The 922,746-nt window shown below is 44.2% G+C and carries 798 protein-coding genes, 31 tRNA genes, 9 rRNA genes, 8 pseudogenes, 6 riboswitches and 2 other annotated features (2 of these 854 only partly in view); of the genes and pseudogenes, 686 read left to right on the plus strand and 160 right to left on the minus strand.

From position 1 onward, the window contains the following. The 9 genes from dnaB to MKY52_RS09350 all read left to right on the plus strand — a co-directional run. Nucleotides 1-342, plus strand: partial view of a replicative DNA helicase gene (gene dnaB, locus MKY52_RS09310; RefSeq protein ID WP_042131710.1) — the 3' portion only. 1,026 nt of this gene lie to the left of the window's left edge; 342 of the gene's 1,368 nt are visible here — the last part of the coding sequence; its start codon lies beyond the left edge, outside the window; it ends in the stop codon at nt 340-342. Nucleotides 343-551: 209 nt separating this feature from the next. Continuing rightward, nucleotides 552-1,838, plus strand: coding sequence for an adenylosuccinate synthase (locus MKY52_RS09315; protein ID WP_060626292.1), 1,287 nt, complete (start codon nt 552-554; stop codon nt 1,836-1,838). A 162-nt stretch (nt 1,839-2,000) separates the two neighbouring features. After that, nucleotides 2,001-2,651 carry a hypothetical protein gene (locus MKY52_RS09320; RefSeq protein ID WP_341051008.1) on the plus strand — a complete coding sequence of 217 codons (651 nt, stop codon included), beginning with the start codon at nt 2,001-2,003 and terminating at the stop codon, nt 2,649-2,651. Nucleotides 2,652-2,960: 309 nt separating this feature from the next. After that, nucleotides 2,961-4,505, plus strand: a complete 1,545-nt coding sequence (locus MKY52_RS09325) for a M23 family metallopeptidase (RefSeq protein ID WP_341051011.1) — start codon at nt 2,961-2,963, stop codon at nt 4,503-4,505. 189 nt (nt 4,506-4,694) lie between these two features. Beyond that, nucleotides 4,695-5,426 (plus strand): response regulator YycF, encoded by a 732-nt coding sequence (gene yycF / locus MKY52_RS09330; RefSeq protein WP_042193032.1) that lies wholly within the window; start codon nt 4,695-4,697, stop codon nt 5,424-5,426. Beyond that, nucleotides 5,426-7,255 (plus strand): cell wall metabolism sensor histidine kinase WalK, encoded by a 1,830-nt coding sequence (gene walK / locus MKY52_RS09335; RefSeq protein WP_042193031.1) that lies wholly within the window; start codon nt 5,426-5,428, stop codon nt 7,253-7,255. Before yycF ends, walK begins: the two co-directional genes overlap by 1 nt. Beyond that, nucleotides 7,252-8,544: a YycH family regulatory protein gene (locus MKY52_RS09340; RefSeq protein WP_042193030.1), complete on the plus strand. Its 1,293-nt coding sequence runs from the start codon at nt 7,252-7,254 to the stop codon at nt 8,542-8,544. The genes walK and MKY52_RS09340 overlap by 4 nt, the downstream gene beginning before the upstream one ends. Before the next feature lie 38 nt (nt 8,545-8,582). Beyond that, on the plus strand, nt 8,583-9,323 hold the full coding sequence (gene yycI / locus MKY52_RS09345) for a two-component system regulatory protein YycI (protein ID WP_042193029.1): 741 nt from the start codon (nt 8,583-8,585) through the stop codon (nt 9,321-9,323). Nucleotides 9,324-9,337: 14 nt separating this feature from the next. Then, nucleotides 9,338-10,147: an MBL fold metallo-hydrolase gene (locus MKY52_RS09350; protein WP_042193028.1), complete on the plus strand. Its 810-nt coding sequence runs from the start codon at nt 9,338-9,340 to the stop codon at nt 10,145-10,147. Here MKY52_RS09350 and MKY52_RS09355 read toward each other — a convergent pair. After that, the gene (locus tag MKY52_RS09355; protein ID WP_042193027.1) at nt 10,113-10,322 is read right to left on the minus strand and encodes a hypothetical protein; all 210 of its coding nucleotides are present in this window, start codon (nt 10,320-10,322) and stop codon (nt 10,113-10,115) included. The genes MKY52_RS09350 and MKY52_RS09355 overlap by 35 nt on opposite strands. Nucleotides 10,323-10,696: 374 nt before the next feature. Between MKY52_RS09355 and MKY52_RS09360 the strand changes: the two genes are divergently transcribed. From MKY52_RS09360 to MKY52_RS09395, 8 genes are all read left to right on the plus strand, one after another. After that, entirely contained in the window at nt 10,697-11,941 is a 1,245-nt protein-coding gene (locus tag MKY52_RS09360) for a S1C family serine protease (protein ID WP_042193026.1), read from the plus strand. Between the two features lie 419 nt (nt 11,942-12,360). Beyond that, the gene (locus tag MKY52_RS09365) at nt 12,361-12,561 is read left to right on the plus strand and encodes a cold-shock protein (protein WP_019914582.1); all 201 of its coding nucleotides are present in this window, start codon (nt 12,361-12,363) and stop codon (nt 12,559-12,561) included. A gap of 92 nt (nt 12,562-12,653) precedes the next feature. Further along, a complete protein-coding gene (locus MKY52_RS09370; RefSeq protein ID WP_042131698.1) occupies nt 12,654-12,884 on the plus strand; it encodes a cold-shock protein in 231 nt (76 codons plus the stop codon). 223 nt (nt 12,885-13,107) lie between these two features. Continuing rightward, on the plus strand, nt 13,108-14,502 hold the full coding sequence (locus tag MKY52_RS09375; protein WP_149644938.1) for a cytochrome ubiquinol oxidase subunit I: 1,395 nt from the start codon (nt 13,108-13,110) through the stop codon (nt 14,500-14,502). Continuing rightward, nucleotides 14,499-15,515: a cytochrome d ubiquinol oxidase subunit II gene (cydB, locus tag MKY52_RS09380; RefSeq protein WP_341051013.1), complete on the plus strand. Its 1,017-nt coding sequence runs from the start codon at nt 14,499-14,501 to the stop codon at nt 15,513-15,515. The genes MKY52_RS09375 and cydB overlap by 4 nt, the downstream gene beginning before the upstream one ends. Then, complete coding sequence (cydD, locus tag MKY52_RS09385) at nt 15,515-17,281, plus strand: thiol reductant ABC exporter subunit CydD (RefSeq protein WP_341051015.1); 1,767 nt, start codon at nt 15,515-15,517, stop codon at nt 17,279-17,281. The genes cydB and cydD overlap by 1 nt, the downstream gene beginning before the upstream one ends. Continuing rightward, complete coding sequence (gene cydC, locus MKY52_RS09390; RefSeq protein ID WP_341051016.1) at nt 17,278-19,029, plus strand: thiol reductant ABC exporter subunit CydC; 1,752 nt, start codon at nt 17,278-17,280, stop codon at nt 19,027-19,029. The genes cydD and cydC overlap by 4 nt, the downstream gene beginning before the upstream one ends. Nucleotides 19,030-19,259: 230 nt before the next feature. Further along, nucleotides 19,260-19,427, plus strand: coding sequence for a CxxH/CxxC protein (locus MKY52_RS09395; RefSeq protein ID WP_076120603.1), 168 nt, complete (start codon nt 19,260-19,262; stop codon nt 19,425-19,427). A 96-nt stretch (nt 19,428-19,523) separates the two neighbouring features. Here the strand turns inward: MKY52_RS09395 and MKY52_RS09400 are convergent, their stop codons facing one another. Then, on the minus strand, nt 19,524-20,936 hold the full coding sequence (locus MKY52_RS09400) for an MFS transporter (protein ID WP_341051018.1): 1,413 nt from the start codon (nt 20,934-20,936) through the stop codon (nt 19,524-19,526). Nucleotides 20,937-21,077: 141 nt separating this feature from the next. On the opposite strand from MKY52_RS09400, the gene MKY52_RS09405 reads away from it, so the two are divergent. Both MKY52_RS09405 and rlmH read left to right on the plus strand, forming a co-directional pair. Continuing rightward, on the plus strand, nt 21,078-21,428 hold the full coding sequence (locus MKY52_RS09405) for an ArsR/SmtB family transcription factor (RefSeq protein WP_076285050.1): 351 nt from the start codon (nt 21,078-21,080) through the stop codon (nt 21,426-21,428). A 134-nt stretch (nt 21,429-21,562) separates the two neighbouring features. Then, nucleotides 21,563-22,042 (plus strand): 23S rRNA (pseudouridine(1915)-N(3))-methyltransferase RlmH, encoded by a 480-nt coding sequence (gene rlmH / locus MKY52_RS09410; RefSeq protein WP_042131690.1) that lies wholly within the window; start codon nt 21,563-21,565, stop codon nt 22,040-22,042. 236 nt (nt 22,043-22,278) lie between these two features. On the opposite strand, the gene MKY52_RS09415 is transcribed toward rlmH, so the two are convergent. After that, the gene (locus tag MKY52_RS09415; RefSeq protein WP_341051020.1) at nt 22,279-23,736 is read right to left on the minus strand and encodes an MDR family MFS transporter; all 1,458 of its coding nucleotides are present in this window, start codon (nt 23,734-23,736) and stop codon (nt 22,279-22,281) included. 232 nt (nt 23,737-23,968) lie between these two features. Continuing rightward, nucleotides 23,969-24,751, minus strand: coding sequence for a transposase (locus MKY52_RS09420; protein WP_341051021.1), 783 nt, complete (start codon nt 24,749-24,751; stop codon nt 23,969-23,971). Between MKY52_RS09420 and MKY52_RS09425 the strand changes: the two genes are divergently transcribed. Then, on the plus strand, nt 24,645-24,875 hold the full coding sequence (locus MKY52_RS09425) for a hypothetical protein (RefSeq protein WP_341053477.1): 231 nt from the start codon (nt 24,645-24,647) through the stop codon (nt 24,873-24,875). The genes MKY52_RS09420 and MKY52_RS09425 overlap by 107 nt on opposite strands. Nucleotides 24,876-25,247: 372 nt before the next feature. On the opposite strand, the gene MKY52_RS09430 is transcribed toward MKY52_RS09425, so the two are convergent. After that, nucleotides 25,248-25,487: a hypothetical protein gene (locus MKY52_RS09430; RefSeq protein WP_042131665.1), complete on the minus strand. Its 240-nt coding sequence runs from the start codon at nt 25,485-25,487 to the stop codon at nt 25,248-25,250. Nucleotides 25,488-26,179: 692 nt separating this feature from the next. Between MKY52_RS09430 and MKY52_RS09435 the strand changes: the two genes are divergently transcribed. Then, entirely contained in the window at nt 26,180-26,509 is a 330-nt protein-coding gene (locus tag MKY52_RS09435; protein WP_341051023.1) for a helix-turn-helix domain-containing protein, read from the plus strand. A 165-nt stretch (nt 26,510-26,674) separates the two neighbouring features. Next, entirely contained in the window at nt 26,675-28,918 is a 2,244-nt protein-coding gene (locus MKY52_RS09440) for a U32 family peptidase (protein ID WP_341051025.1), read from the plus strand. Between the two features lie 121 nt (nt 28,919-29,039). On the opposite strand, the gene MKY52_RS09445 is transcribed toward MKY52_RS09440, so the two are convergent. Continuing rightward, the gene (locus MKY52_RS09445; RefSeq protein WP_341051028.1) at nt 29,040-29,504 is read right to left on the minus strand and encodes a pyridoxamine 5'-phosphate oxidase family protein; all 465 of its coding nucleotides are present in this window, start codon (nt 29,502-29,504) and stop codon (nt 29,040-29,042) included. A gap of 289 nt (nt 29,505-29,793) precedes the next feature. Between MKY52_RS09445 and MKY52_RS09450 the strand changes: the two genes are divergently transcribed. Further along, nucleotides 29,794-31,725 (plus strand): AraC family transcriptional regulator, encoded by a 1,932-nt coding sequence (locus tag MKY52_RS09450; protein WP_341051030.1) that lies wholly within the window; start codon nt 29,794-29,796, stop codon nt 31,723-31,725. A 208-nt stretch (nt 31,726-31,933) separates the two neighbouring features. Here MKY52_RS09450 and gnd read toward each other — a convergent pair whose 3' ends face one another. The 4 genes from gnd to MKY52_RS09470 form a co-directional block, all read right to left on the minus strand. Beyond that, nucleotides 31,934-33,337, minus strand: a complete 1,404-nt coding sequence (gene gnd, locus MKY52_RS09455; RefSeq protein WP_341051032.1) for a decarboxylating NADP(+)-dependent phosphogluconate dehydrogenase — start codon at nt 33,335-33,337, stop codon at nt 31,934-31,936. 101 nt (nt 33,338-33,438) lie between these two features. Then, nucleotides 33,439-34,785: a GntP family permease gene (locus tag MKY52_RS09460; protein WP_341051034.1), complete on the minus strand. Its 1,347-nt coding sequence runs from the start codon at nt 34,783-34,785 to the stop codon at nt 33,439-33,441. A 27-nt stretch (nt 34,786-34,812) separates the two neighbouring features. Continuing rightward, on the minus strand, nt 34,813-36,351 hold the full coding sequence (gene gntK / locus MKY52_RS09465) for a gluconokinase (protein WP_341051036.1): 1,539 nt from the start codon (nt 36,349-36,351) through the stop codon (nt 34,813-34,815). Next, nucleotides 36,344-37,075: a GntR family transcriptional regulator gene (locus tag MKY52_RS09470; protein ID WP_341051038.1), complete on the minus strand. Its 732-nt coding sequence runs from the start codon at nt 37,073-37,075 to the stop codon at nt 36,344-36,346. Before MKY52_RS09470 ends, gntK begins: the two co-directional genes overlap by 8 nt. A gap of 179 nt (nt 37,076-37,254) precedes the next feature. Between MKY52_RS09470 and MKY52_RS09475 the strand changes: the two genes are divergently transcribed. Further along, the gene (locus tag MKY52_RS09475) at nt 37,255-37,467 is read left to right on the plus strand and encodes a hypothetical protein (RefSeq protein ID WP_341053478.1); all 213 of its coding nucleotides are present in this window, start codon (nt 37,255-37,257) and stop codon (nt 37,465-37,467) included. Here MKY52_RS09475 and MKY52_RS09480 read toward each other — a convergent pair. After that, nucleotides 37,438-37,700, minus strand: a pseudogene (locus MKY52_RS09480) (alpha/beta fold hydrolase); the annotation flags it as partial. The gene MKY52_RS09475 and the pseudogene MKY52_RS09480 sit on opposite strands and share 30 nt — an antisense overlap. Before the next feature lie 166 nt (nt 37,701-37,866). After that, complete coding sequence (gene adhP / locus MKY52_RS09485; protein WP_341051040.1) at nt 37,867-38,883, minus strand: alcohol dehydrogenase AdhP; 1,017 nt, start codon at nt 38,881-38,883, stop codon at nt 37,867-37,869. 197 nt (nt 38,884-39,080) lie between these two features. After that, nucleotides 39,081-39,161: riboswitch (glycine riboswitch) on the plus strand. 134 nt (nt 39,162-39,295) lie between these two features. Between adhP and MKY52_RS09490 the strand changes: the two genes are divergently transcribed. Both MKY52_RS09490 and MKY52_RS09495 read left to right on the plus strand, forming a co-directional pair. Continuing rightward, on the plus strand, nt 39,296-40,654 hold the full coding sequence (locus tag MKY52_RS09490; RefSeq protein ID WP_341051042.1) for an amino acid permease: 1,359 nt from the start codon (nt 39,296-39,298) through the stop codon (nt 40,652-40,654). Nucleotides 40,655-40,792: 138 nt separating this feature from the next. Beyond that, nucleotides 40,793-41,245 carry a helix-turn-helix domain-containing protein gene (locus MKY52_RS09495; protein WP_076285039.1) on the plus strand — a complete coding sequence of 151 codons (453 nt, stop codon included), beginning with the start codon at nt 40,793-40,795 and terminating at the stop codon, nt 41,243-41,245. A gap of 78 nt (nt 41,246-41,323) precedes the next feature. On the opposite strand, the gene MKY52_RS09500 is transcribed toward MKY52_RS09495, so the two are convergent. Further along, a complete protein-coding gene (locus MKY52_RS09500) occupies nt 41,324-42,787 on the minus strand; it encodes a DHA2 family efflux MFS transporter permease subunit (protein WP_341051044.1) in 1,464 nt (487 codons plus the stop codon). Between the two features lie 166 nt (nt 42,788-42,953). Between MKY52_RS09500 and MKY52_RS09505 the strand changes: the two genes are divergently transcribed. Next, the gene (locus MKY52_RS09505; RefSeq protein WP_341051045.1) at nt 42,954-43,508 is read left to right on the plus strand and encodes a TetR/AcrR family transcriptional regulator; all 555 of its coding nucleotides are present in this window, start codon (nt 42,954-42,956) and stop codon (nt 43,506-43,508) included. 170 nt (nt 43,509-43,678) lie between these two features. On the opposite strand, the gene MKY52_RS09510 is transcribed toward MKY52_RS09505, so the two are convergent. Next, complete coding sequence (locus MKY52_RS09510; RefSeq protein WP_341051047.1) at nt 43,679-44,830, minus strand: metallophosphoesterase; 1,152 nt, start codon at nt 44,828-44,830, stop codon at nt 43,679-43,681. A gap of 337 nt (nt 44,831-45,167) precedes the next feature. Here MKY52_RS09510 and MKY52_RS09515 point away from each other — a divergent pair, with 337 nt between their 5' ends. The 6 genes from MKY52_RS09515 (at nt 45,168) to MKY52_RS09540 (ending at nt 52,191) form a co-directional block, all read left to right on the plus strand. Beyond that, on the plus strand, nt 45,168-46,208 hold the full coding sequence (locus tag MKY52_RS09515) for a zinc-dependent alcohol dehydrogenase (RefSeq protein ID WP_341051049.1): 1,041 nt from the start codon (nt 45,168-45,170) through the stop codon (nt 46,206-46,208). A gap of 36 nt (nt 46,209-46,244) precedes the next feature. Then, on the plus strand, nt 46,245-48,185 hold the full coding sequence (locus tag MKY52_RS09520; protein ID WP_341051051.1) for an alpha-amylase: 1,941 nt from the start codon (nt 46,245-46,247) through the stop codon (nt 48,183-48,185). Between the two features lie 15 nt (nt 48,186-48,200). Beyond that, entirely contained in the window at nt 48,201-49,337 is a 1,137-nt protein-coding gene (locus tag MKY52_RS09525; RefSeq protein WP_341051053.1) for a sugar ABC transporter substrate-binding protein, read from the plus strand. A 21-nt stretch (nt 49,338-49,358) separates the two neighbouring features. After that, nucleotides 49,359-50,018, plus strand: a complete 660-nt coding sequence (locus tag MKY52_RS09530; RefSeq protein ID WP_042193005.1) for a dihydrofolate reductase family protein — start codon at nt 49,359-49,361, stop codon at nt 50,016-50,018. Between the two features lie 74 nt (nt 50,019-50,092). Then, nucleotides 50,093-51,457 carry an MATE family efflux transporter gene (locus MKY52_RS09535; protein ID WP_341051054.1) on the plus strand — a complete coding sequence of 455 codons (1,365 nt, stop codon included), beginning with the start codon at nt 50,093-50,095 and terminating at the stop codon, nt 51,455-51,457. 125 nt (nt 51,458-51,582) lie between these two features. Further along, on the plus strand, nt 51,583-52,191 hold the full coding sequence (locus MKY52_RS09540; protein WP_076285027.1) for a hypothetical protein: 609 nt from the start codon (nt 51,583-51,585) through the stop codon (nt 52,189-52,191). A gap of 12 nt (nt 52,192-52,203) precedes the next feature. Here the strand turns inward: MKY52_RS09540 and MKY52_RS09545 are convergent, their stop codons facing one another. The 4 genes and pseudogenes from MKY52_RS09545 to MKY52_RS30345 all read right to left on the minus strand — a co-directional run. Beyond that, the gene (locus tag MKY52_RS09545) at nt 52,204-53,628 is read right to left on the minus strand and encodes a HAMP domain-containing sensor histidine kinase (RefSeq protein WP_341051056.1); all 1,425 of its coding nucleotides are present in this window, start codon (nt 53,626-53,628) and stop codon (nt 52,204-52,206) included. Continuing rightward, nucleotides 53,625-53,927 carry a winged helix-turn-helix domain-containing protein gene (locus MKY52_RS30335; protein WP_445671015.1) on the minus strand — a complete coding sequence of 101 codons (303 nt, stop codon included), beginning with the start codon at nt 53,925-53,927 and terminating at the stop codon, nt 53,625-53,627. Before MKY52_RS30335 ends, MKY52_RS09545 begins: the two co-directional genes overlap by 4 nt. Nucleotides 53,928-53,956: 29 nt before the next feature. Further along, nucleotides 53,957-54,056 (minus strand): annotated as a pseudogene (locus MKY52_RS30340) (DNA-binding response regulator); the annotation flags it as partial. Continuing rightward, a pseudogene (locus MKY52_RS30345) lies at nt 54,033-54,314 on the minus strand (response regulator); the annotation flags it as partial. The pseudogenes MKY52_RS30340 and MKY52_RS30345, both read right to left, overlap by 24 nt. A 200-nt stretch (nt 54,315-54,514) precedes the next feature. Here MKY52_RS30345 and MKY52_RS09555 point away from each other — a divergent pair. Continuing rightward, nucleotides 54,515-55,717 (plus strand): macrolide family glycosyltransferase, encoded by a 1,203-nt coding sequence (locus MKY52_RS09555; RefSeq protein WP_341051059.1) that lies wholly within the window; start codon nt 54,515-54,517, stop codon nt 55,715-55,717. A 55-nt stretch (nt 55,718-55,772) separates the two neighbouring features. Here MKY52_RS09555 and MKY52_RS09560 read toward each other — a convergent pair whose 3' ends face one another. Then, complete coding sequence (locus tag MKY52_RS09560; RefSeq protein ID WP_341051060.1) at nt 55,773-56,531, minus strand: SDR family NAD(P)-dependent oxidoreductase; 759 nt, start codon at nt 56,529-56,531, stop codon at nt 55,773-55,775. A 138-nt stretch (nt 56,532-56,669) separates the two neighbouring features. Here MKY52_RS09560 and MKY52_RS09565 point away from each other — a divergent pair, with 138 nt between their 5' ends. Further along, on the plus strand, nt 56,670-57,056 hold the full coding sequence (locus tag MKY52_RS09565) for a MerR family transcriptional regulator (RefSeq protein WP_149645527.1): 387 nt from the start codon (nt 56,670-56,672) through the stop codon (nt 57,054-57,056). Between the two features lie 103 nt (nt 57,057-57,159). On the opposite strand, the gene MKY52_RS09570 is transcribed toward MKY52_RS09565, so the two are convergent. Genes MKY52_RS09570 through MKY52_RS09580 form a run of 3 tightly spaced genes read right to left on the minus strand, consistent with a single transcriptional unit; the run spans nt 57,160 to nt 59,778 of the window. Then, nucleotides 57,160-58,065 (minus strand): DUF5643 domain-containing protein, encoded by a 906-nt coding sequence (locus tag MKY52_RS09570; protein ID WP_341051061.1) that lies wholly within the window; start codon nt 58,063-58,065, stop codon nt 57,160-57,162. 20 nt (nt 58,066-58,085) lie between these two features. After that, a complete protein-coding gene (locus tag MKY52_RS09575) occupies nt 58,086-59,243 on the minus strand; it encodes a DUF4179 domain-containing protein (protein WP_341051063.1) in 1,158 nt (385 codons plus the stop codon). Next, nucleotides 59,236-59,778, minus strand: a complete 543-nt coding sequence (locus MKY52_RS09580; protein ID WP_341051065.1) for a sigma-70 family RNA polymerase sigma factor — start codon at nt 59,776-59,778, stop codon at nt 59,236-59,238. Before MKY52_RS09580 ends, MKY52_RS09575 begins: the two co-directional genes overlap by 8 nt. Before the next feature lie 260 nt (nt 59,779-60,038). On the opposite strand from MKY52_RS09580, the gene MKY52_RS09585 reads away from it, so the two are divergent. After that, a complete protein-coding gene (locus tag MKY52_RS09585; protein WP_445670990.1) occupies nt 60,039-64,187 on the plus strand; it encodes a glycosyl hydrolase 53 family protein in 4,149 nt (1,382 codons plus the stop codon). 308 nt (nt 64,188-64,495) lie between these two features. Then, on the plus strand, nt 64,496-66,919 hold the full coding sequence (helD, locus tag MKY52_RS09590) for an RNA polymerase recycling motor HelD (RefSeq protein WP_341053381.1): 2,424 nt from the start codon (nt 64,496-64,498) through the stop codon (nt 66,917-66,919). Here the strand turns inward: helD and MKY52_RS09595 are convergent. Continuing rightward, nucleotides 66,883-67,365 (minus strand): VOC family protein, encoded by a 483-nt coding sequence (locus MKY52_RS09595; RefSeq protein ID WP_341051067.1) that lies wholly within the window; start codon nt 67,363-67,365, stop codon nt 66,883-66,885. The two genes, helD and MKY52_RS09595, sit on opposite strands and share 37 nt — an antisense overlap. A 158-nt stretch (nt 67,366-67,523) precedes the next feature. On the opposite strand from MKY52_RS09595, the gene MKY52_RS09600 reads away from it, so the two are divergent. The 7 genes from MKY52_RS09600 (at nt 67,524) to MKY52_RS09630 (ending at nt 75,853) form a co-directional block, all read left to right on the plus strand. Then, a complete protein-coding gene (locus MKY52_RS09600) occupies nt 67,524-67,958 on the plus strand; it encodes an Lrp/AsnC family transcriptional regulator (RefSeq protein ID WP_076285015.1) in 435 nt (144 codons plus the stop codon). 100 nt (nt 67,959-68,058) lie between these two features. Then, nucleotides 68,059-69,795 carry a sensor histidine kinase gene (locus MKY52_RS09605; protein WP_341051069.1) on the plus strand — a complete coding sequence of 579 codons (1,737 nt, stop codon included), beginning with the start codon at nt 68,059-68,061 and terminating at the stop codon, nt 69,793-69,795. An 11-nt stretch (nt 69,796-69,806) separates the two neighbouring features. After that, a complete protein-coding gene (locus MKY52_RS09610; RefSeq protein WP_341051071.1) occupies nt 69,807-71,381 on the plus strand; it encodes a response regulator in 1,575 nt (524 codons plus the stop codon). Between the two features lie 169 nt (nt 71,382-71,550). Then, nucleotides 71,551-72,471 (plus strand): ABC transporter permease, encoded by a 921-nt coding sequence (locus MKY52_RS09615; RefSeq protein WP_042192982.1) that lies wholly within the window; start codon nt 71,551-71,553, stop codon nt 72,469-72,471. Between the two features lie 39 nt (nt 72,472-72,510). Continuing rightward, entirely contained in the window at nt 72,511-73,392 is an 882-nt protein-coding gene (locus tag MKY52_RS09620; protein WP_076285013.1) for a carbohydrate ABC transporter permease, read from the plus strand. Nucleotides 73,393-73,445: 53 nt separating this feature from the next. Further along, nucleotides 73,446-75,041: an ABC transporter substrate-binding protein gene (locus MKY52_RS09625; RefSeq protein ID WP_076285012.1), complete on the plus strand. Its 1,596-nt coding sequence runs from the start codon at nt 73,446-73,448 to the stop codon at nt 75,039-75,041. Between the two features lie 227 nt (nt 75,042-75,268). Next, the gene (locus MKY52_RS09630) at nt 75,269-75,853 is read left to right on the plus strand and encodes a Crp/Fnr family transcriptional regulator (protein WP_341051073.1); all 585 of its coding nucleotides are present in this window, start codon (nt 75,269-75,271) and stop codon (nt 75,851-75,853) included. A gap of 8 nt (nt 75,854-75,861) precedes the next feature. Here the strand turns inward: MKY52_RS09630 and MKY52_RS09635 are convergent, their stop codons facing one another. The 3 genes from MKY52_RS09635 to MKY52_RS09645 form a co-directional block, all read right to left on the minus strand. Next, the gene (locus MKY52_RS09635; RefSeq protein WP_341051075.1) at nt 75,862-76,581 is read right to left on the minus strand and encodes a DUF4386 domain-containing protein; all 720 of its coding nucleotides are present in this window, start codon (nt 76,579-76,581) and stop codon (nt 75,862-75,864) included. 106 nt (nt 76,582-76,687) lie between these two features. Beyond that, nucleotides 76,688-77,650 (minus strand): GDP-mannose pyrophosphatase NudK, encoded by a 963-nt coding sequence (gene nudK, locus MKY52_RS09640; RefSeq protein ID WP_341051077.1) that lies wholly within the window; start codon nt 77,648-77,650, stop codon nt 76,688-76,690. 1 nt (nt 77,651) lies between these two features. After that, the gene (locus tag MKY52_RS09645; RefSeq protein WP_341051079.1) at nt 77,652-78,836 is read right to left on the minus strand and encodes a MerR family transcriptional regulator; all 1,185 of its coding nucleotides are present in this window, start codon (nt 78,834-78,836) and stop codon (nt 77,652-77,654) included. A 226-nt stretch (nt 78,837-79,062) separates the two neighbouring features. On the opposite strand from MKY52_RS09645, the gene MKY52_RS09650 reads away from it, so the two are divergent. The 4 genes and pseudogenes from MKY52_RS09650 (at nt 79,063) to MKY52_RS09665 (ending at nt 80,631) form a co-directional block, all read left to right on the plus strand. Beyond that, a complete protein-coding gene (locus MKY52_RS09650) occupies nt 79,063-79,347 on the plus strand; it encodes an alpha/beta-type small acid-soluble spore protein (protein ID WP_076285007.1) in 285 nt (94 codons plus the stop codon). Nucleotides 79,348-79,539: 192 nt separating this feature from the next. After that, nucleotides 79,540-79,722, plus strand: a pseudogene (locus MKY52_RS09655) (YiaA/YiaB family inner membrane protein); the annotation flags it as partial. 57 nt (nt 79,723-79,779) lie between these two features. Further along, nucleotides 79,780-80,016, plus strand: coding sequence for a YiaA/YiaB family inner membrane protein (locus tag MKY52_RS09660; protein ID WP_306035596.1), 237 nt, complete (start codon nt 79,780-79,782; stop codon nt 80,014-80,016). A gap of 27 nt (nt 80,017-80,043) precedes the next feature. Next, nucleotides 80,044-80,631: a DUF1349 domain-containing protein gene (locus tag MKY52_RS09665; RefSeq protein WP_341051081.1), complete on the plus strand. Its 588-nt coding sequence runs from the start codon at nt 80,044-80,046 to the stop codon at nt 80,629-80,631. 97 nt (nt 80,632-80,728) lie between these two features. On the opposite strand, the gene MKY52_RS09670 is transcribed toward MKY52_RS09665, so the two are convergent. Then, entirely contained in the window at nt 80,729-81,337 is a 609-nt protein-coding gene (locus MKY52_RS09670; protein WP_341051082.1) for a TetR/AcrR family transcriptional regulator, read from the minus strand. Nucleotides 81,338-81,467: 130 nt separating this feature from the next. On the opposite strand from MKY52_RS09670, the gene MKY52_RS09675 reads away from it, so the two are divergent. The 3 genes and pseudogenes from MKY52_RS09675 to MKY52_RS09685 all read left to right on the plus strand — a co-directional run bounded on the left by MKY52_RS09675 (nt 81,468) and on the right by MKY52_RS09685 (nt 84,901). Next, nucleotides 81,468-82,730, plus strand: a complete 1,263-nt coding sequence (locus MKY52_RS09675) for an MFS transporter (protein WP_341051084.1) — start codon at nt 81,468-81,470, stop codon at nt 82,728-82,730. A gap of 133 nt (nt 82,731-82,863) precedes the next feature. Continuing rightward, a complete protein-coding gene (locus MKY52_RS09680) occupies nt 82,864-83,448 on the plus strand; it encodes a spore coat protein (protein WP_042194715.1) in 585 nt (194 codons plus the stop codon). Nucleotides 83,449-83,591: 143 nt separating this feature from the next. Further along, a pseudogene (locus MKY52_RS09685) lies at nt 83,592-84,901 on the plus strand (amino acid permease). A 4-nt stretch (nt 84,902-84,905) separates the two neighbouring features. Here the strand turns inward: MKY52_RS09685 and MKY52_RS09690 are convergent. The 5 genes from MKY52_RS09690 to MKY52_RS09710 all read right to left on the minus strand — a co-directional run bounded on the left by MKY52_RS09690 (nt 84,906) and on the right by MKY52_RS09710 (nt 89,342). Continuing rightward, entirely contained in the window at nt 84,906-85,679 is a 774-nt protein-coding gene (locus MKY52_RS09690; RefSeq protein ID WP_341051086.1) for a YqcI/YcgG family protein, read from the minus strand. Between the two features lie 90 nt (nt 85,680-85,769). Beyond that, nucleotides 85,770-86,396, minus strand: coding sequence for a LysE family transporter (locus MKY52_RS09695; RefSeq protein ID WP_341053382.1), 627 nt, complete (start codon nt 86,394-86,396; stop codon nt 85,770-85,772). A 107-nt stretch (nt 86,397-86,503) separates the two neighbouring features. After that, nucleotides 86,504-87,094: an urea carboxylase-associated family protein gene (locus tag MKY52_RS09700; RefSeq protein WP_341051087.1), complete on the minus strand. Its 591-nt coding sequence runs from the start codon at nt 87,092-87,094 to the stop codon at nt 86,504-86,506. Between the two features lie 147 nt (nt 87,095-87,241). Then, on the minus strand, nt 87,242-88,630 hold the full coding sequence (locus MKY52_RS09705; RefSeq protein ID WP_341051089.1) for a sensor histidine kinase: 1,389 nt from the start codon (nt 88,628-88,630) through the stop codon (nt 87,242-87,244). Between the two features lies 1 nt (nt 88,631). Next, nucleotides 88,632-89,342 carry a response regulator transcription factor gene (locus tag MKY52_RS09710; protein ID WP_341051092.1) on the minus strand — a complete coding sequence of 237 codons (711 nt, stop codon included), beginning with the start codon at nt 89,340-89,342 and terminating at the stop codon, nt 88,632-88,634. A 146-nt stretch (nt 89,343-89,488) separates the two neighbouring features. Here MKY52_RS09710 and MKY52_RS09715 point away from each other — a divergent pair, with 146 nt between their 5' ends. The 6 genes from MKY52_RS09715 to MKY52_RS09740 all read left to right on the plus strand — a co-directional run bounded on the left by MKY52_RS09715 (nt 89,489) and on the right by MKY52_RS09740 (nt 95,849). Next, nucleotides 89,489-90,385: a carbohydrate ABC transporter permease gene (locus MKY52_RS09715; protein ID WP_341051093.1), complete on the plus strand. Its 897-nt coding sequence runs from the start codon at nt 89,489-89,491 to the stop codon at nt 90,383-90,385. A 14-nt stretch (nt 90,386-90,399) separates the two neighbouring features. Then, nucleotides 90,400-91,257: a carbohydrate ABC transporter permease gene (locus tag MKY52_RS09720; RefSeq protein WP_341051095.1), complete on the plus strand. Its 858-nt coding sequence runs from the start codon at nt 90,400-90,402 to the stop codon at nt 91,255-91,257. 10 nt (nt 91,258-91,267) lie between these two features. Next, nucleotides 91,268-92,377 (plus strand): efflux RND transporter periplasmic adaptor subunit, encoded by a 1,110-nt coding sequence (locus MKY52_RS09725; RefSeq protein WP_341051097.1) that lies wholly within the window; start codon nt 91,268-91,270, stop codon nt 92,375-92,377. A 9-nt stretch (nt 92,378-92,386) separates the two neighbouring features. Next, a complete protein-coding gene (locus MKY52_RS09730) occupies nt 92,387-93,742 on the plus strand; it encodes an ABC transporter substrate-binding protein (RefSeq protein ID WP_341051099.1) in 1,356 nt (451 codons plus the stop codon). Between the two features lie 149 nt (nt 93,743-93,891). Next, on the plus strand, nt 93,892-94,803 hold the full coding sequence (hprK, locus tag MKY52_RS09735) for an HPr(Ser) kinase/phosphatase (RefSeq protein WP_042192937.1): 912 nt from the start codon (nt 93,892-93,894) through the stop codon (nt 94,801-94,803). Nucleotides 94,804-94,967: 164 nt separating this feature from the next. Further along, complete coding sequence (locus tag MKY52_RS09740; protein ID WP_341053384.1) at nt 94,968-95,849, plus strand: SMI1/KNR4 family protein; 882 nt, start codon at nt 94,968-94,970, stop codon at nt 95,847-95,849. A gap of 119 nt (nt 95,850-95,968) precedes the next feature. Here the strand turns inward: MKY52_RS09740 and MKY52_RS09745 are convergent, their stop codons facing one another. Next, entirely contained in the window at nt 95,969-96,406 is a 438-nt protein-coding gene (locus tag MKY52_RS09745) for a MarR family winged helix-turn-helix transcriptional regulator (protein ID WP_341051101.1), read from the minus strand. A gap of 121 nt (nt 96,407-96,527) precedes the next feature. On the opposite strand from MKY52_RS09745, the gene MKY52_RS09750 reads away from it, so the two are divergent. Next, a complete protein-coding gene (locus MKY52_RS09750; RefSeq protein ID WP_341051103.1) occupies nt 96,528-97,115 on the plus strand; it encodes an NAD(P)H-dependent oxidoreductase in 588 nt (195 codons plus the stop codon). A 25-nt stretch (nt 97,116-97,140) separates the two neighbouring features. Here the strand turns inward: MKY52_RS09750 and MKY52_RS09755 are convergent, their stop codons facing one another. The 3 genes from MKY52_RS09755 to MKY52_RS09765 all read right to left on the minus strand — a co-directional run bounded on the left by MKY52_RS09755 (nt 97,141) and on the right by MKY52_RS09765 (nt 99,907). Then, a complete protein-coding gene (locus MKY52_RS09755; RefSeq protein WP_341051105.1) occupies nt 97,141-97,653 on the minus strand; it encodes a DinB family protein in 513 nt (170 codons plus the stop codon). Nucleotides 97,654-97,817: 164 nt separating this feature from the next. Beyond that, nucleotides 97,818-98,924, minus strand: a complete 1,107-nt coding sequence (locus tag MKY52_RS09760; RefSeq protein ID WP_341051109.1) for an undecaprenyldiphospho-muramoylpentapeptide beta-N-acetylglucosaminyltransferase — start codon at nt 98,922-98,924, stop codon at nt 97,818-97,820. Next, complete coding sequence (locus tag MKY52_RS09765) at nt 98,921-99,907, minus strand: SDR family NAD(P)-dependent oxidoreductase (protein WP_042192925.1); 987 nt, start codon at nt 99,905-99,907, stop codon at nt 98,921-98,923. The genes MKY52_RS09760 and MKY52_RS09765 overlap by 4 nt, the downstream gene beginning before the upstream one ends. 309 nt (nt 99,908-100,216) lie before the next feature. On the opposite strand from MKY52_RS09765, the gene MKY52_RS09770 reads away from it, so the two are divergent. Then, nucleotides 100,217-101,629 (plus strand): alanine/glycine:cation symporter family protein, encoded by a 1,413-nt coding sequence (locus MKY52_RS09770; protein WP_076284987.1) that lies wholly within the window; start codon nt 100,217-100,219, stop codon nt 101,627-101,629. Nucleotides 101,630-101,755: 126 nt separating this feature from the next. Here MKY52_RS09770 and MKY52_RS09775 read toward each other — a convergent pair whose 3' ends face one another. Next, a complete protein-coding gene (locus tag MKY52_RS09775) occupies nt 101,756-102,157 on the minus strand; it encodes a RidA family protein (protein WP_341051111.1) in 402 nt (133 codons plus the stop codon). A gap of 411 nt (nt 102,158-102,568) precedes the next feature. Between MKY52_RS09775 and MKY52_RS09780 the strand changes: the two genes are divergently transcribed. From MKY52_RS09780 to MKY52_RS09790, 3 genes are all read left to right on the plus strand, one after another. Further along, on the plus strand, nt 102,569-103,135 hold the full coding sequence (locus tag MKY52_RS09780; RefSeq protein ID WP_076284985.1) for a TetR/AcrR family transcriptional regulator: 567 nt from the start codon (nt 102,569-102,571) through the stop codon (nt 103,133-103,135). Beyond that, nucleotides 103,132-103,668 (plus strand): DUF2798 domain-containing protein, encoded by a 537-nt coding sequence (locus MKY52_RS09785; protein ID WP_341051113.1) that lies wholly within the window; start codon nt 103,132-103,134, stop codon nt 103,666-103,668. The genes MKY52_RS09780 and MKY52_RS09785 overlap by 4 nt, the downstream gene beginning before the upstream one ends. Before the next feature lie 239 nt (nt 103,669-103,907). Further along, nucleotides 103,908-105,089 (plus strand): multidrug effflux MFS transporter, encoded by a 1,182-nt coding sequence (locus MKY52_RS09790; RefSeq protein WP_341051115.1) that lies wholly within the window; start codon nt 103,908-103,910, stop codon nt 105,087-105,089. Nucleotides 105,090-105,191: 102 nt separating this feature from the next. On the opposite strand, the gene MKY52_RS09795 is transcribed toward MKY52_RS09790, so the two are convergent. Further along, nucleotides 105,192-106,082, minus strand: coding sequence for a diacylglycerol/lipid kinase family protein (locus MKY52_RS09795; protein WP_341051117.1), 891 nt, complete (start codon nt 106,080-106,082; stop codon nt 105,192-105,194). A gap of 189 nt (nt 106,083-106,271) precedes the next feature. Beyond that, nucleotides 106,272-107,255: a GMP reductase gene (guaC, locus tag MKY52_RS09800; protein ID WP_076284982.1), complete on the minus strand. Its 984-nt coding sequence runs from the start codon at nt 107,253-107,255 to the stop codon at nt 106,272-106,274. A gap of 280 nt (nt 107,256-107,535) precedes the next feature. Here guaC and MKY52_RS09805 point away from each other — a divergent pair, with 280 nt between their 5' ends. The 6 genes from MKY52_RS09805 (at nt 107,536) to MKY52_RS09830 (ending at nt 115,415) form a co-directional block, all read left to right on the plus strand. After that, nucleotides 107,536-108,813, plus strand: coding sequence for an ABC transporter substrate-binding protein (locus MKY52_RS09805; RefSeq protein WP_341051119.1), 1,278 nt, complete (start codon nt 107,536-107,538; stop codon nt 108,811-108,813). A gap of 66 nt (nt 108,814-108,879) precedes the next feature. After that, nucleotides 108,880-109,776: a carbohydrate ABC transporter permease gene (locus tag MKY52_RS09810; RefSeq protein ID WP_341051121.1), complete on the plus strand. Its 897-nt coding sequence runs from the start codon at nt 108,880-108,882 to the stop codon at nt 109,774-109,776. Then, a complete protein-coding gene (locus MKY52_RS09815) occupies nt 109,773-110,612 on the plus strand; it encodes a carbohydrate ABC transporter permease (protein WP_339318320.1) in 840 nt (279 codons plus the stop codon). The genes MKY52_RS09810 and MKY52_RS09815 overlap by 4 nt, the downstream gene beginning before the upstream one ends. A gap of 16 nt (nt 110,613-110,628) precedes the next feature. Continuing rightward, nucleotides 110,629-112,758 (plus strand): alpha-N-acetylglucosaminidase, encoded by a 2,130-nt coding sequence (locus tag MKY52_RS09820; RefSeq protein WP_341051123.1) that lies wholly within the window; start codon nt 110,629-110,631, stop codon nt 112,756-112,758. A gap of 147 nt (nt 112,759-112,905) precedes the next feature. Then, nucleotides 112,906-113,706 (plus strand): response regulator transcription factor, encoded by an 801-nt coding sequence (locus MKY52_RS09825; RefSeq protein WP_341051125.1) that lies wholly within the window; start codon nt 112,906-112,908, stop codon nt 113,704-113,706. Continuing rightward, nucleotides 113,703-115,415, plus strand: coding sequence for a sensor histidine kinase (locus MKY52_RS09830; protein WP_341051126.1), 1,713 nt, complete (start codon nt 113,703-113,705; stop codon nt 115,413-115,415). Before MKY52_RS09825 ends, MKY52_RS09830 begins: the two co-directional genes overlap by 4 nt. Before the next feature lie 21 nt (nt 115,416-115,436). On the opposite strand, the gene MKY52_RS09835 is transcribed toward MKY52_RS09830, so the two are convergent. Beyond that, nucleotides 115,437-116,051, minus strand: a complete 615-nt coding sequence (locus tag MKY52_RS09835; RefSeq protein WP_341051128.1) for a LysE/ArgO family amino acid transporter — start codon at nt 116,049-116,051, stop codon at nt 115,437-115,439. Nucleotides 116,052-116,260: 209 nt separating this feature from the next. Here MKY52_RS09835 and MKY52_RS09840 point away from each other — a divergent pair, with 209 nt between their 5' ends. The 8 genes from MKY52_RS09840 (at nt 116,261) to MKY52_RS09875 (ending at nt 125,383) form a co-directional block, all read left to right on the plus strand. Further along, on the plus strand, nt 116,261-117,439 hold the full coding sequence (locus MKY52_RS09840) for a hypothetical protein (protein ID WP_341051130.1): 1,179 nt from the start codon (nt 116,261-116,263) through the stop codon (nt 117,437-117,439). Between the two features lie 187 nt (nt 117,440-117,626). Then, nucleotides 117,627-119,414: a hybrid sensor histidine kinase/response regulator transcription factor gene (locus MKY52_RS09845; protein WP_341051131.1), complete on the plus strand. Its 1,788-nt coding sequence runs from the start codon at nt 117,627-117,629 to the stop codon at nt 119,412-119,414. Nucleotides 119,415-119,610: 196 nt separating this feature from the next. After that, nucleotides 119,611-120,207, plus strand: a complete 597-nt coding sequence (locus MKY52_RS09850; protein ID WP_341051133.1) for a sensor domain-containing protein — start codon at nt 119,611-119,613, stop codon at nt 120,205-120,207. Between the two features lie 26 nt (nt 120,208-120,233). Further along, the gene (locus MKY52_RS09855; protein WP_042192898.1) at nt 120,234-120,836 is read left to right on the plus strand and encodes a YkoP family protein; all 603 of its coding nucleotides are present in this window, start codon (nt 120,234-120,236) and stop codon (nt 120,834-120,836) included. Further along, the gene (locus MKY52_RS09860) at nt 120,836-121,600 is read left to right on the plus strand and encodes a polysaccharide deacetylase family protein (RefSeq protein ID WP_341051134.1); all 765 of its coding nucleotides are present in this window, start codon (nt 120,836-120,838) and stop codon (nt 121,598-121,600) included. Before MKY52_RS09855 ends, MKY52_RS09860 begins: the two co-directional genes overlap by 1 nt. A gap of 44 nt (nt 121,601-121,644) precedes the next feature. After that, the gene (locus tag MKY52_RS09865; protein ID WP_341051137.1) at nt 121,645-123,282 is read left to right on the plus strand and encodes a methyl-accepting chemotaxis protein; all 1,638 of its coding nucleotides are present in this window, start codon (nt 121,645-121,647) and stop codon (nt 123,280-123,282) included. A 110-nt stretch (nt 123,283-123,392) separates the two neighbouring features. Then, entirely contained in the window at nt 123,393-124,616 is a 1,224-nt protein-coding gene (locus tag MKY52_RS09870) for an amidohydrolase (RefSeq protein WP_341051138.1), read from the plus strand. Between the two features lie 20 nt (nt 124,617-124,636). Beyond that, nucleotides 124,637-125,383 carry a uracil-DNA glycosylase family protein gene (locus tag MKY52_RS09875; RefSeq protein WP_341051140.1) on the plus strand — a complete coding sequence of 249 codons (747 nt, stop codon included), beginning with the start codon at nt 124,637-124,639 and terminating at the stop codon, nt 125,381-125,383. Between the two features lie 117 nt (nt 125,384-125,500). Here MKY52_RS09875 and MKY52_RS09880 read toward each other — a convergent pair whose 3' ends face one another. Then, nucleotides 125,501-126,415, minus strand: a complete 915-nt coding sequence (locus tag MKY52_RS09880) for a phosphatidate cytidylyltransferase (RefSeq protein ID WP_042192888.1) — start codon at nt 126,413-126,415, stop codon at nt 125,501-125,503. A 95-nt stretch (nt 126,416-126,510) separates the two neighbouring features. Between MKY52_RS09880 and MKY52_RS09885 the strand changes: the two genes are divergently transcribed. Both MKY52_RS09885 and MKY52_RS09890 read left to right on the plus strand, forming a co-directional pair. After that, nucleotides 126,511-127,053, plus strand: coding sequence for a hypothetical protein (locus MKY52_RS09885; protein WP_042192886.1), 543 nt, complete (start codon nt 126,511-126,513; stop codon nt 127,051-127,053). 14 nt (nt 127,054-127,067) lie between these two features. Further along, on the plus strand, nt 127,068-127,823 hold the full coding sequence (locus MKY52_RS09890) for a class I SAM-dependent methyltransferase (RefSeq protein ID WP_341051142.1): 756 nt from the start codon (nt 127,068-127,070) through the stop codon (nt 127,821-127,823). Between the two features lie 207 nt (nt 127,824-128,030). Here the strand turns inward: MKY52_RS09890 and MKY52_RS09895 are convergent, their stop codons facing one another. Next, nucleotides 128,031-128,660, minus strand: coding sequence for a TetR/AcrR family transcriptional regulator (locus MKY52_RS09895; protein ID WP_341051144.1), 630 nt, complete (start codon nt 128,658-128,660; stop codon nt 128,031-128,033). A 203-nt stretch (nt 128,661-128,863) separates the two neighbouring features. On the opposite strand from MKY52_RS09895, the gene MKY52_RS09900 reads away from it, so the two are divergent. The 7 genes from MKY52_RS09900 to MKY52_RS09930 all read left to right on the plus strand — a co-directional run bounded on the left by MKY52_RS09900 (nt 128,864) and on the right by MKY52_RS09930 (nt 136,591). Beyond that, on the plus strand, nt 128,864-129,625 hold the full coding sequence (locus MKY52_RS09900) for an SDR family oxidoreductase (RefSeq protein WP_341051145.1): 762 nt from the start codon (nt 128,864-128,866) through the stop codon (nt 129,623-129,625). Nucleotides 129,626-129,745: 120 nt separating this feature from the next. Next, the gene (locus tag MKY52_RS09905; protein WP_341051146.1) at nt 129,746-130,540 is read left to right on the plus strand and encodes an alpha/beta fold hydrolase; all 795 of its coding nucleotides are present in this window, start codon (nt 129,746-129,748) and stop codon (nt 130,538-130,540) included. 40 nt (nt 130,541-130,580) lie between these two features. Continuing rightward, nucleotides 130,581-131,570 carry a sensor domain-containing diguanylate cyclase gene (locus MKY52_RS09910; protein ID WP_341051147.1) on the plus strand — a complete coding sequence of 330 codons (990 nt, stop codon included), beginning with the start codon at nt 130,581-130,583 and terminating at the stop codon, nt 131,568-131,570. A gap of 71 nt (nt 131,571-131,641) precedes the next feature. Further along, complete coding sequence (locus MKY52_RS09915; protein WP_341051148.1) at nt 131,642-132,325, plus strand: response regulator transcription factor; 684 nt, start codon at nt 131,642-131,644, stop codon at nt 132,323-132,325. Nucleotide 132,326: 1 nt separating this feature from the next. Further along, nucleotides 132,327-133,295, plus strand: a complete 969-nt coding sequence (locus tag MKY52_RS09920) for a sensor histidine kinase (protein WP_341051149.1) — start codon at nt 132,327-132,329, stop codon at nt 133,293-133,295. Between the two features lie 82 nt (nt 133,296-133,377). Next, complete coding sequence (locus MKY52_RS09925) at nt 133,378-134,049, plus strand: ABC transporter ATP-binding protein (protein WP_111505951.1); 672 nt, start codon at nt 133,378-133,380, stop codon at nt 134,047-134,049. A 1-nt stretch (nt 134,050) separates the two neighbouring features. Further along, nucleotides 134,051-136,591, plus strand: a complete 2,541-nt coding sequence (locus MKY52_RS09930) for an ABC transporter permease (protein WP_341051150.1) — start codon at nt 134,051-134,053, stop codon at nt 136,589-136,591. 68 nt (nt 136,592-136,659) lie between these two features. Here the strand turns inward: MKY52_RS09930 and MKY52_RS09935 are convergent, their stop codons facing one another. Further along, entirely contained in the window at nt 136,660-137,511 is an 852-nt protein-coding gene (locus tag MKY52_RS09935) for a leucine-rich repeat domain-containing protein (protein WP_341051151.1), read from the minus strand. A gap of 134 nt (nt 137,512-137,645) precedes the next feature. Here MKY52_RS09935 and MKY52_RS09940 point away from each other — a divergent pair, with 134 nt between their 5' ends. From MKY52_RS09940 to MKY52_RS09965, 6 genes are all read left to right on the plus strand, one after another. Continuing rightward, nucleotides 137,646-138,329 (plus strand): Crp/Fnr family transcriptional regulator, encoded by a 684-nt coding sequence (locus MKY52_RS09940; protein WP_341051152.1) that lies wholly within the window; start codon nt 137,646-137,648, stop codon nt 138,327-138,329. Between the two features lie 55 nt (nt 138,330-138,384). After that, nucleotides 138,385-139,368, plus strand: a complete 984-nt coding sequence (locus tag MKY52_RS09945) for an EAL domain-containing protein (protein ID WP_341051153.1) — start codon at nt 138,385-138,387, stop codon at nt 139,366-139,368. Between the two features lie 109 nt (nt 139,369-139,477). Continuing rightward, the gene (locus MKY52_RS09950; protein ID WP_341051154.1) at nt 139,478-140,050 is read left to right on the plus strand and encodes a hypothetical protein; all 573 of its coding nucleotides are present in this window, start codon (nt 139,478-139,480) and stop codon (nt 140,048-140,050) included. A gap of 157 nt (nt 140,051-140,207) precedes the next feature. Further along, a riboswitch (cyclic di-GMP riboswitch) is annotated at nt 140,208-140,294 on the plus strand. A gap of 258 nt (nt 140,295-140,552) precedes the next feature. Continuing rightward, nucleotides 140,553-146,366, plus strand: a complete 5,814-nt coding sequence (locus MKY52_RS09955; protein ID WP_341051155.1) for an NPCBM/NEW2 domain-containing protein — start codon at nt 140,553-140,555, stop codon at nt 146,364-146,366. A gap of 227 nt (nt 146,367-146,593) precedes the next feature. Continuing rightward, nucleotides 146,594-146,863 carry a LemA family protein gene (locus tag MKY52_RS09960; RefSeq protein WP_341051156.1) on the plus strand — a complete coding sequence of 90 codons (270 nt, stop codon included), beginning with the start codon at nt 146,594-146,596 and terminating at the stop codon, nt 146,861-146,863. 55 nt (nt 146,864-146,918) lie between these two features. Next, nucleotides 146,919-147,554 carry a response regulator transcription factor gene (locus MKY52_RS09965; RefSeq protein ID WP_341051157.1) on the plus strand — a complete coding sequence of 212 codons (636 nt, stop codon included), beginning with the start codon at nt 146,919-146,921 and terminating at the stop codon, nt 147,552-147,554. 98 nt (nt 147,555-147,652) lie between these two features. Here the strand turns inward: MKY52_RS09965 and MKY52_RS09970 are convergent, their stop codons facing one another. Beyond that, complete coding sequence (locus MKY52_RS09970; protein WP_341051158.1) at nt 147,653-149,512, minus strand: patatin-like phospholipase family protein; 1,860 nt, start codon at nt 149,510-149,512, stop codon at nt 147,653-147,655. 203 nt (nt 149,513-149,715) lie between these two features. Here MKY52_RS09970 and MKY52_RS09975 point away from each other — a divergent pair, with 203 nt between their 5' ends. Beyond that, the gene (locus tag MKY52_RS09975) at nt 149,716-154,794 is read left to right on the plus strand and encodes an AAA family ATPase (RefSeq protein WP_341051159.1); all 5,079 of its coding nucleotides are present in this window, start codon (nt 149,716-149,718) and stop codon (nt 154,792-154,794) included. Continuing rightward, the gene (locus tag MKY52_RS09980; protein ID WP_341051160.1) at nt 154,791-155,444 is read left to right on the plus strand and encodes a response regulator transcription factor; all 654 of its coding nucleotides are present in this window, start codon (nt 154,791-154,793) and stop codon (nt 155,442-155,444) included. The genes MKY52_RS09975 and MKY52_RS09980 overlap by 4 nt, the downstream gene beginning before the upstream one ends. Nucleotides 155,445-155,456: 12 nt before the next feature. Here MKY52_RS09980 and MKY52_RS09985 read toward each other — a convergent pair whose 3' ends face one another. Then, nucleotides 155,457-155,867 (minus strand): DUF2752 domain-containing protein, encoded by a 411-nt coding sequence (locus MKY52_RS09985; RefSeq protein ID WP_149645471.1) that lies wholly within the window; start codon nt 155,865-155,867, stop codon nt 155,457-155,459. Then, nucleotides 155,848-156,186 (minus strand): DUF4234 domain-containing protein, encoded by a 339-nt coding sequence (locus MKY52_RS09990; RefSeq protein WP_052404459.1) that lies wholly within the window; start codon nt 156,184-156,186, stop codon nt 155,848-155,850. The genes MKY52_RS09985 and MKY52_RS09990 overlap by 20 nt, the downstream gene beginning before the upstream one ends. A gap of 219 nt (nt 156,187-156,405) precedes the next feature. Here MKY52_RS09990 and MKY52_RS09995 point away from each other — a divergent pair, with 219 nt between their 5' ends. Next, a complete protein-coding gene (locus MKY52_RS09995; protein ID WP_042131582.1) occupies nt 156,406-156,747 on the plus strand; it encodes a zinc ribbon domain-containing protein YjdM in 342 nt (113 codons plus the stop codon). Nucleotides 156,748-156,819: 72 nt separating this feature from the next. Here MKY52_RS09995 and MKY52_RS10000 read toward each other — a convergent pair whose 3' ends face one another. Further along, nucleotides 156,820-158,475, minus strand: a complete 1,656-nt coding sequence (locus MKY52_RS10000; RefSeq protein ID WP_341053385.1) for a histidine kinase N-terminal 7TM domain-containing diguanylate cyclase — start codon at nt 158,473-158,475, stop codon at nt 156,820-156,822. Nucleotides 158,476-158,523: 48 nt separating this feature from the next. After that, complete coding sequence (locus MKY52_RS10005; protein WP_341051161.1) at nt 158,524-160,245, minus strand: putative bifunctional diguanylate cyclase/phosphodiesterase; 1,722 nt, start codon at nt 160,243-160,245, stop codon at nt 158,524-158,526. A 228-nt stretch (nt 160,246-160,473) separates the two neighbouring features. Here MKY52_RS10005 and MKY52_RS10010 point away from each other — a divergent pair, with 228 nt between their 5' ends. The 10 genes from MKY52_RS10010 (at nt 160,474) to hmpA (ending at nt 169,723) form a co-directional block, all read left to right on the plus strand. Continuing rightward, on the plus strand, nt 160,474-161,532 hold the full coding sequence (locus MKY52_RS10010) for an LLM class flavin-dependent oxidoreductase (RefSeq protein WP_042192850.1): 1,059 nt from the start codon (nt 160,474-160,476) through the stop codon (nt 161,530-161,532). 76 nt (nt 161,533-161,608) lie between these two features. After that, the gene (locus MKY52_RS10015; RefSeq protein WP_341051162.1) at nt 161,609-162,064 is read left to right on the plus strand and encodes a RidA family protein; all 456 of its coding nucleotides are present in this window, start codon (nt 161,609-161,611) and stop codon (nt 162,062-162,064) included. 153 nt (nt 162,065-162,217) lie between these two features. Continuing rightward, nucleotides 162,218-163,252: a C40 family peptidase gene (locus tag MKY52_RS10020; protein WP_341051164.1), complete on the plus strand. Its 1,035-nt coding sequence runs from the start codon at nt 162,218-162,220 to the stop codon at nt 163,250-163,252. A gap of 67 nt (nt 163,253-163,319) precedes the next feature. Further along, nucleotides 163,320-164,000, plus strand: coding sequence for a YdeI/OmpD-associated family protein (locus MKY52_RS10025; RefSeq protein WP_341053386.1), 681 nt, complete (start codon nt 163,320-163,322; stop codon nt 163,998-164,000). A gap of 101 nt (nt 164,001-164,101) precedes the next feature. After that, nucleotides 164,102-165,109: a sigma-70 family RNA polymerase sigma factor gene (locus MKY52_RS10030; RefSeq protein ID WP_341051165.1), complete on the plus strand. Its 1,008-nt coding sequence runs from the start codon at nt 164,102-164,104 to the stop codon at nt 165,107-165,109. A 126-nt stretch (nt 165,110-165,235) separates the two neighbouring features. After that, entirely contained in the window at nt 165,236-165,931 is a 696-nt protein-coding gene (locus tag MKY52_RS10035; protein WP_042192843.1) for a response regulator transcription factor, read from the plus strand. Between the two features lie 124 nt (nt 165,932-166,055). After that, nucleotides 166,056-166,910 (plus strand): M15 family metallopeptidase, encoded by an 855-nt coding sequence (locus MKY52_RS10040; protein WP_341051166.1) that lies wholly within the window; start codon nt 166,056-166,058, stop codon nt 166,908-166,910. 29 nt (nt 166,911-166,939) lie between these two features. After that, entirely contained in the window at nt 166,940-167,431 is a 492-nt protein-coding gene (locus tag MKY52_RS10045) for a VanZ family protein (RefSeq protein WP_341051167.1), read from the plus strand. Between the two features lie 45 nt (nt 167,432-167,476). After that, nucleotides 167,477-168,313: a YitT family protein gene (locus MKY52_RS10050; RefSeq protein ID WP_042192837.1), complete on the plus strand. Its 837-nt coding sequence runs from the start codon at nt 167,477-167,479 to the stop codon at nt 168,311-168,313. Nucleotides 168,314-168,517: 204 nt separating this feature from the next. Beyond that, the gene (hmpA, locus tag MKY52_RS10055; protein ID WP_341051169.1) at nt 168,518-169,723 is read left to right on the plus strand and encodes an NO-inducible flavohemoprotein; all 1,206 of its coding nucleotides are present in this window, start codon (nt 168,518-168,520) and stop codon (nt 169,721-169,723) included. Nucleotides 169,724-169,788: 65 nt separating this feature from the next. Here the strand turns inward: hmpA and MKY52_RS10060 are convergent, their stop codons facing one another. After that, nucleotides 169,789-170,895: a PdaC/SigV domain-containing protein gene (locus MKY52_RS10060; protein ID WP_341051171.1), complete on the minus strand. Its 1,107-nt coding sequence runs from the start codon at nt 170,893-170,895 to the stop codon at nt 169,789-169,791. A 182-nt stretch (nt 170,896-171,077) separates the two neighbouring features. Continuing rightward, on the minus strand, nt 171,078-171,929 hold the full coding sequence (locus MKY52_RS10065) for a metallophosphoesterase (protein ID WP_341051173.1): 852 nt from the start codon (nt 171,927-171,929) through the stop codon (nt 171,078-171,080). A 484-nt stretch (nt 171,930-172,413) separates the two neighbouring features. Here MKY52_RS10065 and MKY52_RS30350 point away from each other — a divergent pair, with 484 nt between their 5' ends. From MKY52_RS30350 to MKY52_RS10080, 3 genes are all read left to right on the plus strand, one after another. Continuing rightward, the gene (locus MKY52_RS30350; protein WP_445671016.1) at nt 172,414-172,857 is read left to right on the plus strand and encodes a methyl-accepting chemotaxis protein; all 444 of its coding nucleotides are present in this window, start codon (nt 172,414-172,416) and stop codon (nt 172,855-172,857) included. Nucleotides 172,858-172,935: 78 nt separating this feature from the next. Beyond that, nucleotides 172,936-173,214 (plus strand): hypothetical protein, encoded by a 279-nt coding sequence (locus tag MKY52_RS10075; RefSeq protein ID WP_076284951.1) that lies wholly within the window; start codon nt 172,936-172,938, stop codon nt 173,212-173,214. Between the two features lie 150 nt (nt 173,215-173,364). Next, nucleotides 173,365-174,486 (plus strand): nitric oxide synthase oxygenase, encoded by a 1,122-nt coding sequence (locus MKY52_RS10080; protein ID WP_341051178.1) that lies wholly within the window; start codon nt 173,365-173,367, stop codon nt 174,484-174,486. A gap of 58 nt (nt 174,487-174,544) precedes the next feature. Here MKY52_RS10080 and MKY52_RS10085 read toward each other — a convergent pair whose 3' ends face one another. Then, the gene (locus MKY52_RS10085) at nt 174,545-175,186 is read right to left on the minus strand and encodes a TetR/AcrR family transcriptional regulator (protein WP_341051179.1); all 642 of its coding nucleotides are present in this window, start codon (nt 175,184-175,186) and stop codon (nt 174,545-174,547) included. A 188-nt stretch (nt 175,187-175,374) separates the two neighbouring features. Between MKY52_RS10085 and MKY52_RS10090 the strand changes: the two genes are divergently transcribed. Together MKY52_RS10090 and MKY52_RS10095 are read left to right on the plus strand one after the other, a co-directional pair. After that, nucleotides 175,375-176,127, plus strand: coding sequence for an SDR family NAD(P)-dependent oxidoreductase (locus MKY52_RS10090; RefSeq protein ID WP_341051180.1), 753 nt, complete (start codon nt 175,375-175,377; stop codon nt 176,125-176,127). Between the two features lie 201 nt (nt 176,128-176,328). Beyond that, entirely contained in the window at nt 176,329-177,744 is a 1,416-nt protein-coding gene (locus MKY52_RS10095) for a hypothetical protein (protein WP_339799384.1), read from the plus strand. 62 nt (nt 177,745-177,806) lie between these two features. Here the strand turns inward: MKY52_RS10095 and MKY52_RS10100 are convergent, their stop codons facing one another. After that, nucleotides 177,807-179,297, minus strand: coding sequence for a peptide MFS transporter (locus MKY52_RS10100; RefSeq protein ID WP_341051181.1), 1,491 nt, complete (start codon nt 179,295-179,297; stop codon nt 177,807-177,809). Between the two features lie 316 nt (nt 179,298-179,613). Here MKY52_RS10100 and MKY52_RS10105 point away from each other — a divergent pair, with 316 nt between their 5' ends. From MKY52_RS10105 to MKY52_RS10130, 6 genes are all read left to right on the plus strand, one after another. Further along, entirely contained in the window at nt 179,614-180,171 is a 558-nt protein-coding gene (locus tag MKY52_RS10105) for a TetR/AcrR family transcriptional regulator (protein WP_341051182.1), read from the plus strand. Between the two features lie 96 nt (nt 180,172-180,267). Further along, nucleotides 180,268-181,260, plus strand: coding sequence for an NAD-dependent epimerase/dehydratase family protein (locus MKY52_RS10110; protein WP_341051183.1), 993 nt, complete (start codon nt 180,268-180,270; stop codon nt 181,258-181,260). A 66-nt stretch (nt 181,261-181,326) separates the two neighbouring features. Further along, complete coding sequence (locus MKY52_RS10115) at nt 181,327-181,683, plus strand: nucleotide excision repair endonuclease (RefSeq protein WP_042192814.1); 357 nt, start codon at nt 181,327-181,329, stop codon at nt 181,681-181,683. A 127-nt stretch (nt 181,684-181,810) separates the two neighbouring features. Then, nucleotides 181,811-182,473 carry a glycosyltransferase gene (locus MKY52_RS10120; protein ID WP_143759242.1) on the plus strand — a complete coding sequence of 221 codons (663 nt, stop codon included), beginning with the start codon at nt 181,811-181,813 and terminating at the stop codon, nt 182,471-182,473. 177 nt (nt 182,474-182,650) lie between these two features. After that, nucleotides 182,651-183,373, plus strand: coding sequence for a hypothetical protein (locus MKY52_RS10125; protein ID WP_341051184.1), 723 nt, complete (start codon nt 182,651-182,653; stop codon nt 183,371-183,373). Nucleotides 183,374-183,378: 5 nt separating this feature from the next. Then, nucleotides 183,379-184,674: a polysaccharide deacetylase family protein gene (locus MKY52_RS10130; protein WP_340973413.1), complete on the plus strand. Its 1,296-nt coding sequence runs from the start codon at nt 183,379-183,381 to the stop codon at nt 184,672-184,674. A gap of 23 nt (nt 184,675-184,697) precedes the next feature. Here MKY52_RS10130 and MKY52_RS10135 read toward each other — a convergent pair whose 3' ends face one another. Further along, nucleotides 184,698-185,759, minus strand: coding sequence for an endonuclease/exonuclease/phosphatase family protein (locus MKY52_RS10135; RefSeq protein WP_341051185.1), 1,062 nt, complete (start codon nt 185,757-185,759; stop codon nt 184,698-184,700). A 156-nt stretch (nt 185,760-185,915) separates the two neighbouring features. Here MKY52_RS10135 and rlmN point away from each other — a divergent pair, with 156 nt between their 5' ends. The 4 genes from rlmN (at nt 185,916) to MKY52_RS10155 (ending at nt 189,129) form a co-directional block, all read left to right on the plus strand. Then, nucleotides 185,916-186,986 (plus strand): 23S rRNA (adenine(2503)-C(2))-methyltransferase RlmN, encoded by a 1,071-nt coding sequence (rlmN, locus tag MKY52_RS10140; RefSeq protein ID WP_042131555.1) that lies wholly within the window; start codon nt 185,916-185,918, stop codon nt 186,984-186,986. 77 nt (nt 186,987-187,063) lie between these two features. Beyond that, complete coding sequence (locus MKY52_RS10145; protein ID WP_042192802.1) at nt 187,064-187,351, plus strand: DUF6509 family protein; 288 nt, start codon at nt 187,064-187,066, stop codon at nt 187,349-187,351. A 217-nt stretch (nt 187,352-187,568) separates the two neighbouring features. Beyond that, nucleotides 187,569-188,048, plus strand: a complete 480-nt coding sequence (gene greA, locus MKY52_RS10150; RefSeq protein ID WP_042131553.1) for a transcription elongation factor GreA — start codon at nt 187,569-187,571, stop codon at nt 188,046-188,048. Nucleotides 188,049-188,199: 151 nt separating this feature from the next. Continuing rightward, complete coding sequence (locus tag MKY52_RS10155) at nt 188,200-189,129, plus strand: AEC family transporter (RefSeq protein WP_341051186.1); 930 nt, start codon at nt 188,200-188,202, stop codon at nt 189,127-189,129. Nucleotides 189,130-189,205: 76 nt separating this feature from the next. Here the strand turns inward: MKY52_RS10155 and MKY52_RS10160 are convergent, their stop codons facing one another. The 4 genes from MKY52_RS10160 to rpiA all read right to left on the minus strand — a co-directional run bounded on the left by MKY52_RS10160 (nt 189,206) and on the right by rpiA (nt 193,221). Continuing rightward, the gene (locus MKY52_RS10160) at nt 189,206-190,048 is read right to left on the minus strand and encodes an aldo/keto reductase (protein WP_076298011.1); all 843 of its coding nucleotides are present in this window, start codon (nt 190,046-190,048) and stop codon (nt 189,206-189,208) included. A 58-nt stretch (nt 190,049-190,106) separates the two neighbouring features. Next, nucleotides 190,107-191,315 carry an MFS transporter gene (locus MKY52_RS10165; RefSeq protein WP_341051187.1) on the minus strand — a complete coding sequence of 403 codons (1,209 nt, stop codon included), beginning with the start codon at nt 191,313-191,315 and terminating at the stop codon, nt 190,107-190,109. A 235-nt stretch (nt 191,316-191,550) separates the two neighbouring features. After that, nucleotides 191,551-192,519, minus strand: coding sequence for a Gfo/Idh/MocA family protein (locus MKY52_RS10170; protein WP_341051188.1), 969 nt, complete (start codon nt 192,517-192,519; stop codon nt 191,551-191,553). 33 nt (nt 192,520-192,552) lie between these two features. Beyond that, a complete protein-coding gene (gene rpiA, locus MKY52_RS10175) occupies nt 192,553-193,221 on the minus strand; it encodes a ribose 5-phosphate isomerase A (protein WP_341053387.1) in 669 nt (222 codons plus the stop codon). 142 nt (nt 193,222-193,363) lie between these two features. On the opposite strand from rpiA, the gene MKY52_RS10180 reads away from it, so the two are divergent. The 3 genes from MKY52_RS10180 (at nt 193,364) to MKY52_RS10190 (ending at nt 196,630) form a co-directional block, all read left to right on the plus strand. Next, entirely contained in the window at nt 193,364-194,311 is a 948-nt protein-coding gene (locus MKY52_RS10180; protein WP_341051189.1) for a sugar-binding transcriptional regulator, read from the plus strand. 116 nt (nt 194,312-194,427) lie between these two features. Continuing rightward, a riboswitch (purine riboswitch) is annotated at nt 194,428-194,531 on the plus strand. A 171-nt stretch (nt 194,532-194,702) separates the two neighbouring features. Beyond that, nucleotides 194,703-195,317, plus strand: coding sequence for a xanthine phosphoribosyltransferase (locus MKY52_RS10185; protein WP_076284939.1), 615 nt, complete (start codon nt 194,703-194,705; stop codon nt 195,315-195,317). After that, nucleotides 195,311-196,630 (plus strand): nucleobase:cation symporter-2 family protein, encoded by a 1,320-nt coding sequence (locus MKY52_RS10190; RefSeq protein ID WP_341051191.1) that lies wholly within the window; start codon nt 195,311-195,313, stop codon nt 196,628-196,630. Before MKY52_RS10185 ends, MKY52_RS10190 begins: the two co-directional genes overlap by 7 nt. A 127-nt stretch (nt 196,631-196,757) precedes the next feature. On the opposite strand, the gene MKY52_RS10195 is transcribed toward MKY52_RS10190, so the two are convergent. The 3 genes from MKY52_RS10195 to MKY52_RS10205 all read right to left on the minus strand — a co-directional run bounded on the left by MKY52_RS10195 (nt 196,758) and on the right by MKY52_RS10205 (nt 200,532). After that, the gene (locus MKY52_RS10195) at nt 196,758-197,894 is read right to left on the minus strand and encodes a glycerate kinase (RefSeq protein ID WP_341051193.1); all 1,137 of its coding nucleotides are present in this window, start codon (nt 197,892-197,894) and stop codon (nt 196,758-196,760) included. Between the two features lie 41 nt (nt 197,895-197,935). Further along, nucleotides 197,936-199,204, minus strand: coding sequence for a GntP family permease (locus tag MKY52_RS10200; protein WP_341051195.1), 1,269 nt, complete (start codon nt 199,202-199,204; stop codon nt 197,936-197,938). A 161-nt stretch (nt 199,205-199,365) separates the two neighbouring features. Further along, on the minus strand, nt 199,366-200,532 hold the full coding sequence (locus MKY52_RS10205; RefSeq protein WP_341051197.1) for a sugar diacid recognition domain-containing protein: 1,167 nt from the start codon (nt 200,530-200,532) through the stop codon (nt 199,366-199,368). 282 nt (nt 200,533-200,814) lie between these two features. On the opposite strand from MKY52_RS10205, the gene MKY52_RS10210 reads away from it, so the two are divergent. From MKY52_RS10210 to MKY52_RS10295, 18 genes are all read left to right on the plus strand, one after another. Next, nucleotides 200,815-202,170: an MFS transporter gene (locus MKY52_RS10210; RefSeq protein WP_341051199.1), complete on the plus strand. Its 1,356-nt coding sequence runs from the start codon at nt 200,815-200,817 to the stop codon at nt 202,168-202,170. A gap of 67 nt (nt 202,171-202,237) precedes the next feature. Next, nucleotides 202,238-202,453: a hypothetical protein gene (locus MKY52_RS10215; protein WP_042192779.1), complete on the plus strand. Its 216-nt coding sequence runs from the start codon at nt 202,238-202,240 to the stop codon at nt 202,451-202,453. A 27-nt stretch (nt 202,454-202,480) separates the two neighbouring features. After that, nucleotides 202,481-203,167 (plus strand): hypothetical protein, encoded by a 687-nt coding sequence (locus MKY52_RS10220; RefSeq protein ID WP_042192777.1) that lies wholly within the window; start codon nt 202,481-202,483, stop codon nt 203,165-203,167. After that, nucleotides 203,164-204,372, plus strand: a complete 1,209-nt coding sequence (locus MKY52_RS10225; RefSeq protein WP_341051200.1) for a glutathionylspermidine synthase family protein — start codon at nt 203,164-203,166, stop codon at nt 204,370-204,372. The genes MKY52_RS10220 and MKY52_RS10225 overlap by 4 nt, the downstream gene beginning before the upstream one ends. A 39-nt stretch (nt 204,373-204,411) precedes the next feature. Further along, nucleotides 204,412-205,005, plus strand: coding sequence for a hypothetical protein (locus MKY52_RS10230; RefSeq protein WP_249923586.1), 594 nt, complete (start codon nt 204,412-204,414; stop codon nt 205,003-205,005). Beyond that, entirely contained in the window at nt 205,002-205,394 is a 393-nt protein-coding gene (locus tag MKY52_RS10235; protein WP_149645447.1) for a DUF350 domain-containing protein, read from the plus strand. Before MKY52_RS10230 ends, MKY52_RS10235 begins: the two co-directional genes overlap by 4 nt. Nucleotides 205,395-205,517: 123 nt before the next feature. Next, entirely contained in the window at nt 205,518-206,531 is a 1,014-nt protein-coding gene (locus MKY52_RS10240; RefSeq protein ID WP_341051202.1) for a potassium channel protein, read from the plus strand. Between the two features lie 138 nt (nt 206,532-206,669). Then, nucleotides 206,670-208,718: a catalase gene (locus MKY52_RS10245; protein ID WP_341051203.1), complete on the plus strand. Its 2,049-nt coding sequence runs from the start codon at nt 206,670-206,672 to the stop codon at nt 208,716-208,718. A 173-nt stretch (nt 208,719-208,891) separates the two neighbouring features. Continuing rightward, nucleotides 208,892-210,031, plus strand: coding sequence for a glycosyl hydrolase family 8 (locus tag MKY52_RS10250; protein ID WP_341051205.1), 1,140 nt, complete (start codon nt 208,892-208,894; stop codon nt 210,029-210,031). Between the two features lie 31 nt (nt 210,032-210,062). Beyond that, nucleotides 210,063-211,613, plus strand: a complete 1,551-nt coding sequence (gene wsfD / locus MKY52_RS10255) for a glycan biosynthesis hexose transferase WsfD (RefSeq protein ID WP_341051207.1) — start codon at nt 210,063-210,065, stop codon at nt 211,611-211,613. After that, a complete protein-coding gene (locus MKY52_RS10260) occupies nt 211,610-213,166 on the plus strand; it encodes a hypothetical protein (RefSeq protein WP_341051208.1) in 1,557 nt (518 codons plus the stop codon). Before wsfD ends, MKY52_RS10260 begins: the two co-directional genes overlap by 4 nt. A 28-nt stretch (nt 213,167-213,194) precedes the next feature. Then, complete coding sequence (locus tag MKY52_RS10265) at nt 213,195-214,445, plus strand: glycosyltransferase family 2 protein (protein WP_341051210.1); 1,251 nt, start codon at nt 213,195-213,197, stop codon at nt 214,443-214,445. 52 nt (nt 214,446-214,497) lie between these two features. Then, nucleotides 214,498-216,594 (plus strand): cellulose biosynthesis cyclic di-GMP-binding regulatory protein BcsB, encoded by a 2,097-nt coding sequence (locus MKY52_RS10270; protein ID WP_341051212.1) that lies wholly within the window; start codon nt 214,498-214,500, stop codon nt 216,592-216,594. Beyond that, the gene (locus tag MKY52_RS10275) at nt 216,584-217,438 is read left to right on the plus strand and encodes a diguanylate cyclase domain-containing protein (RefSeq protein ID WP_042192759.1); all 855 of its coding nucleotides are present in this window, start codon (nt 216,584-216,586) and stop codon (nt 217,436-217,438) included. The genes MKY52_RS10270 and MKY52_RS10275 overlap by 11 nt, the downstream gene beginning before the upstream one ends. A 207-nt stretch (nt 217,439-217,645) precedes the next feature. Then, nucleotides 217,646-217,894 (plus strand): type B 50S ribosomal protein L31, encoded by a 249-nt coding sequence (locus MKY52_RS10280; RefSeq protein WP_042131530.1) that lies wholly within the window; start codon nt 217,646-217,648, stop codon nt 217,892-217,894. Nucleotides 217,895-218,026: 132 nt separating this feature from the next. Next, a complete protein-coding gene (locus tag MKY52_RS10285; RefSeq protein ID WP_341051215.1) occupies nt 218,027-218,548 on the plus strand; it encodes a YcxB family protein in 522 nt (173 codons plus the stop codon). Between the two features lie 92 nt (nt 218,549-218,640). Then, nucleotides 218,641-220,215 (plus strand): sensor domain-containing diguanylate cyclase, encoded by a 1,575-nt coding sequence (locus MKY52_RS10290; RefSeq protein WP_341051217.1) that lies wholly within the window; start codon nt 218,641-218,643, stop codon nt 220,213-220,215. 18 nt (nt 220,216-220,233) lie between these two features. Further along, entirely contained in the window at nt 220,234-220,941 is a 708-nt protein-coding gene (locus tag MKY52_RS10295; RefSeq protein WP_081382694.1) for a DNA alkylation repair protein, read from the plus strand. 76 nt (nt 220,942-221,017) lie between these two features. On the opposite strand, the gene MKY52_RS10300 is transcribed toward MKY52_RS10295, so the two are convergent. Next, a complete protein-coding gene (locus MKY52_RS10300; protein ID WP_341051219.1) occupies nt 221,018-222,058 on the minus strand; it encodes a copper amine oxidase N-terminal domain-containing protein in 1,041 nt (346 codons plus the stop codon). Between the two features lie 158 nt (nt 222,059-222,216). Between MKY52_RS10300 and MKY52_RS10305 the strand changes: the two genes are divergently transcribed. Beyond that, nucleotides 222,217-224,784 (plus strand): DUF2339 domain-containing protein, encoded by a 2,568-nt coding sequence (locus tag MKY52_RS10305; protein WP_341051220.1) that lies wholly within the window; start codon nt 222,217-222,219, stop codon nt 224,782-224,784. A gap of 33 nt (nt 224,785-224,817) precedes the next feature. Then, nucleotides 224,818-225,531, plus strand: coding sequence for an HAD family hydrolase (locus MKY52_RS10310; protein WP_341051221.1), 714 nt, complete (start codon nt 224,818-224,820; stop codon nt 225,529-225,531). Nucleotides 225,532-225,617: 86 nt separating this feature from the next. Here the strand turns inward: MKY52_RS10310 and gdhA are convergent, their stop codons facing one another. Continuing rightward, nucleotides 225,618-227,003: an NADP-specific glutamate dehydrogenase gene (gene gdhA, locus MKY52_RS10315; RefSeq protein WP_341051223.1), complete on the minus strand. Its 1,386-nt coding sequence runs from the start codon at nt 227,001-227,003 to the stop codon at nt 225,618-225,620. 239 nt (nt 227,004-227,242) lie between these two features. On the opposite strand from gdhA, the gene MKY52_RS10320 reads away from it, so the two are divergent. The 3 genes from MKY52_RS10320 to MKY52_RS10330 all read left to right on the plus strand — a co-directional run bounded on the left by MKY52_RS10320 (nt 227,243) and on the right by MKY52_RS10330 (nt 228,328). Then, entirely contained in the window at nt 227,243-227,521 is a 279-nt protein-coding gene (locus tag MKY52_RS10320; RefSeq protein ID WP_060626091.1) for a hypothetical protein, read from the plus strand. A 257-nt stretch (nt 227,522-227,778) separates the two neighbouring features. Further along, a complete protein-coding gene (locus MKY52_RS10325) occupies nt 227,779-227,979 on the plus strand; it encodes a cold-shock protein (RefSeq protein WP_019914790.1) in 201 nt (66 codons plus the stop codon). A gap of 118 nt (nt 227,980-228,097) precedes the next feature. After that, nucleotides 228,098-228,328, plus strand: a complete 231-nt coding sequence (locus MKY52_RS10330) for a cold-shock protein (protein WP_042131520.1) — start codon at nt 228,098-228,100, stop codon at nt 228,326-228,328. Between the two features lie 104 nt (nt 228,329-228,432). Here the strand turns inward: MKY52_RS10330 and MKY52_RS10335 are convergent, their stop codons facing one another. The 6 genes from MKY52_RS10335 to MKY52_RS10360 all read right to left on the minus strand — a co-directional run bounded on the left by MKY52_RS10335 (nt 228,433) and on the right by MKY52_RS10360 (nt 234,045). Further along, a complete protein-coding gene (locus MKY52_RS10335) occupies nt 228,433-228,894 on the minus strand; it encodes a VOC family protein (RefSeq protein WP_341051225.1) in 462 nt (153 codons plus the stop codon). Between the two features lie 44 nt (nt 228,895-228,938). Continuing rightward, nucleotides 228,939-229,406 carry a VOC family protein gene (locus MKY52_RS10340; RefSeq protein ID WP_341051226.1) on the minus strand — a complete coding sequence of 156 codons (468 nt, stop codon included), beginning with the start codon at nt 229,404-229,406 and terminating at the stop codon, nt 228,939-228,941. Further along, nucleotides 229,403-229,966 (minus strand): NADPH-dependent FMN reductase, encoded by a 564-nt coding sequence (locus tag MKY52_RS10345; RefSeq protein ID WP_341051228.1) that lies wholly within the window; start codon nt 229,964-229,966, stop codon nt 229,403-229,405. The genes MKY52_RS10340 and MKY52_RS10345 overlap by 4 nt, the downstream gene beginning before the upstream one ends. A 151-nt stretch (nt 229,967-230,117) precedes the next feature. Continuing rightward, nucleotides 230,118-230,810, minus strand: a complete 693-nt coding sequence (locus tag MKY52_RS10350) for a response regulator transcription factor (protein ID WP_341051230.1) — start codon at nt 230,808-230,810, stop codon at nt 230,118-230,120. Between the two features lie 16 nt (nt 230,811-230,826). After that, the gene (locus MKY52_RS10355) at nt 230,827-232,506 is read right to left on the minus strand and encodes a GAF domain-containing sensor histidine kinase (protein WP_341051232.1); all 1,680 of its coding nucleotides are present in this window, start codon (nt 232,504-232,506) and stop codon (nt 230,827-230,829) included. A 147-nt stretch (nt 232,507-232,653) separates the two neighbouring features. After that, entirely contained in the window at nt 232,654-234,045 is a 1,392-nt protein-coding gene (locus tag MKY52_RS10360; protein WP_341051234.1) for an MATE family efflux transporter, read from the minus strand. A gap of 263 nt (nt 234,046-234,308) precedes the next feature. Between MKY52_RS10360 and hxlA the strand changes: the two genes are divergently transcribed. The 3 genes from hxlA (at nt 234,309) to MKY52_RS10375 (ending at nt 235,969) form a co-directional block, all read left to right on the plus strand. After that, complete coding sequence (hxlA, locus tag MKY52_RS10365; protein WP_149645433.1) at nt 234,309-234,941, plus strand: 3-hexulose-6-phosphate synthase; 633 nt, start codon at nt 234,309-234,311, stop codon at nt 234,939-234,941. Between the two features lie 7 nt (nt 234,942-234,948). Further along, complete coding sequence (gene hxlB, locus MKY52_RS10370) at nt 234,949-235,506, plus strand: 6-phospho-3-hexuloisomerase (RefSeq protein ID WP_341051237.1); 558 nt, start codon at nt 234,949-234,951, stop codon at nt 235,504-235,506. Between the two features lie 85 nt (nt 235,507-235,591). Then, on the plus strand, nt 235,592-235,969 hold the full coding sequence (locus MKY52_RS10375) for a winged helix-turn-helix transcriptional regulator (protein ID WP_036682121.1): 378 nt from the start codon (nt 235,592-235,594) through the stop codon (nt 235,967-235,969). Between the two features lie 95 nt (nt 235,970-236,064). On the opposite strand, the gene pepT is transcribed toward MKY52_RS10375, so the two are convergent. The 4 genes from pepT to MKY52_RS10395 form a co-directional block, all read right to left on the minus strand. Then, nucleotides 236,065-237,297 (minus strand): peptidase T, encoded by a 1,233-nt coding sequence (gene pepT, locus MKY52_RS10380; protein ID WP_341051239.1) that lies wholly within the window; start codon nt 237,295-237,297, stop codon nt 236,065-236,067. A gap of 96 nt (nt 237,298-237,393) precedes the next feature. Beyond that, complete coding sequence (locus MKY52_RS10385; protein ID WP_341051240.1) at nt 237,394-238,047, minus strand: sortase; 654 nt, start codon at nt 238,045-238,047, stop codon at nt 237,394-237,396. A 31-nt stretch (nt 238,048-238,078) separates the two neighbouring features. Next, nucleotides 238,079-239,134 carry a hypothetical protein gene (locus tag MKY52_RS10390; protein WP_341051242.1) on the minus strand — a complete coding sequence of 352 codons (1,056 nt, stop codon included), beginning with the start codon at nt 239,132-239,134 and terminating at the stop codon, nt 238,079-238,081. A gap of 475 nt (nt 239,135-239,609) precedes the next feature. Then, complete coding sequence (locus tag MKY52_RS10395; RefSeq protein ID WP_339267762.1) at nt 239,610-240,623, minus strand: LLM class flavin-dependent oxidoreductase; 1,014 nt, start codon at nt 240,621-240,623, stop codon at nt 239,610-239,612. Nucleotides 240,624-240,877: 254 nt separating this feature from the next. Between MKY52_RS10395 and MKY52_RS10400 the strand changes: the two genes are divergently transcribed. The 5 genes from MKY52_RS10400 to pgmB all read left to right on the plus strand — a co-directional run bounded on the left by MKY52_RS10400 (nt 240,878) and on the right by pgmB (nt 249,041). Beyond that, the gene (locus MKY52_RS10400) at nt 240,878-241,882 is read left to right on the plus strand and encodes a LacI family DNA-binding transcriptional regulator (RefSeq protein ID WP_076297981.1); all 1,005 of its coding nucleotides are present in this window, start codon (nt 240,878-240,880) and stop codon (nt 241,880-241,882) included. A 332-nt stretch (nt 241,883-242,214) separates the two neighbouring features. Further along, nucleotides 242,215-243,639 carry an ABC transporter substrate-binding protein gene (locus tag MKY52_RS10405; RefSeq protein WP_076285069.1) on the plus strand — a complete coding sequence of 475 codons (1,425 nt, stop codon included), beginning with the start codon at nt 242,215-242,217 and terminating at the stop codon, nt 243,637-243,639. Nucleotides 243,640-243,781: 142 nt separating this feature from the next. Continuing rightward, a complete protein-coding gene (locus MKY52_RS10410) occupies nt 243,782-244,870 on the plus strand; it encodes a carbohydrate ABC transporter permease (RefSeq protein ID WP_042194677.1) in 1,089 nt (362 codons plus the stop codon). Further along, nucleotides 244,870-245,961: a carbohydrate ABC transporter permease gene (locus MKY52_RS10415; protein WP_042131499.1), complete on the plus strand. Its 1,092-nt coding sequence runs from the start codon at nt 244,870-244,872 to the stop codon at nt 245,959-245,961. The genes MKY52_RS10410 and MKY52_RS10415 overlap by 1 nt, the downstream gene beginning before the upstream one ends. Before the next feature lie 74 nt (nt 245,962-246,035). Then, nucleotides 246,036-249,041: a beta-phosphoglucomutase gene (pgmB, locus tag MKY52_RS10420; protein WP_341051244.1), complete on the plus strand. Its 3,006-nt coding sequence runs from the start codon at nt 246,036-246,038 to the stop codon at nt 249,039-249,041. Nucleotides 249,042-249,102: 61 nt separating this feature from the next. Here the strand turns inward: pgmB and MKY52_RS10425 are convergent, their stop codons facing one another. Genes MKY52_RS10425 through MKY52_RS10435 form a run of 3 tightly spaced genes read right to left on the minus strand, consistent with a single transcriptional unit; the run spans nt 249,103 to nt 252,400 of the window. Continuing rightward, complete coding sequence (locus tag MKY52_RS10425) at nt 249,103-250,494, minus strand: aldehyde dehydrogenase (protein WP_341051245.1); 1,392 nt, start codon at nt 250,492-250,494, stop codon at nt 249,103-249,105. 32 nt (nt 250,495-250,526) lie between these two features. Then, a complete protein-coding gene (locus tag MKY52_RS10430; RefSeq protein ID WP_042192711.1) occupies nt 250,527-251,501 on the minus strand; it encodes an aldo/keto reductase in 975 nt (324 codons plus the stop codon). 2 nt (nt 251,502-251,503) lie between these two features. Continuing rightward, nucleotides 251,504-252,400, minus strand: a complete 897-nt coding sequence (locus tag MKY52_RS10435) for a LysR family transcriptional regulator (protein WP_341051248.1) — start codon at nt 252,398-252,400, stop codon at nt 251,504-251,506. A gap of 96 nt (nt 252,401-252,496) precedes the next feature. Between MKY52_RS10435 and MKY52_RS10440 the strand changes: the two genes are divergently transcribed. Beyond that, entirely contained in the window at nt 252,497-253,384 is an 888-nt protein-coding gene (locus tag MKY52_RS10440) for a DMT family transporter (RefSeq protein WP_341051250.1), read from the plus strand. A 114-nt stretch (nt 253,385-253,498) separates the two neighbouring features. Here the strand turns inward: MKY52_RS10440 and MKY52_RS10445 are convergent, their stop codons facing one another. Beyond that, a complete protein-coding gene (locus MKY52_RS10445) occupies nt 253,499-254,596 on the minus strand; it encodes an FUSC family protein (protein ID WP_341051251.1) in 1,098 nt (365 codons plus the stop codon). 308 nt (nt 254,597-254,904) lie between these two features. On the opposite strand from MKY52_RS10445, the gene MKY52_RS10450 reads away from it, so the two are divergent. The 7 genes from MKY52_RS10450 (at nt 254,905) to MKY52_RS10480 (ending at nt 262,159) form a co-directional block, all read left to right on the plus strand. Further along, nucleotides 254,905-256,014, plus strand: a complete 1,110-nt coding sequence (locus MKY52_RS10450) for an ABC transporter ATP-binding protein (RefSeq protein ID WP_042194671.1) — start codon at nt 254,905-254,907, stop codon at nt 256,012-256,014. Next, a complete protein-coding gene (locus MKY52_RS10455) occupies nt 256,004-256,816 on the plus strand; it encodes an ABC transporter permease (RefSeq protein WP_042192705.1) in 813 nt (270 codons plus the stop codon). The genes MKY52_RS10450 and MKY52_RS10455 overlap by 11 nt, the downstream gene beginning before the upstream one ends. Continuing rightward, complete coding sequence (locus tag MKY52_RS10460) at nt 256,806-257,639, plus strand: ABC transporter permease (protein ID WP_341051252.1); 834 nt, start codon at nt 256,806-256,808, stop codon at nt 257,637-257,639. Before MKY52_RS10455 ends, MKY52_RS10460 begins: the two co-directional genes overlap by 11 nt. Continuing rightward, on the plus strand, nt 257,636-258,709 hold the full coding sequence (locus tag MKY52_RS10465) for an ABC transporter substrate-binding protein (RefSeq protein ID WP_076284904.1): 1,074 nt from the start codon (nt 257,636-257,638) through the stop codon (nt 258,707-258,709). Before MKY52_RS10460 ends, MKY52_RS10465 begins: the two co-directional genes overlap by 4 nt. A gap of 208 nt (nt 258,710-258,917) precedes the next feature. Then, nucleotides 258,918-259,592, plus strand: coding sequence for a response regulator transcription factor (locus tag MKY52_RS10470; RefSeq protein WP_341051255.1), 675 nt, complete (start codon nt 258,918-258,920; stop codon nt 259,590-259,592). After that, nucleotides 259,589-260,956 (plus strand): sensor histidine kinase, encoded by a 1,368-nt coding sequence (locus MKY52_RS10475; RefSeq protein WP_341051256.1) that lies wholly within the window; start codon nt 259,589-259,591, stop codon nt 260,954-260,956. The genes MKY52_RS10470 and MKY52_RS10475 overlap by 4 nt, the downstream gene beginning before the upstream one ends. 222 nt (nt 260,957-261,178) lie before the next feature. Further along, the gene (locus MKY52_RS10480; protein WP_341051257.1) at nt 261,179-262,159 is read left to right on the plus strand and encodes an alpha/beta hydrolase; all 981 of its coding nucleotides are present in this window, start codon (nt 261,179-261,181) and stop codon (nt 262,157-262,159) included. 69 nt (nt 262,160-262,228) lie between these two features. Here the strand turns inward: MKY52_RS10480 and MKY52_RS10485 are convergent, their stop codons facing one another. The 3 genes from MKY52_RS10485 to MKY52_RS10495 all read right to left on the minus strand — a co-directional run bounded on the left by MKY52_RS10485 (nt 262,229) and on the right by MKY52_RS10495 (nt 264,856). Continuing rightward, nucleotides 262,229-263,050: a class I SAM-dependent methyltransferase gene (locus MKY52_RS10485; RefSeq protein WP_341051259.1), complete on the minus strand. Its 822-nt coding sequence runs from the start codon at nt 263,048-263,050 to the stop codon at nt 262,229-262,231. A 292-nt stretch (nt 263,051-263,342) separates the two neighbouring features. Beyond that, nucleotides 263,343-264,194 (minus strand): 1,4-dihydroxy-6-naphthoate synthase, encoded by an 852-nt coding sequence (locus MKY52_RS10490; RefSeq protein ID WP_341051261.1) that lies wholly within the window; start codon nt 264,192-264,194, stop codon nt 263,343-263,345. Continuing rightward, entirely contained in the window at nt 264,194-264,856 is a 663-nt protein-coding gene (locus MKY52_RS10495; protein WP_341051263.1) for a futalosine hydrolase, read from the minus strand. The genes MKY52_RS10490 and MKY52_RS10495 overlap by 1 nt, the downstream gene beginning before the upstream one ends. A 290-nt stretch (nt 264,857-265,146) precedes the next feature. Here MKY52_RS10495 and MKY52_RS10500 point away from each other — a divergent pair, with 290 nt between their 5' ends. The 7 genes from MKY52_RS10500 (at nt 265,147) to mprF (ending at nt 272,526) form a co-directional block, all read left to right on the plus strand. After that, nucleotides 265,147-265,617: a MarR family winged helix-turn-helix transcriptional regulator gene (locus MKY52_RS10500; protein WP_445671017.1), complete on the plus strand. Its 471-nt coding sequence runs from the start codon at nt 265,147-265,149 to the stop codon at nt 265,615-265,617. 139 nt (nt 265,618-265,756) lie between these two features. After that, nucleotides 265,757-266,158 (plus strand): DoxX family protein, encoded by a 402-nt coding sequence (locus MKY52_RS10505; RefSeq protein WP_341051266.1) that lies wholly within the window; start codon nt 265,757-265,759, stop codon nt 266,156-266,158. A 17-nt stretch (nt 266,159-266,175) separates the two neighbouring features. Next, nucleotides 266,176-267,126, plus strand: a complete 951-nt coding sequence (locus MKY52_RS10510; protein WP_341051268.1) for a ring-cleaving dioxygenase — start codon at nt 266,176-266,178, stop codon at nt 267,124-267,126. Continuing rightward, on the plus strand, nt 267,123-267,743 hold the full coding sequence (locus MKY52_RS10515) for an alpha/beta hydrolase (protein WP_341051270.1): 621 nt from the start codon (nt 267,123-267,125) through the stop codon (nt 267,741-267,743). The genes MKY52_RS10510 and MKY52_RS10515 overlap by 4 nt, the downstream gene beginning before the upstream one ends. A gap of 154 nt (nt 267,744-267,897) precedes the next feature. Then, nucleotides 267,898-269,130, plus strand: a complete 1,233-nt coding sequence (locus MKY52_RS10520) for a multidrug effflux MFS transporter (RefSeq protein WP_341051272.1) — start codon at nt 267,898-267,900, stop codon at nt 269,128-269,130. A 111-nt stretch (nt 269,131-269,241) separates the two neighbouring features. Further along, nucleotides 269,242-269,592, plus strand: coding sequence for a FlxA-like family protein (locus MKY52_RS10525; RefSeq protein WP_341051273.1), 351 nt, complete (start codon nt 269,242-269,244; stop codon nt 269,590-269,592). A gap of 282 nt (nt 269,593-269,874) precedes the next feature. After that, nucleotides 269,875-272,526, plus strand: a complete 2,652-nt coding sequence (mprF, locus tag MKY52_RS10530; RefSeq protein ID WP_341051274.1) for a bifunctional lysylphosphatidylglycerol flippase/synthetase MprF — start codon at nt 269,875-269,877, stop codon at nt 272,524-272,526. Between the two features lie 554 nt (nt 272,527-273,080). On the opposite strand, the gene MKY52_RS10535 is transcribed toward mprF, so the two are convergent. Together MKY52_RS10535 and MKY52_RS10540 are read right to left on the minus strand one after the other, a co-directional pair. After that, nucleotides 273,081-274,553 carry an alpha-amylase gene (locus tag MKY52_RS10535; protein ID WP_341053392.1) on the minus strand — a complete coding sequence of 491 codons (1,473 nt, stop codon included), beginning with the start codon at nt 274,551-274,553 and terminating at the stop codon, nt 273,081-273,083. A gap of 138 nt (nt 274,554-274,691) precedes the next feature. Beyond that, the gene (locus MKY52_RS10540; RefSeq protein WP_341051276.1) at nt 274,692-276,284 is read right to left on the minus strand and encodes a histidine kinase N-terminal 7TM domain-containing diguanylate cyclase; all 1,593 of its coding nucleotides are present in this window, start codon (nt 276,282-276,284) and stop codon (nt 274,692-274,694) included. 282 nt (nt 276,285-276,566) lie between these two features. Here MKY52_RS10540 and MKY52_RS10545 point away from each other — a divergent pair, with 282 nt between their 5' ends. The 6 genes from MKY52_RS10545 (at nt 276,567) to MKY52_RS10570 (ending at nt 283,285) form a co-directional block, all read left to right on the plus strand. Then, on the plus strand, nt 276,567-277,349 hold the full coding sequence (locus MKY52_RS10545; protein WP_076284892.1) for an ABC transporter ATP-binding protein: 783 nt from the start codon (nt 276,567-276,569) through the stop codon (nt 277,347-277,349). A gap of 2 nt (nt 277,350-277,351) precedes the next feature. After that, nucleotides 277,352-278,164, plus strand: a complete 813-nt coding sequence (locus MKY52_RS10550) for an ABC transporter permease (protein ID WP_341051278.1) — start codon at nt 277,352-277,354, stop codon at nt 278,162-278,164. Further along, the gene (locus tag MKY52_RS10555; protein WP_341051279.1) at nt 278,164-279,081 is read left to right on the plus strand and encodes an ABC transporter permease; all 918 of its coding nucleotides are present in this window, start codon (nt 278,164-278,166) and stop codon (nt 279,079-279,081) included. The genes MKY52_RS10550 and MKY52_RS10555 overlap by 1 nt, the downstream gene beginning before the upstream one ends. A 136-nt stretch (nt 279,082-279,217) precedes the next feature. Beyond that, entirely contained in the window at nt 279,218-280,318 is a 1,101-nt protein-coding gene (locus MKY52_RS10560) for an ABC transporter substrate-binding protein (RefSeq protein ID WP_341051280.1), read from the plus strand. Between the two features lie 104 nt (nt 280,319-280,422). Continuing rightward, a complete protein-coding gene (locus MKY52_RS10565; RefSeq protein ID WP_341051282.1) occupies nt 280,423-281,886 on the plus strand; it encodes a CoA-acylating methylmalonate-semialdehyde dehydrogenase in 1,464 nt (487 codons plus the stop codon). 31 nt (nt 281,887-281,917) lie between these two features. Next, a complete protein-coding gene (locus tag MKY52_RS10570) occupies nt 281,918-283,285 on the plus strand; it encodes an aspartate aminotransferase family protein (RefSeq protein ID WP_341051283.1) in 1,368 nt (455 codons plus the stop codon). Here the strand turns inward: MKY52_RS10570 and MKY52_RS10575 are convergent. Beyond that, nucleotides 283,251-284,939, minus strand: coding sequence for a PucR family transcriptional regulator (locus tag MKY52_RS10575; protein ID WP_341051285.1), 1,689 nt, complete (start codon nt 284,937-284,939; stop codon nt 283,251-283,253). The two genes, MKY52_RS10570 and MKY52_RS10575, sit on opposite strands and share 35 nt — an antisense overlap. A gap of 318 nt (nt 284,940-285,257) precedes the next feature. Between MKY52_RS10575 and MKY52_RS10580 the strand changes: the two genes are divergently transcribed. The 4 genes from MKY52_RS10580 to MKY52_RS10595 are packed head-to-tail and all read left to right on the plus strand — an operon-like array spanning nt 285,258 to nt 289,664. Then, nucleotides 285,258-286,649, plus strand: a complete 1,392-nt coding sequence (locus MKY52_RS10580; RefSeq protein WP_341051287.1) for an NAD(P)-dependent oxidoreductase — start codon at nt 285,258-285,260, stop codon at nt 286,647-286,649. 44 nt (nt 286,650-286,693) lie between these two features. Then, a complete protein-coding gene (gene preA / locus MKY52_RS10585; RefSeq protein WP_076099706.1) occupies nt 286,694-287,983 on the plus strand; it encodes an NAD-dependent dihydropyrimidine dehydrogenase subunit PreA in 1,290 nt (429 codons plus the stop codon). 2 nt (nt 287,984-287,985) lie between these two features. Next, nucleotides 287,986-289,413 (plus strand): dihydropyrimidinase, encoded by a 1,428-nt coding sequence (hydA, locus tag MKY52_RS10590; protein ID WP_341051288.1) that lies wholly within the window; start codon nt 287,986-287,988, stop codon nt 289,411-289,413. Continuing rightward, nucleotides 289,413-289,664 carry a hypothetical protein gene (locus tag MKY52_RS10595; RefSeq protein WP_076179218.1) on the plus strand — a complete coding sequence of 84 codons (252 nt, stop codon included), beginning with the start codon at nt 289,413-289,415 and terminating at the stop codon, nt 289,662-289,664. The genes hydA and MKY52_RS10595 overlap by 1 nt, the downstream gene beginning before the upstream one ends. Before the next feature lie 333 nt (nt 289,665-289,997). On the opposite strand, the gene MKY52_RS10600 is transcribed toward MKY52_RS10595, so the two are convergent. Beyond that, complete coding sequence (locus tag MKY52_RS10600) at nt 289,998-290,510, minus strand: GNAT family N-acetyltransferase (protein WP_341051291.1); 513 nt, start codon at nt 290,508-290,510, stop codon at nt 289,998-290,000. A 182-nt stretch (nt 290,511-290,692) separates the two neighbouring features. On the opposite strand from MKY52_RS10600, the gene MKY52_RS10605 reads away from it, so the two are divergent. Further along, a complete protein-coding gene (locus MKY52_RS10605; RefSeq protein WP_042192646.1) occupies nt 290,693-291,310 on the plus strand; it encodes a TVP38/TMEM64 family protein in 618 nt (205 codons plus the stop codon). 44 nt (nt 291,311-291,354) lie between these two features. Further along, complete coding sequence (locus MKY52_RS10610) at nt 291,355-292,269, plus strand: aldo/keto reductase (RefSeq protein WP_076284881.1); 915 nt, start codon at nt 291,355-291,357, stop codon at nt 292,267-292,269. 8 nt (nt 292,270-292,277) lie between these two features. Here MKY52_RS10610 and MKY52_RS10615 read toward each other — a convergent pair whose 3' ends face one another. After that, nucleotides 292,278-293,789, minus strand: a complete 1,512-nt coding sequence (locus MKY52_RS10615; protein WP_341051293.1) for an aminotransferase class V-fold PLP-dependent enzyme — start codon at nt 293,787-293,789, stop codon at nt 292,278-292,280. Nucleotides 293,790-294,132: 343 nt separating this feature from the next. Here MKY52_RS10615 and MKY52_RS10620 point away from each other — a divergent pair, with 343 nt between their 5' ends. After that, the gene (locus MKY52_RS10620; RefSeq protein WP_341051295.1) at nt 294,133-296,382 is read left to right on the plus strand and encodes a copper amine oxidase N-terminal domain-containing protein; all 2,250 of its coding nucleotides are present in this window, start codon (nt 294,133-294,135) and stop codon (nt 296,380-296,382) included. Between the two features lie 174 nt (nt 296,383-296,556). Here the strand turns inward: MKY52_RS10620 and MKY52_RS10625 are convergent, their stop codons facing one another. Then, nucleotides 296,557-297,279 carry a helix-turn-helix transcriptional regulator gene (locus MKY52_RS10625; protein WP_341051297.1) on the minus strand — a complete coding sequence of 241 codons (723 nt, stop codon included), beginning with the start codon at nt 297,277-297,279 and terminating at the stop codon, nt 296,557-296,559. Nucleotides 297,280-297,467: 188 nt separating this feature from the next. On the opposite strand from MKY52_RS10625, the gene MKY52_RS10630 reads away from it, so the two are divergent. From MKY52_RS10630 to MKY52_RS10645, 4 genes are all read left to right on the plus strand, one after another. After that, a complete protein-coding gene (locus MKY52_RS10630; protein ID WP_341051298.1) occupies nt 297,468-298,763 on the plus strand; it encodes an ABC transporter substrate-binding protein in 1,296 nt (431 codons plus the stop codon). A gap of 83 nt (nt 298,764-298,846) precedes the next feature. Further along, complete coding sequence (locus tag MKY52_RS10635; RefSeq protein ID WP_341051299.1) at nt 298,847-299,725, plus strand: carbohydrate ABC transporter permease; 879 nt, start codon at nt 298,847-298,849, stop codon at nt 299,723-299,725. Then, entirely contained in the window at nt 299,725-300,573 is an 849-nt protein-coding gene (locus tag MKY52_RS10640; RefSeq protein ID WP_341051300.1) for a carbohydrate ABC transporter permease, read from the plus strand. The genes MKY52_RS10635 and MKY52_RS10640 overlap by 1 nt, the downstream gene beginning before the upstream one ends. Nucleotides 300,574-300,595: 22 nt before the next feature. Further along, complete coding sequence (locus MKY52_RS10645; protein ID WP_341051302.1) at nt 300,596-302,872, plus strand: glycoside hydrolase family 65 protein; 2,277 nt, start codon at nt 300,596-300,598, stop codon at nt 302,870-302,872. Nucleotides 302,873-302,958: 86 nt separating this feature from the next. Here the strand turns inward: MKY52_RS10645 and MKY52_RS10650 are convergent, their stop codons facing one another. The 3 genes from MKY52_RS10650 to MKY52_RS10660 all read right to left on the minus strand — a co-directional run bounded on the left by MKY52_RS10650 (nt 302,959) and on the right by MKY52_RS10660 (nt 304,673). After that, on the minus strand, nt 302,959-303,435 hold the full coding sequence (locus MKY52_RS10650; RefSeq protein ID WP_042131456.1) for a DsrE/DsrF/DrsH-like family protein: 477 nt from the start codon (nt 303,433-303,435) through the stop codon (nt 302,959-302,961). Nucleotides 303,436-303,677: 242 nt separating this feature from the next. After that, nucleotides 303,678-303,995 carry a hypothetical protein gene (locus MKY52_RS10655; RefSeq protein ID WP_076297950.1) on the minus strand — a complete coding sequence of 106 codons (318 nt, stop codon included), beginning with the start codon at nt 303,993-303,995 and terminating at the stop codon, nt 303,678-303,680. A 54-nt stretch (nt 303,996-304,049) separates the two neighbouring features. After that, nucleotides 304,050-304,673: an acetate uptake transporter gene (locus tag MKY52_RS10660; RefSeq protein ID WP_042192624.1), complete on the minus strand. Its 624-nt coding sequence runs from the start codon at nt 304,671-304,673 to the stop codon at nt 304,050-304,052. 335 nt (nt 304,674-305,008) lie between these two features. Here MKY52_RS10660 and MKY52_RS10665 point away from each other — a divergent pair, with 335 nt between their 5' ends. The 4 genes from MKY52_RS10665 (at nt 305,009) to MKY52_RS10680 (ending at nt 308,974) form a co-directional block, all read left to right on the plus strand. Then, a complete protein-coding gene (locus MKY52_RS10665; protein WP_231573357.1) occupies nt 305,009-305,926 on the plus strand; it encodes a prenyltransferase in 918 nt (305 codons plus the stop codon). Between the two features lie 133 nt (nt 305,927-306,059). Beyond that, the gene (locus MKY52_RS10670; RefSeq protein WP_341051303.1) at nt 306,060-306,836 is read left to right on the plus strand and encodes a DUF6081 family protein; all 777 of its coding nucleotides are present in this window, start codon (nt 306,060-306,062) and stop codon (nt 306,834-306,836) included. 38 nt (nt 306,837-306,874) lie between these two features. Continuing rightward, on the plus strand, nt 306,875-307,828 hold the full coding sequence (locus tag MKY52_RS10675; protein WP_341051304.1) for a 1,4-dihydroxy-2-naphthoate polyprenyltransferase: 954 nt from the start codon (nt 306,875-306,877) through the stop codon (nt 307,826-307,828). A 150-nt stretch (nt 307,829-307,978) separates the two neighbouring features. Beyond that, the gene (locus MKY52_RS10680) at nt 307,979-308,974 is read left to right on the plus strand and encodes a Gfo/Idh/MocA family protein (RefSeq protein WP_042192615.1); all 996 of its coding nucleotides are present in this window, start codon (nt 307,979-307,981) and stop codon (nt 308,972-308,974) included. A 91-nt stretch (nt 308,975-309,065) separates the two neighbouring features. On the opposite strand, the gene MKY52_RS10685 is transcribed toward MKY52_RS10680, so the two are convergent. Next, nucleotides 309,066-310,424 carry a dicarboxylate/amino acid:cation symporter gene (locus MKY52_RS10685; RefSeq protein WP_341053393.1) on the minus strand — a complete coding sequence of 453 codons (1,359 nt, stop codon included), beginning with the start codon at nt 310,422-310,424 and terminating at the stop codon, nt 309,066-309,068. A 411-nt stretch (nt 310,425-310,835) separates the two neighbouring features. On the opposite strand from MKY52_RS10685, the gene MKY52_RS10690 reads away from it, so the two are divergent. Then, nucleotides 310,836-311,618 (plus strand): hypothetical protein, encoded by a 783-nt coding sequence (locus MKY52_RS10690; protein ID WP_341051306.1) that lies wholly within the window; start codon nt 310,836-310,838, stop codon nt 311,616-311,618. Nucleotides 311,619-311,691: 73 nt separating this feature from the next. Next, on the plus strand, nt 311,692-315,420 hold the full coding sequence (locus MKY52_RS10695) for an S-layer homology domain-containing protein (protein ID WP_341051307.1): 3,729 nt from the start codon (nt 311,692-311,694) through the stop codon (nt 315,418-315,420). Between the two features lie 60 nt (nt 315,421-315,480). On the opposite strand, the gene MKY52_RS10700 is transcribed toward MKY52_RS10695, so the two are convergent. Continuing rightward, a complete protein-coding gene (locus MKY52_RS10700; RefSeq protein WP_341051308.1) occupies nt 315,481-316,494 on the minus strand; it encodes a zinc-dependent alcohol dehydrogenase family protein in 1,014 nt (337 codons plus the stop codon). A 114-nt stretch (nt 316,495-316,608) separates the two neighbouring features. Between MKY52_RS10700 and MKY52_RS10705 the strand changes: the two genes are divergently transcribed. The 4 genes from MKY52_RS10705 to MKY52_RS10720 all read left to right on the plus strand — a co-directional run bounded on the left by MKY52_RS10705 (nt 316,609) and on the right by MKY52_RS10720 (nt 321,898). Then, complete coding sequence (locus MKY52_RS10705) at nt 316,609-317,001, plus strand: winged helix-turn-helix transcriptional regulator (RefSeq protein ID WP_341051310.1); 393 nt, start codon at nt 316,609-316,611, stop codon at nt 316,999-317,001. Between the two features lie 201 nt (nt 317,002-317,202). Continuing rightward, nucleotides 317,203-318,003, plus strand: a complete 801-nt coding sequence (locus MKY52_RS10710; RefSeq protein WP_341051311.1) for an ABC transporter ATP-binding protein — start codon at nt 317,203-317,205, stop codon at nt 318,001-318,003. Beyond that, complete coding sequence (locus tag MKY52_RS10715; RefSeq protein WP_341051312.1) at nt 317,996-319,654, plus strand: hypothetical protein; 1,659 nt, start codon at nt 317,996-317,998, stop codon at nt 319,652-319,654. The genes MKY52_RS10710 and MKY52_RS10715 overlap by 8 nt, the downstream gene beginning before the upstream one ends. Before the next feature lie 228 nt (nt 319,655-319,882). After that, nucleotides 319,883-321,898 (plus strand): bifunctional diguanylate cyclase/phosphodiesterase, encoded by a 2,016-nt coding sequence (locus MKY52_RS10720; RefSeq protein WP_341051313.1) that lies wholly within the window; start codon nt 319,883-319,885, stop codon nt 321,896-321,898. A gap of 94 nt (nt 321,899-321,992) precedes the next feature. On the opposite strand, the gene MKY52_RS10725 is transcribed toward MKY52_RS10720, so the two are convergent. Next, on the minus strand, nt 321,993-323,687 hold the full coding sequence (locus MKY52_RS10725) for a methyl-accepting chemotaxis protein (protein WP_042192597.1): 1,695 nt from the start codon (nt 323,685-323,687) through the stop codon (nt 321,993-321,995). Nucleotides 323,688-323,934: 247 nt separating this feature from the next. Between MKY52_RS10725 and MKY52_RS10730 the strand changes: the two genes are divergently transcribed. Beyond that, on the plus strand, nt 323,935-324,366 hold the full coding sequence (locus MKY52_RS10730) for a MarR family winged helix-turn-helix transcriptional regulator (RefSeq protein ID WP_081382665.1): 432 nt from the start codon (nt 323,935-323,937) through the stop codon (nt 324,364-324,366). A gap of 88 nt (nt 324,367-324,454) precedes the next feature. Here the strand turns inward: MKY52_RS10730 and MKY52_RS10735 are convergent, their stop codons facing one another. Continuing rightward, a complete protein-coding gene (locus MKY52_RS10735; protein WP_341051315.1) occupies nt 324,455-326,314 on the minus strand; it encodes an LTA synthase family protein in 1,860 nt (619 codons plus the stop codon). Between the two features lie 283 nt (nt 326,315-326,597). On the opposite strand from MKY52_RS10735, the gene MKY52_RS10740 reads away from it, so the two are divergent. Together MKY52_RS10740 and MKY52_RS10745 are read left to right on the plus strand one after the other, a co-directional pair. Then, nucleotides 326,598-328,904, plus strand: coding sequence for a helicase C-terminal domain-containing protein (locus MKY52_RS10740; protein WP_341051318.1), 2,307 nt, complete (start codon nt 326,598-326,600; stop codon nt 328,902-328,904). Between the two features lie 53 nt (nt 328,905-328,957). Then, the gene (locus MKY52_RS10745) at nt 328,958-329,926 is read left to right on the plus strand and encodes a Gfo/Idh/MocA family protein (RefSeq protein ID WP_341051319.1); all 969 of its coding nucleotides are present in this window, start codon (nt 328,958-328,960) and stop codon (nt 329,924-329,926) included. Nucleotides 329,927-330,001: 75 nt separating this feature from the next. On the opposite strand, the gene MKY52_RS10750 is transcribed toward MKY52_RS10745, so the two are convergent. Both MKY52_RS10750 and MKY52_RS10755 read right to left on the minus strand, forming a co-directional pair. After that, complete coding sequence (locus MKY52_RS10750; RefSeq protein WP_042192587.1) at nt 330,002-330,685, minus strand: CidB/LrgB family autolysis modulator; 684 nt, start codon at nt 330,683-330,685, stop codon at nt 330,002-330,004. Then, the gene (locus MKY52_RS10755) at nt 330,679-331,053 is read right to left on the minus strand and encodes a CidA/LrgA family protein (RefSeq protein WP_042192585.1); all 375 of its coding nucleotides are present in this window, start codon (nt 331,051-331,053) and stop codon (nt 330,679-330,681) included. The genes MKY52_RS10750 and MKY52_RS10755 overlap by 7 nt, the downstream gene beginning before the upstream one ends. Nucleotides 331,054-331,165: 112 nt before the next feature. On the opposite strand from MKY52_RS10755, the gene cidR reads away from it, so the two are divergent. The 8 genes from cidR to MKY52_RS10795 all read left to right on the plus strand — a co-directional run bounded on the left by cidR (nt 331,166) and on the right by MKY52_RS10795 (nt 340,925). Then, complete coding sequence (cidR, locus tag MKY52_RS10760) at nt 331,166-332,098, plus strand: cidABC operon transcriptional activator CidR (RefSeq protein ID WP_341051320.1); 933 nt, start codon at nt 331,166-331,168, stop codon at nt 332,096-332,098. A 112-nt stretch (nt 332,099-332,210) separates the two neighbouring features. Further along, entirely contained in the window at nt 332,211-332,450 is a 240-nt protein-coding gene (locus MKY52_RS10765; protein WP_234530858.1) for an aspartyl-phosphate phosphatase Spo0E family protein, read from the plus strand. A gap of 196 nt (nt 332,451-332,646) precedes the next feature. Beyond that, complete coding sequence (locus MKY52_RS10770) at nt 332,647-334,044, plus strand: DNA-binding protein (RefSeq protein ID WP_341051323.1); 1,398 nt, start codon at nt 332,647-332,649, stop codon at nt 334,042-334,044. Continuing rightward, a complete protein-coding gene (locus MKY52_RS10775) occupies nt 333,998-334,123 on the plus strand; it encodes a hypothetical protein (protein WP_341051325.1) in 126 nt (41 codons plus the stop codon). The genes MKY52_RS10770 and MKY52_RS10775 overlap by 47 nt, the downstream gene beginning before the upstream one ends. Before the next feature lie 274 nt (nt 334,124-334,397). Continuing rightward, nucleotides 334,398-334,844: a MarR family winged helix-turn-helix transcriptional regulator gene (locus MKY52_RS10780; protein ID WP_076298122.1), complete on the plus strand. Its 447-nt coding sequence runs from the start codon at nt 334,398-334,400 to the stop codon at nt 334,842-334,844. Next, nucleotides 334,837-336,597: an ABC transporter ATP-binding protein gene (locus tag MKY52_RS10785; RefSeq protein ID WP_341051327.1), complete on the plus strand. Its 1,761-nt coding sequence runs from the start codon at nt 334,837-334,839 to the stop codon at nt 336,595-336,597. Before MKY52_RS10780 ends, MKY52_RS10785 begins: the two co-directional genes overlap by 8 nt. Further along, entirely contained in the window at nt 336,594-338,483 is a 1,890-nt protein-coding gene (locus MKY52_RS10790) for an ABC transporter ATP-binding protein (protein ID WP_341051329.1), read from the plus strand. Before MKY52_RS10785 ends, MKY52_RS10790 begins: the two co-directional genes overlap by 4 nt. A gap of 213 nt (nt 338,484-338,696) precedes the next feature. Continuing rightward, nucleotides 338,697-340,925 (plus strand): MMPL family transporter, encoded by a 2,229-nt coding sequence (locus MKY52_RS10795; protein WP_341051331.1) that lies wholly within the window; start codon nt 338,697-338,699, stop codon nt 340,923-340,925. Between the two features lie 117 nt (nt 340,926-341,042). Here the strand turns inward: MKY52_RS10795 and MKY52_RS10800 are convergent, their stop codons facing one another. The 3 genes from MKY52_RS10800 to MKY52_RS10810 all read right to left on the minus strand — a co-directional run bounded on the left by MKY52_RS10800 (nt 341,043) and on the right by MKY52_RS10810 (nt 344,519). Then, nucleotides 341,043-341,360: an antibiotic biosynthesis monooxygenase gene (locus MKY52_RS10800; protein WP_042192566.1), complete on the minus strand. Its 318-nt coding sequence runs from the start codon at nt 341,358-341,360 to the stop codon at nt 341,043-341,045. Nucleotides 341,361-342,078: 718 nt separating this feature from the next. Then, nucleotides 342,079-342,798, minus strand: a complete 720-nt coding sequence (locus tag MKY52_RS10805) for a 3-ketoacyl-ACP reductase (protein ID WP_341051332.1) — start codon at nt 342,796-342,798, stop codon at nt 342,079-342,081. A 173-nt stretch (nt 342,799-342,971) separates the two neighbouring features. After that, on the minus strand, nt 342,972-344,519 hold the full coding sequence (locus MKY52_RS10810; RefSeq protein WP_341051333.1) for an FAD-dependent oxidoreductase: 1,548 nt from the start codon (nt 344,517-344,519) through the stop codon (nt 342,972-342,974). Between the two features lie 157 nt (nt 344,520-344,676). Here MKY52_RS10810 and MKY52_RS10815 point away from each other — a divergent pair, with 157 nt between their 5' ends. The 18 genes from MKY52_RS10815 (at nt 344,677) to MKY52_RS10900 (ending at nt 366,391) form a co-directional block, all read left to right on the plus strand. Beyond that, a complete protein-coding gene (locus tag MKY52_RS10815; protein ID WP_341051335.1) occupies nt 344,677-346,035 on the plus strand; it encodes a spore germination protein in 1,359 nt (452 codons plus the stop codon). Then, on the plus strand, nt 346,035-347,135 hold the full coding sequence (locus tag MKY52_RS10820) for a GerAB/ArcD/ProY family transporter (protein ID WP_341051336.1): 1,101 nt from the start codon (nt 346,035-346,037) through the stop codon (nt 347,133-347,135). Before MKY52_RS10815 ends, MKY52_RS10820 begins: the two co-directional genes overlap by 1 nt. Further along, nucleotides 347,132-348,229 carry a Ger(x)C family spore germination protein gene (locus MKY52_RS10825; RefSeq protein WP_341051337.1) on the plus strand — a complete coding sequence of 366 codons (1,098 nt, stop codon included), beginning with the start codon at nt 347,132-347,134 and terminating at the stop codon, nt 348,227-348,229. Before MKY52_RS10820 ends, MKY52_RS10825 begins: the two co-directional genes overlap by 4 nt. 91 nt (nt 348,230-348,320) lie before the next feature. Further along, a complete protein-coding gene (locus MKY52_RS10830) occupies nt 348,321-348,716 on the plus strand; it encodes a Fur family transcriptional regulator (RefSeq protein ID WP_042131422.1) in 396 nt (131 codons plus the stop codon). A gap of 227 nt (nt 348,717-348,943) precedes the next feature. Continuing rightward, nucleotides 348,944-350,938 carry a methyl-accepting chemotaxis protein gene (locus MKY52_RS10835; protein ID WP_341051338.1) on the plus strand — a complete coding sequence of 665 codons (1,995 nt, stop codon included), beginning with the start codon at nt 348,944-348,946 and terminating at the stop codon, nt 350,936-350,938. A gap of 121 nt (nt 350,939-351,059) precedes the next feature. Continuing rightward, the gene (locus tag MKY52_RS10840; protein WP_341051339.1) at nt 351,060-351,872 is read left to right on the plus strand and encodes a uroporphyrinogen-III synthase; all 813 of its coding nucleotides are present in this window, start codon (nt 351,060-351,062) and stop codon (nt 351,870-351,872) included. 206 nt (nt 351,873-352,078) lie between these two features. Continuing rightward, nucleotides 352,079-352,717, plus strand: a complete 639-nt coding sequence (locus MKY52_RS10845; protein ID WP_042192549.1) for a ThuA domain-containing protein — start codon at nt 352,079-352,081, stop codon at nt 352,715-352,717. Between the two features lie 95 nt (nt 352,718-352,812). Beyond that, complete coding sequence (locus MKY52_RS10850) at nt 352,813-353,160, plus strand: phasin family protein (RefSeq protein WP_042131416.1); 348 nt, start codon at nt 352,813-352,815, stop codon at nt 353,158-353,160. After that, entirely contained in the window at nt 353,161-354,828 is a 1,668-nt protein-coding gene (locus tag MKY52_RS10855; protein WP_339799226.1) for an ABC1 kinase family protein, read from the plus strand. A gap of 394 nt (nt 354,829-355,222) precedes the next feature. After that, on the plus strand, nt 355,223-357,028 hold the full coding sequence (locus tag MKY52_RS10860; protein ID WP_341051341.1) for a DEAD/DEAH box helicase: 1,806 nt from the start codon (nt 355,223-355,225) through the stop codon (nt 357,026-357,028). Nucleotides 357,029-357,229: 201 nt separating this feature from the next. Beyond that, complete coding sequence (locus tag MKY52_RS10865; RefSeq protein WP_341051342.1) at nt 357,230-358,093, plus strand: M15 family metallopeptidase; 864 nt, start codon at nt 357,230-357,232, stop codon at nt 358,091-358,093. A gap of 245 nt (nt 358,094-358,338) precedes the next feature. Next, complete coding sequence (locus tag MKY52_RS10870) at nt 358,339-358,815, plus strand: glutathione peroxidase (RefSeq protein ID WP_339267652.1); 477 nt, start codon at nt 358,339-358,341, stop codon at nt 358,813-358,815. 250 nt (nt 358,816-359,065) lie between these two features. Continuing rightward, nucleotides 359,066-360,700: a formate--tetrahydrofolate ligase gene (locus MKY52_RS10875; protein ID WP_341051344.1), complete on the plus strand. Its 1,635-nt coding sequence runs from the start codon at nt 359,066-359,068 to the stop codon at nt 360,698-360,700. A gap of 336 nt (nt 360,701-361,036) precedes the next feature. After that, entirely contained in the window at nt 361,037-362,401 is a 1,365-nt protein-coding gene (locus MKY52_RS10880) for an FAD-dependent oxidoreductase (protein WP_076297929.1), read from the plus strand. Nucleotides 362,402-362,676: 275 nt separating this feature from the next. Then, nucleotides 362,677-363,504: a formate/nitrite transporter family protein gene (locus MKY52_RS10885; protein WP_042192534.1), complete on the plus strand. Its 828-nt coding sequence runs from the start codon at nt 362,677-362,679 to the stop codon at nt 363,502-363,504. A 433-nt stretch (nt 363,505-363,937) separates the two neighbouring features. Then, complete coding sequence (locus MKY52_RS10890) at nt 363,938-365,158, plus strand: MFS transporter (protein ID WP_076118992.1); 1,221 nt, start codon at nt 363,938-363,940, stop codon at nt 365,156-365,158. 77 nt (nt 365,159-365,235) lie between these two features. Next, entirely contained in the window at nt 365,236-365,766 is a 531-nt protein-coding gene (locus MKY52_RS10895; protein WP_339267645.1) for a GNAT family N-acetyltransferase, read from the plus strand. Then, entirely contained in the window at nt 365,747-366,391 is a 645-nt protein-coding gene (locus MKY52_RS10900) for an MOSC domain-containing protein (protein WP_341051346.1), read from the plus strand. The genes MKY52_RS10895 and MKY52_RS10900 overlap by 20 nt, the downstream gene beginning before the upstream one ends. 91 nt (nt 366,392-366,482) lie before the next feature. Here MKY52_RS10900 and MKY52_RS10905 read toward each other — a convergent pair whose 3' ends face one another. Continuing rightward, nucleotides 366,483-367,031, minus strand: coding sequence for a GNAT family N-acetyltransferase (locus MKY52_RS10905; protein WP_076285633.1), 549 nt, complete (start codon nt 367,029-367,031; stop codon nt 366,483-366,485). Between the two features lie 230 nt (nt 367,032-367,261). Between MKY52_RS10905 and MKY52_RS10910 the strand changes: the two genes are divergently transcribed. After that, nucleotides 367,262-368,968 carry a glutamine--tRNA ligase/YqeY domain fusion protein gene (locus MKY52_RS10910; RefSeq protein ID WP_341051347.1) on the plus strand — a complete coding sequence of 569 codons (1,707 nt, stop codon included), beginning with the start codon at nt 367,262-367,264 and terminating at the stop codon, nt 368,966-368,968. Between the two features lie 81 nt (nt 368,969-369,049). On the opposite strand, the gene MKY52_RS10915 is transcribed toward MKY52_RS10910, so the two are convergent. Beyond that, a complete protein-coding gene (locus tag MKY52_RS10915) occupies nt 369,050-370,282 on the minus strand; it encodes an MFS transporter (RefSeq protein WP_371915739.1) in 1,233 nt (410 codons plus the stop codon). A gap of 368 nt (nt 370,283-370,650) precedes the next feature. Between MKY52_RS10915 and MKY52_RS10920 the strand changes: the two genes are divergently transcribed. The 4 genes from MKY52_RS10920 to MKY52_RS10935 all read left to right on the plus strand — a co-directional run bounded on the left by MKY52_RS10920 (nt 370,651) and on the right by MKY52_RS10935 (nt 377,722). Further along, nucleotides 370,651-372,507 (plus strand): ABC transporter ATP-binding protein, encoded by a 1,857-nt coding sequence (locus MKY52_RS10920; RefSeq protein ID WP_341051349.1) that lies wholly within the window; start codon nt 370,651-370,653, stop codon nt 372,505-372,507. Then, on the plus strand, nt 372,437-373,114 hold the full coding sequence (locus MKY52_RS10925) for a response regulator transcription factor (RefSeq protein ID WP_076285637.1): 678 nt from the start codon (nt 372,437-372,439) through the stop codon (nt 373,112-373,114). Before MKY52_RS10920 ends, MKY52_RS10925 begins: the two co-directional genes overlap by 71 nt. Next, nucleotides 373,111-374,163 (plus strand): sensor histidine kinase, encoded by a 1,053-nt coding sequence (locus MKY52_RS10930; protein ID WP_341051351.1) that lies wholly within the window; start codon nt 373,111-373,113, stop codon nt 374,161-374,163. Before MKY52_RS10925 ends, MKY52_RS10930 begins: the two co-directional genes overlap by 4 nt. 130 nt (nt 374,164-374,293) lie before the next feature. Continuing rightward, a complete protein-coding gene (locus MKY52_RS10935) occupies nt 374,294-377,722 on the plus strand; it encodes an S-layer homology domain-containing protein (RefSeq protein ID WP_341051353.1) in 3,429 nt (1,142 codons plus the stop codon). Between the two features lie 91 nt (nt 377,723-377,813). On the opposite strand, the gene moaA is transcribed toward MKY52_RS10935, so the two are convergent. Next, nucleotides 377,814-378,815 carry a GTP 3',8-cyclase MoaA gene (moaA, locus tag MKY52_RS10940; protein WP_341051355.1) on the minus strand — a complete coding sequence of 334 codons (1,002 nt, stop codon included), beginning with the start codon at nt 378,813-378,815 and terminating at the stop codon, nt 377,814-377,816. Between the two features lie 415 nt (nt 378,816-379,230). Here moaA and MKY52_RS10945 point away from each other — a divergent pair, with 415 nt between their 5' ends. Then, a complete protein-coding gene (locus MKY52_RS10945; protein ID WP_042192508.1) occupies nt 379,231-379,923 on the plus strand; it encodes a TorD/DmsD family molecular chaperone in 693 nt (230 codons plus the stop codon). Nucleotides 379,924-380,100: 177 nt separating this feature from the next. Here the strand turns inward: MKY52_RS10945 and MKY52_RS10950 are convergent, their stop codons facing one another. Together MKY52_RS10950 and MKY52_RS10955 are read right to left on the minus strand one after the other, a co-directional pair. Beyond that, complete coding sequence (locus MKY52_RS10950; RefSeq protein ID WP_341051357.1) at nt 380,101-383,262, minus strand: efflux RND transporter permease subunit; 3,162 nt, start codon at nt 383,260-383,262, stop codon at nt 380,101-380,103. A 114-nt stretch (nt 383,263-383,376) separates the two neighbouring features. Then, entirely contained in the window at nt 383,377-384,294 is a 918-nt protein-coding gene (locus MKY52_RS10955) for a TetR/AcrR family transcriptional regulator (protein ID WP_341051358.1), read from the minus strand. 225 nt (nt 384,295-384,519) lie between these two features. Here MKY52_RS10955 and cls point away from each other — a divergent pair, with 225 nt between their 5' ends. After that, complete coding sequence (gene cls / locus MKY52_RS10960; RefSeq protein ID WP_076285643.1) at nt 384,520-386,028, plus strand: cardiolipin synthase; 1,509 nt, start codon at nt 384,520-384,522, stop codon at nt 386,026-386,028. Between the two features lie 57 nt (nt 386,029-386,085). Here the strand turns inward: cls and MKY52_RS10965 are convergent, their stop codons facing one another. Beyond that, on the minus strand, nt 386,086-387,615 hold the full coding sequence (locus tag MKY52_RS10965; RefSeq protein ID WP_341051359.1) for a phospholipase D family protein: 1,530 nt from the start codon (nt 387,613-387,615) through the stop codon (nt 386,086-386,088). Between the two features lie 226 nt (nt 387,616-387,841). Between MKY52_RS10965 and MKY52_RS10970 the strand changes: the two genes are divergently transcribed. From MKY52_RS10970 to MKY52_RS11420, 91 genes are all read left to right on the plus strand, one after another. Beyond that, the gene (locus tag MKY52_RS10970) at nt 387,842-388,753 is read left to right on the plus strand and encodes a MerR family transcriptional regulator (protein ID WP_341051361.1); all 912 of its coding nucleotides are present in this window, start codon (nt 387,842-387,844) and stop codon (nt 388,751-388,753) included. Between the two features lie 206 nt (nt 388,754-388,959). Next, on the plus strand, nt 388,960-390,504 hold the full coding sequence (locus MKY52_RS10975) for a phytoene desaturase family protein (protein ID WP_341051362.1): 1,545 nt from the start codon (nt 388,960-388,962) through the stop codon (nt 390,502-390,504). Next, a complete protein-coding gene (locus MKY52_RS10980; protein WP_341051364.1) occupies nt 390,501-391,961 on the plus strand; it encodes a phytoene desaturase family protein in 1,461 nt (486 codons plus the stop codon). The genes MKY52_RS10975 and MKY52_RS10980 overlap by 4 nt, the downstream gene beginning before the upstream one ends. After that, nucleotides 391,958-392,830 carry a phytoene/squalene synthase family protein gene (locus MKY52_RS10985; RefSeq protein WP_341051365.1) on the plus strand — a complete coding sequence of 291 codons (873 nt, stop codon included), beginning with the start codon at nt 391,958-391,960 and terminating at the stop codon, nt 392,828-392,830. Before MKY52_RS10980 ends, MKY52_RS10985 begins: the two co-directional genes overlap by 4 nt. Next, complete coding sequence (locus MKY52_RS10990; RefSeq protein ID WP_341051367.1) at nt 392,831-393,607, plus strand: carotenoid biosynthesis protein; 777 nt, start codon at nt 392,831-392,833, stop codon at nt 393,605-393,607. Continuing rightward, nucleotides 393,576-394,310: a lysophospholipid acyltransferase family protein gene (locus tag MKY52_RS10995; RefSeq protein ID WP_341051369.1), complete on the plus strand. Its 735-nt coding sequence runs from the start codon at nt 393,576-393,578 to the stop codon at nt 394,308-394,310. The genes MKY52_RS10990 and MKY52_RS10995 overlap by 32 nt, the downstream gene beginning before the upstream one ends. Further along, nucleotides 394,307-395,470 carry a glycosyltransferase gene (locus MKY52_RS11000; protein ID WP_341051371.1) on the plus strand — a complete coding sequence of 388 codons (1,164 nt, stop codon included), beginning with the start codon at nt 394,307-394,309 and terminating at the stop codon, nt 395,468-395,470. The genes MKY52_RS10995 and MKY52_RS11000 overlap by 4 nt, the downstream gene beginning before the upstream one ends. After that, the gene (locus tag MKY52_RS11005) at nt 395,467-396,942 is read left to right on the plus strand and encodes a phytoene desaturase family protein (protein ID WP_341051372.1); all 1,476 of its coding nucleotides are present in this window, start codon (nt 395,467-395,469) and stop codon (nt 396,940-396,942) included. Before MKY52_RS11000 ends, MKY52_RS11005 begins: the two co-directional genes overlap by 4 nt. Before the next feature lie 114 nt (nt 396,943-397,056). Next, entirely contained in the window at nt 397,057-398,196 is a 1,140-nt protein-coding gene (gene fni, locus MKY52_RS11010) for a type 2 isopentenyl-diphosphate Delta-isomerase (protein WP_341051374.1), read from the plus strand. 38 nt (nt 398,197-398,234) lie between these two features. Further along, a complete protein-coding gene (locus tag MKY52_RS11015) occupies nt 398,235-398,708 on the plus strand; it encodes a GNAT family N-acetyltransferase (RefSeq protein WP_341051376.1) in 474 nt (157 codons plus the stop codon). A gap of 168 nt (nt 398,709-398,876) precedes the next feature. Continuing rightward, the gene (locus tag MKY52_RS11020) at nt 398,877-400,229 is read left to right on the plus strand and encodes a S41 family peptidase (protein WP_341051378.1); all 1,353 of its coding nucleotides are present in this window, start codon (nt 398,877-398,879) and stop codon (nt 400,227-400,229) included. Nucleotides 400,230-400,372: 143 nt separating this feature from the next. Then, on the plus strand, nt 400,373-401,473 hold the full coding sequence (ychF, locus tag MKY52_RS11025; RefSeq protein WP_060625988.1) for a redox-regulated ATPase YchF: 1,101 nt from the start codon (nt 400,373-400,375) through the stop codon (nt 401,471-401,473). A 234-nt stretch (nt 401,474-401,707) separates the two neighbouring features. Continuing rightward, nucleotides 401,708-402,781, plus strand: coding sequence for a peptide chain release factor 1 (gene prfA, locus MKY52_RS11030; RefSeq protein ID WP_341051379.1), 1,074 nt, complete (start codon nt 401,708-401,710; stop codon nt 402,779-402,781). Continuing rightward, nucleotides 402,774-403,772: a peptide chain release factor N(5)-glutamine methyltransferase gene (gene prmC, locus MKY52_RS11035; protein ID WP_341051380.1), complete on the plus strand. Its 999-nt coding sequence runs from the start codon at nt 402,774-402,776 to the stop codon at nt 403,770-403,772. The genes prfA and prmC overlap by 8 nt, the downstream gene beginning before the upstream one ends. Before the next feature lie 140 nt (nt 403,773-403,912). Beyond that, complete coding sequence (locus MKY52_RS11040; protein ID WP_076285646.1) at nt 403,913-405,097, plus strand: FtsW/RodA/SpoVE family cell cycle protein; 1,185 nt, start codon at nt 403,913-403,915, stop codon at nt 405,095-405,097. A 199-nt stretch (nt 405,098-405,296) separates the two neighbouring features. Beyond that, nucleotides 405,297-406,481 (plus strand): FtsW/RodA/SpoVE family cell cycle protein, encoded by a 1,185-nt coding sequence (locus tag MKY52_RS11045; protein ID WP_076285647.1) that lies wholly within the window; start codon nt 405,297-405,299, stop codon nt 406,479-406,481. A gap of 83 nt (nt 406,482-406,564) precedes the next feature. Continuing rightward, nucleotides 406,565-407,320, plus strand: a complete 756-nt coding sequence (gene spoIIR, locus MKY52_RS11050; protein ID WP_341051382.1) for a stage II sporulation protein R — start codon at nt 406,565-406,567, stop codon at nt 407,318-407,320. Between the two features lie 207 nt (nt 407,321-407,527). Next, nucleotides 407,528-408,769 carry an L-threonylcarbamoyladenylate synthase gene (locus tag MKY52_RS11055; RefSeq protein WP_341053395.1) on the plus strand — a complete coding sequence of 414 codons (1,242 nt, stop codon included), beginning with the start codon at nt 407,528-407,530 and terminating at the stop codon, nt 408,767-408,769. Between the two features lie 127 nt (nt 408,770-408,896). Beyond that, nucleotides 408,897-409,469, plus strand: coding sequence for a manganese efflux pump MntP (locus MKY52_RS11060; RefSeq protein ID WP_042192488.1), 573 nt, complete (start codon nt 408,897-408,899; stop codon nt 409,467-409,469). Nucleotides 409,470-409,516: 47 nt separating this feature from the next. After that, nucleotides 409,517-410,104: a low molecular weight protein arginine phosphatase gene (locus MKY52_RS11065; protein WP_341051384.1), complete on the plus strand. Its 588-nt coding sequence runs from the start codon at nt 409,517-409,519 to the stop codon at nt 410,102-410,104. A gap of 48 nt (nt 410,105-410,152) precedes the next feature. Then, a riboswitch (ZMP/ZTP riboswitch) is annotated at nt 410,153-410,235 on the plus strand. 74 nt (nt 410,236-410,309) lie between these two features. Then, on the plus strand, nt 410,310-410,894 hold the full coding sequence (locus MKY52_RS11070) for a TIGR01440 family protein (RefSeq protein ID WP_341051386.1): 585 nt from the start codon (nt 410,310-410,312) through the stop codon (nt 410,892-410,894). Between the two features lie 113 nt (nt 410,895-411,007). Then, nucleotides 411,008-412,255, plus strand: a complete 1,248-nt coding sequence (gene glyA / locus MKY52_RS11075; RefSeq protein WP_042192482.1) for a serine hydroxymethyltransferase — start codon at nt 411,008-411,010, stop codon at nt 412,253-412,255. A 421-nt stretch (nt 412,256-412,676) separates the two neighbouring features. Next, nucleotides 412,677-413,306: a uracil phosphoribosyltransferase gene (gene upp / locus MKY52_RS11080; RefSeq protein ID WP_042131376.1), complete on the plus strand. Its 630-nt coding sequence runs from the start codon at nt 412,677-412,679 to the stop codon at nt 413,304-413,306. Between the two features lie 60 nt (nt 413,307-413,366). Continuing rightward, nucleotides 413,367-414,527 (plus strand): non-hydrolyzing UDP-N-acetylglucosamine 2-epimerase, encoded by a 1,161-nt coding sequence (gene wecB / locus MKY52_RS11085; protein ID WP_042192480.1) that lies wholly within the window; start codon nt 413,367-413,369, stop codon nt 414,525-414,527. Between the two features lie 177 nt (nt 414,528-414,704). Next, a complete protein-coding gene (locus MKY52_RS11090) occupies nt 414,705-414,938 on the plus strand; it encodes an AtpZ/AtpI family protein (RefSeq protein WP_042192476.1) in 234 nt (77 codons plus the stop codon). Between the two features lies 1 nt (nt 414,939). Continuing rightward, nucleotides 414,940-415,308 (plus strand): ATP synthase subunit I, encoded by a 369-nt coding sequence (locus tag MKY52_RS11095; protein ID WP_341051388.1) that lies wholly within the window; start codon nt 414,940-414,942, stop codon nt 415,306-415,308. Between the two features lie 29 nt (nt 415,309-415,337). After that, complete coding sequence (gene atpB / locus MKY52_RS11100; RefSeq protein ID WP_042192471.1) at nt 415,338-416,105, plus strand: F0F1 ATP synthase subunit A; 768 nt, start codon at nt 415,338-415,340, stop codon at nt 416,103-416,105. A 104-nt stretch (nt 416,106-416,209) separates the two neighbouring features. Then, entirely contained in the window at nt 416,210-416,425 is a 216-nt protein-coding gene (gene atpE, locus MKY52_RS11105) for a F0F1 ATP synthase subunit C (protein WP_339318544.1), read from the plus strand. A gap of 97 nt (nt 416,426-416,522) precedes the next feature. Further along, complete coding sequence (atpF, locus tag MKY52_RS11110) at nt 416,523-417,011, plus strand: F0F1 ATP synthase subunit B (RefSeq protein ID WP_060625973.1); 489 nt, start codon at nt 416,523-416,525, stop codon at nt 417,009-417,011. Further along, nucleotides 417,008-417,559, plus strand: coding sequence for a F0F1 ATP synthase subunit delta (locus MKY52_RS11115; protein WP_341051390.1), 552 nt, complete (start codon nt 417,008-417,010; stop codon nt 417,557-417,559). The genes atpF and MKY52_RS11115 overlap by 4 nt, the downstream gene beginning before the upstream one ends. Nucleotides 417,560-417,570: 11 nt before the next feature. Then, nucleotides 417,571-419,082, plus strand: a complete 1,512-nt coding sequence (gene atpA, locus MKY52_RS11120; protein WP_042131369.1) for a F0F1 ATP synthase subunit alpha — start codon at nt 417,571-417,573, stop codon at nt 419,080-419,082. Between the two features lie 153 nt (nt 419,083-419,235). Then, complete coding sequence (gene atpG / locus MKY52_RS11125) at nt 419,236-420,105, plus strand: ATP synthase F1 subunit gamma (protein ID WP_042131368.1); 870 nt, start codon at nt 419,236-419,238, stop codon at nt 420,103-420,105. Nucleotides 420,106-420,365: 260 nt separating this feature from the next. Continuing rightward, nucleotides 420,366-421,766: a F0F1 ATP synthase subunit beta gene (gene atpD / locus MKY52_RS11130; RefSeq protein ID WP_042192466.1), complete on the plus strand. Its 1,401-nt coding sequence runs from the start codon at nt 420,366-420,368 to the stop codon at nt 421,764-421,766. A gap of 103 nt (nt 421,767-421,869) precedes the next feature. Then, nucleotides 421,870-422,286, plus strand: a complete 417-nt coding sequence (locus MKY52_RS11135) for a F0F1 ATP synthase subunit epsilon (RefSeq protein WP_042131365.1) — start codon at nt 421,870-421,872, stop codon at nt 422,284-422,286. A gap of 196 nt (nt 422,287-422,482) precedes the next feature. Next, a complete protein-coding gene (locus MKY52_RS11140) occupies nt 422,483-422,740 on the plus strand; it encodes a DUF1146 family protein (RefSeq protein WP_076285651.1) in 258 nt (85 codons plus the stop codon). 200 nt (nt 422,741-422,940) lie between these two features. Beyond that, the gene (gene murA / locus MKY52_RS11145) at nt 422,941-424,317 is read left to right on the plus strand and encodes a UDP-N-acetylglucosamine 1-carboxyvinyltransferase (protein ID WP_042192464.1); all 1,377 of its coding nucleotides are present in this window, start codon (nt 422,941-422,943) and stop codon (nt 424,315-424,317) included. Nucleotides 424,318-424,650: 333 nt separating this feature from the next. Next, nucleotides 424,651-425,802, plus strand: coding sequence for a stage II sporulation protein D (spoIID, locus tag MKY52_RS11150; protein ID WP_341051392.1), 1,152 nt, complete (start codon nt 424,651-424,653; stop codon nt 425,800-425,802). 61 nt (nt 425,803-425,863) lie between these two features. Beyond that, complete coding sequence (locus MKY52_RS11155) at nt 425,864-426,598, plus strand: M23 family metallopeptidase (RefSeq protein ID WP_042192459.1); 735 nt, start codon at nt 425,864-425,866, stop codon at nt 426,596-426,598. Between the two features lie 271 nt (nt 426,599-426,869). Further along, entirely contained in the window at nt 426,870-427,157 is a 288-nt protein-coding gene (spoIIID, locus tag MKY52_RS11160; protein WP_234530662.1) for a sporulation transcriptional regulator SpoIIID, read from the plus strand. A 129-nt stretch (nt 427,158-427,286) separates the two neighbouring features. Next, a complete protein-coding gene (locus MKY52_RS11165; RefSeq protein ID WP_042192456.1) occupies nt 427,287-428,285 on the plus strand; it encodes a rod shape-determining protein in 999 nt (332 codons plus the stop codon). Nucleotides 428,286-428,332: 47 nt separating this feature from the next. Then, nucleotides 428,333-429,211, plus strand: coding sequence for a flagellar hook-basal body protein (locus MKY52_RS11170; RefSeq protein WP_076285653.1), 879 nt, complete (start codon nt 428,333-428,335; stop codon nt 429,209-429,211). A gap of 52 nt (nt 429,212-429,263) precedes the next feature. Then, nucleotides 429,264-430,085: a flagellar hook-basal body protein gene (locus MKY52_RS11175; protein ID WP_076285654.1), complete on the plus strand. Its 822-nt coding sequence runs from the start codon at nt 429,264-429,266 to the stop codon at nt 430,083-430,085. A gap of 10 nt (nt 430,086-430,095) precedes the next feature. Next, nucleotides 430,096-430,332: a DNA-directed RNA polymerase subunit beta gene (locus MKY52_RS11180; protein ID WP_042192450.1), complete on the plus strand. Its 237-nt coding sequence runs from the start codon at nt 430,096-430,098 to the stop codon at nt 430,330-430,332. 257 nt (nt 430,333-430,589) lie between these two features. Then, the gene (gene fabZ / locus MKY52_RS11185; RefSeq protein WP_042192447.1) at nt 430,590-431,012 is read left to right on the plus strand and encodes a 3-hydroxyacyl-ACP dehydratase FabZ; all 423 of its coding nucleotides are present in this window, start codon (nt 430,590-430,592) and stop codon (nt 431,010-431,012) included. 47 nt (nt 431,013-431,059) lie between these two features. Beyond that, the gene (locus tag MKY52_RS11190; RefSeq protein WP_341051393.1) at nt 431,060-432,781 is read left to right on the plus strand and encodes a phospho-sugar mutase; all 1,722 of its coding nucleotides are present in this window, start codon (nt 431,060-431,062) and stop codon (nt 432,779-432,781) included. Nucleotides 432,782-432,915: 134 nt separating this feature from the next. Continuing rightward, complete coding sequence (locus MKY52_RS11195) at nt 432,916-434,952, plus strand: DUF5693 family protein (RefSeq protein WP_076285657.1); 2,037 nt, start codon at nt 432,916-432,918, stop codon at nt 434,950-434,952. Beyond that, entirely contained in the window at nt 434,928-436,064 is a 1,137-nt protein-coding gene (gene csaB / locus MKY52_RS11200) for a polysaccharide pyruvyl transferase CsaB (protein WP_341051395.1), read from the plus strand. The genes MKY52_RS11195 and csaB overlap by 25 nt, the downstream gene beginning before the upstream one ends. 6 nt (nt 436,065-436,070) lie before the next feature. Next, complete coding sequence (locus tag MKY52_RS11205) at nt 436,071-436,826, plus strand: WecB/TagA/CpsF family glycosyltransferase (protein WP_341051396.1); 756 nt, start codon at nt 436,071-436,073, stop codon at nt 436,824-436,826. Nucleotides 436,827-436,942: 116 nt separating this feature from the next. Further along, on the plus strand, nt 436,943-438,070 hold the full coding sequence (locus MKY52_RS11210; protein ID WP_234530644.1) for a glycosyltransferase family 4 protein: 1,128 nt from the start codon (nt 436,943-436,945) through the stop codon (nt 438,068-438,070). 159 nt (nt 438,071-438,229) lie between these two features. Next, a complete protein-coding gene (locus MKY52_RS11215) occupies nt 438,230-442,192 on the plus strand; it encodes an S-layer homology domain-containing protein (RefSeq protein WP_341051398.1) in 3,963 nt (1,320 codons plus the stop codon). 219 nt (nt 442,193-442,411) lie between these two features. Continuing rightward, nucleotides 442,412-442,753 (plus strand): hypothetical protein, encoded by a 342-nt coding sequence (locus tag MKY52_RS11220; RefSeq protein WP_042131350.1) that lies wholly within the window; start codon nt 442,412-442,414, stop codon nt 442,751-442,753. A 633-nt stretch (nt 442,754-443,386) separates the two neighbouring features. Further along, nucleotides 443,387-446,053 (plus strand): hypothetical protein, encoded by a 2,667-nt coding sequence (locus tag MKY52_RS11225; protein ID WP_341051400.1) that lies wholly within the window; start codon nt 443,387-443,389, stop codon nt 446,051-446,053. Nucleotides 446,054-446,138: 85 nt separating this feature from the next. After that, complete coding sequence (locus MKY52_RS11230) at nt 446,139-446,675, plus strand: hypothetical protein (RefSeq protein ID WP_341051401.1); 537 nt, start codon at nt 446,139-446,141, stop codon at nt 446,673-446,675. Nucleotides 446,676-446,828: 153 nt separating this feature from the next. Then, nucleotides 446,829-447,095 (plus strand): alpha/beta-type small acid-soluble spore protein, encoded by a 267-nt coding sequence (locus MKY52_RS11235; RefSeq protein ID WP_042192433.1) that lies wholly within the window; start codon nt 446,829-446,831, stop codon nt 447,093-447,095. A gap of 344 nt (nt 447,096-447,439) precedes the next feature. Continuing rightward, a complete protein-coding gene (metK, locus tag MKY52_RS11240; RefSeq protein ID WP_042192431.1) occupies nt 447,440-448,642 on the plus strand; it encodes a methionine adenosyltransferase in 1,203 nt (400 codons plus the stop codon). Between the two features lie 199 nt (nt 448,643-448,841). Next, nucleotides 448,842-452,882, plus strand: coding sequence for an Ig-like domain-containing protein (locus MKY52_RS11245; RefSeq protein ID WP_341051402.1), 4,041 nt, complete (start codon nt 448,842-448,844; stop codon nt 452,880-452,882). Nucleotides 452,883-453,110: 228 nt separating this feature from the next. After that, nucleotides 453,111-455,843 (plus strand): stalk domain-containing protein, encoded by a 2,733-nt coding sequence (locus MKY52_RS11250; RefSeq protein WP_339243765.1) that lies wholly within the window; start codon nt 453,111-453,113, stop codon nt 455,841-455,843. Between the two features lie 57 nt (nt 455,844-455,900). After that, on the plus strand, nt 455,901-457,061 hold the full coding sequence (locus MKY52_RS11255) for a sensor histidine kinase (RefSeq protein WP_042131343.1): 1,161 nt from the start codon (nt 455,901-455,903) through the stop codon (nt 457,059-457,061). 4 nt (nt 457,062-457,065) lie between these two features. Further along, on the plus strand, nt 457,066-457,788 hold the full coding sequence (locus MKY52_RS11260; protein WP_042131342.1) for a response regulator: 723 nt from the start codon (nt 457,066-457,068) through the stop codon (nt 457,786-457,788). Between the two features lie 137 nt (nt 457,789-457,925). Then, nucleotides 457,926-458,372: a glycosyltransferase family A protein gene (locus MKY52_RS11265; protein WP_076285666.1), complete on the plus strand. Its 447-nt coding sequence runs from the start codon at nt 457,926-457,928 to the stop codon at nt 458,370-458,372. Nucleotides 458,373-458,499: 127 nt separating this feature from the next. Continuing rightward, entirely contained in the window at nt 458,500-460,512 is a 2,013-nt protein-coding gene (locus MKY52_RS30355) for a helicase-related protein (RefSeq protein ID WP_445671018.1), read from the plus strand. Then, nucleotides 460,509-461,327, plus strand: a complete 819-nt coding sequence (locus MKY52_RS11275; protein WP_341051406.1) for a ComF family protein — start codon at nt 460,509-460,511, stop codon at nt 461,325-461,327. The genes MKY52_RS30355 and MKY52_RS11275 overlap by 4 nt, the downstream gene beginning before the upstream one ends. 168 nt (nt 461,328-461,495) lie before the next feature. Beyond that, the gene (locus MKY52_RS11280; RefSeq protein WP_076285720.1) at nt 461,496-461,906 is read left to right on the plus strand and encodes a TIGR03826 family flagellar region protein; all 411 of its coding nucleotides are present in this window, start codon (nt 461,496-461,498) and stop codon (nt 461,904-461,906) included. A gap of 102 nt (nt 461,907-462,008) precedes the next feature. Continuing rightward, nucleotides 462,009-462,293 (plus strand): flagellar biosynthesis anti-sigma factor FlgM, encoded by a 285-nt coding sequence (gene flgM / locus MKY52_RS11285; protein WP_042192418.1) that lies wholly within the window; start codon nt 462,009-462,011, stop codon nt 462,291-462,293. A gap of 12 nt (nt 462,294-462,305) precedes the next feature. After that, entirely contained in the window at nt 462,306-462,806 is a 501-nt protein-coding gene (locus MKY52_RS11290; protein WP_042192416.1) for a flagellar protein FlgN, read from the plus strand. A gap of 54 nt (nt 462,807-462,860) precedes the next feature. Continuing rightward, nucleotides 462,861-464,444, plus strand: a complete 1,584-nt coding sequence (gene flgK / locus MKY52_RS11295; RefSeq protein ID WP_341051408.1) for a flagellar hook-associated protein FlgK — start codon at nt 462,861-462,863, stop codon at nt 464,442-464,444. 15 nt (nt 464,445-464,459) lie between these two features. Beyond that, a complete protein-coding gene (gene flgL / locus MKY52_RS11300) occupies nt 464,460-465,377 on the plus strand; it encodes a flagellar hook-associated protein FlgL (protein ID WP_341051410.1) in 918 nt (305 codons plus the stop codon). 15 nt (nt 465,378-465,392) lie between these two features. After that, nucleotides 465,393-465,959: a DUF6470 family protein gene (locus MKY52_RS11305; RefSeq protein WP_341051412.1), complete on the plus strand. Its 567-nt coding sequence runs from the start codon at nt 465,393-465,395 to the stop codon at nt 465,957-465,959. Nucleotides 465,960-466,065: 106 nt separating this feature from the next. Next, nucleotides 466,066-466,521, plus strand: coding sequence for a flagellar assembly protein FliW (fliW, locus tag MKY52_RS11310; RefSeq protein ID WP_341051413.1), 456 nt, complete (start codon nt 466,066-466,068; stop codon nt 466,519-466,521). Between the two features lies 1 nt (nt 466,522). Then, the gene (gene csrA / locus MKY52_RS11315; RefSeq protein WP_341051414.1) at nt 466,523-466,765 is read left to right on the plus strand and encodes a carbon storage regulator CsrA; all 243 of its coding nucleotides are present in this window, start codon (nt 466,523-466,525) and stop codon (nt 466,763-466,765) included. A 242-nt stretch (nt 466,766-467,007) separates the two neighbouring features. Then, nucleotides 467,008-468,369, plus strand: coding sequence for a flagellin N-terminal helical domain-containing protein (locus MKY52_RS11320; protein WP_341053397.1), 1,362 nt, complete (start codon nt 467,008-467,010; stop codon nt 468,367-468,369). Nucleotides 468,370-469,168: 799 nt separating this feature from the next. Next, complete coding sequence (locus MKY52_RS11325; protein WP_341051415.1) at nt 469,169-469,567, plus strand: flagellar protein FlaG; 399 nt, start codon at nt 469,169-469,171, stop codon at nt 469,565-469,567. A 15-nt stretch (nt 469,568-469,582) separates the two neighbouring features. Then, on the plus strand, nt 469,583-471,052 hold the full coding sequence (gene fliD / locus MKY52_RS11330; protein ID WP_341051417.1) for a flagellar filament capping protein FliD: 1,470 nt from the start codon (nt 469,583-469,585) through the stop codon (nt 471,050-471,052). Nucleotides 471,053-471,071: 19 nt separating this feature from the next. Beyond that, nucleotides 471,072-471,470, plus strand: coding sequence for a flagellar export chaperone FliS (gene fliS / locus MKY52_RS11335; RefSeq protein ID WP_341051418.1), 399 nt, complete (start codon nt 471,072-471,074; stop codon nt 471,468-471,470). Continuing rightward, nucleotides 471,463-471,798, plus strand: a complete 336-nt coding sequence (locus tag MKY52_RS11340; protein WP_341051419.1) for a hypothetical protein — start codon at nt 471,463-471,465, stop codon at nt 471,796-471,798. The genes fliS and MKY52_RS11340 overlap by 8 nt, the downstream gene beginning before the upstream one ends. A 235-nt stretch (nt 471,799-472,033) precedes the next feature. After that, on the plus strand, nt 472,034-472,231 hold the full coding sequence (locus MKY52_RS11345; protein ID WP_019915069.1) for a cold shock domain-containing protein: 198 nt from the start codon (nt 472,034-472,036) through the stop codon (nt 472,229-472,231). A 387-nt stretch (nt 472,232-472,618) separates the two neighbouring features. Next, complete coding sequence (locus MKY52_RS11350) at nt 472,619-474,064, plus strand: S-layer homology domain-containing protein (protein WP_341051420.1); 1,446 nt, start codon at nt 472,619-472,621, stop codon at nt 474,062-474,064. 229 nt (nt 474,065-474,293) lie between these two features. Continuing rightward, nucleotides 474,294-474,842: a ribosome hibernation-promoting factor, HPF/YfiA family gene (gene hpf, locus MKY52_RS11355; protein WP_042131328.1), complete on the plus strand. Its 549-nt coding sequence runs from the start codon at nt 474,294-474,296 to the stop codon at nt 474,840-474,842. Nucleotides 474,843-475,121: 279 nt separating this feature from the next. After that, nucleotides 475,122-477,629: a preprotein translocase subunit SecA gene (gene secA / locus MKY52_RS11360; protein ID WP_076297896.1), complete on the plus strand. Its 2,508-nt coding sequence runs from the start codon at nt 475,122-475,124 to the stop codon at nt 477,627-477,629. A 364-nt stretch (nt 477,630-477,993) separates the two neighbouring features. Beyond that, a protein-coding gene (gene prfB, locus MKY52_RS11365; protein WP_143759238.1) for a peptide chain release factor 2 occupies nt 477,994-479,107 on the plus strand; the annotation gives its coding sequence in 2 pieces (ribosomal slippage) (nt 477,994-478,065 and nt 478,067-479,107; 1,113 coding nt in all). Nucleotides 479,108-479,257: 150 nt separating this feature from the next. Next, entirely contained in the window at nt 479,258-480,142 is an 885-nt protein-coding gene (locus MKY52_RS11370; RefSeq protein WP_042131326.1) for a YitT family protein, read from the plus strand. 176 nt (nt 480,143-480,318) lie between these two features. After that, a complete protein-coding gene (argC, locus tag MKY52_RS11375; protein ID WP_445670991.1) occupies nt 480,319-481,374 on the plus strand; it encodes an N-acetyl-gamma-glutamyl-phosphate reductase in 1,056 nt (351 codons plus the stop codon). A gap of 20 nt (nt 481,375-481,394) precedes the next feature. Further along, a complete protein-coding gene (gene argJ / locus MKY52_RS11380; RefSeq protein WP_341051422.1) occupies nt 481,395-482,627 on the plus strand; it encodes a bifunctional ornithine acetyltransferase/N-acetylglutamate synthase in 1,233 nt (410 codons plus the stop codon). A gap of 41 nt (nt 482,628-482,668) precedes the next feature. Then, nucleotides 482,669-483,499, plus strand: coding sequence for an acetylglutamate kinase (gene argB / locus MKY52_RS11385; protein WP_341051423.1), 831 nt, complete (start codon nt 482,669-482,671; stop codon nt 483,497-483,499). 70 nt (nt 483,500-483,569) lie between these two features. Then, entirely contained in the window at nt 483,570-484,856 is a 1,287-nt protein-coding gene (locus MKY52_RS11390; RefSeq protein WP_341051424.1) for an acetylornithine transaminase, read from the plus strand. After that, nucleotides 484,853-485,821: an ornithine carbamoyltransferase gene (gene argF / locus MKY52_RS11395; RefSeq protein ID WP_341051426.1), complete on the plus strand. Its 969-nt coding sequence runs from the start codon at nt 484,853-484,855 to the stop codon at nt 485,819-485,821. Before MKY52_RS11390 ends, argF begins: the two co-directional genes overlap by 4 nt. Nucleotides 485,822-486,113: 292 nt before the next feature. After that, nucleotides 486,114-487,349, plus strand: a complete 1,236-nt coding sequence (locus MKY52_RS11400) for an argininosuccinate synthase (RefSeq protein WP_042192353.1) — start codon at nt 486,114-486,116, stop codon at nt 487,347-487,349. 94 nt (nt 487,350-487,443) lie between these two features. Next, nucleotides 487,444-488,859 (plus strand): argininosuccinate lyase, encoded by a 1,416-nt coding sequence (gene argH / locus MKY52_RS11405; RefSeq protein WP_341051428.1) that lies wholly within the window; start codon nt 487,444-487,446, stop codon nt 488,857-488,859. Between the two features lie 146 nt (nt 488,860-489,005). Beyond that, nucleotides 489,006-490,205, plus strand: coding sequence for a phosphoenolpyruvate hydrolase family protein (locus MKY52_RS11410; RefSeq protein ID WP_341051430.1), 1,200 nt, complete (start codon nt 489,006-489,008; stop codon nt 490,203-490,205). 99 nt (nt 490,206-490,304) lie between these two features. Then, a complete protein-coding gene (locus MKY52_RS11415; protein WP_341051432.1) occupies nt 490,305-491,513 on the plus strand; it encodes a Tm-1-like ATP-binding domain-containing protein in 1,209 nt (402 codons plus the stop codon). 41 nt (nt 491,514-491,554) lie between these two features. After that, nucleotides 491,555-492,391, plus strand: a complete 837-nt coding sequence (locus MKY52_RS11420; RefSeq protein ID WP_042192344.1) for a phosphoenolpyruvate hydrolase family protein — start codon at nt 491,555-491,557, stop codon at nt 492,389-492,391. A gap of 181 nt (nt 492,392-492,572) precedes the next feature. On the opposite strand, the gene MKY52_RS11425 is transcribed toward MKY52_RS11420, so the two are convergent. Further along, nucleotides 492,573-493,361 (minus strand): alpha/beta hydrolase, encoded by a 789-nt coding sequence (locus MKY52_RS11425; protein WP_341051434.1) that lies wholly within the window; start codon nt 493,359-493,361, stop codon nt 492,573-492,575. Between the two features lie 188 nt (nt 493,362-493,549). On the opposite strand from MKY52_RS11425, the gene MKY52_RS11430 reads away from it, so the two are divergent. Genes MKY52_RS11430 through MKY52_RS11440 form a run of 3 tightly spaced genes read left to right on the plus strand, consistent with a single transcriptional unit; the run spans nt 493,550 to nt 496,444 of the window. Beyond that, entirely contained in the window at nt 493,550-494,101 is a 552-nt protein-coding gene (locus MKY52_RS11430; RefSeq protein WP_341051436.1) for a type II secretion system protein, read from the plus strand. Next, nucleotides 494,085-494,630 carry a PulJ/GspJ family protein gene (locus MKY52_RS11435; RefSeq protein WP_341051438.1) on the plus strand — a complete coding sequence of 182 codons (546 nt, stop codon included), beginning with the start codon at nt 494,085-494,087 and terminating at the stop codon, nt 494,628-494,630. Before MKY52_RS11430 ends, MKY52_RS11435 begins: the two co-directional genes overlap by 17 nt. Before the next feature lie 14 nt (nt 494,631-494,644). Next, the gene (locus MKY52_RS11440) at nt 494,645-496,444 is read left to right on the plus strand and encodes a hypothetical protein (RefSeq protein WP_341051440.1); all 1,800 of its coding nucleotides are present in this window, start codon (nt 494,645-494,647) and stop codon (nt 496,442-496,444) included. A gap of 68 nt (nt 496,445-496,512) precedes the next feature. Here MKY52_RS11440 and MKY52_RS11445 read toward each other — a convergent pair whose 3' ends face one another. Further along, nucleotides 496,513-501,096, minus strand: a complete 4,584-nt coding sequence (locus tag MKY52_RS11445) for a DUF5057 domain-containing protein (protein ID WP_341051441.1) — start codon at nt 501,094-501,096, stop codon at nt 496,513-496,515. 375 nt (nt 501,097-501,471) lie between these two features. On the opposite strand from MKY52_RS11445, the gene MKY52_RS11450 reads away from it, so the two are divergent. From MKY52_RS11450 to MKY52_RS11485, 8 genes are all read left to right on the plus strand, one after another. After that, on the plus strand, nt 501,472-503,136 hold the full coding sequence (locus MKY52_RS11450; RefSeq protein WP_076119112.1) for a GspE/PulE family protein: 1,665 nt from the start codon (nt 501,472-501,474) through the stop codon (nt 503,134-503,136). Nucleotides 503,137-503,179: 43 nt separating this feature from the next. Continuing rightward, nucleotides 503,180-504,229 carry a type IV pilus twitching motility protein PilT gene (locus MKY52_RS11455; protein ID WP_341051444.1) on the plus strand — a complete coding sequence of 350 codons (1,050 nt, stop codon included), beginning with the start codon at nt 503,180-503,182 and terminating at the stop codon, nt 504,227-504,229. Then, nucleotides 504,229-505,434, plus strand: coding sequence for a type II secretion system F family protein (locus tag MKY52_RS11460; protein ID WP_340973157.1), 1,206 nt, complete (start codon nt 504,229-504,231; stop codon nt 505,432-505,434). The genes MKY52_RS11455 and MKY52_RS11460 overlap by 1 nt, the downstream gene beginning before the upstream one ends. Before the next feature lie 167 nt (nt 505,435-505,601). Beyond that, nucleotides 505,602-506,069, plus strand: a complete 468-nt coding sequence (locus MKY52_RS11465; RefSeq protein WP_341051446.1) for a type II secretion system protein — start codon at nt 505,602-505,604, stop codon at nt 506,067-506,069. A 67-nt stretch (nt 506,070-506,136) separates the two neighbouring features. Beyond that, nucleotides 506,137-506,886 carry a prepilin peptidase gene (locus tag MKY52_RS11470; RefSeq protein ID WP_341051448.1) on the plus strand — a complete coding sequence of 250 codons (750 nt, stop codon included), beginning with the start codon at nt 506,137-506,139 and terminating at the stop codon, nt 506,884-506,886. A 14-nt stretch (nt 506,887-506,900) separates the two neighbouring features. After that, nucleotides 506,901-508,526: a pilus assembly protein PilM gene (gene pilM, locus MKY52_RS11475; protein ID WP_341051449.1), complete on the plus strand. Its 1,626-nt coding sequence runs from the start codon at nt 506,901-506,903 to the stop codon at nt 508,524-508,526. Continuing rightward, nucleotides 508,510-509,115: a type 4a pilus biogenesis protein PilO gene (gene pilO, locus MKY52_RS11480; protein ID WP_341051452.1), complete on the plus strand. Its 606-nt coding sequence runs from the start codon at nt 508,510-508,512 to the stop codon at nt 509,113-509,115. The genes pilM and pilO overlap by 17 nt, the downstream gene beginning before the upstream one ends. Nucleotides 509,116-509,310: 195 nt before the next feature. After that, complete coding sequence (locus tag MKY52_RS11485) at nt 509,311-509,913, plus strand: DL-endopeptidase inhibitor IseA family protein (RefSeq protein ID WP_341051453.1); 603 nt, start codon at nt 509,311-509,313, stop codon at nt 509,911-509,913. Nucleotides 509,914-509,958: 45 nt separating this feature from the next. On the opposite strand, the gene MKY52_RS11490 is transcribed toward MKY52_RS11485, so the two are convergent. Both MKY52_RS11490 and MKY52_RS11495 read right to left on the minus strand, forming a co-directional pair. Then, nucleotides 509,959-510,360 carry a CBS domain-containing protein gene (locus tag MKY52_RS11490; protein WP_341051455.1) on the minus strand — a complete coding sequence of 134 codons (402 nt, stop codon included), beginning with the start codon at nt 510,358-510,360 and terminating at the stop codon, nt 509,959-509,961. 151 nt (nt 510,361-510,511) lie between these two features. Beyond that, nucleotides 510,512-511,939 (minus strand): VanW family protein, encoded by a 1,428-nt coding sequence (locus MKY52_RS11495; protein WP_341051457.1) that lies wholly within the window; start codon nt 511,937-511,939, stop codon nt 510,512-510,514. 229 nt (nt 511,940-512,168) lie between these two features. Between MKY52_RS11495 and ftsE the strand changes: the two genes are divergently transcribed. The 5 genes from ftsE (at nt 512,169) to MKY52_RS30360 (ending at nt 518,177) form a co-directional block, all read left to right on the plus strand. Continuing rightward, complete coding sequence (ftsE, locus tag MKY52_RS11500) at nt 512,169-512,855, plus strand: cell division ATP-binding protein FtsE (protein ID WP_042192319.1); 687 nt, start codon at nt 512,169-512,171, stop codon at nt 512,853-512,855. Continuing rightward, nucleotides 512,845-513,759 carry a permease-like cell division protein FtsX gene (gene ftsX / locus MKY52_RS11505; protein ID WP_341051459.1) on the plus strand — a complete coding sequence of 305 codons (915 nt, stop codon included), beginning with the start codon at nt 512,845-512,847 and terminating at the stop codon, nt 513,757-513,759. Before ftsE ends, ftsX begins: the two co-directional genes overlap by 11 nt. Before the next feature lie 30 nt (nt 513,760-513,789). Next, nucleotides 513,790-515,097 (plus strand): murein hydrolase activator EnvC family protein, encoded by a 1,308-nt coding sequence (locus MKY52_RS11510; protein WP_341051461.1) that lies wholly within the window; start codon nt 513,790-513,792, stop codon nt 515,095-515,097. Nucleotides 515,098-515,222: 125 nt separating this feature from the next. Continuing rightward, entirely contained in the window at nt 515,223-516,689 is a 1,467-nt protein-coding gene (locus MKY52_RS11515) for a S41 family peptidase (protein WP_341051463.1), read from the plus strand. A gap of 177 nt (nt 516,690-516,866) precedes the next feature. Continuing rightward, nucleotides 516,867-518,177, plus strand: a complete 1,311-nt coding sequence (locus tag MKY52_RS30360; RefSeq protein WP_445671019.1) for a PDZ domain-containing protein — start codon at nt 516,867-516,869, stop codon at nt 518,175-518,177. 53 nt (nt 518,178-518,230) lie between these two features. On the opposite strand, the gene MKY52_RS11525 is transcribed toward MKY52_RS30360, so the two are convergent. Both MKY52_RS11525 and MKY52_RS11530 read right to left on the minus strand, forming a co-directional pair. After that, on the minus strand, nt 518,231-518,884 hold the full coding sequence (locus MKY52_RS11525; RefSeq protein WP_341051465.1) for a response regulator transcription factor: 654 nt from the start codon (nt 518,882-518,884) through the stop codon (nt 518,231-518,233). Nucleotides 518,885-518,941: 57 nt separating this feature from the next. Further along, entirely contained in the window at nt 518,942-520,099 is a 1,158-nt protein-coding gene (locus tag MKY52_RS11530) for a sensor histidine kinase (RefSeq protein WP_341051467.1), read from the minus strand. A gap of 377 nt (nt 520,100-520,476) precedes the next feature. On the opposite strand from MKY52_RS11530, the gene MKY52_RS11535 reads away from it, so the two are divergent. The 6 genes from MKY52_RS11535 (at nt 520,477) to MKY52_RS11560 (ending at nt 528,839) form a co-directional block, all read left to right on the plus strand. Beyond that, nucleotides 520,477-521,412: an ABC transporter ATP-binding protein gene (locus MKY52_RS11535; protein ID WP_341051468.1), complete on the plus strand. Its 936-nt coding sequence runs from the start codon at nt 520,477-520,479 to the stop codon at nt 521,410-521,412. 16 nt (nt 521,413-521,428) lie between these two features. After that, entirely contained in the window at nt 521,429-522,601 is a 1,173-nt protein-coding gene (locus MKY52_RS11540) for an ABC transporter permease (RefSeq protein ID WP_341051469.1), read from the plus strand. After that, nucleotides 522,594-523,754, plus strand: coding sequence for an ABC transporter permease (locus MKY52_RS11545; protein WP_341051470.1), 1,161 nt, complete (start codon nt 522,594-522,596; stop codon nt 523,752-523,754). Before MKY52_RS11540 ends, MKY52_RS11545 begins: the two co-directional genes overlap by 8 nt. A gap of 117 nt (nt 523,755-523,871) precedes the next feature. Further along, entirely contained in the window at nt 523,872-524,195 is a 324-nt protein-coding gene (locus tag MKY52_RS11550) for an L-rhamnose mutarotase (RefSeq protein WP_042192298.1), read from the plus strand. Nucleotides 524,196-524,417: 222 nt separating this feature from the next. Further along, nucleotides 524,418-525,572, plus strand: coding sequence for a cation:proton antiporter (locus tag MKY52_RS11555; RefSeq protein ID WP_042192295.1), 1,155 nt, complete (start codon nt 524,418-524,420; stop codon nt 525,570-525,572). 252 nt (nt 525,573-525,824) lie between these two features. Continuing rightward, nucleotides 525,825-528,839 (plus strand): efflux RND transporter permease subunit, encoded by a 3,015-nt coding sequence (locus MKY52_RS11560; RefSeq protein WP_341051471.1) that lies wholly within the window; start codon nt 525,825-525,827, stop codon nt 528,837-528,839. Between the two features lie 265 nt (nt 528,840-529,104). On the opposite strand, the gene gcvPB is transcribed toward MKY52_RS11560, so the two are convergent. From gcvPB to gcvT, 3 genes are all read right to left on the minus strand, one after another. Beyond that, the gene (gcvPB, locus tag MKY52_RS11565; RefSeq protein WP_341051473.1) at nt 529,105-530,565 is read right to left on the minus strand and encodes an aminomethyl-transferring glycine dehydrogenase subunit GcvPB; all 1,461 of its coding nucleotides are present in this window, start codon (nt 530,563-530,565) and stop codon (nt 529,105-529,107) included. Continuing rightward, on the minus strand, nt 530,562-531,914 hold the full coding sequence (gcvPA, locus tag MKY52_RS11570) for an aminomethyl-transferring glycine dehydrogenase subunit GcvPA (protein ID WP_341051475.1): 1,353 nt from the start codon (nt 531,912-531,914) through the stop codon (nt 530,562-530,564). The genes gcvPB and gcvPA overlap by 4 nt, the downstream gene beginning before the upstream one ends. Nucleotides 531,915-532,020: 106 nt before the next feature. Next, the gene (gene gcvT / locus MKY52_RS11575) at nt 532,021-533,133 is read right to left on the minus strand and encodes a glycine cleavage system aminomethyltransferase GcvT (RefSeq protein ID WP_340973127.1); all 1,113 of its coding nucleotides are present in this window, start codon (nt 533,131-533,133) and stop codon (nt 532,021-532,023) included. Between the two features lie 185 nt (nt 533,134-533,318). Next, nucleotides 533,319-533,417: riboswitch (glycine riboswitch) on the minus strand. A gap of 277 nt (nt 533,418-533,694) precedes the next feature. Between gcvT and gcvH the strand changes: the two genes are divergently transcribed. Beyond that, nucleotides 533,695-534,087: a glycine cleavage system protein GcvH gene (gcvH, locus tag MKY52_RS11580; protein ID WP_042131286.1), complete on the plus strand. Its 393-nt coding sequence runs from the start codon at nt 533,695-533,697 to the stop codon at nt 534,085-534,087. A 416-nt stretch (nt 534,088-534,503) separates the two neighbouring features. Here gcvH and MKY52_RS11585 read toward each other — a convergent pair whose 3' ends face one another. Beyond that, nucleotides 534,504-535,340 (minus strand): flagellar motor protein MotB, encoded by an 837-nt coding sequence (locus MKY52_RS11585; RefSeq protein WP_341051478.1) that lies wholly within the window; start codon nt 535,338-535,340, stop codon nt 534,504-534,506. Beyond that, nucleotides 535,337-536,119, minus strand: a complete 783-nt coding sequence (locus MKY52_RS11590) for a flagellar motor protein (protein ID WP_076286986.1) — start codon at nt 536,117-536,119, stop codon at nt 535,337-535,339. Before MKY52_RS11590 ends, MKY52_RS11585 begins: the two co-directional genes overlap by 4 nt. Before the next feature lie 277 nt (nt 536,120-536,396). On the opposite strand from MKY52_RS11590, the gene uvrB reads away from it, so the two are divergent. From uvrB to MKY52_RS11620, 6 genes are all read left to right on the plus strand, one after another. Next, complete coding sequence (gene uvrB / locus MKY52_RS11595; RefSeq protein ID WP_341051480.1) at nt 536,397-538,388, plus strand: excinuclease ABC subunit UvrB; 1,992 nt, start codon at nt 536,397-536,399, stop codon at nt 538,386-538,388. Between the two features lie 429 nt (nt 538,389-538,817). Then, a complete protein-coding gene (gene uvrA / locus MKY52_RS11600) occupies nt 538,818-541,691 on the plus strand; it encodes an excinuclease ABC subunit UvrA (RefSeq protein WP_341051482.1) in 2,874 nt (957 codons plus the stop codon). 710 nt (nt 541,692-542,401) lie between these two features. After that, nucleotides 542,402-542,611, plus strand: a complete 210-nt coding sequence (locus tag MKY52_RS11605; RefSeq protein WP_042192275.1) for a hypothetical protein — start codon at nt 542,402-542,404, stop codon at nt 542,609-542,611. A 128-nt stretch (nt 542,612-542,739) separates the two neighbouring features. Then, nucleotides 542,740-543,873: a S1C family serine protease gene (locus MKY52_RS11610; RefSeq protein WP_445670992.1), complete on the plus strand. Its 1,134-nt coding sequence runs from the start codon at nt 542,740-542,742 to the stop codon at nt 543,871-543,873. Nucleotides 543,874-543,900: 27 nt separating this feature from the next. After that, nucleotides 543,901-545,814, plus strand: a complete 1,914-nt coding sequence (locus tag MKY52_RS11615) for a stalk domain-containing protein (protein ID WP_341051484.1) — start codon at nt 543,901-543,903, stop codon at nt 545,812-545,814. A 207-nt stretch (nt 545,815-546,021) separates the two neighbouring features. Further along, nucleotides 546,022-548,544, plus strand: a complete 2,523-nt coding sequence (locus MKY52_RS11620; RefSeq protein WP_341051485.1) for a U32 family peptidase — start codon at nt 546,022-546,024, stop codon at nt 548,542-548,544. A 479-nt stretch (nt 548,545-549,023) separates the two neighbouring features. On the opposite strand, the gene rfbC (MKY52_RS11625) is transcribed toward MKY52_RS11620, so the two are convergent. Then, nucleotides 549,024-549,578 (minus strand): dTDP-4-dehydrorhamnose 3,5-epimerase, encoded by a 555-nt coding sequence (gene rfbC, locus MKY52_RS11625; RefSeq protein WP_076286990.1) that lies wholly within the window; start codon nt 549,576-549,578, stop codon nt 549,024-549,026. 17 nt (nt 549,579-549,595) lie between these two features. Then, complete coding sequence (gene rfbA, locus MKY52_RS11630; protein WP_341051486.1) at nt 549,596-550,474, minus strand: glucose-1-phosphate thymidylyltransferase RfbA; 879 nt, start codon at nt 550,472-550,474, stop codon at nt 549,596-549,598. 994 nt (nt 550,475-551,468) lie between these two features. Between rfbA and galU the strand changes: the two genes are divergently transcribed. After that, entirely contained in the window at nt 551,469-552,356 is an 888-nt protein-coding gene (gene galU, locus MKY52_RS11635) for a UTP--glucose-1-phosphate uridylyltransferase GalU (RefSeq protein WP_042131276.1), read from the plus strand. 75 nt (nt 552,357-552,431) lie between these two features. Here the strand turns inward: galU and MKY52_RS11645 are convergent. After that, nucleotides 552,432-553,580 (minus strand): annotated as a pseudogene (locus tag MKY52_RS11645) (IS3 family transposase). A 123-nt stretch (nt 553,581-553,703) separates the two neighbouring features. Next, a complete protein-coding gene (locus MKY52_RS11650; protein ID WP_341051488.1) occupies nt 553,704-556,457 on the minus strand; it encodes an O-antigen ligase family protein in 2,754 nt (917 codons plus the stop codon). A 198-nt stretch (nt 556,458-556,655) separates the two neighbouring features. Here MKY52_RS11650 and MKY52_RS11655 point away from each other — a divergent pair, with 198 nt between their 5' ends. The 28 genes and pseudogenes from MKY52_RS11655 to MKY52_RS11790 all read left to right on the plus strand — a co-directional run bounded on the left by MKY52_RS11655 (nt 556,656) and on the right by MKY52_RS11790 (nt 591,590). Further along, the gene (locus tag MKY52_RS11655; RefSeq protein WP_076286931.1) at nt 556,656-557,453 is read left to right on the plus strand and encodes an ABC transporter permease; all 798 of its coding nucleotides are present in this window, start codon (nt 556,656-556,658) and stop codon (nt 557,451-557,453) included. Nucleotides 557,454-557,468: 15 nt separating this feature from the next. After that, entirely contained in the window at nt 557,469-558,665 is a 1,197-nt protein-coding gene (locus MKY52_RS11660) for an ABC transporter ATP-binding protein (protein WP_076286930.1), read from the plus strand. Between the two features lie 41 nt (nt 558,666-558,706). Next, the gene (locus MKY52_RS11665) at nt 558,707-561,955 is read left to right on the plus strand and encodes a glycosyltransferase (protein ID WP_341051489.1); all 3,249 of its coding nucleotides are present in this window, start codon (nt 558,707-558,709) and stop codon (nt 561,953-561,955) included. Then, nucleotides 561,952-562,575: a hypothetical protein gene (locus MKY52_RS11670; protein ID WP_341051491.1), complete on the plus strand. Its 624-nt coding sequence runs from the start codon at nt 561,952-561,954 to the stop codon at nt 562,573-562,575. The genes MKY52_RS11665 and MKY52_RS11670 overlap by 4 nt, the downstream gene beginning before the upstream one ends. Nucleotides 562,576-562,601: 26 nt before the next feature. Further along, entirely contained in the window at nt 562,602-564,278 is a 1,677-nt protein-coding gene (locus MKY52_RS11675; protein WP_341051493.1) for a glycosyltransferase family 2 protein, read from the plus strand. A 22-nt stretch (nt 564,279-564,300) separates the two neighbouring features. Next, a pseudogene (locus MKY52_RS30365) lies at nt 564,301-564,592 on the plus strand (sugar phosphate nucleotidyltransferase); the annotation flags it as partial. A 447-nt stretch (nt 564,593-565,039) separates the two neighbouring features. Further along, nucleotides 565,040-567,250 (plus strand): hypothetical protein, encoded by a 2,211-nt coding sequence (locus MKY52_RS11685; protein ID WP_341051495.1) that lies wholly within the window; start codon nt 565,040-565,042, stop codon nt 567,248-567,250. Nucleotides 567,251-567,276: 26 nt separating this feature from the next. Next, nucleotides 567,277-569,325 carry a hypothetical protein gene (locus MKY52_RS11690; protein ID WP_339271815.1) on the plus strand — a complete coding sequence of 683 codons (2,049 nt, stop codon included), beginning with the start codon at nt 567,277-567,279 and terminating at the stop codon, nt 569,323-569,325. Further along, complete coding sequence (locus tag MKY52_RS11695) at nt 569,325-570,011, plus strand: HAD family hydrolase (protein WP_341053401.1); 687 nt, start codon at nt 569,325-569,327, stop codon at nt 570,009-570,011. The genes MKY52_RS11690 and MKY52_RS11695 overlap by 1 nt, the downstream gene beginning before the upstream one ends. Nucleotides 570,012-570,016: 5 nt before the next feature. After that, complete coding sequence (locus tag MKY52_RS11700; RefSeq protein ID WP_341051497.1) at nt 570,017-571,087, plus strand: class II aldolase/adducin family protein; 1,071 nt, start codon at nt 570,017-570,019, stop codon at nt 571,085-571,087. Between the two features lie 15 nt (nt 571,088-571,102). Further along, nucleotides 571,103-572,749 (plus strand): NTP transferase domain-containing protein, encoded by a 1,647-nt coding sequence (locus MKY52_RS11705; RefSeq protein ID WP_341051498.1) that lies wholly within the window; start codon nt 571,103-571,105, stop codon nt 572,747-572,749. Next, nucleotides 572,749-573,153: a GtrA family protein gene (locus MKY52_RS11710; protein WP_076286920.1), complete on the plus strand. Its 405-nt coding sequence runs from the start codon at nt 572,749-572,751 to the stop codon at nt 573,151-573,153. The genes MKY52_RS11705 and MKY52_RS11710 overlap by 1 nt, the downstream gene beginning before the upstream one ends. Then, nucleotides 573,116-573,841 carry a glycosyltransferase family 2 protein gene (locus MKY52_RS11715; RefSeq protein ID WP_081393268.1) on the plus strand — a complete coding sequence of 242 codons (726 nt, stop codon included), beginning with the start codon at nt 573,116-573,118 and terminating at the stop codon, nt 573,839-573,841. The genes MKY52_RS11710 and MKY52_RS11715 overlap by 38 nt, the downstream gene beginning before the upstream one ends. Then, nucleotides 573,819-574,409 (plus strand): hypothetical protein, encoded by a 591-nt coding sequence (locus tag MKY52_RS11720; protein ID WP_341051499.1) that lies wholly within the window; start codon nt 573,819-573,821, stop codon nt 574,407-574,409. Before MKY52_RS11715 ends, MKY52_RS11720 begins: the two co-directional genes overlap by 23 nt. A 72-nt stretch (nt 574,410-574,481) precedes the next feature. Continuing rightward, nucleotides 574,482-574,988 (plus strand): dTDP-4-dehydrorhamnose 3,5-epimerase, encoded by a 507-nt coding sequence (gene rfbC / locus MKY52_RS11725; RefSeq protein WP_341053403.1) that lies wholly within the window; start codon nt 574,482-574,484, stop codon nt 574,986-574,988. Nucleotides 574,989-575,023: 35 nt separating this feature from the next. After that, nucleotides 575,024-576,046, plus strand: coding sequence for a dTDP-glucose 4,6-dehydratase (rfbB, locus tag MKY52_RS11730; protein WP_042192239.1), 1,023 nt, complete (start codon nt 575,024-575,026; stop codon nt 576,044-576,046). A gap of 8 nt (nt 576,047-576,054) precedes the next feature. Continuing rightward, nucleotides 576,055-576,918, plus strand: a complete 864-nt coding sequence (rfbD, locus tag MKY52_RS11735) for a dTDP-4-dehydrorhamnose reductase (RefSeq protein ID WP_341053405.1) — start codon at nt 576,055-576,057, stop codon at nt 576,916-576,918. A 118-nt stretch (nt 576,919-577,036) separates the two neighbouring features. Further along, the gene (locus tag MKY52_RS11740; protein WP_341051500.1) at nt 577,037-578,059 is read left to right on the plus strand and encodes a glycosyltransferase family 2 protein; all 1,023 of its coding nucleotides are present in this window, start codon (nt 577,037-577,039) and stop codon (nt 578,057-578,059) included. 157 nt (nt 578,060-578,216) lie between these two features. Then, entirely contained in the window at nt 578,217-579,116 is a 900-nt protein-coding gene (locus MKY52_RS11745; RefSeq protein ID WP_445671020.1) for a glycosyltransferase family 2 protein, read from the plus strand. Continuing rightward, the gene (locus MKY52_RS11750; RefSeq protein ID WP_076286915.1) at nt 579,113-580,519 is read left to right on the plus strand and encodes an undecaprenyl-phosphate glucose phosphotransferase; all 1,407 of its coding nucleotides are present in this window, start codon (nt 579,113-579,115) and stop codon (nt 580,517-580,519) included. The genes MKY52_RS11745 and MKY52_RS11750 overlap by 4 nt, the downstream gene beginning before the upstream one ends. Nucleotides 580,520-580,640: 121 nt before the next feature. Then, nucleotides 580,641-581,507: a phosphatidylinositol-specific phospholipase C/glycerophosphodiester phosphodiesterase family protein gene (locus MKY52_RS11755; RefSeq protein WP_076286914.1), complete on the plus strand. Its 867-nt coding sequence runs from the start codon at nt 580,641-580,643 to the stop codon at nt 581,505-581,507. 162 nt (nt 581,508-581,669) lie between these two features. Next, complete coding sequence (locus tag MKY52_RS11760; protein WP_371915755.1) at nt 581,670-582,389, plus strand: heptaprenylglyceryl phosphate synthase; 720 nt, start codon at nt 581,670-581,672, stop codon at nt 582,387-582,389. A 160-nt stretch (nt 582,390-582,549) separates the two neighbouring features. Continuing rightward, nucleotides 582,550-584,889, plus strand: coding sequence for a DNA helicase PcrA (gene pcrA / locus MKY52_RS11765; protein ID WP_341051503.1), 2,340 nt, complete (start codon nt 582,550-582,552; stop codon nt 584,887-584,889). 78 nt (nt 584,890-584,967) lie between these two features. After that, nucleotides 584,968-586,980, plus strand: a complete 2,013-nt coding sequence (ligA, locus tag MKY52_RS11770) for an NAD-dependent DNA ligase LigA (protein ID WP_341051504.1) — start codon at nt 584,968-584,970, stop codon at nt 586,978-586,980. A 202-nt stretch (nt 586,981-587,182) separates the two neighbouring features. After that, a complete protein-coding gene (locus MKY52_RS11775; protein WP_076297845.1) occupies nt 587,183-587,890 on the plus strand; it encodes a response regulator transcription factor in 708 nt (235 codons plus the stop codon). Nucleotides 587,891-587,909: 19 nt separating this feature from the next. After that, nucleotides 587,910-589,022, plus strand: a complete 1,113-nt coding sequence (locus tag MKY52_RS11780; RefSeq protein ID WP_341051505.1) for a sensor histidine kinase — start codon at nt 587,910-587,912, stop codon at nt 589,020-589,022. A gap of 64 nt (nt 589,023-589,086) precedes the next feature. After that, a complete protein-coding gene (locus MKY52_RS11785; protein ID WP_341051506.1) occupies nt 589,087-589,686 on the plus strand; it encodes a hypothetical protein in 600 nt (199 codons plus the stop codon). Further along, the gene (locus MKY52_RS11790; protein WP_341051507.1) at nt 589,683-591,590 is read left to right on the plus strand and encodes a transglycosylase domain-containing protein; all 1,908 of its coding nucleotides are present in this window, start codon (nt 589,683-589,685) and stop codon (nt 591,588-591,590) included. The genes MKY52_RS11785 and MKY52_RS11790 overlap by 4 nt, the downstream gene beginning before the upstream one ends. 12 nt (nt 591,591-591,602) lie before the next feature. Here MKY52_RS11790 and MKY52_RS11795 read toward each other — a convergent pair whose 3' ends face one another. After that, nucleotides 591,603-592,859 carry an MFS transporter gene (locus MKY52_RS11795; RefSeq protein ID WP_341051508.1) on the minus strand — a complete coding sequence of 419 codons (1,257 nt, stop codon included), beginning with the start codon at nt 592,857-592,859 and terminating at the stop codon, nt 591,603-591,605. Nucleotides 592,860-593,271: 412 nt separating this feature from the next. Here MKY52_RS11795 and MKY52_RS11800 point away from each other — a divergent pair. The 76 genes from MKY52_RS11800 to MKY52_RS12175 all read left to right on the plus strand — a co-directional run bounded on the left by MKY52_RS11800 (nt 593,272) and on the right by MKY52_RS12175 (nt 658,238). Further along, nucleotides 593,272-594,829, plus strand: a 16S ribosomal RNA gene (locus MKY52_RS11800). A 101-nt stretch (nt 594,830-594,930) separates the two neighbouring features. After that, a tRNA-Ala gene (locus MKY52_RS11805) sits at nt 594,931-595,006 on the plus strand. A 181-nt stretch (nt 595,007-595,187) separates the two neighbouring features. Then, a 23S ribosomal RNA gene (locus MKY52_RS11810) occupies nt 595,188-598,116 on the plus strand. Between the two features lie 128 nt (nt 598,117-598,244). After that, nucleotides 598,245-598,361: ribosomal RNA gene (rrf, locus tag MKY52_RS11815) — 5S ribosomal RNA — on the plus strand. The 16S, 23S and 5S rRNA genes sit together here with 1 tRNA gene alongside, the layout of an rRNA operon. Nucleotides 598,362-598,782: 421 nt before the next feature. Continuing rightward, nucleotides 598,783-599,955, plus strand: coding sequence for a GNAT family N-acetyltransferase (locus MKY52_RS11820; protein WP_341051509.1), 1,173 nt, complete (start codon nt 598,783-598,785; stop codon nt 599,953-599,955). 387 nt (nt 599,956-600,342) lie between these two features. Beyond that, on the plus strand, nt 600,343-600,804 hold the full coding sequence (locus MKY52_RS11825; RefSeq protein WP_042131251.1) for a CtsR family transcriptional regulator: 462 nt from the start codon (nt 600,343-600,345) through the stop codon (nt 600,802-600,804). 30 nt (nt 600,805-600,834) lie between these two features. Next, nucleotides 600,835-601,359, plus strand: coding sequence for a UvrB/UvrC motif-containing protein (locus tag MKY52_RS11830; RefSeq protein ID WP_042192214.1), 525 nt, complete (start codon nt 600,835-600,837; stop codon nt 601,357-601,359). A gap of 28 nt (nt 601,360-601,387) precedes the next feature. Next, a complete protein-coding gene (locus MKY52_RS11835; RefSeq protein WP_042131249.1) occupies nt 601,388-602,452 on the plus strand; it encodes a protein arginine kinase in 1,065 nt (354 codons plus the stop codon). Nucleotides 602,453-602,487: 35 nt separating this feature from the next. Next, entirely contained in the window at nt 602,488-604,956 is a 2,469-nt protein-coding gene (gene clpC, locus MKY52_RS11840) for an ATP-dependent protease ATP-binding subunit ClpC (RefSeq protein WP_042131248.1), read from the plus strand. Between the two features lie 192 nt (nt 604,957-605,148). Beyond that, nucleotides 605,149-606,516 carry a DNA repair protein RadA gene (gene radA / locus MKY52_RS11845; protein ID WP_042131247.1) on the plus strand — a complete coding sequence of 456 codons (1,368 nt, stop codon included), beginning with the start codon at nt 605,149-605,151 and terminating at the stop codon, nt 606,514-606,516. A 14-nt stretch (nt 606,517-606,530) separates the two neighbouring features. Beyond that, nucleotides 606,531-607,607 (plus strand): DNA integrity scanning diadenylate cyclase DisA, encoded by a 1,077-nt coding sequence (gene disA / locus MKY52_RS11850; protein WP_341051510.1) that lies wholly within the window; start codon nt 606,531-606,533, stop codon nt 607,605-607,607. A gap of 64 nt (nt 607,608-607,671) precedes the next feature. Then, complete coding sequence (gene pssA, locus MKY52_RS11855; RefSeq protein ID WP_042192208.1) at nt 607,672-608,409, plus strand: CDP-diacylglycerol--serine O-phosphatidyltransferase; 738 nt, start codon at nt 607,672-607,674, stop codon at nt 608,407-608,409. A gap of 179 nt (nt 608,410-608,588) precedes the next feature. Next, nucleotides 608,589-609,677, plus strand: a complete 1,089-nt coding sequence (locus tag MKY52_RS11860) for a PIN/TRAM domain-containing protein (RefSeq protein ID WP_341051511.1) — start codon at nt 608,589-608,591, stop codon at nt 609,675-609,677. Nucleotides 609,678-609,772: 95 nt separating this feature from the next. Continuing rightward, a complete protein-coding gene (gene ispD / locus MKY52_RS11865) occupies nt 609,773-610,471 on the plus strand; it encodes a 2-C-methyl-D-erythritol 4-phosphate cytidylyltransferase (RefSeq protein WP_341051512.1) in 699 nt (232 codons plus the stop codon). Continuing rightward, complete coding sequence (ispF, locus tag MKY52_RS11870; protein ID WP_042192203.1) at nt 610,468-610,956, plus strand: 2-C-methyl-D-erythritol 2,4-cyclodiphosphate synthase; 489 nt, start codon at nt 610,468-610,470, stop codon at nt 610,954-610,956. Before ispD ends, ispF begins: the two co-directional genes overlap by 4 nt. Nucleotides 610,957-611,009: 53 nt before the next feature. Further along, on the plus strand, nt 611,010-612,473 hold the full coding sequence (gene gltX, locus MKY52_RS11875) for a glutamate--tRNA ligase (protein ID WP_339267428.1): 1,464 nt from the start codon (nt 611,010-611,012) through the stop codon (nt 612,471-612,473). Between the two features lie 511 nt (nt 612,474-612,984). Continuing rightward, on the plus strand, nt 612,985-613,677 hold the full coding sequence (cysE, locus tag MKY52_RS11880) for a serine O-acetyltransferase (protein WP_042192199.1): 693 nt from the start codon (nt 612,985-612,987) through the stop codon (nt 613,675-613,677). 49 nt (nt 613,678-613,726) lie between these two features. Next, the gene (gene cysS, locus MKY52_RS11885; RefSeq protein WP_341051513.1) at nt 613,727-615,136 is read left to right on the plus strand and encodes a cysteine--tRNA ligase; all 1,410 of its coding nucleotides are present in this window, start codon (nt 613,727-613,729) and stop codon (nt 615,134-615,136) included. Then, a complete protein-coding gene (locus MKY52_RS11890) occupies nt 615,133-615,567 on the plus strand; it encodes a Mini-ribonuclease 3 (RefSeq protein WP_042192194.1) in 435 nt (144 codons plus the stop codon). The genes cysS and MKY52_RS11890 overlap by 4 nt, the downstream gene beginning before the upstream one ends. Before the next feature lie 37 nt (nt 615,568-615,604). Continuing rightward, on the plus strand, nt 615,605-616,369 hold the full coding sequence (rlmB, locus tag MKY52_RS11895; protein ID WP_042131237.1) for a 23S rRNA (guanosine(2251)-2'-O)-methyltransferase RlmB: 765 nt from the start codon (nt 615,605-615,607) through the stop codon (nt 616,367-616,369). 2 nt (nt 616,370-616,371) lie between these two features. After that, nucleotides 616,372-616,893 carry an NYN domain-containing protein gene (locus tag MKY52_RS11900; protein ID WP_076286854.1) on the plus strand — a complete coding sequence of 174 codons (522 nt, stop codon included), beginning with the start codon at nt 616,372-616,374 and terminating at the stop codon, nt 616,891-616,893. Nucleotides 616,894-617,051: 158 nt separating this feature from the next. Then, nucleotides 617,052-617,696 (plus strand): RNA polymerase sporulation sigma factor SigH, encoded by a 645-nt coding sequence (gene sigH, locus MKY52_RS11905; protein WP_036680496.1) that lies wholly within the window; start codon nt 617,052-617,054, stop codon nt 617,694-617,696. Between the two features lie 391 nt (nt 617,697-618,087). Continuing rightward, a complete protein-coding gene (gene rpmG / locus MKY52_RS11910) occupies nt 618,088-618,237 on the plus strand; it encodes a 50S ribosomal protein L33 (protein ID WP_076099620.1) in 150 nt (49 codons plus the stop codon). Nucleotides 618,238-618,257: 20 nt separating this feature from the next. Continuing rightward, nucleotides 618,258-618,449 (plus strand): preprotein translocase subunit SecE, encoded by a 192-nt coding sequence (secE, locus tag MKY52_RS11915; RefSeq protein ID WP_036680497.1) that lies wholly within the window; start codon nt 618,258-618,260, stop codon nt 618,447-618,449. Between the two features lie 21 nt (nt 618,450-618,470). Continuing rightward, nucleotides 618,471-619,004 (plus strand): transcription termination/antitermination protein NusG, encoded by a 534-nt coding sequence (gene nusG, locus MKY52_RS11920; RefSeq protein ID WP_036680499.1) that lies wholly within the window; start codon nt 618,471-618,473, stop codon nt 619,002-619,004. A 75-nt stretch (nt 619,005-619,079) separates the two neighbouring features. Continuing rightward, the gene (rplK, locus tag MKY52_RS11925; RefSeq protein WP_042131235.1) at nt 619,080-619,505 is read left to right on the plus strand and encodes a 50S ribosomal protein L11; all 426 of its coding nucleotides are present in this window, start codon (nt 619,080-619,082) and stop codon (nt 619,503-619,505) included. Between the two features lie 82 nt (nt 619,506-619,587). Then, complete coding sequence (gene rplA, locus MKY52_RS11930; RefSeq protein WP_036680504.1) at nt 619,588-620,280, plus strand: 50S ribosomal protein L1; 693 nt, start codon at nt 619,588-619,590, stop codon at nt 620,278-620,280. A gap of 67 nt (nt 620,281-620,347) precedes the next feature. Then, nucleotides 620,348-620,500: a sequence feature (ribosomal protein L10 leader region), on the plus strand. Between the two features lie 64 nt (nt 620,501-620,564). After that, nucleotides 620,565-621,068, plus strand: a complete 504-nt coding sequence (gene rplJ, locus MKY52_RS11935) for a 50S ribosomal protein L10 (RefSeq protein ID WP_042192187.1) — start codon at nt 620,565-620,567, stop codon at nt 621,066-621,068. 66 nt (nt 621,069-621,134) lie between these two features. Continuing rightward, nucleotides 621,135-621,494, plus strand: a complete 360-nt coding sequence (gene rplL / locus MKY52_RS11940; protein ID WP_036680508.1) for a 50S ribosomal protein L7/L12 — start codon at nt 621,135-621,137, stop codon at nt 621,492-621,494. 214 nt (nt 621,495-621,708) lie between these two features. Continuing rightward, complete coding sequence (locus MKY52_RS11945) at nt 621,709-622,308, plus strand: class I SAM-dependent methyltransferase (protein ID WP_042192184.1); 600 nt, start codon at nt 621,709-621,711, stop codon at nt 622,306-622,308. 423 nt (nt 622,309-622,731) lie between these two features. Beyond that, a complete protein-coding gene (gene rpoB, locus MKY52_RS11950; protein WP_042131231.1) occupies nt 622,732-626,277 on the plus strand; it encodes a DNA-directed RNA polymerase subunit beta in 3,546 nt (1,181 codons plus the stop codon). 114 nt (nt 626,278-626,391) lie between these two features. Next, nucleotides 626,392-630,003, plus strand: a complete 3,612-nt coding sequence (rpoC, locus tag MKY52_RS11955) for a DNA-directed RNA polymerase subunit beta' (RefSeq protein ID WP_042192182.1) — start codon at nt 626,392-626,394, stop codon at nt 630,001-630,003. 179 nt (nt 630,004-630,182) lie between these two features. Further along, complete coding sequence (locus MKY52_RS11960) at nt 630,183-630,434, plus strand: ribosomal L7Ae/L30e/S12e/Gadd45 family protein (protein WP_042131229.1); 252 nt, start codon at nt 630,183-630,185, stop codon at nt 630,432-630,434. A 132-nt stretch (nt 630,435-630,566) separates the two neighbouring features. After that, on the plus strand, nt 630,567-630,986 hold the full coding sequence (gene rpsL, locus MKY52_RS11965; protein WP_036680518.1) for a 30S ribosomal protein S12: 420 nt from the start codon (nt 630,567-630,569) through the stop codon (nt 630,984-630,986). Between the two features lie 44 nt (nt 630,987-631,030). Beyond that, a complete protein-coding gene (gene rpsG / locus MKY52_RS11970; RefSeq protein ID WP_036680520.1) occupies nt 631,031-631,501 on the plus strand; it encodes a 30S ribosomal protein S7 in 471 nt (156 codons plus the stop codon). A gap of 47 nt (nt 631,502-631,548) precedes the next feature. Further along, nucleotides 631,549-633,627 (plus strand): elongation factor G, encoded by a 2,079-nt coding sequence (gene fusA, locus MKY52_RS11975; RefSeq protein ID WP_042192180.1) that lies wholly within the window; start codon nt 631,549-631,551, stop codon nt 633,625-633,627. A gap of 109 nt (nt 633,628-633,736) precedes the next feature. Next, nucleotides 633,737-634,927 carry an elongation factor Tu gene (gene tuf, locus MKY52_RS11980; RefSeq protein WP_042192178.1) on the plus strand — a complete coding sequence of 397 codons (1,191 nt, stop codon included), beginning with the start codon at nt 633,737-633,739 and terminating at the stop codon, nt 634,925-634,927. A 259-nt stretch (nt 634,928-635,186) separates the two neighbouring features. Further along, the gene (locus tag MKY52_RS11985) at nt 635,187-636,536 is read left to right on the plus strand and encodes a globin-coupled sensor protein (RefSeq protein ID WP_341051515.1); all 1,350 of its coding nucleotides are present in this window, start codon (nt 635,187-635,189) and stop codon (nt 636,534-636,536) included. Nucleotides 636,537-636,762: 226 nt separating this feature from the next. Next, complete coding sequence (gene rpsJ / locus MKY52_RS11990; RefSeq protein ID WP_017692074.1) at nt 636,763-637,071, plus strand: 30S ribosomal protein S10; 309 nt, start codon at nt 636,763-636,765, stop codon at nt 637,069-637,071. Between the two features lie 42 nt (nt 637,072-637,113). Next, nucleotides 637,114-637,737, plus strand: coding sequence for a 50S ribosomal protein L3 (gene rplC, locus MKY52_RS11995; protein WP_076286852.1), 624 nt, complete (start codon nt 637,114-637,116; stop codon nt 637,735-637,737). A 25-nt stretch (nt 637,738-637,762) separates the two neighbouring features. Beyond that, nucleotides 637,763-638,386, plus strand: coding sequence for a 50S ribosomal protein L4 (gene rplD / locus MKY52_RS12000; RefSeq protein ID WP_042192174.1), 624 nt, complete (start codon nt 637,763-637,765; stop codon nt 638,384-638,386). Further along, on the plus strand, nt 638,386-638,679 hold the full coding sequence (rplW, locus tag MKY52_RS12005; RefSeq protein WP_036680537.1) for a 50S ribosomal protein L23: 294 nt from the start codon (nt 638,386-638,388) through the stop codon (nt 638,677-638,679). Before rplD ends, rplW begins: the two co-directional genes overlap by 1 nt. A 27-nt stretch (nt 638,680-638,706) precedes the next feature. After that, nucleotides 638,707-639,537: a 50S ribosomal protein L2 gene (gene rplB / locus MKY52_RS12010; RefSeq protein ID WP_042192171.1), complete on the plus strand. Its 831-nt coding sequence runs from the start codon at nt 638,707-638,709 to the stop codon at nt 639,535-639,537. Nucleotides 639,538-639,613: 76 nt separating this feature from the next. Continuing rightward, a complete protein-coding gene (rpsS, locus tag MKY52_RS12015; protein WP_036652940.1) occupies nt 639,614-639,892 on the plus strand; it encodes a 30S ribosomal protein S19 in 279 nt (92 codons plus the stop codon). Between the two features lie 33 nt (nt 639,893-639,925). After that, nucleotides 639,926-640,258: a 50S ribosomal protein L22 gene (gene rplV / locus MKY52_RS12020; RefSeq protein WP_036680546.1), complete on the plus strand. Its 333-nt coding sequence runs from the start codon at nt 639,926-639,928 to the stop codon at nt 640,256-640,258. Nucleotides 640,259-640,271: 13 nt separating this feature from the next. After that, nucleotides 640,272-640,937: a 30S ribosomal protein S3 gene (gene rpsC / locus MKY52_RS12025; RefSeq protein ID WP_042192169.1), complete on the plus strand. Its 666-nt coding sequence runs from the start codon at nt 640,272-640,274 to the stop codon at nt 640,935-640,937. A gap of 2 nt (nt 640,938-640,939) precedes the next feature. After that, complete coding sequence (gene rplP, locus MKY52_RS12030) at nt 640,940-641,374, plus strand: 50S ribosomal protein L16 (protein ID WP_042131224.1); 435 nt, start codon at nt 640,940-640,942, stop codon at nt 641,372-641,374. Continuing rightward, complete coding sequence (gene rpmC, locus MKY52_RS12035; RefSeq protein ID WP_019908232.1) at nt 641,364-641,561, plus strand: 50S ribosomal protein L29; 198 nt, start codon at nt 641,364-641,366, stop codon at nt 641,559-641,561. The genes rplP and rpmC overlap by 11 nt, the downstream gene beginning before the upstream one ends. Before the next feature lie 43 nt (nt 641,562-641,604). Then, nucleotides 641,605-641,871 (plus strand): 30S ribosomal protein S17, encoded by a 267-nt coding sequence (gene rpsQ, locus MKY52_RS12040; protein ID WP_042131223.1) that lies wholly within the window; start codon nt 641,605-641,607, stop codon nt 641,869-641,871. Between the two features lie 38 nt (nt 641,872-641,909). Continuing rightward, nucleotides 641,910-642,278, plus strand: a complete 369-nt coding sequence (rplN, locus tag MKY52_RS12045) for a 50S ribosomal protein L14 (RefSeq protein WP_036680556.1) — start codon at nt 641,910-641,912, stop codon at nt 642,276-642,278. Nucleotides 642,279-642,327: 49 nt separating this feature from the next. Next, nucleotides 642,328-642,681, plus strand: coding sequence for a 50S ribosomal protein L24 (gene rplX / locus MKY52_RS12050; protein WP_076286851.1), 354 nt, complete (start codon nt 642,328-642,330; stop codon nt 642,679-642,681). A gap of 31 nt (nt 642,682-642,712) precedes the next feature. Beyond that, entirely contained in the window at nt 642,713-643,255 is a 543-nt protein-coding gene (rplE, locus tag MKY52_RS12055; RefSeq protein ID WP_042131222.1) for a 50S ribosomal protein L5, read from the plus strand. A 49-nt stretch (nt 643,256-643,304) separates the two neighbouring features. After that, nucleotides 643,305-643,490: a type Z 30S ribosomal protein S14 gene (locus MKY52_RS12060; RefSeq protein ID WP_013312154.1), complete on the plus strand. Its 186-nt coding sequence runs from the start codon at nt 643,305-643,307 to the stop codon at nt 643,488-643,490. 32 nt (nt 643,491-643,522) lie between these two features. Continuing rightward, nucleotides 643,523-643,921 carry a 30S ribosomal protein S8 gene (gene rpsH, locus MKY52_RS12065; protein ID WP_036680560.1) on the plus strand — a complete coding sequence of 133 codons (399 nt, stop codon included), beginning with the start codon at nt 643,523-643,525 and terminating at the stop codon, nt 643,919-643,921. Between the two features lie 30 nt (nt 643,922-643,951). Beyond that, nucleotides 643,952-644,494 carry a 50S ribosomal protein L6 gene (rplF, locus tag MKY52_RS12070; RefSeq protein WP_042192166.1) on the plus strand — a complete coding sequence of 181 codons (543 nt, stop codon included), beginning with the start codon at nt 643,952-643,954 and terminating at the stop codon, nt 644,492-644,494. A gap of 84 nt (nt 644,495-644,578) precedes the next feature. Beyond that, nucleotides 644,579-644,947 carry a 50S ribosomal protein L18 gene (rplR, locus tag MKY52_RS12075; RefSeq protein WP_042131220.1) on the plus strand — a complete coding sequence of 123 codons (369 nt, stop codon included), beginning with the start codon at nt 644,579-644,581 and terminating at the stop codon, nt 644,945-644,947. Between the two features lie 27 nt (nt 644,948-644,974). After that, complete coding sequence (gene rpsE / locus MKY52_RS12080; RefSeq protein WP_036652980.1) at nt 644,975-645,472, plus strand: 30S ribosomal protein S5; 498 nt, start codon at nt 644,975-644,977, stop codon at nt 645,470-645,472. A 14-nt stretch (nt 645,473-645,486) separates the two neighbouring features. Beyond that, on the plus strand, nt 645,487-645,672 hold the full coding sequence (gene rpmD / locus MKY52_RS12085; protein WP_036680567.1) for a 50S ribosomal protein L30: 186 nt from the start codon (nt 645,487-645,489) through the stop codon (nt 645,670-645,672). A gap of 40 nt (nt 645,673-645,712) precedes the next feature. Further along, complete coding sequence (gene rplO, locus MKY52_RS12090; RefSeq protein ID WP_036680569.1) at nt 645,713-646,153, plus strand: 50S ribosomal protein L15; 441 nt, start codon at nt 645,713-645,715, stop codon at nt 646,151-646,153. Continuing rightward, entirely contained in the window at nt 646,153-647,451 is a 1,299-nt protein-coding gene (gene secY / locus MKY52_RS12095; RefSeq protein WP_042131218.1) for a preprotein translocase subunit SecY, read from the plus strand. The genes rplO and secY overlap by 1 nt, the downstream gene beginning before the upstream one ends. A 96-nt stretch (nt 647,452-647,547) precedes the next feature. Next, a complete protein-coding gene (locus MKY52_RS12100; RefSeq protein ID WP_042192162.1) occupies nt 647,548-648,192 on the plus strand; it encodes an adenylate kinase in 645 nt (214 codons plus the stop codon). A gap of 4 nt (nt 648,193-648,196) precedes the next feature. Then, nucleotides 648,197-648,949: a type I methionyl aminopeptidase gene (gene map / locus MKY52_RS12105; protein WP_341051516.1), complete on the plus strand. Its 753-nt coding sequence runs from the start codon at nt 648,197-648,199 to the stop codon at nt 648,947-648,949. An 11-nt stretch (nt 648,950-648,960) separates the two neighbouring features. After that, complete coding sequence (locus tag MKY52_RS12110) at nt 648,961-649,269, plus strand: KOW domain-containing RNA-binding protein (RefSeq protein WP_076300964.1); 309 nt, start codon at nt 648,961-648,963, stop codon at nt 649,267-649,269. Nucleotides 649,270-649,271: 2 nt separating this feature from the next. After that, the gene (infA, locus tag MKY52_RS12115) at nt 649,272-649,487 is read left to right on the plus strand and encodes a translation initiation factor IF-1 (RefSeq protein ID WP_036652996.1); all 216 of its coding nucleotides are present in this window, start codon (nt 649,272-649,274) and stop codon (nt 649,485-649,487) included. A 53-nt stretch (nt 649,488-649,540) separates the two neighbouring features. After that, the gene (gene rpmJ / locus MKY52_RS12120; RefSeq protein ID WP_003322638.1) at nt 649,541-649,654 is read left to right on the plus strand and encodes a 50S ribosomal protein L36; all 114 of its coding nucleotides are present in this window, start codon (nt 649,541-649,543) and stop codon (nt 649,652-649,654) included. Nucleotides 649,655-649,673: 19 nt separating this feature from the next. Continuing rightward, the gene (rpsM, locus tag MKY52_RS12125) at nt 649,674-650,042 is read left to right on the plus strand and encodes a 30S ribosomal protein S13 (RefSeq protein WP_036680583.1); all 369 of its coding nucleotides are present in this window, start codon (nt 649,674-649,676) and stop codon (nt 650,040-650,042) included. A 19-nt stretch (nt 650,043-650,061) separates the two neighbouring features. Next, on the plus strand, nt 650,062-650,457 hold the full coding sequence (rpsK, locus tag MKY52_RS12130; protein WP_019908251.1) for a 30S ribosomal protein S11: 396 nt from the start codon (nt 650,062-650,064) through the stop codon (nt 650,455-650,457). 130 nt (nt 650,458-650,587) lie between these two features. Then, nucleotides 650,588-651,532, plus strand: a complete 945-nt coding sequence (locus MKY52_RS12135) for a DNA-directed RNA polymerase subunit alpha (protein WP_036680585.1) — start codon at nt 650,588-650,590, stop codon at nt 651,530-651,532. Between the two features lie 33 nt (nt 651,533-651,565). Next, a complete protein-coding gene (gene rplQ / locus MKY52_RS12140) occupies nt 651,566-651,931 on the plus strand; it encodes a 50S ribosomal protein L17 (protein WP_019908254.1) in 366 nt (121 codons plus the stop codon). 300 nt (nt 651,932-652,231) lie between these two features. Continuing rightward, entirely contained in the window at nt 652,232-653,026 is a 795-nt protein-coding gene (truA, locus tag MKY52_RS12145; RefSeq protein WP_341051517.1) for a tRNA pseudouridine(38-40) synthase TruA, read from the plus strand. A gap of 216 nt (nt 653,027-653,242) precedes the next feature. Then, complete coding sequence (gene rplM / locus MKY52_RS12150; protein WP_036680589.1) at nt 653,243-653,680, plus strand: 50S ribosomal protein L13; 438 nt, start codon at nt 653,243-653,245, stop codon at nt 653,678-653,680. Between the two features lie 20 nt (nt 653,681-653,700). After that, nucleotides 653,701-654,093: a 30S ribosomal protein S9 gene (gene rpsI / locus MKY52_RS12155; RefSeq protein WP_025706574.1), complete on the plus strand. Its 393-nt coding sequence runs from the start codon at nt 653,701-653,703 to the stop codon at nt 654,091-654,093. 235 nt (nt 654,094-654,328) lie between these two features. After that, the gene (locus MKY52_RS12160; RefSeq protein WP_341051518.1) at nt 654,329-655,021 is read left to right on the plus strand and encodes a phosphoadenylyl-sulfate reductase; all 693 of its coding nucleotides are present in this window, start codon (nt 654,329-654,331) and stop codon (nt 655,019-655,021) included. Between the two features lie 37 nt (nt 655,022-655,058). Beyond that, nucleotides 655,059-656,228, plus strand: a complete 1,170-nt coding sequence (gene sat / locus MKY52_RS12165; RefSeq protein WP_341051520.1) for a sulfate adenylyltransferase — start codon at nt 655,059-655,061, stop codon at nt 656,226-656,228. A 78-nt stretch (nt 656,229-656,306) separates the two neighbouring features. Beyond that, on the plus strand, nt 656,307-657,047 hold the full coding sequence (gene cwlD / locus MKY52_RS12170; RefSeq protein ID WP_341051521.1) for an N-acetylmuramoyl-L-alanine amidase CwlD: 741 nt from the start codon (nt 656,307-656,309) through the stop codon (nt 657,045-657,047). Nucleotides 657,048-657,137: 90 nt separating this feature from the next. Beyond that, nucleotides 657,138-658,238, plus strand: a complete 1,101-nt coding sequence (locus tag MKY52_RS12175; protein WP_341051523.1) for an Mrp/NBP35 family ATP-binding protein — start codon at nt 657,138-657,140, stop codon at nt 658,236-658,238. A gap of 57 nt (nt 658,239-658,295) precedes the next feature. Here the strand turns inward: MKY52_RS12175 and gerD are convergent, their stop codons facing one another. Further along, on the minus strand, nt 658,296-658,967 hold the full coding sequence (gerD, locus tag MKY52_RS12180; protein WP_042192146.1) for a spore germination lipoprotein GerD: 672 nt from the start codon (nt 658,965-658,967) through the stop codon (nt 658,296-658,298). A gap of 129 nt (nt 658,968-659,096) precedes the next feature. Here gerD and MKY52_RS12185 point away from each other — a divergent pair, with 129 nt between their 5' ends. Next, nucleotides 659,097-659,687, plus strand: coding sequence for a KinB-signaling pathway activation protein (locus tag MKY52_RS12185; RefSeq protein WP_042132517.1), 591 nt, complete (start codon nt 659,097-659,099; stop codon nt 659,685-659,687). Between the two features lie 343 nt (nt 659,688-660,030). Then, nucleotides 660,031-660,852, plus strand: a complete 822-nt coding sequence (locus MKY52_RS12190; protein WP_341051524.1) for a PPK2 family polyphosphate kinase — start codon at nt 660,031-660,033, stop codon at nt 660,850-660,852. Between the two features lie 51 nt (nt 660,853-660,903). On the opposite strand, the gene pdaB is transcribed toward MKY52_RS12190, so the two are convergent. Continuing rightward, nucleotides 660,904-661,707 carry a polysaccharide deacetylase family sporulation protein PdaB gene (pdaB, locus tag MKY52_RS12195; RefSeq protein ID WP_341051525.1) on the minus strand — a complete coding sequence of 268 codons (804 nt, stop codon included), beginning with the start codon at nt 661,705-661,707 and terminating at the stop codon, nt 660,904-660,906. 111 nt (nt 661,708-661,818) lie between these two features. Here pdaB and MKY52_RS12200 point away from each other — a divergent pair, with 111 nt between their 5' ends. The 20 genes from MKY52_RS12200 to MKY52_RS12295 all read left to right on the plus strand — a co-directional run bounded on the left by MKY52_RS12200 (nt 661,819) and on the right by MKY52_RS12295 (nt 669,667). Beyond that, the gene (locus MKY52_RS12200) at nt 661,819-662,427 is read left to right on the plus strand and encodes a stage II sporulation protein M (protein WP_445671021.1); all 609 of its coding nucleotides are present in this window, start codon (nt 661,819-661,821) and stop codon (nt 662,425-662,427) included. A gap of 249 nt (nt 662,428-662,676) precedes the next feature. Then, the gene (locus MKY52_RS12205) at nt 662,677-662,907 is read left to right on the plus strand and encodes a hypothetical protein (protein WP_036680631.1); all 231 of its coding nucleotides are present in this window, start codon (nt 662,677-662,679) and stop codon (nt 662,905-662,907) included. 358 nt (nt 662,908-663,265) lie between these two features. After that, nucleotides 663,266-664,823, plus strand: a 16S ribosomal RNA gene (locus MKY52_RS12210). 124 nt (nt 664,824-664,947) lie between these two features. Then, nucleotides 664,948-665,064, plus strand: a 5S ribosomal RNA gene (gene rrf, locus MKY52_RS12215). A 45-nt stretch (nt 665,065-665,109) separates the two neighbouring features. After that, nucleotides 665,110-665,186, plus strand: a tRNA-Ile gene (locus MKY52_RS12220). 20 nt (nt 665,187-665,206) lie between these two features. After that, nucleotides 665,207-665,282: transfer RNA gene (locus MKY52_RS12225), tRNA-Ala, on the plus strand. Nucleotides 665,283-665,449: 167 nt separating this feature from the next. After that, a 23S ribosomal RNA gene (locus MKY52_RS12230) occupies nt 665,450-668,378 on the plus strand. A gap of 73 nt (nt 668,379-668,451) precedes the next feature. After that, nucleotides 668,452-668,568: ribosomal RNA gene (gene rrf, locus MKY52_RS12235) — 5S ribosomal RNA — on the plus strand. Between the two features lie 6 nt (nt 668,569-668,574). Continuing rightward, nucleotides 668,575-668,650 (plus strand) — tRNA-Asn (locus MKY52_RS12240). 1 nt (nt 668,651) lies between these two features. Continuing rightward, nucleotides 668,652-668,727: transfer RNA gene (locus MKY52_RS12245), tRNA-Thr, on the plus strand. An 11-nt stretch (nt 668,728-668,738) separates the two neighbouring features. Next, a tRNA-Glu gene (locus tag MKY52_RS12250) sits at nt 668,739-668,813 on the plus strand. A 40-nt stretch (nt 668,814-668,853) separates the two neighbouring features. Next, nucleotides 668,854-668,929 (plus strand) — tRNA-Val (locus tag MKY52_RS12255). 43 nt (nt 668,930-668,972) lie between these two features. After that, nucleotides 668,973-669,047 (plus strand) — tRNA-Gln (locus tag MKY52_RS12260). 5 nt (nt 669,048-669,052) lie between these two features. Further along, nucleotides 669,053-669,125 (plus strand) — tRNA-Lys (locus tag MKY52_RS12265). Between the two features lie 15 nt (nt 669,126-669,140). Continuing rightward, nucleotides 669,141-669,224, plus strand: a tRNA-Leu gene (locus tag MKY52_RS12270). Nucleotides 669,225-669,230: 6 nt separating this feature from the next. After that, nucleotides 669,231-669,305: transfer RNA gene (locus MKY52_RS12275), tRNA-Gly, on the plus strand. Nucleotides 669,306-669,313: 8 nt separating this feature from the next. Then, a tRNA-Arg gene (locus MKY52_RS12280) sits at nt 669,314-669,390 on the plus strand. A 30-nt stretch (nt 669,391-669,420) separates the two neighbouring features. Continuing rightward, a tRNA-Pro gene (locus MKY52_RS12285) sits at nt 669,421-669,494 on the plus strand. An 11-nt stretch (nt 669,495-669,505) separates the two neighbouring features. Beyond that, nucleotides 669,506-669,579, plus strand: a tRNA-Gly gene (locus tag MKY52_RS12290). Nucleotides 669,580-669,593: 14 nt separating this feature from the next. Next, a tRNA-Pro gene (locus tag MKY52_RS12295) sits at nt 669,594-669,667 on the plus strand. Between the two features lie 101 nt (nt 669,668-669,768). Here MKY52_RS12295 and MKY52_RS12300 read toward each other — a convergent pair. Both MKY52_RS12300 and MKY52_RS12305 read right to left on the minus strand, forming a co-directional pair. Further along, nucleotides 669,769-670,182, minus strand: a complete 414-nt coding sequence (locus tag MKY52_RS12300; protein WP_341051527.1) for an ImmA/IrrE family metallo-endopeptidase — start codon at nt 670,180-670,182, stop codon at nt 669,769-669,771. A 31-nt stretch (nt 670,183-670,213) separates the two neighbouring features. Next, nucleotides 670,214-670,642 carry a helix-turn-helix domain-containing protein gene (locus MKY52_RS12305; RefSeq protein ID WP_341051529.1) on the minus strand — a complete coding sequence of 143 codons (429 nt, stop codon included), beginning with the start codon at nt 670,640-670,642 and terminating at the stop codon, nt 670,214-670,216. A gap of 287 nt (nt 670,643-670,929) precedes the next feature. On the opposite strand from MKY52_RS12305, the gene MKY52_RS12310 reads away from it, so the two are divergent. The 21 genes from MKY52_RS12310 (at nt 670,930) to MKY52_RS12410 (ending at nt 686,305) form a co-directional block, all read left to right on the plus strand. Beyond that, nucleotides 670,930-671,424, plus strand: coding sequence for an ArpU family phage packaging/lysis transcriptional regulator (locus MKY52_RS12310; RefSeq protein ID WP_042194591.1), 495 nt, complete (start codon nt 670,930-670,932; stop codon nt 671,422-671,424). 425 nt (nt 671,425-671,849) lie between these two features. Further along, entirely contained in the window at nt 671,850-672,263 is a 414-nt protein-coding gene (locus MKY52_RS12315; RefSeq protein ID WP_341051531.1) for a phage tail terminator family protein, read from the plus strand. After that, a complete protein-coding gene (locus MKY52_RS12320) occupies nt 672,260-672,439 on the plus strand; it encodes a hypothetical protein (protein ID WP_339318703.1) in 180 nt (59 codons plus the stop codon). Before MKY52_RS12315 ends, MKY52_RS12320 begins: the two co-directional genes overlap by 4 nt. Then, nucleotides 672,439-673,761, plus strand: a complete 1,323-nt coding sequence (locus tag MKY52_RS12325; protein WP_341051533.1) for a phage tail sheath family protein — start codon at nt 672,439-672,441, stop codon at nt 673,759-673,761. The genes MKY52_RS12320 and MKY52_RS12325 overlap by 1 nt, the downstream gene beginning before the upstream one ends. Before the next feature lies 1 nt (nt 673,762). Then, complete coding sequence (locus tag MKY52_RS12330; protein WP_283909203.1) at nt 673,763-674,233, plus strand: phage tail tube protein; 471 nt, start codon at nt 673,763-673,765, stop codon at nt 674,231-674,233. A 113-nt stretch (nt 674,234-674,346) separates the two neighbouring features. Next, the gene (locus MKY52_RS12335; RefSeq protein ID WP_042131197.1) at nt 674,347-674,769 is read left to right on the plus strand and encodes a phage tail assembly chaperone; all 423 of its coding nucleotides are present in this window, start codon (nt 674,347-674,349) and stop codon (nt 674,767-674,769) included. Nucleotides 674,770-674,959: 190 nt separating this feature from the next. Next, entirely contained in the window at nt 674,960-676,882 is a 1,923-nt protein-coding gene (locus MKY52_RS12340; protein ID WP_339243622.1) for a hypothetical protein, read from the plus strand. A gap of 1 nt (nt 676,883) precedes the next feature. After that, nucleotides 676,884-677,636 (plus strand): LysM peptidoglycan-binding domain-containing protein, encoded by a 753-nt coding sequence (locus MKY52_RS12345; RefSeq protein WP_076300990.1) that lies wholly within the window; start codon nt 676,884-676,886, stop codon nt 677,634-677,636. Between the two features lie 9 nt (nt 677,637-677,645). Continuing rightward, entirely contained in the window at nt 677,646-678,608 is a 963-nt protein-coding gene (locus tag MKY52_RS12350) for an XkdQ/YqbQ family protein (RefSeq protein ID WP_076300991.1), read from the plus strand. A 5-nt stretch (nt 678,609-678,613) separates the two neighbouring features. After that, nucleotides 678,614-678,910, plus strand: a complete 297-nt coding sequence (locus MKY52_RS12355; RefSeq protein ID WP_076301021.1) for a DUF2577 domain-containing protein — start codon at nt 678,614-678,616, stop codon at nt 678,908-678,910. Further along, complete coding sequence (locus tag MKY52_RS12360; RefSeq protein WP_341051534.1) at nt 678,907-679,338, plus strand: DUF2634 domain-containing protein; 432 nt, start codon at nt 678,907-678,909, stop codon at nt 679,336-679,338. Before MKY52_RS12355 ends, MKY52_RS12360 begins: the two co-directional genes overlap by 4 nt. Beyond that, on the plus strand, nt 679,331-680,389 hold the full coding sequence (locus MKY52_RS12365; RefSeq protein WP_341051535.1) for a baseplate J/gp47 family protein: 1,059 nt from the start codon (nt 679,331-679,333) through the stop codon (nt 680,387-680,389). Before MKY52_RS12360 ends, MKY52_RS12365 begins: the two co-directional genes overlap by 8 nt. A 1-nt stretch (nt 680,390) precedes the next feature. Continuing rightward, a complete protein-coding gene (locus MKY52_RS12370) occupies nt 680,391-680,804 on the plus strand; it encodes a phosphoglucomutase (RefSeq protein ID WP_341051537.1) in 414 nt (137 codons plus the stop codon). A 1-nt stretch (nt 680,805) separates the two neighbouring features. Then, complete coding sequence (locus tag MKY52_RS12375; protein WP_341051538.1) at nt 680,806-681,828, plus strand: DUF2793 domain-containing protein; 1,023 nt, start codon at nt 680,806-680,808, stop codon at nt 681,826-681,828. Nucleotides 681,829-681,839: 11 nt separating this feature from the next. Continuing rightward, nucleotides 681,840-682,175 carry a hyaluronate lyase N-terminal domain-containing protein gene (locus tag MKY52_RS12380; protein WP_076300996.1) on the plus strand — a complete coding sequence of 112 codons (336 nt, stop codon included), beginning with the start codon at nt 681,840-681,842 and terminating at the stop codon, nt 682,173-682,175. A gap of 3 nt (nt 682,176-682,178) precedes the next feature. Beyond that, a complete protein-coding gene (locus tag MKY52_RS12385) occupies nt 682,179-682,790 on the plus strand; it encodes a putative phage tail protein (RefSeq protein ID WP_341051539.1) in 612 nt (203 codons plus the stop codon). Between the two features lie 11 nt (nt 682,791-682,801). After that, nucleotides 682,802-684,250 carry a hypothetical protein gene (locus MKY52_RS12390; RefSeq protein ID WP_341051540.1) on the plus strand — a complete coding sequence of 483 codons (1,449 nt, stop codon included), beginning with the start codon at nt 682,802-682,804 and terminating at the stop codon, nt 684,248-684,250. A 15-nt stretch (nt 684,251-684,265) separates the two neighbouring features. After that, on the plus strand, nt 684,266-684,595 hold the full coding sequence (locus MKY52_RS12395) for a hypothetical protein (RefSeq protein ID WP_341051542.1): 330 nt from the start codon (nt 684,266-684,268) through the stop codon (nt 684,593-684,595). Between the two features lie 317 nt (nt 684,596-684,912). Further along, complete coding sequence (locus MKY52_RS12400; RefSeq protein ID WP_341051543.1) at nt 684,913-685,317, plus strand: hypothetical protein; 405 nt, start codon at nt 684,913-684,915, stop codon at nt 685,315-685,317. Continuing rightward, nucleotides 685,318-686,010, plus strand: a complete 693-nt coding sequence (locus MKY52_RS12405) for a M15 family metallopeptidase (protein WP_341051544.1) — start codon at nt 685,318-685,320, stop codon at nt 686,008-686,010. Between the two features lie 43 nt (nt 686,011-686,053). Continuing rightward, a complete protein-coding gene (locus tag MKY52_RS12410) occupies nt 686,054-686,305 on the plus strand; it encodes a holin (protein ID WP_341051545.1) in 252 nt (83 codons plus the stop codon). 104 nt (nt 686,306-686,409) lie between these two features. Here MKY52_RS12410 and MKY52_RS12415 read toward each other — a convergent pair whose 3' ends face one another. The 4 genes from MKY52_RS12415 to MKY52_RS12430 all read right to left on the minus strand — a co-directional run bounded on the left by MKY52_RS12415 (nt 686,410) and on the right by MKY52_RS12430 (nt 691,537). Continuing rightward, nucleotides 686,410-687,720, minus strand: a complete 1,311-nt coding sequence (locus MKY52_RS12415; RefSeq protein WP_341051546.1) for an MBL fold metallo-hydrolase — start codon at nt 687,718-687,720, stop codon at nt 686,410-686,412. Further along, nucleotides 687,717-689,396, minus strand: coding sequence for an ABC transporter permease (locus MKY52_RS12420; RefSeq protein WP_341051547.1), 1,680 nt, complete (start codon nt 689,394-689,396; stop codon nt 687,717-687,719). The genes MKY52_RS12415 and MKY52_RS12420 overlap by 4 nt, the downstream gene beginning before the upstream one ends. A gap of 5 nt (nt 689,397-689,401) precedes the next feature. Further along, on the minus strand, nt 689,402-690,481 hold the full coding sequence (locus MKY52_RS12425; protein ID WP_341053406.1) for an ABC transporter substrate-binding protein: 1,080 nt from the start codon (nt 690,479-690,481) through the stop codon (nt 689,402-689,404). Nucleotides 690,482-690,568: 87 nt separating this feature from the next. Then, complete coding sequence (locus MKY52_RS12430) at nt 690,569-691,537, minus strand: ABC transporter ATP-binding protein (protein ID WP_234537508.1); 969 nt, start codon at nt 691,535-691,537, stop codon at nt 690,569-690,571. Nucleotides 691,538-691,703: 166 nt separating this feature from the next. Here MKY52_RS12430 and MKY52_RS12435 point away from each other — a divergent pair, with 166 nt between their 5' ends. From MKY52_RS12435 to MKY52_RS12575, 29 genes are all read left to right on the plus strand, one after another. Then, the gene (locus MKY52_RS12435; protein ID WP_341051550.1) at nt 691,704-692,597 is read left to right on the plus strand and encodes a LysR family transcriptional regulator; all 894 of its coding nucleotides are present in this window, start codon (nt 691,704-691,706) and stop codon (nt 692,595-692,597) included. Nucleotides 692,598-692,833: 236 nt separating this feature from the next. Next, on the plus strand, nt 692,834-695,626 hold the full coding sequence (gene ppc / locus MKY52_RS12440) for a phosphoenolpyruvate carboxylase (protein ID WP_341051552.1): 2,793 nt from the start codon (nt 692,834-692,836) through the stop codon (nt 695,624-695,626). 1,076 nt (nt 695,627-696,702) lie between these two features. Beyond that, on the plus strand, nt 696,703-697,269 hold the full coding sequence (gene sigW / locus MKY52_RS12445; RefSeq protein WP_042192081.1) for an RNA polymerase sigma factor SigW: 567 nt from the start codon (nt 696,703-696,705) through the stop codon (nt 697,267-697,269). A gap of 121 nt (nt 697,270-697,390) precedes the next feature. Continuing rightward, nucleotides 697,391-698,005 carry a zf-HC2 domain-containing protein gene (locus MKY52_RS12450; RefSeq protein ID WP_042192079.1) on the plus strand — a complete coding sequence of 205 codons (615 nt, stop codon included), beginning with the start codon at nt 697,391-697,393 and terminating at the stop codon, nt 698,003-698,005. Nucleotides 698,006-698,223: 218 nt separating this feature from the next. Continuing rightward, nucleotides 698,224-699,054, plus strand: coding sequence for a diadenylate cyclase CdaA (gene cdaA, locus MKY52_RS12455; protein WP_042192076.1), 831 nt, complete (start codon nt 698,224-698,226; stop codon nt 699,052-699,054). Beyond that, nucleotides 699,047-700,504, plus strand: coding sequence for a CdaR family protein (locus MKY52_RS12460; protein ID WP_341051553.1), 1,458 nt, complete (start codon nt 699,047-699,049; stop codon nt 700,502-700,504). Before cdaA ends, MKY52_RS12460 begins: the two co-directional genes overlap by 8 nt. Nucleotides 700,505-700,615: 111 nt before the next feature. Next, nucleotides 700,616-701,956 carry a phosphoglucosamine mutase gene (glmM, locus tag MKY52_RS12465; RefSeq protein ID WP_042192071.1) on the plus strand — a complete coding sequence of 447 codons (1,341 nt, stop codon included), beginning with the start codon at nt 700,616-700,618 and terminating at the stop codon, nt 701,954-701,956. A gap of 630 nt (nt 701,957-702,586) precedes the next feature. Further along, entirely contained in the window at nt 702,587-704,419 is a 1,833-nt protein-coding gene (gene glmS / locus MKY52_RS12470; protein WP_042192067.1) for a glutamine--fructose-6-phosphate transaminase (isomerizing), read from the plus strand. Between the two features lie 162 nt (nt 704,420-704,581). Beyond that, nucleotides 704,582-704,812 carry a hypothetical protein gene (locus tag MKY52_RS12475; RefSeq protein ID WP_341051555.1) on the plus strand — a complete coding sequence of 77 codons (231 nt, stop codon included), beginning with the start codon at nt 704,582-704,584 and terminating at the stop codon, nt 704,810-704,812. Nucleotides 704,813-705,333: 521 nt separating this feature from the next. Then, a complete protein-coding gene (locus tag MKY52_RS12480; protein WP_341051557.1) occupies nt 705,334-705,888 on the plus strand; it encodes an RICIN domain-containing protein in 555 nt (184 codons plus the stop codon). A 412-nt stretch (nt 705,889-706,300) separates the two neighbouring features. Continuing rightward, nucleotides 706,301-707,119 carry a MerR family transcriptional regulator gene (locus tag MKY52_RS12485; protein WP_341051558.1) on the plus strand — a complete coding sequence of 273 codons (819 nt, stop codon included), beginning with the start codon at nt 706,301-706,303 and terminating at the stop codon, nt 707,117-707,119. Between the two features lie 24 nt (nt 707,120-707,143). Next, complete coding sequence (locus MKY52_RS12490; protein WP_341051560.1) at nt 707,144-708,319, plus strand: MFS transporter; 1,176 nt, start codon at nt 707,144-707,146, stop codon at nt 708,317-708,319. Between the two features lie 263 nt (nt 708,320-708,582). After that, nucleotides 708,583-708,954 (plus strand): iron chaperone, encoded by a 372-nt coding sequence (locus MKY52_RS12495; RefSeq protein WP_076285549.1) that lies wholly within the window; start codon nt 708,583-708,585, stop codon nt 708,952-708,954. A gap of 284 nt (nt 708,955-709,238) precedes the next feature. Then, on the plus strand, nt 709,239-711,008 hold the full coding sequence (locus MKY52_RS12500) for a histidine kinase (RefSeq protein ID WP_188114501.1): 1,770 nt from the start codon (nt 709,239-709,241) through the stop codon (nt 711,006-711,008). Then, nucleotides 711,005-711,808 carry a response regulator transcription factor gene (locus MKY52_RS12505; protein ID WP_341051562.1) on the plus strand — a complete coding sequence of 268 codons (804 nt, stop codon included), beginning with the start codon at nt 711,005-711,007 and terminating at the stop codon, nt 711,806-711,808. The genes MKY52_RS12500 and MKY52_RS12505 overlap by 4 nt, the downstream gene beginning before the upstream one ends. 141 nt (nt 711,809-711,949) lie before the next feature. After that, nucleotides 711,950-713,131, plus strand: coding sequence for an extracellular solute-binding protein (locus tag MKY52_RS12510; protein ID WP_341051564.1), 1,182 nt, complete (start codon nt 711,950-711,952; stop codon nt 713,129-713,131). A 250-nt stretch (nt 713,132-713,381) separates the two neighbouring features. Then, the gene (locus tag MKY52_RS12515) at nt 713,382-714,740 is read left to right on the plus strand and encodes an ABC transporter substrate-binding protein (RefSeq protein WP_341051565.1); all 1,359 of its coding nucleotides are present in this window, start codon (nt 713,382-713,384) and stop codon (nt 714,738-714,740) included. 62 nt (nt 714,741-714,802) lie between these two features. Beyond that, nucleotides 714,803-715,789, plus strand: a complete 987-nt coding sequence (locus MKY52_RS12520) for a carbohydrate ABC transporter permease (protein ID WP_339267342.1) — start codon at nt 714,803-714,805, stop codon at nt 715,787-715,789. After that, nucleotides 715,779-716,633 carry a carbohydrate ABC transporter permease gene (locus tag MKY52_RS12525; protein WP_339267340.1) on the plus strand — a complete coding sequence of 285 codons (855 nt, stop codon included), beginning with the start codon at nt 715,779-715,781 and terminating at the stop codon, nt 716,631-716,633. The genes MKY52_RS12520 and MKY52_RS12525 overlap by 11 nt, the downstream gene beginning before the upstream one ends. Before the next feature lie 52 nt (nt 716,634-716,685). After that, on the plus strand, nt 716,686-717,651 hold the full coding sequence (locus MKY52_RS12530; protein ID WP_341051566.1) for a glycoside hydrolase family 43 protein: 966 nt from the start codon (nt 716,686-716,688) through the stop codon (nt 717,649-717,651). A 1,497-nt stretch (nt 717,652-719,148) separates the two neighbouring features. Further along, nucleotides 719,149-720,054 carry an NAD(P)/FAD-dependent oxidoreductase gene (locus MKY52_RS12535; protein WP_341051567.1) on the plus strand — a complete coding sequence of 302 codons (906 nt, stop codon included), beginning with the start codon at nt 719,149-719,151 and terminating at the stop codon, nt 720,052-720,054. A 106-nt stretch (nt 720,055-720,160) separates the two neighbouring features. Next, nucleotides 720,161-720,655 carry a cysteine hydrolase family protein gene (locus MKY52_RS12540; RefSeq protein WP_341053407.1) on the plus strand — a complete coding sequence of 165 codons (495 nt, stop codon included), beginning with the start codon at nt 720,161-720,163 and terminating at the stop codon, nt 720,653-720,655. A 106-nt stretch (nt 720,656-720,761) separates the two neighbouring features. After that, the gene (locus MKY52_RS12545; protein WP_341051569.1) at nt 720,762-721,430 is read left to right on the plus strand and encodes a Type 1 glutamine amidotransferase-like domain-containing protein; all 669 of its coding nucleotides are present in this window, start codon (nt 720,762-720,764) and stop codon (nt 721,428-721,430) included. A gap of 215 nt (nt 721,431-721,645) precedes the next feature. Further along, nucleotides 721,646-722,134: a DUF2199 domain-containing protein gene (locus tag MKY52_RS12550; protein ID WP_341051570.1), complete on the plus strand. Its 489-nt coding sequence runs from the start codon at nt 721,646-721,648 to the stop codon at nt 722,132-722,134. 605 nt (nt 722,135-722,739) lie between these two features. Then, on the plus strand, nt 722,740-723,582 hold the full coding sequence (gene yidC, locus MKY52_RS12555) for a membrane protein insertase YidC (RefSeq protein ID WP_341051571.1): 843 nt from the start codon (nt 722,740-722,742) through the stop codon (nt 723,580-723,582). A gap of 351 nt (nt 723,583-723,933) precedes the next feature. After that, nucleotides 723,934-724,263 (plus strand): DUF6678 family protein, encoded by a 330-nt coding sequence (locus MKY52_RS12560; protein ID WP_341051572.1) that lies wholly within the window; start codon nt 723,934-723,936, stop codon nt 724,261-724,263. Between the two features lie 372 nt (nt 724,264-724,635). After that, nucleotides 724,636-725,040, plus strand: coding sequence for a GNAT family N-acetyltransferase (locus MKY52_RS12565; RefSeq protein ID WP_341051574.1), 405 nt, complete (start codon nt 724,636-724,638; stop codon nt 725,038-725,040). Nucleotides 725,041-725,108: 68 nt separating this feature from the next. Beyond that, complete coding sequence (locus tag MKY52_RS12570) at nt 725,109-725,537, plus strand: SRPBCC family protein (protein ID WP_149644827.1); 429 nt, start codon at nt 725,109-725,111, stop codon at nt 725,535-725,537. A gap of 470 nt (nt 725,538-726,007) precedes the next feature. Further along, nucleotides 726,008-729,535 carry an alpha-amylase family glycosyl hydrolase gene (locus MKY52_RS12575; protein ID WP_341051575.1) on the plus strand — a complete coding sequence of 1,176 codons (3,528 nt, stop codon included), beginning with the start codon at nt 726,008-726,010 and terminating at the stop codon, nt 729,533-729,535. Between the two features lie 82 nt (nt 729,536-729,617). Here the strand turns inward: MKY52_RS12575 and MKY52_RS12580 are convergent, their stop codons facing one another. Then, the gene (locus tag MKY52_RS12580) at nt 729,618-730,211 is read right to left on the minus strand and encodes a YdeI/OmpD-associated family protein (protein ID WP_341051576.1); all 594 of its coding nucleotides are present in this window, start codon (nt 730,209-730,211) and stop codon (nt 729,618-729,620) included. A gap of 170 nt (nt 730,212-730,381) precedes the next feature. On the opposite strand from MKY52_RS12580, the gene MKY52_RS12585 reads away from it, so the two are divergent. The 13 genes from MKY52_RS12585 to MKY52_RS12645 all read left to right on the plus strand — a co-directional run bounded on the left by MKY52_RS12585 (nt 730,382) and on the right by MKY52_RS12645 (nt 743,081). Beyond that, nucleotides 730,382-731,260 (plus strand): aminoglycoside phosphotransferase family protein, encoded by an 879-nt coding sequence (locus tag MKY52_RS12585; protein ID WP_341051577.1) that lies wholly within the window; start codon nt 730,382-730,384, stop codon nt 731,258-731,260. Between the two features lie 230 nt (nt 731,261-731,490). Then, a complete protein-coding gene (gene ahpC, locus MKY52_RS12590) occupies nt 731,491-732,054 on the plus strand; it encodes an alkyl hydroperoxide reductase subunit C (protein ID WP_042192019.1) in 564 nt (187 codons plus the stop codon). A 14-nt stretch (nt 732,055-732,068) separates the two neighbouring features. Next, nucleotides 732,069-733,598, plus strand: a complete 1,530-nt coding sequence (gene ahpF, locus MKY52_RS12595) for an alkyl hydroperoxide reductase subunit F (RefSeq protein ID WP_042192017.1) — start codon at nt 732,069-732,071, stop codon at nt 733,596-733,598. Between the two features lie 225 nt (nt 733,599-733,823). Then, a complete protein-coding gene (locus MKY52_RS12600; protein ID WP_341051579.1) occupies nt 733,824-734,645 on the plus strand; it encodes a methyl-accepting chemotaxis protein in 822 nt (273 codons plus the stop codon). 114 nt (nt 734,646-734,759) lie between these two features. Beyond that, entirely contained in the window at nt 734,760-735,476 is a 717-nt protein-coding gene (gene deoD / locus MKY52_RS12605; protein WP_341051580.1) for a purine-nucleoside phosphorylase, read from the plus strand. A 241-nt stretch (nt 735,477-735,717) separates the two neighbouring features. Beyond that, nucleotides 735,718-736,728, plus strand: a complete 1,011-nt coding sequence (locus MKY52_RS12610; RefSeq protein WP_341051582.1) for a cation diffusion facilitator family transporter — start codon at nt 735,718-735,720, stop codon at nt 736,726-736,728. 73 nt (nt 736,729-736,801) lie between these two features. Further along, nucleotides 736,802-737,122, plus strand: coding sequence for a metal-sensitive transcriptional regulator (locus tag MKY52_RS12615; protein WP_042131123.1), 321 nt, complete (start codon nt 736,802-736,804; stop codon nt 737,120-737,122). A 107-nt stretch (nt 737,123-737,229) separates the two neighbouring features. Continuing rightward, nucleotides 737,230-737,466, plus strand: coding sequence for a glutaredoxin family protein (locus MKY52_RS12620; protein WP_060625785.1), 237 nt, complete (start codon nt 737,230-737,232; stop codon nt 737,464-737,466). A gap of 104 nt (nt 737,467-737,570) precedes the next feature. Then, nucleotides 737,571-737,900: a four-helix bundle copper-binding protein gene (locus MKY52_RS12625; RefSeq protein WP_042192011.1), complete on the plus strand. Its 330-nt coding sequence runs from the start codon at nt 737,571-737,573 to the stop codon at nt 737,898-737,900. A 206-nt stretch (nt 737,901-738,106) separates the two neighbouring features. Next, entirely contained in the window at nt 738,107-740,539 is a 2,433-nt protein-coding gene (locus MKY52_RS12630) for a heavy metal translocating P-type ATPase (protein WP_341051584.1), read from the plus strand. A gap of 32 nt (nt 740,540-740,571) precedes the next feature. Then, entirely contained in the window at nt 740,572-741,195 is a 624-nt protein-coding gene (locus MKY52_RS12635) for a nitrite reductase (protein ID WP_341051585.1), read from the plus strand. Nucleotides 741,196-741,432: 237 nt separating this feature from the next. Further along, on the plus strand, nt 741,433-742,431 hold the full coding sequence (locus MKY52_RS12640) for a globin-coupled sensor protein (protein ID WP_149644836.1): 999 nt from the start codon (nt 741,433-741,435) through the stop codon (nt 742,429-742,431). A gap of 65 nt (nt 742,432-742,496) precedes the next feature. Beyond that, the gene (locus MKY52_RS12645; protein WP_341051587.1) at nt 742,497-743,081 is read left to right on the plus strand and encodes a dihydrofolate reductase family protein; all 585 of its coding nucleotides are present in this window, start codon (nt 742,497-742,499) and stop codon (nt 743,079-743,081) included. A gap of 63 nt (nt 743,082-743,144) precedes the next feature. Here the strand turns inward: MKY52_RS12645 and MKY52_RS12650 are convergent, their stop codons facing one another. Then, the gene (locus MKY52_RS12650; RefSeq protein WP_341051588.1) at nt 743,145-743,315 is read right to left on the minus strand and encodes a hypothetical protein; all 171 of its coding nucleotides are present in this window, start codon (nt 743,313-743,315) and stop codon (nt 743,145-743,147) included. Between the two features lie 209 nt (nt 743,316-743,524). Here MKY52_RS12650 and MKY52_RS12655 point away from each other — a divergent pair, with 209 nt between their 5' ends. From MKY52_RS12655 to arsC, 9 genes are all read left to right on the plus strand, one after another. Then, nucleotides 743,525-743,785 (plus strand): hypothetical protein, encoded by a 261-nt coding sequence (locus MKY52_RS12655; protein WP_341051589.1) that lies wholly within the window; start codon nt 743,525-743,527, stop codon nt 743,783-743,785. Continuing rightward, nucleotides 743,763-744,419 (plus strand): response regulator transcription factor, encoded by a 657-nt coding sequence (locus tag MKY52_RS12660; RefSeq protein ID WP_341051591.1) that lies wholly within the window; start codon nt 743,763-743,765, stop codon nt 744,417-744,419. Before MKY52_RS12655 ends, MKY52_RS12660 begins: the two co-directional genes overlap by 23 nt. A gap of 62 nt (nt 744,420-744,481) precedes the next feature. Beyond that, on the plus strand, nt 744,482-745,009 hold the full coding sequence (locus MKY52_RS12665) for a DinB family protein (protein ID WP_341051593.1): 528 nt from the start codon (nt 744,482-744,484) through the stop codon (nt 745,007-745,009). Between the two features lie 473 nt (nt 745,010-745,482). Beyond that, a complete protein-coding gene (locus MKY52_RS12670) occupies nt 745,483-747,444 on the plus strand; it encodes an ABC transporter ATP-binding protein/permease (protein ID WP_341051594.1) in 1,962 nt (653 codons plus the stop codon). Nucleotides 747,445-747,471: 27 nt separating this feature from the next. Next, the gene (locus MKY52_RS12675) at nt 747,472-748,140 is read left to right on the plus strand and encodes a response regulator transcription factor (RefSeq protein WP_042191977.1); all 669 of its coding nucleotides are present in this window, start codon (nt 747,472-747,474) and stop codon (nt 748,138-748,140) included. Next, nucleotides 748,141-749,466: a sensor histidine kinase gene (locus MKY52_RS12680; protein ID WP_341051595.1), complete on the plus strand. Its 1,326-nt coding sequence runs from the start codon at nt 748,141-748,143 to the stop codon at nt 749,464-749,466. Between the two features lie 258 nt (nt 749,467-749,724). Further along, nucleotides 749,725-750,051: an ArsR/SmtB family transcription factor gene (locus MKY52_RS12685; RefSeq protein WP_341051596.1), complete on the plus strand. Its 327-nt coding sequence runs from the start codon at nt 749,725-749,727 to the stop codon at nt 750,049-750,051. Between the two features lie 89 nt (nt 750,052-750,140). Further along, on the plus strand, nt 750,141-751,430 hold the full coding sequence (locus tag MKY52_RS12690; protein ID WP_339243534.1) for an arsenic transporter: 1,290 nt from the start codon (nt 750,141-750,143) through the stop codon (nt 751,428-751,430). A gap of 21 nt (nt 751,431-751,451) precedes the next feature. Beyond that, entirely contained in the window at nt 751,452-751,871 is a 420-nt protein-coding gene (gene arsC / locus MKY52_RS12695) for an arsenate reductase (thioredoxin) (RefSeq protein WP_341051597.1), read from the plus strand. Between the two features lie 88 nt (nt 751,872-751,959). Here arsC and MKY52_RS12700 read toward each other — a convergent pair whose 3' ends face one another. Then, a complete protein-coding gene (locus MKY52_RS12700; protein WP_341051599.1) occupies nt 751,960-753,171 on the minus strand; it encodes an oxalate decarboxylase family bicupin in 1,212 nt (403 codons plus the stop codon). 169 nt (nt 753,172-753,340) lie between these two features. Between MKY52_RS12700 and MKY52_RS12705 the strand changes: the two genes are divergently transcribed. The 9 genes from MKY52_RS12705 (at nt 753,341) to MKY52_RS12745 (ending at nt 763,349) form a co-directional block, all read left to right on the plus strand. Then, nucleotides 753,341-754,195, plus strand: coding sequence for a copper amine oxidase N-terminal domain-containing protein (locus MKY52_RS12705; protein ID WP_341051600.1), 855 nt, complete (start codon nt 753,341-753,343; stop codon nt 754,193-754,195). Between the two features lie 49 nt (nt 754,196-754,244). Then, nucleotides 754,245-755,801: an SAM-dependent methyltransferase gene (locus MKY52_RS12710; protein ID WP_341051601.1), complete on the plus strand. Its 1,557-nt coding sequence runs from the start codon at nt 754,245-754,247 to the stop codon at nt 755,799-755,801. Nucleotides 755,802-755,869: 68 nt separating this feature from the next. Next, nucleotides 755,870-756,130, plus strand: a binding site (T-box leader). A 74-nt stretch (nt 756,131-756,204) separates the two neighbouring features. Then, nucleotides 756,205-757,884 (plus strand): glutamine--tRNA ligase/YqeY domain fusion protein, encoded by a 1,680-nt coding sequence (locus MKY52_RS12715; protein ID WP_341051602.1) that lies wholly within the window; start codon nt 756,205-756,207, stop codon nt 757,882-757,884. 74 nt (nt 757,885-757,958) lie between these two features. Continuing rightward, nucleotides 757,959-758,165: a DUF2933 domain-containing protein gene (locus tag MKY52_RS12720; protein WP_341051604.1), complete on the plus strand. Its 207-nt coding sequence runs from the start codon at nt 757,959-757,961 to the stop codon at nt 758,163-758,165. A gap of 265 nt (nt 758,166-758,430) precedes the next feature. Beyond that, a complete protein-coding gene (locus tag MKY52_RS12725; protein ID WP_341053408.1) occupies nt 758,431-759,690 on the plus strand; it encodes an Nramp family divalent metal transporter in 1,260 nt (419 codons plus the stop codon). Between the two features lie 81 nt (nt 759,691-759,771). Next, entirely contained in the window at nt 759,772-760,407 is a 636-nt protein-coding gene (locus MKY52_RS12730; RefSeq protein WP_341051605.1) for a TrkA C-terminal domain-containing protein, read from the plus strand. 193 nt (nt 760,408-760,600) lie between these two features. Beyond that, nucleotides 760,601-761,740: an ABC transporter ATP-binding protein gene (locus tag MKY52_RS12735; RefSeq protein ID WP_341051606.1), complete on the plus strand. Its 1,140-nt coding sequence runs from the start codon at nt 760,601-760,603 to the stop codon at nt 761,738-761,740. Beyond that, nucleotides 761,737-762,393, plus strand: coding sequence for an ABC transporter permease (locus MKY52_RS12740; RefSeq protein ID WP_149644861.1), 657 nt, complete (start codon nt 761,737-761,739; stop codon nt 762,391-762,393). The genes MKY52_RS12735 and MKY52_RS12740 overlap by 4 nt, the downstream gene beginning before the upstream one ends. Before the next feature lie 41 nt (nt 762,394-762,434). Next, nucleotides 762,435-763,349 carry a glycine betaine ABC transporter substrate-binding protein gene (locus tag MKY52_RS12745; RefSeq protein ID WP_341051607.1) on the plus strand — a complete coding sequence of 305 codons (915 nt, stop codon included), beginning with the start codon at nt 762,435-762,437 and terminating at the stop codon, nt 763,347-763,349. Nucleotides 763,350-763,421: 72 nt separating this feature from the next. On the opposite strand, the gene MKY52_RS12750 is transcribed toward MKY52_RS12745, so the two are convergent. Then, a complete protein-coding gene (locus MKY52_RS12750; protein ID WP_341051608.1) occupies nt 763,422-764,573 on the minus strand; it encodes an N-acetylmuramoyl-L-alanine amidase in 1,152 nt (383 codons plus the stop codon). Nucleotides 764,574-764,730: 157 nt separating this feature from the next. Between MKY52_RS12750 and MKY52_RS12755 the strand changes: the two genes are divergently transcribed. After that, entirely contained in the window at nt 764,731-765,738 is a 1,008-nt protein-coding gene (locus MKY52_RS12755) for a TIR domain-containing protein (RefSeq protein WP_042191948.1), read from the plus strand. Beyond that, nucleotides 765,735-765,971, plus strand: a complete 237-nt coding sequence (locus MKY52_RS12760) for a hypothetical protein (protein ID WP_076285512.1) — start codon at nt 765,735-765,737, stop codon at nt 765,969-765,971. Before MKY52_RS12755 ends, MKY52_RS12760 begins: the two co-directional genes overlap by 4 nt. Before the next feature lie 258 nt (nt 765,972-766,229). Here MKY52_RS12760 and MKY52_RS12765 read toward each other — a convergent pair whose 3' ends face one another. Next, complete coding sequence (locus MKY52_RS12765) at nt 766,230-767,339, minus strand: LLM class flavin-dependent oxidoreductase (RefSeq protein WP_341051609.1); 1,110 nt, start codon at nt 767,337-767,339, stop codon at nt 766,230-766,232. Between the two features lie 242 nt (nt 767,340-767,581). Between MKY52_RS12765 and MKY52_RS12770 the strand changes: the two genes are divergently transcribed. The 11 genes from MKY52_RS12770 (at nt 767,582) to MKY52_RS12820 (ending at nt 778,383) form a co-directional block, all read left to right on the plus strand. Next, entirely contained in the window at nt 767,582-768,919 is a 1,338-nt protein-coding gene (locus MKY52_RS12770) for a PQQ-binding-like beta-propeller repeat protein (RefSeq protein WP_341051611.1), read from the plus strand. Nucleotides 768,920-769,085: 166 nt separating this feature from the next. After that, complete coding sequence (locus MKY52_RS12775; RefSeq protein WP_341051612.1) at nt 769,086-770,369, plus strand: ArsB/NhaD family transporter; 1,284 nt, start codon at nt 769,086-769,088, stop codon at nt 770,367-770,369. A 181-nt stretch (nt 770,370-770,550) separates the two neighbouring features. Continuing rightward, nucleotides 770,551-771,327, plus strand: coding sequence for an ABC transporter ATP-binding protein (locus tag MKY52_RS12780; protein ID WP_341051613.1), 777 nt, complete (start codon nt 770,551-770,553; stop codon nt 771,325-771,327). Between the two features lie 104 nt (nt 771,328-771,431). Further along, the gene (locus tag MKY52_RS12785) at nt 771,432-772,235 is read left to right on the plus strand and encodes an ABC transporter permease (RefSeq protein ID WP_341051615.1); all 804 of its coding nucleotides are present in this window, start codon (nt 771,432-771,434) and stop codon (nt 772,233-772,235) included. A gap of 36 nt (nt 772,236-772,271) precedes the next feature. Next, nucleotides 772,272-773,159, plus strand: coding sequence for an ABC transporter permease (locus MKY52_RS12790; RefSeq protein WP_341051616.1), 888 nt, complete (start codon nt 772,272-772,274; stop codon nt 773,157-773,159). A 23-nt stretch (nt 773,160-773,182) separates the two neighbouring features. Further along, nucleotides 773,183-774,790, plus strand: a complete 1,608-nt coding sequence (locus MKY52_RS12795) for an FAD-binding protein (protein ID WP_341051618.1) — start codon at nt 773,183-773,185, stop codon at nt 774,788-774,790. Then, a complete protein-coding gene (locus MKY52_RS12800) occupies nt 774,787-775,119 on the plus strand; it encodes a 4Fe-4S dicluster domain-containing protein (protein ID WP_076285505.1) in 333 nt (110 codons plus the stop codon). The genes MKY52_RS12795 and MKY52_RS12800 overlap by 4 nt, the downstream gene beginning before the upstream one ends. Nucleotides 775,120-775,167: 48 nt before the next feature. Continuing rightward, nucleotides 775,168-776,226 (plus strand): ABC transporter substrate-binding protein, encoded by a 1,059-nt coding sequence (locus MKY52_RS12805; protein WP_339243516.1) that lies wholly within the window; start codon nt 775,168-775,170, stop codon nt 776,224-776,226. Between the two features lie 39 nt (nt 776,227-776,265). After that, nucleotides 776,266-777,876 (plus strand): FAD-binding protein, encoded by a 1,611-nt coding sequence (locus MKY52_RS12810; protein WP_341053409.1) that lies wholly within the window; start codon nt 776,266-776,268, stop codon nt 777,874-777,876. Next, complete coding sequence (locus MKY52_RS12815; protein WP_076285502.1) at nt 777,873-778,214, plus strand: 4Fe-4S binding protein; 342 nt, start codon at nt 777,873-777,875, stop codon at nt 778,212-778,214. The genes MKY52_RS12810 and MKY52_RS12815 overlap by 4 nt, the downstream gene beginning before the upstream one ends. Before the next feature lie 37 nt (nt 778,215-778,251). Further along, a complete protein-coding gene (locus MKY52_RS12820; protein ID WP_341051620.1) occupies nt 778,252-778,383 on the plus strand; it encodes a hypothetical protein in 132 nt (43 codons plus the stop codon). A 36-nt stretch (nt 778,384-778,419) separates the two neighbouring features. Here the strand turns inward: MKY52_RS12820 and MKY52_RS12825 are convergent, their stop codons facing one another. After that, the gene (locus MKY52_RS12825; RefSeq protein WP_341051621.1) at nt 778,420-778,965 is read right to left on the minus strand and encodes a glutathione peroxidase; all 546 of its coding nucleotides are present in this window, start codon (nt 778,963-778,965) and stop codon (nt 778,420-778,422) included. A 680-nt stretch (nt 778,966-779,645) separates the two neighbouring features. Here MKY52_RS12825 and MKY52_RS12830 point away from each other — a divergent pair. The 6 genes from MKY52_RS12830 (at nt 779,646) to MKY52_RS12855 (ending at nt 785,950) form a co-directional block, all read left to right on the plus strand. Then, on the plus strand, nt 779,646-780,722 hold the full coding sequence (locus tag MKY52_RS12830; RefSeq protein WP_341051623.1) for a bifunctional 3-deoxy-7-phosphoheptulonate synthase/chorismate mutase: 1,077 nt from the start codon (nt 779,646-779,648) through the stop codon (nt 780,720-780,722). Nucleotides 780,723-780,915: 193 nt separating this feature from the next. Then, the gene (locus MKY52_RS12835) at nt 780,916-782,358 is read left to right on the plus strand and encodes a SulP family inorganic anion transporter (protein WP_445671022.1); all 1,443 of its coding nucleotides are present in this window, start codon (nt 780,916-780,918) and stop codon (nt 782,356-782,358) included. A 189-nt stretch (nt 782,359-782,547) separates the two neighbouring features. Further along, nucleotides 782,548-783,030, plus strand: a complete 483-nt coding sequence (locus MKY52_RS12840) for an Rrf2 family transcriptional regulator (RefSeq protein ID WP_149644874.1) — start codon at nt 782,548-782,550, stop codon at nt 783,028-783,030. Nucleotides 783,031-783,051: 21 nt separating this feature from the next. After that, nucleotides 783,052-784,050: an LLM class flavin-dependent oxidoreductase gene (locus MKY52_RS12845; RefSeq protein WP_341051625.1), complete on the plus strand. Its 999-nt coding sequence runs from the start codon at nt 783,052-783,054 to the stop codon at nt 784,048-784,050. 187 nt (nt 784,051-784,237) lie between these two features. Then, entirely contained in the window at nt 784,238-785,011 is a 774-nt protein-coding gene (locus MKY52_RS12850) for a hypothetical protein (protein ID WP_341051627.1), read from the plus strand. Between the two features lie 105 nt (nt 785,012-785,116). Continuing rightward, complete coding sequence (locus MKY52_RS12855; RefSeq protein ID WP_042191910.1) at nt 785,117-785,950, plus strand: prohibitin family protein; 834 nt, start codon at nt 785,117-785,119, stop codon at nt 785,948-785,950. A gap of 128 nt (nt 785,951-786,078) precedes the next feature. Here the strand turns inward: MKY52_RS12855 and MKY52_RS12860 are convergent, their stop codons facing one another. Both MKY52_RS12860 and MKY52_RS12865 read right to left on the minus strand, forming a co-directional pair. Continuing rightward, complete coding sequence (locus MKY52_RS12860) at nt 786,079-787,071, minus strand: ketoacyl-ACP synthase III (protein WP_076285496.1); 993 nt, start codon at nt 787,069-787,071, stop codon at nt 786,079-786,081. 10 nt (nt 787,072-787,081) lie between these two features. Then, complete coding sequence (locus MKY52_RS12865) at nt 787,082-787,423, minus strand: hypothetical protein (protein WP_042191906.1); 342 nt, start codon at nt 787,421-787,423, stop codon at nt 787,082-787,084. A 322-nt stretch (nt 787,424-787,745) separates the two neighbouring features. Here MKY52_RS12865 and deoC point away from each other — a divergent pair, with 322 nt between their 5' ends. The 6 genes from deoC (at nt 787,746) to MKY52_RS12895 (ending at nt 795,464) form a co-directional block, all read left to right on the plus strand. Beyond that, nucleotides 787,746-788,423 carry a deoxyribose-phosphate aldolase gene (gene deoC / locus MKY52_RS12870; RefSeq protein WP_143759565.1) on the plus strand — a complete coding sequence of 226 codons (678 nt, stop codon included), beginning with the start codon at nt 787,746-787,748 and terminating at the stop codon, nt 788,421-788,423. Between the two features lie 313 nt (nt 788,424-788,736). Beyond that, complete coding sequence (locus MKY52_RS12875; protein ID WP_042131076.1) at nt 788,737-790,029, plus strand: homocysteine synthase; 1,293 nt, start codon at nt 788,737-788,739, stop codon at nt 790,027-790,029. Between the two features lie 210 nt (nt 790,030-790,239). After that, the gene (locus MKY52_RS12880; RefSeq protein WP_341051629.1) at nt 790,240-791,316 is read left to right on the plus strand and encodes a hypothetical protein; all 1,077 of its coding nucleotides are present in this window, start codon (nt 790,240-790,242) and stop codon (nt 791,314-791,316) included. A gap of 782 nt (nt 791,317-792,098) precedes the next feature. Further along, nucleotides 792,099-794,063, plus strand: a complete 1,965-nt coding sequence (locus tag MKY52_RS12885; protein ID WP_341051630.1) for a heavy metal translocating P-type ATPase — start codon at nt 792,099-792,101, stop codon at nt 794,061-794,063. Between the two features lie 156 nt (nt 794,064-794,219). Next, nucleotides 794,220-795,161, plus strand: coding sequence for a thioredoxin-disulfide reductase (gene trxB / locus MKY52_RS12890; RefSeq protein WP_042191901.1), 942 nt, complete (start codon nt 794,220-794,222; stop codon nt 795,159-795,161). 69 nt (nt 795,162-795,230) lie between these two features. Continuing rightward, nucleotides 795,231-795,464: a glutaredoxin family protein gene (locus MKY52_RS12895; protein WP_042191899.1), complete on the plus strand. Its 234-nt coding sequence runs from the start codon at nt 795,231-795,233 to the stop codon at nt 795,462-795,464. A 266-nt stretch (nt 795,465-795,730) separates the two neighbouring features. On the opposite strand, the gene MKY52_RS12900 is transcribed toward MKY52_RS12895, so the two are convergent. Beyond that, nucleotides 795,731-795,931 (minus strand): hypothetical protein, encoded by a 201-nt coding sequence (locus MKY52_RS12900; protein ID WP_042191897.1) that lies wholly within the window; start codon nt 795,929-795,931, stop codon nt 795,731-795,733. Between the two features lie 215 nt (nt 795,932-796,146). Continuing rightward, the gene (locus tag MKY52_RS12905) at nt 796,147-797,307 is read right to left on the minus strand and encodes an ROK family transcriptional regulator (RefSeq protein ID WP_341051631.1); all 1,161 of its coding nucleotides are present in this window, start codon (nt 797,305-797,307) and stop codon (nt 796,147-796,149) included. 376 nt (nt 797,308-797,683) lie between these two features. Between MKY52_RS12905 and xylA the strand changes: the two genes are divergently transcribed. From xylA to MKY52_RS12950, 9 genes are all read left to right on the plus strand, one after another. Then, nucleotides 797,684-799,000 (plus strand): xylose isomerase, encoded by a 1,317-nt coding sequence (gene xylA, locus MKY52_RS12910; protein ID WP_341051632.1) that lies wholly within the window; start codon nt 797,684-797,686, stop codon nt 798,998-799,000. Nucleotides 799,001-799,186: 186 nt separating this feature from the next. Further along, nucleotides 799,187-800,683: a xylulokinase gene (xylB, locus tag MKY52_RS12915; protein WP_341051633.1), complete on the plus strand. Its 1,497-nt coding sequence runs from the start codon at nt 799,187-799,189 to the stop codon at nt 800,681-800,683. Nucleotides 800,684-800,900: 217 nt separating this feature from the next. Then, complete coding sequence (locus MKY52_RS12920) at nt 800,901-802,688, plus strand: sensor histidine kinase (protein WP_341051634.1); 1,788 nt, start codon at nt 800,901-800,903, stop codon at nt 802,686-802,688. Next, complete coding sequence (locus MKY52_RS12925) at nt 802,685-804,226, plus strand: response regulator transcription factor (protein WP_341051635.1); 1,542 nt, start codon at nt 802,685-802,687, stop codon at nt 804,224-804,226. Before MKY52_RS12920 ends, MKY52_RS12925 begins: the two co-directional genes overlap by 4 nt. A gap of 787 nt (nt 804,227-805,013) precedes the next feature. Then, on the plus strand, nt 805,014-805,949 hold the full coding sequence (locus MKY52_RS12930) for an ABC transporter permease (protein ID WP_256716397.1): 936 nt from the start codon (nt 805,014-805,016) through the stop codon (nt 805,947-805,949). Nucleotides 805,950-806,014: 65 nt separating this feature from the next. Then, nucleotides 806,015-806,920: a carbohydrate ABC transporter permease gene (locus tag MKY52_RS12935; RefSeq protein WP_042191881.1), complete on the plus strand. Its 906-nt coding sequence runs from the start codon at nt 806,015-806,017 to the stop codon at nt 806,918-806,920. 146 nt (nt 806,921-807,066) lie between these two features. Continuing rightward, nucleotides 807,067-808,824 carry an ABC transporter substrate-binding protein gene (locus tag MKY52_RS12940; protein ID WP_076285489.1) on the plus strand — a complete coding sequence of 586 codons (1,758 nt, stop codon included), beginning with the start codon at nt 807,067-807,069 and terminating at the stop codon, nt 808,822-808,824. Between the two features lie 118 nt (nt 808,825-808,942). Next, nucleotides 808,943-811,315 (plus strand): glycoside hydrolase family 95 protein, encoded by a 2,373-nt coding sequence (locus MKY52_RS12945; RefSeq protein WP_341051636.1) that lies wholly within the window; start codon nt 808,943-808,945, stop codon nt 811,313-811,315. Between the two features lie 140 nt (nt 811,316-811,455). Further along, on the plus strand, nt 811,456-812,595 hold the full coding sequence (locus MKY52_RS12950) for a transglutaminase domain-containing protein (RefSeq protein ID WP_341051637.1): 1,140 nt from the start codon (nt 811,456-811,458) through the stop codon (nt 812,593-812,595). Between the two features lie 454 nt (nt 812,596-813,049). On the opposite strand, the gene MKY52_RS12955 is transcribed toward MKY52_RS12950, so the two are convergent. Both MKY52_RS12955 and MKY52_RS12960 read right to left on the minus strand, forming a co-directional pair. Continuing rightward, nucleotides 813,050-814,528, minus strand: a complete 1,479-nt coding sequence (locus MKY52_RS12955; protein ID WP_042131059.1) for an amino acid permease — start codon at nt 814,526-814,528, stop codon at nt 813,050-813,052. Nucleotides 814,529-814,729: 201 nt separating this feature from the next. Next, a riboswitch (Lysine riboswitch) is annotated at nt 814,730-814,935 on the minus strand. Between the two features lie 103 nt (nt 814,936-815,038). Next, the gene (locus MKY52_RS12960; RefSeq protein WP_042191874.1) at nt 815,039-816,175 is read right to left on the minus strand and encodes a virulence factor; all 1,137 of its coding nucleotides are present in this window, start codon (nt 816,173-816,175) and stop codon (nt 815,039-815,041) included. A 243-nt stretch (nt 816,176-816,418) separates the two neighbouring features. Between MKY52_RS12960 and MKY52_RS12965 the strand changes: the two genes are divergently transcribed. From MKY52_RS12965 to MKY52_RS12975, 3 genes are all read left to right on the plus strand, one after another. Further along, a complete protein-coding gene (locus MKY52_RS12965) occupies nt 816,419-817,384 on the plus strand; it encodes an MBL fold metallo-hydrolase (protein WP_341051638.1) in 966 nt (321 codons plus the stop codon). A gap of 156 nt (nt 817,385-817,540) precedes the next feature. After that, on the plus strand, nt 817,541-819,166 hold the full coding sequence (locus MKY52_RS12970; RefSeq protein WP_042131056.1) for an ABC-F family ATP-binding cassette domain-containing protein: 1,626 nt from the start codon (nt 817,541-817,543) through the stop codon (nt 819,164-819,166). Nucleotides 819,167-819,281: 115 nt separating this feature from the next. After that, the gene (locus tag MKY52_RS12975; RefSeq protein ID WP_076285588.1) at nt 819,282-819,890 is read left to right on the plus strand and encodes a histidine phosphatase family protein; all 609 of its coding nucleotides are present in this window, start codon (nt 819,282-819,284) and stop codon (nt 819,888-819,890) included. Between the two features lie 82 nt (nt 819,891-819,972). Here the strand turns inward: MKY52_RS12975 and MKY52_RS12980 are convergent, their stop codons facing one another. Next, a complete protein-coding gene (locus MKY52_RS12980) occupies nt 819,973-820,158 on the minus strand; it encodes a hypothetical protein (RefSeq protein WP_042191867.1) in 186 nt (61 codons plus the stop codon). A 124-nt stretch (nt 820,159-820,282) separates the two neighbouring features. Between MKY52_RS12980 and MKY52_RS12985 the strand changes: the two genes are divergently transcribed. Together MKY52_RS12985 and MKY52_RS12990 are read left to right on the plus strand one after the other, a co-directional pair. Then, nucleotides 820,283-821,152 (plus strand): cation diffusion facilitator family transporter, encoded by an 870-nt coding sequence (locus MKY52_RS12985; protein WP_042191865.1) that lies wholly within the window; start codon nt 820,283-820,285, stop codon nt 821,150-821,152. 201 nt (nt 821,153-821,353) lie between these two features. Continuing rightward, a complete protein-coding gene (locus MKY52_RS12990) occupies nt 821,354-822,436 on the plus strand; it encodes a C40 family peptidase (protein WP_341051639.1) in 1,083 nt (360 codons plus the stop codon). Nucleotides 822,437-822,673: 237 nt separating this feature from the next. On the opposite strand, the gene MKY52_RS12995 is transcribed toward MKY52_RS12990, so the two are convergent. Together MKY52_RS12995 and MKY52_RS13000 are read right to left on the minus strand one after the other, a co-directional pair. Next, nucleotides 822,674-823,048, minus strand: a complete 375-nt coding sequence (locus tag MKY52_RS12995; protein ID WP_341051641.1) for a hypothetical protein — start codon at nt 823,046-823,048, stop codon at nt 822,674-822,676. A 126-nt stretch (nt 823,049-823,174) separates the two neighbouring features. After that, entirely contained in the window at nt 823,175-823,342 is a 168-nt protein-coding gene (locus MKY52_RS13000; protein WP_042131050.1) for a DUF1328 family protein, read from the minus strand. A 188-nt stretch (nt 823,343-823,530) separates the two neighbouring features. On the opposite strand from MKY52_RS13000, the gene MKY52_RS13005 reads away from it, so the two are divergent. The 9 genes from MKY52_RS13005 (at nt 823,531) to MKY52_RS13045 (ending at nt 834,017) form a co-directional block, all read left to right on the plus strand. Further along, nucleotides 823,531-824,037, plus strand: coding sequence for a DUF948 domain-containing protein (locus tag MKY52_RS13005; protein ID WP_042191859.1), 507 nt, complete (start codon nt 823,531-823,533; stop codon nt 824,035-824,037). 60 nt (nt 824,038-824,097) lie between these two features. Further along, nucleotides 824,098-824,622, plus strand: a complete 525-nt coding sequence (locus tag MKY52_RS13010) for a hypothetical protein (protein ID WP_341051643.1) — start codon at nt 824,098-824,100, stop codon at nt 824,620-824,622. 235 nt (nt 824,623-824,857) lie between these two features. Then, nucleotides 824,858-826,030 (plus strand): fused response regulator/phosphatase, encoded by a 1,173-nt coding sequence (locus MKY52_RS13015; RefSeq protein WP_341053411.1) that lies wholly within the window; start codon nt 824,858-824,860, stop codon nt 826,028-826,030. Beyond that, the gene (locus tag MKY52_RS13020) at nt 826,027-829,695 is read left to right on the plus strand and encodes a response regulator (protein ID WP_341051644.1); all 3,669 of its coding nucleotides are present in this window, start codon (nt 826,027-826,029) and stop codon (nt 829,693-829,695) included. The genes MKY52_RS13015 and MKY52_RS13020 overlap by 4 nt, the downstream gene beginning before the upstream one ends. An 87-nt stretch (nt 829,696-829,782) precedes the next feature. Next, complete coding sequence (locus MKY52_RS13025) at nt 829,783-830,649, plus strand: CheR family methyltransferase (protein ID WP_341051645.1); 867 nt, start codon at nt 829,783-829,785, stop codon at nt 830,647-830,649. Nucleotides 830,650-830,670: 21 nt separating this feature from the next. After that, nucleotides 830,671-832,341 (plus strand): response regulator, encoded by a 1,671-nt coding sequence (locus MKY52_RS13030; protein WP_341051648.1) that lies wholly within the window; start codon nt 830,671-830,673, stop codon nt 832,339-832,341. 99 nt (nt 832,342-832,440) lie between these two features. After that, the gene (locus MKY52_RS13035) at nt 832,441-832,779 is read left to right on the plus strand and encodes an STAS domain-containing protein (RefSeq protein ID WP_042131044.1); all 339 of its coding nucleotides are present in this window, start codon (nt 832,441-832,443) and stop codon (nt 832,777-832,779) included. 18 nt (nt 832,780-832,797) lie between these two features. Further along, the gene (gene rsbW, locus MKY52_RS13040) at nt 832,798-833,250 is read left to right on the plus strand and encodes an anti-sigma B factor RsbW (protein WP_042191848.1); all 453 of its coding nucleotides are present in this window, start codon (nt 832,798-832,800) and stop codon (nt 833,248-833,250) included. After that, nucleotides 833,247-834,017: a sigma-70 family RNA polymerase sigma factor gene (locus tag MKY52_RS13045; protein WP_042131042.1), complete on the plus strand. Its 771-nt coding sequence runs from the start codon at nt 833,247-833,249 to the stop codon at nt 834,015-834,017. Before rsbW ends, MKY52_RS13045 begins: the two co-directional genes overlap by 4 nt. Nucleotides 834,018-834,223: 206 nt before the next feature. Here MKY52_RS13045 and MKY52_RS13050 read toward each other — a convergent pair whose 3' ends face one another. The 3 genes from MKY52_RS13050 to MKY52_RS13060 all read right to left on the minus strand — a co-directional run bounded on the left by MKY52_RS13050 (nt 834,224) and on the right by MKY52_RS13060 (nt 837,081). Further along, on the minus strand, nt 834,224-834,556 hold the full coding sequence (locus MKY52_RS13050; protein ID WP_234538930.1) for a DUF5665 domain-containing protein: 333 nt from the start codon (nt 834,554-834,556) through the stop codon (nt 834,224-834,226). Nucleotides 834,557-834,704: 148 nt separating this feature from the next. Next, nucleotides 834,705-835,214, minus strand: a complete 510-nt coding sequence (locus MKY52_RS13055; protein ID WP_341051651.1) for a YtxH domain-containing protein — start codon at nt 835,212-835,214, stop codon at nt 834,705-834,707. Between the two features lie 106 nt (nt 835,215-835,320). Beyond that, a complete protein-coding gene (locus tag MKY52_RS13060; RefSeq protein ID WP_341051653.1) occupies nt 835,321-837,081 on the minus strand; it encodes a glycoside hydrolase family 13 protein in 1,761 nt (586 codons plus the stop codon). A gap of 453 nt (nt 837,082-837,534) precedes the next feature. Between MKY52_RS13060 and MKY52_RS13065 the strand changes: the two genes are divergently transcribed. From MKY52_RS13065 to MKY52_RS13080, 4 genes are all read left to right on the plus strand, one after another. Then, nucleotides 837,535-838,869: a sugar ABC transporter substrate-binding protein gene (locus MKY52_RS13065; protein WP_341051656.1), complete on the plus strand. Its 1,335-nt coding sequence runs from the start codon at nt 837,535-837,537 to the stop codon at nt 838,867-838,869. Nucleotides 838,870-838,888: 19 nt separating this feature from the next. Next, on the plus strand, nt 838,889-840,196 hold the full coding sequence (locus MKY52_RS13070; RefSeq protein ID WP_341051657.1) for a sugar ABC transporter permease: 1,308 nt from the start codon (nt 838,889-838,891) through the stop codon (nt 840,194-840,196). After that, on the plus strand, nt 840,193-841,029 hold the full coding sequence (locus tag MKY52_RS13075; RefSeq protein ID WP_042131038.1) for a sugar ABC transporter permease: 837 nt from the start codon (nt 840,193-840,195) through the stop codon (nt 841,027-841,029). The genes MKY52_RS13070 and MKY52_RS13075 overlap by 4 nt, the downstream gene beginning before the upstream one ends. A 364-nt stretch (nt 841,030-841,393) precedes the next feature. Further along, nucleotides 841,394-842,398 (plus strand): asparaginase, encoded by a 1,005-nt coding sequence (locus MKY52_RS13080; protein WP_341051659.1) that lies wholly within the window; start codon nt 841,394-841,396, stop codon nt 842,396-842,398. A 77-nt stretch (nt 842,399-842,475) separates the two neighbouring features. On the opposite strand, the gene MKY52_RS13085 is transcribed toward MKY52_RS13080, so the two are convergent. Continuing rightward, on the minus strand, nt 842,476-842,700 hold the full coding sequence (locus tag MKY52_RS13085) for a DUF1128 domain-containing protein (protein ID WP_042191840.1): 225 nt from the start codon (nt 842,698-842,700) through the stop codon (nt 842,476-842,478). Between the two features lie 144 nt (nt 842,701-842,844). Here MKY52_RS13085 and yyaC point away from each other — a divergent pair, with 144 nt between their 5' ends. The 6 genes from yyaC to MKY52_RS13115 all read left to right on the plus strand — a co-directional run bounded on the left by yyaC (nt 842,845) and on the right by MKY52_RS13115 (nt 849,752). Further along, complete coding sequence (yyaC, locus tag MKY52_RS13090; RefSeq protein WP_341051661.1) at nt 842,845-843,372, plus strand: spore protease YyaC; 528 nt, start codon at nt 842,845-842,847, stop codon at nt 843,370-843,372. Between the two features lie 90 nt (nt 843,373-843,462). Then, complete coding sequence (locus tag MKY52_RS13095) at nt 843,463-844,269, plus strand: alpha/beta fold hydrolase (RefSeq protein WP_042191837.1); 807 nt, start codon at nt 843,463-843,465, stop codon at nt 844,267-844,269. Nucleotides 844,270-844,569: 300 nt separating this feature from the next. Continuing rightward, nucleotides 844,570-845,241, plus strand: a complete 672-nt coding sequence (locus MKY52_RS13100; protein ID WP_341051663.1) for a DUF6483 family protein — start codon at nt 844,570-844,572, stop codon at nt 845,239-845,241. Continuing rightward, entirely contained in the window at nt 845,241-846,047 is an 807-nt protein-coding gene (locus tag MKY52_RS13105) for a PhzF family phenazine biosynthesis protein (RefSeq protein WP_340972852.1), read from the plus strand. The genes MKY52_RS13100 and MKY52_RS13105 overlap by 1 nt, the downstream gene beginning before the upstream one ends. Nucleotides 846,048-846,132: 85 nt before the next feature. Continuing rightward, a complete protein-coding gene (locus MKY52_RS13110) occupies nt 846,133-847,323 on the plus strand; it encodes a class I SAM-dependent methyltransferase (RefSeq protein WP_341053412.1) in 1,191 nt (396 codons plus the stop codon). A gap of 236 nt (nt 847,324-847,559) precedes the next feature. Beyond that, on the plus strand, nt 847,560-849,752 hold the full coding sequence (locus MKY52_RS13115; RefSeq protein ID WP_341051665.1) for an O-antigen ligase family protein: 2,193 nt from the start codon (nt 847,560-847,562) through the stop codon (nt 849,750-849,752). On the opposite strand, the gene MKY52_RS13120 is transcribed toward MKY52_RS13115, so the two are convergent. Together MKY52_RS13120 and MKY52_RS13125 are read right to left on the minus strand one after the other, a co-directional pair. Continuing rightward, complete coding sequence (locus MKY52_RS13120) at nt 849,741-850,394, minus strand: SdpI family protein (RefSeq protein WP_341051666.1); 654 nt, start codon at nt 850,392-850,394, stop codon at nt 849,741-849,743. The genes MKY52_RS13115 and MKY52_RS13120 overlap by 12 nt on opposite strands. A 2-nt stretch (nt 850,395-850,396) precedes the next feature. Continuing rightward, nucleotides 850,397-850,735: an autorepressor SdpR family transcription factor gene (locus MKY52_RS13125; protein ID WP_341053413.1), complete on the minus strand. Its 339-nt coding sequence runs from the start codon at nt 850,733-850,735 to the stop codon at nt 850,397-850,399. A gap of 217 nt (nt 850,736-850,952) precedes the next feature. On the opposite strand from MKY52_RS13125, the pseudogene MKY52_RS13130 reads away from it, so the two are divergent. The 19 genes and pseudogenes from MKY52_RS13130 to MKY52_RS13220 all read left to right on the plus strand — a co-directional run bounded on the left by MKY52_RS13130 (nt 850,953) and on the right by MKY52_RS13220 (nt 866,505). Further along, nucleotides 850,953-851,697 (plus strand): annotated as a pseudogene (locus tag MKY52_RS13130) (SDR family oxidoreductase). Nucleotides 851,698-852,054: 357 nt separating this feature from the next. Beyond that, nucleotides 852,055-852,669 carry a DedA family protein gene (locus tag MKY52_RS13135; RefSeq protein WP_042191826.1) on the plus strand — a complete coding sequence of 205 codons (615 nt, stop codon included), beginning with the start codon at nt 852,055-852,057 and terminating at the stop codon, nt 852,667-852,669. After that, nucleotides 852,666-853,232 (plus strand): thioredoxin family protein, encoded by a 567-nt coding sequence (locus tag MKY52_RS13140; protein ID WP_149644897.1) that lies wholly within the window; start codon nt 852,666-852,668, stop codon nt 853,230-853,232. The genes MKY52_RS13135 and MKY52_RS13140 overlap by 4 nt, the downstream gene beginning before the upstream one ends. Nucleotides 853,233-853,236: 4 nt before the next feature. Further along, a complete protein-coding gene (locus MKY52_RS13145) occupies nt 853,237-853,866 on the plus strand; it encodes an MBL fold metallo-hydrolase (RefSeq protein ID WP_341051669.1) in 630 nt (209 codons plus the stop codon). Between the two features lie 186 nt (nt 853,867-854,052). After that, complete coding sequence (locus MKY52_RS13150) at nt 854,053-854,376, plus strand: hypothetical protein (RefSeq protein ID WP_341051671.1); 324 nt, start codon at nt 854,053-854,055, stop codon at nt 854,374-854,376. Nucleotides 854,377-854,451: 75 nt separating this feature from the next. After that, nucleotides 854,452-854,997: an RNA polymerase sigma factor SigY gene (gene sigY / locus MKY52_RS13155; protein ID WP_149644899.1), complete on the plus strand. Its 546-nt coding sequence runs from the start codon at nt 854,452-854,454 to the stop codon at nt 854,995-854,997. Next, complete coding sequence (locus MKY52_RS13160) at nt 854,984-855,319, plus strand: YxlC family protein (protein ID WP_341051672.1); 336 nt, start codon at nt 854,984-854,986, stop codon at nt 855,317-855,319. The genes sigY and MKY52_RS13160 overlap by 14 nt, the downstream gene beginning before the upstream one ends. Next, nucleotides 855,316-855,528, plus strand: coding sequence for a hypothetical protein (locus MKY52_RS13165; protein WP_341051673.1), 213 nt, complete (start codon nt 855,316-855,318; stop codon nt 855,526-855,528). The genes MKY52_RS13160 and MKY52_RS13165 overlap by 4 nt, the downstream gene beginning before the upstream one ends. A gap of 52 nt (nt 855,529-855,580) precedes the next feature. Beyond that, on the plus strand, nt 855,581-855,772 hold the full coding sequence (locus MKY52_RS13170) for a PLDc N-terminal domain-containing protein (protein WP_036680175.1): 192 nt from the start codon (nt 855,581-855,583) through the stop codon (nt 855,770-855,772). Next, entirely contained in the window at nt 855,772-856,686 is a 915-nt protein-coding gene (locus tag MKY52_RS13175; protein ID WP_339798604.1) for an ABC transporter ATP-binding protein, read from the plus strand. Before MKY52_RS13170 ends, MKY52_RS13175 begins: the two co-directional genes overlap by 1 nt. Further along, entirely contained in the window at nt 856,683-857,453 is a 771-nt protein-coding gene (locus MKY52_RS13180) for an ABC transporter permease subunit (RefSeq protein WP_340972841.1), read from the plus strand. Before MKY52_RS13175 ends, MKY52_RS13180 begins: the two co-directional genes overlap by 4 nt. Nucleotides 857,454-857,697: 244 nt before the next feature. After that, nucleotides 857,698-858,081, plus strand: coding sequence for a hypothetical protein (locus MKY52_RS13185; RefSeq protein ID WP_042131017.1), 384 nt, complete (start codon nt 857,698-857,700; stop codon nt 858,079-858,081). Nucleotides 858,082-858,203: 122 nt separating this feature from the next. Further along, nucleotides 858,204-858,491: an Asp-tRNA(Asn)/Glu-tRNA(Gln) amidotransferase subunit GatC gene (gene gatC / locus MKY52_RS13190; protein ID WP_042131015.1), complete on the plus strand. Its 288-nt coding sequence runs from the start codon at nt 858,204-858,206 to the stop codon at nt 858,489-858,491. A 27-nt stretch (nt 858,492-858,518) separates the two neighbouring features. Continuing rightward, nucleotides 858,519-859,976 (plus strand): Asp-tRNA(Asn)/Glu-tRNA(Gln) amidotransferase subunit GatA, encoded by a 1,458-nt coding sequence (gene gatA, locus MKY52_RS13195; protein ID WP_341051675.1) that lies wholly within the window; start codon nt 858,519-858,521, stop codon nt 859,974-859,976. A gap of 11 nt (nt 859,977-859,987) precedes the next feature. Beyond that, nucleotides 859,988-861,433 (plus strand): Asp-tRNA(Asn)/Glu-tRNA(Gln) amidotransferase subunit GatB, encoded by a 1,446-nt coding sequence (gene gatB, locus MKY52_RS13200; RefSeq protein ID WP_076300655.1) that lies wholly within the window; start codon nt 859,988-859,990, stop codon nt 861,431-861,433. A 122-nt stretch (nt 861,434-861,555) separates the two neighbouring features. Then, nucleotides 861,556-862,026 carry a GNAT family N-acetyltransferase gene (locus MKY52_RS13205; protein ID WP_341051677.1) on the plus strand — a complete coding sequence of 157 codons (471 nt, stop codon included), beginning with the start codon at nt 861,556-861,558 and terminating at the stop codon, nt 862,024-862,026. A 46-nt stretch (nt 862,027-862,072) separates the two neighbouring features. Then, nucleotides 862,073-863,983, plus strand: a complete 1,911-nt coding sequence (locus tag MKY52_RS13210) for a DUF4097 family beta strand repeat-containing protein (RefSeq protein WP_341051679.1) — start codon at nt 862,073-862,075, stop codon at nt 863,981-863,983. A gap of 126 nt (nt 863,984-864,109) precedes the next feature. Beyond that, nucleotides 864,110-864,541, plus strand: coding sequence for a Fur family transcriptional regulator (locus MKY52_RS13215; protein WP_042191799.1), 432 nt, complete (start codon nt 864,110-864,112; stop codon nt 864,539-864,541). Between the two features lie 242 nt (nt 864,542-864,783). Continuing rightward, a complete protein-coding gene (locus tag MKY52_RS13220) occupies nt 864,784-866,505 on the plus strand; it encodes a glycosyl hydrolase family 18 protein (protein ID WP_341051681.1) in 1,722 nt (573 codons plus the stop codon). Nucleotides 866,506-866,620: 115 nt separating this feature from the next. On the opposite strand, the gene MKY52_RS13225 is transcribed toward MKY52_RS13220, so the two are convergent. Beyond that, a complete protein-coding gene (locus MKY52_RS13225) occupies nt 866,621-866,986 on the minus strand; it encodes a DUF2614 family zinc ribbon-containing protein (protein WP_076285462.1) in 366 nt (121 codons plus the stop codon). Between the two features lie 127 nt (nt 866,987-867,113). On the opposite strand from MKY52_RS13225, the gene MKY52_RS13230 reads away from it, so the two are divergent. The 19 genes from MKY52_RS13230 to MKY52_RS13320 all read left to right on the plus strand — a co-directional run bounded on the left by MKY52_RS13230 (nt 867,114) and on the right by MKY52_RS13320 (nt 874,754). Continuing rightward, nucleotides 867,114-867,992 carry a nucleotidyltransferase-like protein gene (locus MKY52_RS13230; RefSeq protein ID WP_341051682.1) on the plus strand — a complete coding sequence of 293 codons (879 nt, stop codon included), beginning with the start codon at nt 867,114-867,116 and terminating at the stop codon, nt 867,990-867,992. 428 nt (nt 867,993-868,420) lie between these two features. Further along, nucleotides 868,421-869,978: ribosomal RNA gene (locus MKY52_RS13235) — 16S ribosomal RNA — on the plus strand. 261 nt (nt 869,979-870,239) lie between these two features. Beyond that, nucleotides 870,240-873,168, plus strand: a 23S ribosomal RNA gene (locus tag MKY52_RS13240). Between the two features lie 60 nt (nt 873,169-873,228). Then, nucleotides 873,229-873,304 (plus strand) — tRNA-Asn (locus MKY52_RS13245). A gap of 3 nt (nt 873,305-873,307) precedes the next feature. Beyond that, nucleotides 873,308-873,400, plus strand: a tRNA-Ser gene (locus MKY52_RS13250). Between the two features lie 17 nt (nt 873,401-873,417). Then, nucleotides 873,418-873,492 (plus strand) — tRNA-Glu (locus MKY52_RS13255). Between the two features lie 55 nt (nt 873,493-873,547). Continuing rightward, a tRNA-Val gene (locus MKY52_RS13260) sits at nt 873,548-873,623 on the plus strand. A gap of 17 nt (nt 873,624-873,640) precedes the next feature. Beyond that, nucleotides 873,641-873,717, plus strand: a tRNA-Met gene (locus tag MKY52_RS13265). Nucleotides 873,718-873,743: 26 nt separating this feature from the next. After that, nucleotides 873,744-873,821: transfer RNA gene (locus MKY52_RS13270), tRNA-Asp, on the plus strand. 7 nt (nt 873,822-873,828) lie between these two features. Beyond that, nucleotides 873,829-873,904 (plus strand) — tRNA-Phe (locus MKY52_RS13275). A gap of 20 nt (nt 873,905-873,924) precedes the next feature. Then, nucleotides 873,925-874,000, plus strand: a tRNA-Thr gene (locus MKY52_RS13280). A gap of 5 nt (nt 874,001-874,005) precedes the next feature. After that, nucleotides 874,006-874,091, plus strand: a tRNA-Tyr gene (locus MKY52_RS13285). Between the two features lie 8 nt (nt 874,092-874,099). Further along, nucleotides 874,100-874,173 (plus strand) — tRNA-Trp (locus MKY52_RS13290). 36 nt (nt 874,174-874,209) lie between these two features. Beyond that, nucleotides 874,210-874,285 (plus strand) — tRNA-His (locus tag MKY52_RS13295). A 40-nt stretch (nt 874,286-874,325) separates the two neighbouring features. Continuing rightward, nucleotides 874,326-874,398: transfer RNA gene (locus MKY52_RS13300), tRNA-His, on the plus strand. Between the two features lie 21 nt (nt 874,399-874,419). Then, nucleotides 874,420-874,494 (plus strand) — tRNA-Gln (locus MKY52_RS13305). A gap of 6 nt (nt 874,495-874,500) precedes the next feature. After that, nucleotides 874,501-874,575, plus strand: a tRNA-Gly gene (locus MKY52_RS13310). Between the two features lie 12 nt (nt 874,576-874,587). Continuing rightward, a tRNA-Cys gene (locus tag MKY52_RS13315) sits at nt 874,588-874,661 on the plus strand. Nucleotides 874,662-874,675: 14 nt separating this feature from the next. Then, nucleotides 874,676-874,754, plus strand: a tRNA-Leu gene (locus MKY52_RS13320). A gap of 133 nt (nt 874,755-874,887) precedes the next feature. Here the strand turns inward: MKY52_RS13320 and MKY52_RS13325 are convergent. After that, nucleotides 874,888-875,637: an AraC family transcriptional regulator gene (locus MKY52_RS13325; protein ID WP_341051684.1), complete on the minus strand. Its 750-nt coding sequence runs from the start codon at nt 875,635-875,637 to the stop codon at nt 874,888-874,890. 326 nt (nt 875,638-875,963) lie between these two features. Here MKY52_RS13325 and MKY52_RS13330 point away from each other — a divergent pair, with 326 nt between their 5' ends. The 21 genes from MKY52_RS13330 (at nt 875,964) to MKY52_RS13430 (ending at nt 896,920) form a co-directional block, all read left to right on the plus strand. Continuing rightward, on the plus strand, nt 875,964-877,103 hold the full coding sequence (locus tag MKY52_RS13330; protein ID WP_339267182.1) for a BMP family ABC transporter substrate-binding protein: 1,140 nt from the start codon (nt 875,964-875,966) through the stop codon (nt 877,101-877,103). Between the two features lie 101 nt (nt 877,104-877,204). Next, nucleotides 877,205-878,767, plus strand: coding sequence for an ABC transporter ATP-binding protein (locus MKY52_RS13335; RefSeq protein WP_042191787.1), 1,563 nt, complete (start codon nt 877,205-877,207; stop codon nt 878,765-878,767). Continuing rightward, complete coding sequence (locus MKY52_RS13340) at nt 878,760-879,806, plus strand: ABC transporter permease (protein WP_042131006.1); 1,047 nt, start codon at nt 878,760-878,762, stop codon at nt 879,804-879,806. The genes MKY52_RS13335 and MKY52_RS13340 overlap by 8 nt, the downstream gene beginning before the upstream one ends. Then, nucleotides 879,803-880,741, plus strand: coding sequence for an ABC transporter permease (locus MKY52_RS13345; RefSeq protein WP_341051686.1), 939 nt, complete (start codon nt 879,803-879,805; stop codon nt 880,739-880,741). The genes MKY52_RS13340 and MKY52_RS13345 overlap by 4 nt, the downstream gene beginning before the upstream one ends. A 44-nt stretch (nt 880,742-880,785) precedes the next feature. Next, nucleotides 880,786-881,739 carry a nucleoside hydrolase gene (locus MKY52_RS13350; protein ID WP_076285325.1) on the plus strand — a complete coding sequence of 318 codons (954 nt, stop codon included), beginning with the start codon at nt 880,786-880,788 and terminating at the stop codon, nt 881,737-881,739. A gap of 3 nt (nt 881,740-881,742) precedes the next feature. Beyond that, nucleotides 881,743-883,140 carry an ADP-ribosylglycohydrolase family protein gene (locus MKY52_RS13355; protein ID WP_341051687.1) on the plus strand — a complete coding sequence of 466 codons (1,398 nt, stop codon included), beginning with the start codon at nt 881,743-881,745 and terminating at the stop codon, nt 883,138-883,140. A 375-nt stretch (nt 883,141-883,515) separates the two neighbouring features. Then, entirely contained in the window at nt 883,516-884,277 is a 762-nt protein-coding gene (locus MKY52_RS13360) for a methionine ABC transporter ATP-binding protein (RefSeq protein WP_341053414.1), read from the plus strand. Beyond that, the gene (locus MKY52_RS13365; RefSeq protein ID WP_042191779.1) at nt 884,270-884,932 is read left to right on the plus strand and encodes a methionine ABC transporter permease; all 663 of its coding nucleotides are present in this window, start codon (nt 884,270-884,272) and stop codon (nt 884,930-884,932) included. Before MKY52_RS13360 ends, MKY52_RS13365 begins: the two co-directional genes overlap by 8 nt. 71 nt (nt 884,933-885,003) lie before the next feature. Further along, on the plus strand, nt 885,004-885,831 hold the full coding sequence (locus tag MKY52_RS13370) for a MetQ/NlpA family ABC transporter substrate-binding protein (protein ID WP_341051688.1): 828 nt from the start codon (nt 885,004-885,006) through the stop codon (nt 885,829-885,831). Between the two features lie 184 nt (nt 885,832-886,015). After that, on the plus strand, nt 886,016-886,690 hold the full coding sequence (locus tag MKY52_RS13375) for an ABC transporter ATP-binding protein (protein ID WP_042191775.1): 675 nt from the start codon (nt 886,016-886,018) through the stop codon (nt 886,688-886,690). Continuing rightward, nucleotides 886,690-889,188, plus strand: coding sequence for an ABC transporter permease (locus MKY52_RS13380; RefSeq protein WP_341051690.1), 2,499 nt, complete (start codon nt 886,690-886,692; stop codon nt 889,186-889,188). Before MKY52_RS13375 ends, MKY52_RS13380 begins: the two co-directional genes overlap by 1 nt. Before the next feature lie 65 nt (nt 889,189-889,253). Beyond that, a complete protein-coding gene (locus MKY52_RS13385) occupies nt 889,254-889,931 on the plus strand; it encodes a response regulator transcription factor (RefSeq protein ID WP_341051691.1) in 678 nt (225 codons plus the stop codon). A gap of 2 nt (nt 889,932-889,933) precedes the next feature. After that, on the plus strand, nt 889,934-890,959 hold the full coding sequence (locus MKY52_RS13390) for a sensor histidine kinase (RefSeq protein WP_341051692.1): 1,026 nt from the start codon (nt 889,934-889,936) through the stop codon (nt 890,957-890,959). 227 nt (nt 890,960-891,186) lie between these two features. Next, complete coding sequence (locus tag MKY52_RS13395; RefSeq protein ID WP_076285318.1) at nt 891,187-891,489, plus strand: LiaF transmembrane domain-containing protein; 303 nt, start codon at nt 891,187-891,189, stop codon at nt 891,487-891,489. 44 nt (nt 891,490-891,533) lie between these two features. Further along, nucleotides 891,534-892,211: a PspA/IM30 family protein gene (locus MKY52_RS13400; protein ID WP_042130994.1), complete on the plus strand. Its 678-nt coding sequence runs from the start codon at nt 891,534-891,536 to the stop codon at nt 892,209-892,211. Nucleotides 892,212-892,215: 4 nt separating this feature from the next. Further along, entirely contained in the window at nt 892,216-892,683 is a 468-nt protein-coding gene (locus tag MKY52_RS13405) for a PspC domain-containing protein (protein ID WP_042194525.1), read from the plus strand. 3 nt (nt 892,684-892,686) lie between these two features. Then, nucleotides 892,687-893,391, plus strand: coding sequence for a PspA/IM30 family protein (locus tag MKY52_RS13410; protein WP_042191765.1), 705 nt, complete (start codon nt 892,687-892,689; stop codon nt 893,389-893,391). A 169-nt stretch (nt 893,392-893,560) separates the two neighbouring features. Then, on the plus strand, nt 893,561-894,208 hold the full coding sequence (gene liaF / locus MKY52_RS13415) for a cell wall-active antibiotics response protein LiaF (RefSeq protein WP_042191763.1): 648 nt from the start codon (nt 893,561-893,563) through the stop codon (nt 894,206-894,208). A 51-nt stretch (nt 894,209-894,259) separates the two neighbouring features. Then, on the plus strand, nt 894,260-895,273 hold the full coding sequence (locus MKY52_RS13420) for a sensor histidine kinase (protein ID WP_341053415.1): 1,014 nt from the start codon (nt 894,260-894,262) through the stop codon (nt 895,271-895,273). Between the two features lie 18 nt (nt 895,274-895,291). Beyond that, nucleotides 895,292-895,945: a response regulator gene (locus MKY52_RS13425; RefSeq protein WP_179085807.1), complete on the plus strand. Its 654-nt coding sequence runs from the start codon at nt 895,292-895,294 to the stop codon at nt 895,943-895,945. Nucleotides 895,946-896,107: 162 nt separating this feature from the next. Then, complete coding sequence (locus MKY52_RS13430) at nt 896,108-896,920, plus strand: YwmB family TATA-box binding protein (protein ID WP_341051694.1); 813 nt, start codon at nt 896,108-896,110, stop codon at nt 896,918-896,920. An 18-nt stretch (nt 896,921-896,938) separates the two neighbouring features. Here MKY52_RS13430 and MKY52_RS13435 read toward each other — a convergent pair whose 3' ends face one another. From MKY52_RS13435 to MKY52_RS13445, 3 genes are read right to left on the minus strand one after another with little or no spacing between them, the layout of a single operon-like run. Continuing rightward, nucleotides 896,939-898,066, minus strand: coding sequence for a Ger(x)C family spore germination protein (locus tag MKY52_RS13435; RefSeq protein ID WP_341051695.1), 1,128 nt, complete (start codon nt 898,064-898,066; stop codon nt 896,939-896,941). Continuing rightward, the gene (locus tag MKY52_RS13440; RefSeq protein WP_341051696.1) at nt 898,063-899,157 is read right to left on the minus strand and encodes a GerAB/ArcD/ProY family transporter; all 1,095 of its coding nucleotides are present in this window, start codon (nt 899,155-899,157) and stop codon (nt 898,063-898,065) included. Before MKY52_RS13440 ends, MKY52_RS13435 begins: the two co-directional genes overlap by 4 nt. A 32-nt stretch (nt 899,158-899,189) precedes the next feature. Beyond that, nucleotides 899,190-900,617 (minus strand): spore germination protein, encoded by a 1,428-nt coding sequence (locus MKY52_RS13445; RefSeq protein WP_341051697.1) that lies wholly within the window; start codon nt 900,615-900,617, stop codon nt 899,190-899,192. 352 nt (nt 900,618-900,969) lie between these two features. On the opposite strand from MKY52_RS13445, the gene zwf reads away from it, so the two are divergent. Together zwf and MKY52_RS13455 are read left to right on the plus strand one after the other, a co-directional pair. Next, the gene (gene zwf / locus MKY52_RS13450; RefSeq protein ID WP_341051698.1) at nt 900,970-902,520 is read left to right on the plus strand and encodes a glucose-6-phosphate dehydrogenase; all 1,551 of its coding nucleotides are present in this window, start codon (nt 900,970-900,972) and stop codon (nt 902,518-902,520) included. Nucleotides 902,521-903,556: 1,036 nt separating this feature from the next. Then, on the plus strand, nt 903,557-905,155 hold the full coding sequence (locus MKY52_RS13455; RefSeq protein WP_042191749.1) for a peptide chain release factor 3: 1,599 nt from the start codon (nt 903,557-903,559) through the stop codon (nt 905,153-905,155). Between the two features lie 98 nt (nt 905,156-905,253). Here the strand turns inward: MKY52_RS13455 and MKY52_RS13460 are convergent, their stop codons facing one another. After that, nucleotides 905,254-905,490: a small acid-soluble spore protein SspI gene (locus MKY52_RS13460; protein WP_042191747.1), complete on the minus strand. Its 237-nt coding sequence runs from the start codon at nt 905,488-905,490 to the stop codon at nt 905,254-905,256. A 136-nt stretch (nt 905,491-905,626) separates the two neighbouring features. Here MKY52_RS13460 and MKY52_RS13465 point away from each other — a divergent pair, with 136 nt between their 5' ends. Next, complete coding sequence (locus MKY52_RS13465) at nt 905,627-906,286, plus strand: potassium channel family protein (protein WP_341051699.1); 660 nt, start codon at nt 905,627-905,629, stop codon at nt 906,284-906,286. Nucleotides 906,287-906,555: 269 nt separating this feature from the next. Next, the gene (locus MKY52_RS13470) at nt 906,556-907,344 is read left to right on the plus strand and encodes a TrmH family RNA methyltransferase (protein ID WP_341051702.1); all 789 of its coding nucleotides are present in this window, start codon (nt 906,556-906,558) and stop codon (nt 907,342-907,344) included. A 72-nt stretch (nt 907,345-907,416) separates the two neighbouring features. Here the strand turns inward: MKY52_RS13470 and MKY52_RS13475 are convergent, their stop codons facing one another. The 6 genes from MKY52_RS13475 to MKY52_RS13500 all read right to left on the minus strand — a co-directional run bounded on the left by MKY52_RS13475 (nt 907,417) and on the right by MKY52_RS13500 (nt 914,356). Further along, nucleotides 907,417-909,177, minus strand: a complete 1,761-nt coding sequence (locus tag MKY52_RS13475) for an ABC transporter ATP-binding protein (protein ID WP_341051703.1) — start codon at nt 909,175-909,177, stop codon at nt 907,417-907,419. Then, nucleotides 909,177-910,934 carry an ABC transporter ATP-binding protein gene (locus MKY52_RS13480; RefSeq protein ID WP_341051704.1) on the minus strand — a complete coding sequence of 586 codons (1,758 nt, stop codon included), beginning with the start codon at nt 910,932-910,934 and terminating at the stop codon, nt 909,177-909,179. Before MKY52_RS13480 ends, MKY52_RS13475 begins: the two co-directional genes overlap by 1 nt. Before the next feature lie 130 nt (nt 910,935-911,064). Then, nucleotides 911,065-911,550, minus strand: coding sequence for a GNAT family N-acetyltransferase (locus MKY52_RS13485; RefSeq protein ID WP_341051705.1), 486 nt, complete (start codon nt 911,548-911,550; stop codon nt 911,065-911,067). After that, a complete protein-coding gene (locus MKY52_RS13490) occupies nt 911,547-912,626 on the minus strand; it encodes a HAMP domain-containing sensor histidine kinase (RefSeq protein ID WP_341051707.1) in 1,080 nt (359 codons plus the stop codon). Before MKY52_RS13490 ends, MKY52_RS13485 begins: the two co-directional genes overlap by 4 nt. Continuing rightward, nucleotides 912,623-913,294: a response regulator transcription factor gene (locus MKY52_RS13495; RefSeq protein WP_341051709.1), complete on the minus strand. Its 672-nt coding sequence runs from the start codon at nt 913,292-913,294 to the stop codon at nt 912,623-912,625. The genes MKY52_RS13490 and MKY52_RS13495 overlap by 4 nt, the downstream gene beginning before the upstream one ends. 93 nt (nt 913,295-913,387) lie before the next feature. Beyond that, complete coding sequence (locus MKY52_RS13500) at nt 913,388-914,356, minus strand: LacI family DNA-binding transcriptional regulator (protein WP_341051711.1); 969 nt, start codon at nt 914,354-914,356, stop codon at nt 913,388-913,390. A 113-nt stretch (nt 914,357-914,469) separates the two neighbouring features. Here MKY52_RS13500 and MKY52_RS13505 point away from each other — a divergent pair, with 113 nt between their 5' ends. From MKY52_RS13505 to MKY52_RS13530, 6 genes are all read left to right on the plus strand, one after another. Further along, the gene (locus tag MKY52_RS13505; protein ID WP_341051712.1) at nt 914,470-915,882 is read left to right on the plus strand and encodes a glycoside hydrolase family 1 protein; all 1,413 of its coding nucleotides are present in this window, start codon (nt 914,470-914,472) and stop codon (nt 915,880-915,882) included. 208 nt (nt 915,883-916,090) lie between these two features. Continuing rightward, on the plus strand, nt 916,091-917,956 hold the full coding sequence (locus MKY52_RS13510; protein WP_341051714.1) for a beta-glucoside-specific PTS transporter subunit IIABC: 1,866 nt from the start codon (nt 916,091-916,093) through the stop codon (nt 917,954-917,956). A gap of 279 nt (nt 917,957-918,235) precedes the next feature. Beyond that, on the plus strand, nt 918,236-919,075 hold the full coding sequence (licT, locus tag MKY52_RS13515; RefSeq protein WP_341051716.1) for a BglG family transcription antiterminator LicT: 840 nt from the start codon (nt 918,236-918,238) through the stop codon (nt 919,073-919,075). 205 nt (nt 919,076-919,280) lie between these two features. Beyond that, nucleotides 919,281-920,303, plus strand: coding sequence for an ABC transporter substrate-binding protein (locus MKY52_RS13520; protein ID WP_341051718.1), 1,023 nt, complete (start codon nt 919,281-919,283; stop codon nt 920,301-920,303). Between the two features lie 8 nt (nt 920,304-920,311). Continuing rightward, a complete protein-coding gene (locus MKY52_RS13525; protein WP_341051720.1) occupies nt 920,312-922,369 on the plus strand; it encodes an iron ABC transporter permease in 2,058 nt (685 codons plus the stop codon). A gap of 191 nt (nt 922,370-922,560) precedes the next feature. Then, nucleotides 922,561-922,746 carry the 5' end (the start) of a copper amine oxidase N-terminal domain-containing protein gene (locus MKY52_RS13530; RefSeq protein ID WP_341051721.1) on the plus strand. Its footprint extends 2,478 nt past the window's final position, so only the first 186 of its 2,664 coding nucleotides appear in the window; it begins with the start codon at nt 922,561-922,563; the stop codon falls past the right edge of the window.

Here is a 922,746-nt window from a genome sequence, read left to right on the forward strand (position 1 = left end):
GTATCGGATATATCCCGTACATTGAAGCAGATCGCTCGTGAATTGGACGTGCCGGTTATCGCCCTGTCGCAGCTTAGCCGGGGTGTGGAACAACGTCAGGATAAACGACCGATGATGAGTGACTTGCGTGAATCCGGTTCTATCGAGCAGGATGCCGACATTGTTGCGTTCTTGTATCGTGACGACTATTACAATCAGGACACTGAGAAGAAAAATATTATTGAAATTATTATAGCTAAACAGCGTAATGGTCCCGTTGGGACAGTAGAGCTTGTCTTCCTCAAAAACTTCAACAAGTTCGTTAACTACGAGCGAGCACATGCAGAACCATTTGCTGGGTAACCTGTCATGTATGATATCCGAACGATTGCACATTTCTTTGTGTAATCGTTCGTTTTATTTGACTTTGAAAAAAACGGCTGTTACACTGAGTATTGTCCTTTAGTGGGTAAATCCGCTTGGAGTCCGGAGGGCTACGTACATAAGAATGACGTACAGGGCCCATATTATGAAAAATAATGGTGCTTGCTAGCACCTACGGAGGAATGAACATGTCAACGGTAGTCGTCGTGGGAACACAATGGGGAGACGAAGGTAAAGGGAAAATCACTGACTTTCTAGCGGAAAGTGCAGATGTGGTTGCCCGTTATCAAGGGGGCAATAATGCCGGTCACACGATTCTGATTGACGGTGAGAAGTTTAAGCTCAGCTTAATCCCTTCTGGTGTATTTTATAAAGAAAAGACTTGTGTAATTGGTAACGGGATGGTTATTAATCCAGCTGCCTTGATCCAAGAAATTAATTATATTCACGAGAACGGCTTTGACACTAAAAACTTAGTGATCAGCGACCGGGCTCATGTTATTATGCCTTATCACATGGTACTGGATGCTCTGGAAGAAGACCGCAAGGGTCCGAACAAGATTGGTACAACACGCAAAGGCATCGGTCCATGTTACATGGATAAGGCTGCACGTAACGGTATCCGTATTGCTGACCTGATGGACGCTGAGGAATTCGAATTGAGACTTCGTCACTTGATGGAAGAGAAGAACCAAGTGATTACTCAAGTATATGGCGCGGAAGCTCTTGATGTTGAAGAGATTCTGACTCAGTACCTGGAATATGCGGAAGTGCTACGTAATTATGTGACAGATACGTCGGTCATTCTTAATGAAGCTATTGATGCAGACCGCAAAGTATTGTTTGAGGGTGCACAAGGGGTAATGCTTGATATCGATCAAGGTACGTATCCGTTTGTTACTTCTTCTAACCCTTCTGCAGGTGGCGTATGCATAGGTTCTGGTGTTGGACCTTCTAAGATTAAACAGGTTATCGGGGTTGCTAAAGCCTACACTACTCGTGTTGGAGATGGCCCGTTCCCTACAGAACTGAACGATGCAACTGGTGATTATATCCGTGAAACAGGTCATGAATATGGAACAGTTACAGGACGTGCTCGCCGTGTAGGCTGGTTTGACAGTGTTGTTGTAAGTCACGCTCGTCGTGTGAGTGGAATCACAGGCTTGTCTCTTAACTCGCTGGATGTGCTGAGTGGACTTGAGACTGTGAAGATCTGCACAGGCTACAAATACCGTGGTGAAGTAATCACGCATTACCCAGCTAGCCTTAAGATGCTGGCAGAGTGCGAAGCGGTATATGAGGAGCTTCCAGGTTGGAGCGAAGATATTACTTCTGCAAAAACATTGGACGATCTGCCAGCAAATACACGCAGATATGTTGAACGTGTATCTGAGCTTACAGGGATTCCGATCGCCATCTTCTCAGTAGGCCGTAACCGTGAGCAGACGAATCAAGTAACGCCAATTTATATCTAAATAAATTTAGTCATTTATAAGGGACCTCGCGAGAGGTCTCTTTTTTATGTTTACTTTTATGCGTATGTTTCCCGAAGCCGGTTCTAGTCAATACTGGGAGTATAGAAAAACATGGAAAAAATATACCAGATAGACTTGAACATAGGTGAGAGGAGAGAAGAAATGAAGATCGTGAAGCGTGCACTGGGAGTATGTCTAATTGTAGTACTCGCAAGTACACTTTCAATTCTAACTACGGGCGTGGTTGTAAATGCTTATATTCAGTCGGTGCTGGCGAGCTTCGATATTAAAGTGGATAGTCCAGGCCCAGGTTTAGGTGGGATGGTCAAGAGTATTATTGGCATGGATAGCCAATCGGACTCCAATAAAGCGAATAAAGAAGCGACGACAACAGGCAGCGCAGTAAACAAGGATAAAGATAACAGTAAGGATACACCTGAAAAAGGGGAGCCGGTGGAGGAAAAAGCACCCGAGGATGCTTTACCGGTTATGGGCCAAGCCTCAAATGAGTCTTCTACTAACGAAAGCCAGAGTGGAAGTTCAGAGGACCAGAAATTGGTAATGACACCTGAGGCAATAGGTGACTTAAAGGATAATCTCCCTTCGGCGGAGAAGGTAAATATATTCAATATCTTGATGTCCAAACTACCGCAGGATGAGATGCAGAAAATCTCCACGGCGATGGAGGGTGGTCTAACGGAGGATGAGGTTAAGGAGCTGCAACAAGTCATTGCCAAATATGTTGATCCCGATGAATACGAGAGTATAATGAAAATGCTTACACCAACTACAGAAACTCTACAGCAACCATAGTAATTGTCAATTTCTAGACACAAGAAAAAGGCTAAATTTTCATATTTGCGCAAAAAACCCGCGTATTTCGTGGGTTTTTTTATGTGTACAAAGTTGAAATTTTCCGCTCAGCTATGGTACATTAGACAAGGATGTTCAAAGGGTTAATTTTTTGTAACCAATTGTAACCTTTTTGAGGGTCCATTAGAAGCAGGAAATTAGAACTAGGATAAGTGGAAATATTCATGGTCGTAATCTATATACTCGAGATCGTATAACTAGCTTGGCCGCTCGTCTCGGATGACCGAGCGGACTGAAAGGGAGAGTTTCATGAAGGGATTTAAGTTCATGCGCCGGATGGGGAAACTGCAGGATAGGGACACAGCAGAATCCGGAGCAGATGTTCAGCAGAGCCACAATTTCGATCACGACTCCACACACTTTCATCAAGAAAAAGGAACTCGTAGATTCCGGCACTCTTGGATTTTGGGAGCTGTTGGTCTAGTACTTCTAACCACTGTGTTGATTGGTGCAGAGAAAAAGTATGTAGCAGCCAATACTGAAACCTTCTATCAAGTGTTGGTGAAGGGTAAGGAGATCGGGAAGCTTAACGATCAGGCACAGCTTAATCAGCTGTATGATAAGAAGCAACAGGAATATCAGGACAAGTATCCAGATTCAACGATGGTGCTTCAGACAGAAGGCATTACAATTAAACAGGAGAAAGCGTACAAGCCGGAAGTTGATAGTGAAGCAACGCTTAATAAACTAGATGGAATGCTGAAGGCCTATGCTGTAGGTGTACAATTATTGGTAGATGGCAAGGTGGTTGGCATTGTTAAGGATCAAGAGACCGCAAATGCGGTGCTTGAAGGGGTAAAGAATCATTATGTTCCGCAAACTAAAGTAGCAACGGCTAGTAAGCTCACAAGAACAGCAGCCTCAAGTTCAAGTGCTGCGAAAGCAAAAGCTCCTAACCAAGTGGAGTCAGTCAAAATTAGTGAAGAAGTTGCTATTGTTCCAGTGAAGACAGACCCTAACAAAGTGTTGGATGTGCAGGAAGCGGTCAAAACTCTTACCGAGGGTAAAGAAGCACCACTTCTTTATAACGTTCAAGAGGGCGATACGATTTCGGGGATTGCCAAACGGTTTGAAATTACACAAAAAGAGATCTATAGTAACAACCCGGATGTGAAAGAGCTAACTTTGAAGATTGGAGATACACTGAAGCTGAAGGTACCACAGCCAGATGTTACAGTTGTTACTGTAGAGCAAGTGTCAGAGCAGGTGGTTACTGAGCCTGAAGTGATCGTGCGGAAAAGCGACCAGTTACCAGCAGGCAAAAGTAAGGTTGTTCGTCCAGGACAAACGGGCCTTAAAGAAATGCAGTATCGGTTAACAAAGAAAAACGGAATGGTCGTACAAGAAGAGTGGTTGGGTCAGACCGTTATTAAATCTTCTCTCCCTGAAGTGGTTTATCGGGGTACGAAGGTAGTTGGTGAAGGAACAGGCATGTTCAGTTGGCCAGTAAGCGGAGCAACCCTTACTAGTAGTTTCGGTGAGCGCTGGAGCCGTGCTCATAAGGGTCTAGATATGGTATCTGGCAACCGAAGCATTAAAGCCTCTGATGCCGGAACTGTAATCTTTGCTGGTGTGAAGAGTGGATATGGAAATGTGGTTATCGTGGATCACCGTAACGGATACGAAACCTATTATGGCCACTTAAACAGCATCTCCGTTTCTACGGGACAGCGTTTGGAACAAGGCGCCAAAATTGGTGTAATGGGCAATACTGGACGCTCGACGGGAACACATCTACATTTTGAGATTCGGAAGAATGGCACTGCAGTAAATCCAATGAAGTATTTGCGATAATTCATACTTTAACCTCAACTGCTCGATTAAATTCGAGCGGTTTTATTTTTTTTAATATAGGAATGACGATATAGCTGTTTCTTTTTGCTGGGGAAGCCGATTCCTTATTTCGTAGGATGTGACGGTAAGACAGGTATGTTAAAATAAAGGAATGATCTTTAAGTAGGGATAGGAAGGTGAAGCTGAGACATGCAGATGGGAACGATTCTGGTAGTAGACGATGAACAGCCTATTGCTGATATATTGAAGTTTAATCTAGAAAAAGAAGGCTACGAGGTTATTTGTGCTTTTGATGGTAACAGTGCAGTAGAATTGGCATTGTCCAAAAAACCTGATCTTATGCTGCTTGATCTTATGCTGCCTGGTAAGGACGGGATGGATGTTTGTCGTGAGGTTCGTTCTGCACATTTGGACATTCCTATCATAATGCTTACTGCCAAAGACGGAGAGATTGATAAGGTGCTTGGTCTAGAGCTTGGTGCGGATGACTATGTGACCAAACCTTTTAGTACACGTGAGCTACTCGCCAGAGTGAAGGCCCAAATGCGGAGACAGCACAAACCGTCACCGCCGGGAATGGCGAATGAACCTGCAGAGACCAGACAGGGTATTTACCATTTTGATCTATTTATTGATACAGATATGTATCTGGTATATAAGGGTGGGGAGCCGCTTGATTTGACCCATCGTGAATATGAGTTGCTCTACTATATGATTAAACATGCGGGTAAGGTGATGACCCGGGAGCATTTACTGCAGGCCGTGTGGGGATTCGAGTATTTCGGCGATGTGCGGACCGTAGACGTGACGATCCGTCGTCTAAGAGAGAAAATTGAGGAGAATCCCAGCAAGCCGGAATATATTTATACTCGGCGCGGACTTGGCTATTTGATGCATAGCCCTAAAAGCGGAGGACTGTGATGAAGTGGTGGTCCTTTTTCCGGACAATTCAGGCCAAGCTTATTATTATTTATGTGCTGCTGATTCTGATAGCTATGCAGTTAATTGGAGTCTATTTTGTCAGTTCGATGAAGAACTCGTTAACGGATAACTTCACGAAGGATCTTAAAGCACGTGCGGAGATGCTGTCCATCCTGACTGCTGATAAATTCGGTAGTGAGGCTGGTACCGTTGACGAGGAAACGGCTGTAGAAAGTCTGCGTGGTATGGTTAATAATCTTTACATTAACGGGGCTGAAATTCAAGTACTTGATGCTAGCGGCAAAATCATCACCACCTCCGTGCCCTCGCAGAATGACTATGTCGGACAGCGCAACACTCAGACCGTAGTCAATCGCGCCTTGCAGGGGATCAGCGATAATGAAGAATATATTATTGCTGATGATAATGTGCGAAAAAAGGTTGTGGCCAAGCCGGTACTTTCCGGTGACAAGGTAGTAGGTGCAATCTATATTGCTGCTGACATGAAAGATTTATATGCGACTATGGGCAGGATCAACAGTGTATTCATCTCTGGTTTGCTGTTAGCCTTGGGACTGACAGTTGTCCTATGTGTTATTCTTGCACACACCATTACGCAGCCGATTAAAGAAATGACTAGGCATGCAACAGCTGTTGCTGAAGGTCGGTTCAATCGAAAAATGCCCGTACTCGGCAACGATGAAATTGGACAACTCAGTCAGGCATTCAATTATATGACCGGCAGATTGCGTGAGGCGCTCTCTCAGAATGAGGAAGAGAAAGAGAAGCTCACCTCTATTCTGACGAATATGAGCGACGGTGTGGTAGCCACGGATGAGAATGGTGTAGTCATTCTTATGAACCTTCGAGCAGCACTTATGCTGGGAACAGAAGGTCCGTTGCCGGAAGGTGCCCCACTGGATAAATTGCTAGGTCTTGATTATGAGCAGAGTGGTTCCTTGGCTAAAGGAAATGCCCAGTCTGCAATGCTTCATCTGACACATATGGGTGGAGAAGATTCTAATATCGTGAGAGTTACGTTTACTCCGATTCATCGACGTGAAGGCGGCATTGCCGGTACGATTGCTGTACTGCAGGATGTAACTGAGCAAGAGAACCTGGAGGAATCACGCCGAGAGTTCGTCGCGAACGTTTCGCATGAGCTAAGAACACCACTTACAACGATTAAGAGCTATGTGGAGGCACTTGATGATGGAGCGCTTGAGGATCCGCAGTTAGCGGTTCGTTTTGTTGGGGTTATTCGTAACGAAACCGAGCGTATGATTCGTCTGGTTACAGATCTACTGCATCTGTCGCGTCTGGATTCCAAGGAGGCACTTCTCAGAATTCAGCAGACGGATATTACAGAGATGCTAGAGGATGTAGCAGACCGCTTTTCTTTTCAGATTCGGCAGAAGCGGATCGACATTAGTACAAGGGTCCGTAGGGATGTCAGCACAGCATGGCTCGATCGTGATCAAATCGATCAGGTCTTGGGGAATTTGGTCTCCAATGCATTAAAATATACGCCAGAAGGCGGTACGATTGAATTGGAAGCCTTGAAAAGTGAGGATGGAATGCTCTCCATTTCTGTACGTGATTCCGGGATTGGTATTCCGAAGAAAGACATCGAGCGGATCTTTGAACGTTTTTATCGGGTGGATAAGGCGCGCTCACGGAATATGGGAGGCACCGGACTTGGCCTTTCCATTGCCCGGGAAATTGTGAAAGCCCATGGAGGCTCTATTTCCCTGCAATCCGAGCTTAATGAAGGCTCTAAGGTAACCTTTACGCTACCTCTGAATGCGCAAAGGGGGAGTGAGGCATGAAGGAGAGATTGAAGTCATGGATTCTAGCCTTGCTCGTGCTGGGAAGTCTTGTTGAGAGTTACTATTTGATTTATCGCTTGCCTGGTGCAGACTCAGCAGTACTCTCCGAGAATCTATACGTGAAGACAGACAATATGGGACCGGAGGAAAAGGTCGAGAACCTGCTGTACCCTGATAAAATGATCATCCATATGGGCGATAACAAACATACGCTTTTTTATCCAGACTCAACGTTCTATAGCTTGATTATGAATCGGTTAAAAGGGCGTGGATTTGAAAGCTTCCAGCGGCACTCGGTACAGGATTATGATTGGGATAAGATTCGAAATGAGAATCCGGGGATTGAGCTTTCGTTCGGATCCGGCATTCCGGTAACGTTACTTCAGCGGGTTATGCAGCTGTCACCTGATTCCCTATTTGAAGGAGAAAGCATTGATCGCATTTGGATCTATAACATTAAGAATGACTCCAAAGCGCATGCCATTTTCTTCAGTACGAGAGGCGACATTATATATGAAGCGGCAAAAGCGGATTTAACTGTGCAAGACGTGCAGCAGCATGTGGATTTCGGCAAGAACTGGACGCCTTACAAGTCCGTAGATGGTGATTATTATGTGCCAGACAGCAAAATTTCTCTGGTTCAGGTTGAGATGCCTTCAGGCATGTATACCATAGAACAAATGCAGAACAATCTTTTCTTCGATGTTGGAAGCACTAGATATATTCGCGAGAAAAATGGCTCGGAGATTTATACGGATAGCAAACGGAGTCTTCAGGTCGATAAGGAACGGAATTGGATGAGCTATAGCGATCCTGCCGCACTTCCAGCCGGAGACAGTACACCTGCCAAGGATGCGCTTGAAGCTGTAGAATTTGTGAACCAACATGGTGGATGGAATGGAACCTACCGTCTTGAAGCCACCGAAGAGGGGAGACAGGAGAGAAAGGTCTCTTTTCAACAATATTATGGTTCCTATCCATATGGCTCCTATCCGATCATGAGTAACTCGCAGCTGCAGTATGGTGTGATTAATCTGGAATTGCAGCAAGGCACCGTATCCTCTTATGAACGCTCGTTAATCTATATTGATGAGAGTAAGGCAGAGAAGAAAATCGTAGAGCTATCTGGAGGCGTGGAGCTAGAGAATCAATTGTCTGCGGTTAGCAAAACTTCGGCAGTGAAGGATTTAACGCCTGCGTATGTACCTGTAGTGAAAGAAGAAAAGCTGCAACTACTTCCAGTCTGGAAGGTTACGCTTATTGACGGCAGCGTTCTTACATTAAATTAATGTACAAGTTGTTCATATAATATTTAGGAGGTAAGGGTATGGATTGGGGAAGAGCCAAAAATGTACTAATTTGCGCCTTTTTAGGTCTAAATCTGCTGCTATGTTATCAGCTGTGGATTGATTTGCGCGATCAGGTTAGTGCCAATCTCGATTTCACTTCCCTGTCCGAAGAAACCCAGGCGGTCATGGAGCAGAAAGGGATTCGTGTGTTGTGTCCCATTCCGGCTTCTACCCCGCAGCTTCCTAATATAACATATCGATATTCTGCTGAAGAGCAGAATGAACCACCCATTAAATTAGATGTTCCTATAGACAGCAAGCTGATCTATTCTTCCTTCACTGACCTTAGCAAGGCGCTTGAGAGTCAAATACCGGATATCGCAAATTATCGTTTTGATTCTCAAGAAAGTGAAGTTGGGAAGTTCGTGCTTCACCCGCTAGTTCAGAATCAGTGGTCGCTATTCCGAGTTAGGTTAGAGTTGATTAATAGTGATCAGAAGATTGTAGCTTTCCGCTCACCTAAGATTGAGATAGGGGCAAGCAGTAGCGATAAGGAACAGAAGGTACTGCCGGCATCGCAAGCGCTTAGCAGTTTAATTGAAAAATATTTTCCGGCAGACTCCGTAGTAAAGGAGATTGAGCTTGGTTATTATGGTGAGTTGTTCAACTCCGAAAGTCAGGTAGCGTCGCCAATGTGGCGGTTCATGCTGGAGAACGGCAATGCCTATTATGTGGATGCTATAAGTGCGGACATCATTAGTCCGAAGACAACAGATTAGAAGGAGTAAGGAAAATGGGGATTTCATTTACAGTACTGTCCAGTGGTTCTACCGGAAATGTAACGGTGGTTCGGAACGGGGAGACAACACTTATGATTGACGCGGGACTAAGTGCCAAGCGGATCGATGAGCTGTTGGCCATGCGCGAGCTAACGGGTAATGATATAGACGGGATTCTAGTCACACACGAGCATTCCGATCATATAAAAGGACTCGGGGCAATGGCCCGTAAATACGATCTTCCGATTTATGCGAACACCAATACCTGGGGAGCCATTGAAAAAGGCATTGGAAAAATACCCGACTATAACCGAATCATTATGGAGTCGGGACAGCATAGGGATTTTGGTAGTCTGCGTGTAGAATCGTTTGCAATTTCTCATGATGCGGCGGAGCCGGTGGGTTACAATTTTTATGATGGAAAAGAAAAACTGTGTGTAGCTACAGATCTGGGATATGTTAGCGACAAGGTAAGAGATGCGATTTCAGAGGCGGACGTATTGGTGCTGGAGGCGAATCATGATATTGAAATGCTGAGGATGGGACGTTATCCGTGGAATACGAAACGACGTATACTTGGCGACATGGGTCACCTTTCTAATGAAGCAGCCGGAGCAGCACTAAGTGAAATTCTCACAGGACGGACTAAACGTACCTATTTAGCGCATTTAAGCCGGGATCATAATATGATGGATTTGGCTAAAATGTCGGTACGTTGCGCAATGGAGGATCGGGGCTGTTTCTTTAAAGATAGTGAGTTTAAGCTTTGCGATACGTATTATGACCAACCTACGCCATGGGATAAGTTGAGCCAGTTGTCATAAGCTGATCAAGCTCGGCAGTCTTTCGTTCTAATTCTTGGCGGGAGATCAGGCCTTTATCGATCATCAATTCGATCATAGCACTGAAGGCAAGGGTCATATGGTAGTGTTCATCCTTCAAATCGCCAAGCTTACCGATAAACTCCACCAGATCCATACTTGTGGAAAAAGAATTCATAATTATACCTCCTTATGTAGTAAAAGCAGAACTGGAGTTGTAAAAAATTCGCAGGCTTTTTACCTCAGGAAAATCACGAATTGAGGGTTGCCTGTGATACAATTATAGACGTGATAAGCAAACTCTAAATTTATGGAACCTTTCTATTAGTGTAGTCTTTTAAGTTACAAAATATTCCTAGTAGAGAAGATATATTGAAAGATTCTAAAATTCTTTCGATTAACTGAAACTATTGTGTGGTTAATGGATAAAGTGAAACTTTTTAGTGATTGTTGGAGTCTAAAGGATGCAGAGGTATATGCTTGGAACGTGATTGCTAGAGGTTCAGGTTTTAGATACTGTGAACGGTTGGCAATAGAAGGGGGAGATTTTCGGTGGGATTGTTTGATGACGATTTCTATTCAACTAAAGTATCACGGTCCAGAGGGGATGAAGCATCAAAGGGATCATTTGCTAACCGCAAGCATTCTGTGCGAAGATCGCGCAAGGGCTTATCCACTTGGCAAATATCCGCCGTCTGCTCCTTAATTAGTGCTGTGGTGGCAGTGTTTTTATTCAGTATGCTTACTGGACAAATGAGTCACGAAACTGCCCCGAAGTCGGTAGTAACAACTGGGGAGGTTGCCCCAAGCAGAGATCCGTTTGACCGTATCATTCAAGCCGCTGCTACGGTTCGTCCTGCAGTAGTAAGTATTATCAACCATAAAGAAGATAATAAAGAATTGAACATTCTGGATGAGTCAGCATTAGGCTCTGGAGTGATTTATAAAAAGGTAGATAATAAAGCATTTATCATTACTAATAACCATGTCATCGAAGACTCTAGCAATCTTGAAGTCGTAACCGTAGATGGAGAGACACGTAAAGCTACACTTGTTGGAACGGATAAAGTGAGTGACATCGCGGTGCTTTCGATTGATGCCAAGGGTATCAATACAATCGCAGAGCTCGGGGATTCCTCGAAGCTTCGTCTAGGTGAAACGGTCATTGCCATCGGAAACCCGTTGGGACTTGGTGACACATTGACTTCAGGTATTGTCAGCTATACTGAACGGAAGGTTCCCGTATCCTTGAATCAGGACGGCGTATATGATTGGGAGCAAGAGGTCATTCAGACCGATGCTGCAATTAATGAAGGCAATAGCGGCGGGGCGCTTGTGGATCTGGATGGTAAAGTCATCGGTATTAACACGATGAAAATCTCCGATGCAGGTGTAGAAGGGCTGGGTTTTGCTATTCCAGCTAACCATGTGATAGATACCGCTAATGAACTGGCTGAGAAAGGGCGGATTGCCCGTTCCTACTTAGGCGTATATTCGGTAGATTTAAACAATCCTTACATTCCTCTCGCAGAGGACCAACGCAAGGAACTGAACCTACCGAACAATGTTAAGGATGGGGTTGTCGTTCTGGATGCTGTTGGACCTGCACAAGAAGCGGGAATACAGTTCAATGATGTAATTACGAAATTTAATGATGAACCGATTACATCCACGCTTTCCCTTCGCAAGTATTTATATAATCAGACGAAGATTGGTGAGGATCTGAAGATTACCTATTATCGAAATGGGAAAGTCAATCAGACTACAGTAAAACTTCTTGAAAAACCAGAGGAATAATATGCTGGAAGTCGGCATATAATGATATAGCAGTAATGACAAGTAGAGCGGACTACCCCTTCAGTTGAGAAGGTAGAGCTTCCTGAAATAGCGATACTCTGTATCGCTATCGGGGATCTATTTCTTCTAAAGTTTTGATAAATATGGCAATTATAAGCTGATTTAATCAATTTTGGGCTGACTGGCAACCCTTACATTGGAAGGTAATACTTATTAGGGTAGAAACGGATATATACGGATGCCAGCTTGCCTTTGCTAATCAGGTGTGGTAATATGATATCAATCATACATTTAGTCCCTAATTTTCGCATTGAAAAGGGCTGTTATATTTGGTAATACAACCTTTTTCAATGTGTGAATTTTTTCTTTGTTTGAAGATAAAAAGAACATATTAATTTAAATTTGTGGAGGTAACACACATGCAAACAGGTACAGTTAAATGGTTCAACGCAGAAAAAGGATTCGGATTTATCGAAGTTGAAGGCGGAAGCGACGTATTCGTTCACTTCAGCGCAATCACTGGCGACGGCTTCAAAACTTTGGACGAAGGCCAACGCGTTGAATTCAACGTTGTTCAAGGCAACCGTGGACCACAAGCCGAAAACGTTGTAAAACTGTAATAATAGAAGAAACCGTCCCAGCTTGTGAAAGTTGGGACGGTCTTTTTATATCTAGTTAGTCACTATTGACTTACAGGATGGGAGGAACGGCAATGAACTACCGGAAGAAACCTTTGGAAGAAATACCGGAAGAAAATACCGCGATTTGGGCGTGTACCAATGATGGATGCAACGGATGGATGAGGGATAATTTCGCATTTGAACATGCGCCTTCTTGCCGTCTATGTGACTCTCCAATGGTTCGCAGCACGAAGATGCTACCACAATTGCTTAATTCGAATGGCGATCTCAAATCGCTGAAGAAGGGTATTTCCATTACCTAACCAATGCCTTTATGAGTCAAGCTTGTTATAGAGCAGTGAACAACTTCAAGACGGTCAAACCGTCTTATTTTTTTTGCTTTTTTTAAGGTAAATTGTGATTTTTGTCACAAATCATTTGAATTTCACCGTTAAAAGTACCCCTTTGTGTGACATTTATCACAAAACGACGTCTAAATTTTTGACACAATATAATTAACGAAAAGGGGAGAAGGAAGGGAAAAATATGGATACAGTAATGCTGTCGCGTATACAATTTGCGTCGACGACAATATTCCACTATTTCTTTGTACCGGTATCAATCGGACTAGCGCTCTTGATTGCGATCATGGAGACCATGTACGTTAGAAAAGGCAATGAAGAGTACAAAAGAATGGCACAGTTCTGGGGAAAGCTGTTTCTCATCAACTTTGCAGTAGGGGTAGTTACAGGTATTTTGCAGGAATTTCAGTTCGGGATGAACTGGTCTGATTATTCACGTTTTGTGGGTGATGTCTTCGGGGCTCCGCTTGCAGTTGAAGCATTGGCAGCCTTTTTTCTGGAGTCTACTTTTATTGGCATCTGGATATTCGGCTGGGACAAAGTGTCCAAAAGAGTGCACTTGTTATCCATCTGGCTGGTAGCATTTGGTACGATGTTATCCGCTTTCTGGATTCTAGCAGCGAACTCCTTTATGCAGCACCCTGTGGGATTTGAGATAAATAATGGACGTGCAGAAATGAATGATTTCTTCGCGCTCATTACGAATGGACAATTGCTGGTTGAATTCCCGCACACGGTTCTTGCTGCGTATGCAACAGGCGCCTTCCTTGTAACGGGTATTAGTGCGTATAAGATATTGAAGAAACAAGATGTATCTTTCTTTAAGAAATCTTTTCAAATTGCAGCAATCGTAGGTATCATTTCTTCTATTGGTGTAGCCGTGGCAGGCCATGCGCAAGCACAGTATTTGGTTGAGACTCAACCTATGAAGATGGCGGCTTCAGAAGGATTGTGGGGTAAGAGTGGAGACCCGGCACCTTGGACCGTATGGGCAAACATTGATCCTGAGAAGCAAGAAAGTACTGGAGAATTTCAAATTCCGTATATGCTGAGCTTCCTTTCATACAGTAAATTTTCCGGTGAAGTTAAAGGTATGCTTGAACTGCAAGCTGAGTATGAGCAAACCTATGGCCCCGGTGACTATATCCCGCCTGTACGTACGACATTCTGGAGTTTCCGGATCATGGTTCTAGCAGGAACATTGATGATTGTACTGGGTATGTACGCAATGTATTTAATGTGGCGCAAAAAGATGGACCGTCCAAACACTTGGTTTATGCGGTTTATGTTATGGGGACTATTGCTTCCTCCAATCGCGAATACAGCGGGTTGGGTCATGACCGAATTCGGGCGTCAGCCATGGACGGTATTCGGACTGATGACAACGGAAGACAGTGTGTCGCCTAATATTACGAGTGGTCAGGTTCTATTCTCTGTTATTTCCTTTACAGCGATTTACGCCATTCTCGGATTAGTTCTAATTGGTTTGTTTATGAAAGTGATTAAAAAAGGTCCTTATGCGATGGATAACGATCACGGGGATTCGCATGATCCATATAACGAGGAGGGCGCCCAATGATGTCTCTTAATGAATTGTGGTTTGTGCTCATTGCAGTTCTGTTTATAGGGTTCTTCTTCCTGGAGGGTTTCGATTTCGGCGTAGGGATGGAAACACAAATTCTCGCTAAGAATGATACAGAGCGCCGGATTCTGATTAACTCGATCGGACCCTTCTGGGATGGAAACGAGGTATGGCTAATTACTGCTGCAGGTGCAATGTTTGCGGCTTTCCCTGAGTGGTATGCAACGTTGTTTAGCGGATTTTACATTCCCTTTGTCTTTGCTTTATTAGCTTTGATTGCACGTGGTGTTGCTTTTGAATTTAGAGGTAAACGGGATTCCGTAGCTTGGAAAAAAACTTGGGATGTGTGTATCTTTTTCGGCAGCTTCCTCCCACCGTTCCTCCTAGCTGTGGTGTTCGCCAGCTTCATCAAAGGTTTGCCGATTGATGGGGATATGCAAATGTACGCAAGTTTTACAGATATCGTAAATGTGTATACCGTAGTAGCTGGTGTGACTGTTGTCCTTCTTTGTTTGGTACATGGTCTCATGTTCACAACGTTGCGTACAGTGGGAGATCTACAGGCTCGCGCTCGAAAAATGGCGCAAAGATTGCTTTTGCCACTTGGGGCTTTATTGCTTGCTTTCGTGGTAATGACTTATTATATGACTGATATTTTCGAACAACGTGGTTTAGTTCTTATAATTATAGTAGCGCTGGGAATTATCGCGTTCATATTATCGGGTTATTTCATGACGAAGAAGAAGGATGGCTATGCTTTTGGTATGACAGGAGCGGTAATAGCATTGTCCGTAACTTCTATCTTTGTAGGATTGTTCCCACGTGTTATGATTAGTTCAATCGATCAAGCCTTTAATTTGACAATCACCAATGCGGCCTCGGGACATTACTCTTTAAAGGTAATGACGATTGTGGCACTGACCATCCTTCCATTCGTATTGGGATATCAAATTTGGAGTTACTTTGTCTTTCATAAACGCGTTCACGAGAAGGAGCATCTTGAATACTAATGGATAAAAATTTGCTTGGGTATAAAGGAGTTAAGCCGGTCTTTCTGATCGTTGGCCTCCTTACCCTGGTGCAAAGCATGTCCATACTTCTGCTGGCCAAATGGCTGGCAGAAGTCATCTCTGCGCTATTTGCGGGAGAACCTCTGAAGGAACAATGGGCTACTTCGCTATTGTTCCTTCTTGCATTTCTAGTGCGCCATGCTTGCGCCATGCTGATGAGCCGTATCTCTTACCGCTTTGCGGAAGCAACAGGCAGCAACATGCGGAGGGAAATGATGGATAAGCTCTTCCAGCTTGGACCCAGAATGGTGGGCGGGCGTGGAACCGGGGATCTTGTCACACTTGTGCTGGAAGGCGTAACAAAGTTCCGCACATATTTAGAAGCGATTATCCCTAGAATGGTAGGGATGTCAATTACACCGATTTTGGTGCTTATTTATATCTACAAGATGGATACCGCGAGTGGGATAATTCTAACGATCACCATGCCGATTATTATTGTTTTTATGATCTTGATCGGGATGACGGCTCGCAAGCAGATGGACCGTCAGCTAAAATCTTATCGCACCTTATCTAATCATTTCGTAGACTCCCTCCGTGGGCTAGAAACGCTGAAATTTCTGGGCCGCAGTCGTAGTCATAGCACGAGTATTGCCACCGTCAGCGATCGATATCGCTCGGCGACGATGCGTACACTGCGAGTAGCCTTTTTGTCTTCGTTCGCGCTGGACTTCTTTACGATGTTATCCGTTGCTTCCGTCGCGGTAAGTCTCGGCCTGCGTCTGGTCAACGATCAGATGACACTGGTTACGGGCTTAACCATTCTGATCTTGGCACCGGAATATTTTTTGCCTGTACGATTGGTAGGTTCGGATTTCCATGCTACTCTCGATGGTAAGGAAGCCGCTGAGGCAATGAAAAGCATTATAGATCAGGATGAAGTGAAAGCTGAAGTAGTAGGTTCTAATGGTGACCAAGCATTGAAATCAGCATCGAAAACACCAGAAGAGATATTCACTTGGCATAAAAATAGCGTACTTACATTAAATGATGTCAGTGTGAAATACGAGGAAGCTGGTCTTTCTTCGCTGGAAGCGGTGAACCTGCAATTTAAAGGAGCAAGCAAAATTGGGATTATCGGAGAGAGTGGGGCCGGTAAATCTACACTAGTCGATATCTTGGGTGGTTTCTTACACCCTACATCAGGAAGTATCACAGTAAACGGTACAACGGTTAGCGCATTAACGGATGAGGCTTGGCGAAAGCAGACCTCGTATATCCCGCAGCGCCCTTATATTTTTAGTGGTACATTGGCTGATAATATTCGCTTCTATTACCCTGAAGCTTCTATGGAAGCTGTGGCTGCAGCTGTGAAAGCTACTGGATTATCAGAGCTGTCGGCAACCCTTCCGAATGGCTTGGATGAGATGATCGGCGGCGGAGGTCGTTCGTTCAGTGGCGGGCAGGAGCAGCGGGTTGCGCTGGCTCGAGCTTTACTCAGCAGTCGTCCGATTATGTTATTGGATGAGCCGACGGCACATCTGGATATTGAGACGGAATATGAGCTGAAGGAGACGATGGTGCCTCTTTTTGAAGGAAAGCTGGTCTTTCTGGCTACACATCGCCTGCACTGGATGCTTGATATGGACATTATTGTAGTAATGAAACAAGGAAAAGTGGCAGAAATCGGTACCCATCAGGAATTGCTTGCCCGCAAGGGTGCGTATTATGAGTTGATTGGGTCGCAATTGGAGGGAATCCATTGAAACGTGAAGGATGGTTTGCTCCGTATGTATCGTCGTATTTTTGGCGTTTTGTGCTTATTATCGTGCTTGGAGCGTTGACGATTTTTACAGCCTCATCATTAATGTATACTTCAGGATTTCTGATCTCAAAAGCGTCTACACCTGTCGAGAATATTCTAATGATTTATGTACCGATTGTAGGTGTGCGTACGTTCGGAACGAGTCGGGCTGTCATTCATTATGTAGAACGTTTAGTTGGGCATGACACGATTTTGCGAATTCTATCAAAGATGCGTGTGCGTCTGTACAATATTTTGGAACCACAGGCTTTGTTCCTGTCGTCACGCTTCCGCACTGGGGATATTCTCGGGATGCTTGCGGATGACATTGAATATTTGCAAAATGTATATCTGCGCACCGTTTTTCCAAGCATTATTGCTTTGCTGATTTATGGAGCAGCTGTGATTGCACTGGGTACTTTTGACATCGCCTTTGCGCTATTGATGGCTCTGTATATATTGGTGTTAGTAGTGGTGTTGCCGTTCTTATCTCTATTGTTCACACAGAAGCGCCAACGTGAAGTGAAAGTAGAGCGTAATCGTCTCTATCAAAAGCTGACTGACGCCGTACTTGGTATGGGTGACTGGGTCATTAGTGGACGACAAAGCCAGTTCGTAGACACTTACGAAGCAGATGAGAGAAAAGTAGCCAAAACCGATGCAGCGCTGCGCAGCTGGGCACGTATTCGTACGTTCATTGGGCAAGCGGTAATTGGGATTGGCGTGCTTTCTATGCTATATTGGGCCGCTGGAGAGTTTGCAGATGGTGCTATTGCGGGTACATTGATTGCGGCGTTCGTACTGGTTGTTTTTCCTGTAGCAGATGCCTTTCTGCCAGTGTCTGAAGCGGTGGAGAAAATCCCGCAGTACCGTAACTCCTTAGAGCGATTGTCAGGTGTAAATGGAACTGAGCAGAACATCGTCTCTGAAAAAGCAACTGTAGTCGATGCTCTACCTCAGGCCATGAAGAGTGCTCACATCAAGCTCGAAAATGTAGGTTACCACTATGGTTCAGAGGCTAACTGGTCGGTTCACGATCTCAGCCTCGATATTCCACAAGGTAAAAAGATTGCGATCATCGGCCGAAGTGGTGCGGGTAAATCGACGTTATTAAAGGCTATTCAAGGTGTTATTGAACCTTCTGACGGCTCGGTTACGATTAATGGAATCGCTGCAGATGCCTATGGCGAGCATATTCCTTCTATTATAGCGGTGCTTAATCAGAGTCCACATTTATTCGACACTACAGTAGCTAACAATATTCGTATGGGTGATCCGAAGGCTTCCGAACAAGCCATTAAAGAAGCTGGCGCCTTAGCCAAAATGGATACGTTGATCTCCTCGTTGCCAGATGGATATGATACCTTTGTCCGAGAAGCAGGGCAACGATTCTCTGGTGGAGAGCGTCAGCGGATAGCATTAGCTCGTATTTTGCTGCAAAATACACCTGTTGTCATACTCGACGAACCGACTGTAGGGTTGGACCCGCGGACAGAACGTGATCTTTTGAATACAATGTTCGAAGCCATGAAGGATAAGTCACTAATTTGGGTAACGCATCATTTGGTCGGTGCGGAGCAGATGGATGAAGTGATTTTTATGGAAAATGGCTCGGTAGAAATGCGTGGAACCCATGCGGAGCTGATGAAGAAAGAACCACGTTACCGCAGATTATATGAGCTGGATCGTCCGGTGGAGTTTCTAGGGTAGGATGGAGAGTTTGGAGATAATATATATAGAAAATAGAGAGAGTTGAGTGAAGAGATTCCTTTTGCCCTTCGGGGTGGGAGGAATCTTTTTTTGGTGCAGGGCAAGAATATAGACAATGGATGAACAGATCGCTGGAATGGATAGATAGGAGTTCCATTTTCGTGGGAAGTATGGTAGAACAATAGAAGGAGTATTAGGCCGTAGCGGCACAGAAAGGGATGCTTGGTTGAATGTATGTAGTATGTAAAGAACATGTAGAATTAGCTATTGATTTGTTTGTGGACGAGTATGAAGATGCACCAGATGTAGTGGATTTGAAGGAAACGGAATTCTCTGACTGGGACCCGCCGGCAAAGTGCACCCAATGTGAGAAGAACGCTGAATATTTGGTGGTCTAAAGGACCTTTAAGACTTATAAAAAAACACCTTGCAGTCCCGGAAATGGGCCGCAAGGTGTTTTTGCGTGGAATAATATATTGGAGGGCTCATTAGTCTTATGCATCTGCCGCATCTGCCATGTTAGCCAGTGAACTACCTCGGCTGTTACGGCGGTAGACAATGGCTGAGATGATGGCAATTAGCGCCGCAATAGAGAGTCCCCAGTAAATGTTGGAGTAAGCGGCCCGGAGCGGCAGCCCACGCTGCCATTCCAGTGCACTTGCGGCCATAGCTACGCTGAAGGCGCCACTAAAGAATTGCAGTAACTGGAACAGCCCCATCCCGGAGCCGATTTGTGAGGAAGGCAGAATCCGTGAGATTTCATTGGATACACTACTGGACAATGTAGTGAAGGCAAGACTCATAATCATATAGATGAGCATGACGGCAATCCAGGATCGTCCTGCAAAAACAGCGAACAGGACAGTAGCAGTCAGCACAAGTAGTGGAGCGAAACGCAATATCCCCGCATTGCCATAACGGTCGATGATTCGTCCGACGGAACGGGAAACGAAGATTGCGAGCAGCGATCCCGGAAAGATCACAAGCCCGGCATGACTTGCACTGAAGCCAAAGCGATGAGTCAAAATCTGCGGCAGCAGGAACAAGGTGGCGAAGCTGCACAGATAGGAGGCGATACCGACCACTGCCAGCACGAGATATGAGCGGTTACGGAATAGCGCGGGCATTACAAATGGGTCGGGCGTGCTGCGGATGCGGCCAACAAATAAAACGATGGCAAGAAGTCCAGCTACCAAGGCCACCCACAGCCCACTAGTCAGGAATAGCAGCAGACCGGTGGTGCCGACGCCCAAGAGCAGCCCACCAAGCACATCGAAGGAGCCTCGGGTGGGCACCTCTTTAGGCAGTAGGATAAGGAACAACGGCACGAGAAGCAAAATAGCTGCCGTTACAGCGAACAACCAGATCCAGCCGAGATATTCGACGATGGCTCCGCCCGCGACCGGACCAAGGCCTAGGCCGAGTGAAACAGCTGACATAATCGTCGCCATCGCTTTGCCGCGACGAGCTTGCGGGACATAACGTGTAAACAGCACAAGAGATAAGGACATTACTGCGCCCGCGCCCGACGCCTGTAGAATGCGCACGATAAGCAGAAAGATAAAGTTGGTGCTGAAGAAGCCGGCTACAGCCGCAAAGCCCAGCGTCAACAGGCCTATCACCAGCAGGCGGCGGATCGGCAGAAAATCAGAGAGCCGGCTGTACGTGATTGAGGCAATCGAGAACATAATGGAATACCCGGTAACTATCCAAGAAGCAGATGCAGCTGTAATGCCGAAGGCTTCGGTTACATCAGGCAGTGCCAGATTGAACATGGCTGTATTCATGATGACGAGAACCACAGCGATGCTGAACAGCAGTGTCAGCAGGCCTTCCCGTGGAAGAGTCGCTTCCGGAGCGGAGGCTTCATGATCCGCATTCGCGGAAAGGTTATTTACAGAAGTCATGTGCGAAGCACTCCTTTTATTATTGTTTAATAGTTCGATTACTTACGAACAATTGAAATATAGCATGCGTTGATATAAAATGCAATTAGGATCACCAATATTTTTTTCGCATTAAAAGTAGGACAAAGGGGATAATCATCCATGAAAATACTATTTCATCCGGACCGCAAGGACATTCAGTTGGCTTCCGTATTGTATGCGCTCAGCGATCCGATTCGCCTCCATATCGTATCGGATATTCATAGAAATGGAGAACAGGCTTGCAACGGCTTCAACGTTCCGATTGCCAAATCTACCATGTCTCACCATGCCCGTACGCTGCGCGAGTCAGGTGTTGTGTTTACGCGGGTGCAAGGAACGCAGCGCATACTGTCGCTACGGACGGAGGATCTGAGCGCACGTTTCCCAGGATTGCTGGATTCTATATTGAGTGCTTATGAAGCTGGGGAAAAGCCGGATTTTGCAATGGAGGAGCGGGAGGAGAGTAAGTAGTGGGAGATGGATTGTCTGAAGAATAGGACATTTAAGGAATGCGAAAGATTAGGAAGGTACTTACTAAAACTACAAGGGACGCCCAGTGCGCGTCCTTTTGCTATTTCAATAGAGGACTATAACAGGAGGCACTTATGCTTATTCAAATTATTGGCGTAGGAAAATTGAAGGAAAAGTACTTGATTAATGGCATCGCGGAGTATGCTAAACGGCTGACACCGTACCTGAAATTTCAGGTGATTGAGGTGGCAGATGAAAAAGCACCCGACTCTCTAAGCGAAGCAGAGGTCGGTATTGTTAAGGCGCGCGAGGGGGAACGCATCCTCGCGCACATAAAGAGCGAGGCGCATGTCATTGCGCTCGCGATTGACGGCAAGCTATGGAGCTCGGAAGAGCTTGCCGCAGAAATTGACCGGCTCGGTACCTACGGGACGAGCCATGTCGTGTTCGTCATCGGAGGGAGCCATGGGCTCTCCGACGAGGTCATGCGCCGCGCGCAGCAGCGCATGAGCTTCGGGCGCATGACGCTGCCCCATCAGCTCATGCGCCTGGTGCTGGTGGAGCAGATTTATCGCGCGGTGAAGATAAATCGGGGGGAACCGTATCATAAATAGGGGCAAGTTTTTTGAAGAAAAGCTTGTAGGATCCTGTATTTACAGCATGAAGATTATAGGTTCTACTTAGTCTTTCAGTTTTTACACAAGGTCTGAAATTACTACTGCACAGAGAGAAAAATATCCAATTGCATATAAGCTCATCACCTCATGAAAGTATTCCTTCGTCTTAGAATGCTTAATACGTTTGGTAGCAAGGTCTCCATAAATGACGGCGAAATAAGTATTACGAGACCCTAAGGCAATAAGTTTTTGGTTTCTTTCTTTTGAGAAAAATCGGCATAAAGACGATCATTTATAAACCAACCCAGTACCAAAACAAGTATTGCGAGAATAAATTCAATCCTAAAAACCGTTTGCAGACCAGCAACGATACTTTGTGTCTTATCTTGAAACGCAGCGGGATTGAGCGAATGGTGAAGAGAACGATTAGCTCTGGACGACATGATGCCGACGAACAAAGCGATGCCAATTCCCCCAGCAATCTGCTGGAGCGTATTGTAGATGGCTGTGCCGTGGGGGACCAGGTGACGCGGAAGTTGATTCATTCCTGCCGTCTGAGCTGGCATGACGACAAACGATATGCCTAAGAATAAGAGGACATGATTGAACAGAACGGAGCCTCGGGTTGTATCGCTGTCGATACCAGCAAACAGCCACAGCGATAGGGCGATCATGAGCAGTCCGGGCATTATGACGAATCTCGGCCCGAATTTATCGAATAATTTTCCCGTCACAGGCATCATCATTGCGTTTAAAATGCAGCCTGGCATCAGAAGTAAACCTGTCGCGAATGCTGTCAACTGCATCACATCCTGCATATAGATCGGCAGCAATGTCGTGGTGGCGAATAAAACCATCATCAGCACTACTATTAATACTGCTACCAAAGAAAAGGCAGGATACCGGAATACGGAAAGATCAATCAAAGGATCTTTAATCTTGAGCTGCCGCCAAATAAGCAAGATCAAGAAGAGGACGCCTGTGGCAATCAAACTGTAACTCCCAGGACTAACCCAGACACCCGCCTGGCTGAAACCGTAGGTGACACAACCAAACCCGACGGTTGACAAAAAAATGGATAAAAGATCGACCTTTGGCTTGGTTATTTCTGTAACATTCTTTAAGTAAATGAATGCATAAATAATCGAAAACAATACCAGAGGAATCACCATGTAGAACAGCCATCGCCAGTTTAAGGTGTCGATAACCAACCCCGACAAAGCCGGTCCGATGACTGGGGCGGCCATGATGACAAGCCCCATGAGACCCATGGCAGCCCCCCTGCGTTCCGGAGGATAGAGGGCAAGAATCGTATTCATCATCAACGGAATCAATAATCCTGTCCCGCAAGCTTGAACAACCCTGCCTATCAGCAAGACTTCGAATCCAGGGGATACTGCACACAAGCAGGTACCTGCTAAAAATAACGCCATCGCAGACATAAACATCCAGCGAGTCGTGAACCATTGCTGTAGCAATGCGGTCACCGGCACCAGTATGCCGATCATCAGCATATAACCAGTCGATAACCATTGTATAGTTGAAGCAGCAACGTTGAACTCACGCATTAATCCAGGAAATGTATTGGTAAGTAAATTTTCGTTAAGAAACGCAATAAATGCACCGATGAGCAGGGCGGCTAACATCGCCCCACTCTTCATTCCGCCTGCCTCTTGAACCCGTTTGTTCATCTTCCACCTCCAGAGAATATTCATTGCGTTCCATTAAGAGCTTGTTCAAAAGGGCTAAATGATTTTGAAAGAATGACTCTAAACCGCAGACGGAGACTCCAAATTTGGAAATGTAAGGGGAATATCTTTTGTGGCTACTTCCAACGCACAGTCTCCCACTAGGATAGCCTATTTTGGACAGACCTCTCCCTTGGTCGTGAGGACTGTATTTTCAATGTGTAGTAATGCCTCTTTACCCAGCCAAAGGCAGTGAGATTTGCTCGACATGGATCTCTTGTAGCTTCTTCATAGCGGCTACATGCTGCACGGGAAGAACGGTCTGACGAACGTGAGCTATCATCCGCTCCACCAATCGGAAGGCATCCCGCAAGATGAACCACTTCTCCACACGCTCGGTTGTTCGAACCGGCACCTTCTTGTGCTTCATGACCGAAGTCAGTGGGTTGGATTCTTGGGCGAACGCTAGCTCCACTTGCTTGCGAAAGCCCATCATGTGTTCTTGCAGGGCGCTACCTTGTGGGACGGGACCGTGGAAAAACGGATTGTCCAGAAAGGAATAGCCCCATTGCTTCTGGCATTTTCCTTGCAACGGGCAGGCGGCACATTTCTCCTCCGCTGCGCGGAACCAGGCGGTATAATCCTCTTTATCGAATCCGTCGAACATCAGGACATGTCCTTGTTCACATTCCGGCGTTCCTTTGGGTGAACAGTGTTCGGGAATCTTTGTATTGGTTTTGAACCCAGTGACGACTGCCACATCGTGGGTCAGGAGGGATTCCTTCTGATCGTCGGAGTCGAAGTAACCCAAGTCGGCTACCAGATACTCCACCTGCAACCCTTCGATTTTTTTCATCATGTCGATGAGCGGCAGCATCACCTTCACATCGGCCGTTTCGTTAGGAAGAACGATGGAGAATAGAACAACGGGTCCTTTAGGGCTTGGACAGACGATAGAATGTTTAGCGGTAACCGATAAAGAATTTGTTTTGGTTGACTTTATTGCGCTGCACGCCAATGGTGGCATCGGGATCAGAATACGTTTTCTCGCAAGAGCAGGTGCTCTGGTCCGGGTAAGAACAGCGTTTGTGCTTGCATCCGTTGACGTTGGCCCATATCGGCCTGGAATCGATGCCCTTTAACATGGGCGATGATGTCGAAAAGAATGGCATAGAACAACTCGGCACTAACTTTTGAGCGAAAGTGGCTCAGGGAGCTGTGAACCGGCACTTTTGTCGGGCTGGGAACACCAATAAAATTGCGCCAATAAGTTGTCTCTCCAGCTCTCGAAACGAAGAAATTTCTGGACGAGTAAAGTACAGATAATGCATCCGAAAGCAGACTCTGGGATCAATGGGCGGACGACCGCCATCTTTGTAAAGGGGAGCAATCTTCTCTAGAACAATAGAGTCGTCTACATGATCCATGTAATCGATGAGTTCCGCATTTATGGGCTTTTTGAACAGGCTCATTAAGTATCTTGACACTGAATCTTCAACTGTCTATCGTGCAGATTATCCTACACCATCACTTTCTAACAAGGAGTAAAAATTATCGCGGTCTTCATCATCAAATTTGCCAAGCGCCTGTACCCTGACAAATTTATGTCCGCCAAACATGTCGATTTCCTCGCCGCAACTATTGTAGAGCGCGATCATATTGCCATCCCGATTTCGTTCCATATACCCGTAACAAGATGCCTCGGGCGCTTCGCCGTAAAAGAGTGAAAATCTGATTTTGTCCACGCTGTTCATACAAATCTCCTTTCCTTATTCCTCATTGATCTAAAGAATATTTTACGTGACACCGGATGAATTGGAAAAAGCGATATCACTCTGCATACTCGGAAATTCATTCCTATTAAGAAAACATAAGGGGGATCCCTCGCTATGTCGCTCATTCGCACATTATTTCTTGACGAGATGCGATTAGGGAGGTATTATAATGTGCCGGTTAATTCAACAGGGTAAATCGCCGATAGCCCTGTTAAACCAGTCTAAAAACAACTGGGGTTTTGACACCTGCCAAGTTCGTTTCGCTAAGGCGTTTATCTGCTTATGGGCTTTTGGCCTGGACACATATTACGGTTTCCCCATCCTCCAGCACAACTCCTCCAAAACCTCAGCCGCCCGTCTCATCACTCTCTTTATATCCTCGTCCCTTATCATCTCTAACTCCTTCCCCTCCCCGTGAACGATATAATTCCACAAACACCACTATCTCAAGCCCAGGATTATAATCTGTATGTATCAGAAGTAATAGATCAATTAATGACATCTCTGTGCCAAACTCCGTCTTATGCTCATAGATGTATAACGCACGAATCATAGAAATGAGGGCAGAATGACAAAGGAAGAACGCAGTCTTATACTGCTGGTGATTTCTCATGATATGAGCTAAATTTTAGGAAACTTATCTACACTTTTGACATGGAGAGGTGAATACCGTGATGGATAAGGAAATACTGAAGCTTGTAAGAACCCCGATTCGTGCTCTTCGGAAAGAGCAGGGCTTGTCGCAGGAAGGGGAGAAAGGCGGATTTCATTTTTCATACATAGGGCAGATTGAACGTGGGGAGAAGAACGTTTCTTTATTGAATTTACATAAGATTGAAGAATCGCTTGAAGTGAATATCATTCAGTTGTTTGCGTACCAGGGTGAAGAGTTCATGGTTACCGCAGCAGAGCGTGATATTCAGGATATTGTAGGCATGCTCCGTGAGGCCAATGATGAGAAGGTACGTGTGGCTAAAAATGTACTGAAGGAATTATTATAAAAAATAATTATGAAGCAAGCCTCTCAGGGCAAATAAGATCGTTAGAAACAAAAGCACAAGCCATTGGTTTGTGCTATTTGCCGTAGCTTAAGTGTAGGTCTTATTTTATGATCAATGGTGCTGAGTTTAACTAGTGTGTAACTTATGGGTCATAAGGAGGAAAAAATGACTGAATTATTAGCTCCAGCAGGAAATATGGAGGCTTTAAAAGCTGCAATATCTAATGGTTGTGATGCAATATACTTAGGAATGCAAAAATTTGGTGCACGCGCATACTCATCTAATTTTGATTTACAATCGTTAAAAGAGGCTGTTACGTATGCGCACCTGAGGGACGTTAAAATCTATGTTGCAATGAATACGATCGTTTTCGAAAACGAAGTTGAAGAGATGAAGGAGCAGATACACGAATTAAATGAAATCGGTGTTGATGGCATTATCGTTCAGGACCTGACTGCTTTCGATTATATCGTTAAAAACTTTCTTGATATGGAAGCACATTGTTCAACTCAAATGGGAATAGACGATTTAGACGGAACTTTATTATTTAAAGAACTTGGTGCTAAAAGAGTTGTTCTGTCCCGTGAGGTTGAGATTGAAAAAGTAAAAGAGATCAAAAAAATAGCTGAAATACCTTTAGAAATTTTCGTTCACGGTGCTTTATGTGTATCTTATTCGGGAAACTGTCTAATGTCAGGATTACTCGGCTATCGATGCGGAAATCGCGGAAGATGTGTTGGTTCATGCCGTAAGGAGTATGAACTAATGGATAAGACAACAGATACATCTTTAGGGAAAAACTATATTCTATCTACTAAGGACTTAAACACAATCGATTACATCCATGATTTAAAAGAAATCGATTCTTTAAAAATAGAGGGTAGGATGAAAGCGCCTACGTATGTTGCTAATGTTGTATCAAAATATCGCATGGCCTTAGATAATAAAATAACCGAAGAAGATAAAGAAAATCTGAAAAAAACATTCAATAGGACATTTACTAAAGGATATTTGTTTCACGAAGATAGGAGAAATATTACAAACATCTCAAGACCTAATAACTTTGGTTATCCAATTGGAACAATCAGCAAGATTGATAAAGATAGGTATGAAATAACACTTACACGTACTTTAAATCAAAACGATACAATCCGAATAAGTCACAACAATGAAGATGTTAATTTAACTGTTGTAAAGCTGTACGATAAAGATGGCGTGTTAATCAATAAAGCAGATGATGTCTGCTACATCAAAATCAAAGAAAAGATGTCTATGGGAGATTCAGTATATAAAACGAAGGATTATTTCTATAACAAAGAATTAGAATCATCACTGGAAAAAGAATTTAAGCGGTTTAACCTAGATATTAGAGTAGATGCATGTCCAGATTCAAAGCTTTTCATAGATGCGGAGGGCTTAGGCTTTAATTATTCATATGAAAGCGAGGAAATACTAGGCGAAGCCATTAATAATCCAACAACAAAAGACCAGATAATAAAGCAATTCTCAAGATTAAATGATACGATATTCGAACTTAATCATGTCGATTTTGAGGAATGCAATGCATTTATTCCAGCTAAACTGTTAAATGCAGCAAGAAGAGATATTGTACTGGGCTTATATGACTTAAAGCTTAACAGCCAGAAGAAAAGAACCAAGGCTTTGAAAGCAAAAGGAAAAATAAGCTTCGCCCCTGAAAAACCATACCTTACGGCCTCTGTAACGAATAAGGAACAGTATGATGCTTGCGTGAGCTGTGGGATTAAGGAGATCTATTTTGAAAATGTGGTTAGAAGAAATCAGAATGATTATAAGGAAAAAGAAGGGCAGCTACTGATCGGAGGATATGGTGGAATTTATCACTACAGAGAAACTAATCCTTTTGTTACGGACTATACTCTAAATGTTGTTAATGCTACTAGTTGCTATGAATTATATAAATTAGGTGCAAAACGAGTCACTTTATCTTATGAATTGAATAAGAGCCAAATTGAAGATTTAATGAATGCCTACTATGAAGAAAATGACGGCTATCCTGCTCTGGAAATGATTGTATATGGTAAAGCTCCATTGATGTTTACAAAATATTGTCCGATGAGAAAAATGAATCAATGCAGAGTTTGCAAAACGAAGAGCTATGAGTTAAAAGATGAGCACGGAGCGTTCCCTATCATTTCCCATGATGATTGTACAACGACTCTCCTTAATGGGAAGACGCTTAATCTTTTAGATGAGCTACAAAACATCAAAGGAATTGAGGCGCTCAGATTAAACTTCACAGTTGAATCTAAAGATCAGGTTGTGAAAGTCATTAATATGGCCTCAGGCAAATTAAATGGCTCAATGAATCATGCTGTCTTTAATCAGGAAACAGAAACAAGAGGACATTTTAATAAAGAGATTGTGTAGAGTGAGGTATACCTTAAAAAGTTACGCGAAGAAGGCACCCATCGTGTGCCTTTGAGCTAACATTATCTGTTATCAAATGTCTACTTCACATTAATCCAATAAGGAGAACCACACAGTATGCTTATACATAGACCACTAAATTTGCCGTCTTATTGATAAAATCAATCTCATTTCTGATCCCTTTATGGGCGTCATTCCACAAGCCCTTTGTCAGGCGAATGCGCAGCAGGCATGTGTTAGGGTCTTCGTCGTTATTGGCTTCGTTACACCACTCGGCGAATATTGTGCGCAGCTTTTTCATCATCTCCGCATTTTTCTCGTCACATACCCAGCCCAGGTTTTCACCGATACCATCGGCCGTAAAGTTTTCGACGATGATACAAACAGCGACTTCGGGGTTTTGGGCGATCTGCTGCATCTTGCCTGAGGTCGCGTAAGTGACGGTGTAGAACGCGCCGTCCTCATAATAGGCGTCCACAATGCGGGCGGCGGGACGGCTTTTGCCATCGGCCCCCGGTTCCAGCACGATGGTGGACAGAGAGATCAGTCCGTCCTTGTTACCCGCTTGTTCTTCCAGCAGCTTCATGGCTTCGTCGTACTTGCTTGTAAAATCTTAGTGCATGTGAAGAATAATGCGATAAAATATTCATTGATAGACGCTTGGACACTTCCGCACGTATGTTTGCGGGACAAGCGTCTTTTGCTTTTGGGCCAGACCCCGGCAAAACAGCCGAATGCCTCCCTATTCGCATCCTTGTCTCATTCGGCAGCACCTTGTTGACAGCGCTAGCCGTATTCGTTATTGTGTTTAGAAACATGATTCAATTGAGAATGATTATCTATTAGATAAATCAAAGGGAGTTTGCGAATCAGCTATGGATGTTCTGAGACTTATAGAAATATGGAACCAGGTGATGGTGCGCGTGCTGGACGTGCGGCTAAAGCAGGGCGGAATCGGCGATCATTTGAATCAATATCGATTGCCGTCAAGCGCATTTTTATTTGCTTTCCAAGGACAAGGTGAATTGTGGGTTAACGATGAGGTTTGGCTGTGCGATCGTTTTTATGTACTGCACGCCGGCAAAGGCTCTCAGGTGACAGTTCGGAGCCGAGAAGCGCTGAACGTATATATCGTACTCTACAAAGCGTCTCTCCCCGCTTCGGCCTCGCGCGAATTTCATAGGATGATGCAGGAATCCGACCCGTTTCTGGAAAGCTGGGGATTCTCGCCTGGCGAGCCGCTGACCATGCTTGAGCTGCTTCAAACGATACGCGACGGTTGGCTTAAATCTGACGACGGATTGACCCGACTGTCGGTCAAGGGAGATTTTATCCGCTTCGTCCACGCTGTTCTGAGGGGGCGCCTGCTCGGAGCCGGCGACCTATCCTTATCGGAGCAGGTTATTCGGCATTTGTCCAGGAATTACCGCCAGCCGATTTCGTTTGAGGAGCTTGCGCGGCAATTGAATTATAGCCAACAATATATTTCGAGAAAATGTAAAGAACAGACGGGACTCAGTCCGCTGGACTACGTTATTCGTTTCCGAATGGAAAACGCGAAGGCTCTGCTGGCCGGCACGATGGCAACGCAACAGGAAATAGCATCGCATGTCGGTTATCCCGACCTCATTTATTTTAGCCGTATGTTCAAAAAGTATGCCGGCATGACGCCGGGTCAATATCGTAAACGATACAGCCAGTCCGTTTCAGATTATGCAAGGAATACGTCACAATCGTACGTTGTTTCAAGCCAGTCATTGCGCTATCCTTTTCATATAAGTGATAATGATTATCAATTTCAAAAGGATGAGGCGAATAGAATGACTAGAGCAACCAGAAGTTTTTATACAGTGATGCTGTTATGCTTGACCGTGATGTTAACGGCTTGCGGTGGGCCGGCGAATAACGGGGGTGCAACGCACAGCCAAGTTGCCGTCAGCGCTTCTCCAACTGCGATCCCACAAGAGTCAAAGGCTTCGACATCTTCGGACACTAAGATTGTCACGACTGCTTTTGGCGATGTGGAGGTTCCTGCACATCCTCAGCGCGTAGCGGCAATTTCTTATCTCGGCACCGTACTTGCGCTGGATGTCCAGCCAGTCGCAGCTGAATCGTTCTTGATGTCGAGTCCTTATCTCGAGGGAATGCTGAACGTCGTGACGGATGTAGGCGACTCGGTAGAGAAGCTGCTGGATTTAAATCCGGATATAATCATAACGCATAATCCACAGCCAGAGGTAGTCGAAAAATATCAGATGATCGCACCTACGGTATCTGTTCCTTACAATCAGTTTGCATCCATTCAGGAAGAAATGCTGTATTTCGGCGACTTGCTGGATAGACGCGAGGAAGCGGAGAGATGGAACGAACAGTTCGAGAAGGAAATTGCAGATATTCGGGAGAAAGTCCAACAAGCCGTTCCCGAAGGAAAGACACTTTCGATTATGCAAGAGTATGATGGAAATGTGAGCCTTTTTGGTCCGAAGTCGGGACGGGGCGGTCGGCTGATGTATGAAATAATGGGGCTAAAGCCGCCGACGGCGGTTCCCGGGTATATGCTGAAGGAATCCTACTACGAATTTTCGCTGGAGAAACTCCCAGAGTACATGGGTGATTATTTAATTCTGACGACCGAAGCCAGCTTGGAATCGCTGCAGGCTGATCCGATCTGGGGGACACTAGAGCCGATTCGCAACAATCGGGTATTCTTATGGACGGAGAACCAATCCTGGTACCGTGACCCGATCGCCGTGAAAAGACAAATCAACGAATTGACAGACTGGATCATCAAGGTAGCGAGTAGGTAACTGCCCAAAGTATGAGATCGAACAACGGTAATATAAAATCAGAAAGTGGTGGTTCGAAAATTGTGATCGGTGTACAGGATGAAAGCTGGGGGCTCAATAAGAGCCATCCCAAATGGGATGGCTTTTGGTGGTGATTGGGCGGAATTGCTTGAGAGGTAATAGTACGGGTATCATTAAGAAATAATGAACCTTTTACTAACACTATCGATCACTGCCAGTTTGTGTGAAAGAATCCTGTTAAATCACTTCGTTCATAAGTATGGGCTCCAAAATAATCCCGTTGTGCTTGCAGAAGGTTAGCATTTGAAATGCCTGTCCGGTAACTATCGTAATAAGTAAGTGAAGCACTTAAACATGGAAACGAAATACCAAAATTAATACCCTCACAGGCAACTTTTCGCAATCCTATTTGATATTCTTTAACCTTTTCAGCAAAATAGGGGGCGATTAATAGATTAGCGAGATTTGGCTGTGCTTGATAGGTTTGGCTTATGACGTTTAAGAATTCTGCACGAATGATACATCCACCACGGAAAATAAGGGCAATATCCTTTAAAGGTAAATCCCATCCGTAAAGTTCAGAAGTCATTTTATATTGTGTGAATCCTTGTGCGTAGGCACAAATTTTGCCCATATATAATGCTTGTCTAACGTACTCAATCCACAAATCCTTATCTAAACTCCGGTGATCCATCTCAGGCCCGGATAGGATATTGTCTGCATAAACCCGTTCCTCTTTTAAAGAGGAGATGTAACGGGCAAACAATGACTCTGTAATAATGGATGATGGGATCCCGGTATCAATGGCTTGAATGCTCGTCCATTTACCTGTGCCTTTTTGCCCTGTTTTATCAAGAATCACATCGATCAACGGTAAGCCTGTTAATTCATCCTTTTTCCGTAAAATCTCTGCGGTGATTTGGATTAAATAACTGTTCAGTTCACCTTGATTCCATGTTTCAAAGATGACAGCAATTTCGTTAACAGATAAACCTAACCTTTTTCTTAAAAATGTATAGGCTTCTGCAATTAATTGCATATCTGCATACTCGATTCCGTTATGGACCATTTTCACAAAGTGACCGGATCCTGTTGGACCAATATAAACACAGCAAGGGTCGTCGTCCACTTGGGCTGCTATTTTTGTTAGAATAGGAGCTACTTTTTCGTATACGGCTTTATCTCCACCAGGCATGATCGAAGGTCCTTTTAAAGCTCCAACTTCGCCTCCGGAAATACCGATTCCTAAATAACCGATTCCTTTAGACTTTAATTCATCATATCTACGTTCAGTATCTTCGTAATGGGAGTTACCACCGTCCATAATCACATCGCCTGCTTCAAGAAAAGGTACTAATGCACTGATCACCGAATCGATCGGTTTGCCCGCTGTGACCATAAGGAAGATTTTTCTTGGAGTTTCTAAAGAGTGAACAAAGTCTTGAATTTTGTAGTAGGGATGGATTAATTGACCTTCCGTTGTGCCAACAAGATTATCGGTTAAGTCCCTCGTATAATTATAGACAGCCACTTGCTCACCTTTACTAGCCATGTTTAAAGCGATATTACTGCCCATTACCCCTAAACCAATGACACCAATTGTATTGAACATTTTGTCCTGCTCCTTCTAATTAATAGGTAGAAAAAACCCTCACTTATTGACTCAGGAGATTCTAAGAGAATAAGTGGGGGGACTGCCCACAAATATTGTTGTTATAGGAATAAACTTAGTAATAGAATAAATCCTAATCCAGCTACAGAAACGATTGTCTCAAGCAATGTCCATGTTGCAAATGTTTCTTTCATGCTTAGACCAAAATACTCTTTAAACATCCAGAAACCAGCATCGTTAACATGGGAAGCTATTAAACTACCCGCTCCCGTTGCAAGTACGACTAAAGCAAGATTAACGTCAGATTGTCCTAACATCGGAATAACTAAACCAGCCGTTGTTAAAGATGCAACAGTAGCAGAACCTAAGGAAATACGTAAGATTGCAGCGATGATCCAGGCAAGCAAGATGGGTGATAATGAAGTTCCTTGGAATAGTTCGGCTACATAGTCACCCACGCCTCCATTAATTAATACTTGTTTGAAGGCTCCGCCGCCCCCAATGATTAAGAGCATCATCCCAATATGAGTAATAGCAGTTGTACAAGATTGCATTACAGTTTTGATTGGAATTTTTCTTGCTAATCCCATGGTATAGACAGCAACGAGTAAGGAAATTAACATGGAAGTTGATGCATCACCAATAAAACGGATAGCGGCTAGTAAACTATTATCTTCAAATCCGATTGTTTTTTGAAGTAAAGTAATAATCGTTGCAATAGACATTAAAATAACAGGAAGCATTGCAGTAAATACACTGATACCAAATCCAGGTGTATCTTCTAATTTAAATTCTTTTTGTTCTCCTAAAGAGGCAATATTACCTGTTTTCGTAAATGATGCAGGTACGAGTTTTTTGGCAAGCTTAGTAAATATAGGTCCAGCCAAAATAACTGTTGGAATTGCAATAATGAAACCGTAAAGTAAAACCTCGCCAATGTCCGCGCCATATTCACCTGCAATAACTGTAGGTCCTGGGTGAGGAGGTAAGAACCCGTGTGTTACGGATAAAGCTGCAGCCATCGGAATACCGAGATAAAGAATAGAAACCTTCAATTGTCTTGATATGGCGAATACAATTGGAATTAATAATACTAATCCTACTTCGAAAAATAACGCCACACCGATAATGAATGAAGCAGCTACGACCGCCCATTGAATATTTTTTTCACCAAATTTATGAACGAGAGTCATGGCAATTCTTTGAGCGCCACCTGAATCAGCGATCAACTTGCCTAACATCGCTCCAAGACCAAAGATTAACGCTAAGTGACCAAGTGTTCCGCCTAATCCGGCTTCAATGGTTTTGACAATTTCATTCAAGGGCATTCCAAGTGCTAAAGCGACACCGAACGATACAATGATTAATGAAATAAAGGTGTTTAATTTGAAGCCCATTATTAAAACTAATAATGCTAAAATTCCAATTGCTACAATAACTAGTGGCATTGTAATTTCCCCCTGATATTTATCTTGTTAGTGTTTGATTAAGCTTCTTTGATAGTTGGCAATCCGTGTATAATCATCTTCTAACACTCTAGATATGTTAATGAAGATCGGCAGTAATTTCCTATATTCTTTCGTTGCTTCTTCGTTTGGTGTGTGTTTGTAGGTACTGCCAATCATTTCAGAAACGATTTCAAATGATTCGATCTTTCCGGTGGCATATAAGCCTAAAATACAAGCACCTAGACAAGAACTTTCGTAGCTTTCTGGAACGGTTACTTCAGAGTCGAATATGTCGGACATCATTTGCCGCCAAACCTCTGATCTTGCGAAGCCCCCGGTAGCTTGAATTCGGGTCACAGGACCGTCCATGCATTCGGTTAATGCTAAGAATACGGTGTATAAATTGTAAATGACTCCTTCTAGGGCTGCGCGAATCATATGTTCCTTCTTATGTGACATCGTTAAACCGAAGAATGAGCCACGTACGTCTGGATTCCATAAAGGCGCACGTTCACCAGCGAGGTATGGATGGAATAACAATCCATCTGCTCCTGGTCTCACACGTTCAGCAATCTTAGTTAATACATCATATGGATCAATTCCTAGTCTTTTTGCTGTTTCTACTTCTGATGAGGCAAGTTCATCACGGATCCAGCGAAGGACCATCCCGCCATTGTTTACCGGCCCGCCAATGACCCAGTGCTTTTCCGTTAAGGCATAACAGAATATTCTTCCCTTTTCGTCTGTTTGCGGCTTGTCAATAATGGTTCGAATGGCACCGCTTGTCCCAATTGTGACGGCAATTTCGCCTTTTTTTATCGCATTTACACCTAGATTAGAAAGGACTCCGTCGCTGGCACCAATGACAAATGCTGTTTGTGGATCGATCCCCATCTGTTTTGCTAAATCTGAATCACAGTTGGTAAATATCTTGGTAGTTGGAACGAGTTCAGATAATTGAGCAGGTGTTATACCAGCAATTTGTAATGCATCTTTATCCCAATCTAGTGTTTTGAGATTCATCATGCCCATGGCTGAAGCCAGAGAATGATCAACAACATAGTGATCAAAGAACTTTTTGAAAATATATTCTTTAATTCCTATATATATTTTAACTTTGGAAGCGATTTCGGGAAGGTCATTCACAATCCAAGCTATTTTAGTTAATGGTGACATGGGATGAATCGGTGTTCCCGTGCGTTTATAGACTTCATGGCCATTCAACTCATTCTTTATTTTATGTGCCCATGCTTCACTTCGGTTATCTGCCCAAGTAATACAAGGCGTCAGCGGCAGGTCATTTTCATCCATAGCAATGACACTATGCATGGCACTGCTAAATGAAACAAACGATAGCTTTTTGTGTGAATGATGTTTCATTATATTCGAAATTGCTTGTAGGACTGCCTGAAAAATCTCTTCTGGGTCTTGTTCAGCTGTCGACATATCCGGTGTATAAAGCGGATACCCCATATTTTCTTGTTGGATGACTTCGCCTTTTTCACTAAATAAAACTGCTTTCGTACTTGTGGTTCCGATATCTATACCTAACATATAGTTAGTCATCTTGCTGCACTACTCCTTTCGAGAGCATTTGTTGCGATATCCATAGGTCTTCTACTTTTCCTTGAACATCATCAAAATTGTCATGCAAGGACTTACTCATGAGGTCTCTATCTTTTGTGTGGATCGCTTCAATATAAAGCTCATGATTTTTTATAATCCTTGTAAAGTCTTCATATTTTTCTTTGAAACGCATGCGCATCGACAAAAGGATGAAGCTTTCCATAACGGGTTTTAAATTATTCCAGATCATCAGGATGTATGAATGATTAGCTGCACGAATAATCGTTTCATGAAACAAGACATCTTGATAGGAAAATTCATCAGCATCACTATATTTGATTGCGACCTTCATCATTTCTAGAATTTTACTAAGTTCCTTTATTAATTCATTAGTGTCTATCTTTACAATCCGTTCAAATACAAACGATTCTATGAGTAAACGGACATCATAAATCTCTTCTATTTCTTTTTCTGATAAACCAATAACAACGGCACCCATTCTTTCTAAACGGATAATATTTTCGGATGCCAGTATTTTTAACGCTTCACGGATCGGTGAGCGACTTACAGCAAAATCTGCAGCTAATTTATTTTCCGATAATATGGTGCCGCTTTCAATTTCGCCGGAAATAATACGCATTCTAAGCTCGCAGGATACACGATCACCAGCAGAAGCTTTTGAAAGCCATTTGGAGGGATATAGAAATCTATTTGATTCGGTCATAAATTCACCTCATAATTAATATGGTATACTTGTATACAAGTATTATATCCTGAATTTTTAATTTTGCAAGCGATTTCATGAATTGGTGTTTGTCACGCATAGGATTCAAATAGTATTCCTATTTGCAATTTTATTAAAAATGCCAGATCGGACTGACCCCAAAGGCCTATGGAGATATTGTGAAGTTCAGAAAACATGTTGAGGATGAAGAATTGAGGAAGGATATGGAATTAATCAACACCGAGGCGGAGTTTTCGCCTTTAGACATAATGGTAAAACTTATTTGGGCGAAACCAAAAGGGGCAGGAAATAAAAAAACACTAAGAATTAACTTAGTGTTTTTCGTTATTCAAAGGGAAGCCTCAATTGCCCTCAAGAATCCACTTGCTTAGCTCTTTGTCAAAGGTTTGAGGTTCTTCAAACATCGGATTGTGACCACTATGCTCAAAGATCACTTTTTTACGTGCTCATAGGTCTCATCAACAGAATTCCAAAGTGAAACAGGCGCTACCAAATAATCATAACTACCTAAACCGATAAATACTGGTTTGTTGAATTTAGCGAGTGATTGTATAAGATTCAGTTCTCCGAATGCTTCTCCCCACAGATGATCGATAATTGGCATAAGGGCGAGCTGTCAGTACTTCCTGATGAACTTCAAATCCGTTCTCCCGCGCAGAGCTTGATTGATCACAACAGAAACATTGCGCAGAAAAGTATTGCTAGTAGGGGGATTTTTAGGCATAAAAAAACCCGAAAAGCAGTACTTTTCGAGCATGTTTTCTTTCGGATTATTTCGTCATATCAAGAACGATTCGACCATTGATTTTGCCTTCTAACATCAGATCGTAGATCTCATTAATATCTTCTAGTTTACGTGTCTCAATAATGGTTTTTATTTTTCCTTCTGCAGCGAATTGTAATGTTTCTTGTAAATCTTTGCGAGTGCCGACAATCGAACCGACTACCTTTGTACCGTTTAATACCGTATCAAAGATAGGAACATCCATGGATTCAGGGGGCAGCCCAACCATGACGCAGGTACCGCCGCGGCGAATGGCTCGATAGGCTTGGTCGAATGCTTTTTTTGCAACCGCTGTACAAACAACACCATGCACTCCGCCGAGTTCTTTTTGAATCCAATCTGCGGCATCTTCTTTTAATGCGTTTACGGTTTTGTCTGCACCAAGTTGTTTCGCAAGCTCCATCTTTTCATCTGAAGTGTCGATGGCCACTACGTTCATTCCCATCACCTTTGCATATTGTACACCAAGATGACCCAATCCTCCGACGCCGAAAATGGCTACCCATTCACCTGGCTTTACACCTGACACTTTCAAAGCTTTATAGGTCGTAACGCCAGCGCAAAATAAAGGTGCCGCTTCGATGAAGCTTAGATTATCAGGAACCTTCACTACATAATCGGCAGCTGCCACACAATATTCTGCATATCCACCATCTACGGAATATCCAGAATTTTTTTGATCCAGACAAAGAGTCTCTCTTCCTGTAAGACAATACTCACAATGACCGCAGGCTGAGTACAGCCATGGAATTCCTACTCGGTCTCCTACCTTTAAGTGTGCAACTCCTTCACCTATTTCTTCAATAATCCCAACGCCTTCATGTCCGGGAATTAGAGGGAGCTTTGGTTTGGCAGGCCAATCGCCATGAGCAGCATGCAAATCAGTATGACACACTCCGCACGCCTGAATGTGGACAAGAATTTCTTTGGGTCCGGGTTTTGGTTTAGGTACGTCTTGTAGCTCTAACTTTTCTTTAAATTGTTTTACTACAGCGGCTTTCATTAGCATACTCCTTTAGTTTTTTGCTTTTCAAAAAGTAGTATGTTCATGAGGCTAACTTTAAATTCTTGAGACTTTTATCACTGATTAACACTCACATCACAAGTAATATGTTAGAATATCAGAACAGCTTTACTGCGTTACCGCTTTATCAACTTCATAATTCACGAGCTATGATGGCTAAGGATTACACTTTAGCTGGAGCAGCTTCTGGAGAGACTGCGGAAATTCCGCGGCGCCGAAGGGTTCACAATCTCAGGCAAAAGGACAGAAGAGTACTGAATATGTATTTGTCATGCTGATCGCCATCAGCAGGGCGAATATTATTTGATATTCTTACGATCTGGGAGATTGGATGACATCCAATCTCTCTTTTTTTATTCCAATTTATTGTACTCACAAGGGGGAACTAGGTATGGCACAACCAGAATTAAAGAGAGAGCTGGCTAATCGGCATGTTCAACTTATTGCTATTGGTGGCACCATCGGTACAGGATTATTCTTGGGATCAGGCAAGGCGATAGAGAAGGCAGGCCCATCCATTATGATCACGTATTTAATCGTGGGTATTGCTGTGTTTTTTGTGATGAGAGCACTGGGAGAACTCCTATTATCTAAAGCGGGCTATCAATCGTTTACGGATATTGCTGAAGACTACCTTGGATCACGGGTCGCATTCATTACCGGTTGGACCTATTGGTTTTGCTGGATCATGACGGCTATGGCTGATGTCATTGCTGTTGGCGTATATGTACAGTACTGGTTTGATATCCCGCAATGGGTTCCTGCCATCGCCTGTCTAGTCGTGTTATTAGGACTTAATCTATTAACTGTAAAAAGTTTTGGGGAACTCGAATTTTGGTTTGCTTTAATTAAGGTAATTACGATTCTCGCCTTGATTGGTCTTGGGGTCATTTTACTGATCATTGGGTTTAAGACGGATGCAGGATCGGTGACGATACGAAACCTATGGGAGCATGGGGGCTTTTTTCCGAACGGCATATCAGGCTTCTTATTTTCTTTTCAAATGGTTGTATTTGCTTACGTAGGTGTGGAATTGGTCGGGGTGTCGGCAGCGGAAACAGCGGATCCGGAAAAAAATATCCCATCGGCGATTAATAAAATTCCTTTACGGATTCTGTTCTTCTATGTTGGTGCGCTTTTCGTCCTGCTATGCATTAACCCTTGGACGGAGCTCAGCCCGGCAGAGAGTCCTTTTGTAAAAACCTTTACTTTAGTAGGGATTCCAATTGCCGCAGGGATTATTAATTTTGTTGTATTAACTTCAGCCGCTTCCGCTTGTAATAGTGGGATGTTCTCGACAAGTCGAATTCTCTATAATTTGAGTAGAAATAACCAGGCGCCACCTCATTTGGGCAAACTAAATAAAAACCATGTACCAGGTAACTCGTTATTCATTTCTACAATCGTCATATCTGTAGGGGCTCTTTTAAGTAAACTTATTCCGGAGCAGGCTTTTGGAATCGTGACAACGATAAGCGCCATTTGTTTTATATGGGTGTGGGGCATTGTTCTTATCTGCCATATTAAGTATAAGAAAACCCGGCCAGACTTACAGGCGAAATCCAAATTCAAAGCACCGTTCACACCGGCTATTAATTATATTGTCTTAACCTTGTTCGCTGGAATACTGATCATCATGCTGTTCGCTGGAGAAACACGCCCGGCTTTATTGTGTACTCCGTTATGGTTTGTTTTATTATCCATCCTGTATTCGATTAGAAGTAAAAAGGGGAGAAGTAATCAAGCTTGAGTGAGGTCAACATCAACTAGCGGTAAGCCTAGTGTTAACTGCAACTTGGGGTTGCGGGGCTGCAACTAAAGCGTTCTTTACTTCTGCATACGATTAATCCAATATAGGCTTATGAATTGCAGAAAGGTAGTTGCTGTTATGATCTTTGGGGAGAAGTTAAAAGCTGAAAGAAATAAAAAAAGTTGGTCACAAGAAGAACTGGCCGAGAAGCTGTTTGTAAGCCGACAGTCGGTTTCGAAATGGGAGAATGGTCAAAACTACCCAAGCATTGAAATCATTATTAAAATAAGCGATCTTTTTGGGGTAACTATCGATGAGTTACTAAGGAGTGACGAGGAGTTGACCAAAAAGGTGATAGAAGAAGGCAAGAAATTGGCTCACCCGAAATTAAAGTTTGTATTTGATGTCTTCGTAATAGCAGGCATTGTGCTATTAGTGATTAAACTCTGTGTTCTCTTTCTGAACAAAGTAACGGCACTAGAGATTACCTTGAATGGCGGGTCATTCTTTTGGAACTTCGGTTCTCTGATTTTAATGGTTAGCGGGGGAATCGGCTCCAGCATCCTGAAAGAAAAATATAAACAAGAGTAAGCCGGTGAGCCGGGAATAGCTATTAATAATGTAAAAGGACAGCTGATCGCTGTCCTTTTTACATTCCACGTTATAAGGTTATTCCTTGTTAACTAGGTTTGCTTTCTTTTCAACCATGATCTTGCTCTTCATCGGCATAAATAATGTTATAACAAACGCGGCGACGGATAAAATCATCATAAAGTAATAGGCGTCACTTGCCCCAAGAATGGATGCAAGGGATTTAAGGATCTCAGGAGTAGTAGAGGGGTTGCTCTGCATCACTGTGGCCGCATGACTTGTTGCCTGTACTGTATAAATCGTAATTACGACAGCAGTACCGATGGCTCCGGCAATTTGGCGAACGGTATTGTTCACAGCTGTACCATGCGTGCCGAGTTGTTTGGGCAGTGCATTTAGTCCAGCCGTATTGAGTGGCATAGTGATGAAGCTTAATCCAATTCGCAGGCCAATGGTACGAATCATTAGATACGTATACGTTGTAGATTCAGATAGATCAGTTACCGCCCACATAGATGGAATAATAAACAGTAAACCAATAATGAACAGTGGTTTAGCACCAAAACGGTCGTATAATTTACCGGTGACGGGTGACATGAACGCATTTACGAGCGCCCCTGGCAGCAATAGTAGTCCTGCATCAAATGCTGTAAAACCACGGCCATTCTGCAGATAAATAGGCAATAAAATCATATCTGCGTACATCATCATCGTGATTAATACGTTAATAAGAGAAGTCATCGTAAAAACTTTATTTTTGAAGACAGACAGGTTCAGCAGTGGATCATCAGACTTGATTTGTCTAACACAGAATACGGCTGTTACCACGACTCCAATCCCTAAGGTCAGGATTACGATTACATCATCCCAGCCTTTACTGCCTGCACTACTGAAGCCGTATAAAATTAAGCCAAATCCGACGGTCGATAAAAGAACACTTAACACATCCAGCTTTGACTTAGACGTCTCAGATACATTCACTAAATATTTGAACGCTAACGCTATTACAAGTATGACAAGTGGAATGAGGCCGATAAATAACCAGCGCCAAGAGTGATATTCAACAATAAATCCCGCAAGTGTCGGCCCAATAGCAGGAGCAAATATCATCGCCAGTCCAAGCAGTCCCATAGCACTTCCGCGTTTTTCAACAGGGAAAATAGCGAGCACAACGCTCATCATGAGCGGCATTATAATACCGGCACCTGCAGCTTGGATCATCCGTCCGACTAAGAGTAGACTAAAGCTCGGCGCTGCTGCACAAATGATTGAGCCAATTAATAAAAATGACATGGCACTTAGAAATAATTGACGTGTTGTAAAACGTTTCATTAAATAGGCTGTAATCGGAATTAATATCCCGTTGACCAGCATAAAACCTGTTGAAATCCATTGTACAGTTGTTGCCGTGACATCAAATACATCCATCAGACTACTTAAGGCGACATTTAAAAGCGTCTGATTGAGTGTAGATAAGAAACAACCAAAAATTAGAATGGTTAGTAGGATTCCTTTATTTATTTTCTTAATATCTTCTTGCATGGTGCAGTCCTCTCTTCATTGCTTTTTCGACATAGTGTCAATAAAATGAATGATATCAGGATTTAAACAGTATTCCTATTTGCAATTTTGTTGAAAATGTCGACTAATTGACAGATTGGATAAATTAGTTGATGAAATGCCATATAAACGATAATAGAGGGATGAAATGTCTGCACACAAAAGAGTTGACCCGCGAGCCATTCGCTCGAAAAAGATGCTGAAGAACGCTGTTTTTTCATTATTGGCCGATAATGTGGAGATTTCTCAATTGACCGTCCAAAAAATTGCCAACCGGGCAGAGCTGAATCGTGCAACGTTTTATTTGCATTATGAGGATATTAACGATTTATTGCGCCAGATTGTACATGATATTTTTGATGACCTGTCCATGAAGGTTGAACCGCTATTACAATTGAAGAGTCAGAACGAATCAGAGCAGCTGGTCACATTTTTAAATTATTTTTATGAATACCGGAAAGTTTTTGCTGTATTGATGGAGCACAAAGGCTTCAAAAAACATTTGACCAATCTGTTGAAAAATACTATTGAGAAACGGAGAATCGCTAGAAACATAGATCCCTCTAAAGAAGTAGTCTCCGTTGATATTATTGCAGCGTCACTACTGGGGACTATTATGTGGTGGATTAAGGATGGTAGCCAATATAGCGCGGAATACATCGCGGGTCAAATTACTTTGATGTATAAAAGAAGGTATTTATAATCGCTAGACTATGCTACAGGAGGATATGAGTAAAAACCGTTGTATGATATAGAGAGACAAATTTCAAGATAACGGATATTCTCCGCACCAACCTTAGGTAAAACTATAAAAAGCGGCAGTCTAGGACGCTAATTCTCGTCCAAAGGCTGTCCGCTTTTTTTAAAATCATGCTATTTAAAATCAACTTTAATTTGTGCTATCTCACTATTCGTACCAATGCGTAATGGCGGTCCCCAGGTACCCACACCTGATGTAACAATAACTTGAGGACTGTCTAAATTCTTCTGATAGTGTCCGTAATCTACTGTGAACATAGCATTGGTGATTAGATTTGCAGGGAATACTTGTCCTTGATGCGTATGTCCGCTAAGTATCAAATCGACTTCATCTCCGTATTCAATCATATTCGTTGGTTGATGATCCATTACGATAACGGGCATAGTTGTATCAATGTTACTCATCACTTCAGAAGTAACTGCTCTAGCATTTCCTTGATCACCAATCGGTGATGAATCTCTCCTACCAACTACAACGAATTGATTATCAATAACGACATGCTCATCATTTAGAAGTTTAATATTACTCTTATCTATAAAGTTCACAATCTCATCGTATGATCTTCCTGCATCATGGTTACCTAAACAAGCATAAACCCCATAGGTGGACTGAATAGTATTTAATAACTCTATTCCTTTGGAAGGATTAGAGAGCGCATGGTAGTTACCATTGAATATATCTCCTGACATCAACACAATATCCGGCTGCATGTTATTAATACGATCAACAACGTCTTCAATAAACTTTACATCATTTACGTAGCCTAAATGTAAGTCGCTGATCAGAACAATATTTAAATGATCTAACGACGTGCTTTTATGTATTTGGATCGGATAAGTAACTTCTTTTATCTGATTCGCATTATAAATCCCATAGGACACCAACCCTATGACTAGAATTAATACTACTGACCTTGTATGAAAAATAACACGTTTTGGCGCAGGGGAGGGGATGATTTTGATCCATTTACTAATAAGTAAGATTACATCGGAAAGGAGTAACAGCAAGAACAAATAGAAATAGATCCCCATCCAATAGTCCCCGAACTGACCAATAAAATTAACAATACTTGAATCGGTCGTCATAGCTGAAGAGGACAATAGTAAATTAATAATGATTGTTACCGCACACAAGCTGTAGATGACTCCGTATATAATCCCGTTAATATTTGAAAATACATGTTGTAACAATTTAAAAATTTTTCTTGCGATGTAATAGTTACTTGCCGCGTACATAGCGAATATAAACAGAAATGCAAATACCATATGATGCACCGTCCTATTTTTTTAGATTTCAGAGAGCAATCGTTTATAATCAATAATTATGAGCAAATGGTCAGGTACTCAGTAACAGTAACATATTTTTTCATGTTGGAAGAGGAGATTGTTGATTTTGAATAAGAAGAAAAATGGATCAGATCAAGTCGTACTGGCCGCAATTGAAACGTTTGAGGAAGTGAAATGAAAGCGATTACTTATTTGTTTTTTATATGAAAATGTAAACAATAACATTTTACGACAATATTCACCTTACTTTTACATGGGAGGTATGATATATTCTGGTGGAATATGGATAATAGGAAAAATGAAAGGAAGAATGCGTATGGAAGCGCTGGTGTGGACATCCAATGATAAGCTAGAGCTCTGCGAATGGGAAGAGCCACAGATTGTAACCCCGGATGAAGTTAAGATTCGGATTGAGATGACAGGCATTTGTGGAACAGATCTAGCGGTCATAACCGGTAAAGAGGAAGGAGTTCCAGGAATCATTCGCGGTCATGAGGCTGTAGGGACCGTAATCGAAATTGGCAGTAATGTTGACCGTGTTAAGGTGGGGGACCGTGTAGTTATCGATCCGAATCAAAGCTGCAATGAATGTTATTTTTGCTTGAAAGAACAGCCGCACTTATGTATAGGCTCCGATGGAAATGGGATGCCTATTGCTGGTTTGAATCGAAATGGGACATTCACTTTTTTTTTCTCAACTGTACAAACGTTTGCACACCTTCTACCTGATCATATGAGCTGGGAGACGGGGGTATTAATCGAGCCGCTTGCCTGTGTGCTGCACAATTTCAAAGAAGCTAATGTCACAGCTGACGATAAGGTGCTCATTCTTGGATCGGGTCCAATGGGGCTGTTAAGTCAAATGGTGAGTAAATCAAAAGCTGCGCTCACGGTAGCGACGGAAGTTAATCCCTATCGGTTGGCATTTGCCAGAGAAATCTCGGATTTTGCTCTAACACCATCCCAATTAAATCAAGCTACCGTAGATGAAATCTGCGCGGGACATAAGTTTGATGTGATTATCGATACGGTGGGCACTCAGCTCGAAGTAGCGGAGGAATGGATTGAGCGAGGAGGGCGCATCGTTCCTTTTGGAATTAATGCGAAGTATCGGTACACCTTTTCCCCTACCAAATTCGTACAGCATGCAATCAAAATTATCGCAGCAGGCGAATACCGCTACATGTTCGAGGAAGCTTTGCGGTTTGCCGCTGAGACACCTGAACTGGAGAAACTGGTGACCAGAAAAGTTAAGCTCAACCAGCACGAGGCAGCAATAAACGAGTTGATCGGCTATGAATTGAACTCTTTGAAGGTGGTTGGGAGTGACACCGTAAAGACGGTTTTTGTTCCCTAAACGTAGAACTGCAATCAACGAGAGGTGGATCTGTTAATGAGCAAAGAAAGCAAATTTAGACTTGTTCAGGATTACTTGTCTACACACAAAGATAAAGACGTCGCGCCAATTTGGATTCCTGCTCTGTGGAATGAGTGCAAATATGAGTGTATTCTTTTCGAAAACGACGGTGAAATTTGTGTACATCCGTATGATTTTTTGACAGAGCATTTGAAGTATGTAGACAAGCTTTCGTGGAGATATTCGCTCAAGGAACGCACGAATTTAGACGACAGCGCGATCTATTCTTCATTAATTCGTTATTCGACGGCTTGGGATTACAACCATGATGGAACAATTGAATCCGGCACTTTTTTAAGATTCCTTATTCTTCTGCCGTTGTTAAAGAAAATGGGCATCAATATTCTGTATATGCTTCCAGTGAACCAGTACAGCAAGTTGAATCTGAAAGGAGATATCGGGTCACCTTACGCTGTGCAATCGTTATTCCACTTGGATCAGAACCTACACGACAGCCTGCTGGATGGTATGGAGGAGTTTACGATCCACGATGAGCTCAGCGCTTTGGTAGAAGCTTGTCATTTGCTTGATATTAAGACTGTTGTTGATTTCATTCCCCGTGTAACGGCGAAAAACAGTGCGTTCATTACCGAACATCCCGAATGGGTGTATTGGATCAAAATGCAGGAATTAGAAGGCTTTGCACCGCCATCGATTCCTGAGCTTGGGTTCTTTGAGGAGTGTAAGCCTGACAAATTGGAGACGGTCTACCACAGCCAGGAAACCGCAGCATTTCTGCGGAAGTTCTCGCCGCCGCCCAATGAACTTCATCCAATCCTTTGGCAGCAGTTAAAAGAGAGGGCTGCTAAAACTGGAGATGAGCTATTAACTTTGGTAGAGCAAGAGATGGGGATAACGACTGCTCCCGCGCATTCGGATTGGATTAACGATGTGCAGCCGATTTGGACAGACATTACGTTCTTGCGCCTCTACAAGGACTTTTCTCCGCAAGTGAGACATCTTATAAGTTCGGATCAGGCACCATATGTTCTTTTTGATACGATTAAATGCAATGACTACCCGGGTGAGGAGCCGAATCTGGAGCTGTGGGATGTGCTGGAGGAGGCCGTACGGTTTAATCTCGAAAAGTATGGGATTGATGGCTTCCGCATCGATATCGGACATGTACTTCCTATTCCGTTGTTGACTCGTATTTTTGACACGATTAAAGAGTTGAATCCGAATGCGATCTTGATCAGCGAAGATTTGTTCAATCGTAATCACAAGAAGGCGGCGAGCACCGGCTACAACATTATGCTTGGCAGCGGATGGAATGTCATGACGCAAATCAATAAGGACAATCTCGTTACATTCTTAGAGGAGCTGCCTGAGTTAAACATTCATGTGTTCGCCTGTGCAGAAACAGCAGATACGCCTCGGATCACGAGCCGTGGCGGTGTTGAGGTGGCTCGGATGATTGCGGTATTTAATCAATTTCTTCCGAATGCAATTCCATACGTGACGACTGGCTATGAAATGAATGAGGAGCAGCCCCTCAACTGTGGTCTTGGCGACAACACGAACGGAGAGGAGATTTCCCGCGCTTTTTTTAACGTCATGCAAATTAATTGGACTAATCCTGCACCGATGCTGCCGCTGCTGACGGAGCTGAGTGAATTCAAGAAAGATTGGCCTCAGCTAGTGAAGCCAGAAAACTTTTTCGTGGCTCAATCCCCGGAAGGTACAGTTCTGTACGGGTATATGCATGGCGAACAGACGCTGCTCTGCTGCTTTAACTTGAGTGCTGATGCTTCCTGCCAAGTTGATTTGAAGGCTGCGGTACCTGGGCGGTGCCCAATGACCGTGACACTGGATAGTTCCTTAACGGGCAGCATCGCAGGTCAGACGTTAGACAGCTTACTGCTTGCACCAAATCAGGCTTTAGTGCTCGTAAACAATCATAGACAAGTTAGTTAAGGGAGAGAGGCAGCGATGGAAAAGAAGAACAAAGAAATTGTGTTATGGCATGAGTTTGACGGTCCGGGAGATACCTCGATTGAGGTGTTGGAGGGAATTTGCAAGCTGTATACAGAGCGCTTCGGCGTACAAATTACGCCACAAGTGATGAACATTACGGAGTTGACTGCGCGCCTGAACCAAATTAAGGACACCCATCAAGGTCCGCATCTGGCGATGGTTCCTGCGGATATGTCCTCCTACGTTGAGAATGGCCTTTACTCTGAAGTACCGGGCTGGCTATTCGATGATGCACTCACTGAAGGGGCACTTTCAACGATGCAACTGGATGGTGTTCAGTATGGTATCCCGGTATTACGGGGCAATCATCTGGTTGTGTATTACAATCCGGAGATTTACGCCAGTGCGCCGACGACATGGGAGGTGTTCGAAGAGGCAGCAGAGAGGTTGTCCGCTCAAGGCATCATACCGATTGGAGCAGATTTACAGCAGGGTTATTGGTTTATTCCGTTTCTTACAGCTTTCGGTGGTTGGCCTGTTCAGGATGGAAAGCCGAATATCGTAACCCCTGAAATGAAGCGAGCACTTGAGTTCATCCATGACAAGATGGATCAAGGCGTGCTCGTCAGTCTTGACGGTTCCACAGGACTGTTAGAGCAGTTTATTGACGGTAAGATTGGCGCCATTATTTGTGGAGAGTGGATTTATAACCATCTGGACAAGCAGATGAACAACAGGCTTGCGGTCTGCCAGCTTCCGGTCATAGAAGGCCAGCAATCGCTATCCATGTCTTCTTCTATCGGCCTGATTTACCCGAATCATTCGTTAACGTCGGAGGAACGGGAAGATATCTTGTCGTTCACGCATTTTATGCTGAGTGATGAATGCCAGACTATGTGGACGCTCGGTGTGCAGCGGATTCCAGCTCAGGAAGAGGTGCTGAACCGTCTAGCTGCCTCTGCTACGCCTAACAAACAGATGATTATATCGCTGTTGGAGCACGCACGGCCGATGCCGACGTACCCCTTCATGATTCATGTATGGGAGGCGCTAAATGCGGGTCTAACCGAGCTGGCCTCAAGCAATTCTGAACATGCATTGAAAAAAATTGAACAGACCATCCAAGCATTCTGGGGCGCATATAAAAGCTAAAAAGAGACGGGGAGAAGAAACATGAAAACAACGATATTCAGCCAAATTTCGATTGACGGTAAGCTCACTATGGGAGCTGGTAATTCGAGTAAGGAGCTTTTTTCTTTGTTTTCCAGTGAGGATATGGAATTCATTCATCTATTCCGGGGGAATGTGCAGGGCATTATGGTCGGAAAAAATACAATTCTGACGGACAATCCCTTTCTTACTAATCGGTATGAGGAGAACAAAAATCCAATCCGGATCATTCCGACTACCACCTTGGATATTCCGCTGGATAGCAATGTGCTCTCGGATGAGGGGAGGACGATTATTGTCACAACCGAGAAAGGACGGGATGAATATAAAATCAAGCAGATCCGGGAAAGAGGGAAGGAGTGCCTCATCTGCGGTGAGGATAAAGTCGATTTCGTGGAGCTTGAACGTCAGTTGGAAGACAACTTCGGGATTACCAGCTTGATGGTCGAGGGCGGTGGCTTTTTGAACTGGCATATCTTCGATCAGGACATCGTCGATGAGATTATTCTGATGCAGCTTCCGATCATCATAGGCGGTTCCACGAACATTACTTTAGTGGATGGAGACGGGTATCAACAATTGTGCTTTGCGAAAAAGTTCAAGGTTGTAGAAATTCAGCCAAAAGATAATTATACGCTCATGCGCTATAAAAAAGTGATATAACCTCACACGAAGTCATAGACTGCGAATGGCTATGGAAGCTGTAAAATCGAGAATATGGGGGTTGTGAATGATCCATGTCAGAGAAAGAGAATTTCTACAAAAGTGTGTATAAAATCGCTGTGCCCGTTACGCTTCAAAGCTTGCTGATGGCATTGCTCAATTTGACGGATCAATTGATGGTCGGACAGCTTGGAGATGTGGCGATTGCCTCGGTGGGGATGTCCACCAAAATATATGGGATCATCGCGGTTGTCTTGGCTGGTTTATCGACGGGGGTATCCATTTATGCAGCCCAGTTTTGGGGAAACAAAGATTCCAAAAGTGTCTCCCAGGTGCTGGGCCTCGGATTGATCGTTGGCTTCGCGTTCTCGTTCATATTCTCTGCGGCTGTCTTCATCGATTCGCCGCTTTTTCTGAGCATGTTCACGACAGATGCGAATGTAATACATGATGGGTACATTTTTTTGCAGATCATGTCGATCGGCTTTGTACCTGTCATGCTCACAATGATGTATTCCGCGATTTTGCGTAGTACGGGCCATGCCAAATGGCCGATGTATGTAAGCTTAATTGCTGTTGTCTTGAATATTATACTGAATTACGTACTTATTTACGGGAACTTCGGCGCTCCTGCACTTGGTCTGAAGGGCGCGGCTATTGCTACCCTTTGTTCCAGGGTTTTAGAATGTTTGTTGATCATTGGTGCCGTGTACCGATATCGTTTACCGGGTGCTGTTGGGTTAAAGAACTTGTTCATCATTCCTAAACCGCTCATCCGCAAGTTTTTTGGAACGACGTATCCGCTCTTGCTGACAGAATTGATCTGGGTATTGGGTGAAACGGCATATGCGATCATCTATAGCCGCATGGGGACGATGGAGATGACGGCGATGACCATTACCTTTCCATTGCAAGGACTTTGCATAGGCTTATTGTCCGGTCTGGCTAGTGCAGCTGGGGTATTGGTTGGCAACCGTTTGGGCGCGAACGAAACGGATATCGCACTCGATCATGCGAAAAAGTTCATTCGCCTTGGCATCATCATCTCTCTGATTGTCGGGGTTATCATTGCGGCAGGCTCGAAGCTGTATGTCTCCGCGTTCAATATCTCCGAGGATGCTAAACAGATGAGCATATATATCGTTATCGTATTCGCTGGATTTCTTTGGGCCAAAGTTTCCAATATGATTATAGCAGGCGGCATTCTAAACAGTGGGGGAGACAGCAAGTTCGTGTTCAGCATGGAATCGACCGCGACATGGTTGATAGGTGTCCCCTCCGGGCTGTTGTTATCATACGTCTGGAAGCAGCCTGTCTACCTTGTATATCTCGTCATATCACTTGAGGAGGTTGTCCGTTTTGGCTTCGGTTACGCCCGGATTTACTCCCGGAAGTGGATGAGGAATTTAGTTAACGATTTGGCTGAAAAAGCGATGTAAGGGCTGATTGGATCGCTCAAGGCTCCCGTGTATTTCCGCTTAAGGGAATGTCACGGGAGTCTTTTTATAACTAATGATATGATTGTCGTATGGGGTGGCTTTGAACGGGTGATAATTAATTAAACATGTCTAGTCAGAAAGGAACTGCTATGCAAGAAACTTCTAGAAACCATAGGTTCAATTATTTTTTTGAAATGATTCTCTACCTCATTTGCGGAGTATCAATTGTTTATTTTGGCCTGAATGGAAATGATGATAAAACATTTCAAGCGGCCCTTATCATTCTAGTCTTGTTACTCTTTAAGGGCTTAATCACAAGGACCAACAGCGAACTGCCTCCCGCACTTCAATTTTCGGTGCTGGTCTTTATCACAATCACGATGATGCTCGCCAATTTATTCAATTTGTATGGTGTCATCCCTTATTTAGATAAGATTGAACATCTGCTGTCTGGAATTATTTTATTCTTCGTAGGACGATTCATCTTGATCAAGATGGCTAAGCGTAAAGGGCTGGGCGGTCTGCCTTCCAACATTATCATTTGGTTCGCGTTTCTGTTTGCTGTTGCAATGGCTGGAATGTGGGAGATTTATGAGTTTACGGTGGATCATCTCTTTGAGCTTCATTCGCAAAATGGTAGTTTGACCGACACGATGATGGATATGATTTGCGGAACATTGGGCGCTCTCGTCGCCTCCTTCTATTTATTCGTAGAAGTACGCAGAAAAACGTAGCTTTGATCAACGTTAATTTTCATGTTCACTAGGAGACTTCTTAGGAATTCTAATCTGAAAAATGGTTTCCGTCACGGCTTCGTCCAGCAAACGCACGCTGCCATGGTGCAATTCCGCGATTTCCTTGACGATCGAGAGCCCGATGCCAAGTCCCTCGCCTTTTCTTCCACCGTCGGCGCGGTAGAAACGCTCGAAGATACGCTCGCGATCCTCTCGTGCGATCCCTTTACCTCGGTTTTTGACCGTGAGAACCACTTCCTCTTGTTCCTCCGTCAATCCAATTCCCAGATAGTGTCCTTCTTCACCGTAACGAACGGCATTGTCCAGCAAGTTGCGCAAAGCACGTTCGATCAGCGGTGCGTCGATCATAACCTCGATATCCGTATCTTGGATGTCTGCCTCCAACACGATGTTCTTATCGTCCAGGAATAAGAGGTACTCGGCTGCGATCTTTCGCATTAATTCCGACAGGTTATGCGGAGCAAGCTGAAGCCGAAGTAAATGCTCTTCTTGACGGGTAATGTCGAGTAACTGATCAAGCAGCTTATCCATGTAGCGAGAGCGCTGCAGGATGATTTTGGCCCCGGACTGAAGCTCGTTCTCATTCTTGTACGCGCCGGTACGGATCAACTCGGCATAACCCAAAATCATAGTTAACGGCGTTCGCAAATCGTGGGACAGGTCCGATAAGAGCAGTCTTCGCCGATGTTCCAACTGTTCGATTTGGGCAGACTGTCTCTGGATACGCATTGCCATTGAATTGTAGTGATGGGTCAGCTGAGCGATCTCGTCCCTCGACGTATCTTCCAGCACGATGACATCGCTTCGGATTCCGACTTGGTTCAGCGCGTTGTTCAGTTTTGTAATGCGACGATCGGTGGAAGAGAAGAACCATAAGGAAAGGAGATAGGGAAGCAACAACGCCAGTAACAGAGGTAAAATAAATGTTAGTAAAGCCTTATACGTTCGGAGAAAAAAATATATTTGTCCAGATGTCATGTCTTCGCTGGATAAACTCAATAACATGTAATAGGATCGATGATCATGGGCAACGGAATAAGTAAGAGTGATCGGAGTATTTTCACCCCAAAGATTATTTGGCATATGGTCAACACGGTCGGCTAATTTGCGGAAGTCGTAGGAATTATTCTCGCCGGCGGAATCATACAGCGTCGAACCGTCCTCAGCCAGCCACTCTAGGCGGATCTTGGAATGCGGGAGTAGTACTTCTTCCAGAATGGGTTGAACCTCTGGTCCCGAGTAGGCGTCTTGCCGTTCTATAGCCGTAAGTGCTTCTTGTGCGATGGCGTTTAACGTCTTCAGATCATATCCCGGGGTCCAAGTCTTCCCGGTCATTAGGGTAATTGTAATAAACAAGACAATGCTTCCTGCGGCACTGGATAGCATCATCAGCCATAGCTTAGTTCGTCTCTTCATCGTCCGTCACCTGAGAGGCGGTAGCCGATGCCGCGAATGGTATGAAGATTAGATTGGGACCCGGGTGAGCTTTCAAGTATTTTTCGGATGCGGCTGATGAAGACGCTGAGGTTGTTGGCGTCATAGTTTTCATGCTGCCAGACTTGTTTGTAGATTTCTCCTTTTGTTAGTACGCGATCAGGATTGAGCATGAACACTTGCAGTAGATGGCATTCGACTGGAGTCAGTCCATGTTGTTGCCCATCATTATGTAGTACATAATTGTCGATATCCAAAATAAGTTTATTCAATTGAATCACATGGGGCCGGTTGGAGGTCTCAGGATGGTGCCTGCGGAAGTGGGCCTGTATCCGCGCCAGCAGCTCCATTGGACTGAAAGGCTTGGTCATGTAATCGTCGGCTCCCAGTCCAAGTGCGTCGATTCTGTCTTCCACTTCTCTTCTCGCACTAAGCGCAATGACCAGCGTTTCCGGACGATGTTCCCGCAAGTAGCGTAGAACTTCGAAACCGTTACCGTCGTCCATCATGATGTCCAGAACGATCAGTGAGAAAGGCTGCGCTTGTAGCTGTAAGATCGCCTGCCGCCCAGACCCCGCTTCGGCGATGTCCCATCCGGCGCGTTCCAGATGTAAGCGAATAAGCTCGCGAATGTCGGGTTCATCATCGACGATCAGAATCCGGTCCATGTTTTCATCACTCTCCACTTTTTGCTAACTATGATTTCATTATTATATCAAAATTAGGTAAAATTAGGATCGGAATATCGGATGGGGATTTTGATAAGTAGAAGTCGGTTCTTAGATAAACGTATAATGGGTACATTGAAAAGGACAAAAGAGGGAGCTACATACATCGTAACTTAGGTCATAACTGAGGAGTGGTAGGCATGGCACGTGTCTTATTTATTAATGCTGGATCAGAGGGACATATCAATCCAACGATTGGCGTTGTACAGGAGCTCATTTCTCGTGGAGAAGAGGTAGTGTACTTCACTATAGAAGCTTTTCAGGAGCGTATGGAGGAGACAGGTGCTATAGTACGGACATTGGACGCTCAACAATTTATAAAAGCCTTTATTTCAGGTGGGAGAGATTATCTGCTTGAAAGAGTCAATGGGCTTTTACTTACGGCGGATATCGTTATACCAAGCGTTCTTGAACAGATTAAGGGGGAGCATTTCGATTACATCATCCATGATTCGATGTTTGGTTGTGGACGTTTACTGGCTCAAATTCTTAATCTTCCTGCAATCAACTCTTGTACTTCTTTTGCACAGACAAAGGAATCATTTGATCAAGTCATGGAACGATTCTACACAGAAGCCCCTGCAGAAATAGTAAAAGCTGTAGACGATAGATTTCAAAGTCTGACCATAAAAATAAAGGAACAATATGGTGTGCAGATTCACTCCCCTTACGAAGTGTTCTGTAATCCTGCACCACTTACAATCGTGTATACGACAAGGGAGTTTCAACCTTATGGAGAAGCCTTCGACCCATCGTATAAATTCGTTGGTCCTTCCATCTCTTCACGATTAACGCCAGATCATTTTGATTTTTCTGCAATTAAGGGAAAGGACCTAATTTACATTTCAATGGGTACGGTCTTCAACCAAGCAAGTGATTTCTATAAGCTTTGTTTTGAGGCATTCGGGAATACGGATTATACGATTGTTATGTCCATTGGGAACAAAGTGCAAATCTATGATTTGGGAGAAATTCCTCCCAACTTCATAGTTAAAAACTATGTTCCACAGACGGATATATTACAGTACACAAAAATATTCATTACACATGGTGGAATGAATAGTGCGCATGAGGGTCTCTACTATGGGGTTCCGCTAATTGTAATCCCACTAAGTGCGGATCAGCCGATCATTGCGGAGCAAGTCGTCAATATTGGAGCGGGCATTAAATTACAAATGCAAGGATTAACTGCAACTGAACTGCGTGAAGCTGTAGAGCGTGTGCTCACCCTTCCGTCATTCCAAAAAGCTGTTGCAACGACTAAAGATTCCTTTCGGACATCCGGTGGATCTCATCAAGCTGTTGATGAGATTTTCAAATGGAAGTGTCAATATCTTGGTTAGTGTGCATGGCCATCCGTTGAAGGATGGCCATATTTGTTTAACTTTCGAGACAAGCCTATCGCGTACTCTCCACATAATTAAAAATAGCATCTCTCAACTCAAACTCGTACGTCACGCCATTCACAAGTCCCACCACATGATTGCTGTCATACAGATCAAGCATGAAGCCAGCCATTTCCTTCGCGGTATGGAATTTCCGCACAGCGCCGTGATATTCGAAATTCGTGATATCGAAAGCACGTTTCGCGAATTCTGTTTCTGTTGCGGCAGGTGCCAACACTTTAGCCTGCATAGGTGCACCTTGACTCTTCAACTCATGAGATAGTCCTTCAGTAAATGCACTTACATAAAACTTGCTCGCACAGTACGTTATAGCATTGCCCACAATCGTATAACCGCCACCAGATGAAACGTTAATTAATTGCGTGCCTTCAATAGTAGAGTAGTCTCGAACGAATAAAGAGGAGAGTATAGTCAACGCTTCTATGTTCAGATGTAGCATTGTAGTTATTTTATTTAAATCTTGCTCGGCCACTGAAGCAAAGTTCCCAAATCCGGCATTGTTGATCCAGGTTTCGATGGAATATCCTTGCAGGCTTTCATACAATGTATAAGCATTCTCGATAACGGATAAGTCAATCGTTTGAATGACAACCTCTACATTAGGATGAATACTAGCGATTTTAGACTGTAATTCCTCTAGCTGTTCCTTTCTGCGGGCCACAAGGATTAAGTTTTTTCCACGAGAAGCAAAAGCTAGGGCAGTTTCATAACCTATCCCTGAACTAGCGCCGGTAATTACAGTGTACTTCATGTGATTTCCTCCTATTTTTTCTACGAGAATGTAATTCGATCTTACAGCGATTTGATTATATAGGTTAGAGTTTACTCTAAGGCAAATGTTTTTTATAATTAGGGTGACTTTCAAAATAAAATAGATTAGAGGATTTGCATGTACACGATTAGCGAGGTATCCAAGTTATTGGAGATAACCACATATACACTGAGATATTATGAAAAAGAAGGGATCGTTGCTCCGATACGCAATGCCAATGGAGAGAGGGTATATGATGATACTCATGTTGCTTGGCTGCGATTTGTACTGAGGTTGAAACAAACCCAAATGCCCATTTCACAAATCAGGCAATATGCCCAGTTATATTTAGAAGGAGAACATACAAGCCAAGCCCGCTTGAATCTTCTGGAAGATCATAGAAGCTCAGTTCAGGATCAAATCAGACATTTAACAGAGACAGAGAAGATGCTAAACGACAAAATTGCTAATTACAAGGTCTTCATTAGTAAAGGGAATACACTGGATTTGTCTATGGATGATTAATTGTAAAATTACGCTTCATCCATGAAAAAGGGGATTGCCTCAGGCCTCACGGCCAACAGGTAATCCCCTTTTCCTCATACATATGGATCTGTTGCAGCGTTTATTATTTCAGAGGAATTTTGATCTCTAGTTGCTTGTTGTGATTTTTAACTACATTACCTTTGGCATCTACTTTATAAGCCCCTGCAGTGCCTTTTTCAAACACCGCTTGATAAGGTCTGATAATGAGATATTCTGCGGCCGGGCGAAGCGCCTCGAACAATAAATCTTCAGAAACAGTATTCTGGGTTGTTGCAACAGATTCGCGTGCAATATATTCTAATTCATTTCCCAGATTATCATAAATGTCATATCCTAAAGCCTGTGCTTGGGTAGCAATCCCTTTAACTGCTAAAGCAATGCACACAGAAGTCTCTCCCACAGCAACACGATTGGTTTTGATTTCAAATTGGTTGTCTTTCTTTAAAGCTGGTAGCTGAATGTTACGCACTACTCCTGCTTGCTTAAGAGAAAACTTTAGTACATACGGATCTTCGATTCCGTTAAGCTTCACATGGATGCTCAATTCAGAGGAAGCCAGGCTTGCCTTTTGCTGCTCAGTTAGCCATCCGGTCTGCAATACAACAACCGCCTTGTTGGCATCACCATCACTGATCCAGCGTGGTGATTTAAAATCAATTCCACCTGAATTAGTGAGCTTGGCGTCTACTGCCATAATGGTTCCTTCTGCAAGGTAGGGCTCACCTTTATCGTTCAAGGTTACTCCTGCGAGCATTCCTGAGAACAGGGATCCCTCACGGCTCAGATCGATCTTAATATAATTACCGTTAAACTGTGCACTGCCCTTTAAAGTAAGCTGATCGTGTGAATCGGCGACTTTTGTTGTATCCAGGGAAGCTTCAGCGGCGGTTTGAACACTGGCTGCTTGGGTTAAAGCCGGCATTCCCAACGCTCCAAGGCATACAGCAGCACTTAAAATTACAGACAATTTAGTTGTCATTTTCTTCATGATATCATTCTCCTTAGTGTTTATTTAACTAGCACGTTTATTTCCAGACCATCGATATAATGCTTCACAGGATTTCCGGAACTGTCTGTTTTGAATGCGCCACTCTTACTTTTTGGATCCTCGAACTCATAAAGATAGCCACGGATTGTGAGCATATTGGGATGTTTCTCGAACGGCTCTACAAGCAGATTCAGATCCCGTGATCTATTGGAAGAAAGGACTGCTTTTTGCGATATATTTTCCAAAACCAGTCCCTGTTCATCCTTCACTTCAAAGCCCAATGTATTAAAATCTGCGTAATCCCCGTCAGTCTCTTGTTCAATGTTGATTAACAGACGCGTGGTTAATGGGCTATATTCCAGCTTTTGCAGCGTCAGACTCCATCCCTCTGCTTGTGCGCGTATATCAGGTACCGCAATACTATTTTCTGTAACCTTACGTGCAGGAATCTCTAGAATGTATGGTGTATCTATACCGTTTAAGAGAAGGGTTACAGTCAGTTCAAATTGATCAGGGAAAGGCTTGGTGATCCCCAAATTCGAAGAATCCACCAGTTGAAAAATAGCTGTACTCTGCTCCTTGCCTTCCATCCAGGTTAGAAAAGGAACAGCTTCCCTATGACCATCTGAGAATTCCTCCATTGAAGCCCCGTCGATCAATACTTCTGCGGACATTATCGAACCTTTGCCTAGAAAAGGCTTCCCATCCGCTCCAATCGTCACTCCGGTGAGCTTCCCGTCCAGCCCTTCTCCCTCACGCTTCACTGAGAATGCCAATCGGTTGCCATCAAATACAGCCTCTTCGGCAGACAAGGTGATTCCATCATGCGTATCACTGCTATTCGGTCGGGTAATCAGACCCAGACGCTGAGCAGCTTGCAATCCTATATCATCTGCCCGTTCAAAAATTCCGCCTATCCATGGAAGCTGCTTGAGTGCATTGGCCAACGTTGGCGGATAGACGGCCGTTAGCATAACACTTAGCACTATCGCTGCAGATACAGCAGCTGCGATTTTTGGATATATCCGTTTTTTCTTTTCCTTTTCCACAGGATCCTGGGCAATTGTGGCGAGTGATGCATAAATCGAATCCTGCCGCGACCGCAGTAAAGGTGGAAGCTCCTGTATATTAGCCCTTCCTAGCTCCCTGATCTGCTTTTCTAAATTGTTATTATTCATTAGCAAGACCCTCCTCCCGCACAGGATGTATCTGTTTGGACAACAATCTCCGTGCGCGATGAAGTCGTGCCCTGACCGCTCCTTCGGAGATGTCGAGCACATCTGCAATCTGCTTAATGGATAAATCGTCATAATAAAAAAGCACGATAGCAAGCCGCAGGGATTCGTCCAACTGATTAATGAAGCTTTGCAGGTCTACGTTGCCTGAATCTTCAAAATGCACATAGGAATCGACCGGTTCTTCGGGAATTTCCGCCACAGCTATAGTTCGCTCTCGCATACGAAGTAACTGATTGCATTCATTAATCAGGATGCGTATAACCCAGGTTTTAAAAAACTTAGGCTGTTTAAGGTTGGCCAACCCTTTATACACCTTCAGTGTCGTTTCCTGAAGAGCATCCGCGCAATCTTCTTCTTTTAGCAGAATGGTTTTGGCTAATCTGTACAACTGGGATTCCAGTTGCCTGAAAAGACGGGTAAACGCCTCGTGGTCGCCTTTCTGCGCTTTTTTGATATCCAGTTCGTTTTCCAGCAAATGATTGTTCCTCCTTGAGGGCCCTCTGTATGATTAGATGGAGAAGGCAAACAAAAAGTTATATTTGGATAAAAAAATCTGAAATCTATTTAATATCATCTATTCCAGAATAATGGAAAATGAAGATTAAAGCCTATAAAGCTTGCTTAAGCATACAAAATGTTATCTTTTCATCCGTTACTAAATATTTTAACTATTGGTATATTGATTTGTAAGTGCTTACATAACTTGGGACGCACATATGCATCTGAAAATTTAGAATGGAAGGTGATCAGAACGTGAGAGTTAATCAAAAGGGTATCTCTGCATTTTTAGCAGTGTTGTTGCTGCTAAGTTCATTCTCATTCAACATGAGGAGTGCTTTAGCTGCAGATTCGAACAGTTCTTTAATAGTAAATGGCGGTTTCGAGGACAATTTCTGGGAAGATGGATCATGGAGTGTCGATACGTCAGATTGGAATCAAGTAGAAATTAAGCATTTTGCATATGCCGATGATACTTGGCTAAATCCAGATGAAGGAGCTCATGCTTTCAAATATTGGATTAACAAAGTCGCTACTGGAAACCAGACCATCTCGCTTAAGCAGACTATAACGAACCTCCCTGCGGGAAGTTATGAGCTCTCAGTCAAGTCGATGGGCGGTACTGACAAAGAAACGGGGAATGTTGAATTGTTTGCGGGTGACGAGACGGCATCCGCTGTTGCTACCACTGGCTATAATGCTTGGGGAACACTCAGCCTGAAATTTATCTTGAAGCAGGATACCCCGAGTCTTGAGGCTGGCGCGAACATTAGCGGCGCTCCAAGCGCATATGGATTTCTGGACAGCTTTGAGTTGAAACAGTTGAGTACGGATACGACCCAGCCGGTGGCTGCGGATATTTTTGTGAAGAAGGTGGAAGGACTCCAGCCTGATTTTATTAAGGGCGTGGACATCTCCAGTATTATTTCTTTAGAGAATAGCGGAGTCGAGTTTTACAATGAAAATGGAGAGGTGCAGGATATTTTTACAACCGTACATGAAGCCGGGGTTAATTACGTTCGGGTACGGATATGGAATGATCCTTTTGATACAGCTGGAAAAGGTTATGGTGGTGGTAATAATGATCTGGCCACCGCGATTGAAATTGGGAAAAGGGCGACCGCAAACGGCATGAAGCTGCTAGTGGATTTTCATTATTCCGACTTTTGGGCCGATCCGGCCAAGCAGCATACGCCTAAGGCATGGGCCAATCTGAGTTTCGAAGATAAGAAGACCGCACTTTACGAATATACCAAAGTAAGCCTGCAAGCTCTGCTTGATGCAGGTATTGATATTGGCATGGTTCAGGTAGGCAATGAAACGAATGGACAATTCGTTGGTGAATCTAATTGGACGAAGATGAGCCAATTGTTCAATGAGGGAAGCAAAGCCATTCGGGAGATCGATCCTAATATTCTGGTTGCTCTGCATTTTACAAATCCGGAGTCGGCAGGCAGATATGCCACTATAGCGAAGAATTTGCAAGATAACAATGTAGACTATGATGTGTTTGCAAGTTCTTATTATCCATTCTGGCACGGTACATTAAGCAATTTGACGTCCGTGTTGAAGCAAGTGGCTGATACTTATGGGAAAAAAGTAATGGTAGCTGAAACCTCTTACGCATATACCGCAGAAGACGGTGATGGGCACGGAAATACAGCACCTCAGAGCTCAGGTCAAACTTTAAACTACCCTATCAGCGTTCAAGGTCAGGCTAACTCAGTTAGAGACGTGATCGAAGCGGTTGCGAATGTGGGTAAATCGGGAATTGGCGTGTTTTATTGGGAGCCTGCTTGGCTTCCGGTAGGTCCGAAAGAAAATCTGGAGCAGAATAAGTTGATTTGGGAACAGTATGGTTCCGGTTGGGCATCCAGCCATGCGAAGGAATATGACCCTGATGATGCAGGGGAATGGTATGGCGGAAGTGCCGTTGATAACCAGGCTTTGTTTGATTTTAACGGACATCCGCTTGCCTCGCTGAATGTGTTCAAATATGTGAATACAGGCGCAGTGGCCCCTATTGCTGTAGATGAAATTAAGGATGTTTCGATAACGGCGATTGCTGGGGAGCCAATCCATCTGCCAACAGACGTAAGTGTTACTTACAATGATGGAAGTTCCGGCAAGATGTCAGTGGTTTGGGATCAAGTTGCGCTTGAGCAAGCCATTAGCAAGGGTGCGGGCAGCTATGTGATCGGTGGAACGGCGGAAGGCGGTCAGGTGGTAAAGGCTTTTCTAGTTATTAAAAAAGAGAACTTTATCGTCAACGCAGGCTTTGAAAATAGCGATAGAAGCATGTGGAAAATCACCTATGCTGACGTTAATGCTCCACATACAGACTACCAAAATAAAGTTACAGATGCCAAAACAGGCAACTATTCACTACATTTCTATTCTGCGAAAGCAGTGGATTTTAGAGTAGAGCAGACTATTTCTGGTCTGAAGCCGGGATATTATAATCTTTCGATGTTTATTCAAGGGGGAGATGCTGCCAACCCCAATATGAATCTATTTGCTGTAACGGATGGTAAGGAAATAAAAGTAAACACCGGTGTGAAAGGATGGGCACAGTGGAATAATCCTGAGATCCAGGATATTCTCGTTACCGATGGAGCCCTTACCATCGGAGCTAATATCAAAGCAGACGGCGGCGCATGGGGATCGATTGATGATTTCTATCTAAGCTTTGTCAAAGGTATTGAGGAACCTGCTATTGTTGATACGGATGCAGAAGTACAAAATATCACTTCTATGACAGCTACGGTTGGAGGAAATATCACTTCGGACGGTGGCGCTAAGGTTACAGAGCGAGGAATCGTATATTCTACTAGTGCCAATCCGACAATTGAGGATGGTAAAGTTATAGCTGAATCAGGTGGAACAGGTGCCTTTTCAGTAAGTCTTGCAGGACTTCAATCTGGATCTATCTATCATGTACGTGCCTACGCAGTGAATGCAACCGGAGTAAGCTACGGACAAGAGATTACGTTTACAACATTAAGTTCTAGTGCAAGCTTGAATAGCTTGGATTTGAGCGGGATAACATTGGATCAAACAGTGAGCGGAAGTGTATACGACTATACAGCGAGTGTACCGTATTCCTTATCTAACTTCACAGTGACGGCAACGGCCAGCGATGCTGTCTATGGTACCTTGACAGTGAGTATGTACAATAGTGCCAATACACTTGTGGCCGGTCCGATAAGTTTGGCAAGTGGGGCAACTAGAATAGAGCTTCCCCTTGAAGTAGGTAGTAACCGATTGGAGTTATTCGTAATTGCCCAAGATGGCACAGGTACGAGATACACAGCAACAATAACGAGAGCTGAGCAAGATAACGGTTCTGATGGTAATGGGAACGGTGGTAATGATGGTGGTAGTACCTCTAATGTCGTACTTCCGGTTATCTCCTCCAATGGGAAACTGACGCTTCCTGCAGGTCAAGCGGGTGAAGTCAGATTGGATAATGGGCTTGTGATTTCAATTCCAGCTACTGCTTCAGGCAAGCAGTTGGTATTAACGATTGAGAAAGTGCTCGATTTGCAGAACCTTCTCAGCAATCATGAGATTCTCGTAAGCCCGATCTATGAAGTTCTAAAAAACTTTGCGGAGAACTTTAGTAAATCAGTCACGCTAACCTTTGTGTTCGATTCAGGACAAGTGAAGAGCGGCCAAACTGTAGCGATCTTTTATTATGATGAAGTGAAGAAGAGCTGGGTGAAAGTTAATGGCGGCAAAATAGATGGAAACCGCATTGCTGCAGATGTGGATCACTTTACGAAGTTTGCTGTACTCGTAGTGGATCAAGCGACTGGATTACCGGTAACCAATGCATCTACTGAACCGACAACAGAGGCTCAATTTAGCGATATCTCGGGACATTGGGCACAGGCTAATATTAAGAAAGCGGTGAGCGAAGGGATCGTCAAGGGTTATACCGACGGAACGTTCAAACCGAATGCTGCGGTGACACGCGCTGAATTTGCGGTGATGCTGATGAATGCGCTGAAGCCAACTGGAAACGGTGTGGAACTGGGCTTCACAGATACAATCCCTGCTTGGGCTGAGAAGTCCATTGCACAAGCCTTAGAGGCGAAGATTATACGCGGCTATGAGGATGTTACCTTCCGTCCGGCAGCGAGCATAACACGTTCCGAGCTAGCAGTTATGATCGCTAGAGCAGCAGGGGGAGATTTAACAACGGCGGCATCAACAGGCTTTGCTGATGATAGCCAAATTCCTGCATGGGCAAAGGATGCGGTTGCAGCCGTGAAGAAATCAGGCATTGTGAGCGGGCGTAACGGCAATGTATTTGCACCAAATGAGACGGCAACAAGAGCAGAGGCAGTAACCATCATTATGAATCTGCTGCAAACTAAATAGTAAACTTACTGTAGTAAGAAAAAAGACCGTCCTTAGGACGGTCTTTTTGTCTATTCTCTATATGTGCCTAAGCTTAGCATTCAAAAAAAGAAGAACCAGCAGACTCTGCTAGTTCTTCTTGCTTATATAAATAATTTGCATGCAAAGAAAGATCGTGATATTATAAAATAATCACTGTTAATTTCACTAATTTAAACATAAGTGTAACATCTTATCTACACTATTATAATACCATGTGGATTAACAGTTTGTCAAATTTTAATTTTTGCTTCTTTATAACAAGAATGAAAAGGAGCGTGTTCGTGAAGATGGTAAACGTAATGGATTGGCAGCAAGAACAAGATCGGCTTGATTTGGTTACGGAAAAGCTGCAATCAAGAATCGCAGAACTAGAACCAGAAGTGACTGGGCTACGTGATCAAGTGGTGGACATTCGCAAGCGGTTTTGGGAAGAAGTCACGGTCAATACGAGCACAGACGAAGACTTCGAAGAGACCTTCTACAGTATAAAGCAGCAAGAAGCATTGTTGTCCGAGCGGGAGCGCAGCCACCGGCAGCGGGTGCAGCGTTTTAAGAATATGAAACGGCTACTGCCGTCTCCCTATTTTGGGCGAATGGATTTTCAAGAAGACGGTTTGGGCTTGAGTGAGAAAATTTATATCGGAGTGGCTTCTTTCGTTGATGCAGACGGTGTGGACTTTCTGGTGTATGACTGGCGAACGCCTATTGCAAGCATGTATTATGATCATTCCCCAGGGCCATCTACTTACGAAACGCCGGGAGGACAGATTACAGGTGAGATGATGCTGAAGCGGCAATATCAGATCCGTTACGGTCAGCTCCAGAACGTGTTCGATACGAGCTTAACGATCGGGGACGAATTGCTTCAGCAGGTGCTTGGTAAAGGCGCAGATTCACAAATGAAGAGCATTGTGGCGACCATCCAGAAGGAACAGAACGCCATCATCCGCAATGACAAAAGCCGTATGCTTATTGTGCAAGGAGCGGCTGGCAGCGGAAAAACGTCCGCAGCGCTGCAACGAGTAGCGTATTTATTATACAAACACCGTGATAGGCTCAAGGCCGACCAGATCGTTCTTTTTTCGCCAAATCCGATGTTTAACAGTTATGTATCGACGGTACTCCCTGAGCTCGGCGAAGAGAATATGCAGCAAACGACCTTTCAGGAGTATCTTGCCTATTGGCTCGGATCCACGATGAATTTGGAGGACCCCTTCGAGCAGATTGAGTATGTACTGACGTCACAATCCTCTCAGGGGTATGAAGCACGGTTAACGGGGATGCAATATAAAGCTTCTGAGTCTTTCCTGCATGCTCTTCAAAGCTACGCGTTATGGCTAGGCAAAGAAGGTATGCTGTTCCACAGTATCCGTTTCCGGGACCGCGAGTTGATTACTGCGGAGCAAATGAAATCGCAATTTTACAGCTACGACAGCTCTATACGATTGGCTAATCGCGTTGCTTTACTACGTGAATGGCTGCTGCGTGAGCTGACTAAGCTAGAGCGTCAGGAAATGGAAGCGCCCTGGGTTCAAGATGAAGTCGATTACCTCGACAACGATCAATATGCCGAAGCTTACAGTGAGGTGCTTAAGAAGTACCGGCGAGAGGAAGCAGTCTTCGATTTTACAGAGCAGTATCTTGAAATCTATGGCGATTTTCGTACTCAGAAGGACGGGGAAGAGAATGTCTTTGACTTTAGTTCGCAGGAAGATGAGTTGCTGCGTCGTATGATCGTGAAGGATCATTTCAAACCGCTAAGACGGGATGCCAAACGTTTGAAATTCATAGATACGATTGGATTATACGAGCAGTTATTTAGGGATGAAGCCACTTATCAGAAAATGACGGGTGAGACCGAAGTACCTGATCAATGGCCAGAAATCTGTATGCAAACGAAGGAAAAGTTGAGCCATATCGAGCTGTTTTATGAGGATGAGACCCCATTCCTGTATTTAAAAGAGCTTATCGAGGGTTCTCGCACGAATACAATGGTGCGGCATTTATTTATTGATGAAGGACAGGATTATTCGCCGTTCCAATTTGCGTTCCTCAAACAATTGTTTCCCCGCGCCAGCATGACGGTACTCGGTGATTTCAGTCAAGCGATATTCCCGCAAGCGACGAATCTGCAAGAGGTGAATTCTCCTTTGATCCGGCTTTATGGTGAAGAGGAAACGAACCTATTTCGTTTAATCCGAAGCTATCGTTCGACTCGCGAGATTGTGGAGTTTACGAAGGCGCTGCTACCTAATGAAGAGATCGTGCCTTTTGATAGGGGCGGTAAGAAGCCGCACCTAGTGAAGGCTAGCAATGACGTAGAGCGGGCGGTCCGAATAAAAGAGGATCTTGCGGCGCTTATGGCCGAAGGTCTCGACTCCATTGCCGTTATTACTAAGACTGCTGCGGAAAGCCGCGAGGCCTATGAAGCATTGGCTGCACAGGGGGGCGAGAATCTGCGACTTGTTACGAAGGAGACGCTCACCTTTGAGAAGGGAACGCTAGTTATTCCTGCGTATCTTGCTAAGGGTGTAGAATTCGACGCTGTGCTAATCTACGATGCTTCTACGCAGACGTATCATCGGGAGAGCGAACGTAAACTCTTTTATACAGCTTGTACGCGCGCGATGCATCGGCTTCTGCTGTACACGACAGGCAATTGGTCGCACTTTATTCAAGCCTTGGATACCTCTTTGTATGAGGAAGTGTAATTAGACATATCAAAATCAACCTCTTCAAGAAATTCGATAACTTCCCCATTGGGGCTGTGAACGATCGCGTTCTTGATCAGGAGAGGTGGTTCACCAAGAGAAAGCGAATCTGGTGCTATAAAAGCCTTTGCTCCATGAGCAAGGGCTTTTTGGTACATTTCTTCTACATTATCCACATAGAAGGCGAAATGTAAGAGTGCTCCGTGAGCTATATCCTCTTCAGACAAGGCTTTTTTTCCTTGGGCGGCAATGACTGCATTGTTATCAAAAATCTCTATGCAAGTTCTTTGATCAGGTGAAATAAGCATCGAAGCTTCTTTGATTTGAAAGGAGGGCAGACTCCAATGATGACCTAACTTAAATCCTAAGACGTCAATGTAAAATGAAATTGTTGCTTTATAATCTTTGGCTTGAATCGCTATATGTGCAAGACCTTTTACGCTCATTATTAATCACTCCTATATCTAATGTACTATTTATTATAGTTGGATTAAAATAGGAGATACATATATAAGATAAGTGTTTTATCCTGACATGGTTATTGAATATAAGGTATTTTAGTTTAATGGGTTTATTTATTAAAAAGAGCTAGGAGGCGCTTGATATGGAACATCTTATGGATGATATTGATAAAAAGATTATGCAATTATTGCAGTACAATGCTCGAATGCCCATTTCACAAATCAGTAAAGAGGTTTCGATGTCACAACCATCCGTTAAAGAAAGAATCATTAAGTTGGAGGAAAGGAACATCATTTCGGGGTATCATACAGCTTTTAATTTGCGGGATCTGAACCGGGGTACGACTACTTTTATTCTAATTAAAACAGAACATTGCCAAGAGCTCACCGATTTTTGCAACGATGCAATGGAAGTCACCGATTTGTTCCGCATTAGTGGAGAATATAATTATCTCATTAAGGTACAGACCTCAACGATTGAGGCGCTTGCTGAATTTCAAGATCACCTTATAAAGTTCGGACCTTCCAAATCGCATATCAGCTTGAAAAATATTTTGGAGAACAGAGTGCTACTCTAAAGCGAAGTTTCCAAATACAAGATATAGTAACCGCTTTCTTTTCATTGTAAAATGGGTCAAAATAGCAGTCGTATGGATTCGTATATAAGGGAGCATGCGCATGGAGAGGAAACTGTCTAGTAAAAAGTATATTCCATTCACATACAAGATGATGATTCCGTATCTCATTCTTGTATTGCTGACAGATGTGCTGGTTGGCTATATAGCCTATACAATGCTCGTAGAGTCCAGGACTGAAATGGCGGAAACGAATGTCCGGACCGCATTAAAGCAGACGAGGAACAACATCGAATACCAGACAGATGAAATCAAACGTATGACCAACTCGCTGTTTCTAAATACGAATTTTCAGAATGCCCTTCAGTTCAGGGGAGATCCTTTGGAAAACATGCTCAAAATGAGAGATGATATCGTTCCTTATATGAAGGCTCCTCTGCAACTGTATGGGAACAAGCTGAGACTTGCGCTTTTTACGGTCAATGAGACGATGCTTGAAATTACCGGTGATGATATGTCGACACCTATCGGTCGAAGTGATTATTATGTTCTTTCTGATCAGGTGATCGAGAATATGGAGTGGTTTAAGTCGATCGTTGCAAATAACAAAGACAGCTTGTGGCTTCAAGCGGATACCGACCGTGAGCTAGGTAATATTTCATATTTCCGCAAGCTTGTTTCTTCCAAGGCAGCACCTGCGATTATCGGATATATTCGCGTTACGGCGAGGATTGATGAGCTATTTGGTAATTTTGATACCTTCCCGATTGAACAGGGGATTCAACTTCGTCTGTTGGATAGGGCTACAGGCATGACTATGTACGAACAGGGTGCCGCCAGTGAAGGTACGAAACCAGACGCTTATTTAGTTATTAGTGAAGATATTCCGGTCTCCAGCTATGTCATTGAGGCGCGTGTACCCCACTCTTATTTGAACAAAGACGCTAGTAGAATGCGGAAGGTAATTAGCACCGTTTGTTCCATTAGTTTTTTGGTGATGGCTATTATCGGTTTTCTTGTTGCACGTATATCTGGCAAGAAAATTAAGCGGATTGTGTATTTGGTCCGATCGTTTCAGGAGGGGAATTTTTATAAAAGAATCGGATTTCCGGGGAACGATGAATTTGTCTATATTGCGAATAGCTTTAATCAAATGGCGACCAGCATTCAGGAACTCATCCGGAACGTCTATGTGCAGGGCATTCAGAAAAAGCAAGCGGAGCTGGATGTGCTCCAAGCCCAGATCAGTCCGCATTTCTTGTACAATACGCTGTCGACCATTGGCAGTCTGGCCAATTTGGGGGAAGTGGAGAAGGTTACGCAGATGGTACAAGGCCTCTCCAAATTTTATCGGCTCACTTTGAACGATGGGCATGTATATATCTCACTTGAAAATGAGCTGGAGCAGGTGAGGATGTATCTTGAAATCCAAAGAGTAAAGTATGCGGACGCCTTTGAGGTTTATTATGATGTCGATCCGGAAATTTTACAGGTGCCTATTATTAAGCTGATTTTACAGCCGTTTGTGGAGAATATATTCAAGCACGCCTGGTTCGGGGAGACTATTGCGATTCGTATTACTGGAAAGCGGCTGGGTGACCGCATCGAACTCAAGGTCATTGATAACGGGATCGGCATGCGGCCGGAGACACTTCAAAACATGCGATCAAGCGCATATCAACCAGGCAGCTACGGTCTGAGAAACGTGGAGGAACGAATTAAACTGCGATACGGGAGCGATTTCGGCATTCAAATCGGTAGCTATTTTGGAGCGGGAACGACAGTTCAAATTATTTTACCGGTGGAAAATGCAGAGATCAGGGAAGTGATGGGGGAGTGAGGAGTATGGCGATGGAGATCAATGTTCTGCTGGTGGATGATGAAGTAATCGATTTGGAATGGCTTAGACGGCGTGTAGCCGGCAGTGATCATTTGCCTTTGCATAGCGTGAGAACGGCAACGAGCGGGTTTGCCGCTCTGAAAATGATGGAGCAGCACCCTGTTGATATTATTCTCTCTGATATCGGTATGCCGATTATGTCAGGCGTGGACTTTGCACGGAAAGCAAAGGAGATTAACCCAGAGGTCCATATTCTATTTATTAGCGGACATCAGGATTTCAATTATGCCAAGGAAGCGATTCAATTGAACGCATACAGTTATTTGCTTAAGCCTGTGGATGATGACGAGCTGAACGAGACGCTGACCGAACTCTGCACCAAGATTGAGAAAGAGAGGACGCAGCGTACTTCCTTGTCGGAAACGCTGACGCTTGTTAATCAGGAGTTACTGCTGCGTTGGTTTAACGAGGCTGCACCGGGACAGGTTGAAACGCACATTCACAACGTCCTCACGCCATACTTACAAGGTGCATCGGCGGTTGCCATCATTGAGATCGACGATATGGCGCGAAAAATCCAAACCTGGACGGAAGAAGAGCGGAGTTTATGGAGCAGTGCTGCCAATCAGTTTATCCGGAAGTTTGCTCAGGATCAAAATTTGGGCATGGTGATTACGACTTATGACTATCACTTTGTGATCCTTGCTGCGGTTCAGGAACAATATTTTACAGCTTTGCTGGAAGAGTTGATTCGGGCGTTCTATCAGGAGTTCTCCTGTTCGATTACGATCGGAAGAGGAATGTACACAACCGACCCGGTCAAGCTACATGATTCCTATCGGCAGGCGCAGGCCGCTCTAAGCATTAAATGGATCGTAGGGAAGAATAGGTTGATCCAAGATGCCTCGGAATGGTCTCCAAAGGAAAAGATGGCTTCGGACTTAGAGGTTATTGTGGATCGTATGCTTAAAGCTATGCTCGACTACGACCTTACCACTATTGATGATTGCTTGCTTCAGCTATTTGCCGGAGACAGTCCGATCTCCCAGAAAAACGACATCTACGATATCATTATCCGGATTACCTCTAAGCTTCATGCTGATCTGCAGCAAATGAATGAGCATTTGTACGAGATTTTGAATTGGGATTCTCATCATCCTTTTGTACTGTTTCAGTTCGAAACGGTGCATGATATCCTTTCGTGGCTGAGAAGAAGATTCTTTGAACTGTCGGAGCTGCTTTATTTGAAACGCCAAAGGCAAAAGCGCAAGTTAATTGATGAAATCACGGAGTATGTGAAAGAAAGATTAGATCAAAAAATAACGCTAAACGAGGTCGCCGCACATTTCGACTTTACCCCTAACTATCTGGGGCATCTGTTCAAGGTCGAAACCAATAGTCTCTTCAGCGATTTTCTAAGTGAATTGCGTATGAAGCGGGTATGCGAGCTACTCGAGGATCCAACGAAAAAAGTATATGAGATTGCGGAACAAGCCGGATATAAAAATATTATTTATTTCAATAGGCAGTTCAAGCAATATATGGGCATGTCGCCCGGCGAGTACCGGAAGAAAAATAAAATCTGAATCGATTACTTATTGGGGAGGCTCATGTTCTATATGGAACAGGGGCTTCTTTTTTATCGAAATTGTTTATGAATCGTTGAATTAGTATTATGTTTAGTTGTTTCGCTGAATTATCTCACCGCCGCCGTCCTTTTATAATGAGAGATATAGAGAAGAAAGGGGTGCAAAGATGAAAGGGCATACATTTTGGAGCGATTTAAAAAACTATAGGGTTCTGTTGCTGATGCTGGCTCCGGCGGTTGCTTTTTTTCTTTTGTTTGCCTATGTCCCAATGGCGGGCATTATTATTGCCTTCAAGCATTATGATTACGCGGGCGGTATTTTTGGAAGTGCCTGGAACGGGCTCGATAACTTCCGCTTTTTCTTTGAATCAGGAGATGCTTGGCGGGTAACACGGAATACAGCATTGTACAATATTGCATTCATCGTTGTAAATAACTCTTTGCAAATTTTTGCAGCCATTATGTTGTTTGAGGTCGGTGGCAAATGGTTCCGCAAAATTACGCAATCGGCGTTGTTTCTTCCCTACTTTATTTCATGGGTAGTTGTCGGTGCGATTGCCTATAACCTGCTCAATTATGATATTGGTACTGTGAACGCACTCCTTAGAGGACTCGGGCTAGAACCTATTGATATTTACAATACGCCTGCCTACTGGCCGTATATCCTAGTTCTCGTTTCCGCCTGGAAAGGCCTTGGATACGGAACGGTAATGTACTTGGCCGCGATTACGGGCATAGATACTGAACAGTATGAGGCAGCTGAAATCGATGGCGCCAATATTTTTCAGCGGATCCGGAAAGTGACGATTCCAAATCTTTACCCGACGATTATTATTTTGGTGCTGCTGGCGGTCGGGAATATTTTCCGCGGTGATTTCGGGATGTTTTATAACATGATCGGCAATAACGGTTTGTTGTTCTCTTCGACGGATGTTATCGATACTTTCGTGTTCAGATCGCTGATTACTTCGAATGATATCGGCATGTCGGCTGCGGCTGGCGTTTTCCAGTCCGTTCTTGGCTTCGCAACGATCATGACTGTGAACTATGCTGTTCGTAAATACGATAAAGACCGCGCCTTATTCTAACTGCATCAGAGGTACAGTTTTCATAATGGAGGTAACGATATGAAACAGCTCGATCGTAAAATATTCTCGGGTATTGGTTATGTATCCCTAATCTTTCTCGCAATTTTATGTATATTCCCGTTTATACTTGTCGTATCTTCATCGCTGACGGAAGAGTCAAAAATATTAACTGATGGCTATCAATTTATACCTACGGCCTTCTCAACAGAAGCCTACAGCATTTTGTTTAAGTATCCCGACCAGATGATTCAAGCCTATATGGTGACCATAGGTGTTACTATAATAGGCACACTGTTTGGCTTGTTTCTGACTTCGATGACGGCTTATGCGCTATCCAGAAAAGATTTTAAATGGCGTAATAAATTTTCGTTCTTCTTTTTCTTTACAACTTTATTTAACGGCGGTCTGGTTCCATGGTATCTGCTTATGGTCAATTACCTCCATATCAAAGATACATTGCTGGCTTTAGTGATTCCGATGATGCTCAACGTCTTCTACATCATTGTTATGAAGTCGTTTATGGGCAGCATTCCGGAAGCAATCGTAGAATCGGCTAAAATTGACGGTGCAGGCGATTTTAAGATCTACGCCCGTCTAATCCTGCCTCTCTCTAAGCCGGCGCTAGCGACTATTGGTTTGTTTCTGGCTCTTGCCTATTGGAACGACTGGTACAATGCCCTTCTATTTATTTCCGATGAGAAGCTGATGCCGCTTCAATATTATTTGTACAAAATGCTTGGCAATATGGATGGCATGCGAAAAGCCATGATGGGTGCAGGAGCAGTCGTAACCACATCGATCCCAAGCGAGAGCTTGAAGATGGCAATGACGGTTGTAGCTACAGGTCCGATTCTGCTCGCTTATCCATTCGTTCAGAGATATTTCGTTCAAGGCTTGACGATTGGCGCTGTGAAAGGATGAACCCGGGGAAATCCGGTTTATCAATATAATTAATACAAGGGGGAAGGCTTGAAATGCTGAGAAAAAATAGATTCATTATGCTCGCACTCGTTTTAACCTTCGTAATGATTTTGAGCGCATGTGGTGGTGGCAACAACAACGCCAATACACCCGCTAAGGCTACCAATAATGCCGCTGAGGTAACAAGTGAGCCTACAGAAACAGCGAGTGCAACGAATGCAGCCGAAACTTCAGATACTATAGACACCTCTAAAGAAGTAAAGCTGAAAATGATCTTCGTTGGGCCTAAACCGATAGACTATGATAGTGTTTTTGCTGAAATTAATAAGAAACTGAAAGAAAAAATTAATGCGACCCTTGAGGGCGAGTTCTTGGACTGGTCTGACTGGGCTCAAAAATATCCACTGAAGCTGGCGGCAAATGAAGATTTTGATCTCATCTATTCGGCAAACTGGGCTGGTTATAATGATCAGGCGCTGAAAGGCGGATTCCTAGAATTGACCGACGAGCTGCTTACCAAATATATGCCGCAAACTAAGGAAGCTATGTCAGATGTGAGCTGGGATCAGGCAAAAGTAAACGGTAAGCTGTATATGGTTCCGCAAAACAGAGGAGAGTCTGTTGAAAAGCTGATTCTATATCGTGAAGATTTGCGTAAGAAATACAATCTTCCTGAAATCAACAGCCCGGAAGCATATGCTACCTATTTGAAGACGATAGCTGAGAAGGAAAAAGGAATTACACCTTTCACTCCGGAAACGGGAGACTGGAAGTATCATAACTTGGACCGTGTATTACTGAAGCAGCAAAACGAATGGAATATGTTTGACCTAGATCTTCCGTTTGCCTTCAAATTGACCGATGAAACAGGTAAAGTCTTTAACGTCTATGAAACGCAAGAGTTCAAAGATCTACTCGTGTATTACAAAGATCTCGCTGATAACAATGCTTGGTCGAAAAACGTTCTGAACAGTAAAAATGATCATCAAGCGGATTTTAAAGCAGGCAAAACCGCTTCAATTACGCATAATAACGGAACACTTGGAGCACTCATGGCCTTGATGCGCCAAGAAAATTCTCCTTATGAAGTTGCGTTGGCTGATATTAACCAAGGGAAGAAAAAATCAGTGGCGATTTCTACACAAAACGGTACGTCGATTCATGCGACTTCCAAAAATGTAGAACGTTCCTTGATGCTGATCGATCTGATGCAAAACGATAAAGAACTGCACGACCTGATGATGTACGGAATTAGTGGCGTGCACTATGAACCGGTTGGCGACACCAAATATAAAGCACTCGACAAAAATCCGAACTTTACCGGCTTCTCTAATTGGAACTTCAACTCGCCACTTAACCTTGACAATGAAGCATTCCCTCAAGAAGCTAACGATCTGGCTAAGGGCTGGGAAGCTAACGTCTACCACTATGCCCTTGAAACCTTTGTATTCGACAATAGCAAAGTGAAGACGGAAATTGCCAATGTGGGCAATGTAATGCTCCGCTATGCCATTCCGCTTGAGTACGGCGTAATTAAAGATATCGACAAAGGCCTTGCAGATTTGAACAAACAGCTGAAATCAGCTGGCATTGATAAAATCCAAGCTGAGCTGCAAGCGCAAATCGATGCTTTCTTAGCGAACAAGTAAGATACAGGATAAGGGAGGCCCAACAGTCATGAAATGGCTGTTGGGCCTCCCTGTTTTTTGAGATCGATTGTATATGAAGGCGCTATCGGACGCAGCCGAGCGGCGTATGAAGAGTTGAGAGGTTGCATTTGTTTTAGTATGAGCTAGTATAATTAGGGAAGAGACTCCCTCACGGGAGCCTAAATAGCTTCAAGCGGGCCATTAGTTTCGGAAGATTGGAGAGAGATATGAAAAACATATTGTATAAGTATATGAGTAAATTTACATCTCTTAACGAAGAGGATCAGCAGGATATAGTTGAGGGTATCCTTATAGAGGAATTTAAAAAGGGGACAGTGCTCTTTAGACAAGGAGATGTTCCCACAAAATGTTTTTTCGTGCTAAAAGGTTGTGTTAGGCAGTACTCGATAGATGAATCGGGAAAAGAAGTTACATCTAATTTCTACACGGAAGAGCAAGCGGCTTCGATTTTTAATCGGCACCAAGAAAGTAAGCCCTCTGCGTACACCTTAACCTGTCTGGAAGATAGCACATTGGTGGTTGGTGAACTTAATGCGGAACAAGACATGCTTCACAAACACTCGCAATTGGAAACGATGATCCGCAAAATGGTAGAGGAAAACTTAGGTGAGGTACAGGACGAATTAACTTCATTTATCGCTTCCAATCCTGAAGAACGTTACAAAGCTTTGTTGCGAAAAAGACCTCACTTACTCACTCGCGTACCTCAGCATCAATTGGCCAGCTATCTGGGGATGACACCAGAGTCATTAAGTAGAATTAAGAAGCGGGTTCATTCCAGTGATAACTAAAAAGAAAGTCATACACTTTTGTGGAGTTTTCCTCCTCTAAGCAGCAGCCATATCCCAAAGCCTAGTTCTCCTACAATCATAGGAATAGTGAAAACATAATTTAATATTGTAATGACCCCTTCGTATTGTGGGAGAAATATTTTGCTTAGATGAATGATCATATAACCTATTGAAGCAAGCAGCAATAAGATGCCGATTACTTTAGGGATGATGTCAGATTTTAAAGCCACATAGCCCACAATTAACAGATGCCCGCCAAAAACGACTAACCCCATAGACCAAATCCATTGAAATGCTTCCAGAAATAACATCATAAATGCTTGAGTCTGTTCGATTTTTAATGAGGAAAAGTCGATTGTATTTCCCGTGAGCAGCAGCACAACTATCAAGTTTAGTATAGCAATTCCCAATATAGCGGAATAGGTTAGACGAAGCCATGAGCCGAGTAAGGAAAGCTTTTGGTTAATCGGTTCTAGAAACACATAAAACGCCCAGGCGACCAGGATGTCAGTAATCATAATGATGATCCAACCCAAAATTTCACCTTTGAAAAGGTTAGTGGATGACACAAGGTTATTGAATGTGGCGCTGGCATCGCCCTGAACAACAAGATTCCCATGGACAAAGCCATACGAAAAAAATGAGGCAAGGGTCATGATAATCAGTGAGATTCCAGCAGTTAAAGCGGACTTTCGCTGATTCGATAGATCTTTTTCTGAGATAGCCATAGATAGCCTCCTAAAGGACTTTTTATTTTTATTGTAATTAGGAGTAGTATGGCGGGCATTGACTTAAATCAAGAGTGCATCATCAGACAGGAAAAAATGCTTGTTATCACAATAACGGAAGTTCATCCAGCCGTTCGTAAATCAACAATCCTTTCTCTTGCGCAACCTGTACCATTTCATCGGCACCCTGAGATGATCCTCCAACTCGAAGCACGGCATCACAGTAATTAAGCAGGCGAATGGAAGACGGATGGAAAATCCGGTTGAAAACGTCGTCTCCTAGATTAGTGGAACCGGCTGTAGCAATAAGAGGCAAAGCATACCACTCCCCCAGCACTGGCATATGCCCAGCCTCGTAAACTTGAAGAGCAATTTTATTCATGTATTTGACATTTTCCTCGATTAATATTGGATCATCATTGGTTCCAGAACGATATGGGCCAGCGATGAGGATATGCAGCGGTTTGGATTTTACCTTTAAGAGACCTTGGATCTGAGCGTATTGGAGCAGCATTACCGTCTTAGCATCACGAATCTCGCCGCTTTGGACCATGTCAAGCGCTTGAGCAAACGGAAGTTCCACTACTTCAATATTTTCCTGTTCCTCCTCAAGTCCCCCACCTGGACCTTTTGCCATGACATCACTATACTCAGCTACAAAGAAGTGCAGGGTTTCGGTAACAGATCCTGGTGACATATAGACCTCGCCAACTTTCTGCACTCGGTCGATACGGTACCCCGTCTCTTCCTCCGTTTCCCTCAGAATACTTTCTTCTGGTGTTTCTTTATCGAGTAGCCCCGCGCAGGTTTCGATAAGCATTCCAGTCACATTGCCGTTTAGATAAGTAGGCATTCGGAATTGTCTCGTAAGTACGATGGTTTGTTTGTGTCGATTATAGAGTAGAATGGTCGCTCCGTTGCCTCGGTCATACACTTCACGGGATTGTGTCTCCCATTGTCCATTTTCTTTTTCATACTTGAATGTGATCTTCTTTAAGGTGTACCAGTTATCCGATAGAAGTTCCTCTTTTACGATCCGTACTCTTGGGTTGTAATGCTGTGCCTTCATCTCATTTCCTCCCTAGAAAAATCCCGTTTTCTTTAGTCATTTCGAGGGCTCCATTCTCCTGTAGAAGCCGATTGACGTGTTTTCGAAATTCGTCTATAGCCGCACCGACAAGCCGCTCTTTTGCGTTCATCGGGGTCGATATCATATATTCAATCAGGGGTTCAGCTTCGTCCACTAACAGACGGTCGTCGTAACGTAGTAACCGAAGATCGGAGAAGCAAGAAGACAGCAGGTCTCCTCCGTTACCCAGATTAAATCGTTTAATAGCTTGATCCAATACATGAAGGTCGGGGTCGAACGAGACCGCCAATTGTTCAATCTCTTGTAGGTGTTGAGTGCTCATTGTAGAGGTGCATATTATACCCCCTCGCTTTAGTACGCGGTGTATCTCGCGGATCGCTTTAGGGATGTCCGGCACGTGATACAGCATGTTGTTAGCGATAACCACATCGAAATGCTCATCGTGGAAGGGGATTTGTTGCGCGTCAACAGATAAGAGCTTAAACTGTGAACTTTTACTTCCTAAGCGGCAACGTGCTTCTTCTACCATCCCGCTCGAAATATCAGTAAGTGTGATGCGCCAGCTGCTTGGAATTCGTTCGGCGTTTCTTATCCAAAAGGTCCCATCGCCGGCGCCTAACTCTAGAATGTGGGCTCCAGAGTGCACCTCCAGTTGTTCAAAGACCCAATTATGCCAGCCTTGCGGATTTGTACTGAACTTGTCATAAAGATGTATCCGCGTTTGCAAGCGGCTCGCCGTCCGATACTGTTCCCCCCAATCTTGCTTAATCTGCAAGGTTTGAATAACATTTGCTAAGTGGTTCCAATCAGACCGATTGACCGACATTTGCATAGCATCTCGTATTGCATGAACTACATGCTCCGTATGAGTGATTTTTCTCTGTAGAACATCGAGCTGTGCTTGTAATGAATGTCTGATCTCCCCTATGGATAGCGACTCTGCATCTAAGATGTCTTTTATTTCTTGAAGTGATAGCCCTAAGTATTTCAACGTTTGAATTTGCTGCAATTTTTCTAGGTCTTTCATGTTATAAGATCTTATCGATCCCGCATGATGATTTTCTGGAATTAGAAGCCCAATCTGATCGTAATATCGCAATGTCCTGACCGTTATTCCTGTACGCTTTGCAAGCTGCCCTGTCGTTAAATAGTTCTCTTTGTACATCCTTTCTCACATCCAATCGATTGCTCCAGCGTGTTGTTCTCAGTTAGTATAGCAGGTGACGTAACGTCACCTTCAAGCAAAATTTATGCATAAGAAACAGAGGGCAAGCACCCTGACAGCAGTTGGCCTTTCAGCGCCCTCTTGGAAATAATCGGAGCAAATCAACAGGGGTGGAGATTTCGTTTTCCGGGCATGTTACTTAAAACATGTTAGGAGGGGATAAGGGATGTCCAGAAGAAACAGGAAATATGCAGTGCCGGGAGTCAATCGCGGAATGCAAACGTTTAAAGCCGAGGTGATGCGGCGCGAGGGTTATGATGTAGATCCGGAGCGGCCTGATGATGTGAAATATGAAGTCGCAAAAGAACTTGGTATCCCATTGGAACACGGTGAGAATGGACATTTGAGTACAGAATCAGTGGGTCAGATTGGCGGAAAAATTGGTGGATCGATGGTCCGCGAGATGATTCGTCTTGCACAGCAGCAATTGGTGGATCAGGAAAGGGAGTAGCATTTTTTCTAAATCATAAAGTTGCAGAAAATGTAGGAGGCGGCTTTAGTCCTGAATTGCCTGGGACTGAGACCGTTTTCTTTGCGTTTTCCCAAAACAACCTAATTAATGGTAGAATTTTACCGATGTTCCACGGTATAGTGAAGAAGGCTATAACACCATTCAATTCTGTATTGGGAGAGGAATCGTCGGATGAATCAGAGGTATCGTAAACGCAACACAGCTGCTTTCACAGGGGTATCGTATTTTGCATTGGCTGCAGGTCTTTTTCTATTCTGTTTGGGGGTGTACAACGACGATTGGGAATTGAACGTGAAAGGGTATTATTTGCTTTGCATGGTGTTAATTACGATTAGCTGTATCGTTGTGCAAAAGGTCGTTAGAGACAACTCAGAGGATAAAGAAATTAAGCTAGAAAATCCGAAACACAGGATGAGAAATACAGGGGCTTTCACAATTATGGCTTTTGCAGGCTTGGTTATTGGGTATGTAATGTTCTTTATTGGTCTGTACAATGCTCCATTTCAATTGAATGTAAAGGGGTATTATATAGCTGTTATTCTGTTGATTTCATATAGCGCCGTTGGCGTTCAGAAAGTGACGAGAGATAACGCGGAGGACAAAGAGATTCTCGCCGAGCAAGATGCCAGGAGGGACATTCAAGGGTAAAGAGGGACCTAGATAAGGAGTAGTGAGATGAAATTTTTAAAAGAAAATCTTTTTTGGCAGTATCCAGTAAGCACTTTTTCTATTACAGATGAGAAGATTGAAATTATAACTGAGCCTAATACTGATTTTTGGCAACGTACCTATTATGGATTCAGAAATGATACTGCACCTGCGCTGCTAATGAGGACTGACGAGAAATACTTTTCTTTAATAGTGAAAACTGATTTTGACAGCGCTCATAGATTTGACCAGTGTGGAGTCATTATTTATCAGGACAGTGACAATTGGTTCAAGGCATCGATTGAATATGAGAATGAAGAATATCAAAGATTGGGTAGTGTAGTTACGAATCACGGATATTCGGATTGGGCAACAACAGATATCGACGCAACAATAAAAACAATGTATTACAGATTAAGTCGGCGTGAGAGTGACTTCTGTGTTGAAAATTCTCTTGATGGGATTACATTTAAGCAGATGCGTATTTTTCATTTGTTTGAAGGGAGTGAGCATATCAACTTTGGTTTATATGCTTGTAGCCCAGAGGATTCGTCATTTAAAGCAACATTTACAGAAATAGAAATCACAGAATGTCAGTGGTTGGAGCACAAATAAAGTTAAGGAATTAAGAATAAGCTAAAGGAGCCTCGTAAGTAGTGACGAAGCTCCTTTTTATTTTAAAATCTTTGTATTTAAAAAAGTTTTGAATGAACTAACTAGGTTCGCGTAGGCACTCTTTTTTTAAATAAGCAGCAAAGCTCTTGATATTCATCCGTATATGCCGATTATTGCCCTCGAGCTTACTCATCATGATGCCGCCTTCCATGATGGAAAGGGAGAAGGTAGCTAGTGCCTCAATGTCGAGATCCGCTTTGAATTCACCACTTTGTACACCTTCAGAAATGATTTTCTTTTTGGATTCCAGTGTGCCTATTAGGGCTTGCTGGGCTTTTTCACGTAAGCCTGGATGACTGTCGTCGCTTTCAATAGCCGTGTTGAGGAGCGGGCACCCCCCAATAAAGGGTGGCGCTTCAACTACTTTCTCGTACACATGTAAATATGCTAATAGCTTGCCAGAGGCCGTTTCTTGCTGACTAATGGCATGAGCTAGTTGGACCCCCACAATACTACCCGCATAGCTAAAGGCTTCATATGCAATCTCATCCTTACTGGAAAAATGACGATAAATGCCACCTTTCTTAATGCCTGTCAATTCTGTTATATCAGATAAGGATGAGCCCGAATATCCTTTCTGGTTAAACAGTTCAGCGGCTTTAGCTATGATGTAATTGCGAGTCTTCTCACCCTTTTCCATTGTCATCCTCCGTCCTTAATTGTATATGTACACGTAGTATATCAAAAGAAATTATTCTGTTGCAAAGAAAAGCATCTATGCTATTATAAAAGATACCGATTGGTATCTTTTATAATAGACAGGGGTGGAAACCATAATGGAAACGACATGGTTTAAGGAATCCAGGTATGCATGGATTGGATTAGGATCTCTCTGGGTTATTGGATTTATTGGTGCATTGACTCGCTTCAGCTTGTCTTTTTTTCAGGTGCAAATATCGACGGATTTACAGATTAGCAGGGGATTCATCTCAATGGCATGGTCCACCAATTTATTCATCGTAGCCGTATGCGCGCCTTTGGGGGGCTGGCTCGTGGATCGTTATGGCACAAAGAAGATACTAATGTTAAGTGCAATCATGAGTACTTTGGGTACTGGTATTGTCGTGTTAGGCCACCATCCTATTGTCTTTTTTATTGGATACGGTGTTATCTCTGGTTTGGCAGGTATTGGGGCGACGACAAATTATATATTGATGTTTGAATGGTTTCGGCATCATCGGGCTAAAGCAATGGCCTTGCTGGCGAGTGCCTCTTCTGTAGGATTAGCGATTATTACACCCATTTTCGTATCCATGGACTGGCTGACTTGGAAAAACGCCTTTATGGCTTCTTTTATCCTAGGTGTTTGTGTAACACTTCCCGTAATTTGGTTAGGAATTAAGAGTTCACAACAGAAAAATACGGAGAGAGCTCCTTCGGATCGTTCAATAGAAGTCGAAGGTCAAGATACATCACCTAGAGTAACTCCACCGTCCAAGAAATTTATTTCTCTTCCTATCTTTGTCGTAGTCGCGATTGCGCTGTTCACCTGCGGTATCAATATGGGATCCGTCGAGATGAATTTGGTAGCCATACATCAGTTGGCAGATGTATCACCAAGCATGATCGCCCTATCTATGAGCATCCTTGGTATTATGGAAATCACGGGGGCACTCATTTGCGGCTATTTTCTGGACCGATTCAATAAATTAATGATGATGTCTCTATTGTATGGCATACGTATTATAGGTTTTGCTTTCCTCTTTATGCACTTGGGAAGTTCACCTATTCTTTTTGCTATAGCGTTCGGAATTACCTACTTAAGTGCATTACCAGGTGGAATGCTTGTCATTAATGAGTTTGCAAAGGGTAAAGGAAAACATACCGGTGTTCTACTTCTCATGCACCAGGGCGGCGGTATAGTAGGTGTATTAATTGGAGGCCTATCCTTCGATTATTTTGGGGATTATCAGAACTTAATTGTAGTTGATGTTATAATCTGTATCCTCGTAACGCTAGGGTACTTCGGATTATTCACGACACATAGAAGGAATCTTCGGATTCAAAATAAGAAGGTTGCAGTAAGTGAGGCACTTTGACTTAGATATGGAGGGATGTAAATATAACTGCGTGCATAATTGGCTATCTTGTCCTTCATATTATAGAGGGTACTCATCTAAGAACAAAGGAGAATATAATTTGCAGCAGCAACCACAGTTAGGAAGTATAACGATGGGCGGACAGCAGCTAGGTCACGGCGCCCACGAAATGTTCGATGTGCACGAGGTATTGTCCTGCCAGATCAATTTACTGGACCAGTTCATGATGTTCAGAACCTTTGTACAGGATCAAGAGCTACTGTCTATCTTGGATCGGCAGTACAATTTCATGCTGGATCAGTACAACTTGACCTGCCAATGCTTTAAGACAGGGCAAAAGCCAAGCCAGGAAACGGCTACCTATCTTATCCCGAATATGACACAGCCGGTTTACGGCCTCCAACCGGCCCCGCCCAAGAAGCCTAACTCGTCACTGGCGGATGTGAAAGATGCGGGCGTCAGCGGGTATATGCTGGGTCTAATCAAATCCCATGCCTCACTGCTGGCCATGTCTTCACCGGAAGTGACGAACCCAGCGTTGCGTCGGGTGCTGGCTTCACAGGTGCAGCATTTTATTGAAATGGGATATGAGTTGTTCCTTTATCAGAACAAACATGCCTATTATCAGGTTCCGCAGCTTCAGGTTTCAGTAATACAGCAGATGCTGGATGCCTATGTTCCCGCTGCCGGATCTCCTCAGATGCCAGTAAATAACTAGGGCGCTGACCATTCTAACTGTAGAAGACCCGACTCGCTTGTTGTTGAACAGGAAGTCGGGTCTTCTTTTGCCTGCCTAAGCCTATACCAGAATAAAATAACACCCGATAACGCATAGTAACACCAGACGGAGGGGATATACATATGGGTACTCCAACTGGCAAGCTACCTTGGTGGCAGCTTACTTTATTTGGTGTAGGCTGCACGATTGGCACGGGATTCTTTCTTGGTTCCAGCATCGCTATCCGTAAGAGCGGATTATTGGTGTTGGTTATTTTTGTGTTGGCGGCTGTGGCAACTCTGTTCGTCTATGAGGCGCTGGCCCAAATGACTATACAGAATCCTCAAAAGGGCTCTTTTCGTAGTTATGCCAAAGAGGCTTTTGGCCGCTGGGCCGGGTTTGGCATGGGCTGGATCTATTGGTGTTCAGAAATTCTAATACTTGGCAGTACCTTGACTGCTTTGGGTCTGTTCTCGCGGGTCTGGTTTCCGAGTTGGCCGCTTTGGATTTTCACTGCCATTTATGCCGTGCTAGGTCTGCTGGTCATTATTCTAGGTAGCCAGGGGATTAACAAAGCGGAAAATCTATTCGCCATGATTAAAATTGCCGCGGTACTGATGTTCATCGTGGTCGCTGTGGTTGCCCTTTTGAGGGGGAGGGGGAATTGGGATACGGTTCACAGTTCGGCAGCATGGTTGAATAAAGGATGGATGGGTGCTTGGAAAGGGTTACTTTATGCGTTCTATGCTTTTGGGGGTATTGAGGTAATGGGCTTTATGGCGATGGACCTACGCGACTCCAAAGAAGCTCCGAAAGCAGGCAGGTTTATGCTGCTGGGCGTGACCCTGCTGTATGTACTGTCGATAGGACTCGCCCTATTATTCGTGAGCCCTAAGAAAGTGAGATCTGATCAAAGCTCAATTATTGCTGCACTTGAAGCGATGGGACTACCTATTTTTGTATATGTACTGAACGGGGTAATGATCGTGGCCGGGTTCTCTATTTTAGTGGCTTCATTGTATGCGGTCTCGACTATGCTGGTAACCTTAGCCGAGGATAAAGATGCTCCTTCTTGGCTGGCGGTGACCAAGGGAAAAAGGAAGATGCCGCTCTACGCGCTTGGTATTAATATGCTGGGCCTGTGCGTGACAATTGTACTGAGCTTGTTTCTGCCAAAGCAAATTTTTGAGCATATACCACGGCGGCCGGTCTAGTTATTTTGTACACATGGCTATTTATCCTTGCCTCTTTCCTTAAGTTATTGAGACCAAAGATGGGCGGTTGGATTAGATCCATGGTCGCTATGGCGCTGATCATTACTGCCGTGGCAGGTACACTTTTTGAAAAAGGGGGCCGTCCCGGCTTCTGGTCCAGCCTTCTGATCATCTGTGTCATTGCGTTGATTACCTGGTTTAGGGAGCACCTCTTGAAAAAACGCGGACAAACCTCATAAGCGCTTAAGAGTGAAATTTAATTCCTATTGCTTTGAACTTGTTCTTCATATAAGTATATGGACATTTAGACGGCGCACTTTCGTCATCTCGCAGAAAATATTGCTTCCATTCCAGACTATCCTCCTGCCCATACCATTGAAGGGAAGGATGTGCGGGAACACTATCGTAGTCAGCGAGCTTCTTGCGGATCTGCTTCTTCATATTGCGGCCAAATGCGGTAGAATCATTAATATTCTCGAACACCCAACGCGGCTGAAAAGCAATGACAAAATAAGGGGTATGGCGGCTTCTCCGCAGCTCATGTGCCGGGGTTGCGCAGAACGCGAAATACGGGTGCCCATCAAAGCAGAACTCCCACGAAGGATGGGAGGGATCTGTAGAAATTTCATCCGGCCAGGGCGCCGTGTCCACCGCACTGACGCGGCCCAGAATGGACCAGAACAAATTCTCATATTCCTTAATGGAGAAAACTTCCGCCAAATTTTCCGGAGTTTCAAAAAATAGAACAAGGGAAGCATATTTTCCGGTATCCCGCGAGCATTCCCCATATTGACGAAGTAATTGAGCGACCTCTATTGCAGACTCTTCACTTCGTGGATCAGCTACGAAGCCAAAACGCAAATGATTGGACAGAAACCCCTGACGTCCCGGAATACAGGGATATTTGCCTTCGGGATCTGCAATCATAGATGTAAATTGACGAAAAGCATCCTGCTGCCAGTACGGCAGCTCAGCCAGATGTTCATCCAGCCAGACCTTTGTGTTCAAATGGGCCATCCAAAAACACCCTCCTCGTTAATCAAAACATCCTATGCGAAGGGAGGGGGATAGGTGAAGGCCTAGGAAAGCTCTTGCTGGTTGAACCTATTAGCCAAACAACTGTATAAAAGCCTGAAAACCGAAGTAGATGCCAAAACCAAGAAGGCAAATTCCCGCGGCAAGGGAAATGAACCGGAGCATAGAAGGGCCGGTGAACCGATGAAGGAAGCTAGACAGCATCGCCATCACTACATCCCAGAGTAGGATGCCAACAAAAATACCCATGCTGTTCCACAGCACCTGATCGAAATGTTGATTTTCTATGCTTTTGGCCAGAATGGAGCCGTAGATACCTAACCAGAACAGAATGCTGAGTGGGTTCATTAGTGCCATCAAAAAGCCTGAACGGAAGGCGCTAGTGCCGGTCTGTGCACCTCGTGAGGCGGATCCAGGCACGGCATTGATGTTTTTTAGAGTGTCAATTCCGGTATAAAGGAGAACGAAGCTGCCGAATGTCCACAGGAAGGTTTTCATAAACGGGGTATTCAGAAAGTGGGCTAGTCCAAAGTAAATGAGTAGCATATACACTAAATCTGCACACATAGCCCCCAGTCCGATCATCCAGGATTGGAAAAATCCCATCCGCGCTCCCCGGTCGAGCTGGGCTGCATTGATGGGACCAATAGGTGCAGATAATGAAATGCCGAGTACTATATAGGTGATAAAGCTATTCATGGTCATCGCTCCTTGAATGAGATGTTAACTTGTACAAGTCATTCTATTCAAGAAGTGGGTAAGTTAGAAGACAAGCCTAGTGGGCGCTATCCTCTTTGCGACATGCTCTAAAGGATCTCCACGGCAATCGGTGTACATTTATACCCGTTGCAGACACTTTCGGAGCAGGGACAAGCCGATATGGCAATGATCAGATCCATCTCAGCCCGCAACTCAATATAATCCCCGGCTTTAGAAAGCGGTTGCTCCACGCTGACTTTTCCAGAAGGATCAATGACAGTATTCATAAAAAGATTAAACGGATAATGCTGATCGGGAGCGGGCAGGCCAAACTCCTCCAGCGCCTCATTCAGGTTATTGTAGCAGCTGGCGTGATTCTTTTTGTTATACAGCACCTCATACATCTCGGGACGGCAGGCAGAGTTAATGAAATCATGGCGGCCCACAGTATCCTTAATAATCGTAAGCAGTGGTCTGTATTGGTTGGAATAGAGGATGTCCCCCGGAAGAACATTCATCTTGCCTAGAGCATCTATCGTTACACCGGGGTCAATCCGTTCATTAGGGCGAACGGCGTTATAAGCAGCGAAATCTGCTACCTGCTCTCCTTCTACATCGGTTACCCGGACGATCTGCCCTTTGTCCAACTTGAAGCCCAATCCCTTAGTTGCTGGAATCAGCCATTGTTGTTCGCTCATCAGTACTCTCCTTCGGGATAGTCATAGTCTGTGAGGGTTAGTATGGCTCTTTGCCAAAAAAGTCATACAAAGTATAGAGCTGTCTGGCGGCATCATAGAAAGAGTTCGTATTCGATTCGATGACAATCTTTGAGCATCAGAATGCATTTATTTTGAAGGGAAACTCATTCGAAAGATAGCTCCACCCTGCTCTCCGTTATGAGCGGATATAGTACCTTCGCACCGTTCAACAATTGCACGTGAAATGGCGAGTCCAAGTCCCGTTTCTCCATTCTTACCTTTAATAAAACGCTGAAATAGCTGAGGCAGTAATTGATCAGGAATACCTTGACCATCATCAATGACATCGATCTGCACTTGTCCATCCTGCTCCGAAATTTCTATATCCACGGCTTGTGATGCATGTCTGATCGCATTGCTCATAATATTTAGTACTGCTTGTAAGAGTTTTTCCGAATCTCCATGAATATGAAGTTTTCTCGGGTTATCCACCTCGTACTTTACTTTGATGTCAACTCTCTCATTTATAGCTAATGGACGTATTCGATCGGCGGTTTTATCGATTAATTGTTCTACTGACACTTCTTCTTGATCAAAAATACCATCTTCACTTTCAAGCTTGGCTAACAAGATCATCTCTGTAACAATTCCCTTAAGTCGTTCACATTCACTTGAGATGACATCAAGACCATTGTCAGCACGATCCCCGGTGAAAATACCATCTCGTATTCCCTCTGCATAACCTTGAATCGTCATTAGTGGGGTCTTAAGTTCATGAGAAGCATTCTGGAAAAATTGTCTTTGAGCATGATGGTATTGTTTAAGTTCTCCTGCGAGATGATGGACACTTTGGGCTACCTCACCAATTTCCCCGCCAGTTTGAATGAGCTGCACCTCATCGAATTGGCGTTTTTCAACTTTTTTGAGCTCAAGCTTTAATTTCTCAAGAGGAGTAACGAGACGTTTGGTAATAAATAAACTTAGGCCAAAGGCAATAATGCCCCCAATCACCATAATGAACATCATTCTTGTAAAAAGCTCTGATTGATATGATTTCACTTTGCTCAGCGGTGTAGACAAGACAAGGGTGGCTGGGGTTACAGCACTAGCTGGATCAAGATTCTGTGGATTAGAAGTTAAGGTCTCAACAATATATTTCTCCTGTCCATTTTCCCATAAATCCTGCTGATTGTGACTTGAATGCTGTTCAATGAGCGGTAGCCATGTCTGTGTCTGCGCTTCAGTCATTGTACTAAATAATATATTACGATTCGGCTCTATGAGTAACGCATCGACGGATCTATTAATTTCTTGAGCCGGCTGTACGATAGCTGCTGCTGACTGAGAAGGTGTTAGGTCTTGAACAGGTAACGAATTGACCAACTCCATCATTGCACTGCCTTGTGATCTTAGCTCTTCTCTTTGATTATTGATTAGTGTGTCCATTAGTAGAGGATAAACGAATGTAGCTGTAAGTACGAGTACGCATACCAGTAATATTCCAAATGATAAATGAAGCTTATAGATTAGTTTCATGTTAGGTCTTCACTCCATCCACGCGCATTCGATAACCATAGCCCCAAACGGTTTCAAGAGGCAGGTCTTCCATTTTACGACGAAGTCTTTTGACTAAATCGTCAATTGCCCGATCGCTACCGAAATAGTCATCGCCCCACACTAAAGTTAACAACTCATTGCGAGAAAAAGCACGATTCGGTTGCGCTGCTAAGGTATGAAGCAATGAAAATTCCTTCACCGTCATTTCAATTTCTTTAAACCTCCAGTAAACCAGACGACTATCTAATACTAGACGAAGCTCATCGATGATGAGGTCGTTTGATTTAGAAGAGACTATACTCTGTTCTGATCTTTCTGTAAGGGAGTTAAGCCGATGGAATAAACGATTTACTCGTGCGACCAGCTCACGTGGGCTGAAAGGCTTAGTTAAATAATCATCGCTTCCAAGCTCAAGTCCAAGTATCTTATCTACTTCCTCATCACGAGCAGAGATCATAATAATAGGAACTTCGGCTTCCTTGCGTATTTGTTTGCAGAATTCATAGCCATTCATACCTGGAAGCATGATGTCTAGAATCCACATATCCGGGCGCTCTGTGTTCCATAACATGAGCGCTTCTTCTGCTGAACCTAATGATATGGTGCTATAGCCTTCCTTCTGTAAATAATTCTCAACGATATCTCTTATATGACAATCATCTTCAACGATTGCGATTTGATAGCTCTTCATCAACAGACCTCCTAACCAATACATCTATTATTCTAACAAAGTTGTCCTTTCAAGCGGGCTTTTCCATACTTTTTCCACAATTGCTCCAAATTAATACCGAAGCTGATCTATAGAATAGTTATTTGTACGGTAAACATGTTGCTTGTATGGAACAAGCTCGAAAGGGGGTTGAGGCTGTGAGAATTTCATATTTGGCTCGCAAGGAGATTCTTGTGGCGTTCTGCTTTCTTGCTCCGAGTTTGATCGGGTTTGCGCTATTTTATTTGATTCCGTTTGGTCAAAGTGTTGTATTTTCATTTGAGAATCCAAGTGGTGAGGCAGGGTTATCGTTTGCCAATTATCAGAGCCTATTAGCTAGCTCGTCCTTTCAAAAGGCGGCAGGGAATACATTCTGGTTCACAATAATTGGTGTTCCGATCCTTATTCTGTTGTCACTTGCTCTTGCCATGCTGCTTAACAAACGTGTCTACCTTCGGAATTGGCTGCGTACCTCTTATGTACTGCCACTGGTTGTTCCAGTAGCGTCAATTGTGCTCGTATGGCAGATCCTATTCGACTGGAATGGTTTTTTCAATCATGCATTAGAGTGGATTGGAATTGAGCGGATCGATTGGATGAAATCAGAGTGGGCGCAAGGGGTCATTATTTTTATCTATGTATGGAAAAACATTGGCTATAATGTGGTTCTATTCTTGGCTGGACTGCAAAATATCCCAGACCAATATTATGAGATAGCAAACCTGGAAGGTGCAAGCTGGGCTCGTAAGCACCACATCACCTTGATTTATTTAATACCGACAGGATTTTTAGTGATGCTGATGTCGATTCTGAACTCATTCAAGGTATTTCGGGAAATTTATTTAGTTGCGGGTGACTATCCTCATGACAGTATCTATATGCTTCAGCACTATATGAACAATATGTTCTTATCGCTCGATATTCAGAAGCTGTCGGCTGCAGCTTTCTTAATGGTGCTCTGTATTTTAGTCATTGTGTTGATGCTCTTCCGAGTTGAACATAAGTTCCGTTCATTTATGGAGTAAAGGGAGGGGTGTAGATGAACAAGAAACAGATAAGAACACTGCTACTTACTATTTTCTTAGCCGTAATCGCGCTGGTAATGCTATTTCCAGTTGTACTCACAATGGTAAGCTCCTTGATGACGGAGAAGGAAATTATGCTGAATTACGGCATGTTAGGTAATACACAGATGAATGACTTTGTGAATTTGAAGCTGATTCCAGATTGGGTTTCGCTGGAGCAATTTTATAAGGTGCTTATTTCAACCTCGCAATTTCTTCGTATGTTCTGGAATTCTGTATTTATGGTGTTTCCAATCATTATAGGCCAGGTCGTGGTGGCAACATTAGCGGCATTTGCATTTGCTAAGCTGCGATTTCCTGGCAGAGAGCCCTTATTTATTATGTATCTGATCACGATGCTCATGCCGTTCCAGGTCACGCTTGTGCCGAACTATATCATGTCCGATCGGCTAGGGCTGATTAATAGTCCAAGCTCCATTATTTTACCAGGGATATTTGCGGCGTTTGGTGTGTTCCTGCTCAGACAATTTATGCTCCAAATTCCAACGGCATATATGGAAGCAGCCCAAATGGATGGGGCGGGTTATTTTCGATCCTTTATCAGGATTGTCCTGCCTATGGTTAAACCTGGAATGGCAGCGCTTGTTGTTCTGCTGTTTGCAGATTACTGGAATATGGTGGAGCAGCCCCTGATCTTTCTGCAGGATGCCAATTTGCAGCCCTTGTCCATTTTTCTATCTCGTCTACAGGAAGATGCGCTTGGGGTATCCTTTGCGGCTGCGGTCTTGTATATGACGCCTATGATTCTTTTGTTTCTTTTGGCGGAACGGTATTTTATTGAGGGTATAGAGCTTTCTGGAATTAAAGGATAGGGGAAATGAGATGACAAGCACATCTAAGCGACAACGATTAACGGCTGCTTTGTTTGTATTGTTCTTTGCGATATTGGCTGGCCTGACTTTCTTTAGCAGCACACTCGAAACGATGACGCTGCCCAAAGTAGTTACGGAGAAACTTACCTCGAAATCATTAGTTCATCAGGTTAAAGGGAGTGGAGTCTTAACACCTCGAAAGCAGGTGGATTTGTTGAATGAGACTGGCTCAAAAATTGTGAAGGTACATGTAAAAGAGAATGATGAGGTTAAGAAGGGGCAAAAGCTCGTGACATTTGATAGCTCTGATCTGGATGAGCAGATTTATCAAGAGGAAACGGCGCTAAAGAAACAACAGTTAAATCGGGAGATTCTGGAGGAGGATATGCTGAATGCTTTGATAGATGGTGATGAGCAGGCGATTGCCAAGGCAGAGCGAGCTCTTGAACTGGATAGTATGGATCTTGAACTGGCGCAAAGAAAGATGAATAAGCTGCGCAAAGATAAAGCGGATAAACAGACACTGACGGCCCCCTTTGATGGAAAAGTAACAAAGATTACAGCAGAGGATAGTATGAATGCTTCACAAGGGGGGACAATCCTGACCTTAATGGATAGTCGTAAGGGCTTCGAATTTTCATTTGCTGTCGAGTCGGATAATACGGCATTATTCGAGATCGGTTCTAAGGTTTCTGTTCGATTGCAGAAAAACAATACACTGGTTAACGGTGTAATTGAAGAGATTAAAGCTGCATCCCAGGAGAGCAGTGAAGAAGATTCATCCGATAAATCGAGTTATCAGGTTGTCGTTTCTGTCTCCGATGATGGTATTAAAGGTGGCGAACAAGTCAGTCTGGATATAAAGAAGGAGTCAAATGAAAAAGGTTATGTGTTACCAAAGAAATGGGTTCATAAAGATACAACAGGGAGCTATGTCTTTGTAATTGAGGAGAAGAAAAGCTCACTCGGCAATACGTTTAATGCACGCAAGGCTTATATTGTAACGGGTGATTCAACCGAAGATGAGATTGTAGCTGTGAGCGGCTTAAGTCCTGATGATGAGATCATTATTGAATCAAGTGAACCACTTCAGGAAGGTAATCGAATCCGAGTATATTGAAGGGAATGAATGAATTTGAAAAGAAGATGGGTTTTGTCCTTATTAGCAATGATAGTCGTATTATCGGGATGCTCTAGCAGCAGCGTGGGATCAGGTACAGAAGGATCAACTAATGAACAATCAGGCCAGAATGGCAATAAGATTGAGATTGCGACCATGGCGGTAACTCCTTATTTAGATGAGGCGGTTAAGCAATATAAAAAAATTCGCCCAGATATACAAATTGAAATCAAAGAGTATCTAGCCAGACCTCAAACGGAGGAAATGACATCGAGCGAATCATTCTCAAAGAGCGATGTTGAGAAATATATACAAACGGTTAGCACACAGATGATGTCCGGCAAAGGGGCAGACATCATCGTAATGAACGATCTGCCGCAGGACAAATATGTCGCCAAGAACATGCTGACTAATTTCTATGATCTGATGGATCAGGACTCAGAATTTGATCGAAACCAGTACTATCAAAATATCTTTAAGAACTCCCAGGATGGGGACGGATTGTATGCAATGCCATTCTCATTTGTCATCGACGCGCTTACTGGGAATACAGAGTTGTTAGAAAAAGCTAATATTAAAATCGATGATAAGACCTGGACATGGGATGGATTTAAAGAAATTTCTAAGAAGCTTAAGGAACAAGTTGGTGAGGATTATGTAGCATTTGTTAATCTATTTCCGATTCAAATGTTAGCGGAGTATATAGAAGCGAATTATGATAAGCTCATTGATCAAGGTCAAGCTAATTTTGATTCCGATCTGTTTCGAGACATGATGAAGCAAATCAAATCGATGTATGATGAAGGCGTACTTAAAGAGGAATTTTCGTACGATTATACCAAAACTTTGTTCAGCAAAGCTAACCTTTTCGATCCAATGTCAGGCCTCTCTCAAGTCCTTGATCCAAAGCTTAAACTATATCAAAATCCAACAGTCAATGGAAAATATAACGGAACTCCATTTAAGTCATACTTTACTTTAGGCATTAACAGCAAGTCCAAGGTTCAAGAGGAAGCTTGGAACTTTATTAAGTTCATGCTTTCCGAAGATATGCAATCTTCACCAGTGGTACAGGGTTTTCCGCTGCATAAGGGAGTTGTGGAGAAACAGTTTAATGATGCTAAGCAGCAGGCAGTAGCGGGAACACTACCTCTTCTAGAACAGAAGTTTGATGCTGAGACTGTAGAAAGTAAAATCCAAGAATTACATCAGCTTCTAGATGGAGCAAGTAGGAATTTATCTAGTGATCATAAGGTCGTTTCAATTGCAATTGAAGAGTTTGATTCATATATGAGTGGTCAGAAATCCGCTGAAGACGTCAGCAAGCTGATTCAAAATCGAGTCAACACTTACATTAACGAGTAAATAGAACATTGTAATCGAGAGGCGCTCAAACATTTAACGGTGATTGAACGCCTTTTGTTTATTTTGCAGGAATCATCCCATTTGTCGTTGAATATATCCCGTTAACCGTATTGCGTATTCGAGATACGCAGCCACAGGAGGGAACAACATTGAAATCGACTACCGTTCAAAGCCTTACAGAGACGTTTAAGCTGGAAGTGCTTGCAGGTGCTAGCTGCATGGATCGTGAAATCACTCGTTCAAAGGCGCATAGACCTGGTCTGGAGTTCGTGGGTTACTTTGATTTTTTCCCAACGAAGCGGGTACAAGTATTGGGCTGCAAGGAAATCAATTATCTGTTAACCCTAAGCGTTGAAGAGCGCAAGCTACATATTGGTAATATCGTCAAGTATCATCCACCATGCTTTATTGTGACGACAGGTCAGCAGGAGATTCCTTATTTAACTCTATTCTGCGAAGAAGAGGGCATCCCGTTGCTTCGGACGCAGGAGACGACGACAGAGATCATCGCAAAGATTGATACCTATCTGGTGAAGGCGCTGGCGCCAGAGCTTTCAATTCATGGGGTATGTGTAAACGTGTCTGGTATAGGTGTCCTACTCAGGGGCAAGTCAGGGATTGGAAAAAGCGAAACCGCGCATACGCTTATTAGAAGAGGTCATCGGTTTGTAGCGGATGATATCGTGGTGCTGAAGAAGCTGGGACCGGCGACGCTTCTCGGCACACATAACGAGACGACCCGCGAATTCCTAGCGCTGCGCAGTATTGGTCTGATCAATGTTGTACGCCAGTACGGGCGTAGAGCTTTTCAGGATGAGACGCGAATTGTACTCGACATCGAGTTGTCTCCTTGGCGAGAAAATTCCTTGAACAATGAGCTCGAACTGGAGCCGAAGTTCACAGACTATCTCGGTGTCCAAATTCCGCATATTGAAATCCAGCTTCAGCCCGGTCGTGACGTAGCCGGCCTAATTGAAGCTGCCGCCAACAACTGGTATCTGAAGCAGCTTGGCTATAGCGCCGTAGAAGAGTTTATGCAGAGGATTGAAAACAAGCAATGAGGGGTGCTCATGAATTTGTGTATACGTAACAGACCGCAGAAGAGCTATGTGGTCTGTTTTTTTAACTAAATTTCGCCTTTGATGCGTGATTGGCTGGGCATAGGCTATAAATGGTATAATTTCTAATAGGTATTTTGAGTGATCGTTACAAGGAGGTATTAATGATGAGTGATGAGCTATTGGGAAAATTGGATACTTGGCATGAAGAGGATGAATTTCAAGAAATCGTGGATGCAATAACGGAAATTCCTGAAGAGGAAAGAGATTATGTTCTAACTAGTCATTTGGGCAGAGCGCTTAATAATCTCGGGCAATATGAAGAAGCTTTAGAGCAGTATTTGAGCATTGAAGAAGAGGGTGAAGGTGACCCGCTTTGGCATTACCGTATCGGAGTTTCCTATTATTATCTGAAGCGGTACGACGAAGCTTTAAAAGCATTTACAATTGCAGACGAGCTAGAGCCTGATGATGAGGACACCTTGGAGTTTTTGGGATGGATCAAACGAAAATTGGCTAAGAAAGCTACGAAAAAGCCTGTGAATAAACCTGCAAAGAAGCCTGTAGTAGCGATCGACACCACCAACTTTTGGGATGACAGCGAGTATGCGTTCTCAGAGTATATCTCTGAACCGCCTACAGATGCATTGATTGCTTCAGTAGAAGAAGAGCTGGTTTTTAAGCTGCCAAAATACTACGTTGAAATGATGAAGCTACATAATGGGGGAATTCCTCATAACACTCGGTACCCAATTCCGGGAACAGAAGAATTTATTACGATTTCAGGTATCCTTGGAATTGGACGAGATAAGAATAAGTCGCTGTGTGGAGCTTCAGGCAGCCGGACTGTGATTGAAAATGGACGTTATCCTGAGGTTGGTGTAGTGATTTGTGATTGTCCTTCCGAGAATGAAGTAATCATGCTGGATTACCGCGAGTTTGGAAATGATGGCGAACCCGAGGTTATTCATGTTGATCGTGATAACAAATACAAGATTACTCGCTTGGCTGATAATTTCGAGTCCTTTATCGGCGGACTGGTGAAATAGTGGATTTGGCGATTTAGCTGAATGTGGGGCTGATAAATCAGCCAAATAAACGACCGAAAAAAACAGAGCAACGGTTCTTCAATAACGGAGAATCGCTGCTCTGTTTCTTTTTAACCCACTCATTGATCGCTATTAAACACCTTGCACTGAAGCACATCGAGTGCTCGGTTGATTTCTTCTAGTTCTTCAGTAGAAGAATCCTTGATCCGGTCCAGGAAACGTTCACCAATCTGCTCAAAAGCTTTGTTCATCATCGCTTGTCCAGCGTCAGATAACCGAATCATTTGCTTACGCCGATCTTCTGCGACATCCAGCTTTTCGCAAAGATTCTTTTCTGTTAATTTCTTGAGCTCACGGCTCGTGTTCGGCATAGAGATATTCTTACAATCACTAATTTGACTGAGAGTAACAGGCTGGCTGACCGCAATATACTCCAGAATACTATATTGAACGGGCGTAATACCTTCCGGTCTAACATCTTTGGTTAAGTCGAATGTTACTTCATGGACTGCCGTCGTAAAGGTCACTAATTTATGAAAAAACGCTTCTTTGTCCATAACGATCACCTCTTAGTGTAAACTTTAACAAAATAATTATCATAATACAATTATCATTTGACAACTAAATAAAGGTTGTGATACGATTTTGTTATCAAATGATAATTAAAGAGGTGGACCAATGAACGTTCTAGTCATCTATACTCATCCGAATCATAAAAGTTTAAGTTATGCTTTTCTCAATAAAGTCATTCAAGGAAGTAATGAAAATCGAAAGATCACGAACATCGAGGTGCTTGATCTATATGAAGAGCAATTTGATCCGGTGCTGGTTTTTAATGAAAATAAACGTAGAAGAGACATGCATATCGATCCCAAGTTTGAGAAGTATCGTGAGCAGATTCGTCAGGCCGATAAAATTGTGTTTGTGTATCCGATCTGGTGGGGCCGGCCTCCCGCCATGCTACTCGGTTATATTGATCAACTGTTTGCCTCTAATTTTGCTTATAGAGAAAAGGGCGGTCTTATCCCGGAGGGGCTGCTGAAAGGGAAGTCAGTAGTTTGTATTTCCAGCATGAAGGGGCCAACCCTTTATCCTTTATATTGGTTAAACAATTCCCATAAGGTACTGATGAGAAAAGCATTATTTCAATATTGCGGTATGAAAAAAGTGAAGTTTTTCGAGTTTGGGAATATGGAGAGTCCAAAAGGTAAACATGACAAAAAGCTAAATCAGGTCTACCAATATTTTAAATCTGTAGCTAATTGATGCCTCAAAGATAATAGCTCGATGATCATTTGGACTCGTTATAAAGATAGGCGACATAATCCTGCAGCACTGAGGTGTGGTCCATTTGTCGCAGCATAGTCCCGATATTTCCACGGTGATAGCTGCCATGGTTTACGATGTGGAAGATAGCCCCGGAAATGGATGTCTCAAGTGATCCCATAGTTGGATGATCTAACACAACGGTGGGGTCCTTATCTATTTGACTAGCCAGCACCATTTTATTTTTGCTGGTTAGCTCACGATAGAGGACATCCATTTCTTCAATATCTTTTATAGCTAATAAGGACTCTAATTGGGCAGCTGATGCTTTAGCTTCATTCCTAGTTCGCCCTTCAATCAAGTCAAACCAAATGTTCTCCACGACATAAATATGCGTCACAACCTTCGCTACCGAAGAAAAACCGCTCTGGATATCCTTATGATAAATGTCTTTAGGCAACTCCTTTAAGCGATGGATGATCGTTTGATTAGCCCATACATTGTAGTCATACATTTCTAACGTCGGATGTTTCTCCATGAGTTTCTCCCCCTAAGATTATAGATGCTTTAATTATACCCATTCCAAAAATGTTCGGTACAATTTAGAGATGTTTATTATAGGATTCTTTGTCCAAAATAAACCAAAATACAGACGACAGCGATAAAGCAGAGGAGTAACCAATTCGCTAGCTTCATTCCCATTTAAACCGTATCTGCCTTGATCATTGTTAAGTCCTCGCCGCTTACTTGTTTGATTAAATTCATTACCTTATAGGCTCCTCTGCCGTTCTCATAAGGTTTCATCTTATCTGTGTAAGTAGAGCGGTTCTCGTATAGCGTCATAATCGAATGGACAAAGGTTTGATTAGTTATCTCTTCTTCAAGTAACATTTCAGCGAGTCCAGTTTGTTGAAAATACTGCGCTTGGGCAAGTTGACCAGAGCGGCTGCCGCCATTCGTGTGAGGAATTAATAACATTGGCTTTTGCATAGAAAGAAGCTCCATCATAGAATTTGAGCCTGCACGGGATACGACAACATCCGCCATAGCTAATAAATGTGGCAGCTCACAGCTTGTAATGAATTCATACGATTTGTAGCCTGACATCGAGAGGTGATAATCAACTTTTCCCTCCCCGCAAATATGAACCACTTGAAATTTGTCTATCAACTCAGCGAGTACATTGTTCACCATTTGGTTAATGCTGTGTGCCCCTTGGCTTCCTCCCATAATAAGAAGAACAGGCTTAGCAGAGGTGAATCCGCAAAAGGCTAAACCACGTTGTTTATCAGCTAATTTGAATTGCTCCTTCAAGAGCGGTCCCGCATGAACGGCCTTGAGAGAAGCAGATTTGGTTACAGTATCCAGAAAATTTGTACACAGATGAGTGGCAAACGGAAGTGATATTTTATTAGCTAGTCCAAGATTTAAGTCTGGTTCATAAATAATGATGGGCACTTTGTTGAGTTTGGCTCCAATCACGACCGGTACAGAAACAAATCCACCTTTAGAAAAAATCACACTTGGTTTGATGGTTCGTAGGAGTCGGTAAGATTGAAAGATGCCCTTCATGATTTTGAGTACATCGGTCACATTCTTCCAATCGAAATAGCGTCTCAATTTCCCTGTGGAAATGGGATGGTAGGTCACTTCCTCCTTGTAGTCAGACAAAAGCTTACGCTCAATTCCTTGTTCGGAGCCTATATAATGGACGTCCCAATCCTCTGCTAGACACTTAGGGATCAACACGAGGTTGCCGGATACATGTCCAGCGGAGCCTCCACCTGTAAATACGATCGAGGTACTCATGCTAGAAACCCACCTTGTTGTAACATTTCTTTTATGGCAGGTTTGCTCATCAACACATGATTCGAATCATAGCTCTGGAAGTCCACAGGCGGGCAAGAGGCATAGGCTTCTTGTAAACCTTCTATAGGAAAAGGAGGGAGAATCACATAATAGTGATCATCCAGATGAATGGAAGAAGCACTCTCGAATTCCGAAATTAGGGCCTCACTTAAGCTTTCACCGGGACGTATCCCCGTTTCCTTGATTTGGATCGTGCTAGTTGATAAGTCGTCAATTAAGACCTGGGCAAGATCCTTAATGCTGCAAGCAGGCATTTTGGTCACAAAGACTTCTCCGCCTCTGCTTTCTTCTGTTGCTTTAAGGAGTAGGGTAATTGCATCATCTATGGTTAAGAAAAAACGAGTCATTCTAGCATCTGTAAGGGAAATGTCTACTCCATCCACAATACTTTGTTTGAAAATAGGCACCACGCTACCCGTTGAGCCAAGTACATTGCCACTTCTCACACATACAAACTGAGTTTTGGTTTGTCTGAGGTTGGCATGGACCATTAGCTTTTCACCGAGTGATTTTGTCATTCCGTAGGTGCTCGATGGTTGCGCTGCTTTATCGGTTGAGACATAGACTACTTTTTTTACGCCATGTTTAATAGCGGCTTGAATCACATGCTGAGTTCCGAGGACGTTAGTCTTCATCGCACTGTCTGGTTGTTGTTCGCAGATCGGAACATGCTTCAAGGCCGCTAAATGATAGATATAATCTACCTGATGGCAAGCTTGCATCAGTTCTTGCTTATCACGTATATCACCGATGATGAACGTTAGTTTGGGATTATGATGATATTCCTGTTGTAGTTCTACTTGAAGTGACTCATTGCGGGAAAATATTCTGATTTCTTTTGGGTCTCTTTCCAATAACCGTTTCACGAGTTGTCGTCCCCAAGATCCGGTTCCACCGGTAATTAATATGGTTGTATTTTGCACGGTTTGTTCCTCCTATGATCTTAGCTACACAATAATCATAGTGTTCATATGTTACGTGAATATGGCAAAGCGAAAGCTTTCAAAATCAAAAAAAAGGTTAAAGAACCCGTACTAGGTTCCTTAACCTCTCTTCAGATATGAATAGTATTTTCTACCAGAATTCTGAAAAGTATGCGAAACCCACTGACAAGAGATGTTATGAAAGTTACAATTTTTATTGGCATTTGAAATAATGACTGTTATATTTGAAAATACTATGTGTTATAAGCTTAGCAACTTGGTATCGACAGAATGGAGAGGCGGAATTACATGCAACAATTTTTAGATAGTATGATTAGCGTAACAAATGATTTTTTGTGGTCGAAAATATTGGTGATCCTTCTTATTGCTTGTGGACTTTATTTCACCGTAAGATCGAAATTTGTACAGTTTGGTATGTTCAAAGAAATGTTTCGGGTTCTTAAAGGATCCAATGAAAGGTCAAAAGATAGTATTTCATCCTTCCAGGCCTTCTGCATTAGTATGGCGGCGAGGGTAGGAACAGGTAATATAACGGGAATCGCAATTGCTATTGCCATAGGTGGTCCAGGGGCTATTTTCTGGATGTGGGTGATTGCCATTATTGGATCAGCGTCCGGTTTTATAGAAAGCACTTTGGCACAGGTATATAAAGTGAAGGATAAGACCGGATTTCGCGGTGGGCCTGCCTATTATATGGAGAAAGGCCTGAACAAGCGCTGGATGGGTGCGATATTTGCGGTTCTGATTACATTATCCTTCGGGCTTGTATTTAACGCGGTCCAATCGAATACGGTCACAGTGGCCTTTGAGAATTCATTTGGCACCAATCGGGCCATTCTTGGGCTTGTAATGGCTGCTGCCTTTGCACTGGTTATCTTTGGCGGTGTTAAGCGTATCGCAAGAATGTCCGAATATATTGTAGTGGTAATGGCAGGAATCTACATTGGGGCTGCTCTTATTATTATGCTGATTAATATTACAGAACTCCCAGGAGTTTTCGCACTCATTGTGAAAAGTGCCTTCGGATTTGAACAAGTCGCTGGTGGCTCTCTTGGTGCAGTAATTCTACAGGGCGTGAAGCGTGGTTTGTTCTCTAACGAAGCGGGTATGGGTAGTGCGCCTAATGCTGCGGCAACGGCAACTACGAGTCATCCGGTGAAGCAAGGGCTAATGCAAGCGCTAGGCGTACTCACAGATACGTTACTTATTTGTTCGAGTACGGCGTTCATTATCTTGTTGTCTGATGCCTATAAGCAGCCAGGGCTGGACGGAATCAAGCTGACACAAGCCGCATTAAGCGAGCATATTGGTTCGTGGGCATCCGGATCACTAGCGATTATGATTTTTTTGTTTGCTTTCAGCACGTTAATTGGAAATTATTATTACGGTGAAACCAATATAGAATTTTTGAATTCCAACAAAAAGGTATTACTATTCTATAGATACAGTGTTTTGGCAATGATTATTTTTGGTTCCGTAGCAAAGGTTCAATTGGTATGGGATTTGGCCGACTTATTTATGGGCTTCATGGTTATCGTGAATTTGATTGCCATCCTGCTATTATCTAAAGTGGCCTTTGCCGCCTTGAAGGATTATAAAAAGCAGAAACGTGAAGGGAAGGATCCTGTTTTCTATAAAGACAGCATTCCGGGGCTCGAGAACGTTGAAGGTTGGGACAATTCTTCAGATATAAAAAGATAGAAATGTATTTGAAGGGCTCAGGAAACTGAGCTCTTTTTGCTGTCAGATTACAAAAACGAGCCTTTAGAATTGCTTCTAAGGCTCGTTTTGCGTACAGTATTTTAAATTAGTCCTGCTTAATTTAGTTTATCCTGCAGCCCAAACATCTAATTCGATTTTCAATTCAGGTAAACCTAATCCTTTAACATAAGCAATGGTCATTGAAGGAGGCGTCATCCCGAATACTTTATTCCAAATTCCATAGAAATGATCCCAATCGATTTCTTCTGTGGCCCAAATGTTGATTTTGATTACGTTATCGGGAGTCAACTTTTGAGAAGAGAGGACTTCCACAATATTACTCATCGTATTTGTTACTTGTTGATTAAAATCTGTAGGGATATTATTGTTTTGATCGATTCCAATTTGACCAGAAAATACATACATTTCAGCGTTTCTGCTTATTTTTGTTACATGACTGTAGTTACCAACGGGTTTCGCAATATTTTCTGGATTATATCTTGTGATCACATTATTATTTAAGTTCATTTTTATGAAGTCTCCTTTAAATAGAAGATACATAACGATAGCTAGGTTATATATCTCCACTGTTTTTTAGTTTTAATTTTTGACAGACTTATCCTATCAATCATTAATTCTAGAAAAAAACAGCAGTAGAATACCCAATACCAAAAGATAAATATTTTAGGGATCTCTTTTTCATTAGGTATTCCTCCTTCATATTTAAAGTAAGATAACTTCATCAGAATGATAACATTAATCCATGTGCGACGGCAACTTTACCTCCTCCAGCACAACATGACTAGGGTCTTTTTTTGCTGTATTTTATGAAAAATCCAATGCTTTTTTTGAAAAAAAGCAAAAGACACTTACATTAACGGATATTATATTGTTATAATTACAAACAGACCGGTTGGTATGTTTGGGGGGTACGTAATTATGGATACAAAATCACTAATGATTGAGAAGGCGACACTCCTTTTTCAACAAAAAGGTTACAAGAGTGTAGGCGTTAGTGAAATTTTAAAAGCTTGTGATGTTACCAAAGGTGCGCTCTATCATCATTTTCCAAATGGAAAAGAAGAACTATTAATTGCTTGTCTAAAGAGCCTAAAGGAAGCAATAACAATAGATATGGAGGACATTTTCAAAAAGCATTCTTCTACGCAAGAGGCCACGCAATTCATGCTTAATAAGTTAATTCACAACTTGGAAACCGAGGGCAAGCTTACAGGCTATACATTTAGCAGTATTGTCAGTGAAATGGCTACGGTCAGTGAGCCTGTCCGCCAAGCATGTAACTCACTTTATGAGAACATTCAGACTATTTACTACACGAAGCTTGCAACTGAAGGCTTCTCGAATGAACTAGCTTCTGATATTGCTTTATTGATGACAACCTCGATTGAGGGTGCGATCATGCTGTGTCAAACGCAGCGATCTACTGCACCTTTAAAGACTATTGCGAAACTATTACCGACAATTTTGAAAGGAAGAACATCATGAATCTAGAAACAAGATTACCGAGAAACGGCAAAGAGGGGGCATTATACGGTGCAATTATTTGTACACTAACCGTTCTATTTATGTCTTCATTAAATATCATTTTAGCGGTTGGAGAATTCAATGGGGAAGTTGCTTTATCGATCCTTAAGGTGTTTCCGATCATTTGGGTCATTGTTATGATTATAGAGCCTGTTGTTATTGGGCGTATCGCAGAAAATCTGACAGCTAAATTCACACAACCTAGCGATAGCTTCAACGCCAAAATTCTATTTCGTATTCTTTTCACCGTACTAGGAATGTCATTTGTGATGACCTTTATTGGAGACATTATCGGAAACGGATTGAGTTCTGAAACGTTTAATCACTTCTTAGCGAATTGGCCAAGAAATTTCCTAATTGTACTGATCGCTGAAAGTATAGTGATCCAACCTTTTGCACGATTTGTGATGGTAAAGCTACATGCTTCTCAGGATAAAAAGAAGTCAAGCGCCGCTGGTATAACTGTAAATGGATTATCGGAACAAAACTCATAACATAAATATGCTCTCAGGTGATGCGTTTCGTTTGAGAGCTTTTCTATTACCGTATATAATGATATTTTAGTTGAATCATTGAAACCCTCCTATATAACAAAGAAAACTTAACAATGAAAGGTAATATCGAACATGATGATCTATAGTCGTCTTGCCATAATGATGCCCCCATTTCCCTAGCTAGGCTCATATTCTTGTTGTTGTTCGAGGATATAAGCTTGTAGGAGGGCGAATTTAATATGAAAAAATATGCAGCACCATCTTTACTTTTAATGATTGTTCTTGTGGCTTTTCCGCAAATTAGTGAGACGATCTACACTCCATCGTTGCCGGATATTGCGGTAGTACTTGGGGTCTCTAATAGTTCTGTACAGTTAACATTAAGTATATATTTTATCGGATTTGCTTTAGGTGTTTTGTGTTGGGGTTGGCTCTCTGATTTCATCGGACGGAGACCTGCCATGCTGGGTGGCCTCATTGTATATGGTATTGGAAGCTTGATGTGTTTTTACTCGGAATCCATTACTCTACTTCTGGTCAGCCGTTTCATTCAAGCATTTGGAGCTGCAACTGGCTCTATCATTACGCAAACCATTCTTCGGGAGAGTGTATCCGGGAATAAGCGGCATGCTATGTTTGCCCAAATCTCGGCGGTGATTGCTTTTACTCCAGCAGTAGGGCCGCTTATTGGCGGATGGGTGGATCAAGCTTTTGGTTTTCGAGCGGTTTTCTTTACATTAGTGATGATGAGTGTGTTGTTATTTGTGTATGCTTTTTGGAAGCTGCCAGAAACGACTGATGTTTCCGTGAGAAAAAAGGTGGCTATTCTACCTATCGTTAAAAGAATGCTCTCATTGCCACGTGTACTAGTGTTTGGGTTACTGATCGGGGGCATCAATGGAGTTTTATTTAGCTACTATGCGGAAGCACCCTTTATATTTATTGAACACTTTAACATTTCACCGGGAGTATATGGTTTTCTAGGCATTGTTGTGGCTTTGGCATCGATAGTGGGAGCAATGATGTCCAAGAGATTATTGAGTCTCTATGCCGCAGAAAAAATAATTCACATCGGCTGTCTAGTGATGACCAGTGGGGCTTTGCTATTAACAATCGTAAGCAGCCTTGCCTCGTTGCCGAATATGATGTTGATGGTATGCATTCTAATAACCCTTTTTGTCATGTTAATGGGGGCCGGTATCGCTTTACCTAATTGTCTAAGTCTTGCGCTTGTCAATTTTCAGGATGTTGTGGGAACAGCAGGTGCGATCTTCAGTTTGGGATATTACTTATTAGTTAGTTTGGCGACATGGGGAATGAGCGCCCTGCATAATGGTTCATTACTGACGATGCCCATCTATTTCTTAGGGATTAGCGGCGGAATGTGGTTATTAAGTAAAAAGTTTATTGTAGCGGAATAGAATTTACTTCTTAGTTATTTGATTAGAAGGAGATATGGAACGGGGTATCCATAACTGAATGGCAGTCTGGAACTTTTTGAGTTCCGGACTGCTTTTTATTTGTTAGTCTACTTCCGGTACAATGACTTGGATATGACGAGGGAGAACACTTAGCGTAATTGGTAGAATCGGACCTTCTTCACCATCCACATTGGTTCTTACGGCTTCTGGAGAGCTCACAGTCACATTTTGGGCCGTGAAATAGACAACGTCTTTATGATCCTTAAGGCTGCCAAGTAGTAAAGAAATACTGGCTGTAATGGTATTGAGTATACTGAGGTCTTGAATAATAAAACAGTGAAGCAGACCATCGTCAACCGCAGCATCAGGTATCAGATTCTCGAATCCGCCAACGGAGTTGGTTAACACGGCGAGAAAAAGCGGGGAATCGCCTTGCCATGTCTTCTCGTCATAATGAATGACAAGAGGGTGGGGGGAAGTGCTTGTAAGTTGTTTTAGGCCTTCTTTCAAATATGCCAATGAGCCGAGCTTGGTTTTCTCTTCGATTGAAACGGAGGATAAAGATCCGGCGATTGAACCTACAGCAACAACATTTCCGAATAAGCGGTCATTCAAGCAACCAATATCTACTGTCTTTACGTTAGAGGAAGCAAGGGTTTGAATGGCTATTTCGGGATTCAATGGAATCTGTAACGCGCGGGCAAAATCATTAATCGTTCCTAAAGGGACTACACCTAACTTTGGGTGTTGTTTCTGATTCATAAGACCATTAATGGTCTCGTGAAGCGTGCCATCTCCGCCAATGGAGACGACTAGATCGTAACACTCCTCACAGGCAGTGATACAATAACGAGTTGCATCTAGCTCTTTTGCCGTCTCCTTAATCGTAACCAAGTAGCCTTGATCAGCTAGAACTCTTTCTGCATATCTGACATATTCGCCAGCTTCTTCTTTACCAGATGAGGGGTTAATAATAATCATAGCTTGCCGCATGGGGATTATCCTCTCTTGTTCAATCTAATAGCCTATTAGATGATTACCCCAAAGTGGTATAGCAGAAATCATAACAACCTAAAAAAAGGTGAGCAAGAACGACTTAAGTCGTCTTACTCACCTCTTTTTTAAACTATAAGAAAGTATAAGTTTCACACGATACTTTCTTATATTTCTCGTTTATGCTTATTAATAGACCTTGTCACCATTAAAAATGGAATTCTTAACGATAACATAATCTACTTTACGAATGGCTTCCAATTTATTGCCTCCAGCATAAGAAATCGAGGACTGAAGATCTTGCTCCATCTCTCTCAAAGTTTCTGCTAAAGCACCTTTGTGCTCGACAACAATTTTTTTGCCCTCAACATTCTTCTTTTCACCTTTTTGGTATTCAGAAGCGGAGCCGAAGTACTCTTTATACAGCTTTCCATCGATCTCGATGGTATCACCAGGAGATTCTTCATGCCCAGCAAATAGGGAACCGATCATGACCATGGAAGCACCAAATCTAATGGACTTGGCGATATCACCGTGTGTCCGAATGCCTCCGTCAGCGATAATAGGCTTACTTGCAGCCTTGGCACACAAGCGTAGTGCGGCTAATTGCCAGCCACCTGTTCCGAATCCTGTCTTAATCTTCGTGATACATACTTTCCCTGGTCCAATTCCCACTTTAGTAGCGTCGGCCCCAGCGTTCTCTAATTCTCTAACGCCTTCAGGAGTTCCCACATTTCCAGCAATAACGAAACTAGCAGGTAAATACTGTTTAATATGCTTGATCATTCGAATGACAGCCTCGGAATGACCATGTGCAATATCGATCGTAATGAATTCCGGAATCAACTGTTCGTTAGCTAATTGTTCAACGAAATCATATTCTTCTTCTTTGACTCCGACACTAATGGATGCGATTAATCCGCGGGAGTGCATGTCCTTGATGAAAGACGTACGCTTCTCTGGTTCAAAACGATGCATAATGTAGAAGTAGCCATTTTGGGCTAAGAAGCTGGCGATCTTCTCATCTATGATGGTTTGCATATTTGCAGGTACCACAGGTAATTTAAAAGTATGACCACCTAAGGTGACTGTTGTATCACACTCAGAACGGCTATTTACGATACATTTTGCAGGAATTAACTGAATATCTTCATAATCGAATACTTTTTTCATTATATACACCTCTAAATGCGAACATTATAGTATTTTGGTTTGATTATTGTTCGTCCACTTTGTAATGTACAGCATTCCGAACAAGAAGTCAAAATTCTAGTACATTATGGTGTAAATTGGACTTAATTATACGACGATTTGGTGTACGGCTTATGATACATGTAAAAAAGCAGATTATTCATAACGAACCAAAGAAATTTAGATAACGTAAATTTAAGAACTGCTCTAAACTTTAGTTATGGAAGCTCTTACATTAGAAAAAGAACAGGGAGGTCTCACCGTGAAAAAATTTAGTATTCTACTTCTCACCGCCGCCACTTTACTCTCGATGACACTTGCAGGTTGTGGCAATGAGAATAATGCTCCAGCAGCTAATCAAGGGGAAAAGAAAGACAAGGTGAAAATCAGAATTGCGTACTGGAACAAAGAGGATAGTGTTAAGACCCTTCTTGATCTGGTAAAAGAAAAGCTACCGAACATTGAACTGGAGTATCAATTTATTGATAACAAGCAGTATCAAAATATTATTGAAACACAGCTAACGGCTGGGGCAGGTCCAGACATTATTTCTACTAATCCTTATACGGCATCAAGATATGCAAAACTCGGCTACATCAAAGATATTTCTGAACTGGCAGATCGTTATAACGACGGTGGCAAGAATGTATATTCAGTAGATGGTAAATTATATGCGCTTCCGGGAATCAGCTGGTTCGAAGGGATGTTCTATAATAAAGAAATTTTTGAAAAGTTGAATCTAAAAGTGCCTACAACCTTTGACGAAGAGCTAGCGCTCCATGAGACATTGAAACAAAACGGAATCACACCTCAGGCGATGGGCGCTAAATCATGGGAGCCTATGATGAAATCCTCCATGGGTCTAGTAATGAATGATTTCTTGTCCAAGTCTGAGAATAAAGATTTCGATGTACAGTACGGTGAAGGTAAGACCAAGCTTGATGGGAACTGGAATACAGCCCTTGAGCAATGGGCGGAATTAATCAAACGCGGATATTTAACGGAGGATATGCTGGGTGTTGATTATGACCAAGCCCTTGATGAATTCGCAACTGGAAAAGCAGCAATGTGGCAGTCTGGACCGTGGGCTGTAGAAGCTATTCAAACGAAAAATCCGAATTTGAAATTTGATATGTTTCCTTTCTATGGATCTGAGCCAGGTGCAGGCTGGCTGATTGGTGGCCCAGGTGTAGGGTTCGCTGCAAATAGTAAGTCAAAGCATCAAGAAGAAATCATGCAGGTCCTAGATTTAATTTCAACGCCTGAAGGGCAACAAGCTTTCTGGAGTGACAACAAGGGTGGAAGCAGCTATTTAAAAGATGTTGAATTCGAAATGCCTGAACAATTTGCAAGTGTAAGTGAAACGTTGAAAGCAGGAAATGTGTATGCACCGTGGAACAACTGGGGCGATGCATCTAATGTAATTGAAGATTACGGTAAGAATTTTCAATATGTGTTGAGTGGAAAAATGACAATTTCGGAAGCACTACAAGCCATCGATAAGAAGACCAATGAACTCATCCAAGGTAAAGCACAATAATGAGCTATAATACTTGCGGCAGCCTGATCGCTGCCCGCAAGTGTTTTACAAGAGAGGTTGAATAATATGAATACGAAAATGAGGTTGCTAAAGAGGGAGATTGATTATCAAATATTGATCCTGCCGGTGCTGATCTTTTACTTACTATTTTGTGTCTATCCCTTTTTCTCGACATTTTACTATAGCTTTACCGACTATTCTAATATGAAATTAGATAATTTAAAGTTTGTAGGATTTGATAATTTTAAGGGCATTTTTAAAAGTGATCTGCTAACGATATCGATTAAGAACTCGATTATCTACGCCATTCTAATGACCGTATTCCAGACTAGCTTCGGCTTAATTCTGGCTGTATTTCTAGATCGGAAACTAAAGACTAAAAATATTTTACGTTCGATGTTCTTCTTGCCTGCGGTATTCAGCCCATTAATTATCGGCTATTTATGGAGCTATATTATGTCTACTTCAGATTTCGGCCTGATTAACCGGGCAATCACTGCGCTGGGATTTGCGAAGATCAATTTTTTAGGCAATCCTGACCTGGCCTTGTATTCAGTAGTTGGAACACAGTTGTGGCAGTGGACCGGGTGGGCGATGGTTATCTTCCTTGCCAATCTGCAATCCATTCCTAAAGATTTATATGAGGCGGCAGAAATCGACGGAGCCAATAGCTGGGGTAAGTTCTGGAGAGTGACTTTGCCACTTATGCAGCCTTCCGTTAACGTTGTGTCGGTCACTGCCATGATCGGTGGGTTAAAAGTATTTGATATTATCTTTGCGCTAACTGAAGGTGGACCGGGAAATTCGACACAAACGATTATGACAGCTTATATCAAGACGGTATTTACAGAAGGATTTTATGCAAAAGGAGCTGCCTTTGGGGTTGTATTCTTCATTGCCGTGATGATCATTACGATGGTGATGATGAGTTTCTTGAAAAAATGGGGTGAACAAACACGATGAATACGAAATGGCTGCGTAAATGGGGGAATCCCTTATTTGAAGTATGTATGATTATTGCTGCCTTAATTACATTTATACCGATTTACTATTTGATTGTAACTACATTTAAGACACCAGATCAGGCAACGCTGTTTCCTTTGTCATTACCTACTACTTTTAACTTCGGCAATTATGCAGAGGCATGGAACACGATGCAATATCCGCGTGTATTTATGAATACGTTGATTGTTACGGTGCTTTCTGTGTTAGGCATTGTCTTGTTCTCATCCATGGCGGCGTATGCTCTGGCGAGAAGAAATCATGCGTTTAATCGCTTCTTGTTCTATTTTTTCTTGGCGGGAATGATGGTTCCTTTCCAAATGGGGCTTGTGAATCTTTATAAATTGATCAATGCGCTTGGTTTAATGGATCATCTAGCTGCCGTTACGGTTGTAAATATCGGTACGGGCAGCATCATTGCCATATTCTTATTTCATAGCTTCTTCCTTAGCTCGGTTCCGATTGAACTGGAAGAAGCCGCATTTATAGACGGTTGTTCGGTTTTCAAAACATTTTGGCTTATCGCATTCCCCTTATTGAAGCCAGTTATAGCGACTGTGGTGATCTTAAGCACGTTGAACGTATGGAACGACTTTATGAATCCACTCCTATTCCTACAATCAAGGGAGAATAACGTCATCCTATTGGAAGTCTTCCGTAATGTCGGACAATTCTCCGTGGACTGGACCAGCCTGTTTCCAATGTTATTGATGGGTGTTGCACCTCTAATGATTTTCTATCTTGCGATGCAAAAATACATTATTAAGGGCGTTGCCGCTGGAGCGCTAAAAGGATAAAAGGAGAATTCGTTCTATGATGCCTCAAAGTGTAGATGTAATGAATGTATTAGCTATGATTGAAAGAGTCATCGGGTCAGAAAAGTCCTCCCAAATTCGCCTGGAATCTATAGCGCCAGATAATGATCAGGATGTATTTGAGTTAGCAAGCGACAGTGACATGGTTGTAATCAAAGGCTCCTCCGGTACTGCTGTAGCATCGGGCTTCCACTGGTATTTAAAGCATACTTGTAAGGCACATTTATCATGGTGTGGTAATCAACTTGAGTTGCCTGAACAATTACCTGGACTACCCGAACCCGTACAGCTCGCGACTCCTTATAAATATCGGTATTATTTGAACTATTGCACCTTCTCCTACTCCATGCCCTTCTGGGATTGGGAGCGTTGGGAGCAAGAAATCGATCAGATGGCGATGAACGGCATTAACTTGGCACTTAGCATTATTGGGCAAGAAGAAGTGTGGAGAAGAACGCTGCTTCGGATAGGTTATGAGGAACAAGAGGTCTCAGAATTTGTATGTGGACCAGCCTTCTTTGCATGGCAGTGGATGCAGAATATGACGTCTTGGGGAGGGCCGTTGCCTGAATGGTGGTTTGAGGATCGAGCCCAATTAGCGAATGCTATTCATCAGAGAATGTTAAGCTTAGGCATTTCGCCTGTGCTGCCGGGCTATAGTGGTATGGTTCCCCGGGATTTTGGTGATAAATTCCCTAGTTCAAGGCCGGTTGATCAAGGTAAATGGTGTAATTTTGATAGGCCTTCACTCTTGCTGGCAGATGATCCGATGTATGCAACAGTGGCTACTGCTTTCTACGAGGAACAGCAAAAGCTATTCGGAACAGATATTCATTTCTATAGCGTAGATCCCTTCCATGAAGGTGGAAATACGGAGGGAATCGACTTAGCAGCCTATGCTGTTGGCGTTCAGTCTGAGATGTTGCGTCATGATCCACAGGCCGTATGGGTGTTTCAAGCTTGGGAGGGCAATCCAAAAAAAGAAATATTACAGAATGTGATCCCGGAGCAGGCGCTGGTGCTTGATTTGTGGTGTGAGTCCCATCCGACTTGGGAGACGAGTGAAGCTTTTCAAGGAATTCCTTGGGTATGGTGTATGATTCAAAATTATGGTGGCAAAAACGGGATGTTCGGCAACTTAGACAGAATTGCACATGACCCCATCACCACCTTGTACAATCCAGAAGCGGGTCATATGAGTGGGATCGGAATGGCTATGGAGGGCATTGAGACTAATCCCGTAATGTACGATCTATTGGTGGACACCGTTTGGCGCTCAGAAGCGACTGATGTTGGGGAATGGCTAGAGAGCTACATCGAACGCCGGTACGGTAAATTCGTTCCAGCAGCACAAGAGGCTTGGGAGCTTCTACGAAAGAGTGTATACAACTGCAATACGATACAGCAGGGTGGGATGGAGTCCTTCATATGTGCACGTCCGTCCTTGGACCTTACCAAAGTATCTAACTGGGGCCCAACAAATGTATATTATGAGCTTGAAGATGTACGTCAAGCCTGCAAGTTCCTATTTAAGTGTTATGAGGAATATAGCGAGTCTGAGACCTATCGATATGACCTTACGGATGTGACACGCCAAACCTTGGCCGATTTGTCCCGAGTATATTATAAACGCTTCACGGATGCTTATCGGGCAGGAGATCAGGCCGCATTCGAAACACAATCAGAACAATTTCTACAGCTGATTCACATGCAGGAACGTCTGCTGCGTACCTATAAACAATTTTTGCTCGGACCGTGGCTTGAAGAGGCTAAGCGTATGGGAAGAACGGAAGAAGAGAAAGAACTGTTTGAATTTAATGCGAGAACACTGGTCACATTGTGGGGTCCAGAGGAATCATCACAGCTTCTACACGAATATTCTCATAGAGAATGGTCTGGCCTAATCGAGAGCTTCTACTTGCCGCGTTGGGAAATGTTTATTTCTTCACTTAGTAAGGCGATGTCTAGTCAGACACCACCAGAACCTATTGATTGGTATGCTTGGGAGTATAAATGGACGCAAGGTCATGAGCTATTTGCGACAGAACCACAAGGATCACTGTATGAAGTGGTGAGCAGCATCATAAATACGATTTCGGAGTTTGGTATAGCAGAGCAAAACGAATGAGCTTCAAGGGAAACAGTGTTCTAGCCAGAAAGTGGCGACGGGGACTGTTTTTCCCGCATTCCTTAAGGCTGTAGAGATTTAGCTTCAGAAAACCATTGAATTCAAGAATGAAGTTGATAAAATTAAGCCATGGAGGGGAGTCCTATCATGTACAGAATGCTAATAGCAGATGACAATAAGTACGAGAGAGATGGCATGAAATACTTGATCTCTAAATATAAACTTCCTTTAGAAATCAGCGAGGCCAGAAATGGCAAGGAAGCGCTGCAGATTATTGAACAACAAGAATTCGATCTTTTATTGACCGATATTAAAATGCCCTTTATGGATGGGTTGCAGTTAGTGAAGGCGGCTCGGGAAATCTGTCCAAATCTGAAAATCATCCTTCTCAGCGGTCATAGTGAGTTCGAATATGCCAGAGCGGCTATTCCATTGAAAGTGCTCCATTATTTATTAAAACCCGTTGAAGCAGAAGCGTTACGCAGCGTTCTGTCTGAGGTCGTAGAACAATGTGAGCAAGAAGAATCCCAGAATCACAACGTAAATTTGAAACCGTATACAGGGGCGAGTGCACCCTCCAAATCAGAAGCAGATGGAAGCCGTTCGGCAGACAGTGAATATGGTAAGCGAGCTGTGGATGAATTGATCCGTATCATCGAGACCAAATATAATCAGGATCTAAGCCTGGAATATTTAGCGGCGAGTGTTCATCTGTCGGGCAGCTATCTTAGTCATATTTTTAAGAAAAGAACGGGTACAAGTGTGGTGAAATATATCAATCAATATCGCATGGAAAAAGCGAAAGAATTCCTAGACCAAAGCAACTATAAAATTAACGATGTATATAAAATGGTAGGCTATTCGGATTTTTCGTATTTCGGTGTTTCCTTTAAACAGCATTTCGGACTTACACCGACACAGTATCGGGAAAAGGTTCGTTCGTTGTGAGAGCGATACTGACGTTTTTCCGGGATAGAAAGCTCAAACATAAACTGCTGGCCTCCTATCTTGTCGTGATCATTATCCCTATCTTAGTATTGGGAGTCTATTCTTACCGGATGGCCGAATCTTATTTGAAGCAGCAGTTGATGCTCGGTATGAAGAATACGGTAGAACAAATTTCGCTTAACTTGGAACAGACCTTTGAGAAACAGAGCAATTTTATTGATTTCATGGTATTCAACCCGATTATCAAAAAAATTATGGGCTATGAATTAGGCGATATTATAAGTTACACCAAGGAACTCAATGAAAACATTGAGCCGACACTTTGGTACTATACGAATATTAATATGGAGTTAAAAGAAGTTAACTTCTATTCAGAATATACAGGCAAGCAGATCGGAAACTTTATCTATTCCAGTGAGCAGGTTCGAGATTTAGATTGGTATCAGTCCGCGAAGATGAGCAATCAGACGGAGTGGAACTATGACGAGGATATCTTATTTGTAACTCATAATATTATGAAGAGTAATAATACAACCTTTGCTGGTGTGCTGTACGTGAGGCTGGATAAGGATCGAATATTTGAGAAAATGGATGAGCTGAACACAAAGAGTGACTATGGCATTATTATTACGGATCGCAATCAACAAGTGGTCTATTCGAGTGCTAGTAGCGGGGTTGGAGAAGAGAAGGTCGCAGATCATATTGTAGGTGCGAGTTCAGGACAAATCAATATCGGACATAAGGAATATTCCTTGGTCAAAAGTGATATCGAACGCCCCGGATGGACGCTTTATTATTATACACCTGTAAGAAGTATGATTGTGGATACTAGCAGTATTCTAAAAGCGATGGTGTCCATCATTGTGGTGTGTATTTTAATCCTTTTACTGATTATATGGATATTCACAAAAACGTTAGTTCAACCTATTTATAAGCTGAAAAAGAAAATAAGAGTTGTGGAGGATGGCGACTTCGATATCCTGATTCAATCCAATTCTAAAGACGAAATCGGGGATCTTACCAACAGCTTTGCTAGCATGGTTCGTAGGATAAAGGAATTGATCGGGCAAGTCTATCAATCGGGAATTCAGGAGAAAGAAGCAGAATTGAAGGCGCTCCAAGCACAGATTAGTCCTCATTTTCTATACAATACGCTTTCTATTATTAATTGGAGGGCGGTTCAAGTGGAGGCAGAGGATATTAGCTTGGTGGTCAATGCACTTTCGAAATTTTATAGAACCAGTCTGAACAATGGAAAGCAATTGACGAGCATCCGAGATGAAATCCTTAATATCCGAGCCTATATCGATATTCAGTTGGCTATGCATGATGATCAGCTCTTCGATGTCACTTATCATATTGAGGAAGAGCTGTATCCCTATCAGACAATTAACTTTATTTTGCAGCCGATTGTTGAGAATGCGATTAAACATGGTATCGATGAAAAAGAAGATGGCAAAGGCATGCTCACCATTGAAGCTTATACTTATAAAGACGATATTCGGTTTGTGGTAAGTGACAATGGGAAAGGGATGGATCAGGAGCAAATCGAGCAGTTGTTATATTCTAACGGAACAGGCTACGGTCTGAAGAATGTTCATGAACGAATTAAACTTTATTATGGAGACGCATATGGCATTTCTATCGAAAGTGAACTGAATGTAGGGACAAGAATATGTATAGATATTAACAAAAGGCCATCCCTATAGGGATGGCCTTTCTTTCTTCTATTACATCTGAAAAAGCTTGTAAGCAATATATGCTGCAACGACCCAAATGATAATCGCAGAGATCTTATTAATGATCAGCATGATTTTGCCGCTTGAATCTATTTGTCCTACGGTCTTTCCTGCTACAGCAAGCCCAAAGAACCAAATCCAAGAAACAAGGATAGTCGAAACGGCGAATGTAACTTTGTCTATGCCAGTGTAACTAAGGGAGCTGGTGCCGATAACCCCAATCGTATCCATGATCGCGTGTGGATTTAATAAAGAAACGGAAATCGCAAATAAGATCTGTTTTTTTGAAGATAGAGGTGCTGCGTCTTGGGATGAAGAGGTAGGTGTGCTTCTCCAGATGGACCATCCCATATACAAAAGGAATACAAGTCCCACAGCAAATAAAGTGGTCTGCAGAACAGGGATGGCAAACACAAGAACGGAAACACCTAACACGGCTAATAAAATAAGAAGGGTGTCACATAAAGCGGCCGTAATAATAACTGGGATGGCTTTTTTAAACTGTGGCTGTGAGGCTCCTTGGTTAAATACAAAAACATTTTGTGCGCCAAGCGGAAGAATTAATCCAAAGGCTAAGGCGATCCCGTGAAGTAGTGCGGCTAACATAGTTGTGTCCTCCGGTGTTGAGTAATGCGTTATAAAATTTGCTTTTGAATATGGTGCTCCATATGTTCTAGATAGTCTTGAATTCCTGCGGTAATTTAATCACCCATTCGTTTAATGAATCGATTACGTGCTGTAATCTTGTTGTCCCTTAAAAAAGGTAGTAAAGTAACATGATACATACTATTTATGGAAAGAAAGGTTGATATTTTTTGAAAAAAGGAATATTTACAGGTCTTCTTGCGCTCTTGCTGATTACCGCCAGTACGCTATCTTTTAATGTTGTAGAGGCCGCTGGAACAGTAACGAAATTACCTAGCCCCCAATGGAGTCAGCTGAATGTTGTGGGAGCTTTAGAAAGCATAGAAGGGGGTCCCGTGGAGGTTCCATCATTAAATACAGTGTATCTCCACACTAAGGAAGAGCATGCTACCCAAACTAAGGTATGGTTGGTTGATACGCTGAAATCTTATGATACAAAGACAGGGAAGCTAAAGTGGTCAGTTAATTTTGCAGACCCTGGCACAGCGATGTTTCGTGAATCGAAAGATTATTTAGTGGCGCCGGATGGAACGGTATACATAACCTTTACAGATAATCTTTCACCTGACGCAACTCAGATCTATGCGGTGGGACCAGACGGAAAACGGAAATGGAAAGTGAATTTGTCTCAGACAGAGGGATACTTATATAGAATTGATAACGGGAGTTTAGTCTTTGCATCCCAAGGTAACTTTGATAACAATGGGAATTATACCGGGTCACTAACTTTAATTAATAAAAGTGGTACCAAAGTAAAAAATATTTCTTATAAAGGAACGGTATTGGCGCAAGGAAATCGTGTCTTAATTCAAACGAATTACGGTGGTGGGAAAGGCTCACGTATCCAGGCACTCGATTCTTCCTTAAATTCAGTGTTTACATATCAAATGCCAGCCGATTCGTACACTGAAGTGTCTTACAATCAGGTGCTTTCCGATGGAACAGTATTAATCCGTACTAATATACCAAAGACAGGGAATCGGTTATTCGGATTCAACTCTAAAGGTAATCTACTGTGGGGAAGAGATATCGCAGGTGATGCTGTCGTATCCTCACTTGGTGAAGTTTATGGGGTTTATGCCAATGGCAAGCTGTCTCTATATAATGTCAAAGGATTGGTTAAGTCGGTAGTTCTTAAAGATGAGACAGAATTTTTTGTATCGTTGGACCGATTACAGGATGGTAATATTGAGCTTGGCTTCCCGGGTTCCGCCACATACGTTTTAAATCCTAAAACGCTCGCAGTAGATTATACTTTTAAGCTGAAGGATGATTTTAATTTCAACTATGTAGGCAATGGCGTGGGGTATGTAATGACAGACAATGGATTTTCACGAATTAAGTTTTAATTTCAGAAATCGATTAGGATTGATCAAGGGATGCTGCCCCTAAAGGGATGGTATCTTTTTTTCTATTCTGTAATTACACCCCTAACATAAATGTCATCCCATCTCATGACCTTTTGTAACTAGTAAGACCTCAGGGGGTTACACTATAATAAGGGTCTAGTCAGCAGAATTTATAGGGGGCAATGTCTTGTTTAATCTGGTCAAACAGTGGTTCTGGTACGATTGGCTCGTCCTCCTGTTTCGGATTTGTTTTTCTACTTCTTTTATAGTTACGATGTGTTACCTCTCGGAGGATTTTACGATTCCTTTCTGGATCGTGTTTGTTTGGGGTGTGATCTCTTTTTCAGTGCCTTGGTTTTGTTTGCAGCTGCATTATAAGTATTATCTGATGGCGGAGATCCTCCTTTCAGGTGGTCTATGCTTATATTTGGCTGCTCTGTTTCCTGATTCGTATGTAACTTTTCTGCCAATTGCTTTTATGATTGCCAGCAATAGTGCACAGAAGTCCTATCGTTGGTCAGCTCCGATCACGGTGATCTTTATTCCAATAATGCTATCTAGATTGTCACAACAAATGGATGCTATATCGATGATTGTGAACTTTGGCTTGGTGTATACGATTGGCTTCGCTTTTCACTTGCTGGTGGTGAATCATAAGCAGAACGGGATTATTAAGAACCAGAATGCTGTCCTGGAGCAGTATATCTCACAAGTCGAGCGTATGACCCTTCTGGAGGAAAGAGATCGATTATCCAAAGATTTGCATGACACTGTCGGGCATTCTTATACTTCCATTCTTATGGGGCTAGAGACTTTACGTACGGAGGTGAATACCTCTGAAGGAGAGCAAAAGATAGATTCCTTATTAAAGCTAACTCGCAATGGCTTGGATGATGTGCGTAAATATTTGCACCATGTGGGCTCTTCGCAGGATTCATTGACGCTTATGCAGTCCCTGCAGAAATTAGTAGATGATTTCCAGACCTTTTCGAAGGTTAAGGTTCGTCTAAGAACGTTCGGAGAGGCTTATACAATATCCAAGCAGGCTAAAATGACCTTATATAGATGTTTGCAAGAGTCGATAACCAACGCTGTTCGTCATGGTCAAGCCAGTGAAATTGTCATCACCCTGCATTACGAAGAGAAGTTAATTCGACTGGAAGTGCAGGATAATGGATTAGGCACTGAAGATTTAAAAGCAGGATTTGGTGTGAACGCGATGAAGGAACGTGCTTCTAACCTGCAAGGCCAAGTGTATCTCTACTCTAAGTCAGGGGAAGGAACCTTAGTGACCTGTAGTTTACCAAGGCTTGAAGAGATACAGGAGGAAATGATTCGCTTATTGCTGGTCGATGATCAACCTTATATCCGGGATAGTCTGCGAATTATTTTAGAGCAGCAGCCCGATTTTGAGATCATTGGGTTAGCTGAGAATGGTGAACAAGCAGTAGGCTTCTGTGAGCAGGAACAGCCTCATGTGGTACTGATGGACTTAAATATGCCTGACATGGACGGTGCGGAAGCAACGAAGCTTATTAAGCAAAAGTGGCCAGGAGTACGAGTGCTGATCCTGACTACTTTTCAAGAAACAGATTTGGCAGTCGAAGCACTGCAAAACGGGGCAGATGGCTACTTGTTAAAGTCTACTGAACCGCAGGAGCTATTCGAAGGGATACGTCTCGTACATCGGGGTGTGAAGATGATAACACCAGCTATTACGAATGTATTAATTGATCATTATGAGATGCATCCAACTTCTGAAGCGCAGACTGAGCAGAGTAATGAGTATGGGCTGACCCCGCGCGAGCTGGAAATTCTAGAATGCCTGTCAAAGGGCATGCGTTATAAATCCATTGCAGCTAAATTGTATTTGTCTGATGGAACGGTGAGAAATTACGCTTCTACCATCTATGCTAAGCTGGGTGTACGGAATCGCGAAGAGGCTGTTGAGAAAGCCTTTGGCACTTTGGAATAACTAAAACCGAATGATCTGAAATTGTAGAGCGAGCACCTTGTTGTCTATTTTCCCTTGTGGGAGTAGGCGAAAGGTGCTTTTTTGTATGAAAAAACTGTCATATGACATTATGGCACTGGTCGATTTTACATCAGGAGCATTAGCATAAGAGCTGCGTAGATGAACAAATTTTTAGTGCAGAGAGGAAGAGGAGAATATGAGTCAAATGATCCGGAAGCATGTGAGGAATTTCTGTTTCTTATTAATTACTTTTGCCACAGGGCTATTTTACTTTTGCTTTTATTTGGTAGGCATCACTTTTGGGGTCGCGATGTCCTTCACCATAGTAGGGATTCCGATCCTTTATTATGTTTTGCGTTCTACCGAAACCTTTTTACAACATGAGCGAATTCGAACGAAAGTCTATACGGATATCTCCGTTCGGACGCTTCCAACTCGATCTCAAGAAGAAGGAAACATATGGGAAAAGGTTAAGGTGGAGTTGTCCGATGAGCATAACTGGAGAGCAATTATAGGGTTGATGCTGCAACTTGGAATTGGAATGCTCAGTCTCATATGTGCAACTCTTTTTTACTTGTCCCCTATTATTCTCTTGTTGTCACCTATCTTGTATTTCATCGATATCTCTTCTATATCGTTATTCGGGATTGAAAATAAAACACTCAACACCTCACTTCTGTTCATGCTGTTAGGCGCGGTATCTCTTTGGATAGGTGCTTATCTTGGCAACAGTTTAGTAAAGATGATCGGCAGGTATACGCGGCGTTTAGTGAAAGACTTTGCTAGAAGATAAACTTTTACACGAAAGAAGGAAGATTAATGGTAGCCTCAGTTTCATTTATAAAATTATTCTCGCAATCTCTTTGGATGATGTGGGAGAACCTATTTGCTATTGTCACCAAATTCCGCAGCCAGTCCGTGTGGAGATACGGGATATGTAAATTGGTCGTGTTAAAGTATCACGGTGAAAGTATAGTCTGCCAAGATGGACATCAGATTCTTCCCGGAGATTGGGTGGGGGAGCTTCATCTGGATAATCGTCAGGTAGTGCAGCTTACGCGTACCCTGGGCGCTGATCGGGCCGGAATTCGAACTGCACGTATGCTTCGCGAGGCCATGAAGGAGATTAGTCGTGAACTAGATAGCAATCCAGAACTAAGCAAAGTGCAGGCGCTAACGGGGATTACGCTACTTCACCGGGGGATCATTCATGGAATAGGGTTTGAGCAGCATCCTATCAAGTCCAAATGGCAGCGGCGATGGTTCGGAATCTATCTTCGGTTCTTACTTCGGATGCTGCATCCGGAGGGGAAACATCGCGTTGAGGACAGCACGGAGAAGTTGTCTCCTAAGATGCTCGTGCTTAGTAAGCAGTCTTTGAAAGCGCGGTTTGCTCCTCGAAGGAAAGAGGCGGTTTCCTAATGTGGACGCTCCTTATTTTAGCTATAGATGCGATTATTCTTTATATGATTGTTCCGTTTGTGATTACTCGAATATTGGGATGGGGAGTTGTATCCAGAGGAAATGCCGCGAAGGAAGTTGCCTTTACTTTCGATGACGGACCAGATCCATGCTATACCCCTGAATTATTGGACTTGCTGCATGAACATGACGTTAAGGCAACTTTTTTCGTATTAGGCAAAAGGGCTGAGCAATTCCCGGATTTAATCCAGCGAATGCACCGTGAAGGACATCAGATCGGCATTCATAATTATACACATACGCCTAACTGGATTTACTCTCCATGGACGAATAGACGGAAGCAAGTAGATCGAACAGCTGATATTGTCGAGCGGATTACAGGAGAGCGGCCTATCTTGTATCGACCACCATGGGGGCTCCTTAATTTAGGTGATCTTGTCTTTCTTAGACGTTCTTATCGGGTAGTGTTGTGGTCTGTAATGGTGGGAGACTGGAAGGCGTCTGTTAGCGCAGCCCAAATAAAGCATGACTTATTGAAAAAGATAAAACCCGGTTCTATCATCGTTCTGCACGACAATGGTGATACACCGGGGGCAGATCGAGAAGCACCGCTGAACATGATCACCGGACTGGAAGAGGTCTTAAAGGAGATTTCTAGAAGGGGGCTGAAGAGCCAGCGAGTGGATGAGCTACTGAACAAGGAAGCTAGTTGCATTGGAGAAGCTAGGTCCTGCGTCAAACATCACGGTCAGATTAATCTGTAGCTATGGATGACATGATGTCACTAGATTGGAAGGGAATTCAGACATTGAAGAAGAAAACCGTTCGAACCATCGTTATGACCGTTTCTGTAGTATACATGGTGTTAATTTTTGCAGGTCTATGTATGTACACATTTTCTAAGTTTAATGAAATTCTCAGTCATGAAGTTGAACAAAAGCTTAACTATAAGGTGGAGCTTACTTCTACTAAACTGAATAGTCGATTGTCGAATGATTTCGAGAAGAGCTTGGCTGAAATGAGTGAGGAGGATGCAGGTTATTATTTTGTCATAGATAAAGCTGGTCGATATGTAGCAAGCCAGAACCCTAAGCACGATATAGGTAAAGCTATATTTGATGAACCGGACATACAGTTGCAAAAGGTTGGTCAGGTCATAGCAGAATCTACGGGAACTAGTGGTACGGAGGACTCGAAGAATGTTTATGCTTTTACAAGGATCGGCGATACAGATTACAAGCTAGTGCTGGTGATGTCTGTAGAACAGATCTTGGAGCCAATGATGAACAACCAATTTTTAATTATTGGCGGTTTTGTTATCGCTTTGATTATTTTTATTGTCTTACTCTTCATTATCTTAACCCGACTTATTGTACGACCGCTGCGAAGAATCAATGAGCATGTAATGGAGCTTGTTGAACACGGAGGCGATCTGACTAAGAAGCTGGACATGAAGCGTAATGATGAGATTGGGATGTTGGCGTATTCCATGAATCAGTTTCTGGATAACATTCGGGCCATCGTCGGGAATGTCACTTCACAGGCCAATCATCTGAATGAAAATGCAGAAATACTTCAAGTTTCAGCAGAGCAGACAAATGAGACATCCAAGCAAATAACCACGATTATTACGGATATGGCTGTGAGGTCGACGGAGCAAGCAGAACATGTGCGGCAAGTACTCACGATGATGGAACGGACAGGGGAAATCTCTGAGGAAATTATGCAGGAAACGGTAAAGACAGTTCACGATTCCAATCATTTAATAAAAGCGGTGCAAACTGGCCAGCGTGCAAACCGGGCATCTGTAGATCACTTGGAAACTATGGTTAGTTCCATTGAGCGCTCAACAGAAACCATTGCACAGCTGAACAGCCGATCCAGCCAAATCGGTGAGATCATTAACGTGATTTCCGAATTGGCTAGTCAGACGAATCTACTCGCGCTAAATGCAGCCATTGAAGCGGCCCGCGCTGGAGAGCAAGGGAAAGGTTTTGCAGTAGTTGCAGGAGAGATCCGTAAGCTTGCTGAAGGTTCCGAAAGAGCAGCCGAGCAGATTGCCGAGCTTGTTGGCGCAATTCAAGCGGATACGAATGCAGCGGTCAGAACGATGGAATCGAGTCAACAAGTGGTCAATCAACAGAATGATTTAGTATTACAAGGGCAACAATCTCTGGAGGAAATCGTTCAGAAGGTTGATCTAACAACCCAAAGCACGCTGCGCATTCAAGGCATATTTGGTGAGTTGTCTACAATGTCACATCAATCATTGAAGGCTCTAGTGCAATCTTCGCAGCTCATTGATCAGTCGGCATCGTCCTCACAGGAAGTAGCGGCTTCCACGGAGGAGCAACTTGCGACTATCGATGAGATGACGACCAAACTTAGAGAACTCAGCGAGTTATCTGTATTTTTAAAGTTAGAAGTTGGGATATTTACGATATAGTCTTATGCTAAAAACCTTTCAAACATTTTTTATATAGGAAGGGCTATGGTACCATTTAGGATAAAGTGGTTCGCACCTATATTAAATCGTTGAGAAAAGGATGGGGTAGCATGTTGAATGCTTCTTACTGGTTAACCAATATAAGATTAGAGCAGGGTTATGTTATTGAGGATGGACAAGTGGTTGGTACGGATACGAAGGTTTATCATATCCGAATTGACGGGGATAAGATTTCAGAAGTGGTTGGAGCGGACGTAGAGCTTCGGAGTCATCTACCTAAATATGACTGCAAGGGGTTATTGATGCTTCCTTCTTTTGAGGAGGCGCATATCCATTTAGATAAAACATATTTCGCTGGACCATGGAAAGCGGTAAAGCCTGCTGCCGGTGTCTTCGAACGCATTGAGGAAGAGAAGGTATTATTGCCTAAGCTGCTGCCTATGGCGAGACAACAAGCGGAGAGCATCTTGACGCTTATACAGCGTTTCGGTGCCACACATGTGCGTAGTCATTGTAATATTGAGCCTGTCAGCGGTCTGAAGCGTTTAGAGGCAACCCTGCAAGCATTGGATACCTTCTCCGGTACAATTTCATCTGAAATTGTAGCCTTTCCGCAGCATGGTCTGCTTCGCTCTAATTCTGTTGAATTAGTAAAGCAATCCCTGGCAGAGGGGGCAACCTATGTAGGTGGTGTCGATCCATACTCAGTGGATGGAGATATCGAGAAGTCACTCCAGACCATGGTCGAGCTAGCGGTAATGAATAATGCTGGCATTGATCTTCACTTACATGATGGAAAAGAAGCAGGAAAGCAGACGCTGTCGCGTTTGGCTGATCTCACAAAAGAAGCTGGCTTACAGGGCAAGGTAACCGTTAGTCACGCATTCTGGTTCGCAGGTGCATCGCAGCAGGAAGCAGAAGAAATGGCTACACGGATGGCATCACTTGGTATGGGTATTGCATCCACAGTACCTATTGGAAGAATGATGATGCCACTACCGATGCTGCACAGCCAAGGTGTACAAGTGAAACTGGCAACAGACAGCCTTACGGATCACTGGTCTCCTTTTGGAAATGGAGATCAATTGGAGAAGGCGGGACGGTACGCAGAGTTATATGGGTGTAGTGATGAACGGTCATTATCGCAATCCCTTAGATTCATAACAGGAGGGATAACGCCTCTTAATCTAAAAGGTGAACAGGTATGGCCAAAAGTAGGAGACACGGCAAGCTTTGTGCTGCTGCATGCCAGCTGCTCGGCCGAAGCAGTAGCAAGAAGAGCGGACCGTCAAGCGGTATGGTTCGAAGGGCGTCTCGTGAGTGGATCATTATAGGGACATAAGAGGTGGATGACATGCTCATCTCTAACCATTTACAACAGTATAAAGCAGCGATGCTCTCTCTTCCGAAGGGAACCGCGCTATCGAAAGATGATCTGCAGGTGGATGAGCTTCTAATGAAGCGAAGCGGGAAGCTTGAAATGTACTATGCACCGCACAATGAATACATTAATCCATCTGCAAAGGTGATTATTATCGGACTAACACCCGGTTTTACACAAATGAGAATAGCCATACAAGAAGCAGTTATTGGGTTGAAAGCCGGGCTTTCAGATGAAGAGGTATGCAGAAAAGCAAAAGAAGCGGCGAGATTCGCAGGCTCCATGAGGAGTACGTTAATTCACATGCTAGATACACTTGGGCTTCATCAGTACTTGAACCTTACCTCTTGTGACCAATTGTTTCAGAAGCAGCAAACGAACCTGCATACCACCTCTTTATTGCGTTTTCCTGTATTCGTAGAGAAGAAAAATTATAATGGGGCACATCCTAAGCTACGTTCAGATCCGTTCCTTAGAGAATGTGCGCTATTGTCGTTAGAGCAGGAGTTGGGCATCCTGAGCCAAGCTTTAATTATTCCTTTAGGAAAAACGGTGGAGGGAATGCTCCAGATTTTGGCATCTGAGGGTAATCTCGATGATCACCGCTGTTTATGGGGATTTCCTCATCCTTCTGGAGCGAACGGACATAGATTTAAGCAGTTTGCCAGCCAGCAAGAGAACATGACAAAGACGCTCCAAGATCATCTATGGAACGCCTGAACGGCTATCTATTGCGACATTTTTCCTGAACCTCACGTTAAGATACGATTAATTCTAAGGGGCAAGGCAGTGGAGAACCTATCGGCCAAGCGACCAAAATCGTTGTAGAAAACTAATTTACATGAAATCGAAGAAATAACGGATGACATGGAAAAAGACCGGCGAGGTGTAGGTCAAGCTATCCACACGGCTTAAATAGCTTTCTTTTAAAGCTACGAATTTATCGCCATCACCGATGAGCAAATCTCGCTTCAGCACGGAAACCGTTAAACTACCCAAGAAGCCGCTCAAACTGATTAGCATGCCTGACAGGAAACCGAAGATCGGGTTAAGCGGCGTCAGGTAGGGATAGATCAAATAGGAGACCCCGGTTGTTACGACAAACGCACAGGCAAAACCTTCCCAGGTCAAATACGGGTTGGCGGTTGGGACCACTTTGCGCTTTCCCATATAGAGGGATGCGAGATAGTGGACCACATCATTCAGCTGTGTCAGCACTACTAGGAATAATACAAGCCCCGCTCCATACTCCGGTGTAGCAAATTGAAAATAAGCTAAGTGACTAAGTCCGAAAACCATCAGCATTAATCCCCACTGGGTTGAACTAACACTACGCAGGAAGCCAACTGTCCCTTTATTAATGAGCCTAGGTAGCGGTAGGAGTAAGAATACATAGACTGGAATAAACACAATAAACATCCCGTACCATTCGATATAAATCCAGTAGAACTGTAGAGGAATGGATAAGTACGCCCACAGAAATAGTCTGCGGTCGGATTTTCGTGACTTTATCATGGAGAAATATTCCTTGAGTGCGAAGAAGGTCAGCACCATGAGTGCCAATAGTGAGACGACTGGATTAAAGAGAGTAGCCAAGCAAAAGATAAAAAGCATTCCCCACCAGGTTTTGATGCGGAAGCCGATCCCTGTATAATCTTTACTGGGCTGTAATTTGCCTATAACTACATACATCAAGTGAATGGCCGATAAGGCCGCAAAAATCAGGATTACCGTTAATAGAGAGCGGTCGATAGCTAATCACCAACTTGTCGTAGAGTAGATTCCATTAATGGGTTCATATGTTATTATGAAGGAAACGTTCAATCTTGATAAGGGGAAAATTGTAAATGGCAGATGATCCATCGGTCTTTATCTTGCTTACGAATACCGGAACGCTCTTTACGAAGCTTATTCAAGGCTACACGAGAGCTCCTTATAATCATGCCTCGATCTCCTTTAATCGGGAGCTTTCCGAGTTATATAGCTTTGGCAGAAAGCACCCGAGCAACCCTCTAAACGGAGGATTCGTGAAGGAGGATATTAAGACAGGCACGTTCAGCAAATATCCAAATACGACGTGTGTTCTATATGAACTTCAAGTTACAGCCCGTGAAGTGGAGAAAATGGAGCGGGTACTCAAAGTCTTTATCCGAAGCCGGCAAAAGTATCTCTATAATATTCTCGGCGTGATTGGTATCGCTCTGAAGGAACCTGTTGAATTCAGCAACTCTTATTTCTGCTCACAATTTGTAGCGGAAATTCTGGAGAGGTCCGGCATTAAGCTATGGAACAAGCTGCCTGCGCTCGTAACGCCGGATGATTTTCGGCAAAGCGATCGGCTGAAGCTGATCTATCAAGGCAAATTAAGTGAGTACGAACCTAAAAGCTAAGGGAGAGTATTTGGATGAATAACAAAGAACGGTTCTCAAATCGGGTAGATTCGTATGTGAAATATCGCCCGAGTTATCCTAAAGAAGCCATTGATTATTTATACAATACGATTGGGCTAAAATCGAATTGTGATATTGCGGATATTGGCGCAGGAACAGGAATATTCTCAGCACTGCTTCTGGAGCGCGGGTGTCGCGTGACTGCCGTTGAACCAAATCCGGAAATGCGTACAGCTGCGGAGGAGAAGTTCGCAAAGGATAACCATTTCCGCGCATTGCCTGGGTCTGCCGAGAAGACAGAATTGCCAGACCAGTCTGTAGACTTTATCGTGTGTGCCCAGGCGTTTCACTGGTTTGATAGGGATGCAGCGCAATTGGAATTCAAGCGGATTCTTAAACCGGGTGGAAAGGCAGTTCTGATATGGAATTCTCGGCGTACTTACGGTACCCCATTTCTGGAGGAATATGAGCAGCTCGTGCAAACCTTCGGCACCGACTACACTCAAGTTAATCATAAGAATGTTACCCCTGAAATCCTTAGCTCCTTTTTTAAGGCAGGGCAGATGCAAGTAGCGCACTTTAGCAATCAGCAGGTATTTGATTTCGAGGGATTAAGCGGACGGGCGAGATCATCTTCCTACATTCCGGCCCCCGGAGATCCACGTTACGAGAATATGATGACGGAGCTGAGGAACCTATTTGAACGAAATAAACAGGATGATAAAGTGTTTTTTGAATATGAGACCGAGGTCTATTGGGGCGAAGTATAGTCAATGAAATCAGCATATTAAAAAGACTCAAATCCTAGTGATAACAGGGATTGAGTCTTTTTTTACTTTTAGTTACGAAAGATGAACGTAAAAGGTGGTGGATTCGCCCACCGTGCTTTTGGCGTAAATTTTTCCTTTATGTTGTTCAACGATGTATCTATCTTCAGCATAAATGAGACTGCCGTTCTGGAGGTTGTTAGAAGTAATCTAGTTTCTATTCACTGGGGTGGAACCCAACTGAATCGGTTTATTAGAAGTGTTGATAACTACATTGTGTGAATTAAAAGACAGAATTTGAATCAGCTGCTCTGCCATATGGTTCGCAGTATATTTGAACCCTCCCTTTACCCATTCCATGATTAATCCAAATAGAGCATAGGCCGTATAGCTAGAAAATAATTCGATATTTATATTGTTATTAGTATTATTAACCGCGACTAAGTCCTGCTTGGTTAGCTCCTTTAAGATGTCACAAATCTTATTTTGAAACCCAGGCAGAACATTGGAATTTACAATGATGGTATAAAAATTAGAGTAGGAAACGACATGCTCAAAAATTTTGATGCTAGAGGTGGTAAGCTCACTCACCATGAATTTATCGGTATGGAGATAAGGATCTTTATAAGCCTTAATTAAATCCTCCAGCACATCATCAATCAGCTCATTCAGAAGTTCTTCTTTGGTTTGATAATGCTTATAGAAGGTTCCACGGTTTAAATCGGCAAGGGTCACAATATCGGTTATCGTAATGGTGCGGAAATTCTTTTTTTCCATGAGTAATATCAATGCATTTTTTAGTTCTTTCTTCGATTTACTCGTTCTTCGATTTTTAAGCAACAGAAGACCACCTAACTGTCTATTTTCTATTCCTATTTCAACACAATTCCAAGTTATATTTATTTATGAACATTTGATGTCTCATTTGTATATTGATAGTTAAATTGCAGAAGATTAAACTTGAGTAGAATAAATTTTAAGTGATTTAGAGATTTTATAAATTAATACTTACATTATAGATAAACGTAAAGGAGACTTCCAACATGAAACTTCAAGACAGAGTTGCAGTTGTTACCGGAGCAGCCTCGGGTATGGGGAAATCTATTGCAGAGTTGTACGCTAAAGAAGGTGCTAAAGTAATAGTAGCCGATCTTAACCTCGAAGGTGCGGAACAAGTCGCAGCAGGAATCGTTAGTAGTGGTGGAGTAGCTAAGGCGTTGGAAGTAAATGTTGCTCTAGTCGAAGATATCAATAACATGATTGATACCGCAGTAAATGAATATGGAACGCTAGATATACTAGTGAATAATGCGGGTATTATGGACGGCTTTGAGCCAGTTGGTGATATTAATGATGAGAGATGGGATCTTATCTTTGACATCAATACCAAAAGTGTAATGCGGTCTACACGTAAAGCGCTACCTATTTTCCTCGAAAAAGGAAAGGGCGTTATTGTGAATACCGCTTCTACCGGTGGCGTAAGTGGTGCTCATGCTGGAGCAACTTATACTGCCTCCAAACATGCAGTAGTAGGCTTGACGAAAAATACAGCTTTTATGTATGCCAACAAAGGCATTCGTTGTAATGCCATCGCACCAGGAGCTACTGCCACTAACATTAGTGCTTCTATGAAAAATATTAATGAGTTCGGCATGAGCCGCACTCAACTAACACAGGCTGTAATTCCTCGTGTAGGTTCACCTGAAGAAATCGCACAAGTTGCGTTATTCCTGGCTTCAGATGATTCCAGTTTTGTAAACGGAGCAGTCCTCGCTGCCGATGCGGGATGGACTTCAGCATTCTAAAATTAGATATCATAAAAACTCCGCTAGAGATTACTCTAGCGGAGTTTTTTATGCTCTTGATATTTCCAGGTTAACCCTTCAAAATAGAGAGAATGCTAACTATAGAGGGAGTTATATGAAATGAACGATGTTAAGGCGCGGAATCATGTGAAAGTGATTGGAGAAGGAGAAAGAACCATCCTTTTTGCACATGGATTTGGGTGTGACCAGAGCATGTGGCAGTTTATCACGCCTTCTTTTGAGAAGAAATATCGAATCGTTCTATTTGATTATGTAGGTTCAGGTAACTCAGATTTAAGTGCATATACAACAGATAAATATCATACGCTCCACGGCTATGTACAGGATGTATTGGATGTCATCGAAACGTTGGAACTCAAAGATATTATTTTTATAGGTCATTCGATTAGTTCTATGATCGGGATGCTTGCTTCGATTGAGCGGCCGGATTATTTTGATAAAATGATTATGATTGGTCCTTCTTCATGTTATTTAAATGAGGGGGATACTTATTTCGGAGGCTTCGAGAAGAGCGATATTACTGAGCTTCTGGAGATGATGGAGATGAATTTCGCTGGCTGGGCTAGCTTTATGGCACCTCTTGCTATGAACAACCCTGACCCGATGTTAACGAAAGAGCTGGAGCGCAGCTTTATCTCGGCAGATCCTGTTATTGCAAGGGAATTTGCAGAAGTTACGTTCTTTTCAGATCATAGGGAAGATCTACCTAAGGCTACAATCCCTACACTTATTCTACAATGCTCGGATGACAGTATCGTACCTATAGCGGCTGGAGAATATCTACATAAACACTTGAATAATAGCACCTTCCGGTTAATGGAGGCTAAAGGGCATTACCCGCATATAAGCCATCCTGAGGAGACCATCACTTTAATTAATGAATATCTTACGTAAGCTAGATGAGATTATGCTGTGTTGAAAGGATATTTAGATCATGGATGACCGATTAAGATATGCACCTTGTGGCTATGTTTCTATTACCCATGAAGGAATAATCAAGGATGTAAATCAGACGTTCTTGGACCGTATGGGGTATAAGCAGGTTGATTTGGTGCATAAGCATTTTGAATCTATCATGTCTACGGCAAACAAGCTTATTTTTCATTCATACTTCTATCCTTTTATCAATCTGAATGGACATGTAGAAGAGCTATTTATCAATTTGAAGGACAGCAAGGGACAAGCCGTCCCTTACTTGTTAAATGGCAGACGCCTTGAGTGTGAAGGTGTGGAGATCATTGATTGTATTCTGGTACAGATGGGCAAACGTATTGATTATGAGCTAGAGTTACGATCTGCGAAGAAGCAAATAGAAGAGGCTTATTGGGAAAAAGATCAGGCGCTGGCAAAGCTCAAACAAATTCACCTGGAAATCGAGCAAAAGCAAGCTGAGCTGATGGAAATGAATGCCGTTTTAGTAGAATTATCTAATACAGATAAGCTGACTGGGCTGAAGAATAGAAGGTTTCTTCAAGAGAAGCTGGAAGAGCAGATTGCAGGGTATGGCCAAGTTCAAGCAGCATTTTCGCTGTGTATTATAGATATTGATCATTTTAAAAAAGTGAACGACACCTATGGGCATCAGACAGGTGACTATGTACTGGAGAAATTGGCGAGTATCTTGAAATTGCAATCTCGTGAAGAGGATATTGCGGCTAGATATGGCGGTGAGGAATTTGTACTTCTTTTACCAAATACAGATATCTCGGAATCAAAGATCATAGCCGAGAATTTACGGCAATCTATCGCATATTCAACATGGGAAATGGGCCAGATTACGGTGAGTATGGGTATAGCTACGTTTATTCCAACCGATTCAGAAACCACCCTACTGCAAAAAGCTGATCAAGCGCTCTATGCCTCTAAAGAGCATGGGAGGAACCGCGTCACGCATAGCATAGATTTGAATGAAAAGCTTCTTTAACAGGAGGCTTTTTTTTATTACAATAATAGTTATGCTGTGTAATATTGAAGTTATGAAAGGGGGTATGAACTATGCCCAATATCTTAATCGTAGAAGACGACATCGCATTGAATAACGGTATTGTCCTCTCTTTAAGGCAGGAGTCTCTTAGCTTTCTACAAGCCTTCACAATTAAACAAGCCGATCAATTTCTTGTCAGCCATGAAATTGATTTGATTATTTTGGATATTAATCTTCCTGATGGTAATGGTGCTGAATGGTGCGGAGAAATTCGCAAGACTTCCGCTGTTCCCGTCTTAATGTTAACTGCTAATGATATGGAGATTGACGTAGTGACGGGGTTTGAGCTAGGTGCGGATGATTATATGACCAAGCCTTTTAGCCTCATGATTCTACGGGCGCGAGTAGCGGCGCTTTTGCGCAGAGCGGCTTCGGACAAGGGCGCCACATCTGTCCTGCGGATTGATGATTTCAGCTTTAACTTTGATGAGATGGAATTCACGAATAAAGGACAGCATGTCGTTCTAAGTAAGACGGAGCAGAAGCTGTTGCGTCTGCTTGTCTTAAATAAGGGGATTACAGTTCCACGCGCCACATTAATTGATAAGATCTGGACGGATGGTACAGAATACGTGGATGAGAATGCATTGTCCGTTACGATTAGCCGCCTGCGCAATAAGTTGGAGGAAGTACCAGCAGATCCTCGGTATATTCAAACGGTGTATGGAATTGGATATACGTGGGCGGTGAAATAACATGACAAATGTCTATATGTATGTGATCGTGGCGGTAGTTGTTGCTGCTATTGCTAGTAGCTTGACCGCGTTCATTTATAATCGCAATAACAAAGCTATGTTTAATCAAATGAATTCGATGTTGGATAAGGCCATTAATAATACGTTTGCGGAATCCAGCTATGATGAAACAATGCTGTCTCAAATGGAGACGAAGCTGAATCGATTTCTAATTGCGTCCACCACAGGTGAGCGGGATATTAGTAGGGAGAAAAATCGCATTAAGATGCTAATCTCGGATATATCGCATCAGACGAAGACACCCATCGCTAATATTCTACTCTATGTCCAGCTATTACAAGAGCAAGAGCAAACAGGCAGTCCTACAGCAGATCTGAGTAGCCAGATCGCACAGCAATCGGAGAAATTGAATTTCCTGATCCACGCGTTGATTAAGACGTCACGAATGGAGGCAGGAATTATCTATGTCAATCCGCAGCCCAATCGAATTAAGGATTTAATCCAATGTACAGTTGCCCAGGTAGAAGAGCAAGCACAACTCAAGCGTATAAGTCTCAATATAGAATGTGAAGAGGCGTTAACTGCCATATTTGATCCCAAGTGGACCGAGGAGGCCCTCTTTAATATTGTGGATAATAGCATCAAATACACACCTGAACAGGGTATGATTACGATCTCTACCACAGCATATGAGTTATTCATACGTATGGATATTACAGATACGGGTATCGGTATGGAGGAACATGAGATTAATCTGATTTTTAAACGCTTCTATCGCTCGCCTCAGGTGAGTCAGGTGGAAGGTGTAGGTATAGGACTTTACTTGACAAGAGAGATTATAACGATGCAAAAGGGCTATATCAAAGTAAGCTCCGCTGTTCAAAAAGGTTCCACCTTTTCAATCTTCCTACCGAGAGAGCCTTCTCCCTCCAAATCTTTCAATACTGATAGATTTCCGAAAGAAGCATGAAAGAAGTGGCTGTTATAGTCTATATCGTAGGATGCTAAAGGCATTTACGGTATAGATTTTTTCTTATGGAGGATGATATCGGATGAAAATATTAGAGACCTGTGATCTGATGAAACATTATGGAAATGAACTGAATAAAGTACGCGCTTTAGATGGTATTAATTTAGCTATAGAGAATGGAGAGTTCGTTGCCATTGTAGGAACCTCGGGCAGTGGTAAATCTACATTGCTACATATGCTAGGAGGTCTGGATCGTCCTACTAGCGGTGAGGTATTGGTTGAAGGGAAGAACATCTTTGATCTGAAAGATGATGAATTGACGATTTTTCGTCGCCGCAAGATCGGGTTTATTTTTCAAAACTATAACTTAGTACCGATATTGAATGTATTTGAGAATATCGTCTTGCCCATTGAACTCGATGGGAATAAGGTAGATCAAGATTTTGTTGGACAAATTGTGACAACGCTAGGACTAGAGAGCAAGCTGTATAGCCTGCCTAATAACCTTTCCGGTGGACAGCAGCAACGGGTAGCCATTGCGAGAGCCCTTGCCACCAAACCAGCAATCATTCTGGCTGATGAACCTACAGGTAATTTGGACAGCAAGACTAGTATGGATGTGCTGGGATTACTAAAGGTAACAAGTAAGCAATTCAATCAAACGATCGTCATGATTACTCATAACGAAGAAATCGCTCAATTGGCGGACCGTGTGATTCGCATCGAGGACGGCACAATTGTAGGTGGTGAGTAACATGATGAAGGTTTCCAATCGGAAGATTGTATCTCGGCTTGCCTTTGCCAGCTTTAAAGCTAACAAGACTAGAAATCTGATGGCGATTATTGCGATTGCATTAACTACTGTTTTATTTACCACGCTGTTTACGATCGGTATAGGGATGGGAGAGAGCTTTCAGAACCAAACGATGCGACAAAGTGGGGGTAGTGCTCATGGGGCACTTAAGTACATTACAGAAGAGCAGTTCAACGCGATCAAAGATCATCCGCTGATTAAAGAAATTGGTTATAACAAATTCATTACGTATGCTGATAATCCAGAGTTCTTGAAGCGTCCCGTGGAGATGCGGTATGAGGATGAAGCGGATACTAAGCTACGATTCACTGCACCAACGACAGGGCGTATACCACAGCAAGAAGATGAGATTATTACAGACAGCATGACCTTGGATCTGCTCGGAATTCCTCATCTGGTAGGTGAGAAAGTAACGCTGTCCTATACGATTAAAGAAAAGATTTATCATAAGGATTTCGTGTTAAGCGGTTTTTGGGAAAGTGATACAGCTTCCCAAAATGTGGGAACTGCGGTGGTGTCCAAAGCATTTGTAGATACGGTTTTGGCTGATATACCGCTCACCTATAAAACGGATTATGATATGACAGGTACAATCAGTGCAGATATTCTGTTCAGCAATAGCCGAAATATTCAGCAGAAGCTTGAACAAGTAGTCACAGAAAGCGGCTATACCTATCGTTCAGACGATAGTGTAGGTCCCGCGAGCTCCACCGATATTGAGGGTAATCCGAACTGGGCATATCTATCATCAAGTTTTAATTTAGATCCATCAACCCTCGTATCTGCCGCTGCAGCAGCGATACTGATTATTATCACAGGATATTTGATCATTTTTAATATCTTTCAAATCTCCGTCATTAAGGATATTAAATTTTATGGATTGCTGAAAACGATTGGAACAACGTCTAAACAGATTAAAAGCATGCTTACTAAGCAAGCACTACTGCTTTCTGTAATCGGTATTCCCTTTGGATTAGTAATTGGATTCGTCATAGGTAAAGCTTGTTTACCAATGATTGTAGGAGTCAGTGAAATTGGGGCCACAGTAGCCGAAGTTTCTCTGAATCCAATTATATTTATTGGAGCGGCATTATTTGCGCTAATCACTATATTTATTAGTACTCGTAAGCCTGGCAAGATAGCAGGTAGTGTTTCCCCTGTGGAGGCGGTACGTTACAGTGAGGTTACCGATCATATCCATAAAACCAGTAAGAAGGGTACCGATGGTGGTAAGCTGCATAAAATGGCACGCTCTAATCTCAGCCGCAACAAAAAGCGTACGCTGTTAGTAGTATTGTCACTCTCGCTTAGTCTAGTAGTGCTTAATACTGTATTTACGCTCTCTAAGGGAATGGATATGGATAAGTATCTTTCGAAATTCGCAGATACGGACTTCCTGATCGGTCATGCCAATTATTTTAATCTGAATATGTTTCGTTCTGAAGAAGATGAGTTATCTGAAAGCTTTATTCATGCTGTAAAGTCTCAGCCAGGATTCGAAGAGGGCGGTAAATTATATTACAATTTGAGTGATAGTAAGATTCACTATACTGGCGACAATCGAATCGCTTATTCCGGTCATAGTCTTCTTCTCCCTGAAGGTGATGATCAACAACTTGATTTATATGGGTTAGAGGATTTGCCTTTCTCAAGGCTTGACATCGTGGAAGGAGAATTGGATTTAGACAAGCTTGCGACGGGAAAATATATCATTGAAGGATTACCTGCTGATGATCATGATAATGTTCAATGGGATGTTGATCGCTACAAGATTGGGGAGAAGGTACAGATCACTGTAGATGGTCAAATGCATGAATATGAAGTTATAGCGAAAGCAAAAACAGACTATTATACGAATACCAATCGCAGGGGAAGCAGCTTTACGATGTACCTGCCTGCAGATGAATTTACTAAGATTGTTAAACGGCCTATAGTTATGACTTATGCATTTAACGTTGAGAAAAACTATGAGCAAGCTATGGATACCTTTTTGAAGAGTTATACGAAAGATACTGAGCCTCTTATGAATTATGACTCTAAGCTGACCTTACTAGATAGCTTTAAAGGACTACAAAGCATGCTTATCAATGTCGGTGGAATGTTATGCTTGATCATTGGTTTGATAGGTATTTTGAATTTCATTAATTCCATGCTGACTAGCCTACTATCCCGTCGACAAGAGTTTGCGATTATGCAAAGTATTGGTATGACGGATAAACAATTACGTAAGATGGTAGTTTTTGAAGGACTATATTATGCAGCTGCGACGATCATTGTCTCGCTTGTTCTCGGTATACTCTTTTCCTATGGAGTTATTGGAGGTGTGGTCGGGAACTTGTGGTTCTTCAGTTATAAGTTCACCATTATCCCTTTACTGATGGCATATCCTGCGCTACTTGTGCTGTCTGTTATTATTCCGTATGTTGCCTTTCGGAGTATAAGTAAGCAAAGTGTTGTGGAACGATTAAGAGATACAGTTTAAGCTTGAACAAAAGGGAACAGATTGGGCGAAAGGTCCAAGTCTGTTCCCTTTTTTGTTTATCAGTGTGACTATTTATAAACGATACATCCTCTTTGCTCTAATTGCTCTAAAATGTCTGTTCTTCTTAAGCTGTGATTCCATCTTAGATCCAGTTTCTCTAATCGTTCAAGCTGTAAAAGGGAATTCGGGATTTCTTGCAGGTTATTATCTCTTAAATCAAGCTCAACAAGGCTGCTCAATTGACCTATTTCCTCAGGCAGCTTATTCAGTTTATTTTTTCGAAGGTTAAGTCTTCTTAACTTGCTTAGTTTACCGATGGATGAAGGCAGTTCAGTGATTCGATTATCACTCATATCGAGTATCCGCAGTTCTTCTAAAGCACCCAAATGCTCTGGCAATACGACCAGTTGATTACCGTAAAGATGAATCTCTTTTAACCCTTTAATTTGTGTGATCGAATCGGGTAGACGTTCTAGCTGATTATAATAAAGCCGCAATTCAATTAGACTGCTCATTTCGCCTATACGGGTAGGCAATTGCTTTAGATGATTATCTGTTACGTTCAGATACTTGAGTTTCTGGAGATTACAAAGCTGGTCCGGCAGCTGTTCAAACTGATTATTGCTTAGGTATAGAAAAGAATCTAACCCCTGCAGTCCGCCAATTGTCTCCGGCAATACCTTCAGTCGATTATGGCCTAAATCCAACATTCTTAGGTGAACTAAGCGACCGATGTTCTCGGATAACTGTTCGATTTCATTACCCGCATAATTTAGTACTTCTAATTCATCATGAAGGAAGAGCTGATCGGGAATCTCTTTAATGTGGTTGTTGTACATGCTGAGTTCGAGTAGGGGATTACTTTCAAAAATGATCTCTGGCGTTTCGGTAAGTCCTTTTCCGTCAAAATTAAATCTCATAAAAGAGTCTCCCTTGTTATTTGTTCGGCATCATGTTCATGGTGCAGTGTTACGATAGAATATAACAGGATGATGATTTATTATCAGTATGTTGGCATACAAAACTATGGAATGTTTTAGAAAGGAATAATGAGATGGAAGCTTCTTTTTGGACTGGCATTCGCTTTTTTCAGGGTTTACCCTCCGAGGAGATCAAGGCGGTCTCAAGATTATTCACTTATAAGGCATATTCCAAGGGGACTCTAGTGTTTACAGAATCAGATCCGGGGGATCACGCCTACATTATCTATTCGGGGATTATAAGGGTGTACGCTACCACGAAAGGGAAAGAGCATACCGTAGATCTTTTTGGAAAAGGCGATTTCTTTGGCGATCTGGAAGTGATCCATCCCTCCAATATAAGAGTGCTGTCTGCGGTGGCTATGAATGATACTGTATTATTTGTGATTAAACGTGAGCCTTTTGAGCAGATGCTTGCCGATTACCCGTTGATTAAGGAACAATTGATGCTGCTGCAAATGGACCGTTTATTTTTATCGAATCGGTTATTACATGAAATGAAATTTCATGATGCGAGAGCGCGTGCGATTTTTACACTAAGAAGACTATACCAAAGATTCGGGATAGAGGAGCAAGGCCAGCAGAGGATTGATCTCCGACTGACCCATCAGCAGTTCACGGATATGATCGGAACGTTAAGGGAGACGGCTACCCTTGTGCTTAAAGATCTGCAAGAGCAAAAGATTATTGATATTCAACATCAGCAGATCACCGTGTTAGACCCGACGTATTTACTAGAGTATACGGATTTCGATTGAGAAGAGCAGTTCCGGGATCTTTTTCAGAGAATTGATTGTTAAAGGGGTTATGAATGTGGCATGTAATCATTGTGTAGTAAGAGAGCTGAATTTTGAAATCAAGGCTCATGGTGAGCTTAATCTAAGGATTTTACCTGAGGTTATTCATCACTTGAGTAGAAGTAATACGATACATAAGGTAGAAGAAAATGTGATTACGATTAAGGAGGCTGGGGTGCGGGATTTTCTAGATTTCTGTAATGACCATATGGAGTCGGAGCAGGTTGAATTCCGTATAGATGACCAAACATGGAGACCTCTATCCGAATTACCCACTGTACTTGATATGGAGTGGATTGATGAGGTTATAACTAAGGGTTTAGTTACTTGTCACTTCCAACCGATTGTGAACGTACGGGAAGAGCTTTTTGCATACGAGCTCCTATCCAGATTTAAAAAAGAAGATGGGTCCCTTATCTATCCTAATGAGATTTTTGCAGCGGCACGGAATCGTGGGCGTTTATATGCTTTAGACCGGTTATGTAGAATGACTGCTGTAAAATATGCTGCACCCTTAAATAAAAAAACCTTTATTAATTTTATCCCAACGTCGATCTACGCGCCAGAGTTCTGCTTAAGATCAACCATTGAACTGGCCAATCAATTAGGCGTCGATCCCTCTCTTTTTGTCTTTGAAGTTGTTGAGACGGAGAAAGTGGATGATCTCGCTCATTTGAAAGCTATTTTGACATATTACAAGGATCGGGGATTTGAATACGCTTTAGATGATGTTGGCGAGGGCTTCAGCACGATCGAGATGTTGTTGGAGCTTAAACCCCATTACATGAAGCTGGATATGAAATATGTTCAGGGTGTGTCCAGCGATCTGAACAAACAGAAAATAGCTAAACAATTTTTAGAAAAAGCTTTAGAAATCCAATCCGTTCCTTTAGCAGAAGGTGTGGAGTTTAGAGGGGACTTTGAATGGCTTAAGCAGAGTGGTTATCAGTTGTTTCAGGGATATTTATTTGGAAAGCCTGATCCTATTCCCAAACAGTGATCCTAATGAGTATAACTCCGTCTAGAGGATGAGGTGAATTTCAGGTCAGAGTCTGAGTACAGCCAACCCCCGGGGTTGTATAATTAAGGTAATTGAGAAGGGGGACGGGATGGATATGAAATGGCATAAGTACATCACACGCTGGGCGGATTCTAGAGGGTTAGGTGGACGAGAAATTGATTATCAATGGCCGTCTCCATCATTTCCGGTGGTAAGTATTCGCAGCAATTTGGGTCGATACTCAGGTCAGGGGTATGGTCACGGAAGCAAGCCACAAGTGAAGACAGCTGTTGGATTAATTGCCATTGGAGATATAGCTGTTGGCCTGATTTCCATAGGTGCGATAAGCGTAGGGGTTCTATCCGTGGGTGCAATATCACTAGGAATGTGGTTAGCCCTTGGAGCGATAGCAATTAGCTGGCTTGGCTTCGCAGCTGGGGCGATTGCCATTGCAGGAGTGGCTGTAGGAGCGATCGCGATAGCCGAAAAAGCGTTGGGAGCTGTTGCCATAGGTGATACGGCATTTGGGGCGGTAGCCATAGGACGAATTGCTGGGGGAGCAGTAGCTATTGGCCAATGGGCATATGGTCTAATCGCAGTTGGCGAGCATGGCTTCGGATTAATTCCCATCACGGGCGATGTGTGGAATTGGTTCCGGCGTTTGTTTGGTGCGGGGAGTTAAGTAGACCTCCAGTCCTAAAGTGTCCTCTCTCTTCCGGGATAGTCGATAAATAATATCTATCACGATAGAAAAAGTAATTGCAATTACCTATTCGGATTTCATACCAATTAATCATGCGATCAGATGTAGCGTTATGTTACTCTTTGTAATGTATTCGAAACTTCATAGGCAAACCTATGGAAATGTAGGGACGCAAAGCTATAGGGACTAAGGTTATCATAACTATTGTCAGCCAGCTGCCAAAGAGTGTATTACGCTTTTTGTTAAAATATAAGAAAGGTTAAGTTATACACCTATACTTAATGTCTTATATTTCTCGCCTAAACCCTTATCGTCCTTATAAGGACGCCGAAGGCGTTTATGCTTGTTAAAGTTTAATAAAAATTAAGTCTTAGTTTTTATGCGACTTTATACGCAATCAAGCTACTCTTTTGGGGTAGTTTTTTTTGTGCCTATTTTTAGGCACGGAAGAGATTCATATTACATCTAGGGGGTAGAAAAGATGAAAAAAATGATTGCGATCGCTACATCGGCAGCCATGTTAGCTAGTTTTTCGAGTGAGGCAGGTTATGCTTTAGCAAGTGATGTAAGCAAGGTAAGTGTAGTGAACACTGTAGTACAAAGCAAGGCTGACCTATTCAGCAATGCGTCAGTTATTCCTTTTGATCTGTACGGCAAGGCTATCCTAAGCGCTTATAATGATGTTTTTAGAATGAATCCTGCGAATATTAAATCCATTACCAATAACGGTGGCAACTACTCAGGTTCACCTATAGCTAAGGCTATGGATGGCGATATGAGTACGCATTGGGAAACGGGCAAACCGAACAGTTCAACGTTTACGAATGAGGTTGTCTTTGTTTTCAATGAGTCCACTGAATTAAATAGAATCGTATACGCTGCAAGACAATCCAGTGCAAAGGGGAAGGGGTTTGCTCAGGAATTTGATATTTATGGCTCAACTACGGATGCAGGCGATTATACGCTAGTATCCTCTGGAGAATATAAAGGCGGAGCAGGTGACGTAGTAGAGATTCAGTTTGCACCTACAGCCTTCAAGAGACTTAAATTTGTCTTCAAAAAAGCTAACCAAGATTGGGCGAGTGCGGCTGAGTTTTCTTTTTATAAAGAAGATACCGTATCCGCTAAAATGAAAAATTTATTTACAGACGATACCTTGAGTCAAGTTAGCGCAGCATTTAATACGGTGGAGAAATTAACGGCTTTAGAACAAGAAGTGCAGACACATCCACTGAACGCGCAGTTTCAAGCAGATATAGAGAATGCAAACGTACTTCTGGAGAACCATCAAATAGAGGCAACAGCGGCTAAGGTTTCGAAGCTAAAAGGCTATGGTACAGCATACGAAAATGCCTATAGCGAAGCTTATAGAATGCCCAACTCAAACGTATCAAAAGTAACGGTGAACGGTGGGAGCTATCCAGGTACCAAACCGGAATACATGCTCGATGACCAGCCGAATACACACTGGGAAACGAACAAAAACAATGATGACAGCTTCACGAATGAAGTCGTGTTTGAATTAGCGCAAGCGAAAGTACTAGATAGATTGGCTTTTCTGGCTAGAGATAACCGCAAAGGCTTCCCAGAGGCTTTTGAAATCTATGTATCAGAGACGAGTAAAGGAGAGACCTTCCAACTTGTATCTAGCGGAACCGCGATTAGTACCAATGATTTTCTGGAGTTTAAATTCGAACCGACGAAGTTTAAAAGATTAAAATTTAAGTTCACAAAAGCTAATATCAACAGACCTTTTGCGGCTGAATTTAGATTTTATACAGAGGATAAAGTAAGTGAAGCTGTAAATGGTATTTTCACAGATGGCACGATGAGTGCGGTTGTTCCTGCTTATAATAGCGCCAATGCAATCAACGAATTAGAAGAAGCGGCAAAAGTACATCCGCTCTATCCAATCCTGAAAGATTCTTTGGATTTAGCTAAGAAGCTAGTGAATGGTGAAGTTCAAACCGAAGGCACCATCATTGAGGCGGAACAACGTGGAGATATGAAAAAGCATGCGCAGGAAAACCTGAGAATTGGTTTCGGTACGAACAACCAGCCTACAGGTCTCGTTGCAATGCCTGGAGATACAATCAACGTTTATGTGGACGCAGCTTCGAGCGATAAACTACCTTCTTTAGTCTTTTCTCAACAAGAGGCGGCTTGGAATGTTTGGGCTAGAGGTGTGCAATTGCGTCCAGGTAAGAATATTATAACCGTTCCTGAATTTGCTACGAATAGTTATTATGCACATGAAGTGACTAAGGGCGGTACAGTGTATATCGTCAATCCATATACAGCAGAGGAACAAGGTAAAGCACCTATGATCCGGTTCGAGGGGCTTACCAAGATCCCTATGATGACCAGGACTACAGATCCTGAACAATTTAAAGCCTTCTTAACCACCTATAAACAAAAATTAGATGAAGATAAGGCAGCGCATCCGAATGTTCAAGATCGCGAGCTCATCGATGTGGTGGAAATGGTCAGCGATCATGTTATTTTCACAGGAACTGCGACAGAAGCTTATAACAAGTTTATTACGCAAGAAAATGATCCGCTGGGTACCGTAACCGGCTATGATACTTGGATGAAGACGATCTTTGACTTCTATGGCTTGGATGGCAGTAGTGTGATTCATGATGCGAAGCTAATTCGTGAGAACATCCGATTGATGCAGCCTTATGGTGCGATGTATGCAGCGGGAGATCATACAGGGATACAAATTGGGACCGTAGGGACGATGTTAGGTGATTTTAACAAAGTCTATCCAGGCTGGGGATTGAATCATGAAATAGGGCATCGCTTGGCGATGGGTGAACGAGAATATGGTGAAGTAACCAATAATATGGTGTCTATGCTGATGTCAGTCTATGCGGACTCGATGGATACTCGTATTCCTTTTGAAAGTGATATTTATAAATATGTAATCGAAGAAAATAAAGTGGTTATGAATCAGCAGGGCTTATTTGCACAGCTCGGTGCCTATTGGCAGTTAGAATTGGCGCATCCGGGTTACTGGACAGAACTGACCAAGCTGTACCGCGAGCGGAAGGTCTCCCTTCCGAACGGCGACAATTCCAAGCAGCAGTATTTGGTGGAGTTCTCCTCTGAAGTGCTGGGGTTAGACCTAAGTAGCTATTTTGCCAGACATGGCTTCACTGTGAATCCTGAAACGAAAGAGAAGTTAGCTAAATACCCAGCACCGAAAAAGCTCTGGTATTTAAACAATTCAGTGGTTCATTATGAGGGAACAGGAATAGCAGATAAGAATGTTGCGATAAAGGTTAATATCACGCCTAACACTACTGCTAAATCGAACACATTAAGCTTCAGTATAGATAAGGATCTTAAGAAAGATTTCTTAGGTTATGAGGTGTATAGAGACGATAAGTTAGTAGGGTTTACAGGGACTGACCAGTTTGTGGACACGAATGTAGATAACAGCATCAATTATACGTACAAGATCGTTGGTTATGATAAGAAGCTGAGCCCACTGAAGCCGGTACAGGTTAAAGCCTTCAAGCCAGCGTTATCTGTTGAAGATCAAATCACGTTAAAGCTTAATCAAGCTTTTGATCCGATGAGCTATGTAAAAGCGACTAACTATCAAGGAAACGATATTACTGCTAATGTCACCCTGAAAGCAAATACCGTTAATGTAACGCAAAAAGGCGACTACGAAGTGGTATATGAAGTGAAGAACGAAGGGGTTACAGAAACCAAAACTACACTGGTTACGGTAACGAGTGACTATGCTTATCTTTCGGATCTTAATGCGAAGTCAGTCGTTGTTGGTTGGGGTGAATTAAAGAAAGACAAAGCCGTTTCTGGTGGAATCATCACCCTTGTTCGACAAGGGTTAGCTGCGACCTATACCAAGGGAATCGGTGTACATGCGAACTCTGAAGTTATTTATGATATTGAGGGTAAAGGTTATGACTTCTTTGAAAGCTACATCGGGATCGATCAAGCGATGAAAGGAAAGCCATCCTCTGCAACCTTTGAAGTGTATGTAGATGGAGAGAAGAAATTCGCGAGCGATGTTTTCCGGGCAGGAACAGAGCATGAATTTGTGAAAATACCTGTGACAGGCGCGCGCGAAGTGAAGCTGGTTACCACAGATGCTACAGACGGCAATGCTTCAGATCATACGGTATGGGCGGATGCGAAGTTTACGAATACTTCAAGCAAGCCTACTATCACAGTGCCTGAAGAGACAACGTTTATTAAGCTGAACAGTGAATTTGATGTTTTGACCGATGTTACAGCCGTTGATAAGGAAGATGGTAACTTGATTGGAGCCGTTGAGGTAAGTCCGAATGGTTTTACTTCAAGCAAAACAGGCACTTACAACGTCGAACTGTCAGTTACAGACCGGGATGGGAATACAGCTGTGCAGACCAGAACAATCGTTGTGTATAGCGCTAGTAAATACTTGAGTGATACAGCTTGGCAGTCGGCAAGAACGGATTATAATGTTGTTCGTAAGGATAAGGCAAGTTCTAACAATCCGATTAAGCTACTCGTAAATGGCGTAACCAAAGAGTTCGCTAAGGGCTTAGGAACGCATGCTAACTCCGAGATCGTGTATAATCTGGCGGGTGCTAATTTCGAATATTTTGAAACATATGTAGGGGTTGACCGAAATATCCCAGAGCAAAATAATTCTAGTGTGATCTTCAAAATCTTCGCCGATGGGATAGAAGTGTATAATAGCGGACTGATGAAATTTGGCACGGAAGCTAAATTAGCTCGGATCCCTGTGAAGGGTGTAAGTGAATTAAAGTTGGTACTAGATAATGCCGGCAACGGAAATGCTTCAGACCACGGTGATTTCGCTGATGCGAAGTTTATGATTCTAAACAGTACGCCAGAGCTTACCATAGCTAACTCTGTATCCACCAAAGTGGGGCAAGCCATAGCAGTAAGTGCGGACTATTCAGCAATGGATTCAGAAGATGGTGACTTGACGGCTCAAGTAAAGGTTACGGGTGAAAATCAAGTTAAATGGGGCAGAGCTGGAAAGTATCCGATTACTTATACAGTAACGGATAGTGATGGAAATACGACCACGAAGACTAGAACCATTGCCGTTGTAGACATGACGGACTTTACGTATCTGACGGATTACGACTGGAATTCTACTCAGAACAGCTATACTGCGCCTTTGAAGGATAAATCTATTAGTGCCAATACGCTGAGATTAACCGATGAGAGCAATCAAGTAGTGTCCTATGAGAGAGGGATTGGAGCACACTCTAACTCGACGATTGTATACGATCTAAGCGATAAGAACGCGGACTACTTCACTTCCTATGTGGGTGTAGATCGACAAATGTATGGTACGGTCGGTTCGGTGAGCTTTGAAGTGTTTGTCGATGGAGAGAAGAAATTCGATAGTGGGGTTATGGGCTCCAGAGATCCGCAGAAGTTCATCGAATTGGATATTAACGGAGCTAAAGAGCTGAAATTAGTCGTTACAGACGGCGGAAATGGCAACGGATCTGACCATGCTACATGGGGAGGAACCAAACTACATTTTGCGAATGGAGATCACCTATTCACTGGAGATCTGGAGCAAGCCATTGCAGCGGCAAAAGCAATTTCTCTAGAAGGCTTCACGGCTGAGAGTATTGCGGTATTTACGGCAAGCCTTTCGATTGCAGAAGCGGCTTTGACTAATCCTTCTGTCACACAAAGTGAAATAGATGTAGTCTCAGCAGCGTTACAACAAGCAACAGAAGGTCTGACCGAAATAGACCTTACGCAAGTCATTACCATTGCGGACAAATATTTAAGTGCTTCGATCAAGACTACGTTAGGCGTAACTGGAGAACTAACGCTAGGGGATATGTATAACCTTACAACGTTAACGAGCGAGACCGGAAGAGCTAGATCCTTGGAAGGTCTACAGTATGCTAAGAACCTAGAGACACTTGATATTACTGGAAATGAAATCACTGATTTCTCCCCACTACAAGGGTTAACTAAACTAACGAGCTTATTGGCTGACCCTCAAGTGGTAGAGGTGGGAGGATTAAAGGGACCTGTGGTTGAATGGACCAATCCGGTGAAAGGGCTCGATGGCAGTAAAGTGATCCCTAATTCAGCAGGGGTCAGAAACACTGGAACATCTAAAGAAATCATGTTTGATATGAATGAATGGGCAGCTAATCCTGATGTGTTCACCATAGACCTATCGAACGAGGAGAAGGGAACTTACATGCTGGGGTTAACTTACCAAGTCGCAGGTAATCTCGTGCAATTAATTTCTTTTATTGATAACAATTAAATCCCATAGGCAGAAGAAAGCAGGCGAATTGTGGTGTATTCCACCATGATTCGCCTGTTTTTATATTGGGCTTACGTAATATGAGACTCGTATTATGTAAAAAACATCCATTTTGTAATATGACAGAAGTGATGACAACGCTCACTATAACCAGACAAGTCTATTAATTATAATGAATCAGATGGTTCAACTGTTCCAGCCTACGAATGTTCAGCATGAGTAATCGTGTGAGAGAATCTTTTGCTAATGTTCAGGCAGACTATTATCCAGAGTTTAAGGCCAGCGATCCGTATATCAAATTGCAACAAAGGATCAATATTTTAGAGGAAAATCTATCTGCTAGCAGACGTATCTATAACGAAAATGTGACAAGCTATAATTCGATGATAAGTACTTTTCCTAATTTTTTATTTGCAGGGGCTATTGGATTTAAGTCGGAATTCCTGCTCAAGATGGAAGGGGCCAAACGGGCAGACGTTAATTGGACGGTATCCTAAGTGGACTTGATATAGAGAATTAAGATTGTCATGAGATTTAGAGGGAGGCGTTTCTATGAAAATCGTTATTGTGGATGATCATCCTTTAGTTAGAAGAGGGCTGGCATCTGTCATTTCAATGCAGCCAGGTGTGCATTTGGCTGGTGAAGCTACGAATGGTCAAGAAGCATTTGATGTGATTGAAGCGACAAAGCCAGATATTGTTCTCATTGATCTTAAGCTTGTTGATGAATCGGGCTTGGATATCATTAAGACAGCACGTGCTCGCGGCATGGTTAGTAAGTTCATTCTGTTGACTTCCTCTGCGAGCAGAGAGGATTTTTTGAGGGCTGAAGAAGTACTAGTAGATGGATATGTCCTAAAAGAGGCACTGCCGGAGGAGTTACTCTTTGCTATCCAGTTGGTGCATAAAGGGAGAAAGTACTATGATCCTGGTCTAATGGAAGAAAAGATGCGTATTAGCGGCAGCAGTCCGGCGGATGAATTAACACCGAAAGAGAAGGAAGTACTGATTGAACTTGGACAAGGTGCTTGCAACAGAACGATTGCTACACGTCTATATATCAGTGAATTTACGGTGAAGAAGCATGTCAGCCAGATTTTAGCGAAGCTGCAGGTTAATGATCGGACACAGGCAGCATTGTACGCAAACGCGATAGGGCTAACGAAATATGAAATGTGTTATGAGTAGAAATATAACATTAGCATTAAATACAAGGAGGTGTACCAGTAGCAGTTCATAGCTCTTGGGACACCTCCTGAATTTTTCTTTTTTTGTATGCAATGTATTTAGGAAGCGGCTATTTTTTGGCGGATTTGGGTCATCGCTTCTCTTGTTACCACTTCTCCGGCGGCTATGTAATCGTCCGCATCCTTAAAGCTGATTTGATTGAAGCCAAGATCGGGACGCAAGATTACATCTGCTAATTGCAGCTCTTCCTTTATCAGCTTTGCGCTCATGATGTCAATCGTATTCATTAAGGAATCTATTAGATGTCTGGCTGCTCCCTTCGTGAAGGATTCAGGGCAAACGTTAACTGCTATCACAATATCAGCTCCCATGCTTCTTACTAGCGCAGCTGGCACAGGATGAACAATGGCTCCATCGGCTAAGTGCTTTCCTTGATAGTTGACAGGTCGCATGGCTACGGGAACGGCTGTACTTGCGGCAATGGCATGTGCAAGCGAACCCGTCCTCATGATATGAGCCTCACCGGTGGAGACGTCTGAAGCTATCGCGCCAAAGGGTATAAGCAGCTCCTCAATTAGATGCTTACCGACATGCTTTTCGATAAAGCTGATGATGGGCGCGTTATGAACAAGGGACCGCATAGGGAAGGTTGGACGCACCAGTTGTCCCCAACTGATCGTAGAAAGAACCTTCATACATTCTTTTACAGACATTCCGGCTGCATAGGCTCCTCCGACCATAGATCCGACGCTTGTTCCTGCGATCATGTCTATGGGAATGCCCTCCTGCTCCAGAATGTTTAACACCCCAAGGTGAGCCATGCCTCTGGCTGCACCGCTTCCTAACGCCAGACCAATAACGGGGCGGTCTCCTACTTTACGGACTCGGCCGAAGCGGAGATGGTGACTGTAGATCATACGTCCTTCGCTCCGAATATAGGCTTCCCTCACGATATTTCTTAATTCCTCTACATTATTGTCGAGGTAAGGGAACAGGGACAGCATGCTCAGGGCATCTTGAGAGAGGATTTCTTGCGCATTGCCCGCTCCTTCTTTCTCTAGAAAGTATTGCGCAAGCAGCGGTATATCTTCAGTTCGCTCACGAAGAGGAGGCACAGGCAAGACCGCTAAGTGTGAAACAATCTTCAAGGGACAAGTGCTAGTCAGGATGATTCGAATCTGTGCAGCTGCCTCCAGCAGCTGTAGTAGCTTCTCAGAAGGACAACATTCTGCTTCCTCGATGACAATGGTTCCTCCTTTTGCCGCAATAACCTTGGTCTCCCAATCAACGAGGCTCATGTCTGCTACATTTAACACCAGTAGCGGGTATTGTCCGTTCGTTGCTCGGTAATGAAGTGCTCTTGCTGCATTTACCTTCCCTGTACCGGATTCACCTATCACGACAACATGGACCCGCTCCGTCGACAGATGTTCAATCGACCTGAGAAGTGTGCGCATTTCGGCGCTTTCTCCGATCAGTTCACCATAACGCTCTTGTTCCTCAGATTCATGAAGCTTCATGATGATCTGACTTTTCGAGTGCTCTTCCAGTACACGTTCGTTGGAATTTTGGATTCTCTTGATCATGGATTGGATGATCTGGCTCCGGAACTCGCGATTTTTGTCCATCAACAGCAGCATGCCACTTCTGGATACGGATATTAGATGAACGTTATCGATCGCTTCTACATGTGCACTGATGGGGTCTCCGGTAAGACAGGACATTTCCCCGAAGAACTGGCCTTTCGAGAGTATAGCCAATTCTACCTTTATTTCCGTACTAATAAATACTTGTACCTGACCGGATACCAAAATATAAACCCGCTGGCTGACCTCGCCCTTTTGCATGATAAGCTTGCCGGGTTCATAATGCTGTTCTTGCATTTCTGGAGCTAACTGTTGTAATTCTTCAACGGACAGGTGCTCAAGCATAGGGTAGTCTATGTAGGAAAGATGCAATTTGAATCCTCCTTATGTGGAGATGATTGAGTATTTTTTCCTATATTATCACAATGCAATTTTATAGATGTCATATGACAAAATAGATGACAAAGTTAATTACAACATAGGATTCTATGGCGAGATCAGATGATATAATGAGTATAATTGCTTTGCGAGATTGCTTATTCTGTCTACCTAATTGTAACTAGGGAGTGCTGTTCATGTTTGAGTTGCAAGGATACCAAACTTTAGATCTGATAGAGACTACCTCAGATATCAGGCTGTACAGACTCCTACGTCAAGAAGATGGCCTTAGGGTTATCGCCAAGACAACTACAGGCGAGTACCCGGGATCTACTATGGTTGATGCTTTTCGTCATGAGTATGACATGCTTAAGCGACTTAGCGGTCGTGGAGCAATCGAGGCATATAGACTGGAAATCACGCCGGATCGGCCAGTCCTCCTCCTAAAAGATATAGAGGGGAGTACGCTGGATCAGATACTGCGTACACCTGATTCATTGGAGCTTCCAGTACTGCTTCGGATCGCCATCGCTGTTGCTGATTGCCTTATGCAAATTCATCGTGAAAAAATAACACTAAATGAACTGACCCCCGCTCATCTAATCGTCAATCCAATTACTTTTGAAGTGAAATTTATTGATATACGAATGTGCTCCGCTGAAAATGATACCAGTCCATTGTCACCCTTAAGCGGGCGGCCGGATACCTTGCTTCCTTATATATCGCCAGAGCAAACGGGTCGAACTGGGTTGAACCCGGACTATCGTTCTGACTTTTATTCGCTTGGAGTCATTATGTATGAATGTCTCTCAGGCAGTCGCCCCTTTGAGCTTCATGATGTTGTTGATATTGTATATCGTCATCTTGCAGATACACCTGAGCCTTTACATCGCAGGTTTCCCACTATCCCTCTATCTGTCTCTGACATTGTTGCTAAATGCATGGAGAAAATGCCTGATGCGAGATATGCCAGCGCCTTTGGAATCAAGTCGGATCTTGAGAAATGTCAAACCCACCTACAACAATACGGGTACATCGAGCCCTTCCTATTAGGAAGCTGGGATATTCCGGAACGCTGGATGGTATCGGAACGATTCTACGGAAGACATTTTGAGAAACTAAGCTTACGAGAAGCACTGAAACGAGCATCACAAGGTGCTGTAAAGACGGTCTGGCTTAGTGGTGAGAGTGGTATCGGCAAAACAACCTTTCTAAAAGAAACGCTTAGAAATTCGATTTCTTTGGATGGTTTTTTCGCCAGAGGCAAATTCGAATCTCTACATACCTCACTCCCTTATGGCATCTGGCATCAAGTTATAGAAGAATTGGTCAGTCAACTGCTGATGGAAACGAAGCTGCAGGTGGAGGTTTGGAAGCTGCGTATTTTACAGGCAGTGGACAGTTACGGGCAATTATTGATCGAACTTGTCCCTAAGCTTGAGCTCTTGATTGGCCCCCAACCTTCCGTGCCTCCGTTGCCGCCGCTGGAAGCTCAGCATCGATTTCAATTAATCATGAGCCGATTTATTCAACTCTTTCCTCATGAAGATCATCCCTTGATCTTGATATTGGACAATCTGCAATGGGCGGATGAAACATCGCTGCAATATCTTACTTCGCTTATAGAGGACACGGCCACGAGTCATCTGCTAATCGTTCTTTCCTATCGTGATCGGGAAATCACGAGGCTGCACCCACTCAGTAGGCTGGAAAAGCATTTGATAGACCGCAACGTAGTGATGAGTAGAATATCTCTACAAGCGCTTGAACTCACCGATTTAAAACAACTGCTACTGGATGTTTTGCGTTACGAGGCTACTGACTTGGACGAGTTAGCGCGGGTACTTCTGCATAAGACAGATGGGAATCCACAATTTATTAAGCAATTCCTTCAGGATTTGATTGATGATCAGCGAGTGGAATTTGACGAGGATCTTCGAAGCTGGAAATGGGACCTCCAGCGCATTACTGAATTGAATGTTCCTGATAATGCAGCAGCCTATCTTTCAAGTAAGTTACAGCAATTTCCTGATCAGACGGTGTATGCACTTAGTAGAGCTGCATTACTGGGCAGCATATTTGATGTGGGTACGCTTGCCGAAATTACGGAGATTCCGGTAGAGACATTGACCGAAGCGTTGGAAGTCGCTGTAAATGGACGTGTGCTACAACCTGTTAACGGGGAGGAATATACGCATTTTAAATTCCAGCACAACCGTATTCATCGGGCGGCTTATGCTCTTGTTCCCGAAGAGGTGCGCCCAGAGCTACATTGGAGGATTGGCATGCTATTGCTAAGCCACAGCTCTCTTAGTGAAGGAACAATTCTGTTTGAGGCGGTCCATCATTTCAATCAGGCGCTTACATGGATAGATCGTCCCGAACAGAGGCTTCAACTGGTAGAGCTCAACTTACAGGCAGGGATAAAAGCGAAGCAAACGACTGCACATGAGACAGCCTTACAATATATGCTTCAGGCAACAGCGATACTAGAGGAGCAGAGCTGGGAGGAGCATTATGGGCTAACCTTCCGGGTATTTCGTGAGAGGGCCGAGCTTGAATACTTATGTTCACATTTTGATAAGGCTAATGAATTATTTCATCTGTTAATCCATAAAGCTGCGACAAATACGGATAAGGCTTACATCTACGCGATGAAGGTTCAATTGGAAGCAAGTAATGATAACCATGAAGAGGTTATCTCCTTAGGTCGGCATACATTATCGCTATTGAAAGTGAGCCATCAATTTGATCCTAGCTATGTTCAATTGACGCTTCAATGGTTAAGATTGCGGCGCAGACTACAGAAGGTCTCACTCGAATCGCTTAATCTTTTACCGCCGATGACCGACGAGGCTCGTAGAGTCGCAATGACCACTTTAGATCATACGAGCAATGCCTGCTTCTATGTCAACCGAGATGGGTGGCTCGCTTCTTCCTTCACCATGATTGAATTGACGCTCGATTATGGGATGACTCCGGAGGCTTCCATTGGATTCATAGGCTATGCAATGTTTCAATACTATTACTTCCGTAATGATGAAGAAACATTTAAATGGGCCATGCTGGCTTGCAGCTTATCGGAACCCTATCCTAAAGTACATATGACAACCTTAGCTGCGTTCGCAATGTGCTACGATAGCTGGCGGCATTATGATCCAGCTATGCTCCGTATGTTTACCGAGAAAGCAGGTAAAGTGGGACTGGAATCAGGTGACTTATGGAAGGGTAACCAGAGTGTGCTAATCAACTGTGCCTCCCTTTTGCAATTTGGCCATCCGTTAGGCGATATCTATGATCGGTTAATTGCTCATTCCGGTGATTTGCTGCGCCATAACAACAGTCTTCATTGTAAGCAGGCTATCATAGCTGCAGCTACTCTAGTTCGATTGACAGGTTATCGCTCACTAGATGATCCATTTAACATTGCAGAGATTAGCGAACCTGATTTTGCACAGTCAGTTCATGGAGATACCTTTAATTTTATACAAGAAATGGTCTGGATACACCGATATTTGACAGGTTATGTATTTGGGGAGTACCGCGAAGCCAGTGCGGCATTAGCGAAATCAGCTGCCATTATAAAATCACGTGAAGATGGCTTAGACAGTCCCATGCAGACCGTGTATGAATGTTTAGTCTGGGCTCAGTTATATGAGGAATTTAACGCTGAAGAGCAACGTGTATACCGGGTAAAAATGCACAGTCGGCTGAAGAAAATGAAAAAGTTTGCTAAGCGTTGCCCGGAAAATTATGAGCATAAATATTTGTTGATGAAGGCTGAGCTGACTCGCCTATCGCGAGATCCACGACAAGCTGAAGCCTTGTATGAGCAGTCTATTGAGGCTGCTCGTATCAACGGCCATATTCACGATTTAGCGATGGCGGCGGAATGCTACGGCAAGTATGGACTTCGTCATGGCAAATTACATCTAGCAAGAATCTATATGACTGAGGCCTACGAGGCTTATCTGCAATGGGGCGCAAAGGCTAAAGCGGCTGACCTTGAGCAGCAGCATAGCCATTTGCTGCATATTAAACGGGAGCCCGGGCTCGATCGAGTCGATTCCCTTTCTGTAGTTATGTCTGCTCAAGCTTTATCGGGCGAGATGGAGATGAGTCGATTATTGGCCACGCTGATGCGGATCATGCTCCACAATGCTGGGGCCGAATATGGGGCAGTTATTTTTGATCATGATGGCAAATGGATGGTTGAAGCTTACGGTACCTCAGAGGCTCAGCATATCGAATCTGTTCCTCTCGGGGAAGAGTCAGATCTTGTTCCGGCAGCGATCATAGCCTATGCAGCAAGAACACAGGAGCAGGTTGTATTACATGATGCGCTCAGTGAGGGGATATTTACGCGTAACGTTTACGTTAGGAAGAATAGACTGAAATCGGTTCTTTGTCTTCCTATCATGAATCAGAATAAATTGGTTTGCTTGCTCTATTTGGAGAATAACCTATCCCCGGGTGTATTTACGCCAAGTAGACTCGATGTGCTCAAGCTGCTTGGTTCACAATGCGCAATCTCAATCGCTAACGCCAAGCTGTATTCGGGAATCCAATATCTTAAAAAAAATCTAGAGGACCAAGTTGTAGAAAGAACTCGTAGTCTGGAGCGTTCGATGCGAGAAACATCTGCGGCTTTGGCCGAAGCTACCGTCTTTGAGGAACGCAATCGTATTGCCCAAGAGATTCATGATATTGTTGGGCATACACTTACATCGACGATTCTGCAGATTGAAGCTGGCAAGCGGCTGCTTCAGAAAAAAGATATAGATAGTGGCTTTCAGCGACTGGTTGAAGCACAGGATCTTGTTCGGCATAGCTTGAATGAAATCCGCGGCTCTGTCCATATGCTGAAGGAGGACAAGTATTCGGACCTCACGGTCATGTTGAAGCAACTGATACGCGATACTGAACGTAATGCGGGCGTTGTCGTCCATGCCATTATTTATGATCTGCCGGAGGCCATGTCAACAGCCTATAAAAAGGCCATCTATCATGCTTTGCAGGAGGGCCTAACGAACGGAATCAGACACGGTAAGAGTACGGAGTTTCATTTTAGTCTGGAGTCTGTCGGAGCAAATTTACAGTTTAGGCTCAAAGATCGTGGGTCAGGAGATAGTCATATAGTGATGGGTTTTGGACTTAGGACGATGAAAGAACGGGTGGAGCAACTGGGAGGTAGCTTATCCATCGATTCAGAAATGAATGAGGGATGTCTACTGGAAATCGATCTGCCAATGCGAAGGGTTGGGAATAGAAAATGAGTAAGATAAAGATTGTAATTGCCGATGATCAATTGTTGACGCGTGAAGGGCTTCGTACCATTCTGGATCTGGAGGATGATATGGAGGTGGTCGGCGCTGCCAAGAACGGGGAAGAGGCCTGCGAGATGGTGGAAGCATTCCAACCCGATCTGGTACTGCTTGATGTTCAAATGCCGATCATGAATGGGATCAGTGCACTAAAACGAATCAAGCAGATTCGTCCGGATATATTCATTCTGATTTTAACCACTTTTATAGAGACCGATTATATTGTTGAGGGTATGGCATTTGGCGCAAGCGGCTATATGCTGAAGGATATGGATGCTGATAAAATGATTTCTTCGATCCGTGATACGATATCCGGGCAATTTATTCTGCCAGCTCCGGTAGCAGCCAAATTGGCGACGAGGATGAATAGATTGACGGAGGAGTACGAACATTGGCAAAGATCCAATATAGATCGTATGAGTCTGACAGAACGGGAAGAGGAGCTGGCGCAGCTCATTATCCGGGGACTTAACAACCGCGAAATTGCCGATACACTGCATATTGCGGAGGGGACAGCCCGTAACTATATTAGTAATCTTTATAGCAAATTAGAGGTGGTTGACCGGGCTCAAGCGATTGTGCGCCTTCAAGCTATTATGTAACCATAGTTGATGCTAACGAATTACTGTAGGGGCCAAGTAATCAAACATTGGAAAATTTCTCAGTACTCCAAATGTAACGGTTAGGATCAACATCACAGCCATAATTCCATGGCTAAGTGGTTGGATACGTTTCTTTTCAGTAATTAAGTACAACATATACAGAGGCGCTAGAATAAATAGCAACGGGTTAAATCTAAACGCCTGAACGAAGTCGAACTTTAACAAGGATAGAATAACTCTTGTGATTCCACATCCCGGACAATAAAATCCAGTCCATTCATGAAATAGACAAGGTATACCTAGATTGGTTAAAGGCATCCATACAGTGAAATACAGTAAGCCAAGGAGACTTAAGGACACACTCCAAAATAGTTTAGGGTGTGTCCTTCTATGAATCGTAAAATTATACCAATTTGTTAACATCAGATTGCACCAAAGCGTATGTGACAATACCAAAACTAAAGATTGTGAGGATCACGTACAGAGCTGAATTATCGGATACGAGATAGCCGCGTTGTCTTTGAGCTTCTGCAACATGTTTACCGATCTGGTAGGCCCAAACCAGGCTCCATATCCCGCAAGTAATCAATGTTAGAAGAAAATGCTTTCCTCCTGTGAATGTGTAGTCTCCACTTAGCTTTCCTACGTCATTCGTTAGAACAATAAACCAAAATATTCCGTATATTCCACATGTAATTAATGACAGTATAATGGAAAATGCGACACTCCTTTGACTAATCATTGTTCACTCTCCTATGTATTTATATGAAAATTTTACATTATTATCATAGACAATTGTGAAAATATATACAAGATAATATTTAGTAGTTTGTTTTTTTAAGAAACGTGGAACAAGCTTACTATCTGGATATAGTGGATTCCTTCATGAATATGAAATATACTTTTAAAGATTAGCCGCAAGACAGCTAGAATTTGAACTACGATTGGAGAAAATGAAACAATGTCTAATTTACCGAACTGCCCGAAATGTAATTCTGAGTACACTTATGAAGATGGAAGTCTACTAGTCTGCCCGGAATGTGCACACGAGTGGACATTAGAATCAGAGTCTGAGAATAGTGAAGATCAAAAGGTTATCAAAGATGCCAATGGCAATGTATTAAACGACGGCGACTCAGTAACTGTAATCAAAGACCTTAAGGTAAAAGGAAGCTCATCTGTTCTGAAGATAGGTACCAAAGTCAAAAACATCCGTTTAGTGGACGGAGATCATGATATTGATTGCAAAATTGATGGGTTTGGGGCTATGAAATTAAAATCCGAATTTGTTAAAAAGATATAAAAGAAAGAATCAGCTTACCTTCGATAGAAGTAGGGCTGATTCTTTCTTTTTTAGGTAATATTTAAAGGCGTGTCATCTTATGATTTCAACAATTTGGTTTCGTCCTGCATTTTTGGCTTGATATAAAGCTTTGTCCACAGATTCGAATAAATCATTTAGTTGATTGGTCGGGCTTTCTGCAAACTGCTCTGCAAAATTATTAATGGACAGTAGTCCCATGCTTACAGTGATGGATACAGAATGAGCAACCTCATCCACATGTACTTTATTGGCCTCTATCATGAATTTGATATGCTCTGCCCAGAGGTTTGCTTGTGTGTGATTTGTATTTGGTAAATAGACGATAAACTCTTCCCCGCCATAGCGTGCCAGAATATCCGTCTCCCTTAGCGATTGCTTAATGACCTCTACCGTGCTGCAAATTACAACATCGCCCACTAAATGGCCGTAATTGTCGTTCACCGTTTTGAAAAAGTCGATATCCAGTAGAATGATGGCAAAAGGCTGCTTCAATATCATATTTTCTATGATCTCTTGTTCTAAGTACTGCGTTAAGTAATGACGGTTATAACAACCTGTTAAGCTGTCGGTTATGGCCATCTGCTTGAGTTTTTGGTTGGTCTGAGAAAGCTCATTCTGGATTTCAATTAATGCCAGATTACGCTCTTGCAGGATCTCGTTCTGCTGATTAGTCTCAGCAATGAGGCGATGCAGCTCGCTTCTATCCTGAAAGGTGAGAATCCGTCCAACCATGATCTCGCCTACGACAATGGGTTCCGCTGTAATATTGATGTACGCTTGGAGCGAGGTGTAGAATACTTCAACTTCGCTTCTCTCCATGGGCTGTTTAAGATATGTATGTTGAAACAATCGGAAAGCGCTGGCAGTCTGCTCCAGAGGGGTTAGCGCCGATAAGTCGAAGCGATCACCGATCTGTAGGTTGATTTTTGGCAAAAGCGATCGATTGATCTCTACCACAGTCTCGTTATCATCCAGTACAAGAATACCTAGTGTGAGTGTGTCAATGATATCCTGATGAGCGATGGTTACGAGATCAAATATTTTATCACGATGGATGGCAATGACGAAAAAGATGGCAGAGATTAGTATCCCCAGAGAGGTCATCCCCGGAATCACCGGCTGAGATTTAAACAGTACCACATTAAGAAAGACATCCAGTAATACAAATACAGTCAGCACTAGCACACCTTTGAGTACATGAGTAACCTGTTTTTTGATCCGCTGTGTGGCGTTCGATATAAGCGCTGAATAGATGATATACAGAGAAATAATAATGGTGCAGATCAAGAAGAGAATAAACAGCCAAAAAAGCGGACCATAAGATCTTTCAACATATCCACCATGCATTGGCAGTACAAAGCTTTGCTTTGGATTGACGATCACTCCAATTAAGATCAATGCTGCGACAATGTATAGGATCAGCGTTTTCTTTTTTCGGAGGAGATATGATTTTCCAGTGAGAAATATCGTAAAAAGAAGCCATCCAATCGTTAACAGTATCGAGTCAATAAAAGCGAGCTTCACATAAAACAATTGAACATCGGGATCCGCTGTAGTTTTGAGAGCAAATTGACAGAAGGGCCATAACATCATCGTGAAATGGAAAGTCAAGTAAACCTTATGTAAGTTAGTGATTGTTACAGTAACAAATATGTAGATGAATAGAACGAAAAGAACGAAGAATAATGATAAGTCAATCCATGTCATGACATTCAATTCGGTAACACCTTCTTATATAAAAAAATAGGTTCATCTTTATTCATTTAAGCTCGAAACCTTCTCCCACTCGGTTAGCAGCTCTTTTACGCTCTGTGCGGACTGTGGCTTACTGAACAAGTAACCTTGAATTTTATCGCAGCCTTGCTCCTGTAGGTAATCGAGTTGTACAGTTCGCTCCACACCTTCTGCAATAACACACATATTCATGCGTTTACCAATCATAATAATTTGTTCGACAAGAACGGCTTGATGTGTCCCTGTTCGAATGGAATCAATGAAGGACTTGTCTATTTTTAAAGTCGAAATCGGCATATGAGTAAGATAGCTTAAGGAGGAATAACCGGTACCAAAGTCATCCAAGGCAATTTTGATGTTGTGAGCTCTGAGTTCAGTTAGTTTACTGCTCACATATTCGTAAGATTCAACCAGAACACTCTCTGTAATCTCCAGCTCTAAGTATTCAGGATCTAGTCCGGAGGCTTGCAAGGTGTCTAGAACTAACTCATTGAAGTCGCTTTGCAATAGCTGCAGCATTGATATATTAACAGACATCGTCAGATGTGATAATCCTTGCTCATGAAGACTTTTTAAAAAGGCACAGGCTGTTCTGAGCACCCACGCTCCGAGAGGAATAATGAGGTGGGAATCTTCTGCTATTTTGATAAACTTATCCGGAGGGACCATGCCTAGTATGGGGTTGTTCCAGCGCATAAGAGCCTCTAGTCCCGTCACCCTGTTCTGAGTCAGATCAATCTGGGGTTGATAGAATACCTCTAGCTCATTTTTCTCTAAAGCATTATACAACTGCTTCTCAATGTTCATTCGCTCAGTAAAGGTATCATTGAGCGGTTGATCAAAGACAATAATTTGACCCTTGCCAGCGTCTTTGGCTTTATACATAGCGATGTCTGCGCATTTAAGGAGTTCCATAATATTACTTCCATGTTCGGGGTGAGCACTGATTCCGATGCTTAGGCTAACATGTAGCAGACTGTCATCCATCTCAATCGCATCTTTAAAACCGGCAATAATGTGAGAGGCTACACTAGTTATACACTGACTGTTCTCAATAGAATATAAAAGAACGATGAACTCATCCCCGGCGAAACGATACACTTCCCCACTACTCCCAACCAGGGACACCAATCTCTCACTAACCTTAACAATTAGCCGGTCACCAAATTCATGGCCCATCGTATCATTTACATATTTGAAGTAATCAATGTCGATGAACATTAAGGCTGCAATGTTATTCAGTTCCAAAATGTGAGGCCCATTCTCATAAAAAGCTAATTTGTTGGGCAAGCCGGTTAATAGATCATGATACGCCAGGTAATGCATCCTTTCTTCATTCATGGCTAGCTTCTCTTGATTCTCAATGAGCTGATCATATTGCTGTCTGAGTTCTTCTTCCGTAGCTGTGATTTCCTCATAGGCGGCCTCTAGATTTTCGTGGGCGCTCACCCTATCCCTATAGGCAAGATCCAGTTTCTTCTCGATCCTTTTAATCCGTTTCAGAGTACCTAGAATTAATGCAAAGATAAGCAAAGCTGTTATGAGGATAAAGAACCAGCCTTTAATTATATTAATAAGTCTTATCCACTCCGGATCTCGCGTAAAAGTGGAAACGGCCTTATCTGTTAAAGGGATCCATAAGCACCCAACAATAAAATATATTATGGCGATTTTTAACGAGCCCCGAACAGGATTGAAGGTTTGTTTGGATATGGAATTTTTGTGTTTATTTCTTTGAAGCATATGTCCCTCCTATATCAAGCATGAGATGCATGAGAGCTACTTGTTTTAGATCATTTCAACATATTTCATCAAAATCCTCTATTTGTCAGTGATGTTCTGCAAATTTTAAAAATGAGTTTTTGGACAAGCTGGATCTAGGCATTAATGCCTAGCTATGCTTGAACGTAACTTGTGTTATAATCAAACAAATAACTCGAAGAGAAAATTATAGTTAAGGGGGAATCGTAAGTGGAAATAGGTATCAGTACGTTCGTAGAAACAACACCGGATGTTCAATCGGGGGAGTTAATAAGTCATGCACAGCGATTGCGCGAGGTAGTAGAGGAGATTGTTCTTGCAGATAAGGTGGGTTTAGATATATTCGGTGTGGGTGAGCATCATCGAAAGGATTATGCCGCATCTTCTCCAGCAGTTTTGCTGGCTGCGGCTGCCTCACAGACGACACGAATTCGGCTGACCAGTGCGGTAACCGTGCTGTCCTCTGCTGATCCAGTACGTGTATTTCAGGATTTTGCAACACTTGATGGAATCTCAAATGGACGGGCAGAAATCATGGCAGGCCGGGGTTCTTTTATCGAATCTTTCCCGCTCTTTGGATACGATTTAAATGACTACGATGAGTTATTCGATGAGAAGCTTGACCTGTTGTTAAAAATAACGGCATCTGAAAAAGTAACCTGGAGTGGAAATCACCGACCAGCCATTAATAATCTGGGGATTTATCCGCGCCCCGTTCAGAATCCTTTGCCCGTATGGATTGGTAGTGGAGGCAATACGGAATCTGTGATTCGTGCTGGCCTGCTCGGGCTGCCACTTGTGCTCGCAATTATTGGAGGAAGTCCGTTGCAATTTGCTCCACTGGTGAAGCTCTATAAGAAAGCGGCGGCCCAAGCAGGACATGATGTGTCGAAGCTTCCGGTTGCCTCACACTCGCACGGCTTTATTGCAGAGGATAATCAGCTTGCGGCCGATATGTTCTTCCCCTCTACGCAGGCTAGCATGAATGTGATTGGTCGTGAGCGTGGCTGGGGTCATTATAGTCGGGCGAGCTTTGATGCGGCACGTAGATTTGAAGGTGCTTTGTATGTAGGAGATCCAGACACTGTTGCTGAGAAGATTATTCACCTACGCAAACACGTAGGAATTACACGCTTTATGCTGCATGTACCGCTAGGTACGATGCCTCATAAGGATGTAATGAGAGCCATAGAACTATTGGGTACTGAAGTAGCGCCAATTGTTCGAGCTGAGATATCGAGATGGGAAGCGGAGGTCGAAGCAAAATAGGATTGACCCTTTCTGGATTAATCAGTATAATCTTACCAATTTATTGAGGTTGTACTGATTGGAGGAGGGAACTGAAGTGGCGGATCGAATCATAGCGGATAGACTTGAGGAATTAGGTATTGTCCTGCCTAGTGCTAGTGAACCGGCGGCAAAATATGCTAACTACGTTATAGTTAATGGATTATGTTTTGTATCGGGAAAAGGACCTGCCGGGCATCCCAAAGGCAAGCTGGGACAAGACTTCACCACCGAAGAAGGCTATCATTTTGCACGTCAGGCTGGTATAGAGATCCTTGCCGTCCTTGAGTCAGCTCTAGGTTCCTTGGATAAAGTGAAGAGAGTGGTCAAAATTCAAGGATTTGTGAATGCAGATCCCTTATTCGAAGAACATCATAAAGTGCTCAATGGCTGTTCGGATTTAATGCTGGAGGTATTCGGAGACAAGGGCAGTCATGCTCGTTCGGTATTGGGCGCTATTTCTGTAAGGGATAATCTTCCGATCATTATCGATTCTATTTTTGAAGTGGATTAAAAGGAGGGCTGTGGCACCGAAAGGTGACCGCAGTCCTCTTTTTTACATGGTTTGAGAAGTAGTTAGACAGCAACCCCAATAATTGTAACAAAACTAATTACCCTTTTTTTAGTAATAATAATTGAACATATCAATCAACGAGGTGATGACATCATGAGGATTCATAAGAAAGCCACACTACTTGTACTGCTTACATCTATACTCTATACTGCTCCAGCCCATGCGGCGGTGACGCCTCAGAATCAGGTTACAGGCGTTTTTCTGGATGATCGGCAGCTTGAATTAGAGGTTCAGCCCTTGCTCATAAACGGTACAACGCTTATTCCCATGCGCAAGCTGTTTGAAGAACAGGGAGCAAAGATTTCATGGAACAACGATACCAAAACAGTTAAGGCCACTAAGGGAGCGCTGGTGCTGACTTATCAAATAGGAGATTTAACCGCGAACAAAAATGGACAAGCCTTAAGCTTAACCGTTCCGGGTCAGGTTGTCGGTGGTAATACGATGATGCCGCTGCGTTTTGTCAGCGAGGCTCTAGGCAGCACCGTGAAGTGGGAGGCTAACACTCGGACCGTCCGCATCTATTCAGCGCTGAATTACGATACAACGATTCGTTATGGGGTTAACCTGCGCAGTTCGCCGAATTCATCGGATCATTCAGGTGTCCAGCAAATGTTGTCCGTAGGCGATAAAGTCCATATCGTTAGAGAAGTGGATGCTTTGTGGTTAGAAGTGCGAACGCAAGACAACAAGACGGGGTACATATCTGCTAAACCGAAATATAGCAATTATACTAGTGAGTCGCTTGCTGAGAAGCAGGGAAGCGCGTTGCTTGCTTATGGAGAAAAGTATCTGGGAACCCCTTATGAATTCGGTGCGGCGACGAACCAGACGTCTACCTTTGACTGTTCTTCTTTCGTAGCACATTTATTAGAGAACGTGTTGTCGGTGGATCTGCCACGCGCCTCTTATAATCAAGCCAAAGAAGGGAAGGAAGTTGGGATCAGCGAACTGCGTAAAGGAGATCTATTGTTCTTTAGTGCACGTGGTCTCGACATTGGTCATGTTGCCATGTATGCGGGAAATAATCAGATATTGCATACGTATTCTAAGGAGCAAGGCGTCCATTATGAAGCCCTGAGTGAGAAGTGGAAGAAGCGTTTTGTGACGGCCCGTAGAATGTTTTAGATTGGGTAGCGATTAGGCTATAATGATCACGATGAAGAAGCATCCGAATACATTTGGGGGATGAAGCATAGTGACTAAAACCATCGTAGAAAAGCTGAACTTACAAAAATACAACCAAGTAGCGATATTGAGTAAACCAGAAGGCTCCGATTATTTAGCGGAATTGACGGATTATGATACTTCGCTAAATGGGGCGTATGATCTTATATTTGCCTTTGTACTAGACATGGCGTCGTTACAGGAACTAGTGAACCGTGTGATTGAGCAACAGCATCTTCATAAGAATGGCTATCTCTTTGTGGCGTATCCTAAAAAGGGAAACAAAGTGTATCCGACCTTTATTCATCGTGACGACTTACTAGAGGGTCTGGGCAGTGATGAGAATGGCTACATCGGGACAAGCAATATTAAATTTGCACGCATGGTAGGTTTGGATGATGTCTTTACAGTTGTGGGGTTAAAAGAGGATGCTAAGGGGAAAGGTCAGCTTTCCAATACCCCAAGTCAATCTGTGGATGACTATATTTCTTTCATTCCAAATGTGGAGCAAGATCTGAAAGATACGTCGGATTTGCTTGCGATCTATGAATCGCTTACCCCGGGATACCGCAAAGACTGGGCTCGATATGTCTATACTGCCAAACAAGAGGCAACAAGAGCTAAGCGTAAAGAGGAAATGAAGAAGATTCTACAGGCTGGTTATAAGAGTCGTGAGCTGTATCGGCAAGCCAGTAGTACTGAACTCTAACTAGACCTTTCTTCATCAAAAAGATTATTTGCAGACATAAAGACGGTTTTTGAACTCCTTTTCCGTCTATGTTATGAACTTGATTGTTAAGGAGGCAGATAGTGACTTGTACGGATGCAGAACTGGTAGATAAGGTGTGTAAAGGGGATATGGATGCATTCAGTGGGCTTATCGGCAAATATTCCAACGCAGTATACGGAGTAGCTTACGGTAAATTGGGTGATTTCCACACCGCGCAAGACATTACACAAGAGGTTTTTGTTAAGACCTATCGTAATTTACCCAACTTAAAGGAGCCAGAGAAACTCGCCAGTTGGTTATATGCAGTTACTTCACGGGAATGTATGGATTGGTTTAGGGCGAATAAGAAGAAAGCTGCATATGAATTCATGGAGCAAATCGAGGTTTCTCAGCTGGAGACCACTGAAGATCAGCTCCTCCGAAAAGAACTCCAGCAAGATGTGTGGAAGGCATTAAACACCTTATCCGAAGCTAACCGTATAGTCACCATTCTATTCTATATCGACAACTACAAGGTTAGGGAAATCGCTGATTTCCTTGATTTATCTATTGAAGCTGTCGAGAGTAGACTCCGCAGATCAAGAACGATCTTAAAAAGGGAGATGTTGAGTACAGTGAATAACAATCTAAGTGAAAACAAATTGCAGGACGAATTTAAAAAGAGAGTTTTTCAGGATGAAAGAATGCCTGAAACCAACTTTCGTCGTGTGGCTATGGGCCAAAGTGAATTCGATGATATTGATATGCCTAAGACGAACTTTTCTAATGTAAATATGGCGGGTACTAAGTTTGACAATATTAATATGAGCAGTACTACTTTTAACGATATCAATATGCATCTTGTTAAGTTTAATGAAGTCGGATTGTGGGAAATCGAGGTTAGCAATAGTGAATTAGGAGAAGCCTATTTCCATGATATTCACTTGTATGGTAAAGGCAATAAGTTTGAACGATGCCAGCTTAACGGCACATCTTTTGTAGAGTGTGATCTTTCGAATGTAGAGATAAAAGATTGCAATCTTTCAGGCGTCACAGTTAATGGCATTTCATTAGAGGCTCTGCTAGAGAGTTATCATAAAAATAAATAATATTGCAACATTACTATTTATTCATCATAGATTTCATCAAAACCACTTCATCCTAGGAGTGGTTTTTAAGTTTGGGGTATAATGGATGTAGATCATATAGCACAAACCTACAGGGGTGAAATATAGATGAAGCGCATTACGATTTTAATTGCGGATGATGAGGCGGAGATTGCTGATCTGGTGGCTTTGCATTTGCAAAAAGAAGGGTATCATATCATTAAAGTATCCGATGGGCGGGCAGCGGTACAAGCTATTGAGTCCCAAACGATAGATTTGGCGATTCTGGATATTATGATGCCAGGGCTGGATGGCTATGAGGTAACCCGTCACATTCGGGAGCAGCATCATCTGCCGATTATTTTTTTAAGTGCGAAGACTTCTGATCTGGACAAGATCACGGGACTTGTCATGGGCGCAGATGATTATATGACCAAACCGTTCAATCCAATGGAGTTAGTCGCCCGCGTTAATTCTCAACTACGGCGCTCTATACAATTCAGTCAGCCCGCAGCCGTTCTTAAGTCGGTCCTTGAAGTTGGTGGGTTGACGATTTCACCAGATGAACATACCGTCACTCTTTACGGCGAGGTAATAGACCTAACTCCGAAAGAGTTTGATATTCTGCATTTATTGGCGAGCCATCCTAAGCAGGTGTTTAGCGCGGAGAGTATCTTCCAACAGGTATGGGGAGAAGCTTATTATGAGAGTGGCAACACGGTCATGGTGCATATCCGTACCTTGCGCAAAAAGCTTGGTGAAGACATCAATAAGAACAAATTTATTAAGACAATCTGGGGCGTAGGATATACCTTTACTGGGTAAGGCCACTGAGCTCTTATACATTTTAAGAAAAACTTTATATTTGTCCTGCTTTTTCTTTAAAGTGTCTTCGTTATTCTATTCCTATCAAGCATAAACGCCTTAAGGAAATGGGAGGACATTACGGATGAAAAAGTGGTTTTTTTTGGTGATCGTTGTGTTATTTGTTGGTTACGCAGCCGCTCGTTATTTACCGGATACGGGTAATTTAGCTGATAAGAATGATAAGATCCAGAAGGGATCGATTAGAGATAGCGATAGTTTAAAGGTGGTTACGCAAGATCAGGTATATCAAGGGGATTTATTGCTGGTGAACAAACAATATCCGGTACATGAGGACAGCGTGAAGTCTGATATTGTGACCTTATTTGATCAGAAGGATCTGGTTCAGGGCTATGGATTACTAGATACCTCGATTCGGTTGTCTGAAAGTGTAGCACATAAATTCAATAAGATGATCAAGGCTGCTGAGAAGGATGGCGTGAATCATTTTTTAATTAGCAGTGGGTACAGGGACTTTGAGGAGCAAGAGCGATTGTATGAGGAAAAAGGTTCAGACTATGCTCTGCCAGCGCAATATAGCGAACATAATTTAGGATTATCGCTGGACATCGGATCGTCCCAATCGGAAATGAGCAAAGCACCTGAAGGCAAATGGCTGGAAAAGAATGCGTGGAAATACGGCTTTATTCTACGCTATCCGAAAGACAAAACGGAGATTACGGGGATTAAATATGAACCTTGGCACTTCCGTTATGTCGGCTTGCCGCACAGTGCGATCATTTATGAGAAGGGAATTGTGCTGGAACAATATTTAGATCTTTTGAAGGAGAATAGTGAAATTTCAACGGTTGTAGACGGCAAAACATATACAGTAAACTATTATCCAGTATCAGGATATACAAGTATTAAGATTCCAAAGGAAGGGCAATATAAAACGTCGGGCGATAATATGGATGGCGTAATTGTCACTACATTTTGATGAGTACGAAGCCTAAGAGCGAGTCTACTATGACATTATTGCTGGCAGCCATATTTATTGTCTATATGTATTTCTTGATCCGAATTATCGTATTTAAAGGCGCACCTTTTAGCTTGCAATCACTTTGGGAACAGGCAGGGCGTATGCTCGAGCATCCCGACAGAATTTTTAAGCGACAGGGCAACTATGTACCCTTTAAAGAGATCTCGCGGGGGATAGAGCATCTGTCACTTTCAGATCCTTTTTCATCACTTAATTTAGTGGGCAATCTTCTTGCGTTTATTCCGTTTGGAGTCTTTGTTCCTATGCTGTTGTCGCACAAAGTAAGGTTATTTCAAAAGGTCTTCATGCTCTCTTTTGCGCTGAGTCTGAGCTTTGAAGTTACACAATTAGTATTGTATATCGGCACCTTTGACGTGGATGATCTGATCTTAAACACTTGCGGTGGGGTAGTCGGTTACGCCATATATAGAATGCTGGTTTCTTCTGGATTGTTTACAACTATATCGAAGCGGTGTTAGTATTTGTGGATGGTAGATATAGACAGAGGATAGAAGGGGCATGGTATGAAAAAGCGTATTTCGGATATTGTTTCCATCATTGTAGGAGCATTGCTGTTTTCCTTGGCCGTTAACTTATTTGTGATTCCGAACGAGTTCGGTGAAGGCGGGGTAACGGGACTGACTATGATTACATACTATTTGTATCAGTGGTCACCAGGTATTGTTAGCTTAATTCTTAATGCTTTATTATTGATTGTGGGTTATAAATTTCTGGACAAAACGACGACAGTATACACGATTATTGCGGTGTTTTTTAACTCGTTATTCCTGATTCTTACGAAGAATTGGCATATCGCCAGCGATGAGTTGATCATCAATGCAATATTTGGAGGCATCTTGTCTGGTGTGGGTATCGGAATGATCATACGTGTGGGTGGAACGACCGCAGGGTCAACCATTATCGCCAGAATCCTGCATAAATTTTTGGATTGGAACGTTAGCTACGCTCTTCTTCTAGTCGATTTAGTTGTAGTATTTGCTTCGTATTTCATCATTGGTGTTCAAAGTCTGATGTTTACGATTGTGATGCTCTATGTAGCGACTAAGGTGATGGACTTCATTATTGAGGGAGTGAATCCTAAGAAGGCCGTTACGATTGTATCCAAGGAGCAGGACAAAATTGCTGAACAAGTTAATGGAATCATGGATAGAGGGGTCACAGTCATATATGGCCGAGGGTATTATACTAAAGAACCCAAAGAGCTGCTCTATATTGTCATTAGCAAACAGGAAGTAACCATGCTTAAGAAAATCGTAAGATCGATTGATAAAGAGGCTTTTATCGCCATTCACGATGTGAGAGATGTGTTCGGAGAAGGCTTTGTGGAGCTGGCAAAATAAGAGTGAAAGTGCTGTCCGGTAGCTACCTGAGCTGCTTGGACAGTTTTTTTGGATTGGGCATTCGGATGTGATGGATATCATTGCATTTTCTGTTTATTCACATTTTATTAAATTTTAAAGTGATTCAGCGCACACTCGCTCATTTGCAGCTTCTATATGCTTTTTATAGAGGCATTATCTAATTGCAGGAGAGAGGGTATTCATATGTTAGATCAACAAACGATTGCTATTATAAAATCAACAGTTCCTGTATTACAGGTTCATGGAACAACCATTACTACGACGTTCTATGGCATGTTATTTGAAAACCATCCAGAGCTATTAAATATATTTAATCATGCCAATCAGCGGCAAGGCAGACAGCAGACAGCGCTTGCTAACGCAGTCCTAGCAGCGGCTATGAATATTGATCAACTAGGGAATATCTTACCGGTGGTAAAACAGATTGCAGAGAAGCATCGAGCACTGGGTGTATTGCCTGAGCATTATCCGATCGTGGGTGAGACCTTGTTAGCTGCGATTGGGAAAGTGCTTGGTGATGCGGCAACACCGGAAATTATAGATGCATGGGCTAAGGCTTATGGGGTAATCGCAGATGCTTTCATAGGAGTGGAAGCAGAAAAATATCGTGAGGCTGCCGAAGCGCTGGGGGGCTGGAGTGGATTCAGAAACTTTATCGTCACTCGGAAGGTTAGAGAAAGTGAGCTTATTACTTCCTTTTACCTGTCTCCTGAGGACGGAGGGGCGATCGCCTCTTATTCCCCGGGTCAGTACATCACGGTTCGTGTTCAGCCCGAGGGGGAAGAATATTCCCATATTCGCCACTACAGTTTGTCCAGTGCTCCGGGACAGGCGTATTACCGTATCACTGTTAAACGGGAAGGTGAAGGGATAGACAGACCTGCGGGCGTCGTATCCGCTTATCTGCATGATTTCGTCCAAGTGGGCTCTATATTAGAAGTGGGCTCTCCAGCGGGCGATTTTGTATTGGATCAGCGTAGTGACACTCCGGTGGTTCTAATCAGTGGGGGTGTAGGCTTAACCCCAATGGTAAGTATGCTGGAGACAATAATTGCTGCACAGCCAGAACGCGAGGTAACCTATATTCATGCAGCCATCGATGGAAGTTTGCATGCTATGAAAGATAGGGTGGCAGATTTAGCACAATCTCATTCTTCTCTTCGGTCCTATGTATGTTATGAATCTCCAGGAGAAGGCGACAAGTGCAATAGATCTGGTTATATTGATCTTTCTTGGCTTCAAGAAATAGCAGATGTGAACTCTGAATTCTATTTCTGTGGGCCGACCCCATTTATGAAGGTCATATATAAGGCGCTCAAGGAATGGCGGGTACCTGATGACAGAATTCATTTTGAATTTTTTGGACCTGCCGGCAGTTTAGAAGAATAATATAGATAACAAAAAGCGCCTCAGCCGATTGGCTGAAGCGCTTTTTGCATTGCGTTAGTGGTGATTTATTTGAAAGAAGCAAATGGATTAGTGCCTTTAGGCAGTATTGAACTAAAATTAAAGGTATAGGTAGGGATTCCAGCTGCATAAGGTGCGATTTCATATTGTTGATAGAAGATAGCTAAGCCACTTTCACTGACGAAGAAGGCAGGCTTCTCTGATAGACCACCAGTTGACTCCGGAAAAGCTATATCCTTAGTGCTTTGCTTCAACATTTTATCTAGTTTTTGTTTGTAGTTTGGTTCTGCTTTTAACAGGTCTTTAAGTTCTATTTTCTTACCATCCTTCAGTGAGAAGGTATGTCCCTCGCGCATGGTACCGCCGTGTGCTCCACCGCTATATCCATATTGATCGACTACAATACTAAGTACGCCTTCACGGTTAAAGGTGACAACATAAGTTTGAGAGTAGTCATATTTATGCTCTATCGTGCCATCTCTACGGCTGGCTTCTTTCTCAGCCTCTGATGCGAATAGTTCAGCCTCTTTTTTGAAGGCAGCATTAATCGTGTTTTGTACTTCATCCGTCAGACCGCTGATCTTTGGATATTGTACTTTAATGCTAGCATTCTTATTGCTCTTGTCTAAGGTAACAGAGGTGATCTTGATGTCATTCATCACCTTTTTGCTAAGTTCAAGCCATTTCTGGGCTGGATTATATACGCCTTGAATACCTAAATAATCATTCAACAGTTTGAAAGGAACATATAAGCGGTCGTTGATCATCTTCACTTCATGATTTCCGGTCATGCTATAAATGTAATATCCGTTCAAATCGGTACTGACGCCATAGTCAGAGACCTCCATGTTAAGCTTCACCGAGTCACTACTTACACTGTAAGTCTTTGTGGTTGAATTGTATTGAATAGCAAGGCCGAAGGCATCACGCAATACGGTTAAAGGGATCATCGTATTTCCGTCTACGATTTTTCCTTGCTGCGTTAAGACTTGGCCTTTATATTTAAGTACCACAGAAGGCTGCTGAACGGCTTGTTTGACTGTTTTTGTACCGGTAGTTGCAGCTTGAACAGAATTTCCTCCGATGAGTCCAGTACCTCCAAATAATACTCCAGTTGCTAATACAGCAGACGTCCATTTCATAGTTTTGTTCATGATTTAATTTCTCCTCTCCAATGATGGGCTTATGTAGTTCATTATGATTTTTGATGTTATCTATCACTCCTACAATTATACCTAGGCCCCAAATAGATTTGATTACAAACACGGTTACAGTGTTGTTGCATAGACGTGCAAAAGGTATATACTTTTTAACCATTTATTAATTTTTGACACAATCATGAGGACTTTAAAGTAATTACGGTAAGCTCGGGACGACAATTAAAACGTATAGGCATACGAGTCACTCCAATTCCGCGTGTGGTGTAGACCTGGAGTCGACTATCTGGGAGCTGGTATAATCCGCTTGAATATTTACTGCCGTGCGGCGGGGTATACAAGGCACCTACAAATGGGAGACGCACTTGCCCTCCGTGACTATGACCTGACAATTGCAGATCTATGGGAAGATGACTATATTCATCAGCAAAATCGGGTTCGTGCGCAAGGAGTAGAGTACATGCCTTATCAGGGATATGGCGTAGCGCCTGATGAATATCTGCTTTGCCGACCCACGGATCATCTACTCCAGCTAGATAAAGCGCCTCCGCATCTTTTTTTAAGACAATATGTTCATTATGAAGTACGTGGAAACCAGATTGCGTTAACCCTTTCGTCACAGCTTTCCTAGTGCCAAAAGCATCGTGGTTACCTAACACAGCATATTGTCCAAAGGGTGCCCGCAACTGTGAACAGATGTCTACAGCCTCAGAAATATAATCGACAGAATGATCTAGCAGATCCCCTGTGAAGCAGATCAGATCTGGATTTACATGTTGAATTTGCTGTACTAACTCTGTTAAGGCTTCGGACTTCGTATACACGCCTAAGTGTAAATCACTGAAATGAACGATACGAAATCTATCGAATGCTGGAGGGAGTAGAGGAAGCTTTATATCTATATGTTTAACTTCAAGCCAGTAGGGCTCAACCCAGTGTGAATAAATGCCGGATGCACTTGCGGTTCCAAGCAGCCCGAGCGACACTTGAGCACTTTTCTTCAGAAATTGGCGTCTGCTAATAGTATTCATAAACAAATCATACGTGGGGATTGTTACTCTACTATGACAATATTCATTTAATAACCCATTGTGACGATAAAACTACATATACATTTTTTATATGGGAGATGAACAGATGAGTATTATCGATGCCTTAGTCCTCGCAGCACCTTATTTCAAAAAGATTCACTCGCAGGATATTATGATTGGAATCACGGACAGGGAGATCTTCCATTATTACGCACCAAGTAAAGTTATTGATCTCGGATTGGTTAAGGGTAACCCTATCCCTCCTGAAGATCTGTCGCTTTCAAATGGACTGAAAGGTATAGCAAGCTCTAACCGAATCCCAGCAGAAATTTATGGAGCTCCTGTAATCTCAACATGTGTACCTATCTACGGAACTGATGATGATGTAATCGGGGTTTTTGCCATTGCCTATACACTAGAGAACGAGAATAAGCTTGAAGTATTTACAGACGAGATTAATGGGATAAGCAATCACCTAATGGATATGGTTCAGAGCGTAGCTGCACAATCTGAAGAATTATCGGCCACCTCTCAGCAAATATTAGATAATACACGTAGAGCGGTAACGGAGTCTCAAGAAGTAAATAAGGTTACTAGCTTCATTCGTGAGATTTCTGAGCAGACGAATCTGCTAGGACTAAATGCAGCCATCGAAGCCGCGCGTGTAGGAGAGCAAGGGGCAGGTTTTGGGGTGGTTGCTACGGAAGTGCGCAAACTGTCCGTTAACACTAAAGAAGCAACCCATAATATTGAAAAATCACTGAGTGATGTTCAAAAGTCCATTAAGCAAATGGAGCAAGAAATTGAAGCGATCTCTGCTTCTTCACACGCACAAGCAGAATTGGTCACTGAATTCAGCGGGGTAATTGAGCGCTTGAATAAGGCCAGCAAAGAAATGACTACTTTCATGCAATCCATCATCCAGTAGGGTGTATGCATAAAGTTACTTATCCTAAACCATGCTAGAAGAGAACAGGCGCATTTCAGAAGGGAGCGAATTTCATTTATGAAACAACCCGATTCCAGTCTGCAAGCGAACGACAATGTAACTCAAGCCAAAAATGCTTTAGGCAAGCTTCATTTCTCTGTCTCTCAGGCGCTTAGTCATCCAACAGAACAGACTTTGGCACAGGCTGAGAACCGTTTGGCGCATACCGAACAGGCGGTAGAGCAAGCTCGTGCCTCGTTAGGTCCTCAAGGTGTGGAGTTGGCTGAAGAACTGCTGGCCGAGGATAAGAGCAGGCTTGCTGCATTGAAGACGCAAGGGAAACGTTCAGAACGCTAGATGTTCCTGCTACAACCCGTGAAGCGAATAAGCTTCACGGGTTGTTCTCATGCACTCTCATGTACTGTTTCCTTAAGGGTGTAGCTTAGGATTGAGGATGGTATACTGAATTGAAGGTTCTAGCAAGAGCTTGGATGGGAGATAAACGATATGAATGGTAAGGACATCGAAGAGTTAACCCGGCAGGCGGAGGCTTTCATTCGACAATGTTACGCTGAACTTGATAAGACTGAAGCTGAGATGGATCAACGCATCCAAGCCGTACGAGAAGAAATTAATCAATCCGGGAGTTACACACATACAACGGAAGAGCTGGCTCATGGGGCGAGAATGGCTTGGCGAAATAATAGCCGCTGCATTGGCCGCCTCTTTTGGCAATCCATTGAGCTGATGGATGAACGTCTGGCAGAGACCGAGGAGGATATTGCTGAAGCTTTGCTGCGACATCTGGAAAAGGCGAATAATGGAGGACGTATTCGTCCACTTATCACGGTCTTCCGCAGCGGGGAAGCTCCTGATCGGAGAATCCGGATTTGGAACCATCAATTGATTCGTTACGCGGGATATCCTGGTGATGCTGAACATGAACGCGCTGGTGATCCGGCATCGGATGAATTTACGAAAGTGTGCCAACAATTAGGCTGGCAGGGAACAAGGGGCAATTATGATGTATTGCCGCTAGTGATCAGCATAGGTAATGGGCACCCCCATGTATTTCCTATTCCTCAACACCTCATTCAGGAGGTGCCGTTAACTCATCCTGAAATTGAACGTTTTGCAGAGCTTCAGCTTCGCTGGTATTCTGTACCGATCATTTCGGACATGCAGTTGGAGATTGGCGGGATTCTATACCCCGCGGCTCCTTTTAACGGCTGGTACATGGAGACCGAAATTGGATCACGTAACTTAGGGGATACTGGACGATATAACACTTTGCCGGCTGTAGCTGATCTGATGGGACTTGACCGCTCCAGTAACACAACGCTTTGGAAGGATCGGGCGCTTCTTGAGTTGAATCGTGCAGTACTGCATTCCTTTAAGCAAGCTGGGGTCAGTATCGTTGATCACCATACAGCAGCCGATCAATTTGTGAGATTTCAAGAGCAGGAGCAGGGACATGGACGTCAGGTTTCGGGACGCTGGTCATGGCTGATCCCCCCTATGTCTCCGTCGTCTACACCGATTTGGCATGACAGTAAACTGAAAGAATATGATTACAGCCCTCGTTTCCTTTATCAGCGATCACCTGTGGCCACCTGTCCTTTTCACTAGCAATCCAATTTATGATCAAAAAAGCGCCAAGTTCCCCTCATAAGGAAACTGGCGCTTTTTAGGCTTTTAAATGCTCTAGAAAGATTTGTTTAAGAAGCTCAAGCTGCTTGTCGGAGTCTAAATCCGATTCTAGCAGGAGGATGTTCTCTTTCATCGTTAGCTTTCTGGAAAAGAGAGCAAAGCTGTTCATCAGCGTGATTAAGGTCTCTTTCACAGGGAGATCGGCGCGAATAGAACCGTCTTCTACCCCATTTTGAATGATCCTGGAGTACTCATGCCAAATCTTGCGGTTTAATGCATTGAAATCCAGAACGTCCTCAACAGGCTCATTTAAGTGAGAGGCGTAGCTTTCAAAATTGACCATAAAAATAATGCTTAAATGATTTTGATCCTGAATAAAGAAGTCAAATAACATCTCGATCTTTTCGAGACAGGTAAGTGGCAAGTCAGCTACATGCTTAAAGTAATCGAGCATTGGCTCTAGCATCCGGGTGGCCACCGCCACGATGAGCTTTTCTTTTCTAGGAAAATATCGAAACAACGTCGCAATCCCGATATTTGCTTCGCTTGCGACATCCTGCATCGTCGACTTTTCAATTCCTTTTTGCGAAAATATTCGTTCTGCGGATTCGAGAATCGTATATAATCGCTGCTGTTTACCTTCAGATCGTTCTTTTTCATAGCGTGCTTTAGGATTCATGAGGGATAGACCCTTCCATTTTTTAATTAGGTTCTTTAATTATTAGTATTATATCCACCGTTTATTGGATTAAGCAAGGAGAGGTTGTAGTTATTTCGTAAAAATGATATGATTAATATCACAGTGATAGTGTGACTATCATCACTCGAATTATTATATCACAATACGATTATAGAGGAGACTTAATTATGAATCGTCTAACTAATAAAGTAGCAATTATTACAGGTGCAGGCAGTGGCATGGGTCGTGAAGAAGCCCTTTTATTATCCAAAGAAGGTGCTACAGTTGTAGCAACTGATATTAACGAAGCTGCTGTACAAGCAGTTGTAAAAGAAATCGAAGAGGGTGGTGGACAAGCCGCAGCTTATGCACATAATGTAGCTTCCGAAGAAGACTGGATCAAAGTTGTAGAAGATGTGATTAGCAAATTTGGAAAAATCGACATCCTGGTAAATAACGCAGGGATCTCGTTCCCAGTTCAATTGCTTGAATCCACTGTTGATCAATGGAACAAAGTAATGAACATTAATGTAAGCAGCGTATTCCTTGGGATGAAACATGTTGTTCCTCAAATGAAGAACAATAAAGGTGGTTCCATCGTCAATATCTCCTCCATCGCAGGTTTGACTGGCAGCAGCGGTGCCGGCGCTTATACAGCTTCTAAAGGTGCCGTTCGTATGCTGAGTAAAGCAGCAGCTGTAGACTTTGGTAAAGATAACATTCGCGTGAACTCTGTTCACCCAGGCTTTATCGAAACTCCAATGAGTGCTGAATTTGTAAATGATGAAAGAATGCATAGCTTCTTTATGTCCCAGACTGCATTGCCACGCGTTGGACGTGCTTCTGAAGTAGCTGAAGCTGTATTGTTCTTGGCTTCTGATGAAGCTTCATACATTACAGGTGTTGAGCTGCCAGTTGATGGCGGAGTCGTGGCAAAATAATGAATTTCTAAATAGGCAACACTAAGAAAGCCGTCTCATGCGTAGATGTTATCTACGCGTGGGGCGGCTTTTGTTACATTAGCAAAAGCGTCTCTTTCTATTTAAATCATAAATATTTAAGCGCCCATTTCTACCGAACATTAGCCTACGACCCTGCATAACATATAGCACTTGTAAGCAGGAGAAGGGTGTGGTTCAGAGATGGGCATCCAATTAACAGCGCTCCATTATGTATATTTGGCATTCATCGTGTTCATTATGGCACTTCTGATTAAGCGGCGGGATACAACGATGATCTGTATTTCAGGCATCTTTGTATTAGGCTGGCTCGCGACAGAAACGATTAGTGGTTCAGTCACAGGCGTATTCAACTCTTTTGTATATGCAACAAAGGAGTTAATGGGTACGATTATGATTATTTCGATCATTGTAGCCATGAGCAGAGTATTAACACGTACCGGAATAAACGAGACGATGGTTGCCCCACTTACCCGTTTTTTACGTACGCCGTTTATGGCATTTTGGGGAATTGGCTTGATTATGATGGTGACATCATGGTTCTTCTGGCCTTCCCCAGCAGTGGCCCTGATAGGGGTTGTGCTGCTGCCCGTTGCTATTCGGGTAGGATTGCCTGCACTTGGAGCAGCGATTGCGATGAATCTATTCGGTCATGGGATTGCGCTGTCGAGTGATTATATTATTCAAGGTGCACCTAAATTGACGGCAGATGCGGCAGGACTTCCGGTAAGCAGTGTCATGGAAGCGAGTATTCCGCTTGTTATAGTGATGGGTGTAGTCACTACGGTAACAGCCTATTGGATGATGCGACGAGATCAGAAGAACGGTACTTGGCGAGACGGACTTATTTCCGGGAAAAATGCCGCGAATGCGCTAGCTGCAGACAGTGATGCGGTCGAGGGTCAAGCGGTGATTCCTCCCACACTGAAGAAATGGCTGGCGATCGTTATCCCACTCCTGTTTCTAGCTGATGTAGCAGGCATGTTTCTGCTGGATTTACAGGGCGGAGACGCAACGGCCTTAGTTGGCGGGACTGCTGTATTTATCTTGGTTGTAGTAACATTGCTCGCACATCGTAATAAGGGACTGGAGCAAGTCACCTCATATCTAATCGATGGACTTACATTTGGCTTTAAAGTATTCGGTCCAGTGATTCCAATTGCGGCATTCTTCTATTTGGGAGATTCGGCCTTTGCTGAATTGTTTGGCAAAGTCTTACCTGCTGCATCTCAGGGAATTGTTAATGATCTAGGGGTTGCTCTGGCGCATAATGTACCTCTAAATGGTGCTGTAGGTGCTGTGACCGCTACCATAACAGGGGCCATTACAGGCCTTGATGGTTCAGGGTTCTCGGGAATCTCACTTGCGGGGTCCATCGGAAAATTGTTCGCTGTTGCCACACATTCCGACGCAGCTACTTTAACTGCACTCGGTCAGGTATCTGCCATTTGGGTTGGCGGGGGGACGCTAATCCCATGGGCATTGATTCCAGCCGCCGCTATCTGCGGCGTAAGTCCATTTGAGCTCGCTAGACGCAATGTTAAACCGGTGCTGATTGGGCTGATAGTTACAACGATTGTTGCTATGTTTCTGGTGTAGATCTGGCTTAGAATATTGACTCAAAAAAAGGCTGCCGGGAATATCCCGGCAGCCTTAAATATTTATCGTATACCCTTCATGAAATTTTGAATCTTAGAAGAGAACAGGAAGAGAATTAACGCGAGCACAATGGCAACTCCGCCGATGACTCCGAAGTACAGCATTTCGGTATCCGGGGTATAGAACTTCACAATCTGAGCATTAATAGCTTGTGCAGCGGCATTGGACAAGAACCACATGCTCATCATCTGAGCAGTAAAAGCAGCTGGCGCCAGTTTGGTTGTTGCTGATAAGCCAACAGGCGACAAGCATAGTTCCCCAATGACGACGATAAAGTAGCTGAGAACCAGCCATAATGGATTCACCAGTGAATTGGCTCCACCGAAGTAGGCCGGTACCAGAATCACTAGGAAGGACAGACCGGCAAACAATAAACCAAGCGAGAACTTTTGTGGAATCGTTGGTTGGCGGTTACCGAGCTTTAACCAAAGCCATGCAAATGCAGGTGCAAGGGCGATAATAAACAGCGGGTTAAGCGATTGGAACCATGCTGGAGAAATGTGTATGCCTGCAAAGTCCAATTGGGTACGCTTATCAGCAAAGCTTGCTAGAACTGTTGAAGTTTGTTCCTGAATCGCCCAGAACATAATCGAAGCAATAAATAAAGGGATGTACGCGAGAATCCGTGATCGCTCTACAGCTGTTGTTTTGGGACTGCGGTACATCACAATGAAGTACATTGTAGGAATAAGTAGCCCTAACACCCCTACGATTTTAATGAATGTCTCAAAGGTGAGTACTCCAGTAAGAATGCCAACCGTAACTAATACAGCAAGCACAATTAGTCCAATGCCAATCCAAGTAAATAATTTTTTCTTTTGTTCGGCTGGAATCGGGTTGCGTACAATCGTACCTGCCAGACCTAGATTTTTGGTGCGAGTCACTACGTAAACAACTAATCCAATAAACATGCCCACCGCGGCAATCGAGAAACCGAGATGGAAATTATTCATACCTACAGCGCCTACAATCAGTGGAGAGATGAATCCGCCGAGATTAATACCCATATAAAAAATGCTGAAAGCAGCGTCGCGGCGGTTATCTTGTTCGCTGTAGATTTCGCCTACAATACTTGATACATTGGGCTTAAGAAGTCCGGTTCCAAGCACGATCATAATCATCGAAGCGAAGAATAGTGTGGCATTCCCCGGTATGGCCAATAAAATGTGCCCAAACATAATTAGAACGCCGCCGTAAAAAACTGCCTTCGAAGTCCCAAAAATTCGATCCGCAAGCCATCCACCTATAATTCCAGACATATATACGAGTGATCCGTAGATAGACATAATTGAAAGGGCCATATCCTCTGGAAATCCGAGCCCGCCTTTGCTTACTTCATAATACATGTAATAAACAAGGATCGCTCTCATGCCATAATAGGAAAAACGTTCCCAAAATTCAGTAAAGAAGAGTGTAAATAGTCCCTTAGGATGTCCGAAAAATCCGGTTTGCGGGACACTATCTACAATTTTTTGCCTGTCTGTTGCTGACATGAATCAAATCCCCCTTGATGCTAATTGCTCTTTTCATGAAGTTAACACAACTCTTACATTACCTTAATATTTATAATACCCTCATGAGGAAAATCACAACCCTTTGGCGAGAAGGTTCTGAATAACGTCATATTTTTTAGTAATATTTCCAGCGGAAATGGGGAATTAACTTTTACTGTATTTTCAGTACGGATGAAAGTTGTTAAAAATTATAGTTGATTTTAAGTTGCATTATTTAGGAGATGAGCATATACTCTAATCAAGAAAGTGATTGATCAATAACCTAATTAGATCTAGGTTACGTAAGGAGATTATCATGACAACAGAATCTAGTTCCGGTCGCAAGAAATCGGATGAATCGGTCACCGTAAACCGCCGAGAACAAATCTTGGAGGCAGCGGTTGTTGTATTCGCCGAGAATGGCTACTACCGAGCTACAACAGCACAGGTTGCGGAAAAGGTAGGTATTTCTCAGCCCTATGTGTTCAAGGTGTTCAAGAACAAAGAAGAATTGTTTGTCGCTTCCCTGGAACGGGCTTTTGAGCGGATTATTCGATCATTTAAAGGCGTAGAAGCCCCCGCAGATCAAGTGTTAAAAGAAAGTATTAAAGTATACGAGTTGTTGATGGAGACACATCCGAATGAAATTATTTTGCAAGTTCAGGGGTTAGGGATTCGCGATGAAATCATTCGTGAAGCCATGCAAAAGGGAATGCTGGAGATCACCAACGTTGTGCACGGGAAGTTTGTCGCTGCTGGCATCGAGCAGCCTGAAGTAGAGGTAAGCACCTTTATGGCCAATGGTATGCTCTGCAATATTTCTATGGCCCTTGGAATGCCAGAGTTGAAGCCGAAACATCGGAAAGAGTCCTAGAGATGAAGATACGTTGTAACATCTAAGAGCTTCGGTTCTTAGATGTCTGAGTACTAGTTAGTGATTAATCAATAACAATAATAGGAGGAATGATTTATGTTAACAAAAGCGCTTGTGCTTGGTGCAACCGGGGGAACAGGGACGGTAATTATCGCTGAATTATTAAAAAGAGGGATAGAAACGGTGGCCTTTGGGCGATCGATTCCCAAGCTGGAGAAGCTGGCAGCAAAGCTGGGTAATCCCGCCGCTCTTAAGCTAATGGCAGGGGACGTATTTAATACGAAGGATATATTATCAGCTGCACAGGATGTGGATGTTATTTTTCATAGTGCATCTGTTCCGTATAATGAAATGAGCACACGACTGTTACCTATGGGAGAGGCGGTCATGGAGGCGGCTAATAAGCTGGGGATAAAGGTTGTCGCAGTGGATGGCATTTATCCTTATGGAAGAAGACAGAATGACAAGCCAATCGACGAGGAACATCCGAAGAATCCACATACAAAAAAAGGTAAAGTGAAACTTGAGTTTGAACAAATGTTTTTTAGCCAGCGTTGGAGTAAAGCACAGCGGCTCATTGTCCGTTTACCGGATTATTATGGACCTACCGCCAATGAGGCTTCCTATTTAGGATCGACTCTGGCGTCCATCGCTGCGGGTAAACCTGCAGTGTTCATCGGAAATATGACCGTTGCCCGTGAGTATGTGTATTTGCCGGATGCCGCTGTCATGATTGTTGAGCTCGCTATTAGAGATGAGGCTTATGGTCAGAATTGGAACATTCCGGGGGCAGGCACAATCTCAGGGCGAGATATCGTTAGAATAGCGCAAGCAGCAAGCGGCTCTAAGAAGCCCGTTATCTCTTTAGGAAAGGCTGGACTATCGCTGCTCGGTGTATTTGTTCCAGTCATGAAAGAGATCGTTGAGATGCTCTATTTAACCAAAGAGCCTGTGGTCCTAAGCGGTGGTAAATACGAGCGTGTTGTGGGTCCAATTCCCGCTACTCCTTTTGAGCAAGGGATAACAGAGACTGTTCAAGCTCTAAAGAGTCGTCAGTCAAGGCAGAATAAAGAGCCAGGCTCATTGTGAAAGATAGAATAAAAGGCAAACTTATGATACTATTTACTCCTATATAGAAAGAGGACGTGAGCTAAAATGATCAACATAACTATGCCCAATGTGGATGTTAGTATTACTAAACAAATCAACCCGCAGTTAAGCAATATCTACGGATTCACTGATTTCCATCTGATTCCAAGAGATTACGGTGGTATCTTTATGTTCTACAATGACCAAGATGAGTTGTTGTTTGTAGGTAAAGCGAGAAAGCTAAGACCCAGAATCAAAAAACATTTTGAAGATACCGTATCTGATATTAAGCTGCATCGGGACGAGGTCACCAGAATTGATGTAAGTTTAATCGAGAGCCCCGTTCATAGAGAGATCTACGAAACGTATATCATTAATGAATTGAAGTCTAAATACAATGTAGATAAAGTGATGTTCAGATAAGTTTAAGGAAGAGGCGCCGTCTAATGACGGTGCTTTTTTTTTATGTACAAGAAGATAGGAATGAAATAAGAGTATCGGTACACACTATACAAGATTGTTAATAGATGCTAAAAGGAGATAGGTCATATTGAAGCCTAAGTTTTTGATTGCGAAGTTAGTTTTTGTGTGTATGTTCCTTGTTGTTAGTGTAATGCCTGTAACTGCCGATGCTGCAGCCAAAGAGAAAAAGAGTTCACACAAGCAATGCTTTACGCCCTCTGTAATAGAGCTTAAGGATAATCTTAGGAAACTATGGAGCGACCATGTGATATGGACGAAAAACTACATAGTTAGTGCCTTTGCGAATTCCGAGGACAAAGAGAAGGTACTGGCAAGGTTGCTACAGAATCAGCAGGAGATAGGGAATGTTTATAAGCCGTATTACGGTGAGGCAGTAGGTGATAAGCTAGCTCAATTATTGCGGGAGCATATCCTTATTGCCGGAAAGGTAGTTGCTGCTGCACTAGCAGGTAATCAGGCGGATTTGGAAAAATACAATAAAGAGTGGTATGACAACGCTGACGACATTGCTAAGTTCCTTAGCGCACAGAATCCCAAATATTCGTATGAACAATTGAAAGAGATGCTTCATGAACATTTGGAGCTAATAACGGATGATGTGACAGCTAGAGCTAAAAAGGATTGGGATGCCGAGATCGTCGCTTTCGATAAAGGGCTCGAGCATATGATTATGTTTGGAGATATACTAACCGAAGGTATTGTTAAACAATTCCCCGATAAATTTAATTAAAACCAGAGCACCCGCAAGGGTGCTTTTTTCTTGTTATTGGCAAGAATTTAGGTCTTTTGATCCAATTCAAAAAGTTAGATATAAAGGCTCACTTACAGACAAGACAAGTAAACTATAATAGACTCGTGGGCACTCGACATTTTTTGACATTTTTTTATAATTGAGGTGATAAGATCAATGATTTCTCCCTTTTTTAAAAAGAAAGATTCAGTGGATAAGCAGTCCAAACCGGGTATGGTTCAAAAGGTGCAATTATCAGAAGAGCAGGGCGAGGAAGTAGAGGAACAGATTGCTGGCGAGACTTTAGCAGGAGTGGTTACTACAGGGAAAGCGTCGCTTGATAAAAAATCACTCGATTTGATCTTCTCCGTGGAGCAGATCATTCAGGCCAGACAGCATGCTGAGACGAATATTAATGAACTTCAGGATCGGTTGACTCATTCCAGCAGCCATGTTGAACGTTTGAACCGGGACATGAAGAATCTCAATAAAGTGATTGAGGAAAGAGAGAAGAACGTTCGAGAGCTTGAGCATAAATTGATTGAGAAGAATCTGAAAGTCGATCAAGTGCTGGAAGATTATCGGGAGCTTCAGACTACCCTTACTGCAGAGATTGAAGAATTAAAGAGTACGATCGATCTGGAGCATCAAAAGTATGTAAATCTGATCCAAAAGCATAACGAAGCTCATGCAGAGAAGCTCAAGAAGATGAATGATCTGGAAGAGAAGCTTGGACGGATTGAAACTGAGAACGCGCATTTAAGACAGAAATACGATACGATCCGCCAAGAAAAAGCATATCTCTCCGGTATGATCAGCGATTTTACCAATCGTATGACCGTTCCTTTTGGGAATGGAAGCACACTGGCGGGACGAAATGACGAAAACGGAGATACATAAGATTCATGGCAATGAATGAACCGAGCACTGTTCTAATGATTGAGTTGCTGTCGCTTGAGCATGAACAGGCCGGTTATCAGATTGAAGTAGGTTTAACCCGTGATATTGGGTATGCCAGACGCATGCTAAACATAGACGAATTTACATATGAACAACTAAACGCGCTGGCTCCCTTTTTCGGGGAAAGAATGAGATTGTCATTGTATCCGAAGTGGGATCCATTTCGCAACAGTTATTACAGCACACTGATTATTATGAACCAAACCTTCAGCGAAACCATGTATTTTGCCTGCTCTGAATATTATGTGTCTCAGCTTCTTCAATTAAAGCAAGTGAACGATCCCCATGTACAGGAAGAGATTACTGTTGAAACTACGCCACCCTCTATACCTCCAGCACGCAGGCTAAGAAAGAAGAGCAAAAAACGGGTTGGAAGACTTAGACTGCAGAGTATCATGTTCGCTTGTTTAGTAGTTATATTGTTGTCTCTTCGAATGGGTGGTCAAGATATGGACCGTGCAGAAGGATTGGAAGGTCCCTCACTAGGCGCCAGCGCTGAGGGGATCGAGAAAATAGTCTCGCTACCGTTCATTCCTCCTATTGGTAAGATAGAAGCGAGCCCTAGCCAGCAAGAGGAGTCTGAGCCTACGCCAGAACCTTCTAAACCTACACCAGAACCTACAGAGCCTCCTCAAGAACAAACACAGCGGTATGAGGAGATTAAATTAACCGGGAATAAATACACCTATAGCCTGCCGAAAGGTTACGTGGCCTTGTCATTTGATGATGGTCCGTCGAAGTATACGAAAGAAATCGTAGATATTCTAGTAGAACATGAGGTGGCAGCCACCTTTTTATTTGTTGGGAATAAGGTCGCTCATAATGTGGAAGCGGTTAAGTATGCGAGTGAACATCAGATGTCGATTGGAAGTCATTCGTGGGATCATAGCAAGATGACCGACAATGGGGCTAACGAGAATCAGAATAATTTGGCGAAGGCTAACCAGGCATTGGAGCAAATCATTCAATCGCCGATTACTGTTTTTCGGCCGCCATATGGTGCGATTAATGATAAGTTAGCAGCCAAAGTGACAGAACAGCAGATGAAAGTATTGTTATGGAATCGTGATTCCGAGGATTGGAGACGCAAGACCCCGGAAGACGTCATTCAATTTGTTCATCATACTGATCCGTCCGGTGCTGTATATCTTTTTCATGAAAAGAAGATTACCGTAGAGGCATTGCCTGCTATCATTCAGTATCTAAAAGGCAAAAACATGAAATTCGTCATTTTTAAATAACATCAATGATCCATGATTGGGTCTTATCTTAGAATAAGAGTAGCTGTTACAGGGTTATGATCGCTGTGTTCAAAAGATAGGTCATGGCCCTGTACGCCACTTATTGTGATATTCGGTGAAACTAGGAAGCCATCAATTACAGCCCGGAAATTCACACCTTCTGAATAAGCTACATCAAGTGTCCGGACGGACGGCACTTTAGCATCGACAGCCCATTGAAAGCCCTCCGGTTTGAAATCTTCAGGGAACTGCTGCAGCCATTCTGGCCAAGCTTGTGTAGTCTCAAAGGCCTCAGGGGTTGTGCCCGGTAATGAATGATTCCAGTCTCCGCCTAAGATGAGGTAATTGCCTTTATCATTCTCTCTCTGAATATAAGTAGAAAGATATTCTAATTGCTGCTTGCGAATCGTTCCCCCTTGGTCAAAGGCTGATAAATGAAGGTTGATCAGGATCAGCTCTTTCCCGTTATCGACGGGGAATCTGCTCTCCAAAAAGGCGCGGTCAAGTTCAAATAGTTGACGAGGCCAGCTTTCTTTTCCCGGAAGATCATATCTAACGTTACTTGTGCTACCGAATTTAGATAAGGTTAATAAACCGCTATTTACTGAGCCCATCGGATCAAGAACGGGAATCGGTACCCAAGGCACCTTGTAGTTCGTTGCGAATACGTTGCTGTAATCAGAGAAGGTATTCGATAACAAGGAGACCTCATCTATATGGTTGCTACGAGAAGAATCGAGATCTACCTCCTGCAACATAAATAAATCTGAGCCTGAAGTGGTCATTAGAGAGGCTATTGCCACAAGATTTGTCCTCGTTTGTTCCTCGCTGCTTGAACGTGATTTGGTCCCGCCATCCATAAAGAAATCCTGATCCTTATCCAGCCCAGCATAGCCAATATTAAAGGTGGTTATTGCAAAAGGTTCTCCCTGCTTCATCATTTGTTCCTGATTATGGTTTACCGTTAATGGAGTAGTCTCCTTCGGCTTATAATCGGTAATGGTAATATACAGTAAAAAGCCACCAAAGATTAGAACGGCAGCTAGAAGGGCAAAACCGATGATTTTTATTGTGGTTGAGCTCATTTGATTCGATCTCTCCTCAGATGTAATTTCATAGAACGGACTTCTAATGGTGTAAACTTCGACGCTTCGCTACAACTCCCCTTGTTTAAATAAAAAAAATTTGAGACAATGAGTAGTGATGGACTGAACTTTAATGTTTTGAAAAGAGGATAACGAATGAATATGGAATCCATTTATGGATTAACTTTTGATCAACTGGCGGCATGGCTGTTAGAACGTGGACATAAAAAATTTCGAGCTACGCAGGTCTGGGATTGGCTTTATCGGAAGCGGATTACAGAATTCTCAGAAATGCTCGATGTAAATAAAGATTGTGTAGAATTATTGGAGCAGCACTATGTGATCCATACGTTGGAAGAACATGTGAAGCAGGAGTCTGCGGATGGGACGATCAAGTTCCTATTCCGTTTGAAGGATGGCAACCTGATCGAGACGGTGCTCATGAGACAGAAATACGGTTTGTCCGTATGTGTCACTACTCAGGTTGGATGTAATATCGGCTGCAGCTTTTGTGCTAGTGGACTGTTAGCGAAAAGTCGTGATCTTTCCAGCGGTGAAATTGTAGAGCAGATTATGAAGGTTCAGCAGCATTTGGATGCAGCAAACCTCGAACAAAAGGTTAGTCACGTTGTAGTCATGGGAATTGGCGAACCGTTCGACAACTTCAAGAACCTGCTCGATTTCTTATCGATTATTAAGGACCACAAGGGACTAGCCATCGCAGGAAGAGGTATTACTGTATCGACGAGTGGGCTTGCTAACAAAATCGTTGAATTTGCCGATGCGAATACACAGGTGAACTTGGCAGTATCGCTTCACGCGCCTAATAATGAGCTGCGGACGAAGATTATGAAGATTAACAAGGCCATTCCAATTGAGAAGCTAATGGAGTCCATAGATTATTATTTGGAAAAAACAAATCGCAGAATTACGTTAGAATACATTCTGATGAAGGATGTAAATGACGGCAAGGAGCACGCGCTTGAGCTGACCGAGCTAATCGGCGACCGGCGCCAGCTCGTCAATGTGAACTTGATTCCTTATAATCCAGTCGATGAGCACAGTCAATATCAAAGAAGCGAGCGGGAGACCGTACGAGCCTTTTTTGATACCTTGAAGAAGCAGGGCGTCAGCGTAAGCACTCGTCTGGAGCATGGTGTAGATATTGATGCTGCCTGCGGACAATTGCGAAGCAAGCAGATCAAGAAGTCGAAAGCTATGGCTTGAGGGACGGGCGACCCCTTCATGCAGCTTTTTGTGATACAATGACGTGGCAGGTATTAGGAAAAGAGGTTGATTGAGCAATGTTGACATTTACAAGCTACAACGTGGAGAATGTTAAAGATCCTTTTGGTATACTAACCGGTAAACGGTATGAATTCGTGGTTCAACTGGATGTTCCAGAAGATGATGAGCTCTATGTAGAGAACGGAGTATCCGCTAGAGCGATTATTAAAGTGGATGAAGATCAAGTTAGCATCGTGAGTTATGATCTACAGGAGACAACAACAGGTCAGTTGCTTGACTTTGATATGGAAGAGGACGAGGAAGCAGCATTACTCCTTTTCTGTAAAGAGCATTTGCCAGAATAATGATGCAGCATTGACATCCTTGCCCAATGTTCAATTGTGGCAGGGATTTTTATTTAAATATAAGAAAGTATAGGTTTTGCACCTATACTTTAATTTTTATATTTCTCGCTTAAACGCTTACCGTCCTTACAAGGACGCCGAAGGCGTTTATGCTTGTCGCATGAATGTGAAATATAGGTTAAAATATTAAAAAGCATCCAAAATAGGAGTTGTATACATGTCTAATGAAGAAGTGTTCTTGACCAAAGAAGGATTGGCTCAATTAGAGGAAGAACTGAAGGAATTGAAGGGCCCAGGGCGCAAGGAATTGGCAGCACGGCTCAAATTGGCAATCAGCTATGGAGACTTGAAGGAAAATAGCGAGTACCATTCGGCCAAGGACGACCAATCGTTCATGGAGACTCGTATTATGATTTTGGAGAAAATGCTGACCAAAGCCAAGATCGTAGATGAGAGTCAGATGGATCTGTCAAAGGTTAGTATGGGTTGTATCGTTACCCTGAACGATATCGAATACTCCGAGAAGATTGAATATAGAATTGTAGGGGCTGCTGAAGCAGATGTCCTAAACAACAAGATTTCCTATGAAAGTCCGCTGGGCAAGGAATTGCTGGGTAAAAAAGTCGGGGATATCGTTAGTGTAAACGCACCAATGGGTATCATCAAATATGAATTGCTTGAAATCAAAATGATGTAACACATGATAAAAAGGTCTCAACCCCGTTAAAGGGGTTGAGACCTTTTTTAATTATAGGTAATGGCTATTGTGTATATTGATTTCAGATCTTAGACGTCTTGCTCTGTTGCGCTTATAGTTTAGAGTAACTTAGAGCAGAGGAGTACTGTTCATGATCCAGAGCGTGTTATCAACGTTGTATCAAGTCATCGTGCCATTATCCATTCCGGTGATCGTCGGTGCACTGCTTGGACGGTTTAAGAATTTGGATACCAAGCCGTTATTGACGCTCTATTTATACTTTTTAACACCGGCTATTATTCTTAATACACTGGCTACGGCCGAGATTTCTATGGATGATATTTACAAGACGCTCGCTTTTTCGCTGCTAAATCTGTGCTTTTTATGGGCGATTGCAAATATCATCGGAAAGTTATTGAAGCTCGGCCCCTCTGAAATATCGGGATTGACTCTGGTCTCGACATTTACGAATAGTGTGAATTATGGACTTCCCTTGGTGTTGCTGGCTTTCGGACAGCTTGGGCTCGATAAGGCTTCTGTGTATGTGATTGGGCAGATGATTATCGTGAATACTGTGGGCGTTTATTTTGCGGCTAGATCGCAGTTCTCGGTGAAAAATGCGGTAAAGTCCGTGTTCTCTCTCCCTGCCATCTATGCAGCTATGCTAGCACTTTTTCTTAGAATATTTGACCTGCATTTACCTTCTGAGCTTGCTACAGGGGTCTCCATGGTTGCCGGAGGTTATTCACCAGTCGTACTGGCGATTCTGGGTGCACAGATGGTCAAAGTACGAACCATGTCATCTGAACGTAAGGGTCAGTCTACTTTTTGGGCAGGGATGATCATTCGATTAATCTTAGCTCCACTAGTGGCCTACCTCGGATTATCTATTCTGCATATTGATGGTATTTTATTCTCTGTGCTGCTGATTCTGGCCTCCATGCCAGTTGCCGTCAACGCGGTGGTATTAGCGGAACGATTTGACGCCTCTCCAGAGCTGGTATCCAAATGTATTTTATGGACGACGCTTGCTTCCTTTCTTGTGTTGCCGATCCTTATTGTGCTAGTGCAAAGGGCGTAAAGACAAAAAGGACCCCTCTTTCATTTCTGAAAGATAGGGTCTTTTTTTACTGTTACTTAACCTAGTGCTTAATCTCTTAGAAGTCGAAATTATCAGGGTCAGGACCTACCCGTTGATCTTGGTTCAGGGCGTTGATTAGATTCATATCCTCTTCTGTTAACAGAAAATCAAACACATCTACGTTTTCGATGATCCGGTGCTCTTTAGTAGACTTTGGAATGGTAATAATTCCACGCTGCAGGTCCCAACGGATAATCACTTGAGCTACGGATTTACTGTATTTAGCTGCAATTTGTTTCAGTACAGGCTGATCCAACAATTGCCCTTGCATTAATGGAGACCAAGCCTCCAGTTGAATTCCTTGTTCCTGGCAGAAGCTAAGCAGCGCTTGCTGACTCAAATAAGGATGGAGCTCCACTTGGTTTACCATCGGCTTAATTTCCGCATCCTTCATCACATCTTCAAGATGATGGATCTGGAAATTGCTGACCCCAATCGCTTTTACGCGTCCCTCTTTATACAAGGTTTCAAGTGCTCTCCAAGTCTCTTTATATTTTCCTTTTACAGGCCAGTGGATAAGATATAGATCAAGGTATTCAAGTCCAAGCTTAGCTAGGCTAGCTTCGTAAGCGGCAATGGTTTCTTCGTAGCCCATATCTGCAGTCCAGACCTTTGAAGTTACGAAGAGCTCTTCTCTGGACAGGTTGTTGTCCTGCAAAGCTTCTTTGATCGCTTGACCTACGCCAGTCTCATTCTGATAGATCGCTGCTGTATCGATGCTGCGGTAGCCGTGTGCAATAGCAGATTTGACCGCTTGGATCAGCTCAGAGCCTTCTTCGACTTGAAATACACCAAGTCCAAGCCAAGGCATGTTTACCCCGTTGTGTAATGCAGTTGTATCCTGTAGATGTTGAGCCATAATAAAATTACCTCCTGAGATATTTAAAAGTTTGATTGGTATGTTAAGGCAAGGCTGATTAAGCAGCCTCAGACTGGAGAAGAGTCTCATCTTTCTTCTCCAGCGCACGACTCCAAGCGGTTAGGAATACAGCGGATAGAACCATTATAGCACCCACCCAAGTGGTATGAATCAGTCCCATATGATCCGTCACAATACCGCCAAGATAGGCGCCAATGGCGATACCAGCGTTAAAAGCAGCAATATTTAGCGCAGAAGCGACGTCTCTCGCACTCGGAGCATATCGATCTGCAAGTGTAACTACATGTACCTGTAGACCGGGTACGTTCATGAAGGCTAACAATCCCATAAAGAAGATCGTGAGTAATGCAGCCACTTTATAGGGTGCAGTAAAGGTTAAGACGAACAGTACAACAGCTTGTATAGCAAACATGTAGAACAGGGCATTCATAGGTTTACGGTTAGCTACTTTGCCTCCAATGACATTGCCAATGGCAATAGCTATGCCATATACAAGAAGGATGATGGCAACGGTACTCTCTTTGAAACCGCTGATTTCATGAAGAAGTGGAGATAAATAAGTAAAGACTACAAAGGTACCTCCATACCCTAAAGCAGTGATTGCGAAGGCAAGCAGTAACCGTCCGTTCTTCACGAGTTTGACTTGTTCGCGAAGCGGTGTTCGGGTTCCTTTGCGCAGCCCTGTGGCAGGGACCAAGATCAGATTACCGATGAGCGCTATAAGCCCGATGGCAATAATGGCGATGAATGCAGCTCTCCAGCCTAACTGTTGCCCTAGAAAGGTACCCAGTGGCACACCGGTAACAGTAGCTACGGTTAGCCCTGTGAACATGATCGCAATAGCGCTGGCTTTACGATTCTCAGGCACAAGGTCGGCGGCAATGGTCGAAGCAATCGACATGAACAGACCATGCGAAAGGGCAGATATTACTCTAGCTATTAGCAGAATTGTAATACTGTCCGCAGCCGCGGCAAGGCTATTGCCGATAATAAATACAATCATAATGATAAGCAATAATGTTTTGCGCGATATCGCCGTGGTCAGCGACGTTAAGATTGGGGCGCCAAAGGTTACCCCTAAAGCGTACAAAGTAACAGTTAATCCAGCTGTGGTCAGCGGTATATTCAGGTCATCGGCGATTAAAGGCAGCAGCCCTACACTGATAAACTCGGTGGTTCCGATCGCAAAGGCGCTAATGGCTAAAGCCAGGAGTGCCAGGGTACTTCTTTTTTGGTTTAACAACATGTCTCTCACTCCTACACTCTGATAATCACCGGCCGGTAAGTGCAATTATGAAGGCATGAGTCATTTAAGTATAGTACGTACTTTAAAGTGCTATAGGTACTAAAAAGTACCTATAAGAAATCACCTAAGGATATTGTCATCCATTCCTAGAAAATTATCCGCAAAAAAGCGTTGGGTCTCCTTCAGTTGAAGGGAATGCCAACGCTTTGATGATTGATCTATTATGTTCAGTATGTTATTCGAAGCTGTATTTGATTCCCCATTGTTCTCTAACATTACTCATAATGTCCATGACATCTAAAGAGAGATTAAGGGTTTCCTGGTTGCCTTTTGCCGCGATATAGCGCTGCATATCCTCGATTTCGTATTGCAGCGCTTTGGAAGTATCGCCGGCTTCAATCGTTTCTAGGGTGCCATCTAAATATTGAATCGTAGCTTTGGAGGCCCGTGGGAAATTATCTACGGTAATAAAGCCAAGTTCTCCAGCAACGACGCCGCGTTTAGGCATTTTGGAGCGCATGGTAAGGGAGATGACCGCCATTTCATCCGCATCGTTGTTCAGAATGATTCCGGATTGTTCATCGACGCCTGTCTCAAAACGTTTCACTGTCGTTAGAATTTCCTGTGGCTGTTTGGACAGGAAGAATCTTGTGAAGGACAAGGCATACGTCCCAATATCCAGCAGCGCCCCTCCAGCCAAATCTTTGCTGAAGAAACGGTTGTTCACATCATATTCTTTATGGCTGCCAAAGGAGACTTGCACCATTTTGAGGCGTCCGATCTTACCTTCATCCACGATTTTCCGTAGCTTTTTGTACAGTGGCATATGGTAGATGGTCATAGCCTCTGCGACGACTAAGCTTTTTTGTTTAGCAAGCTCGGCGATTTCCTGCAGTTGTTTGCTATTTACGGTGATCGCCTTTTCACAGAGGACATGTTTGTTATTCTGCAAGCTTTCTATGATGTATTCGTAGTGGTTACTATGTGGTGTTGAGATGTAGACGACATCAATTTCTGGATCTTGCAGCATTTCGCTGTAATTGCCATAAGCCTTCTCCACTCCATATTGGCTCGCGAACGCCTGGGCTTTCTCTAAGGTTCGTGATCCTACCGCATATAAAGTTCCGCCGATGTCATTTAGAGCAGCCGCAAATTCAGTAGCGATACTTCCCGGGCCGATGATTGCCCACTTCAGATTGTTCATGGTTAGCACCTCGCCTGTTTTGATTGTTTGAGCTTACTTGGAGATTACCTTGATTCCATTTGAACCAGCCACAAGTGCTGAGGTAACTTCTTTCGTGAATAGGGAGGTCTCAATGACCCCGTTAATGGCTTTGAGTTCAGTTTGAAGAGCAGTGCTATCCTCTACCTTGTCAAAAAAGACATCCAGCAGCACATTGCCGTGATCACTGACCGTATACCCATCCTTACTTGCGCTTGTTCGAATCTCAGGCTTGCCGCCCAGCGATTTCACGGAATGTTGAACATAACTAAGAGCATCCATAACAATTTCCAATACTACGGGATGCTTGAAGGTTAGCTTGTTCACAAGTTTAGTTTCATCTACCAGCAATATATAATGATCCGCCATACTAGCAATCAGTTTTTCTTTCGTATGAATGCCGCCACCACTCTTAAGCGCATGCAGTTGCTCATCCACCTCATCACAGCCGTCAAAAGCAACAGCTATTCGGTCAACGGACCAAGTGGGTACAACCTGCAATCCATTTTGGACACAGAGTGAAGCTGTAGTGAAGGAGGGGGTAACTACCTTTACCCGAAGATCTGCTTCTTTAATATTCCCGATTAAATAGGAAACCGTACTACCCCCACCAAGACCAATGGTTGTGTCGTTCTCAATATACTTTAGAGCTTCTGCGGCGCAACTTTTCTTTCTAAAGTCCATATTCAAAGCCGGTCATCTCCATTAAAAAATTGATAATCTGCACATTTGTGCAATATAATAAAAAATGTGCAAAATAATCGTCTACAGTATAGCTAGGGGTTATGGATTCGTCAAATCCTTGAAAAAAGCGAGGAGTTCTATCATGGATCGAAAAGAAGACAGAAAGCTGCTCATTAAGATTGCACAAATGTATTATGAGCAGAATTTAACGCAAAGTGAAATTTCTAATGAACTTGGCATATATCGCACCACCATAAGTAGGATGCTGAAGAGAGTCCGTGAAGAGGGCATCGTTACAATCACCATCAATTACGATATTGGAGATCATTGTACACTGGAGCAGGAATTGAAAGAACGCTTCGGGCTGAAGGAAGCCATTGTTGTAGAGGTAGACCCGGCCCAGTCCGGGGTGATCAAGCGTAAAGCCATTGGACAGGCTTGTGCAAGATGGCTGGAGCAAGTGGTTCAGCCGAAAGATACGATTGGGTTCTCTTGGGGAAGCAGCTTAGCTGCCGTTGTAGACAATCTGACCCTCGGACAGAGGCCTTTTGTAACCTGTGTTCCTACGGTGGGTGGTCCATCTGGAAAGATGGAGAGCGGATACCATGTCAATAATATCTGCTACCAAGCTGCCTTAAAGTGGGGTGCGCGCTCATTAATGATTGACGTGCCAGCGATCACGGAGCAAAAGGAAACCAGAGATCAACTGATGCGTTCGCAGTATTATCAGACCATTGCGAAGGCATGGGATCGGCTGGATATCGCTATATTCGGCATTGGATCACCGGAAATTAAAGGCGAAGAGGCATGGCGCGGATTTTATGGCGATGCTGTGATTGATGAGCTGGAGGACGGGAAAGTAGCTGGTGATATTTGCTCGCGTTTTTATGATGGCAATGGATTGCCTGTACGCACAGCAATATCGGACCGAACGTTGACCATTGAGCTGGAGCAGATCAGACGAGCGAGGTACGCTATTGGTGTAGCGGAATCGCTGGAGAAGGCTTCGGGGATCTTGGGCGCTCTAAATGGCGGGTATATGAATGTGCTCGTAACGACCGAAGAAACGGCGCAGAAGATCTTGGAGTAACCACTACTAAATGTAAACAATTGAATTTCGTGAAAATAACCTGAAAATGGTATGCAAAACACTAAAGATTTTGCTTGTAAGCACCAGACAGAGCGTGTAAGATATACAAGGTATTCATATCGAACATTAATAAAACTCATATAATCTTGGGGATATGGCCCATAAGTTTCTACCGGATAACCATCGTAATTATCCGACTATGAGTGAAATAGCGCATCTAGGGTTCCGCTTTCTTCTTTGGAGGAAAGGTCTGGACCGAGCGATGCGGACACTATGTAGTGTTACACCACTAAGGGACAAAAGCCCAGAAGGACAGATTCACTTGAGAGAAACGACTCAAGGGATTTGTCCTTTTTTTGTTTTTTTAATGAAGAGGAGAGATTAGTTCACGATGAAAGTACTTCAAGAGCGCATTAGACAAGAGGGTCTTATTTTATCAGATACGGTACTGAAGGTAGATTCATTTCTGAATCATCAGGTCGATACGGAGCTAGCGCTGCAAATCGGTCAGGAGTTCAAAAAGTTGTTCGGTCATCAACCGATCACTAAGGTGATTACGATTGAAGCTAGTGGGATTCAGTTTGCCATGGCTACTGCGATTGCATTAGGTGTACCGTTTGTTTATGCGAAGAAAAAGAAAGCAGTAACGCTCTCAGAGGCTGTCTACTCAGCGCCTGTACATTCCTTTACTCGCCAAGAGGATTATCTGGTCAGTGTCTCTCAGAAATATCTTGGGCCGGATGACAAGGTGCTTATTGTGGATGATTTCCTCGCTACTGGTGCTGCACTTGTGGGACTGGTTGATATCGTAAAAGAGGCGGGAGCAGAGCTCCTTGGCGTCGGTTGTGTCATTGAAAAGAGCTTCCAGGAAGGCCGAAGCCTTCTGGAGAACAGAGGCATAGAAGTCCATGCCTTGGCCCGTATTGCATCTATGTCACCAGGTGAAATTCACTTCATTGATAATGAAAGCTCATTAGAGAAAATCAAGGAGAGTGCGGGATGTTAAGCAAGCAAAAGGTATTTACGTTAGGTCTTCAGCATGTCCTAGCCATGTATGCAGGAGCAGTAATTGTACCGCTGATTGTTGGGGGTGCCTTGAAGCTAAATGGGACTCAAATGGCTTACCTCATCGCAGCCGATTTGTTCACTTGCGGATTGGCTACATTGCTGCAAATAATGGGCACCAAGTATTTTGGTAGCAGGCTCCCAGTTATTCTTGGATGTACCTTTACAGCCGTTGGCCCGATTATTGCGATTGCCTCGACACATAATCTGGCGACTGCGTACGGTGCGATCATTATTTCCGGTTTGTTCGTTGTTCTTGCGGCCCCGCTTTATGGGAAGCTGCTGAAGTTCTTCCCGACCATTGTAACGGGTTCTGTCGTGACCATTATCGGGTTATCTCTTATTCCAGTAGCCATGAATAACGTTGCTGGCGGAGAAGGCAGCGCTGATTTTGGACAACCCCGTAATTTGCTGCTTGCACTGATTACACTACTTGTCATTTTAGCAGTTAACCGTTTCGCCACTGGATTCCTGCGCTCGATCTCAGTTCTGGTAGGTCTTGTGGTGGGTACAGCGATTGCTTATGGAATGGGTATCGTTAACTTTTCTACGGTAGGTGACGCTTCTTGGGTAAGCATGGCACAACCGTTTTACTTCGGATGGCCTGAATTCAGTCTTACTGCAATCTTCACTATGATCATCGTTAACATTGTTAGTATGGTGGAGTCTACTGGGGTTTATTTTGCAGTTGGTAAAGTAATTGATCAGAAAGTTGAACAGAAGCAGATCGTAAACGGACTGCGTTCCGAGGGAGTAGCAATTATGCTGGGCGGAATTTTTAATGCCTTCCCATACACTGCTTTTTCTCAAAATGTGGGTTTGATTTCGCTGTCTCGCATTAAGACCCGTAATGTTATTTTTGCCGCTGGCGGGATCATGATTGTACTAGGACTCCTGCCTAAGCTGGCTGCCTTGACGACGATTGTACCGAATGCCGTACTTGGTGGAGCCATGATTGTCATGTTCGGATCGGTTGCCGTTTCCGGGATATCCATTCTATCCGATGTGGATCTCCGTAAGGATGGTAATCTACTGATTGCTGCTTGCAGTATTGCTGTTGGCTTAGGTTCAGCGACACTTCCTGCAATGTTCGCAGAGCTGCCTGAATTTGCGCGGATGCTGCTGCAAAACGGTATCGTATCCGGTTCGCTTACAGCGATTGTGCTGAACATTGTCCTCTCCAAGACAAAGGATGATGTGCAGGTAGAGGATAACACCGTACCTGTTCTTGCTAAGGAATCTCAAGTGTCCTAAACTTAAGCTTAGATTAGCTTGCAAAAACGAAAAAAAAAGATCTGACTCAGCTTCATGGCATGAGTCAGATCTTTTTTTTTATATAATAATTAATTCCACACGACGCAGAAGGCGTCTATACTTGCGATTAACGTTTACTATGTTTGATTAATGTACCTATATTGCGCGCGGTGCGCTCCATGTTGAAGGAAGCATCGGTGAGCGCTTTATCTAACGTACATACTCCAGGCACGATGGAGAAGAACATATCGATACCATGCTCGTACACGGCTTCTACGCCAGTACCGAGGGAACCCGCTAAGGCAATAACAGGTACACCGGCGGCTTGTGCTACTTTGGCAACACCAATCGGTGTTTTACCATAGACGGTTTGGCTATCCATACCCCCTTCGCCTGTGATGACATAATCCGCATCTTTCACTTTATCCGCCAGCTTCATGGCATCGACGACGATGTTCACGCCTCGCTTCAACCTGGCTCCCAGGAAGGCCATTACGCCAGCACCAAGTCCACCTGCTGCACCCGCACCTGCTGTATCATTCACTTCTTTTCCGAGATCGCGCTCAATGATGTTTGCTAAACGTGCAAGATTTGCATCCAATTGCTTCACCATGTCGGGTGTTGCACCTTTTTGCGGACCGAAGATGGCGGATGCCCCGCGCTCACCAGTTAACGGATTGTCTACGTCACATGCGGCTACCACTTGTACACCTTGGAGTCTCGGATCTACATGATCACTATCAATACGGGTAACTTCACTTAGCGATCCTCCACCGTATCCAATCTCCGTTCCATCTTCTCGCAGGAAGCGGAATCCAAGCGCTTGTGCCATGCCTACACCGCCATCGTTGGTTGCACTGCCACCAAGACCCATAATAATAGAACGTACGCCTGCATTCAGCGCATGAACGATAAGCTCTCCTGTACCCTTTGTCGTGGTGATCAACGGATTACGCTCTTCCTTCGGCACAAGTCCAAGTCCAGAAGCAGCTGCCATCTCAATAATCGCGGTCTTTCCATCTCCCATAATTCCATAAAATGCAGTGACAGGCTGACCGAGCGGCCCTGTTACGTCACAATGTACAATTCGTCCGCCTGTCGCATCGACGAGTGACTGAACTGTACCTTCGCCGCCATCTGCCATCGGAACTTTAATATATTCTGCATCGGGAAAAGAGGTACGAAGTCCTCGTTCTATAGCCTCACAGGCTTCCATTGCAGTCATACTTTCTTTAAATGAATCTGGCGCCAAAACAAACTTCATGCTCTTCACATCCTTTTGTGTTGTTCATACTTCAATAGTTGTTATAAGAACCATTGGAATACACCGAATACTAATGTCGAAACGATCGCTAGTGTTAGGCCAATTGCGGTTTCATAAGGAATTAATTTCAGACGCTCTTTCATCTGCATGTTCACACTGCCACCTGTTGCGTGGAAGAAGCTACCATGAGGCATGTGGTCTAATACAGTCGCACCAGAGTGAATCATTGCTCCTGCTCCTAGCGAAGCTACGCCAAGTCCCATGATGGTGGAGCCGAATACAGAGCTTGCTACGGCTGTACCTGCTGTTGTCGATGCTGTTGCAAGAGACATTAATGCACCACTGATTGGAGCAAGCAAGTATGCCGGTAGGCCAGATGCAGTAAGGCCGTCGATAATAACATCCTTTAATTGTGAATTTGCAATGATACCAGCTAGTGTACCTGTCCCGATTAACATGACGGCTACACCCGTCATTTTGCCAAGACCAAATACAGCGAATTCATTTAACTTCTTAAATCTTCCCATTGCAATGGCGCCTACGATACCTCCTACTGGAAGCGCGATAACTGGATCGATTACGATGCCTGCAATTGGACGAAGGGATAACAAGATAATGGCTACAAGTGGAGCTAGAAAGGCTGTAAAGAAGCTTGGAAGCTGCTCATTCGGATTATTCGTTACCTCAGAAGCTTCTACTTTACTGCCTTTATTGTTTAAACGTTTTGCGATGAAGTACGTTACGATAATCCCGAATACGGCTGGGATTATACCTGCTGCCATCAACGAAGTTAATGGAATGTGAAATGCATCTGATGCGGCAATCGCATTCGGGTTAGGTGACATGATGTTACCGGCTTTACCGCCGCCGATCATAGCGATCAGAATTGCCAATTTCGATAGATTCGCACGTTGTGCAATAGCTAATGCAATGGGTGCTACAGTAATAACAGCCACATCCACGAATACGCCGACCGCTGTAAGCACCATTGTTGCTAAGGCTAATGCGAGTAATGCCCGTGTCTCGCCGGCCTTCTGAACCAACGTCTCTGCAATCTTTTTCGCCGCGCCTGATTCAATCAATACACCTGCTAACACACCTGCTGCCAAGATGCGAAGCACGGCAGGAATCATCCCTTTGGCACCATCCATCATCAGTGTAATGGTATCCACCATACTCACGCCGCCGATTAAACCACCTACTAACGCACCGATCATCATGCCGTAGGCTGGCGGTACTTTTTTCAATATTAGAACGATTGCCACAACCAATGCAGCTAAAGCACCTAAAACGCTTACACTCACTGTCATGAGTTATTCCTCCCCAGTTTTACACAGAGTTGTATATATCGATATGTGGTTTGAGCTCATACCTATACTTTAGCGAATATTTGTAAGCGTTTCATTAGGCGGAGAAATAAACATTTCGCATCGATTGATGTCTTTTTTTGTGCATATGCACATATATCCTCTTATTCATCACAAGACATAGCAGAATGCTCCAACAAATATAACCAACGCGCACTCATGAGTAGGAACAGCTCCTGATAATTTCTTGGATCTTTCCCTGTGAGCTCGGTTATACGCTGGAGTCGGTAGCGTAACGTATTCCGATGAATGCGCAGTCGTTCAGCGATATGCTGTTGCTCCCCACTTTCGAAGTAAAATAGATCTAATGTCTGCTGAAGCTCACCACTACGATCCTCCTCCACAAAATGCGCCCATAGCTGCAGCAACTCCTCCGACATCCAATTATGTACACTCGGAACGACCATCGTCTCCAGTTGCAGATCCGTTGCATAATAAACCGGCTCATCCGGATATATTGCATAGCCTGCACGCATCGTATCTTCTGCGGATTGAATGGACTTCATCATCCCTTGAATCCCTGTAAAAGGTTTGCCTACCGCGATACGTAGTGGAGAAATCTCCTTTACATCTAACCAACGTCTTATCTGGTGAATTCCTTCACATATATCCGTATGCGGCTTCCGCTCATGGAGATGCTCCTTGACCAGAATAACTTGTCTGGCATTACGAATGGTAATCAATTGAACAGCCGGGCGTCCTTCTAATACATCAGTTACCCGCTTCATTGTTGCCATTAGATCCTCTTCATTACGATTAATTAATTCAATGATGCATGCGATATGAGGCTTATCCACCTGAAAATGAATCTGCTGTGCTTGATGTCGCAATGTTTGTACGTTCCCCTCATCGCCATTCATCACCGCGAGTAGGAAATTCTCCTTCATTCGTTTGTCCCATTGAGCCTGCTCTAACAGCTTCATATGCTCAAGATACATTTCCGCCGTCATCTTCACCAATTCACCATACTTCGTCACTTCCTTTGGATCACCAGTAATCCCAATAACACCAACAATCTCATTCTCAAACTCAATAACAAGGTTCGTGCCGGGCAATACCCCCTGCAATCTAGCGGCGCTCTCCTGATCAATCTCGAATCTGCCACGACGCTCTATCGCGAGTAATGCACCCTCATGTGATTGCCCTAACCGCTTACCATCTCCAGACCCAATAATTCGTCCTCGCTTGTCCATAACATTGACGTTGTACCCAATCACATGCATCGTACGTCGAACAATTTCCATCGCAACTTCTTTTGTCAAACCCCTCATGGCTACTACCTCCTATTTAGAAATTCTCTATGCGAACTCTTGTGAACACTCTTTTCCTAGTTCATGCGCGATATAATATACCTCTAAGATCTTATCATTATCACAAGCCGGGTCTGATTGAAACACTACAAGTATATATTGCGGAGAATGGAGATCATAATCGAACGGGAGTGTGGAATGATGTGGCGCAAGTAATCCTCCTCTTCTAATTGCCAACCTCTTTTTATAGGCATAAAATTAGTTGAGCATGTATAGATAAATTAGGACAGGGATGGAGTAGGAATGAATGAGAAAGCAGGAATGAATGATAAAATTGTCATGCCATTATGGACGATTTGCCTCTTTATTGTAGTGATGAACACAACGATGTTTAATGTATCGCTTCCAACCATTATTCAGGATCTCCAAATTTCTGCTGACCTAGGCTCATGGGTCATTTCCAGCTATTCGATTGGATACGCGTTGTCGACGGTTATTTATAGCCGGTTATCCGACTTGGTGCCGATTCGCAAGCTCTTGACCATTGGCTTAATTACGCTTGGGACAGCATCAGTGTTTGGATTGTTCGCACACGACTTTAATATGCTATTGATTACAAGAATCCTACAATCTGCGGGCGCCGGATCTATGGCTGGATTGGGGCTTGTACTCGCCAGTCGCTATGTTCCGATTGAAAGACGCGGCGCTGCTATTGCGATGATCTCGGCGGGTAGTGCAATGGCCTTTGGTTTGGGCCCTATTGTCGGAGGCGTCATCAGCCAGTACTTTGGCTGGAATGGATTGTTCGGCATAACTTGCCTTGTGCTTATCGTGCTGCCGGTACTGCTGCGGTTATTGCCTAAGGAACAGCCACAGCCTGCAAGCTTTGACATCCTGGGGGCGGCGCTGACCGTGGTAAATGCAGCAAGTCTGCTGGTAGCTGTAACTACCCAGTCGCTTGTATGGCTAGCGGTGGGTGTAGTGTCTATTATCGTGCATGCCTTACATCTAAAGAAGGCTAAGGAATCATTCATTAATCCGCAGCTGCTTACCATGCCGGGTTACTTGAAACTGGTTGCCGTAGGCTTTTGTATTCTGGTACTGAACTTAGGGAACTTGTTCCTGATGCCGCTTGCGCTCGCTAATCTGTTCGATAAATCAGCGCTGATGATTGGTTTGTATATCGCACCGGGAGCGCTATTATCTGCATTTCTGACCCGTTATGTGGGACGTTTTATTGATCGGTACGGTAATATACGTTTCTTAGTGATTGGACATTGTATACTTGCAGCCGTTATGGCTGTGTTTGCCCTGAATCTTTCTGTATCACCTGTAGTACTGCTGCTAGGTTATCTATGCTTCTCTCCCGCTTTCTCAGCTACGATGGCATCCTTAAACAATGAAACTTCTATAGTTCTTCCAAGGACTTGGATTGGTTCTGGTATGGGGCTTTTACAACTGGTTCAATTCTTCGGAGGCTCTGTATCTGTTGCAGTCTGCGGGCTTTTGCTGCATGCTCAGCGTGATATCTCCCCTGCAAAAGCATATCAGCATGTATACGGCGTGTTGCTCTTCGTTAGCTTGTGCTCGTTAGGAATTCTTCTTTTATATAGACGTTCTAACGCCAAGAGTAAGGTTGGGCAGTCTATGCACGCCTAGAACTGAAACGAAAAGGTAATAAAGACGTATCAGATGCTATAGCAGAACTAAGGAAGGAATGGTAATAATGGACAATGGGATGAATGTAATCTTATTTGAAAAAATGCCGGAAGGCGGGCTGCGAGTCATTGAGGAACGCACGTGGAGCATGAATATGATCGCAGCGCTAGAGCATGTCAATTATATTGTGGTTGGCAGTGTTGAATATGAAACGGTTGAAGGACGGCTGAATGTAGATGAAGGCAAGCTGGAGCTTTTACTTGTTCCGATGCACAACGAATGATTGAGATAAGGGAAGGAGAACCTTACGATGTCTAAAGATGAAAAGGATAAGGAATTAGCGGTATCCAAATTATTCACTTCTGATGGTAAGCCCATTCGAGTATTATCTACTTCGCTAGGCATAGCTTTGTTAGCGAATGCTATGTTTATTCCTGGCGGCGCAGGGGCTAGTGCAAATACTTCTGGAGATGAACCACAGCTAGTGTCCTGGTCTACCGAAGAGGTTAAAGCCTATTTTGACAAAAATGTGGATTGGAATATTCCATATCCGGAAGGTACACAAGAGGTAGAACAGGAAGGCCAAGGTGTTGTAACCAATAATGGAACGACGGTAGTGAATAACTATGGTGGATATCATTCAGGTTTTGGTTGGGATGACTTGCTACTATATCACATGCTGTTTAACAGTGGTGGCAATTACTCTTCCAGAGGATGGTCTAAGGACCGTCCAACTTATTATGGAGGCACGAGAACAACTTATAAGCCGCCTACCTATAGCAGTGAGAAATTCCAGAATAAGAAGGTTCCCGGTTCTGTTGTAAAGCCCAAAACATCGACTTCCTCCACAGGCTCCATTACGAGAAGAGGTTCTTCCTCAAAAAATGGAATCGGTGGCACTTCCAGCGGATTAAACTCTTCGAAGAACTCTAAATCTAGCTCAGGCTCGAAGTCCTCTTCGAGATCAGGCTCAAGTAAGAGTGGTTTTGGCGGATGAGTGAGCAGCAGAGGCAGAGTGTATTTGAAATTCTAGATCAGTCTGAGCTTGAAAGAGGTCAACGGGTCAAAGCGTTATATGAACTCGGGTTCACTTGGGCTGATCTTGAGGATGAAGAGTACTGGTTGGATGCAATTGCTCTAATGCACAGGGACACTTATAAGGAGCTTGAAGAAGCCTCATCAAAACTCTGGGCTATCCTCGATAAAGCGGTTCGCTATGTTCATCTAAAGCGCGATTTGTATGAACTGCTTGGGATTCCCCCTGTACTTTGGGAGATGCTTGACGGGTGTCCTATGCCAGAAGAAGGATTCATTAGTCGGTATGCCAGATTTGACTTTGCCATAGCCCATGATGGGACGATTAAGCTGCTCGAACTGAATGCGGATACCCCAACAGGTTATGTGGAAGCCTCGATAGCTACACCATGGATCTGTGAGCAAGCTGGAATGCAGAGTCCAAATCAAGGGATGAAGGCACAAGTTGCGGCAGCTTGGCAGGTAGAACGTCCGGATACCGCAGCTTGTGTGGCTTATGGATCTCATCTTGAAGATTCAGGTACGATAGAAGCATTAGTGAAGCACAGTGGTCTCGATATCCAGTGTGTGGATTGTCTTGATCTGTGGGTCGACAACGGAATTCTTAAGGATGGGGAGGACCGTGTGATCGAGCGGATGTTCGCTCTATATCCTAAAGAGTGGATGGCTGTTGATGAAGGCGGCGATGCCCTCGCCTATGCGGTAGAGCAAGGGAATCTTCAGCTCTTTAATGGTCCTCACAGTATATTGCTCCAATCCAAGGGGCTGGTTGCAGCGGTGTGGGGAATGTATGAGCTGGGCCTGCTATTCGACAAGGAAGAGCGAGAGACGATCTCGCGCTATATTTTGCCTACTTATAATAAGCCTGTATTCTCAGGGAACTTTGTGTCCAAATCTGTTTTTGGTCGTGAAGGGGGTTCGGTGCGCATGTTTGATGATATCGGTGCGCTAGAGCTTGAAGATGAAGACGGTTATGACAGTAGTCAGCTCTTCCCCACTGTGTATCAAAAAAGAGCCGATTTAGCACGGATAACGACATCAGAGGGTGAATTTCATCTGCTGACAGGCATGTTCGTGATTAACGGGAAGCCTTGTGGTATGCTCGGCCGAGCGGGTGGATTGATTACAGGCAATGCCAGTCATTTTATTGCGTTGGGAGTGAGATAATTGGATAAGAGTAAGAAAGCCCGAATTGGAGCCTTATGTATGATGCTTCTGACGGTACTGTTGCTTAGCGCATGTTCCAGTAATCAGGGCAGTGTATTTGATTCAGGAACAGCTGAAACTTCAGATAGTGTAGCACGGGTTCCGTGGGACTACCGGGTGGTAGAGAGTACCGTAGGGGATTTAATTGGGAGTGACATGACGGTTTTGCCGGATAATGAACTGCTCCCGAATGATGGGAATTATGCTACTGGTGATAAAATCTGGACACTTCAGTTCATGGACGCCGAGCTAATCACGGATGCCGATCAGAAGAACGAAGTCCGCCTGTCTTCATGGAGCACGATTAAGTCTTATGCAGATGAGAAAACGGCAGCAGAGGATCTTACCAATCTTAAAGTATCGGTAACCACTGATGTTGATCTTGTAGGAGTATACAAGACTAAGTATAAGGATAAGACAAGAAACTTTGCGGTGCTTGAGCTCCCTTCAGGTAATCGGATTAAGCAGCCGATTGATGATGAACGCTATACCGCATTAGAAAAAAAGAAGACCGCTTCCGTAGTCCTTGAGGAAGTACATGATTTTGCCGACTATGATTCGGCTTATGCGAAATTTCGGGGGTGGGCGAAGTGACGATGGTGGTTAATTTGGTAGTGAGTGTGTTTGTGATTATTCTTTTGCAATTGTTAGGCATGGTGATCTTTGGTTTGATGACTCCGTTTAAAGATATGGAGGAGCTGAAGAAGGGGAATGTGGCTGTAGCTTTGGCTTTAGGCGGCAAGTTTCTGGCAACGGCTATTATTATTGGCGTAGCGGCGTATACGAATACCTCCATTCTGCACATGATCATTTGGTTTGCGGTAGGTTATGTGTGCTTGATAGCGGCTTATTGGATCTTTGAATTGGCAACCCCAACCTTTAAGATTTCAGAGCATCTGGAGAAAGGAAATGTGGCTGTAGGCACTATGCTTTGCTTGGTGTTTATTGGGACTGCATTTGCGATTAGCAGTTTGATTGTTTAGTTTCAACTTGAAATAGGATAAAGACAAAGGTTGCCCCGATCCATCCTTCGAGTGGCAGCCTTATTGAAAATCTAAGAAAGTATAAGTTTTACTTTTAGCTTGATGTGAAGAAGGGGTGGGCAGATGCATCTGTTTCTGAGAATTTCCACCAAGATGATGCGGTTACGTAAACGGACGATAGGGTTAATCATTCTGATCTTTATAATTGTTAGTGCGTCGATTGCTTACCTGATCGAGCCGGGTACGTTTCACAGTTGGTTTAATGCATTTTATTGGGTCATGACAACGATGGCGACTGTAGGGTATGGGGATTATTTTGCAGAGACCGTAGTTGGAAAGCTGTTTACCATGTTTCTATATATCTTTGGTATCGGCCTCCTCAGCTTGGTTATTGGTAAGGTCATTGACTCCATTGCGGAGGTGCAGAGAAGGAGGGGAGCGGGAACGTTGAGCTTTCGGGGAAAGGATCATGTGATTCTGATTAATTGGAGTAAGAAAGCACAAGCTGCCGTAGAGGAGATTCTATGCTATTCGCCGAAATGCCACATTGTCATCATTGATGAGACAGGAAGTCATCCTCTGGAGCATTTGGATCAAGTTCACTTTATAAGTGGCGATGCCTCCAGTGATGAGATTCTTCTTAAGGCTAACATCCATGAAGCAAGAGCAGCCATTGTGTTCGGGGACACAAGGATTGATGAAGCATCGCTGATCGACGGCAAATCTTTATTAATTGCCTCTAGCATTGAACGCATTCAGCCACAAGTACATACGACTGTAGAAATAATGCAAGAGAAGAATATACAGAATTTCAGGCATGTTCAGGTAAACGAGTTCGTTCTTTCGCATGATGCCATCTCCAGACTGGCTGTTCGTTCTGCGCTGCAAGAGGGCAACTCTGAGGTGATAACGCAGCTGCTGAGCCGTAAATATGGTGATGATATTTATGAGATTCCAGTGAGTGCTACGTGGAAGACTTATGGGGATGCGTTTCAGAGCTTGCTCTTGCAAGGTGCAACCTTATTGGCGGATCGTAGCGATCTAAGTATCAATCGAAAGCTGGATCAGGCTATTCCTAAGGATGCTAAATTGTATGTTGTTTCCGATGAAGAGACGTATCGTAGGATTAAGGGTTAGGTCAGAATTAGATGGAATAGGCGGATTTTCGGGAGCTATGGCTTCGCGGAATTCCGCTCTTTTTTGTTTGCCAAACTTTCCTAAAGGGTAAGAGATACATGATAATATTTACTTTACCTTTGGAAGGAGCCATTGTTAATGAGTGAACATCAAAAAGTGAACGGAAACAGCAAGAATGAGCAACTGGAACAGTTTCGCAGTAAGGATGAAGGTCACACCTTAACAACGAACCAGGGTTTAAAAGTATCAGAGGACGAGTTCTCCTTAAAAGCGGGTGATCGGGGCCCAACCTTACTGGAAGACTTTCATTTCCGGGAAAAAATGACGCATTTCGATCATGAGCGAATCCCTGAGCGAATCGTGCATGCACGTGGATTTGCTGCTCATGGTGAGTTTGAAGTATATAAATCACTGAAAGAATATACAAAGGCGAAATTCCTTCAAGATCCCTCCGTGAAGACACCGGTGTTTGTCCGATTCTCGACGGTAGCCGGATCACGGGGATCAGCCGAGACGGTTCGGGATGCCCGCGGATTCTCTACCAAATTCTATACAGAGGAAGGGAATTACGATTTAGTCGGAAATAATATGCCCGTCTTTTTTATTCAGGATGCGATCAAGTTCCCAGATTTAGTACATGCGCTTAAGCCTGAGCCGCACAATGAAATGCCTCAGGCCGCATCAGCTCACGATACCTTTTGGGATTTCATAGCCAATAACCAAGAATCGGCCCATATGGCAATGTGGCTGATGTCGGACCGTGCTATTCCACGTAGCTTCAGAATGATGGAAGGGTTTGGGGTGCATACTTTCAGGTTGATTAATGAGCAAGGAAAAGCCCATTTTGTTAAATTCCACTGGAAACCGGTGCTCGGTGTACACTCTTTGGTGTGGGACGAAGCTCAGAAAATATCAGGTGCGGACCCTGACTTTCATCGCCGTGATTTATGGGAATCGATTGAAGCCGGCAACTTTCCGGAATACGAGTTGGGCATTCAACTTCTAAGTGAAGAAGATGAATTTAAGTTTGATTTTGACGTGCTGGATCCTACAAAGCTATGGCCAGAGGAAGATGTACCTGTACAGATTGTTGGGAAAATGACCTTGAACCGCAACGTGGATAATGTCTTCGCCGAAACGGAGCAGGTAGCTTTCCACCCTGGACATGTGGTTCCAGGCATCGATTTCACCAATGATCCACTGCTTCAGGGCAGATTGTTCTCTTATACGGATACTCAGCTAATTCGGCTTGGCGGTCCTAACTTCCATGAGTTGCCGATCAATAGACCGGTATGTCCTTTCCATAACAATCAGCGTGACGGGTATGGACGGCAGACGATTAATCAGGGTTCAGTGAGCTATCATAATAATTCGCTTGCTAACAATACGCCTGCACCTGCAACAGAGGCTGAAGGTGGTTATGTACATTATCAGGAGAAGGTTGAGGGCCGTAAGGTGCGTAGCCGGAGCAAGAGCTTTGAAGACCATTTTTCACAAGCTAAGCTGTTCTGGAACAGCATGAGTGCTCCAGAAAAAAAGCATATTATTGAAGCCTATTCATTCGAGCTCGGGAAGGTAAAGAGTAAGTATGTCCGGCAGCAGGTTGTAGATATGCTCGCGAACGTTACGTTAGAGCTTGCTGTGCCTGTAGCAGAAGCTATTGGGGCGACGCCACCGAAAACAGGCGGTTCCGAGGTAGCTCAAATCTCCCCGGCACTAAGTCAGGCAAATACGAAGAAGCACCCAAACACACGTAAAATAGGTGTGATTATAGGCGACAGATTTGATGAAGACTTGGTGATGCCTGTTCTGGATACGCTTATGAGAGCCGGGATCCAGCCGGAAATAATCAGTGATAAGCTTGGATTTATTAAAGGCTCGAAGGGGACAGAGCTTGAAGTCATTCATACCTTATCCACGACAGATTCGGTGCTCTTTGATGCAATTTATGCAGCTGGTGGAAATTCGGAACATAAGAAATTCCATAAAGATACAGCGCAATTCCTGAACCAAGCCTATTCTCACTTTAAGCCCATCGCGGTGACTACTGAAAATGCTAAACTACTTGAAACGGCCGAGCATAGAAGCAGTCCGGGTGTAATCATTGGAGATGGCGGAGAGGTGTTCGCTGCCAGCCTTGTCGCGGCAATTACTGCCCATCGTTTTTGGGAACGTATGAATGAATAAATAACTGATACAGAGGGGATATCCCGCTCGCCAAAGGCGTAAGGATATCTCTTTTTTGTCCAAGAATAGATACATAACGCTCACAGTTTGATTTAACATTTTGTTGTATATTACCGTTATAGATAATACTAGGCAGTAAGCAGAATAGGAGAATATTAAAGGGAGGTGATCACTTGAGGAAAATAATTATTGCTGCACTAGCGATATTTGCAGGCATTATAGGGTTAACGGCATGCGAAAAAGCGGCAGTACCGAATCCGTCCAATAGTGTTCATACTAATTCTCCAGCTCCAGTAGATTCGGAAAATGATACTAAGGTAATCCAGACGCAGGAAGTAACTAACTTAGAGCAGTTTATTACCTCGAAACTCACAGGTGAGTACGGTGTATATACTAATTTTATTGAAACAGATCAGTCGGCGGAAGCGGCGAGTGGACACGAAGTTCTGAGTGAATCGGCATCTCTCCGGATGCTGGCAGCTGTGCGTAGCGGCCAACAAGAGAGATTTGCAGAGCAATGGCAACTGGCTAAGCAAACCTTTGATATCAACAGTGGTTTCAGCTACCGTTACAGTCCTAAACAGCAGAAGCTATACCCCTTGAATGCTGCCGTTGATGATTTGCGTATGATTCAAGCTCTTTATGAGGCAGGGGAGAAGTTCGGCGATAAACGTTATACAGCTGAAGCGGATAAATATGGCGAAAGATTTTATGATTATAATGTAAAAGACGGAAAACTTTATGATTTCTATGATATGGAATATTCTTCAACAAACACATTCGTCACTTTGTGTTATATTAATTTGGGCACTTTGCGAAAAATGTCGATTCCTAGCCAATTTAGTAAGAAACTGACGAATGATTTGAACGTAATATTGGAAAACGGTTATTTATCGGATGAATTCCCCTTTTATGAGACACGGTTTAATTATGAGACCGGAAAATATAGTTCGGAAAACATCAATACAGTAGAGTCGCTTTTATCCATTCTAGCCTTAGCTGAGGTGGGCCAGCAGAAAGCAACCAGCATTGATTTTATCAAGCAACAGGTCGAAGCTGGAACGTTGTATGGGCAATATTCGAGAGAAGGTAAGCCGCTGAACGATATCCGGTCCACAGCCATTTATGCCATTACGGCTATGATCGGCGCAGAAATCGGCGATGAATCTCTCCACCATAAAAGCATTGAAAGAATGAACGAGTTCAGAGTAACAGATGTGGATAGCCCACTGTACGGAGGATTCGGTGATGTCGCTAGCGGCCAAGCTTATTCTTTTGACAACCTGATGGCATTACTGGCCTATGTCTATTAACTTAAACTTATTGTATTGAAGGTGAACCTGCATGATGGACAACACGGTGAAAACGCCTCTAAGGCAGGGGATAGCACTTGCTAATTTATCGGTTTCTCCTGCATTTCTTGCTGCATTTGGAGTGCTGCTTATTACCATCATCGCGCTGTTCACAGCTCCGTATGTCGGAGTGGCGGATAACGGTGACTTTTTCCGTAGCATTTATAGTAATGGACTCTATTTCAATCTGCCGGATTATGATAGTCAGTACTTTGGTTATTTTGTGAAGCAATATGGGATCTTTCAATATTTTAATGAGAATGGTGCAATGTTATTTTCCTCTCAGTCCTTATTTATCAAGCTGGCTATAGGACTTAACAAGTTGTTCTTCAGTAGTGAGGTATTCGACATCCGCTTTCAAGCGGCGATTTATACGATTCTATATGTAATCGCAATTTACTTATTAATAGAGGCTATTACATGGAAGATGTCCCGAAAACAGGGATTCATCATTGCAGGTATTGCTATTTTTATATTCGGAGATACCGGTTATACGGCTTATTTTAACTCCTTTTACGGCGAAAGCGTTGTGATGATCACGATGATCTTCATGTTCGCTTCATGGCTGATGTTATATCGAAAAAGATTCAATGACTACGCGATGCTGGCCTTATTCGTAATTAGCACGCTGATCCTGACTACTTCTAAGCAGCAGAATGCGCCAGTGGGTATGATCATTGCTGTTCTGGCATGTTCACTGCTTTGGATTCGTAGAGACAAGATATTTCGGATCCTGACAATGGCGTCTCTTGCTCTGATGCTGTTCGCAGGTGTGTTCACGTATTTGAATATCTCAAATGAGTTCGTAAACATTAACCAGTTCCATGCCATGACCCGAGGGGTGCTGAAGGAATCACCTGATCCAGAAGCCGCTTTAAAAGCGTTAGGGATGGACGAGCAATTCGCCATTCTGAAGAACAGCATTCACTATGAGAAGTACGTGACCATAGACGTGAATTCACCACTTCTCGAGGAGAATTTCTACAGTCGTTATGGATTTGTATCCATCCTTAAATATTATTTAACGAACCCTGACCAGCTTAATTCGATTCTTAATGTAGCTGCTCAAAGTGCATTCTCGATTAAGCCTGCGGCTATGGGGAATTTCGAGCATTCTGTTGGTAAGGAGTTTCGAGCACAGAGTCACTTTTTCACCGGATACAGCCAACTGAAACAAACGCTGGCCCCGCGAACATTCGGGTTCATCTTCCTCTGGATGGTGCTTGTCATCGGTCTCTATATGCCTTCCTTTGTAAAAGCGATCAAGTCCCGTGATTTCAGAGGTATGCAGCGAATGGTATTGATTGTCGCTTCGATTGGCATTGGGCTTTCAGGTATTTTTGTATCGATTATCGGGGCAGGCGATGCCGATATTTCCAAGCATGAGTTCTTATTTACATTATCCTTTGATTTAGTCACTTTTCTGACCCTATCCAGTGTGATTGGGCGTAGAGTTTCTAAAAACAGCAATCGGGTTAAGCAGGTTAGCAAGAGCACCCCTTCTAGCCCGTATACAAAGCCTCAAAAGGATGTGAGTGTGTGAGCATCAGAGAAGTTTTAAACGGTATATTGCTACTGACGTTGACCCTAACAGCCCTTCTGATTCCCGTCACACCTGTCCAATCTGCTGCTTCGCCACAGCAGGTCCTACTACTCTATGACAGCCTCGCTAAGGGGACAACGAAGGAAGGCAACGTGACTCAACTCCAGCGACTGCTGGCGGCCTATTCCATGAAGGTCACACTTAAAAGTCTGGATCAATATGAACAAGGGATGCTGAATCATTACTCTAAAGTGATTATGGTCCGTAATGCAGCGGATATTTTGATTACTAATAAATTTTATGTAGAGGATTGGGAGCATTATCAGGGACAGTATTTGCACATCGGGTACAGTCCTCCAGCCTCGCTGAAAAAGAAACTACAGTTAACTACGGATGTTATGTATGACGCGAATCCAGATCTCCAGATCGGACAGTTCTCGGGAATTTCACTTCAGGTACAGGATATGCTCTATATAGCCGGAAGTCAGGGAACCCAGTCCCTTGGAAAGCTGATCTTCCAGGATGATAACCTGCAAGCACCTTATGCTGTGAGTAAAGAGGATGCTGCTTATGTTCCGTATTTTGAACAAGGGAATGTCAGTGCACTGGCGATGGGGTATGTTCTGAAGGATTGGCTTCATATCAACGCAACGCCTAAAGTGTATCTTGCGATCAAAGAGATCTATCCCTTCTCTGATCTGGGATTGCTGACAGAGACTGCGGAGCGGCTGTATCAAGTGGGGATTCCTTTTCTTGCAAGTGTGCGGCCAGTGTTCAGCAATACCGACTATCCGGCAATGCAGCGTTATTTGGTAGCCATCAAAAGAGTGCAATCGAATAATGGCAGCATTCTGGTCAATGCCCCTATTGCGATGCATTCAACGAGTACCAGTAATATGGATCATTCACTTCAGGTGAAGATGAACGCGTTCATTAATCTGCTGGTGCACAACAAGATTGGGCCGCTTGGAATCGGAGCACAAATGCACTGGGCGTATGACAAGGAATACTCGGAGGCGGGGATGGGGTTTTTCGATTCTGTAATACTGTATCCGGATGAAAATGTTGATTATATGGAGCAGAGCGACACCTCCAAGTCCTTTCCATCCTCTTTGTATAGTGTGCCGATTGATTTTTTGCAGGATCTGCAAACATCCAATACTCTGATGCCAGAACTGCCGATGGACACGGTAATCACTGTGGATATGCCTAAGGATAAGGAAGAACTTGAGGAAATGCTGAAGATGCTGGAACAATACTGGGTTTCTTTTGCGGATTATAAACAAGAAAGGCATGAGGTTGTTACAGACGTCAATACGATCACTTCATCAGAAGGAGTGATTTCTATTAATGGACAACCCCTGAGTCTGAATTATACGCCAGAAACAGTGAATAGCGATTATCGGTATACAGAAGAGCAGAAGAAGAGCTTTACGACGCTTTTTAATATACAGAATCAGTTCTTTATAGTTGCGATAATGATTTCTCTGTTGCTATTTGGCGGATTAATGATCATCGGATACCGATTGTATAGGAAAAAGTATTTGAAATGAGACAACTAATCGTGATTTGGAGGATCCTATGACGATTTCAGACATACTGATGGTAATTGCAGTGATCTGTATCTGGTCTCTATTGCTGGTGAATGTGACCCTCATTATCGCAGGCTATTTATATTACATTAAATCTGAAAATGAGGACATACCAGAGATAGAGGGCGAATATCCTTTGGTTTCAATTATGGTTCCTGCTCACAATGAGGGGGTAGTAATCTGTAAGACGGTAGAGTCTCTGCTAGCGCTTGATTATCCGGAAGATCGATATGAGATTATTGTGATTAATGATAATTCCTCTGATAACAGTGCTGAACTGCTGGCCGGTATCCAAAACCGAAATCCGGGGCGGCAGCTGATCGTTATTAATACGGATGCGATTACTGGTGGCAAAGGGAAATCGAATGCGCTGAATATAGGCTTCACCCATTGCAAAGGGCAGTTAATTGCGATTTATGATGCAGACAACACTCCTGAAAAAACGGCTTTACGTTATCTGGTCGCTGAGATCATGAATGATTCTAGCCTAGGCGCAGTAATCGGTAAGTTTAGAACCCGTAACCGTAACGCAAGCCTACTTACCCGGTTTATTAATATTGAGACGTTGTCCTTTCAATGGATGGCGCAAGCGGGACGCTGGAAGCTGTTCAAGTTATGTACCATTCCCGGCACTAATTTTATTATGCGCAGGTCTATCATAGAAAGTATCGGTGGCTGGGATGTTAAAGCGATAGCCGAAGATACAGAAATCAGCTTCAGAATATATATGATGGGTTATCGGATCAAGTTCCAGCCGAAATCGGTCACATGGGAGCAAGAGCCACAGACCTTAAAAGTCTGGTTCAAGCAGCGAACGCGCTGGGCTAAGGGCAACATTTATGTCATTGTCAAAAATATCCCCCTGCTGTTCGATAAATCCGCCGCAAAAGTCCGATTCGATATTCTTTATTTTTTAGCGATTTACTTCTTATTGCTGATTTCGTTAATTACCTCGGATGTGCTGCTCATCCTGCATGCTTTGGGCTATGTACATACTACTATTGCTGGGCTTAGCAATTTTCTCTGGCTGCTCGCCATCATTTTATTCGTTGTAGGTACTTTCATAACGTTGACGACAGAGAAGGGCGAGATGAGCTTGTCCAATTTATGGATCGTAATGTTAATGTACGTCTCTTATTGTCAGCTGTGGATGGTTGTCGCGGCTTACGGATTATATCTTTACGCCAAAGATCTCATCTTCAAAAGAGAAGCAAAGTGGTATAAGACTGAACGCTATTAATAACGAACAAAGAAGTAATATGAGAAATATGTGATCACAGGAGAAACAGAACATGATGATGAAAAAACAAATGGTTATACTGTTAACCTGCCTCTCTCTTTTTCTAATTCAATTGAATGTTGCAGCCGCCGAGGCTCCGCCTCAGGATACTAGATTAACCTACACAACGTCTTTCACAGGAACAGATACTGCGTTAAAGGGTTCGAGTGCTCAGCAGCAATATTTTGAGGTCATGGATTATTGGAATGTGGATGAGATCAGAATTAACCTGCACTTTCAAATTTCGCAAATTACCAAGGAGCAGATTTCTAGCGTTACCTTAACGCTAAATGGCAGCCCATTCTATACATTTAGACCCTCTCTAAAAGATAATGGCGAACAACAGCTGGTCCTACAGGCACCTAAAGGGTTTCTAAAAAAAGGAACCAATACGCTTGGAATTCAGGGCTATTTGCAGTCGAACTATACAGATGAACAATCTTGTTCTGTCGATTATGATTTTGATAATTGGCTGCATCTGTTTAATACATCCAGTATTAGCGTGATGTATACGCCGAAGCCCTTGACTGGAGGGATTAGTGACTTTAGCGAGCGCTTCTCTGGCGTTGATACCTTAACGAAGAATCATAGTGTGCTGACCGTACCGGATAAAAGCACAGGGGCAGAATTGGAGTCGGCTACCTATGCGCTCTCCGGGCTTGTGAAGGGGAATACATTGGACAATAGAACGATTCCAATGCTTCCCTACCGGTCAGATGCAGTGAAGAATAAAGCTGCGGTTGTACTGGTAGCTATGTATGACCGAGTACCAAGTGGGCTCAAGGCTCAGCTAAGCACCTCTGAAGATTTAAGTACACATGCACTGCTGCAGTTAGTGAATAAGGATACTCAGCCGACACTTGTCGTAACCTCGAAGGATGAGAACTTACTGATTAAAGCAGGCCGTTTTGTTGCGAATCAAGAGTTATTGGGTCAAATCAGCAGTGATTTAAAGGTGGTCGATGATGCTACAGAAGTATCTGCACCCCCCCTTTCGATTAGCTCCAATATTACGCTTACAGAAACGGGTGATAAACTGACTGGGGCACGTCATCAGGAGCAGACATACTTTGTTGCACTGCCCTCTAACCGCTCGATTGCAGATTCAGGCAGAATCAGATTGGATTTTCGTTATGCACAGAATTTAGATTTCGACCGTTCATTAGTGACTGTCAGCATCAACAACACACCCATTGGCAGCAAGAAGCTGACCAAAGAGCTGGCGAATGGCGATAAGCTGGATCTTCCAGTTCCCCAAAGCTTGAATATCTCTGGTAATTTCACGGTAACTTTAGCCTTTGATTTGGAGCTGAAGGGAGCCGAATGTACTTTAGATAAGGAACAAATGCCGTGGGCGTATATCAGTAAAGATTCTGTAATGCGTCTTAATACTAAGGATCGTACGGATCTTTTGTTTAATAACTATCCGTATCCGTTCATACGTGACGGACTTTACAATCAAGTAGCAGTCGTACTACCACAAGAAATGGATGATTATTCATATTTGAGTTTAGCTAATGTATTTAATCTACTGGGAAAATACGCTAGCGGAAATATAGGCAACATTCAGTTCTACACGGATAACATTAGCGCTGATCATTTGAAGAATAATAATGTCATCGCCATAGGCACGTATAAGAATAATAAGATCATCCGTGATCATAATGATAAGCTCTATTTTCAATATAACGGGAACGGAACAGCGATTCGCTCCAATGAGAAGATGAGTATTGAAGATCATTACGGATCTCAAATTGGAACACTGCAGCTGATTGAATCACCATTTGAGGCGGGACGGGGATTGCTTGCTGTTACGGGAGCCCACTCTGAAGAGTACTATTTGGCGTCGAAGTTGATCGCAACAGAGCGGGACAAATGGAAGGTGTTTGGCGATGGGGTAATCGTTGATAAGGACGGTAATGTCAATGCGCACCGTTTCAAGATCATTACTGGAGCAGCAGAGGCTTCCGTGGTTAAAAAAATAGCGGAACGAACGGACGTGCTGAGTTTCATTATCGTAATTGTGCTGGTGCTGACACTGGTGATTCTATCGCTGATCCTGCTGCTTCGTAAACATATGAAGAAACGTGGTGATAAGCGTGAGACGTAATCGTAGCGGTTTAGTTTCGGATATCGCTCTCTTATCGTTCCTGGTGCTTCTTTTTATTTGTATTGTCTTCATTTCAGGGGCACCCGATGATTATATCCAGAATATTATCATTTTAAATGTGGCTTTTATTCTGGCGATTGTTACGTATTTTACAACGGTGACTGCAGGGTTGGTCTTGAACCTGGTGTTTATATTTGCTTACGGCTTCTACACGATGTATCAGACGATATCTTTGGGAGAGACAATTGGACTGAATACTTACTTCTGGCTAATTATGACCCCATTGTTAACAGTGGTACTGTGGATATTTACACTAAGCAATCGTGAGCTGCAGGCTGAGAATCAGCGTTTGGAGAATAAGACTGCCAATATGGCCATCATCGACGAGAACACAGATCTGCGTAACAGTATTTCTTTTCAGAAGGATGCTGCCTTATTTACAGGCATTTCGACTCGATATCAGATTCCACTCACACTGCTTGTAGTGAAAGTGAAATACTGGAATGAGATTAGACGTATTATTCCCGAAGATAAGCTGGCTGAGGCCATTCACGACGTATCTCAGCTCAGTCAGGCCAGCATTCGTACCAATGATGCACTGTATCTGCTGGACAAAGATGACGCAACATGGGGTCTTCTGCTGTTCACCGACAACGATGGAGCAAAAATCGTGATCGAGCGGATTAAATTGAAGCTTCAAGAGCTTAATGACACTGAATTTGTCAAAAAGTATAAAGTTAGCCTCGGTCTCAAAATAGGTGCTGTAGAATATCAATCCAGCACTATTGAGAACCCGTTAGATTTTATTGTTCAGGCTAAAAAACAACTGGAGTATGATGTATAAATCAGTTGAACGTAAGGGAATATAAGGAATATCGGATATTAGTTGACTTTACATGTCGATTTCACGTATGATGGAGTGGTGGTCTAAATCGTAAGATTTACGAATTTTCCTACGTTTATTAGGTTATACTTATAGATAAACCTACAGATCATTTGGTTAATTTACCATAAAGGCTCCACTAATTTGTTCAGAAGGAGGACGATCAGAATGAGAGAAGGCATACATCCAAAGTACAACAAGGTTATTTTCATGGATGCAAGCGTAGGCTTCAAATTCTTGAGTGCATCTACAAAATCATCCAATGAAACAATGGAATGGGAAGATGGTAACACTTATCCTGTTATCCGCGTGGACGCAAGTTCCGCATCCCACCCATTTTACACTGGTAAACAAAGAGATACAGAACAAGGCGGCCGTGTTGACAAGTTCAAACAACGTCTTGCACAAAAGAAATAAGAATCCTTACGGATTAAAAAGGGACAACCCATTTAGAAGCGATCGCTTCAGGGATGTCCCTTTTTTGTGTTCAGACATGTTAGAATGAAATGGAATTGACAAATTTCGATAGTGGCAGGGGAGCGATTAGTAGTGGAAAATGAAATAAAAGTAGATACCGTCCTTAAGAGTGAGGACGTTCAGGAGTTTAACCTATGGTTCAGCTTGAATAGCCGTATTATACTTAGCTCTTTCAGTGTGGTTGCTTATTTTGTGATTTTGCTGTTAATTACTAAGGATTACAGTATTAAAAATATTTCAATCCTTGTTGTGACTGCTGTGATTCTTGCCGCTGTTTTATGGTATATGACCAAATCAAGTTTGACCAAAAAATCTAAAAAAGCCTTCGCAACAGACAGTTTAGCCCAGCAGCCTCAGAGCTATTCCGTATCAGATGAGGGTATAAAGTACGTATCTGAGGCAGGTTCCGGGCAAGTGAAATGGGAAGAGATACATAAAATAGGTGAAACGATGAACCTGTTCGTGTTTTTTGTGTCTTCTAATCGAGCGCTGATTATCCCTAAACGGTACTTTCAGTCGGTACAAGATAAAGATGCATTTAAGGACTTGGCCAGAAAGTATATGTTCTCCCATCGAGTAAAGTTCAAATCGTAAGGTGTACAGATATGCTGGTATTTGTTGATTCATTTGTAGGATTGATTAGGATATAATGATAGGAGCGACTTGAAAAATAGGAGAAATATGGCATGCCGTGGATTCAAGGATATCCGTATTACTTATTAATGGGCAGTGTTCTAAGCCTTTACATGGGCATCAGCTCCTATCGACATCGAAAGTCGGCAGGAAGACGCTATTTATGGATCTTAATGCTGCTGGTCAGCCTCATATTTATTGCAACGGCGGGAGAGATCATGTCATCCTCTTTTCAGGCTAAGCTGTGGTGGAAGAATATGCAGCAGGCTCCGCTTTTTTTAAGTGCGTTATTTACTTATGCTGTCGTTAAAGAATATGTGTCTCCTTCTGAGGAACGCCTACCTGTAAAACTTGCTATTTTCTCGATTCCAATTGCTTTGGACGTACTGCTTATTTTTACGGATACCTATCATCATCTAATGCGTAGTGAAGTGGGCATGGCCACTGTTGCGGGTGTTAGTGGAATTACTGTAAAGCCTACGCTTCTTAGCATGGCTTTTATTGCTTATGATCAGCTATTTGGTCTATATGCGGTCTGCTTGCTAGGTGTTTCCTTAATGAATAGACCGAGAGCTTTTTTGCGACGTGCGTTCTTACTATTTGCCGGGTTACTTGTTCCGGTCGTTTCTGTTTTTTTGCTTCCCTTGTTGAAGATCACGCTTACAGGCTTTACGGCCTTCACTTATCTACCCGCAATTATAGCGGCTTATTTGTGTTTATTTATTGACTCCAAATCTACGATCTATCCTTTAACTAAAATTAAAATCCTGGAGCATATGAAAGACGGCGTAGTTTTGACAGACCGGAATGATAGTATCATTGGTATAAATGAGGCTGCAACCTCCATTTTGTTTGAGATTACCGGGATATCGAATGAGACCTGGATGGGGAAAAATATTGATCTTTTTATGAGGCATCACAAGGACATTGGCGCTCATTATAGTCAAAGGACCGAAGGACAGTTTGAGATTGTATGTACTGGAATAAGAGAGGTTTGTTATGGGGTTTCCTTGATAGCGACTGAACATCAGGCAACAGAGAACAAGGGGATGCTAATTGTTTTTAGTGACCATAGTGAAAAGAAGCGGTATGAACGTGAATTGGTCTATCAAGCAACGATAGATGATTTGACGGGACTTTATAATCGCAGGCACTTTATGCAAATGGTGCAAAATCAAACGATTCCGGACGGACTAGGACTGGCGCTGTTGTTATTTGATATCGATGATTTTAAGTTAATTAATGATACCTATGGTCATTTAGCAGGAGATCAGGCATTAGTTGATTTCTCGAATAAAATACTTCAGGTGTACCAAAACAAAGGCATTGCCGGAAGAGTCGGGGGCGAGGAGTTTGCTGTATGCTTTTTTGCTGAAGATAAACGTGCAGCCTTGATGGAAGCAGAGGATTTTCGCACTACGATGAGTGATTATAAAATAATTTTGAACGAACACGATAGCATTCAGCTTACCGCTAGCATCGGAATTTCTTTTACAGAGCGCAGAGAGGTGACTTTCGAAGATTTATATCGGGAAGCGGATGAAGCGTTATATCGTTCCAAGAATTCGGGCAAGAATAGAGTAACGCTGGGTCGTGAGCCCATTTTAAGAGAAGCGATGAAGGGATAAAGAGGTGTTCTAATGAATCTGACAATTAATGAAGTGATGAGTAAGCTTGAGGAAATGGGTACAGAGCAGACGAAGCGTACCTTCATACGACATGGTGCTAAGGAGCCTTTATTTGGAGTACGGATAGGGGACATGAAGAAGCTGGTAAAGGATATCAAGAAAGACCAAGGTCTAGCTCGCGCTTTGTATCAGACGGGGAATTATGATGCGATGTATTTGGCAGGGCTTACAGTTGACCCCAAGACGCTTACGAAGGAAGAGCTTCAAAGCTGGGTAGTGGCAGCTTACTGCTCTGGAATAGCGGAATATACGGTAGCGTCTGTCGCTGCAGAGAGCCCTTACGCACTAGAACTTGCAAGAGAATGGATTTCTTCATCGGATGAAATGGTGGCCACCTGTGGCTGGAGTACTTATGGCAATTACATTTCAGTTACGCCGGATGATCTGCTAGACATCGCTGAGATCAGAAAGCTACTACAGCAAATACAATCTACCATTCATCAGGAACGGAATCGAGTTCGTTACACGATGAATATGTTTGTAATTATCGCCGCCAGCAGCGTAACCGAACTGCATGATGAGGCGACGCAGATTGCTGCAAGTATTGGAAAGGTCCAGGTACAAATGGGACAAACCGCATGTAAAGTACCGCTGGCTGTAGATTATATTGCTAAGGTTGAACAGGCTGGAAAGCTTGGTGTGAAGAAGAAGACTTGTATTTGTTAGCAGAGTTCTCAGGCTAAAAATAATCAAACAAAAGGCCAGTTCCCGTAATCCGAGAACTGGCCTTTTTTAAATGCTCTTATTGTTGAACGGAATCTACTACGACTTTAGCAGCTGTGCCGATTGGTGGCAGGCTCTTAGTCAGCATAGGGCTGTAGAATCCTATAACTTTTGCGCCTTTTACAAGCTCGCTGCTGTTTACAGCTTTGCCATCGGTATTAATTAGCGCGGTATCTTTGTTAATGCGAAGTACTACTTCTTGTTGTGACTGTTCGTTCAGGCCACTGCCTTTAACGGTGATGCTGAGGTTTCCTTCATTGTCTTTTTTAACTTCTTCAATGGTACCTGCAGTACCCAAAAGATCATTTTGTTTCTGCTCATCTAGAACAGTGATCTTGTAAGTTGGAGTTTGCGGTGGCAGGCTCATGGTCATGATCATGGAATGCTCTGCTTTTACGGTCATACCGATATGAAGATCTTTTAGAGCAAGCTTAGTACCGTCTGCCATTTCGATAGTCGTATCTTCACCTACATTCAGTACGATGCCATCTGTGCCTACACCCTGGATCTGAACGGATTGGTATTTGCCCTCATTATTGACAGCTGTAATCACGCCAGTCTTGGTCATATGCTCTTCCTGATTAGCAGCAGTGATCACGATGGAATCTCCCTTCACTGTCATGTTGTGGTGGATGATTTCACTTACAAAGGAAGCTGGAACGTACAAAATGGAGTCAACCAATTGTGGTGCAGTTCCAAGCGTAGTATTCATTTTATTAATGCTATAGCGATCTTCTCCGGCTTTCACTGTAGTGAAGACAGCACCATTGATAAGATCAACGGATTTAGTTTGTCCATTCCAAGTTAATTCAAAGCCAAGTGCTTCAGTAACCGAACGAAGTGGCACCATAGGCTCTTTGCCATTTGTAGTTTGGAAGCCTGTTTCTTTCAGAGCGGAACCGTTGATTTCAATCGCAAATGTTTTTTGGTTAGCGCTAACGGTAGTTTGAGCAGCATCATTTTTGGCAGAAGTTGTTGTTGGTGCGGCATAGGCTGCTCCTGTTGATAGTGCTAGGGACAAAGTTAAAAGAACTGTACTTGTTTTTAAAATGTTGTTCATAGTTGTGAGCTCCTTTTTAAGTTCATTTGTTAGTGTTGTTATTATCTAGACGGGACATCCCTCAAATATGTTGCAGTTTTTTGCATAAAAAAGAGTAAGAGATCCTTCCGTTTGTAGTAAAATGGAAATATTAACAATCGCTCACATTAGGAGGCGCTATGGAGTCATTCAAAGATCGACTTAGATTCATGAAGGTCCAGCAGGACGGGCTTATTAAGGAATATGAAGCTCTGATCGCGGAATATGAAAGTCACGATCTGGTCAACGAGAATGAACACTTAAAGAAGCAATATGAGAAACATAAGCTTGCTTTAGTGGAGTTAAAGACTCAGGTAGGGAAGCTTCAAGAAGAGAATACAGAGCTAAAAGTTACGCTAACGGAACAAATTTTAGATGAGAAGCTTGGCATTCTTAGTCTGTCCAGACAGAAGCTGCAGACTTATTTTGCCTCTAAAAGCCTTGCCCATACGGACCGGCTGACGGCTTTTGAGATGGACACAAAGCGTCATATTCAGCAGCTGTACCAAACAGCCGCGAGGCAGCTCGGTGAGGATAAAGCGGAGTTATCCAGTCGACTTGGAGCGTTGTCGGCGGAGTTAAATGAGCGTGTACTAGCGCAGCGACAAAAACTGAGGGAATCCGAAATTGCTCTGAATTCCAGAATGGATAACGGATTACATGATTTTGCCTCAGAAGAGATCAGTGAAGAAGTATTGGAACGTCGAAGAAAACAAAATCAGATCGAAATGAAAATTGGACTAGGCTGGATTAACAAGCTTGGGATCTTGTTGCTGATCTTGGCCGTGGGAGCAGCATTCAGATACTCCTATTCCAATTGGTTCACCGGTTATATGAAGGGAGGCGCCTTTTTCCTACTGGGTTTACTGATGTTAGGGGGCGGGGAGTGGCTATACCGGAAAGGAAAAGGGACATTCGCTTTAGGGCTACTTGGCGGCGGGGTTTCAGTGCTGTACGGCTCTATTTTCTATAGCTATTTTTTACTGGATATTATCAGTATTTATGTAGGGCTGTCCTTATCCGTGCTCGTCACTTTGACTGCGGTGCTCCTGTCTTTAAGGTATGAATCACGAAGTATTTGTGCGTTGGGCTTAATCGGAGGGTACCTGCCGCTATATTCTTATCTTGGGGCTTTTGGGCTTTCAGGCAACGCAGTTTATGTGGCAATGGGCTACTTATTTCTTCTGAATTTATTCATTCTACTGATCTCCTTCCGCAAACGCTGGAACGTGGTCAATTACATCAGCTACTTATTTAATACACCCTCCATGCTGATATTAATAGCGTTATCGGATAGCAACGGAATGAATATGATTTATGCGATGCTGACTTTTGCGATGTACTTGGGCATTACGTTATGGTACCCGTTCAAGTATCGCTCCAAGTTGTCTTGGTGGGATTTCTCTCTACTGGGATGCAACACGTTTATTAGCTGTCTTACCTTGTATCTTCTATTTCTGGATGCAGGGCTCAAGGATTACAATGGTGCGCTGGCGCTGCTCTTCTGTCTGCTGTATCTAGGGCTTGGACGAGGGCTTGAAAAGCTGATGCCACAAGAAAAAGAAAGCATGCTGCTGTTCTACGCTACTTCGCTGACCTTTGGTATTCTGATGATTCCGTTCCAATTCGGAGCGGCTTGGTGGTCCATTGGCTGGTTGGTTGAAGGCGTTGTGCTTACCTTGTTTGGTAATCTGAATCGGTTTAAAGGGATGGAAAGGGCAGGCTGGGGTATTTTAACGCTTTGCCTTGCGGTGTTCTTCGGATTAAATGTACCAATGCAGCTCAGTATAGCCAATGAATGGTTGAATTCCGCAGACGTCTATTTTCCGCTAAAATATGTCTTCATTACTGCAGGCATGCTGATCATTGCCGTATGGTACGCCGTTCAGCATAATCGAAAGGATGTCCTACAGCGCAGTGAGCCTTACGAAATCACCTTAGCTCTGTGGTTTAAATATGCGGCATTATTGAATTTCTGGATCTATGGTTTGTATGAATCAAGAAGACTGTATCGTCTGGCTGTACCGGAGGATTTCTCGCATAGAACCTTCTATAATTTGCTGCTGTCCGCTCTGTTAACTATTGTTCTGGCCTATGTTTTGCCAAAGGTAAGGGTGCTTTATGACACGATTGTTAAGTATTTTGTAAGACTTCTCTTTGGGATCGGCTACGCTATTTGTTTGGTGATTACAGTAGGCTTGCCAAGTCTGCAGAATGATCTTTCACGTAATACCGGGGCTGATTATATCGCACTGGGTATACTCATTATCTTCAATATTTTCGTGTGGTTTAGTGGACGTGATCTGCTGATCACTTTGCTTAAACGTGAGTATAAAAGTATGGAAATCTATCCTGTCTTCATGGGAGTGTATCTACTCGGAATCATCACCGCTTTTCTAGGGGTACAGCTGCAATTAAGCGATGCGGGATTAATATTTAGTCTTGTGTATCTGTTGATAGCAGTTCTGTTCATCATGTACGGCTTCCGCAAAAGATATGTGTATATCCGGCGCTTCGGTCTTGGATTAACGCTTCTGGCGACAGGTAAGCTGCTGCTATACGATCTTGGACTACTGAATACCGGAAGTAAAATTATCGCTTATGCCAGCTTTGGGATTTGCCTGCTCGGGATCTCCTATCTCTATCAAAAGGTGTCAAACAAAATGGAGGAGGGGCAGGCAGCGACGGAGAATGTGACTAAGGGGTAATTTACAATGTGAATCATGGGAAGGAAGACAGGGATGTATCAGACTTATATTTTCGATCTGTACGGTACACTGATTGATATTGAGACCGATGAGGAGCAATCTGAGGTATGGGAAAGGTTGGCTCTCCATTTCGGATATCAGGGACTCTCTATATCAGGTGGTGAACTGCAAGGACGGTTTTTGCGGGAGCGGGATCTTCAACTTGGTGAAGCCGCACGGAGCTGCGAGTATCCGGATTTCGTAATGGAGGAAGTGTTTCGGTCTGTGGCCCGTCAATTAGGTGGAGAACCGGATCAAGCGTGGTTATATGAAACCGTGAGGTGGCTACGGACGTTATCGATGCTTCATATCTCTCTATATGAGGGTGTGACTGAAATTCTACAAACGTTAAGAGAACGTGGCAAAAAAGTATTCTTGCTCTCCAACGGGCAGAAGACATTTATTGAGGCAGAGTTAACTATGCTCGGAATCATACATCTATTTGATGGCATTGCGATCTCTTCGGAAGCAGGGGTGAGCAAGCCTGATCCGCTATTTTATCGCTATTTAGTTGAAAGGTACGGAGCGGATTTGAGCTCAGCCATTATGATTGGAAATGATCCTCGTACGGATATTGAGGGGGCTCTGAAGGCAGGGATTGATTCCTGTTACATTCACACGGCTTCTTCACCGTCCGATATGGTTGTGAAGAGTACGTATTCTATACGGGATGGTGGTTTGCGGCAAATCCCAGGTTGGAACTCATAGTTGAATTAAAAAGTCCCCGTCCCCGGCTTCTTACTCACCGGTTACGGGGACTTCGTATGATCACAACGCCGTTTGTTTGTTATTGATTAAATTACGCCTTCAGCCAACATAGCATCGGCTACTTTTTTGAATCCAGCGATGTTCGCTCCTGCAACGAGGTTACCGGACTGTCCATACTGCTCGGATGCATCTACAGACTGTTGATAGATGGAAACCATGATCTCATGCAGTTTCGTATCAACTTCTTCAAAGCTCCAGGACATACGCATGCTGTTTTGGGCCATTTCAAGCGCAGATACAGCTACGCCGCCAGCATTAGCAGCTTTGGCAGGTGCGAATAGCACGCCAGCTTGTTGGAACTGGTGAATAGCTTCAAGGGTGGATGGCATGTTAGCACCTTCGCCTACTGCTTTAACACCATTCTCAATCAGTTTCAATGCCATGGCTTCATCAATCTCATTCTGAGTAGCACTCGGAAGGGCGATATCACAAGGAATAGTCCAAATTTGCGTGGAATCTTCGGTATACACAGCGTTAGGGTGTTCATTCACATATTCACTTATCCGTTTTCTTTCGACTTCTTTCAGGCGGCGGACAGTTTCGAGGTTAATGCCGTTTTCGTCATAGATATATCCAGCGGAGTCACTACAAGCTACGACTGTTGCACCTAGCTGTACAGCTTTTTCAATCGCATAGATCGCTACGTTACCAGAACCGGAAACAACAACGCGACTTCCTTCAAAGGAAAGGCCTTTTGCTTTCAGCATCTCGTTTACGAAATAAACTGTACCGTAACCAGTAGCTTCTGTCCGAGCCTGACTTCCGCCGTAACCAATACCTTTACCAGTCAATACGCCAGCCGGATATCCTCCGCGGATCCGCTTGTATTGTCCGTACATGTAGCCAATCTCACGCCCACCTACACCGATATCTCCTGCAGGAACGTCTTGGTCAGGACCGATGTAATTTTGCAATTCAGTCATGAAGCTTTGTGCAAAACGCATGATTTCGCCTTCGGATTTTCCTTTAGGATCAAAGTCGGATCCACCTTTACCTCCGCCGATGTGTTGGCCGGTAAGAGCGTTTTTGAAGATTTGCTCGAAGCCGAGGAATTTGATAATACTAGCATTAACGGATGGGTGAAAACGAAGTCCACCTTTGTAAGGTCCAATGGCACTGCTGAACTGTACACGATATCCACGGTTAACTCTGACCTTGCCTTGATCATCTGTCCAAGGAACACGGAACATAATCAAACGTTCTGGCTCAACCAATCTTTCCAGAATGGCATTTTCCTGATACTTAGGTTCAGCAGCCAGGATTGGAAGCAAAGATTCAAGGATTTCCTTTACAGCCTGATGGAATTCGGGCTCGAAAGGATTACGCGCAACAACCTGTGCGTATACGTCTTCGATATAACGATGTGCCTTGTTGCTGTTTGTGTCTACTTGCTGGGAAGATACAGAGCTCATGAATTCAACCGCCTTTTCTAGTATTCAATTTGGTCCAACACTTTTTTTATATTTTGGCACAAGTCAATGTTCCTCACAACTGTTTTTATTAAATAACTTACCTGAAGTGGAATGTTGCAGAGCCTGTGATAGCAAGAAAAGTGTGAACAAACCGCGGTATACTTCGCGTAATGACGCGTTAAAGCGCGAAATATGCTACAATGGATTTGTAATAATTGTAGGGAGATGAAATATTAAAAATGAGTGACAAATTAAACGAGCAGGAATTAGTAACCGTATTATCTGCCAAAACCAAAGTAGATCCTAAATTAATTCGTTTAGTATTGAAGCATGAACAGACCTTTATCAATAACGCCAAGGCCAATGCCAAAGGCGAGGTAGACATCGACAATGATGATCTGGTTGACTATGTTGTTGCCCAGCGTGATGTGAAGCTGGATGAAATCACAGTGGAGACGATTCTTGATGCGGAGATGGATTACTTAATGGATAAAGGGTTGGCAGGATACATCGATTAACCCTTGCACATTTCCGGCTCTAAAGCCTTTAATATAGAGGATATTGAGCCGGAATGAAAAAAGTAGGCATTTACATTGCATTCAATGATTTAGTGTGGTACAATGAAGTTAATCATAAATTTAACCCTTAATTCACATATTGTAAAAGGTTATCATTTGTGCGTATGAGTCCTTTTCCAATGTGTGAATTTTTATTTGTTCGTACACTACGTAGGAATAAAAGGACATGTGTTAAATAAAATATTGGAGGTAATATCATGCAAACAGGTACAGTTAAATGGTTTAATGCAGACAAAGGATTTGGTTTTATCGAGGTTGAAGGTGGAAGCGACGTATTCGTACACTTCTCCGCAATCACAGGCGACGGATTTAAATCTTTGGACGAAGGCCAACGCGTTGAGTTCAACGTAACTCAAGGCGCTCGTGGACCACAAGCCGAAAACGTTGTAAAACTGTAATTCGAAAATTAGGCTGCCCTTAACACAAGTTGAGGGCAGCTTTTTTATTTTTCATCTTATGAATCTGCCCCTAATAGGGTGGCGAAATCGTCTCGATTCGATCCAAGGAGGGGTACTTATGTATTTTCGTAAAAAAGCACTGGAGGATCTTCCGCAGGAAGACACAGCCATTTGGTCTTGTACCAAGGAAGGTTGCACCGGTTGGATGCGCGATAACTTTGCATTTCAGTACGTACCTACCTGCTGGCAATGTAACTCTCCCATGACGAGAAGTATGAAGATACTGCCAATGCTTGTGAACACGAATTCGGATATGAAGGCTATGAAGAAAGGCATCACGATTAAGTAACAGCCTTTACTAAAACCATGCTAGAGATGGTTAAATAGAAGCAGCTAACATACTCAAACAGCTGGACCCTTGATGGTGGGCAGCTGTTTTTTTGTTGGAGTATTTTATTTCTGTTCGAGCAATTTCTCCCACTCGGTTAAGATGATATTCTCTGAGAGATGCTTCAAATGTTCAGGAACCTCTACATGGCACATCAATTCCAGGCTGTTGCCGTCCGGGTCGTTGAAGTACACAGAAGCATTCCCTTGATAAGCTCGAATAAAAGGCTCAACCGAAGTCCGATTACGGAACGGAACAGCGTCTACCCCAATGGATTCCAGCCATTCCAGTGATTGCTTCAGATCCTCATAAGTTACGCGGAAGGCAAGATGCCGTAAAGATGGGTGGTATGGCGTTTCTACTTCCTTTCCTTCCCAAATGCCGATCCAACTCCGACCTTCCTCAATCCAGAAGAATGCAGTTTCCTCATCCCGCCAGGCCATTTTTAATCCCAATTTCTCATAAAATTCGATAGATACCTCAAGATTACTTACTGGTAAATGTGCTTCGTATAGTCCTTTTATCATATTCTCGTCTCCTCGTGCAGGCTTATCCTGAATTTTATCAATAACTACCAGGTTCTTCCATGTATTAGTTCCCATTCTTTCCAGGGTACCATTCCTAGCTCAGGTCTGGGTGAATCAGGCAGTACAGCTAGGAACTCTAAGGAATGACCATCTGGATCACTGAAATACACGGATACGGCTGGCATCCAGCCAAATACATACAATTGTCCCTTATCATCATCGAGGAAGTTGGAGGCTTCAATCCCCTTGGCCTTCAGGTAGGATACTGACTGCTTCAAATCCTCAAGCGTTACTTGAAAAGCAAAGTGCTGACGCACAACCTCGGAAGGTGCCTTCTCCCAAATCCCCAGCATGGCCTGATTACGATCTTCTCCAATCCAGTAAAATCGCCGCTTGCGGCCTTCAGTATTCTCCGAATGTGCTAAGGGGAGTCCCAGAACATGTTCATAGAAATGAGCAGATTGTTCAAGGTTAGTCACGTTCAGATGGGTTTCAAACAGTCCTTTGATCATAGGGCGGCACCTGCCGGGCTATTGATTTTGCGGGCTAAATTTAGGAATGATTCTAAGACTAGGCGAATGCGATCTTCAATTTCTTGACCGCCCTCGTACCCGTCGTATTCAACCTCGAACCGCTTGCGCTGTATCCCGCCGATGGAGATCCAGTCTGGCGTATTAATCCCATGTAGATTGCGTACAACCGCCTGCAATTGAAGCAATGAGCTTACACCTACAGCTCCACCTGCAGAGCTAGCAGACAATACCACTTTGCCGTTGAAGTGCGTCTGGCCTAGATGGTCGAGAGCATTTTTCATCACGCCGCTCATGGAACCGTGGTATTCCGGGGTAATCAGGATGATTGCGTTCGCAGTTAGCATCTCTTGATGGAGGGCGCTTAGATGCTCATGCTCCGCGTAAGACTCATCTGGTGAATAAAAGGGCAACGGGCGTTTATGGAGATTAAACAGGGTGACTTGTTCGCCTTGCTGATTAATAAAATGTGCGGCATGCTCTGCCAACTTTGTGCTGGTCGCTTCTTTTCGATTGCTGCCTGTCAGGATCATGACTTTCATCTGTATCCACTCCTATAAGGTCGATTGCTATAAACCAATGATAGCTGAATCGACATTTGTTGACGTCAGCACATGGAATGAACCTGCATAATAAAAACGCTCAGCAATTGTGCTGAGCGTCTAAGACTATAGTTGTAGATGAGCTGTGGCGCTATGAGTTGTAGCCGTTTTTCAATGCAAAAATGGCAGCTTGAGTCCGATCCGATAAGTTCAGCTTTCCCAGTACATGACTGACATGTGTCTTAACAGTCTTCTCGGTGATGACCAGCTTACTGGCAATCTCTTTGTTGCTCATACCTAGTGCAATGAGGTCTAACACTTCCTGCTCTCGCGGAGTAAGAAGCTCAGATCCGGTGATTGTAACCGATGTAGTACTGGATCCATTCAGATCTGAGTTGCTAACATCCAGTTGTTCTGGTGTAGAAGCTGCCATTAGATTCATCAGTTGACTGGCAGCTGCGGAATGCAGCTCAACTTGACCACTGTGTACCTTGCGGATGGCGACTACCAGCGCTTCTGGTTCTATGTCTTTTAGCAAATATCCTTTGATCCCTACGCGGATAGCAGGGAGTACATGATCCTGATCTGAAAAGGAGGTCAACACAATGATTTTGACCTGTGGATGGGAGATTCGTAGCTGTTTAGCCGTCTCGATGCCATCCATAACGGGCATGTGCAAATCCATTAATATGATATCCGGCTGGAGCTCAGCCGTTCTCTCTAGTGCCTCGCGGCCGTTCGATGCTTCTCCGATAACCTTGATGTCCGGTTGTGTCGAGAGAAACACTTGTAGCCCTCGTCGAACCATTGCATGGTCGTCGACCAGTAATAAACCTATTGTCATTTGTGATCACCCGACTTCATGTGGATTGGAGGGGCAAAGGGATGGTTACCTCAACCGTTGTGCCTTGGTGCTCCTCACTGTGGATATGAATATGGCCGTAGAGCGCCTCGGCTCTTTCCTTCATAATATGCAGGCCGAGAGATTCATTGGTGTCTGTGTTACAGCGCCGTTTGGCACCGCCCTTGCCCTGATCGGCAATGCTCAGTATCACCTCGGTAGCGTTCAAAAGTAGAGATACTTTAGCTTTAGAAGCTCCGGAGTGCTTAAGTACATTATTAAGTGCTTCTTGACCAATGCGCAGCAGTCCTTCTTCCACATTGCGGGAAAGTTCGAGTACACCGCTGCGCTCTGTCTGTATCAACAGCCCTAGTTGCTGACCATGAGCCTGCAGCGCGGTCAATAACCCGGCTTCCAGTCCTGCAGGACGAAGCTGCATGATTAAAGCACGCATTTCTTTGAGTGCAGATTGAGAGAGCTCTTGAATATCGCGGACAGCCTCAGCAGCCGGATGGGAGGAGGTGTGCTCTTGCTGCAGCATGCTTTCTACACCTTTGGCCGTCATCGAGAGGGAGAACAGAATCTGGTTCACCGAGTCGTGGAGGTCACGGGCCAGTCGATTCCGCTCGTCCATACGCGCGATTTCGCGGCGCTTCTCTCCGAGCTGTACACTTTCCAGTGTAGCTGAAATGTGCTCGGCAATCGCTTCGAGTACTTCTCCATCTGCGGTTGCGGAGGCGAGTGCTTTAGGCGAGGTGATGAGTAGAATGGCTGAACCATGTGCAGTAATCTGCCGAAAGGGAACGGCAAGCATTACAACTCGCTCTGTAACGGGCTGTTCGGAACAGCATGAGTTCGTAATTTCCTGTTCTTCGTCAGAGGTTAATGTTGCGAAGCGCTGTCCTTTTGCAATATCCCTTAGACGATTCTTAAAGGAATCCGAGAGCTCAAAAGGAGCTAATTCAGGTGTTATATTAGCTGCATGAGCGGCTGCATGTACTTCGAATTTGCCCGCGTGTTGTCCAATAATCGCTGCAAAAGGCCAATCGAAATATTGGCCAATCAGGGCGGTGGTTTTCTCCACCAGAATGCTTGGGGAGATGCATTCACTAGCCGTTATATTCAAAGCAGCGCTGAACTCCCCTAATTTGGCGTACAGATTGGCACGGCGCTGTTCGGTGCTATATAACTGCATGCGTTCAATGGCACTGCCAATTTGCAGGGCCACGGATTGTAGCAGAGCCAGCTCACTGTCGGGGTAATGTGCTTTGCCTGGTGCAGCTACATTCATAATTCCTAGGTAGCGATCGCCTGAATGCAGTGGGATAGTGGCGTGGTGGGTGATCCCCAACGTATCGCCCCAGTTATATTGCCTGGCATTACTCAGCCGCTTGCAGTTTAGAATGTTAACAGCATGCTCTAGCCGTCCATCCCATAGGCGTTCTAAGCACCAGCAGCTTCCACACTGCATCGGCTGTTTATTGTCCCGTTGCAGCGCTGGCGGTAAACCCCGATCTGCGGCGAATTCATACTCCATATTCTCTTCGCTCAGGAAGATCCAGCCTGCCGTATTTCCTGTTAGATCTAACAGCTTGCCCATAACTGTATCGAGCATCGGTTTGAGCTCATTGGAACTGTTTAAGGTCTCCGCAATCGTCTTGAGCGTCAATAACTCGTGGATTCCGGTTTCTTCCGGCATGAGGTTCTCCCCTTTAGATTAATTAGGTTCTATCTATTGTAACGTAGAATGCTTCATTCATTCTAATATTTATGTAATCATGAAGCGCTAAAAAAGGTGGACCCTTAAGATCTGGTATGACCTTAGAGAACCACCTAAATAAATTGGTTAATTTACAGCTGCAGGGGTAGTGGAAGGCGTGCTGTGTTCTACATCATCGTGCTGAATCAGTCCATGTTTCTCCCAAGCTCGACTCTTCCAGCGGAAATACATAATGACAGCTCTTGTCCACTCATCAGCCGCAGTGGCAATCCACACACCGGCTAATCCTAGGTTAAGCTGGAATACCAGAAAATAGCCAAGGGGTAAGCTCATGCAGACCATGGAGATCAGTCCCATATATACTGGAAACTTCGCATCGCCCGAGGCGCGTAGTGAGTTAATGATGACCAAATTAGTTGTACGCCCGGTCTCTAGGAAGAAACTAAGCAGTATAACCTGAGCCCCCATCAGAATAATGTTCTCGTTGTCTGTGAAGAGGCCGAATAGCGGTACCCGGAAGACGATCACAAGAACATCTATTACTACTGTGACCAGAAGTGCCCACTTCACACTGGTGAATACACGCTTATAGGCCTCCTTGGGGCGTCTAGCTCCCACCAGATGTCCTACGATAATGGAGGTTCCCATGGAGACGGCTACACTGAATAAATAAATATAATTGGAAATGTTGAGCGCATATTGACGAGTGGCCATAGCCTCGGCGCCCAGATAGGTAATATACAGCGTGAATACGAGCTGACAAGATTGATAAATAATCGATTCAAACGCGGACGGGATGCCGATTTTGAGAATTTGCTGCACATATTTTTTGGAAAGATGAATGTAGTAGGTTAACTTCACCCTTACCTCCATCACTCTGTAGAGCAGTAAGAAGAAAATAATAAGACAGATAAACCGACTGACAACCGTTGAGATAGCTGCACCTTCGACACCTAACGCCGGAAGTCCAAAATGACCATAGATGAGTAAGTAGTTACCCACCACGTGAATGATGTTCATTAGCAAGGATACGACCATCGTCTGTTTAGTGAAACCGTGTGTACGGATTGTGGTCGCCATAGCATTGATTAATGCTTGGAGAAAAATACCGCCCCCGACAATATGTATATAAGATTTAGCGTAAACGAGAATATCCCCTTTTACATTCAGGGCAGTTAGTAGAGTCCCTCCGAATATCAGCAAAAACGTACTTAGGAGAATTCCTACTAACAGGTTTAGAGTAATGGCATTGCCGGTCACTTGAGCGGCTTCCAGAGGTTTTTTCGAACCGAGGTATTGGGAGATCACAATCGCTGCGCCGTTACCAATTACACTGAGAACTAAAATAGCCATCGCGATAATCTGATTCGCTGCGCCAACACCCGATACGGCATCGTCCGATACAGAGCTGATCATAAAAGTATCCACACTGCCCATGAGCATAAATAGGAACAGTTCCAGGAATATCGGCCAAGTTAGTTTTACAAGGTTAAATTCTTGGTGATTATTGTGCTTCATTGTACACCTTCTTACATCATGATTAAATTCCTGTTATTCCATAAACAAACTGTAATGTTAGCACAGCTTTCATGAAAATGCAGTACTTTTACAAAAATATGACAATAGGTTATTAATGTTTGCAAAGATAAAGCTGGCAGCAGCACATTAGTATCCTCCAGGTAACTACATTACAATAAAGTGCCTACTTCCCTTAAAGGATGTAAGGATCTACAATTTGTACATGACTTACTAAAATATATTAACAAGGAGTGCAAATAAATATGAAATTGCAATTAGCATTGGATCTAGTGGACATTGCGGGAGCGAAAGCGATTGTCTCAGAGGTTGCTGAATATATAGATATCGTTGAAATTGGAACGCCTATCGTTATTAATGAAGGCTTGCATGCGGTGAAAGCAATAAAGGAAGCTTTTCCTGCTTTGACAGTATTGGCTGATTTGAAAATCATGGATGCTGGCGGATATGAAGTGATGAAGGCGGTAGAGGCGGGTGCTGATATCGTTACTGTGCTTGGTGTATCTGATGATGCTACCATTCGAGGTGCGGTGGAGGAAGCTAAGAAGACGAATAAAGAGGTTCTGGTTGACCTGATCAATGTGAAGGATATCAAAGCAAGAGCGGCTGAAGTGGACGCACTTGGTGTAGACTATATCTGCGTACATTCTGGATATGACCATCAGGCGGAAGGGAAAAATTCTTTTGCAGATTTGAATGCAATTAAAAGTGTGGTTAAACAGGCTAAAACCGCTATCGCTGGGGGAATCAAGCTAAGTACGCTTCCGGAAGTTATCGCAGCGAATCCTGATCTTGTTATCGTTGGCGGAGGCATTACGGGTGAGGCTGATCAAAAGGCCGCAGCGGCTGAGATGAAACGTCTAGTTAACCAGGCTTAAGATTACAATGGACATATTGAAATATGCGCAGCAAATTATAGAGGAGCTTCAGTGCTCCATTTCTCAGCTTGATCATCAAGAGGCTGAACGAATGGCTGAACTGCTTCTTCAGTCGAATAAGGTATTTGTGGCCGGGGCTGGTAGATCAGGATTGATGGGACGAGCTTTTGCAATGCGACTCATGCATGTCGGTAAAGAAGCGTACGTCGTGGGAGAAACGGTAACCCCGGGTATTGAGCCTGGTGATGTGCTTGTGCTCGGTTCGGGTTCAGGAGAGACGAAGGGGCTGATCTCTATGGCAGAGAAGGCCAAAGGAGTAGGTGCAGAGGTTATTGCCGTTACGATTGCGCCGGACTCGACCGTCGGACGTTTAGCGAGCTATGTAGTGAAGCTGCCGGGATCTACAAAAGATCAGACCAGCGGAGGCTACAGCACGATTCAGCCAATGGCTTCTTTATTCGAACAGACGATGTTAGTCTTTTACGATGCAGTGATTCTGCGGATGATGGAGAAGACGGGGCAGACGACTAAGCAGATGTTCGGCAAGCATGCTAATTTAGAGTGAGAGTACAGAAACGAATGCCTTCCTAGTAAGGAGGTTATTCGTTTTTGTGTTAGTATGACAACAGGAGAGAGGAGGCGCTTTAGTTATGGCAACCGAGATTAAAGATCGCATCAACTTGAAGGAAATTAACTGCGAGAAGGAACTGACGCTTGCGGTGATTGGAGGCAAATGGAAGCTGATAATCCTGTGGCATCTTGGGCTTGAAGGGACAAAGCGGTTCAGTGAGCTGAAGAAGCTAATTCCTCATATCACGCAAAAAATGTTGACCAATCAGCTTCGAGAGCTTGAAGAAGATCAGTTGGTTCTTCGGAAAGTGTATGCCGAGGTTCCTCCGAAAGTAGAGTATTCTCTGACTTCATATGGACAGAGTCTGCTTCCCGTCCTTCGATTGATGTATGATTGGGGTAAGAATTACGGGGAAAACGTGATCTGGAAAGACACACCGCCGGAAGAAAGATGCTGATCGAATAGATTTTGAACATTAATAATCCCTGAGAGGTCTGAATCGACCTTTTCAGGGATTTTTTGTATTCAATATGGAGTGACGTGAATTACGATTTAGGCTTTTTGTTCGAACAGCTTGGCGATCTCGACGATTACGTTTACCGCTTTTTCCATGTTGTCAGCAGAGGCGTATTCGAATTTGCCGTGGAAATTTTCGCCCCCCGTGAAAATATTAGGTGTAGGTAACCCCATGTAGGAAAGCTGTGAGCCATCTGTTCCCCCGCGAATCGGACGGATGATCGGCGTGATGTTCAGATTCTCCATCGCCTCATGGGCAATATCGACAATATGACGCACCGGTTCGATTTTTTCGCGCATGTTGTAATATTGGTCTTTCATTTCAAGCACGATGTTCTCTTCACCATGGATGCTCTTGAATTCATCTACGATGGCAGAAAGAAAGGCTTTACGTGCCTCGAATTTCTCGCGGTCGAAGTCACGAATGATATATTGAAGCTTGCTGAATTCCGGTGTGCCTTCTATGGAGCTAAGGTGGTAGAAGCCATCATAACCGTCTGTGAATTCTGGAGCTTCCTCAGCAGGGAGTCTAAGGTGGAGCGCCATAGCGATTTTTGCGGAATGAATCATTTTTCCTTTGGCAGTACCAGGATGTACATTGACGCCGTAAACCGAGATTTTGGCTGATGCAGCATTAAAGCTTTCATACTCTAGTTCACCGAGTGGGCCTCCGTCCACAGTGTAAGCATAGGAAGCATTAAAAGCAGCTACGTCAAATTTATGAGGTCCGCGGCCAATTTCTTCATCCGGTGTGAAGGCGACTCTAATCTTGCCATGCTTGATTTCAGGATGCTGAAGAAGGTAATTCATAGCTGTCATAATCTCGGCAATACCGGCTTTATTGTCTGCGCCAAGCAGGGTGGTACCATCGGTTGTAATTAATGTATGGCCTTTATATTCTGCCAGCTCTGGGAAGCTCGCTTTAGACAATACAACATTTAATTCTTTGTTCAAAAGAATATCTTTGCCATCGTAGTTCTCCACGATCTGTGGCTTTACATTTGTTCCTGTGAAATCAGTTGCTGTATCGAGATGCGCCAAAAAACCAATGGTCGGAACATCCTTCTCCGTATTGGCTGGGAGTGTAGCCATGACATACCCATGCTCGTCCACCTGCACTTCATCCATGCCGATCTCCTTGAGCTCTTCGACCAGCTTGTGGGCCAGCACCATCTGCCCCGGAGTGGACGGACAAGTTTCATTAACCTCGTTCGATTGGGTATCCATTTGAGCATACGAAATAAACCGTTCTATAACCTCTTTTTTCACTGTGGGTCATCTCCTCATTACTGTTGTATCTATATAGTATCACTTTCCATATCCGGTCTCATCCCTGAGGAGGAAGATTAAGAGTTAAGATTAGCTTTAATGAGGCGATATTTCTTGCTTCACTAGCTTCGCTGAAAGTAAATACCGGTCCGGTGCTGATCCCACGTATGAAAAAGGATAACAGGTGATCAAGGTAAGAATAGCCTTATCGCTTAGTTTTATTGCGCCGCGTTCATTCCCGTCTACAATCGTGCTGCCTGTCACTTCATAGGTGAACGTACCGTCCATGCTTTCCAGTTCGATCAGATCTCCTGCGACAAGTTCTCCTAGATTTCGGAATACGGTATCACGGTGTCCAGCAAGCACGCTATTACCGATGGCGCCGATGGCTGCGCTACCTATATAGTGTCCTGCTCCTTTTTTTAATTCAGGGCTTTCCGTACCCTCCAGAATAGCCACCTTCTTATTTAAGGTGGGGAAGCGGATTTCTCCAATCACTTCACCCTCTTTATAGGAGGGGGAAGAAGATGGTTGTTCTTTTGGAGAACTGACCATTCCCTTGGGGAGAGGGTTCTCTTCATTTGAAAGGGGGCGGGCGATAGCTTCCTCCCTCTTTTTTGCCCAATCATTTAGGGCCTGCTTGGCCTCGATGGGTGCTTTGACGACTTGGACGATCGAATAAATCAGCACAACTAAAGAGAGTATGAAGATTAGCTTCACGGTTAATAAAACACCATTACGCTTCTTCATACTCTCTCCTCCAGACTTATATTACTAAATGTTATTCTTTCTTCGATTTCAATCTGCGCATGATGATCACGCTGAGTACCGCAATAGCTAAGCTGGCCAGAATTAAGTTATACCAAGGCTCGGCGGTATTTGGAAGCTCGTTGCCTGTCTCTGGTGCTCCCAAAGGAATGTCGCCGTCAGGTAAGGCTACCTCATCGCTTGGCTGAGGTGTTGCACTGGTGGTTTGACTACCAGCACCTGGTGACGCTGCAGGTGTAGGCTCATTACTGCTTCCGCCCATTGGAATCGGTTCTTCAGTAACGCTTATTTCATCGACTGCAGGCGGTGAAGCCGTAGGTGAAAGCGATGGTGTTGCTGTTGCAATTGGTGGCACTGACTGACCTGGTGTTACGACAGCTGTAGGTGAAGCAGTAGTCGTTGGTGAATCCGTAGGTGTTTCAGTAGGTGTTGTAGTAGGTTCAGTTGTTGCTGTTGCTGTTGCTGTTGCTGTTGCTGTTGCTGTTGCTGTTGCTGTTGCTGTTGCTGTTGCTGTTGCCGTTGCTGTAGGTGATGGATCAGGTGTAGGTGCAACCGTCGCTGTTGGCGTAGGCGTTGAAGTAGGCTCGGTGGTTGGACCTGGTTCTCCGGAAGCGGAGAATTCAAAAGCTACGGTCGTGGCCTTCCCTTGATATTCGTTGCCGGCTTCCCATGGGAAGGTTACATCCATTTGAATTACACTCTTCTCTCCTCCAGCAAGTGAACCGATGGTTACTCTGCCAGCAGCCTCACTCATCACTCCCGAATAGATGATTACTCCCTCTTTTTCGAGTGTCATTTGGAGAATATTGTACAACTCTACGTCTCCAGAGATGAATTTAAAGTCCACAAAGTAATCAAAGCCTTCTGTGCCATCATTAATAATCGTGTACTCTGAGCTCATTTCGTCACCGGGCTTCATATTGTTCATGGTGGCTGTGCTCGTGGTATGAGAATTCACAGTAAGCTTAATGGTATCCTGAGCGCTTACCCCTCCAGCGTGCCATATTACTCCTACCAGAATAATCAGAACGTAAGCAGCTATGAAGACCGAATGGTATTTCTTCTTCACTTTCTTTGCTCCTTTCTCCTGAGCCCATTGTAGCTGTTGAAAAACAAAATCTGCGGGCTTCCGGCAAAATCCTCCGTTTTAAACGATTATTCCATTCTACATTGTCGAAATAAGTGGTATTGTAAAGTACCACTCTTTCATTTGTGGGCGGAATCTTTCTGAATGAACGGAGAAAGAGGGCATAGCCAAAATACAAATCGTTCGTTATAGCGAATATATAAAGTATAATCAAAATGATATCCAAAGAAAAATGATGTATTACAACTAATTAGATCATATTTGCTTAAATAATAAGTATATGGTCTATTTATCTGTTGATTTCTCTCTATATCTCTTTATTTTTATGTTTTTTAATATCTTAGTAGTGTTTTATTAAGAACGGTTTCGAAAACAAAACAAAAAAGGCAAGACGCATATCTGAAACGGGAGAATTCCCGATACTCAGATAACGTCCTGCCTTGTTAAGACTGCAATCTTACAGTTCTTTCATAGCCTCAGCTACAATTTCATAGGAACGAAGACGAGCTTCATGATCATAAATCCCTGCGGAGATAATCAATTCATCTGCTTGTGTCTCTTTCAGAATGTCTTGAAGTCGTTCTTTAATCGCTGCTTTATCGCCAGAGAAAGAATAACGCTGCTTATCGAGCATGATTGCTTTTTCTTGTACCGTCCATAGCCCATCCATACTCTCAACGGGTGGTTGTAACTTGCCTGTACGCCCGCGGATGATATTGAGGAACTGCTGCTGCTGCGAGGTAGCTAGCTTTCTTGCCTCATCTACGGTATCGGCTGCTGTAACCCCTAGTCCGACCATAACATAAGGTTTGTCTAGTACTTCTGATGGACGGAAATTACTGTGGTATATGTGCAGCGCCTGAAGTAAATACTCAGGTGCAAAATGGCTGGCAAAGGCAAAAGGCAACCCTAGCTTGGCTGCTAGCTCAGCACTAAAGCCGCTGGAGCCTAAGAGCCAGATGGGAACATTTAAGCCTTCCCCAGGAACCGCGCGTACTCCAGCTGGGCGCGATCCTGCTCCTGCAGGGTCGAAGTAAGCTCTTAGCTCACTTAGCTGCTCAGGGAATTCACTGCCATCGCTTCCGAGCCCGCGACGCAGCGCACGGGAAGCTGGTTGATCAGATCCGGGTGCTCTGCCCAGTCCAAGATCGATCCGTCCCGGATATAGAGATTCGAGAGTCCCGAACTGTTCGGCAATAACAAGTGGTGCGTGGTTGGATAGCATAATGCCACCAGAGCCAACACGTATGCTTTGGGTGCCACCAGCAATATGTCCGATCAAGAGTGAGGTAGCAGAGCTGGCAACTCCGATCATATTATGATGTTCAGCGAACCAATACCGATGATAGCCCCACTTCTCAGCGTTCCGAGCTAAATCTAGAGAGTTATGAAAAGAGTCTGCCGCGGTCCCTCCTTCCACAATAGAAGCCAGGTCCAGTACGGAGAATCGAATGTCACGAGGTTGTTTCAATGTTATCCCTCCTATAATAAATGCTCTATGCTCATAGAGCAGTATTTGTAGCTACGAATATCGCTACTCGGATAGTATACCATGTAATAAAACTATATACACACTTTAAGTAAGTTGTTTATCTTCCGAGTGAAGAAAGAGGAGGAAAGATGAATTTTTAAAATTATGTAAGCGCTTCAAAAATTCTATTGTTATTTCCAATCGGGCTTGCTATAATCACATCGAAAAGTTCCCTAAAAAAGGAAGTTATCATTATGAAGCCAACCATAAGAGATGTTGCCAGAATGGCCGAGGTGTCGATTAGCACAGTGTCACGTGTTATGAATGCACCGAATTCGGTAGTGGAGAGCAAACGGAATCGAGTGATGGAGGCTGTAGAACGATTGCGGTATCAACCTAATTCATTTGCACGTGGTTTGATTTACAAGAAGTCCTTTACACTGGGCCTGCTTATTCCGGATATTGAGAACCTGTATTTCGCAGGGGTGATTCGGGGGATGCAGGATGCTTGTATCAAGCTTGGGTATAGTCTAATGATCTGCAATACGGACCGCGACAAAGAACGACTACTGTCCTATATTGATAACTTCCATGAGAAGCAGGTGGATGGAATTGTATTCGCCAGTGATTTTCTTTACCCTGAGTATCATGACAAATTGGTCGGTTGTAGAATTCCATTTGTGCTAGTGTCCTCGCATTCCGATGAGTTCGACATTCCAAGTGTGGAGGTGGATGATGAAGCGGCTGCCTATGATGCGGTAAAGTTCCTGATTGATTTAGGTCATAAAGACATTGGTATGATTGGTTTTAACCATGATAATTCCGTATCAGGACCACCACGCTATGAGGGATTTGTAAGAGCACTAACAGAGTCAGGGCTACAGCAGAATATTGTGAAGAGCAAATATGCCAGTCACCGGTTTGAACATGCTTATCAAGCTGCGCACGAACTATTTACGGATTACCCTGAGCTAACTGCTGTTTTCTGTGTTGCTGATGAATTCGCGATGGGGACGATTTCTTATCTGAAGGATCGTAATATTCTTGTTCCGGGTCAGGTATCCGTGATTGGGTTTGATAATCTAAGGATGTCGGGTATGTTCATCCCGAAGCTAACTACGATTGCACAGCCAATTTACGAGTTAGGGTATCGTGCGGCCGAGAAGCTGCATGAATTGCTTACAACAGGTGAAGTGCAGGTATTGAATGAGAAGATGGAGCATAAGCTGATTGTGCGGGAATCCACACGAGAAAAATAGGGGTAGTTCACTTCTGTACCACCCTCTGAAAAGCTTTTCAGAATTCAGCGCTCGTCTTAAGCAACATTTGAATATTTGCTTAGACAATAAAAATAATTTTTACCAAAACATTTCAAATACAGATTGGAAACGCTTACTTTATGTGATACTATAACAAATGTAAGCGCTACAATTAATTGGAATTTGTGATTGGATTCTTTTTTAGTATAGATCCTTAGATTCTGAAAAGCTTTGCAAGGAGGTGATCTGCTACAAGCTGCTTATACATGCCAGGGTACCGGATGATTGAGTCAGAAGCAATCTCTAAAACCATTAAAGGGGATGTACAAAAGATGAAGAAAACCTCAGGACGTAAAAAGTCATTGGCTTTAGTACTGTGTTTATCCTTCACTATGATGCTGAGCGCATGCGGCGGAGGCAATAACAACAATGCAGCGCCTACAGATCCACCTGCGGCGACTACCAGCCCAACAGCAGATAACACTGAGAAAGCTACAACTGCTCCTAGCACCGAGCCATCGGGATCTCCGCTAGAGCTAGCCATGAAGGGCGACTATAAAGGAACTAAAGTAACGATGTTCGGCCCCTTCGTAGATGCTGACCAAGTGAAATTTGAGAATAGTATTAAAGAGTTTGAAGAAAAGACAGGAATTGATATTCAATACGAGGGCTCAAAAGAGTTCGAAGCTACGATAAACATTCGAGTAGACGGTGGAAATGCTCCGGATATCGCTGATTTCCCGCAGCCGGGACTGCTAGCCTCGATTGCTAAGACTGGCAAGGTTATCGATTTAACTAACGTGCTGGATCAAGCCAAATTGACGGCTAATTACAACAAGAGCTGGCTTGATATGTCTAATATGGACGGGAAAGACGGCAAGATCATGGCGGGGATCTGGAACCGCAGTAACGTAAAGAGCTTGGTCTGGTATCCAAAAAAGCAATTTGATGAAGCAGGCTACAAGGTTCCTGAGACATGGGATGAGATGATGGCTCTGACAGAACAAATTGCGAAAGACGGTGATCCTGCTTGGGCTATTGGAATCGAGAGTGGTGCTGCAACAGGCTGGCCGGCAACAGACTGGGTAGAAAATATAATGCTGCGCACAACTACACCTGAGAACTACGATAAATGGGTAAAAGGTGAGCTGCCATTTACCTCTCCAGAAGTGAAGAATGCAGTTGAAACCATGTCCAAAATTTGGCTCAACAAGGATTATGTCTATGGTGGTGCAAAATCCATCGTGACGACATCGTTCGGGGATGCACCAGCACCAATGTTCAATAATCCTCCTAAAGCATGGTTTAATATGCTCGGCAACTTTATTACAAGCTTCTTCCCTGAAACCGCAAAGGTTGATGTAGATTATGATTGGTTCTACCTGCCGCCTATTGACCCTCAATATGGTAAACCAGTACTAGTTGCTGGCGATATTTACGCGATGTTCAACGATCGTCCTGAAGTTCGTGCAGTTATGGAATTCTTTACTACAGGAGAATCCATTAAGAGCTGGGTACAATCGGGCGGTGTAATTGCTCCAATGAACGATGCTTCCCTGGATTGGTACACCTCAGAATCCGATCGCCGGATGGCGAAGCTGGTTCAGGATGCTTCCACGCTGCGCTTTGATGGCTCTGACCTGATGCCGGGCAAAGTGGGCGCAGGTACCTTCTGGAAGGGCATGACCGACTACGTAAGTGGTACTGCGACGCTGGATCAGGCGTTGGAACAAATCCAGTCTGGCTGGAACAACTAACCTAATATTGAAAGCACACAGTTAAAAGAGGGGCAGCGAGATTTGAAGGTTCTCTGCCCCTCTTTTTGTTTTCCAAAGCGCGAGTATAGGAGGAGCTGGAGCTAATATGGGTGGACAATCACAACTACAACCACAACCACAAATGAAGCCACAATTAAAAGCCAAGCAGACGGTAAGCCTTAGGGCGGTATTGCTGTCTCTTTTAGTATTAATAGCCAATGTTGTTGTTAATGGCTCGATCTTTTTGTTCTTTCGGGATTCGACGCTAAACCCGCTACTAACGGCGGTTCTGGCTGTTCTATGGGGGGTTCTGGGTGTTTATCTGATCTATTACACACTTACCTGGGCAGTCGAGCAATATCCTGATTACGTACGCCGAAAGGTATTGCCTTATATTTTTATTGGTCCGGCAGTGATTATATTGGGGTGGCTACTGGTGCTGCCTGCGCTGCGGACGCTGTATTTAAGCTTTTTCAATGCTTCTTCAGAGAAATTTGTGGGTCTCAGCAACTATGCAGCGATCTTTAGCGACCATCTAATGGCGACGGCACTGCGTAACAACTTGCTTTGGGTATTCGTTGGTACACTGGCATGTGTAGCTTTTGGGCTCTTGATTGCAATTCTTGCCGACAGAAGCAGCTATGAGAAGCTAGCCAAGTCGATCATTTTTATGCCGATGGCTATTTCTTTTGTAGCCGCAGGCGTTATTTGGAAGTTTGTATATTACTATCAACCCGGCGATGAACAAATTGGACTTTTGAACGCCATCGTTACTTATTTTGGGGGAGAACCACAGGCATGGACGAGTATGCTTCAGCCGTGGAATAACTTTTTCCTCATCATCATTCTGATCTGGATGCAGACCGGATTTGCGATGGTGATATTCTCAGCAGCTATTAAGGGAGTTCCTGACGACATATTGGAAGCTGCACGAGTGGATGGTGCTAATGAGGTGAAGATCTTCTTTGGAATCATGATCCCATACATTTCAGCAACCATTCTGACTGTGACAACGACCATTATCGTCTTTACATTGAAAATATTTGACGTCGTCATGGTGATGACAGGAGGTCAATACGATACAGAGGTAGTGGCTACACAGTTTTACCGCCAATTCTTTATGTACCGGAATTTCGGTTACGGCTCCACGCTGGCTATTGTTCTGCTGATCGCGGTGTTGCCTGTGATCATAATCAATCTACGTCAGTTCCGTAAGCAAGGGGGATTCTAATGGCCGGGAAAAAGAAGAGAAAAGGCAGCAAGACGATTGTTAATATCGTGCTGGGTGTGATTTGTTTCATTTGGTTGCTTCCGACCCTTGGGCTGTTCATTTCCTCCTTCCGTCCGGCTGCCGATATTCTGCAGACTGGATGGTGGAAAGCTTTTCCCCATCAGGAGTGGAAGGCTGGAGAGACCCTTCAGCTATCGAAGGATGTGGATCTGCGGGAGCCGATCGAGGTGAATGGCAAAACCTATACAGATGATCAGCTGAAGGCAGGCGTGAAGGCCGATGGCAGTCGTTTGATGTGGGAGAACCGCAGAGCGCGTACCATAAATCAACAGGAACAAGGCTGGAAAATGACACCGGATCTCACATTGGATAACTACAATAACGTGCTCTCGGGCAAGGAATACAAGCTCAAGCAAGCCGATGGCAGTGAAACGGTGCAAAAGGGTACCGGATTGTCGCAAGCCTTCTGGAATACACTGACGATCGCTGTTCCAGCGACGGTCATTCCGGTGTTAATTGCTTCTTTTGCCGCCTATGCTTTTGCTTGGCTACGTTTTCCTGGGCGCCGCACACTTTTTGTCATCATTATCGCTATGCTCGTTATTCCAATACAAGTGGCACTTATTCCAGTGCTCAAAGATTATACAGCTCTTGGACTGAACGGAAGTTACTTGGGCATTTGGCTGGCGCATACGGCCTTTGGATTACCGCTGGTTACCTACTTTATGTATAACTTTATCAGTCAGCTTCCTAAGGATTTGTTTGAGTCAGCTTTTATGGATGGGGCGAGCCATTTCACTATTTTCAGTAGGCTGATTCTGCCGTTATCTGTGCCCGCACTGGCTTCTATCGGAATCTTTCAATTCCTATGGGTGTGGAATGACTATTTAGTCTCGCTGATTTTTATCGGCAATCAACCGTCAGTGCAGGTCATGTCGATGAAGATCGCCGACTTAGTAGGCTCACGAGGCAACGACTGGCATTTACTCACCTCGGCTGCATTTATCTCCATGCTGATGCCGCTCGCGATTTTTTTCCTGCTGCAAAAGTATTTCGTCAGAGGGCTTATGGGTGGATCAATAAAAGGTTGATTTGAACATTGCAGGAATTATAAGGATGAAGTATAGCTAATTGAACAAAACTGTGTCAGGAGGAGCATAGAGAGATGAAGATGAAACCATACGTACATCCGGCTGCGGTGTATCCTTACCGGGAGTGGAGTCTTGATGAGGAGACTTATGATGAAGAGAACAATCAAAGAAGCGAAAGTGTATTTGCTCTGGGTAATGGATACATTGGCATGCGCGGTAATTTCGAGGAAGGTTACCATGGCCACTCGGGCTCATCTGTAACAGGGAACTACTTGAATGGATTTTTTGATTCCGAGCCTATTGTGTATCCAGAGGGAGCTTATGGGTATCCTTCCCGCAACCAAGCTATGCTGAACGTGACGGACGCCAAGATTATTGAGCTCAGCATTGAGGGTCATACCTTTCAGTTGAACAGTGGGCAAGTGCACCGTTATGAACGGAAGCTGGATATGCGAAATGGGATCTTGCATCGGCAGGTAGAATGGGAATCTCCTGCCGGACACAGGGTACAGCTGAACATTCGTCGGATGGTGGCCATGCAGCATAAACATTTAGCGGCCATAGATTACGAGGTCAAGGCATTGAATTTTGAGGGAACCCTAACGTTTACTTCATCGATCGATGGTGAGATCCAAAGGCCGGAGGTCACGGATGACCCCCGGTTGGGATCAGGGAGTAAGGAACCCAATTTGCTGCTAGTCGAAACCGGGCATGAGCTCGAGCAGTCCTTTTTGTGGATGAAGCAGAGGACGCGGCATACCGGGTTTTCTGTTTTAACAGGGATAAGCCACAGTCTGAAATGTAGCGCTGGATATGAAAGGCTCGTGCAGCTAGAAGATCAGCGATTGTCCATGCAATGGGTTGTTCCAGTGATAATGGGGGAAAGGATCTCCCTGACCAAGTACATTTCGTATCACACTTCTAAGGATTATGCAGAAGACGAGCTGTTAGGCAGGTGCTTAGAAGTGCAACACTTAGCGGAGAACTGTGGGTTTGAAGCGCTAGTTCATGAACAACGGGCTTTTCTGGATCATTTCTGGGCACATACCGATGTGGAGATTCAGGGCGATCTTGCGCTTCAACAGGGTATCCGTTTTAATGCTTTTCAATTGCTGCAATCCGTAGGACGTGACGGGCTTACGAACATCGGGGCCAAGGGCCTGACGGGTGAAGGATACGAAGGTCACTATTTCTGGGATACTGAGATGTATATGATACCCTTCTTTACATTTACACAGCCGGAGATTAGCCGGAAGCTACTCGAGTTTCGTTATGCTACGTTAGATAAGGCACGGGAACGGGCAGCAGTGATGTCTCAGAAGGGAGCACTGTATCCTTGGCGCACCATAGACGGGGCTGAGAACTCTTCCTATTTTCCGGCAGGAACAGCACAAATGCATATTAACGCGGATATTGCCTATGCCATTAAACAGTATGTGCGGGCAACTGGCGATTATGAGTTTCTGGTCCTGGAGGGGGCGGAAATGATTTTCGAGACCTCCCGCTTTTGGGTGGATCTGGGTCATTTTAATCCGGCCAGGGAGGGTGCGTTCTGTATTGACGCAGTAACGGGTCCAGATGAGTATACAGCTATCGTTAACAATAATGCATACACTAATCTTATGGTACGGGATCAACTCTATTATGCATATGAGATAGCCAGACTGTTAGGAAAGCAGTATCCGGAGCATTTTGAACGTCTGAAGGGCAAGATTGGTCTGACTGAGGAAGAGCCTGATGATTGGCTGGTCGCCGCAGAAAAAATGTATGTCCCTTTTGATGAGGAGCTTGGCATCTATGCTCAGGATGATACGTTTCTGACTAAGAAGAAGTGGGACTTTGAACATACGCCAGCGGATAAATATCCACTTCTGCTTCATTACCATCCATTGGTGATTTACCGCCATCAGGTGCTCAAACAGGCAGATCTGGTGATGGCCATGTTTCTGTTAGGTGATCAGTTCAGCTTGGCGGACAAGATCCGCAATTACAATTATTATGAGCCGCTAACGACACATGATTCTTCTTTGTCACCGTGCATTCACAGTATTATTTCTGCTGAGATTGGTGATTTAACGGGAGCGTACGCCTATTTTGACCGCACGGTACGGATGGATTTAGATGATATTAACCGCAATGTGAAGGACGGGCTGCATACTGCTGCTATGGCAGGATCTTGGCTGTCGATTGTGAATGGGTTTGGTGGGATGCGCTTATGTGGCGGTATGCTATCCTTTAATCCTGCCTTGCCAGCACAATGGGACAGCTATCGGTTTAAAATAACAAGCGGTGGGCATTTATTGGATATTTATGTTGATAGTAAGGTAGTGATCTATACACTACTGACAGGTGAAGTGGTTGAAATTCTACATAAAGGGAGCCTTGTGCAGTTAACTGTAAAGAAGCCGGTGTCCCTTTCAAATGTGAAGCAGCTTGAAGCTGTTATTTTCGAGTTGGACGGGATTATTACCGATTCTAGTGAGTATCATTATCTGGCCTGGAAGGCCTTAGCCGATGAGCTGGCGATTTCTTTTGATAGAGAGAAGCATGTACGTCTGAAGGGCCATAGTCGAATGGAATGTTTAGAGATTCTACTGGAAGGAAGCGGTCTGAATTTACCCCAACCGGTAAAAGGAATGCTCTGCAATAAAAAGAACGAAAAGTATAAACAGCTGATTCAACAAATGACACCGGATGATTTGCACCCGGGTATCCATAGTCTTCTGACCGATTTGAAGAAAAAGCGAATCCCTGTCGGACTGGCTTCCGTTAATGAGAATGCAATGCTGATTCTTGAACGATTGAAGATCGGGCGCTTGTTTCAGGCGATTGGTGACCCTAAAAACATCCGTATGGGCAAGCCAGATCCGGAAATTTATTTACAGGTAACCGAGATGCTGGGCATATCACCTGACTGCTGCGTAGCTATCGAAGATACAGCGGAGGGGATAGCTGCCATCAAAGCCGCTGGTATGAGGTCCGTTGGAGCCGGAAGTCCATCCTTGAAAGAGAGTGCTGAGCTCTGGTTTCCTTCTACCGCGGAGTTACATGTAGAGGAATTGGTACAGCTGTTCAAATAATGAAAAGTCGTTGCTCTGAAAAGTATCAAGCCTCCCAGTCATGGGAGGCATGCTGCTTTGTCTATTTTAATACTTTTCGTACCAGCTTGATCTTATTCCCATAGGGTGGGTACACAATCCCAAGGTCGATTCGTGTGCCTCTCTTAACGATGCTTTTGCGGTGGGAAAAGACTTCAAAGCTGTGCTTCCCGTGATAACCGCCGATTCCAGAGTTGCCTACCCCACCAAACGGCAAGCTAGCGTTCGCCACATGCGAGATCGTATCATTGATGCAGCCTCCTCCGAAAGAGACTCGGGAAAGCACCTCTTGTTCAACATTTTTATCCTCTGTGAACAGGTAAAGCGCAAGTGGTTTTGGATGCTCGTTAATACTCCGGATAGCTTCATCCAATTGATGATATTCCAATATGGGTAGGATCGGACCGAAGATCTCATCTTCCATAGAAGCGTCAGTCCAAGCCGCAGGATAGATTAGTGTAGGTTCAATATAACGTTCTTCTGAAATGACGGCTCCGCCCATAACCACCTTTTCCTGATCCCGTTCAATGAGACTGGCGAGTCTTTGCAGCTGGCGCTCATTTACGATCCGGCCATAATCTGTATTCGGCTGCGCATTTCGACCGTAGAATTCAGTAATCTGATGTTTGATTTTGGTGATCAATTCATTAGCAATGTCCTTATGAACGAACAAATAATCGGGGGCGATACAGGTTTGACCGGCATTTAATAATTTTCCCCATACGATTCGCTTCGCTGCAACATCAAGATTGGCTGATGCGTCGACAATGACTGGACTTTTCCCGCCAAGCTCCAAGGTTACAGGCACTAGATTCTTCGCAGCGGCTTCCATCACGATTTTGCCGACCGGAACACTGCCCGTGAAGAAAATATAATCAAACTTGGCATGGATCAGCAGATTGGTGGTCTCTTTCTCCCCCTGAACTACGCGAATATACTGGGGTTCGAAGGTCTCCTGAATGAGCTGCTCTATAACAGCCGTGATGGATGGTGTGCTCTCCGATGGCTTGAGGACAGCGCAGTTTCCAGCGGCAATGGCGCCTATAAGCGGTTCGATCAGCAACTGAAATGGATAATTAAAAGGACCTATAATGAGCGCGGTACCGTAAGGTTCACTTAAGATATAACTCTTCGCAGGAAATAAATGCAGTGGTGATCTAACCTTTACGGGCTTCGCCCAACGTCTGAGATGCTTCATCATGTAACCTAGGCTGTCCAAGGTGAAGCCAATCTCTGTGGCATAAGCCTCGAACTCACTTTTTCCTAAATCCTGTTGTAAGGCAGTGATAATGCGAACCTCGTATCGTTTAATACTGTCTTTAAGTTTCTGCAGCTGACTAAGCCGAAAGGCAACCTCTTTAGTTGTGCCACGATTAAAAAAGTCCTTATGTTCTTCAAGCATCACTTGAATACTAGCCGTTGTATGTGTTGTCATAATACTCCCCTCCTTCATTATAGTAGTTCAGACTATGGGAGCCGATAAAAGGCGAAGGGCTCCCCAAAGCGGAAGGAATCACTTGCCTCGTCCAGCTTGCTCACTGTCTCTTCGTTAAGCTGAATGGAGGTACTATGCAAATTCTGTTCCAGCTGCTCCACGCGTGTAGCCCCAACAATAACTGTCGAGACGGCAGGACGATTCATGAGCCAAGCTAAGGAAAGTGCTGTAGAAGAGGTTCCCAGTTCTTCAGCTATCTGCCCCACTTTGTTCCCCAGTTCGATCCGTTCATGATTCAGGAATCTTTTGAAATTAGGATCGGTATCTGCTCTGGATCCTGAAGGTGCGGAACCGTTTGAGTTATATTTACCTGTGAGAATTCCGCCCGCCAGTGGAAAATAAGGAATAATCCCTACACCTTGATCAAGACAAAGGGAGAGAAGCTCATTCTCCGGGGTCCGATCCGCTAAGGAATAGCTACACTGAATTGAAATATATTTGGCGAAGCTCCGTGCCTCACTAATTCCAATCGCCTTCATTAATTGCCATGCTGTATAGTTGGAAGCCCCGATATAGCGTACTTTGCCCGAAGATACCATATCGTCCAAGGTCCGTAACGTCTCTTCGAGTGGCGTATTGGGATCGAAGGTGTGAATCTGGTATAGATCGACATAGTCCGTTTTTAGGCGGCGAAGACTATCTTCTAATTCCTGCATCAAATGGCGCCTCGAGGAGCCGCTTCCGTTAGGTCCGTCATGCTTAACTAAGCCTGCTTTAGTGGCGAGAACAGCCTCATGTCTTCTACTTTCCAAGGCCAGACCGATGATTCGCTCAGATTCGGAGCCGGCGTAAATATTAGCGGTATCGATAAAGTTAATGCCATGATCCAGCGCAGTATGTACGATCTGAATGGAGGTCTCTTGATCCGCCCTTTTACCAAAAGCGTTTGTCCCCAGTCCCAATGCGGATACTTGTAGTCCGCTATTTCCAAGTCTTTTAAAGTTCATCTTCAGCACTCCTCATCATCCATTTTTTTAGGCTTAGTAAAAAGATCCAGAGCTGTCTCCATGAACATCTTTACAGCTATGGAAGTATCGGTAAGCGAGCTGACTGCGATATGTATATCTCTGTAGGCGTCGGGCTGCAGTTCACGGGTTACTACATTTGGAGGTAAAGATAACAAAGATAGCTCAGACATCACACCTACAGCCAGCCCCTCTTGAACCATATTAAGAGCTGTTGCGTAGTTATTCACCACGTATTTTACATTCAAATGGCTGCTACTTCTGCGGAATAAATCCACCACCGGCGGTTCATAGCCTGCTTTGCAGATTAGCATGGGCTCTCCCGCTAATTCTCTCACACCTATGACAGAACGCTCGTGCAAAGGATGGTCATCTCTGATAACAGCGTACAGCTTTTCTCTATATAGTGGGATGGTTTCGAACGCCTCGCAAGGAGCGAGCAATAAGCCAACATCAATTTCTTTGGATTCCAGCCATTCTCTGACTTCGGCGATAGAGCCCTCCTGCAGGCTAATCGTAATATTCGGATATCTTTCAGTGATAGAGCTAATAATCTTCGGTAAAAAATAGGCAGAAGCCACTGGAAAAGCCCCAATTCGAATGCTTCCCTTCTCAAGCCCCCTCTCGGCGGAAATCTCCTGATTGACCTTATCAAAGCCCATTAGAATTTCACGAAAAATAACAAGGATACGCTTGCCGATGTCAGTAAGCATAAGACCGTTCCGTCGATCTCGAAGTAATAGCTTTACATCCAGTTCGGCTTCTAGAGACGAGATCGCTCGACTGACAGCAGGCTGGGTCATATTCAGTTCTACACCAGCTTTGGTAAAACTACCGCTCTCGGCGATTTTGACGAACAAGCGAATTTGAGTATTGTTCATAACAAATATGATATGCCCCTTATGAGTATTATTCATTTCATTTATATTCTTAATTATTGTATCATTTGTGATGAATCTACACCAAGGAGTGAATACATGAATCAGCAGAAGAAAAGCATCATCCTTCTTATATTTTTGGTGATTGTATGGGGCATTAATTGGCCTATATCTAAAATCGCCTTAGACTACGCTCCACCCTTATTATTTGCAGGTATCCGAACCGTCATCGGCGGATTCATTCTTATTCTAATTGCACTTCCTAAGATGAAGGAGCTCCGCTTCAAGCAGCTATGGCCGATCTATCTGACCTCGGCTATATTAAGTATCGTGTTTTATTATGGATTTCAGACGATTGGCTTGCAGTATGTACCCGCAGGATTATTCTCGTCCATTGTATTTCTGCAGCCGGTATTGCTGGGCATTTTTTCATGGCTGTGGTTAGGAGAGAGCATGTACGGGCTCAAAATGGCAGGCCTGTTGCTAGGGTTCATCGGAGTAGGCTCCCTCAGTATTGGAGGACTTAACGGAAGCATCTCTATATGGGGAATTGTGCTTGCTTTAGCCAGTGCCTTGAGCTGGGCAATAGGAACGGTATATATGAAACGAAATGCTGTGCGCGTGGATATGCTATGGATGACCGCTATGCAAATTTCGATCGGCGGTATCATTTTGCTGCTTTCGGGGTCTGCTACAGAGAAGTGGTCGGATATCACCTGGAGTGGAACGTTTATAGCCGATACGCTGTTTATTGCAGTCTTTGTGATCGCTTTAGGCTGGCTGATCTATTTCAAGCTGATTAACGAGGGAGAGGCAGGGAAGGTAGGATCATTCACTTTTTTGATTCCACTAATCTCGATAGGTACTAGCGTAGTCTTTTTAAATGAGCAGATTACTTTGAATCTTGTGATTGGTCTACTGCTTATTGTTAGCAGCATTGTTCTGGTGAATGTGAGGATAGGACGTGCTGCGAAGCAGTCGGTTTAGTTAATTTATGTGGTGATTGTAGTAATCAGGGGCGTATGAGGGCATATTGATGAATAGGCAAGCATAAACGCCTTCGGCATCCTTATATTTGAACAAAAGGGACACTCCCGAAGCTTATAGCTTCTGGGAGAGTCCCTTTTTAATAAAACGTAAAGCGCGTGCGACTTCAGCCGTTGAGGGCCGAGTGGCTACAACATAAGTAGCAGATTTAGCACGCTCTACTTCCTCCAGCACCCGGTTTAAGTGACTGAAGACCGCACCAAGATCACGAATGCTTGATAGCGAACAATTCCCTTGTAGTTCAGAGAAACTGGCCAATTGCAGGTCACGAGCACGCTCTATACAATCGGCAAGAGAACGTTGGCATTCGGCGTCTGATAAGGTTTTGGTTCCATAAAGAGCAATGCAATCTGCGGTTGATTCCAGCACATCCTTCATCCAGTCCGAAGAGGCGTGATGCGCTGGCAGAAGACGAATATCGTCGGCGATTTCTTTGACGTAGGAATGAATGCTTTTTAGATGTGAGGTAGCCTGTATGAGTCCCTTCAGTTCACCCCGGCACTGATAATGTGTGAGGGTATAGAACATTTCTTTCTGTTCCCGGCTGCTATTCGACAGGAGTTTACCTGCTTCCTCCAGCAAATTATCTTTCGGAGAATCACGTCTTACGCCTACGAGATCTTTTAATGCATCCGCAAGTAGAAGACTTCCTTCGAATGCCAATGCTTTTACCTTGACGAACCTGTTCGGCGGCACGATAATCATATTGATGACAAGGGCGATCAGCACACCTATAAATGTTTCCCCTATTCTCCAAAGCACGTAGTCATTCTGGTAAAAAGTAAGAGCTAGAACGGAAGTAACACCCACCTGTGAGACAGCTTGAATGTTCATCTTACAGGCCGTAGCGATGCCAATCCCGATGAGTAGAATGAGCAGGATAGAAAGCCCACCTACATCAAAAAACTGGCCAACAATTAGGCTAACGATCCCGCCAAGAATAATGCCGATCAGGCGGTAGATTCCTTTTTCTAGCGATGCTTTAACACTGGCTTGGGTGATGAGGATAGCCGCAAGGGGTGCAAAGTATAAATATTGGCTACCATATATGCTGTGTACGGCGACCCATGAAAGTGAAGCGGCCAGCGTAATTCGTATCATGTAAAGTGAGAAACCATATTTTTCAAGGCGGTCTTGTAACCCCTCGTTCATTATCATTCATCTTCTTTCGGAAAAAAATGAAAAAAACTGTCTGGTCTTTCAGTTCGTTTTCATTATAACACCTTAAAAAAGGCTTGGAGGACTGGATATTTTACAAAGTTGTTAAGTTTACGCATTCCTTATCCATGTAAGCTATCGCATATAATGGTACAATCTAATATGCTATATCTATTGGAGTGTCGAATGAGAGGAGGAATTGTCGCTTATTAGCGCTGAGCATGCCCATTCGATTGTTCTCCGCGAGATGCGGGTAAAATAGTATTGTGATACTTTAGGCAGGGAGGTTGTTAGCTATAGCTATTCAGGAAGGCACCATTATTTCATTTGAAGAGGTTACCAAGCAATATGACGACGAAGATCCGGTGTTAAAAGGAGTCAGCTTTGAGATAGAGCGCGGCAAATTCTATACACTACTTGGTCCATCAGGCTGTGGTAAAACGACTATTCTACGATTGATCGCTGGGTTCGCAGAGCCAACAAGCGGTTCTATCTATTTAAACGGTAAAGTGATCAACCACATTCCAGCCAATGAGCGGCAGGTCAATACGGTATTTCAGGATTACGCATTGTTTCCACACCTGAACGTATTCGAGAATGTGGCTTTCGGACTGCGCATTAAGAAGCTTAAGAAAGACGTCATCACGAAGAAGGTGCAGGAAGCGCTAAGTTTCGTTAACCTTGTGGGCTACGAGCAGCGTGCCATTAACGAAATGTCCGGTGGTCAACGTCAGCGCGTGGCCATTGCTCGTGCGATTGTGAATGAGCCGCAGGTTCTTTTGCTGGACGAGCCGCTATCTGCGCTCGATCTGAAGCTGCGAACAGAGATGCAGTACATACTGCGTGAAATGCAGCAACGACTTGGCATTACCTTTATTTTTGTTACACATGACCAGGAAGAGGCACTCGCGATGTCCGACTGGATTTTTGTCATGAACAAAGGAAAAATCGAACAAAGCGGAACACCTAATGATATCTATGATGAGCCAATTAACCGTTTCGTAGCTGATTTTATTGGCGAGTCCAACATTGTTCCAGGTGTTATGATTGAAGACTATCTGGTGGAGTTTAACGGGCGCCGCTTTGAATGTTTCGATGCTGGTCTTAAACCTAACGAATCTGTGGAGATTGTTATACGTCCCGAGGATTTGGAAATTTCAACGCTGGAACAGGGTAAGCTACGTGTGCGAGTGGATTCCCAGTTGTTCCGGGGTGTCCACTATGAAATCAGTTGTTATGATGAATCCGGACATGAATGGCTTGTGCATTCTACACGTAAGGCGACGGTAGGTAGTGAAATTGGCCTTTATTTTGATCCGGAAGCGATTCATGTTATGCGTTTTGGTGAAACGGAGGAAGAGTTCGACAAACGTCTGGAAGCTTACGGCGAGGTGGAGAGTCATGAAGAATAAGGGCAGATCGTATTATCTCATCCCTTATTACCTGTGGATCGCCTTGTTTGTAATCGCACCAGTGCTGCTTGTCATCTATTATTCTCTATTTGATCTGGATGGGCATCTTACGCTAGATAACTACGTGAACTTCTTTACACCTGTGTACTTAAAAATGACGCTGACCTCATTCTGGTATGCGTTTTTGATTACAGCATTCTCTTTGCTGGTCGCCTATCCGGCGGCATATCTGTTGACGAGAACGAAGCATAAGCAGCTATGGTTATTGCTGATTATTTTACCGACATGGATTAATTTACTGCTAAAAACTTACGCTTTTATCGGCATATTTGGTACGTTCGGACCAATCAACAATTTCTTTGACCTGCTTGGAATCGGAGAACAGCAAATTTTGTTTACGGGCTTCAGTTTTGTATTTGTATCTGTGTATATCTTTATCCCATTCATGATCTTGCCGATCTACAGCGCTTTGGAGGATCTTAATTTATCCTTGCTGGATGCGGCACGTGATCTGGGTGCTTCAGGCTGGACAACGTTCCGGCGCGTTATTTTTCCATTGACCATTTCGGGTGTGCGTTCCGGATGTATGGCGGTATTCATTCCAGCGCTGTCCCTGTTTATGATTACTCGTCTGATTGCAGGCAACAGGGTCATTACACTCGGTACTGCAATTGAGCAGCATTTTCTGGTCACACAGGACTGGGGCATGGGCTCCACGGTCGCAGTGTTTCTGATTGCTATTATGGCGCTGTTTATGATTATTACCGGCGGATCGCGGAAAGGGGTGCGGAATGAGAAATAAAAACGGGTTCTCCAATCTGTACCTAGTGCTAGTGTTCGTTGTTCTGTATGCGCCAATCTTCTATCTGATGTACTATTCGTTCAACAGCGGGGGGACGATGCACAAGTTCGAGGGCTTTACGCTGGATTACTACCGTGAGGTCCTTCAGGATACACGTCTAATTATCATCATGATCAACACGCTTGTAATCGCGCTTCTGTCCTCGGCTATCGCCACGCTTATCGCTATTATTGGTGCATTGGCCATTAAGAGTGTACAGAACCGTCGTGCTAAAAACACCTTGTTATCTCTGAACAACGTGTTGATCGTTAGTCCGGATGTCATTATCGGTGCATCGTTCCTGATCCTGTTCACCATTGCAGGCATCAAGCTTGGCTTCGTGTCCGTTCTGCTTTCGCATGTCGCGTTCAGTGTACCGATTGCCGTGTTGATGATTCTGCCGCATTTACAGGATATGAGTCCTTCACTAACGGATGCCGCACGTGACCTCGGCGCAAGCCGCAAGGATGTTCTGACTAAGGTTATTCTGCCGATTATCAAACCGGGGATCTTTAGTGGATTCTTCATGGCGCTTACGTATTCACTGGATGACTTTGCAGTTACGTTCTTCGTAACGGGTAATGGTTATTCGACGCTATCGGTTGAGATTTATTCCAGAGCTCGGCAAGGGGTGTCGTTATCCATTAATGCGCTATCGACACTGATCTTCCTGTTCACGATACTGCTCGTTGTCGGTTATTACTTCCTGACCCTTAAGAAGAACCGTCAGAATACCTCGGAAGCTGTGGCGGAGCCAGTGGCGGAAGCGGGGGTGCCTAGATGAAACAGCTGGTAAATGCTTTTTTGGCGATCATGATCACGGCATTCGCTCTAATGTACTTGGGCTCCTGGATGAACTCGAGAGAGGGCTATTCCGGAGGGAATACACTGACTATCTATAACTGGGGCGACTATGTCGATCCTGATCTGTTGAAGGAATTTGAAAAAGAGACCGGATTAACGGTCATTTACCAAACTTTTGACTCTAATGAAGCTATGCTAACTAAAGTGGAGCAGGGTGGAACTACTTTTGATGTCGTAATTCCTTCGGATTACGCCATTGCTAAGATGAAAGAAGAAAATCTGCTCATACCGCTGGATCATAGCAAGGTTCCGAATCTAAAGAATATTGATCCGCGGTTTATGGACCTTTCCTTTGATCCTGGCAACAAGTATTCCGTGCCTTACTTCTGGGGAACCGTCGGGATTATCTTCAACCCGGAGATGACCAAAGGGATGGACTTCACCAGCTGGGATTCCCTCTGGGACAGCAGGCTGAAGAACAACATTTTCTTGGTGGATGGAGCACGCGAAGTGATGGGTATGGCTTTGAACAGCCTGCACTATTCCGTTAATGACCGGGATGAGGCTCACCTGCAAGAAGCACTGACCAAGCTGAATAGACTGTCTCCTAACGTTAAGGCGATTGTCGGAGATGAGATCAAGATGCTGCTTGCCAATGAAGAGGCTGCCGTTGGGATTGTGTGGTCCGGTGATGCTTCTGAGATCATGGATGAGAATGATAAATTGGATTATGTAGTGCCTGAGGAAGGCTCGAACAAGTGGTTTGATAACATGGTCATTCCACGAACTGCGGATAATGTGGATGGAGCGCATAAGTTCATTAACTTCATGCTTCGCCCAGATGTAGCGGCTAAGAATGCAGAATACGTAGGTTATTCCACACCTAACATCCCTGCGCTGGAGCTACTTCCTAAGGAAACTTCCGAGGATACCCGTTTCTACCCGCCTGCTGAGATTACGGATCGGCTTGAGGTGTATGATAATCTTGGCAAACGGATGCTTGCTCATTACAATGAGCTCTTCCTGAAGTTTAAGATGAATAAAAAGTAAGTCGTTTGGAGGTGAAGTCAAACGACTTCAAGAGCGTCTACATGCGGATTACCGTGTTAGACGCTCTTTTTTGAAATATAAGAAAGTAGAGTTTTACGTTTTCGTGAAACGATCATCACCCTTTAAATGATGCCGAAGGCGTTCCTTCTTGGCTGGAAGTATATTGTAGTATAATGGCTAGGATGGATAACAGGAAAAGAGGGTACGAATGCCTACTATACTAGTTGCTGACGACGACGCGAACATTCGCGAACTCGTCTGTTTATTTCTACGTAACGACGGATTTGATACAGCCGAAGCTGCAGACGGCAAAGAAGCGTTAGCCGTTTACGCCTCAAAGCAGGTTGATCTTGTTGTACTCGATATCATGATGCCGATTATGGATGGGTGGACGTTATGCAAAGAGCTCCGAAAAGCCAATCCTGATCTTCCCTTACTTATGCTAACAGCGAGAGGTGAAACCTGGGAGAAGGTGAAGGGTTTCGAACTGGGGACAGACGATTATTTGACAAAGCCATTCGATCCGCTGGAGTTGACGGTTCGTGTTAGATCCTTATTGAAGCGATACAAGATTGGTTCCACTCAGACGATCCAGTTCGGCAACGTCGTCCTTGATCGGCAGACCTATAAGGTGATGAGAGGGACGGAGTCGCTCATGTTGCCACTCAAGGAGTTCGAATTGCTGTATAAGCTCGCTGGAACACCCGGACAAGTCTATACGCGCGAGCAGTTAATCGATCAGATTTGGGGGATTGATTACGCTGGAGACGATCGAACGATAGATGTGCATATCAAACGTTTGCGCGAGCGGTTCTCGACTACTCCTGATTTTCGTATTGAGACGGTTCGTGGACTTGGCTACCGGCTTGAGGTATATGAATGATCAGATCATTATATACACGTGTTGTTCTGACCTTTCTGGTCTCCGTGATCGGAGGCACACTGATTTCTCTATTTGTGACAACCTGGGTATTTCAAGATAAACTAAACGAAAACCTGCGAATTCCCTTACTTCGCTTTGGTCAGGACATCGAACGGATATACGAAACCTTACCCTCACGTGAAGCCGATGCTCTTATAAGTGGAATGAAGCAGCTTGATTCCTATCATATTCGAATTTACGATGAGAACGGTCAGGTTCAGTCTTACGGAGCACTTAATGGAGAGAGCCCTGCCACCGTGACTAGGGAGCAATTAAAGAAAGTATTGGGTGGTGAAGCTCTTCAAGTTAAACCGAGTATAGGTGCTTCCAACCTCTTAGGACTACCTTTGAAAACTGAAATGGGAACGAAGGCGATGTTTGTGGAGCCGCTTGTGCCTCCTACTTTGTCTTCTACGAGGAATCTGCTATTTAATTTTTTGGCGTATTCGTTAATAACGGGAAGCGTATTGATACTGGTCGCTTCCATGTTCTTAGTGAGACCGATCAAAAGGCTGACAAAGGCAACTAGGCGTATAGCAACTGGGGATTTCAATGTCGAATTGAATATTAAGCAGATGGGTGAGTTAGGTACCTTGGCTAATAGCTTCGAGGAAATGATGCACGATCTGCAGCACCTTGAGCAAATGCGCAGGGAGTTCGTAACGAATGTGTCGCATGAGGTTCAGTCTCCACTCACCTCCATATCTGGCTATGCTATTGCGCTCAAGAAGGTGGCTCTCACAGAGGATGAACGAAATCGTTATCTAGACATTATTATTGCCGAAGCGGAGCGGATGTCCAAGATGAGCGATAGTTTGTTAAAGCTTAGCTTGCTTGAATCGCAATCCCAACAACTGCGGCTTATCACGTTCAGTCTTGACGAACAGATCAGACGTGTAATCGTGGCGATACAGCCCCAATGGTCGGCACGCAACATTAGTTTTGAACTTGATCTGAAATCAGTAATCGTATGGGCAGACCATGATCTGTTAAGTCAGGTGTGGACGAATCTCCTTGGAAATAGCATCAAGTTCTCCAAGGATGACAGTGTGATTAACGTCAGCATCAAACAAGATTTGGACAATGTAATCGTCCGAATATCCGACACTGGCATTGGTATTTCTCCCGAGGACCAAGAACGTATATTTGAACGCTTCTTTAAAGCTGATCGTTCTCACAGTCGCAAGTATGGCGGTAGCGGGATGGGACTAGCCATTGTTAAACAGATCGTATCGCTTCATAAAGGGGATATCCGAGTGGAAAGCGAACCTGGCCAAGGAACGACCTTCATCGTCACCTTACCAATTATAGTGCCGACAGAATAATTATCGTTCAAGGATATTTTGCGAGGGGTTGAACGCGCGCCTCATTGTTCATACTACGGTAGCACAGGTAGGATTTCTTGCTTGCGCTGCTGTAGTATTTTTTTTGCCTATTCATATTTAGTTCATATTGTGGTCATGAGGAGTACATCATCGTTGGTTAAGATCTCATTAGCGAAACGTTAAGGCGACATAATAAATAGATTAGGACAGGAGAAGATGAGGGTGACACAAACAGAGGTAATAAAAACGGGGAATGAAAAGAAAAAGCATAAAGTACGTAACTTGTTGCTGAAAATATTAGGAGCAATATTGATTTTGATCGTGCTTTTTCTAGCTGTTGTTTATACGGTTAATGTGATTAGCAACAAATCTGATCAGAAAAAAATACATCAATATGGTCAGTTAGTTCCTGTTGACGGAAAAAGTATGAATGTTTTGATCCAAGGACAAGGGAAGCAGACTATTGTGCTTATCCCGGGCTTTGGAACTGGAGCGCCAGCACTTGATTTTAAGCCGTTGATTGATGAGTTATCACCATTTTACAAAGTGGTCGCGGTTGAGCCGTTTGGGTATGGATTAAGTGATGAGACCGATAAGGAACGAACTACAGCGAATATCATAAGTGAGGTTCATGAAGCCGTACAGAATCTAAACATTGACCAATATATTCTAATGGGTCACTCCATTGGAGGTATTTACGGATTGGAATATGCGAAGAAATATCCAAACGAAGTGAGTGCATTTGTGGGGGTTGATAGTAGTGTTCCTGAGCAAGGCGGCATGGATGTTAAATTCCCGATAAAAAAATTAAAGCTGCTCAAAGACTCAGGTATCATTAGATTGGGATTGCAATTAAGCGGTGACCCTTATGATGGACTGCCATTTGATGATGAGACCAAAAAACAAATGAAATTGATATCGCTCAAAAATATGAATAATTCCACTACCTTAAATGAAATGGAACATATATATCCTAACTTTGTCGCAGCCAGAGGGTTGAAATTCGACAAGAATCTTCCCATTATATTCTTTATACAAGCGAATAATACAACCGTGAAAGATTGGATTCCTCTGCATGAAGGGCAAGTTAAGGAATCTGTGCATGGAAAAGTGATGACATTCGAGGGCGGACATTATTTACACCATTCCAGATCTAAGGAAATCGTTGAGAACCTAAATTTGTTCATGGAAGAAGTCAAATAAAATAAGAAAACGCTCCGACTTTCCTCCTATAAGGAAAATCGGGGCGTTCTTTGCGCTTAAGGGCGGAAATTATTTGATGCCGATTCTCATCCGATAGCTGACCAGAACCTCTAGGGTGCGTCCTTGAAAATGTTGTTCAACCGCAGCTGTGAAGTCTGCAATGTCCTGATCGAGCAAGGTAGCGTCCTGTTTCAACACGGTTCGTATTCCGCCTTGACTTAGAGCGAGTCCTACATAGCGCTGCGCATCGCAGGATTCAAGATTATGAAATACGATCTCTCTTGCAAAAGAGAAAGCTCCACTAGCCTGAATCCGTGACAAATGCCCTTCTTTGTCCCATTTATGTGCTCTCTCAGCATCAGATAAGAGTGAGGCGAGCAGTTCCTCGGATTTGGAGATCAGTTGGTTGTAACGTTCTTCTACCTTCTGTTGAAGGGGGAGAGGCCAGTCGCAATCGTAGGCAGCGAAGACACCACCTGTTCTCAAGACCCGGGAGATTTCTCGAAGTGTGCTTTCAGGATCCATCCAGTGGAATGACTGTGAGCAGGTCACTATGTCTACGCTGTCCACTGCAAGTGGAAGCTGGTTAGAATAACCTTGTACAAAAGTGATGGATTGAGGATCTTCTATCCGGCTTAATTTATCGATTGCTTTTCCCAGCATATCTGGATTCGGTTCAATGCCAATTACGTTGTCCGCGACATCCTTCCACAGAAAAGTAGACAAGCCCGTGCCGCAGCCTATATCTGCGACGACTGAAGGTGTGCTGCCTAAGTAGTCGGTCAGCAGCTTGATGATCATGGCAGGAGCTTCAGGACGGTAGCGGTCATAGTCCTCTTGAAAGCCGAGAAATCGATCGATGTTTTGCTTGCTATTGTTTTCAGGTATCATGTGATCCTCCTTCATAGAACCTATTTATAGATCTATTGTATAGCCATCGCTTCGCCATGCCAAATAATGGATCGAAGCAATCGCGGGGAATGTTACTCAGAACAAGTATAAATTCCTTCGGCGTCCTATAAGGACGGTAAGCGTTTAAGCGAGAAATATAAAACATAAAGTATTGTGTGAAACTTATACTTTCATATATTTTAAACAAAAATCCCCGGAGGACACCTTGAGGTGTACCGGGGATTGTGGGTGATGTCTAGTTTTAAAGTGCGCTAAGAACGTCTAGCCAATGCTACCGAAGTAATGCAGGATCGATGGCAGGTACAAGTCCTTCTGCTGCAGCACGATTTAGTAAGGAGGTGATTGCAGCGTAGCTGTCATCACCTAGATTCATCGAGAAGTCGTTCACATAGAGATCAATGTGTGATTTAGCCACTTCTGGAGCCAGCTCTTGAGCGTGGCTAAGCACATAGTCTCTGGAATCGGTAGGATGATCCCACGCATATTGTAGAGAGCTGCGAATCCAGCCAGTGATGGCATCGGCATCCAGATCGCGGCGAGCAATGATCGCGCCGAGTGGAATCGGCAGTCCGGTATCGCTTTCCCACCAGCTGCCCAGGTCAGTCAGCATATTAAGACCATAAGATGCGTAAGTAAAACGGGCTTCGTGAATTACCAGTCCAGCGTCGATATGTCCATCGCGTACGGCAGGCATGATCTCATCGAAAGGCATGACGACGATTTCGCCGATGCCTCCAGTTATATGCTGTGCTGCCCATAATCTGAAAAGCAGATAAGCTGTAGAGCGTTCGCTAGGCACTGCGATCCGGCGTCCCGCTAGCTTTTCGGGACGTTTGATCGCAGTCGGACCACTTGCGGTAAGAAGCAACGGGCCGCAGCCACGACCTAGTGCGCCGCCACATGGCAGCAGTTTGTAACGCTCAAGAACCCATGGTAAGGCGGCATAGGAGATTTTAAGGACTTCAGGGCCTTCTCCGTTAGCAGCAAGTGTGTTGGTGATATCAATGTCGGCATAGGTTACATTTAGTTGTGGTGCATTCGGGACAAGCCCGTGTGCCCAGGCATGGAATACAAAGGTATCGTTAGGGCAAGGGGAAAAAGCGATATTAAGCTCAGTTGTCATTACAGCACCTCCAATAGTATAGCGGCTGCCGCCGTTAATGCTTCCAATGCATCGCCGATCTTCCAGGCGGCCCGGTCGCGGGGACCGACCGGGTTCGAAATGGCGCGGAGCTCCAGTACCGGGAGCCCCAGCGCCTCAGCGGCCACGGCAACTCCGTGGCCTTCCATCGCTTCCGCGACGGCACCGGGATGCCGCGCGATGAGGGCGGCGGCCGTCTCCGCGGTGCCGGTCGCCGTCGAGACCGTAAGCACGGTCCCCGTGCTTACGGTCAGTCCGGCCGCTGCCAGCGCGGCCGAAACTGCCTGTACCGTGCCGCGGTCAGCCGGCACGGACACGCTGCCGAAGCCAAGCTCGGCAGCGCTGCGGAAGCCCTCCGGCGTCTCGGCCCCGAGGTCGGCGGCAATCATCTCGCTGGCAACGACCAGCGAGCCTAAAGGTGCCACCCCCGGGAAGCCGCCGCCGATCCCGGCGCTGATTACGCAGCCGTAAGATCCGGCTGCGAGTGCCGCGGCGGTTCCCGCCGCAGCTGCTGCCGTACCTGCGCCGGCAGCAATCACATGGAACCTGTCGCTGCCTTGTAGGCCGCGCAGGACCGCGTCTCGCTCTGCGGCTACGGCTGTTACGATCAGCACGCGCCGCGCACCAGCTTGTTCCTCCACCATCAGGTTGCCTCCTTTGAGAGAAGTGAAATCGCTTACTAAATAGTCATTCGTAAAGACAAGAATACGCCGTTTTAAGGGTCAGGTCAAACTTAGAGTGATTTTCATCACGCTCCTAAAAAGTCGTAGAAAGAACATTAACAGCTCGTTAAGCACCTTATGTTATCTTTTTAGAGTGGCAAGGTTGACAAAGGTAGTGTGAGGAAGTATAGTTATCTTAACTTAAAGATATTTAATGTAAAGACATTTACTTTATATTGAACAACATCGCTGTCAAACTGGAGGTGGGAATGATGAGTAATACCGAAGAGAATGTTCGCAATACAGAGAATACTACGGAGATGGATCAGGCGTCTTCTTTAAAGTTATTTGTTGTATTATCTAAGGCTTACAGAAGCTTGATGGATCAAGCTGTGAAGGATATGAAGAGTTATGGGCTGGCATCTGCCGAGTTCATGGTGCTTGAGGTGCTATATCACCGGACCCGTATTCCACTACAACAGATCGGGGAGAAGATTCTCGTTACGAGTGGAAGCATCACCTATAATATCGACAAGCTGGAGAAGAAAGGTCTTCTGAAACGTGTGCCGTGTAGCGAGGACAGACGCGTGACCTATGCGGAGATTACGGATGCAGGGCGTGAGCTGTTCGATAAGATTTTCCCGCGTCATGTGACTTCGATCCATGATTTGATGCGTGGACTGGATAAGGATGAGAAGGGTCAGGCGATTGAACTACTGAAGAAGCTAGGAAAAGGTGTATAGGAGCGCTGAAACATCGCATCAAGGGCGTTTTATAAGGGCGGAAGCAGTTCGCTGCTTCTTGCCACTGAAAGATAAAAATTTTTATCATATATCTTAATGTTAAGATAATTAAATCAAAGAAAATTGGAGTGGATTAACAATGATAAGTGTAGGAATATTATTGATGAGATTAGTGATCGGGATTGCGTTTATAGGGCATGGTACCCAAAAGTTGTTTGGATGGTTTGGTGGTTACGGCCCGAAGGGTACAGGTGGCTGGATGGAATCCATCGGCATTAAACCAGGCGTTACTATGGCGGTATTAGCAGGACTAATGGAGCTGGTAGGCGGATTCATGTTCGCGGCAGGCCTTCTGACGCCTGTTGCAGCGGTGTTGATTGTTGCCACTATGCTGGGGGCTATCATTAAGGTTCACGCTCCAAATGGCTTTTGGTCTACTTCGAACGGAATTGAGTTTCCGCTTACGGTACTGGTAGTTGCTGCAGGTATTGCACTTACAGGGCCAGGTTCGATTTCTCTGGATGCATTGATTTTTAACTAAGAAGGGGGTTTATCATTATGACACTTCAAACTGCAGGAATCCATCATATTACCGCTTTTGTTGGAGATGCTCAACGCAACGTTGATTTTTACGCCGGTATTCTAGGACTACGGCTTGTGAAGAAGACGATTAACTTTGACGCTCCGGAAGTTTATCATTTATATTTTGGGAATGAAGTAGGTGCTCCGGGAACGATTATTACCTTTTTTCCTTCATCTACCGGGCGTAAAGGCAGAATTGGCAGTGGGCAAGTTGGCGTAACGATTTACGCAGTGCCAGTGGGCTCTCTGTCATTCTGGGAACAGCGTCTTGCGGCATATCAAATTCCGGTTACTCTTAAGCAGAGAATCTCGGAATCTTATCTATCCTTTGCTGATTATGACGGTTTGCGCATTGAACTCGTGGAACGTGAGGAAGGGCCGCATAGCAAGTGGTCTTTCGGTGGAGTTCCCACGGGGCATGCTATCAAAGGGTTCGGCGGCGCTGTGCTCTACAGTAACAATCCGTCGCAAACTGCAGAAACGCTTGTTCATACAATGGGAATGAAGCATATCGCTGATGGAGACGGGTATAGCCGTTATAGAACTACTGGCGATTTGGGTAATATTATTGATCTGAAGACAACACCGGTTCCGCAAGGAGCAGGAGGTACAGGTACGGTTCACCATATCGCTTGGCGAGCACAAGATGACGCTGAGCAGCAGGAATGGGGGCTTCATGTGCAGAGTCATGGACACCATCCGACACCGGTTCAAGACCGCCAATACTTTAATGCGATCTATTTCCGTGAAAGAGGGGGAATCCTGTTCGAGATTGCTACAGACCCTCCAGGCTTTGCTCGGGATGAGGCACCGGATGCTCTGGGTGAGAAATTGATGCTGCCCTCTTGGTATGAACCGCATCGTGCGACTATCGAAGGAAATTTAAGTCCTATTCAAATAAGAGAAATTGAGGTGAAGCAGGGATGATTCATGTATTCCATAAAGGTAAAGATGTAACGAAACCCACGCTTGTATTATTTCACGGTACTGGAGGCAATGAGCAGGACTTGCTGCCGCTTGCCGGGTTGTTATCTCCTGATTCATCGGTGCTAGGCATCAGAGGGAATGTGCTGGAGAATGGTATGCCACGGTTCTTCCGACGGTTAGCTGAAGGGGTATTCGATGAAGCAGATCTAATCTTCCGTACTCACGAGATCAAGCAGTTTCTGGATGAAGCCGCAGCGCAATACGGATTCGATGCCAACAATCTGGTAGCCGTGGGTTACTCTAACGGTGCGAACATTGCGGGTAGTCTGCTGTTCCATTATAAGGATGTTTTCCGCGCTGCAATTCTACTGCATCCTATGGTACCGCTTCGGAATATTACGCTTCCTTCGCTGGAAGGAGTATCTATCTTCATCGGAGCTGGCACAAATGATCCACTTATCGCTTCGTCGGAGACTGAGGATTTGGAGATTATTTTACAGAAGGCAGGCGCAGAGGTTACAACACACTGGGGCAACCAAGGTCATCGCCTGAGTGTTGCTGAGGCTGAAGCCGCTAGAGATTGGTTGCAAATACGCAGCACATCTACAAATGCATAAAACAATCAGAATAACCGCCGAATGGCGGTTATTCTTGTTATACAGGCACCTATAACCCTCCATAAAAGGATTGATCAATTCACTTCCTTTACGTTAGTATGAAGAATACAAAAAAAGGCCCAAGGGTTGCTTTAGAAAGGTTGAAGTAAGGATCATGATTGGAATTCAAAATGGTAATACGCTTGCCGCAGATGGACCAACACGGAAGCAGAGATTACAGCTGGCTGTGATTCTCGGCTCCATTACAACGATCGGCCCGTTGTCGATTGATATGTATTTGCCGGCACTGCCTACGCTTGTCGCGGATTTCGGTACGACCGCTGCTTTAGTGCAGCTTAGTCTGACCTTCTTTTTGCTGGGACTTGCTTCAGGTCAGTTGGTCGCTGGACCGCTGAGTGATGTATATGGCCGCCGCGGTCCGCTGCTTATAGGTATGTTCATCTACGCCGTTTCCTCAGTGCTATGTGCCTTTAGTCCCTCGATTGGACTGCTGATCGGTTTGCGGTTTATTCAAGGTCTTGCTGGTTCAGTGGGGGTGGTTGTCTCTAGAGCGGCTGTTCGTGATTTATATAGTGGCTCTGAACTCACGAAGTTCTTCTCACTATTGATGATTGTGAATGGTCTCGGACCGATATTAGCTCCAGTTATTGGGGGCCAGCTGTTAAGGGTGACTACATGGCAAGGGATATTCCTCGTATTATTTGCTGCCGGAATTATTTTTTGTTTAACTATTTTATTGCGCTTGCCGGAGACACTGCCGAAGGAGCGACGCTCTAAGAGTGGAATGAAGGGTACACTGCTTACCTTCCGGGTATTGCTGGGCAACCGTAAGTTTATGGGTTATGCCTTGTCTCAAGGTTTCGTTACGGCATCTATGTTCGCGTATATCTCAGGTTCTTCTTTTGTATTGCAAAATATTTTTGCGGTTACCCCGCAGGTATATAGTCTGATCTTTGCAGTGAATGGGATCGGGATTATTATTACTGGCCAAATAGCCGGTAGACTTGCTGGGAAGGTAAGTGAGACTAAGTTGTTACTCAGTGGACTATTGCTATGTACGATGGGGGGCATCTTGCTACTGCTGACGGTTCTGGTAGGAGGAGGATTGATTCCTATTTTGATCTGTCTATTTGCGGTTGTCTCCAGTGTAGGGATTGTCGGAGCGACCAGCTTTTCACTGGCGATGCAAGATCAAGGTGAAACTGCAGGCAGTGCCTCGGCATTAATCGGATTAATCCCCCTGTTGCTAGGTAGCTGTGTAGCGCCACTTGTGGGTCTTGGGGGCGTTGAGTCCGCACTTCCGATGGCGATTGTGATGGCATGTACGGGAATTCTCTCGATTCTATCTTATGTGCTGCTTGTTAGACGAGGAAAAGCAAGCTCCTAGCAGTCTATCATTGTAACCTGGCAAGTAGTACTTTCAGCAAACTTTCAGCGGGTCTTAACGTTCCTTACTTGCAAAAGGATTATATTGGAGGTAAGGAAGGGAGGGATAACCATGAGTATATCAGCAGTCTCAGGTTCCACATCGTATACTACCTCGACATCTAGCACTACAGATACCAGTACGCTTGAGAAACAAAAAGCGAAACTGGAGGCAGAACTGGACAAGATTAATGCCAGCTCAGACGATGACAAGACCAAGGAAACGAAAACTAAGCAAATTGAGCAACAGATTAAGACCATCGAGGCACAAGTCTCGCAGAAGTCTCAGAGCAGTGCTTCCTCCGCTAGCAGTGTTGTAGAGGCACCTGCCAAACCTGCGAACAATACGCTTGCTGCAGCAAGTCCGCAAGAGATTGCTACCGCAACAACGGATAGTAAAGGCAGATTTGATATTCGAGTATAAACGCTAGTTAAACCCGTGCTACATAACTGAGAGGACATCCTTTGCCGTGAGGGATGTCCTTTTTGTTGTGCAATTTTATGTGTAAACTACAGTCTCAATGTTCTTTAGCTAAATAGAATTTCATTAACATTCTTTAACTATTGCAGGGATTAGGGCTATGCTGGCAGTCTAATGTAGTAGGTGTTGATTATCATGGGTTTTTTATTCCAATAATTGTTATAATGAAATGGTTGTAAAAATTGTCTAGCACAACGTGTGTCGGCGGTAAGGGTAGGTGGCCTAATGCAATCAAAACAACAAACATTAGAAAGATTCAAAATTGTAAGGCTGTTCTTAACCATCTATCGGATTCGGGCGGTGAGAGCTCTCTTTCCAGTAGCTATCATAGCGCTGGTGTATTGGGAGGGGCAACATGAGCTGAAGCAGGTTCATTTAGGACTTATTATGCGTGAGCTAAGAAGAGTGCCTACATCTGCCGTTTTGCAAATGATCGGATTTGCACTTCTCGCAGTAGCTGTAATGAGTGCTTATGATTATTTGATACGTGCACATTTTCGTTTAAAAGTAGGGCTGTGGGACACCTTCCGTTATGCTTGGATAGCTAATACATTTAATAATTTAATTGGTTTTGCAGGTCTGGCTGGAGTGGGTTTAAGGACGTTGATGTACAAAAAAAGCGGAGTGTCAACTTCCGTCCTAACGCCGGCAATCGTATTTTTATCACCACTCATGATTACCGGGTTATCTTTACTTTCTTGGGCAAATATTTTTGGTTTACTCCCGGCAACGGCATTGCTGGAAGAGCATCATTGGTTAGTATTTGCGGTATGGGGGATGGCGCTTTATTTGCCGCTTTTTGTGTTTGTACAGCGCTCTGCTCTTTATGCAAAGTGGATTAACCGGGGACAAGGTAGAACACCCTGGCTTACAGTAGTTTCCTCTGTAGGTGCCTCCTTTCTGGAATGGAGTTTTGCTGGTGTAACGTTTTGGACAATCAGTAGTCATCTTTTGCACGAGGTACACTTTCCAGTCATATTCGGCATCTTTACGATTGCTGCCATCGCAGGCATCTTGAGTATGGCTCCTGGTGGTATCGGTGCTTTTGACCTTATTGCATTGCTGGGTCTTACGCAGCTTGGATTTAAAAGTGATCAGGCCATGGCAGTGCTTGTTATTTTTAGATTGTTCTATTATCTCATTCCATGGCTGATCGGATTGGTGCTGGCGGCACTGGAATTTGGTCTACAGGGAAAAAAGGGTCAAGATCGTTCAGCTCCAGGGTTCGAACCCGCTCTTAACATTTGGCAGAGGATTTGGGGTTGGCCGGGTCAGTATACCTTTCTGAGCGATCTTGGTGTGTGGGCTCTAGGCAAGCTTGTACTAGCTAGCGGGCTTATTCTCTTACTATCAACAGCTACGCCCGGATTGTTGTACAGACTGAAGATTACAGAGGAAATATTGTCATTCTCGATCATGCAGCTCTCACATCATTTATCTGTACTTATTGGCTTTATGCTCATTTTGTTGTCGAGAGGCATTACATTAAGGGTTCGTAGCGCGTACATCTGGACCAGCATTTTATTATTTTCCGGGTCTGTGTTTGCGGTGGCTAAAGGCTTTGATTATGAAGAGGCGCTGTTTCAGCTCCTCGTTGCACTCATTCTGTGGATCTCCAGATCTCGGTTCTACCGGATCAGTGCTCCCGTAAGCAGACAGAGTACGATTTGGTGGCTTGCGCTTACTTCAGTAATTGCCCTAAGCTATTATCTATTGGGCAGCCATGTCCATCGTGGATTTCTGAAGCATCTCCCGCCCGGTGTAGAGCCAGAGTGGCTACAGCGGCATAGTCATGTTGCTTATACAGCCGTAGGGGGACTAGCTTTCTCTTGGATCATTCTTACTTTGCTGATCACCCTTAGACCTCATCGTAAACCGGAGGAGTTATTCGGAAATTTTGATATGGCAAGGCTGAAAAACTTCCTAGGTGAAGTTCAAGGCAATGCCTTAACTCATATATTGTTTTTGGGTGATAAAAGCTTCTTCTGGGCCCAAGAAGGCAAGGTGTTGCTCGCTTTCGCTAGGGTTAGGGATAAGCTTGTAGTCCTTGGTGATCCATTGGGAGAGAGAAGTCTCATGAATGAGGCAATCAGTGAATTTAGACAAGCTGCAGATAAGTACGGTCTGGTCGTAGTTTTTTATCAGGCCACACCTGGTTTCTTATCGATCTATCATGAGCAGGGATATCGCTTTTTTAAGCTGGGGGAAGAGGCATTAGTAACGCTCGATACCTTTACGCTCAGTGGCAAAAAGAACAGTGATTTGCGAAGCGTATGCAACCGTTTTGAACGGGAAGGCTATGCCTTCGAAGTTGTAGAAGCACCGCACGCTGAAGAATTGCTACGAGAGCTGCGATCCGTTTCGGACGAATGGTTGAATGGGCGCACCGAAAAAGGGTATTCGCTGGGTTGGTTTAACGAGGCCTATCTACAGCTGGCTCCAATCGTGCTCCTGCGGAATGCCCAAGGGACGATACTGGCATTTGCTTCTATTGCAAACGGGTATGATCAGGGTATGACCTTATCGATTGATTTGATGCGCCATCGAAAGAATGTGCCGAACGGAACGATGGATTATTTATTTGTTCGTTTGCTAGAATGGGCGAAATCTAAGGGATATCATCGATTCAATCTAGGTAATGCCCCGCTGTCCAGTGTGGGTGAGAATGCTGGGGCCTTGAAAGAGGAGAAGCTGGCTCATCTCGTATTTAAAAGAGGGGGGCATTGGTACGGCTTTGTCGGACTTCGCCGCTATAAAGAAAAATTCAGCCCGGAGTGGGAACCGCGTTACTTGGCTTATCCGGCTTCTATAGCATTGCCGATCTTAACACTCGATCTGGTGAGGTTAGTATCCCGCCATCCTAGGGCGGAGGAGTAGAGTGAGACGTGCGTGAAGTCTCTATGTACATTGGCCTAACTAAAGAAGAGGGTGCCGTCTCAAAGTAGTTTTAGCTACTTGGGTACGACCCTTTTTTTGCGTTGAAGGTTAATTGAAGTTTCAAATGATGGTTTGAGTGAAACATCAACATAACAATTAGGGAATTTCCCCCTGAAATTCTAAGATTACTGGTCATTAGATTTATAATTAGGGAAAATATCCCTAAAATTCATCTGATTTGGTGGGAAATCAAGGCATTACCCTAATTTTTAGGGAGGAATTCCCTAATTTCGTTGATTATAAGCGAATATCGAATATTTTTAGGGAGCTTTTCCCTAATTAGTGTTAAACCCACTCCGCCCACCGCAAAAACGCCCACCGCACATCCCCGCTGCATATCCTCATCATCGTCTGCCATCATTACCCAATCTGAAAAGGTTTAATGGTTAAGTGAGATCTTTACTTGGACTATTCCATAAAATAGATGAAGCTGCCCCGTAAGCAGCATTCACTACTTTCGAGAGCAGCCTCATCTATTTTGAGTAACATAACCTTTATTTTTCGTCGGCTTTTTCATCAGGCAGAGCCCAGACAGATACGCTGCCACCGTTGACCGGGAAGGTCGCCCAGCCATCTTTTTCAATCGTTATAGTCGCCTTGTGATTATGAGTGAAATCTACCCATGCTTCACCCGCGCGTTGTTCCCCTACGAACATTCTTTTCTGACCGTTCTCTCCGTTACTAATCACAACCGCACAGCCGGAGCGTTCGATGTCTTTCACGCCGAGTCGTGTCCAGCCAATCGTGTTGGGATGATCGAAATAATCCTTCTGCTCACCATAGGCTTTGTGATAGCGGGTATATAGCAGCGGGTCAATCGCCTCTTTTTTGCCTGCGACAGGTGTAGGTCCCTCGATCCCATAATAATCTCCATAAAAGACCACAGGATATCCATCGCGTCGCAGTAGGATAAGTGCATAAGCACTTTGCTTAAACCAATCATCTACCCAAGATTCCAGAGCTTCATGGGGTTGAGAATCATGATTGTCAACGAACGTTACAGCATTGGTAGGATGGGTCTGCACCAGTGTGTCGTCGAGGATTTTGGTTAAATCAAAGTTTCTCCCCCCCAAGGAAGCTGAATGCAGCTTGTAGTGAAGGGAGACATCGAAGAGGTCGATCTTATAATCGACAGTATTTAGAAATTGTCGGCAGGATTCTAAATCCGAATTCCAGAACTCACCCACGATATAGAAATCCTTCTCACATTTATTAAACATTTCTACCGCGAATTGTTTCACAAACTCATGGTTGATATGCTTGATGGCATCTAAGCGAAAGCCGCTGCAGTGGAGCGTGTCCACCAGCCATTTTCCCCATTGGATCATTTCTTTTTTGACTTCTGGATGACTGTAATCAATATTTGCGAACATTAGATAATCGTAGTTGCCGAACTCGTCATCAACATTCTGGTTCCATGTTTTATTCTCGCCTGCGATACGGAATACACCTGTTCGCCCCGACTTGGCGTCGAAGTCAGTGCCGTTAAAATGATTGTGATTCCATTTAAAGGAAGAGTGTTCATCACCGCGGCCGGGGAAGGTGAATTTAGTCCAGCCCTCAATCTCGAAAGGCTTGGAGATTTCTTTCATCCGGTCATTAGGGTCGACCTCGATCACCTGGAAGACTTCCTTTTCATCCGCTCCTGCCTTGTGATTCATGACCAAATCAACGTACACGGCAATGCCGTTTTTTTGACATTCCGAAATGGCTTCAATCAGTGCTTGTTTGGTGCCATATTTGGTGCGTATCGTACCTTTTTGGTCATATTCGCCCAGATCGTATAGATCATACACGCCATAGCCTGTATCGTCGGCGGAGACGGCCTTTGTCACAGGAGGTACCCAAACAGAATCAATGCCTACGGCTTTTAGTGCGGAAGCTGTTTCTTTCAGGCGATCCCAGTGTTTCCCATCCGCAGCGACATGCCATTCAAAAAATTGCATCATTGTATGGTTCCTCATTATTTCTTGCGCCTCCATATCCATAAAGCGAATTTTTTCTACACTCTGATTAGATTTTCAGATAACTCTTATTAAACGTAAAAACAGACTATGAAAAATAAGGCAGGCTGATGAATGCGCTGGGAGGGACAAAGATGCGATTTATATAGGCTTGAAAAGTGTAATTTCTGATCTCTGGGAGAGGTGGACAGCATTGCGTCCGTTTCGTTTGGAACTGTACAGAGCATGGTCAGCCTCTGACAGTAGCTCTTCTAGAGTGGCTTTAGGACTTAGGGCTTCTACTACTCCGAAGCTGGCAGTCACGTTAATGGACCCGATGAGCGTATACAAGACACTTTGTTCAATATCTGCGCGGATAGTTTCGCAGAGTTGTGCGGCTTGCTTCAGCGACGTATCTGGCAAACAGATCACAAATTCCTCACCGCCATAACGTCCGAAGATGTCACCCTCCCGGATATGTCTGTTGCATACCTCGACAATGTGCTGAAGGGCTTGATCTCCATATTGATGTCCGAATCGATCATTAATGCTTTTGAAGAAGTCTACATCCAGCAAAATAATCGATAGTGAACTCCGATTGCTCGCGGCCTGAACAAGAAGCCCTCGGCTCAGCTCCAAAAAATAGGTACGGTTATAAATCCCTGTCAGACTATCCATCGTAGCCAATTGACGCAGCTTATCTTGAAGCAGTATTCGTTCAGTTACGTCAATCAGCATAATCATTTGTCCTGCTAAGTATCCCCCTTGTTTCTGTACAGGAGAGGACCGAATTTGGTAGTAACAAATCTCGTCTCCTTTGATCCAAGCAATTTCCCGTTCTTCGCGTAGCAGTGGCTCTGTATCCATAACATAGGACAAGGCATCTTTGCCGGCATTAAGAAACAGTTGAGCCAGCGGTTTACCAATCGCCGAGGAATTAAGTCCTTCTATCATATCCGCGGCTGCGCGATTGTAATCGACGAGCATGTCCGAACGATCGGTGACAAGCACCCCATCTCGCATGCTTTCGAACAGATTCTCACGGGCGATAGGCGCAGCTGTTAGCATACCTCTTGATAGGATAGCCCAGATATATAGGGTGGAAGTGATACTCATAATGATGGGAACGGGATCCATCCCGTAGGGAGTCAGGCCCATTAAATATAAAAAAGAGCCTAACGTTGGAAGGCTTAGTCCAATTAGAATGGTAACGATTTGTCTCCGGTATACCCGTTTCATCCGGTTCCACTGCCATAACATAAGGCAGATAGCTGCCAGTAGACAGCCAAAAGTAAAGCTGCCGTGAACGATATACCAAGGTCCCATCACTACATCAACGAGTGGGGAGGGCGTATTGTCTCGCAAATAAATGGATTTATAGAAGAGGTGGTGGTAATCATTGGTCCACACCATCAGTGTTGTGATGAACGGTATTATATATAGCGCTGCTCGCATGCCCTTTTTAATTAGACTCTCCAGCCCTACGAAATGCATCACCATAATAAGGCTGGCGGGCGCTATAAAAGGCATCCCCAGGTACTCTACTTTAATCCAAAAACTCATTTCCTCCAGTGTTTTCCCCGACAGTTCTAGTGCGAAGCCGAAGGTATAAATCGCGGAAGTGAAGGAGCTTATAACAAAGGCTCTAATTCCTAAGAAATCCGTTTTTTTATAATAGGCGAAAAGGGCTAGTAAAACGCTCAGGACACCAGATATAGCCACAATAACAATATAATTCGAAATTACAGATCCCATGGGTCTATTGTCTCCTACTGAGGAAAGATATGGATAAATATTACCACAAATCTACAAATATTTAAAAATCACTTCATTTGAAACTCGAATAAAAGTCCCCCTAGACAAAATGACGTGATTTAGCGGGAGCTATTTTACTAATTGTCTAATGAGAGTCCAGTGAGCAGCGTGTAACATGTTAGTTAATACTACACAACAGAAGATTTTAACTCGACACACTCTCTAGTGAGTCAGATTAATTAACATTAATTGCATAGCTTATTTTGATAAGGGGGGCTGAGGATGTCATTACTCGCGACAAATATTCCTGAAATTCAGCTGGAAAATGTTGAAATGCGCTATAGGGCAGAAGCTGCGGAAGTGCTTGCACTGCATCAGGTGAGTCTTGATATTGCAAAGGGGGAGTTCGTCTCACTGCTCGGACCTTCAGGATGTGGCAAAACAACGCTTTTGAGACTGATGGCCGATCTCATCGCGCCAACGGGCGGGAACATTGTAGTCGCTGGAAAAAGTGCTAAAGAGGCAAGGCTGGCGCAGAAATATGGCATTGTTTTTCAAAGTCCTGTGTTGTATGACTGGCGGAAGGTGAAGCATAACATCACATTGCCGCTGGAACTGATGGGAGTTAAAAAGTCGATCCGTGAAGAGAGGGCGCTGGAGCTTCTTGATCTAGTGGGCTTGCAGAGCTTCGCGGATAAATACCCTTGGCAGCTTAGTGGGGGGATGCAGCAAAGAGTAGCGATTGCCAGAGCGCTATCGATGGAGCCGGAAATTCTACTGATGGATGAACCGTTCTCTGCACTGGATGAGTTTACACGTGAGCGTCTGAACGAAGAGCTGTTATCTGTCTGGAGCAAGGTGCAGAACACGATTGTCTTCGTAACACATAGTATTCCTGAGTCGATATTCCTCTCTGACCGGGTGTTTGTACTTTCCCCGCATCCAGGTCGCTTGTCCGCTGTGGTTGAAATTCCTCTGCCACGTCCGCGAACGGCAGAAATGAGAAACAGCCCAGAGTTTTTCGAACTGATCGCAAGTATTCGCGACAGCTTTGAAGGGGTGTAGGGATGAAAGGGGGCAGTATCTTTGTGCGAGGTCGTCTGCTGCCGTTGTTCGTCTGGATTTTTGGCCTGCTGCTAGTCTGGGAAGGGACTTCCTGGATGCTGCTCCATGTGATGGAGACGCCGTTAGCACAGTCCAAGCTGCCATATGTTCATGAGGTGTTAGCTACCTTATGGCAGTATGGAGGCACGCTTATGAAGGAGGGGGCTGCCACCTTTGGCAATGCTGGTGTTGGCTTCTTAATTGGTGCGGTGGCTGGTGCTTCACTGGCGGTGCTAATGAGCTTGTCGAAGACGATAGAGCAGTTAACTTTTCCCTACGCTATCGCCTCGCAGATGATTCCGATCCTGGGGCTGGCGCCGATCATTTATGGGATTGTGAGAGATGAGCAGATTTCACGGATTATTATTTCGGGTTATATTACATTCTTCCCAGTGGCTCTCAATATGCTGCGTGGCTTGCGAAGTGTAGATCCTTCCGCGCTGGAATTAATGCATTCTTATGCGGCAAAACCTTGGGTAGTCTATTGGAAACTCAGATTTCCAGCGGCCCTGCCGGGTTTGTTCGGAGGGCTTAAGATTGCTGCTCCGCTCGCAGTGACTGGTGCTATCCTGGTAGAGCTCATGGGTGCGCAGCACGGGATTGGCGTAATCATGCTGCGTAATCTCTACTACGGCAGCTCTCATACCTACATGTTCTGGTCTACGGTGATTGTCGGCGCTTTGTTGGGGATTGTAAGTTACTGGTTGATCAGTCTGATAGAACGTTTGGTGGCGCCGTGGCAGCCTGAATTTCGACCGAAAGGAGGTAGCCGCTAATGGAAACCAACTCCGTTCGGGAGGCTTCATTTATAGGCTCTACTAGTAAAGAGGTGGCCCAGCCGGTATTAACGGCTACGCAGAAGAATGTTGCAACAGGCTCGAAGCCTGCGGTAATTGCCAAGCGTAAGGGTGGCTCGCATGGCCTGAAGAGGATATTTAGCGCAGGGGTGCTGCTGCCTGTATTGGCGGGGGTGTTGTTTCTTGGGCTATGGGAGTTCGAATTCTTTCATAAGATCTTTGATCTGAAGAAATATCAGCTGCCGTTGCCCACAGCAATTGCCACGACCATGAGGGATAATTTCAGCATGTTGCTATCCTATACCGGATACACCCTTACTGAGGCTGTGCTGGGAATGTTGGTTGGTTCTGCTATCGGATTTCTGATCGCTTTAGCTGCTACGGCGTGGCCGCGTTGGGGAAGTGGAAGTTTAACTTTGGTTGCTGCTCTAAATGCTGTGCCCATCGTCGCCCTCGCGCCCATTATGAATCTGTGGTTTGGAGATGGGATAGGCTCACGAATTGCCATAGTAACAGCAACTACAATGGCAGCGATGGCGATCAACGCCTATAAAGGCATGGCGGCGATTGATCCATTGGCGCTGGATCTGATGCATTCCTACGCGGCAGGTAAGCCGGCAGTGTTTCGTTATCTGCGGATTCGCAATAGCCTGCCCTATGTATTTACAGCACTGAAGATCAACGCGACGGCGAGTATGATTGGCGCCATTGTTGGGGAATTCTTTTTCTCCTCAAAAGGGCTTGGGTATCTGCTCTCCAATTCCATTAAAGTTGCCAAAATGCCGCTGGGCTGGTCATGTATCGTTCTGGCCGCAATTGCCGGAGTGCTCTTCTACTTAGTAGTTGAGCGGCTGGAGAAAGTATTCATTAAGTGGCATCCTTCGCAGCGTACTTAATCTTACCCTCATTACATCCGGCCATAGTGGGAATGGAAGAGAGAAACCGCCCACGGCTGTATGCATAAACGCACCACGATGATTGTCCATACTGTGCTTGTTACAAACTTAAATTACGATAGGGGGAGTTCGATTGATGAACGGGAAAAAACGCAAATTTCGTGGTGGTTTGTTGGCAATCGTGATGATGTTGAGTGTTTCTTTAATGGCGGGTTGCAGTGGCAACAATAATAACTCGGCAGCCGAAGCTACGACTGCCCCTGAAGCTTCTACAGCTCCTGAGGCAAGTGCTACGGCTGAACCAGCGGCTGATCCAGTTACAGTGAAGCTGCAGTTGAAATGGGTGCCGCAGGCACAATTCGCTGGGTATTTTGTAGCGCAGGATAAAGGATATTACAAGGAAGAAGGACTAAATGTAGAGATTCTGCCGGGAGGTCCGGATATTGTTCCAGAGCAGCAAGTGGCTGGGGGCTCCGCAGATATCGGTGTTGGCTGGGTAGCAAGCTTGCTTCCAAGTCTTGAGCAGGGAATGCCACTCGTGCAAATTGCTCAAATCTATCAAAAGAGCGGATTGGTCCTGGTCTCCAAAAAATCGGCGGGCATCAACTCAGCCGCTGATCTTAAGGGTAAAAAAGTCGGCAACTGGATGGGTGGCAACGAATTTGAACTATTAGCGTTATTCGATAAATATAAGTTCGATCCGAATAAGGATCTAAGCTTTACGAAGCAAGGGTTCACTATGGATCAGTTCTTGGGCGATCAGATCGATGCGGCATCAGCGATGACTTACAACGAGTATCAGGTTGTGCTCGAGTCAGGTATTAAGGCTGAGGATCTGAATGTCATCGATATGAATACAGAAGGCGTAGCGATGCTAGAGGATAATCTGTTCGCTAATAAGGAATGGCTTGCGGAGAACAAGGAGACTGCGGCAAAGTTTGTTCGTGCCTCATTGAAAGGCTGGAAGGATGCCATTGCCGATCCTGCGGCTGCCGTGGATAGTGTAATGAAGCAAGCAGAAGACGGCAGTACTACTAAGGAGCATCAGCTGACAATGATGACTGAGGTTGCCAAGCTGATTCTGCCTGAGGGCTTTGACAGTGCGAAGATGGGATATACCGATGCAGCGGCGTTCCAGCAAACGGCTGATATTTCGCAAAAGTTCGGTGTTATTAAAGAGCCTGCTAAGGTAGATGAGGCTTACACGAACGAAATCGTAGAAATGGCGGCAAAATAACCAACTGAGCTTAATGTTATAGTGGATGGCCGCCTGATCTGGCGGTCATCTATTATAATCAGCAGTCCATCAGTGCATCTGAAATAGAGAAAGAGGTGCGAGCTATGTCTCTCCTAGTAACGCAGGCTGAAAGAGTTAAGAATTATGTGAATGGAGTTTGGGTGGAATCGTCGTCCGGGCGAGATGAAGAGGTATATAATCCGGCGACGGGTGAAGTGATTGCTTATGTGCCCATTTCCAGTAAGGAAGAGCTGAGTGCGGCGGTAGAAGCGGCTGCTGTGGCATTTCAAGCGTGGAAAAGGGTCGCTGTGCCGCGTCGCGCCCGCTACTTTTTTCAATATCAACAGCTGCTGGTAAAGCATTGGCATGAGCTGGCCGAGCTGATTACGCTGGAGAATGGCAAAAGTCTGGAAGAGGCGCAAGGTGAGGTGCAGCGTGGAATTGAGTGTGTGGAATTTGCCGCAGGCATCCCCACGTTGATGATGGGCAGCCAGCTTCCGGATATTGCTACCGGAATTGAATCCGGGATGTACCGCTATCCATTGGGGGTTATCGGGGGGATTGCCCCGTTTAATTTTCCGATGATGGTTCCTTGCTGGATGTTTCCGCTCGCCATTGCTTGCGGGAATACCTTTGTGCTGAAGCCTTCTGAGCGTACGCCTCTGCTGGTCAATCGGTTAGCTCAATTATTTGCTGAAGCGGGCTTTCCACCAGGTGTGCTGAATGTGGTTCATGGAGCGCATGAGGTGGTGAACGGGCTGCTGGAGCATGATGAAGTGAAGGCGATTTCGTTCGTCGGTTCGCAGCCGGTTGCGGAATATGTATATAAGACAGGAACGGCGCAGGGGAAGCGGGTTCAAGCATTGGCAGGCGCTAAGAATCATTCGATTGTGTTACCTGATGCGGAGCTGGATAATGCGGTGAAGAATATAATTGCCGCTGCGTTTGGCTCTGCGGGTGAGCGGTGTATGGCTTGCTCGGTTGTAGTGGTTCATGAGGATATTGCTGACGAGCTAGTGAGTCGTCTGGCTGCGGCTGCAGATGAGCTTAAGATTGGTAATGGTGCCGATGACGGGGTGTTTTTGGGTCCAGTAATTCGCCAGTCGAATAAGGATCGGACTCTTTATTACATTGAGACTGGTGAAGCTGAACAAGCCGAGTTAGTGAGAGATGGGCGGAAAGATGCTGCTGTGGGCGGTGTGGGTTATTTTATCGGACCGACGATATTTGATCATGTACAGCCGGGAATGACCCTCTGGAAGGATGAGATTTTTGCACCGGTGTTGTCTGTGATCCGTGTGAAGAGTTTAAGTGAAGCTATTGCGGTGACGAATCAGTCTCCATTCGCGAATGGGGCGTGCATTTACACAGATAGCGCTAAAGCGATCCGCGAGTTCCGGGAAGAAATTGATGCAGGAATGCTGGGTGTGAATCTGGGTGTGCCTGCGCCCATGGCCTTTTTCCCCTTCTCGGGTTATAAGAAATCATTCTATGGAGACCTGCATGCCAATGGCCGTGATGGGGTGGAATTCTATACGCGTAAAAAGATGATCACTGCCCGTTATTAGAGAAAATGAGCTGCTGAGAGGAGAAGATGTTATGCAGAGTCTGGGGAATGATAGTGAGCTTGCGGTGAGCAAGGATCGGAAATATTTATGGCACAACATTACACCTTATAGTGAAAAAAATCCGCCTATGATTGCCGCCTCGGCAAGTGGGGCGTGGATCACGGATATACAAGGCAATCGATTTTTGGATGGGATGTCTGGCCTGTGGTGTGTAAATGTGGGATACGGGCGCAAGGAGCTGGCGGAAGCTGCTTACAATCAGTTGCTGACCTTGCCTTATTTTCCTCTGACACAAAGTCATCTCCCGGCGATTGCGCTGGCGGAGAAGCTGAATGAATGGCTCGGAGACGAGTACGTGATCTTCTTTTCCAATAGTGGATCGGAAGCCAATGAGGCTGCTTTCAAAATGGCCCGCCAGTACCAGCAGCAAATCGGCCAGCATTATCGCCATAAATTCATTGCCCGTTATCGTGGGTACCATGGCAGTTCACTTGGGGCATTATCTGCAACGGGCCAGGCCCAGCGCAAATATAAATATGAACCGTTGGCGGGTGGTTTTCTGCATGTGGCTCCCCCGGACAGCTATCGCCGCCCGGCCGGGATGACTGTAGAAGAATTCAACCTCCAGTGTGCACAGTCCATAGAGGATATGATCATCTGGGAAGGCGTGGAGACGGTAGCTGCGGTGATTATGGAGCCTGTAATTACGGGTGGTGGCGTCATTGTACCCCATCAGGTTTATTTGGATAGGGTGCAGGAAATCTGCCGTAAGCACGGTGTGCTGCTCATTATGGATGAGGTGATTTGTGGATTCGGACGTTCTGGACGTAAGTTTGGCCATCACAACTTTAATGTGAAGCCTGACATCGTAACGATGGCTAAGGGACTGACCAGTGCTTATCTTCCCTTATCTGCCACTGCTGTTCGTAAGGATATCTATGAGGCGTTCAAGGATAATAGTGATGATTATGGTCATTTTCGCCATGTGAATACTTTTGGTGGCAATCCGGCTTCGTGTGCACTAGCGTTACGCAATCTGGAAATTATCGAGCAGGAGAAGCTGGTGGAGCGTGCAGAGCTTTTGGGCAAAAGACTGAACACTGCGTTCACTGAGTTACTGGATCACAAGCTTGTAGGTGATGTCCGCAGCTTTGGTTTGGTGACAGGGATTGAGCTGGTTGAAGACAAGGTAAGTAAGAAACCGGTTGATCTGAGTATTGTGAAAGGAATTATTGCCGAATGTAAGTCCGAGGGGCTTATCATCGGCAAGAATGGCGATACGGTAGCTGGGTTCAACAATGTGCTTACCTTCGCCCCGCCGTTATCTTCCACGGATGAAGATGTAGAGTTTATTATCGATACGTTTAAATCTGTACTGAGCGGGGGCTGGGTAAAGTAATTTTGTCCGGATATAGAAATTGGTAGGCGCGCAGGGCAACCTGAATGGAGATCCGGTTCTCTGGCTGCATGAAGTCTTCGCCTAGCAGCTCTGTTATTTTGTCCAGACGATAATACAGTGACTGTCTGACAATGAATAAGTTTCGAGCGGCAATTTGTTTGGAACCATCATGATCCAGATAAACGCGAAGGGTAAGCAGCAGCTCACTGCCTTTGGTTTGGTCGTGGTCGATTAGCGGGCCGAGATAACTGCGAATGAAGTTCTGCAACGTTTTTCCGTCATTTAAGCTCAACAGCAACTGGAATACACCCAGCTCTTCATAGAAGAGTAGTGACTTCTGGTAACAGGAGTATAACGACAATGCCTGTAGGGCTTCTTGATAACCGGAATAGGCCTGTTTTAGGCGCTTATGCGATTTACTGACTCCGATGACCAGCTGCAAATCTTTGAGCTTCTCGTCGGAGCGGATATGTTGAAGGGCCTCAAGTGCTTGCTGAAGCCGCATTTTTCCAGGCATTTTCGATTGAATGTCGAGTGCGATGACGGTGAGGCGATTGTTCTTGAGTGTGATCAGCGGACGTAGGGAATATTTTTCGAAAATGGAACGCAGGATGAGCGAAAGGTGGAAGGTAATTGATTCCCATTCGTTCTCTGAGCTGTTCCATTTTACGTCTCTAGGGTTCTTGATTTCGATAAGGCATACACGGTAAGGGAGTTCGTTGACCATGTTGAAATTGGAACCGATCAAGCCTTTTAAGCGATTGTCATCCTCTATACGACCATTGATCAGCTCGTCGACCCATAGATTTTCTGAAAAAAGCTTACGCTCCTCCATATACCGGGTACGCAGTAGCTCCTGAGCAATGGACAAAGAGGCGGAATCCAGCAGCAGACAGTCGAATTCCTGTGGTTTGTGATTGCATACCATCAAAATGTAAGCCCAGGTCTGATCCAGCGCACCTACAGGCTTGATTGCAATCGTCTTTTGTCCATATTCTCGGGTGTAAGGAGCGATGTCTGGTTGAATGCCTTCCATCTCGTCACCGAAGGTGGTGAAGAAATTCAGCAGGGGAGTTTGCTCTTCGGGCGGAAGTGCCGGGAAGAATAAGGGTTTGCCTTGCAGTTGCATATAGACGATTTGTGTGCGGGTGCTTTTACATAATAATTGCAGTACCTTCACTGTTCCTTGTGAGGTTAAGGTCAGACGGTGGAATTCACGAGAGATGCTTTCGAGTTCTTGCAGCATCCGGTGATGCCGATTGATGATGATGGAATGGAGGTCTAGGGTGATATCGACGAAGCGAACCGTGCGGGTGAAGATAATTAGCGGAAAGTCATGCCTGTCGGCTAAGTCGATCATCTCTTGCGGGATGGTGCTGAAATACGTACCTAACTCAATACATAGGCAAGCTGCATTTTTGTCGATCAGGTTCTGCATAAACTCCAAGGAGGAAGGGAGATCGACACTTGCACCAATCCCCGTAGTCAAAATCATTTCTTCGCCATGAATTAGAGTCTCGAAGTTGGCACTTTCCAGTACATGCACCCAGCGAATGGCACGGCTTAGGCCGCTTTTCCCGCCGATCACCTCGGCTTCTGCGAATAGTGGTCTTTTTAAAGCGTCACGAATGGTTAATACAAGCTCCCAGTCCATAGTTACTCCCCCTCGATCTTCTGTGCTCTGGCCTTCGGCTAATGCCCTGTTATTCTCAGCCTATTCTCATACGTAAAAAATACAGTTTTGAAATTAGACAAAGTGTCTAATGCAACGAAAATTCGAAATGACTATAGTTTGATTAACGAATGTTAGTATATATAACCTAATCAGGAAGAGTGTTGAGAGATAATTTCTGTTAATGCTTATATTACTACAATAATTCAATGATGTAAGCAAAATATTCAGAAAAAACTTGAAATAATGTTATATTATATAACACAAATATGAAAAATTACCCATAAGGAGGGACTAGTGATGGAGCATTCATCTCCGTTAACAGCATTTACACCTGATATGTTTAGGCGCAATTTCGCCGAGGCTGAGCCGCCTCTGACCCATAAGGGTGCCATGGATGAGTCCAATCGCTGTCTATATTGCTACGATGCCCCATGTATAAAAGCATGTCCGACCAGCATTAATATTCCCTCCTTTATCAAACGGATCGCTACTGACAATTTGAAAGGCTCGGCACAGACGATTATGGATTCCAATCCTGTGGGTGCCAGTTGTGCTCGTGTTTGTCCTACAGATGAGCTGTGTGAAGGAGCCTGTGTGTTAAATGATGCCTCGGCGCCGATCCAAATCGGACTGCTGCAGCGTTATGCGACAGATTGGGCAATGAACAGCGGAGTTCAATTATTTAAGGCTGGCACCCCTAATGGGAAAAAGGTAGCCGTTATCGGCGGTGGTCCTGCGGGATTGTCTGCGGCTAGGGAACTTGCCCGTGAAGGTTTTGCTGTTGTGATCTACGAAGCTAAGGCGTTAGCGGGTGGGCTGGATACACATGGGATTGTATCGTTTCGGCTCCCACAGTCTGTATCTCTTTGGGAAGTAGAGCAGGTAGAGAAGTTGGGTGTGGAAATACGTACAGGTGTAAAAGTCGGAGTGGATGTTTCTGTAGATGAGCTGAAGTCGAACTATGATGCCATCGTTTTGGCAGCGGGTATGGGTTATGTGCCTCCGATAAGGATTGAAGGTGAAAAATTGGCTGGCGTATACGACGCCATTGCACTCGTAGAATCCACTAAGACTGGCATTCCTTTGCTAGAGCTGATGGGTCAGCGGGTCGCTGTCATTGGTGCGGGTAATACAGCTATTGATGCAGCTACATGCTCAGTGCGGCTGGGGGCCTCAAATGTAAAAATGGTCTACCGCCGGACCCGCGAAGAGATGACGGCTTATGAGTTTGAATATGAATTTGCGAAGCAGGAAGGTGTGGAGTTCAACTGGCTTACCTTACCGAAACGTATCGTGGGTGATGAGTTTGGGAACGTAACCGGACTGGAATGTGTGCAGATGAAGCTGACAGAGGAGCTGGGCAAAGATGGACGTCCAGTACCTATGCCGATCGAGGGTTCTGAGTTCTTGATTCCTGTAGATGCGGTTGTAATAGCTATTGGTCAAAAGCGTCGCCTAGATCTAATAGATTCCTTAGGCCTTGTGCATGACCGTGGGGTTGTAAAGGTGGATGAAGCCACCTGTCAAACCTCCGATCCGCAAATTTATGCCGCTGGCGATATCATATTTGGTTCAGGCAAAGGCGAGGCCATGGTTGTATCCGCGGCCCAGCAGGGAAAAGATGCGGCCCATGCGATTGTTAAACAATTCTCAGGTCAGAAGGATGCCGTTATTAGATCTGCGGGTTGAGCGTAGAGATCAAATTGGATTTTACATGACAGGAGGGAACATCAATGGCAGATTTAAGTATTAATCTCGCAGGAATCAAATCACCGAATCCGTTCTGGCTGGCCTCTGCGCCCCCTACGAATACAGGCTATCAAGTGCAGCGGGCCTTTGAAGCAGGTTGGGGTGGTGCGGTGTGGAAGACGCTCGGTGATCCGATCATTAATACCTCATCGCGTTTTGCGGCAGTAAATTTCAATGGGCAACGGGTTGCGGGCTTTAACAATATTGAACTGATCACCGACCGTCCGCTTGAAGTTAATCTGAAGGAAATTTATGAAACGAAGAAAAGATTTCCGAATCATGCGATTATAGCCTCCCTGATGGTAGAACCAACGCAGCATAAATGGCATGAGATTGTTAAGCGGGTAGAGGATGTGGGTGTAGACGGTCTGGAGCTTAACTTTGGCTGTCCGCACGGGATGGCTGAGCGTGGAATGGGTGCTGCTTCCGGGCAGCAGCCTGATCTGGTGCAGGCACAGACCACCTGGGTAAAAGAAGTTGCGACGACCCCGGTGATTGTGAAGCTGACGCCCAACATTACGGATATCACCGTCGTTGCCCGCCATGCGGTTAAGGGTGGAGCGGACGCGATTAGTATGATCAACACGATCAACAGTCTTGCTGGTGTAGATATTCATAGCTGGAACACAATTCCGAATGTTGGGGGTCAGGGTGCGCATGGCGGTTACTGCGGGCCGGCTGTGAAACCAATTGCGCTTAGTATGGTGGCCGAGTGTGCCCGTGACCGGGGAGTAGGCATTCCTATCTCCGGTATTGGAGGGATTTCGACCTGGCAGGATGTTGTTGAATTCATGTTGATGGGTGCTACGGGCATTCAAGTATGTACAGCGGTCATGCATCATGGCTTCCGGATTGTGGAGGAAATGATCGATGGCCTGAACAACTATTTGGATGACAAAGGTTTGGCTTCCGTAACAGAGTTAATCGGCAAATCGGTATCCAGATACTCCAACTGGGGTGATCTGGATCTCAACTATAAGGTCGTTGCCCGTATTAATGAGAACAACTGCATTAACTGTAATAAATGCCATATTGCCTGCGAAGATGCTTCACATCAATGTATTGATATGTTAACTAATGCAGATGGGAAAGCTATTTTACAGGTCCGCGAGGAAGATTGTGTAGGTTGTAATCTTTGTTCAATTGTCTGTCCAGCAGACGGCGCGATCGATATGGTTCCAGTGGATACCGGGGCAGCTCCACTGACCTGGAACCAGCGGCAGAAAGTGATCGGAAGTTTGAATGGCACCTATTCGGAAGTGGAGGTGGTGTAAGGATGAAAAAGATTATTAAAAATGGCATCATCGTTACCGCAGCAGATACTTATACAGGCGATGTGGCGATTGAAAACGGGGTTATTACGGAGATTGGCCTTCATTTGGATGTCCCTGGTGCGGAAATTATAGATGCCTCGGGGTGTTATGTTTTTCCTGGAGGCATTGATCCTCATACGCATCTGGATATGCCTTTTGGCGGCACGGTTACAGCGGATGATTTTGAGACGGGAACCATTGCGGCTGCATATGGCGGAACGACCACAGTCATTGATTTTTGCTTAACCACCAAAGGACAACCGCTACAGCAAGCCGTAGATACATGGCATCATAAGTCGCAGGCTAAAGCGGTGATTGATTACAGCTTCCACCTTATGGTCTCAGAATTAAACGATAAAGTACTGGGTGAGCTTCCGGAGATAATTGAGAATGAAGGCATTACCTCGCTCAAAGTATTTATGGCTTATAAGAATACTTTTCAGGCGGATGACGGCACACTTTTTAAGACCCTCCAAGCCGCGAAAAAAGAAGGTGCACTCGTTATGGTGCATGCGGAGAATGGAGATGTCATTGAATATCTTGTTGAGCAGGCCTTGGCCGCAGGCAACACTGATCCGATCTTTCATGCGCTGACCCGCCCGCCGGAGCTGGAGGGTGAAGCTACGGGACGCGCAGCTTATCTAACCGAACTGACAGATTCTCAGCTGTATGTTGTACACGTGACCTGTGCGGAAGCCGCTTGGAAGATTGCTGAAGCGCGTAAAAAGGGACTGCGCGTCTACGGCGAGACTTGTCCACAGTATTTAGTGCTGGATCAGACGGCGCTGAAAAAGCCTAATTTCGAAGGTGCCAAATACGTGTGGTCTCCGCCCCTGCGTGAGCAGTGGAATCAGGATGTTTTGTGGGATGCGCTATGGAGCGGCAGCTTGCAGACGATTGGTTCTGACCAGTGCTCGTTTGATTTCAAAGGACAAAAGGATCTGGGGCTAGGCGATTTCTCCAAAATCCCGAACGGTGGGCCGACCATTGAGGACCGGTTTACGATTCTATTTTCGGAAGGTGTACAGAAAGGCCGGATCTCATTGAACAAATTCGTAGACATTATTGCTACCTCTAGCGCCAAGCTGTTTGGCTTGTATCCGCAAAAAGGCACGGTCGCGGTAGGCAGTGACGCTGACTTGGTTATTTTTGATCCGGCTGTAGAAAGAATACTCTCCGCAGAAACACATCATATGAACGTCGATTATAATGCGTTTGAGGGCTTTGAAGTAAAGGGAGAGCCTGTTTCTGTTCTCAGTCGAGGCGAATTTGTGATTCGAGACAAGCAATTTGTTGGTAAACCCGGGTCGGGAAAATATTTAAAGCGCAAGCGTTTTGCAGCGGAGGCTCCTCTTCCTTCCAAGGCGGAAATTAGCGGAGGTGTAGTCTAATGTCTGCTTTTGCGGAATATGCCAAAGAACAGCAGGAGATTGATGGGCTGCTTTTTAAAGGATATACGATTGCCAGCATCCAAGAGGATTTGGACGGTGCCCGAATAAAGTTTGTCAGAGGGGAGCCGGCTAAAAGCTCGGTAGAGCTGTTACTGCTGACAGCGGATGCCCGTAAGTACGTGACAACCCTTGTGGTTGCGGGGCTGAGGGCTGAAGGTGAGCAGGCGGGTTGTTACAGTGGAGAGGTTTGAGGTGCGGGTATTGAAAGCTGAGTAGTAAGCTCCTAAACCGGGGGCTTGGTGCTCGGCTTTTTGTTGTGTCATTGTAAAGCGGGTGCTGAAAATCTGACGTTATTTTGCGTAATTGCTCTGGGAGGACAATTATAGGGAAAACCTCCGTATATTTAGCCAATTACGGTTATGAAATAGACATTAAAGGGAATACCTCCCTATAAATCACTATGATATCCCTGATATTGAACGATTGCCGTAAATTAAAGGGAGCTTTCCCCTTTATATTGGTTTTTATCTCCTGTAAGACCTAGATATAGGGAGACTTTCCCTATATCTAGTCCTTTATCTGATTTACAGCTTCTGTTCACGCTCCATATACTCATGCCGTAATATGGACATGATATGCAGAGATTCAAAGTGTTCCCCTACTTTTATGCATTCACGTAGAGTGCCTTCCAGTGTAAAGCCACAGCTTTCATAGACATGGCGTGCTCTGTGGTTGTGGTCTCTAACATATAACCATAGGCGATGTGATTCAGTGTGGCGAAAGATCCAGTCGCTCACGAGCTGAAGCGACAGTTTGCCATACCCAAGCCCTTTGGAATGGATGACGATTCTTTTAATGCAGACGGAAAGATGGGTGTCCTGAAGTCCTGTTACGATGATATAACCGACTCTTTTTCCAGAGTGATCCCTAATTGTAAGGTGCAGAATATCTGAATCATGGATGGCTGTAGTGTGCTCCTCTTTGCTCCATACTCCGATATAGGCACGGTTTCCTACATTTTGTTCTGTCGCTAATACGAACGCTAAATCCAGCACGGTGGTACGTTGTAAATCCAAGGCTTCTGAATGGATGATCATAACCATGCGCCCCTGTCTCATATGTATTTTCTATCTATGGTAACTGACGGTCTACTCGCTGTCATTCATGTAGTTCTAGCTTGTTTTCTTTATATTGGAAGAGCTGTAGGAATGCTCGCAACTTCGTGTATAATTGAGACCAGGTGTTAAGAATTCCAATCGGATGAGGAGATCAGCTGGTTATGTACTTTCTTGATATTATGTCTTGGCTGACAGAGGATAATCTGCGGCATCTGCTTGAACAATATCGTTCGTTTGGGCCCTTTCCGGGCATTGCGTTAACGTTTTTGAAATCATTTATACCACCACTACCAACTATTGCGATCGTCGGATTAAACGGGGCTGTATATGGTTTATGGTTAGGTTTTTTGTATTCTTGGATCGGCTTGGTTGCGGGCTGTGTGACAACATTTTGGATTATTCGCAAAGTAGCTTCGCATCGGTATCTGCGAAAATGGGCAGAACGGCCAAAGGTAGCCAAAAGTATGACATGGGTGCGGCAAAGCGGATTCAGTTATGTATTTCTGCTTAGTATATTCCCGGTTGGCCCCTTCGTTGTAATTAATATGGCTGCTGGTCTTGCTGGTATGAGGTTTCGTTCATACCTCCTTGCGCTCACTGTGGGCAAAGCGATCATGGTATTCGCAGTTTCATATATTGGAAATGATCTGGAACGATTTATCCGCCAGCCGTGGGAGATCATCTATGTCTTGGTGTTTATTGGATTGTCACTATGGGGAGTTAAAGCCATCGAGGCGCGGTTCGCTAGAACGGTGGAAGATGGAAACAAGGCAGCTTAGTACTGTGAATGGACTATTTTAATAGAACAAAGGAGGAAATGATGATGAAATATCGTAAACTTGGCAGTACAGGGATGAATGTATCGGTGATCGGATTGGGTACTTGGCAGTTCGGTGGAGAGTGGGGTAAGGATTTCACTCAAGCAGAAGTCGATGCCATGCTAGATAAGGCTGGAGAGCTCGGTATTAACCTGATTGATACGGCAGAATGTTATGGAGATCACTTGTCAGAGAAGTTCATCGGGGGTTATCTGGCTCGCCGAAAACGTGAGGACTGGATTGTAGCTACGAAATTCGGTCATCATTTTCAGGGACATTTGCAGCGGGAACAGTTATGGCGTGCTGAGGATGTGCTGAAGCAGCTGGATGATTCCCTGCGTGCACTTCAGACCGAGTACATCGACCTCTATCAATTCCATTCCGGAACGGATGAGCAATTCGATAATGACAAGCTGTGGAGCATGCTCGACAGACAGAAGCAGGCAGGGAAAATCCGTCATTTAGGCGTCTCGATAAGTGCATCAGTCTCGGGTGTACATCAGACCTCTGCAGCAGCGGATGTGCAAGCAGAGGCCATACAAGTAGTATATAATCGGCTGGATCGTCAACCTGAGGAAGAGATTCTTCCGCTCTGCATCGAGCATAAATTAGGTGTGTTGGCGCGTGTTCCGTTAGCGAGTGGTTATTTAAGCGGCAAGTACAAGCCGGATGCGGTATTTGGTCAGGGTGATGTGCGTGCTAACCATAAAGAGGATGTAAGGCAAAAACAGCTGCGCGCTGTAGCTGAAATTGCTGCCAATGAAGTCCCTTCTGGACTCGATATGGCGCAGTGGGCTTTGGCGTGGTGCCTTCAGCATCCCGCAGTAACCAGTGTAATTCCAGGTTGTAAAAATGTAGAACAGGTTATCTCCAACGCTAGTGCTGCCGATCTGGACATGGTGAAGGACATTACACAATAAGCTGGAAACTACACCGAAAAAAGTGCTTTGACCTTCGCCTCAGCGGGATCCTCATTGTAGATATGGGTCCAACTGTTCGTAGAAGCATCATAAAAATAGTCCTGTTTCCATTGTTGGAAATGGATCACGATATTTCGTACAGCGGATACAATTCTCTCTACCTCCTGATTCGTCATAATGGGGTGTAGAGAGATGCGGATCCAACCCGGTCTAAGCGACTGGTCTCCTACAGTAATTGCCTCAGCGATCTGAGCAGATTGCGCCCACCCTAATTCAAGTAAGTAATGCCCATAAGGACCTGCACAAGAGCAACCACCCCGGGCTTGTATACCAAAGCGATCATTTAGTAGTTGAACTGCAAGATTATAATGAATATCACGTAGTGTAAAAGAGACAATGCCATGACGTTCTGTATGATGTCCAGCTAGCAGCGAGCATTCGGGTATGCTACGGAGCCCGTTCATTAATTGCTGGCATAGCTCGTGCTCTCTAATCACCATATATTGACCGTTTCCATTCATCTGTTCCTTCAGCTTCACGCAAAGTGCCGTCCGAAAAGCTTGCAGAAACCCCGGTGTTCCCCCGTCTTCCCGCATCTCTATTTCGTTGGTGTAGCGGCGTCCTCCCCAAGGATTGACCCAAGCCACTGTACCTCCACCCGGTTCGTCAGGAATACGTCCATTACTTAGAGCCTCATCAAAAATTAGAACGCCATTCGTGCCCGGTCCACCCAGAAATTTATGCGGAGAAAAAAAGATTGCATCCAGCTTCTCCAGCGGTGAGACAGGATGCATATCGATAGGCTCATAGGGAGCGCTGGCGGCAAAATCTACAAAACATAGGCCTCCGTGGCGGTGCATAATCGCGGCAAGCTTCTGGTAGGGAGTCTGAATTCCGGTCACATTGGAGCAAGCCGTAAATGAACCGATTTTCCAGCGGCGATGCTGATACAATTTCAACTGGGCTTCAAGCTGCTGAAGATCTATATTTCCGTTTTCTCCGGGAGGAACAGTCACAACATCACCAATCCCCTCCTGCCAGGGAAGGATATTGGAATGATGCTCCATATGGCTGGTGAAGATCACAGGACGTTCCTCCATCGAATGGGAGCTATAGTCCTGAATCCACTCAGGGAGTCTTAAGCCCATGATACGCTGCAGCTTGTTTACGGCTCCCGTTGTTCCATTTCCGCAGAAGAGCAGGATGTCCTGAGGGCCAGCATTTACATGCTTTTTAATAATTTGTCGCGCTTCATTATAAGCCAGTGTCATGGTTAAACCGGTCGTGTTGGAGTCTGTATGTGGATTACTAACATATGGACCGAAGGCTTCCTGCAGCTTCCGTTCAATCGGTTCATATAAGCGTCCGCTTGCGGTCCAATCGGCATACAGCAGGGGCTGTCTACCATAGGGTGTGGTGATCTGATGCCGAATTCCAATGGTGTGCTCACGAAAAATCTCGAAATGGTTTTGTGGTGAAGCGGGCGTCTCTGCAGAAGAGGCGTGGATGATGTTTAGCACGGATTTCCCTCCAGCCCGTACGCCGATAGTGGTAAGGTCATAGTTTATTTTCGGCGTGCCAGTAGTTTCTATGGCATCAGTATATGCTTGCTTGGAGAATTGGGTTAAAGCCTAGGTGGAGTTTATAGGAATAACAGATAAAGGAGATAGAGGTGGATGGTGTAATTAATATACAACATTGTTTTTTATTTACTTATAATGAAACTTTTTGAGATCTACTGCGTCAAATAATACGATTTGAAATATTGAATGTACCATGAAGTAAAAGCGCTGTCTCGTTCTATAAGAGGAAGGTAAAGTTAGGGGCCACTTATATTTATTAATGGAGCAGAGGAGTCAAATCATGCATTTAAAAAAACTATCATTAGTTGTACTATTGGCCGTATCTCAGACTGCTGCGGCAGTGCCCGTTTTTGCTGAAGCTGGAAATATTACCTCCAGTAACACCAGTGGAGTAAGAGTGGCTGCTACATCTGTTGCGGAAGTAATTCCAGAAGCTACTGATCCATTGCCATCATTGACACGTCCGGTAGCAGAAGGGGCAACAGCAACACCAACACCAACACCAACGCCAACACCAGCAGCGACAGTAACGCCAATTACAGGGGTAATAACCGATTCTACTTTAACAACGTTACCATCCCCCACACCGAGTCCAAGTCTTACACTTATACCTGCGACCACCACACCACCGATTACAACAGATATAGTTAATGCAGGGGCTAGCAATCAGCTTGTACTTATGATGAATAGTAACAAAATGTATCAGAATGGCATTGAATATTTGGCTAATCAGCCAATGGCAGTGAAGAATGGCGTTTCCTACGTTTCGATTAGAGCTATGGTTGAACGTGTAGGTGTGAAATACATTTACGATTATAAGACGAAAGAGACTATTGTTACTAAAGGCAGCGACGTTATGCGGTTCAAGACAGACAGTAAGATTTATTCCGTAAATGGTAAGAATGTGACAATGAAAGGTCCAGCTTATCAATTCAAAGGAACCTTTATGATTCCATTGACGTCCATTACTGGGGCGCTGGGCATTCCGTATACCGTGGATAATGTGCAAAAGCGAGTCATTCTTTCGCTAAATTTGAAGCCTAAAGCTTCTTTTACAGTACCGGCTATAATTTATGCTGGTGATCCAGTGAATTTCCTGACTTCTAGCTCTTCACCGATTGGTTCAGCCATAGTTGAAGAGAAGTGGGAAGGGAAGCAGGATATCTATGATACACCTGGGCAATATGTAGTATCCTACTCTGTTAGGGATGCTAATGGACAATGGAGTGATCCTTACTCCACGACGATCACGATTCTAAAACCGAATACACCGCCGGTTGCAAATTTTACGACCGATAAGGATTCCTACAAAATGGGTGAGATGATCACTTATACGGATATGAGCACCGACCCAGACGGAGATACACTTAAAACAACGACCTGGACGAATAAAGCGGAAGCTTTCTTCACGCCTGGTCCTGCAACAGTTTCTATTCAAGTAGAAGATTCACATGGCGCAATCAGCACTTTTGAAAAAGTCATTAATATTACGGGTGAAGTCTTGTACAGTAAGGAAGATTTCTATAGATTGTTCGCTTCTCCGGGTAGTGTATTTGATATTGACGGATCCAATGTTCCAAACTGGCAGAAGGTAGCTTATACGCTCACTTCTGAGCCTTATAATCTTATTCGCGCTAACAGTCCAGAAACCGTAAATATGGAAGGGATTACTTATCGTGAAACATCGTTCGGTGGAACCCGCTTTTTGATTCACCACAAGAATAATATGAATACTAAAATGAAGGTATATGTGATAGCTAAGAACAACAATCTATTCCCTACGACGATCACAACAGAATATTTAGGCGTTGGAGGCCCACATCCCTTTCCGGAAGCTACGGGTAAACTCTCAGTGCAACGTTACTGGGAATCCATGCAAACGAAAAAAGATTACAAGACAACGGTCCTACAACCTGGTGAAAGCGTCTCTATCCTGTCTGATCTGAATAATATTGCAATAAAACCGAGCGAAATCGTTTCACTCCAAGCGGACTTATATAGTGATTATCCTATTGAATACAATGTTATGATGATTGATGCGAATAAAGATCCGTTAACCACACTTCCTATGCTTCCAATACTGGATCGTGATGGCGTGCATAACCGAGGGACTTATGCTGATTCTACACGTATCATGACTGTTACGGATGAAGTAGGGAGAACACCTGCGAGACTTCTCATCGGTGATAATTCAAGTGATTTGAATTTGATGGGCACCGACCCTATGTCAGGAACTGGGGCATCCAATGCAGGCAACTTCGGAGTACTATACAAAATCAAATTTGAACATGTTGCTCCCAATTCATTAATTACCTTTAACCCGCGTGGTGGTAATTATATGGGACCTGTTATGGTGAATGGTCAAATTGTTCAAATGCCAAGTACCGGCAGTATTACAAATGCAAACTTGAATAGTGTGGTTTATCGTACAGGTGCTGAAGGGGGCTCTGTTGAGATATTGTTCACTGCAGCGTCTGGTAGTAATTTGCCGGTTAACTTCCTGATTACACCGCAACCACCGAAGAGATAGTTATGCAAAGTAATCATTAGGGGGACCAAAAGGCGAGATTCCATTCAGCTATGAATGAGAATTCGCCTTTTTTAAAAAATATACGGAAGTATAAGTTTCACGCTATACTTTATCCTTATATTTCTCGCAAAAACGCTTTCCGTCCTTTAAGGACGCCGAAGGCGTTTTTGCTTGTCATTTCATGTGATCTTTTCGATACTCCCTTGCGGTCATGCCTAGATGCGTCTTGCAGTAGGTAGAGAAGTAGGCAGAGGAAGCGAAGCCGAAGATATCACTAATATCCTGAAGCGCCATATTTGTATGGATCAGGAAGTTCTTGATCGCATCTATTCTTTCTTTATGGATGAAGTTGAGGACAGTGCTCCCTGTTTCTTGTTTGAATAGCGTTGCGAGGTAATTCGGATGCAACTGCACGATTTCCGCAACTCGCTCTAACGAAGGCTTCTCTTCAATGTGCTTTTTAATATAGGCGATCGTCTTATTAATGATGGGTCCATATGAATACGAACGATGGGTTGAGATGACACTAATAAAGCTATTTAGCATGAGGTATTCAATCTCAACGGTCTTCACGATCGAGTCGCTCTCATCAATTAAGTTGATGTAATGGTCACTGAGAATGAACGCGGACTCGGAATCGACTCCCGCCTCAATGATCGCACGCGTAAAAATGGTGCAGCTAGCGACTAGAGAATATTTCAACGACTGTAAAGGCTTCGGTGACAGGTTGGCTCGTTCCAGCAGGTTGATTTCATTCAATATTTTAACGGCACCTTCACGATCAATGCGTTGGATTGCATAGACGAGCTTCTTTTCGTGCTCATAGGAAGGGTGCATATAGTTCTGATAGCGATTCTTCGCCATATTGCGTTCGAGGACGGCAGTAATGTCTAGCATGGATAATCTCCTTTAGGCTACCTGTTTAAGGGAGGATTTTACAATATAATCTGTATTTATAAATCGAAACTAATGTTAAGAATTTGTAATTAAGTATTATATTATCGTGTAATATCAGTTTTGTAAAGGCTTTCAATTTTAGAAATACCAATAAAAATTATGAAATCTTCAGAAGAGGGGTATTGCAGATGAAGAAAAAAGTAGGGGCAGCAGTATTATCTGTAGCTATGTTATCCACGTTAGTCGCTTGTGGAGCAAAGAGTGATGATGGAGCAAACAAGGCAAATAGCGCAGACACAACGTCTAAAGGAACTGGTAAAAAAGCGGTTATTACAATCATTCAGAATAAAGTAGAAATCCAAAGTGCACTAGAGGATGCAGTGAAAGAATTCAATAAAACTCAAGATAAATATGAAGTACAAGCATTAGGAGCAGCAGGTGACAACCTGATGACGGTGCTCCAGACACAATTCAGCTCCGCACCAGAAAAAGCACCAACCATTTTCACAACAGCATCTGGCTCAGAGTTTCAAAAATATCTTCCATATATGGCACCCTTGGATGATATGAAAGCGGCTAGCAAAATTGTTGAAGGACAAGATACAGCAGCGCGTAATGATGGTAAATTATATGGCTTGCCAGTTGCGCTTGAAGGCTTCGGACTTATCTACAATAAGGATATGTTCAAAGAAGCAGGCGTGAATGCGGATGATATTAAGACATGGGATGATCTTGTAGCAGCAAGCACGAAGCTAGAGCAAGTGAAGGGCGTGAAGAAGGCAATCGCATATGCACAAGAGTCTTACTTCCGGTTCATGCATCCATTTAACTGGCCATTTGCAGTAATGAAAGACACAGCCGGTACGATTGCAAAGATCAATGCTGGTGAATTGAAGCTTCAAGATGTTCCTGAATTGAAAGAGTATGTTGCAGATCTGGACAAGATCAAAGACCATACGAACTTGAGTAAGGATACGTATGATGAGCAGGTTGCAGGTTTCGCAGCTGGTCAATATGCAATGATCCATCAAGGAAACTGGGCACAAGGTCTTCTAAACGATTATGATGTGAAATTTGACTATGGCTTCATGCCAGTTCCATTCGAAGGTAACCAAGGGATTGCGGTAGGTAACAGTAACTTCTTCCGCGTGAACAAGCATGCATCGGAAGATCAACAAGCGGGTGCGAAGGCGTTCTTGGATTGGTTGATAACAGATCCAGCGGGTCAGCACTATGTAACGGATGAGTTTAACTTTATCCCTGTGTACTCCGGTTTTGATACTAGCAAAATGGATCCGTTATCCCAAGAAGTGAACCGTTATGCAAGTGAAGGCAAGACAGTGAAATGGGTATTCGATCAATTCCCAGCGGGTGCAGATCAAGAGTTTGCGAACCAAATGGAAAAATACTATGCAGGAAAATTAACGGGCGAGGGCTTGTTAGAAGCACTTCAGAATGTTTGGATGACTGCGGTTAAAAAATAATCGTATGGCTATGGAGGCTGCTTCTCGAATATTCGTTAAGCGGCCTCTTCTTGTTTTGTAGAAATGGATAAGAGGTGAAACCATTGAAGAAAAGTGTAAAGAGAAATTTAATAGCCGCAGCTTTTATTGTTCCATCATTATTCATCTTTATAAATGTAGTCATCATTCCATTCGTTATGGGGATTGTGTACTCTTTTACAGATTGGGATGGGTTTAAATTTGCAGGTTCTAACTTTGTAGGCTTCGATAATTATGTACGGGTGTTTCAAGATTCAGATTTTCTTACATCCTTCGGCCTGACATTTAAATATGCCGCATGCATGATTATTCTCGTTAACGTTATCGGACTTTCACTCGCGATGCTGGTGACTTCCAAAATTAAGTCGCGTAATCTTTTACGCTCAATATACTTCCTGCCGAACTTGATCGGTGGTCTGATCCTAGGTTTCATCTGGAAGTTCGTATTCACGAAATTCTTCGTACAGGTTGGAGAAGTAATGGGGAATAGCTCGATCTTCTTCAATTGGTTGGATGATCCGACGGCTTCCTTCTGGGCGCTGGTCTTCGTAGGAACATGGCAAATGGCCGGCTACGTCATGATCATCTACATCGCAGCTATTCAAGGTGTTTCGGATGAGGTGCTGGAGGCAGCTGATATGGATGGCGCAGGCGGATGGATGCGATTCCGCAAAATTATGTTCCCACTCATTATGCCAGCCTTCACGATCAGCTTGTTCTTGACGCTGTCTAACGCATTCAAACAATATGATACCAATATCTCACTAACGAACGGTGGTCCTTACGGTACAACCGAGCTTGTTGCAATGAATATCTTTAAAACCGCGTTTAGTATGAATCAATATGCGCTCGCGCAATCCAAGGCGATTATTTTCTTCCTCGTCATCTTAGTTGTGACGGTTACGCAGGTCGTTATCTCGAAGAAAAGGGAGGTTGAACAATAATGAAACGTCGCAATAAATCAACTTCAATATTGCTTGAAGTTATAGCTTGGGTTAGTGGACTTCTTATGCTGTTGCCTATGTATATTATGTTTGTGAATTCGTTCAAAGGACGTGCCGAGATATTCACCGATACGTTCGGCCTACCGAAATCCTTTTCCTTCGAGTACTATGCTGCGGCAATGGACAAAATGAACTTTTTGTCAGCATTTAAAAACTCGCTCTTAGTGAGTGTCATTAGTATTGGGCTTATTATTATCTTCTCAGCGATGACATCTTGGATGCTTGTTCGCATGAAGAATAAATTGTCCAATGGCATTCTCCTCTTATTCGTAGGTACGATGCTCATCCCGTTTCAATCGGTGATGATTCCGTTAATGCAATATTTGAACAAATGGGATATCCCATCACTTAATTTCTCTATGATTAATACACATTATGGCCTAATTTTCATGTACATCGGATTTGGGCTAAGTATGTCGGTCTTCCTCTATCACGGTTTTATTAAAGGGGTACCGATTGCTCTTGAAGAAGCGGCAATGATCGAAGGCTGTAATACGTGGCAGACATTCTGGAAGGTTGTATTCCCAATGCTTACGCCAATTACGATGACTGTAGGAATCTTGAATCTATTGTGGATTTGGAATGACTATTTACTTCCATCCTTGACCTTAACAAGCCCAGCGCTTCGTACCATTCCATTGTCAACCTTCTTCTTCTTCGGAGAATTTACAATTCAGTGGAACCTTGCAATGGCAGGACTTGTCTTATCGATTATTCCGGTTATTATCTTTTATCTGTTCGCACAGAAATACATTATTAAAGGCGTTATGGCAGGTGCAGTGAAATAAAATTGGATGAGGGGGCCTTCATATGAAGTCGGGCTGGATTATTGAGAATCATAGGGATATGCAAGACCTCGGCGTTAGTGAGAGTATTTTTAATGTAGCTAATGGTTATGTAGGTGTTCGAGGTAATTTTGAAGAAGGTTATGAAGGTGACGAGCCGACGGTTCGTGGAACATATATAAATGCATTTTATGATATTACACCGATTCTATATGGGGAGAGCGCTTATGGTTTTCCTGATACACAACAGAAGCTTGTGAATGTGATGGATGTACAGGATGTGACTATTCATATTGGGGAGGAGAAGTTCAATCTTTTCACAGGAACGGTCGTATCTGGGCGGCGTTATCTCGATATGCGCGAAGGTAAGTATGTACGGCACGTGCACTGGATTTCACCACAAGGTAAAGAGGTCGAAATTTCATTCACACGCATGGCGTCATTGACAACACTCGAATTGTTCACGATAGATATTGAGGTAACTCGTATCAATTGTCAGGATGAAGTGACGATTACCTCTGGCGTGGATGGCGATGTGAGTAACTATACGAATGCGAAGGACCCTCGTGTTGCATCCGGTCATGCTAAGCTATTGGATATGAAGAATATCGAGGTGTTCGACGAGACCTCCTTACAAATCGTGCTTGAGACAAATACATCGAAGCTACAAGTGGCGGCAACAACAGTTCATCAGACAACGCCTGCGGTGAACGGTGAACTGATCAAGGGTGAGAAAAGTGTAATGGTGCGGTATGCGTTCCCAGCCGGTAAGGATATTGTTCAATTCACAAAATTCAACGTATTTACAGATACACGTCGACACGAAGATCCAGCTGCGCACGGACGTGAGTTGATGGCTTTGGTATTAACGCAAGGGATTCAAGCGGCTTACATGGCACAAGAAGTATATTTACAACATTTTTGGGAAATTGCAAATATCGAGATCCAAGGTGATGAGGTACTTGAGCAAGGTCTTCGATATAACGTTTATCAGTTGCTGCAATCTGTGGGCAAAGATAAATACAGTAACATCGCAGCTAAAGGCTTAAGCGGTGAGGGATACGAGGGACATTATTTCTGGGATACCGAAATCTATATCCTGCCGTTCTTCATCCTCTGTCAGCCAGAGCTGGCGAAGCAGTTGCTTCGTTACCGTTATACGATTCTAGGCGAAGCGAAGAAGCGTGCGCTAGAGCTAGGCCACAAGAAGGGGGCCGCTTACGCATGGCGTACCATTACAGGGGAAGAGTGCTCGGGGTACTTCCCAGCCGGTACGGCACAGTATCATATTAATGGTGATATTGCTTATACGTATATTCAATATTATCTCGCGACAGGCGATAAAGATTTCATTGCGGAATTCGGTGCGGAAGTCGTATTTGAAACTGCAAGAACTTGGATGGAGCTAGGTCATTATCATGAAGGTCTATTCAAGATTGATGATGTAACAGGTCCGGATGAGTATACGGCCATCGTAAACAATAACTATTACACGAATGTACTTGCAAAATATAATCTAGAGTGGGCTGCATCGTGGTATAAGCAGCTGGCAGAAACTCATCCTGCGGCATGGGAAGCTTTGTGTAGTCGTATTGGCTTAACAGCAGATGAGATTACAGCATTTGAAGAAGCGGCTGCGAAGATGTATCTGCCTTTCGATGAGAAGTTGAACATTCATGCACAAGATGATTCTTTCTTAGCGAAGAAGGTGTGGGATTTCGAGAACACACCGGAAGAAAAACACCCACTGTTGCTTCACTATCACCCGCTACACATCTATCGTCATCAGGTGTTGAAGCAGGCCGATACGGTGCTGGCGCATTTCTTGCTCGAGGATGGCATTTCAACCGATGTCTTGCGGAACTCCTACGATTATTACGAGAAGCTGACAACTCATGATTCGTCCTTATCCTGCGCGATCTATAGCATCATGGCTTCGAAGTTAGGTTACTCGGACAAGGCGTACGATTATTTCATTGAAACGGCACGAATGGATTTGGATAACACTCATGGCAACACGAAAGACGGATTGCATATGGCGAACATGGGTGGTACATGGATGTCGATCGTCTATGGCTTCTCGGGTGTAAGGATCAAGGATGATCATTTGGCATTGAACCCGACATTGCCGAAGCAATGGAAGGGATACACCTTCACGATGCGTTACCGTCAAGCGACGATTACCGTGGAAGTGAACCATTTGAAGACGCAATTAATCGTGGATGCACAAGAGCTGATTCATATCAAAGTAATGGAGAAGAGCTTCAAGATTCCAATGGGCAAGACAATCATCACGGTATAATTTATATCCTTTCAATTGAAATCCGAAGCGGCATGAGAAATTCCCCATGTCGCTTTATGTTTTCTTATATTAATTAATTTCAACCGCTAAATGAACAGCTGAACATCACTCTCCAAAGCATCTTTTAAATACGCCGCAGCATCAATAATCTCGACCTCTGGCAGCAGTTCTTCTGTTTTAAAGCCCATGATTTCGACGGAGAGCTTACAGGCATAGAACTTGATGTTTTTTTTACGAGCTCCTTTTAGAAAATGAATCAGCTTCGGTGCGCCTTGCTCCTCCATCATCTCCTCTAGCATCATCCGGCCCAGCCCGCTGAAATTCAAATGGGAGAGTGGCAGCTGCCCAGGGCCTTTTGGCGTAATGACATCCATCAGCTTCTCATAAATACTTTTATCCTCTAGCGTCATCTTCTCCGGATCACGCACCAGAAACAAACCCCAGAAAGAGAAAAACATCGTAACCTCTACATCAATATCTCTCGCGGCATTCGCTAGGATCAATCCCGCCATGGCTTTGTCGTATTCTCCGCTGAACATCAGAAGATTTATTTTTTTACTCACCTGGATAGTCCTCCCGTTACTTATATTGAATTATAAGAAAGTATAAGTCTCACGATATACGTTATCCTTATAATTCTCGCATAAACGTTTAGCGTCCTTAAGAGGACGCCGTAGGCGTTTTAGCTTGGAATGTCATTAGTATGGTTATGGAGGGGAGAAGTATGCGAAGGGACCTTCCGAATTCACAAAAAAAAGCCCCCTTACGGGAGCTTCATCACCTTTATTTTGTTACCTAGCTTCTACTAATGTACTTCAGAATCTTTGGATTCTGGATCTAAGGTGCTGCGGATGTCATGGTAACGGGCGGAAAGCCAAATGCTTCCGGTAAATAATACGATGAGTCCAAGAACGATAGAAAATCGCCAGTCGCCTGCTTTGAAGTTCAGCTGAAGTACCGTTAGTACAAGCGAAACCTGGGTCCAGACCAGTGTTCTTTTGCGAAAAGCCGCAATATCTCCAGACATCTTTGGGATATTCCGAATGATCAAATAGGCAATAACTGCGAGAATAAGCGCAAATATAGCGGTTACGGCTAATTCAGAAGAGGATAGGACATGCATGGTCTCAGGCATCCTTTCGGCTTGCAAAAGTTAGGGTTCAAAAAAGGTGAATTACTATTTCTTGAAAATACCTAGCGGAGCTCCGATCGGTAAGAAAGTGCGTCCGAAATGAGCGTTTAGCACAGAAGCGCCACATCCGTATAAGGATACGATACCAATTCCAAGTTCGGCACAAGCAGCAAGCTTATGGAAGAATTCTGGAGCGATACCAAAGGAATCGAAGGTTAGTCCAATAAAAAGGAAATCTATCAATACAAAAATGATAAGCAAAACTCTATTAGCCTCAACTGCGCCAATGGTCATAAAGATTGTAAAGATCAAGTAACCCAGAAATACAAATCCGAGCTGCTTAGGATCTACAGCCTCTGCAAGCGTTGGGCCGAATACGCCGAGCTTGATCAGCCAGCTGCTAGCCATGCCGAACCAAAAGAAAGCGTAGGCGCCAAAGGCAGTCATACCAAAGGTGTTGTTGTGCTTAGCATCTTGAATTGCGGCGAATAGTTGAGCAAATGCTCCCAGGAAGATAGCCCAAGGAATGACGTAGCTAAGTCCTGTTGTAAACTCAAGCTTCTGTGAAGAAGCAACCAATGTGACAATAGCCAGTCCGAATAGCCCGATGGCGCTAGGGTCTGCGGTGACGATTTTGACAGATTGGGTGTTAGGGGATTGCGCTGACATGACAGTAAAAGCCTCCATTATTATATATAGTTTTACGCTCTTAAAAACAGCACTCAAGGAGCGCTGTTCATAGGCTTGCCTATCATATCATATTGGTATGTGCTTGCCTATAAAACAGCGCTCATTTTTTGTTGTAAAAGGGTGGCCTTATGTCCAATAAGAGGTTATTTACATTTTTAGCTTCAATGAAGAAACCTTTTAGCCAAACAAACCGAGGTATTATGTCAAGATTAGACATTATATGCAGTGATAATCTTCACAATCTGTTGAAAATTGATGTATAATAGTCAGTGATAATTATTATCAAGTCATAATGAAAAGGCGGTAAGCTTGAAGTGAGCAAATGGACATTATTTACGAAGGCGACCCGGTTTTGGAGTTTTTCAGTTATGCTTATCCCGATTGTTTTAGGTACAGTTGGGGCATATGTATGGGAAAGGTCATTCCATCCGGTCTTATTTATTCTAACCTTAATAGGAGCGATTTCGGCGCATCTGTTTTCCAATATGGTGAATGATCTGTGGGATTATCGCAACGGAACAGATACAGAGGCGAAGAATTCCGCTGGTGAAATCAGCACAAACTCCGGGCTACTGACAGGTGGAATCCTCTCGGAGTCTTTTTATGCAAAGATGACCTGGAGTATGTTGGCGATTGCCCTCATCTGTGGTGGAATCCTAAGTATATATAGCGGTTGGAATATCCTCTGGTTTGTACTTGTGGGTGCTTTAATCGCTTATTTCTATGTAGCCCCACCCCTGCGGTATGGATATCGCGGTAAGGGATACAGTGAGATGGCTATCTTTATAGCTTTTGGGATCATGCCTGTGTTAGGTTCCTTTTTCGTACAAACCGGTCATTTTAGCATGAAGCCTGTCATCCTTTCATTGCCGGTTGGATTCTTGACTACATTGCTATTGTTTAATCATCATTTCTTACATTGGAAAGCGGACGAGCAGGCTGGAAAACTTACGCTTGTTGTAGTGTGGGGTGAACAGAAGGCACTTGTCTTCTCGCGTGTGCTTCTCTTCACCGGTTATGCTTCTGTGGTGATCTGTGTGCTGATGGGCGTACTTCCAGTTTATGCACTATTGGCCTTGGTTACGGCCTTCTGGCCAATTCGTATTTATCGTGGACTGAAGCCGCATAATGCTTCACCAGCCTATATCCCGCTCATGGGTGCTTCACAAAAAGCCTCCGTTCGTTGCGGAGTAGTGATGGCAGCAACCTTACTAATTCAAGGATTATTCTGAAAATATAAGAATATATAGGTTTCACGCTATACATTATCCTTATATTTCTCGCATAAACGCTTACCGTCCATTAGGGACGCTGAAGGCGTTTTTGCTTGTACTAATAATTACCATACAGAAGGAGTGAGCTTTCATGGAAAAGAAGGACAAGGAACTGTTGAAGGAAGAACAAAATGTTAAAGGCAATCAAATAGTGCTTGGAGATTTCCACTCCATTTTAGAAGAAGGAAAGGTCTGGAAGACAGGTGGATTTACACTGCCTGATGGGTCCTTTTGGGCTTATCGTGAACCGGAAGCAGTAGTTATCGTTCGTAATGATACGCTGTATGTGCGTGCGAAATTATCTCGTGAGAACCATCAAGTACAAATTCTAGACAATGCTAAGCATATGTATTACTCCGCGGAGCCAGTGGTAATTCCTGAGGCCGGAGAGATTAGCTTTGAGCTGCAAATTCGTAGCCGTACACAAGGAACAGCACCTGGAGATTTGTATGATGGTTATGTATCGCTGAACTTGCTTGATTTTACGACAGGTGCGGCGCTAGACTTTTTTGCGGGAAATGATAAATATGCTACTGTATATGGTATTTTGCCGTTCCCGGGGGTACAAGTACCAGAGAGTAAAGGAACGAAATATTTCTGCATCTTTAAAGAAGATACGGATTTCAAACCACGTGAAATTAATACCTACCGCATAACGTACCACCGTGGCAATGATGAGGCTGTATTCTATTTGAATGGAAAAGAAGTGCGCCGTGAGAAAAATATTCCGATCAAATTCAACAACTTTACAGTCGCGCTTGGAATTATGACAGAGAAGGATCTGAGTCCTGAAGGCAGCGTGTCTGTGCACGGTCAAACGGTTATTGCTGAATGGTCCCCAGTGAAGATTACAACGACTGAACAGTAATACCTTGCAGGCTCATTTGATAAATAAGGGTGTATGGTGTGAATATTAAAAGCTTTCTAAGATTTGTGGAGCTGCCGACAAAAGTAGCCAGTATGATCCCCTTTCTGATGGGAACGCTGTATGCCCTGTATCGGTTTGAGGATTTTTATGTGTTGCGTTTTGGTCTGATGTTCGTTTCCTTGCTTAGCTTTGATATGGCAACGACTGCGATTAACAACTATTACGATTTTAAAAAAGCTTCTAAAACCTACGGCTATGGCTATGAGACGCATAATGCGATTGTACATTTTAAGCTAAAAGAGAGCACCGTCGTGGCGACGATTGTTATTTTGCTGGCTCTGGCTGCAGGGGGCGGGATTGCGCTTGTTACGCAGACGGGTTTGCTGGTCTTTTTGCTTGGTGGGCTATCTTTCTTAATAGGTATCCTTTATTCATTCGGGCCGATTCCGATCTCAAGGATGCCGTTAGGTGAGCTGTTCTCAGGTTTGTTTATGGGCTTTGTCATTATTTTTATCTCTGCCTATATTCATACGGATGAGCATGTAGTGTCGCTGTTGCTTCAGAACGGTTGGGTCAGCTTGAATATCAATATTGTGGAAGTGCTGTACCTGTTCTGGTTCTCTGTTCCTGCCATTCTGGGGATTGCAGGGATTATGCTCGCTAATAATATTTGTGATATTGATGAAGATGTGGAGAACCGCAGGTACACACTTCCGGTCTACATTGGCCGACGTAATGCGCTTGTGCTGTTTAAATATCTATACTATGTCTCTTATCTGGATCTTGTAGTGCTGCTGATCTTGGGGATTAACCCTATTCTTGTCTTGGCGATTCTACTTACACTGATCCCATTGCACCGAAATATCGATTTGTTCAAACAGAAGCAGGAGAAGGCGAGTACCTTTATTCTTGCCGTCAAAAATTTCGTGTTGATGAATGCGGCCCGTATTGCTGTGCTTGGTGCGGCTGTGCTGTTAAACATGATAATGTGATTTTAAAAAGCAGTATCTATCGGAGTCGAATCTCCTATGGGTGCTGCTTTTTTGCGCTCTGACTGTACTTTTCTATTAGTGATGAGTTTCATTCTATGATAAGGTGTCTTAAAGTATAGTAACTAATCCAAGGGAAGAGGTGTAGCCATTATGGTACAAAAACTTCGGTGGGGAATCATAGGCTGTGCGCAGATTGCGACAGGTTCAGTGATGCCAGCTATCATGAATTCAGATTCGGGAGTGATTACAGCGGTAGCGAGTCGTGGCTTGGAAAAAAGCAGCGCTGTAGCCGCAGAGTTCGGAATAGAGAAAGCATATGGCAGTTATGAAGAGTTACTTGCGGATAAAGAAATCGATGCGGTGTATGTTCCGCTCCCTAATCATCTTCATCGAGAATGGGTGATCCGTGCGGCAGAAGCAGGTAAGCATGTGTTATGTGAGAAACCGATCGCACTGAACAGTGCAGAGGCTGCAGAGATGGTGAAAGCATGCAACGATGCAGGCGTCCACTTAGCAGAAGCATACATGTATCGGCATCATCCACGGATTGCTGAACTCCAGGACATTATCGCTAGCGGTGAAATCGGAGAATTACGCTCGATTCGAGGTACATTTACTTACAATGATGCTACAGACACTTCAAATATTCGTTTTAAATCGGCTTGGGGTGGCGGCTCGCTTTATGATGTTGGCTGCTATCCGTTAAGTGCGGCACGACTGTTGTTTGGGACGGAGCCGGAAGCTGTGACCGTGCATGCGAAGTTCTCCCCTGAGCATGATAATGTAGATATGATGGCTTCAGGGCTGGTAGAGTTTCCAAATGGTTTAAGCTTGATCTTTGATTGCGGAATGTGGGCATATAACCGCCAGCTCTTAGAGATTCTTGGGACCGAGGGACGAATTGAGGTGCCTATGCCTTTCAACGCTAGAGACGAGGATGCGGAATTCTTTGTGTACACTGGTGATGAGGTGAGACGGGTCGATGCCACAGGGGCTAATCCATACATACGGCAGGTGGATGATTTTGCAGCCGCTGTGTTCACAGGTAAGAGACTCATTGCGCCGGAGGATCCGGTGCTAAGTATGCGGCTGGTTGAAACCTGCCTTGCTTCAGCTAAACAACGGCAAAGAATTAGCATGGTGTAACAGCGAATCTAATATGGATCTACGTTAAAAAAACCTCCGGCTTGCTGCTATAAGCAGCTGCCGGAGGTTTTTTTGCTTGTATGTTCGGATTTTAAACTGTGCCCAAGAGAATATCATCTTCGTCATCATTGCTATTAAAGGCTTCGCGGTCAAATTCACCTTCTGAATTCGCGACCAACAACGCGGTTACAGCTGTTCCTGTTGCATTTACAGCGGTACGACCCATATCAATGAGCGCTTCTACACCTGCAACGATAGCGATTCCTTCAAGCGGCAGGCCAAGAGCGGTTAAGACCACCGTAGTGGAGATTACGGCTGGTCCAGGTACGCCAGCTACACCAATAGAAGAGATAATACTTACTAAAACCAGCGTAATATAGTCAGTCCAGTTCAGATCAATACCGAATACTTGGGCGGTGAACACAGCCACAATCGCCGGCCAAATGCCACCGCACGCATTGAAGTTGACCGATGCTCCTAACGGTGCAATAAAGCTCGCGATCCGCGGGGAGACATGAAGGCGCTTCGTAATCACTTCAAGATTGACAGGAAGTGTTGCGTAGCTGCTTCTAGTCGTGAAGGCAACGGTAATGGTTGGATAGATTTTGCGGAAGAAACGGATTGGATTCACCTTCGCTACTAATAGAACCAACCCGCCAAAGATAAGAACAAAATGTATAATCATAGCGACATATGAGGTAATGATTACACTGCCCAGCTCCTGCAACGTTTCCCAGCCATAACGTGCGGTAATTCCTGCAATCAGTGCGAAGACACCGTAAGGCGTCAAGCGAATAATGAATTTCACGACCTGATGCAGTATCAGTGTCAGGGATTCAATAAGATCACGTACAGGTTTCACGGCTTCCGGTTTCTTGGAGCCAATTTTGATTATAGCTACTGCTAGGAAGATAGCGAAGATGAGCAGAGGCACAACCTTACCCGTAGCTGCTTCATTCACAGGGTTAGATGGCACAAGATCCAGAATAACCTGTGAGAAGGTAGGGATTTCCCGGGCGGCGAAATCTGCAGGTACATCCTGTTGTATCCCTTGACCAGGATTGAACAGCAGCGCAACCGATAGGCCGATAATAGAAGCGATACCCGTCGTTCCGAGGAACCAGGCGAAGGTTTTGATCCCTATTTTGCGCAGATACTCCAGATTAGTTAAGGAAGAAATACTGTTTAATACGAGTATGAATACTAAAGGGGTGACGAGCATGCGAATCAAGCTGACATAAATGCTGCCGAACGTGCTAATGGCTTTGGTCTCTAAATCGAAGTATTGAAAAAATATTCCGGCAATAAGTCCGATGCCAAGTCCGATGAGTACTCGAGTACCAAATCCGATGCGTTTACGTGCCAGTAGAAACAAAATTGCAAAAACAAATATGGAAGCTACAAATCCATACCAGTTCGTTTCGATGGCGGATAACAAGTTGTTATCTATGTTCACTACCAATACCCCCTTAAACCTAGTTTTTTAATGTGATTAATCCTATTGAGATCAATCTATATACAATTTATAGTAAAGTCAATGTAATAATATGTTAAAAATAATCAATCCCGATAAAAACCATGTGAAAAATAAAAATTGATTGACAAGGCGTATCGTCATGAATAATATGGAACTTAATCACAAGCCAATTGGAATCGACTGGACAGCCGGAGATTCAACGAAAGACGCGTATTTTGCGTCTCGTTGAGTCTCTTTTTTTATTTTATAGAAGGGAGAGGTAATGGGGGTAAGGTACAAAAATGTAGTGAAGTGGCATGGATCTACTGGACAGCCAGAGATTCAACAGGTACGTAATACGTGCCGTGTTGGGTCTTATTTTATTTGAAAAGGATGGTACACATTATGAAAAAACTTACGATATCTTTGGTTGCTGCAACTGTCGTCTTTTCCGCACTGACGTATGCCGCAGTATCCGCTAATAAAAAGACAGCAGAGGCAGCATCCATTGAAGCAAGCAGTAATACAGCAGTATCCGTTTCAGCAGCAGCGGCTCCTGTAGCTACTTCTGCAGCCGTAGTCGTTGTTCAGGCAGAAGCCACTTCGGCTCCTGTTACAGAAACGGTTCAGCCGGAATCTTCAGCTCCAGCAGTGGAGACTGTCTCCGCAAAAGCGACTGCTGCCCCAGACGCAGCCGTTGATTCTGCGGAGAAGACTGTTGCCTCAGCAGCTCCAGCGGTGGGTGAAACTCAGCCTAAGGCGACCGCAGCTCCAGCCGTGGAGACCGCTAAGGTAGCTACAACTACAACCACGGTAGCTACGACTGTCAAAACGCAAACTCAAACAGCTACACCGGTTCCAACGTCTGCGCCTACGGCAGCTCCCAAAGCAATCGTAACTGCCAAAGCAGCTCAAACGACATCTGCTCCTGTCGTATCTGCTCAGCCTAAGGCCACTGCGGCTCCTGTAGTAACGGCAACGGAAGCACCTTCGAAATCGAAATCCATTACTTTCTCCACAACTGAGGTGGTTAAAGCGACAGCCGCTCCGGTAGTTGAGTCTGCCCAACCGAAGACATCGTCTTCTGCACCTGCATCATCCACGGTCAGCGCACCAGCAGCTGCTCCAGCGGAAACGGTTCAGGCACCCGCACCGGCACCAGCCGCTGAGGAAGAGGTTTGTCCTTGATGAGCGGCAGGCTCATTCAGGATTCCTTTCAGCCCATACATCACATAAACCTATTTAAGGCGAGGTGCACATAATGATACGACCATTAACCTTTAAAAAAATTCTAACGCTGCTGCTGGCAGCCTCCCTGCTAATTCTGCCTACTCAGGCAGGAAGAGCTTATGCTAATCCGGATAGCGCAGAGGCGCTAACTTCTTTTGGTTCAAGTAGTGGTGTAAGCCACTTTGATTATTTCAGTCATGTCTATGACCGTCTGAATGATCCTAACCATATATTTAAAACGGCAACCTATGAGGATATCGTTCATCTTTTTGAGAGTGAAGGCACTTACGCTGTTCTGGTTGGCGGCGCTTGGAGCGAGAATACACAGGCCGACATCGGCTTTATCAATGAAGTAGCAAAAGAATATGGCATCTCTACGATTTATAACTTTGATACTAAGCTGGACGGTGACACGCTCCAGATTGCAGACAGCAATAATAAATTTGCTTACAAATACGTTGACCTGATAAACAAATATTTAAAGAATTTGAATCTGTCCTCGAAGGATGTTCCAGAACGCAATGTTAGCTATACCAATAAAAACGGGGATGTCGTAACTGCTAATAAGATCGAATCTCCATTTCTCTTGGTATACAACAAGGATCACAAGGATGCACAAGGAAATATCGCTCCTGTTGTATCCTATCTGGATAAAAGCTACTCGTGGAATGAGTTCCTGACGAACGGGACACTTGATGCTGCGAAGGTTAATGCGTATAAAGCATCAGTAAGAGAGGTACTTAGTGCCGCTTCTGGGTATAACACGATCGATGAATCTGCTTATATCAAGGCGGCATTTAACAAGAACTACGAGGGCGAAAATGAGGGTAAACCTACGATCTTCAATGAATCGGACGGTACGCTCGTGTATGAACATGTGACCTACCATCAGCTGAAGCAAATTTTGGCGAGTGATGGCAACTATGCGATTTTGTTAGGTGGATCATGGTGCCCCAACACGCAAGCGGTTATCAAATATATTAATGAGTATGCCAAAAAGCATAATATTGATAAGGTCTACTTCTTCGATACGAAGCTCGACTCTGGGGTGACGGTTGCTGAACCAAGCAACAACAGCGGCACTAAGGGCAATGCCAATCCGCACAATAATAATGAGCTTCAGATTAGAACAACCAATCACCCATATGCGAAGTTGTATGTTGATCTGGTCCGTACTTATCTGACTAATATCAAGACCGAGAACAATACAGCAGCCAAACCATCTGTGATTAGTTATGTGAATGAGCTTGGAGACACCGTGATTGGAGATAGACTTCAGGTTCCATATCTGTTCACGTACAACAAGGATAACAAAGATGCAGACAGCACTAATGCACCTATTCTAGGGCATATTGAGCTTATGTACAGCTGGACGAACATCCAACCGGATTACGTGCAGGCGAATTACCCAGTCGGAGCCAGATACACTAACACTACAACAGCTCTGGATAAGCTATTCTCTAAACTGGAAGCTGTGCCCGCTGGACTTACAGGTGTAGCACCAACCGCAGCAGACAGTAAGGATGGGCAAATCTTGGGCACAAGTTCGGCCTTGGAATATAAGCTGGCTGGAGATACGGCATATACGCCAGTATCAGGATCAGCAATTACAGGGCTTGCGCCTGGTGTTTATAAAGTAAGATATGCGGCTACATCAGGATATCAAGGTCCAACGAACGCAGCGGGACCAACAATCATTCCTTATAATGCTGGAGAAGATGTAAGTGTGGAGGTGCCTGCTTATATCCATCAACAAGCAGCTCCAACAGGTCTATTAGGCGTAGCTCCTACTTCTGAAGCTAACGATGATGGGCAAATTACGGGCTCAGCTGAGGGGCAGGAGTATAAGGGTGTTGGAGAAGCTGATTATAAGCCTGTAACAGGCGTAGCCATCACAGGTCTTACTCCGGGCTTTTATAAGGTAAGATTTGCGGCAAAAGAAGGATACAGCGTAGGTAAAGATGCTACTGTTGAAGTTCCAGCCTATGGCGAGCAAGCGGCTCCTGTAGGGCTAGTGGGGGTGGCACCGACTACTGCAGCCAATAATGATGGCAAAATCACAGGGACTACGAAAGCGTTGGAGTATAAGCTATCAACAGTTACCGATTATGTCTATGCAACAGATGTAGAGATCGTTGGACTGGTACCGGGAACGTATCAGGTAAGATACGCAGCCAAAGAAGGATTTAATGCAGGCAGAGCAGCAGAAGTGATTGTCCCAGTATTCACTGCAGAGCAAGCAGCGCCATCTGGTTTACTGGGGGTAGCACCTACCTCTACAGCGAACAATGATGGGAAAATTACAGGAACCACAACAGCCTTAGAATATAAGCTGTCCAGTGTGACTAATTATGTATATGCACCAGATAAAGAGATTACAGGTCTAATACCAGGTACGTATCAAGTTCGATATGCAGCGAAAGAAGGTTATAAGGCGAGTCCAGTAACTAATATTATTGTCCCTGCTTATGTATCTATTTCAGACCCAGGAACAAGCGGGCCTGGCGGCAGTAATCCTGCGCCGAGCACGACCACACCAACGCCAACAGCAAGCCCTCAACTGGTTGCTACAACAACAACCGGTAACACTGTGAATTTATCATCAACAGCAGCAACCAAAACGGATAAAACCACAGGAGTAACCACAGCAACAATCACGAAGGAAGCGGCTACCGAGCTTGTGAATCTTGCTAAAAAGGCAGAAGCGGATGGGAAGAAAGCCGTACTTGAAATTAAAGTAGCAGCTACTTCTGAAACCCAAACAGCCGAGTTTACGCTACCGAGAAGCATAATTAACGAGTTGGTCTCTGGTACAAAGGCCGAGATTACGATTCATTATGAGAATGTAGGTACGATTACGCTTGATGCCAAATCTTTGGCAAGTATCAACGCAGCCTCGGATGCAGGGGATATTGTCATAACCATTGCTAAGGTTTCGTTAACGGCAGAAGGTAAGGCCGTTCTCGGGGACAGACCGGTTTATGATTTGTCGGTAAAAGCAGGTCAGAGTACCATTTCCACCTTTGGTGGGGGCATTATCCATATCAGTGTGCCGTATACACTGCAAGCAGGAGAACAGAAAGATGCGGTCATCGTATACCATATCAATACCAACGGAAGCTTGGAGAATGTACGCGGGAATTATAACGCTGCCAAGGGAACCGTAGATTTTGTTACCACACATTTCTCCCAATATATTATTGGATATAACAAGGTGAGCTTTGCGGATGTTTCAGAGACTTCGTGGTATAGCAGTGCAGTAGGTTATCTTGCGGCACGCAGTATCACATCCGGCACGGATGCAGAGCATTACAGTCCGAATGCTGCAATTACTAGAGGGCAATTCATAGTCTTGCTCTTAAATGCTTATGGCATCACACCCGACGCTACCGTAACTGATAATTTTGCGGATGCGGGCAATACGTATTACACGAATTATCTCGCGACTGCTAAGCGCCTTGGGGTAGCTACAGGTTCGGGAGATAATCAATTCCAGCCAGAGGTTCAGATCACTAGACAGGAGCTATTTACACTCCTGTATCGCTCACTTGTAGCGCTAGGTGAACTGCCATCCGAGAAGAAGGCTGTAGCTCTTTCTGATTTTGGTGATGCAGGGGATATTGCTGGCTATGCACAGGAAGCCCTTCAGGCGCTGGTGGAAAGAGGCGTAGTAACCGGAGCGAATAGCAAGCTAAGTCCTAAAGAAGTTACTACAAGAGCGCAAGCGGCACAGGTCATTTATAATTTATTATCGAAATGATTGGCGGTAGCTGAATATAACAGTAGAACCCCCCTGCTTTTTTACAGGGGGGTTCTACTGTTAAAACTTAATGCAGATTTTTCCGAAGTGTGTACCCTTAGCCAAGTATTGCAATGCTTCAACAGATTGTTCAAATGGAAATACAGCGTCAATGATAGGGCGAAGTCCATTTTGTTCAACCGCACGGTTCATCGTCTCAAACATTTCACGGCTTCCGACATTGATGGCTTGAAGGCGTGCTTTTCTCAGAATTGCAGGGATGATTTCAAAGCCCTCGACTTGGAAGCCCGACAGACCGCCTACCAGGCTGATCCTTCCACCCACCCGCAGCGCCCCGATTGACTTATTTAATGTGGATGATCCACCGAGATCAACAATATGGTCTGCCCCGCGTCCCCCTGTCAGCTCAAGAACAGCCTTATCCCATTCAGGGGTCTTTAAATAATTGATACCGAAATCCGCTCCCAATCCCTTTGCACGCTTAAGCTTCTCATCGCTGCTTGATGTGATGATCACCTGTGCACCGTGAAGCTTGGCAAATTGAAGCGCGAATAGTGAAACTCCACCCGTTCCTTGTATCACTACAGTCTCTCCAGCCTTCACCTTTCCTTCTTCAACAATAGCATGCCAAGCTGTAACACCAGCACAAGGAAGTGTTGCCGCTTCTTCATCAGTTAATAGATCTGGAACACGAACCAATCCGTCCTCGGGAAGCACAACATATTCTGCAAGCAACCCATCAAGCGGACTTCCAAGTGAGCTCACCCAATTTTCTTGTGTAGGTTCTCCCGAAATCCAGCTTTGAGTAAAAATACCGCTTACCCGATCACCAATCTTGAATCTGGACGTATGCTCACCTAAAGCGACAACTTCACCAACACCGTCCGATACCGGAATTAATGGAGCGTTCAAAATCGGGTTATAAAAACCATCAATGACACCTAAATCTCTAGCGTTAAGGGAAACTGCCCGCATTTTTATACGAACTTCACCAGAACTAGGATTAGGAATTGGACGTTCGGCTACCTTCAGTTGATCGAGCCCAAATTCACTTTGAATTTCGTATACTTTCATGTGCAATCTCTCCTTCTTGAAGTGCATAGACATACAATAATCCATAAATTACACTTAAGTAAGGAGGCACTTTATAGTGTCCAGGGAACCAAAAATTGCACGGGAGGACTTTATATGAACAATCCATTTTCCACGAATGCCGTAGAGCCTGATATCTCGTTATCGATTTGTGGGTACAGTAAGGTCCTTGATATTATCTCTAATAAATGGACAGCTTTGGTCATCTATGCAATGGAAGAAGGAATCATTCGTTACAGTGATATCAGAAGACGAATCGAAGGCATCTCTAAAAAAATGCTAACTCAAACTTTGCGGCAACTGGAACGAGATGGGTTGGTAAAGCGTGAGATTACACCTTCCGTTCCACCCATCGTAGAGTATTCTCTAACCCCCCTAGGGGTATCTTTACTTGAGCCTATGAGAGCGTTAAATCGGTGGACGAGTCAAAATTATGTATGGGTTGAAAAGGCCAGAGCTTCATATGATCAAGTGGATCAAACAGAATAATTTGTGTGGGATAGATCTCTACACTCTAAGGGGGAACCAATGGTTCTCCCTTTTGTGCTGAACAGGGCATTAGCATTCATAGATATAAGATTAGTGAGTTAAATTATGGAGTGGGATTCAGTTGAATGATACAATTATTGTAATTTTATGAAATAGTAATTTTTAACATCGTCAATTAGTCGCTAGAGAGGGGATTAGGATATGGACCTTGCTGATGATCCAGTCATTGCGATTTCTGATTTATGGATGAACTACACGGACCGAATGGTGCTAAAGGGCATTGACCTTAAGGTATACAGAGGACAAATTATTGGCTATATCGGCCCTAACGGGGCAGGAAAGAGTACAACTGTTAAGATTATGCTCGGTCTGGTAGAAGGCTATAACGGCAAAGTAGAGATTTTCGGTAGGGATATTGCTGATGGAGATGTTTCTTACAAAAAAAGAATAGGTTATGTGCCGGAGGTAGCCGAATTATATGATAGCCTCACCGCTAGGGAGTATCTAACTTTTGTAGGTGAGTTGTATGGCATGAAGCGTAGTGATGTAGATTACAAGGCTGGAAAATTAATGGCCTTGTTAGATCTTGAGAAAGCTTATGATTCGCGGATCGCAACCTTCTCCAAAGGGATGAAACAAAAGGTACTGCTGATCTCCAGCATGCTTCATGATCCCGATATTCTGTTCCTAGATGAACCGTTGAGCGGTCTGGATGCCAATAGCGTAATGGTGGTAAAGGAGATTTTTGCATCTTTGGCGGCAAGGGGCAAGACCATTTTCTATTCTTCACATATCATGGATGTAGTTGAGAAGATCAGTAGCCGGATCGTTTTGATCGATGGTGGAGATATCGTGGCGGATGGGAGCTTTGCTGAGCTAAGAGAGAAGGGCCGCGAAGGGTCGCTTGAGGATATTTTTAATCAATTAACTGGATTTGATAAATACCGTGATATTGCTGGGGAATTTGTTGCGGTCATGCAAGAGGTATCTTCTCATGACTGATTTCTATGTGCTGAAGCTTCTGGATAAGCTGCGAGGTGGGTTTAACCGAATCGGAGTTGATTATGATGTGATGCGGAGTATTCTGCAGGTCAAGCTGACGATGGACGGAAGAAGAACACCAACAGTGCTCGCTGGAATGCAGAAGAAGGAGGAGAAGAAAGAGGGCTCGCCGCTGCGTGTGCAATGGATTTATTTACTTTTTGGCGTCATGTTAATTCCGCTTATGATGTTAACGGGCAATTATATGCTACAAATGAGCCTTGTATTTGGTGTAGTGATGTTTATGATTACGACCACACTGATCTCTGATTTCTCTTCCGTGATGCTTGATCTTCGGGACAAAAACATACTGGCTTCAAAGCCAGTGAACCGCCGTACCTTGAACATGGCGAAGAGCATCCACATTCTCATTTATTTATTTTCAGTGACGCTGACATTGACCGGACCCTCGCTGATTTTTTGCCTGTTCAAACAGGGAGTACTATTTTTTCTAATATATGCTGTTGAGATCATTCTGATGGACTGCTTTATCCTCGTCATTACGGCGCTGCTTTATTTACTGATCATGAAGTTTTTCGACGGGGAGAAGCTCAAGGATATTATTAATTATGTACAGATCATTTTGACTATAGGGATTACAGTAGGGTATCAGCTCGTTGTTAGACTGTTCGATATTGCTGAATTGAGCCTCTCTTTTAAGCCGGCATGGTGGCAGTATTTGATTTCTCCGATTTGGTTTGCGGCTCCATTTGAGATGTTGATTGGCGGGGCGAGAGATACACACTTCGTGGTGCTTTCAGTGCTAGCTTTAGTAATTCCGGTTCTGCTGATTGTGGCTTATATTAAGCTGATGCCTTTATTCGAAAAGAGCTTACAGAAGCTTTCAGAGCAAGGGAACGTTGGCAAAAGTAACGCCCGAATGGTGGACTGGTTGTCGAAAGTAACTTGTAAGAACCCTGTAGAGGGCATGTTCTTTCGTTTTAGCTGGTCAATGATGAAGAATGAGCGTGACTTCAAGTTAAAGGTATATCCGGCAATCGGTTATTCCATTGTCTTCCCGTTCATTTTTATATTTGGGATCTTTTGGGATGGAAATGCATCGTCAATCAAGGATTCGAACACATACCTGATGATTTATTTCGGTGCGACGTTACTTCAGACGGTTGTTCTAATGCTAAGGTACTCTGCGGGTTATAAAGGCTCTTGGATTTATAAGCTGATTCCTTTGCCAAACACCGCACCCATCTATCGTGGAATGCTTAAGGCAGCTATAGTTCGCCTGCTATTACCTTTATTCGCTATAGAAGCGATAGTGTATCTTTGGTTGTTTGGGCTGCGGATTGTGCCAGACTTGGTAGTCGTGCTGTTTGCAATGCTGATCTATGCGGTCATTTGCTTCCGTTCTTATCCTCCGGTACTACCTTTCTCAGAACGTTATGAGGCAGCTAAACAGAAGGATTACACCGCAAACTCCTTTGGGTTGCTATTTTTGCTGATGGGGATGGCAGGTATTCATTATGTCTTCACTTTGTTTATGGGTGGAGTTTATATCTACCTGTTGGTTCTGGTAGTTTTGAATCTATGGATATGGCGAATTACCTTTCCAAAAAATGTATCATCAACAGGTCATGGTTCAAGTTTTCCGGGTTGAGTGAGTGTGTCAAATATGGACATTTTTCGCGTAATAAAAAAGGGTATAAATTCCAGTATTTACTTAGACAATCTTCTGAATACAGAGTAGAATACATCTAAAGTTTCTTTTTATGGATAACCTATAATCTTTACGCACTCTTCCATATCTGATATTCGTGTACTGATTTTTTACTTGAGAAATACGCTGAGCGATTACGGGATTCAAAACCGGTGAAGAGGTTAACTAATGGATAAAATGGGAATCCACTATAATGTTTGGATTGTTTTACTATCATTTGTGCTAGCGGCGACAGTTACTTATTCTGCACTGAATCTGATTTCGCAAGTTTCGCGTTCTACTGGCAAAATCCGACGTCTGTGGTTGATCTCGGGAGCTTGTGTGTTAGGCTGCGGTATATGGGCAATACATTATGTTGGGATAATGGCGAATCGCTTTCCGGCGGAGGTCAATTATTATCCAGGCAGATCTATAATATCACTATTAGTTGGTGTGTTATTCTGCTATTTGGCATTCCGGATCACATCTGTTCCTCAGTTAAAGATATGGAATTTAGTAGTAGGTGGTATTCTCTTGGGAAGCGGCTTTTCGGCTATGCATTATATCGGAATGTCTTCTATGAAGATTGCGACGAGGATTCATTATGATATATGGATTCAAGCCGTTGCTGTAATTCTGGTTTTGGTTTCGTCTTATATCGGATTATTGATGTTTCAAAAGTTTAAAGAATGCGCAGGGTTTCAGCGATGGAAGCTATACTCGGCGTTGTTTATCGGATTTTCAGTTACCGGATTGCATTACACAAGTGTAAAGGCTTGTCATTTTGAATATAACAACTTACCTGGAAGCAAACCTTTTTTTGTAGAGACTGATGTTATACTGTTAATGGCATTTTCGCTGGCAGCGCTACTTATGCTCGCAGTTTCTGCTGGCGCCATATTTCTGGATCGCCATGTGCTTGAACGAATGGCTTATCAAGATCCGCTAACAGAGCTGCCGAATCGACATGGACTAGAACGCTATTTTAAAGATGAATTTTTTGAAAGTAGATCTGGTGCTGTTTTTATTGTAGATCTAGATCGCTTTAAGTCGATTAATGATACGCTTGGACATGATATAGGTGATATGCTACTAAAGGAGGTCGCTGTTAGATTAATTCGTTCTGTAGGGGATAAAGGAAAAATATTCCGTTTAGGCGGTGACGAATTCCTGATTGCTCTTCCAGATTGCACGCTGGAGGGTGCGCAGGAAGAAGCAGGGCATATTATGCATGAACTTAAGGAATTCTATCGTATTCAGGGCAATGAGCTATATGTTACTGCAAGTGTTGGAATCAGTATGACTCCTATGCATGGGACTGATCGCTCAGCGCTAATGAAGGCTGCGGATACGGCTCTTTATACCTCTAAGGATTCAGGTAAGAATAAATGCAGTGTGTTCGACCAGGAAGTAAATCGCCATCAGTTACGGCGGATGTCGCTAGAGAAGGATCTTCGAAAAGCTTTGGCTCGTTCTGAGTTTATGGTTGTGTATCAGCCGAAATGGGATTCATATATGAATGTTACGGTGGGTCTTGAAGCGCTGCTGCGCTGGAGACACCCAGAGCATGGGATCATTTCGCCAGCGGAATTCATTCCTATTGCAGAGGAGACCGGACTGATCGTTCCGATTACCTATTGGATGCTACATGATGTGTGTAGCCAGAACAGGTTCTGGCATAAGGAAGAGATAGCTAACGTACCGGTCTCAATTAATATGTCCGCACGGATGTTTGAGGATGGGAGTCTATACGATGTTGTAGCGGAAGCACTCACATGTGCAGAATTAGAGCCACACTTTCTCGAACTGGAGATTACAGAGTCCATTGCGATGCATAACATGAAAGAGACGGTTGCACAGCTGTCTAGACTTCGATTGCTTGGGGTAAGAGTATCGCTGGATGACTTTGGGACAGGCTTCTCCTCCCTTGGTAATTTGGATGAAATCCCAGTGAACACACTCAAGATTGACCAAGTATTTATTCGTAACAGCAAGATGCACTCCAAGAAAGCTATTATCAGCAATATTATTGCGATTGCGACTCATCTTAATATGGAAGTCGTGGCGGAAGGTGTGGAGACACCAGAGCAGATTGAATTGCTGAAATCACTGGGTTGTAGAGTCATGCAGGGTTATTATTACGGTCGGCCGATGCCTGTACATGAGCTGGGTGAGTGGTTTATAGCGAATACGGCAGCGTCGTGATCTCAATACATAGAAGAGGGGCTAGCGACCAAGCAGAATTTCTCTGCTTGGTCGCTAGCCCCTTTAAGTTTAAGAACTAACATGATAAGAAGAATTATACTTTGAAACGTTCAATTAGAATCTGTAGCTTCTCAGCTAGCGAGGACAGGAAACCTGCAGCTGACTCCACTTCTTCCATGGCTGCAAGCTGCTCTTGTGAGGAGGCGGATAATGTTTCCGCACCACTTGCTGTCTGATTAGCGACGTCTACAATATTCTGTAGAGTAGTAACGAGACCATCGGAGATGGAGGCTAGCTCGCGGACTGTTCCGGAAATCTGCTGACTTTGTGAAGCCATCCCAGAGACAGACATCTCAATCTCGGAGAAGGATTGACCTGCCGTTACGATTAATTCCCGGCCTTGATCCATCTCTTCTGTAGAGCGCTTCATGGTCTCTCCTGCTTGGTCCATCTGATTTACGATGATGCTTACGAGTTGTCCGATTTGAGCAGCAGATTGGGCGGATCGCTCGGCAAGCTTGCGTACGGATTGTGCAACTACCGCAAAGCCTCTTCCCTCTTCTCCGGCTCTTGCAGCTTCAATGGCTGCATTCAGCGACAGCAGATTGGTTTCTTCTGCGATGCTCGCAATCGTGCCCACAATATTCTCAATTTCCTTGGAGTAGCCGCCCAAGGTCTCAATAATGACAGCTAAATCAGTGATGCTGTCACTGACGATGCTCATCTGTTGTGTAGTAGAATCCATTGCTTCTCGACCTGTACGAGCCTTTTCAGCGTTACTGGTAGCATTATTCATTGCGTTATCAGCATTTCCTGCAATCTCTGTAATGAAGTGTGACAAGTCTTGTACAGACTTATATCCACCCTCCAAATTTTGCAATTGTGTATTAGCTCCATCGGCAAGTTCAATCGAAACGTTGACACTGTACTCACCAGCACGGTTAGTTTCCTGTGCACTGGCAGAGAGCTCTTCGGATGAAGACGCCACCTGCATGGAGGTTTCATTAACTTCGGTAATGAGCATGCGCAAGCTCTGCGTCATGCCGTTGAAATTTCGAGCTAGTGTACCAATCTCATCCTTACTGTTGAATGAAATAGGATCATGAGTAAGATCACCCTGTGCAACAAGATTTACGCCTCTGGATAGCTTTGTTAGTGGACTTACCATTCGGCGGATTAAGAGATATGCTGCCACAATAGCAATAACTAGAATGGAAGTCCCGATAATAAAAGGCTGAACAATGATGTCTCGGGTCCGTTCTTGAATTAATGGGCCATCGAAGTTAATAGCCATTAGAGCGACTATAGGCTTGGACGGATCATGATCCTGATAGATGGGGCCGTAACCCGTCTTAAGTGAGGTACCTTCGTATGTATAAACCTTGGAGTAAGCGGAATGCTTAGATTTAGTGATCATTTGTTTCTCTTCATCTGAGAAATAAAAAGTGTCACCTGCTTTATAACCTCTTGCTTTGAAGCTTGAATCTGCGGCGAGGATCTTTCCGTCTAGCGATAAAATGAACGCCTCTTTAAAAATAGCCTTATGTGCCACAATCCAACCGATCCGGTCCTCGACAGCCTCCAGTTTGCTTTGATCTCCTGCAATTAATGCGGTAATGTCTGATGGGTCAATCAGCCCGGTTGTAATATTGGCGCATCCTACCAATTCGATACCTGCTGCTTCGTCTACTTGCTTGTAAGCAGTACGATATCCGAAGAACCCGATGGATGATCCAACAAGAAGTAACACGATGAACATCATCCAAGTTAATTTAGTTGCCAATTTCATTTTTTGCACCAACCTTGACAAATTATGTTTTCGGTGACAATCGCTCTCACTGCTACGATTATAGCGTATCGTTAAGCTTAGAACCTTACATAGAATATAGTATTTTTGTGTCGGATATTGTAAAATGGTGGAAAAAATATGGAAATAAACGTGATTATGAAATGTTTAGCAGACAAAAACATTGAATCCTAACCAGTTCTAGTGGTACGCTTGAGTTATTAAAAACGGATTGGGAGTTGAAACAAGGATGCCGCATCAATTAGATCCGTTAATAGAGCGTCTTGGATTATCCATGTGGAGAGTACAGCGTAAGATCATGTCTCAAAGGACTTTGCATAAAGAACTCGGACTTACCGTACCTCAGATGGGTCTGTTAAATATAGTAGCGAAAGAGAAAAAGTCGCGGGTGGTACAACTGGCGGAGTCTATGGAGGTCAAATCCAGTGCCATTACCGTGATGCTCGATCGCCTGGAGGCGCTGGGTTTTATTAAGCGTGAGACGGATGGATCGGACCGGAGAGCGGTTGTGGTGACCATCACCGAGCAAGGTCAGCAAATACTTGAAGAAGGACATTTCCGTTCAAAACAGCTGCTTGCTGAGCATTTATCTATACTGAAGCCGGAAGAGCTGCAAAAGTTTGCGGAGTACTACCGTATGATCGAGGATCAGGAACGGTAAATCTCTAGCTTTAGCTTATAGATACAGAAAGAAGGCCACCTTCTCCGGAGAGAAGGTGGCCTTCTTTGAAATATAATAATGATAAGTTCTAAGGTTCAATTGGTTTGTCTGGCAGCTGCGTAATATAGCTATGGGAAAGCTGTAGAAGTCTCAATGCTCGGTTGTATTCATCCTCAGTAGCAGCCGGTGCTTTTCCATTATAAATAGGGTATTGGGTATTATCTTCAAAGCTGTTACCCGGAATAAGCAGTCCTGAGCTGGAAATGAAAGATCCAGAAGGTAAATAATATCTTTCTGGCAGCAAATTATAAGTCTGACTGAGTAGATCTTGACCGAAAACTAGGTTATTCTCTAATGAAATTCCAAGAAGACCAGCAGCAGTTGGCATAATATCTACTTCGCCACCGACTTGCTCTAAGGTCTGTGGTGCTGTACTGTCTCCTGCATGAATGAGCAGAGGAATGTTTAACATATCCGCATAGGAATATTCATGACCATAAATTTCAGTCATTAATTGCTTATCATCATGATCGAGAGAATAAATAGGCAGTCCCATATGGTCTCCATAAATCATGATCATGCTGTTATCCCATACGCCATTCGCTTTGAGCTCTTCTACGAAATGTCCGAAGGCATCATCCGCATAGTTCTGGGAACGGATATAGTCACCCACAAAAGTACCTTCGTAACGCTCTGGTAGCTTCATGCGGTATTTTTCCTCAGGAATTGTGAATGGATGATGCGCTGACATCGAAATGATCTGAGCATAGAAAGGTTGACCCTCGCTATTCATGTCTTTCAGCTTGTCGGCTGTTTTACTATATAGCGTATCATCAGAAGCCCCAAAGAAGAAAACATCATCTTCACCGAAAAACTTCCGATCATAATAATGATCGAAACCCAGTGATTCATACAGCTCACCACGGTTCCAGAACTCTACGACATTCGTGTGAAATGTTGCGGTCTGATAACCATTTTCTTTAAGCAAGCGTGGCAGACTTGGTAGCACCTTATCCACATAGGACATCGTTGCCGCACCACGTGGAGGGATGTAGGCGGATGTGTTCACTACGAATTCTGCATCCGAAGTATTCCCTTGACCTACCATTTGATAGAAATTAGGGAAGTAAAGACTATCCTTCATTACCTTATTCAGGTTCGGTGTAATCTCTTGCCCGTCTAGCTCGAGACCCATCAAAAAGTTCTGGAAGGATTCCAATTGAATGATAATAAGATTTTTGCCTTTAGCCGTGCCATGAAGTGGAGAACTAACCGCAGTATTAATCCCCTTCACTTTGTTGATGGCATCTTGTGTAATGTCACTTGATTGCACAAGCTCTGGTTCTTCTTTTGCAAAGATCGTATAGGCTTCATAGTTAAGAATACCCATCTCCTGAGCTTTCTTAATTTCGTTCATACTAGCCTTATTAGGCAAAATGTTGAACAAGCATAAACCAAGTGAGACTGCGAATAGAACACTATATTTTATTTTTCCGTTACGACGGTTGATATTCTCTTTTTTATAGACACGGCCTTTCTTATTAAAGAAGAAATAGCCTCCTAGGACAATAATATCTGTAAAGATTAACAGGTAGTAAGGATCCATCAGTGAGAATACGCTGTTGCTGACGGCTGTGACTTGATTCACCTGTTCCGCGGCATGGTAAGTTACAATGACTCCATAATATTTAAAATACATAATGGCTGCGAAAAAGATGGCTGTTACTAATAAATTGACTGTCATGTAATATCCAAGCTTTCGTTTGGAGGCGAACCGCTCAATAATACAGAAGAGCGCCCAGGCAAAAGGAATTTCTGTCAGTAATGACTTCCAAGGCAGCACATCATCAAAAATGACGCCCCAAGCCAGAAATGCTTTTAGGATAAAAAGTATTGTGAAAAACACAAAAGGTTTAATAATCCAACGTTTAATATTAAAGGATGACACAGCTTCCCCCTCTTTCTACATGATAAAACGCCATTTCTCAAACAGGACGAAACAGTGTCAAGACAAAATGGCTCCATAGTAATAAAATTTATTATGCAGGGCTAGCAGAAGAAAGTCAAAAACCGAAAGCGTAAGTATAAGCTTTGTGGAGTGCGTAAAGTTAAACACACATGGGTGAAAGATGATGCTTATGCTATCCCATGGGGTTATACAGCGATTAAAGGACCGAAATAGACATTGGGAACAAAAAGGATATATGGCTAATTAAGGGAGGTGAGAATAGTTGGATCATACTGTAACTCTATCCGTTAGAACTCTCGTCGAGTATGTCTTTCGCAGCGGTAGTATTGAGCCTGGATTTCATGGTACTTCCTCTATGGTTGAAGGAACACGAATTCATCAGAAAATCCAAAAGCAATATAAGGAAGGTGACCGCAAGGAGGTCTATCTGAAAACAGAGATCCCTTATGGTAGCTTACTCTATATTGTAGATGGGCGCTGTGATGGACTGCTTGTTTCGGAGGATGGGAGCCTAACGGTGGAAGAAATCAAATCAACCTCCGGACTGCTGGACATGCTGGAAGAGGGACATGAGGTTCATTGGGCTCAGGCGCTGATGTACGCATATATGGTATCGCTGGAGCAGGAGCTTTCTTCTATTCAAGTAAAGCTTACCTATGTCCACCGGGCTACTGATGAGCAAAAAAGCTTGTACCGAACGTTGTCTTTAGATGAACTGATCTCATTTGCTAATGATACCGTAGCCAGATATGCTCCGTACGCTGAGATGATGGTTCGTCATGATGCTAAGAAAGAGCAGAGCCTTCGAGAGTTACAATTCCCGTTTCCTTCTTATCGAAAGGGACAACGGCACTTTGCCGGAGCGGTGTACAAATCCATCGTAGAAAAGGTCAGTCTGTTCGCTCAGGCGCCCACGGGCATCGGAAAAACAATGTCGACGCTGTTCCCGGTCCTTAAAGCAATGGGCGAAGGACAAGCTAAAGGATTGTTCTATTTAACGGCTAAGACGGTTACCCGTTTTGCCGCACAGGAAGCAATCTCGCTACTGCTGACGCAGGGACTCCAGCTGCATGTCATCACACTTACTGCTAAAGAGAAGACCTGTTTTCATGATGAAGGGATTTGCGGTAAGGATTCCTGTCCCTATGCGGAAGGCTATTATGATCGGATTAATGATGCGGTAATGGATCTGTTAGAGCATGAGACGCTGGTGAGCAGAGACACCCTAGCACTGTATGCTCACAAACATAAAGTGTGCCCGTTTGAGTTCTCGCTGGATGCAGCCTATGCCTGCGATGCGGTGATCTGCGATTACAATTATATATATGATCCCCGGATCAGCCTGAAACGGCTAACAGAGGAGAGAAAAAGAGAAACGGTACTTCTAGTAGATGAAGCGCATAATCTGGTAGACCGGGGACGAGAGATGTTCTCTGCCTCTTTGCTGAAGGCTCCCTTTCTAGAAATCCAGCGTCAGTACAAGGAAGTAAACCGTAATTTGAATGCTGCAGCTAAGTCGGTGAATGCTTTTTTCATCTCCCTTCGCAAAATTTGTAATGAAGAGGGGCAAGGGCAGTGGGCTTCGTTCCCGGAGGAGCTGCCAGCCTTGCTTGAGATATTTTCTTTGGAGGCGGAACAGGAACTTATTCACCCGAGCGCCAGCATTGTTCCTCAGAATGGAGAAGGAGAGAATGTTCTCCTGGATACCTATTTTGCAGTTCAAGGGATGCTTCGTACCTTTAAGACCTATGATGAACGCTACATAACCTATGCTGAGGTTCGACGCGGCGATGTGTACTTGAAGTTATTTAATTTGGATCCATCGCATTTACTCCGACAAATGTCTAAGAGCTTTCGAAGTCAGATTCTGTTCTCTGCTACGCTTTCTCCATTATCGTATTATCGGGATATGATTGGTGCGGTGGAGGAAGATTACAGTTTAACGGTCTCATCTCCTTTTCAGAAGGAGCAATGGGAAGTGACCGTGCTGCCTGTCTCCACACGTTATCATGACCGGGAAGCTTCCCTAATCCCGTTAACTCAGGCATTGAATCAAATGGTTTCAAAGAAGGGCAATTATCTGGTGTTTTTTCCTTCATATCTCTATTTACAAAACGTATATCAGGCCTTTACGGAGAATTACCCCGAAGTACGGACTTTGATGCAGGATACAGGCATGAGTGAGCAGGCTAGAGAAAGTTTTTTAGCAGCATTTAGTCCAGATAATGACGAGACGCTGTTAGGATTTGCTGTACTCGGAGGGATCTTTTCGGAAGGTGTAGATCTGCCAGGAGACCGTCTCAACGGGGTAATGGTTGTTGGAGTTGGCCTACCACAGCTTGGTCTTGAGCGTAATCTACTGCGTCAGTATTTTAATGCCAGAGGTAAAAATGGCTTTGATTATGCTTATGTCTACCCGGGAATGTGCAAGGTATTGCAAGCTGGAGGCAGACTGATTCGAAGTGAGACAGATACAGGCATTATTGTGCTTGCGGATGATCGCTTTTTGCAGAGTCCTTACATGCATTTGCTTCCCGAAGAATGGAGAGATTATCTTATCCGCTCATAAGAGGGTATAATCTATGAAAAGGTATTCATAATCAATCGGCAGGAGGAAAAAGAATGACATTAAAAGTGGGTATTGTGGGTACGGGTTGGTTCTCTAAGGTACATGCTAATTTACTAGCAGAGATGGATGATGTCCGTTTGCAGGCAGTCTGCGGAAGCAGTAAGGCTAAAGGCGAAGATATGGCACGTCCTTACGATGCTGCTGGATATGGTGATATTACGGAGATGCTGGATGCGGAGAAGCTCGATGCTGTTTATATTTGTGTGCCTCCACAATCTCATGGCGCGATCGAACGATCATTAATCAAGAGGGATATTCCCTTTTTTATAGAAAAACCGCTTAGTATGACTACTGAAATTCCCGCAAGCCTACTTCAGGATATCAAAGAACATAATTTGTTAACCTCGGTAGGATATCATTTCCGCTATCAGGAGAACATTAAACGTCTGAAAGAAACTTTGCGTGGTGACAAAGTCGGTATGATTACGGGGCAATGGATGGGCGGCATGCCAGGCGTAGCTTGGTGGCGTGATCAGAAGCAATCCGGAGGACAATTCACCGAGCAGACTACACATATCGTTGATTTGGTGCGCTATCTAGCCGGAGAAGTAAAGGAAGTTTACGGCATGTTCGGAAACCGGATTATGCATGAGCAGCATGAAGGTGTGAGCGTGGCAGATGTAGGTACCGTATCCCTGAAGCTTGAAAGTGGAATTATTGCTAATATTTCAAATACATGCGTTTTACCTGATGAGGTGGGAAGTGTAGGTCTTAGCTTCTATAATGATCGGGGACTTTTGGACTGGAACCCGGATCGTCTCTTGGAAGTGCGAAGCGGCAATAGCACCGAATTTGCGAATACAGGAAACCCATATTTAGTAGAAAGTGAAGCCTTCATACATGCTGTACGGACGGGGGATCGCTCGCGCATTTTATGCGACTATGAGGATGGATACAATACCCTCAAAGTCACCTGTGCGGCCTATGATTCAGCGCAAAGCGGGTTGCCTGTTAAGTTCTAAGGTTCAATTCATAGAAAAAGGACATGCTACTTTAGATGTACTAAAGAGACATGCCCTTGGCCCAAGCTGGGTAGCCTAGTGGAGGAATATCGCGAGCAAAGCTGGCGCCACACCTATAGATAACAGCGCGGACAGAATCATCGCAATACTGGAGATGGTTCCGGTCAGTGAACTAAGCTCGAAGGCTTTGGATGTTCCTGTACCATGTGCAGCGGTTCCCAGCGATACACCGCGCGCAATTTCATTCTCAATGCGGAAGATGCGAAGTACAGTAGGGCCCATCATTGTACCCAGTATCCCGGTAATAATGACGAAGACTGCCGTAATACTCGGTACACCGCCGATACTTTGCGAGATGCTCATAGCGATCGGTGTAGTTACCGAACGCGGGACCAGACTAGCTGCCAGATCGCCGCTAACATGCAGCCATTTGGCGAGCAGAATGGAAGAGATCACCGCAACTATCGTCCCTGATAGCACGCCTGCCGCAATTTCGGCGGCGTGCTTTTTGAGTACCTTGAAGTTCTTATGCAAAGGGATGGCAAAGGCCATGGTTGCTGGTTGCAGCAAATCCGTCAGCCATTTTCCTCCCGCATTGTATGAGTCATAAGTAATGCCTGTTATAAGCAGAAAGATGATCATAATCACTGGTGTGATGATTAATGGAGAGGTGTAGACTTTACCGGTAGAAGCATAGATACGTTTCGCGAGTAAATACACCGCGACCGTGAGGCCAAAGAACAGCAGAGCGTTTAACATGATTCTTTCCGCTCCTTCGCTTTATAAATTCTACTGGTAAGTAATCCGGAACTAGCCATCACAACAAATGTGCCTAAGACAACAACGGCAAGAATGCGTAATCCATCCGTTTCCAGAATATTAGCGTATTTCATTACACCTATAGCAGATGGAATGAAGAACAGTAGGAGCTCGGCGAGTAGCCAAGAAGCACCAACCTCTACCCAATTCAGACGAATGACACCGAACTCAAGCAGGAGAAACAATATAATCATTCCGAGTATGCTTCCGGGAATAGGGATATGCAATAATGGGGTCACAGCATTGATAAGTAAAGAGAATAACATAAGTCCCGCTACCTGCAGCAAGCCTATAACAATCTTTTTCATAAGGCTTCGCTCCTTTCATGATAATGAAAGTTTACATCAATTGTTTTCATAGGTAAAATGAATAGATCGAATAAATGACATTCCTTTTGTCTATGGATTAGGGGGCACATAAATGGATATCCGACAATTAGAATATTTCGTTCAAGCGGCACGAATGAAAAGCTTTACCAGAGCTGCTGAATCATTATATATAACACAGCCCACGATCAGTAAAATGATTCGGAATATGGAGGTCGAACTGGAGGCAGACTTGTTCTACCGTGAAGGGAAGAGTGTAAGGCTTACAGACGCAGGGGAAATTTTGTTCACCAAAGCGCAAAATATCGTGGAGTCTTTCGCTAGCTTGTCTTCCGAACTGGATAACTTACGGAATCTGGAGCAGGGCCACATCCGCATCGGCCTGCCTCCAATGGTAGGAGCGAGCTTTTTTCCATCGGTGATTGGTCAATTTCATAAACGTTATCCGCAGGTTACGATTCGTCTTCATGAGGATGGGGCCAAAAAAGTGGAGGAAGATGTAGAAACGGGACTGCTGGACATTGGAATGGTCGTATTGCCTGTAGATACAGCCAAACTTCATTGTTTTACCTTTGTTGAAGAGAAGCTGAATCTTATTTTGCCTATGGGACATCGGCTGGCCGAGGCAGAGCTAGTTCCACTAAGTGAGCTGGCTGAAGAGGAGTTCGTGCTATTCCGGGAAGATTTCACGCTGCATGATCGGATTATTACGGAATGTGTAAAAGCTGGATTTCAACCGAAGGTTATATATGAAAGTTCACAATGGGACTTAATCAGCAAGATGGTAGCCGCAGGAATGGGAATTGCATTATTGCCGGAAACCATTTGCCGTGACATGGATCGCTCACGATTGATAGTCATTCCTTTGACAGATCCGGTAATTCCTTGGCAGATCGCTATGGCTTGGCGTAGAGACCGTTATTTATCATTTGCAGCACGTGAATGGATTTCATTTGCAAAGGGACTATTGAGAGAACAGTATCCAAATGAGCTTCCCCACGAGCCTTTAGAGCATCCGAATAAATAGCTATTTTATTTTTTGTGGATGTTCTGCAAATTTTTCTTTTTTTTTGAAAATATGTTTTTTGGTATCATGGATTATGATAGGAAGAGATGTTGATAGAGAGAAGGAGAGAGTTGTGACACTATATCAAGGTTCTTCCGAGAAAGCTTATAGAAGAGACTACAGAGAAGATGAGCTGTTTGTGACTATAGAGAGCCTTAGATGCGAATTGCTGGAAGTCGCGGAGCAACGGAGTCTTAGTGATCATGCTGTTTTAGAGCTAAGCGAGCGATTGGACAGTTATATTTTGCTGGCACAACATAAGATGATGGAGAATTTGCGCAGTCGCAAGGCAAGTGCAACAGCTTACTGCTGAAGCTCAAAAGCCGCTATTACAATAAATTAAACTTCGATACACCCATAGAATTACACTATTACGAAGATCCAACCGATAAAGAGGAGAGAAATACGCTCCTCTTTTTGTCGTACAATCTATTGGTTGTACAATCCATAACTTTCACCTATAATGTCAATTAATAGGATCTTTTCAAGTCAAACTTTGGGGGTGCCGAGTGGAGGGAAAGTTAACAACTATACGCTCAGAAATTGAGAAAAATCTGTCCCGCTCCGGCCATAATCTCGCCTCATTTTCAAAAATATGTGGCCTGAATCGTGGAAGTCTCAGTGCAATTTTGCACGGGAATCCGCCGAAGCCTATGTCCCTGGGACAAATAGATGCAATCATTAAAGCCTTTGGATTTCCTGACGGTTGGTTGTATCCACTGTACGTTGATGAATGCTTTAATGAGGAAAAGGTCTCACGCCGCAGGGTGGAGCCCTTTTTAATACGTTGTGCTGAGTTGGGCAAGCAGCAATGCATTGATGAAACATTAAACAGGTTATTGGAATATCCGAAATCACTAGATATCGTATATTCGGTAGCTGATAAATTGTTTAACAAGGGAAAAATACAGGAATCCATCCTCTTTTACAAGATTGTAATAGAGAACGAGTCTGATAGTTACAGTGAACGTCTCGCGATCAGTCATTATCGTATTTTCAAATATTTACAAACGCTGGATATGGAGGAGAAACTGAGCGCAGTCATTAGCTTTAGTCCATTCAGGAGGCGTCTTCCAGAAAATATGCAATTGGATGGTTTATTAATGCTGACGCAGTTATGTTTCACCCTTCGTAGATGGGGAGAAATGGAAAGCTACGCAGATGAGTTGAGGGCCTTAGCCAATGCAGTTTACCGCCAAGAACTGCGAAGAAGCGAAGATAAACGAACGGAAACACTCTGTACTGAACGCCCGCTCGTCGTCTATTATGGTCATGGATATTTGCTCAAAGCAACTGCGTTGACAAAACAAGGAGAATATGAAGCGGCGAAGAAATATACTGCAGGTTACGCAGACCTTAGTTGGTTTGAAATGTTGGACGAAGCAGGTCATCAAGCCGTAGATAAATTCCGATTATTTGCAATCGGCAATAACTTTACATTGGAGTTGTTGGAAGGTAATGTTAATGTCGTGCCGGATTACGTAGCCTTCTTGGCTGATCATCCCGGTGAAATATTGCCAGGTCTCATTATTATTATGGAATCGGCTAATCTTCACAAATTTTCTGTAGACAATGTGCTTACAAGGTTCTCAAGGGAGATGGTGCGATTTGAACAGTTTGAAGATCCTATTAATATCGACCGATTATACCGGTTGTATTATCAAATAGCCATATATCAAATAAGAAACAAACAATATACTACAGGTGTGGAGTATACTATTCAGTCTTTAGAATTATCTATCAAGACGAATAATGGAATAGACTTCATAAAATGTGTAACTTTATTTGAGACCAACAGGGACTATGCAACTCAGAATCAACAGGAGAAATACAGAAATTTAATAAGGGAGGTGAGAAAAGATGAAAAAATCACTATTGATGATGGCCGGCATTTTAGTATTGTTTAGCTTCATCGTTATTGGTCAACCGAGCATTGGCGGCGGCCATGGAGGCATTACGACTATGGAGCACGGAGTAGGATTCTAATATTAAAGTTATGTTGGATATTATAATATATATAGTTACATATCTGCTTATTGAACTCCTTACCTCTGTGGTTGGGAGTTTTTTATTTCGTAATAATTGATACCGTATTCAAAATTTGACAAAGCGTTGCACCGAAAATATAATTAGGTAGCCTAAATAATACAGTGTTTAATAATTAGCTGACCTAACTAAATTAGAGGTGAAAGAAATTGGGATAAACGGAGGAAATACAGAAAATACTGAAAATTCAGTCGCACACGAGCTTTTTGCGGCGATGAAACGGCTGCATAAAGGCCAATGGCAAAAGGGTGTTGAAGGCCATAAGCCGAGTGAGATGACTTTAATGATATGCATTGAAAAATGGAATCATTCTGATGATGAGGGTCTAAAGATATCTGAAATCAGCCGACTTCTCGGATTCACACCTCCAACTATTACGCAGTTGATTAATAGTCTTGAGGCGAAACAGATGGTGGAAAGACACGCAGATCCTTCGGACCGAAGAGTCGTACGCGTGAAATTGACGGAGAGTGGAAAAAAACTCACACGAAGAGCAGAGCAATATAGAGACGCAATGCTGGATGAGCTCGTTCGTTACTTAGGTGAAAAAGAGACTAAGCAGCTCACAGAACTGTTGCTGAAAGTACATGCATTCGTTGAGGATAATCCACCACCTAATTGGGATAGGCTACAAATGAACGGAGATGAGAAGCTTGATTAAATTATTTAAACAACTGAAGCCATTTCGAGTAGCTATTGGTGCTGTATTAATTCTTGTGTTCTTGCAGTCCATGGGCGACTTATACCTCCCTACGCTGATGTCCGACATCGTCGACAAGGGTATTGTTCAGGGAGATCGTACTTATATTTGGAAAATAGGTAGCTTCATGCTTTTAGTTGCAGGGGGCGGGGCCTTATGTTCAGTCATTGCCAGCTATTTATCAGCAAAAGTGGCAGCAGGGTTCGGTAAACTTACCCGTGCTCGTGTGTTTAACCATGTAGAGAATTTCACGCTGCATGAATTCGATAAGCTCGGTACCGCATCTTTAATTACCCGTACAACGAATGATATTACGCAGGTACAGACTGTACTTACTATGATGCTGCGTATGATGATCGGTGCACCGATGATGATGATTGGTGGTATCATCATGGCGGTATCTGAAGATGCGAAATTATCATTGATCTTTGTAGTAGTTATTCCGGTACTCGTTGGCGCAATTTTCTTTATCGGGATGAAGGGATTACCACTGTTTAAAGCGATACAGATCAAGCTGGATAAATTAAATCTGGTTCTACGTGAACATTTGACGGGTATCCGTGTTATCCGTTCATTTAACCGGATTGATCATGAGAATAAACGCTTCTCCGAGGCTAACCGTGATCTGACAGACACAGCGATCAAAGTAAATAAAATCATGGCCGGTTTGATGCCGCTTATGATGATTGTGATGAACTTTTCCATGATCGCGATTCTTTACTTTGGTGGGATCCGAATTGGTGATGGTGATTTACAAGTCGGCTCACTGATGGCATTTATTCAATATGCGATGCAAATCATGTTCTCCCTGATTATGGTATCGATGATGTTCGTGCTGATTCCTCGTGCTTCAGCATCAGCCTTGCGTATCAATGAAGTGCTCGATATGCGGCCTGAGTTTACAGATCCTTCAGATAGTGAATTGCAAACAACGGCTCAAGCTACTAAAAAAGATGGCCGCGATCATATGCGTGGTTTTGTTGAATTCGATAATGTTTCCTTTTCTTATCCTGGCGCGGAACAACCTGCACTTTCGAAAATTAGCTTCAGTGCTCGTCCGGGTGAAGTTACTGCCATTATCGGCGGTACAGGTTCAGGTAAATCTACGTTGCTTAGCTTGATTCCAAGGTTCTATGATGTTAACGAAGGTGCTGTACGTGTTAACGGAGTAGATGTGCGTGAGATGACTCAGGAAGAGCTACGGAGCAAAATTGGTTACATCCCTCAAAAAGCGGTATTGTTCTCAGGAACGATTAACGAAAACATTCGCTACGGTAAAGAGGATGCTACCGATGAAGAAATCATTCATGCAGCCAAGGTAGCTCAGGCCTACGATTTCGTGTCAGCAATGAAAGATGGATTTGATTCGGAAATTGCTCAAGGCGGCAGTAATGTCTCTGGTGGTCAGAAACAGCGGCTGTCCATTGCACGTGCGCTTGTGAGAAAACCTCAAGTTTATCTGTTCGACGACAGCTTCTCTGCACTTGATTTCAAAACAGATGCTAAGCTTCGTGCGGCACTCAAAGATGAAACCACGGAATCCACTGTTCTAATCGTAGCTCAACGGGTTAGTACCGTTATGGATGCCGACCGGATTATTGTTATTGATGAGGGTGAAATCGCCGGAATGGGCACTCACCGTGAACTGCTCGCGAGCAGTGATGTGTACCGCGAGATCGTATCCTCGCAGCTGTCAGAGGAGGAAATAGCATGAGTGAAGAAAACAATAGAGCTGCAGCTCCGCGCACCCATAAAGGTCCTGGACCTGGTGGCGGCCCTGGCATGCGGATGCCTGCAGAAAAGGCTAAAGACTTCAAGGGTACACTTCGTCGTCTGATTAAGTATTTAAGACCTCGTATGGTTCAATTGATTATCGTTCTTGTAATGGCAATTGCCAGTACTGTATTCAGTATCTTCAGTCCTAAGGTTATGGGTAAAGCAACAACTAAACTATTCGAAGGTGCTTACGGTAAATTAATGGGTGTTGAGGGAGCTTCCATTGATTTTGGATACATTAATGATATCCTGATCATACTTGCGGGTCTGTATTTGCTTAGTGCTCTATTTAGCTATATTCAGCAGTACGTAATGGCTGGCGTAGCTCAGAAGGTCGTCTACGACATGCGTGAGCAGATCAACAGCAAGCTGGAACGTTTGCCTTTGAAATATTTTGATTCCCGTACCCATGGGGAAATTCTAAGCCGTGCTACGAATGATGTGGATAACATCAGTACTACACTGCAGCAGAGCTTAACTCAACTGATTACTTCTATTGTCACCATTATCGGTGTCATCGTAATGATGCTTACCATCAGCCCATGGCTGACGTTGATTACAATTGTTACATTGCCACTCAGCTTCGTTGTAATTATGGCTATCTCCAAGCGCTCGCAGACTTATTTTGTGGGACAGCAGAAATCGCTCGGTCAGTTGAATGGTCATGTAGAAGAAATGTATACAGGTCACCGGATTATTAAAGCTTTTGGTCGTGAACCGCAGTCCCTTAAGGATTTCGATGAAATTAACGATAAGCTTTACGACTCTGGCTGGCGTGCCCAATTCATGTCCGGTATGATTATGCCGCTCATGATGTTTATCGGTAACTTGGGTTATGTAATGATTTGTGTAGTCGGCGGTATCTTTGTTACTAAAAAAATGATCGATGTCGGGGATATTCAAGCTTTTATTCAGTATTCCCGTCAGTTCACCCAGCCGATTGCACAAACGGCTAACATTGCGAATATTATTCAATCCACTATTGCTTCCGCAGAACGGGTATTTGAACTTCTGGATGAAGAAGAAGAAGTTAAGGAAGTTAATACTACGCTTGCGAAGCTTGATGAAGGTACTCCGGAAGGTTCCGTTGAGTTCCGTCATGTGAAGTTCGGATATAAAGAAGATGCGATTCTGATTGAGGACATGAATATTGAGGTTAGTCCAGGTCAGACCATAGCGATTGTCGGCCCTACTGGTGCGGGTAAAACCACTTTGATTAACCTGTTGATGCGCTTCTACGAGCTTAATGATGGGGAAATTATCATTGATGGTGTCAATATTACCAATATGAGACGGAGTGACCTGCGAAGCAAATTTGGTATGGTGCTTCAGGATACCTGGCTGTTCAATGGTACGATCCGCGATAACATTGCTTACGGACGTGAAGGTGCCTCAGAAGCTGATGTGGTTCGTGCTGCCAAAGCTGCTCATGCCGATCACTTTATCCGCACACTTCCACTTGGCTATGATACGGTGTTAAATGAAGAAGCTTCTAATATTTCACAAGGTCAGAAGCAGCTGATTACGATTGCTCGTGCGATTCTGGCCGATCCATCGATCCTCATTCTTGATGAAGCAACGAGCAGTGTTGATACACGGACAGAATTGTTGATTCAAAAAGCAATGAAGGCATTGATGCAAAACAGAACCAGCTTCGTAATTGCTCACCGTCTTTCGACGATTCGAGATGCGGACCTTATCCTTGTTATGAATCAAGGTAGTGTAATCGAGAAGGGCAACCATGAGGAACTGCTTGCACAAGGCGGATTCTATGCTGATCTTTACAACAGTCAGTTCTCCGAAGGAGATTTGGACGCAGGCTAAGTTGAAGTGAAAGAAAAAGTATAGCAAACTATAAACCCCTCTTTTCACATGTTGCTGATTTTTTATGTGAAAAGAGGGGTATTTTATATGTGCTGAGGTGTTTTGAATTTTCAGGAAAATAAAAAAAGTTTGATTAAAAATTAAAGCATATATATGATAGAATTAAAAAAAATGACCCGCGGCTCATTTTTAGGCTGCAAGGTAAAAGAGAGGATGAAGGGAATGTCAGGCTACGGTAAATGGGTGGCAGGAAAAAAGACGAAATGGATTACTCTTCTCGTATGGATAGTGCTGGTAGGTGCACTTACCCTGTTATGGCCTGCAGTGAATTCTCAGGTTGCTAACAATGCGCCTAACCTCCCAGATGATGCACAATCGGTACAGGCAGCAGCTATTGCAGAAAAAGAATTCCCTAGTGGAAGTGGAGTGCCTGCGCTGCTCGTATGGCATAGGGAAGGCGGGCTTTCACAAGATGATTTAGTACATATCACTGCTGTGTACAAGAAGTTGGAGCAGCAACCGTTACCCCATCAGAATTTTGTTCCTCCATTAGGACAGCTGCCGCCACAGGCACTACAAGCCTCGTTATCTGAGGATCTTAGTACGCTGGTAACCCCAGTGCTTTTTGATAAAACGGCAGATAGTGATCAGCTCGGCGAAGCTGTGACAGAAATGAAAAAGATCATAAACACGGAGACGGGTGGAGACCCCTCCGCGGCTAAGGTAGATGACAAAGAGCTGAGTTTACGTGTTACGGGTCCGGTGGGTATCTCTATTGATGCTACTGGCCTGTTCCAGAACGCAGACGTTTCCTTGCTAATTGCTACGGTTATGCTTGTGCTGGTGTTCTTATTGGTGATTTATCGTTCTCCTATCTTGGCGTTTATTCCGCTTATTGCTGTTGGATTCGCTTATGGTGTAACTAGCCCGATTCTTGGGAAAATGGCGCTAGAAGGCTGGATCACCGTAGACTCGCAGGCAGTTTCCATCATGACGGTCCTGTTGTTCGGTGCGGGTACGGACTATTGTTTGTTCCTGATTTCGCGATTCCGTCAGCTTCTGAAGATAGAGCAAAGCAAAAGTCGTGCTCTGCTTCGTTCCATTACCGATTCTTCAGGAGCTATCGCTATGAGTGGTTTCACCGTTGTGCTTGCGCTGTTCGCGTTATTACTGGCCAAGTACGGAGCTTACCATCGGTTTGCCATCCCATTCAGCGTGTCGATTTTCATTATGGGGATTGCTAGCTTAACGCTTGTACCTGCACTGTTGGCGATCTTCGGACGGACTTCGTTCTACCCATTCATTCCGCGTACCCCGCAAATGGAGGTTGAACGGGCTAAGGCTAAAGGAAAACCAGCTCCACAACCCAAAGTCTCCCATAAAAAAGGGATTGGCGGATTTGTAGTTTCCCGGCCTTGGGCTATCGTAGGCGTGACTGTTATTGGACTGGGAATTCTGGCTTCATTCTCTAGTGGAATCAAATTTACGTATGATATCCTTTCCTCCTTTCCTAAAAATATGGAGTCCCGCGAAGGGTTCGACCTCATCGGTAAGCAGTTTTCGCCGGGGGAATTAGCTCCCGCTAAGCTAATTATTGATACTAAGGGGCAAGCGAGTGGAGAGGATCTTAAAGTCGTTCTCGGAGGGCTCACGTATGTGGACACGGTTTCCGATCCGCAGCAGGGTGCTGTGAACAAGGATATTCTAGGTTACGATATCGAATTTAAGAACAATCCTTATTCACTTGAAGCGATGGGGCATATTCCAGCCCTTCTAGCAACTGCAGAGCAAGCGTTGATTGATGTAGGGGTAGAGAATCCTTCAGATCATGTGTGGGTAAGTGGTCAGACAGCGACGCAGTATGATACCAAAAAAATCGGAGATCGTGACACCGATCTGATTATCCCTGTTGTTATCGGGTTGATCACTTTGCTGTTGTTGATATATCTGCGCTCGATAGTGGCGACTATTTATCTGGTCGGAACGGTCATTCTCTCCTTCTTCTCTGCACTTGGCTTAGGCTGGATTATCATTCACTATGTGATGGGGGCAGATGCCATTCAGGGAGCGATCCCGCTCTATTCCTTTGTATTCCTGGTGGCACTTGGAGAAGATTACAACATCTTTATGATCTCGAATATTTGGAAAAAGCGTAAGACCATGCCGCTTAAGCAGGCCATCGCGGAAGGTGTGAATGAGACCAGCTCGGTAATTACCTCTGCGGGCCTCATTCTGGCAGGTACTTTTGCTGTGTTAGCTAGCTTACCGATTCAGGTGCTTGTGCAATTTGGTATCATCACCGCTCTAGGTATTCTACTTGATACCTTCGTAGTACGTCCGTTCCTTGTGCCCGCTATTACGACACTTTTTGGTCGATGGGCATTCTGGCCGGGGAAACATCAAGAGGTGGAGGAAGCTCTGCCTCATGGTAGTGAGCAATAAGCAACACACTGTAAAAACAAACAGGGATGCCTCAAAGCCATATTGGCTTAGGGCATCCCTGTTTTTATTGTCGTGGCAGTCGAACTTTTATTCATTGTACGATTCGGCCTACATCACTTAATTGCTGGTGCCGGGTGTTCGGCTGATCATCAGTTTATATTTGTCGATTGATGCTCCAAGAATGGCTTCATTTCCACCAGCACCGCGGTGTGATTGACGGAAGGATTCACTGGATGTCCAGCCTTTAAATGCCTCCTCGTTCTCCCACATGGTGCAGATCTTTAGTTCCTCAACACCTTCTTTGGCACTTCCTTGCCAAACCTCCATGCGTACGAAACCTGGCATATCCTGTACACCGTTATTTCCTCCGAAACGTTGAGCAATGGCTTCACCATGACCTTCTTTAACCTTAATGGTATTTGTTACTACCAGCATATTAGATAAACCTCCGTTCAGCAGTGTGATATACATATATAAACATTAGATTGAATATTTAATTGCACTTTATACACTTATAAGTTCTGGTTCGTTAGAAATGAAGCGATAAGTGTATTCTATGCAACTAAATAAGATGAATCTGGGAAATGGTCGAGCATTATTAGCTTTTAGTTGCACAGAGTGCAATTAAAGTGTAACGGATCCTTTAATTACGCTGAATAGATGTATATAGTGCAACTATTGTTATTCGAGCGCCAAGTAGTGTTCAGAGTCGAAGCGCCCAGCGTAACTACAAGCACACAACATTATTATTAGAACCAACGAATAAATAAGTACCTCTAAACTCCAGTTGCCCAATCTGGCGCTAAAGTAACCATCTCTTGCCCCAAAAATGGAGTTTGATTGCAGAATGTGCAACAGAACAGCCTGAAAACAGTCTACATTAGGCATTCTATCGCATTCTGTACAATAGAACTGTGGTTAAATCGCCTAAAGGGGGGGATTCTCCAGTTTGATTGTACAAAGTGCAATCAAACCATATTTCAGCCGCTCCCAGAGGCATTCTATCGCACAAAGTGCAATCAGTGTGGAGAAGAGCAGACCAAAGGGATTGACTGGCACAAGGACACCCAATCCGCTCTACTGCTCCTCTCCCATGAGCATTCTCCTGCAAAAAGCCGCAATCAGAGCCTGGTGCAAAACCAGCCAGTCCTTTTTATTGCGGATTAGTGGTCCAGAGTCCAGCTGTTTTTAGGAAGACACGATCCGGCAGCTTCAAGGCTGTTAAAGCCAATTCAGCTACATCCTCAGGCTGCATCATGCGGTCTTCGTCACCGATTTTAAGTCCAGCGTTGGAAGCTAATCCGGTGTTAACAGTGCTTGGAGTCAAGGCTACGACGCGGATGTTGTGCTTACGCACCTCTTGTGCGAGAGCTTCGGTCATGCCCATCAGTGCGAACTTGGATGCGCAGTAAGCCGAGCCTGTTGCGAAACCGCGTTCTCCAGCGGTAGAAGAGATATTGATGATATTTCCACCATTTTTCTCAATCATAGCTGGCAGTGCAGCGCGAGTTACATAATAGGTACCGTAAAGATTGACTTGGATATGACTTTCCCAATCGGCAGGGTCCATTTCTACTAAAGTGCCGAATTTTGCAATTCCGGCATTGTTGATTAATGCGTCAAATGCTCCTAGCTCGTTTTGCAGGTATGCAACCGCACGTTCCGCTTCTTCGCGTACAGCGATATCCGCAACGGCAATGCTGACTTTCACGTCGTATACTTCCGTTAAGGCTGATTTTAACGCTTCGAGATCGCCTGAAGTTCTGGAGATCAGGCCCAAATTAGCACCTTCCTTAGCTAGTGCCATGGCTAAGGCTTTGCCGATCCCTTTGCCTGCACCAGTAATCACAACACTCTTTCCTCTCAAATCCATCTCTAACGTCACGCTCCTTTAAACATTTTTGAAGCTAATGCTTCGTTCATGTCCTATTATACCTGAATGCTATAGGGCATTCACAATCGCCGAAGGAAAACGATTTGAAAACTTCCGTGTATAGCGATGTTATTTTCCATGAATCCATCATTTGTTCCCACGAATGAAATGATTTATTCGTAAAGCTTCGTCAGCGGCACGGATGCGGGTCCCTCTAAGACTTCTCCATCATAGGAGAAACGGGAGCCGTGGCAAGGGCAATCCCAAGAACGGTCGCCATCGTTCCATTCGCATTCACAGCCCATATGTGTACAGGTTCTGTCTACCAGATGAAGCGTCCCTTCCGGATCCTTATAAGCTCCCACACGTTTGCCGTCATGGAAGACAACAGCCCCTTCGTCTGCCTTCAAATCACTTGTCTTTTTATGGACGATTTCTACTTTGCCCGCTACAAGCTCTTTTGCCACATTGGCATTTTGAACGAAGAAGCTTTTTAGGCTGGCGCCAGCTTTGAAGCGGGATGGATCGTATAGCTCTGTGTATGGATTATCCTTACGCTGAATCTGATCGGAGATAATTTGAGCGGATAAGGTACCGCTTGTCATGCCCCATTTTCCGAATCCGGTAGCGATATAAATCTCTTCGCTGTTCGAAATCTTGCCAATGTAGGGGACCTTGTCCAGCGTAATTAAATCCTGTGCTGACCAGCGGTAAGGGATCGATTTGATGCCCAGCAAGTGGCCTGCGAACAGCTCCAGATTCTCATAATGACCTATCGTGCAAATGCCTTGGCCCGTCTTATGATTCTCACCCCCGACGATAACCAGATTCTGGCCTTCCCACTCCACTGCACGCAGAGAACGGGTTGGTTCGCTGGCACTTAAATACATTCCACCCTCAAAATCCGTTTCGGGCTGGATCGCCAGACAGTAGGAACGTTCAGCATGCAGTCGCGAGAAATATAACGCACCTCCGTCGTAGAAGGGGAAATGAGAAGCCGAAACAGCGTAACGGCAGGTGATACGGAAGTCATTCTTTTCCGTAAAAAGCGTAAGCGTATCGTTCTTCTCCACCTTGTCCGCCATCATCGTATGCTCATAGATCACGCCACCTTTTTCCACGATAACCTTCAACAATGCCTTCAGATATTGCAGGGGGTGAAAGCGAGCTTGTCCTGGTAATTTAATCGCACCGCTCGCCATCAGAGGGATAGAGACGTTATCCAGCCATTCACCGTGCAGGCCTAATTGTTCATAGGCTTTATACTCTTCTTCCAACTGTTTAAGCGTTTTATGATCTTCAGCATCAGCGTACAAATAGGCCGCTTCACGTTTCATGTCACAAGACACTTCAAGTTCTTCAGCCGTTTTTAAGATCCAATTCATAGCCTCATTGTTCGATTGATAATATCGCCGGGCATTCTCCGCCCCGAAATGTTTCAGCAAATGATGATAGATTAATCCGTGCTGAGTGGAGATCTTGGCGCTTGTAAAACCCGTAGTACCGCTGAGGATTTCCCCTGCCTCCAAGAGTGCGACTTTGTATCCGGCTTTGCTTAAGAGATAGGCTGTTGTAATTCCTGTAATACCGCCGCCCACCACAGCGACATCTGTAGAAATATCTTCAGTCAGCTTTGGAAAGGTCGGTAAATCTGTAGTGTCACGCCATATTGATTCTGGAAATTGCGGAAGACCTTGCGTTATTTTACGGTGTGGATCCATCTTATTATCCCTCCATCTGTACAATGCTCATTTCATTTATTACCACAGTCCCGTTAAAAGAAACTCCGTATCCATATGTGCAGTGCATGAATTCAGAGAAATAGTGCCAAAATAAGGTGGCATCCGGGAAGCGCAGGATAAATAGGAGGGATGATCCATGTCAGTTCAACAGGATAAGCACAATGTTTCTCTGGAATGGATCAAGGGTGAGTTGGACGGATTTGCCGATTTAATTGATAGAACGCTCGTTGCACCTTTTGGGCAGATCAACTTAATTTATATTAAAAGCGTTACAGATTCGCAGACGCTCAGTCGCCATGTGATTACGCCGTTCTATGAGATGGGGGATACTAACGCTTACCTTGATTACATTACGACGTATCCGGGGACAGAAGAGGAGACTACGAAGGAAACAGCGATCGAGCTTTTGCTTAGCGGCTATGTTCTTCTTGGCATAAATGATGTGATTTGTCTTTTCGACGCGATGAGTACAGAGAGCAGCGGTGTTAGTGAAACGTCTGCAGAAAGCATTTCACAGGGACCTTCAGATGCACTAACGGAGGATATTGCGGTTAATCTGAACATGATTCGTCGTCGCTATCAATCCACTAATCTCAAAATGGAAACCATGGTCATCGGCGATGTCTCCAAAACAAAAGTGGCCATCCTATACGACATCAGTCGTGTTGATCACAATGTATTAGCGGAATTAAGGGAGAAGATGAATACCCTAAAGGTTGATATTTTACAGGCTACGGGAGAACTTGAGAAGTTTATAAGCAGTGATAAATTGAGAATACTCCCTAAGTCTATTATTACTGAAAGACCTGATAGAGTTGTGTTTAATTTGTCTGAAGGAAAAGTAGCGATACTCCTGGATACAACGGGATATGCGATAGTGCTGCCCTCCATATTTAACGATTTTTTTACATCCATGGATGATAAGATCCAATTCCCTATTGTGGGCCGTTTCTTAAAGCTACTCCGAATTATCGGCGTGTGCATGACGTTATGGCTGCCTGCGATCTATGTAACACTTACCTCGTATAACCCAGAGATTATTCGTGTGCAGGTTGCACTACTCATTTCGGGTAGTCGCGCGACCGTGCCTTATCCATCTTTTGTGGAAGTACTCTTAATGCTTATGATGATGGAATTTTTGACCGAGGCGAGTTTACGGCTGCCCAAAGCGATTGGTCCTACGGCCACGACGGTCGGAGGTCTAATCTTAGGTCAGGCCGCTACGGCGGCAGGGCTAGTAGGTAATATTATGATTATATTGGTCTCTGCCGTTGCGATATCCAATTTTCTGATTCCTCTGAATATGATGAGCTTGTCAATACGCGTGCTGAAGTACATTTTTCTTATAGCTGCCGCTGTTCTAGGAATGGTTGGTGTAGTGGTCTGTGTTGTGGGATTCGCGATGTATTTATGCAATCAGCGTAGCTTTGGACAACCTTATTTCAGATTGTTTTTTCTTGATAACCTTGGTAAGAAGAAGGGCGGGGAACATTGATGGCCAAAAGCCGTTATTTCTACTGTCTTTTTCTGATGAACAGCTTGATCAACATCATTAATTTTGTTCCTAGGGAACTAATAGACAGACGCTTTGACGGTGCTTTGTTCTCCATACTAATTGCAACGATCCTTGGCACTTTGTTTGTCTATATATTTACTGTATTGATTGCTAAATTTCCTGGAAAGGGATTTCCGGAAATATTTAACCCTCTTCTTCCTAAGCTGCTAGTCAAACCCTTACTTGTCTTTTTTGCGGGTTTATGGTGTGTGGCTGGGGGGGTTACCTTGCTTTCTTTTGTAGATATTACGCTGAGATATATCAGTCCGGATTCAAGCCCATATACTGTCATGATCAGCTTTCTGATATTGGTCTGCATCTGCTGTCGCTTTGATTCACTATCACTTTTGTATGGTCTTGAAATCATTCTTTTCGTTACATTACCGTTAATTGTCTATGGCATTGTAAAGGCGCTGACCAATCCGGATTTCAATTGGGATTCTGTTCTGCAGATCACTACATACATCTGGCATAAGCCGGATTTGATGAGTCTTTCGGCAGCTACCTTTTCTTTTAGTGGTTATATTAATCTAGCCATCTTTAATCGGGTATTTCATGGGTTAAAGCTAAAGCATGTCTGGATTTTAGGGGTGGAAGGACTTCTCGTACTGCTCGTAACCTTTTTGGTCCCTATCGGTTATTTCGGTACTGTTGCGATTGAGAGACATGTATATACGTGGTTCTCGACAGCAGACAGTATCCGGATAGAATCCTTTATTATTGAACGGATGTTGTTTATTTTTTATTTTGCCTATATGACTCTATCTCTGGTGAGTGTAATTGTTCATTGGCATGTAGGGTTAGGGTTATTCAAAGGTGCTATTTCATCTACGAAAAAAAAATCCCAGAAGGCAGAGCAGTGGAAAGAGTGGCTCATCCTGTGCTTGTTTAGCGGAGTGGTCCTCTCCTTAATTTGGATGGATCAATATCAGCTCAACGTGTTGGGCATTTGGTTTCTACAGATCCGCTGGTTTGGTGAGATGTTCTTAATCGCTCTGCTGTTTTATTGTTATCGCAAAGTAAGGAGGCAGAGGTTGTGAGAAAAGCACTTAGTGCAATAGGAATTGTGTTACTGCTACTCCTTGCCGGCTGTGACTTCAAAGAAATTGATTTACGGATATTCGTACTGGCGATCGGTGTTGACCCTGGTGAAGAAGAAGGGACTTTCAAGATCAGCTTGAAACTTGCTATCCCTCAGGGGGATGTTACCAAGATTGATGAGAAGATGCAGATATTAACCGAAGAGTCCCCAAGTATTTCAGAAGCGCTGCGCAGAATGAAATCCAGAGTGGAGAAGGAGCTTGATTATTCCCATTGTAAATCGATTATTTTTGGGGAAGGGATCGCACGCAGAGATATTCAGCATGTTATGGATTGGGCGGTGCGGCGCAGAGATATCCAGCTTATTCTCAATTTTGCGATCGGGCGTCCGGAGGCACTTCAAGTGCTGCAGGTACGACCCGAATCGGAGCGTATCCCATCGAATTCTCTTATTCTAGCTATGAGTGGACAAGGCACGGAGTCTCCATTTATTTCTAGTGTATATTCCTTTCAGCTGATGAGAAATATTTATGAGAAGGGAATTGATCCGATTTTGCCGATTATCGAGGCCAAAGGGAAGAGTGAGTTCTTAATTAATAAAATTGCTCTACTGGATAGCGAGAAAATCAAGATGGTGCTTACACCGAACGAAACCCGGCTATACAATCTGCTGTCGCGCTCCAACTTACGGACCAATTTGCCAGCCCATATTGAGGGGGTCATGTATCAGTATTACACAGAGAGATCATCCTCGGATTACAAGATACTAAATACCGAGAGCGGGAAAGCTACTATTCGATACCATATTAAGATTAAAGGGATCCTCGAAGAGAGTAGCAGTCCCGATTTGGTGACACATAGCTTGTTGAAAAAAATTCAGACAGCTGGCGAGAAAGAATTGGAAGATCATATCTTAGCATTACTGAAAAAAATTCATACGAGCGGTTTGGATCCTTTTGGGTGGGGGCTGCACTATGGAGCTAGACATTTTAATAATGATACCGAAATAGAAGTGTGGAAGGAGCTCTATGCTGGGCTCGATTTTCAGGTCAAAGCTGATGTTAACATCAAATATTCAGGATTGATTAAGTAACTGAGAAAGTAATGAGTGGATAAAAGTGGGATTGACGTTCTTACATTCACGATTTATACTTGATCTAAAAACAAGTTAGAGGATGATAGCAATGAAAAGTCTAAATTTGACTTCCCAACGTCAAGCCGTTTACGATATCGTCCTTAATTCACATGACCATCCCACTGCCGCGGAAGTAATGAACCGGCTAGTAGAACAAGGTCATAGCTTAGCATACGGTACTGTATATAACTCTCTTCGTTATCTTTCAGATAAACAAATGATTCGTGAGCTTAAGCTTGGTGAGGCTGCCAGCAGATATGATGCCCGCATGGATGATCATCAGCATATCATTTGCGAGGTTTGCGGTGCGGTTGATGAGGTAATGAACCAAGTTCCACGGGACTGGATGAACACAGTGGCTAAGGATACAGGTTATACCATTGGTCATGCCCATGTGGTATTCGGAGGCGTCTGCCCGAACTGCAAGAACAAGAACGTGAACTAGGATGAAAGAACCGGAGTCTTTTGCTACGGTAATGATAAGAAATAGGCTTATTTGAGTAGATCGCTCTCTTTGAGGCGGTCTTTTTGTTGCGTTTATATGACAATTTTTAAGAATGATGAGAAAAATGAAGAAAGATAGGAGGAAAATCGGTTCCAAAGGAGGATATATAATTATATAGTAAGTCTGGTAAATAAGTCCTTCTTTAAGACTCGAAGAGAGAGAGTGTGATGACAACTATGAACAAAAAAGCAGGTATGAGTATCCGAACCAAATTAATTCTTACATACCTATTAGTTCTACTGTTGCCCAGTATCATTATCGGTTGGCGAACCTATCAATCTGCTAGCCATGAAGTGGAAGATCAACTGGTGAACAATGCTACTGAAAGTGTTGAGGCAGTAGATGCAATCATCAACTCGAATATTCAATCGAAAATAGATACTATTTCTTATTTTGCTGCTGAGTTCACCGCTGAGGGGACCAACAGTGAGGCAAATGGAGAGACGGTAGCTTCTATGCAGGACAGATTAAAGGAATATGCTGTGCTACATCCTGATGTGCTAGATATTTATGTTAGTACAAGCAGAGGGCAATCGATCCATGCTTCGGAAGCCAAGCTGCCCGAAGGCTATGATCCCAGACAGGAAAGTGCCTATATTAATTCTCTGAAGCACGGGAAAGGTGTTGTGATTTCTCCGGCCTTTCAAACTGTGAATCAGGAAACGGCGATCGCGATATCAACGGTCCTGAAGAGCGGTGACGGGGTGATAACCCTGAATCTCAATCTATCTGCATTAGGAGAATTGACCGCGACCAAGGTGGGCAAGGAAGGATATATTATTATCCTGGATAACAGCAAGAAATATCTTGTTCATCCAACAGAGGCTATTGGGCTGGAGTCATCCGATGACTTTATAAAGACAATGTTCGAGGAAGATCAAGGTACTTTTGATTATGTCTACAAGGGTACGCACAAAAAGATGACGTTTATGGTAAATGAGCTTACGGGCTGGAGAATCGGAGGCACGATAAGCATAGATGAAGTGACTTCAGTAACGAGTGGAATCCGCAATACAGCGCTGCTTGTAATTGTAGCTTCCGTTCTGCTTGCACTAATCGTAATCTATTTTAATATTCAATCTATCTTGAAGCCTCTGATCCGTTTGCGGAAAGCAACTGCCGTGATAGCCAAAGGGGATCTGTCCGAAGACATGGGGGCTTTCCGCAAAGATGAAATTGGCATGCTAGCCGAGAACTTTCAATTAATGGTGCTCAGCCTGCGCCAGATGATCATAGGTGTGCAGGAGATGACGAGTAATGTCTCCTCTTCAGCCGAAGAGCTGACTGCCAGTGCGGAGCAGAATGCCCAAACGATCGAACAAATGACGATAGCGATTCAGGAGGTAGCGGCAGGGACGGAACGGCAGGTGATCGGTGTACGCAAAGGAATGGAAAGTACAGCAGCGACTACAAGCGAAGTGGATCATATTTCCGTATATATGGAGCAGGTGTCTGCGATGATGGACAAGACTTCACTCTCTGCTTCGGAAGGAAATGATTCCGTCATCAGCGTGGTGGATAAGATCAATGGTATCGATAGAACGGTGGGAGAGCTTGGCAGTGTAATCGACAAGCTGAACGAAAGAACCGGTCAAATTGAGGGCATTGTCGGCGTAATCACAGGGATTGCCCGTCAGACCAATCTGTTAGCTCTCAATGCTTCTATTGAGGCGGCCAGAGCTGGAGAGCATGGCCGTGGATTTGCCGTTGTCGCTGCTGAAGTGCGTAAGTTGGCAGAGGAATCAGAGAGATCAGCGGATTTGATTGCAGAGCAGATTACCGCCATTAATAGTGAGATGACGCTGGTGACTCATACGATGGAAGACACAAAGCAGCGCGTAACCGAAGGGATAGAGGCCGTGGATACTTCCGGACGTTCATTCTCCCGTATCCGTAGAGCGGTCAAGAGTGCCGCAGAGAAGATTGAGGCAATGGGTGGGGCTGTACAGACCTTATTGGTGGAATCAGATCACATGGAGAAGGCTATAGGAGAGATTCGCGGCATCTCTGAAGAAGCGGCTGTGAATACAGAGACCATCGCGACGGCAGCGCAAGAGCAGCTCGCTTCTGTTGAAGAGATGGCGTCTTCGTCTACCGACCTTAGCCGTCTTGCGGAGGAACTGCAAAAGCTTGTGAGTAGCTTTAAAATACACTCTTCCTAGTAATAATATATATTTCATATAGGAAAACGATGCTTTTATCTTCCCTTTTGCAGCCCTTTGCAAGTATACTGATAAACAATAATGTTGGGTTAGGCAACGGAGAGAGGAGAGATAATAGTACATGGCAGAGCAACTGAAAGGGTTCACGGTCGCCTTGGCGGGCCCGCGCAAATCGGAAGAGATGGCCAAGTTGGTGCGAAATATGGGGGGGACGGCGTTATGTCGACCTGCTCAAGGTACTGTCTTTCTTGATGATGAGGCATTGGAGGAAGGATTGAATTCATGGATCAGCCATCCACCTTATTTGGTGATCCTTACCACAGGCATGGGACTGGATGCTCTCTTCCAAACGGCTGAACGCCTTAATATCGCTGAGCGTTTCTTAGAGGTCCTTTCTGGTTCTATTATTGCTGCACGGGGTTATAAGACAGTGAATGCTTTGAAAAAAAGAGGACTTACGCCGGAGGTTCGTGACGACGACGGAAGTACGATCGGTTTGATTCGTGGGCTTCAATCTCTGGATTTGCAGGGCAAGGAGGTCGTACTGCAGCTGCACGGCGATCCAGCTCCTCGTATGCTCGCATGGCTGCAGGAGTCTGGGGCGAATACCCGCCAAGTGCTGCCGTATCGTCATACTCTACCAGAACCAGGTGAGCTTGAAAGATTGCTTACAGAAATCATAGAAGGTAAGATTGATGCCGTGGCTTTTACAAGTGCGCCACAATTTCGTTTCCTCTCTCAATTTGCTCGGGAACAGGGCAAGCTGGAGGAGATGCTGAGGTCTTTCGAGGATAAAGTGCTTGCTGTTTCTGTAGGGCGTATTACCTCTGAGGCTCTAAAAGAAGAGGGCCTACAACGTATCATCATGCCTGAGCATGAACGGATGGGAAGCATGATTGTAGAGTTGGGCAAATATGTGGCGGCGAATCGCTAGACCACAGTGTGCGGAAGCTTTACAAGATTTACGTTACTATTCAGAAGCATTCCCGCCGGATTCAATGGGTGGGGATGCTTTTTTACCCGGAAGAGGATGCCTTAAGAGTAGTAAACCTGCCATCTGCATGGACATTCGCAGCAGTTTTCCTTAGAATATAGGCAACATGTGATGAATAATAACAATGAATAAGGAGGAGGATCCCCATGGACAAAAGAAAATGTCTGTTACTTGGTGATTATACCCATCCCCGTTTCCATCCACTTCAAGGAGTGGACCAACAAATTAGTGAGATCTTAAATGATTTATTAACCGTTCAGTGTTCAGAAAATAAAAAAATGATGCGCATTGAGCATTTAGGAAGTTATGACTTATGCATTGCCTACAACGAATTATGGAATGAAACTGTATCTCCTCAGCAAACCGCTGGCCTACTCAGCTATGTGAGCGGTGGTGGAGGACTGATTGTTCTTCATACAGGTGCTTCATTGACGAAGCGTAACGAACTAGCTCAGCTGATCGGTGGACGCTTTAATGGTCACACCGCTTACGAGCCAATGAATTTTAAGGTGCTAGAGCATGACATTACTGAGGGCGTTGAAGACTTCCAACTGGATGAAGAGCCTTATCATTTCGAATTTGATCCGTTCACAGATCGGACTATTCTTCTTCAGTATGAATCGGAGGGTCAATGGCTTCCAGCTGCATGGTGCCACAGCTATGGTTTAGGACGAGTAGTGTTCCTTATGCCTGGGCATCATGAGCCATCCTTTCGCCATCCAGCACTACGTAAACTGATCTTGCAGGCAGCTACTTGGGCTGCACGTATTCCGGTAAGTAACTAAGGGATATTGCGTTTTTTTGAAATACGCACACAGTGAGGTATACTTTAATCATCAACTCCGTTTGTAACGAAACGGAATATTTGGGAGGAAGTACTATGAGTGATTTGTTTAAAAAAGCGATCTCTTTAGGAGTGGGCCTCACCATTGTCAGTAAGGAAAAAGTAGAAAAGGTTGTTGAGGAACTAGTGAAGCGTGGGGAGCTTGCTCCTTCCGAGTCTAAGGCCCTTGTTGACCGTCTGATTGAACGCGGTGAGGAAGAGCGAGGTATGCTCAAGTCTGTTGTACAAGAACAAGTACAACGCGTGTTGAAGGAAATGAAGGTTCCTGTACAAAGTGATATTGACGAGCTGGAAGGCCGAATTGCTGTGTTGGAGCGTCGATTGGCCGAGCTGGAGGGCATTTCCCATCTAGAAGGAACATCGGCGGAAACGCGTACGGACTAAATGGCAGTACGTATCAGACATGCCGGACGATACCGGTCCATTGCCATGGCGCTTATGCACCATGGTTTTGGCTATATGGTGGAGGAGCTGGGGCTCTATCATTTATTATCCCTTCCACGCCGTCTTGTAACGCAAGAAGCTCATACAAGCCTTACGCTCGGGGAGCGGATTCGGCTCGTGTTGGAGGATTTGGGCCCAACCTTTATAAAGCTTGGACAACTCGCCAGTACACGTTCGGATCTGCTGCCTGATTCTATTATTCAAGAATTGGTAAAACTACAGGATAATGTGCCCCCGTTCCCTGTGGAGCGCGTGCGCACGATTGTGGAGCATGAACTCGATCAACGGATGGATGAAATCTTTAATTCCTTTGAGGATACTCCTCTTGCGGCTGCGTCGATCGGTCAAGTGCATAGAGCTGTTCTTCACAGTGGGCAGGTCGTGGCTGTTAAAGTTCAGCGCCCTGGCATACTGCGAACGATGAGTAGGGATTTGGAAATTCTCAAAGATCTGAGTGCCCTTGCTGAGAAGCAGCTAGGCTGGGCGAGGCAATATCAGTTGTCCCGTATGGTAGAGGAATTCTCGAAATCTCTGCTTGGTGAGCTGGATTACGGCCAAGAAGGACGCAATGCAGAGAAAATTGCTCAACAGATGGATTATGACGGAGTATACATCCCGGATATTTATTGGGACTATACGTCAGCACGAGTGCTGACGATGGAATATGTGGTAGGGATAACGCTAAGTCGTCGCGATGAACTACTGAGTAGCGGCGTTAAGCTTAAGGTTATTGCTCAGCAGCTCGTGGAAATGATGCTAAGACAAATTTTCATTCATGGCTTTTTTCATGCAGATCCGCATCCAGGGAATGTTATGAGAATGGCTGATGGGAAGCTGGCTTTGATTGATTTTGGCATGATGGGGCGGCTGAACGAAGAGATGAAAGAGCAGCTGTCTGCGCTTGTCATCGCACTAATGCGCAAGAATACGGATGCGATGGTCCGGGCAATTTTGCGTCTCGGCGTCATCCCTGAGGATGCTGATCGAGCGGCGTTGCATAATGATATGGATCGACTTCGCGAAGAGTATTATGATGTTCCGTTCAGTAAGATGAGCATAGGTAAAGCGCTAAATGATCTGTTTGGCATTGCTCGCAAGCATCGATTAGTCCTTCCCCCGGATCTAACGATGCTTGGTAAGACGATGCTGACGCTTGAGGGTGTCATTAGCAACTTGGATCCAACGATTAGCATTTTAGAGATGGCAGAGCCTTTTGGACGGGAACTTGTGAAGCAGCGATTTAGTGGTCCCCGATTGCAGCGCAAGTTCCTTGGCGGCGTAGCCGATTTAACGGAGAGTCTTCTAGAGCTTCCCGGGCAGGCAAGGCAGTTATCTGCGCTAATTAGTAAGGGAAAGCTAAAGGTAGAGATTGCGGCACCTGAGCTGGAGCATTTGGAGCGAAAGCTGGATCGGGTTGGGAACCGCTTAGCGTTTAGTATTGTGATGCTTGCGTTCAGTATTATCATGGTTGGACTCATTATTGGAACTGCGATGCGCGGTCAGCCTTCAGTGTTATGGAATTTCCCTACAGTGGAGATTGGCGGCGTAGTAGCGCTTCTGATGTTCTTATGGTTGATCTTTGCGATTTTTAAATCGGGAAGGTTCTAACCTACAACTACAGGATAGAATAATTATTATTCTGCAGTTTCACACAAATGCCGTTCTATCAAGTACAATATAAAAGATAACTTTCTAAGCTTAACTTTACTTCTATTGTATAAAGTGGAATGGAACGCAAATGGAGTGCCGTCTAAACGTCCGGTGGATCGCTGCTGCCCAGAAACCGAACTTTGACCGCACTCTTTTAACGGGTCAAGGGATACATGGGACGGAAGAATGCCGGTGACGGGGTTCTTCCGCTTTTGTTTGAATATAGCTGAATCGGAAGCATACGCCCCCAAAAGGACAGTCGGGTAGGGGCTGCCTGAATAGGGCTTTGGAAGACGGAAGTTAAGTAAGAGATGTAATCAAATTTAACTGAGAAAATAGTGAGGTGGAGAATTTGCCGGGATTTAAAGAATTAGGTGTTTCAGAATTACTGTGTACATTGCTTCAAGGTCAAGGCATCGTTAAGCCTACACCAGTGCAACAGGAAGCAATACCGCCATTGGTGCAGGGTCTGGATGTAATTGCAAGAGCGAAGACAGGTACAGGGAAGACATTAGCTTTCTTGCTGCCAATTATGGACAAGATCCACACGGAACGAGCTTATCCGCAGGCACTAATTATGGCCCCAACACGTGAGTTGGCTTTGCAGATTACAGAAGAGGCACGTAAGCTGGCGCGTCATACGGATATTAAAATCTTGGCCGTTTATGGTGGTCAGGATGTTGAGAAGCAGCTGCGTAAGCTCGAAGGTGGCAGACATCTTATTATCGGTACACCGGGCAGACTGCTAGATCATATGCGCCGGGAGACGCTCGATCTTAGTGGCGTTAAGATGCTCGTTCTGGACGAAGCGGATCAAATGCTGCATATGGGATTCTTGGAGGATGTAGAGACCATTATTACGGCTGTTCCTTATCGCCGTCAAACGATGTTGTTCTCTGCGACGATGCCAGATCCGATTAAACGTCTCGCAGCTAATTACATGAAAGAGCCTCTGGATATCATTATTAAGAGTGGTTCTCCGATTCCGCTGGATAATATCAAACAGCAAGTCGTGGAAGTCTCGGATCGTAATAAAGAAGAGGCGCTCAAAACATTGATTGAACGGGATCGTCCTTACTTGGCTATTATTTTCTGCCGGACCAAACGTCGGGTGTCCAAGCTGAATGAAGCACTCCAAGCAGCAGGTTATGATTGTGATGAGCTGCACGGTGATTTGTCTCAAGGTAAACGCGAAGGTGTAATGAAGAGATTCCGTGATGCGAAGCTGCAGCTTCTTGTAGCCACAGATGTAGCGGCTCGGGGGCTGGATGTCGAAGGTATCACTCATATCTTTAACTACGATATGCCACTTGATGTGGATAGCTATATTCACCGGATCGGCCGGACAGGCCGTGCCGGAGGCAAAGGGCTTGCAATTACGTTCACTTCTCCACGTGAGCAAGATGGACTAGACTTGATCGAGCACGGCATTTCGCAGCGCCTGGATCGCCGCCGTTACGACAAAGATGAATTCGGCGTTGGCGAATTCGTTGCAGTACAAGGCGGCGGACGCCACGGCGGTCGTCAAAGCGGCGGCGCTGAGGCAGCGCGCACGGGCCGCGGACCGAAGACCGGCGGCTCTGGCCGCGGCGGTGCTCCGCGCGGCGAAGGCGGATCGCGGCAAGGTGGCCGCGGCCGCGGTAAGGAAGCAGGCGGCTGGGGCGCGCCTGCAGAAGGTCGCCGCGGCGGTCGTTCTGATGCGGCGGCTGGCAAGCGCGGAGGCAGCGGCTTTGATGCTGCCGCACCTAAGGGCGGCGGCAAGGCTGCCGGCGTAGTACGAGTAGGCGGCGGCTATGGCGCCTTCGCCTCCAGAGGCGATGCGCCAGCTAGCGGCAACGCAGTAGCGCCTAGCAGTGCCGGTTCGCGCGGTGCGAACCGGAAGGGCGGCCCAAGCACTGGCTACAGCGAGAACGTAGCCAGAGGTGCAGACGGCGGCGCTTACGTTGGCGGCACACCAAGAGGCGGCTTAGGCAGCGGCTACGGTACGGGCCCGTCCAGAGGCGGCGGCAAAGGTGGTAAAGGTAGCAAAGGCGGCTATAGCGGTGCCAAGGGTGGCGCTGGTAAAGGCGGCCGCAATAGCGGAAATACGGGTTCCTCACGGGGTGGACGCGGCAGCTCCGGCGGCTTTAAAAGCGGCGGCAGAGGCACATCCAGATAATGTGAGTGGAATTTCATAACTAAAACTTGTTACCATAGGGAAGTTAGCGGACAAGCTAACTCCCTATGGTAACTTTATTTTGTAGGCACAATTATCCGAGCGATATTTGTCTAAAAAAGGATCTTAGTGTAACATTTTTGAAGGAAAGCTTGTCTAATAGATAAATAGAGTGTTTCGACTTCGAGGAGGAAGATCTTGCAGATGTCTAAAAAATTTAAAATAATAATCTTGTTAATTGTCGTTATTGCTGTTGGGTGGGGGATTGGGAAGTATACGACGCCTTCTCCTTCTGCTTCAGATAGTAGCGGTTCCAATATAAATGTGCAGGATGATCTTCAAGCTGAGCCTGGTGAAGATGGAAATAGCATCGAAGAGGGCATAACAGACCCAGTGGTAGCTAACCCATCTAATACAACGGATCCCTCTGATCCGTCCGAACCGGATAGTAACGGCAAGGGAAATAGCACTGATGATTCTTTTAAAGAGCCTGACAGCATAGCTGTGATGGTGAATAAGGAGTATGGACTGCCGGAGAACTATAAGCCAACGGATCTAGTCTACCCGGAAGTGCGTTTTACATTTAAAGAGAAAATCGAGAAGCGTATGATGCGTAAGGAAGCTGCCGAAGCATTAGAGAAACTGTTCGCAGGCGCAGAGGAAGACGGGATTTACTTGGCTGGCGTTTCGGCCTACCGTTCTAAGGAAACCCAAACAAGGCTGTTCAATCGTTATGTTGAGAAAGACGGAGAAGAACTGGCTCGTACTTACAGTGCCGTGCCTGGCTATAGCGAGCATCAGACAGGGCTTGCTATCGATGTCTCAGGAAGTGACGGAAAATGTGCTGCGGAGAGCTGTTTTGGTGGAACGAAGGAAGCGGAGTGGCTAGCGCAGCATGCAACCGAATATGGTTATATCATCCGCTTTCCAGAAGGAAAGCAGGACATTACAGGATATAAGTATGAGCCTTGGCATATCCGTTATGTGGGCAAGGATATAGCTACTTATATTGCGGATAAAGGGATTACGCTGGAAGAATATTATGATGTCGTACCCGTATCCAAATAACAGAGTGATAGAGAGCAGTCCTAAGAAATACATAGGGCTGCTTTTTTCTAAATATAAGAAATTATAAGTTTCACACTATACTTTATCCTCATATTTCTCGCTAAACGCTTACCGTCCTTTAGGGACGCCGAAGGCGTTTTTGCTTGTTCTTAGTGTTTACAGAAAGTGTCGATAAGTTGCATTCTGTTACAATTCGGGTAAGATACGTAGTGTAGTCTAAGTACATGGAAGGAAGGGGAATTAGGATGTCGATCTACAATTTTTCCGGCGTTACGCCTTCGGGTAAAGAAGTGTCATTTACAGAGTATGAAGGTAAGGTAGTGCTGATTGCCAATACGGCTAGTAAATGCGGACTTACACCGCAGTATGGGGATCTCCAGAAGCTATACGAGCAGTATAGGGATCAGGGACTTGTAGTATTAGGATTCCCCTGCAACCAATTTGCGGGTCAGGAGCCGGGTACAAGTGAAGAGGCAGAAGAATTCTGTCAGATTAATTATGGCGTTACATTTCCTGTGTTTGCCAAAGTGGATGTGAATGGACCGGATGCCAGCCCTCTTTTCAATTATTTAAAAGAGCAGCAGCCGGGTACTGGCGATAGCAGTGATATCAGCTGGAATTTCACGAAGTTTCTTATTGATCGTGGCGGTAATGTAGTAGCTCGTGTGGAGCCAAAGGAATCGCCAGAAACGATGACAGAACAGATTGAGTCCTTACTGTAGATCATTTAGGGACTGATGAATTGTTATTTTACAAGTATCCTTTCGACCTCGGTCTTTGGCCGGGCCTCGACGGGATTTTCTTTTTTTACATAGGAATATAGAATAGGCGCCTTAAATTTTGTTGTGATAAATTATACTTGACGCTTTACAGAGACCATGTATTCTTTGAAGAGAATGTAATGCCCATGCAAAATATGCATAAAGCGTGGAATACAGCAGGATAATAACGGCAGGAGGGTTCAATACAAGCATGAAGTTAATTACAGAGGTAGCAGCACAAGCGGGAATTGGCGAAGAGCATCTGGAACTATACGGCAAATATAAAAGTAAACTTTCACCGTCCTTATGGGAAGACATGAAGAACAAACCAGATGGCAAGCTGGTATTGGTCACTGCGGTGAATCCAACCCCTGCTGGCGAAGGGAAGACCTTAACAACCATTGGGCTGGCACAGGCATTGAACGCAGCAGGAGTAAAGACCGTGGCTGCCTTGCGCGAACCATCCCTCGGACCATGCTTAGGCATGAAAGGCGGTGCCACGGGCGGCGGCAAGTCACAGATCATTCCGGCAGATGAGATTAATTTGCACTTTACGGGTGATATTCATGCGGTGACTTCTGCACATAATTTATTGTCTGCGATGATTGACAATCATATCTTCCAAGGTAATGAGCTGGGTCTTGATCCGCAGCGTATCGTTTGGAAACGCGTGATGGATATGAATGATCGCAGTCTGCGGAATATTGTGACAGGGCTCGGAGATGGAAATGGAGCCGTGCGGGAAAGTGGATTTCAGATTACAACAGCTTCTGAGATTATGGCTGTATTATGCCTATGCGATAATCTGAGTGATCTCAAAAAGCGTCTGAACCGTATTTTGATTGGGTATGACCAAGAGGGACAGCCTGTAACGGCCGAGCAAATAGGGGCAGTTGAAGCGATGACAGCGCTGCTGAAGGAAGCAGTTAAGCCTAATCTGGTGCAGACCTTGGAGGGCACTCCTGTTATTGTACACGGTGGTCCATTTGCGAATATCGCCCATGGCTGCAGTAGTGTTATTGGTACTCGTTATGCACTCAAGCTGGGAGATGTTGTGGTTACGGAAGCAGGCTTCGGAGCGGATCTTGGTGCAGAGAAATTCATGGATATCAAATGCCGGCAAGCGGGTCTAACCCCTTCAGCGGCAGTGCTTGTCGTGACGGTGAAATCCTTGAAATATAACGGTGGTGTACCTAAGAATGAGCTCCAAACGGAGAACCGGACGGCGCTGCGCTCTGGATTGTCTAATTTGGAGCGTCATGTAGAGAATCTCGGCAAATTTGGGGTGCCTGTTCTTGTTGCCATTAATCATTTTGAAGGCGATAGCCCAGAAGAGATTAATGACGTTGTGGTGGCTTGTCGCCGATTGAACGTTCCTGCGGCAATATCCAAGGTATGGGCAGAAGGTAGTGCAGGCGGACAAGAGTTGGCTTCGGAATTAAAGAAACTTCTGGACCATAGCGACACTGAACGTTTTGCTCCTTTGTATGAGAATGGACTCGACATCTCTTCCAAAATCACCAAGATTGTTCGCGAAATTTACCGTGGTGCGGAGGTTAACTTTTCCCCTGCGGCCAAACGCAGCCTAGCGGTGATTGAGCGTCTTGGGTTAAATTATCTTCAAGTATGTATGGCGAAGACCCCTTATTCCTTCTCAGATCAGCCTAGATTGCTTGGCGCTCCAGAAGGTTTCACGGTAGGTGTCCGTGATATTACCCTTTCGCTCGGTGCAGGGTTTGCTGTAGTGATTACGGGCAATATCGTTACGATGCCAGGTCTACCGGCTAAGCCAGCTGCTGAGGCACTATGGATGGATGAGGATGGCGTGATTCACGGTTTGGTGTAGATACAGTTTATGATCAGGCTTTTCCCTGTTGGTTTAGGGGAAAGCCTTTTTTGCGCGTTATAAGAAAGTATATCCTGAGGAGGCAGAACATAATGTCCTACGCCCATGGCAAAGCTAACGAGGTCGCAATCGGCAGCAGTGACGGAAAATGCTTAAAATTGTGAACAATCTGAGAATATAGGCGAAAAGACTTGCAATGTGATAAATATCACAATATAATCAATTTATAAAGTGAAATAAATCACAATTAACTCATCGGTGATCAGATATCTAATTTGGTCAGTCAAGCAATTCTAATATATAACCAGGTTGTCCATTTGAAGGAGGAAGAAAATAATGAAAGTAGCTGTCATTGGATGTACCCATGCCGGAACTGCCGCAATTGTAAATACTGCCAAGCTTCACCCGGAAGCCGAGATTACGGTTTATGAGCGTAATGATAATATTTCTTTCTTATCTTGTGGAATTGCTTTATACGTAGGTGGAGTGGTCAAGGACCCACACGGGCTGTTCTATTCTTCCCCTGAGAAGCTTGCTGAGCTTGGTGTAAAAACCAACATGCGTCATGAAGTGACCGTTGTGGATACGAAGTCCAAAACATTGCGTGTTCGCAATTTGGTAACCGGACAGGAGTTTGACGATACCTATGATAAGCTGATTATGACTACGGGATCATGGCCGATTGTACCGAAGCTCGAAGGGATTGAGCTGGAAGGCGTCTTGCTTTGCAAGAACTATGATCATTCCAATACCATTATAGAAAAAGCTAAACAAGCGAATAAAATCACAGTCGTAGGCGCTGGATATATCGGCGTTGAGTTGGTGGAAGCCTTCCAAATGAACGGAAAGCAAGTTACGCTGATTGATGGCGAAGATCGTATTTTGAATAAATATTTGGACCCAGAGTTTACTGCGCCGATCGAACAATCCTTTAAGGATCATGGTATTAAATTAGCGCTGAATGAGAAGGTAAGTTCTTTTGCTGGTGAAGGTGGTAAAGTTACCAAGGTTATCACAAGCGAAGGGGAACATGAGGCGGATCTTGTAATTCTCTGCATCGGCTTCCGTCCGAATACTGAGCTGTTAAAAGGTCAAGTGGATATGCTGCCAAATGGCGCAATTCTGGTCAATGATTATATGCAGACTAGTTGCCCAGATGTGTATGCCGCTGGTGACAGCTGCGCGATTCATTACAACCCTACGGGTAAGCACGCTTATATTCCACTGGCAACCAATGCAGTACGGATGGGCACTTTGGTCGCACGTAACTTAGTGAAAGAGACGATTCCTTATATGGGTACTCAAGGGACTTCGGGCATTAAGATTTATGAAGATAATATCGCTGCTACCGGTCTTACTGAAGAAGGGGCTAAGGCTGAAGGAATGGACGTAGAAACTACCATGATTATTGACAACTACCGTCCAGAATTTATGCCAACCTTCGAGCAGGTGCAATTAAAAGTGGTATTTGATCGCGCCACACGCCGCATTCTCGGAGCGCAAATCTTGTCCAAGACGGACTTGACGCAATCGATCAACACAGTATCTGTATGTATTCAAAATAAAATGACAATCGATCAGCTTGCCTTTATCGATTTCTTCTTCCAACCTCATTACAACAAGCCTTGGAACTTCCTGAATACAGTAGGCCTCGAATCGCTACCGGCATCAGTACCAAGTAAAGAGGCAGTAACCGTATAATTTATATGCCTGTGAACAATAAAGTTGGGTAAACCGGAGCCATATATGGCTCCGGTTTTTTGTGATTGAAGCTGGTACTATTTACCTTTAAAATAATATGGAGCCTGTTCTTACAAATGTAATTATGGATGCGCTTCGTTAAATTTGACATGTCAGTGAAAAGTTTCACTTAGTTTTTCATTAAGTGATAATTATCACGTTAATGTGTTTTATGACACGCTACAATGGTCGTAAAGGAACAAATTTTAAGTAAATAGATGAAGGGGATAGGAATCATGGCTTATAATAAACCGCAGCAGATTGCCGCAGTCACGGTCGAGAACGGCATAAAAAAGGCGCACAATCCTTTAAGCACCGTACTAATTCTGGGCTTTTTGGGAGGAGCGTTTATCGCGCTCGGATTTTTACTGGATATTCGCGTCATTGCTGGCGCACCACATGAATGGGGATCCATCGCTAACTTTATTGGGGCAGCTGTCTTCCCTGTTGGATTGATTCTAGTACTGCTTGCAGGGGGAGAACTGCTGACAGGCAATATGATGGCTGTGCCACTTGCTTTTATGGCGAAGAAGATATCCTTCTGGGAAGTGGTTAAGAATCTCGTATTGATTACCCTGAGCAATCTAGCGGGAGCTTTGTTTGTAGCTTACTTTTTCGGTCACGTGGTGGGTTTAACCTCTGACGGTGTGTATTTGGAAAAATTAGTGGAGATGGCAGGACATAAGCTTGAGGCAGACTTCTTGCCGGCATTTGTTTCCGGTATCGGTTGTAACTGGCTTGTAGCTTTGGCGGTATGGCTCTCCTATGGAGCAGATAACTTCAGTGGCAAAATCCTCGGTATCTGGTTCCCAACGATGGCTTTTGTAGCTATCGGCTTCCAGCACGTTGTAGCCAACATGTTCTTAATTCCGGCAGCTATTTTTGAAGGTTATTTTTCATGGGGAGAGTACTTCAACAATTTTGTTCCGGTATGGCTAGGAAACTTGACGGGCGGTGCGATCTTTGTTGCGGCAGCTTATTGGATGGCTTACCTGCGCAAAGAGCCTGCATCTATTCAGTCCGTGGACAGCATGTCCGGCAGCGGTGTAAAAAAACACGCCTAAACCTATCTTATAGAGCACTCCTTAGAATAGTTGAGGGGTGCTTTTTGCTGTATAGACAAATAAAATCCGCCGTGATGTATCCGAGCTCGGGGGAACGAATTCGGATGCACAGCGAATTTTAAAAGGGGGAGTGTTTCTAGGCTCTATTACCCCGACTTTGTAATAACGAAACACTTCATTATTGTTTAGTCTACTTTACGGACGACAGCGGCAACTATAAAATATAAATAGATAATAGAAATAGGGAGGAATGCGGACGTGAAAGGTGCTACTTTTTTCTCAGCTACGGCAGAAGTTAGTCCTAAATAAGAGGTAAAGTATACTGAGACTTTATCACGATAGCACGTCAATGCGTCCGCTTGCCCTGAACCCTGTTTTGGGATAATACTGGATGGAATAATGACACATATATTACAGGGGATGTACACTACTTATGAAGTTTTTACAGAATTATCCTAAAGAAGTTAAGATATTTTTAATTGCTAGTCTTATTAATGCAACGGGTAGTGCACTGATGTGGCCATTGGTTACAATGTATGTTTTTGATGAGCTTGGACGCAGCATGTCGGATGCCGGATTAGTGATTCTTATTCAATCAGTTGGAGGAATTGTGGGTCAACTACTCGGGGGCTCACTCTATCATAAGGTAGGCGTTAACCGGCTGATTGTTGGAGCGCTGGGCATGAATGCACTTGCTCTGTTCACTTTGCCGGCAGCAAGTAACAACTGGACGTTATTTATGGTCGCGATGGGACTGGTAGGGCTCTTTAATTCACTGTCCTTACCTGCGATTCAGGCATTTATCGGCTTTCGTTTTACGAAGCAGCGCGGAGAGCTGTTTAATGTTATTTATGTCGCTAATAATATTGGTGTAGCACTGGGTACGGCGTTAAGTGGTTTTTTGGCCGATATTTCTTATATGCTCAGCTTTGTGATGAACGGCGTAACTTCAGCGGTATTTGCGGTATTCTTTTTTGTATATCTCAAGAAAGTCGGAGGAGATTCTTCACAGGAGGTCGCAGAACACCAGAAGGCTGGTCCTGACAAACAATCTACCTGGAAGCTAATGGGGCATACACGAATTTATCTTTATATGGGTATTGCCTCGATGTTCCTACTATTAGGGAACTCTATCTGGAATACAGGGGTATCTCCGTTCATTATTTCTGAGGGCTGGCCTAAGAAGACTTATGGTTTTCTCTGGACGCTTAACGGAATTCTCATTTTTGCAGCTCAGCCGCTCGTAACAGTAATTAAACGCTGGTTCGCATCTACCTCAACGGCGCAAATGACAGTAAGTGCTCTATTTTATTTGGGTGGGTATGCTGTTCTTTTATGGATGCCGACTTATTCAGGTCTAGTGCTTGGGATGGTACTCGCTACGCTTGGGGAAATGCTGATATCTCCGGCCATGCCTTCCTTTATTTCGGATCATGCAGGTCGCAGTGCTCCTTTCTATTTAGGGCTAAGTGGAGGCATGGGGGCAGTCGGCAGGGTGATTGGACCATACTTAATGGGTAGGTTATACGATAGTGGAGGCTTAGCGCCTACCGCATGGTTGGCATGTGCGATGGCACTGCTGTCCGTAGGATTCTTTATCGTTCATGCATATATCAACCGCCGAGGAAATTCATTGGAGCGGTCAATAGGATAGTTGAGAGTTGAGCATAGTGGATTCAAATGATCTACTGTGAATTCTATAGAGGTGCAAGGCAAGGGGTGTACATCTTTATGAAACTTAGCAACAGGGATAGGTTTATAATAAGGTTCTCAGAGATTAAAGACGTGCGGGAACTGATTCATCTGGATCATATGATCTGGACGGAGAACACTAGCCCGGGGCCATTAATGTGGCGTTCCCAAGAGGATTATCTACTGAATGCTCCCCCGGGTTCGCAGCTAGTAGCACTAAAGGATGACAAGCTATGCGGATATGTTGGGTTTGGCTGCCCTAGTCGAATGGAGAGTAACAGGCATGTGTGCGAGGTCAATATTGCTGTTCATCCGGATTATCAACGTTTAGGTATTGGCCGGCAGCTCATAGAGGCTATTAAGGAACATGCCGCAGATAACGCCATTCGTAAGCTGCGTCTACGCGTATTATCCTGTAATGAATCAGCGCTTTCTTTTTATCGTAAATGCGGGTTTGTGGAAGAGGGACGTCTGCGGGAGGAGTTTTATCTTGGCGGTCGATATGTGGATGAAATCTTTATGTGCTGCATGCTGACAGGAGGAGAAGGATATGGAGATCATCTCGCTTAATGTGGGGCGGCCGGTAACAGTGGATTATCGGGGGAAACCTTTGGAGACTGGGATTTATAAAATGCCTGTCGAAGGATCAGTTCAGTTAAATACTAATGGTTTTATCGGAGATGGTCAGGCGGATCTGAAACATCACGGGGGCCCTGACAAGGCAGTTTGTGCCTACCCCATCGAGCATTATCCCTACTGGGAGCAGCAGCTTGGGAAGAAACTGGAATACTCTGCCTTCGGGGAAAATATAACAATTGCCGGCTTATTAGAGACAGATGTGTGCATTGGCGATGTGTACGAAATAGGTACCACTGTGCTGCAGGTCAGCCAGCCACGTTATCCTTGCTTCAAAATCTCACAAAAGCATGGCCCGGCAGATCTCCCGGCTCAAGTGCTGGACACTAGATATAGCGGATTTTACTTGCGTGTGCTTCGTGAAGGAAAGATCTCCACTGGAGATAAGATTGTCAAAAAAGAAAGTGGAGCTGGCGGTGCGTCCGTGGCGCATGTACTACATTTAATGCAAGTAGGGCTGCAAGAGGAAGCTGCACTGGCAGCTCTTGCGGAGCTAGAAACTCTCTCCGCCGTAGTGCGGAACAAGTTTCGAAAACAGCTGGGTCTGCCGGAGAGTTAAACACTATCTACAAACCAAAATAAGCCTGGAGGCGTATGCCTTCCAGGCTTATTTCTATTTATGAGCTTATATGTTGCTTGCTTAGCCTAACTTAACCGAGCAGCTGCCATTCACTACGTAATAAACCGTATACGGCATGGTTGACGTAGCCGTCAGGCAGTTTCTCTGACTGTCTAATCACACCCTCAAGGACAAAACCAAGCCGTTCCGGGATCGCCCGGCTGGAAACATTTCCGGTCGCGCAGCGAATTTCTACACGTTGCAGCTCCATTTCCAGTAGTGCATAGTCTACTAGAACCCGACAGGCACTGGTCATATACCCTTTACCTTCATATCCTTCACCCAGCCAGTAGCCGATCCCAACAGATCGGTTATGCCAGTCAATCTGGTGATACCCAATAACACCGGCGAGCTCACCGCGAACCCATAGTCCAGCGGTAAAAGCACCATTGTCAGTGCTTTGTTTAACCGCATTTTTGATGAAATTTAGAGTGTGGGCCTGTTCCGTAACGGCATCCACCCAAGGGAGCCATTGTCGTAGTCGTTCCCGTGAGTGCTCTACTAACGCGAACATGTGCCGAGCGTGCTCTGGCATTAGCGGCTTTAACATCAGCTCTTCATCAATGACATAATTAAACAAGCGGTTGCCTCCTTTTCGGCACAAGGCCTTATGTATGATTATGGATTATTTCTTATGATTATCATGCTACTCCATCGCCCTGACAGAAGTCAAAAGGTCTAAAGACACTAAAAAATGATCCGTGCCTTGTGCCCCCTTTTATTGAACAATCTACGGTTAACGGGTATATTAGTAGGAAACATGTTTATACAAGAAGTAGTGTAACACTACAGAATGAAAGGTTGATAGCTGTGGAGAACCGTAGCACCCCCTCCAATTTTATTAAGAATGTTATTACCGAAGACCTCCGTACCGGTAAAGTAAAGGAAGTTATCACACGCTTTCCGCCGGAGCCGAACGGTTATTTACATATCGGACATGCCAAGGCGATCTGGATTAACTTTACACTGGCGGACGAGTTCGGTGGCAAGACTAACCTGAGATTTGACGACACGAATCCGGCTAAAGAGGATACGGAATATGTAAACTCGATTCAGGAAGATGTAAAGTGGCTCGGTTATGAATGGGAAGAGCTGCGTTTTGCATCTGATTATTTTGAGGAAATGTACAAACGTGCCGAATTATTAATTACAAAGGGCAAAGCCTATGTCGATGACCTCAGTGCGGATGAAATTCGTCAATTGCGTGGAACGCTGACGGAACCAGGAAAGAACAGTCCGCATCGTGATCGTAGTATCGAAGAGAATTTGGATCTGTTCCGGCGTATGCGTGCAGGCGAATTCAAGGACGGTGAGAAGGTTCTTCGCGCCAAGATTGACATGGCGTCACCGAACATTAACCTGCGTGATCCTGTAATTTATCGGATTACACATGCACATCACCATAACACAGGCGATAAATGGTGTATCTACCCAATGTATACCTTCGCTCATCCGTTAGAAGATGCTATTGAGGGGATTACTCACTCCCTTTGCTCGCTCGAATTTGAAGATCAACGTCCATTCTACGATTGGGTTGTAGCGGAATGTGAGATGCCAGCTGTCCCTCATCAATATGAATTTGGTCGTCTGAATCTGGCTCAAACGATGACTAGTAAGCGTAAGCTGAAGCTGCTTGTAGACGAAGGACATGTGGATGGTTGGGATGATCCACGGATGCCTACGATTTCTGGTCTACGCCGTAGAGGATATACGCCGGAAGCGATTCGTAAATTCGTGTATGAAGCGGGTATCTCTAAGAGTCAGGGTCTGGTGGACCTGCAAATGCTGGAGCACTTTATCCGTGAGGATCTTAAGCTAACTGTACCGCGTACTATGGCTGTGTTACGACCGCTTAAGGTTGTTATCACCAATTATCCTGAAGGTCAAACAGAATGGCTTGAAGCGGAGAATAATACAGAGAATGAGGAAATGGGCGTACGTCAAATTCCGTTCTCGCGTGAAATTTATGTTGAGCGTGATGACTTTATGGAGAATCCGCCGAACAAATATTTCCGGTTGTTCCCTGGTAATGAAGTACGTCTGAAGCATGCTTATTTCATCAAATGTAATGAGGTTATTAAGGATGAGAATGGCGAGGTAGTGGAGCTGCATTGTACGTATGATCCAGAAACGAAGAGCGGAAGTGGATTTACAGGCCGCAAGGTAAAAGGTACGTTGCACTGGGTTGAAGCTAGCCAAGCGGTTTCAGCGGAATTCCGTCTATACGAGCCTCTGATTTCTGCTGAAGAAGCGGATGAGGCTGTGGAGGTTGAAGGTTTAGATTCCTCGGTAGAGAAATCGGAGCCTAGCTTCTTAGATCAGCTTAATCCTAAGTCCATAGAAATTCTGCAAGGGTTTGTTGAACCTGCGCTTAAGGATAGCGTGGCTCAGGATAAATTCCAGTTCTTCCGTCATGGCTATTTTAATGTGGATAGCAAATATTCGGCGCCTGGACATCTCGTATTCAATCTTATCGTTTCACTGAAGAGTTCATTTCAGCCTCCTAAACAAGGCTAAACAGATAAATTAATCAAGGTAACAACAAAAAGCAGGCTCAAACGTCCCGAATAGGTACGTTTGAGCCTGCTTTTTGTTGAATTATAACGCTTCGATGTCGAAGATCTCTTCATCTTCCTCTGAAGGGGGGCGATACCCTCCACGGCTAACAAAGAGCCACATGAAACCAAAGCCAAGCGTTCCAATAAGCGTCAAGAATACACCCGTCTGATACATGCTTTGTGCACCCAGATACTGATACATCCAACCTCCGAGAATACCTCCAATGAAACCGGATATCCCACTCCAGCTTAGGGTGTAGAGCGCTTGTCCGGAAGAGCGATAAGGACGTGGAATCAGGAGCATCGTCAATTGGGTACCTACATAGAAAAAGCCGCCGAACGTTATGCAGTGTAAAATTTGAATGAACACCACTTGAAGGGCAGTAGTCGCATCAGCCATAAACCACCAACGCAGAACGAACAAACCACTGACCAATGCAAGCCAGCCGAGCAGAACAGAAATTTTACGTTTCAGGAACCGGTCACAGAGAACGAATACGCCTACCTCTAAAATGGAGGAGAGGAATACGGCAAGACCAATCATTTTTTTAGAGCCGCCCAGATCCGTAATATACAAGGATATAAATGTGGTGTTCATAGTGTTTGGAATGGATACCAGAATACCAAACAATAAAAAGCACAAGAAAAAAGGATTGAAAATCAACTTACTTAAGCCCTTATACGGCATCGGAGCTCTCATAATGGTATGGTTAATTTTAGGCAATACAAGAACGGATAGGATTGATGCACCTAGTAACGCTGTAAGCAGATAGGTCAAGATGGATACATCAGCCCAATCCAGGATAAAGCCGGCGACAATCGCAATCAGTGCCCACCCTATTGAACCCCAAAGCCGGAAAGAACGGAAGCGCTGATTAGTTCCATCAATATAGCTGAGAATCATCGTGTTGCTTTGAGCAAATAGTGGTCCTTGGAAGAAATAGAACAAAATAATGGCGTTGTAGATCGTTTCATATGTATTTGCTCGAAACATAAACTGTGAGAACACTAGCGTTCCGAATAACATTAGCAAAACGATACGCCGTATATTCTGAGAACGGTCTGTTAAGAACGCCCAAAATGGATTTGCAAATATGGATACTAGCGCTCCCATAGAGAATAAGACACCAATCTCTAATTTGTTCATCCCTACATCCAGCAGGTATAGTTGAAAGAAGCTGGTGAAGAGGACCATGGTTCCATATACAAAAAAATTGAACCATTTTAAAGACGTGATAGAAGATGGAATAACGCCTTTTCGCAAATGGTTCACTCCTTTCTCACTAAATATCTTGCATGGAGTAGAGTGGCCAATAGTAGGCCCTTCTATCACTGTAACACGTGTTGAAAAGGGATACAAACACCCTTTTTTACTTTTTTACATTATTTTGGGTTTTATTTATGTTTGAGACGATAAGCGACAAAAAATGCGTGAACGCGTGCGTAGAAGGTACAAACGCTAAGTGTAACGGGCGTTATTTTGGCCTATGACTATTCCCGCAGGATGGGAAATGACAAGGCAGTATTGTCTGATCGGCGCGTTTAACTTCAGTTTACAATCTGCAGATAGGATGGGTGTAAGGCGAGAAAGATAATACTAGCTTTTCTCGTAGAGCTATTAAGAAAAGGGGAGTCATTGTCATGAAGAAATCCGAATCCAAGCGAAAGATGGCGCTGAAGCCGTTCTTAACGCTACTAAGAGAAACCAAGCCTTCATACGGCTTATTGGCTATAGCCATTGCGTTAAGCATGATATCGACATTGGTTAGTCTGGTCATCCCGATGTTCACTAAGAACTTGGTGGATGGCTTCTCTCTGGCCTCCGTGAGCAAGCTGCAGATTGCGGGTATAGCAGCTGCGTTTATTGCGCAGACCATTGCGGGAGGGATCTCTATCTATCTGCTCAATTATGCAGGTCAGAAGATGGTTGCAGGTCTGCGGGACCGACTGTGGCGTAAATTTCTAGTTCTGCCTGTGGCTTATTATAATGACAACCGAACGGGAGAAAGTGTCAGCCGCATGACGAATGATACAGGGATCATCAAAACGCTGATTTCTGAACATCTAGCCAGCTTATTTACCGGAGTGATTTCCATTGTAGGTTCGATCTCAGTTCTGCTATTTTTAAATTGGAAAATGACACTTGTTCTATTCACTGTTCTTCCACTTTCTGCGCTGATACTAGTACCACTTGGGCGGCAGATGTACAAAATTTCCAAGGGAATGCAAGATGAGACAGCTTCTTTTACTGCTACACTTAGTGGTGTTTTATCTGAGATCCGTCTGGTCAAATCCTCAGGCGCAGAGAAAAAAGAGTACGAGGCAGGCAAGAATGGAATTATGAACCTGCTTTCCTTTGGTATTCGTGAAGGCAAGATTAGCGCGATGATCAGTCCACTCGTCTCCTTTGTTTTTATGATGCTGCTTGTGGTCATTATCGGTTATGGTGGGATGCAGGTATCTTCCGGCGTCTTGACGGCTGGAGAACTGGTCGCCTTTATTCTTTATCTTATTCAGATTATTATGCCACTTACTCAACTGACTACGTTCTTCACACAGATTCAGAAGGCTAAGGGTGCCTCAGAGCGTATTATTGAGACCTTGGCAGCAGAAGAGGAAGTATATGAGGGACAGGAAGAGGCAAATGGCACAGAAGGTCCGATCTCAGTAGAGGGACTAAGCTTTGGATATAAAAATGGTGAGAAGGTATTGAATGATGTAAGCTTCCAGATGCTTCCTGGTCAGGTGACGGCTATTGTCGGACCGAGCGGGGGCGGTAAGACCACGTTGTTCTCGTTGCTAGAACGTTTTTACGAGCCTCAGTCAGGTCTGATAAAGCTGGGTGACAAGCCAGTGTCTACATTCTCATTGCGTTCATGGCGGAAGCTTATAGGGTATGTCTCGCAGGAAAGTCCACTGTTGGCGGGTACGATTGCTGAGAATTTAACCTATGGATTGGATCGTGACGTTAGCAGGGAGGAGATGCACGCAGCAGCAGCAATGGCTTATGCAGATGGTTTTATTGATGCACTTCCTGAAGGATATAATACGGATGTCGGCGAAAGAGGCGTGAAGCTGTCTGGTGGACAGCGGCAACGGATTGCTATTGCTAGAGCACTGCTGCGGAACCCGAAGATTCTTATGCTTGATGAAGCCACTTCCAGTCTGGATAGCCAATCAGAAGCCGTGGTGCAGAAGGCACTGTCCAATCTGATGAAGGGTCGGACTACGATTGTAATTGCGCACCGTTTGGCTACTGTTGTAAATGCAGAGCAGATTATTTTTATGGAAAAAGGTCAAATTACCGGAATGGGAAGTCATGAGGAACTACTGGAAAACCATGAGCTGTATCGTGAATTTGCCACCCAGCAGCTACAGATGAATAACCCCGAGGTTCAGGACATTGAAGAGGAGGCTCCAGTGCTACATGACAAAAATACTAGTAGTGGACGACGATCCGCACATCCGCGAATTGGTAGAAGTATTTCTGAGAGCTGAAGGAATGGATGAGATCTATGGAGCTTCCGATGGACTGGAGGCTCTTCAGATTCTGGAAGGTAATAACATAGATTTAGCTATTATTGATGTGATGATGCCCAACATGGACGGCTGGGAGCTATGCCGGCGGATGCGCCAGAACTATGATTTCCCGATTTTAATGCTGACAGCCAAAGGGGAAACCTCACAAATTGTAAAAGGCTTTGAGCTGGGTAGTGATGATTATTTAGTCAAGCCATTTGAGCCGGTTGTACTTATTGCGAGAGTAAAGGCGCTGCTTAAACGATATCAGATTTCTGCCGCGCAAAGTGTGACCGTAGGCCGATTGCGTATGAATCGCAAAACCTACGAGGTCTCTTCAGAGTATGGGGAAATTACCTTGCCGCTTAAGGAATTTGAGCTGTTGTTTAAGCTGGGCAGCTATCCGGGGCAAACATTGACAAGAGACAGGCTGATCGAAGAAATTTGGGGTTATGATTTTGAAGGGAATGAGCGGACACTCGATGTGCATATCAACCGCTTGCGTGAACGGTTCAATCAGGATAACTATGGATTCGTTATTCGTACGATCCGTGGTCTAGGGTATCGGTTGGAGGGGCATGCATGAACTTGTTTAAAGATATTGTGAAGCATGTTTTGATGTTTATTCTCTTTCTTGCTGCAGCTGCGCTTTGCTGGACTGCGGCTTATTTTCTAATGAACCAAGTGAATGCTGCATATGGCTGGCCTTCCTCAAAGTATGTTTTGCAATTGGTCACCTTTCTAGTTGGTTTTGTGATTTTACTGCTGGTCTTTTTCTTATTTTCTATTTTCTTTCGTGGCTGGGAACGTGTCTTTTATAAATCGGTTATTGAAGGAATTCGCCGTATTTCCAAGGGAGACTTTGATGTTGTACTTGAACAAAATAGGGAATACCGTGAATTCGGCGAAATTGTAGAGAGTATTAACGAAATGGCTAGTGAGCTGAGTCAGATGGAAACCATGCGCCAGGATTTTATCTCCAATGTATCACATGAAATTCAATCCCCGCTAACCTCCATTCGAGGGTTTGCGCTTGCGCTGCAGGACGAAACCTTAAGTATGGAGAGTAAGAGGCACTATATTGATATTATTGTGGCTGAGAGTACCCGCGTATCTGGGCTCAGTGATAATTTATTGAAGCTATCAGCGCTCGAATCGGGTAATTTTCCGTTTGAAAATCAGGTTTATCGTCTGGACAAACAGCTTAGAGATACAATTCTGGCTTCTGAGCCACAGTGGCTGAAGAAAAATATTGAGGTAGAGGCCGAACTGGAAGAAGTGAATGTAACTGCGGTAAAAGATTTAATGACCCAGGTCTGGACCAATCTTCTTCATAACAGCATTAAATTCACTCCCGAGAATGGATGTATTCATATCAAGCTTCGAACGGTAGATGAGCGGGTAGAGGTGGAGATTCTAGATAGTGGGATTGGTATCTCTGAAGAAGACTTACCTCGCATCTTTGATCGCTTCTATAAGGCAGACAAAGCTAGAACAGCAAGCGGGGGCGGTAGTGGCCTGGGCCTATCACTGGTTAAGAAGATCGTTGAGCTGCATAACGGTAAAGTAACCGTGGCCAGCCGACCGGGTGAAGGAACGGCTTTTGTAGTGAGCTTGCCAATGCCAAAGAAATAAATCGGCATTGTTTATGAAAATATGAATATTTACATAAACATGCAACAAAATCCGACATGTCTTTACAATTTTCTACTATTCTAAATATAGAATCTACGAAAATCCAAAAGACATCGGAGGATTAATCATTTTGAAGAAGAGCAAAATTCGCGTTTTTCTAACTAGTTCGCTTGCCGTATTATTGTTAGCACCCAACTTTTCATTACAGACAGTTTATGGTGCTTCAGGAGAATCAGCGCCTGATATCACGTTTACAGCCTCTGAACATTCAGGGAAATGGATGACAGGTGAATACCATGCACATACGTTTGAATCGAACGATGCTCAGGAGTCATTGAAAAGTGTGCTCGATGCTGCATTTGAACAGAATGGTTTTGACTGGATGGCACTGGCTGATCACCTTCGGGTATCTGACCGGGATGATGAAGGGGTGAATCTCCCTGGCGGCTCCATTCCGATGTCTCAAGGTATTGTGGATTATCAGAATGAGAAAATTAAGAAGTTACAGGCAGAAGGCAAATATGCTGGGAAAATCATTTTTTCAGGCTTTGAGTGGGATATGCCCCAATACGATCATGCTGCAGTTGGGATTGTTACAGATCATCCAGGGTCCGCAGAAGCTTTGAAGGCTATTAATCAATTTGAATATTTATTTACTAATCGTGATGTAAGTATGTTCGATCCGGCAGATGTGGCTAAGTGGAGTGCGGCGGATACGAGAGCTTTTTCTACAAAAGAAGATACTCGCACAGCTATGAAATGGCTCAGTAGTCATTATCCAGATAGCTATGTACTGATCAATCACCCCTCCAGAAAAAATGGTACAAGCTCGGAGCTTAAAATAGAGGATATCCGTGACTTTAACAATATCGATCCGAATCTTGTCTTCGGCTTTGAAGGTATGCTGGGCAATCAGATGGCGAGTGACCGGGGAGAGACGCCTGAGACTTACGGAGGTACAGACGTCAAGGTTGCGCAGCTTGGAGGAATGTGGGACGCACTGCTGGGTGAGGGACGCAGATTTTGGAATTTTGCTAACTCTGATTTTCATTTCAAAACAAAAAATGATCAATTTTCCAGCGGTTACTGGCCTGGTGAATATTCCAAGAACTATACCTGGGTGGATGGCTCCGATATTAACGCTGTCGTAGATGGCATGCGGTCAGGGAAGTCCTTCTCTGTTTTTGGGGATCTCATCAACGCATTAGAGTTTAAAGTGTCTGGAGATGGACAAGAGGAAGAAATGGGTGGCGAACTGGACGTAAAACAAGGCGACGACCTAGAGCTTACGATCCGTTTCAAAAGTCCACCGCAAAATAATAATGGCGACGCCGTTAAGGTAGACCATGTAGATTTGATCTCCGGTGAAGTCCATGGCAAGGTTGATCCAGGTACACCTGATTACACCAAAGCGACTAACGATACAACAAAAGTGTTGAAACGCTTCACAAGCGAGGACTGGACTACAGATTCCGAAGGCTACAATGTTATTAAGTATAAGTATAAGGTAGAGGCAGCGGACAAGGATCGTTATTTCCGGTTAAGAGGGACTAACCTTGGAACTGATGTTGCGGGAGAAACGGTTAACGGTGAACCGCAGATTGATCCAAAAAATAATACCGTCGATAACCTGACTCGTTTCGAAGAAATCAACGCCCGTAATTATAGTGATATGTGGTTTTATTCCAATCCGATTTTTGTGGATGTGGAGTCGTACAGCGATCAGCAGGCAGTTAACGATACTATGACTGCATTAGATCTAGGAGACACAAGCGCAGTAACTTCTGATCTAACGTTGCCTACCGAAGGCAAACACGGGACAAGTATTGTGTGGAAAAGCTCCAATCCGGTTCTAATGACGAACGAAGGTAAAATCATCTACCAACCTAAGAAGGATACGAAGCTGACCTTAACAGCTACAATTCAGCGGGGATTGGCTACGGAAACGAAGGCTTTTGAAGTAACGCTAAGCGGAGATGATAGTATCACCCCATTGGCGCTTCATAGCACATTAAAGACTGAGAACGGACAAGCTTATTTAAGTGGTGACTGGACGAATCAGAGTGTTTCGGTAACCGTGTATGCTAGCGTATATATTCCTGGTGCAGATGTATCCATTCAATTAGCGACTGATGTAAACGGAAATTTCCTGCCCTATGAAAGTGGGAAAGTGGTTGAGATTTCGGAAGAAGGCCAACATCAACTGCAATTCAAGGCAACAGATTCTTTAGAAAATAAGACAACATTGCCGCTTGCTGTGAATATCGATCGTACAGCACCTGTGATTACCCTGAAGGGGGATAGCCGTCTTAGTCTGACCCAAGGGGATGACTTCAAGGACCCGGGCGCAGACGTTACTGACAAGGTTGGGATCGCAGGCTCTATCCTGGTGACAGGAACAGTGGATGTTCAGACTCCAGGAACCTATACACTGAAGTACAATGCGACAGATTTGGCTGGCAATGCAGCTACTGAGATTGTACGCACAGTAGTTGTAACTGCGGGCACTAGCAGTGGAGGGGGGAATAATAACGGAGGAGGCAACGGACCAGTTGCAACTCCAGCTCCTACCGCGGCGCCATCTACTACAGAGAAGCCTTCTACAACTCCGCATGTGGAATTGGAGGTAAAAGCACAGCAGGGAGGAACGGGCACACTTAAAGACGTGGGCAGCTTTACGATTCCGGCTGGAGCGTTGTCTGGTAACAGCGAAATTGCCTTTTCGGTTATTGCTGCTGATGAGACGCCAGTAATGGGCGCTCTCCAGGCTGTGAGTGCAGCAGTAGAGCTTACTAGTGACAAGGCAGGCATGCTCAATAAGCCTGTGGAACTGTCCCTCAATTACGATGCGACCAAGATTACATCGGGGCATAAAGCAGCTATCTACTATTACAACGAACAGCTTAAAAAGTGGATTTATGTTGGTGGTCAGAGTCAAACGGGTGGGACTATAACTGCAAGCTTAAATCAGCTTGCCAAATATGCTGTGTTTAATTATCAGGCCCCATCGATTACCGATTTGAATACTCATTGGTCCACGGCGTTTACAGACCGTCTAATCGGTATGGGCGTCATGAAAGGGTACGAGGATCATACCTTCCGTCCGGATGAGGATGTTACTCGGACACAGTTCGCTTCTATGATTGTACGGGCGCTTGGTTTGCAATCAACAGGTAGCACAGTGAAATTCGCGGATCAAAGTGCGATTCCAGCTTGGGCTGCAGATGATGTAGCAGCGGCGGTAAATGCCGGAATCCTTCGTGGATATGATGTGAACGGCAAAATGTTCTTCGAGCCTTCAGAAAAGATTACCCGTGCCGAAATGTCAGTTATGCTCGCGAATGCTTTGAAGGCTAATGCCCATAAGCAAACGGATAAAGAGGGGGACTTCGCGGATATTACCTCCATTCCACAATGGGCACAGGCATCTGTAAAAGCGGGTGTTGAAGCGGGTATTTTGGGTGGATTCGAGGATAACACATTCAGATCTGAGAACAATGCTACAAGAGCGGAGGCAGCAACGACGCTTTACAAGCTGCTCGAGGCTCTATATCTATAATAGTGGATGGTGAAGGCTATCCTTTAATCTCTAAATGAAACGCCGCTTTTCCCAGATGGCTTGGGGAAAGCGGCGTTTTTAATGAGACGGACTAGCCTCCAATTTGAGACATACGCCGAGCCGTCGGCGTGTGGCTTTGTGCTTTTTTCTCCAAGGCTAATGCCATTTCGTGGTTATGTGGCTTGTTACCCAGAGCTTTGCGGAATAAGGCCTGCACTGCTGCGGGATCGCTTATTAGGGGGCGGACATTGTACTCATCTTCCCAATACAGACAAGCTTTGATATGGCCATCTGCTGTTAGTCTTAGTCGATTGCAGTTATCGCAAAAGTGATCGCTTACGGGATGGATTAATCCGAACGTTCCTTGCGCTCCAATAACCCGCCGATTCTGGGAAGGGCCATTACCAGATGGCATCTCAGCTTCCTCGGTTTCCCAGCCGGCTGCAGTACAAGCTTCTATTACAGTTTCCAGCGGCAGATAGGATTGGCGCCAAGAATCAGTAGCACTTCCGATGGGCATATATTCAATAAAACGTACATTTAGTGGACTGTTCAACGTAAGGGAGATGAAGTCTTTGATCTCGTCATCATTAATCCCTTTCATCAATACAACGTTAAGCTTGATCGGCTCCAGCCCGGCAGCTTGTGCTGCCTCGATCCCCTTTAGTACCTTGGAGACCTCACCGCCGCGTGTAATCATAGAGAAGCGATCTTGCCGTAAAGAGTCCAGACTGATATTCATCCGTGATAACCCGGCTTCTTTTAGCAGCGCTGCTTTAGCTGGAAGCATTAATCCGTTCGTAGTCAGTGAAATATCGTCGATTCCCGGAATGGCGGATATCATAGTTACTAACTTCTCCAGGTCTTTGCGTACAAGAGGTTCTCCACCTGTTAGCCGTACCTTGCGTAATCCAAGTGGTGCTAGCGATTCCACAACTGCGGTGATTTCCTCATAGCTCAGAATCTCGTCCTGCGGCTGGAATTCCATCCCTTCCGCTGGCATACAATAAATGCAACGCAGGTTGCAGCGGTCGGTAACCGAAATGCGGATGTAGTCATGTAAACGTCCAAAAGGGTCCATCAGCGGCTCCATAGCGTTGCTCCCTTCATTTGTTGGTGTTTTGAATGCTTCCCGCCTTAAAAGGAGGCGAAGGTGTTTATACTTGTTTAGAATTTTAAAGATCGCTCGCGGGTACGTCAATGAGTAAACTATTGAACGGGTTAAGCTCCCCCTATTTGAATAAGGAGGGTTGTGATTTAATTGCATAATAATGGACAAACTAAATAGAATGACAAAGCCGAAATAGACTTGCGAAAATGTGACAAAAGTACGACAAATGAAGTGATTAGTCATAGAATGCTCACGGAAAGCGTTTTTAATATCCGATATAATCTAGGTGCGGATTACTTTTACGTTCACTTTTGCGAAAACAGAAAGGATACCGGAAATTGCACGTCGATCATGTGACGGTGTGTGACCGGGAAACCCAATGAGGAGGATTTGCAAAATGACTATGCAAACTGTTCCATCGCTCGCCGTGCCGGAGGCATTTAGCCATTGGTTGGAAAGTCGGGGATTAATATATCAGCTTTTAGTGGATTTTTTGGGTAGAAAACCATCACTCTCACTTGTGGCTCAGTGGAGCCGCAATCGCAAGATGAGTGTTGCTGCAGAGATGACGGAAGGCGGACGGGAACTGAAGCGCTATCTGAGTCAGGAACCGAATAAGCTACCCCATATATGTGAGAAAGAGACCCAAGAGTATAAACGGCTTATGCACGAACAGACAGTAAGCTCTTTTAAATTACGTGAAGCTGCTATTCTGGGTCGTTCTGAAGATTTCTGCAACGTGCTTGCTGATGTGTATACTTCCGCAGGAATTGTATTTAACAAATGTAATGGTGAAGCTGATGATCATATTGCTATCGAGCTGGAATTTATGGCAGTAATGCATGAGCGGATGTTGTACAATAGCTTCTCAATTAGAAGTGCTATGGATCTACTTGATATTCAGGTAGCCTTTTTGGAAGATCATTTACTGCAATGGACTCCACAATTCTGTGAGAAGTTAAATGCAGCAACGAATAGTACGTTGTATTTGGGGCTTTCCCATATGCTCGCTGAGTTTCTACCCCTTGATCTGCAAATGCTGCGTTCCTGGAGAGCTTCGCTGGAGAGCAGTGCAACAGCAATGGTATAACAACACTATAATGCAGAGCCCGGTCTATAAATTAGGTCGGGTTTTTCTTGCTGTGGAAGTGTAAATAGTGATTTAAATGGAGGTCCAAGTAAAAAAGAAGCTGCCCCAAAAGTAGTATTCACTACTTTGGAAACAGCTTCTTCATTTAGCAGGTGTACTTGATATGCATCAAGTGTTCTAGTCAATTACCTTTTTACTGCGGAATTTCATCAGGAATTCATACACGACTGGCACTACTACAAGTGTCAGCAGTGTGGAGCTGATCAAGCCGCCGATAACGGTAACGCCTAGCCCTTTGGAGATGATCCCTGCACTGTTTTCAAGTCCTGTAACCAGTGGCAGCAATGCACCAATCGTTGCAAGTGCAGTCATCAGGATTGGACGTAAACGTGTGCCGCCTGCTTCAAGCAAGGCTTGACGTGTGGTCATTCCTTCTTTTTCCTTATGAATAACGCGGTCGATGAGGACAATCGCATTCGTGACTACGATACCAATCAACATCAGCGCACCCATGAGGGAGGAGACGTTTAAGGTTTCCCCAGCGATCAGAAGGGCTACGAGTACCCCGATAATGGTGAAAGGAAGTGAGAACAGGATAGCAAATGGAGCTAATCCACCGCCAAACGTAACCACAAGCACGAAGTATACAATGGCAATAGCCGCCGCCATAGCAATACCTAATTGACCAAATGTGTCATTGATCTGCTCGGTTACACCACCGAAGCTAACTGTCACGCCATCAGGTAATTCCATAGCATCTATTTTTTCCTTCACGAGGTTTGAAGCACTATTGACGTCACTTGAAATAATCTCGGCAGTGACATCCACCTTCATTTTACCGTCCATCCGAGTAATCGAGTCAGGGGAAGAGCCGTTTTCAATTTTAGCGACTTGCCCGATTGGCACGGAAATGCCTAGTGGTGAAGTCAATGTAGCCTCTTCCATTTCTTTAATACTCTTATACGTTTCTTTATCAGTTTCGATATAGACTTTGTAGTTCTTGCCGTCCATTTCTACTTCTGTGAGTACTGGACGTGTACCTGCAGGAGCAAGCTTCATCGCAATTTGTCCCGCTGTAAGTCCAAGGGAGCTAAGCTTTTCTTGATCCGCTACAATCGTATATTGATCGTAAGCTTCTTTGAGACTTGTTTCGCCATCCTTGAAATTAGTGGTGTCAGCCTGTACGATCTTGGCGATCTCATCCGCTACCGGCTTAATTTGATCTAGTTCGTCTCCGAATACATTCACGGTTAACGTGCTTCCACCCATACCTCCGCTCATCATCGCGGACATATCGCCCCACACACCATCTGGGACTTCTGCGGTTAAGCCTTCGATCAACTTCTCTTTTACATTTTCGAAATCAGGAGTATTACTATCGTAAACGATGAAAAAGAGTCCTGAGTTGCTGGATCCGCCCATACCCATCGGGCCGCCGCCACCAATGGAATATTGCATTTTATCTACATGCTGCTGCGCTAAAATATATTTCTCAGCTTTCAGGCCTTGTTCTTGAACTTCTTCAGTTCTTTGTCCAGCCTTCGGTGAGTAGGTTAGCATAACCGTTTTATCCTCTTGGGAAGGCATAAAGCTAACGCCGATAGGCTTGATCAGGAACAAGCTGCCCGCTAGGAGCAGAACCGCTACTCCGAACGTAACGAGTTTATGGGAAAGACACCAGTTCAGAATCTTTTGGTAACCGGCAGACATTCTGTCTGGTTTCTCACTATGCGTCTTCTTACCTTTCAATCCGTTGCGGAACAGGGAGTGTGCCATTGCAGGAACCAGGGTAATCGCAACTACCAACGAAGCGAGCAGGGCGAAGACCATGGTTAAAGCGAAAGGCAAGAACAGCTCTCCAACCATACCACTTACTAGAGCAAGCGGTAAGAATACCGCGATGGTTACAATCGTAGAGGACATGATTGGTACGAACATTTCACGAGTGGCTGCACTGATTAATTCCCGGCCTTTTAGCTTCTCGCCAGATAACGAGAGTCGCCGGTATATGTTCTCTATGACTACAATCGAGTCATCGACTACCCGTCCGATGGCAACGGTCATCGCTCCAAGGGTCATCATATTCAGTGTGATATCCATTTGACGCAGACATAACACTGCGATCAGTAGTGATAATGGAATTGAGATGATAGAAATGATCGTCGAACGAATATTCCGCAGGAAGACCAAAATGATAATTACTGCGAAAAGGGCACCAAATACTGCCTTGGACAGCATTGTATTTACGGAGTCCTCAATTGGCTTACCTTGGTCAAGCAGAACTGTTAGATCGATGCCTTTATATTGTGCTTTTAATTCTTCAGTTTTGTCTTTAACGCCATTTACGACATCAACAGTGTTGGCATCATTGGCTTTGACAATCTGGATACCGATCGATTCTTTACCATTCGTACGGGAGATAGATTCAGAATTCCCAACAACCTCAATCGTGGCAAGCTCTCCCAGCTTCACGGTTGGCAATCCCATATTTGCAGCTCCGCCAGCAGCGCCTGCACCAGCAGCACTTCCAGCACCTGCATCGGCAGCGCCAGCTCCAGGAGCCCCAGCGCCAGCAGCACCAGCAGCACCAGTTGGCATTACTGGAATGGTCACATTTTTAAGATCTTCAACGGTGGTGATGTTGCCATCCACGACAACTGCCTTTTGAGCTTTGTCCATCTCGAACAGTCCTAGTGGAACACGGAGGGAAGAGCCTTGAATGATCCCTTTAACCGTATCTTCGGTCAGTCCGTATTGCTTGAGCTTCTCTTGATTGAACTTAAGCGAAACTTCTTTGACGTATTGTCCAGAGATTTGAATAGAAGCAACACCCTCAACATCTTCAAGGGCAGGGCGAATATCGTTCTCGGCAATACGGGTTAGTTCCTCGAGATCTTCTGAATCCCCATTCGATAAACTAAGGGAGACGACAGGCATTGAGCTAAGGCTAAAACGGGAAATGGAAGGCTTTTGCACATTGTCTGGCAATGAGACCTCATTCAGCGCTTCGCGAACAGCTGCTGTAGCATTATCCAGATTCGTTCCATAATCAAACTCGATTTGGATACTGGAGGCATTCTCCAGAGAAGTGGAGGTGATTGTTTTTACACCATCCACATTGCGTAGCTTTTGCTCCAACGGTTTACTGACGTCATTAACGACGCCTTCTGGTGCAGCCCCCGGATAAATAGTTGTTACGCTAAGATAGGGTATACTAATATTAGGTAAGGTTTCTTGCTTCATTGTCAGTCCGCTATACAAACCGGCAAATACAATAATTATCGTCAGAAGCCAAATGGCAAATTTGTTCCTGAGCGAGAAATTAATTAAGCTTTTCATAAGTGTTGTTTCTGCTCCTCTCGGGCCTTTTCTTTACGAAATAGGGCGCCATTTTGAAAATTTATAATACTCGCTATCCATGTTCTTCTCTCTCACGAACTCTTTATAGAGCAATTAACGAAATAAGCATGAATGATTTGAAAAAGAAGTAACCAGCTTTCTCAATTCTTCCAACGGTCTAGTGAGCTCTGAGCAGGATTGGAGGTTGGACAACATCCCCTGTATGATTGCTTTGCGTGGGTGTGGTAAGAGAACTTCGCCTTCTAGAATGTTGAGTGATTCCAGCAAATCGGCTGACTCTTCCGGTTCTATACTATCTAATTTACTAACCACAGTCTTCATGTCCTTAATGATCTGCAGTGGATTCTTGCGCTTACTCTCCTCATTCTCCTCCATCCAGCTTGCAAGAATGGTAGAGTTGATGAGAGGGGCCTGCTTACTTGTAAGAAGTCCAGCTACAATAATATCTAGCAGATTCATTAGATGATCAGCCATAACGGCAAGGGACAAGTGGGTATCCTGACGAAAAATAACCGCAATATATGACTTGATTAGTCCATGACCTACAATACATAAATCTCCGGTATAGGGAACGATGTCTTTTCCATAAAGGGTCTCCATCTTCACCTGAAACCAGCGCAAGAAGGAAGCATTGTTTCTACGTAGCCATTCCGGTACTTCAGTATCAAATCCTTTTCCGGCAACTTCCTGAATTTGACGCTGTAAGAACTCCCGTAATTCGTATACATGGCTCAGTAGAATTTCTATTTGATTCCTAAGCTTTTCACGCGGTGTTCTTTGGGTTTCTTGTTCTTCACGTAATAAGGGATCACGAATCATTCGGTAACAATAGAGAAAAATACTGCGTTCCAGTTCTTCTTTGGATTTGAATACTAGATACAAGCTTCCCTTCGAAATTCCGCATAATTCGGCGATCTCTTGCATGGACGTGGAAGAAGAGCCTTTCACAGCGAATAACTGCATGGCGATCTTAATAATCTGTTCCTGCTTGTCCACAGTTTTATCGCTCATTGGGGGATAACCTCCTTTCTGACTACCCAGTTCTATAATTGACTAATCGGTCAAAATAATTATATTCGATCCATCCTGTCATTACAAATTTCAGAACAGAAGGGTTACAGTTTTGTTGTAAATAGATTTTTACACAGTAATTGTCTAGGAAGATATAAGTTCTTCATGTAATATATAAATGTGTCATTTTGGTGTTGCTTTTATGAATAAGAAGGTAGGTACAATATGAGAAGAGGACTTCAATCTATAATTATTATTGGGGCTTTCATAGCATTTTATTATTTTGGTTTTGGTATTTTTGGGAGTACTGCTGGAACAATTATTAGTATTTTCTCCACACTGACAGTCGTTTCAATTAGCTTAGCTATTTTTATGGAGAACCGTAATCCTTCTACTACGATGTCATGGATTCTTTTGCTTGCGTTGATCCCGGTGCTCGGTTTGGTCTTTTACTTTCTATTTGGACAGAATGTATTTAAACGTCGTAAATATGATAAAAAAGCACAAAGAGATCTTATGGCCTATGAGCGGATTGAGAATGACGCTTTGCGTACGCATCAAGATTGGTCGGTCTTTGACCCCTCGCGTCAAAAACTACTATTATTATCCAAGACTCTAGCACGTACTCCAATTTCCTTTGCTTCAGAGACGCGTATCCTAACCAATGGTGAAGAGACGTTTGGGACATTACTGCTAGAGCTGCGACAAGCGAAGCACCATATACATATGGAGTATTACATTTTCCGTGCAGATCACATTGGAACGCGTATTCAACAGATTCTGATCGCGAAGGCGCGTGCGGGAGTGTCTGTCCGATTTATGTATGATGCTGTAGGTAGCTTTCAACTCTCCAGAGCCTTTTTGAAGGAGTTAGTTGATGCTGGAGTACAAGTGGCATCGTACGGTAATTCCACCTCCTTTTTCTCTAGCCGGGTTAATTACCGGAATCACCGAAAAATCGTCGTCATCGACGGTGATGTCGGGTTCATGGGTGGACTCAATGTGGGCGATGAATATCTAAGCCGTAGCAAAACTTATGGATTCTGGCGTGACACCCATATGTTAGTTAGAGGTGAAGCGGTACGGACGATGCAAATCATCTTCTTGCAAGATTGGATGCATACTACAGGTGAAAAAATACTGGAGCAGGATTATCTCACACCACAGCTACACTTTATGACAGGGGACGGAGCAGTACAGATCATTGCGAGTGGGCCGGACAATGAACGCCGTGCACTCAAAAATATATTTTTCTCCATGATCACCTCAGCTGAAAAATCAGTTTGGATTGCCAGCCCTTATTTCATTCCGGACGAGGATATCCTGACTGCGATACGTGTAGCGGCTATATCTGGTCTAGATGTTCGCTTGTTATTCCCTGCTAAGCCGGATAAATGGATTCCGTTTCTGGCTTCGCATTCTTATTTCCCGGCATTGCTGGAGGCTGGAGTGAAGATTTATGAATACGAGAAGGGCTTTATACACTCTAAGCTGTTAATCGTGGATGGTGAAATAGCGACTATTGGTACAGCAAACATGGACATGCGGAGCTTCCATCTTAACTTTGAGGTAAACGCATTGCTTCTTCAGACAGAGAGTGTTACACGAATCGTTGCTGATTTTGAACGCGATTTATTGTCCACCACTCAGATTGTGCATGAGACCTTTATGAATAAACGCATGGTGGTACGTATACTGGAATCTGCCGCCAGATTAATGTCTCCACTGCTATAACTTCATTACAGATTAAACCACCGCGGAGGGTGCTGCCTTCTCTGCGGTGGTTTTTGTTTAAAAAGTAGTAAAGCCCAGGTTAGTCTGCAGCCGGAACAGGATGTACTTGAACCAGGTCACATCGCTCTGATAGGCCTCAAAAGGTAAAGTGAACGCATGACCTTCATTATTCCACAGCCGATTGAAGTAGGCTTCCATTTCTGTATAAAGCGGCTGATCTCGATTCATAGAAATCCACAGATCATTCTCGAGATTGTAGTCATCCAGATTACGTGTGGTGAAATTGGTAGAACCACCAAGAATGATAGATCTCTCGGTTTGTTTGGCGATAAAGAGCAGCTTCGGATGATATTGCTCTTTGGTTGTATTGTACCAACGAATAGAGATTTCGCCGTTCGTACGCTTGTTCAGGTCCATGGCAACTGGACGGTTAGGGATTCCGATTTTATCACGACCGAAGGCGTTCTGGTTTGGATCTAGGATCAGGTTTACCTTAGCCCCGCGTGAAGTAGCCTCTACCAACGCATCCAGAATGGCATCATCAGCAAGGTAGAACATCCCCATCCATACGGTATCCCCCTTCTGGGCGGACCTAATGCCTTGCAGCGCATATTTGTATACCTTTCCTTCTGTTAAATAGCGAACTTCTAGAGCTTCCGCTGATGGTAGGTTTTTTTCTTGGGTGAAATTGGGCTTATGAAGTAGCAATGGATCTGCATCTGAAAGATTGGCTGCCGCCTGCTCGGTCTGGAGAATATCGGCAATAATTGGACCTTGTACCTCCAAAGCAATATTGGAGTGGTAGGCGCTGGCATCGTGAACATTTCCAGAGGAAATTAGTGCAGTGTTCTCACTGACAATTACTTTGCGATGGTTCGCCTTCACATTCAGCAGCTTCAGATAAGATCGAGCGGTAATATCCGGTCCACCACTGGCCATAAGATTGGGGATAAAGCCCTTACCGGATTGTCCGAACCATTGAATGAAGGTGCGCCAGACGGCTGAATAGGCAGGTGTAGAATCTCGCAGCGCATTTACATCGGTCATGATGACTCGGATCCCCACGGCCTTCATTTCTTCCAGAAGATGATTGGGTGCTGAATTGTAATTGGTATTGACCTCATCGGTAATGAAGACAATCTCCATTTCGGGATAGGCTTGCTTTTGTGAGATTAATTTATCTGTCAGCATTCGACTGACAGGAGGGAACGACTGATCCTTATGGGTATAATCATTAAATAGGAAGAGGTCAATGACTAAGAACTCCCTAGATTCCTCGATGATATGTAGCATTCTGGGAAGAATTTCACTCTCTTGCTTACCTGTGTCCGTACCGTCTGGATAGGTTAGGTCATGCCAGAAGGATACATTATTCACTTTGTATATGGGACTTTCATAGGAAATCCCTACGGGTAGAGGTTTATGTGTCTGGTATATCATGACGCCGGTTAACCAGAGAATTAAAATGACGCAAGCCCATATCACTCGTTTGCGGCGTCGTGAAGAGGTGCGTTTCTTTGGAGCAAAAGCATGGGTTCTATCTTGTATCGCTTGGGGCTGAACGGGTTGTTCACGATCTGATCTCATCGGAAGTTCCTCCTGAAAGTATTGCAGAGCACTTCCTTTATAATTATTATGCTCCGGCGTGTACCAACCTATTAACACCTAGTGGGTAGAAATGAAGCAGTCTCCTTATCATTAACGTTTAATGACATAACACATAGGCTTATGTATAATGAGTGTGAAAGATTTGTATAATGTTTAGGATTGCTAATTTGGGCAGTTGCAATAAGGAAAGAGAGTGAGTTCTATCATGTATTCCATCAAACAGGTTGTTGAAATGCTGGATATTCCTTCTGTGACTCTCAGAGCTTGGGAGAACCGGTATCAGGCGGTTACCCCTGAACGAACCGAATCCGGGTACAGGCTGTATAGTCATGAGAATGTCGAGGATCTGCGCTGGCTGAAGGAACAGACCGAGCAGCAAGGGGTAAGCATATCGCATGCTGTTCGAATGCTGAAGGCTCGTAAAGAAAAACAACTGGATGATACGCTTTCAGTCGCAAGCGGAAATACTCAGGATGCTTTTGAGAAAATGAAAGAACAAATATACAATGCACTACATGACTTTCAGGGAGAGCGAGCTAATGCCTTAATTGATTTTGGTTTATCTCTTTATGGTTATGAAGCAATGTTCCATCAGGTACTTGTGCCAATCTTGATACAAGTAGGCGATGCCTGGGAAGCTGGCATAGCAACGGTAGCGCAAGAACATTACACCACGCATATGATCTCCAACCGGTTCTATCAAATATTCCACGTATTCCCCGTTTACTCCCATTTGCCGAAGGTGCTGGCTTTCTGCCCTGCAGGAGAGCATCATCAAGTCGGGCTGTTGTTATTCGCCTTGTTTTTGCGCAAAAACGGAATGGAGGTTATCTACTTAGGAGCTAACACGCCTGAGGAAGGGATCATCTCGATGCTGGAACAACAAAGCCGGGTAGGCTTGATTTGTCTGTCGATTACGGATAAAGATTTGATCCCCTTTAGTGAGGAGCTTATAGAGCGGCTAAGAAAGGTATGTCCAGGGGCTAAATTCCTCGTAGGTGGCAAGGGTTATGAAAGAGACCCTTCTTTATCTAAAGCGGATTATGTGATGACGGAACCTGCTGAACACTGGCAAGCGTGGTTTGATCATGTGTTTACAAGTATGAAGATTAAGTAATCCTTCTGATCAAGAAAATAGATATATAAATAGGAGTCTGTAATATCACTTTTGGGTGATATGGCAGGCTCTTTTTTTATTGAAAAAGGAGGGATCCTACAGAGTTATTTACATAGCTGTATAAACACTGTATGATATTTGTATAGTGTTTGTATGATTTTTGTATAACGTTTAATTGACATATAAAGCTGTGAAGGAGGGATCGTATGAGCAGAAGAAACACAGCTAGGGTTGCGGTGGTTGGAGGGGGTCCGGGAGGGCTTGCTGCTGCTATGCTCCTAGCTGCTGACGGCTATGATGTCGCAGTTTATGAGAAGCAGGAGGTTGTTGGAGGTCGTTCAGGTGAACTTCGTCTGGGTGATTACCGATTTGATCGTGGAGCTACATTTTTAATGATGCCGCATTTGCTGGAAGAGTTATTTGCCTCCGCTGGTCGATCCCTGAAAGATTATGTGAATTTGAAAGAGCTCGACCCGCTTTATTCGCTTCATTTTGGAGATACCGTATTTACCCCTTCTACGGATCAAGAGCGGACCGCTGAAGAGATAGAGAAGCTGTTCCCCGGAAACGGTAGTGGATATAAACGATTCATGGCTGAGGAACAGGATAAGTTGGACCGGGTGATTCCACTATTACAGCGGCCTTTTCAATCTATAGGAGACTATGTCAAAAAGGATGTTCTGCACGCGCTACCTAAGCTGCATGCAACCGACACTGTGTACAACAGACTTTCAAAGTATTTTGATGATGAACGCCTGAGGTTTGCTTTTGCGTTTCAGGCTAAGTATTTGGGGATGTCGCCTTGGGAATGCCCGGGTACCTTCACCATTCTTTCTTTTATGGAGCACCGATATGGACTGTATCATCCCATTGGTGGAATTAACCGTGTGCTAACGGCAATGGCAAAGATTATTTCGGAGTACAGTGGAATCGTACATACTTCTTGCGGAGTAAAGCGAGTCTTGGTACAGAATGGGCAGGCGTGCGGTTTATTGCTGGAGAATGGAGAGAAGGTGGAGGCCGATTATGTGGTGCTGGGAGCTGATTTTGGTTCGGCTATGACACAGTTATTTGAGCCTGGCATTCTTAAACGTTATTCACCGGATAAAATATCCCGTAAGAGGTACTCTTGTTCTACCGCGATGCTGTATTTGGGAGTCGACGGAGCCGTTGATTTAGCTCATCACTCCGTTCATTTCGCTGAAGATTATCGGCTTAATGTAGATGAGCTTACGCGGCTTGGCAAGCTTTCCGCGGACGCTTCGATATACGTTCATAATCCCTCGGTGTTAGATCCCACGTTGGCCCCAGCAGGCAAGTCATCTCTTTACGTGCTGATGCCAGTGCCCAACCTGACGGCTGATGTTAATTGGGAGCAGGAGGGTGAATGGGTCAAGCAAGATATGATGGAGCGTCTGCAGCGCATTCCAGGTCTAGAGAATTTGCCTCAGCGAATAGAGGAGAGTTTGTTCTTCTCACCACTGGATTGGCGGAACAAGCTGAATGTATACAACGGTGCAACTTTTAATTTGGCTCATAATCTCGGGCAGATGATGTATATGAGACCTCATAACACCTTTGAAGAGGTGAAGGGAATCTGGCTAGTCGGGGGAGGAACCCATCCCGGAAGTGGTCTTCCGACGATATTTGAATCGGCGAAAATTAGTGTGGCGCTGCTGAAGGAGCAAGACCGTGCAGCTAGATCTAAGGCCGTATCCGCAGGATTCGCCGGAACGGGAGCTTCATTATGAGCCGGATTGCTATTGTGGGCAGTGGCATAGGCGGTCTTACAGCAGCACTTCTGCTAAGCCAGCGTGGGCAGGAGGTTACGGTGTATGAACGTGCACCTCGGGTTGGCGGACGTGTGGCTTTTGAAGAGAATGGCCGTTACCGGATCGATCAAGGACCAACAATTGTACTTCTACCGGAGATGCTGCTGAGCATTCTGGAAGAGGGTGGCCTGCCTCCGGAGAGTCTGGAGCTGCTACGGTGCGATCCGCTCTACCGTGTTCATTTCAAGAGTGGACGTACCTTGACCAAAGTGAACGGAATAGAGGCACAGGCGGCTGAAATTGAGAAGTCTTTTCCCGGTGAAGGGCAAGGATTCATAAGATTCATGAAAGAGATGTCGGGTCTTTTTCCCTTAGGGAAAGCTTCTTTTCTGGAACGAGGCTTCAAGACTCGCAGAGCGTTTTTCAGCGTGAACAACTTGAGGCTAATGGTTCGTTTACGCGCCTATAAGAATCTTAGGGCCGCAATTGGGCAGTATTTTCGCAGTGATGAGTTGAAGGATGCCTTCTCACTACAGAGTCTATACATTGGTGGAGCACCTTTCCGCACTCCGGGTCTTTATACAATGCTTCCTTATGCAGAGCATGCCTTTGGAGTCTGGATGCTGAAGGGAGGATATGGGGAGCTGCCTCGAATCATTGCACGAGAGCTAGAAAGACGCGGAGTGTGCATGCACACAGGTACGGAAGTAGAGTCACTGCTTGTGGATGGTGGCAGATGCCACGGAGTAGTAGTTCATGGACAAGAGATAACTTACGATGCTGTGCTCTATAACGGTGATTTTCCACACTTGTCCGATCTTTTACCTGAAATTAAAGGGAGACAGTACCGTAAGGATTTCATGCCTTCATCAGGTTGTCTGCTCATCTATGTAGGAGTCTCCAAGCAATGGGAGGAGTCGCTGACACACCAGTTTTTTCTTCCTGATTCCTTGAATAAGAGCTTGCGTGATTTATTTGATCGCAAGAGCATCCCTGGTAAACCTTCCTATTATGTGTTCAATCCCGTGATGCTCGATGATACGGCGGCTCCTGAAGGAGAAAGTGTACTTTATTTTCTCATCCCAGTACCTGCCGGTGAAGAGATAGATTGGAATACGGCTGCAGAGCCCTTGGCTTCACAAGTCCTGGAAGACGCCGAAGAGCGAGGTTTTCCTGGGCTTGGTGCTCATACAGTTTGGCGAAAAATTCGTACACCGGCTGATGCTGCCAAGGAAGGTTTGTTCGGCGGTGGAAGCTTTGGGATCGCACCCGTGCTGACACAATCCGGTGTGTTTCGACCTCAGTCTAAGCCCTACAATATTGAAGGTTTATATGCTGCTGGTGCATCTGTGCATCCTGGCGGCGGCGTTCCTATTGTTATGCAGGGCGCTAAATTGGCAGTTCATGAACTGATGAAGGAGATGAACAATACATGAATGAACAAGTATTACAGAAATGTGAGGAAATGATCAGAAAGGGTTCTTCTTCGTTTTACAGGGCATTTGATGGCTTGCCTAGTCCACGACGGGAGGCGGTGCATGTAATCTATGCCTTTTGCCGCCTAATAGACGACAGTGTAGATGAGCCGGAACAATCACTTTATACAATTCATGAGCTCCGATATCATTTCCGAAACTTAGAGGAAGCAAAGGGGCATTTCATCTGGCCTGCACTACGTTGGTTGCTGCATCATTTTCCTCATTTGGATAAACAGCCGTTTCTGTTACAAATGGAAGGTCAGGTAAGAGATCTCTCCTTCACTCATTATGAGACGCTGGAAGAGCTTCTATCTTATTGTTATCTCGTAGCAGGTACTGTAGGAGAGATGCTGCTACCTGTATTGAGAGACGACGGAGGCGATGAAGCACAGGAAGCAGGGATCGCTCTTGGTATTGGTATGCAGATCGTAAATATTATCCGTGATGTGGGTGAAGATCTAGAGCGCGGAAGAAGGTATATTCCTTTGGAAATCATGAGAAAGAACGGGTACAGCCAGCAAGAGCTGGAACACGGAGTGGTTAATGAGTGTTTTGTAGCTGTATTGCAGGATCTTAGAAGAGAGGCATTGCTGTGGTTTGAGAAGGGTCTGAACAATGTGGATACTTATCCCCCGGAGAGTGGAATGGCAGTAGAATTGGCCGCCGCCTTTTATGCAGGTATTCTCGATGATGTAGCCGCAGGCAATTACGATGTATTTCGCAGGCGTGCCTATGTCAGTGATGAGGCTAAGCTTCGGATGTTCCATCGTACCGCTATGCGTTATGCGCCAAATTTAGGAGGCAAGGGCAGAACGGCGGTGTACTAAATGATCCGAATAGTATTCTGGGTATGGTACTTTATTGGAGCGCTGTTGTTAATATGGCTTGGCATTCCTGAAAGTTTACAATTTTCTAATGGTTTATTTCTTATTTTTTATGCAGCCTATGCTGCAGATTTAATTTACAAGGGGTCGAAGCAGCAATTAATGTCTGACCAGTCAGTCATTAAACAATGCAAGCCTGTTATTTGGGTGTCGGCTATTCTTATCTGGACCTTAGGCATGTCCGTTGAGTGGATTGGTGTTCATTCTGGTAAGTTATTTGGTACTTATAATTACTCTGATATTTTAGGTCCGCTACTGTATGGGGTGCCTATTACTTTAGGCTTTGCTTGGATTGCTGTAATATACAATGCTGCTTTGATTAGTTACGATTTCGGACTAAGGGGACCACGATTATGGCTGGCAAAAGCACTTCAGATTGGGTTTTGGACTGTACTGCTGGATCTCGTATTGGACCCTGTTGCTCATGCTAGAGGCTTCTGGCATTGGGGTAGCAATGGAGGATTCTATGGTGTGCCTTGGAGTAATTTCGCCGGATGGTTCATCGTAGGGATGATCTTATCCTTAACGCTACGTAACGTTAAGAGTACTAGTTTGTCTGTTCGTAGCGGGACCCGGTTATATCAAGCGATATTAATTTTATTTGGAACCATTGGTCTGCGTGAAGGCTTGCTGCTCTGTGGAGTTATTGCTGTACTAGGCGCGTTACTTGCTGAAGGGAGCTTGCGTTATGTTGGAAGCCGTCAAACACAAAGGCTTTGATAAGCTGTTCTATCAATACAATCGGCTTTATTTGATTCAGAGACATTTCCGTTATGTTGGGGTCGCTGGAGAATTGCAGCCACAATCTACGGGAGATAGACCCATTCTATATATTATGAATCATAGTTCTTGGTGGGATGGATTACTGGCTTACCATGCAGCGAGAACTATGACTAGTGGAGAGCACTTTTTCATGATGGAGGAAGAGCAGCTGCGAAAGTACGCTTTCTTTCGCAAGCTCGGCGCCTATTCGATTAATCGGCATAACACCGGGGATATTAGTGCTTCGCTCCGTTATACCGCAAGGTTACTACATGAACGAGGGAACATATGGATATGCCCTGAAGGGGAAATTCAGCCGCTGGAGCACCGTCCATTAAACTTGCAGGGAGGGGTAGGGTTAGTACTTCGATTATGTCCAGAAGCAGTTGTTGTACCTGTAACGCTGTATCATGGTTTGTTCCGACATTCCAAACCGGAGGCGACGTTGTTGGCGGGCAATGCTATATCTCATCCATGGCGTGCTATGGATCGTAACAGTATCGTAAAGGAGCTGCAGACTGTGCTTAGAGAGCAATTGGATCATCACCGTCTGATGATGGTTAATAACGGGGGTTATATTCCGGGGGGCTTTACTCCACTCATGAAGCAGGGCAGATCTATTAATGAATGGTTTGATGCTGTGCGACTATGGGGGGAATGATGATTCTTTTTCTGCAGATCATTAGTGGGTGCCTCCTCCTTCAATATTTATTTGCACTGTGGAATACAGCCCAGCTACCGAAGCTTGGGATATCGAAGTCGATACATACCACTAAGGTTAGTGGGAGTTCTTCTACGGAAGAATGTAATCGACGTGTGTCTGTACTGATACCGGCTCGTGACGAGGCAGACAATATTGGGGATTGTCTTGCTTCCGTGTTGGCCTGTACAAGTACAGGGTGGGATTTGGAGGTTATTGTTCTAGATGACCGATCTAGTGACGAAACAGGCAGGATTGCCAGAGCTACAGGAGATGAGCGTGTTAAGGTTGTGGACGGAAGAGAATTGCCAGATGGCTGGTTAGGCAAGTCTAATGCTTGCAATCAGCTAGTGGAGGCAGCTTCTGGAGAGTGGTTGCTGTTTCTTGATGCAGATATTCGGCTGAAGCCTGAAGCGTTGGAGAACGCTCTTGGCATGGCTGAAGCACAAGAAGAAGGTCTCATCACAGGATTTGCTTATCAGCATACTGGGACTTGGTTGGAAAAGCTTGTGGTACCTTTAATGACCTTTACGATCATTTGTCATTTGCCGATCCCTCTTGTTCGTGCTTCCCGTGATCCACGATTCGTAGCAGCACATGGAGGATTTATGCTGGTTCATAGGAATAGTTATATGCGCTGTGGTGGTCATGCGGCGATTCGAACGGATCTTGTAGATGATATGGCCTTAGCCCGTGGAATCAAGAAGGCTGGTGACCAAGTAACACTTGCTGATATTACGGAATATGCGGAAATGAGAATGTATCATAATGCCAGCGAGGTATGGAATGGCTACCGCAAAAATATTTATGCTGGATTAGGTCGCAGCCCTGTTATTTTATTGGGAATGTTAAGTTTGTATACGTTGCTATACGTGTTTCCTTTAGCTGCGTTTTTTTTCTTTAGTGCGACAGGTCAGGCTACTGAGGCTGCATGGGCTTTGTCGTCTAGTCTATTAGGCATTGCTATTAAGCGGATTAGTGATGCCTCTGCCAGACAATCTGTATGGTTATGCTTGCTGATTTCTGGGAGTATTGTCTGTTTGTTAGCCATTGCGATTAGTTCTTGGTGGGGCAGTCGTCCTGGTCAAGGCTATGAATGGAAAGGAAGGCGTTACCTATGAAACCAAAGGCAGTAATCATCGGTGCAGGTTTCGGTGGACTGTCCTGTGCTGTAACCTTAGCCTCGAAAGGCTGGGAGGTGACGGTGCTCGAACGCCAACAGAATCCTGGTGGCAAGCTGCAACGGATCGAAATCGATGGCTATACCTTTGACAGGGGCCCGAGCACGATAACAATGCCTCATGTATTTCGCTCACTGTATGAGCTTGCGGGTGCTTCCATGGAGGATTATGTCCAAATATATGAGCTGGAGCCGCGTACACGTAATATTTTTGCGGATGGAACTGTAGTGGATTTCTCTCGCGATCAAGTGTTTATGAAGGCTCAGATTGCCAAATACAGTTCAAGTGATGCGCTCCGGTATGATGATTTTATGGCTGAAGCTGCTATGCTTTATCAACTCAGTGAGAAGCAGTTCTTAAATAGATTGCTGTTGTCCTGGCGAGATAAGCTGTCTCTTCCTCTACTACGGGATCTGCTGCGAGTCAGGCCTTTTTTAAGTTTGCATTCACTCCTATTGAGATACTTTAGCCATCCTCACACCTTAGCGATGTTAGGTCGCTACGCTACCTACGTCGGATCTTCCCCGTTTCGTTCACCAGCTATTTTCGCCATGCTTGGATATGTGGAAAGTGTAGAAGGAGTTTATGGTGTGCGGGGCGGAACTTATAAGCTGGTCGAAGGTCTTTCAGAACTGGCACAAGGCTTAGGGGTTCGCATCATGACAGGGGTTGAAGTTACGAATATTTCCGTGGTAAATGGAGTAGTCGAAGGTGTGGATACAACACGAGGCTTTTACAAGGCGAAGACGGTTATTGCAGGGGGAGATGTGCTCACTGTTAACCGTATGCTTGTGCAGGAGAATAGCCGTCCTTCTATGAGTGATCGCAAAATCGCTGCTTATGAGCCCTCTTTATCAGGGTTTGTAACACTCGCAGGTGTTCCTCGTAAATATGATGCTCTATTACATCACACGGTGTTTTTCCCTGAGCAGTATGAGTCAGAGTTTAGAGATATTTTTGAACGCAAACGTCCTCCTGAGCATCCGACCGTTTATGTGTGCCACTCTGGATACTCTGAGTCAGGCATGGCCCCTGAAGGAAGCAGTAATCTGTTTGTTTTGGCTAATGCACCTTATATAAATGAGGCCTGTGATTGGCGGACAGAGACTGCTTCCTATGGTAAAAGAGTACTTTCGGTGCTTGCGGGCCATGGAATTACAGGTTTAGATCAGAGTGATGTGCTCCAACATTATACACCTCAAAATATCGCAGATGACACACTGGCTCACAAGGGTGCGATCTATGGGATTTCCTCGAACTCGGTAGGGCAGACCTTCTTCAGACCAGGCAACCGTTCAAGCGATGTTAAAGGACTCTGGTATGTAGGTGGAACTACACATCCCGGCGGTGGCACACCGATCGTCTCGTTATCGGGAAGGTTAGTCGGTGAACATATTGCTAGCCACGCGTAGAAGGTGATTTGTAGAATAATAGAGATGCGAATTGTAATCGCTAACCTCATATTGTAAATTCATCTGGAGGGATATGTTATAATAAGTACAGTTTAGGAATAGGAGGAACGGAGCATGAATCATACGCCAGAAGAGGCCGTACCATATGATGCGAATAGGCAGTCTGGCGCGGATCATGGCAATGGCCTACCAATTGTAGAGGTTTCGGACAAGAATTCTTTATTGCCTGCATCAAGGACAGGTGAACGCAAAATAGAGCATGTACGCCTTTGTCTAAATGAAGAAGTTGGTGGCGTTGGTGTGACTACGGGGTTTGAACATTACCGATTTCGGCATAATGCTCTTCCAGAGCTGAATTTCGATGATATATCATTGCAGACTACGTTCCTGGAACGTGAACTTCGTACACCACTGCTGATCAGCTCGATGACAGGCGGCAGTGCAGCTACAGGAGCCATCAATGCACGACTAGCAGAGGCAGCGCAGCGTCGTGGATGGGCGCTGGGGGTTGGTTCTGTGCGAGCGGCGGTGGAGCGCTCTGAGCTAACCGAAACCTTTTATGTACGGGACAAGGCACCTGATATACCGGTTATCGCTAATATTGGCGCCGTACAGCTGTCCTATGGTTTCGGGATTGAGGAGTGTCGCCGGGCTGTGGATATTGCTGGTGCGGATTTTCTTGTACTGCATCTCAATGGTCTTCAAGAGGTCTTCCAACCGGAAGGGAATACTGGCTTTGCTTCCTTACTATCGCAGATAGCAATAGTATGCCGTGAACTTGAGGTTCCAGTAGGTGTAAAAGAAGTCGGCTGGGGCATTGACGGTGATACAGCAGCACATCTTTATAATGCAGGGGTAGCTTTTGTTGATGTAGCGGGTGCAGGTGGAACATCCTGGAGTCAAGTCGAGAAGTTTCGGAGTAGAGACCCTATACGGCGCGCAGCGGCTGAAGCTTTCGCAGACTGGGGTACTCCAACCGCAGATTGCATTGCAGAGGTACGTGCTGTCTCCCCGAAGGGGGCATTGATTGGCAGCGGCGGCTTGAAGCATGGTGTGGATGCGGCGAAGGCATTGGCCCTCGGTGCTGATTTAGCAGGCTTTGGACGCAATCTTTTAGGACCGGCAGTAGATTCTGAAGAGGCGCTAGATGCTGCACTGGCTCAGGTAGAGCTGGAGCTTAAGATAGCAATGTTCGGCATCGGAGCTCCCGATTTAGCAACTTTACGTGGGACTTCCCGTTTAATACGTAAATAAAAGTATTGGTAAATATAGAAGTGAGGAAGTGAAAAAAGATGATGATTAAATTGGTTCATATGGATGAGTCTGCTTTTCAATTTTTCTTAGGGCAAGCTACTCGTGATTACGCTGAAGATAAGATTAAAGCCGGCGCTTGGGACCCTGAAATCGCGATGAAGCTGTCTGAGGAAGCTATAACACAGTCCCTGCCCAAAGGATTGAACACAGATGGCGCTTATCTATACTCTATAGTAGAGATAAGTAGTGATAGCCAGGTGGGATATATCTGGTTTAATGTAAGTGAAGGTCGCAGTGGTCGAGAGGCTTTCATTTATGATTTCTACATTTTTGAACCGTATCAGAGTAAAGGCTATGGCAAGCAGGCTATGATCGCACTTGATGAAGAAGCCCGTGAGATGAACGTCACCAAAATCGGGTTACATGTCTTCGGTCAGAACAATCGTGCATTTGAGCTGTATAAAAAAATGGGATATACCGTAACCGACATTACGATGTTTAAAGATTTGTAATACTTAACGTGGAGACCTCGAAGGAGGTCTTTTTTGTGTTGTTCTAAGAAAACTAATGTAAATAATTGTGATAAATATATTTGAATTAGGAGGAATAGAAAAATATGATTATTAAATAAATTCTTGAAAATGGATTCAGTTATATGGAATATTGGAAGGGGGATTAAGGTGAGACCAAGGTTTGTATTACCAGCGGCTTTATCTGTAGCTGCAATACTGTTACTGGTTAGTTGCAACCGTGGGGATTTGCCAGGGAAAAAGCAATCTGCGTCGGGGCAAGTTCAGGCAAGTCCGGTTGCGCCGGTAGCCTCTTCAAAGGTAGCGGAAGAACAGCTAGAAGCGGCGTTGTCTCCATTGACAGTGGAACAAAGATTAGAGGATTTTGATTATATGTGGAAGATCATTGAGGAGAACTACCCTTTCCTAGAGGTAAATAAGCGTCTAAATGGAGAGGATTGGCTTGCGAACAAAGAGGAGTACCGTAATGAAATTGCAGCAGTGAAGACAGATGATGAGTTTTTTAGACGAATGAAATTCGTACTTAGCAGGTTAAATAATGGGCATACCAATTTTTTATCTAAGGAAGAATATCCATGGTTTCTAAACGCCTATGTTCAGGCAGGTTTTGGTTATGAGCCTTGGATCAACGTGTTTCAACAGCCAAATGTGTTGGCTCGTTACAACCAGAAACCTTTAGCGGAGCAGCAAAGCTCTAATGGCATCGTTAACGATATGAATAGTGGTGAGGCAGGGAGTCAGACAGGAAAGACTTCCGGGAATGTAAAAAAGGTTATTATAGAGCCAGAGCAAATAGCGTATCTAGGCATGCGAAGCTTTGCCGGAAGTCTCATGGAGATGGATAGTTCGGAGATTCGTGATTTTTTAATAGAAGTTAAAGATTATAAGACACTAATTCTAGATATCCGCGGAAATGGCGGAGGAAACAGCAATTACTGGAGAGCTCATATTGCTCCTCTGCTGATTAATAAACCTATCGAATACAATACATACTTACTTTATACAAGAGGCAACTATGCTGAGACCTTTATGCAGGCACGTCAGATCACAAGGGGGCAGCAGCCTATTACCAGCATCAAAGACGAACAGTTGCCTAATTTACCATCGGAAGCATTAAAAATGTTCAAGACATATAGTAAAAATACAGATGTAGTAATCCCTCAAGAATCCGTTGGTTTTAAAGGAAAGATCTATTTGCTGGTAGATAGCTCTGTGTATTCATCAGCGGAAGGTCTTGCAGCCTTTTCAAAAGGTACCGGGTTTGCGACGGTTGTTGGTGGCAGAACAGGTGGGGATGGACTAGGGATGGATCCGCTTGTCGTTGCATTGCCTAATAGCGGTTATGTATTCAGATTTTCCTTTGAGATGGGACTTAACTCTGATGGAAGCTGCAACGAGGAAGTGAAGACAGTCCCTGATGTGGAGGTTGATCCAGATACTTCTAAGCCCCTATTGGATCAGCCGGCGGTGCAGAAAGTATTGGAACTTGCCAAATCCCATTGAAATGTGCGCGCTTGGATAAGGGTGGATTGACACATCTGTAAGACATCCGATGTTGCTGGAGAATATGTTCTAATATATAATGGTTTAGATCGTATTACTTATTCGGATGATCAATTTAGCTGAAAATAGGAGTTGTCATATAAATGGCTTTGAAAGCGGGAATCGTCGGTCTTCCTAACGTAGGAAAATCCACATTGTTTAATGCAATAACGCAAGCGGGAGCAGAATCCGCAAACTACCCTTTTTGCACGATTGACCCTAACGTTGGTGTCGTTGAAGTTCCGGACGAACGTCTTGATAAACTGACTGAGCTGGTACAACCTAACAAGACTGTACCTACTGCTTTTGAATTTGTTGATATCGCTGGTCTTGTGCGCGGTGCGAGTAAAGGTGAGGGACTAGGCAACAAGTTCCTAGCTCATATTCGCGAAGTAGACGCTATCGTTCATGTCGTTCGTTGTTTTGAAGATGAGAACGTTACCCACGTGGATGGAAAAGTAAATCCGATCAGCGACATTCAGACCATTAATTTGGAACTGATTCTTGCTGACATTGAGAGCATTGAGAAGCGGATTGAGCGTTCCCGTAAGAACATCAAAGGCGGCGACAAGAAATACGCTCAAGAGGTTGAACTGCTTGAACGCGTCAAAGAAGTGCTCTACGAAGATAAACCTGCACGTAGTATAGAATTGTCCGATGACGAGAAGGTTATTATCCGTGATCTTCATTTGTTAACATTGAAGCCTGTGCTGTATGCAGCGAATGTAAGTGAAGAAGAAGTAGCAAGTGCTGAGAATAATCCTTATGTGCAGCAAGTGCGTGAATTTGCAGCAACTGAAGGTGCTGAAGTTGTTCCGATCAGTGCTAAAGTAGAAGCTGAAATTGCCGAGCTTGAGGGCGAAGATAAAGCGATGTTCCTAGAAGAACTTGGGCTAGAAGAATCTGGCCTGAACCGTTTGATCAAAGCGGCTTACAAACTTCTAGGCTTGTATACGTATTTCACGGCAGGTGTTCAGGAAGTTCGTGCGTGGACCATTCGTAAGGGAACTAAAGCACCCGGCGCTGCTGGTGTAATTCACACAGATTTTGAACGTGGATTTATCCGTGCTGAGGTAGTGGCTTATGCAGATCTTTTGGCAGCAGGCTCAATGAATGGTGCCAAAGAACGTGGTCAACTGCGTCTAGAAGGTAAAGAGTATTTGGTGCAGGACGGCGACGTTATGCATTTCCGTTTCAACGTTTAAGAGGACTGAAGCATACTAATGATAAGAGGGTCATCTCAGTCGGTAGAGGGTATCTACTGCTGGGATGATCCTTTTTTAAAATATAAGACATTTATTAAGGGATTTACGCGTACAGAACTGTAGCCATTTCACAATATCTTTGGTATAATATAAAGTCGTATATCTAATTTTATGACATATGTTTTAATCGCTTTATTTGCGAATTTGAAATTGAACTAGGAGAGGTGAATTCCCTTGTTGGACCGATTGCAATCCCTGGCGGACCGCTATGAGAAGCTCAGTGAACTGCTTTGTGATCCGGATGTTGCAAACGACAGTAAGAAACTGAGGGATTATTCCAAAGAACAATCAGACCTACAGCCTGCATTTGAGGCGTATACTGAATATAAGAATGTAATGGAAGAGCTTGAAGCTGCTAAGCAGATGCAAGGCGAAAAGCTTGATGATGAGATGAAGGAAATGGTCAAGATGGAAATTGACGAACTTTCCAAACGTCAGGTAGAGCTGGAAGAGCAAATCCGTGTATTGCTACTGCCTAAAGACCCGAATGATGATAAGAACGTAATCGTCGAAATTCGTGGTGCAGCGGGTGGAGATGAAGCTGCATTGTTTGCTTCCGACCTTTATCGGATGTACACCCGGTTTGCAGATTCACAAGGCTGGCGCGTGGAGCTAATGGATGTCAACGCGAGCGATCTTGGTGGATTTAAAGAGGTAATCTTCCTTATTAACGGCCGCGGTGCATACAGTAAGCTGAAATACGAAAGTGGTGCGCATCGCGTGCAACGTATCCCAGCGACTGAATCCGGTGGACGTATTCATACCTCTACTTCTACAGTATCGGTGATGCCGGAAGCTGAAGCATTTGAGATTGAAATCCATGATAAAGATATTCGTGTGGATACCTTCTGTTCAAGTGGTGCAGGCGGACAGTCTGTAAATACGACCAAGTCTGCAGTACGTGTAACCCATGTACCTACGGGCATCGTTGCTACCTGTCAGGACGGTAAGTCACAGAACTCCAATAAGGAAAAGGCGCTTCAAGTGCTTCGTGCCCGTATCTCCGATATGAAGCGGCAGGAAGAAGAAGCGAAGTATGCTGGTGAACGGAAGAGCAAAGTAGGTACGGGTGATCGTAGTGAGCGTATCCGGACGTATAACTTCCCGCAGAGCCGGGTTACAGATCATCGCATTGGCTTGACACTGCACCGTTTGGAGCAGGTTATGAACGGAGAAATCACTGAAATTATTTCGGCTCTTTCAATTGCTGAACAAGCTGATTTGATGGATAGTATGGACAATGGATAATAATGCTTTGAACGATGGCGTATTTGTCATGTCGGAAGTGAAAAGCATCCGGGAAGCCTTTGCGGAGGCTTCTTCTTTTTTGAGCCAGAGCGGTTGTAATGAGCCGCAGCGCAGTGCGCAATTATTGCTTGAGCATGTGCTTGGCTTGTCCGGGGCAGCGTATTATATGGCGCTGGCGGATTCTTTTCCAGCTGCGGTCAAGGAAAAGTGGGAGGCGGGAGTTACCCGCCGGAGTAAGGGTGAGCCGGTGCAATATATCATCGGCGAGCAAGAGTTCTACGGGCGTTCTTTTGAAGTGACGCCTGATGTGCTTATTCCACGGCCGGAGACGGAGCTGCTCGTCGAGGCGATTTTACGGTACGGCGCGGAGCTTTGGCCGGACGGCACGGTTGCGCCGAGTGAAGCGGCGCAGGAAGAAGGCGCTGCTTCGTTAGCAGCAGCGCAAGATCGTGCCGGCGGCGCGGAAAGCGGACGCGCCGTACGGCCGCTGACCGCCGTCGATATCGGCGCCGGCAGCGGAGCGATTTCCGTCACGCTGGCGGCGGAAGCGCCGGCGTGGCGGGTCTGCGCCGGCGATATTTCGCCGGCGGCCCTAGCTGTGGCGAAGCGCAATGCGATGCGCTCCGGCACAGCCGTGGACTTTCGGCTCGGCGATCTGCTCGAGCCGTTCGCGGGGATGGAGACGGATATTCTCGTCTCCAACCCGCCGTACATTCCCGGCGAGGATATCGCCGGGCTGCAGCGTGAGGTGCGCGACCATGAGCCGCGCACTGCGCTGGATGGCGGAGCGGACGGGCTGGACCCGTACCGCCGCATGATGGAGCAGCTGGCGCTGCTCCCGGCACCGCCGCGCCTGATCGGCTTCGAACTCGGCTTCGGACAAGCCGAGCAAGTGGCCTCGCTACTTGAAGCGGCGGGCCATTGGAAAGAGATCATCACCATTAATGATCTGGCTGGAATTCCACGTCATGTGCTAGGTATAGCACAATAATACTGCATGCTGTGCAGGGGACTCCTGTTGATCGGGGAGTAAAATTGTATTTTCAACCCGACTTCCTTTACAATAGAATTTAACCGGACTTCTTAGTGAAACATAAAAGAAAGCCCAGATTTAGAGTAGGGAGGCAGAACGTGCTTCAGAAGATTAAAAAAATTGATGGTGCTATCGTAGTCGTTCTGTTATTGCTCATGACTGTCAGCATCTTCGCCATATATAGTGTGACTCATGGAAGAGAAAAGCTGGACGGACATCATATCCGTATGATGATGTATTATGCAATTGGCTTTATTGCTTTTATTGGAATGACCTTTTTAGATTACAGAATTTTAGTGAAATACGCGCTATATATTTATTTGTTTGGGATAGGTATCCTGGTCCTCGTCAGCTTTTTGGGCGAGACCAAGAATAATGCCCAAGGCTGGTTGTCCCTCCCTGGAGGACTGAGCCTTCAGCCTGCCGAGCTATTCAAGCTAATATTGATTCTATTTCTGGCAGCGATGCTTGTTCGTAAGAATAAGAGTAAACTCTTGTTTTGGCGGGATGTTGTGCCGCTCGGCCTCTTAACCTTATTTCCGTTTCTTATTGTCCTTACACAGAATGATCTTGGGAATGCCTTGTCTTACATTGTGATTCTTGCAGGTCTGTTGTGGATTGGAAATATTAAGTACACTCACGCATTAATCGCGCTGGTGATTGTAGCAAGCTCCGCGATTGCCGGAATTATGAGTTATATCCATTATCATGACGAAATTAAAACGTTTCTTAACGATATTGGCCGGTCGCACTGGATTGAACGTTTCGACCCATGGCTTGTTCCGGATAAAGCGACAGCGAAAGCTCTTTATCATACCAAAAACGCCAAGCTTGCGATTGCCTCAGGTGGGATGAGTGGAGAAGGCTATATGAACGGTAGCTCTGTTCAGACGGATCGGGTGCCTTATACGTATTCAGACTCTATCTTTGTGCAGATTGCCGAGGAATTTGGCTTTGTAGGTTCTGCATTTGTGCTGCTACTGTATTTTATCCTGATTCACCGAATGATTCTGATTGCGCTGGAAGCCAGAGATCGAGCAGGTCCATTTCTGATCGTCGGCATTGTCGCGATGATGCTGTATCAGATTTTTGAGAATATTGGTGCGTTTATTGGTCTGATGCCTTTGACAGGTATCACATTGCCATTCATCAGCTTCGGAGGTACCTCCCTGCTTATTAACATGGCCAGCATTGGGCTGGTAATGAGCGTGCGTCTGCATGGTCGAGATGTAGAGGAAGATTTGCCTAAGCCTACTCCTTATGCAGCCGCCAAACAGGTTTAATCACTAAATCAAAAGATAACCGTCAGAAACTCATCTTTTAAGGATGGGAACTGGCGGTTTTTTATTATGGGAAGTGAATCTCTGATATCGGGTGTATTACATAAATTTGGAATTGTGGCCTTGAATGCTCTACAATAGAAAGGAGAGACTTTCCTCAGGTGAGGGTGGTTGGAACCTTAATAGAGTAAGGGGTTTGTGTATGCTTAAAAAGCTCAAGAAGATCGATAGCGTGATTCTTATTGTTCTGGTTATGCTGATGGTTATTAGTATTCTTTCGATATACAGCGTGACTAATGGTAGATTAGTTCAGAAACTAGATGGGTTCCATCTACAAATGCTTAAATACTACATTGTAGGGTTTGTAGCTTTTTTTGTGCTTACCTTCGTGGACTATAGGATATTTGTTAAATATGCTCTTTATATTTACATCTTGGGTATTGGTCTGCTAGTGTCGGTTAGTTTTTTTGGTAAGGTAAAGAACGGTGCGCAATTAGGGCTAGAGATAGGTGGACTTAGCTTTCAACCTGCGGAGCTTTTTAAGTTGATATTGATTCTTTTACTCGCGTCCATACTGGTCCGTAAACAAGGAGCCACGCTAACCTTCTGGAAGGGAGTCGTTCCGCTGGCGCTTCTTACATTGCTCCCTTTTGCCATAGTTATTGTACAGAATGATCTCGGAAATGCGCTAAGCTACATCGTAATATTAATCGGTCTTCTATGGATCGGGAATATCAAAATTTCACATGCACTCATCGGATTACTAATCGTTGGCGGATTGGGTCTTGCAGGAATTCTGAGCTATATTCACTATCATGATGAAGCGGTATATTTTTTTGAGGAGACCCTTGGCAGGAAGCATTTAGTGGATCGTTTTGATCCTTGGCTCGTACCTGATTTGGCGTCAGATGATGCAAGCTATCACACGAAAAATGCTAAAGTGGCTATTGCCTCCGGAGGGATGAGTGGCGAGGGGTACATGCAAGGAAGCTCTGTGCAGAGTAACCGTGTTCCATATACCTATTCGGATGCCATATTCGTACAGGTTGCGGAGGAGTTTGGGTTTGTGGGTTCAGCGCTGCTGCTGTTGCTCTTTTTTATTCTTCTTCATCGGATGATACTGATTGCTCTAGAGAGTAGGGAGCGTAGTGGTCCGTTTTTGATTATTGGAATTACGGCAATGCTGCTATATCAAATCTTAGAGAATATTGGAGCTTTTATCGGCCTAATGCCGCTTACGGGAATTACACTTCCGTTCATCAGTTATGGAGGCACATCTCTTTTAATTAATATGGCCTGTATGGGGATTGTAATGAGTGTGCATCTTTATGGTCGGGATGTTGAGGAGGATTTGCAGTTGCCTAAGGCGCTTGCTGTAAAATTATAGATTTAATAGATTCATAGGTTTGCAGTCTCTCATCTCTGGACATACTACTAGCATGAGAGTTAAGAGGAGAGGGGCTGCGACAAATGAACGATAATCATATGGATAAAAGAGATTCCTTACGTGTAACTTTTAAGTATACTGCCATTTTAATTTGTTTTTTTATGATCGTTATCATGGCCTGGGAAGGTCAAAAAACCGATGCAGCAGTAGCCGAAGTATCGATTCCACAGGATTCTATCCGGCTGCGTATTCTGGCGAATTCGGACGGAACACAAGATCAACTAGTGAAGCGGCAAATCCGCGATACAATCGTAGAGCAAATGAACCAGTGGGTAATTGCACTTGAGGACCCACAGAGTTTAGAGCAGGCACGCGCTTTAATTAGAACTCATCTACCAGAGCTTAATGCACTAGTTGGATCGGAGCTAGAGAAACGTGGTATTCAATATTCTTATAAAGTTGAGCTGGGTGTAGTTCCTTTTCCGACCAAATTGTACGGTGGAACAGTCTATCCGGCCGGAGAATACGAGGCTGTTCGGGTAACGCTGGGTGAGGGAAAAGGGCAAAATTGGTGGTGCGTACTGTTTCCGCCGTTGTGCTTTATCGATGCGGGTTCTGGAGATGCGGCGGCACCTGCTGCTAACAAAGGGGCGAAGACCGTTTCGGCTGCCGGGGCAGATAGCGGAGTTAAGGCGCAACCAGCAGTAGGAACAGCTGTACAAGCAGATTCTTCGGCAAAGGATTTTGCGGCAGCGGATTCCGCAGAGCCAGAGGTGCGGTTCTTCGTTTGGGAACTGCTGCAAAACCTTTGGAACTGGATTAGCGGATTATGGTCGTAATGCTGATGTTAGCCCTTTGGTTTTGTGGAAATGGTCTATAGTTTTGAATCTAGATATGTTACTATTTCATAAGCAGATCGACTGCGGCGCCTTCATTGGGGCCGCTTTTTGGTAAGATTAGAGTTAATGAACCTCCAGAGTATTTATCCTAAGATTGCAAGAAAAGCTATTGTTTAATATATATCCTGTAGAAAGCCTGTGATGAGAATGAATGAACCACACGACCCTTTATTCGCCGTTCAGCGGCGGAGTGGAAATAGAAATGAGACTGTATATTGGGAACTGGATTTGCTGGAAGATGCAGCTTCGGATTCCGGTGTACTTCAGCCAAGTGAGGAGAATAAGTTAGCCATCGTGGAGGCGGCAGCCATGCTTCGTGAAGGTGGAACGGTCGCCTTTCCAACCGAAACGGTCTATGGACTTGGTGCGGATGCGCGGAATACTGCGGCAGTTGAGGCTGTTTTTGCGGCAAAAGGGCGACCGTCTGACAATCCCCTAATCGTGCATATTGCTGATCCAAGTGCTTTGGACGAGCTGGTTACAGAAGTGCATCCTACGGCTGCGGTATTGATGGATGCTTATTGGCCAGGACCGCTGACAGTTGTTCTTCCTGTTCGTGAGGGTGTTTTGTCATCCTGTGTAACGGCAGGACTGGACACAGTAGGTGTTCGTATGCCTGATCATTCGGTAGCTTTGGCGCTGATCAGTGCAGCGGGCTGTCCCGTTGCGGCACCTAGTGCTAACCGTTCCGGTCGTCCGAGTCCGACCTTAGCTTCACATGTAATGGAAGACTTGGCCGGATACATTGGCGGTGTACTTGATGGCGGCGCGGCTGGAGTTGGACTGGAGTCAACTGTGGTGCAGGTGCAGCCTGATGGAAAGGTTGCCGTGCTTCGTCCTGGTGGGATTACTTTGGAGCAGTTAGCTGCTGTAGTGGGAGCAGAAGCCATTGCTGCTGAGCCAGCTGTGGTTAAAGAATTTGGAACTTCCGCAGCAGCGGAAGCTCCAGTAGCCACTGCACCGAAGGAGCACCACGGTGCAGAAGCTGTTTCCGACAGCTCGGCGCCACGTGCGCCGGGCATGAAGTACACGCACTACGCGCCGCGCGGCTGGCTCGGTGTGGTGAGCGGATCTTCTCCGCAACGTGTTGCGGATGAAGCCGCGAGTCTACTTCAGGCGGCACAGCTGAACGGCGAAGTGACGGGCTTACTCCTCTTCGAGGAGCATAAGCCCCTCTATCCCGCCGATCCTGCCGCCTGCGTTCTTTCCCTCGGCTCGTTATCCTCGCCGGAGGAAGGGGCACGCTCCCTATATGCCGCGCTGCGGCGCTTCGATGAAGCGGGAGCGACTTACATCTTGGCCGAGGCTTGTCCGTATACGGGCCTCGGCGTAGCTATTATGAACCGGCTTATGAAGGCAGCCGGTGGTTCCATCATCGACGCCGGATAGCCACGGCGACCTTTCTATCCAGCTATAGTATAGGTTCTTCGAATCTGAAATCTCCTATGAAGTCATGATTACCCCCTTGTCCGCATATCGTTGTTGTACAAGATATATCGGACTTGGGGGGTTAAGCATGGGCATAGGAGATGTATATGCCGGTTGGGGGCAGACAGTTACTATTGCTATAATGGCGATTGCATTAGGGATGGATGCCTTTTCGCTCGGAGTAGGGATCGGGATGAAGGGGATTCGTCTGCTGCATATTCTGCAAATGAGTGTGCTCATTGCTTTTTTTCATATGCTGATGCCTCTTCTAGGTTTATTAACTGGAAGTTATGTCGGACATTTGCTAGGTCAAGTAACAACTTATGCCGCAGGAGGGCTACTTGTGCTGTTAGGCGGACACATGGTGTATAACTCCTTTCGTCCGGAAGTGGTAGGTACGCGAGCTATGAATCACCGAACCTTATGGGGAATGCTGCTTCTATCACTCAGTGTAAGTGTGGATTCTTTTTCCGTTGGGGTATCCTTAGGGATGTTTGTGAATGGTGTGCTTCTGACTATACTAGCTTTTGGTGCCTGTGGAGGTCTGATGTCAATTATCGGCCTGCTTCTTGGGCGGCATGTCAGTCGTGGACTCGGGGAATATGGGGAAGCACTGGGCGGGGCTATTTTATTGGGGTTTGGCTTGCTATTCATCTTTTGATACAATAACGGCATTACAATATTTTAATTTCATGGGGGTGCAAAAGCATGCTGCATATTTTATTCGTCTGCACCGGTAATACATGCCGTAGTCCTATGGCTGAGGGGCTTTTACGAAAGCTTGCGAAGGAACGTGGAATCGACCTGGAAGTGCGGTCTGCAGGTGTATCTGCCATTTCTGGTACTTCTATATCGAGACATGCTGCAGCTATTTTGCAAGAAGAAGGCATTCATGATCATTTAGAGTCGTCGCAATTAACGGGGCAATCCGTCGCTTGGGCCGATCTTGTGCTTACCTTAACCAGTGGACATAAGCAACATTTGCTACAGTATTTTCCGGATGCCGCAACAAAAACATATACATTGAAGGAATACGTGCATAACGAAGAAGCTGTGACTGAGGATATTAAAGAATTGGACAGCCTTTATGCAGATGCTGAGTTAAGTATAGCTCTAGGTGGTGAACCCAACGCAACGGATCTACAACGAATGATTGAAATCCGCCAGCGTATCCCAAGCTTTGATATTTCTGATCCATTCGGGGGTACACGTGAAGATTATGAGCTTACTGCTGCTGAGATTCGCACTTCGTTATTTAGTTTATTAGATAAACTGGAATCCTTACGCCATTTGTAAATGGTTGATTTTCAGTCGGCTTTGCTTTAAGATGAAAGTACAACTAATCGGTTCCGATGTAACTGGCGACAAATGTGGATCAAACCACGATGGAGCATCGGAATAAACGGCCGGTCGCCTGGGCAAAAGAGCAAATCCGCAGCTACCTGCGGACTGCTCTTTTTTGTTTAAATGAAGCTTGTTTGAAGCTTGAGGAGGTAGGGTGATGGACAAAGTTGTGGAGTTATCTTTAACTGAAGCTACTGTCACTGTGTTAAGGGAGTTGGCGGAAGCTGGTAACCTTGGATCTGGTAAAATTGTTGTCCTAGGAGTTAGCACAAGTGAGGTCGCTGGTGTCCGTATTGGAACCGGTGGTGCGCTTGAAGTCGCACGGCAACTGCTTGAAGGGGCTCGTTTGGTCGCAGCGGAAAAAGGATTTCATCTCGTTTATCAGTGCTGCGAGCATCTGAATCGTGCGCTTGTAATGGAACGCTCTTTGCTAGAGTCGCTTGGGCTAAATGAAGTTTCAGCTGTACCTATACCGGGTGCTGGCGGTTCGATGGCTGCGGCTGCCTATCGCTCTATGAAAGATCCTGTTCTGGCGGAAACGATAGGAGCGCATGCTGGCTTAGACATTGGTGAGACTCTTATAGGTATGCATTTGCGCCGCGTGGCAGTTCCTTTTCGACCGACCTTACGGTACATTGGAGCAGCTAGAGTGAACGCCGCATGGGCCAGACCTCCGCTTATTGGCGGCGAACGTGCGGTTTACCGCACTCTTGAACAGAGTGGTTCACAGGTTTGTGATTGATGAACTTAGATTTATGTTTTTGCAGAAACGTAGACCTAAAGCTTTTTCGTGGCGGGCAAATCGTTTCTATTTAAATACAACATATCTACACACACTAGGGAGGAAATAAGAACATGGAACAATTACGTAAGAGTGACCCGGCAGTACTGGAAGCAATGGAACTGGAACTGAAACGTCAGCGTGCCAACATTGAGCTTATTGCCTCAGAGAATATCGTTAGCGAAGCCGTAATGGAAGCCATGGGCTCAGTGCTTACGAACAAATATGCAGAAGGCTATCCAGGCAAACGGTATTATGGTGGCTGTGAAGATGTGGATATCGTTGAGAATCTGGCTCGTGATCGTGCGAAAGAATTGTTCGGTGCGGAACATGTCAACGTACAGCCTCACTCTGGAGCACAAGCGAATATGGCTGTATATCTCGCTGCACTTAACCCGGGCGACACGGTTCTTGGCATGAACTTGGCGCATGGCGGACATTTAACGCATGGTAGTCCAGTAAATGCTTCTGGATTACTCTATAACTTCGTAGCTTATGGGGTACAAGAAGATACTTTCCTAATTGATTATGACGAAGTACGCAAAGCAGCCTTCAAGCACCGTCCTAAGTTGATTGTTGCTGGTGCAAGTGCGTATCCGCGCATTATTGATTTCGAAAAGCTTGGTGCTATCGCCAATGATGTCGGCGCGTTGTTTATGGTAGATATGGCCCATATCGCAGGTCTTGTTGCTGCTGGTCTTCATCCGAGCCCGGTTCCTCATGCTCATTTCGTTACAACTACAACACATAAGACTTTACGCGGTCCCCGCGGAGGTATGATTATGTGCAGACAGCCATGGGCGGCTGCTATCGATAAAGCCGTATTCCCTGGTTCCCAAGGTGGACCGCTGATGCATGTCATTGCGTCAAAAGCAGTCGCATTCGGCGAAGCTTTGCTGCCATCCTTTAAGACCTATGCTGAGAATGTAGTGAAGAATGCAAATGTTCTTGCAGAAACACTGATAAGCGAAGGGGTTAACATTGTATCCGGTGGTACAGATAACCACTTGATGTTGCTTGATACACGTAACCTGAACATTACCGGAAAAGATGCGGAAAAAGTACTAGATTCCATCGGAATCACTGTGAATAAAAACGCAATTCCATTTGATCCTACAAGTCCTTTCGTAACAAGCGGTATTCGTATTGGTACACCTGCGGTTACTTCCCGTGGTATGGACGAGCAAGCTATGGTGGTTATTGGCCGCATTATAGCTAATGTTCTGAAGAATCCGAAGGATGAAGTGAAATTAGCTGAGGCAGCTCGTCAAGTTGCTGATTTGACGGATCAGTACCCACTTTATCCAGAACTGAAATACTAGTTCCTATTCGTATTCATTAATAAATTCACCTCCACCGAGTCCTGATTTTAGGGTTTGGTGGAGGTTTTTTGTTGTTTATTGTTCACAATATTATATGGGTGAATTGATGGAAAATCATGAAATTAATTATGAAAGTTCATGGAACTTTCATAAACAATAGTGAAAAAAATGTGAATAGTATGAAAAATGCAAATTTGCGCAACCTAATCAAGGTTTTATTCCTGAAAAGGCAATGTAATTGCCAATCCTTACCTTTATAAGCGAAGGAAAATACAGGGGTAGGGGTTCAATATGGATACATGTGCCTTTCTAGGTGAAATGCGGCGATGGGAATGCTATAATAGACAGGATTTAGCCATAGAGAAGCAAAAGCGCTTTCTAGGGTTATAGACACGACTTACAATTACCGGAGGGACAGGAAATGGGAAAATTGGTGATTTGCGATCATCCTTTAATTCAACACAAACTAACATTTATTCGCGACGTAAGAACAAACACGAAGGATTTCAGAGAGCATGTTGACGAAGTTGCCACATTGATGGCTTATGAGATAACACGTGATATTCCTCTAGAAACCATTACAGTACAAACACCGGTCACTGAAACGGAAAGTAAAGTGATTTCTGGAAGAATGCTTGGGCTTATCCCTATTCTTCGTGCTGGTCTGGGTATGCTTGAGGGCGTTCTGAAGCTTCTTCCTGCTGCTAAAGTAGGACATGTTGGCTTATTCCGTGATCCGGACACGCTTCAACCGGTTGAGTATTACATCAAGCTTCCTACAGATGTACAGGAACGTGAGCTGATCGTAATTGATCCAATGCTAGCTACGGGGGGATCTGCGATTGCTGCTATTACCTCGCTGAAGAAGCGTGGCTGTACACAAATTAAAATGATGAACCTGATTGCAGCGCCAGAAGGTGTTGCTGCGGTTCAAGAGGCTCACCCAGATGTTGATATTTATGTAGCTGCGCTTGATGATCATTTGAATGAGCATGGATATATCGTTCCGGGACTTGGCGATGCTGGAGATCGTTTGTACGGAACTAAGTAAATAGTAATTCGTAATAGGATATAAGAAATTTGTTTATTTTTTGATGAGAGGGTAGGGGTTATGTCCAAAATTAAAGTGATGACTATTTTCGGAGTGCGCCCCGAGGCGATCAAGATGGCTCCTCTAGTTCTTGAACTGAAGAAGCATCCTGAGCACATCGAGTCAATTGTATGTGTAACAGCACAGCACAGGGAGTTGCTCGATCAAGTGTTGGAAGTGTTCAATATCACTCCTGATTACGATCTGGATGTGATGAAGGATCGTCAGACGCTTAATGAGATTACTATTCGAGTACTTGAAGGCCTGGAACCTGTACTCAGAGAGGTTAAACCTGATCTCGTATTGGTGCACGGGGACACATTAACGACGTTCCTTGCAAGCTATGCCTCTTTCCTGCAGCAAATTCAGGTTGGGCACGTAGAAGCAGGACTTCGGACATGGAACAAATTGTCTCCGTATCCTGAAGAAATGAACCGTCAGCTTACAGGTGTATTGGCAGACCTGCATTTCGCTCCAACGGATTGGTCAGCTAGTAATCTGAGACATGAGAACAAAAAAGAATCAAGTATTTATATCACAGGCAACACTGTAACCGATGTGTTTCAATATACCGTACAGCCTGATTACCGGCATCCTGTTTTGGATTTTGCTTCAGGAAAAAAACTTATTTTGATGACTGCTCACCGTAGAGAATCGCAAGGTGAACCGCATCGGAATATCTTCCGGGCAGTCAAAAGAATCGCTGATGAATTCGAAGATGTAGCCATTGTTTATCCTGTGCATCCGAGTCCTGCTGTTAAGGAACCTGCACATGAAATTTTGGGTGGACATCCAAGAATTAAGCTGATTGATCCGCTGGATGTCGTGGATTTGCATAATTTTTATCCGCATACCCACTTGATATTGACCGATTCTGGCGGTTTACAAGAGGAAGCTCCTTCATACGGAGTACCAGTACTTGTGCTTCGTGATACGACGGAGCGTCCTGAAGGGATAGACGCTGGAACGCTAGAACTTGTGGGCACGGACGAGGAGAAGGTGTATGCACGGACACATGCTCTTTTGACTGATAATGAGCTCTATCAGTCGATGAGTCGGGCCGCCAACCCGTACGGAGATGGCAAAGCCTCCCAACGAATTGTCAATGCGATTTTGCACCATTTTGGTGTAAATAAGGAGCGTCCTGAAGAGTTTCACAGAATGTTCACAAAAAATAAATAATTTCATTTAAAGTAATATCTGATCTGATTAAAATCAACATACAGTGAAACTGTACGGTTTATATGGTTTTGGAACATTTTGCTGTGATTATTTTCATGTTTTCAAGGGTTTTTGGGCAATGTTCAATGAATTGACAAAGACTCCAGAAATTCAGTAAAATTAGTTGGGATTGTAGCCATGAAAGAACAAAATAGCAGGGACAGCTTGTTACAGACCGCGCTTATCATTGGAAGTGCAGGCACTATACTCGCCGCTTACATTGTTATTGGTTTTTTTGCGGCAAGGTGGCTGAAAGACTTGATGGAGGGGCCGAAATATTGGCTCGCTATTGGCACTATAACCGGAATGATTCTGGGAATTGTGAACGTCGTCCTGTTAATTAAAAAATTTTTGGGGGAGCAGAATGGATAATATGACTCCCATGATCAATACCGTCACTAGAGTTACGCTCGTCCTTATGGCAGGACTCTTAATGGGCTGGGCGCTTCATCATGAGACCAGGGATTTTACACTGGGCATGACTCTGGGTCTGGTGGCGGGATTGGTAAACTTTCGTTATCTGGCCGTCAAGGTTCGACGGGTAACGCAGTCGATTGCGAGCAACGAAGGGAATGCCTTCAGCCTCGGTTTTGTTACACGGATTAGCTTCGCAATTTTGGTCACTATGTTCGCGGTCAAGATTGAGCATTTCTCCTTGGTAGCAACTGTTTCAGGCGTATTCATTCCTCAGCTTCTCGCCATTCCTGCGGGGATATATCTGAGTGTGAAGAACAAACTTTAACCAGATTAAAGAGAAAGGGGGATGATACTATGCATGAGATGCCGAAAATCTTTGTCGGGGGAATACCGATAGATATATCAGCCGTATTGATGCTTCTGATCAGTTGTACAGTAGTATTTGTGCTGGTGATGCTGTCGGTTCGTAAGCTTTCGGTTGAGAATCCATCTAAGCTTCAGAATTTTATGGAATGGGTTGTTGAATTTGTAGAGGGTGTCATAAGCAGTGCCATGGACCTGAAGAAAGGAAAACCTTACATATCTTTGGGGCTAACGTTGATTCTGTTTATCTTTGTTTCCAACCTTCTTGGATTGCCTTTCTCAGTTGTAACTGAAGCACATGGACCTGTAACCGTGTTTGGCCATGTGATTGAAGCAACCAGGAACTTGGCGCATGGTGATCATGTTGAGATCTTATGGTACAAGTCGCCGACTGCTGACATTAATATCACTGCAGGATTGGCAATTATTGTGTTTATACTGATGAACTTCCTGGGCATTAAGCTCAACGGCAAGCATTATTTCAAACACTATATTGAGCCGTTTCCAATCTTTTTGCCACTGAACATTATCGAGAACCTGGCAAAACCAGTAGCGCTGGCTATTCGTCTATTTGCTAACATTTTTGCCGGAGAAGTACTGATTACAGTCATTTTGAAGCTGGGGATTCTCAGTATTCCGTTCCTGGCTGTATGGCAAGGCTTCAGTATTTTCGTCGGGGCACTACAAGCGTTTATCTTTACGATTCTGACGATGGTTTATATCGCACAGATGACGATTCACGAAGAAGAAGCACATTAATGAACTGCTGCGAAGGGAACGGTTATTGCCTGATTTTCTTTCGCGGGAGATATCTTATATCATTAAACACATTATGAACCGAAATTAAAGGAGGATATTTACAAATGGAATTTTTAGCAGCAGCAATAGCGGTTGGATTGGGTGCACTTGGCGCAGGTCTTGGTAACGGTATGATCGTTAGTAGAACAGTTGAGTCCATCGCTCGTCAACCAGAAGCTCGTAACGCGCTTCAAACAACAATGTTTATCGGTGTAGGTATCGTCGAAGTTATTCCATTGGCAGCAACAGTTATCGCATTCCTGATCATGTTTTCATCTTAATAAACCGTATTTACGGTTTGGCGGGGACGGCCGATGCCATCCGCGCCTTACTTTTGTATACGTCCGCATGACGCGGTAACGGAAGGGAGTGACCTCAGTGGAAATTGTTTGGACAAACATCTTATTTTCAATTGTAGCCTTTGGGATTCTATATTTCTTGCTCAGTAAGTATGCGTTCAGCAAACTGTTCGCAGTTATGGAAAAACGCCGTGAGCTGGTAATGCAGCAAATGGATGAAGCTGCGAAGACTAGAGAGCAAGCGGTCGCGTATGTGGAAGAGCAGAAGCAGGCGCTTAACAGTGCACGCCAGGAAGCTCAACAGATTATTCAACAATCGCAAATTACTAGTAATCAACAGGTAGAACAAGCTTTGGCGCAAGCTAAAGTTGAAGCTGCACGCGTCAAAGAAGAGGCCGTGCGCGATATCGAGAACGAGAAGAATAAAGCAGTGGAAGAGTTGCGCAGCGAAATTGGAACGGCATCTGTTCGTATTGCTTCTAAACTTCTTAAGAAAGAAGTTAGTGCTAGCAGTGAGCAGGAGCAGCTTGTGAACCAATACCTCAATGAGGTAGGAGGCCGATCATGAGCCGCGATACGGTAGTTGCCAAGCGCTACGCTAAAGCATTGTACAGTGCAGCGGTAGAGAAGGGGATTACCCTTGAAGTAGAAGAACAGCTCAAGGCAGTGGTCGAAGTATTACATTCAGACCAAGAGGTACAGCGCTTTATTCTTGCGCCACGTATCTCGGAGTCCGACAAGCTGAAAGTGCTGCGCACAGCACTTCAAGATAAGCTCTCTCCTATTGTGATGAACATTGTAGAACTGTTAGTAGAGCGAGGCAGAACCGATATTTTTGCCGAACTGCTGGATACGTATATCAAGATTGAAGGAGACGCTCTTGGTATTGGTGATGCTAAGGTATACTCCGTTTATTCTTTAAGTGAAGAAGAAAAAGCGGCTGTAGCTGCAGAATTCGGCCAGCTCGTAAACCGTAAAATTCGGGTTACGAATGTGGTGGATCCAAGCCTGCTGGGAGGACTGAAAGTTTATATCGGCGATACGCTGTATGACGGTAGTCTTTCTAGTAAATTGGAACGTCTCGAGAAGTCCTTTAATGATAAGCATAGAAGATAGGGGTGAGGATATTGGGCATCAGACCTGAAGAGATCAGCACTTTGATCAAAAGTCAAATTGAGCAATATAAAGCCGATATCGAAGTTGCCGAAGTGGGCACCGTCATTCAAGTCGGAGACGGTATCGCTCGTGTCTACGGTCTGGAAAACGCAATGGCAGGCGAGTTGCTAGAGTTCTCCAACGGTGTAGTGGGCATGGCGCTCAATCTGGAAGAAAGCAACGTCGGTGTTGTAATTCTGGGTGAGTACAAGGAAATTCGTGAAGGCGATCAAGTAAAACGTACTGGACAAATCATGCAAGTTCCAGTTGGAGAGGCCCTTCTGGGTCGTGTTGTTAACGCACTCGGTATGCCGCTTGACGGTAAAGGCCCAATTCAAACGACGGAGTTCCGTCCGGTTGAGAATAACGCTCCTGGTGTTATCGACCGTAAATCGGTTCATGAGCCAATGCAAACTGGTCTTAAAGCGATTGATGCGATGGTACCAATTGGTCGTGGACAACGCGAACTTATCATTGGTGACCGTCAAACAGGTAAGACTGCAATCGCAATCGATGCGATTATCAACCAAAAAGGCAACGGAATGAAATGTATTTATGTTGCCATTGGACAAAAACAATCCACAGTAGCACAGGTTGTAGAAACTCTCCGCCGTCATGGCGCGTTGGAATATACAATCGTTGTAACTGCTTCGGCTTCAGAGCCATCCCCACTGTTGTATATTGCTCCATACGCAGGTTGCGCAATGGGCGAGTACTTTATGTACAAGGGCGAACACGTATTGATCATTTATGATGACCTTTCAAAACAAGCTTCGGCTTATCGCGAATTGTCCTTGCTGCTTCGTCGTCCACCGGGTCGTGAAGCGTTCCCTGGTGACGTGTTCTACTTGCACTCCCGTCTTTTGGAACGTGCGGCTAAGCTTAGTGATGAGCTTGGTGGCGGTTCATTAACCGCGCTTCCGTTCATCGAAACACAAGCATCTGACGTATCGGCTTACATTCCTACGAACGTAATCTCGATTACAGATGGTCAAATCTTCCTTGAATCCGATTTGTTCTACTCTGGTCAACGTCCGGCGATCAACGTCGGTATCTCCGTTTCCCGTGTAGGGGGCTCCGCTCAGATTAAAGCGATGAAGAAGGTAGCTGGCTCGCTCCGTTTGGATCTTGCCCAATATCGTGAACTTCAAGCTTTCTCACAGTTCGGCTCAGATCTTGATAAATCCACGCTTGCTCGTCTGAATCGCGGAGCACGTATGATGGAAGTTCTGAAACAAGGTGTAAATCAGCCGTTGTCTGTTGAGCATCAAGTGCTTAGCTTGTACACAGCTGTAAAAGGATACTTGGATGATATTCCTGTTAAAGACGTAAAACGTTTTGAAAAGGAATTCCTTGCTTACATGGACAGCAGTGCTGCTGAAGTTGCTCAATCCATCAGAGATACCAAGGATTTGACAGCAGATAACGAAGCCGCTCTTAAAGCAGCGATTGATAAATTTAAAAGAGGCTTTGCTACTAGCTAATATAGATCGTACCTAAACGATTCTTACTAAGTGAGCTTTGGCTATGCCGAAGCTCAGGCTATTACTTATAAAGTTGGCTTTGAATTCGTCAAAGCTAAGAAGATGCTTACGAAGTTAGCTTTGACTTCGTCAAAGCTTTAAGGTGGTGAAATCATGGCAAGAAGCATGCGTGATATTAAACGTCAAATTAAGAGTGTTCAAAACACAAGACAGATCACAAAAGCGATGGAAATGGTAGCCGCCTCCAAGCTGAGAAAAGCCCAGGAGAAGGCAATTGCCGCCCGTCCTTATGCTGAGAAGCTGAAAGAGGTTGTATCGAGCATTGCTGCCGGTACAGAAGGCGTTCAGCATCCCATGCTGGTCAGTCGCCCTGTGAAAAAAACTGGTTATCTTATCGTGACCTCTGATAGAGGGCTTGCGGGAGGATACAACGCTAATATTTTACGTAAGGTGACGATGCTCATCGCGGAACGACATAAATCCAAAGATGAGTACGCCTTGTTCGTTATCGGTCGTAAAGGCCGTGACTTCTTACGCCGCCGTGAATATCCGATTGTACAGGAAGTTACTGAGCTATCGGATGCGCCGAAATTTGCTGACATTAAGTCTATTGCTAATTCGGCAGTACAACAGTTTGTAGATGGTACGTATGATGAGTTGTACGTTTGCTACAACCAATTCGTCAATGCGATTACCCAGATCCCAACCGTTGATCGACTGTTGCCTATGGAAGGCGTAGGAAATCATGAGCATCATGAAGCGACTGCAAATTACGAATATGAACCTTCACCAGAAGGCGTACTCGAAGTACTACTTCCGAAATACGCCGAAACTTTGATTTATAGCGCAATTCTGGATGGCAAGGCCAGTGAGCTGGGTGCGAAAATGACAGCGATGGGCAGTGCAACAAAGAACGCGTCGAAAATGATCGGAGAACTTACCCTTACGTACAACCGTGCCCGTCAGGCGGCAATTACGCAGGAAATTACCGAGATCGTGGCCGGAGCGAACGCTCAGTCTTAAAAATACAAGAACAGTTAAGCAGCGTGCTTGACTTGCCTTGTATTTTACGAGAAACAGTGTCGCATGGAGCGATACATAGTATCGCCCGCTTCTGGAGTATGGCTCCTTAAGAACGGCACTGCAGTTCTTCTTAAATATAAGAAAGTATAGGTTTTAGACTATACAAAATGCTTATATTTCTACGAGAAACGGTTGTCATCTTTATATGACGACAACGTCGTTTCTTCTTGATGTAACAGCTTTCGAGGAGGGAAATGAAGATGAACAAAGGACGCGTTGTAAGCATTATGGGTCCGGTTGTCGATATTGAATTTGAACGCGGCCAATTGCCCGAGATATTCAACGCTATCAAAATTGAAACCGTCTTGGACAATGGTCGCCAGATTAACCTAACACTTGAGGTTTCCAATCACTTGGGAGACAATTTGGTACGTTGTATCGCGATGTCTTCTACAGATGGTCTGGTTCGCGGACTGGATGCGATTGACCAAGGTGGTCCTATTTCGGTTCCTGTTGGGGAAGCGACATTAGGCCGGGTATTTAACGTACTTGGAAATCCAATTGATAACGCTGGTGAAGTTGTTGCTGAAATAAAGAACCCGATTCACCGTTTGGCTCCGACATTTGATGAATTGTCGACACAAGCCGAAATTTTGGAAACGGGTATTAAAGTTATCGACTTGCTTGCACCTTACGCTAAAGGCGGTAAAGTTGGTCTGTTCGGCGGTGCCGGTGTAGGTAAAACAGTAACGATTCAAGAATTGATTAATAACATTGCCCAAGAACACGGCGGTATTTCCGTATTCGCGGGTGTGGGTGAACGTACTCGTGAAGGTAATGACCTTTATCACGAAATGACGGACTCCGGCGTTATTAAGAAAACAGCAATGGTGTTCGGACAAATGAATGAGCCTCCAGGCGCGCGTCTACGCGTAGCTTTGACCGGTCTTACTATGGCGGAATATTTCCGTGATGTTGAAGGTCGCGATACGCTGCTCTTTATCGATAATATATTCCGCTTTACCCAAGCAGGTTCCGAAGTATCCGCTCTTCTCGGACGTATGCCGTCCGCGGTAGGTTACCAACCAACCCTAGCTACTGAAATGGGTCAGTTGCAAGAGCGTATCACTTCTACCAAAAAAGGCTCCGTTACTTCCATTCAAGCAATCTACGTACCAGCGGATGACTACACTGACCCTGCTCCGGCAACGGCGTTTGCTCACTTGGATGCAACAACTAACCTTGAGCGTAAGATTTCCGAGAAGGGGATTTTTCCAGCGGTTGATCCACTGGCTTCCAGTTCGCGTCTGCTAGCTCCGGAAATTGTTGGTGAAGAGCATTACAATGTGGCACAAGGTGTTAAACAATTGCTGCAACGTTATACCGAACTTCAAGACATCATTGCCATCTTGGGTATGGATGAATTGAGTGAGGATGATAAGGTTATCGTAGCTCGTGCTCGTAAAGTTGAGCGGTTCCTGTCACAGCCTTTCCACGTAGCTGAACAGTTTACCGGCTTCAAGGGTAAATACGTGCCAATCAAAGAAACTGTACGTAGCTTTAAGGAAATCCTGGATGGTAAGCATGATGATCTTCCAGAAGCAGCGTTCCTTTTTGTGGGTACAATCGAAGAAGCGGTTGAAAAAGCGAAATCGATGTAACACTGAGCTTATTGAATGCTTTCGAAGCGAGCTTTACTTCGTAAAGCTAAGTGTATGCTTTCGATGAGAGCTTTACTTCGTAAAGCTTTAAGGAGGAATGGAAGTGAATACCTTTTTGTTGGAAATTGTCACGCCGGAGCATCTCGTCTATTCTAAACAAGTGAATAGCTTGACAGTACGGGGAGTCGAAGGCGAGTTGGGTATTTTGCCGGGACACATTCCGCTTGTGACTCCACTTCAGGTTGCTCCGTTATCCGTCAAATCGGACGGTGTTACGATCTCCATCGCCGTTCATGGCGGTTTCGTTGAAGTGCATAAGGACAAAGTAACAGTGCTGGCCGAAAGTGCCGAACTGCCAACGGATATTGATGTTGAACGCGCCGAGGCTGCTAGAGAACGCGCTCAGCGCCGTCTCCAGACTCGTAGCAAACAAGATGATATCGATCACCGCCGTGCGGAGTTGGCGCTGCAACGCGCTGTTACACGGATTAAAGTGTCCACTGGTAAAGGACAACAGTAGGATATAAGCGGTCAAGCTCTAAGCTTGACTGCTTTTTTTGTTATAGTAATCTATGTAGTAAAGGTTAAGATTTCTTCATTTTTTTGGATATTGGCATTGAATTGTTTAAAAATTTGTAAAAGTACTGGATTCTTTTGCCCTGCACAAGTATGATATAAGAGTCGATTTCCGAGTTATACGAACACGGAGGGTTAGCATGGGGGATATATTGTCCAATGGATGGTCTAGTGCCGCTGGAACCAGCAGCATGATCTCAATGATTGTTTCTTTGCTCAGTGTTGTATTATCTTGGTGGGCATTGCAGAACCTTAAGCTGGATTTGGTCATAAGATATCCCAAGAGTCCTCAAGGAAGGCTGCTGCACTTGCTTCTGGCTATTGTACTTGGTCGTTTTGTTGCAGGATTCTTTCTGGATTACCTTAGCTGGAGTGGGATGATCCGCTATATGTTTTAGGAATATGTAGTTTGGTTATAAGTGTCATAGGTCGCAATGGTCAAAAAGTGTCGAATAATAAGGTTTTATTATGTCAACACTGAACTTTAAGGAACATGCCCGGCTGAATGGGCGTATTGATGGAGTATGCGAATTTTTTTGCAATTACTTTTAATCTAAAAAATAATTTAAGAAATAATGGACGCGGAGGGAAACCGAAAATGAGCAAATTTATCGTCCGCGGTGGCAACAGATTGACCGGGAGCGTGAAAGTTAGCGGCGCAAAAAATTCCGTATTACCGATCATAGCCGCCTCTCTATTGGCAGAAGAAGGAGTAAGCGTCATTGTGGACGCACCTCCGCTTGATGATGTAATGACGATTTCAAAAATGTTGGAATCTCTGGGTGCAGGGGTTACATATCAAAATGATATTATCCAGGTGGATGCTACAAACATCACTTCCTGTGAAGCACCTTATGAATGGGTACGGAAAATGCGGGCATCTTTTTTAGTCATGGGTCCTCTGTTATCACGGCTTGGTCATACAAGAATTTCTTTGCCTGGTGGCTGCGCCATTGGCACACGACCGATTGATCAGCATTTGAAAGGATTTGAAGCGCTTGGTGCGGAGATTAGTCTCGGCCAGGGCTACATTGAAGCGAAAAGTAACGGTCGCCTGCGCGGAGCCAAAGTGTATTTGGATGTAGCTAGCGTGGGTGCGACCGAAAATATAATGATGGCAGCGGCACTCGCCGAAGGTGTGACCGTGATTGAGAATGCGGCTAAGGAGCCTGAAATTGTCGACCTGGCCAATTATTTGAATGGTATGGGCGGAATCGTTCGCGGTGCGGGTACAGGTGTTATCCGTATTGAAGGCGTAGAACGTCTGCATGGCGTTAAACATCATGTGATTCCTGACCGTATTGAAGCTGGTACCTATATGGCTGCCGCAGCAATTACAGGTGGGGACGTATATGTGGAAGGTGCAATCGCTGATCACTTGGGACCTGTTATTGCTAAGATGGAAGAGATGGGTGTGACCATAATTCCTGATGAGAATGGGGTTCGTGTAATTAGTGACAAACCTCTTAAAGCTGTTGATTTGAAGACTTTGCCGTATCCAGGCTTTCCAACGGATATGCAGTCACAAATGATGGCATTATTGCTGCGCTCTGAAGGAACTAGTGTCGTTACAGAAACTGTATTCGAGAATCGGTTCATGCATGTGGATGAATTCCACAACATGAATGCTGAGATTAAGATCGAAGGTCGCTCAGCAATCGTTACAGGTAATGCGCAATTGGTCGGAGCCAAGGTTTGTGCTACGGATTTACGTGCGGGAGCTGCGCTTATTTTGGCAGGTCTTGTTGCTGAAGGCACTACTGAGGTAAGCGGAACTCATCATATCGACCGTGGATATGTACATTTGGCTGAGAAGCTGTCTGGACTAGGTGCGGAAATATGGCGTATCTCCATGGAAGACACAGCCGCGCAAACGGTGAAGGACGAAACTCTTAAACCAGAAGTAGCCAAGAGCGAATCAAGCAAAAGCGATGAGGTTAAACCTCGCTTTCAGGTTCAAGCAACTTGGGTATAATATCAGTCATTAAGTGAGAACAGGCTGCAGTGATGCGGCCTGTTCTTTTTTTAAATATAAGAGTTTATATGTTCTACGCTATAAATTATCCTTATATTTCTCGCATAAACGCTACCGTCCTTATAGGGACAGCGAAGGCGTTTTTGCTTGTATTATTAGAAAGTAAATCTGAATCCTCATCTAATGAGGATTTTTTTCGTTTGTGATTTTTTAACGCGGGGCATAGTGATAGATACGAGAAAGCTACTCTCTTTCTCTCAAATATTGTTCTAGTAGTTGCTGTAAATTCATATCTATAAGAATCAACAGTGACTCACGGAAGGAGCCATAGAGATGAAAGATTTCCGCTACTTGCGACGTAATAAGTCAACGCGCTGGCACTCGCGTCCCCTTGCTCCCCGGCTCAGGCGCCTCGGTCCCGCCGCCTGGCTCGCTGCGCCTATCCTGGCGGCGCTGCTGATTCCACTGGCGGTTGTCCCGCTGCACCGGGGACAACCGGCGCCTCCGGCCTTGCCGACGGTAACGGCCTCACCAGCCGCACCAGCGGGGCCGGAGGCGGCTGCGCAGGAAGCGCCGCAGCCGAAGGTCTCCGTCTATTTGTCGCGTAGCGGACAAATAGAGACGTTGCCGCTGGAGGAATACGTCAGCGGCGTGCTTGCAGCCGAGATGCCGGCCAGCTTTGAGCTTGAAGCGCTCAAAGCGCAGGCCGTAGCGGCCCGCACCTTTATCCTTCGCCGCCTGCTGGCTGGCGACAGAAGCGGCGTCCCCGTTCCGGGGGCGGATGTAACAGATACGGTAAGCCATCAGGCTTACGTATCTAAGGATACGCTGGAACGGAAGTGGAAGCTCGGCGGAAGAAGCGCCGACCTTGCAAAGCTTCAGCGCGCGGTCCTTGAGACGCGCGGTGTCATTATGACCTATAAAGGGCAGCCGATTACGGCCTCCTTTTTCGCCTCCAGTGGAGGATATACCGAGAACTCGGAAGAATACTGGAATGCAGCGATTCCCTATCTGCGCAGTGTAACTAGTCCTTGGGAGAAAGAGATTACCCCAAACTATGCGGTGACATCTACATTCACCATCTCGGAAATACTTACTAGACTTGGGCTAAACGACAGAGTAATTCCTGCTTCAAAAAATAATACCCAATCAGGCATGACAAAAAATATCTCTACTTCCTCTGAATTGCCGGTAGAAGTGTTGTCTCTCACCACTGGACATCGGGTTAAGGAAATCTCTATTGGAGGTACTATTTTTACTGGAAGAGAAGTGCGAGAGAAGCTAGGGTTACGTTCCAGCCAATTCAGTTGGGGGCGAAAAGGGAATAAAATCTATATAACTACCTTCGGAAATGGGCATGGTGTGGGAATGAGTCAGTGGGGAGCTAATGGGATGGCGAAGGAAGGCGGAACGGCTACTCAAATTCTCAAACACTATTACAGTGGTATCTCTTTTACGCAAATCTCAACTCTTCTGAAAAAATAACTTGAAAGATACGTATAAAAGATAGAAGCCCGGTAACACTGGTTACTGAGGTGATAACCATATGAATGAACAAGACAAAAACAAAACAAACCATGATGAATCTCTCAAAAAATCGCAGGGAGATTCAGGTGCTAAACCTTCTTCATGGAGCAAGATGTTATCTAAACGTTGGGTGTTCCCAGCAGTCTACACGGCGGCAGCGGCAATTATACTAACTTTGGTGTGGGTCTATCAGGATGCCGGCCAAAAACCGCTGGACACCGCCGCCACATCACAGCAAGTAGGAGCTTCGACTAACGAAGCTGGTACTGCAAACAGTAATCCAGATGCCCTTGAAGTTCTTGCTTCAGCGGAAAGCTTGGTTTGGCCAGTAGCCAATCCAGGTGAAGTAGAAGTGGTCAAACCGTATTATGATGAGAATGGTACAGAGGACAATCACGTTGCCGCAATGGTGCAGTATAACGACAAATTTATTCCTAATGTCGGTATCGATCTTGCCCGTGAAGACAACAATACGTTCGACGTCAAAGCAGCGCTTAGCGGTGAAGTTACTAGAGTGGACGATGTTGCAGTGTTAGGTAAGGTCATTGAGATTACCCATCAAGGTAATATGAAGACCGTGTACCAAAGTCTTGGCGAAACGAAAGTTAAACAAGGCGATGTTGTGAAGCAAGGAGATACGCTTGCAACCGCAGGTCGCAGTGAAATCGAGAAGGACCTTGGCAATCATGTACACTTTGAAGTGTATAAGGATGGCAAAGTAGTTAATCCATCTGAGTTACTGCCAGGTCGATAAGAATATTTACTGCAGGGGGCTAACGCCTCCTGCTTTTTTTTGAAAAAGGCTCTTCGTAAGCAGCATGCTTATAAAGAGCCTTATTTTTCTATGAGAAATGGTTATTGTCTTTGATGGATCAACGATGTTCCGTCTTGCTAATAACAAGGCTTCTTGGGTTGTCCATTAAATAAAATGAGCCCTCCTAGGCTTGTCATGTCTTGAAAGCGCGAATATATAAGCCCGCCCCTCATATAATGTACCAAACTATCCACAGTTGGGAGGCGGGAGCGTGCACGATTACATCAAGGAACGTACGATCAAAATCGGACGCTGCATCGTGGAAACCAGGCATACGGTCCGGACCATAGCCAAGGAATTTGGCGTTTCAAAGAGCACGGTGCACAAAGACTTGACTGAGCGTCTGCCAGAGATCAACCCTGATCTGGCCGATCAGGTGAAGCACATTCTTGAATATCACAAATCCATCCGACATCTTCGGGGGGGAGAAGCCACAAAAATTAAATATAAAAAAACGACGGGGAAAAAACGTGAGGTTGCTGTAGCATCAAAGACATGAGATTTTCGGAAATTTAAGGAAATATTCAGCTTTAAAACATTGTGTAGTTCCCCTAAAGTATGTTATTTTTAAATTTAGTACTAACTGCTGTTTTTTCAATTAAAATAACACTTTGGGGGCTCTTTCATTATGTTTAGCAAGGATATCGGAATCGACCTCGGCACGGCCAATGTGCTCATACATGTTAAGGGAAGGGGAGTCGTTCTGGATGAACCTTCCGTGGTCACACTTGAAAGTGATACGAAGAGAGTCCTTGCGGTGGGAGAACAGGCACGTCGCATGGTTGGGCGTACACCCGGAAATATAACAACTATCCGTCCTTTACGGGATGGTGTCATTGCAGATTTTGAAGTCACGGAAATGATGCTGAAGTATTTTATCGACCGTGTTGGCGGTCGCACCTGGTATTCACGGCCTCGCATTCTGATATGCGCCCCTACAAATATTACATCTGTGGAACAAAAGTCCATTCGGGAAGCGGCAGAACGCAGCGGGGCTAAGGAAGTATTTATGGAAGAAGAGCCAAAGGCCGCTGCGATTGGAGCGGGAATGGACATCTATCAGCCAAGTGGAAACATGGTCGTCGATATCGGTGGCGGAACGACGGATGTAGCCGTACTTTCTATGGGCGACGTCGTTACCGCTTCTTCGATTAAAGTCGCTGGAGACAAGTTCGATGAGGCCATTTTAAGATATATTAAACAAAAGTATAAATTGTTGATCGGTGAACGGACAGCAGAGGATATTAAGGTTACTATTGGTACGGTTCGACCTGGTTTGATGAAGTCCGAAATGGATATTCGTGGCCGGGACATGGTAAGCGGACTTCCCCAAACGCTCACGATTACGGCGGCTGAGGTAAAGGAAGCATTATGGGATCCGGTTTCTTCCATTGTGGCTGCAGCTAAATCGGTACTGGAGCGTACACCACCAGAATTGTCTGCGGACATCATTGACCGGGGTGTGGTTCTTACTGGTGGAGGTGCTTTGCTTAACGGATTGGACGAGCTACTCTCAGAAGAATTACATGTACCTGTTTGGGTAGCGGAAGACCCTATGCACTGTGTGGTAAAAGGAACAGGAATTATGCTGGACAATTTGGACAAGGTCGTTAAGAAAAAGTTCTAAGCAGCCGATATAAAAGGTAGCATTAGATTCGGAAGGAGACTACCTTCATGATAAGAGGTTTATATACGGCCGCTGCAGGTATGGTTGCGCAGCAACGTAGACACGATACGGCAACACAGAACATCGCTAACTTAAATACAACGGGATATAAGCAGGTTGACAGTGTTAATCATGCTTTTCCGGATGTCTTGATCTCGGCTATGATTAATGGCAATACCACGCCGGTGGGGCGCCTTAACACGGGAGTTTTTGCAGAACAGTCAATATCCCAATATTTACAGGGTGATTTAAGGGAGAGCGGCAAGTCTATGGATTTTGCTTTATCTACAGATTTGCAAGTCGCCGACCCTGTGACGGGTCAAAATATAGCCTTTGATGGTTCAGGGAAATATGTAAGTCCTGAGGGTGAGGTTATTTACCGTCCACAGGCTTTCTTTACTGTTCAGGATGCTGAGGGCAATAACTTATTTACCCGAAATGGAAGCTTCTCAGTAAACGCGGCTACGGGAGAAGTGTTGAGCAGTGGAGGCTTCAAGGTTCTGGATTCCACTGGCAAGCCTCTTGTCTTGACAGGAAATCAGGACACCCTTAAAGTGGACGGGCAGGGGAATGTACTAAATCCAGTAACAGGACTTCCGACAGGGACCAAGATTGGTGTGAGTGTAGTTACAAAGCCGCAGGAGCTTGTGCGTGATGGTAAAGGTGTGTTTCACGCTGATGATATAGCGGCGGCAGACATTCGTTACTCCAATGCAACTGATAACTTACAGGTGCGTCAAGGATATTTAGAGGGTTCCAATGTTGACCCTACTCAGGTTACTGTTGATTTGAATGCCGCATACCGGGCGTATGAAGCGAACCAAAAGATCGTCCAATACTATGATAGCAGCTTGCAGAAGGCTGTAACTGAAGTCGGCAGGGTATAAGTGCTGCTTATGAAATGGGTTTTACAGGTACAGCTTATAGGAGGTTTGATCTATGAACAACTCAACGATTAGTGCAGCAGTCTCCATGTCCAGCCTTCAGCAGCGGCTTGATATTATAGCGGATAATCTAGCCAATATGGATACAAATGGTTATAAGAGCAAGAAAGGTTCCTTTGAGGATGTGCTGACTCGTGTGCAGCAGCAATCGGATGACTATGATCAGCCGGGCCGCGCTACACCTCTAGGCTTTAATATTGGTTTTGGGACTTATGTGCCTTCGATTACGACGAATTGGGAAGAAGGCCCCCTTAAAGAAACAGGTAATCCAACCGACTTGGCGCTTCAGGGTAATGGGCTGTTTGGAGTTCAGGTCAATGGAACTACAGCTTATACAAGACAAGGTGACTTTCACTTTACGCCTGACACCACCGATGCAACGAAGATGGTCCTTGTAGATAATACGGGGAATCCGGTACTGAATACAGCAGGTAATCCTTTAACGGTCCCTGTGGGCGTCAATGCAGCTATCGATGAATCCGGTCGTGTATTAACGAAACAGTCAGAGAATGGACCTGTTCGGGTAGCAGGTACTATAATGATTGTAGAACCTAAGACACAGAATGCTTTAAAGGCAGTGGACGGGAATTTCTATATGCTTGCCGATGGAGTTACAGCACAGCAGGCTTTTGTACAAAGAGCGGCAGGTGAGGCGTCTGGAATTGGAGTACGCTCAGGGTGGCTGGAGCAGTCAAATGTCGATATGACCACAGAAATGACAGAAATGATGCAGATTCAACGTACGTATCAACTCGCAGCTCGGGCGCTTTCTTCCAGTGATCAGATGCTAGGTCTGGCCAATAACATGCGCGGGTAGAGGTGAAGGAATGGAACGTCAGAAAAAGGTGAAGTCGGAAGACAAACCAGAAGACAAGAAAGAGCCGAAGCGGCGAGGATTATCAAAATGGACACTCATCCAGTGGATTCTTATTCCTTTGCTTCTCATAGCTGCACTTGGAGGCGGACTGGTTGTCGGTTACGTTGTCCTTGGCAAAAAAGAGTTTAGCGATGTTCTACAATGGAGCACATGGAAACATGTCTATGATTTGGTTTTTGCTCCATAATTTAAGATGATAACGACTCCCTTCTTGCTTAAGGGAGTTTTCTTTTTTATACGGATAAATGTATAATGGTGGGGGGCCTCGGGCAGCAAAAAGGGCCCTCTCCGCCATGCTATCGCATCCGGTGGAGAAAGCCCCTTATCTCAACCTCCACTTCTGCAGGTGGTGAAGGATATATATAGTTTTTACCGAAGCTGCCTAAATTTATGCAGTTCGGCGAAGAATAAATGAAGTAACATCCGAAAGGAGTTTTGTTAATAATGCTGGATATCAACCAAATTCAAGAAATCATCCCCCATCGGCCTCCATTTCTGCTGGTGGACAAGATCACTGAGATTGAAATGGGTAAAAGAGCTGTTGGCATTAAAAATGTAACGATTAACGAACCTTTCTTCGCAGGTCATTTTCCAGGCTATCCGGTAATGCCGGGCGTACTGATTACAGAAGCTCTTGCACAAGTTGGTGCGGTTGCTATTCTAGGGGTAGAAGCGAATCGCGGTCGGATTGGCTTTTTAGCCGGGCTCGATGGATTCCGTTTCCGTGGTCAAGTCGTACCGGGAGATACGCTCACTCTTGAAGTGGAGATTACTCGCCTTAAGGGCAGTATTGGAAAAGGACAAGCTACTGCGTCGGTTGAGGGGAAAGTTGTTGCCTCTGGGGAAATTATGTTTGCGCTCAGCTAATATTAATTAGCGAATATATATTATACATGGAGAAGGAGAGATTCTAAATGACTCAATTAAGCCCAAAAGCGGCAGAAACCTTATCTCGCTGGCTGGAGAACGCCTCTGTTGATGACTCTACGAAGGCGGAGCTGCGCGCTCTGGAGAACGAGCCACAGGAGCTCGAGGAACGATTTTATAGAGATCTAGAATTCGGTACAGGTGGTCTACGTGGTGTAATTGGAGCAGGTAGTAATCGTATCAATCGTTATACGGTAGGTAGAGCTACACAAGGTTTCGCTAAATATATTCTGGAGACGCATACTGGAGAGGGAAGACCTTCTGTTGTTATCGCTCATGACTCCCGTCGTTTCTCGCCTGAATTCACACTTGAGGCTGCTCTTGTATTGGCTGCTAATGGCATTGAGGCTCATTTATTTACTTCTCTGCGCTCAACACCCCAATTGTCGTTCAGCGTGCGCCATTTGAAGGCAACGGGCGGTATTGTTATTACTGCAAGTCATAATCCGCCTGAATATAACGGGTATAAGGTTTATAATTCTGAAGGTGGACAGCTTGTCCCTGACGAAGCCGAAAAGGTCATTTCTTACATATTAGGGGTTGACACTTTTGATGGTGTGAAGCGGATTTCCCAAGAAGAAGCGGAGCGTCAAGGTCTGCTGCACTGGCTTGGTGAGAAGGATGACGAAGAGTTTACCGATACTGTCGCTGCGGTTAGTCTTGCAAGTGAAGAGATCGCCTCTACGCTTGGAAAAGACTTCAAAATCGTATACACCCCGCTACATGGTACTGGTAACCTGGCAGTCCGCCATGTGCTTGAGAAAATTGGTTTTACACAGGTGCATGTTGTACCTGAGCAAGAGCAACCAGATTCTGAATTTTCCACTGTAAAATCACCGAACCCAGAAGAACGCGAAGCCTTTACACTGGCTATGAAGCTGGGCGAAGAGTTGAATGCAGACCTCTTAATTGGCACGGATCCCGATGCAGACCGTATGGGGGCAGTGGTTCGTGATAATGAAGGTAAATTTGTTGTTTTGTCGGGCAATCAATCTGGAGCTTTGATGATTCATTATTATTTGAGCCGTTTACAGGAACAAGGTAAGTTGCCTAGCGATGGTGCAGTTGTGAAGACTATCGTGACGAGCGAGATGGGGGCAGCTGTAGCCTCTCATTATGGTGCAACTGTATTTAATACGCTAACGGGCTTCAAATATATTGGGGAAAAAATGACTCAATTCGAACAATCCGGAGATTACACATATCTTTTCGGTTATGAAGAAAGCTATGGTTATCTTGCAGGTAACTATGCTCGTGATAAGGACGCCGTTCTTGCGGCTATGTTGATCGCTGAAGCAGGTGCTTATTACAAAGCTCAAGGCAAAACATTATATGATGTTCTTCAGGAATTGTATGAGCAGTTCGGATACTTCTTGGAAAGCCTGGAGTCCCGTACATTGAAGGGTAAGGATGGCGTTGCGCAAATTCAAGGTATCATGAATGATTGGCGTACGAATGCACCACAAGAAATTGCGGGATCTGCCGTTACAGAGGTGCTGGATTATTCGCTAGGTTTGAATGGTCTGCCGAAGGAAAATGTACTAAAGTATTTGCTGGCTGACGGTTCATGGTTCTGCCTGCGTCCTTCAGGTACCGAGCCAAAGATTAAAGTTTATTTTGCGGTTGTGGGTGAATCCTTGCAGAATGCTAAGGATAAGGTAGCTACACTATCCAAGCAGGTTATGGCTCGTGTTGACGGGGAACAATAAAATAAGAATATAGATCGCGCTCTATATTGTGAAATTATATTTTTTACGTAGAAACGGGTACCGTCTCTAAAAGGATGACGATCCGTTTCTACTTTTGTAAAAAGAGTTTTGTAGTGAAAGAGGAGGTACTTTTGGTGCAGCAAAAATGGCAACGTTGGAATATTTCTTCCCGAAAGTGGCTGTGGATCATAGTTGTGGTTGGCGTTTTAGCTGCCTTGCCAGTTGTCTATGACCGTCTGCAGACGGAGAAGTCTTCCAAGACAGTGGAATTTGTATTTGATTACCGTGATTTAGTTGAAGTAGCAAGCTATCGTGCAAATCCGCAGGATTATATTTCCGAACAGTTAGATCGTCTAAAAGATGCTGGTGTTCAGAGTATGGCGATTTACGAAAGCACGCTGGAAGATTATCGGAAGGCACGTCGTCTAATGATGTGGGGTGCGGCTGATATCGCTAATCTTACGGATACAATCATTCCGGTGAATGAGAACTATACTTATGTTCTTTTTACTAATCCTGATTACTACCAGGCCCTGGCGCCTGTCATTAAAGAGGCATTCGGTAATCTTGGGATTACTTCGAAGGAATGGAGTTTCCGCGGACAACAAGGTCTTATTATTGAGACTCCAATAGAAGATGCTACACTGAAGCCACTTCAGCCGGATCCATTTACACTGGAGATGCTGCATGACAAAGGGTTCACCATTGTACCGCGTCTTGTGGATTCTTTGACTTATAATAAAGCAACAGTTAAGAAGTTGTTAGATCGTTATGAAGAATTGGGTGTAAAACGAATCCTATTCGAGGGAGAGTCCGTTAAAGGGTTTAATGATGATGCCGATACGGCTAGTATCACTGACTTTGCAAATCTCCTTAAGGAACGTGGAATCGGAATTGCAGCAATTGAAAATATTAAGAAGCAGCAGAAGGGTTTTAACAAGCTTGCTTATTTGCTGGACTATAACGTAACACGGTTATACTCCCTTAGCGAAGGGGACTCTGCCTTAGATCCAAAAGTGATCTCAGATCGTTTCGCGCTGGCAACAAAGGATCGCAATATCCGCATGATTTATTTAAATACAATTCCTTCACGGAATACAGCTAAGGCACAGATTACAGATACGCTAGACAACCTTGTCACGAGTCTGAGTGATCCTGGTGGTGCCGTTGAGCAGATCAAAGACAATGGGTTTAAGTTAGGACAAGCTACGGCTTTTGAGGTTGTAGATTCGTCTTATCAGCGTTACTTCAAGCTAGTTGCGGTAGTTGGCGCAGTCTCATTAGTAGCGCTGCTGATTTCTTACTTTATTCCATGGCTTACGATCCCAGCATGGGTGCTAGGATTACTGGGAAGTGCAGGCCTGCTGGTCTTGAAACCAGAGCTATTTGAGCAGGCACTGGCGCTAGCGGCTGCGATAAGTGCACCAACCCTGGCGGTTGTACTTGCCATTCGTAAGGTCAATGAAATGGGACCTCCGCTACGGAACAATACCCTTACCTATAAGGCTATGAGCCCGCAACGTCGGTTTACGCATAGTCTGGTGCTTTATTTGAAGACTTCATTAATTTCTTTGAGCGCTGTACCTTTCGTGATCGCACTGCTCAACAATATAACCTACAGCCTAGTGCTGGACCAGTTCCGTGGTGTTAGTCTGCTCCATATGGCGCCTATCGGTCTTGTAGCACTTTATGTACTCCTCTATCGTGGAGAGTTTGTCTTTAACAAGACAGGTAAGCTGCTGCGTACACCAATCACATTAGCTATGGTTCTTGCCGCTATGGTTCTTGGGGTCGTAGGTATGTATTATTTAAGCCGTACTGGAAATGGTGGTAACGTAACACCTCTAGAAATGGCCTTCCGTACATTCCTAGAGAATACGGTTGGTGTCCGGCCGCGTAATAAAGAGTTTTTGCTCGCACATCCGTTATTAATTCTTGGTGCATTCCTGGCCTTTAGATATCGGAATGCAGCATTTATCATGATCATTGCCGTAATTGGTCAGCTCTCCATGGTGGATACCTTTGCACATATTCATTCACCTGTTCTGATCTCGCTGGTTCGTGGATTGCTCGGTCTTGGACTCGGACTGATCATTGGTATAATTGCCGTAATCGTATGGCAGATTGCAGAAGGGTGTTGGAAACGATGGTCGCCACTCCTAAAAAGATAGTTATCTCTGGTTACTATGGTTTCCGTAACAGTGGAGATGAGGCGGTGTTGCAGTCCATTCTAATTGCACTGCAGAAACAGTCTCAAGCTTTGGGTATATCCATTGAGCCTATAGTGCTGTCCATTGATCCTGAGTGGACGAGCGCCACATACGGAGTGAAATCCGTGCACCGGATGAAGCTTGTTGAAGTCCGTCAAGCGATTTATGAGAGCGCTGGTCTGATCAGCGGTGGGGGCAGCTTGCTGCAGGATGTCACAGGTAGTAAGAGTATTCCTTACTATTTAGGTATTATCAAGCTTGCGCAGTGGATGGGGAGACCAACCTTTATCTATGCTCAAGGTATCGGGCCAGTGAATCGCAAGCTTTTTCACCCTTTAATCAAATCCGTGTTTCGTAAATGTACTTATATATCTGTGCGGGATGAACAATCCCGTGAGCTTCTCCTATCTATGGGACTGGAACAGAAAAAGATAGAGGTTGTTCCCGACCCGGTTATGGGCTTGTCTTTGCCAGAGGACACGGATGCTACTACACAATCTTCAGAATTATCTGATTCACTTCCGGTGATTGGGATATCGGTACGTTTTTGGGAGCAAGACCGCAGAGAACTGGAGGCTCTTGCACAAGGCTTGATTAAGGCCAACCGTGAGGTTCCGTTACATTTGCGATTTCTCCCTTTTCACACCCCTTCGGACAATGAGGCTTCACGTTATATGATGGAGAAGCTGAAGGGAATCATAATCGAGCATGGTGGGCAGATCAGTATATGTGAGGATGCTATTCACCCGCAGCATATGCTACGGGAAGTGGGACAATGCGATGTTCTGATCGGCATGCGACTTCATAGCTTGATTTATGCGGCTGGAAGACGTGTTCCACTGATTGGTATTTCTTATGATCCGAAGATCGATCATTTTCTGGACAGAATCCAGTGCTATCCTGTTGGAGCAACGAACACACTTGATGCTGAACATGTTGCTGCCGAGATTGTTCATCTTTTGAACACAGGACAGGAATGGAGAGCGGCACGGGAAGATGTCATTTCCAAGTTGATTCAAGAAGCAGAGGCACCAGCTCGGCAAATCGTAGAATATTTTCACCATAAAGGATGATCTAAAGTGAAAGCAGAAAGCGCGGTACCTACAGTTCCTATTTTTGGAATTAGAGTCTCGAAAGTTGATATGGCAGCAACAGTTGCCTATTTGACGGAGGCTGTTCATACCCGTATCCCGCATCAAGTGATTACAGCTAATCCAATTATGGTTATGGCTGCACTGGAAGATCCAGCTTATATGGATATTATGAAATCGGCTGAATTGGTTGTCCCCGATGGGACAGGCGTTGTATGGGCTGCTAATTATTGTAATGAGCCGGTATCAGAAAGGGTAGCAGGTTATGATCTGTTACATGAATTGATGCGGCAGGGTGAAAGCTATAGTTGGAAGGTATATCTCCTAGGTTCTACGCCTGAAGTGATTCGGGAAACCGCTGAAAGGTTACAATTGCAATATCCGGGTGTTATCATTGCAGGATATCACGACGGTTATTTTGGTCCGGATGCAGATGAAGAAATTGTGGCTGGAATTGTTAAGGCTAATCCTGACTTATTATTTGTTGCTAGAGGTGCAGATAGTCAGGAACCTTGGATTGCTAAATATAAGTCCAAACTGGGCGTTCCGATCATGATGGGGGTCGGCGGCAGCTTTGACGTGATCTCTGGGAAGAGCAAAAGAGCGCCAATAGCCTTCCAAAAAATGAGAATAGAATGGTTGTACCGTCTCCTAAAAGAGCCTACACGGTACAAACGAATGCTTGCACTGCCGAAATTCGCATTAAAAGTGGTGCGTGAGAAAGATAAAGTAACAAAAGTCTAGCAAAATGCCGATATTCACCTAGAAAATGAGATAAATAGCCTAAATAAAGGATTGGAATTTGTTTTTGTAACAGCGTATAATTCAATGCGGTAGAGAAATGGGGGTCGACTGATCAAATGTTAATCATATACATCGCTGGATTTATCGTATGCATGGGACTCGCACTTGGCCTCACACCTTTGGTGAAGAAATTCGCCATTAAGATTGGTGCAACAGATGTGCCGAATGCTCGTAAAGTGCACACGAAAATTATGCCCCGCCTTGGCGGATTAGCTATTTTTCTAGCGTTTGTGTTAGGCCTGCTTGCCGTATTGCCGATTATTCCATACGAGTTCACTCCGCGGGAGGTCAACTTCATCAAAGCGCTGCTATGTGGTGGCGGACTGATTGTACTTATCGGGGCACTCGATGACCGATTCGAATTATCAGCAAAAGTGAAGCTACTGGGCCAAATTATCGCAGCCTGTATCGTTGTTTTCGGCTTTGGTATTACTGTAGATTTTGTGAATATTCCATTTAACAATACGTATTCCTCACTGGAGAGCTGGATTGCTATCCCGCTTACGATTTTCTGGATTGTCGGTGTTACCAATGCCGTTAATCTGATCGACGGGCTGGACGGGCTTGCGGCTGGTGTATCAGGAATTGCAATTGCTACGATTGCGGCAATGGCTTTCGTGATGGGAAACACCATGGTGGCAATGCTGTGTTTGTTGCTTCTGGGTAGCATCATCGGATTCCTGTTCTTTAACTTCCATCCTGCTAAGATTTTCATGGGTGATACGGGTTCACTGTTCTTAGGCTTTTGCTTGGCATTACTTGCTTTGCTAGGATTTAAACAGATTGCAGTGGTTTCGTTTATTACACCTTTGCTTATTATCGGTGTACCATTGTCGGACACGTTCTTTGCGATCGTGCGCCGTAAGCTGCAAAAGAAACCAATCTTCGCACCAGATAAAGGTCACTTGCATCACTGTCTACGCGAGCTTGGCTTTAGCCATCGCCAGACTGTACTCATTATTTATGGTATTGCTGCGTTTTTCGGTATTCTAGCTGTCATTCAATCATCCGCAGCTCTTTATGAAGCGAACTGGGTTACGTTCGTGGTTATCTGTATCATGCTCTTCTTCTTGCAAATCGGTGCTGAAATTACAGGCTTGATTGGTAAGACTAAACGTCCAGTGATTAATTTCTTTTTAAGAATGCGTATGAAGGCTAATCCGGAAAGAGGCTCTAAGTCTTAAGCGCCTAAGCAATTATTCTAAATTTTTCTATAAATAACAAAACTCATCCGATTTCGGATGAGTTTTTTGTTATTTTCCCTAAAAATATCGCTACTTATGACCGATAAAGAACAAAGTGAAGGTTTACGAGAACTTATACTCAAAGGAGAGATATAACACATGCAACGCTTTAAGAGACCGTTCGTTTGGCTGATGCTGGCGGCTTTGATCGTTTCTATGTTCCCAGGTAAATACACGCCGATAGCGGCAGCGGCTACCACGACATACTTCAGTCCGGATGATCTCACGCTGCGAAATACAATTGAGCTGAAACAGGAGATTGTACCGGATACCGATCCGAATGCCGTATATAATATTTCAAGACAAACCGTTTATAAGACAAGCAATCCGAATTTTTCGATTACCGGTACGTATGCACAGGTAACAACTTCTACAATGAAAGTCACTGTACAGCAATTGACTCAAAGTGGTAGTAAATGGGTTACAGATGCTACCCACTCGACTACCGGCGCAGTAACCACTGATACTACAAATCCTACTAACCGTTTTATTGCTAGTGGGCTCACATTGTTTACAGGATACAATAAGATTACTTTTTCTGGAATGCAAGGTACTTTAGAGCGCTCAGAATCATTTTATGTTCTTTATGATAAGGTTCCTTATATCTCCTCTCTACAAGTTCTTGGAGGTGGACCTTCCGCGATTAATTTGAATGAGGGAACTAAGGTTGTTGTTCCTAATCAACAGATTACGCTACAAGGTAATGTGACCAATGCAACTCGAGTGGGTGTTTCATTGAATGGAGGATCATCACTGCAAACCTCGCTACTTGAGGATGGTACATTTTTCACTCCAGCATTAACGCTTAAATCAGGGGAAAACACTTTGGAGATCGTTGTGCAGAATGCAGCGGACTCGATTACAATAAAACGCTCAATTTATTACTTTAATACAAACAGACCTTTTACTGACTTACAAATTTATCATGGTGATGGAACGAATTATAGAGCTCATAACATTCTTGAAAATATTCCTACACTAACTGCTTCAGATACTACTGCAAATATCATAGGACAAGTTCTTTTACCTTATAGCGCAAGTGATAAATCCTTTGAAGATGATCATACAGTCAAAATAAATGATCAGGTTGTTCCGGTTAAAGTGTTGAAATCATACACGATTTCTGCTGATGGTGTTTATGCACCTGTGGAGGGGAACGTTGGAGATCAGAAGGAAATAGTTATTCCAGGTCCAGATGGTGTTACACCTCAATACCGACTGGTTTCTTTCATAACTACATCGCCGTTTACCCTTACTTCGGGATCAGGCAACGTGGTACTGTCCATTAAATATGGTTCTTACGAGACGTCAACCAAAGAAAGTTATAAATATCTGAAAGATGAGACTGTGATTACAGATATGTTTTATCTTTCAGGATATAAAGAAGCTACAAGTGTTGATATTTCTTCCGTTTCCAAACTAGCGTTGAATGGATCGCAGGTTGAAAAACCTGATTTCTATGTTTTGGTGAAAACAAATGTTGCCCCAAAAGCAGGAGCGATATTGCAGGGTTCTTACCTACCACTGGGTGCTTCGCTAGTCCTGACGGAACAGTCTAATGTCACAGGTTTAAAAGCTAATGAAAAGGTGTATAAAGTTGAGGGCTTCTCTAATGGCCAGCAAAAAGTAAAATTTCAATTTTCGGGGTCTCAATCTTTTTATAATGCCGATATCGCCTATGTTTCTAAGAACTATATCTATGTAGCTAATTTGAATGATGGACAGACCTATACTTTTAATTCTGCTACTAGCTCTAATAGTATGACTATTTCTGGTGAATATATTGGATTTGAAAGCATCGGTAATCCTCAATTTTTTATTAATGGTATATCAAACGATAAAATAAAAACAAATGCAAAACCAGATGGATATGAATTTAAAGTAACGCTGACCAATCCAAAGTTCTCCTTTGATTTACCTATATCCTCCGCAGGTCCACTAGTTTATGGTGAGAACAAGATTGTGTTTGTTGGAACCTCGATGGATAAAGCGGGAAATAAAAGAGAGATTCGTAAAGAGCTACGGATTTATATCATCGATACGAATGTCTCTAATTTGTCACAGTTCCATCCGGCTGTATCTAAGGGACGGGTCGATTTTACTCATGATTTAGTGAAGGATTATACAGATAAAGAACTTAATGACATTCTTGGATTGACGTCTGAGTTCATTTATAAGGATGAAAAATTTGTTACCAGCCAAACTAAATATGATTTGGTGTTAAGAGGCGGGGCGGCTACTAAGCTTAACTTGTACCAAGGATCAGACCTGTTCCTTTCTTTTGGTAGTGAAGTTTTGACTGGAAATGCTTCTGGACACAGGAAGCTAAATGAATTCACCTATAATAATCAAAAATATTATTATGATTTCTCCGGTAACAGCACGGAATTTATGCTTCGAATTCGTGATATCCCAGCAGAAACCGCTGGAAGCATTGTATATAATCTCGAATTAATTAATGACACTGGTGCACGTACGAACCAGCGTCTGGAAGTTGTTCGTGAAGTTTCTCCTTATCGCATACTGTCCCCGGTGGCAACCGTAGGTGAACAGATCGTCGTTAACAAAAACTTTGTTCGTTTTGATATTGAGGCTGAAGGTGCTACAAAAGTCATTATTGATAAATATGAAGCTGAAAAGCGCACTGATCTGCCGAATCGTTTCACACTGGATTATGTAGGTTTAAAAGCAGATAAAGCCACAACAATTAAAATTCAAATTGTTCGCGCTGATTCTACTCTCAGTGATACGATAAGCGTGTATTATGCGAGTGCCGTTCAAGTAGATACGCAGTATATGGCTGAGAAAGTTGCAACGAAGTATAGTGCGTTTAATAAGGGACTAGAGCTGAGCTTCCCTAAAGGTACACTTATGAAAGGCTATACTACCTCAGGTGCAGCTAAGTACTATCCAGATACAAAACTATTGTTCGGTATTGCTGATCCATTGGATGGTGTTGTTGAACGTAAAAATGATTATGGCAATACTATTAACGTCGATGCTGATGCACGGACTCCAGGTGGCTTGAGTACGTTGTTGATCCCTTCAGATCTTGTATTACGATTTAATTCAACAGTAGAAACTAATAACTTCTCACGTGTATCCGATATTTATTGGCTTAGCGGAGGTTTGGGAGAAAGAGGTACAAAAGGTACTGCTCTTTATAAACCGGCTACTAACGGGATTGCTCCATACTCAATAGAAGGTAATTTCACACAAATTGAAGCTGAACGCAAGATTGTACCATCCCAGCGAGGTGATCTTACACTAACCTTTAATCCAAATATTGTTGATGAGGTTGGTTCCACAATCACTGTATTCCGTTACACGGACTCAGGACAATGGGAGAATATTGGCGGAGAAGTGGACACAAAGAAACACACCATCACGGTGCCATTTGATCAATTTGGGTATTACACTGTAATGAAGCTTCGTCGCGGATATAACGATATTACCAATCACCCATGGGCAAGAAATATTTTGAATGGTCTTTATTCTAAAGGCATTATGAAGAATTTGCGTTTTGACCAATTTGGTGCTGATAATACAACAACACGTGGAGAATTCGCTACGTTGTTAGTGAAGGGCTTGAGCCTTCCATTGAATTATAATAATAATCAGCAGACGTTCTTCGATATTGTACCTGAAGCAGTTTCTACAACTTGGGACTTCAAACATATTGAGACAGCAGCAAGAGCTGGTATTATTACTGGATTAAGCGATGGTTTCTTTGGTCCGGATCAACCTGTTACGCGAGAACAGGCGGCTGTGATGATCGCTCGGGCACTTAAGCTGAAAATGTCTATAAACGACAATAAGTTGTTAACCAGTCTATCTAAATCTTTTGTAGACACCGGTAATATGGATTTTTACTCTCGGCCAGCTATTGAGGCAGTTTCCAAGGCTAAGATCATGGAAGGCAGCGCAGTGACGATTACAGGGCAAAAGAAGCCAGTATATAATTTTAATCCAAAAGGTAAGCTTACACGTGCAGAGGCTGGTAAGATTGCTGTAGAACTGCTCAAAAAGAGCACAAGTATTTTCCCGAAAACTTTTAATTAATGCGTTAGAATTAAAAAAACGGCCAATTTCGCAAGAAATATCTGCGGATTGGTCGTTCTTCATTCCATTTAATTGTTTAATCTCAACCAATTTTACAGTTGTATAATAGTCAACTCAGAGAAAAGTGTAAACTTACCAGAGACATATATTTTGTATTCTGCTTCGATTTACGTTACAATAACTTAGAAAATATTATTTTCTGAAAGGTGAAAGCCAACCATGAAACCGATTTTAGCAAAAGCACAGTTGGATTACATGAAAGCCAAGAATATGTTTGAGAATAGAGCAAAAGTGTTAGAAAAGGAAATTGCGGCTAAGCGGGCACTACAGGAGATTACACAGGAGGTTATGGAGGAGCTTGTGCAGGCTACAGGATTCCATGATTCTTACAATGAGCTTGTCGTTGCTGAGAACGCTCTGATCGAATGGTCTCATACTACAATTAAACATGAGAAGAGCTACCGCGAGAATCGCGCAGCTATTGATGCAATGTATGACAATGTAAACTCAAGTCCTGAAAAGCGTCAGGAATTGATCCAGTTATCTATGAAGATTCGTTAGACCCTACTGTAATAGAAGCAAGCGCCGGCAACGGCGCTTTTTTGTTGCATTCAGCATGTACGGTGATTTGAGAAATCAGGGAGATCCGCTCCTTCATACTCAAATTTTGTAGGAATGTTTAAATAAATGGCACTAGTGTTAATGATACTTAGTAAATATTGCATAATGACGTTTAGAAAACGACTATGGTATACTATTTTCCGTGGCAACCCATGATTAACAATAGTTAGTAGAACATACATATGTATCTTCTATTGGGATTGTACCGGAAAACAAAAAAAGAAAAGATTTTTTTTGAGAAACCGCAACTTTTCCAAATCTTCTGCGTTTAAGGTGTAGAGTCATTTACACAGGCAGTTGAAATTAACCGGTGGTAAAGCGAATTTAACAAAATGGAAAAATTAGCTTTACGTGACTTGAGGCACATTGTATAATACTTAGGTATAATTAGGAATCTAGTATTGTCATGTCCTGATCATTGTTTACCAGTTTCTGTGATACCCGTCACAGACATTATTTATACTTAATTTGCTCAACTCTGGAAAGGGGGTGCATCGGCTAATGAGTGACACGAGCTACTCAACTAAAGAAAAATCTCAGTTTATGAACGTCCAAGGAGGAGAAAAAAAGGTTATGAAGAAAATTTTATCCGTAGCATTATCTACAGCAATGGCATTCTCGATGTTTGCCTCTGTAGCGTTTGGTGACGCAGCAGCAACTCCGCAACAAAAATTTGACGCTTTGGCAGCAAAAGGTATTCTCAATGGGTACCCAGATGGTCAAGCTCACCTTGAAAAAGATCTTACTCGCGCTGAATTCGCGAAGATCGTTACTAAATTGTTCGATCTTACTGAAGTAACTAACAAATTGTCTTACAAAGACAAAGGTTACAACGCTAAGAACTGGGCAGTTCCTTACATCGAAGCTGTTACTGCAGCTAACTTGATGCAAGGTAAAGATACTGTTAAAGGTATCTTCGACTACAACGGTAAAGTAACAGTTGAAGAAGTAGCGGCTGTATTGTTCCGCGCTTTGAAACTTGAAACACCAGCTACATCTGACAACACTGCATCTGCATGGGCTAAAGGTTATGCTCAAGCGGTAATCAATGCTGGTCTGATTGCTAAAGACACTAACTTCAAAGCTAACGCTAGCCGTTCTTTGGTAGTTGAAACTGCTTATGCAGTTGATCAATTGAAAGCAGCTCCTACTGTAGCTTCTGCTGAAGCAGTAAGCCCAACTAGCGTAGTTGTAACTTTCTCTGACAAAACTACTACTACTGTAACTTTGACTACTGCACTTGTAGAAGGCGTTGAAACTTCAATTTCCTTCAAACATAACAATCACGACTACACAACTAAAGTAACTTTGGCAGCTCCTAAGGTTCTTTCCGTAGAAGCTCCAAACGCTAAACAAGTTGTTGTTAAATTCAACCGTGTAATTAGCGCTGATTCTGTGATTGAAGATGGCAAATTGCTTGCTGACACTGTTAAGGTAGTACCTGTAAGCGGATCTGCTGTAACTGTTGTTGGTTCAGCTGCAAGCTTGAATGAAGCTGGTACCGAGTTGACAATCACTCTTGACAAAGTTGATACTGACTACTTGAAGGGTCAATACACAGTAGTAGTAAGTGACAGCGTTCTGACATCAGCTGGAACTAAAGTTGCTACTTACACTACATTGTTGACAGTTGCTGATACAGTAGCTCCAACAGTTAAAGCTATCAATGCTGTTGCTAAAGATTCTACTAAAGAAGTATTCGTACAATTCAGCGAGCCAGTAAAACAATATAGCTTTAATGCTACTGTTAATGGTTCTGCTGTATCTGTATCCAAAGAATCCGCTGATACATTTAAATTGACTACAAATACTGCACTGAAAACTGGTACAGCTAATGATGTAGTGCTTAACAAAGTTACTGACTTTGCTGGTAACGTTGCAAGCTCGCTTAAAACAAGTGTAACTGTAGTAGCTGATACTGCTGCTCCTACGATCGTTAGCGTTACTCCTGAGAGCGATCAATATGTAAAAGTTAAATTCAACAAAAAAGTTAACGCTGCGTCCTTCAAGGGTAATGTTTCCTTGTTGAAAGCTGACGGCGATAAAGTTGGTAACATGAGCGTTGTTACAACTGACGATAGCGACACAATTAAACTTCAAGTACCTAGTGGTTTCAATTTCCCATCATCCGGAACTTTCACTGGTACACTTTCATTTGCAGCAGCAGTTCGTGATACTTTGGGTAACACTCTTGGATCCACTGTGACTCAAGCAGTTACTTTCGTTAAAGACACTACTGCTCCAACTGTAGTATCTGCTACTTATGGTTCTAGCGGTCTTGTACTGACTTTCAGTGAAGATGTTGTACTTGCAACTGGATCTGTTAGCATCATTGATGAATCCACAGGTACTGTTGTCGGTTCACCAATTACTCAAGCTAATATGACTGTTAAAGGTGCAAAAGTAACTGTTAAGACTAGCACTACTTTGGGTGGAGATTACACAGTTCGTCTGACTGCTGGATTGGTGAAGGATAAAGCTAGAGCAGCTAATGCTTCCGACGCAGCAACTGTTAATCTTACAGCTGAAAAAATCAATACTAACGATGACAAGAGACCTACAGTTACTTCTGTAGTTTATGAGTTGGTTTCCTCACAACCTGGATACCATCAGTTCACAGTAACTGCTAATGACAACGTTGGTTTGAATGTAGCTTCACTTCGTGATGTTAGCAGCTATGTTCTAGGCGGTAAAGCTCTACCTTCCGGCTCTTATCCTATTGTAGCTTCAATCGGTAAAGATGATTCTGCTACTAAACCAGCTACTGCTCGTGTGAATGTATTCATTCCAGTAGGTGGAATTACAAAATCTGACTTCTACAAGTTTGAAGTTGTTGGTATCTCTGATGCAGCAGGAAACGGACTGGATACAACTACTGCAGCTACTGCAAATCCTTATATTAAGAACACAACTGCTCCTAAATTGACTGAAGCAGCTATTAACAGCAATTCTACTTACCTGACATTGACATTCTCAGGTAATGTTAAGACTGTTGATCCTAGTGACTTCGATGTTGTTGTAGGTTTGGATGGTAAGGATACAGTTAAAGCAGTTGTAGATGCAACTGTTGGTACTGGTAGCGAAGAAGGTAAAGTATTGTTGAAACTTACTGTTAACGGTAAAGTAATCACAGATTTGAATACTGTTGATTCCTTGACTGTTGAAGTTAAGGAAAATGCTAAATCTGCTGATAACGATGGTCTTACAATTGTTAAAGGTAACAAACAAACTGTAAGATAATTAGCTTCCTTCGAAGCACAGAATAGCCTCTTCGGAGGCTATTCTTTTTTTATAGGCATTTACCCCCATAAGAGGAGGAATTTCATTGAAATCGGTATGGAAAGTATCAACAGCAGCTGTATTGCTGGCTGGTGGTGTATGGGCAGGATCTCTGTTGAATATTACTGCTGAAGGTGCAGGTGTGGGTTCACAGCCTGGAACAGCAGATGACCCAGTGGTTACCAAAAGCTATGTTGATCAGCAAATTCAGAAAGCACTTACAGGTGGTACAGGTACCGCTCCAGTAGCTACAGCTACTCCGAGTCCAAGCTCAGCTCCAACAGCTACAACAAACCCGACTACTAGCAGTAATGAATCCGTAATTGTCGATGTGAAACCAGGACAAACCTTAATTGCTTCCGCAGGCGCTGAATTTATCGTTCGTGCGGGTAAAGCGGTTATCTACTCTCAGGATGCAAATGGTGTTGCTGATTTAACGGATGGTAAAGATCTTGCCAATGGAGTAGCTGCACCGACTAACCATTTATTATCTTTCCCTCGTGATGGTCGTGGTATTACTGTGCAATCAGGACAAACTCTTGGCCTTGTTGTCATGGTTCGTGGTGGATATACACTAAAATAATTTGTAATAATATATATTCATAATGCCCGTAAAAGTACTTAATCATACCTTCAAACTGATTTCCAAAGTTACAAATCATTGGCGCGATTGAAGAGTAGCTGTTGGACGCACAATATTCCTGTAATCTTACAAATTCACAGGAGGTGCTGTAACATGGCACGTAACAATCGTACAGTGGTACCGGAAAGTCGGGCAATGCTGAAGCAAATGCAATATGAGATTGCAGCTGAATTTGGTTTATATGGAGCGCATTATGGAGGCGGAGCAGACACAGAGTTTGCTTCTGAATTAGGAGCAATCGGAGGTAGTGGTTCTGGCCGTCGCCAGTATCTTGGACATCTTAGCTCAAGAGATAATGGCTCTGTTGGCGGAGAAATCACGAAGAGACTCATTAAGCAAGCCGAACAGTCTCTTCTTTAATAATATCAGGGGTGAAAGAATTCTTATTAATCCTATCTGATATTACTTTTTAATACTGTGGAATCAATATTTATACTGTGATGGAGGGGCTTCGGAGTAATTGACACCACCTCCTAAATAAGATAATATGACTTTTGAGGAAAGCCTTAGACCTTTTCCATATGGGAAAGGTTCATTTTTTTGAAGAGTTTAGTGAATATAAACATGAAATACTGCAATCATCCTTCATAAAAAGAACAGGCCCCTGAGTTTCTTTGTTTTATATTTTTTTTATTAATTTGGCCTGTGATTATTAAGGAACTCCTTATACAGTGTCAGACTAACCATAAGGGAGGTTGTTATACTTGTCTATTAAAGGGCGTCATTTGTTTACTTCCGAGTCTGTGACGGAAGGGCATCCGGATAAAATCTGTGACCAGATTTCCGATGCGGTATTGGATGCATTTTTAGCCAATGATCCAAATGCACGTGTAGCCTGCGAAGTAGCAGTAGCAACTGGTCTTGTTTTGGTGATCGGGGAAATCAGTACCAAATCTGAGTATGTAGATATTCCTGCCATCGTACGCAATACCATTAAAGAAATTGGCTACACACGTGCAAAATATGGTTTCGATTATAATACTTGTGCAGTATTGAGCTCACTTAATGAGCAGTCAGCTGATATTGCTCAAGGTGTAAACTCTGCTCTAGAGCACCGTGATCCAGCACAATTGGCTGAAGAAACGGCAAATATTGGCGCGGGTGATCAAGGCCTAATGTTCGGTTTTGCTACGAATGAGACACCAGAACTGATGCCGTTACCGATCGCTTTATCTCACCGTATTGCTCGTCGCTTATCTGAAGTTCGTAAGAACGGAACCTTGGAATATTTGCGTCCTGACGGGAAGACACAAGTTACGATCGAATATCAAGATGAGAAGCCTGTACGCGTGGATGCTATCGTAGTATCTACACAGCATGCGGAAGAAATTTCTCTTGAACAAATTCAGGCTGATATTAAAGAGCATGTAATTATGCCGGTTGTTCCTGCAGAACTGCTCGATGCTGAAACTAAGTATTTTATTAATCCAACAGGACGATTTGTTATTGGTGGTCCTCAAGGGGATGCCGGTTTGACTGGACGGAAGATTATCGTTGATACGTATGGCGGATATGCTCGTCACGGCGGCGGCGCATTCTCTGGTAAGGATCCAACTAAAGTGGACCGTTCTGCGGCTTATGCAGCTCGTTATGTGGCGAAGAATCTTGTAGCTGCAGGTCTAGCTGATAAATGTGAGATCCAGCTTGCTTATGCCATTGGTGTGGCTACTCCTGTCTCGATTAATGTGGATACATACGGAACAGGAAAAATCAGTGAGGAAAAGATGGTTCAACTGATCAGCAACAACTTTGATCTTCGTCCTGCAGGCATTATCTCTATGCTTGATTTACGTAAACCGATCTATAGACAGACTGCAGCATACGGCCATTTTGGACGGACTGATGTTGATCTTCCTTGGGAACGCGTAGATAAAGCGGAATTACTCAGAGGTCAAGCAGGATTGTAGTTAATTATATGTTCTTATAATTCGTTAAGCCCGCAAGTTGGCACTTAGTGTCAGCTCTGCGGGCTTTTTTTGTAATGGATAGAATTACTATTGATTCTAATCATAGAGAAGTAGACTACTAAACTTTGTAAGCCCTTTAACCGAAATATAAGAATATACATAAAGACGTTAGTATGGTTTGAGAGGAGTTCATCACGGCATGAAAAGAAAAATTTCAATATGGACGGCAATTTTTCTAGCAGGAGAACTGGTACTTGGAGCAGGGTATCCTTCTATCGGAATTGGAATATCGGCAGTACATGCTGCAGCGGAATTTGGCATTAGTGTGTCGCCAGCACCTGGAGCAAGCTATGTAAATATCGGGTCATCTCTTAAATTAAGCTTTGATCGTCAAGTAAACCCACAGGCTGGAGAAATTACCATCACGGGTCAGGGTGATAGTACACCTTTTGTGACGATTCCTATTGGTAGTTATGGTTTAATTGGCAGTTCAAAAGATTACGAGCTTAAATTAGGGCCAAACCAACAATTCACTCCGAATAAGGCATACACGGTCACAATTCCCAAAGGATTGTTCAAAGATAACGAGGGTAATGAATCAGGACTTACTTCATGGGCATTTACCACCGCTCCTGAGAGTAATACGGCTATCACGGCAGGCAACTTTTCACCGGCTAGTAATGCAAGAGTAGATGCCGGGAGTTTAAAGGAACTTAGTCTGACACTAAATAAGCAGCTGTTAAAAGGTGGGGGCTCTATCCGAATCCTGTCCTCAGCAGATAATACAACAGTGCAAGAGTTCAGAATAAAGGATGATGACACTAGAGTTAACGTTCTGACTGATGCTAACTCTACTACAGTTAAATTAACGTTGGAGAAAGCATTGGCGGCCGGAGGGAATTACTATGTTCTTATTGATGCCTACGCTTTTAAGGATGTAGATAATAGAACGTTCTCTGGTATTTCTAGCGGCAATGTATGGAGTTTCTCTACAAAAGGTGTAGCTGAAATTCCAATGACTCCATCCCCGGCTAACGGTGCAGGCGGTATATCTCCCTCAGGAGCGCTACAGCTCACTTTTGACCGTCCTATGATGCCTGCATCAGGTGTAATTACGGTGTCTCCAGGGGCAGCTAACGATGCTAGAACAAGATGGCTTAATGTGAACTCCCCAGCCGTTACTGGAGGAAGCAGCAGAACCATAACATTGAATCCAGCGTCATCAGCCTCACCTCTGCTAAACGGCACACAATATACAGTTACGATCCCCCCGGGTGCTTTTTATGATCAAGATGGAAATGTATTTCCTGCCTCGGGCCCGTACACTTGGACCTTCACAACGGTATCTTTGACTGGACTTGGCGTAAGTGCTTTGAATCCATCTGATCGAAGTGAATCTATTGCTAACAACAGATCCTTTTCGATCGCTTTTAATCGGGATGTGAATTACAACAGTGCAGTGGCCAATGGTGTGGCTCTATATAAAAGCGGAGGGTCTCAGGTGCCAGTTAACGTTACTCGGAGTACCACTACAGCTAAAGAATTTATAATCACACCTTCTGTAGCGTTAGATAGTGATTCAACTTATTACATTGATATCGCTAAAGGGGCTTTTGTAGACGCAAGTGATGCTAACATTTTATATGACGGGTTAAGTGGTAAAAATTCATGGAGCTTCAAGACCTTGTCTCTGGACAAAACAGCTCCACAGCTCACATCAGCACAGCTTGAGAACAACCGAACCATTCGTCTGAAATATAATGAGTCTCTCAATTCATCCATAGCGCTGTTAACCTCAAGCTTTGGAGTTACGGTGAACGACGAGAATCGAGCGATTGAAAGTGTTTATATTCAGGGAGACAGTGCCTACTTGGTGCTGAGTACAGGAGTAGCAGTTGGGCAGATTGTAAAGGTCAGCTATAATGGCGGACTGCGGACGATTCAGGATCCAAGCGGAAATGCAGCGAGCACTTTTAGCTCTAAACAGATCACGAACTCCATTGAGTCCTCCATGCCGACACCTAAAGACGGGCGAATCACGGGGAGATCTGTAGTATTAAATTTTAACGACACACTTAAATCGGTTTCCTATTACGCTCATAACCAGTTCTCTGTGACTGCAGATGGAAGCTCACTTGGGGTCAACTCGATCAGTTCCAGTGGCAATACAGTATATTTAACGTTGAGCAGTGAAGCATCAAATGGACAGAACGTTCGAGTGTCCTATTATGCAGGTTCTTATCCTTTGCAAAATTCTTATGGGCAAAATATCGCAGATTTTACTGATTTCAATATCCGTAACAGTAATGATACGATTCCGCCAGTGTTCCAAAGTGCAACCGGAGGCGGCACTAAAATCATTTTGAATTATAATGAAGGCTTGTCTACAACCAATCTCCCACTGAATAGCCAATTCTCTGTGTTAGTGGGCAGCACGCCTAATTATGTGACTAATGTATCGGTCAGCGGTACTCAGGTTACGTTAACTCTCCAGACAGCGGTGAAGGTTAATCAGAATGTGACTATATCTTATGTGCCGGGCTCTACCGGAATAAGCGACTTGAATGGAAACCGAGCGGCGTATATTAACCTACAGCCTGTATCCATCTCGGAAAACAGCGGCACTACCATACCGGAGATTAACTCAGCGACCGTTTCTGGTGACGAGCTAACCGTTACTTTTGCCAAGAATATGCAGGCATCCGGTTCCCTCTACACGAATCAGTTCGGAGTTCGAGCAGATGGCAGCAGCTTGGGCGTGCAATCCTACTCTATTTCAGGCAATATTCTAAAAATAACGTTATCCTCGGTTGTAAAGACCGGTCAAACAGTAGACCTGTCCTATATGACTGGTACCGGGACTATTAAGGATTTGAGTGGGAATACACTATCCTCATTCTCAGCTTTATCAGTTCAGAATCTAACTGGCGTGACCACTGGATCTGGAAATCGTCCATCCTACCTAGGAACACTTGCAACGAGTGAGTTTGGAAAAGAGTATGCACTATTAAAGAGCGATTCCTCGCAAATTGTGGATGACCGTTCTGTATATAATCAGTCTGTAAAAAGATATACTTTAAACGCAGATCGAATAGCTGCCAGTTATGAATATCTGTATAAGATGAATAATGATGTATTGGCTTTTGAGGTTCCTTCCACGGAGCAAGCAGCTTTTGTAACTGCTCCGCTAAAACCATTACTAGACGCGGTGAACCGTAATAAAAATACTAAGTTCATGATTCGTCATGGAGATAACCTATTTAGCGTAGGGCTCGATGATATTGATATGAATGGGCTAGCGAGCAGCCTGATCTCGGACAGTAAAAATATTTCGCTCGTGTTCCGCTTGGATAAAGTTCCAGCAGGTACATTTACACCTTTTGAGCAAAAGCTACAGACGATGGGTATGCGAACTATTACTAGTCTTATGGATGTCCGGGTGACGGCGATCGTTAGCGGTAATTATTCGAATGCCAAGGCACTGACAGTACCGGGAGAATATACCGTACGTACTACTTCTTCATTAAATAGTGCGCAGACATCTGCGGCCAGATTGGACCTTTCCTACTACGATGCAGCTTATTTACCTACAAAAATCAGTACGGTTGGCAACTATACGGTTATTCGTGCTCGTACCGCTGGTAATCAGATTTTAGGGACTTTCTTATCCACCCGAGCTTTCACGGATATGGGTAAGCATTGGAGTAATGCAATCGTAGCTGAGCTTAACGCAAAGAATATTATTGATAGCAGCTACGGTAGTGCGTTTAATCCGGAGAAAAAAATTACCCGTGCTGAGTTTGCTATTATGCTCAGTCGAGGTCTAGGTTTGCTAGGAGACCGTGAGACCGCACAACGTTTCCGGGATGTGCAGCCTTCCACACAAACTGGAGATTACATTGGTGCAGCGGCTAAAGCTGGAATTATCACAGGGAATACGGATGGTACCTTCCGTCCGAATGATAATATAACACGCGAGCAGATGGCGATCATGATGATCCGTGCGATGGAATATACCAATCATCCTATTACACTAAGCGGTACTTCTGCCTCAACACTTGCAAAATTCAAGGATAAGGCAAAGATTCAGAATCAAAGTGCGGAGTTCGTCGCAAAGGCAGTACAATCAGGGATTATTTTGGGCATGACAGTAAGTGAATTCGGGCCCCAAGGCAATGCCACCCGTGCTCAAGCTGCCGTGATGTTACAACGGATGCTGAAACAGACTGATTTCTTGTGAACAACTCTTATAAATAACCAAACAATTGGTAAAGCCCGGCAATTATGCCGGGCTTTTTTTGTCGTCTAATTATGACACTTTTGACTCTATAAAGCTTGAAATCTCTCAATTTCGCAACTTTTTGGCTTATTTTCAGTCTATTAAAAGAGTACTAGGAAAATAGGAACCAGTTTCCAGACATTGATATGGACTGATAGAGTACAAAAGAGATGGGAGAGTTACGTTGAAATGAATGAAGTTTTCATGGAGAAGAAGAGTAGCGAGGTTGTACGGGGAATAAGATTATCTTCCACTAAAAAGTGGATTGCTGCTTCATTGGCTGGTGTGTTATGGATTATGCCGGTAATCGGCAGTGAAGGTATGATGCTGTTTGGTCAGGGGTCTGCACCAATCGCAGCTGCAGCCACAGCTCCTTTTAAAGTAAGTAAGCTGGGAGAAGAAGTGATTACTTCGGGCGCCATTATGATGAAATATAAATATACTACTACACGTTCTGGGGCGAGTGCTTCTGGGCTTGCGGATGTCATTCGTGTAGATCTTAACAATCCATATGTTTCTTTAGATGTAATGACTGGTAAAGGTGGAAACCTGACTACGCGGCAAAGTACTGGCGGGATGGCCAAGGAAACTGGAGCCGTGGCCGCAGTAAATGGCGATTATTTTAATACAGGTGGAGAGGGGGCTCCGATCGGTGGACAAGTATCAGGTGGAGTACTGGTGTCTACCCCTTCACAATTGGATGGAATGTATGCCTTTGCAGTGACAAAAGATCGCAAACCTATTATTGACGAGTACAGCTTTGAAGGGATGGTAACCGCGCCAGATGGCGCACAGTTTGAGATCTCCGGTATCAATAAAGGCGCTTATAGCCCTGAAGGCGGCAGCTCGACTTATAGTCATGCTAATGCTATGTATATCTACACAGATGTATGGACTGCACTCGACCGCCCTAAAAATAGCTCTACCACTCCAACAGAGGTACTTGTTGAGAATGGTGTAGTTACTCAAATCTCAGAAAATGCTGCACTCCCTATGGCGGTTCCAAAGGGAGCTTATATTTTGCGGGCACATGGCTTAGCCGCACGATATGTTACTGCCCATTTGACGGTAGGACAACCTGTAACAAGTGTGTATTCCCTGAAATCTAAGACTACACAGCAATCGCTAGATCCTGCGAGTCTACAAACAATGATTGGCGGACATACGATTCTAGTAAATAACGGAAAAGCAGCAACGTTCTCTCGTTCTACTAGCAGCATTGGAGGCTATCGTGCACGCACGGCTTTAGGATATTCTCAAGACGGACGTTATGTATATATCATAGCTACTGAGAAAAATGGCAATAGTTCAGGGATGTCTCTAACCGAATTGCAATCATTCATGACCAATATTGGAGTCTGGAAAGGTCTTAATCTCGATGGAGGCGGCTCTACAACGATGGTAGACCGGCCCCTCGGTGAAACCTCTACTACACTCACTTTTAATACAGAGTATGGCACAGAGCAACGCAGTATCGTTAACGGGCTTGGTGTCTACACTAACGCACCGCAAGGTGAAGTCAAAGGAATCAAAATTAGCGGAAGTTCCGCACTGCTGGTTGGACAAAAGGCAACATATTCTTTAAAGGGTTATGACACTTACTACAACCCTATTGATGTAGCAGCAGGTAATCCTACATGGGTATCAAGCGGCGGAAGCGCAACGGTAAGTGCAGGTGAAGTAACGGCAGTGAAGCCAGGTACCGTTACCTTAACGGCTAAAAGCGGTTCTGCAAGCGCCTCTACAACTGTTACAGTTCTGGGTGGTAATGATCTATCCAGTATGAGTGTAGGTACAGCTACAGCGCCACTGACAGCCGGAACTACTGTGTCTGTCCCTGTTACAGCGGCAACGAAGAGTGGAACAACTATCAATGTTCCGGATTCAGCACTGAAGTGGGAGTTTGTAGGCTTTAAGGGAGCCGTGAAAGATGGCAAGCTTACTGTAAACGCCGTTGATGCAGGGGTTACTACAGGTTATGCTATTGCCCGTTATGATGGATTTAGTGCAGTGGTTGTATTATCAACAGCAGCAGCTACAACATGGGAAGATTTCGAGAAGGTAAGCTATCCAATCGACTTTACTACCAATGTTCCAGCGGTACAGGGTACTGCAACGATAGTGGATGGAACGGCTGAAAGAGTAGGCTCCAAGGTGCTGTCACTCAGTTATGATATGACGGCTGGCAGCGGCAAAATGTATGCTTATGCTCAGCTTAATGGTACAAGCGGCAAAACAGTTCCAGCGCTTGCAACTTCGATGTCGGTTGATGTGATGGGCGATATGAGCTTGAATTGGCTGCGTGCTGAATTTGTAGACAACAGTGGAGCTACAGCTTATGTGGATCTTGCGAAGATCATCGATTGGAATGGTTGGAAGAACATTAACATTGACTTGTCAGGCTCAGGCATTAAATTCCCAGCAACGCTGAAGAGACTCTATGTTGTCAACGTAGAGGAAGGCCAAGATGAACGGGCGAAGACGGGTACAGTTGCCGTTGATAATATCAAGTTTACAATGCCATCGCTTTCTAGTGATGCAGGCTTACCGAAAGGTACGGCTTCCATGAGCATTGGTTCAAAAGCAATGACCGTAAACGGAACAAAGAAAGCTATTGATGTAGCTCCAATTGTAAAAGACGGCAGTACTTATGTGCCAATTCGGTATGTCCTTGATGCTTTCGGAGGCAGCGCTACTTGGGATCAGGTGAATAAGAAGATCATGGTATTACGCGGAGCCAAGGCACTGGATCTTACCGTAAATAAAAAAGAATATCTGCTGAACGGCAAACGTCAAAGTGCTGAAGTAGCACCAATCATTTTACAAGGTAGGACTTTAGTACCGTTAAGACTAGTTTCTGAACAGCTAGGATTAACTGTAAAATGGGAACAGAAAACGAAGACCGTAACTATCGAATCGTGATATGTTAATATAAAGGAAAACCTTTAAAACGATTCGATAGAAAAGGGGCAAGCATCCGTGGAATTTCAAGCCGATGCGATTGATCGCGTCATTAAAAATACCATCGACGTGATGGAGAGCAGCAAGTATCAGATTTTTGAAATATTGCAGGTTGCGCGTGATGAACTTGCTGCACTCAACAAAGAACTGCAGCGGGTCATGGACGAAACGGATGAGACATTGAAAAAAGTAGACAAGCTGGAGCTGCAGTATCATCGCTCCAGAATCCGGCTGACAGAGGTCAGCCGGGACTTTGTCCGCTACTCGGAGAAGGATATCCGTATTGCCTATGAGAAGGCTACGGAGCTACAGCTCGAACTCATGATGACGCGTGAGCGAGAGGTCTATCTTCGATCAAGACGTGATGAATTACAAATGCGAGTGCGCAGTGTCGAAAATTCTGTAGAGCGCGCAGAGTCAATTGGTTCGCAAATGAGCGTAGTGCTCGAATATTTGTCGGGAGAACTAGGTCAGGTGACGAGAATTGTCGAATCTGCGAAGAACAGACAGATGATAGGACTCAAGATAATCCTGGCTCAAGAGGAAGAACGGAAGAGAATTGCCCGGGAAATTCATGATGGTCCTGCTCAAATGCTGGCGAATCTAGTCCTTAGGACGGAAATTGTAGAAAGAATGCTGGTAAAGCAGGAATTTGGGTTGGTGCAGGACGAAGTAATAGATTTGAAAGGACAGGTTCGATACAGCCTGGAAGAAATGCGTAAGGTCATCTTTAATTTACGACCGATGGCTCTCGATGATTTGGGATTAATTCCGACTTTGCGGAAATATGTGCATGATTTTGAGGAGAAGACGAAGCTGAGGACGACCTTGGAAACCAGAGGTCAGGAACATCGACTATCTTCAGCCATGGAGGCAGCGGTATACCGATTGGTCCAGGAAGCTTTGTCTAATGCAGCTAAACATGCCTATCCGAGTTTCGTATTGGTAGAGATTACTTACCAAGCGCAGTTAATTAAGATTGTGATTAAGGATAATGGATTAGGTTTTAATGTGCAGAAATTAAAAAATCCGCAGGGCAATCGTGAAAGCTTCGGGCTAGTAGGTATGCGGGAACGTGTAGAGCTGCTTGAAGGCAGAATGGAAATCATATCAGCCGAGAATCAGGGGACAACAATCGTGATCCACATTCCGACGAACGTGGAGAAAGGGAAGGAGTAATGTGATGGAGAACTTAAACTCTACTAAAACGCCCATTAAAGTTCTTTTGGCGGATGATCATCAGCTTTTTCGTGAAGGGCTGAAACGTATTTTGAATATGGAGGAGGATATCGAAGTCATCGGTGAATGTGGTGACGGTATCCAGGTATTAGAGTTCTGTAACGGAACTAAACCAGACATCGTACTGATGGATATTAATATGCCTATTGAGAATGGCGTGGAGGCCACTCAAAAACTGCGGGAAATGTTCCCGGAGGTTAAGGTAATTATTTTATCGATTCATGATGATGAGAGTTATGTGTTTGAAACCCTTCGTAAGGGTGCCAATGGTTATTTATTGAAGGATATGGAGGCTGAATCCCTTATTAATGCGATCCGTTCGGTCTGTGAGGGACACGCTTTTATTCATCCAAAGGTTACCGGAAAGCTAATCAATCAATTGCGGCGCATGACTTACCTTAATGAGACTGGAGTAGCTGCTGATACGGTAGTGAAGGAAGCCGGTGTTAAGTTTGTGGCCGGTGACAACAATCCTCTAACACGTCGTGAAGCAGAAGTACTGCGGCTGATGGCGGAAGGTAAGAGTAACAAAATGATCGGTGAGTATTTGTTTATTAGTGAAAAAACGGTCAAAAACCATGTTAGCAGTATTTTGCAAAAAATGGAAGTTGACGATCGTACGCAAGCTGTAATTAACTCGATCAAATATGGTTGGGTAACCTTATAAGAATATTTACAGATTTACGGTACATATAGGAATGAATTCAAGGAGAGCACAGCTTGTTCCTCTAACAGGAACTCTGGGCAGTCACCGACCTTTTAAAGCCGGCATATAGTGTTGGTATACAGAGGAGGTGCATCTCCATGGTAGCCCAGTTGATATGGATTGCGGCTGTTTATGTATCCGCTGCAGTGATTATTCATATGCTGCATAATCGGCAGAAGGTGCGGCAGACACCGCAGTCCGTGAAATGGATTCATTATATTTTGATTACCCGCAATCATGCATCTGTTGTAGAATGGTACATTCGGGCGCTGACATTTCAAGCATTTTTAACCGGAAAACGATTTCGAGTAACGTTCATGGATGATGGCTCGAGCGATGGAACCCTTGGAATTGTTTCCAGGCTGGCTGATAGTGGCTGCTCTATCGATCTTGCAACATCTATGTACACTTTTCAGGTGAGTGAAGAAGAGTTGCAGCAACAAGGGATTGTGGTAGACTTGCGGTTGTCAGGGCAGTCTGTTTCGTTGCCTTTTATGGGGATGGCAGGAAGTAGGGGATGCGAATCAAAGCGCGACAGATTTTAAGTGAATATGTGAGTAACGGGTGAAGCACACTCTCCAAGAAATGGAGGAGTGTGCTTTTTGCATTTGGCGGTAAGGGGAGTGTTGTGAGGAAGAGTGATTTATGGTGAAAGTTAAGGAGGCGGATTTTATGCGAGCGGCTGTGTATGCCTTGGAATGTAGAGGGATCTGGAGTATTTGGATTTCTTTAGATCTTACAGTAGATAGATGGTGGTGGTCTGGCGCTGGACCGGAGCGTCAAGGCAGAGGCTTAGTAACGGTGGACAAACTGGTCTTATTATCTCCTGTACTGCCGCTGGGGTGGGCGGTGAAGCTCCGTGATTATTTTAAACAAAGGGACGGAATGAGGAACTGGGGGGCTAAGGAGTGGGGTCAATACGTAAGCAGTGTTCTTGAGCCTGAGTTGAAGGAGGAAAGGGAAGCAGGAGGAATGGGAAAGGAAGAGTGCCTTAGTGATGGGGTATCGCTATGGCGACCTTATGAATTAGGTTGGGTAATAGAACAGGGTAAGAAGAACATTGATAGCAGAAGTTACAGTAGAAGAAATGATCTCGATTATGCTTTGCTTGAATCGGAGGCAGAACAACTATCGTGGGCTGTGGCCGGCCGCTCTTTACTGCAGCCGGAAATTGAGGCGCTGCTGGCAGAAGGATTGCCAGAGCTGACAGGTCGTTGGCGCCAGGCGGCACAACTGGCGCATTTGCAGGGGCGGCTGCAACTGACAGCTGCCGTTGGTAGTCACGCCCCGGCTGCGCACGGGGCGTGGGCCCGCCAGCTCCCTGCGGGCGCTGGCGCTCTGGCGCGTGCGGCGGCTAAGTTGCCGCACGTATTGTGGCGCGGCGCTGTCGCTCGCCGCGCGGTTTCACGCTGCCTGCGCTGCGGCAGCGCTCCCACCGGCCGCACGGCATGCGCCGCGTGCGGCCTTATGGGCTGCGCCTATTGCGAGGCCTGCCTCGCACTTGGGCGCAGCCGGGCTTGCGCGCTGCTGCTGCGCAGCGCAGCGCTTCCGGCCGTGCGGTGCACGGCCGCCCTTGACCCCACCGCGGCCGCAGGCCGGTGGGGGCTTAGCCCAGCGCAGGCGGGAGCCGCTGGCGCTGCGCTGGGTTTTCTGGCGGAGCGGCGTGAGCGCTCCGCCAATTCGTGCCCAGAGCGGTTCCTGCTCTGGGCGGTGACGGGAGCCGGGAAGACAGAAATGATCTTCCCGCTCCTAGAGGCCGTGCTCGCCGCCGGTGGGCGGGCGCTCGTAGCGACGCCGCGACGCGACGTCGTACTCGAGCTCGCTCCGCGGCTCGCAAAAGCTTTCCCGGCGGAGACTCTCGCCGTGCTTTACGGCGGCAGCGCAGAACGCTGGGTGAGTGGTCGCTTAACGCTCGCGACCACCCATCAGCTGCTGCGCTTCCATCGAGGCTTTGATCTCGTAATCATTGACGAGCTGGACGCATTTCCCTATCACAATGATCCTATGCTGGCTTATGCCGCTGAACAAGCTTGTAAGGTAGAGGGTTCTTTTATCTACTTATCAGCCACTCCACCACAAGAAATGCAGCGGTTGGTCCGGTTAGGCAGACTTCCACATGCCAGAGTACCTGTTCGCTTCCATGGTCATCCCTTGCCTGTGCCACAGCATCTGACCATGACATCCGTTCAAACATGCCTAAAGCGTGGGATGTTACCTAGATCTCTCATACATACGCTTCTTAAGTCGCTCGAGCGCGAGGCGCAAATCTTTTGTTTTGTGTCGCGTATTGCACATATTGAAGGATTACTGGTTCTGCTTCGTCGGAGCTTTCCCGGCGTAGTTATCGAGGGTACCTCCTCTAAAGATCCCTTCCGGGCAGAGAAGGTAACTGCTTTCCGCAGCCGCGCGATCACCCTATTAATAACAACTACGATTCTGGAACGGGGAGTTACAGTGCCACGCAGCGATGTATTTATTTTGGATGCGGATAGCGATCTCTTTGACGAAGCCTCCTTGGTTCAGATGGCGGGTCGTGCCGGGCGATCAAAGGATGATCCTGCTGGGCGTGTTGTATTTGCCTCTCCCCAGTGGACCCGATCACAGCGTGGAGCGATCTCCCAGATCCGTACTATGAACATCATCGCTCGCCGCAAAGGATATATCAGTAAGGATGTTTCGAGATGAATTCTCTGTTCTCATGGTTAACTAAATCTCAGGCACTCTTGTCCTCTTCCGTAACTCCATGCTTAACTTGCGGCAAGCGCAACCCTGGATCCTCGCAATTTCCTGGAGTTTGCAGGAATTGCGTAGAATCCATTCCTTGGATACGTTCCCTACGCTGCTTGAAATGTGGTCGGCATGTGGGCTGTCCTGACTGTACCCGCAGTAGTGAACCGTCACCGATTATTTGTAATCGAAGTGCAGTGGCTTACACTAGTGTTATGCGAGAATGGTTGGGTCAGTATAAATATCGCGGGAATGAACGGTATGCCCCTTTACTTGGCCTCATGCTGGATAGAGCCTATCTAAACCTAAAAAAAGAGAAGCAGAGCGCTCTTTTATCCCGAAAACCATCCATCATCCATCGTTCTTGGTCTGCTGATTTGTTAGTGCCTGTGCCTGTCAGTGATGCCCGGCTTATGGAGCGAGGATTTAATCAAGCGGAAAGATTGGCGGATGTGCTGTCTAGACGTAGAAAGGTCCCACAGCTTCCGCTGCTAATCCGTACACATCATACGGGAAAACAGAGTTTTAAGAGCCGAGCGGAACGACTAACGGATATGAAGCACGCTTTTGCGGAGAATCCGGCAGTAACAACACAATTTGCGGATTGGATGAATAGTGAGGTATCTCTAAATCGTCCTCTTCGGATTATTATTGTTGATGATATTTATACAACGGGCAGTACCATTCGTGCGTGCGCTGAGATCATACAACAAATGGGTTCAGATTATGGTTATACGGTAGAGGTGTATAGCCTAACTTGGGCACGTTCCTGAGGAGAGTGAAATGCATGATTGTGAACAGCCCATTCACTTTTTGAAGAGATCCATGCCCGTAATAGCGTTTCTTCCGTCCCATAGACGAATTCTTTGCAATCATGTAATCTAGGAGCATAAGGATATTATGCGTTGTACAGAATGTACGGAGAGGAGCGGCTGCTTGTTATGAATCTAGACAATTGTCCAAGGTGCGGCCGGTTGTTTGTTAAGAATCTTATGGGGTTGTGCCAGCCCTGCATCAAAGAGCTGGAGCATGAATATGAGATCTGCGTGGATTATTTGCGGGAGAACAAAGGAACCAACATTCAAGAGTTGTCCGATGCTACAGGAATTTCGATTAAGGAGATCACCCGCTTTATTCGAGAGGGCCGGATATCTATAGCTAATGCTCCTAATATGATGTATCCCTGCGAGGTGTGTGGAACGCTGATTCGCGATGGGCATATGTGTGATAGCTGCCGTTCTCGGCTAAGGAAGGATCTCTCCAATGCCGCCAAGGAAAGTGCTGCTGAGGATTCTACCAAAAAGACAACAGACGGTGCATATCGTGCCATAGACAAGTTGCGTGACCTATAAAATCTGCAAAAAAACGTTTGCAGCTATAAAGAATGTTTCAGTCTACGCCGATAAACTTAGTAAAGATTATCGGCTTTTTTATATTAGAAGGAAGGTGAAGTTATGAAAATTAACGAGACCGGACGAATTAACGCGATGAATCCGTATCAACGCAGCGCGGATGCGCAAAGGCAGGAACAAATGAAGAAAAGTTCACGCAAGGATGAGGTTTCGATCTCTGATGAAGCAATTCAGCTCTTGCAAGCACAGAATTCTGGTAATGATGCTGAACGTGCACTTAAGATCGACAGTTTGAAGCAACAGGTCTCCGCAGGTACCTATCAAGTAGATGCAGCTAAGCTAGCAGAGAAACTCGCCCCTTACTTTAAGCAATCCTCCGAGAATTAGGTGAAACCATCCATGGCATTGACGACATTAATAGAACTATTGGAGCGGCTGGACGAAGTGCATAATCAAATGCTGGAGCTGGCCGCTGAGAAAAAACAGACGATTATGGACAACAAGGTGGATGCATTAATCGACATCCTGAACCGTGAGTCCAAGTTAATGAAACTGATTGGACAGCTCGAGGAACAGCGAATCGCGGCGGCATATACCGTTCTGCAAGGCGTAGGTATTCGTTCCAACCTGAACCTGAACCTAACTGAGCTGTCCAGACTTATATTTGACCCTGAAGACAAGGCACGACTGCTGCATATTCAGCAGAAGCTTTCTGGCACTTTGCACCGCTTGAAAGAAGCAAATGAGCTAAATCAGAAGCTGATAGAGCAGTCGCTTACTTTTATAGATTATTCTTTGGATCTGCTGGTCGGAAGACCGAATCAGGATATCACTTATCATCGTCCGTCCGATAAGGGCAATGGCGTAAATCGGTCGGGGATTTTTGATGCACGAGGCTAGAATTGTACTGATGAAGTGTTCTGTCAGAGCAGAACATAAGGAGGAGTAAGCAGCATGACATCCACATTTCACTCGATAGAGACGGCGAGACGCAGCCTTTTTACTCAGACCGCAGCTCTTAATACGACTGGACACAATATCGCAAATGCGAATACCGAGGGTTATACTCGTCAACGTGTAAATATGAAAGCTGCTTTACCTATTGAAGCGTACGGATTTAATAAATCTACCGTTCCTGGTCAAATGGGTACAGGGGTGGAATTCTCATCTATCGATCGGATTCGGGAAATGTTTCTGGATGATCAGTACCGTGGTGAGAATTCTGCATTTGGAAACTGGAAGCTTCAAGCAGATACCCTCTCTAAACTAGAAGCGATTGTTAATGAACCATCGGATACAGGTATTCGTACAGTGCTAGATAACTTCTGGAAATCATGGTCTGACCTTAGTAAGAACCCTGAGGATCCTACTGCTCGTAAGATTGTAGTGCAAACTGCACAATCTTTGACCGATGCCATGAATTATATGAGCACACAATTAGATAATCTTGATCGGGATCTAACTACTAATATTGAGGTTAAAGCAAAAGAGGCTCAGGGTTACCTGACCGCTATCGCAGATCTGAATAAATCGATTTATAAGATTGAGGGTATGGGTGATCAGGCGAATGATTTACGCGATCAACGCGATCTTATGGCGGACAAACTATCCAAAATTGCTAATATTAGCGTTGTGGAAACGGAAGCTGGTTATAACGTTTCTCTGGGTGGACAGCCACTGGTAGAGGGTGGGGAAGTTACTGCAAACGTAGATAGTGCATTTCTTAATAATGCTTATGCCGCTGGAACTTTGAAGGGCGGCGAGGCTTACGGAATGATTTTCTCCAAAAATACTTATGTTACCGACTACAAGAAACAACTCAACGATATGGCTAGTACGATTGCTACTGGTGACGTTGAGATTACAATACCGGCAGGTTCCAATCTTCCTGAAGGTACGGTGTTGACTAATGATACCAAGATTAAGCAAGCGGATGGAACCGTAGTTACTTTGGCCGCTGGTCAGGCAATGCCTAAGGGAGCAACGATGTATGAGGACGCTAAAACCATTGTCAAAGGCTTGAACGGACTTCACAAGTTAGGTTATGCGATGGATGGAAGCTCTGGTCGTGATTTCTTTGTAACCTCTGGCGAGGCTGGAACGATCAAGTTAAATCCGGAAATTGCTGCAGATGTTAGTTTATTCGCAACCTCACTACGTACTACTGTAGATGCAACTGGCAACACGCAGGTCGTTAAAGGAAATAACACATTGGCGCTCTTGCTGACAAATCTGAAGGATAGTAAATTCACTACGCCGGACGGTAGCATTAGCAACACTGTTGGTGGACTTCTTGGCTCCATGGTGGGTCAGCTAGGTATTCAATCACAAGAGGCTGCACGTCAGACTGATAACTCAGATTATCTGGTAGAGCAGGTTAACTCCCGTCGTCAATCTGTTAGCGGAGTATCGCTAGATGAAGAAATGTCGAATATGCTCGTGTTTCAGCACGCTTATAGTGCCGCTGCGCGTTTTATGACTACTTTTGATGAACTGCTCGACAAATTAATTAATTCCACCGGCACAGTCGGCAGATAAAAGGAGATATAGCGTATGTTGAGAGTAACCTCTAACATGATGAATTCACAGCTTCTGCTTAACCTAAACCGTAACGCACGTACGATGAACGACACACAATTACAGCTTGCAAGCGGACAAAAAATCAACAAGCCTTCCGATGATCCGGTAGGGATTACGTATTCCCTGCGATATCGTGCGGAACTTTCATCTAACGAGCAATATACCAAGAATGTAGATAGCGCTCTTTCTTGGCTAGATTATAATGATACCGTCCTAGGTCAAGCGGGGGATGTTGTACAAAAGATTCGTGAATTGTCCGTACAAGCTGCGACAGGGACTAATCCACAATCAGCACTGGACAGTATTAATGCCGAAGTGATGCAGTTAAAAGACCAACTTGTGGATATTTCTAATAGTACACTGAACGGAAAGTATATTTTTAATGGTGAGCAATACAATACGAAGCCTTATGATTTTGCTAAAGGTGCGGATGGTACATACGATGTATCTAAGCCGATTACTACGGATACTGGGCAGATTCAGTTTATCGTAGGTGAAGATGTGCGTATGCCTATTAGTACGACAGGTAATGACGTATTCGGTAATACTGGGGATGCAGACAATTTGTTTGCAATCATTAATCAATTATCAGTTGCCTTGAAATCCGGTGATTCCAAAGGAATATCGGCACAACTTGGTTTAATTGATACAAGGATGGAAAAAATTCTGACGGCGCGCTCTGAAATAGGGGCCAAAACCAACCGTGTGGAATTAATGCAGGATCGGCTTAGTGATTTGAATATTAACTTAACGGATTTACAGGCTAAGACTGAAGATGCCGACTATGAGGGTTTGATTATGAACTCTAAGATTCAAGAGAATATCTATAATGCCTCCTTGTCTGTGGGTGCAAAGATTATTTCCACAACTCTCGTAGACTTTATCAGATAACGGAGGTGGTTCTCTTTGCTGCAGCCGATATTGCAAATTCGTCAGACGCCTGCTCTAATGGGTATTGATGCTGACCCGGGCTCTTATTCGATCAGTCAGCCTAAGGCTGAGATTAGTGTAACAACCACTCCTTGTGAACTAACAGTTCAATCCACTAGGCCTGAGCTGACAATAGATCAGGCCCGTGCTTGGGAGGCTTATAACGGTGGAAAGATGCTGGATATGAACAAACGGATTTATTCTGGCATTCAACAGTTATACCTTCAGGGAATTGCCCGAAAGGTTGAGCAAGGGAATCGGATGGCTCAGTTTTTTAAACCTGGCAATACGATTGCAGAAGTATACGGATCAGACACTGAACCACAAAGCTTTCCGGAGACACGTGGTCCAGCATCGTATGCTAATGTGGAGATTCACTTTGAGACGAGAGCCCCACAAATCGAATTTAGAGCCTCAAAAGTTGATATTCGGGTTGATCGGCGTAATCCTGAAATTGAGTATACCCGGGGCAAGTTAAATATATATATGCAGCAATACGCTTCTGTTCAGTTTATTCCACCAGAATTGAATGTTCAATTGTAGCTTCATAAGCTATAGATGTGCCAGAAAGCACCTCTATAGCTTTTGTGCTATATAATGTAATAGAATTTCGTAAGAAGCTAGTTTTGCATAGCAAAATTTTTGAGGAGTGGACAACTTGATTATAGAAACACTATCTTGGGGAAAACTGGACGTGTATGAAGAGCAAATATATCATTTTCCCAAAGGACTACCTGGCTTTGATGAAGAGACCAACTTTGCTTTGATCGCGATGGAGCAGACACCTTTTTGGTATCTACAATCTGTTAGAAGCATGGGGTTATCCTTTCTGCTAGGAGATCCATTTGTTTTTTATCCGTCCTATGAGTTTGAGTTACCGGATGATGAAGCTGAAGAATTAAGCATAAAAGATGGGATTGTCGTTCGTTGTGTTATCACGCTGAAGGAACAAACTGAACATTCGACGATTAATCTTCTAGCTCCTATTGTATTGAATCCTACAGCTCGTTTAGCTAAACAGATCGTTCTTCATAAAGCACCTTATCACACGAAGCATTCCTTACTGCAGGAACAGTCAGTCATCGATGGAAAGGATGGTGGATGATATGCTCGTTCTTTCTCGCAAAAAAGGAGAGTCCATCGTCATCCAAGATCAGATAGAACTGACGATCTTAAGCGTGGATGGCGACACGGTAAAGGTTGGTATCACTGCACCTAAGCATGTTGATATTTTTCGTAAAGAGGTTTACCTTTCAATTCAGGAGGCCAATCGTGAGTCTGTTGCTCCACAGCAGACTGATCTGAATGCATTGATCCATCGGCTTCGTGATGTAAATAAGAATGAATGATTGACATATAGCACGCATCAAATCCAGAACCTGGGACTGTTTGAACGCAGACTCGGGTTTTTTATTTTATTTTGGAGAATTTACCCAAGAAATTTTAAAAAAACTTCGAATTGCTCTAAACAGTTGGGTGCTTGCCGTCGATATATGTATTAGACGCTGATCCGGCAGGGCGGCCGACCTTAATGGATTGGCGTTTACCACATGGATGTGGAACTAACTTAATTTCAGGGAGGAAATATCAAATGATTATTAACCATAATATCGCAGCTTTGAACACTCACCGTCAATTGGGTGCAAACACTGCAGCAACTAGCAAAAACATCGAAAAATTGTCTTCAGGTCTTCGCATCAACCGTGCCGGTGACGACGCAGCAGGTCTGGCTATCTCCGAAAAAATGCGCGGTCAAATTCGCGGTTTGGATCAAGCATCCCGTAACTCGCAAGACGGTATCTCTTTGATTCAAACAGCTGAAGGTGCTTTGAACGAAACTCACAGCATTCTTCAACGTATGCGTGAACTTGCAGTACAATCTGGTAACGATACAAACACACTAGATGACAGAAAAGAAATTCAAAAAGAAGTTGAACAGTTGAAATCTGAAATTAATCGTATTTCTAATACAACGGAGTTCAACACACAAAAACTTTTGAATGGTAGCCTAGGGGTTACAGGAACTACCACTGACAAAACTAAAGTAGACATTACATCTGCTACGGGTTTAGCAAAAGGTGATTATACTGTCACTATCAATACAGCAGCGACAAAAGCAAGTGCAGCAGCTGGTACTGAAGACTTTACTAACCCTACTGATGTTTCAGCAAAAGAGCTAGTTATTAATGGAACTAAAATCGATTTTTCAGGAATGAAAACTGCAACGCAAGCTGATATTGTTGCTAAGATTAATGAATACAAAGATGTTACTGGAGTTTCAGCAACTGCTGGTGCTTCCGGTGTTGTTAAACTTGATCAATCGCAATTCGGCTCTACATCAAAGATCGCTTTAGGTGGGGCTGATGCAGCTGAATTTGGTCAAGCTATTACAGCTGGTGTAGATGCAGTTGCTACAGTAGTTGGTCCAAACGGAGCCTCTGAGCAGGTAAAAGGAATAGGTCAATCAGTTGGTTTCCACGGGGCTGAATTTGTTGCTAAAGGTGTAGCTAATGATGCTGCAACCATTACGGTTGCTGGCGGCGGAGCAACGCTTCAAATCGGTGCGAATAAAGACCAAAGTATGACAATTGATGTTAATGAAGTTAGTTCTAATACACTTGGTGATAAAGCAAATAATAGTTTGGTAAAAGACGTAAGCCTATTAACACAGTCAGGTTCAAACGATGCTCTTAAAGTTTTAGACGAAGCTATGAAACAAGTTTCTGGTGAGCGTTCTAAACTGGGTGCTTTCCAAAACCGTTTGGAACACACGATTAACAACTTGGGTGCTTCTTCTGAGAACCTGACTGCAGCTGAATCCCGTGTTCGCGATGTGGATATGGCTAAAGAAATGATGAACCAAACGAAGAACAACATCCTTGCACAAGCTGCACAAGCTATGTTGGCTCAAGCTAACCAACAACCACAAGGTGTACTTCAATTGCTTCGTTAATCTTAAAGAGTTATAAGGAGATCCTAGACTATCTAGGGTCTCTTTTTTTAGCAGAACTAAAGGAAATTGAAATCATAAATCATACTTATCGAAAAGACGTATTTTGTTAGTTAACATTTAGGGCTTCTCTCGGTGAAGCCTTATTTTTGTTTCTGACAAAAGGATGATGAGGCAATAGCGGATTTCAACCCTAGAAAGGAGTCTATTTGGGATTAGGGATAGCATAATGAGGGATTTTTGTTGGCGGGAGTATGTGGGTGGGTCTAATTAGGCGATCTTGAGATGTATTGAATGTATGTGGTAGATGCGGAGAACAGTGGCATCTTGTATTCTTTAATTGCATGACAATTGACGAAGCTGCAATCAATAAGATAATAACTCACTGTAAGGTTATTTAGTCAAGTTTCGAACGAAAGTAGAGGATGCTAGTCAGAATATGGTGGACACTCTTATGGAGGATCAGACCCAGTAATGTATTTCAATTAATTGAGAAAATACTTTTAAGTGTAAGGAACTGCTTATCTACTACTTCTCTTCACAGGTTTAAATTCTAATGATAACTGTACTTCTAGATACCAACAAAGTGATTACTTTACGAGAGGATACTATAGGTTGGTATGTATTTTTTTGTTTGTTTTTTAGTCGACATTGTATTTGCTTACTTAATGATAAGGTTCGGACATTGTTCCGTTCTTCACTGTAGTATGTCTAAGGATAATTTTACCTCTCGTATTAATCAAATGTATAGAAAAACCGATAGATATAATATAAATGAAAAGTTAACGTGGGGGGTTCCAGTATGGATGTTCGTCTTTCGAATTCTGTAAGTTATACTAAAAAATTGATGGAAACGGGGGGGGCACCATCTGTTACTCCTATGAATGAACAAAAAGAAGAAACTATCAAGTTAGGACAACTACGCAGTAATGTTGAATTAAAGAAGTTGGAACGAGAAGGTATAGCGGTATCTATGGGAGAGGAACAGGTTGTTAAAGCACTAGATCGGGCACTAAAAGCCCTACAGGGGCCTACGACTACATTTGAAGTTAGCGTACATAAAGAGACCAAAGCTATTATGGTAAAGGTACTCAATAAGGAAACAGGGGAGTTAATTAGAGAAATCCCTCCTGAGAAGACACTAGACCTCGTGGCAAACATGATTGAAATTGCCGGTATTATGATTGACGAAAAAATATAGGTAGGAGATGATACAATGGTGACTCGGATCAGTGGGATGGTTTCTGGTCTAGATGTGGACACTCTCGTAAAGCAGATGATAACTGCTAAGCGTGTACCATTAGATAAATTAAATCAACAAAAGCAGATACTTCAATGGCAACGGGACAACTATCGTGAGATCAATAGTAAGCTTGTAGATTTTCAAAATTCTAAGTTAAAGAATTATGACAAGTCTACGGCATTAAATACCCAGACTGCAGTTGTAACTGGGAATACGACAGCGTTGAAGGCTGAAGCAACAGCTGATGCTAACGGTATACCTATGAAAATGGAGATAACTGAATTAGCCAAACCGAGGTCTTGGGAGACAGTAGTTCCGAAAAAAGATGGAATTATACCTTCGTCTGCAACTAAGCTATCTGCGATTGCGGATTCTGCCTCTACAACACAAACATATAATATTGTTATCAATGGTAGTAGCATTAATTTTGATAAGGATTTGAGTATATCAGGGGTAATTGCGAAAATAAACTCAGATAGTAAAGCTAATGTAACGGCTAAATATGATGAGGTTACAGGTAAGTTATCCATAGCTTCAAAAACCTATGGGGATGAAGGTAAGGTTGATCTCACAGGTACAAATAGTTTATTGGTCTTATTTGGATCAAGTGAGCCTGATTTCAAGGTAACAATTCCTCCTGAAAAGGCAAAGATTACTGTAAATGGTACACCAATGAGTTTTGATAGTAACAATTTCAAAATAAATGGTGTAAGTTTAACGTTATTGTCTAAAACAGATGGTTCACCAACTACAATTAACACACAAACAGACTCGGCGAAGGCTTTGGATACTATTACAAGCTTTGTGAAGGATTATAATGAACTGTTAAAAGTGTTAAACAGTAAAGTTGATGAAGAGAAATATAAGGATTTTACACCTCTTTCTGATGAGCAAAAGAAGGAAATGACGGATAGTGATATTGAACTATGGGAGAAAAAGGCAAAAAGTGGGTTGCTGAGGAATGATGAAATTCTGAAATCCACTATCGCTTCTATGCGATTTGAATTATCTAATAGGATGGGTGAACTTAGTTCAATAGGCATAACTGCAGGTCAATATTATGAAAATGGGAAATTATATATTGATGAAGCAAAATTAAAACAAGCCATAACTGATAACCCTCAAAAGATTATGACTTTGTTTCAAGGTGGAACAGGCTCGGATGGCTTATTCGATAAATTAACTACTACCGTGGGTAATACTTTGGATAAATTTGTTACTAAGGTAGGGACATCAAAGTTCTCATCAGATTTAACCATTGCCTTTAAGTCAGATAGCTTGATGGGCAAGCGATTGACAGATTATAATACTAGGATTAAAACACTTCAGACTCGTCTCACTACTCTGGAGACAAACTACTACAAACAGTTTACGGCGATGGAAACTGCTATGAATAAATATAACTCTCAGTCCTCTGCATTATCTAGTTATATGGCAAATTAACCGATAGAGGTGACATTACATGATGACTTCTCCATATGATAAATACCGTCAGTCGTCTGTTCAAACATCAACTCCTGCGCAGTTGGTAATTATGTTGTACGATGGAGCCATTCGTTTCGCGAGAACAGCAATGGACGGACTAAGCAAACAGGATTATGAGAAGACTAGTCTTAATTTTGGAAAGGCTCAGACGATTATCAGTGAGCTGATGTCTACATTGGATCATACTTATGAAGTTTCAAAGAACTTGTTCTCACTTTATGAATATACAAACTTCTTGTTAGTTGAAGCTAATATCCGCAAAAGCCCAGAAAAAGCGGAAGAGGCCATTGGCTACCTTACAGAACTTCGGGAAACTTGGCTACAAGCATCCAAAATCGCTGCGGGCCAGGGACAGGCTGAAAGTGCTCATGGATGAGTTAATTCAGAGCCTGAGAGAACTGACCTTAGGCATTACGGACAGACTCGATGAGACTACCTATGAGGAGTTAGAGCTTTTTGTCGAGGATCGTCAGGAGCTTGTCGATTCTATTGCAGAACAAGCCGAAATTTGTAAGTCGACGCCCGCACAAAAACAAGAAATTAATCGAATTTTGGAGTTTGACAATGTGATCTTAGACAGAATGAACGCCCTCCGGTTGGAAGCCCAAGACTGGCTGCAGAAGCGCAATCAGTCCAAGGTACAACGTAGCGCCTACGAGGCCGCTTACACCCCAGATAGTTTTCTAATGGATCGCAGAAAATAATTTATTTCGGTGTTTCACTATAGGAGTGGACGGGTATTAAATACCGTCTGCTCTTTTTTTATCCTTACACCAAAACTATTTTCTTAATTATGGTAAATTAAACGTCCTATTTTACGTGGTAAATTATTGCATGTAAACATTTACTTTTCCAATTGACAATGAAGAAGTTACGGTGGTATAGTCGATTTGTGAGCAAGACTCACGTTCATCTGATGACGAAGGGAATGTTTAATCAATGGAAGGTAAAGTAAAATGGTTTAACGCAGAAAAAGGTTATGGTTTTATCGAGACTGCAGACGGTGGCGACGTATTCGTACACTTTTCCGCGATTCAAACAGATGGTTTCAAGACTTTGGATGAAGGCCAATCCGTAGAGTTCGATATCGTTGAAGGTGCACGCGGACCACAAGCAGCTAACGTAATCAAATTATAATCATACGGCTAAGCCGACCTACATATAAGTAGATGGTTAGCAATTTAGACAGCGCTAGCAAGGATCTTGGGAATTCTCCCGAGGTCCTTTTTTTGTGTGCTTGGGTCCCCCGCAAAGTACCTGAGTATGCATCAAAGTAAAGCTCCACTTTGTGGGGATATTTTGTGCTCTCATAAGCCTCTATCAAGGCTGTTAATAGAAAGAAAATAGCGTACTTTGTAAATTTATAATATGGAAAATGTTAGAACTCTTCGAAATGTGGGTAATAGCTTTACGTTGAGCTGTTTATCTTACCTCGACGCACACTATGTTAGCCTAGGCCAATACTTCCAAGAAGAGATTCATATAGCCTACGCTATCAAAACTTTTAGGAGGATGATTAGCAGGATGAAAAAGAAGTTGCGCGGTCTCATGACCGGAGTTTTAGGAGTTAGTATGTTATTAGGATCTCTTGGCAGCGTATCTGCCGCCTCCGTACCTAAGGATATTCAAGGTCACTGGGCCCAAGCTCAGCTACAGGAATGGTTAGATAGTGGATACCTTGGAGGATACCCAGACGGTACAGTTAAACCAAACAAGGCAATTACACGTGGAGAGTATGTGACTCTGGTAAATCGCCTGTTCGGTTTTAAAGAAAAAGCAACTGTAAGCTTTAAAGATATGAAAAGCACAAACTGGAACTACAGTGAAGTGGCTAAAGCCGTGGAAGCTGGCTATATCGGAGGATACGAGGACAATACGTTCCGTCCTAATAGTCCGCTCACAAGACAAGAGGCAGCTGTAATGGCTGCGAAATTACTTAAATTGAGCACTAATACCACTACTAGCAAATTTAAAGACAATGCACAAATTGCAGCATGGGCAAAAGGTGCAGTAGCCGCTGCAGCGGATAAGAAGATCATTAACGGTTATCCGGACGGAACCTTCGGTCCTAAGAGATCGTTAACACGTGCAGAGGCTGTTGGTATTATCAATACTTCAGTGATCTATTACCCAGGTAGTGGCACAGGTGGTGGAGTAATTCCTACCCCACCGCCAACGGCTACTCCGACACCAACCGCTACGCCAACGCCAACAGCTACTCCAGGTGGTAGTACTGGTGGAGGAAGTGGTGGTGGATCTGGCGGCGATAACGGTGGAGGAAATGAAACAAAACCAACCGTATCTGGGGCTACCTATGGTAACGTTGGTTCGGTAACAGCTGATGTGTACCTAACTCCATCCGTAACGGGTGCTGTGTACTATGTTGTAGCTCCTTATACTACTAATGTAAGTGTACCAAGTGCCCTGCAAGTAGAAAAAGGACAACTTAGTGACGGAACTGCAGGCGTGTATCATGGTAGCGCTGCTACTGTAGCTAAGACAAAGGTTACATTCTCGGTTTACGGATTGAATCCTGGTACGGAGTATGCGACTTATATTGCGGTAGCTGATGCTTCAGGTAATCTTTCTGATGTAACAACCGTTCGTTTAACTACTGCTCAGGCAACTGCAAACTCGATTACGCTTTTTGAACCAGGACAAGTAGGTACTGTTACAGCAGATGTATATGTTAAATATGGTGCGACAGGTGGCACTCCAACACCGGTAAGATATGTAGTATTGCCGGCAAATGAAAAAGCACCTAGCGCAGCACAAATTTCTTTAGGGCAGAATAGTGCTGGTACAGCATTGACTGCACCATGGACGGACACGCTTACGTTCGCTCCTGGTGTAAAACATACGCATACTTTGACTGGATTGACAGCTAATACTGCCTATAAGGTATACGTTATTACAGGAACAGGTACACATTTGTCACCTGTAGAAATCATTCAAATTCATACCAAGTAACTTAATCTTATACTGTCTCAGTTTGGGAATATAAGAATGGAATTCGTACTATAATAACGTCAGGTTTACTCTTGGTCCGGTGAGGCGAATAGTTGCTCTTACCGGACTTGTTTTATTTGTGAACACTACGACAATATTTGTTATCTAATTGTAAGGGCTGTAAGGAATTACTTTTTACTTAGGCTTAACAATTTGGTATAATGAAGGTGTAACTAAAGGAGGAGTGGCCATGCAATTCACCATTCGAGGTCAACAAATTGACGTGACCGACGCTTTGAGAGAGTATGTTGATAAGAAGCTCAGCAAACTTGAGAAGTATTTCGAAGCACCCCCTACCTCTGAAGGGTCTGTGACGCTTGGCGTAGTTCGCGGCCTTCATACGGTGGAAGTAACCATTCCGCTTGCTGGCGTGACGCTTCGTGCGGAAGATCGCAGCGATGACATGTATGCTTCCATAGATGCCGTTGTGGACAAGCTAGAACGTCAAATTCGCAAACACAAAACGAAGATCAATCGTAAGTTCCGTCAAGAGGGACTGAAGACGCTGTTTGTGGATGGAGCTAGTACCGCTGTTGCTGTAGAAGAACAAGATTATGATGATTTAGAAGTTGTGCGGAACAAACGCTTTACAATGAAACCGATGGATGTAGAAGAAGCGATTCTTCAAATGAACATGGTAGGACATAATTTCTTTGTGTTTTCCAATATCGACACCTCGGAAGTAAGCGTAGTTTACAAACGTGATGATGGTAAATATGGACTGATTGAACAGGGCTAAGATACAATGATGCCAGTTATGCTCTAAGTATAAAGGGCCTCGAGAGTTAGTCAGAACCTAAGAAATTTAAACCGAGCCCCTATTCGCTTGCAGCGAATAGGGCTCTTGTGCGTATAAGCGACTATATTTGAAAAATGTGGCTGATACACCTTGTATTGCGGCATCTCTTACAAACTGTTACAATTTATGAAGCAGCGGAATCGAATTTATAAATGGCCCTTTCAATTTTGTGAGGATGGGCTCGGTTCCACCATCTGTGTTGCATGAAAGGGGTTAACCATGCTAGGACTTGTAAAGAAAATATTCGGAGACACCAACGATCGTGACGTTAAACGTCTCATGAAGACAGTCGATGTAATTAATGGATTGGAACCGGAATTTGTAAAGCTATCTGATGAACAGTTACAAGCTAAGACAGCAGAATTCCGTGCCCGTATTGAAAAAGGCGAAACTCTGGAAGAAATTCTTCCTGAGGCATTTGCAACCGTACGTGAAGCTTCCAAGCGGACACTTGGTATGCGGCATTTTGATGTGCAGTTAATTGGTGGTATGGCTCTGCATGAAGGCCGGATCTCCGAGATGAAGACTGGTGAAGGTAAGACACTAGTAGGTACATTGCCAGTGTATTTGAATGCTTTGCTAGGTAAAGGCGTACACGTAGTAACGGTCAATGACTATTTGGCTCAGCGCGACAGCGCACAAATGGCACAAATCTATAACTTCCTGGGCATGACGGTTGGGGTTAACCTAAGCGGTATGGACCATGCTGATAAACAAGCTGCTTATGCCTGCGATATTACGTATGGCACAAACAACGAATTTGGTTTTGATTATTTGCGTGACAACATGGTGCTTTATAAAGAGCAAATGGTTCAGCGCCCTCTGTATTTCTGTATTATTGATGAAGTGGACTCTATTCTTATTGATGAAGCACGTACACCTCTTATTATTTCCGGACAAGCTGAGAAGTCTACAGAATTGTATTTTTCAGCAGACCGTTTCGTGAAAAAGCTTAAGGCTGAAGAAGACTACACAGTTGATATTAAGGTGAAGTCTGTTGCCTTGACTGAAAAAGGTGTGGCTACTGCTGAGCGCGCTTTTGGTATTGAGAACTTGTATGATCACAGTCATGTAACTTTGAATCACCATATCGTCCAAGCCCTAAAAGCAAATGTAATTATGCGTCGTGACGTAGATTACGTTGTAAACGAGGGTGAGGTCGTTATTGTTGATGAATTTACAGGACGTCTAATGTCAGGTCGTCGCTATAGCGATGGGCTGCACCAAGCGATTGAAGCAAAGGAAGAAATCGAAGTACAGAATGAGAGTATGACTCTTGCAACAATCACATTCCAGAACTACTTCCGTATGTATCGTAAACTCGGTGGTATGACAGGTACAGCGAAGACTGAGGAAGAGGAGTTCAAGAAGATTTATGGTCTTGAAGTTCTTCAAGTTCCTACGAACAAACCAAATCAGCGTGTAGATATGCCAGATGTGGTCTACAAGAGTGAGAATGGTAAGTTCAAGGCTGTCGTGGAAGAAATCGTAGAACGTCACAAAAAGAACCAGCCTGTACTGGTTGGTACAGTGTCGATCGAGAATTCAGAGCTCGTATCTGAAATGCTGAAGCGCAAAGGCGTTAGACACCAAGTGCTTAACGCGAAGCATCACGCTGCGGAAGCAGAAATCATTACCCATGCAGGTCAGCCAGGTACAGTTACGATTGCTACCAACATGGCTGGACGTGGTACGGACATCGTTCTGGGTGAAGGTGTGACAGATCTTGGAGGTCTGCATATCATTGGTACAGAGCGTCATGAATCGCGCCGGATTGATAACCAGCTGCGCGGTCGTGCAGGTCGTCAAGGTGACCCTGGTTCTACACAATTCTACTTGTCGCTTGGCGATGAGCTCATGAAGCGTTTTGGCGCTGACAACGTTCTGACTATGATGGATCGTCTCGGATTCGAGGAAGATCAGCCGATTGAGAGCCGCATGATCACACGTGCTGTAGAATCTGCTCAGAAACGTGTTGAAGGCAATAACTTTGATATCCGTAAAGTCGTATTGCAATATGATGACGTGATGAATCAACAGCGTGAAATTATTTATAAACAACGCCGTGAGATTCTGGAGTCCGATAATATTAAAGATATCGTGCTTGAAATGATCAAGCCTGTAATTGAGCGTATCGTTCTAGCACACTGTAGCGATGATATTCCTGAGAACTGGGAACTGCAAGAAGTTGCTGATTACGTAAACAGTAAGCTTCTTGAAGAAGGTGCTTTGACCCGTGATATTCTTTGGGGCAAGGAAGCAGAGGAAATCATCGAGTTCATTTTCGAACGTGTGCTTGAGAAATATGCTGCACGTGAAGAACGTCTGGGTTCAGAACTCGTACGTGAATTCGAGAAGGTAATCGTACTTCGTTCCGTAGATAGCAAATGGATGGATCATATTGATGCAATGGATCAATTGCGTCAAGGGATTCACTTGCGTGCTTACGGTGGTACGGATCCACTTCGCGAGTATCAATTCGAAGGCTTTGAGATGTTTAATACTATGACTGCTACGATTCAAGAAGAAGTAGCTACTTATATTATGAAGGCTCACATCGAGGCGAATCAGGAACGTCAATCCGTTATTGATGAAGACAAGATCTCTACAAACAGCGAACCTGTTGAGAAACGTCCGGTTCATGTTGAGGCTGTGACTGGCCGTAATGATCTTTGCCCTTGCGGAAGCGGCAAGAAGTACAAGAATTGCCACGGTCAAAACGCATAAGACAAACGTTTAGTAGCGCTCATATTCAGGTGTTGAAGATGTAAGTCTTTAACCCTGATCTCTATGGGTATACTAACCATAAAGAGCGGCTGGGCCCGGGGGTTTCCCCGTTTACGGCCCAGTCGCTTTTTTGGATATTTAGTATTCGAGCGAATGAGGAATGGAGAGAAGGTTTGGAACTGGAGAAGCGTAGCGCTCGCCTTTATCTTCAGATTCCAACCGCAAGTGCGGTTATCTAATCAAGGAATCTGAGGATAACAGCGATCGGAAGTCCAATCCTTCTCGGAATGGCTGAACATTCACTCATTACTAACTTTCCAATAGCGAAGACCGTAACAACCAATTTTGAAAGGTGAAGTGACCTATGATAGAACCAAATGTAAAGCAGGATCTGCGTGAAATAGGCAAGAAACTAACTGACCTTAGGGGGTCTCTTTGACTTAGATCTTAAGCAAGAGATGATTTCTAACTTTGAAGAGAAAATGGCGGCTCCAGGATTCTGGGATAATAGTGAGCAAGCGCAGAGTGTAATCGCTGAGATGAACGCTGTGAAATCTTCCGTAGATCAATACGAGAAGCTTCAACAGGAATACGATGATGCTGCTATGATGGCAGAGCTTGCGGATGAAGAGGGCGATGAGGATCTGGCAACAGAAATCGGAGAGACGATCCGTAGCCTAGGCAGTAAAGTGGATGAATTCGAGCTGCAATTGCTGCTTAACCAACCGTACGACAAGTTAAATGCTATTCTTGAGCTTCATCCGGGTGCAGGTGGAACAGAATCCCAAGACTGGGGACAGATGTTGCTGCGTATGTACACACGTTGGGCTGAGAAACGTGGATTTAAGGTTGAAGTGCTTGATTATTTACCGGGTGATGAAGCAGGGATTAAGAGTGTCACACTGCTCATCAAGGGTTTCAACGTCTACGGATATTTGAAAGCCGAAAAGGGTGTACACCGACTGGTGCGGATATCCCCGTTTGACTCTTCAGGAAGACGGCATACTTCTTTTGTATCCTGTGATGTTGTTCCGGAAATTACGGATGATGTAGAAGTTGAGATTCGGACTGAGGATCTTAAGATCGATACGTATCGCGCGAGTGGGGCCGGTGGACAGCATATCAATACTACGGACTCTGCGGTACGGATTACTCACTTGCCGTCGGGCGTAGTGGTAACCTGCCAGAACGAACGTTCACAGATCAAGAACCGGGAACAAGCCATGAAAATGCTGCGTTCCAAGCTCTATGAGCGCAAGCTGCAAGAGCAGCAGCAGCAATTGGATGAGATTCGCGGCGAGCAATCGGAAATCGCTTGGGGCAGTCAGATTCGTTCCTATGTATTCCATCCGTATAACATGGTCAAGGATCACCGTACTTCCGTGGAAACAGGTAATGTGGGTGCAGTAATGGACGGAGACCTGGACGCATTCATTGATGGGTACTTGCGTAGCCAGATCAAGGTTGAGGCGGATTAAGGGATTTTTTCGGGAATATAGGAAAGTATAAGCTTACTCCATACTTTATCTTTATATTTTTTAGGGGAAACGGATACCATTCTTTGATATGGATGGAATACCCGTTTCTTCTTACGTAGAGCAAGATGACACTTTAAGGAGCGCCATGAAATGCAAAAAATCAATTCTCGTAATAAACCCCCGCTGATTCCACTGAATGGACCCGTCCGTCATGTGGTGGATACAACGCTTATTCTGATCGGTTCGCTAATCACGGCACTGGGGTTTAATCTTTTTTTTCTGCCTAATCATATAGCTTCTGGTGGTGTATCGGGTCTTTCAGTATTGGCTGAAGCTTGGTTTGGGGCTGAACCGGCATTTACGCAATGGGCTCTTAATATCCCGCTGTTTGTGCTCGGAGTAATCTTCCTGGGTAAACAATACGGCGTTCGCTCGTTGCTCGGGAGCTTTGTATTGCCGCTATTTATCTTGTTGACAAAAGATTTGCCTACACCGACAACCAATCCACTTTTAGCCTCCATTTATGGCGGTATCTGTGTGGGGGTGGGACTTGGCGTTGTGTTCCGCGGACGGGGCTCAACAGGTGGACTTACGATTTTGGCGCAAATCATTCAAAAGATATCTGGTCTCAGCTTCTCGGTTTCCGTTGTGTTGCTGGACGGGACGGTTATTGTGCTGGCTGCATTTATACTCGGCATGGAGCAGGCGCTGTATGCGCTGATCGGATTGTTTGTTACAGGTAAGGCCATTAATGCAATAGAGGTAGGCTTCCGTTATACGAAGGTTGCTTATATTATCTCGGACAAGACAGATGAAATATCTGCGGCGATATTAAATGATCTGGATCGTGGTCTGACAAAGCTGGACGCACATGGCGGGTATACTGGCGATGCACGTACCGTTCTGATGGTAGTAGTAGGTCAGAATGAAGTATCAAGGCTGAAGGCGATTGTCCAATCCGTAGATACAAGTGCATTTGTTATTATTACCGAAGCACATGAAGTGTTAGGCGAAGGGTTTAAAAGAGAAGCGTAATCTCTCCTAAGGGGGGAGGTGACGCTTCTCTTTTTTTGTAAATAGGGTTATATTTAGGGATAATAAAGTTCACATAATGTGTTGTATTTATATTAATAGGGATGTATAATAATACATATTTCTAAGACGGCATACATTATATTAAATAATATATTCATGATAAGCAGGAAGTGGGGATGACAGTGGAAGGCAAGCTGAGGGCGGCGATTGTTGGATCAACGGGTTATGGAGGCGTAGAGCTGATTCGGCTACTACAAAGTCATCCTAAAGTAGAGATTACTTCGGTAATTTCCTCATCTAGTGCAGGGGATGCGATAGAGGAAGGGTTTCCTCATTTGACGGGCATTATTGACCGAAAGCTGGATGGCGTTGATCCGGTGCAGATGGCTGAGCGGGCGGATGTGGTTTTTACGGCTACGCCGTCTGGTGTAAGTGCAAAGCTGGTGCCGCAGCTGCTGGAGGCTGGACTTAAAGTTATCGATCTGTCCGGTGATTTCCGCTTGAAGGATGACGCAGAGTATGAGCACTGGTATAAACATCCGGCTCCGGCTGATGAATATCTAGAGCAGGCTGTATATGGACTTTGCGAGGTGTTTGGAGAGCGTGCGGCTGGGGTTGATTTTATATCTAATCCAGGCTGTTATCCTACGGCTACACTTCTTGGACTAATTCCTGCGATTCAGGCAGGCTGGATTAAACATGACAGTATTATTATTGATGCCAAATCCGGGGTTACCGGAGCAGGACGCGGAACGAGCCTGATGGTGCATTATGCAGAGATAAACGAGAACTTAAAAACTTATAAAATAAATAAACATCAACATATACCAGAAATCGAGCAGACGCTCACGGAGATTGCTGGAGAAAAGGTAACCGTAACGTTCACCACACATCTCGTGCCTATGAGCCGAGGTATTATGAGTACGATGTATGCAGGAATGACTGGCAATTATACGGAGCAGGATTTTGTGAATTTATATCGTGAATATTATGCGGGCAGACCTTATGTGCGGGTGCGCGATGTAGGTGTGATTCCAGCGACAAAAGAAGTTAGCGGCTCTAATTATTGTGATATCGGATTTGCGACAGATGCTCGTACAGGGCGGGTGACCATAGTCTCCGTCATTGATAACGTTGTAAAAGGTGCGGCAGGTCAGGCAATACAGAACCTTAATTTGATGATGGGATGGGAGGAAACCCTTGGCCTCGGTTACACACCTGTGTATCCATAAGGATCAGCGGTACAAATAACATGAGCGAGATTGAATTATTTACTACCTTGGAAGGTGGAAGCATTACTTCACCTAAAGGATTTAAGTCCGGAGGACTGCACTGTGGATTGAAAAAAACAGACCGCAACGATCTCGGAGTGATTCTTTGTGAGGTTCCAGCTACGGCTGCTGCCGTATATACGACAAATGTTTTTCAGGCGGCTCCTCTGAAGGTGACGCGAGAAAGTCTTGTGAACGGAACGTTGCGGGCGGTAGTCGTGAACAGCGGGAATGCTAATGCCTGCACAGGTGAACAAGGCGAGGCCGATGCTTATGAGATGCGCGCTGCTGCGGCTCAACATTTGGGTGTAGAGGTTAATGATGTTGCTGTCGCCTCGACTGGTGTGATCGGTGAGCTGCTGAAGATGGATTGCGTACGTAGCGGTATTGCTGCAATACCAGAAAAGCTGGACGGTGGGGCTGCTGGAGCGGAGGAATTCTGTCAGGCCATACTTACAACTGATTTAGTTAAAAAAGAGGTTGCCGTGAAGGTGCTTGTTGGCGGTGTAGAAGTTATTATTGCTGGAGCTGCGAAGGGCTCCGGGATGATTCATCCTAACATGGCTACCATGCTCGGTTTTATGACTACAGATGCTGATATTTCAGCGGAAGATTTACACAGTCTACTTCGTTCTGCTACGAACGTTACTTTTAATATGATTACAGTTGATGGAGATACAAGCACGAATGATATGCTAGTCTCGATGGCTAGTGGGCTTGCAGGTAATGAGAAGCTGACCCGATTGCATCCGGATTGGGACGCTTTTGCCGCAGGATTTACGTATGTCTGCCAGACGCTTGCCAAAGCGATTGCTCGTGATGGAGAAGGTGCGACTCACCTGATTGAGGTTCAAGTGAATGGTGCTGTTCATGACGAAGCTGCTGCAGCGATTGCCAAGACAGTGGTGGGTTCTAGTCTAGTGAAATCTGCTATTTTTGGAGCGGATGCGAACTGGGGACGGATCATTGCTGCGGTTGGACGCGCGGGTGTTCCGGTATCACCAGAACGTGTAAACATTTCTTTAGGTGATATCGAGGTGCTACTGCATTCGAAGCCGGTTGCTTTTGATGAGGAGAAGGCTTTGGCCTATTTGCAAAAAAGTGAAACTGTGCTGATCACTGTAGATTTGCATGATGGAACCGGAAAGGCTACAGCTTGGGGCTGTGACCTAACTTACGATTATGTGCGTATTAACGCTGCATACCGTACTTAATTTGTGGCGGCTTAAGCCCACAAGGGAAGGATACCGAACTTATGACGCTAAATAGCGAGCTTGAACTTATAGATGCATTAGATGGTAGTGGATTGTTTGTGATGAAATGCGGCGGCAGTACGCTGGCTGCTCTTCCTGATTCTTTTTTCGAAGATTTACGAGATTTGCAGCAGGAAGGCATTCAGCCTGTAATTGTTCATGGCGGAGGGCCAGCCATTTCAGAGAATCTAGCAAAGCTGGGCATTGAAAGCAGCTTCGTGAACGGTCTGCGAGTAACCACCGAGGCAGTACTAGATGTCGTAGAGATGACACTGGCAGGGAGTATCAACAAGGCGATTGTAAGGCGAATTCAAGGAAGTGGCGGTCTAGCTCTAGGGCTATCCGGTATCGATGGAAATATGATTACTGCTAGACCCGTAGCTAATAGCGCTGAAGTAGGGTTGGTAGGAGAAGTAACGGAAGTGAAAGCTGATATCGTAACAGGGATTATAGGTATGGGATATATTCCTGTCATTGCACCTATCGGTGTAGATGCTGCAGGTCAGCGCTACAATATTAACGCAGATACAGCAGCAGGGGCAGTCGCTTCTTATGTAGAGTCTCCCCAAATGATCGTAGTTACAGATGTGCCTGGCATTATGAGTACGGTGGAGGGTCGAAAGGTTGTGCTTCCATCCGTTACCGTACAGGAAATCGAAGTTTTAATTGAAAGTGGAGAAATTTACGGCGGTATGATCCCAAAAGTACGGGCAGCTATCGATTGCATTCAAGGCAGCGTTTCAGAGGTTATTATTGTGGATGGAAAAGAACCGCGGGTGCTTAGCCGAGTACTACAAGGTGAAGCGATAGGCACACGTATTATTCGTTCGTAGAATCATAGATGAATATCATTTAGAGGTGCAGCCTGGTACACAGGAGCACAAGATGGGAGAGTGACTTAGAATGAGCAAGCTTACACAAGCTGAAATGGATTCGCAAGCAGGGGCACAGCAGACCGATACAGTAGGATCAGGTACACCGGATGTTGCAGCAGGCAAGCTTAGCGCGGTATTCCCTTCTTACGCCAGATATGATCTCAGCTTAGTGAAAGGCAAAGGCACCTGGGTATGGGATGATAAGGGCAATAAGTATCTTGATTTCACAAGTGGATTAGCTGTGACCAGTCTAGGTCATGCTCCTGAAAAAGTCGGTGCGAAGCTAAAGGATCAGATTGATACGCTCTGGCATGTCTCGAACCTGTTCCATATTCCTGGACAGGACAAAGTTGCAAACCTTTTGACAGAGAATAGCTGCGCTGATCAGGTGTTTTTCTGTAATAGTGGGGCAGAAGCGAATGAGGCTGCTATTAAGCTGGCTCGTCGTTACCACCAGAAGGTAAAAGGTGTAGACCGTTATGAGGTCATCACATTTGAACAATCCTTCCATGGACGTACATTAGCCACACTAACAGCTACAGGCCAGCAAAAGGTAAAAGAAGGCTTCCTGCCGCTTCCAGCAGGCTTCAAGACTGTACCCTTGCATGATCTCCCGGCATTAGAGGCTGCTATCGGTGATCATACCGCTGCTATCATGCTGGAGATGGTGCTTGCAGAAGGTGGCGTGCTTGAGGTAGAACCTGAGTTTTTGAACGCTGTAGTGGCACTGTGCAAGAAACACGGATTGCTTCTGATTGTAGATGAGGTACAGACAGGTATGGGACGTACAGGCAAGTTGTTCGCTCATCAGCATTATGGAATTGAACCAGATATTTTTACTTTGGCTAAAGGGATTGCTAGTGGGTTCCCAGCGGGCTTAATGCTTGGCAAAGGCTATTTGCGTGAAGCATTCTCACCTGGCAGCCATGCGTCCACCTTCGGAGGAACACCGCTCGCAACAGCGGTTATGGCAGCGACGATTGAGACGATGCTGGAGGATGAGCTTCCACAGCGCGCCGAGGAAATGGGTAAATACCTGACAGGTCTTTTGAAAGAGAAGCTGGCAGACTGTTCTTTTGTGAAGGATATCCGTGGTAAAGGACTGTTGATCGGGATTGAATGTCAATCACCAGTGGGCGATATTGTTTTGGCTGGACAAAAGAAAGGCCTGTTGTTCGTGACAGCGGGTCCTAATGTCCTTCGCTTGCTGCCTAATCTATATGTAAGTAAAGAGGAGATCGACCAAGCGGTAGACATCGTCTCCGAACTCATTCATACTTATGCTAAACAAGCAAACGGGGAGGTAAGCTCATGAGTCAGGGCGTACAGAGTAACAAGCACACCATTGCGCAGCAACTGAAAGGCCGTGATTTACTGGAGCTGAACGATTACAGCCCGGAGGAAATTACGTATCTGATTGATTCGGCGATTGAGCTGAAGAAGAAGCAGAAAAATGGCGAAGAATTTCAGCCGTTGAAGGGGAAAACAATTGGTCTTATTTTTGAAAAATCCTCTACTCGTACGCGCGTGTCGTTTGAAGTTGGAATGTATCAGCTGGGAGGGCATGCCCTTTTCTTGAGCAAAAATGACATTCAGCTTGGACGTGGTGAAACGGTTGGAGATACTGCACAAGTAATGTCACGTTACCTCGACGGAATTATGATCCGTACCTTCGGCCATGACAAAGTAGAGGATCTGGCTCGTTATGCTTCTATTCCAGTAATCAACGGTCTGAGCGACCTGGCACATCCTTGCCAAGTGCTGGCGGATTACCAAACCATTTATGAGCATAAAGGGAAACTTAAAGGCCTGAAGCTAGCTTATATCGGCGATGGCAACAATATGGCTCATTCCTTAATGATTGGCGGAGCTAAGCTGGGCGTGGACGTATCTATTGCCGGACCGGAAGGCTATGAGCCGGATGCAGCGGTTGTCGCAGAAGCTCGTGAGATTGCTAAAGAAACCGGAGCGAAGATTGTGGTTACTAATAGCCCGCAAGAAGCTGTACAAGACGCTGACGTCATCTATACTGATGTGTGGGCGAGCATGGGCTTCGAAGAGGAGCAAAAGGCGCGTGAAGCGGCATTCAAGGACTATCAGGTCAATGAGGAGCTTGTAAAAGGCGCGAAGAGTGATTATCTCTTCCTGCACTGCCTGCCAGCCCACCGTGAGGAAGAGGTCAGTACAGGCGTGATTGACGGCCCTAACTCGGTGATCTTTGATCAGGCTGAGAACCGCCTGCATGCGCAAAAGGCTTTAATGGCTGCCCTAATGGGATAAGGAATTTAAAAAATATAAAATATAAATCACTATATAAATTGAATTAATGTTGAGCGAAGTTAGGTTTTGGACGATGGAGTAATGGAGCGGAATTTTTGGAACTGTAGGAGCGTAGCGTTCGCCTTTATCATCAGATTTCATCCGCATAATGCGGTTTGAAATAAAAGAAATCTGATGATGACAGCGACCGGAAGTCCAAACATTCCGCGTAGTTACGATTAATCGTTAAAGTGCTAGCGAGAGCACAGTTATTTTAATTTATATAGCCCACACGAAAGGAAGTTGCCACACCATGGCTAAAGAAAAAATTGTACTCGCCTATTCCGGCGGACTAGATACATCCGTTATTTTGAAATGGCTTAAAGAAACCTATGACGCGGAGATCATCGCCTTCACAGCCGATATCGGCCAAAAAGAAGAGCTCGACGGTTTGGAAGAAAAAGCACTAGCAACCGGCGCATCGAAAGTATACATCGATGACCTGCGTGATGAATTCGCTAGCGATTTCATCTACCCTATGTTCCAATCCGGTGCGCTTTATGAAGGCCAATACTTGCTCGGAACTAGTATTGCTCGTCCGCTAATCGCTAAGCGTATGGTGGATATCGCCATCGCTGAAGGCGCTACGGCTATCGCGCATGGCGCGACAGGCAAAGGGAACGACCAAGTGCGTTTTGAACTTGGCGTAGCTGCTCTTGCACCAAACATTAAGGTGATTGCACCTTGGCGTTTGGAAGAGTTCCGCAATCAATTCCCAGGCCGTGCGGAAATGATCGCTTATGCGGAAGCTAATGATATTCCGGTACAAGCATCTGCGGCGAAGCCGTATTCGATGGACCGTAACCTGCTGCACATCAGCTATGAGAGCGGCGTATTGGAAGATCCTTGGTTCGATCCAAGTGCACCTGAGAACAAAGGAATGTTCCTACTGAGCAACGCTCCAGAGGATGCTCCGGATGAAGCAGAATATTTGGAACTCGATTTCGTTAAGGGAGACTGCGTAGCGCTGAATGGTGAGTCCTTAAACCCACTTCAAGTGATGGAGAAATTGAACGAGCTAGGCGGTAAACACGGTATCGGACGTGTGGATATGGTTGAGAACCGTTTTGTCGGCATGAAGAGCCGTGGTGTGTATGAGACTCCGGGTGGAACAATCCTGTTCGTCGCTCATCGCAAAATGGAGTCCATCACGATGGACCGTGAAGTGATGAACCTGCGTGACAGCCTGATCACTCGTTACAGCACTTTGGTGTATAACGGTTTCTGGTTCGCACCAGAGCGTATTGCACTGCAAGCTCTTGTAACACAGAGCCAGCAAAATGTAACAGGTACTGTTCGTCTTAAACTGTACAAAGGCAACATCATCGGCGCTGGAGTGAAGAGCCCAGTCAGCCTGTACAACCCTGAAATTGCAACGATGGAAGCTGATCCTACACAAGCTTATGATCAAGGGGATGCAACTGGTTTTATCCACTTGAACGCATTGCGCCTTAAGGTTTCTACAGGTGTAAATGGAGCTTCGAAATAGAACGATAACATAAACTTAAACGGGCAACCCCGAAGGCCGTTCCTCCCGTCAGGATAGGAGCGGCCCTCTGGCGTCCAAGAGGAGGAAACTACAGGTGAGCAAGCTTTGGGGCGGACGGTTTACTAAAGGAACAAACAAGTTGGTGGAGGAATATACGGCTTCCATTGGATTTGATAAGGCTTTGGCCAAAGAGGATGTGCAAGGCAGTCTGGCGCATGTCACAATGCTGGGCAAATGCGGAATCCTTCCACAAGAAGATGTGGAGACGATTAAGCAAGGTCTGAACAAAGTATTGGACAAGGTTAACGCTGGAGAGGTTGTTTTCTCCGTAGCGGATGAAGACATCCATATGAATATTGAAAAACATCTGATCGAGGAAATCGGTCCGGTCGGTGGTAAACTGCACACAGGACGTAGCCGTAACGATCAGGTGGCAACCGATATGCACCTTTACCTACGGGGCCGTGTAGTTGAGCTAGTTAGCTTGCTGCATGAATTACAGGAAGCTTTGATTGAACAAGCCAAAGATAATGTGGAGACGATCATCCCTGGTTATACGCATTTGCAGCGGGCACAACCGATCCTGTTTGCTCACCACTTGTTGGCTTACGTCTCCATGTTCCGCCGCGATGCAGAACGTCTGACGGACAGCTACAAACGGATTAACGTGCTGCCACTCGGAGCAGGAGCGCTTGCGGGAACAACCTTCCCGATCGACCGCCATTTTGTGGCCGAGCAATTGGGCTTTGACAGTGTTTACGAGAACAGTCTGGATGCTGTCAGTGACCGCGATTTCATCGTGGAGTTCTTGGCGAATGCAGCGCTTGTTATGACACATCTATCCAGACTCAGTGAGGAATTGGTACTGTGGAGTAGCACAGAGTTTAGTTTCGTGGAACTGGATGATGCTTTCTGCACAGGCAGCAGCATTATGCCGCAGAAGAAGAACCCGGACGTACCAGAACTGGTACGGGGTAAAACTGGTCGCGTATACGGCAACCTGATTGGCTTGCTGACCGTGCTCAAATCTTTGCCACTCGCGTACAACAAGGATATGCAGGAAGACAAAGAAGGCATGTTCGATACCGTTACTACACTGACTGGTGCACTGCAATTGTTCGCGCCGATGATCTCCACCATGAAGGTGAACAAGGGACGTATGCGTGAAGCTGTGAACACGGACTTCTCGAATGCTACAGATATTGCCGATTTCTTGGTAGGCAAAGGTCTTCCTTTCCGCCAAGCACATGAAGTAATCGGAAAAACAGTGCTCTACTGCATCAACGAAGGCAAGTTCCTGCTGGATCTGACGCTGGAAGAGTTCAAGCAATTCTCACCGCTGTTCGATGAGAATATCTATGCTGTTCTTCAACCGGAAGCTGTGGTTAACGCTCGTAACGTTTATGGCGGCACAGCCACCGTTCAGGTGAAGGCTGCAATCGAACGCGCGGAGCAGACACTGCATGAAGCTAATGAATGGGTTGTAAAACACGGTGACGCTATATTGTAAATCGTATCAATACCAAATCTCGCCTCAGACTTTTATAGGTCGCAGGCGAGATTTTTTTTATCTAAAGGGGCTCTAATTACAACATGACTGGATTCACAGTGTTCTTTACGGTTATCCTTAGATTAGGGATAGGAGGGTGCGTAAGTATGAGTAGAGAGCAAATCCTAGACGAGCTTAGATCGCAATTAAAACTAGGGAATCATATTATTGGAGTAGCCACAGGTGCGGGAATAACGGCAAAGTATGCGAAGCGGGGTGGAGCAGACTTCCTTCTGATGTTAAATTCGGGTAAATTCCGCCAGATGGGGAGGAGCTCTCTCGCTGGGATTTTGCCTTTTTGTAATAGCAATGATATGGTGATGGACTTTGCATCTAGAGAGATCATCCCTTTGGTAAGAGATATTCCTATTATTTTTGGCCTTAATGCAACCGATCCGACAAAAGATATGGAGACCTATATCAGTGAAATAAAGAATAGAGGCTTTGCCGGAATTAATAACTACCCCACGGTTGGATTAATAGATGGTCAATTTGGAGAAGCGCTTGAAGAAGAGGGGAATGGTTATCTACTCGAAGTAGAAGCTATAAGAATAGCCCATGAAAAAGATTTGTTTACCATAGCCTTTGTATTTGATGAAATTCAAGCTACTCAGATGATCGAGGCTGGAGCGGATATTATTTGTGCACATTTAGGCTTAACCGAAGGGGGATTATTGGGAGCCAAGAAGGTATTCTCTCTAGAAGCTGCCAAGGCTAAGGCGGACAAGATTTTTAACACATGCAATGCGCTAAAGCCAGATTTAATTAAATTGGTTTATGGTGGTCCTGTGAAAACGCCAATTGATGTGCAGTATATGTACAGTAATAATCAAAACTTGATGGGGTATATCGGGGGCTCTGCTTTTGAAAGAATTCCCTCGGAGAAGTCCATTACGAATATAACCAAAGCTTTTAAAGTGTCGGGGACGCTGGATGAAGATGATTTTATGGTCAAAATGTTAGACGGCATCACAAAGCACTATGATTATGTTGAATTTGTAAAAGAATATGTAGCTCAAAATTATATGAATGAGATCTTGTTTGCAGATTTAGCTAAGGTGGCCCATGTATCCCGAAGTTACTTAAGTAGTTTGTTTACTAAAAAAGTAGGCTGCAGCTTTCAAACGTATCTCGTACAATTTCGGATGGATAAGGCAGCGGAAATATTACATAGAGACCATATCCAGTTATCTGAGCTAGCACCATTAGTTGGGTACCAAGACTATGCGCAGTTTAGCAAAATGTTTAAGAAGTACAAAGGGTGCTCTCCAAAACAATATAAATCTAACATAAACACAAAAACATAAGACATAAAAGCGTTTTCATTGATAAACCAAAGAAGTATGATTAACTCATAAGTTGATCATGCTTTTTTGTTGTAGATATTTGAAGAGGAGGTTGAAGAAATGAAGACGATTGCCATTGCCGGAACTTTTGACACCAAGGGTGAAGAATATCTCTACATTAAAAATTTGCTGGAAAGCTTGGAGCTAGGTACGTTTACGATTCATACGGGTGTGTTTGAACCCACTTTTACACCGGATATCTCTAACCGAGAAGTAGCAGCAGCCGCGGGTGTAAGTATAGATGAGCTCGTTGCCAAGAAAGATAGGGCACTTGCAACAGAATTATTAGCCAAAGGTATGGAAAAATTAGTACCTGAATTATATAAGCAAGGCAAATTTGATGGAATTATCTCCTTTGGGGGCACTGGAGGGACTTCACTTGTAACCCCTGGTATGCGGGCATTGCCTATTGGTGTACCAAAAGTGATGGTTTCGACCGTAGCTTCAGGGAATACTGCTCCATATGTAGGCACTAGTGATATTGTCATGATGCCATCCGTAGTGGATGTTGCTGGACTGAACTCCATTTCAACAAAGATTTTTACCAATGCAGCTTTCGCCATCGCCGGTATGCTTAAATTTGAGAATAAACAAGTGATAGAGAAAAAACCATTAGTAGCTACAACAATGTTTGGGGTAACAACCCCCTGTGTAACGGCAGCTCGTAACTATCTTGAGGCCAGAGGATATGAAGTGCTTGTATTCCATGCAACAGGTGTAGGTGGCCAGTCCATGGAAGCGCTAATCGAGGCTGGTTTTATTGAAGGTGTATTAGATCTGACCACAACAGAATGGGCGGACGAAATTATTGGCGGTGTGCTAAATGCTGGACCTCATCGGTTAGAAGCTGCTGGAAAACATCATATTCCACAGGTTGTATCGGTAGGTGCGCTTGATATGTGCAACTTTGGCCCTTATGATACGGTACCCGAGAAATTTGCTGGACATAAGTTCTATAAGCATAACCCTACAGTTACTTTGATGAGAACAACGGTAGAAGAGAATGAAGCCATCGGCAAAAAGCTTGTCGAGAAATTAAATATGGCCAAAGAAAAAACGGTATTAATGTTGCCTCTTAAAGGGATATCCGGCATTGATGTCGCAGGGGAAGCCTTTTATGGCGTAGAGGAAGATCAAATGTTATTTGATACCTTGAGAAATGGTGTGAACAGAAATGTTGTCGAGGTTATCGAAATGGAATGTGCCATTAATGATGTAGAGTTTGCAGAAGCAGCAGCTCAGAAGCTAATAGATCTCATGAGCAAATAACACTAACACAGAACATTTAAATAATGATGGAGGCGTTACACATGAACAAAAATACAAGAACTGAAATCATGGCGAAGTTTAGAGAAGAAGTAGCAAATGGAAAAATTCTTTTAGGTGTTGGGGCTGGCACAGGGATTACTGCAAAAAGCAGTGAAGCTGGCGGAGCGGATATGCTGATTGTTTATAATTCAGGAAGATACAGAATGGCAGGTCGTGGATCACTCGCGGGGTTATTATCTTATGGAGATGCCAACCAAATCGTAGTCGAAATGGGCTCTGAGGTTTTACCTGTTGTGAAAAATACTCCCGTATTAGCAGGCGTATGTGGAACGGATCCTTTTAGAGTGATGGAGGTTTATTTAAAACAACTTAAGGAACAAGGTTTCAGTGGCGTGCAAAACTTCCCAACCGTTGGTTTGATCGATGGCGTATTCAGACAGAACCTTGAAGAGACTGGGATGGGGTATGGTTTAGAAGTAGATATGATTAGAGCAGCGCATGAATTGGATATGCTCACCACTCCTTATGTATTTGATCCTGAACAAGCTAAAGCTATGGCAGAAGCAGGCGCAGATATTCTGGTGGCGCATATGGGCTTGACTACCAAAGGTACAATTGGAGCTAAGACCGCTCTTACTTTAGATGATTGTGTAGAAAGAATTGAAGCGATTATTAAAGCAGGGAAAGCTGTAAATCCAGATATTATGGTGATTTGTCACGGTGGACCGATTGCAGAGCCGGAAGATGCGGCGTACGTAATTGAACGGACAGAAGGTATAGACGGTTTCTTCGGTGCATCCAGTATTGAGAGATTTGCTGCTGAAAAAGGGATCACGGAGCAAACAGGATTATTTAAAAAAATCACCAAACAAGCATAAATGCCTTCGACGTCCTTATAAGGACGGTGAGCAATTAAGCGAGAAATATAAGGATAAAGTAGTATGAAATTTATACTCTATCCTTATATTTTAAAAGAACCCTCCGAAGAGGGTAATCTCATTAGAACAGATATTAAGGTGCAGCTTATGGCTGCACCTTTTTGTTGTCTATTAGAAGAAGCTAGTTATTACTCAACGGTAACCAAGCCAATATATCGCGGATTTTGGCATCCCAATAGCCCCATTCATGGTTGCCAGGACCTTCATCGTAGGTGAAATCAAGGGAGGTTGCTCGGCATGCATCGCGGAATTTCAAGTTATCTGTGTACAGGAAATCTTCTGTGCCACAGCATTGATACAGCGCTGGTTTCGGTCCCGTGGAGCGGTTCACTTCCTCAAGCAGCCATAGAAGGTCTTCGGGCGTTCCGGCGATATCTTCTGTTCCGAAGATCATTTCGTATTCTTTGCTTTTGACGGTAGGATCTTCCGCGTTCATAAAATTATGCGCCATATCAAGTGCTCCTGACAAACTTGCCGCTGCTGCAAAAGACTCCGGTTTACGCAGTCCCAGCTTGATCGCCCCGTAACCACCCATCGATAGTCCAGCTACAAAGTTCTCCTCACGTTTATCTGACAGTGGGAAAAACGAGCGCGCAAGCATCGGCAACTCTTCACTAATAAAGGTCCAATAACGGCCGCCAACCGCCATATCCGTGTAGAAACTGCGATGCACATTCGGCATAACTACAGCTATTCCCATCTCTGCTACATATCGTTCTATAGAAGTCCGGCGAAGCCAGATCGAATCATCGTCTGACAAACCGTGCAGCAAATACAGCGTAGGGTGAAGTTCACCTCTAGTTACGTTGCTCATCCCGATTTGTGTGGTTGTTTTTTGCGGCAAAATTACAGTCATTGAGGTATTCAATCCTAGTACTTCCGAATAAAATTTGCACTCTATTAAAGCCATTTCATCCATCCCCTCTCTTTTCAAATGATAGCACAGAGCAAAAGTGAGAGATATTGTAGAAATATCTGAATTATAAGGGTTTTGAGGATTGCTGTAGCTGGATATGAGAGAATATAATGGAAGTAGAAAATTAAGGAAAAAACGTGCAAATATGAAAGCATTCTCGTAGGCGGGAGGAAGAAAGTAGGATGAAATCAGGCCTAAAGCAGGAAAAAGGATTTACATTGATCGAAGTGCTGGCCGCTATTGTGATCTTATCGATAGTTTCACTGGTACTTACGTCTTACTTTACAAACGCCATGAGTTACTCTAAATCGAACCAAAACAAGACGATTATGGTCAATCTGGCGCGGAACGCACTGTTTTATGTGGAGAAGCAGGATTTTGAGAAGATGTGGGATTACTTAACAGAGAACGATTCGCTAGAAGCAACTAAATGTCAAAAGGATACGGATGATTCCGTGAAATGCGATGATTACATACAGCTTGTTGAAGATACTACCATCTTAAATCAGGTTTTGAACCCGTCAATCAATGGGGTCAACTATCAGATCGATATTAAGTATCAGAGTGAATTGCATAACCCAAGCTTAAGCCCAAGCCCAAGTGATTCAGATGAACAGAAGATGGCAGCATATCTATTGCCGGTATTGGTAAAAGTCAGCAGAGTGGATTCTTCTAGTGGACCTCAGACCCAATCTGTTTTGGAGGGATACATTACCGATGAAAAAATTCGTTAACCTTTTCCGCAGGGAGGGTGGATTTACTTTAGTAGAGCTAATTGTAGCACTGTCGTTGTTTACGGTCGCTGCCGGAATTATTTCAGGGATAACAATGTTAGGCTTACGCAGTTATCATAAAATATCGATTGAAAACTCTTTGCGGGATGAAGGGGATTTATTAATGTCCGTTATAATTACGGAGTTGTATACCTTTGCGCCTGATAAGGTTACCCCAACGATGATCCAAAATGCTGATAAGACCCAGATTATTGATAGCTTCATTACGTTAGAACGCCAGGACGGCACCAAATCGCAGATACGAATAGCAAACGGCATTCTTACGATAGCTCCACCCGATGTGATAGATCCTCCAGCGGACACAAGAACTAAGATAGTTTCTAGGCTGGCACAGGGCTCTGCAATTACTTTAGAGTGTCAGAACGGCATTCCTTGTGATAGTGGTCTGATATCGATAGATTTATCGCTGGTTCAGAGCTATAACGGAAGAGATTACCCATTGGAGTTGAAAAGCAAATTCGGATTCTAGGAGGAGTAGGAGGGATGAGGAACCCTAACGAAAGAGGTTCAGCTCTAGTACTGGTTATGTTTGTTGCTCTTCTACTTACGATACTTGGACTAGCTATACTAGGGGCAACGATGGGCGGGGCACAACGAACGGAAACCAGAGAGAACGATGTGCAAAGTTTACACCTTGCGCAGAAGGGGCTGGACGAAGCGGTCGCTTACATACAGACGAAGCTGGATGGACGTAAGGATATTGATCCTGATCATATGGAAGATGAGATTAAAGGTATTGTCGATGAGGTCAAGAATAAAATCGTTGTAGCCGATTATGGTGTAAGTACGCGATTATCGGGAGCGGGTGGCACGATCAAGAGCATCGCTTATGAGAAACAGATTGAAGAAAAAAATAAGTATTATATTAATTTAGCCGCTGAAGCCACAGTAAATGGCGTGAAAAGGCAATTGAAACAAAAAATTGTCATTGATACTTATCCTGATTTTTTGAAGTATGCATTTGGTTCGGAGGCAATTCTGACGTTAAATGGAGCGCCGGCTATTCATGGGAATATTTATGCAGGTAAAGAATTACACATCAGTGATACGGCCGTGTATAAATATAAGGGGATCGTACCTCCTGGAAAAAAGACCGAATATCCTAGAGTAGAGAATGATCCCACTAGCTCAATACTTACGGAGCCTCTCCCTGAAGTGCATGTACAGTCACTGGGAAGTATAAAGTACTCGGGAAACGGAGTGGTAAATACCGCTGTGAATAAAGACAATGCTTCAAGTGTACTCCCTAACATCCTTGGTATTACTAAAGAACAGGTACTTATCAAGCCGCAGAAAAAATTTGTTCAGATTAATGTACAGGAATCGTTCGCGGATAAAGTGGTGGAAGCGACAGGACTGGTAAATTCCAAGGCTGAAATTAAGCAGGCTATTGTGGAAGGGAAATTGGGTAATTACTTAAGTGCAACAGCATTGGAAAGTTTACCTAGTTTCAACTTCCCTTATCCCAAACCTGAGCTTGAAGAAGAGCCAACAGATGAACAAAAAGAGGCTTACAATGTAGCAATGGCGGATTACGAAATAAAAGAAAAAGAATATCAGAATAACTTATTAAAAGATCGGAATAAGTCAGCAATCTATAATGGCAATGGCGATCTACTCATTGACGGGATTAAATACAAGCAGTTGACGTTTAGTAATGATGCCAAAGCAGGAACCTCTTCTAAACCAAAATGGCTCATTGTAAATGGTAATCTGGAGATAAATAACTATAGCTCAGAGCCCAGGAACTTCTTAGAGATACAAGCGAATATTCTAGTAATAGGTAATGTCACGATTAGAGGCCAAGTAAAGTTCAATTCCACTATGTTTGTTTTAGGGGAAACTATAGTAGAAGATGCCGTAATTCAAGGGTTAGGCGCTCAGGAATTGGTACTTATCTCTCAAGGGAAGATACTTATTAATCGAATTGATGCATTCAATAATCCGCCTGCGAAGCTTAAGCAGGAGGAATTTTATATGAAAGCTTTTTTTTACACGGATAGTACAGCTGAGCTGTACGGGGTTGGATCAATATTTTGGTTGAACGGAGGCTTTTTTGCCAAAGATAACCTTACTGTAAATGCAGTATTAGGTGAGGTCAAAGAACCATTAGTTCCTACATTAGGTTTTGATTTTGATCAACAGGATGTGGATCGATATACTTTGGGTCACCGTTTTCAGATCAAATATAATCAGTATGTTTTTGAGCATCAGCAGTCGAGCCTCCCGCGTGTCAAGCAGGTCAATGTGACTGTTGGGCCTTTGGAGCTTGTAAGTCATTAAGGTGAATTTGAAAAGATAATGGGGTACCCTTAAGCGATTACTTAAGAGTACCCCATTGTTCGTGGTATTTAGTATCGATCACCATTCTCGGTAGAATTCGTTACCTTCACAGTAATTGTAGCTTCTACAGGTGCTTTACCGGGAATGCCAGAATCAAAGGTCACTTTAATAAGGGCTGACCCCTTTTTGACACCTGTAACGGTTCCTTTGGTGTTCACACTGGCGATTTCAGGAGAGTTACTTACCCAACTCAACTTATCTTTGATTTGATCTATTTTAATAGAGGTTGGAAACGCCCATAGGATATCGGCTAACTCGAATTGGTGACCTACCTCTATAGTAATAAATTCATCTCTAAATCTTAATCCCGTTAACTCAACGATGTTAACCTCGTGCACTGCACTTACAACCTCACCAGATGTAACTACAATCTGTAGCTTTTCTTTAGGAGTGCTACCAGCATTCAGCCTAGCTGTTGAGCCATCTCCTGAAGGCTCAAGAGTAGCAAAATTGTTGTCAGTAGCTTTAACAAAGCTCCAGGTTAGAGATTCTGCTGAAGAGTTATCAGCATCGGTAGGGTTCTTAATCGCCTGTAGATCAATTTGACCTTCGATCAATACCGTTGTTGGCCCCGTAATCGAGAGTGTTAGTGGGTTAGTGATTGTAATTTCCATACTCGCACTTTTCTCCTCTTTATTACCCGGATTAACAGTAACGTTTACACGGTATTTACCTGACTGCGTTACACTGAATCTCTTCTTGCTATCATCATTTGGGTAGTCTGGATCAGAGGTCAGTGCGGGAACAGTAGCTCCTGTAATGACATTAGTGACAGACCAGGTGTAGGGAATTTTAGGATTCTCTTTATATTCAGCACTAAAAGGATAAAATGTATTCACTATGCCAGCTGTACGTCCTTCAAGTGTTAATGAATGATCACTTCGTAAATCTTTTACGGTTATGATCGCAGTAGCTGAAGCATTGCTTCCGTCCATAGCCCTCACAGTAATGCTAGCAGTTCCTACTGCTAGCCCAACAACATCACCGCTGCTAGGTTCTATTTGCACAATCGATTCATTATCTGTCGACCAGAGGAATACAGAATTACTTAAATCTGAAGGTGTAACGTTTGGGATCAGTCGAATCTTATCTTCTACATAAATAGTTTTGTCCTCTAATTGCAGAGCTTTAATCTTATATTCGGCTGTAAAGGTTAAGGTCTCAAACGAAATCGTAGTACGCGCTAAATTAGCTGATGAAGGATCTGTTGGTGCTGGGACAGGCAGCGGATAGATTTCTTCTGGCAAATTGCCGGTAAAAGGAAAATGAAATAAAGTCGCTGAACTCATAGTCATTGAAGCTCCAATGATTGTTCCATACACCTGTCCTCCATCGAATGTTATGGCAGACCGTGGCGCTAGAATGGTTCCGTATACGTTGGCTTGAGATATCCTTAGTTTATGAGGATCGTTAGGATCCGTCTTAGTTGTAGGAAAATTGAATAGTACACGGCTACCATCACTGCCAAGTGGGAAATGTAAGAACGGTTGGTCTGCGCTATCCTCATTAACATTAACAATTACGGTTGATCCTTGAGGAACCTTAAGTTCGGAACTGTTAAGTGTATTTAACACTGAAGTAGAAATATTAACAATATTGATAGATGAGTTACCTGTTACTGTAAGTTTTCCGTATTTATGAGTCTCTGAAGCATTGGAAGGCAGCTTAGCAATAGCATCAGAGAGCCCAAGGAGATAACTCTCATGCTTGTTGAAATTGAGAAGTTCTCCGTATGTGATAGTACCATTTTGGATAGAACCAGGCCGTTGGTCTTTGACGGCACCTTTAACCAATATGTTTCCGTAAACCGTACCTTCAGGAAGAGAAACATCTCCACCCGTGACAATACCATATGGAACTTTGTCTTTGAATTGTTCATTTACTGTAATACCAGCGTTGTTGAAGTTGACTGTGCTCCCGGAAGCTAGTGGTCCTTTAATAGTTCCGCCACGAAGTGAGGTTGTCTGAAGGATAAATGCGTTATATTCATTTGTGATTGCCAGTGGTGGCAATGTAGCGTGAATATCGACATAGGTAAGCTTGGAATCATTTAATGCATAGGTTTGGGTCTGAGTCGGAGTAACCGTGATTTGGAACGTGATCGGTTGCTCAGAATCAGGTTTATAGATCTGTTTGCCATTCTCCGTCTTTAATGAATAAGTTATGTTACTTAGATTACGTGTCAATCTATATCCGCTAGTCACATTCCCCGTGACGATCGTACCGGCTGGTAGTTCTCCTGCAATCTCCAGGTTAGGTGGAAAGTTCTCGGTAAATACAATATCCGATATCAGTTGTGTGTTGTAGGCCTGATTGGTGGTGCTGACGTTTTCAAAAGGTACAGGTTTTGGTGTAATTGAATAACTAAGGGTTACATTTTCTCCCCGCTCTACTTTCCCAGTTATAGTAGCGTTCTCAGAAAGAGATCGTGTCACACTCAAGTTAGAGTTTATTTGCAGGACATTTACTCTGATCGTTTTACTTGAGAGCGCACCGTTTTGGTCCCATGCGTTAATCTCAATATCAAGTGCACCACCCTCCGGAAGTGGATTGTTAAATGATTGATAAATATTTTGGCCCGATTTAATGCTCGTTTTGCTCATTACAGGCGCATCCAAATACTTACCATTTGTTTTGAAACGGACTTCAGTCGTCAGATCCCGATCGTTAAAGTCCAAGTCAGTTACTGTATAGTCGACAAGCAATGTTTTTTGATAAGAAGGAATAGATGAATTATTGGTCGGTGTATGCACGGTAATCTCAGGAGCATGATTAGCACCTATAAAAGCACGATACATGGTATTGACGAATAGCTTTTGTTCCCAAATAGGGAATTTTTTTAGATTGGCCGGAATATCACTTACTCCAAAAAAGTGACCTGTACCTGAGTAGGTAATATTACCTTTGGAATATGTGTAATATTGATTCCAGCTATCTTCGGTATCACGTTGGTATTTATTATATTCTCCATTTGGTTTAATTGAGGTACCTTCAGGCATACTCTCAATGTTATACCAGGAGACCACCTCAGGGTCTTCCAGGTTAAGCGTAAAGTACTGGTTATGTGTTGGTGCAATTTGCGGTTGAATGATATCGACCTGCTTGTTGTTGGCGTCCCTCTTGCTCAGATAAAAAGGATATTGCATCAAAAGCCCGTCATTCACAGGTTTAACTTTTGTGGAAAGATTGATGGCATTGTGGCCTAAGTTGGTCTCGGGGTTCATCTGGCCAGTGATGCCCATGAAATTATTGATCCAGTTCTTTTTATTCGCATCTAAATTAATAATGGTATCGTGAGTGAACAAGGCGCTTTGCTTAAAGGTACCAGTAAATTGTGTGATAGCGTTGATCGCATTAGTATTCAAATTAGATTTTTTATAGTATTCATCTACAAATCCAAAGATGAGCATGTCATAGGTGCCATTTAGTCCGTAGCTTTGTGTTGCAGCATATTTTTCATTCACATATGTGTTAAATTTGGTCATAGTTTTGACCTCTATATTAAGTTGATAGTCAGTTGTATTCAAAAACAGCGGATCCATATTACTAGTGTTCAGGAGGCTGCTTTCCGTTAAATTGTCCGGCATAACCTGAAGGATATTTACGATAGTCTTTTCTCCACGGTAACGAATTACGCCGCTGTCAAAATCCTTTAATTGCGAACTATGATAATCATTGATTTCTAGCTTCCAGTAGAGTAATCCAGAGTAAGTTTTTGGCAAAGTGTATTCGATAGTTCCACTGGCAGTATTAATTTCTGTTTCAGCAACGACCTGTTTTTCTCCCATTTTGATGGACTTATCAAGACCGATATATAGTTTGACTGAGAGCGGAGAGTTTTGTGTTTTAGGTGCGTTGGTGATATTGAAATTAAAAGAAAGCTTCTCCCCAGGAACATAGATTTTGCTGTTAGTTGCATTAGGGTCATAGTTGGGAATTCTGTTCGTAATTTGAAGACGAGGGCGTTTTTTTAAGTCGTTTACGTATTTGGAGTCTTGTTTTTTCAAATCGGCAAAAATATCCGCGAGTCCAGTGTCATCTACAAACTTAACTTTTGGGTTGGATGAGGAAAGACGGTAACTGTTAAAAGAGCTGTACAGTATACCTTGTTCTGCTTGTGGTTTTTTATCTTTGTCATTAAAGGGTTGGCTATGAAAGAAAACATATAATCCTTTATTAATAAATTCCTTCGTAATTTGATCTGCCTTCAGATGAGTGATATCGTTTTTCATATTTTTGGTGTCCAGTGCCTTAGCTCTATTTTCCTCCGAGGCTGGTTGCTGATTACTCACTTGTGCAGGATTGTAAGTCCCCTTCCCGATATAAATCGCATCGTATCTTCCATCCAGATCATCCCGCAGCGCCACAAAGCGCTTCATACTCATCGTGTCAATTGTAAGGCCAGATATTCCCGTATTTAGAGACGCAAGCTCGCTAACTCCATTCTCCGTAACCTCAAGCATACGAATCTGATAATCATTTGAACTGGCTTCTACATTCGTGAAGTGGTTTTTGAGTGGCAGAACAAGCAGAAGGAGAAGCAAGATCGTTACTGTAAAAAGATAGATCCGTTTGTTACTGGTAAATTTCATGGTCATCTCTCCCTGATTGTTAACTATTGGTAGATATGGTCGAATTGTATGTTGTATATGCTAGATTACGACAGTTTTATCAGCTCAATTTGTTGTAAAATTATCCAATCTATGTTATATACATTCTAGGACATTTAGCATTGATAGACAACATAAATCTATTGAAATATACCTATAAATTTATTACTAAAGTCCCAATTCTATTGAAAAATACGCTAGTTTGACAAAATTGATGAATCCGTAATTATGGAAAAAATAATTTTCATATTTTGCAGAAATAGAACTGGTAATTTATCTTTGGTTATTCCTAGTATTATCCATTATTGAGGTCGGTGTAAAAGTATAACCAATAACGGCATACGGAGCTGAACGGACATGGCCATCGCCAAAAAGAGACTTGGAGATTTGCTGGTAGAAAATAATATTATTTCGCAGGAACAGCTGCTTGAAGCACTTGCGGAACAGCGTAAAAGCAAGCGTAAGCTTGGCGATCTGCTAATCTCTCAAGGCTATATTACGGAGCAGCAGCTGATTGAAGTGCTTGAATTCCAGCTCGGCATTCCGCATGTCAGTTTATTTAAATACCAGATTGATCCTGCGATCACGCAGATTATTCCTGAAAGTATGGCTAAGCGTTATCAGGTGCTTCCCTTCTTGAAAGAAGGCGGTAAGCTGATGGTTGCGATGGCCGATCCGCTAGATTATTTTGCGATAGAAGATTTGCGAATGAGTACAGGGTTCCGGATCGAACCCGCTATTTCCACTAGGGATGAGCTACAGCGGGCGATTGCGCGTCATTATGGCATGCGTGATTCTATGAATCAGATGCTAGTAGAGCTCCCGACACAGGAAGAAATAGAAGAAACGGAGATTACAGACGAGGACTCTCCAATTGTCCGTTTGGTCAACCAGATGATTCAGCAGGCTGTTGCTCTGCGGGCGTCTGATATACATATGGATCCAGGTGAGAATAATCTAACGATCCGCTACCGCATTGATGGAACTTTACGGACAGAGCGCATTATTCCTAAGCAAATGCAGGGCTTTATCACCGCTCGTCTGAAAATAATGGCCCGACTGAATATCGCAGAACGACGTTTGCCACAAGACGGCCGAATCAAAATGCAGTTTGATTACAAAATGGTAGATATTCGTGTATCCTCATTGCCGACGATGCATGGAGAGAAGATTGTACTGCGGTTGCTAGATTTAAGCACTGGTGTCAAATCTGTAGATGCTTTGGGATTCAGTGAGGGGAATGCAGAAGCTTTTAAGGAAATGATTGCTCGTCCTTATGGAATTCTGCTAATTACTGGACCTACAGGTAGTGGAAAAACAACGACTTTATATTCAGCGCTGAATCAACTCAATGTAGAAAGTGCAAATATTATCACGGTTGAAGATCCAGTGGAATACCAGCTTGAGGGTGTAAACCAGGTACACGTAAACTCAGCTATTGGTTTAACCTTTGCCGCGGGACTACGTTCGATTCTCCGACAAGATCCGAATATTGTAATGGTCGGTGAGATACGCGATGCAGAAACTGCTGAAATTGCGGTTCGCGCCTCATTAACAGGTCATCTAGTGCTGTCTACTTTACATACAAACGATGCGATTAGCTCCGTCTCTCGTTTGCGAGATATGGGTGTAGAGCCTTATTTAATTGCCTCCTCATTAATTGGTGTGGTAGCGCAGCGGCTTGTTCGCAAAATCTGCACCGACTGTAAAGAAACCTACAAACCATCTGAGCAGGAAGCGATTATGCTACGTAGCTTAGGATTGCCAGCAGATGAATTACATCGTGGCCGAGGTTGCGGTAGTTGTAGCAGTTCTGGTTATCGTGGCCGAATAGCGATTCATGAGGTACTCAGCATTGACGATCATTTGCGGCAGCTTATTACGAACACTGCTTCGGTAGAAGAACTGCGTGTCGCAGGTAAAGCGCGTGGACTTGTACAACTGATGGATGATGGACTACTCAAGGTTAGTCAGGGAATCACGACGTTACAAGAGGTCATGCGCGAGACGGTCTCACATTAGGATATATAAGGTGTATTGCATTTTAATCTAGGGGGAGCAGCGGATGCCAACGTATACGCGGGATATTAGACAGCTTTTGCAGACGGCTTACTCCTCCAAAGCTTCCGACTTACATATCTCTGTAGGCTCGCCTCCGGTGATACGTATGGATGGAACGCTTTACCCACTTGAGGGTGCACCAGTAACAGCCGATGAAGCTGCAGAAATGGCAGAAGCGCTGCTTGGCAGTGAACGAAACGAAGTGTTTCGGAATGCAGGTGAGGTGGATTTCTCTTATCCGCTTGATGGCGGCGTAAGATTTCGGGTGAATGTCTATCGTCAGCGGGGTGAGATTAGTATTGCTGCCCGGGCAATTCCAGCAGAGATTCCGAGTCTAGAACAGCTGTCGATGCCTCCGATTTTGTCCACTTTGTCACTTAAACCACAAGGTTTGATATTAGTTACAGGGCCTACGGGCAGCGGTAAATCCTCTACGTTAGCAGCTATGCTGAATTACATTAACAAGACCGAAAGCAAGCATATTGTGACACTTGAAGATCCTATAGAATTTCTGCATAGTCATGGAACCTGTCTAGTGGATCAACGTGAAGTGGGCAGTGATACAGCTAGTTTTGCGAGTGGACTACGTGCCGCGTTACGTCAGGATCCAGATGTTATTCTCGTTGGAGAGATGCGGGATCTGGAGACTATTACAGCAGCAGTTACTGCCGCGGAGACAGGTCATCTAGTGATGGCAACCTTACATACAACAGACGCGCCACAGACGATTGATCGAATTATTGATGCATTTCCGGGTCATCAGCAGGGGCAGATCCGTTCACAGCTAGCCTCAGTATTACTGGCAGTTGTCAGTCAGCGGTTGTTTCCAAGAGCAGGTGGAAGGGGACGCATATGTGCAACGGAGATCTTGGTCAATACACCAGCCGTAGCCAACCTCATTCGTACGGAAAAGACACATCAGATTAAAAATGTAATGCAAACCGGACGCGCGCAAGGTATGCATACGTTGGATATGAGTATCCGCGACTATTTATCACAGGGGTTCATTGAACCAGCAGCAGCTAAGTCGTTTATGGCGGAGGTGAGTAGCTGATGCCTCTTTTTGAATATCAAGTAAAGACAACCGCAGGCAAGTCCATTAAAGGAAAGCTAACCGCAACAGATAAGCCTACGGCAATGGAGGAGTTACGCAAGCGGGGCCTTACGGTATTCTCGCTGATCGAACGCAAAACAACGATTCTCTCAATGGATATTTATATCGGTAATCCAGTTAAGCCACTTCATTTCATCATTTATTGTAGGCAGTTTGCCACGCTTATGCGTGCTGGAGTGTCGATTGTAGATGCAACACGTATTTTGGCCGAGCAGACTGAGAGCAAACCGCTCCGTAAAGCACTTGTGGAAGTGAATTCAAGCCTGATGCGCGGAATCTCGTTCTCACAAGCTGTTCAGGATCATAAAAAAATCTTCCCGCAGCTATTCGTCAGCATGATCCGTGCCGGAGAGGAATCAGGTGATATTGAGGGGACGCTCGACAGACTGGCGATGTTTTTTGAGAAGCAGCATTCCACGACGGAGAAAATCAAATCTGCGCTCACTTACCCGATTACCGTCGGGGTTATGGCGATTGGAGCGGTTATATACCTCCTATGGGCGATTGTTCCGCAGTTTGTAACAATGTTTGAATCGATGAATGCGGAGCTTCCGGCAATTACGAAGATGGTACTGGCCCTTAGCAAAAGCATTCAAGGTCAATGGTATTTCTGGATACTCGGAGTTCTTCTCCTAGTGATAGCTTTTCAGATTACAAAACGCACAGAAAAGGGTGCCTACGCACTCGATTATGCCAAGCTGAAGATTCCGGTGTTCGGCAAGCTGAATCAAAAAGGCTCGATTGCTCAGTTTACGCGAACTTTTTCATCTCTATATGCCAGCTCAGTTCCGATCCTGCAATCCTTGGTGATTGTAGAAGAGGTAGCAGGAAATAAGGTCATTGGAGGATTTATCCGTAGTGCAGGAGACTCTCTGAGACAAGGGAATCCACTATCTGAACCTCTAAAAAAAGCCTGGGTTTTCCCACCGCTTGTTACACAGATGATTGCGATTGGCGAAGAGACGGGGGCGCTCGACACGATGTTGTCTAAGGTAGCTGATTTCTATGAGATGGACGTAGAAAATACCGTCGATCGTCTGAAGTCACTGTTAGAACCATTGCTGATTGCTTTTCTAGCAGGTGTTGTAGGTGTGATTGTGGCCGCTATTATGCTGCCGATGTTCAGTCTGTATGGCAATATGTGAACCTTGCGGTTCCTTGTAAATATTGAGAGGGGTGACGCCGGGGAGGCGGGGCAGGGTTGCAGATCCTTTGCTAGCGCTAGACAAGGAAGGACGAGCATTGTAGCGGGATTCATGGAAATAAAAGATATAGGCTGTACCATCACACACCACTTAGAGGGGGAATTAAAATGTTAGCACAAGCCATTAAAAGAAGATTGAGCAAAGAGGAAAATCAAAAGGGGTTTACGCTGATCGAGCTATTGGCGGTTATCGTTATTTTAGGGATTATTGCGGTTATTGCGATACCGATGATTAGTGGGATTATTAGTAATACAAAAGATGATGCGGATGTTGCAACGGCACGCCAGATATATGATGCTGCCAGATTATATGTTATTGCTGAGAAAAAGGGTGAGTTTGCTACAACTCCTGCTTTGTCAATAGATGTAACAACACAACTCATTGACAATGGTTATTTAGAAAAGGGTGTCGTGCTTCCAAGTAATAAGGAAGCAATTACTGAAGCGAAAGTTAACTTTGCTACTGATGGATCTTTAGCAGCATCTAATGCAGTAGTAATTAAAACAAATTCTCTTAGTACTGATGCTTTGTCTAAAAAATACTCATCGACACAAATTATGAAAACTGAAAAATAGCAGTCCCCCAAAGGAATCGGACTTCCCGATTCCTTTTTTAAAATCCAAAAGCCAACAGAGGACATCCATGACGATATTCATCGCAAGTTACATCACCTTATTGGGCCTGACTCTAGGCTCCTTCTATAACGTAGTGGCACTGCGGGTGCCAGCTAAGGAATCGTTGCTTAATCCACCGTCACATTGCCCGAACTGCAATACGCGGCTAAAGGGGCGGGATTTGTTTCCGGTGATAAGCTTCCTGCTGTCAGGAGGTAAGTGTCGTTACTGCGGCACAAAGGTGTCGCCTTTATATCCACTAGGAGAAGCGGCAACGGGTTTGCTTTTTCTATGGGTGTACTTGCAGTTTGGGCTGACGGCGAAGGGGATTCTTGGATTCATTCTGGTGAGTCTGGCGGTTATTGTGACGATTGCCGATTTGAAGTACATGCTGATTCCGAACAAGGTGTTGCTGTTCTTTTTGCCGATCCTGCTCATTCTTGTATTGCTCTTTCCAGAGGGGCCGTTATGGCATCACTTGCTGGGAGCTATGCTTGGGGGAGGAGCTCTTATCCCCTTTGTTCTGTTAGGAGGGATGGGTGCCGGGGATGTGAAGTTATTTGCGCTGCTGGGCTTGGTCATCGGATTTCCTAATGTGATTTTGGCTTTTCTAATGGCTTGTCTGCTTGGAAGTGTGGTCGGAGGACTGCTAATGCTGCTCGGAATCATCAAACGCAAACAACCGGTTCCTTTTGGTCCATGGTTAGCAATAGGTGCTTTAATTAGTTTCGGATATGGTTCAGACATAATCGGCGCGTATCTCTCGCTCATCGGATAGGAGGACATCGACATATGCTTGGATTAGGCTCTAAAGTGGCCGGGCTTTCTATTGAAGCTACCGGTATTCGTTATATTAGTTTTAAGAATAAACAGTCATGGGAAGTCCGCAAAAAACGATATCTCCCGCTCCTTCCAGGCATGATCATTGAGAATCAGGTGGCGGATAGCGAGGCGCTTTATGACCGGGTCAGGCAGTGGGTGAGGAAGGAAGGGTTAAGGGGCAGCAAGGTTTCCTTGTCGATTCCACCTTCGCAGATCATTATCCGCAAAATGAGTATCCCAAGTACCAACGATAAGCAGGTTGAACAGCTCGTAAAGCTCGAAGTGGAGACGGGGCTGCATTTGCCATTTGAAAATCCTGTTTACGACTATGTGACGCTCGAAGTGGATGAGGAACATAGCCATTTGCTCGTATTTGCCGCTCCGCGGAAATCGATACAGGATTATGTAGAGATTTTGGAGCGTGCGGGTCTTCGAATAAGCAGTGTTGAAATTTCGGCTACCGCCTTGGCGCGAAGTATAGCAACTGGACATGGGGAAAGCTTTGCGGAAACGATGCTGATTAATCTAGAGCCATCCGTCATGGACGTTTATATGTTCAGAAATGGTAATCCGGTGTTCATTCGTACGATTAACTTGCTTGATCTGCATAAAGGTCGAAATGTTGCGGCATTGGAATTTATGGCAGACAGTGAAGTTTTGGCAGAAACAGCAGTTGCTATGGAAGAGCAATTATCACCGGAACAAATGGTGGAGATCACTGCGGAAATCTCGAGGATGCTCAGCTTCTACCAATATAGCTTGCACGATGGCTCCACTCGTATCAAAAACTTAGTTATAACAGGTGTCCCATCCATTCGCAAACAGCTAGATCTAGAGCTTCAGCAGTCGTTGGCAGAACTCGACATTACACCGATAAGCCTAGACCAGATGGGTAAAGATACTGTATCTGATCTTGAGTTAAATGATTACCGAGTAGCAGCGGGGACAGCTCTAAAAAGCATCATCAGCGTGAATACGATTGACCTACTGCCGAGAGAAGATCGGGAGACGTTATTATTCCCCTATGTGACCATGAGTCTTGTGGCGATCTGGCTGGTGGGAACGATTGGGACGGGGATTTATTTTTCGGCTAATAAGGGTCAAATCTCTAATGGTAAAGAGGAACTACAAGGCTTGCAGGATCGCAGTTTAATGCTACAGGTAGAGCTTGGGAAGCTTAAAAACAGCGGACCTGGGCAGTTAGATCGGAAGACGGCAATCGCAGAGGTTCAGAACAATAAGGTGATTGCTGTTCCCATACTAGATGAATTAGTCAAAGGGTTACCACCGGGTTCTCTGCTCCGTGACATTAACTACACCTACCGGACATCGATTGACCTGACTGTAAATGTACCTACTATGGTAGATGCCTCTAACTATTTAAGACAGCTGCGTCAGATGTCCTTCACGGTGGATGCTTCTATTTCGAAGCTGACCGAAGGAACTGTGAATCAGAGTGCGGGACCAACGAATGCAGCCATTTCTTTAAATATGTATACAGCGATTTATAAAGTGAACTTAGCAGCAGATAAGTCGCAAAAGAATGGAACGGATGCAAGCCAAGAGGAGGTGAACAGCGATGGAACAGTTCAATAAGTATCGCTCTCCAATCGTGCTGGGTGTATTGATTCTGTTTTTAATGCTGTTTGCCTTTTATATGCTGGGTGTTCAACCGACAAATAAGGAAATATCCGCACAGAACGCCGAGATCAGCCAGCTGGGAAAAGAAGCAGAGATTCTTCAAACTAAAATTAATGAACTAAAAAGCAGCGCTACTTCTTTAGATTCCGAACAACAGGAACTTCTGGCAGCACTCCCGAAAGGCGATGACAGCGAAGGATTGATTGATGATTTACGAGAGGTTGGGATGTCCTCACAGGCACGCTTAAAGGATGTCAGCTTTATTTTGGATGAGGCTAATCCGATTCAGCAAATGACTGGTTCGGCTGAAGTGCTGTTCCCGACGGTCAAACAAGTCAAAATGACTGCTGTAGTAGAAGGCACCTATACAAGCATACGGCAGTGGATGGATGAGCTACAGGCGCTGGCACGTATAGTGAATGTAGACTCATTTAATTTCCAACAATCCTATGAAGAGCGATCTAAGGATAGTCCTGAAGGTATCTTGACAGCTAACGTAGCTTTCACAGCTTATTATGAGGTTGTTACTCCTTCTTCGAATTAGATCTCTAACCGTTGTAATAACACTATTTCACGACTCCACTTTTCCTGTAAATCAGGAGGGTGGATTTTTTTCGTTACTATAAAATATAAATGCGTTTTCATTCCTCTGTTTATTGGGTATTTTAGCTTGCGGGGTGCATAAGCTGGAACAGTGGCTATCGCCTGTATTTTTCAGATGACAAAGGAGGAATTAAGAATGAACAAAAAGTGGATGATTGGTTCGTTGGCCCTTTCCATAGGCCTTATCTCAGCAAGTGGGGGAGCTATGGCAGCTTCGCCGTCAGCAGGAAGTACGGCAATCAAGAAGGTGGCTGTGTCTGCGCCTGGGAAAGAGGGCCCTGCTACCATCAATAATTTGACGGTGAAAAGCATCATTCCGCTGGTAGTCCATGCAAGAGCTCTTTATTTCTATAGTAATCGAGGCGGAAACATCTTCCCGATAGAAACCTTCACGTATAAAGCGCAGGGGTACCGTTATCTTTCCAGTGACATTGGCACAAAGACGAAGCTGATGAATTACATAAAAAAAGCCTACACTCACAATGCAGCGGCATATTATGTGCAGACTCAATTTTTGGAGTATAACGGAAGAATGTCGCAGGTTAATGCAGATGTGGGCAATTTATTAATGTATGAAAAAGCCACCGCCCGCATGCTCTCCAAAACTGCGACAACCGCTGAATTTGAACTGACCGTTCCTTATCCAGGTGCGCAGGAAAGCAGTGAGTCGGTGTATGTGAAGCTGAAGAAAGTGGAGGGATACTGGAGAATTGACACGTCACCGGATATTCTTTTCTGAGGAAAGGGGAAGGTATTAGAGGAAAGATGATGGTATGGCTATGAACTAACTGCGCTTCAGGTCAGAGATATAAACAACACCTGCGAATTTGCCTTTACGGGTAATGATGACACAGTCATTCTTCATAGGATCTGGGCGGCTCATAGCAGTAGCTAATACGGATTCAAGTGGAGTGGAGATATCAAAAATGAGTGGCGTTTTGTTCATGAGCTTCATGGCAGGTTCTTTGTAGAACAGATCTACTCCTGATCTTCCTGTGGCTTTTAAAAAGAAACGGTCGCTCATTAACAATCCAAGCGGCTCATTCGTGGCGTTACAGACAACGATGCATTTAGATTCTGGATGCTGGAACATTACGCGAAGGGCTTCTCTGCAAGTACGTGAGGCAAAAATAGCAGGTGCACTGCGGACAATATTAGAGAGATCATTTACAAGAGCTGTTGACATGGTGTTCATCCTTTCTGATTATAGATCTATTTCTAATGTACCCCCGAATCGTAAATTTTAAAGGCGAGAAAGGTCATCTACAGGTAAAATAGATGCACAAGTAAAAACGGTCAGAACCTCACTAGGTCTGACTGTTTTTTTTGTAGGTAATCTATTCACTTCGAACGCCATCCTCTACCAACTGCTTTCTAGGTGCTTCTGGAATAACAGATTTGCTTGCGCTCCCACGATTTATGGCGATTAATCGTTTTTGTGCGTAATACACGTCACGGGATAATTTCCTTACCTCAGTGGATTTACCGTCAACAAACCGGGTGCTGTAGGTCTCGACAACATATCCGGTCTTCCCATTTTGTATAACGCGTGAGCCTCCACGGGGGAGGGAAGGGTCGTTTACGTACTTGTCGACTGGAGGCAGCACCTCTACGATTTGTGAATGGACCTTATATGTAACATTTTTCGGAAAAGTACCGAAGAGCTTGATCGTTAGTGATCGGCCTTGCACAGCCGCTTTAATGACTAGATATTTGCCAGTCGTATTGCGAAAACGGAAGTTGATATAGCCTTCAGCGAAGGTGGCATCCTGGCCTTTGGGTAGATAGTTGACCGGCAAGGAGTGATTGCGGCGCTCCACAATCTCCAGTCCGGTGCGCAAAGCGGCATTGTATAGCGTACTGGAAACTTGGCAGATTCCACCGCCGACGCCGGCTTGTAGCTTACCGTTCACAATGACAGGCGCTTCTCGGAAGCCGTAATCTATTTTTGCTTTTTCAATAGCTTTGCCATAGTCAAAAACGGCTCCAGGTGGGAGCACGGTTCCGTTCACAGCTTTGGCTGCTGATTCAACGTTGTAGATTCGTCCAGGTCCACTTGCTCCGAGAGAAGTACTGAATTGCATGATTTTTCGCTCAATGCCTTGCTCCTTTAAAGCGTTTAGAGTGATGTCTGGCTGTAATATGGTTAAAGGAACTTCCAGTGTAATCCCCTTTTCTTGCAGCGTGATCAGACGATTAAACCGTGTGGGGGCAGCAGCCCATAGTGAGGTCACCATTCCTGTCCAGTCTATCTCAAGGGAAGTCTTCTCGGACGTATACACTACACGATCATCCCCGGTAATTCGCCGCGTAGCATCTACTGGATCACCGAAGGATTCTCTCTCCCAAGCGGGACTTAGGATGGTCTGCAATTGAGCAATATCCAGATGGGCTTCAAGACTCCAATTCTGGGGGAAGTTGTAGCGGGCTTTTACACGATCCCATAGCCTCCCTTCCGTAAGATCATGTAGACCTTGCTCAAAAGCAGCGGCTTCATAGGTCATTCCAGCTTGTTTAAGCTTGAGCGTAAGCTCAGAATTCCCTTCGACCTGCAACACAAGGGGGATAGATTCAAGGGCCTGTAGCTTTTTCTCCAGTTCGGAACGTACCTCTGAGATATTCAGCCCGCCCATCTCCCATCCGGCAAGGGTTGTACCTTTTGGAAGCGTGTTTTTATGGCCATATAGTTGAAGGCCCCCATAGATTAATGAGCCGATAAGAATGAGTGCAATGACTATTATGAGGGTAAGATGGATTTTTTTCATGAATAATCTCCTTCCTGGATGGCTTCTGCGAGCGGCACAGTAGGTGCTTTATATATATATATGTACAGACATTACAAAACTTTCGAATAGTGGGGCAGTTACGGGGTACTCAATCGGTTACAGATTTGTTACAATAGATACATTGCGGAAATATTGAAGTTTATGGAAACTTAAGCTGTACCCTGTCGATTCACACAAGTGGAAAATGTCATAATTGGGAAGTGAGAAAATGATTGAAATGCAAGATGTATGGAAGACGTACCCTAACGGAACTCACGCATTGCAAGGAGTTTCAGTAAAAATTGACCGCAATGAATTTGTGTATGTTGTCGGTCCATCCGGCGCGGGTAAATCTACTTTTATGAAATTGATTTATAGAGAAGAAGTGCCAACTAAAGGTCAAATTTCTGTGGGAGGCTTTAACATAGGGAAGCTTAAACAACGTAAAATCCCATATGTACGCCGTAATATCGGCGTTGTGTTTCAAGACTTTCGGTTATTACCAAGGATGACAGCGTATGAGAATATTGCTTTTGCGATGGAAGTTATTGAAGCCCCGAAGAAGGTCATCAAGAAACGTGTGAATGAAGTTCTCGATCTGGTTGGACTCAAAAATAAAGCAAATCGTGAGCCCTCACAGCTCTCAGGTGGAGAACAGCAGCGTATTGCAATTGCTCGGGCTATTGTTAATAACCCATCTGTTATTATTGCGGACGAGCCTACAGGTAACTTGGACCCTGAGACTTCATGGGGCATTATGCAGCTGCTGGACGAAATTAATTTTCGTGGAACAACAATTGTAATGGCTACCCATAATAGAGATATCGTGAATAAAATGCGCAAGCGGGTGCTTGCGATTGAGAACGGAAACATTGTGAGAGACCAGGCGAGAGGGGAATATGGCTATGAGTTTTAAGACCTTCTTGCGACACTTGCGGGAAGGCTTCAAAAGCGTATTCCGTAATGGCTGGATGTCGATTGCTTCGATCACTTCCATCGTCGTCTCTCTTTTTGTCCTAGGTGTATTTATTCTTCTTGTTCTTAATGTGAATGCTGTAGCGGATGAGGCAGACAGCCAGGTACAGATTAATGTGCATTTGGCACTAAATGTAGATCAGAAGTTGCGTGAGACTTTGCAGACTGAAATTGGCAATATGCCGGAGGTCAGCAAGATTACGTTCATTTCCAAGGATCAAGGACTTAAAGATCTCCGTGCAGATATGGGTGAGGACGCGGCTGAGCTTCTGGAAGGGTTCGATGAAGACAATAACCCTCTCCCGGATACGCTTAAGGTAGAAGTTGTCGAACCTACTACGGTAGCATTTGTGGCTGAGAAGATTGAAGCACTCAACAAGACACATACTGATCAGCCCATTTACAAAGTGAAATATGGCAAGGGCTCGATAGAAACCTTGTTCAAAATAACACGCGCTGTACGAAACATTGGTTTTATTTTTGTAGCAGGTCTGGGGCTCATGTCTATGTTCCTCATCTCTAATACGATTCGGGTTACGATACTTGCCCGTCGTAAGGAGATTGGCATTATGAAGCTCGTAGGCGCGACAAATTATTTTATTCGCTGGCCTTTCTTTATAGAAGGGGCATTGATCGGTCTGATCGGATCGCTCATTACCTCCGTCGTCTTGTATGTGGGTTACAGTACGTTGGAATCGACTGTACAGGGAGATCCTATGCTCCAATTGCAGCTAATTCCGTTCGATAGTATTTGGATGCTGGTCGTTGGTGTACTAGTTGGACTTGGCGTGCTGATCGGCGTCTGGGGAAGTACGGTTTCTATTCGTAGGTTCTTGAAAGTTTAATCTTAAAAAGTGAAGGATGGGGAGTGCAAGTTGAAGAAGATTGCTGCCGGACTAGCCGTAATGTTACTAGCTGTCACTATATTCCAGCCCTCTGATGGATATGCCAAAAAAACAAGCGTTGCCGAAATCGATAAGCAGCTAAAGCAGCTGCAAAAAGAGGTGCAGGAAGCTAAGGCGCAGCAGGAGAAAGCGGCGTCCCAAACGCAGGAAGCACAGCATTATAAGAATAAGACGAATCTCAATCTGCAATATGTCTTACAGCAAGTGGATCAAGTTAAGGGCAAAATGACCGAAATCTCTACCCAAATTTCCGATACAGAACAATCTCTGAATGTTACGGCAACGGAATTGGATAAAGCAGAAGCACGAGTCGCCTCTAGAGAGGAAGTCTTAGGATCCCGTGTTCGGTTAATGTATACCGATGGAGCGGTTTCTTACTTGGATGTTTTGCTCTCATCGACAAGCTTCGCTGATTTTCTGGATCGCGCGGATTCACTTAAGATGATTGTGGATCAGGATCAGGAGCTGCTAGTGCAACATAAGCTGGACAAGCAGACGGTGATAGAGAAGAAACAAGAGCTTGAAGGGCAATATGCCCAGGCCAAGCAGCTGTACACTTCTTTGGAACAACAGAGAAGTCTGCTGAAGGAGAAAGAATCTGAGAAACAGGAGCTTATTGCATTCTATGATAAGCAAATTCAAGAAAGTGATGATTTAAGTGAAGAGCAGAATGAAAAGCTAGTCAAACTGGCAAGCGAACGCTCTGCGCTGGAAACGCAAAAGGATAAGATTAAGGCAGAGGAAGCGGCTCGCAGAGCAGCAGCGGCTAAGGCGGAAGCGGCTCGTAGAGCTGCGGCGGCTGCCAAGAAGGCTGCAGCTGCCAAAGCAAGCAGCAGTTCAAGCTCCAGCTCCAGCTCTAGTGATACGGGATACTCAGGTGGAGATGGGCCGTTTCTACTTCCTGTAGGATCGGCAAGAATCTCATCCCCATATGGACCACGGACACATCCAATTACGGGTGAGAAGGGGAAAGTACACACCGGCGTCGATTTTGCGGTTCCACAAGGAACCAATATTCATGCGGCGGATTCCGGAACGGTTATCTTGGCTGAATGGTGGAGCGGTTACGGGTATTGTGTAATTATTGATCATGGAGGCGGAGTTTGGACGCTCTACGGACATATACGTAAAGGCGGTCTTAGAGTTAGTGCCGGGGATAAAGTCAATCGCGGAGATGTGGTTGCTGAATCTGGTTCCACAGGTAATTCAACGGGTCCCCACCTTCACTTCGAAGTACGGATTGACGGTAAGATTGTAAATCCTATGCCTTATCTCTAATTTTTAACGAACTTATAACTCATATTATTTGATTGTACGGCATATACTGGAAGAGATACCGTACCTTTCAGGACGGACTTAGGATGTTGTTTACAAGATGGACAAGAAGGGACGGTGGGAACATCATGTTAAAAAAAAGCACTGCGGCGTTTATGATTATCGCCGCCCTGCTATGCGGTAGTTTAGTAACCTTGGGCGTGACCGGTTATACTCATGTCTTTGGACAAGCTGCAGGACAAGGATTAGCCTCTGCGTTGCAGGTTGCAGGTCTACAGCAGAAGGAATCCCAGAAGCTTGGGACTGCGCTCAGTTTGATTGAGAGCAATTACTACGAGACGGTAGATCGGGAGAAGCTGATAGATGGTGCTGTCAACGGTATGATGGAAGCGCTAGGCGATCCCTATTCCAACTATATGGGTAAAGAAACTGCTGAGAAATTTGAAGAGAGCATTGAGGGTTCCTTTTCAGGTATCGGTGCAGAAGTCTCTTCGGATAACGGTAAGGTAGTCGTGGTCTCCCCAATCAAGGGTTCACCTGCTGAAAAAGCAGGAATTCAGGCTAAGGATGTCATTTTGTCCGTTAACGGAGAATCGCTAGAAGGCATGGATCTAAATGCTGCTGTTGCGAAGATACGCGGACCTAAAGGCAGTAAGGCTACTTTGAAAATACAACGTTCCGGCTCTGCAGAGCCTCTGGAGTTCGCTCTTACTCGGGATGATGTGAAGCTTGAGACGGTTTACTCAACTATGGAAAAAGACGGAGTAGGGGTAATCGAGGTCACTCAGTTCTCCCTAAATACCGCAGAACGATTCAAGGAAGAGCTTGGGAAGCTAGAGAAGCAAGGCATGAAGGGATTGGTCATTGATGTCCGTAATGATCCAGGCGGTGTCCTCCCGATTGTTATTGAGATGGCTGAAGAGTTCATTCCAGCTGGTAAAAACATAGTTCAAATAGAATACAAAGATAAAAAACGCGAGGTTAGCACCTCCAAGGGGTCGAGCAAGGCTTATCCAGTGGTAGTGCTAATGAATAAAGGTAGCGCGAGCGCCTCGGAAATATTGGCGGGTGCCTTGCAGCAGTCAGCGGGAGCCAAGCTAATTGGTGATAATTCATTTGGTAAAGGCACGGTGCAGACAAGCTTTGATAAACAGCTTGGGGATGGCAGCTTGCTGAAGGTTACCATTGCTAAATGGCTTACACCGGACGGCACATGGATCCATGGCAAGGGAATTAAACCGGATATCGCTGTAGCTCAGCCGGATTACTTCTCAGTGGCTCCGATTAACAAGAGCGTGACGCTGCAATATAACATGAACAACGGTGATGTAAAGAGTGCACAGACTATGCTGGATGGCTTAGGCTACAAGCCTGGTCGCAAAGATGGCTATTTCGATACTGGCACTAAGAATGCAGTGAAGAAATTCCAAAGTGAAGCGAAACTTCAAGTCACAGGCATGATTGATGCCAAGACTGCCGAGGCGCTGGAGGTGGCACTGATCAAAGTGATCCAGGACCCTGCCAACGACAACCAACGGAATAGAGGGATTGCAGAGATTCAGAAGGAAATTAAGGCGGCAGCGTCGAAAAAGTAAGAAGGCTGAATTCAGCCTTCTTTTTTTTCTGTTAATATTAGAAAAGGTAAACACTTAGGGCAGAAGGTACAGTTCAATGCACAGCAGAATCTTTTGTCGTCTCTAAAGGACGCCGAAGATGCCTCTGCTTGCTATAAACTTATCATTAACCGGAAGAAAAGGAGTGTGACGAACAGTTTGAATGTGATTCAGGAATGGTTAGGAAGCTTGGGCACTGCGTTCTTACACTTATTGATCCAGCCATATTACTATATTGCTATTATATTTATTGCGTTGTATTACCGTCGGCAGGTGGCATTAGAACGTAAGCTAATTCATGTGAAGTTACATAGCTGGGGTCAAGAAACGTGGCGAACGGTGTGGAGCGGGCTGGTAATGGGACTAGTAGTTTCTATTGCAGCCATATTGTTAGGGGTATCCTTATCAGGTACAGCTGTGGCCTGCATTTGGGTAGTCAGTATAGTGTTATCGCTATTGCGTGTACGGTATTTGTGCTTCGCTTATTCTATAGGTTTGTTAGGTGTGATTCAATTTGTACTGTCTTTCTTTCCGGATGCCTTACATAGCGGAACGGTCGGGAATATTACAACAGCCATACGGGAGATGGATATTCCCGCTTTGCTAGTTCTAGCTGCGCTATTGCACATGGCAGAGGCACTGCTGGCCCGCTGGCAAGGGGCGAAGCTTGCGACGCCCCTCTTCTTGAAGGGCAAGCGCGGCATGGTTGTCGGCGGCTATCAGCTGCAGGCTTTCTGGCCGCTGCCGCTGTTCCTGCTGATCCCTTCGGGCGCAGGAACGGATCTGCCATGGCAGCCGCTGCTGGGCGGCGGGCTTGGCATTGTCTCTTTGCCCGTCATCATCGGCTTCAGCGAGATGACGCAGGGCATGCTGCCCGGGCGCAAGGCGGCCCGCACTTCAGGACGGCTGCTGATGTACAGCATCGTCCTGCTCGGCTTAAGCCTGCTTGCCGCTTGGTGGAGCCCGCTGACCCTGCTCGCGGCGCTCGCAGCGATGGTGCTGCACGAAGGGTTAAGCTGGTACAGCGCTCTGGAAGAGCGCAGCATCAGCCCCATCTTCGTGCATCCACCGCGCGGCCGCAAGGTCCTGGCCGTGCTGCCGGGCAGTCCCGGACAGGAGCTGGGCATTCTGCCCGGCGAGATTTTACTGAAGGTCAACGGGATCCTGTTGACCGATGCCGCGCAGCTACATGAGGCGCTGCGCATGAATCCAGCGTTCTGCAAGCTGGAGGTGCAGAACCGTGAAGGGGAGAGCAAATACCTTCAGAGCCCGATCTACGACGGGGACCATCATCAGCTCGGCATCATTCTGGTACCGGAGACAGATGGAGCGGTTACTGCGGAGGCGAAGCCATCCAGCATCTTCAGCATCATCGCAATGAAGACAGGTACTCGCAGCCGGCATCTTCCGAACGGCCGACTCAAACGGAACAAAGTCGATAAAGCCAAAAAGGAATCGGCGGGAGGATAACTAAAGTTAAGCCCGGACTCTGGAAATAGAGTCCGGGCTTTTTTGTAGAACTTCTATCCCCGCCCACCCTTCAAATAAAAAATAGCGATTTGCGTACGATCTCGCAGCTCTAATTTACTTAGAATATCCGTTATGTAATTTTTGACCGTACCCTCGCTAAGAAATAGCTGTCCGGCGATTTCTTTGTTGGTATGCCCCTCAGCGATAGAAGCGACAACGGCCAATTCCATTTTGGTCAGTCCGAAAGATTCCAGTGGCTGTACCTGTGGAGATTCAGGACGGGCCGCGGGCTGTAGAAAGGTGGTTAGTTTGCGCGCGATATCAGGGTGGATTAGCATGTTGCCTTCATTAACTGTTTTGACACCTTGTATGATACGGTCAGGCGGTATGTTTTTGAGCAAATATCCACTGGCACCGTTCCGCAGCGCCTCAATGATATACTCATCGTCATCGAAGGTAGTTAGCATCAGTATCGAAACCTGAGGAAAAACCTGCTTAATTTTCTCTGTCCCTTCAACACCACCGCAGCCTGGCATCCGAATATCCATCAGAATCACATCCGCCATATCTCCCGCTTGGAGCAAATTCAAGGCCTCGTTTCCGTCACTTGCAGCTCCGATCACTTCAATATCGGGGTCCATCCCTATCAGTACTTGCAGACTTTGACGAATAAAAGGATCGTCATCTACAATCATCACCTTAATCATTAGCGTAGCTCCTTCTTCATAATATAGATTTCTTTTTTGCTTCAAGTCCTACGTTGCCTATACAATCTCTCCCTGCTTATAAATGGGCAACCGCGTAACAATGGTGAATTGAGGCTCCTGCCGCCATTCCAGGGTTCCGCCGATCAGATGTGTTCGTTCGAACATTCCTTTCATCCCGACCCCTCCACTTTCCGGCAGTTTGGTTAGTTTATTGCCTTCGGGAAGCGTCCCGTTGTTGCTGACCTCCATCGTAACTCCAGTATCACTAAAGTCGACTTTAATCGAAATCGCAGTTGCATTTCCGTGACGTAGGGCATTGGTTATGGCTTCTCGGGCGTTCTTATACAAGATCACCTGAATACTAGGATATAGCGGGTAAGGTATCCCGTGCACTTGGTATGAGGTCTCGATTCCCGTATCGCGGCCGATCTCTTCTAGCAGACGGTCTAACGCATAAGCTCCCTCTAATTGTGGCGTATAGTTGATACGCTTCACTGCAGAGCGCATATCGTCCATGCTGGCTGACAATTGATCTCGAATGAGCTCCATCATCTGCATTCCGCTTTCAGGGGAGGTGGGTAAGGTGAGTAGCGCGGCTTCCATCATCATTTTAATGCGGATGAGGCGGTGGCCGATATCATCATGGAGCTGGCGGGAGATGCGAACCCGTTCTTTGGACTGGGCTGCATCTTCTATTTGGGCGTTAAACTCCAGCAGTCGGTTGCGGGCTTCATTCAGCTCGAAATGCTTTTTTCGCAGCTCATCGTAAAGATTGAGGGTGTTCTCACGGCCCCGACCCGCCCTCTGTAACAATTCGTTGAGATAGGCGATGAGTAGAAAAGTAATATTGATGAATGTGATTATAAGCTTTGGAGAATCCCAGAGCGCTATGTTCAAGGTAATCAGATGCACAACCGTAAACACGAGAGGTACTGCTTGGGGCTGAAGTCTAGAATAATAAAGTAATGCTGAAATGGCCGGGAAAATCATTATGCTGCCGTACTGGTAACATAACCAGGCAGTGAACAGTATTTCCACAATGCTTATTAAGGCATGAAAGGAACGGGGTAGCTTTGGCACCATGACCACAAGGAATAGAAGCATCAGAATATGCAACGTGAAGATTCCATAGTCGGAATATGGGTAGATGTAAATGCTAATACAAGCAGGAATTATGATGAGTAGGTATCGCAATAGGGTCAGTTCTCTAGTCACGCCCGAGTCATCCTTTATGTTTTTTTCTAATCTTAGCATATTATCTCACTATATAAGTTGAACTAAAAAACATTCTAAAAAGGAAAAGTGATGGAGGGGAAGTTTGGAACTGTAGGAACGTAGTGACCGCCTTTGCCACCGGATTTCAACCGTGAAACACGGTATATAATCAAGAAATCTGGTGACAACAGCGGCCGGAAGTCCAAACATTCACCGCAGTCACGCACTTACCTTAATAGAAAAATCTTAAGTTCAACTAATATAGTTCAGGAGATGACTTAAGTCACCTTCAAAAGATGACCTTTCGTACCTCCGTGGTCAATCCCTTTAAGCTAAAATTGTAAATATAGAAGCGCAAAGACAGGAGCGATGAAAAGATGGCAATCGCCGTATTGACCGATGTGGTGAAACGATATGAAGGTAAATTAACAGTAGATCATGTGAACATGACGATAGAAGAAGGAGAAATCTTTGGCTTGCTAGGCCCGAACGGAGCGGGTAAAAGTACAACGATCAGTATGATCTGCGGCTTGCTTAAGATTGACGGGGGAGACATTGTTATCGACGGTCTGCCCGTGTCCTCGAAATCACTTGAGGTGAAGAAAAGAATTGGTTTGGTTCCACAGGAATTAGCCTTATACGACACGATGACAGCGGCGGATAACGTTACCTTTTTCGGAAGATTGTATGGTTTGCGTGGCAAGCTCTTGAAGGAACGGGTAGATGAGGCTCTTGCGTTCACAGGCCTTAGCGACCGTGCTAAAGAGAAGCCCTCAACCTTCTCTGGAGGGATGAAGAGACGTCTGAACATTGCCTGCGCTATTATGCATCGTCCCAAGCTGATTATTATGGATGAACCTACCGTGGGGATTGATCCGCAATCTCGTAATCATATCCTTGAATCGGTTAAAGAGCTCAATCGACTCGGATCAACAGTTATTTATACCAGTCACTATATGGAGGAGGTTGCGGCCATTTGCGATCGGGTAGCCATTATGGATAAAGGGCATATCATTGCTTGCGGTACGGAAAAAGAACTGCGAGAACGCGTTGCCAAGGAAGAAAAAATCGTCATTAAAGCTGCTAATATCACCCCGGAGCTTGTTCAGGAGCTGACGCTTCACCCTAGAATTAGACGCGTAGAAGCAAAGGATGAAGTAGTCGAACTGTATCTGCCTTCTTCACAAGGGGAATTGCAGGACATCCTTTTTATTTTTGCCAAGCATAAGGGGATTATCGGCTCGCTAAATATTGAAGAACCTGATCTGGAGACGTTGTTTCTAAACTTGACCGGAAGGACCTTAAGAGATTAAAGGGGGGATTATTCTGATGAATACTTGGACGATTATGATCTATGAGCTGCGAAGACTATTTAGCTCACGTTCTATGATATTAAATATGTTTTTGCTGCCTCTGTTATTGATCTTTCTCTTAGGTGCTTCGCTCTCCGGTGTCGTTGGTGACAGAGGCTCCACTACTATTGATGTTGTGCGAGTGGCTGTTGTTAATCTTTCTGGCGAGGGCTATGAGAGCTCGGCGATGATGGATAGCTTTTTGAAGTCAACAGAGCTTAAGGATATCATTACTCCAGTTATGGTGGGTAGTCGAGAGGCGGCGGAAAGCGGTCTGCGAACAGGAAAATATGGTTATGCGGTTGTTGTTCCTCCAAGCTTTGATAGTAAGGTACAGAGCGGTGAAGCCGCACAGCTTGAATTTATACTGGGCCAAAAAAGTACAGATAACAGGGTGGCTGGGACGGTCTTCGATAATTTTCTGAGGAATCTTAATTATAAACAGTCTGTGGCGATGACACTGGGTCCAGAAGCTTTGAACGTTATGGCACCTAGCTCCACCAGTAATGAGCCTTCCGTAAAGCTTGGAGAACTGAGCGAGGGAGGGTATTCATATACTTCTTCCCAGTTCTATGCGGTGTCCATGATGCTGATGTTTTTGCTGTATAGCGGCTTGACGGTATGTACTTCTCTTTTTAATGAAAAAGAAAATCATACCCTTTTCCGGATAAATTCAATGCCAGTCAAAGGCTCAGAACTGTTTATTGGCAAAATGCTTGGTGTGGGTGTTGTAAGTATAGTACAGTGCGCAGCGATTATTATTCTGACGAATGTGCTGTTCGGCGTGAATTGGGGGAATCGCCCGGGCTTGTTACTCCTATTTTGCTTGCTGATGATTGTGGCTTCGATGACCTTATCTATCGTTATTTCTATGTTCAGCAAGACTGGAGCAAGCGCAAGAAGTGTGGTTACGGTACTCACTGTAAGCATGACCTTCATTAGCGGGGGAATGGCACCACTTCCAGAATCGTGGGTGAACTCTATAGGGGCATTTACGATTAATCATTGGGCAATGCAGGCTATTCTGAAAATGATGTTACATGCCGATATATCGCAAATCATGCCGAATTTGGGAGTGTTATCGCTGATCTGTCTAGTGTTGTCCAGTGCAGCGGCTATCTCGTACCGGAAGGTGGGTTATCATGGATAAAATCTTAACGATTGCCTGGAACATGGTGAAACGAACCATTGGTACTAGGAAGGGGGTGCTCATCTATATTCTGCTTCCTTGTATTGTACTTGCAGGTATTGTTTCCGTTACTGGAACGATGGGAGAGAACCCAGCTGTTGTGCTGTATTCGAATATGGATAACGGGGCAGCAGGTAAGCATTTGCTCACTGAACTAAAGAATTCCGGAGAATATAAATTTGTAGAAAAGACTGATGAGACTGCTTTAAGAGAAGGCGTAGTCGATCAGAATGGAGAAGCGGGGATTCTAATTCCAGCAGGCTTCACTTCGGCACTACTTGCTGGAGAAGAGCCACAAATTAGTGTGTATGAGCTGAAGACGAATGAAACTTCCGTTATGATTAAATTAAAAGCGAGCGCAATTGCTGATGAAATGAGGAGTACAGCTGCGATTATAGGGGCAGTTAATAACGGATCTAACGACGTTGACGCACAGTTTACTACGGTTATGCAAAGAGCGGAACAGCACAGTATAGGCAGCATTCGAACTGATTATAATTTATATCCTCGGGAGGGATTGGGTGTCGTTACGGGCTTAACGCTAATGTTTCTCATGAGCCTGGTCACGAGCTCTGTGTCTTTGATTATGGATGATCGGAAAGGCCGGACGATGATGCGAATGTTCAGTGCTCCGGTTCGTTCTTACGAGATTGCTATTGGTAATTTTCTGGGTAGCTTCATGGTCGGACTGATTCAGATCGTCGTAGTGCTCGCCTTAGGTCTCTGGGTGCTGCACTATGATTATGAAGTTCCAATCTATCTATATTTCCTTGTTCTTGCTGCATTTATGCTGGTGTCTATGGGGATCGCGAGTACAGTGGCAGGATTAATTCGTAATCCTAATAATGCTGGTATGCTGAATTCCCTTATTATCACACCGACTTGTATGCTTGGCGGCTGCTTTTGGCCTTTATCCATTATGCCGGACTATATGCAGAAGGCGGCTAACTTTGTTCCGCAAAAATGGGCCATCCAAGCGGTCGACATCGCTGCAACCGGTGGGGGCTGGAATGAGTTGTGGTTACCCTTTGCCATCTTAGGTCTTATGGCTGCTGTGCTACTGGCGATTGGTTCTGCCATTCTCCGCCCAAGTGAAGCGGGAATTAATGCTTAGAAAGCATAAGGCTAGATATTCATAGCTTGGGCTGTTACCTTCAGGTACAATAATAGGTATCAAATGTATTTGATTCTTATTATGTACAATAGAGGACATTTCTAGGAGGATGAACAGATGAGCAGCAATAAATTGGCTTGGACATGGCGGGTGAAGGAAGAATGTCTGGAAGAGTATGTTGCGATGCATTTAAATCCTTGGCCAGAAGTTTTGGAGGAGCACAGTAAAGCTGGTATTTCTAACTACTCCATCTTTCAGAATGGTAATCAATTTTTTTATTGCTTTGAATGTGAGGATACGGAAGCGGCTTTCGATTACATTGCTAAAAGTGACGCCTGCAACCGATGGAATGCCATTACTTCAAAGATGGTTGAAGGTTCATTTGATTTCAATGATGAGGTGCCGATGTTGCCTTTACGTGAAGTGTTCTATCTAAAATAGTGAAGCTGATTCTTTATTAACTAAAATTTGCATAAGGTAAAATATCGGCGTATCTTGTTTACAGTCTTTTATATTACGGTTATAATATATTTAATATTGTTTAATTGAATAATTTTTTGTTTTTTGGAGGAGCCTGTCAACAAGGGCTCCTCTTTGTCTTTTTTTGGCTTGGAGATGTCCCTGGTTGGCAGTTCTTATATACAACAAGGGAGTGGATGAAACATGGAGTTTGTTCTATATCTTATGCTGATTATACTATTCACCAAGCTAGCTGGTGATTTATCTGTACGACTGGGACAACCATCGGTACTGGGTAAGCTAATTGTCGGTATTATACTGGGTCCTGCGGTACTGGGTTGGATTCAAAATGGAGAGTTTATTCATTATTTTTCGGAGATCGGTGTGCTATTGTTAATGTTTATAGCAGGGCTTGAGACTGATCTGGATCAACTGCGCAAGAACTGGAAGTCAGCTTTCGCAGTAGCCGTCGGAGGTATTATTTTACCTTTTCTAGGTGGATTCGCCATCGGAGAAATGTTTGGTTTTGCTTATCATAATGCTATGTTTATGGGTGTCATTCTTAGTGCAACTTCGGTCAGCATATCGGTTCAGGTACTGAAGGATATGAATAAGTTGAATACACGTGAAGGTTCTACCATTCTAGGAGCCGCTGTAGTCGATGATATTCTGGTTGTTATTTTGCTCGCTGTATTAATGAGTTTTTTCGGCACAGGAGAATCAGTGTCCATTGGTCTTTTAATTACGAAAAAAGTGTTGTTCTTCGCTGTAGCGCTTGTTGTGGGTTGGTTCGTTGTGCCGCGGGTTATGAAATGGATGGCTCCGTTAAAGGTGACAGAGGCTGTTATTGCAGCGGCGCTAATGATTTGCTTTGCGTTCGCGTATTTTGCTGAAATTATGGGGATGGCAGGCATCATCGGTGCTTTTGCAGCTGGGATTGCTATTTCACAAACCTCCTTTAAGCACACTGTGGAATCTAAGCTTGAGCCTATTGCCTATTCGATTTTTGTTCCGGTCTTCTTTGTCAGTATCGGACTTAATGTTTCCTTTGAAGGGGTTGGCAGTCAACTAGGATTCGTCCTCTTGTTGACGGTGATTGCCATTCTGACCAAGTTGTTTGGTGGCGGTCTGGGTGCGCGTCTTACAGGTTTTAATAACCATTCGTCGCTTATTATTGGTTCAGGGATGATTTCGCGGGGTGAGGTTGCATTGATCATCGCGGCAACAGGTCTGCAAAGCGGATTGTTGCAGCAGCAGTACTTTACTTCGGTCATTATTGTTGTCATTGTAACAACACTTGTAACACCACCACTCTTAAAATATATGTTCCGCGATCCAGTGCGCGCTAAACAAAAATAATAATCATAGCAAAAGGGTGTCTCGAAAGCCATTTTACATGGCTTTTGGGGTGCTCTTTTTTTGTTTGCTCTAATTCCCTATCCTTCGGAAGGAGAAAGCCCCCCGTCTTAAGACTGAGTATAAAACCAGCCGTAGGGCTGTTTTGACTTCGACCAAAAATGTCTAAACTAAATCTCGGGATGGAAAATAATACATAATGGGGCAGTCATAAGAGGAGTACCAGAAATATACGGGGTGGAAGGGGAAACGATAATGAAATGGTTAACCAAATGGTCGTTCGGTAACAAGGCGGCGGTAGGGCTTTTAGTGGTAATGGCGCTTGTAGTGGGAGGGCTGAGCTACACTTCGCTACCGATGGAATTTATGCCAGAGGCAGATAATCCGCAAGTGACTGTAACGGTGCTCGGTCCGGGTCAGGATGCCCATGCGATGGAGACGAAGGTTACGAAGCCGATTGAGGCTGGGGCCGCATTTGTTAAGGGAAAGAAAGAAATACTGTCCACTTCCGGAGACGGATACGCACAGGTGAATATTTTTTATGACTCAAAAACAAATATGAAGGATGCAGCTGGGGAGGTGCAAAAGGTTGTAGATTCGTTGCAGTTCCCTGAAGGTGTGATGGCCCCTTTTGTACTTCAACTGAATACTTCCATGATTCCTGTGTCGCAGGTCACCCTTTCGTTTGACGAAGGTCTGACTAAAGAAAACCTTAAGCTTGCGGAAGAAACGATCATTCCAGAGATGCAACAAGCAGAAGGTGTAGCCAACGTCGCCTTATATGGGAAAGTAACTCCGCAAGTGCGGGTGAAGCTAGATCCAAAATTAATGGCTGAGAAAGGAATTACGACACCTCAAGTACTAGGGTTACTTCAGGGACGTAATGTATCGGCATCCCTTGGAGAGCAGACGATTGGTGGTCAGACAGGTAACGTTAATGTGGTTTCTACAATTGATAGTATCGATACTCTAAAAAAGCTACCCGTATCCTCGGGTGTTAAGCTACAGGATATTGCTGTCATCGAATTGAAGGAAGATCAAGAGAGCGTTAGCCGCTCGAATGGGAAAGATGTTCTTTTCGCCATAGTAACCAAAGAAGCTAATGCGAATGCAGTAAGTGTCGGAGATCATATACAGGATACCGTAGCACATATTAACAAAACCATTCCAAATGCAGAGGCAGCGGTCGTATTCAGCACATCAGATATGGTGGTTACCTCTGTGAATAGTATGATGCGTGAAGTATTGCTGGGCGCATTGTTCGCGACGATCGTAATTTTACTGTTCCTACGCAACCTGCGGGCAACACTGATTACGGCGGTTTCTATTCCGCTTTCACTAGCGGTTACCTTATATCTGCTTGATATATCCGGCATAAGTCTGAATATTATTACGCTCGGTGGCGTGGCTGTTGCGGTCGGTCGCTTGGTTGATGATAGTATCGTAGTGATTGAGAACATTTACCGTAGGCTGCAAAAAGAACCCTTCTCCCGTGAAATGATTATAAGCGCAACTGGGGAAGTGGCTAGAGCGATTACTTCATCTACGATTGCAACGGTAGCGGTATTTCTGCCGATGGGTCTTCTGCGTGGTAGTTTACAGGCGTTCCTACTTCCGTTTGCCTTAACGGTCACGTATTCACTGTTAACTTCACTCGTTGTAGCTTTGACGGTGGTTCCGCTGTTAAGCTCATGGCTGCTGAGAAGAACTTCAATGAAAGAACACGAGCCGTCTAAATGGTTCACCCGATTCCTCGATTGGAATTTGCGCCGGAAATGGATAACTTTATCGCTAGGTCTTCTCCTTCTGATTGGCTCCATCGCTGCTTACGTGACTATGCCAAAAGGCGCGCTTGATGCTTCAGATGCCAGCTATGTCTCTGTTCAGTTGAATTATCCGAAGGATGTTCCTGTTAAAGAGATTTTAGAAAAAGGAAAGCAGTTAGAGCAAGATTTGATGAAACAGCCTGAAGCGGAAACGGTGATCATGCAATCAGGGAACAGTGCAGATGCGGCCCAGTGGGGGTCCGTCAGCTCGGAGACCTTAGTGGACTATACCGTTGTGATGAAAAAAGGTGCGGATGCGCAAGGCTTCATCGATCATGTCCGTGATGTGAAGGATTCCTACGCTGGGGCAACACTTGTTGCTAATCAAATGAGTATGATGGGTTCAAGCTCCACTAGCGAATATATTGATATCGTGGGTGATAATCTTACAGATATTACTGCTGTTGCAGCAGAAGTTACGAATAAGTTGAAGACTGTGGAGGGTATTCAGAAGGTCAGTAGCAATATGGAGGATACCAAACCTGTCTTTACATTTAAGGTAGATCCAGCACAGACCAATGCACAAGAAATTACCATGCAATTGTCGGCTATGCTGAATCCGATCCCTATGGGGCAAATCGAACTGGACGGTACACCTGCAGGAGTAGTGTTAGATCCTATGACTGAGCCTAAGACAGAGCAAGATTTAAAGGCAATGACGCTCATGACTGCTGAAGGTCCAAAGCCGTTGTCTCAACTAGCAACCTATGAGGTTCGGAATGAACCAGCACTATTGTTCCATAAAGATGGGAAGCCATATGCGAGAATTACAGCGGAAGTGGATCCGAAGAAGGTGTCTGAAATCGGAGCGGATATTAAAAAGCAAACCGATAGCCTTACCCTTCCGAAGGGTGTCACCTTATTTGCAGGCGGAGCCTCGGTTGATCAGTCAGAGGATTTCGCTGACCTTGGTATGACAGCGCTGATCTCCATCGGGTTGGTGTATCTGATCATGGTCCTCACCTTCAAAACCCTTCGTGCTCCGCTGGCAATCATGTTCTCCTTGCCTTTGGCTGCGATTGGGGCGATTGTTGGACTGATCGTATCCGGCGTAACACCTGATTTCACTGCCCTGTTCGGGGCTCTGATGCTAATTGGTATCGTCGTCACGAATGCGATTGTGCTTATCGACCGTATTAAGCAGAATGAAACGCATATGGGTATTCGCGAAGCCATTCTGGAAGCGGCTGGAACACGGATGCGCCCGATACTGATGACGGCTATTGCTACCATTTGTGCCATGACTCCACTGCTGTTCGGCCATGCCGAGATGGGCAGCATCGTCTCGCAAAGCTTGGCGATTGTGGTCATCGGTGGCTTGACCGCGGCAACGCTGCTTACGCTGGTCGTGGTTCCAGCGATTTACGAGCTGTTCTACTTCCGTAAATCGGCTAAGGAGCGCAAAGGCGTGGCGAAAGTAGAAACTCCGACGCATGGTGCGTAATATCAAAAAGTTATAGTGATAAACAACTGAAACAGGCCCTTCTCAGACATTTTAAATGATGCTGGGAAGGGCCTTATTATTTAGAAAATGAGAATTTACTTGCGTATTTGGACAGTGGGACGAAGACAAGGAGAATATCACAACTCCAGATTTTTGCGAAGGTGCAGGTCGAGTAGATCATAGTGTTGATTTTAATTCGTATAGAAAAAAGCAGGCCGACGATAACTGTATCGTGGCTTGCTTTTTTAATACTGCTCATTAGCTGTTAACCGCAAGAACAATTCAATACCGGCTTACGTGCGGCCTGTGTCTCATCTAATCGGCTGATCTCTGTGGTATGTGGTGCGTTGATTACGATCTCCGGTGTCTCCTGCGCTTCTTTCACGATCTGGATCATCGTATCGATGAAGCCATCGAGCGTTTCTTTACTTTCGGTTTCCGTCGGTTCGATCATCATGCATTCCTCTACAGTCAGAGGGAAGTACACGGTTGGCGGATGGTAGCCGAAGTCGAGTAATCGTTTAGCAACGTCTAAGGTGCGTACACCATACTGCTTGAGGTTTTTGCCGGACATTACGAATTCATGTTTACATACGCCCGGATATGGGATTTCAAAATACGGCGCCAGACGGTGCATCATATAGTTCGCATTCAGCACGGCATTTTCGGATACCTCACGCAGTCCGTCTGGGCCATAGGTGCGGATATAGGCGTAGGCACGGACCAGAATACCAAAATTGCCGTAAAAAGCTTTCACGCGTCCAATGGATTCAGGTCCGCCGAAGTCGAGTGAGAAGCTATTATCTTCGTTTTTTACCACAGTTGGTTGTGGTAGGAACGGAATCAGGATGGATTTTACGCCGACAGGTCCGGCTCCTGGGCCACCACCGCCGTGCGGGGTGCTCATTGTCTTATGCAGGTTCAGATGCACAACATCAAAGCCCATGTCGCCAGGGCGGGTAATGCCCATAATGGCATTGGAGTTCGCTCCATCGTAATAGAGTAAGCCGCCTGCTTCGTGCACGATTTCGGCGATCTCAACGATTTGGGTTTCGAACAAGCCGAGCGTGCTTGGATTGGTCAGCATTAATGCGGCAGTATCGCTACCGACTGCTGCCCGCAGTGCTTCAAGATCAACCATCCCTTTATCTGTGGATGGGATCGTGATCGTTTCAAGTCCAGCTGCTGAAGCACTAGCAGGATTGGTGCCGTGTGAGGAATCCGGCACGATAACCTTCGTGCGGGTCTCGCCGCGGCTTTCATGGTAGGCGCGGATCATCATGAGACCAGTCCATTCACCATGAGCACCTGCGGCAGGCTGTAAAGATACAGCATCCATGCCGGTTAGTGTAGACAAGTCATTTTGCAGGGTATACATTAATTCCAGTGCGCCTTGAATGCTTTCTTCTGGCTGGTAAGGGTGGATCTTAGCTAGGCCTACGATGCGGGCAACATCTTCGTTAATCTTCGGATTGTATTTCATCGTGCATGAACCGAGTGGATAGAAGCCGTTATCTACCCCAAAGTTGCGACGTGACAAGGAAGTGTAGTGGCGAATGACATCCACTTCCGATACTTCTGGAAGCACGAGGGGTTCGCTACGGAGTAATCCTGATGGAATCAGAGATTCTAAGCTTTCTTCCTGCGGCACATCGCACAGTGGCAAAGAATAGGCCGAACGGCCGGGACGGCTTAATTCAAAAATTAGACTTTGCTCCGGTTTCATAAACAGCCCTCCAGTGCGCTAGCGAATTGGTCGATTTCGTTTTTGCTTCTTTTTTCCGTAACGGCTACTAGCATATGTCCAGCAAGTTCAGGATAATCACGGCCCAGATCATAACCGCCTAAATAACCTTCCTTCAGCAGCTTCGAATTAATTGCACTTACGCTGCTTCCTTCCGGAAGCTTCACGACAAACTCGTTAAGGAATGGGGAGGAAAAGGTAAGTTCAGCCCCTGTCAGTTCGCTTAGTTTATTAGCGGCGTAATGGCTTTTACGAATGTTCAGCTCGCCTACTTCACGCATCCCTTCTTTACCCATTACGGACAGGTAGACGGATGCGCAGAGTGCGAGCAGCGCCTGATTGGAGCAAATATTCGATGTCGCTTTTTCACGACGGATATGCTGTTCACGAGCTTGGAGTGTCAGAACGAAGCCGCGTTTACCGTTACGGTCAACAGTTTGACCAACGATACGACCTGGCATGCGGCGCATTAAATGCTCTGCTACAGCGAAGAATCCACAGGTTGGACCGCCGAGGGAAGCTGGAATACCGAGTGGCTGAGCGTCACCGACTACGATGTCGGCTCCGAGCTTGCCTGGTGTTTCTAGTACGCCAAGAGCGATCGGATTTGCACTGACGACGAACAACCCTTTAACAGCATGGATCAGCGGCTCAACGGAGCTAAGATCTTCGATGCTGCCAAAGAAGTTAGGCGATTGCATCAGTACTGCAGCCGTATCACCATCAATGGCCTCAGCAAGCTTAGCCTGATCGGTAACACCGTCTTTATAGTCAATCTCCACTACCTCAAGACCCCAAGCATTAGCCGATGTGCGTAACACTTGGCGCGCTTCAGGATGAACGGTGCGGGAGACAATTAATTTTTTGCGTTTGGTAGCACCAGCTGCGAGGACGGCTGCTTCGGATAATGCGGTTGCGCCATCATACATGCTGGCATTGGCTACTTTCATACCGGTTAGTTCGCAAATGTAGGATTGGAATTCGAAGATCGCTTGCAGTTCGCCTTGGCTGATCTCCGGTTGATAAGGGGTGTAAGCAGTGTAGAATTCTGAACGGGAAATGACATGGTTGATCACCACAGGGATGTGATGGTCGTATAATCCGGCGCCGAGGAAGCTGGCATGTGAATCGAAGTCGGCATTTCGGTCAGCGAGACCTTTCATGTGACGTAGCAGGGCGTACTCATCGAGTGGTTCAGACATCGGCATAGTGCCTTGATAACGGACGGCTTCAGGAATATCGGAGAACAGCTCATCTATGGACTGAATCCCGACGGTTTCCATCATCTCTACGCGGTCCTGTGCTGTCATGGGCAGATAACGGTGCTTCATTAAGGTTTCACTCCTTGGCTTTTTTAAAATATAAGAAAGTACAATTTTCACGTTATACTTTATCCTTTTATTTCTCGCTTAAAAGTTCACCGTCCTAATATGGACGCTAAAGGCGTTTATACTTGTAAAAAGGGGCCTTAATCACGACAGCTTTAAGCTGCTTGCCACGTATCTCTACGAAAACCTCTGTGCCTATTTCACTGTAAGCTGTATCAAGCAAAGCTAATCCCAGGTTGCGTTTCAGCGTTGGAGATTGGGTTCCGGTTGTGACCTCTCCGATTTTGATGCCGTCCGCATAGACTGGGTAATGGGAGCGTGGAATGCCTCGATCAATCATTTCTAGACCGACAAGACGGCGGGGGAGACCCGCTTCTTTTTGCTGTATCAACGCATCGCGTCCGATGAAATCCGCTTTGTCCAGCTTCACGAAGAACTGTACTCCAGCTTCAAGAGGCGTGATGTCAGCCGACAGCTCCTGACCGTACAGTGGCAATTTTGCCTCGAAACGAAGCGTATCCCGTGCGCCCAGTCCAGCAGGTGTTAATCCGTGAGGAGAGCCAGCTGCGAGAAGGCCGTTCCATAACGTTGCTGCCACATCCAGCGGAGCGTAAATTTCGAAGCCATCTTCACCGGTATAACCCGTACGGGAGATCAGTACTTCTACACCGCAGACGGTTGCGCGTTCGATGAAGTGGAAAGGCTTGAGCGTTGAGATCGGTGCATCAGTAACTTCTGCGAGTATGGTCTCTGCCAGCGGACCTTGCAAGGCGAGCAAAAGCGTCTCGTCAGAGACATTAGTGAGTGTGACTTCACCGAATTCAGAGGTCAGATGTTCTTGCAGCCATTGGAAGTCCTTATCGATGTTGGAGGCATTTACGACAAGCATATAACGGCCTTCACTTAGTCGATACACGAGTAAATCGTCGACCACCCCGCCGTTTGGATAACAGAGCAGCGTATATTGTGCCGCACCATCGGTAAGGCGGCTGACATCGTTGGTCGTCATTTTTTGTAAGAAGGCTTCAGCGCCGCTTCCGATCACCATGAATTCACCCATATGCGATACATCGAACAGTCCAGCCTGCTGGCGAACAGCCTCATGCTCCTTCACGATACCTGTAAACTGTACTGGCAGCTCCCAGCCGCCAAAATCAATGCACCTGGACTCCGCATAAGCGGAATAGAGATCATAAAAAGGCGTTCTTTTCAAAGCATCCATGTCGTCACTCCCCTAGTCTGATTACATACGAAAAAAAGGACAGGCAGAAGCAATCATGCATAAATGCACTAATCGCTTTCTGCTCTGTCCTTTGTACCTGAGAGTTACCCTGCGTAACTAACATGCAAGTTTCCCCGTTGGTGACCTGACGCACTCAGCCTCGCGTCTGATGCTCTCCAGAGGTACGTCCGACAAAGGTCCTTTTGCCTGAGAGATTCACCCCTGTTAGGGCTTACTCCTTCGGCGCCGTCTTCAAGTGAGACAGTCTCTCCCTATGCCATCATCCGCAACTGTATTTGTTTCAAATATAAGAAAGTATATGTTTCACATTATACATTATCCTTATATTTCTTCGAGAAACGGTTATCGTCTATAAAAAGACGACATCGTCGTTTCTTCTTGTATGTCTCCATTAAACGGGTATAGGAGGGCGCTGTCAACAAGAAAAAGTCAAAAAAACGACAAATTTATTTTGCTTTTAGTAATATTGACATTATGCTCCGCGATCACTTAGGCTATAACTAAATTTAGAATTCCAATTTGGAAATGAGGCGGCTTGAAATGAGTGAAGTTTTAGATAACCTTCTTTACAGCGAAGAGCATGAGTGGGCACAGCAAGTGGAAGGACGCGTAGTACGTGTTGGGATTACGGATCATGCTCAGCATTTGTTAGGCGATATCGTATTTGTGGAATTTCCAGAAGTGGGTTCGGCCATTTCAGCTGGCGACAGCGTAGGCAGTATTGAATCCGTTAAGACCGTATCGGAACTGTATTCACCCGTCTCAGGGACGGTTACCAAGATTAATGACGGTTTAGAAGCTAGTCCAGAACTGATCAACGATAAGCCTTATGGCGAGGGTTGGATTTTTGAAATTGAAGTGGACGGAGAGTATGCTGATGCTGTAAAAGGACTGCTAGATGCAGCTGGATATCGTGCATTGGTAGGGGAGTAATTCTAAAATTTTTCTGAATATTAAATTCACCGAATGTGATATTTATAGCAGCAAGTTTCCGTTTTTGGGGACTTGCTGTTTGGTGTTTTTATATAGATAGTGGTGGTGAATTTTTGAGTTAAATCCTGGGACTGTTTGGAATTATGGAAAACCTCCCTTATTTTAGACGAGTATAGCGTGACACTAAGGGTTTTAGGGTATTCCTCCCTAAAATTTCAGTGAAAAGCGCTATTTCTGACTAAATAGGGTATTAATCAGGGAGGAATTCCCTAATTCTGCGCCTGGACAAGGGAATAGGCAGATAATCAGGGAGTATTTCCGTAATAAATAGTGGTGGGCTCATTTTGGTATGTTGATAAGCAGATTCGCTCCCGCACAGGCCTAGCTATTGTAACTAGCTCTGAGTAAAACATTTTTTAGGCACCCTCTTGAAGTTGACGAAGCACAATGATCTCTACACGGCGGTTCTTTTGCTGCCCTGCTGCCGATGTATTATCCGCGGTGGGCTGGGTATCAGCATAACCTGCGTATTGAAAATTGTCGGGATTCAATCCCTCCCGATCTAAGAAAAAGCGAAGCACTGACAGCGCACGAGCACCAGACAGCTCCCAGTTGTCGTTATAGTGAGAAGCCGAAGATACTGGCGTATTGTCGGTATGTCCTTCAATGCTGATCTTTGCGCCGATATCGCTGAATAAGCCAGATAACTGCTGAAGAGCAGGCAGGGCTGGAGACTTCAGGTCTGCCTTACCTATAGCGAAGAGAAAACGGTCACTTAGTGTGATTTCTATCCCCTGCGGTTTGTCGGCAACAAAAATTTGTTCTCCGAGATTATTTTCCTCTACATAGTTCGTAATCACACCCATTAATTCAGCAAGTTTAGCCTCTTGTTCTCGAAAAGCAAGTTCACGTGCCGAAGGTGTTTCGTTCTCCGTTTGTTCAGCAGATCCATCATTCGGTCTCGCAGTTGCAGCTGCATTCCCATTCCCGTCTGTACTTTCCGGTTTGTTCTCAGTTGATTTCCCAGCATCTAAAATGCCGTTCCCACCCTCAAGGACAGTGCTGCCAGATTTGAAGGTCTCGGATAACGAGCCTGTCACGATGTTATATTTGTCAGTATCCAGGCTGCTCATCGCATACAATATAACGAAAAAAATAAGTAAAAGTGTAATTAGATCAGCATAAGTAATCATCCAACGGTCGCGGCTTTCCCGAGTCTCTACACGCCGCTTGCGCCGGTCTCTTTGTCTCATAGAAGACCTCTAGTTTCCGCACGGTCATTCGTGTCCGTGTCTGAGATGAATGAGTTCAGTTTTTTACGCACCAGCAAGGGGTGATCCCCGTTCTGCAAAGAAAGAATGCCGACGAGCAGCATTTCCATACTATGTAGCTGGCTTTGACTGCGGGATTTGATTTTGGAAGCGATGGGTAAAAATATTAAATTAGCGATGGCAACACCGTACAGTGTTGCGGTAAATGCCACTGCGATAGATGTGCCCAGATTTGACGGATCTGTAAGGTTGCCAAGTACACGGATGAGGCCCATCACCGTCCCGATAATTCCCATCGTTGGTGCATAACCACCTGCAGCTTCAAAAATCTTAGCATAGTTCTCATGCTTCAATTCTTTAGCATCCATTTCTAATTCAAGAATCTGTCTTACCTGCTCAGGATCAGTACCGTCCACAATAAGAAGTAGACCTTCACGTGTAAAAGGGTCCGGATGTTCTTCAGCTTGTTTTTCTAACATTAGAACGCCGCCGCGACGGGCCACGGTTGCCATTGCAATGAGTTCTTCTGCTTTTTCTACATCACGATCAGGGTTGCTACCGAAAGCCATGCGTAATGCTGTTGGAATGGAGCGCAGCTTAGATGCCGGGAAACTGATCATAACGGCGGCAAACGTACCCCCGAACACAATCAAAGCTGCATTAAGCTGCAGCAGTCCTGAGAGGCTTCCGCCTTCCCAGAGATAGCCGCCGATTAACGCAGCCAGTCCAGCCAATAGGCCGATTATTGAGGTAATATCCATGCTTCAAGCTCCTAACATTTCTATGTATTATGGTTTGCAACGATCTAGTCAACACTGTATAATGAACGGGAACACATATTCTTATCTTCCATATTTTTTAATTATAAGAAAGTATAAGTTTCACGTTATACTTTAATCCTTATAATTCTCGCACAAACGCTTAACGTCTTTTAGAGACGTCAAGGGCGTTTTAGCTTGCCATCGTATGGAGAGAGAACATTCAGACAACAATTATAATATATTAATCTAGTTTAGACGATAGAGGGGAGACGGGCAAATGAGTGATATTGTCGTCAGTACAAAGACTTTTGAATTGGAGTCCGAGTATACACCCCAGGGCGATCAGCCTCATGCCATAGAGGAATTACTACAAGGCATCCGGCAGGGCAAGAAGCACCAGACGCTGCTGGGCGCGACGGGTACGGGGAAGACGTTTACCGTTGCACAAGTTATTTCCAAATTAAACCGCCCGACGTTAGTTATTGCGCACAACAAGACTTTGGCTGCCCAACTGGCGAGTGAGTTTAAGGAGTTTTTTCCGCATAATTCGGTAGACTATTTCGTCAGCTACTACGACTATTACCAACCAGAGGCGTATATTCCCTCCTCCGATACTTATATCGAGAAAGACTCCAGTATTAATGAAGAGATTGATAAATTGCGCCACTCCGCAACGAGCTCCTTGTTCGAACGGCGTGACGTTATTATTGTGGCGAGTGTGTCTTGTATTTACGGCCTCGGTTCGCCGATGGAATACGGAAGCTTGCTTTTGTCATTGCGGGTAGGGATGGAGAAGCCTCGAAATGAGATTTTGAGCAGGCTAGTGGATATCCAGTACCAGCGTAATGATATCAATTTTGTACGCGGAACCTTCCGTGTACGTGGTGACGTGGTTGAGATTTTCCCGGCATCTCAGGGTGAGCATGCTATTCGGGTCGAATTGTTCGGTGATGAAATTGAGCGAATTACTGAGATTGATGTACTGACGGGTGAATTGATCGGGGAGCGCGATCATGTTGCTATTTTCCCGGCGTCTCACTTTGTTACCAAGGAAGAAACGATGCGAGTGGCACTGGTCAACATTGAAAAAGAGCTGGAAGACCGCTTAACGGTTCTTCGTGACGCAGGTAAGCTTCTTGAAGCTCAGCGTCTGGAACAGCGGACACGTTATGATATTGAGATGATGAAAGAAGTGGGCTTCTGTTCTGGGATTGAGAACTATTCCGGACCGCTCACCTTCCGTAAACCAGGGGCAACTCCGTATACATTAATGGATTATTTTCCGGATGATATGCTGATCATTATTGATGAGTCCCATGTAACACTTCCGCAGATTCGGGCGATGTATAATGGTGACCGGGCGCGTAAGACGGTACTGGTAGAGCATGGTTTCCGTTTGCCGTCTGCGCTGGATAACCGTCCACTCCAGTTCGAGGAATTCGAAGAAAAGGTGAAGCAGATCGTATATGTTTCAGCGACACCAGGACCCTATGAAATGGAGCACTGCGACACCATGGTGCAGCAGATTATCCGGCCTACAGGTCTTTTGGATCCGATCATTGAGGTTCGTCCTACAGAGGGACAAATCGATGACTTGATTAGTGAAATTCGTGATCGGGTGGAACGAGACGAACGCGTACTCGTCACAACGTTGACGAAGAAGATGTCGGAGGATCTGACGGATTACTTTAAGGAAATTGGGATTAAGGTTCGTTATATGCACTCTGATATCAAAACGCTGGAGCGGATGGCGATCTTACGTGATCTTCGTCTTGGTACATTCCATGTTTTGGTAGGGATTAACCTGCTAAGAGAAGGTCTTGACCTCCCGGAAGTATCGCTGGTCGCTATTCTCGATGCGGATAAAGAGGGCTTCCTTCGTTCCGAACGCTCCCTAATTCAGACGATTGGTCGTGCGGCCCGTAACTCCGAGGGTCGTGTAATCATGTACGGTGATCGAATCACTGATTCGATGGAGAAGGCGATGAGCGAAACGTCGCGTCGTCGCGCCATCCAGATCGCCCATAATGAGAAACACGGCATTACCCCAACCACCATTAATAAAAAGGTGCGTGACATCATCGAGGCTACGAAGGTTGCCGAGACTAAAGCGGATTACCTCACGGGTGTTGGTGGCAAGATGAATAAGAAAGAGAAACAAAGCCTAATCCAGCGTCTGGAAGCCGAGATGAAGGACGCTGCGAAGAACCTGCAATTCGAACGCGCGGCAGAGCTGCGTGACGCCTTGTTGGAGCTTCGGGCCGAGTAATAAACCTTAAATGAATCACCGATATTTAGAATAAGTAATTGAACGGTGCTGTCCTGGCCGTTCTTTTTGAATAAATAGATGGACGCGCATCCCGTAGGGACAGTGCCCTGCAATGCTTTTGGCACTTACGCGTATCCCGTAGGGACAGCGTTTCGCAACGCTATAGCAGTTGCGGTAATTTCGCACTTTCCGCTCTTAGCTAGTGTGCGCCTAACGACCAAGCGGTCCCGTAGGGATAAGCGATCCGAACGTCGTAGTCACTAAGTCCCGTCCCACCAATCTCCTTCGCCCAAAAATGCGGGTGTCCAGAGGGTGCAACCCTTGGGGCCCTCCCTTGGAAGGGAGGGTTTGGGAGGGATCGAAAACGCTTTTAATAAAGCTCTGAAATTGTTAAAGTTTTGATATTTGATTCATTAAGGAGAGGTTCCGTTGGCGAACGATAATATTGTAATTAAAGGCGCGAGAGCGCACAATCTCAAAAACATCGATGTGACGATTCCACGTGACCGTTTCGTCGTGCTGACGGGGCTGAGCGGCTCGGGTAAGTCTTCGCTTGCATTTGATACGATTTATGCTGAAGGACAGCGGCGTTATGTTGAATCCTTGTCAGCTTATGCTCGTCAGTTCTTGGGCCAAATGGAGAAGCCGGATGTGGATTCGATAGACGGATTATCTCCGGCAATCTCTATTGATCAAAAGACAACAAGTCGCAACCCGCGCTCCACAGTTGGTACGGTTACTGAGATCTATGACTATTTGCGGTTGCTTTTCGCACGGATCGGTCACCCTCATTGTCCAGAGCACGGAATTGAGATTACTTCCCAGACCGTTGAACAAATGGTAGACCGGATTATGCAGTATCCTGAGAAGACTCGTTTGCAAATCCTAGCGCCTATCATTTCAGGGCGTAAAGGGGAACACAAAGGACTTTTCACAGACATTTCTAAGCAAGGGTTCGTACGTGTGCGTGTGGACGGTGAGCTAAGAGATCTGTCTGAGGATATTGAACTTGAGAAGAATAAAAAACACACCATAGAAGTTGTTGTGGACCGGATTGTCGTTAAAGATGATATGGAGACCCGGCTGACGGATTCATTGGAGACGGCGCTTAAGCTTTCGGGCGGTAAAATCCTTGTGGATATCATCGGTCAGGAAGAGCTGCTGTTCAGTTCAAACTTTGCTTGTCCGATTTGTGGTTTTAGTATTGAAGAGCTGGCACCACGTATGTTCTCATTCAACAGTCCGTTTGGAGCCTGTACAGAGTGCGACGGACTTGGTATGAAGATGGTGGTCGATCCAGACCTGCTTATTCCTGATGCTGAGAAATCCATTGAAGAGGGTGCTTTTTTAGCTTGGACTGGAAGTACCTCTAATTACTATCCGCAATTTCTGAAGTCCGTGTGTGAGCATTTTAATATTCCACAGAACGTTCCAGTGAGCAGTTTAACACCTGATCATATGAATAAACTACTGCATGGTACAGGTAGCGAGAAGGTTCGCTTCAAATATGAGAATGATTTTGGACAAAAGAAAGATGCGATGGTTGCTTTTGAAGGGATTATTCCGAATCTGGAGCGTCGTTACCGGGAGACCGCATCTGACGGTATTCGTGAATTTATCGAAGGATTTATGAGTGCTAAGCCTTGTCATGTCTGTAAGGGTAAACGTCTGAAGAAAGAAATTTTGGCGGTTACGATCAACGAACAAAATATTTCGGATATTACCGATCTCTCGATTGGTGACTGTCAGCATTGGTTTGAAGAAATAAAGTTAAGTGAGAAAGAGACAGCTATCGCCAATCTCATTCTTAAGGAAATCTGCAATCGTCTGGGGTTCCTGGTGAATGTCGGATTGGACTATTTGACACTTAGCCGCGCAGCAGGCTCACTGTCTGGTGGTGAAGCGCAGCGTATTCGTTTGGCCACTCAGATCGGTTCCAGTTTGATGGGTGTACTGTACATTCTGGATGAGCCAAGTATTGGTCTGCATCAACGGGATAATGATCGCCTGATCTCTACGCTTGCTCATATGCGTGACCTAGGCAATACGTTGATTGTTGTAGAGCATGACGAAGATACGATGATGGCAGCGGACTATATTATTGATATCGGACCGGGTGCGGGTATTCATGGTGGACAAGTTATGGCGCAAGGAACACCGGAAGAGATTATGAAAGATCCGAATTCTTTAACCGGTGAATATTTGAGCGGTCGTAAGTTTATTCCAGTTACCACTAAGCGTCGTGCTACCGATGATCGTTGGATAGAAATTCGTGGCGCTAAAGAGAATAACCTGAAAAATGTGAATGTGAAGATTCCATTAGGTGTGTTTACGGCGGTGACTGGTGTGTCGGGCTCCGGTAAATCTTCACTTATTAACGAAATTCTGTACAAGAGCTTGGCACGGCAGCTGAATAAGGCTGTGAAGGTGCGTCCGGGTCAGCACAAAGAAATTCGCGGCTTGGAAAATCTCGATAAGGTTATTGAAATCGACCAATCGCCAATTGGGCGTACACCACGTTCTAACCCAGCAACCTATACTGGCGTATTTGACGACATTCGTGATCTGTTCTCGAAGACGAATGAGGCAAAGGTACGGGGGTTCCAAAAGGGACGCTTTAGCTTTAACGTAAAAGGCGGACGCTGTGAAGCTTGCCGTGGGGACGGAATTATCAAGATTGAGATGCACTTCTTGCCTGACGTATACGTTCCTTGCGAGGTATGTAAAGGTAAACGTTATAACCGGGAAACACTAGAAGTGAAATATAAAGGAAAAAACATTTCCGACGTGCTGGAGATGACTGTAGAGGATGCTACAGAGTTCTTCGTGAATATCCCGCGTATTCATCGTAAAATGCAAACGCTGATGGATGTTGGGCTTGGTTACATTAAGATAGGTCAGCCAGGTACAACATTATCCGGTGGTGAAGCGCAACGCGTGAAGTTGGCATCTGAACTATACCGTCGTAGTACAGGCAAGACACTCTATATTTTGGATGAGCCTACAACAGGTCTGCATGTGGACGACATTGGTCGTTTACTAGAAGTATTGCACCGCTTGGTCGATTCCGGAGAATCGGTTCTTGTCATTGAGCATAATCTGGACGTTATTAAGACAGCGGATTATATCATCGATATGGGACCAGAAGGCGGCAGTGGCGGCGGAACCGTACTGGCAACAGGAACACCAGAGAAGATCATTACTGTTACGGAGTCTTACACAGGTAAGTATCTGAAGCCAGTTCTGATTCGTGATACGGAGCGTACTGAAGCGCTTATGCTTGAGACGGCGGAAACTACCTAAGCTATAAATAGCTGGATAGTATAACTACTAAATAATAAAGGTCGCGGCAATTTGCCGTGGCCTTTATTGTTTGTTGTCCAAAATTATTATTTTGGGAAAACAATTGATCGGTACAATTGCTGGTAGTCACCAGTAAATTAGAGCCTTTATCCATTCTGATGTGAGTTTTCTAGTAAATGTTATATGACTCCTATAAAAAGAATACTAAATAATAGACGGGATAGGCATATGTAGGGCATGTCCGTCGTAAGATTTAATGAGGAACATGCTGTTGCTGTAAGTATACTTAATGGGTAATAGAATAACTGTAGGCTCGATGGTTCCTTGAAAAATAAATAACTAATTGTAATATACATTTTGTTTCTATTAAAAGCTTCAGCTACTAGATTGGGGAAGCAGCCTTAGAACTAAAATCAAACCGATAATCGGCTAATTTGAGGGGGCTTAATCCATAACTGATATTCATTTCATCACCTTCAAAAAATAGAGCATTACTCGTTAGGTTTGTATCGCTTTCGCCGGAAAACACCAAACGTCAATGAACAAAATCATTAATTTATCCGATTTTGCAGCAATAAAATATTTTTTTTGCGACAAATACATAATTTTTCTACAAAACCTATTGCATCGCCCAAATGGTAGCGATAACATAGAAGAGGATATGGGGAATACTGGATCTTGCTTGACAACATTTTTGAGGAGGTAAGGTAATGCTACTTGCAGAAGTTGCCGCGCAAGGACCGTCTAAATTTCATACCTTTGATGTTTTTATGATTTTATTCACTATCCTAATTTTGGTTGGAGTCGTTCGGTTACTGAGAGCTCCCCAAAAGAACAAGTTCGCCATTGCTTTCGGAGCGGTTAGTTTGTTGGTTTTTATAATCTCTGACTATGCCATGGTGATGCATTGGTTAAGTTAACGGAAGAATTAAATTGAACAGCTTTGCACCAAAAGACTCCTTTAACGCCGTGGGCGCATTGAAGGTGTCTTTTTTCAAATTATATAATGTAAAATTTATCCATTTGCAGAGAGAGGGTCTGGTGAAGGTTGATGAGGATTGGGGAGAAGCTGGTGAAGAAAGGAATGGGCTTGCTGCTGTGCGGTGTGTTGCTGTCAGGAGTATGGAGTGAGTCGGTTTATGCGTTGGGTGATACGACTAAGACGGTTAGCGCGGCGACCACAACCCAGAGAGACAAAATCAAAAATTCAACAACAGCGGAAGACCCCGTACCAGGGATTATTAAAAGTATCACCCCCTCAGTAGTGGGCATTATCGGCAAAGACGATAGTGGGGGGACTAGCGGACCGGATGATCGATACAATCTGACGCATGGTTCTGGCATTATTGTGAAATCGAATGGATGGATTGTAACCAATGCACATGTCATCAAGGATCTGCAGAATGCCTTGGTAGTGACGTCGGACTCCAAAACCTACAGCATTAAAGAAACATATCTAGATGAAGTTAGTGATCTGGCCCTGATCAAAATCAATGCAACCTCCCTTAAACCTGCAAAGTTTATTCCATCGACCGGCAAAACCGTTGTTGGTGAGAAGGTAGTGGCCGTCGGAACACCGATTAGCTTTTCTCTAAGGAATTCAGCGACCGTAGGGGTTATAAGTGGCCTTAACCGTGAAGTAGCTGCGGCTTATCGTCTGATCCAAAGTGACACAGCGATTAATCCCGGGAATAGCGGGGGCCCGCTAGTGAATATGAAGGGCGAAGTGCTGGGAATAAACAGTCTGAAATACTCAGCGGTGGGCGTGGAGAATATGGGCTTCTCTATACCCTCGGATACCGTGCAGTATATTATGAACCAGCTTTTTAAGTACGGTGAAGTAAAGCACCCGAGTCTTGGGCTGGAACTAGAGCCGAGCTGGTCTACGATTGTAGGATTGCCAACGCTCGATCCCCTGACTGTAACCAAAGTGAATTCTGCTGAAGCACGTAAGGCGGGTGTTGCCGAAGATGATGTCTTGTATAGCATTGACGGCCACCGTGTGGTCTCACTAGTTGATATTAATGAATTGTTTAAAAGCTATTCTCCGGGTACAACGGTACGACTGGTTATGCAAAGTGATGGGGATATCGTCATCCGTAAGCTGGTGCTCACTCAGGGTGATCCCCTATTAAGTGAAGAGGGTGCAGGAGCAGATGGAGACGAGCATACGGAAGAGTGATCAGGAAACTCGAGAGGGGGACGGTAAATGGGCTTTAAAGTTTTAAAACAAGGATTGTGTGCGATGCTGGCTTTATTATTGCTATTTTCTATATTACCGATACAAACCGTACGGGCAGCAGAAACAGACAAGCTACAGTTGAGTCTTAAAGTTGGCAGTACTTCTGCTACGGTGAATGGCAAGAAGGTGATTATCGAGCGGCCTTATATGGAGAACGGAACGGTTATGGTACCGCTCGGGGTTTTTAAAAAGACATTTGGCAGCACGGTTTCCTTAGAAGGAAATGATGTAGTGAAAGTAACGTACGGCTCTCATACAGGGTTAATGACGATTGGTAGTATTAGTGCCTGGAAGGATGAGACTAAAGTTAAACTCACCTCCGCGCCTCGGATGGTTTCAGGTGTGTTGATGGTGCCGCTGCGTTTTGTGGCGAGTGTACTGGGTGCAACCCTCTCCCAGGGTAACGGTGGTGAGCTGATCATTACCTTAGCTCCTGCTGACAATGAAGGCGATGTGCCAGTAGATACTGGCATTGATAGCGATGTGGGGAAGACGCAAATTGGGAACAGTTATTTTCAATGGACACTAAATTATCCGTCTGGACTGATTGCTGGAAATAGCGGTGGTGATGAGAGTGTGGCTACCTTCTCCAGTGCGGACAATCTTTATTATTTGGAGATTCATGCAAGTGATCAGGCGGTTTCAGTGGATGCAGATGGGCTTCTGGAGCAACTAGTTCGGGAAGTCGAGGAAGGTGGGGAGTTAATATTAGATCGAGAATCTTTCCCTAATGCCTCAGTACCTTATGCACGATTGGTCAGTAAAGATTCTAACGGAGCACTCTGGGAAAACAGGCTGATCTATGCTGAAGGTAGACTTTACGAGATTTATTTGACGGATGAGAAAGCCGCTAATTATAAGGATTTAGCCAAATATGCGGGGTTACTGAGCTCTTTTCGGCCCTCTTTTGACACTAAGGATAACAAAATCCGTGATCTCTCTACCGTAAAGAATGGTTTAAGTGAAGTCTATAATGAGGACTATGGTATCTCACTACAGGTTCCTGCCGCTTGGACTAAGGATGACCAGCATTTCTATTATGAAAGTAAACAAGGAAGTCATTTGAGTGTGGCGATTACATCGGCACCTGCTGGTTCTACACTAGAGAGATGGGCTGATGAGCTGAAGACAAAAACGCAGGAGAACTTTGTAGCGGACGCTTATGTTGTTAAAGGTAGCATGAAGTCTGAAATCTCCGGCGTACCTGCACAAATAAGTGAGACACAGCTGAATTTCGGCAACGGTTGGACGACAGAATATCAGGCAATCGTGCTCAAGAATGGGTACCGTTACTATTTTGAATATGTGACACCTCCTGGACAAGAAGACGATAAGGCCAAATTCAAAGCTATTATATCCTCTATTGATATTGATTTTGATCTGTTGAAGGAGAACTTCGGGCGACTCGCTAGCGATGACTATAAGACAATCAAGAATAAAACGATAACGAAAGTATCCAAAAGATACGGCTATGCCATCGACATTCCACGTTTATGGACACCCAATCAAGATGTATTCGAGACACAGTTGGTAGAGTATCGGTTCATCGGAGGACGTTTCCAGATTAACTCGAAACCTGAAAGCTCAGTCGATTATGCGGTGAATATGCTCAAAGATTCTTATCAGAATAAAAATAATGATCCTAAAGGTCCTCGCATTGAAAGTATAGTGGAGTCTACCTTTGCCGGTGTTCCTGCTACGATCTTTACTGTGCATCAAATCAAGAATGGTGTTCCTGTCCGCAGTAAGCACGTTGTTTTTGGTAAAAATGAGGTGGTCTACACGATTACTGTTACGCTAAATGATGCCAATGCTACTGCAGAACAGCAAGCTATGTTGGATAAAACGCTACAGTCGTTTCGGTTTACAGGGAATGAGTAGTTTAGAGTTGTGTGGAGTTCAGGACTAACTAATAGTAGAGTGTAATTCAATCAGATGAGGAACGTCCTTGTAGCCAAAATGGCAGGGGACGTTCTTTTCTTTATATAAATGTTGGTAAACACATGGCGCTGAGATGTGATATTTGATACAATTATCAAGTTAATCAACTAGAAATGACCCGCCACATGGCGGTTTGGGAGGATATAAATGAAAGAGCAACAAATACGCAGAGAAGACGTGGAGCTATTGGCACCTGCAGGTGACTGGGACTGCATGCGTGCGGCGGTAGCGAACGGAGCGGATGCTATCTTTTTTGGCGTAGAGAAGTTTAATGCACGGGCGAGAGCGAATAACTTTCGCATGGACGAGCTGACGGAAATTATGGCGTTTTTGCATAGCTATGGTGTGAAGGGTTTCCTGACCTTTAATATACTGGTTTTTGAAAATGAATTGTCTGATGCGAAAGAACTGATTGACGCTTGTGTAGATGCTGGCGTGGACGCAGTGATTGTTCAGGATTTAGGTTTGGTCAAAATGATTCGTGAAATCTCACCAGACTTCCCGATTCATGGATCGACACAGATGACGATTACTTCCCCGGAGGCGGTTGAGTTCACTAAGCCTTTCAGTTTGGAACGTGTGGTACTCGGTCGTGAGAACAATCTGAAGCAAATTAAGACGATAGGGGAACAAGCCCGTCTACCGATGGAAGTATTCGTGCACGGAGCCTTATGTGTCTCTTATTCGGGTCAATGCCTAACTTCGGAAATGTGGGGTGGACGCTCCGCCAACCGCGGAGAATGTGCTCAAGCTTGCCGTCTGCCTTATGATCTGATGGTGGATGGAGAAGTTAAACCAATGGGTGATGTGACTTATTTGCTCTCCCCTAAGGATTTGGCAGCTATTGATCTTATGCCTGAGCTGATCGAGGCGGGTGTAACTTCTTTCAAAATCGAAGGGCGCCTCAAGAGCCCGGAATACGTTGCGAATGTAGTTAGTAAGTACCGTAAGGCAATTGATCGGTATTTTGATGGCGATATGTCCAAACCATCGAAGGAAGAAGTTCGTGAACTGCAACAAAGCTTCTCCCGCGGTTTCACGCATGGTTTCCTAGATGGAACGAACAATAAGAAACTGGTAGACGGAACTTTCCCGAAAAGCCGTGGTGTATATCTCGGAACGGTTGAACAAATTCTTCGCGATGGTGTAGTCTGCCGTATTCATGCATCGCTTAAGCGGGGAGACGGAATCGTGTTTGATGCAGGAGATCCGACGAAAAAAGAAGAGGGTGGACGCGTATACGATCTTCGTCGTAAAGGTGTGAAGCTCGAAGGCCAAGCCGGAGAAGGTTGGATTATCGACATCGTAGCGGGTCGTAATGATGTGGACCTGCGTCGTCTAAATATTGGTGACCGCATTTGGAAGACCAATGACCCTGCGCTAGATAAGGCGCTGCGTCAGACTTATGAGACTGAGAAGCCGTACCGGGTATTCCCGGTACATGTGCGAGTGCAGGGCTGCGTCGGCGAGAAGCTGACCACCTGGTGGACGGATGTTCAGAAGAACGTTACCGTCCGTGTGGACTCGGAGCTTGCGCTGGAAGCGGCACAAAAGCGTCCGATGGATACCGCGCTGCTGGAAGAACAATTCGGCCGCCTGGGCGGAACCGTGTTCCAGCTTGACGCGCTAGAGTCGCATCTGCAAGGCGACGTCATCGTCCCTATGCGCGAGCTGAACAGCATCCGCCGCCAAGCGGTGGAGCTGCTTGCGGGCGAGCGCCCGAAACCGCCCGTGTACGTGAAACGGGCGATCGAGGTCTACGGCGACGCTACCCGCAGGGGCGTCGCTCCGCAGCGCGCTGGTGAAGCGGAGCTCACCGCGCTGTGCCGCAGCCTGCCGCAGGTGCAGGCTGCGCTCGAGGTCGGCGTGAGAAACATCTACGCCGACTTCGAGTTTATCAAGCAGTTCCCGGCAGCGGTAGATGCGGTACGGGCTGCAGGGGCCAGCATCGCGCTGGCCACACCGCGCATTCATATGCCGGGCGAGAACGGCTACCACGCCAATATTCTGCGCTTGCAGCCTGATGCCGTGTTAGTGCGCAATACCGGCGCGCTGTATTATTATCTGCGCCGCCGTCAAGAGCAACCGGATGCTGTGCATCCACGCCTGATCGGTGATTTCTCATTGAATATTGCCAATCATAAGGCAGTGGATCTGTTCCTTGAGGCAGGCTGTGACATGGTAACACCGTCCTATGACTTGAACATTCAACAGATGGTCGACCTGCTGGAACATAGTGATACTTCTCGTATGGAGATTGTTATTCATCAGCATTTGCCGATGTTTCATACAGAGCACTGTGTATACTGTACCTTCATGAGTGAAGGTACAGACTTTACGAACTGTGGTCGTCCATGTGAAGAGCATCGTGCTTCTTTGCAAGATCGTATTGGAATGTCACATCCTGTTCGTGTGGATGAAGGCTGCCGTAATACCGTCTATAATGCAGTTGAACAGTCCGGTGCGGAGTATTTGAATAATTTCCGTGATCTAGGCGTATCCTCGTACCGCGTGGAGTTCCTGGAAGAGACACCAGAGCAAGTGGCTGAGGTAATTACCCTCTATAGCCGCGCACTTCGTGGCGAAATCTCTGGTACGCAGGTATGGAAAAGCTTGAAGGCTACCAACCAGCTGGGGGTTACACGGGGGCAATTGGTTAACGCGAAGTAATAAAGGAAGAATGAAGAGCACTTCTTAGAATAGACGTTGGAAGAACCCGTGGGTGAATCCGATTAATTCTAGGAGGTGCATTTTTTATGTCTTTATTTAATCCTTTCCTTTCCGGGCTGAACTCGATCAAGGACCAGAATTAAATCGTTTACAGTTGGAACTGAATGCTTTGAAAGGTGTTTGCAAATTTAGATTCGGGAGGGTCTTCTCTCATCTTATGGTTAAAATTATAATCGAGGTATTGACGAAGGACAAAGAAGAATTGATGATTATATACGATTTTACAACGAAGACAGAGTATAACGAAGACTAAAGATGCTAACTCCTATTGAGTATAGTATTCAATTTATATCCTGAGCATTTTTTCCGAAATCTACTAAATGGGGCTTGACTAAACGGTGTACAATCTCTTTTAGATTACTCACAAATGAAAGCACGTCCCAGACTGCTGATTGACAGCTCTGGACGTGCTTAAAAGGTTAGTAGACAAAATTATGTTTGGATTCTTTTAATAGTGGAGCCTTTTCATCCTTCACCGAAAGAACAGGTTGAATATGCATCGGCCATTCAATTCCAATTTCGGGATCATTCCATAGGATGCCGCCATCGCATTCCGGAGCATACAGTTCATCGCATTTGTACTGAACTTCCACGTCATCCGTCAGGGTCATAAATCCATGAGCGAAGCCTTTGGGAATCAGTAATTGCTTCTTGTTATCAGCGGTCAGCTCGATGCCAAACCATTTGCCATACGAAGGACTACCGTGTCGAATATCCACGGCAACGTCAAAGATTGCCCCTTTAGTACAGCGGACAAGTTTGGATTGCGCTTTGGGATTGATTTGATAATGAAGTCCGCGCAGTGTGCCCTTGGTAGCTGAGAAGGACTGATTGTCCTGCACAAAATCCAATTGCAGCCCTTGTTCCTGAAATTTTGCTTCACTGAAGGTTTCCATAAACCATCCTCGATGGTCCCCAAAGACAGCAGGTTCTACAATTAGAACGCCTTCCAGTTCTGTTGGTGTGAATTTCATGGTTCATTCTCCGCTCTTTAATATTTTATTTTGCCGGTGGCCACTTTAATCAGATATTGTCCATATCCAGTCTTACTTAGCTTCTGTCCGCATTCCAGCAGGTGTTCTTTAGTAATCCATCCGTTAATATATGCAATTTCTTCTGGAGCGGAAATCTTTATGCCTTGATGGTCCTCAATTGTTCTGACGAAATTGGTCGCATCGACCAAACTTTGATGTGTACCGGTATCGAGCCAAGTAAAACCTCGGCCCAGTAAGGCAACGTCCAATTCTCCCATTTTCAAGTAAGATTCATTAATCGAGGTGATCTCAAGCTCACCCCGAATGGAGGGCTTTACTTCCTTTGCCAGAGATACTACGCGATTGTCATAAAAATATAGACCAGTAATCGCATAGTTGGATTTGGGATGTTCCGGTTTTTCTTCCACACTAAGCACTTTACCGGTACTATCAAATTCAACTACGCCAAATCGCTCTGGATCAAGTACATGATATCCGAACACGGTTGCACCGCGTTCTTTTTCAGCTGCCTGTTTAAGAAGTTTGGTAATCCCGTTTCCGTAATAAATGTTATCTCCAAGGACCATGGCGACAGAATCGTTTCCGATAAATTCTTCGCCTAAAATAAATGCTTGGGCCAACCCGTCAGGGCTTGGTTGAACAATGTACTGCAGCGAAATTCCAAATTGAGAACCATCGCCGAGCAAATTTTCAAAACGAGGGGTATCCTCAGCTGTCGAAATAACTAGAATGTCCTTAATGCCAGCCAACATTAGCGTGGATAAAGGGTAGTAGATCATGGGTTTGTCATAAATTGGAAGTAACTGCTTACTGGTTACCATTGTAAGCGGATAGAGGCGCGTGCCACTTCCTCCCGCAAGAATAATGCCTTTCATAAATGGAATCAGCTCTCCTTAACTACATATAAATTATGAGAATAGTGTGAACATCTGCGTGATTGATCTATTCTATACTATTCTATTCTACGCATGATGGCCTTAATTTGTCTATTAAAGTGAAAAGGGAAGCTGAACCATTGTTTAATAATAAAAAGCGATAGGCTTTGCCAAAGCCTGTTATATTTCCGGCGATTCGCTGTGATGTTTTAAAACTCTAATAAGCTAAAGATATATCAAAGACCCGCCAAACAGTGGTTTGGGAGGATATAGATAAATAAGCAAGGATTACACAGAGAAGTGTAGAGTTGCTAGTTCCAGCCGGTGAATGGGATGTATATGTGGAGGAGTAACTAACGGTGTAGATGTCATTCTTCGTTGGCAAGAAGGTTAATACCGAGGCAGGGGAATGACTTACGCATGGACGAGTGATGGAGATAATGGCATTTCTGAGCAGTTACGAGAAAAAGAGCTTCTGACCTTTAATATATTTGTCTTTGAAAATGAGTTGCACGACGCTGATGGCTGATCAATTTCTTTGTAGATGCGGTTATCGTGCAAAACTTGGATGGTAAAATTGTTCCGCTAGATTTCACCGGATTTTCCGCTTTATGGTTCAACGCAAATGACGGCCACTTCAAGGTGGTCGAATTCAAAACCCATTTGGGATTGAGGGTGTCGTACTCGATCATGAAAACAATCCGAAGCAGATTGGTACGTTCGGTGAGCGATGCTTTGCCTTTTTTTATTGATACGATCTCGTCTTCTTTGTTACTTGCATATACTAGATAATATAGTGAGTGTTAGAAAAGTGTTTGAACTTGCGATGAATGCGTTATACTTCCTTCTTCCCGGGTTTGATTGGAATTGATATACAAATATAACAAACTCTCTGACATTAGTCCGCTATAACTGCTATAATTGAAGGAAATATGTAATTTTACTATACAGAGTATTTTAGATGGAAGAGTAACCGACAGAAGGAGTTAATGTGATGAAGATCCGTAAAGCCATTATCCCCGCTGCAGGTCTTGGTACCCGTTTTTTGCCTGCAACTAAAGCAATGCCTAAAGAAATGTTACCGATAGTAGATAAACCGACGATCCAATATATTGTCGAAGAAGCAGTTGCTTCCGGAATCGAGGATATTATTATCGTGACGGGTAAAGGTAAACGTGCGATTGAAGACCACTTTGATAATTCTTTTGAACTGGAATTTAACTTAGCTGAGAAGCAGAAGTGGGAACTTCTTGAATCCGTTCGTAAATCCTCCGAGATGGCTGATATCCATTACATTCGCCAAAAAGAACCAAGAGGTCTCGGTCACGCGATTTGGTGTGCGCGTAAATTCATTGGAAATGAGCCATTTGCTGTTCTGCTAGGTGATGATATTGTTGAGTCGGAGAAACCCTGTCTCAAACAGATGATGGAAGTATATGAACAGTACAAATCCTCTATTGTGGGTGTTCAACCTGTGCCTTGGGAAGAAGTTTCCCGCTATGGATTGGTGGATGGAACTGAGTTGGCTGAGCGGGTCTATAAGGCCAATCGCCTTGTAGAGAAGCCGAAGAGAGAAGATGCTCCTTCTAATCTAGCGATTCTAGGAAGATATATCCTGACTCCACGCATCTTTGATATGCTTGGTGAGCAGCAGGTAGGTGTAGGTGGAGAAATCCAGCTAACGGATGCGATCTCCCGCTTAAGTGAAGTGGAGCGGATTATTGCTTATGACTTTGAAGGCAAACGCCATGATGTAGGTGAGAAGATGGGCTTCATTCAGACCACTATTCATTATGCACTTCAGCATGAAGAGCTTAAAGATGACTTACTTCGTTATATGAAAGAGCTTGTAGATAGCGAAGTTGCTAAGGCTGGGCTTTAAATAGAACTCATATCATTGAAAAAAGCGCGCCGCTGTGGTCATAGCCCCGTCAAGTAGACAGAAAAAAGAAGCCTTTTAAGCGGCGATCTGGTTCCGGTACTCTTCCGGAGACAGGTCGCCGAGTTTTTTCTGGAAGCGTTCCTTGTTGTAGTAAAGGATGTACTCCTTAACCAAATGTTCAGCATCTTCAAGATTCTTGGGTTTCTCCAAATACAATTTTTCGGTCTTTAGGTGAGAGAAGAATGACTCTATACAAGCATTGTCGTAGCAAATTTCCCCGGCGGGAGTGGCTACCGACCAAACCCTTGTCCTCTAAAACCTGGGCATACGTCCGAGTAGTGTACTGAAAGCCCTGGTCAGAGTGCAGGAGAGCCTTTGAGTCTTGGAGAGATTTCACAGTATCTACCACTAGCTTCAAGTCATTACGGACAGAGATTCTCCAAGCCACAACCTCGTTCTTGTACAGATCCATCACTACAGATAAGTAGACAAACTCGTGGCCTGTACGGATATAGGTAATATCCGTGACTAACTTTTGCTGAAGAGCGTGGGCTGTGAATTTCTGGTTGAGTACGTTTGGAAATAAGACAGAAGGCTTACGCCCGGCAAACGGGCGTTTCTTGCGAATCACTGATTGGATGCCTAGCTTTCTCATCAACCTGCGAACTTTCTTATGGTTTACGGGAAATCCCTCTTTGCGAAGCGCTATACGCATTCGCTTATAGCCATAGGCAGGACGTAGCTGATGAATGGCTAAGATATGTTCCTTAAGGTTCGCATCCTTCTCTTGGCGTGCTTCCCGCAGGTCAGAGGTCTTTTTCCATTTGTAGTATGCAGCCCGGGACAATTCAGCCAGTTTGCACAGCCAAACAATCGGGTATCGCTCGCTCATTTCTTGAATGGATTGGCACCGGGTATTTGTATCCAACTTCCCTCCCCATGTAGATTGGGATTGAGCTTTTTTAAGTATTCGACCTGTGCCTTCAAATACGCGATTTCTTCGTCTTTACTATCAAAATGTTTCCTTCCACCTTTTCCGCGTCGGTCCTCAAAGGTCTCCCCACTTTTAAATTTACCTATCCACCTCACCAACTGAGCATCGCTCTTGATGTTGAGTTTTTCTAGAATCTGTGAATAGCTCATATGTTCCTCTAAGTGAAGTCGAACCGCCTCGTTCTTCAACTCTTCTGAATACTTCGTAAACGTCTGCCCTTTTTTAGCCATGAAAAATCCCCTCCGGTCGACTATGTTAAACACATGATACCATGTGCTCTTTTTTCACTGTCAACCATGAGGGGATAATACCACTGTAATTACAGTGGCGCGCTTTTTTTTGTTTTTTCTCTTCTAGAATTGTGAATTTGTAATGGCTTCGATCTGTGCTGCTTCCGCAGGATCAGCTGCGATCAGTGAATTGTATATCGCCTGATCTTCGCCACCAGTTTTCGTCAATGCAGCAAGGTACCAACGGGCAATTTCACGATTCGTTGCATCTGTGAAATCTTGGCTTATGGCTGGTTTCAAGATGGAAACTGCATTTTGTAGCTGTCCAGACATATAATGCATTTTCCCTACCTTCAGTTTCACATCTGGAGCAAGAGTCTTGGAAAGTTCATTATCCGCAAGTACATGATTGTAGGCCAAAAGCCCAACGGCAAAGCCAGCTTTCATATTTTCTAATCTATCTTCATTATCTTGTTGTGCGTAAGCCGCTTGTCCTAAATCAAAAGAACGGCTGATGAGTGAACTGTACCAATCAATATTCCATGGAGTTTCACTATTCATAATATCCGTGTAATTAGCATCTGAACTAAGCTTCAGAGTTGTCTTTGCTGCATCTTCTTGCCCAGATAATAGCTGCATTTTTCCGACGTTCAAAGCCATTGCTGGTGTTACTGAGAAAGGACGCCCTTGCAATTGTTCTGGTGGAAGAGTCTTCAAATGTTCTATACCAGTGAGAACATGATTATATGCTTCTTGAGCTTCATTGAAATACGCTTGTTTTTTTGTCTCATCCTTTTGGTTAAGGGCTTGCTGACCTAATGCAAAGGAACGGCTGATGAGAGTATCATACCAACTAATATCCCAGTTGAATTTATCAGCATTATCATGGTAAACACCGTATGCAAGATCATTTTGACCTTTTAGGTCATAATAGGTTACTAACTGAGTTAAAATATTTTTGTTGTATGGTTCATCCTCCAGTGCTCGAGTCAGTACACTATAAGCCTCATTTAGAAATTGTTCATCCTGATTCTGCTTAAAAACCTGTAGATCTAACGAGGATAGGTATAAGACTGATTCTGGATGACCTGGACGTGTTTTTAAAGCCTCAGTTAATGGTTTCTTAATTTCCTCGTAAGAATTACTAATCCCGATTAGATTTTTACCCTTTAGGGCTGCATTACTGGAACCGATATAGCTAATCGAGAGGAATATCAAGAATACAGTTCCCACTGTGAGAACAGCAGAATATCCAAGCCGCAAACCAGTTTTATTCCAACTTTTACGTAGCTGTTTGCTATCCATTACAACTGCCATGCCCGCCAGTCCAAGGAAGACGAGTATCCCCATGAAGGCATAACTCATATTGAAATCTAGTAGGCTGTGCACAAGAATAGATAGAGCAATAATTAGATAAAAGAAACCATTCTCAAAATCATTTCTATCCCGTTTCACATACCCACGAATGTATTTATAGAAAATATACAAAATGAATCCCATAAATACGATAAAACCAAGGATCCCAACCTCAATCAAGTATTGTAAAAAGAAGTTATGCACTTGGCGGCTGGTGTAAGGGTTGTTCTGATAGTGCTCATATAATGAGGACCATCCACCACCACCAGCACCAAGAATCGGGTAATCCTTAACTACCTTCATGGCATCTTTATAAAAAGTAATCCGTTCAAGTACGCTATGTTGTTGGAAATTAATGTTCTCAAGACGAGTTGCCATATTGCTAGGTAAGATATTTTTTACGCTTGTACCTATTAGTAGGAAAGCTACAATTCCGACGAGTGCAACAGAACCAAGTGGAATCCATAGACCTGTTAGTTTACGTGACGACCAATTACTGAGTTTTTTCTCCAGCCAAGGGGCGAAAAAACGCTGAATGACCCAAGATAGGCCTGCCACAACTACTGAAGCTCCAATTAGGTATCCCCAGCCCTTCAAGGCGCCGGAAGAAGTGAAATTTGTATTTAGCTCTAGTCCTAGGTTAGTCACTGGAGTCGTAATGACCAACGAAGCAATACCAGCAACGCCAAGATGAAGAATCCAAAGGATTTGCTGTGCAGGTTTCAGGAATAGCAGCAGCAATATAAATACGACAGGTAGCAGTACAAGACCACCACGAGATAATGTTAATAAAATTGATACAATGATAGGAACTAACATAAAGCTGTGTGTTAACGTTCCGTACCATTTTTTAGAGCGAATAAGAGCGAATATAGCTACAAATAGAAAGGCCATCAAGAATGCTGCGTAGGTATTTGCATATTGAAAGATCGAAGTCAGACGAAGTCCGTTAGAGTCTGTCATTACTGCATCTAAGTAGATATTATTTCTTACGGTGTTTGAGAACCAACCCACTAGAGCTCCCGCTAGTTTATTGCTACCTAGCCAATTTAAAAGTCCAAACCACACTATGAAATAAGCAATTGCTAGTATGGCGTTTTGAATGACAACATTTACTTGCTTTTGCTTCAAGAGATAAAAGGCTATAATGAAGACTGCAACATACATACTCTGAATAAACAACATATTCATCGCCATATAATGCGAAACTGCGACAAACAATGATAGAGCATAAGTCAGAGGCAGTAATATTGAAGCTGTAGCCACTAAGTCCCTCTGTTCATCTAGTTTGAATTTTTTGTAGTATAAGCCAACACAGACTAGCAACAAAAGTCCACTTACTAGTGCTGACACATATATAGGCTTCTCGAAGTCTAACTGCTGTCCGTTAAATAATCCCACTTGAAATGGGGCCCAACATAAAAATAAAATAAAAGCAACAACCAAGGCCCATATCGGACTTGCTGTCTTTTCAACATTTCTCGACTGAGCGGCGTTTTTACCGTATACTGGTTTCGACACGTTATAATCTCCTTTTCCTGTAGGTACGACAATATTTTAGCATATTGACAATAGATATAGAAATGGAATAGGGTTACAATTCGGATTTTTTTAATATGAAATAGCTTTTATGGTTAAGTCACACTACTTAGAATTTGATAGTCTTTTAACTATATCTTATATTTTGCTTATCATTAGTGATATAAAAAGGAGTTTGAAATGAAAGCTATAACATTGCTTAAGGAATTTAATAAATCTAGAGATTTAATTTTTAAGTTGGCTAAAAATGATTTTTGGACAAAATATGCTAGCTCCCAGTTAGGCATATTTTGGGCATTTGTTTCACCTTTATTGACAGTGTTGGTATACTGGTTTGTTTTTCAAATCGGATTCAGAGTAGTACCAATTGAGAATGTGCCCTATCTATTGTGGTTGTTATGTGGACTGGTCCCTTGGTTTTTCTTTTCTGAAGCGCTAATAAATTCCACAAATAGTTTGCTGGAGTACAGTTATCTTGTTAAAAAAGTAGTATTTAAAATAAGTATTTTACCGATGATTAAAATTATTTCTTCACTTTTTATACACCTCTTTTTCTTAGTGTTCATTGAGTATGCTTTTGTGTTTTATGGGTTTATTCCTACTGTTTATAATATACAAATATTATATTATTTGTTTTGCATCATTGCTCTACTTGTATCTCTATCGTATTTGACTTCTTCTATTGTGGTTTTCTTTCGTGATTTAAGTCAACTAATTTCGATTATCATGCAATTCGGGGTATGGCTAACACCGATAATGTGGCAACCCAATATGTTCCCAGAGAAATACCAAAATTTCTTAAAAATAAATCCTCTCTACTATATTGTTGAGGGATATAGGGATTCATTGTTTAATAATGTTTGGTTTTGGCAGAAGCCAAAGCAAACTATTTTATTTTGGAGTATTTGTCTTGTTTGCTTTGCTCTTGGGAGTATAGTATTCAAAAAACTAAAACCGCATTTTTCAGATGTTTTATAGAGGAGATATTTCAAAATGAATGACTGGGCAGTGAAGGTTAATAATATTACTAAAAACTATAAATTGTATTCAAAACCCTTTGATAGACTCAAAGAGGCTCTTCACCCGTTTAAGAAAAAATTCCATAATGATTTCTGTGCTCTAAGTGATATTTCATTTAAAATTAATAAAGGTGAAATTGTAGGTATACTTGGAACAAATGGATCTGGTAAATCAACAATTTTGAAAATTATTACGGGGTTACTTAACCCTACAAAAGGCACAGTTGAAGTAAGTGGGAAAATATCTGCTCTACTTGAATTGGGTGCAGGATTTAATCATGAATATACTGGACTGGAAAATGTGTATTTAAATGGAACGATGATGGGTTTCACCAAAGAAGAGATGGACTTGAAGATAGAAGAGATATTGTCATTTGCTGATATCGGAGAGTTTATTCATCAGCCGGTTAAAACATACTCTAGTGGTATGTTTGCTCGCTTAGCTTTCGCTGTAGCTATAAACATAGAACCAGATATATTAATAGTAGATGAGGCTTTAGCTGTTGGAGATATGTACTTCCAAGAGAAATGCTATGAGAAGATGAAAGAAATGGTGAATAGTGGGGCGACTATTTTATTCGTTAGTCATAGCTTGCCTGCCATAAGGAATTTTTGCCAACGGGCAATTTGGATCGAAAGAGGGATTTTACGGGATCAAGGAAGAGCAGATCTTATATGTGATAGATATAAAGAATATATTGAACAAAAAGATATGGAAATTATGAGAGTTCCGATTAATGAGCTTGATGTGGCTAAAAAGTATAAAAATAAAATATATCTTGAAAAAATCTCGCTTAATAAGAAAAATTACACAACAGGCGAAGATATAGTTATTAATTTAAAGGTGAGCTTTAAAGAAGATAACTTAAAGTATGGAGTTGGATTAATTGTTTATAACAATAAAGGTGATTTGGTCACTTTATTTAATACTGTAAGAGACGATTTAGAGCTTAATGAACCTTTTGAAGAATTTACTTTGAAAATAGACAATAATGATTTTTTGGCAGGGAAATACTATGTCTCTGTTCATATCTCGGATGAAATGGTCATGTATCCTTATGATAGAAACGATTATATAGATGAGTTTGAAATTACCGATAAAAAGAATCATATGGGAATGCCTATTTCAGAGGGCTTTTTTAGATGTAAACATGAGTGGATCATTAAATGATCCATTAGCTTAAAAGTATTATTATGGAGTGTGAAATCATAATGAGTATAATAAAAAAAAGAGTATTACTATCTGTACAAGCATTAGTTGATATAGCGGGATCAGAATTAAACGTACTTAGCATTGCTAAAGAATTCACAAAAATGGGATATGAAGTGGAAATTGCAACTTTCCGTTACGAAGATCCGATTAAAAGCATTATATATAAACATAACTTTAATGTGAAGAACATCAGTGTTGAGAAGTTGGATCATTCTGAATATGATTTAATATGGGCTCACCATTTCCCAACAATATATAATATTTTAATAGAAAAAAATATAAGGGCTAATAAAATTATTTTTAGTAGTTTATCTCCGTTTGAACCCTTAGAAGTGCCCCCGCTATTTGTGAATGATTTGAATCTCTGTCTAGCCAATAGTTACGAAACGAAGGATCAGCTAATTAGAGAAAATGTTGAAAGTGATCTCATCTATGTTTTTCCAAATTATGCTCCTAGCGAATTCTTAGAACAAAGTTATAAACAACGAGAGAATTTGAAAAAAATATGTATTATCTCAAATCATGTTGCCGATGAACTTCTAGCAGCAAAGCAATTGCTTAATTCTAACAGTATTGAAGTAGATATTTTTGGATTAAATCATATTCAAGAAGTTGTAACACCATCTTTATTATTAAATTATGATGCAGTAATTAGCATAGGTAAAACCATTCAATTTGCTTTAGTGATGGGAATGCCTGTTTATTGTTATGATATTCACGGCGGACCGGGCTGGTTGAATGATGAAAATTATAGTACTGCAAAATTCTTCAATTTTTCAGGCAGAGGGTTTAACAGACATTTAAGTCCTAATGATATAGTGCAGGAACTTATGGAAGGATTTGGTTCTGCTGTTGAATTTTTCAGTCAAATAAAAGAATCTGCTAAAGATGAGTTTGATTTGACGAAAAACTTGCAGGATCTAATCACTAAAATTGATTCGATGGATTCAATAAGTTGTGATGATATTTATAGAAAATCGAAGTTGAATAAAAGAGCCAATAAAGCATTTATTAGAGAATATGAATATAAAAATTACTATAGACAAAGAACCCTTGAAATCGAAGTTGATAATAAAAAATTGGAAGAAGTAAATGAAACGCTTAATACTGAGATTGTTAAGCTACTTGGGCAAATAGATGAGGTAAAGAAAAGAAATGAGTTTGATTTAGAATTCATAAATGAAAGTTTAAACAAGAGTATTCAAGAAGGCATTAAGACTAAAAATGAGAACCTTTTGCTCAAACTAGAACTAGATAAATTAAAAGAGGAAAATGATAAATTACATTCTGAGATTCTTCAAAAAGAAAAAAATTGTATCTATCTCTCTGAACTTACTGAAGAAAAAAATAAATTATTATTAAATATGCAAAACACAAAATTGTGGAGAATAGGCGAGCTTCTTAGGAAAAATAAAAACAGATTAAAAAAGGGCTTAAAGGATCCTAAAATAATAGTAAGAAAACTCAGAAGAAAGGGAGACGATTTCTCAACAAAGGTAAAGGTTTTACTGCCGGAAACAAGGAATGACAGTGATCTGCCATTAGTTTCAGTAGTTATTCCTATTTATGATAGAACTGATGTTCTGAAACAAAGCATAAATTCTATATTGAATCAAACATATCAAAATATAGAGATTTTGTTAGTTTGTGATGGTTCCCCTCAGAATACTGTAGACATTGTGAAATCTTATGAAAGTAATCCGAAAGTAAGAACTTTTTTCTTTTTAAATAATAGTGGAAATGCAGTGCGGGGAAGAAATAAAGCCATTAAAGAAGCAAATGGAGAGTACTTAGCTTTTCAAGATAGTGATGATGTTGCTGAATCTGATAGGATACAGGTTTCTCTTGATTATGCTAAGAAATATGAGGCTGATGTAATATACGGAGGTTGGAGAGCTTTATTAGATGGAAGCAGAGATGTTGGGCTAGATAATCAACAAGAGGTCTTTAGTCCCGATTGCGACTATAATATGTTAAAGGAAATCTGTGTCCCGTGTCAGAGTACAGTAATGGTGAAAATAAGTGCTTTAAGATTTGTTGGAGGGCTTAAGCCAATAATGAGATATCGCGAAGATCATGAATTGTGGCTTAGACTTGCATATCATGGATACAAATTTAAATCTGTTCCCAAGGTCTTAACAAATTTAAGGTTGCATGCGAATAACCTAGAATTATCATTTAAGGACGATGATAATCACTGGCGAGATCTTACGTTGGAGGAGCACACTATTATACGTCCTTTAAAACCTAAAATAGCATATCTTGTAGCGGGTTGTGGTATTTCAGGAGGTTTAGCTGTTATTTTAAATCATTTAAACGGACTCTTAAATAGAGGGTTCGACGTAATGATTATTACTGAAGACAAGTGTGAGTCTATTGAGTGGTTTCCTAATCAAAAGGTGCCAATAATTCAGATAGATAAAGTGCCAGATAATCTTGATGTGGTTGTAGCTACATATTGGACAACTGCATATACTTTGGAAAATATTCCAGCGGTTCAAAAATACTACTTTGTGCAATCAGATGAAAGTAAATTTTTTGAAAGTAATTCAAAGGAATCCATAGCTGCGAGAGAAACATATTTAAAAGATTATAAATTTATAACGATGGCTAAATGGTTGAAAGAATGGTTGAAATTAGAATATGGAAAGGAATCTGTTTATATTCCTAATGGTGTGGATTTCAGCATTATGAATTCTGTTGTTCCATTAGTAGAGAAGAAGGGCAGATTAAGAGTTTTATTAGAAGGGCCTATAGATGCACCTTTTAAATGTATGAAAGAAGCATTTGAAGTAGTTAAAGATTTGGATTGTGAAGTTTGGTGTATAAGTACTGCGGGTAAACCGGAACCTTCTTGGAGATGTGATCGGTTTTTTGACAGCGTACCTATGGATAAAATGAAGCATATATATTCTAGTTGTGATGTTTTATTGAAGATGAGTTCTGTAGAAAGCTTTTGTTTACCAGCGTTGGAAATGATGGCTTGTGGTGGTACAGTTGTGCTAAATCGATTTAAAGGTTTAGAGGAATTTGTAGTGGATGGCCATAATGGCTTAGTTGTGGATTTAGGTGATATCGAAGGGGCGAAGAGAGCTATGAACATGTTGATTGAGAATCCCGAATTGAGGGAAGAACTCTCAGCGAATGCTCGTGAGACTGCAGAACAATGGGGTTGGGAACGAAGTTTTGATTTATTAGAAGAAATGTACTATCCTTCACTGTTTGAGAAAAAGGAACCTGTGATATGAAAAAATATATTATATTAGTGATTATGTCCTTAATTATCGCTAATTTGTTTATTTATGCCACTACTTCATATGCTCCTATTGCTGATAAATACCGTTATTCTACTATGAAGTTAGGGGAGAACCTTAATGAAAATTTTGGTGAGATCACCTCTGAAGTAGAGATTAATCAAAGCTTCGTAGCAAAGTATAACAATCTCTCAGGATTGGCTATTTTCGTTTCTACGTTCAACAGAAGTAACACAGGTGAAACGACGGTTAATATTTTAGATGAGAAAAGCAATGTGTTAAGAACTGTTGAGTTAGAGAATTCTGATTTGAATGATAATGAATACACTGAAATAAAATTCACTCCAATTGAAGGGACGAAGAATAAAGTATTATTTATAAATGTTTCCTCAGGATCTGCAGTTGGGAACAATGCAATTACAATGTGGAAAGATTTTAGGCAATCTCCCAACACTAAACTTTCTGTAAATAATGAATTTGTGGATGGTACTTTGGTTGGTAATACGATATATGAAAATAAAATTGATATGTCGTCAAGAATCATAATTAATTTTGTAGTGTTCCTTCTCAATTTCTTAACTTTGGGATTATTTCGTTTTCTGAGGAAAAGATAGGAGGCCCTATTATAAAAAATTTAACATTGAAGTTGCTAGGTTCAATTAAGGAGTATGGGTGGATTGGTTTTTCATATCGGTTAATTGAGAAAATGCAAGGAGCTTTCAATAGAGATGAAATAACATATTCTAATGAAAATGTGGAATTAAAATATGTAGATATCGTTCATAAACCTTTAATCAGTATTGTTGTTCCTGTATATAATACACCCAAAGTTTTTCTTATAGAAATGATAGAATCAGTCCTAAATCAGACCTATGATAACTTGCAATTATGCATTTTAAATGGAGGAAGTACTAGTGACGAGGTTCATACGATAATAAGTAAATATGAGTTAAAAGATAGTAGAATAACATATTCAAAACAAGAGTGTAATGAGGGAATTGCCAAAAATACAAATAAAGCAATCCGGTTAGCTAAGGGTGACTATGTTGCTTTACTGGATCATGATGATTTATTAACCAGTGATGCTTTGATGGAATGCGTAAAGGTAATTAATGAATCTAACCCAGATGTTATTTACTCAGATGAAGATAAAGTGACTAGTGATGGGAAAAAATTTTTACAACCTCATCATAAGCCTAATTGGTCTCCAGACACTTTAAGAAGTTACAACTATATTTGTCATTTTTTGGTGATGAGAAGAACGGTTTTGGAGAAGGTTAATCTTTTTCGTGAAGGAGTAGATGGTAGTCAGGATTATGATTTGATATTGCGCTTAAGCAACGTAACGCAATCAATTGAGCATATTCCAAAGATATTATATCATTGGAGAATTAGCGCAAGCTCAACAGCAGGAAATTCATTGAATAAAAAGTATACATTTGATGCAGGTAGAAAAGCTCTAGAAAATTACTTTGAAGATCTTGATACGAATGTCTCTGTCTCAAAAGGAGCATTTCCTGGATCTTATAGTATTGAATATAATAATCTATGGATTAATAGTAACGTTACTATTATTGCAATAGGTGAATGGGAAGATGAAGAAACAATAAATAAATATTATAAAGAACTCAAAGAATCAATCCAATGGACTAATTATAGTTTATTCATAATTAACAAGGGACGATTATTGAGTGATTTTAAAAAAACACATGAAATAAAAAACCTAAAGATTATAAATACAAAAAACTATATAAGACAAATTGATCTTCTGGCTAAGGAGGTTAAGGATGAATTTATTTTTATAGTTGATTCTAATGTTAAAATATTAAATAAAAATTGGATAAACATCATGCTGAGTCATGCTAATAATGATGAGACAGTGATCATTGGACCGAAACTGATTACAAAAAGAAAGATATATAGTTTTGGAATTGCTTTGACAAAAAACAAAATTCTTGATTTTCATAAGAATAAACACAGAAGATTTTTTGGTTATTTCGGTAGAGCTAGAATAAGTCAAAATGTATCGGCAGTAAGTCCAAAGTTAATTATGTTTAGAAAATCTTTCTTCGATTCTGTAGACGGTTTTGATCTTAAATATGAAGGTCTCATATCTATAATTGATTTTTGTGTTAAAGCTAGTAAAGCAAATAAATATATAAAACTGATCCCTTTTGAATTAGGTGAAATGAAATATTACGACAAAATTCAAAATAGAGAATTCCCTGAAATTGATTTGAAAGTTTTTTTTGAAAAACATAGTAGCTTTCTCATGGAGGATGACCCATTTTTCTCAATTAAAAAAATAAAGTTTTGATTAATTTTAGATGAAGGACATGATGAAAGGTGTAATCTTGGCAGGAGGTACAGGCTCACGCCTGTACCCTTTAATGAAAGTGAACAATAAACATCTTCTTCCGTAGATAAATACCCAATGTTTTTTCATACCGTTTATAAATTAAAGAAAGCTAATGTAACAGGCATACTCATCATCACTGTTAAAGAGTATACGGGAGATGTATTTAATTTATATGTCACAGCCGTGAAAAGGGCGCCTGCTTTACTTCCAAAGTACAAGATGAAGCAGGCGGAATTGCACTGGTTTTGAACTTGGCGGGGCAATTTGTCGGATGAGATCAAATGATCGTTATCCTTGGAGATAATGTAATCTCAGATGATTTTGTCCCTTACGCAAGTGATTTGCGAGTTTGGAAAATTGTTGCGATAATTTTGTTACAAGAAGGTTCTGACCTTAAGTGTTTTGGCGTGCCTAAAATAGATGGAAATCAAATTGTTCGGAGTTTGGAATATTGAAACTTTAATAAATAGAGAGTAGTGAATTTTAAAACCTATCAGTAAAGCCACCTAATCACTTTGGGGACTTACAGACTAAGCATTATACAATAAACTTAGCGGTAATCAATATGAGAGTTGAAGCACAGCAAGTTCGATGAAATATGACGTCTGCTCAATCTTCTGTCGCGAAGTGTCCAAAATTAGAGGCCTGCCTGCTATATATAGAATCTCGTAATAGTGAACTTTGTATAATCTGATGTGATTTTAACAAGGGGTGTGTATATGGCTTATTTGCATAAGCTAAAAAGGAGTAAAGCATTACTCCTTTTTATTGTGTTTATTGGAATAATGATCGTGTTTTTAATTGGTAGTAGTCGGAATGTTTTTACATCAAAGATATTTATGCAGAATCAATTAACGGAATTAGAATTAACAGGGGAACTGACTTCCGCTAGAGTAATTCAACAGGATATCATTATTCCGGAGGGCTACACACAACAATTTGTTGAATTTAACATTTTTTTTGCAACCTATCAGAGAAGTAATACCTCTCAATTAGAGATATCCTTGATCCAAGACGAAACTGAACAAGTCGTTAGTTTAGATGCTAGTTCATTAAAAGATAATTCATTTAAAAAGATAAGATTTGATGATAAAAATTTTAAGGCGGGTAATGCCATTCTCCTAATATCCCCCAAGGGAGCAACGAACGGTAACGCTGTCACAGTGGCACTAACTAAAGATGCTTCACAGGGGACGGTTATAGTTGATGGTACTGAACATAAAGAATACGGATTGTTACATCAAGAGATTTATAGTGGCACAGAATGGACTCTATTATTTCTCTTTTTATTCACCTGCCTTTATATACTTATCTGTTTTAAAATCATGAATATAAAAAGTTCTACAGTGAATTATTATTTTTTAATAAGTATTATGTTAATCATTATTATTACCATATATCGCTTCCCATCATTAACTATCTGGAATCAACCATGGGCTGAAGCTGCGACGAATTTTTATATGGGAGCATCAAACAATGGATGGATTACAAACCTCAAACAACTAGATGCAGGCTATCTTCCGTTATTAACTAGATTAATTACATTAATAGTAGTTAAGGTGTTTCATGCGGGGATTTACTTTCCAATTATAACTCAATCAATCGCAGTATTTTTTATTGCCATATTCGCTTCTAGTATTAGTCTGCGTTATTTCAAGGGACTAATTTCTTCTGATTTCTTACGATTTATCGTAGGTTTAGTACTTGGCTTGGGTCTATTTCATGATTATGAACTCTATACTTTTATTAATTTCTCCTATTTAGGAGTAATACCTTGTTTATTTATTATGTTTTTGAATATAGAAAAGGTTGGTAAATTTAAATTCGTCGTTTTAAATATCTTCTTTTTCCTTGTGTTGTCGTCAAAAGCTTATTTTATAGTATTTGCGCCGTTTTATGGAGTTATTTTAATTTATAATTTAATGAAAAAAAACCATAAATCTTCAATCTTTTATTTAACTTCCTGTATCTCTATGTTAATGCAACTTATTGTGGTAATAACTAATAGATCTACTTGGACTGCCCAATCAGAATCTGTTGATAAAGGTATACTTGATATGGCGATTCAAGGTAGCGTTCTTTATATAAAGAACTTATATCATATTTTTTTCAAGTTAGCTTTTTTTCAAAGTAGCTTAGTTACATATTATACACTTACAATTTGTCTGATAGTTTTGACAGTAGTTGCGATTTACTATAGTAGAAAATTACTTAGTAAAAAAGTTATATATTTTATTGTTAGTACCCAGCTTCTAGCAATGATGTCAGTTGTAATGTCCTTGACTGTTCCATATATCAAAGACTCGGCTGTTTGGAATATACAGTTTAATGTACCGTACAACAGGCATTTTATATTCAGTAATATATTTGTGTTTCTAGGTATTTTTATTTGGTTAATTAATTTATTTGAATCTAAAAGAAAGCAGTTCATTATAGGGGTGTTAATTGTTTTAACTTATAGTTTTAGTGGTTTCAATGCCAAGGATATATATGAATATGAGAATTATTCATTTTCAAATTGGCAGGATAATTATGGACAATTTGAAAATGGGGGATGTTTAGCAGTTAATCCGTATCCTTGGATCATATGTAATCCAGATACAGATTTTTACCCCCCTCTAGAAATCAACGATTCCATAGGGACTCATGAAATTGATGTAAACAATTTAGTGCCAGGAAGTAATACACGGAAGGTAAGTGGATTAATACTAGACAAATCTAATCCGTGGAATAGAAAGATCAAAGTTATTGCCTATGACAGCGAAGGCGGTGTAATTGGCGAGACGATTGAAACGTCTGATTCAACTGATCGCTATGGGTATTATAAATTTGATAAGCTCTTAAATATAGACCACATTAAGTTTTATGATGAGTATAATTCTGAAGTTGTACTATTCAACCCTAAAGTAATCTTCTTTGGGAAAATATAAAACACTGAATAAGAGGTATAAAGGTGATGCACTTTAAAAAGTATAACTGGTTCTTAATCATTCTATTTTTAAAAATAATAGTTATGATATTATTCTCTTCAGGGTACCAAGATGAGTTATTCAAACCATTTGTTGAATATTTCACAACATATCTGAATAATCCATGGGAGCATTTCTATGAGATTAATTATTTTGATAACCCATTTCCATATCCACCATTAATGTTATATATATTATCGTTATTTTATTTTCCAGGAGCACATCTAGATTTGCCGTTGATAGTGGATAATTTTTTAATGAAACTTCCCGGGCTATTATCTGATGTATTTATCTATGCTCTTCTTGTTAAACTATATCCATTAAAGAAGGATAAAGTACTATTGTATTATTTTGCATCACCCATTGTTTTCTATGCCTTTTATATACATTCACAACTAGATCTGTTACCTACTGCAGTACTTTTTTTCTCTTTATATCTATTAATTAAGGAGCATTGGAAATCATCAGCTATCGTATTCGGATTTGCTATCGCCATTAAATTCCATGTCATTGCAGCTCTTCCATTAGTTCTTATTTATTTATTTCATTATCGCAAAAAGGTTACATACGTATCATATTATCTAGGTGCTACTATACTAGTCTTCCTAATTATTTGTGCCCCATTTATTGGGGCTGAAGCGTTCCGAGAATACGTGTTAAAAAACAAGGAGCAGAGTCAAATATTTGCTATTTATTTTGCATTTGGGAACTTAAAGTTGTACTTAGCTCCGTTGGCTGTATTTTCGATATACCTAAGGTTTATGGTCTATAAGAAGATCAATCCTCAGTTATTATTTAGCTTTGTCGGCTTACTATTTTCGGTCTTCATTTTGTTGGTTCCACCTATGCCGGCATGGTACATATGGATCATTCCCTATATTTCTATTTATTTCATTAATCAAGTAGAAACCAATACTAAATATACTTTGTTATTAAATCTAGTTTTATCGGTAACCTATTTAGTTTATTTTATGGTATACCATCATTCTGCTTTGAATGACATAACATTTTATGGTCAATCTATAAATTTAAAATCTGATATAGACTCTTGGGGGAATTTGAGTTTCACTTTACTTGAAGGAAGCTTACTAGCATCGATTTACTTTTCATATCGATACGGTTTGAAAAACAATGATATTTATAAATATAAAAACTCACCGTTGCTTATAGGTATTGGTGGGGATAGTGGTTCAGGAAAAAGCATATTACTTGATGATATTTACAAGTTACTTCATGATAAAGATATTTTATTGATTGAAGGTGACGGTGATCACAAATGGGAACGTGGTAATGAGAATTGGAAACAGCTAACACATTTAAATCCTAAAGCTAATTACCTTCATCGGCAATCTGAAGATATAATGGCATTAAAACGTGGTGAATCTATTGAACGTGTTGAATATGATCATGGTACAGGTGGGTTTACGAATCCTCGAAAAGTAAAATCGAAAGACTATGTCATTGTTAGTGGACTTCATCCATTTTATCTTCCAAAAATGCGTAAAGCTTTAGATCTGAAGATTTACTTAGAAACTGAAGAAAATTTAAGAAGACATTGGAAAGTACTTCGTGATACAAAAAAAAGAGGATATTCGAAAGAAAAAGTTATTCAAAGTATTGAGGAACGTATGGTAGATGCCCAAAAGTATATCTGGCCGCAAAAACAATTTGCCGATCTCGTAATCTGTTATTTTACAGAGGAATTACTAGAAGTGGGGAATGTTGACTGTGTACCAAATCTGAAATTAAAATTAACTGTTGATTCCAATTTAAATATGGAAGATTTATTGGATGAATTATCAATTCAGAACATCGCTGTTGAGCATGACTATTCTGAAGATTTGAAGTCTCAATTTTTCATTATTGATCAAGAGGAGAGGGAAATTGACTTTAAAAGTATAGCGGATAAAATCATTCAAAATAGAGAGGAAATTATATTAGATGTATCCATTTGGCACTCTGATTACAGAGGTATAGTTCAGTTGTTAATTTTATTGATGATCAGTGAAAAGTTGAAGGAGGAACGTCGTTCTTGATGGATTTCAAAGGAGTTTTACTAGATCTTGATGATACATTGTATGATTATAAATCTGTTAACAAGATTGCTTTGGCATATACATTTGATCAGGTTTCTAAGTCGCAACATGTAAGCATTGAAGAAGTATCTAAAGTGTTTTCTATTGCTCGGAGTCAAATAAATACAGAGTTAAATACAACCGCATCTTCTCATAATCGATTATTATACTTCCAGCGTATGTACGAAATATGGGGTGTACACCCAGTGAGATTCTCATTAGAGACATATGAATATTATTGGTCTACACTACTGGATCACATTCAGGTTAATGATTTTGTATATGATTTTTTGGATTCTATTAGAGATAAAAAAATCTGTATATTGACTGATCTGACAGCTCATATCCAGCACCGTAAACTTAAAAAGTTGAATCTAGAACCCTATATTGATTATTTAGTCACTAGCGAAGAAGCCGGTAGAGAGAAGCCCCATCCTTATATGTTTATGCTGGCAGCTCAAAAGATGGATTTAAAGACCACTGAATTATGTATGATCGGTGATAATTATAAAAAAGACATCCTTGGAGCACAACAATTGAATATAGAAGCTTTTTGGTATAATCCATTATTAAAAGATGTGGAACTGTCCGAAAACATTCATTCATTTAAATCATTTGATGAATTAGTATTTGTAAATAGGAGGTAAATAGAATGAAAGACTTATTGGAATTCGTGAAGATGTCAAAGTATGCTGGTGAGCGGTTTGACTTGACTCAAGCAGGTGGAGGTAATTCCTCAGTTAAATTGGATAATGGGCAAATGCTAATTAAAGCATCTGGATTCTTGTTATCTGACGTGGAGCAAGATCGAGGATTTGCTACACTGGATCATCTTAAGATAGTAGCAGCTCTAAGTGATCCTGCTTTTGAAGAAATAGTTGAAAAACGTCAGAGAGAAGAGTACGCTGCTCAATTAGTGAGCAATGCGTTGTGTAGTCCTTTATCAAGACCGTCAATTGAAACTTTTTTACACTCACTTCTATATAAGTTCACGCTTCATACACACCCCATTGTAGTTAATATGATTACTTGTCAGAAAGAATGGAATTCGAAGTTACATGCCTTATTTGGTGATCGGGCTCTATATGTTCCTTATGAGACACCAGGGATTGAGTTGGCTCTATCTATGTTTAATGAACTTCAAAACTATAGATTAAAGAATAAAAAGGACCCAGGAATAGTATTTTTGCAAAATCACGGACTTATTATTAGCGGCGATCATATGGAAGAGGTATGTGAGCTAAATGAAGAAGTTTTATCAATATTAGAGAGAAATGAGAATGTGAATTTTTCGCATTATAAATATACTAATCAAATTTCAAAATTAATAAATGGTGTTGGTAATACGCAATATATAGCATATTTAAGTGAGGATACAATCGTTACTAAGTTATCTGAAAATAGAGCTAATTTAGAAATAAGCCCTTTTTGTCCGGATGGGTATGTATTCTGTGGTGTAAGAGTACTGTTTCTGAAGACATTGGACTCCCAATGTGTTTATGATTATTTTGAACAAAATCTTGAGCTTCCGAAGGTAATTATTTATAACTCCATGGTATTCTTTATTGCTAATAACATACGAAAAGCTAAAGAAATTGAAGAAGTATTTAAGTTCCACCTCATTATTGTGAACTCCGTGAAAGAGAGAGTAAACAGTCTTGAAATCGATGAAATTCGTTATCTGGGAAATTGGGAAGCAGAAAAATATAGACAAAAACTATAGAAGCAGGTGAATGAAGTGCAAATTATTATCCCTATGTCAGGAATAGGTAAGAGATTTATTGATGCTGGTTATTCAGAGCCAAAGCCATTAATTGAGGTTGATGGCATCCCAATTATTGAACATGTAGTCAATATGTTTCCGGGAGAATCGAACTTTACTTTTATATGTAATTCAAATCATCTAACAACTACCAATATGAGAGCTATATTAGAGCGTATCGCACCTGCGGCGAAAATAATTGAAATTGAACCACATAAAAAAGGACCTGTATATGCGGTTACGCAAATCTTTAATCTTCTAAATGATGAGGAAGAAGTTATTGTTAACTATTGTGATTTTAGTGTGTTTTGGAATTATGCTGATTTCCTAAATCATACTCGTAATAGGAAAGCAGATGGAGCTATTCCTGCATATAAGGGTTTTCATCCACATATGTTAGGGTCCACAAACTATGCATTTATGCGTGATGAAGAACAATGGATGCTCGAAATTAAGGAAAAAGAACCTTTCACAAATAATCGCATGGAGGAATACGCCTCAGTTGGTACATATTATTTTAGATGTGGATCATACGTCAAAAAGTATTTTCAGGCATTATTAGATGAAGATGTGAATTTGAATGGTGAGTATTACGTTAGTTTGGTGTACAATTTGCTAAACCGTGATGGTCTGCGCACTTCAATTTACAATGTTCAGCATATGTTGCAATGGGGTACTCCACAAGACGTACAAGAGTATAAAGCATGGTCTAATTATTTCAGAAATATAATAGAGTCAAATGAAGAGGATAAAACTGTTCCGCATTCAACGTTATTAATGCCGTTAGCTGGAGCAGGAAGCCGATTTGTAAAAGAAGGATATGAGGACCCCAAACCTTTAATTGAAGTATCTGGAAAACCGATGATTATTCAGGCTTCCCAGAGCTTGCCTAAGACAGGCAAACAAGTATTTCTTTGTCAAAAATCTCATTTAGACGCCTATCCTTTGGAAGAGGAACTTAAAATGGTATATCCAGACGCCACTATAGTTACAGTAGAGTCTCTAACTGAAGGGCAAGCTTGTACTTGTGAACTGGGACTTAAGTATATTGATTCAGAGGATTCACTGTTAATTGGCGCCTGCGACAATGGAATGATCTGGAATCAAGATGGTTTTCAAACATTAATTAAAGATCCTAATGTAGATGTTGTTGTATTCAGTTTTAGACATCATGTTTCGAGTGAACGCTATCCTCAGATGTATGGATGGATAGATATTGAGGAAGACCAGACTATTAAACATGTTCATGTAAAAAGCCCAATAAGTGATGATCCTTATAATGATCATGCAGTTGTGGGTAGTTTCTATTTTAAAAACGTTAAAATTTTCAAGGAATCACTTGATCAACTGTATACGAAAAACATTCGTATTAATAATGAGTTTTACGTAGATAGTTTGATAAATGAAGCAATAGATTTAGGATACAATGCGAAAGTATTCGAGTTGGATCAATATGTTGGGTGGGGTACACCTAATGATCTAAGAACCTATGAATACTGGCAGAGTTTCTTTCACAAGTGGGAATGGCACCCTTATACACTAGATCAAGAAGTCACTTTAGATAAAGATGCTCTTCCAGGACTTGAAATTAAATACACTGCTTTTAAACAGGAAAATGAATAATGACATTAAAGAAGCAATTAATGCGTTTTGGTGTTACGGGTTGTTCAGCAGTATTAACCGATAGTTTTATCTACTATCTTTTATTAAATATATGGTCAACGTCCATTTCTAAGGGAATGTCCTTTCTTTGCGGTGCTGGAATTTCATTTTTGCTAAATAAATTGTGGACTTTTGAAGCTACTCAAAATACTTCATCTCATATATGGAAGTTTAGTGTTCTGTATTTAGGTACTCTATCAATAAATATATTAATGAATAAGTTAACTTTGAGTCTATTTCCATCAATGTATATGATAGCTTTTTTAGTAGCGACAGGCACAAGTATGTTACTGAATTTTATCGGTCAGAAATGGTGGGTGTTCAAAAATGATAAAGTTGTCGGTGATCATTCCTTGTTACAATGAAGTGAAGAATATTAGTTTAATTTTGGAGAAGTTCGAAAAAGTAATTCAAAGGCCGGACATTGAAGTTATATTGGTCAACAACGGTTCAAGTGATGGTAGTAAGGAACTTATGGAGAGATTAATAAATGATTATCCATTTGCAAGAATTGTTCATGTGGAGATTAATCAAGGCTATGGTTTTGGAATAATCTCAGGTTTAAAAGAGGCTAAAGGCGAATATCTCGGATGGACACATGCTGATATGCAAACTGATCCTTATGATGTTATTAGAGCTCTAACTATTATAGAGGAAAAGGGAAGCCCATCTAATATTTATGTCAAAGGTGATCGGAAGAAAAGGCCATTCTTTGATCAATTGTTTACTACAGCCATGAGTGTCTTTGAAACTATATATCTTCAAGAACGATTGTATGATATCAATGCGCAGCCTAATATATTTCACTCTTCATATTTTGCATCATGGGATTCACCACCTTATGATTTCTCGCTTGACTTGTATTCGTTATACATGGCACGAAAACAGAATATAGATATAATTCGGTTTAAGGTTGTATTTCCTGAACGATTGAATGGAGAATCGAGTTGGAATACAGGTATGGGTGCAAAGTATAAATTCATTAAAAGAACTTTGAATTTCAGTAAAAAGCTTAAAGGGGATTTGAAAAATGTACATCGCTCATCGTATTAATACGGTTGCAGAGTTAAAAAATATTCCGACCCAATACGGTGTAGAAATTGATATTCGCGATTTGGGTGAACGCTTGGTACTACATCATGATCCCTACGTAGACGGAGAGAATTTAGAGGATTTCTTGCGAGATTATCAACATGGAACTTTAATTTTAAATGTAAAAAGTGAAAGAATTGAACATCGAGTATTAGAATTAGTGCGAAAATATAAAATAAAGGATTATTTCTTTCTGGATAGTACCTTTCCGATGATCTATCTTCTCAGTAATCAGAGGGAGACGAATATCGCACTGCGTTTCTCGGAATACGAAGGATTAGATACCCTTTTATCTATGAAGGGGAAAGTGAAATGGGTATGGGTTGACTGCTTTACGAAATTACCTATTAATAAAGAGAACTATTCTAAATTGAAGGAGTGGGGATATAAATTGTGTCTAGTATCTCCCGAACTTCAAGGCAGGGATCAAGACATTGAAGAATACAAACAATATCTTCAAGATAATGATATTAAATTTGATAAAATTTGTACCAAGATATACAATGTTGAACGTTGGGGGAATTTATAACTTTAACCGTGTTGTTGGTGATTTCGAATTGAAGTGTAGTCTTAATAGTGGGGAGTAACTAGCCTACTAGAACTGGTAGTCCACGGCGACAACCGTGGATTTTTCATGGAAAGCTACAACGAAGAAGTTATGAATAAACTCGGGTTGAATTATAATTTCATCCAAGACAATCAATCCCTCTCTGCAGAGGTTGGTGTCCTGCGTGGTCTACACTACCAGTTGAACCCAAAGGCCCAAACAAAGTTAATTCGTGTCTTAACCGGCGCTATTTATGATGTAATCGTAGATATTCGTCGTAATTCTCCTACATTTGGTCAATGGGTCGGAGTAATACTTAGCGAATATAACAAACGCCAACTGCTTGTACCTAAAGGCTTCGCGCATGGCTTCTGCACGTTGGTCCCTAATACCCAAGTGTTATACAAGGTAGACGAATATTATTCCCCTGAGAATGATCGCGGCATATTATGGAATGATCCAGCGTTAGGTATTGATTGGCCAACTTCTAGTCCGATATTATCGGATAAAGATCAACGTCATCCTGTACTGATGGACGCGGAACTTAACTTTGAATTATAAACATAACATTTCATTGAACAAAAGGTGGGCTATAAATGAAACTGCTAGTTACCGGCGGAGCCGGCTTTATCGGCAGCAACTTTGTATTATACATGCTGCAACAACATCCTGATTATCAAATCGTTAACGTAGACGCGTTGACGTATGCAGGTAATTTGGAGAATTTGAAATCAATTGAAAATCATCCGAACCACAAGTTCGTAAAAGCAGACATTACAGATGTACAGGCAATGGATGCTTTGTTTAGCCAAGGTGTTGATGTAGTGGTGAATTTCGCGGCTGAATCGCATGTGGATCGGAGTATTTTGGAGCCAGAAGTGTTTGTGAAGACGAACGTGCTTGGAACACAAGTACTTTTGGATGCGGCGAAAAAATATAGTGTTACTAAATTCGTTCAGGTTTCTACGGATGAGGTATACGGATCACTTGGAGCAACCGGTTTGTTTACTGAAGAAACTCCTTTGACTCCGAACAGTCCATATTCGGCAAGTAAAGCTGGTGGCGACTTGCTTGTACGTGCATACCATGAGACATTCGGACTGCCAGTGAACATTACCCGCTGCTCGAACAATTATGGCCCGTACCAATTCCCTGAGAAGCTTATTCCGCTTATGATCTCCCGCGCACTTGCGGATCAAGCGTTGCCTGTATATGGCGATGGGATGAATATCCGTGACTGGTTGTATGTTGAGGATCACTGCAGCGCGATTGATTTGGTTATCCACAAGGGCGTGAACGGTGAAGTATACAACATTGGTGGCAATAACGAACGTACAAATGTGCATATCGTGAACACAGTATTGCAGGAACTTGGCAAACCTGATTCACTGATTACTTATGTTCAAGACCGTCCGGGTCATGATCGACGCTATGGAATTGATCCTACCAAGATTATGAACGAACTGGGTTGGAAGCCGAAACATACGTTTGAAACAGGTATTAAAGAAACCATCCAATGGTATCTCAATAACCGCGAATGGTGGACTCGCATTCAATCTGGGGAATACCAGAAGTACGCTGAATTACAATATGGCGATCGTTTGGGAGAATCTCTATAATGGCTCAACTGAAGGTACTTGTTACAGGTGCGGCCGGACAATTGGGTCAGGATGTTGTTTTACTACTCCAGCATCAAGGTCACCAAGTGATGGGCTGCGACCGTCAAGAGATGGATATCACCGATCTGGATCAGTGTATCCAGGTTATTGGTGAGTTTGGACCGGATGCTGTCATTCATTGTGCTGCGCATACAGCAGTAGATGCGGCAGAAAGTGACATCGATGCAGCTTATTTAATTAATGCAACGGGCAGTCGAAATGTAGCGCTAGCTTCTGAAAAAGCTGGAGCTAAGCTGGTGTACATTAGTACGGATTACGTATTTGATGGTTTGGGAGTACAGCCTTACCATGAGTATGATAATACAGATCCTAAGAGTATATATGGTAAATCGAAACGTGCGGGCGAGGTGCTCGTTCAATCCCTCTCCTCTAAGTATTTCATCGTACGCACATCATGGGTGTATGGTAAATACGGGAATAACTTTGTCAAAACAATGCTAAAGCTGGGTCAAGAAAAGCCAATGCTTCAAGTAGTCGATGACCAAAAGGGTTCGCCTACCTATACAGTTGATTTAGCTCGTTTCTTGCTTGAGCTTATCCAAACTGAGAAGTATGGTGTATACCATGCGTCAAATAGCGACTCATGTACTTGGTTTGAATTTACACAGGCTATCTTTGCAGAGGCTGAGGATATTTTGGGTTTGAAATTCACCGCTAAGCTTGAACCGTGTGCTACGGAACAGTTCCCGCGACCTGCACCACGTCCTCGGAATTCGGTGATGGAGCATCTGTCGATACGTACGAACGGTTTTCAGGATATTCGATCTTGGCGTGAGGGCCTGAGAGATTTCCTCTTAGAGCTAAAAGAATAAGATAGTAGCAATTGAAACTCCCAAATCGTTTATAACGATACGGGAGTTTTTTGTATTCTTTCGTTATAATAAGAAGGGAGTGTGTAGTTAACAAGAAATTACAAAGTCGAGGATACTCATGAATAACAAAACAGTAAGTGTACATATCGTCACCTACAACAGTGCTGACGACATCATAGATTGTATAGAGGCAGTAATGGCACAGGATTATTTGGTCAAAAAAATTGTCGTAGTGGACAACGCTTCAACTGATGGTTCGGCGGATAAGGTCAGAACGTTCTATCACCAGTTTAACTCGGACTCACCCGCTGCATTCTTGGTGGGGCATGAAGCTATGAACTCCGCAAGGGAGATAAAGCAATATCCAACAATTGACCTTCTGGAGAATGAGCTTAACACAGGCTTCGCCCCAGCCCACAACCAGGCCATTTCGGCCACGAATACAGATTACGTGCTCGTTCTTAATCCTGACCTTACGCTGGCTCCAGACTATATCTCCAGACTAATCACACAGATGGAGAATAATCCACAGATCGGCAGCGCCACAGGCAAGCTTTTGCTAAAGGCCGATCATGGGCTGGTAGACAGCACAGGTCTCCGTATGAACAGAACACGGCGTGCGTTTGATAGCGGAGCAGGCGAACCAGCAGACCAATGGACACAGTCAGGACCTGTATTCGGCGTATCAGGAGCGGCTGCGATGTATTCTCGACGGATGATCAACGACATAAGTGTTGGTGGCGAGTTTTTTGATGCAGACTTTTTTGCCTATAAGGAAGATGTGGATGTGGCTTGGAGGGCGGAGATATTCGGCTGGCAGGGATATTATGATGCTGAGGCGATCGGGTATCACGAACGTGGCTGGAAAACGTCTGGTCGTAACACTAAGCCGTTGTTCATCCGACGAATATCTTACATTAACCGCTACAAAATGATCTACAAGAATGAACCGACTCGAACTTTGCTGAAAACAATCTTCATTTCTCTCCCCTATGAAATTGCAGCTCATGGTTATATGCTTCTGAGAGAGCCACAGTTAATTACAGCGTGGAAGTCCTTTTTCACTCAGCTCCCTGCGTTAAAAAAGAAGCGGGAGTATATACAAGCCGCGATAAAAGAGAGAAAGAAACACGAAAGCTAAACCACATCTGGAAAAACCTCCCTTAAACGTCACCTCCTCTCAGGGAGGTTTTATGTTATAATTATTGTCGGTAGATTACTATATTTGTCAGGAGCGTTACGCAGTGAATGTAGATGTAAGCATACTTATTGTTAATTACAACACGTGTCGCCTGACGATGGATTGTCTCAGGTCGGTGTATGACTCAGCAACGAACTATTCCTATGAGATTATTTTAATAGACAACAATTCCAATGATGATTCGGTAGAGAAGATTAGTAGAGAGTTTCCAGGTGTAATGTTGATCGCAAATAACGACAATGTCGGTTTTGCCCGTGCTAATAATCAGGGGATGGAAGCTTCATCCGGACGGTATGTGCTGCTGCTAAATTCAGATACGGTGGTACGTAAGGATACGCTAGAGACGATGATCTCCTTTATGGATAGTCGGCCTGATGTAGGAGCGTCAGGGTGCAAGATTATTTTACCGGATGGCTCGCTAGATAAAGCTTGCAAGCGGGGGTTTCCTACACCGTCTGCTTCGTTCTATTATGCTTTTGGATTTAGTAAGCTATTTCCGGATCGTCCGAGGTTTAACGGTTACCAGTTAGGTTATCTGGACCCTGATCTTGATTACCCGATAGATTGTCTGGTTGGTGCGTTTATGCTGCTGCGGCGGGAGACGATTAACCAGGTGGGTGGATTAGATGAAGAGTTCTTTATGTACGGCGAGGATTTAGATTGGTGTTATCGTATTAAAGAGGCTGGTTGGGAGATTTATTATTATCCGAAGACTGCTATCGTGCATCTTAAAGGCGGTAGCGCCAGACGCAGACCGTTTAAGATCGTCTATGAATTCCACCGGGCAATGATTTTATTTCATCGTAAGCATTATAGTAAGAAGTACAACAGTATGATAAATGGAACAGTATATGCCGGCGTAGGTGTGAAGTTCGCACTTTCGCTTTTGCGGAATGCCTTAACTTCGCCTAAAACAGTCCCATCACCTGCTCAGAGTCTTAACTCCGCTATTGAAACAGGTGCACGTAACGAAAAGAATACTGAGGTGAATTTATGATTCGGCGTAATCAGAAATTTTTGACACAGCTCTATATGGTGGCTGACTTTCTTGTCATCCAGCTGTCCTTCCTTATAGCCTGGTGGCTAAAGTTTAGAAGTGGTTGGATGGAGTACGAAAACCCGTTGCCTGTAGAGTCGTACGCTTACTGGAGTATGATTTATGGCGGAATTGCAGTGTTAGTCGGTATACTGCTGTCGCTGTATTTGCCGAAGCGTAAGAAACGGTTTGTCGATGAATTCATTAAGATTTTCCAAGTGCATATTATGGGCATTTTCATTCTGCTTGGTCTGATGTTTTTTGTGAAAGAAATAAATATCTCCCGAACATATCTAGCTCTTTACATGGGATTGAACATTCTTTCTATTATGCTGTACCGTTATGTACTGAAGAAAATGCTTAAATCTTTTCGAGAAAAAGGCTTCAACCGACAGTTTGTACTTATCATCGGTGCAGGTACGCTAGGCAAAAGATTCTACAATAATCTAGAGCAATACCCCGAGCTTGGATATGAAGCGATTGGTTTCCTGGATGACTATCATACTTGGGATGGAATTGAAGAGCAACGATATAAACCGATTCTAGGAACAGTTGACCAGTTGTCTGGAATGCTAGAGATGCTGCCTGTGGATGAGGTTATACTTGCTCTGCCGCTTGATGCGCATTCGAAGTATCCTTCAATTATTGCGGCCTGTGAAAAAGCAGGTGTACGCACACTGATTATCCCTGACTTTTTTGACTACTTACCAGCCCGCCCTTACTTTGATAACTTTGCAGGCATGCCAATGATTAATGTTCGTGATATTCCACTAGATATGACGGGTAATAAGATGGCAAAAAGATTGTTTGATATTGTGTTCTCTTTGTTCGCAATTATTATGATCTCTCCAGTGATGCTTATCGTGGCTCTTGGTGTCCGACTGACCTCTCCGGGACCGATTATATTCCGGCAGGAACGTGTGGGACTGAACCGTCGTAATTTTATGATGTATAAGTTCCGCTCCATGAAGATGCAGCAGGATGGTGAAGAGGATACAGGCTGGAGTACGCGGGAAGATCCTCGTAGAACAAGATTCGGGACCTTTATCCGTAAGACAAGTTTAGATGAGCTTCCGCAATTTTTTAATGTGTTGCTGGGACATATGAGTGTGGTGGGACCTCGACCAGAACGCCCATATTATGTGGAACAGTTCCGTGATGAAATTCCGAAGTATATGGTTAAGCACCATGTACGACCTGGAATCACAGGCTGGGCACAGAGCAATGGACTTCGGGGTGACACTTCCATCGAGGAGCGGATCAAACACGATATTTTCTATATCGAGAACTGGTCTTTACTGTTTGACATTCGAATTATTTTCAAAACGATTCGCAACGGCTTCGTCAACAAAAATGCTTATTGATTCCTGCACTTATTTTGGATTTATTAAACTTTTATACGATCCCCGTTTCTACCTATGGTAGAGCGGGGTATTGTTTTTCTATTGTTTCATAATCTAAACTTCGCAAAGGAAACTATCAACTATGGATAAGAAAAAGATTGTTGCTACCGTAATTGTAATTGGAGCTCTTATCATGTTACTTGTAATCGCTTTTAGTAATGAAGATGAACAGCCTGCAAGCGGCTTTGAAGCTCACAAGGTCATAGCACATGCCATGGGTGGCATTAACGGTCATACGTACACCAATGCTTTTGAAGCATTTGTTGCTAATTATGCACAGGGAACTCGCGTATTTGAAGTAGACTTGTTATTATCGGCTGATGATCAGCTAGTAGGTAGGCATGAGTGGTCAGGCAACATGAGTAAGCTTTTAGGTCAGTTGGATGTTCTTCCTGCTAATAAACAAGGGGTAGTACTAGATTATAAGGAATTCATGGACAGCCCAATCCTGAATATATACTCCCCGATCGATGTCGAGAAGTTGCTTGATCTGATGCAGCATTATCCAGATGCTTATATCGTGACCGATACGAAAGAAATCAAACCCGAACTTATAAATAAACAATTTACATTGTTGGTAGAAGCGGCGCAGCGCCGGGATCCAGCCATATTAGATCGGATTGTTCCACAAATATATAATCAGTCGATGCTTGATGAGATCAATAAGGTGTATTCTTTTCCAGAAGTGCTTTACACTCTGTACCAATCCAAGGATACGGATGAACAAGTTATTGAGTTTGTTAATAAAACAGGTGTGGATATTACCATGCCAGTTGGCCGAGCCACCAAGAGCTTTGTTAAAAAGCTGAAGAAGGCTGGCGCTCGTGTATATGTTCATACAGTAAATGAAGAAGCTGAAATTAGGGAACTGGCCCGTATGGGCGTGGATGGTTTTTACACTGATTTTGTACCCGAAGAGGATTTGATTAACATCTCAGGTGTACGTTGAAATCTTAGACTACTTATTACCATTAAAAAATACGAAAAAATGTTCGCATTTTTGTTCGCTTTAAATTGACACACCTGCTGTGCTGGCATAGACTAGATCTATATCTTTTGCGGCGGCAGGAGTGTCTTTGTCTTGCCCAAATGACAATTAAGGATGATTCTCATGAATTCAGTGCAGCAAATGATCAAACCTTGGCGGCATGTGTTTAAGCTAGACCCTGACCGGATGATTTCGGATGAGGATTTGGAGGCCGTTTGCTTATCTGGCACGGATGCCATACTGATAGGGGGCTCAACAGGAGTAACCTATGAGAATACAGTGGATCTCCTAGCAAGAGTAAAACAGTTTGAGTTACCTTGTGCACTTGAGGTATCCGAACTTGAAGCTGCTGTTCCCGGATTTGATCTTTATATGATCCCTATGGTGCTTAATACGCCCGATCCAGCTTGGATTGTAGGCCATCATCGCCGAGCTATTGAACGCTATGGATTTATGATTCCATGGGATTCGCTTCTAACGGAAGGTTATATTGTGCTGAATAGTGACTCTTCAGTTGCACGGATTACAGGGGCTGAGACGGCCATTGATGCTGAAGAAGCGGCTGCTTATGCTCAGGTTGCGGACAGGCTGATGTCACTGCCGATTGTTTATCTTGAATACAGCGGTAGGTTCGGGGATATGGAGACTGTGCGGACAGTACGCGAAATGGTGGATCACGCCCAACTTTTTTATGGTGGGGGCATTACTTGTGAGGCGGAAGCCGAGCAGGCAGCAGCTCTATGTGATACAGTAGTGGTCGGCAATATTATTTATAGTGATGTACAGCAGGCACTGCTAACAGTCGCGGCTGTAAAAAAGACAGTACAAGAGAAATTCGATTAAATTATAAGAAAGTATAAGTTTCACGTTATACATTATCCTTATATTTTTCGCATAAACACTTACCGTCCTTATAAGGACGCCAAAGGCGTTTATGCTTAGTGGTTATTTTTAGGACTACTTATGATTTGTGATTTTATATTTAGAAAGGAGCATGTTACACATGCAACTTATTAGCATACAAGACGCAGTAAGTCGACTGAATCCTCCACAAAGACAGGCTGTCGAAACTACTGACGGACCACTTTTGATTATGGCTGGTGCGGGCAGTGGGAAGACGAGAGTGTTGACTCATAGAATTGCCTGGCTGATTGCCAATCGAAAGGCGCCGCCTTGGGCGATTTTGGCGATTACGTTTACGAATAAAGCCGCGCGGGAAATGCAGGAACGTGTATCTAAGCTTGTCGGACCTGAGGGAAGAGATATCTGGGTATCCACCTTTCACTCTATGTGTGTTCGGATTTTGCGGAAGGATATCGAGCGGATTGGTTTTACCTCCAACTTTTCCATTCTGGACTCTACAGATCAGTTATCCGTAATACGTAACTGTATGAAGGAACTGAATATTGATACGAAGAAATTCGAACCAAAAGCTGTGCAGGCTATCATTAGCGCATCCAAGAATGAGCTGATCAATCCGGCGCAATATGAGCAGAAGGTTGGCGATTATTTTGAAGGCTTAGTTGCAAAGGTATATAAGATGTATCAAAGACGTCTAAGAAGCAATAACTCGCTTGATTTTGATGATTTGATTATGAAGACCATCGAACTGTTTAAGGAAGTTCCCGAGGTCCTTGATTTCTACCAAAAGAAATTCAAATACATCCACGTGGATGAGTATCAGGATACGAACAGAGCGCAGTATATGTTGTGCCGTATGCTCGCTGATAGCCACCACCGGATTTGCGTGGTAGGGGATAGTGACCAGTCCATTTATCGCTGGCGCGGAGCGGATATTACGAACATTCTTAATTTTGAAGAGGACTATCCAGAAGCGAAGACCATTCTTCTAGAGCAGAACTACCGTTCAACTGCTAATATCTTGAATGCAGCCAATGGTGTGATCGCACTCAATAGTGGACGTAAGCCGAAGAAGCTGTGGACCGATTCCGAGGAAGGTGCCAAGATTAAGGTGTACCGGGCGGACTCCGAGCATGATGAAGGTTACTTTGTAACCGGAGAAATCAGCAAAAATGTGAAACAGGGTCAAGCCTACCAGAATCATGCGATACTGTATCGTACGAATGCCCAGTCACGGGTAATCGAGGAAATTCTAATTAAATCTGATATTCCGTATCAAATCGTAGGCGGGATTAAGTTCTATGATCGTAAAGAAATCAAAGATCTGCTCGCTTATTTACGCCTGTTGTCTAACCCTGATGATGATATCAGCCTGACGCGTATTATTAATGTACCTAAGCGGGGATTAGGGGATACAACGGTTGGTAAGCTGGCAGCTGCGGCTGGTGAGCGTGGTGTTTCTATTTTCCGCGTACTGCAAACTGTAGATGATTTGGGCTTTGCCGGACGGACGCGGAATATGCTAGTAGAGTTCTACGATATGATTGAAGCTCTGCACCGTATGGTGGAGTTCTTGTCCGTAACAGAACTGACGGAAAAAATACTGGAGATGTCGCAGTACCGTTTGGAGCTGCAAAATGAAAACACTCTCGAATCTCGCTCGCGACTAGAGAATATCGATGAGTTCTTGTCCGTGACTATGGAGTTTGAAAAGAATAACGAGGACAAGTCGCTTGTCTCCTTCCTCACGGATCTTGCACTTATCGCAGATATTGATAGTGTGAATGATGATGAAGAGGACCGTAGTGACGCTGTAGTCCTGATGACGATGCACAGCGCCAAGGGTCTGGAGTTCCCAACGGTATTTATCGTCGGGATGGAAGAAGGTGTGTTCCCGCACAGCCGAGCCTTCCAAGACAACGATGAGCTCGAAGAGGAACGCCGGCTTGCGTATGTAGGGATCACCCGCGCGGAGAAACAATTGTTTCTCTCTTGCGCGAGGATGCGTACGCTCTTTGGGCGGACGACGGCGAATCAGCCGTCCCGCTTCATTGAAGAGATTCCGGAGGAGTTGAAGGAAGATACCGCGAAGACACAGGACCGCTTCCAACGCGGAGGCTCGGAGGTAGGCGGTGCTTATGGCGGACGCGGCTTCAGTGGCGGCAGTCGTGGGAACTTCGGCGGTCGAGGTGGAGCCGCTGGTGCGGCGCCGATAGGCAGCGGAAGCACAGCATCCGCAGCGACAAGTAAGAGTAGCGTGACCGTAACCTCCGGAGGCGCACAGCGCGCTACTGGAGCAGGGGCTGCGGCTGCTGGCGATTACAAAGCGGGTGATAAGGTTTCGCATGGCAAATGGGGCACTGGCACCGTTGTAGCTGTGAAGGGCACCGGGAATGATACGGAGCTGCAGATTGCTTTTCCGGCACCAGTGGGTGTAAAACGACTGCTTGCAGGGTTTGCGCCGATTACCAGGGTGGAATAATAGTAGGAAACGATTAACGAACGGATATTTAGACCACGCTAACCATTAGGAAACTTATTGACGGAGGGATGTACCTGCATGGATGCTATGCATGTGATGGAAGAGCTTGTTGCGGAGTTAAATAATTATAATTACCACTATTACACGCTGGATGCTCCGCTAGTCAGCGATAAGGAATACGATGTTTTATACGACAAGCTTGTAGCACTGGAGGCTGAGAGTGGCTTCGTACTACCGGATTCACCTACACAACGTGTAGGTGGAGAGCTGCTTAAGGGCTTCACGCCGCATCGGCATCTGGCTCCGCTTTGGAGTCTCGATAAAGCACAGAATATTGAACAGCTGCGGAGCTGGAATACGCGGGTACTTCGCTTAGTGAATGAGTACAATCTTAAGAACCCAGGCAACCCTCTACCTGATCCTTGTTATGCAGTAGAACTGAAGTTTGATGGCTTGACGCTGAATCTAACCTATCGGAATGGTGTTCTAGAACAGGCATCGACGCGTGGTAATGGTGTCATTGGGGAAGGAATACTTGCTCAGGTGAAGACCATTAAGTCTGTTCCGTTAACGATTCCTTTTAAAGAAGGGGTCATTGAAGTACAGGGCGAAGGGATTATGAATCTGTCTGTGCTCGCTGATTATAATACCCGGGCTGCAGAGCCACTTAAGAATGCGCGTAATGCGGCGGCAGGAGCACTGCGCAATCTAAACCCGAAGACTACTGCAGAACGTCGTTTGAATGCATATTTCTATAATGTAGGTTTTGGAGAAGGTGTAGAGTTCGCCGATCATCAGGAGATGATGGATTTTCTACGGAATAACAAATTCAAAGTAAATCCTTATCTGACTTACTGTAATGATTTCGATGATGTGACTGAACAGCTTGCTGGAATCGAGGAGAGTCGTTCAACTCTTGATTACCTCATTGATGGAGCGGTGATCAAGGTAACGGATTTCCGTATTCGTGAAGTTCTTGGTTACACTGACAAGTTCCCCCGCTGGGCAGTGGCTTATAAATTTGAAGCTGAAGAAACAACGACCGTGCTTGAGTCTGTTAGCTGGAATGTAGGACGTACAGGTAAAGTGACTCCTTTAGCTCGTGTTGAAGCCGTAGAGCTTGCTGGAGTTACCGTACAGAATTGCACATTAAATAATGTGGGCGATATTGAGCGCAAAAACTTGAAATTCGCCTTAGGCTCACGAGTGTTTATTCGGCGTTCTAATGATGTTATCCCGGAAATTCTCGGCAAGGTAACAGAAGAGAATGACGGAGGAGAAATTATTTTCCCTGAGGATTGCCCGGCTTGTGGATTTCCGCTAGAAATGCGCGGTGCGCATCTTTTCTGTAATAATAAGCTGAACTGTAGACCGCAAATTATTAGTCGGATCACCCATTTCGCTTCACGAGATGCAATGGATATTGAGACGTTTAGTGAGAAGACGGCAGGTCAGCTCTACGACGAGCTTAATGTTCATGACTCTGCGGATCTGTATGAATTGTCCTTTGAGCAGCTTGTACAGCTGAACCGTTTTGGGGAGAAAAAAGCACAGAATTTGCTGCAAGCGTTAGAGGATAGCAAAGGGCGCGATCTCGCCTCATTCCTCTTTGCGTTAGGAATCCCTAACACAGGTAAAGCAACAACTAAGATGCTGGCTGATCATTTTCGTGATCTGGATGCTGTGATGCAGGCTAAAGCGGAAGAACTTGCCGAGTTGCCGGACATTGGCGGGATTGTCGCCGAGAGCATTGTAAACTTCTTCGCAGATCCTGTAGTTGTGGCGAATGTTGCTCGGTTGCGCGCGCTTGGGGTTGAAGCAAAAGCTCCTGAGGCACCACGTCCTGTTAGCACGGATTCCTTCTTTAGCGGAAAAACGGTAGTGTTGACCGGTTCATTACAAAAGCTTACACGTGACGAAGCAGCCGAACGTCTGGAAGCACTCGGAGCGAAGGTGTCTGGAAGTGTATCTAAGAAGACGGATTTGGTTATTGCCGGCGAGAAGGCAGGTAGTAAACTGGCCAAAGCACAGCAGCTAGGTATTAAGGTCATCGAGGATGAGGATGAGCTGATTCGATTGCTGGAGATGTAAGCATATTTTTACTAAGTCCTAAAAGGGTACCAGTTTCATTTCGTTTAAGTACGAGTGGAGCGGGTACCCTTTTTTTGCGTAACCTACTTATTGTCGTTCGATTTTAAGTACATGTTTCTATTTTCGAGGAAAAACGTTCAATGGATCTGCTAATATAGAAGCTAAAGATAATTATTACTATATTTGAAAGGAACCCCCTCCTGTGAAGAGAGAAACGATATTGTTAGTAGATGATGAGAAGGAAATTGTAGAGCTGTTATCGATATACCTCTGTAATGAGGGCTATCGCCTGCTTAAAGCTTATGATGGGATGGAGGCACTGGCGTGTCTGCAGAAGGAAGAAGTAGATCTGATTATTCTTGATGTCATGATGCCTAAGATGGATGGATTAGCTGCATGTATGAAGATCCGTGAAGAGCGGAAGATGCCAATTATCATCCTTTCAGCCAAAAATACGGATATGGACAAAATCTCAGGACTTAGCATAGGAGCGGACGACTACGTGGGCAAGCCGTTTAATCCTTTGGAGATTGTGGCACGAGTTAAGTCACAGCTGCGTCGTTATCACGCTTTCAATAAAGATAGTAATAGCCTAGGGAATGACAGCAAACTGAGCTTTGAAGATTTAACTATAGATACGTCTAAGCATGAGGTACATATAGACCAGCAGAAGATTAAGCTGACCCCCCGGGAATTTTCTATTTTAGAGCTTTTGGCAAGGCACCAAGGTCAAGTGCTTAGCTTAGAGCAGATATACGATAAGGTGTGGAACGAACCATTTTTAGATGGGGGCAATACTGTTATGGTACATATTCGTAACCTCCGCGATAAAATCGAAGTGGATTCGAAGCGCCCCCGTTATATACAAACCGTCTGGGGAGTTGGCTATAAATTAGATGGACCTTCCTGAAAGGATTAGGTGAGGCTTCTTGAATTCAAAATATATAACTACGATTCGTTGGAAGTTTATATACGCCTTTTTGCTTAGTGTACTTTCTGGTGGATTACTGCTGTTTGCAGGTTACCAGCTCGTTAATTTCATGATCTATCTGAATCCAGCGTCAGAGTCGGCTCCCTATTCACGTATCTTACGCTGGATCATTAATCATATTGGTTCTATGCCACTGCTGACCGCAGCTGGTATTATCAGCTTTTTACTGTTCTTTTTTATCTATACTCGTAAAGTAGTACTGTATCTGGAGGAGATCACCAAAGGAATTCGGGAAATCACAAGCTCCGGGATGTCGCACCGAATTGAAGTCAGAACCACGGACGAGCTGGGAGTGCTGGCTGAGAATATTAATGAAATGGCTGAACGTTTGCAGCACTCTGTGGAAGAGGAACGTAAAGCTGTGAATGCAAAAAATGACTTGATCACGGGTGTCTCCCACGATTTACGAACCCCCCTTACCTCTGTCCTCGGTTTTCTGGAATATATCGAGCAAGATCGATGCCAGGAAGAAGTAGAAATACGATATTACGTGAGCATAGCCTACAACAAATCCCTTGTGCTGCGTAAACTGATCGACGATCTTTTTGAATATACACGCGTAAATAGTGGGGAATACCCTCTGGTTATGGAGCGATTAGATTTAAAAGCATTTATACGGCAGCTAGCGGAGGAGTCAGTTCCCGAACTAACAAAGGCTGAAATGACCTATGAGATCGATGACCAAGCTGGTGAGTTGTGGATAGAGGCTTCCCCTAAAGAATTAGTTCGTGCTTATGAAAATTTGATTACGAACGCGATCCGTTACGGTAGAAGCGGCGGGAAAGTGGAGATTGGTTTCAGTAAAAGGGGAAATGAAGCGGTTGTCCGCATTAGCAATTTTGGAGAGATGATTGCAGAGAGCGATATTCCGTTTATTTTTGAACGATTCTATCGAGCAGAGAAGTCTCGTTCACAGCATACAGGCGGTTCAGGCCTAGGTCTTGCCATTTCCAAAAGTATCGTCGAACGCCACAATGGCGTTATTTATGTAGAAAGCTCCCCGCTTCGGACGGATTTTATCACCTATTTCCCATTCTTCATAGAATCTTAAGAAAACTCTTGGCGGGTTCTTAAGATTTGGAAGATATCCTTGTGAGCACAAGGAGGGAATGACTATGCACAAACTTCGGACGGTTCGCATCCATTATCTTTATATTTTTATAGGGAGTGCTCTTTTGAGTGCTGCCTTTCTTTTTGCTGTCCAGCGGGCAGTTGTTTTGCTGTATTCTCATTATTCGGGGAAGTCAGGCGTCTTTTTTGTTCGTCTTATCCATTGGACCATTAATCATATTGGAACAATCCCTAGCGTCATAATTCTATTTGTTCTATTCTTCAGTGGGTTGTTTATTCTCCGTTCACAGAAAATTGCCGATGATTTGCACACGGTACTGATTGGAAGCTCAGAGTTAGCAGACAAGGGAGTAACAAAAGAAATCAAGGTTCTCTCTGGAGGAGAATTAGGCCAAATCGCCGCTAACCTGAATCGCATGCAAAGAATTGAAGTTCCGAATAGAGGCGTAGCAACAGAAACGATGCAGGACACACCAGCTGTAGCTTTATTGATAAGAACTCGGGCAATTCTCCGTGCTCTCCGTGAGGTAGAGGAGGCTGACAACACGGATGATGGGATGGAAGCCCAAGCACTTCTTGAAGCAGCGAGTGTTGAAGCCCGTAGTATGGAGCGGTTCTTAGAGAACCTGATTATAGAATCATGAATGCCGTTACCGAAAAAAAACAAAGTGTAGCCCATTCAGGCAAGGATGGCAGATGGATCGTGCGTACCCGGATACTCCGTCTGGGGTATTTATTATTTGATGGGAGTATCATTGGAATAATAATAGCGCTCGTGGGTTTGCTTTACGTATTTCAATACGGCGGGCAAGTGGTTAAACAGCAAGAGGATAAACTTCAGCTGCCGGAATCGAGCATCATTAAGACCTCGGACGGGACGACATTACGAATGATCCCTTTACCGGGCTCGGGGTATAGACATTCAGCGGAGCTGGAGGAAATGCCTGCATTATTGATAAATACGTTTTTAGCGGTGGAGGACCGACGCTTTTATAGCCACCAGGGATTAGATTATAAAGGGATTTCTCGCGCTTTTCTAAATAATATTGTGGATATGGATCTCTCTGAGGGCGGGAGTAGTATTACTCAGCAGCTAGCTCGCAATCTTTATTTGAACAGGAACAAGAATGTCATACGTAAGCTAAACGAAGCATCCATTGCTCTTGCCTTGGAGAGGCAGTTATCAAAACAAGAGATTTTAGGGCTTTACCTCAATCAGATTTACATGGGGCGTGGACAATATGGAGTAAAGGCAGCTGCGGAGCGTTACTTCGGCGTATCCGATTTGAAAAAACTAGAAATATGGCAAATCGCCACCCTGGCGGGAATCCCTAAAGGACCGTCTATTTATAATCCGGTAGACAATAGTACATTATCCAAAACAAGAAGCAATCTCGTTCTACAGATCATGCTAGATCAAGGACTGATCACTAATAAACAAATGCTTGAGGCTAGAGATAAACAGTATCACCCTCCCGCCGCAAACAGAGAAGAAGTCATTGGTGTGCATTATGTGGACGCTACGCTTAAGGAAGCGGCTCAGATCACTGGGAAGTCTGTGGAGGAGCTTCGAACGGGTGGCTACACTATCGTTACAGGGTTGGACATTAAAGCACAGCAGGCGCTAGAGCAGGCTTTTCTTAAGGGTTCTTCTTTCCCACCTGACGGAAAAGATCAGCAGGTAGAAGCAGCTATGACCATAATGGATCATCGTACAGGTGAAGTGGTGGCACTGATTGGCGGGCGTGAACAAAACGAGGGGAGCTTGAACAGAGCTACAATTGATGCGCGGCAGCCAGGCTCCAGCTTCAAGCCGATCATTGATTATGGACCCGCGCTAGAGAGCGGGAAGTATAGCCCGAATAGTATACTGTCTGACCGGAAATACGCTTATGGCAATTATGTACCTGAGAATTTGAATGGTGTGTATCAAGGTCAAATCACAATGAGTAGAGCGCTGCAAAAATCCGTGAATGCGCCAGCTGTTTGGCTTTTGAAACAGGTTGGAATCTCTTCTGCACGGCAATTCGCAGCCAAATTAGGAATTGTACTGACGGAGGAGGATAACCATTTATCAATAGCTTTAGGAGGGCTTCATAATGGGGTATCGCCACTTAAAATGACACAAGCCTATGGTGTCTTTGCTAATGGAGGTAAATTCAATGAGGCTCATATGGTACGCACGATAATGGATTCAAAAGGGAAGGTTGTGTATTCACATCTCTCCGAATCACAGCAGGTAATATTGCAGCGAACCGCAGAGGCAATGACGATGATGCTACGTAATGTTGTCAATGAAGGAACGGGCAAAAAAGCGCAAATGAACAGGCCTGTAGCGGGGAAAACCGGAACAACCCAATTGGATCTGCCAGGCGTGAGCAAGAAAGCTAACCGGGATTTGTGGTTTGTTGGTTATACTTCGGAATGGACAGCTGCAGTGTGGATGGGGTTTGATCGTACAAATAAGGATAATTATATGACAGAGGGCAGCGGGAAGGCTGCCGCTCTATTTTCTACAGTCATGAGTAAGGCGTTAAGTGGTTACTGATGTTACTGATGTTTATTGAGCGGCCCATTCTTCTAGTTTCTCGTCTCTAGGAAGCAGGAGAGCAAGGAAACCCAATAGAGGTAGGAATCCACAAGCTATAAACACTTTTGAAATTCCAATGCTGTCAATCAGATTGCCGAGTACCAAGGAGCCAATTCCTCCGAGCCCAAAAGCAAGACCAGTGATTAACCCTGAAACTGTTCCGATATTGCCTGGATAAAGCATCTGAGCATAGATTACAGTAACAGAGAAGCTGGACAAAAGGATGAAGCCGCCAATCAGCAGGAGTATAGCTGCCCACATTTGGTTCACAAAGGGTAGAGCCAGCGCGAAGGGCACTGTTCCGACCATAGAGAGAAGAATGAGATTACGCCGTCCGAAGCGGTCAGCCAGTGGGCCTCCAAAGAATGTACCGACAGCTCCAGCTGCCAGATACATAAAAATATAGATTTGGGCCTTATCGAGCGTCATTTGATATTTGTCCATTAAATAGAAAGCGTAGTAACTTCCGATAGAAGCGCCGTACCAAGATCTTACAAAGACTAGGAACACAAGGATGATTGTTGCCGTTCGAATACTTTTGCGGCGGGCAGGATCAATTGCACGAGCTGTTGACTTCTTATGAAACGTATATCCTGCATCCAGCATCTCTCGATACCAGCGAGCGACATAGGTCTGGACGGCGATTCCGGCAGCCGCAACGATAGTGAAGCCAAGAGCGCCGATCTGCCCAAAGGGAATGAATATCCATTTCGTGAGCATTGGTCCTAAAGATTGTCCAGCATTGCCGCCGACTTGAAATATAGATTGCGAAAGACCTTTCCGCTGACCGGCAGCCATATGAGCAACACGCATGCCTTCGGGATGAAAGGTAGCAGATCCGAAACCGATTAGCATGACGGAAAACAATACAAGAATATAGTTGTTGGCATAAGCCAATAAAAGTACGCCTAGAAATGTGCTGCACATACCCAGTGGTAACAATATAGGACGAGGCTTACGATCTGCCGCATACCCAATGACTGGTTGGATAACGGAGGACGTCATGTTTAAGGCAAAGGAGATCCACCCGATCTGAGCGAAGGAGAGCATTAAGTTATCTTTGAGAATAGGAAAGATTGCAGGGATGACTGCCTGAATAGAATCGTTAAATAAATGAACAAAGCTGACAGCCAGCAAAATCTTATAGATTGTTGCTTGCTGCAGATTACGCTGCTCCTTGTCCTTGGTGTTTGTTTGGGTCGCAGCAGTAGATGGATTGTTTTTCATTTAGACTCCTCTCGTACGTATCATTAGAAGTTAATATATGGGATTACGATAAATTCTATTTAGCCATAAATTAAGGATTATTGGAAACAATTTGTGTTGGTTTGTGCTAGTTTGAAAGTATTTATTCGTAGATTATTTTTATTTCAAAAAAAGCTTGCAAACATAAGAACAGCATGGTATATTATCTCTTGTGCTTATGACGCATCGAACAAATGAAACACAAACGATGAAAAAATAAGTTGACAAGAAATACGACAACATGATATACTCTAATTCCTGTGCAAGAGACAGTTGATGTCGAAATGCCGGGAGCAAGTTCTTTGAAAACTGAACAAATGGAACGCGTTAATTTTTAAAAGATTCATTTAATGAATCGTCAGTTTCAAAATGAGCATATCGCTCTTTTCAATACTAATTGGAGAGTTTGATCCTGGCTCAGGACGAACGCTGGCGGCGTGCCTAATACATGCAAGTCGAGCGGAGTTACTTTGAAAGCTTGCTTTCAAAGTAACTTAGCGGCGGACGGGTGAGTAACACGTAGGCAACCTGCCCCTTAGACTGGGATAACTACCGGAAACGGTAGCTAATACCGGATAATTTCTTTTTTCTCCTGAAGAAAGAATGAAAGACGGAGCAATCTGTCACTGAGGGATGGGCCTGCGGCGCATTAGCTAGTTGGTGGGGTAACGGCCCACCAAGGCGACGATGCGTAGCCGACCTGAGAGGGTGAACGGCCACACTGGGACTGAGACACGGCCCAGACTCCTACGGGAGGCAGCAGTAGGGAATCTTCCGCAATGGACGAAAGTCTGACGGAGCAACGCCGCGTGAGTGATGAAGGTTTTCGGATCGTAAAGCTCTGTTGCCAGGGAAGAACGTCCGGTAGAGTAACTGCTATCGGAGTGACGGTACCTGAGAAGAAAGCCCCGGCTAACTACGTGCCAGCAGCCGCGGTAATACGTAGGGGGCAAGCGTTGTCCGGAATTATTGGGCGTAAAGCGCGCGCAGGCGGTCATTTAAGTCTGGTGTTTAAACCTTGGGCTCAACCTGAGGTCGCACTGGAAACTGGGTGACTTGAGTACAGAAGAGGAAAGTGGAATTCCACGTGTAGCGGTGAAATGCGTAGATATGTGGAGGAACACCAGTGGCGAAGGCGACTTTCTGGGCTGTAACTGACGCTGAGGCGCGAAAGCGTGGGGAGCAAACAGGATTAGATACCCTGGTAGTCCACGCCGTAAACGATGAGTGCTAGGTGTTAGGGGTTTCGATACCCTTGGTGCCGAAGTTAACACAGTAAGCACTCCGCCTGGGGAGTACGGTCGCAAGACTGAAACTCAAAGGAATTGACGGGGACCCGCACAAGCAGTGGAGTATGTGGTTTAATTCGAAGCAACGCGAAGAACCTTACCAGGTCTTGACATCCCTCTGAATCCACTAGAGATAGTGGCGGCCTTCGGGACAGAGGAGACAGGTGGTGCATGGTTGTCGTCAGCTCGTGTCGTGAGATGTTGGGTTAAGTCCCGCAACGAGCGCAACCCTTAACTTTAGTTGCCAGCAAGTAATGTTGGGCACTCTAGAGTGACTGCCGGTGACAAACCGGAGGAAGGTGGGGATGACGTCAAATCATCATGCCCCTTATGACCTGGGCTACACACGTACTACAATGGCCGGTACAACGGGAAGCGAAACCGCGAGGTGAAGCCAATCCCATCAAAGCCGGTCTCAGTTCGGATTGCAGGCTGCAACTCGCCTGCATGAAGTCGGAATTGCTAGTAATCGCGGATCAGCATGCCGCGGTGAATACGTTCCCGGGTCTTGTACACACCGCCCGTCACACCACGAGAGTTTACAACACCCGAAGTCGGTGGGGTAACCCGCAAGGGAGCCAGCCGCCGAAGGTGGGGTAGATGATTGGGGTGAAGTCGTAACAAGGTAGCCGTATCGGAAGGTGCGGCTGGATCACCTCCTTTCTATGGAGAATCGTCTTCTGCAATGAAGACATTCAAATCGGAAGTTAAACTTCCAAAATCATTTAACGCGTATCCATTTGTTCGGTTTTGATGGAATTTGCGGGGCCATAGCTCAGCTGGGAGAGCGCCTGCCTTGCAAGCAGGAGGTCAGCGGTTCGATCCCGCTTGGCTCCACCAACAAACTTCATCTATTTGTTATGTCTAGAATATTTTTAAACTTGATCCTTGAAAACTGGATACCGAAACGAATTTGCGTTTTAGAACATCTTTTAGCTAAAACTTGTGTAAACAAGTACGTTAGTTATTAGCTGGAAGCGAAGATTTTCAATTGTGCGAACAAGCGAAACATCGGAGCGAAGGTTAAGCTAATAAGAGCACACGGAGGATGCCTAGGCGCCAGGAGCCGACGAAGGACGTGGCGAACAACGAAACTGCCTCGGGGAGCTGTAAGCAAGCTTTGATCCGGGGGTGTCCGAATGGGGAAACCCAGCTGTGGTAATTCGCAGTTACTCATCTCTGAACACATAGGAGATGTAGAGGCAGACCAGGGGAACTGAAACATCTAAGTACCCTGAGGAAGAGAAAACAATAGTGATTCCGTCAGTAGCGGCGAGCGAACGCGGAACAGCCTAAACCTAAGAGCTTGCTCTTAGGGGTTGTGGGACGTCTCACATGGAGTTACAAAGGAATATGGTAGGTGAAGAGGTCTGGAAAGGCCCGCGATAGAGGTAAAAGCCCTGTAACCTAAACTGTGTTCTCTCCGAGACGGATCCCGAGTAGTGCGGGGCACGTGAAACCCCGTATGAATCCAGCAGGACCATCTGCTAAGGCTAAATACTACCTGGCGACCGATAGTGAAACAGTACCGTGAGGGAAAGGTGAAAAGCACCCCGGAAGGGGAGTGAAATAGAACCTGAAACCGTGTGCTTACAAAAAGTCAGAGCCCTATTAATGGGTGATGGCGTGCCTTTTGTAGAATGAACCGGCGAGTTACGTTTAACATGCAAGGTTAAGTCGAGAAGACGGAGCCGCAGCGAAAGCGAGTCTGAATAGGGCGATTGAGTATGTGGACGTAGACCCGAAACCGTGTGATCTACCCCTGTCCAGGGTGAAGGTGCGGTAACACGCACTGGAGGCCCGAACCCACGCATGTTGAAAAATGCGGGGATGAGGTGGGGGTAGCGGAGAAATTCCAATCGAACTCGGAGATAGCTGGTTCTCCCCGAAATAGCTTTAGGGCTAGCCTCGGTATAAGAGTAGTGGAGGTAGAGCACTGATTGGGTGCGGGGTCCGCAAGGATTACCAAGCTCAGTCAAACTCCGAATGCCATATACTTATTGCCGGGAGTCAGACAGTGAGTGCTAAGATCCATTGTCAAAAGGGAAACAGCCCAGACCATCAGCTAAGGTCCCCAAGTGTGTGTTAAGTGGGAAAGGATGTGGAGTTGCACAGACAACCAGGATGTTGGCTTAGAAGCAGCCACCATTGAAAGAGTGCGTAATAGCTCACTGGTCGAGTGACTCTGCGCCGAAAATGTAACGGGGCTAAACACACCACCGAAGCTATGGCTAGATACGTATGTATCTGGGGTAGGGGAGCGTTGTATGTGGGTTGAAGGTGTACCGTAAGGAGCGCTGGACAGCATACAAGTGAGAATGCCGGTATGAGTAACGAAAAGATCAGTGAGAATCTGATCCGCCGAAAGCCCAAGGTTTCCTGAGGAAGGCTCGTCCGCTCAGGGTAAGTCGGGACCTAAGGCGAGGCCGAAAGGCGTAGTCGAAGGACAACAGTTTGAAATTACTGTACCACCGTAATCCGCTATGAGCGATGGGGTGACGCAGGAGGGTAGTGACGCGGACTGATGGATATGTCCGTCTAAGCAGTGAGGCTGATGTGTAGGCAAATCCGCACATCATTAAGGCTGGGCTGTGATGGGGAGCGAAAATTACAGTAGCGAAGGTCATGATCTCACACTGCCAAGAAAAGCCTCTAGCCAGGAGAAGGTGCCCGTACCGCAAACCGACACAGGTAGGCGAGAAGAGAATTCTAAGGCGCGCGGAAGAACTCTCGTTAAGGAACTCGGCAAAATGACCCCGTAACTTCGGGAGAAGGGGTGCCCCGGTAGTGTGAATAGCACGAGGGGGCCGCAGTGAAAAGGCCCAAGCGACTGTTTAGCAAAAACACAGGTCTGTGCGAAGCCGCAAGGCGAAGTATACGGGCTGACGCCTGCCCGGTGCTGGAAGGTTAAGGGGAGTGGTTAGGGGTAACCCGAAGCTATGAACCGAAGCCCCAGTAAACGGCGGCCGTAACTATAACGGTCCTAAGGTAGCGAAATTCCTTGTCAGGTAAATTCTGACCCGCACGAATGGCGTAACGACTTGGGCGCTGTCTCAACGAGAGATCCGGTGAAATTTTAATACCTGTGAAGATGCAGGTTACCCGCGACAAGACGGAAAGACCCCATGGAGCTTTACTGCAGCTTGATATTGAATTTGGGTACGATCTGTACAGGATAGGTGGGAGCCGTAGAAATCGGAGCGCAAGCTTCGGTGGAGGCGCCGTTGGGATACCACCCTGATCGTATCTAGGTTCTAACCTAGTACCCTAACCGGGTACGGGGACCGTGTCAGGCGGGCAGTTTGACTGGGGCGGTCGCCTCCTAAAGAGTAACGGAGGCGTTCCAAGGTTCCCTCAGAATGGTTGGAAATCATTCGAAGAGTGCAAAGGCATAAGGGAGCTTGACTGCGAGACCTACAAGTCGAGCAGGGACGAAAGTCGGACTTAGTGATCCGGTGGTACCGCATGGAAGGGCCATCGCTCAACGGATAAAAGCTACCCTGGGGATAACAGGCTTATCTCCCCCAAGAGTCCACATCGACGGGGAGGTTTGGCACCTCGATGTCGGCTCATCGCATCCTGGGGCTGAAGTAGGTCCCAAGGGTTGGGCTGTTCGCCCATTAAAGCGGTACGCGAGCTGGGTTCAGAACGTCGTGAGACAGTTCGGTCCCTATCTGTCGTGGGCGCAGGAAATTTGAGAGGAGCTGTCCTTAGTACGAGAGGACCGGGATGGACGTACCGCTGGTGCACCAGTTGTTTCGCCAGAAGCATGGCTGGGTAGCTACGTACGGACGGGATAAGCGCTGAAAGCATCTAAGCGTGAAGCCCCCCTCAAGATGAGATTTCCCAATTAGTAAGACCCCTTGAAGACGACGAGGTAGATAGGTTGGAGGTGGAAGTGCAGTAATGCATGGAGCTGACCAATACTAATCGGTCGAGGGCTTATCCTACACTTAAAACGCAAATTCAATTCGGATTCAGTTTTCAGGCATCAAGCCTGTAACACGCTAAGAAATTCATTCTCACTTCTGGTGATGAACGAAATTTCACGCGGCAGCGTCTGTTTCACAGACGCATGTTTGGTGGCGATAGCGGAGGGGTTCCACGCGTACCCATCCCGAACACGACCGTTAAGCCCTCCAGCGCCGATGGTACTTGGACCGAAGGGTCCTGGGAGAGTAGGACGTTGCCAAGCACAATTAGACCACTGTTGAGTAATCGACAGTGGCTTTTTTGCGTTTATTATAGACTGTGGAAAACTTGTGGATAAACTTTTGGATTTGCAGAAAAAGTTACGCACATGTGGATAGATGATTGAAAGAGAAATAATCCCTAAATAGTGTGGATTAAATACATATTTATATGGATCTGTCAACAGAAAACCTAAGTAGTACACGGGTTGCTGTGGATATAGCCGGGATTATGTGGATAGAGTTATTGATAAGTGGATAACTATTTTAACTTGGATGTGACAAGATTTCAAGACTATTTTTAAAACTGTATAGAGCTGTGGATAACTAAAAATAAAGTTATAAATAATGCAATAGATTAGCGCACAATTGACGCTCTTGTTATACTTATCCTAAAAGTAATTTTATAAAGGATGAGGTGAGTTTGTGGTAATAAGACAGTTACGTTCGGAAGAATTCGATGCAAGCATGAACTTGTCAGAATATGCTTTTCAGTACAAGCTTCCTAGTGAAAAAAGAGCAAGTGCTAAGGAAAGATTCAAGCCTGAACAGGTATGGGGTGCTTTTGAGGACGGAACATTGGAAGCTAAATTGACGATTATTCCTTTCCAAGTCTACATACAGGGCAGAGTGGTACCTATGGGTGGTATAGCAGGAGTGGCTACATGGCCAGAGAACCGCAGACAAGGACATGTGGCAAATCTTTTGTCTCATGCACTGCATACGATGAATGAGGCGGGGCAAACGCTCTCTTTTCTACACCCATTCTTGATTCCGTTCTATCGTAAATTTGGCTGGGAGGTTTATTGTGAATATAAGAAATACTCTATTCCAGTAGCGAAATTTCCTAAAAAGGTTGAAGTTGAGGGCAAGGTTAAACGGGACATAAAGGATATCGAAGTATTGGATAGCCTATATACTCGATTCGCTGTCAGTTATAACGGGACACTTAAGCGCGATTTGGACTGGTGGGAGAACTCTGTTCTAGATGATGAAGGAAAGAGTGCAGTATTTTACTCCAAGAGTGGTGAACCAGAGGGATATGTGCTGTATAAGGTAGAGAACAGAGAACTGGTCATTGATGAATTTGTTTTTTTGAATGAACAAGCCCGGCAGGGGCTGTGGACATTTCTTGCGAACCATGATTCGATGGTGACAGGTGCATCCTTAAAGCTAGTGCCTTCGGATGACATGTTACCTTTCTTGCTGCCAGATCCACGTATAGGACAAGAGAATTATCCTTATTTTATGGGGCGGATTGTTAATGCCAAGTCATTCATTGAAACTTACGCCTTCAGAGGAAACAGTAGTCAAAAGAAGCAGCTTATATATATCGAAGATAAGTATGCACCTTGGAATGATGGGTTATGGGCATGGAATATCTCTAATGAGGGCTCGGCTACTTTGATACGAGTGGAAGGGGAACGGGCGGAAGCAGACTTGAGCTGTGATATAGGCACTTTGACGGCCTTGATGCTTGGGTACAAACGACCAACAGAGATGGCTCGTTATGGAAGTGTCTCTGGCCACGCAGCAGCACTGGAATGGTTTGAAGAAATTATTCCACAAGCACAGACAGCTTTATTTGATCATTTTTAAAAATATAACAAAGTATAAGTTTCACGCTATACATTATCTTTATATTTCTCGCATAAACGCTTATCGCCCTAATAAGGATACCGAAGGCGTTTATACTTGACAAAAATTAGGCTCTCCCCTTCGAAAGAAGTTGGGAGAGTTCTTTATTTCCGAATACATTCGCTGAAAAAAGTGAAAAATAAGAGAATCCACTTGGAATTAGCACAGAATATGTTATAATATTAAAAAGTCAAAGAAAGTCAAAGTCAACGAAGCATAATGACAGCGATCCGATCCTTTGAACACGTGGGAATATCCACAAATGTTTAAGTTCAATTAAAGACCATTGTCATTATGAATGCAAGTTGCAATCGGTATTATAAAGATTTAAGCACTGGAGGATGAGTGATGCGCAATATCTCTGATATTATCGAACAATATCTGAAGAATATTTTGCATGAAAGTCCCGAAGGTACGGTGGAAATCCAGCGAAATGACCTGGCGGACCAGTTCTCATGCGTACCGTCACAGATCAATTATGTCATCAGTACACGCTTTACTCTAGAAAAAGGTTATGTGGTGGAAAGTAAGCGTGGTGGCGGGGGATATATTCGTATTCAACGTTTTGAATTACCACCTAACGTGGCACTGCATGCCCATTTAAACCATACTATAGGTGGCGGGATTGATCAGAACGCTGCTGAAGGGCTGATTTATCAGCTGGAGGAAGCTGGTTTTCTAAGTAAGCGTGAAGCGTGCCTTATGCGCGCTGCTGTTTCTCGGGAATGCCTAACGGTTAAGATTCCATACCGGGATGAGATTCGTGCCAAGATTATGAAGGCGATGTTAATCTCTTTGTTAGGCAAATAATTGTCAACCATAAGGGAGGGGCTTTCGCTTATGCAATGCCAGGAATGTGGCGTCAAGCCGGCAACACTCCACTTCACTAAGATCGTGAATGGAGAGAAGACGGAGTTTCATATCTGCGAGAGCTGTGCACGGGAGAAGGGTGAACTCATTCCCGGAACGGCTGGAGGATTCTCCATCCACAGTCTGCTCTCAGGTCTGCTTGATCTTGAAGGTGCCGGCAAGGAGAAGTCGGCTGCAACGAAGACTACGCAGAGTCTGCAATGTGAGAATTGTGGGATGACGTACTCCCAGTTTAGCAAATTAGGCCGTTTTGGCTGTAGCTCCTGTTATGAATATTTTAACAGCGCACTGGACCCGCTTTTTAAGCGAGTGCATGGCAGTACTTCACATGTAGGTAAGATTCCGAAACGTGCAGGAGCTCAGATTGTGTTTAGACGCCAAATTGATGAACTCAAGCAGGAATTACAGCAAAGTATTACACAAGAAGAATTCGAGAAAGCAGCGGAGCTTCGAGATCAGATTCGTAAACTTGAAAAAGAAATAGCACAAGAGTAAAGTCTTTGATATATAGGGGGGATATGACATGTCAAGTCTCCGATTTACTGAACAAGCGCTTAGTGATTGGATGCGTTCTGGAGGTAGTCACTCCGAGATTGTAATTAGCAGTCGTATGCGTATTGCCCGTAATCTAGAGCATCTTCCGTTCCCAATGCTGGCTTCCTTAGAGCAATCGGAAGAAGTATTAGAGCTACTGGCTCCTGTGTTTCATGAGGAAGCAGCTGCAGATTTCGGATCTTTTCAACTCCTAAAGCTTGATGAAGTGAATGAACTGGACAAAAAGGTCCTGGTTGAAAAGCATCTAATCAGTCCTAACTTGGCTAATGATTCGCGCAGTGCGGCTGTCTTATTAAATGAAGATGAGTCGGTCAGCATCATGATTAACGAAGAGGACCATCTGCGAATCCAATGTCTGTTTCCTGGTCTTCAGGTTAGAGAAGCATGGGAACGTGCGACGGCGATCGATGACATATTCGAGGCAGCTGTCAATTACGCTTTTGATGATAAAAGAGGATATTTGACTAGTTGTCCCACCAATGTTGGTACTGGGCTTCGTGCCTCGGTAATGCTGCATCTACCAGCGCTTGTAATGACTCATCAGATCAATCGCATCTTGTCTGCAGTGAACCAAGTGGGATTGACTGTAAGAGGAATTTACGGTGAGGGTAGCGAAGCAGTAGGGAACATCTTTCAAATTTCTAATCAGATCACTCTCGGTCAAACGGAAAGTGAAATTATAGAGAACCTTCACAGTGTAGTTACCCAGATTATTGAGCATGAGCGAAATGCACGTGAACGGTTGCTTGTTGATTCCGCTCTGAGAATAACAGACCGAGTGAAGCGTTCTTACGGAATTTTATGTTATGCAGCTCTTATGGAGCTTAAGGAATCTGCTCAACGCCTGTCTGATGTGAGACTTGGGGTTGACCTTGGCATTCTGGAAGGTCTTTCGATTTCAGTGCTTAATGAACTTAACGTTAAGACACAGCCAGGATTTCTGCAAAAGATGTTCGGCGATGAGCTGAACGCCACTGAACGAGATATGTATCGGGCAAAACTGCTCCGAGAGACACTGGGAACACAACATTAATATAGATATTTATTATTCATGGAGGTGCAGGAGATATGATGTTTGGAAGATTTACGGAACGCGCACAAAAAGTGCTAGCGCTGGCGCAGGAAGAAGCTGTTCGTTTAGGACACAACAATATTGGTACAGAACATATTTTGCTCGGACTTATTCGTGAAGGAGACGGCATTGCTGCTAAGGCATTAATAGCTTTAGGGCTAGGTCTTGAAAAAATCCAGGACGAAGTGGAGACACTGATTGGCAGAGGTCAAGAACAGCCTACGAACATTGCTTATACTCCTCGCGCTAAAAAAGTGATTGAGCTGTCGATGGACGAAGCCCGCAAATTGGGTCATACGTATGTTGGCACTGAGCATATTTTGCTTGGACTTATCCGTGAAGGGGAAGGTGTCGCGGCTCGTGTGCTTAATAACCTCGGCATCAGCTTGAACAAAGCTCGTCAACAAGTTCTTCAGCTCCTGGGAAGCAGCGAGGCTGCCTCTAGTCATAGCGGGACTCCGGCTAACGTCAGCACACCGACCCTAGATGGTCTTGCGCGCGATTTGACCGCTTATGCTAAGGAAGGTAATCTAGACCCAGTTATCGGCCGTAGTAAGGAAATTGAACGTGTTATTCAGGTACTGAGTCGCCGAACTAAGAATAACCCGGTACTGATCGGTGAACCTGGTGTTGGTAAAACAGCTATCGCTGAAGGACTTGCACAAAAGATTATCAATAATGAAATCCCAGAAACACTTCGCGACAAACGCGTCATGACGCTCGACATGGGCTCAGTAGTGGCTGGAACAAAATATCGCGGTGAGTTTGAAGACCGCCTCAAGAAAATTATGGATGAGATTCGCCAAGCAGGTAATATCGTGCTCTTTATCGATGAGCTTCATACGCTGATCGGCGCTGGTGGCGCGGAAGGTGCAATTGATGCTTCTAACATTCTGAAGCCGGCTTTAGCCCGTGGAGAACTTCAGTGCATTGGTGCGACTACGCTTGACGAATATCGTAAATATATTGAAAAAGATGCTGCTTTGGAGCGTCGTTTCCAACCAATTACGGTGGATCAGCCATCACCAGAAGAAGCGGTCCAAATTCTGTTCGGACTTCGCGATCGTTATGAAGCGCATCACCGTGTGAAGATTACGGATGAAGCTATAGTGGAAGCAGTGAAATTGTCGGATCGTTACATCCCGGATCGTTTCCTGCCAGATAAAGCGATTGACCTTATCGATGAAGCAGGATCAAAAGTAAGGCTTCACTCTTACACCATCCCGCCAAATCTGAAGGAACTTGAAATGCGCTTGGATGATATCCGCAAGGAGAAAGATTCCGCAGTGCAGAGTCAAGAGTTTGAAAAAGCGGCGGCCTTGCGTGATACAGAGCAAAAAATCCGTGAAGAGCTTGATACGACAAAGAATCAATGGAAAGAAAAACAGGGTCGCACGGATTCAGAGGTTACACCTGAAGACATCGCACAGGTTGTAGCTAGCTGGACGGGTATACCTGTAAGCAAGCTGAAGGAAGAGGAGACCGACCGTCTACTTAACATGGAGGCTTTACTGCATGAACGAGTGATCGGTCAGGACGAAGCTGTTAAGGCAGTTAGCCGGGCACTACGCCGTGCGCGTGCGGGTCTTAAAGATCCGAAACGTCCAATGGGTTCCTTTATCTTCCTCGGTCCTACAGGTGTAGGTAAAACTGAGTTGGCTCGTGCATTGGCTGAAGCCATGTTCGGCGATGAGAATGCGGTCATCCGTATTGATATGTCGGAATACATGGAGAAGCACTCCACGTCCCGCTTAGTAGGAGCCCCTCCTGGATATGTTGGCTATGAAGAAGGTGGCCAATTAACTGAGAAGGTACGCCGTAAACCTTATTCTGTAGTGCTGCTTGATGAAATTGAAAAAGCGCACCCAGAAGTATTCAATATTCTGCTGCAAGTTCTTGAAGACGGTCGTTTGACTGACTCTAAAGGACGGGTAGTCGATTTCCGTAATACATTAATTATTCTGACTTCTAACGTAGGCGCACAAGCGATCAAGAAGAATTCGACACTTGGATTCACAGCTGTGCAAGATGCTGGAGCAGAATACGGTAATATGAAGGGCAAGGTTATGGAAGAGCTTAAGAAGAGCTTCCGTCCTGAGTTCTTGAACCGGATTGACGAAATCATCGTCTTCCATTCTCTCGATGAGAAGCATATTGCTGAAATCGTTACGTTGATGTCTGATGAGCTGCGCAAGCGGCTGCGTGAATATGATGTTGATTTCGTACTCACGGATGCGGCGAAGGCTTTCCTGGCTAAGGAAGGCTACGACCCAGCCTTTGGTGCACGTCCATTGCGTCGTGCGATTCAGAAGCATATTGAAGACCGTCTTTCTGAGGAATTGCTCCGAGGAAATATCCAAAAGGGTGATTCACTCAACATTGATGAAGTTGGCGGAGAACTTGTAGTGAATAAAGTGGATGCTCCTGTAGCGCCATTGCTTGAAAAAGAAGTAGAATCCGAATAAAAAAACGGAATAAAAAAAGCTTCCGCTCCTCAGTTTATAGAGGGGCGGAAGCTTTTTTAATATAAATTTATCACTTGAAAATATACATTTAGTACAAATTCCGAATGACCTTTCGTTAAAGGGGCAGAAATGGTAAACTTTCATTAGAAGAAAATATCCGCAATTTAAAAGTTCGGACCGTAAGGAGAACAAATGGCTAAACCAAAAACTAAATTTTTTTGCACCGATTGTGGATACGAATCGCCAAAATGGTTCGGAAAATGTCCCGGGTGCCAAGCTTGGAACTCCATGGTGGAGGAAACGGAAAGCGTAGTCAAAACACAGGGAATGAATGCCCCTATTTTTCATAGTAAAGAAAAGGCACAATCGATCATAAGTATAGAAAGTGACAAGGAACCGCGCATACTGACAGGTATAGGTGAGCTTAACCGTGTTCTCGGTGGGGGGATCGTACCAGGATCGCTGGTACTAGTAGGGGGAGACCCAGGAATCGGTAAATCTACGCTCTTATTACAGACGTCGCATGCTCTGACAACTCAGGGATTGCGAGTGCTGTACATTTCGGGCGAAGAATCGGTAAGGCAAACTAAACTACGCGCGGATCGCCTCGGTGCGTTGTCAGCTGAGCTATATGTACTATGTGAGACGAATATGGAAAGCATAGAAGAAGCGATTGAACAAATTCAGCCGCAATTTCTTGTTATCGATTCGATTCAGACTGTATTTATGCCAGAAGTAACTAGTGCGCCAGGCAGTGTGACCCAGGTTCGGGAATGTACGACAAGATTTATGCGTATCGCTAAGATTCGGGGAATTGCTACAGTTCTCGTTGGGCATGTCACCAAGGAAGGCGCTATTGCAGGCCCACGGATGCTTGAACATATGGTGGATTGTGTGCTGTATTTTGAGGGAGAGCGGCATCATACGTATAGACTCCTGCGGGCTGTAAAGAACCGCTTCGGTTCAACGAATGAAATCGGCATTTTCGAAATGGGTGAAGTGGGTCTAACAGAAGTAGAAAATCCATCGGAGCTCTTCTTATCGGAGCGTCCACTCGGCGTAGCCGGATCTACAGTCGTGGCTAGTATGGAAGGGACTAGACCGGTGCTTGTTGAGCTTCAGGCTCTTATCGCTGCCACTCATTTCCCCTCCCCACGCCGGGTGTGCACAGGTATGGATCACCAGCGGATGGCACTCATTATCGCTGTACTCGAGAAGCGGATGGGCATGTTCCTGCAAAATCAGGATGCATACCTTAATGTTGCTGGAGGCGTGAAGCTGGATGAACCGGCGATTGATTTAGCAGTAGCTGTTAGTATCGCTTCCAGCTTTCGTGATATTTCAACAAAACCTTACGATGTTTTCTTCGGTGAAGTAGGACTTACAGGTGAAGTAAGAGGTGTTTCACGCGCGGAAATGCGTGTGAAGGAGGCCGCGAAGCTAGGCTTCCGGCGGGTGATCATGCCAGAGAAAAGTTTGAAGGGCTGGAAGCACCCGCAAGATATCCAGATTATTGGCGTCAGTACCGTAGCAGATGCACTATCGGTCGCGTTAGATTAGGGGGCACAGGGATTATGAAAGAATATAACCAATCAGAGAATATGAATGATCTGCTCAGACTGGCGGCACCGGGGACACCTTTTCGGGAAGGTCTTGAGAATGTGCTGCGCGCTAAGACGGGAGCACTAATCGTCGTTGGGTATAGTCCTGAGGTGATGGAGGTAGTGGATGGAGGATTCTCCATTAACTGCGATTTTTCGCCCAATTATTTATATGAGCTCGCCAAAATGGACGGTGCCATTATTCTTAGTGAGGATTTGAAACGAATTTTGTATGCAAATACACAGCTAATTCCGGATTCGTCCATCTCTTCAATCGAGACAGGCATTCGTCACCGGACCGCCGAGCGCGTAGCGAAGCAAACAGGTAAACTGGTTGTTTCTATTTCACAGCGCCGCAATATTATTACCCTGTATCAAGGTTCCATTCGGTATGCGTTAAAAGAAATCGGAGCTATTTTGGCTAAAGCTAATCAAGCGATTCAGACCCTCGAAAAGTACAAAGCGGTTCTTACACAAGGACTGACGAATTTGTCTGCTTCGGAGTATGAGGGAATCGTAACCGTAGCTGAAGTGGTCGGAGTGATTCAGCGGGTAGAGATGGTTCTACGCATAAAAATGGAGATCAAACGATATATAAATGAACTAGGCAATGAAGGACGCTTAATCAGCATGCAGATGGAAGAACTGGTTGGAAATACAGAGGAAGAAGCATGGCTCCTATACAGAGACTATGCTAAGGAAGAGCAAGAAGATAAAATTCGTGAAATTATTGCCGGTCTCAAACGTATTAGTGATGATGACCTAATGGATGACAACCATATTGCTCGATTGCTGGGCTACTCTTCTACGGCAATCTCTTCCGAAGAGGTGGTTACTCCGCGTGGATATCGTCTGCTCAACAAGATTCCGCGGCTTCCAAATGTGATCATTCATAATCTGGTGGAGCGGTTTGAAATGCTGCCTAATTTGATGTCTGCAAGCATAGCTGAACTGGATGAAGTGGACGGAATTGGGGAGGTGCGGGCTCGTAATATTCAGGATGGGCTCAAACGTTTACAGAAGCAAGTTCTTATTGACAGGCAAATGTAAATAACATACAATCACGTAATATTGGAGCTGTTTAAGGCCAATGTGAGAAAATTGAGGTGAAGAAATGATACAAAAATCAATTCCGAGTCTTTTTACCATAGGTAACTTGATGCTCGGAATGTTTGGTATCATGATGGCGTTTGACGGTAAAGTTAGCATGGCCGCTATCATGGTTATTATTGCTATGCTGTTAGACGGATTAGATGGCCGGGTTGCTCGCGCACTTAAATGTGAGAGTGAATTTGGTAAGGAATTGGACTCTTTGTCTGATGTAGTTTCTTTTGGAGTAGCACCGGCTGTTATTATGTACGTCTCAAGCCTGCATGATTTAAATTCTGCATTAGCCTGGACAGTAACTGCAATTTTCCCGGTGTTTGGTGCATTGCGCCTAGCTCGCTTTAATGTTCATCCAGGGGTTCCTGGTTATTTCATCGGATTGCCAATTCCTGCTGCTGGTGGTGTACTTGCCACATTAGCTCTTTTTAATAAAGATGTTTCTGCTCCATTTATGATCGTGGCTACATTGCTCTTATCATATTTGATGGTCAGCACTGTTAAATATCCTAATTTTAAGAAGGTTGGATTACCTAAAAAAGTGGTTGTCGGAGCGCCAGTAGTCATTGTTGTTGCCGTGGCTGTTGCTGTTGTGTTCCCTGAACAAATTGCTAAGCTAATCTTCGTCTTACTTGGGATTTACGCGTTATATGGTTTTAAACAAAACATCGATCGATTGACAGCCAGACGCCGTCACCGTCGTAGAAGACGTTCTGAAGATAAAGTGTATCACTCGAAGAACGGTTAAAGCAGTCTTGTAGTAAGGTTGAACTAATATAATTATAGCTAGAGGCTTTGTCGTCCTTAGGGGATGGCAAAGCCTTTTTGCAATTCCAGCGCTACCCCAAGTTTATCGTCTTGAAAATTGGAACATACTGGTGAGGTATAGATCATTCAAGGATGAATAAAAAGGAGGTGCGTTAGGTTATGTGGAAAAAAGTGATATTGTCTTTTGCTTTAATATGTGGTGCTTGGTCTGGTTTTTCGCTATACCATGCGCTTGAAAAAGGATTCCCCAAGGGGATGGAAAAGCTGAGTGAAAGTTTACCTGTAGAAGGAAGCATTTTATTTACGGTGCTGGGTGCCATTATTTTTTTGTTTGCGGGGTCTTTATGCGCGGAATGGGGAGGTTCAAAACTGCGGGAGGCGGTTCTGTACTGTTCGCGTATACCAATGAATGAATTGGCTGCAGGTGCAGCTGGGCTTACAGGGGGGCTTCTGCTATCTCTTCTGTTATATCCTGCTATGATTTGGCTTGGAAAAGCTGGGCAGTTGCTGCAGGTACCCGTTACGATAGCTTTTGGATATATGGGGCTGCGGATCGGTCTGGAGAAAAAAGAGGAACTAGCTGCACTTTGGACAACTGGACGCTGGGGGCAAGCGGCTGAACCGGAAGGTCGTGGCCTGGAGGAGCATAAAATCCTCGATACAAGCGTTATTATTGATGGTCGGATCGCCGATATTTGCAAAACTGGATTTATTGAGGGAACGATTGTCATACCGGAATTCGTACTTGAGGAGCTCCAGCATATCGCAGATTCTTCCGATCTACTGAAGCGTAATCGCGGACGGCGGGGACTTGATATTCTCAATAAAATCCAAAAAGAGCTCGATGTGAAGGTATTAATCTACGAGGGAGATTTTGAAGAAATCTCTGAGGTGGATAGTAAGCTGGTGAAGTTAGCGAAGGTACTGCGAGGTAAAGTAGTTACCAATGACTTTAACTTGAATAAGGTTTGCGAATTACAAGGAGTCTCAGTCCTGAATATTAATGATCTTGCGAATGCCGTGAAGCCCGTAGTGTTGCCTGGTGAGGAAATCGTAGTTCAGGTCATTAAGGATGGCAAAGAGCATGGACAAGGCGTAGCCTATTTAGACGATGGAACAATGATCGTTGTGGAAGGCGGACGGGAATATATCGGAACTACGATGGAGGTTCTCGTCACGAGTGTGCTTCAAACTTCAGCTGGACGGATGATATTTGCGAAGCCAAAGCTCTTGGAAAAAGCACAATAAGCGTAGATAAAGTGCACGGCAAATGTCCTATGGGTTGGAAATGCCCGCCAAACACGTTATGATGGGAATATACGTGAAAGACAGGAGCCTGAGTAATGTCAAACGGTGTGGGCGTCGTCATTGTGGCGGCAGGCAGAGGAACGCGAATGGGGACTGTAGAGAGCAAGCAATATCTGTTACTGCAGGGTAAACCAATCATCGTTCATACGCTGGAAGTATTTCAGCAGCACGAATTGATTTCTGAAATCGTGCTCGTAACCGGTAAGGAAGATATTGAGCGCTGCCAGGAATGGATACAGCTCTATAAGCTGGACAAGGTTAAGGCTATAGTACCTGGTGGATCTGAGCGTCAGCATTCCGTATATAAAGGATTGTTGAAACTTACGACACAGTGGGTAATGGTACATGATGGTGTTCGTCCGTTTGTGCAGCCGAATGAAATTGAGGCATGTTACGAGCGAGCGAAGCAGATCGGTGCTTCAGTTCTTGCTGTACCAGTCAAAGATACGATCAAACAGGTAGATAACGAAGGCAAAGTACTGTCTACGCCGGATCGGCGAAGTCTGTGGGCGATTCAAACCCCGCAGACTTTTCGTCTTTCTGAATTGCTGGATGCCTATGCGGCCGCGGAGCGGGATGCATTTCTAGGTACTGATGATTCCAGCTTGGCAGAGCGTGCTGGTATTCCGGTTTCTGTGGTAGAGGGAAGCTACAGAAATATTAAGATTACGACGCCAGATGATTTGGATTTTGCAGAATTCACAGAAAGAAACAGGGGAGAGGGACAATCATGATCGCTGTAGGACAAGGGTTTGATGTACATCAACTGGTTGAGGGAAGGCCTTGTATTATTGGAGGCGTTACGATTCCTTATGAAAAAGGATTAGTAGGACATTCCGATGCCGATGTGCTGCTGCACGCAGTAAGTGACGCGATTCTAGGCGCACTAGGACTTGGTGATATTGGCAGACATTTTCCGGACACAGATCCAGCGTTTAAGGACGCGGATAGCTTGAAATTATTAGAACAAGTGTGGGCACTTGCTAGCGAGCGAGGTTATAAGCTTGGAAATATCGATTCAACGATTATTGCCCAAAAACCAAAGATGGCGCCATACATTCCACAAATGACGGAGATTATCGCTCGTGCGCTTCACGCGGACCCGTCCAAGGTGAACGTTAAAGCTACGACTACTGAACAGCTTGGTTTTGCCGGTCGTGGTGAAGGAATTGCCGCACAATCTATTGTCTGTCTACTCCAAGATGTGATATCATCTTGAGATGGTCTAAGTAGCAAATCTAAGTTTTAACCATATGAAGCGGAGGGAATATAATGACGGATCAAGTCCGGGTGCGTTACGCACCGAGCCCTACGGGACATTTACATATAGGTAACGCCAGAACGGCGCTGTTTAACTATCTGTTCGCCCGTAATAAAGGCGGTAAATTCATTATCAGAATTGAAGATACAGACGTGAAGCGCAATGTCGCAGGTGGCGAAGAGAGCCAGCTTAAGTATTTGAAATGGCTAGGCATGGATTGGGATGAGAGTGTTGATGTTGGTGGAGAGTACGGACCTTACCGCCAGACTGAACGTCTTGACCTATATCGTGTATATTGGCAGGATTTGCTGGATAAAGGTTTGGCTTACCGCTGTTACTGCACAGAGGAAGAACTGGAAGCAGAACGTGAAGAACAGACTGCACGTGGAGAAACCCCTCGTTATTCCGGCAAACACCGTGATTTGACGGAGGAACAACGCCTTGCCTTTGAAGCTGAGGGACGAGTAGCTAGCATTCGCTTCCGTGTACCAGAAGATCGTACGTACACGTTCGATGATATCGTAAAAGGTACTATTTCTTTTGATACGAAAGAAATGGGTGATTTTGTTATCGTGAAGAAGGACGGAATTCCGACCTATAACTTTGCGGTAGCTGTTGATGATTATTTGATGGCTATCACCCATGTACTACGTGGGGAAGATCATATTTCTAACACACCACGTCAGCTTATGATCTATGAGGCTCTTGGTTGGAAACCCCCAATATTTGGTCATATGACACTGATTGTCGGTGACAACCATAAGAAGCTTAGCAAGCGCGATCAATCTGTAATTACGTTTATTGAGCAATATGATGAATTGGGTTACTTGCCTGAGGCTTTGGTTAACTTCATTTCTCTACTGGGCTGGTCACCAGAGGGAGAAGAGGAGATCTTCAGTAAAGAAGAACTTATTTCTATTTTTGATGCGGACCGTTTGTCCAAAAGTCCGGCTGTATTCGATAAGCACAAGCTGGCGCATCTAAATAATCACTATATTAAGCATGCTGATCCTAAACGGATCTCGGCATTAGCGATTCCACATCTGCAAAAAGCGGGGAAAATACCGGCTGAGCTGAATGATGAGCAGCAGGCATGGGCAGAAAGCCTTGTAGCACTGTATCAAGAGCAGATGAACTCTGCCTCCGATATCGTAGAGCTATCTGAACTATTCTTCCGCAGCCATCTCGAGTTAGAAACAGAAGCGGCGCAGGTTCTGGCGGAAAGCCAAGTGCCTGAAGTCTTGTCTGCTTTCCTAGCTAAGGTTGAAGCTTGTCAGGATTTCAGTGCTAGTAATATGGCTGTACTGATCAAGGAAGTGCAGAAAGAAACAGGGCACAAAGGCAAAGCGCTCTTTATGCCGATACGTGTGGCTTTGACCGGACAAACGCACGGACGTGATCTTAATATAACGATTGCTTTGCTCGGCCAAAACCGTGTCATCGAACGTTTGAAATCACAAATTAAAGGAGCTTAAGATAGTATTACTTATCATTAAGCCTCTTGTCAGTCCCTTATCTTTTACGCTAAGATAGAACCATATGATAATAGCTGTGATCAGGAGAAGTACGTCCATAAAGGCAATTGCCAGAGAGAATAACCGAGAAAGGGATACCCTTTCGGGCTGGGAGTTATTCATTTGTCCGGGGCAGAACATGCGCCTGTGAGCTGCACGGTTGAACGATCCTAAAGGCTCGTTAGATCGCGCCGGGTACATCGCCGTTAATGATGCCAAGTGGAACGAAGGAACTCTGCCGATGGTAACAACAGCAGTCTGTTTGATTCGTTCAAGCAGAGTGGAACCGCGGTTAAACGTCTCTGCAGCTTTATGCTGCAGGGGCTTTTTTTGTTTCAGGGTATCTTTTCTAATATAACAAACCAAGCAAACACCTACAGCATATGTATGATAAGAATGATGGATTGGAGACAATACCTTCCTTGTGTACCTGTAAACAGGAGATGGGGGAGTCAAGAAGAGAGGAACCGTGATGTTTAAGCATATTAAGTCGGACATTCGGGCGGTATTTGATAACGATCCCGCTGCCCGCAGCTGGTTCGAGGTTGTCTTCACATATGCAGGGTTGCACGCCATTTGGGGTCACCGGATTGCCCATTCTTTTTTCAAACGCCGCTGGTATACAATGGCCCGTATGGTCTCACAGTTTAGTAGATTTATGACCGGTGTTGAAATCCATCCCGGAGCTGTCATCGGAAATAGGCTGTTTATCGACCATGGTATGGGGATTGTTATTGGGGAAACCTGTGAAATCGGTGATGATGTTATTATTTATCAAGGTGTTACACTCGGGGGGACAGGGAAAGAAAAAGGTAAGCGCCATCCCACAGTTGGCAACAATGTAGTTATTGGTTCTGGTGCGAAGGTATTAGGATCGTTTCGTATCGGCGACAATTCAAATATAGGTTCGAATGCGGTTGTGCTGCGTGAAGTTCCAAATAACAGTACAGTAGTAGGAAATCCGGGCCGTGTAGTAAAACGTAACGGTGAACGTGTATCCGATCGCTTGGATCATACCAAGATGCCAGACCCGCTTGTAGATTCACTTCGCTTTCTGCAAAAAGAGATCGAAGAGATCAGAGAGAAGCTTGGCGAAGAAGATAAGCAAAAGACCGCGCAGCGACTAGTCGAAACTCAGCAGTACATTGGTGATTACGAAATTTAAGCATATCCGGTACTTAAGGAATCGGGACAACAGAAAGGGTTGGAATAGGATGGCTTTACAAATTTACAACACAATGACACGCAGCAAGGAGCAGTTTGTGCCCCAAGAGTCGGGCAAAGTGAAAATGTATGTATGTGGTCCAACCGTTTATGGATATATGCATATCGGAAATGCTAGACCTATTATTGTCTTTGATATGGTCCGGAATTATTTGGAGCAACTCGGCAATGAGGTACGGTATGTTACGAACTTCACAGATGTAGATGATAAACTGATACGCAAAGCAGAAGAAATGAACACTTCAGTAGCAGAGGTTGCTGAGATTTTTATTAATGCTTATCGTGAGGATCTTGAAGGGCTTGGAGTAAAACCGGCAACATTGAATCCGCGGGTAACAGAAAGCATGGAGCTGATCATCGAATTCATTAAAGAGCTCGAGGAAAAAGGGTATGCCTACGAGAGTGGTGGCGATGTATACTACCGTACTTCCAAATTTGAAGACTATGGTAAGCTGTCCCGTCAGAATCTAGATGAATTACAGTTTGGTATTCGCGTGGAGGTAGACTCACGGAAAGAGAAACCTGAGGACTTTGTGCTGTGGAAAGCAGCAAAACCAGGTGAAGTGTACTGGCAGAGCCCATGGGGAAATGGACGCCCAGGCTGGCATATTGAGTGCTCGGCCATGGCAAGAGAGTTCTTGGGGGATACGATGGACATCCACGGGGGTGGACAAGATTTGCAGTTCCCGCACCATGAATGCGAATGCGCTCAGACAGAAGCTCTGACGGGTAAGCCACTCTCTAATTACTGGATGCATAATGGATTTATTAACATCGGTGATGAAAAAATGTCGAAATCATTGGGTAACGGTTGGCTTGTGAAAGATATCCGTGGGCAATTTAAAGCTGGAACTATTCGTTATTTCATGCTATCGACCCATTATCGTAATCCGTTGAACTTCTCGGTGGATTCGATGACTTCAGCTGAAAAGAGCGTAGAACGTATCTCGCTTGCAGAAAGTAACGTTAAGCATCGTCTTGAACTTGCTGCTGAAGGTGCTCAGGGTGAGGTCAGCTTAGAGATTAATGATAAGTTATCTGCTATTGTGGCCAATTTTCATGCTAGAATGCAGGATGACTTTAATACCCCTGATGCGATTACCGCTATGTTTGATTGGGTGAGTCTTGCAAACCATACCCTTGCGAATAGTGAAGCAGCCCCTGCTGATTTTGCTGCGTTGCTACAAGCTTTTGAGGAAATGAATGCTGTGCTGCGTTTGACACCTGAGCATGAGGAAGAAGAGATCGCGAGTGAAGAAGTTGAACGATTAATCGCGGAGCGGGTTGAAGCGCGTAAGAATAAGAATTGGAGCCGGTCCGATGAGATTCGTGATGAATTAGGTCGCTTGGGCATATTGCTTGAGGATACTCCGCAAGGAATGCGGTGGCGGCGAAAATGAGTGAGGAACGCAAGTTTCAGAACGGGTGGTTTCCTTACGAGCCTTCCAAACCTGCGCGACTCCTCTCGCCAATTGTGCTTGCCTATGTAGGAGATGCCATTTACGAAGTGTCAGTTCGCCAGTATTTAGTATCTCTTCCGAATTTGCGCCCAAACCATTTGCATCGCTCTGCTACAGGACTTGTATCCGCTAAGGCGCAGAGTGCAATTCTTGGATTTTTGGAGCCAAGTCTCACAGAAGAGGAAAAAGATGTCGCCCGTCAGGGGAGAAATGCTAAATCGGGAAGTATTCCTAAGAATGCAGATGTGCTTGAATACCGTCATGCTACTGCTTTTGAGTGTCTGATAGGTTACTTATACTACACAGGTCAACAGGAGAGAATACAAGAAATTGTGAACAGTGGCATACAGTTTATGTTGAAGCAGCCGTGATAAGGCTTTTGCGAAATAGAGAATAGGAGAAGTGAACATGGAAGAAGATTTGAAGACAGAAGAGGAAATATTGGCTGGGAAGCATTCAGTGCTTGAGGCGCTTCGTGCGGGTCGTACATTAAATAAAATATGGATTGCAGAAACGGCTCAGAAGCATCTGACCGCACCAATCGTCGCTGAAGCACGTAAAGCGGGTATTGTCATTCAGCATGTGGACAAGCGTAAGCTGGATCAACTTGCTCCTGGAGTTCAACATCAGGGGGTAGTTGCTCAAGCCGCGCCTTTTGCCTATGTCGAGGTAGATGATCTGCTGGCTGCAGCTGAAGCCAAAGGAGAGCCTGCATTCTTGATTTTGCTGGATGAGATTGAAGATCCTCATAACCTGGGGTCCATTCTACGGACAGCAGATTGTACTGGAGTGCATGGAGTAATCGTACCTAAACGTCGTTCGGCTCAGATTACTGCTACCGTCTCCAAAACATCGGCGGGTGCCGTGGAATATGTTCCGGTTGCGCGGGTCACTAACCTAGGTCAGACCATTGATCGTCTGAAAGAGCAGGGAGTCTGGGTAGTAGGTACGGATGTGGATACAGATCAGAATCTGTTTGGATCCAATATTTTCACAGGACCGGTAGCTGTTGTAATCGGTAATGAGAATAAAGGGATGGGACGCCTGATTCGCGAAAAATGTGATGTATTACTTAAGCTGCCGATGGCCGGAAAGATCAATTCATTAAATGCCTCTGTCGCCGCAGGAGTCATTATGTATGAAGTGGTACGCCTTCGGCAACAGCAGGGATAACTATGGCCGACTGGCGCGATGTGCTGCTTGTGGACGGGTACAATATGATCGGTGGCTGGCCGGAACTAGCGGCACTGTCCCAGATTGGTATGCAGGAAGCACGCGACCGCTTGATGGATTTGCTGGCTGATTACCAGGCTTACTCAGGACGACGAGTTATTGCTGTGTTTGATGCATATCGCGTTCCAGGATTGGGTCGGTCATTTGTCCAGGGCAAAGTCCAGGTGTTTTTCACCAAGGAAAAAGAAACCGCAGATGAATGCATTGAGCGATTGGTTGGAGAATTTAGCAACCGACGTCGACAGATCTATGTTGCAACAAGTGACTTTGTGGAGCAACATATTATTTTCGCCCAAGGTGCACTGCGGATTTCTGCAAGAGAATTGCACCTAGAAATTGAAGAGAACCAAAAACAAGTGAAAAAAGCTATCGAACCGGGAAGTATCAGTTCTACACGTCATTCTTTGGAAGACAAACTGCCTCCTGATGTGCGGAGTAAACTGGAAAATTGGCGTAGGCAGTGACAATAGGAAAGATTTAGGTGATATTTTTATTCCATTTTATGCTATTCCAGATTGTTTTTGGACAAATCCGGTTGACGGTGTAAGGTAACATAATATATACTGATCCTATATTTCGCGAAGTAACGATGTGTCTTGCGTTGCAGCCGGGGGGATTCTTGGTGAGTGTCGACCTCAAGGAAATAATGCTATCCGAGTATGATTTCATAAGTGATGAAGATATTGTCGAGGCTTTCCGTGGTGGCGACAGTGGCGCATTGGAACACTTAATTAATAAATACCGTAATTTTGTACGTGCTAAAGCCCGCTCTTATTTCTTGATCGGGGCAGATCGTGAAGATATTGTTCAAGAAGGAATGATTGGTCTATATAAGGCTATTCGTGACTTTAAAGGTGACAAGCTCTCTTCATTCAAGGCTTTTGCTGAGCTCTGCATAACACGTCAGATTATAACTGCTATTAAGACGGCCACGCGTCAGAAGCATATTCCGCTCAATTCTTATGTTTCTTTGGATAAGCCCATTTATGATGAAGATTCCGACCGGACGCTTATGGATGTCATTTGTGGAACTCAGGTACTAGATCCAGAAGAGCTAATTATCAATCAAGAAGAATTCATTGGACTTGAAGATAAGATGGCGGAGATTTTAAGTGACCTAGAGCGTAAGGTTCTGATGTTGTATTTAGACGGACGATCTTATCAGGAAATTGCTGAAGATCTGAAGCGGCATGTGAAATCTATTGACAACGCTTTACAACGAGTAAAGCGAAAATTAGAAAGATATCTAGAAGTGCGTGACAATTAATGATATAATGAACACAAGAGGGCTCGTACATCGAGTTCTTTTTTTTAGTCTCATGAAATTGCTTAGATAGAATTAGGAGCTAACACCATAAATTTCTATTTGAGTCGATTTTAGTTGTTGCCGTTGAGGGTAGGTTTATACACAGTCGGAATGCCCCATAATGATAAGGAAGACAGCGAAGTGTGAGGAAGAGATAGACCCAAGGACAGGGTACGGCCATATGACTATAACACCCGAAATTACCCAGTGCAGAACGGAATTCTTTCGTTGACACAGACCTTGACATTATGCTAAAGTGTTTTAGGTAGGCCTAAATTCGCGGCTTTTTTTAGGATCAATATTTACGTCTTCTAATTGTATTGTTAGAAGGACGTCTCGGGAGGTGCACATCATGCGGGTAATTATCACTTTGGCTTGTACAAGTTGCAAACAAAGAAACTATGCGACTACCAAAAACAAGCGAAATCACCCCGACCGCATGGAGATGAAGAAATTTTGCAAGTATTGTAACTCGCAAACTCCTCATCGCGAAACCAGATAGTCTGTGGAGGTGTAGTCGGCATGAAACGTAGTTTCAAGTCTATGTTTTCCTTTTTCACTGAGAGCTGGAGTGAACTCAAAAAAGTTCGCTGGCCAAGTCGTAAAGAATTGACCAACTATACATTGATCGTTCTCGGTACAATTGTAGTTGTCGCTATTTACTTCTGGGTTCTGGACATCGGTATTTCCGCTGTGATTGAAGCGATTATTTAGAGAGGTCCCAGGTGGCTTGATATGGAAAAAAGATGGTATGTCGTTCATACCTATTCTGGGTATGAGAATAAGGTCAAAGCCAATTTGGAAAAGCGCGTTGAGTCCATGGGCATGGAAGACAAAATATTCCGCGTTCTTGTTCCTATGGAAGAAGAAATCGTAAACAAAGACGGTAAGAAAAAAACCGTTATGCGTAAAGTTTACCCGGGTTATGTTTTGGTGGAAATGGTTCAGACTGATGATTCCTGGTATGTTGTCCGCAATACTCCGGGCGTTACTGGATTTGTTGGTTCGACAGGCTCAGGGTCTAAACCAACAGCTTTGCTTCCGGAAGAGGTAGAACAAATTCTGAAGCATATGGGCATGGTTGAACCTAAAGCGAAGATTGATTTCGAAATCAAGGAATCCGTACGTATTATGGTTGGTCCGTTTGCGAATTTTGTGGGATCCGTGGAAGAAATTTTGGCTGACAAGAGCAAGATCAAAGTGCATGTGAACATGTTTGGACGGGAAACCCCGCTAGAGTTGGATTTCACTCAAGTGGAGAAAATATAACATAAGCTAAGGGTTTCTTGTGGGAGAGCGCCAATGGCGTTCGAAGACCACTATTTTTGCAAGGAGGTGTCACTCATGGCTAAAAAAGTTATTAAAATGGTGAAACTGCAGATTCCTGCAGGGAAAGCGAATCCAGCGCCTCCAGTAGGTCCGGCGTTAGGTCAAGCAGGTGTCAACATCATGGCATTCTGTAAGGAATTTAATGCTCGTACTGCCGACCAGGCTGGCTTGATCATTCCGGTTGAAATTACAGTATTTGAAGACCGTTCCTTTACGTTCATCACTAAAACTCCTCCGGCTGCTGTTCTGCTTCGCATCGCTGCTAAAGTAGAAAAAGGATCCGGTGAACCAAACAAGAAAAAAGTAGCAAAAATCGGCCGCGCTGCGGTTCGTGAAATTGCTGAAACAAAAATGCCAGACCTTAACGCTGCATCTGTAGAAGCTGCAATGCGTATGGTTGAAGGTACTGCTCGCAGTATGGGTATCACAATCGAAGACTAGTAGTTTTCGAAGAATCGGTCATTCGTGACCCGCAAGTATGTGGGAGGAATTTCCGCTAACACCACAAAGGAGGAACATTTTCATGGCTAAACATGGTAAGAAATACCAAGAAGCTGCTAAGCTGATCAACAGCGAAGCAACTTACGAGCCTTCAGAAGCTGTAGAGCTTGTGAAAAAGGCAGCGACTGCAAAATTCGACGAAACCGTTGAAGCAGCAGTTCGTCTGGGTGTAGACCCGCGTAAACAAGACCAAGCAGTTCGTGGTGTTGTTGTCCTGCCTCACGGCACTGGTAAAACACAACGCGTGCTTGTATTTGCAAAAGGTGAAAAAGCGAAAGAGGCAGAAGCTGCTGGCGCGGATTTTGTTGGTGATCAAGACATGATCAACAAAATTCAACAAGGCTGGTTTGAATTTGATGTCTGCGTAGCTACACCTGATATGATGAGTGAAGTCGGTAAACTGGGTCGTCTGCTTGGTGGTAAAGGTCTTATGCCTAACCCTAAAGCTGGCACAGTTACATTCGATGTTTCCAAGGCTGTGCAAGAAATCAAAGCCGGTAAAATCGAATATCGTCTTGACAAAGCAGGTCAAATTCACGCGCCAATCGGCAAAGTGTCCTTTGATGCTGCACAATTGAACGATAACCTTAAAGCTCTTATCGACGCTTTGAACCGTGCGAAACCAGCTGCTGCTAAAGGTGTATACCTTAAAGGCATCTCGATTTCTTCCACAATGGGTCCTAGCGCTCGTGTGAACACAACCGTCTTCAGATAAATAAGGGTTGACTCTTTGAGTCAATTTTGATAATCTATAACAGTTGTGAAACTTAAGGTATCAATCTTAACCTTGAATATGCTTACCGTAGACAGTAGGTGCCTTAGTGCTTAATTCCCTACCGAGGTGTTGTGATAGAAACAAGAAGTAACGAGCTCGCTCGTATAACTTTCGTTTTATCAAGCCTTCGTGATTCTGCGGAGGCTTTTCTAATGCCTGCGTAGGAGCGGTGATGCTTTCCTTGGAAAGGACGCCGACACATAAATTTTCAGGAGGTGTATACATTGGCAAATGCAAAAGTAATTCAAGCAAAACAGGATGCGGTTGACGTTGTTACTGCGAAACTGCAAAACAGTCTTTCGACTGTTGTAGCGGACTACCGTGGATTAAACGTTTCCCAAGTGACTGAACTGCGTAAGCAACTTCGTGAAGCTGGCGTTGAGTTTCAAGTCCTGAAGAACACATTGCTACGTCGCGCAACTGCTGCGGCTGAGTTGACTGAGTTGGATGAAGTTTTGACTGGTCCAACAGCTATCGCATTCAGCACAACTGATGCAGTAGCTCCAGCTAAAATTTTGAACGATTTCGCCAAGAAAAACGACGCTTTGAAATTGAAAGGCGGCGTAGTAGAAGGACGTGTCATCGACGCGGACCAATTGAAAGCACTGGCTGAGCTTCCATCCCGCGATGGTTTGCTGTCCATGCTGCTTAGCGTACTTCAAGCTCCAATGCGCAACTTCGCGCTTGCAGTTAAAGCTGTTGCTGAAAAAGAAGAACAAAGCGCGTAAGCCTTTGGCTCTTGCAGCATAAATCAATACCACAAACAAATTTAAATTATAAATGGAGGTTCAATCATGAGTAAAGAAGCAATCTTGGAAGCAATTAAAGGCATGAGCGTATTGGAACTGAACGACCTGGTTAAAGCAATTGAAGAAGAATTCGGCGTAACAGCAGCAGCTCCAGTAGCAGCTGGCGGTGCGGTAGCAGCAGTAGCTGAAGAGCAATCCGAATTTGACGTAATTTTGACAGGCGCTGGCGCTTCCAAAATCAACGTTATCAAAATCGTTCGCGAAATCACAGGCCTTGGCTTGAAAGAAGCTAAAGACCTTGTAGACAACGCACCAAAAGCAATCAAAGAAAAAGTAAGCAAAGACGAAGCCGAAGCTACTAAAGCAAAATTGGAAGAAGCAGGCGCAGCTGTAGAAGTGAAGTAATTCCTTCTATACTGAAAACCCCTTGAACTTGTTCAAGGGGTTTATTTTATAAAAATATAAAGATAAAGTATAAGTTTCACATTATACTTTATCTTTATATTTCTCGCTTGAACGCTTATCGTCCTTATAAGGCCATCAGAGGCGTTTATGCTTGATAGAGTTAGTAGGGTTGTGTGAATACAAACTATTAACATAAAGGAAAGGGAGGATAGAGATGTCGCAACATTATTATTCGCAGCAACCGGAAGTGCGTCATGACAGACGTACCATCGACACCGTTCTAAGAGGCAAAAGCTTTCGCTTCACAAGTGATGCGGGTGTGTTCTCTAAAGGAGACATCGATTACGGTAGTCGAGTTCTCATTGAAGCTATGGATATTCCGGACGGTTCGGCAGTGCTTGATGTGGGCTGCGGATATGGACCGATAGGTATAAGTGCAGCATACCTAGCCCCCAAAGGGCAAGTTACGATGATTGATATTAATAGTCGTGCGGTAGAACTTGCGCGTGAAAATGCCCAGCACAATGGAATCCGGAATGTTACGGTAATGGAAAGCGATGTGCTCGGCGCATTGAATGAACAACAAAAGTTCGATGTGATTCTTACCAATCCTCCGATACGTGCAGGAAAAGCTGTAGTGCATCAGATTTTTGAAGAGGCTTATGAGCATTTAAATGAGGGTGGATTTCTGTGGATTGTTATTCAGAAGAAGCAGGGCGCTCCATCAGCGGTAGCTAAACTTGAAAGCTTGTTCTCAAATGTAGAAGAAGTGGGCAAAGATAAAGGTTATCGTATTATTAAAGCTCAAAAATAAAAATCAATAGGTTATTGACATGTGATAGTGATAATGGTATTATTATAAAATGTCAGTATTAAGATAGGCTCCATGTCTTTAGTTTGCTGAAAATGTCAAGCGATATATTGTCGCCGGCTAGCGCAAGCCGTACGGCAAGTTTTTTGCGAATTGGTTCTCTATGCTCTGGCGTAGCGAGTGTTACGCGGTAATAGATAATAGCGCATAAACTGTTGCTTGGTGACGTATAATATGTACGTTTTGGGCAAATCTACTGGATAAGGAGTATTTTGGTCATGGATAAGTGCGCTCTTTTTTCGAAGATTTCGATAAGGGCTTTTCTTTTATTTATGACTGAATCCTTGTAGTATGGTTCCATTATACGGTTCCAAACAAGGGTTCGCAATCAATTTTTAAGTGAGTAGACATGAGGGGTGAGTAAAGTTGGCAGGACATCTTGTTCAGTATGGTCGACGCACTCGGCGGAGCTATGCGAGAATTAACGAGGTACTCGAGGTCCCGAACCTGATCGAGATCCAACAAAAATCTTATGATTGGTTTTTGGAGGAAGGATTGCGGGAAATGTTTCAGGACATCTCGCCGATCCAGGATTTCACAGGTAATTTGGTACTAGAGTTCATTGATTACAGCCTGGGTGAACCGAAATATACGGTTGACGACGCTAAAGAGCGGGACGTGACGTATGCGGCTCCTCTGCGTGTAAAGGTGCGGCTCATTAATAAGGAGACCGGTGAGGTCAAAGAGCAGGAAGTGTTCATGGGAGATTTCCCGCTGATGACGGAGACCGGCACTTTTATTATTAACGGTGCGGAACGGGTTATTGTCAGCCAGTTGGTTCGCTCTCCAAGCGTCTATTTCAGCACAAAAGTGGATAAGAACGGCAAAAAAACCTACACCGCCACAGTAATCCCGAACCGCGGAGCCTGGTTGGAACTTGAGACCGACGCTAAGGATATTATGTATGTTCGTATCGATCGGACTCGTAAAATTCCTGTTACCGTACTTTTGCGTGCTCTCGGTTTCGGTAGTGATGCCGAAATTCTGGAATTGCTTGGCAATGATGAATATATTCGCAATACGCTGGATAAAGACAACACGGACTCCACGGAGAAGGCGCTTATTGAAATTTATGAGCGTTTGCGTCCGGGCGAACCGCCGACACTAGACAATGCCAAAAGTTTGCTGGTCGCGCGTTTCTTTGATCCAAAACGCTACGACCTAGCTAATGTAGGCCGTTACAAAATCAACAAAAAGCTACACATTAAGAACCGTCTTTTCAATCAACGTCTTGCTCAGCCTTTGGTTGACGAAGCTACAGGGGAAATCCTGGCTGAGTCTGGTCAAATGGTCGATCGCAGACTGCTTGATGAATTGATTCCTTACTTTGAAAAGAATGTTGCCTTTAAGAACTACCGTGTTACTGGTGGAGTTATGGACAGCGAAGATATTCCTCTTCAAACGATTGACGTATTCTCGCCAATTGAAGAAGGTCGGGTTATTAAGCTGATCGCTAACGGCAACATCGACAAGTCTGTTAAGCACATTACTCAAGCTGATATTATATCCTCGATCAGCTACTTTATTAATTTGCTTCACGGAATTGGTAATACCGATGATATCGACCATCTGGGTAACCGTCGTCTGCGTTCTGTGGGTGAACTTCTGCAGAATCAGTTCCGTATCGGTTTGTCCCGTATGGAGCGCGTTGTGCGTGAAAGAATGTCGATTCAGGATGCTAATGCAATTACGCCTCAAGCTCTGATCAATATTCGTCCGGTTATCGCGTCCATTAAAGAGTTCTTCGGTAGCTCCCAGCTGTCTCAGTTTATGGACCAGACGAACCCACTTGCGGAACTTACGCATAAACGTCGTCTGTCTGCACTCGGACCTGGTGGTTTGACACGTGAACGCGCGGGCTTTGAAGTTCGTGACGTCCATCACAGTCACTACGGCCGGATGTGTCCAATTGAAACACCGGAAGGTCCGAACATTGGATTGATCAACTCCTTGTCCACCTTTGCTCGTATCAACGAATACGGCTTTATCGAAGCTCCGTATCGTTGGGTAGATCCAAAGACAGGTAAGGTAACTGAACAAATCGATTATCTGACTGCTGATGAGGAAGATAATTATGTAGTTGCTCAGGCTAACGTATTGATCGATGAAGATGGCTCCTTTAAGGAAGACATGGTAATCGTTCGTTACAATAAAGACTCTGACAACATTACAACAATGCCAAGTAATCGTGTAGATTACATGGACGTTTCGCCTAAACAGGTCGTATCCGTCGCTACGGCGCTCATTCCGTTCCTTGAGAACGATGACTCCAACCGCGCTCTGATGGGATCTAACATGCAGCGTCAAGCCGTTCCACTTCTAATTCCTAAAGCTCCGTTGGTCGGAACAGGGATGGAACATAAATCCGCTAAGGATTCTGGCGTATGTGTTGTTTCTAAATATGACGGTATTATCGAACGCTCTTCAGCTAATGAAATTTGGCTGCGCCGGGTTGAAACTGTCGAAGGCAAAGAAGTTAAAGGCGATATCGTTAAATATAAATTACACAAATTTATGCGTTCTAACCAAGGTACCTGTATTAACCAACGTCCTCTAGCTAAAAGAGGGGATATTGTTAAGAAGGGTGACATCCTGGCGGACGGTCCTTCTACAGAAATGGGCGAACTTGCTCTTGGTCGTAACGTAGTCGTTGCGTTCATGACTTGGGAAGGTTACAACTACGAGGATGCGATCCTGTTAAGTGAAAAGCTAGTTAAGGAAGATGTATACACTTCGATTCATATCGAGGAATACGAATCCGAAGCTCGTGACACTAAACTGGGACCTGAAGAAATCACACGTGATATTCCAAACGTGGGCGAAGAAGCTCTGCGCAATCTTGATGAGCGTGGAATTATCCGCATCGGTGCGGAAATCAGTGCTGGTGACATTCTAGTTGGTAAGGTTACTCCTAAGGGTGTAACTGAATTGACTGCAGAAGAGCGTCTCCTACACGCTATCTTTGGTGAGAAGGCTCGTGAAGTACGGGATACCTCTTTACGCGTTCCTCACGGTAGTGATGGTATTATCGTTGACGTTAAAGTATTTACACGTGAGAACGGCGATGAGCTGCCTCCTGGCGTAAATCAATTGGTTCGTGTGTACATCGCTCAGAAACGTAAGATTTCTGAAGGTGACAAAATGGCCGGACGTCACGGTAACAAGGGTGTCGTTGCCCGTATCCTGCCAGAAGAAGATATGCCGTTCCTTCCGGACGGTACGCCAGTACAGGTTGTTCTTAACCCTCTAGGCGTTCCTTCTCGTATGAACATCGGACAGGTGCTTGAGGTCCATATTGGTATGGCCGCATTGCGTCTGGGAATTCACATTGCAACGCCGGTATTCGACGGAGCACGTGAGTACGACGTATTTGATACGATGGAAGAAGCTGGCATGCAGCGTAATGGTAAGACTGTATTGTACGATGGTCGTACAGGTGAACGCTTCGAACGTGAAGTTACTGTCGGCGTCATGCATATGATCAAACTGGCGCACATGGTTGATGATAAGATTCACGCCCGTTCAACAGGACCTTACTCACTAGTTACGCAACAGCCACTGGGTGGTAAAGCTCAGTTTGGTGGACAGCGTTTCGGTGAGATGGAAGTGTGGGCGCTTGAAGCTTACGGTGCTGCATATACATTGCAAGAAATTTTGACCGTAAAATCCGATGACGTGGTTGGTCGCGTGAAGACGTACGAATCCATTGTCAAAGGTGAAAATGTACCGGAACCAGGTGTTCCTGAGTCGTTCAAGGTATTGATCAAAGAACTGCAGTCCCTGGGTATGGATGTTAAGATTCTTAGCGGTGACGAGCAGGAAATTGAAATGAGAGAATTGGACGATGAGGACGAGACGTCAGGCGACAAGCTGAGCCTCAATTTAGAAGGCGCAGAAGTCGGAGTAGAATAATCACGTTGGAGCTTTTGAGTTCCATTTTATAAAGGACCGCGCCCTCTTTTGATGTAACAGTCAGAGGAGGGCAAAGCGGTACTAAATCAGGATTAGGTTAAGGAGGGTTGCTCCTTGTTGGACGTTAACAATTTTGAATTTATGAAAATCGGACTCGCTTCTCCGGAGAAGATTCGTTCATGGTCCCGCGGAGAAGTTAAGAAACCGGAAACCATTAACTATCGTACATTGAAACCGGAAAAAGAGGGTCTTTTCTGTGAGCGTATCTTTGGACCGCAAAAAGACTGGGAATGTCATTGCGGTAAATACAAACGTGTCCGTTATAAGGGCGTAGTCTGCGACCGTTGTGGCGTTGAAGTTACTCGTGCTAAAGTTCGTCGTGAACGTATGGGTCACATTGAATTGGCTGCTCCGGTATCTCATATCTGGTACTTCAAAGGTATCCCAAGCCGTATGGGTTTGGCACTAGATATGTCTCCAAGATCACTTGAAGAGATTATCTACTTCGCTTCGTATGTTGTAACTGACCCAGGTGAAACACCACTGGAAAAGAAACAACTTCTATCCGAGAAAGAATATCGTAGCTACCGTGAAAAATACGGTTACGGATTCCAAGCGGGCATGGGTGCTGAAGCTGTTAAGAAGCTTCTTCAAGACATCGACATCGAAAAAGAGCTGGAATTCCTCAAAGAAGAACTGCGTACGGCCCAAGGCCAACGTCGTAACCGGGCGATCAAACGTCTGGAAGTCATTGAAGCATTCCGTAACTCAGGCAACAAACCTGATTGGATGATCATGGATGTTCTTCCGGTTATTCCTCCGGAGCTTCGTCCGATGGTTCAATTGGATGGTGGCCGTTTTGCTACGTCTGATTTGAACGATCTTTATCGTCGTGTTATTAACCGGAACAACCGTCTGAAAAGACTGCTGGATCTAGGTGCACCTGACATTATCGTGCAGAACGAGAAACGGATGCTACAGGAAGCTGTCGATGCTCTCATCGATAACGGCCGTAGAGGACGTCCGGTAACGGGTCCTGGTAACCGTCCATTGAAATCTCTCAGCCACATGCTGAAAGGTAAACAAGGACGTTTCCGTCAGAACTTGCTCGGTAAACGGGTTGACTACTCTGGTCGTTCCGTTATCGTTGTAGGACCGTACCTCAAGATGTATCAGTGCGGACTTCCTAAGAAAATGGCGCTAGAATTGTTCAAGCCTTTTGTCATGAAGGAATTGGTTAATAAGGGCCTAGCCCACAACATAAAGAGCGCAAAACGTAAAGTTGAGCGTGTAAGTCCTGAAGTATGGGATGTACTTGAAGAAGTAATCAGAGAGCACCCAGTACTTCTAAACCGCGCACCAACACTTCACCGTCTCGGTATCCAAGCTTTTGAACCGATTTTGGTGGAAGGTCATGCTATTCGTCTTCACCCACTCGTATGTACGGCTTATAACGCCGACTTTGACGGTGACCAAATGGCGGTGCACGTTCCTCTGTCAGCAGAAGCTCAAGCGGAAGCACGTATTCTCATGCTTGCATCCGGTAATATCTTGAACCCTAAAGACGGAAAACCGGTTGTAACACCTTCCCAGGATATGGTCCTTGGTACTTTCTACCTGACCATGGACAACAAGGAAGAAAAAGGATCAGGTATGATTCTGCGTACCGTAAATGAAGCTGTATCAGCTTACCAACGCGGAACTGCTGGTCTTCATGCTCGTGTAGCTATTCCAGTTAAAGCACTAGGTAAGACTTGCTTTACGGAAAAACAACAAGGCGCAATGTTGATTACTACGATCGGTAAGATTATTTTTAATGAAATTTACCCAAGTAGTTTCCCTTATATCAATGAAGCGACTAAGACTAACTTGCTGCATGGCACGCCAGAGAAATACTTTATCTATGAAAAAGGCGCAGATATTCGCGAGCTGATTGAATCCGCTCCTGAAGCCAGCGCTGTAGGTAAAGAATATCTGGGTCTGATTATCGCACGTTGTTTTGAAACTTATCATACAACCAAAACCTCTATGATTTTGGATAAAATTAAACAACTCGGCTTTACTTACTCCACACGTTCCGGTGTTACCGTTGCTGTGTCGGATGTTATCGTGCCTGAGGAGAAAGTTACGATCCTGAAAGAGTCCGAAGCTAAGGTAGATGTGGTTGCTAACCAATATCGCCGTGGTCTGATCACTAATGACGAACGGTACGACCGTGTTATTGAGATCTGGTCGAAGACGAAGGATGATCTTACGAACATCCTGCTTAAATCGATGGACCGTTTCAACTCTATCATGCTCATGGTTGACTCCAAAGCGCGGGGTAACAAATCGCAGATCACTCAGCTGGGTGGTATGCGTGGTCTGATGGCAACACCTTCGGGTCGGATTTTCGAATTGCCAATTAAAGCGAACTTCCGTGAAGGTCTTACGGTCTTGGAGTACTTTATCTCCACTCACGGAGCGCGTAAAGGTCTTGCCGATACCGCACTTCGTACTGCTGACTCCGGTTACTTGACTCGTCGTCTCGTTGACGTAGCTCAGGACGTTATCGTCCGTGAGGAAGATTGTGGAACGGATAAAGGATTTACAGTTAGTCGTATTCAGGATGGTAAAGAGGTTATTGAGGATCTGTATGACCGTATTGAAGGTCGTTACTGCTTCGAGACTGTTCGTCATCCGGAAACAGGCGAAATCATTGTTCACCGCAACGATTTGATTGACTCCGATAAAGCGGAAGCAATCGTAGACGCTGGTGTAACTAAGCTACAAATCCGCTCTGTACTAAGCTGCCGTGCTCGTCATGGTGTTTGTAAGAAATGTTACGGTCGTAACTTGGCAACTGGTAAACACGTTGAGATCGGTGAAGCGGTTGGTATTATCGCTGCACAATCTATCGGTGAACCAGGAACCCAGCTTACAATGCGTACGTTCCATACCGGCGGTGTTGCCGGTGATGACATCACGCAAGGTTTGCCGCGTATTCAAGAGTTGTTTGAAGCTCGTAACCCTAAAGGTCAGGCTACAATCAGTGAGATCGATGGTGTAATCAAGGAAATCCGTGAAACTAAGGATCGTCGTGAAATCGAGGTTCAAGGTGAAGCAGAATCCAAGACTTATTCCATTACTTATGGTTCACGTCTACGTGTCAGCGAAGGCCAAGAAATTGAAGCCGGCGATGAGTTGACAGACGGTTCGATTGACCCTAAAGAAATGCTGCGAATCAAAGGGATCCGTGGGGTACAAAACTACATTCTGCAAGAAGTTCAGCGTGTATATCGTAACCAGGGCGTTGAGATCAATGATAAGCACATTGAAGTTATGATCAAACAAATGCTTCGGAAGATCCGTATCATTGATGCAGGTGACACAAGTCTGTTACCAGGCGCGTTTGCGGATATTCATGAATATGAAGCTGCTAATAAGGAAGCCATCTTGTCAGGTAAAGAGCCTGCAGTTGCTAAACCGGTCTTACTCGGTATTACCAAGGCATCTCTTGAGACAGATTCCTTCTTATCCGCTGCATCTTTCCAAGAAACTACTCGTGTCTTAACAGACGCTGCTATCAAAGGCAAAGTAGATAAGTTGCTTGGACTCAAAGAAAATGTTATTATCGGTAAGTTGATTCCTGCAGGTACTGGTATGAATCGTTACCGTAATGTTAAGTTAAGTGATCCAAATGCAGAAAGCGCGCTTGAATCTTTAGAGCCGGTTCCTGCTGAATAAATTAGCAAACATGGTAGTGAACTCGTGTCATACCTAATCATAGGTGTGACACGAATATCTGCTGTGTATAATATTCATAAAAATTATTGCTGAATTTCTTGACACCATCTATTGATAATGCTAAAATGTCTAAGGTGCGTGAGTAGCCATGTTATCCTTGTTCATTGGAGGTAATGATTATGACTGATGATAGAGGACTACAGGATGCTCAGGTCAAGATCGGTACCAAACAAACCGTCAAGGCGGTAGAGTTGGGCCAAGCTGCAGAAGTCTATGTGGCAGAGGACGGAGATCAAAGGCTTACTTCCAGGATAGTTATGCTTTGTAACAAACAAGGTGTTAAGATCACATACGTGGATACGATGCTGAATTTGGGCAAGGCCTGCGGAATAGAAGTTGGCGCTGCGATGGCAGCCGTCTTAAAACAATAGCTACGGAAATGTTTTTGTACTGGGTGAACTCCAGCGGCAAGAACTTTTCATTTGTCTTTTTATGAACCGCCTGGGTCTGTGGGCTTAGAGTTCTTAAATCGGCTATCATTTCAGGAAGGGGGTGGCAACAACATGCCAACAATTAACCAATTGGTTCGTAAAGGCCGTCAAGCCAAAATCGAAAAATCTAAATCTCCCGCTCTTCAAAAAGGGTATAACGCCCTCAAGCGTGAGGCTACAAATTTGAGCGCTCCGCAAAAACGCGGTGTGTGCACTCGTGTTGGTACTATGACTCCACGTAAACCAAACTCAGCGCTTCGTAAATATGCCCGTGTTCGTTTGACGAACCGTCTCGAGGTAACAGCTTATATCCCGGGTATCGGACATAACTTACAAGAGCACAGTGTTGTATTACTTCGCGGAGGTAAAGTAAAGGACCTTGCAGGGGTTCGTTACCATATCGTTCGTGGTGCATTGGATACAGCAGGTGTAGCTAACCGGATGCAAGCTCGTTCTAAATACGGTGCTAAACGTCCTAAAGCTAAGAAATAAGAAAAAATTCTAGAATAATAAACATTTAAGAAAGGGGGATATCCATGCCACGCAAAGGTCCAGTTACTAAGAGAGACGTATTGCCAGATCCGTTGTATAATAGCAAGTTGGTTACTCGTTTGATTAACCGCATTATGCTGGGTGGTAAAAGAGGTGTCGCTCAAAGCATTCTGTACAATTCATTCAAGTTGATTGAAGAACGTACGGGTAAAGATCCGATGGAAGTTTTCGAAGCTGCCATCAAGAATATCATGCCGGTTTTGGAAGTCAAAGCTCGTCGTGTCGGTGGTGCTAACTATCAAGTACCTATCGAGGTTAAACCAGAGAGACGTACTGCTCTGGGATTACGTTGGCTCGTAAACTACTCTCGCAACCGCGGTGAGAAGACGATGGAAGAGCGTTTGGCGGCTGAGATCATCGACGCTTCCAACAACACAGGCGCTTCTGTTAAGAAACGCGAAGATACACACAAAATGGCTGAAGCAAACAAAGCGTTCGCTCACTACCGTTGGTAGGATTAAGGTCATTCAAATAACTTATATTTTGAAGGGAGATCCATTTCATGGCTAGAGAGTTCTCCTTAAAAAATACACGTAATATCGGGATCATGGCGCATATTGATGCTGGTAAAACAACTACCACAGAGCGGATTCTTTTCTATACAGGCCGTACGCACAAAATCGGTGAAGTTCACGAGGGTGCTGCTACAATGGACTGGATGGAGCAAGAACAAGAGCGCGGAATCACGATTACGTCCGCTGCTACGACTGCTGCGTGGAAAGGTCACCGCATCAATATCATTGATACCCCAGGACACGTTGACTTCACTGTTGAAGTTGAACGTTCCCTGCGTGTATTGGATGGGGCAGTAGGTGTATTTAGTGCAAAAGAGGGCGTTGAGCCTCAGTCTGAAACCGTATGGAGACAGGCTGACCGTTATAACGTTCCACGTATTGCATATGTGAACAAAATGGACATTATCGGTGCGGATTTCCTTAACGTAATCGAAACTATGCGTGATCGCCTTCAAGCCAATGCAGTTGCTATTCAATTGCCAATTGGTGCAGAAAGTGATTTCACTGGTATTATCGACCTTGTTGAGCAAAAAGCACACATGTTCAGAGATGATCTAGGCCAAAACATCGAAGTAACGGATATTCCGGAAGAATATTTGGCCAAAGTTGAGGAGCTGCGTCTCGAGTTGATCGAGAAAGTTGCTGAACTTGATGAAGATCTGACTATGAAGTACCTGGAAGGCGAAGAAATTACAGTTCCGGAAATTAAAGCTGCACTGCGCAAAGGCGTAGTTGAAGTTAAATTGTTCCCTGTAATTGTTGGATCCTCCTACCGTAACAAAGGGATTCAGCTTATGCTGGATGCTGTTGTTGATTACTTGCCATCTCCTCTTGACGTTCCAGCTATCACTGGACATCTTGATGATGGAACTGAAGCAGTTCGTCATTCTTCGGATGAAGAACCGTTTGCAGCTTTGGCATTTAAAATCATGACTGACCCTTATGTAGGTAAACTTACGTTCTTCCGTGTATACTCTGGTATTCTAGAGTCCGGATCTTACGTAGTTAATGCTACTAAGAACAAACGTGAACGTATTGGTCGTATCCTTCAAATGCATGCTAACAGCCGTCAAGAGATTTCCATCGTGTATTCTGGCGACATCGCTGCAGCAGTTGGTTTGAAAGACACCAGTACAGGTGATACACTGTGTGATGAGAAGCATCCAGTAATTCTGGAATCAATGAACTTCCCTGATCCAGTTATCGAAATCGCTGTTGAACCAAAAACAAAAGCTGACCAAGATAAATTGGGCGTTGCTCTCGGTAAGTTGACTGAAGAGGATCCAACTCTTCGTGCTCATACTGATGAAGAAACAGGCCAAACTATCCTGGCTGGTATGGGTGAACTTCACTTGGACATCATCATCGACCGTATGCGTCGTGAGTTCAAAGTAGAAACCAATGTGGGTAAACCACAGGTTGCTTACCGCGAAACGTTCAAGGCACCTGCTCGCGTCGAAGGTAAATTTGTACGCCAATCTGGTGGTCGTGGTCAATACGGTCACGTGTGGGTTGAATTTGAACCCCTCGAGCCAGGTACTGGTAGCAAATTCGAAAGTAAAGTTGTCGGTGGCTCGGTTCCTAGAGAGTACATCGCTCCTGCACTTGCGGGTATCGAAGAACAAATGAAAAACGGCGTACTTGCAGGCTTCCCGCTTGTAGACGTTAAAGCTACCATCGTTGATGGTTCTTACCATGATGTCGATTCCAACGAAATGGCATTTAAAATTGCCGGCTCGATGGCGCTTAAAGCAGCTAAAGACAAGTGTAAACCTGTCCTGCTTGAGCCAATCATGAAAGTAGAAGTAACTGTTCCTGAGGAATATATGGGTGATGTTATGGGTATGCTGAACTCCCGCCGTGGCCGTATCGAAGGTATGGATTCCCGTGGTGGAGCGCAAATTATCCGTGCTAAGGTGCCTCTTTCCGAAATGTTCGGATACTCTACAACTCTTCGTTCTGGTACTCAAGGACGTGGCGTATTCTCAATGGAGCTTTCTCACTATGAAGAAGTTCCTAAATCCATTGCGGAAGAGATCGCTGCTAAGAACAAAGGCGGAGAATAATTACTAGTTTTAACTTGCCGTCCGAGTATAATTACTCAGTCATCTAAGATAAACATATATGCGGGCGGCTCAAATATAAGGAACCCCACATTAAGGAGGAACTGTTCAAATGGCAAAGGCAAAGTTTGAACGTAACAAACCGCACGTTAACATCGGTACTATTGGTCACGTCGACCATGGTAAAACGACTCTGACTGCTGCAATCACTACTGTATTGTCCAAAACTTACGGTGGCGCAGCTATCGCATTCGATCAAATCGACAAAGCTCCTGAAGAGCGCGAACGTGGTATCACAATCTCCACTTCCCACGTTGAATATGAAACTCCTAACCGTCACTACGCTCACGTAGACTGCCCTGGTCACGCCGACTATGTTAAAAACATGATCACTGGCGCAGCGCAAATGGACGGAGCTATCCTGGTTGTATCCGCAGCTGATGGCCCTATGCCACAAACTCGCGAGCACATCCTGTTGTCCCGTCAAGTAGGTGTTCCATACATCGTTGTTTTCTTGAACAAATGCGACATGGTTGAAGACGAAGAGTTGTTGGAATTGGTTGAAATGGAAGTTCGTGACTTGCTGAGCGAGTATGACTTCCCAGGCGACGACACTCCAATCATTCGTGGTTCTGCTCGTGAAGCTCTTCAAAACCCAGAAGGCGAATATGCTAAGAAGATTGTTGAAATGTTCGAAACAATCGACGAGTACATTCCACTTCCAGAGCGTCAAACTGACAAACCATTCTTGATGCCTGTCGAAGATGTATTCTCCATCACTGGCCGCGGTACTGTGGCAACTGGTCGCGTAGAACGCGGAACAGTTAAAGTCGGAGAAGAAATCGAAATCGTTGGTATTCACGAAGAAACTAAGAAATCCGTAGTTACGGGCGTAGAAATGTTCCGTAAATTGCTGGATTCCGCTCAAGCGGGCGACAACATCGGAGCTTTGCTTCGTGGTGTAGACCGTACTATGATCGAGCGTGGCCAAGTATTGGCTAAACCGAACTCTGTTAAACCACACACTGAGTTCACTGCTCAAATCTACGTTTTGACTAAAGAAGAAGGCGGACGTCACAAACCATTCTTCACTGGTTACCGTCCACAGTTCTACTTCCGTACAACTGACGTAACTGGCATCATCAACTTGCCAGAAGGTACTGAAATGGTTATGCCTGGTGACAACATCACTGTAACTGTTGCTTTGATCTCCCCTATCGCTATTGAAGAAGGTACTAAATTCTCCATTCGCGAAGGTGGACGTACAGTTGGAGCAGGTAGCGTAGCTTCCATCCAAAAATAAATTCGTTTCTATCTGCGGGTAGACTCTGAATCATAGTGCCCCGGATTCTTCTTGCGGAGAATCCGGGGCTTTTTGTTATTTTATAGGATAAATCTTCTTAAATTCGACAATATACGATAAATTAAGTATGAAATTTCGAATTATTCTACAAAATTCAACAAAATTCAACGATAAATTGTTTACAATTTTAATAATCATAGAGTAAAATGAAAGGAAGGTAATATTGTAAAAAAATAGTAATTAAGGGGAGGGTGATAACATGGGAAAATGTCCTTTTTCATTCATGCATGCTATAACATCACGTAATAATAATGAGGATTCTCACACCCCTAATTTGATAGAACATAAACACCAGACTAAGCGTACTGAAGATTTTTTTCATACTCTTGAGGGTTATGACGAACTCAATGAGCAAATGAGAATGATTGATCTATCTGAATCAGATTTGAACTTATTACGTAGGGTAAAGCCTAGCGTTGAAAAGAATATAGACTATATAATTGATCAATTTTATAATTCGGTATTAGGTGTGGATAAACTCGAAGCCATTATATTGGAGCATAGTAGTATCGAGAGGTTGAAAACAACACTCCGCGAGCATATCATTGAAATTTTTGATGGCAAAGTAGATGAAGAATACATAGCAAAGCGAATGAAGATTGCTAATATTCATAAAAGAGTAGGACTTGAGCCTAAATGGTACTTATCCGCTTTTCAAAATCTTCAGAACGTTTTTATACAAGTTATCTATAATGAGACACATGATGACAATACACGTCTACATGTAGTTAAGACCGTAACTAAGCTGCTTAACCTTGAACAACAACTTGTCCTGGAGGAATACGAGAAGGAGAACGTCAAAGAGAAGGAACAGCAATACCTTTTGGTTAAAAATGAATTAAAGCAGAAAATTGCTGAATTCAGCAGCGAATTAATAGATTTTAGTATCGACACAAATGCCGCTGTAAAGCAGCTAGTAGCCAGTAGCAATGAAGTGAGTAGAACATTCCAACGTACAGCTACATCCGCTGTAGAGTCGCAGGGGTTGGCTACAGATGGACATGAGCATATGGATAGCTTAACAGGACAGATTAATCTTATTTATCAAAGTACTAGTGAAATGGAACATTCAGTCCACGAATTAAGCAATTCCTCTAAACAAATTCAAAAAATCGTAAACTCAGTTAAAGATATTGCAGATCAAACTAAAATTCTTTCACTTAATGCAACGATAGAAGCCGCTAGAGCCGGAGTGCATGGTAGAGGGTTTAGTGTAGTTGCTCAAGAAGTTAGTCGGTTGGCAGAGGATACGAAGAATACTGTTATTCAGATCGTAGAGCTGACCTATAAATCGGGAAGTCTCACACAACAGGTTGTTGAGGAGATACGTAAGGTACAAGAGCTAATCAAAAGTGGGAAACATCAATCCGTTGAGACTAGTCTTTTGTTTTCCGAAATTGTAGAGGCGATGAGGAGTAGCACACAAGAGATTGTTATAGTAGAAGAAGAAATAAGAACATTGATTCAGACAATAAAGGGAATTGGGTCAGCAACAGCACAGACTGCGGAGTCAGCTGAGTTTTTTAAGTCTGCCACTGAGAATCTTTAACCTATATAACAGTAATAAAGCAACGCATGAAAAAAATATGCGTTGTTTTGTTATTTTAGCTTGCAATACTGCTGCCTATTATATATAATAATAAATGTTGTTCTGAGACGTTGCGATGATGTGAGAGGTTACTGACACACCCGGCCCCTTTGCCATGAGGTCGACGTCAGAAAATTTTCACGGAGTATGTCCGATAATAAATTGGGCGATAGAAGGAGGGACTAAAATGGCAAAGCAAAAAATTCGTATTCGCTTGAAAGCATACGACCACAGAATTCTTGATCAATCCGCAGAGAAAATCGTTGAAACTGCAAAACGTTCGGGTGCTGGTGTATCTGGACCGATTCCGTTGCCAACTGAGAAGCAAATCATTACTATTCTCCGTGCGGTACACAAGTACAAGGATTCCCGTGAACAGTTTGAACAACGGACTCACAAACGTTTGATCGATATTGTGAACCCAACACCACAAACTGTGGATGCCTTGATGCGCTTGGATCTACCGTCCGGTGTAGATATCGAAATCAAATTGTAATTCTATTTTTAGCAACTTAGGAAAAGAAAAGAGGTGTCAACATTGAAAGGTATCTTAGGAAAAAAACTCGGTATGACTCAAGTGTTTACTCCAGAAGGTAACGTAATTCCTGTTACTGTTATCGAAGCAGGACCTTGTGTAGTACTGCAAAAGAAAGACCTGAATATCGACGGATATGAAGCAGTGCAATTGGGCTTTTCTGATAAAAAAGAAAGTCGCTCCAATAAGCCTGAACAAGGTCACGCCAAAAAGGCAAATGCAACACCTAAGCGCTACGTTCGTGAAATTCGCGGTGTTGACCTCGGGTCTCTCGAGGTTGGACAAGAACTGAAGGCTGATATTTTTGCTGAGGGCGAATTTGTTGACGTAACTGGCACATCTAAAGGTAAAGGTTTCCAAGGTAACATCAAACGTTGGGGACAAAGCCGCGGACCAATGGCACACGGATCGCGTTACCACAGAAGACCGGGTTCCATGGGTTCTATCCAAGCTAACCGTGTTCCGAAGGGCAAACGCCTCCCAGGACATATGGGTCACACGACTATCACGGTTCAAAAGCTTGAAATCATCAAGGTTGACGTTGAACGTAACGTATTGCTGGTTAAAGGCGCTATCCCAGGTCCTAAAAACAGCTTCGTGAAAGTTAAACAAACCGTTAAGAAATAATTACCTAAGAAAGGAGGAACATGAAATGCCAAAAGTAACACTTTTTAATATTAGTGGCAACGAAGTTGGTGAAGTAGAACTTAGCGATACAGTATTCGGTATTGAACCGAATGAGCACGTTCTACATGAAGCTGCGCTTATGCAAAGAGCTTCCCTTCGTCGTGGTACACACAAAGTAAAAGGACGTTCTGAAGTTCGTGGCGGTGGACGTAAGCCTTGGAAACAAAAAGGTACAGGTCGCGCTCGTCAAGGATCCATTCGTTCTCCACAATGGAAAGGCGGCGGCGTTGTCTTCGGACCAACACCACGTAGCTATTCCTGGAAATTGCCTAAGAAGGTTCGTCGTTTGGCGATCAAATCCGCTTTGTCCTCGAAAGTACTCGAGAATGACATTATCGTATTGGATAGCTTGACAATGAATGCTCCGAAGACGAAAGAATTCGCAGCAATCTTGAACAACCTGAAAGTGGAACGCAAAGCTTTGATCGTAGCTACTAGCTATGATGATAACGTAGCACTTTCCGCTCGTAACATCCCTGGGGTGAAATTCGTAGCGGCTGACGGCATTAATGTTCTTGACGTACTGACGTACGACAAACTGATCATCACTAAAGAAGCAGTTCTGAAGGTAGAGGAGGTGTTCGCGTAATGAAAGATCCTCGTGATATTATCAAACGTCCGGTGATTACGGAACGTACTTCCGACTACATGAGCGAAATGAAATACGCTTTTGAAGTGGATATCCGTGCTAACAAAACCGAAATCAAAAAAGCTGTCGAGGCTATTTTCAAAGTAAAAGTAACTAATGTGAACACAATGCGCGTGCCTGGCAAACTGAAACGTTATGGTAAATATTCTGGTTACACTCCAGAGTGGAAAAAAGCCATCGTTAAGCTTAGCCCGGACAGCAAACCGCTTGAATTTTTTGAAGCGGTAGAATAATACTCTTAAAGTAAGGAGGAAACTATAGTGCCAATCAAAAAGTACAAACCGACCTCTCCGGCAAGACGCCATATGTCTGTGTCTACGTTTGAAGAAATCACAACAAACCAGCCAGAGAAATCGTTGCTTTCTCCGTTGTTCAAACATGCGGGACGCAACAACCAAGGTAAAATTACGGTTCGTCACCATGGCGGCGGACACAAACGTAAATACCGTATTATCGACTTCAAACGGACTAAAGACGGCATACCAGGTAGCGTTGCTACAATCGAGTATGACCCGAACCGTACATCTAATATTGCTTTGATCCACTATGCTGATGGAGAGAAACGTTATATCATCGCTCCTAAAGGCCTAAAAGTTGGGGATAAAGTAGAGTCCGGCCCAACAGCCGACATCAAAATTGGTAACAGTCTTGCGCTGGAGAACATCCCAGTGGGTACAGTTATCCACAACATTGAGTTGAAACCAGGTAAAGGCGGACAATTGGTTCGTGCTGCTGGTACAGAAGCTCAATTGCTTGGTAAAGAAGAAAAATACTGTTCCGTTCGTTTGTCATCCGGTGAGGTTCGTAAGATCCTTAGCGTGTGCCGTGCAACTATCGGTTCCGTAGGTAACGAAGATCATGAATTGATCAAAATCGGTAAAGCTGGACGTAGTCGCTGGCTGGGCCGTCGCCCTGAAGTACGCGGTGTAGTAATGAACCCGAACGATCACCCACACGGTGGTGGTGAAGGCCGCGCTCCAATCGGACGTAAATCGCCTATGTCTCCATGGGGTAAACCAACCCTTGGTTACAAAACGCGTAAGAAAAACAAGGCATCTGATAAATATATCGTTCGCCGCCGCACAAAATAAGACGCTTCTGGCAAGTTAATAAAGCGCGAAGCGTCGATTCGCGGTTTGAAGAACCGGATGAAGGGAGGATTCACACATGGGTCGCAGTTTAAAGAAGGGGCCGTTTATCGATGGCTACCTGCTTAAAAAAGTTGAGGAACTGAACGAGGCTGAAAAAAAGGTTGTAGTTAAAACTTGGTCCCGTCGCTCAACCATTTTCCCTCAGTTTATCGGACATACGTTTGGTGTATATGACGGCCGTAAACACGTGCCTGTATACGTAACAGAAGATATGGTAGGTCACAAGTTGGGCGAGTTCGCGCCAACACGTACTTACAAAGGCCACGCGGGTGACGATAAGAAAACAAGAAGATAATAATAAGGTCTCTGTTTGAAAGGAGGTTAAACAATGGAAGCAAAAGCACATGCAAGATCGGTGCGGATTTCCGCTCGTAAAGCGAAACTGGTTGTTGACTTGATTCGTGGTAAGCAAGTGGGGGAAGCAATTGCTATTCTTCGCCACACTCCGAAATCCGCTTCTCCGGTCGTTGAGAAGTTGCTTAATTCGGCAATTGCGAATGCTGAGCATAACTATTCTTTGGACGTGAACAGTTTGTTCGTTAGCGAGGTTTTCGTTAACCAAGGACCTACTATGAAACGTTTCCGTCCGCGCGCCATGGGCCGCGCAAGTCGGATCAATAAACGCACGAGCCACATTACACTGGTGGTATCTGAGAAATAAGGAGGGATAACACGTGGGTCAAAAGGTAAATCCAATCGGACTCCGGATCGGGATCATTCGCGATTGGGAATCTAAATGGTATGCAGGAAAAGATTTCGGTACTCTTCTGATGGAAGACGTCAAAATCCGGGAATACCTTAAAGGTAAGTTGAAGGATTCCGCTGTTTCCCATATCGAGATCGAAAGAGCGGCTAACCGCGTGAACGTTACAATTCACACTGCTAAACCAGGTATGGTTATTGGTAAGGGCGGAGCAGAAGTAGAAGTACTTCGCAGCGCAGTTACAGCAATCGCTGGTGGCAAAAAAGTACACATCAACATCAATGAAATCAAGCACCCTGAATTGGATGCAATTCTTGTAGCTGAGAGCATTGCTCAACAATTGGAACGTCGTGTATCGTTCCGTCGTGCACTCAAACAAGCGATTCAAAGAACAATGCGTTCTGGCGCAAAAGGGATTAAAACTCAAGTAGGCGGACGTCTTGGCGGAGCTGAGATTGCTCGTTCAGAAGGTTATAGCGAAGGAACAGTTCCACTTCATACGCTTCGTGCCGATATCGATTACGGAACGGCTGAAGCACATACAACTTACGGTCTTATCGGCGTAAAAGTATGGATCTACCGTGGAGAAGTTCTTCCCCCAGCTAAGAAACAAGCTGCTCAGGAAGGAGGCAACTAATCATGTTGGTACCAAAACGCGTAAAACACCGCAAGCAACAACGCGGACACATGAAGGGTATGGCAAAGGGTGGTACTGAATTGAACTTCGGCGAATTCGGCCTGGTTGCAATGGAACCATCTTGGATCACTAACCGTCAGATCGAAGCTGCTCGTATCGCAATGACACGTTATATCAAACGTGGCGGTCAAGTTTGGATCAAGATTTTCCCAGATAAGCCTATTACTCAAAAGCCTCTCGAGGTTCGTATGGGTAGTGGTAAAGGTAACGTTGAGAAATGGGTAGCCGTAGTTAAACCGGGCAAGATTATGTTCGAACTCGGAGGCGTGTCGGAAGAAATCGCTCGTGAAGCGATGCGTCTTGCCGCTCACAAGCTGCCTGTTAAGACTAAGTTTGTGAAACGTGAAGAATTGGGTGGTGAAGCAAATGAAAGCTAATGAACTTCGCAACTTAACCACTGCTGAGATTGAACAAAAGATCGCTGGATTCAAAGAGGAACTTTTTAATCTCCGTTTCCAATTGGCAACTGGCCAACTGGACAACCCGACTCGGATTCGTGACGTGCGTAAGGAAATAGCTCGTGCTAAAACCGTGATCCATCAAAGAGTGCTTGGGATTAGTTAAGTGAGACGGATCTCAGATCCGTATTCAGGAAGGAGGCTAACTAATGAGCGAAGAACGTAATGCACGTAAAGTGCTAATCGGTAAAGTGGTCAGTGATAAAATGGATAAAACCATCGTAGTCGCTGTTGAAACCTATAAGAAGCATAACTTGTACCACAAACGCATCAAGTCTACGAAGAAATTCAAAGCACATGATGAGGAAAACGTTGCGAAAATTGGCGATACCGTAAAAGTCATGGAAACTCGTCCGTTGTCCAAGGACAAACGTTGGAGACTAGTTGAAGTGGTTGAAAAAGCGGTTATCATCTAAGATAATCAAAAGAGTTTTTCCGGAAGGAGGAAATTATAATGATTCAACCATTTACACGCTTGCATGTGGCTGACAACTCTGGTGCGAAGGAACTGATGTGTATCCGCGTACTGGGTGGTACTGGACGCCGTACAGCAGCAATCGGTGATTTGATCGTTTGTTCCGTTAAACAAGCAACACCAGGCGGCGTTGTCAAAAAAGGTGATGTTGTTAGAGCGGTAGTTGTTCGTACGAAACGTTCCGTTCGTCGTAAAGATGGATCTTACATCGCATTCGACGAAAATGCAGCTGTTGTTGTTAAAGACGACAGAAGCCCTCGTGGAACACGTATCTTTGGACCAGTTGCTCGCGAACTTCGCGATAAAGACTACATGAAGATCGTTTCCTTGGCACCGGAAGTAATCTAATAAACACGAGCACCAATAAGTTGAAGGTTAGTTATAGGAGGTGTAATAAATGCCTAGAGTGAAAAAAGTTCTGGAATCCCATAACAATAAACTGCACGTGAAGAAAGATGATGTGGTGCTTGTGATTAGTGGTAAAGACAAAGGCAAAAAAGGCCGTGTCATCGCTGCTTATCCTCGTGAAAACCGCGTTCTGGTAGAAGGCGTCAATATGGTGAAAAAACACCAAAAGCCGAACCAGCTGAATCCACAGGGTGGAATTATTGAGCAGGAAGCTTCGATTCATGTGTCCAACGTAATGCACATCGATCCGAAGTCCGGCAAAGTAACACGTATCGGTTACAAAGTATTGGACAACGGTAAAAAAGTTCGGATTGCTAAAAGATCCGGAGAGATTATCGACTAATCTAGCCCTTAAGAAAGGAGGTTAAATCTTCATGGCAGCAAGAATGAAAGAACGTTATCTCAACGAAATAACACCTGCTTTGATGCAGAAGTTTAACTATACAACTGTTATGCAAGTGCCTAAGATCGAGAAGGTTGTCATCAACATGGGTGTGGGTGACGCTGTTCAAAACTCCAAAGTACTTGATGCTGCAGTTAATGACATGCAGCTGATCGCTGGTCAAAAACCAGTAATCACTAAAGCTAAAAAATCCATCGCTGGTTTCAAACTACGCGAAAATATGCCGATTGGGGTTAAAGTAACACTGCGCGGCGAGCGTATGTATTACTTCTTGGACAAATTGTTCAACGTAACGCTTCCACGCGTACGTGACTTCCGTGGTGTTTCCACTAAAGCCTTTGACGGCCGTGGTAACTACACACTTGGTCTTAAAGAACAATTGATCTTCCCCGAGATCGAATATGACAAAGTGGATAAAGTCCGCGGTATGGACATCGTTATTGTAACGACTGCTAAGACGGACGAGGAATCCCGCGAGCTGCTGGGTCAGCTGGGAATGCCTTTCGCAAAATAAAGTCGGTTAATCCATTTTCTCCGAAAATGTTTAGGAGGTGTCAGGCTAAGTGGCAAAAACTTCGATGAAAGTTAAACAACAACGTACGCCTAAGTTTAAAGTACGTGCATATACACGTTGCGAACGTTGTGGTCGTCCACATTCGGTACTGCAAAAGTTCAAAATTTGCAGAATTTGTTTCCGTGAATTAGCTTATAAAGGCCAGATCCCTGGCGTGAAAAAAGCAAGTTGGTAAGAAGTTTATAAACGGGAAGGAGGTTTACACACATGACTATGTCTGATCCTATTGCAGATATGCTTACTCGTATTCGTAACGCTAACATTGTGCGTCACGAAACGGTAGAAATGCCTGCTTCTACTATGAAGAAACAAATCGCTGACATTTTGAAGCGTGAAGGTTTCATCCGCGATGCGGAATTCGTTGAAGATAGCAAACAAGGGATTATCCGTATCTTCTTGAAATACGGCCCTAACCAAGAGCGTGTTATTTCTGGTTTGAAAAGAATCAGTAAACCAGGCCTTCGCGTATACACGAAGAGCAATGAAGTGCCTCGTGTACTCGGTGGTCTAGGAATCGCGATTATCTCCACATCTAAGGGAGTTATGACCGACAAAGAAGCTCGTCAATCAAAATCTGGCGGAGAAGTTGTCTGCTACATTTGGTAATAAACGTCACAAGATAAGGAGGTGCAACACATGTCTCGTATTGGTCGTAAACCAATCGCAGTACCTAGCGGTGTAGATGTCACTTTGGACAACGCCGTTATTACAGTAAAAGGTCCAAAAGGTTCTTTGACTCGTGAGCTTCATAAAGACATGAAGGTTACAGTTGAAAATAACGAAATTACCGTTGTTCGTCCGTCGGATAACAAATTGCATCGTTCACTTCACGGCACAACCCGCTCCGTTGTCAACAACATGGTAGCAGGCGTGACTGAAGGTTTCTCGAAATCTCTGGAATTGGTTGGGGTCGGATATCGTGCAAGCAAATCCGGAGATAAAGTCGTTCTGAACGTTGGTTACTCCCACCCGGTTGAAATTACACCGGAAGCAGGTATTGAGTTTGAAGTTCCTGCGAACACGAAGATCATCGTTAAAGGTATCGATAAAGAACGCGTTGGCGCATATGCTGCTAAAATTCGTTCCGTTCGTGAGCCAGAACCGTATAAAGGTAAAGGTATCAAATATGAAGGCGAGCGTATCATCCGCAAAGAAGGTAAAGCTGGTAAGAAGAAATAACCAGTTTGAACTTAATTGTAAGATACCCCGTGCATCTTAAAGTGAAGCTGTTTACGGCAAACTGAAGGGAGTGAAAGGGAAGTCATGATTACAAAAGAAGATAAAAACAAGGCTCGTCTCAAAAGACACCTGCGTGTTCGTAAGAAGATCCAGGGAACTACTGAGCGTCCACGTTTGAACGTATTCCGTTCTTCAAAACACATCTACGCTCAACTGATCGATGATGTTAAAGGGGTTACTATCGTATCCGCTTCTACACTTGATAAAGAACTGAGCGCTAACATCGGTAATGGCGGCAGCGTTGAAGCTGCAGCGAAAGTTGGCCAATTGGTCGCTGAGCGTGCTAAAGAAAAAGGCTATGCAGTGGTCGTATTCGACCGCGGAGGTTACTTGTACCATGGACGAATTCAAGCATTGGCTGACGCAGCTCGTGAAGCTGGTCTTGAATTCTAGAATAATTCTTAAAAGGAGGTTAACGACTTGCGTGTAGATCCGAACAGTTTAGAACTGACAGAAAGAGTTGTACACATTAACCGTGTAGCAAAAGTTGTAAAAGGCGGACGCCGTTTCAGCTTTAGTGCACTCGTTGTTGTGGGCGATGGCAATGGCTACGTCGGTGCTGGTATCGGTAAAGCCGGCGAAGTTCCGGATGCCATCCGTAAAGGCATTGAAGACGCCAAGAAAAACCTGATTCACATTCCAATCGTAGGAACTTCGATTCCCCATCTCGTTACTGGCCACTTCGGCGCAGGACGCGTGTTGCTGAAACCAGCATCAGAGGGTACTGGCGTTATCGCTGGCGGTCCAGTTCGTGCGGTATTGGAATTGGCAGGCGTTGGCGACATTTTGACAAAATCACTGGGTTCTTCGAATTCCATGAACATGGTCAATGCAACTTTGGAGGGACTTTCCCGTCTGAAACGCATTGAAGAGGTCGCGAAACTTCGCGGCAAATCTGTCGAAGAATTGCGCGGTTAAGGAGGGGAACGTCAATGGCAAAATTGCAAATTACCCTCGTACGTAGTGTAATCGGACGTCCAGAAACACAACGTGTTACTGTTAAGACGCTCGGCCTACGTAAACTCAACACGACAGTGGTTCACAATGACAGTCCTGCAATTCGCGGAATGATCAACAAAGTGAGTCACTTGCTATCTGTAACTGAAATTGAAGGCTAATCGCCTCGCATAAATTAACAAACATAAGGAGGTGCAAACGATGAAGTTACATGAACTTGCTCCAGCTCCTGGTTCCCGCAAAGAACGCAATCGCGTTGGTCGTGGACCAAGTAGCGGAAATGGTAAAACTTCCGGTCGCGGTCACAAAGGTCAAAACTCACGTTCTGGCGGTGGTGTTCGTCCGGGCTTCGAGGGTGGACAAAATCCGCTCTATCGTCGTCTGCCTAAACGTGGTTTCGTCAATCCTACCCGTAAAGAGTATGCGATTGTGAACCTTGAAGATCTGAATAGCTTTGCAGAAGGAACAGAAGTGACTCCGCAGTTGTTGCTTGAAACTGGTGTTGTCAAGAATTCCAAAAGCGGCATTAAGATTCTCGGCAATGGTGAGTTAACCGTTAAATTGACTGTACAAGCAAATAAGTTCTCTCAATCTGCGGTAGAGAAAATCGAGGCTGCCGGCGGTAAAACCGAGGTGATCTAATGTTCAAGACGCTTAAGAATATCTGGCATGTGGAAGATTTGCGCAAAAAGATCCTGTTTACCTTGTTCATTCTGATTATCTACCGTATCGGTTCGTTTGTACCGGTTCCTGGTGTGAACAAAGATGTACTGGAAACAGCAAATCAAAGCGGTGACGCTTTGATGGGACTTTTGAACACCTTCTCGGGCGGAGCGCTCAAAAACTTCTCGATATTTGCGATAAGTATTTATCCGTACATTACAGCATCCATCATCGTGCAATTGCTGTCGATGGATGTTGTTCCTAAGTTTGCTGAATGGGCTAAACAAGGGGAGCACGGTAAAAAACAACTAGCGCAAATCACTCGTTATGGTACTGTGATTTTGGCCCTGATCCAAGGTTTTGCTACGTCGATAGGGTTTAACCGGATTTATGGAACTCAAATGATGCCGAATGCGACATTTGCTGACTACTTACTGGTTGCCATTATCTTGACGGCTGGTACTTCTTTTCTGATGTGGCTTGGTGAACAGATTACCGAAAAGGGAATCGGGAACGGGATTTCGATCCTGATTTTTGCGGGAATCGTCGCCGCCATCCCGGGATATATCACGAGTACGGCTAACTCAAGCTTTATTCAGCCGGATCAAGTGTTCCTGAATATTCTTAAAGTCGTTATTGTGCTGATTGTGATTGTAGCGATTATTACAGCAGTTATCTTCGTACAGCAAGGTATTCGGAAGATTCCTGTTCAATACGCTAAACGCGTAGTCGGCAACAAAATGTACGGTGGACAGAATACGCACATTCCGCTGAAAATTAATGCGGCTGGTGTAATTCCGGTTATCTTCGCCGTATCACTGCTTCAGTTCCCAGTTGTTCTCTCCAGTTTCTGGTCAACACATGCCTGGGCTCAATGGATTGCCAAGTATTTGGCAACTGATGCACCACTTGGTATGCTTCTGTATGTAGTGATGATCATCGGGTTCACGTTCTTCTATACGTTCGTGCAGATGAATCCTCAGCAGATGGCTGATAACATGAAGAAGAATGGTGGTTACATTCCAGGTATCCGTCCTGGTAAAGCTACTGAGAAATATTTGACTAGAGTAATGTCTCGTCTGACTATGTCCGGCGCATTGTTCCTGGCTTTGATCTCTGTATTGCCGATGTTCTTCGGTGCTTTATCTGGATTGCCTAAAGAAGTTCGAATTGGTGGTACTTCACTGCTAATCGTAATCGGTGTGGCATTGGATACTATGAAGCAGATCGAGAGCCAATTGATCAAACGCCATTACAAAGGCTTCATCAATAAATAGGCGATAGGTTCCGGTGAAGCGTAATTTTTTATTCTTCCCGGCACCTATTGTGCTGTTTCTTGCTTGGTGGCGAACTTTTGGGGGGAGAGAGAAATCGTGAACATTTTATTCATGGGCCCTCCTGGGGCAGGCAAGGGAACACAAGCGGCTGAGATCATAAAAGAGTTTGGCATTCCGCATATTTCGACAGGAGATGCTTTCCGTTTGGCAATCAAACAAGAGACTCCAGTAGGATTGAAGGCTAAATCATTTATTGATCAAGGTTTGCTTGTACCAGATGATGTGACCATTGGTATAGTTGAAGAACGGCTGCAGCAGTCCGATTGCGAAAAAGGATTTCTATTGGATGGTTTTCCAAGAACTCTTTCGCAAGCGGAAGCGCTGGATGAAATTCTAAGCCGTTTGAATACTTCTTTGAATCATGTCATCAACTTGAATGTTGACCGTGGACTGTTGATGGCGCGTCTTACTGGACGTCGTATCTGCACAGTTTGCGGAGCATCCTACCATTTAATCTTCAACCCGCCGAAGCAAGATGGCATTTGCGACATTGATGGCGGTGAATTGTATCAACGTCCGGATGACAACGAAGAAAGTGTAGGCAAGCGTCTGGATGAGTATGATAATAAGACAGCGCCGCTGCTTGCGTTTTATGATAATAAAGGTCTTTTGCGTCAGGTAAATGGGGAAAACGAAATCAATGTCGTTTCTTCTGAAATCGTATCTTTATTGCGGGGTTAATGTAATGATCATTTGTAAATCCGAACAGGAACTTGCCTTTATGAGGGAAGCTGGTCGAATTGTTGCCGAGTGTCACCGTCTTATTGCTGAGGCCATTGAGCCTGGCATTACAACGGGCGATCTCGACAGAATCGCCGATCAATACATTCGCAGTCAAGGTGCTGTGCCGTCTTTCAAAGGCTACAACGGTTTTCCTGCCAGCATTTGCGCTTCAGTCAACGAACAATTAGTGCATGGATTTCCAGGTAAACGCAAACTGATCGAAGGCGATATTGTAACGCTGGATATCGGTGCAGAGTACCGCGGTTATCACGGTGATTCCGCCTGGACCTACGGTGTGGGCAGCATTTCCGAAGAGGCTCAGCGTTTGCTGGACGTTACGGAAGGCTCCTTGTACGCGGGACTGGCGTTAGTTAAGCCGGATGTGCGCTTGTTTACAATCTCCCATGCTATCCAGCAATACATCGAAGAGACTGGTTTCTCAGTCGTACGTGAGTATGTTGGTCATGGTATTGGGGCAAAACTGCATGAAGAACCGCAAATTCCGAATTATGGCATAGCGGACCGCGGACCACGTCTGAAACCGGGTATGGTACTCGCGATTGAGCCGATGGTAAACGTAGGAAAGAGACATGTCAGAACGCTGGAAGATAACTGGACTGTCGTTACGGTGGATGGCTCCCTATGTGCTCACTTTGAGCATACAGTAGCAGTTACTCCGGACGGCATGGAAATTTTCACAAAACTGAATGCGTAGGTGATCTCCACTTGAATACTGTGAGCAGCCCGCAGGTTGGTCAATTAGTGAGAATTCTCAAAGGCAAAGATGCCGGAGAGGCAGCCGTTGTTATCGCAGTTGTTGATAGCAGATTTGTATACATTGCAGATGGAGACAAACGTAAGTTTGATGGGCCAAAGAAGAAGAATATTCTTCATCTTGAGCTCATACCCTTCATCAGCAGTGAGGTTGTGAACAGTTTGGAAGAAACTGGGCGGGTAACAAACGGAAAGCTGCGTTTCGCAGTGACGAAGTATGCTGGCCCAACCGGAATAAGTGCTTATGAGAAAGGAGACTAACTGTGGCTAAGGAAGATGTCATTGAAGTAGAAGGTACTGTCCTTGAACCGTTGCCAAATGCAACGTTTAAGGTTGAGCTTGAGAACGGTCATCAAATACTTGCCCATGTATCCGGTAAATTGCGGATGCACTTTATCCGTATTTTGACCGGAGACAAAGTGGTCGTGCAGTTATCGCCTTATGATTTATCAAAAGGTCGTATAACTTACCGTAAATAGATGGGAACTACGAAAAAAGTTTTGCTTCGCAAAACTTTGAGGAGGTAATTAACATGAAGGTAAGACCTTCTGTAAAGCCCATTTGCGAGAAATGTAAAGTAATCCGCCGCAAAGGGACTGTTATGGTGATTTGCGAAAATCCGAAACACAAACAAAAACAAGGTTAAGAAGGGGGTGTAGCGTAAAATGGCTCGTATAGCTGGAGTGGATTTGCCACGTGACAAACGCGTTGAGATCGCCTTGACTTATATTTTCGGAATCGGTAAAACGACTTCTCAGAAAATTCTTAATGAAACAGGCATTAGCGCTAATACACGTGTCCGTGATTTGACGGAAGATGAAGTCAGCAAACTGCGTGAAACGATCGACAAAACGGTTAAGGTTGAAGGTGACCTGCGTCGTGAAATTTCCTTGAATATTAAACGTCTTACTGAGATCGGCTGTTACCGCGGTGTTCGTCACCGTCGTGGATTGCCTGTTCGCGGTCAACGTACTAAAACCAATGCCCGTACCCGGAAAGGCCCGCGTCGTACGGTAGCAAACAAGAAGAAATAATAAGGGGGGATAAGAGACAATGGCTAAACCGAAAAAAGTCGTACGTACCAAACGTCGCGACCGTAAAAATATCGAATCCGGCGTGGCACATATTCGTTCCACGTTCAATAACACCATCGTTACCATCACAGATCCTCACGGAAATGCAATTTCCTGGGCAAGCTCCGGCGGCCAAGGATTTAAAGGTTCCCGTAAGTCGACTCCATTCGCAGCGCAAATGGCAGCTGAATCAGCAGCTAAAGCAGCTATGGAGCACGGCATGAAGTCGGTTGAGGTTATGGTTAAAGGACCGGGCGCGGGCCGCGAAGCAGCCATCCGTTCCCTTCAAGCTGCAGGGCTTGAAGTTAACCTTATTAAAGACGTAACTCCGGTTCCTCACAATGGATGCCGTCCGCCGAAACGTCGTCGCGTATAGTGAAATCAGTATTGTAAATGTGGTATAATTCTGACGCATCTGCTAATAATAGGTGTTTAGGCATACTACATGATGCACCTGATGGGGTGACAGTTTCATATAGGAGCGACGTTGAAGGAGGGGTAAACTCGTGATAGAAATCGAAAAGCCGAAGATTGAGACCGTAGAAGCTAATGATGAAGGTACCTATGGGAAATTCGTAGTTGAACCGTTGGAACGTGGGTATGGCACGACTCTGGGGAATTCACTTCGCCGGATATTGCTTTCTTCGCTTCCAGGAGCCGCAGTGACTTCGGTCCAAATTGACGGCGTTCTGCATGAGTTCTCGACCGTTCCAGGCGTAATGGAAGATGTGACGGAGATCATTCTGAACCTTAAAGCCTTGTCCCTGAAGATTCATTCAGACGAGGAAAAAGTGTTTGAGATTGATGCCGAAGGGGAAGGCATCGTTACCGCAGGTGATATCCGTGCGGACAGCGATGTTGAGATCCTCAACCCGGATCTTCACATTGCAACGCTGGGACCTGGTGCGAGACTTCACATGCGTATTTTTGCAGGCCGTGGTCGCGGCTACGTCCAAGCGGACCGGAACAAACGCGACGATCAGCCAATTGGCGTTATCCCGGTTGACTCCATCTACACTCCTATTTCACGCGTTAACTACGGCATAGACAATACACGTGTTGGTCAAGTGACCAACTACGACAAATTGACGCTTGAAATTTGGACAGATGGCAGTATTAGACCGGAAGAGGCTGTAAGCCTCGGAGCCAAAATTTTGAACGAGCACCTCGTATTGTTCGTAGGTCTTACGGACGAAGCGAAAGACGCCGAAATTATGGTTGAAAAAGAAGAAGACAAAAAAGAAAAAGTGCTAGAGATGACAATCGAAGAGCTTGATCTTTCTGTCCGCTCCTACAACTGCCTCAAACGTGCTGGTATTAATACCGTACAAGAGCTTACCACGAAGACTGAAGAAGATATGATGAAGGTGCGTAACCTTGGTCGTAAATCTTTGGAAGAAGTTCAGGAGAAGCTTGAGGAACTTGGTTTGGGACTCCGTACAGAAGAATAGCTACAGATTGCTACAGTAAAGGAGGGAAAACACATGGCATACCAAAAATTGGGCCGTGATTCCAGTGCGCGTAAAGCGTTATTTCGCGACATGGTAACGGATCTATTTTTATACGAGCGCATCCAAACAACGGAAGCTAAAGCGAAAGAAGTTCGTTCTATCGCTGAAAAGTTGATCACTAAAGCTAAAAAAGGCGATCTTCATGCTCGTCGTCAAGTAGCTGCATTTGTTCGCCGCGAGACAGTTGATGGTGAACAAGATGCAATTCAAAAATTGTTCTCTGACATTGCTCCTCGTTACACAGAGCGTCCAGGTGGATACACTCGTATCCTGAAACTCGGACCTCGTCGTGGGGACGCTGCGCCTATGGTTTATCTTGAATTGGTAGACCGCGCGTAGTATCACAAGTATTGATTTCCGATGCTTCCCTTTCATCCGGCCCTCTTTAGAGTAAAGATGGGGGAAATATCAGCGTTATTGTGCTGCAGAGGCGCAAGACTCTGCTGTACTAATAACCGTGGGAATCACCTTGGTTCAATTGAAGGAGCTCCCGCAGGGGCTCTTTTTTTTGAAATAATGGAGTGAAGTGTTAATGGATGCCGTCCTTCTAGGGACGGCAAAGCCATTTCTTCCTCTTGAATAAGATCAGACAGTGCTTCGATCGACGTTTCTGCTGAACGGTTTAAAAAGGAGAACGGAATGCGTAATCTATTGATGAAGGTCAATTATGACGGAACAAATTATGATGGCTTTCAGACCCAGCCTCAGGGCAATACGATTCAAGATCGGCTGGAGCAAGCGATACTCCATCTGACAGGTGAGGAGCTTAAGATTACTGCTTCTGGTCGCACAGATGCCGGAGTACACGCCTACGGTCAGCCTTTTAACTTTACGACCTCCTCTCGAATCCCACTTGAACGTTGGTGTCTGGCGCTTAATGCCCGGCTGCCACAAGATATCGTGGTTACTGAGGCTAGGGAAGTACCGCTGACGTTTCACTCTCGTAGAGGAGCTAAGCGTAAAACTTACCGATACACGATTAACGGCAACAGGTTTCCAGACCCGTTTCAACGGCGCTGGCAGCTTCATCATCCGGTGAGGTTGGACATTCCTGCGATGCAGCAAGGCTTAACGCATATTTTAGGGACACATGACTTCACTTCGTTTGCTTCACGGAAGTCTACTAAGGCCTCTCATGTACGAACGATATTTGAAGCTCATATGGAAGTAGACCGCAGCATGTGCCGACCCTCTTCATTAGATCAGGGAGTGATCCAAACTTATATAACGGGTAGTGGATTTCTTCAGCATATGGTTCGCATTATTATGGGGACTTTGATCCATGTGGGGGAAGGTAAAATAGATGCTGATCATGTTGCTGAGATATTGGCGGCATGTGATCGTTCTGCTGCTGGTCCAACAGCTATGGCCAAGGGGTTGGCTTTGTGGAATGTAGAATATGACGAGACTGAAAGTGAATCTTTTTTTCTATAAATTTCTTCCTAAATAATAGGCTGAATGTTTAAAAATCACTTGCACTTGTTATGTTTATACTGTAATATAAAAGTTGTGTTTTCTTGATGGCTATCCCACAGCCCCGATCAAGGAAATGCCAAAAAATGCTTTGCTTAACTCACATAATTGTAATTCAATGAGAAACAAGATATACGAAACAGAAGATTTTCGTACGAGAACAAGGAGGAAACATTCATGCGTACCACCTATATGGCGAAGCCGAACGAAGTTGAACGCAATTGGCACATTATTGATGCCGAAGGCAAGACACTCGGTCGTTTGGCCAGCGAAGCCGCTGCTTTGATCCGTGGCAAACACAAACCGCAATTCACTCCACACGTTGATACAGGAGATTTCGTTATCGTAATCAACGCTGAGAAGATTCACTTGACCGGTAAGAAATTGCAAAACAAGAAATACTACCGTCACTCGATGCACCCAGGTGGCTTGAAAGTTACTAATGCTGAAACTTTGCTGAATACTAAACCAGAACGCGTAATTGAATTCGCTGTTCATGGTATGATTCCTAAGACTCGTCAAGGGGACCACATGAAGCTGAGATTGAAAGTATATGCAGGCGCCGAGCATCCACATGCAGCACAAAAACCTGAAGTTTACGAACTTCGCGGATAAGAATAGAGGAGGACAGTTTCATGGCACAAGTACAATACTATGGGACAGGTCGTCGTAAACATTCGGTAGCACGTGTTCGCCTTGTACCGGGTGAAGGACGCATTGTCATTAACAAACGTGAGATGGACGAATATTTCGGTGTGGAAACACTGAAAATGATCGTAAAACAACCTTTGAACCTGACTGAAACACTAGGCAACTACGATGTAATCGTTCTTGCACATGGTGGCGGCATTTCCGGTCAAGCTGGAGCAATTCGTCACGGTATCTCCCGTGCATTGCTTAAAGTTGACCCTGAATATCGCGGTGCGCTTAAGAAAGCCGGCTTCCTGACTCGTGACCCACGTATGAAGGAACGTAAGAAATACGGCTTGAAGGCTGCACGTCGTGCGCCTCAGTTCTCGAAACGTTAATATTTATCAAGAATTCAACCCTTGGCCTTTACGGTCGAGGGTTTTATTTTTTTTAGCAGCCCCTTTCGAACAAGAAATGGGCTTTTTTTGCATTCATTTACTAATTCTGAGGGTTGAAACTCATTGACTTCCTCAGTAAAAGTTATATACTATTTCATATAGAAATAGTTGGTTTTATTACTTCTTTTACCTCATTTATTCATACGATTAATATTTTGGATGGAGGAATACCTTAATGAACCTGCTCGAGAAAGAAGATTTGATCAGAATAAAGGCCGAAGAATTAGAGAGTGCTTCACCCGAGGATATTATCCGCTGGGCTGTAGAAACATTTCCTAACATTACTTTTGCCTGCAGCTTTGGTGCCGAAGATGTAGTGCTTGTTGATATGCTTCACAAAGTTAGTCCATCTACTGATGTCTTTTATCTCGATACAGATTATCATTTTAAGGAAACCTACGAAACCAGAGATTTGATGGCAGACAAATACGGATTAGAGTTTGTACGAGTGTCTCCGCAACTCACCACGCAGGAGCAAGCACTTCAATACGGTGATGCGTTATGGACCGTTGACCCTAATCAATGCTGTGGTATTCGTAAAGTTGAACCATTGACTCGTATATTATCTCAATATGAGGCATGGATTACTGGAATTCGTCGTGATCAAGCGCCTACCCGTGCAAATTCTAAAAAGGTCGAGTATGATTATAAATTTGGTTTAGTGAAGTTTAATCCTATTGCGGATTGGACGTCAGAAGATGTATGGAACTATATTCGTGAAAATGACGTAATCTATAACCCTCTACATGACCGTAACTATCCAAGTATTGGCTGTGAGCAATGTACACGTCAGGTTATGCCAGGTGAAGATCCGCGTGCTGGCCGTTGGTCTGGATCAGAGAAGACAGAGTGCGGATTGCACAAGTAAGACATATCCCTGTGGGAACATAGAAGGAGAGACTAAGATGACTTCAATACGTCCGCATGGCGGAGCTTTGGTTAACCGTGTAGTAGAGGGTACTGAAAGAGAAGAATTGCTAAATCTCGCGCGTGATAGCAAGGCAATTGCCTTAAATACCTGGACTTTATCCGATTTGGATCTTATAGCTGTAGGAGCATTTTCGCCACTGACAGGCTTTTTAAATGAGCAAGACTATCATTCAGTAGTAAAAAACATGCGATTAGCAGATGGCACAGTATGGAGCATTCCAATAACACTGGCTGTAGAAGATGATGTGGCTGCCAGTTTATCAATTGGGGATAAAGTTTCTTTAATCGGTGAAGACGATGGCGAGATTTACGGTTTATTGGATATTGAGAGTATTTATACTGTAGATCAAACGATTGAAGCACAAAATGTCTTCAAGACAACAGATCCTGAACATCCTGGTGTGAGTAAGCTGTTGGCTCGTCCTGCAACTTATGTTGGAGGGCCGATTACAGTCTTGAACCGCCCACAGCCAGAGAAGTTCGGTGAATTTTATTTTGATCCTGCGGATACGCGGAAGATATTTGCTGAAAAGGGCTGGAGAACGGTTGTAGGCTTCCAAACACGCAATCCGGTCCACCGAGCTCACGAGTACATTCAAAAGTGCGCTATGGAGGTTGTAGACGCTCTATTCCTAAATCCACTTGTTGGTGAGACGAAGTCAGATGATGTACCGGCAAATGTACGGATGAAGAGCTATCTGGCGCTTTTGGAGAACTATTATCCTGAGGATCGTACCTTCCTTGGTGTTTTTCCGGCGGCAATGCGTTATGCAGGCCCTAGAGAAGCAATTTTCCATGCAATGGTTCGCAAAAATTACGGCTGTACCCATTTCATCGTCGGTCGTGACCATGCTGGGGTAGGTGATTATTATGGCACTTATGAAGCACAGGAAATTTTCTCGAATTTTAGTGCTGAAGAACTTGATATTACTCCATTATTTTTTGAACATAGCTTCTTCTGTAAAAAATGCGGGAATATGGCATCCAGTAAAACTTGCCCTCATCCTAGCGACGATCACATGACATTGTCGGGTACGAAGGTACGTGCTTTGCTCCGTGATGGCCAATGTCCTCCGACAGAATTTACACGGCCTGAGGTTGCGCAGATTCTGATTGAAGGTATGACTCAAGAAGTTACAGCTTAATCATTAACAGCTAGTACTATTTGACCTTCTTGTCCCATATAGATGAGTATTATCTATCGGGACGAGGGGGTCTTTGTTATGTCTGGCCGAAAGCAGAGTAAAGTCTCGGTCTGGATTTCATGGAGCAGTATCAAAAAAAGTATGCTTGGCGTGATGCTGCTAGCTATAATGATTGGAATTATCGCGTATGACATGCCTACCGCTAAAACACTAAATTATTGGAGTCTGCCCTTGTCAGGAAAAGTTATTGCTCTCGATGCGGGGCATGGTGGAGCTGATGGAGGAGCGGTTAGCCGGGAAGGGCTAATTGAGAAAGATATTAATCTCGCGGTATCGCTTTATTTGCGTGATTATCTGCAGCAGGCAGGGGCTATTGTAGTAATGACTCGTGAAGGTGATTATGATTTGGCTCAGGAAGGTACTAAGGGCTATTCTAAGCGTAAGACAGAAGATCTTAAACAAAGAGTAAGAAGTATCGAAGAAAGAGGCGCAGACCTTTTTATAAGCGTTCACATGAACAGTGTCCCTTCCAATCGTTGGAGTGGAGCACAGACCTTTTACTACCCCAATCACAAGGATAATAAAGATATAGCGGAGTTTGTGCAGAGTGAGCTGAAGACTACGCTGGAGAATACGGATCGTGTGGCTAAGACAGTGAATACTGTTTATCTGTTAAAAGCATTGAAAATACCAGCGGTACTTGTAGAAGTTGGCTTCTTATCACATCCTCAGGAATCTGCTCTACTTGGAAATGATGTCTATCAGCGTAAGGTTGCGACTAGCATTTATCGGGGGATTCTTCGGTACGCCTCCGAGTAGTCAGGACTACTCATGGGGAGACAGGTAATGCTATAATAGACAAAAACTCCGGAGAATTTCTCAACCGGAAAGGAAACAGAGGTGCTTCCCATGCTGACTAAGGAACAAATTCAGGAAATACTGCAGCCATTAACAGACTCTGAAACTGGAAAAAGCCTTGTGGAACTACAGCTGATTCGTGACATTATGATTAAAGAAGACCGTATTTCTTTATCTATCGTATGTTTGAATCCTGAAGAGCAAAGTCGCATGGATCTAGAACAACGGGTTCGTGAATTGCTTGAAGCGGGTGGGGCTTCTAATGTACATATCCGGCTTCGTGATGCAACCGATTATGAACGTGCTATACTTCGCGGTGAGAGCACTGAGGAAGTTGATGAGCCTGGGAAACTTAAGGGACATGCTGCAGGCCTTGATGGCCATGAATTAATTAGCGAGAGCTCTGGTGTGAACTTTATCGCCGTGGCTAGCGGCAAAGGTGGAGTTGGTAAATCAACTGTAACGGTCAATTTGGCCGTAGCCCTTGCAAGAAAAGGTAAGAAGGTTGGTCTTGTGGATGCGGACATTTATGGTTTTAGCATTCCTGATATGATGGGGATTGAAGAGGGGCCGGTTGTGGAAGAAGGAACGATTATTCCTGTGGAACGTTTCGGAGTGAAGGTCATGTCTATGGGCTTCTTTATCCGTGAGAATAGTCCAGTTATTTGGCGGGGACCTATGCTAGGTAAAATGCTTCGCCAGTTCTTCAATGATGTTGGTTGGGGTGAACTTGATTATATGCTGCTTGATCTTCCCCCAGGTACTGGTGATGTGGCACTTGACGTGCATCAGATGCTGCCTCACAGCAAAGAGATTATAGTTACGACACCTCACGCTACCGCAGCGTTTGTGGCGGCTAGAGCGGGCTCTATGGCTCTACAGACAGATCATGAGATTATTGGAGTCATTGAGAATATGGCTTATTATGAGTGCACTGACTGTGGTAAGAAAGATTATATCTTTGGCAGAGGCGGAGGAGCGAGGCTTGCCGAGACGCTTCATACGGAGCTGCTTGCACAAATACCGCTAGGTGCACCGGACAACCATATTTCCGAACCGGATTTCTCACCTTCTGTATACAAAGAAGAGACACCATCAGGACAATTATTTGCAGAAATTGCTGATAAACTTATTGCCAAATATGAGCACTAACTCTTGTGCATAAAAAAGAGGCCTTCCCACACGTATTAGTGGGATAAGGCCTTTTTTTTAAGAACTTGAATCATCGCCGCTGCCGCCGCCACTGCTTTCCTGTTTGTCGCCACCTTCGCTACCCTTTTCTTTTTTCTCTTTTGGTTCAAGTTCTTCTTGTACGACTTTTTTAAGTAAATTCAATACTTCCATGCGAAATAATGGAGTTTGCATGGATTCCTGCATGGTCTTCATGGATTGTTTACGGTAATCAGGTGTTTTGGTGAGATTTAAAAACATTGTCATCATTTCTGGAGACTTCATAATTTCTTCGACTGATTTCTGATAAGTGGGATCCTTAATTAGCTGTAGGTGTAGTTCCTTGCTTTGTGATTGAATGGCTTTAGCAAAATCGCCCGCGAATTTGGGATCAGTCATTATCTTCTCGATTTCCTTCTGATATTCCGGTGCAGTGAGAGTATTTTTAACAGCGAGCTTGATCTCCTCTGTTGTTTGAAGTGGCATCATCTTCATGCTCATTCCACTGGTACCGCTAGAGCTGGAGCTTGATAATGATTCCTCAACCGCTTTTTTACCCTCATCGCTTTTCAATATATCTAAAACCATGGTCTTCGTTTCTTTATAACTGCCTTGTCCGGAAGAAGAACTGCTCTGCTCACTTCCGCAAGCCGTTAAGGCCATAACAAAGCTCAATGCCAAACCCACAGATCCGATAAATCTCCATTTCATTGGCGCTGCCCTCCTTTATAGGATTCTCTAGATGTATTATGCCGAATTAGATCACATTTATGTTGTGGGTGTAATGGTGTTTTGTCGGTATCCTTGGTAAAATAAATCTGACAAGAGGAGGTGAATTGGCTGAGTATAAAAAAATGGTTTCATTTATTTTGGACTACCCTCCTTATAGGAGCGGGTGGGGCTGTAATCGCTGGTCTGGCACTGCAATTCGTAAATGGTAAGATTGATTTCAAAAGTGTCGGGGATTTCTTTTTATACCCGCTGATTCTGCTTGGCTACGGTATGCTTGTAAGCGTTTATTCGCAACTTGGTTTTTTTGCCTATTTGATTTTGAATTATATGGGTAACGGCGTTTTTCCACAAAAGGTTTGGAAATACATACAACTAGTGCTTTCTGTGCTCGCATTGCTTGAACTGATTTTTTTGCGTACCGTCGTTGGTGGGGAAAGAAATGTTATGTCTGATCTAATATTAGGAATCGTTATTTTGCTAGCAGCTATTATTGTGTCTTATTTCAAAGTAAAAAGTACAAACATCTCAGCTTTGATTCCAACCCTCTTTTTTATGACAGCTATTTCAATTGTGGAAGTTATTGGCGTGCTCCGTATAGGTGTTGATAGTGCAACAGTATTTATTGTTGTTCCGCTTATTGCTTGTAATGCATTCCAAATTTTGATGCTACACCGTATTCTGAAGCCGGCAGCCGGATAATGAATGGGGAAGGCACTAAACAAAGAACCCCGTGCTCTGATCTCAGAAGACGGGGTTTTTTGCTCTAACTGTATCTTAACGATTAAAATCTGATTGTAGAGGTTAATCTTAAAGAACGATACGCTCACAAAACTTAGTAGATGCTTCCGAAGTGAGTTTTGTACGAAGTAACACAAGTGTAGTAACGCTCACAAAACTAAGTGTATGCTTCCGATGCGAGTTTTGTACGAGGCTCATCAATGATGCATATGCTTTACAAAACTGAGTGGATGCTTCCGAAGTGAGTTTTGTACGAAGTATCTCAAGTGTAGTAACGCTCACAAAACTTTTAGGAGGGGAATATATGGACATCAAGCGCTATATGATAAAAGACACAAAAGAAATCCGGCTTAACAAGCTGGATCCGGACGACACAGGTGTTTTTAAATCCAAAAAAGAAGTAGAAGCCAAAACAGAAGAGCTTAAAGCACGTTTGGCAGAGCTCCAAGATATTTTGTTTGCTCAGAAAAAGCATTCGCTGCTTGTTATTCTGCAAGGAATGGATTCCAGCGGTAAGGATGGCACGGTTAAGCATATTTTTTCAGGCATTAATCCACAAGGGTTTATAGTGACCAGCTTCAAGAAACCATCTCTAGAGGAAGAGGCTCATGATTTTCTATGGAGGGTTCATCAGAAGACACCCCCTAAGGGATATATCTCTGCATTTAACCGCTCGCATTATGAAGATGTATTGGTACCACGGGTACACGGAGGGATAAAAAAGGATGATTTGAAGCGCCGCTTTCGTTACATACGGCAGTTCGAGGAAATGCTGGTGGAAGAGGGGACGACAATTATCAAGCTTTTTCTGCATATTTCTAAAGAGAAGCAGTTAAAGAAGATCAAGGAGCGGCTTGAAGATCCAAAGAAACATTGGAAATTCGATGCAAGTGATCTCCAGGAGCGGGAGTATTGGGATGATTACCAAGAAGCATATGAAGATGTTTTCAAGGAAACTAACATAGACACAGCACCCTGGTACTGGATACCCGCCAATCATCAATGGTACCGCAACTATGTGACCTTATCCATCGTTGTAAAGACACTGGAGAGTCTGGATCTGAGCTATCCGAAGCTGAATACCCCCACACCCGACATATCGGAACTCATTTCTCCACGTCATTAATTCTTTGGACAGATCAACATCCATTACGGCACCAGAGATTGAAATGTGTTTTTACAGCCCAGCTGCGTCCTCAACAGCATTACTCAGTGAAGCTGAGTCTCGGACTTCTTTACCTTCGGTGTTGCTTTGACTAATCAGCTCAGATACGGTAACGAATTCATAACCTTGTCTGCGAAGCTCGTCGATAATGAGTGGAAGTGCTTCATGTGTTTGTTTACAGGAATCACTGGCATGTAGAAGGACGATATCACCTGGATGCGCTTTTGTCGTTACACGCTTCACGATATTGTCTACGCCGATGTTCTTCCAATCCAGGGAGTCTGTATCCCATTGAATGACCTTGTAACCGAGATCGGTGGCAACCTGAAGGACTCTTTTGTCAAAATCACCATTAGGCATACGAATCAAATTGGGTTCAGTGCCGGTTAATTCGGTAAGTACGGTGTGAGCCGTTGAGATCTGTGTACGAATTTCTTCGTTGCTTAGTGTGCTGTAATTGACATGTTTATGACCATGACTTCCAATTTCAAAACCTGCATTCTTGATGTTAGTTACAATGTCTGGATGAGTCTTACTCCATGGGGACGATAGGAAGAAGGTGGCTTTGTCCACTTTCTTGTCTTCAAGTACCTTCAAAATTGGTTCGGGTCTTTTCTCCCCCCAGCTAATATCGAAGGTCAGGGCAATCAGCTTCTTCTCTGTTGGTACACTGTAGATCGCGGAAGGTCCGGATTCAGAAAAAACGGTTATGTTTCCCCTCTCGACATAGACAACTCCAGCAGCAAGAAGCACAGCGGCGAAGATATAGATGAATCGTTTAATCTTTTTGCCGCTGAATACATAAAAAGAATTCATAATGACAGCGCTCCTCTCCCATGCGAAATGCTTGTTTGTTCTAAATGTATGCTCGTACCGCAAGGTTATGACCTAAGAAACAGAGATCACAATTTCAGGAGGGTATTTATGTTGTCGTTCTTCACGTTTGTTAAAGATCTAAAAACGATCCGGAAAGCTTTACTGCTGTCCTGTTTGCTCTTCGCAATTGGAGCGGTTATAGGGTGGGTAGCCACTAGTAGTCTGGAAAAGCTATTGGTTCAGCAATTAGAGGGGCTCAGTGAAATCAGTGGCAACCTTAGAGATTCTTCTAATCCGCAATGGAGCTTCTTTGTATTTATATTTTTGAATAACAGCATCAAGGGTGTTCTTATCATATTTTTAGGAGCGTTGTTCGGTATACTGCCAGCCATATTCTTATTTATTAACGGAGCGGTTATCGGCTATCTGATTCATTTATCAGCACTGCAAGGACAGGATTTGTTCGAACTAATAGTAAAAGGACTGCTGCCACATGGGATTATAGAGATTCCAGCGATCATTATTGCTTGTGCATTTGGACTTCAGTTCGGCGGGAAAGTACTTTCAAGTATGTTTAGCTCATCCACTAAAAAAATGAACAGAGGTGTTGATTGGTCTTCGTTCATGCGTCAAACACTTACGGCATCTATTTGGACAGTAATCCTGTTATTTGTTGCAGCCATCATTGAAAGTACAATAACTTTTTCTCTTTTATCATAAAACTTCCGAGAATGGAGCATAACATTAAAGCTCATCCAAGGATTGCCTAAAGGTCAGAAGTATATAATCGTGACGAAACCATAAAGGGAATTTTTATTAATTATGGTTATAAAAAGAGTACTCCGGTTAATCTAGTGTAAGAGGATCTTAAGGCAGCTTTCTCCATGAGATGGACTAACTAATTATGTACAAGGGGTTTTTGGTTTTAGTGAATGTGTTACTTGCAACTTCATGAAGGAGGCCAAGCATATGTTGGGAATGTTGTTCAACGAAAAAGAATGCAAGGAACTGGATTATGTTTTGCGGAAAGAACTTGATGAGATGCTGTTAGATTTGAGCGATCAGCGCTTGGACCAAAATATCAGGCATGCCATCGCCAATAGATATAAGACTGTATTTCGTATGTATGCTCGTTTTGCTCCTCAGAAAGAGCTTTCCAAGTATGCGTGGGGTGGACGTTCTTCTCAGTATAAACACTAAGGATAAGCGGTAAATGCAAGAGTCTTATATGAATTTAAGATTTTTTAATAAAATAGCTTGACTAAAAAGGAGTGCTCGTGATAAATTATATCTCGCGCTCCTTTTGCTTGTGTAAAAGGGAAGCGGAAGGCAAGAAAAGTTGAAAAAAACTTTTTCAAAAAAAAGACTTGCCAAACAACGAAACACTGTGATATATTATAAAGGTCGCCGCTGACAAACAACGACGATAAAATGAGAGACATTGATCTTTGAAAACTGAACAACGAGTGAGTGGGAAATCACGAAAGTGAAATCCAAAATTAGAGAATTAATTTTCTCGTCAGATGTTTCAAAATGAGCATATCGCTCTTTTCAATACTAATTGGAGAGTTTGATCCTGGCTCAGGACGAACGCTGGCGGCGTGCCTAATACATGCAAGTCGAGCGGAGTTACTTTGAAAGCTTGCTTTCAAAGTAACTTAGCGGCGGACGGGTGAGTAACACGTAGGCAACCTGCCCCTTAGACTGGGATAACTACCGGAAACGGTAGCTAATACCGGATAATTTCTTTTTTCTCCTGAAGAAAGAATGAAAGACGGAGCAATCTGTCACTGAGGGATGGGCCTGCGGCGCATTAGCTAGTTGGTGGGGTAACGGCCCACCAAGGCGACGATGCGTAGCCGACCTGAGAGGGTGAACGGCCACACTGGGACTGAGACACGGCCCAGACTCCTACGGGAGGCAGCAGTAGGGAATCTTCCGCAATGGACGAAAGTCTGACGGAGCAACGCCGCGTGAGTGATGAAGGTTTTCGGATCGTAAAGCTCTGTTGCCAGGGAAGAACGTCCGGTAGAGTAACTGCTATCGGAGTGACGGTACCTGAGAAGAAAGCCCCGGCTAACTACGTGCCAGCAGCCGCGGTAATACGTAGGGGGCAAGCGTTGTCCGGAATTATTGGGCGTAAAGCGCGCGCAGGCGGTCATTTAAGTCTGGTGTTTAAACCTTGGGCTCAACCTGAGGTCGCACTGGAAACTGGGTGACTTGAGTACAGAAGAGGAAAGTGGAATTCCACGTGTAGCGGTGAAATGCGTAGATATGTGGAGGAACACCAGTGGCGAAGGCGACTTTCTGGGCTGTAACTGACGCTGAGGCGCGAAAGCGTGGGGAGCAAACAGGATTAGATACCCTGGTAGTCCACGCCGTAAACGATGAGTGCTAGGTGTTAGGGGTTTCGATACCCTTGGTGCCGAAGTTAACACAGTAAGCACTCCGCCTGGGGAGTACGGTCGCAAGACTGAAACTCAAAGGAATTGACGGGGACCCGCACAAGCAGTGGAGTATGTGGTTTAATTCGAAGCAACGCGAAGAACCTTACCAGGTCTTGACATCCCTCTGAATCCACTAGAGATAGTGGCGGCCTTCGGGACAGAGGAGACAGGTGGTGCATGGTTGTCGTCAGCTCGTGTCGTGAGATGTTGGGTTAAGTCCCGCAACGAGCGCAACCCTTAACTTTAGTTGCCAGCAAGTAATGTTGGGCACTCTAGAGTGACTGCCGGTGACAAACCGGAGGAAGGTGGGGATGACGTCAAATCATCATGCCCCTTATGACCTGGGCTACACACGTACTACAATGGCCGGTACAACGGGAAGCGAAACCGCGAGGTGAAGCCAATCCCATCAAAGCCGGTCTCAGTTCGGATTGCAGGCTGCAACTCGCCTGCATGAAGTCGGAATTGCTAGTAATCGCGGATCAGCATGCCGCGGTGAATACGTTCCCGGGTCTTGTACACACCGCCCGTCACACCACGAGAGTTTACAACACCCGAAGTCGGTGGGGTAACCCGCAAGGGAGCCAGCCGCCGAAGGTGGGGTAGATGATTGGGGTGAAGTCGTAACAAGGTAGCCGTATCGGAAGGTGCGGCTGGATCACCTCCTTTCTATGGAGAATCGTCTTCTGCAATGAAGACATTCAAATCGGAAGCTAAGCTTCCACAATAGAACCTTCGGGTTCGAACACTCACTCGTGTTCAGTTTTGAAAGAGTAAGTCTCTTTCATATACGTTTGGTGGCGATAGCGGAGGGGTTCCACACGTACCCATCCCGAACACGACCGTTAAGCCCTCCAGCGCCGATGGTACTTGGACCGAAGGGTCCTGGGAGAGTAGGACGCCGCCAAGCGGACAACCATTCTTTGGTTGATTCACAATGTTATATATGTTATATGGGCTTTTAGCTCAGTTGGTTAGAGCGCACCTCTGATAAGGGTGAGGTCGGTGGTTCGAGTCCACCAAGGCCCACCATATAACTTTATATCTTTCATGGGGCCATAGCTCAGCTGGGAGAGCGCCTGCCTTGCAAGCAGGAGGTCAGCGGTTCGATCCCGCTTGGCTCCACCATAATTTTTAATTCAATACATTCTTTAAACATTGATCCTTGAAAACTGGATACCGAAACGAATTTGCGTTTTAGAACATCTTTTAGCAACTTGTGCAAACAAGTAAATGTTATTAGTGAGATGATTCCAAGAGAGATATCGTATGATATTTTCCTGCGGAAAAATCAAGGTTAAGCTAATAAGAGCACACGGAGGATGCCTAGGCGCCAGGAGCCGACGAAGGACGTGGCGAACAACGAAACTGCCTCGGGGAGCTGTAAGCAAGCTTTGATCCGGGGGTGTCCGAATGGGGAAACCCAGCTGTGGTAATTCGCAGTTACTCATCTCTGAACACATAGGAGATGTAGAGGCAGACCAGGGGAACTGAAACATCTAAGTACCCTGAGGAAGAGAAAACAATAGTGATTCCGTCAGTAGCGGCGAGCGAACGCGGAACAGCCTAAACCTAAGAGCTTGCTCTTAGGGGTTGTGGGACGTCTCACATGGAGTTACAAAGGAATATGGTAGGTGAAGAGGTCTGGAAAGGCCCGCGATAGAGGTAAAAGCCCTGTAACCTAAACTGTGTTCTCTCCGAGACGGATCCCGAGTAGTGCGGGGCACGTGAAACCCCGTATGAATCCAGCAGGACCATCTGCTAAGGCTAAATACTACCTGGCGACCGATAGTGAAACAGTACCGTGAGGGAAAGGTGAAAAGCACCCCGGAAGGGGAGTGAAATAGAACCTGAAACCGTGTGCTTACAAAAAGTCAGAGCCCTATTTATGGGTGATGGCGTGCCTTTTGTAGAATGAACCGGCGAGTTACGTTTAACATGCAAGGTTAAGTCGAGAAGACGGAGCCGCAGCGAAAGCGAGTCTGAATAGGGCGATTGAGTATGTGGACGTAGACCCGAAACCGTGTGATCTACCCCTGTCCAGGGTGAAGGTGCGGTAACACGCACTGGAGGCCCGAACCCACGCATGTTGAAAAATGCGGGGATGAGGTGGGGGTAGCGGAGAAATTCCAATCGAACTCGGAGATAGCTGGTTCTCCCCGAAATAGCTTTAGGGCTAGCCTCGGTATAAGAGTAGTGGAGGTAGAGCACTGATTGGGTGCGGGGTCCGCAAGGATTACCAAGCTCAGTCAAACTCCGAATGCCATATACTTATTGCCGGGAGTCAGACAGTGAGTGCTAAGATCCATTGTCAAAAGGGAAACAGCCCAGACCATCAGCTAAGGTCCCCAAGTGTGTGTTAAGTGGGAAAGGATGTGGAGTTGCACAGACAACCAGGATGTTGGCTTAGAAGCAGCCACCATTGAAAGAGTGCGTAATAGCTCACTGGTCGAGTGACTCTGCGCCGAAAATGTAACGGGGCTAAACACACCACCGAAGCTATGGCTAGATACGTATGTATCTGGGGTAGGGGAGCGTTGTATGTGGGTTGAAGGTGTACCGTAAGGAGCGCTGGACAGCATACAAGTGAGAATGCCGGTATGAGTAACGAAAAGATCAGTGAGAATCTGATCCGCCGAAAGCCCAAGGTTTCCTGAGGAAGGCTCGTCCGCTCAGGGTAAGTCGGGACCTAAGGCGAGGCCGAAAGGCGTAGTCGAAGGACAACAGTTTGAAATTACTGTACCACCGTAATCCGCTATGAGCGATGGGGTGACGCAGGAGGGTAGTGACGCGGACTGATGGATATGTCCGTCTAAGCAGTGAGGCTGATGTGTAGGCAAATCCGCACATCGTTAAGGCTGGGCTGTGATGGGGAGCGAAAATTACAGTAGCGAAGGTCATGATCTCACACTGCCAAGAAAAGCCTCTAGCCAGGAGAAGGTGCCCGTACCGCAAACCGACACAGGTAGGCGAGAAGAGAATTCTAAGGCGCGCGGAAGAACTCTCGTTAAGGAACTCGGCAAAATGACCCCGTAACTTCGGGAGAAGGGGTGCCCCGGTAGTGTGAATAGCACGAGGGGGCCGCAGTGAAAAGGCCCAAGCGACTGTTTAGCAAAAACACAGGTCTGTGCGAAGCCGCAAGGCGAAGTATACGGGCTGACGCCTGCCCGGTGCTGGAAGGTTAAGGGGAGTGGTTAGGGGTAACCCGAAGCTATGAACCGAAGCCCCAGTAAACGGCGGCCGTAACTATAACGGTCCTAAGGTAGCGAAATTCCTTGTCAGGTAAATTCTGACCCGCACGAATGGCGTAACGACTTGGGCGCTGTCTCAACGAGAGATCCGGTGAAATTTTAATACCTGTGAAGATGCAGGTTACCCGCGACAAGACGGAAAGACCCCATGGAGCTTTACTGCAGCTTGATATTGAATTTGGGTACGATCTGTACAGGATAGGTGGGAGCCGTAGAAATCGGAGCGCAAGCTTCGGTGGAGGCGCCGTTGGGATACCACCCTGATCGTATCTAGGTTCTAACCTAGTACCCTTACCGGGTACGGGGACCGTGTCAGGCGGGCAGTTTGACTGGGGCGGTCGCCTCCTAAAGAGTAACGGAGGCGTTCCAAGGTTCCCTCAGAATGGTTGGAAATCATTCGAAGAGTGCAAAGGCATAAGGGAGCTTGACTGCGAGACCTACAAGTCGAGCAGGGACGAAAGTCGGACTTAGTGATCCGGTGGTACCGCATGGAAGGGCCATCGCTCAACGGATAAAAGCTACCCTGGGGATAACAGGCTTATCTCCCCCAAGAGTCCACATCGACGGGGAGGTTTGGCACCTCGATGTCGGCTCATCGCATCCTGGGGCTGAAGTAGGTCCCAAGGGTTGGGCTGTTCGCCCATTAAAGCGGTACGCGAGCTGGGTTCAGAACGTCGTGAGACAGTTCGGTCCCTATCTGTCGTGGGCGCAGGAAATTTGAGAGGAGCTGTCCTTAGTACGAGAGGACCGGGATGGACGTACCGCTGGTGCACCAGTTGTTTCGCCAGAAGCATGGCTGGGTAGCTACGTACGGACGGGATAAGCGCTGAAAGCATCTAAGCGTGAAGCCCCCCTCAAGATGAGATTTCCCAATTAGTAAGACCCCTTGAAGACGACGAGGTAGATAGGTTGGAGGTGGAAGTGCAGTAATGCATGGAGCTGACCAATACTAATCGGTCGAGGGCTTATCCTATACTTAAAACGTAAATTCAATTCGGATTCAGTTTTCAGGCATCAAGCCTGAGCATTTACGCTGTAAATGCCCGTTTGGTGGCGATAGCGGAGGGGTTCCACGCGTACCCATCCCGAACACGACCGTTAAGCCCTCCAGCGCCGATGGTACTTGGACCGAAGGGTCCTGGGAGAGTAGGACGTTGCCAAGCGGATATTCCCTGATAGCTCAGTTGGTAGAGCACTCGACTGTTAATCGAGTTGTCACAGGTTCGAGTCCTGTTCGGGGAGCCATGCTCTCATAGCTCAGCAGGTAGAGTGCTTCCATGGTAAGGAAGAGGTCACCGGTTCGAATCCGGTTGAGAGCTCCACAGATTTGCAAGGCCCGTTGGTCAAGGGGTTAAGACACCTCCCTTTCACGGAGGTAACATGGGTTCGAATCCCATACGGGTCACCAACTTTTACTTGTACTTACCCTTAGAGGGTCCCATAGATATGGAGGCTTAGCTCAGCTGGGAGAGCATCTGCCTTACAAGCAGAGGGTCGGGGGTTCGATCCCCTCAGCCTCCACCATAATCTTCCTGAGAGATTATGGGCAACATAGAGGTACCATCAATGGGGATTAGCCAAGTGGTAAGGCAACGGACTTTGACTCCGTCACTCATAGGTTCGAATCCTATATCCCCAGCCAAGTGCGAGCCATTAGCTCAGTTGGTAGAGCACCTGACTTTTAATCAGGGTGTCGAAGGTTCGAGTCCTTCATGGCTCACTTTTATTATTACATGCGCGTGTGGCGGAATGGCAGACGCACCAGACTTAGGATCTGGCGTTTCACGACGTGGGGGTTCAAGTCCCTTCACGCGCACCACTTATTGCGGACGTGGCTCAGCGGTAGAGCATCGCCTTGCCAAGGCGAGGGTCGCGGGTTCGATTCCCGTCGTCCGCTCCATAATTTTTGCGCCCTTAGCTCAGCTGGATAGAGCGTTTGACTACGAATCAAAAGGCCGGGAGTTCGAATCTCTCAGGGCGCGCCATTTTTTTATTAAGCAATTATAATATTTTAACGGGATGTAGCTCAGCTTGGTAGAGCACCTGGTTTGGGACCAGGGGGTCGCATGTTCAAATCGTGTCATCCCGATTTTCACCTTTGCGGGTGTAGTTCAATGGTAGAACTTCAGCCTTCCAAGCTGATAGCGTGGGTTCGATTCCCATCACCCGCTCCATAATTTTATAGTAACGGGATGTAGCTCAGCTTGGTAGAGCACCTGGTTTGGGACCAGGGGGTCGCATGTTCAAATCGTGTCATCCCGATACTCAGCTTAATTGCTCTTAGAAAGCTCTTACTTCGGTAAGAGCTTTTTTTGTTATGTATAGAATTAAAACACGCATAAATTCATATAACATATGTTCTATCATTCTTCCAAAAGAAATTGTACTTCTGGTGGAATACCAATCCGTAGGTAATAACTTTTCCATGACTCTTCTTGCTCAGGATTACTGCCTGTGGATAGTAGCTTTACAGCAAAGACATTAGCTTGACGTTCAAGCTTCCCAGGAGAGAAGTAGGAGCTTTCCTCTAGAAAAAAGCGGTTAATCCCCTTATGAAGACGATCATGTCCTAATTCATGCGCACAAACGAAGCGCTGCCACTCAATTGGCAACTCATTATGAATGACGATAAATCTTCTTCTTAGTTTTCGGTAATATAATCCCTTAGTGCCTGTCCCAAGGTTCATGAAACGAATGTGAATACCTAGCGCTGAGGCCAGCTCGAACGGACAGTTGGTTTTATATTTTTTAATCAGATTATTGATCAGTTCATCCATATTCTTCACCTGCAGCATGTTAGTGTTGTTATTAAGTGTTGTTGGATTTATTTCTTTTGTTCATCTGTTTGGCTTCCCAGAATAAGCCGGTCAGTACATCTTTTATCCTCTGCTTGTCATCCTTGTCTAATGGGATTCCATCAAACATCAGCTCTCCATCATCCTCCAGCATTTTACGGAAGTCACGTTTATCCTTACTTGTAGCCCACTCTGGGACAATCTCTTCGCTTGGAAGAGCCTGTTCCTGCAAATATCCCGCCTGATCCATTAGCTCCTCGTACGGGACTCCTGTAGCCTCAGCTATTTTGCGTAATGTAGTTGGCTTAGGAACTCCTCTTAGACCATTTTCAATCCGTGAAATCTGTGATCCGCTAATACCTGCTGCTGCTGCCAATTGATTAATAGTGAGTCCCTTAGTTTCGCGAAGTTGCTTCATATAATCCCCAAAATCCTGTTTCATCTCAACCACTCCTTATAGACTGAAGCTTATGTTATTAATATAAGCCATTTTTGCCAATTGGTAAACAACAAAGCGTATATTATTACCAAAAGGCAAGATAATGGAGGGAAAGCTATTCTTTTTCGCCCAAAACAGACTCAAACGGGGTTTTACGAGATTGGTAGAGAAGTGGTATATTATAGAAAAATACGAACAGAATACGAACACTTTTATATTTTAGCACATTGCTTAGGAAACTTCCGCAATTTAATCTCATTCTGTTAAAACCTAAAGGAGTGCATAAAATGATGAACTTATCTGCTTTACCGGAGCTAGACCGTCGCCGAACCCAGGTCGCTATAGAGAGCATGTTGGAGAAATACCGTATTTTTAAGACCGTTACATTTGAGGCTAAGGAAGCCAGTACTACTTATTCGTATACAGAAAGATTTCATGGTCCTACGAATACTGTTACTGATCAGACTGCTGCGATAGCTTCATATAATGTGGATATACCGGCTGCCAGGAGGGCTTTTTGCTCGGCGATAGACTCTGTGGTAGAAAGACTCGATACGAGGGAACAGCAATTAGTAAGAGAGCGTTATATGAAAAGAGACGAAACGTACGATTATACGATTTACAATCATGTGTTTGATCCACCGGTAAGTAAGGACACTTACGTAAAGATACGTTCGAAGGCTTTTTATAAGATGGCTTTGGCTTTAACGGATCTCGGTCTACTGTCCCTTAACACTTTAATAACAGCACCTAGAGTGAAGAAAGAGAAGATTAGTATTACTTAAGAGATATAGACGGTTACTAAAGACTGTGTCGTCCGAGCGGATGATGCGGTCTTTTTTTATTGATTTTATGATCCTCCGAAAAACCGCTCTATACCATCCCAAAGCTAGCTTAAACCTCGTCGGTATACCGTCTCAGCAAGGCAAATAGGGGTGTATATTTATAACATGGCAAATGAAGCAAAAAGAACACCGCAAGAGCATGAATGCTCTGCTAATAGTTCAACCCTAGTGGTGATGAGAACAAATCTAGCGGTGAAAGATTCTTTTGGCATTGGCCTAGTGTAGAAGGGTATTATCCAACATTGGATAGTATCCTTTTTGTTCTTAATTTTAGTAGAGGGGGTGTCTTCTTAAATGTTAATGCAATTGAAGGTTAACACCATCAAAGATCGGCGATCCGCCGCAGATCAGAAAGGAATGAAGTGATGTCGGTACAACAATTACGAGAACACATTACGAGTGCGCTGGAGAGGTACTTTCCAGATGTGCCTGTATATGTGGAGGGGGAGAAACCTCAGACGGCTTATTTTTATCCCGGACTGATCTCAGCGACTCTGGATCGGCAGCGGGAAGGCCGATATTTAGCGGTCTATCGCTTCGGTATCCGTTATGAACAAGGCAGTCTGCTGGAAGCTGAGAGAATGGCAGATAAGCTGAGTGAGGCAATGGCAGGGATGGAGCAAGAGGGTGGCTCCTTTCGTGTAGCTAGGCAAGCCTGGGAAGCTGGGGTAGAGGGGCATGGATCGCTTTTTACAACGGACTATATGGTGTATTTGCAAAGTGAGAAGCCTGACCCCATTAAGATGGGACATATGATAGGAGGAGAAAGACTGAAATGAGCACAAAGGTGAGTAATGGAGATCGTTTTGGTAAAGAGCAGATTGTGAATTCATCGCTTTTTACGGCTAAGGAAAAGGATGTGCTGAACGTTATTTTGCAGGATGACAAAAGTTATACGATCGAAGAATCGAAGCAATCTATGGGATTGTTTATTAATAAGGAGGTTTTGAACTAATGGCAGGCGGAACATGGACAACTCAAAACAAAGTGCGCCCAGGGGTGTACGTAAATGTAGCATCGAATCAAGGTGCCATCGGCAAAATGGGAGAACGTGGGATTACTGCTTTGGCACTTGCCTTATCTTGGGGAGAAGCTGGAGTGATCATGAAGATTACCCCGCAGGACGACGTGAATAAGCTACTAGGTTATGATTTGGAACATCTAACATTGCTGCCAGTACGCGAAGCGCTGAAACGTGCGGGAACGTTACTGCTCTATCGATTGAATGAAGGGGTTAAAGCGGCGGTCACGAACAATGGTCTACAGGTTACGGCTAAATATGGCGGTGTACGCGGAAATGATCTTTCTGTTGTTATTGAGAAGAATATTGAGAATAATGCTCTTTTTGATGTAAAGACACTGCTGAATGGAACTGAACTGAATAAGCAAACGGTTGGAACGGCTGAAGAGTTGGTCGCTAACGATTATGTACAATTCCAGAAAAATGGTGCAGAAGGCTTGAAGCTAACCGCAGGGATGCCGCTTATTGGCGGAGCTAATGGTACGGTGACAAATGGTGCGCACAGCGATTTCTTGTCTGCTCTTGAGGTGCTTGAGTTCCAAACGGTTGGACTAGTATCGCAGGATAGTACGCTTAAGGCGCTGTATAGCTCTTGGGTGAGAAGACTGCGGGATACGGAAGGTAAGAAAGTGCAGGCTGTACTATCGGATTATGCTACTGCGGGTCATGAGGGTGTGATCAGCGTGAGGAATGGGGTAGTACTGAGTGACGGAACTATGATTGATAACAACAATGCTGTTGCTTGGGTGGCCGGTGCTACGGCTGCTGCTGCGGTGAATCAATCGCTAACTTATCAGGGATATGACGACTCCGTTGACGCGGATGTGCGGCTTAGCCATTCTGAGACGACTGCAGCTTTGCTGCGAGGTGAACTGCTCTTTACTTACAGTGGAGGGCGAGCTGTGGTGGAGCAAGATATTAACACGTTTACGGCATTTTCTCCGGATAAAGGCAAAGCGTTCTCCAAAAATCGTGTGCTACGCGTGCTGGATGGGATTGCGAATGATCTGAAGCGTATTTTTGAGAACTACTACATTGGTAAGGTAGCCAATAATGAAGATGGACGGGCTCTGTTCTGGTCACAATGTGCAACTTACATGAATGATCTGCAGGATATGGGGGCGATTGAAAGCTTTAATGCGCAGACCGATGTTGTCGTTGTGGCAGGTACTGATAGCGATAGTATTGTGCTCGACGTGGCTGTGAAGCCAGTTGATTCCGTAGAAAAAGTATATATGAAAGTGAAGGTGGTTTAAGATGGCATTTTTAAAAGCTAGCGATACGATTTCCGGCCAGGAGGGCCGTGCGTATGCCGTGATTGGCACGCAAACTGAAGAGATGTTCTATGTGAAGACGCTTGAAGCAACGGTAGAAAAAACAAAGGCAGAAGTGAAGACACTCGGTCGACGTGGTGTTCAGCATAAAGCGACTGGATGGTCGGGCAGCGGTTCGATGACGATTTTTTATATGACTAGCCGTTTCCGCCAGATGATGCTCGATTATATGAATACAGGTGTCGACCAGTATTTCGATATTGAGGTTACGAACGAAGACCCATCGTCCAGTGTGGGAGCACAACGCATTATTTTAAAAGGCGTGAACCTTGATAGTGTCATCATGGCTTCTCTTGATACAGAATCAGATGCGCTGGAAGAAGAAGTGAGCTTTACCTTTGAAGACGTGCAGATTGTGCAAGCTTTTGGCGCTCCCGCCGGCTCCGGAAACTAATAAAGACAACTAGATAGGAGCAAGTAAGGCCCGGGCGTGCAGGTGAGCGGCGGGTCTCTTCTCTGTCTAGTTAGTAGTACTAGAAGAAACTAAATCATTTTAGGAGGAAGACAATGAGTGAATTAAGTTTGTTTTTTGCGCAAAATGTCGCATGTGACACGACCGAGGAGTTTGTGGTATCGCAGCGGTTTAAGGATAAGGAAGGGAACGCAGTTGCCTGGAAGCTACGCAGTATGAACGAGGATGAGAATCAGGAATGCCGTAAAGCAGCTACTCGTAAGGTCAAAGGTAAGAACGGAGTGTATACCTCCGAGATTGAACCGAATGATTATATGGCTAAGCTTATGACCTCAAGTGTGGTGCATCCGGATCTGAAAAATGCCGAGCTACAGCGTTCTTATGGTGTCCTTGGTGCTGAAACACTGCTGCGAAAAATGCTGCTTCCGGGTGAATTCGCGGCATTGGGTGAACGAGTGCAAGCCTTGAATGGCTTCGGCACAGATATGAACGAGCTGGTGGATGAAGTAAAAAACTAATCAACGAGGGCGACAGCGAAGCGAACTTAGCTTACTACGCCCTCCACGAGCTTCATATTTTACCGCATGAGCTAATGAAGCTGTCTTCACGTGAACGTGCCGCAATTTATGCGATGATTGCTGTTCGTGTGGAGAAGGAGAAGCGGGATCAGGCACGGAGTAAGGCGAGGAAGAGATAGGGGGTGAATGAATGAAATTAGAAGCATCTAAAGCCGTAATGCTACCGATGAAATCCTTGGCGATTTGGAAGAGTGTCAATAAACAATCTGTTCGTCTGAACAGTAATCTGGATATTGTTAATCGTTTGGTCAAGGGAATGCAAGTGGTTGTTAAGCGGTCAAATGATGAAATGAGTCGTTCTCTAAATCAAGTAAACCAGTCTTTGCAGGACATCAACGATACTCTACTTGAGGGCTTTAAACGTCTCCCTCCAAAAATTGTAGTTTCCAGGGATATAGTTATTGAGCAAAGCCAACAAGCAGGGCAATCTCAACAATTGGCTCTTCGAACGCTAAGTCTCTCTCCTGGTGAGCAGCTAGGTAAGGCTGAAGAAGAAAAGGCGAAGAAGGTAGAGTGGTGGAAGGGATTAAAAGCAAAGGAAAAAAAGAAGGAAGCGGAGAAAAAGCCTGAAGTTAAGGCGGATCCGGTCCCTACTCCTAAGATTAATTTGCGAAAGGAACCGCCAACTCCACCAACTCCACCGTCCCCTGACTCAAAAATTATGAAATTTCTTAAGACGGCTGATGTGGTAAAACCATTTAACGCGGTTAAGTCTTTGGGGGAGAAAGCTGTAAAAAAAGCAGCAAAGCCGGGAGACATCGAAGACTGGAATACGCTGAATAAGAATACAGACGCTGCCCTTGGCAAAATTGGGGAGAAAGCAATGGGTGCTCTGAGACCAGTAATGGATACCTTAAACAAAGCTCTGACATCAGGCCAATTGTTGCCGATTATAGATGCTATGGCTAATGGTTTTCTCTTCATAGCTAATGTGATTGGTATGGTAGTCGATGGCATATTATGGCTGGTGGGAGTAGTGCAGGAAAACTGGTCTTGGATTAAACCGTTCCTAGAAGCGATAGCATTTGTCTATCTAGCAGCTATGATTGTGCAGGTGTATTCGCTTGCAGCAGCATGGATGGTAGCGAACTGGCCTATTTTAGTAGTAATTGCTGTTATTGGAGCTCTTATTTTAATTTTTCAGATGTTAGGTGTTTCTGCGGGGGATGTTGTTGGTGCTATAGCAGGGGCTTTTGGGTGGTTAGGCGCAGTATTGGATAACATTTGGATTTTTATACAAAATTCAGCGATCTACGCATGGGATTATATTGTTAATAGTTTTCATGAAGCCGTTAATTTTTTGAAGCAACTATTTTATGACCTGGCTATGGGGGCCCTTGATGTTCTTTACAATATGACGGTGGGAGCAGAAGGCTTTGCTGGAGGTTTCATGAAGGTGATGGCAAAAGCAATCAATTGGGTACTCGGCAAATTTAATTCCATGATTGAAGCTTTAAGTCATATTCCTTTCTTCGATAAGATGGGGATAAGTGAGATAAAAGTCGATATGCTGGAACCAGAAATCCCTCATGCGGCAAGTGATATGATCGATAAATACCGTCAAGGACTTAAGACACTTGCTCCAACTCTAAACGATATTCCAGAACAAAAGACGCCGAAGATTGAGTACGTTAATCTAAAAGATAGTTTTAATAGTGCCAGTCAAACAGGAAAGAATGCGATGAACAAATTTATGGATAAAGGGCGCGATGCAACGGATAAAGTAAAGGAGAAGTTGAACCCGATTAGCAGTGCACAATCTCTGAATTCAACAGGACTACTAGCCAACCAAAGCAACAATCTAAACACCGTCAACCGCGTCAAAGAACTCGACTCCATCAACGACACTGTAGACATCTCTAGCGATGATCTGAAAATGCTGAGGGAGCTGGCGGAGATTCAGGCGATCCAGAATTTTGTGCAGCTGACGCCGACGGTGCAGGTAACAACTGGAAATATCAACAATGCTGGAGACATTGATACGATTATCAACAAGATCGGGCAAAAGCTGAACGAAGAGTTTGTCTCTACAGCGCAGGGGGTGTATACGTAACGTGGAAGAGTACGGGATTTTTCTTGGTTTTAATAATCAGGCGGAAGCATTCCGGCTACCAGTCAACCCGGAGACCTTAGAGATCAAAGAGAGCGGGGATGGAAAAAGCTATACCATTATAGATTTGGGTGAAATCAATACGATTGCTTATCCGAAGCTTACGGAGATTACAATTGAAAGTATTTTTCCGGCACAAAAATATCCGTTCGTATTGGTGCAAGAGGACGGGTTGAAGAGACCTTTTGAATATGTGGAGCTGATTAAGAAGTGGATGACTAGTCGCAGACCTATTCGTTTTGTATTCTCTGGGGTGAGTTATGCTGATGACTTGAAAAAAGCTGATGGGAAGCTAAACAACCCTCAGAAATGGTTAAAGGAATCATCGACTAGTGAGGATAAATCCATAGAAATTGATTTCGGTGTGAACATGGCTATGAGTATTGAAGGTTTCTCTTGGAAGCTCAGTGCGGGTACATCAGGGGATATTGAATATTCTTTATCTCTCAAAAAGTATGTATTCTATCAAGCGGTAGCAGTTAAGGTTGTCAAAGATGAAGTGAAGGTAGAACAGAAGCGGGCTAATGAAAAGCCCAAACCTAAAACGTATATCATGAAATCTAAAGACAATCTATGGAAAATCGCTAAAGAAATTCTTGGAGATGGCAAAAGGTGTGGAGAAATCCAGAAACTTAATGGCATTAAAGATAGTGAGCTGAGGAAGCTTCCAATCGGTAAGGTCATTAAGCTACCGTAGGAGGCTGTTATGGAGCTACTTGTAAAGAATAAGGAAGGACATTTATGGGATATTTCAGGTATCGTCTCCGATATTACATGGAAAACTGCTCGTTCAGGCAAACCATCAACGCTAGAGTTAACACTTGTGGACAGTGGTATCTATCAGCATCCCAAGTTCAGCATCAGCAACGGTGATATTATTCAGTTCAGCAAAGATAATGTGGATGTATTCTACGGGTTTGTGTTCAGCATTGATACAGGCTCGGATCAGGAGATTAAGCTGACTGCTTATGATCAGATTCGTTATTTACTAGGCAATGGTAGTTATGTTTTGCAGGATGTCACGGCTAGCGATGTTATTACTAAAATAACCAAGGACTACGGCCTGAAGACAGGTGTGCTGGAGAATACAGAGTACCGAATTCCCTCATTAATTGAAGATGACAAAAAGCTGCTGGACATCATTATGGGAGCGATCGGCAGTGAGCTTCAGTATAAGGGGCGGCTGATGGCTTTTTATGATGACTTTGGTAAGCTAACGCTGCGAAAACCAGAGTCTATGCTGCTTAATCTGGTGTTGGGAGCGGGGCATTATTTGTACGATTATTCGCTCAAAAAAAGTATTGATGATGATACGTACAACACCATTTTTCTATACAAGGATAACGAGAAGTCTGGTAAGCGTGATTTCTTTCCGGTTAGTGATAAGGACAATGTGAAACGCTGGGGTATCCTGCACTTGTATCAGAAGGCCGATGACAAAGCGAACGCTGCACAAATTCAGGAGAAGGCAAATAATCTGCTAAAAATGCATAACCGTGAAAAGCTTAGTCTCTCCGTACAGGCGATTGGTGATATGCGCGTAAGGGCTGGTAATTTCATTTATGTCCTGCTTGATGAATTTAAGACTCAGGTGTTTCTGGTGGATCAATGCAGTCATAAGATTTCCGGTGGGGAGCATACGATGTCCCTCGATATAAAGGTGGTGTAGAAATGATGTTGGATATTATAAAAAAAGCAAGCTTAGGAGCCGTGGGAAATACAAATCCCGTGGCTTTTTCTTATGGGACGGTAACGGAGGCAGCTCCTTTGCAGATCCAGGTGGATCAACGTTTTATTTTATCGGGGAATGCGCTAGTGCTGCCTGAATCGGTAATGGAATGTAAAGTCGAGCTAGAGGGTAGAGAAGTGGTAGTGCGTCGAGGACTTGCCTCTGGTGATCGGGTTCTGATGGTTCGGATGCAGGGTGGACAAAGCTATATTGTTCTGGATCGGCTGGTGAGTCCGATATGATTCCTGCGATTGGAAAATCTGGACCGATAACAGCCCTTCTTGAAGGCGAGGTCAACCTTGAACGTGGGGAAAGCCCCAGTCTAACCTACCGAATGGATTGGGACAGAAAAAGGATCACTGGCCAAGCGGATGGACTTGAGGCAGTGCAGCAGGCAGCGGCCAAAATTCTGCGAACCGATAGATTTGAACATCTGATTTACAGTTCGGATTACGGAACAGAGTGGCAGCTGGTTCTGGGTAAGGATCGGCTGTTGGTCAGAGCTGAAATCAGACGTGTCATTAATGAGGCCTTACTTCAGGATGAACGAATCCTTAGCTTAGAAAATATTGAGGTTTCTTTTACCGGAGAAAACTTAACTTTTGACTGCAAGGTGGTCACACGTTACGGAAATTTTCAGCTGAGAAAGGAGTGGAATGAGGATGTATGAGGATCAAACGTATGAGGCTCTTTTAGAGCGGATGCTGGACCGGGTTCCGTCAGGTCTGGATAAACGCGAGGGCAGCATCATTTATGACGCGCTCGCTCCGGCAGCAGCAGAGCTGGCGCAAATGTACATTGAGCTGGATGTGAATAATAATCTGTATTTTGCAGATACGGCTACCGGTGAGTACTTGGAGCGAAGTATCTCCTGGTCAGGAATTGTAAGGCGTGAAGCGAGCAAGGCGCAGCTAAAAGGAATTTTTTATAAAGCGGATGGGGGATTTGTGGATGTTCCTCTCGGTAGCCGCTTCTCACTCGATATGCTGAATTATATGGCTGTGGAGAAGCTATCTCCTGGAGTGTATCGCTTGGAGAGTGAAACAGCTGGAGAAGAAGGAAACCGATATTTTGGCTCTTTGCTGCCGGTGGATTATATTTCAGACCTCGCGCGCGGAGAAATAGCTTCTCTTCTGATCCCTGGAGAGAACGCCGAAAGTGATGAATCGCTACGCCAGCGTTATTTGGATTCAGCCAGACGCCCAGCTACTAGCGGCAATAAATATCACTATATGGAGTGGGCTATGCAGGTTGTGGGGGTGGGAGGTGCACGTGTTTTTCCGTTATGGAACGGTCCTAAGACGGTGAAGGTGATTGTTGTGGACGCTGAGAAAAAACCTGCTTCTGAGCTGTTGGTGACTAAGGTTCAGCATTACATTGATCCGGTCTCAGGTGCAGGTGAGGGGCAAGCCCCCGTAGGTGCTGTTGTAACTGTGGCTTCGACAAAGGGAAGAAGTATTAGTGTAAGCGCAAAAGTAAACCTTGCTTCAGGTTATGCGCTGCAAGCCGTAAATGAAGAATTTAAGGCGATTCTTGAGAGCTATCGCAAAGAGAAGGCTTTTTCAGCAACCTATATTAGCCAATCTGTAATCGGTGCACTATTGCTAGCTACTGAGGGAGTTGCGGATTACAGTGAACTGAAGCTGAACGGTGGAACGGGCAACGTAATGTTGAACGAAGAAGAAGTACCGTTGTTCGGCAATGTTTTACTGGAGGTGTAGTATGGGGTATCCAGAGCAAATTGATATTTTTCAAGAAAAGCTTAATAAAAAAGCAAACGGTGGCAGCTATGTTATTGAAGAAAGATTACCGCTTGTAAATGGCATGTATAGTGGTGCGCTTGCGCATGACAACATCAATAATCAGACCATCGCGGTGTACACAGGGTCACAGTATTCCGGGATCGAGTTACGTAATTTTACGGTGTCTTTTCCGGATGAGGAGCCATGGCGGCGGTTGATTAAGATTTTTGCTGATGTGCCAGAGGTGTATGTGACTTACGAAACTCCTGGCGATACGGTGGAAGCAGAGGATATTAACGGTTTGCAGGTAAGTCTTACTGCTGTTCAAACTGAAATAGAACGTTATAAGAGCAAGGGTCAGATTGACGGAGGATCATTTAGAAGAGAGGTGTAAAATGGCACAGACTATACAAATAAAGCGGGGAACAAAGGCTGAGCTAACGAGTTATGGCGTGTTGAAGGCGGGCGAGCTTGGTTTTTGTAATGACACTAAGGAAGTCTATATTGGTGATGGTACTTCCAATTCCATGGTCGGCAGGGCGCTATCGGGTCCAGAAGCTTCGCGTCCGGTTGCAGGAGCTGTTGGCCGTTTGTATTACGTGACTACGGGTACGAATAGCGGATATTTATATTTTGATGATGGAGCAGCTTGGCGGCGTGTGAATGCGCAGAAGCTTAGCGACCTGACAGGTACAATCGACGATATCGCTGATGGAGCAACATATGCGAAGGTGCTTAAAGCGGATATTAGTGCGGGGCATATCAACAAAGTATCAGATGGTACGAACGTAAAGACTGCGGCTGAGATTAAAACTCACATTGATGATGTGACTAAGCACCGGACGATCAATGATGCTGGGACTACGATTACAGACTTGTGGTCAGCGCAGAAGATTAAAAATGAAATTGAGCTGGCCAAGCATAACATCGAACCGCAAGCATCGGTAAAAGATCAGAACCTGCTGGCTCCACCTGCCAGTCCGGTTGAGGGTGATCGATATATTATTCCAGCTGGAGCAACCGGGGCATGGGTGGGGAAAACGAATCAAATCGTTGAATATCAATCTGCCGCTTGGGTATTTTATGTTCCGGCTGTAGGCTGGACCGCTTACGTCGATGATGAGCAGAAGATTTATAGCTGGAACGGTAGCGCATGGGTGCGCACAGGTGGTGCGTTACAGACTATTACCGCTGGTAACGGGCTGATCGGCGGCGGTCAAGCCGATGCTGTGACGTTGAATATTGGTGCAGGTAATGGGATCACGGTTACTGCAGACGCGATTGCGGTGACGGCTGGAAAAGGGATCACCGTGGACTCGGCTGGTGTAGCCGTAAGTGTGGATGGAAGCAGTATCGTTTACGATGCAGCGAATGGCAATAGACTTACTGTAGCCAGTATTGATGGCGGAACATTCTAGGGGGCGGGACAATGGCTTTAAAGACATTGATTCAAATACGCCGCGGATTGGAAAGTGCGATTGGAGCACTGGCTATTGGTGAGCTTGGCTATTGTACAGACAGTGGCAAGCTGTACATTGGTTCTGCTGCTGGTAATGTCTTACTGGTAGCCGCGCAGAGTACCGGAGATATGCTGAAAAGCATTTACGATACGAATAACAATGGCAAGGTGGATTTCGCGCAACAAGCGGATAGTGTAGCTTGGGCGGGTGTAGCGGGTAAACCAGCGGTATTCCCTCCGGCGGCGCATACACATGATTATTTGCCCAAAGGGCCCCTAACCTGGAATCAACTGAAGGGGGTGTAGAGGATGAGTTACGGCAGCTCTTTATACAGCGAATTGCAATATTCCGCAGATGAAGATTCGAATCATCCGGGAGAAGTCGAAGCGCCTGATCTAATGCAGTATTTGCCTCATTATTATAAGGATGTTCGTGAAATGGAGAAGCTTCAGGAGACCATCGGGCTAGAAATTGGTGGACTGAAGGTAGGTACTATAGATGTACTGGATCAGGCGTTTGTTGAAACAGCAACGGTGAGCCTTGGACGTTGGGAAGCTGAGCTTGGACTAAATATCGATTCATCTAAGTCATATGCCACACGCCGAGAGATGATTAAAGCGAAGCTGCGTGGAAACGGGACGACAACGCCGGAGATGATCCAGCGGACGGCGTCCGCCTTTTCGGGTGGAGTGGTTGAAGTTAAGGAAGTGCCTGATGAGTACCGTTTTGAGATTCATTTTGTGAGTACACTGGGCATACCTCCGAATATGGCAGGGTTGATTCAAATCATCGAAGAGATTAAACCCGCACATTTAGCTTATGAATTTGTGTTCAGCTATACGTGGTGGGACTCCGTTAAGGTTTTGACCTGGGAGAATGCTCACAGTAAGATATGGAACGAATTAAGAACTTATAGATAGGAGAGTGACACATGCAAACCACAGGAAATTTGGGATTAAAGAAGCCCGAGGGAACAGATATCGTTGATATTGCCGATTTAAATGGGAATATGGACATCTTGGATAATGCCGTTACTAGCAAGGTTGATAAAGTTACTGGTAAACAGCTGTCCACGAACGATTACACCGCAGCTGAGAAAACGAAGCTGGCGGGTGTTGCAGCGGGGGCAACGAATTATGTGCATCCAGCTACTCACCCACCGGCTATTATTACTCAAGACGCGAGTAATCGTTTTGTTACTGACACGGAGAAGACAGCATGGAATGCGAAAGAGACCCCGACTGGTGCTCAGGCAAAAGCGGACGCAGCTGTCGCAGCAGCAAAAGCAGACTATATTCGTCAGCCGGGGTATGCTGCAACTAGCGGCACAGCTACAGCTTATACTGCAGTTCTTACTCCAGCACCTACGACAACACCGGATGGATTCGGTATTACTATCGTTCCACACGTCACTAATGGGGCAAGCCCTACGCTCAGTGTTAATGGACTTGCAGCTACACCTCTTAAAGATCAAAAAGGCGTAGCTTTTGCAGCTGGCAAACTTCTCGTTGGCAAGCCCTATACATTCCGTAAAGTGGGGACGGATTTTTTAGCAGCTAGTGGGGGAGGAGGTGAATACGGAACAGCTACAGCTGCGGATGTATTAGCGGGTAAGACGATCGGCACCGAGAATAACGGCGTGGTAAATGGCACAATACCAGTAAGAAATGCGAATAACGGCGTAGGCGGTACAGGGCACCACACCGCAACTGAAAGCTCAGTAGGCGTGTATACGAGCGGAGACACTCAGAATTACGTATATGTTCGACCAAATCCGAGCATGTCGCGGGTAGCGTATGAAGGCGATACTTGGGTACGTGCAGCAGCTCCTGACCTTATACCTCAGAACCTTTTAGCAGGAAAAACAGTGTTAGGGATGGCGGGCGCTATCGCTCAAAAGGGGCAGACAACAGCGTCGATTAACACGGCTTGGGATGGGAATAACTTATGGGCGAGGATACCTTTGGGCGCGTATCTCACTCCAGGGGGTACCGCAAATACTGCCGATATACAAATACCAGTGGCGCAGGCAAGAGCAGACGGGAATATCCAATCGGGAAATATACGTAATGGTGTTTGGGTGTATGGCGTGCAGGGTACTTTACAGCCTAAGTTATACGCCGAGGGTGTAAGTAGTAATGTGGGTTCAAACGGAGCCTTATATGTGGAAGGTTTAGCATTTAGACCTAAAGTAGTTATCGTATATCGCACCGCAAATGGTACATTCGCCGCGGGTGCGGATATGGGGAATTGGACACGAGGTATAGTAAATACTAATGGTCAGTTTTATGGGGCGATATTTGAACTTACTAATAGCTCATTCTGGCTTGGGTATGCTCTGTATCAACAAGTAGATTACAATTGGAGTGCATGGGGTTAAGGAGGAAGAATTCAAATGGAAATAGGAAGAAAGATCTATTATGATAAAGTAACAGGAGTCGTCTTAGTTGATACCGGAGAACGTTCCGGTAGTGTGGTTGAGACAACGCAAGAGCAGGACTTTAAAGTCTATAAGGTTCTAGCCGAGCGAGTTACCGAAACTGTAGGATGCTTAGAACTTGAATATGGTGAGTGCGGGCAGGATTTTAGAGAATGTAATGGATACCGTGTGAATATTCAAACGGGAAAGTTAGAGTTTAGCTATCCAGATCCAAACGTCGATCCTGTAGAGCCGCAGGAACCGCAATACATCGAGCCTTTGACTAAAAAGGTGGAAACGCTGTAGGTTGACAATGCAGGTTTGTCGCTAGAGTTGGTACACGTGCAAGCAAGGCAGGATCAGGCTGAGAAAGATAAGGCTGACATGCTCCTAATGATTGTACAAGGAGGTGTAGCTTAATGAACTGGTATGCGACGATTAAACATTAATATGTGGCGGGATATTACACACCGATCAGGTACAAATTTTTGTCACCGCCAAGATAATCACTACTGAACAAGCTATAGAGATTATTGGAGATAGCGCCCCATAGCTGGCGTTTTTATTTTGCCCTCGAATCTAGTTCGGGGGCTATTTTTTATCAATTTAAAGGGAGTTGTTATATGACCATTGCGGGAGCAAATACAGGAGGAGGCGATGCTGAAGCAGCGCCTATAGCGTATCGTGTGGAAGAAGTAGAAAACAGAATTACAGTTATCCAAGACGAGCTGCTTAGATTTGAAACAGAATATCTTAGTTTTAATTCTGAGCTCTCATTATTAAAAGAAAAACAATCGCGCCATGAGGAAGATGTGAAGCAAATTAAACAATCGACGGTGGAAATGAAAATTCAATTTAACGAGATTATGAGGCGTTGGGACACTTTAGACTCACGTGTGTTTCAGCTATTGCAACAATCTCAGACGGACAGCAAGAGCGAACGAAAAGTGTTTGTTGATCTACTTAAATACGTTCTGGCTGGTACTATCTTTGCTATTATTGCCTTTTTATTTAAAGGAGGGGTATAGATGCTCACATTGTCCCAAATCAAAGAAAAATCAAGTAAACGTCTAACCAACCTACATCCCGTAGTCCGTTCCGCTGCTACTGCTCTAATCGAACGTTGCTACAAACTCAATATCCCCATTCTCATTACGCAAGGCCTCCGCACAATAGCCGAGCAAGATGCTCTCTATGCACAAGGTCGCACCAAGCCTGGAGCGATTGTCACCAATGCGCGTGGCGGGTATAGCTACCACAATTATGGACTAGCTGTAGATTTTGCTCTTTTGTTGCCTAATGGATCTAGTGTGTCTTGGGATATGCGTCTGGACGGAAATAATAACCAGATCGCAGATTGGCAGGAGGTTGTAAAAGAGGCCAAGGCACTTGGATTCGAATGGGGAGGCGATTGGACGAGCTTCAAGGACTACCCACATTTTCAAATGGCGTTTGGGTTAACGCTCACTCAGCTACGAGCAGGGGCAAAGCCCTCAACATCTGCAGTGGAGGCTGCGTACAAGGTCATCAATCGGAAGGAGGAGGAAGAATTGAAAAGTGATGTTATTGCCGTCGTAAAGGTCAACGGGGTTAAGGTTGCAGATGGAGTTCTTGAAAAAGGCATCACCTACGTTCCTGTTCGTATTATTGCAGAAGCGCTAGGTGCACAGGTGGGTTATGATTCCGCCACTAGGACTGTTGAGATTAAAAGTACTCACTAAGGAGGTATCTATCATGGAAACTTGAGAGATTTTAGATGATGTTATGGCATTTGCCTCTATATTAGCTGTATTCGTACTTGCATTAGTTCAATTGGTCAAAAATAGTATCAACATCCCGCGTAATGCAGTCCCTGTCATCGGACTATTGATAGGCTTGCTCATCGGAGCGGCAGCGTATCCTTTTACCGATCTGGATATCGTTCTTCGCCTTTGGGCTGGGGGGCTGGCTGGTTTATCTGCGACGGGGTTGTTTGAGCTAGCTTTTAAGGATCGCCCGGGGACAACGAAAGAGTAAATGGATAATAGGTACGAATCATTAAAAAAAGGGCTGTTCCAAAAAGTCTGAATAGACCTAAGGAAGAGCCCCATTGTTTTTTTACGAGATTACATAGTTAAGCTTCAGAACGAAAGCGTACTTCCAGGCAGCAAAGAGTACAGCCCTGCAAAACCTTCTCCTTCTAATATAGAAGTGACATGATCAATATGCGATTTGGGAGCATGAACGAGCACCGACCGGCGGCTAGGAACCGTTTGGAGCATTTCTCGAATATCCGGTAAGCCTTGGTGGACTTTATAGCGAATGAGTGAGATTGTACATCTCGTTTCGCTAGATTCTTCTACTATAGAATGTTTAACGAGACGGTGCCCGAAACTACCTGCCGCCAAATGTCCCGTAAAAATCACATGGTTGTCAGGAGAAGCAGAGAGCTGGTGAAAATACTCTTGTGCTTTTGCCGACTGCATCATTCCGTCATTGGTAAACACGATTGAGCTCTTGAGATTCAACAATGCCTTTGCACGTTCCTCTGAATTAGATACAATACACAAGTTCTTTCTATTAAAAAGCATATCAACGCACTGAATAGCGCCCTCTTTCAGCCATTCGGTCTTATCGCTCAACCCTCTTAAAGGTGCTATGAGCTCTTCTTCGACGATCAGCTGATCATCCGGGAAACACTCGCTTGCCCATACGATTAATTCCTGGCTTCTGCCATGGATAGGCACTGGAAGGAGGACTGAACCCCCTTTTTGCAGAGTGTTACAGATCGCTGACTCTAATTGCTGTAACTTTACAAGCTGCTCATCAGGATCCGCGCCATATGCGGCATCGATAATGGATAGATCGACGATATCTTTAGCTCCGGCTTCCATAATCGTTGGTGAATCTGCCATGAGCAGCAGCGACTCCTTCGTATAATCCCCTGAGAAAAATACGATTGTTCCGTCCCATTCGAGGATCAGCCAAACCGAACCTGCTAAATGTCCGCTTCGCCCCCATTGTACACGAAGATTAGGTGCAATCCTCAGCCAAGTCTGAGGGGGGATATGCTCCTCCAAATACATGAACTGGATAGATTGCTTATCTATTTCTTCATAAGGTAGTGATGCGGACTGAGCAGCCACATATTTATCCCAAGCTTCGAAATAATCGGGAAGCTGTTTAACGGTAGCTTTCGTTGTCCATACCTTACCTGAATATCCGTACTTATATAGTAGGGGAAGTGCTATGGAATGATCCTCATGCGCATGGGACAGAAACACTGCCTGCAAATGTGGGATGATGTCTGTATCTAGCAGGGGGTATTCACCTGGGCCTTCTTTTTTGACACCACAATCGAGTAGAATACCAGATTGCCCATCTTTGTCCTGCAAAAGATAGGAGGAACGGCCATGCTCTCCGGCCCCTCCCCAAATCGTTAGTGTGCTCATCGTTGTCTCCGCTTTCTATCTGGGCTTAAATATTCTAATACTAGTAGTAATATAGTGGTAACGCCGACAGAGATTACTGCCATGGCCATCCCCATCGCTACTGCACCTTGTTCAAACTGGGCAAAAATAAAGGTCGCCGAGGTCTGCATTGAAGGTGGAAGAATGAGTAAGGAGGCTACCAGTTCCCGATTGGAAATGGTGAAGGTCATCATCCATCCAGCCACCATCCCCGGTAGAATGAGTGGGAGCAGGATACGGCGGAACACATAAAGCTTGCTTCCTCCGAATACTTGTCCCGCTTGCATAAGGGAAGAATCGATCTGCCCATAGCTCGCTTTTACATACTGAACAGTATAGGGGATGAATAGTACAACATAGGTAAGCACAACCATCCAGTAGGTATTATAGAGCGGAATAGGCATCCAGCGAGCATTCCATAGCAGGATTAGCCCTACTACAATTACAATTCCAGGAACTGTATTGGGAAGTAGGCTGAATAGATCTGTAATTTTCTGCTTGAATGTAGCTCCTTTTCCTACAGTTAAGGCAAACCAAGTCCCAAGAATAACCGCGATACTAGAAGCAACGATGGCTAATGTGAAGCTATTTAATAAGGCCTCAAGACCTTGAGAACCCGGTGATAGCAGCTCTGCATAATGTTTTAAGGTTAAATTGCTCCAAGATACGCCTTCTCCTCGCAGCTTTAATAATGAGGCTGTTATGATTGAGAAATAAGGAATGCCGATAGATGCTAGAAGTAATAGAACAACATATCCCCAACTAAGAACCCCTACAATTCCAGTACTTTTATAACGTTTGGTACGAGTCCCTTTTCCGCCTATTAAGCGATAAGAGAAGCGGCTGCTAATTAGAGTCTGGATGTACCACATGACGAGACAAACTCCGAGCAGCAAGGAAGCTAGTGAAGTAGCCTTTCCAAAATCTATTGGCCAACTAGAGATATACTTATGGATCTCAGAGGTCAGAACGTAAAAGCCGATCCTACGACCAAAGGTCGCAGGGGTACCAAATTCGGCAATGGTTTTGACGAAGATGAGAAGAGCTCCAAGCCCATAGCTGGATAATAGCAAGGGAATGATTACTCTTTTAAATCTATAAAAGAACGGAGCACCATGAACAGAGGCTGCTTCCTCCAGATTGCCCCCGATCTGCAAAAGCGCATTACGCAGCAGTAAATACAGGAAGGGGAATAAATGCAGGCTCATGATCAGCACCATCCCTCCATAACTAAAGAAATACGGCGTCAGCACGGAGGATGCGGGCAGAAACTGTTCCATATACCCGCCTGTCTGCATAAACAACATCCAACCCATTGAACCAATGTATGGTGGAGTCATAAACGGGATAAGCAGCACAACATCCAACCAGTTATGATGCCCTAAGTCCGTTTTAGCCATAATCCAGGCCAGAGGTAGTGCAAATAGCGTAGTTAGTAGAATAACGCTTACCCCGAGCCCTATAGAATTCAGCAGTACCTTAACCAGGTCATGACTACTCATAATGGTTCGTAGTGGCGCGGCTATATCCAACTGCTCATTGGGATAGATACTGGTCCAAAAAATGAGCAGGAGTGGCAGCAGTACAAGCACTGTCAGTATAAATAAAGCAAGTCCGCCGCTCACCCATTTAAATGAGCGTAAAGAGTTATTATTCATTACGCTTATTTAAAAATTTGTGTGAAGGTCGAGGAAACTTCATCGCTATGCTCGTTCATCCATTCCCATTTCACATCAAATGTCTTAATTTCATCGAGATTCGCACGATTCTCTGCTTTCACATCAGTTCTGCCTGGCAATAAGTAGGCTTTAGCAACTAGCGCTTGAGCTTCATCAGATAGAAGATAGTCGATAAATGCCTTGGCATTATCTACATTCGGACTTGTCTTAATAATCGCAGCCGGGCGAGGGCTGATCACTGTTCCTTCAGCAGGGTAGACGATATCTACAGGCTCTCCATCAGCTTTTGCCTTATAAGCCATATAATCTACACCTGAGGCAACGACGGATTTAGCACCGGTAATCACCGGATCAAGTGCCTCCTGATTGGCGCCCGCCATCGCTACACCATTGCTTTTATATTGTTTAAAAAGATCCCAACCGCTGCCCCCTTTAGCGCTTAAATATCCAGTTACGAAATCTAGAGCCGAGCCAGATAGCGAAGGATCTGGAATATTGACGGTTCCTTTCCATTCCGCTTTAGTGAGATCATCCCATGAAGTCGGAGGTGTGCTAACTTTTTTAGTATTGTAGACAATCCCCAGCGCGGATGCGCTATAGCTAAAATAATTGCCATCTGCTGTGTCTGACCAATCGCTAACGAGCTTATCTGCATTAACCGCCTCTTTATATGGAAGCAATAATCCATCGTTCTTCATTCCTTGCATAGACGGAAGGGAAGCGAGAACGACAACATCGACTACTGGATTGGACTTTTCTGCTTCCATACGGGCTAATATTTTTCCAGTAGTGCCTTGGAACATTTCGACCTTCACACCGGTTTTGGCTTCAAAGCCGTCTTTAATTTTATTGGCTAGACCTTCAGGACCTGCGCTGTAGACGACAAGACTGCCACTCAGAGCTTTCTCTGTGGGTTGTGGTGCTTCAGTTTGAGTTGTAGTGTTAGCGGTTGAAGTCGGATTGCTTGCGTTAGCAGCAGGAGTGTTAGTAGAGCTACAGCCGGCTAGACTCGCTCCGATTATAGTTGTTAGAAGAAGTGTGCTAAGTCCTTTAGTGTTATTCATTGGTTTCAATGTGAATGCCTCCCTAATATTTTTGTGCATCTTGCTGCATGGAACAGCATCATACGAGCTATTCCATGCAGTGGACGCTTAATTCAGATGATGGATCTGGTGCTCAGAAGCGTAGACCTGGATCGTTTCTCCAACAGGTAGACGTTGATCATGATAAGCGGTCCAAGTAGTTCGGTTCTCCATGTCCAGAATGACCTCATAGCGATCACCCATATAGCTTACATGTCGAATCGTCCCCGTAAATGGAAGAGAGGAAGCATCCTCCTGAGACCAACGTAAATGTTCCGGACGAAGCATTTGCTTATCGGGAACGATCCAGTTGGATTTTCCAATAAAATGAGCTACAAATGGATGATTTGGTTTCTGATAAATCTCCTCAGGCGAACCTGTCTGTAAAATAGTGCCACCTTGCATCACGACCACTTCATCTGACATAGACATCGCCTCGGTTTGATCATGGGTGACATATAGAGCAGTAATACCCATGTTCCTCACCAAGGAGGTTAACTCCAGCCTCATTTCATCTCGCAAGACTGCATCCAGTGCACTTAACGGCTCGTCGAACAAAACGAGTTGGGGTCTAGTAACTACAGCTCTGGCAAAAGCAACCCGTTGCTGTTGTCCACCGGACAGCTGATGGGGAAAGCGTAGCTCGAGTCCTTCCAGCTTTACGGATCGAAGGGCTTGCTGAACCCTAATCCGTAAATCCTTTTTCTGCTTAGAGGCACGAAGTCCGAAGGCGACATTCTCGAAGACAGTTAAATGCGGCCAGAGCGCGAAATCTTGAAAGACCATGCCAAAGTTGCGGCTATGGATGGGGCGACTAATTTTTTTGTTGCCTGAGAAAATAAACTCGTCATCCATTAGGATTTCTCCAGCATCCGGTGTTTCTAGCCCAGCAATCAGACGGAGTAGTGTCGTCTTTCCACAACCTGAAGGACCGAGTAATGTCGTAAAGCTTCCAGCGGGAATCTTCAGATCTGCAGCCTTCAAGGCATGCACATCTCCGAATTTCTTTTCCAATCTGTGGATTGTAATTTCCTTCATCTCTATCTACCTGCCTGTTCTTAAGCTTGTTCTTAGTGTAAAGGTAAAGAATTCCCGCTATATTTGCTGAATGTAACTGTGATATTAACTTTTTTGCCGATTTATTTTAACATTCATAGAATTCTTCTATGTTACCGTTTAGTGAATAGGTGAGGAGTGGATGATAATGAACCTTAATTTAATCAAGCTGGAAATCGTAGAACTGTTAAATAAACATAAGAAAATAACTACAGTAGCCGATAAACTCGGACTGAAGCAGCCCACCGTTACGTACCATTTGAAGAATTTAGAGCAGCAATTGGGGGAGAAGTTATTTGAATCCAGAATGGATAAAATGATTCTTACGGAGAGTGGAAAAGCGTTTCTTCATTATGCGACTAAAATCAATGCACTAGCTGCAGAAGCGGAGCGGGTTGTAAAAGAGTTCAGTCAGGCGGGGCGAGGAACGCTTAAGATTGGTGCCAGTTACGTTCCAGCTACTTATATTCTTCCGAAAATATTGGGGCTGTTTGGAGAACAACATCCGGGGATTACGATCTCTTTATCGGTTAAGCCTTCCCCTGTAATCAAAGAAATGCTGGCTAGCCATGAGATTGACCTTGGTATTTTGTCTACAGAATCTTTTTATCTACCAGATCTGCATACTCAAGCCTTGTGTGAGGACGAGCTCGTGCTTGTTTTTGCGCCATCTCATGAATTTGCCACATTTTCTAATCTAAACCCGGCTATGATTGCTTCAGCGAGTTTTATATTACATGACAAGGAATCAAGTACACGCCAACTGACGGATAAATGGTTTGAGCGTGAGGGGAATGAACCGAGGACCTATATTCTACTGGATTCACTGGAGGCCATAAAGCAATCGCTTATGAGTGGAAAGTACGTTTCGTTTATATCGCGTCTTGCTGTGGAGGATGAGGTAGCCAGAGGAAGATTGCTAATGCGCACCATTCCAGATTATAATTTTCAAAGACATATTTATTATTCGTATAACCGCGATCGTCATTATTCTCCGCTTATTGGCCTGTTCATCGATCAGATTCGAACGCTCCATATTTAAATACACATAATGAAGGTATGCTAGAGCCATTATATATAATAAAGAATACATAAAATATAAGGACTTTATAAATTGAGAAATTGGTGTATAATCTTAGATACTGTGTCGCTTTACAGCGCAAAATAGTTGGAGATTTTCACGCAGTTTTATTGTATGATATGAGGAAAGCTTTAATAGGCGATTTTTAGACAGACAATAATTAACACATTGATCCGGAAGAGAATGGGGGGAGCAGCATGACCGAACTTACGACTACCGTCAGCAAAAGCAACTCTAACAATCTGCTGCGACGGGACGTACGGTTCTTGGGGAACATTTTAGGAGAGGTCTTGGTTCACCAAGGCGGTAACGAACTACTAGAGATCGTGGAGAAAATTCGCGAAACCAGTAAATCGCTGCGCTCACTATTTTTACCTGAACTGCACAGTGAATTTAAGGAGTTAATCAATTCTTTGGATCCAGAGAACCGCCATCAGGTAATAAGAGCGTTCGCTATTTATTTTCAGCTCGTGAATATTGCCGAACAGAACCATCGGATTCGCCGCAAACGTGACTATGAACGTTCAGCTGGGGAGACAGTCCAACCCGGTTCTATAGAAAGCGCGATTAAAGAGCTTCGTGAACGTGATTTCTCTCATGAGGAAGTTAACGAGATTATTGCAGGATTATCTCTGGAACTTGTAATGACGGCACATCCAACGGAAGCTATGCGCCGTGCGATTCTCGATATTCATAAGCGGATAGCTGATGATGTTATGGGTCTGGATAACCCTACCTTAACCTTCCGGGAGCGTGAACAGCTCCGTGAGAAGCTATTAAATGAAGTGATTACGCTATGGCAAACGGATGAACTGCGTGACCGTAAGCCTACCGTACTCGATGAAGTACGTAATGGGATGTACTATTTCCATGAGACGATCTTCCATGTATTGCCCGATGTTTATCAAGAACTTGAACGTTGTCTCAGTAAATACTACCCAGGGCAGAATTGGCATGTACCAACCTACTTGCGTTTTGGCTCATGGATTGGTGGAGACCGTGACGGTAACCCTTCGGTAACTTCTACAGTTACTTCACAGACCTTGCGCATGCAGCGTAAGCTGGCGATTCGGGAATATCAACGGATTATGCGTGAACTCATGAAATATCTAAGCTTTAGCACAAGTATTGTTAAGGTGACGCCTGAGCTAGCAGAATCCATTGAAGCTGATCGTGAGATCATTAATCTTGGCAAGATGGAAGAATGGCGCAATGATAATGAACCTTACCGTATTAAGCTCAGCTATATGATCTCCAAGACACAAAATGTTCTGGATGATGAGAAAAAAGGTACTCCTGAGCGTTATTCTACACCTGAAGAGTTTATCGATGATTTGAACGTGATTGACCGCAGCTTACGGCATCACTATGCCGATTATGTGGCCGACACTTATATTAAGAAATTGATCCGTCAAGTGGAGCTGTTCGGTTTCCATACGGCGACACTTGATGTGCGTCAGCACAGTCAAGAACATGAGAATGCTATGACTGAAATTCTGGCGAAAATGAACATTACGCGGGATTACTCCAAACTGTCTGAAGATGAGAAGATTGAGCTACTGGAGAAGCTGTTGAATGATCCACGTCCAATCACATCTTCTTATCAGACGTATAGTGAGGGTACAGAGGAATGTCTTGCAGTGTACCGGACGATCTTCGCTTCGCAAGAAGAGTACGGTAAACAATGCATCACTAGTTATCTGATTAGTATGGCAGAAGCGGCAAGCGATATTCTGGAGGTTATGGTCTTCTCCAAAGAGGTAGGACTATTCCGCAAAGACAATGACGGTACAGTCGTATGTACGCTGCAAGCTGTGCCACTTTTTGAAACAATTGATGATTTGCATGAAGCACCACAAATTATGAATAGATTGCTCAACATGCCTATCTACCGCGATGCAGTAAGAGCAATGAATGATTTGCAGGAAATCATGCTTGGATATTCAGATAGTAACAAAGATGGCGGCGTGGTTACCGCTAACTATGAACTGCGTGTTGCTCTGAAAGAGATTACAGCTACAGCCGATAAGTTCGGAATCAAGCTGAAGTTCTTCCACGGTCGTGGTGGAGCGCTCGGTCGTGGCGGCATGCCGCTTAACCGCAGCATTCTGGCTCAGCCAGCCTCGACGATTGGCGGCGGCATTAAGATCACCGAGCAGGGAGAAGTGATCTCCTCCCGTTATTCGATGCAAGGGATTGCTTACCGCAGTCTAGAACAAGCGACATCTGCGCTTGTGACAGCAGCGATCAATGCGAGAATTCCACAAGCAGATTTATATGAAGAGAAGTGGGAAGAAATTGTTGCCCGTATCTCTGAAGTTTCACTTCACAAATATCAGGATTTGATATTCCGTGATCCGGACTTCCTGACTTACTTCAAAGAATCTACACCTCTGCCTGAGGTTGGAGAGCTTAATATTGGTTCACGCCCTTCCAAACGGAAGAACAGTGACCGCTTTGAAGACTTGCGTGCAATTCCGTGGGTATTTGCGTGGACACAAAGCCGTTATTTGCTTCCAGCGTGGTATGCTGCTGGAACCGGACTGCAGAGTTTCTATGAGGGTAAGGAAGAGAATCTGAAGATTATGCAGCATATGTATGAGAACTTCTCATTCTTTACTACACTGATAGATACGCTGCAAATGGCTATTTCAAAAGCGGACCTGATCATTGCTAAGGAATACGCCAGCATGGGCAAGAACGAGGAAGCACGTCAACGGATCTTCGGCCAGATTGAAGATGAATTCAAACTGACCTCTGAGTTGATCCTGAAGATTACTGGTCAGCAGGATATTCTGGATAACGTCCCTGTGATTCAGGAGTCGATCAGACTCCGCAATCCTTACGTTGATCCACTTAGCTACCTGCAGGTTCAATTGCTATCCGAGCTTAGAGCGCTCCGTGAAGTTGACGGAGACGATAGCGAATTGCTTCGCGAAGTATTGCTTACCATCAATGGCATTGCCGCTGGTCTTCGGAATACCGGCTGATATAGTTTTAACACAAAAAAAGTCCGCCCTTTATCGGGGCGGACTTTTTGTGCTTGTATATAGGAAATTATGATAGCAGAATCATAGACCGAAATAAGGCGATGCGCTGTGGCACACGCGTTATGGACTTTGCCAGGAATGTGTGCAAAGGACGCACGAAAGGAGCGCCGAGCTCGTGTTTATTTGCTTCTTTATAGGAGTTACTATCTGCTCGCACACATAAACATTTTTAAGTTTCATATTTCTCTGATTCAGGGTCAAAATGCTGAATTAAAGGGAATTATTACCCGTAAATCGGTATTTTTAAGTCATTTCGATAAAATATAGGGAATTGTTCCCTTTATATCAGCTTAATTTGGTGTAATTAATTGAAATTGGCCAATAAACAGGGAGAAATTCCATATAACTTGGTCATAAAACAGCTGTGATCTAATTTATAGGGAGGTTTTCCCTATAACTCGTTCCATCAAAATGAAACCCTCAACCTACACTGGAGTTCCTACTTGCTAAATCACCGAAAACCCTGACGAAAGTATAACAATGTCTGCTCCATATACGACAAATTTAAACTAACAGAAGCCTATTCAACAGACGGGATGATTTTGTTGCTTAATACGAGCTACTTTGCTCATAAACTAAATATTGTGCTGCGAAGTGATTCTTTTGTCCTGAAAAATATTGTGGTGCTTTGCCCAATATTGATCTTTCAGGCCCTACCCAAGTAACCGAGATGTAAGCGAAGGAAAATAGTGTGGCACTTATTATTCAGGTGATGGAGTAGCGTAGAGAATGTTTGGAACTGTAGGAGCGTTAGCGATCGCCTTTATTGTCAGATTTCTACCGCGAGTAGCGGTTTAAATCAGGAAATCTGACAATAACATCGACCGGAAGTTCAAATATTTCTCGAAGCTGCACTTAATCACCTATACCAAGTTGTCCAGTTTTTAACTCAGTTTACAGAGAAGGTTACAATACAATCCTTGATTTTTACACAAACTTGAATTACGATTTAATTGCTTGTACCGTGGATATTTGAAAATAAATACCAAGGGCGGCAAGTCTGGGGGAGTTAACAGGTGGAGAATTTGGAAGGCAGATTGACAAAGCTCGCCTTAAAAGGCGACCAAAGGGCATTTGCCGAGCTTGTGGAACTATATAAAGACAAAATATATCATTTGGCGTACCGGATGCTGAACAATCGCCATGAGGCGGAGGATATAGTTCAGGAGACCTTTTTGCGTGTGTATAGAAACTTGGATCGGTATGATGATAAACAGAAGTTCTCTACCTGGATTTATCGGATTGGAACGAACCTCTGTATTGATAGATTACGCAAACGGAAACCAACCTATTCGCTCGATGCAGATATGAACGATCAGGAGGGCCTTGACGGCTATTCGTTGATTCCAAGTGATAATGTAACACCTGAGACCGAATTACTGCTCTCTGAGACGCAGGGGCTAATCTATGAGGCTATTGACAGTCTGCCTGTGAAATACAGGTCTGTGATGATTCTTAGATACCTGCAGGATTTGTCACTTCAGGAAATAAGTGATGTGCTCGACATGCCTGTAACCACGATTAAGACGCGTGTACACCGAGGTCGTGAATTTTTACGTAAAAAATTAGGCCCGAAAATGTAAAAATAGATTTTTTTTATGAAACATCTTTGGGAGAGCGACGTATGTAAGTTAAGCAAGTCTTATGTGTCCTGACCCTTTGTCTTAGGATAATTAAATAGCACTCATGAAAGGATTGGCTCCTATGGAATGCAAACTGGCCGTCTCTATGATGCACGACTACTTGGATGACGACTTGCCCGATCAGCAGCAGAGGGAGTTGAAGGAGCATCTTCTATCCTGTCCAGATTGCCGTGCAAAGTTTAAAGAATTAGAACAGACAGATATGTTGATGTTCTCCCTAATGCATCAGAATCCTGTTGCCTCAGATGATCTTGTGAGCCGGATAATGAGTTCATTGCCAAAGACCAAGAAAGAAAATGCTTTTGTTACCTGGATCAAGAGACACCCTGCACTTACAGCGGCATCTCTGTTTCTTGTCGTAATGCTGATGAGTTCCGTAACTTTTTGGAGTCCAGATAGACAACTTGTAGTTAGAGGTGCAGATCTGGATCAAGTGGTTATCAAAGGGGATACTGTAATCGTACCTTCCGGCAAGATTATTACCGGTGACCTTACCATAGAGAATGGTAAAGCACAGGTATATGGGGAAGTGAACGGCAACGTAACAGTCATTGACGGTTCTTTGTATCAGGCTTCAACAGCTCATATTTCTGGGCAAGTCAAAAGCATAGACCAAGCGGTAAGTTGGCTCTGGTATAAAGTGACGAACATGTTCTCTGAAGTTGCCTACCGTTAAAGAAAGCGACAGTGGTTACCTTGAGCTGGAATATTATTTTGCGCCTCTTTTTCCGGAAAGATGGCGCTTTTTTGTTGCCTAAATTTAGAAAAATTAGAAAATGGGTGAGGGGCTAAACTTGCAACTGGAGCCCGAACGTTATAACCTAGATATTGATACAGATCTAACAGACATTTTACATAAACCCAGCTAATATGAAATGACGGGGGTTTTAGGCAATGAGTTATTTTACAGATTTAACATGGAAAGATTCCATTAAAGATATTATTGATATACTGATCGTCAGCTACATTATTTATAAAGTGCTTAATATGGTCCGCGGAACTCGAGCGATTCAGCTGCTGAAGGGGATTCTGGTCCTGGTTTTGATTTGGGCTGTTAGTACCATGCTAGACCTCTATACGCTCAAATGGCTAATGAATCAAATGTTTACATTCGGGGTGCTGGCAGTCTTTATCATCTTTCAGCCGGAACTACGAAGGGGACTGGAGCAGCTTGGACGAGGTAAATTTTTCGGACGGGCTGGGGAAAGTGATGAAGAACTCAGTAAATTAATTGGCGAAGTGATTAAAGCCGTAAATTATTTATCACATAGAAAAATAGGGGCATTAATCGTATTCGAGCGAGAGACAGGCCTTAATGAATATACGGAATCGGGTATCGCCATGCGTTCTTTAGTCAGCTCTGAGTTGCTGATTAACATCTTTATACCTAACACCCCTCTGCATGACGGAGCCCTTATTATGCAGGGGAATCAGATCGCCGCGGCTGCATGTTATTTACCTTTGTCCGAGAACCCTTTTATTAGCAAGGAACTGGGGACAAGACATCGCGCGGCTATCGGGATTAGTGAGGTTGCGGACTCGGTGTCTGTCATTGTCTCGGAGGAGACAGGACAGATTTCTCTGGCCATCAATGGTCAAATTGTAAGGGACATTAAGGAAGAATCAATGATTTCGAAGCTCCATCAAGAGCTGAGTGTAAGTTCATCGCTGAAGGAGAAAGGTTCAACTTTCTGGAAACGGAAGGGGGACAAAAATCATGGATAAGTGGATGAACAATAACAATTTCAATAAGATTCTAGCCCTTGCATTTGGGATCATACTGTTTACTATGGTTCGTATCGACACTGCGCCTGTTGGACAGACCACGGTCGATACTAAATCGAAGATTATTGAGAATGTAAAGATCGAAGAGATCGGTCTAGATAAAGATAAATTTGTACTGGAATACAAGGATGTAGATAGTGTGAGTATGGAGGTTAAGGGGAAGAACTCGGATATCTCTTTTCAGTTCTCGGACGACTACAAAGTGACCCTTGATCTAAGTAAGGTTGAGCCTGGAGATAATACGTTGCCACTCTCATATTCATTACCTAGAGGTGTAACTCTTGTCAGAATGACTCCAAAAGAGGTCAATGTACATGTAGAGCTGCGAAATACAAAATCTTTTCCCATAACATTGGTTACCAAGGGAGAACCAGCAGCGGGGTATCAATTAGGTACCCCAGTCTTGCAGCCTACGGATACTGTTGAGGTTACGCTGCCAGATAATGAGTTAAGCAAAGTGGTGAAGGTACAAGGCACTATTGAGCTAAATGGCGAGAACGAAACCTTTAAAGAGAAGAAATTGAAGCTGCATGCTTATGATAATGAAGGAAAAGAAGTGAAGGATGCCGTCATTGAGCCGGCTACCGTTTCGGTGGAATTGCCAATTACCTTGCCTTTTAAGAGCTTACCGCTGGATATCGGCTTTACCGGACAACTTCCGGGTTCTCTCGTCTTATCAAATGTGACACCTGAGCTGGAATCAGTCGTGGTATATGGTCAAGCCAATGCATTAGCTGCATTATCTACCTATGAAGCAAATGTCGATCTTAGCGCTATAGATTCTGCAGGAACGAAGCAGCTGAAGGTAGAACTGAAACCTCCGGCAGGAACTGAGAAAGTAATGCCTGAAACCGTGAACGTTTCATTAACGATCTCAGAAATTGCTGAACGGACGGTTGAAGCGGTACCCATCAAGTTACAGGGTGTCGGTGATGAGTTTGAAGGAAGTATTGTTAATCCAACAAGCAAGGATATAGCCCTTACCTTAACAGGTGCACCTACTTTGCTAAATCAACTAAATAAAGACGATATAGGTGTTGTGGCTGATGTGACTGGCCTGACTGCCGGGACTCACGAGGTTTCTTTACGGGTATCACTGCCTAAATTCATCGCATTGGCTAATTCAAGTGTGCCTCTTACGGTAACTGTACAGTTGCTGTCACCTGCAACGCCGGTGCCTACGCCTCATCCAGACACGGGTAGTGTAACTACTCCTGAGCCAAGCTCTGAACCTGTTATAGGCGATGAGGAGGCCACTGAGAAGCCTACCCATAGCGGAGAAGTTGGAGCTACAGCGACGCCTGTCCCCACGGATAGCAGTCCAGAGAATAATGGCACAGCTAACACAAGTACGAATTCCGAAAATCCTGTAGGTACAGGGGGAACGTAACCTTTTATTGAAATACGTCTTTTAGGATATGTCCCAAAGGTACACCAAAATAGTATTCAAATCATAGGATAGAACATTAAGCTAATGTAGCGTATTCAAAGGAGAAAAATAATGGGGAAGTATTTTGGAACTGACGGTGTGCGGGGAGTAGCAAACCGTGAATTAACTGCAGAAATGGCTTATAGCATTGGTCGCTGTGGAGGATATGTACTAGCGGGTAACGTGCATAAACCAAAGGTTGTCATTGGGATGGATACACGTATTTCCGGACCTTTGCTCGAATCGGCTCTTATTGCTGGTTTGCTGTCTATTGGGGCAGATGTAATCCGTATAGGTGTAGTGAGTACACCTGCTGTTGCTTATATTACGAGATTATTAAAGGCAGATGCAGGGGTCATGATTTCGGCATCACATAATCCGGTTGAAGATAATGGCATTAAGTTCTTTGGCGGAGATGGCTTCAAGCTTACGGATGAAACTGAGCTGCGTATTGAAGAACTAATGGATGCTGAAGTTGATGAATTGCCTCGTCCTATCGGCTCTGGTTTAGGTATGGTTACGGTTGATAATGACGCCAAGTACCTCTATCTGGAGTATTTGAAGACAACCATTTCTCAAGATTTCAAGGGAATTAAGGTTGTACTCGACTGTGCTCACGGCGCAGCGTATGAACTTGCACCAAGATTGTTCAGAGAGCTGGGCGCTGAGGTTATTTCTATTGGTGCTGAGCCTGATGGATTGAATATTAATGCTGGATTTGGTTCAACACATCCAGAGACTTTGCGTGAGGAAGTATTACGTCATGGAGCGGATTTGGGACTTGCTTTTGACGGAGATGCTGACCGATTGATTGCGATCGATAATAAAGGCGATGAAGTTGACGGAGACTTTATTCTCTGTATTTGTGGGGATGCAATGAACCGTGCTGGTAAGCTGAAAGATAGCACGATTGTATCAACGGTTATGAGTAATATCGGATTCTACAAAGCTACCGAGAAATTATCCCTGAACACTGCTAAAACAGCTGTAGGCGACCGGTATGTGATGGAAGAAATGCGCCGTGGTGGTTTTAATCTAGGTGGAGAACAGTCTGGACATGTTATCTTCCTTGATTATAATACAACAGGTGATGGTATTCTGACGGCTATCCAGCTGGTAGATACGCTTAAAGCTTCCGGTAAGCAGCTTAGCGAGGTTAAGAGCATGATGACGAAATACCCGCAGGTGCTGGTCAATGTTCGTGTACAAGATAAGACCAATTATCCTAACAACCAGGCTATCGAAGCAGCTATCGCTGAAGTAGAAGGCAAGCTAGGCGACAATGGCCGTGTGCTTGTACGTCCGTCCGGCACGGAGTCTTTAATCCGTGTCATGGCAGAAGGCCCTGATAAGGCAGATCTAGATCTTTATGTGAATCAAATTGTAGAAGTTGTTCAACGCGAATTGGTATAATTCATTATCATACCTATATAGCCGGTGTAGAGAGCGATTCGGACTCATTACACCGGTGTTTATTATTTTTGGATGGATCGTCTGAACAGGGATTTGTGAAATTTAGGTTGGTGCAGCATTGCCAAAGTAATGTAAGGTGCATATAATAGATTAAGTGTCATTCTAGAAGGAAAGCGGGGATTGTGAGGTTTGCAATAGCAAGCGCCAGAGCTTGGTCGAGCGCGGGGGAGAAGGGAAAGCTGCTACATGGTTATGTAGACAAGGCTTGAACGGATCACGGCAGACGTAAGCTGACGAGGTGGAGGTGTTCGAAATGTTCGGCGGGGACCTCCCGGTGATGCACCAGAGCCGTAAATGGAGACGGAAAATGGAAGGGCGACCTTTCACACAACGTTTTCATGGGTGCATAAGAAAAATAAAATTCATGTGTGCGCATCGTAAAGAAACACGGTAGTTCTGCCACGGCAGAGAAGAAGGCTGTGCATTTCATGAACATAAGATGTAAGTGACAGTTTATTTTGTTGATCCAAAAATACAACAGAATATTTGCTTTTTCTCAAAAACATGCCGCACGGCACGTTTCTTTCCTTATGCCGCCACATTACGATAACTCGGACGGGGGAAATAATAATGTGTGGTATTGTAGGATATATTGGTAATCAGAATTCGCAGGGGATCTTGGTTGAAGGATTGAAGAAGCTGGAGTATCGGGGATATGATTCCGCTGGTATAGCTGTATTCACTGGGGAAGGACTGCAAGTAGTGAAAGCACAAGGCCGTTTGGCGAATCTGCAGTCGAAGCTGGAAGGCAGCCCACTGGCAGGTAGCGCAGGTATCGGACACACACGCTGGGCAACTCACGGTAAACCATCCGATGAGAATTCCCATCCACATACGGATAACAGCATGAAGTTCTCGGTCGTTCATAACGGTATTGTCGAAAACTATCTGGATCTGAAAGAAGAGCTGATTGCTGGAGGATGCCACTTTGTCTCCGAAACAGATACAGAAGTTATTTCACACCTGATTGCTCGCGAATATGATGGAGATATCGTGAAAGCTGTGCAAAAAGCGATTACCTTCATGCGCGGTGCTTTTGCATTAGGCGTCCTGACTGAATATGAACCAGATAAATTGGTGGCTGTGCGTCAAGCAAGCCCGCTAATTATCGGTCTTGGCGAAGGAGAAAACTTTATCGGGTCAGATATTCCTGCACTGCTTGAATATACCCGTAACGTATATATTTTGAACGACGGCGAAATGGCAGTCTTGACAAGAGATGCTGTCGAACTGATGACGATTGAAGGAAACTTTATTTCTCGGGAAATGATTACTGTCGATTGGGATGCAGTTACCGCAGAAAAAGGCGGCTACGAGCATTTCATGTTGAAAGAAATCCACGAGCAGCCTAAGGCTTACCGCGACACTATGCGTGGTCGTATTAATGCTGAAGGCAACAAGGTTGTTTTGCCAGAGTTGAACATCACAGAAGAACAAATCAAGAACATCCGTAACATCCAAGTTGTTGCTTGCGGAACGGCATACAACGCTGGTGTGGTAGGACGTACTATGATCGAATCTTTGGTTCGTATTCCAGTAGAGAATGACATTGCTTCGGAATATCGTTACCGTTCACCAATCGTGACCCCGGAAACTTTGGTTATCGTTGTCAGCCAATCCGGTGAGACTGCAGATACATTGGCAGCTCTTCGTGAAGCGCAAGCTAACGGTGCACATGTTCTGGCAATCACAAACGTAGTGGGCAGCTCTATTGCTCGCGAAGCGAATGATGTGTTGGTAACCTTGGCAGGTCCAGAAATTGCAGTAGCCTCGACCAAAGCCTACACTTCACAATTGGTCGCTTTCGGATTGTTTGCTCTTTACTTGGCTGAAGTTCGCGGTACACAAACCGAAGCTCAAGTGGCTAAGATTCTAGCAGCTATGCAAGCTCTACCAGAACAAGTGGAAGAGATACTAGCTCAAAAAGAAGCGATCAAAGGTTATGCAGAGCAAATTTCTGAGCACAAGAACCTGTTCTTCATCGGCCGCGGCGTAGATTATGCTGTTGCTCAAGAAGGTTCCTTGAAGCTAAAAGAAATTTCTTATATTCACTCCGAAGCTTATGCTGCAGGTGAATTGAAACACGGTACATTGGCTCTGATCGAGGAAGGCGTTCCGGTTATTGCCCTGGCAACTCAGGAAGCTGTGCTTGAGAAGACCGTCAGCAACATCAAAGAAGTGAAAGCTCGCGGTGCAGACGTACTTGCGATCACTCATCAAGAGCATTTGACTGACCTGCTTAGATCAGTGGACCAAGTATTTGTGATTCCTAAGACTTTACCAATGCTGACAGCAGCATTATCTGTAGTGCCTCTGCAATTATTGTCTTATTATGCTTCTCTTGCTCTGGGTCATGATGTGGATAAACCACGTAACTTGGCTAAGAGTGTTACTGTGGAGTAGAAATTGTTGGGGATAGCCAATTAATGTCTGGTGATAAGAAAGTCTGGAACCAGTATAAAACTGTGGAACCAGTAAATAAAGTTTAGAACCGCTAAAGTCAGTCCCGATGATGCTCATGATATCATCGGGATTTTTCTATATAGGGAGTTATTATGTCAACTATTGGAGATAGAATTTAAAAAGGGTGAATTTAAGCCAGCCTTAGATACTTTATTGGAAATAAATAATAAACCTAGCTTGGATTTATATTGGTTGTTATATGGTGAGAAACAAACAACGAGACAGAAAAATAATGCTGAAGGGAAATTTAATATAAAAGAAACTGACATGATTGAGAATTTTGATAAGCTGAATTTAGATGATCAGGACGAAATAATTGAATTTTTTAAATGAAAGTAAGCCGTTACATATAGATAGGAATAAGGTTTTTGATTAGTGAATAAGAGGATTATACTAACTGCAGTCGCCACAAGGGCTCAAGCTAGTGCTATTCCGTCAAGGAGAAGTGACTCACCGGAGCAAAATCAAAATCCTCGACTCGACAACCTTGCGGTCATTGCAACTGAGCTCCAGCGCCGCCAGCGGATACATTCCGACATGTACCAGTTCAACATTGTTCTCTAGCTTAACATGTTAACCTAGAGAATTTAAATTGACATCTATTTTGTAAACGATGTATAATTAAGGAATAATTTACCTATATTTGAATTAATTTCTTCTAGATCTATTTCTATGAACCTCATTGCGAGCGCTCGCCTTCAAACAATAGAAATAGAACCCCATCATGCGATTTGATGAAACGGGTATTAATTACTTCTTAACAAAGGAGGCGACATTCTAATCTTCTATAATGGCAGTTTGATTGGGAGAAGTTGAAATCTGACTAATGAAAATTAAAGGAGTGGACTTATCTTATGAAACGGTTATTTAAGTGTAAATGGTTGATAGCGATTCTGGCACTTGTATTTATTGGATCCGCAGCACCTGCTGTATTTACTCAGACGACGCATGCTGCCGGCACGCCGAACCCTCATGTCATTATAAATGTAAATAGCTATAAAACATTGGGAGTCAGTGGATGGGATAAACAAGCGGATGGGGCGCTTATCATACAATGGAACTTTAATTGGAATTCCATTGTTAATGATCAAAAATGGTATTTCGAAGCTCTAGGAGACGGCTATTATCACATCAGAAACGTAGAAAGCGGAGATTTACTGGAAGTCAGCGAATCGTCTACATCCGATGGTGCTAATGTGATTCAATGGCCGGATAATGGCGGATGGAATCAACAATGGAAAGTTGTTCCAACCAATCAAGATAGAGGTGACTCGTCGTATATTATCAACCGAGGTAGCGGCAAGTATTTGGATATGTCGGGACAATCGACATCCGACGGAGGACAGGCTGTCCAGTGGGATTTTAATGGCGGCGCCAATCAGCGCTGGTTTATTCCGCCTGCATCGTAACACATATGAAGCTAATGCCGCGCCGTTTCTACACTTAGAAACGGCGTGTTTTTTTAGATAGAGAAATTCAAGTTGACACATAAATGCAATCACTAGCGTTGCATAGTTCTAGATTGACGTTGCTTCATAAGCTATAGGGCAGGATAGATTAATAAATACCGAGAGGATGCCGTGATAAGTGGCATCCTTTTGTTTCGCTAAAGGACAGTTTGGCTATAGCTAGTGCTACAATTGGCATGAGAGAAATTTCTTGAATAAATGAGTTGTTAAAATGAGCAAAACGAAAGTAATGGCATACTTCAGCAATTTTAGGGAGGATATTCCATTAAATTATAAAAGCATTCTCATCCTTGACTTTCCCCTGCACGGGAAACTGTATACTCACATTATGTTATAGATTGGAGATGATATTTTGTTCAAAATCAGTGTATTTTCCAGGCTAAGCAAAGTCTCCCTAAAAACACTGCGCTATTATGACCAGATTGGCATACTAAAGCCGAGAAAGGTGGATCACGATACTTGCTACCGTTACTATTCCGCAGATCAGCTACTAGAGCTCAACCGAATCTTAATCTATAAGGAATTGGGTTTTACATTGCCCCAAATTAAACAGCTGCTCCAGGAAGATATTACATTGGAGAATATTCAAGGGATGTTTAAGCTGAAAAGAAGCGAAATACAGCAAATCATCGATACGGAACAAGCCAAACTCGTCAGGATTGAGGAGCGTATGCAGCTTATAGAAAAAGAGGGGCAAGTCGAAACAGGTCAAGAAATCAGAGTCAAAGCAGAGGGTGCTCAATTGTTTCTTTATCAGAAAGCATGCGGGAAAGAAGAGGACATTCCGGATTTGCTTCGTCAATTTGATCAGTTTATAACGACGGAAAATCGTCAATTAATTCAAGGACCTCAGGTTGTTTTGTGGAAAGAAGTCGAAGGAAAAGAGGATGAGTTTGATTTTGAAGTCGGGTATTTTTTAACCTCTGAGCTGCGATCATTTCCAGAACCGTTTCAGCTACGGACTCTTCCTCCTGAACCGATGATGGCCACAATGGCTTTTCATTCAAATACTAATTTTGATTGTGCGGCCTGTGTTCATTTAGCGAAATGGATTGAGAAAAATAACTATCAAATCAAGGAGAACGAATCGGGTAGGGAACTATATTTACCGTTATCTCTAGAACGAGATGCACAATTCATAGAAATACAAATTCCCATTATAAATAGATAACTGAAGAAGGGGGAGTGGGGGAAATTGAAAAATAAACGGATCATTTATATTCTGGCACTGGCTGTTTTTCTGATTGGAACCATTGAATATATTATTACGGGAGTTATTGAGATGATCGCTGTGGACTTGGGAGTATCTACTTCTGAAGTTGGATTATTGGTGACTGTGTTTGCCCTCTCCGCAGCCATTGTCGCTCCGGTTTTGATTGCATTAACGATCAATGCAGATCGCAAGAAACTACTAATGGCCACCCTAAGTGTGTTTATTGCCAGCAACGGACTTATGTTTGTAGATCTTGCTTATGAAACAGTACTATGGATACGTATTATCCAAGGGGCTAGCGGAGGAATCGCTACTGTTGTAGCCATGGCAATAGCGACACGACTCGTTGAAAGAGAAAAAAGGGGCAATGCCATCGGTATCATTTTGATGGGGCTTAGCAGTTCGCTAGTACTCGGTGTTCCTGTGGGCACATTTTTTAGTGAGATGTTTGGATGGAGAGTGCTATTTGTTTTAATTGGATTATTAAGTGTTCTTCCATTACTTATCATCTATAAAAAGGTTCCGGCAATCAAAGAAGAAGAAAAGGTTACCCTCAGAATGCAGCTCTCTATTTTAAAAAATCCAACCATTCTGATGGCCTTGGTTATTACGTTATTTTATGTCGGCGGCTATTCTACACTGTTCACTTATATTACGCCTTTCTTGCAAGCCACCTCCTCCCTTTCCATGACCGAAATTAGCGGTGTTCTGTTCCTGGCGGGCATTTGCAGCTTCGTTGGATCAAGGCTAGGCGGACAATTGGCAGATGCAAAAGGATCGAAATTTACCATTTGTCTCGGGCTCCTGTTACAAGGGGCAACTCTGCTTTTATTCGCTCTAGCCGGAGTCAATCTCTTGTTATTAATCTTGGTTTTAATGATTTTTATGTTAGCAACGTGGAGTATTTCCCCGGCCCAGCAACTATATCTGGTTACTCTGGCGCCTAGAAATCCGGACATTGCTCTTAGTGTAAATACTTCGTTCATCCAATTTGGTTTTGCACTGGGATCTGGATTAGGCGGGCTAGTCATCAGTCGTACATCTGTCCTATATTTGAATTGGCTGGGCTTTGCCGCTGTAAGCATAGCTTTACTTCTTGCCATCTTACTATTTAAAAAAATGAGCAGTAGGACTGGAACTCCTATTGTTACTAGATAAATACGAAATGGACTGAACTAGGGTGAAACTAAAATGATATTCCGTCTTATTGAAGTGAGACAATCATGTATTCCTCATCTCTTAGAGTGAGCAATGATGTTTCTATTTTCCACCTTAAATGGTGTATAAGACAGTATAACTCTTAAGTCATAACGTTATAAAAAGTTGCACCCTATCACCCCGTTAGATATGATTATCTAACGGGGTGTTTTTTTGTAACTACGCCTGAACAAAAGGCGATTCTGAGGTTAGGAGTGATCGACATGGAGGTTTTTGCAGACTATTTAGCGCAAATTGATAACCCACAGCATCGGGAGCGAATGGAAGAGGTGTTGGCTTGGGTAACTAAGAAATTCACAGATTTAAAACCAAAAATTGCGTGGAATCAGCCTATGTTCACTGATCACGACACCTATATTATTGGCTTTAGCGTATCCAAACAACATATGGCTGTTGCGCCTGAAATCGCAGGAATTAATCATTTCTCAGATGCAATTGTACAGGCAGGCTATGATCACACCAAGCAGTTGTTACGGATCCGATGGGATAGTCCGGTTGATTTCTCATTACTTGAGAAAATGATCGAGTTTAACATTATGGACAAGGCAGATTGTTCAACTTTTTGGCGAAAATAAAAAATGAAGCAGTAGTTAGCCTCGATGATGAATACATCATCGGGATTTTTTTAATTAGGAGTAAGACACTCCTAATTAAAAGGTTGCTAGAAATGGAGCTAATGACCTCGCCTGTCGGTATTGAGTGCGAAAATATTAGTTCTTTTTGTCGAATCCATAATTCTTTCTTAGCGGATCATTAGCAAACATGCTAATATAATGACTGAAAAGGTTGAAAGCCCTTACTTTTTTACGGATAGGGGCGATCATCTCATGCTCATATGACAAAGAGGGGAAGAGACTGCATGCGGCGGATACTGTCGATGTTAAAGTTAAATACGCTGCGAAATCAAATGTTGCTCGGTTTTCTCGCCGTCATGCTCATCATTCTGACGTTCGTTGGAGGGATTACGTTCCATTCAGTCTCGACGCTACTCAAGAACAATGCGGAGAAGCATATTCAGCAAACCGCGATTCAGGCTAACGGCCGTTTGGAAAGCGTTCTCGAACAGATTAATTCTCTGACGACGCTGGTCTCGACTAACGATTATATTCAGCAACTCCTTTTACGCGATATAGAGGGTCATCCCGCTACCTTTACGGAACGGCAAGCGCTGCCATCTATTATCAATCTGGTACAAATCTACACGGACGGCATCAAATCTGTTGAGCTTTATAATAAAGACGGAGTGAGGCTGTATCCTCTCGACGGAAGTACCCTTAGAGATAAGGTACCCGAGGATTGGATTGAAATGGCGACGAGAAAGGAAGGCAGTCTCGTTTGGTTCGGTATTGATCCGCTCGATCCTACATCGCTTGTGGCGATTCGACAGATCAGCCTTATTGATCGGCATTTCACAACTGGAGGATATTTACTCATTCGCTCAGACCGAGATAAGTTTGCACTTAAAGACTCTTTATCCGGGGAAGGGGACGGAGAAACAGTATTACTCCTCGCTCCTGATGGGCAGTTCATCACGTCTAACGATGACAGTATTTCACAAAAGACAGCAGCAAAGCTGGTGGAGGAATCTGACGATCAGAATGTTTCCATCGGCAAACGGTCCTTTATCGTTGTCAAACAGCGGTCTTCCGTGACAGGATGGACGCTGCTCATCTTAACCCCGGTTAACGTTATCACCAAGGGGATATCGGTCTTGCGGACGACCATTGTCGTATCGGCCTTGATGGGTACCTTACTGTTCACCCTGCTTTCTTTTTTCCTATCTATACTTATTACCAGACCTGTGTTCAGGTTGATCAAAGCTATGAGAAGTACCCGTCTAGGCATCCTGAAGCCTATCGAGAACGTATCGTCCACTATGGAAATTCAGGAACTGAATTATTCCTATAACAAAATGGTTGATAATATCAACGAGCTAATCCAGTTGGTTTATGAGAAGGAGTTATCCCGGAGTCATACGGAGTTAAAGGCACTTCAAGCGCAAATTAATCCGCATTTTTTGTTCAATACACTAGATGTTCTGTACTGGTCACTGCTGGATAGGGATGAAGATCAACTGGCGGAGTATGTTGTCGCCATGTCTGATTTATTCCGCTATACGATCACCGGCTCGAGTAAAGGGGGATGGGTGAAGTTACAGGATGAGCTGGAGCATGTAAAGCGATATTTGCTTATTATGAAAATGCGATTTGAAGATCGCTTGGAGTGGGAAATTGAGGCTCCTCCTGAATTTTCGAATGTGGAGTTACCCCGACTGTTGCTCCAGCCCCTTGTAGAGAATGCCGTATTGCATGGGGTCGAGAGCAAGATTGAACCGGGATGGATAAAGCTAACGGTTGCTGGAGATGAAGAATGGGTCACCATTACGGTGGAAGATGACGGGATGGGAATGGACGAGGAGATGCTGCGCTCTCTTGTGGAAGGGCTGGATAGCGGAAAGGTATCTTCTTCAAAAGATTCCGGCGTCGGAATCGCTAATGTGCATAGAAGGCTTCAACTATTTTTTTCGAGAGAGAATGAGCAGGGTGCGGCAATGACCATCGATAGCCAAAAAGGTCAAGGCACCCGTATAAACATCAAAATTCCTGTTCGAGGAGACAAAATGCCATGAGAAGCCGATCAATTCTTATTGTCGACGATGAACCGAGATCTAGAGAAGGAATGAAGAAAATACTAGAGGTGTGGGCAGCCGGTCATTATGAAATCCTTACGGCAAGTAATGGGATCTCGGCTATTGAAATTCTGGAGGAAATACCGGTGGAGCTCATGATATCGGATATCCGTATGCCGGGAATCAGTGGTCTTTCTTTAGTTAGCCAAATAAGGGATAAAAAAATACAGCGTCAGCCATCCGTTATTCTCATCTCCGGTCATGCCGAGTTCGAGTATGCTCAGCAAGCGATTCAGTTGTCCGTAGTTGAATATTTGCTCAAGCCAGCCAGCCGGGAGAAGCTAATCGCATCTGTGGAGAATGCCCTGAAGGCAGGGGAGGAGCAGGAACATATCGGCTTCATGCGGAAGATGGCTGATCCACAATTAATGGCCATAAGAGATGAAGATGCCGCATTAAGCGATCCGGTCCGTCAGGCGATAGACTATGTGGAAATGCATATAGAAGAGGCGATCAGCCTGCAGGAAGTAGCCGGACTTGTTCATCTGAACGGGAGTTATTTCAGTTCTCTTTTCAAGGAGCAATGCCAGATGAATTTCAGCGAATACGTCGCCCGTAGAAAATTGCAGAAAGCGAAGGAATTACTGCTGAAAACGAATCTGCCTATAGCGGAAATTGCCAGCCTTACGGGTTACCAGACGGTTAAATATTTCAACAAGCTGTTCAAGGAATACGAAAGAATGAGTCCAGGGCAGTATCGTTCTTCCATGAGGAATGGTATAGAAGCGAATATCCAATAACGGCTCGGCAAGGGGGGAATATCTACGAAGAGGATCGGATTATCCATTACCCTTTTCTTAACATTGTTGTTGATAACAACTGCTTGCAATGGGGATAAGGGGAATAACAGCAAGAGCGACGGCGAGAAAATCACTTTAAAAATGATGCATCTATGGCCGGATAGCAATAACTCCGCGCAAAACAAAATGGTAAAAGAAATCATCAGAGAATTTGAAGAAGCTAATCCGAGTATCACCATCAAGACAGAAGTTCTTGAAAATGAGCAGTATAAAAGTAAACTGAAGGTACTTGCCGCTTCTAACGATCTACCGGACATCGGATTTACCTGGGCAGCAGGCTTTATGGATCCTTATGTTAGGGGAGATAAGTTTGCAGCCGTGGACGATCTTTTACAGGATGAGTTGAAAGGAAAATTCGTAGCTGGTACGACGGAGGGGTACTCCTTTGATGGGAAGACGTATGCCCTTCCTGTCGAACTAAACATAGTTCCGGTCTACTATAATAAAGAAATATTTTCAGAATTTAATCTGCAGCCGCCCCAAACCTTGGATGATCTCAAAGCGATCATTCGAACACTGAATAACAATGGCATAACACCTGTTACTCTTGGCGGTAAGGACGGTTGGCCAGCTTCCTTCTGGTACATGTATCTAGCTGATCGTATTGGGGGACCTAACCTGATGGATAAAGCTGTTGCGGATCAGGACTTCACAGATCCTGCCTTGCTAGAGGCTGCAAGACAAGTGCAAGAGTTGGTAAACCTTAACACATTCATCAAAGGCTACAACGGATTATCCAATGATGAAGCCAAGGTACAGTTCATGAACGGAAAGTCAGCCATGTTCGTTACAGGGACTTGGGAGCTGCCAGATTTCACGACCACTACAAATATAGCCCAAGAATTTAAAGTCAACATCGGTTATTTCAAGTTCCCGGCAGTAGAAGGCGGCAAAGGCAACGTGGATGATTGGGTCGGTGGTCCGGGCACTGGACTATTCGTTTCCGAAAATTCCAAGCATGCTCTGGAGGCCAAAGAATTCGTCAGCTTTTTCGTTCAAAAGTGGGGAGAGCATTCTGTTGTCAATGCAGGCGTAATCCCGGCTACCAAAGTAGATACTGCGGCCATCAAGCTACCGCAAATGTTCATTGATTTATTAAACGAGTTAAATAAGGCTAATAAAGTAACTCTTTATCTGGATACACAAATGAAGCCAGTCGCATCTACCATACATATGAATCAGATTCAGGCATTGTTCGGCGAAGCCGTCACGCCAGAAGAGTTCATCAAGAAACAGGATGATGCGCTAAAAGCGGATAAGTAATGATCAGAAATATAAACAGATCATGGAGACGCCAAGGGATAGATCCCTTGATGTCTCTTTTTTTGCGCTCTATAGAACTGAATCTAAAAATAGTGGAAGTTTTCCTAAAGAGGGTGTCCTTATGCTTAAGGATTGCAGGCTCTATAATTATGTATGCGGTTACAAAAAACCGAAGTAATAATACAAAAGGGGAGGCAAAGATATGAAAAGTATGAAACGTAGTTTAGTGGGGATCTCTACATTGCTCGTGATGTCATCCGCTCTCGCAGCATGTGGTGGGAACTCAAATTCCAACTCATCCAGCCCAAGTTCAGCGCCTGCACCAGCAGCCAATACTACCGAAGCTCCAGCAAAAGGAACAGGTGAGAAAGTCACTATCAATCTTTGGAGCTTTACAGATGAGATACCTAATATGACCAAGAAGTACATGGAAACTCATCCGGACGCGAATGTTGAGTTCAAAACTACAGTTATTGCAACCACAGATGGTGCTTATCAGCCTGCTCTTGATCAGGCTCTGACAGCTGGAGGCAAAGATGCCCCTGACATTTTTGCAGCTGAATCGGCATTTGTGCTCAAGTATACACAAGGCGATGCATCCAGCTATTCGGCCAACTATTCTGACCTGGGCCTTGACGACCAAATGGTTAAGGACGCTGGCATCGCCCAATACTCGGTTGACATCGGTAGCCTAGACGGCAAATTGAAAGCCCTCGGCTATCAAGCAACTGGCGGCGCGTTTATCTATCGCCGCTCCATTGCGAAGGAAGTTTTTGGAACAGATGATCCAGCCACCATCAAAAATGAAATTGGACCAGGCTGGGATAAATTCTACGATGCAGCTGCGAAGCTGAAAGCTAAAGGATACGGCATCGTTTCCGGCGACGGAGATATCTGGCATCCAATCGAGAACAGCTCGGACAAGGGTTGGATAGTTGATGGCAAGCTTCATATCGATCCGAAGCGAGAAGAGTTCCTGGATCTCTCTAAAAAGCTGAAAGACAATGGCTATCATAACGATACGACAGACTGGACGGAAGCATGGTATGCGGATATGTCCGGTACCGGCGCCCAACCGATCTTTGGTTTCTTCGGTCCTGCTTGGCTCATCAACTACGTGATGAACGGTCAAGTAAAAGACACGAATGGCGACTGGGCTGTTTCCGAACCACCAACAGGCTTCTTCTGGGGTGGCACTTGGCTGCTTGCCAACAAAGACGTCACCAAGGACGATGCCAAGAAACAGGCTGTTGCGGACTTTGTGAAGTGGGTTACACTCGACACCTCAGAAACGGGACTCCAATATTACTGGGCTAACGGTACCATGAAGGAGGGCGAGCAAGGTACGAAGGACAGCGTTGCATCCTCCGTTGTCATGTCGAAGTCAAACGGCGAAGTTCCACTGCTCGGTGGTCAAAATATGTTCGATGTGTTTGTACCGGCCAATGCAAACGCTTCAGGTAAGAACTTGACCCAGTACGACGAAACAATCAACAAGCTCTGGCGTGATCAAGTACGTGAATACACTGCGGGTAACAAGGACCGTGCCAAAGCGATCGAAACCTTTAAGCAACAAGTCAAAGACCAACTTGGCATTGAAAGCGAATAAGAAGGATTCGGAGGGGCGGGGGAGTAATCCCGCCCCTTCATATCAACTAAAGAGGTGAGAGCATGCGCCGCAAAAATGTGAACTATTCGAAATATGGTTATATTTTTACTTTCCCGTTTGTCCTGGCATTTCTGATTTTCTCACTGTATCCCATTTTATATACCGCAGTCATTGGATTCACCGATATGAAAGGAATAATACCAAAACCGATCCATATTCTTGATAATCCTTTTCAAAATTTCAAAGATCTACTCTTTGATAATCCTTCGTTTCGGAAGTCTTTGTTCAATACTGGATTGCTCTGGATTACTAACTTCGTTCCCCAGATGCTTCTCGCGCTCTTGCTAACCGCATGGTTCACGAATAAGCGTCTCAACATAAAGGGACAAGGCTTGTTCAAGATTCTGCTTTATATGCCTAATATCATCACTGCGAGTACGATTGCCGTGTTGTTCAGCACTTTATTCGCCTATCCGATGGGTCCTGTAAACAGTTTGTTTCAAATGTTGGGATGGACAGACGCTCCAGTCTTCTTCCTGCAGGATAAGACGACAGCACGGGGCATTGTCGCGTTCATCCAGTTCTGGATGTGGTACGGCAATACCATGATCGTCCTGATCGCTGGCGTTATGGGTATAAATCCTGCGCTCTTCGAGTCCGCATCGATTGACGGGGCCAACGGGTTTCAAACCTTCTTCCGCATCACACTGCCGAGTCTGCGTACGATATTGCTGTTCACATTGATTACATCGATGGTGGGTGGTTTGACCATGTTCGATATTCCGCAATTATTCCTTGCAGGCGGACCGGACGATTCTACGCTTACCACGTCCATGTTTATCTATGGGCAAGCATTCAAGGGCAGCTATATGTACAATCGTGCTGCAGCAGCGAGCATGATCATGTTCTTGATTTCGGCGATATTGGCTGGAATCCTGTTCTATGTGATGCGTGACCGCGATGCGTCAAGACTTAAAAAAATAGAAAAGCAAAAGTATAGAAAAGCTGCTATAGCAGCCCGTGAGGGAGGCGTAACACATGGCAAATAATCAGAAAAGCGGAACCGTTAACCGAAAGATAAATAAGACGATTATCTATGTGGTTTGCATCTCTTTGGCGGTACTCAGTATTCTGCCGTTTTGGATCATGTTTGTAAATGCCACGCGCTCTACACCGGAAATCCAAAGTGGTCTTTCACTGCTTCCTTCGAGCCACATGATGAGCAATCTGCGAGTATTGCTCGATAAGAGCTTTGATCCGCTTCAAGGGTTCATGAATTCATTCATTATCGCCAGTTCTGCAACCCTCTGCACAGTCTATTTCTCGTCCTTGGCGGCCTATGGGCTCGTAACCTACAGCTGGAAGCTACGGGGGCCATTCTTTACCTTTATCATGTGCGTGATGATGATTCCTTCCCAGGCAAGCGCTATCGGATTCTATCAGTTCATGTATAAGTTACATTGGACCAACAATTTTCTTCCGCTGATTCTACCAGCGATTGCTGCACCGGCGGTAGTGTTCTTTATGCGCCAATACCTTCTTGCAACTCTGTCGATAGAGATCGTGGAAGCTGCGCGCGTAGATGGATCTGGAGAGTTCTTTACATTCAACCGGATCATCTTACCGCTGATGATGCCGGCAGTAGCAACACAGGCTATCTTTGCCTTTGTGGCCAACTGGAACAACCTCTTTATGCCACTGATATTGCTGACGCAGAAGGAGAAATATACCATGCCAATCATGGTAAGCTTGCTCCGAGGTGATATTTACAAGATGGAGTTCGGCTCGATCTATATGGGGCTGGCTTTGACAGCTTTACCGCTGTTTGTGGTTTACTTCCTGTTATCCAGATACATTATCGCGGGCGTAGCGCTCGGAGGCGTCAAAGAATAACCTCGGCTGCTGGCTTCACATAAGTAATCTCAATCAGGAGGAGAGTCCTATTATGGCAACAAAAAATGAACCGTTAGTTACCCATCTCTATACAGCAGATCCCTCAGCTCATGTATTTGAGGGCAAGCTGTATATTTACCCATCCCATGATATTGACCATGATGGACCTACGAATGATAATGGTGACCAATATGCGATGGAAGATTATCATGTGTTTTCCTTGGAAGATCCTACATCCCCCTGTGTAGATCATGGAGAGGCGCTTCATCTTCGGGATGTGCCTTGGGCTTCGAAGCAAATGTGGGCGCCCGATGCCGCGTACCGGCAGGGGACGTATTATTTGTTTTTCCCGGCCCGGGACAAGGAGGGTATTTTCCGTATCGGAGTGGCTACGTCAACTTCTCCGTCTGGGCCTTTCCAGGCTCAAGAAAGCTATATCGAAGGGAGCTTCAGCATCGATCCAGCCGTATTCGTGGACGAGGACGAAAGAGCCTACATGTATTTTGGCGGCTTATGGGGCGGACAATTAGAAAAGTGGCAAGACGGTATTTTTCAACAAGATGCGGCAGAAAAGGGTCCAGAGGAACCGGCTTACGGTCCTTGGGTGGGCGAGCTGAGTGAAGACATGCTGACATTCAAATCTGACCCTCAGGAGATCACCATTATTGATGAAGAAGGGAACTCTATCCTTGCGGGTGATGAAGACAGGAGGTACTTCGAGGGTCCATGGATGCACAAGTATAAAGGGAAATACTATCTCTCGTACTCTACTGGCACAACCCATAAGATCGTCTACGCGGTAAGTGATAAGCCTTGCGGACCTTTTGTATTTCAAGGAACGATCCTGAATCCAGTTATTGGCTGGACAACTCATCACTCTATCGTGGAATTTAACGAAAAATGGTATTTATTCTATCATGACGCATCGCTGTCTGGCGGCGTGGACCATAAACGCAGTATGAAATTTACGGAACTCCATTATGAAGAAGACGGCAGAATCCGGCCGATAGTGCTTTAATCGAATAGCTCACTTCTTTTTTTATGAAATTCCATTTCAAGTTCATATAGACATGTCAGAACCGCAGACATTGCTCTTTCTAAAGCGTCCCGGAATCCGAATTGGATTAGGGACGTTTTTTCGTTTGAATAGTACGTAAAAAGGCATGTTCATCATTTAATATTGAATTCATTTTACAGGGGCTATCACCCTTTGGATGGCAGATGTATAATCATGGAATAAAGCGCAAAGGATTTGAAGCGATGAAATTATATTTGTTTATTATTCAAACCTTTTATTTATTATCGCTAATTCCTTGGTTCATAATTTGGGGATTATCCTTTATGGTATTTGACAATGGAATCTCAGCATGGGGAATATCAATAATGATAATTGTTTCTTTGTATCCAGTTGCTGTTGTAATTTGTTCGATTTTATCTTGGATTTTTAGGGGAAGGCTTAAATCTTTAACTATCTTTTTTATTAGTGCTATTCCGTTACTGTGGGTAATTACGTTCGGAGCTATATTAATTGGGTATTGAAGTGGTACTCGATAATGTGGTTTGTGATCAAGTTGGAGACACCTTCATATATCACTGTTTTTCCGCTTTAGTGATGACTTTTGTTCTTTATCGCTATAAAAATACACCCCCTAGAATTACATTAAATAAACCGAGAGGGTATCCAATGTCAATTCTAAGGGTTCAGTTCATCTCTAAGGGGCTACTTTTTTATTGAAGTACAAACTGACCACTAGCTTTGTATTTGTTTTTTTTAGTATCCCATGTAAAAGTCCCATGTACTAAATCATATCCGCCTTCTGTTGCGTACTTTTTCCAGTATTGATGGAGTAGGCCCTTTTCATCGATCTCAGCAGAATAGTCAGCCATAAATTGTAGCTTATTAACTAATGTTCCTTGTTCTAAACGATATATATGGACTTGCGTATTGGAAGGGAAATAGTGTACAAGTATAGCTACATGTTTTTCATTTGATGATTTGGTAATAAGATTAATTGAAGGGTTAGAATTAACTAAAAAAAATTTCCGGAGTCCGTAAGTATTATGCTTTCGTCTTTTTTGTCCCCATTCAGGTCCGCTGTCTTAATAAGGCGTATGACTTCCTTTGGATATTTCTTTAGCAAGATAGATTTTGCATCCTTAGTTGCAGCATAAGTTGTCTCCATAAAAATGATAAGAACTCTCCAAGTATCGAAAATAATTTTATTATAGTAATAAAAGGTAAATTGTTCTATTAAGTGTAAATGTAGGTTTTTATACTCCTCTAAGATCTTATAAAGTTGATATAATTAGAATCAGATTGTCTATAGGCGGTTATGAAGAGGGCAATGACTAAATTGAATAAATTCTTGCCTTTTAGGTTTATTGGAGTTATTATAGATTCATAAAGTCGTTAATAGAAACGGAATGAGATCCGTTATTTTTTTTGAGATGATAACAGACAATGCGAATCTTTAATATCTTTAATATAAATTGAAAAGCGAAAGGGAGAATAGAAATGATTTACGATTGTGTTATTATCGGAGGAGGACCGGCAGGTCTAAATGCTGCTCTTGTACTAGGTAGGGCAAGAAAAAGTGTGGTAGTTATTGATGAAGGACTCGCACGTAATAGGGTTACTCGAGAAACGCATGGCTTTCTTACTAGAGATTCTATAAGTCCAAGCGAATTTAGGTTGATTGCGAAGGAGCAGATTAGTGCCTATCCATCCGTTACTTTTGCGGAAGATACCGCCCTATCGATTACGGGAATCAATGGTGATTTTCAAATTACGACGGTTCAAGGTCAGACCTATAAAAGTAAAAAGGTGCTCTTCGCCATAGGGATGAAGGACCTCCCGATGGATATTAAGGGACTCTCAGACGTATATGGTAAAAGCGCCTTTATCTGCCCCTATTGTGATGGATGGGAACTAAGAGATCAGCCTCTTGTCGTAATTGTTAAGGGAGCCGATGCAACGCATATGGCCCAAGTGTTATCTGGGTGGACGAAAAAGATTACCATATGTACTAATGGATCTGATGACTTGACGGATGCACAACGCGAAGAGCTAAATCAGCATAACATTCCTGTCTATGACTCACCGATTCAGTCGATCGAATCTGACAATGGCATGGTGCAGCAAGTTGTGTTGAAGGATGGTACTAGCATCGTATGTAGGGGGATATTTTTTAGACCGAAGCTTATGATCGGGTCGGGTTTGCCACAAGCCATTGGTTGTGAACTCACAGAAACAGGAACAGTCATCATCGATAATCTCGGTAAAACGAACGTTTCAGGCGTTTATAGTGCCGGTGATGCAACAACACATCTTCATCAAGCCATTATTGCCGCTTCTATGGGCTCCTTAGCTGGGGTCGGCATTAACAACGAACTAAATGAAGAGGAATGGCGTAACATATGATGTTATTGTACAAAATAGTCTAATTCATTTATTCCCTTGAGCTGAATCTACATCCAGATTAATATAGAAACTATATTTGTTCTGAGAGGGGTAGTTCAAAATAAAAATTGGATTCCTAATTATTGATATGCAAAACCTTTTCTTACACGATCATATGGAGAAGTTAAATGTAAGTGAGGCTTGTGAATACATTAATCATGTGTCTGGGTTACTTCGTGCGAAGGACCAAATCGTCATCCATATACAAGACATGGAAGGGGCGAATGCGGATACGGATCCAGAAGCAAGAAATAGTATACCGGAAATTACAGTAGCACCCACGGATATCCAGATGGCGAAAGAATTCTCTAATGCTTTTTGGAAGACGGATTTAGAACAACTGCTACGTGAACATGGTGTTCAATTCATCATCGTTGCGGGCTTCGCCGCAGAACATTGTGTAACCTTTACTATTAACGGTGCACAAGAAAGAGGCTTTCAAGCAGCCCTTTTACAGAAGGCAATCCTTAGCACACGGCCAGATGCTATTACCTCGATTTACCGTGATCGGCATATGATCTCTTACCCGGTGATCGAATTTTTAATGGAGACCATTGCTTGAGATTCTACTAATAGAAGCTATTGTTTATAATTGGAGTTACGTATTAGATAACTAATATGTAACTTCATTTTATTATTGTGAAAAATACATATGGAGGTAATTAAGTTTGAGTACTCACTACTATCTCAGTTGGTTTAATAATTTTTTTCCAGAGAGGCTAGTCCATTGTTTGCATGAGGATATACAAGACAGAAAATCGCTTGTTATGATTAGCGCTGAACCGTCTGGTTATACAGGTGAGCAAATTAACATTGATGATGTTTCTGAATGTACATGGTTAAATCAGGCTAACATTATTTTTGATGAATATCATTTCATCGATTATCGCATGCAGAAGGAAGATGCACAGCGATTAATTCACAACGCTTCTGTCATTTTTTTATGCGGTGGAGATCCTGTTTTGCAAAACGATTTTTTGGCCGATTATGAATTATCAAATGTTATTAAGAACAGCAATGCCGTTATAATGGGTGCCAGCGCCGGTGCGATAAACATGGCTGCAAAATGGTTATGCTTGAAAAACACTGGCAATGAAGTTGAAACAAGTACTATTTATGATGGTATTGGCTTTGATCATTTTGCCTATGAATCTCATTCTAAACGCGACTACGCTACGTTTGTTCAAGGTTACCTGTTCCCCTTGTCTGAAGAGATTGATGTTTATGCGGCAGAACAGGAGAGTGCAATGCGTGTAAAGGACGGCAAAATAGAAATAATGGGTCCTGTATATTTAATTTCCCACTCAAAGATTCAGAAATTGGTTGAGACGCTCTAATTAGGCTTACAGCGAATCATCTCAGGTTTTTAATATCTCCAGGACTTATTGTTGGGCAGAAATGATAAATTTTTTAGACCGCCTTTAATGGCGGTCTTTCTATGTCTGGCAGATGCTAGCTGTTCATTTTATTGAACTAACGGGCAGGATAACTCAGTAATTTCGCGAATAAGACGTTATAAGAAATCAGCGAGAAACTATAAGGAGCAGAAAACATGAAATGCCCTCATTGTAACAACGAATTAAATGAACTTCCTTTATGTTACGGAAGTGAAGCGCCATATTATTTTTACACTGTACCAGAAGAGAAAAGGACAGAATTAATTAGAGATTTTTGTGTAATTGATGAACAGCATTTCTTTATTAGAGGACATATTGAAATACCAATAATTGATAGTAAAGAGAAATTTATATGGAGTGTTTGGGTTTCTCTTAGTGAAGAAAACTTTTTGAAATCTAATGAATTATTGCATGTAGAAGGAAGGGAAACTGAAAAACCTTATTTTGGTTGGTTATCGACTGAACTTTCAATATATCCAATAACTACATTATCGTTAAAGACAATGGTACATACACAAGAAGTTGGTGCTGTTCCGTTAATTGAATTAGAACAAACGAATCATCCACTTGCAGTTGAACAAAGAGAAGGAATTACAATGGGGAGAGTTAAAGAAATTGCTCATTTAATAAATCATAGTCTGTAAGAGAAGAATTTGAAAGAAAGTATGGTCGAAAAAGCTGCCGACAACTTATAAAATCGTATCTACGCCGCGTCGCTGCTCTCCTTGGTCTGCTAAGGGTTTTTCGGTGAGGCGTAATCAGCAGATAACCCTGCAAGGCTAAGTCTATCGGACTGGTGCGTAATGTCGATTAAGCTAGCGGGGCACATTAGTGGAATAGCGGTTGCTTCGGCAGCCATTTTTTTATTTGTTCAACTAACGGGCAGGTTAGTGAAACCACACAGTTTTCTCTAACGTATAATCATTATTCAAATTTTTTCCAATATTGCTCATACAGAGGTGAACTTGACTGGAGCATTTTTATGACTTGGTTCAATTGGCGTTCTCGATCGCTCTCATCTATTCCTTAGTGTCAATTCCATTCACCTATTTTTCTACACAAGAGATACACTGGGGTTATGAAATTGCTCCAGCCGGTTTAACTTGGTTTGTAGCTGTCAGACTGTCACAACCGAGCAGCATTCTGCGGTGGATAGTACGTACCGCCAGACGAAGAGAAGCACCTAATGAAGAAGACCATAGTCCTTCCCCACATTGATATTCCATACTTTCAATTAGGGAGGACAACGATGAAAAAGATTTTGTTGTTTCAAAAATGGGCCAAGCCCATTCTCGTCATGTTGATTGGAGTTATAACGATCATTGTGCTCAGCGGGTGTTCGACAGCATCCCAATCAAACTCGATTAATGCCGATTCAGCAGGGGTATTTAACCACTTTTTTATTTATCCATTTTCGATATTGATCAAATTCTTCGCGAATACATTTCACGGAAACTACGGATTATCGATCGTGCTGATGACTTTCATCATCAGACTCGCGATCATGCCGCTCATGATGAATCAAACCAAGAAACAAATGGACATGAAAGAAAAGATGGCCGCCCTCCAGCCGGAGTTAACTGCACTTAAGGAGAAGTATAAGAACGACGTCAGTGCGGATGCAAAAAAACAACAGCAAGTCGAGATGATGCAGCTCTACCAGAAGCATCAATTTAATCCCTTAAATATGGGGTGTTTACCGATGCTTCTCCAATGGCCGATCACCCTCGCATTTTACTACGCCATTCGTCGTACCCCAGAGATTGCAGCGGACGATTTTCTGTGGTTTAGCTTGGGGAAAACAGATATGATTTTGCCGCTTATTGCCGCTGCGGTGTATTACGTTCAGTTCCGCGTGTCTCAATCCGTTTCAGCGCAGTATCAGCAAAATCAAAATAACCAAATGGCTTTCATCGGATTGTTGTCACCGATCATGATGGGTGTATTTTCTTTTCAGATGCCCGCCGCGTTACCATTATATTGGGCAGTTGGCGGTATATTCATTATCGTGCAAACGACCATACTCAATAAAATGTACACGAAGCCAAATGCAGCGAGTAAAAACCTACCCACCGGTGTAGAAGATTTATAAAATTGAACCAGGTCATAAAACAATACTAAATACAAGGCATCTGAGGCGCGACCTCAGATGCTCTGTTTTTTATGTTGGCGGCTCGTTAACGGGGAACATAGTTCAACATATGAGAATAATGAAAGGGCCATCCCACAAAAGGATGGCCCTAAAACTTACCGTTACAGACAGCGCGGAGAACCGTATCATAAATAACGATTAAGCTAATGGGAAACTATAGCTCAATAACACCAGAACAAAGCTGCCGATTTGAATCGGCAGCTTTGTTCTGCTAACGGGAAATTTTGTACAAGAGAAAATGATAAACTGGAATAAACACTTGCAGTACTGATGGATGAAAAGGGTGAATATATGGATTCAAATGAACTAAAACCTTTAATGAACAACACAAAATGGGAAGAAATAAGACAAGCAATGCTCAACTATGCCTATCCAACCAAATGGAGGACTAAAGACATTGATACTGGCTATATCAGCCTTTGGGATGGAGATTGGTATTACCATTTTTCAGATGGTGGCTACAAATTTATTGAGTGGTTAGAAATTCATGCTGAAGATGACTCGATAAAAACTGATTTAATTCAAATCCTGAAAAAAATACATGTTCCAGGTGAAGTAACTACCGACTCCATCATAATTTATGGATATAACAAAACTAATGAATTCATTGATTATATTTGAGTAATTACACCAACGGGTAGCGTTAGCTCAAATACGATTAGGCAGCCGTCAGTCAACGCGATCAGCTGCCTTTATTCAACTAACGGGCAAATTAACGCTATAAGCCTCTTAGGATTAGTATGCTTAGGTAAAAGAAGTATTCTCAAGAATTCTCTAATGTAAATAAATACAAATTACACTTCAGTTAATCCATTATCTATACATATTTTTAAGAGTATATTGAGGTAAATAAAGTAATTATTCACTTTGATAAATCCGAAATTGCTATGTCGGTATTATTTTATGGCTTCTTAAGGATTGCAAAACCATCGAAATATGGGAGTTTAAAACAGATGTTGTGCCGTAGTTAGTTTTATGAAAGGAAGGTATAGGGTGAGTATTTATTACGCTTCAAGCAAAGAGGATATCACTAAGGATGCACTCCAAGAGTTATTTCTTTCGGTAGAATGGGAGTCTGGCAAGTATCCAAACGAGCTTTTACAAGCAATCGGAGGGTCTCATTCAATTGTTACCGCTTGGGAAGGAGGAAAGCTTGTCGGTTTAATAAATGCTTTGTCAGATGGTGTTTTAACGGTATATTTTCATTATATGCTTATTAATCCGAGTTATCAGAGTATAGGTATAGGTAAGGAAATGATGAATATAATGCTTGATAGATATAAAGGGTGTAAAACAAAAGTATTAATTTCTTATCCTCATGCAGTGGATTTCTATAATAAATTTGGCTTTAATACAGAGGATGGAGCTACACCAATGTTTATCTCAGAGTTGACATGATTGATGGTATAATTTTTATATACAAATAATTACATAAATTAAATCCTTAAAAAAAGGGGATGAGCAATATGGCAAATATCGAGCACTTACAGACCGTGAATGTTCCAGCTTCAACGGTATATGAAGCATTAACCACTGCAAAAGGACTTTCAGAAATATGGACAAATGAACTAATAGTCAATGATCAGATCGGTTGTATAAATGAGTTTCGATTCGGCGGCAAAGGTTTAACAAAGATGCGAGTTGATGAGCTTGTTCCCGATAAAAAGATCTTGTGGCAGTGTGTTGATTCAGATCCAGAATGGATAGGTACGACAATTTCTTTTGATATGAGGGAAAAAAACGGGAAGACTTCAATCATTTTTCGTCAGATGAATTGGGAGGAAGTGACCTTATTTTATCGCGTATGTAATTATAACTGGGCTATTTTTTTGTACAGTCTTAAACAGTATTGCGAAGAAGGCGAGGGTCTCCCATATCATAAACGGAAGTTTTAGAACCATTGAAAACACGGATGGGTGACTAAAGTACATGATCCCGAGAACAGATTTCGAAAGTACTGGGTAAGTACGAAGAAGTTGTCACCCAAGTCTTGATAATCATTCGTTCAACAAACGGGAAACCATAATTGTATAAATAGTGGTAGTTTAAGATTTTAAAATGCCTTGAACAACTGATGAATGAAAACGATTGAACTTTTGTATTTAAACCATTAAATTTTTATATTTTTAGCCTAAAAGATGCATTGACCCGGAAAAGGTTGGAGCCTATAATCATAAACAGGGAAAATTCATTAGATATGGAGCTATCTGTAACCTGAGGATTTCTCAATAGTTCTATTTGTAAACGCATACAATGAGGTTTTTCCATATTTTCTAAGAAGGAGGAGATTGGATAAGTTAGATTGTTTCTTTTTTTCTCATTTTTGCAAACGTTTGCACTTAAAATTAATGAGGAGGTTATTTAATTGGTACGAAAACAATCTAGGCGGTTTGTTTCTTGGTTGATCATTTTTTCGCTAATCTTTAGTTTGTTCGGTTTATCTGGCGGGGCTTCAGCCAGCAACACTGATTATACAGTCTCCTATACGAACACCACAGCATCTTCTGTGACATTGCATTGGACCACGAATAATTGGACGAATACTACGGACACAGTCATGTCTAAAAGTGGAACCACGTTTACGGCCAACCTCAATGTGCAGGAGGGCGCAACACTCATTTATTGTTATCACATCACAGCCCCGACGGATAGCTGGGACAGCAACGGAGGGAAGAACTGGACGGTAGTTATTCCGGTTGCTGGGAAGTATGAAGCTGAGAGCGCAGCCTTGTCAGGTGGCGCAAAAATAAATACGAATCACACCGGATATACTGGCACTGGTTTTGTTGATGGATACACAACCACAGGAGCAACTACCACCTTTAATGTTCAATCTTCCGCTGCAGGCGCCTATAATGTCACGCTTCGCTATGCCAATGCGACTGGCAGTGCCAAGCAAGTTTCCATTTATGTGAATGGAGCAAAGGTAAAGCAGACCACTTTAGCGAACTTGCCAAATTGGGATGCATGGGGTGACCAAACAGAAACGCTCTCCTTACAGGCAGGAAATAATACGATCGCTTACAAATATGACTCGGATGATACTGGGAATATCAATATCGACTATCTAACTCTTTCAGCCACAGCAACGCCAACACCAACCGTAACAACAACGCCAACAGTGACGCTTACACCAACACCAACTGTGACTCCTACGCCAACACCAACCGTAACACCAACCGTAACACCAACCGTAACACCAACCGTAACACCAACACCAACACCAACAGTGACGCCTACACCAACACCAACGCCAACTTCGGCTGGCTTAACGGTTCATTTTAAGAAACCAGCAAACTGGAGCTCAACGATCCGAATCCATTACTGGAATCTGAGCCCGACAACGGTTCCAACAAGCGGAGCTTGGCCAGGAATTCTGATGGAATCGGACGGAAACGACTGGTACAGCTATACTATTGCCAACGCCACCAGCACAAGCCTTATCTTTAATGATGGCAACGGCAAACAGACGGCCGACTTGTCCCGCAGTGTAAAAGAGGGCTGGTATAACGCAGATAATGTGTGGTATGACGCTAATCCAGAAATACCGAAGATCCCTGTGATTTCAGTCTCTCCTACACCGAAGACATATGATTCTGCCCAAACTGTGAAGCTCTCCAGTATCAATACTGGCGATAAAATCTACTATACGACAGACGGGTCGACACCTACGACATCCTCTACCTTGTATACCACTCCAATCCAAGTGGCCTCTACTATGACTATTAAGGCTTTTGGTGTTAACTCCATCGGTCAAGCAGGCAGTGTAGGCACCTTTGCTTATGTCATTAACCTGAATCTCGACCTGCAAGCTCCAACCATAACAGCGAATTTACCTGTTGGGAATTCAAGCTCTGCGGTTACCGTCTCTTTTAATATAAAAGATAACAAAGCGGCAACGACCACCGCATATTACACAGATAATGGGACGGAACCAACTAGCAGTTCAAATCTCTATGTCTCTGGCAATGCTTTAACTACTCTGGCAGGACCGTCCATTCTTATTAATAAGACGACGACACTGAAATTCCTGGTGGTTGATAGTGCCGGAAATGAAACGAAACAGAGCTTTGTCTATACGATTGGAAATAAAGGCGATTTCCGTGAAGACACCATTTATTTCGTAATTACTTCACGATTCTATGATGGTGATTCGAGTAACAATGTACATTCATGGGAGGATGCTAAAGCAGGAAATCCGGATTCAGACCCAGCTTGGAGAGGTGACTTTAAGGGACTGATTCAAAAGCTCGATTACATCAAAGCGCTTGGATTCAGTGCTATTTGGATTACGCCAGTGGTGCAGAATGCCAGTGGGTATGATTATCATGGCTACCATGCGATTAATTTTTCCAAAGTAGATCCAAGGTATGAATCAGCGGGAGCCTCTTATCAGGAATTGATTAATGCAGCTCATGCCAAAGGGATAAAGGTTATTCAGGATGTTGTTGTGAATCATACAGGTAATTTTGGGGAAGAGAATCTGTTGCCTATGTTCAAAAAAGATCCGACTACAGCGGACACCGTAAATAACATGCTTAAAATTACGGATAAACTGCCAGCTAACTATGATACGATGACCCCTGATCAGCAATATCAGGCCAGACTCGCAATCATGAAAAATGCGGAAACCAACAATAACATGTATCATACCGAAAAAAGTCTTTCCTGGGAATCTTACACCGTACAGACAGGACAGATTGCAGGAGACGCTGTGGACTTGAATACGGAAAATCCTGTAGTGAATCAGTATCTAATTGACAGCTATAATCAGTATATTGATATGGGTGTTGATGCTTTCCGGGTCGATACTGTGAAGCATGTGAGTCGGTATATTTTTAACAAATACTTTGTTCCTGCTTGGAAAACAAGAGGGGGCTCAAACTTCTTTGTTTTTGGTGAAGTGGCTACTCGGTACAGAGATGTATGGAATAGTGGAATTCCGGCAATATCGACTCCATTCTATACATGGAAAAGCTCGAAAGCCTATCCGGGTGATGGACAAAATGACTACGCTTCCAACAAGCTGTCAGTGGAACAAGAGTGGGCAGATAACTCTACTACAGCAGGGCAGCCAACCTCGAACAATGCTTTTTTAATAGGCAATAATTATCACGCGCCTGACTATTCGATGAAATCGGGTATGGATGTTATTGATTTCCCGATGCATTGGGCATTCAAGACTGCACAGGAAGCATTCAGTATGAAGAGCGGTGATCAATATTATAACGATGCTACTTGGAATGTAACTTATGTTGACTCTCATGACTATGCACCTGACCAAGCCCCAGAGAATCAACGATTTGCAGGGACACAAGACACTTGGGCTGAGAATCTCTCGCTGATGTTCACCTTCCGGGGAATACCTGCGATCTATTATGGTTCTGAAATCGAGTTTAAAAAAGGATCAGTCATCGATGTAGGCCCGAATGCACCACTTAGCTCAACAGGGCGTGCTTACTTTGGAGATCAAATTGAGGGTAGCGTTACTGTTCAGGACTACGGTAAGTATACAAATGCTACTGGCACACTTGCCGATTCATTAAACTATCCTTTGGCAAAACATATTAGACAACTCAATTTAATCAGAAGAGCTGTTCCAGCCTTGCAAAAAGGCCAGTATTCCACAGAAAATGTATCTGGTGAATTGGCATTTAAAAGAAGATATACCGATAGCGCAAAAGGCATCGATAGCTTTGCGTTAGTTACGATCTCAGGAAATGCGACATTTACCGGAATTCCGAACGGAACTTACGTGGATGCGGTGACTGGCGATACCAAAAACGTTACTAACGGTACAGTCACTCTGGTATGCTCTGGAAAAGGAAACGCTAGAGTGTATGTATTGAACGGTAGCGGTGGAATTGGAGTAACCGGAACCTACCTGAAGTAGTATAAAGTCTTTTAGTAAAAAGAGAAGAAGCAACCTCAGTTCGGATTCTTCACCGATCTAAGGTTGCTTCTTCATATACAACTTAATCATTTAATCCTTTTCCATCCAGAATTTGCGGCATCCATTTTTCAACCCTAGATACTCGAGTTTTGGATTGCTTGGGTTCAGAAAAATGATGAAGGTATGCTCTTTGCCGCCCGGGCGTCAAGGCTTCAAAAGCATTTTTCAAGGCAGGCATTTCATCGAGTTTATTTTGAAACTCATCAGGAATGATGTAATCTGTATTCTTTTTAAATTCCACTTCCAAACCAGCTTTTTCAACTTCGATGGCTTCATAAATATATTCTTTTATGATGCTTTCTTTTTCAAGGATCTCTTGAACATTGGTGAACCGGATCTGGCGTGCAGCTTGTACATTCTCCGTTTGTTGAATCAGAATCCCATGGGTATCCTTTAACAAGACACCTTTATGAAACAGCAGTGCAATATATTCTTTAAATCCATGGATTAAGACTATGTTTTTGTTCTTAAACGTGTAACAAGGATGCATCCATTTAAAGTCCTCGGTCAACTCACAGTCAAGAACGATATTTCTCAACATCTCGTATTCTTCCTGCCACTGTTTTACTTTCCTTAGAAATCCGTCCACCTTCGGATTCGTTTTACTATTAGTCATTAAGGAACACCCTTCTTCCTCGTAATCATATTAAGATTTCTACTTACTTAGATTGTCCCTTTTGTGGCTGATCTAATTGCATAGTTTGCATACAGAGACTAGTAAAGCTAACATAATATTAGATGTCTCTTATGGAAATGGCTAGTAAAACTTATGTTAGCGAGGTATTTATGAATACAATTACCGTCGATTTAGTTGCAAGATTAATTAATGAACAATTTCCCGCGTGGTCCGATTTAGAGATTAGACCAGTAAAATTCAGCGGGAATGATAATCGAACGTTTCATTTAGGTGAGCATATGAGCGTGAGGTTACCAAGTGCAGCAGCTTATGCTCCACAAGTAGAGAAAGAGCAACAATGGTTGCCCATATTAAGTAAAGAACTCACGTTACCTATTCAAATACCATTAGTCAAAGGGGAGCCTAACGAAGAATATCCATTGCCGTGGTCTATCAATAAGTGGGTAGAGGGTGAGACATTAACGCACCAAAATATTAATGATCTTAACCAGTTTGCAAGAGATTTGGGAGCATTTTTAATAGAATTACAATCTATTGATGCTAGTGGGGGACCTTTAGCAGGAGAACATAATTTCTATAGAGGTGGATCTTTAGCTGTATATGATGAAGAGTCTAGACATGCGATTGAGCATAATAAAGATATTTTTAAAGAAGATCTATTGAGAGAAATCTGGGAATTAGCATTAGATTCTAAATGGAATTCCAAGCCGGTTTGGGTTCATGGAGATATTGCGCCAGGGAATTTACTAGTCAAAGATGGAAAGCTGTGTGCAGTCATTGATTTCGGAATCTTGGGTGTAGGCGATCCTGCTTGTGATGCGGCAATGGCATGGACCTTTTTTGATGAGGATAGTAGAAAGGTATTCAAGGATGTATTACAGATGGATGAAGAGACTTGGAATAGAGCAAGAGGATGGGCTTTATGGAAAGCGTTAATAACATATAATGGAAATCGATATTCTAACCCAAAGGTAGCGAGAGAATCTTTAAATATTATCAATTTAATAGCAGATGACTTCGAATTGTAGAAATTGCCCTACATAAAACATGTAAACTAACCCATACTAGTTCATAAGTATGATAATTTATGAACATTTAGCGACTGACAACGATTATCATATTAGAATTATTATAAATAACTTGACAGGCCTTAATTTGGTTAATTATAATAATTATAAATAGTATTCAGATATGTGATGTTTGCAGATTTGAATATTGTATCCACAAAAAAATAAAACTTAAAGGAGATTTAAATAATATGTCACTTATCGGAACAGAAGTCCTACCATTCAAAGCAAGCGCATTTCAAGATGGGAAATTCATCGATGTATCAGAAGAAAACTTTAAAGGTAAATGGAGTGTAGTTTGCTTCTACCCAGCTGACTTTACATTCGTATGCCCAACTGAACTTGAAGATCTGCAAAACCAATATGAAACCCTGAAACAATTGGGTGTTGAAGTATATTCCGTTTCCACAGATACTCACTTTACACATAAAGCATGGCATGAAAGCTCTGCAGCTATTGGCAAGGTAAAATACATTATGATCGGCGATCCTTCTCATGTGATTTCCCGTAACTTTGATGTTCTGATCGAAGCTGACGGTCTTGCTGATCGTGGTACATTCATCATTGATCCAGACGGTATTATCCAAACCGTTGAAATTAATGCTGGTGGTATTGGTCGCGATGCTAGTGCACTTGTTAACAAAATCAAAGCAGCACAATATGTACGCAATCATCCAGGTGAAGTTTGCCCAGCGAAATGGTCCGAAGGTGCAGAAACTCTTAAACCAAGTCTCGATCTTGTAGGTAAGATTTAAGGAGCGAAAGCTAAATGAAATTAGATCAAGAAATAAAAGCTCAACTAGCTCAATACCTAGAACTCTTGGAAGGCGACGTAGTACTGAAAATCAGTGCAGGCTCTGACGAAGCATCTCAAGAGATGGAAGCGCTGGTTGATGAAATTGCCAAAATGTCAGCTAGGATAACGGTAGAAAAAACCGAACTGCCTAGAACCCCAAGCTTTAGCGTAAATCGTGTGGGTGAAGATACGGGCGTAACCTTTGCGGGAACTCCGCTAGGACATGAGTTTACTTCATTAGTGTTGGCTCTATTGCAAGTTAGCGGAAGAGCGCCTAAGGTTGAGCAAAGTGTTATTGATCAGATCAAAAGCATTAATGGCGAATATAAGTTTGAAACTTATGTCAGCCTAAGCTGTCATAATTGCCCTGATGTTGTACAAGCACTGAACCTAATGAGTATCTTCAATCCTGGCATTACCCATACGATGATTGACGGCGGAGTGTTCAAAGAAGAGGTAGAACGCAAAGAAATTATGTCTGTTCCAAGCGTTTACCTTAACGGTGAATTTTTCGAAAGTGGTCGTATGACGGTTGAAGAAATTCTAGCTAAAATGGGTAGTACTGTAGACGCATCAGAGTTTGACAATAAAGCTCCTTATGATGTACTTGTTGTTGGTGGTGGCCCAGCAGGTGCAAGTGCAGCAATTTACGCAGCGCGTAAAGGAATTCGCACAGGGATTGTCGCTGAACGCTTAGGCGGACAGGTTAACGACACACTTGGAATTGAGAACTTTATCAGTGTAAATTACATTGAAGGTCCTCAGCTAGTGGCTAAACTCGAAGAGCAAGTGAAAGAGTATGGCATTGATGTGATGAAGTTACAACGTGCCACACGTTTAGATAAGAATGATTTAATTGAAGTTGAACTCGAGAACGGTGCTGTTCTAAAGAGTAAGACGGTCATTCTGTCGACAGGTGCTCGTTGGCGCAATATGGGTGTGCCTGGTGAAGCTGAATTCAAGAATAAAGGCGTAGCCTACTGCCCACACTGTGATGGTCCTTTATTTGCAGGCAAAGATGTTGCCGTTGTCGGCGGCGGTAATTCAGGGATTGAGGCAGCTATTGACCTTGCGGGTATAGTGAAGCATGTAACGGTTCTGGAATTTGCTCCAGAGCTCAAAGCAGATGCTGTACTGCAAGATCGTCTCTACAGCCTACCTAACGTTACTGTGCTTAAAAACGTGCAAACGAAAGAAATTACCGGAACTGATAAGGTAGATGGTATTTCTTATATCGATCGTGCGACAGAAGAAACTCACCATATTGAATTACAGGGTGTGTTTGTACAGATCGGTTTGGTTCCGAACACAGATTGGTTAGGTGACATGGTTGAACGTACTCGCGTTGGCGAGATCGTTGTAGATAGCCATGGTGCCACAAATGTACCAGGAGTATTTGCTGCTGGCGATTGCACTAATAGTGCTTATAAACAAATCATCATTTCGATGGGATCCGGTGCAACTGCAGCTTTAGGTGCATTTGATTATCTGATCCGCAACTAATCGATACTGTTAATTAAAGCAAGTAACCCAAAGCCCTCACTTTTCACAAGGTGGGGGCTTTTTTTGTATGCTATCCGTATGTTATGAGAGAAAAAGGGGATTTGTAAACTTTTTTGGAGGATTTTATGAGAATTCCTCGAATACATATTTCAAATATGAATTAAGCAAAATTGAGAATTTAGCACGGTTGGAAAAACCTTTTGCTGGAATGGAGACTATATTTCTGTGATTAATAATATTGAATCTTTAGACAAATTTATCGCGATTATACCTATAATAAAATTATCTATTCCGGCTGATTTATCCATAGCCATATGTGATTTGGAACGGTTTGTTGCTTATTTTCCTGGCAATACCATTAATTTAAACATTACCGAAGGACAGCTTTTAAACAAAGAAGAACCGCTTTACATAGCTATACGAGAGAATCAAGCATTAAAGTCCGATGTTCCGGCCAACTTCTATGGATTTGAGTTTACAGGTACAGCGACACCTCTTCATGATCAAAACGGTCAGGTCATTGGCGGGATTGCAGTTCAGATTCGTAGACAAAGTGAATTAAAGGCTATTGTAGAACAAATCTCAGAATCACTGACCCAAGCTAATGAGCAAATCAATAATATTTCGTATGGATCCAATTCACTTGCGGATTACTCTCAGCAACTACTTATTCAATCCCAACAAGCTGGTAGAGATGTGGAGAATACTACAGAGGTCCTATCGATTATTAAAAAGGTTGCTGACCAAACGAATTTACTCGGGCTGAATGCAGCAATAGAAGCAGCTCATGCAGGTGAGAAGGGAAGAGGGTTTGAAGTCGTAGCTAAGGAAATTCGGAAATTTTCACGGGAAACCGTTTCTTCAACTCAAAACATAAATGAAACCATGCTACAAATTAAGGGGATTACGAACCAAATGGCTAATTCGATAGAGAAGATAGCGGAGATCGGACAAGAACAGGCTGCATCTGTTCAGCATACTTCTGCATTTATTGAGGAAATAAAAATAATGTCCCAAAAGCTTAACGAGTTTGCGAATAAATTGTAGCAAGAGAATCAGTTCTTTTTTTGTTGAAACAAAAGAATATTTTAAACGTATATTTAAATTCATGGATGGTATAGTAAGATAGTAGTTGAGTAACAAACTTAGGAGGAATAAATTATGCCAACGCCGCACAATGCAGCACAAAATGGTGAAATCGCCAAAACAGTATTAATGCCAGGAGATCCGTTAAGAGCGAAGTATATCGCAGAAACCTATTTGGAGAACCCAACCCAATTTAATACGGTACGGAATATGTTTGGATATACAGGCACTTACAAAGGTAAAGAAGTGTCAGTAATGGGTTCGGGAATGGGAATGCCAAGTATCGGTATTTATTCTTATGAACTATACAAAAATTATGGTGTGGAAAACATCATTCGCATCGGTAGTGCAGGTGCCTACACAGATAAATTGAATTTATTTGATGTGGTACTGGCGGATAGTGCGTGGAGTGAATCTACATACGCCTATGTGCAAAGTGGTGTAGAAGGAGACGTGCAGCTGCCAAGTAAAGAATTGAACGAAGTCATTGAAGATGCGGCTAAACGTATTAACAAGCCACTTTTGACGGCAAGAATTCATTCAAGCGATGTATTCTATCATGAAGATAACGTGCCAGGCCACAATGAATTTTACAATGAACATGGCTGTGTATGTGTAGAAATGGAGAGCTATGCATTGTTCCATAATGCGAAAGTATTAGGTAAACAAGCAGCATGTATTCTTACTATTTCAGATTCATTAGTTACTCATGCAGTAACCACGGCAGAAGAAAGACAAAATTCTTTCAACAGCATGATGGAAGTTGCATTAGAAGCAGCGATTTCTCTTTAAGATTAAGAAGTGAAAGATAAACTAAAACATCTTTATACAGAAATTGTATAGAGGTGTTTTTTTTATTTTTATAAACTTCTAGCTGAGGATATACCCTTAGGTTCGTTATTGACAAGAAGAAAAATCCAGATCATAATAACATATGAGCACTTGTTCATATGTTATTATGATCTGGAGCTTTTGAATACCACTGCGCGCGCATACAAATACTATCTTGCTGAAGGTAAATAGGAGGTAAATCATGAAGGACAAGAAGAATAATCACAATCATCAGATTGAGCATGTAGACGGGCAACACTCTGATCACGATCACAGCGATCACAATCACTCCCATGCAGGACATGATCATTCCCATGGACCTCACGGTCATCATCATTTTGATCCTAGCGGAAACAAAAAAGGACTAATGATTGCATTAATAATTACGGTAGGAATTATGTTTTTGGAGTTTTTTGGCGGACTGATCACTAACAGCTTAGCGCTGCTATCGGATAGTGGGCATATGCTAAACGATGCAAGCTCCTTAGCATTAAGCCTAGTAGCGGTCTGGTTTGCAACTAAACCTGCATCTCCCAATAAAACATATGGATTTCATCGGTTTGAAATTCTAGCGGCACTATTGAATGGGGTCACCTTATTTGTAGTTGCTGGTTTTATCATCGTGGAGGCTTATGGCCGATTCTTCGAGCCGCCTACGGTTGCAAGTGGTTCTATGATGCTGATCGCATGTATAGGTCTTTTAGCCAATGTTGCTAGTGCTTGGTCTCTTATGAGAAAAGGAGATGTAAAGAATAACATTAACCTTCGCAGCGCTTATCTTCATGTGCTTGGCGATGCTTTAGGCTCGGTAGGGGCTATTATTGCAGGTTTAGTTATGATGATTTTTGGCTGGTATATTGCTGACCCGATTATAAGCGTACTAGTTGCTCTATTAATTCTTAGAGGTGCTTGGGGAATCATCAAACATACCGTTCATGTTCTTATGGAAGGTACACCGATTACAGTGAATCCATCTGAGGTGAAGGCAGTTCTAGAAAATATCGAGGGCGTTATAAATGTTCATGATCTTCATATTTGGACAATTACCTCGGGTCTTGATTCACTAAGCTGCCATCTCTTAATCAAAGATCAGGAAGATGATCAACGTATTTTGCAGCAAGCCATTCAGTTAATAGCGGAACGCTTCAAAATCCAACATACTACTATTCAAATTGAGACATCGGTGATATCCCATGAAGTGATGAAAGTCTAATTATATTTTATATTTTGAATAGATTAGGGGGGCTATAGTATAATAAAACTATATGGAAAGGAGTGATTGGTGCATGGAAGATCATACGCACGAGCACGAATCATGTAGCACGGGTGAACGAAAAAGTCATCACTCTGAGAAGACTAAAAAGAACCTGGTTAGCCGACTCAATAGAATTGAAGGACAAGTAAGAGGGCTAAAGGGATTAATTGAGAAGGACACCTATTGTGATGATGTGCTGCATCAAATCTCTTCGGTCCAATCTGCTTTGAACGGCGTAGGAAAGCTTTTGTTAGAACATCATATGAAGAGCTGTGTCGTAGAACGAATTCAAGATGGTGAAAATGAAGTGTTAGATGAGTTATTAATTACCATCAATAAATTAATTAAATAATTGATAATAGAAAGGATTCGTTGGAATCCTTTTTTATTTAGATTCATGTATAGTATAGGGGGGTATACTAATGTTGTTAGAAAATATACTGAAGGAGGACGACCCATATGAACGTAGAGGTATTTACAACACCGACTTGTGAGGATTGCAGAAATTTTAAAAAGTTCTTAAGTGAGCATCATATTCCATTTACTGAATTTAATATTGCAGATCATCCTGACCATGCAGATACGTTATTTAATCGAACTGGAAAAAGATTGGTTCCTACCATTTTCATTAACAATCAGGTATTCTTCGGATTTGTGTTCAATCGTCAAGAAATTGAGAAACAGCTGCTTGTCTAATGTTCAGTTCGGACAATTTCTCTGAGCATGATAAGTTAGCTCACGATTGGGTATATATAGAGTAGGGGACTATACTAAATTACATCTTGAGAGGAGCTATTATGATGTCACATCAAAACTACAAAGCGTGTATTGAAGAATGTTTAAAATGTATGGTGGCTTGTAATCACTGTTACTCATCTTGCTTGGAGGAAGATCATGTTGGAATGATGAAGGAGTGCATTCGCCTGGATCGTGAATGTGCGGAAATATGCGGATTCACTGCACATGCCCTGTCGATGAACAGTAAATATGCCAAGGCCTTATGTTTAGCTTGTGCAGAGGCTTGTGAAGCCTGCGGCAACGAATGTAAAAAGCATGACCATGATCATTGCCAGCAATGTGCAGAAGCATGTTTTGCCTGTGCAAAAATCTGCCGTGAAATGGCCGCTTAACTCAGTAGGACTCTCTTCAGAGAGGACGGATTCATGAAGGAGTTTTCTCAGAAACAGGATTTCTGTTACTGAGAAAACTCCTTTTTAAGTATTTAGAGTATAGCTTGTCGCTTGACATAATATAGGGTAGGGGGGTATACTAATGTCAAGAAGAGGATGATGCAAACAATGGAAATCATCACAAAAGTGGAAGAGGTGTTTATATAATGACTACTGCTGCGGCGGGACAATCACAAACTTCATTACAAATCACAGGGATGACTTGTGCTGCTTGTGCAAACCGCATAGAAAAAGGCTTGAACAAGTTAGAAGGTGTAACAGAAGCCAACGTAAACTTTGCAATGGAAAGGGCTACAGTGACTTATGATCCGAACATAGTGGACGTAAGTAAGATGGAAGCAAGTATTCAGAAGCTAGGGTATAGCACGGCTAAAGAAGCTGTAGATTTACAGCTTGTAGGTATGACATGCGCTGCTTGTGCATTGAAAATTGAAAAGACTCTGAATAAACTGCCTGGCGTAAGCACCGCTAGTGTGAACTTTGCGATGGAAACAGCACATGTCGAATATAATCCCGTTGAAGTTTCTGTATCTGACATGCAGAAGCGGGTGGAGAAGCTTGGATACAAGGCTGTTCCCAAACAAGAGCAAGGTGACCCAGCGGAACAGCGACAACAAGATTTATCCAAGCAAAAACGTAAACTACTGATCTCCGCGATTCTATCGTTTCCACTGCTGTGGGCGATGGTGAGCCACTTTTCCTTCACTTCGTGGATATGGCTGCCTGATCTTTTTATGAATCCATGGTTCCAATTGATTTTGGCAACACCAGTTCAATTTTATATTGGTAAACAATTTTACATCGGTGCTTATAAAGCACTTCGTAACGGCAGTGCGAACATGGATGTTCTAGTTTCACTTGGGACCTCAGCGGCCTTTTTTTATAGCCTTTATTTAACTATTGTTTGGGCTGTCGATGGTGGGAGTGCGCATCATGGACCAGAAATGTATTATGAAACGAGTGCAGTATTGATTACTCTGGTTCTAATGGGAAAATTGTTCGAATCCTTGGCAAAAGGACGGACCTCGGAAGCTATTAAATCCTTGATGGGACTGCAAGCCAAGACTGCTTTAGTTGTCCGTGACGGTGAAGAATTAAGCATTCCGGTAGAGGAAGTTATTACTGGTGATATAGTACTTGTTCGTCCAGGGAATAAAGTACCTGTAGATGGTGAAGTTCTGGAAGGGATCTCTTCGGTAGATGAATCCATGCTGACCGGAGAAAGCCTCCCTGTTGAAAAGAAAGCCGGAGATTCCGTCATTGGAGCGACGATTAATAAAAACGGTATGCTTCGAATTAAGGCAACAAAAGTAGGTAAGGAAACTGCTCTTGCGCAGATCATCAAAGTGGTAGAAGAAGCGCAAGGTTCAAAAGCTCCTATTCAACGGGTTGCTGACGTCATCTCCGGTATCTTTGTTCCTATCGTTGTTGGGATTGCCGTTATTGCATTTTTAGTGTGGTACTTCATCGTAACACCGGGTGATTTTGCAGGAGCTTTGGAAAAAGCAATCGCCATTCTGGTTATCGCTTGCCCTTGTGCTTTGGGTCTGGCTACGCCAACCTCCATTATGGCTGGTTCCGGACGTGCAGCTGAACTGGGAATCCTGTTCAAAGGCGGAGAGCATTTAGAGCAAACACATAAAATTGATACGATTATCTTGGATAAAACAGGCACAGTAACAAAGGGCAAACCTGAGCTTACCGATATTTTGGTCGAAGGCAACGAGACAGAATTTCTTAGACTGGTGGGTGCAGCCGAGAAGAATTCAGAACATCCACTTGCAGAAGCTATTGTCGCAGGCATCTTGGAAAGAAATATTGAATTGCCAGGGACAGAATCTTTTGAAGCTATACCGGGTTTTGGGATCAAGGCTGTCGTGGAAGGTAAAGAGCTGTTAATTGGTACTCGGCGTCTCATGGACAAATACGGTGTAGAGGCAAGTCATGCTTATAACATCATGTCTACTTTAGAAGAATCCGGTAAAACAGCAATGCTTGTTGCTATAAATAAAGGGTACGTAGGTATGGTAGCCGTTGCGGATACCATTAAAGAAACCTCTCAGGCTGCTGTCAGTCGCTTGAAAGGAATGGGAATCCAGGTCATCATGATTACCGGAGATAACGAACGTACGGCAAAGGCGATCGCTGCCCAAGTTGGCATTGATCATGTACGCGCTGAAGTGCTTCCAGAAGGAAAAGCGGAGGAAGTGAAAAAATTACAAGCGCAAGGAAAGATAGTAGCTATGGTCGGCGATGGTATTAATGATGCTCCAGCTCTAGCTACTGCAGATATTGGGATGGCAATCGGTACCGGTACGGATGTGGCTATGGAAGCTGCAGATGTTACTTTAATGCGAGGCGATCTATCCAGTATCCCTGATGCCATCTACATGAGCCGTAAAACGATGACTAATATTAAACAAAATTTATTCTGGGCACTTGGATACAACTCCCTTGGGATTCCAATCGCAGCACTTGGTTTCTTGGCTCCATGGGTAGCGGGTGCAGCAATGGCGCTCAGTTCGGTTTCCGTTGTACTTAACGCGCTTCGTCTACAACGTGTGAAGATCCGTAACTAAATCGCTTGAGGAATGGAGACGGAGATTAGGATATGGGAGAGATAACGAAAATCGCAGTTGCGCCTCCAATTCAAGTGGGAGGAAGCCTGTTCACACCAGAGCAGCTTGCTACAATTGGAGCTATTGTAGGGACAAATGCAAGAATTGAAATGACATCTTTTAAACAGCTATATTTGGAGGTACCTCTGGAACATCGTGAAGAGATTGTGGAACAACTTGAGCGTACGGGCTTGGAAGTATATCCAGCGGGTTTTGTCACGAAAAGCCTGATTGCTTGTAATTTTTGTAAAGGGGCTGAGGAAGCAGGTCTGGCAGTTGCACAGAAATTAAATCAGTCCATCGCAGGGATTGAAACACCTATGCCACTGAAAATTGGTTATGCGGGCTGTGCACTCGGAACAAGCGAGCCTTTGTTGAAAGACATTAGTGTTGTCAAAATGCGTAATACCTATGAGGTTTTTATTGGAGGAGAACCTAAAGGACTTAAGACTTCAATCGCACAATCTCTTAGATCAGGGCTAAGTGAAGATCAACTCATTCCAGTGATTTTGTCATTGATTAACTACTATAAAGCCAACGCCAAAGGCAAAGAGAAATTCAGAAAATTCATTGACCGGACAACGATAGAATTGCTGCAACAAGTTGTTACAGTGTAGGGTAAGGTTATAATTTTAAGAGGGGCTTCCTTTACAGGAGCTCCTCTTTTTTGTGTGATCTAAGAATAATGTACAAAATGCAAAGTTTGTAAAATTAATAAACTATTTAAGTAAATAAAGTGTTAAAATTTATAAAAATAATACCTTTATTATCAAGATAAATAGATGCCATAGGGGATGGCATGGAAGATGCGATGATCATTATATAAACAGAATGAGAGGGAAGTTGACCAAATTATGATCAATCTTAGTTCAGAACGAAAACAGCAAGTTAGCTATATTGGGATTACTGAGGCTGATTTAAATGTATTAAAAAGTAAGGAGAAAGAATTCAAGCAAATCGTAAGCTCCCTTGTAGATGAATTGTATAAGCAGATGATAGAGGAACCTGAGCTACTCCACATCATTGAACAGCACAGTACGCTTGATCGATTAAAGGAAACGCAGCAGTGGTATTTTTTATCCATGGCTTCGGGTGTGATTGATGAAGCATTTATTGAAAGACGACTGCTTATAGGCAAAATTCACTCGCGTATTGGTCTGACAACGAATTGGTATTTGGGCACTTACATATTATATTTGGATCTCGCTACAGCTTATTTTGAACGGATATTACCGACTGATTGGAAACCCGTCATTCATGCATTAACCAAGATGTTTAATCTGGATTCACAGTTGGTTCTTGAAGCCTACGAAGTCGATGAAAAAGCAAAAATAGAAAATTTATTGGAAAAGCAAAACCACTTGCTTACAGGTGTTAGTTCTGCGGTTCAAGAATTAGTATCCTTAATGGTTCAACTGAAAGATAGCAGTGAATCCATCGAGGAATTAGCTAGTAAGAATGCTGATTATCAAGAGAAAACACATCAAACTGTGTTATATCTCGACAAAGAGGTAGAGTCTATTCATCAAGTGGGTACAATGATTAGGGAAGTAGCTGATCATACGCACCTTTTGGGCTTAAACGCAGCCATTGAAGCGGCAAGAGCAGGGGAGTACGGTAGAGGCTTTGAAGTCGTCGCGAATGAAGTACGCAAGTTAGCGCGTCGCTCAAAAGATTCAATAGGGACGATTGATGAGAAGCTGAATAATATCAACTCCACACTGTCCAAGGTAAAAAAAGAATCGGAACACAATTCCATGTATTCCAGAGATCAGGTGAAGGGCTCTCAAGAACTAGCTTCCTTCGTGAATCTGATTGAAAAAGTGACCGTCGAGTTAGAAAACTTGAAATAATCAAGAATGTCTTATATTGCGGATCGAGTGTTAAGTACTCATTTCTGGTACAAGGAGCGATGAGTGTGCCTGTAGATCATCATGAACAAGATGCAGAAAATTCATCTAGAAAGATTGTGGCAGGTTTATTCATATCGCTGGATGGAGTGGTAGACTCACTTGAAGCCTCACCTAAGAAGTGGGGGAGCAATGAAATGAATGAGACGATTGCTGCGGGTGTTGCACAGGCGGATACGGTACTGCTTGGACCACGTACTTACAAGATGTTAGCCCAGTTCTGGCAGCATCAGAGTGACAATCTACCCATGGCAAGATTCCTGAACCATTCTGACAAATATCTGGTCTCCAGTACGATTACGGAGGACATGCTCGAATGGCAACCTGCAAGCCTGATCAAGGGCAAGCTCTTTGAGGAAATAATGAAGCTAAAGCAACAGCCTGGAAAGAACATTCAGATCCCTGGTAGTCCGAAATTAGTCAGATCCCTATTACAAAATGGATTGTTAGATGAGCTTAGGCTTAATATCTGTCCCGTAGTCGTTGGTTCTGGCATGCGTCTTTTTGACGAGATCACGAATCAAGTCCCACTTCATCTTGTGGACTCAAAAGCTTACAGTAACGGTGTAGTAGGCTTAACGTATCGCATATAATCTTTGAAATGAAACACTCCTTCAGAATATTCTGAGGAGTGTTTTTTTGTTTAACAGTGTGGTTTAGACGTCGGCTTTGGAAACACCGTTTAAGCTGGGAACATAATCGGCAGCTTTATCGATGTTTACCATCTGAGCCGCTTCATTAAAGTTATTGTTATTCTGTGCATTGTTTTTCTTACTTGGTTGATGTTTGCCTGGTTCACCTTTGGGACTGGCGTTATTTTTTGGCATGACATTCACCTCCATATTCTCCCCATAGTATGAGAAGGTAGTTTGAATTTTATGCCAGACAAGGAGGTGATGGGGTGCACGCGTTGTTTATAGATGAAGGAATATCATGCATAAAAGTATATTATTCCCTATTGAAATCATTTAAAATGGCAGAGAATACATGGCTCGAATTACAAATATGTATAATTTTGTTCTTCCGGGAGATTCAAATGAGAGTGAAACCCGTTATTTTTTCATTTCAGGGCTACTTTGCAGTTTTTGCTTTCTTATCATTCATTTTGTGGGGATCATCATATCAGCATATGGGCTTGTCTGGCATCAAAGAACGTGTAGCGAGTTTAGAAGGAAAATGTACGTTTAACTCGGAGAAGGGTAAAGGGTTGGAGGTTATTATTTATTTACCGACAACGACTTTTGTGGAGAAGAAAAATAGAGGAGGCGATGACGATGATACGTATCTTGTTGGTTGATGATCATCCTTCAGTTGGAGAAGGAACCAAGAATATGATTGAGCAGGATGCTGATATGGAGGTAACCTTTGTTTTGTCAGCGATGGAAGCTTTCGATATGCTGGAGCAGCAAGGATTTGATGTGATATTATGCGATCTTAATATGCCTACAATTAGCGGACTCGAATTCACCAAAAGAGCCGTTCAGCGTGATCTCGAATCTAAAGTGGTGATTTATACCGGATATGAAATCAGTGCACATTATAACCTGTTGATGGAGTCAGGGGTTACAGGATTTATCTCTAAGACAGCTTCCAGAGAACAGCTGTTAAATACCATTCGTTGCGCACTAAGAAATGAGGCTGTCATTCCAGTTTCTTTACTAAAGCAGCTGCGCAGAAGTGATATCAAGATATCCAATAACCGGGATAATCAGTTCATTCAAGAAGTATCTATTAATCAAAAAGAACAAGAAATACTCCAGGAAGTTGCCAGTGGAAAAAGTAACAAAGACATAGCCAGCAAGCTCTTAATGTCACAAAGGACAGTGGAGTATAATCTGACGAGAATCTTCGAGAAGCTGAGTGTGCATTCGAGATCAGAAGCTATCGTAGAGGGAAAACGGCTGGGACTTGTTAGAACGGAGCAATTTTGAGCTGGACAAATACATAGTCTTGTAAATTTACAAGTTCGAAGATATGAAGGAGAGATCTCATAATGATCGACATGGACAAAATATATTTGATTACAGATATCCCCGGTTATTCACCACAAATTAGTCGTCTTTTATCCATGATGAACTATGCCAGACACACAACACTACAAGCCGTTGCAGGTCTAACAGTGGAACAATTGGACTACTTATTGGACCCAGAGAGCAACTCCATTGGAGCGTTATTATCACACTACGCTGCGGTAGAATATGCGTATCAAGTGGCAACGTTTGAGGGAAGAGATTTGTCTGAGGAAGAATTAACAATATGGGGGCCAGCGTTAAGCTTAGGAGACGAAGGGCGAGCGATGATTAAAGGGAATGATCTTAACTATTATTTAGACCGTTTAAATGAAGTAAGAGAAAGAACGTATGCATTGTTCGCAACCGTTGATGATGACTGGTTATATACAGAAGAGGAATTCTGGCATCACAAACAGGCGAACTACTATTTCATGTGGTTTCATGTATTCGAAGATGAAATTAATCACAGAGGCCAAATTAGATTGATACGAAAAAGAGCGCTAGCTTAAAGAAAGGGGAACATGAATGGAGTTATCTTAGCAGGGCTAATCTTTGATATCGTCTATTACACAGGTAAAGAAATTGGGCGAATGGACTATTATATGACTCACTAAATCCTTATAAAATGTGCCTAACAGAAAAAGGCGAATTCGACTCCATGCTGAGTGAGAATTCGCCTTTTTCTATGACTTGACCTAAAAATAAACGGAGGAGAGTTACGAAGGGGGAATTTGGAACAGTAGGAGCGGTAGCGACCGTCTTTGTCTCCGAATTTCATCCGCTAAGCGGTACAATTCAGGAAATTTGGATACAACAGCGGCCGGAAGTCCAAAAGTTCTCCGTAGTTACCACTCCCTCCTTAAATGTATTGTCTCAAGATGAGGAGGTTCTTCAGTTCATTATCAGTTCACATAAATTTGTTAGGATAGGCAACATCAAAGGAAGAGATAAAGAGCGTGACCCAGGAGAGGAAGAGATCGGAATGAACATATTAGAGGTTAAGAATGTTAAAAAATCGTATACTTTGTATGGTAAGGAAAAGGTTCCAGTACTCCATGATGTGAATTTAAGCTTTGAGACAGGTGAATTTGTCTCCATCCTCGGTGAGTCTGGTTGCGGCAAGTCCACACTAATGAATATCATTGGTGGAATGGACTCTGATTATGAGGGCGATGTCCTTGTTCGCGGGAAGAACCTAAGCAAGATGACCGAAAAGGAAATGGATGACTATCGCAAAAACAACATCGGCTTCGTATTTCAAAACTTCAATCTGATTCCACACTTATCAGTCTTGGAAAATGTTACGGTTGCGATGCAGATGACGAATACAAGCGAGAAGGAACGTAATAAGCGTGCTATAGAGATTTTGACTGAGGTAGGATTAAAGGATCATCTGAAAAAACGTCCGAATCAACTGTCCGGTGGACAGAAGCAACGGGTATCCATTGCACGCGCATTGTCGAACAATCCAGATATTATACTGGCAGATGAACCTACGGGTGCGTTGGATAAGGATACAGGTGATCAAATTTTAGTTTTGTTGGACAGCATAGCGAAAAGAGGAATCTTGGTCATTACCGTGACCCACTCGCAGAAAGTAGCTGATTACGGTAGCCGTATCGTTAAGCTTGAAGAGGGATTGGTAAAAGACGATATTCATTTGAAGGAACGTTCCATGGCTACCTACGATGGGGGAGAGGGTTCGGCCCGAAACCTCAGCTTAATGGCTTCTTTCAAAATGGCTCTTCAAAATATGAAGCTTAACGCCAAACGTAATGTATTGGTAGCATTGGGTGGATCGATAGGTATTTTAAGTGTACTCTTGATGCTTTCCTTAGGAAATGGGATTACGAGCTATATTAATAATGAAATAAATTCAAGTATGGACCCTTTACTGGTGGATATTACTAAGCCAAATCCAGAAGCCAAGGACATGAAGGGCCCAGAAGCGATGATGTTACCCGGCGTTACGTTTACAAAGGCCGATGTTGAAACGATTCGTAACCTTCCAAATGTAGATCATGTAGAGACCATAACAACCATTACAGGCAAATCTACCACGGTTTTTGGGGAACAAACGAGTAGTCTTACACAATTAACCACCTTAAACGATACGTTTGATAAAGCGACGATTAAAGCAGGGGCTTTACCGAAAGAAAATGAAGTATTATTACCAACGAAAATAGCGAGTCAATTAAGTGGAAGTGACCAACCAAATGCTATGGTAGGGAAGTCTATTCATCTGTATATTAATGAAATGGATGCTCAACATAAACCGATAACGTTGGAAAAAGAAATCACGGTCTCTGGTGTTTATGAAGCCACTGATCCAAGAGCGCAAATGTCACCAACAGGATATATTCCAACACAGACACTGGAGCAAATGTATACTGATAAAGGGATTACCATTGGCCCGATTCAGGTTAATGCTTTTGCAACGGATATGAAATATGTGAATGATATTAATAAAGCGGCTGTTGATGCGGGCTTCTCGGGCTCCCAAACGGCAAAAATCATGGAGCGTATCACGACTTATGTGGATATGGCTACGATCGTTCTATCTGGTATTGCAGGGATTTCGCTCATCGTATCAGGGATTATGATATTGGTTGTACTTTACATTAGTGTAGTGGAACGGACGAAAGAAATTGGGATCCTTCGTGCGATTGGAGCAAGAAAGAAAGATATCAAGCGAATATTCTTTTCCGAATCCGCATTATTGGGTATATTTAGTGGTGTCTTCGCAATAATCTTTGCAGCTATTATTAGCTTTGGTTTAAATATACTTCTGGAAAATGCTTTTGGCGTAAAGCTTATTAACTTATCTGGATCTTATATCGTATTCGGATTAGTTGTAAGTACAGGGATTAGTATTGTCGCTGGTTTGATGCCTTCATCGAAGGCTGCCAAGCTCGATCCAATGGAATCTCTGCGATACGAATAAATACAATGTTGGAAAGGAAATTGATGTATGAGCACAATTCTAGTGGTTGATGATGATTCCCATATCCGCAAATTAATACGATTATATCTTGAAAAAGATCAGTTTTCCGTAGTGGAAGCGGAAGATGGTCAAATAGCATTAGACATTCTAGCTCATACAAAAATTGATTTAGCGATTGTGGATGTGATGATGCCGCATATCGATGGTATTGAACTGACAGAAGATATTCGATCTTATATTGATATGCCGATCCTAATGGTTACAGCCAAAGGAGAGTCTAAAGATAAAGTCAGAGGATTTAATGCGGGGTCAGACGATTATTTAGTAAAGCCGTTTGATCCCATTGAATTGGTACTGCGTGTGAAATCTTTATTAAAGAGATATCATGTAACCCCTTCGAATGTTATTCAACTAGGGGGAGTAACAATTGATCTAGGGAATTTAACAGTCGCTAATGCCGATCAAATGGTTGAATTGAAAAAGAAGGAATGTGAATTGCTATTTGCTTTGGCGGGTTCGCCAAGGCAAATATTCACCCGCACTCAGCTAATAGAGAATATATGGGGAATGGATTATGAAGGCGATGAGCGGACGGTTGATGTGCATATCAAACGCTTGAGAGAACGTCTTGAACCCATCCCGCAGTTCATCATTTCTACAGTAAGAGGACTTGGTTATCGTCTGGAGCTAGCCTAGATGGTGAGAAAAAGTCTGCGTCTTCGCATCGTCGTTACGTTCATTGGTATTGTTTTAGTCAGTTTAATTATATCCTTTTTTCTTTTTATGCAGTTTTCAGAAAAAAATAATACCCCAAACCATATGTTTATTAATATTGCTAAAGATATAGCAAAGGTGACAAATCTAATAGATGATCCGGAAAAAGTAAACGCATTTGCAGATCTGCTTAATCGATTTGGTATAGATATAGCGGTTGTTAATGAGCCAAGTGAATCTGTTTTTTCTTTAGACAAGGAGAAAGTTGCTATCTTATTCAATTCCAACACAACCGATGCGGTCTTTCTATCGGGTAGGGGTGGACTTGCTATCGTAGGGGTTCCTAAGATAGATGATGGAAAAGGTGCTTTCATTATTAAGATTGATTTTTCATCGATTGTAAGAGGCTTGAGAATTACGCTTCTGTTTACACTGTTAGCTGTACTAATTATCGGAAGCTTGCTTATCTTGTTCATGTCCAGGTATATTGTGAAGCCTATTAAGAAGCTAACTGTTGCAGCGAAGGAAATGGCGTCAGGCAATTTATCTGTCCGATTGACTTATCGTAATAAAGATGAATTTGGTGAACTGATGGAGAGCTTTAATCGTATGGCAAGTGAGCTGCAGAAAATGGACTCAGTTCGTGATGATTTTGTCAGCAATGTTTCTCATGAAATGCAGTCGCCACTTACATCGATTAGAGGATTTACAAGAGCGCTGCAAGACGGTGTCATTCCATTAGAAGAGCAAAAAGAGCATCTGGATATTATCTATGAGGAAACCTTACGCCTATCTAGGCTTAGTGATAATCTGCTCCGATTAGCCTCACTCGATTCGGAACACCATCCGGTTAATTTCACCACATTCCAATTAGACGAACAATTAAGAAGAACGATCGTATTAGCGGAACCACAGTGGGCACGGAAAGACATTATGATTGAATTGGATTTATTGCCTTGCGAGATCACGGTGGATAAAGATTTATTTGATCAGGTCTGGCAGAACTTAATAAATAATGCTATAAAATATACGGGGCAAGACGGTACAATTCATGTTGAAATTGAGATGAACGCGCAATTTGTGAAGGTATATATCAAAGATTCTGGTAAAGGCATTCCTGAGGAAGCACTTCCGCTTATCTTTGATCGATTTTATATGGTGGAGAAAGCGCGTAGCAGCGCTCTTAAAGGGAATGGACTTGGACTTTCCATTGTGATGAAGATTCTGAAAATACATGATTGTAATATTGATGTGGAGAGTAAAGTTGGAGAAGGAACCCAGTTTGTTGTAACGATTCCTAGAACCTAAACCATATATTAAATAAGTCCATAGAAATAGATAAGGCTGATAGTTCTCGCGAGAGAGCTGACGGTCTTTTTTCATAAATATGATCTGACAGATTTACACGTAATATTAAGTCATATGAATAGTTAACGGACTGAATCAAAATATAAACTCTGAGAACAATTAAAAGAAGCGAGTACATAAAAGTCTTGCTTCTAAATGTCTAGTTCATTACAATATAAGTATTCGCTTATATAAGTGTTGGAAGGAGGAGAAGTAGGGATGCAGTCACTGACGGATATTGCAGATGATTTGAAGCTCTTAGGAGATAAGACGCGACTGGCCATGCTTTCACTTTTGAAAGAACGGGAATGGTGCGTGTGTGAATTCCTTGATATTTTTGATATATCCCAGCCGGCGATCAGTCAGCATCTACGGAAATTGAAGAATCGAGGGATCGTGAAAGAAAGCAAACGAGGGCAGTGGGTGCATTATTCATTAAATGTCGAGGATAAACCGCATCTTAGGGCTGTTCTTCAACAAATGCCCAGCTCAGCCGCGATATTGGCTAGTTTGAATAAAGAAGTTAAAGCACCGTGCTGCGACTAAAATATAGTTGTAGTTTTTTAGACTGTATATAACTATATAGTTATATGGTGATATAGGATTTATTCGTAGATTATAGGAGTGTTGAGAAAGTGGTCATTCTAGCCATACTTATTTTTATGGTAACTTTAATTTTTGTAATCTGGCAGCCTCGAAATTTATCGATTGGATGGTCAGCCTGCGGCGGAGCGATCATTGCTTTACTAGCTGGGGTAGTTAGCTTTAATGATGTCCTGGATGTAACACAGATGGTGTGGAATGCGACGTTGGCGTTTGTTGCAATCATCTTAATTTCCTTAATTTTAGACAGTATTGGATTTTTTGAATGGGCTGCGTTACATATGGCGCGAGCAGCACGGGGGAACGGAACACGAATGTTTGTCTATGTCATCGTTCTTGGTGCGTTGGTTTCTGCCTTTTTTGCAAATGATGGAGCGGCGCTAATACTTACCCCTATTGTACTTGCTATGGTTAGAGCGCTGAATTTTGATGAGAAAAAAGTATTTCCATTCATTATTGCTAGCGGCTTTATTGCGGACACCACTTCATTGCCGCTTGTGGTTAGCAATCTTGTGAATATCGTATCGGCTGACTTTTTTGGAATTACCTTTATGGAGTATGCGGGGAAAATGATTGTACCTACGTTATTCTCATTGATAGCGAGTATCGTGGTGCTTTATTTCTTTTTTCGCAAAAGTATTCCGAAGCGATTTAATGATTCCGAGCTAAAAGATCCGCAAGAGGCTATTAAAGATAAGAAGATGTTCCGATTATCATGGATTGTACTGGCTATTCTTTTAATAGGGTATTTCGTTAGTGGATTCTTGAAGATACCGGTATCAGTAGTTGTGGGAATCATTGCAATTTTGTTCATGCTCCTCGCGAGAAGAAGCCCTTCCGTCAAGGTGAAAGAAGTGCTTACAGGAGCACCTTGGGCGATTGTGTTCTTCTCCATTGGAATGTATGTTGTGGTATATGGACTTCGGAATGCGGGTCTAACTGATCTACTCGCTAAGGCGATAGGAATGATTGCTGATCAGGGTCTATTCGCTGCAACTATGGGTATGGGGTTCATTGCTGCATTGATCTCATCATTGATGAATAATCTGCCTACTGTAATGATTGACGCACTCGCAATTGATGCAACGCATACAACCGGAGTTATTAAAGAGGCATTAATATATGCGAATGTTATAGGTTCAGACTTAGGCCCTAAAATCACCCCGATTGGCTCACTAGCAACGCTGTTGTGGCTCCATGTGCTTTCGGCCAAAGGTGTGAAGATATCCTGGGGAACGTATTTTAAGACAGGCATTATATTAACTATCCCAACGTTGTTTATTACACTTTTAGGTCTTTATCTGTGGTTGTTGATTACTTAATTTGAAAAGGGGAAGATCAGGATGAACAAGAAAACGATTTATTTTTTATGTACAGGAAACTCTTGCCGGAGTCAGATGGCTGAGGGCTGGGCGAAGCAATATTTAGGGGGAGAATGGAACGTGTACAGCGCTGGAATTGAAGCCCATGGTCTAAATCCAAAAGCTGTACAAGCTATGAGCGAAGTAGGCATAGATATCACTGGACAGACCTCGGATATGATTGATTCTAATCTGCTGAATAATGCTGATTTAGTCATTACGTTATGTGGGGACGCTGCGGATAAATGTCCAATGACGCCTCCGAAGGTCAAACGGGAACACTGGGGCTTCGATGATCCGGCAAAAGCGCAAGGGACCGATGAAGAGAAGTGGGCAGTGTTCCAGCGTGTGCGTGACCAGATTGAGGAAAGAATCAAACGATTTGCGGAGACCGGCGAATAGTACCAGGTAAAGCATCCTATTCTTTTAAAAATATAAGAAAGTATAAGTTTCACACTACACCTTATCCTTATATTTCTCGCAAAAACGCTTACCGTCCTTTAGGGACGTCGGAGGCGTTTTTGCTTGTCTTAGGATATTTCACAGCGGGCCATTTCACTTTCCTTAAGGCGTTCATTACCTCTGGTCCAACGTTCAGGTTACTTTGAACCAATTCATGGGGAGTGAGAGCCATCCATTGATTCAGAGAAACGTCGGCAAAACGATCGCTTTTGAACATTTCAAGGAACCATAAGGAGTCGTCGCCTGTATTCTGAATATAATGTCCAAACGCAAAAGGAACATATCCTACATCGCCCGCTCTGTAGTTGAAGGTGCGTGCTACACCATTTCCAGCGAATACGGTCATGCGTCCTTTTCCGGTAAGATAATACTGCCATTCATCGTTATTTGGATGCCAGTGCAGCTCTCTCATCCCTCCGGGTTCAATTTCTACCAATGCGGCAGCTACGGTTTTGGAGATGGGAAAGTTACTGGAATCGACTATTCTGACGCTCCCGCCGGGAGTCTTCAGCGGAGGTTGAGCTAATAAAGAATGTTTAAAGGTTTGTGGGATCTCTCCGTATGGAGATTCTACCTTTTGACTTTGCAATGAACCCGGAACCTGATCCTGATAAATATAGACCTGTTCGGTGGGAATAGAGTCAAATGCAGCGGCAGGCACCCCAAAGTTAGCCGAAAGAACTTCTTTAGGAGTATGGGCAAACCAATCGGAAATGGACAAGGTGTTTAGATCAGAGAAACTTCCATCGTCGAATACAAGCAGAAACTCACAGCCTTCTTCAAGACCTTGTATAGAGTGGGGAATACCTGGCGGAAAATACCATAGATCACCTGGCCCCACATCTGCTATGAAGTTTCGACCATTTTGATCTACGGCAGTAATTCGAGCTCGACCTAGCAGCATATAAGACCATTCCGCTTGCTGATGCCAGTGGAGTTCACGAACTCCACCGGGGGTTAGGCTCATGTTGACGCCAGCTAGTGTAGTGGCGATGGGGAGGTCTCTGACCGTCACCTCTCTCGACCAGCCACCATGATTAAGCTGCATATGTGCATCGGAGAAAGAGAATTTTAAATTGGGGACGAGACCGGCATCGGTCACGGGAGGGACAAACATGTCGGGATTCTCCAAATCCCGCATTATATCACGTGGTCCTTTATCTAATCCCCCTGCGCCATCGCTTCGAATGGGCTGAGGGATATTTGTCTTTCTTGGCGAATCCTGTCCATCTGCAGTCATCCATCGCACTCCTTTCATGATTCTAAATAACTCAATGAAAATATATGCGGAATCCTGTCTTATATGATGAATAACAGAAGTGGAACAAGTTGACATGCGCAAGGGGATCATTGATTATTACTAATAGAGGCTTTGTTCTAGACGGAGTAGAGAGGGAGAGGGGTTTGAGATGAATCACATTAAGGAGTCCTTACAACGATTAGGGAGAATAAGAGCTTATGTCATAGGTCTATTGGTAATTATGTTCGCCGCGGGTTCCGCGGTTACACCTACATCGGTGTCGGCGGCTGTTCAGTTAGGGACTCAGGTAATGCCACTGTCATATGGGGGGTATTACGTCCTTTTTCCAGGTAAACTCGCTCCTTATTTTAAATCAGGTAAATTAATGGTGCCGATTCGGGCTTTCTCGAGTGCGATTGGTGCAGATTTGCTCTATGACGCATTAACGAACAGCGTTACGGTTTCACTACTGAATCGCTCTGTAGGGAAGATTAAAGCAGGGCAGCTAGAGGCAGAATTCAATGGGGAGACAGAAGATTCATTAGGGATCGCCCCAGAGATCAAGGACGGAATCCTGTTTGTTCCAGCATCCCCTATTCTAGAGGGGTTAAAGACATTTCGCTGGGAAACTCAGTTCAATAACGTGAATAAATTAACCCTTGGCATTGGCGCCAGAAAAGGGGAGGAATGGGCAAAGCCTGAGGCGGATCGAGCGCTTGCCCCTTACCCAGTGGAAACAACAGCACATCCATATCCTTTATATCCGTTTAAGCTAACACAGACTCAATCTGGGAAAGAATACAGACTAACCTTAGGCGTGCAAAATACCTCTGGTTTTGTTATCCCTAAAGGTAATGCGGAACTGGAGCTGGTGAGTGTGGACAGTAAAGGGAACTCTTACTACCAAACGTTAAAAGGACCTGACTCTTTAACCTCCAAGGCGGCATTATTATCATTTTCCGTTTCCATTCCTACAGAGGCTGAATACGTCATTTTCAGATCACGTACATTGAGAGCGGAATAAGTATCATAGGTGTTCTAACAAGATATACAGAGAGCAGGTTAAGAAATAGATGACAGGTAACGAAGGGCAGCACTATCGCTTCAGTGAAGCACCCATTTGGGAATTGCAGCGGGCTTATTATGAAGAACAGGGATTAAAGGCTTGGAATAATGATCAGGTTCCGCAGTATATTACGAGTAATCCTATGATTGCGACAGCATATGCGGAAATGATCTTCGGATTCCTGCAAGATCGGGCTGGACAAGGACATCTCTCTGAAACAGTCACTATACTGGAATTGGGAGCTGGGGCGGGTCGGTTAGCGTTCCATATCCTTAAGAAGCTATGCGAAATCATAGATTATGCGGGGACTCCACTTCCTCCTTTTCGTTATGTGATGAGTGATTTACCCGCTAAAAATATAACCAGCTGGCAGCAGCACCCAAGCTTACTTCCATTCGTAGAGCAGGGTATTCTGGATTTCGCACGTTTTGATGCAGTACAGGATACTGAACTGTATTTAGTGCACGCTAAGCTCAGCATCAAACCTGGTGATTTACAGCAGCCGCTGCTACTTGTAGCGAATTATTTTTTTGACAGTATCCCGCAGGAATTAATTTATGTGGATGAAGGTAAAATATTTGAATGTGAGGTGTCGATTCAGTATTCAGAGGCTGCAGGATCGGACAACCCCTCTGATGTACTAGGTTCAATCATCCCACAGTATCATTATGTTCGAGCGGCTAATTACGAAGTGGAAACCTTTCCCTATCAAGATGTTATAAAGCTCTATCAGCAGAAGCTGGAGGATTCCCATATTCTGTTTCCTGTGGTGGGGCTTACTTGTCTGGAGCGGCTTGCTAGGTTGTCTAAAGAAGGTTTCGTACTACTAACAGCAGATAAGGGAGATCACCGTATCGAGAATTGGGAATTTGCCGAGCCACCTGAGCTTATTCATCACGGAAGCTTCTCCTTAACGGCGAACTATCATGCGATTCAGCATGTGTTGGAGCAAAAAGGTGCTCAATCCTTATTTACCACACATCACTATAAAAACTTGAACATCGGATGTATTCTTATGCTGGAAGCGCCGATGAGCTATACGAACACTCGGCTGGGCTACAAACGCTTTGTAGAGCGTTTTGGTCCGGATGATTTCTTCAGTATGAAGGAATGGGGCGACCATCAATTAGACGCTATGGAGATACAGCAAATTTTGGTCTTTTGGCGATTAGGCGGGTACGATGCGGAATGGTTTATCCACAGTGCTGAACGGATTTCTGAGCTATTACCCACTGCAAGTGATGAAGAAATGCTGGATCTTCAGCAGGGGATACGATTAATGTGGACAGGTTACTATCCGATGGAACAGAGCTATGACCTATCACTGGATGCCGGGTTACTGCTGTATGAAATGGATAAGTTCGAGGAGGCGTTAGCCTACTTAGAGCGGTCTATGCATGTCAATTCGGAAGAACCATTAGCCTCGGTGCTTTATAGTATGGCGATTTGTAATTATGAGCTTGGAGCTGAAGGGGCTGCACTGGATTACGCGCGTAGAGCTTTTGCTGTAGAGCCGGATAATGAAGTAGTGTTGGAACTAATAACGGCTCTGAGCGAGGATTAAATCGTAAGAAGACAGAAGTACAGCACCATTTACACAGGACCATCTATTTGGTATCCTATACAAAATAATTAAACGCGATGACGAGAAGAGTAAATAAAATCATTCCTTCACAGAGAGCCCTGAATGATGAGAACAGGGTAAGGGAGATTTTATCGAAACAAGCCTCTGAGCGGCATATCGGAACCGATAAACGGGGATGGTATGACGGGAGCTCCTGTTATAGAGCTAGAGTATAAGCGCTGCGTAAGCTGCATTGCCGTACTTGATGAGATTAATATGGCGACATATTAATGAACCTGGGGTGGTACCGCGAGAATTTCGTCCCCAAGACCATAAGTCTTGGAGGTGAGGTTCTTTTTATTTTACAGAGGCGGATATCACTTATAAACAGGAGGTAATACCAATGAACAAGGAACCAGAAGTATTAGCAGAGAGTTACATCGACAGATTGATTCAAGAAGAGCTGAAAGCTGGGACTTACAGTAGAGATATTTGCACGAGATTCCCACCGGAGCCTAATGGGTATCTGCATATTGGCAGTGCGTATGCTATTCACACGAACTATACGACGGCGAAAAAGTATGGCGGGAAGTTCCATTTGCGGTTCGATGACACCAATCCTTTAAAAGAGGATCTGGAGTATGTAAATGCTATTTGCGAAGATATGCTATGGATGGGCTACCCGCCAGACCATACTTTCTACGGATCAGACTATTCGGAAAAAATATATAATAGCGCGGTAAAGTTAATTCAAAAAGGAAAAGCCTACGTCTGCGATTTATCACCTGAAGAGGTGTCAGCTTATAGAGGAACGCTTACGGAGCCGGGAAAGAACAGCCCTTATCGGGAGCGTTCTGTGGAAGAGAATTTGAAGTTATTCACGGAGATGAGGAATGGAACCTATCCGACGGGAGCCAGAGTATTACGGGCCAAAATAGATATGAGCTCACCTAATATCAACTTGCGTGATCCAGTGATTTACAGAATCATTCATGCGGAGCATTATAGAACCGGCAACGATTGGTGTATCTATCCGATGTATGATTTTGCCCATCCTATACAAGATGCGATCGAAGGGATTACGCATTCCCTGTGTTCCATTGAGTTTAAGGATCATCGACCACTTTATGAGTGGGTACTGAATGAACTGGATACCCCTGAGGCTCCAAAGCAAAGGGAGTTCGGACGCGTGAATATCACCGGCGTCGTTACTAGCAAACGGTATATTAGACAACTGGTTACAGGACATTATGTGGATAGCTGGGATGATCCAAGACTTCCAACGCTTCGCGGACTGCGGAGAAGAGGTTTTACGCCGGAGAGTATTCGGAATTTTGTGAAGGAAATTGGTTTTGTTAGAAATAGCACCATTGTAGATATTGCCATGTTAGAACATTCGCTTAGACAAGATTTGAAGGCGAAGGCAACTAGCGTGATGGCTGTTCTAAAGCCTCTTAAGGTGGTTATTACTAACTACCCTGAGAATCAAAGCGAATGGCTGAAGATTGAGAATAACAGTGAGGATAAGACGCTAGGGGAAAGGGAAGTTCCTTTTTCACGGACGCTTTATATTGAACAAGAGGATTTCATGGAGGAGCCACCCAAAGGTTATCACAGGCTGACTATAGGGAATGAGGTTAGGTTAAAGGGCGCCTACTTCATTAAGTGCAATGAAGTGCTCAAGGACGAAGCAACTGGAGAAGTTATAGAGCTTCGCTGCACCTATGATCCGAGAACGAAGAGTGGAAGTGGATTTAATGAACGGAAGGTTAAAGCGACTATCCACTGGGTATCGGCAGAGCACGCGATCAAGGCGGAAGTTCATCTATATGAGCGGTTGCTAAAAGATAACGACGGTCCTAAAGAAGAGGATGAGCGCTGGGACGCGTATCTTAATCCAGATTCCCTAACCATTCTGAAGGATTGTTTGTTGGAGCCTTCCATGGCGAGTGCACTTCCAGAAGATAAATTTCAATTCATCCGGCATGGATTCTTCTGTGTGGATAAGAAATATACCACAGCAGATAAGCTGGTACTGAACCGAATTGTGCCGCTGAAGGATACATGGAAGAAAAATTCGTAATTCACAGCACATCCTTTCTCCACAACTTTTCTTTATGATATAGAGGTCATAATGAAATTGTAGGAGGTAATGCTATGAATTGGTCTTGGTTAATCACATTGATCTGTCCTTTGATGATGTTATTTATGATGTTCGGACTGGGTGGGAAACATGGACACGGGCACGGGCATGGGTCGAGAAAGCAAGCGTCGCCTGATTATCTGGAGCTTCAGAAAGAATTGAATGAGCTGAAAATGCAGAATGAACAAATGAGAAGAGATATTCAAAGTCTCACACCATAAGCTTTCGGAGTAATTGGCTTAAACCGGGCGAAGATCGGGTAATTCCTGATGTCGTCCGGTTTTTTTGTTCTTGGTCGTAGGTGGACAAGCATATGAAAATTTCTTATGAAACATATTTACATTTTTCAGAAATGAGCATATACTTTAAATATAAGTTGCACAGAGGAAACTTTCGTGTATATAGACAACTTTTTTTTGGGCAAGAGGAGGAATTGACATGTTGGAACAAACTTTAATAGAAAAACCACATATAGAACAACCGCATATGAGACAACATAAAAACTCCATTTCGGCGCAAGCCGTACTTAATGGGGAGACCAAAGGAATTAAAAGATTACTTCCTTTCTTAGGTCCAGCGTTTATCGCTGCAGTTGCTTATCTGGATCCAGGTAATTTTGCCACCAACATTACGGCGGGTTCAAAATACGGCTATCTTTTATTGTGGGTGATTGTAGCCTCGAATTTAATGGCCGTTCTTATTCAGGCGTTATCCGCCAAGCTTGGTATTGCTACAGGAAAGAACCTACCGGAGATCGCTCATGATCGTTTTCCGAAGAGTGTATCGATCTTCTTATGGATTCAAAGTGAACTGGTGATTATAGCTACGGATCTGGCGGAGTTTATCGGGGCAGCATTGGGGCTTTATCTATTATTTGATATTCCCATGCTGCCGGCAGCACTCATTACTGCGGTCGGTTCATTTGCTATCCTAGAGCTTCAGCGCCGGGGTTACCGTTCCCTTGAGGCCGGAATTGCTGCAATGATTCTTATAGTTGTATTAGCCTTTGCTTTTCAAGTTATTGTAGCTAAACCAGATATGGGTGCTGTTGCTGTAGGCATGTTTACACCTAAGTTTGAAGGGGTGGACAGCATCCTTTTGGCCGCAGGAATTCTAGGCGCAACCGTGATGCCACATGCCATTTATCTACATTCATCACTTACACAGAACCGTATCGTAGGAGTAAATGAAGCGGAAAAGAAACAGATTTTTAAACTGGAATTCATAGATATTATTATTGCGATGATTATTGCAGGTGCAGTGAATCTGGCAATGGTTATTGTCTCAGCCGCATTATTTTTCAAAAATGGTATCGTGGTTGAGGATTTGGATGTTGCGTTTCAGCAATTTAGTCACTTAGCTGGACCCGTAACGGCGATCTCGTTTGGTTTAGGACTACTCATCGCTGGACTATCGAGCTCTTCTGTAGGAACTATGGCTGGTGATGTAGTGATGCAAGGCTTCATCAACAAAAGAATTAACCTGTACTTACGCCGTGCGATTACGATAATTCCACCTTTGGCTATCATTGGCTTTGGTGTAAATCCAACGAAGGCGCTCGTTATCAGTCAGGTGATCTTATCCTTTGGGATTGCCTTTGCCCTGGTACCACTGGTGATGTTTACAAGCAATCGTCAGATAATGGGCGGGTTAGTGAATCGTAAGATGACAGCTGCTCTGGGCTGGATTATCTCCGGTCTGGTTGTATCGTTAAATTTATTTTTGGTATATCAAATATTTGGATAAGGCAGGACATCTTTATTTGGTGAGTGAAAAAAGGTATACTTGAGCATGTTTATAATTCACGCCAGAGTAAGGAGATCGACAATGTCCATGCAAGAAATATCCGGTTATAAGTCTATAGCCCTTGATATTGCACAAAGAATTGTAAGCGGGGAATTTCCCGTACAGAGTAAGCTATCCGGGCGTTCTCTATTGGCAGGGCAATATCATGTTTCTCCAGAAACGATTCGTAAGGCTATGGGATTATTGAAGGATGAGAATATAGTGTTTGTTTCGCAGGGAAAAGAGATTATTGTCATCTCTGATCAAAAGGCGTATGAGTATATTACCAGGAATAATTATCTGAAATCAGCTTATTCGTTGAAACAGGATCTACAGCAATTATTGCTTGAAAAGAAGAAGCTCGACGGTAAATTTGAGAAGCTACTAACTGGAATTATCGAGGCATCAGACCGGATGAAGAATTTAAAACCGTACCACCCGGAAGAAATTACAATCCATGAAGAATCACATGTGGTTGGTAAAACCATTGGAGCATTACAATTTTGGCAGAATACAGGGGCTACTATTATAGCGCTTCGCCGAGGTGCTGATATAACCATCTCTCCAGGTCCGCATGTCATACTCAGAGAACATGATGTACTTGTAGCCGTTGGTGATGAGAAAATGTACCAAAGAACGGAACAATTTATCAATAAAAATGCAGAAAATCATTTATAATAATAGCTTAAAAAAGGCTATCCAGCGGGGGTTATCACTGGATAGCCTTTTTTTATAATTAACATATTACAATTATTAACAAACAACCTATTGAATTCGTGTAGGTTGTCAGTTTGGGGATTGTTTGTTATAGTTTAACTTACAGAGTAATTGGAGAGATGATCTGGCGATAGATATTAGAAGGAGGAACCTCATGCTGAAATTTGAAGGAGTAGGTAAGAAGTATGCTAATGGTTATGAAGCAGTTAAGAACATTAGTTTTGAAATCGAAGCTGGAGAAATACTAGTACTGATCGGTCCCAGTGGTTGCGGAAAGACAACAACAATGAAAATGATAAATCGTCTTGTCCCGCATACATCAGGGCATATTTATATCCACGGCAAAGATATTACCAAGGAGAACCCCGTAACCCTCCGCAAGAACATCGGTTATGTTATTCAGCAAGCTGGTCTATTCCCGCACTACACCATAGAAGATAATGTAGGCTTGATTCCCGACCTAAAGGGCTGGGAAGTGAAGAAGAAAAAAGAACGGGTGCTCGAAATGCTCCGCCTAGTCGGACTTGATCCGGTTATATTTGCCAAACGTTACCCGAAACAATTATCAGGTGGGCAGCAGCAGCGTGTAGGTGTAGCTCGTGCATTGGCAGCTGATCCCGAGATTATATTGATGGATGAACCGTTTGGCGCTTTGGACCCCATTACCCGTGAACAGCTGCAAGATGAGTTGCTACGCATGCAACAAGAAGTGAAGAAGACAATTGTATTTGTAACACATGATATGGATGAAGCACTGAAGCTTGGAGATAAAATCGCTATTCTTAAAGATGGTGAAATCGTTCAACTAGATACACCATATGAGCTGCTCAGCCGCCCTGCTAATGATTTCGTAGAATCATTTATCGGCAAAAACCGTATTTACCAAAACCCTGAGTATATCCCCGTAACAGAAGTTATGCGCGACAATCCATCTACATCTCTTCCAGGGCGCACGCTGGGTAAAGCTCTTACCTTTATGCGTCAACGCAAAATGGATACATTACTGGTAGGAAACGAGAAAGGTAAGCTGCTTGGCATAGTCTCCGCTTATGATGTTACCGCCAAAATGGAACAAAGCCTTACTATCGAAGAAATTATGACACCACCTGGGGTGGTGCTGCAGGATACAGCAACAGCAAGAGACGCATTATCATTGATTACGGAAGCTCCATACGGCATTATTCCGATTGTAACCGCTGAGGGGAACATTGCCGGGATTGTTACAAGAGGCAGTCTTCTGACGGCGTTTGCTGCACAATGGGGAGGCACGAAAGAGGAGGAAGTGTCTGTATGAGAGATCAATCGTTATGGCAACAACTCATATATCAATTAGATTTACGTAGGGAAGATTTGATTCATTCTATGGGAGTGCATATGCAACTTGTGCTCTTGTCCATGTTATTTGCAATTATTGTTGGCATTGCGCTTGGAATTATGATTACACGGGTTAAACCTCTGAAAGGTATTACGCTTGGTGCGGCTGGGATTCTTCAGACAATACCTAGTCTGGCGATGCTCGGATTTATGATTCCTCTATTTGGCATAGGGATGAAGACGGCAGTTGTAGCTTTGTTTCTGTATTCACTGCTGCCAATTATACGCAACACCTACACGGGAATTACAGATGTGGATCCGTCTATAGTAGAAGCGGCCCGGGGAATGGGAATGAAGAGCTGGCAGATTCTATTCAGGGTTCAACTCCCTTTAGCTTTAAGTGTAATTATGGCAGGGATCCGTACTGCTGCAGTTATTAATGTCGGGACTGCAACACTGGCAGCCTTTATCGGTGCTGGCGGATTGGGTGAATTTATTTTCCTGGGTATTCAACGGAACATCGAAGCACTAACCTTACTTGGCGCTATTCCGGCCGCGATTCTTGCACTCGTGCTGGATTATCTGCTTGGATTGCTTGAACGGTTAACGACTCCAAAGGGATTGAAAGTATAACTAAAACTCTGGTCTCGAAAGAATATAAAAGGGGAGATTATATGAAAATTCCAAAATTGATGACAGGCGTTCTAACTACAGTATTAATGGGAACGCTACTTGCTGGGTGTGGTGGCGGGAATAATAACGCTGCTGCGGGTAACAGTGGAGAAATCACGATTGGCTCCAAAAACTTCACGGAGAATGTTTTACTCGCTCATATGATGGCAGATTTGATAGAAGATAAAACAGATATTAAAGTGAAGCGCCAGATGAACTTGGGAGGCTCTAATGTAGCTTGGAGTGCACTTGAGAATAATAACATCCAGCTATATCCGGATTACACCGGTACCATTGTAGCTAATTACTATCAGGAGAAGACAGGAAACTCCGAGGAATCGTTGGCCAAAACCAGAGAACTGCTTGAAAAAGATGGACTGGCCTTTCTGGATCCATTCGGTATAAATAATACCTATACTTTAGCTGTTAGTCGCAAAACGGCTGAGAAGTACAATCTAAAGACTTTCAGCGATTTGGCGAAAGTATCTGGAGAAATGGTTCTTGGCGTAGAGTTCGAGTTCTTGGATCGTGAGGACGGGTACCCAGGTATCCAGAAACTTTACGGTATGGATTTCAAGCAGAGCAAAGGAATGGACCATGGTATCATGTACCGTTCGATCGACGATGGGGAAACAGATGTAACCAATGCATATGCGACGGATGCGCAAATTAAAGTACATGATCTGGTGATTCTGCAGGATGATAAAGAATTCTTCCCACCTTATGATGCAGGACCGATTATTCGTCAGGAAACGTTAGATAAATACCCTGAATTGGAAGGCATCTTAAATCAATTGAACGGACAGATCAGTGACGAAGAAATGCAGCAATTGAACGCAGAGGTTGATGTGGATGCGCTCAAGGAAGAGGATGTAGCTCGTAATTTCCTGATCAAGAAGGGATTAATAGAAGGCTAAATATGAAATACAAACTAAAGCAGGCTAGGGAATTTCCTAGCCTGCTTCTTTGCTGATTATTTATAGGTGTGGCTAGTTTTTGAAATAGTCTGCCAATCCTTCCGCGATAGCCTTGGCTGCTTTTTTCTGATAGGAGGATTTGCGGACAATAGATTCATCTATAGGATTGGTAAGGAATCCGAGTTCAACTAAGGTAGCTGGAATTCGATTCTCCCTCAGGATGTGATAATCGCCAAAGGACAACCCGTTGCTCTTAAGACCGATACCTTGTCCCAGCCGGGTTTCAATGGCTCGTGCCAGCTTCAGATCATCGGATTCGGAGTAAAAGAAGGTCAATGTCCCGGACACTTTTTTCGGAGAAGAATTATAATGAATGCTTACAAATGCATCTGCACGCAGAGCCTCACTCATCTGAACACGCCGAGCGAGTGTAGGCTTCTGATCCTCCCGGGTACGTGTCATTTCTACCCGTGCACCTTTAGCTACAAGGGCATCGCGAACATAAATTGCAGTTTGCAGATTCAAATCCTTTTCCATGGTGTTATATGTAGTGCCGAGCATTCCCGGATCACTGCCGCCATGACCGGGATCTACGACGATTAATTTTCCTCGTAAATTTCCTGTGCGCGAAATGTTGCTTGTAGTGCTTGTACTTCTTGGCGTGGTTCCAGATCGGATATATTGCGCTGCGACCCAACCGATGTCACCGCTAGCTGTTCGAATTCGTGCCCAATCGTTCTGACGAAGGAGGAGGGTAGCTGTATCCTTAGCTTTTAAAGAACCGAGTACCTTATATTGTGTGCCTGGACCGCTTCGTACGCGTAGTGAATCTGCCGTAACTGTAACCTTTGTGGTACTACTCAAGGCGCTGGTTGAGGTGGAAGAAGTAGTACTGGGTTTGGAAGCTACCGATGATCCAGAAGCGCCAGATTGCTTGGAGCTATTGTTCACCTTTTTAAGGTAATAGCCGGCTACCCAGCCAGAGGTGTTCCCCGTCTTAACCTTCAACCACCCGTGTTGTTCATCGGTCACAGTTACCTTTGCTCCGTTCTTAATAGATCCTACAACAGTTGCATTCTTTGCCGGCTCACTGCGTACATTTAAAGAGTTCGCGTATACCTGAGCGGTATAACTAACTGCTGCCGTTTTAGCTTCAGCAGGCTGTGACGCTGTTATACCCATAAGGCTTGCTGCAAGTAATGTGACACCTATCATTTTTTTCATAGTATCCTCGCTTTTTCAAAGTAGTCGTAATTTTTTACCCACTTTACGAGGTTTAGAATAATATTTTTTGAGATATTTATGAGAACTTGGCCTCTTTTCCGGTAGTCTAAAGACTTGTATAATTATTACATATCGGGAAGGATGAAGGAGCACTGCCGTGACTAAACCAAAGCTATTCATTGGATCTTCCAGGGAATCCATACGTTATGCAAGAGCGATTCATGAGCAGCTGAAGAGGGATGCTGAAGTACATCCTTGGTATGCCAATGCATTTCGAGCGAATGAATACACGATGGAGGCACTGGAGAGAAATTTGGATGAGAGCGATTTTGCAGTATTTGTGTTCTCGCCAGATGATGTTGCCAAAATACGCGGTAAATTTTATTATGTGACTCGTGATAATACGGGGTTTGAAATGGGATTGTTTTGGGCCAGATTACGGCGTAATCGTGTCTTTTGCTTAGTGCCGGATCAGGTGACTGCCCGCGACGATTTAATCCCTGGACAGAATGTTGAAGAATATCATCTGTTGTCCGATTTATCGGGAATTACAGCTTTAGAGTATGAGATGCACCATGATAATCCTACGGCTGCTGTGGATGTGAGCTGTGGTAAGATTATTGATAGTGTCCAGGGGTTTGGAAAATTCCGTGACCCGGTGAAAGATTTAGAGCAGCTAAAGATGGAATTAAGGCGCAAAGAAAGTATCCTTCATTTTTTTTGGCAATATAATAGTAATGTGACCATCTCTGAGGATGGAGAGAAGTATCACGCACTCAGTGAGGCGATCCGCAATTCTTTCTTACCTCCGAAGCATTGTCGTGTGATCGGTGCTGCGATCTGGCAGGCTCAAGAGAAAGAACAGCTTGTTCAGGTGGGAGGGAATGTCGGACGTGGGCACTCCTATTCCTTGACTGTAACGAAAGGGAATGAGAAGCAGCCTAGTGTGGTAGATGCATTTTTATCGAGCAAATGGACTTTTTTTCAACGCACGGAAGTTGCGGAGGTATATATCCTATGCTATCCTCTAGGTAAGAAGTATGTTCTTTCCGTACACTTTTCAGGGAGTGATGGATTATCTGCGGATGATCTTAAGGCGGTAGTTGCGAATAATCAGGATTTATTCCGTACCATCAATCATTTAGTAGGGGAGGATTCAGCATGAAGCGAATAAAGGGTATTAACAACTTATCGGGTGCTGTTCTCCGCTCTGCAAGTGGTGGAAGCAGGAGTGCAGAAGATAATAAGAATACCACAAGCAAAACAGGGTCGAGCCATTCCGCTCAGCAACCAGCTTCAGCTCAAATTTATACTGCGCCTTCTTTAGATGGTGGAGACGATGAATATAAGAAGCTTATTAGCGGGAAGGTAGACAACAATAAACCATCCTTTGCGTGATGAGCATAAGTGGCTGTCTCAAAAGTAGTGAATCTACTTAGGGGGCAGCTTCTTTTTTTTGAGAGTAATTAGGGAAAAGCTCCCTGAAAATAGCTGATAATTACTCTAAATGAGTGAAATCAGGGAGATATTCCCTAATTCTTGAGCAGAGCTTCCGGTTCACTTCTTACAGCAAGACGCAATGTTGCAACAGCACAAAAAGCACTTCTCCACGAGCGGGAGAAGTGCTTTTTTATTTACTGGTACAGCCCCTCAGTTCTATCGGCTATTCTTCTTGGCAATTTCGCGTCGTACGACAGGGGCGACCTCAGTTGCCAATAGTTCAATAGCTTTGGCTACCTTGGCGTAAGGAAGGCCGCCGATGTCGAGCTGAGTCATAAAGCGGCTATGGCCGAACAGCTCATGCTGATAGAGGATTTTTTCAATAATTTGCTGCGGGCTACCTACAGCCATCGTGTTATCAGCAGATACATATTGCCCAAAGTCGTCACGAGATACACTGTATTCTTGACCAGGTTTTGGGCTGATGGAATTACGATAACTATAGTAGTATGGGTAATATTCATCGAGCGCTTGCTGTGAAGTTTCGGCAATGTAGCCGTGGCTAGTAATCGCAATCTTTAAAGATTCAGGGGCATGACCCGCCTGAATTCCAGCGCGTCGATAAGTTGCAGCAAGCTCTTGGAAAGGTTCTGGACTACCGCTAAGAATGGCGATGGCCATTCCAGTCCCGAGTACCCCAGCTTTTTCTGCGCTTTCAGGAGAACCACCTACACCAATCCATACAGGAAGGCTTTGCTGAAGAGGGCGTGGTGCAATCTCAGAATCCTTCAAGGATGAGCGGAAGGAACCCTCCCAGTTCATAATTTCATGCTTATTAAGCTCGAGAAGCAGATTAATATTCTCGGCGAATAGTCGATGATAGTCTTCAAGTTCGTACCCAAAGAGCGGAAAAGATTCCACAAAAGCACCACGTCCAGCAATAATCTCTGCACGGCCATCTGACAGTAAATCAAGTGTGGCAAAATCCTCGAATACGCGCACGGGATCAATGGTGCTTAATACAGTAGTGGCGCTCGTCAACTTGATTCTGCGGGTAACCTGGGAGATGGCTGCCAGCACGACTGGAACCGAAGAAATCGCAAAATCAAGACGATGATGCTCACCTACACCGAATACATCAAGCCCAGCCTCATCCGCCAGCTTGGCCGCAGCTACAACTTCGTCGAGTCGTTGTTTCGGGCTGATCTTATTCCCGGTATGACAATCAGCTACAATGTCTCCTAAGGTGTAGATACCGAATTCAAAATCGGATGCTGGTGCTGTGGTTACCTCGTTACTCATGATTACAAACCCCTCGTTACTCATGATTACAAACCCCTCGTTATTCATATATTTGATAAAGCTTGTTCGTTTATAGAAGAATGTGATTATTATAACACAATAACTTACAAATTGTAAGTTTATGAGTAAATGTTTTGATTTCTGCTCTTGCAGATGTCAAAATGAGGAAGAATAATCCATGTTCTTACATCCTGCTCGTCATTAGTATTATATTTTATTTTGAGAATCTATCCAATTGAAGCATTTATATGAGGAGGCGTGTGGTGGTGAGAGGAACATTATTGAAGTCATATCTTCGTAATGCGATTATTGGTTTAGGGGTATTGCTTATGGTAAACCCGGTACAAGCTGCTGCGGTTGATTCGCACACTTCCTTTATAGGTTCGAATTTAGATGATTATTATGTAAATTTATCTGCTGCGAAGGTTGAGTGGTCCACTACGATGGATTTGCCAACGCTAGGAGATATACCGACGGACTACATTATGGGCAAGGGCGTTGTTGCAGTTGGTGCGGGCAAAGCTTTTATCCTACAAAAGGGTCAGCTTTTAGCCATTAACGCCCAGACGGGGAAAGTGGTGTGGAAATACGGCTCCAAATTAAAGGCACCGTTACTTTACCAAGATGGTGTGGCCTATGTGACTTCAGAGGCAGGCACAATCTATGCAGTCAACGCGGCTACTGGAAAAAATAAATGGAGTTCATCGGCAAACATTAAAGGGATCAGCCAATTAGTTATTGATAAAGATCAGCTTTTTGCTGCCAATGGTGATATTCAAGCCTACAATCTGAAAGATGGGAAACTGCAGTGGCGTGATAATTTCGGTGAAAAGCTGTATGAACCGTTCATGGTTGAGGGAAACCTGATATTAGCTCAAAACTCAGAATCCGGAGCGTATACGTATGACATTCTACATGCCTTTGATCGAACAACGGGTAAAGAGCTTTGGAATAACAGAGATCATTATTTTCCGATTACTGAGATTAATGGAACGCTTATAACACAACGGAAGGCTACCTTATTTGATGCTCTTCCTCTTACTACACTCGACAGTTTGGATGTTAAGACAGGTAAAGTAGTGAAGACGGTAGTTTATAACCCTGCTAATATTGACCCAAATGATCCTGAAGCACCAAAGGGAGGCATTGCTTGGAGTGACGGTGACAGAATTTTTATAACAGGACAAAAAGGTGTCTACAGCTATCCAGTCAATGCTGATCCTGCTACCGTAACACGCGATAATTATTCTTACGAATCCATCGGAGCTAAGTTAGCCTACGCCGCTGGTCCTTATGATGGAAGAATTCTTTTTAGTAACGAACAGAGCATTTATGGTGTTAAAATGGCGAATAAATCAGCGGTTCAGTACAGTGGAATCAGCAATCCGATTGCCCGCTTCGATCTGCTTGGACATGGCATGTATGTAACCCAGACTGACGGCAAATTAATCGCGATAGATTTGATTTCCGCAAAACCGGTTGTGCAGCTCAAAACATCAGGTAGAGTGTTCGGCCCAACCTTGCTGGAAAGCGGTATGATTATTGTGCAGAGCAAAGGTATTTTGACCGCTTTCAAGGAGCCTCAGGTTTTGAAAATGAAATAATCGACTCCATAAAAAACGTCTCTCCGATAAATACTCGGCAGAGTCGTTTTTTATGGATTAATCCACAATTCCAGTGCGAAAAATACAAATCTATTTTATGATAAATAGGTTATATAATGAGTAGGTTATACATTAACGAAATTAAAGAGAAGGACCGGGGGATATCATGGAACAGCAAGCGATTTGGGCGATAGGTATTTTTCTACTGATTTATGGACTGATTATTTCTGAGAAAATTCACCGTACGATCTTAGCGATGTTAGGCGCAATTGTTATGGTAGCGATGGGCATTGTGGATCAGGAGACGGCACTGCATCACATTGATTTTAATACCATCGGATTACTTGTAGGCATGATGATGATTGTAGGGATTACTGCAGAGACAGGACTTTTTAAATATGCGGCAGTGAAATCAGCAAAACTGGCGAAAGGGAAGCCGAGAAGAATCCTGATTGCTTTGTTTGTTGTTACTGCTGTGGCTTCTGCTTTCTTGGATAATGTTACAACAGTGCTACTTATGGTGCCTGTTACCTTCAGTATTACAAGGCAACTGCGCATAAATCCGCTGCCTTTTTTGATGTCACAAATTATTGCATCGAATGTCGGTGGGACGGCAACATTGATCGGAGATCCACCGAATATTATGATCGGAAGTGCTGTGAAAGAGCTGACTTTTATGTCCTTTATCAGCAATCTAACACCTGTGATTATCATCATTATGTTAGCGTATATCCCGCTTTTACTACTGATGTTTGGGAAGCAAATTAAATCCACACCGGAATTGCAGCAGAGTATCATGGACATGGATGAGAAGGCAATGATTACGGATAATAAATTGCTGCGAAAATGCCTGATTGTACTTGGAATTACGATTACTGGGTTCTTTTTACATCAGGCGTTACATTTGGAGTCAGCCACGGTAGCCTTAGCAGGGGCTTTTTTACTGCTCTTATTAACCGGAGGAGAACACATGCTGGAAAAAGCTTTTCACAGCGTGGAATGGATTACAATCTTCTTTTTTATCGGACTGTTTGTTTTGGTATCAGGACTCGTCGAGACAGGTGTCATCGCGGAGCTGGCTGCCAAAGCGATTGATTTAACGGGTGGGGATGTGCTCATGAGCTCAATGATGATCTTATGGGTCAGTGCAATTGCTTCTGCGTTTCTTGATAATATTCCTTTTGTAGCAACGATGATTCCTTTGATACAGGAGATGGGGCAGATGGGGATCACCAATCTGGAGCCCCTTTGGTGGAGTCTAGCCTTGGGTGCCTGCTTGGGTGGCAATGGTACATTGATCGGTGCCAGTGCTAATCTGATCGTTGCTGGTCTAGCTGGAAAAGAGGGCTATCCGATTACATTCATGAAGTATTTGAAGGTGGGTTTCCCTTTAATGCTGCTGTCCATTGTGATCTCAAGCATATATTTATATTTAAGATATTTGATGTAAACAAGTGTGTCTGAAAAAAGTTTTATTGTTGACAGCTTTTCAAATGGATGATATTTTAAATATTATAATTCCAATTGATTTACTTTGAATAAAAATTACCGACTGTTCCTACAGAGGTATTGCGAATGTAAAAGCGCAATACCTCTGTTTTTTTGTATACAGAATTTAAGGAGGGGTCACGATGGGAGAAGCGTTGCTGTCGATTTCAAATCTAAATAAACGTTTTGAGTCTACCGGAGGTCATGTTCAGGCACTGTATAATGTTGATCTCCATGTGCAAGAGGGTGAATTCATTACGGTCATCGGGCCCAGTGGCTGTGGCAAAAGCACGCTGCTGCGCATCGTGGCCGGTTTGGACAGTGGATATACGGGGAGCGTTACCTTAGGAGGGATGGAGATTGGGGGTCCCGGAATCGATAAGGGATTTATTTTTCAAGAGCATCGTCTCTTTCCTTGGCTCACCGTAGAGAAGAATATTGCTTCTGATTTGCCGCTAGGCAACAAAGAAATTAGACGTAAGGTCGATGAGTTGATTGATCTCGTCAAGTTAAATGGGTTTGAGAAATCCTATCCCCGGGAGTTATCGGGAGGGATGGCCCAGCGGGTGGCGATAGCCCGTGCGCTACTGCGAAATCCCAAAATCCTGCTGCTGGATGAACCGTTTGGTGCACTGGATGCGTTCACTAGAGCGCATATGCAGACGGTGTTACTGGACATTTGGCGGGCCAACAAAACAACCATGATTTTTGTAACGCATGATATTGATGAGGCTGTATTTCTAGGTAACCGGGTAGTGATTCTAGAACCTCGCCCCGGGAAAATACGTAAGATTGTCCCGGTTGATTTGCCGTATCCACGTAAAAAAACAACGTCTTCCTTTCAAGAGCTACGCCTGAAGGTGCTGAATTATTTTGAAAAAGTCGATGAGCTTGAGCTTATTGACGGGGCAGGAATATAAATATGTCGACCATACCAATGGAGACCTCCGAAAGTGTTCAATATTCGAGGGTCTCTTTTTGTTATTTAAAGAGATTGTAAAGCTAAAAAAGGTGGGTGCAGAGCATGACAAACCGGGCTATAGCCGTAAGAACTTCCGGACGCCCCGGAAAGGTAACAACATTGGGACTAGGCCTTCTGCTGCCGGGCACTGTGCTGATTCTGTGGCAGACCCTTGGACACTATGGAATGATCTCAGAGATGCTGTTCCCGACGCCGTATACCATTGCTGAATCATTTGTATCTTTGGCTGCTTCAGGGGATTTATGGCCGAACTTTAGGATCAGCTTGGTCAGAGCCCTTTCCGGATTCCTGCTCGGTGGTGGACTTGGTCTGCTATTAGGCATTCTCGTAGGTCTGTTCCGCAGATCAGAGAAATTGCTAGATCCATCCCTGCAAATGATTCGCATGATACCAAGCTTGGCGGTAGTGCCGCTATTCATTTTATGGTTCGGGATCGGTGAGGAGTCTAAAGTGCTGTTGATTGCTAAAGGAGCATTTTTTCCGCTTTATATTAATACGTTCATGGGTATTCGCGGCGTGGATAATAAGCTGTTCGAAGTATCTCGAGTGCTTGGATTCAGCCGGTTAAAGCAGGTTGTAAGACTAGTACTTCCAGCCGCATTGCCGAATATTATTCTCGGAGTGCGCCTTTCCTTGGGGCTCTCTTGGTTAGGTCTGGTAGTCGCAGAGCTGATTGCTTCCACTTCAGGCATTGGGTATATGATGTCGGACGCGCGTCAATTCGCGGATACACCTGTGGTGTTCGTGGGAATTATTATTTTTGCCATTGCAGGACTGGTGAGTGATTCTATTGTTCGCTACATTGAACGCCGGCTGCTGAGATGGCAGGACAGCTATCGCGGATAAACAGAAAACGCGCGAGAAACGAAAGGGGGATGCGCCATGAGCGATGGAGCAGAAGCTATTTTGAATAACACTACAAGAGCAAGAGATTCGCTAGATAGCAGTGATATTGCCCCTTTATCGACTAAGACATTGGAGAAATCCGCGGTACCTATAGCATGGAAATCTCTACTGTCAGATTGGGGAACGGGCGCTATCATTCCGGTGGTGACAATAGTACTTTGGCAGCTGGCAGGAAGCACCGGACTGATCTCCGCGCAGTTTCTGCCGACTCCATTGTCGATCGCCAGAGCTTTTACAGGCCTATTGGTGACTGGAGAGTTAACTCATCACCTAGGTGTCAGTATGGGAAGGGCGGGAGTTGGATTTCTTATCGGAGGCGTTCTAGGCCTTTTATTCGGAGTACTGACTGGCTTGTTTCGCAGTGTGGAATATGTGCTCGATCCTAGTGTTCAGGTCCTTAGGCTTGTTCCTCATCTAGCTATAGCACCGCTGATTATTTTGTGGTTCGGCTTTGGGGAGATGTCCAAAGTAGTGATCATTCTGACAGGGTCGTTCTTTCCACTCTATATTAATACGTTTATGGGCATCCGCAATGTGGACAATAAGCTGTTTGAGGTGTCCCGGGTGTTAGGCTTTAGCCCTTACCAGAGGCTGCGCAGGCTGATATTACCGGCAGCACTACCCGGGATTTTGTTAGGGTTGCGACTGTCATTGGCTGTAGCATGGATCGGTCTTGTTGTAGCTGAACTCATTGGATCACAATCCGGCATTGGATTCCTGATCAATGAGGCGAAGCAGAATTCTAATACAGAGGTTGTGTTTGTAGGCATTATTATCTTTGCTATTGTCGGCAAGCTAATCGATTCTTTGTTCCGAATCATTGAACGCAAATTCCTGTTCTGGCGCGATAGTTACGAAGGGTAAATCATTTGAGGAGGTGTTGAGCTATGAGTGGATCGATACAAAAAGGATCGTTGAATTTGGTGGCGGATGTGCTCGTTATAGGTGGAGGACCGGCAGGAACATGGGCAGCCCTTACGGCCTCAGCGAAGGGGGCGAAAGTTGTCCTCGCAGATAAAGGCTACTGCGGTTCGAGCGGTGCAACGGCACCCTCAGGAACAGGAGTCTGGTATGTGAAGCCGGATGAGAAGCTCCGGGAGGAGGCCAAAGCAAGTCGTTATACATTGGGCGGTCAGTTGGCTGAATCCCGCTGGATGGACCGAGTGCTAGACCGTACCTATGCCAATATGAACAAACTTGGCGTTTCAGGATATCCATTCCCTGTAGATGAGCAGGGTAACCAGTATCGTAAGAGTCTTCAGGGACCGGAATATATGAAATTAATGCGTAAGCTGGTGAAAAAGGCGGGCGTTAAAATTTTAGATCATAGCCCAGCCATGGAGCTCCTAGCGGATGAGCATGGCGTAGCTGGAGCGGCTGGAGTCCATACGCAGAGTGGCGACACCTGGACTGTTCAGGCAGGAGCGGTTGTTATTGCAACTGGTGGATGTGCTTTTCTAAGTAAGGCGCTTGGTTGCAACGTGCTTACTGGTGATGGCTATTTATTTGCTGCGGAAGCCGGAGCGAATCTGTCAGGTATGGAGTTCTCTAATGCCTACGCGATTTGCCCTACATTCTCATCGGTGACTAAGACAGCGTACTACAGTTATGCCAGTTTTTATTATGAGGATGGGAGCATTGTGGAAGGTGCGGGTTCCAAGAAAGGGCGTTCAGTTATCGCTCGGAATCTGCTAGCAGGCAATCAGGTGTATGCCAAGCTGGATGGAGCGCCAGAGGATTTAAGACCGCTGCTGCGGGTGGCGCAGACGAACTTTTTCCTGCCCTTTGATCGACAAGGGATCGATCCTTTCAAGGATGCTTTTCCGGTTACGCTTCGTCTGGAAGGAACGGTTCGTGGGACGGGTGGTATTCATATCACAGACGAAAGCTGTGGTACAGGTGTTCCCGGACTTTATGCGGCAGGAGATGCAGCTACCCGTGAGCTAATTTGCGGGGGATTTACTGGTGGTGGCAGCCATAATGCGGCTTGGGCTATGTCATCCGGCAGTTTTGCAGGAGAAGGGGCTGCTGTCTATGCGCAGAGCCTTGGCTCGAATGCAGCGTACCGTAATCCAGTCGGCTTATCATCTTCCCCACTGGTTCATCAAGAAGTGAAGCCTGGAGTATCAGCTCATACGTCAGAGGTTGTGTCTGCTGTGCAGGCTGAAGTGAAGCCGTATGACATTAATTTATTCCGTACGGATAAAGGGCTGACCTCTTCATTAGGTCGTCTGGATGAATTGTGGAAAGAACAGCGTAGCCGTGAGATTCAGCGTACACCTGAAGGGGTTAAAGCGCGTGAAGCAGAAGCAATGACCGCAACCGCCCGCTGGATGTACAATTCCGCGCTTGCCCGTACGGAGACGAGGGGCATGCATAAGCGTGAAGATTTTAAGGGAACGGATCAAGAACAGCATCATCGCTTGATTAGCGGTGGATTGGATCAGGTATGGGTGAAGACAGAAGCCGTGGCCAAGGAGGGTGTTCTATCGTGATAGAGGTGATCAGCGCTGCCAGATGTGTAGAGTGCAACCAATGTGTATCGGTCTGCCCGACCAATGTCTTCGAACGGGTAGAGGATGGCATTCCTGTTATTGCCCGGCAGAGCGATTGCCAGACTTGCTTTATGTGTGAGCTGTATTGTCCTGTGGATGCTCTATACGTTGCGCCAGATTCAGAGAAAGTGATTGGGGTGACAGAGGCAGGGCTAGAGGAGCAGGGATTACTTGGTGGTTACCGTGAAAAGGTAGGCTGGGGCAAAGGCAGACAACCGGTAGCAAGTCATGACTTTATGTACAAATTGGCGTCGAGGGCAGGGTTCTGACCTTGATTAAGATTAAGATAAATAACATAAATCTAGGGGGAGAAAGAAATGAAACCAGCGTACAGAGAGATTCAAGGGAAACGTTCTAAAAGGATACGATTTGCACTTTTAACTACGATTATGATGGTTATGCTGGTTCTTCAGGCTTGCGGAAATAACGCTGGAGGAAATGGAGCATCTGCATCCGGCGGCTCTAGTACAGAGAAATCTGGAGGCAAAGCCGAAAGTAACGTTCCAGCGGTACTGAACTTTGGTTTTATAGGCTCTAATAAGCTGAATGTGCCAGGTGGCGCGGAGGGCTGGGGCTTTTATAAAGGGATCATTCAAGAAGAGTTGAAGAAATATGGCATTACTGAAGTGAAGCTTACGGGCTTTCCAAACGGTCCTGATCAGACAGAATCCTTAATTAGTGGTCGATTAGATATCGGCAGCCTTGGGGATACACCTGCTATTATTGCTTATGCTTCTGGCGCCAAGACACGTCTGATTTCACAATCCTCAGCCAACACTATCGGTTATCTTATCGGTAAGAAGGATGGACCAAAGACGGTGAAGGATCTGCAAGGGAAGACTATTGCCATTCAAAAAGGCTCTTTCATGCACCGCTATGTGGTTGGATTACTTCAGGAGGAAGGCGTAACTGACTATAAACTCGTGCATATGCTCATTCCGGATGCTACCGCAGCTTTGGCCCGTGGAGATGTAGATGCTACGACTAATTTGGGTGTACCTGCGCTGAAGTTAATTGACCAAGGTTACACTCACTTAGACGATGCCTCAAAGCATCCGAACTTGCTTGGCACTAGTGCAACTGTCGTGTCCGAGGACTATCTGGCGAAATTCCCTGACTTTCCGAAGGCGTGGAACGAAGCCCGTGAGAAAGCCTTGGCGGATTTGAAACAACACGAGGATGAATATTATCAATTTCTGGCCGAAATCGGAGATACAACGCCAGAGCTGGCGAAGCAAGTAAATCCAATTAGTGATATCAAAGATACCGCGTTCACTGACGAAGGAACCAAGCTACTGGAGGGTACCAAGAACTTCCTTGTCGAAGAAAAATTAGCGAAAAAAGACTTTAATATTAGCGATTGGCAGCTGAAATAACAATTGCTTGGAAAGCGCAAATGCTTGGGAGGAAAAGATATGTCGCAGCTTAAGAAGGAAATGACAGTGGATGTGCTCGTGCTTGGCGGAGGTCCCGCAGGAGCTTGGGCGGCATGGAGTGCAGCGTCGCAAGGTGCAAAAGTAGTCCTGGCCGATAAGGGCTACTTGGGCACAAGCGGCGCCACTGCTCCGGGCGGTACAACGCTGCTCGTTATCCCTCCAATTGCCGAGCTGCGTGAGCAGGCGGTTCAATCCAGACTAAAAGCTGGTGGATATCTGTCGGAGAATGCTTGGATTCACCGCGTGCTGGATCAGGTAGAGCAGAATCTGGCTCTAGTTGAGCAGTGGGGTTATCCTTTTCCGAAGGATGAAGAAGGTAACTCACTGCGTACACATCTGCATGGACCAGAGTACATGCGGATTATGCGAAAAGTTGTCCGCAAAGCGGGGGGCACGATCCTCGATCAGTCGCCAGCGCTAGAGCTTCTTCAGGATGAACATGGGGTTGGCGGGGCACGTGGGATCAACCGTCTGACAGGGGAGTCTTGGGAAGTGAAGGCAAATGCCGTTGTGATGGCAACCGGAGGCTGTGCTTTTCTCAGCAAAGGTCTTGGCTGCAACGTACTGACAGGCGAAGGGCTGTTGATGTCCGCTGAGGTGGGAGCCGATTTGTCAGGCATGGAATTCAGCCGCCAATACGCTCCGAGCTTTGCAGATGGGACTGTAACACGTGGCCGTATGCTAGCTTGGGCAACGCTTTATGACGCTGACGGTCATCCGCTGCATAAAGGGGATCGGACCTTTGGTAGCATTCCTGAAATGATGCTCAAGGGGCCGGTTTATGCTTCGCTCGATCTGGCAGATACAGCGGAGAAACAGGATTTTCTGCGAAAAGCGCATCCGATTTTCTTTATGCCGCTGGAGCGTGCGGGAATTGATGCGTTTAAGCAGAAATTCCCGCTCACCCTGCGCTATGAGGGAACCACGCGCGGCACGGGTGGTTTGCGCTTAACGGGCACGGATTGCCGGACGACCGTGCCCGGACTCTATGCGGCCGGAGATGCCGCATCTCGCGAGAAAGTGACCGGCGCCATCTCCGGCGGCGGGGCTTATAATGCTTCCTGGGCCATATGCAGCGGAAGCTGGGCAGGCCAGGGAGCCGCGCAGCATGCGCGGTCCAGCCGAGGGCAGGCGAACAGCCGCAATCTGACCGCAGCGGGACGCTACGGTTTGGCGGCTGGCGCCGACACCTCGGAAACGCTGGAGGTGAAGCCGCTTGTCGCGGCGATCCAGCGTGAAATCTTACCGCTGCAGATTAATTATTTCCGCAGCGAACCGGGGATTTCTTCAGCCTTGAAGCGGCTGAATGCCTTGATGCCCTTCTTGAACGGGCGGGTTCCCGCTACCGTACAGGGCATCGTGCAAGCACGCGAAGCCGCCGCTATGCTCGCGGTCGGCAGATGGATGTACACTGCCGCGCTGGCCCGGAAGGAGACGCGCGGCCTGCAAAAGCTCGCGGAATATCCGGAGCTTGATCCGCGTCAAACCCACCGGCTGATTGTATCCGGTATAGAGCAAATAAGCATCGGTACCGAGGCTGTGCCCCATGCTCATGAACTGAATTTACTAAAGGAGGGGCAGGCGATATGATTGAACTAATCAGCGTGGAACGCTGCGTGGGTTGTAAACTGTGCACGAAAGTATGTCCGACAAACGTATTCGAAATGCAGGGGAAGATTCCGGTTATTGCGCGTCAGGAAGATTGCCAGACTTGTTTTATGTGTGAAGCTTATTGCCCTGTAGATGCACTTTATGTAGCACCACAGGCAGATCAGCTGATCGGTGTAAATGAGGAGGCGCTAATCCAGACAGGGTTGCTAGGGAGCTGGCGGGCTGAGATCGGCTGGGGACCGGGCGCTAACGGCTCAATGGCTGAAAGGGATACCACCCCTTATTTTGAAGTGTTTACCGAGCAGTACCGTACGTGAAAAAGCCGCCCAGAGTTGGAGTCTGGGCGGCTTATTGTTGTATAGAAATTCAATCAATATAGGCCTTTCTCCCGGGATTTCCGCCGCCAAGAGCGGTTTCATTCAAGAAATCTGGGGACAACAGCGGCCGGATGTCCAATTATTCACCGCAGTGACTACTGTGCTTTAAGTTGATATCATTAGTTCGGTATATATCTAAAAAAATCTATAGCAGTGCTTCGATCGCTGGCTCAATATCCAGCGGATCCACAGTAGATTCGAATCTTGTAATTACATTGCCTTCGCGATCAATTAGAAATTTAGTAAAGTTCCATTTGATTTCGTCATCTTTCAGTGCTTCCGGATCTTTGCTCTCAAGCATGCTTTGAAGCAGCTTTCCTGAAGAATGGTTCATGTCGAAACCTTCAAATCCAGCCTGCTCAGTAAGGTGAGTGAAGAGGGGATGTTTATTTTCGCCCTTTACTTCAACCTTCTCAAAGAGAGGGAATGTAACGCCGTAATTGATTTGGCAAAATACATTCACTTCTTCATTGCTGCCAGGCTCCTGCTCCCCAAACTGATTGGAAGGGAAACCGAGAATTTGGAAGCCGCGATCTTCGTACCGCTCATAGAGCTTTTGCAGGTCGGAGTATTGGTGGGTAAACCCACACTTACTTGCTGTATTTACAATCAAAAGTACTTTACCTTTATATTCCTCTAGTTCGATCTCTTTTCCTCGGATACTGCGTGCTGTATATGGATAAATGCTCATGCTGCTACATCCCTTCAGTTATGTATTGTCAACGCTAAAGCTGCCAGTGAATACGAACAGGAAATATTTTCAATGATTTAATTGTAAACAATCAAAATATCGCTGTCAACTTCATACATAGAGAGGGATTGGAACCTTTAAAGCAGTGGCAGAATAGTATGGGTATGGGTTATTTCATACTTCAAAGTCTATTCAAGCGAGTTGTTATAAGAATAATTGTATCTCATATGATTTTATTGCGTTAAAGCTACTCAGCGTTCCATTATTATCTTGCATCGGAAACATTTTTTGATTAAGATAGCAGAAACCAGCGCAAAAGACGCGCTGACATAAATAAGACTATGACGAAGAGAGTAAGCATTATAGCGGATCTTAACAGGGAAGGCGTGCCGGAGACTGAGAGCACCCTCATGAGACGATTAATGCCGAAGTTCACTTCCGAGTCGGCCCCTGAAGTAGTTTGTCACAGGTCGTGACAGGTATGAGTAGGGAGGCCCGCGCCCCGCGTTACTGGGTTTAAGATAGAGTTAATCTTTAGTCGAGGGAATCCGATTTTCTATTCCTTTGTGCTAGTTTAAGGGTTAATTCTAAATAAGGGTGGTACCACGGCTCCTCGTCCCTTGCGACGGGGGGCCTTTTTGCGTTTCAAATTATAAATAAGAAGAGGGAGTGGAAGGGTAATGAGTAACGTAGAATTGGATGTTCTTAGAGGTCGTCTGGATGAAATTAATGGGCAATTGCTGGAGCTGATTTCCGAGCGGGCTAAAATTGTGCAGGAGATTGGAGTAGTTAAAGAAAAGCAAGGTGTGCCTAAATTCGATCCAGAACGTGAAAAGAAAATGCTGGATCAGCTCGTAGCGAGCAACAAAGGACCTTTCACTAACGGAACCATCCGCAGCCTCTTCAAACAAATTTTTTCAGCATCTCTGGACTTACAATCCGATGAACATAAAAAAACTTTACTAGTAGCGCGTAAGAGTCACAAAGAAGACACTGTGATTGTTCTGCCGGGAGATGTTACTGTTGGCGGTACTTCTTCACTGATGGTAGCTGGTCCTTGCTCTGTGGAAAGTGAACTACAGACCCGCACCGTAGCTGCAGCCCTGCAAAAAGCTGGTGTACGTGTTATGCGTGGAGGTGCCTTCAAGCCGCGGACTTCTCCTTATGATTTCCAAGGTCTAGGTATGGACGGCCTAAGAATATTACGTGAAGCAGCAAATGATTATGGTCTGCTGACCATCAGTGAAATTGTAGATCCAAGACATATTGAAGAGTCCTTAGATTATGTAGATATCATCCAGATCGGTGCACGGAACATGCATAATTTCGAGCTGCTAAAAGCGGTCGGAGAAGTCAATAAGCCTGTACTGCTGAAACGCGGATTGGCTGCTACGCTCGATGAATTCATACATGCAGCGGAATACATCATGTCTCGTGGTAATACACAAATCATGTTGATTGAACGCGGAATTCGTACGTATGAAAAAGCGACCCGCAACACGCTCGATATCTCAGCAGTGCCTATTCTTAAGCAGGAATGCCATCTGCCAGTATTGGTCGATGTTACTCACTCCACAGGACGCAAAGATATTCTTATCCCTTGTGCAAAAGCCGCACTCGCAGCCGGAGCCGATGGTATTATGGTCGAGGTTCATCCTGATCCTGCAACTGCGTTGTCCGATGCCGCGCAGCAGCTGAATATTGATGAGTTCAACAACTTCTTTAATGAAGTGAAAGCTTCCGGACTATACCGGTAATCTAGAAATATAGAATTTGAATGATATTTCAAGGATTGGCTAGAAAATGAGGTGAATAAGCGCTTACAAGTCTATCTAATCTTTTTGTGAAGGTGAAGGCGGGTCGAGTACAATAAGGAACATTAGCGTTGCACCGGCCCCGGGTCTTTTTGAAAAAGGCCTATATACCTTATGAGTCACAGGAGGAAATTAGATTTTGAAGCAGCTTACCTTAAATAATGGGTGGTTTTCTAACACTCGAACCGATATTTTATCGGGGATGACCGTAGCCGTTGCACTGATTCCTGAAGCGATCGCTTTTTCGATCTTGGCGGGAGTAAGTCCGATGGTTGGTTTATATGCCTCTTTCTGTATTGCAATTATAACCGCACTTGCCGGAGGCAGACCCGGAATGATCTCGGCGGCTACAGGGGCTATGGCCCTATTAGTCGGAAGTCTCGTACTAGAGCATGGAATAGAGTATCTGTTCGCGGCAACTGTACTGGCTGGTGTGTTTCAGATATTGATGGGGATGCTAAAGCTGGGCCGATTCATCACTTTTTTGCCACAGCCGGTCATGACGGGGTTTGTCAACGCGCTGGCGATACTGATTTTCATGGCGCAGCTTACCCATTTTAAGGGACAAGGCTGGGTGATGTATGGACTGGTAGCTCTGACATTGCTTATTATCTATACGGTTCCTCGGTTTACCAAAGCCGTACCCTCAGCGCTTGTAGCGATTGTTATCGTTTCTATTCTTAGCATCGCTCTTCATCTGGACGTAAGAACCGTAGGGGATATGGGGAATATTACAGCAACTTTGCCACTATTCCATTTACCGCAGATCCCGTTCACGCTGGATACGCTGCTTATTATTTTGCCATATTCACTCTCGCTGGCCGTAGTTGGGTTATTGGAATCACTGATGACTGCCACCTTAATAGACGATATTACGGGCACAGGTAGTGATAAGAACAGAGAGGCGAAGGGACAGGGGCTGGCGAATGTAGTCACTGGTTTTTTCGGAGGGATGGCAGGCTGTGCGATGATTGGCCAGTCAATGGTTAACATGAAGTCAGGAGGACGCACGCGTCTGTCCACGTTTGTATCAGGGATCTTTTTATTGTTCCTAATTATCGTACTTGGCGATGTGGTTAAGCAGATTCCGATGGGCGCGCTCGTTGGCGTAATGATAATGGTCTGTATCAGCACCTTTGAATGGGGCTCGCTTAAATCTCTAACCCGTGTTCCGCTTAGCGATGCGCTGGTTATGATTGTGACGGTGGTCACCGTGTTGGCTACAGACAATCTTTCTATTGGCGTTTTGTTTGGGGTTCTGCTAAGTGCTTTAACGTTTGCTTGGAAAATAGCTTCGATCCGCCTAACAGTTCAGGAAGCTGCCTCTTCCAAAACATATGCGGTTACCGGCCAGCTGTTCTTCGGCACGACAAGCCACTTCATTCATGAATTCGCCTACGATAGCGATCCCGATCATATTATTATCGATTTTTCACACTCTCATGTGTGGGACCAATCCGCAGTTCATGCCATAGCGAAGACGATGAGCAAATACGCCGAGCGTGGCAAAAAAGTCACCATTACCGGACTTAATAATCAGAGCTCACAGCTGGTTCAGCGGGTGGGATTATCCATATGAAAAAAGATTGCGCTATATGCGCGATCTTTTTTTTATAGCAGATATTAACTGTAAGAGAAGACGAGCAGGGTTTTACTTTTGGTGCAAACTGATATAAAGTATAAAGTGGATAATGTTTATCCGCTTTATACGCGGGTGGTATAGTCTACAGTTTGTATTAAGCAATTTATGTAGATCGAGGTGCTGTACATGCATATGAAAACAGGGGTAGAACAGTCAGTGTATGCACTGGTTCTGCTTAACATGCTGCCGGACAAAGCGGTGTTGTCTGGAGAAGCGATTAGCCAGCAGCTCGGAGCATCGGTGACCTATTTTCAGAAACTGTTAAGAAAGCTGGTAACCGCAGACATCATCACGTCTGTTCCCGGCATTAAAGGTGGCTTTAAATTAAAGAAGAGACCTGAAGATATTCGTGTATATGACGTTTACCTTGCGGTGGAAGGACAGCAGTCGCTGTATTCATCCAATGGTATTCTGGTAGACATGTTGGATTTAGAGAAAGAAGATAGCTGCTGCCTGTTAACCAATCTGATGGAAGAAGCTGAATCCTCTTGGAAAGCTGTATTAAAGCGGGAGACTATTGCTTCGTTGTCGGAGGAAATGCGTGGTGAACGCTTTAAAGATAAGATTGCAGCCTTAGAGGAATGGATCAGCAATAAAATGGTCATCTAACCAAAGAAGGGATGTATTCGCATGAGATTAAGCGTATTGGATCAGGCACCCGTGACAAGTGGTAACACAGCGGAAGGTGCTCTGAATAAAGCAGAAGAACTGGCTATTTTAGCAGATGAGTTGGGATATAGCAGAATGTGGATGGCAGAGCACCATGGCGGAAATACATTTGCTAGCTCAGCTCCGGAAGTAACGGCAGCCCGTTTAGCCGCTAAGACCAACCGTATTCGAATCGGCACCGGCGGTGTTATGATGATGCATTATTCTCCACTTAAGCTGGCGGAAGTATTTAAAACGTTAAGTGCTTTTTCCCCGGGGAGAATTGATTTCGGTGTGGGACGAGCTCCTGGTGGCGATACAAGTGCTATGTACGCTCTGTCTGAAGGCCGCGAGTTAATGCTGCATAACATGTATGATAAGCTTGGCATTACTATGCAGCTGCTTAGTGATCAGATTCCGGAAAATGAGTTGTATGCCAAAAATCTTGCCGCTCCAACGAAGGTGGTGCTCCCTGAGGTATGGTTGTTAGGCTCGAGCGGCAACAGTGCGCGAAAAGCAGCACAGATGGGAGTCGGATACTCCTTTGCGCAATTTTTTAATGGTGCCATGAGTAATGAGATTTTGGATCAATATCGGAATAACTACCAGCCTTCTATCTTCATGGACAAACCTGAGATTAGTGTATCCTATATGGTGACCACAGCAGAAACGAAGGAAGAAGCTGAGTATGAGGCATTACCGCAGGATATTTTTCGGTTGATGATGAGCAAGGGCAGAATTACTCAGGTGCTGACACCAGAAGAAGCTCAGAACATATCGTTATCGGAAATTGACCGGATGTCAATCAAGGAAAGCCGTAAGATTCATTTGGTTGGTGCGGTTAAAGACATCGCCGTACGCCTGCAAGAAGAACAAGCACAATATGGTTTCCAGGAAGCGATGATTTGCAGCATTCCGCATTCGCAGGAGAAACGGCTAGAGGTTTACCGACTACTGGCGCGTGAACTGCTAGGTTCTTGATTCTTTCCTCTCAAACCCGCATTTGATGCGGGTTTTTTGTATGCCAATTTAGCTTTTTGATCGGCGCATACCCTCAAAAGACAATAAATTAACCCTACCGCCTCCTAAAAGTAACATTTGAATGCCTAACTTCATCTATGATTAATGAAAGATTTAATTTTAAAAAGAGGATAGGAAGTGATCAAGGATGTTTCCTCTACATAAATCCGTTACGCTGACAGCTTTGCTTCTAATTAATCTGCTGGCAGGTTGCCAACATCAGGTTGACCCATCCCCCCTTCAATCGGCTAACGACTACCACACATCAAGACCGAAGCCAACGGACACCGCTGCAAATCTCATCAAGCTAGAGTGGAAGCTGGTGGATACAATCCCCGTAGTCTCTCAACTAAGTGATCCACCTACAGGCGCTACTTTAATTACAGAGAAGAAGCTGGATAATTTCGGAGGAGTCAAAGTGAAGGTGTATACGATGGCTAGTGACGAAGACTACGTGTATGCCAACATTTCTACTTCCAAAGGACAATACAGTCTAGGGGCGATAGGAACTTATAATTATCGTCAGCCGGAGGATATCAAGGTAGAAGTGGTGCGGATTTTTAGCGAAAAGGTGCTGAAAATCACCGGTGGACTAGGAGCAAATAATTCGCTCACTAACTATTATTTAATCGACGAGAGTGGTAACCCCTCGGGATTGCTGCAAATAGATACCGGACATTCCAAAGAGCTGGATGTTGATGGGGATGGATCTATTGAGGGTGTAGCCGCGCATGGAAATCCGATGAGTGCCTACATTTACCGCTGGAATGTTGATCACGCTGAGGTAACTTACGTTAATGATGCTTTGAAGGCGGACTCCGTAGTGCTAACGGATGAAGGAATATATGAAGCTTTTAATATCGGGGACAAGCAGAGCAAAAGATTCCGATTGACCCTAGAAGGACTGATCCCAGAGCGGTAACGCCATGACCACTGCTGCTGAAATATTTCCTGCGACCAATTCCCTCAAACCTCCGTATAGACGATTAAGCTTAAATGATTATCCATAATCTAGGAGGGGTATTGGATGAATATGCAAATGAATCCGAAATTGAAACAGCTGCGACCGGGGAAAATAGTTAGCGGTGTTGCAGCGGTGCTCATTGTATTGTTGATTGGCGCGAACTCTTTTGTATCTGTGGAATATGGGCATGTAGGTTTGTACAAAACCTTTGGTAAATTAAATGACAATACGTTGTCACCTGGTATTCATTTTAAAGTTCCGTTTATTCAGACGGTGATTCAAGTCAATACGCAGGTAACGAAAGCGGAGACCGATACTTCAGCCTCTTCAAAAGATCTTCAGCCCGTATCCACACATGTAGCGGTGAACTATTCCGTAAATAAGGCTTCTGCCTTTAATCTGATGAACAATATCGGAGGTAATTTTGATAATGTAATTATCAATCCGGCCATTCAAGAAATCGTTAAAGAAGTGACAGCCAAATATCCAGCAGAGGATTTGATTACACGCCGTGATGTAGTGTCGAGTGAGATCAGTGAGCACTTAACCGCTAGGCTGGCAAAATATGATCTGATCGTCAACGATATTAACATTGTTAACTTTAAATTCTCTGAGGCGTTTAACCAGTCGATTGAAGCGAAGCAGGTCGCCCAGCAGCAGGCGCTGAAGGCCGAAAATGATCTCCGGCGGATTGAAATTGAAGCGAAGCAAAAGATCGCCCAGGCGCAAGCTGAAGCCGAATCTTTAAGACTTAAGAAGCAAGAGGTTACGCCTGAGCTGGTGCAGCTGAAGCAAATAGAGGTTCAGGAGAAAGCGCTGGAAAAATGGAACGGCGTACTGCCATCTGTAACAGGGGGAGCCACTCCATTTGTGGATGTTCAATCCCTGACTAAATAATTCATTATTAGATTTCTGATTTATTTCACAAATTGCTGTGCTGTGTTTGAGTTCGTAGCTGTCTGCTTCAACATCTGTTCCTCTGATGGGAAAGCCCTACTTCTATAGAAGTAGGGCTTTTTATGCTATTAATATTGATAAAGCATTGTAGGAATTTGCCAACCAGCACCAACCGACCAGAAGAAGACATAATCGCCACGTTTGATTCGTCCGTCTTCGACTCCGCGTTGAAAGGCGATAAAAGGACTGCTTGTAGCCGTATATCCGAACTCGTCGCCTACATAGATGAATTTCTCATCAGTAAGTCCAAGACCCTCTTGGATGAGTTCGATATTTTTGAGAGAGAATTGTGAAAGGCAGAAGGCAGATATATCATCTGTAGTCAGGCCGTTTCTTGAGAGAAGCTCTTTCATGTCTGCAACCGCCGCATTTACACAAACAGTACCGTCAAAGGGTGTCCAGCGTATCCGAATTTGCTCAGGTGTAATGTCCTCGTGATAAATATTCGATAAACCGCAAGCAGGGAACATAATATTCTCAGATCCCTCAGAATCAGTGTAATAAAGGGAGTCAATGAAGCCTGATTGCTCGCTACTCCGTTCCAGAATGACAGCTGCTGCGGCATCTCCGAAGTTAGGGTAAGTAATTTCATCATCCGTATTGCAGTGCACTGAGCTATAGTCGCTTCCCACGACAAGTGCGTACCGGATACTAGGATTAGCTTGCATATAACGACTTGTCTGCTCTACAGCAGACACCATTCCTGCACAGTTGGCATTGGAATCTTGCGTAATGGTCCGATGTTTACCTTGTAGCATGCGGTGCAGCAGGAGTGCGTTGGTAGGATAGGTATATTCCGGTGTCTGTGAAGCGAACATGATCATATCCATATCTTCACCTTGTAAATTGGCTTCTTGTAGCGCTTTTTGGGCGGCTTTGAGTCCCATCGTTAGGGCATTTTCATCCTTATCGTTTACGATGTATCTCCGGTCACGACCCATGACTTCTAGGAATCGCTTAATGTCCTTGCCCATACTCTGGAAATGCTCCAGATAATAATCATTAGATACGACATGTTCCGGATGGTAATAAGCGGCTTGGCGGATGGTTATATGTCCCAAATGAAACCTCCTATGCTTCAATAATTTCGTAATTTTCTAATTTCGTTGCCCGGGCTACTCGGCTTAGCTGCATTTTTAGGACAGGGCTTTTGGCAATAATGAAGGTTACTTTTTTAAATCCTGATTCTTTATACAGTATGTAGCATTGCTCAAGCATAGGAAGAGTGTCGGGCGAGGATACGTTTAATGTCTTGCAATCTAAAATGATCTCATATTGTGCTGGGTCAAATGTACTTACGATTTGGTTGTACTCTTGAATGAAGCGCCCGGCGTCCTCGGGTGACATAGAACCTTCTACTTGTACATTCAGTTTTTGGGCTGCAGCATTTGAGGTGAAATTAAAGTTTCCCATTTTAAATCGATCTCCTCCTAAATGTGATAAAAGAAAAATTTAAATAAATAGGCTAAAAAACCCATTTATATAGATATTATCGTATTTTTTAATGGGAAAGTTTAGGGGGATTATCCTTTATATTTTAAAAAATACAAGAAGGTATAAAATTAACTTGAAAAGATAATTTAGTAAATAATGACCTTCTCTAAGTGTATTTATATGAATTAATCGAGGTTAGGGTGGGTCTGATCGCCCATTCGACTTTGCAAAGCAGAGTTCTATTGGTATGATTACAGAGATGAAAAAAATTCACTATCCAAATCATGGAGGAATGACAAAAATGAGCGAAATTACACTATCGCGGATCATTGATCATACACTGCTTAAAGCAGATGCACGGAAAGAAGATATCGTTAAATTGGCAGAGGAAGCAAAAGCATATAAGTTTGCTTCAGTCTGCGTAAACCCTGCTTGGGTAGCTACTGCCCATGAAGTGTTGAAGGATACGCCTGAAGTTAAAGTCTGCACAGTTATCGGCTTCCCGCTCGGATCCTCGACAACAGAGACCAAAGCATTTGAGACTACCAATGCTATCGCTAATGGTGCTGGTGAAGTGGATATGGTCATCAACATCGGAGCGCTGAAAGATGGTAACAATGAGTTGGTTAAACGTGATATTGCAGCAGTTGTAGACGCAGCTCGCGGCAAAGCACTGACTAAGGTCATTATCGAGACCTGTTTATTAACGGAAGAAGAAAAGGTTCGTGCCTGCAAGCTTTCTGTTGAAGCTGGAGCAGACTTCGTAAAAACATCCACAGGATTCTCTACAGGTGGGGCAACGAAGGAAGATATCGCGCTGATGCGTGCAACGGTTGGACCTAATGTGGGTGTGAAGGCTTCCGGTGGTGTTCGTAGTGCAGAAGATGCACATGTAATGGTACAAGCTGGTGCAAGCCGTATTGGTACCAGCGGCGGTGTAGCGATTGCTAAGGGTGAAACAAGCCAAAGCAATTACTAAAAGAAGATAAGTAAAATGGTAGCGGTGAGATGAGGTGGATAAGCTTTATCCGCCGCTATTCTATTTTTTATTGCGTAGATGTTCTGTAGCAGGTACATATGGTGATACACGTTTCTTCGGCTTAAAAATTATTATTGAAAGCGTTATCTGATGATCATCGGACATGCCTTCCTTTGAATTAAATTAAAATATAATAATTCGCACCGGAATAATAAGATTTTTTTCTTTTCAAATGATGTCGTTTATGAGAGAATGGGTACAATTATTATTTGTTAAAGATTTCTATTCTTATTTATAAAGGGAGGAAATACCTATGTCAGAAGACCGTAAGCTGTCATTTGAAACTTTGACTGTTCATGCAGGCCAGGAAATTGATCCAACTACTTTCGCACGTGCTGTACCGCTTTATCAGACCACGTCTTATGGATTCCGTGATGCTGATCATGCAGCGGATCTGTTTGCGCTCAAAGAATTCGGTAATATTTACACTCGGCTGATGAATCCGACTACAGATGTATTTGAACAGCGTTTGGCAGCACTAGAAGGTGGAGCAGGTGCACTTGCTACAGCTTCCGGGGCAGCGGCTATTTCTTTCTCCATTCTAAATATTGCGGGCGCTGGGGATGAAATTGTATCTGCGGCAAGCCTATACGGTGGAACTTATAATCTTTTTTCTACAACGCTGCCAAAGCTTGGTATTAAGGTGCATTTTGTGGATTCGGATAATCCAGAGAACTTCCGTGCTGCGATTAATGATAAAACCAAAGCTTTGTATGCAGAAACCATTGGTAACCCACAGGGGAATGTACTAGATATTGAAGCCGTTGCAGCGATCGCACACGAACATGGAATTCCTCTTATTGTGGATAATACGTTCCCAAGTCCATATTTACTGCGTCCGATTGAGCATGGAGCTGACATCGTTGTTCATTCGGCAACTAAATTCATCGGCGGGCATGGTACATCTATCGGTGGAATTATTGTGGACGGTGGTAAGTTCGATTGGAAGGCAAGCGGTAAGTTCCCAGGACTTACAGAGCCTGATCCAAGTTATCATGGCGTTGTTTATACGGAAGCTGTTGGACCGATTGCTTATATTATCAAAGCCCGCGTTCAATTACTTCGCGATTTAGGTGCTTCTATTTCACCATTTAACTCTTGGATGCTGTTGCAAGGGCTCGAGACACTCCATTTGCGGATGGAACGTCACAGCCAGAATGCACTAAAGGTTGCGCAATATTTGGAGGCACACGCAGATGTAGAATGGGTAAGTTATTCTGGACTTCCTACTCATCCATCTCATGAATTAGCGCAAAAGTATTTACCTAAAGGTCAAGGCGCGATCCTTACCTTCGGTATTAAAGGTGGAAGTGCTGCGGGACGCAAGCTGATTGAAAATGTGAAGCTGTTCTCGCATTTGGCGAATGTCGGTGACTCCAAGTCATTGATTATCCACCCTGCAAGCACAACACATGCACAACTGTCGGATGAAGAGCAAACCACAGCGGGAGTAACTCCGGAATTGCTCCGCTTATCGATTGGTACGGAATCTATTGATGATATTATTTATGATCTGGAACAGGCCATTGCCGCCAGTCAACAATAGAACAATGAAGTTCAAGGAAGGCATCTGCTGCTATGCGGCGATGCCTTTTTTTGTGATTTAATAAGGCTAATTATTCATATGATTTGGCAACGCTTGCATATTTCATGGGAGGTTCCCGTATTTATAAGTGTGGTAATAAGATGTCGGTGGCATGATGTTTATTTACTAGGCGTACCGGCAGCAATCCAAAGATAAAGGGTGGGTGCGAAGATGAAGGGTGAACGTCAGCAGGATGGTTTTCGGAGTAGTGAAGAGCGCCCGTTCAAGTTCATGTATAAGGCCGGTGATCGGGCTGTTGGGATGGAAATGAGTCAAGCCGGATCCGTTGCCTCCGCTGCCGCAGAATTTATCACCGGAGTAGAGCAGAAGGATGTCGTAGAACCTTTGAACCGTTCTTATTTTAAGCGCCCTGGAGAACAGTCGGCCTTCTTAGTGCTGCGTGAAGGACGAGAAGAACGTGAAGAGCGCCCTACTACAAGAGAAGGAACAAGATCCGTTCAAGCTGGACCTTGTCTGATACGAAGTGAGGAATGGCTGCTTGAACCTGAATTGTTCTGTCTTTATGAGAACTGGTTATCCAGTGAAGATGAGCTGCAGGCTAATCGAATGCTGCAGCGGATTTATTATCGATTGCAGGCAGCGACCACAGCGCTGCTGGAATCGCCGGATGGTGAATGGGCAGCCATCACCCTGCTGCATCCAGAGGAGCTTGCGGCGCAGCCCGCAAAGCTCACCGCGCTTCAGGACGCGCAGCTCGAAGCGCTTTTTACTGCGGTGGCGGAGAGCCAGCGGCAAGGCGGCGATTGCCGCCTTGACCTGCTGGTCGCCTACACCGCAAGCGGAGCCGAATTCGCCGCAAAGCGCGAATTCATCGAGGTCGTGGCCGATCAGACACTCGGCCACGCTTATGCGGCGGCGTGCCGCATCGGGGCGCTGATCGCGCCCGATGTCGAGCCCTCCGCCGCCGCGGAAATCGCGCGCATCGCCGATTTCCTAGTGCTCGACGGCGCGGCGAGCGAGCTCGCGCCGGAAGGGGCCGCCGCAGAGGGCTTCACCCTGGCGGCGGGGGAGATCCTTGCCGCCGTGCGGAGCGTGAAGCCGGCGGCGGTAGTTCTCGCCGCGGGGACTCCGGCGGCGTCGGCTTTGGCCGATCTGTATCAGATCGGCCTCAGCGGGATCTTTTGCAGCGCAGGTCAGCGGACCGAAGCGCTGCTTAGAGCAGCCTGTCTGATCTGGATCGCCAGGCAGCAGGAAACACTGGATACTGCCGCCGGTGGAAGGCAGTAGGACAACAACGAAGCGGCTGTTACCTAAGCCGCTTTTTCTTCTAAATAAGACGATACGTTTCATTTAGAATCGATAAAAAGACAAAAGAGCAGTGATTCTGCCGTTATTGGAGAATCACTGCTCTTTATGATTAAGAATTATTTCTCTTCGTTTTGATCATTTTGACTGCCTGCTTCAAAAGTGTACATGTATCCGATAGCGGTTTTGTCCACGTAGTTCTTACTACTCAAATGAAATTAAGTGTATATCAAATAAGATCGTCCAGTGACTCTGAAATATCATCAAAGAGGGGCTGTCGTTAAGGTCATATAGTCTTGTCCCAGCCCTCCATTCGAGGAGCATGTCTTAACAGAACTATTAGATAAAATTCGCCACTAAACGGGCAGCTAACACATATTCTGAAATAAATGGCGTTTAGCTGAATAGATAGGCTTTACTTTTTAATTCCTGGTGGTATTATTAAAACATAAGTTGCACTAAGGAAATATAGTTGTACTGTTGCAACAATGATTATCATTCTCACTACCTATAGTTCTCAATCATGCTGTCCCGGCTAAGCCGGGGCAGCATGTGTCATTTTAGGGGTCTTAATAATGGCTCTCATTCTCACTTGGCAAAACTCCACAAAACAAAGCGTATGCTCACAAAGTAAGTTTTGTTTCGAAGAGAAACCAATGAAGTTAGGCTCCACAAAACAAAGCGTATGCTCACGAAGCAAGTTTTGTTGCGAAGAAGAGTCAATGAAGTAAAACTCCACAAAACTTTAAAGGACGGCGATTATTATGCAAGCAACATCAAAACATTTACCCAAGCAGTCATCTATCTCTGGCAGCATGAAGAAGCCAGGCGCTCCAAAGCGCCGGTTCGATCCGCGTGCAATGCTCAGCAATTCTGAAATGCAGGCTGCTCTGGGCAGCGGACTGCTTATGCTTATTGCTTGGTCTGTTGGTGGATGGTCAGAAATTCTTTCCATAGCGCTCTATGTCATTTCTTATACAATTGGTGGCTGGAACAAGGCAAAGGAAGGCGTAGAAACGCTCGTCAAAGAACGAGATCTCGATGTGAACCTATTAATGATTGCAGCCGCACTAGGCGCAGCTTCCATTGGATACTGGAATGAAGGTGCTATGCTTATTTTCATTTTTGCACTCAGTGGAGCATTAGAGAGTTATACGATGGAACGTAGTAAAAAGGATATTTCCTCGCTGATGGCACTCAAACCGGCTACGGCTATGCGCATTGAAAAAGGAAGTATGAATGAGGTTAATATTGACCAGCTGGTGATCGGAGATCTTCTGCTTGTGCGCCCGGGAGATTTAATTCCGGCAGACGGCAAGGTATATCGGGGGGAATCAGCAGTAGATCAGGCTTCCATTACGGGAGAATCGGTTCCTGTAGAGAAATGTGCCGGTAGCGAGGTTTTTGCAGGCACTGTTAATGGAGAAGGACCCCTTTATATTGAGGTAACGAAAGCAGCTGAGAACACCCTTTTTGCTAAAATCATCAAAATGGTAGAAGAGGCAGAGACGGAAGTTCCTAACTCCCAGCGATTTATTAAAAGACTAGAAGCCATCTATGCACGGGTTGTCGTAGCCTCGACAGTGGCACTGATTATCCTTCCACCGTTTTTGCTGGACTGGAGCTGGAGCGCAACCTTCTATAAAGCGATGGTCTTTCTTGTAGTAGCATCACCTTGCGCTTTGGTCTCTTCCATTATGCCAGCGATGCTGTCAGCCATCTCCAAAAGTGCGCGAAAAGGGGTTCTGTTTAAAGGCGGGGTCCATCTGGAAAATATGGCACGCACAACGGTTGTGGCATTCGATAAGACAGGGACGCTTACAGAGGGAACTCCTCAGGTAACTGATTTTATTGCAGGTGAAGGCTACAGTCGGCAAGAGTTGCTGATGGTTAGCGCATCCATTGAGCATATGTCCCGTCATCCACTGGCGGAAGCGATTGTGCGTAAAGCAGAAGAGGAAGGTTTAGCGCTACAGGGAGTAGAAGACAGTAAAACCATCACAGGTTGGGGAATTGAAGGTCAAATCGACGGACATCTCTGGAGAATCGGTAAGTCTAATTTGCTCGATGAGCTGACTCGATCTGCTATGAATCCTGAACTAGAGCATTGGAAACTTAAGCGGCAGCAGTTGGCTGAAGAAGGGAAGACCGTCTCCATTATTCTGGACGGTGAGCAGATTGCGGGAATGATTGCTTTACAGGATACGGTTCGCCCACAAGCAGAAGCCGCAGTGCGTAAGCTGCAGGAGCTTGGGATTAAAGTGGCAATGCTTACCGGTGACCGTGACGCTACAGCTCAGGTTATTGCAGGTACAACTGGAGTGGATATGGTATTTGCCGATCTATTACCGGAGGATAAAGTAAAGCATATCAGAGCACTACGTGAAAAGTATGGTCACGTTGTTATGGTAGGTGATGGTGTGAATGATGCACCTGCTTTGGCGACAGCAACCGTAGGCATGGGGATGGGCATGAAAGGAAGCGGCGCAGCACTTGAAATAGCCGATGTAGTGCTTATGAATGATAATATAGAAGAGATCGCTTCAACAATATCATTGGCGCGTCGTTCGCAGCGTATTGTGAAGCAAAATATGATTTTTGCTGTGACTGTGATTGCAGTGCTTATGATCAGCAACTTTGTGCAAGGGATCGCTCTTCCTTTTGGCGTGATAGGGCATGAAGGCAGTACGATATTAGTGATTCTAAATGGACTAAGATTATTGCGATAATATTTTTTGAAATTAAATTGTTCACAAAATAGTTTCGGAACTTGGGAGTCTGGCATATTGACATATTTGCTTTCAGTTATCATAATTAACACTACATTATAATTATTTTAAATAAGAAGCGACGTCATTGCCGTTTAGCTCAAGGAGGACATAGATATGTATAAATCAATAATTGTTGGTACTGGACCGGCAGGATTAACCGCCGCTATCTATTTGGCTCGTGCCAATTTGAACCCACTAGTCATCGAAGGACCTCAACCCGGTGGACAATTAACCACAACTACAGAAGTGGAGAATTTCCCTGGATTTCCTGAAGGAATCATGGGCCCTGACTTGATGGATAATATGCGTAAACAAGCTGAACGTTTTGGTGCAGAATTCCGTACGGGCTGGGTGAACAGTGTAGAACTTGGAGAGCGCCCTTTTAAGCTGAATGTTGAAGGAATGGGTGTTCTTACTACAGATACATTGATCATTTCCACAGGCGCTACAGCAAAATACCTCGGTATCCCAGGGGAGCAAGATAACGTAGGACGCGGTGTGAGCACCTGCGCTACCTGTGACGGATTTTTCTTCCGTAATAAAGAGATCGTGGTTGTTGGTGGCGGAGATTCCGCACTTGAGGAAGCGGGTTTCTTGACTCGTTTTGCTTCCAAAGTGACTTTGGTGCACCGTCGTGGAGAATTGCGTGCTTCGAAGATCATGCAGGATCGTGTACGCGCTAATGTTAAAGTAGACTGGAACTTGAACCGTACTCCTCTGGAAGTGACTTCGAGCGAAAGAGGCGTCAATGGACTAAAAGTGCTTAACAATGAGACTGGTGAAGAAGAAATCATCGAAGCAAGCGGCGTGTTTGTTGCGATTGGCCACCACCCTAATACCTCTTTCTTAGGTGGACAGATCACAACCAATGCGGATGGCTATATCATGACGAACCCAGGCACTTCCGAAACTAATATCCCAGGCGTGTTCGCATGTGGTGATGTACAGGATACTCGTTACAGACAAGCGATTACTGCAGCAGGTAGTGGATGTATGGCAGCTATGGATGCTGAGAAATATATCGAAAGCTTGGAGCACAGTGCAGTTATTCTATAATTTGGTTTGAAAAACCCTCAATGCTACAATTGATATCATCACTGTATATCTTTTATAGGAGGTCATACCATGGAGAATGTAATTGTATATACCTCAACAAATTGCCCGCATTGCCGTCAGGTGAAGAGCTTTTTAAGCGAAAAAGGCGTATCCTACGAAGAACGCAATGTCGAGCAGAACGATGATTTTGCGCAGCAAGTATGGGACATGGGAGTGAGGGCTATTCCTGTAACTGTAATCGGTGAGCATAAAATTGTTGGCATGAACAAAACTCAGTTCGACAAAGCACTCGCGACTGTTTAATAATATAAGAATTTATATGCTGCACAACTATAATATCCTTATATTTCTACGAGGAACCGATGTCGTCTTAATAGGACGATAAAGTCGTTTCTTCTTGTTAAATAAGATTTCCATAAGGAAATTGTAATGGGCCGCTTCCGATCAGGAGGCGGTCTTTTTTGAAATATAAGAAAGTATAAAATGCTTGCGAGCTTTAAGCATACAAAAAATAGTCTGACGCATCTGTGCGCAGACTATTTTTATGAAAGTAGATCTAGAAGTAGAGTTTAGGTTTGAGTGAAAGATGTAATGAGCTGAAATAGCACGTATACAGCAGCGCCGCTGCCAATAAGAATAAATCCTGATTTCTTTTTAGCTTGAAAAAAACGGAGCACGCCGAGGCTGATCAAAGGGGCAATAATGAGCAGAAAAAGCAACACAGTGATGAACATCTGTGCCGAGATATCAGACGTATCAACATAGGTCATGGACTCGCTCTCCATTTCAAAAAAGGGGTTGTAGTGATAAATATCACACTAGCTTGACCTTTATTATATAGGATTTCTGTTCTTTTTACTGCACTTTTGATTCACTCAAATGCGTCAATTTTACGTCAATTATTTCAAAATATAAGAATGTATATGTTCCACGCTATAAATTATTCTTATATTTCTCACATAAACGCTTCGCTTACCGTTATGGATTATAGGGTCACCCGAATATCGCCCAGGAAATGCATAACAGCAGAGAAACCTGCGCCGATCATCGTTCCACGGCTGCCGAGCTTAGAGAATGTAATTTCGAGTTGCTGCTTATGGTAAGGAAGAGTACGCTCAGCTACAACCCGGCGCAGCGGTTCGCCTAGCCATTCTTCAGCCTCAGACAATGCCCCACCGATCACAATAAGCTCTGGATTGAAGCTATTGATTAGATTGGTCACCCCGATACCGAGATATTCACCCATCGTTGAGAATTGATGTAGGGCGTCTTCTTGCCCGCCGGCTGCATAGCGAACCAGCTCTGGCGTAGTATGGGCAGGGAGGGAGAGATCGGGATTATCATAAGTTTTCTCAGAGGCATATAACTCCCAACAGCCACGACTCCCGCAACTGCAAGGCTTGCCTTGTGCTTCAATCGTCATATGTCCGGTTTCGCCGGCATATCCTCTTGCACCCTTGTATAACTCTCCACCAATAATAATTCCAGATCCAATCCCTGATCCCGCACTGATGTAAAGGAGATGCCTTACCTCTCGTGCCGCTCCAAAGTTGAGTTCACCCTGTGCACCCGCGTTCGCTTCGTTATCAATGGTGACAGGAACGGAAAATTCAGCTTCGAGTATCGCTCGCAGCTCGACCATTTCCCAGCCAAGGTTGGGAGCGAAGAGTACAACACCATTTTCATCCACCATCCCGGGGACACCTACTCCGATGCCGACGATGCCGTAAGGGGATTCTGGAGCGTTGATAATCAAGCCTGAGATAAGTTTTTTCATTTGTTCCAGAACGTAAGGAAAATCATGGTTTTCTAAGGAGAAATCGCTTTCGTAAAGAATGCCCCCGCTCAGATCACATAAGACCGCTGTTAGCTGCTTTACCCGTAATTCTATGCCGATTACACTACCAGCCATCGTGTTAAAATGCAGCATTAACGGTTTGCGGCCACCGCTTGATTCCCCAGGTCCGACTTCAGTTACCAGTTCTTGCGTGCACAGCTCAGCTACCAAATTGGACACAGTAGCTTTATTCAGTCCGGTCATCTCTGAGACCTTCGCGCGCGAGAGTGGAGAGTGTCTTCGAATGGTATGTAGTACAATCGATTTATTTATTTTTTTGACCAGCGCTTGGTCTCCAGTAACCTTCACAAATCACACATCCTTCTTAAATTATAAGAAAGTATAAGCTTCACGGTATACTTTCTCCTTATAATTCTCGCATAAACGCTTACCGTCCTTAAAAGGACGCTAAAGGCGTTTTAGCTTGGCATAGTTCCCATTTGTTGTATGCCACTTAGTCTAGAGTGATGTGCTGCAAATTGCAATACATAGCGTCAAGAGGAAACTTTCCAACAGGGATCTCCTATATTTGAGAAGAGGAGAGAGGAGGCTAGACAGGGGCCCAAAAAATGGACATAAAAAACTTATCAAAACTTTGTTTAACCAATATACAAAGTCCGAAAGATGTGTTAAGATGATCCTGTAAACGCTTGCGGGCGAAGCACAAATTGAGGAGGATTACACAATGGCTTATTTTGAGACAGTGAACAAAATCTCTTACGAGGGAAGCCGTTCCACCAACCCTTTCGCATTTAAATTTTACAATCCTAAAGAAGTCGTAGCCGGCAAAACTATGGAAGAACATCTGAAATTTGCAATGGCTTATTGGCATACATTAACTGCTGGCGGTTCTGATCCGTTTGGCGCTGAAACAGCAATTCGCAGCTGGAACAAATTGAACGGTCTGGACAAAGCTAAGGCTCGCGCTGAAGCAGCATTTGAATTTATGGACAAGATGGATCTCCCTTACTTCTGCTTCCATGATGTAGACATCGCACCAGAAGGCGCATCTTTGCGTGAATTCTACAGCAACATCGACACCATCGTTGATATCCTTGATCAAGGCATGAAGACTTCCGGCAAGAAATTGTTGTGGAATACAGCTAATATGTTCACTAACCCACGTTACATGCACGGTGCAGGTTCTACACCTAACGCTGATGTTTTCGCACATGCAGCAGCACAAGTGAAGAAAGGTCTGGAAGTTGGTAAACGTCTGGGTGCTAGCAACTATGTATTCTGGGGCGGTCGTGAGGGTTACGAAGAATTGCTGAATACAGATATGGGTCTTGAACAAGACAACATTGCTCGTCTGTTCAGCATGGCTGTAGATTACGCTAAGGAAATCGGCTTTGACGGTCAATTCCTGATCGAGCCTAAACCAAAAGAGCCTACGAAACATCAATATGATTTCGATGCAGCAACAACGATCTCTTTCTTACAAAAATACAACCTCGACAAGCACTTCAAGCTGAACCTTGAAGCTAACCATGCTACGCTTGCAGGTCATACTTTTGAACATGAGCTTCGTGTAGCTCGTATCAACGGCATGCTCGGATCGCTTGATGCTAACCAAGGTGATACATTGCTCGGATGGGATACAGATGAATTCCCAGTTAACATCTACGATGCAACACTTACACTGTATGAAGTACTCAAGAATGATGGTCTTGGCAAAGGCGGAATCAACTTTGACTCTAAAGTACGTCGTCCTTCCTTTGAGCCTGAGGATCTGTTCCTAGCACATATCGCTGGTATGGATACTTATGCAAAAGGCTTGAAAGTAGCTGCTAAATTGATCGAAGATCGCGTATTCGAAGATTTCGTTGAAAAACGTTACAGCAGCTTCAATGAAGGCGTTGGTGCGGACATCGTATCCGGCAAAGCAACTCTGGCTTCCTTGGCTGAATATGCTTTGAACAATGAGAACCCACGCCCTAACCAATCCGGACGTCAAGAATACCTGAGAGCTACCCTTAACCAATACATCTTGGCAGAGTAGTCTTTACAGGGAGCTTGAAGCTTAGGCTTTGAATCCAGTTTGAACAAATGCAACGGGGGTTGCTGAAGAGAGCATTCTTCGGCAGCCCCCTTTTTGTAGTAAAAACTAAGCGGATGCTTACGAAGTGAGTTTTATTGCGAAGAGAATCAAGTAGCTAAGCTCCATAAAACTTTTAGGAGGTCAACAATGAAATACGTTATAGGTGTAGATTTGGGCACTAGCGCAGTGAAGACTGTTCTAGTGGACCCACAGGGCAAGGTGGCTTTTGAGCATTCCGAGTCCTACCCGCTAAGCAGACCGCAGCCGAACTGGAGCGAACAAAATCCTGAGGACTGGGTAAAAGGCACGCTGGTCAGTCTTCGTCGTCTGATTGAAGTATCGGGCATAGACCCATCACAAGTTGATGGTCTTAGCTTCTCCGGGCAAATGCACGGATTGGTACTAGTGGATAAGGAAGGGCAAGTGCTTCGTCCGGCCATTCTTTGGAATGATACTCGTACTACTGCACAGTGCAGAAGAATAGAGAAGACGCTCGGAGCAAAGCTTATTGAGGTTGCTAGAAACCGTGCACTGGAAGGCTTCACACTTCCTAAAATTCTATGGGTACAAGAGAATGAACCTGAGGTATTATCACAAGCGTATCAGTTCCTGTTGCCAAAAGATTATGTGCGTCTCCGGTTGACCGGTGATTATGCGATGGATTATTCCGATGCTGCAGGAACGCTTCTATTAGATGTAGGTTCTAAAACGTGGAGTGCTGAAATTGCTGAAGCTTTTGAACTGCCGCTTTCCCTTTGTCCTAGACTGGTAGAGTCCTTTGAACAGACAGGAACGTTATTGCCGGATATTGCGGAAGCGTCCGGTCTTTTATCTTCAACAAAGGTATTTGCTGGTGGTGCGGATAATGCATGCGGGGCTCTTGGAGCAGGTGTCCTTGGTGAAGGCCGGACGATGTGCAGTATTGGTACATCTGGTGTAGTTCTTTCCTATGAGAGCAACAAAGACTTAAATCTCGAAGGCAAAGTTCATTTCTTCAACCATGGTGAAAAAGATGCCTACTATATCATGGGCGTTACTCTAGCGGCTGGTCATAGCCTTACATGGTTCAAAGAAACCTTTGCGTCAGACAAAAGCTTTGATGAATTGCTAAGTGGAGTAGCTTCCATTCCAGCGGGTAGCGGCGGACTGCTCTTTACACCTTATATCGTAGGGGAACGTACACCTCATCCAGATGCGAATATTCGCGGAAGCTTTATTGGTATGGATTCAGGGCATACGTTGACACATTTTACACGTTCCGTATTAGAAGGCATTACCTTTTCGCTACGTGAATCTATCGAGATTGTACGTGATTCAGGCAAAGAGATTACAGAAATCATTGCGATCGGTGGCGGGGCTAAAAATGAGGCATGGCTCCAGATGCAAGCAGATATTTTCAATGCATCCATCGTGAAGCTTGAAAGTGAGCAAGGTCCGGCTATGGGAGCAGCGATGTTGGCAGCTTACGGTAGTGGCTGGTTCACATCACTTAGTGCATGTGCAGAAGCTTTCATCCGTCCTGCGGATGTATATAAACCGGATCCGAAGCAAGCGGCAATCTATGACGGCTTATTTAACCTCTATCAGGAAGTCTACGGTCAGACCCGTGAACTGAATAACAAGCTGGCAGCGTACCGCCAATAATTAAGGACGCCGAAGGGTTTATGCTTGATATGTCTGATAAAAAAGGTCTTTCGCATATGGCGAAGGACCTTTTTATGACCATCTCGTTTATTGATCTGAGGATAGGCTGTATTCGAAGTTGTTGCCGTTCCTATTTTTCTTCTGTAAAGTATGGGGTATCTCCAGGGCAGCGTTAAACTCTGCATGAGATAGTGAAGGTTTCGGGGGGCGGAAGGCCATGTTCCAATGGATTGTTAAGCTGTTGAATGACATCAAAATCCGCAATAAGCTGTTGCTTGCTTTTTTACTTACTACGTTACTTCCGGTATTACTGGTAGGCGGTTATCTTACGTTTGAGATGAGGACCATGGCGTTTCAGAGCGCACTGGAACAAGCTTCAATCAACGTAGATCGGGTAAAGAAAAGAACGGAAGAAGTCATCGGTGTATCTCAAGATATCGCATATCGCTTGAGCAATGATGCACGGTTGAAGAGACTTGCCATACGTCAGTATGTTAGCACTTACGATGTGGTGGAAGCTTACCGCGATTATTCGGATATGCGTGAGTATCTAAGGTTGTATAAAGATATATCCAACATTCGCTTATACACTGACAACGCTACGCTGCTTAATAACTGGGAGCTGATCAATCCTTCACCTGAGATTAAGGAGAGCCAGTGGTATCAGAGAGCACAGCGGTACGATAGTCTTGTCGGTTGGGAATATATCGAAGATGAGCGTGATAAGCGGAATTATTTAAGTCTTGTCCGCAAAATCGAGCTGGAGGGCTCCAGTAAGATCGGTGTACTCGTTATTAATGTGAACAGTCAGCAGCTTGCATCCATTCTAAGCCAGGAATCTTTTGATACCATGATCGTCGATGATCAAGACAATATCATTGCAGCGAACCGGAAAGATCGGACAGGTAAAAAGCTGGTGGATGTTTCTTTTGACACGAAGCTCTTGGGGCAGGGAAGTGGAAGCTATGAAGCAGTAGTAGATGGTGAAGCTTCCAAAATTGTGATCGAGGAGCTTAAACCACAAGCCAGCCGAAATGCACTACGAATTATATCTGTTTTTTCGATTGAAAGTATAGTTAAAGAACCTAATCAAGTAATTAAGCTTTCGATTACTGTGGTTGCGATAAGTGTTCTATTGGCCTTTTTAATTATATATAGCTTCTCCTCGTTGTTTTCGCGACGATTGCTGCATTTAAGCAGACATATTAACCGAGTCAGTACTGGGGATTTTGATACTACATTAAAGATTGATGGCAAGGATGAAATCGCCCTGTTAGCTCGTCAATTCAATTCCATGGTACGCAGCATTAATGATTTGATGTATGAGGTACAGGAATCCAATGCTCAGAATAGTCTGCTGGAACAGAAACAAAATGATATACGATTCAAAATGCTGGCCAGCCAGATTAACCCGCATTTCTTATTCAATGCACTAGAAGCGATTCGGATGGAAGCTCACATGAAGGGGCAAGTGGAAATTGCCCGTGTGGTACGTCTTCTAGGTAAAATGATGCGCAGTAACCTGGAGGTAGGCCGAAGTAAAATTTTGCTTAGTCAGGAATTAGAAGTGGTACGTTGTTACTTGGATATTCAGCAATTCCGTTATGAGGAGAGGTTGAAATATCAATTTACTGTAGACCCTGCCGTTGAATCTCTTTATATGCCCCCGCTTCTTATTCAGCCACTTGTTGAGAACGCAGTAATCCACGGACTGGATAATAAGATGGAAGGTGCATTTGTGACGGTGGAAGTTGTAAAAGTTGGGGATCATGCTAAATTTACGATTACAGATAACGGAGTAGGAATATCTCCAATTCAGCTGGAGGAATTACTGAACACGCTTGAGCGTAAGGAAGAGCGTGAAGGTGAGCGAATTGGACTTCGTAATGTACATGACCGGCTAAAACTATCCTACGGCGCAGAATATGGGCTAACGATTGAAAGTAGACCTAATGTAGGAACGGTTATTTTCTTCTGCATACCAATGGAGGACAACAATCTATGATAAAAGTGATGATTGTCGATGATGAGCCGAAGCTACGGGAAGGACTTCGAAGTCTGATCCCATGGGAGAAGCTCGGTTATACGGTGGTAGCTACAGCAGCTAATGGCTTGCAAGCACTTGAAAAGTATCATACCTTCTACCCGGAGCTGATCGTTGCTGATATTCGTATGCCTGGAATGGATGGTCTGGAAATGATTAGTGAGCTTCGCAAAGAAGGCTCAGAAAGTCATGTGCTCATTTTGAGTGGACATGCTGATTTTGAATATGCTAAGCGGGCGATTGGTTATCGGATCGACGGCTATTTGCTGAAGCCAGTGGATGAGGATGAAATGATCGTATGTCTGGAACAGCTACATGAAACGATCGAGCAGGAGCAGCGGTTCAGTGACTGGAATGAGGAGGAGCCCGCTCGCAATAGGGAAACTTTACTCCGAGCGCTTCTGCAGCCAACCTCAGAGGAAGAACTGGAGGAGGACCTTAGCAGACATGTGGATGCGATAGGACTTGATCAGGGGAATTATGAAGTCATTCTCATTGAATTAAGAAAAACAGCTGGTGCAAATGATGAGGATCTCCGGGGAATCAAAACAGTAATGGAACAGCATTTTAGTAATCATCCTAATGCATCATTCTTTACATTGTCACAGTATTTGGGCATTCTCATGAAGGATCCGGACCAGAGCGCGAGCAAGCGGGAAGAATTATATAAGGGATTATCTGCAGTGATAGAACCAAGGGGTTACGACTTCATTGCAGTAGCGGGGGGAGTAGTACCTCGACCTGAAATGGCGGGAGAATCGTTTAATTCAGCACGTGAACTGTTAAGACGCTCCTTCTTCTTCAAAAAGGGGATCATCATCAGTACAGATCCTTCGGGATTTCTGATGGAGATGAGGGAGGAAAGTGAAGACGCGCAAGAGACAGAGAGTCGTCTGCTGCTTGCGGTAGAGACAGGAAGTCTTGGCGCGATTCGACCGATAGTGCTGACTATCTGTGCTGAACTTGTATCTGCGGGCAGCAACGAATTGCGAATTAAAGAGACCTTTGTGAGACTCCTTAGTACTGTTCTGGCTCGTCTGGAGCCTACGTATCCGGAAATTCGCACCTATGCAGCAGAGCATTCCCCTCCAATAGGTGAGCTTTATCAAAGTTATTATTTGTCTGATTTGCAGGATCAGGCTGTCTCATTTCTCGAAGAAATTGCGGGCCAGATGACCAGTGGGCGTGGAAATGAAATTAAGAAGATCACAGAAATAATCAACCGTCGCTACAATGAGAACCTAAAGCTGGAGACCTTATCCGAGTTATTCTGCTACAACAGCGCTTACCTCGGTAAAATGTTCAAGAACACCACAGGAGAATACTTCAATACGTACGTGGATAAAGTTCGGATTGAGAAGGCTAAGGAATTTCTGACGCAAGGTATGAAAGTATACGAGGTGGCCGAGAAGGTAGGATATATGAACCCTGATTATTTCAACGCTAAGTTCCGTAAATATGTAGGAATCTCACCAACTTCTTATCGAAAAAGCATCTAAGGATGGTGTGGTATTCTTGTCTTGTCTGTTATACCCGTGGCTGAGTTCAGGTGGTTTTCTGAACTTCAGTCCACGGGTCTTTTTTTTGTTTTCCCTACTCCCACCAATTGTACGTGGTGAAGTATTAATGCAGTTAAATAGACACCTGCTTAAGCTTATGCGGGTGGAGGGCTAATGCATTTTCTTTAGAATCGGGGTTCTAAACATCTGCTGGTAAAGGAGCGAAGAGGAATTTTTGGAACTGTAGAAGCGTTGAAATCTTCTAATTTTAAAAGGGCGACTGGTAGAAGAACGAAGAGGAATATTTGGAACTGTAGAAGCGGAGCGTTCGCCCGAAAGCTTTTCGTAGAAAAGCTAGCTTCGAAAGCATATGCTATCCTCAGATTTCTACCGCGAGAAGCGGTTTAAATCAGGAAATCTGAGGATAACAGCGATCGGAAGTCCAAAAATTCCTCGTAGTGGCTGGTTACCAGAAGCCTAGTTGAAAAATTCGAAGAAGCAAGCGATCGGAAGCCCAAATATTCCTCGTAGTGACTAATATCCAGCAAGCAAAGTGTTTTTAGGAGTCCAATTCAAAGAATAATGCAGACGCCAGCAGCATTAGCCCCCCTGTGTCGAGGAGCGAAATGAGAATTCACCCCGGACAAAAATCTCTAATTTTCACCTGATTTTAAGTCGAATTTATAGGGTACTGCAATCGCTTACAAAGTTTTAGAATTAAGGCATAGAGAGGAGGGGCTTTATGAAAGCGGACACAGTAACTGCTCAAATCCCGCCGGACACCCGAATGCGCAACAAAAAGCCTGCTTCAGGAGGACGGTTTTGGAGAAGCTTTAAGAATCAAAAGTATTTGTGGATGATGTCGATACCTTTTGTAATCTGGGCATTCGTCTTCAGTTATCTCCCATTATGGGGCTGGACGATGGCTTTTCAAAAGTACAAGCCCGCACGTGGCTTTTTTGAACAAGAATGGGTAGGTTTTGAACACTTTAAGACATTGTTCAGTGACTCGCAATTTCTTCTGGCGCTGCGTAATACGCTGGCGATGAGCGGAATGGGCTTGGTCGCAGGCTTTATCTTTCCGATAACGTTTGCAATATTGCTCAATGAATTGCGTCTTGGATTTTTTAAACGTTTTGCTCAGACCGTCTCGTATTTGCCTCACTTTGTATCATGGGTGGTTGCAGCGGGAATTGTAACTAAAATGCTATCTAGTGAAAATGGTCTTGTAAACGATCTCTTGTTAACAATTGGATTTATAGACTCACCTATCCAGTTCATGGCTCAGGGCCATCTCTTCTGGGGAATCGTTACTTTATCAGATGTGTGGAAAGAAACCGGATGGAATGCGATTATCTACCTTGCGGCTATCTCGGGTATTGGACCTGAACTGTACGAAGCGGCCCGAGTAGACGGTGCCAGCAGGCTCCGCCAGGTATGGCATATTACCCTTCCAGGTATCCGGCCGACCATTACAGTGCTACTCATTATGTCGATTGGTAATTTGCTGAATATCGGCTTTGAGAAGCAATTCTTGCTTGGAAACAACCTCGTTACCGACTACTCTCAGGTGCTGGATCTGTACTCTCTGAAATACGGACTAGGCATGGCGAGATATTCCTACGGTACCGCGATCAATATATTCAACTCAGTGATCAGTGTAATCCTGCTGTTTACGATTAATGGAATCTTCAAGCGTACAACTAAAGAGAGCCTTCTGTAACACAGAAGGCCCTTCTACCAATCGTGGCTGCAATATTGCCCTTTTCATGAAAGGAGAGCGTTACAGTGGGAAACACAGCTATCACCGGAAAGTCGTGGTCAGACCGGATCTTTGACTTCATAGTGTACTTTGTAATACTGTTCGTGGTTGTAATCACGATCTATCCGTTTCTGAATGTGCTTGCTATCTCGCTGAATGATTCAGTGGATAGTGTGCGCGGCGGCATCACCATTTATCCTCGGGAATTTACCTGGGACAATTACTTAAAAATCTTCAGTTTCGCAGGGCTGATCACCGGGTTTAAAATATCCGCTTTGCGGACAGTCGTCGGTACTTTGTTCGGTCTGATCAGTGCCTCGATGCTAGCATTTACGATCAGCCGTCCTGATTTTGCAGGCCGCAAGTTCGTCTCCACATTCTTGGCGATGACCATGTATATCTCTGGAGGAATGATTCCAATATACATGCTGATCAAGGATCTCCATATGATGAACAGCTTTGCAGTCTATGTATTACCTGGACTGGTTAGTGCCTTTAACGTCTTCGTCATCCGCTCCTTCATTGACGGCCTGCCGTATGCACTGCAGGAATCGGCGAAGCTGGATGGAGCGAATGATTTTACCATTTACTGGCGTGTCATCCTGCCGCTGATGAAGCCAGCCCTAGCAACAATCGCACTGTTCCTAGCGGTAGGTCAATGGAATGCATGGTTTGATACGTATTTGTATAATGGTTCAAGCCCTCATCTGACGACATTGCAATATGAACTGATGAAGGTTCTGCAGAGTACAACCAGTGGTAATGGTGGCGATTACCGCTCCAACATTGCTTCTCTAGCTTCGAATCAGGTCTCACCAGAGTCTATCAAGATGGCGATTACGATTGTCGTAACCGTGCCAATTTTGTTGGTGTACCCGTTCATTCAGAAATATTTTGTTCAAGGTATGACACTTGGCGCTGTGAAGAGCTAATCACAGCTAACAGGGGAGCATAGTCTCCCCTAAGCTTTAAGAGTGTTTTGTATCCGTTTTCTTTTCTTGTGGGAAGTTTTGGGATAAGTATTAACAGGATTTATCTGTGATACGATAGATAAACAATTTTAAGGAGGGTTTATGTAATGGGGAATAATAGAAAAATAAAAGCTAAAGCAACGGCACTTACACTTACTTCTATTATGATGCTCGGCATGCTCGCAGGTTGTGGTGGAAACAACGGCAATAACGCAGCTGGGGATGCAGCTGGAAATGCAACAAATAAAGGGAACGCGGCTAATTCGGCCAATGCGGTTGAGGATACTTCTCCGCTCACGATGACTTTCTTCAGTGCTGACCCTAACCCGAACTGGACAGGCATGCAAGATGAAGTAGGTAAAGTGATTACGGAAAAAACAGGAGTTACCTTGAATGCTGAATACGCGGTTGGTGACCCTGCTCAGAAAGTAGCGTTGATCGCAGCAAGCGGTGATTATCCGGATCTGATCAGTGCCAAGACCGACGTAAGCAAGCTGGTGGATGCAGGCGCAATGCTTGATCTGACAGATCTGATTGAAAAATATGCTCCGAACATCAAAAAAGTATTAGGCGAAGAAGGCATGAAACGCTCACGCTACAGTGACGATGACCACGCGATCTATGCTATCCCTACGTATGCAGGTGTGGATAACAAATACTTTGATGCTGGCGGCGGATTTGAACTACAGCACCGTGCTGTTAAAGAAGCGGGATATCCTGCAATTAAAACTGTCCAAGATTATGAGAACGTAATTAAGGCTTACCTGGAAAAACATCCAACCGATGAAAATGGTAACAAAAACATCGGTCTGACCCTAAATGCAGATGATTGGTACATGTACATTACAGTAACTAACCCAGCATTCACTACTACAGGCTCTCCTGATGATGGTGAATATGCAATCGATATCGACACACAAGAAGTAACTTATCACTTCCGTCGTCCTGCTGAGAAAGAATATTTCCGCTGGCTCAACCATATGAACGATATCGGATTGCTTGACCCGGAAAGCTTCGTTCAAAAGTATGATCAGTACAAAGCTAAAATCGCTACCGGCCGTGTTATTGGTTTGATCGACCAAGACTGGGGTTATGGCGATGGAGAAAGAGCATTGAAAGCTGAAGGTAAGCTTGATCAAGGATACGGACACTATCCAGTAACCCTGTCTGAAGAGTACAAAGAAACTTCCTTCTGGCCTACAGGCTTTATGGGTGGTAACGGCATTGGGATCAGCGTAGATGCTAAAGATCCGGTACGTGCAATTAAATTCTTGGACTACTTAGCTTCCGATGAAGGTCAAGTATTGGTTAACTGGGGTATCGAAGGCAAGCATTACAACGTAGTTGACGGCAAACGCGTCATTCCTGAAGATGTGAACAACCGTAAATATAACGACACTACCAATTTCCAAAAAGAAACAGGACTTGGCAATGTCGGATCAAACTACGCTCTGCTTAGCGCTCACTATGGTGACGGCGTATTGGATCCAACTGGAAACTACTATACAACTCGTTTCCCTGAGCAAGTAACAGTAGGCTACAATGCAGTTGAAAAAGAAACACTTGCTGCTTATAAAGCAACAACTTGGAAAGACCTCTTCCCAAATGAAGATGAATTCAAAGTTAAACCTTGGGGCGCGGCATGGAACATCACGATTCCTGGGGATAGCGAAATTGTCGTTCTCGATAACAAGCTGAAGGATATCAGTTGGAAACGGATTCCTGAAGCCATCTTGTCCAAACCAGCTGATTTCGACAAAGTTTGGGATGCTTACATGGCTGAACTCGATAAAGCTGGTGTAACGAAAGCTGAAGATTTACGTGAAGAGCTGGTTAAACAACGCGTGAAACTTTGGAATGAGTAATTATTCCTGAAACACGGCTAATAAAATAAAAGCATGAAGATGGCGGGAAGTCCGAACGAAAGTCCGGGCTTCCCGCCGATTTGTTTTCATCTGTAATTACAGGATAGGAGGAATATACGTGGGAGAAAGAAAGAACACTAGGCGGCATAAGCTCTGGTATAAGCAGCCGGCAGCTGTATGGGAAGAGGCACTGCCCGTGGGTAACGGCCGTTTGGGCGGTATGATCTTTGGCGGAACGGAAGAAGAACTAATTCAACTAAATGAAGACACCTTGTGGTCGGGATTTCCGCGGGATACAGCTAATTATGAGGCGCTGCGTCATTTGACTCCGGCCAAACAATTAGTGGCAGAGGGGAAATACAAGGAAGCGGAATCACTGGTAGATTCCAAGATGTTAGGCAGACGGACTGAATCCTATCAACCGCTCGGAGACTTGCGAATGAAGTTCAATCTTGGTGGTCCTGTAGAGGATTATCAGAGGGAGCTTGATTTGGATCAAGCGCTTGCTACGGTATCCTATACTGCTGGGGATGTAAGGATTGTGCGCGAAGTTTTGGCCACCAGACCAGATGAACTTATAGTCATTCATATCCGTGCAGAGGGGAAAGAAGAGCTGGGTATTTTGCCGGATTTCTCAGTGGCTCTGACTTCACCGCATCCTTTCCGACTAGAGATCACTCCGGATGGCGCGCTGATGATGACCGGTCGTGCTCCATCGCATGTGGCTGATAATTATGTAGGAGATCATCCGCGTGCCGTATTATACGAAGAGGGGCTTGGCATAAGTTTTGCCGCTGCAATGGAGATCCGTACAGATGGCGGCAAATGTAATGCTGAGAACGGCATGTTGTCGGTTTCAGGTGCGCGCTCCATTACGATCCGCCTAGCTGCAGCAACCGATTTTGTCGGGTATGACCGGATGCCAGGAAGCGGCGGTAAGCTGCCTTCGGAGTTGTGCCTAGAGCAATTGGCTTTGTCCTCTAATGGATATGCAGAGCTGAAGCAGCGCCATCTAGAGGATCATCAGTCCTTGTTCCGCCGCGTGGAGTTGACGCTTGCACCTTCGTCCTCCCGGATAGAGCTTCCCACGGATGAACGACTAGCACGGTACCAGGAGGGGCAGGCAGATTCTGCACTAGAAGCGCTGCTGTTCCAGTATGGCCGCTACCTGATGATTGCTGGCTCACGACCGGGGACGCAAGCTCTGAATCTGCAAGGGATCTGGAATCCCTATCTTCAGCCGCCATGGAACAGCAATTATACGACTAATATAAACACTGAAATGAATTATTGGCCAGCCGAGTTATGCGGGTTGGGTGAATGCCATGAACCTCTAATCGATTTTATTACGGAGATTAGTGTGGCTGGCAGCCGTACAGCAAATATTCATTATGGCGCACGTGGCTGGACGGTGCATCATAATACAGATTTGTGGCGTATGACGTCTCCGTCAGACGGCAAGGCGATGTGGGCATTTTGGCCAATGGGAGGAGTTTGGCTCTCTCGCCAATTGTGGGAGCGTTACGCTTTCCGTCCAGATGAGGAATATTTGACAAACACAGCTTATCCTTTGTTAAAGGGAGCCGCGTTATTTTGTCTGGATTGGCTGGTAGAGCTGCCTGATGGAAGATGGACAACGGGTCTGTCTACCTCACCGGAGAATGTATTCTTGACTGCTGATGGCACGCCATGCAGTGTTTCAGCTGGCTCAGCTATGGATTTATCGCTGATCGCTGAGCTGTTCAAGCATTGCATTCAGGCTGCTGAGATTTTGAATACCGATGCCCAGCTGAGGCAGGAGCTACGCCAGAAACAGGAACGACTCGCTCATCCTGGGATTGCACCGGACGGACGTATTCGTGAATGGAATGAGGATTTTACTGAACAAGAGCCTGGGCACCGCCATGTCTCTCATTTGTATGATTTATATCCTGGAAATGTAATTAGTCCTTCCTCCACACCAGAGCTAGCGGAGGCGGCAGCGTTATCGCTTAAGAAGCGCTTGGAAGGCGGGGGCGGACACACGGGCTGGAGTGCAGCCTGGCTACTTAATCTATATGCGCGTTTGAAGGATGGAGAGAGTGCGTATAGCTGTTTACGTCGTATTTTGCAAGATTCAAGTCTGCCGAATTTATTCGGTAATCACCCTCCATTTCAGATTGACGGTAACTTCGGAACTACGGCCGGCGTTGCTGAGATGCTCTTGCAGAGTCATCAGGAAGGGCTTGAATTATTGCCTGCTCTTCCAGAAGAATGGTCTGAAGGCAGTGTGAAAGGTTTGGTAGCCCGAGGCGGCTTTATCATAAATATAGAATGGCGTGAGGGACGCTTAATGAAGGCGGAACTGACCTCGACGCATGGACAAATATGCAGAATTTACAGTCACCAGCCTTTGCTCATTCAAAGTTCCGATGGTTCACAAAAAGGGATAGAGATGGAATTTGAAACCGTAATAGGAGAGACCTATATCATTACACCGCAAAGCGAATAAAACACATCGTTCTAGCATATAGGCTGTTCTCAGAGTAGAATTATTCTACAGGGAGCAGTCTTTTTTTGCCTAAACGCTCATTATCTATTAAATGGTAGGGTTCATTACAAGTCTATAGGAGCCGGAGGAACGGAATATATATGTGGAAAAAACGCTTCACATTAGTAAAGATCATTCTGGGAGGAGTGATTATATTCGCTGCTATTCCACCGATGATTTATTGGGGCTGGGGTCATGCTTATGCGGCTTCGAGTTCACCCACCCTTCGTTCTGTAAATGAAGTAGCGCAGAAGCTAACGGGTGCAATGAACAACCGCAGGGAGACCATTACTTTTACTTATGAGAGCAAAGCTTCAAATTTGAAAACGAAAATACAAGCGGCTCTGGATCAAGCGATGGCTAGTGACCCTTATTTGTATTACATTATAGACAGCTACGGATATACTTATCGAGGAAGCGCAAGCTCTGTAAAAGTTACGGTGGAAGTGAAATATTTGGAGACGCTGGAGCAGACGGCTTTTGTAAACAAAGAAGTGAAGGCTGCGCTGAAGAAGATCATAACGCCGGGCATGAACAATCATCAGAAGGTGAAGGCTATCCACGATTGGGTTGTGCTTCATCTGAAGTATGACACTTCGTATCGTAAATATACGGCTTATGAAGGATTGAAGAGTGGCAGCGCCGTTTGCCAAGGGTATTCGCTGTTGACCTATAAGCTGTTAAAGGAGGCTGGATTCACGAATAAAATCGTTGAGGGTACAGCCAAACAGCCTGGAGGACGTAGCCAGTTGCATGCCTGGAATCTTGTGCTGTTAGATGGACGGTGGTATCATCTCGACACGACTTGGGATGACCCGACCCCTGATAAGGCAGATGTGGTTAGCACAGCATACTACTTGAGAACGGATGCGCAGATGCGTCAGGACCATAGCTGGACGAAGTCTTATCCGGCAGCTTCTGTAGGCTATCATAAGACCTTGTCTGCGCTTGTGGAGCGTGGAGGACAGAATGCGGCTGTCTATAAACAGCTTCAGAAGGATCTCAATTATGAGCTATATGCCGAGGAGCTAATTGTACGTTCGGTAGGAGATCTGACACGGCTAGCAAATAAGGCAATTGCCTCCGGTGAGGTGTCTATTTTATTCCGTTATCAAGGGAGTGGGACCAAGCTTAAGAATGACCTGCAGGAGCTATATAAGCTTGGACTAGAGGATGTATCTTACTCCAGTTCTGCTTTTGACAATACGGGCGATCTCAAAGTGTTTGTGACTTGGGAATAGATTTATATAATAAAAGGAATATCCCAGAAGCCTGAATGGCTGCGGGATATTCCTTGATTTTTAATGCTTCTTATTTGTGAGTCTCTTTGTGTGTTACTTCATTGATGCCTACAAACTGGATTACTACCGATTAACAATTGGGGAAAATATCCCTAAAATTCAGCGATTTCAGCTCTTAAGACTAATAATCAGGGAATTCCTCCCTGTAATTCACCCTATTCGGTGGTGAATATAGAATTCACCCAATTATTAGGGAGGAATTCCCTAATTCCATTCATTTAAAGAGCTTTCCATCTACTTTTAGGGATATTTTCCCTAATTCCTCTCAACTAGCTTTGCTGCAGGGAACGCCAAAAATGAAGGAGCTAAGCGTCTACAGACTGCTTAGCTCCTTCATTTGCATTTTAACAATATCTTACCACTCAGGTTGCTCAAAGTTACTTTTGGGTCTATTTTATTCTGGGTGAGTACTTAGGTCGCATTTATCCAAAGGAATAATATTACTCTTCCGGAACCAGCGATAGCCGACCCAGATCAAGACAAACAGCGGCAAGCTGATATAGGAAACGGCGATACCATACCAGTCGATATTTCCACCTGAGAAGGCGCCCATATTCTGACCGAGAATAGCTACAATACAAAGTCCTAAGGCAAAGATAGGTCCGAATGGGAACCATCTAGCTCGGTAAGGTAGTTCATCTAGCGAATGCCCTTGTGCTATAAAAGCACGTCTAAAACGGTAATGGCAGACCGCAATACCCAACCAGTTAATAAATCCGCACATACCAGAGGCGTTCAGTAGCCAGTTATATACGGCACCGTCACCAAAGAATGAAGCGAGAAAGGCGAGCATTCCGACAGCCGTAGTTACTAGCAAAGCGCCAACAGGGACACCACGGCGATTGAGCTTGCCCAGTGCGCGCGGAGCCATGCCATCCTTAGCCATTGCATACAGGACACGGGTGGAAGCATACATTCCAGAGTTCCCTGCCGACAGTACAGAGCTGAGAATGACGGCATTCATTACGGATGCAGCAATTGCAAGCCCGGCTTTATTGAACACGATCGTAAACGGACTGACTCCGATGTCATCGATGCCTCCACGCAGAAGATCTGGATTCGTATAAGGAATCAACATTCCGATTACAAATATAGCAAGGATATAAAAGATTAATATACGCCAGAATACTTGGCGGATCGCAATTGGGACGTTGCGACGTGGGTTCTCGCTCTCACCAGCAGCAACGCCGATTAGCTCGGTACCCTGGAAGGAGAATCCGGCTGCCATAAAGACCCCGACGAAGGCGAAGAAGCCACCGTGGAAGGAGCTGCCCCCGATTTGGAAGTTACTGAAGCCTACGGCTTCTCCACCCATAATGCCGAATATCATGAGGACACCGACAACGAGGAAGGCGATAACGGTAATGATTTTGATAATGGCAAACCAATATTCTGATTCCCCGTAGCCACGAGCAGATAGGAAGTTTAGGCCGAACATCAGCAGTAGGAACACCAGACTCCAGAGAAAGGAAGGGCTGTCCGGGAACCAATATTTAATGATGACGGTAGCCGCTGATAGCTCTGCTGCAATCGTAACCGCCCAGTTATACCAGAAGTTCCAGCCGATGGCGAAGCCAAAGGCGGGGCTGACGAAACGAGTGCCGTAGGTACTGAAGGACCCGGAGTCCGGTAAATAGGTGGCGAGCTCCCCAAGACTAGTCATTAGAAAATAAACCATTACACCCACTGCCGTGTAAGCTAGAAGCGCTCCACCAGGTCCTGCTGAAGCGATCGCGCCGCCACTGGCTAGAAACAGACCCGTACCAATAGATCCGCCAAGTGCGATCATGGTCAAATGTCTTGCTTTGAACGATTTTTTTAGCGCTGGCTGATTTATGTTGCCTTGCGCTGGGTTTTGCTGATTGCCCTGCATGAATATGACACTCCTTATGATCTAATCTTACTGTTCATGAACGGGGAGTGCTGAGCTGCTGACTCCCGCAAGGCGGGAGGTATACTTCGTGATTTCCAGAAGGTTATGGATGACTGTACGAAACATACAAATTCTGTAAACGCAAAGAAGCCGCAAACTATGTCTGCGGCTTCCATCTATACAGCTCCGCATCATACTCCCTGTGAAGATAGCGCAACACACTGCAGTCTGCTACTTACGCAGGCTGTACAATGTGACAGTTCCGTGCCTTTCGGCAACGGCCCCAGCCTGCACCGCTGTAAGAGCTACAGCGCAAGCTTCGGCGGATATTCCTTTCGGCGTGATTCATAGACGGCTCTAACGTCTCCACACGCGTACTCTTTATATCCGCGACCTCTACCTCATCTTAGTATGACGAGGCTATCTTTACTTCATTCATTTATAAACAACAGGAATTAGTATAAAGCAAGTTTACTGCTCAAAGCAATGACAAAATCAGGTACTTCCATGTTAATTACGACGGCGTTCTGACATCTGCTGCCATACGGTGCCTGCTGCGGCTTCACCTGAGGCGATACGCTCCAAAGCCATCTTGGCCTGAAGGCCAACCTCGAACTCTGGATCATCTGCTGCAAGTGTGAGCGCATCTTGAGCTTCGGATGTGCCAACTTCATAGAGAAAACGAGCTGCGCGCCAGCGGACAAGCTTGCTCTTATCTGTTAGCGCCGCCGTCATCACTGGCGTGGCGGCAGGATCGCCGATGTCGGATAGCGTATCGCCAGCCGTACGTCTTACGGCTGGGGCGCTGTCAGCCATCGCCTCATAGAGCAGCTCCATCGCCTCAGGCGTGCGAAGGTCGCCTAGATACACGACCGCAAGCCTGCGAATATGCAGCTTGGGATCGTGTAGCGCCGCCTTAAGCTCCGGCAGGAGCTCCGCCGTCGGCGTAAGATCCTCTAGCGCGGCGTAGCGCACGCGCCAATCCTCATGCTTCAGGTCTCGCAGCAGCTCATCCTGTGTGCGAGTTCGTCTCTGTTCGACGAACTCACCTTCGGCTCCGTGCGCAATGGCTTGCTGCACGAGGGAGTCGAGGCGTTCCTGCGGATACGCTGCCTCGATCTCTTGCTCGACCTCGCGCGCAATGTCCGCGGGCTCGCCATAACGCACGCCGTAATCGGTGAGCTTGCGCTCTTTAATCATCACGGCGCTAGCCACATCCATAACCGCTTTAGTAAAGCGGTTAGCTAAGGATATGCGCTCTTCATTCGCGCCCGTTTTGACGCGGATTTGCATCGGAATTCCGCGGAACAATTGGACGAAGACCTGCGCTTCCCCAAAATGAGCACCGGCATTCTCGTCAGCTAGGCTCCAATCTCCAGTTACACCTTCGCTGTTAGCGAAGCGGCTTTGAACTTCTCTTAGAATGGCTGCCCAATCGGCATTGCCTTTGCGCTCAAGTGCTGCGAAGTCAGCAGCATGATAAATGCTAATAACGCCCGGTATCGTTAACATTTCACGTGCCCAAGCAGGTGCGGAACGCTCACTTTCTGGAGTATAGGTTCTGCGAATTCCGGGTTCTAAACTTTCGTCCAAATGTAGCTTCATCGTATTTGGACTTGGAGTCGGTTCAATAAAAGTAATCTTCATACGTAGCTCCCCCTTGAACGGTATATGCACCGCCATACTTTATACACATATTATCTCATTTCTGGCGTGAAACCAAAAGAACTCTTCTATTATTTCGCTAAAGTCTGCAATTGTGATGAATAAAAGGGCGAACCTTTATCATGCTATTTGTATATTTTGCAAAATACGCTGCTGTTCAATATAGTTGTAGTATATTCGCTAAAGCTAGGATTGCTCGGTAAACTTCTGTTGAAGAGGTGTTGTATGCCTAAAACTCGTTACCATAACGTCGATAATGTAAGTACCGATAAATCATTAAAGGAATTTCGCCAGTGGCGTGAGGAGCGTCGGCGCAAGAAGAAGGACTATTCATATGTTGTACCGAATACGCCGCCCAGATTATCTTATCTGTCTGAGAATCGATTGGAGTCTACCATTACGTGGATTGGGCATTCAACATTTTTTCTTCAATATGAAGGGATGAATATCATTACAGATCCCATCTGGGCGAGAAGGCTGGGCTTTGAGAAAAGACTGGGACAACCTGGGATTCCACTTAGCGAAGTGCCACCGATTGACCTGATTCTGATTTCGCACTCTCATTATGACCATTTGCATATCGCCTCTATCCGCAAATTATATCGGGCAGGGACAACGCTTGTAGTTCCTGTTGGTCTGAAGCGAAAAATGCTTCGCAAAGGGTTCCACAACTGTGTGGAAATGGAATGGTGGCAGGAGATTAAGCTAGGTAAGATCAAGCTTAGGTTTGTGCCTACCCAGCACTGGACGCGGAGAACGCCATGGGATACGAATACTTCTCATTGGGGTGGGTACATCTTGGAGCCCGCTGATTCCGGAAATCAGAAGTCTTCTCCGAATCTTTATTTCGCTGGGGACAGCGGTTATTTTCCTGGCTTTAAGGAGATCGGAAGTCGTTATAAGATCGATATCGCGCTTATGCCGATTGGGGCCTATGAACCGGAATGGTTCATGACCTCTCAGCATGTAAATCCTGAGGAAGCCATTCAAGCTTTCCTAGATGTAGGGGCGGAGACCATGATTCCGATGCATTACGGTACCTTCAGACTTGCTGATGATACCGCCCGGGAAGCACTGGATCGCATGGAGAACGCCCGAGTTAAACACGCGATTTCGGAGGAAAGAATTCGTACACTCGGTTATGGAGAAACACTGGTCGTACAAAAGGAGAATCGCACATCTGGGGAATAATTGAAAAAATTCCTCCTTAAAAGTTGTCGCCGTAAAACAGTTGGAATAAGTTTCGTAGGAGAGAGATCAGCTTAAATGCCTATTTCACGGGATTTTTGCACTGATTTTATGCTATAATGAGCCGAAACCCTAAAGTGAAAAGGATGGTAATGCGTAATGATTAGCACAAGCGGCGTAACACTCCGCTACGGAAAACGCGCTCTCTTCGAAGATGTAAACATAAAATTCACCCCTGGTAACTGCTATGGTTTGATTGGTGCCAATGGTGCTGGTAAATCAACCTTTCTGAAAATTCTGTCTGGGGAGATTGAAGCGAACACGGGTGATGTTCATATAACACCAGGTGAACGCCTTGCAGTTCTGAAGCAGAATCATTTCGAGTACGATGAATTCCCAGTACTTGAAACAGTAATTATGGGTCACACTCGTCTTTATGAAATCATGAAAGAAAAGGACGCGCTTTATGCGAAATCTGATTTCACGGAAGCAGATGGTCTACGTGCCGGTGAGCTTGAAGGCGAATTTGCAGAACTTAATGGCTGGGATGCAGAGCCAGATGCGGCGGCTATGCTGATCGGTCTTGGCATTATGCGTGAACTGCATGATAAGAAAATGGCCGAACTGAGCGGCAATGAGAAGGTACGGGTACTCTTGGCACAAGCCTTGTTTGGCCGTCCAAACAACCTCCTGCTCGATGAGCCTACCAACCACTTGGATCTAGAATCGATTGGCTGGTTAGAGAACTTCCTTATGGACTATGAAGGTACTGTTATCGTCGTATCCCATGACCGTCACTTCCTGAACAAAGTATGTACGCATATTGCGGATATTGATTTTGGCAAAATCCAGATGTACGTTGGTAACTACGACTTCTGGTACGAGTCCAGTCAGCTTGCTCAAGCTTTACAGCGTGATTCGAACAAGAAGAAGGAAGACAAGATCAAGGAACTGCAAGCCTTTATTCAGCGTTTCTCGGCCAATGCTTCCAAGTCTAAACAGGCGACTTCTCGTAAGAAACAACTCGAGAAAATTACGTTGGATGACATTCGTCCATCTAACCGTAAATATCCGTTCCTCAACTTCAAACCTGAACGTGAAGCAGGTAAGCAGCTTCTGACGATCAGCGGATTGACCAAATCGGTTGAAGGTGAGAAGGTTCTTGATGAAATCAGCTTTGTAGTTAACAAAGGTGATAAGATTGCTTTCGTGGGTCCTTACTCCCAGCCTAAATCACTTCTATTTGATGTGATCATGGGTGAGCAGGAAGCGGATGCGGGTGAATATGCGTGGGGCGTCACTACAACTCAAGCTTATTTCCCAAAAGACAACTCCAGCTATTTCGATGGCGTGGACTTGAATCTCGTAGAATGGCTGCGTCAGTATTCTAAAGATCAGGATGAGACGTTCCTGCGTGGATTCCTTGGACGGATGCTGTTCGCCGGAGAAGAAGCACTGAAGAAAGCGAGTGTATTGTCCGGGGGCGAGAAGGTTCGCTGTATGTTGGCGAAGATGATGCTGAACGGTGCGAACGTGCTTGTATTCGATGAGCCTACCAATCACTTGGATCTGGAATCCATTACGGCACTGAATAACGGACTGATTGATTTTGACGGGACTATTCTCTTTACTTCCCATGACCATCAGTTCATCCAAACGATTGCTAACCGTATCATCGAGATCACACCTACAGGTGTAATTGATCGCACGATGACTTACGATGAGTATTTAGAGAATCCTGAAATTAAGGAAATGCGCCAACGCATGTATCCTGTAGAAGTATAATATTTACTTTCCGTTATGCGGAAGGAACCCGTTAAGCAGCTACTCTAATCCTGATAGGATTAGGGTAGCTGTCTTTATAATTTCGATTTTGAAAAGGTAACGGTAGGTGAAGCATGTGGACAGAACTATTTTTATTATGCGGCATGGGGAGACCGAGTTTAATACGCAAGGTCGTTACCAAGGCCAATTGGACTCACCTCTGACTGAGCATGGAATGGATCAAGTCAGACAAATGGGTAGGCTGCTTCGTTATTCGGTGGAGCATCCCTCCGAATGGAAGGTGATTTCAAGTCCACTTGGGAGAGCGCTGCAAAGCACACAAATTTTGTGTGAAATCTTAGGTTATGATTTCAATGAAATAGAAACGGATTCTAGGTTAAGTGAAGTTTCCGTTGGTTCTTGGTCAGGGCTAACGCTCAAGGAAATTGAGCAGGGCTGGCCAAATAGTCTTGAAGATACGACTATGTATGATTGGTATTTTCGTTCACCAGATGGAGAGAGCTATGAAGTGGTTCAGGAGCGTGTCACAGACTGGCTGGATAGCTTGTCCTCCACTCCGCGGGTCATTGCGGTTACACATGGATTAACAAGTAGAATTCTACGGGGAGTATACGCGGGGCTTACAAGACAGGAAGCCTTATCACTTGAGGTTTCCCAAAGCGCATGTTTTCAGTTGTCTAATTGTACAATAAAGAGAATCAGTTATGAATTTGATGAGTTCTAGCCCATCCTTTAAGGCAGACGAACGCATAAAAGGCTGCGTTGTCCCTGAGGGATGCGCAGCCTTTTATGTTTATAAAATAGTACTAGGATCCGCCGGTACGACGGCGTTGGTTGTTAGGCTTTTTGTTATTCTGACTTTTTAGTGGTTTAGCGGATCCGGCCTGAAAAGTTGATCCAGGTTTGGAGGAAGATTGTTGTTTCTTCTGCTCCAGCTTTTGCCGGATAGCTTCAGCTAAATTGATTTTTCCTTTTTCATTGTTTTCGCTCATTATGATAACCTCCTTTGAAGCAAGTCCTTCACTTTATTCTAATTGTTTTTAAATGCTGCTACAAGGGCAAGAATAATTGAAAGAATTCTTTTCTAACAAAACAGAAAACGAGGAGATAGCCAAAATGGTTGATATTTACGAAGATATACGTAAAGGCGAGCGTGGCGCTTGGGTTAGCATAGCGGCTTACCTCATTTTATCGACATTCAAGCTGGTTAGCGGTTATCTATTCGCCTCTAGTGCATTGGTCGCGGACGGAGTCAATAATCTAACTGACATCGTAGCATCTGCAGCCGTGTTGGTTGGTCTAAAGATTTCGCGGAAGCCACCTGACTCTGACCATGCTTATGGACATTTTCGGGCAGAGACAGTAGCTGCATTGTTGGCTTCTTTTATTATGGCGGTAGTAGGTATTCAAGTGATTGTGGAGGCGGTGCGGTCCTTTTTCGATCGTGCAAAGGAAACCCCGCAGCTATGGTCTGCTGGTGTTGCTCTAGTGTGTGCAGTAGCAATGATGGGAGTATACATATACAACAAAAGGCTGGCTAAGCAGATAAATAGTAGTGCACTAATGGCAGCGGCGAAAGATAATTTTTCCGATGCTATGGTTAGTATAGGTGCTGCTGTTGGGATTGTAGGTGCTCAGTTCGGACTGCCATGGATTGATTCTGCGGCGGCAGTAGTTGTCGGACTGATTATCTCTAAGACGGCATGGGATATTTTTCGTGACTCGACCTACCGCCTTACGGATGGCTTTGATGAAGATAGATTGATGGATCTACGTAGTACGATTGCTCGAACACCGGGAGTAGAGGGGATTAAAGATGTGAAGGCACGGGTTCATGGGAATCATGTACACGTGGATGTTGTAGTGGAGGTAGACGCGAATATTACAGTGGTGGAAGGTCATAGGATCAGTGACTCCATTGAAGAGAGAATGAGCAAGCTACACAATATTATGAATGTACAGGTGCATGTGGAACCTAAAGATTAAATTTAAAAAATTCTATTTTAAGGAAAAAACAAACATATTTAAGGAGGATTCAAGACTTTAGTCCTGTATTTTACCATAAAGTGGCATGATTATATGTGCAATTTGGAGCATGTTCCAAATCCCGGGCAAGCCTATAATGAGGGCATAAAGGAATGTAGTACACACCTTTGTTGAAATCTCATCATGGTATTGGGGGAACGTATGATTAAATCACATAAGCAATTAACAGCATCCTTATTGGTTTCAGCTGCAATTGTTGCAGGTTTAGGAGTATCTGCTCCTGGAAACGCAGCAGCAGCCTCAAGTCCATCAAATTCAGTTATGGCAGCAGCAGCCGGTCAAACAGCGGTCATCGAGGCAAGTGTTCGCCTTCGCAGTACACCTTCTACAAGTGGAGAAGTAGTGAAGTATTTGCAAAAAGGGGATCAAGTGCAGATTGTGGCACAACCGAATAGCTATTGGTATCAGGTGAAAGCAGCGGATGGATCCGTAGGCTATACAAGTACAGATGATAAGTATATCAGCGTAAATTCATCTTCAGTAGGTACACCAACAGCACCATCACCACAAACGGGAACCATAAAGTACGGAGTGAATCTTCGAACTGCTCCTTCTACAAGCGGAAAAGTACTGAGACTTCTGAAGAAGGGGGAACAAGTACAGCTTCTGGCACAGCCGAACAGCTCCTGGTATCAAATTCAAACCTCTGATGGTAGCATTGGATATATAAGTTCAAGTGATCAATATACTTCGTTCGCTAATAATGGGGGGACTGGGACGGTAACGCCGACACCAACGCCGCCAACACCAGTACCAGTACCACCTATTTCTACACCTGGGGCTTCTGCCCAAATCGAGAGTGTAATCTCAGCAGGTATGGGCTATCTGGGTACACCTTATGAGTTTGGTTCCAGCAGATATGATACAAGCACCTTCGATTGTTCTGATTTTATCCGGCAAATTTTCATGGATGCTGTGAATTTGAAACTGCCTGCTGATTCCCGTCAACAGGGAGATTGGGTGAAATCGAATAGTACGGTAGTTACGTCTACTTCCGGTTTGAAACGCGGCGATCTAATGTTCTTTATGGATTATAAAGGGAACTCCGCTTCAGCGTATGAAGGGATCGACAAATCTAAGGCAAGAATATCGCATGTTGCTATGTATCTAGGAGATGGACAAGTTCTCCATACTTATTCCGTAGCTTCAGGCGGGGTGAAAGTAGATAAATTAAGCGCTTCTTGGACGAATCGTTTCCTCTTCGGGGGATCGGTCATCCGATAATTATATAGGTGTACAGAAGCGGCAGCATCGCATGTTTGTGACGGGTGAACAAAGGCGGCGTAAGCGCAAAAGCTACCCCCTCAGTAGAATGATCTACTGAGGGGGTAGCTTTTTGTAAATATAGGAATTTATATGTTCCGTTCTATAAATTATCCTTATATTTCTCGCTTAAATACTTGCCGTCCTTATAGGGACGCCGAAGGCGTTTATGCTTGTTTATCATCTTCTCTGTACTAATTACATAATTACATTGGCAGCAACAGGAACCTTTACCCACGCTTTTCCTAGCCAAGTGTAGATTTCTCTCCATTCATTGCCCCAGGTATCCGTAATCACTTCACCTGTGGTATCAAGCGTTTGAGCGCTAAGCCAGCCTGCGGGAATCATACTGCCAACTGAAAAGTGGAAAGCTGTTTTTTCGGTTAGAACAATTTGTGGTGTGGCTGGAGTAATATCCGATGGGGTAATGATCGTTTCAAAAGATGTTGTGTAAGTGCTTCCAGTTGCGGTCGTAGAATCTGTAGATGTCCCTGTTACCTCTGCGGCTGATGCTGTAGCTGCTATTGAAGCCATAAGTCCCAAGGCAAGTGTAATGCTGGCGAATTTTTTCATGTTAAGTTCCTCCTCATTATGATCTAACTTCAAAACTTTTTCTTGTTTTCTCAAGTGACATCTGTGTGGGAATGACCTATACTTTCTGCATGATGAATAAGATATATGGATAGATATGGGAGGAGGCTACATCGATCTACCTCTGCGTCCCGTGAAGAGGGAAACAACAAACAGAACCAAGAAGACGAAGAATAGTATCTTCGCAAGACCTGCAGCGGCTGCTACAAGATTGAAGAAACCGAAGATACCAGCGATTACAGCTACAACTAGCAGAATTGCGGACCATTTTAACATTACATATCACCTATCCTTTTTTTGTTTTGTAGTCATTGTATAAACGGGGACTTTGATTCTGAAACAAAGGGGAGCAGGGAGTTTTGACAACGCTCGACAGATTGTTTCGGCATATGGTAGTAGGGGTAACTATGCAGTATACAAGGCTGATTAGCCACTATTTATGAGATTTGGAAGGGGTTATGAATATGATTATTGAACTTAGTGTAGCTCTCGTTGCTATCGCATTCGCAATACTTGTTTTCTTTCTAATTAAGACTTTGCAGTCAGCGAAGCAATCTCTCGACAAGGTAAGTCAGACCTTGGTGGAAGTTCAGAAGACGATGGATGAACTAACTTATGAAGTGAAGACTACAGTCAGACATGCAAATGAAATTACCGCTGATGTACAGAATAAAATTCAGAAGATTGATCCTGTCATAGATTCTGTGAAGAATTTGGGAGAAGTTATGAATGAGTTAACCTTAACCGTTAAGCAAGTTTCAGTAACTGTGATTGAGAGATATCGTAAATCGCATGAACTGAGAGAGAAGCGTAAGGGGATATCTATAAAAGAAGCTCCGCTGACTCCAGCTGAGGAACGTACGGTAAACTCCTATGATGCTGTTAATAACGAAAAAGCACCGGGGAAAATAGCTACTGTGTTAAAAAGTGTAGATGTAGCTGCAACTCTTTGGAAAAAATTCCGTCATTAAAGTTAGGGCAGCAAGTCCTCTGTAAATGGCGGCTGCAGATAAGAAAGGTGGGATAACAACATGAACATTATCATTCTTTTGTTTAGTCTACTTTCCCCATACTTTGATGCGTCTCCACAGTTGACGCCTATCTCGACTTTTAGTGATCAGCCTAAGACAGTTCTTACATTTGAACATTCCTCAGAAACGAGCCCTGCTATAAATCAGTTTGATTCACTGCAAGGTGTTGCTTTATATGTTACGAAGGAAGAATTGCTTCTGGCCAAGGGCAATCCGCTGGCGGTAACAAATGATCCATTGCAAGGGACAGAGGAGTACCAATATGCAGATGTAACAGTGGGTGTTGGTGAGGGGTTTGTACTGTATGTGCATGTCTCACCTTCTCAAGCACAGCAGTTTGGTCTACAGGTAAATGGGGTGGGAATTGATCCCGTGAAGGATAATGTGCAATCGACCTTGGGTAAACCCTATTTTATTGCCGAAGATGGTGATGTATACATGAGAGGAAACAATGCGCTCAAAATATATCGAAATTTGGCAGGTGAATTTGAAGGTATTGATTTATTTGATAGTATTTCTTCTTAATATGTTTCACTTTTGATCATTTTGGTTAATAAACAGAGGCTGTCTTTACCATAGAGTAACCTCCCGAACCACTACATGTAGTAGTTCGGGAGGTTACTTTGCTGAAGGCGTAAATGAACCTATTACTATATTTACATATATTAAAAATAGAAATAACACATTTAAATAGCGTATGATATAGGTAATGAGTCGCAGAATTTTACGTTCGTAATACTATTCGTGTGAGGTGAAGATGATGAGAATCTTAATCGTAGATGACAATCCGACTAATGTTATCATTATCCGTGAAATCCTGAAAAAAGAAGATTACCGAAATTTCGTAACCGCATCCTCTGCAAAAGAGATGCATACACGGTTGGGTATCGGTTCTGTGAGTGAAGATGGACGTCCTCGGATGTCAGATATCGATCTGATTTTACTGGATATGATGATGCCGGAAATGGATGGAATCGAGGCATGTCGTGTTGTACAGCAATACGAACACCTAAAGGATATTCCAATAATAATGGTTACAGCTGTTGGCGATTCCAAGAAGCTGGCAGAAGCACTGGATGCAGGTGCAGTAGATTATGTTACGAAACCCATTAACAAAGTGGAGCTCATGGCCCGAATTCGGCTTGCGCTCCGGTTGAAGCGAGAGAAAGATTGGCATAAGGAACGGGATCAGCGTATTCAGGAAGAATTGAGACTGGCCGCACTTGTTCAGAATGCTGTGTTGAGCTTGCCGCTTCAGGAAGAGAATTTTGAGGTCAATGCCATCTATCAGCCATCCTCTGAGCTTGCCGGTGATTTATATGCGTGGTACCCCCTTGGTGATGGCCGATATGGCGTGATCCTGCTGGACATTATGGGACACGGAATATCGTCATCTCTTTTTTGTATGTTTCTTGCTTCTGTGTTAAAGGACACGGTAACTACGTATGAAGAGCCGGAAAAGGTAATTCAGGAGCTCAATCGAAGGTTTAATCAGCTCTATATTGAGAAAAAGCTGATCCAATATTACTTTACGACCATTTATCTTGTGATAGATACCCGTATGAAACGTATTGACTACGTCAACGCCGGGCATCCACCTGCGCTATTTTTTGAAGGTGTGGCTAAGACTCCAGTCATGCTGGAAAGTAACTGTCACCCGGTAGGTTTGTTTGAACGGATTGATATTCAGCCACAGAGCTTAACCTATGAAGATGAAGGGCATCTAGTTCTTTATACAGATGGTCTATTGGAACTGGTTGAGGGCGAACAAGAAGAGCAGCTGAAATTTATGATTCAACATTTAAATGTTGAACATGAGTGGAACGAAGAAGCTATTCGAGCTGCTTTTTTCAATGTTGAGGTTCCTAAAGAGCGTGATGATGATAAGTGTATTGTGTGGATCTCACTGAAGAAGGGAACAGATAGAGAATGAAGATAAAGGCTAAACTCTTAATTGGCTTCAGTGCCATGTTAGCGATTATGCTTGCACTTACGATGATAGGATACGACCGCTTAAATTATATGAATAACCAACTGGAAGGGTATCAGGATAGATATATGAAGGGGCGGTCTTCTTCGGGGATGCGTGGAGAAGTCAATGATATGGCGCGAATATTGACCACGACCATGTTAAGTGCAGATGCATCATCGGTAGAATCTCAAAAGAATGAGATTGATAAAAAGATTACTAAAGCGAATGAGCACTACGAGAAAATAAAAGCGTCGATGACTAGCGCTGAAGAAATGCAAATGGTCAGTCAAATAGATGGCGCGTACACTACTTATTTAAATTATCAGGAAAAGGTATTGAAACTGCTATCGGCTGGTTATTTTCAGAATGCTAGCACGTATTCCAACACAGAGGGACAAGCGATTCAGAATGCCGTGTTAAACGCTCTGAACAGTCTCTCTGATTATAATGCTTTTATTATGAATGAAGAGAGTACGAAGGCCAACGAAGCTTATAAAAGTTCGACTCAGATGGTAGTTCTAATGATGATTATGGGCTTACTTCTCGGACTTGGAGTAGTTCTATGGATCATCCCAAGCATCACTCGGGGGCTTAATGTCGTTTCGATGATGATTACCAGCTTTGGCAACGGTAAAGTGAGGGCCATACGGCGTATAAAGGTTACTACTAAAGATGAAATTGGTGAGGTTGCTCTTGTCTTTAAAAAGATGGCTTTAGATCTTGAACAGAAGCAGCAAATGGAACAGGCCTATGCGCAAGCGCAGAATGACCAATCCTGGCTGAATGCGAATGTTGCTCGGGTGACGGAACTTTTGCGAGGTGTTAGCTCCTTGGATCAGGTCTCACAGACCTTCATCAATGAGTTTACCCCTGTGCTGGGAGCACAGTTCGGAGCTGTATATTTAAAAGATGCCAATCGTCCTGATTTTTTACGAAGCAGTGGATATTATGCAGTAGATAATGATAAGAAACCTAAGGACGGGTTTGTGATTGGTGAAGGGCTTGTAGGACAAAGTGCGCTCGATATGCACCCGATCAGACTGGAGAAAGCTCCTGAAGACTATTCATCCGTTAAGTCCGGATTCGTGGATGCACAACCTGGATATATTTCTATCCATCCGCTTATTTTTGAAGACGAACTGCTAGGCGTAGTAGAATTTGCTTCATTCCAACCTTTTAGCAGTTTGAAAAATGATTTGCTGCAACAACTCGCTAATAATTTAAGTATTATTTTTAATAATATTAGCCGTCGTTTGATCGTGGAGAAGTTGTTGCGTGATTCACAAGCTCTTACGGAAGAGCTGCAGTGTCAGTCGGAGGAATTACAGACTCAGCAAGAGGAATTGCGTCGTTCCAATGAGAACTTAGAAGAGCAGACGGATGCGCTTAAACGTTCGGAAGAACTACTCCAGCGTCAGCAGGAAGAACTGGAGCATTATAATACGGAACTTATTGCCAAGACCCGCGCTTTAGAGGAACAAGTGCAAGAGGTTGAAGAGAAGAAAGACGAAATTGAGCATGCAAAAATTCAATTAGAGAAACAGGCCAAGCAATTATCCGTTACTAGTAAATATAAATCAGAGTTCTTGGCGAATATGTCTCATGAATTGCGAACTCCGCTCAACAGTCTCTTGATTCTATCGCAGCTACTTACGGAGAATAAGGATGGCAACTTGTCAGAGAAACAGGTTGAATTTGCACATACGATTTATATGTCAGGTGCAGACTTGCTTAAGATGATTGATGAGATTTTGGACTTATCCAAGGTTGATGCTGGCAAAATGGAACTGAACCAAGAAGAAATTAAATTAACGGAGCTGAAGAGCTTTGTGAAGCAGAATTTTGCTCCGCAAGCGCTCAAAAAGGGACTTTCTTTAAGAATTACCTTTAACGAGCCGCTGCCAGATAGTGTCATTGCCGATGGTCATCGGTTGAAGCAGGTGCTAAGAAATCTGCTTTCTAATGCCTTTAAATTTACGATGGAAGGATTTATTGAGTTCTCGGTTAGCCAAGCAGATGACAATCTTATTCCGCTAGATCTGCCAAGTGAAGTTGAATATATTGCTATTGCTGTGAAGGATAGTGGAATTGGTATTCCGGCAGACAAAACTGATATTGTGTTCGAAGCCTTCCAACAGGTGGATGGAACTACCAGCCGTAAATTTGGAGGGACAGGCTTAGGCTTGTCTATTAGCCGTGAGTTAGCGCGTTTAATGGGTGGAGCTATTGTACTGGAATCCCGTGAGGGTCAAGGTAGTACCTTTACTATGTATTTGCCGGTTATAGGGAATTATAATAAGCAACCTTCAGTAATAGAAGCTGCTGCTTCTAGAGAGGTTGTAACCTTCGAAGAATATATCGGAGATATGACTCCAACCCTTGTACCAACACCAGTCCATGAACCTATTCCACAATTGATGATCGATGATGACCGTGATCATTTGACTGCAAATGATAAGGTTCTGCTTATTATAGAAGACGATGAGAGCTTTGCGAAAATATTGCTGGATATGGCTCATGGCCGCAATTTCAAAGGACTTGTAGCCCTTCAAGGCGATACTGGACTGCAGATGGCAAAGACTTATCTACCTGATGCGATTATTCTAGATATTCAGCTGCCTGTTATGGACGGTTGGACCATCCTTAGAGAGTTAAAAAGTGCATCACAGACCCGCCACATTCCTGTCCATGTCATCTCTGTGAATGATGAAGTGAAGCAGGGACTTATGATGGGGGCTATGGCTTATTTAAGAAAACCATCTTCTAGAGAGGCTCTAGAGCGGGCGTTCTCCCAAATCGAGAATTACACCTCCAGTACGTTGAAATACTTGCTGATTGTTGAGGATGATGAAATTCAACGACGTTCAATCATGGAATTGATCGGTCACGACGATGTGGCCATAACCGCAGTTTCAACTGGCGGGGAGGCACTGAGTGAGCTACGGAAGCAGAGATATGATTGTATGGTTCTGGATCTGATGCTTGAGGATATGACAGGTTTCGATCTGCTGGATCAAATTCGTGATGATGAGGAATTAAATGATCTACCTATTATTATTTATACGGGTAAGGATTTGGATGGCAAAGAAGAGACGCAGCTGCGCAAATATGCGGAATCAATTATTATCAAGGATGTACGTTCTCCAGAACGGTTATTGGATGAGACTACGCTGTTCTTGCACCGGGTAGAAGCAAATCTTCCGGAAGATAAACGTAAGATTCTGCAGAAGCTTCATAATAAAGAAGAATTGTTCGAAGGAAAGAAAATACTGCTCGTCGATGATGATATTCGCAATGTCTTTGCGCTCTCCAGTGTACTCGAAGAGTATCATATGGAAGTGAAGTTTGCGGAGAATGGACGCGAGGCGCTGGAAATGCTGGTAGAGCAAGAAGATTTCGATCTTGTATTAATGGATATGATGATGCCGGAGATGGACGGATATGAGGCTATGCGCCGGATCCGCGAGATGCCGCAGTATCAGAAACTCCCTATTATTGCGCTCACCGCCAAAGCTATGAAAGAGGATCGTGCCAAATGTATTGAAGCTGGAGCCTCCGACTATATGAAGAAGCCAATCGCAACAGGTCAACTTCTATCTTTAATGCGAGTCTGGCTGTATTCGTAACCTCAATATTGGGGTAATACTTTAAAAGAACTAACAAAAAGCCATTCTTCAAAAGTACGGCGTGTTGATAAGGGAGTCGGGATAACAATGAAAGCAATAGAACACGGAGATGAGGAGCAGCCCGTTCTGGCGGGAAGTGACGAACTGGAGCAAATTGAGATTGAGCTGCTTCTTGATGGAGTACACCGTTTATATGGCTATGATTTCCGGAATTATGCGTTGCCTTCATTAAAACGACGCATCTGGCATCATGTTCATGCGGAGAATGTACTCACCATATCCGCGCTGCAAGAGAAGGTTCTGCATGATCGGGCTTGTTTTGAACGATTTGTTTACAGTCTCTCTATTCCTGTTACTGAAATGTTCAGGGATCCAGGATTATTTCTAACTTTTCGCCAGAAGGTAGTTCCTTTGTTAAGAACCTATCCCTATATTCGTATCTGGCATGCCGGATGTTCCACTGGGGAGGAAGTTTATTCTATGGCCATCCTGCTACATGAAGAAGGGCTTTATGATAAAGCTCGAATTTATGCCACAGATATGAATGAGCGTTCTTTACAGCAGGCTAAGGAAGGCGTTTATGATATCAGCAGAATGAAGCAATACACAAAGAATTATTTGGAGGCAGGAGGTACTCGGGCATTTTCCGAATACTACACTGCGAAGTATAACTCAGTCATTTTACAACCGTATTTACGCAAAAATATTATTTTTGCTGAACATAATTTAGCTACTGACACTTCTTTTAATGAATTTAATGTTATTTTCTGCCGAAATGTAATGATTTATTTCAATGATGAGCTTCGTGATCATGTTCACGGGTTGTTTCATGAAAGTCTAAGTCGCTTTGGAATCCTTGTTCTGGGCTCTAAAGAGTCTATTCACTTTACGAAATATAGCGATTGCTATGAATCTTTAGACAGAGTGGAGAAAATATACCGTAACATAAAATAACGCATGAAGGAGGGTGGTCCTATGGGGTTTCAAGAACCAATTCATATACTACTAGTCGACGACCGTCCTGAAAACTTGCTGGCGCTGGAGGCGGTACTTGAGAGCCAGCATTATGAGCTAGTCAAAGCCACCTCCGGTGAAGAGGCACTGCGGTGTTTGTTAAGGTATGATTTTGCTGTCATCGTACTAGATGTACAGATGCCGGGTATGGATGGGATCGAAACCGCAAAATTGATCAAAGCCAGAGAAAAAACAAAGGATATCCCCATTATTTTTATCTCTGCGAACAGCAAGGAAGCGGAGCACTTATTCGCTGGTTATTCGGCAGGGGCTATTGATTATATGGTCAAGCCTTTCATTCCACAAATTTTGAACTCTAAGATACAAGGCTTTGTCGAAATGTACATCACGAGTAAGAAACATCAGACTCAAACCATGCTGCTGCAGCAAAAGACGAAAGAACTGGAAATTATTAATAGTGAGCTTATTAAGGCAAAAGAAGAGGCGGAGATTGCCTCTAAAGCAAAGTCGGAATTTCTTGCTATGATGAGTCATGAGATTCGTACACCTATGAACGGCGTAGTTGGCATGATCGATCTGTTAATGGAGACGGATCTTACTTCTGAGCAAAAGGAATATTCGGAGATCATTCGGAAAAGTGCCGACACGTTGATTACGGTAATTAACGACATTCTTGATTTTACTAAAATGGAATCCGGAAAAATGGAAGTTGAAGAGCACTTATTTGAACTTCGAAATTTAATTCAAGAGGTATTCAGCCTCTTCTCGATAGAAGCGGGAAAGAAGAACCTGGAGCTTGCTTATTTTATTGATCAGAAATTGCCTCGGCTTTTATATGGGGATATGGCTCGTTTACGCCAAGTTTTAATTAATCTGATCGCTAACGCAGTTAAATTCACAAATCAAGGTGGGGTCTATCTAGTCGCCTCGATCAAGAGCGTTGCGGATCATAAGATGGAAGTTGAATTCACAATTATGGATACGGGGATTGGTATTTCTCCAGAGAAATGTGACCGATTATTTGAGCCCTTTTCGCAGCTTGATTCTTCCATGACACGAAAATATGGGGGAACAGGTCTGGGACTAGCTATATGTAAATCTCTTGTCGGAATGATGGGCGGAGAAATTCGGGTAGAATCGATGGAGCAAAAAGGAGCCACGTTTATCTTTACGATTCAGGCATCTATGCCAGGAGAAGATTTGATAGGTGGATATCAAGAAGAGGAATCCACGCATCTTGTTCCCAATCAAGAGGGGAGAAGTAGAATCCTTGTTGTGGATGACCATCCGATTAATCAGCGTCTAATGGTCAGCATGCTGGATAAGCTGGGCTATGCGGCCGATATGGCTGAAGATGGTCAACAGGCTGTGGATATGGCGATTAAACATCCTTATGATTTTATCTTTATGGACCTTCAAATGCCAGTGATGGATGGCTTGGAGGCGACCGCTCAAATTCGTCGAGAGGGTGGTCCTGCTGCGGAGAAGACCGTTATCATTGCAATGACGGCGAACGTTATGGAAGGGATTCAGAATCGCTGTAAGGCCTCTGGAATGGATGATTACATCAGCAAACCGCTGAAGATGAGTAGTATAAAACAAATTATTTCTCGATATTCTAGCACCGACAATGTATTAGTAGAACCTGATATATCTATTTTCCAAGCGTAGTCTAGTATTTACCAATCCGTTTTTTTAACGTTATCTGATTCAAAGGTATATCATTAAGGTTATTAATATAGAAAATATTTGTTCAGGAGAGATCGTCTAATGAATACGCATAAAAGTAACAAGTTCCATGCTAAGACAGAAACCAAAGGGAATGTATGCACAGTTTTCCTGAGTGGTGAACTTGATTTATCAGTTGCTTCCGATTTCCGCCTGGTTATGGAGCCACTTGTGGGAGATACCAAACTAGATTTAGTTATTAATCTAAAAGAATTAAAATACATCGATAGCACAGGGATTGGTATTCTACTTTCCATCCTGAAATCAAGACAAGGAATGGACGTTAAGTTTATGGTTGAGGATGTTCCTCCACAAATTCAGAAGCTGTTTGACATGACTGGTATTTCCAAGTTTTTTGCCTCCCAAGAGAATTCCCACTAGGAAAGGATAGAACAAAGAATGAGTGATGATGTGCAAAAAGTAATTCTTCAGTTGCCTGCTAGCGCAGAGTATGTGGATATTGTTAGGTTGAATTTATACGGCATTGCCTCGAAAATGGGTTTCACCTATGAGGATATAGAAGACATGAAAGTGGCAGTGTCAGAGGCGTGTAACAATTCAGTATTATATGCTTATGGCCAAAAAGACGGAGTAGTAGATGTTATTTTTGAGGTAGAAGAAAGCTCCTTATCCATTACAGTCAAAGACGAAGGGGAGAGCTTTGACGGCTTGGACAAGTCTAATGAACGTATGACACTGCATGATAAGGAGTTAAGTGACGTTCAGGTTGGCGGGTTAGGGTTCTACTTAATGCAAGCGTTGATGGATGACGTTAGTGTCGTAAGTGAAGCCGGAAAAGGGACGGTGGTAACTTTGAAGAAGCACCTTAATTTTAGCGAGGAGAAAGTATGAGTGACAAAGTGACTCCCCCCGAGTCCATGAATGAAGCAGTCACTCAAATTTGGGAGTATCAGCAGACCAAGGATAACGATCAGGCGACGTTGCTGATACAGAAATATGAGCCTATGGTGAAAATGGCTGCTGGGAAAATTTCCCGTAATCGCCCCGACTTGTATGAGGATTTATATCAGGTCGGGCAAATGGCGCTCATCCGGTTACTGCAGCAATATGATATCAGTCTCGGAATCCCTTTTGAGCCCTATGCGATGAAAAGCATGATTGGACATATGAAGAATTATTTGCGTGATAAATCTTGGTACATACAGGTTCCTAGACGGATTAAAGAAAAAGGAGCGCTTGTTCAACACGCGATTGATGAACTTACAGTGAAGCTTGAGCGTTCTCCTGCGGTCGATGAGATCGCTCATTATCTTGATCTGTCTGTTGAAGAAACTGTAGAAGTACTGGCAGGCAGAGAATGTTACCATTACGTATCTCTAGATTCACCGCTTTCCCAAGAGGAGACTGGAGCTACGCTAGGGGAGCTTATCAGCTCTGATGCGAACGATTACGAGACTGTAGAGAAACGAATGGATCTGCAGCAAGCACTAGGACAATTGAAGGAGCAAGAGCAGCAAGTGTTGCTGCTAGCCTTCCAAGATGGTCAATCCCAGCGGGCAATCGCTCAGAAGCTGGGGGTTTCACAGATGAGCGTTTCACGGATACAGAAGCGGGCCACTGAGAAGTTAAAGCAGATTATGGCTAACTCATCCTATTGAGCTCCTTTATGTGTAATATACATTACTTGGATTTGAATTCTATTGTTCGACGATAAGGACATGCCTCTCTCCGTGTGGAGAATAGCATGTCCTTTATTTGTGTTCCGCAACGCGCTTACCCCGCTTGTCCGGCTAACCTTGAAGGATTAGACGGACAAGCGGGGTAAGGGGGAACGGTGATAGATGGGCGATAGGTAGCCCAGTTGTTAGCTGTTCGCATCGATGTATTTTTTGATCTCGCCAAGGTACTCACCGATCACGGGAACATCAAGAAATAGGCTAAGAATGTAGCCCAGAACACCAAGGACTACGAACGTTCCGAGAGATAGGCCGAGACCTCGGGATATACCGGCCATCAAGTTTGTGATAATTCTTTTTTTTGGATCTGAGTAGTTATCAAGGATGTCCTTAAATTCTGATTTTTCTAGTGAGTCAGCAATCTTATCCAGACGATTGTTTAAGCGTTTGACCTCATGCCGTAATTCGAAAGGATGTTCATCAATTTCATATGCTTTTGTTTGGCGATTTGATTCTCCCATGGCGCACCCCTGCTTTCTGTAGCCCGAACGGGCATTCATTAAGGATCTATTCAATCAGATGAAACTTTATTAGGGTATAACTAAACAACAGCCAGCTGCGGACAGCTGGCTGTTGTCGGATGAAATGATAGCTGTATTATGCCGCAGATTAGTAACTGGATTTATAGGAGGATTTAACATCCTCTTTCGCATCTTTAGCCTCATCGGCGACTTCTTTAGAGGATGCTTTGGCTTCGTCAGCCACTTCTTTAGAAGCGTCTTTAACATCAGAGGCTACATTATTTGAGGCTTCGCTTACAGTGTCACTAATTTTGCTGCCTGCGTCTTGAAGGGTAGCGGCAATTTGCTGCTTGCTGTCACTGACAGTAGTGTAAATATCAGAGGCTTTGACTGAAACCGTACTAGCCAGATCGGTTGCTTTTTCACCTACCGTTGTGGCAATGGCTTTGGTCTTATCAGTTACGACACCAGCAACTTCTTTGGTTTTGTCAGTAGCAAGCGTAAGTTTATCGGACAGATCACTGCGCATTTCACGACCAGGCTTTGGTGCAAATAACAGGGCTGCTGCAGCACCTATTAAGCTACCAATAAAGATGCCTTTGAAAAAGTTGCTTCCGTTTTCTACTTCATGCTCTACTTTATGTTCTACGTTACTCATCACCAATCACTCCTTATAAGTTATCTTACTTCGTATTTAAACTTTGACGTATAGGCTGAAACAATTGATGAGCAAGGCGTAGGTGGTGAGGGACTCTTATTAGGGACTATTTATTAACAGCTTGGAATACCGCATAGCCGAATTCGGGCAGATTCAGATGTAGTAATGATTTGCATTTTTCTGTTCGCTTCTGTGTCTCTAGGTTTACCCATATAGCTTCCATCCCGGGCACAGGAATGGTGGCGTCGACTAACATCTCTTCATTGTTGAGCGCGATTAAGAAGCGGTTATGTTCGTCCCACCGTTCATATACAAGCAGCCTTGGGTGGTCCGGGATCTCCAGCGATTTAAAGCCGCTACTACGGAATGCAGTATGTGACTTACGAAGACCGATCGTCCAGCGATAGTATTCGAACAGTTCCCTGTTCTGTTTCTGGATGTCCCACTCCATACATTTACGATTATCTGGGTCATATTTGCCTTCCATACCGATTTCATCGCCATAGTAAATACATGGTGCTCCCTGAAAGGTCATTTGGAACAAAACGGCCAGTTTTAATCTCCGGATGTCACCACCGCAAAGGGTCAGGAAACGAGTTGTGTCATGGCTGTCTAATAGATTAAAGGTGGCTTCTGTAATTTGCTGCGGGTAATTCGCTAGCATAGTAGCAATCGCTAGAGAGAATTGTGCAGCATTGATTTGTCCGTGAGCGAAGAAATTAATCTGAATATTGGTTAGTGGGTAATTCATAACGGCGTCAAATTGATCGCCAAGTAGCCACGGCAAGGAATCATGCATAATTTCGCCTACAAGATAGGCTTCTGGATTAATGCTTTTGATCGTATTACGGAATTGTCGCCAGAACGTATGAGAGACTTCATTCGCGACATCAAGCCGCCAGCCGTCTACACCGATTTCCTCAATCCAATAACGACCAACGTTCAACAGATAATCTCTGACTTCAGGATTCTCAGTGTTGAATTTTGGCATGATAGGCTCGAATGCAAATGTGTCATAGGTGGGAATTCCGTCGATGACTTGTGGTGGCCACTCACGCACATGAAACCAATCGGCATAACGGGAAGAGCGCCCGTTGGTGAGCAGATCAACAAATGGTGGAAAGGTATAGCCGCAATGATTAAAGACACCGTCTAGAATGACGCGGATACCTTTGGAATGACAGGTGTCCACAAGTTCTTTTAGCAATGCGTTGGTTCCCAAATGAGGGTCCACCAAGAAATAATCCTTTATATCATATTTATGATTGGTGGTTGCCTCAAACAGAGGATTGAAATAGATAGCAGTAATGCCCAATTCACAGAGATAATCCAAATGATCCAGTACACCTTGCAAGTCTCCTCCGAAGAAATTCCGGGGACTCGGAGTACCGCCCCAATCTAGCACATCTGCCGGATCGTTAGTAGGGTCGCCATTTGCGAAACGCTCCGGAAAAATTTGATAGAATACTGCTTCCTTCACCCATGCTGGAGGGGAGTGTACATCTTCACGGTTCAAGAAAGGAAAGTCGAATAGGCCCTCATATATTATGACTGGAGGCTCTGAGAAGAAGCCTTTTTCCAAAAAATAAAGGACCTCATCTTTGTTATAAAGTGCAAAATAGTAAGTGAGTCTGCGATAAACAGGACGGACTGCAGCCTGCCAATAATCGAATAAGCTGTCAGAAGCCATGTGCTGCATGGGAATAACCTCATGGGTATTGTCCCAACCGTATTTATCTCCGCAAAAAAGATCAATCTTTGACACGTTATCCCGTTTAGTTCTTATGCGAATATGCAGTGTAGACTCATCGTAGGCATATGACCAATTCTGCCCCATGCGATGATAAACGGCTTCTTGTTGAATCATAATCAATTTCCATCCCTTCGCGGCATGTAAACGCAAAAAAGGGCCAACCTCATGATAATCAGAGGTTGAACCCTTGGCGGTTTCATTGCCTTTAAATTTTGTCTGAATCTTATCATACCCCTCAAGATTAAAGCAAGAGATTATTTCACATGAATTCACAATATGGAATATTTAGTATGTAGTTGAAAAAAGGAGAGAATATAAGGAAAAATAAGAAAATTGCTATTAAATCGTCTCATTTGGATCTATACTCTGATTGCAATCCAAATTATGGGTATTATAGAATGAGGGCGAACGAACTTGATTTTTCTTAATACGCAAACAAATTAAAGGCACTGTTACCTAAAAGGTACAACCTCGGCACTTTGTGCAAATGAGGTTGTACCTTTTTTGCATGCTCTTTTTCTATGCGTGTTAGGTCTGATCACTTATGAATAAAGGGGAGATGAGCAAATGAAGAAGAGTAAACGATCTAAAATGCAAGCGGTATCATTTAGTTTGACCCTAAGTCTGTTGTTGGCATTGACCGTTACGGCTTGCGGTTCAGGCAATGGGAACTCTACGGCTCAGCCGAATTCAAGCCCGAATTCCACAGTGAACGAGCCGGGGGGAACTACAAATGAGACGAATCCCGCCGAAGAGGAGCTGAAACCGGAAGCTGGGGCCGAATTAACGGTCTGGGAAGCCAAGGAGCAGGTTGAGTACATGAAGCAGGTAGCCGCTGAATTCGAAAAAGAATACGGCGTTCCTGTCACGGTTGAGGAAATGGCGGGCGGCGATCAGGGAACAAGGTTGGCGACAGATGGCCCGTCCAAACTAGCCGCCGATGTGTTGACTCTCCCGCATGATCAGATCGGTCAGGCTGTCAAAGCGGGATTGCTTTTGCCAAATGATGTGTTTGAGGAAGAAACGAAATCAACTATGGTGGAGACAGCTATTCAGGCATCGACTTATGACGGTATCCTGTACGGTTATCCTAAATCGGTGGAGACCTATGCGCTGTTCTACAACAAGGATCTGATAACCGAAGCTCCAAAAACCTGGGATGATGTGATCGCTTTTGCCAATACGTACAATAAGCCGAAAGAGAACAAATTTGCGATCATGTGGGAATTCGTCGGGTATTACAGCTATCCATTCATTGGCAGCTTCGGCGGATACATTTACGGTGACAACAATACGAATGTCAAGGATATCGGCTTGAATAATGAAGGCACCGTCAAAGGATTTACTTTTCTCCAGAGCTTAAAAGGAATTCTGCCATTGAATGCAGGAGATATCACCTATGACGTTAAAACCCAATTGTTTCAGGAAGGCAAGCTGGCAATGAACATCGACGGGCCATGGTCCATAGCCGTGTTCAAGGATCATATCAACCTTGGAGTGGCACCTCTTCCGAAGGGACCTGACGGTCAAGACAGCATTTCTTTTTCCGGAGTTAAATCGTATTATGTCAATTCCTATACGGTATATCCGGTCGCAGCTCGCCTGTTCGCACATTTTGCAAGCAGCAAGGAGAATCAGCTCAAGAACTTTGAAATGACGGGTGCGATTCCTGCGAACATTGAAGCCGGAGAAGCGCCGGTAATCAAAGATGATCCGATTATAAGTGGATTCTTCGAGCAATTCCAACACTCCGTGCCGATGCCTTCCCTATCGGAAATCAAATCCGTCTGGGAACCGCTAAAGGCAGCATTTGTATCCCTGTGGAACGATCCGGGTCTTGATGTTAAGCAGACGCTCGATAAGACTGTATCAACGATTCAGGCCGATCTGGATTCGAAGTAAAGGACAGGTGATTTGAGCTATGCACAAAAAAACAGGTGCAGCGCTACTCTCGGCTATTATTCCGGGACTGGGCCAGTTCTTCAATCGACAGTGGCTGAAAGGATTAGTATTCCTGCTGGTGGGGTCTGCTGGAATCTATTTTATTGCTCATGATCTAATGGGGTATTTGCGGGGGTTGATCACACTTGGTGAATTTCCAAGCCGTATGGTCAAGGTAGGTAAATTAACCCGGATGGTAGAGGGCGATCACTCCATTTTTATGATGATCAATGGTCTGATGTCATTGCTGGCGCTGCTGTTTTATACAGCTTTTCATTTACTGAATATCAGGGATGCCTTTCTAGTTGGAGCTGCGCGGGAACGGAATGAGCCCATTCATTCATTCGGTGAATCGCTCAGACATATGGGGCGTAGAAACTTCGCCTATCTTGTACTAGCGATTCCTTTTGTGGCAGTGGTTTTTCTGACGATATTGCCGCTTGTTTTTTCGGTGCTACTGGCGTTTACGAACTATGCCGACCCGATTTTACCGCCTGCGCATCTAGTAGAATGGGTGGGGTTCGGTAATTTTAATAAAATGCTAAGTTTGGATGTATGGAGTTCAACCTTCGGCGGAGTGCTGACTTGGACACTGATCTGGGCGATTATTGCTACTGCGACGACTTACATTGGAGGTGTGCTCATCGCTGTACTTATTCACCAGCCCCGTGTTCGGTGGAAAAAGCTTTGGCGTACACTGCTGATCGTTCCCTTTGCTATTCCTAATATGATTTCTCTGCTCGTCATGCGTAATATGTTCAATAATCAGTTCGGACCGATCAATAGTTATGTAAGAGCTTTGGGATTGGAGGGGGTGGCCTGGCTGACTAATCCTTTCTGGGCAAAGGTCACCGTAATTCTGGCTAATATGTGGATCGGAATTCCGGTTACTATGATTCTGGCCTTTGGGGTACTGACCACGATTCCAAGGGATATGTACGAAGCTGCTGAAGTAGACGGAGCTGGGGCATTCTACAAATTCCGCATGGTTACACTGCCTATGGTGCTGTTCGCGACCGCTCCAATCCTGATCATGCAGTTTGCCGGTAACATTAATAGCTTTAACGTCATTTACCTGATGACCAACGGAGAACCGGTTAATCCGAATTACCAGTACGCGGGCCATACCGATCTGCTGGTGACTTGGCTCTACAAACTGGCGCTTAACCAATCGCAATACAGCTTTGCTTCCGTAATCGGGATTGTCATCTTCCTGCTGGTCGCGACCTTCTCCATCTGGAGCTACCGCCGAACGCGATCCTACAAAGAGGAGGATATGATTGCATGAAGCCAAAACTGACAGAAGCGTTTAAAACGATTGGAAGCCATTTGCTACTGATTGTGCTCAGTTTTATTAGTCTTTTTCCAGCGTTTTGGATTATTATGTCTTCATTCAAGACGGGAAACAGTTTGTTCAGCGACTCGTTGATTCCTAAAAATTTCACGTTCATTCATTACAAGGAACTGTTTGAGCAAACTAAATATTTGATTTGGTTCATGAATACACTAAAGGTTGCAGCGCTGTCTACGCTACTTGGCACTTTTCTGCTGCTGTTGACTTCGTATGCCATCTCTCGCTATCGGTTCACGGGCAGAAAAACGACACTGACCGCGCTTCTAGTTCTGCAAATGTTTCCGGGATTCATGGCTATGATTGCAGTTTATGTGCTGCTGAACACGCTTGGGCTACTGAATTCCCATTGGGCACTTGTGCTTGTATACAGCAGTGGCGCCATTATCACCAATGTGTTTGTGGCTAAAGGTTTTTTTGATACTATTCCTAAAAGTCTGGAAGATGCTGCGCGGATGGACGGGGCGAGTCATATGAAAGTTTTTCTATCTATAATGATCCCGCTGTCCAAACCGATGCTTACCTATGCCAGTCTTATGATATTTAATGGCTGCTTTGTGGATTTCATATTCGCGGACCTTGTATTGCGTACGGAAGAGACGAGAACGCTCGCTGTCGGGCTTTTCCGGATGGTGAATCAAAGCAATTCGACCGAATTCACATTGTTCGCCGCCGGAGCTGTGCTGGTTGCTCTCCCGGTCACGCTACTGTTCATTTTCCTTCAGCGTTTCCTGGTGGACGGTCTGACCGCGGGTGCAAGTAAGGGTTAATTCGATTTGCGCTCCCACTCTACAGCAGTACTGAATTCTATAAAAACCACTTCCTTTTCAGAAGAGCAAGAATCTGAGGCGGAAGTGGTTTTTTAATTTAAAAGCTTCATTTATGTTCCTGTCATTCAGGATTTATTGCTGATGGAATTGTTTTTGTGTGGTTTCTAAAATCTTCTTGGTGTGGAGAGGATTGAAGAATGATGAAAATAGGAGTAGAATTCCTCATGGAACTAACACTTAAGGGAGTTTGTGATGTACAAAAAATCCCCGGAGCACGGGGTTATTTTCTAGCATTTATTAAATGTAGAATCCTAATAAATCCTTGTGAGTTATAGAGCAGCAAAGAGAAAAGAGGAGAGTTACCATGGAAACAGTATTAGTACGAGAATATCGGTCAGATTTGCTGGAATGTGTCCATAGCGGACATATTGCTATCGTAGGAGAAAACGGGAACGTAAAGGGCTATGCAGGTGATCCTGAGTTTGTATCCTTTACCCGTTCTGCGGCCAAGCCACTTCAGGCTATCCCAGGCATTCGTGGAGGAATCGTGGAGCATTATGGTTTTACACCCGCAGAGGTTGCCCTAATGACTGCTTCTCACCGAGGAGAGAGCTACCATGTTGCCGCGCTAGAGAGTATTTCCACCAAGATTGGAATCGATGAGCAACAAATGATATGTGCCACTAGCTATCCACTGGATTATACGAGTAGAGAGAATGCCATTCGCGGCGCGGGCAAAAGAAAGTTCTATCATAACTGTGCGGGCAAGCACATGGGGATTTTATCGTATAGTAAGCTCAAAGGACTACCACTTGAAGAATACTCTCAGCCGGAGCAAACGGTTCAGCGTGAAATTATAGATACGATTGCTTATATGGCTGGTGTAGCACCAGACAGTATTGGTCTAGGTACGGATGGATGCGGTCTGCCGGTATTTGCCATGCCTTTGACAGCCTTGGCGACTGCGTATTTGAAATTAGCCAATCCTGATTTAATTGCTGACGAGGCAACTCGTAGAGCGGTCACTACGATCACTGCGGCCATGAATGCTCATCCGGAGATGGTTTCTGGGTCTGGACGCCTTGATTCAATCCTTTTGGAAGATGAAAATATTATTGCTAAGGGTGGATTTAAAGGCGTATATTGCTTCGGGTTGCGCCGCGAGCGACTGGGCATTGCCTTCAAGATTCTGGATGGATCAGAAGAAGAGTGGGGACTTATTGTACAGGGGATTTTAAATCAGATTGGATACACTCAGAAAAATACTTTGGAAAAGCTGCGTAATACATTTTCAGGTGTGATCTACAATGATGGTGGTACACGGGTAGGTCATGCAGATACAGAATTTCAGCTTCATTTCATGAAATAGGAACTTAAAAAGGAGCCCCTCGCTGCGCATCCATCTCGGATTCGCAGCGAGGGGCTCCTTTTGTAAACGAAGAACAATTATTTCTGACGTAGACGGCCGAGTTCGGAGACGAGCGCTTCTACCTGAGAAATACTGAGTCTATCGCTGCCCATGGCTACCTCATAGACATCGAAGATATCTTCATATTTATCTACTGAAAAAGCGGAGGCTTGCATTGCAGCAGCACTTGCCATCTTCAGTTTGTTCTTGATGGCCTCGATCATATATTCAACATTTTCCTGACTAGGTTGTGTTAAATCCATAGGGTTATTAACATCCTTTCTGTACACTGATTCATGTATTTTACCATGATTGTGAGCTTGATCACCATTTTTTTGTCGAGCTCACAGAAATCATGTTAAATTAAAGGCATGAAATCAAAAATATCATCGAAGGGAGGAAAGGTATTGGCAATTAGAGAACAGGGAAGCGGTAAACGAAGCAAAATGGACGATGTAGGATTGGTGTCCTTTTTTATGGATATTGCAGCGCTGCATTCAGCTAAGAAAGTTACCTTTCTGTGTATCGGAACGGATCGATCTACAGGTGATGCTCTCGGTCCACTAACAGGCAGCAAACTTCTGGAATATGGCTTTCCGCACGTAATCGGTACGTTGCCATCTCCTTGCGATGCAGATAATTTGGTGGCCAGAGTCGCTGAGATTCCATCTGAGCATATCATTATTGCTGTGGATGCTTGCCTAGGACCTCCAATAGCTCTTGGATATTACTTCGTTTCGAATGAGCCGCTTCAGCCAGCACAATCGGTGGGGGTATGCCTTCCTGCAGTGGGGCATTATAGCTTGGCGGCGATTGTAGATATCAACGGTCCCAAGCCCTATCGGACGCTGCAGACGACTCCACTACATAGAGTTATGGTTATGGCTGAACAAATTGCCGCCGCAGCAGCAAAAGGGTTTGGAATTGGGCGTTAAGAATAGGATGCCGGTTTCAAGGAGAGCTGTTTTGCTTAATAATAGATATTAGTTAATATATCTTAGTATTTTGGAAAGAGGGAAGCAGCCATGGAAAGAGTACGTTGTGACGGAAGCAATATTTGCTACAGTGATCAGGGGAAAGGCGAGGTTATTGTATTACTGCATGGCTTTTGTGGAAGTGCTGAATACTGGGAACAAATCATTCCCATCTTAAGCAGCGACTACCGAGTGATTGCTCCCGATTTACGTGGTCATGGAGCTTCAGAGGCTCCACTAGGCCCCTATACTATTGAACAAATGGCAGACGATGTTCTGGGCTTGTTAGATACACTAGAAATTTCTGAATGCACCATGCTGGGACATTCTCTTGGTGGGTATATTACACTTTCGTTCGCGCAGCGGTATGCCTCTCGATTGAAGGGCTTCGGATTAATCCATTCTACTGCATATCCGGATAGTGAAGAAGCTCGGGAGAATCGATTGAAAAGTGTCAGCAGGATTCAAAATGAAGGCATTACTCCTTTTGTGGATAGCTTCGTCCCAGGAATTTTTGCTAAAGCAACCGCTTCTGCATCACCGCAGCTGCTGGAGCGAGCTAAAGAAATTGGTTACAAAACGCCTCCACAAGGAGCAGCGGGAGCTGCACTGGCGATGCGCGAGCGTCCGGATCGGCGTGATGTGATCACAGCTACCACGTTGCCGGTACTACTTGTTGCTGGCGAGCAGGATGAACTGATTCCTGCGGAGCGCACCTTTACTTCGGATAAACCAAATATAACGCAAGCTACGATTTCTGGAGCGGGCCACATGAGCCTCTTTGAAGCTCCTGAACGGTTAGCTGAGGTTATCAAGGAATTCACCCAAGCTACGGTTAGTATTAACAGCCATTCGTGATCGCTGAAATAATAATTCAAAAAGAGGCAGCTCCGCGTCAAAGTAACGCGTGGGCTGCCTCTTTTTTAGGAGCCTATTGAAACTTGCGGATTCCCAATCCGGCAAAGATAGCTATGGTTGTTACGCCGCCAATGAGGAAAGGCATTTAATGTCAATAAGTAGAAGGATTCTAGTCATTATTTTTCCCGGAATTGCTTTAGTGGCATAGCGTAGTGCAATGGTTTAAGATAAATGAATAAAACACATATAATACCTAGATACAAAAGCTTCACAGTTACAGTATGGAAAAGGGGGAAGTTCATGTTCCGAAGAGACTATATTGTCCGAATGATCGAAGATATGACGGCGATGGTTGCCAAGGTTCTAACGCTGAAGCAAGAGCGAAAGACAACGGAAGCCTTATGGGAAATTGATGAGCTATTGAACCGACATTTTCCGCTGAACTCACGTCTTTTAAATTCACTATCTGTAGAAGATATTATAGATATGTTCCGGTTTAACGGTGTATTGGAGTCAGATAAGCTTCAAGGTGTAGCTAGGCTGCTTAAGGAAGAGGGCAGCATTTATGCTGCAAATGGCGATCATGACGCGGCACTATTCAGAAGTATGAGATCGCTGCATTTATATTTGTACGCAGATTTGCGCGGCGCTGATCGAGAAATGCTGCAGATGACGGAGGATATTAATGAACTTCTGGAGGAAGTCAAAGCGTATCGGCTTCCAGCCAAGACGGAACGGCTGCTTCTAGATTATATGGAGTCAATCGGACATTATAGTAAAGCGGAGGACAGTCTGTATCGACTATGGGAGCAGGGAGAAGATGTCTCACTGGAAGGTGATGAATTGTACAGACGGCTGCTGCTTAAATCGCCAGAAGAATTGGAACAAGGCTCGCTTCCTATCCATGAAGTGGAACAAGGATGGAAAGAGTGGCGCCGGATCACAGAAGTTCGGAGGGAGTCGGAAGCCTAATGAATACCCCTTTATTTATTATCGATGCCTTTGCAGGAAAAGCATATTCAGGAAACCCGGCAGCAGTATGCTTGCTGAAGCATCCAGTCGACGAGGCATTTATGCTTAAGACAGCAGCAGAAATGAACTTGTCAGAGACGGCATTTCTCTGGCCGGAGAATGATGGATATCGTCTGCGCTGGTTCACGCCCAAGGTTGAGGTTAATTTATGTGGCCATGCTACTCTAGCGAGTGCACATATATTATGGGAGGTGGGATTGCTGGATCCAGAGGTGGAAGCTAGATTTTATACACGCAGTGGGTTGCTTAGAGCTTCTCGTGCGGATGACCTCATCTCACTGTACTTCCCGCCTTATGAGCTTAAGTCTTCTCCTACAATTCCGGCTCTTATAGAAGCACTTGGTATTACAGAAGCAAATGTGGTAGAAACTATGCTCTATGCTGACAATGTACTTGTACGGCTCGATCAGGAATCCCTAGTTCGCGAACTTAGTCCAGACTTCGGGGCTTTATCCCGGCTTGAAGAGCGAGCCTTTGCGGTTACTGCAGAAAGCTCCATCGAAGGCATTGATTGTGTGTCACGGTTCTTTGCACCGAAGATGGGGGTAAATGAGGATCCGGTCACAGGCTCAGCGCATACTGCGCTAGCACCTTTCTGGGCTAGTCGACTTAACCGTACGCAGTTGACCGCTTATCAAGCTTCCGAACGAGGAGGCTTACTTCAACTTGAGGTAAGCAAAGATCAGATTAAGATGTCTGGCCGGGCAATAACTATTGTTAGTGGAGAGCTGCATGTGAAGCCCTGATAGGCTACCTCTTGTAGAGCCGTGATATAATGGAACGATGATGGTTAGGAGACATAGATTCTCCATTTTTAATCCCGAAAGTGAGATGTGCGTTGTGGAATCTTTAAAAGCTCTTATTGAACAACTGATTAATGACCGTACCTTGATTATGGCTACCTTAAGCCAAGTACGTAACAAAGGGGAGACCTGTACGAAGGTACAGATTAAACCTGTCGAACTAAAAGGTAAGTTGCATTATCAGTTTGCGTCCTATATTGGTACAAAGGTTGAACATCGCAACGTACCGGCAGAATTAGCAGCGGAGGACATGACTCTTTTATTTAGAGAATCATATCGCCAAGGCTTGTTATGCACGGTGGAAGCGGATTATCAGGTGCTGATTAGCAAGAAATTCAAAGTATCCATCCTTACCAAGTCTCCAAGTAAAAAAGAAGAGCCGGATCTGGCACACAACCGCCGCAAGCGTTATGTGCTGGAGGATGGAGAACCTGTGCCATTTCTTGTGGAGCTTGGCATAATGAACAGAGAAGGAAAAGTGCTGGCCAAGCGATACGATAAGTTCCGGCAGATCAACCGTTTTTTGGAGATGGTTGAGGATGTGCTTGCCGATCTGCCAACGGGACGGCCATTAACGATTGTTGATTTTGGATGTGGTAAATCGTATTTGACCTTTGCTCTTTATCACTATCTGACCGTCCGCAAGAAGCGGGAGCTTAATATTATTGGACTTGATTTGAAAGCGGATGTAATTGAGCATTGTAATGAGCTTGCTGCGAAAATCGGTTATGATCACCTGAAGTTCCTTGTGGGTGACATTGCCGAGTACGATGAGCTGGATCAGGTAGATATGGTTATAACGCTTCATGCTTGTGACACAGCTACAGATGCTGCACTCGAAAAAGCAGTACGTTGGGGCGCCTCCGTCATTTTGTCTGTGCCTTGCTGTCAGCATGAATTGTTCGCGCAGATTGAGAATGAAGTAATGAGTCCGATGCTTTCACATGGGATACTTAAGGAACGTTTCTCTGCCTTGGCTACGGATGCTATCCGTGCCAAATTGCTCGATATGATGGGTTATAGCAGCCAGCTGCTGGAATTTATCGACCTGGAGAATACACCGAAGAATATTTTAATCCGCGCCGTTAAAAGCTCGGGTGGTGATAACTCCGTCAAATGGCATGAATACACCGCATTCCGTGATTTTATAGGGGCGAAACCTTACCTTGAGCGCGTATGTGCTGACCTGCTTCCGAGTGAAAGTTTGGTGGAGGGATAATAGCACGGCATTTTAGGAGCGGTAAGTTGCTTTAGTTGTATTTTGTGCAGCTAAATACGCTCTGAGGTTGCTTTACTGTGAATTAGTTGCACTCTTTGCAACTATCAAGCTTTTTTGATGAGAATTGGGACGGTACAGCTCCTTCGTGGAGAGGTATCGTCCTTTTTGCATTCTAGTTTTGCGGAGGGGAAATGTGGAAAGGATAGAGATAACTTAACGAATACAGGGGTATCTAAATGGGGAGCGTTAACAGTGAACGGAGATTGGATTCAATAATCGTATACTTTAGTGCAGCCTTAGTAATCACAGCTGGAGTTGGAGCATGTTTGCTGCGAGGATTCTTTTTTACAGAGGAGATGTATCCTTTTCTTACCTTATGGTTTGTGATGTGCTCTTCGGTCCTGCTTTATTTGTACACTGGAGTGGGTAAGTGGAGAAGTAGTGCAGGGGGAACGAGTGGAGTACTCAGAGCTGTGAAAATAATGTTGATCGCGCCTTTGCTAGTTCTATCACTCTATCTGATTCAGTGGTTAAGGGAACCTCTTTCGGCACAGGGCACAATGAATGAAATATTACGGTGGGGCTTGTATGCTAGCTTTGCATTTTTGGTTTGTTTTTGCGCGTTGAATCGGGTGGGGCGTCAGCTTATCATTGCTGCGTGGTCTATTTTGGGCATATTCTTAAGCATAAGTGCTTTGCTGGCAGTGTGCGGGGTGGTAGAGTTACCTTTCGCTATAGCCTACAGCAATTCATCGGAAGTAAGCATTACAGGTGCCAGATTAGCGGGGGTGATGGAATATCCTAATGCCTTTGGTGCTGTGATGGCTGTTTTTCTATTGGAGCGGCTGTTTGCTGTCGCTGCTTATTATGAAGGACCTCAGAAGAGTGTGGATGGATGCGATAGATTGGAGCGGCGAGAAGCGGGAAGCACGGCCGCCGCGCTGCTGCGCTTGCTGCCGCTGTTCCCGTACGCCGCCGCGCTGCTCCTCAGCGAGTCGCGCGGCGCGTGGCTGACGGCGGCTTGCGCCTGCGCCGCCGTCTTGCTCTGGAAGCGGCAGCTCATCGCGCCGCTTCTTGCCGCTGGCGCCGCGCCCGTGGTCGCCGCGGCGCTGCTCTACCGCCAACTGGCCCGTGCCGGGTTGGCGGTAGAGCCTTTGCCCGGCCTGCTGTTGCTGGCCGGTCTTTGGGCCGGCGCGTTGCTAGCCGGCCTATGGCTGTGCCGCCGCCAGCGCAGCGCGGCGGGCATTGCCCGAGCCGCCATGCTAGCATTGGCGGCAGCAGGTTGGACGGCGGCGGGCACCGCCGTCCTCCTGCACGTGCGCGAGCGGATCACCGGACCGTCATCGACGGTATCCGCGCGTGGTCTGTTCTACCGTGACGCCTGGCGGCTGGCGGTAGAGGCACCTTGGCTGGGGCGCGGGGGCGAGACTTGGCGGAGTTCATACCTCGCCGCCCAATCTCGCCCTTATGTTGGCAGCCAAGTGCATAACGGTTATCTCGACATCCTGTTGAACCTAGGATTTGTCGGCCTGGCAGCCATACTGCTTATGCTGCTAGCAGCAGGCTGGCTGCTGGCTAAGAGATCGCCGTGTCTGCTGCCGCCATTTTTGGTTATCGTTATGCATAGCGCAGTCGATTTTGACTGGAGCTACGGATTAATCTGGCTGCTGCTTTTTTGGCTGCCAGCACTTGCCCTGTCTGAATATGAGCAGAAACATCAATCTGCGAATACCCGCTTTACGTCCATAAGTTTGCTCACCACACATTTCGCATCCGCGAACCCGCTAATAACTCACTCGACTTCCTTGAATCTATCACCCCCATATCCCCGCCGACTATTTATCACTGTCGCCTGCTGCCTTTGTCTCATGCTATCTGTATTGTCCCTTCAGGCCGCACAAGGAGAGAGGTACTACCGGCAAGCAGTTCAGACGGTTGATCCCTCGGTGAAGGTAGGTTTGCTAGAGCAATCACTAGCGTGGAATCCCCGGTCTCCCAAAACAGCTGTAGCATTATCCAGGCTACTTACGGGTGAACAAAGCGTGAGTATACTCCAGCAGAGTTTGCAATATTCTCCGGAGAATGCAAGTTTAAACTGGGAAATGGCTAGACGATGGATGTACAGTGATGATCCAGGAGCTGCATTATATTGGATACGTCGAAGTATTCAGCTTGATAAATACAACTCTGTTAAGTGGGTCAAAGGGATTGAAGGCATGCTTATGATGGGCCGGAAAAAGTTAGCGGAAGGGAATCGAATGGAGGCCATAAGCTGTATTGCCTCAGGGAACGAGCTTCTGCGGGAGTATAGAGTGCTGGCAGAATACGAGGGAAGTAAAGGTGAGCAGCATAATGACCGGAAGTTCCAAATAACAGAACAAGCCGACGACCTGAGTCGACGGCTTAGTGTATTGGCTTCACGATTTTAACTGACGTGAAATGATCCAAGAGTATAGAACAGGAACGAGAATAACAAGCACAAGAGCTGTAATAATAAGGGTCTGAGACAAGACGCCGCTCAAAAAGGCTCCCCCAAAAATAAGCAACCCGCCGATCATCCACATTCTTCCGGAAAGACGATGTGTTTTTCGCCACACCTCTGGGCTAGAGAGCGTCCATGCTGTGCGAACACCGAACAAATAATTATCTTTTACCTGTGGCATGTAGTTGCCGAGCGCAATAAACATCACTCCTAAGGCTCCTATAGCAATTTTACCCACATTAATATCTTTACCCAGACCGTAAGCAACCGTGAGCACGAGCATGAGATTAAAAAGCACCCCAATAGCGAGTCTGCTCATAGCATAGGCATTTTCGAACTTCTTATAATTTTCCCGTTTAGGATCGATGCTACGTGTGAATTGCATGATCAGCGGAAGCACAATACCCAGGATTCCGAACATAAAAATAGCTATGTTTTTATCCCAATACCGGTTGACTTTACCCGTAATTCCCCACTGCGCGGGCAGCTCCTGTGGCAGCTTGCCATAATTGATTAAAGCATAAGCTAATGAAGCTAAACCTAATATCACAATCAGTGTATCTTGCCATCTCCATTTAAAATCCTTCATCTTCAATCAGCCTCCTTCTCAGAATCCATATCCTGACGGCTTTGTTTTCCGTCCAGTGATTTGCTTTCCGTCTCCGTCTGCTTTCCCGTACCTGTTAGCTCGAGCAACCAGCCAAGAACCTCTTCGAGAACCGTCGTATTTAAAGAATACATAATGAACTGACCTTTTCGTTCATCCTGTACGAGATCGGCATGCTTCAGTGCATTCAGATGGTGAGAAATGCTTGGTTTTGACATGTTGAAAAAATCAGCAATTTCACCTGCGGTTCGGTCCTTCTCCCTTAGTAACCGAATGATTTGGCGACGGGTAGGGTCAGCTAGTGCTTTGAAAGACTCATTCATATTCCACCCACCATTTCGATATTTAGGTAATTGTCTAAATATATAATAACCATTCATATTCTTATCTGTCAATGCGTATTCTCCTCATTTTAATTGAGAAAGAAATTGTCACCGAATCTTTGGATTTACCGCCGTTTGAGGCTATGCCCTTGCTAATACTAACTGTGGGCAAGTACTCGATGAATGGTTCGAAACATAGAAGCGGAGGAGAGGATATATGATGCTGACGAATAAGGTTGCAGTTGTTACAGGTGCGGGTTCTGGGATTGGAGAAGCAATTGCTCTTCTTTTTGCCCAGCAGGGGGCTAAGGTTATTGCAGCGGACATCCATCTGGAGGATGTTGAAGCGGTGGCCAAGAAGGCAGAACAAGGTCATGGCAACGGGGTGGTGTATCCTGTAAAAGCAGACGCTTCGAAGGAAGAGGACACTCAACGAATGATTGATATTTGGTGGACTTCATATTCTCGTTAATAATGCGGGGATCATGGATAAAATGACCCCGGCTCATGAAATCACAGACGACTTATGGGAGGACGTAATTGCAGTGAACGTCACCGGACCCATGAGAGCCATTCGTAAGGTGCTACCGATTTTTATGGCACAAGAAGGTGGATGTATCATCAATGTAGCATCGATCGGCGGCTTAGAGGGATCACGTGCAGGAGTGGCCTATACTGCCTCCAAGCATGCTGTCATCGGTATGACTAAAAATGTAGGGTATCAGTACTCGAAGCTTGGAATTCGCTGTAATGCTATAGCACCAGGTGGGGTAAAGACGAATATTGATTTGTCTAATCCGAGTGCTTTTGGTAGTCAAAAGGCAGGAGATGGTATGGCGTCCATGCCGCGAACAGGGGAAAGTAGCGAGATCGCATCGATAGCTTTATTCCTGGCTTCAGAAGCTGCGAGCTTCGTGAATGGAACGGTAATAACGGCGGATGCCGGATGGACCGCTTATTAAATAGCTTTTACATTTTAGACAAAGAGGTGTCCATTTCCATCTTCATTGCTGGAAGTGTACACCTTTTCTGGTTATACAGGTTGTTCTAACTCTTTTTAAGAGAGGGTCGATATAGGGTAATGGCCTCGCCGCTGTAAGTAGATGTGATAAGGTTGCTTGTGCTAGAATAGGCTAAGAGAAACTGGAAAATAGAGCAGAGCGGCAGAGCTTTTAAAAATATAAGAAAGTAAAAGTTTAGCATCTATACTTTATGTTCTTATATTTCTCGCTTAAACGCTAAGCGTCTTTAAATAGACGCCAAAGATGTTTATGCTAGATACATAGCCATATTCTGCGGAAAAGGGAGGAGGAGTACGGTTGCATGTTATTTCTGATCTGATCTCAACATTGTTTGAATGGATTCAGAGTCTTGGTTATTTTGGGATTATGATCGGACTTATGATTGAAGTTATTCCGAGTGAAATTGTACTGGCTTTCGGTGGCTTTTTAGTATGGAGTGGAGATATTAATTTTTTTGGCGCCGTATTATTCGGTACGATCGGCGGAGTCATTGCACAGATTTTTGTATATTGGATTGGCCGTTATGGTGGCAGACCTGTTTTGGAGAAATACGGGAAATATATTTTCATTCAAAAGAAGCATATTGACCATTCGGAAGAGTGGTTCAATAAATACGGGACTGGCGTAATCTTTACAGCTCGTTTTATTCCGGTTGTGCGTCATGCCATTTCCGTTCCAGCTGGGATATCGAAAATGCCTTTAGGTAAGTTCACTTTGTTGACTACGCTTGCTGTTATTCCATGGAGTGCTCTGTTTGTATATCTGGGTATGACCTTGGGGAATAAATGGGAAGATATTGACAAAGTAGCAGCTAAGTATACCAACGAAATTATACTTGTAGCGATCGCTCTGATCATCATTTACTTTGTGTTTAAATGGTACAAATCCAAGAAAAAGGGGACTACAAAATGAAGCAGAATGTAGCTCAAAAGTTTGGAAAAGGCCTAACACCGCGCCAATTCGTAGAAAGTATGACGAAGAATCAACAGGCTTTTGAATCCTGGTATGAGAAGTTTAATTGGGAAGATGAGAGCGATAAGGAATATTTCGAAAGTCTGAACCATCGCGACGATTTGCGGGTACTTATCCTAGCAGCAGATTGGTGTGGAGACGTAGTACGCAATGTTCCTGCTGTATTCCGTATTCTGGAGACGGCGGGAATGAAGACAGAGGTATTTATTTTGGAAGAGAATCCGGAGCTTATGGATGATTTCTTGACCATGGGTGGCAGATCTGTCCCAGTCGTGATTTTTGCAGACACTGGAGGATATGTGCTCGGACATTGGGGTCCTAGACCAGAGCATGTGCAGAGTATAATGAGAGAGTTCAAACGTGAGAATCCTGATCGTGAGGCCGCTGATTACGACAGCAAAATTGCAGAAGCACGTAAGGCCATGGGGCAAGCCTATGGGGAAGGAACGGAATATCAGGCAGTTATCGCAAAAGAACTGCGTAGTCTGATTTCCGGATTCTAAACCGATGCTAAATATACGTTCATTTAATCTGGGTCCACTTCAAACGAATGCCTACTTACTGACAGGTGCGGATCCTGCAAAGGGTATCATCATAGATCCTGGTATGAATCCTGCTGCATTAGTGCGGAGTATCGAAGGAATGGAAATCGAAGCTATTTTGTTAACGCATGCACATTTTGATCATATGGGCGGTGTAGACGAAATTCGTAAAGCTAAGAAATGCCCTGTTTATTTACATCCACTTGAAAGTGAATGGCTAAGCAACCCCAAGCTGAACGGTTCACTAATGTGGTCGGAGGTGTCACCTCCTCTAGCTACAGATCCTGCGGAATATGATCTGGCAGAAGGGCAAGTTCTGCAGTTCATTGGACACACCTTCCGTGTGTACCATACACCTGGTCACTCTCCAGGCAGTGTAAGTTTCCTTTGTGGAAATGATCTATTCTCCGGAGATGTACTCTTTAAAATGGGAGTTGGACGCACAGATTTGCCTGGTGGTAGGGAACGGGATCTGTTCGATTCTATTCGTGGCAAGCTATACAAAATGGATGATGAAGTAAAGGTTTATCCAGGACATGGTCCACGGACAACCATTGGATTTGAAAAGATTCGCAACCCTTATGTTCCTCAATAGACGTTGGTTCTAGTAGAACCGACAAAAACCGAGGAAGTTTTAATAGACAAAAGACTACAAAAGGACTAGAATGAGGTTAATTAAATGTAACATTTACCTCGCGAAGCACGCAGACTGCGGAATTAATCCCGGTTTGCGTTCTTTTTTTTGTCTTCATATAGGCTTAAAAGCATGGAGGGAAGTAGAATGGAGAAGAATATATACTACCCGCTGGACTACGGTTGGTATGACTCCAAGGAGAAATGGAACCATTTTTGCAGCAGTAAATGCCGATTTTTTTCGGAGTGTTCAGGAAAGGGTGGCTTTTGTTCATCCATAGAACGTAGAGACATACAATTTGAAAATAAGGAACTTCGTAATGGCTTGCTTCAGGAGACCTGTGGGGTTTACGGGGGAGTACCAGTGGTTTCAGGAGGCGAGCTCAGAAGAACGCCTCTTTTTTGGCATTTTCCGGCAAGGAAAGGGATAATTCAGCCCTGGCGGCGCAAGTTGTGGGATCTCAAAAAATAATTATGGAGTGGAATGAACGATTCATAATACATATTCGTACTACAAATAGAAACGAAATCTTGAATGGAGGGGCAGATGAGCGATCAGTCGCTGGAGAGAATCAGACGGGCACAGCAGGGGGATACTTCAGCACTGTCTTCACTGCTGCGAGAACACTATACTTTTTTATTCAAATATTTAATCAAGGTGACCATGGACCCGTTGCTGGCAGAGGATCTTGTACAGGACACCATGGTCAGATGTATGGAGAAGATCAACACCTATAACGGAACTTCTTCCTTTTCCTCTTGGTTAATCACAATTGCCACCAGAATATTCATTGATCGCAAGCGGCGCTGGAAGCGTGAAGCGGAATGGAAACAGCGGGAGCAACAGGAACAGGGGATCCGTTCGATTCGTTGGCGATTTGAGAGCAGGGGGGAAGAATGGAGTGAAGTGCTGGATTCCCTCTCCAGATTACCTTCTGCGCAAAGAGTGGCTGTGCTACTGAAGCATTACTATGGCTATAGTTATGACGAAATTGGCGAAATCCTGCGAGTTCCTTCAGGTACAGTCAAGTCGCGTGTATCCCTTGGACTTAACCAACTACGAAAGGAGCTGAATGAGGATGGAGAAGGATAAAGATAAGGAGCCTGAGTTGTATTTGCATAAGCTTTCAGATGAGCTTGACCGGTTAGATGCACAATATAATGACATCACACCACCTTCATTACAGGAACTGGAGAGGTTAATGGTTGATGCCTCTGTGCATAGAAAGAGCATGGAACGTAAAGAGCTGCTGTTATTCTGGGGCATATCGATGATCCTGATCAGCGTATTTCTATCCATTCTCGGTTCTGCACCGATGATCTATTGGATTATTCAAGCGATTATTCCTATTGCGGGACTCAGTGCTCTAGGAATAGCGAGGATCAGGAGGAACAGAGAAGGTGCGCAAGAATGAATGAGCTGCAGGATGTGCCTCTATGGTTATGGTTTTGCATAGCGATAGCATTAATGCTGCAAGGGACATTGCTATTCCGGGACGCAAGACGACGCGGAAGAAAAGCCTGGTTCTGGGGTCTATGGGCTATAACTACAGTTCCTTCACCCGCTTTGGTCTATTTACTTGTTGTCATTCTACCGGAAAGACGTAGGAGAAAGAAGTTGTGAAGGTCCAGGATATGAGCTCGTTCCTTTCATTACACAAAAGGAGTGGTACTTCATGGAAGAGGTAAAATGGGGTTTAATCATGCCGTTAATCATTCTGCAGGCTTTGCTTGCTATTATTGGACTGATATCTCTGGCCAAAGCGGATAACGTTCGTGGTCCAAAATGGATGTGGATTATTATCATTATTTGCGGAAATATATTAGGCAGCGTAGCTTATTTCACAATAGGAAGGAAAGATGTCTGATGTCACTCCTTCAAGTTACGAATTTGCGCAAAAGCTATGGGGCGCATGTTTCCGTAAATGATATAAGCTTTGAAATTGAGAAAGGACGGTGCGTCGCTTTACTGGGGCCTAACGGTGCTGGGAAAACGACCACACTTCGTATGCTGGCAGGGCTGTTAGAACCCACCTCTGGAATGATTTCATTTGAGGGGAGCCGTCCGGGAGCAGGATATCGCAGGGGATTAGGATATGTGCCACAGTCTCCAGCTTTTTATGGGTGGATGACTGGACATGAATATGTTATTTTCGCTGCAAAGCTTAGTGGGATGGGGACTAAAGACGCTACCAGCAGGGCATTGGAATCGCTTGAGCGTGTAGGGCTTAAAGGTGATGCTCGTCGCCGGATTGGTGGATACTCTGGCGGGATGAAGCAGCGGCTGGGTCTGGCTCAGGCGCTTGTGCATCGGCCTCGTCTACTATTGCTTGATGAGCCTGTATCTGCACTTGATCCGATTGGTCGCAGAGAAGTAATGGGACTGATGCGGGAAATACGTGAAGAGACAACGGTAGTTTTTTCTACACATGTGCTGCATGATGCAGAAGAAATTTGTGATGATATTATTTTAATGAATCAGGGCTTGATTGCTGAGAAGGGGTCTTTATCACAGCTTCGTTCACAATACAGCCTTCCTGTTATTCGTGTACGTACGGAGAAGCAAGAAAAAGCTATTCAGTGGCTGGAGTCTCTTGCTGCCAAACCGTTTGTACTAGAGACTCAGTTGTTCGGAGATCAGGCCATTTTTAATGTGAACGATGTAGACATGGCTCGTTGGACGATTCTGCAAGAAGCGGCGCAGCTTGAAATTCCATTGCTGCAATTTGAAGCGGGTTCTTCCACGTTAGAGGATTTATTTATGAAGGTGGTGGGAGTATGAGAAGCGCCTGGGTCCTTTATCGCAAAGAAATGCTCGAAATGACTCGCAGTTATAAGTTAATCTGGATACCTGTCGTTTTTATCATATTAGGCATTATGCAGCCGTTAACTACTTATTATTTGCCGGAAATATTAAAAGCTTCAGGTGATGTTCCCCCAGGACTGCTAGAGGGGTATGAAATACCGAGTGCCGCAGCTGTGATGGCGCAATCTCTGGGACAGTACGGAACGATCGGAATGTTAGTATTGGCGCTTGGCGCGATGAATGTTTTAGCTGGTGAGCGCTATAGCGGAACTATGGAATTAATTCTGGTAAGGCCGGTTTCTCCGGCCGCAATAGTGTTCGCTAAATGGGCAGCGCAGCTGACCCTGTTGATCGTTGCTCTTGGATTGGGTGCAGCGGGCGCGGCTTACTACACGGAGCAGTTGATTGGTTCACTATCTTGGGGCGATGTTATCGCAGCTTCTGGAGTATATAGTTTATGGTTATTATGTGCTGTCTCGGCTACGTTGTTGTTTAGTGCCTTTTTAAAACCTCCAGTAGCCGCATTTTTAGCACTGGCGTTAATGGCTGGCTCGTCATTAGGCTTAAGCTTATTGCCTACATGGTTTGACTGGACACCCGCAGGACTTTCCGGGCTGTCAGCAGGAATTCTTACAGCTGGAGAGGGCTTTAGAGCAGGTCCATATCTTTCTGCCGGTGTATTGATCATAATTTGCCTTGTTGGGGCTTCGCTTTTGACAAGGAAGAATAACTTTCCCGACTGATTATTATCCTGTGCTGTATCGAATATAGTATATTTAAAAATATAAGAAAGTATAAGTTTCACACTATACATTTTCCTTCTATTTCTCGCATAAACGCATATCGTCCTTAGGGGACGCCGAAGGCGTTATTGCTTGGTAGAATTCTCAGGATCGTCCGGCCTGCCGCTAGACAGTTCTATCTTTTTTTAGTAGACTGTTGAAATAAGCAAAATCATGATAGATTTTGGGGTCAGGAGGTAGGGCGATGCTGCGTTTAGGAGAAAAGATTGTCATTGTTGCGGACGCTTTTGAGCAGAGTCTTCCTATCGGGGAATACGGCTACCTAATTGCTTACGACCGCAATCCCGATAATGCGTTTGACTATGTTATACGTGTACCGGAGGCCAACAGGAACTTTTATGTTCCGGCTGAAGACATTGAGGCGGAAGAACATTTATTAGTAGCTGAGGCTGAAAGAGCAACGCATGAAGCGTTAATTGATTATGCTTTGTCCACGTACAATGAGAAGCTGTTCCATCATTTGATGAACGGTGAAGATATGGATACAGAAGAGACGGAAACAACGTCAACCGAAAGCATGTCCCAAGCAGATTTCATTAAACAAGTGAATCTTAGAGCTTGGATTTAAGGAAGGCCGGCGAAAGCCGGCTTTTTTGTTATAACCCCATCATTGAATTGTCCAAGCTTCTACAATATAATTAAAAACGTTATCCGGGCGCTTTAGCCCTTTAAACAGGAGGGATTTATCTTATGAGCATTACCGTTAAAGATGTGCAGCATGTGGCCAAGCTGGCTCGTCTGCAATTGAGCCCGGAAGAAGAGGCAACCTTTACAGAACAAATGAATGCTATTTTACAATATGCTGAGAAGTTGAATGAGCTAGATACGGAGAATGTGAAGCCGACCACGCATGTACTGCAGGTCAGTAATGTGATGCGTGATGATGTTGTGAAGGAAAGCCTAACGCAAGAGGAAGCACTTCTTAACGCGCCGGATGATGAAGACGGACATTTCAAGGTTCCAGCTGTTTTGGAATAACTACATAATTAGAAAGGGGGAAGAATCTTGAGCCTGTTTCAAAATCGATTGCCTGAAGTACATCGCATGTTAACTGCTAAAGAAGTGTCGGTCAGTGAACTGACTGAAGAATCGCTGGCGATTATCGCTGAGCGGGATAAGAAAGTAAATGCATTTTTGACTTTGAACGAGGAGGGCGCTCGTAGCACCGCACGCGCTTTGGACGACAAACTGGCATCTGGAGCAGCACGTGGATTGCTGTTTGGTCTTCCTGCCGGAATTAAGGATAATATTGTAACTAAGGGACTACGCACGACCTGTGCCAGCCAATTTTTGAAAGATTTCCAGCCGATTTATAACGCTACTGTGGCTTCTAAACTGCAGCAGTCAGATGCCGTAACGATCGGTAAATTGAATATGGATGAATTCGCTATGGGTGGATCTAATGAGAATTCAAGCTTTGGTCCTGTACGCAATCCTTGGGATTTAGAGCGTGTGCCCGGCGGTTCCAGTGGCGGATCTGCTGCAGCAGTAGCTGCAGGCGAAGTGTTCTTCTCACTAGGTTCGGATACTGGGGGTTCCATCCGCCAGCCTGCTTCCTATTGTGGTGTTGTAGGTCTCAAACCTACTTATGGTCTTGTATCACGTTATGGACTGGTAGCCTTTGCTTCCTCACTCGATCAGATTGGACCATTAACACGTAATGTAGAGGATTCTGCATATGTGCTTCAAGCGATTGCTGGTTATGATGCCCAGGACTCTACTTCAGCTAAAGTAGAAATTCCTGATTATTTGAGTTCTCTGACTGGTGATGTTTCCGGACTTCGCATTGCTGTACCTAAGGAATACTTGGGAGCAGGTGTCGATGCTTCTGTGCGTGAGACAGTCTTGTCCGCACTTAAGGTGCTGGAAGGAATGGGTGCTGTCTGGGAGGAAGTTTCGTTACCACATACGGAATACGCAGTAGCAGCTTATTATTTGCTGTCCTCTTCGGAAGCTTCATCTAACCTCGCGCGTTTTGACGGTGTGCGTTATGGTGCACGTGTAGATGAAGGCGGAGGATTGCTTGATCTATATCTTAATTCCCGCAGTCGCGGCTTTGGCCCTGAGGTCAAACGTCGTATTATGCTAGGGACTTATGCGCTTAGCTCCGGGTATTACGATGCTTATTATTTAAAAGCACAAAAAGTGCGTACTTTGATTAAACAGGACTTTGATGACATCTTTAAAAAATATGATGTGGTCATTGGCCCAACAGCGCCTACGACAGCATTCAAATTAGGTTCACAGACGGAAGATCCGCTGACCATGTATCTGAACGATATTCTCACGATTCCTGTGAGCTTGGCAGGTATTCCTGCCGTTAGCGTTCCTTGTGGCTTTGCAGAAGGCATGCCAGTAGGTTTGCAAATTATCGGTAAAGAATTTGACGAGAGTACGATTCTGCGTGTTGCTCACGCTTTTGAACAAAATACTGATCATCACAAGCAGCGTCCACAGCTGTAGTAAAGGAGGGAATGGGATTACTTATGTCTAAATACGAAACGGTCATCGGCTTAGAGGTTCACGTAGAGCTTCATACCAACTCCAAAATCTTTTGCGGATGCTCCACTGAATTTGGAGCCCCGCCTAACACACATACCTGTCCTGTCTGCCTGGGTCACCCCGGCGTATTGCCAGTTCTTAACAAACAAGCGGTAGATTACGCTATGAAAGCAGCAATGGCGCTAAATTGTACCATTGGTGATGTTAGTAAATTCGACCGCAAGAACTATTTTTACCCGGATTCACCGAAAGCTTATCAGATTTCGCAGTTCGATCAACCTATCGGTTTGAACGGCTGGATCGACATTGAAGTGAATGGAGAAACGAAACGGATCGGTATTACTCGTCTTCATTTGGAAGAGGATGCGGGTAAGCTGACGCACGTAGATGGCGGCTTTGCGTCGCTCGTCGATTTCAACCGGGTGGGAACACCGCTTATCGAAATCGTATCTGAGCCAGACTTGCGCTCGCCAGAGGAAGCTCGTGCTTATCTGGAGAAAATCCGTGCCATTATGCAATACTGCGACGTATCCGATGTCAAGATGGAAGAGGGATCGATGCGCTGTGACGCGAACATCAGTCTACGTCCAGAAGGACAAGAGGAATTCGGTATTAGAGCAGAGCTTAAGAACATGAACTCCTTCCGCGGTGTGCTGCGTGGACTGGAGTATGAACAATATCGTCAGGCTGAGATCCTGGATGATGGTGGAGTAGTTGTACAAGAGACTCGCCGCTGGGATGAAGCCCAAGGGAAAACTTTATCTATGCGTGGAAAAGAAGAAGCGCACGATTATCGTTATTTCCCAGATCCAGATCTGATCGTACTGCATATTGACGATGCCTGGAAAGAATCCATTCGTTCGACGATCCCGGAACTACCGGATGCAAGGCAAGCTCGCTACAGTGAAGAACTGGGTCTTACAGCTTATGATGCTGGCGTGATCACTTCCTCTAAACCGCTAGCGGACTTTTTCGAAGGATGCCTTACTTATACGCAGGATGCCAAGGCTGTAGCTAACTGGATCATGGGTGATCTGCTTGCTTATTTGAATAGTAATAACCTGGAATTGTCTCAGGTCAAAATTACGCCGCAAGGGCTCGGGGAAATGATCGGCCTCATTGCAGGTGGAACTATCAGCAGCAAGATCGCTAAAACGGTATTTAAAGAAATGCTAGAGAGCGGTAAATTGCCTGCTGCAATCGTTGAGGAAAAAGGTCTGGTACAAATCAGCGATGAAGGTGCCATTAAAGGAATTGTGGAAGCTGTCGTAGCTGCCAATCCACAATCAGTGGAAGATTATAAAGCAGGTAAACAGAAAGCCATCGGTTTCCTCGTAGGACAAGTTATGAAAGAAAGTAAAGGTAAGGCAAATCCAGGTCTTGCGAATAAACTTCTGATCGAGGTATTGAGCAATTAAAACGATTATCGTCTTTAGTAGTCGATAACGTTGTTTATACTTGGGGTAATATACTTATGTAATAAGCTAAGGGCTTGTCGGCAACGGCAGGCCCTTAGCGGCATATAAGGGGACTAGTAGGGATGAATACAATTATTAAGCTAAACCTCCAGGATGATAGTACCGTTAATGAACTATGGAGCCTCCAGCATAAGGCCTACCGGCTAGAAGCGGAGTTAATAGGGTTTCGTGAGATCCCACCGCTTATGGAGACGAGGGAGATGCTCAGCCACTCTAAAGAGGATTTTTACGGCTGCTTTGATGAAGATGAAGAACTGATGGGTGCTATTGCTATAGAAGAAGAATCCCCGGGCAAACTCACGATTACGCGGATGATGGTGGGACCGGACTTTTTCCGCAGAGGTATTGCAAGCTGTCTCTTGGAATATGTATTTGAACATTTTTCAGGGATGGAGCAATACATCGTATCTACGGGGAAGCTAAACCTGCCTGCCGTTTCTTTGTACAGCAAGCATGGTTTTGTACCTATGGGATCGCAGGAAGTTGCTCCCGGTGTGGAATTGATTGATTTTTATCGGAGTGGTTCACTTTGAAGAAGCATATACACAGACCCATGTTTACGAAAGGAGGAGCCGAGATATGACAAATGATTCTGCAATGCTCTCAGCGCAGGAAGAGCAGCGGGGTTCAGCCGATCTTGAGACTACGGAGAGTGAGATTCAGAAGAAGATAATCCCTCCACGTCCAAAACGGCGCCGCCGCAAACGCAAATTTATCGCTGGACTATTGGCAGCTCTCATCCCAGGAACTGGGCACTTATACTTTGGGCTTCTCCGCAAAGGAATTACCTTTATCTTCTTGATACTATTGGATATCTCAGCTTTAATTTATTTTTCATCCATTGGAATGCAGATTAATGTTCCGTTGCTTATTTTACTTGCACTAATTATTCCGGCGATATATTTCTATAATGTGTATGATGTACTGCAATCAGCGGACAAGATTCTCCGTTACCCTGAAGATCAAGAGCTTGATGATCCTGTGGCAAAAATAACTACACCTCCTAAGCGTCGTAGTATCGTCAGTGAACCTGGCGTATCCTTTGGATTTCTACTTCTTTTAGGGGGAGCGCTTCTCATTCTGTTTCGCCAAAAGCCAGCATGGCTGCAATTTTTTATTGAGCATTACTCCGAAGTGGCCGTGTCTGCAGTTTTATTATGTGGTGGTATATATGTAGGAGCGAGAGAAATTGTCAGAGGAATCGTTTCGCGCAAGAAAAATGAGTCTCATAACCGGCGTGTAGGAAGATATACGGCATCGGTCTTGCTTATTGCTATTGCCATCCCGTTGTTTCTGGATTGGAGAGACGGGTCGGATTATATGCTTTTACTTTTGAAGTGGTGGCCGGTCATCCCAGTGTTATGGGGGATTGAGTTCCTGTTCATGTATTTCTTCTCAGGTCGTTCAGGCTCTGTACAAAAGGGAACAAGAATCAGATTGGATTTACGCGGCCTTTTATCTGCTATATTGCTTGCTGCGAGTGTGTTTATCGTTGCCGAACAAGAACATTACTTATATCTGTGGAAAAATGTGAGTCTCAACCTTACAGCAGCTGCAGTCGACTATGGCGAGGCGAAGGGAAGTAAATTTCAGAAGGCTCCGCTTATTGTTCCAGTGAAGTTAAATACAGCCAAAATATCCGTTGATGGTATTAATGGTGATATTTTATTGCATCGGGCTCCCGTAGATAATATTCAAATTACTACTACAGTTTGGGTAGATCAATTGGAAGGTCCGATGGCTGAGGCCATTTCGGAACAGTCCTTTGTGGATGTTGTTGAAGGACCAACTATAAAAATCACTTCAAACAGCAAGGCGTACGGAGAATCAGGTAAGCGTCAGCCGCGAATGGATTTGGACATTTCTTTGCCGGAAGACCGCCGGTTTAATCTCGATGTTCGCACTATGAATGGTGGGATTACCCTGCAGAACATAGAAGCGATCGAAGATATTTCGCTGGAAACGGGGAATGGGGAACTTATTCTTCATCGTATCTTTGGTAATGTGAAAGGGAAAACACTGAATGGAGCTGTGCGTGCGAGATCCGTCCAGGGCAGTGTTGATTTATCAACGAGCGGTGGCAATATGAATGCTTGGAATGTCACAGGAGCCTTGAAATTATCAACGGCAGTTGGCAATATCGGTGCAACCGGGAATGAAGCCGAGATCGATATTTCTAGCAAAAATGGTAATTTAGAGATTGATGGAGCCAGATCGAAGCTGCATGCAGAATCCTTGAATGGCATCATTGATGTTCGTTCACATGAAGTCGGAGGAGACTGGGACATTTATAGTGCAGTTGGCGATATTCAATTGTATTTGCCGCAGTTAGGGAACTATAAGTTGAATGGCTCAAGTGGATATGGCGATATTATTTCAGATTTACCTACCTTAACCATTGATAAGAAGAAGATATCTAGTGAAGTGGGCACAGGTGAGTTCAAGATTCAGGTAGAGGGAAACAGCAACTTAAATGTGAGAGGTTATTGAAAAAAGTAATTTTTCTTATATAATAATGAATATAATGTATCGACTTCGTTGACAAGATTGAAAACCCAGTCTTACAATTATAAGAAATATTTCTTTTATTTTTAAATTTAAAAGGCGGTGACAGTCATGGGGAGTGGCGTACAACATGCATTGGAACAATTAAAAACAACAGGTGTCCGTATTACGCCCCAGCGTCATGCGATTCTTACGTATTTGATGGAAGCAATGAATCATCCTACAGCTGACGATATATATCGGGCATTAGAGCCTAAATTTCCGAGCATGAGCGTGGCAACCGTATATAATAATCTCAAGATGTTTATGGAAGCTGGCATGGTTCGTGAGTTGACCTATGGGGATAGCTCCAGCCGTTTTGATGCCAATGTGTCTGATCATTATCATGTTATATGTCAGAAATGCGGTAAGATTGAGGATTTCAGTTATCCTTCGCTTAGGGATGTAGAGCTGCATGCTGAGCAAGCTACAGGCTTTAAGATTACAGGATTGCGTATGGAGCTGCATGGATTTTGCAAAAGTTGTAGAGAGAAGCAGCATTAAGACTAGAATAGAACGGTATCAAGGCGATCTACCAAGTTATCACTAAACGTGCGAAATCCGAAAGCGGAGGACTCACGTTTTTATTTTTTTACAAATATAAGAACGACAACGTCATTTCTTCTTGAATATAACAATTTGTAGGATAAATGACTATTTTCTACTGGTTATACGAAACCAAGTGGATGTTATAATCGTAATGTTAGACTCTATTAAAAATCATATTATTATCTGGAGGATATATTTTGGACAGAAGACTGGGACAGAGGCGCGTCAAAAAGCGCGGAGGTTTTTTTAGGCGTTTATTTGGACTTTTAATCATTGTAGCAGCAGCATATTGGGTAGTGTTTTATGTATTGCCAAATCGTCAGCACATAGATGTAGATTGGAAAGCTCAAGCGCACCCCATCTTTGTAAAAGGAGAGCATACAGGTTATTCTGCCTCGGGGACTGGGGATAGCATGCTATTACCATTACCATTGTTGCAAGAGTATGTGGATCCTTCCATTCGTTATGAAGAGAAGACGAAATCGGTCATCCTATCAACGGATAGTGAACTCCTTTACATGCAGGAGGATAAAACTGATGCTAGTCTGAACAATCGTCCGCTGCAGCTGCGGTTAGCGCCTGAAGTAAAGGAGAAAGTGACCTACCTTCCTGCGGATGTATTAGAAGATCTATATGGGTTTGAAATACAGGAGGATACGAATACCGGAGCAATACTACTAATGACGGCAGGAGAGTCTGTCTCGCTAGGAAAAGTTAAAGGTGAAAAAGGCGACAAGTCAGTAGCTCTACGAAATGAGGCATCCATCCACGCACCTATAGTTGCGGATATGTCTCCTGGGGCAGTCGTGAATATTTGGAATGAAGAAAATAAGGACTGGCTGTTTGTACAATTAAGCAGCGGGTATGCAGGTTATGCCAAGGCTAGTGACATTGTTCGGGATGGTCAAAAGACAGTGGAACCGAAAAAATCCACGCCAACACGCGCTGAACGTAACTGGAAAGGGAAGTCAGTGAATTTGTATTGGGAGGCTGTTTACCAACGCAAACCTAAACCAGAAACCTTCGATGAGCTACCAGGCGTTAACGTGGCTAGCCCAACCTGGTTTAGTATTATAGATGGTGATGGCAATGTGCGCAGTCAGGCCGACAGTGCGTATGTGCAGTGGGCGCATGGGCACGGGTTAGAGGTATGGGGGTTGCTTAGCAATAGCTTCGATCCAGACATGACTACTGAGGCATTGTCCAGCTATGAGAAACGGATGAATGCAATCGTACAGATCTTAGAATATTCGGATTTATACAATTTGGATGGAATTAATATCGATTTTGAGAATGTGTATACGAAAGACGGAGAGAATGTCACTCAATTTATGAGAGAGCTAAAACCGATGGCTCAGGCTAAGAATCTAATCGTCTCCATAGACGTGACACCTAAATCCAATAGCGAGATGTGGTCAGCATTCCTTGATCGTAAGGCTCTTGGGACATTAGTCGATTATCTAATCGTGATGGCTTATGATGAACATTGGGCAGCTAGCCCTATCGCGGGCTCTGTTGCCTCCTTACCTTGGGTAGAGAATTCAATAAGCCGGATCATAGAGGAAGACAATGTGCCGCCTGAGAAGGTGATTTTGGGGATCCCATTGTACACCCGCATCTGGACTGAGGCTCAAGTAGATGGCAAGACAAAGGTAAGCTCCAAATCCGTTAGTATGAATGCCGTTGAAAAAATTATCAAAGAGAAGAAGCTAACTCCTACATTTGATAAGGCTGCTGGGCAGAATTACGTAGAGTACAAGGAAGATGGCGCTCTTAAGAAAATATGGATAGAAGATAAGGTGAGCTTAAAATCAAGAGTTGAGCTTGCTAAGTCCATGGGGCTTGGAGGCATCGGATCATGGAATCGCAGTTTTAGCAATCCATCAGCATGGGAAGCATTACAAGAGATTCATAAGTAATCATAATTTCATTTATAACAAACAAAGAGGCTCCCATATCGGGGGCCTCTTTGTTGTATTAGCAAATATTTGAGTGCACTTTAACTAGTTAGTAATGAGCCTTTGTAAGGGGTGTTTAGTGGTTTAGTTGCTGATGCTCAAGCTGATCTGCAGTAATAGTGGCCTCAGCCCGATCCATAGTAAGAATGGTGTGGCAGAACATACAGCGGTCTGTTTTACCGAGCATCTTGGTCAGCTTGTGACACTCAGGGCACTCTAGCTGAACTGCACTCGTTGAGAGCATGCCAGCCCAGAAATAGATCGCAAGACTTGCCATCATGGAAATTAAACCGATTACAAGTCCGATTCCAGCGAATACTTTCCCAGTTGATCCCCAGAATACGATGCCTGCTGTACCCAAAACCATAAGTCCCATTCCGAGCATTGTGAGCAGTAATCCCCATGTGCGAAAAGCGTTGATCTTAGCCGTTTTAAACTTCATGAGTGTTTGCTCCTAACTAAATATAGTTGGGTTGTCCAGAAGGAACTGTCTTTCATATGTAGAATAATAATTATAACTGAATTATAACTGACTGGACGCAAATTCGCCAAATTTAATGGAGGGAAGCATGGAATTATCCAATGTAACTTTGTTGAGTGGAGAAACGTTTGAAGAAAATGTTTTAGGAGCTGTCGCTTTGCGGCAGAAAGGGAGTACTCCTTTTCAAAGCGCGCTACTTCACGATTTTGATATGGTTGTGTTAGTTTTACATGAGGAACAGGATTTAGAACATATTGTTCGCCACACCATTGCCGGTGACACACGGACCCAGTCAGTCCATATTGGTCTTTCCGCTTTGGAGCGGGCTGTCATGGCGGGAGATAATAACGAGCTCCTTACTAGTTTGATGATTGGGGAAGTGATCTGGGATCCCAAAGGAATACTAGGGGATATGCGCCGGGAGATTTTACAATTTGAAGGGCCTCTTAAGGAACGAGTTGAGTTCATGGAGTTTGCACGATTCTTGCATTTGTATGTGAAATCTAAACGTTATATAGAAGCTGGCTACATTATGGATGCATATAACTGTGTATTGATGGCTCTATATCATTGGGCAAGAATAGAAGTGAGTGAATCTGGTTCATTTCCAGAGCCGGCTATTTGGGAGCAGGTTAAAAGTATGAACACTTCGGTCCATAAACTATATGAGGAACTAACCATCAGCACGGAGACCTTAGAGCAAAGAGTAGAGCTTGTTCTTCTAGCATGTGAATTTGGGATTATGTCCAAAATGACGGATTGTTGTGCATTGCTTTTCAATATTCTGAATAGCCGTAAGGAAGCGTGGAGTATAAAAGAATTACTACAGCATTCTGGCCTGTGTCAATTAGAGGCTGAGTTGCCCCTAGTTTTACGAAAGCTTGTTTCTCGTTCGCTAATCCGTGAGATTACTTTATGGGCTGACGGTCATGGGGGAGAGGGTCATGCGATCCGATATACCTTATAGAGAAGAAATTAGATGCAGGATTTACCGGTAATCTATAGATAAAATAAGTAGGGATAGGGAGAGGCTGAGCACTCTCTTTTTTGTTTGCTCGCTATTATGATGCGCTCATATTTATTCTAATAAATTTATGGTTGACTCTTTCCTAGTTCATGTGTTAAATTATAACTCGTCCCTCTGACACAGAGATGTGCTTTCGAAAACATTCGAAAGACAACCGAAAAAAGAAATTAAAAAAAAGGTTGACTAAAACGAGGACGCTGTGATATATTATAAAGGTCGCTGCTGAACAACACAACGACGAAATAAACAGCTTGATCTTTGAAAACTGAACAACGAGTGAGTAGGAAATCACGAAAGTGAAATCCAAAATTAGAGAATTAATTTTCTCGTCAGATGTTTCAAAATGAGCATATCGCTCTTTTCAATACTAATTGGAGAGTTTGATCCTGGCTCAGGACGAACGCTGGCGGCGTGCCTAATACATGCAAGTCGAGCGGAGTTACTTTGAAAGCTTGCTTTCAAAGTAACTTAGCGGCGGACGGGTGAGTAACACGTAGGCAACCTGCCCCTTAGACTGGGATAACTACCGGAAACGGTAGCTAATACCGGATAATTTCTTTTTTCTCCTGAAGGAAGAATGAAAGACGGAGCAATCTGTCACTGAGGGATGGGCCTGCGGCGCATTAGCTAGTTGGTGGGGTAACGGCCCACCAAGGCGACGATGCGTAGCCGACCTGAGAGGGTGAACGGCCACACTGGGACTGAGACACGGCCCAGACTCCTACGGGAGGCAGCAGTAGGGAATCTTCCGCAATGGACGAAAGTCTGACGGAGCAACGCCGCGTGAGTGATGAAGGTTTTCGGATCGTAAAGCTCTGTTGCCAGGGAAGAACGTCCGGTAGAGTAACTGCTACCGGAGTGACGGTACCTGAGAAGAAAGCCCCGGCTAACTACGTGCCAGCAGCCGCGGTAATACGTAGGGGGCAAGCGTTGTCCGGAATTATTGGGCGTAAAGCGCGCGCAGGCGGTCATTTAAGTCTGGTGTTTAAACCTTGGGCTCAACCTGAGGTCGCACTGGAAACTGGGTGACTTGAGTACAGAAGAGGAAAGTGGAATTCCACGTGTAGCGGTGAAATGCGTAGATATGTGGAGGAACACCAGTGGCGAAGGCGACTTTCTGGGCTGTAACTGACGCTGAGGCGCGAAAGCGTGGGGAGCAAACAGGATTAGATACCCTGGTAGTCCACGCCGTAAACGATGAGTGCTAGGTGTTAGGGGTTTCGATACCCTTGGTGCCGAAGTTAACACAGTAAGCACTCCGCCTGGGGAGTACGGTCGCAAGACTGAAACTCAAAGGAATTGACGGGGACCCGCACAAGCAGTGGAGTATGTGGTTTAATTCGAAGCAACGCGAAGAACCTTACCAGGTCTTGACATCCCTCTGAATCCACTAGAGATAGTGGCGGCCTTCGGGACAGAGGAGACAGGTGGTGCATGGTTGTCGTCAGCTCGTGTCGTGAGATGTTGGGTTAAGTCCCGCAACGAGCGCAACCCTTAACTTTAGTTGCCAGCAGGTAAGGCTGGGCACTCTAGAGTGACTGCCGGTGACAAACCGGAGGAAGGTGGGGATGACGTCAAATCATCATGCCCCTTATGACCTGGGCTACACACGTACTACAATGGCCGGTACAACGGGAAGCGAAGCCGCGAGGTGAAGCCAATCCCATCAAAGCCGGTCTCAGTTCGGATTGCAGGCTGCAACTCGCCTGCATGAAGTCGGAATTGCTAGTAATCGCGGATCAGCATGCCGCGGTGAATACGTTCCCGGGTCTTGTACACACCGCCCGTCACACCACGAGAGTTTACAACACCCGAAGTCGGTGGGGTAACCCGCAAGGGAGCCAGCCGCCGAAGGTGGGGTAGATGATTGGGGTGAAGTCGTAACAAGGTAGCCGTATCGGAAGGTGCGGCTGGATCACCTCCTTTCTATGGAGAATCGTCTTCTGCAATGAAGACATTCAAATCGGAAGTTAAACTTCCAAATCTCAGGTTTAGGCCTGTTACTCACTCGTTGCTCAGTTTTGAGAGTTTAAGCTCTCAGTAAGACTTGATCCTTGAAAACTGGATACCGAAACGAATTTGCGTTTTAGAACATCTTTTAGCAACTTGTGCAAACAAGTAAATGTTATTAGTGAGATGATTCCAAAGAGAATGTCATTGTATGATATTTTCCTGCGGAAAAATCAAGGTTAAGCTAATAAGAGCACACGGAGGATGCCTAGGCGCCAGGAGCCGACGAAGGACGTGGCGAACAACGAAACTGCCTCGGGGAGCTGTAAGCAAGCTTTGATCCGGGGGTGTCCGAATGGGGAAACCCAGCTGTGGTAATTCGCAGTTACTCATCTCTGAACACATAGGAGATGTAGAGGCAGACCAGGGGAACTGAAACATCTAAGTACCCTGAGGAAGAGAAAACAATAGTGATTCCGTCAGTAGCGGCGAGCGAACGCGGAACAGCCTAAACCTAAGAGCTTGCTCTTAGGGGTTGTGGGACGTCTCACATGGAGTTACAAAGGAATATGGTAGGTGAAGAGGTCTGGAAAGGCCCGCGATAGAGGTAAAAGCCCTGTAACCTAAACTGTGTTCTCTCCGAGACGGATCCCGAGTAGTGCGGGGCACGTGAAACCCCGTATGAATCCAGCAGGACCATCTGCTAAGGCTAAATACTACCTGGCGACCGATAGTGAAACAGTACCGTGAGGGAAAGGTGAAAAGCACCCCGGAAGGGGAGTGAAATAGAACCTGAAACCGTGTGCTTACAAAAAGTCAGAGCCCTATTAATGGGTGATGGCGTGCCTTTTGTAGAATGAACCGGCGAGTTACGTTTAACATGCAAGGTTAAGTCGAGAAGACGGAGCCGCAGCGAAAGCGAGTCTGAATAGGGCGATTGAGTATGTGGACGTAGACCCGAAACCGTGTGATCTACCCCTGTCCAGGGTGAAGGTGCGGTAACACGCACTGGAGGCCCGAACCCACGCATGTTGAAAAATGCGGGGATGAGGTGGGGGTAGCGGAGAAATTCCAATCGAACTCGGAGATAGCTGGTTCTCCCCGAAATAGCTTTAGGGCTAGCCTCGGTATAAGAGTAGTGGAGGTAGAGCACTGATTGGGTGCGGGGTCCGCAAGGATTACCAAGCTCAGTCAAACTCCGAATGCCATATACTTATTGCCGGGAGTCAGACAGTGAGTGCTAAGATCCATTGTCAAAAGGGAAACAGCCCAGACCATCAGCTAAGGTCCCCAAGTGTGTGTTAAGTGGGAAAGGATGTGGAGTTGCACAGACAACCAGGATGTTGGCTTAGAAGCAGCCACCATTGAAAGAGTGCGTAATAGCTCACTGGTCGAGTGACTCTGCGCCGAAAATGTAACGGGGCTAAACACACCACCGAAGCTATGGCTAGATACGTATGTATCTGGGGTAGGGGAGCGTTGTATGTGGGTTGAAGGTGTACCGTAAGGAGCGCTGGACAGCATACAAGTGAGAATGCCGGTATGAGTAACGAAAAGATCAGTGAGAATCTGATCCGCCGAAAGCCCAAGGTTTCCTGAGGAAGGCTCGTCCGCTCAGGGTAAGTCGGGACCTAAGGCGAGGCCGAAAGGCGTAGTCGAAGGACAACAGTTTGAAATTACTGTACCACCGTAATCCGCTATGAGCGATGGGGTGACGCAGGAGGGTAGTGACGCGGACTGATGGATATGTCCGTCTAAGCAGTGAGGCTGATGTGTAGGCAAATCCGCACATCGTTAAGGCTGGGCTGTGATGGGGAGCGAAAATTACAGTAGCGAAGGTCATGATCTCACACTGCCAAGAAAAGCCTCTAGCCAGGAGAAGGTGCCCGTACCGCAAACCGACACAGGTAGGCGAGAAGAGAATTCTAAGGCGCGCGGAAGAACTCTCGTTAAGGAACTCGGCAAAATGACCCCGTAACTTCGGGAGAAGGGGTGCCCCGGTAGTGTGAATAGCACGAGGGGGCCGCAGTGAAAAGGCCCAAGCGACTGTTTAGCAAAAACACAGGTCTGTGCGAAGCCGCAAGGCGAAGTATACGGGCTGACGCCTGCCCGGTGCTGGAAGGTTAAGGGGAGTGGTTAGGGGTAACCCGAAGCTATGAACCGAAGCCCCAGTAAACGGCGGCCGTAACTATAACGGTCCTAAGGTAGCGAAATTCCTTGTCAGGTAAATTCTGACCCGCACGAATGGCGTAACGACTTGGGCGCTGTCTCAACGAGAGATCCGGTGAAATTTTAATACCTGTGAAGATGCAGGTTACCCGCGACAAGACGGAAAGACCCCATGGAGCTTTACTGCAGCTTGATATTGAATTTGGGTACGATCTGTACAGGATAGGTGGGAGCCGTAGAAATCGGAGCGCAAGCTTCGGTGGAGGCGCCGTTGGGATACCACCCTGATCGTATCTAGGTTCTAACCTAGTACCCTAATCGGGTACGGGGACCGTGTCAGGCGGGCAGTTTGACTGGGGCGGTCGCCTCCTAAAGAGTAACGGAGGCGTTCCAAGGTTCCCTCAGAATGGTTGGAAATCATTCGAAGAGTGCAAAGGCATAAGGGAGCTTGACTGCGAGACCTACAAGTCGAGCAGGGACGAAAGTCGGACTTAGTGATCCGGTGGTACCGCATGGAAGGGCCATCGCTCAACGGATAAAAGCTACCCTGGGGATAACAGGCTTATCTCCCCCAAGAGTCCACATCGACGGGGAGGTTTGGCACCTCGATGTCGGCTCATCGCATCCTGGGGCTGAAGTAGGTCCCAAGGGTTGGGCTGTTCGCCCATTAAAGCGGTACGCGAGCTGGGTTCAGAACGTCGTGAGACAGTTCGGTCCCTATCTGTCGTGGGCGCAGGAAATTTGAGAGGAGCTGTCCTTAGTACGAGAGGACCGGGATGGACGTACCGCTGGTGCACCAGTTGTTTCGCCAGAAGCATGGCTGGGTAGCTACGTACGGACGGGATAAGCGCTGAAAGCATCTAAGCGTGAAGCCCCCCTCAAGATGAGATTTCCCAATTAGTAAGACCCCTTGAAGACGACGAGGTAGATAGGTTGGAGGTGGAAGTGCAGTAATGCATGGAGCTGACCAATACTAATCGGTCGAGGGCTTATCCTATACTTAGAACGCAAATTCAATTCGGATTCAGTTTTCAGGCATCAAGCCTGGTATGAATATTCCCTGATAGCTCAGTTGGTAGAGCACTCGACTGTTAATCGAGTTGTCACAGGTTCGAGTCCTGTTCGGGGAGCCATATGGAGAGGTGTCCGAGTTTGGCCGAAGGAGCACGATTGGAAATCGTGTAGGCGCCACAAGCGTCTCGAGGGTTCGAATCCCTCTCTCTCCGCCACAAATTTTACTTAGTATGGCCCGTTGGTCAAGGGGTTAAGACACCTCCCTTTCACGGAGGTAACATGGGTTCGAATCCCATACGGGTCACCAAATTTTCACTTGATTTTACATAGTGGACTTTGGTACAATAACAATTGTTGTTTACGGAGGCTTAGCTCAGCTGGGAGAGCATCTGCCTTACAAGCAGAGGGTCGGGGGTTCGATCCCCTCAGCCTCCACCATATTCATTTAAGAACGACGCGGGGTGGAGCAGCCCGGTAGCTCGTCGGGCTCATAACCCGAAGGCCGCAGGTTCAAATCCTGCCCCCGCAACCAATTTTCATCAAGTAATTATATCTTTTGGAACCGTGGTGTAGTTGGCCTAACATGCCTGCCTGTCACGCAGGAGATCGCGAGTTCGAATCTCGTCGGTTCCGCCATTTTCTTGGCTCGATAGCTCAGTCGGTAGAGCAGAGGACTGAAAATCCTCGTGTCGGCGGTTCGAATCCGTCTCGAGCCACCATGTTGTATACAACTTAATATGCCGGTGTAGCTCAATTGGTAGAGCAACTGACTTGTAATCAGTAGGTTGGGGGTTCAAGTCCTCTCGCCGGCACCATCTTTGGGGGATTAGCGAAGTGGCCAAACGCATCAGACTGTAAATCTGCTCACGTACGTGTTCGGTGGTTCGAATCCATCATCCCCCACCATTTTTTTTAGGGGCATAGTTTAAAGGTAGAACAACGGTCTCCAAAACCGTTGGTGTGGGTTCAATTCCTGCTGCCCCTGCCAATCTTTATCTAAAGTCTTTCTCTAAAGTTTAATATGGCGGTCGTGGCGAAGGGGTTAACGCACCGGTTTGTGGATCCGGCATTCGTGGGTTCAAGTCCCATCGGTCGCCCCATTTACTTTAAGAAGGACAGCAACAATATTAGTTTAATATGGCGATTGTGGCGAAGTGGTTAACGCACCGGATTGTGGTTCCGGCATTCGTGGGTTCGAGACCCATCAGTCGCCCCTTTTATTTTAAAATGTTATTGGGGATTAGCCAAGCGGTAAGGCAACGGACTTTGACTCCGTCATGCATAGGTTCAAATCCTATATCCCCAGCCATTTTATGCGGACGTGGCTCAGCGGTAGAGCATCGCCTTGCCAAGGCGAGGGTCGCGGGTTCGATTCCCGTCGTCCGCTCCAAAGTTTTCACATGGCGCCATAGCCAAGTGGTAAGGCAAAGCTCTGCAAAAGCTTTATCCCCAGTTCAAATCTGGGTGGCGCCTCCATTAATTTCATATGTGCCGGCGTGGCGGAATGGCAGACGCGCTCGACTCAAAATCGAGAGGGAAACCGTGGAGGTTCGAGTCCTCTCGCCGGTATATCAAAAAGGTTTGTAAAGTCGCTTGTATAAGCAACTTTACAAGCCTTTTTTCTTTGTCTTTGAGCTTTTATTCTTAAGCCGTTGAATTAGAGGCGTCTCTAATCAACGGCCTTTTTGTGTGGAGTGTTTTTTTATTGACTGCTTAGTCGGAATGCTCGTGGGGTGAGACCAATTTCACGTTTAAACATATTGCAGAATTGGGCGTCATTCACAAACCCAGCAGCAGCTGATACTTCAGAGATATGCATTTGGGTATGTTGCAAGAGAGACTTTGCATAATCCAGACGTTTCAATAGTAGATAGCGCAGAGGTGAAGAACCGAATCGTTCTTTAAATAAATGGCGGAAACGATCATAGCTGTATCCAGACATCTCAGAAAGTGTTGCGACCGATAGCTTATGGCGGTAATGCTCATTCATATAGTTTAGAACATATTGGACTCTGTCTTCCGTTGGTGATTGAAACCCAGAGGCGCTAAGAAGCCGTATCAGATGAACAGTGATTTCGCTCATTTGAAGGTTCAATAGTTCAGAGAATCCATCTTGTTTGCGCGTAAACTCTGCTTTCATTCGAAGTAAGATCTGTAGAACAGTATGCTCTTTATCATCTTCATATACGCCTTGCAAATTCTCCATATTTGGGTGATTTGAATGGAAGCCTACAAATAGTATAGTAGCATCCTCGCGATGATTCTCGTCATGTTTATGATTGGGTGGTATCAGCGCGAATGAAGAAGAACGAAAATGATAACTTCGCGAACCTACATTGGTAGTTCCTAATCCGTTTAAATAATAGACTAGTTCATAACATTCATGCTGGTGTGGTGGAATATAGGTATTAACCTCATGTGCTGCATTTACAATATATAGAACACGATCCATGATGAGCCTCCAATAATTATGTTTTAGCCGAATCGTACAAAATTATGACCGAAATCATATAATTATTTTCATTAATATTTGATATGATCGTATCAAGAAATCCGAAGATTAGCAACCTGACTGGCCATCTTGTTCGGAAATTAGTCGGATTAGTCGGAAAAATTATAATTTTATCTCTTTTTTTTAGTGTATTCGTTAAAATCATTAAAATTTTGACAATGTTACATGAAAAATGAGAGTTTCCATCTAAATCGTGAAATATACAACGGACTAAGAAGGAGAATCTCTCAAATTACTAACCAACTATAAATAGGGGGAATAGAAAAATGAAAAAGAAAGTTCTTTCTTTGTTGTTACTAGTAGTAATGGTAATGGTCACAGCCTGTGGAAATAATACGTCGAGTAATGGATCTTCCGCGAATGCAGGATCTAACGCAGCTGAAGGTGGAGAAACAGGTTCAGGGGATAAACTCAAAGTTGTACTTCTGATTCCAGGAACGCTTGGAGATAAATCTTTCTTTGACTCTGCGAATAGCGGTTTGCAAAAGGTTAAGGATGAGCTGGGTGCAGAAACAAAAGTTGTAGAAATGGGTGTCGATAAAACGAAATGGGAGCCTACGTTTAACGATATCGCCGCTGAGGATTGGGATGTTATCATTTCTGGCGGATCGGAAATTACAGAGATGTTTAATGCAACGGCTGAATTATATCCAGACAAAAAATTCATTAACTATGATACCGATATAGATGAAGCACCAGAGAATATGTACAACATGTCTTATGCGACAAATGAAGTATCTTTTCTGGCAGGTGCTGTAGCTGCGTTAGCTACACAATCGGATATGGAAAATGCTAATCCTGAGAATGTGATCGGTTTTGTAGGCGGCATGGACATTCCAGGAATTAACGCTTTCTTGGTAGGCTACATTCAGGGCGCTCAATATGTTGATCCTGATGTGAAGGTCGCTGTATCATATGCTGGTGATTTCGTTAACCCGGCTAAAGGCAAGGAGCTTTCGCTGATTCAATATAACTCCGGTGTGGACGTTATTTTTAACGTGGCTGGGGGTACAGGTCTTGGGATCTTTGATGCAGCTAAGGAGAAGAAGAAATATGCTATCGGTGTAGACTCCGATCAAGCGATGTTGCTTAACGATACAGATAGCGAAAAAGCAAACTTGATCGTTACTTCTTCTATTAAAAAGATTGATAGTGCTATTCTGGGTGCCGTGAAGAGATTACAAGACGGTACACTTGAGATGGGTAAACGTGATGTGTTGAGCTTTGTAGATGATGGTGTAGGCATTGCAGAGAATGAGATCTATAAAAATATCTTCCCTGCCGATCTTCAGGCTAAAGTTGAAGAAGTGAAGCAAAAGCTGATCAATAAAGAAATTACAGTAGATAACGCGATGGGAATGGAAACCTCTGAAGTAGAAGCCATTCGTAACGCAGTTAAGCCTTAAGTGTAGCTATAAAGTGATAAACCTACAGTTGGAGATTCTTCTTTAGAAGAATTCCAGCTGTATATTTTTGCAGACCTCCAAGTCGAAAGGCGTTGAGACCTATGAACAAAGCACTGCTGGAAATGCGGGGAATTACCAAGGTGTATCCCAATGGTGTCGTTGCAAATAAAGACGTGCATTTTTCTTTACGTGAGGGAGAAATTCATGCGATTGCGGGCGAGAACGGCGCTGGTAAATCAACTTTAATGAAGATCATGTTCGGCATGGAAGAGCCTAGTGAAGGTGAAATCTTTATCAAGGGTGAAAAAGTGAAGCTACAATCTGCTCAGGATGCCATTGATAGAGGGATTGGTATGGTTCACCAGCATTTTATGCTGGTCCCTTCTTTTACGGTAGCAGAGAACATGGTGCTGGGCATGGAACCTCGTAAGGGCGTTGGCATCAATTATGCAGAAGCTGTACGCATGACCGAAGAGACTGCGAAGAAATACAATCTGGCAGTGGATCCAAAAGCAAAAGTGGAGGATCTCACGGTTGGTATGAAGCAAAAGGTTGAAATTCTGAAGGCGCTGCTGCGTGGTGCAAAAATCCTCGTTCTGGATGAGCCGACCGCAGTGTTGACTCCACAGGAAACAGAGGAATTGTTCCGGGAGCTTAAGCAGTTAAGAGAGCAGGGTCATACGATTGTTTTTATTTCACACAAGTTGAAAGAAGTTAAAGCGATCTGTGACAGAATTACGATCATGCGTAGTGGACGTAGTGAAGGTGTCTTCCAAACGAAGGATGTCACGGAGCAAGAAATCTCACGCCTTATGGTGGGCAGAGACGTCGTGTTGAAATATGACAAGGAGATTCTGTCTATTGGGGAGCCGGTACTCACTGTGCAGGGCTTAGGTGTAAATGATGCACACGGCAAAGCGTTGCTAACAGATATCAACTTTGCAGTACGCGGGGGACAAATTATCGGGATTGCTGGTGTAGAAGGGAATGGGCAGACACAGCTCATTGAGGCTCTTACGGGTAGCCTAAGAGGGGTCTCAAGCCAAGGCTCTGTGCTAGTGAAGGGAAAAGATATTCGTGAATCGGATATTTTAGATATTCGTAAGCTAGGCGTTTCCTATATCCCAGAGGATCGGATGCATCAAGGGATAGCCAGTGATGCGAGCATAGCGGATAATCTGCTGTCCACTCAGTATCGTACAAAAGCTATGAATAAAGGTCCCTTTTTAAATGGATCACGAATTGCCAAGCTTGCAGTATCACTTGTAGAAGAATTTAAAGTCCGCTGTTCGGGACCTTCTCAGCCAATAGGTATGTTATCAGGTGGTAACATGCAGAAGGTTGTCGTAGCTAGAGAGTGTTCTACAGAACCGCAACTGCTTATTGCAGAGCAGCCGACACGGGGCGTGGATATAGGCGCGGCGCAGTTCATACATCAAAAGCTGTTGGAGCTGCGCTCAGACGATTGCGCTATTTTGCTAGTGTCAGCAGACTTAAATGAGATCTTGGAGATCAGCGATAGTCTACTAGTGATGTATGAAGGAAAGATTGTTGCCTTTTTCGAGGAGCCTTCCAAGGTTAGTGAAGAAGAATTAGGGCTTTATATGCTAGGGATTCATCGACAGGACGAGGAGCAAATCAGGAGGGCCGTAAATCATGTTTAAAGTAAAATATTTTGAATACATTCGAACATCGGCAGTAATCGTAATTGCACTCGCTATTGCTTTTCTGATCATCTCATTGGTCAGCAATCAGCCGGTGAAGACGATTGGGATATTCCTATTTGAGCCGCTATCCAGTAAAGGTCATATCGGTAATGTGATTGAGATGGCCATTCCGCTCATGTTCACTGGGCTAGCAGTTTCTTTGTTGTTCCGGGCAAATATGTTCAATTTGGGAGCTGAAGGGATTTTCTATTTCTCCGGTGTTGTAACTTCCGTGTTGGCTATTCATTTAACGCTGGACGGGTGGCTTCATCCGATCGTAGCTATTGCTGCGGGTTCTATTGTTGGTGCGTTGCTCTCGGCAATACCCGGGATCCTCAAAGCCAAATGGAATGCTAATGAGCTGGTTACATCCTTGATGTTCAATAATATTTTGTTTGGAGTAGGTTTATATCTACTGAACTATCACTTACGTGATGCAAAAGCATTTGCCAATGTATCCTACAAATTCGAGAAAACGGCACTGCTGAGTAAAATGGTACCTGGCACCCGTATTCATACCGGACTTATTATCGTTATCGTGCTTATTATTGCAGCGCATTTATTCCTATACAAGACTAAATGGGGATATGAGCTGCGAATGACAGGCATCAACCGTAACTTTGCACGTTATTCAGGCATGAAGACCGCGAAGGTTATTATACTGGTTCACTTGATTGCTGGTTTTATCGCGGGAATGGGTGGTTCCGTAGAAGTGCTAGGGATGTACAATCGATTCCAATGGACATCGTTACCAGGTTATGGCTTAGATGGTGCTCTTGTAGCGATGTTAGCCAAGAATAATCCGCTATCCGTAATCGGCGCTGCATTGTTCCTTGCATATATCCGGATCGGAGCCGACATGATGGCACGTCTATCGGATGTACCTTCAGAGATGATTTCTATTATACAGGCGATTATCATTCTTCTGATTTCGGCTGAGCAATTTCTGAAGTTCTGGAAAAATCGGATGCTCTTGAAGGAGGCGAAGGAAGCGTGAACAGCTTGTTTGATGTAATTTTTACGACTGACTTTGCGTTTTCTGTTCTTCGAGTGACGACACCGATTCTATTCGCCGCATTGGGAGCGTTAATCTCTAATAGGGCTGGTATCATCAACATTGGTATGGAAGGCATCATGCTTGTTGCGGCGTTAGCCGGTGTCATTGTAAGCAGCTACACGCATAGTGCGTGGGTAGGTTTACTTGGGGCCGTGATGTCCGGAACACTGATCGCTGGAATATTAGCTTTTTTCACACTGAAATTTAAAACACATATCATTCTCGGCGGTGTAGCTATTAATATGTTCGCTTCAGGAGGAACCGTGTTTATTCTTTATCTGCTGAGTGGAGACAAGGGTTCTTCTACTTCTCTGGCGAGTAAAGTGCTACCTAGTGTAGAGATTCCTTTGCTGAAGGACATTCCGGTGCTGGGGCCTATTCTATCAGGACATCACATTTTGACGTATGTATCTATTATTGCTGTGTTTGTTGTCTACTATCTCTTAAACCGTACACCGCTTGGTCTGCGCATTCGTTCAGTGGGTGAAAATCCACATGCGGCTCAATCTGTGGGAGTAAGTGTTGTGAAAATACAGTATATGGCTTTGCTGCTTAGTGGATTTTTCGCTGGTTTGGGTGGAGCTTACATGTCGATGGGTTACCTGTCACTGTTCACTCGCGATATGATCGCTGGTCGGGGCTGGATTGCGATTGCCGCAGAGTCTATGGGGAGAAGTACGACAGTGGGTACGGCGCTGACCTCTCTATTATTTGGTACGGCAGACGCCTTGTCGAATGCGCTACAGGTCTTGAAGATTCCTGCAGAACTGATCGCGACGCTTCCTTATTTAGCAACGGTAATTGGACTAGTGATCTATGCCGTATCTGAGACACGGAAAAAGAATAAAAAACTTAAAAGCCCGCTAGTGAAATAGCGATAAGAGTAACGAGGATTTATACAACTAAGGAGTGAATGACTATGCGAACACCTATTATTATTGACTGCGATCCAGGGCATGATGACGCAATCGCTATCCTGCTTGCAATAGCAAATTCGGAGAAGCTGGATCTGCGCGGGATTACAACGGTTGGTGGAAACCAGATCCTCGATAAAATCACAGAAAACGCACTTAAAGTGATCAGCTTTGTGAATGCTGATATTCCTGTAGCCAAAGGGGCTGCAGGTCCGCTGTTCGGCAAGCTTGTTACAGGTGAGGAAGCGCATGGTGAATCTGGCATGGACGGCCCACTATTGCCACCAAGTAAATTCCGGCCTGTAGAAGAAGGCGCTGTGGAATTCATGCTGAATATTATCCGTTCTTCGGAGGAGAAGATTACGCTCGTACCGATGGCTCCTTTAACAAATATCGCCCTGCTAATCACTGCTTATCCAGAGATTAAGGAAAGAATTGAAAAGATTTCACTGATGGGCGGAGGAATTTCTTATGGAAATGTAACCTCTACTGCGGAGTTTAACATCTATGTAGATCCTGAAGCTGCTCGTATCGTGTTTGAGTCGGGTATTCCGATTACGATGAGTGGTCTGGATGTGACCGATAAGGCTGCCATTTTCGAAGATGAGATCGTAGCATTGAAAGAGCGTGGGCCAGTGTCCACTATGGTCGGAGAGCTGTTAGATTTCTATTCGATCTTCGGAAAGAAAATGGGCTATGTCGGTAGTGCACTGCATGATCCATGCGCCGTAGCTTGGCTCTTGCACCCAGAACTGTTTGAATCCGAGCATCTATATGTAACGGTAGAGACAGAAGGCAAGCTGACGCGGGGAATGACGGTTGCAGACAAACGAAAGAAGACGGATCGCCCAGCGAATGTAGAAGTCCTGGTGGGAGTAGACCGGGAAGCATTTATGAAGTTGATTTTTGATTCACTGGAAAAGCTAGATCAAGAGCTGCTTGCGGCTGAAGGGAACTAACCTATGGCAGGATGGGAGAGACTTCAGGAGACGGTTCAGTTTGAATTGGTTCAGCGTGGAGAAGAAGGCTGCAAGATTGAAGGCTTCGCGGGTAAACTAGCCGCTGCAGGTGCCGATGAGATTAAGCTGATGCAAGTATACAACGAGTTGATGGAGCTCACGGTTGCTGAGGACTTTCCTTATGAAGAGCCGTCTTCACTAGAGGAGATTCGTCGTCTTCGTCCAGAAGGTCCACGTAAGCTTGAGGCTGACTGGAGCGAAGCAGAATGGAGAGATAAGTTCTACGGAGCTTGGTTAGGTAGAAGCGTCGGTTGCGCACTTGGCAAACCATTGGAGTATTGGGACTACCTCTACGGTAAAGATGGACGTCCGGGCTGGGAGAATATTGAGCTGTGGTTCCGTGGTGCCGATGCATGGCCTATTACTGGCTATACGCCTGGGCATTCACGGGCAGAGGCAGAATATGGTCTTGGTTTAAGTGATTGGACGTATGCGAGTACCAGCGAGACTATTAAGTTTATGGAGAGCGATGATGATATTCGTTACACGGTATTGGGCCTTATGCTGCTGGAGCAAAAGGGGCTGAGCTGGGATTCTTGGGATATCGGGAAGCTCTGGCATAAACATCTGACATACGCTCAGGTATGTACGGCAGAGACACAGTCGTATATGAATTTTGCGCAGGAAACGTCTCATCTGCATGGTGAGAAGCCTGCGGATTGGCTGGCGCGGCAGGAAAGAGTGCGGATGCACTTGAATCCCTACCGGGAGTGGATTGGTGCGGCTATACGGGCAGATGGACTGGCTTATGGTGCAGCAGGCTATCCTGAGCTTGCAGCGGAGTTAGGCTGGCGCGATGCTTCTTTTTCACATGTGAAGAACGGAATCTATGGTGAGATGTTTAATGCGGCGATGATTTCGGCTGCTTTTGCTGAAAAAGATAACGAGCGTATTCTTGAGATTGGTCTTAGTGAGATCCCTAGTACTAGTCGCCTGGCAAGTGACGTTCTACGAGGTATAGATATTGCGCAGAAGGCCAAAAGTGAGCGGGAGTTGGTAAGTAAGATTTGGGATACATTCAGCCACTATGATGCGGTGCACACCAATAATAATGCTGCTCTTGTAGCTGCTTCGCTGGTCTATGGCGGGAATGATTTTGAAAAAGCGGTCGTTACATCCATTTACGGAGGAATGGATACAGATTGTAATGGTGCTACAGTGGGTTCTATTATGGGAGCGAAGCTTGGAGCAAGTGTGTTGCCGGCTTCGTGGATTGAACCGCTCCATGATACGCTATATGCGGATCTACCTGGTTTTCATCCGATAGCGATTTCGGAATGCGCGGAGCGCAGCTATCAGGTCTTCTTGAAGATTCGAGGAGAGCTTGCCGAAAAGTCTTAGATCAAGAATTACGAAAAGAATGAAAGGATGTCTTAAGCTATCGAGCTTAGACATCCTTTTTTTTCGTGGCGATCTAGTTCTTGAAATAGATGTAACAGCGGGTTTAGGAGTTAGGTAACAGGAGAATCCTGATTTGAAGAGGGATTAAGCTCGGTCATTTATTGGGAGATAAGGACGTAAAAATAGTCCGATATAATGGGCTTTTATTCTTTAATCCTTTTAATCTGATATATTACTAAAATAAAAATGATGACACAGAACATAAAATGCCTTATTATTTAAAGAGATTTTTAGTAAAACAGTTTTTAAATAATTATAGTACAAACCTTGGCTTAGAAGGTTTCAGAATAAACGGAAAGGAAGGGGGAGTTTGCAATCCTATCGCTGAGTCGGGTGAGTAAAGGATTCAAGCTGAAGGACGGCATGTATCAGGCGGTAGATGATGTATCGCTTGATGTGAAGAAGGGATCGATTCACGGGATTATTGGTGAAAGCGGGGCAGGGAAATCCACGCTGCTACGATTGATTAATCTGCTGGAAAAGCCGGATCAAGGGACAGTTACCGTAGAAGGGCATAATTTAACCGAAATGCCGAGTAAACAGCTACGGAAAGCTAGGGAAAAGATTGGGATCATTTTTCAGCAATTTAATCTGGTCAATAACGTCACGGTAAGCCGCAACATTTCGATCCCTCTGGAACTGGCAGGGGTACCGAAGCGTGAACGGATGAAGCGGGTGAAGGAATGTCTCGATTTTGTCGGATTGGCTGATAAGGCAGAGCAATATCCCGCACAGCTAAGTGGAGGACAGCGACAACGTGTGGCGATCGCCCGGGCGCTTTCGAACAGTCCAGGACTATTGCTATGTGACGAACCAACATCCTCACTAGATCCAGGAACAACTGCGGATATTCTAGACGTCCTGAAGCATATTAATGGGGGCCTTGGGGTTACGGTAGTGATTGTTACGCATGAGATGGATGTTGTCAAAAGTATATGCACTCACGTATCGGTGATGGAAAATGGTCGAATCGTAGATTCATTCTCACGCCAAGATGGTGATTTCCGGCCTGCTGCAGTCCGTACTGGCTCTTACCGGGATCAAATTCTGGGTAAAGCGGGGGAAACGCATGTTTGATAGTGTACTTCAATATCAGGCACAGATGTGGGAATCGATCGGAGAAACTTTTATAATGGTCGGTATTTCTGTGGGTGCCGCACTGCTGCTGGGGCTTCCGCTCGGGACGTTGTTGTTTTTTTGCCGAAAAGGGCAGCTCTATGAGAATAAAACATTGTCGCTGGTACTCAACAGCATCGTAAATATTATCCGTTCATTTCCATTCCTGCTGCTTGTGGTTGCACTCATTCCGGTCACTCGTTTCCTCGTCGGAACTGCGATTGGAACAATGGCTGCCACGGTTCCGTTATCCATTGTTGCCATTGCTTATTACTCTCGTCTGGTGGAGCAGTCTTTGCTGGAGGTTCCTAAAGGAGTCATAGAAGCAGCGTTGTCTATGGGAGCCTCGAAGCTGGGGTTGATCTTTAAGTTTCTGTATGTAGAGGCTCGTTCGGGTCTAGTGCTCGGACTTACTACCTCCACCATTAGTTTTATCTCTTACTCGACCGTAATGGGGGTTGTTGGAGGGGGCGGGGTTGGAGATTTCGCGATCCGTTACGGATATCAGCGTTTTGAGACTGAAGTGATGATCTATGCGATTGTTGTGATGATTGTATTGGTTCAGTTGGTTCAATTCACAGGAGGTACGATCTCACGGCTGTTAGATAAACGTTAATCGTTCAACCCGTACATCAAATTTTGTAATACAAAATGGTTAAACATATAAACTGGGGGTTAGTTGTAGTAATGAAAAAATCAATGATTGTTGTGCTTATGTTAATGGTATTGGTCGTAGCGGGTTGTGGCTCTAATAAAGCAGCCGAGAACAATTCTGCAAAAGGTAGCGATGAGCTAACGAAATTAAAGATTGCAACTTTGATTCCACCAATGACGGAAATTCTGGATATTGTGAAGCCACTTCTGAAGGAAGATGGCATTGATCTTGAAATCGTTGTGCTGTCTGACAATGTGCAGCCTAATGAGGCTTTGGCGAATAAAGAGGTAGACGCTAACTTTTTCCAACATGTTCCTTATATGAAGCAGTTTAATGAAAGCAAAGGCTCCAATCTAGTAGAGGTACAGCCTGTCTATGACGCTATTTACGGTGGATACTCCAAGCGTTACAAGAATGTTGCGGATCTGCCGGAAGGCGCAACACTAGTAATGGCTAATGACCCTTCAAATATCGGCCGTTCTTTACAAATGTTCGCTGCAGCTGATTTGATTAAGCTAAAAGAAGGTGTAGGCATCAAGGCTACACAAGCAGACATTACTGAGAATTCAAAAAACTTTAAGTTTGAGGAAGTAGATCTATTGATGCTGGCCCGTATGCTGGATGATGGAGATCTAGTGGCAATGACTCCGGCTTATGCCAGCCCGCTTGGATTGACACCAAAGAAAGATGCACTGATTACTGAAGGCGCGGATTCTGAATTCACGATCACCTTGGTTGCGCGTGAAGACAACAAGGACTCTGATGCGATCCAGAAGCTAGCTAAACGGATTAGCGGACCAGAAGTGAAGAAGTTCCTTGAAGATAATTACGCGGATATCGCGTTGCCTGCTTTTAAATAAGCTTAAATAGTTAGATTAGTAATTCAACGAGACTTGTCCATTATGGGCAAGTCTTTTTTTACATATCAGAAAGTATGTATCGGGAGGCCCCGCTTTGTGGGGATATTTTGGTGTGTCACTAGAATGTAAGAACTGCTCTATATAATGGGTTGTAGAATAACAAAGCGGAATGGAGATGGGAAATATGTCTGTACTCAGCGCAATTAATCTCACAAAACATTACGGTAAGGGTACTAACCTGGTCAAGGCACTGGATGGTATTAATGTAGAGGTACACAACGGTGAATTTATAGCGATTGTCGGGACTTCAGGAAGTGGCAAATCAACGCTCTTACATATGCTAGGCGGGCTTGATCGGGCGACAGAAGGTCAGGTGATCATAGATGGTAAAAATATTTTTGGGATGAAGGATGATGAGTTGACGGTATTTAGAAGAAGAAAGATCGGATTTGTGTTTCAGAACTATAATCTAGTGCCGATTCTTAATGTATACGAGAATATTGTGTTGCCCATAGAGCTGGATGGAAACAAAATAGACAAGGATTTCGTGGATCATATTGTGAATACGTTAGGTCTTTCGCAAAAATTGGACAACCTCCCTGGTCAGCTTTCAGGCGGTCAGCAGCAAAGGGTAGCCATCGCACGGGCCTTGGCAGCTAAACCTTCCATTATCTTAGCAGATGAACCTACAGGGAACTTGGACAGCATCACTAGCCAGGAGGTCATTGGATTACTCAAAGTAACAAGCAGACAGTTTAATCAGACGATTCTAATGATTACTCATAATGAAGAGATTGCTCAGCTTGCAGACCGTACCATCCGGATAGAGGACGGTAAAATTACTGGAGGGGCATTGTGATGATGTTTCCAAACAATAATAAGCCCATTGTTAAAAAGCTGACGAGCAGAAGCCTGAAAGCCAATCGGACCCGAAATCGTTTTGTGATTCTGGCCATCGTGCTTACTACCTGGCTCATTACTTCTTTTTTTAGTATTGGACTGAGCAACTATAAGACCTTCGAAATGCAGCAATTGAAAATAAACGGAACCATGGCTGATGTCTACTTAACCTCCCCGTCAGAACAACAAATGAACAAGTTAAAGGAACTCTCCTATATTAAGACCATCGGACTCCAGTCCAGAGTAGGTAATGTGATCAATACGCCAGAAATAGGAGATCTTAATTTAGCTCTGCTCTGGTATGACTCTACAGAATGGACAGAGATGCGTAAGCCAGTGATCGATGGTCTAAAGGGAACTTATCCAGATAAGGAAAATGAAATCGCCGTTCCTTTATGGATATTACAGTCAATGGGGATGGATGATCCACAGATTGGTATGAGCTTGCCGTTAACTTACTCTTTTACCCGCGATGGGGTGAAATCTCAGCAAAGTAGCAATTTCGTACTAAGTGGATGGTTTACCGATTACAGTCATGTTCGTACCGGAAATTCTGGAGCTATGCTGGTATCGGGGGCTTTTGCTACAGCTCATGGCGTAGATCTTAAGAATCCCAAAAATGCCACTATTCTATTTAATGAGAAAAATACGGATGGACTTATCTCACGTTTGCAACAGGATATTCCTTTGGGAAAAAATCAAAAGCTTGAATCTGTCTCTAACCAATCGTCTACCTCTTCGGATAGAACAGCAACTTTGATTGGTTACGCTGGAATTATATTATTTGTTATGTTGAGCGGATATTTATTGATTTATAATGTGCTTTATATTTCTGTCTCACGGGATACAAGGTTCTACGGTCTGCTTAGAACGCTAGGAACTACACAACGGCAGATTAAAAAAATAGTTAGGGCACAGGCTTCACGGTTAGCACTTATCGCTATCCCACTGGGACTTGCCGCAGGAGCTGTGACTTCCTTCGTAATGGTGCCGCTTGCTATGAGTACAATGGATTTGGATACGGGCGTGGTGATTTCTTTTCACCCGTTAATCTTTATTGGAGCTGCGTTGTTTGCTTGGTTGACCACCATGTTTAGCGCTATCAAACCTGCCTCTATCGCTGGCAAAGTTTCTCCAATAGAAGCGGTGAGATATACAGGGACGATGGTTAAAGCTAAGACGAAACGGGGAACTGGCGGATCTAAGCTGCACCGACTGGCTTGGCGTAATATTTTTAGAGTGAAAAAACGGGCGATGGTTGTGTTTCTCTCTTTATTTCTGGGACTGACAACTTTTCTGGTGATCAATACACTTGTGCTTAGTATGAGTACAGATCATTTTATTGCTGAATACATGGATAACGATTTCACGCTGTCTAATCAAACGATGTCCTTTGGATTTGAGGGGGAAGAGAAAGCCAAGATTACAGGGGATATGATCAAGGAAATTCAGGATATAAAGGGAGTAAAAGAGGTCTTCAAAGCTTATACTGGGATAGGTCAGATCAAGTATGATCCTGAGGTGTTCAGTAAGTATGTGGATGAATTCGCAAAATCATATCACACAGATCGCCCTACCGACGAACAATTGTCTGAGCCTCAAAGCATGTTTTCAATGACCCATGTTGTTGGGGTAGATTTAGATCAGGTCAAGAAGATGGAAGAAAAATTAGGAATCACTGTGGATATGGAACGTTTTGAAAAGGGTGAGATTGCCTTGCTGGACAATTTTAGTCTCGGTGGTATTAAGATTGGAGATAACTTTCAAATTAGTCCTATAAATAGCGATGCAGCACAATCTTTCGAAATTGGAGGGCTTGCTGATTTCAGCTCTCTAGGGTCGTCACACTTTGTAGCTCCGAATGTATACATTAGCCATACTGCTATGGAGAAACTCATGAATGACCCACTTATAAGTAAAGTATATATTAATGCAGACCCAAAAGACTGGAAGCCGATTACCGATCAATTGGAAGGACTCATCGGCGGAGATGGTGAGCTGAAGCTGGAGTCGAAGCTGTATATGGAAAAGTTCATGGAATCGGCTAAGCTAACCTTTTACATTATGGGTGGCGGAATTGCGCTCATTCTAGCGCTGATTGGAATTTTGAATTACGTTAATATTATGTATACAGGGGTTGTAGCTCGGAAGCTGGAGTTCGCAGTGATGGAGAGCATCGGGATGACCTCTAAGCAGATGAGAAAGCTGTTGCTGTTTGAAGGGGCAGGTTATGCGATCATATCGACACTGCTAATCTCAACAATAGGCACATTAATCAGTTACGGTGCTTATAGCCTGTTCAGCCAAGAGGCTACTTATGCAGTATTTAGCTTTCCAACCCTTCCGCTTTCTATTGCAATTGTACTCGTTTTTGGGGTTTGCCTGAGTGTTCCGCTTATTGCTTATAAGCAAATTAAAAAGGACAGCATTGTGGAACGTCTGCGGCAAATGGAATAGAGCTAATTAATTAACAGCGTAGCCTTCCTCTGCTTGTTACAATGATAAGTATAGAGGTGAGTTTAATGACAACCATTCTAATTGTAGAGGATGACCGTCTCTTAAACGAGGGGCTGAAGTTCATGCTTGAAAAAGAAAACTATAATATTATTCAGGCCTATTCTTTTCAGGAGGCGGCTTCTAGAATTCAGGATCAGACCATCGGTCTGGTCCTTTTGGACATTAACCTCCCAGATGGGAGTGGTCTTGCACTGTGCCAGGAAATTCGGCGAACGAGTACCATTCCGGTAATCTTTCTAACAGCCAATGATACTGAGCAGGATATGGTCACTGGATTTGGGCTAGGTGCTGATGATTATATTGCGAAGCCATTTAGCATGGTCGTACTTTTGCAGCGTGTTAAGGCTGTTCTTCGACGAACAGGCACTGATGGTGGCTCAGAGCTGTTTCAATACAAGGATATTACAATTAACTCAGCCAAAATGAAGGTTTACAAATATGGACAAGAGATAAAACTAACCACCAATGAGTATCGTCTCCTTGCTATCTTAACCGAGAATAGCGGTCAGGTTCTTACTCGGAGGTTAATGCTGGAGAAGCTATGGGATATAGAAGGTAATTTCGTGGATGAGAATACGCTAAGCGTAAATATTCGTAGGCTACGGGCCAAAATTGAGGATGACCCTAAAGATTGTCAATACATTAAAACTGTATTCGGTATTGGCTACACATGGGGAGAGTAAGGATGAAGAATCCTTTTAGAAAAATTATTTGGAGCTCGTTCACCCTTTTGGCAGTAGTCGTTGTGTTGTTTGTATCTATGCTTATCTATTATAAGCCTGAGAAGCATGTAGTTATTGGATGCGTGGTGTTTATTAGCGTGATGGCTCTGCTGTTTATAAGTTTTGTACTCGCGCTTCGTAAAGAAATGCTAAACACGCTATCTTCATTGTCGGGATTGATTCAAGATCTTATCAATGGACAAATGACTCAGATGTTCCCGGTACAGGAGGATACACTCCTCTCTAAATTACAGCATCAGGTTATTCAATTATCTGAGCTGTTGTCTTCGCAGAAGCAGCGCTACCGTGAAGAGAGTCAAGAAGTCAAAACATTGATCTCTGATATCTCTCATCAACTGAAGACCCCTTTAGCCAATTTAGGGATGTATAACAGTCTTCTTATGGATGAAGGGCTACCTGCTGAAACACGCAGTGAATTTACTCGCCATATGGGTAGTCAGATTGAGAAGCTGTCTTGGCTTATGGAGAATCTGATCAAGTTATCACGGCTCGAATCCGGTATTATAGAGCTTCATGCTGCGGAGAAGCATAATCTTGAGAATACTGTGCTGTCAGCGATCAAACAGGCATTTCCAGCAGCCGAGCAAAAGAATATAGAGATCTTACTGGAAATGGATCAGGAGATTACGCTGCAACATGATCCCAAGTGGACGGGAGAAGCTATCTATAACATCATCGATAATGCTCTGAAATATACGCTCGGGTCCTGCAGTGTTAGAATTACGATTCGCAGATATGATCTTTTTGCAAGGATTGATATTGCTGATGGTGGAATAGGAATTCCTGTTGCTGAGATGAATGACATTTTCAAACGATTTTACCGAGGAGCGGGTTGTAATGGAACAGAAGGTGTTGGTATAGGCCTTTATTTAGCTCGTAAAATTGTGACCGAGCAGGGTGGATATATAAAAGTGAGATCGGAGTTAAGTAAAGGCAGTGTTTTTTCTATATTTTTGCCGTTACGCTGATTCTGAATGTACTTGAAGCTTAGCCCCCTAAATTGGAGGTTTTTCTCATTAAAGTCGCTATTTCATTGAGGAAAAGTGCTTTGCTAGCCCTATAGTGGTCTGCAGTCGCACAGCTACCTCGACTTAGGTCCAGTACCAAAAACCGTCGTTGGTCTGTTTTGAAAGTCTGCGAATTGCTCTAGAATAAGGCTATAAGGTTAAGGACAACGAAAGGCGGTGAGAAAATAATGCAAAGAAGACAAGGAAACGGATTGGCGGTTGTGCTGATTGTGATTGGTGCGGTAATGCTGCTCGGTTTAGCGCTTCCTCTGATTCACGGTATTTTCAGACTACTGTTCCCAGTATTGCTGGTTGTTCTCGGGTACTATGGGATTAAGAGTGGACGCAAGGTTATCGGTTGGGTACTAATGTTCATTGGTGTCATGTCCCTGATCGCGAAGCTTTCCTGGATCATCGGACCACTTCTAGGTGTGGCGTTGATCGTATGGGGAGTGTCAGCTTTAAAGGGTAGAAGAAATGGTACTTATTAAGAAGGATTGTACTTAAACAAGAAGCAGGGAGGGAGCAGGAGATTATGAGCGTTTTTCGTCGCATGAGGGATATTACAGTAGCTAATCTAAATGAACGTCTAGAGCAAAGCCAAGATCCTGTGAAGCTAATTGATCAATTTCTACATTCAACTCGCGAGGAAATCAGTGAAGCTGAAAGATTGTATCAGCAATACGCTTCCCATACGAAGCAATTGCAACAGCAAGTGAACCAAGCGACTGCCATGAGAAATAAACGTGAGGAACAGGCGTTACTCGCATTAAAGGCAGGGGAAGATCATCTTGCAAAGCTGGCTTTGCAAGAAAAGATCATTCACGAGGAAAAGTTGGAGCAGTACAGCGGGCTACTTGAACAAAGTAAGCAATCCTTGTTTGAACTTGAAGGACAGCTGAATGAGCTGAAAATAGAGTATCAGACAGTTTATAGCAAACGTCAGTATTACGCAGCACGTATGGAGTCGCTGAGACTGCAGCAACGTATGAACCAAAGAGCAAGTGCTTATGGTAACGGCGGTGATGTTCCTAAAATGTTCGGACGTCTGGAAGATCGGATGTCAGATTGGGAATTAGAAGCGAAGAGCTTGCGCGATGTGCGTCGCATGGGACAGGAATATGCGGTGCAAGCAGGTGAGACTGTAGCAACCGTACTCGAAAGAGAAATGGCTCGCTTAAAGGAGAAACTGAACAATGGTGGAAAGGAGTAGCGCTATGAGTCGATTATATCGTTCAACCAGAGATAAAGTGATGACGGGTCTTGCAGGTGGATTATCTGAGACACTCGGTATTGATTCCACGCTATTCCGGATTCTGTTACTGGTCAGCATTCCGTTTACAGGAGGTGCCGTGATTCCAGTGTACTTCATTGCAGCGCTGGTCATTCCGAAGGAGCCTACGCATTATAATCCTTTCGGACCAGGCCCTGGTGCACCGGGTGGCCCATTCGATGGTCCTTACTCAGGTAGACCGGAACATGGACACGGACCGCATGCTAATGGCGGACATGGACCTTATGGACGCCAACCTAACTACAATCCTAATTTTGAGAAGAACAACGCATATTCAGCTCCGGATTCCGGTTTGGATGCGATGATGAAGGATATCGAGAAGAAGGCTTTGCAAAAAGAAGTAGAAGAACTCAAACAAAAACTGTCTAAATATGAGAAAGGGGAATTGTAAATCATGGGAGTATTTCAAAGAATTAAAGATATGACTAAGGCGTCGGTAAATGACTTGTTGGATAAGGTAGAGGACCCAATCGTAATGCTTAACCAATATCTGCGCGATATGGAGGCTGAAATCCACGAAGCAGAAGTTACAGTTGCCAAGCAAATGGCGAATGAACGCCGCATGAAACAACGCGTGGAAGAAGCAGCAAAAATGTCCGCACAACGTGGAGCACAAGCTGAATTGGCATTGAAAAACGGCCAAGAAGAAGTGACTCGCAAGCTGTTGGAAGAAAAAATCTACTTCGATCAAAAACAAGCGGAATACAGCGATCTTCATGCTCAAGCTGAAGTGCAAGCGAAGGAATTGGTTGGGCAGCTGCATGATATGAAGGATGAATTCTACAAGCTGCGCAACAAGCGTAACGAGCTCGTATCCCGTGCTCAAATGGCTAAAGCGAAGAAACAAATGACGCAAATCAGCAGCGTACATTCCATCGAAAGTGGCAGTGCGTCACTCGGATTCCACCGGATGGAAGAGAAGATTATGCAGCTTGAAGCAGAAGCAGATGTAATGCGTGCACCTTACAGCCCATCCGCTGCCTACACTAAACCAGTCGATGTTGAGAAGCAACTGAAAGTGGATGAGCAACTGGCTGCACTGAGAAGCAAGCTGAATGATACACCGGCTGCTCCTTCTTTAAACAAAAAAGAAGAATAAATCCTGTTCCTAAAACTTAAGTAGATATGATATGCTGGACAAGAAGAAGCCATACGGTATGGATCTCCATACCGATATGGCTTTTGTAGCGGCTGGCTATAATATATTGATGGTTGTAGTTTTGCTTACGAAGTTAGTTTTGCTACGCAAAACTTTTGGGAGGTGCGAAATGGATAAACGAAACCGTTTGATTGCCATCGGACTGATCGGTGTTGGCTGCATGATGATTTTTGGTAGATGGCTCGGCTTTTTCTCCATTGTCGCGCTTCTATTCCTGTTCCTAGGGGTCTACCGCACGACATCAGGAAAAGTGAAGCAGGGTTATAAGCTGCTCGGGATTGGTGCTATATTACTTTTGCTGGATCATTTGGTGCTCGTGCTGGGGATTTGTTTGATTTCATTGGGGATGTTTTTTACTAAATCCAAAAGAGTTCAGCGTAAGGAAGGGTTTATGCAGAAGCAAAACTTTTCGTCTAGATTTGACTGGGATCGCTCACCCTGGGTGATGCATAGCCTCAGCTCATGGCATATCCTTGGAGAGGCCGATCTTGATCTTTCACTGGCTATGGCGGAGCAAAAGGAAACAGTTATGCTGTTTCAAGGAATCTTTGGTGATATGGACATTCAATTGTCAGATGATTATGGTGTGGAAATAGAAGCCTTTGTGCTTTTTGGATCGATTGAATTCGGTAATGGGCGCGATACTGGTATGCTAAACCGTCTGAATTGGAAGTCCCCTAACTATGAGAGCAGTGAATATAAGGTAAAGTTTAGTGTCTCTTATTTGATGGGAGATTTGGATGTGCGATTATCCTGATTAGTTTGATACAGAAGGGAGGGTCCCCGTGTGGATAAAAAGAACAAAAATATGATGTCACGCAGTATGGGTGAGGGGGCTCTGTTCTCTTTTGTCATGCTGCTTGTGATATTGTACACCATGTATACATATGGCTATTTAAAGCCTTTTGAAAGCTGGATGATTGGATTACGCACGGCATTTACTCTAATTCTGCTGCCCATGGGGTTCGGGGTTGGCTTTGGTTTCTATCAGAGCTTCCGAGTAAAGCGAAAGTTGGAACGCCTGAGAGAAACTCTCGTATTGTGGGAGAAGGGAAACTTAACGCTATCTATGCCTGACTTGGGTGACGATGAGCTGGGAAGGCTCGGAGAACAATTAGGCCGAATTAGTGGAAAATGGGAAAACCAAGTGACAACACTGCAGCGATTGTCTACAAACAACGCGAAGCTCGCGGAGCAAGCACGAGTATCTGCTATTATGGAAGAGCGCCAGCGGCTTGCGCGTGAATTGCATGATGCAGTCTCACAGCAGTTGTTCGCGATCTCTATGACCGCCACGGCTGTAGGCCGGACGCTGGAGAAGGATTTTGACAAGGCGCAACGGCAAATTGCACTTATCGAAGAAATGTCTGCTGTAGCCCAATCAGAGATGAGAGCACTATTGCTTCATTTAAGACCTGTTTATTTGGAAGGTAAGGGATTAGAGCAGGGGCTGCAGGAGTTGATCAAGGAACTTAAGGTTAAGGTTCCGATTGAAATCGTGTTCGAGATGGACCCTGATGTACAATTGCTAAAAGGGGTAGAGAATCACTTATTCCGTATTGTGCAGGAGGCAATCTCCAATACGCTTCGTCATGCGAAAGCAGAAAAGATGGAAATCAGGCTGCATCGGCGAGGAGATACAGTTCGTTTGACGCTCCGTGATGATGGGATTGGTTTTGAATTGGATGATAGTAAACAAACTTCCTACGGTTTGTCGAATATGCAGGAGCGGATGAATGAAATCGGAGGTTCCATTCAGTTTATTACCGCTCCGGGTAAAGGAATGCGGATTGAAATTACCGTTCCGTTAGTCAATGAATAATAGGAGGAAAGAGTGACCATGGAGATGGAGGAAGCCATTAAGGTATTGCTTGTAGATGATCATGAAATGGTGCGGATCGGACTAGCTGCTGTTCTAGGTACTGAAGACGGAATTGAAGTCGTAGGGGAAGCTGGAAGTGGGGAAGAAGGTATCCGCCTGGCACAAGAGTACAATCCGGATGTAGTCCTGATGGATCTCGTAATGGATGGGATGGATGGGATTGAAACGACCAAACACTTAATGAAGCAGTATCCCGAAATCAAAGTTATTGTGTTGACAAGCTATCTGGATGATGAAAAAATGTATCCGGTGATTGAAGCAGGTGCGTTCAGTTATCTACTAAAGACCTCACGAGCTAGTGAAGTGGCAGATGCCATACGCGCTGCGGCAAGAGGCCAGTCTGTACTGGAGTCACAGGTCGCTTCTAAAATGATGAATCGTTTTCGAAACAATGCAAAGGGTGAATCCCCTGCTTATAAAGAGCTTACGGAGCGCGAGATGGAAGTATTACGTCTGCTGGCGCAAGGTAAATCGAATCAAGATATCGCGGACCAACTAATTATTGGGATCAAGACTGTGAAATTTCATGTAACGAATATTCTCGCGAAGCTGGGTGTGGAAGACCGGACCCAAGCAGCAATTTATGCATATAAAAATGGACTAGCTGAATAATTGGATATCCCAATTGGTGTGAGTACAAGAACTGGCCAGAGTAAGAAGGGCTGGTTTTTTTGTGTGCACGAGTATATGAAAATACTTGTCTCCGTATAAAATCTTGTAAAGTGGACATCCTGTTTAGTAGATTAATAGACCGGATTGAGAGGGTGTTGGATTGTGGGGTATGTGGAAGAAAGTAAGGGAAAGAGACACGGTGCAGGCCGAAAAAGCGGTATTAAAGGAATGTTGCTGGTATTGATTCTATGCTGTACTGCGTTACTTTTGGCAGGTTTTCGGGGCGAAGGTGAAAAAGAGAGCAGCCAGATCGCCCAATTGAAAAAGTCACTTCCTCTCCTGACCTCCCTTGGTAAAAGTGTTACAGTACCCGGCTCCCCTCTTCGTTTAGTTTTAAAATGGCAGGGAGAATTCAATGGTGATGGTCTAGAGGCTGGCCTCACTGCAACTAACCTATCCGATGATCTTGGGTTGGGAGAAACAAGCCGGGAAGACGAGGGTGAACATCTTACTTATCGTTCGGCTGCCGAAAAAGCCGGTTTTCAAACCACCATGTTCTGGAGTGAGCTTGGAAACGGACGTAGTTATGTGATTGTAACCCTGGAGACACCCGATTTGTTAAATGCTCCGGATCTGCAAGCTGAAGCAGAAGAAGCTGGCGCGAAACTTCGGAAGATCGGAATCGCAGCGGAATGGAACACCTCACTTCAGGGTGCTGCGAAGGAGCAGGAGGACCCTCAGAAGGCTCTATTGTTAACGGAGCAGAATATGTACGCACAACTGCCCGATCTTAAAGTACAGGAAAGCTACGAAGACGAAACAACAGCCAGCCATACTTATAGTACATCAGCATTGCTGCATTCCGTAATCAGCGGAAACCACGAGGTAGTTCTACAGACAGCTATTCATCAGGATACAAAAGAGGGAAGCAGCCGTGTTACGATTGGATTTCCATTAATAACAATAGAATATTGAAAAAGACCAATCAAGGATCTATTGTAGAATGCCCGTACTTACAATTTTAACATCAACCTTGGTATGGAATTTTACTTTCCGGTAATCCTCAGACCAATTTTTGTTGCTCCAGACATTGTGATGATAAGCAATAAGTTTTCTTCCTACACCAAAGATATCACAGTTTGCCTTTTGGATTTCATTAACAACTGTCTTTGCTTCCTTTGTAAGCAAATCCGAAAGATCTTGATTGACTTTTTTAAGTTCTTTTTCGTCGAGTACATCCGTAAACTCTTCTACGACGGCTTGCAGCTCTAAGCCCAAATTCACATCAATGCTTTCATCAGCAGAAACGGATACCTTGAATTTTCGCTTTATTTTTTTTGAACCGACATTAATGGTAATGAAATTCCGAATATCATCGGAATGTCCCAAATCAAGTTTCTTAGTGAAGCGGGCATTTTTCCCCTGTTGTCCCATCAGCAGAACCATCATGATTGACTGATCGGGGTTCAACATTCCGCTGTAATTCTGGTCATGAAAGAGAGCCACCCCTTTCGTGATTATATCGCCCTCATCTCTACCTAGATATGGAAGAGCAAAGTCATGCCCTGGATCCATCAGGGAACGGAACACGGTATCTGCCGTTTCTTTTGGAAAAATACTCATTTCTTCCAGACTATCGATCTTTTGCTTAATGAATTCCCCGATCTTTAATTCCCCAACCTTTTTTTGCTCAAGAATTTGGGCAGCTTCTCCTTCCGTAATAATTAGCCGAACGTTGGATGTTGGATTGCTTGGATCCCTATAATTCACATCCAGAATAGGGTACAGGCCACGCTCAGCCGTAGTCCTTCCCATAAGCTCAAACCCATATTTAATAAATCTAATGTTTCCCCTAACTTTATTTCGCAATTGATTGCTTGCATTGCGCACAGTCGATCCGATACTCGAATGGATTTCATTCTTGGTAGCTTTCTGCTCAATATCGGGGGGAATGATTAATTCGATGGTTTCTTTGATCTCTCCGTTCTCTGTATAATCAATTGCAGCACAATAAGCCAGATGCAGGTCTTTCAAATATTCCCGGTCCCAACATCCAGTAAGACAGATAGAAACAAGGGCAATTAAAAGTAAATGCGACTTGAATTTCATGTCAAACTTCATGCAAGACCACCTGGCTTTCTCTTCATAAATAGGGAAATCATCAGCAATACCATCGATAATCCGGCAATAAACACATAGGCCGCATAGTTAGCGGCTGTATCAAAAAGATGTACACCTGCAGGAGTTACAGGTGCAAGTGCGATCATAAAAGAAATGATTTTTACAAACGGAGCAAAATGTTTATGGCTTTTTCGACTAAATAAAACACTGAGTCCAATGGATGCTGCGTAACAGTAGCTAACAATAGAACAAACAAGCGTGATGGCCCAAATCGGCAGAAATAGGATATCTGCACGGTCCACGATATAAAAGTTAAGAGATTTTACTAAGTAGATGACGGGTTCGGGCATGATTTTGATTTGCTCGGAGTTAAATACCATTAGACAGGTAGAGACCACAAAGACATAGAGCAGGGTTACGAACCCACTGGCTAGACTAATGGTCATTAATTTTTGTTTATTTGTACCTTCGGAAAGCGGATAGACGATCATCATCATTTCGAAACCATACATAGATTTAGTTGATTCCTGTGCTCCCTTCACGACATTCCAGAATCCGTTCTCCAAAAGGGGGAGCATAAATTCAAAATGAGCTTGAGTTAAACCATAGCTGACAAATAGTATAAGCGGGACAAAAAGAACTGTTGCCAATGTATAGAATCTGGCCAACACTGTAAGCTTTTCCCTTGCCAAATAGAGAGTCATGATCGAAAAGAGGGTTAATATAGCCCATCTTGGTGTGGATTGCAGAATCCACCTCTGCAGCACCTCTACCGCACTGAACATAATATTGGAGCCAAGCAGAACAAAGTAACTGATGTAAGCGATTATAAGTACTCTACCGATAATTGGACCTCCGAGCTTTAAACATATAGTAAATAAGTTGAGTCCGGGGAAATTTTTCAGCAGAACCCATAGAAGAATGATAACAATTTGGGTAATGATGCCCGCAATCAAAACAGAGAGAGCTCCTCCACCCTTGGCCGCTTCGTTAAGCTTGAAGGGAAGAGACAGAATGCCAACCCCGATTTGGGCTTGAATCATAAAGCAGAAAAGTTGCCCCCTCGTTATCATTTTTTCTTTTTGAGTCATTCTTATAACTCCTGTCAGTTCAGATTAAATGATTATTCTTCTTCAGCCTCTGATTTGCTTGTATTCTTGCGGATGGACCATATCGGAAGGCGCAAGAAGGTGTCTTTCAAGCTTTGAATATTTACCGGGCTTAGAGGCGTAAGGTAAGGTTGTCCAAAAGATTCAAGCTTACACAAATGTACAAAAATAAGTGTCAACCCAAATGATATGCCAATATATCCGAACAAAGAGGCAGCAACCATAAGTGGAAACCGCATAAATCGGATCGCGGAGCTCATCTCGTTGGAAGGGATGAGAAAGGATGATATGGCAGTCAATGCAACAACGATGATCATTGCGTAGGAGACCAATCCAGCCTTAACAATGGCATCCCCGATGACCAAACCACCTACAATCCCAATGGTTTGACCTACACGGCTGGGCAGACGGAGCCCTGCCTCCCGCAGCAGTTCAAATATGAGTTCAAGCAGCATCGCTTCTACCAATGGGGGGAATGGGATCCGGGTCAGTGAACCTTGAATTGTGAAGAACAATTGCAAGGGAAGGACGCTGGAGTGAAAAGAAACGGTGGCAATATAGAGTGCTGGCAGTTGGAATGCTGTTACAAAACCAATCAGACGGATAAAACGGACAAAGGAAGCAATCAGCCATCGATTGCTATAATCATCCGGCGTCTGATAGAAGGTGAAGAAGCTGGCAGGTACAATCAGAGCTGTGGGATCTCCATCCAGCAGGATTGTGACGTATCCTTTCAGTAAGTAGAAGGAGGTATGGTCTGGGCGCTCAGTATTGATATGTTGTGGAAATATAGAGTAGGAATTATCCTCCGTTAATTCCTGAATAAAGCCGGTGGAGAGCACCGAATCAAGAGTGATTTTTTTTATTCTAGATTCTACTTTTTTTACTAATTCAGGTTTGGCAAGGTTCTCCATATAGATTAAAGCTACCTTTTTGGGAGCGATTTTCCCAAGGGTGAAGTAGCGAACAGTAAGGTTTGGAGTGGTGATTTGTTTACGGATCAGGTATAAGTTAACCGTCATATCTTCAATAAAACCGTTATGCGGCCCCCGAATAACTGCTTCATTCAGAGGTTCGGTTATAGTTCGTTCGTGTTTGGCAGGAGTAGAGAGGATATAAAATTCAGATATTCCTTCAACAAAGTAGAGGCAGCCTCCGTTAATAAGTCCCTGAATGCCTTTATTTAGTTCTGTTTCCACACCGAAGCTGAGCGTTGTAAATAGTTTGGAAAGCTCTTTGTTTTTGCTATTGTGAAAAGGAGCAATCACATTCTGCTCAACCAGTTCCATGTCTGCCATGGACTCTAGATAAAAGAGAATTCCTTCAGTTCCGTTAAAGGATATTCTTCTTTTTTTGAGATCATTTGAATAGAACAAGGCTGCTTCGATGAAATCGGCGTTTTGATCTACAGTAGTGAATGAGATCTGTGTTTGGTCAGTCATTAAGGGCGCTCGACTTTCGAGTTATTTTCCTTTAACGTTCCCGAATGATTTGCAGAATATTCCTGAATGAAAGTAACTAATTGGTATAGGTGTTTGTCTGCACAGCTTGAGAAACAAAACGATTCACTTATATTAATGGATAAAGTGACAAACACTTCGTCAATATAGATAGTTCTATAAGGTGAAGTATAATTAGTAATAAGAAATTTTAATTGAAATTTGCGAAATCCCGAGAGTATTTGTCAGGAATCTGATAGCATCCTTTTTAGGAATATGCTAAAATGACATAACGTCGTTTTCTCGACGCTGAGAATGTCAATAAACTATATTACATACAGAAAGATGAGGAGCCATGGCTGAAAATCAAACCCTTGATGCACTGCACACACCCGGTGCTGTCTTTTTTATCTTTGGGGCAACCGGAGATTTAGCCCGGCGTAAGCTTTTCCCGGCGATTTACAGCTTGTACCGTGAAGGTAAGCTGGCACATGATTTTGCGGTAATTGGCGTGGCGCGGCGCCCGCGTACTCAGGAAGAATTTAGAAGTGATGTGAAGGAATCCATCCTTGAATTCTGCCGTTATAAAGCGGGAGAAGAGAGTGAATGGAATGAGTTTGTACAGCATTTTGAATACAAATCTCTGGACATCAACGATATTGATGGCTTCCGTGAATTAAGAGCTCAAACAGAAGCTCTTGAAGAGAAGTTTAGAATTCCGGGCAATCGGATGTTCTATCTTGCGCTGGCACCTGAATTGTTCGGCAGTGTCTCGTTCAACCTTAAGGCTGGCGGCATGCTGGATAGCACAGGTTGGAATCGCCTCGTCATCGAGAAGCCTTTTGGATATAATCTGGAGTCAGCTGAGCAGCTGAACGAGCAGATCCGTGAGGTGTTCAAGGAAGAGGAGATCTACCGGATCGATCATTATCTTGGTAAAGAAATGGTTCAAAATATTGAAGTCATTCGTTTTGCAAATGCTTTTTTCGAGCCGCTTTGGAATAATAAGCATATTGCCAATATTCAAATTACACTTGGCGAAACCGTAGGTGTTGAAGAGCGCGGTGGTTATTATGACCATGCTGGAGCGTTACGGGATATGGGCCAGAATCATATATTGCAACTGCTGACTATGATTGCAATGGAACCACCAAGCCGTCTGCTTGCAGAAGATATTCGTGACGAGAAGGTGAAGGTACTTCGTTCACTTCGTCCTTATGGTACATCTGACGAGGTTCGTGAGAACGTCGTGAGAGCACAGTATATTCAAGGCTTGCATAATGGAAAGACCCTTCCTGCTTATCGTCAGGAAGATAAGGTTGATCCTGAATCGAGTACTGAGACGTATTTTGCTGCCCGTGTGTTTGTAGATAACTTCCGCTGGGCTGGAGTTCCTTTCTATATTCGTACAGGTAAACGTCTACCGGTGAAGACAACGGAAGTGGTAGTTGAGTTCAAGGGAATGCCAACCAATGTTTATTTGGGACAAAAGCATACGCTGGAGCCTAACCTGCTTGTTATCCGTGTGAACCCTATGGAAGGCATTTATGTAAAGATTAATGCCAAGAAGCCGGGTTCCGAGTCTGAAATTCAACCACTCGCTATGGACTTCTGTCAGAGCTGCTTGGTTGGAATCAATTCCCCGGAAGCTTACGAGCGCTTGCTTCATGACGCGGCACGCGGAGATTCTACTTATTTCACTCGTTGGGATGAGGTATCGTCTGCATGGTCGTTCGTGGATCGTATTGCGAAGGCTTGGAAGGAAGAGTCGAGTGATCTATCTGCTTATCCTGCCGGCACTTGGGGTCCGGTTGAAGCGGATCAATTGCTTGCTCAGGATGGCTTCCATTGGTGGCCGGTAAACGGTCAGGAAGAAGATAATGTAGTATGGCTGAAGAATAACTAAACTTTGCTTTAATGCTATCTCCCTGCAGAGGATGCAGGGAGATTTTTTGTAATGCTGAGATTAGAGAACACTCAGCCTCCCAAGGTCACTCTGGCTCCAAATGCCGCTCGGGCGACAGGAGCATTTTTTAAATAACTGCACTTTGTACAATTAAAATCACATATTGGGTGGAAATTAGTCTTTTAAGTGTATTCTCTGCAACTATTTTCTCCGCATAAGGCCGAAAAGCTAGCACATTGAATTTTTAATTGCATCAAATACAACTAAAGGCGATTGGAAATGCTAATACTTCAAATAAGTGTAGGAAATACAACTATTTTACTATAAGAGACTGCGGAGAAATGTGAAACGAAATCAAGGGAGGGGCCTATATTCAACGGGGGGCCATGGGGAGCCCTGTTTTCAATTAACACACACCTCTTTGGGACGATCGAACGGACCTTATCCTCCAAAATGCATGTTTTAGTCGAGCTTACGGACAAATGTATGCGAAAAACCTAATACAATGTGCCGCCAGTAACGTAAACGAGCCGAATGTATGCGAAAAACCGAATATAATGTGCCGCCAGTAACGTAAACGAGCCGAATGTATGCGAAAAACCGAATACAAGTTGCCGCCAGTAACGTAAACGAGCCGATTGTATGCGAAAAACCGAATACAGTGTGCCTCCGGTAACGTAAACGAGCTAGCGCTGTTATCTGCCCTGAATCACCCGTGAATGGGCTTGTTATTAGGGATTAAGTGCAATAAGGACGCAGTCAGGCGTTTTTCTTGTTGAGCTACGGGAACTGGTGAACAGCATATAGACCTGATTTGGGAGATATTTTGCTGCAAAAGCTTTTTAGTAGATAATGTCTGCCGGATTTTGATATACTTTAGAGGATGCTTTCACTTGAAGCGGACTGGAGCTAGACCTAAGATAGCTATTCATTCAGAAATGAAGGGGTATGAACGATGAGCAGAGCACCGATTTGAAGATAACCCCAGTGTAATTGAAGCAGAAGCAGGAATTTTATATATGAAGGGATATGTGTAATGAACAAAGCAATAGATCAGAAGCTGCAAAAGGAAGTGGACAGACGCAGAACCTTTGCGATCATTTCCCACCCGGATGCGGGTAAAACAACTTTAACGGAAAAACTACTGTTATTCGGTGGTGCTATCCGTCTGGCGGGAACGGTTAAGGCCCGTAAGGCGAACAAGCATGCAACGAGTGACTGGATGGAAATTGAAAAGCAACGGGGGATTTCTGTTACTTCCTCTGTGATGCAGTTTGATTATTTGAATCACCGCGTGAATATTTTGGATACACCGGGTCACCAAGACTTTAGTGAGGACACCTACCGTACACTAACAGCAGCGGATAGTGCGGTCATGCTTATCGACGTGGCAAAAGGTGTGGAGACCCAAACGACCAAGCTGTTTCAGGTATGTGCGAAACGTGGGATTCCGATCTTTACTTTTATCAATAAGCTGGACCGTGAAGGACGTAGTCCGTTTGATCTAATGGAAGAGCTGGAGCAAGTACTGGGTATTCGCTCTGTGCCTATGAACTGGCCGATTGGTAGTGGACGTGAGCTGTGCGGCGTATATGACCGGATGAAGAATCAGGTGGAGCTGTTCCAAGGTGACGATCACTCCGTAATCAAGGTGCAAAAGGTTGACGGATATCGTGATCCAATCATTCGTGAAATGGCTGGGGAATATCTGCATGATCAACTGTGTCAGGATCTGGAGCTGCTGGATGTAGCAGGCGATGCTTTTGACTATGAAAAAGTACTAAGTGGTGAACTCACACCTGTGTTCTTTGGTAGTGCGATCAATAATTTTGGCGTACAAACTTTCCTCGATAATTTCTTGGATCTGGCACCGAAGCCTGAACCACGCCGTAGTACTACAGGTTTGGTAGAACCAATGAACGAGAAGTTTACTGGCTATGTGTTCAAAATCCAAGCCAATATGAACCCGGCTCACCGTGACCGGATTGCTTTCCTGCGTATTGTATCCGGAAAGTTCGAACGAGGTATGAGCGTGAAGCATGTACGTGCGGGTAAGGACATTAAGCTGGCCCAGCCGCAACAATTCTTAGCGCAAGACCGTGATATCGTAGAGGAAGCTTATCCGGGAGATATTATCGGGTTGTTTGATCCAGGTATTTTTAGAATTGGAGATACACTGAGTCAGGCCGGAGATTTGGAATTCGATGAGCTGCCAACATTCTCACCAGAGATTTTTGCTAAAGTGAGTATTAAAAATGCTTTGAAATCGAAGCAGTTCCAAAAGGGTGTCGATCAGCTGACTGAAGAGGGTATGATTCAAGTATTCCGTACGGTTAACTTTGACGATATTCTGCTCGGTGTAGTTGGACAGCTGCAGTTTGAAGTGTTCGAGTACCGCATGAAGGGTGAATATGGTGTGGATGTTCAGTTGCAGCGTATGCCATACCAGTTCGCGCGTTGGATCGTAGATGAGGCTAAACCGGATGCGAGTAAGTTCCGTATTAACTCTACGCTAGTTACAGATAAGAAGGGCAATTTTGTCGTATTGTTCGAGAATGAATATGCTATGCGGACAGCGATGGATAAGAACCCGACAGCTACGTTCCTAGAGATGGCTCCAAAAGCATTGCTATAGTAAGGAAGCTACAACTTTCTGATTGTTAATAAAAACCTCCGCTTTCAGCGTGCAATTGCACAATGGGAAAGCGGAGGTTTTTGACTAGTTGCGGCTACCTATGACGTGATATTCCCGGGAGTAATCGTCTCCAGGTGATCATGGAGCATAGAAACCAAATTATCTTGCTTAGCGGTGTCTAAGTCCTTCCATATCATTTCAAACACGGCGCCAAGTCCCGGGAGTGCTGCTTCCGGTCCGTCTACCGAGCCTTCGATCATATGCCGCAAATCTTCTTCAGATTGACCATGCACTTTATGAATAATCGCCTGGCGTAAGTCAATAGTAACCGACATAAAGTACCTCCTTTTTGAAATATAGTGATATTCACTTCGTTTTAATGTACCCTGTATAGGTGCTGGAAATTCAAGTTTTTGTTCGTGTATGCTATACTGTTTTAGATATAGAAATGCTACGGGAGGTACATAAGACATGGCCAAAAAACAATATGCCATCATTGGCATGGGGCGTTTCGGATCCAGTGTTGCGAGAGCACTCAGCGGTATGGGGTTTGACGTACTTGCGATTGATGCGGACGAGCAGCGGACACAGGAGATTTCAAATATAGTAACACACGCCGTATCTGCAGATTCAACGGATGAAGAAGCGCTACGCGCACTTGGTATTCGCAATTTTGATGTGGTGGTTGTGGCTATTGGTGAGGACATTCAAGCAAGCATTCTTACAACTTTAATCCTGAAGGACCTTGGTGTACCAGCAATTATCGCAAAAGCAAAAAGTGAGCTGCACGGCAAAGTATTAGGGAAAATTGGTGCAGACAAGGTGATTTATCCTGAACGGGATATGGGAATGCGGGTTGCGCATCATTTGGCTTCGCCTAATATATTAGATTATATCGAGCTGTCGCCTGATTATAGTATTTTGGACATGAAGGTATCCGGATCGATGCTCGGGAAAAATCTACAAGAGCTCGATATCCGTGCAAAATATGGCTGTAACGTAATGGCTATTCGCCAAGGTGAAGAGATGAACATCTCCCCTCGCGCGGAGGATCGCTTGATCGATGGGGATACCCTTGTAATCGTTGGGCATAAAGATAACCTGACGAAGCTGGAGATCGCGTATCAGTAGGTGGGGAGATTCTGATGATAAGCGTTATTCCGAGGAAAGTTGGACTTCCGGTCGCTGTTGTCTCCAGATTTTTTTGATTTGAACCGCTTGCTGCGGATAAAATCCCGAGACAAAGGCGAACGCTTACGCTCCTACAGTTCCAAATTTCCTCTCCATAACGTAATCATCAGATTTATAGGGGAGTAGAAGAGAAGAAGAACAAAGATAAAGATAAAAAGCAAAGATATAAGAGCAAGAATAACTGGCAAGGCATAAGAAAGGAAGACTTTATGGAAATCATGTCTCCGCAAAATATGCGGGTTAAAGAGTGGGCCGGGCTGCAGGAGAAAAAGCACCGTGACAAGGCTCGTAAATATATCGTAGAAGGCGTTCATCTGGTACAGGAAGCGCTGCTGGCTGAAGCGGATGTGGAATGCCTTGCTTATGACCTGGACAAGGGAATGCCCGCTGAACTCAAGGGGCATCTTCAGTCCGTTCAGGGCATGGATGTGATCGGCGTAACAGCGGCGATCATCTCGAAATGCAGCAGCACTAATACACCGCAGCCGGTGTTCGCCATCGTGCGGAAGGAACAGCAGGCGGTAGAGGCTATCCTAGCGAAGAAGGATAGTCTGGTGGTTGTCCTGGACGGTGTCCAGGACCCCGGTAATGTCGGCACCATCATCCGCAGCGCGGATGCAGCGGGAGCAGACGGAGTGATCCTCGGCCAAGGCTGTGCCGACCTCTACAATCCGAAGACCATTCGTTCCACGATGGGCTCGATGTTTCATCTCCCGGTGGTGGAGGGAGATTTAAGTGAGATTTTGCCACAGGCCCGGGAACGCGGGGCATTGCTGGTAAGTACTTCGCTGCAGGGAGAAGAATCGTGCTATCAGCATGATTTTCACGGCAGTCAGTGGCTGTTGATTGGCAGTGAGGGCAAAGGCATTTCGCCGGAAACTGCGCGACTCGTGGACAAGAGTATCATCATCCCGATGGCAGGCCGCGCTGAATCACTAAATGCGGCGATGGCCGCGACGATTTTGCTGTTTGAGGGAATGAGACAGCGAGAGGCATAAGCTTCTTCTAAAAAATGAACGGACGATAAAAAACTGCAAGCTCATGATTGAGTTGCAGTTTTTTTGTCGTTTTTAAGAAGCCTGCTCAAACTGGCTATTGTAGAGCTCTGCATAGAATCCGTTCTGAGCCAGCAATTCTGCGTGGCTGCCGCTTTCCAAGATATCGCCGTCCTTCAGGACCAGAATCACATCGGCATTCTTGATCGTTGAGAGCCGGTGTGCGATAACGAAAGAGGTTCTGCCCTCCATAAGCTTATCCATCGCCTGTTGAATCAGCAGCTCTGTACGGGTATCCACTGAGCTTGTAGCTTCATCAAGAATGAGCATTGGCGCATCTTTCAGCATCGCACGAGCGATGGTCAGCTGCTGCTTTTGTCCGGCGGACAGATTAACTTTATCGTTCAGTACGGTGTTGTATCCGTCACTTAAGGATTTAATGAAGCGGTGCAGGCCAACGGACTTGCAAGCCTCTATAAGCTTCTCGTCTGTTATGTTCTGCTGATTGTAAATCAGGTTCTCTTTGATGGTACCCTCAAACAGCCAGGTATCCTGCAGGACCATACAGAACAGATCATGAATGTTCTCTCTCGTAAGGCTGCTGATCGGCGTATCATCGATGTAGATTTCTCCACCCGTTAATTCGTTGAACCGGATGAGCAGATTGACCAGCGTAGTTTTGCCTGCGCCGGTAGGACCAACGATCGCCACTTTTTGTCCAGGTTTTACATCTGTCGAGAAGTTATTGATAATCAGTTTTTCTGAAGTCTCATACGCAAATTGTACTTGGTCAAATTTCACTTTACCTTTAGCAGTTGGCAGTGTGTTCTCTTTGTGGCTCTCGTCTTCCATTTCCTCAGCCTCCAGAAATTCGAACACGCGTCCGCCAGCTGCAGATGCAGCTTGCAGGCTCTGCGCGGCCTGGGCAATCTGGGACAACGGCTGGGTAAAGTAACGTACATACATAATGAAGGCGACGATAACCCCAAATGAAATCGTACCGTTCATGGCGAGTACACCTCCAACGATACAGACGGCAACGAATCCTAGATTACCAATAAAGCCCATCAGGGGTGGCATCAGCCCAGAGAGGAATTGCGCTTTGAAGGCGCTGTTCTTCAGTCCCTGATTTAATTCCTGGAAGGTAGTGCGCATCTGCGCTTCGCCATTATACGCTTTAACTACATTATGTCCTGTGTACACTTCTTCGACATGACCGTTGATTTTACCTAAATACTCCTGCTGGCTAGCAAAATATTTCTGCGATTTCTTCATAATGACCACCATAAGGCCAAAGCCAACGATCGTTGCCACGATAGCGGTAAGGGTCATAATTACATTGGTCTTCAGCATCATGACGATCGAACCGACGAACATAGCTAAGGCGGTTACGACATTACCAATACTCTGATTCATCGATTGCCCGATGGTATCTACATCATTCGTTACCCGGGATAAAATATCACCTGTGGCCGATTTATTATAGTAGGAGATTGGAAGTTTGTTCATTTTATGAGCCAGATCAGTTCTTAATTTCTTCGAGACCTTCTGGGTAATAATCGACATGATCAAGCCTTGCGAGAGTGACAACAACGCACCGACGCCGTAAATTACGACGAGGGTAATGCCAATGGTAGTAATGCCGTCCATATCGATGCTGCCGGCAAGACCAGCTGTAATTTTGTCGGTGATCTCGGAGAGTTTGTCCGGACCGAATAACGTGAGCACCGTTCCAGCTGCCGCGCAGATTAGCGCAATCACAATAACCGGAACATATTTACTGCAGTAGCGGAGCAGCTTGCTCCATGTATTCTGGCCTTTATTTTTAGTTTTCATTATGCAAGCTCCTCCTTTGTAAGCTGAGAATAAGCAATTTCCTGATAGACGTCGCAGGACTGCATTAGTTCGTCATGGGTTCCCATGCCTGCGATTCGTCCGGCTTCCAGCACAATGATCTTGTCGGCATCTTTAATCGTACCAATACGCTGTGCAACGATCAGCATCGTTGAATCATTGGCGTCTTTCTTAAGCTCACTGCGCAGTTTGCGGTCAGTCTTATAGTCAAGCGCGGAGAAAGAATCGTCAAAGATTAATATTTCTGGACGCCGGGCAATCGCTCTGGCAATCGACAGCCGCTGTTTTTGCCCGCCAGACAGATTCGTTCCGCCTTGGGCGATATGGGCATCATAGTTCCCCTCTAGCTTTTCTACAAATTCAGAGGATTGGGAAGTGTACACCGCATCTACAATATCTGAACTGAGGACCTGACCGGATCCGTTCTCACCAAATGCAATATTGGAGGACACTGTTCCGCCAAATAGAACAGCCTTCTGAGAGACATAGCCCATTTTATTCCGCAGCGCTTGCTGGTCGTATTCTCTGACATTGATACCATTTACCAGCACTTCGCCTTCTGTAGCATCATAGAAACGGGGAATGAGGTTAACAAGTGTACTTTTCCCGCAGCCTGTAGATCCGATAAAAGCAACCGTCTCCCCCTGCTTCGCCGTGAAGCTGATGTTCTCCAACACATATTCCTCTGCATCTGGATATTTGAAGCTAACCCCCCTGAATTCAATTTCATCTTCTCGCTTCACAGGGAATTGAGTTACTGATCCATTCTTCAAGCTAGGTACTGTTTCTAGCACTTCATTGATACGCTTAGCCGATACTTGAGCACGGGGCAGTAGAATAAAGATCATAATCAGCATCATAAAGGCCATAACCACTTGCATGGCATAAGATGAGAATACGATCATATCTGAGAACAAGCCCATCTTGGCAGTACCCTCGGCTGCTTGAATGAGCACTGCACCCACCCAATAGATGGAGAGACTGAGTCCACTCATAATCAAAGTAATACTCGGCATCAATACGGTCATTACATTGTTGGCAAATAGGTTGGTACTGGTAAGCTCGTTGTTAGCTACAGCGAACTTCTGTTCTTGATATTCCTCGGCATTATACGCCCGGATGACACGAAGACCGTTAAGATTCTCTCTGGATACACGATTCAGATTATCTGTAAGCAGCTGCAGCTTTTTAAATTTAGGCAGGACGAGCACGATACAGACTGCGACAATAACTACTAGCAATGCGACCGCGGCACCTGTCGTAAGAGTCCACTCCCAGCTTTTGCCTGAAATCTTGAGTATCGCCCACACTGCGAGGATGGGTGCTTTCACAAGTAGCTGTAAGCCGATCACAATCAGCATTTGTACTTGCGTGATGTCATTCGTGGAACGGGTAATTAGACTGGCTGTTGAGAAGTTACTGATCTCCTCCATCGAAAAGGATTGTACCTTATCGAACAATTTGGAACGCAGTCTTGCAGACAAATCGGCTGCTATTCTTGCAGCAATGCCCGCTACAATAACCGAGGTCGCCAGACTGCCAAGAGCACAGAGCAGCATCCAACCGCCTGCGACAAGGATTTCATTCATTTCGCTTCCTGGTGTCTGGATCAGCCGGGTAATATCACTCATGTAGTCAGGCAGTTCTAAATCCAGCCAGACTTGAGCGATAATGAACATGAGACTGATACCGAATAAGAACCATTCTTTGGGTTCCAGATTCTTGAGTAATTTCAACATAAGAATGACTCCTTTGCATTATCGTTGCTATGATCTTAACGGAGAATGATAAACTGAAAGTTAACTTTTGCTATGAAAAGAAAGAAGAGACCGTCCCTCAAGCCATAGAATGACTGCTTGGGATAGTCTCTTATAAAAAATACACATAATCTATGAATTCTTCAATAAAATCTGCACCAGTTTCCCTTTTCCTTTTTTGATACATTGTGAATCCAACACTTTCGTACATCCGTTGAGCAGGGTTTAAATCGTCATTCGTGGTTACAATAATTTTTGTTACATCATTCTGGGTGATTCTATTAACCGCCTCTTGAAGCTGGATTTTACCATAGCCATTGCCTTTATGTTTTGAAGCAATGCAATTATGCCCGATTTCTGCATACTCAGGCATGTTTCTCGGGTCCCACACCACAAATCCGATGGGTTCATCATTTACAGTTGTGATAAAAGCATTTTTATCTGCAATTTGTAAATGGTCAAAGAAAAAGTTGTCAAAATCCTGCCAATCAGAAATAGAGCTTTGTTCATATCTGCGATCAAATGAATACGCATCAGTCAATAATTCAAGGAGAATTCCCCGGTTAAAGCCGCTCAGTTTTTTGAATTGTACACTCATTTACTGGTAACCCCCAATTCTTTATTTACCTTTTTAAAATCGGGGAGCAGCACGGTGAAAGTGGTTCCTTGCATTGGAACACTGTCGCAGGTGACGGTTCCGCCGTGCAGCTCAATGATTTTTCGGACAATCGTAAGCCCCAGGCCATTACCGGCAGTAGAGTGAGAGGTATCTTGCTGATAGAACTTGTCGAAGACCTTGAGAAGTGCACTTGGACTGATGCCTGCTCCATTATCACGGAACGTAATTTCAACCTGATCTTTCATCTGCCTCATAGTAACTTCGATTTCGCCGTGCTCGGGAGTGAATTTAATCGCATTGTCCAATAAATTCAGCCAGACCTGGTTCAGCATCTCTTTATTCCCAGGCACCATATAGTCCTGTACGTTGGCTTTGAAGGAAATATGCTTTTTCGTAAGTTTAGTATGCAGTAGCAGGACACATTGGCGAATTTGTTCTCCGACATTGAAGGGCTGTCGATCAGTTAATATTGCCTGTGCTTCCACTTTGGAGAGGTTCAATACATTGGAGGCCAGTGTAGCCAGACGGGTAGATTCCTCGATAACAATATCCAGATATTCATTCCGTTCATCCTTACTCAGCTCGTCATCCTTCAGGATTTCAGCGAACCCTTTAATCGACACAATCGGAGTACGGAATTCATGGGAGAAATTGTTTACAAAGTCTGTTCGCAGAATTTCAATGCCACCCAGTTCCTCGGCCATCCGGTTAATATTCTCGGAAAGAATCTTGAATTCCGGAGGGTGCTTGAGCTGCAGCCGCATGGAGAAATCGCCTCCGGCCAGCTGGTCAATAGCATCAATAAATGTGCGGATTGATTTCAGCATTCTGCGACTGGTAATTACTGATGTGACGGTGCCGATAATAATGCAGGCAATCAATATAATCAAGGTGAGAATTTTTTTGTCCTGAAGAATCCGCTCATCAAGTAGGCCGAAGGCCAAGGACAAGTAGGTCAGAATGCCGGTGATTAACACTGTAATGAGGAAAATAATGAATACAGCAAGCGAGAAGTAGATTGGCAGACTGATTTTGCTGCTTAGCTTTTTGATCATTTTCTCACCGCCTTGTATCCGAGACCGCGGACGGACACAAGTTCGAATTCCGGATAGTTTTCAAACCGTTTCCGCAAGCGGTTGATATGTACATTAACCGTAGTGTCCGTAGTCTCGCTGTCCATCCCCCAGATTTCGTCCATCAGCTGGATTCGAGTGAAAATGCGCTCCGGATAGGATAAAAGCTTATAAAGGAGAAGGAATTCCTTTTGGGGAAGCATCTGTTTTTCATTGTCTCGAATTACTGTTAACGCATCGAAATCAAGAATGACTTTACCAACAACAAGCTTACGGGCGCTTACAATTTGCGAGCGGCGCAGAAGGGCTTGTATTCTCAACAGCATTTCTTCTGTATCTACAGGTTTGGTCATATAATCGTCGGTTCCGAGGCGGAAGCCTTTTTTCTTATCTTCTGGAAGCTGTTTGGCCGTAGCCATGAGGATAGGGATCATGTTGTTCGCATTCCGTAGCTCCTCGGCAAATTCATAACCATCCATCCCCGGCATCATGATATCGAGAATAATTAGATCAATATGCTGGACTTCAAGAACATCCAGTGCCTGGATTCCATTCTCAGCGGTTAACACTTCATAACCTTCCCGTTTCAGGACAGCGTTCATCAACTTTCTGACATGCTTATCGTCTTCCACAACGAGGATCTTAATCATGGTTTCACTCCAATAGGTTTCGGATTTGACCCTTTTCCCCATAATTCTAATTGATAAAAGTGCTAAAGACAAAGTCTTTAGCAGTTGGGCAAACTAAGTAGTCTCCCGTTCCACCAATGTAAACGAAAGTGGCTGCAGCTCCATATCCCGCTCAAGCAGCACTGGAGCTAGCAGAAGAAAAGCGTTCTCCGCTTGTCCCGCAATCGGATTCAGAATGGTCGTGATTCCAAGAGTTCGCGATAGCTCTGAATTATCAAAACCAACGATGGCGAGATCCCCGGGCACGTCCAATTTCTGCCTGCGTGCTTCGTTGAGAATACCCGCTGCCACCATATCATTGGAGCACAGAATCGCATCTGGCCGGCCTGTTTCATCCATAAGGGAGCGCAGCAACTGCTCTCCGTCGCGGATACTGTAAATCGTAGAGTAATACCATTTCCCCATAACGGGAAGATTATATTTGGTCATGATTTGCTCATAGGCCAGGCGTCTACTGTGGGTATTAATGCTGCTGGGACGGCCAAAAGCATTGGCGATGCGCTTATACCCTCGCTCTATCAAATGCTCCAAAGCGAGTGTGTATCCATCATATTGGTTCATGGCAACGGACGGTATTTCAGGATGGTCCATACGCTGCCAGGATACGATGGGTCCGTATTTGCAGTAAGAAGAGATAACATTCTGTTCGTTGACGGAGGTCAGGATGAGCAGGGCGTCGACCCGTTTCATTTTGAGATCTTCAAAAGCCTGAAGCTCCTTCTGCTTATCCCCGCCGGTAGTATAAATAATCGTCTGGTATCCGTAACGACCTGAAATTTCGACGAAGCTGTTCATAAAACTCAGAATAAGCTCGTTTAGGTCCATGGTGATCATGCCGATTTGTTGTGTTTGACCTTTGGATAAAGAAATGGCATTCCGGTTAGGAACATAGTCCGTTTCTTTCATGATGGCGAGAATTTTCTCACGAGTCTCCTTGCTAACATGAGGCGATTGGTTCAGGACGCGGGACACCGTGGCTTTGGAAAAGCCCGATAGCTTAGCGATTTCGTCAAGAGTGGACATCGGTTTGTTCTCCTTCGCATGAATAATACTTGACATGTAACGCGTTCCAAGGTTTAGGATTCGAATTAGAGCAGTAATCCTATACTATCACAATAGCAAAGGCGGGAAAAAATATGGAATTGCAATTTCCAAAAGGATTCTTATGGGGCGGTGCTGTAGCAGCCAATCAGCTTGAAGGGGCGTATCAGGAGGATGGTAAAGGATGGTCCACCCAAGATGTTATGCCGAAGGGGATTAAGTCTGCGCCTACAGAGGCTCCTACCGACGATAATATGAAGCTGGTGGGAATCGATTTCTATCACCGATATAAAGAAGATATTAAGCTGTTCGCGGAAATGGGCTTTAAAGTATTCCGGACGTCCATTGCCTGGTCCCGAATTTTTCCAAAAGGGGACGAGCTGGAGCCTAATGAAAAAGGTCTGCAGTTTTACGACGACCTATTCGATGAGTGTCATAAATACGGCATCGAGCCACTGGTGACTATCTCCCATTATGAAACTCCGCTACATCTGGCAAGAGAATATGATGGATGGGTTAACCGTAAGATGGTGGATTTTTACGAGCGCTATGTGAGAACGATATATAATCGTTACAAGAACAAGGTTAAATATTGGCTGACCTTTAACGAGATTAACTCCATTCTTGAGTTCCCATTTATGAGTGGCGGGATCAATACGCCGTTGGAGAAATTGAGCAAGCAGGATCTGTATCAGGCCATTCATCATGAGTTCGTAGCAAGTGCTCTGGCTGTGAAGATCGGACATGAGATTAATCCAAACTTCCAAATCGGGTGTATGGTGCTCAGTATGCCGATTTATCCGCTCACTCCGCATCCGGACGATTTGATCAAGGCAATGCAAAGTGATCACAAAAATATGTTCTTTGCGGATGTTCATGCTAGAGGGTATTACCCTGGCTATATGAAGCGGTTCTTCAAAGAAAATGGGATTCACATTCATTTTGAACCAGGGGACGAAGAGATTCTGAAGCACACTGTGGATTTCATATCGTTCAGTTACTATATGAGCACTTGTGAAACGGCTGATCCAGAGAAACAGATCAGAGGAGAAGGGAATCTGCTGGGTGGGGTGCCTAATCCGTATCTGGAAGCGAGCGAATGGGGCTGGCAGATCGACCCGCAAGGCTTGCGTTATGTTATGAATATGTTCTACGACCGATATCAGAAACCGCTGTTTATCGTGGAAAATGGTCTTGGCGCTGTCGATCAGCTGGTATTAGATGGGAACGGCGAAAAGGTAATAAACGACGACTATCGGATCAATTATTTACGAGATCATCTGGTTCAGGTCGCGGAGGCTATTGCCGACGGAGTGGAAGTCATGGGCTATACAAGCTGGGGCTGCATCGACTTGGTTAGCGCAACGAGCGCCGAACTAAAGAAACGTTATGGCTTCATTTATGTGGACCGTCATGATGATGGTTCAGGTACTCTTGAACGATACCGGAAGAAGTCCTTCCACTGGTACAAAGAAGTGATTGAATCAAATGGACAGAACCTGTTCTAGGATGTCGGTTGACATCATGAATTGAACATGTTAATTTGTAAATAACAATTAATCGGATATCAGGATTGCTACTGCATAGCAGGCAAAACCTAAGTTTCATTTATGATTACGGGGAATTTCTCTCTCGTACATAGATGCGATTTAGGTTTTTTTGCGTTCATTCAATTCCGATTGATTAATTTATCGGTTACCAAAGGGGTGTAGGATAATGAGTTATGAACAGCTGGGTAAAGACATCATTCAATCTGTCGGTGGAGAGAAAAATATTAACAACGTAATTCACTGTGCTACTCGACTAAGATTCACACTTAATGATGAGCAGAAAGTTGATAAAGAAAAGCTGGATAAAATGGAGGGGGTTATTGGAGCAGTTAGCAAAGGGGGACAATTCCAAGTCATTGTGGGTACCCATGTTGCTGATGTCTATAAAGAGATAAGCAAATCCATATCCCCTAGTAGTAATTCTGGCGATAATACGGTTAAGAAACCTATAGGAACCCTGATTTTTGATGTGATTTCTAGAAGCTTCTCGCCTTTAATTGGTGCCTTAGCGGGTGCGGGTATGTTGAAAGCGCTATTAACTGTACTGACTTCGTTAAATGTTTTAGCGGCGGATGGAGAGACTTACAAAGTACTAGCCGGTGCTAGTAATGCTGTGTTTTACTTTCTGCCAATTTTCCTGGGCATTACGTTATCGATTAGACTTGGTGTAAATGCTTATGTAGGGGGCGCTATCGGTGCGGCCTTACTCGAACCTAATATTACGGGATTAGCCAGTGTTGAATCTCCACATTTTCTAGGTATTCCTTTAGTAATGTCGGATTATTCATCGAGCGTTTTTCCGATTTTCATCGCCATCTGTATATATGCTTTATTAGATAAGCAACTAAGAAAATTTATACACAAGGATTTACAATTGTTCTTGGTACCTATGTTATGTTTGATGTTAATTGTTCCTTTAACCATTTTGGTTTTCGGACCGTTTGGAGTGAATGTAGGGAACTTAATCGGAGACGCTATTGTGTTCCTCAGCAGTAAGAGTGGTATTATTACGGGTGCAATTGTGGGGATTTCCTGGACGTACCTGACCGTGCTCGGTTTGCACTGGGGACTCGTTCCGATTATTCTTGAAAACATTGCTAAGGGTGGAGATCCGATCTATGCAATGGCAGGTATGGCTATTTTCGCTCAACTTGGTGTCGCCTTAGGAATTTTCTTGAAAACAAAAGACAAAAAGCTGAAAACATTGGCCGGAAGTACCTTTTTACCTGGCGCGCTCTCAGGCGTAACTGAACCTATTATTTACGGATTGCTGACACGTTACAAACGGACTTTTATTTATGTATCTATTGCCGGTGGTCTAGGTGGAGCGATGTCGGGTCTTGCTGGTGTAAAAATGGAAGTATTCGCATTTGTTAGCGTATTAAGTCTTCCTGCATTCTCACCTTTGGCTATTCAAGCGATCATAGCTCTTGGGACGATTATATTGGCTACGGTGATTACGATGTTCTTTGGCTTTGAAGACAAAAAGAAAGCGAATGCTGTGGAAGAAACATCGAATGGTGTAGAAGAAAAGACGAATACTGAAAAGAGCGAAGTTATTCTCCCACACGCTGTGAAAAGTACAACTATTGTAAGTCCTCTAGCTGGTAACGTAATCCCTTTATCCTCAGTAGATGATGCTGCATTTGCTTCTGAAGCAATGGGCAAGGGGATGGCAATCGAACCCTCAGAAGGTAGGCTGTACTCCCCGGTAAGCGGGGTTGTATCCACTATTTTCAGAACAGGTCATTGTATTGCAGTCGTATCGGATGATGGCGTTGAAGTCCTGATCCATATCGGTATAGAAACCGTGAAGTTAAAAGGTAAATACTTTGATGTGAAAGTGGAAGAAGGAGCAACGGTTAAACAGGGCGACCTACTGATTGAATTTGATCTTGAACAAATAAAAAATGAGGGCTATCAAAGCACAACACCGATCATCATTACCAATACAGCTAACTATAGTGATGTCATTGGCACCAAGAAAGCAGCGATCTCGCCGGGCGAAGATTTGATGACTGTTGTCGTTTGATTTAGTGGCTGACCATAAGAATGAACACGAAATCGATCTCTTAGTCTGAATGCTGAGAGGTCGATTTTTTATGAAAAACATAATAAAAATATAGCTAGTTGCGCATAATGGAAAGGATTGCTAGATGCTTGTCGATTAAATAAGTCCATGGTATGATTTTTATAAATTAATAATTGTGGATTGTTACTGGTCGTGCAGGCAAAACCCGAAGTTAAGCCATTTGTTTAATGGTTACTTTTGGTTTTGCCTTTTTTAATTTTTGGTACAAGGGGTTGCCGTATGCGGATCGAAAAAGTGTTAAACAACAATGTTGTTACTGTCATAGATGATCAAAATTTTGAACTGGTAGTCATGGGAAGAGGACTTGCCTTTAAGAAAAAACAAGGGGACTATCTAGAAGAAGACAAAATTGAAAAAATCTTCACTTTAAGCAATCAAAAGCTTTCAGATAAGCTAAAAACGCTGCTTTCTGAGATTCCAATAGAGCATATGGAGCTTTCAGAAGAGATTATCAATTTCGCCAAGCTGCAACTAGGTAAAATGCTGGATGATAGTATCTACATCAGTCTGACCGATCATATCAGCTTTGCGTTAGAGCGATTCTCAAAAGGAATGAAGATTAAAAACGCCATGCTTTGGGAGATCAAAAAGTTCTATAAGGAAGAATATGAGGTTGGGAAAGCTGCACTTCAAATTATTCATTCAAAGTTTGGCATTATGCTTCCCGAGGATGAGGCTGGACATATTGCTCTCCATCTGGTGAATGCTGAACTGAATGAAGAGATGCCGAATATGGTCAATATTACGAAGATTATGAATGACATCTTAAATATCGTGAAGCATCATTTTAGACTAGAGTATGATGAAGAGTCCCTCGCTTATTATCGGTTTATCACTCACTTGAAATTTTTTGCCCAACGTCTCATCAACGGCACTCCACCGCCAGATAATGAGAATGGCCTATTTAATTTAGTGAAGGAGCAATACAAAGAAGCTTTCGCCAGCGTTGAGAAAATAAAAATCTATATTGATAAAACATACAATCGTGAATTAACAAATGATGAAATGTTGTATCTCACCATACACATTGAAAGAATTACAAACCAAAAAATGGAGTAGAAAACATCCTGATGATCAAGGAAGCCCTTGATTTATTAGGATTTTTTTTAGAGAAAAGTCCTTCTATATTAAATTTTAACTTTGACTTTCGGTGGAATCACGTATAAGATAACTATTATGTTATCTATGATAATCATTATCAATAGAATGATAACAATTATCATAGAATATAACTTCGAGCGTTATATACAGGGGGATAAAGAGAATGCACAAAAGGTTAATTAGTTTATTTATGGTTATTGCTATCATATTGGTAGTATCGGGCTGTGGTACTAACCAAAAGAATAATTCAACATCAAACGCGGGAGCAAATGACAAACCAGCTTCTGAAAACGCAAGTAGTGAATCTACAAGCGGTCCGATCGTATTAAAAGATTCTAAAGGCGAGGTTAAGCTGGATAAGCCTGCGCAAAAGGTTGTAGTTCTGGAGTGGACATTTACGGAAGATATTATTGCGCTCGGAATGCAGCCGGTGGGGAACGCCGATAATGAAAACTACAAGTTATATGTAACTTCTGAAGTACCACTCGATGCAAGCGTAACGGATGTTGGTTCACGCGACGAGCCGGATCTAGAGACCATTGCTTCATTAAAGCCAGATTTGATTATTGCGAATACGGGTGGACACGAAGGAATTTATGATCAATTAAAAGGCATCGCTCCAACACTGATTTTCGGTCTGTATCCGGAAGAAGGACAAGGCAATCAGTATACGTTGATGGAAGATACTTTCAAAACAATTGCAGCGGCTGTAGGTAAAACCGCGGAAGGCGATAAGGTTCTTGCTGACCTGGATGCACATTATGCGGAAGCGAAGGCAAAGCTGGCTGAAGCAGGTAAAGAAGGCTTGAATTACGTGCTGACGCAAGCTTACAGCTATCAGAATGCAGCAACATTGCGTCTCTTTACAGACAACTCACTAGCTGTTCAAACGTTGGATCGAATTGGTCTAAAGAACGACTGGAAACCCGAAAAATTCGAAGCTTACGGATTCACTACATCAACAGTTGAAGCATTGCCGGCTGTTCAGGATACTAACCTGATGTATATCGTTCAGAAGGATGATAATATTTTCACGAAAGAACTGAAGGATAACTCCGTGTGGAACGGTCTTAACTTTATGAAAGAAAATCGTACCTTCGGATTGAGCAGTACTACTTGGGTGTTTGGCGGTCCGATTTCCTCCAAAGTTATCGTGGATGAAGTAGTAAATACATTAACGAAATGAGTGCTTTTATGAATGGGAAGAGCAGCAAAGAAGCCTCAAGTGGAATGACTTGGCGAATCATTGGAATATTTGGGGGCGGCCTTGCCGTCCTCTTTGTTCTGTCCATTCTAAGCCTAGGCTTCGGCGAAGCCAAAATTCCTGCAGCTACGGTATTGGAGGGATTGCTAAATCGCCAGGATGTGATGGAACATAATCTGCTCTGGGATATCCGGATGCCGCGTACGGTAATTGGCCTACTGGCTGGGGCCGCTCTAGCTGCCGCTGGAGCATTATTGCAAACGATAACGAAGAATCCGCTTGCTTCCTCAGATACATTGGGGATTAATGCTGGAGCTTATTTTATGGTTGTCCTAGGTATGGTTACTTTTCCAGCTTTGCAGCATGAGTTCCCATTTTTGCTTGCAGTAGCAGGTGGGCTGCTTGCTGCACTGGCTGCCTATTTGTTGAGTGGTGGTAAGGGGGCCACGCCTGTCCGATTAGCTTTATCAGGTATGATCGTGTCTATGGTTCTCGGCGCGTTTACATCGGCCCTACATATTTTTAACAAGAACGAAACGCAAAATCTATTTTTATGGGGCTCAGGCTCACTGATTCAGCTAGATTGGGACGGTGTTAAGTATGCCTGGCCTTTTGTTATTCCATTGCTAATAGCAGCTATGCTCGCAGGTAGGCAGTTTGATGCGTTGGAGCTTGATGAGTCCACTGCTCGTTCACTCGGGCAACGTGTTGGATTGGCACGGGGGTTAGGTCTAGGTTTATCTGTATTGTTGGCTGCAGTCGTGGTCAGCGTGGTCGGTCCGATTGGATTTGTTGGTCTGGTGGCTCCTCATCTGGTTCGGCTTAGCGGTATTCGAAAGCATCACCTGCTCATTCCTGCAAGTGCGCTGTGGGGAGCACTGCTCATTACGGCAGCGGATACGCTTGCGCGTATGGTTCGTAGCAGTGTAGGTGAGATGCCAGTTGGGGCGGTTATGGCGATTATTGGAGCGCCTTGGCTCATATGGCTGGTGCTCACCAAGATGAAAAATATATCGGGTTCAGGCTCAGGTCAGTCATCTATGAATATAGGTGGAACTGCGCTTCGGATGCGCTTTGTTCCGGCGGTGATAACTATGACCGTACTGCTCGTTGCGGTTATCCTTGTGAGTTTGTCACTTGGGGGAACGAGAATACCGATTAGCGAGCTACTGAGCAGTCTTATCCACAGCGGAGATGGATCTTATTCCGTCCTGCTGAATTTACGGCTTCCGCGTACACTCGTTGCGGCTGGAGGCGGTATCGCGCTTGCCATTAGCGGTGTCTTGATTCAAAGCGCTGTCCGAAATCCGCTGGCTGACGCCTCCATTATTGGTGTGACCTCGGGTGCTGGATTGGGGGCGTTAACCGTAATGGTCGTTTTTCCGGCATTGACGGTATTAGCAGTCCCTATTGCAGCAATTGCGGGTGGTGCTTTGGCTGCAGCCTTTGTGTTTGTTCTGGCATGGCGTAGAGCCTTGAATCCATCGGTCCTTATTCTACTTGGAATTGCAGTATCGGCAATTGCTTCTGCGGGAATACAGGTCATGATCGTCAAGGGCAGTTTATGGAGCAGCAGCTCCTTAATTTGGTTAACGGGTTCGACTTACGGACGAAACTGGAATCAATTTAATAGCTTGTTTATCTTCCTGATAGTACTCGTTCCTTTTGCTTATTATTTGGGACGTAGATTCGATTTACTAGCATTTGGCGATGAGAGTTCAACAGGTCTGGGCCTGCCCGTTCGCGGAACTCGGCTTTGGGCGATGATTATCGGTGTGATGCTTGCAGCGGGAGCCGTTGCAAGTGTAGGAACCATTGGGTTTCTCGGACTTATGGCGCCGCATGCTGTACGGATGATGATTGGGCATCACACAAGACGATCTATTGTTCTGTCAGGATTACTTGGCGGATTGATGCTCGTGATTGCAGATACGCTAGGTAGAACCATTATGGCGCCGAAAGAAATTCCATCGGGTCTTATAATAATGTTGATCGGAGCTCCGTATTTCCTATTTTTAATGTATCGGTCGCAAGTCAGAAAGGTGTAACCCTTGGAGAGAGTGTGGTAATACCACTCTCTCTCCTTTTTTTTCTCCGGGTGCTTAGCTCTTCTTTTATCAAGGTTTGATTGAAGTTTAGATTATTTTTTTGTAACCTATAAATCATGAAACTTTTATATACTTAGAAGCGTCAGATGAGTAGGTAAAAAATGTATTCGTCATTCCAGGAGGGTGAGTCTGTGAAGAAGTTATGGATTTCAATTTTAGTAGTTTTAGTAGTCTTTCCGATGATGTTTCAATCCTCTGTAAAGGCTGCAACTCCGATCAGTATTATTATTGACGGGGTTCGATTGTCTACAGATCAAGCACCGGTGATGGTGAATGGGCGGACGATGGTGCCGTTGCGGGCTATTTTTGAAGCCTTT

This window comes from Paenibacillus sp. FSL P4-0184 (assembly GCF_038004625.1).
Taxonomy (GTDB): domain Bacteria; phylum Bacillota; class Bacilli; order Paenibacillales; family Paenibacillaceae; genus Paenibacillus_AQ.

Excerpts from the sequence above, each read along its gene's own strand:
- MKY52_RS09315 (WP_060626292.1), top strand. The coding sequence starts at position 552 with ATGTCAACGGTAGTCGTCGTGGGAACACAATGGGGAGACGAAGGTAAA.
- MKY52_RS09320 (WP_341051008.1), top strand. The coding sequence starts at position 2,001 with ATGAAGATCGTGAAGCGTGCACTGGGAGTATGTCTAATTGTAGTACTC.
- MKY52_RS09325 (WP_341051011.1), top strand. The coding sequence starts at position 2,961 with ATGAAGGGATTTAAGTTCATGCGCCGGATGGGGAAACTGCAGGATAGG.
- yycF (WP_042193032.1), top strand. The coding sequence starts at position 4,695 with ATGCAGATGGGAACGATTCTGGTAGTAGACGATGAACAGCCTATTGCT.
- walK (WP_042193031.1), top strand. The coding sequence starts at position 5,426 with ATGAAGTGGTGGTCCTTTTTCCGGACAATTCAGGCCAAGCTTATTATT.
- MKY52_RS09340 (WP_042193030.1), top strand. The coding sequence starts at position 7,252 with ATGAAGGAGAGATTGAAGTCATGGATTCTAGCCTTGCTCGTGCTGGGA.
- yycI (WP_042193029.1), top strand. The coding sequence starts at position 8,583 with ATGGATTGGGGAAGAGCCAAAAATGTACTAATTTGCGCCTTTTTAGGT.
- MKY52_RS09350 (WP_042193028.1), top strand. The coding sequence starts at position 9,338 with ATGGGGATTTCATTTACAGTACTGTCCAGTGGTTCTACCGGAAATGTA.
- MKY52_RS09355 (WP_042193027.1), bottom strand. The coding sequence starts at position 10,322 with ATGAATTCTTTTTCCACAAGTATGGATCTGGTGGAGTTTATCGGTAAG.
- MKY52_RS09365 (WP_019914582.1), top strand. The coding sequence starts at position 12,361 with ATGCAAACAGGTACAGTTAAATGGTTCAACGCAGAAAAAGGATTCGGA.
- MKY52_RS09370 (WP_042131698.1), top strand. The coding sequence starts at position 12,654 with ATGAACTACCGGAAGAAACCTTTGGAAGAAATACCGGAAGAAAATACC.
- MKY52_RS09375 (WP_149644938.1), top strand. The coding sequence starts at position 13,108 with ATGGATACAGTAATGCTGTCGCGTATACAATTTGCGTCGACGACAATA.
- cydB (WP_341051013.1), top strand. The coding sequence starts at position 14,499 with ATGATGTCTCTTAATGAATTGTGGTTTGTGCTCATTGCAGTTCTGTTT.
- cydD (WP_341051015.1), top strand. The coding sequence starts at position 15,515 with ATGGATAAAAATTTGCTTGGGTATAAAGGAGTTAAGCCGGTCTTTCTG.
- MKY52_RS09395 (WP_076120603.1), top strand. The coding sequence starts at position 19,260 with ATGTATGTAGTATGTAAAGAACATGTAGAATTAGCTATTGATTTGTTT.
- MKY52_RS09400 (WP_341051018.1), bottom strand. The coding sequence starts at position 20,936 with ATGACTTCTGTAAATAACCTTTCCGCGAATGCGGATCATGAAGCCTCC.
- MKY52_RS09405 (WP_076285050.1), top strand. The coding sequence starts at position 21,078 with ATGAAAATACTATTTCATCCGGACCGCAAGGACATTCAGTTGGCTTCC.
- rlmH (WP_042131690.1), top strand. The coding sequence starts at position 21,563 with ATGCTTATTCAAATTATTGGCGTAGGAAAATTGAAGGAAAAGTACTTG.
- MKY52_RS09415 (WP_341051020.1), bottom strand. The coding sequence starts at position 23,736 with ATGAACAAACGGGTTCAAGAGGCAGGCGGAATGAAGAGTGGGGCGATG.
- MKY52_RS09425 (WP_341053477.1), top strand. The coding sequence starts at position 24,645 with ATGGAGAATAGAACAACGGGTCCTTTAGGGCTTGGACAGACGATAGAA.
- MKY52_RS09430 (WP_042131665.1), bottom strand. The coding sequence starts at position 25,487 with ATGAACAGCGTGGACAAAATCAGATTTTCACTCTTTTACGGCGAAGCG.
- MKY52_RS09440 (WP_341051025.1), top strand. The coding sequence starts at position 26,675 with ATGACTGAATTATTAGCTCCAGCAGGAAATATGGAGGCTTTAAAAGCT.
- MKY52_RS09445 (WP_341051028.1), bottom strand. The coding sequence starts at position 29,504 with ATGAAGCTGCTGGAAGAACAAGCGGGTAACAAGGACGGACTGATCTCT.
- MKY52_RS09450 (WP_341051030.1), top strand. The coding sequence starts at position 29,794 with ATGGATGTTCTGAGACTTATAGAAATATGGAACCAGGTGATGGTGCGC.
- gnd (WP_341051032.1), bottom strand. The coding sequence starts at position 33,337 with ATGTTCAATACAATTGGTGTCATTGGTTTAGGGGTAATGGGCAGTAAT.
- MKY52_RS09460 (WP_341051034.1), bottom strand. The coding sequence starts at position 34,785 with ATGCCACTAGTTATTGTAGCAATTGGAATTTTAGCATTATTAGTTTTA.
- gntK (WP_341051036.1), bottom strand. The coding sequence starts at position 36,351 with ATGACTAACTATATGTTAGGTATAGATATCGGAACCACAAGTACGAAA.
- MKY52_RS09470 (WP_341051038.1), bottom strand. The coding sequence starts at position 37,075 with ATGACCGAATCAAATAGATTTCTATATCCCTCCAAATGGCTTTCAAAA.
- adhP (WP_341051040.1), bottom strand. The coding sequence starts at position 38,883 with ATGAAAGCCGCTGTAGTAAAACAATTTAAAGAAAAGTTAGAGCTACAA.
- MKY52_RS09490 (WP_341051042.1), top strand. The coding sequence starts at position 39,296 with ATGGCACAACCAGAATTAAAGAGAGAGCTGGCTAATCGGCATGTTCAA.
- MKY52_RS09495 (WP_076285039.1), top strand. The coding sequence starts at position 40,793 with ATGATCTTTGGGGAGAAGTTAAAAGCTGAAAGAAATAAAAAAAGTTGG.
- MKY52_RS09500 (WP_341051044.1), bottom strand. The coding sequence starts at position 42,787 with ATGCAAGAAGATATTAAGAAAATAAATAAAGGAATCCTACTAACCATT.
- MKY52_RS09505 (WP_341051045.1), top strand. The coding sequence starts at position 42,954 with ATGTCTGCACACAAAAGAGTTGACCCGCGAGCCATTCGCTCGAAAAAG.
- MKY52_RS09510 (WP_341051047.1), bottom strand. The coding sequence starts at position 44,830 with ATGGTATTTGCATTTCTGTTTATATTCGCTATGTACGCGGCAAGTAAC.
- MKY52_RS09515 (WP_341051049.1), top strand. The coding sequence starts at position 45,168 with ATGGAAGCGCTGGTGTGGACATCCAATGATAAGCTAGAGCTCTGCGAA.
- MKY52_RS09520 (WP_341051051.1), top strand. The coding sequence starts at position 46,245 with ATGAGCAAAGAAAGCAAATTTAGACTTGTTCAGGATTACTTGTCTACA.
- MKY52_RS09525 (WP_341051053.1), top strand. The coding sequence starts at position 48,201 with ATGGAAAAGAAGAACAAAGAAATTGTGTTATGGCATGAGTTTGACGGT.
- MKY52_RS09530 (WP_042193005.1), top strand. The coding sequence starts at position 49,359 with ATGAAAACAACGATATTCAGCCAAATTTCGATTGACGGTAAGCTCACT.
- MKY52_RS09535 (WP_341051054.1), top strand. The coding sequence starts at position 50,093 with ATGTCAGAGAAAGAGAATTTCTACAAAAGTGTGTATAAAATCGCTGTG.
- MKY52_RS09540 (WP_076285027.1), top strand. The coding sequence starts at position 51,583 with ATGTCTAGTCAGAAAGGAACTGCTATGCAAGAAACTTCTAGAAACCAT.
- MKY52_RS09545 (WP_341051056.1), bottom strand. The coding sequence starts at position 53,628 with ATGAAGAGACGAACTAAGCTATGGCTGATGATGCTATCCAGTGCCGCA.
- MKY52_RS09555 (WP_341051059.1), top strand. The coding sequence starts at position 54,515 with ATGGCACGTGTCTTATTTATTAATGCTGGATCAGAGGGACATATCAAT.
- MKY52_RS09560 (WP_341051060.1), bottom strand. The coding sequence starts at position 56,531 with ATGAAGTACACTGTAATTACCGGCGCTAGTTCAGGGATAGGTTATGAA.
- MKY52_RS09565 (WP_149645527.1), top strand. The coding sequence starts at position 56,670 with ATGTACACGATTAGCGAGGTATCCAAGTTATTGGAGATAACCACATAT.
- MKY52_RS09570 (WP_341051061.1), bottom strand. The coding sequence starts at position 58,065 with ATGAAGAAAATGACAACTAAATTGTCTGTAATTTTAAGTGCTGCTGTA.
- MKY52_RS09575 (WP_341051063.1), bottom strand. The coding sequence starts at position 59,243 with ATGAATAATAACAATTTAGAAAAGCAGATCAGGGAGCTAGGAAGGGCT.
- MKY52_RS09585 (WP_445670990.1), top strand. The coding sequence starts at position 60,039 with ATGGAAGGTGATCAGAACGTGAGAGTTAATCAAAAGGGTATCTCTGCA.
- helD (WP_341053381.1), top strand. The coding sequence starts at position 64,496 with ATGGTAAACGTAATGGATTGGCAGCAAGAACAAGATCGGCTTGATTTG.
- MKY52_RS09595 (WP_341051067.1), bottom strand. The coding sequence starts at position 67,365 with ATGAGCGTAAAAGGTCTTGCACATATAGCGATTCAAGCCAAAGATTAT.
- MKY52_RS09600 (WP_076285015.1), top strand. The coding sequence starts at position 67,524 with ATGGAACATCTTATGGATGATATTGATAAAAAGATTATGCAATTATTG.
- MKY52_RS09605 (WP_341051069.1), top strand. The coding sequence starts at position 68,059 with ATGGAGAGGAAACTGTCTAGTAAAAAGTATATTCCATTCACATACAAG.
- MKY52_RS09610 (WP_341051071.1), top strand. The coding sequence starts at position 69,807 with ATGGAGATCAATGTTCTGCTGGTGGATGATGAAGTAATCGATTTGGAA.
- MKY52_RS09615 (WP_042192982.1), top strand. The coding sequence starts at position 71,551 with ATGAAAGGGCATACATTTTGGAGCGATTTAAAAAACTATAGGGTTCTG.
- MKY52_RS09620 (WP_076285013.1), top strand. The coding sequence starts at position 72,511 with ATGAAACAGCTCGATCGTAAAATATTCTCGGGTATTGGTTATGTATCC.
- MKY52_RS09625 (WP_076285012.1), top strand. The coding sequence starts at position 73,446 with ATGCTGAGAAAAAATAGATTCATTATGCTCGCACTCGTTTTAACCTTC.
- MKY52_RS09630 (WP_341051073.1), top strand. The coding sequence starts at position 75,269 with ATGAAAAACATATTGTATAAGTATATGAGTAAATTTACATCTCTTAAC.
- MKY52_RS09635 (WP_341051075.1), bottom strand. The coding sequence starts at position 76,581 with ATGGCTATCTCAGAAAAAGATCTATCGAATCAGCGAAAGTCCGCTTTA.
- nudK (WP_341051077.1), bottom strand. The coding sequence starts at position 77,650 with ATGAAGGCACAGCATTACAACCCAAGAGTACGGATCGTAAAAGAGGAA.
- MKY52_RS09645 (WP_341051079.1), bottom strand. The coding sequence starts at position 78,836 with ATGTACAAAGAGAACTATTTAACGACAGGGCAGCTTGCAAAGCGTACA.
- MKY52_RS09650 (WP_076285007.1), top strand. The coding sequence starts at position 79,063 with ATGTCCAGAAGAAACAGGAAATATGCAGTGCCGGGAGTCAATCGCGGA.
- MKY52_RS09660 (WP_306035596.1), top strand. The coding sequence starts at position 79,780 with ATGAGAAATACAGGGGCTTTCACAATTATGGCTTTTGCAGGCTTGGTT.
- MKY52_RS09665 (WP_341051081.1), top strand. The coding sequence starts at position 80,044 with ATGAAATTTTTAAAAGAAAATCTTTTTTGGCAGTATCCAGTAAGCACT.
- MKY52_RS09670 (WP_341051082.1), bottom strand. The coding sequence starts at position 81,337 with ATGACAATGGAAAAGGGTGAGAAGACTCGCAATTACATCATAGCTAAA.
- MKY52_RS09675 (WP_341051084.1), top strand. The coding sequence starts at position 81,468 with ATGGAAACGACATGGTTTAAGGAATCCAGGTATGCATGGATTGGATTA.
- MKY52_RS09680 (WP_042194715.1), top strand. The coding sequence starts at position 82,864 with ATGGGCGGACAGCAGCTAGGTCACGGCGCCCACGAAATGTTCGATGTG.
- MKY52_RS09690 (WP_341051086.1), bottom strand. The coding sequence starts at position 85,679 with ATGGCCCATTTGAACACAAAGGTCTGGCTGGATGAACATCTGGCTGAG.
- MKY52_RS09695 (WP_341053382.1), bottom strand. The coding sequence starts at position 86,396 with ATGAATAGCTTTATCACCTATATAGTACTCGGCATTTCATTATCTGCA.
- MKY52_RS09700 (WP_341051087.1), bottom strand. The coding sequence starts at position 87,094 with ATGAGCGAACAACAATGGCTGATTCCAGCAACTAAGGGATTGGGCTTC.
- MKY52_RS09705 (WP_341051089.1), bottom strand. The coding sequence starts at position 88,630 with ATGAAACTAATCTATAAGCTTCATTTATCATTTGGAATATTACTGGTA.
- MKY52_RS09710 (WP_341051092.1), bottom strand. The coding sequence starts at position 89,342 with ATGAAGAGCTATCAAATCGCAATCGTTGAAGATGATTGTCATATAAGA.
- MKY52_RS09715 (WP_341051093.1), top strand. The coding sequence starts at position 89,489 with ATGGAACAAGCTCGAAAGGGGGTTGAGGCTGTGAGAATTTCATATTTG.
- MKY52_RS09720 (WP_341051095.1), top strand. The coding sequence starts at position 90,400 with ATGAACAAGAAACAGATAAGAACACTGCTACTTACTATTTTCTTAGCC.
- MKY52_RS09725 (WP_341051097.1), top strand. The coding sequence starts at position 91,268 with ATGACAAGCACATCTAAGCGACAACGATTAACGGCTGCTTTGTTTGTA.
- MKY52_RS09730 (WP_341051099.1), top strand. The coding sequence starts at position 92,387 with ATGAATTTGAAAAGAAGATGGGTTTTGTCCTTATTAGCAATGATAGTC.
- MKY52_RS09740 (WP_341053384.1), top strand. The coding sequence starts at position 94,968 with ATGAGTGATGAGCTATTGGGAAAATTGGATACTTGGCATGAAGAGGAT.
- MKY52_RS09745 (WP_341051101.1), bottom strand. The coding sequence starts at position 96,406 with ATGGACAAAGAAGCGTTTTTTCATAAATTAGTGACCTTTACGACGGCA.
- MKY52_RS09750 (WP_341051103.1), top strand. The coding sequence starts at position 96,528 with ATGAACGTTCTAGTCATCTATACTCATCCGAATCATAAAAGTTTAAGT.
- MKY52_RS09755 (WP_341051105.1), bottom strand. The coding sequence starts at position 97,653 with ATGGAGAAACATCCGACGTTAGAAATGTATGACTACAATGTATGGGCT.
- MKY52_RS09760 (WP_341051109.1), bottom strand. The coding sequence starts at position 98,924 with ATGAGTACCTCGATCGTATTTACAGGTGGAGGCTCCGCTGGACATGTA.
- MKY52_RS09770 (WP_076284987.1), top strand. The coding sequence starts at position 100,217 with ATGCAACAATTTTTAGATAGTATGATTAGCGTAACAAATGATTTTTTG.
- MKY52_RS09775 (WP_341051111.1), bottom strand. The coding sequence starts at position 102,157 with ATGAACTTAAATAATAATGTGATCACAAGATATAATCCAGAAAATATT.
- MKY52_RS09780 (WP_076284985.1), top strand. The coding sequence starts at position 102,569 with ATGGATACAAAATCACTAATGATTGAGAAGGCGACACTCCTTTTTCAA.
- MKY52_RS09785 (WP_341051113.1), top strand. The coding sequence starts at position 103,132 with ATGAATCTAGAAACAAGATTACCGAGAAACGGCAAAGAGGGGGCATTA.
- MKY52_RS09790 (WP_341051115.1), top strand. The coding sequence starts at position 103,908 with ATGAAAAAATATGCAGCACCATCTTTACTTTTAATGATTGTTCTTGTG.
- MKY52_RS09795 (WP_341051117.1), bottom strand. The coding sequence starts at position 106,082 with ATGCGGCAAGCTATGATTATTATTAACCCCTCATCTGGTAAAGAAGAA.
- guaC (WP_076284982.1), bottom strand. The coding sequence starts at position 107,255 with ATGAAAAAAGTATTCGATTATGAAGATATTCAGTTAATTCCTGCAAAA.
- MKY52_RS09810 (WP_341051121.1), top strand. The coding sequence starts at position 108,880 with ATGAATACGAAAATGAGGTTGCTAAAGAGGGAGATTGATTATCAAATA.
- MKY52_RS09815 (WP_339318320.1), top strand. The coding sequence starts at position 109,773 with ATGAATACGAAATGGCTGCGTAAATGGGGGAATCCCTTATTTGAAGTA.
- MKY52_RS09820 (WP_341051123.1), top strand. The coding sequence starts at position 110,629 with ATGATGCCTCAAAGTGTAGATGTAATGAATGTATTAGCTATGATTGAA.
- MKY52_RS09825 (WP_341051125.1), top strand. The coding sequence starts at position 112,906 with ATGTACAGAATGCTAATAGCAGATGACAATAAGTACGAGAGAGATGGC.
- MKY52_RS09835 (WP_341051128.1), bottom strand. The coding sequence starts at position 116,051 with ATGTTAGCCGCACTACTTCACGGGATCGCCTTAGCCTTTGGATTAATT.
- MKY52_RS09850 (WP_341051133.1), top strand. The coding sequence starts at position 119,611 with ATGAGTCAAATGATCCGGAAGCATGTGAGGAATTTCTGTTTCTTATTA.
- MKY52_RS09855 (WP_042192898.1), top strand. The coding sequence starts at position 120,234 with ATGGTAGCCTCAGTTTCATTTATAAAATTATTCTCGCAATCTCTTTGG.
- MKY52_RS09860 (WP_341051134.1), top strand. The coding sequence starts at position 120,836 with ATGTGGACGCTCCTTATTTTAGCTATAGATGCGATTATTCTTTATATG.
- MKY52_RS09870 (WP_341051138.1), top strand. The coding sequence starts at position 123,393 with ATGTTGAATGCTTCTTACTGGTTAACCAATATAAGATTAGAGCAGGGT.
- MKY52_RS09875 (WP_341051140.1), top strand. The coding sequence starts at position 124,637 with ATGCTCATCTCTAACCATTTACAACAGTATAAAGCAGCGATGCTCTCT.
- MKY52_RS09885 (WP_042192886.1), top strand. The coding sequence starts at position 126,511 with ATGGCAGATGATCCATCGGTCTTTATCTTGCTTACGAATACCGGAACG.
- MKY52_RS09890 (WP_341051142.1), top strand. The coding sequence starts at position 127,068 with ATGAATAACAAAGAACGGTTCTCAAATCGGGTAGATTCGTATGTGAAA.
- MKY52_RS09900 (WP_341051145.1), top strand. The coding sequence starts at position 128,864 with ATGAAACTTCAAGACAGAGTTGCAGTTGTTACCGGAGCAGCCTCGGGT.
- MKY52_RS09905 (WP_341051146.1), top strand. The coding sequence starts at position 129,746 with ATGAACGATGTTAAGGCGCGGAATCATGTGAAAGTGATTGGAGAAGGA.
- MKY52_RS09910 (WP_341051147.1), top strand. The coding sequence starts at position 130,581 with ATGGATGACCGATTAAGATATGCACCTTGTGGCTATGTTTCTATTACC.
- MKY52_RS09915 (WP_341051148.1), top strand. The coding sequence starts at position 131,642 with ATGCCCAATATCTTAATCGTAGAAGACGACATCGCATTGAATAACGGT.
- MKY52_RS09920 (WP_341051149.1), top strand. The coding sequence starts at position 132,327 with ATGACAAATGTCTATATGTATGTGATCGTGGCGGTAGTTGTTGCTGCT.
- MKY52_RS09925 (WP_111505951.1), top strand. The coding sequence starts at position 133,378 with ATGAAAATATTAGAGACCTGTGATCTGATGAAACATTATGGAAATGAA.
- MKY52_RS09930 (WP_341051150.1), top strand. The coding sequence starts at position 134,051 with ATGATGAAGGTTTCCAATCGGAAGATTGTATCTCGGCTTGCCTTTGCC.
- MKY52_RS09935 (WP_341051151.1), bottom strand. The coding sequence starts at position 137,511 with ATGAGATTTAATTTTGACGGAAAAGGACTTACCGAAACGCCAGAGATC.
- MKY52_RS09940 (WP_341051152.1), top strand. The coding sequence starts at position 137,646 with ATGGAAGCTTCTTTTTGGACTGGCATTCGCTTTTTTCAGGGTTTACCC.
- MKY52_RS09950 (WP_341051154.1), top strand. The coding sequence starts at position 139,478 with ATGGATATGAAATGGCATAAGTACATCACACGCTGGGCGGATTCTAGA.
- MKY52_RS09955 (WP_341051155.1), top strand. The coding sequence starts at position 140,553 with ATGAAAAAAATGATTGCGATCGCTACATCGGCAGCCATGTTAGCTAGT.
- MKY52_RS09965 (WP_341051157.1), top strand. The coding sequence starts at position 146,919 with ATGAAAATCGTTATTGTGGATGATCATCCTTTAGTTAGAAGAGGGCTG.
- MKY52_RS09975 (WP_341051159.1), top strand. The coding sequence starts at position 149,716 with ATGTTTGAGTTGCAAGGATACCAAACTTTAGATCTGATAGAGACTACC.
- MKY52_RS09980 (WP_341051160.1), top strand. The coding sequence starts at position 154,791 with ATGAGTAAGATAAAGATTGTAATTGCCGATGATCAATTGTTGACGCGT.
- MKY52_RS09985 (WP_149645471.1), bottom strand. The coding sequence starts at position 155,867 with ATGTTAACAAATTGGTATAATTTTACGATTCATAGAAGGACACACCCT.
- MKY52_RS09990 (WP_052404459.1), bottom strand. The coding sequence starts at position 156,186 with ATGATTAGTCAAAGGAGTGTCGCATTTTCCATTATACTGTCATTAATT.
- MKY52_RS09995 (WP_042131582.1), top strand. The coding sequence starts at position 156,406 with ATGTCTAATTTACCGAACTGCCCGAAATGTAATTCTGAGTACACTTAT.
- MKY52_RS10000 (WP_341053385.1), bottom strand. The coding sequence starts at position 158,475 with ATGACATGGATTGACTTATCATTATTCTTCGTTCTTTTCGTTCTATTC.
- MKY52_RS10005 (WP_341051161.1), bottom strand. The coding sequence starts at position 160,245 with ATGCTTCAAAGAAATAAACACAAAAATTCCATATCCAAACAAACCTTC.
- MKY52_RS10020 (WP_341051164.1), top strand. The coding sequence starts at position 162,218 with ATGAGGATTCATAAGAAAGCCACACTACTTGTACTGCTTACATCTATA.
- MKY52_RS10035 (WP_042192843.1), top strand. The coding sequence starts at position 165,236 with ATGAAGCGCATTACGATTTTAATTGCGGATGATGAGGCGGAGATTGCT.
- MKY52_RS10040 (WP_341051166.1), top strand. The coding sequence starts at position 166,056 with ATGAAAAAGTGGTTTTTTTTGGTGATCGTTGTGTTATTTGTTGGTTAC.
- MKY52_RS10045 (WP_341051167.1), top strand. The coding sequence starts at position 166,940 with ATGACATTATTGCTGGCAGCCATATTTATTGTCTATATGTATTTCTTG.
- MKY52_RS10050 (WP_042192837.1), top strand. The coding sequence starts at position 167,477 with ATGAAAAAGCGTATTTCGGATATTGTTTCCATCATTGTAGGAGCATTG.
- hmpA (WP_341051169.1), top strand. The coding sequence starts at position 168,518 with ATGTTAGATCAACAAACGATTGCTATTATAAAATCAACAGTTCCTGTA.
- MKY52_RS10060 (WP_341051171.1), bottom strand. The coding sequence starts at position 170,895 with ATGAACAAAACTATGAAATGGACGTCTGCTGTATTAGCAACTGGAGTA.
- MKY52_RS10065 (WP_341051173.1), bottom strand. The coding sequence starts at position 171,929 with ATGAATACTATTAGCAGACGCCAATTTCTGAAGAAAAGTGCTCAAGTG.
- MKY52_RS30350 (WP_445671016.1), top strand. The coding sequence starts at position 172,414 with ATGGTTCAGAGCGTAGCTGCACAATCTGAAGAATTATCGGCCACCTCT.
- MKY52_RS10075 (WP_076284951.1), top strand. The coding sequence starts at position 172,936 with ATGAAACAACCCGATTCCAGTCTGCAAGCGAACGACAATGTAACTCAA.
- MKY52_RS10080 (WP_341051178.1), top strand. The coding sequence starts at position 173,365 with ATGAATGGTAAGGACATCGAAGAGTTAACCCGGCAGGCGGAGGCTTTC.
- MKY52_RS10085 (WP_341051179.1), bottom strand. The coding sequence starts at position 175,186 with ATGAATCCTAAAGCACGCTATGAAAAAGAACGATCTGAAGGTAAACAG.
- MKY52_RS10090 (WP_341051180.1), top strand. The coding sequence starts at position 175,375 with ATGAATCGTCTAACTAATAAAGTAGCAATTATTACAGGTGCAGGCAGT.
- MKY52_RS10095 (WP_339799384.1), top strand. The coding sequence starts at position 176,329 with ATGGGCATCCAATTAACAGCGCTCCATTATGTATATTTGGCATTCATC.
- MKY52_RS10100 (WP_341051181.1), bottom strand. The coding sequence starts at position 179,297 with ATGTCAGCAACAGACAGGCAAAAAATTGTAGATAGTGTCCCGCAAACC.
- MKY52_RS10105 (WP_341051182.1), top strand. The coding sequence starts at position 179,614 with ATGACAACAGAATCTAGTTCCGGTCGCAAGAAATCGGATGAATCGGTC.
- MKY52_RS10110 (WP_341051183.1), top strand. The coding sequence starts at position 180,268 with ATGTTAACAAAAGCGCTTGTGCTTGGTGCAACCGGGGGAACAGGGACG.
- MKY52_RS10115 (WP_042192814.1), top strand. The coding sequence starts at position 181,327 with ATGATCAACATAACTATGCCCAATGTGGATGTTAGTATTACTAAACAA.
- MKY52_RS10125 (WP_341051184.1), top strand. The coding sequence starts at position 182,651 with ATGATTTCTCCCTTTTTTAAAAAGAAAGATTCAGTGGATAAGCAGTCC.
- MKY52_RS10130 (WP_340973413.1), top strand. The coding sequence starts at position 183,379 with ATGGCAATGAATGAACCGAGCACTGTTCTAATGATTGAGTTGCTGTCG.
- MKY52_RS10135 (WP_341051185.1), bottom strand. The coding sequence starts at position 185,759 with ATGAGCTCAACCACAATAAAAATCATCGGTTTTGCCCTTCTAGCTGCC.
- rlmN (WP_042131555.1), top strand. The coding sequence starts at position 185,916 with ATGAATATGGAATCCATTTATGGATTAACTTTTGATCAACTGGCGGCA.
- MKY52_RS10145 (WP_042192802.1), top strand. The coding sequence starts at position 187,064 with ATGTTGACATTTACAAGCTACAACGTGGAGAATGTTAAAGATCCTTTT.
- greA (WP_042131553.1), top strand. The coding sequence starts at position 187,569 with ATGTCTAATGAAGAAGTGTTCTTGACCAAAGAAGGATTGGCTCAATTA.
- MKY52_RS10155 (WP_341051186.1), top strand. The coding sequence starts at position 188,200 with ATGATCCAGAGCGTGTTATCAACGTTGTATCAAGTCATCGTGCCATTA.
- MKY52_RS10160 (WP_076298011.1), bottom strand. The coding sequence starts at position 190,048 with ATGGCTCAACATCTACAGGATACAACTGCATTACACAACGGGGTAAAC.
- MKY52_RS10165 (WP_341051187.1), bottom strand. The coding sequence starts at position 191,315 with ATGTTGTTAAACCAAAAAAGAAGTACCCTGGCACTCCTGGCTTTAGCC.
- MKY52_RS10170 (WP_341051188.1), bottom strand. The coding sequence starts at position 192,519 with ATGAACAATCTGAAGTGGGCAATCATCGGCCCGGGAAGTATCGCTACT.
- rpiA (WP_341053387.1), bottom strand. The coding sequence starts at position 193,221 with ATGGACTTTAGAAAGAAAAGTTGCGCCGCAGAAGCTCTAAAGTATATT.
- MKY52_RS10180 (WP_341051189.1), top strand. The coding sequence starts at position 193,364 with ATGGATCGAAAAGAAGACAGAAAGCTGCTCATTAAGATTGCACAAATG.
- MKY52_RS10185 (WP_076284939.1), top strand. The coding sequence starts at position 194,703 with ATGAAAGTACTTCAAGAGCGCATTAGACAAGAGGGTCTTATTTTATCA.
- MKY52_RS10190 (WP_341051191.1), top strand. The coding sequence starts at position 195,311 with ATGTTAAGCAAGCAAAAGGTATTTACGTTAGGTCTTCAGCATGTCCTA.
- MKY52_RS10195 (WP_341051193.1), bottom strand. The coding sequence starts at position 197,894 with ATGAAGTTTGTTTTGGCGCCAGATTCATTTAAAGAAAGTATGACTGCA.
- MKY52_RS10200 (WP_341051195.1), bottom strand. The coding sequence starts at position 199,204 with ATGACAGTGAGTGTAAGCGTTTTAGGTGCTTTAGCTGCATTGGTTGTG.
- MKY52_RS10205 (WP_341051197.1), bottom strand. The coding sequence starts at position 200,532 with ATGAGGGGTTTGACAAAAGAAGTTGCGATGGAAATTGTTCGACGTACG.
- MKY52_RS10210 (WP_341051199.1), top strand. The coding sequence starts at position 200,815 with ATGAATGAGAAAGCAGGAATGAATGATAAAATTGTCATGCCATTATGG.
- MKY52_RS10215 (WP_042192779.1), top strand. The coding sequence starts at position 202,238 with ATGGACAATGGGATGAATGTAATCTTATTTGAAAAAATGCCGGAAGGC.
- MKY52_RS10220 (WP_042192777.1), top strand. The coding sequence starts at position 202,481 with ATGTCTAAAGATGAAAAGGATAAGGAATTAGCGGTATCCAAATTATTC.
- MKY52_RS10225 (WP_341051200.1), top strand. The coding sequence starts at position 203,164 with ATGAGTGAGCAGCAGAGGCAGAGTGTATTTGAAATTCTAGATCAGTCT.
- MKY52_RS10230 (WP_249923586.1), top strand. The coding sequence starts at position 204,412 with ATGATGCTTCTGACGGTACTGTTGCTTAGCGCATGTTCCAGTAATCAG.
- MKY52_RS10240 (WP_341051202.1), top strand. The coding sequence starts at position 205,518 with ATGCATCTGTTTCTGAGAATTTCCACCAAGATGATGCGGTTACGTAAA.
- MKY52_RS10245 (WP_341051203.1), top strand. The coding sequence starts at position 206,670 with ATGAGTGAACATCAAAAAGTGAACGGAAACAGCAAGAATGAGCAACTG.
- wsfD (WP_341051207.1), top strand. The coding sequence starts at position 210,063 with ATGATGGACAACACGGTGAAAACGCCTCTAAGGCAGGGGATAGCACTT.
- MKY52_RS10265 (WP_341051210.1), top strand. The coding sequence starts at position 213,195 with ATGACGATTTCAGACATACTGATGGTAATTGCAGTGATCTGTATCTGG.
- MKY52_RS10270 (WP_341051212.1), top strand. The coding sequence starts at position 214,498 with ATGATGATGAAAAAACAAATGGTTATACTGTTAACCTGCCTCTCTCTT.
- MKY52_RS10280 (WP_042131530.1), top strand. The coding sequence starts at position 217,646 with ATGAGAGAAGGCATACATCCAAAGTACAACAAGGTTATTTTCATGGAT.
- MKY52_RS10290 (WP_341051217.1), top strand. The coding sequence starts at position 218,641 with ATGCCGTGGATTCAAGGATATCCGTATTACTTATTAATGGGCAGTGTT.
- MKY52_RS10300 (WP_341051219.1), bottom strand. The coding sequence starts at position 222,058 with ATGAACAACATTTTAAAAACAAGTACAGTTCTTTTAACTTTGTCCCTA.
- MKY52_RS10305 (WP_341051220.1), top strand. The coding sequence starts at position 222,217 with ATGGAGTCATTCAAAGATCGACTTAGATTCATGAAGGTCCAGCAGGAC.
- MKY52_RS10310 (WP_341051221.1), top strand. The coding sequence starts at position 224,818 with ATGTATCAGACTTATATTTTCGATCTGTACGGTACACTGATTGATATT.
- gdhA (WP_341051223.1), bottom strand. The coding sequence starts at position 227,003 with ATGAGCTCTGTATCTTCCCAGCAAGTAGACACAAACAGCAACAAGGCA.
- MKY52_RS10320 (WP_060626091.1), top strand. The coding sequence starts at position 227,243 with ATGAGTGACAAATTAAACGAGCAGGAATTAGTAACCGTATTATCTGCC.
- MKY52_RS10325 (WP_019914790.1), top strand. The coding sequence starts at position 227,779 with ATGCAAACAGGTACAGTTAAATGGTTTAATGCAGACAAAGGATTTGGT.
- MKY52_RS10330 (WP_042131520.1), top strand. The coding sequence starts at position 228,098 with ATGTATTTTCGTAAAAAAGCACTGGAGGATCTTCCGCAGGAAGACACA.
- MKY52_RS10335 (WP_341051225.1), bottom strand. The coding sequence starts at position 228,894 with ATGATAAAAGGACTATACGAAGCACATTTACCAGTAAGTAATCTTGAG.
- MKY52_RS10340 (WP_341051226.1), bottom strand. The coding sequence starts at position 229,406 with ATGATCAAAGGACTGTTTGAAACCCATCTGAACGTGACTAACCTTGAA.
- MKY52_RS10345 (WP_341051228.1), bottom strand. The coding sequence starts at position 229,966 with ATGAAAGTCATGATCCTGACAGGCAGCAATCGAAAAGAAGCGACCAGC.
- MKY52_RS10350 (WP_341051230.1), bottom strand. The coding sequence starts at position 230,810 with ATGACAATAGGTTTATTACTGGTCGACGACCATGCAATGGTTCGACGA.
- MKY52_RS10355 (WP_341051232.1), bottom strand. The coding sequence starts at position 232,506 with ATGCCGGAAGAAACCGGAATCCACGAGTTATTGACGCTCAAGACGATT.
- MKY52_RS10360 (WP_341051234.1), bottom strand. The coding sequence starts at position 234,045 with ATGAAGCACAATAATCACCAAGAATTTAACCTTGTAAAACTAACTTGG.
- hxlA (WP_149645433.1), top strand. The coding sequence starts at position 234,309 with ATGAAATTGCAATTAGCATTGGATCTAGTGGACATTGCGGGAGCGAAA.
- hxlB (WP_341051237.1), top strand. The coding sequence starts at position 234,949 with ATGGACATATTGAAATATGCGCAGCAAATTATAGAGGAGCTTCAGTGC.
- MKY52_RS10375 (WP_036682121.1), top strand. The coding sequence starts at position 235,592 with ATGGCAACCGAGATTAAAGATCGCATCAACTTGAAGGAAATTAACTGC.
- MKY52_RS10385 (WP_341051240.1), bottom strand. The coding sequence starts at position 238,047 with ATGAAGAAGCGTAATGGTGTTTTATTAACCGTGAAGCTAATCTTCATA.
- MKY52_RS10400 (WP_076297981.1), top strand. The coding sequence starts at position 240,878 with ATGAAGCCAACCATAAGAGATGTTGCCAGAATGGCCGAGGTGTCGATT.
- MKY52_RS10405 (WP_076285069.1), top strand. The coding sequence starts at position 242,215 with ATGAAGAAAACCTCAGGACGTAAAAAGTCATTGGCTTTAGTACTGTGT.
- MKY52_RS10410 (WP_042194677.1), top strand. The coding sequence starts at position 243,782 with ATGAAGCCACAATTAAAAGCCAAGCAGACGGTAAGCCTTAGGGCGGTA.
- MKY52_RS10415 (WP_042131499.1), top strand. The coding sequence starts at position 244,870 with ATGGCCGGGAAAAAGAAGAGAAAAGGCAGCAAGACGATTGTTAATATC.
- pgmB (WP_341051244.1), top strand. The coding sequence starts at position 246,036 with ATGAAGATGAAACCATACGTACATCCGGCTGCGGTGTATCCTTACCGG.
- MKY52_RS10425 (WP_341051245.1), bottom strand. The coding sequence starts at position 250,494 with ATGACAACACATACAACGGCTAGTATTCAAGTGATGCTTGAAGAACAT.
- MKY52_RS10430 (WP_042192711.1), bottom strand. The coding sequence starts at position 251,501 with ATGAACTTTAAAAGACTTGGAAATAGCGGACTACAAGTATCCGCATTG.
- MKY52_RS10435 (WP_341051248.1), bottom strand. The coding sequence starts at position 252,400 with ATGAACAATACTCAAATTCGCTTGTTCGTCAAAATCGCCGAGAGCGGT.
- MKY52_RS10440 (WP_341051250.1), top strand. The coding sequence starts at position 252,497 with ATGAATCAGCAGAAGAAAAGCATCATCCTTCTTATATTTTTGGTGATT.
- MKY52_RS10445 (WP_341051251.1), bottom strand. The coding sequence starts at position 254,596 with ATGAACGAGGGGTTACAAGACCGCCTTGAAAAATATGGTTTCTCACTT.
- MKY52_RS10455 (WP_042192705.1), top strand. The coding sequence starts at position 256,004 with ATGAAGAATAAGGGCAGATCGTATTATCTCATCCCTTATTACCTGTGG.
- MKY52_RS10460 (WP_341051252.1), top strand. The coding sequence starts at position 256,806 with ATGAGAAATAAAAACGGGTTCTCCAATCTGTACCTAGTGCTAGTGTTC.
- MKY52_RS10465 (WP_076284904.1), top strand. The coding sequence starts at position 257,636 with ATGAAACAGCTGGTAAATGCTTTTTTGGCGATCATGATCACGGCATTC.
- MKY52_RS10470 (WP_341051255.1), top strand. The coding sequence starts at position 258,918 with ATGCCTACTATACTAGTTGCTGACGACGACGCGAACATTCGCGAACTC.
- MKY52_RS10475 (WP_341051256.1), top strand. The coding sequence starts at position 259,589 with ATGATCAGATCATTATATACACGTGTTGTTCTGACCTTTCTGGTCTCC.
- MKY52_RS10485 (WP_341051259.1), bottom strand. The coding sequence starts at position 263,050 with ATGATACCTGAAAACAATAGCAAGCAAAACATCGATCGATTTCTCGGC.
- MKY52_RS10490 (WP_341051261.1), bottom strand. The coding sequence starts at position 264,194 with ATGACAACTGAGCTTAATATCGCTTTTTCCCCTTGCCCTAACGATACC.
- MKY52_RS10495 (WP_341051263.1), bottom strand. The coding sequence starts at position 264,856 with ATGGTGGAGGAACAAGCTGGTGCGCGGCGCGTGCTGATCGTAACAGCC.
- MKY52_RS10500 (WP_445671017.1), top strand. The coding sequence starts at position 265,147 with ATGAGTAATACCGAAGAGAATGTTCGCAATACAGAGAATACTACGGAG.
- MKY52_RS10505 (WP_341051266.1), top strand. The coding sequence starts at position 265,757 with ATGATAAGTGTAGGAATATTATTGATGAGATTAGTGATCGGGATTGCG.
- MKY52_RS10510 (WP_341051268.1), top strand. The coding sequence starts at position 266,176 with ATGACACTTCAAACTGCAGGAATCCATCATATTACCGCTTTTGTTGGA.
- MKY52_RS10515 (WP_341051270.1), top strand. The coding sequence starts at position 267,123 with ATGATTCATGTATTCCATAAAGGTAAAGATGTAACGAAACCCACGCTT.
- MKY52_RS10520 (WP_341051272.1), top strand. The coding sequence starts at position 267,898 with ATGATTGGAATTCAAAATGGTAATACGCTTGCCGCAGATGGACCAACA.
- MKY52_RS10525 (WP_341051273.1), top strand. The coding sequence starts at position 269,242 with ATGAGTATATCAGCAGTCTCAGGTTCCACATCGTATACTACCTCGACA.
- mprF (WP_341051274.1), top strand. The coding sequence starts at position 269,875 with ATGCAATCAAAACAACAAACATTAGAAAGATTCAAAATTGTAAGGCTG.
- MKY52_RS10540 (WP_341051276.1), bottom strand. The coding sequence starts at position 276,284 with ATGGGATCTGTAATTTCGAATTATATTGTTATTGTGGCTATATCTGGT.
- MKY52_RS10545 (WP_076284892.1), top strand. The coding sequence starts at position 276,567 with ATGTCATTACTCGCGACAAATATTCCTGAAATTCAGCTGGAAAATGTT.
- MKY52_RS10550 (WP_341051278.1), top strand. The coding sequence starts at position 277,352 with ATGAAAGGGGGCAGTATCTTTGTGCGAGGTCGTCTGCTGCCGTTGTTC.
- MKY52_RS10555 (WP_341051279.1), top strand. The coding sequence starts at position 278,164 with ATGGAAACCAACTCCGTTCGGGAGGCTTCATTTATAGGCTCTACTAGT.
- MKY52_RS10560 (WP_341051280.1), top strand. The coding sequence starts at position 279,218 with ATGAACGGGAAAAAACGCAAATTTCGTGGTGGTTTGTTGGCAATCGTG.
- MKY52_RS10565 (WP_341051282.1), top strand. The coding sequence starts at position 280,423 with ATGTCTCTCCTAGTAACGCAGGCTGAAAGAGTTAAGAATTATGTGAAT.
- MKY52_RS10570 (WP_341051283.1), top strand. The coding sequence starts at position 281,918 with ATGCAGAGTCTGGGGAATGATAGTGAGCTTGCGGTGAGCAAGGATCGG.
- MKY52_RS10575 (WP_341051285.1), bottom strand. The coding sequence starts at position 284,939 with ATGGACTGGGAGCTTGTATTAACCATTCGTGACGCTTTAAAAAGACCA.
- MKY52_RS10580 (WP_341051287.1), top strand. The coding sequence starts at position 285,258 with ATGGAGCATTCATCTCCGTTAACAGCATTTACACCTGATATGTTTAGG.
- preA (WP_076099706.1), top strand. The coding sequence starts at position 286,694 with ATGGCAGATTTAAGTATTAATCTCGCAGGAATCAAATCACCGAATCCG.
- hydA (WP_341051288.1), top strand. The coding sequence starts at position 287,986 with ATGAAAAAGATTATTAAAAATGGCATCATCGTTACCGCAGCAGATACT.
- MKY52_RS10595 (WP_076179218.1), top strand. The coding sequence starts at position 289,413 with ATGTCTGCTTTTGCGGAATATGCCAAAGAACAGCAGGAGATTGATGGG.
- MKY52_RS10600 (WP_341051291.1), bottom strand. The coding sequence starts at position 290,510 with ATGATCATCCATTCAGAAGCCTTGGATTTACAACGTACCACCGTGCTG.
- MKY52_RS10605 (WP_042192646.1), top strand. The coding sequence starts at position 290,693 with ATGTACTTTCTTGATATTATGTCTTGGCTGACAGAGGATAATCTGCGG.
- MKY52_RS10610 (WP_076284881.1), top strand. The coding sequence starts at position 291,355 with ATGAAATATCGTAAACTTGGCAGTACAGGGATGAATGTATCGGTGATC.
- MKY52_RS10620 (WP_341051295.1), top strand. The coding sequence starts at position 294,133 with ATGCATTTAAAAAAACTATCATTAGTTGTACTATTGGCCGTATCTCAG.
- MKY52_RS10625 (WP_341051297.1), bottom strand. The coding sequence starts at position 297,279 with ATGCTAGACATTACTGCCGTCCTCGAACGCAATATGGCGAAGAATCGC.
- MKY52_RS10630 (WP_341051298.1), top strand. The coding sequence starts at position 297,468 with ATGAAGAAAAAAGTAGGGGCAGCAGTATTATCTGTAGCTATGTTATCC.
- MKY52_RS10640 (WP_341051300.1), top strand. The coding sequence starts at position 299,725 with ATGAAACGTCGCAATAAATCAACTTCAATATTGCTTGAAGTTATAGCT.
- MKY52_RS10645 (WP_341051302.1), top strand. The coding sequence starts at position 300,596 with ATGAAGTCGGGCTGGATTATTGAGAATCATAGGGATATGCAAGACCTC.
- MKY52_RS10655 (WP_076297950.1), bottom strand. The coding sequence starts at position 303,995 with ATGCATGTCCTATCCTCTTCTGAATTAGCCGTAACCGCTATATTTGCG.
- MKY52_RS10660 (WP_042192624.1), bottom strand. The coding sequence starts at position 304,673 with ATGTCAGCGCAATCCCCTAACACCCAATCTGTCAAAATCGTCACCGCA.
- MKY52_RS10670 (WP_341051303.1), top strand. The coding sequence starts at position 306,060 with ATGGAAAAGAAGGACAAGGAACTGTTGAAGGAAGAACAAAATGTTAAA.
- MKY52_RS10680 (WP_042192615.1), top strand. The coding sequence starts at position 307,979 with ATGGTACAAAAACTTCGGTGGGGAATCATAGGCTGTGCGCAGATTGCG.
- MKY52_RS10690 (WP_341051306.1), top strand. The coding sequence starts at position 310,836 with ATGAAAAAACTTACGATATCTTTGGTTGCTGCAACTGTCGTCTTTTCC.
- MKY52_RS10695 (WP_341051307.1), top strand. The coding sequence starts at position 311,692 with ATGATACGACCATTAACCTTTAAAAAAATTCTAACGCTGCTGCTGGCA.
- MKY52_RS10700 (WP_341051308.1), bottom strand. The coding sequence starts at position 316,494 with ATGAAAGTATACGAAATTCAAAGTGAATTTGGGCTCGATCAACTGAAG.
- MKY52_RS10705 (WP_341051310.1), top strand. The coding sequence starts at position 316,609 with ATGAACAATCCATTTTCCACGAATGCCGTAGAGCCTGATATCTCGTTA.
- MKY52_RS10710 (WP_341051311.1), top strand. The coding sequence starts at position 317,203 with ATGGACCTTGCTGATGATCCAGTCATTGCGATTTCTGATTTATGGATG.
- MKY52_RS10715 (WP_341051312.1), top strand. The coding sequence starts at position 317,996 with ATGACTGATTTCTATGTGCTGAAGCTTCTGGATAAGCTGCGAGGTGGG.
- MKY52_RS10720 (WP_341051313.1), top strand. The coding sequence starts at position 319,883 with ATGGATAAAATGGGAATCCACTATAATGTTTGGATTGTTTTACTATCA.
- MKY52_RS10725 (WP_042192597.1), bottom strand. The coding sequence starts at position 323,687 with ATGAAATTGGCAACTAAATTAACTTGGATGATGTTCATCGTGTTACTT.
- MKY52_RS10730 (WP_081382665.1), top strand. The coding sequence starts at position 323,935 with ATGCCGCATCAATTAGATCCGTTAATAGAGCGTCTTGGATTATCCATG.
- MKY52_RS10745 (WP_341051319.1), top strand. The coding sequence starts at position 328,958 with ATGACATTAAAAGTGGGTATTGTGGGTACGGGTTGGTTCTCTAAGGTA.
- MKY52_RS10750 (WP_042192587.1), bottom strand. The coding sequence starts at position 330,685 with ATGTTAAACGCTCTGCTGTTCTTTGGCCTCACGGTCGCGGTGTATTTA.
- MKY52_RS10755 (WP_042192585.1), bottom strand. The coding sequence starts at position 331,053 with ATGAAAAAGATTGTTATAGGCTTGCTGCAGGTAGCGGGACTTATGTTA.
- cidR (WP_341051320.1), top strand. The coding sequence starts at position 331,166 with ATGGATATCCGACAATTAGAATATTTCGTTCAAGCGGCACGAATGAAA.
- MKY52_RS10775 (WP_341051325.1), top strand. The coding sequence starts at position 333,998 with ATGAAAAAATCACTATTGATGATGGCCGGCATTTTAGTATTGTTTAGC.
- MKY52_RS10780 (WP_076298122.1), top strand. The coding sequence starts at position 334,398 with ATGAAACGGCTGCATAAAGGCCAATGGCAAAAGGGTGTTGAAGGCCAT.
- MKY52_RS10790 (WP_341051329.1), top strand. The coding sequence starts at position 336,594 with ATGAGTGAAGAAAACAATAGAGCTGCAGCTCCGCGCACCCATAAAGGT.
- MKY52_RS10795 (WP_341051331.1), top strand. The coding sequence starts at position 338,697 with ATGAAGGGAATGTCAGGCTACGGTAAATGGGTGGCAGGAAAAAAGACG.
- MKY52_RS10800 (WP_042192566.1), bottom strand. The coding sequence starts at position 341,360 with ATGCTGGTAGTAACAAATACCATTAAGGTTAAAGAAGGTCATGGTGAA.
- MKY52_RS10805 (WP_341051332.1), bottom strand. The coding sequence starts at position 342,798 with ATGGATTTGAGAGGAAAGAGTGTTGTGATTACTGGTGCAGGCAAAGGG.
- MKY52_RS10810 (WP_341051333.1), bottom strand. The coding sequence starts at position 344,519 with ATGGATCCACACCGTAAAATAACGCAAGGTCTTCCGCAATTTCCAGAA.
- MKY52_RS10815 (WP_341051335.1), top strand. The coding sequence starts at position 344,677 with ATGTCAGTTCAACAGGATAAGCACAATGTTTCTCTGGAATGGATCAAG.
- MKY52_RS10820 (WP_341051336.1), top strand. The coding sequence starts at position 346,035 with ATGGCCAAAAGCCGTTATTTCTACTGTCTTTTTCTGATGAACAGCTTG.
- MKY52_RS10830 (WP_042131422.1), top strand. The coding sequence starts at position 348,321 with ATGAAAAGTCTAAATTTGACTTCCCAACGTCAAGCCGTTTACGATATC.
- MKY52_RS10835 (WP_341051338.1), top strand. The coding sequence starts at position 348,944 with ATGACAACTATGAACAAAAAAGCAGGTATGAGTATCCGAACCAAATTA.
- MKY52_RS10840 (WP_341051339.1), top strand. The coding sequence starts at position 351,060 with ATGGCAGAGCAACTGAAAGGGTTCACGGTCGCCTTGGCGGGCCCGCGC.
- MKY52_RS10845 (WP_042192549.1), top strand. The coding sequence starts at position 352,079 with ATGGACAAAAGAAAATGTCTGTTACTTGGTGATTATACCCATCCCCGT.
- MKY52_RS10850 (WP_042131416.1), top strand. The coding sequence starts at position 352,813 with ATGAGTGATTTGTTTAAAAAAGCGATCTCTTTAGGAGTGGGCCTCACC.
- MKY52_RS10855 (WP_339799226.1), top strand. The coding sequence starts at position 353,161 with ATGGCAGTACGTATCAGACATGCCGGACGATACCGGTCCATTGCCATG.
- MKY52_RS10865 (WP_341051342.1), top strand. The coding sequence starts at position 357,230 with ATGTCTAAAAAATTTAAAATAATAATCTTGTTAATTGTCGTTATTGCT.
- MKY52_RS10870 (WP_339267652.1), top strand. The coding sequence starts at position 358,339 with ATGTCGATCTACAATTTTTCCGGCGTTACGCCTTCGGGTAAAGAAGTG.
- MKY52_RS10875 (WP_341051344.1), top strand. The coding sequence starts at position 359,066 with ATGAAGTTAATTACAGAGGTAGCAGCACAAGCGGGAATTGGCGAAGAG.
- MKY52_RS10880 (WP_076297929.1), top strand. The coding sequence starts at position 361,037 with ATGAAAGTAGCTGTCATTGGATGTACCCATGCCGGAACTGCCGCAATT.
- MKY52_RS10885 (WP_042192534.1), top strand. The coding sequence starts at position 362,677 with ATGGCTTATAATAAACCGCAGCAGATTGCCGCAGTCACGGTCGAGAAC.
- MKY52_RS10890 (WP_076118992.1), top strand. The coding sequence starts at position 363,938 with ATGAAGTTTTTACAGAATTATCCTAAAGAAGTTAAGATATTTTTAATT.
- MKY52_RS10895 (WP_339267645.1), top strand. The coding sequence starts at position 365,236 with ATGAAACTTAGCAACAGGGATAGGTTTATAATAAGGTTCTCAGAGATT.
- MKY52_RS10900 (WP_341051346.1), top strand. The coding sequence starts at position 365,747 with ATGGAGATCATCTCGCTTAATGTGGGGCGGCCGGTAACAGTGGATTAT.
- MKY52_RS10920 (WP_341051349.1), top strand. The coding sequence starts at position 370,651 with ATGAAGAAATCCGAATCCAAGCGAAAGATGGCGCTGAAGCCGTTCTTA.
- MKY52_RS10925 (WP_076285637.1), top strand. The coding sequence starts at position 372,437 with ATGACAAAAATACTAGTAGTGGACGACGATCCGCACATCCGCGAATTG.
- MKY52_RS10930 (WP_341051351.1), top strand. The coding sequence starts at position 373,111 with ATGAACTTGTTTAAAGATATTGTGAAGCATGTTTTGATGTTTATTCTC.
- moaA (WP_341051355.1), bottom strand. The coding sequence starts at position 378,815 with ATGGAGCCGCTGATGGACCCTTTTGGACGTTTACATGACTACATCCGC.
- MKY52_RS10945 (WP_042192508.1), top strand. The coding sequence starts at position 379,231 with ATGACTATGCAAACTGTTCCATCGCTCGCCGTGCCGGAGGCATTTAGC.
- MKY52_RS10950 (WP_341051357.1), bottom strand. The coding sequence starts at position 383,262 with ATGAAAAGCTTAATTAATTTCTCGCTCAGGAACAAATTTGCCATTTGG.
- MKY52_RS10955 (WP_341051358.1), bottom strand. The coding sequence starts at position 384,294 with ATGAGCGATAAAACTGTGGACAAGCAGGAACAGATTATTAAGATCGCC.
- cls (WP_076285643.1), top strand. The coding sequence starts at position 384,520 with ATGAGAAGAGGACTTCAATCTATAATTATTATTGGGGCTTTCATAGCA.
- MKY52_RS10965 (WP_341051359.1), bottom strand. The coding sequence starts at position 387,615 with ATGAGATCAGATCGTGAACAACCCGTTCAGCCCCAAGCGATACAAGAT.
- MKY52_RS10970 (WP_341051361.1), top strand. The coding sequence starts at position 387,842 with ATGTATTCCATCAAACAGGTTGTTGAAATGCTGGATATTCCTTCTGTG.
- MKY52_RS10975 (WP_341051362.1), top strand. The coding sequence starts at position 388,960 with ATGAGCAGAAGAAACACAGCTAGGGTTGCGGTGGTTGGAGGGGGTCCG.
- MKY52_RS10980 (WP_341051364.1), top strand. The coding sequence starts at position 390,501 with ATGAGCCGGATTGCTATTGTGGGCAGTGGCATAGGCGGTCTTACAGCA.
- MKY52_RS10985 (WP_341051365.1), top strand. The coding sequence starts at position 391,958 with ATGAATGAACAAGTATTACAGAAATGTGAGGAAATGATCAGAAAGGGT.
- MKY52_RS10990 (WP_341051367.1), top strand. The coding sequence starts at position 392,831 with ATGATCCGAATAGTATTCTGGGTATGGTACTTTATTGGAGCGCTGTTG.
- MKY52_RS10995 (WP_341051369.1), top strand. The coding sequence starts at position 393,576 with ATGTTGGAAGCCGTCAAACACAAAGGCTTTGATAAGCTGTTCTATCAA.
- MKY52_RS11000 (WP_341051371.1), top strand. The coding sequence starts at position 394,307 with ATGATGATTCTTTTTCTGCAGATCATTAGTGGGTGCCTCCTCCTTCAA.
- MKY52_RS11005 (WP_341051372.1), top strand. The coding sequence starts at position 395,467 with ATGAAACCAAAGGCAGTAATCATCGGTGCAGGTTTCGGTGGACTGTCC.
- fni (WP_341051374.1), top strand. The coding sequence starts at position 397,057 with ATGAATCATACGCCAGAAGAGGCCGTACCATATGATGCGAATAGGCAG.
- MKY52_RS11015 (WP_341051376.1), top strand. The coding sequence starts at position 398,235 with ATGATGATTAAATTGGTTCATATGGATGAGTCTGCTTTTCAATTTTTC.
- ychF (WP_060625988.1), top strand. The coding sequence starts at position 400,373 with ATGGCTTTGAAAGCGGGAATCGTCGGTCTTCCTAACGTAGGAAAATCC.
- prmC (WP_341051380.1), top strand. The coding sequence starts at position 402,774 with ATGGATAATAATGCTTTGAACGATGGCGTATTTGTCATGTCGGAAGTG.
- MKY52_RS11045 (WP_076285647.1), top strand. The coding sequence starts at position 405,297 with ATGCTTAAAAAGCTCAAGAAGATCGATAGCGTGATTCTTATTGTTCTG.
- spoIIR (WP_341051382.1), top strand. The coding sequence starts at position 406,565 with ATGAACGATAATCATATGGATAAAAGAGATTCCTTACGTGTAACTTTT.
- MKY52_RS11055 (WP_341053395.1), top strand. The coding sequence starts at position 407,528 with ATGAATGAACCACACGACCCTTTATTCGCCGTTCAGCGGCGGAGTGGA.
- MKY52_RS11060 (WP_042192488.1), top strand. The coding sequence starts at position 408,897 with ATGGGCATAGGAGATGTATATGCCGGTTGGGGGCAGACAGTTACTATT.
- MKY52_RS11065 (WP_341051384.1), top strand. The coding sequence starts at position 409,517 with ATGCTGCATATTTTATTCGTCTGCACCGGTAATACATGCCGTAGTCCT.
- MKY52_RS11070 (WP_341051386.1), top strand. The coding sequence starts at position 410,310 with ATGGACAAAGTTGTGGAGTTATCTTTAACTGAAGCTACTGTCACTGTG.
- glyA (WP_042192482.1), top strand. The coding sequence starts at position 411,008 with ATGGAACAATTACGTAAGAGTGACCCGGCAGTACTGGAAGCAATGGAA.
- upp (WP_042131376.1), top strand. The coding sequence starts at position 412,677 with ATGGGAAAATTGGTGATTTGCGATCATCCTTTAATTCAACACAAACTA.
- wecB (WP_042192480.1), top strand. The coding sequence starts at position 413,367 with ATGTCCAAAATTAAAGTGATGACTATTTTCGGAGTGCGCCCCGAGGCG.
- MKY52_RS11090 (WP_042192476.1), top strand. The coding sequence starts at position 414,705 with ATGAAAGAACAAAATAGCAGGGACAGCTTGTTACAGACCGCGCTTATC.
- MKY52_RS11095 (WP_341051388.1), top strand. The coding sequence starts at position 414,940 with ATGACTCCCATGATCAATACCGTCACTAGAGTTACGCTCGTCCTTATG.
- atpB (WP_042192471.1), top strand. The coding sequence starts at position 415,338 with ATGCATGAGATGCCGAAAATCTTTGTCGGGGGAATACCGATAGATATA.
- atpE (WP_339318544.1), top strand. The coding sequence starts at position 416,210 with ATGGAATTTTTAGCAGCAGCAATAGCGGTTGGATTGGGTGCACTTGGC.
- MKY52_RS11115 (WP_341051390.1), top strand. The coding sequence starts at position 417,008 with ATGAGCCGCGATACGGTAGTTGCCAAGCGCTACGCTAAAGCATTGTAC.
- atpG (WP_042131368.1), top strand. The coding sequence starts at position 419,236 with ATGGCAAGAAGCATGCGTGATATTAAACGTCAAATTAAGAGTGTTCAA.
- atpD (WP_042192466.1), top strand. The coding sequence starts at position 420,366 with ATGAACAAAGGACGCGTTGTAAGCATTATGGGTCCGGTTGTCGATATT.
- MKY52_RS11140 (WP_076285651.1), top strand. The coding sequence starts at position 422,483 with ATGGGGGATATATTGTCCAATGGATGGTCTAGTGCCGCTGGAACCAGC.
- murA (WP_042192464.1), top strand. The coding sequence starts at position 422,941 with ATGAGCAAATTTATCGTCCGCGGTGGCAACAGATTGACCGGGAGCGTG.
- spoIID (WP_341051392.1), top strand. The coding sequence starts at position 424,651 with ATGAAAGATTTCCGCTACTTGCGACGTAATAAGTCAACGCGCTGGCAC.
- MKY52_RS11155 (WP_042192459.1), top strand. The coding sequence starts at position 425,864 with ATGAATGAACAAGACAAAAACAAAACAAACCATGATGAATCTCTCAAA.
- MKY52_RS11165 (WP_042192456.1), top strand. The coding sequence starts at position 427,287 with ATGTTTAGCAAGGATATCGGAATCGACCTCGGCACGGCCAATGTGCTC.
- MKY52_RS11170 (WP_076285653.1), top strand. The coding sequence starts at position 428,333 with ATGATAAGAGGTTTATATACGGCCGCTGCAGGTATGGTTGCGCAGCAA.
- MKY52_RS11175 (WP_076285654.1), top strand. The coding sequence starts at position 429,264 with ATGAACAACTCAACGATTAGTGCAGCAGTCTCCATGTCCAGCCTTCAG.
- MKY52_RS11180 (WP_042192450.1), top strand. The coding sequence starts at position 430,096 with ATGGAACGTCAGAAAAAGGTGAAGTCGGAAGACAAACCAGAAGACAAG.
- fabZ (WP_042192447.1), top strand. The coding sequence starts at position 430,590 with ATGCTGGATATCAACCAAATTCAAGAAATCATCCCCCATCGGCCTCCA.
- MKY52_RS11190 (WP_341051393.1), top strand. The coding sequence starts at position 431,060 with ATGACTCAATTAAGCCCAAAAGCGGCAGAAACCTTATCTCGCTGGCTG.
- csaB (WP_341051395.1), top strand. The coding sequence starts at position 434,928 with ATGGTCGCCACTCCTAAAAAGATAGTTATCTCTGGTTACTATGGTTTC.
- MKY52_RS11210 (WP_234530644.1), top strand. The coding sequence starts at position 436,943 with ATGTTAATCATATACATCGCTGGATTTATCGTATGCATGGGACTCGCA.
- MKY52_RS11215 (WP_341051398.1), top strand. The coding sequence starts at position 438,230 with ATGCAACGCTTTAAGAGACCGTTCGTTTGGCTGATGCTGGCGGCTTTG.
- MKY52_RS11220 (WP_042131350.1), top strand. The coding sequence starts at position 442,412 with ATGAAACCGATTTTAGCAAAAGCACAGTTGGATTACATGAAAGCCAAG.
- MKY52_RS11225 (WP_341051400.1), top strand. The coding sequence starts at position 443,387 with ATGAAGAAAATTTTATCCGTAGCATTATCTACAGCAATGGCATTCTCG.
- MKY52_RS11235 (WP_042192433.1), top strand. The coding sequence starts at position 446,829 with ATGGCACGTAACAATCGTACAGTGGTACCGGAAAGTCGGGCAATGCTG.
- MKY52_RS11245 (WP_341051402.1), top strand. The coding sequence starts at position 448,842 with ATGAAAAGAAAAATTTCAATATGGACGGCAATTTTTCTAGCAGGAGAA.
- MKY52_RS11250 (WP_339243765.1), top strand. The coding sequence starts at position 453,111 with ATGAATGAAGTTTTCATGGAGAAGAAGAGTAGCGAGGTTGTACGGGGA.
- MKY52_RS11260 (WP_042131342.1), top strand. The coding sequence starts at position 457,066 with ATGGAGAACTTAAACTCTACTAAAACGCCCATTAAAGTTCTTTTGGCG.
- MKY52_RS11265 (WP_076285666.1), top strand. The coding sequence starts at position 457,926 with ATGGTAGCCCAGTTGATATGGATTGCGGCTGTTTATGTATCCGCTGCA.
- MKY52_RS30355 (WP_445671018.1), top strand. The coding sequence starts at position 458,500 with ATGCGAGCGGCTGTGTATGCCTTGGAATGTAGAGGGATCTGGAGTATT.
- MKY52_RS11275 (WP_341051406.1), top strand. The coding sequence starts at position 460,509 with ATGAATTCTCTGTTCTCATGGTTAACTAAATCTCAGGCACTCTTGTCC.
- MKY52_RS11280 (WP_076285720.1), top strand. The coding sequence starts at position 461,496 with ATGAATCTAGACAATTGTCCAAGGTGCGGCCGGTTGTTTGTTAAGAAT.
- flgM (WP_042192418.1), top strand. The coding sequence starts at position 462,009 with ATGAAAATTAACGAGACCGGACGAATTAACGCGATGAATCCGTATCAA.
- MKY52_RS11290 (WP_042192416.1), top strand. The coding sequence starts at position 462,306 with ATGGCATTGACGACATTAATAGAACTATTGGAGCGGCTGGACGAAGTG.
- flgK (WP_341051408.1), top strand. The coding sequence starts at position 462,861 with ATGACATCCACATTTCACTCGATAGAGACGGCGAGACGCAGCCTTTTT.
- flgL (WP_341051410.1), top strand. The coding sequence starts at position 464,460 with ATGTTGAGAGTAACCTCTAACATGATGAATTCACAGCTTCTGCTTAAC.
- csrA (WP_341051414.1), top strand. The coding sequence starts at position 466,523 with ATGCTCGTTCTTTCTCGCAAAAAAGGAGAGTCCATCGTCATCCAAGAT.
- MKY52_RS11320 (WP_341053397.1), top strand. The coding sequence starts at position 467,008 with ATGATTATTAACCATAATATCGCAGCTTTGAACACTCACCGTCAATTG.
- MKY52_RS11325 (WP_341051415.1), top strand. The coding sequence starts at position 469,169 with ATGGATGTTCGTCTTTCGAATTCTGTAAGTTATACTAAAAAATTGATG.
- fliD (WP_341051417.1), top strand. The coding sequence starts at position 469,583 with ATGGTGACTCGGATCAGTGGGATGGTTTCTGGTCTAGATGTGGACACT.
- fliS (WP_341051418.1), top strand. The coding sequence starts at position 471,072 with ATGATGACTTCTCCATATGATAAATACCGTCAGTCGTCTGTTCAAACA.
- MKY52_RS11340 (WP_341051419.1), top strand. The coding sequence starts at position 471,463 with ATGGATGAGTTAATTCAGAGCCTGAGAGAACTGACCTTAGGCATTACG.
- MKY52_RS11345 (WP_019915069.1), top strand. The coding sequence starts at position 472,034 with ATGGAAGGTAAAGTAAAATGGTTTAACGCAGAAAAAGGTTATGGTTTT.
- MKY52_RS11350 (WP_341051420.1), top strand. The coding sequence starts at position 472,619 with ATGAAAAAGAAGTTGCGCGGTCTCATGACCGGAGTTTTAGGAGTTAGT.
- hpf (WP_042131328.1), top strand. The coding sequence starts at position 474,294 with ATGCAATTCACCATTCGAGGTCAACAAATTGACGTGACCGACGCTTTG.
- secA (WP_076297896.1), top strand. The coding sequence starts at position 475,122 with ATGCTAGGACTTGTAAAGAAAATATTCGGAGACACCAACGATCGTGAC.
- MKY52_RS11370 (WP_042131326.1), top strand. The coding sequence starts at position 479,258 with ATGCAAAAAATCAATTCTCGTAATAAACCCCCGCTGATTCCACTGAAT.
- argC (WP_445670991.1), top strand. The coding sequence starts at position 480,319 with ATGACAGTGGAAGGCAAGCTGAGGGCGGCGATTGTTGGATCAACGGGT.
- argJ (WP_341051422.1), top strand. The coding sequence starts at position 481,395 with ATGAGCGAGATTGAATTATTTACTACCTTGGAAGGTGGAAGCATTACT.
- argB (WP_341051423.1), top strand. The coding sequence starts at position 482,669 with ATGACGCTAAATAGCGAGCTTGAACTTATAGATGCATTAGATGGTAGT.
- MKY52_RS11390 (WP_341051424.1), top strand. The coding sequence starts at position 483,570 with ATGAGCAAGCTTACACAAGCTGAAATGGATTCGCAAGCAGGGGCACAG.
- argF (WP_341051426.1), top strand. The coding sequence starts at position 484,853 with ATGAGTCAGGGCGTACAGAGTAACAAGCACACCATTGCGCAGCAACTG.
- MKY52_RS11400 (WP_042192353.1), top strand. The coding sequence starts at position 486,114 with ATGGCTAAAGAAAAAATTGTACTCGCCTATTCCGGCGGACTAGATACA.
- MKY52_RS11410 (WP_341051430.1), top strand. The coding sequence starts at position 489,006 with ATGAGTAGAGAGCAAATCCTAGACGAGCTTAGATCGCAATTAAAACTA.
- MKY52_RS11415 (WP_341051432.1), top strand. The coding sequence starts at position 490,305 with ATGAAGACGATTGCCATTGCCGGAACTTTTGACACCAAGGGTGAAGAA.
- MKY52_RS11420 (WP_042192344.1), top strand. The coding sequence starts at position 491,555 with ATGAACAAAAATACAAGAACTGAAATCATGGCGAAGTTTAGAGAAGAA.
- MKY52_RS11425 (WP_341051434.1), bottom strand. The coding sequence starts at position 493,361 with ATGGCTTTAATAGAGTGCAAATTTTATTCGGAAGTACTAGGATTGAAT.
- MKY52_RS11430 (WP_341051436.1), top strand. The coding sequence starts at position 493,550 with ATGAAATCAGGCCTAAAGCAGGAAAAAGGATTTACATTGATCGAAGTG.
- MKY52_RS11435 (WP_341051438.1), top strand. The coding sequence starts at position 494,085 with ATGAAAAAATTCGTTAACCTTTTCCGCAGGGAGGGTGGATTTACTTTA.
- MKY52_RS11440 (WP_341051440.1), top strand. The coding sequence starts at position 494,645 with ATGAGGAACCCTAACGAAAGAGGTTCAGCTCTAGTACTGGTTATGTTT.
- MKY52_RS11445 (WP_341051441.1), bottom strand. The coding sequence starts at position 501,096 with ATGAAATTTACCAGTAACAAACGGATCTATCTTTTTACAGTAACGATC.
- MKY52_RS11450 (WP_076119112.1), top strand. The coding sequence starts at position 501,472 with ATGGCCATCGCCAAAAAGAGACTTGGAGATTTGCTGGTAGAAAATAAT.
- MKY52_RS11455 (WP_341051444.1), top strand. The coding sequence starts at position 503,180 with ATGCCAACGTATACGCGGGATATTAGACAGCTTTTGCAGACGGCTTAC.
- MKY52_RS11460 (WP_340973157.1), top strand. The coding sequence starts at position 504,229 with ATGCCTCTTTTTGAATATCAAGTAAAGACAACCGCAGGCAAGTCCATT.
- MKY52_RS11465 (WP_341051446.1), top strand. The coding sequence starts at position 505,602 with ATGTTAGCACAAGCCATTAAAAGAAGATTGAGCAAAGAGGAAAATCAA.
- MKY52_RS11470 (WP_341051448.1), top strand. The coding sequence starts at position 506,137 with ATGACGATATTCATCGCAAGTTACATCACCTTATTGGGCCTGACTCTA.
- pilM (WP_341051449.1), top strand. The coding sequence starts at position 506,901 with ATGCTTGGATTAGGCTCTAAAGTGGCCGGGCTTTCTATTGAAGCTACC.
- pilO (WP_341051452.1), top strand. The coding sequence starts at position 508,510 with ATGGAACAGTTCAATAAGTATCGCTCTCCAATCGTGCTGGGTGTATTG.
- MKY52_RS11485 (WP_341051453.1), top strand. The coding sequence starts at position 509,311 with ATGAACAAAAAGTGGATGATTGGTTCGTTGGCCCTTTCCATAGGCCTT.
- MKY52_RS11490 (WP_341051455.1), bottom strand. The coding sequence starts at position 510,360 with ATGTCAACAGCTCTTGTAAATGATCTCTCTAATATTGTCCGCAGTGCA.
- MKY52_RS11495 (WP_341051457.1), bottom strand. The coding sequence starts at position 511,939 with ATGAAAAAAATCCATCTTACCCTCATAATAGTCATTGCACTCATTCTT.
- ftsE (WP_042192319.1), top strand. The coding sequence starts at position 512,169 with ATGATTGAAATGCAAGATGTATGGAAGACGTACCCTAACGGAACTCAC.
- ftsX (WP_341051459.1), top strand. The coding sequence starts at position 512,845 with ATGAGTTTTAAGACCTTCTTGCGACACTTGCGGGAAGGCTTCAAAAGC.
- MKY52_RS11515 (WP_341051463.1), top strand. The coding sequence starts at position 515,223 with ATGTTAAAAAAAAGCACTGCGGCGTTTATGATTATCGCCGCCCTGCTA.
- MKY52_RS11525 (WP_341051465.1), bottom strand. The coding sequence starts at position 518,884 with ATGATTAAGGTGATGATTGTAGATGACGATCCTTTTATTCGTCAAAGT.
- MKY52_RS11535 (WP_341051468.1), top strand. The coding sequence starts at position 520,477 with ATGGCAATCGCCGTATTGACCGATGTGGTGAAACGATATGAAGGTAAA.
- MKY52_RS11540 (WP_341051469.1), top strand. The coding sequence starts at position 521,429 with ATGAATACTTGGACGATTATGATCTATGAGCTGCGAAGACTATTTAGC.
- MKY52_RS11545 (WP_341051470.1), top strand. The coding sequence starts at position 522,594 with ATGGATAAAATCTTAACGATTGCCTGGAACATGGTGAAACGAACCATT.
- MKY52_RS11550 (WP_042192298.1), top strand. The coding sequence starts at position 523,872 with ATGAGCAGCAATAAATTGGCTTGGACATGGCGGGTGAAGGAAGAATGT.
- MKY52_RS11555 (WP_042192295.1), top strand. The coding sequence starts at position 524,418 with ATGGAGTTTGTTCTATATCTTATGCTGATTATACTATTCACCAAGCTA.
- MKY52_RS11560 (WP_341051471.1), top strand. The coding sequence starts at position 525,825 with ATGAAATGGTTAACCAAATGGTCGTTCGGTAACAAGGCGGCGGTAGGG.
- gcvPB (WP_341051473.1), bottom strand. The coding sequence starts at position 530,565 with ATGAAACCGGAGCAAAGTCTAATTTTTGAATTAAGCCGTCCCGGCCGT.
- gcvPA (WP_341051475.1), bottom strand. The coding sequence starts at position 531,914 with ATGAAGCACCGTTATCTGCCCATGACAGCACAGGACCGCGTAGAGATG.
- gcvT (WP_340973127.1), bottom strand. The coding sequence starts at position 533,133 with ATGGATGCTTTGAAAAGAACGCCTTTTTATGATCTCTATTCCGCTTAT.
- gcvH (WP_042131286.1), top strand. The coding sequence starts at position 533,695 with ATGAGTGAAGTTTTAGATAACCTTCTTTACAGCGAAGAGCATGAGTGG.
- MKY52_RS11585 (WP_341051478.1), bottom strand. The coding sequence starts at position 535,340 with ATGAGACAAAGAGACCGGCGCAAGCGGCGTGTAGAGACTCGGGAAAGC.
- MKY52_RS11590 (WP_076286986.1), bottom strand. The coding sequence starts at position 536,119 with ATGGATATTACCTCAATAATCGGCCTATTGGCTGGACTGGCTGCGTTA.
- uvrB (WP_341051480.1), top strand. The coding sequence starts at position 536,397 with ATGAGTGATATTGTCGTCAGTACAAAGACTTTTGAATTGGAGTCCGAG.
- MKY52_RS11605 (WP_042192275.1), top strand. The coding sequence starts at position 542,402 with ATGCTACTTGCAGAAGTTGCCGCGCAAGGACCGTCTAAATTTCATACC.
- MKY52_RS11615 (WP_341051484.1), top strand. The coding sequence starts at position 543,901 with ATGGGCTTTAAAGTTTTAAAACAAGGATTGTGTGCGATGCTGGCTTTA.
- MKY52_RS11620 (WP_341051485.1), top strand. The coding sequence starts at position 546,022 with ATGAAAGAGCAACAAATACGCAGAGAAGACGTGGAGCTATTGGCACCT.
- rfbC (WP_076286990.1), bottom strand. The coding sequence starts at position 549,578 with ATGAAATTCACACCAACAGAACTGGAAGGCGTTCTAATTGTAGAACCT.
- rfbA (WP_341051486.1), bottom strand. The coding sequence starts at position 550,474 with ATGAAAGGCATTATTCTTGCGGGAGGAAGTGGCACGCGCCTCTATCCG.
- galU (WP_042131276.1), top strand. The coding sequence starts at position 551,469 with ATGAAGATCCGTAAAGCCATTATCCCCGCTGCAGGTCTTGGTACCCGT.
- MKY52_RS11655 (WP_076286931.1), top strand. The coding sequence starts at position 556,656 with ATGAAAGCTATAACATTGCTTAAGGAATTTAATAAATCTAGAGATTTA.
- MKY52_RS11660 (WP_076286930.1), top strand. The coding sequence starts at position 557,469 with ATGAATGACTGGGCAGTGAAGGTTAATAATATTACTAAAAACTATAAA.
- MKY52_RS11665 (WP_341051489.1), top strand. The coding sequence starts at position 558,707 with ATGAGTATAATAAAAAAAAGAGTATTACTATCTGTACAAGCATTAGTT.
- MKY52_RS11670 (WP_341051491.1), top strand. The coding sequence starts at position 561,952 with ATGAAAAAATATATTATATTAGTGATTATGTCCTTAATTATCGCTAAT.
- MKY52_RS11685 (WP_341051495.1), top strand. The coding sequence starts at position 565,040 with ATGGCTTATTTGCATAAGCTAAAAAGGAGTAAAGCATTACTCCTTTTT.
- MKY52_RS11690 (WP_339271815.1), top strand. The coding sequence starts at position 567,277 with ATGCACTTTAAAAAGTATAACTGGTTCTTAATCATTCTATTTTTAAAA.
- MKY52_RS11695 (WP_341053401.1), top strand. The coding sequence starts at position 569,325 with ATGGATTTCAAAGGAGTTTTACTAGATCTTGATGATACATTGTATGAT.
- MKY52_RS11700 (WP_341051497.1), top strand. The coding sequence starts at position 570,017 with ATGAAAGACTTATTGGAATTCGTGAAGATGTCAAAGTATGCTGGTGAG.
- MKY52_RS11710 (WP_076286920.1), top strand. The coding sequence starts at position 572,749 with ATGACATTAAAGAAGCAATTAATGCGTTTTGGTGTTACGGGTTGTTCA.
- MKY52_RS11715 (WP_081393268.1), top strand. The coding sequence starts at position 573,116 with ATGATAAAGTTGTCGGTGATCATTCCTTGTTACAATGAAGTGAAGAAT.
- MKY52_RS11720 (WP_341051499.1), top strand. The coding sequence starts at position 573,819 with ATGTACATCGCTCATCGTATTAATACGGTTGCAGAGTTAAAAAATATT.
- rfbB (WP_042192239.1), top strand. The coding sequence starts at position 575,024 with ATGAAACTGCTAGTTACCGGCGGAGCCGGCTTTATCGGCAGCAACTTT.
- MKY52_RS11740 (WP_341051500.1), top strand. The coding sequence starts at position 577,037 with ATGAATAACAAAACAGTAAGTGTACATATCGTCACCTACAACAGTGCT.
- MKY52_RS11745 (WP_445671020.1), top strand. The coding sequence starts at position 578,217 with ATGGATTGTCTCAGGTCGGTGTATGACTCAGCAACGAACTATTCCTAT.
- MKY52_RS11750 (WP_076286915.1), top strand. The coding sequence starts at position 579,113 with ATGATTCGGCGTAATCAGAAATTTTTGACACAGCTCTATATGGTGGCT.
- MKY52_RS11755 (WP_076286914.1), top strand. The coding sequence starts at position 580,641 with ATGGATAAGAAAAAGATTGTTGCTACCGTAATTGTAATTGGAGCTCTT.
- MKY52_RS11760 (WP_371915755.1), top strand. The coding sequence starts at position 581,670 with ATGAATTCAGTGCAGCAAATGATCAAACCTTGGCGGCATGTGTTTAAG.
- pcrA (WP_341051503.1), top strand. The coding sequence starts at position 582,550 with ATGCAACTTATTAGCATACAAGACGCAGTAAGTCGACTGAATCCTCCA.
- ligA (WP_341051504.1), top strand. The coding sequence starts at position 584,968 with ATGGATGCTATGCATGTGATGGAAGAGCTTGTTGCGGAGTTAAATAAT.
- MKY52_RS11785 (WP_341051506.1), top strand. The coding sequence starts at position 589,087 with ATGCACAAACTTCGGACGGTTCGCATCCATTATCTTTATATTTTTATA.
- MKY52_RS11790 (WP_341051507.1), top strand. The coding sequence starts at position 589,683 with ATGAATGCCGTTACCGAAAAAAAACAAAGTGTAGCCCATTCAGGCAAG.
- MKY52_RS11795 (WP_341051508.1), bottom strand. The coding sequence starts at position 592,859 with ATGAAAAACAATCCATCTACTGCTGCGACCCAAACAAACACCAAGGAC.
- MKY52_RS11825 (WP_042131251.1), top strand. The coding sequence starts at position 600,343 with ATGCGCAATATCTCTGATATTATCGAACAATATCTGAAGAATATTTTG.
- MKY52_RS11830 (WP_042192214.1), top strand. The coding sequence starts at position 600,835 with ATGCAATGCCAGGAATGTGGCGTCAAGCCGGCAACACTCCACTTCACT.
- MKY52_RS11835 (WP_042131249.1), top strand. The coding sequence starts at position 601,388 with ATGTCAAGTCTCCGATTTACTGAACAAGCGCTTAGTGATTGGATGCGT.
- clpC (WP_042131248.1), top strand. The coding sequence starts at position 602,488 with ATGATGTTTGGAAGATTTACGGAACGCGCACAAAAAGTGCTAGCGCTG.
- radA (WP_042131247.1), top strand. The coding sequence starts at position 605,149 with ATGGCTAAACCAAAAACTAAATTTTTTTGCACCGATTGTGGATACGAA.
- disA (WP_341051510.1), top strand. The coding sequence starts at position 606,531 with ATGAAAGAATATAACCAATCAGAGAATATGAATGATCTGCTCAGACTG.
- pssA (WP_042192208.1), top strand. The coding sequence starts at position 607,672 with ATGATACAAAAATCAATTCCGAGTCTTTTTACCATAGGTAACTTGATG.
- MKY52_RS11860 (WP_341051511.1), top strand. The coding sequence starts at position 608,589 with ATGTGGAAAAAAGTGATATTGTCTTTTGCTTTAATATGTGGTGCTTGG.
- ispD (WP_341051512.1), top strand. The coding sequence starts at position 609,773 with ATGTCAAACGGTGTGGGCGTCGTCATTGTGGCGGCAGGCAGAGGAACG.
- ispF (WP_042192203.1), top strand. The coding sequence starts at position 610,468 with ATGATCGCTGTAGGACAAGGGTTTGATGTACATCAACTGGTTGAGGGA.
- gltX (WP_339267428.1), top strand. The coding sequence starts at position 611,010 with ATGACGGATCAAGTCCGGGTGCGTTACGCACCGAGCCCTACGGGACAT.
- cysE (WP_042192199.1), top strand. The coding sequence starts at position 612,985 with ATGTTTAAGCATATTAAGTCGGACATTCGGGCGGTATTTGATAACGAT.
- cysS (WP_341051513.1), top strand. The coding sequence starts at position 613,727 with ATGGCTTTACAAATTTACAACACAATGACACGCAGCAAGGAGCAGTTT.
- MKY52_RS11890 (WP_042192194.1), top strand. The coding sequence starts at position 615,133 with ATGAGTGAGGAACGCAAGTTTCAGAACGGGTGGTTTCCTTACGAGCCT.
- rlmB (WP_042131237.1), top strand. The coding sequence starts at position 615,605 with ATGGAAGAAGATTTGAAGACAGAAGAGGAAATATTGGCTGGGAAGCAT.
- MKY52_RS11900 (WP_076286854.1), top strand. The coding sequence starts at position 616,372 with ATGGCCGACTGGCGCGATGTGCTGCTTGTGGACGGGTACAATATGATC.
- rpmG (WP_076099620.1), top strand. The coding sequence starts at position 618,088 with ATGCGGGTAATTATCACTTTGGCTTGTACAAGTTGCAAACAAAGAAAC.
- secE (WP_036680497.1), top strand. The coding sequence starts at position 618,258 with ATGAAACGTAGTTTCAAGTCTATGTTTTCCTTTTTCACTGAGAGCTGG.
- nusG (WP_036680499.1), top strand. The coding sequence starts at position 618,471 with ATGGAAAAAAGATGGTATGTCGTTCATACCTATTCTGGGTATGAGAAT.
- rplK (WP_042131235.1), top strand. The coding sequence starts at position 619,080 with ATGGCTAAAAAAGTTATTAAAATGGTGAAACTGCAGATTCCTGCAGGG.
- rplA (WP_036680504.1), top strand. The coding sequence starts at position 619,588 with ATGGCTAAACATGGTAAGAAATACCAAGAAGCTGCTAAGCTGATCAAC.
- rplL (WP_036680508.1), top strand. The coding sequence starts at position 621,135 with ATGAGTAAAGAAGCAATCTTGGAAGCAATTAAAGGCATGAGCGTATTG.
- MKY52_RS11945 (WP_042192184.1), top strand. The coding sequence starts at position 621,709 with ATGTCGCAACATTATTATTCGCAGCAACCGGAAGTGCGTCATGACAGA.
- MKY52_RS11960 (WP_042131229.1), top strand. The coding sequence starts at position 630,183 with ATGACTGATGATAGAGGACTACAGGATGCTCAGGTCAAGATCGGTACC.
- rpsL (WP_036680518.1), top strand. The coding sequence starts at position 630,567 with ATGCCAACAATTAACCAATTGGTTCGTAAAGGCCGTCAAGCCAAAATC.
- rpsG (WP_036680520.1), top strand. The coding sequence starts at position 631,031 with ATGCCACGCAAAGGTCCAGTTACTAAGAGAGACGTATTGCCAGATCCG.
- fusA (WP_042192180.1), top strand. The coding sequence starts at position 631,549 with ATGGCTAGAGAGTTCTCCTTAAAAAATACACGTAATATCGGGATCATG.
- tuf (WP_042192178.1), top strand. The coding sequence starts at position 633,737 with ATGGCAAAGGCAAAGTTTGAACGTAACAAACCGCACGTTAACATCGGT.
- MKY52_RS11985 (WP_341051515.1), top strand. The coding sequence starts at position 635,187 with ATGGGAAAATGTCCTTTTTCATTCATGCATGCTATAACATCACGTAAT.
- rpsJ (WP_017692074.1), top strand. The coding sequence starts at position 636,763 with ATGGCAAAGCAAAAAATTCGTATTCGCTTGAAAGCATACGACCACAGA.
- rplD (WP_042192174.1), top strand. The coding sequence starts at position 637,763 with ATGCCAAAAGTAACACTTTTTAATATTAGTGGCAACGAAGTTGGTGAA.
- rplW (WP_036680537.1), top strand. The coding sequence starts at position 638,386 with ATGAAAGATCCTCGTGATATTATCAAACGTCCGGTGATTACGGAACGT.
- rpsS (WP_036652940.1), top strand. The coding sequence starts at position 639,614 with ATGGGTCGCAGTTTAAAGAAGGGGCCGTTTATCGATGGCTACCTGCTT.
- rplV (WP_036680546.1), top strand. The coding sequence starts at position 639,926 with ATGGAAGCAAAAGCACATGCAAGATCGGTGCGGATTTCCGCTCGTAAA.
- rplP (WP_042131224.1), top strand. The coding sequence starts at position 640,940 with ATGTTGGTACCAAAACGCGTAAAACACCGCAAGCAACAACGCGGACAC.
- rpmC (WP_019908232.1), top strand. The coding sequence starts at position 641,364 with ATGAAAGCTAATGAACTTCGCAACTTAACCACTGCTGAGATTGAACAA.
- rpsQ (WP_042131223.1), top strand. The coding sequence starts at position 641,605 with ATGAGCGAAGAACGTAATGCACGTAAAGTGCTAATCGGTAAAGTGGTC.
- rplN (WP_036680556.1), top strand. The coding sequence starts at position 641,910 with ATGATTCAACCATTTACACGCTTGCATGTGGCTGACAACTCTGGTGCG.
- rplX (WP_076286851.1), top strand. The coding sequence starts at position 642,328 with ATGCCTAGAGTGAAAAAAGTTCTGGAATCCCATAACAATAAACTGCAC.
- rplE (WP_042131222.1), top strand. The coding sequence starts at position 642,713 with ATGGCAGCAAGAATGAAAGAACGTTATCTCAACGAAATAACACCTGCT.
- rpsH (WP_036680560.1), top strand. The coding sequence starts at position 643,523 with ATGACTATGTCTGATCCTATTGCAGATATGCTTACTCGTATTCGTAAC.
- rplF (WP_042192166.1), top strand. The coding sequence starts at position 643,952 with ATGTCTCGTATTGGTCGTAAACCAATCGCAGTACCTAGCGGTGTAGAT.
- rplR (WP_042131220.1), top strand. The coding sequence starts at position 644,579 with ATGATTACAAAAGAAGATAAAAACAAGGCTCGTCTCAAAAGACACCTG.
- rpmD (WP_036680567.1), top strand. The coding sequence starts at position 645,487 with ATGGCAAAATTGCAAATTACCCTCGTACGTAGTGTAATCGGACGTCCA.
- rplO (WP_036680569.1), top strand. The coding sequence starts at position 645,713 with ATGAAGTTACATGAACTTGCTCCAGCTCCTGGTTCCCGCAAAGAACGC.
- secY (WP_042131218.1), top strand. The coding sequence starts at position 646,153 with ATGTTCAAGACGCTTAAGAATATCTGGCATGTGGAAGATTTGCGCAAA.
- map (WP_341051516.1), top strand. The coding sequence starts at position 648,197 with ATGATCATTTGTAAATCCGAACAGGAACTTGCCTTTATGAGGGAAGCT.
- rpmJ (WP_003322638.1), top strand. The coding sequence starts at position 649,541 with ATGAAGGTAAGACCTTCTGTAAAGCCCATTTGCGAGAAATGTAAAGTA.
- rpsM (WP_036680583.1), top strand. The coding sequence starts at position 649,674 with ATGGCTCGTATAGCTGGAGTGGATTTGCCACGTGACAAACGCGTTGAG.
- rpsK (WP_019908251.1), top strand. The coding sequence starts at position 650,062 with ATGGCTAAACCGAAAAAAGTCGTACGTACCAAACGTCGCGACCGTAAA.
- rplQ (WP_019908254.1), top strand. The coding sequence starts at position 651,566 with ATGGCATACCAAAAATTGGGCCGTGATTCCAGTGCGCGTAAAGCGTTA.
- truA (WP_341051517.1), top strand. The coding sequence starts at position 652,232 with ATGCGTAATCTATTGATGAAGGTCAATTATGACGGAACAAATTATGAT.
- rplM (WP_036680589.1), top strand. The coding sequence starts at position 653,243 with ATGCGTACCACCTATATGGCGAAGCCGAACGAAGTTGAACGCAATTGG.
- rpsI (WP_025706574.1), top strand. The coding sequence starts at position 653,701 with ATGGCACAAGTACAATACTATGGGACAGGTCGTCGTAAACATTCGGTA.
- MKY52_RS12160 (WP_341051518.1), top strand. The coding sequence starts at position 654,329 with ATGAACCTGCTCGAGAAAGAAGATTTGATCAGAATAAAGGCCGAAGAA.
- sat (WP_341051520.1), top strand. The coding sequence starts at position 655,059 with ATGACTTCAATACGTCCGCATGGCGGAGCTTTGGTTAACCGTGTAGTA.
- cwlD (WP_341051521.1), top strand. The coding sequence starts at position 656,307 with ATGTCTGGCCGAAAGCAGAGTAAAGTCTCGGTCTGGATTTCATGGAGC.
- MKY52_RS12175 (WP_341051523.1), top strand. The coding sequence starts at position 657,138 with ATGCTGACTAAGGAACAAATTCAGGAAATACTGCAGCCATTAACAGAC.
- gerD (WP_042192146.1), bottom strand. The coding sequence starts at position 658,967 with ATGAAATGGAGATTTATCGGATCTGTGGGTTTGGCATTGAGCTTTGTT.
- MKY52_RS12190 (WP_341051524.1), top strand. The coding sequence starts at position 660,031 with ATGGACATCAAGCGCTATATGATAAAAGACACAAAAGAAATCCGGCTT.
- pdaB (WP_341051525.1), bottom strand. The coding sequence starts at position 661,707 with ATGAATTCTTTTTATGTATTCAGCGGCAAAAAGATTAAACGATTCATC.
- MKY52_RS12205 (WP_036680631.1), top strand. The coding sequence starts at position 662,677 with ATGTTGGGAATGTTGTTCAACGAAAAAGAATGCAAGGAACTGGATTAT.
- MKY52_RS12300 (WP_341051527.1), bottom strand. The coding sequence starts at position 670,182 with ATGGATGAACTGATCAATAATCTGATTAAAAAATATAAAACCAACTGT.
- MKY52_RS12305 (WP_341051529.1), bottom strand. The coding sequence starts at position 670,642 with ATGAAACAGGATTTTGGGGATTATATGAAGCAACTTCGCGAAACTAAG.
- MKY52_RS12310 (WP_042194591.1), top strand. The coding sequence starts at position 670,930 with ATGAACTTATCTGCTTTACCGGAGCTAGACCGTCGCCGAACCCAGGTC.
- MKY52_RS12315 (WP_341051531.1), top strand. The coding sequence starts at position 671,850 with ATGTCGGTACAACAATTACGAGAACACATTACGAGTGCGCTGGAGAGG.
- MKY52_RS12320 (WP_339318703.1), top strand. The coding sequence starts at position 672,260 with ATGAGCACAAAGGTGAGTAATGGAGATCGTTTTGGTAAAGAGCAGATT.
- MKY52_RS12325 (WP_341051533.1), top strand. The coding sequence starts at position 672,439 with ATGGCAGGCGGAACATGGACAACTCAAAACAAAGTGCGCCCAGGGGTG.
- MKY52_RS12330 (WP_283909203.1), top strand. The coding sequence starts at position 673,763 with ATGGCATTTTTAAAAGCTAGCGATACGATTTCCGGCCAGGAGGGCCGT.
- MKY52_RS12335 (WP_042131197.1), top strand. The coding sequence starts at position 674,347 with ATGAGTGAATTAAGTTTGTTTTTTGCGCAAAATGTCGCATGTGACACG.
- MKY52_RS12340 (WP_339243622.1), top strand. The coding sequence starts at position 674,960 with ATGAAATTAGAAGCATCTAAAGCCGTAATGCTACCGATGAAATCCTTG.
- MKY52_RS12350 (WP_076300991.1), top strand. The coding sequence starts at position 677,646 with ATGGAGCTACTTGTAAAGAATAAGGAAGGACATTTATGGGATATTTCA.
- MKY52_RS12355 (WP_076301021.1), top strand. The coding sequence starts at position 678,614 with ATGTTGGATATTATAAAAAAAGCAAGCTTAGGAGCCGTGGGAAATACA.
- MKY52_RS12360 (WP_341051534.1), top strand. The coding sequence starts at position 678,907 with ATGATTCCTGCGATTGGAAAATCTGGACCGATAACAGCCCTTCTTGAA.
- MKY52_RS12365 (WP_341051535.1), top strand. The coding sequence starts at position 679,331 with ATGTATGAGGATCAAACGTATGAGGCTCTTTTAGAGCGGATGCTGGAC.
- MKY52_RS12370 (WP_341051537.1), top strand. The coding sequence starts at position 680,391 with ATGGGGTATCCAGAGCAAATTGATATTTTTCAAGAAAAGCTTAATAAA.
- MKY52_RS12375 (WP_341051538.1), top strand. The coding sequence starts at position 680,806 with ATGGCACAGACTATACAAATAAAGCGGGGAACAAAGGCTGAGCTAACG.
- MKY52_RS12380 (WP_076300996.1), top strand. The coding sequence starts at position 681,840 with ATGGCTTTAAAGACATTGATTCAAATACGCCGCGGATTGGAAAGTGCG.
- MKY52_RS12385 (WP_341051539.1), top strand. The coding sequence starts at position 682,179 with ATGAGTTACGGCAGCTCTTTATACAGCGAATTGCAATATTCCGCAGAT.
- MKY52_RS12390 (WP_341051540.1), top strand. The coding sequence starts at position 682,802 with ATGCAAACCACAGGAAATTTGGGATTAAAGAAGCCCGAGGGAACAGAT.
- MKY52_RS12395 (WP_341051542.1), top strand. The coding sequence starts at position 684,266 with ATGGAAATAGGAAGAAAGATCTATTATGATAAAGTAACAGGAGTCGTC.
- MKY52_RS12400 (WP_341051543.1), top strand. The coding sequence starts at position 684,913 with ATGACCATTGCGGGAGCAAATACAGGAGGAGGCGATGCTGAAGCAGCG.
- MKY52_RS12405 (WP_341051544.1), top strand. The coding sequence starts at position 685,318 with ATGCTCACATTGTCCCAAATCAAAGAAAAATCAAGTAAACGTCTAACC.
- MKY52_RS12410 (WP_341051545.1), top strand. The coding sequence starts at position 686,054 with ATGGCATTTGCCTCTATATTAGCTGTATTCGTACTTGCATTAGTTCAA.
- MKY52_RS12415 (WP_341051546.1), bottom strand. The coding sequence starts at position 687,720 with ATGAGCACACTAACGATTTGGGGAGGGGCCGGAGAGCATGGCCGTTCC.
- MKY52_RS12420 (WP_341051547.1), bottom strand. The coding sequence starts at position 689,396 with ATGAATAATAACTCTTTACGCTCATTTAAATGGGTGAGCGGCGGACTT.
- MKY52_RS12425 (WP_341053406.1), bottom strand. The coding sequence starts at position 690,481 with ATGAATAACACTAAAGGACTTAGCACACTTCTTCTAACAACTATAATC.
- MKY52_RS12430 (WP_234537508.1), bottom strand. The coding sequence starts at position 691,537 with ATGAAGGAAATTACAATCCACAGATTGGAAAAGAAATTCGGAGATGTG.
- MKY52_RS12435 (WP_341051550.1), top strand. The coding sequence starts at position 691,704 with ATGAACCTTAATTTAATCAAGCTGGAAATCGTAGAACTGTTAAATAAA.
- ppc (WP_341051552.1), top strand. The coding sequence starts at position 692,834 with ATGACCGAACTTACGACTACCGTCAGCAAAAGCAACTCTAACAATCTG.
- MKY52_RS12450 (WP_042192079.1), top strand. The coding sequence starts at position 697,391 with ATGGAATGCAAACTGGCCGTCTCTATGATGCACGACTACTTGGATGAC.
- cdaA (WP_042192076.1), top strand. The coding sequence starts at position 698,224 with ATGAGTTATTTTACAGATTTAACATGGAAAGATTCCATTAAAGATATT.
- MKY52_RS12460 (WP_341051553.1), top strand. The coding sequence starts at position 699,047 with ATGGATAAGTGGATGAACAATAACAATTTCAATAAGATTCTAGCCCTT.
- glmM (WP_042192071.1), top strand. The coding sequence starts at position 700,616 with ATGGGGAAGTATTTTGGAACTGACGGTGTGCGGGGAGTAGCAAACCGT.
- glmS (WP_042192067.1), top strand. The coding sequence starts at position 702,587 with ATGTGTGGTATTGTAGGATATATTGGTAATCAGAATTCGCAGGGGATC.
- MKY52_RS12480 (WP_341051557.1), top strand. The coding sequence starts at position 705,334 with ATGAAACGGTTATTTAAGTGTAAATGGTTGATAGCGATTCTGGCACTT.
- MKY52_RS12495 (WP_076285549.1), top strand. The coding sequence starts at position 708,583 with ATGGAGGTTTTTGCAGACTATTTAGCGCAAATTGATAACCCACAGCAT.
- MKY52_RS12500 (WP_188114501.1), top strand. The coding sequence starts at position 709,239 with ATGCGGCGGATACTGTCGATGTTAAAGTTAAATACGCTGCGAAATCAA.
- MKY52_RS12505 (WP_341051562.1), top strand. The coding sequence starts at position 711,005 with ATGAGAAGCCGATCAATTCTTATTGTCGACGATGAACCGAGATCTAGA.
- MKY52_RS12510 (WP_341051564.1), top strand. The coding sequence starts at position 711,950 with ATGATGCATCTATGGCCGGATAGCAATAACTCCGCGCAAAACAAAATG.
- MKY52_RS12515 (WP_341051565.1), top strand. The coding sequence starts at position 713,382 with ATGTCATCCGCTCTCGCAGCATGTGGTGGGAACTCAAATTCCAACTCA.
- MKY52_RS12520 (WP_339267342.1), top strand. The coding sequence starts at position 714,803 with ATGCGCCGCAAAAATGTGAACTATTCGAAATATGGTTATATTTTTACT.
- MKY52_RS12525 (WP_339267340.1), top strand. The coding sequence starts at position 715,779 with ATGGCAAATAATCAGAAAAGCGGAACCGTTAACCGAAAGATAAATAAG.
- MKY52_RS12530 (WP_341051566.1), top strand. The coding sequence starts at position 716,686 with ATGGCAACAAAAAATGAACCGTTAGTTACCCATCTCTATACAGCAGAT.
- MKY52_RS12535 (WP_341051567.1), top strand. The coding sequence starts at position 719,149 with ATGATTTACGATTGTGTTATTATCGGAGGAGGACCGGCAGGTCTAAAT.
- MKY52_RS12550 (WP_341051570.1), top strand. The coding sequence starts at position 721,646 with ATGAAATGCCCTCATTGTAACAACGAATTAAATGAACTTCCTTTATGT.
- yidC (WP_341051571.1), top strand. The coding sequence starts at position 722,740 with ATGAAAAAGATTTTGTTGTTTCAAAAATGGGCCAAGCCCATTCTCGTC.
- MKY52_RS12560 (WP_341051572.1), top strand. The coding sequence starts at position 723,934 with ATGGATTCAAATGAACTAAAACCTTTAATGAACAACACAAAATGGGAA.
- MKY52_RS12570 (WP_149644827.1), top strand. The coding sequence starts at position 725,109 with ATGGCAAATATCGAGCACTTACAGACCGTGAATGTTCCAGCTTCAACG.
- MKY52_RS12580 (WP_341051576.1), bottom strand. The coding sequence starts at position 730,211 with ATGACTAATAGTAAAACGAATCCGAAGGTGGACGGATTTCTAAGGAAA.
- MKY52_RS12585 (WP_341051577.1), top strand. The coding sequence starts at position 730,382 with ATGAATACAATTACCGTCGATTTAGTTGCAAGATTAATTAATGAACAA.
- ahpC (WP_042192019.1), top strand. The coding sequence starts at position 731,491 with ATGTCACTTATCGGAACAGAAGTCCTACCATTCAAAGCAAGCGCATTT.
- ahpF (WP_042192017.1), top strand. The coding sequence starts at position 732,069 with ATGAAATTAGATCAAGAAATAAAAGCTCAACTAGCTCAATACCTAGAA.
- deoD (WP_341051580.1), top strand. The coding sequence starts at position 734,760 with ATGCCAACGCCGCACAATGCAGCACAAAATGGTGAAATCGCCAAAACA.
- MKY52_RS12610 (WP_341051582.1), top strand. The coding sequence starts at position 735,718 with ATGAAGGACAAGAAGAATAATCACAATCATCAGATTGAGCATGTAGAC.
- MKY52_RS12615 (WP_042131123.1), top strand. The coding sequence starts at position 736,802 with ATGGAAGATCATACGCACGAGCACGAATCATGTAGCACGGGTGAACGA.
- MKY52_RS12620 (WP_060625785.1), top strand. The coding sequence starts at position 737,230 with ATGAACGTAGAGGTATTTACAACACCGACTTGTGAGGATTGCAGAAAT.
- MKY52_RS12625 (WP_042192011.1), top strand. The coding sequence starts at position 737,571 with ATGTCACATCAAAACTACAAAGCGTGTATTGAAGAATGTTTAAAATGT.
- MKY52_RS12630 (WP_341051584.1), top strand. The coding sequence starts at position 738,107 with ATGACTACTGCTGCGGCGGGACAATCACAAACTTCATTACAAATCACA.
- MKY52_RS12635 (WP_341051585.1), top strand. The coding sequence starts at position 740,572 with ATGGGAGAGATAACGAAAATCGCAGTTGCGCCTCCAATTCAAGTGGGA.
- MKY52_RS12640 (WP_149644836.1), top strand. The coding sequence starts at position 741,433 with ATGATCAATCTTAGTTCAGAACGAAAACAGCAAGTTAGCTATATTGGG.
- MKY52_RS12650 (WP_341051588.1), bottom strand. The coding sequence starts at position 743,315 with ATGCCAAAAAATAACGCCAGTCCCAAAGGTGAACCAGGCAAACATCAA.
- MKY52_RS12655 (WP_341051589.1), top strand. The coding sequence starts at position 743,525 with ATGAGAGTGAAACCCGTTATTTTTTCATTTCAGGGCTACTTTGCAGTT.
- MKY52_RS12660 (WP_341051591.1), top strand. The coding sequence starts at position 743,763 with ATGATACGTATCTTGTTGGTTGATGATCATCCTTCAGTTGGAGAAGGA.
- MKY52_RS12665 (WP_341051593.1), top strand. The coding sequence starts at position 744,482 with ATGATCGACATGGACAAAATATATTTGATTACAGATATCCCCGGTTAT.
- MKY52_RS12670 (WP_341051594.1), top strand. The coding sequence starts at position 745,483 with ATGAACATATTAGAGGTTAAGAATGTTAAAAAATCGTATACTTTGTAT.
- MKY52_RS12675 (WP_042191977.1), top strand. The coding sequence starts at position 747,472 with ATGAGCACAATTCTAGTGGTTGATGATGATTCCCATATCCGCAAATTA.
- MKY52_RS12680 (WP_341051595.1), top strand. The coding sequence starts at position 748,141 with ATGGTGAGAAAAAGTCTGCGTCTTCGCATCGTCGTTACGTTCATTGGT.
- MKY52_RS12685 (WP_341051596.1), top strand. The coding sequence starts at position 749,725 with ATGCAGTCACTGACGGATATTGCAGATGATTTGAAGCTCTTAGGAGAT.
- arsC (WP_341051597.1), top strand. The coding sequence starts at position 751,452 with ATGAACAAGAAAACGATTTATTTTTTATGTACAGGAAACTCTTGCCGG.
- MKY52_RS12700 (WP_341051599.1), bottom strand. The coding sequence starts at position 753,171 with ATGACTGCAGATGGACAGGATTCGCCAAGAAAGACAAATATCCCTCAG.
- MKY52_RS12705 (WP_341051600.1), top strand. The coding sequence starts at position 753,341 with ATGAATCACATTAAGGAGTCCTTACAACGATTAGGGAGAATAAGAGCT.
- MKY52_RS12710 (WP_341051601.1), top strand. The coding sequence starts at position 754,245 with ATGACAGGTAACGAAGGGCAGCACTATCGCTTCAGTGAAGCACCCATT.
- MKY52_RS12715 (WP_341051602.1), top strand. The coding sequence starts at position 756,205 with ATGAACAAGGAACCAGAAGTATTAGCAGAGAGTTACATCGACAGATTG.
- MKY52_RS12720 (WP_341051604.1), top strand. The coding sequence starts at position 757,959 with ATGAATTGGTCTTGGTTAATCACATTGATCTGTCCTTTGATGATGTTA.
- MKY52_RS12725 (WP_341053408.1), top strand. The coding sequence starts at position 758,431 with ATGAGACAACATAAAAACTCCATTTCGGCGCAAGCCGTACTTAATGGG.
- MKY52_RS12730 (WP_341051605.1), top strand. The coding sequence starts at position 759,772 with ATGTCCATGCAAGAAATATCCGGTTATAAGTCTATAGCCCTTGATATT.
- MKY52_RS12735 (WP_341051606.1), top strand. The coding sequence starts at position 760,601 with ATGCTGAAATTTGAAGGAGTAGGTAAGAAGTATGCTAATGGTTATGAA.
- MKY52_RS12740 (WP_149644861.1), top strand. The coding sequence starts at position 761,737 with ATGAGAGATCAATCGTTATGGCAACAACTCATATATCAATTAGATTTA.
- MKY52_RS12745 (WP_341051607.1), top strand. The coding sequence starts at position 762,435 with ATGAAAATTCCAAAATTGATGACAGGCGTTCTAACTACAGTATTAATG.
- MKY52_RS12750 (WP_341051608.1), bottom strand. The coding sequence starts at position 764,573 with ATGAAAAAAATGATAGGTGTCACATTACTTGCAGCAAGCCTTATGGGT.
- MKY52_RS12760 (WP_076285512.1), top strand. The coding sequence starts at position 765,735 with ATGAAGCGAATAAAGGGTATTAACAACTTATCGGGTGCTGTTCTCCGC.
- MKY52_RS12765 (WP_341051609.1), bottom strand. The coding sequence starts at position 767,339 with ATGAGTAACGAGGGGTTTGTAATCATGAGTAACGAGGTAACCACAGCA.
- MKY52_RS12775 (WP_341051612.1), top strand. The coding sequence starts at position 769,086 with ATGGAACAGCAAGCGATTTGGGCGATAGGTATTTTTCTACTGATTTAT.
- MKY52_RS12780 (WP_341051613.1), top strand. The coding sequence starts at position 770,551 with ATGGGAGAAGCGTTGCTGTCGATTTCAAATCTAAATAAACGTTTTGAG.
- MKY52_RS12785 (WP_341051615.1), top strand. The coding sequence starts at position 771,432 with ATGACAAACCGGGCTATAGCCGTAAGAACTTCCGGACGCCCCGGAAAG.
- MKY52_RS12790 (WP_341051616.1), top strand. The coding sequence starts at position 772,272 with ATGAGCGATGGAGCAGAAGCTATTTTGAATAACACTACAAGAGCAAGA.
- MKY52_RS12795 (WP_341051618.1), top strand. The coding sequence starts at position 773,183 with ATGAGTGGATCGATACAAAAAGGATCGTTGAATTTGGTGGCGGATGTG.
- MKY52_RS12805 (WP_339243516.1), top strand. The coding sequence starts at position 775,168 with ATGAAACCAGCGTACAGAGAGATTCAAGGGAAACGTTCTAAAAGGATA.
- MKY52_RS12810 (WP_341053409.1), top strand. The coding sequence starts at position 776,266 with ATGTCGCAGCTTAAGAAGGAAATGACAGTGGATGTGCTCGTGCTTGGC.
- MKY52_RS12815 (WP_076285502.1), top strand. The coding sequence starts at position 777,873 with ATGATTGAACTAATCAGCGTGGAACGCTGCGTGGGTTGTAAACTGTGC.
- MKY52_RS12825 (WP_341051621.1), bottom strand. The coding sequence starts at position 778,965 with ATGAGCATTTATCCATATACAGCACGCAGTATCCGAGGAAAAGAGATC.
- MKY52_RS12830 (WP_341051623.1), top strand. The coding sequence starts at position 779,646 with ATGAGTAACGTAGAATTGGATGTTCTTAGAGGTCGTCTGGATGAAATT.
- MKY52_RS12840 (WP_149644874.1), top strand. The coding sequence starts at position 782,548 with ATGCATATGAAAACAGGGGTAGAACAGTCAGTGTATGCACTGGTTCTG.
- MKY52_RS12845 (WP_341051625.1), top strand. The coding sequence starts at position 783,052 with ATGAGATTAAGCGTATTGGATCAGGCACCCGTGACAAGTGGTAACACA.
- MKY52_RS12850 (WP_341051627.1), top strand. The coding sequence starts at position 784,238 with ATGTTTCCTCTACATAAATCCGTTACGCTGACAGCTTTGCTTCTAATT.
- MKY52_RS12855 (WP_042191910.1), top strand. The coding sequence starts at position 785,117 with ATGAATATGCAAATGAATCCGAAATTGAAACAGCTGCGACCGGGGAAA.
- MKY52_RS12865 (WP_042191906.1), bottom strand. The coding sequence starts at position 787,423 with ATGGGAAACTTTAATTTCACCTCAAATGCTGCAGCCCAAAAACTGAAT.
- deoC (WP_143759565.1), top strand. The coding sequence starts at position 787,746 with ATGAGCGAAATTACACTATCGCGGATCATTGATCATACACTGCTTAAA.
- MKY52_RS12875 (WP_042131076.1), top strand. The coding sequence starts at position 788,737 with ATGTCAGAAGACCGTAAGCTGTCATTTGAAACTTTGACTGTTCATGCA.
- MKY52_RS12880 (WP_341051629.1), top strand. The coding sequence starts at position 790,240 with ATGAAGGGTGAACGTCAGCAGGATGGTTTTCGGAGTAGTGAAGAGCGC.
- MKY52_RS12885 (WP_341051630.1), top strand. The coding sequence starts at position 792,099 with ATGCAAGCAACATCAAAACATTTACCCAAGCAGTCATCTATCTCTGGC.
- trxB (WP_042191901.1), top strand. The coding sequence starts at position 794,220 with ATGTATAAATCAATAATTGTTGGTACTGGACCGGCAGGATTAACCGCC.
- MKY52_RS12895 (WP_042191899.1), top strand. The coding sequence starts at position 795,231 with ATGGAGAATGTAATTGTATATACCTCAACAAATTGCCCGCATTGCCGT.
- MKY52_RS12900 (WP_042191897.1), bottom strand. The coding sequence starts at position 795,931 with ATGACCTATGTTGATACGTCTGATATCTCGGCACAGATGTTCATCACT.
- xylA (WP_341051632.1), top strand. The coding sequence starts at position 797,684 with ATGGCTTATTTTGAGACAGTGAACAAAATCTCTTACGAGGGAAGCCGT.
- xylB (WP_341051633.1), top strand. The coding sequence starts at position 799,187 with ATGAAATACGTTATAGGTGTAGATTTGGGCACTAGCGCAGTGAAGACT.
- MKY52_RS12920 (WP_341051634.1), top strand. The coding sequence starts at position 800,901 with ATGTTCCAATGGATTGTTAAGCTGTTGAATGACATCAAAATCCGCAAT.
- MKY52_RS12925 (WP_341051635.1), top strand. The coding sequence starts at position 802,685 with ATGATAAAAGTGATGATTGTCGATGATGAGCCGAAGCTACGGGAAGGA.
- MKY52_RS12930 (WP_256716397.1), top strand. The coding sequence starts at position 805,014 with ATGCGCAACAAAAAGCCTGCTTCAGGAGGACGGTTTTGGAGAAGCTTT.
- MKY52_RS12940 (WP_076285489.1), top strand. The coding sequence starts at position 807,067 with ATGGGGAATAATAGAAAAATAAAAGCTAAAGCAACGGCACTTACACTT.
- MKY52_RS12950 (WP_341051637.1), top strand. The coding sequence starts at position 811,456 with ATGTGGAAAAAACGCTTCACATTAGTAAAGATCATTCTGGGAGGAGTG.
- MKY52_RS12955 (WP_042131059.1), bottom strand. The coding sequence starts at position 814,528 with ATGCAGGGCAATCAGCAAAACCCAGCGCAAGGCAACATAAATCAGCCA.
- MKY52_RS12960 (WP_042191874.1), bottom strand. The coding sequence starts at position 816,175 with ATGAAGATTACTTTTATTGAACCGACTCCAAGTCCAAATACGATGAAG.
- MKY52_RS12965 (WP_341051638.1), top strand. The coding sequence starts at position 816,419 with ATGCCTAAAACTCGTTACCATAACGTCGATAATGTAAGTACCGATAAA.
- MKY52_RS12970 (WP_042131056.1), top strand. The coding sequence starts at position 817,541 with ATGATTAGCACAAGCGGCGTAACACTCCGCTACGGAAAACGCGCTCTC.
- MKY52_RS12980 (WP_042191867.1), bottom strand. The coding sequence starts at position 820,158 with ATGAGCGAAAACAATGAAAAAGGAAAAATCAATTTAGCTGAAGCTATC.
- MKY52_RS12985 (WP_042191865.1), top strand. The coding sequence starts at position 820,283 with ATGGTTGATATTTACGAAGATATACGTAAAGGCGAGCGTGGCGCTTGG.
- MKY52_RS12990 (WP_341051639.1), top strand. The coding sequence starts at position 821,354 with ATGATTAAATCACATAAGCAATTAACAGCATCCTTATTGGTTTCAGCT.
- MKY52_RS12995 (WP_341051641.1), bottom strand. The coding sequence starts at position 823,048 with ATGAAAAAATTCGCCAGCATTACACTTGCCTTGGGACTTATGGCTTCA.
- MKY52_RS13000 (WP_042131050.1), bottom strand. The coding sequence starts at position 823,342 with ATGTTAAAATGGTCCGCAATTCTGCTAGTTGTAGCTGTAATCGCTGGT.
- MKY52_RS13005 (WP_042191859.1), top strand. The coding sequence starts at position 823,531 with ATGATTATTGAACTTAGTGTAGCTCTCGTTGCTATCGCATTCGCAATA.
- MKY52_RS13010 (WP_341051643.1), top strand. The coding sequence starts at position 824,098 with ATGAACATTATCATTCTTTTGTTTAGTCTACTTTCCCCATACTTTGAT.
- MKY52_RS13015 (WP_341053411.1), top strand. The coding sequence starts at position 824,858 with ATGAGAATCTTAATCGTAGATGACAATCCGACTAATGTTATCATTATC.
- MKY52_RS13020 (WP_341051644.1), top strand. The coding sequence starts at position 826,027 with ATGAAGATAAAGGCTAAACTCTTAATTGGCTTCAGTGCCATGTTAGCG.
- MKY52_RS13025 (WP_341051645.1), top strand. The coding sequence starts at position 829,783 with ATGAAAGCAATAGAACACGGAGATGAGGAGCAGCCCGTTCTGGCGGGA.
- MKY52_RS13030 (WP_341051648.1), top strand. The coding sequence starts at position 830,671 with ATGGGGTTTCAAGAACCAATTCATATACTACTAGTCGACGACCGTCCT.
- MKY52_RS13035 (WP_042131044.1), top strand. The coding sequence starts at position 832,441 with ATGAATACGCATAAAAGTAACAAGTTCCATGCTAAGACAGAAACCAAA.
- rsbW (WP_042191848.1), top strand. The coding sequence starts at position 832,798 with ATGAGTGATGATGTGCAAAAAGTAATTCTTCAGTTGCCTGCTAGCGCA.
- MKY52_RS13045 (WP_042131042.1), top strand. The coding sequence starts at position 833,247 with ATGAGTGACAAAGTGACTCCCCCCGAGTCCATGAATGAAGCAGTCACT.
- MKY52_RS13050 (WP_234538930.1), bottom strand. The coding sequence starts at position 834,556 with ATGGGAGAATCAAATCGCCAAACAAAAGCATATGAAATTGATGAACAT.
- MKY52_RS13055 (WP_341051651.1), bottom strand. The coding sequence starts at position 835,214 with ATGAGTAACGTAGAACATAAAGTAGAGCATGAAGTAGAAAACGGAAGC.
- MKY52_RS13060 (WP_341051653.1), bottom strand. The coding sequence starts at position 837,081 with ATGATTCAACAAGAAGCCGTTTATCATCGCATGGGGCAGAATTGGTCA.
- MKY52_RS13065 (WP_341051656.1), top strand. The coding sequence starts at position 837,535 with ATGAAGAAGAGTAAACGATCTAAAATGCAAGCGGTATCATTTAGTTTG.
- MKY52_RS13070 (WP_341051657.1), top strand. The coding sequence starts at position 838,889 with ATGCACAAAAAAACAGGTGCAGCGCTACTCTCGGCTATTATTCCGGGA.
- MKY52_RS13075 (WP_042131038.1), top strand. The coding sequence starts at position 840,193 with ATGAAGCCAAAACTGACAGAAGCGTTTAAAACGATTGGAAGCCATTTG.
- MKY52_RS13080 (WP_341051659.1), top strand. The coding sequence starts at position 841,394 with ATGGAAACAGTATTAGTACGAGAATATCGGTCAGATTTGCTGGAATGT.
- MKY52_RS13085 (WP_042191840.1), bottom strand. The coding sequence starts at position 842,700 with ATGGATTTAACACAACCTAGTCAGGAAAATGTTGAATATATGATCGAG.
- MKY52_RS13095 (WP_042191837.1), top strand. The coding sequence starts at position 843,463 with ATGGAAAGAGTACGTTGTGACGGAAGCAATATTTGCTACAGTGATCAG.
- MKY52_RS13100 (WP_341051663.1), top strand. The coding sequence starts at position 844,570 with ATGTTCCGAAGAGACTATATTGTCCGAATGATCGAAGATATGACGGCG.
- MKY52_RS13105 (WP_340972852.1), top strand. The coding sequence starts at position 845,241 with ATGAATACCCCTTTATTTATTATCGATGCCTTTGCAGGAAAAGCATAT.
- MKY52_RS13110 (WP_341053412.1), top strand. The coding sequence starts at position 846,133 with ATGTGCGTTGTGGAATCTTTAAAAGCTCTTATTGAACAACTGATTAAT.
- MKY52_RS13115 (WP_341051665.1), top strand. The coding sequence starts at position 847,560 with ATGGGGAGCGTTAACAGTGAACGGAGATTGGATTCAATAATCGTATAC.
- MKY52_RS13120 (WP_341051666.1), bottom strand. The coding sequence starts at position 850,394 with ATGAAGGATTTTAAATGGAGATGGCAAGATACACTGATTGTGATATTA.
- MKY52_RS13125 (WP_341053413.1), bottom strand. The coding sequence starts at position 850,735 with ATGAATGAGTCTTTCAAAGCACTAGCTGACCCTACCCGTCGCCAAATC.
- MKY52_RS13140 (WP_149644897.1), top strand. The coding sequence starts at position 852,666 with ATGAAGCAGAATGTAGCTCAAAAGTTTGGAAAAGGCCTAACACCGCGC.
- MKY52_RS13145 (WP_341051669.1), top strand. The coding sequence starts at position 853,237 with ATGCTAAATATACGTTCATTTAATCTGGGTCCACTTCAAACGAATGCC.
- MKY52_RS13150 (WP_341051671.1), top strand. The coding sequence starts at position 854,053 with ATGGAGAAGAATATATACTACCCGCTGGACTACGGTTGGTATGACTCC.
- sigY (WP_149644899.1), top strand. The coding sequence starts at position 854,452 with ATGAGCGATCAGTCGCTGGAGAGAATCAGACGGGCACAGCAGGGGGAT.
- MKY52_RS13160 (WP_341051672.1), top strand. The coding sequence starts at position 854,984 with ATGGAGAAGGATAAAGATAAGGAGCCTGAGTTGTATTTGCATAAGCTT.
- MKY52_RS13165 (WP_341051673.1), top strand. The coding sequence starts at position 855,316 with ATGAATGAGCTGCAGGATGTGCCTCTATGGTTATGGTTTTGCATAGCG.
- MKY52_RS13170 (WP_036680175.1), top strand. The coding sequence starts at position 855,581 with ATGGAAGAGGTAAAATGGGGTTTAATCATGCCGTTAATCATTCTGCAG.
- MKY52_RS13175 (WP_339798604.1), top strand. The coding sequence starts at position 855,772 with ATGTCACTCCTTCAAGTTACGAATTTGCGCAAAAGCTATGGGGCGCAT.
- MKY52_RS13180 (WP_340972841.1), top strand. The coding sequence starts at position 856,683 with ATGAGAAGCGCCTGGGTCCTTTATCGCAAAGAAATGCTCGAAATGACT.
- MKY52_RS13185 (WP_042131017.1), top strand. The coding sequence starts at position 857,698 with ATGCTGCGTTTAGGAGAAAAGATTGTCATTGTTGCGGACGCTTTTGAG.
- gatC (WP_042131015.1), top strand. The coding sequence starts at position 858,204 with ATGAGCATTACCGTTAAAGATGTGCAGCATGTGGCCAAGCTGGCTCGT.
- gatB (WP_076300655.1), top strand. The coding sequence starts at position 859,988 with ATGGGATTACTTATGTCTAAATACGAAACGGTCATCGGCTTAGAGGTT.
- MKY52_RS13205 (WP_341051677.1), top strand. The coding sequence starts at position 861,556 with ATGAATACAATTATTAAGCTAAACCTCCAGGATGATAGTACCGTTAAT.
- MKY52_RS13210 (WP_341051679.1), top strand. The coding sequence starts at position 862,073 with ATGACAAATGATTCTGCAATGCTCTCAGCGCAGGAAGAGCAGCGGGGT.
- MKY52_RS13215 (WP_042191799.1), top strand. The coding sequence starts at position 864,110 with ATGGGGAGTGGCGTACAACATGCATTGGAACAATTAAAAACAACAGGT.
- MKY52_RS13225 (WP_076285462.1), bottom strand. The coding sequence starts at position 866,986 with ATGAAGTTTAAAACGGCTAAGATCAACGCTTTTCGCACATGGGGATTA.
- MKY52_RS13230 (WP_341051682.1), top strand. The coding sequence starts at position 867,114 with ATGGAATTATCCAATGTAACTTTGTTGAGTGGAGAAACGTTTGAAGAA.
- MKY52_RS13325 (WP_341051684.1), bottom strand. The coding sequence starts at position 875,637 with ATGGATCGTGTTCTATATATTGTAAATGCAGCACATGAGGTTAATACC.
- MKY52_RS13330 (WP_339267182.1), top strand. The coding sequence starts at position 875,964 with ATGAAAAAGAAAGTTCTTTCTTTGTTGTTACTAGTAGTAATGGTAATG.
- MKY52_RS13335 (WP_042191787.1), top strand. The coding sequence starts at position 877,205 with ATGAACAAAGCACTGCTGGAAATGCGGGGAATTACCAAGGTGTATCCC.
- MKY52_RS13340 (WP_042131006.1), top strand. The coding sequence starts at position 878,760 with ATGTTTAAAGTAAAATATTTTGAATACATTCGAACATCGGCAGTAATC.
- MKY52_RS13350 (WP_076285325.1), top strand. The coding sequence starts at position 880,786 with ATGCGAACACCTATTATTATTGACTGCGATCCAGGGCATGATGACGCA.
- MKY52_RS13355 (WP_341051687.1), top strand. The coding sequence starts at position 881,743 with ATGGCAGGATGGGAGAGACTTCAGGAGACGGTTCAGTTTGAATTGGTT.
- MKY52_RS13365 (WP_042191779.1), top strand. The coding sequence starts at position 884,270 with ATGTTTGATAGTGTACTTCAATATCAGGCACAGATGTGGGAATCGATC.
- MKY52_RS13370 (WP_341051688.1), top strand. The coding sequence starts at position 885,004 with ATGAAAAAATCAATGATTGTTGTGCTTATGTTAATGGTATTGGTCGTA.
- MKY52_RS13375 (WP_042191775.1), top strand. The coding sequence starts at position 886,016 with ATGTCTGTACTCAGCGCAATTAATCTCACAAAACATTACGGTAAGGGT.
- MKY52_RS13380 (WP_341051690.1), top strand. The coding sequence starts at position 886,690 with ATGATGTTTCCAAACAATAATAAGCCCATTGTTAAAAAGCTGACGAGC.
- MKY52_RS13385 (WP_341051691.1), top strand. The coding sequence starts at position 889,254 with ATGACAACCATTCTAATTGTAGAGGATGACCGTCTCTTAAACGAGGGG.
- MKY52_RS13390 (WP_341051692.1), top strand. The coding sequence starts at position 889,934 with ATGAAGAATCCTTTTAGAAAAATTATTTGGAGCTCGTTCACCCTTTTG.
- MKY52_RS13395 (WP_076285318.1), top strand. The coding sequence starts at position 891,187 with ATGCAAAGAAGACAAGGAAACGGATTGGCGGTTGTGCTGATTGTGATT.
- MKY52_RS13400 (WP_042130994.1), top strand. The coding sequence starts at position 891,534 with ATGAGCGTTTTTCGTCGCATGAGGGATATTACAGTAGCTAATCTAAAT.
- MKY52_RS13405 (WP_042194525.1), top strand. The coding sequence starts at position 892,216 with ATGAGTCGATTATATCGTTCAACCAGAGATAAAGTGATGACGGGTCTT.
- MKY52_RS13410 (WP_042191765.1), top strand. The coding sequence starts at position 892,687 with ATGGGAGTATTTCAAAGAATTAAAGATATGACTAAGGCGTCGGTAAAT.
- liaF (WP_042191763.1), top strand. The coding sequence starts at position 893,561 with ATGGATAAACGAAACCGTTTGATTGCCATCGGACTGATCGGTGTTGGC.
- MKY52_RS13420 (WP_341053415.1), top strand. The coding sequence starts at position 894,260 with ATGATGTCACGCAGTATGGGTGAGGGGGCTCTGTTCTCTTTTGTCATG.
- MKY52_RS13425 (WP_179085807.1), top strand. The coding sequence starts at position 895,292 with ATGGAGATGGAGGAAGCCATTAAGGTATTGCTTGTAGATGATCATGAA.
- MKY52_RS13435 (WP_341051695.1), bottom strand. The coding sequence starts at position 898,066 with ATGAAGTTTGACATGAAATTCAAGTCGCATTTACTTTTAATTGCCCTT.
- MKY52_RS13440 (WP_341051696.1), bottom strand. The coding sequence starts at position 899,157 with ATGACTCAAAAAGAAAAAATGATAACGAGGGGGCAACTTTTCTGCTTT.
- MKY52_RS13445 (WP_341051697.1), bottom strand. The coding sequence starts at position 900,617 with ATGACTGACCAAACACAGATCTCATTCACTACTGTAGATCAAAACGCC.
- zwf (WP_341051698.1), top strand. The coding sequence starts at position 900,970 with ATGGCTGAAAATCAAACCCTTGATGCACTGCACACACCCGGTGCTGTC.
- MKY52_RS13455 (WP_042191749.1), top strand. The coding sequence starts at position 903,557 with ATGAACAAAGCAATAGATCAGAAGCTGCAAAAGGAAGTGGACAGACGC.
- MKY52_RS13460 (WP_042191747.1), bottom strand. The coding sequence starts at position 905,490 with ATGTCGGTTACTATTGACTTACGCCAGGCGATTATTCATAAAGTGCAT.
- MKY52_RS13465 (WP_341051699.1), top strand. The coding sequence starts at position 905,627 with ATGGCCAAAAAACAATATGCCATCATTGGCATGGGGCGTTTCGGATCC.
- MKY52_RS13470 (WP_341051702.1), top strand. The coding sequence starts at position 906,556 with ATGGAAATCATGTCTCCGCAAAATATGCGGGTTAAAGAGTGGGCCGGG.
- MKY52_RS13475 (WP_341051703.1), bottom strand. The coding sequence starts at position 909,177 with ATGAAAACTAAAAATAAAGGCCAGAATACATGGAGCAAGCTGCTCCGC.
- MKY52_RS13480 (WP_341051704.1), bottom strand. The coding sequence starts at position 910,934 with ATGTTGAAATTACTCAAGAATCTGGAACCCAAAGAATGGTTCTTATTC.
- MKY52_RS13485 (WP_341051705.1), bottom strand. The coding sequence starts at position 911,550 with ATGAGTGTACAATTCAAAAAACTGAGCGGCTTTAACCGGGGAATTCTC.
- MKY52_RS13490 (WP_341051707.1), bottom strand. The coding sequence starts at position 912,626 with ATGATCAAAAAGCTAAGCAGCAAAATCAGTCTGCCAATCTACTTCTCG.
- MKY52_RS13495 (WP_341051709.1), bottom strand. The coding sequence starts at position 913,294 with ATGATTAAGATCCTCGTTGTGGAAGACGATAAGCATGTCAGAAAGTTG.
- MKY52_RS13500 (WP_341051711.1), bottom strand. The coding sequence starts at position 914,356 with ATGTCCACTCTTGACGAAATCGCTAAGCTATCGGGCTTTTCCAAAGCC.
- MKY52_RS13505 (WP_341051712.1), top strand. The coding sequence starts at position 914,470 with ATGGAATTGCAATTTCCAAAAGGATTCTTATGGGGCGGTGCTGTAGCA.
- MKY52_RS13510 (WP_341051714.1), top strand. The coding sequence starts at position 916,091 with ATGAGTTATGAACAGCTGGGTAAAGACATCATTCAATCTGTCGGTGGA.
- licT (WP_341051716.1), top strand. The coding sequence starts at position 918,236 with ATGCGGATCGAAAAAGTGTTAAACAACAATGTTGTTACTGTCATAGAT.
- MKY52_RS13520 (WP_341051718.1), top strand. The coding sequence starts at position 919,281 with ATGCACAAAAGGTTAATTAGTTTATTTATGGTTATTGCTATCATATTG.
- MKY52_RS13525 (WP_341051720.1), top strand. The coding sequence starts at position 920,312 with ATGAATGGGAAGAGCAGCAAAGAAGCCTCAAGTGGAATGACTTGGCGA.